Here is a 922,746-nt window from a genome sequence, read left to right on the forward strand (position 1 = left end):
CGTGGGGTCATCCCAACGTATGCAGCACTCATGCTCGGGGGCATAAAAATCGGTGGTTTTGTACAAAAACTCGGCGAACTCGGATAGCACAACAAAGCCATGGGCAAAGCCTTCTGGCACCCACATCTGCCGGCGGTTTTCTGCCGAGAGAATGGCACTGGTCCAGCGCCCAAAGCTGGGGGAGTTTTTGCGCATATCCACGGCCACATCCAGCACTTCGCCCGCCACCACCCGCACCAGCTTGCCCTGGGGCTGCCGAATCTGATAATGCAGTCCGCGCAATACGCCCTTGGCCGAGGCCGAGTGATTATCTTGCACAAAAGTGCGTTTGAGACCCGTCAGGGCTTCAAATGTATTCTGGTTATAGCTCTCGAAAAAGAATCCCCGCGCATCGCCAAACACTTTGGGTTCAAAAATCAGTACATCTGGCAAACCTGTTGCAACGAGTTGCATCAAAACACCCTTTCTTTCAGCATGCGCGTCAGATATTGGCCGTAGCCATTCTTGCTGTACAAAGCCGCAATCTCTTCCACCTTGGTGGCATCGATATAGCCCATGCGGTAGGCAATTTCTTCCGGGCAGGCCACTTTGAGGCCTTGCCGCTTTTCAATGGTTTCTATAAACAACGAGGCCTCCAGCAAGGACTCGTGCGTGCCGGTATCCAGCCAGGCATGACCACGCCCCATCACTTCCACCTTGAGCTGACCCGCAGCCAGGTAATGGCTGTTGATGTCGGTAATTTCCAGCTCACCGCGTGGCGATGGCTTGAGCGATGCGGCGATATCGCTCACCTGGTTATCGTAGAAATACAACCCGGTGACTGCGTAACGGGATTTTGGCGTAGCTGGTTTTTCCTCCAGACTCACCGCCTGGCCTTGCTCATTGAATTCCACCACGCCATAGCGCTCAGGATCATTCACCGGATAAGCAAATACCGTGGCACCACTGGTACGATGTGCTGCCGCATGCAGGTCGCTGCCCAGATCATGCCCGTAGAAAATATTGTCTCCCAGGACCAGCGTGCTCGGTGCATTGCCCAGGAACTCACGGCCAATCAGAAACGCTTGAGCCAGCCCGTCAGGCGATGCCTGAACGGCATATTGAATATGAATGCCCCACTGGCTGCCATCCCCCAGCAATTGCTCGAAACGCGGCGTGTCCTGCGGCGTGGAAATCAGCAAGATATCGCGGATGCCAGACAGCATCAGCGTCGACAGCGGGTAGTACACCATGGGCTTGTCGTAAACCGGCAGCAGCTGTTTGGAGACAGCCTGCGTCACCGGGTAAAGCCGCGTGCCGGAACCTCCGGCGAGGATAATGCCTTTTCTCATGCTGCGCTCTCCGCATAATGCTGATCCAGCCAGCGGCGATATTCGCCAGAGTTAACGTTCTCAACCCAATCCTGATGCTCCAGATACCAGGCCACGGTTTTGCGGATGCCGGTTTCAAAACTTTCTTGTGGTTTCCAGCCCAGCTCGCTGTATAGCTTGCTGGCATCAATGGCATAGCGGCGGTCATGCCCGGGCCTGTCCTTGACGAAGGTAATCTGCTCGCGATAACTACGTCCGTCCTCAAGTGGCTGGAGATTGTCGAGGATGTCACACAGCAATTGCACCACATCCAGATTCGCTTTTTCGTTCCAGCCACCGACGTTATAGGTTTCCCCCACCCGCCCGGCTTCCAGCACGCGGCGAATGGCGCTGCAATGGTCTTTCACATAGAGCCAGTCGCGAATCTGCTGACCGTCTCCATAGATAGGCAACGGCTTGCCCGCCAGGGCATTCAGCAGGCAAAGCGGGATGAGTTTTTCAGGAAAATGATACGGGCCGTAATTGTTGGAACAGTTGGTGGTCAAGGTAGGCAGACCATAAGTGTGCTGATACGCCCGCACTAGATGGTCGGAAGCCGCCTTGGATGCCGAGTAAGGGCTATTTGGCGCATAAGGCGTAGTCTCGGTGAAGGCCGGATCATGCGCCGCCAGCGTGCCATAGACTTCATCAGTGGATACATGAAGAAAACGGAACGCACCCTGCTCAGTAGTATCCAGGCTGCCCCAGTAGTGGCGAGCCTCCTCCAGCAGGTGAAAAGTACCGACGACATTGGTCTGGATAAAGTCTTCCGGCCCATGAATGGAGCGGTCGACATGGCTTTCCGCAGCAAAATTGAGAATGGCGCGAGGCTTGTGCTCGGCTAGCAACTTTGCCACCAATGCCCGGTCTCCGATATCACCATGAACAAAGACATGATCTGGATGCTGTTGTACTGCCTCCAGATTTTGCAGATTGCCTGCATAGGTAAGTTTGTCCAGATTGATCACGCGTCCCAGACCAGCCGCCAGCCAGTCCAGCACAAAATTGGCGCCTATGAAACCCGCGCCACCTGTTACCAGAATCGTATTGTTCAAGATAAGTGCTTTCGATTATTCGGTTTGCTGCAACTCTTGCCAGACACATGCCCCGCCCTTGGCAAGACCTTGCAGGTATTGCTGGTGGGCGGCAGTTTCGGTCTCATCCGCCAACACTACTTTATGCGAGATGGCCTGAATCTGCAGGGCATCATTATCATCGTTATGCACCGGTGTATCCAGCATATCGATGATCAGACTTTCCTGGCCACGCGTCATCGCCAGATACACATCAGCGAGCAGCTCGGCATCGAGCAAGGCGCCGTGCAAAGTACGCTTGGAGTTATCAATGCCAAAATGGCGGCACAAGGCATCCAGGTTGTTACGTTGTCCTGGACGCATTTCCTTGGCCATCTTCAGCGTGTCGATAATGCCACTGGCGACGGACTCGATGCCAGGCTTTTCAATGCGGCCCAATTCGGCGTTCAGAAAGCCGACATCAAACGGGGCGTTATGAATAATCAGCTCGGAATCCTGCACAAAATCCAGAAACTCGCCAACGACATCGGCAAAGCGCGGCTTGTCCTGTAAAAACTCCAGGGTTATGCCGTGGACTTCCTGCGCCCCGGCATCTATCTCGCGGTCGGGATTGAGGTAGACATGGTAGTGCTGGCTGGTAATGCGGCGATTGATGACCTCTACCGCCGCAATTTCAATAATGCGATGGCCTTGTGCGGGATAAAGGCCGGTGGTTTCCGTATCCAGAAATATCTGTCTCATGCGCGTTCTTTCGCCTCTAACGCTTGCAGCACGCCCTGATTCGCCAGGGCATCGGCACGCTCATTGCCCGCGTTACCCGCGTGCCCCTTCACCCACAGCCATTCAATATTGTGCGGCTGCACGGTTTGATCCAGTTCGCGCCAGAGGTCTTCATTCTTTACCGGTTTTTTGTCGCTGGTACGCCAGTTGCGCGCTTTCCAGCCGGTCATCCATTCGGTAATGCCTTTTTGAACATACACGGAATCGGTGTAGATTTTGACCAGGCAAGGCCGCTTCAATGCCTGCAATGCACGAATGACGGCGGTCAACTCCATGCGATTGTTGGTGGTGAGCAGTTCTCCGCCACACATTTCTTTCTCATGACCACCCATGGCCAGCCATGCGCCCCAGCCACCGGGGCCGGGGTTCCCTTTGCATGCGCCATCGGCGTAGATGACGACGCAACCTTCTTCAACTGCCATAATTATTTGTCTCGATTTCGTTTGATTTTCTGGCTGGGCGATGCAACCAGCCGTGGCTTGATTCTGGCAGCATTCCAGTTGGGACGGATCACCCGCATGCCCAGCACGCGTTTGCGGGCCACCACAAAATACACGCCGCCGCGCATCGGCCACCAACGCCCACCTGCCTGATCCAGAAAACGGCTGCGCTCCAGCCAGCGTGCGCTGACCCAGGGTGGCGCATAGCAGGTCATGCCGGTGCTGATTATCTCAAAACCCAGCAAGGCTAGCCAATCCTTAATGCGTAACAAAGGTAAAAAGTTGCCATGCCAGGGGTACCCTTGCCGCTTGCCTAGCATACGCTTCACGCCCCAGCTGCTGAGCGGGTTAAAGCCACTGATCATGAGGTGCCCTTCTGCCACAAGCACTCGCTCGGCTTCGCGCAGGGTCTGGTGCGGATCCTCACTGAAATCCAGAGTGTGGGGCATGAGCAATAAATCGATGGTATTGGCAGAAAAAGGCAGCTGGGTGGAATCACTAAGCACCTCGCCGTGCTCCTGATCCGTGTGAAACATGAATGGCATACGGCATTGTTGCAGTAAATTGGCTTGCGGCAGGCCAATTTGCAGGGCATTGAAGCCGAACACATCGGCCACGGCCTGGTCGAACAGACATTGCTCGCGCTCCAGTAGATACGCGCCAATAGGCTTTGCCAGCCATGACTGCTGATCGTCTATTGACATTTATTCCTCAACATCGAAGTATCCCATCATGTATGACATTATTCCCATTCCGGCTTTTTCAGATAACTACATCTGGATGCTACACGCCCATGGCCAGGCGGCCGTGGTTGATCCAGGCGATGCAGAACCCGTATTGCAGCAACTTGCCGCATCCGGGCTTCAACTCCAGACCATCCTCATCACTCACCATCACAACGACCATATCGGCGGCGTGGAAAGACTGCAACACGAAACCGGGGCTCGGGTATATGCCCCGGCACGCGAGAACTATGCCTTCAAACATCAACCGGTGCATGAGGGCGATCAGATAGAGCTCGACTTTTTGCCCTTGACGTTGACCGTGCTCGAGGTCCCTGGCCATACGCTCGGACATGTGGCCTATTATGGCGCAAAGCTTCTATTCTGTGGCGATACCCTGTTCAGTGCAGGCTGTGGCCGCCTGTTTGAGGGAACGCCTGCCCAGATGCTGGATTCACTCAACAAGCTGGCCGCGCTGCCAGCGGAAACTGCCGTCTATTGCACGCATGAATACACCGAACACAATTTGAAATTCGCCCGACAGCTGGACCCGGAAAACGCCGCCCTGCTGGCAAGACAAGCGCGAGTCGCGCAGTTGAGACGGCAAGGTCTGCCCAGCCTGCCCAGCACACTTGCGATTGAGCGCGAGAGCAATCCTTTCCTGCGCTGTGCAAGCCCAGCCATCCAGCAAGCTTCCGGCATACATGAAGCGAATCCGCTCGCTGTTTTTACCGCCATCCGCGAAATGAGAAATCATTTTTAATCATTAACATAATTGAACATGTTAAAGCTGAACTTTGCCTTGACTTTGAAGGCGGGCATTGGCTACTATTGCATGAATTTCAGCTATTTAAGACATCGCCTCATGACTATGCAACGCATACTGAAGCTGGTTATCCTGGCATTTCCGTTTTCATTCCCCGTCTATGCAGACCGCAACCTTGCTGGTGATGACATCATCGTTCTCAGCGAACCCATACGCGACAGTAGCATTGACCCCTCGATCCAGTTTTCCTCACGCTTGCAGAACGATCCGGTACTGAACTACGTGCCTGAGCTGGCAAGCAGCCAACCTGGCCATTCCGCCGCCGAGCTGGCGCAAGTTTCGACCGATAATCTCTGGCAACGCATACGCAATGGCTATGGCATGCCAGAGGTAGACTCCCCCTACACCGCGACCCATGAAGCCTGGTATGCCGCCCGTCCTGACTATGTAAGACGCATGGTAGAGCGCAGCCAGCGCTATCTGTATCACGTGGTGGTTGAGGTTGAAAAACGCGGCATGCCAACCGAAATTGCACTGTTGCCCATGGTAGAGAGTGCGTTCAATCCACAGGCATATTCCAAAAGCCACGCCTCGGGCATCTGGCAATTCATTCCGTCCACGGGCAAGAATTTTGGGCTCAAGCAGGACTGGTGGGTGGATAGTCGCCGCGATGTGACGGCAGCCACTGATGCCGCATTGACATATCTGCAGAAGCTGCATCTGATGTTTGGCACCTGGGATCTCGCACTCGCGGCCTACAATGCAGGCGAAGGCACTGTCAGCCGAGCGATTGCGCGCAACCGACAGCAAGGCCTGCCCACCGATTACAACAGCCTGCCCCTTCCTCCCGAAACCCGAAATTACGTTCCCAAGCTGCAAGCGGTCAAAAACATCATGACCAACCCCGAACTCTACGGCTTGAACATCCAGACCATCCCCAATCGGCCTTATTTCACCAAAGTCACCGCGCCGCAACAGATTGATGCACACCTTGCTGCCAAGCTGGCCGAAATTTCGTTTGAGGAGTTTTCGTCGCTCAATCCCGAGTACAACCGGCCGGTACTGACTGCGAGCGGCAGCGCGCATGAAATCCTGCTGCCGATAGGCACCGCAGAAACTTTCAAGGCTAATCTGGAGGCTTACGACAAGCCATTGGTCAGCTGGCAGACCTACCACGCCAAACGCGGCGAGCGCATGGCCAATATTGCCCGCAAGTTTGGCATTCCGCTGGCAGAGCTGCGTAACGTGAATGACCTGCCATCGCGCGATAACCTGATCATGGCAAGGCCTCTGCTTGTGCCCATGGACAGCGACAGCAAAACCGACGCCAACATCGTGATGGCCGAGCATGTGGATATCGCCGAGCCTCCTGCTGCTGCAGTGGAAAGCACCCGCATTATTCGCTATAAGGTAACCGGCAAAGACACGCTGCTCAGTATTGCAAAACGCTACAAATTATCCACACAGCAGTTGATGGCACAAAATCAGTTAAAGTCCTCTAAACTGAAACCCGGTCAGATACTGAACGTCGCTTCCGCCCCTGCCCCCATCAGCAAAGCCGTTGTCGCAAGTTCCGCAAACCGCAAGGTTGACGTGAGCAAGGCCAAGCTGATGGCCAGCAAAAAGAAGCAGCGCTACATCGTACAGCGTGGCGATACGCTGGAGAGCATCGCCAGAAAATTCGATATCGCCCGGGATGAGTTGCAGCGCTGGAACAAGATAAGCGGTTCACGCATCGTGCCTGGCGCGATACTCACCGTTGCCAAGCCAGATCAAGCTTGATCCCTTTGTAAGTCCCTTGTTAATGGAAAGGCCGCTTTTGCTTAAACACCTGTCCTTGCGCATGGGCATTCTGGTATCCATCGGCCTGCTGATAACCGCCTGCGGCAAAGCGCCCAGCGGCAATGCCGCTGACTTTGACCAATCCTACCCTCCCAGCTCTGGCGGCACGCTGATTGATGCCACCGCAGGCGAACCCAGTGGGCTTATTCCCATGATTGCAGGTGAAGCGGCGGCTTCAGCCGTCGCCAGCAATATCTTCAACAGCCTGCTTAAGTACGATAAAAATCTCGAACTTCAAGGCGAGCTGGCGCAAAGCTGGAGCGTATCGCCTGATCAGAAAACCATCACCTTCAAGCTCAAGCCTGGGCTCAAATGGGCCGATGGCAAGCCATTGACCAGCGCAGATGTCCTGTTTACATGGAAGCTGGTGACGGATGACAATACCCGCACGCCCTATGGCTCGGATTACAAGCTGGTGATACGCGCCGAAACGCCGGACGCGGCAACCTTCAGAGTGAGCTATGCCAACCCTTATGCGCCCGCGCTGGATTCCTGGGCGGGCTTGCAGATACTGCCGGAACATCTGCTCAAGGGGCAGGATATCAATACCACCTCGTTCCGCTTCAAGCCGGTGGGCAGTCATTACTACAAGCTGGAAGAATGGAAGCCGGGCGAACGTATTTCGCTGGTGCGCAATCCCAATTCAACGCAGGGGCCACCGCGCATTGATCGCCTAGTATCGCGCTTTATTCCGGACCCTGCCGCGCAGTTTCTGGAGTTGCTGGCGGACAATATTGACTCGATGACGCTGAACCCGATTCAGTACTCACGCATCGTGCCTTCGCGGGAAGATCTGAAGCAAAAGCTTGCGCTCTACAAAGAGCTCGGCAACAACTACACTTATCTGGGCTTTAACCTCAAGCACAAGCCTTTTGATGACATCCGTGTCAGGCAGGCCATCAATTACGCTATCGACAAACAGGAACTGATTGATGGTGTATTGTTAGGTATGGGTGAACCCGTGTCCTCCCCTTACAAACCTGGCACGCGCTGGACCAATCCCGACCTGTCACCCTACCCTTACGACCCCAACAAGGCCATTGCGCTCATGAAAGCGGCCGGCTACACCGGGCGCGACAAAGAAGGCTATCTGTTGCGAGATGGCAAACGCCTGAGCTTTGACATTCTGACCAATCAGAACAAGCAACGCGAAATGAGTGCGGTGCTAGTGCAGCGCCGCCTGAAGGAAATTGGCATAGACGCCAATATCCGCGTCATGGAATGGGCAAGCTTCATTGGCCGCTTCATCAAGACTGGAGATTTTGATGTGGTATTGCTGGGATGGGGCCTTTCGCTGGACCCCGATCAATACAGCATATGGCATTCCTCGCAGCAGGCGCCCGGACAATTCAACTTCATCGGCTATAACAACCCGCGTGTGGACAAACTGCTGGAGCAAGGCAGGCTGGAGCTTAATCCGGACAAGCGCATGAAAATCTACCATGAGTTTGCCAGCATCCTGCTCGCCGATAGCCCCATCGTTTACCTGTATGCAGGCTACGGCTTGCCCGCGATCCACAAGCGCGTCAAAGGCATCGATAATCCTGCCCCGCCCGCTGGCATTGGTTATAACTCCTATGACTGGTACATACCTCCGCCATTGCGGCGCAATGAAATCAGCCAATAAGGTGCATGCATGATCCGCTATCTCTTGAAACGCTTGTTCTGGATGGTGCCGCTACTGGTCGGTATCAGCCTGATTTCCTTTTTGATCATGCATCTGGCGCCAGGCGACATCACCAATTCGGAAGCCAGTTTCAATCCCAAGGCCAGTGAAGAGTCTCGGCAAAAGCTGCGCGAGCTATACAATCTGGATAAACCCGTCATCGTGCAATATGGGCTTTGGCTGAAACGCATGGTCAAGCTGGATTTTGGCACTTCCTTCGCCTCACACCAGAAGCCCGTATTCTGGGAAACCAAAGATGCCGAGGGAAATGTCATCAAGGGCATGATCCAGGAAGCACTGCCTATTACCTTATTGATTAACGTCTTGAGCCTCGGCCTGATTATTTTTGCCGCCGTGCCTTTGGGGGTGGTTTCGGCCATTACCCAGAATCGACCACCAGATCGTGCCATTACCCTGTTTGTGTTTATCGGGTTTGCCATTCCCGGCTTCTGGTTGGCACTGATGTTAATGTACTGGACGGGCGTGGTGCATGACTGGCTGCCGATCTCCGGCATACATAGCCTTAATCACGACAAGATGAGCGCCTGGGGGCAATTGTGGGATACGCTGACCCACCTGGCGCTTCCTGTATTTATTTCAGGCCTGAGCGGGCTGGCTGGCATTTCGCTGTTTATCCGAAATGGCATGCTGGATGTGCTGCATCAGGATTACATCACCACAGCACGCGCAAAAGGGCTCTCTGAAAACACCGTGGTGTATCGCCATGCCCTGCGCAATGCCATGCTGCCATTGATCACGATTCTGGGCCTGGCGATTCCCGGGCTGATAGGCGGATCGGTCATTGCCGAATCCATTTTTGCCATTCCCGGAATGGGCAAGCTGTTTTACGATGCCGTTCTCATGCGTGACTTTCCGGTCATTATGGGCATCCTGACCATAGGGTCCGCATTGACGCTATTGGGTAATCTGATCGCAGATCTCGCCTATGCCTGGGCGGATCCTCGCGTGCGACGGGGAGTCATGTAACCATGCCTAACAAATGGCGCCAGGCCTTGCGCAATCCATTGGCTTTAAGTGGCTTCATCATCATTTTCGGCATTCTGCTGTTGGCGATACTGGCACCTTTCATCGCGCCATATGACCCCAACGCCATCGACGTCAAAGCGATTCTCCTCGGGCCTTCCCTGCAACACCCCATGGGGACAGATGGTCTTGGCCGCGATGTGTTCTCGCGCATGTTGTTCGGCGCACGCATTTCCCTGCTGGTGGGCATCGTGGCTGTCGGCATTGCCACTAGTATCGGTATAGTGCTGGGCGCCATCTCAGGGTATTACCGTGGCTGGGTCGACGTTGTCATCATGCGCCTGGTCGATGTCATGCTGTCCATTCCCACGTTTTTCCTCATTCTGGCCGTCATAGCCTTTTTGACACCCTCTATCTGGAACATCATGATCGTCATCGGGCTCACCTCCTGGATGGGGGTCACCCGTCTGGTACGCGCAGAATTCCTCAGTTTGCGGGGGCGTGAATTTGTGATGGCATCGGAAACCCTGGGCGCACGCGACTTCCGCATGATCTTTATCCATATGCTGCCCAATAGTCTGACGCCCATCATGGTGAGCTTCGTACTGGGCGTTGCCAGTGCAGTTCTGGTGGAATCCGGGCTGAGCTTTCTCGGGCTCGGTGTGCAGGCACCACAAGCCTCGTGGGGCAATATCCTCACCGATGGCAAGGAGTACATTCAATTCGCCTGGTGGCTTTCGCTGTTTCCCGGCGTTGCCATCCTGCTCACCGTGTTAGGGTATAATCTGCTCGGCGAAGGCCTGCGCGACGTGCTGGACCCTCGCACAAACAATACTCGATAAAAAATCTGATCCGCATGGTGGCGGCTTATCCCCGGGATACCCGACACCGCTTGGCATGATGCCTGCAGCGATCAGTCTATTCAGTTTATTTCTAAGGATGACACATGGGATTTCTAGCCGGAAAACGTGCCTTGATCGTTGGCTTACTCAGCAATCGCTCCATTGCTTATGGCATTGCTGAAGCGATGAAACGGGAAGGCGCTGAACTTGCCTTCACTTATCAGACCGAAAAATTCGAAGAGCGCGTTGGCAAGCTGGCCGCCGACTTTGATTCAAAGATCGTGCTGCCCTGTGATGTAGCGGATGATGCCCAGATTGATGCCTTGTTCCCTGCGCTGGCCAAACACTGGGATGGCGTGGACATCATCGTCCACTCCGTTGCCTTTGTACCAAAAGTTGCACTGGATGGCGACTACCTGGAATCAGTCACCCGCGAATACTTCCGCATTGCGCACGACATCAGCTCGTACAGCTTTGCCGCACTGGCCAAGGCTGCCATGCCCATGATGGAAGGTCGCAATGCCAGCCTGCTGACCATCAGCTATCTGGGCGCTGAGCGCACCCTGCCCAACTACAACGTCATGGGCGTAGCCAAAGCCAGCCTGGAAGCCAATGTCCGCTACATGGCACAGAGCCTGGGACCTAAAGGCATACGCGTTAATGCGGTATCTGCCGGCCCCATCAAAACGCTGGCTGCATCCGGTATTGCCGGCTTTGACAAAATGATGGGCTTTAACGAGAAGCACGCCCCTCTGCGCCGCAATGTCACCATTGAAGAAGTCGGCAATGCATCCGCGTTCCTGTGCAGCGATCTGGCTTCCGGCATCACCGGCGAGATCACTTACGTCGATGGCGGCATGAATATTACAGCCGCCGGCACCATGGACTAAGTCCTTGTAGGCTTCGTAGTGCAAGAGCTGCAATAAAAAACGCCCGGATTACCGGGCGTTTTTTTCGTCCAAGCATGAGCGCTTCATGCTTGGCTCTGAAATCGATGGCCAACAAAAAAGGCGGGTTACCCCGCCTTTTTTATTATGCCTGATACGACAACAATACCCTACTGGTCGCCAGTTCCGCTACTCAGCAACAACCGGCTATTCACCGTAATCTTGCTCTTGTCTTTCAGAGACTTCACATAAGCAGCAACATATTCAGAAGCCAGGGCTGCTTGCAACTCACGGGCGGATGCCTTATCGGTATCCTCATTCGCTGGAGGAGTATTCACGCCATTCACCTTGATCAGCAGGTAGCCCTTGTTGCTATCGGCCACGCCAGCATAGGCAGGCAGCTTGCTCACATCAATCTTGAACGCATTGTTCATGGCGACATCTGTCAGACCTTGTGCGTTGCTACGGTCAATCGTTACAGGTGGAATCCAGTCCAGCTGTGGTGATTTACCCTGACGCAGATCTGCCAGCGCTGCTTCACCCTTTTTAATCGCCAGCTTCGCAGCCTGCTCTGCTTTCAGCACACCCTCAATACCCGCCTTCACTTCTTCATAAGAACGGGGAGCCGCGGGCTTGTAATCGACAACACGGGCCGAAATCAGGTTATTGGGAGACACTTCCACTGCTTCAGTATTGCGCTTGTCTTTTAATACCTCTTCTGCGAATACCATGTTCATCAGCTTGTCGCTCTTGAAGTACTTGGCACCATCTGCATGGCTGATCCAGTCGGTATGTTGCACTTGCAAACCAAACGCGTCGGCCACGGGTTTCAAGCTAGTCGATTGTTCATAGACCATGTTATTGAAGCTCTCGGCTTGTTCTGCAAACAGTGCAATCGCCTTCTGGTAAAGCAGCTCAGCCTTGATTTGCGGCTTGGCAGCATCGAAGCCTTGCGATTGACCAGTAATTTCGGTCAGCTTGATGATGTGATAACCAAATTCGGATTCCACCAGGTTGCTGATCTCACCAGGCTTCATCGAGAATACGGCATCTTCAAATGGCTTCACCATCATGCCACGACCAAAACTTCCCAAATCCCCACCCTTTTCGGCAGAGCCTGGATCCTTGGAATATTTCTTGGCAAGATCGGCAAACTGATCAGGATGTTGACGCACTTGTGCCAATACTTCCTCAGCCTGCTTTTTCGCCTGCTGCTTGGCTTCAGCGGTCGCACTCACGCCGAAACTGATCAGGATGTGGCTGGCACGACGCTGTTCGTTACCCTGAAATTTGGCAGCGTTTTCGTCGTAGTATTTTTTGACTTCCTCATCCGATACTTGCACTTTCGGAATAAGGTTATTGGATGAAAACAGGACAAACTCAAGCTTGACCTGCTCAGGCACCTTGAACTTGTCTTTGTGCTGATCATAGTAGGCTTTGATCTGGGCTTCATCGACCTTCACCTGGTCAAGAAAATCGGCCGTCTTTATTTCAGCAATCGTTACTTCGCGTTGCTGGTGTTCTGTAGCCAGGGTTTGCTTGCTGATGGGTTCTGGCAGGTAGGCCAGAGCAGCCAGGCCTTCTCTCGCTTGCTGGACAAGCAGATCGGTACGCATGGTGGATTCGAATTGAGAAGGTGTCAGCCGGTTGCTGGTCAGCAAACGGTCATAGGTTTCCTGTGAAAACTTGCCGTTTTCCTGAAACTCGGGAAGCGTAATAATGTGGTCACTCAGGGCAGCGTCGCCAATAGCAAAATGGCTCTTGGTTACGGCATTATTCAGCAGACGATTGATAATCAAACGGTCAAGTATGGATTGCTTGACGTCAGGCTGTTCCAGTACGGATGGATCGGTTTTGCCCTCTGCTTGCAATTGATTACGCAAGCGCTGCATCGAGTTATTGTATTCCTGCACGGAAATCGACTCGCCATCTACCTTGGCAATCGACACACTGGAACCCGCATCTCTCAGATAAGTATCAATACCAACAATGGCAAACGGGATGGTAACTGCAGCGAGGATAAGTTTAGCAAGCCAACTTTTAGAACGCTCACGAATTGCTTCCAACATAACGATACGCCTTATTCTTCAATGACCTTAAACAGCTGCAAGACCTGGGTCTCTCAGCCAATAACTTAATCGGAGAATATACCATACTCGGCATGGCAATGGCGGCTGATGCCACCATAGAAACGCTAGATTAGGAGGGAGTAAATGAAAAAAACGGTGAGCTAAAACAGAGAAGCCCGCGTTTATAAAAACGCGGGCTTTGGATTCTCTGGCGGAGTGGACGGGGCTCGAACCCGCGACCCCCGGCGTGACAGGCCGGTATTCTAACCAACTGAACTACCACTCCTAAAACTTGCGCAGGAGCATGCCTGTGAGCTTGCTATCGCGATGCTGATGATTATATGGTGGGTGCTGACGGGGTCGAACCGCCGACATTCGCCTTGTAAGGGCGACGCTCTACCAACTGAGCTAAGCACCCATTTTGCTCATCAGCAAAGAACGCTAGTTTACAGCATCCTTAAGGGCTTTGCCAGCTCTAAATTTGGGGGAATTGGCAGCCTTGATCTTGATGGTGGTACCGGTACGAGGGTTGCGGCCGTTGCGTGCCGCGCGTTTACCTACATAGAAACTACCGAAGCCGATCAGGGTCACGATGTCCCCTTTTTTCAATGCCTTGGTAACAGCAGCAGTAGTTGCATCCAACGAACGACCTGCCGCAGCTTTGGAGATGCCTGCAGCCTTAGCGATTTCATCAATCAGTTCAGACTTGTTCACGTATAACCCCTTTCGACGATTATTGAATACAGGACCGAATCCCCCTGTGAAATGCTTTATAGCAAGCCGTAAAAGCTTGTGTCAAGCTTTTACGGCAATTGCCTTAGTGGGTTGTGATTGCAGAAACATCCTTGGCAGGCAACTCACCCTTGGTATCAGGCAGGGCCTCAGGCTCTTCCTTGGGTTGAGGTACGCGTTCGAGCGCCAGTTCAAGCACTTGCTCAATCCATTTGACCGGATGAATTTCAAGGCAACTCTTGATGTTTTCAGGTATTTCCACCAGATCTTTCACATTCTGATCGGGGATCAACACTGTCTTGATGCCACCACGATGCGCTGCCAGCAGCTTTTCCTTCAGGCCACCAATCGGCAACACCTCGCCGCGCAGGGTAATTTCACCCGTCATGGCAACATCAGCACGCACCGGAATGCCCGCCAGTATGGAAACCAGCGCGGTGGTAATGGCAATACCTGCACTTGGGCCATCCTTGGGGGTTGCACCTTCAGGCAAGTGAATATGGATGTCGTTCTTTTCGTAGAAGTCTTCCGATATTCCCAATTGCTTGGCACGGCTACGCACCACACTCATGGCCGCCTGAATCGACTCTTGCATCACCTCGCCCAGCTTACCGGTAGTGGTAACTTTACCCTTGCCTGGCAACAGGACAGACTCAATGGTCAGCAATTCGCCGCCCACCTCGGTCCAGGCCAGACCTGTTACCTGCCCTACCTGGTTTTCCTTGGCCGCTACACCATAGTCATAGCGCTGAACCCCAAGGTACTTGTCGAGGTTTTTAGTGCTGACCACAATCTTGCGCGGTGTTTTGAGCTTGCGCGACTTGGCGGTCAATAACTCCTTCACTACCTTGCGGCAGATTTTAGAGATTTCCCTATCCAGACTGCGCACGCCCGCCTCACGGGTGTAATAACGCACGACATCGCGAATCACAGCCTCAGGAACACTGATTTCACTGTCCTGCAAGCCATGGGTCTTGATCTGCTTGGGCAGCAGATAACGCATCGCGATATTGACTTTCTCATCTTCGGTATAGCCAGCCAGACGAATGACTTCCATGCGGTCCAGCAAGGGCGCAGGAATATTGAGCGAGTTGGCCGTAGCGACAAACATCACATCCGACAGGTCATATTCGACCTCGACATAGTGATCCACAAAGGTATGGTTCTGCTCAGGATCCAATACCTCCAGCAAGGCTGAGGATGGATCTCCGCGGAAATCTTGGCCCATCTTGTCCACTTCATCCAGCAGGAACAAAGGATTTTTGACGCCGACCTTCGCCATGCTCTGCAAAACCTTGCCAGGCATAGAGCCGATATAGGTGCGACGATGGCCACGAATCTCGGATTCATCACGTACACCGCCCAGTGCCATACGCACAAATTTGCGGTTCACTGCCTTGGCAATGCTTTGGCCTAGCGAAGTTTTACCCACACCAGGAGGCCCTACCAGGCAAAGAATAGGCGCCTTGAGCTTATCCACGCGCTGTTGCACCGCAAGATACTCAACAATCCGCTCTTTAACCTTATCCAAGCCATAATGATCCGCATCCAGAATATCTTCTGCGGTACCAAGATTCTGGCTGATCTTGGTTTTCTTCTTCCATGGCAGATTCACCAGGGTTTCGATGTAGTTGCGGACCACCGTCGCCTCTGCCGACATAGGCGACATCATCTTGAGCTTCTTCAGCTCAGCGTTGGCTTTAGCGGTGGCTTCCTTGGTCATTTTGGCCGCTTTGATGCGCAGCTCGAGCTCGTCGAGCTCAACGCTCTCATCCTGCTCGCCCAGCTCTTTCTGGATAGCCTTCACCTGTTCATTCAGATAGTACTCACGCTGGCTCTTTTCCATCTGGCGCTTCACGCGGCCACGAATACGCTTCTCGACTTGCAGAATGTCAATTTCAGACTCAAGCAGGCTCAGCAAATGCTCCAGACGTGCAGATACGCTGAACATTTCGAGAATGCGCTGCTTTTCCTCAAGCTTGAGGGTGAGATGGGCGGTAATGGTATCTGCAAGACGACCTGCATCGTCAATGGTTGCCAGTGAAGTCAGAATCTCAGGAGGAATCTTTTTGTTCAGTTTTACGTACTGATCAAACTGGGTAAACACAGTCCGCATCAAAGCCTGGGTTTCGCTGTCATCTTCGGCGTCATTTTCAATGCGCACAGCCTTGGCCGCAAAGCAATCCTGCGTTTCCACAAACTCGGTAACGCGGGCGCGATCAACGCCTTCAACCAGCACCTTGACGGTGCCGTCAGGCAGCTTAAGCATTTGCAGAACCGTAGCAATGGTGCCCACCTCATACAGATCCGCCGCATCTGGCTCGTCTTTGTTGGGGGATTTCTGGGCAACCAGCAAAATTTCTTTGTTATTTTCGGAAGCGAGTTCAAGCGCTCTGACGGACTTGGCCCGACCGACAAACAGGGGGATAACCAGATGAGGATAGACCACCACATCGCGCAGCGGCAGAAGCGGCATCAAACCGGAATCAGCGGAGAAAACTGGCAATTCTTGATCAGTCATTGAGGAAACCTTCAGTGTTGGCCGCGCACAGCAACATACCGTGCGCGTATGTTAGTCAATTGGGGGCGAACACCGGCGCTTCAAGAGCCAGTACGAAAAAAGCATGATGCGAAAGAACGTGAGGCGCGGGAGCAGACAATCGCCTGGCTCCCGCCACCATACCGGCCAGTTAGCTGGCGGATTCTGCAGTCCGAGCTTCCTCGGAGTAAATCATGATGGGAGGATTATTGCCTCGAACGACACCCTCATCGACAACCACTTTGGTGAGGTTGGAAATGGAAGGCAGGTCAAACATGATCTCAAGCAAAGCGTGCTCCATGATGGAGCGCAGGCCACGAGCGCCTGTTTTGCGTTCCAATGCTTTCTTGGAGATCAGGCGCAGAGCAGATTCACGGAACTCGAGTTCCACGCCTTCCATCTTGAACAGCTTGGCATATTGCTTGGTCAGTGCATTCTTGGGCTCAACCAGAATCTTCATCAAGGCGTCTTCGTCCAGCGATTCCAGAGTGGCAATGGCGGGCAAACGGCCAACAAACTCAGGAATCAGCCCAAACTTGATCAGATCTTCCGGTTCAACTTCACGCAATACTTCGCCGACTTCGCGCAGATCATCCTTGCTCTTCACTTCAGCGCCGAAACCAATGCCGCCCTTTTCCGAGCGACGGCGAATGATCTTGTCCAGACCATCAAATGCGCCACCGCAAATGAACAGGATGTTGGTGGTATCCAGCTGCACAAATTCCTGATTGGGATGCTTGCGACCACCTTGTGGAGGAACTGAAGCAACCGTACCTTCGATCAGCTTAAGCAGGGCTTGTTGCACGCCCTCGCCCGATACATCACGGGTGATGGAAGGATTGTCGGATTTACGGGAAATCTTGTCGATTTCATCGATATATACAATACCGCGCTGGGCTTTTTCGATGTCGTAGTCGCATTTTTGCAAAAGTTTTTGCATGATGTTTTCAACATCTTCGCCCACATAGCCTGCTTCGGTCAGCGTGGTGGCATCAGCCATGACAAACGGCACATCCAGAAGACGTGCGAGAGTCTGAGCCAGCAAGGTTTTACCCGAGCCTGTTGGGCCAATGACCAGAATGTTACTCTTGGCAATCTCAACCTCATCCTTGTCTTTGGTCGCGGACTGGTCCAGACGCTTGTAGTGGTTGTATACCGCTACTGCCAGGTTTTTCTTGGCCTGGGTTTGACCGATAACGTACTGGTCAAGGATATTGCAGATTTCTTTGGGAGTAGGCAGGTCGCCATTAGGCTTCAGGCCGCTGTCGCCCTGCACTTCTTCACGAATGATGTCATTGCAAAGATCCACGCACTCATCGCAGATGAATACGGATGGACCGGCAATCAGCTTTCTGACTTCGTGCTGGCTTTTACCGCAGAACGAGCAATATAGTAACTTTTCGCCTTCGGCTTCTTTAGTCATGAAACTATCCTAATCTGAAACGCACGACACCATCTTAAGCGGCATCAGTACGACTTGCAATCACCTTGTCGACCAAGCCGTAGTTGACGGACTGTTGCGCGCTCATAAAATTATCACGATCCGTATCGCGCTCGATAACATCGACTGGCTGACCAGTGTGGCTGGCAAGAATCAGGTTGAGCTTTTCACGCAGGTAAAGAATCTCTTTGGCGTGAATTTCGATATCGGAGGCCTGGCCTTGGAAACCGCCAAGGGGCTGGTGAATCATCACGCGCGAGTTGGGCAGGCAAAAACGCTTGTCTTTAGCGCCTGCCGTCAGCAACAAGGCACCCATGCTGGCAGCCTGACCGATACAAAGCGTACTTACATCCGGCTTGATGAACTGCATGGTGTCGTAAATGGCCATGCCTGCCGTGACTGAGCCGCCAGGGGAATTGATGTAGAGCGAGATATCCTTGTCTGGATTTTCCGCTTCCAGAAACAGCAATTGCGCGACCACCAGGTTGGCAGTCATGTCATTCACCGGCCCTACCAGAAAAATCACACGCTCGCGCAACAAGCGGGAGTAGATGTCGTATGCACGCTCACCACGCCCACTTTGCTCGATCACCATGGGGATATACCCCAGGCCTTGCGGTTCCCACTGACTTTGCATGCTCATTAAGCATTCCCCATCAAATCGTCAAATTTAACCTTCTTGTCGCTCACTTTGGCAGACTGCAATACCCAGTTAACCACGTTTTCTTCGGTAGCCAAAGAAGCTGGCTCATCCAGACGCTTGGGATCATCGTAGTACCAACGAACGACATCTTCAGGACGCTCAAAGCTCTGCGCAAACTGATCAACCATGGCACGCACTTGCTCGGCATTGGCCTGCAATGAATTCTTGTTCACCAGCTCAGACAGGATAAGACGCAGACTGGCGTTACGCTTGGCTTGCTCTTCAAACATGGCAGGATCAAGGGTAACCGTGCTCACATCCACACCACGCTGTTGCAGATTGTTCTGGGTAGCCTGCATGACGCGATTGGTTTCTGCTTCAATAATCGCTTTCGGCAATTCAAGCGCTACATTCTCGATCAGCGCCTGGAATACTTGCTCTTTCACCTTGGCACGCACGCGCTTGGCAACTTCCTGCTCCAGGCTTTGCTTGATTTCAGCCTTCATCTTTTCAACATCGCCATCTTCCACACCCAGACCACGGGCGAAGTCAGCATCCAACTCAGGCAGCTTGGCTTGTTGAACAGTATTGAACGTCACTTCATAAGTGACCGTCTTGCCAGCCAATTGTTCCGGCTTGTGGTCTGCTGGATAGGAAATATCAAATGTTTTCTGGCTGCCCACCTTGTTACCGATCAGTTGATCGTCGAACTCAGCCACGCGGCCACCTTCACCCAGGATCAGGTCCAGGCCCTGCTCAGAAGTACGCTCGACTTCATTGCCATCAATCAGGGCACGCAGCGCGATATTCACTTTATCGCCCTTTTTGGAAGCACGCTTCACTGGCTCGTAAGTAGCACGCTGCTTGAGCAGAACATCCGTAGTTTTTTTGACATCGGCTTCACCGATTTCAAGAACAGGACGTTCGATTTTGACCTTGCTCAAGTCACCAATTTCAAATTCAGGGAACACTTCAAAGGTAGCCACATACTCAAAATGCTCACCACCTTCGGATTGCTTGGGCTCAATATTTGGGTAGCCGGCAACACGCAGCTTATTCTCTTGAACAGCCTCGGTAAATGTGCGCTCAACGGCACCCGAAAACACCTCATCGCGCACCTGGGCACCGTATTGCTGATAAACCAGCTTCATTGGCACCTTGCCTGGGCGGAAACCTGGCAGCTTGGCGGTTCTGGCCAAACGATTGATCCGCTGAGTCACTTCTTCCTCGATAGGCTTCAGTGGCACCGAAACGGTAATGCGGCGCTCGAGATTGCTGATGGTTTCAACGGTTGCTGCCATGCTGTATTCCTTAAAAACTAAAGAAGTTGTCTGGTGCGAAAGGAGAGACTCGAACTCTCACGCCTTGCGGCGCTGGAACCTAAATCCAGTGCGTCTACCAATTCCGCCACTTTCGCCTGTGTCAAAATGCATGCTTAAGTCATTAAAAAACATGCACTTATTTGGTAATCTTGGGCTTAACCCCCACCTGTATACTTATAACACCTGTGTCAAATTTGTGCATGTAAAAGACACAAAATAGACACACTTACTACTTACGATTACCACTGCGCCTCTTATCAAATACTGAGGCTGTCTTAGCGTTTTCCTCGGAGGACAACTTGGCATAGATCAAGGTGGTATTGATGTCCTTATGCCTCATGTACTCTTGGACCCGCTTTAGGTCCACTCCACTTTGAACCAAGCGACTAGCGCAGGTGTGTCTCATTGTGTGTAGGACTAGCTCGTGGTCATCGGCGTACCCTAGGTGTCGCTTGGCTGTCTGAAAGCGGCTTAAAGCTCCCCATCTAGACACCCCCTCGAACGGCGGGACTCCGATTTTATAACGCCGTAGGAATATCTGCAAAGCATATTCTGACAGCGGCTGGTACTCCTCTTCCCCGCTTTTGGTGATTCCTAGGTACAACCTCCGCTCATTGATATGAACGTCTGTGTCCTTGAGCCTGAGGATTTCAGATACACGGCATCCTGTCTCTAGCAATACTTCGATCAGGTCTACCATGTCGTGGTCCCCTTGCTTACGAAACCATTCAAGGAAGGGTAACTCTTCATCGTCCTTAAGCCAGCGCATTCTCCCACGCCCGACCTTCAGCAGAGGAACCTTGGGTATCTTCTCGATCACTTCCCAATCATCCCTAGCCGTCTTCAGGATAGTCGATATGACCGCCATAGAACGATTAATGGTGCCATCGGTATACTCGTCCTCACGCATCTCCCCTATCACCTCCCACAAGCGGGAGCGGGTAATCTCAGAGAGCTTGGTGCTGCCCTTGAGATACTTCTTGAATCGGTTGTAATTGTGAATGACGCTAAACCAAGAGCGTTGCTTCTCCCACCGCTGGGCCATGACCTTATCGAATGCTGCATCTAGGGTCATATTCCCGCTCTGGTTACGGTCAATCCATCGACCCTCCCATAGCTCGGTAGAGATTTTGTCATGTAGCTTCTGTGCCAGAACCTTATCAGCCGTCTTTGATGATTGCCTGAGCTTAGAGCCGTCGGGCTTCATCAAGTGAATCTGCCAGATTCCGTTACGTAAGACTAACATGGGTACCTCCTTCTACTTGCTGTTGAAAAACCTCCTTCTCTCTTGTTGATTGAGTGAAATACAACCTTGTAACTTGCTACCTTCGATTGTATTCAATTTCAAACCCACCAGCGCCACTAGACATCAAAAAAAGGCCCCTCAAGGATTGCTCCAAGAGAGGCCGTGGTTTACTGCTCGATGCCGTACAGGTCTAGGATTGGTTGCCCACCTAAAGCCCTACCGCCGTTCTCAATATTCTTGAGATAGCGTTCCTTCAGGCCGGGAAACTCCTCTAACATCATAAGCATCCCAACTTGCTTTGCCTTTGCATAAAGGGTCTTGATGATTAATGTCTTACTGCCTTCATACTCTTCTGCATCATCTGAGAGGTCCAGGTACTCCGGCGTCTGCACATAGTCAGTGAGGTAGTCCTTGAAGCCTTTCCCTTCAAATACCTTTGCCTCATTCCCTGCCAGAGCCAAATAGCGGTCGTACTGCTCATGGGTTAGGTCTAAGGATGGTCTACCATTACCTCCGCCGATTGCTCTAGGGGGAAGCTGTAAGTCCACGTTGAGCCGCGCAATCTCCTGTGCTGCGGGATTGTCGGACTCTACCGAGGTGTAGATTGGGGAAGCCATGTCAGGCCCTAAGCCCCCTCCGTACACTACAGGCTCGCCAAAGACATTCCGGCGTGGCGGCAGGTCCTTGCTAAAGCCAGGTACAGAGTTCTTCAAGGTGTCCATCAGGTCCCACACTTCACGCACTGTTGGGTCGTCTTCCCGGCGAGCGGTACGGACGGCTGAAGAGAACGGAATGAAGGAAGCTGCTTGGCGATCAAGGTACCGGGCCAGTGGGTCGCTGGTACCCAGGCGGCGAGCGGACTCAATCGCAGTGAACAACTCCGAGACTGAGCTGAGGTAGGACTTGGACAGCAGGTTGTTGGACAAGGCCGTAATCATGGCTGCTGCTGTATCGTTGCTCTTGTCCTGAGATATGTTCCCCGACAATGCCGTAAAGTCAGCAGCTAGGCCCATCATCATGCCCAGCGGGTCAAGCTTATTGAACGAGTAGTACGTGTCGCCGATCTTGACTGAGTAGGCTTGTTGTCCTGCTAGCTTCTCGGCTGTAGCGTTCTGCTCCAAGCCTCCCACAATGACACCTTCAGAGGCGAGCTGAGCGGCCATAGCGTAGATTGCTCCACCTATCGCGGTCTTAGCTACAGCGGTATCACGCCTTACGCCACCAGCCTTGTAGTCCTCCATCACTTGCTTGTTAAGGCGATTCAGCACGGGGGTACGCTCCCATACGTAGTTCATGATATTGGCCGGGGTGCGGATGAAGGGGAATATATAGCGTGCCCCAGGTATCTTAGAGACAGCCATTTGTACCGCCTTACCGCCGTCCCCTAGGCTGTTCGTGAAGGTACCCTTACGGGCAGCATCCAGCGCCATAGCGGATAACGGGTCGCCATTCAAGGGCGCCTCTCGGTTAGTTACAAGCTCCCCGATACGGTCAATGACAGCTTGCCCTTCAAGTCCCTCTGAGCGTGCTTGGCGGTACGCCTGAGCCTTCAATTCGCCTTGGTAGTGCATGGCCTTGAAGACTTCATCGGTAGTCGTCAGGACGCGACCAGGGGTACGCACGAGGGTACCTAGAACATCGGCCACGGAGGCATACCAAGCGTTAACGTCCAGGCCTAAGCCTTCAGCCGATATGGCCGGAGTCTGGAGCTGGAACTCCTTGGTACCGTACAGCGCGTTGTCCATGATTGGCGTGTCATAGGCGAATGCCTTATAGGCGTTGCCAAACTCCCCCTCTGCTGTCTTGAGGATGTCCTTAGCGGTCCCTAGGTTGCCGGTGAGTGCTTGGCCGGTGGCCTGAGTCAGCGCCTTGATGCCCTCCCCTGTAATGGAGAACACATCCTTGAGGCCTGAGACCATACCGAAGAGTTGAGCCTGAAGCTCTCCCAGCTCTACACGATCCTGTGCCCCGCCACGGAATACCTTACCTACAGCAGCGGTAGTGCCCCGCTCAGCTACAGACATAAGGCCTACCAAGGTGTTGCCTAAAGCGTTGGTTGCATGTGTTGCTGGGCCAGACAGTACCCCGTTTACCCACATTTCAAATACAGCATCTTGGGTACGGGCCATGGCACCCTTGCGGGTCATAGCTGCAATCTTGGCTGGGTCTGTAGTGGAGGCCAGCTTCTTGGCAAACTCAAGGTTCACTTCACGCCCACCTAAAGAACTCAGGAGGTCGTCCACTTCATTCAACACTAGGCCGGAGGCTTTGGATTGAATACGCATGGCTGACAGTGCACGGGCTACTTCTGTCTGTACGCCCTTCATTTGCGCTTGGATGGTGCTATGCAGCATGACTTGCTTACGGAAAGCCAGGAGCGCCATAGAGTCACCTGAAGCTGCACTTGAAGCCAGCTCAGCGGTTCTCTTAGCGGACGCTGCCAGGAGTGCCCGGTTAGCGGTAACGCGCCCGGACAGGTTGGCGGTATCCCCATAGAGTTCCTTGAGGGACTTGGTGCTGGTTCCTAGAGTGTCGGCCAGCTCCTGTATCTGCTCAAAGGATTGGGTACCACCCTTGGCAAGGTTTATCTCTTTCTCGAATACCTTGCTGGTGGCGTCGATAAGGTTCTGCACATCCTCGGCAGAATCCATCCGGTCGAAGTTGAAGTCCGAAGGGTCTACCTTATCGGCCAAGTCCTTCAGGGTACCGGACTGCGCGGCGTCCATCAGCTCAGTGACCTTGGCTTGGCTGATCTTAGGGGCAGCTTTGCGGATTACCGGGGCAATGGAAGCGTACTCAGGCTGGGCCAGCTTCTTAGCTATAGGGTCGTATTCCTTAGGCTTCGGAGCTGGTGTAGGTTCGGCTTGAGGCGCTTCTGCCTTGGGCTGGGCTTCAGGTGTTACTTCAGGCTCAGCTTTGGGCGTACCTTCAACATCAACTTCAGGTGTTTCCTTAGGCTGTACCCCAGCGTCGTACTCGGCTTGCATCTTAGCGGCCAGCGCATCATCTGCGGCCATGTCTGCTTCGTCGGTACTTGCGGCTACTGGAGGTTCTGCCTCAGCCTTCTTGAAGCCTTGCAGCTCGTCAATCTGATCTGATAGGGATTGCTCCCCCTGTGCGCCCATGGGTGTATCTAGGCCTTCCCGCGTCTGCAATCGACTCAGGAAGCTATCATCGCCCTTGGCCTTGAAGTAGGCTCGGGTTGCCTTAAAGCCTTTGATAAGGCCCTCTGCTGCAAGCCCTAGGCCCATGCCCTCAATGGCGTTCTTAAAGCGGCCTTCGGCATTGCTATCGGTCGGGTCAGCGGCGAGGTACTTGAATACCTCTTGACCTACGATAGGGTTGCCATCGGTGAACTCAAGGACGAGATTGGAGAGCCGGGCCTCGTGCGGGTCAAAGCCTGAGAAGTCAGCGGCTGCACCAGCGGCCATGCCTTTTACAGCGGTACCCAGCTTTGTTACAGCCAGGGCCTTGTTAGCCCCAATGAACTCAGGGATGAACTGGAAGACTGACCGGCCCATCTTGCCAGCGGTGGTCTGGTTCTGAGGTACCTCGGGGAGTGCGTCCCCTTGGAAGCCTAGAGCTTGGCCTGTGGCTGGTGGAGTGCTGCGGTCGCCTACACGGAGGTCAATCAGGTTAGTGTTGAGCCATGTGGCAGCTTCATCAATCGTATGGGCTACTTCGGTGATGCCGTCACGGACACCTCCAGCTACAGCTTTAACGGCTTCGCCAGCTACGCTGGGAGTAGGCTGGGAGTCAGCTTCTTCCATTGCTGCAAGTTCTTCGAGCCTTCTAATCATTTCTTCGCGGCTGGGCTTTAAACGCTCGGTTGAAGAGCTTTGTAGGTCCTGCGTAATTAAATCATCCATTAGAATTTTCCTTCTATTGAGACTTAGCCGAATCTTTGGCTATCTTATATGAGGTGTACCCCTGCACTCCTGCTGCGCCTATCTGAAGCCCTGTACCTATCAGGGATGGGCGCTTGATAGTGTTCATCTGAGACTGAGCGCCTGAGGCAATGCCCTTGGCTTCTAGCTGCGCTTGCTTAAGGGAAGCCTTACGGTTGCTCTCTATGGAGGCCATGTCCGCACCTTCATTGAAGTAGCTCTCATTCATTACTCGGTCTTGAGAGTTACCCATAAGGCCTGATTCCCCTTGGATGGCTTTAAGCCTACCCCGCTCAATCGTGGCCTCTCGGGCACGGGCTGACATTTCATCAATGGCTTGCTTAGAGATTTGCTGTTGCTGCTCTGCGTTAGTCTCTAGCTGAAGCTTGGCGCTGTCCTCGATAGCGTCAGACTGAGCCTTAGCTGCTTGTGTACCCTGTACATAAGTGAGTCCGGCTTGAGCTGCCGACATAGCCGCAATAGCTAGTGCTGCCGTGGTTGGTTCACACATTATTTACGCTCCTTGGTGAATGGGATTAACTTAACTTGGCGGGGACTGTATTCAATAGACGCCTCTCCCAGCTTGAAGCCCAGCTTCTGGACAAGCCCTATGCCCTCCTCATGCCTGGCATCAATGAAGTTGTATAACCGGGGGTACAAGGTAAGCATTGCCTTCACGATCTCACGGCAATCCTTAAGGACACTTTGAGTGTCAGCATAGAAGGAATCCGTACCCACTATCCAAGGGATAGCTTGCCTCTTCTGATTGGGTACAGGCACTAGCCCCAGGAGCGCTATAAGCTGCCCTGAGGCTGTCTTTAAGGACCAGCCATAGGCAGATACCTCAAAGGAATCTAGAAGCGATTCTAGCGGCTGCTTCCCGCTGGTTACCTTGATTGCCTGAGCGTCCATAGAGCTGATGCTTGAGGCCATGGCTAGGATGTCTTCATGGCTCATGATGGTGATTTGTGTATGTATCATAGTGATTGTGTCTTTCTGTGTTATTGGGATAGGTGGGGCTATGCACCCCTGACGGCGGTTGGGTGATTAGCGTTCTACCGGGAAGTACTTTGTGCCTCTTGCGGGCGGTGCTGGCTTCATACCTCTATCAAGCCTTACCGCTGCCTCTGCCTCATCCCAAGAGTCATAGCGGTGTAGAACCTTCTGGACCTCCCTCTCAAGCCAAAGGGCCTTGCGTTCTTTTTCTGCCCTCTGCCTTGCATCGAAGCTTTGAAAGAAGGTCATAGTGGGGTCCAGCTCAAGCCACTCTCTGCATATTCTGCATTTAAACTTGGTGCGGGTTGAGCGCTTGTCTTGAAGAGCGTTGCACATGGGGCAGGGTAATAATTCAGGGGTCATGGTGTTACCTTTCTTAGATGAGTGATTCATGGAAAAAGTACCCACCAGCAACAGCAATCCACCCCATACAAACCCACCTCAACACTGACGCCAATACAAAAACTTTAGGCGTGCGTATAGCTGCACTTAGGCCAATGCATTTGGCGGTGAATACAGTGTGTTTAAGGCCCCTTTGCAGAAGCCTCAGAGGGTATTGGGATGACGGGGAAAGGACTACGGTGCTGGGGAGTATATTGGTACAGGTGTACCTATTGTTTAGTACCCAAGAGAATGGGTACCAAAGGTAATAAGCGTATTAGAGCGCTCTTTAAGTGTTGCTTTAATTGGTTGGTACCTATCGAAGATAACCAACCCTATAAGGTGTAGCCTGAAGAGTACACTGAGCCAAAGCTTGAGATTACTTAAAGTGTTCCTCAGTGGGAGACTTCAGGTCTATTACTCTTGTGTGATCTACTATGGTGTACTGTAGTGTGGTCTACTCATAAAGTAATCTGATCTACTCTTATGTACTATTCTTTACTCTAATAGCTTACCCATTGGTTAAGGGTGGCTTAAAGTTGACTAGAACCCATCGGCCTCCTCTGCCAACTCTGCTTGCTGGTCGGCCTCCTTATTTGCTTGCTTTACCGCTGCTCCTTTCTTTCCATTTCTTACTGCCCTCTCCCTCTTCTCTTGGTTATCGGCTGCTTGAGCATCCAACTCAGAATGACGGTAAGCGGTACGGTCTTCGCTAAGAACAAAGAACTCTGCAAGCACGGCCTCAAGATCGGCTTGATGTTCCGGGGAAAATTGACCAATACGGGAGAGCTTAGCCAAGTCAGAAGGCAGGACTCTTTTTGCGGACCAGTAGATGGAGTAAAGCTTGATGTATATGCCGAGCTGCTGGGGTGTCAGCCCTAGGGTTGCGGTGATGAAGTCAGAAGTGTTGAAACGGATGTAGAAGTCATTGGTTTTAGGTGCTGCCATAGGTGTTCCTTTAGGTTCGTTGAGGGATAGATAAGGTGTATAGGACACATGCGCATGAATACAACGGCATCAGTGCGGCTTGGTCATACTAAAGAGAGGGTATATACGGGGAAAACCATCTAACCATTTGATAGTACTTAGCAATACCACCGTTCACGGAAGGTCTATCTGATTCCCAAACACTCCATTATGTAAGCCACCCTTCAATAATGATTGAGTCAACAGGACAGGCGCACTTTCTCTATACGGAAGCGAGGGTTTAACCCCCCGTACCCATTCATGCCTATGATTCAAAATAAGAAAGCGGGCTAAATAGTCCCATTGCAGGACAAAGAAAACCAGCAGCCCTATACAACCCCCACCAGCACTCTGGATATTGCGTTATAGCTCGATTGCAGAAGCCTTAGACAATCGTTCTATACGGTCAAGGCTGACAATCAGCCCAAAAGCGTACACTTCCCAAGACCATACCCCCGGTACTGACTGCTGATTAGGGACTGTGAAGTAACGACTCAAGGCTTTCATGAAGAACCCCCGATGCTGGCTTGCTGCTACCTCCAGCCCCTGAGCGTTTCGTTTGTGGGGTACATACTCAGAACGTCCTATCCATGCTTCGTACTTACCAAGCTGAAGGAAGGTACCTGTACCCAGTGTTTCTATGGTGAAGCGAGTAGAGAAGAGAGAGATGGAGATAAGCATAACGTGTCCTTATGGTGGATGTAGGTACCGCCCAATGCGTACCTTAAGGACACAGATATTATACCCCATCGGGGACATTTACAACCCCAATGGGGTATTACCGTAAACGGAGGGGTTTACTTTATTGCAAGCTTGTAGACCGGATGGTTATCCAACTTCAGCAGCGCCAGCTCCCACACAGCAAAGGGCATCTGACGGTAATCATCGGAAGTAACAGGCTGAAGCCACTTGTCCACCGTGCGCTTAGAGGCATGGAGTAAATCAGCAAACTCAGCACGAGTTAAGCCACGTTGCTTGATAAGAGTTTTAATATCGTCAGGGGAAGGAAGGCTCAGGGATGGCTGGGTTTGCATAATCGGTGTTAGGTTAGAGGGAAAATCCCCACTGGGGTACTATACCCGAAGGGCCATTACCTGTGGGCAAACCTATTCGATAGATAGCTTAGTGTCACCCCGATCAACCTCATAAACCCAGACCATTTTCTATCTTGAAGATAGTTTTTTCCCCCGTCCTCGGGAATTTCCTAGTTTCAAACTAGTTTTTTCCGTTTCATCCACCTCTGCATTCTGAAGTGATTGGGCGACCTCGACTCTTAAACCTAGTTTCAAACTACATTCATCCGTTAAATCCACACCAGCCCTTGTGAGAGCGTCCTCAGTGAATCTAATTTCAAATGATATTTGCTTCCTTCGCCCGCCTCTGAAACAAACACCGGACGTGAACCCGTAAGCCTAAGCCCACCTTAGTCTTGCGGCTCGGCAAACCTAAGTTAAACTGAGCTTTGCCTTAAGGCGACACACCTGCGTCTTTCAATACTGACAGCCACTCCCACATGTGCTCTACTATTGCGAGGGGAGGCTCTTTGCAAGCCATGGCAATATCAGATGCTCCTCTATTCTCCCGAAGGCTCTTGAGGCCATTGAAGCTTGTTAATGGACATTATCTGTTGCTGAAGCTGGCTTTTATAATGGACCGTAATATCCCATAAAGCAGAGTCTATTTGATTCTTTCGATAAAACTCATCATAAGCTCGTGGGGACAGATAGGGACCTAGTTCTTTTAAGAATTGGGACGTGAATGATTCTGCGCCAGGGGGCTTGAGGAGATTAGGATCAGCGCTAACTCTACTTCGCAATGTGTCGTATTGCTCTAACGCAGATTTGCGTAATTTTTCTGACTCTTGTCCGATTAAGTTAAGTTGTGTTACGAGGAATGCCCGATCTGACTTTGTAAGAGAGTCAATTTCATAGGTTTTATCGAGCTGAGTAAGTAAGCAAGGGGGGACTTCTTGAGTTAGAACTGCTCTCCGGTCTGCATTTATTTCTTCTTCGCTAGCCCCAGGCCCTAGTGGGCGAGTGAGGAGACCAGTACACTTAGCACCCGCTGAAAAGATAAAACCCTTTATCACAAATCTCCTTAATTTACCGTAGCTCTCACCTAGAGCTTTGCGCGTCGCCTTGAGCTCAACCTCTTTTTTTGCAATTTCCTCATCTAATATGGCCTTTTGATATAGAGGTATGACAGTGTAAAAATAACCAAACGCAGCCAACAAAAGCAGTCCGAGTTGGGATAGGTGGCTTAGCCTGGATAACAATAAATCAATTCGATAGACTTCAGACTTTAATGTTTTGGGCCGAGATCGAAGTGATCGCTTTCTAATAGTTAATTGCCTTACAGGTTTCCTCATTTTTTTGGTCTCGCTCTCTCAAGATTGGGGCCGTTTGCGCTATGTACCCTCTGCCCTACCACGCTCTAAGTCCGTACTGCGAGAAAGTGGAAGTACCTTATCTATATTATTTATCGGCAGCAGATACGTATAATGAAGCGGACTGCTACCCCCCTTCTTGCCACCTAATGAATAACCAAAAGCTTTTTGAGTTTTACGAGAAGCTCTATTTCCATGAGATGGAAGTCAGAGAGAGGATCGTCACCCGTTTGCAAATGCCGTTTGCAATTTTGCTATCCATACTGAGCTTATATGCCTATATGCTACAAGGTGTAAGCATTGCGCCCAATGTTTCAGTTGCTTTCTTTGGTATCTATGCCCTGGTGAGCATAGGCCTTTTTGCAAAAAGTGTGTTTCACTTCATTAGAGCTTTCCATGGATCGCAATATGAACTTATTCCAACTGCTAAAGAATCAGAGCAATACAGAGCGACTCTGACCCAACAGTACAAAAGTTATGATGGTACGGACGGATACGAGGATTGCGATACTCTCGTATCGAAATATTTTGATGCGTATCTATTCGAGCGGTATGTCAGAGCATCCACAAATAACGGGGAAGCAAACGACCGAAGGGCTGCCCATATCCATGATTGTATTTTTTACATTATAGTTAACAGCATCCCATTGCTTTCGATGTTTCTGACATTTAGCCTATGCGGGATTAATAAAGCAGATATTGATAAAGAGCTGCAAGTGAAAGTTACAGCTCCGATAGAATTAAAATCTAGCCCATCTCTGTCCGATCAGGGACTACAATCTAGTGCTCCAGCCATCTCCCACTCTGAACTTTTGGAGAAGTTAATGAGCAACCAGCCTCTTCCACCACCACCGCCTCCTGCCGAACCTCCAGAACCAAGATACCTTAGGGAAGGTGTGGACCCTAAACTGCAAACCCCACCATCTAACAAAGAGGACAAACTAAAATGACTGATCCTAAAAACCCGCCGCCACCAGCACCCGCTCAACCACCTGAACCTAGATACACTAAGGATAGCCCTAAGCCTCAAAAATAATAAAGCATCGGCGGGGCTTTCAATACTCCTGCCTCTCCGATTGCTTTGACCCATTCCATTCAATTAAGGTATTCCCTCAGTACCAATCAAATAACGCGCTATGGCTCGATTGCAGAAGCCTTAGGCCAATGCCTAAAGGTCAGATAGCTCCATCACGGATACTGATCACACTTGCTCTGCTGATTCCATAATCCCTAGCGACAGCCGACACTGAGTCATTCCTAGAGAGTCGCTCCAAGATTTCCTTGCGCTGAGCTGCGCTGGTCTTAGAAGGCCTACCCTTCGTTTTCCCTTCAGCCCAAGCCCTTGCCTGTCCCGCCTTAGTACGTTCAACAATGAGGGTACGCTCCATCTCTGCAACCGCCGATAACATGGTCAGCATTAGCTTTCCAGCGGGAGAGGTCAGATCGGTATTGCCTAGCTGGAGTACCACCACCCTCGCCCCCATATCTTGCAGGTGCCTCACGGTCTGGAGTACATCGACGGAATCACGCCCCAAGCGGTCAATCTTAGAGACTACCAAGGTCTCCCCTTTGCGTATCTTATGGAGCATCTTGGAGAACTGAGGACGCTCAAGAGCCGGAGTCTTGCCGCTAACCCCTTCGTCAGCAAACCAGTATTCATGCTCAATGGGGTACCCTGCATTGCGTATCTCAAGTAACTGATTGTCTGCTGTCTGTTCGTCGGTACTGACGCGCCCGTATGCGAATACTTTGGAGGTCATTGGGAAGCCCTGAGGTGTTAGAAAGTGATGTTAGTATATCAACACCTGTTGGAAATTGAAATACATACTTTCTAACACAGCGCGACTGACGATTGGGAGTGGTGTTGGAAAACGGTCACTTTATGACACTTATGGATGTGCTCCGGCAACACTCAAAAAATCAGCAATAGATGTTGTATCATTGGCACTCAGGCATAGCGAGTGCTAATCCTGAAAAGAAAAAACCGCCCAAGGCTGCAACCAAGGACGGCTTTTGCAGAACCTCATCATCTGGCGAGGTCTGCACCCTGTATCGAACGAGGGACGATCACAATAGCTGATTCTTCATGTGTTAGCAATTGGACGTACCTTAGGGTTCTGCGCCAGTACAACGCCATTTATCCTAGGAAAGGACACATCATGGCAAACGGCAAGAAACCGGGTACTAACACCGGAAACAAAGGCGGTATCTTCCAAGAGGTAGGGCCAAGAGGAGGGCTGCATCCGCGCTACGTAACAGTAGCGGACAACAAGCCATTACCTCCAACCTCCTCCCGAGGTAGCACTTGGATACCAACTCATACAACCCCGAACAGCAAGAGATAATCGGTAAGGTGTGAGCTAGAAGGGGCGGCTTAGGCTGCCCCTCTTAAGTAGTATCAGTTCGACCCCGGCTCCGGGCACTGAGAAAGAGTGAGCATGAGGTGTCCCCTTAGGACAGCCTCGAGAAAGCATAGGGGCCAAGGGGGGATGAATCGGCACGGCCACCAGCGTATAGGGTTTCACATTTTTGCATTGAAATAATCCGGCCTCAAGGAACACTCAAAACCGACCGCAACATATCCCAGCAGCACCGCGAGCGAGGGAGCGAAAATTCCCTCTTCCCACCTACTCTTCACCCACGCCGCAACAATGGGTTACAGCTCGATTGCAGAAGCCTTTCAATCGTTTTCAGAGCCTTAGCAAAATGACGTGCTAGAGTTAGATGTATGCTCTCCAAAGATTTGTATGGCGAAAGAGATGAAGAGAACTCACAGCATTTTGTTAATTATCTTGATGAGTTGCGCTGCTGTTGTGGCGTGCGTATTCAGCTACCTCCTATACTCTCCAGCGGACCTGATAGGGAAAGCGGTATTATTCTTCGTCCTCCCGCTTCAATGGATAGGAGCATATCTGCTCGGGTACCGGATATATGATGCTCCAGGAGCGCTAGAACCAAACGGCCCTCAGTTCTGGAGAAAGTATGCTTTAGTGCTGGGGATATTTCTCTACTTTGTAGGGTTTTATGAAGTTCTATACAAGGTATCTTAGAGTGTCATTAGAAGCTCAGAGGAGATTGCCTCACACGCCCTTCGGCACAGAGCCTAATCCCCAAGCCTTCCAAGTTTAGCCGCCCTCTCTGCAAAGCCTTGCATACTTTTAAGCTCCTTAAGCTTTAAAGTAGCACAAACCAGCATACCGTTGGGCTGAAGGTAATAATCATCAAGATGAGAGGGAGCCTCTTTTGACAATGGGAATGCCCAAAGAAGCCCCCCAAATAAAAAGCGAAAGCAATCGACCCCACCCAACATGGTCTTTAATGGTTGCTCAATAATATCGGTAATCACAGCATTGTTATCAACAACACTGGACATCACGCAACCGTATTCCTTAGAGAGTCCTGGGGTTTCATTTAGGAGCATAAGCCGTAACGGCTCGGCATGATCTCCTAAGTCGACTGCGCTAAAAAAAGGCCCTTTCGCTACATGAGCACGCCACAAAACCGAAAGCTGGAATAGCTTGAACTTGTGATAATCAATGCCCGCCAGCTTAACGCCTATCCCTTTGATCGTTTCGACAACTGTAATAGAAGCTTTCTTGCTACCGGTTAATGCGTGCCTAGCGTAATCTTCCCATTTAGAAATTTTTATCTCGCAATCAGAACACAGCATATGCTCCCAAAGGCCTTTTTGAATATCTCGGTTCTCAACTTCAGGTTTTGCAGAGACCATCTCAATCCTGTGATCATCGTCATACAAACTTTTGTATATGAACTCGGGGATGATATGGGACCTACATAGCTCTCGCTCATGCAAACATAAGGCACAGACCCCTAACCTTTTCTTACTAATCATCATTCTCTGAAGTAACTGGAAGCGATACCTACTAACATTTCAATGTGCTCTAATATATTAGACTGGATTGAGATTGGAGCCTAGGGGCAGTAAGTTGACATGGGAGTCCTTTTTTCCAAACTGACTTGATCATTATAAGAAAATCAATTGCTCATCATTCATCCAGCACTTTCGCAAAGAATTCAATAACATAGTTAGAAAAGTTGGTATCAATATAATCAACCACATCATTGCACTTGAAATACGCTCCCATCTGGTTTTAGTGACTCGTTCACCATCGAGAAGCGCTGTATCTGACTTACCTTCAAAATCGAAGGAGCCTTTATCATTTTTGCCACTAAGTACTCCATCTTTCATATACAGCCAATTTGATTTTCTTTTTTCCTGTTTTACGCTATCAATATAAAGCTCGTCAAACTCTCCCACTATTGACAACATATTAAGATCGCCATTACCCACATAATTATTAAATTCATCTTTCGGGATATCATTTACTTCAAACCATCCACTTAGACCATGAATATTCGTCTGAGGAAATTCATTAATATCCTTTAATATTTTAATTTTCGGATACGAAATTCTGACCAATGCTGTTAAAAAAGGGCTTTGAGGATGTATTAACTGAGTTGATGAGGTTAATGTTTTGCATTCTAGAGCCTTATCAATTTCCAATGTGTCACTTACATTAAAAGTATAAGTATCCACCTTATCGTCAGCACTGATAGAAATTTTTCTTGAAACAGCACTTTTTTGATCTGCCAGAACTACATCAAATCTATACACAACCTCATCCATCCAGTCATTATGAAATAAATTTGCACCTTCTGGAGATATAAGATGGATTTCTAGCTAAACAAAAAATAGGCTCAAATGACCTTACATGGACAGGTGAGTATTTAAATATGAGTTTGGAAACAAAACATCCTTCAAAAACGGCTGAAGTCAGCTTGCATAAACCATCATTTGTTTTTTTAGTATAAATAGAAAAAGATCCCGCCCCGTCGTCAACTTGAAAAGTTGTTTTCGATGCATTAGCTTTATAAAAACTCGGTGTTTTCAAATTTCTAATGATTTCTTTTGTATTTTTCTTAAAGCATCCATCTAGTAAAAAGGGAATTTATACAGACAATATAATCAATTTTAAAATTGCTCCATCCAAGAGTAACAATAAACTGAATTTAATAAATTTCTCATTCTCATTATTTTTTTTAGCAATTGAACTGTAGTTCCCATGGAATGGTGGGGAGATGAACCCTGATATACTACTTGGTGTATTCCAAAATAGATTTTTCATCAATACAAATAGAGTAAGAAGAATTATTGAACCTAGCAAGATTGAAAACACAATATTAGAAATTTTGGTAGGGATTGAGAATAATCGACCTGCTTTATTAATAAGGTCTAAAATTATGCCCATACAAATAGCTATGACAGGGGAACCTGCAGCATTACATAAGTAACTTTCCAAGAGAGGTGACTGAAGCTTAGGGTACATAATGTAATAGTATGTATCGCTTACTGATAATGTTAAAAACACACCTATTGATAAAAAAATTAGTAATTTTCGTGTATTTTTATGTTTAAATGCGATGTAGCAATTTATAACAGAAAATGAAATAACTAAAGGTGAGTAGAGCATTTTTACCCAGTCTACAAATGAGCTGGGCTGTATACATGGGAGACATCCACCTGGTGGTATTAGCGAGTCATAGAGGGAGGAGGATTCGCCAAAAATAAGATTGATAAATATGATCTGAACATAACTACCAAAGGCCAAAATAAAGCCTAATATTATTCCCATTAAGATTGCGAGAATAAGACGATTCTTCTCTATTTTAATTTTTTTTATATTTATCATTATTCGATTATGAAACAAAAGTATGACTACAACCCTAACATTTAGCTAACATGTTTGGCCAAGGAATGGCAATCCTCTGAAATTGATACGAGTTTATATCATAAGGGGCTCTTTGCTGCACATTTCACCACTACCCCAAACCTTTATTCACCCGACTCTCTTTAGCTCCTGCCAACTCCCTATATAGTTCGGACTCTTGAAGCCCCTACGCATTACCCAGGCTTTCTCTAAGCCCTCCGAGGCCACCTTAAGCGTCCCCTTGGCATACTTGCTATTGATTCGATCCAAGGTCTCCATCAAGGCGTGAGCTTTAGGCGTTACCGCAGAGTAGCCTAGAAGCTCTTGTTGCTGACCTTCTTTGGGCAACAACTCCATCAACATCACCCCTGCCTTCTGATAGTAGATGCCGGGGCGGTAGATACGCTTCAGCAGCCATAGGGCCGCCTTGTTAATCTGCAAGGTGTTATCCGTAGGGCAAGGCAGCGCCACGGTACAGCTAGGTCCATAGTATTCAGCCTTATCGAAGGGGCTATTCTGAATGAAGATATACACCGCATTAGCGTAGAGGCCCTTGCTCCTGAGCCGCTGACCGGCGTTGCTCGCATGGTAGCTTATGGCCTCCTCAAGGTCCTTGAGCTGGTGGACTCGTGCCCCGAATGACCGGGAGGACATGACTTGCTTCGCCTCCGGTACCATCTCCTCCATCTCAATCAGCACCTCGCCGTTAAGCTCTCTCACGGTGCGCTCAAGCACCACTCCAAACTTATCTCGGACTCGCTTAGGGTCTGCCCTTTTCAATCGGAGTACATTCTCTACCCCTACCGTGGCAAGGCTGGCCTGTAAGCGCCGCCCTACGCCCCATACAGCGTCTACCGGGAGTTGCCCTAGGATAGCCTCAAGCTCACGCTCTGAGAGCGCTGTAAGGTCACACACGCCATCCCATTGCGGCTGCTTCTTAGCGCAGTGGTTGGCGAGCTTGGCTAGGGTCTTGGAGTGACCAAACCCCACGCAGATAGGTAACCCTGTCCAGTCTTTCACCGTCCGCTTTATCTCTTGGCCGTAGTCGGTCAGGTTACGAGTAATGCCCGTCATCTCAAGGAATGACTCATCAATGGAGTACACCTCCTGCCGGGGGGAGAATTGCCTTAAAGTGGTCATGAAGCGATTGCTCATGTTGGCGTACAGTTCATAGTTGGATGAGAACGGCACCACTCCCAGCCGGAGGGCCTCCTCTTCAATCTCGAACCACGGACGGCACATCCAGAGTTTCAGCAAGGCCTTCGCCTCTTTGGACTGAGCAACCACGCACCCATCATTATTGGAGAGTACAACGACAGGCTTTCCCTCTAGGTCTGGCCTAAAGACTTTCTCGCATGAGGCATAGAAGCTGTTAGCGTCTGCAAGGGCGAATACGCGCTTAAGCTGCTGCGCTGATGACATAGGTCACCACTCCCCAAATAATCAGCTCCTGGCCCTCTGTGAGCGTAATAGGGGTATAGGCGGGATTATCTGATAGGAGCTTCACCACAGGCCCACGCTTATAGAGCCGCTTAACCATCAACTCCCCCTCCACCATGGCCACGACTATGCTAGAGGACTTGGCTTTAATGGAGCGGTCTACCACCAACGTAGAGCCTTCAAAGATGCCCGCGCCAATCATAGAGTCACCGCTGACCGTGAAGAAGAAGGTAGCCGGAGGATTGCGCACCAGCCGCTTGTTAAGGTCCAACTCCGCTTGCTCATAGTCTTGAGCTGGAGAAGGAAAGCGGGACTGCCCCGCCCTCAGTGGAAAGTATTCATGATGGCTAGCTATTTTGTACGTTCGTACACTATAGGTCATACAGCCGTGAGTAGTCCACAAGGAGATGCAATGAATAGGCTTTGAGTTGAATCGATGAAAACTAGGGTACTGCCGAGGATATAAATCGAGGGACTTTAGGTGTTGCTTAAGGGGTCGAATTGAAGTAAAAAGAGAGGTGGAAGTTAAACCAAGAACACAGAAAAGACACGTAAGTGATTGAATCCTTGCGACTCTGGAAGACCAGCTTCACCTAAATCCAGTGCGTCTACCAATTCCGCCACTTTCGCCATGATTTGGGCCGATTGCAGCATCCGGCGCTTTGCTTGCCGGAGGGGTAGCTTTGCAGCACCCGCAATCAAAATTTCAGTGTTTAACCCCGCATGGGGAATAAACCATTTTTATAAAAGAGTGCCATTGTAGCTCACTCCTGCCGCGCAGAAAACTACATCGTGCAGTATCAGCAGGCCTTGCATTGACAGCATGCAGCACAAATAGCATGATGCAGAGGCGTTCTGATTGTTCTGCCCTTCAGGTCAGGGCTGGATCGCATACTATTACCACGGTTACTTAGGATTCAAACAACACCATGCACAGCACTATTAATCAAGACGAAATCAACATGTTGCGCTCGGAGCTCGAGCTGCTGATGCGCGAGCGTCATGCATTGCTCAAGGTCGCCGGTGCCGCAGCAGGGCTGATCGCGGAACTTGACAGCCATGATCTGCCGCAAAATACGGTGGAAGCCGCTGAGTTGCTTGCAACCAGCATCAACAGCCTCAACGAAGAAACCCTCCAAGACGCGCTCACCTCCGTTCACGCTGCCATCGTCGAATAACGACGGAATACCCCACTCGCAAATTGCCCAGTTCTGCCTTGCCATGTAATATCCTGCGAGGTGGAGAGGGCAATGCATTGATTAAAATAAAAACAACCAAAGCCGCAACATGCGTTACTTTATTGGCCGGATTATGGCTGATTCCCGGATGCGGCTTTCAAACATATAACGCAAAACCACTGGACGCGCGCGCCAGTGCCCAGCGCTACCTTGCCCATCAACCTGATAGCCCCGAGTTCAGACAGTTTCTGCTCGACAGCGGATACCCCGAAACGCAGATTCCTGTTACCGCATGGGGCATGCGTGAACTCACCCTCAGCGCACTTTTTTATCACCCTGACCTGGATCTCGCCCGGGCGCAATGGCGTGCAGCCCAGAGTGCCGAGTTAACCGCAGCCCAACGGCCCATTCCTGGCCTCAATCTTGATAGCGAAAAACATAGTGACCACGCCGGCGGAATTTCGCCGTGGACATATGGTTTGAGCATCGACATTCCCATCGAGACAGGTGGCAAACGCCAGGCACGTATTGACCGGGCTGAAAGTCTTTCCGCAGCGGCACGGATAGAGATTGCGCAAACAGCGTGGCAAGTACGAAGTCGCGTACATCAAAGCTGGCTTGATTTCCGCTATCACTCGCAGTTGCTTGCCTTGCTGCAACAAGAGCTGAAACTGCGCGATGAAACCACCGCCATGCTGGAAAAACGGCTGCAATCAGGGATGGCCTCCTCTATTGAAGTCACCAATTTCCGCGTGTTACGCCAGAAAACCCAGCAAGCCATCGAATCTGAAAAAGGCCGCCTTGCCGAATTGCAAGCCGTGCTTGCGAGCAACAGCGCCCTTCCCCTCACGACGTTCAAGCAGCTCACCTTGCAGCCGGCAGCCTTTGATCAGGCATCTCCTCTTCCCCCTGAAACACTAACCAGCCTGCGGGATGCCGCCATGCTGAACCGGCTGGATTTGCGTGCCGCGCTGGCACGATATGATGCCGCCGAGGCCAAGCTGAAACTGGAAATTGCCCGCCAATACCCTGACCTGACAATGACACCGGGCTATAGCTATGACCAGGGCGACAAGATCTGGTCGCTGGGTATCTCGGCGCTGATGACCATGATTAACAAAAACCGCGGATTGATTGCCGAGGCAACAGCACTGCGCGATGTTGAGGGCGCACAATTTCAGGTATTGCAGGCCAGCATCATCGCTGAGCTGGAGCGCGCCGAAGCCGCTTATGCAGCGACATGGCAGGAACTGGCACGGGCCCGCGAGTTCGTCACGACAGCGCAAGCGCTGACACGCCAGATACAAAGGCAATTTGCCGATGGATATGCCGACCGGCTCAGCTTGCGCACCACCGAGCTGGAAGCCTTGCTTGCCAGCCAGCATTTGCTGGATGTGCAATACAAGCTATACCAGGCCCTGGCAGCCCTTGAGCAGGTGGCACAGCGACCACTGCTCGATGAAAACAACATGCCCGAAAATCTTAATCCGCTGCTCGCGCAGCCCAATTCCTGATGCAAGCTGGAGTTATGCATGAATCGTAAAATCATCACCATCATCAGCCTGCAGGCCATTCTGATCATCACCATGTTCTGGGTGATTGTGTTCTACGGCAAGGATGAATACGAGGCATACACGCGGGAGCAGGAAGAGGAAATCGAAAACCCCAGCCGCGTCACCACCGAGCATGGTGCCACCATCGTTACCCTCAACGCCGAAGCCCGCCAGCAGAGTGACATTCAACTGGGCAAGGCACGGCCTGCCCAGCAATCAGCCCGCCTGCCTGCGCTGGGTAACGTGCTGGCGATCGATGGACTGATTGAACTGCGCACCCGCTACATGGCATCGCGTGCGGACGCCCAGCAAACCCAGGCATCGCTGCAAAATACCCGACAGGAATACGAGCGGCTGCAGCAACTCAACCAGGATGACCAGAACGTCTCCATACGCGCGGTCATGGCGGCAGAAGCGCTATATAAAACCGACCTGGCCAAACTGCAGGCGGCCAATACTGCATCACGAAATGCAGAAGATGCGCTGCGCCAGCAATGGGGAGCCACGCTGGCGACAGAGGCTACCAAAGACCGTAGCGCGCTGCTGGATGCCTTGTTGAGCTACCGCGAGGTGCTGATACGCATCACCCTGCCTTTTGATGCGCCTGAGCCTTCAGCCGGAAGCCATCTCAGCCTGACGCCCACCGGCAGCAGCGGGCAAGCTGTGCAAGCCAGCTTTGTTTCCATTGCCCCGGTTAGCGATGCCGGCCTGGCAGGCAAAACCTATTTCTACCGGGCCAGTGCTTCGGCCTTGCGATCCGGCATGCGCGTGAGCGCCAGCCTGACGACCAGCCAGGCCCATAGCGGCATGCTGGTACCCGCCAGTGCCGTGGTTTGGTATGGCGGCAAGCCTTGGGTTTACATACAAACAGCGCCTGACAAATTCAAACGCTTGTCGATCGAAGGCGCCGCTGAGGCAGAAAATGGCTGGTTTGTCGCCGGCGTACTGCAGCCGGACAGCGTCATTGTGGTGAGTGGCGTGCAGCTTTTATTGTCAGAAGAGTTGCGCTATCAGATCAAAAACGAGAACGAGGACTAAGCATCTTGAACCTCGCCGCCGTTAAGCCTGATTTATCTGGCTCACCCTTCGTTGGCCCCACCCTCACGAAGGGAATGCTGCCATGATGTCCGCGCTCGTCCGTTTCTCCATCCGCTTTCATGGCGTGATCATAGGCCTTGCCAGCCTGATGGTGATCTATGGCTTGTATAGCCTGTCGCGCAGCAATCTGGATGTATTTCCCGAGTTTTCGCCCACTCAACTGGTAATTCAGACCGAGTCGCCAGGCATGTCGGCCAAACTGGTGGAATACCTGGTCACCCAGCCACTGGAAAACACCATCGCTGGGACAGTAGGCGTTGACAAAATACGCTCGCAATCCATCCCCGGCCTGTCGGTAGTGACGGTGCTGTTCAAACCCGGCACGGATGTCTACCGCAATCGCCAGGTAGTCGCCGAGCGTCTGAGCACGCTGGCCAGCCAGCTGCCGCATGGCGTCGTGCCTAACATCACCCCGCTCACCTCTTCGGCCAGCACGGTGCTCGGCATAGGCGTGACCTCAGACAAACGCACATTGACCGAACTGCGCACCCTGGTGGACTGGACCATACGTCCGCATCTGATGGCGGTGCCTGGCGTGGCCGATGTGAATGTGTTCGGTGGCAAAGTGCGGCAATTGCAGATCCAGGTGGATCCGCAACAGCTCATCCGCTACAACATCGGCCTGCAGCAAGTGATGGAAGCCGCGAGCAAAGCCACCGGCGTGCGCGGTGCTGGCTACATCGAAAACAAAAACCAGCGCATCATCATCAATAGCGAGGGGCAATCTTACACGCCAGAACAACTGGCTCAGGTCACCCTGCTGCATCGCGAGGGGCAAACCATACGTCTGGGCGATATTGGCAAGGTTGTGGAGGGAGAGGCACCTTCCATCAGCGCAGCGCAGATCAATGGGCAAACCGGCATTTACCTTTCTGTACAAGGCCAATTGGGCGCCAACACCTATGCGGTCAGCCGTGCGCTGGAAAAAGCCATCGCCCAGCTCGAACCCAGCATGAACCATGGGCAGGTCACGCTGCATCCCGCCCTGTTCCGACCAGCCAACTTTATTGAAACGGCCATCCACGGGGTGCAGAGCGATATCCTGATTGGCTCGCTGCTGGTCATTACAGTACTGTTCCTGTTTCTGTTCAATGCGCGCACCGCCTTTATTTCGGCTACCGCTATCCCGCTTTCACTGCTGACGGCCGTGGTCGTACTGCAGTTTTTTGATATCGGACTCAACATCATGGTCCTGGGTGGGCTGGCCATTGCGCTGGGCGAAGTCGTTGACGATGCCATTATCGACACGGAAAACATTTTCCGCCGCCTGCGCGAAAACCGTCTGCTGGCGCAACCTCGTGCCATCCATCGCGTGGTATTCCAGGCATCCATGGAAGTCCGCAGCTCGGTGGTGTATGCCACGTTTATCGTCGCCCTGGTGTTCATGCCGCTACTCACGCTCAGCGGCGTGGCAGGCAAGCTGTTTGCTCCGCTAGGCCTGGCTTACATCAGCGCCATCCTGGCCTCGCTGGCCGTTGCCCTGACACTGACCCCCGCCCTCTGCTACATGCTGCTGGGCAAGGCCAGGCTGGAAACAGAAGACTCGCCGATGATCCGCTTTATCAAGCGACATTATGTGCGCTTGCTGTATCGCATCGAGGCGCATTTCAAACTGGTCTTGCTCATCACGCTCAGTGCCATTGCGCTGGGCCTGGGTATATTGCCCTTGTTCAAGAGTCAGTTCATTCCCAATCTGCATGAAGGCCACTACATCATGCACATGACGGCTGTGCCCGGCACCTCCGAGCAGGAGTCCTTGCGCATAGGAAAAAAAGTCGCTGAGACCATCAGCAGCATCAAAGGCGTGCGCTCAGTGGCGCAGTGGGTGGGGCGTGCGCCAAATGCGGCAGACACCTTTGGCACACACTACAGTGAGTTCGAAATTGAGATCGGCACCGTCTCCGGAGAAGAGCAAAACCGCATTCTGGAAGATATACGCGAAAAGATTTCCGGATATGACGACGATGGCCCGACCCCTCCGGGTTTTGTGGGGGTGAACTTTGCCATCAATACCTTTCTGACCGAGCGCATTGAAGAAACTATCTCAGGCTACGCAGCCGCTCAGGTAATCAACGTGTATGGACGTGATCTTGATGCTCTGGACCGCGATGCCCAGGCCATTGCCACCGTGGTATCGCAGATATCCGGCGCAACCGATGTGCTGGTGCAGGCGCCGCCAAGCACTCCACAGCTCAGCATCCGCTTGCGGCCACAGAGCATGCTGCAATGGGGACTATCGCCTACAGATGTGCTGGACACCATCCGTCTTGCCTATGAGAGCCTGCCCATCTCGCAGGTGTATCAGGCAAACCGCGTGGTCGGGGTCAGTATTGTGCTCGAGCCTGAAAGCCGTCAGCGCATCCAGCAAATCGGCAACCTGCCGCTGATCAATAACGAGGGTCGCCTGCTGTATCTGCGCGATATCGCCGATATTACTCAGGAAAACGGGCGCTCCAAAATATTGCACGCCGATGCCAAGCGCATCCAGACCGTGACTGCCAATGTGACGGGACGCGACATTGAAAGCTTCAGCGAAGAAGTCAAAACCCGCATACGGGATGAAGTCGAACTATCGCCCGGTAACTACCTCGCGTTTTCTGGCGAGGCGGAAGCCCAGGCACAGTCCCGTGAAGATTTGATGGTGCACTCCTTGCTGGCAGTCGTCGGTATTTTCCTGATGCTCTACATTGCCTTTGGCCAGCTGCGCAATCTGCTGCTGACCTTTGCCAACCTGCCGTTTGCCCTGATTGGGGGCGTGATTGCCGTGATACTCACTGGCGGCTGGATCTCGCTAGGCTCACTGGTTGGGTTTGTTACCCTGTTCGGCATTACCTTGCGCAATGCCATTATGCTGGTCTCGCACTACCAGCATCTGGTCGACAAAGAGAACATGGTATGGGGCCTGGAAACCGCCATTCGCGGAGCATCCGAACGCTTGCCATCCATCCTGATGACCGCACTGGTGACCGCATTGGGGCTATTGCCGCTGGCAGCCGGTAGCGGCCAGCCCGGACGCGAAATCGAGGGCCCGATGGCGACTATTATTGTGGGTGGCCTGGTCACCTCCACCCTGCTCAACCTGCTGATCTTGCCCACCATCATGCTGCATTTTGGCCGCTTCAAAAAAACCAGCATGGCATAGGAGCAAATATTGCTTGATAAAACGACGTATGGAATTTCTCCCTAAAAAAAACCAGGCGCGGTTTCGCGCCGTCAGCATTGCCATTTCAGCCTTTTTCCTGCTGGACCTGGCCTTGCTCGGCACTACCTTCCTGCTGTCAGACCAGGTCAAGGAAAATGCCATTGTCATCAACCTTGCCGGGCGCCAGCGCATGCTATCCCAGCGCATGGTCAAATGCCTGTTGCAACTGGAACGTGCGCCTTCGGATGAAAGCCCCAGACAGGCCAGCCTGCAGGAGCTGGAACTCACCTACCAGTTGTTTGATAACACACTCCGAAGCTTTATCGAGGGCGGCACGACCATTGGGTCCGAAAATCTCCCGCAAAAAGTAAGCAAGGTAACCCAGCCCAAGGCACGTCTGTTGCTGACGCAGGCGGAGGCCCTGTGGTCACCCTACAGGTCGGCGATAGAAAATCTGCTGGCTGACCAAACCATGGATAGCGCCAAGCTCAATACTGCCGTTAGCCTGGCCCTGCAACAAAATCAGGAACTGCTCCGATTGATGAATCAATTGACAGGCAGCCTGGAAGCCAATGCCGTCAACAAAACCAAGGAAGTGTACTTCCTGCAGACCCTCATGCTCAGCATGGCGCTACTCAGCTTTTTATTGGTGATGCTATTGATGAAGAGTGAACTGAAGCGTGCCAACAAGCAGCGGGAAACCCTGGACAAGATTATCGACACCATCAATGCCGGCATCCTGATTCTGGATGAGCATGACAAGGTGCATGCTGCCAACCAGCCCGCAGCGCAGCTTTTTGGCTATGACGACAAGCAAGCCATGCTGGGCCTGCGCAAGGCGCACCTGCTGTTTGAGTGGGATAAGCAGCTACTGGGCAGGCGGCAGGATAGCGCCACCTTTTATGCGGCCATGCAGGAGTCCGACTTTCCTCTTGAAGAAAGCCCGCTGAAGGTCGTGACCATCTCGGACATCAGCCAGCAACGCTCGGTGGAGGCATCTCTCAACAAGCTGGCTTACTATGACGCGCTCACGGGCTTGCCCAACCGCCTGCTGTTTGAAGACCGCTTGCATCAGGGCATGTTTGCCTGCAAGCGCCAGGGCAGCAAACTGGCGGTGCTGTTTGTGGATCTCGACAAGTTCAAAGAGGTCAATGACAGCTTTGGCCATCACATCGGTGATCTGCTGCTGAAGGAGATTGCCAGACGTCTGCGCAGTCAGTTGCGGGAAGAGGATACCGTATCGCGGCTTGGCGGCGATGAGTTCGTGATTTTGCTGAACTCCATCAGCTGCGTTGAAGACAGCGAGAAGGTCGTGCGCAACCTGCTGGCGGCGTTACGAGCCCCATTTACCACCGAATCCGTGACCCTCTATCAGGAAGCCAGCATCGGTATCTGCATTTATCCCGACCATGCGCAGGATGAAGCCACCATTGTTAACAAGGCCGACCAGGCGATGTATATCGCCAAGCGCGACAGTCAGCGGCACTATGCTTTCTTTTCAGAAATCGACGCCGCTGAGGCCTGAGATTTAATCGTACTTGATGTACTTGAAGCGTGGGTCGTCGTTCGGCGTGCCTTCCAGCGCCCCGCCCTCCTTGCCCGGCTGCCACTGAATCACGGATTCGATTTTGGCGGCCAGCGTCCAGTCCTTGTCGGTGATGCCTTTGGCACTGTGGGTGCAAAGCTTGACGATGACAAAGGCATAGGACACCGTTAAATCAGGATGATGCCAGGCGGCCTCCGCCAAATGGCCGACGGTATTCACTACCATCAGGGTCGCTTTCCAGCCGCTGGTCTTGTATTTGCGGCGAATCCAGCCATCCTCGTAAAACCAGTGCGGAAACTCGGCCGCAATTTTTGCCTGGATTTCAGATTCGCTGTACACGCGATCCTGGGTATTAGGTGTATCCACGAGATCACTCATGATTGAATCTCCTTGTCGATGAAAAATGCGGCCACTGCACCGCGTGCGGATTTAATTCCAGGCGCAACGCACAGCCACGGCGCCCTGCTGCAATTGCTGCAAGGAATCACCCTGCTGCAACACATGGGAATCCTGCTTGTGGACGACCCAGGTCTTGAATGCTTGCCCGACGACATAATCGCCCAGATGTGTGTCGACCAGGCCATCCTTCACCAGGCGCTCCAGTGAGACTTCGCTGGCCTCTGGACGGTCCGACTTCACCAGCAACAGGTGCTCGGCACCAAGCCGACTGGCAAGCCAGGCAGCAAGGCTATCAGACGTCACATCCCAATTGGTGGGAATCGCCTCGTCTGCGCACACCATGCGCGACGGCAGCCACACCAGGGCACGATGCTGCCAGCCACGCTCGGCTATCTCCAGCTCGCTGCTGGCAGTCACCAGCGCAGGATTAAGCCCAGTGAGCAGGATGCCATACTGGTCCATGGCCATTACCGCCATCTGATGGGCGACGGGGTCGGGAATGCCGGTTTTGGTCTGGGCACTGCGCACGGCATCGGCAAACACTCCGCCCCCGGGCACGATAATGAACTTGCCATCGCTGTGCTGCGCAATCATCTCCAGCCATTGCGGCAGCTCAGGGGAGCCCAGCAGGCTACCGCCCAGTTTAATCACCCACATATCACCCTGCTTTCTGAAAATGTGCGACCAGTTGCAACATGGAAGACGCCTTGTCCCAGGTTTCGCGGTACTCTTTTTCCATCACGGAGTCGGCGACGATACCGCCCCCGGCCCAAAAGCGCAGACTGTTTTCAGAGAAAACGGCAGTACGGATGGCAATATTGGTATCCATATTGCCATCAAAGCCCATGTAGCCAATGGCCCCGCAATAAACGCCGCGGCGATGCGGTTCCAGCTCTTCGATAATTTCCATGGAGCGCAACTTGGGGGCTCCGGTAATGGAACCGCCGGGAAAACTCCCGCGTAACAGGTCCACCGCTGTGGTGCCCGGCGAAAGCTCGCCGCTGACCGTGCTCACCAGATGATGGACATTGGAGAAGCTTTCCAGCGCAAACAGTTTGTCTGCCCGCACCGAGCCCACGGCGCAGCTCTTGCCGATATCGTTGCGCAACAGATCGACGATCATCAGATTCTCGGCCCTATCCTTGAGACTGTGCTGCAAATCGTCAGCATTGCTCTTATCCTGTTGCGGGTCTTCCGCTCTGGGCCGGGTTCCCTTGATGGGGCGCGTTTCCACATGCCCATCTTTCACCTGCAGAAAACGCTCAGGCGAGCCAGACAGAATCTGCACCTGCGGAAAATTCAAATACGCCATGAACGGTGCGGGACTATGCGTGCGCAGGTAACGATAGGCTTGCCAGGCATCACCCTTTGCTTGCACCGAAAAGCGCTGCGCAAGGTTAACCTGGTAACAATCGCCTTCGTGGATATAGCGCTTGATACGATGAAAAGCCTGCGCATAAGCCGCTTCATCCAGATTGGATTGGAGCGCGCTGCTGACCTCAAACGTACCCGCGGTATCAGGTAATGGGGCTTCGAACAGTCGACAGAGTTCAGCCCAGGTCTGTTCGGTGGAGGGGTGACGCTGATGCGAAACCAGCCAGGCCGCCTGCTCGCGGTGATCCACCACCAACGCCCAGTCATAAATGCCCAATTGCAATTGCGGGATATGCTCTGCATCCTGCGCGAGCTCTGGCAGCGTCTCCAGAGTGCGCCCCAGATCATAGCCAAAATAGCCAATGGCCCCGCCTTCAAAGGGCAGTTGCCCCGGAGGCGTGGCGGAAGCCGCCAATATCTGATTGATCAGGGCAAAGGCATCCTCATGATGATCATGGCTACCTGCATCATCCGAAATCGTCGTCACGCCATCTGTCGTCGTTATACGGATATAGGGCCGCGCTGCCAGGATGTCGTAACGGCCATAAGCACTCCCCGGCTTGCCGCTGTCCAGAAACACCGCCCACGGCTCATGCGCAATCCGCGCAAACAGCACCGCGCTATCGGGCGGATAAGGAATGGCGTGCTTAAGCATGCTGTACCGCCAGGTAAGCTACCGCATATGCGGGCAGACAAATGGCTGCCCAGCGCTGTACATCTTCATCCACCGCTTGTATCAGGGTCTGCACTTCAATGTATTTCCTGTGTAATTGTGCCGCCAGCTCAGCGACCAGAAAACGTCCGGCACCCGCGCCCACCATCGCGCCAAATGCGGTTTGTGGATGCAGGGATGCGCTACGCAAGAGCGCTTCGCGCAAGGTATCCAGCTGGGCATGCTTGAAGGCATGCGCCAGCAACAGCCAGGCCTCGGCTTCAGCATCGCCCAGATCGTGGCCTATCATGCGTGCCAGCCTGCGGGCGCTGTCTGCCGGGGTTTTGCCTGCACCATCCGCAGTGGCCGCCATGTCATGGGCCTCGTCCAGATCCCCTGTAAGACGGTAAACATCCGCCGTGGTTGCAAAATGTTCGGCGGCAAGCGCGTAATACTCACCACCGAAGCTGATGCGAGGCGTCACGGCCATGAGCGGCGTGCGCACCACGCCCGTATAAACCAGCTCACCCGCCCGCATGCGGGCAGCATCGCTGTAGCCGCGCGGTGCCGGTTTTGAGGAAACCAGCGAGACAATATCGGCCGTCGTGCTGCCAATGTCCACAAACACCCCGTGCTCGACCTGACGTGCCACAAAATCGGCACTGGCCAGCCAGTTGGCAGAGGCGACGTCATTGGCGTAAAAAGACACATCGGCCAGGGCAATAAACCCCTGACGGCCTGCGTAAAAGCTGAGCTTGCCTATCAATTGCTGACTTAACACATCGGCAATTTGCATGACACCGCTCAGCCGGTCAGGAAAAATATCGGCCAGCTCGCCGGTCATGGTGACCACATGCTGCTGCGGATAAGCCGGTAGCTGATCCAGCACCTGGTGCACGGCGGCGGACAATCGGTCCAGACCCTGCCAAATGGGGCATGCCACCTGCACCACGCGCAGCGCGACCCCATCCGCATTCAGCAGGGCTGCCTTGAGATGGGCACCACCCACATCCCACCCCAGCGTAAGGGGGCGATCTGCCATCAGATTAGACATGAGTAGAGACTTCCACGAGATGACGGTTGATCGGAGGTAAACTAAAGTCAGGATTATAGAACAAGTCCATGATCAGGCGCGCCGGATTAAGGCCTGTGGCGGCTTGCAGCCCCACGTACGAGGTCGTCAATCGCGGATTCACTTCCAGTATGTGCAAAGCCCCTGTCGCGGTCACGATCACGTCTACTCCCACATAGCCGGCAAGGTCTGGCATGGCCTGGGCAACCCCTTGTGCCAGCTCAGCAAAGGCTTGCCAATAGGCAGCCATGCCATTCAGCACGCTGCCTGCATAGGCAAAGCCTGCGTAAGCGCCCTGCTGTTTCAAGCTGATGTCTTGGCGATTGCAGCTCAACAACCAGGCTCGCCCATGCAGACAAAGCATGGACAGACTTGCGGCCTCCCCTTGAACATAGGCTTGAATGGTATGGGAGGCATGGTCTTTTATCCAGTCGGCGTAAGATGGCCAATCCTCAAAATAATAGGTCTCTTCCGCACCGGCCCCATCGTCCGGCTTTGTCACTAACGGAATAAAGCGTTCAGCTGTCAGTGTTTCCTTGTTCAACGTGGGCACCACAGTCAATCCCGCATCACTCAAGAGACGCAGGGTGGCGGACTTGCTGCTAGCGATTTGAATGGCACTGCCGGGATTGCCCAACACTCGCTTGCCCAGCTTTTCCGCCATCAGGGTCAAGCGTAGCAATATGCCTTCCGTTTCCGGCGCGATCAACCAGACCGCGTCGACCCCTTGCATGGCGGCTTCCCATATATTCCAGGGGTCATCATTCACCCACAGCACTTCAACTTCCGCATATGGACAAGGAACACGGGTATCACAGGTGAGCACAATCTGCAGGTCAACCAACGCAAGCAAATCAGCCAGCAAGGCGTCCCGCATCATCGTGCCTTCCTTAGCCAGCGACGGCGGCAAAGGCGTACGGTATAATCCGCCGCCAGTGATATATTCACATACCAGTATCTTCAAACAGCGCGCCTCACCAACATGAACATCATCCCCGTTATTGATCTTCTTGAGCACCACGTCGTGCACGCAAAGCGTGGGGAGCGGCAGCATTACCGCCCCATTGAGTCCGGCCTGTGCGACAGTAGCCAGCCGCTTGCCATCACCCGGGCACTGCTTGAATTATATCCGTTTGATACGCTGTACATTGCCGATTTGAACGCGATTCAGGGCAAGCCCGCGCATGTGGATGAGATCGCACTTATCCGCCAGCATTATCCTCAATTGCGCATCTGGCTGGATGCTGGCTTCAAAAACACTCCCGATCTTCTGCCATGGTCTCAACTTGAAGTGACCCCTGTGATCGGCAGTGAAAGCTTACCGGATATTGGCGCCTATCAAGAATTGATAAACGAGGGCGTTGCCCATGTATTGTCGCTGGATTTTAGGGGGGATCGCTATCAGGGACCGGAAGGATTGCTTGATAATCCCCAGCTTTGGCCGCAGCAAGTGATTGGCATGACGCTTGCCAATGTTGGCAGTAATCAAGGGCCAGACCATGCTCGGTTGCAACAGCTCGTAGGCATGGCACAGCATGGCAAACTCTACGGTGCTGGCGGGGTCAGGGACATTAACGATTTACAGCGACTGCGCGAACAAGGCATCGCAGGTGCTCTGGTGGCAAGCGCCCTGCACTCGGGGCAAATCAGCAGCCAGGATATTGCACACATCAGCCTGTAACGAAACCATCAGGAAATCTGCACTTCTTAGATCTGGCTGAACCCTCCCGAACAGGATTATTCAGCTAAGTACTATTTGGCCTGAAATGGATGCCTGGATGCCTGGTAGTTTTTCAGCAGATAATCCACGCTGGGCTCACGCTTGATGGCCCCTTCCAGAGCCAATTTGGTAGCACGGTAATTCCACTCCTGGATTTTCCGGTCATCGTCTGCTTTGGCATCAATAAAGACACCTACGCAAATAAAGAGATTGTCCGCTTCATTTTCCGGGATAGTCCCTTCTGCGACGCAGTCCATCACCGCCATCGCCACTCCGCGTTGTGCCGGACCAAACATTTGAACAGCCTGTTTGCCATTCTTGATCGTCACCTTGTTATACATCACGGTAGCGGGTTGCGTGCGGACATTGGGCGCAACCACGGCCAGCAAGCCATTGATGCCACGTCGCTGGGTTGTCAGCGTACGTGTGAAAGCGCGCTCGGCGGCACTGCCTCGCGGTCCGATGATCAGCTCAATATGAGACACATTTTTGAGATCCATGTCTTCAATGACAAGAGCCTCGCCTACCAGCACGCGATCAATCACATGCGCAGATGACGCCTTGCCCTCGGGCTTCGTTGAAAACAATGTAAATAGACGATCCAGTATGGACATGATTAATCCTCTGTTTTTACTGGCAAAGAGAAGGCACAGAAGCTACAAGAGCAACTGTGCCTTAATGAAAAACGCCCCATTGTGTGGGGCGCTTTTGGACTTACTTAGCTTGGAAAGGATGGGCAGAAGCTTTGTAGTTCTTCAGCACATCAGCCACCTTAGGCTCGCGAGCGACAGCGCTCTTGATAGCTTGCTTGGTAGCTTGGTAGTTCCACTCTTGGATACGCTCATCGATATCAGCCTTGTGATCGATGAATACGCCAACGCAGATGAACACATCATCAGCTTCGTCTTGAGGAATGGTGCCGTCAGCAACGCAGTCCATTACGGCCATGGAAACGCCGCGTTGAGCTGGGCCAAACATTTGAACAGCTTGCTTGCCGTTCTTGATGGTCACTTTGTTGAACATCACGGTAGCTGGCTTGGTCATCATGTTAGGAGCCACAACAGCCAGCAAACCATTTACACCTTCTTTTTGGTCGGTCAGGGTACGGCAGAAAGCGTCTTCTGCAGCGCTACCACGTGGCCCGATGATCAAGTCGATGTGGGCAACATTCAAGAGGTCGAGTCCGCTACCGTCAGGACGGTTGTCAATCACAAGAGCTTCACCCACTAGAACACGATCAATAACAGCCATTTCATTCTCCAAATAAAAGTTTCCGCAGAAACAAAAATAGCATCGCTTGGTTAGCGGTGCCATACCTAGCCTACCGTCTGTTTAACGTCAAGCCATCAAAATTTTGCGCTAATTATACACAAAAGCGCGGCCGGATGCAGGCTAATTGAAGGCTTCCAATATATTCATCGCCACCATAAAAAAACCGCAGTTGCCTTTGTTAACGGCACACTGCGGTTTTTCTTTATCTCCGGCATGAAAAATACATGCCGAAGGCTTGCACGATTACTCCAGGTTAGCGTGGATAGCGCGCATACCTTCTTCTGTCAGGCCCTTGGCATGGATCAGCTCAGAGATAACGCCTTCCAGGAAAATCAGAGTGGACAGCTCGAACTGGGAGCCCATTGGCATACCCTTGGTCAGTGGGAAACTGTCATCCTGACCAATCTGGATAACCAGATCAGCGGCATCGGCCATAGGCGATGTTTTCTTCATGGAGATAACAACCAGCTTGGCACCCAGCGACTTGGCTTTCTTCACGAAAGGCAACAGAGTTTCAGTGCCACCAGAGCCCGAAACCAGAATCAGAAGATCGCCAGACTTGATGGCGGGGGTAACAACCTCACCCACCATGCTGACATTGTAGCCAGCGTGTACAAGGCGCATCGCGAAGAAACGCGAAACCAGCAAAGAGCGGCCAGCGCCACCGATAAACGTACGGCCAGCAGCTTCAACCAGCTTCAAGAGTTCAGCACCCTTGGTCTTGTCGGTCACATTGAGAATGCCGGACAGCTTGTCCAGAATAAATTGTTGATGATCCATTTGAATGTCCTTAATGACGGTAAGCGTTGATGTTCAAAAAAAATCCCGACACATTGCTGAGTCGGGATTTTTCATCACTACATTAAATTCCTAGATGGGTTTAATCCCTGGAATTTGATGCTTAGTGAGCCAGCGAAGTGATTTCAGCAGCAGAAGCAGCAGGATCAGCAGCACCGTAGATAGCAGCGCCAGCAACGATGATGGTAGCACCAGCGTCTTTAACTTGCTTAACGGTTGCAGCCTTAACGCCACCAGCAACAGAGATCTTAACGCCCAGGTTCAGACCAGCTACCAGAGCCAGGTCAGCAAATGGGGTTTGACCAGCAGCTTGTTGGTCCAGACCAGTGTGTACGCCGATGATGTGCGCGCCCAGCTTAGCAGCTTCTTGAGTGCGAGCAGCTTTGTCAGCAACGTTGATCAGGTCGATTTGAGCTTCTTTGCCGTACTTGTTAGCAGCGTCAATTACACCCTTGATAGTGCCCAGGTCAGCAGTACCCAGAACGGTGCAGATGTCAGCGCCAGCTTTGTAGAAAGGCTCAGCTTCGTAGAAGCCAGCGTCCATGGTCTTCAGGTCAACCAGGATCTTGTTGTTTGGGAACTTGGCGCGTAGAGTTTCCAGCAGCTTGATACCGTTGTGCTTGATGCATGGGGTACCGATTTCCAGGATGTCCACGTGTGGAGCAACAGTGGTAGCCAGAGCTACGGTTGCGTCAAAATCCAGTGAGTCTAATGCCATTTGAGTTAATGCCACGATGTACTTCCTCCAGTTGGTTTAAAAAATTAAGTGCTTAGTTTTTAGAAAAACTATCTTAAGTTGGAATCAAAGTTGATGTCAACGTTAAGCTAGGTAAATCCAATAGCACTTATGTACTACTTGAATAAAGTGAATAGCGCTAATAAATTGATTATTAGCGCTATTCAAGTCAGCAATATTACAGCTTTTCAGCCAGTGCCTTTTCCAGCTTGTTTTGGTCTACCACGAAACCACGGATACCTTCAGCCAGCTTTTCAGTGGCCATAGGGTCTTCGTTCAGAGCGAAACGGAACTCTTCTTCGGTCATCTTGGCTGGTGGGGTGGACTTGGCACCGGTGTCGCTCAGAACGCGAGTCAGGGTACCTTCAGTCGCTGCCAGATCTTGCAGCAGGTTAGGCGAAACGGTCAAACGGTCGCAACCAGCCAGAGCAATCAGCTCGCCAGTGTTACGGAACGAAGCGCCCATCACAACGGTTTTGTAACCGTGTTCTTTGTAGTAAGCGTAGATCGCACGTACGGACACAACGCCTGGGTCAGTTTCCTGAGTGTATTCAGTGCCTGGGTTCTTGGCTTTGTACCAGTCAAGGATACGGCCAACGAATGGAGAAATCAGGAATACGCCAGCTTCTGCGCAGGCACGGGCTTGACCGAAACCGAACAGCAGGGTCAGGTTACAGTTGATGCCTTCTTTTTCCAGGATTTCACCAGCCTTGATACCTTCCCAGGTAGATGCCAGCTTGATCAGAACGCGATCCTTGCCTACACCAGCTTCTTCATACAGCTTCATCAGCTTGCGGCCCTTGGCCACCATCTTGTCGATGTTGAAGGACAGGCGTGCATCCACTTCAGTGGAGATACGGCCAGGAACAACCTTGGAAATTTCAATACCGATCAGCACAGCCAGTTTGTCGGCTGCGTTTTCAATTTGTGCTTCCTTGCTGCCACCTTGTGCTTTTGCGTAAGCAATTGCATCGTCAATCAGGTGGGCGTATTGAGGCAAAGTACTTGCCTTGAGCAGCAGGGATGGGTTGGTCGTGGCATCAACAGGCTTAACACTCTTGATCGCTTCAACGTCGCCGGTGTCAGCAACGATAGTGGTCATCTCTTTCAACTGCTCTAACAAATTAGCCATACTGCTCCTCCTTTAAATGAATTCAATAATGCAAACCAAACAATACAACTTAACAATTCGCGCCCTGTACGCCAGCTGTGCTGGCATGTATCAGGAACATCAGAAAAATATAATGCCACCGGCGATAATTGCCGCGGCATTGAGTTCAGTGGCTATTCAGGTGCAGAAACGACGGGGTTTGTCGTGTCCGTCGGTATTCGTGAGTGAATACAGGGCTTGTAGCCCATGGCACGGACATGCCTGACACAGCACGAGCCAGCGAAACAAGCATCCAGCCGACCCATGCGTTAATTACCCAAGTATAACCGAATTCTGGCAATTACTACATATAAGTTCTGCTCCCCAGAGCCAGGCTCAAGACGTGAATAATGCAGCTGCCAGCACGGTAGCCACGGTAAGGTCGGCGGTGGTTCCCGGATTGAGTTTTGCCGTTTTCAATTCCTGATCAAAGGTCATGAGGGAACGCTGGCAGGTTTTGGGGTTATCGCTCGCCATCAGGTTTTGCTCATGCACCAGCGCTTGCTGCATGACGCGCTCGGCGGCGGCCAAGCCATACTTTCTTGCAATGTGACTGTCAGGATAACGGGAGAGAAATCCCAGGTAAACGGCGCTTACCGCCCAGGCCTCTCGTTGCCATTGCGCCATGGCCGCATGGTAACGGCCAAGCCCGAACTGCAAGATTTCCTGATATCCATTGGCATATTGGCGAGCCACCAGATCGTAAGATTGCGCCTGCTCCATGGCCTGTAGCAATGTCACGGCTGGTGCTTCATGTACATCATGCTGGTCGCTGCTCCCCAACCCTGCTGGCGACGCCTGCAAGATGGCCGCATAGGCAAGTCTTGCATCGTCCACGGTCAAGCTCTGCAAGGTATGACTCAAGGCATGCGCGCTCAAAGGCAGACCTGCTTCCAACGAGGCTTGAATCATGGGCGCAGCGAGAAGAACAATGCCAAGATTGGTATTGCAGTTAACGGCGGACCAGGTGGCTTGAATCGCCTGCTGTATGCGTTGCCCCACGGTCAGTCCAGGCTCGCACAAGGGCTGGGCGGAGGCTTCAGCACTGGCAATGAAGTCCTGCACGACCATGCCATGCCCATCCGCAAAAATATGTACATTGCCTGGCTTCAGCGCGCTTAACTCCGCCAGGCAGGCCTCTTTATACAGGCCTGCCAACTCACTCGCTGAGATAGTCATTCAGGAACTTGCCAGACTCAATTGAGGCTCGGTTGCCAGTTTTGCCAGCAAATCATCCACCAGCGCTTCGGCTACATCCAATTCAACCACCCCTTGCAAGCCCTTCCAGGCCGGGATGCTGTTCACTTCCAGTACGAAGAGCTTGCCATGACGATCACGGATAATATCGACCCCACAGTAATCAATATCGACTGCGCGGGCTGCAGCCTCGGCAAGTTCGGCGATTTCACCGGTGTGCGGCAGCACTTCACAGCGACCGCCCTGAGCCACATTATTTACCCAGCTGGCGCCATGCCGCACCATCGCCCCGATGGCCTTGCCATTGATGACAAATACGCGGTGATCGTGCCAGCGCCCTTCCCCGCTATCAATGTAGCGTTGCAAATAATAAAGACCGTCGACGTGTTCATCCATAGGCACCGGGAGCGCCGAGCCGGGGACCAGTTTGCGCACCCCCATGCCCTGGGAGCCAAACAGTGGCTTGATCACCAGATGATGACCTGCCGCAAGCTCACGGTTGATGATGTCATGCGCCTGCGCCCGAGACTCGCACACCCAGGTCGCCGGGGTGGCCACCTGATGCCGGTGTAGCAGAAAACTGGTCATGGCTTTGTCTACCGTGCGCTCGACAGCACGACCATCGTTGTAGACGCGCACACCTAGCATTTGCAAGGCATGCAACACATCCAGCCGCACGATAACCTGCTGTAGCGTACCACCCGGCACGCCACGCACAAATGCACACTCGGGCAAGCGATCAAAGCCTGGAATCACCACGCCGGCATGGCCCTGGGTGATATCCAGACGGCAATCTTTCAATGAAACAAACACGGCCTCCAGACCGCGCGCGGCAAACGCTTCACGCAAGCGTTTGCCATGCCAGCCCGGATCATCGGTAAATACCGGGATGCGCGGATTCAAAAGTAACACCCGTAAATACGATTAAGCAGGATAGCCGAATGACTGATCGAGCAAGGCTTGATCCAGTTTGCCACCGACAAAGCTCTTGCCGGAATCGACAGCAGTTACCGTGACGGCAGCCGGGCTGAACAGCATAGGATCAATCTTGTAGAAATCCATGTTCACGCTCTTGAACACTTCGGCAAACGGACGGCCGTAATCGCGTGAAGAACTGCTTGGCAGATCTTGTGCAAGCTTGGCTGCGGCTTCATCGCTGCCCTTGACGAAGATATGGGCATGGCCGCCAAACAGAATGGCATCGTTGGTGCGGCCCATGCCGATGAGGAAATCAGGGGCTGGTGGCGGCACTGGCGCACTCGCCATGCCATCCACGACATGATCCAGCGGGAAATGCAGGGTATGAATCTTGTGCATGGCGACTTCCAGCACACGGGCAACGATTTGCACGGTACCGGCCAGGCTACGGGTAGGCGTCAGGATAAAGGTCAGCTTGTCTGCAGCAACCCCGGTATCGCGGGCAACCTTTTCAATCACTTCTGTTGGTGGGGCCTTGTCGCTCTCCAACACCAGACATGCGGAGTCAAACTTGTCCTGATAGCCAAGCTCTTTGTAAAGCTCTTCACGGCCGGCCAATGCACGGCCTGGGCCGGAACCGAGTGAGAAGAACTTTTCGTGGGAGAGGCTCCAACCAGCGTACTGGCTACCCAGGCAGGACAGGATAGGGTTGTTGGAATGCACGGACAGCATCCAGGGCCAATGGGCAAACGTGGCTGAGTTATGCAGGCTGACGTGGCCCAGGCCGCCCATACAGATTTCGGCAATCAGGCGACCAGCTTCCAGACCACCTGGCGACTTGATGCCAGCATCGACAATGGTTGCGCCTGTCGCATGCTTCTCAACGCCGACACGCAGCGCATCGGCGTTATCCAGAATGTATTGCACCAGAGGCGCGGTGAGTTTGTTAACGCTAGGCCAACGACTGACATCCAAAGCTGCTTGACTCATGTGATTCTCCTGATGGTTCGATATTATTTAATGCTTCATTCAATGCTTGCGCGCGCTGACGCGCCAGATGTTCTGCTTCCCCGTCATTCCCTGCTGTTGCCACGATGGTGCAAAGCGGCATGTGCTGCTGAATGCGTGTGCCCGCAGGCGGCCGGTCAACCACCCACGAAGGCCATGCAAAGCCAGCCGGCACCTCAACGTCAATGGGGGAATAACATACCAGATTCGCCCTCACCTGTCCCACCCCAGATGGCGCCGCAGCAGGAATATTCACTTGAGGCTCCCCCAGGCATGTCGCCACATGCGCTCGCAACCACTGGGCCTGATGCTCATACAGCGCCAGACTCGCACTCAAGCGCGGGTTTATTTCCAGCACAAAAATCGCATCCTCCACCATGATCGCATCCAGGCTATTGAGCCCTCTCAAACCATAATGGCTGGTCAATCTACTCGCCGCCTGTACAAGCGCATCCTGCACACCGGGCGCCAGTGCCAAAGGCCCGACCAGCCCGGCATAGCGGTACGGCAAGTTGCCATGCGGACACACCAGCTGACGCTGAAAACCGACTATATGTACTTGGTCATCATGCGCCAGAAAGAGCAGCGAGACTGGCTGACCCGCGATCTTGCGCTGAAAATAGACATCCACTTCAGGTTCGGGCATGCCAGCAGCGACAGGCGTGACATGCATGCCACCGGCATGCCCTGCCCGCTTGCATAACCATGCATCCAGCGTCTCATCGATAAGTGACTCAAGCGCAAACCGGGTATCAGGGACAGGAATATCGAGGGCAAGACAGCTGGCGTAAAAATCCCCGGGAGACTTGCAGCGTGAAATAGTGGATGAGGTATTCCCCAGTATGGCGATATGCGGGGAAAACAGGTCGAGCAAGGATGGATTGGTTTCAAAGCCACTGCCGTACAACAGATACGGAATCTGATGCAAAGACAGCGCCGGGATCAAGGTATGGCGTATCGCATCCTCGGTAAACCCGCCATCGCGATAGGGCAACACCAGCAAGGCGGCACTGGCTGCTCGCGTGTCCTCATCACCAAAAACATCGGCAGCGAGTACGTGATACCCCGCTGCCGATGCTGCTGCGACATAAGGGCGGGCAATCGCCGCCACTATGGCAATCTGGTGTTTCAGAGCTACCTATACGAGATCTTTACGCGCCAGTTCAAAGGCGGTAATGAAATCGATGTACACATGGCTCTGACCTTCCAGCATTTTCTTGAACAGACGTTGCTGGGTTTGATATTTGATATTACCGATCGCCAGGGCACCGATACCGTAGATTTCTGTACCTTCGATCAGCACGCCGTCGGCCATGACGCCCACGCCTTCAGCACCGGTAGGTGGAACGGCGTTCACATCCGCTACGACTTTCAGCGTCTTGGAAGTCTTCATCTGCTCGATGGTCAGCACGCGCACGCCAGCAGCGGCACAGCACAGAGCAACATCGCTGGTAGCCAGAATCTTGGTCTTCAGCTCATCGGTGCTGCCATCCACGCACTGGATATTGGTACCGTAACGCTTGTTATAGGCTTCGGCTTTTTCCACCACATCGGACAGCGCGCGGTGGGCGACCATTTCAACAGTTGCACCGTACTTGGACGCAATCACGGCGGTACAACCACCCACTGGGCCGGTTGCGCCGAAAATGCTGACCTTGCGGCCTTGCAGCGTACCGCCGTAATACTTGGTCAGCAGCTGCTCAACGCGTGCCATCATGGCAGCGGAGGTCGTAAATGCGCCGGAAGGATCGGCAAATACGGAAATTTCGAATGGTGGCACCATGGACTTCTTGGCTGTTTCCAGCATATCCATGGCCAGATCAACATCACGGCCACCGATCAGCATGCCGGTGCGCCATACGCCACGAGGGCCACGCGAGAAAATGGCATCCTGCACGAGGCCGGTCACTTCACTCAGTTGTACATTGGTATATTGCGCGATGGCATCGTAACCAGCGTCATACGCCATATTGACGTCAAACGGGCTGGCATTTTTAGCTGGTGTAATAAAATGTAATACGTACGGCTTTTCCACTTTGGTCCCTTCCATGTCGCTTGCCCTCGCAAAGGTGGTTCTGTTTTTAAATTTCAGGCTGTTCCCAGCCCGCTCACTGCTTAACTACTTGAAACTGCACTACTCGCATAAAAATTCATTAATTGTTTTTAGGCCAGGAGTTCCTGAACTACGCTTATTTCAGCGCCAGCATTGCCGCCCTTGCACAGCAGGAATTCAATGCCTTGCTCATCAGTATATCGGGATTGTAACGCTTCCAGCATACGCTCCGCATCTTCAACATCGGCAAAAACTGCAAAACCTGTAGGCCCCCAGGAACTTTGTCCCAGACATGGCGCACCCTGCCCCGCCAGAAAATCCAGTATTTCCGCCACTCTGGGGCTGGCATAACGGCCACCCTGGGCTGGCGCAAAATGATCCCCGGTACGCTCCTGCAGCTCACGTATGGCGCGGCCAAAGGCAGACAAATCATGCTCGGCCAGGGCTGGCAAGGCCTGCATCAGCACGTAGCGGCAAAGTTCGGCCGCACTCTGCGCCGGAAATTGAGGCAGCTCGCGGAATGCGTCGACTTCCTGGCTGCCATGCACACCGGTACGGCCATGATCAAATATCAACAGAATGCGCCATTGATCAGGAAAGTCCGCATGGGCAATCACTGGCGGCACATCGGTCTCGCTGCTACGGCCACCATCCACGATCACGCCGCCTGTGGCAAATGTACCAAGACCAATACCCGAACGGGCCCCACGCGCCGTGAGGATAGCAATATCGCGCAAACTGAGATTGAGGCCATAGAGTCGGCTGATGGCAGTACCTACCGCGAGAGACATTTGAGTCCCGGACCCAAGCCCGGCATGTTCAGGAATAGCTTCCGAAAGGACAATGTGCACACCGGCCTGCAGATTGAGGGCATCGGCGATACGCTGTGCGGTTTTCAATGCCCGCTTGGCACCGGGCCCCTCTGCCGTGATAGTGGTAGCGGGATAAGCCGCCAGAGCTGTGCATGGCTTATCCAGCGAGACGCCCAGACTGCCAAAGCGACGACCCAGGTCCCCATTCAGATCAAAAAACCCCATGTGCAATCTGGCAGAGGTTTTTACATGCACACTGGCAAGACCAGAGGGCGTGTTGACTGAGGGATGGGTATAACCGCTAGACATCGTTGATCGCTTGTTGGGGGCTGCAAAAGCGGCTTATTGTAGCCCAGCATGGCCGTTTTTTATATCCCGAAAAAGACAATCTCTACCACCCTGCGAGACCACATGATGGTGTAGATGAGAATTAATCCCGATCAGGCAGCCAAAGCACGCGCAATCCCAAGCAAACTCAATCTTGACGCTGGCTTTTGTTAAGCTGCATAATCCTTGCAGTTAGCAGGGTCAAGGCCGCTTAAGGCCGTGATTCAGCCGAGATTCAATAGATGCGCAGCCGTTACTCCCGAGCGCACACTAAAAAATAACAGGGAAATCATCATTAGGGCACTCCGGTACCCGCTTACACGATAAGGTTTCGCATGGAGCATCTCTCTCAAGCAATCGATCTATCCAGCCCCGGTACCATTGAAGCCGTCACCTGTCCCGCCTGCGGCCTGCTCTGCGACGATCTCAGCGTGGAACGACATGCAGATGGTGCACTGAAAGTCATCAAAAACCCATGTGCCAAGGGCGTCAAGTTCTTCCAGTACACCCCAAAAACAACCCAGCCCCGCATTGCGGGCAAGCCGAGCGACCTGCAAGCCGCCATTGCCAAAGCCACCGAAATCCTGGGTGGGGCCAAGCATCCACTGCTGAGTGGTCTGGGCACGGACATTCAGGGCATGCGTGCCGTGATGAATCTGGCCGAGAAATCAGGCGCGACCATAGACCATATGAATGGCAAAAGCTCGATGCGCAATCTGCTGGTGATGCAGAACTCCGGCTGGCAGATCACCACGCTGACCGAAGTGAAAAACCGGGTAGACCTGCTGCTCGTGGTCGGCACCGATATCGTCAGCTATTTCTCGCGCTTTTTTGAACGCAACATCTGGAATCCGGAAACCATGTTTGGCCAGGACACCTCCAGCCGCGAAGTGGTTTATCTCGGTGGTCGCGACCTCGATACCAGCCATGGCGTATCGCCCAAAGGCGTACAGCCCACGGTACTGCCCTGTGATGTAGCGCAATTACCCGAAGTGCTGGGCGTGCTGCGCGCCATTCTGCTGGGCAAAAAAGTCATCGCCACCGAAGTGGCCGGCATACAGGTAGCCGACCTTGCCAAGCTGGCCGAGCGCCTGCAGGCCGCCAAATACAGCGTGGTCGCCTGGACCACCAGCGCCCTCGACTTCCCGCATGCCGAACTGGCTATCCAGAACATCGTCGGCATAGTCGACAAACTGAATGCCACGACCCGCTCATCCGGTCTGCCACTGAGTGGCAGCGAAGGCGATGTCGGCGCATACAACACCAGCTCCTGGATCAGCGGCTACCCATTCCGCATGTCTTATCGCAATGACTACCCGGATTACGAACCACATCACTATGCTACTGACCGCCTGCTGGCAGAAGGTCAGGTAGATGCCATGGTATGGATCAGCAGCTTTAATCCGGCACGCCTGCCACCTGCAAGCAAGATTCCCAATATCGTGATCGGCCATCCCAATCTGGAGCTTGAAACCGAGCCGGATGTCTTTATTCCGGTCGCGGTACCCGGCATTGAAACCAAAGGCATTCAATTCCGCAGCGACAGCTCGGTGGCACTGCCACTCAAACAATTGCGTGCGACCGACTTGCCCACCCTGGGCGACGTTCTCTCCGCTATCGAAGCCGGCCTCTAGGCCGCATCTGACTTAAGGAATACGCTATGTTGATTAAACTTACCGGAGGCACGGTCTACGACCCCGCACATCAGATTGATGGCAAGGTCATGGACATTTATGTGCGTGACGGCCGCATTGTGGAACGCCCAAGAGATGGCGAACCCGTGAGTCAGGAATACGATTTGCGCGGCAAGGTGGTCATGGCAGGCGCCATTGACATGCATACGCACATCGGCGGCGGCAAGGTGAATATCGCCCGCACCATGTTGCCCGAAGATCACCGTATTGACCCCACCGTGCATACCGAATTCTGCCGCTCAGGCTGTGGCCATGCGGCACCTTCCACCCTGACCACCGGCTATCGTTATGCCGAAATGGGCTACACCGCCGGTTTCGAGCCCGCCCTGCTACCAGTCAATGCACGTCAGTCCCACCTTGAAATGTGTGACACGCCCATCATCGACAAGGGCGGCTACGCCATGATAGGCAGTGATGACTTCTTCCTGCGAATGCTGGCGGCCAAACAGGATCAGAATGCCATCAACGATTACGTGGCGTGGATCATGCACGCCAGCCAGGCGATTGGCATCAAGGTCGTGAATCCCGGCGGCATCAGCGCCTTCAAGTTCAATCAGCGTGCGCTGGATCTGGATGAGCAGCATGCCCACTATCAGATCTCCCCGCGTGAAGTGCTGAAGGCACTGAGCCGCGCCGTGCATGAGCTGGGCGTGCCTCACCCACTGCATGTGCATGGCAACAACCTGGGCGTACCGGGCAACGTCGAAACCACGCTCAAGACCATGGGCGCAGTAGAAGGCTTCCCGGTGCACCTTACGCACATCCAGTTCCACAGCTACGGCACCGAAGGCGATCGCAAGTTTTCGTCCGGCGCGGCCGCGATTGCTGAAGCACTGAACAAGCACAAGAATGTCTCTGCTGACGTCGGCCAGATTCTGTTTGGTCAGACCGTCACCGCCTCTGGCGACAATATGCGCCAGTTTGCCAATGCCAGCCATGCCAGCCCCAAGAAGTCGGTGATCATGGACATCGAGTGCGATGCAGGCTGCGGGGTAGTGCCATTCAAATACAAGGATCAGAACTTCGTGAATGCCCTGCAATGGGCAATCGGCCTGGAAATTTTCCTGCTGACCGAAGATCCATGGCGCATTTTCCTGACGACCGACCACCCGAATGGCGCGCCGTTTACCAGCTATCCACATTTGATCAAGCTGCTGATGGACAAGAGCTTCCGCAATGACATGTTCACCAAGCTGAACCTGGATGCGCAGGCCATGAGCACCCTGAACAGCATTGAGCGCGAATACAGCCTGTATGAAATCGCCATCATGACCCGTGCCGGCGCTGCGCGCCTGGTCGGCCTGCATGATCGCGGCCATCTGGGCGTGGGTGCCGGTGCCGACATTACCGTCTACACCGACAACCCCGACCGCGAAGCCATGTTTGCCAAGCCAGACTATGTGTTCAAGGATGGCGAACTGGTGGTGCGCAATGGTGAAGTAGTCAAGGTCACCTGGGGCAGCACGCACACAGTGAAGCCGGAATTTGATCGTGCCGGTATCGAAAAAGACCTGAAAAAGTATTTCGACACTTACCACACCATGAATATGGAACACTTCAAAGTGTCGGCCGATGAAATCAGCGAAGGCGGCCATAGTCGTGTCATCGTTCAGGAATGCAAGGGCAGACGGGAGAAAACTGCATGATTATCAATGGAGTATCGATAGACGATACCTTTGCCGAAGCCTTCGGCATGCGCGGCACTCGCGTCATCATCACCGCCCAGAATCTGAAATGGGCATACAACGCCGCGCAAGCCATGACCGGTTTTGCCACCTCGGTGATTGCATGTGGCGTGGAAGCCGGCATTGAGCGCGAGCTGACACCGGAAGAAACGCCGGATGGCCGCCCAGGCGTCTCCGTCCTGATGTTTGCCATGGGGAGCGCCGTGCTGATGAAGCAGCTGGAAACCCGCATGGGGCAATGTGTACTGACCTGCCCCACGGCGGCGGCATTCTCCGGCCTGGAAGGCGGCGACCGCATCAATCTCGGCAAAAACCTGCGCTTCTTTGGCGATGGCTTCCAGACCTCCAAGGTCTTTGGCGGCAAACGCTACTGGCGCGTGCCAGTGATGGATGGTGAATTCATGACCGAAGAAACCACCGGCATGGTACGTGCCGTGGGCGGTGGCAACTTCCTGATTCTGGCCGAATCGCAACCACAGGCCCTGGCCGCCTGTGAAGCGGCGATTGAAGCCATGAAAAAAATCCCGAACGTCATCATGCCTTTCCCTGGTGGCGTGGTGCGCTCAGGCTCCAAGGTCGGTTCCAAGTACAAGACGCTGATTGCCTCCACCAACGACGCTTTCTGCCCGACGCTGAAAGGCATTACCAAGACCGAGCTTTCACCGGAAATCGAGTCGGTGATGGAAATCGTGATTGACGGCCTGACCGCCGACGACATCAACAAGGCTATGAAGGTAGGGATCGCCGCAGCCTGTGAGCTGGGTGCCGCCAATGGCATCAAGCGCATTTCTGCCGGTAATTACGGTGGCAAGCTGGGGCCATTCCTCTTCAAACTACGCGAAATCATGAGCGGAGACTACGCATGAGCGCTCTTACCTTTACCCTGAAAACGGCCCCGCAACAACGCGTCGACCTGAGCGCGCTGACGCCGGATGCGCTGGCTGGCAAATCGCTGGCAGACATCGCCGCGATCGAACTGCCCAGCGGCCATGAGCAACCCCGTGTTGACGCCCTGTTTGATATTTCCGGTGACGATGCCACCGATATCGTCATTAAAAATGCCACCGACCGCCTGGACTACATCGGGCATGGCATGCGTAGCGGTCGCATTACCGTGCACGGCAATGTCGGCTCCTATCTGGCGTTCAAGCTGCGCAAGGGCGAGATCGTCTTGCATGGCAATGCGGGCGACTTTGCTGCCAGCGGCATGGCGGGTGGCTTGTTGCATGTGCATGGCAATGTTGGCGACTTCCTGGCCTCGGCCATTATCGGCGAGCGCCGTGGCATGAAAGGCGGCACCGTCATCATTACCGGCAATGCGGGTGAGCGCGCAGGCGACCAGATGCGCCGCGGCCTGGTGCTGATCGAAGGCAATGTCGGCAGCTACTGCGCGTCGCGCATGATCGCGGGCACCATCGGCGTCATGGGCAGCACTGGCGAGTATCTGGCTTATGGCATGCGTCGCGGCACAGTGCTGCTCAACAATGCGCCCAAACTGCATGCCACCATTCAGGATTGCGGTTCGCATACCCTGCCCTTCCTGAGCCTGATGTTCAAATCCTTCCGTGACCTGCCCACCAAGTTCGCCGCCGTTAATCGCAACCGTGTGCAACGTTACGCGGGCGATATTGCCAATGACGGCAAAGGTGAGATCCTCGTCTTCAAATAACACTGACAGACCCTAAAACCCGACACAGCTTGCTGATGTCGGGTTTTTTATTGCCGGCACCCGCTTTTAATTTATCCACTCCGGCAGAACTTCGCTCAAGCTCATCTGCCCAATACATATCCTTAACCCGAGAAAGAACAACACCATGAAGTCTCCCCTGATTACCTCCTCTCTATTGCTGGCATTAACGATGTCCGGCTGTGCCAACATGACCGAAACCCAGAAAGGCACAGCAAAAGGCGCAGGCATAGGAGCCGGAGTCGGGGCGGTGGTGGGTGCACTGGCAGGCGGTAGCAAAGGAGCTGCCATTGGTGCGGCCGTAGGCGCAGGTGCAGGTGCGATTGGCGGCAATGTATGGTCACGCCGCATGGAAGAGCAGAAACAACAGATGGAGCAAGCCACAGCTGGGACGGGCGTACAAGTGAGCCAGACCGCCGATAATCGCCTGAAGCTGGATATCCCAAGCGATATTTCATTTGATAGCGGCAAGTCGGATATCAAGCCCAACTTCCGTCCAGTGCTGGATAGTTTTGCCCAGAGTCTGGTCGCCAACCCTGCTACCAAGGTGACGATTGTCGGCCATACCGACAATACAGGCACGGATGCGGTGAATAACCCTCTGTCACTCAACCGCGCTAACCATGCACGCGATTACCTGGTGACGCGGGGCGTGGCCTCGAGCCGTTTCACCACAGAAGGCCGTGGTTCACATGAGCCGCTGGTAGAAAACAACAGCGATGCCAATCGGGCCAAGAATCGCCGTGTAGAAATTTTTGTTGCCGAGCCGCAAGCCGCCGCAACGACCCCACAATAACTCAGCAATCGCGCATTGCCAGGCGGTCTACACCCCTGGCAATGTCTTGTCGCAGCATAATCAGGGCGTGCCGTAACGCCCGATCAGCCAATCCTCTTCCGACAATGGCAGCGAAATCTCAAGCTGCACATATTCACCAAACTGTTTGTCCCGCACCTCGCCATGCCGTTGCTGCAACTCCCGTACAAACTGATCCAGCTTGTTGTAGCTGAGCTGCAGGCGATACTGTCGCATTTCGACATAGGGCCCGGTACGCGCGGCTTCCAGCGCCATCTTGGCGGTGCCGCCATAAGCACGGGCCAGGCCACCAGTCCCCAGATTGATACCGCCGTAATACCGAATCACGCCCACGCAGACATTGATGAGATCGCGCCCTTCGAGGAACTGCAGAATAGGCTTGCCCGCCGTGCCTGAAGGCTCACCGGCATCGCTGAAGCGTTGCACAATGCCTTGCTCGGTTTTCAGGCGAAAGGCATACGCCAGATGGGAGGCGCCCTGATGCTGCGATGCCAGTTTGCGCAACGCAGCCGCAACGGCGCGCTCGTTTTCGCAATAATCGACTGCCGCAATGAAGCGCGATTTATTAATGGTCTGCTCGGCGTGGGCCGATGTTAAAATTCTTTGCAAATCAAAATGCCTGATCTAAAAATGAAGTGGCAGTGGCTGCCTGCGGGCGAATTATCGCACTCTGCGGCGGTCATAACAAAACCAAATGGGAAGAATCGTATTGATGAAAAATGCCGCATGCTTATTCAGCCTGGCTCTGCTGGCCATAGCGACGCCAGCCATGGCGCAGGTTTATAAATGCGAAACCAGTCAGGGCGTGGTGTATTCGGATACCCCCTGCGCTTCCAAAGCCGGGCAAACCAAGCTGGATATTCAAGCTGACCCGGCGCCTGCGCAAGAAGGTGCTGCCAGTACCGACAAGAATCGCTATGTGCAGCAACTGGACGATGCAGTAAAGGCAGCCCTGGCGGCTAACGATATCGCCAAGGCAGAACGGCTGGCGATTACGGCAGAGCAACGTGAACTGATCCGGCAAGCCAAATTGCGCAACACCGATAGCGGCAAGGCCCAAGTGGCTGACAAAAGCACATCCAGCGAATGTATCGCCGCGCGCAAAAGCCTGCAGGCGGCTTATGAAGCAAGCGATAGCGCGGCAGGAGACCCGGAAGTGCTGGATAAACAGATCAGCGCGGTAGAAGCCGCATGCGGCAGTTCAGATGTAGACCCCACTTATACGCAGCGCACACGCAATTTATACAGGCCGGGCTTCGGCTTCCCCTACACGCAGGGGAATACGCAACCTGGAGGCGCAACTGTCAGCCCTATGGGCGGCCGCGCCAACTAAGCCAACCAGCCCGGTTGCATCTGGCTTATTTGCGTTTATTGCCCAGCAATGAGCCCAGCACCCCGCGGATGATCTGACGGCCCAGCTCGGCACCTATGGTGCGGGCAGCAGTTTTGGTCACGGTTTCCAAGATGCCGTCAGGCTGCCGCCCGGATGGTTTCTTGCCAGACGCTGGCGCATCTCCACCAAACAAAGTGCCCCAGTCAAAACCACCACTATCCGCCTCCTTGGGTGTTTCTTCAGAGGCTGCGGCCCTGCCCTTCAAGACTTCATATGCAGATAGCCGGTCCACGCTTTTTTCGTAGTGTCCATACAAGACCGAGGCCTTGATAATGGCGTCGCGCTCGGCATCGGTAGCAGGCCCAATGCGACTGCCGGGCGGGCAAATAAAAGCGCGCTCCACAGGCGCCGGGCTGCCCTTTTCATCCAGCAGGGAAATCAGAGCCTCGCCCACACCCAGCTCGGTAATCACGCGGGAAACATCCACCCCGGGATTGGCGCGGAATGTTTCAGCGGCGGCCTTGACCGCTTTTTGATCGCGCGGTGTAAAGGCGCGCAGCGCATGCTGCACACGGTTACCTAGTTGCCCCAGCACCACATCCGGGATATCCAGCGGGTTCTGGCTGACAAAATATACGCCCACGCCTTTGGAACGTATCAGTCGCACGACCTGCTCGATCTTGTACATCAGCGCACTGGGGGCTTCATTGAATAACAAATGTGCTTCATCAAAGAAAAACACCAGCTTGGGCTTATCCAGGTCGCCCACTTCCGGCAGCTTTTCAAACAGCTCGGACAGCAGCCACAGCAGCAAGGTGGCATAGACACGCGGCGAGTTGTAGAGGGTGTCGGCAGCCAGGATATTGATGACTCCGCGCCCTTGGGCATCCGTCTGCATGAAATCATCGAGATTAAGCGCAGGCTCCCCGAACAGCTGGTCAGCCCCTTCATGCTCAAGCTGCAGTAGCGCACGCTGAATGGCACCCACACTGGCGGTGGAGATATTGCCATATTGCGCGGTGTATTCAGCGGCATGCTCCGAGGTGTGCTGGATCATGGCACGCAGGTCTTTCAGATCCAGCAAGAGCCAGCCTTGGTCGTCGGCAATCTTGAAGATGGCGGTCAATACGCCACTTTGCACCTCATTGAGGTTCATCATGCGCGACAGCAGCAAAGGCCCCATCTCGGCAACGGTGGTACGTATCGGGTGGCCCTTGGTGCCAAATACATCCCAGAAGGTTACCGGACATGCCGCCAGGGCAAAGTTCTCCAGGCCAAGCTGCTCAACACGCGCCTGCACTTTCGGGTTATTCCCACCGGCATAAGCCATGCCCGAGAGGTCACCCTTCACATCCGCCATGAATACGGGGACACCCAGCCGCGAAAAGCCTTCCGCCAGGCTCTGTAAGGTCACAGTTTTACCTGTCCCTGTGGCTCCGGCAATCAAGCCATGGCGGTTTGCCATGCGCGGCAGCAGGTAAATAAACTCTTCGCTTTTCGCTATCAGCATCGATGTGCTCATGAATTCCTCGTTCAAATATCACCCTTGCGGGCTTTATCAATGATTTTTATCAGGGTGGCTTCCAGTTCGCGTGCGGCATCTTGAGCACGCGGGGTCGGATTCTTGATGTTTTTCAAATCGAAGGTCGGCCGGTCCAGGCCCAGAAACAGCTTTCCGGCTTTTTCATACAGGGCAATACGGCAAGGGGCGAATACAACAAACTCGGGATGGTCCAGCATGATCTCGGCGCCCAGGCCAAGATTGCAGAATGCACGCACTTCCAGCACACCATGCGGATCCTGACCGCGTTTCTTCATGTGCTCACCAATGGGAAAATTGGCGGGATTCACAAAGTTCTCGCCTTCCGACACCACCTTGAGGCTGGTCACCACATCGTCATAGCTGACGCCGGGCTCAACGGGGACTTCATAAATCGCATTATCGGGGTCCACAGGCGGCATGGCGCTGGCAGCGTTTGCCAGCGCGTTGCTCCACAGCAATCCCAACAGCGCAGCCTGCAGAATCAGGCGCAGACCATTCACGACACTAGGTCGCAGGATTGGCAGACTGAATGGCTGCATTGACGGTTTTTTTGTCCAGATGTGGCGCCAGCAATTGGATAAAGCCATAAATATAGCCTCGCAGGAAAGTATCGCGTCTAAAGCCAAGGTAGGTAGTGCTGACGGGGAATAAATGGCTGGCATCCAGCATCGCCAGCCCACTATCGCGATCCTTGTCGTACGCCATGCTCGCCATCAGGCCTATGCCCATGCCCAGCCCCACATAGGTTTTGATCACATCAGCATCAATCGCGGTGAGCACGACATTCGGTGTCAGGTTTTCTTTCTCGAAGACATGGCTGACCACCGAGCCGCCGGTCACACCAAAATCGTAGGTGATCAGGGGATACTGGGCGATTTTCTTGAGGGTAAGCGGTGTATCCGTTAGCAGAGGATGTCCATGAGGGACGACAACGCAACGGTTCCAGTCGTAGCAAGGCAGGGCAACCAGCTTTTCTTCCTTGCTGATCGCCTCGGTGGCAATCCCGATATCCGCCTCGCCACTGGCTACCTGCTCGGCCACCTGGGAGGGATTGCCCTGATGAATGGTGAGTTTCACATCGGGATATTGCTCGGTAAAGGCTTTTACCGCTACCGGCAGACGATAGCGCGCCTGCGTGTGCGTCGTGGCTATGACCAAGGTACCGGCTTGTTTCTGGGTAAAGTCTTCGCCTACTCGCTTGATGTTGTTCATCTCGCGCATGACGCGGTCGGCCAAGTCCAGTATAATCTTGCCCGGTTCAGTCACGCCGACCAAGCGCTTGCCATTACGCAGAAATATCTGCAGTTGGAGCTCTTCTTCCAGCAGTTGAATTTGCTTGCTGACACCTGGCTGTGAAGTGTGCAAGGTTTCTGCCGCCTGGGATATATTCATCCCCTGCTTGGCAACCTCATGTACATAGCGCAATTGATGAAGCTTCATGACGTATCCTGCTCCAACCTTATAACCAAATCAGATATTCATAGAATAACATATTATGAATACCGCTAGATTTACTGATAAAATAAAAAGCTTTTTCAGAAAAAATGCTTTTTGAAAAACCCTATACAAAATAACGAATTGACTCTATGGATTTTGGTTACATCGCCTCAGGATTTGCCGTAGGTTTGCTGGTAGGTATTACTGGCGTAGGTGGCGGCTCCCTGATGACACCACTGCTGGTTTTTTTGTTTGGCTTTAAACCTGCAGTCGCCGTGGGTACGGATTTGTTATTTGCAGCGATCACCAAAACCGGTGGTGTATGGGTGCATCATGGCACACATAAATCAGTCGACTGGAAAGTGGTGAGCTGGCTATCCATGGGCAGCCTGCCTTTTGCGATAGGCACCATTTATGTGATCAAGCATCTAATGTCGATAGGCAAGGAAACCACCGGCCTGATTACCTACTCGCTGGGTATTGCGTTGATCCTTACCGCCTGTGCGCTGCTGATCAGAAGCGTATTGATGCGCCAGCATACGCGCGAGATTGAAGATGTCGTCGTCAGCACTGGCCGTTTCAAGGAAATGCAGATTCCGGCGACCATCCTGACGGGCGCCATTCTGGGGGTGCTGGTGACACTGTCATCGGTAGGCGCTGGCGCCTTGGGCACCATCGCCATCTTGTTCCTGTTCCCCAAGATGAGCACCCTCAAGGTCGTGGGAACCGACCTAGCACATGCCATTCCGCTGACTGCCGTTGCCGGCATCGGCCATTGGTCGTTGGGCCATGTAGATTTCACCCTGCTGGGCAGCCTGTTGATTGGCTCGCTGCCGGGTATCTGGATAGGCAGCCACATTAGCGCGCGTATCCCGGAAAAAGTATTACGCCCAGTATTGGCAACGCTGTTGCTGATTATCGGTTTAAAATTTGTTTTAGCATAAAGGCAAGCCGTATCCATGTATAAATACGACGAAATTGACCAAGCCATCGTAGACGAACGTGTTGCGCAGTATCGCGACCAGACGCGCCGCTACTTAGCCGGTGAACTCACTGATGAAGAGTTTCGTCCGCTACGCCTGCAGAATGGCCTCTACATTCAGCGCCACGCACCCATGCTGCGTATTGCCGTGCCTTACGGCATGCTTTCCTCACGCCAACTGCACAAGCTGGCCGATATCGCAGCGCGCTACGACCGTGGCTATGGCCACTTCAGCACCCGCCAGAACCTGCAACTGAACTGGCCCAAGCTGGAAGACGTGCCGGACATCCTGGCCGAACTGGCGACCGTACAGATGCATGCGATTCAAACCTCCGGCAATTGCATCCGCAATATCACCACCGATCAGTTCGCTGGCATTGCCCCCGATGAAATCATCGATCCACGTGCCGTGGCGGAAATCATGCGCCAATGGAGCACGTTCCACCCCGAATTCGCCCTCTTGCCACGCAAGTTCAAGATTGCAGTATCCGGCACCAAGCAGGATCGCGCGATCGTGCAGGCGCACGATATCGGCCTCGAGTTCTATCGCGACAGCGAAAACAAGATGGCGATCAAGGTTTGGGTGGGCGGCGGCCTGGGCCGTACCCCTATTCTGGGTTCGGTGATCCGTGAGCATCTGGAATGGCAACATGTGTTGACCTATTGCGAAGCCATCATCCGCGTCTACAACCTGCATGGTCGTCGCGATAACGCCTACAAGGCACGTATCAAGATTCTGGTGAAGGCACTGGGCATTGATGAGTTCCGCAAGCAGGTAGAGGCCGAATGGGCCTACCTGAAAGACAGCCCCAACACCATTACCGAAGCCGAATTGCAGCGTGTGGCACAGTATTTCACCAAGATGCCATACGACACCCTGCCTGCGCATGATGCTTCGTTTGATAGCGCGATTGCCAGCAACCCGGCCTTTGCTGCCTGGGTTAAGCGCAGCGTGCACGGACATCAGCAAGCAGGCTACCGTGCGGTAACCCTTTCGCTGAAACCGCATGGCCGCGCGCCAGGCGATGCCACATCCGAGCAGATGCATGTGGTGGCCGATCTGGCAGAGAAATACAGTTTTGGTGAATTGCGTGTATCGCATGAGCAAAACCTGATTCTGGCCGACGTCAAGCTGTCCGACTTGTTCAGCATCTGGGAGCAAGCCCGCGCTGCTGGCCTGGCCACGCCTAACATCGGCCTGCTGACCGATATCATTTGCTGCCCAGGCGGCGATTTTTGCTCGCTGGCCAATGCCAAGAGCATTCCGATTGCAGAAGCCATTCAGCAGCAGTTTGATAATCTGGATTATCTGCACGATATCGGCGATATCGAGCTCAATATCTCGGGATGCATGAACGCATGCGGTCACCACCATATCGGTCACATCGGCATTCTGGGCGTAGATAAGGATGGCTCCGAATGGTATCAGGTCACCATCGGCGGCAAACAGGGCAATGACGCCAGCATTGGCACCGTAATTGGGCCATCGTTTGCAGCCGAAGAGATGCCTGGCGTCGTACAGCGCCTGATTGACGTCTATCTGCAAGAGCGTACAGAAGAAGAACGCTTTATCGATACCGTGCGCCGTATCGGCGTGGCCCCGTTCAAAGCCCATGTTTATGCCAAGAAGGAGGCCGCTCATGTCTAATCTCATCCTCGGCACCTCCATCGTTGAAGACGAATGGAATCTGGTCAAACTGCCCGTGCTGGGCGAAGAAACCGTGCGCAAGCAGGCAGGCAAAGTGGTGCTGTTCAAGCTGACTGGCGAAAAAACCTACAGCGAAGAGCAGATTGCCGCCACCGTCATCCCTGCCACCGGCAAGATACTGGTTCCGCTCTCCTTGTGGATCGCCCGCCGTGGCGAGCTGGAATCACGCCTGGCCGCAGGTGAGCTGGCCATCTGGCTGGATACGCACGAAGTGCTGGCAGACCTGGTCAGCGCATTTGACGATATCAACCAGTTGCCGCTGATTGCCGTGCACGTAGAGCGCTTTGCCGATGGCCGCATTTTCTCCATTGGCAATCTGCTGCGCACCCGTCATGGCTACAAAAACACCCTGCGCGCATTTGGCGATGTGCTGCGCGACCAGCTGTTCTTCCTCAAGCGTTGTGGTTTTGACAGCTACCTGATTCGCGCTGACCGTTCGGCAGAAGATGCCCTGGCCAGCCTGAAAGACTTCAGCCAGCCTTACCAGGGCGCCGTGGACGACAAGCAGCCGGTATGGCGTCGCCTCAGTCGGCAACCGGCTTCGCAGCCATGAGCGGCGGTGAGTTTTCCGTGCTGCGCGTCGCGGCCAGCAACCCCGCTACTCGCCCTGCATTGACCGACGAGCTGACTGCCACGGTAGCTGCCAAGCGTGCCGCACTGCTTGGCCAACTGCAGCAGATCGTGGCCGAGTTTGGTGACCAGCACGAAGTCACCTTTGCCAACAGCATGGGCGCCGAAGACATGGTGTTGACCGACATCATTCTGCGCGAGCATTTGCCTATCGAGATTTTCTCGCTGGATACCGGCCGCCTGCCGGTTGAAACCTATGACCTGATTGCCGAAGTGGAAAGCACTTACGCCACCAGGCTCAGGATCCTGTTTCCGCGTTTTGAAACCGTAGAGCGTTACGTGCAAACCAATGGCATGAATGCCTTTTACGAATCTATCGAGCTGCGCAAAGCCTGCTGCCATATGCGCAAGGTAGAGCCGCTGGGCCGCGCGCTGCAAGGCAAAAAAGCATGGATCACCGGCATGCGTGCGCAGCAATCTGCCACCCGCACCGATCTGCCACTGCGTGAATTTGATGCTGGCAACAAGCTGGAAAAATTCAACCCGCTGACCGACTGGACCGAAAAAGAAGTGTGGGCCTATATCCGCCTGCATGAGGTGCCTTATAACAAGCTGCATGACCAGTTTTATCCCAGCATCGGTTGCGCACCCTGCACGCGCTCGGTTGCCCTGGGTGAAGATGTCCGCGCTGGCCGCTGGTGGTGGGAAGACCCGACCTCCAAGGAATGCGGCCTGCACGTCAAGAAATAATTCTTACTGAAACTACTATGTCAAACTTGAACAAGAAAACCCTGAGTCATCTGGACTGGCTGGAATCCGAAGCCATTCATATCCTGCGCGAAGTTGCCGGGCAATGCTCCAACCCGGTGCTGTTGTTCTCCGGCGGCAAGGATTCGCTGTGCATTTTGCGCCTGGCCGAAAAAGCCTTCCGCCCAGGTCGCTTCCCTTTCCCGCTCATGCATATTGATACTGGCCACAATTACCAGGAAGTCATCAATTTCCGTGACCAGCGCGCTGCCGAACTGGGCGAACGCCTGATCGTGCGCTCGGTGGAAGACTCCATGAAGCGCGGCACCGTGGTGCTGAAATCGGAAGATGAATCCCGCAACAAGCATCAATCGGTGACGCTACTGGAAGCCATTGAAGAGTTCGGGTTTGATTGCTGCATTGGCGGCGCCCGTCGCGACGAGGAAAAAGCGCGTGCCAAGGAACGCATCATGAGTTTCCGTGATGAGTTCGGCCAATGGGATCCCAAGAACCAGCGTCCCGAATTGTGGAATCTGTACAACGCCCGCAGTCACAAGGGTGAAAACATCCGTGCCTTCCCCATTTCAAACTGGACCGAAATGGATGTCTGGCAATACATCGAACGCGAGCAACTGCAGCTGCCCAGCATCTACTTTGCGCATCAGCGTGACGTGGTCATGCGCAATGGCTCCATTTTCCCGGTCAATGTGCCATTGACCACCGGCGAAGTCATCAACCAGCCCAAGGCTGGCGAAGAGGTGATCAACATGCAGGTGCGTTTCAGAACCGTGGGCGACATTACCTGCACGGCCCCCGTGATCAGTGATGCTGACGACGTTTCCAAGATTGTGCTGGAAACCGCCACCACCACGATCACCGAACGCGGCGCCACCCGCCTGGATGACCAGACATCGGATGCCTCGATGGAGCAGCGCAAAAAGGAAGGTTACTTCTAGGCTGGCGGCAATGGCCTGCGCTATTCCCAAGAGACTGCCCCGATATGGGCTGGTTAGCGGATCACTGAATTAATGACGGTAGACATCATGACAACACCACAACATAACGACTCCTTGCTGCGCTTCATGACATGCGGCAGTGTAGATGACGGCAAAAGCACCCTGATTGGTCGCCTGCTGTTCGACACCAAAACCATTCTGGCCGACACGCTGACCCAGATGGAAAAAACCTCGAAGAAACGCGGCATGGGCGCGGTTGACCTTTCGCTGCTGACCGACGGCCTGCAAGCTGAGCGCGAGCAAGGCATTACCATTGACGTGGCCTACCGCTACTTCAGCACCGGCACCCGCAAATACATCATTGCCGACGCCCCCGGTCACGAGCAATACACCCGCAATATGGTGACTGCCGCTTCTACGGCCAATCTTGCCATCATCCTGATCGATGCCCGCAAAGGCGTGCTGACGCAAACCCGTCGCCACTCCTACCTGGCGCATCTGGTGGGCATTCCACACATTGTGGTCGCGGTGAACAAAATGGATCTGGTGGATTATGACCAGGCCGTGTTTGACCGTATCCGCGCTGATTATCTGGCATTTGCCGAGCAGATCGGCTTGCAACGTGCTGGCCACGACATCACCTTCATCCCGCTTTCCGCACTCAACGGCGACATGATTGTGGACCGCGGCGAAGGCCTGGACTGGTATACCGGCCCTACCTTGATCGACTTGCTCGAATCCGTGCCTGCTGCGCATTCGGAACAATCAGAAGATTTCCGCTTCCCTGTGCAGTTTGTCTGCCGCCCGCATGCCTCGGATGATCCTGAATTGCATGACTTCCGCGGCTTCATGGGCAAGGTAGAATCCGGTGAAATTGCCGTGGGTGATGCCGTCACCGCCCTGCCTTCCGGTCAGACTTCTACAGTAAAAGCAATTCAGCTGGGTGTAGAGCAGCTGCCAACCGCCATTACTGAGCAATCCGTGACCCTGCTGCTGGAAGATGAAATTGATATTTCCCGCGGTGACATGATCGTAAAAACTGGCGCAGCACCTGAGCCGGTCAAGCAGATTGACGCCTTTGTCTGCTGGCTGTCGGAAACCCCGCTCTCGGCTGCCCGCACCTATATCATTCGCCACACCACGCGCGAATCCAAGGCCAAGGTCGGCGAGATCGCCTACAAGGTGGATGTGAATACTCTGGAAGAGTTGCCAACCCAGGGGCTGGCCATGAACGATATCGCGCGCATCAGCTTCCGCCTGGCACAGCCACTGATGGTGGATCCCTATAGCCGCAATCGCGCTACTGGGGCCTTTATCGTGATTGATGAGTCGACCAATAACACGGTCGGCGCCGGCATGATCACCGGCTAGCTTATCGATTCACTGGAATTGCCTTATCAGCATTATCAATAAAAATAACGTTTTATATCGACTATAATGGCGTCTGTCTAAAAGCGCCGGGATTTTGAGAGGATTGTTTGAATGGCTTATGTTGTCACTGAAAATTGTATTCAATGCAAATACACCGACTGCGTGGATGTTTGCCCGGTCGATTGCTTTGTAGAAGGCCCCAACTTTCTGGCGATCAACCCTGACGAATGCATTGATTGCACCCTGTGTGTTGCCGAGTGTCCTGCTGAAGCGATTTACGCAGAAGATGATGTGCCTGCTGACCAGCAGGAATTCATTGCCCTGAATGCACGCCTGTCTGCTATCTGGCCCACCATTACCGGTCGCAAGGATCCACTGCCTGACGCTGACAGCAATAACGGCAAAGCTGGCAAGCGCGATCTGCTGGTCGAATAGTTTTAGCCCGGATGTCCCAGGCCTTGCCCGTCATGGCCAAAAAAGCCAAGCCCCTGTTGGGGCTTTTGCTTTTGGCAGAAGGCCTTGGGCAAGAGTCAGCGTGTCAGCGCTGCATAAGCCCTCACCGCTTACCCGCTTGCGTATGACGCCCGCCACATCACAGATAGCGCCCACATGAGCCATCAAAACGCCCAAGAGGTACTGGAAAGCATCTTCGGCTACAACCAGTTCCGAGGCCCCCAGCAAGATGTCGTTGAACATCTGGCACAAGGTGGCGATGCGCTGGTCTTGATGCCGACGGGTGGCGGCAAATCGCTGTGTTATCAGATCCCCGCGCTGTTGCGACCCGGCCTGGCGATTGTCGTGTCACCGCTGATCGCGCTCATGCAGAATCAGGTCGAGGCATTGCAGCAACTTGGCGTGGAGGCAGCTTTCCTCAACTCCAGCCTGCAGGCAGATGCCGCCTATCAACTGCAGCAACGCATCCTTTCTGGTGACATCAAGATTCTGTACGTGGCGCCGGAACGCCTGATGCTGGGCAGCTTTCTGTCATTGCTGGACGAAGTGCAGGCGCACATCGGCCTTGCGCTGTTTGCCATTGATGAAGCGCATTGCGTATCGCAATGGGGGCATGATTTCCGTCCGGAATACCGTCAGCTCACGATATTGCATGAGCGATTCCCCGATGTGCCACGGGTAGCCCTCACCGCCACGGCCGACGCCCCTACCCGCGCCGAAATCATCGAGCGGCTTAACCTCGAGCATGCCCGCCAGTTCATCTCCAGCTTTGACCGGCCGAATATTCGCTACCGCATCGTGCTGAAAAACAATGCGCGCCAACAGCTGGAGCAATTCCTCGAAACCGAGCACCCCAACGACGCAGGCATTGTGTATTGCCTGTCGCGGCGCAAGGTGGATGAAACCGCCGCCTGGCTGCAAAGCCGCGGCTGGAATGCCCTGCCTTACCATGCTGGTCTTGATGCCGCGACGCGAGAAAAGCATCAACGCCAGTTCCTGCGCGAAGAAGGCATCATCATGGTGGCGACCATCGCCTTTGGCATGGGCATAGACAAACCCAATGTGCGCTTCGTTGCGCACCTGGACCTGCCGAAAAGCATGGAAAGCTATTATCAGGAAACCGGCCGCGCCGGGCGCGATGGCCTGCAAGCCAATGCCTGGATGGCCTATGGACTGGGCGATGTGGTTTCCATGCGGCAGATGCTGGACTCGGGCGATGCGCCGGAAGAGCGCAAGCGTGTGGAACGGCAGAAACTGGATGCCCTGCTCGGCTTTTGCGAAGCCACCGGCTGTCGCCACCAGGGCATATTGCGCTACTTTGGCGAAGCGCACCCTGGCGATTGCGCCCAGTGCGACAATTGCCTGACACCGCCGGATACCTGGAATGCCACCGAAGCTGCCCGCATAGCGCTTTCCTGCGTGTATCGCACCGGGCAGCGCTTTGGCACGGGGCATCTGATTGATATCCTGATCGGCAAAGTAACGCCGCAAGTGGAGAAGTTCAACCATCAGCAAGTCAGCACCTTTGGCATAGGCAAGCAATACAGCGTGGCGCAATGGAGCAGCGTATTCCGGCAACTGGCCGCCAGCGGTTTGCTTGAAGTCGATATCGCAGCCTATGGTGGCCTGCGCCTGACCGATGCAGCGCGGCCCGTATTACGCGGTGAATGCGAAGTATGGCAACGTCAGGACCCGACGCCTGCAGGCAACCGCATGAGCAAGGCCGAGCGCAGCTCACGCGCCAAAGAAGCCTTTGCAGGTGCGCAGGATGATCCCTTATGGCAAGCATTGCGCGCCAAGCGCATGGAACTCGCCAAGGAGCAAGGCGTGCCGCCTTATGTCATTTTCCATGACAGCACTTTGCTGGAAATTCTCAACCGCAAACCGCAAAGCCTGACCGAACTGGGCCAAATAGGCGGCGTGGGACAAGCCAAGCTGGCACGCTACGGCGATGATTTCCTGAAAGTGCTGGAAGACCACGCCTGAACATCTTTTCGCGCCTGTTCTCAAGTGCGATGCAAGCCGCTAAATCAAGCGGGATTAACAAACACTCAAGACGGAAGTTATTTGTCCTGACTGGCAGGCTTGATTGGCTGCCACACCAGGCTGGCGCGCGTAGCCAGAAACCCGAGCAACAGATACCCCGCCATGCCCAAGGCCAATCCCGCAGGATGATGCCACAGCAAGGGAATCAGCAAGCCAGCAGAGACGGTTGCCAGCACCATCTGCATGAATGCCTGGCCAGACGAAGCGGTGCCGCGCAGTTTTGGCATGCGGTCCAGTGCGGCAATCGACAGGTTAGGCAACACCAGCGCTGAGCCTATGTTGTAGAGCACGATGGGGGCAATGTTCCATAAAGGCTGCGGCGGCAGCAACCAGCACACCAGCAGATTCAATATGGCGGCCATCGCCATCCAGCCATAGCCCAGTCGAATGATGCGGTGCGCACTGTAACGACCAGCGCTGTGGCGGGCCAGATAAGAACCCAGCATCATGCCGCAAACAGTCGGGATGAACATCCAGCCAAACTGCTGCGGCCCCAGGCCAAGGTGCTCAACCAGAAAGACCGGCGCCGCCAGCACATACACAAAAAACCCCGCAAAATTGGCGCCCACGGCGACGACCAGTTTCAGATATTCCCTGTCGCCAAAAACCTGGGCATAGCCCTGCCAAACTGCCCGCGCAGAGAGTGACCGGCGCTTTTCGGGCGGCATGGTTTCCGGTAGCCAGCGTTGTACGCACAGCATGGCGAGCCCCGCATACAAAGCCAGAAACACAAAAATGGCCTGCCAATGTATCCCCAGCAGCCAGCCACCCATGATGGGCGCTATCGCAGGTGCCAGGCCAAACATCATCTGCAATTGCGCCATCACCCGCTGCGCCATCACGCCTTCAAACAGATCGCGCACCATGGCGCGCGCCACCACATTGCCTGCGCCTGCGGATAGTCCCTGTATCACCCGGAAGAACCACAGGGTCTCCACGTTAGTGGCAAACGCGCAGCCGATGGATGCCAGTGTAAAGATGCCCAGCCCGATGTAAATCGTCCGCAAGCGGCCAATCGCATCTGATATCGCGCCATGCCAGAGCGTCATCAAGGCATACGGCAACAGATAGGCCGTCAGACTCTGCTGGATGGCCAGATTGTCGGTATGAAAATCCTGCGCCAGCGTATGAAATGCCGGCAGGTAGGTATCAATGGTGAATGGCGCCAGCGCAGCCAGGCCAGCCAGCAGGAAAGACAGGGTAAGAGCGGAGGCTTTATGCATGTGGGTCATTATAGGAGGTGTATGGCATCAATGAGGCACAAAAAAATGGCGCACAAAAAAGCGCGTTGGGAGAGCAACGCGCTTTTCTGACTGACTATGCTGCCCCGGGCGATGATCAACCGATCATCGCCATGGTGTTATGGCAAGGCATGAAACTCCTTGACCAGTTCGGGGGCTTCGCCAGCGGCAATACGCCGCGAGTTTTTATCATTGCGGAAGACAATCGGCTGCGCCTGCAATTGCGGGTTCTTGGCATCCTCAATCGCCTTTTCAATCAGATGGTGATTGGGCGACAGCGTACATACCGGGTCAGCGCTCTCTGCATCGCCTGACAGCAGGAAAGCCTGACAACGACAGCCGCCCAGATCCTTCTCTTTTTCAGGGCAACTGCGGCATGGCTCTTTCATCCAGTCATCGCCACGGTATTTATTGAATGCCGGTGACTCTTTCCATGCCCATTCCAGGCCATGTTCGCGCACATTGGGGAATGCCATGCCCGGCAATACGCGGGCCGAATGGCAAGGCAGCACATCGCCATTGGCAGTCACGATCATGAATACTTCGCCCCAGCCGTTCATGCATTTCTTGGGGCGATCCGAGAAGTAATCCGGCACCACGAAGAAAATCTTCATCTTGTTGCCGACCTTCTGGCGGAACTCATTGGTGATCATCTCGGCATGATCAATCTGTTCTTTGGTCGGCATCAGCTGGCTGCGGTTGATCAGCGACCAGCCGTAGTACTGCGTATTGGCCAGCTCGACATAATCCGCGCCCAGCGCTTCCGCCATCTCCAGAATCTCTTTGATGTGCCCGATGTTGTAGCGATGGATCACCACATTCAGCACCATGGGGTAGCCATGGCCCTTGATCATGGCCGCCACCTTTTTCTTCAGCTCAAAGGTTTTGGTGTTGGTGATGAAATTGTTGATCTCTTCGGTAATGTCATGCATGGAGAGCTGGATATGATCCAGCCCGCCCTCTTTGAATTCCTGTATGCGTTTTTCCGTGAGGCCCACGCCTGAGGTGATCAGGTTGCTGTAATAGCCCAGCTGGCGCGCCTCGCGCACGATGTCTTCTATGTCATCGCGCAACAGTGGCTCTCCACCGGAGATACCCAGTTGCAGCGCCCCCATTTTGCGGGCATCGCGCAGCGCCTGTATCCACTGTTCGGTGGTCAGCTCATTCTGGGTGTGCTTGTCGTAATCGGTCGGGTTATAGCAAAACGCGCAATGCAGCGGGCAGCGATAAGTGACTTCAGCCAGCAGCCACAGGGGCTGGGTATTGGTTTTGGAGGCGGCGACGCCGTTATTGCCTGTAGTCATGATAACGCTCCTTGCAACCTTAGTTTTGCAACCTTAAGTTTTTAAACATTAGTTGCGTTTTTCCAGCCAGGCTTTTTCAAGCGCCAGCTGGAGCATGGCGAGAATGTCAGATTCAATATCCGGTGCATCCGGGAAGGCTTGCTGCAGTTCAGCAACAATATCACTCACCGTTTTATTGCCATCCACCCGCTTGATCACCTCACCGGCCCCGCCGTTAAGCTTGATCATGCCTTCGGGGAACAACAGCACATAGCATTGCTGCGCCTCTTCCCACTGAAAGCGGTAGTGGCGGGCCAGACTGTAAATATCAGCGGGGTTGACGGAGGTAGTCACGATCTTCAACCTTAATATCGGTAGAGGCCAGCATGATGGCGTCAGCAATGACCCACAACACGTCCAGCTTGAATTGGAGAATATCCAGCGCCTTTTCCTGCATTTCACGGCTCTGGCTGAAGTAATCCAGTGTCACAGCCAGGCCCTGCTCCACATCGCGGCGGGCTTCGGTCAGGCGCTTCTTGAAATAGATGAGGCCTTCTTCTTTAACCCATGGATACATGCTGGGCCAGGAACTGATGCGCTGCTGGTGAATGTGCGGCGCAAACAGTTCGGTCAGCGATGAACACACCGACTCCTGCCATGGGCGCTGACGGGCAAAGTTGATATAGGCATCCACGGCAAAGCGCACGCCAGGGCTCACCAGGCGCAGGGAAGTCACATCCTCGCGCGTCAGGCCAACGGCTTCGCCCAGCTTGATCCAGGCTTCAATACCGCCTTCGGCAGTGCCATCACCATCGTGATCGATAATGCGCTGTATCCAGCCTTTGCGGATTTCCTTGTCCGGGCAGTTGGACATGATGGCCGCGTCTTTTTGCGGAATACCAATCTGGTAGTAAAAGCGGTTGGCTACCCAGCATTGCAGCTGCTCGCGGGTGAGCTTGCCCTCATACATCATCACGTGGAAGGGATGGTAGATATGGTAACCCTTGCCCTTCTCACGCAGCTTTTCCTCAAACTCCTCACGACTCCATGGTGCACTCATGATGATCTCCGTCTATCTTGGTATTTTTATAGCCTGTTTTTTATAAAACGATATCCATACCGTCATAGGCAACTTCAATGCCGTGACGTTCCAGCTCGGCCCGCTCGGCGGAGTCTTCACGCAGAATCGGGTTGGTATTGTTGATGTGAATCAGCACCTTGCGCGCTTTCTTGTAGGGTGACAAGGCTTCCATCATGCCGCCCTCGCCTGACTGTGGCAGGTGGCCGATGCTGCGGGCTGTCTTGGTCATCAGGCCCATGTCGATCATCTCGGTGTCGGTCCAGAATGTGCCATCCACCATAATGCAGTCGGCCTGTTCCAGCAACGGTGGCAGGTGCGGCTCAATCTCGCCCAGACCGGGGGAGTACCAGCACTTCTTGCCGGTTTTGGTATCTTCGATCAGCACGCCTATGGTGTCACCAGGGTGTGGGTCGTTGCGATGTGGTGAATACGGTGGCGCCGCGCTTTTGAGAGCGACAGCCGTAAAGCGCAGGTTGGCAGCACCAGGGATTTCAAAGGTCGTTTGCCCATCGACCGCGATGGGGTGATGATTGACGCCGCAGTAATGTCCCAGAATATTCAGCAAGGGATTACCCGTGGTCAGATCCTGATACACCATGTCGGTACACCAGATTTCACGCTTCACCTGCCCCTCGCGCAACATCAGCAAGCCCGTGGTGTGGTCAATCTGGGCGTCGATCAGCACAATGCCGACAATGCCGCTATCGCGAATCGCGCGGGCGGGCTGTAAAGGCGGGAATTCCTGAATTTGCTGCAGAATATCGGGGGAGGTATTGAACAATACCCAGTTGATGCCATCGCCACTCACACAGATGGAAGATTGGGTACGACGTTTGGCTTTGATGGTGCCTTTGCGCAAGCCATCACAATTGGGACAATTGCAGTTCCACTGTGGAAAGCCGCCGCCAGCGCCAGCGCCTAGTACATGTATTTGCATGCTTGCTCTTCTCTCTCAAAACTGGACTCGGGGTCTTTATTTTAATGTCCAGATCCCCGTTGGATGATGCCTGAATACTCTCACAAGACAGCACTCAGGCATCATTCAGTACAAGACGGGCCGGAAACCCGGCCCGTCTTGCGTAACCTGCAAGCAATCAAATTAACGATTGCAAACGTACATGGTTACTTCAAAGCCGAAACGCATTTCAGTAGCTTCTGGTTTGGTCCACATGTTGATTCTCCTTAATTATGGGTTGAAACACTGGCATCAACAGCTTGTTGCTTTGCTTGCGTTGATGTGTAGCCATTGTGCATCCCATTCACTCAGGGCAACAGGGCAAAAACAACCAAAGCGGGCTCATGATAATCATGAAGTCTGGTACCGAAAATGCGCGCAACGCGAATATTCATGCGGTATTCAGGCGATGCTGCGTCCCAGGACTCCGGCAATGCCCCGCAATTCGCCCATCAGCGTTTGCAACTCTTGCGGGTTCAGCGCCTGATCAGCATCGCACCAGGCATCACAGGGGCTGGGGTGCATCTCGACCAGCAAGCCATCGGCCCCTGCCGCCACGGCTGCCCGCGACAAGGCTGGCACCATCCACGCTTTGCCGCCTGCATGAGAGGGGTCCACAATCACCGGCAAATGCGTTTCCTTCTTGAGCACGGGAATCGCCGTCACATCCAGCACATTGCGGTAGGCCGTTTCAAAGGTGCGTATGCCGCGCTCGCAGAAAATAATATTGTGATTGCCACCGGCGGCAATATATTCAGCAGCCATCAGCCATTCGCTGATAGTAGCCGACATGCCACGCTTGAGAATGACCGGGACATTAATGCGCCCAACCTCTTTCAAGAGATCAAAATTCTGCATATTGCGCGTACCGATCTGTATGACATCCACGCCATAGTCCATGAACATGGGCAATTGCCGCACATCCATAAGCTCGGTCACGATAGGCAGATTCTCGGCATCGGCGGCCTGGCGGAACATCTCAAGCCCTTCCACCCCGGTGCCCTGAAAGGTATAGGGGCTGGTACGGGGTTTGAATGCGCCGCCGCGCATCAGCCTGACGCCTGCGGCCTTCACGGCACTGGCAGATGCCGCCATCTGCTCAGGCGTTTCCACCGAGCAAGGCCCGGCGATGACCTGCACTTGCGGCCCGCCCAGCGGAATCCCGCGGATATTGATGACAGTATCCTCGGGATGCCATTCGCGCGCGACGATTTTATAGGGCTTGAGAATATGCAGCGCCTGCTCAACGCCAGCCATGGTCTCGAACATGACCTGATCGAGCTTGCGCTCATCGCCAATCGCACCGATCACGGTGCGCTCGGTACCACGGGAGACATTCACCCCCAGCCCCTGCTCTTCAATGCGCGCCACAATGGCGGCCACATCGCGATCAGTCGCCTCCCGGTGCATGACGATAATCATCGCGCTTTCCTCATGACATCACTCCCTGGCGATCAGCCACGGCAGATTGATTCCAGCACTTGCAAGAAGCGGGCATTCTCGTCAAACAGACCGATACTGACGCGCAGGTAATCCGGCATTTCGTAAGCCGCAATCGGCCGCAAGATCACCCCTTGCTGCAATAGCTGCTGATAGACCTTGCCCGCTTCAGCGATCTTGAAGCTGACAAAGTTGCCATGCGATGGAATGTATTCCAGCCCCAAGGCATGCAAGCCCTGGGTAATTTGCGCCATGCCGGCCTGATTGAGGGCAAAGCTGCGCAGAACAAATTCTTCATCATCCAGCGCCGCCACGGCAGCTGCCTGGGCAATGCTATTGACGTTAAATGGCTGGCGCACGCGGTTCATCATGTCCGCCACATCCGGCGATGCCATGCCAAAGCCGATGCGCAGGCCTGCGAGGCCATAGGCTTTGGAAAAAGTGCGCGAAATAATCAGGTTTTCAAATTCACCCAGCCAGTTGATAGCCTCTGACTTGTGCTCAAGTGCCAGATATTCGTCGTAGGCTTCATCCAGCACCACCAGTACCTCGCGCGGCAAACTGGCGATAAAGTCATGCAGCGCCTGCTTGCCCAGCAATGTGCCGGTCGGGTTATTCGGATTGGCAATAAACACGATACGGGTACGCGGCGTCACCGCTGCCCGCATGGCCGTCAGGTCGTGGCCGAAATTTACCGCAGGTACCGCTACGCCTTTTGCGCCGACCGCTTGCGTCACCAGGGCATACACAGCAAACGCATGCTGCGAATACACGGCTTCTGTTCCTGTATGCAGGAATGCGCGGGCCGCCAGTTCCAGAATATCGTTGGAGCCGTTGCCGAATACCAGCTGATCGGGTTTAACGCCAAACTTGCTGCAAACCGCATCGCGCAGCGCAAAGCTATTGCCATCTGGATAGCGCGCGATGTCATGCAAGGCCTCTTCCATCGCCATCTGGGCCTTGGGGCCGACGCCGAGCGGGTTTTCATTGGAAGCGAGCTTGATGATGTTTTCGGGCTGCAGGCCCATTTCCCGCGCCAGGTCACTGATGGGTTTGCCCGGTTGGTATGGGGCAATGGAGCGGATATAAGGTGGTGCGAGATCGCACATTCTAGTCACGATAAACCTCTTGCTTGTCAGATCAAAAAATAAAAAAGCGGCCAGGCCGCTGCTTGCGTGCTGTTTGCAGTTTCATGTTAATCGATGGCGGCCACGGCAATACCATCCTTGCTCATGCGTTTAACATGATACATGGCCTGATCTGCGCGGCGCACCACATCAATCGCCGTGGCGTGCGGGTATGGAAACATGCAGATACCAATACTGGCAGACACCGAATTGCTATTGAAGGCGTTAATGGAGGTGAGCGGTATGCGGAGCTGCTGCAAAAGCTTGTGGGCAAAGGCCTCGGCCTCCTCCTGCGTCTGGATATCCTTGGCGAGCACAAAAAACTCGTCACCACCCAATCGTGCCAGCGTATCGGCCTCCCGCATGACATTCTTGAAGCGGGCAGACACCTCTTTCAGCACCATGTCGCCTACGGCATGCCCATAGGTATCGTTGATCGGTTTGAATTTATCCAGATCAATAAACAAGCCGGCACACACCTGGCTGTTACGAGCAGCATAGTGGATGGCCTGCTCAATGCGATCATGCAACAGCTCACGATTGGGCAAGCCCGTCAGCCTGTCGTGCAGCGCACGCTCCTGTTGCAGGTAACGCTCGTTATCCAGCTCTTTTTCGCGCAGAAACAGCTGGCGGCTTTGCTTTTCATTCATGTAGCTGGCAAAGGCACCAATGATATTGGCCGAGATGATGAAAAAATCATAGCTGGTCATATCCAGGCTGGGCATGTCACGCAAGCCCCAGAACAGCATATTGAAAATCAGCAACAACAGCACCGAAACCCCGGTAGCGTAGACAAAACGCAAGCCGGAGAAGGTATGGCACCAGAAGGTGATGATGATCAGGCCAGCGTAATAGAAGTTAATAGCGTTGGGCGGCAGATAGCTCATCTTGGCAAAGAGGCCGATGCCCGCGAACAGGCCAGTGATACCGATTAACTGCTGGTGATAACGGGTGAATTTTTTGGTAAAGCTGATGGCAAACACGGCAAAGCCGATCATGAGCACCATGGTGCGCACATACCAGACCTTGATCACGGCCTCTGGCGTGACAAACAGCACATCCAGAAAGCCATACAGCCCATACATGACGGCGCCCAGCAGCAAACCCATGCGTGCCTGGCTTTTGACCGAGGGCATGAGGTAATGCAGATATAGCGTTTCAAGCCGTTTGTTGATGAAACTAAGGGACCACGGGTGCAGGCTTGCAGATCGCAAAATGTCTCGACTGATAAGCATAGGCCTCGAATCGTGTTGGGTGGATGATTACATCATATAACTGCAACGGGATAAGAACCTAACACCTTGAGCATGGATGCCCGTTTTTTAAGCTCTTCCAAGGCTTGTGACACTGATGCATCGAGATGGTGCCCTTCAACATCGACAAAAAACACATACTCCCACATGCCGATTTTCGAAGGGCGGGACTCAAACTTGGTCATGCTGACCTGGTACTCGGCGAGCGGCGCCAGCAGGGAAACCACTGCCCCTGGCACATTCTTGGCGGCGATCACGAGTGAGGTCTTGTCCCGACCGGACGGGGCGACATCGTGGTTGGCAAGAATAAGAAATCGCGTGGTGTTGCGCGGATCATCCTCAATGCTGGCAGCAAGCACCTGCAAATCAAACAGCTCGGCAGCGCGCTTGCTGGCAATCGCCGCTACGCCCTGGCCGTCGGGTGCCTGTTTGGCGAGCCTGGCCGCCTCGGCATTGCTGACCACGGCCTGACGCTCTGCATGCGGCAAATAGCGATTCAGCCACTCATGGCATTGCCCCAGCGATTGCGCGTGGGAATACACGACCTTGATAGCGTTGAGGTCAGCCGCCGTTGACAGCAGATTGTGGTGTACAGGCAGTTCGATCTCACCGCAAATATGCAGGCTGGTCGCCATCAGCAAATCCAGAGTGCGCCCTACTGCGCCTTCGGTCGAGTTTTCTACCGGCACCACACCATAATCAGCGGCCCCAGACTCCACCATGCGGAAGACTTCATCAATGGAGACACACTCCATGGGCGAGGTCAGGCCGCCAAACTGCTTGTTGGCAGCTTCTTCACTGAAGGTGCCTACTGGCCCGAGAAAAGCCACGGTCAGCTCTTTTTCCAGCGCACGGCAATTGGACATGACGCCACGGAAAATGGCCGTAACGGCCTCCGCCGACAATGGGCCCTGGTTGGCATCCAGCAGACGGCGCAGCACCTGCGCCTCACGTTCCGGACGATAGATGGGCCCACCGTTTTTCAGGGTGCCGATTTCACGTGCCAGACGCGCGCGGGCATTGACCAGCTCCAGCAACTGGAGATCAATGGCATCAATCTGGTCACGACATTGTTTGAGTTGGTCGCTCATGAATATTTCCTAGCCTTGCGCACGCTCAAATTCTTGCATAAAACTCACCAATGCCTGCACGCCTTCGATGGGCATGGCGTTGTATATCGACGCCCGCATGCCACCAACCAGCTTGTGGCCTTTCAGCTGTAACAGGCCGCGCTGCTGCGCCTGCTTGAGAAATTCCGCATCCAGGGCAGTGTTGCGCAGAGTGAATGGTACGTTCATGCGCGAGCGGTTGTCAGGCGCAATCGGTGAAACATAGAGGCTGGAACTGGCGATGTAATCGTACAGCATGGCAGCCTTGCGAATATTGAGTTGTTCCATGGCCGCCAGGCCACCATTGGCTTTCAGCCATTTGAACACCAGACCCGCTATGTAAATGCCATAGGTAGGTGGCGTGTTGTACATGGAGTCATTATCGGCGTGAATCTTGTAGTCCAACATCGTTGGCGTGCCTGGCAAGGTCTCGCCAATCAGGTCTTCGCGCACGATGACAATGGTTAATCCGGCAGGTCCGATGTTTTTTTGTGCGCCAGCATAGATCAGGCCATAGCGGCTGACATCAATCGGGCGGGAAAGAATATGCGACGACATATCGCAAACAAGAGGGACATCTCCGGTCTCGGGTGTCCAGAATATTTCAACGCCGCCAATGGTTTCATTGGAGGTGTAATGCACATAAGCCGCATCCGGATCCAGCTTCCACGCACTCTGCTCGGGGGCATAGGTGTAATTATGGTCAGCCGAAGAAGCCGCCACATTGACCTCGCAATACTTGCGAGCTTCTGCAATGGCCTTTTGCGACCAGATGCCAGTATCGATGTAATCTGCCGCTTTCTTGTTTCTCAACAGATTGAGCGGGATCATGGAGAACTGCGCATGCGCCCCGCCCTGCAAAAACAGCACCTTGTAATTGGCAGGGATAGCGAGCAATTCCCGTAAATCTGCTTCCGCTTCGGCCGCGATGGACATGAATTCCTTGCCGCGGTGCGACATTTCCATGACGGACATGCCGGAACCGTGCCAGTCCAGCATTTCAGCTGCGGCCTGCTGCAGCACTTCCTTGGGCAATACCGCAGGCCCTGCCGAAAAATTATAGATCTGCGTCATTCCCTGCCCCCAACTTTTTAGTTATTCATCGGCATCATCAGTCTCGACCACTTTTTCGAGGCCAGACAGTTTTTCATTTTCACCCAGGTTGATCAGGGTGACGCCTTGGGTGGCACGGCCCAGCTCACGGATTTCCTTGACGCGGGTACGGATCAGCACACCACCAGTGGTGATGAGCATGATCTCATCTTCATCACTTACCAGACGCGCTGCCACCACGCTGCCATTGCGCTCGCTGGTGGCAATGGCCTTCACGCCCTGCGTGCCGCGACCAGAGTGACGGAAGTCGGACAGCACAGTACGTTTGCCGTAACCGTTTTCAGTGGCAACCAGTACCGTTTGCTTGTCATCCTCGGCAATCAGCAGCGAGATCACGCGCTGCTTGGCCATCAGCTTCATGCCGCGCACGCCACGCGTGTTGCGGCCCATGGCACGTACATCTTCTTCATCGAACCATACCGCCTTGCCGCCATTGGATACCAGCACGATATCGTTAGCGCCATTGGTCACCTCAGCACCAATCAGGTAGTCACCGTCATCCAGATTGATGGCGATAATGCCAGCGCGACGCGGGTTGGAGAACTCGACCAGTGCGGTCTTTTTCACAGTACCCTGGGCCGTTGCCATGAAGATAAAGTGATTTTCGTCGAACTCTTTCACGGGCAAGATGGCATTGATCTTCTCGCCATCTTCCAGCGGGAACAGATTGACGATAGGTTTGCCACGGCTGATGCGGCTGCCTTGAGGCACTTCGTAAACCTTGAGCCAGTAGACGCGACCACGGCTGGAGAAGCACAGGATGTAATCGTGGGTATTGGCCACGAACATCTTGTCGATAAAATCGTCTTCCTTGGTAGCGGTGGCCTGCTTGCCACGACCACCACGGCGCTGGGCACGATACTCATCCAGCGGTTGCGACTTCACGTAACCGGTATGCGACAGTGTCACCACCACATCCTGCGGGGTGATCAGATCTTCCAGCGATAAATCCTGTGCGTTGTGCACAATCTCGCTGCGGCGCTCATCGCCAAACTGCTGGCGGATAGCGGCTAGTTCATCCACGATCATTTGCGTCACACGCTCTGGCTTGGCCAGGATATCGAGCAAGTCAGCGATGACATCCATCACCTCCTTGTATTCATTGACAATCTTGTCCTGCTCCAGACCGGTCAGGCGTTGCAGACGCATCTGCAGGATTTCCTGGGCTTGGACATCCGACAAGCGATAGCCATTCGGCGTCATGCCAAAGTCGACCGACAAGCCATCAGGGCGCGAAGCTTCCATGGCGGCACGCTTCAGCATCTCCTCCACCACAGGCGAAACCCAGGTGCGAGCCATCAGTGACTTCTTGGCTTCTGGCGGCGTAGGCGCAGCCTTGATCAAGGCAATCATTTCGTCCACGTTGGCCAGTGCGACGGCAAGGCCTTCCAGCACATGGCCGCGCTCGCGTGCCTTGCGCAGTTCGTAAACGGTACGGCGGGTAATGACCTCACGACGATGGCGCAAGAAGGCTTCCAGCATCTGCTTCAGATTCAGCAGGCGTGGCTGACCATCCAGCAATGCCACCATATTCATGCCGAAGGTGTCTTGCAGTTGCGTCTGCTTGTACAGATTGTTCAGGATGACTTCTGGAACCTCGCCGCGCTTGAGCTCGATTACCACGCGCATCCCGGACTTGTCGGATTCGTCACGCAGATCGGAAATGCCTTCAATCTTCTTATCGTTGACCAGCTCGGCAATTTTTTCGATCAGGGTCTTTTTATTGACCTGGTAAGGCAGTTCATCAATGATCAGCGCCTGACGATTGCCCTTTTCCATGTCTTCCACATGGGTGCGGCCGCGCATGACCACACGGCCACGGCCTGTACGGTAGCCTTCCTTGACACCCAGCGTGCCGTAGATAATGCCTGCGGTAGGAAAATCCGGCGCGGGGATGATGTCAATCAGCTCATCCACCGTGGTTTCTGGATTTTTCAGCAAGACCAGACAGGCATCGACCACTTCATTGAGGTTATGCGGCGGAATATTGGTTGCCATACCCACGGCAATACCGGAGCTACCATTAATCAGCAGATTCGGAATACGCGCTGGCATGATGAGCGGTTCGTGCTCAGAGCCATCGTAGTTGGGGCCAAAGTCGACGGTTTCCTTGTCGATATCGGCAAGCAGTTCATGCGCAATCTTCGCCATCCGGATTTCGGTATACCGCATGGCCGCGGCATTATCGCCATCCACCGAACCAAAGTTACCCTGACCATCGACCAGCATGTAGCGCAAGGAGAAATCCTGGGCCATACGCACGATGGTGTCGTACACGGCAGTATCCCCGTGAGGGTGGTATTTACCGATGACGTCGCCGACGATACGGGCAGACTTTTTATAAGGACGATTCCAGTCGTTACTCAGCTCGTGCATGGCAAAAAGCACACGACGGTGCACGGGCTTCAGGCCATCACGAACGTCTGGTAGTGCACGTCCCACGATCACGCTCATGGCGTAATCGAGGTAGGAACGGCGCATCTCGTCTTCGAGGCTGATAGGGAGGGTTTCTTTTGCGAACTGATCCATGTGGGCTATCGGCGTAAAGTGGCTGTAAAGACCCCGATTTTAACACGATAAGCCACGCAGGGCATGCCTCTTTAAGCCGCGTCCATCACAGCATCCGGCCATTGCTGCAGAAGGTGATGGCGCTATCCAATTCTTCATTTGCGGTGTAGTCTGGCACGCTGTTAGAATTTTTTATTTACTCATCAAAAAGGAGATCAATATGGCCGTACTTGTTGGCAAACCCGCCCCCGATTTTACTGCTGCTGCCGTGCTGGGTGACAATACGATCAAGGAAGACTTCAATCTGGCAAGCTACATCAAGGGCAAGGCCGCGGTCATCTTCTTCTGGCCTCTGGACTTCACCTTTGTTTGCCCTTCCGAGCTGATTGCGTTTGATCACCGTCTGGATGAATTCAAGAAACGTGGTATTGAAGTGATCGGTGTTTCCATCGACTCTCACTTCACCCATCTGGCATGGAAAAATACCCCAGTGGAAAAAGGCGGCATTGGCAAGGTTGGCTACCCCATGGTGGCGGATATCAAGCATGAAATCGCCAAGGCTTACGACGTAGAGGCTGACGGTGGCGTGGCTTACCGCGGCACCTTCCTCATCAACAAGCAAGGTATTGTGGTGAATCAGGTAGTGAACGACCTGCCTCTGGGCCGTGATATTGATGAAACACTGCGCATTGCCGATGCGCTGCAGTTCTTTGAGGAGCATGGCGAAGTCTGCCCTGCCGGCTGGAAAAAAGGCAAGGCAGGCATGGATGCTTCTCCTGAAGGCGTCGCCAAATATCTGGCCGATAACGCCGCTTCGCTCTAAAGCACGGCAACACTATCGGGCAGATACTCTGCCCGATATAAAAGCAAAAAGGGGCAACGCCCCTTTTTGCTTTTATATCATGAAGATACAGAACCCGGCCGCTTATTTGCCGCGACCACCTACCGCAATCACCACGACGCCAGCCACTATCGCCACAATACCCAGCACATTCGGGATGGGGATATTCTTTTCAGTTTCAGCCGTGGCCTTCACAGGACCAATCTGCATCACGGTTTCCTCAGACGAATAACTGATGTTTTTATACACCAGCGCCGCTGCACCCAAGGCAATCAATATCAGACCAACTACGACAGAGGATTTCATCTGGATTCCTTTCTTCTAGTTAAACGTGGAATGACTTGCCTCAAAACTTCTTGCGGGCCTCTTCAAAGGCTTTGCGTATGTTTTCCCATGCCGCATCGCCACCCTTCTTCAGCTCCTGCCAAGCTTCGCCTGCGGACTCCTTGACCTCGCCAACGCGGATCTTGGCTTCCTCACGCTTTACTTTCAAGGCTTCGATCTGCTGCTCATATTTGATCCGCAATTCCGCTTCAGCCTTGCGGGCCTTGGCTTCCAGCACATCAATATCGGCTGACCACTCATCCAGTTGCAGCTTCAGCTTTTCCAAATATTCGTCTTTCAAACTCATGCTAATGACTCCCATATTGTTATTGGATACCAACCTACGACTGTGTGACTAACGGCAATTAAAAAAGTGCTGGGCTAATATGGCTATCTGCCAATATTCACGCCGACTAGCGCGTGAGCAATAGCAGATCCGCCTTCAAGTCCTCAATGTGTTCCAGACCTACGGCAATGCGTACCAGCCCATCGCCAATCCCTGCGGCAGCGCGCGCTTCCGGACTCACGCGACTATGTGTCGTGGTCGCAGGATGCGTAATCGTACTCTTTGCATCCCCCAGATTGGCCGTAATGGAAATTAGGCGGGTAGCATCAATCAAGCCCCAGGCGGCATCCTTGCCACCTTTGAGATCAAATGACACGATAGCACCACCACCGCTTTGCTGGCGCATGGCCAGCGCATGCTGCGGATGCGATGGCAACCCGGGGTAATACACCCGGGCAACCGCCGGTTGCTGCTCCAGCCAGGTGGCGAGGGCCAGGGCATTTTGCACGTGGGCGGCCATGCGCACATGCAGCGTCTCCAGGCCTTTCAGAAATACCCAGGCATTAAATGCACTCATGGTCGGACCGGCGGTACGCAGGAAGCCATATACCGGCTCCAGCACATCACGGCGCCCCAACACAGCACCGCCTAGGCAACGCCCCTGCCCGTCTATGTATTTGGTAGCTGAGTGAATCACGATATCAGCCCCAAGCGCCAAAGGCTTCTGCAAGGCAGGCGTGCAGAAACAATTGTCCACGGCCAGCAAGGCTCCGGCTTCATGGGCGATCCCGGCCAGCAGAGGAATGTCGCACACTTCCGTCAGTGGGTTAGACGGCGTTTCCACAAAAAACAATTTGGTGTTTGGCTTGACGGCAGCACGCCACTCATCCGGGTCGGTCAGCGAAACAAAGCTAGTCTCCAGCCCCCAGCGCTTGAGGATATTGCTGAACAATTGCACCGAAGTACCAAAAATACTGCGCGATGCCACCACATGATCGCCCGCCGAGCATAAACCCATCACGGTTGCCAGAATAGCGGCCATGCCAGAGGAGGTGGCTACGCAGAACTCCGCGCCTTCCAAGGCTGCCAGCTTGTTCTGAAACATGGTGACGGTGGGGTTGGTAAACCGCGAATAGATATTGCCTGGCTCTTGCCCACCAAAGCGTGCAGCCGCCTGCGCTGCATTTTCAAAAACAAAGCTGGAAGTAAGAAACATGGCCTCGGAGTTCTCACCAAATTCCGTGTGCTCGCTGCCTGCACGCACCCCCAGGGTTTCTGCATGCCAATCTTGTGTCATTGTTATTTCCTTTCTACGCCAAGAACAAACCAGCGCCGAGCATAAAAAAACCCGTGATAGCTGGCGCTAAAACGGGTTTATGCACTCGCTTTAGCTGAATTTATAAGGCGCCCGCAAGCTGAGTTAAATGAATTAAGCTCAAATCGGCGCAAGTTCATGATATGCCTGCAAGCGGTAGTGGTCAAGACCAACACCGCTGCCAGGTTCATGTCTATACAGCTTCCTCGTATTCCTTGATGGTCACCAGATTGAGGTCCAGCTGGGTGCTGGAGTTAGCAGGCTTCTTGTGACCCAGCTTATCGCCACGCGCACTTTCAACGTTATTGAGGTACGTTTCGTCGATATCGCCAGTGACATAATTCCCATCAAAACAGGAGCAATCAAACATCTTGATGTCCGGATTGCTTAATTGGACGGCTTCAATCAGCGCATCCAGATCCTGATAGATCAAGGCATCCGCACCAATTTCTTCGCAGATCTGCTGATCGGTACGGCCAGTGGCGAGCAACTCATCGCGCGTCGGCATATCAATGCCATAGACGTTAGGGAAACGTACAGGTGGTGCAGCAGAGGCGAAATACACTTTATTGGCACCCGCATCGCGGGCCATCTGCACGATCTGCTTGGAGGTGGTGCCACGCACAATAGAATCATCCACAAGCAATACATTCTTGCCCTTGAACTCCATGCCGATCGGATTCAGCTTCTGGCGTACAGATTTTTTGCGCAATGCCTGACCTGGCATGATGAAGGTACGGCCAATATAGCGATTCTTGATAAAGCCTTCTCTATAGGTGAGATTCAAGGCATTCGCCAATTGCAGGGCACTGGGGCGACTGGTATCGGGGATAGGGATTACCACGTCAATATGCAGATCACCCCACTCCTTGGCGATTTTCTTGGCAAGGCTAACGCCCATATGCAAGCGGGTCTGGTAGACAGACACCTTGTCGATCACCGAGTCCGGACGTGCCAGATAAACATATTCAAAAATGCAGGGGGACAACTTGGGCTTTTCAGCGCATTGGCGGGAGAAGAAATTGCCATCCATATCAATGAAAATAGCCTCGCCCGGCTCAACATCGCGTACCAGTTTGAAACCCAGTACATCCAGTGCCACACTTTCAGAAGCGACGATGTATTCAACGCCCTTCTCTGTTTCGGACTTGCCGATGACCAGAGGCCGAATCCCATTGGGATCACGGAAAGCCAGCAGGCCAAAGTTGGCCACCATTGCCACGACGGCATAAGCACCCAGGCAACGCTTGTGCACGCCAGCGACCGCTTCAAAGATCATGTCACTATTCAGCACGGCACTATGTGCGGTGTGCTCAATTTCATGAGCAAGTACATTCAGCAGCACTTCGGAATCGGAACTCGTGTTGATGTGACGCAGATCCTGACGGAACATTTCTTCCTTCAGCTGCGTGGAGTTGGTCAGGTTACCGTTGTGACCCAGCACAATGCCAAAGGGAGAATTCACATAAAAAGGCTGGGCTTCGGCGGCAGAGGAAGAACCCGCCGTGGGGTAGCGCACATGGGCGATACCGGCATTGCCTTGCAGGCTACGCATGTGGCGCGTTTGGAAAACGTCCTGCACCAGGCCGTTATTCTTGTGCATGTAGAACGTATTGCCATCGCAAGTGACAATACCCGCCGCATCCTGCCCGCGGTGTTGCAGAACCAGCAATCCGTCGTAAAGCAACTGATTGACCGGGTTTTTACCGACAACGCCTATGATTCCACACATGGAGTGAGCACCTTAAAAAAACGAGAATTCCGATGAAGCGCGTACGACTGTGTATACCGCAAATGGTTCTTCAATCGTACTTGACATGCTTAGTAATATCTTGCGGAAGCCATGGCAACAAGCTCACCACCATCGCTTCCAATGGCGCACTGAACATCGCATTGCGCCACCTTTCATCCTTGGGCACACTGGTCAGGCCGGCCAGAAAAACCAGCACGAGCAATATCAGCACACCACGTAACAAACCAAATACCGCGCCAAGTGCGCGATCCAGCCACCCGAGGCCGACTGTCTTGAATAACTGACCCAGCACAATCGCCAGCAGGCTGCATAACAGCAAGGTAGCTAAAAACAATATGAGGAACGCTGCCAGAAAACGCAAGGCCTCTGACGGAATTGCCTCAGGTAATAAAGGTGCCAGCTCCATGGTGTAAAGCTTGGCAACGAAAAAAGCAGCTACCCAACCAGCCAGCGCCAGCACTTCCCGTACAAAACCGCGCATGACGCTCAATAATACCGAAAGCCCCAGTATGCCGAGCACGGCATAGTCAAATACTGTCATAAGGGATAACCCCTCACTTGCTGGTGACCACCATGCCGGTCAACCCTGCAGCCTTGATCTTGTCCAGCGCCTGCTCGGCTTGTGGACGAGTGGAATATAGCTGGCTGCGCAACCGGATTTTAGGGCCTTTAGGGGTATCCAGCTTTTCAGTAGTGGATTTAATGCCCAGGCCCGCCAGCTTCTGTTGCAGCTGCTTCACGTTATCGGGATCGGAGAACACACCGACTTGCACCAGAAAGCCTGCGACTTTTTCAGAGGAATCTTTTTTCGCAACCTCCGCGGCTACGGGTTTGCTTTCTGCAGGCTTGGTTTCAGCAGGTTTGACGGCTTCAGAAGGTTTTGCCACTGCAGCTGAAGGAGCTGTTTTAACAGGCGCTGGAGTAGCCGCAGGCTTGGCTACTGCAGGCTCAGCACGCGACTCAATAGGCGGTGACAGCGGTGCAATTTCGCCTGTTGATTCAGGTTCAGTAACGGGTTGGTCTTCTGGAATGGCAGAGCCGGATTGCTCGGTAGTCGCCGTGGCTTCGGGCTTGACCGGAACAATCTTGGAGTTGAATTCGCTATCCTGGCTAGGAATGGAAATGGCAATTTCTTGTTGTGGAGCCTTGCTGGCACGATCATCAAGCAGCATGGGCAAGACCGTTACCATCAGCAATACGAGCGCAACTGCACCAACCAGCCGTCTACGAGCACGCTTCTTGAATTGAATTTCCTGCTCGTTCAAATTATCAGAGGCCATGGGTAAAACATCCTAGTGGTTATCAGGTGACGCGGGTAAAAGCTGCATGACATCAGCCACGGTGAAAAATGATCCGAATACAATAATTCTATCATTTTCGCCTGCATCTATACAGGCTTGCCTGTAGGCTTCTGCCACCGTTCGGTATACATGCACAGGAACGTCGGGGTCAATTTCGGTCACGGCTTCTTGCAGCTGAATGGCTTTGGCACCCCGAATCTGAGGAATATCCGCCAGATACCAGGCATGCACCGTGGCGTGTACGGCCGCCACCACACGGGGGATATCCTTATCCGCCAGCATGGCAAAAACCGCCAGGGTTCGACCGGCATTCGCCTGTGCATTCAGGTTGGAGGCCAGCGCAGCGGCAGCATGAGGGTTATGCGCCACATCGAGAATGACACTGGGTGCTGACCGTCGCACGTCAAAGCGCCCAGCGAGATTCACATGCTGCAAACCGGCGTGAATTGCCTCAGCATTCACCGGCAGTTTGTCATGCAGCGCTTGAATCGCCGTCAATACAGCGGAAGCATTGGAAAGCTGAAAATCCCCTGCCAACGCTGGCAAAGGCAAGTCATGCAAGGTGAACTCCGCCCACTGGTAATGCCAGCGCCCAGATTGCACCTGGTAGTGAAAATCACGATGAATACAGAGCAGTTCAGCCTGGATGGTCTCGGCGTGTTTCAGCAAGGTTGCTGGCGGAGATGCATCTGCACAAATGGCGGCACGGCCAGCACGATAAACGCCAGCTTTCTCGAAACCGATGCTTTCCCGGTTATCGCCGAGATAATCCATATGATCCAGATCAATACTGGTAACGATGGCAACATCGGCATCGACGACATTCACGGCATCAAGCCTTCCGCCCAGACCGACTTCAAGAATCACGACATCCAATGCGTGCTGACAAAAACAGCACAAGGCGGCCAGGGTACCGAACTCGAAGTACGTCAATGCCGTGTCGCCACGAGCCTCTTCGACGCGGGCAAATGCGGCACATAGATCCGCATCCGCAGCCTCACGGCCCATGATACGAACCCGCTCGTTGTAACGCAGAATGTGGGGGGATGTATAACAGCCTACGCGATAGCCGGACTGCAGATAGATCTGCTCCAGCATGGCGCAGGTGGATCCTTTGCCATTGGTGCCGGCGACAGTAATGACCACGAAATCAAGGGGCAGATCAAGGCGCTGCCTCACTGCCTGCACACGCTCCAGGCCCATGGCAATGGACTTGGGATGTAACGCTTCAATGTATTGCAGCCAGCCCTGCAACGAGTCAGGCGGCGTTGAAAGATCAGTCACAATACGAGGGAATCAGGCAACAGCAGGTAATTTGGTCATGCTACTGATCAGGTTGGCCAGCTTGTCACGCATTTCACGGCGGTCAACAATGATATCCACCGCGCCATGTTCCAGCAGGAATTCCGCGCGCTGGAAACCTTCAGGCAGGGTTTCGCGAACGGTTTGTTCGATCACGCGTGGACCGGCAAAGCCAATCAGCGCCTGCGGTTCGGCCACAATCACATCGCCCAGCATGGCAAAACTGGCAGAAACGCCACCCATGGTCGGATCCGTCAATACTGAAATATAAGGCAAACCGGCGCGGCCAAGCGCAGTCAAGGCAGCGCTGGTTTTCGCCATTTGCATCAGTGAAAACAGGCCTTCTTGCATACGGGCGCCGCCACTGGCGGAAATGCATACGAACGCCGAGCGACGCTCAATGGCAGCATTGACGCCGCGCACAAAGCGCTCACCGACCACCGAACCCATGGAACCACCCATGAACTTGAACTCAAACGCAGCGGCTACCACAGGAACAGCCTTGATGCTGCCTTGCAACACGATCAGGGAATCGGTTTCACCCACATCTGCCTGGGATGACTTGATGCGGTCAGCATAGCGTTTGCTATCCTTGAACTTCAGCGGGTCTACAGGCTGCACTTCGGCGCCGATTTCGGAGCGCCCCTCCTCGTCCAGCAGCATGGCCAAACGGGCACGCGCTGAAATACGGTTGTGATAGCCACACTTGGGACAAACTTCAGCATTCTTTTCGAGATCCGTCCGATAAAGCACGGATTCACACGAAGGGCATTTGCTCCAGAGACCTTCTGGTACGGTTTTTTTATTAATGCCCGTCGGGCGATTGATCTTGGGAGGAAGTAGTTTTTGTAACCAGCTCATGGCATGTCCTTTTTAAGCAGCGTCAACCGCGATGCGCAATTCTTTCATCAGCGCAGCCACGTTATCAACGAGATTTTGATCATTGGATTGTTCCACAGCCTGCACCATACGGCTGCCCACCACCACAGCATCACCAATCGCAGCCACAGCCGTTGCTGTCGCCGCATCACGCACACCAAAACCCACGCCTACAGGCAAATCCGTCAGGGTTCGAATTTCAGCCACTTTTTGCGCCACCTCTTCAATATCGAGGTTTTTGGCACCCGTCACCCCCTTGAGGGAGACATAGTAAACGAAGCCGCTGGCCTGGTTCACAATCACCTCCACACGAGCAGGCTCGGTGGTCGGTGATAACAGAAAAATGGGGTCAATACCGCGTGCCTGCAACAGGGCGGTGAATTCCTTGCACTCTTCAGGCGGATAATCCACCGTCAGTACACCATCCACACCGGCGGCTTTGGCTCGATCAGAAAACTTCTCCTGCCCCATTGCTTCAACCGGATTAGCGTAACCCATCAGTATGATAGGCGTCACATTATCCTGCTGACGGAACTCACGCACGATGTCGAGTACGCGGCTGAGGCCAACGTGATGGACCAGCGCACGCTCGCTGGCGCGCTGAATAACAGGACCATCTGCCATCGGATCTGAAAAAGGCACGCCGAGCTCAATCATATCGGCACCGTTTGCCACCATGGCATGTAACAGCTTTACGGTTTGGTCAGGATGAGGGTCACCAGCGGTAATGTAAGGGATCAGTGCTTTCTTTCCCTGCTGCTTGAGCTGATCGAACGTGGTTTTTATGCGAGACATGAATGGGATCTTAAATACTGGATGATTAAAGGGTAATGCCAGACAAACCGGCCACCGTGTTGATATCTTTATCGCCACGACCGGAGAGGTTCACCAGAATGACCTGGTCAGGAGACATGGTCGCCGCCATCTTTTCTGCATACGCCAACGCATGGCTGGATTCCAGTGCAGGAATAATACCTTCGGTGCGGCAAAGACTATGGAAAGCCGCCATGGCTTCATCATCGGTAATGGCCACGTATTCAGCACGCTTGCTGTCTTTCAGCCATGCATGCTCAGGCCCTACTCCTGGATAATCCAGGCCAGCCGAGATCGAATGCGTTTCGATGATTTGACCGTCTTCGTCCTGCATCAGATAAGTACGGTTTCCATGCAATACGCCGACTGAGCTATTGGCTGTCAATGGCGCGGCATGTTTGCCCGTTGCTAGGCCCAGGCCCGCTGCCTCAACGCCGATCAGGCGCACGTTTTCTTCATTGATGTAGGGGTAGAAAATACCCATGGCATTGGAACCGCCGCCCACACATGCCACGACCGCATCTGGCTGACGCCCGATCATTTCCTGCATTTGCTGCTTGGCTTCCACACCGATCACCGCCTGAAAATCCCGTACCATCATGGGATAAGGGTGCGGGCCAGCCACGGTACCAATAATGTAAAAAGTGTTGGAGATGTTGGTTACCCAGTCGCGCATGGCTTCATTCAGCGCATCCTTGAGGGTTTTTGAACCACTTTCCACTGGCACAACCGTCGCCCCCAACAGCTTCATGCGATAGACATTGGGAGCTTGGCGCTTCACATCTTCAGACCCCATGTACACGACACACTCCAGCCCCATACGAGCTGCAATGGTAGCCGTCGCAACGCCATGCTGGCCTGCCCCCGTTTCAGCGATTACGCGTGGCTTGCCCATGCGTTTTGCCAGTAGTGCTTGCCCCACGGTGTTGTTCACCTTATGGGCGCCAGTGTGGTTCAGATCTTCCCGCTTGAGATAAATGCGAGCACCGCCAACGCGTTCAGACCAGCGCTTGGCATAGTAGATAGGGCTTGGACGGCCTACAAAATACTTCAGATCATGTGCAAATTCGGCCAGAAATTCAGGGTCATGGCGAAAGCGCTCATACATGACACGCAATTCTTCCAGGGCTTCCACCAGAGTTTCTGCGACAAAAATCCCGCCGTACGGACCAAAATGGCCTCTGTCGTCAGGCATATCATAAAGCTGCATCTGTAACTCCTCGCATGAATGCGGCAATTTTGCCGGCATCCTTAATTCCTTTTTGGGACTCGACACCACCACTCACATCAACGGCATATGGTCGAACCTGTTTTATCGCTTCTGCCACATTGTCCGCATTCAGCCCCCCTGCCAGCACAATGGGCATAGGCAATTCTGCGGGAATAAGCGACCAGTCAAAACGCTGGCCCGTTCCACCCGCTACGCCTTCAACATGGGCGTCCAACAGCAGCGCGCTGGCCCGTGGATAATCGAGGGCGTATTGTAGCAAATTTGTGTCCGGCCTGACGCGTATTGCCTTCATATAAGGCCGAGCATAACGCTGGCATTCTTCAGGAGACTCATCGCCATGAAATTGCAACATATCCAGTCGCACTTCTTTTAGCACTTGTTCAATGAATGAGGGCTCGGCATCGACAAACAAACCTACCACCGCAATAAATGGAGGCAAGCTAAGAATAGCGGCTTGTGCCTGAGCAATGCTGACATGTCTGGGGCTAGCCTCAACAAACACCAGTCCAATCGCATCAGCGCCATGCCGCACTGCTGTGAGGGCATCTTCCTCTCTGGTAATGCCGCATATTTTGACTCGGGTACGCAAGATGAGATTCTTTGATGAAAGCAGAATTGATTGAGACCGCTAGGTTAACTGAAACGTTGTCGCATGTCACATTGCGGCAATATGAAAAAAGCCTCAGGCCAATGACAAATGCACATAGCGGCGGGTATCGGGCAGCCCCCAACGCGATTCGTAGCCTACTCCACTCAAATACAAGCCATCCGGGGAGAATGTTGGAGGAGCAAGACGACGGTCATGACTCTGCAGGAGTTGCTGGATGAACGCAGGTGGCTGACTCCCCTTCCCTACATATACCAGCGCACCCACCATGTTACGCACCTGATGATGCAAAAATGCATTGCCGCTAAACTCAAACAGAATAGCCTGCCCTGCACGACGCACCTCCGCCTGCTGTAATGTCCGTACGGGAGATTTGGCCTGACATTCGGCAGCACGGAAAGCGCTGAAATCATGTTCACCAATCAAATGCGCAGCAGCCTCCGCCATGGCGTCTACATCCAGAGGCTGATGAAACCAGCCAACTTTGCCAGCAAGGATGGCTGGTGCTACCGCCTGGTCAAACAAAATATATTGGTAATACCGTTGGCGGGCTGAAAACCGGGCATGAAACTCATCGTCCACCTGCTGCGCCCATAACACTCGCACACTGGAGGGTAGGCCTGCGTTTACTCCACGAACCCAGGCATTCAGCGGTCGCTCGGTCGTTGTTTCAAAATGCACCACTTGAGCCAGGGCATGGACCCCAGTATCGGTTCGCCCGGCCGCAATCACCCGCACCGGATGGCAAGCCATGCGGGCCAGCTCCCGTTCCAGTGCATCCTGTACACCGCAGCCCCCCGGCTGACTTTGCCAGCCGCAAAAATGGGCACCGTCGTACTCTAGCCCAAGGGCAACTCTCATTTAAACCTCACCATTCACAATATCCCGTGTCAGCTTGCCATCGTATAAGAAAAAAGCCGGATCAAATCATCCGGCTTTTTATCACAACTACACAACTAAATGCAGATATCAGCTAAGCACCCAGACTATTGATAATGGCCTGTGCTCGGGCCCGCTGTTGTGGGCCACCCTCGCTAAGCACTTCCTCAAGCAGCTCCTTGGCACCTTCATTATCGCCCATATCCATATAGGCGGTGACCAGATCCAACTTGGTATCTACTTCGGCAGATTCAGCCGCAATAGCCGCAGGTGGCTCATCGGAAGCATTGGCGCCATTAAGGTCCAGACTGATATCTGAAAAATCCACCTCTGCCGGCGCAATGGATTCCGTGGAATTTGTATTCAGATCAGGCAACGCGACATCCTCTTCCGCATCAGCCAGGTTATCCAGATTAAAGTCGAGATCGACATCACTGGATGGCGACTCGAACACAATCTCTTCCACCGGATCCTCATTGAAGGCATCAGGCAGAGCGCCTGCAGATGCGGTGGCAGAGTAAGACACTTTTTTATCCTGCTCGCTTTCAGGCGTATCAAAGTCCAGACTGATATCAGGAACAAATGCCTTGGGCTGCGGCAATGAATCATCGCTGGCAGGTTGGGAAGGTACATCTGTTTCCACAGCGGCATCGCTGTTTTCGAATGCAACGCCCTGTTCATCCGCCTCTGCGCTCGGCAGTTTGTCTTCGTCGAACGCAGTCGAAGATGACAATCCAAGATCAGGGAAGTCACTGTTACCCGCTTCCGATCCTGGCAAATCGAAATCAAACGTAGTCGGAAGCGTATCGTTTGCATTCTCAGAGGACGATGCATCTTCCTCTGGCAAACCAGGTAATGTATTGCCGAACTCGCCTATGTCCATCTGTATGGTGTTTGCCGCTGGGGATTCTGGCAAGTTGAGCTGAAAATCAAGATCGTTGGAATCGGAGGGCTGACTATCAACCTCAAGCTGCGGATTCACATCCTCATCGACTGAGTATGGCTCAGGCAGATCATCCATAATGGTGGGCGCCATCATAGAGGCCGCTGCCGAAGATGACGCTATCTCGCTGTTTCTTGTGTCTTGATCATCATTCTCGTCGTCGCCAGAATTAACATTGAAGCCTACGAAATCCAGCGTGTTAGCATCCTCTACCGAGGCAGTCTCATTGGCAGGCTTATCTTCGCCGAGGCCAAAGTCCAGATCAGAAGAGGCGTCATCTGCAGACTCAGCGTCAGAGACAGCCCTGTCATCCAGATTATCATCCAGAGAAAAGTCCATGCCACTGGCAATATCAGGTTTAGCCGTCGAAGGCACGTCATCCAAGCCCAAATCATCATCCAGACCCAGCCCTTCTTCACCGCCTTGGTAGATGGGATTTTGGCTATCCAACTTGCGTCCCAGCTCTGCCACTTTGCGCCACTGCGGGTCACTTGCTCCTATCGTGGCATAAATTTCACCTGCCAGGGTTTCAAATGCAGCGGTGTCCTTGCGAGCGGCATACATCTCCAATAGCTTGTGATGCAATTCGTAACGCTTAGGGTCCTTGGCAATCGCATCACGCAGAATCTCTTCGGCTTGCGCATCGCGCCCATATGCCATGTAGACCTCGGCTTCAGCAATCGGGTCGACATCATGTGTGTCGATCATGCCACCACCCGTTTGCGAAAAGTCTGTCAGGAATGAGGTATCCCCGGAGTCCACCTTGCTGCTCAGAGTGCTGCCAAAAACGGTATTTGCCTTCAAGCCTCCGGAGGTGAGGATCGCTTTCTCGAACGTATCCAAATTGCGTTTACGCTTGTTACGCAGATATAACCAGCCACCGAGCAGTGCGAGTAATGCAGCACCTGCACCACCCCATAGCATCAGTTTTTCATTCTCCACACCCGCAATCAACTCAGTATCCGGCACTGGCGCAGGAGTCACACTTGGTTTGGGGTTTACCGCAGGAGAAGTTGCTTCCTCTTCCTTTTTAACCACACCACTATCAGGCTTCACTGCGGGAACAGCTTGAGCAGGCTTTTCAGGCGTAACAGGTTCTGCTTTTTGCTCGCCATTTTTAGCGCTCTGCAGCTGATTAGCTGCATTATCTTTCAGTTCAGCCATGGCTTGATTTTTGATTTCAAGCAGCTTTTGCATATCTTGCACTTGCTTCTCGAGGGCAGCAGCGCGATCGCTCGCCTCTTGCAAGGCTTTTTCTTTTGCTATCGCCTCTTCCTGCAAGGCATTAAGCTTTTCTTGACCAGAACGGGAAGCGGCACTATCAGGGGCCTCGCCTTTGGACAATCGAACAACATCGCGTGACCCAGACTGCGACTGAGCTGCCTTGTCCTGCGCTGCCGAAGTCAGCTTGCCACTGGCGGACTGGCTGCCCTCACCTTCGCGACCCGCACTTGCCGTAGCAACAGACTCGCCAAGACGTTTGCGGTAGGCATTCCAATCAGCCGCCTGCAGCTGGATTTCCTGACGCGCTTCGGCATTACTGATGCCTTGCACCTCTTGCGTAGGTGGAATGCGCAATATCTGCCCCACCTTGAGGCGATTCATGTTGTTATCGTCAAACGCATGCTTGTTTGCGCGATAGATACCCACCAGCATCTGATCCAGGCTGACGCCTTCTACATCAGCATTCCGCGCGATAGCGCTGAGGGTATCGCCACGACTGGTCGTATGTGTCTTGTCTGCGCTTTCACTTTCCACGGGCACTGGCTTTTCAGCAGGCGCTGCGGGTTTGCGATTATTGCGTTTGGCTGTCTTTGCCGGAGGGGCGCTAGCGCTGTCTGCACTTGGACGCACAGGACCTGCAGCCACCGCGGACGGGGCAGTAGCCGATGGAACTGGATTGCTTGCTGGTGCTGCAGCCTGTGGCAGGTTGCTATTGGGATTAGGCGTGGCATAGCCAGGTGGATCCAGCAACATGGTGTACTCACGCACCAGACGGCCAGTCGCCCACTCAACCTGAATCAACATATCGACAAACGGATCAGTAATCGGCTGATTACTGCTTAATCTTAGAACAGCAGTGCCGTTGGCTTTCCTGCTGACATTGATCTTGATGGCATTTTGAATAGGAGTGCGCTCTACACCTTGTACAGCGTAAGCAGCTTCTGGAGCGATGGCAGCGGAGAGAGACTCGAGTTCATCCTGGGTGGTTCCAAGCAACTCGATTTCGGCACTTAACGGTTCTCCAAGACCTGATGCGACCGTCAATCTTCCCAGCCCGGCAGCATCAGCAGTCCATGGAATTATCGCCAGGAAAACCGCGAGCGAAATCCGTTTTAGTTTAGACTTATGCACTATTCCACCCTTATTGCAGTATTAGATTGTAAGCTAACATCAATCATTTAGAGTTGCAAGCTGACAGCTCACATCACATTTACATGCTATTTATTACTGCCAAAAATGGTCCATTCTGCTGACGAAAGCAGAGCGCTTAAACCCTTAATGTTCAACCAGAATTCGCAGCATCCGACGCAAAGGCTCAGCAGCGCCCCACAATAGCTGATCGCCTACGGTAAATGCAGACAAATACTCATTGCCCATGCTCATCTTGCGCAAACGTCCGACGGGTGTTTTCAAGGTCCCGGTAATAGCAGCAGGAGTCAATTGCCGAATAGTGATATCACGCTCATTAGGTATGACGCTTGCCCAAGGATTTGCGCCATCAAGCAGTCCGATGATGTCATCCAGTGGCACATCCTTTTTGAGCTTGATGGTCAGCGCCTGGGAGTGACAGCGCATAGCGCCGATTCGCACGCACAGGCCATCGATAGGCACCGGGGTTGCTTCCCGTCCTAGTATCTTGTTGGTTTCAGCCTGCCCCTTCCACTCCTCCTTGCTCTGGCCGTTGCCCAGGTCCTTGTCGATCCAGGGAATCAGGCTGCCAGCAAGCGGCACGCCGAAATGATCGGTAGGGAAACGCTCGTCGCGCAGAATACCGGCAACTTCACGATCGATATCCAGAATAGCCGAAGCCGGATTATTCAAGAGGTCACTGGCCACACGATGTGCCTCGCCCATCTGCTTGAGCAATTCACGCATATTCTGCGCGCCTGCACCACTCGCTGCCTGATAGGTCATGGAGGTAGCCCATTCCACCAGGTTTTCACGGAACAAGCCGTTCAGCGCCATCAGCATCAGGGAAACCGTGCAGTTACCACCAATCCAGTTCTTGCCGCCACTCACCAAGGCATTCTTGATCACATCAAGATTGACTGGGTCGAGCACAATCACGGCATCCTGCTCCATGCGCAGGGTAGATGCCGCGTCGATCCAGTGCCCATTCCAGCCGTCGGCACGCAGTTTCGGAAAAATCTCGGTTGTGTAATCGCCACCCTGACAGGAAACGATCACATCCATGGCCTTTAATTCATCCACGGCGCGCGCATCCTTCAAGGGCGGCACACCCTTGCCAATATCCGGGCCCTGCCCTCCCGTTTGGGAAGTAGTAAAAAACACGGGCTCGATATGGTCAAAGTCGCGCTCTTCACGCATACGTTGCATCAGCACGGAACCCACCATGCCACGCCAACCGACAAATCCTACTCTTAACATGTGCATTTCCTTTAGCGAAAAAACCGGTTTATTGACCGTCAAATTCCGCTTTTGATCTAGTTACAAGGCGGCTACCACAGCATCGCCCATGGCAGCACAGCCAACCTTACGGCATCCATCCGTGTAGATATCCGCTGTACGATAACCTTCAGCCAGCGCTTTTTTAACGGCATTCTCGATACGCGTAGCATTGGCTTCATCATTAAAGCTATAACGCAGCATCATGGCAGCCGACAAAATCGTCGCCAGAGGGTTGGCAATATCCTTACCGGCAATATCAGGCGCAGAGCCATGGCTTGGCTCATACATACCCTTGTTGTTCTGATCCAGCGAGGCGGATGGCAACATGCCGATGGAGCCAGTCAACATGGATGCCTCATCAGAGAGAATGTCACCAAAAATATTCCCGGTGACCATCACATCAAACTGCTTGGGCGCACGGATCAACTGCATGGCAGCATTATCGACATACATATGGCTAAGCTCGACCTCAGGGTACTCCTTCGCCACTTCGATCATGACCTGACGCCACAACTCCGTCGTCTCAAGCACATTGGCCTTATCCACAGAGCACACCTTCTTGTTTCGCTTCATGGCGATACCAAAGGCAACGTGGGCAATACGGCGAATTTCGGATTCGCTGTAGCGCATGGTATTGATGCCTTCACGCTCGCCGTTTTCCAGTGTGGAAATGCCACGTGGCTGACCAAAGTAAATGTCACCCGTCAATTCACGCACGATCATGATATCCAGCCCGGCCACGACTTCAGGCTTCAATGTAGAAGCCGAGGCCAACTCGGGATACAACAGGGCCGGACGCAGATTGGCAAACAGGTTCAGTTCCTTGCGGATACGCAACAGGCCGCGCTCAGGACGCAGATGACGCTCCAGTTTGTCGTATTTCCAGTCACCTACAGCGCCAAGCAATACGGCATCTGAGGACTTTGCCAGCGCCAATGTAGCTTCTGGCAATGGATCACCAGCTGCCTCGTAGCCAGCGCCACCGATAGGCGCTTCCTGCATTTCAATGCCAATATTCAAGGCATTCAATACCTTGACCGCTTGCGCCACAATTTCGGGACCGATGCCGTCACCCGGCAAAACTGCTATTTTCATATACCGCGATTTCCTGAAGATTCTTTAATGAGAAGTTAGTTAAACAGCCAGGGTTGCGCTGCTTTATGCTTGGTTTCAAACGTCTTGATATCGTCGACATGCTGCAAGGTCAGGCCAATATCATCCAGGCCATTGAGCAGACAATGCTTGCGGAATGCATCCACCTCAAACGCATAGGATTTGCCGTCCGGCGTATTCACCGTCTGGGTCGCAAGATCCACGGTGAGTTTGTAGCCTTCATCAGCTTCCACCGCCTGAAACAGGCTATCCACCACATCCGCGCTCAGAATAATGGGCAAGATGCCATTCTTGAAGCAGTTGTTGAAGAAAATATCCGCATAGCTAGGCGCAATAATCGCGCGGAAACCATAATCCAGGAGGGCCCAAGGCGCATGTTCCCGACTGGAGCCGCAACCGAAATTCTCGCGGGTCAGCAGGATACTCGCGCCTTGATAGCGAGGCTGGTTCAGCACAAAGTCAGGATTAATCTGACGTTTGCTGTTGTCCATGCCGGGCTCGCCATGATCCAGGTAGCGCCACTCGTCAAACGCGTTGGGGCCAAAGCCTGAACGTTTGATGGATTTCAGAAATTGCTTGGGAATGATGGCATCGGTATCCACGTTCGCGCGATCCAACGGTGCCACAACTCCATTCAATTGGGTAAATGCCTGCATTACTTGCTCGTTTTCTGGATGGCTTCGCCAGCCTTTTCAATATCTTTTCCCATGCCTTCAACAGTATTACAGGCTGTGAGGCTCAACAGTGCCAACATGACCATGCATGTCATCCATTTCATCTCTGTTCCCCTATGCTCTCAATTACTCTCAGTGAAAACGCAGGCCAAGCCTGCTGACTCTTAGGTGCATGCATGGCATGCGACAGGCGTTGCTTTACAGCATCGTCCTGACATCAACAAAATGCCCTGCTACGGCAGCGGCAGCCGCCATTTCAGGACTTACCAGATGCGTACGCCCACCCTGACCCTGCCGACCTTCAAAATTGCGGTTGGAGGTAGAGGCACAACGCTCACCGGGTTCCAGACGATCCGCATTCATGGCGAGGCACATGGAGCACCCTGGTTCGCGCCACTCAAAACCGGCATCCAGGAAAATGCGGTCCAGCCCCTCCTGCTCAGCCTGCGCCTTCACCAGGCCAGAGCCTGGCACCACCATGGCAAGCTTCACATTGGAAGCCACACGCTTGCCCTTGGCGATCATGGCCGCAGCGCGCAAATCCTCAATACGGGAATTGGTGCAGGAGCCGATGAATACCTTGTCGATATTGATCGCTTCGATAGGCGTATTCGCCTCCAGCCCCATGTATTGCAGAGCGCGCTCAATCCCGCCACGCTTGGTAGGATCAGACTCCTGCTCGGGATCCGGCACGCGGCCATTGATGGCGGTGACCATTTCTGGTGAGGTCCCCCAGGTCACTTGTGGTTGAATATCCTCGGCCTTGAGCTCGACCACGGCATCAAATTTGGCACCTTCATCGCTATGCAAGGTTTTCCAGTAAGCCACGGCAGCATCCCACTGCGCTTCGGTAGGCGCATAAGGACGGCCCTTGAGGTAGTTGATGGTAATGTCATCCACCGCCACCATGCCCGCCCGGGCACCCGCCTCGATGGCCATATTGCACAAGGTCATGCGGCCTTCCATGCTGAGCGAGCGAATGGCAGAGCCAGCAAATTCAATGGCGTAACCCGTACCGCCAGCGGTACCAATACGACCGATCACGGCCAGCGCCACGTCTTTGGCGGTTACACCGCGACCAAGCTCGCCTTCGACCAGAATCTGCATAGCCTTGGACTTCTTCTGCACAAGGCATTGCGTTGCCATGACGTGCTCGACTTCAGATGTACCGATACCATGCGCCAGGGCGCCGAATGCGCCATGGGTACTGGTGTGCGAATCGCCGCAGACAACCGTCATGCCAGGCAAGGTAGCACCCTGCTCAGGCCCGATGACGTGCACGATCCCCTGACGCTTGTCATTCATCTTGAATTCCGTCACACCGAAATCGACACAGTTCTGGTCCAGTGTTTCTACCTGCAAACGTGAGATCGGGTCAGCGATACCATGCGAGCGATCGGTCGTCGGCACATTGTGATCAGGCACTGCCAGCACGGAATTGATACGCCAAAGCTTGCGGCCAGCGATTTTCAGGCCTTCAAAGGCTTGAGGGCTGGTTACTTCATGCACCAGATGACGGTCGATATAGAGCAATGCGGTGCCGTTTTCCTCGCGCACCACATGGGAATCGAACAATTTATCGTAAAGCGTTTTTGCCATTTCTTATGCTTTCCATTTGCTAAACCGGGCAACTGCCAACGGTTGGCTATCTTATATTCCTGTATCCGCTATTCTTGTATCCACAAATCGCGGCATTAATCCCTGAAGTTGCCGAATTGCAGGGGGAAATCGGTGACCGATTTTTTGACAAAGGCAATCGCATCCTGCAGCACGTCACGCTTGGCGCCGGTAACGCGTACCGTATCACCCTGGATGCTGGCCTGCACTTTCAGGCCGCTGTCCTTCAGCAGCTTGACGATTTTCTTCGCCAGCTCGGTATCAATACCCGCCTTGATTTTCAGCACCTGCTTGACCTTGTTGCCCGACACTTTCTGCACATCCTGATGATCCAGACGCTTGGCACTGTCTGCTTCCTTCTTTTCCATGGCTGGCAGCAAGATATCCTTGATCTGATCCAGCTGAAAATCGGAGTCACCATGCAGGGTGATCAGATTGTCTTTTTCATTCAGCTCAACCGCTGCGCTGGTACCCTTGAAGTCATAGCGATTGGTAATCTGGCGGCCTGCCACATCAATGGCATTTTTCAAGGCGACCATATCAACTTCAGAAGAAATATCAAATGTAGGCATGATGTGTGTTCCTGTTGTTTACTGTGTTTCCGTCATATCCATAAAAGCCAGATCCGTTACGCCTGGATCGATTCCAAACTGCATGAGCAAGGTTGTAGCCTGACCGCGATGGTGAGTCTGATGATTGAAAAAGTGCGATACCGTGATCCAGGCGGGCCGGCTGAAGGTCTGCTGATAAATACCGCTATCCCAACGCAACTCTTCCTGCAGCCAGTTATTGCTGACGCTTGTCGCCCAGGCCAGAATGGCATTATCCAGCACCAGCCGACGTTCACTTAAGGCAGCAAAGTTGTCAGCCTTATCGCTGTAGCGCTGTGCGGTCGCCTCGAACCTGGCTAGCCAGATATCATCAGCCCATACCAAATGAGCCAACGTGCCATGCAGGGACTTGAAAAAGGCCCCTTTATCCAGCTGCCGCTGTTCTTCGTTAAGACTCGCAGCACCCGCATACAGTTTCCCATTCATCCAGCGGTTATAGCGCGCCATCAAGCGCACATAATCGCGATCTATCATGGCTTACTCAAAATGGCAGACGTAATCCAGCGTTTCAATCGTTTCAATATCAAAGCTTGAATTGCCTGGCACGGTAAATTTCTCACCGGCCTGATAGGTATTCCAGGCTTCCTCGCCTTTCAGGCGCACTTTGCAAACACCTGCGTTAATTTCCATCAGCTCGGGCGAGCCGGTATTGAATGTCAGCGTGCTGGGGAAAATCACGCCAACGGTACAGCGTGTACCGTTTGGAAACATCACGGTATGGCTGACACACTTGCCATCAAAATACACGTTGGCTTTTTTCTTGACGCTTACATTATCGAACTGGGCCATGAGACTCTCCTGTTTACTTTTTCTTGTTGTGTAAATTGGCAGCAATACGCATGCGCAATGCATTCAGCTTGATGAAACCACCGGCGTCCTTCTGGTCGTAGGCGCCCGCATCATCTTCAAAGGTGGCGATGGTCGAGTCAAACAGTGAATCCGTCTTGCTGTCACGGCCGACCACAATCACGTTGCCCTTGTAAAGCTTGAGGCGCACCCAGCCATTCACATTCAGCTGTGTATGATCAATCAGGGTCTGCAAGGTGATGCGCTCAGGGCTCCACCAGTAACCGTTATAAATCAGGCTGGCGTAGCGCGGCATGAGGTCGTCCTTCAAATGCGCAACTTCACGATCCAGCGTAATGGATTCAATCGCACGGTGCGCCTTCAGCATGATGGTGCCGCCTGGCGTTTCATAACAGCCGCGGGATTTCATGCCGACATAGCGGTTTTCCACCAGGTCCAGACGGCCAATGCCGTGCTTGCCACCAAGTCGATTGAGCTCAGCCAGCACTTCATGCGCCTTGAGGCGTTTGCCATTCAGCGCCACGATATCGCCGCGCTCATACTCCACATCCAGATATTCGGCAGCATCCGGCGCTTTTTCCGGGCTGACTGTCCAGCGCCACATGTCTTCCTCTGCCTCAGCAGCCGGGTTTTCCAGATGGCGACCTTCGTAAGAGATATGCAAGAGATTGGCATCCATGGAATATGGACTACCGCCCTGCTTGTGCTTCATTTCCACCGGGATACCATGCTGCTCGGCATAGGCCAGCAGCTTTTCGCGGGACAGCAAATCCCACTCGCGCCACGGCGCGATGACCTTGACACCAGGCTTGAGCGCATAGGCACCCAACTCAAAACGTACCTGGTCATTGCCCTTGCCGGTAGCGCCATGCGAAATGGCATCTGCACCGGTTTCATTGGCGATGTCGATAAGACGCTTGGCAATCAATGGACGCGCGATGGAGGTGCCGAGCAGATATTCACCTTCGTATACGGTATTGGCGCGGAACATGGGGAATACGAAATCGCGCACGAACTCTTCGCGCAGGTCATCAATATAAATTTCCTTGACGCCGAATTTCTTGGCTTTTTCGCGTGCCGGTTCCAGCTCTTCGCCTTGGCCCAAGTCAGCAGTAAACGTCACCACTTCACATTGGTAGGTATCCTGCAGCCATTTAAGGATGACGGAGGTATCCAATCCGCCCGAGTAGGCCAACACTACTTTTTTCACATCGCTCATTACTTTTTCCTGTTATCTTTTAAACGCTTATATTCAAATCTTAAACTAATCAGTGAACAGCTCAAACGCCACCAGAAAGCTGACAAACACCATCAGCGCCATCCCCAGCAGAAACAGCCGATCGGCATAGCGCTCGATACGCTGCAGATGATCTTTGTGCCGTATGGACCAATAGGACAACATCGTGCTCGCCATGAAAGCCAGGCTATCCACCGCCAACAGCTTGTCCGCCCAACTTGATATCGCCTTGTCTGGTGCGAGCTGAATGACCGAGATAACGGTGACACAGACCCCCACCATGGTGGAGGCAACCGGCAGGATATGGCTGGAAAGCTCGACTGGCTTGTTATCCATACTGATTTAAAATCAGGCCACCTTGCCCAGCAGTAGGTATTCCATCAGCGCCTTTTGCACATGCAGGCGGTTCTCCGCTTCATCCCAAACCACCGAATGCGGGCCATCAATCACCTCTGCTGCCACTTCTTCGCCACGATGCGCCGGCAAGCAATGCATAAACAAGGCATCCGACTTGGCCACACGCATCATGTCCGCATCTACCTGCCAGTCAGCAAAATCGCGCATGCGCTCTTCGTTTTCGGCCTCAAAGCCCATGGATGTCCAGACATCGGTGGTGACCAGATCAGCTCCCCGTGCAGCTTCCATCGGGTCAGTAAATTCCTCGTAATGCTCATGCCCATACAGGCCAGCACGCTCAGGCTCGACTTCGTAACCCGGTGGCGTAGAGACATGCACATTGAAATCCAGCACCTCGGCAGCTTGCAGCCAGGTATTGCAGACATTGTTGGAATCACCTATCCACGCCACGGTCTTGCCCTGGATAGGCCCACGATGCTCAATAAAGGTAAAAATATCGGCCAGTATCTGGCATGGGTGATATTCATTGGTCAGGCCATTGATCACCGGCACGCGCGAATTAGCTGCAAAACGCTCGATGATTTCCTGCTCAAAGGTGCGAATCATCACAATATCGCTCATGCGCGAAATGACCTGCGCCGCATCTTCCACTGGCTCACCGCGCCCCAGCTGGGAATCACGGGTGTTCAGGTAGATCGCCGAACCGCCAAGTTGCTGCATGCCAGCCTCAAACGACAGACGTGTACGTGTACTGGCTTTCTCGAAGATCATGACCAGGGTACGGTCAGTCAGCGGCCAGTATTGCTGATAAGCCTTGAACTGCTGCTTGATCCAGCGCGTACGTTCAAAGATATGATCCAACTCTTCCCGGTTCAAGTCCTTGAATTGTAAAAAGTGTTTGATAGCCATAAGTTTACTTCTTTTGTTTTATTGACCTAAAAAGGCCTTGATCAGAGCAGAGAGCTGGCTGACCAGTTGTTGGGCTTCGTCCTGATTGATGACCAGTGGCGGCAACAAGCGCACGACCTTTTCCGCGGTGACATTGATCAGCAGACGTTGCTCCAGAGCCTGCTTGACCAGCTCGCCGCACGGACGATCAAGCTCGATACCAATCATCAGACCTGCATTGCGTATGGTGCTTACCCCCTTCACGCCAGCAAACTCGGCGCGGAAAGCATCGCAAATCCAGTTGCCTATTTCTTCAGCGTGGGCGCACAAACCATCTTGCTCAATGATGTTGAGCGTTGCCAGACCCGCGGCCGTTGCCAATGGATTGCCACCAAAGGTGGAACCGTGCTTGCCGTAGGTAAATACTTCGGCCGCTACCCCGCGGGCCACACACGCGCCGATCGGCACGCCAGACCCCAGACCCTTGGCCAGCGTCATGACATCGGGCTTGATATCAGTATGCTGAAATGCAAACCAGGTGCCCGTGCGACCTATGCCGCTCTGCACTTCATCCAGCATCAGAAGCCAGCCGTATTGATCACAGAGCGCGCGCAAGCCCTCAAGATAGGCCTTGCCATCGCGCGGCACGTTAATACCGCCTTCACCCTGCACAGGCTCTACCAGGATCGCCACCACATTGGGGTTATGCTCTGCCACTTGGCGTACGGCATCGAGATCGTCAAACGGCACACGCACAAAGCCACTCACCAGCGGCTCAAAGCCTGCCTGGGTTTTGCGGTTGCCGGTTGCAGACAGGGTCGCCAGCGTACGGCCATGAAATGCCCTATCCATGACGATGATTTCTGGGTTTTCAATGCCATTGTTGTGGCCATGCAGACGCGCCAGCTTGATGGCGGCTTCGTTGGCCTCGCAACCGGAATTGCAAAAGAAAACACGATCCATGCCGGCAATTTCGCAGACTTTATCTGCCAGAGCGGCCTGCTCGGCAATTTGATAAATATTGGAAACATGAATCAGCTTGCCCGCCTGCTCGCTAATGGCGGCCACCAGGCGGGGATGCGCGTGCCCCAGACCATTCACGGCCACGCCAGCCAGAGCGTCAAGATAGCGGTTACCCTGCGCATCGTATAACCAGACGCCCTCCCCCTTCACAAAGGTGACAGGTTGCCTGGCATAGGTATTCATCAAATGTTGAGACATTGTTTAACTCTATCTATAAAAAAACAAACGGCGGCCTATGCCGCCGTTTGCAGCAATATAAAAATCCTAAAGCCCGAAAATAGCCCGGTGCGTCAGTCCATTCGTCATGAAAAAAATCATGGGGACAGACAGCATAGTGTTGGTTCGTGACGCTAAAAAGGCAACGCGCCGTGCGCGGGCCTTGGCAGCATCATCTGCTGGGGCTAGTCCCAGAATTTTTTTCTGGTTAGGCCAGATCAGCACCCAGACATTAAACAGCATGATCGTGCCCAGCCAGGCCCCGACACCGATGGCCGCATAGTCAGCCTGCAGCGTAAATGCTGGGACAAACGCCTTGCCAAGCAGTGCCGCACCCGCAACCCACGTGACGACGGCCGCCCATCGGAACCAGAGCAGCGCTCGTGGCGCCACATGCTTGCTGATACCGGCTGCGGTGCCATCGGCAGTGGCATCTTTCAACGCAGGCACCTGCACAAAATTAAAGTAGTAAAGCAGGCCGACCCACGTAATGCCTGCCCATACATGTATCCAGCGTGCGAACCCTGGCATCAAATCCATGATCACACCCCGGCCAATATGAAGTTTTTAAGAAAAACATACAGCACCAGCGTCAGGATCACGCCTGAAATCAGGGTGCCGGAAATCGAATCCAGGGGATTTTTCATTGGCCGTTTCTCTGTAAAAAATCGTTGCACATCAAGAGTGTTGAGGTTAGCGCAAAACAGCCGATTAAGCAACATTTGACGCCTCATCCGAGCCTTTGCACCAGCATTTTTATCATAGAAAAATCCCCTCTCCCAATCTTCCCTGCAAGTAAAATTCTGCTTGAAAAAATATCCCATTCGGGCAAAATCCCAAGTCCGCCGTTTTATCTGCATTTCGCATTCAATCAGTCACTTCCAACCACTGCTCGCAACCTATGGCTTCCCTTGTCTCCGTCAATTTGCCCCGGCCAACTGTTTCCCAGCTGCCGATTGCCTGGTATACCGACCCCGAGATTTACAAGCTTGAACAGAAAGTGCTGTTTGCACATGCGCCACAATACGTAGGGCACGAGCTCATGGCGCCACACCCTGGCGACTATCACACCCTGGACTGGATGCAGGAAGGCCGCGCGCTGGTACACAATCAGAATGGCATTGAACTGATCAGCAACGTCTGCCGCCACCGGCAGGCCATCATGCTGAATGGCCGTGGCAACACGCAGCACATTGTCTGCCCATTGCACCGCTGGACATACAACCTCAAAGGCGAGCTGCTGGGCGCACCGCATTTTCCTGATAACCCGTGTTTGCACCTGAACAAGACTTCCCTTCAGCAATGGCAAGGTCTGCTGTTTGACAGCCCACGGGATATAGCCCGCGACCTGCGCCAACTGGGCTGCAAGCAGGATTTTGATTTTACGGGTTACATGCTGGACCGCGTGATGGTGGAAGAATATGCCTTCAACTGGAAAACCTTTATCGAGGTTTACCTGGAGGACTACCATGTCGGGCCATTCCACCCCGGGCTGGACAAGTTTGTGGACTGTGAACAGCTGAACTGGGAGTTTGGCGACTGGTACAGCGTACAAACCGTAGGCGTAAAGCATTCGCTGCAAAAATCCGGCTCTCCCACCTATCAGCGCTGGCAGCAACAGGTATTGCAGTATGGCGAACAATCCGCACCCAAGTATGGCGCCATCTGGATGGTGTATTACCCCTTCCTGATGATCGAGTGGTACCCGAATGTGCTCGTCGTGTCGCACCTCATTCCTCGCGGGGTGGATGCATGCACCAATGTGGTGGAGTTTTACTACCCGGAAGATATTGCCTTGTTTGAGCGCGAATACGTGGAAGCCCAGCAGGCGGCCTACAATGAAACGGCGATTGAGGACAAGGAAATCTGCCAACGCATGCACGACGGTCGCCGCGCCCTGTTTGCTCAAGGTCTGGATGAACATGGCCCCTATCAACACCCCATGGAAACCGGGCTTGAGCACTTCCACCTGTGGATGCGTAAACAGTTAGACCCCCACCTGTGAATCTTTTCCGCCTGATCAGGCAATGGCGGCTGGGTAGCCTGTGGATGCTGGTGGCAGCGTTCTTCTTTGCCATCATGGGGGTGCTGGTCAAGCTTGGCGCGCAAAAATTCAGCAGCGCCGAACTCGTGTTCTACCGCTCGTTCTTCGGCCTGGTGTTTATTTACGGCCTGACGCGCATACGCAAGCAATCCCTCGCCACCCCCTTGCTCAGCAAGCATATGTGGCGCGCGGTGCTGGGATTTATCTCCCTGCTGCTGTTTTTCTACGCCATCAGCGAACTCCCCCTGGCAACCGCCATCACCCTGAATTACACCTCGCCGCTTTTCATGGCAGCGCTTGCCCCGTTTTATCTGGGAGAAAAATTCCGCAAAACCCTGTTCGTCGCAATAGCGCTAGGGTTTGTTGGGGTCACCTTATTGCTCAAGCCCAGCCTGCATGTGGATGAGCTGATTGCGGGTGCATTGGGCCTGCTGTCAGGCGCATTGGCGGGGATTGTGTATATCCACGTAACCCAGTTGGGCCGCGCCGGCGAACCCGACTGGCGTACTGTGTTCTATTTCACGCTGGTGTGCACACTGGGTGGTGGCATATGGATGCTGGTCCACGACTTTCATCGCGTTGAGTGGGATGATCTGTTACTCCTGATCGGGCTAGGAGTGTCGGCCACCATTGCCCAGCTTGCCCTGACGCGGGCTTATCGTACAGGCAATCCCCTGGTCGTCGGCAGCCTGGCTTACAGCACGGTTGTCCTCGCCAGCGTATTTGGCATCGTGATCTGGGGAGAGATGCTTTCGCTGGATCGCTGGTTTGCCGTGGCCATCATCGTGCTGAGTGGCGTGATAAGCGTCACATCCCGCAAACCTCAAAATGAGGCATAAAAGCGCGTTTACTCAAGCTAGACAAGCACTTAAAGAACGATTAGTCTTCACACCACACCCCACGCTGGATTTCAGAATGTTGGCAGCAAATCGTGAACACATAGGTCGTTTTGCAGGCAAGCTTATTGCGCCCTGCCTTGCCCTGTGGCTCACAGGCTGCATGGGCGGCCCCATTGCCCAGCAAATAGCCCAGTCAGTGGCCATGCGCAGCCTGGACAAGACCACCTCAGATGCATACGACAACTACTTGCTGAAACAGGATGAAGCCAGCCGCAGCCTGCCTCTCAAAGACACCGAGCCAGACCCATACTGGGCAAGTTTTGTTACCTCCGGCTTTTCAACGGTGGAAACCGTAAAAGAACCTCTGCCGGATTACCGGCAAGCCTCAACCAATACACCATCCGCGCCAGACCAGGCGATGGCAAATGGCGCGACAGCGGCTGAACTTGACAGCAAAACGCAGGCAGCGCTGGTGCAAAGCAAACTGGTGCGCGTGGAGTTATGGAATCTGCTGATAGGCGATGAAAAGCGCTCCATTCTGGAAAAAGCCCGCCTTATGGGAGCTGCAGGGCTTCCGCCAACAACCGAATGGCCTCGTTGGCAACTGGCGACTGGCGCGCCTGTAGGGGATAACCATCAGCCCATCACTTTCCTCATTCCTCCCGATTTCGGACGCATGAAGAGCGGCGATTATGCCGTGGTAGAAGTCGCTGGTGCGGGTGAGCTGAATGTCGCCCGCTACCCAGGACATTAAACGCTCAGGGATCGATCAGGCCTGAGCGCATGGCAATCAGCGCAATCTCGGCCGAGTTATTGGCGTTCAGCTTTTGCTTGATATTGTAGAGGTGCGTGCCTACTGTGCGTGGCGACAGGCTCAGTGTTTCGGCAATATCATTCGTGGTCTTTCCTTTAGCCAGCGCGATAAACACCTCGAACTCACGGTCCGAAAGCACGTCCACCGGATTTGCCTCGCCGGATAGTTGCTGAATGGCCATCTGCTGGGCGACGGTCGCTTCCAGATAACGTTTGTTGCCCGCCACCGTGCGTATGGCCTTGATCAATTCCTCAGCGGCACTGCGCTTGGTGAGATAGCCCATGGCGCCTGCATTCAGCACGCGCTTGGGATGCACGGAATCCTCATGGGCAGACAACACCAGCACCTTGGCCGAACTATCCTTGGCCATGATGCGCTCAATCGCCTCCAGCCCACCAATACCGGGCATCGTAATATCCATGACGACCACATCCGGATGATGCTCCATGTAAAGCTTGATACCCTTCTCGCCATTTTCAGCTTCGGCAATCACTTTGATATCCGAAGCCGACTCCAGCAACATCTTGAAACCCATGCGCACCACGGCATGGTCGTCAACCAGCATAACCTTGATGGGCTCGCTCATGCGGCACCTCGCGCGGGAATAGTCACCATGATCTGGGTCCCCTGTTCCATCAGCGAGTCAACATTAAAGGTTCCATGCAGCGCCTGCACGCGCTCACGCATGCCCAGCAAGCCAAAATGCTTGGATTGATCCACATTACATATATTCATGCCCACACCATTATCCTGTATGGAAAGCTGCAATGCGCCTTCCGTTGTTTTTATCAAGCGTATATTAATCTGGGTTGCCTGCGCATGCCGCAACGCATTGGTGACTGACTCCTGCACAATACGGAAAAGATTAATATTCAGCGTTTCCCCTAAGTCATCCAACGGCCCGGATAAGTTCAACGTAAAGCGTACATCCGGATGCTGCCCCTGCCAATTGGTAATCGCATCGCGCAGGGTTTCCGACAAGCCAAGGTTGTCCAGTGAGCCGGGGCGCAACTGGCGAATAATATTGTGCATGCCATCGTAGATATGATTGGCGGCGGCCACTATCGTTTGCGCGTTAGCCGCAATATCGGGCATGGCTTCCGTGGTTTTGTTGGAAATGCCCACGGCAAAGGTTTTGATCGCGGTGACATATTGCCCCAGCTCATCATGCAGCTCACGCGCCAGACTGCGGCGCTCATCTTCAATATGATGCTGAATCAGCTGTGTCAGCTGACGATTCTCCTCCAGCCGCAGCGCAGCCTCTTCCGCCTGCTTGCGTTCGGTAATATCGCGCATGCTGCATATTTCACCTATCACCTCACCCGAATGCGGATCCACCAAGGGCGCTGCCGTTAAGGAAATATCCCGCAACTTGCCATCCCGTGCCACGCGCTGCGTATCGTGGTTCTCCACTTTCTGCATTTGTTTGATGGCGGCAAAATTGGACTCAAGTTCGGCCTCATACCCAGGCGGGATAAGAATCGCGGCCGACATGCCGATGATATCCTCAGGTGCATAGCCAAACATGCGCTGTGCCGCCGCATTCCAGAATGAAATGTTGCCATCCAGATCATGGATCATGATGGCATCGGCCGTCTGTTTGACGATCAGGGCCAGCCGGCGGCTTTCATCAGTGCGTGCCAGCAGCGACTCGCCCATCTGGTTGAAGTTATGAGCAATCTTGGAAAACTCCGGCAGTTTGAATTCGGGCAAGCGCACCGTCAAATCCCCCTGCTCCATCTGGTTGATTGCTTTGAGCATGGGCTCTACCGGCCTCAACCACCGCCCCAGCATCCAGTACACCATTGCATTCAAGACCACAAAAAAACCAAGATTGATCCAGAACAGATTGCTCAACCGGCTCCACGCTTCACGAATAGCGCCACCGGGGTTAGACACGACGACCAGCATGCCAAAGCGGATGCGACGCATCACGACTTCCTGCTCAGGCTCGATCAGCTTGACGAACCAACGTGGTGGATTTTCATCCGCCCGGTATTTGGAGGGTGGTGACTTGAAAAGCAAATTGCCATGCAGGTCATAAAGAATGATTTCATTGCTGCGCACGTGGCCGAGGGACAGCAAAAAGCGATGCATGACCTCATGCGTATAGCCCCACTCAGGATTTTGATACGAACTCAGAATCACCGTATCCAGCAATTGCACGGTCACGCGCGTGGCGGCCTCGACGCCCTCTTGAGTAGATGCCTTCATGCCGCGGATGATGACAAACCCGACTACGCTCATGAACACCAGCAATAGCAGGGTAATCAGCAGGTTCAATCGAAATCGTAGACTCATAAATTATCCATGCCGGGTTGCGCACACGAAAACGCACGTTGTTTTTTTAACCATAAAGACTTAAATCATGCCACAGACCTCGCCCGTTGGGGATGATGCATACTGGCTGCGCGTGAGTCCCCATTCCGAAAGCTTATTGGGCTAAGACTCTATTTAACCGCAGATCAACGCCATGTTGATCATGGAATGAAGATCGGACGGATGTATAAGAATGAAATGGAGAAGTAAAAGAGGAGCAGATATTGAGAAGCCTGGTTTGCGAAAGTAGCCAGACATCAATGTTTACCAACTACGTTTGAGACAAGTTAAAACGGAAAGCTGATACTGAGGGAAACAGAAGTTGAGGCGAGAAATCTGCAATTCGATGCTTATTCACCATGAAATCTCCCGCCTCGGATGCAAGCTCGATACCATCATGCCCAATGGTGATTCAAGCATGATGAAGGCATCGCTGAATGCAATAAATTAGGATTGAACCGAATTACGGGAACGACGACCACCTTCAATAACCAGGCCGGTACGTTTGGCTTTAGCGATCAAAATAAGAATATCTGCCACTTTCACCTTGTTGGCTTTAGCTGCAAAATCGACAGCATCGGCAACTGCACTTAAGCCTTCGCTGCTCATGCTCAGCTCTGGCTTTTCCTTCTTGGGTGCTGCATTTTTAAGTTTGTTAAGTTTTTCTTCAAGATCTTTAATCATCTCTTCTTTAGTTCGGCGTTTGTAGTTGGCCATCAAATTCTCCTTAGATTATGGGGTAGGTAAGAAACTGGAACTTCTGATGATGTGGATTCTTTTACAAAGAACAGGTTCCATCAAGAAAGCAATAATGATCTTTCTTTCTTTTTTAATCAAGCCAGAATAAGTTTTAACTGACGAAAAACCAATATCTGAATGTGGTTTCTTTACCAGATCAGCCGTATGAAGATGAGATAAATGCTGTGAAAAATGAATGAAGATTATTGAATCCTGTTAACAATCTCATTCATGAGGCCACTATTTTTATAGTGCGTCCAAAAACACGTGACCATGATAAGACTTGGCCATGCAGTTGAATCCCATGTCGCCACATTATCAAGTAAGAGGCACCGCACATGAGATTAAAGAATCTCACTCGCCGTACAAGTATTTCGATTCTTCGCCCATGATCTGGGCAATTTCATTATGCGTATCGTCTATTGTTTTCATCAATACATCATTGATTTTAAAGTATTCATTGATTTGATTGAGGTACTGCCTCAATTTTGATGAGCTATAGCCCTGGGACTCAACGCGATCAATGATCTGGATTGCCTCGGAATAATAGAAAGGAAAAAGCTCGCGTTCGCGTGGGTTAAACTTACACTCGTCAATACAGCAGACAAGCTCCGCCAAATGATCAAAAAGTCTGAAATTATCGTAGTCCAATTATTAACTCCTGCGAAATACCACGATTTATAACAAAGAGTAAATTCAAACCAGCACCCGCTTAATTCTTTCTGGCTGACTCTTTGCGATCAATGGATGCAGTTTTACTTGTTGATAGGAAACACTGCGCTTTCATGACTCCGGTGCTGGAGATTTTATCTGCCAGCGAGGTGCATATCGCCTCTGACTCAAGGCCATCAATCACCATAGGCTCGGTTAAATGTGCATTTACACTGCCAACCAGGTAGACCAACACCACATAAAGATTCATTACTTCCCCCTTTTGATTGAAATATTGCATTCCAAGCAACGGCAATCAGGTTGTTTACGCGATTCATTACTGGAGAATGAGCAAACAGTTCGATTTATTCATCCCAGAACCATCAACAATGGCTTATTTACGTAATGGCCTTATTGCGGTGTATCTCAATATAAAACGCGCTGCTTATTGAAGAGTTTTAGCGGTTTAAAACAAAGCGCCGCCATGAAACTGACACTTGTGAACAGATAGTAGTAGATTGATCAGGCAGGAGTAATTACCCCTAGGGGCAGCCATTTCTGGCTTAAAACGCGGCAATTCAGGCTTGTTTCAACACATCATGATGGCGCATCTGCGAGGATGTCTTTACCCGCTGGAAATCCATAGCACCACACAAACGCGGCAGTGCCCGATTGGCTATTCAATAAAACTTTACATCCAGCCTCAACTTTTACGCCAAGTCGTCGTAATAAAACTAATCGTTTTATTTAATCACCAGGCCTTTGGGGCAAGTCATCCATGGCAGTTCATGCGCTGGCTTTCCTTTGCCAATGCGCGATTTAGCACCGAATTCCACTATGTTTTTTTAAAAGGTTTTTTTGAAGAGGCTCTATGAAATCCGCACTGTCTGACATGAGCATACGTTTAAAAATCGCCTTGATTGTGACGGTGGTAGCGATGATCGGCTTTACCGTCACCATTGCCACCATCATCAACCAATCCATTGAAGTAGAAAAGAAAACAGCCCTGAAGCTGGTCGATGAATCCGCCCTGGTTGGCCGGGAACAGGCGCAGGAAATACTGGATAGAGCCGTGGTAACGGCCAGGGCAAACGCCAGAACCATGCTCGCCATGAAAGCCACCCATCAGGAAAGTCGCGCAGCGGTAGACAACCTGCTGGCGAACTCGCTCAGACAGAACCCTGACCTCGTTGGCGCATGGACGTTATGGGAACCCAATGCCTTTGATGGCAAGGACAAGGATTTCGTCAACGCGGCCGGGCACGACGCCACCGGTCGCTATATCCCCTACTGGAACAGCGGAAGCGGTTCCGTCATTCTTGAGGCCCTGGTGGATTACAACACGGCAGGGGCAGGCGATTACTATCTGCTCGCCAAAAACTCTGGCAAGGAAACATTGCTGGAGCCTTATATGTACAAGATTGCGGGCAAAGATACGCTGATTACCACCATCAGCATCCCCATTCAACACAACGGAGGGTTTGTGGGGGTGACGGGGTTTGACATCCCGCTTTCCGGCATGCAGGCGATTGTCGGTGCCATCAAGCCATATGCAGGCAGCTATGCTGAGCTGATTACCTACGGTGGCAATTATGTCGCCAGTGCCAGCCCGGAGAACATTGGCAAACCGATGGACAAGCAGGGCGATGCCAAAGCCATCCTGCAAAAAATTCAGGCAGGGACAGCATTTAGCCATATCGATCAGGATGCCTCGGGCACCTTGGTATACCGTACCTACGCCCCCATCAAGGTTGGCAATAGTGTCACCCCCTGGGCACTGGTGCTGACCGTTCCCATGGATGTAGTCATGGCGCAGATCTACACTATCCGCAACATTGCGATCGTGGTGGGCATCGTCTCGGTGATCGTGCTGGTGGGCATCCTGTATTTCTTTCTCAATCGCATGGTCATCAGCCCGCTGCAGGAAAGCGTTGGGACTATCAAACGTTTGTCCAAGGGCGATTTGTCAGCCAAGATCACGGTAAAGGGCAGTGATGAAATGGCGGCACTCAATGGTTCCATGGCGCAGCTGGGCGGCAATATTCAGACACTGATTTCGCAGATGACCGTCATGAGCGAGGCGCACGACCGCGGAGAGACCGATGCGCGGGTCACCGAAAGCAATTTTGAAGGGGCATTCCGCGATCTGGCACACGGCGTCAACAGCATGGTGCATGGCCATATCGAACTCAACAACAAAGCCATGCAGGTAGTGAAAGCCTTTGGCGAGGGCAATTTTGAGGCGCCCCTGGAGCGCTTTCCCGGCAAAAAGGCCGAGATCAATCACACCATTGAGCAAGTACGCAGCAATCTGAAGAGCCTGATTGCCGATGCAGACATGCTGGCGCAGGCCGCCATTGCGGGCAATCTTTCCACGCGCGCCGACGCCAGCCGCCACCAGGGCGATTTCCGCAAGATCGTCGAGGGCGTGAATCACACGCTAGATGCCGTCATCGGCCCCTTAAATGTCGCTGCGCATTACGTAGACGCCATTTCCAAAGGCAACATCCCGGCCAAGATCACCGATGATTACAGTGGCGACTTCAATACCCTTAAAAATAACCTCAACCAGTGTATAGATGCCATCAATGCCATGGTGGCAGATACCGCCATGCTGGCCGACGCTGGTGCCCAGGGCCTGCTGTCAACCCGCGCGGATGCCAGCCGTCACCAGGGGGATTTCCGCAAGATTGTCGAAGGCGTCAATAACACGCTGGATGCGGTGATTGGCCCGCTGAATGTAGCCGCCGATTGCGTCAAACGTATCTCGCAAGGGCATGTTCCACCGGTGATTACCGAAGAATATCAGGGCGACTTCAATACCATACGCCAGAACCTGAATACCTGTATCACTGCGATCAATGCGCTGGTGCAGGATGCCGGCATGCTGGCCGATGCCGCCCGCGATGGCCGGGTATATGTGCGTGCCGATGCCACAAACCATCAGGGCGATTTCCGCAAGATCGTCGAGGGTGTGAACGAAACGCTGGAAATGATCGCCACGCCTATCGTCACGGTTAAAGAAGCGGCAGAAACCATCAATACCGCCGCCAATGAAATCTCCAAAGGCAATATCGATCTGTCGCAGCGCACCGAGGAACAAGCCTCATCGCTGGAAGAAACGGCTTCCAGCATGGAGCAACTCGCCTCCACCGTGAAGCAGAATGCGGAAAATGCCAAGCAGGCCAACCAGCTTGCCATCACCGCCACCAGCATTGCCGAGCGTGGCGGCGAAGTTGTTTCGGATGTCGTGAATACCATGGCCGCCATCAACGAAAGCTCGCACAAGATCGAGGACATCATCTCTGTCATTGATGGCATTGCCTTCCAGACCAATATCCTGGCCTTGAATGCCGCCGTAGAAGCCGCCAGGGCTGGTGAACAGGGCCGCGGCTTTGCCGTGGTCGCCGGTGAAGTGCGCAATCTGGCGCAACGCTCGGCTGTGGCCGCCAAGGAGATCAAGGAGTTGATCGCAGACTCCGTGGGCAAAACCACCGAAGGTACGCGCCAGGTAGAAAACGCTGGCAAGACCATGGAAGAAATCGTCAACTCGGTCAAACGCGTTTCCAATATTGTGGGCGAAATCACCGCGGCATCCATCGAGCAAAGCTCGGGCATCGATCAGGTCAATAAAGCGGTCACGCAAATGGACGAAGTCACCCAGCAAAATGCCGCCCTGGTGGAAGAAGCCGCTGCCGCTGCCGAGTCGCTCATGGAGCAAGCCAATAATCTGGTGGAATCCATACGCCAGTTCAAAACCTCCGAGAACGACACCGGCCGCGCCAGCGCAGCGCCCGCCCGTCTGCCCAGCCCCAAGCCTTTCCGGGCAGAGAGTAGCGGACGATCTGCGGCTCCCTTGCGCGTTGCCGTCAAAGCTCCTGACGAAGGCGACTGGGAAGAGTTTTAACCCCTGTACAAGACCTCCCGCGTGGAGGTCTTGTTATTTGGGGAGGCGCGATATGCGCCGAATCGGGTATGCTGCACACATTCCCGATGGAGAAGGCTACATCATGTCACTCAAGCACAGCCTGGACGCGCTGCAATCGCTGCTGGCAAGCCAGTTACCCTGCCCTGTCATCAGTGGCCGCCCCGAGCAGAGCCTCGGGCTTTATCTGTTTCCATGGCACATACATCAACCGACACAATTACGTGCGATCGGCGCATCCGAGTCGACCCACAGGCTGTGCAGTTTGAGTGTGGTGTTATTGCCCAAGGCAGAATCGGTAGTGACATCGCTAGACTTGCTTGATCAGGCCATGGCGGCCATTCAAGCCCAACCGGTACAGACCACGGTGGATGGTAACGTGCACATCCTCCTGGATACGTGGTCAGCGGAAACCATGATGCAATTCTTTACCGCAGCGGGATTACCTCTGCAATGCGCCCTCGCCTGCGAGTTGCGCCTCAGCTGAGTTTTTACACCAAGCAATTTTTACAACCAGCAAAAGGGAGACGTCATGCAACACTGGTTCAGCAAACTCAAGGGCGACCATGCCGCCCTGCCACCTCGTGCACCCGGCAAGGCGATTGTGCTGGCCTGGCTGGGCGGTTGCCTTGCCATTGGCGTCATCGCCGCGCTGGCGGAGCACTGGTCACTGGCTCTGGTACTGGGCTCTTTTGGTGCGAGTTGCGTACTGGTGTTTGGCTATCCGGATGTGCCGTTTTCCCAGCCCCGCAACATCATTCTGGGGCACGGTCTCAGCACCGCCACCGGCCTGCTGTTTCTGACACTGTTTGGTCCCCACTGGTGGGCCATGGCACTGGCGGCAGGTACCGCCATCGCCTTGATGATGTTCACGCGAACTGTTCACCCTCCCGCAGGCTCCAATCCGGTAATTGTGTTTTTGCTGCAGCCGGGCTGGGGATTTCTGTTGCTGCCCACGCTGACGGGCGCCTTGATACTGACGCTGGTGGCCTTGCTGTACAACAATGCGACGCGCCCGGGAAATTACCCCAAATACTGGTAAGCCTGCCTATAGCAGGTATAGCAGCGCTTGCGCTCGAAACTGACGACTGATTGATTAACCAAACCACGTAAAAAGACGGAGAACCGCATGTTTGAATGGCTGGCAAGCCCGGAAGCCTGGATCGCCCTGGGCACACTGACCGCACTGGAAATTGTGCTCGGTATCGACAATATCATCTTCATTTCCATCCTGGTCGGGCGCCTACCTGCCCATCAGCGCGCGCTGGCACGCAAGCTCGGGCTCAGTCTGGCGATGATCACCCGACTGGCCCTGCTGTTTTCCATCTCCTGGGTCATGGGCCTGACTGAACCGTGGTTCACGGTGCTCTCGCAACCAGTATCCGGCCGCGACATTATTCTGATTGGCGGCGGTTTGTTTCTGCTGGCAAAAGCCACGCATGAGATTCACAACAGCCTGGAAGGCGAGGAAGAGGAAAGCAGCGGCATGGCGGTGGCCAAAGCCTCATTTGGCATGAGCCTGGTGCAGATTGCCCTGCTTGATGTGGTGTTTTCGCTGGACTCCGTCATCACCGCCGTTGGGCTGGCTGATCATGTGTCGATCATGGCGATTGCCATTATTCTGGCGGTTGGCGTCATGCTGTTTGCCGCCAAGCCTATCGGCGATTTTGTTGATAATCACCCCACCATCAAGATACTCGCCCTGTCTTTCCTGATACTGGTGGGGATGACGCTGGTCGCCGAAGGGCTGGAGTTCCATGTGCCCAAGGGTTATATCTACTTCGCCATGGCCTTCTCGGTGGTGGTCGAGATGATCAATATCCGCATGCGCAAAAAGTCTGACACCGTGCGCAAGCTAAATAAAATCCAGCCCTGATACCTAAGATCAATCAGCTCTGCCCAGCCTGCATGGTGGGCGGAGCTGATTGACAAGCATAACCCTAGTCCTTGAATACCTGTTGCCAGAGGCTGCGCACCGCCTCGGCATCGGCAGCAACCGCCGATAAAGGCACACGCGATTTGGTCTGCTCCTGCAAGCGGCTGGCATGTTGCAGGCTGCGATAACGCCGATATGCTTCAGCGGCAGCGTTCGCCAGCGCGGCATCTATCAGGCCCAGACTCCCCAGCTTGCCCAGCAGGCTGATATTGCCGAGGTTTTCGGTGAGCTCCAGGTGCTCGGCAGCATGCGCCAGCACCAGATACTGCACCATGAATTCCACATCAATAATGCCGCCTTCACTTTGCTTGAGATCAAACTCCGATGCGGGCACGCTATGGCTTTCGCGCATGCGGCGACGCATATTCAGCACCTCCTCGCGCAGCTTGGCCACATCGCGTGGCTGGCGTATCACCTCTTCGCGTATGCGGCTGAATGCCGCCCCTATCGCCTCATCGCCAGCACTGAAGCGGGCGCGAGTCAGCGCCTGGTGCTCCCATACCCAGGCTTTATTGCGCTGGTAGTCTTCAAATGCCTCCAGTGAGCTGACCAGCAAACCACTGGCGCCATCCGGCCGTAGCTGCAAGTCGGTTTCGTAGAGCAAGCCTGCCGAGGTCAGGCTGTTGAGCCAGGTATTGATGCGCTGGCCAAAACGGGCATAGGTATCACGTGCTTCAGGGGCATCATCGTCATACAGAAAAATGATATCCAGATCGGAAGCATAGCCCAGCTCACGCCCGCCCAGCTTGCCATAGCCGATGATGGCAAATTTTGGGGTTTCCCGATGCTTGCCGCGCAAAGTAGGCCAGATGGTATCCATGGTGGCCTGCAATACCAGATTCGCTAGCGCGCTGAGGTAATCCGACAAGGTTTGCAGTGGCAGCTCACCGGCAATATCCTGCGCGGCAAAGCGGAAAACCGCCGCATGCTTGAAATGACGCATGGTGTCCATCTGCCGCTCCACATCGCCTTCTACCTCGGCCAGACGGCGCTGCAGATCCTGGCGCATGGCATCAAAATCCGGCTCGGCATACAGGCTGCGCGTATCCAGCAATTCATCCAGCAAAATGGGGTGCTGCGTCAAATATTGCGCCAACCATGGGCTGGCGGCCACCAGCTTGACCAACAAGCTCAGCACCGCCGGGTACTCGGCCAGTAGCGCGAGATAACTGGCGCGACGGCAGATGCTTTCCAGCAGATCCAATGCCCGCGTCAGGGTCACCTGGGGGCGCTCTTCCTGGGCGGAGAGTTGAATCACCGTAGGCATCAGAATATCCAGGCGCTGCCGGCTCAGCTCGGGCAGATTGCGATAACGGCTACCCGTGTGCAAGGCATTCAGGCGACGCAAGGTATCTTCCGCATCGTCATAGCCGGCGTCGCGCAAGCGACGCACCGCTTCGCCCTCCTGCACCGCACCCTGCCAGATATCGTTGATCGGCTTCAGGGTTTGCAGATTGTTATCCTGGCGCCCCACGGCCACATCGCTAAACACCTCGCTGAAATGCACTTCGACCAGGCTGCGATGGGTTTCCAGCGCCTTGCGCAGCAGATCCCAATGCGCAAAGTGCATGCTGGTGGCAATACGTTGCTGGGCTTCCGGCGTGGTGGGCAGCTCCTGGGTCTGGGCATCCTCCACATATTGCAACCTGTGCTCCAGATCGCGCAAAAACACATAGGCTTCGCGCAGCTCGCGCACGGTACGCTCGGGCAGAATCTGCTTGTCCTGCAAGCGCTGCAGCACCGCCAGCGTCGGGCGTATCTGCAGGCTGGTATCGCGCCCGCCGCGTATCAGCTGAAATACCTGGGCAATAAATTCAATCTCGCGGATACCGCCACGCCCCAGCTTGATGTTGTCGTGCATGTCGCGCCGATTCACATCGCGCTGTATCTGCACCTTGAGATCGCGCATGGAGGCAAACGCGCCATAGTCCAGGTATTTGCGGTAGACAAAGGGCCGCAGCAAATCGGCCAGCACCTGCTCCGGTCCGGCAATCACCCGGCCCTTGATCCAGGCATAGCGCTCCCATTCACGCCCCTGGTTCTGGTAATACTCCTCCAGAAAATTCAGACTGCAGGCCAGCGGACCTTCCGAGCCGTAGGGCCGCAAGCGCATATCCACGCGGAAGACAAAGCCATCTTCGGTGACGTCATCAATCGCGGCGATCAGCTTCTTGCCCAGGCGCGCAAAGAACTCATTGTTGCTGAGGGACTTTTCCCCATTGGTTTCGCCATCCTGCTCAAAGGCAAAAATCAGGTCGATGTCCGATGACACATTCAGCTCATAGCCACCCAGCTTGCCCATGCCCACCACAATCAGCGACTGCTTGTCGCCGCGCTCGCCTATGGGTTCACCGTACTGGGCTTCCAGCCAGGGCGTGAGATGCTGCAGGGCAAAGCGCACCGCCACCTCCGCCAGTGCGCTCATGGTCTGCATCACTTCATCGAGATCGGCAAGATCATTCAGATCCCGCGCAATCACCCGCAACATCACCCGCTGGCGCAGGCCGCGCAGGGCATGCTTGAGACTGGTCTCATCCGTCACTGTGCATTTCGAAAGATAGAGCCGCATGTAATCCGCACGCCATGGCAGCATGATTTCCGCATCCAGCTCCTGCAATAGCTCAGGGTATCGGGTCAGCAGACGCTGGCAAAACGGGCTGCAGCGCACGGTATGGCGCACCCATTGCGTCGTCTGGCGGCCATCATGTTCATCAGAGAGAATTTGCGAGAGTGTTTGCATCAAAAATCAGCTTGGCTGGTGGTATTATGTGGAAGATTTTTTTCGTTACCTTTTGTAACAGTTGAAGAATAACCCAAAAACAGGCCGGGCTGGGGCTGGCGACCATCAGGTCTAGCCACCCTCATCACCAGGCCGCTGATAACACAACGATAAGTGCTTGCTGGAGATCTCTGAATGTCATCGATTGAAACCGTTCTGACCGAAACCCGCGTTTTCCCCCCACAGGAGGCCTTCAAGCAGGCAGCCACCATTTCAGGTCTGGAACAATACACCGCGCTTTGCCAGCAGGCCGAGCAGGATTACCCCGGCTTCTGGGCTGCGCTCGCGCAAAAGGAGCTGGATTGGCACAAGCCATTCACCGCCGTGCTGGATGAAGCCAATGCGCCTTTCTACCGCTGGTTTCACGATGGCGAACTGAATGCCTCCTACAACTGCCTGGACCGTCATCTTTCCACCCGCGGTGACAAAGCTGCACTGATTTTCGAAGCCGACGACGGCACGGTCACCACCGTCACCTATCGCCAGTTACACCAGCGCGTTTGCCGCTTTGCCAATGCCCTGAAAAAACAAGGGGTAGGCAAAGGTGATCGCGTGATCATCTATCTGCCTATGAGCGTGGAAGCCATTGTCGCCATGCAGGCCTGTGCCCGTATCGGCGCCATTCACTCCGTGGTGTTTGGCGGCTTCTCATCCAAGAGCCTGCACGAGCGCATTACCGATGTCGGTGCCAAGCTGGTGATCACCTCCGATGGCCAGATGCGTGGCGGCCGCGCCATGCCGCTGAAACCGGCCGTGGACGAAGCCTTGAGCTTTGGCGGTTGCGAAGCCGTGACCAGCGTGATTGTGTACAAGCGCACCGGCGGCGATGTCACCTGGAATACGCGTGACTTGTGGTGGCATGATCTGGAAAGCGCAGAATCCGATTACTGCGAGCCAACCTGGGTCAATGCCGAGCATCCGCTATTCATTCTCTATACCTCAGGCTCCACCGGCAAACCCAAGGGCGTGCAGCATTCCACTGGCGGCTATCTGCTGGGTGCGGTCATGAGCATGAAATGGGTATTCGACCATAAAGCCACGGATATTTTCTGGTGCACGGCCGATGTGGGCTGGATTACCGGCCATAGCTATGTCGCCTATGGCCCGCTGGCGCTGGGCAGCACGCAAGTCGTGTTTGAAGGCGTGCCGACTTACCCCGATGCTGGTCGCTTCTGGCAGATGATCGAAAAGCACAAGGTCAGCGTGTTTTACACCGCGCCCACGGCGATTCGTTCGCTGATCAAGCTGGGCGGCGATTTACCGAATAATTACGATCTTTCCAGCCTGCGCCTGTTGGGCACAGTGGGCGAGCCCATCAACCCTGAGGCCTGGATGTGGTATCACAAAACCGTGGGCCGCGAGCGCTGCCCGATTGTGGATACCTGGTGGCAAACCGAAACCGGCGCGCACATGATTGCCCCGCTGCCCGGTGCCATCAATGCCAAGCCCGGCTCCTGCACCCGTCCCCTGCCTGGCATCATGATGGATATCGTCAATGAAGATGGCAGCCATATTGATGGCACTGGCGGTGGTCTGCTGGTAGTGAAGAAGCCATGGCCATCCATGATACGCACCATCTGGAATGACCCGGAGCGCTTCAAGAAATCCTATTTCCCCGAAGAACTGAAAGGCGTTTACCTCGCCGGTGACTCAGCCCACCGTGACGATGATGGCTATTTCTGGATCATGGGCCGCATTGACGATGTGCTGAATGTTTCCGGTCACCGCCTCGGCACCATGGAAATTGAATCCGCGCTGGTAGCCCATCCGCTGGTGGCGGAGGCTGCCGTGGTCGGCAAGCCGCATGAGATCAAGGGCGAATCCATCGTCGCTTATGTAGTGCTGAAAGGCGCCCGTCCGGAAGGCGATGAGGCCAAGCAGGTCGTGGCGCAGCTGCGTGACTGGGTCGGCAAGGAAATCGGCCCCATCGCCAAGCCCGATGAAATCCGCTTTGGCGATAACCTGCCCAAGACCCGCTCCGGCAAGATCATGCGCCGCCTGCTGCGCTCGCTGGCCAAGGGCGAGGAAATCACCTCCGATATTTCCACGCTGGATAATCCGGCCATTCTGGAACAGCTGAAGCAGGCTGTTTCCTGATAAGCCGCCATCACAGGCTGACGTAAACGTCATGCATAGAAAAGCCGCAGCTATCTGCGGCTTTTTTATTGGCTTAATTGATTTGGGCTATGACCGATGCCGTCTTTCTCATGCAATTGGCTGCTCATGCTATCTGGCAACGCGTCTTGATTGCTTGCCATAGCGTTTCCTCCACCAGATCAACACTCCCGTCACAGAGACCAGCACCAGGGCCAGGCCGCAGAAACTTACAAACACGCGGTAAGGCAGCCCAAACACCTGCCCCATGTGCAGCGCCCCCAGCCAGTTGCTGACGGTATTTCCGGCCTTGTCGCCCGTGGGCAGCCACCAGCCTTTGATCTCTCCCGTTGCAGCATCCATCAGTATCGCCGTGTTACCACGATCACTGCGCAGATCCGCATTGCTATGCACAAAATACGCATATAGCCCGCGCTGCCTGTCGAGCCGCAAGCGGTCTTCAAAATCCACCTTGTGCCCACGCTCGGCACTGAATCGCTGCATGGCCTGACGCGCCATGGCATGCGCCTGAGGCCACGGCATGGGCTCGCGGCTGAGAGGCTGCGCCAGTGGCGGAATGGAGCGCCATGAAAGATCAAAATCAAACATGGTTTTCATCACCGGCATATACACCTGCTCACGCAGATTGAACATGACACTGGACCAGGCAAACATCAGCAATACCAGGCATAGCCACAAGCCAAACGCGCGATGCAGATCAAAGTTGATGCGGGTAGCACCGGCCTGCCATTTGATCAGCCAGGCCGGTTTCCATCGGCTCAGATAGGACGATTTGGCCGCTTGTTGCCGACGCGGCAAGGTGAGATAAAAAGCGACCATGCTATCCAGCGTCCATAGCACGGCGATGATCCCGAAAATCAGCCGCCCGCTGTTACCCGGCAAGGCCAGCGAGTAATGCAATTTATAGAGAAAGCCCACCAGCGTTTCGCGCTGAAACAGGCTGTCGCCGCGCAGTCGCATCCCCAGCCTGGCGCCGGTTTGCGGATGCAAGAACAACTCATCAGCCAGCAATGGTGCAGCTTTGCCATCGACAGATGGACCTGGGCTCAACCGGAACGCAGCGGATTCACCAGCTTCCACATGCAACAGCAATTCATCCACCAGCATGCCAGCAGGCGCCTGCCGCTGGGCAGCCTCGCGCAGTGCATAGGCATTCAGCGGCGCACGCCCCGCCTGCCATGCCGGGTGCAGCGAATGTGGATTGAGCCAGCCATCGACCTCCTCCTCAAACGCGATGATCGCCCCGGTAAACCCGGCCACCACCAGAAAAACCGCCATCGCCAGGCCTACCCAGCGATGCCAGATAACAAGATACGCGCGCATTACCAGCTATAGGTCAGCGTGCCTATGACATTACGGCGGTAGCCCCATTTGCAGGCATCGCCAGAATAGCCACAGGTAGCGACATACTCCTTATCGAATAGATTGCTGGCATTCAGGGCAACCCTCCACCCCTTCCACTGCTCGCCCAATCCGGCCAGATCATAATGCATAGCGGCATCAACCAAGGTATAAGACGGCACCTTAAAAGTATTGCCGTCATCTCCGTAACTGCTTCCGATATAACGCAAACCGACACTTATAGACGCACCAGCGAGAAAGGATGCAGGCAGTCGATAATCTGCCCATAGGGTAGCCACATGACGCGGCACATTTTTGGGTTCTTTGCCCTCTATCACAATTCCTTGCGCAGTTACATTATTGCTTTTGGTAACCTCGGGCAGAGTATAAGCGTAGCTACTCACCAGCGAAATCGTATCCAGGGTAGTTTTGTACTCTACCTCAATCCCACGGGATTGCACTTCGCCCTGCTGAACCTGGTAATTGGCGTGATTCGTATCCTGCGTTGTGACATTTTGACGGCGCAGATCAAACAAGGAAACGGTCATCATGCTGTTACTGCCCTGCGGTTGGTAACGTACCCCAACTTCATACTGTTTACCGGTTTCCGGAGCAAAAGCGGTGCCGGCAAAGGTAGTGCCAATCACAGGAAGGAAAGATTCCGTATAGCTAGCGTATGGTGCTAGACCATTACTAGCAAGATAAACCAGACCGGCACGCCATGTCTCTGCGGTATCGCGCTGCTCGGAAGATGCCGCAGGGTTCCGCAAATTATCGGTTTCCATACGTGCCCAGTCTTTACGGCCTCCCAGCGTGGCTACCCATGCCTTATCCATTTTGATCTGGTCTTGGATGTACAAACCGTTTTGACGCAATTTTTGATCAAAATGGGCATTTTCAACCAGATTGATTGCAGTGGCGCCATACACAGGTTCATAAATATCCAGAGTGCCTGCGCTGCCTGCCGTTCGACGGACGCTATTTTCCATTCGCTGATTATCCAGCCCGACCAGCAAGGTGTGCTCAAACATCCCATGCGACCATTTGGCCTGCATGTGATTGTCCAGAGCAAGATTGTCGACATGCTCATCGTAGCCACCTACCGCACGGTTTGCAGTCCGCTGATCTGCCCGCAAGCCTGTGAGATAGGTGGAAATAGAATCTGTTTGCATACGCTGATACCGCAGGTTCTGGCGGAAGGTAAACGTATCATTGAAGATATGTTCGAACTGATAACCCATGGAATAACGCTCTTGTTGGTATTTATCCAAACCAGGTTCGCCCAGAAAACGGCTGGTGGATACTTTGCCATATGCGCTGCTATAACGAGTTCCAATACGCGGCCATGCCTGATAGCCCTGACCGCGGTCGATCTTCTGATAATCCGTCAGAATGGTGAGTGACGTATTGTCATTAGGTCGCCATGTGAGAGCAGGAGCAATAAATGTCCGGTCGTCCGTCACATAATCCACCTGCGTTTGGCTATCCCGCACGAGACCCGTCAGACGGTAGCTCCACGTACCATCCTCCGTCAGCAAGCCTCCAAAATCTCCCGCCAGCTGCTTGTTGTCATAACTTCCAAGGGTAAGCTGCAACTCATGCAAGGGCCTATCGGTAGGCCGTTTGCTCACCAGATTGATCAGGCCTCCCGCCCCCCCCTGGCCATACAGAATGGAAGATGGGCCACGTAGCACTTCAATCCGCTCCAGGCCATAAGGCTCAACCACTGTGCCACCTTGATTGTTAAAAGCATAAGAACGCAAACCATCGCGATATTGATCACGACCTGTGGCATCAAAGCCGCGAATGGAGATGGTATCAGCTCGTGGATCAGGACCATTGGCTTCTGCCATCACACCCGCCGTATATCGCAAGGCATCGCTTACAGACTGCACATTCTGCATATCCATTTGCTCGCGCGTCACCACCGCAATCGATTGCGGTGATTCAATAACTGCGGTATCGGTTTTAGTGGCGGTCAGGCTGCGCTTGGCAACATAGCCTTTGGCTGGCCCCGTGGGGCTCTCCTGTTCCGCCGCGGCACTGACTTTCACCTCAGGCAGTTGCTCGGCCTTGGAAGAAGGTTGGGGGTGTGCTTCTGCCTTGCGCAGCGTATATCCGCCATCGCCCAGGGTTGCGGCCTCCAGCCCGGTATTCGCCAGCAAGGCAGCCAAACCGGCGTTTACCGTATAGCGACCTTGCAGACCGGCACTCTGGCGGCCTGCAGTCAAGGCACCATCCACGGACAGGGCAATACCCGCCTCGGCGGCAAACTGGCTCAGCACCCGGCTAAGCGAGCCTGCCGGAATCTGATACTGGCGGGCATTGGATGCCTGCTGCTCCGCAGCCTGGGCAATTTGACTCAGAGGCAGAGTGATGAGGCTTAACGGTAGCGCCAGCAATGTCAGCTGAACGGCATTGACGATGCGCTTCCTGGAAAAGCGCCCCTGTGTGTGACGATGTTGCATGAATTCCCCTTTAATGAAATTGATTCGGCAAAGCTTCATCTGTATTGCCAATCGAAATCAAAAAAGGGGAACCAGGCTGGCAAATTATTTTTGAGGCATGGCTCAACCCGACAATGATGCAGGCTCCAGCGTTACCCACCACGGCAGCAGGCGATGCACACGCACAGGCAAGGTTTGCTCGAGCAGGTGTAGCGCCCGATCCGTATCTTGCAATGGGAACGCACCCACGAGGCGCAAATGGGATAAGGCGGGATCGTAGCCCAGATGGCCACGGCGGTAGCGTTCAAGGCGGGAAACAAACTCCGGCAATGGCAGGTTGTCTGCCACCAGCATGCCATGCGTCCACGACTCCATGGCAGGGTCTGCTTCGTGGGCGGGCCGGATGGATATACCGTCAAAACTGCTCTGCTCGCCCGCTTGTACGATCAGGCCAGGCTGTCCGGCCTGCGGCAGGCGTATGGCAACAGCGCCTTCAAACACGGCCACATGCGAGCGCTGGCCGTCATCCAGCACATTAAACCGGGTGCCGAGCGCCTGCAGCTCTCCATGCCGGGTGGAAATCAGGAAGGGACGGCCGGGCTGCATGGGGTCGGTGGCGGTCTGCACCCAGACCTCACCGGCGATCAATTCGATGCGACGTTCTTTGCTGCTGTAATGCATGTTGATGGCACTTGCGGTATTCATCCACAAGATGCTGCCATCCGCCAATTGCATACGGCGGCGTTCGCCGATGCGGGTGGTATGTTGTGCCATGAGGATTCCTGACCATTGCTGAACGGCTGGCTGCCGCGCGATACCCCAGCCGCCTGCGCTCAGCAGGCAGAGGGCCATGATGGATTTGACTGCGCGACGACGGCCCTGGCTTATGGTGCGCAAGGTCTGGCGCGCAGCATCATCTTCCACGTGTTGAAATTTGCGCAGGACGCCTTCTACCTGCTGCCATGCCATGCGATGGGTGTTGTCTTGCTCCAGCCATGCCTGCCAGGTGGCACGTTGTTGTGCGTCAAACTCTCCCGCATGCAGCATGGCAAACCATTCTGCAGCCTGCTGCAGGGTGGCATACGAGGGGCTCATGCTGTCATGACGTTCCTGAAGCATGTCCATTAAAGTGGCTTGCTCAGCGTGAGGCATGCCAGCATGGCTTGTGCCATGTATTTTTTGATCATGCGTTCCGAAACCCCGAGTTCAATGGCGATATCGGCGTACTTCATGCCATCCATCTGCGACAGCAGAAAGGCCTGGCTGACTTTGGCGGGCAGACCGGCCAACATACGCTCGATCTCGAACAAGGTTTCCAGCACCAGCAATCGCTGCTCCACCGAAGGCACCATGGACTCTGGCAACTGCATCAAGGCATCCAGGTAAGCCTGCTCGATCTCGCGACGCCGCCAGTGATTCACCACCAGGCCATGGGCAACCCGTGTCAGATAGGCGCGCGGCTCAAGGATGGTCTGCTGCATGGGCGAAGACATGATGCGCACGAAAACGTCCTGCGCCAGGTCGGCAGCCTGATGGTTGCAGCCCAGTTTGCGACGCAACCAGCCTGAAAGCCAGCCGTGATGATCGTGATACAGGGTATGAACGGTGTCCGAAACAAAACCTGAAGACATGACAATAATGTATCAAATGAGAATTATTATCATATTAGAGTTAATAGTCGACAAAGTCAAAAACAGCGTCTGTGTTCAAGAGAAAAATACTGGCCAAGCTGTGTTACAGGCGACATTTACACCCTGGGGACGAGGCTTTTACTGCACAAGCTGGGGCCAAGCAATCACGTTAAAGCGCATGTTATTAAGTCAAGGAACCCGATGAGAAAGCGGTGCCGAAACCACCCGGACGCAACGCGATGACTTGCTGCTTATCGATCCTTTTCCTTGTGCCATAAAGACCGGATCAGGTCTTTGGCTTTGCTCCACGGGCTGGGCGTGTTGGCGCCTGCATATTGTTTATCTTGCGGGTATAGCATTTTTGCCCGCAGATACAGGGTACTGGCACGGTTGCCACTCCGGCAGAAACCCAATATGGGCCGCGGCGCATGGGCGATCAGATGTTTGTATTCCGCCACCTGCTGCGCCGTGATCTGATTGGAAATGACCGGAAATGCAATAAACTGCAAGCCAGCGGCCTCGGCAGCCGCCCGCAGCACGGGTGTTGTCGGCTGGCTGGCGCCATCCTCACCATCCGGTCGATTATTGATCAGGGTTTTATAACCGGCCGCCACAATCTCAGGGATATCGTCCACCATTACCTGAGTGCAATGACTGAATGCGTCGTCTACTTTTACAGGATGAATCGCCATGATGCTTCCTCCTAAGTGTTAACAAACGGCCGGAAAAACATTCCCCCTACCCTGCTGCTTGGCAAAATTGCTGATACAACACCTGCATGACCGCCAGCGCAGGGCCGGGCACAATCTGGTAGTAAATCTTCTTGCCATCGCGACGGGTAGTCACCAGCCCCTCTTCCCTTAATACGGTGAGCTGCTGCGAAAGCGTTGGCTGACGAATGTCCAGCATACTCTCAAGCTCGCTGACACACAGCTCCTGCTGAGTCAGCTGGCATAAAAGCATGAGGCGATCGGCATTAGCGAGTATGCGCATCAGGCGACTGGCTGCCTCCGCAGATTGATGCATGGCAGGAAGATCAATGGCAACGGACATGAAATACAGCTTCCAATCATAGGGTTAGTTGAATCTTCAATATTATATATTTTCATATAATATGTGTTAGTATTTTTTAAAGACCCCTCATCAGGAGCAAGTGATGTTCCGCCAGTTATTCGAGCCCAACTCCTCTACCTATACCTATCTGATTACCGATGGCGATCAAGCCCTGCTGATCGACCCCGTCATTACCGAAATCGATATTTACCTCGCCCTGCTGGCAGAGCACCAGCTGGAACTGGCATGGACGCTGGAAACCCATGTGCATGCCGATCACATCACGGCAGGCGGTGAGTTGCGCCAACGCATAGGCTCGCGCAGCGCTGTCGGCGCCTTATGCGGTGCCAGCGCTGCAGACCGGCAATTGAAAGATGGCGACACCGTCGAGCTTGGCAACGAGCGGCTTCAGGTCATTGCGACGCCCGGCCATACGCCCGGCAGCGTGTCTTTTCTGTGGAAAGATCGGGTATTTACTGGTGATTCACTGCTCATTAATGGGTGCGGACGCACCGACTTCCAGGGCGGCGATGCCGGCGTGCTTTACGACAGCATCAGCCAACGTCTTTTCACGCTGCCGGATGAAACCCTGGTCTACCCCGGGCATGATTATCAGGGGCGCCGCGTCAGCTGCATCGGGCAGGAAAAAACCATCAATCCGCGGCTGGCGGGCAAGTCTCGTGAGGCTTTTATCGAGATCATGGCATCGCTCGATTTGCCCAAACCGCGCCTGATCGATATCGCCGTGCCAGCGAACCGGCGTTGCGGGGTCGATGAAGAAGTGGCACCGCAGGGCTGAGCAGCAAGACAGGGTATAATGGCGATCTTTCTTCACGCCTTTTGCCCTTGTCATGAGCCAGTCCGAGATTCAACGCCGCCGTACCTTTGCCATTATTTCCCACCCGGATGCGGGTAAAACCACCCTCACCGAAAAACTGCTGTGGTTCGGTGGCGCCATTCAGGTCGCCGGTGAAGTGCGTGGGCGCAAAGCCGCACGCCATGCCACCTCCGACTGGATGGAACTGGAAAAGCAACGTGGCATCTCGGTCACATCATCGGTAATGCAGTTTCCCTACCGCGAACACATGATCAATCTGCTGGATACCCCCGGCCACGATGACTTTTCGGAAGATACCTATCGCACCCTCACCGCCGTCGACTCGGCCGTCATGGTGATCGACTCGGTAAACGGCGTGGAAGCGCAGACCATCAAGCTGCTGAATGTATGCCGCATGCGCGATACACCTATCCTCACCTTCATCAACAAACTGGACCGCGAGAGCCGTGCGCCGATTGAGTTGCTGGACGAAATTGAGTCCACCCTGGGCATGCAATGCGCGCCCATGACCTGGCCTATCGGTATGGGCAAAAGCTTCCGTGGCGTATATCACCTCTATAACGACAGCATTTCCTTCTTTGATCCACATGCGGAAAAAGGTACCTCGGAAACCATTAAGGGGCTGGATAATCCGCGCCTGGACGAACTGATAGGCTCGCAGGCAGAAGAGTTGCGCATTGATGTTGAGCTGGTGCGTGGCGCTTCCAGCACCTTTGATAAAGAAGCCTATCTCTCGGGCAAGCAAACCCCGGTATTTTTTGGCTCGGCCATTAACAACTTTGGCGTGCAATCGCTGCTGGATGCGGTAGTTGAGCTGTCCCCCTCGCCCCTGCCCCGCAATACCGCCAGCCGTGAAGTGGCGCCCGGCGATGCCAAGTTTTCGGGCTTTGTGTTCAAGATCCAGGCCAATATGGACCCCAAGCATCGCGACCGTATCGCCTTCTTGCGCGTATGTTCCGGCCGCTTTGAGCGCGGCATGAAAATCAAGCAGGTTGCCAGCGGCAAGATGCTGGCAGTGAATAACGCCATTACCTTCATGGCGCAGGACCGCAACACCACCGACGAAGCCTGGGCAGGCGATATTATCGGCATTCCCAATCACGGCACGGTCAAGCTCGGCGATACCTTTACCGAAGGCGAAGACCTCAAGTTCACCGGCATTCCCTCATTCGCGCCTGAGTTTTTCCGCCGTGCCCGACTGAAGAATCCGCTTAAGATGAAGCAACTGCAAAAAGGCCTGCAGCAGCTGGCGGAAGAAGGCGCTTCGCAATTATTCCGCCCGCTGATGAGCAACGATCTGATTCTGGGCGCTGTTGGTACCTTGCAGTTTGATGTGGTGGCCCACCGCCTTGAGCATGAATACGGCGTGGATGTGGTATTTGAAAGTTACGACTGTTCTACCGCACGCTGGTTGCGCGGATCGGATGCCGATCTCAAGGCGATTGCCGACAAGTATGGCTTCAACGTTGCGCTGGATGGTGCCAACGAGTATGTTTACCTGGCGCCTAACCGCGTCAATCTGCAGATGGCACAAGAGCGTTACCCGGACATTCAATTTCTGGAAACCCGCGAAATTTTCTGATGTCAGAACGCTAGCTGAGCATTACCGTTTAAGCAGGATCATCGTTCAACTCTCGACTGATAATACGAGAGATCATCAGGGGGTAATACCATGTGTGCAGAAAAATGCCGATTGCGCGAACTGGATATTTTCAAACCCAACACCGCGCAAGAGTTGGAGTTCATGAAGAGCATCCGCTTGCGTAACGTCAAGTTCCCAGCGGGTAAAACCATCGTCAACGAGCGGGCATCCAGTGCTCAGCTCTACACCTTGCTTGAGGGCTGGGCTATCCGGCACAAAACCCTCAAGAATGGCCGTCGCCAGATACTCAACATCATGTTCCCTGGCGATCTGATTGGCCTGCAGCAGAACCTGCTGGACGAGAGCACCAGCAGTGTGGAAGCGATTACTGAAGTCGAATTATGCGAGCTGGATAAAAACAAGCTGTGGCTGCTTTACCAGTCGTTTCCATCCCTCGCCTATGACATCACCTGGATCTGTGCGCATGAAGAACAGATTGTGGATGACAATCTGCTGAATGTCGGGGCGCGTTCGGCCGTGGAAAAAATTGCCATGCTGATTCTGCATGTGTTCAAGCGTTACCGGGCGCTCTACCCCGAAGCGGGCAAAGTCATTCCGTTTCCACTGAACCAGCAGGATGTTGCCGATGCGCTGGGGCTTTCACTGGCGCATACCAACAAGTCATTGAAAAAACTGGAGAAGCTCGGCTTGCATAGAATTCAGGATGGCAAACTGACCATCATGAATGAAAAAGCGCTGGCAACCGTGGCGGATTACTTCGAATCACCGATCGCGCCTAGGCCACTGATCTGCTGATGCAATACCTCCGGGGCCATGCCAGCGCCCCGGATCAAATGGCTTGAAACTAGGCTTTTTTCGTCAGCCAGGACATCTTGATGCTCTGCGGGCCGATATCAAACGCGACATCTGCATCGTCCGCCAATAGCTGCAGGGCAGCACGGTCAATAATGGCATTCGGAGCATCCACTGGGCGCTGCGCGTTAACATCATAAAGGGGATGCGTGATCACAATCTCCAAGCGCCTGGGGTCCTGAAAATGGATATGCAGATCGATAGGCTGCTGGGCATGATCCTCGATGTAACACAACAAGCCCAGCCATGCATACAAAAAGGGCGATTCGCGCACCAGGGCATAATCCACGCCGGTATCCTCTGGCAGCCGCTCAACCGAGATATTGCGCAGGGTCAGAAATCCTGACATGAGCTTGAGGCCCGACGCCACAATATCCTCAGGCAAGGCTTCGTTGTCGCTGGATTCATCCCATATACTCAGGGCGCGAATGCCCAATACCGCTTCTTCCAGTTGCAGGTCTATCTTGTTCAGACGCTCCAGCGTCTTGCCTTTATCAAGCACATCTTTTTCAAGACTGCGCCGCATGATGGAGTGATTCATGCGGCTGACGGAAATCGGCCCCAGCAGATTATGGCGCAACACCGAAAATACCTTGAGGAATACATGATGCCGTATGCCCGCCAATTGCCAGTGAGTACGTGACGATGCTGACTCTTGTATTGTTGTCGTCATTCTTCTTCCCTTCGTCGTAAAGTCCGCGATTAAGCGGTACTGCTCAGAATGCGGTTCAGCACAGCGAGGTCTATTGGTTTTTCCAGGTAATGATCAAATACCTTGGTCGCCTCGACGGCTGCCGCATCTTTTGCTGAGTGTCCGCTGACGGCGATAAATCGCGTGTTTGGCCCCAGTCGTTTATCCTGCAATTGCTTCAACAACACCAGCCCATGCATATCTGGCAAATTCAGGTCCATGAATACCAGATCAAATGCCCCATCATTCAGTTTTTGCATGGCGGATTGCCCATTCACCACCCACTCCACTTCATGCCCTAATAGTTCCAGCAACTCTTTAAAGGTAGCCCCTGCTTCAGGGTAATCTTCCACAATCAGAATACTTTTTTTCATGACCCCTGCAGTTCTATTCTAACGGTTTGATTTTATATATATTTTACATTTATAAGTTTTATATTTTTGAATCTAATGCGAAATTCTTTGCGCGGCTTCATCCCCCAGAATCGTGCACGGCAAATGCACAATAAAACACACATAGCCTTCCGCATGTTCGTAGCGGATATCCCCCTGATGGGCCGCGATGATCTGGTGGGCAATATAGAGCCCCAGCCCCAGGCCAGACTTGTTACGCTCACTTACTCCCTGCCGGCGCTTGAAGGGGTCAAACAACACGCCTACCGTCTCGGCCGGGATTTCCGGGCCGGCATTTTTCACATGAAGGTTAACTTTCTCCATATCCCGACTCAGCAAAACCCTCACCGGCTGGCCTGCCAGCCCATGGTGACGGGCATTACTGAGCAAGTTGGATAGCACCTGTGCAATACGGTCGGCATCCACCTGCGCTTCTATGTTGTCCGGGATATCGGCCTCTACCTGAATATCCGGATATGCGGTGACATGCTCAGCCAGCATGTCACGCACCAACAGCGATATATCGGTAGGCTGTATATCCAGCGGCAATCCCAGCCCGGCCTGCAAACGGCTCATGTCCAGCACCTGATGCACCAATCGTTTCATGCGCATGCTGGAATTCTTGATACGCTCGCCCAGCTTGTTCGAACTCGCCCCATCCTGCATTTCCAGCATTTGCGCCGCCATGGTGATGGAGTTGAGCGGATCGCGCAAATCGTGGCCCAGCATGGCCATGAGCTGGATACGGTGACGCTCGTTGCGGGCATTATGGGCATTGCAGGTTTTCAATAAATCCATACGCAATTCCTGGGCCATGGCCACATCGAGCGGACTCCAGGCCTCAGATTGCCCTTGAACGGTCTCTTTCCACTCTGCAAAGGAGCCGCGCGGCGTCAACCTTGGTCCCAGGGGGCCTATCTTGTATTGCTTCTCCGGCTTGCCGCCCCAGCGTATGGTATGGATGAGTTCGCGCCGGATAAACAGCAGCCAGCTCTTGTGCACCTTATCAATCGAGATTGCCATGACACCGCAGATATCGCCCATGACCGAACGCAGATTGGCGGGGACATCTTCGACCTTGTGGGTGGCATATACATCGGGCAGCGACTGATTCAGCCAGAATAGCCAGGCCCGTATGAATGCCTCGGGGACGTCACCAGTGACGGCGCTTTTGCCATCGTAACTGATCACGGCTGCATCCGAGGGGATCAAGCCTGCCATGTCCCCGATCGCACTGCGCAGCTGGCTTCCAAAATCTTCAGCGTCCATCAGCGCTGGCAACAGGGTCACACGCAATTCGGCGACCTGTTCACGGCGGGTATGCGCTTCAACGGCTTGCAGGCGCTGTATTTCAGACGAGAGTATGGTGCCCAGCATATGGCAGCTCATACGCACTTCGCGGCTGATACGATGGGGCTGCATGTGATGGCAGGCAATCATGCCCCACAGCTGCCCATCAATCACAATAGAAATACTCATGGAGGCGGCAACCCCCATGTTCTGCAAATATTCAATATGAATGGGTGAGACGCTACGCAGCTGGCAAAAACTCATGTCCAGCGGCGGCATGCCGGGCCTCTGCAACAAGGTGACCGGCGGCTCATCCACGTCGGCAATCAGCCGCAGGGTATTCAGCAAATACAGACGCCTGGCCTGTTGCGGAATATCCGCCGCAGGATAGCGTCGACCTCGCCAATCCTCCAGGCTTGAATGACGAGCCTCGGCGACAACTTCGCCACTGCCATCCTGGCGGAAGCGATAGGCCATGACCCGGTCAAATCCCGTCAACTCCCGGTAGTGGTCGGTGACGCGCTGCAAAAGAGTTTCAATATCGGTCTGGTCACGCAGATCATTCAATAACTGCTGAAAATGCGTGGAAAAAAACACATGCTGATCAGAGCCAGCGAGGACCGGCTCAATTTCTGCCACCACCATATCGCCAGCCGCCACATGCAGCATCAGTTCAAATACCCCATGCGGCGCGTGTATATGGCAAACCCGGGTGTTTTGCCGCGATACCAGATAGTCTGAAATCAATGAGGCCGCGCCGGTGAGCTTTGACAGATGGTGCGCCTGCAGTGACTGCCCCAGCAGCGGCACATCGCCCAGAAACTCTGCGGCATTCTCACTGCAATATTGCAAGGTGCCGTCCAGATCAAACGCCAGCAATGCGCCATAGGATTGAATGGCGCCTGCCAAATGAATGGGCTCCTGATCGCAATTCTGCAAATTGACACTAATTTGCATGGCTAGCCTGAACGAGAGTAGATGGGTGATAGATATTCAAACACAAGGCAAAAGCATCGCGTGCGCCTTGTTCGGCGGCTGCTTCTCCTGCCTCATCCAGGCATTGAGTATCCAGCGCATGGGCAAAGGCCTGCCATGGCGTGCGCCCATGGCTAAGTGCCAGCCTGAAGAAATGCGGTATGCGATCGGGGGCGATTTGCGCGATGCGTGGGTATAACGCGATAGCGCCGAGCATGGAGCCTTCAATTACGTACTGCGTCCCCCACCGATAGCCAGTGAGAGACGCGGCAGATATTGGCAAGGCTGGCGACGGATCAACATGCATGTGCGCGGGAGCAGGCAGCTCCAGATCAACACAAAGCGCACGCAATCTGCGCAGGTTGGATTCAGCGACATGCGCAGGCAAGGGATCAGGCATGGCATGTATCTGGGGAAGCATTTGCAGCAGCCAGGCATGAAAAAGGCCGAGATGATCCAGCACATCAGCATAGGCAGCCTGTGGAGCCGATATGCGGAGGCGAGCATCCAACTCGCGATGCAAGGGCTGCGTGGCGGTACGCAAACGCTGCATCAGCTGAGAGACTCCATTCTTACTGCGGGCAGAGACCGTCAAGCATGTAGCCTTTCCTGTTTTTTGAATTGTTATTTTTTGGATAATTATAGGGAAAGTAGGAATTGTCCGATATGTCATTTGACATAGTGCATTCGGACTAACGATCAAGTGGGAATTCAATAAACACGCGGGTAACGGATGATCAGAAAGCGGTTTCCCGATCAATAAACTCCCCTATCGCTTGCACCACACGCCCGTCCCCCTGAAACGGTCGCGCCAGCCGCAGCGCCATGCCTATGTGCCCTTCATTCTCAAAGTAGCGCAACTCCACCCTGCCGCCTGCTTTCTGGATATGCTGGGCCAGGCTCTCACTATTACGTGGAAGTACGGTCTCATCCTTGCGCCCCAGCAGCAACAACACAGGCGGATTCGGTGGCTGCAGCACATTCACTGGCTGTGCCAGATATTGCAAGTGCTCCCCAGGAAAAACAGCCTTCAACCTCGCCGTCTGCAAGGGCAGAAAATCATAAGGGCCCGCCAGACCGATCATGCCCCTCAGATCCATAGGCGACATGGCCTGTGCCTGAAGATAAGTGGGATCAAGCGCCAGCAAGGCTGCAATATGGGCCCCCGCAGAATGCCCGGCTATAAATATGCGGCTGGGGTCGCCACCATACTCCGCTATATGCCTATGCACCCACGCCACTGCCGCCGCCGCATCTTCGACGAATGCCGGAAAAACGACTTCAGGGTATTTCCGATAGTCCGGAATAACGACGCTATACCCTCGCGCCGTCAATGCTTCGGCAACAAAGCGATAGTCCTGCCGCCGCCCGGACTCCCAGCTGCCACCATAAAAAAACACCACTACCGCACGACTCTGTCCGTGAGCGGGAACATAGACATCGAGCGCATTGCCATGGCTCGGCTGATACACAATATCCGGCTGAAGGCGGTAGCCGCTGGATGGGATCATGGCATTCATCCAGCGAACCGGCGAGCAGGCACTGCAAAGCAATGCAATAAAAGCAAACAAAGTGCGCTTGGTCATCGAGTGAGAGCAGGCAATGAAAAATGAAGAACTTGCCCTATATACGCAGAGCAAGCCAAAGCAGATTCAAAACGGTGTTGCCATAAAAAATTCAGGCAAAAAAATGGGCCTGCAGGTGCAGGCCCGAAATATTGTTGGGGGGGTATCCAACAACAGGGAAGAGACTCCATATTAGCGTCGCCCCCATTTATTGTTGTGTTGATAGTCACAGCAAAGCCAGAATGCGCGTAGCCCAGATCACATCGACGAAAGATGACCGTATTCAGACCATGATTCATGCAGGAATGACCGCCGGGAGCAGCATTGAAGGCAAAGCGGTGAGTAAAGACCAAGCCGTCAAACGGTATCGCTGATGGCTTGCAACTGTTGAAAGCAGGTCATGATGGCGTCTATATTGCCCTTGCTGTCACGCAAGGTTTCAAGATACCCCGGGGCTTCTGCCTGATCATTGAGGATATAGCCGACTTGCCAGAGCGGATTCAATCCATCCACCGCATCCGCAAGCTTGCCGTAATACAGAATCTCTTTATGCACGCCTTTTTGCAAAGCATCCATCGTATGTTCGGCTTTCACGATGCTGAGCGGACTGCCGACCAGCAGGTGAATAAAATACTCACCGTCATAAATCATGGTGCCGCGTATCTGTTGCTCAATAAAAAAACGTCGATAAGTACGAATTTCGTTGCCGATATGGGTCAGGTCTACATTTTTGGCTTCCACGATATAACAGTAAGCCAACAAAATTTCTTTCATGGGGAATCAAATCACTTAGTATTAACAACACTATCCCTGCAGGATTCATACCCGAGCCACAAGGATACAAAAGCACTCTCAAGTCATTGATTTTAATCAATCCTGATTTAAATCAACTGTATGCCGGTCATGACATATCGTCGCTAGTGTCGGTATTCCGTCAAATGGCTGAAAAGCCGGCAGGCCAGTACTAAATAACAAACCCCCAGCGCATACGAGAGCCTATGCACTGGGGGTTCAGAAAAGACGATGACTAAAGTGGTGTACCCAACAAGCCGATCAATCCAATAATGATCAGATACAAGGCAACAATGTAATTCAGCAGCCGTGGCATGACGAGAATCAGTATGCCGGCTATCAAAGAAACAATGGGCCCAAGGGTAAGGTGTAGATTCATCGCACGCTCCTGTCTAGGTGGATAATTGAACAACGGCAAAATGGGATCACGGTTGAGCATCCTGGGATGCCGTGACAAATTTGGGTGTTACGCGCCAGATGGTATTGCCCACATCATCGGCCACCAGCAAAGCCCCATGCTGATCCATCACCAGGCCTACTGGCCGCCCCTGTGCTTCTTCCTTGGCGTTAAGAAAACCCGTCAACACATCCTGCGACGTGCCGGAAGGTTTGCCATCGGCAAAAGGCACAAAAATCACTTTATATCCGCTCTTGGGATTACGGTTCCAGGAGCCATGCTGGCCGATGAACATGCCTTCCGCATAGGCTGAAGGCAAGGTATTACCCTTGGCAGCGAGCAAGCCCAGCGATGCGGTATGAGGCCCCAGCGCATAATCCGGAACGATCGCTTTGCTGACTTTCTCGGCATCCTGAGGCTGCACGCGGGTATCCACATGTTGCCCGTAGTAGCTGTATGGCCAGCCATAAAAAGCGTTTTCCTTGACGGAGGTCAGATAGTCCGGCACCAAGTCGCTACCAATTTCATCGCGCTCGTTCACCACGGTCCATAAAACGCCCGTTTGGGGTTCCCACGCCATGCCATTCGGATTGCGCAAACCGGATGCAAATATCCGGTACTGCCCGTTTTCCGGATTGACCTCGAGAATGGCGGCGCGATCTTTTTCAATATCCATCCCATTCTCAGCCACGTTGCTGTTAGAACCTACGGTGACATACAACTTGCTGCCATCGGGACTGGCAATCACATTCTTGGTCCAGTGATGGTTGATGCCGGCAGGCAAATCCACCACCTTTTCACCTGCGGCTTCAATATGATCCGCTCCCGGCGTATAGGGGAACTTGACCAGTGCATCCGCATTTGCCACATAGAAAGTATTGCCGACCAGCGCCATGCCAAATGGGGAATGCAGGCCTTCGATAAACACCTTGCGATAATCCGCTACGCCATCGCCATCGGTATCCCGCAGCAAGGTAATCCGGTCAGGACTTTTAACCCCTGCGCCAGCCCGCTGCATGAACCAGCCAGCAATCCACCCACGCAGGCTGAATGTTTGGTCGTCTTTTTGCGGGGCATTGCTTTCCGCCACCAGAAGATCGCCATTGGGCAAGGTATACATCCAGCGGGGATGATCCAGACCGCTGGCAAAACGGCGCACTTCCAGCCCTTCTGCCGCTACTGGTTTGGCACTGCCATCCCAGCCGACAGCCTTGGCGACATTGACCGTGGGGAGCAAGGTGGATTTGGGAGCTGGCAAGGCAGGCTTTGCGCCCATGCCATCGGTGACGGGAAGGTTTGCTGTATCGCCGCATCCGGCAAGGGCTAAAGCAATCAGGCTAATGGGTAAAATCTTTGATGCTGACATTCAATCATTCCTTACGCTGCAAAATAAAACATGCTGTCAGTATATGCCCCGATGGCATTAGCGCGTGTCAGCGATGCCATGTGACGCATGTAGGACCCTTCCTACACAGGCAGGATATTCAGGCGTCGCTTAAACCTTATTCAAATAAACCATCTGTTAGCTATACCGACAGGTACGCTATTCCTCTGCTCTGAATATAGCGTTATATTGCCAGCATGATAATAAAAATGAGCACAGCTCAAGTTGCGCCTGAAGCCGCTGTTCCGCGCGATTGAAGCAAGTGCCCATATAAAATCGACCAGCATTAAGACAAGAACAAACTTGCCGTTATAGCAATATACAAAGCTGGATACTAGGATGAGGGAAGATCACTTACTGGCATGGGCATACAAGCGTCAGACAGGTCATTGCTCCACAAAATTGGCAAAATAAAACCATGGGGAGGAGATGGGAAGCTCTGGCCATGGCTGATTTTGGTGATTTGCCTCAGCGTGACATATCAGCTTTGGCATCAGACCAGAGAACAGGAGTCTCTGAAACTCGAAGCTGAGTTTGGCCTGAAGTCGCAGCTGGTCGTGAACGAACTCGAACAGTATCTTGCGGTTCAGGATCGGATGCTGCGCGGGGTGCAAAGCCTGTTCAAAGCCTCCAACTCGGTCGAGGAAGAAGAGTTTCTCGCCTATACCGACAGCCTGAAAAATCTGGACAATCATCAAGGCCTGCTCTGTGTGGCCTTTGCAGGCCTGGAACCTCCCCCACCCCCATCGAAGCGCGTGGGCCAGCCCTTGGCAGATACTTCACCGCTGGATCTTGAGAAACGCCATATCCCCGTTGTCTACAGCCAGCCCTTCTCGGGCAGTGATGCGTGTATCCGGCAAGACATCAAGACCCCCAGCAGCCGGTTTACTGCCTTCAAGCAAGCCATGCAAAATGCTGACACACATCTCACCCCGCCCATCATGCGACAAAATCGCGCTTCCAATATTGCGACACTGGACATGATCCTGCCCGTGTATTCGAACAGGATACAAGATCAGTCGATTGCACAACGTGAACATCATATTCAGGGCTGGGTATTTTCCAGCTTTGACATTGCGACGCTGATGGGAGAAATATTTCAGCAGGAGATTTCAGAGATTGCCATCCATATCACGGATATTTCAGAGTCCCAGGCACTATCGGTCTACCAGACGCCAGGCGCAGATAAGGTCAAGAATCCTCGCTATGAATCCTCAAGATATCTGGAAATACATGGCCGCGTGTGGAGTGTGCATATTGCCTCCAAGCCCGCTTTCGAAGCAGCGCTGGATCGCCATCGCTCCAGCCTGATCGCCGGCGCGGGGCTCGCGGTCAGCGTGCTGCTTTATCTGCTCAGCCGGCTGTTTGCCTACCGTACACAGACGCTGAAAACCATGCGTGACATGCACAAGGATCTCATCTTGAGCGAACAGCGCTGGAAATTCGCCCTGGAAGGTTCCGGGGATGGCGTCTGGGATTGGGATATCGAAAAAAATGAGGTAATCCGCTCTTCACGCTGGAAGACCATGCTGGGCATGGAGGACTGGGAAATGGGCCCCGAACTGGAAGCCTGGAAAGAGCGGATTCACCCGGAGGATGTCTCCAGAGTGCTGAGCGACCTGGAAAAGTACATGAACGGGGAAACCACGCAATACATCAATGAGCATCGCCTGCTTTGCAAGGATGGCAGCTGGAAATGGATACTGGCGCGTGGCATGGTGGTCGATTGGGCGGCGGATGGACGGCCGTTGCGCATGGTAGGCACGCATACCGATATCACTAAGCTCAAGGAATCGGAAAGCCTGGTGTGGAAACAGGCCAACTTCGATCAGCTGACCGAACTGCCCAATCGACGGATGTTTTATGACCGGCTGGCGCAGGAGATCAAGAAATCCAACCGCATTGGCCTGCCCCTCGCACTGCTGTTTCTGGATCTGGATCATTTCAAGGAAGTGAATGACACGCTTGGCCATGACAAAGGCGACCAGTTGCTGCAAGAGGCCGCCCGCCGTATTAATCATTGCGTGCGCGATACCGACACCGTGGCCAGGCTGGGCGGCGATGAATTCATCGTTATCCTGAGCGAGCTGGAAGACTTGAACAGCATAGACCGTATTGCCCAAGCCATCCTGTGCAAGCTCAGCGCATCTTTCAAACTGGGCGAAGATATTGCCTTTGTATCAGCCAGCATGGGCATTACGCTCTACCCGACGGATGCCAACAGCATCGACAATCTGCTCAAAAACGTGGATCAGGCCATGTATTCCGCCAAAGCCAGCGGCAGGAATCGCATCAGCTACTTTACGCCCTCCATGCAGCAAGCTGCCCACCAGAAAATGCTGATTACCAATGATCTGCGACTGGCGCTGCAGGAACAGCAACTGCAAGTGCATTACCAGCCGATTATTCACCTGGCGAGCGGCACCATACAGAAGGCCGAGGCGCTACTGCGCTGGCATCATCCGCAACGTGGGATGGTGAGCCCTGCCGAATTCATCCCGATTGCCGAAGACACCGGCCTGATCATGGAGATAGGCGACTGGGTGTTTGAGCAGGCGATGGTGCAGGTCAAAAAATGGCAGCAGCAGCGCGGGGCGCATTTCCAGATCAGCGTGAATAAATCGCCTGTGCAGTTCAAGAACGATAGCTCCACGCACGACCAATGGCTGGATTACATGAAACAGCTAGGCCTGGTGGGTCAGAGCCTGGTGGTGGAAATTACCGAGGGGCTTTTGCTGGATACCAGCCAGAATGTCTCCAAAAAGCTGCTGGCGTTTCGCGATGCCGGGATTCAGGTGGCACTGGATGACTTTGGTACCGGCTATTCCTCATTGGCTTATTTGCGCCGGTTTGACATTGATTACATCAAGATCGACCAATCCTTTGTGCGCAATATCTCCACGCAGCCAGACGATCTCGCACTGTGTGAATCCATCATCGCCATGGCGCACAAGCTGGGCTTGAGCGTAATCGCAGAAGGCATAGAAACGGAAGAGCAATGTGCCCTGCTGAAAGCGGCGGGTTGTGATTACGGCCAGGGTTACTGGTTCTCGCCCGCCGTCCCAGCCGATACATTTGAAACGCTGGCGTTTTAAGCTCAGCGGCAACAGTAAAGTTTAAGGCTGTTCAGCCAGCAGGCCACGCGCCAGTGTGCCTACCTCTTTCACCGCCTGCTCTATCGTCGGTGTCCAGGGATGACTGAAATTAAGCCGAATGAAATTGCGTAACTCCCCCCGACGGCTAAACAAGGCGCCAGGCGCAATCGAGATCCCTTTCGCAATGCATAAGCCGTAGAGATCCAGGGCATCCACTCCCACGGGCAACTCCAGCCAGACCACATAACCGCCGCCGGGGTGCGAAATACGGGTGCCCGCCGGGAAATGCGCCTCCACCGCCGCCTTGATCAACACGTAGTTGGATTTCAGCATATGGCGCAAATGCCGCAAATGCAGGGCATGGCTGCTGCGCTTCATGAATTTGGCTATGGCGATCTGCGGCGCGGAAGGAATGGAAAGGCTGTTGAGGAACATCAGCTTTTCCACTTTTTCACGGTACTGCCCCGGCAACGCCCAACCCACCTGGTAACCGGGAGCAAGCGACTTGGAAAACGAAGCGCAATGCAGCACCAGTCCGTCCTTGTCATAGGCCTTGATCGGCAATGGCGGCGCATCGACAAAATACAGCTCCTGGTAGACATCATCCTCAATCAGCGGAATGCGCTTCGCCGCCAGCAGATTAACCAGCGCCTGCTTCTTGGCATCCGGCATGACCGAGCCTTGTGGATTCTGGAAATTGGCGGTCAGCAACACCGCGGCAATCTGCACGTTTTCCATCAGGGCCTGCAGGGCATCCAGCTCCATGCCCTCTTCCGGATGTGTGCGCACTTCAGCCACCTTCATGCCCATGCGCTCCACGGCATTCGCCAGCGCATAATAACCCGGGGCTTCGACAGCGATGGTATCGCCAGCCTTGGCCACGGCTTGCAGGCACAGGCTGATCGCCTCCGTTGCGCCGTGGGTAATCACGATATCGCGCGGCGAGACATCCATGCCGACATCCAGATAACGTTTGGCAATCTGCTGCCGCAGGCTTTCATTGCCGGGCGGCAAATCATTCAGCACACCCCAATCGCCATTATCGGCATTCAGGGCGTTTTCATAATTACGGATTTTCTTGACCGGAAACAGCTGGGCGTCTGGGAAAGGCGAGCCCAGGGGAATCGTGCCGGACTCGCGTATGGAGCGCAGCGTGGACAATACCAGTTCAACTTGTGTGAGCTGACGCGCAGGGGCGGCAGCGGCATGGGGTTTGCGCGATGGTGGCTGACGCTGGGATACATAATAGCCAGACTGCGGATGGCTGTAGATCACGCCCTCTTGCTCCAGCAATTCGTAGGCTTTGATGACGGTACTGATGCTGACCTTGTACTTCAGGCTTGCTTCACGTACCGAAAAGACTTTGTCGCCAGGGCGAAGCACGCTCTCATCGATTAATGCTCGGATGCGCGTAGCGACGGTGACGTATAACTTCATGGGTATATCAGGGTAGCCGGGGACGGCTTAATATACCCTAGTCCCTGCCCGCCCGGCAGGGATTTTTACTTCATGCAGCCTCCGCTGCCCGGCTCAGGCTGCAAGCTGGTCGAACAAGCCCATGCCATGGGCGGTAAGTTCTGTGGTCCAGCGGCCTGCATCATCGCAATGCACTGTCACCACACCATGCTCGGCAAGACTGGTCAGATGGCGCTGCAAGGTGCTCATGCGCACGCTCAAGCGCTTGCACAAGGCGGCCATGGGAATGGTCTTGCGGCCGCGTTGCGTCTCCGCCAGCATGTCGCCGAGCAAGGCGCTCAGAAAGTATTCGACCTCCTGGGCCGTTTCTACCCTAAGCGGCTGCACGATGTGGCTCCATGATCACCGGTACTGATTTGGAAGTCGGCGTGTGCGAAATATCCGCTACGCTTTCCAGCGGTACCAGATTGTTGGTCTCTGGGTAATAGCCACCCAGGCAACCGCGGGGAATGTCGTACTCCACCAGCAGGAAGCGGTCTGCGCGGCGGGTAATGCCATCCTGCCATACGCTCACCAGGTCAACGTATTCGCCAGCTTTCAGGCCTTGTTCGGCCAGGTCTTCCTTATTGACGAACACCACACGGCGCTCGCCGAAAATACCGCGATACCGGTCATTCAAACCATAAATCGTGGTGTTGTACTGGTCATGCGAACGCGTGGTCATGAGGTTGAACACCTTGTCGCCAAATTGTTCACGCGCCTTGTGGATAGGCAGATCGCGGGGAATGGCATGCACGCGGAACTCGGCCTTGCCTGTGGCAGTACGCCATACGCGGTCGTAAGAAGGTACGGGCAGGCGGAAGCCACCTGGCACCTTGATGCGTTCGTTGTACTGGGCAAAATCTGGCAACACGCGCTCGATGTCATTGCGGATGCGGCTGTAATCTTCCACGTACCAGAGCCATGGGGTTTTGCTGTTTTTCAGCGTGGCATGGGCAATACCGGCCACAATGGCTGGCTCGGACTTCAGATGTGGCGAAGCGGGCTTGTTCATGCCGTAGGAGATATGCACCATGCTCATGGAGTCTTCTACCGTCACGCCTTGCGCGCCAGAAGCTTGCATGTCGACCTCAGTGCGGCCCAGGCATGGCAGTATCAGCGCATCTTTGCCGTGTACCAGGTTGGTGCGGTTAAGCTTGGTAGAAATCTGCACGGTCAGGTCGCAATTACGCAGCCCCTGCCAGGTACGGTCGGTATCCGGCGTTGCAATCGAGAAGTTACCGCCCAGGCTGATGAAGACCTTGACGTCGCCATCCAGCATGCCACGGATAGCGCTCACGACGTCATGCCCATGCTTGCGTGGTGGCTCAAAGTTGTACACCGTGCCCAGGCTATCCAGGAAGGCGTTGGAGGGTTTTTCGTAGATACCAATGGTGCGATTGCCCTGCACATTGCTATGGCCGCGCATCGGGCACAGACCCGCGCCGGGCTTGCCGATATTGCCGCGCAACAGCATCAGATTGGTAATCATCTGAATGGTGGCCACGGAATGCTTGTGCTGGGTAATGCCCATGCCCCAGGTGGCAATCACCCGCTCACCATTGGCATAGATAGTGGCCACGGATTCAATCTGCTCGCGGCTGACACCAGACTCAACCAGGATAGGCTCCCAGCTTTCGGCACGAATGTCGGCAGCAAAATTGTCAAAGCCGTGCGTATGTTGCTGCAGGAAATCCACATCCATGATGCGTTTGCCGCCAGTGGCAATCGCCTGATCATCCCATTCGATCAGGCATTTGATCATGCCTTTGACAAAGGCCAGGTCACCACCCAGCTTGGGTTGAACATAAATCTCACTGATCTTGGTGCCGCCAAAAGTCACCATTTCAACGATGCTTTGCGGGTCGGCAAACTTTTCGAGGCCACGCTCACGCAATGGGTTGATGGAGACGATCTTGGCGCCACGGCGAGCACACTCGCGCAGCTCGCCCAGCATGCGAGGATGGTTGGTGGCCGGGTTATGCCCGAACAGCAACAAGGTATCGGTATGTTCAAAATCTTCCAGCGTCACACTGCCCTTGCCGATACCGACCATTTCCGGCAGGCCAACACTGGTCGACTCGTGACACATGTTCGAGCAATCCGGGAAGTTATTGGTACCGAATTCACGGCCGAACAGCTGATAGAGGAAAGCCGCTTCGTTACTGGCACGGCCAGAAGTGTAAAACACGGCCTGATCGGCATGCGACAGCGTATTCAGCTGACGGCCAATCATGGCATAGGCTTCATCCCACTCCAGCGGGACGTATTTGTCGGTGGCGCTGTCGTAGCGCATGGGGTTGGTCAGGCGCCCCTGGTCTTCCAGCTTGAAATCGCTCCACTCCATGAGTTCCGCCACCGTGTGCTTGGCAAAGAATTCAGGGGTGACTCGCTTGGCAGTAGCCTCGGCAGCAACTGCCTTGACGCCGTTTTCACAAAATTCAAAGGTAGACGTGTGCTCTTTGTCAGGCCATGCACACCCGGGGCAGTCAAAACCATCAGGCTGATTCTGCGACAGCAAGGTAATGACACCTTTCGCCGGAATGCGCTGATTTACCAGCTGAAAAGCCACATTTTTCAATGCGCCCCAGCCAGCAGCAGGGTGTGGATAATGGCGAACAACTTTGTTATCTGACATATGCGGGCAAACTTCCTGTTAACTCGATGATTCGGCTGTTTAAGAAGCCAGCAGCCGGATTTGGATATGGTTATCCTATGGGCATCGCGTCAGGATTGGCAGACACAGATAAAGGGAATTTTTACAGTACAGTTGTCAGCACAGATGGGCCATATACAACGCAGGCCAGCGAGAGACCGCTAGAAATTACCGCCGCGCTGAATGGGGATGGGCGGCTCTTGCATTAGCGCAACCTGCTCACGCAGCTCCAGAATGCGATCCTGCCAGTATTGCTGGGTATTAAACCAGCTGAAAACGCGCGGAAAAGCGGGATCGGTCCAGCGCATGGCCAGCCAGCCCGCGTAATGGATCAGTCTCAGCGTGCGCAAGGCTTCGATCAGATGTGCTTCGGCTGGGTTGAAATCATAAAAATCCTCGTAGCCATCCAGCAAAGCCTGCAACTGTCGACGCATATCGTCCTGACTGCCGGACAGCATCATCCATAAATCCTGAATGGCAGGCCCCATGCGGCTATCATCAAAATCGACAAAATGCGGCCCGGCATCGGTCCACAACACATTGCCCATGTGGCAGTCGCCATGCAGACGAATATGCTCCACCCTGCCCGCCCGTTCAAAACATTCAGCCACGCCTTGCAGCGCCAACTGGATCACCGCACGGTAAGGCTGCTCAAGGTCCGCAGGGATAAAGCCATGCTCAAGAAGATACTCACTGGGCACCCGGCCAAAACTTTCAATATCCAGCGTGGGGCGGTGCACATAAGGCTGTTGCGCTCCCAGCGCATGAATACGCCCGATGAAGCGCCCCATCCATTCCAGCACTTCTGGCTGATCAAGCTCGGGTGAGCGCCCGCCGCGCCGGGCAAACACTGCAAAGCGATAACCGCGGTACTCAAACAGGGTTTTGCCATTGATAGTGATAGGCGGCACGGCAGGGATTTCCGCCTCTGCCAGAGACAGCACAAACGCATGTTCCTCGCCGATCTGCTGATTATCCCAACGCTGGGGGCGATAAAACTTGGCGACGACCGGCTGACCATCCTCAATGCCCACCTGATAGACGCGGTTTTCGTAACTGTTCAAGGCCAGCTGACGGCCATCCGTCTTCAGGCCCTGGCTTTCCAGCGCGTCCAACACCAGGTCTGGACTAAGGTCGGAAAATGGCTCGGCGGCGGATGTGGGTGTATGGCTCATGTCGTCATTTTACATCCCGGGTCCAGGTTGCGGGTTTTAAGTCTGCAGTAGCGCAACGGCTTAGCCAGAAATGCATGCGGACGCAGTGAAAACAAAAAGGGGCTTGAACCCAGCCCCTTTTTGCACTCGCCATGCAGAGAATGGTTATTTCAGATAAGGCTTCAGCTTGGTCATGATCTGGCTGGCCTCAGGCTCAACATCACTGCTGTAGGCATACACCTGCTCGCCATTGGGCAAGATCAGGTATTTGTAAAAATTCCACATAGGGGGCTCTTTGGTGATCGCCGCCAACTGTTTGTAGAAAAGATGCGCTTGCGGCCCCACCACAGAAGTCTTGCCTACCATGGGGAATTGCACGGCATAGGTCTGCTTGCAAAAGTCACCTATCTCCTTGTTGCTGCTCAACTCCTGCTTGAAGTCATTGGAAGGAAAGCCAATGATCAGCAAACCACGCGATTTGTAATGCTTGTACATGGACTCCAGCTTTTCAAACTGCGGCGTGAAACCGCATTTGCTGGCGGTGTTGACCACCAGAATAGGCTTATCCTGATAGTCGCAAAGGTTGATCTTCTCGCCCTGCAAGGTATTGAATTGATGGTTGTAAAGCTCGTTACACCCTCCTGCATATGCCATATTGCTCGCCACCCACAATAAAACTGCCACTAGATATTTCATTTTTCTCTCACTGGATTCATGAAGCCTGCGCAAACCGCTTTGCACCACCCTTCTTGTGACTGCATTTTATGCGGTTTGTTCTCTCGACCTGGCAGGATTATGGCATAAGCCCCATGAAGCCTGATACTTGGCATTGGGGAAGCGTCAGAAATTCATTACGCCCAGGCAGAAACGCTGGCTGGCGGGCTCACGCAGGCTGTCGTTGCAGGATGGCGAAACGGTAGCGCGCAAAACAAAAAAGCCAGAGAATCTCTGGCTTTTTGCGATGCACACCCATGGAACTGGCTGAGGTGCTGTTGGCGGAAGGGGCGGGATTCGAACCCGCGTTAGGCTATTAGCCTAAACACGCTTTCCAGGCGTGCGACTTAAACCACTCATCCACCCTTCCGTAACGTGGAGGCGGATTATATATCAAGTCTGGCGGCTGTCCAAACCTAAAATGCAGATCGTCTGGATTTCAGCAGATAGGCGGCCACCTGCTCATCATGCCCTTTCACCAGAATCGTCCCACGACGCTCAAGGACGAACTTTTCACGCAACAGCTGATAGCTCGCTTCTGAGACTTGTATTTCCCCGGCAAGCCCATATTGCTCCATGCGCCGGGCAAGATTGACGGCGTCGCCCCACAGGTCATAGCTGAATTTTGAGTGGCCAATCACGCCCGCCACCACTGGGCCGCTATTGATGCCAATACGCATGGATAACGGCGTACCCAGCTGGGTGGAGATGGTCTGCAACAAGGCCTGCACCTCCAGTGCCATATCCGCTACCGCCTCGGCATGGTCAGCTCGCTCAATCGGGGCGCCACAGACCAGCATGTAGGCATCGCCTATGGTCTTGATCTTCTCCAGGCCATACTTGGCCGCCAAACGGTCAAATCCTGAAAATACCTCATTCAGTAGATCCAGCAATGCTTCCGGTGACAGATGCAAGGATAGCTGGGTGAAATCCACCAAATCCGCAAAGAGGATGGTCACATGCTCATACCGGTCAGCTATTTTCACCTCTCCGGCTTTCAGGCGTTCCGCGATGGACACCGGCAACAGGCTCAGTAAAAGCTTCTCCGAGCGGGCCTGCTCGTAAGACAGGGCTTCCATGAGCCTGGCTTTCTGCGATTGAAAATAGCGCAAAACGGTATACAGAATGCTGGCAACACCTGCCAGATTGATCAGGAAAAATATGCTTTTGGTCGTGGCAGGAATGGGTAATGCATAGCCCGCAAACAGACTGTTCAGCTGCCAGGAAACCCCTGCCAGAATGAGAAACAGGGCAAACCATTGCGTGGATTGCGTTGCGCCCAGGATCATCATGGCGCCTACAGGAGATAGCAAGGCCCAGATCGCCATGCCACTGGAGGCTTCAAAGCCGCCAATAATCCATTGCATGAAAAAAGGCATGACCAGCAGCATGACGAGCTGGGTAAAAACGAAATAATGGAAGCGCTGCATACGGTAGAACAGCAGCAGACTGGCATAGGAGACGACCAGATAAACGTAAGGCACTGCGGCCATGAGCGCGTAGCCATCGCCCAGGCCAGACAGGGTGTAAATCCAGAATATGCAGATCAGACTTTCAGCCAGCACCAGAAAAAACAGAATAGCCTGGCCTAGCAGGCTGGCTGTCGGGCTTTGCAGCGTGGACCACATTCCCTTGATACGCCCTTGCCATGGTTGCTGAATGCTGAACATGCCAGATTTTTCGCGCACTTAACCCTTGAGATTCTTATTTATTTCATTGATTTATCCCCGCACTATAGCGCATGGATTAGGCATTATCTAGCTGGCTTGCCTCGATGACCGCCTCTATTTCGATTAGGGAATCCAGGCGTTTTGCGCTAGAATTATTTCCGGCGGGCCTCCCCGCATTGCAAAGTAGCGAACCTGGTCAGGTCCGGAAGGAAGCAGCCACAGTTATTGAAGCAAGTGCCGGGGGCTGGGCTCGCCACCGAATTCCCAGGGTTTGATCATGCAAGTGACATCCTCATGATCAAATCTCCGCTCTTACGCGAATGCGCTTTTTGGACTAAAGTTGTAGTCTCGCTAATCTAAGTAAACGCCTGCCTTATGAGTTATCAAGTTCTTGCCCGGAAATGGCGCCCAAAGCTGTTCGAAGCGCTGGTCGGACAGGAACATGTGGTGCGCGCACTGACCAATGCCCTTGAGCAACAACGGCTGCACCATGCGTATCTCTTTACCGGCACCCGCGGTGTGGGCAAAACCACGCTGGCCCGTATTCTCGCCAAATCCCTGAATTGCGAAACCGGCATCACCGCTCACCCTTGTGGCGTCTGCTCGGCCTGCGTGGACATTGACCGCGGCCGCTTTGTCGATATGCTGGAGGTGGATGCGGCATCCAACACCCAGGTCGACAGCATGCGCGAGCTGCTGGACAACGCCCAATACGCCCCGACGGTAGGCCGCTTCAAGGTCTATATCATCGATGAAGTGCACATGCTGTCGCGCTCTGCCTTCAATGCCATGCTGAAAACGCTGGAAGAGCCCCCTGCTCACGTCAAGTTCATTCTTGCGACGACGGACCCGCAAAAGATGCCGGTCACCGTGCTTTCCCGTTGCCTGCAATTCAATTTGCGCCAGATGTCGACACCGGCGATTACCAGCCATTTGCAGGAAGTCCTCGCCAAGGAAGATATCCCTTCTGACAGCATTGCACTGCAACTGATCAGCCGGGCTGCCAATGGCAGCATGCGCGATGCGCTTTCGCTGCTGGATCAGGCGATTGCCTACGGTGGCAATCGGGTAAATGAAAGCGAAGTACGTGCCATGCTGGGCGCCATCGACCAGAGCTATCTCTATGGCCTGCTGGATGCCCTGATTGCCCAGGACGGCCCCAGCCTGATGGCGCAAGCCAAAAGCATGGAAGAACGCAGCCTGTCGTTTGATACCGCCCTGGCGGATCTGGCCCAGTTACTTCATCAGCTGGCCGTGGCACAAACGGTACCGGAAAGCATTCCCCTCGACCTGCCCGAGCGCACGGCCCTGCTGGATCTGGCCACCAAGCTCCCGGCCGATAAAGTGCAGCTTTATTATCAGATTGCCCTGCTGGGCCGCCGCGATCTTGGTTTGGCCCCGGATGAGTTTGCGGGATTCACCATGTGCCTGTTGCGCATGCTGGCATTCAGCAATGAAAGCACCAGCAAGCCTGCGCCGACTGCGCCGGCCCCTTCTGGCAGTGATCGCCCTATCGCTCAACATGCAGGCAGTGCCGCCAGTGCGCTTGCTGCCGCCACCATGGCGAGATCAGCCACACCATCGCCCGCCGCGATTGCACCGCCCCCTATAGCCCCGGCAAAACCTGTGGCAGAAGCCACGATGGTCACAAGCAATGAGGTAGATGTAGCACCGGCAACTGCCCCAGCGGCTGCCACTCCCGCAGCAACCGTAGCTGAAACGCCAGCTGACGTCCCAACACATACTCAGGTATCGTCGCCTGAACCGGCTTACACTTCCACATCGGAAGCGACGCCGGCATCATCCCCCGTGGAAGACAGCCTGCAGGAGGAGTTCGATGGTAATTGGCGCCTATTGGTAGACAAGCTGAAACTCGGCCTGGCAAGGGCACTGGCCCAGCATTGCGAGTTGATTGGGCATACGGCAGACCGTCTTGAGCTACAAGTGCCGGAAGCACATAAACATTTGCTCGACCCGAATTATCAGGAAAAACTGAAAGCCGCGATTGAGGCCCACTTTGGCCGCAAGATGCACTTGCAATTCAGCATAGGCGGCGGCAACAACACGCCTGCGCATCAGATCAGCCAGGAAAAAGCCGAGTTGCAATCGCAGGCAGAGTCTTCCATCCAGCAAGATGGCTTTGTGCAGGCGTTAATGCGTGACTTTGGCGCGCAGATCATACCCTCCAGTATCAAACCCCTACAATAACCGCAGACGAAGGAGCATCCCATGATGAAAGGCGGCTTGGGCAACCTGATGAAACAGGCCCAGCAAATGCAGGAAAACATGAAGCGCGCGCAGGAAGAACTGGCGCAGGTGGAAGTGGAAGGCCAGGCTGGTTCCGGCATGGTCAAGGTCACCATCACCTGTCGTAATGAGGTAAAAAGACTGCATATAGACCCCAGCCTGATGAGCGATGACAAGGAAATGCTGGAAGACTTGATCGTAACGGCGCTCAACGATGCCGTGCGCAAGGCCGAAGCCACCTCGCAACAGCGCATGAGCGGTCTGATGCCTGCCGGCATGAAACTGCCTTTTTAATCCCACCGAAAAATCACTCACGTCATGCGCAATCCGCCCGCCCTGGAGCAGCTTGTTGAGTCCCTGCGCTGCCTTCCAGGCGTAGGCCCCAAGTCCGCATTGCGCATGGCCTATCACCTTTTGCAGCGTGATCGCAGCGGCGCCAATGGCCTCGCCCAGGCGCTGCACAATGCATTGCAAGTCGTCACCCATTGCAGCTTGTGCAACACCTTCAGCGAAGATATCGTCTGCCCTCTATGCGCAGCGGATAACCGCGACCCCACTTTGCTCTGCGTGGTTGAAATGCCCACGGACCTGATGATGCTGGAGCAGACGCGCGTGTTTCAGGGCCGCTACTTTGTATTGATGGGCAAGCTATCCCCGCTCGATGGCATAGGCCCCAAAGAAATTCATCTGGAAAAACTGCTGAAACGTGCGCAGGATGGCGTGGTAGAAGAAGTGGTGCTCGCCACCAATTACACCGTGGAAGGCGAAGCTACGGCGCACTACATCAGCGAGCTACTGCGCTCACGTGGCCTCAAGGTGAGCCGCATCGCACGTGGCTTGCCTATGGGCGGCGAAATTGAGCATGTGGATAGCGGCACACTGGCGCAGGCCCTGATGGAGCGCCGCAGCGTTCGCTAATCGAGTCCGTATTTCAAATTCGGATGTGCAAGCCGCTCTTCATTCTTCATTGATGCGGCAAACGACCCCGACAATCTGAAGCAACCCCGCCACCAGGCATAGTGGCATGCTTAATGCCTCAGTTGATTAATGCAATCAAATCCAGCGGTTTATCAATAGTTGCATCCGCGCCCCACTGCTCGGGTTGATCCTGCTCATCAAGATAACCATACATTGCGAGTACCGTTTTCATGCCAGCAGTGCGTCCGGCTTCAATATCCCGCTCGGCGTCACCTATATAAAGACACTGCTGCGGCTTGACTGTCATCTGCTCACAAGCCAGCAACAAGGTATCGGGATATGGCTTGGCTCGGGCGGCATCATCTCCGCTAACGACACAGGCGGCACGGCTGCTCAAGCCCATGACCTGCATCATGGGTTCGGTAAACCGTCTGGGCTTGTTGGTGACCACGCCCCATTGCAAGCCCTGATTTTCTATATGGGCCAGCACTTCTGCCATGCCAGAAAAAAGTACCGGCGACCGGGCAAAAACCTCATCATAAAGCGCCAGATATTCAGCACGCATGGCGTCGAATTCAGGATCCTCCATGGTGATGCCAAAGCCTTTGTGCAACAGGCCCCGACTACCGTGCGAGGCAAACGGACGGATGTCATCCAGCGGCAAAGCTGGCAGGCCGTGCCGCTCGCGTTGCAGGTTAAGCGCATAGGCAAGGTCTGGTGCGGTATCCACCAGGGTACCGTCGAGATCAAACAGAATAACGTCAGCCACGCTTACTTCACCGTATGCATGATGTAATTAACTGAGACATCCGTTCCCAGCGAGTAATGCTTGCGCAGCGGGTTGTAGCCCATGCCGCGCATGCCGCTAACCGTTAAGCCAGCCTCCCTCGCCCACTCTGCCAGCTCGGATGGCTTGATGAACTTGGCGTACTCATGAGTGCCCTTGGGTAACATGTTCAGCACGTATTCGGCACCGATAACGGCGAACAGATACGATTTAGGATTGCGATTCAGCGTGGAAAAAAAGACATGTCCGCCTGGCTTTACCAGGGTCGCGCATGCACGCACCACGGCAGCGGGGTCAGGCACGTGCTCCAGCATTTCCATGCAGGTGACAACGTCGAATGACCCAGGCTGCTCCTGGGCAAGCGCTTCGACTTCGATCAAGCGATAATTCACGCTTGCACCGCTTTCAAGGCGATGTAATTCCGCGACTTTTAACGCCTTCTCGCCAAGGTCAATACCGGTGACATCTGCGCCGCGCGCGCTCATGGATTCGGAGAGAATGCCACCTCCGCAACCAACATCCACCACGCGTTTACCCTGCAAACCAGCAAGCTCGTCTATCAATTGCAAGCGCAGGGGATTAATGTCATGCAAGGGCTTGAATTCGCTATTGGGATCCCACCAGCGGTGAGCCAGCGTGGCAAATTTCTGCAGCTCTGCAGGGTCTACATTCACACCCGGAATGGACTGAGTTTTGGATACCATTGTGTCGTAATTTCCTTTAATTCGGCAGGTTCAACATGGGCATAGATACCTTCCTGATAGCAGAGTTCGCCAGCTACCCAGGTATGCGTCACGTGCTCGCGCCCGGCCACGTAAACCAGATGGGAAACGGGATCAAAACATGGGTTGCAAATGACGCTATCCATATCAATCGCCACCAGGTCAGCCAGTTTACCTGGCTCGATAGAGCCGATTTTATCGTCAAGCCCTAATGCGCGCGCACCATTTATCGTGGCCATTTCCAGGGCAGTGGTCGCAGGTACAACAGCCGCATCCTCACTCGCCCCTTTTGCCAGCAATGCTGCCAGGCGCATTTCTGCAAACATGTCCAAGCGGTTATTGCTGGCGGCGCCGTCCGTCCCCAGGCCAACATTAATGCCAGTCTCAAGCATGGCAGGAACATTGGCAATCCCACTACCCAGTTTCAGATTGGATGCAGGGCAATGGGCTATATGGCAGCCGAACTCCTTCAGCAAGGTGCGCTCCGCCTCATCCAGATGGACGGCATGCGCAGCTACCAGGCCGGGGCCCAGTATACCGAGATCTGCCATGCGCTGTATGGGCCTGATGCCATATTGCGCAACGCTCTGCTCAAGCTCGGTACGTGTTTCATGCAGATGGGTATGGATTCCCAGCCCCAGCTGCTCGGCATAGGTCATCACTTTCTCAAAGCTGCGGTCACTCATGGTGTAAGGCGCATGGGGCGCAAGGCTGCTGGTAATGCGTGAAGTTCCACGCCAGCCATCCCGCGCTTCCAGGCCTTTCAGCAGATAATCATCGGCATCCGTAGCGTAAGCAGATGGAAAATCCATCACCACCAGTCCGAGATGCGCACGTATGCCAGCTTGAACAACCGCCTCTGCCGCCGCATCCGGATAAAAATACATATCATTGAAACAGGTAACACCACCTGCCAGCATTTCAGCACTCGCCAGCAAGGTCCCGTCTCTGACAAAGCGCGGGGTAACAGCGGCGCGCTCTGCAGGCCAAATGTGATGTTGCAACCAATCCATCAAGGGCAAATCATCCGCCATGCCACGCATCAGTGTCATGGCAGCGTGTGTATGCAGATTGATCAAACCAGGCATCAGGGCATGGTGTTCCAGCCGGACTACTCGGGTAGCTTGAAAGGTCGCTCTGGCTTCTGCGGTTGGCAAGATGGCATGGATACTACCGTCATCATTAATCAGGACCGTGGTGTGCTCGAGCACCACGCCTTGTGGAATGACGGGTATGACCCACCGTGCCTCTATTGCCAGCGCTACTTCAGTTGTATTCATTGTTCAGCCCATAAAAAAGCCCCGCAAAGCGGGGCTTTTCAGTACAAAGATAACGTTTAGTTACCTGCGCGTTGTACTTCGATTTCTACCACAACACGGCGGTTAGGTTGCAAGCAAGCAATTGCCTTCTTGCCACGTACGCCTTGGCAATCAACCACTGGCTCAGCTTCGCCCTTGCCTACTGCGTGCAGACGGCTAGCTTCAATGCCTTGGCTTACCAGGTATTTCTTAACTGCATTGGCACGACGCTCAGACAGCTTCTGGTTGTATGCTTCATCGCCGATACGGTCAGTGTGACCAGTGATCAGCACCAGCTCAACTTCAGGATGAGCCTTCATCTTTTCAACCACGTCAGCGTTCAGAACCTTCTTGCCTTCTTCTTTCAGGTTGTCCTTGTCGAAGCCGAACAGCACTTCAGATTGCAGAGTCACCTTGTCGAAAGCAGCTGGAGCTGGACCAACTGGCTCTGGCTCAGCAGCAACAGGTGCTGGAGCTGGAGCTGGCTCTGGAGCAGCCACTGGAGTTGGCTCAACAGCAGCTACCTTTTCAGGAGCGCCAAATTTCCAGATCAGACCCAGGTTCAGGTAGTTGTTGCCAACGGTTTCCTTGTCGCCTTGAACTTCAGCACGGCTCCAAACGTGACGCAGGTCAGCCTGGAAGCCCAGACGATCGGTAAACAGGTATTGGAAACCCAGACCGGCATTGGCCATCCAGGAAGTGTTGCTGTCATCGTAACCAGCGGAACTAGGCTTGTAGTCAACGTTGTTACGTGCAGCGCCCAGACCAGCAAGCAGGAATGGACGGAATTTTTCGCGGCTGAACAGGTACAGAGCATCAACACCCAGCAGGGTTTGCTTGTACTTGCCACCTGTAAACTGCTTGGAGTCTTCATCAGCACGGTTATGGCTCAGGCCAACTTGCACATCCCAGTGCTCGCTCAGCTCCTTACCGAATTTCAGGAACCCACCTACGCTGGAATTCTCAGCCTTCAGGTCATTGTCAGCGTTCATGACGTTGATACCTGGCAGAGCGTACCAAGAACCTTGATAAGCTTCTTCTGCGCTAGCATGCAATGCAGCAAGACCCAAAACGCCAGCAACTGCAATGCTGATCAGATTTTTCTTCATATGGTTTAACTCCCGGTGACTGTAGATTTAAGACTTACTATACTTTAAAGCCAACTGTGCTTGCAAATGCTTAACCGCATAAACTACACAGCCAGCGCGCCTTTCAAGGCCATGTTGCAATTAAACAACATCTCTTGAACGGCAGCTGCACTTGTCGCAGATATTGTCTTCGTGCGATTTCCGTTCTGACATAACGCACTTCTGAAACCAAGGTAGTCAGGCTTCAAGGCTGCCAGAGTTTCAATATCCGACACCCTTAAAGAACCTGCCAACCCGCAGATCAGATCATTTGCCCTGGCCTCTTGCACAAACGCGCGCAATTGAGGCAGGCCCTGATGATCCAGAAGGCTGGAACCATTCTTGATAGCAGTATCCTGCATCACGCCATAAAATCCTGCCTCAGCAAATACCTCCAGAGGCAGAAACGTTTGCTGGCTGTCAGCAAATAACACGGCGACCACTTTGGTTCCCGATCTGGCAATTGGCTTTATTGCTTCAATACATGCCAACTGCTCGCCTGCGAACATGCCAACCTTCACAATATCCACGCCAGTGGCGGCGACCGCCTGTATGGCAGCAAGCACTGGTTTTGGTTCCATAACCAGATCACCAATCGTGGCACTGATGGGTTTGCGACCATCAACATAGCGGACAATTTGTTTAATCACTTCAATAGGTAACGCTCCTAGCGCCCCCATCGCAGGGTTTTTCAGATCAATAATATCGGCAAGAGATAAAACCAATTCGGTCTCTTGCAAACTATTGACGCTAGCCAACAACCGGCTCATTGCGGCTCCTTTGAATCACCAACGGCCAGGTGCTGGGCCACACGTTCTACCAGCCATTGCCAGGCCTCATGCTCACGCGGACCCGCCGTTTTTTCAATGGCGATTTTCAGATACTGCATTTCGGCTTCGATTTTTTCCAGCGGCAGCATGTGCAGTCGACTGACCAGCACCGCGAGCTCAACCACTGCCGCCTGGGCCCGGTTAAACCCACGAAATGCAGCATGTACTTCTTCATGCACCACGCGAAAATAAAGCAATGGGCGCTCGGCGTCTTCCACCACCTCTTCCAGCACCAACTCCCGGTGAGACAGCGCAGCTTCCAGCACATAGCCTTCAACCTGAGTGGCCTTTCTTACCGGCCATTCGCGATGACCACTCAGCGCGCCAGCAAACACACGCACATCATCGGTCAAGTTTAAGACAGCCGTGCGACGGGCGAGCAGATTGTCGAGACTGGTTGATGGACGAAAAGGCGCGATCAGAACAAAACCGTCCCGCTCCCTCACGCCAAAAGGCGCGATATGCGGAAGGCCCTGGGCGTCGGTACTGATGACGATGGTTTCATGGATCATCTCTCCCGGCTTCACCTGTTGATACTCTTGGATATTCATGACGTTCAGGATTTGTCCTTGCTGCGCTTTTCCTTCAGAGAGGCATCGCGGTGCGCCACTCTGGCTTCCGGGGCTTTTTGCACCGTATTGACGCCCCACTCCAGCTCTTCGTCCTGGCTGTAACGTTTTTTGAGCTGCCAGGCAATTTGCGCCCGGGCAAGCTCTACGCCTAGATAAAACGCATGAGAAGCGTCGTCATCGACTTTCAGATCAGGATACAGCGCAAAAGGATCAGTAGCGGTGAACAAGCCATCGCGGTTGTAGATGTGCATCCCCTCTTCGCTCACCTGAATGCGAAAGCTCGGATCCTTGATTTGCGCGGCCAACTCCGCGATTTCCTCAGCCGTGTAACCAAACGGACGGCGATCATGCAGCCCCAGCAAGCCATTGCTGTAATCCCGGGGCAAGCGCCTGTCCTCGCGCGCAGCGTACATGACACGGCGTGCGATATCGGCCTCAGCCACGGCGTTTGTGGCGTGGGGACTGACCGAGGTAGCCAGTACGGCATTGATATTCAGCTCGGTAATAATGCCAAACAGGATGGCATTGATGCCTGTGGTATCGGCATCCGTCAGTTCTGTCAGATTTCCTACCCCCATCATGATGTCGATGTTGGGATATTTTTTGCGCAGGCGCTGATAGCGGACAATAGAATCTGTAAGGCCAAACGGAATGGGGTCGAGAATGGCATCAGCAATGAAGGGCCGACCTTTTTTCAGCATGCCCTCTACCGCCCGGTAAAGCGACGGCAAACTGCCGGACTTGGCGGGGATCAGCACCGGGGTAGAGCCCACTTCATCGGCAATCCACAAGCTGTGTTCGGTCAGGCTTAACAGATAATCCGCACCTGCCTTGCCTGCCAACAGCAAATCATCATGATTCAATGAGTCAACGCTGACAGAAAATCCCTGGGACTTCAGTGCCTGTATGGCATCTGCCAGATGCGGGAAAGGCGTATTGGGCAGGCAGCCAAGATCAATAACATCGGCGCCCTGATCGCGAAAATAAGCAGCGCGCGCCACAATGCCCTCAACCGTCAACTGAGGCGCTTCCACAATCTCGGCAAAAATGCGCACGGCATGCTGTGAGAGATCAGGCGCTTTTCCGCCGTGGCCAAAAAACTGGGGCAAATCTTTCAGGTCTTCCGGGCCGCGCTCCACAGGAATGCCGTATTTATCTTCCAGAATGCGCAGATCACCGCGACACAAGCCGGGGATCAGCATCCGGTCAGCATCCCCTGCATCCGGCAGGCGACGCACGATAAGCTCAGGGGTCATCAATGCGGCGACCGAAACGCCAATCTGCGCGACACGGTATTTGAAATCGGTAGGCTGCATGGCTTCCAGCACTTTGTGCAGGCTTTTTTCAGCCAGCTTGCCGGTCAGGAAGAGGAGTCTCTCAGCCATGCCAACCGCGTCTGGATTGCTGCTTGCAACTGGGGAATATCGCCCGCCACTGTGGTGTCGTCAAAGGTCTTCAGCTTTTCCATGTTTTCGAGGTCGATACGGCGTGGATACACCTTGACCATATGCTCACGCGGGGCTTCAGACTCCAGCTCCGGTGCAGTATCGCAGGCAAACACAATACTTGGCACCCGGCACTTGCCTGCCTGCGCAAAAATATTGGTGACCAGATTATCCGAAATGCCATACACCATTTTCGCCACGGTGTTGGAGGTGGCCGGTGCAACAACGACCGTGTGGTATGCGCCATGGTAGAACAGTTCGACCGGCACCGAGCTGGCCGTTTTATCCTGATACACACGCCCCACATTATGCTCGTAACCGTATTGCTTCAATATCTCGGCTGCCGCCTTGCTCAGGAACAAATCCACCTGATCCAGCGTATTGAGGATATCAATGCACTCGCGCAGATAATGCCCGGAACCGGTAATGGCCCACGCCAGGCGCTGCTCGTGTATTGGTTTCAAGCCTAGCCTCCGAATGGGTGGCGCAGCACAATGGTCTGATCGCGCTCGGGACCGGTGGATACGATAGCCACCGGCACTTCGCACAGGGTTTCCAGACGCTTCAAGTAGTTGCGCGCATTGAGCGGCAACCCTTCCCAGGTGTTAATACCAAATGTGTTTTCAGTCCAGCCGGGCATGCGCTCATAGATGGGCTCGCAACGCGCAAGGTCATCTGCACCCACGGGCAAGAGATCAATCACCTTGCCATCCAGCTTGTAACCGGTGCAGATCTCCAGTTCAGGAATACCATCCAGCACATCCAGCTTGGTAATGCACAAACCCGTCAGGCCATTGATGCGGGCAGAGCGGCGCAAGGCAGCTGCATCAAACCAGCCACAACGACGCTTGCGCTTGGTGACGGTACCTATTTCGCGGCCTTTGTCAGACATCTGGAAGCCTGGAGTATCCAGCGTTTCAATATCCAGCTCGCTGGGGAATGGCCCGCCACCAACGCGCGTACAGTATGCTTTGGTAATACCCAGAACATAATCAAGCACCTGAGGACCGACACCGGTACCAGCGGCGGCCTGACCAGCCACGCAGTTGGAAGAAGTTACGTATGGATATGTACCATGATCAATATCCAGCAAGGTGCCTTGTGCGCCTTCGAACAAGAGCTTGTCACCTGCCTGATTGGCAGCATACAAGGCAGCGGATACATCGCCCACCATCGGGCTCAGTTGATCAACGCGGCTTAATGCCTGATCCAGCTCAGACTGGTAATCCACGGCAGCTACGCCCAGGTATTTGGTCAGCACAAAGTTGTGATACTCCATCACTTCGCGCAGCTTTTCGGCAAAACGCTCTGGGTAGAACAAGTCGTAAACGCGCAGCGCACGACGTGCCACCTTGTCTTCATAAGTAGGACCAATACCCTTGCCAGTCGTACCAATCTTGATGTTTCGCGCAGCCTCGCGCGCTTTGTCCATCGCCACGTGATAGCCCATGATCAGCGGGCAACCTGGGCTGACCATCAGACGGCTACGGACTTCCACACCCACCGATTCCAGACCCTTGATTTCCTCAAGCAAGTGGGCAACATCCAACACCACGCCATTGCCGATGTAACATTTGATGCCTTCACGCACGATGCCAGAGGGCACCAGATTCAGCTTGTATTCACGTTGCGCGGCGCCCTGCCCGATCACCAGGGTATGCCCGGCATTGTGACCGCCCTGAAAGCGCACCACACCCTGGGCGTGATCGGTCAACCAATCCACAATCTTGCCCTTGCCTTCGTCGCCCCACTGGGTACCAATAACGACTACATTCTTGTTCATCATGCGTTCTGCCAAAGTAATTTAATTACGAATTCGTTAATAACTATGTAACAAACCATGTAATAACGGCCTCAAAAAGTACCAACAATCGGGTTATCAGACATTGGTTTATCAGTTAAGGGAGGCATGGCCTGCACTTCCCAGTGATCGCCCTGCTTTACCAGCTGACGGTCACATTGCAATTCATTTCGATGAGACTCGTGTCCAGGCAACTCCTGGATGACGATCTGCCCTTCTGCACGCAAGGCATCCACTTTTGCAGTAAGCGCAGGATCATGATCGTACGGTGCAAAAATGGCCTGTGCGATTTCAGCGGGTGGCAATGCCGTGACCAGACCACGCAGATCCAGGCTGAAGCCGGTGGCAGGCCGAGCGCGGCCAAACGCAGAGCCTACTTCATCATAACGACCACCCAGCGCCAATGGGCCAGCGTAGCCCTGGGCATAGGCCGCGAAGACCATGCCACTGTGATAGTGATAGCCGCGTAATTCGGCAAGATCAAAGCAGACATTGACGTCCAGATCCTGCAATTGCTGAGCAACCTGTCGCAAATCGGCCAGCGCCGCTGCAATCGCGGATGTCGCTGGCAAGACCTGCGCAGCACGTTCCAGAACGTCTGCGCCACCATTCAGCTCAGTCAGCACGCACAGGGCGGCAGAAGTTGTAGCGTCAAGGCCCGCTGTCAGATTTCGCACCTCTGCCTGATCCTTGCTCTGCAAGGCAGCATACAAGGCCTGCTCAAGTTCTGAATTAACGCCTGCCTGTCGCACCAGGTGCCGGAAAATACCCACATGGCTGAAGTCCAGGTGCAACTGCGTCACGCCAGCCAGCTTCAAGGCTTTCACCATCAGGCGTTGCACTTCAATATCGCTTTCCACCCCGGCGTGACCAAACAGCTCGGCGCCAAGCTGCAAAGGCTCCCGGGTTTGGGCCAGGCCGCTTGGGGTGGTACGTAGCACACTGCCGGCGTAGCACAGGCGCGACACACCCTGATTATTCAGCATGTGTGCATCAATACGCGCTGCTTGCGGCGTGGTATCGGCACGCACACCCATCAGGCGCCCGGTCAGCTGATCCACGACCTTGAAGGTCGCAAGATCCAGATCATGCCCCACGCCGGTAATCAGCGACTCCAGATATTCCAGCAAAGGAGGAATCACAAACTGGTAACCGTGCACGGCAAACAGATCCAGCAATTGCCGACGCAAATGCTCCATGCGCGCTGCTTCTGCAGGCAGCACATCTTCTATGTATTCTGGTAAAAGCCAGTTACGCATAATGATTCTTTAGTGTTGAGGCGTGTTAACGGACATTACATGCTGTGACTGGAGTGGTGGGACGACCATACCCGCAACAGGAAGGCCTATATTGTAAACCACTCGCGGCTGCTTGCGAAACTCGGGCGCACGACCAGAGCTTCGAATGAAGGGAAAACGATGCCTCCACCTTTGCAGGTCTGGGCGTTAATTCTTGAAAAACAACAACAGCAACAGGCCGACACTCATGGAGACAAGACCAACAAACCGTAGCTGGCCGTCTTTCAACTCCACCATGCGCTTAAAGGTATCGCGCCAGGCTTGCGGGGCCAGCAGGGGCAGAACCCCTTCCAGCACCAGCATGAGGCCCAGCGCAGTTAACAAGGTTGAGTTCAAGCCTTATTTCCGGGGAGAAGGACTACGCAGGTACTTGAAGAAGTCAGAGTCTGGTTCCAGGACCATGACATCGTTCTTGCTCTTGAAGCTATTGCGGTAGGCATCCAGGCTGCGGTAAAACGCATAGAACTCCGGATTTTTGCCATAGGCCTGCGAGTAGATTTCCGAAGCTTTGGCATCACCTTCACCCTTGATGCGTTGTGCCTCACGGAAAGCCTCAGCAATGATGACCTCACGCTGACGGTCAGCATCGGCGCGGATTTTCTCGGCAGCCCCGGCACCTTGTGAGCGCAATTCGTTAGCTACGCGCTTACGTTCTGCTTCCATACGCTGATAAACAGATTCGCTAACTTCCTGAGGCAAGTCTACACGGCGCAGACGCACATCCAGCACCTGAATGCCGTATTCCTTGGCATCGCGATCTGCACGCTGACGCAGGATTTCCATGATCTGCCCACGCTCACCGGAAACAACATCGTGTATCGTGCGTTTACCAAACTCGGCACGCAAACCATCATTCACTGTCTGCGAGAGACGACGCTCGGCCTGCAGCTCATCGCCTTTCACCGATACGTAGTATTTGGCAGGGTCAACAATGCGCCATTTGACGAACGAGTCTACGAGCACATTCTTCTTTTCGCTGGTCAGAAAGCGGTCCGGCTCCACCCAGTTAAGGGTCAGGATACGCTTGTCGAAGTAACGTACATTTTCAACAAAGGGCATCTTGAAATAGAGACCAGGCTCTTTTTTGACCGACACGATTTCACCCAGACGGAATACCAGCGCGTACTCACGCTGATCTACCGTAAACGCGGAGAGGCTGATCAACAGCAAGGCTGCGATAAGACCGATTAACACTGTGCTTAAGTTTTTCATGTTGTTCGACGCCCCTTATCGGCTTTCACGATCACGACTACGGAAGCTGTCGCGTGAACGCAGATTATTCAGGTCAATTTCAGGCAAGGTGCTGGCTGGTGTTGTCGTTGGCGCATTCAAGGATGGCGCCGCCGTCGGCGTGCCCCCTGTGTTGGCAAGAAGCTTGTCCAATGGCAGGTACAGCAGGCTATTACCGCCCTTTTGATCAACAACCACCTTGCTCACATTAGAAAGAATCTGCTCCTGGGCATCCAGATAAAGACGCTGACGTGTCACTTCAGGGGCGCGCTGATACTGGGTTAACACCTGCTCAAATCGGCTGGCATTACCTTGCGCTTCGTTCTCAACACGCAGCTTGTAACCAGCCGCCTCTTCCAGAAGACGTGATGCCGTACCACGCGCTTTTGGAATGATGTCGTTGGCATACGCCTGACCTTCATTTTTCTGACGTTCCAGATCCTGGCCAGCTTTCACCGCATCATCAAACGCAGCCTGCACCTGCTCGGGAGGTTGCGCGTTCTGCATGGTGACATTCACGACATTGATACCGGTGTTGTAGCGATCCAGGATTTCCTGCATCAGCTTCTTGGCTTCAACCGCCACTTCTTCACGGCCCTCGTACAAGGCAAAGTCCATTTTGCTCTTGCCGACGATTTCACGAATCGCAGTCTCGGCAATGCCGCGCACGGACTCTTCCGCAGAACGGTTGTTGAACAACGCCTCTTCTACATTCTTGAGGTTGTACTGAACGGCAAACTGCAGATCAATAATGTTCTCGTCATCGGTCAGCATCAGAGATTCGCGCAATTCCTTGCTACGGCCTGAACCACCTTCAGCGGAACGGTAACCCACCTCAATGGTGCGCACCTGCTCCATGTTGATGACGTCCACACTTTCAACAGGGTAAGGCATGTGCCAGCGCGGGCCGGGCAAGGTGGTTTCCACGTGCTTGCCGAAGCGCAATACCACGCCGCGCGAGCCTTGGTCGACGATATAAAAGCCGGTGGCAAACCAGATCACGGCAATCAAGCCCACGATAGGTAGCACAGGAATACCACTGCCTTCGGATTGTGGCGACTGACCGCCCTTGGGGGATCTGCCAAACAGGCCATTCAGCTTGCGGCTGAACTGGCGCAATACCTCGTCCAAATCGGGCGGGCCGTCATTATTGCGGTTGCCCCAACCGGGATCGTTAGCCATGAGTTACTCCGAAAATCAAAAAATCGTTTATGTGGGGACTACATCCGGCGAGCTGGTTTCCAGCTGATGCGCAAACAGCATTTGCTGATGTTCGCGCAAACACTGGCGTACCAGTTCCAGTCCTTCACCGGTCTTGGCAGAAATACGAATGCGGCAAATTCTACCATACTCATCCCGCTCCAATCCCGGCTCCAGCCCTGCCCGGTCAATCTGATTCAGCACCAGCACCTGGTGTACATGCTCGGCACCAATTTCTTCCAGCACCTTATTCACTTGCGCAATCTGGTCATCTCGCACCGGACTTGCAGCATCAACCACATGCAGAAGCAAATCCGCCTGCACTGCTTCCTCCAGAGTGGCACCAAACGCTTCTACCAGGGCATGTGGCAAGTGTTTGATAAACCCTACGGTATCCGAAAGCACCACCGGACCGCCATCAGGAATATATAGCTTGCGCGAGGTGGTATCCAGCGTGGCAAACAATTGATCTGCTGCATACACACCAGATTGCGTGAGCCGATTGAACAAGGTGGATTTGCCCGCATTGGTATACCCAACCAGGGAAACTGACATGACCAGCGAGCGCTTGCGCGAGCGGCGTTGCATACCGCGCTGCTGCTTCAGCTTGGCAAGCTTTTCGCGCAATTGCTTCACGCGTATGCGCAACATGCGCCTGTCCAGTTCAAGTTGCGTTTCCCCTGGACCGCCGCGCACACCGATACCGCCTTTTTGGCGCTCCAAGTGGGTCCAGCCACGCACAAGTCGGGTGGATAAATGCTCTAGCTGGGCAAGCTCGACTTGCAGCTTACCTTCATGGCTTTGGGCGCGCTGGGCAAAAATATCCAGAATCAAGCCAGTGCGATCCACTACCCGGCTTTCGAGCAAGCGTTCAAGATTGCGTTGCTGGGATGGACTCAAGTCGTGGTTGAAGACGGCTACCTGTGCCTCATGTGATTTCAGGGATTCAGCCAGCTCGTCTGCCTTGCCAGACCCAACGAAATACTTGGCATCCGGCTTGGGACGCTTGCCTTCAATGGTGGCCCGGATATCCATGCCAGCACTGATGGCAAGCTGCCTTAGTTCCTGCAAACTTTCTTCATATCCTGAATCGCCAAAATCAACACTGACGAGAACTGCGGCATCTCCGCCGCTGGGGCGATCAAACATTGCTAAAGGTCACTGCGCTTCCTGTTACTCGGCGGGAGTAGCGTGGGCTGATGGAATGCTGACTGCGCGGGCGGGAACAATAGTCGAGATGGCGTGTTTGTATACCATCTGGGTCACTGTGTTTTTGAGCAGGATGACATACTGATCAAATGAGTCTACCTGGCCTTGCAGCTTGATGCCGTTAACCAGATAAATCGAGACAGGCACATGTTCCTTGCGCAAGGTATTCAAGAATGGATCTTGTAGCATTTGCCCTTTAGCGTTCATTTTTTTGCTCCTTTTCCTTTTAATTTTGTAGTCGGCGGGAGTTTAATTATTCAAGCAAACTCTACGTGAAAAAAATTAGCTAATCTAGTGAAAGCTGGGATGAATTCCAGATTCCCGTATGTCTAGTTGGGGATGTTTTTCACACCTACAAGTAGGCTGTAGAAAATTCGCTAAACTTTATCTACTTTGCCGACCATGGCCTTACGACTGCGAGGCAGTCAAATTGTTCTCAAAAATTTAAAATTTGCCGCTTGTGGTGAGACTTTCCCGGATACGGGACAGTGTTTCATCCTTACCCAGCAGCGCCATGACAGCATCGATACTTGGCGACTGCGCCCCTCCGGTTACCATCACCCGCAAAGGCATGGCAATCTTGGGAAACTTGAGGCCATTGTCCGATACCGTCGCCTGAATCACGTCATGAATACTTTCCGTGGTCCACGCAATATTCTCAAGCTTTGCTGCCATGCCGGCGAGCATAGGCAACACATCAACTGTTAAATGCTTTTCAGCCGCTGCCGCATCCGTCTCAGGCTTGCGGTAAAAATAGGCAATGCTGCTTGCGAGATCATTCAGCGTATTGCTGCGCTCACGGTACAAGGCAATGACGCCCGCCAGGTCAGGTCCATTTGCCGTATCAACGCCCAGCGCTGTCAGGCGCTGTTGAATATCGGCTGCGAGCAAGCTGATATCCGCCTGCTTGATGTAATGCGCATTCAGCCAGTTAAGCTTTTCCGTATTGAACTGGGCGGCAGATGGCGTGATGTGGTCAAGGTCAAACCATGCACAAAACTGCTCCATGCTGAATACTTCATCATCGCCGTGCGACCAGCCCAAACGGGCCAGATAGTTCAATACCGCCTCAGGCAAATACCCATCTTCATGGTACTGCATGACACTGACTGCACCATGGCGTTTGGACAATTTTTGTCCATCGTCGCCCAGAATCATCGACAAGTGGGCGTATTGGGGAATCTGCGCGCCCAGGGCCTGCAGCATATTGATCTGCCGTGGCGTATTGTTGACATGGTCATCGCCACGAATCACCTGGGTAATGCCCATCTCCCAGTCGTCCACCACCACACAGAAGTTATAGGTCGGGGTACCGTCAGCGCGGGCAATGATCAAGTCATCCAGTTCTTCATTGGAAATACGGATCTCGCCCTTGACCAGATCATTCCAGACCACAGCGCCTGTTTGCGGATTTTTGAAACGCACGACAGGCGGCACGCCTGCAGGAGGCTCAGGCAAGACCTTGCCCGCTTCAGGGCGCCAGCGGCCATCGTAGCGCGGCTTGATACCCTGCTGCATCTGTTGCTCACGCAATGCATCCAGCTCTTCCTTGCTGCAATAGCAGTAATACGCGTCACCGCTGTCCAGCAACTGCTGAATCACTTCCTTGTAGCGGTCCATACGCTGCATCTGGTAGAACGGACCTTCATCCCAGCTCAGTCCCAGCCAGGTCATGCCATCCAGAATGGCTTGCACGGCTTCCGGGGTTGAACGAGCCACATCGGTGTCTTCAATCCGGAGGATAAAACTGCCGCCATGCTTGCGGGCATATGCCCACGAAAACAAGGCGGTACGGGCACCGCCGATATGCAGAAAACCGGTAGGACTGGGAGCAAAACGGGTACGTACTGTCATGGAAAACGATCAATCAAATGAAAAGAGCGATTTTATCATGCCTGCCCTTTTCAATTCCCCTTATATGTACTTGGCGGAGGCTAATATTCCGCCTTGATTAGCAAGATAAGGCAAGGACTTAGATCCTTGAATAGCGACATTTCCATTCCCTCGGCATAAGCGCCGCAAATAAATCTCGCCTTGGTATTATTTGAGTGCAATTGTGGCTACAATAAAACCCGAATGGCATAAAAAATCCATATTGGGCGGCTATAACTCAGGGTAGGCACAGTGAATGAAGTCCATTATTAGAAGACTGATCACAAAAAAAGAAGCCACTACAGACGCGGGGCATCGTCAGTTTCTGAGCGAACTGCACGCGCTGGATGATATTGCCGCCCTGGAGGCCAGCACGCGCTTTCTTTCCGGATATAACGAAACAGACCGGGCAGCACAGCTGGCATTGCTGCATATTGATGAAGCCAACCATCCGCGGCTGGAAAAACTGCTGGACCAGTATGCGCGATTCGACAAGCTGCGTCCCGAACTGGAAAGCCGGATTGCCGAAGGCGGCTATTATTATCAGCGCCAGATTTTCCTGAGTTATGTTCAGCAGATTGAACTCCAGCAGCTCAAATTACCGCCGAACAACATTCCTCCACCCGAATCCTCGCCCTACCAGATCAGCCTGATGTGTGGCCGCGCATTGCATGCCGGCCTCTGCATGATCAAACTGCGCTACTTTCAGCAACAGGCCGTCCCTGCCGCCGCATGGCATCAAATGTTTCAGGTATACCGGCTGGCAGAGCGTCTTGGGCTGACATCCACGCCCTTGTCCATTTATGCAGATTGCCCGGAAAAATCGCTGGCAACCATGTTTGCCCAGATATGCATGCTGGATTCCATCAACCAATCTGGCATGAACCGGATACAAATTGAACTGACGTGGCAACTACTGACCAAGCTGCTGCGTAATGTACAAGTGGTAGATCATTACGAAGAACAGCATCATTTTTATTTCATCGATTTGCGCAAAGACCGCGGTGCACGCCGCATGCGCACGCTAGAACCCTCTCCTGAGTATCGCTACTGGTCCACAGATGACCTGTCGATGAGGATTGAATTGCTCAGCCATAGCCAGAATCTGCCGCAAGCCATGGCCAAGCTCGGGCTTTCAGAGTTTGCCAACAATCCGCATTTGAGCTCTCTGTTGCAGCAGCTTCAGTTTGACTGGTCAAAAAACGGCTATCGCCGCCAGCGCCGCAAGGAAGAGCGTCAATCGACCCTGCTGGGCACCCGGGTCATATTGGGGCTGGATGCCATCTGCATGCATCTGCGCACCAGGGCCGACAAGCTGGCATTGCAGAACGCCTACCTGACCGAGAATGCCGCTCCACTGGAAGAACGGCTGGCCAAGCACAGCGTGAGACGAAGCACCACATTTTCGGCGCCTGAGCCCAGCCTGAAAAACCTGCGCTGGACGGTGACTGACATGAGCCCCAGAGGCTATGGGGCAACATTGGAGAAAGACAGCGAGACCTCGCTGTCCCCCGGGATGATCGTGATCCTGTTGATGGAGGATCAAAAAGACGCTGGCATCATTGGCATTATCAAAAATGTCAGCGTGCTGGCTTCTGGCAAGAAACATATTGGCGTCGAGATTATCTCGCGCAATGCTCGCTGGGTGGCACTCAGCAATATGCAGGAGACTAACCCAGTCCTCACTAACGGTGCCTTGTCCGAGAGCCTGCCAGAGTTTTCCAGCCTCTACCTGCCCCCTGAGGAAGGCCTGGCAGGGGAACCCACGCTACTGGTACCGCGCAGTCGCTTTCTGCCAGATGTCAGCTACCGTATCCGCAGCCTGAATGAAAAATCCTTCCAGCGGCTGGAAACCGTACTGGAAGGACGTCACGACTGGTTACGTGTAGGCTGCAGTAGCCTGACTCAGGCTTAAGTAAAAGCAGGTTTACTTGTCACCGGCTTTCCAGCCACCACCCAGCGCCTTGAACAAATCGACACTGGCAGTCAGTCTCGCCTGGCGGCTCTGCACATAGGCCAACGCTGCATCGTTATAAACCCGTTGCGAATCCAGCACATCGAGGTAGCCAGAGTAGCCTGCCTTGTAGCGGTTTTCTGCGATATCCAATGCCTTCTTGGAAGACTCCTTGCTCGCTTCCAGCGCGGCTTCGCGTTCAGACTGCTGACGCAGATTGACCAAAGCATCGTTCACTTCCTTGAACGCCGTTTGAATGGCACTCTCGTAAGATGCCAGGGTTTGCTTTTGCTGCGCCGTGGCCTGATCGACACGCGAATTCAACCGGCCTGCATCAAAGATAGGCAGATTCAGACTAAGACCACCAGTCCAGATACGGGCGGCGGATTTCAGGATATCGCCCAGCTCGGCACTTTCGCCACCATAATTCGCTGTTAACGAAATAGTAGGAAACAGGGCCGCCTTGGCTACGCCAATGTTGGCATTTGCCGCGATCATGTTCTGTTCGGCCTGACGAACATCCGGCCGTGATTCCAGCAGGCTGGACGGCAGCCCGACCGGTGGAACGGGCGGTGTAGGCAATTGATTGAAATCCGCGGCAGGAATAGTCAAGGCCAGATCGCCAGTCAGCACGGCGAGCTGATGCTCCACGATGGCACGCTGCCGCACCAGGTCAGCCAGCTGCGCGGTCAGATTGGAGGTCGATACTTGCGCCTGATGCACATCCAGCGCAGAGGACACGCCCCCCTCCAGACGACGTTGCGTCAATGCCAGGCTTTCCTGGCGACTGTGCAGACTGTCTTGTGACAAGGCAATCTGCGACTCCAGGCTGCGCAGCAATAAATAATTGCTGGCCACCAGGCCCTGCAAGGACAAATCTACCGTATCGCGAGCGTAGTGGGTTGCCATCGCTTGCGCACGTGCAGATTCCTTGGCACGACGCAGCTTGCCCCAGAAGTCCAACTCAAAGGATGTACCAAGGCGAATATTGTAGTTTTCGCGTATGGGATCCACGCCTGAAGGCAGTGGGGTTGCACCCAGCTGGGTAATACGCGACCGCGTAGCGCTGGAGTTCAGGTCAATCTGCGGGAAAAGCGCCGCGCCTACTTCACGCAGGTAGGCATCCGCCTCTTCCACCCGGGCTACCGCCAGCTTGATGTCGGTATTGTTGGCCAGAGCCTTGGCCACCAGGTCATTCAATACCGGATCGTTATACAGCTGCCACCAGGTGCGGGAGATTTCAGCTTGATTGGTCGCATCGGCCTGCTCGGCAAACTTGGCTGGCACGGGCATCTCGGGCCGTTGGTAGTCAGGGCCCATCATGGCGCAGCCTGGCAGCAGTATGGCGGCCAATACAGCGATATAGGTCAGTTTCAAGCGTGGCATCATGCAATTTCCTTCTGTTCTTGTGCAGAATTATTTCTCTTCTGCGTTCCTGTCAACCATGTGAAAAACAAGGGGATAAATACCGTAGCAACAAAGGTGGCCAGCAGCATGCCGCCAAATACGCCCGTCCCCATGGAGCGCCGGGCAGCCGCACCGGCACCGCTGGCAAATACCAGCGGCACAATCCCCAGCACAAAGGCCATGGACGTCATCACGATAGGACGGAACCGCAAGCGGGCGGCTTCAACAGCAGCCTGTGCCACAGGCAAGCCCTCTTCCAGTTTCTGGCTGGCGAATTCCACGATCAGAATCGCATTTTTCGCGGCCAGACCTACCAGCGTCACCAGACCGATCTGGAAGTAGATGTCATTAGGCATGCCGCGTACCAGCACCGCCAGCAAGGCACCCGCCAATGCGAATGGCACGGCCATGATCACAGCCAGAGGCAAGGCCCAGGTTTCAAACTGCGCGGCCAGGATCAGGAACACCATGATGATGGCGAAACTGAAGGCATAGATAGCAGCCGAGCCAGTCCGTTTTTCCTGATAGGCCTGACCGGTCCATGTCATCTGGTAACCATCTGGCAGGCTTTGTGCCGCAATTTTTTCCACCAGCTTGATGGCATCGCCCGAACTCACACCCGGTGCACCACCCGCCAGCACTTTCGCCGCCAGCAAACCGTTATAACGCTCCAGCTGTTCTGCGCCCACGATTTCTCGGGTAGTGCTCAAGGCTGACAAAGGCACCATCTTGCCATCATTGGAGCGTACATATACGCGACCAAGGTCTTCAGGCTTCATGCGGTAAGCTGCCTCTGCCTGCAATTGCACGCGATAAGTACGTCCACTGCGGTTAAAGTCGTTCACGTACAGCGAACCCATGGTGCTTTGCAATGTGGCGTAGACATCCGAAATCGGCACACCCTGGCTGATTGCCTTGGCTTCATCCACCTCAACAAACAACTGAGGAACCGTAGGGCGGAAGAAGGTATTGATGCCAGCAAGCCTTGGTTCTTTTTTCAGGTCATCAATCAGATTGTTCACCACGGCAGACAGATGCAATGGGTCTGAATCGCCACGGCTCTGAATGTAAAGCTCCATGCTGCCCGAGTTACCCAAACCACGAATAGCAGGCGGATTGAAAGCAATCGCCAGACCATCAGGCTGCATCATGCCGATGCCGATCAGTTTCCCGACGATCTCATCTGCAGTCGTGGTACGAGCATCCCAATCCTTGAGACGGACAAACATGGTGCCGGAGCTGGTCTTGTTACCGCCACCGATCAGGTCAAAACCATTGATGGCAAACTCACTGCGTACGGCAGGATCCTTGGCAATCGCAGCACGCACCGCTTCCGTGGTGTTGCTGGTACGCGTCAGGGTCGCGCCATCAGGCAGAATAGTCGCTGCAATCACATAGCCTTGGTCTTCCGGTGGCACAAAGCTGCCAGGCACTTTGTACAGGAGGAAAGCTGCACCAGCCACGATGCCCGCAAACACAATGGCACCAATGATGGTATGACGCAGGGTCAGATTGACCGTGCCTGTGTAGAAGTTGGTCAGCTTTTCAAAACCGCGATTAAACGGACGGAAGAAGCGTGACTCTTCATGCACAGACTTCAATATCAGTGAGCACAAGGCGGGCGTCAGCGTCAGCGCCACAATGCCCGAGATCACGACGGCAACTGCCACAGTTACCGCGAACTGGCGATAAAGCTCACCGGCAATGCCCCCCATGAACGCAACAGGCACGAATACCGCACACAGCACCAGCACGATCGCGACCACTGCGCCCGATACCTGCTGCATGGATTTGATGGCAGCATTGACTGGCGAGAGTTTTTCTTCGCTCATCAAGCGCTCAATATTCTCCAGCACCACAATGGCATCATCCACCACGATACCAATCGACAGCACCATGGCAAACAGGGTCAAGGTATTGATCGAGAAGCCGAATATCCACAAGCCGGCAAAGGTACCTACCAGCGAAATCGGCACGGCAATGATTGGAATCAGCGTCGCGCGCCAGTTTTGCAGGAACAGGAACACCACCAGCACCACCAATACCATGGCTTCACCGAGCGTCTTCACGACTTCTTCAATAGATGCTTTCACGAAATCGCTGGTGTCATAAGGAATGGCATAGTCCACGCCTTCAGGGAAGCGCTGCTTCAGCTCCTCCATTCTCGCCTTAATGGCATTGGCTGTATCCAGCGCATTGGCACCGGTCTGCAGGAACACCGGAATACCAACACCGGGCTGGCCATCCAGCGAGGTGCGTACGTTGTACATCTGGGCGCCCAACTCAATAGTCGCCACATCTTTCAGGCGCAAAGTGCCGCGCGGGCCATTGGATCGCACAATAATGTCAGCAAACTGTTCCGGCTCAACGAGACGACCTTTGGCGGTCACGGTATACACAAGCTGTTGCTGGCCAACGACCGGCTCCTGACCGATCTTGCCAGCGGCGTACTGGGCATTTTGGGCCTGTATCGCGGTTGAAATATCGGTCGTAGTCACGCCGAGCTGGGCCATGCGGTCAGGCTTGAGCCAGATGCGCATGGAGTAATCCTGGGAACCGAAAATGGTAACGTCACCAACACCCTTGATGCGCTTCAGCTCATCCACCACATTGAGGGTGGCATAGTTGCTGAGGAACAGTGGGTCGTATTTTTTGCTGGGCGAAATCAGCATCAACGCCATCAGAATATCATTGGAACGCTTCTGCACGACAACGCCGGTTCTACGGACGTCTTCTGGCAAACGCGGCAAAGCGATATTCACACGGTTACTGACGTTGAAAGTCGCCTGATCCACTTCCGTACCGGTTTCAAACGTGGCAGTAATGGTCAGCGTGCCGCTGGAGTCGGCGCTGGACTGAAAGTACAGCAGGCCCTCCACGCCACTCAATTGTTCCTCGATAGGCGCAGCAACTGTTTTGGACAGGGTTTCGGCACTGGCACCAGGATACGTCGCCGTCACGATAACGGTAGGCGGCGCAATTTGCGGATACTGGGCAATCGGCAGCTTCATCGCTGCCGCAAAACCAGCCAGCACAATAATGATGGAGAGCACCGACGCAAAGATCGGGCGCGTGATGAAAAATCTGGTCATGACGTCTCCCGCTTAGGATTGCTTGGGTTTTTGTTGAGCCTCAGGCGCAAGAGTATCGCCTGGCGCACCTGCCGGTGCTGCTTCTTGTGGATGAGGGCTTACTGGGGCGCCTGGACGCAGCTTGATAATGTTATCAATAGCGACCTTGTCCCCTGCATTAAGTCCTTTGAGCACAATCCAGCCCTGCCCTTGCCAGCCGCCCGTCACGATGGGACGTGGAGTAGCTTCGTTCTTTTCATTGATCACAAAGACGATCTTACCTTGCTGCACATTCACAACGGCAACCTGAGGCACGATAAATACGCCGTCGCGCTGACCGGTGGTTACACGTGCACGAACGAACTGACCAGGCAGCAGGCGTTGATCTTCATTATCAAAGGTGGCACGCAATTGCTGGGTACCCAGGGTAGGATCAATCTGGCTGGCAGCAAAGTTGAGCTTGCCCTTCTGTTGATATTCACTGCCGTCCGGCAATACGACGCTAACCTGCTTCACATTTTTCTCAGTCAAGCGACCACCGAGCTGAGCGAGTTCGTTATCAGAGAAACTGAAGCGCACCCAGATAGGGGACAATTGAACCAACGTAGTCAGCAGACTTGAGTTGGCCTCTACCAGCGCGCCCTCAGAAAACTGGAAACGGCCAGAAACACCACTTACCGGTGCGGTTACCGTGGTGTAGGAAAGATTCAATTCAGCCTGGCGAACAGCAGCTTCGGCCGCCATAAGATTTGCATTGGCCACTGCGTTGTCAGATACGGCATTGTCGTACTCGCGCTGACTTACCGACTGGGTAGACAACAAGTTCTGCAAACGCGCCTCTTCGCGGCGTGTCTGTTCAATCTTGGCTTTCTGTTGTGCCAGCTCGGCACGCGCTTGCTGCAGAGCTATCTGATAAGGCACAGGATCAATCAGGAACATAGGCTGACCTGCTTTTACAGACTCGCCTTCCTGATACAAACGCTTGAGCAGGATACCGCCCACACGAGGACGCACTTCAACCTCTTTAGCCCCCTCGGTCTGAGCTACAGCTTCTGCCGTAATGGGAACGGTGGTGGGCTGCATCTCCATTACTGTGACTGGCATGGCGCCACCTTGATGTTGAGCAGCACTCTGGTCACCCTTGCTACATGCGCTGACTGCTACTCCAGCCATAAGTGCCAGCAGCAAGGATGCCTGGAACTTACTGCCGATACCTTTATTTCCCCGATCAAAATTGATGGCTGTCATCTGTAACTCCATGTCTAATATACAAAGATTCTTGACTTACATACGTGAATGTATGTATATTATATACAAACATGATTGTATGTAAACCCCATTTTATATAAGGTTATAAGCTTAAGTCATATGGTACGCAAAACCAAAGAAGATGCTGCTATCACCCGCCAACGCATTATTGATGCGGCACGCGAGGTGTTTCTAGTTCGAGGTGTCAGCAGAACCAGCATGGAGCAAATTGCTGCTCAGGCAGGCCTGACGCGCGGGGCGATTTACTGGCACTTTGACAGTAAAACCGAAATCCTTCTGGCATTGCGTGAGCGTGTGTTCCTCCCCCTGATAGACCGCATGGATGACACCTTGCTTAAAGCCGCTGAGGGTGCAGAAGACCCTTTGCTTAATATAGAACGTTTCCTGACCGAAACCATACAAGTGCTAAATGACAGTAGCGAGACACGACAGACTTACGAGATCATGATGATCAAATGTGAGTATGTTGATGAATTCGCAGAAGTTTTACAACAGATAGCCAACAATTGTTCCAATATCTCACGTAACATCGAGCGTGCTTATCAGCGTGCCCAGGAACTCGACTTGCTGGATACGAGTTGCACGCCTGAAGAATACGCGATGGACACTTATCTTTTTTTCAACGGCCTCCTCCATATGTGGATTAAAGATCCTGAAGGCAGCGAGCGACGCCAACAAACAACCGATTTCATACGCACGCACGTCAAGTTGCGTCGAAAGAACAAAAACGCATAAACAAGCATATTTAGGGTGCAAACATGTATTTTTGCGCACCGAAATATGGCATATCAGGGACGACAGGCCAGCTCTAAAGAACAAGAACGCCTCATATCAGTGCCCTGCTTTCTGGCCTGATCCTTGCTAAAAGCTATGCTGTTATTAAGACTTATTGGCATCTCTGCAAACATCAAGCTCATGACTAACCAAGACCATGCGACTCAGCTTAGCTCATCATAGTAAAGTCGAAGACTATACTACCAGCGTGAGTGCATTTATACGCAACTGGCTCCAGCACCGGGAGCACATACTGGACTCCCTGTTGAAAAACATGGAGGGCATGGCGTATTGCTGTCTGGTCGATGCGCATTGGACGATGCTTTTCATCAGCGATGGCTGTTTTGATCTGACAGGCTATCGCCCCGACGAACTGCTGCATAACGGTCGCACCAGCTTTGAAGAGCTGACCCTACCTGAGGATCGCGCTCGCATCAGAAACACTGTCGATGATGCATTATCCCGGCGTGAGCGTTTTGAAATTGAATACCGGATCATGACGATAGACGGTCAAATCCGCTGGGTGAATGAGCGCGGAACCGGAATTTTCAATCCACAAGGGCAAGTCGAGGCACTGGAAGGCTTTATCCAGGACATCACGCAACGCAAGCTGAACGAACAAGCCCTGCAGGAAGCGGAACGCCGTTATCGCAACATCTTCGAGAATTCAATCGAAGGTATTTTCCAGACCAGTCAAGACGGGCAGTACATCAATGCCAACCCCGCTCTCGCGCGAATTTATGGCTACGAGAGTCCGGAAGAACTCATTCAAAGTCTGAACAATATTGCCCAGCAGCTCTATGTGCAACCCGAAAGTCGCCAGGCATTTCTCACGCTGATGCAACTTGAGGACCGGGTAGTCAATTTCGAGTCGCAAATCTATCGCCGCGACGGCAGCACCATCTGGATTTCGGAAAATGCCCGCGCCGTTCGTAACGACGAAGGCAAGCTGCTCTATTTTGAAGGCACGGTAGAAGACATTACCGAGCGCAAAAGCTATAACGCCCTGATCGAATATCAGGCCACGCATGATGACCTGACCGGCCTGCCCAACCGCACCCTAATGCAGGACAGGCTGTTACAGGCCATCAGCTATGCCGATCGCACGGCATCCAAGCTTGCCGTTGTCTTTGTGGATCTGGACAAATTCAAAGACATCAACGACAGCATGGGACACTTTATCGGAGATCAGCTCTTGATCGCCATGGCCCGCCGCCTGGAAAGCTGCATACGAGACAGTGATACGGTTGCCCGGCCAGGTGGGGATGAGTTTGTCCTGCTGCTGTCCAATATTCACGGCATGGATGCCCTCAGCCAGACACTGCAACGCGTGCTGGCCCTGACCTCCGAGCCCTGCAGCATCGAAGGCAAGGACTTTACCGTCACCAGCAGCATCGGCATCAGCCTGTACCCGGACGACGGCAAGACCAGCGAAACACTGCTCAAAAATGCAGATACGGCCATGTACAAGGCCAAGCAGGAAGGCAAGAATAATTTCCAGTTCTATACACGCGAGCTGAACTCCATTCTGGTTGAGCGACTGGAGATGGAGTATCAGATGCGCAACGCGCTGGGGCACAACGAATTTCACCTGCATTACCAGCCCAAACTCAATTTGCGTACGCAGCGCATTACCGGTGTTGAAGCCCTTATCCGCTGGCATAACCCCAGGCAAGGATTGATCTCGCCAAATCGCTTTATTCCGATTGCGGAAGAAAGCAGCCTAATCGAGCAGATCGGCTCATGGGTATTAGAAAAAGCCTGCATGGAAAGCATCGCCTTGTCACAGCTTTCCGGATATGACGTACCAGTCTCAGTGAACGTCTCTCCCCGACAGTTTCAGCAGAGTAACCTTGTCGGCAATATTTCGCGCGTGCTGCAAGAGACGGGGCTTAAGCCCTCACTGCTCGAACTGGAAATCACCGAGGGCACGCTGGCGGACACTTCACCCCAGTTCATCAAGGTGTTGAACGACTTGAAAGGTCTGGGGATAAAACTTGCCATCGATGACTTTGGGACGGGTTATTCCAGTCTGGGTTACCTCAAACACTTCCCGATTGATAATCTCAAGATAGATCGCAGCTTTGTCATGGGGCTGGAAAGTGACACGGCAAATCAGGCTATTCTGAAAGCGATTGTGGCACTGGGCCATAACCTGGGTATTAACCTGGTAGCAGAGGGCGTTGAAACCGAACGGCAACGCGATTTCCTGCTCAGTATCGGTTGTGATGAAATGCAGGGCTTTCTGTTCAGTCAGCCACTGCCATTTGACCAGGCGGGGAAGCTGTTACTGGCGCAAGACAAGCTTGTGTAGGCCCTGCAATGCCGTTATCATGCGTTCAACAGCACTTCAGGAACGATTATGGATTTTCAGACTGGCCAGATTTGCAAGGGTGAAATCTACGGCAAGCAGACATCCAGCAAATTCGTGATGTATAACGTGCTCAAGGTGAGCAAAAACAACATCACCTTGCAAAACATCGACAATCCTCTCAGCCTGTTCGAAACCACCACGCAAAAACTGCTCGCCGCAGGCTACATTCGGGTGAGTCAGACACCCTACGTCAATACCGAAAAAACCGGCAAAAAACGTAAGGCGATCAAACAACCAGCGCGCTGTCCCTACACACTGGACTTTCTGGAAGAGCGGGCAGACTCCGAGCGCCCGCATCCCATCATGCCGGATTTATTCGGTAATCCCTGACCATAGTCTTCACTGATCAAGAATTACCTGTTCCTCAAATCGAGCCCGGTGGACCGCCCCAGAGATCGTGTCCATCGGCATCGGTGATTTGCACCTCCACCAGATCGCCAGGATTCAAGCCTTCCGCATCGGCCAGATACACCACACCATCGATTTCGGGCGCATCGGACATGGTACGCGCAATCGCCTCATCACCATTGACTTCGTCCACCAGCACGGTTTCCAGGCGCCCAACCCGACGTTGTAATTTCTCTGCGCTGATCGCTTCCTGCACTTCCATGAAACGCGCCAGACGTTCCTGCTTCAGCTCTTCAGGCACCGCATCTGGCAAAGCATTTGCGGCAGCGCCATCAACAGCGGAATAGGCAAAACAGCCAACACGGTCCAGCTCTGCTTCCTGCAGGAAATCCAGCAGCATCTGGAAGTCTTCTTCAGTCTCGCCAGGAAAGCCGGTAATAAAGGTGCTGCGAATAGTGATATCCGGGCAGATGTCACGCCAAGCCTTGATACGCGCGAGGTTGTTTTCGCTGCTTGCCGGACGTTTCATTGCCTTGAGGATGCGTGGACTGGCATGCTGGAACGGCACATCCAGATAAGGCAGGATCAAGCCATCGGCCATCAGCGGGATAATTTCATCGACATGCGGATAAGGGTAGACATAATGCATGCGCACCCATACGCCAAGATCACCCAGACCACGTGCCAACTCGGTCATGCGTGTCTTGATCGGGCGACCATTCCAGAAGCCGGTACGGTATTTGACATCCACGCCATACGCGCTGGTGTCTTGCGAAATCACCAGCAGTTCGGAAACACCGGCATTGACCAGATTTTCCGCTTCCTGCATCACCTCCCCTATCGGGCGGCTCACCAGATCGCCACGCATGGAAGGGATAATGCAGAAGCTGCAGCGGTGGTTGCAGCCTTCCGAGATCTTCAGGTAAGCGTAATGCTTGGGCGTCAAGCGCACGCCTTGTGGCGGCACCAGATCGGTATAGGGATCATGCGGCTTGGGCAGATTGGCATGCACAGCGGTCATCACTTCTTCCAGCGCATGCGGCCCGGTGACGGCAAGCACGCTGGGATGCGCGTTTTGCACCACATCCGCCTTCGCCCCGAGGCAGCCAGTCACAATGACTTTGCCGTTTTCTGCCAGCGCCTCGCCAATCGCATCGAGTGATTCTTGCACTGCGCTATCAATAAAGCCGCAGGTATTGACGACCACCAGGTCTGAATCCTGATAGGAGCCAGAAATGCTGTAGCCCTCAGCGCGCAGTTGTGTGAGAATGCGCTCAGAATCCGAAGATGCCTTGGGGCAGCCCAGGGAAACAAAGCCTACTTTTGGAATGGATTGGTTCATACGTATATTCTCAATTAAAATCTGGGCACTCATATCACCTGAGTTTTTGAAAAAGCCCTTATGTATATTGTTGCCATCGCCTGGCTGTACGTTACTGTACTGATGGCAGCCACCGAACCCAGCCTGGTGGCTGGCATCCTGACCTTTATGTTTTATGGCTTGCTGCCATGCGCGCTACTGCTGTGGCTGTTTGGTACGCCGCAACGCAGGCGCCGCAAACTGGCACAGGAAAAAGCCGCCCTACTCCAGGAAAAACTTGGTCAGCCAGATAGAGGCAATGCCAAGCATGATCAATAGCACCTGCTGAACCGTCGCCTTGAGCTCGGTGCGCTTGTGCAGACCGGGGATCAAGTCGGCCACCGCAACATAAATCATGCTGGCAGCCGCCAAGCCCAGAATATAGGGAATCCAGCTTTGTACTGTTTGCAAGGCAAAATAGGCGAGCAAACCGCCACCCAATGTTGCCAGGCTGGAAAGCAGATTCAGCAGAATGGCCTGACGCTTGGTATATCCCGAATGCAACAGAATCAGGAAATCCCCTACTTCCTGCGGAATCTCATGGGCGATAATCGCCAGGGCCGTCACCATGCCGAGCTTCATGTCCACCATAAACGCCGCGGCAATCAATATGCCATCCACAAAATTGTGGAAGGTATCGCCGACCATGATCATCATGCCGCTACGGCCATGATCATGCCCGTGGTCGTGGCCATGCGAGGATGACACCGCCTCATGACCGCTGTGCGCCTCGCATTCATTGCCATGGCAATGCCGCCACAACACCAGCTTTTCCAGTATGAAAAACAACAGGATGCCAAACAGCACCGTCATTGCCATCGCCTCCACACTGGAAGCTTCATTCAAAGCGTGCGGCAATATTTCAAGAAAGGCGGCGCCCAGCAGTGCACCAATAGCATAGCTGACCAGCATGGGAATCCAGGCTGGACGGGCTTTTAAAACAAAAAGTGCTGCACACAGAATACTGAGTACGCCACCGGCCAGGTTGGTAAAAATGATGGCTGATAATGTCGACATAGCTGCGCATTATACGGGATAACCCCGATGCTCACGATGCGGAAATGGGACAAAGCTCATCGGAGGCTTGATCTTTCAAATGATAATCATTATCATTATGAAAAATTACGATAACCGGGAAGCACTGCACGATGTCCACTACTCCATCCTCCGCAAAAAAATGTCTGCTGTCACTCTTCGATGAGCTGATCGGGCACGATGGCTTTGGCAATCTTAAAGTGGAAATGCGCATCCTGCGCCGGGGCCAGAAAGAAGTCATCATCGACTGCGGCAAGCAATATCGCTTTGTGGTGGACTTTCAACCCACAGGCATGGCAGCAGCCCAACCATCTGAAAGTGCAACGCTGCTGGAATCCTGATTTACCCCGGCCAAGGCCGGTTGTTGTATCCATCCGACGGTGTGGGACCGTGGATTTGTAATGTTGAGCCAATCGCCTAACAGCGCCTTCGAGAGGAAGGGTCAACGGCATATTCACGAGGACTATCATGACGTTATCTACAAAACTATCCGCACTTACTCTGGTGCTCGGCGCTGCGTTCAGCGGCTCCGCCTTCGCTACTACCAATGTCTGGGATTCTGCCGCACCATGGGGCAGCGCAACCCTGACCGATTTTGCAGCATGGGACAACTTTGGCGGTACAACCGACAACTCCGCTGACTATGGTTCTGGCGGCACGGTCAAAGAAACCAGCGGCACTTCCTTCGTCACCAGTGGCGGCAATATCTACAGCTTTGGAAGCGCTACCAGCTTCGTTTCCACCCTGGTCAGCAGCGCAACATCCGGCTTTTTTGATGTGTATCTGCGTATAGGCACCCTGGGTACACTGGCCAATACCACAGCGACACTGAATGGCGTTGCCGCCACCTCCACCCTGGCATTTCATGAAGACCAAGGCACCGTCATGGGCGGCGCTACGGCAGAACAAGAGCAATACTGGTTGTGGAGCAACGTAGCAGCTTCTTCGCTGTATACCTTTGCCTTCAACTCAACCACTTCCAGCATGAGCCTGGATCAACTGGCACTAGCCACCGTTGCTCGTCCATCTGCGCCGATTGCCACCTCGCCCGTTCCTGAGCCTGAAACCTACGGCATGATGGCGGCAGGCTTGGGCTTGATCGGCTTCATGGGTCGACGTCGCAGTAAAAACCGCTACAACCTGGCATAAGCCTGCGCCCCGGCCAAACTCCTGGTCGGGGCTTTTCAGTCCTGATCCGAGCTCCTCTCATGCAAATTCCGCCTGCCGGAATCCGTCTGCTTGATGTACGACGGCTAATGATTATTGTCCTTGTCGCACTTAACGCGCTATCTGCCCCTGCTCACGCTGAACTTTTGAATACCGAAAACACGACAGCAGATACTACGGTTAATAGCAAGACAATGGCCGTCCCTGTTCCTGAGCAAACCTTGCCTGAAGTCAGCGTAAGTGCCCGTAAGCTTGAAGATGAGCGCATCGACACAACACGCGCCATTACGACCATCACCACCGAAGATCTCGAACGCCTGCAACCTGCCACCCTGTTCGATGTCATACGCGATGTACCCAGTGTGGCGATCAATGGCGGGCCACGCCCTAGCGGGATGTCATTCAACATCCGCGGCTATGCCGACAATGAAGATGTGGCCGTAAAGGTGGATGGCATTCCCAAGGGATTTGAGAAATACCGCATGGGCGGTACTTTTCTGGAACCTGAACTGCTAAAAAGCGTAGAAGTACAGCGCGGGCCGCAAATTACCAGTGGCTCAGGTTCACTGGGCGGCACCATCATTGCCACCACCAAAGATGCCGCCGACCTGCTGCAACCCGGCCAACGCTATGGTGCACGCGCCAAATTCGGCTATGCCAATAATAACGACGAATATTCACGCTCCTACATGGTGTATGGACGGCCAGATGACCGGATTGATATTCTCTTCAACTACTCCAATCGCCAGTCCAATGACATCATGCAGCCAGGGGGCGTCAGGCTGGAAAGCTCTGCGATCAGCTCGATCTCCAAACTGCTGAAAGTCAGTGTATTCCCTAGCGAAAGCGTGCAATTGACCACCTCCGTGGTCAGCTTTGAAGACAGCGGCCTGCAACCCTATGATGCCACTGGCGGTCAGCCAGGCACTTTCGGCAATGTCATCCGCAGCATTGAAGATCTGACCTGGTCAGAAACCCTGCAATACCGACCTGATAACCGCTGGGTGGATTTCAAGGCGATATTTGGCAAAGGCTATACGGACCTGCATGATTTGATCCGTTCCGGCATGTCGAGTATCAACCCGCTCTGCACTCCTATTCTTTGCCGCGGCAACCTGAATGACTACTACGGTTACGAGACAACCAATCTCGATATCAGCAACCGTTCACGCATGATTGAAAACAAGGATTGGAGTCTGGAACTGTTGCTGGGCCTGCAGTACAACAAAAACGAGCGTGAAGTGAGTCGCTATTACGACAATACGGCTTACAGCCAAAGCTTTTACCCCAATGGCTTCAATGCCTCGGCACCACCGGGTACCAAATCCTACGTTGCCTATTATTTGCAACCCAAGCTGACCCTGGGAAGCTTGAGCATCATGCCCGGGTTCCGCAAGGATTTTTACCAAGTCGAGGCCGCGGGCGGCACCTTGGCTTTGCTTGAGCAGTACGATCAGGCATCCACTATTAAATTTCGCCAGGAAAGCTACAGTCTGGGTCTGGCCTATGCCTTGTTACCTCAGGCATCGAATCAGCAACTCACCCTCTACAGCAATTATGGACAAGGGTTTCGTCCGCCATTGGTGGATGAATATTTCACGCAAGGCGTATTCAGCCGTTGCCTGAGGGCATTCACCTCCAATGGCCCGGCCTCGCAGATTTGTGGCGATCTTTATCGCCCTCAGACCTCGGAATCCACTGAAGCAGGCATCAGTTACCAGACACCAAGATTATTCGGTAGCAATATCCAGCTCACGTCCAAGCTCAATTTTTTCCATATACGCACCAGCCATCTGCTGACGTCTTTACGGCAAAACGAGGCCGGGGAGATTGTTCAGGATGGCTGGGAACGTCGCAATGGCGTTGAGTTTGAAAGCACGATGTCGGCGGGCAAACTGTATGGCCGCGTATCGTATTCCCGAATCAGTGGCGCCCTATTTGATGGTAAAGAATATGTCCCTCTGTATACCGTACCGGGGAATGCTTTAAATATAACGTTAGGGGCAAACCTGCACGCCAGGGTGGACGCCAATATCAGCTATCGTCGGGTTGCCCAGCGCACCGTGGTTACAGCAGGTGGGGGCTCCATTCCTCTGGAGTTTGGCACGCAAGATGGTTACGAAGTGTTTAATGCCGGTATACATTGGGCCCCGACATCCCACATGGGGTTTCGCCTGATCGGCGAGAATCTGGCTAACAAAGAGTACCGGCTGGATGGCGCCTTTGGTGGAACCATCGGCAATGTCGCACCGGGTCGAAATATCCGGATTGTCGCGGAGTTTACCTACTAGACTTTCCCGACTCTGGCGACTATCGGCCCAGCCAGATCATGCTAGCCATGCGGCCGCATGCGCCATCACGGCGATAGGAGAAAAAACGGCTGGCATCATGGAACGTGCAATATTCGCCGCCATAGACTCGCGTCACTCCTAGCGCAGCAAGGCGTTGCCGGGCCAGCAGATAAATATCCGCCAGCCATTTGCCATTCTCCGTGGCTGCAAACGCTGCCGCCGCCTGGGCATCGTGGTTTACAAATATCTGATAGACATCATCCCCTACTTCAAAAGCGTCACGGCCAATCGCGGGGCCCAGCCATGCCAGCAGATTAGCCGCGGGCACATGCATGGCTTCGACCGTACGCTCAATGACACCCTGACTGAGTCCACGCCAGCCCGCATGCGCGGCAGCCACCACCGTTCCGGCTTGATCGCACAAGAGCACGGGCAGGCAATCAGCGGTCATGACGGTGCATACGGTATCCACATGCCGCGCCACCGCAGCATCGGCCTGTGGCACGCAAGAAGCCAAGGCTGCATCCTGCACGCTGGTGCCATGCACCTGCTCCATCCAAACCGGCTCGGATGGCAGCATATCACTCAGTCGCTGCCGGTTTGCCGCCACATGCAGGGGATTATCCCCGACATGCGTTCCCAGGTTGAGACTGTCATATGGCGCCTGACTCACGCCGCCCAGACGCGTGGTTTGCGCCACATGCACATTGGGCGGTGCAGGCCAATCCGGCACAATCAGGCATGCATCAGTCAATTTCATCATCGTCGTCCAGCAATTCATCCTCGGGATACGCGTCGTCCAGATCATCGTCATCCATATCACCTTCAAACTCGAATGGAAGATCGACTTCGTCCACAGGCACCAGACGCATGGCTTCCAGCAGAGACTTCATATCGGCAGGCAATTCCACCTGCCACTCCATGAATTCGCCACTGGCGGGGTGAATCAGACCCAGTTTGACCGCATGCAAAGCCTGACGGCCAAAGTTGAGCACGGTATCGCGCAAATGCTGCGGCATCATGCGCAGAGGCACGATGCCGCCCAAACCATAGACGGGGTCTCCCACCAATGGCGCCTTCAAATGCTGCATGTGAACGCGAATCTGGTGGGTACGGCCGGTTTCCAGGTTACAGCGCAGATAGGTGTGAACCGCAAAACGCTCCAGCACTTCATAGCGGGTTACCGCAGGCTTGCCATTGCGGTTGATCGCCATTTTGGTTCTGGCATGGGGGTGGCGGCCTATCGGCTGGTCGATGCGTCCGTTTTGCCACACCTGCCCCCAGACAATGGCACGGTATTCGCGCTTGACGGTACGTGCCTGCAACTGCCGCACCAGGCTGGTCTGCGCGGTAAGTGTCTTGGCCACGACCAGCAAGCCGCTGGTATCTTTATCGAGCCGGTGCACAATCCCCGCCCGTGGCAGGTCTTTTACCACCGGCGCATGATGCAGCAAGGCGTTCAGCAACGTACCGCTCCAGTTACCCGCCGCCGGGTGCACCACCAGGCCCGCAGGTTTGTTGATGACCAGAATATGCTCATCTTCATACTGCACATCCAGCGGAATATCCTCGGCCTCAAACGCATGTTCGTCGGGCGAGGGCTGCACTTGCACCTGCAGGCGCTCACCGCCCCAGACTTTGGTCTTGGCCGTCACGGCCTGCGCAGGCTCCAGCGTGACCAGGCCGTCCTTGATCCATTGCTGCAAACGCGAGCGCGAATGCTCAGGCAACAGCTTTTGCAGTGCCTGATCCAGTCGCAAGCCGCCAAGGTCTTGTGGAATAATGAGAGTGATAGGAGTGGTTTGGGTCATCGGTTATAATCTACAAGACTTTTAATCTGGATATTTTTAAATGAAGCATAGTTTAGCGTTTATTGCGGTACTCTGGCTGTCTGGTTGCGCGATCTTCGGCGCACCAACTGAGTTAGACGAGACCAAAGGCTGGTCGGCGCAACGCATTTACACCGAAGCCGACGAAAAGATGCGCTCACGCGATTACGAAAAAGCCATCAAATATTTTGAAACGCTGGAATCTCGCTACCCGCATGGCCGCTTTGCTACTCAGGCTCAAATGGACAAGATCTACGCCTACTACAAGCGCAACGATCCGATTTCCACCATTGCTGCCGCTGATCGCTTCATCAAGCTGCATCCAGATCACCCCAACATCGACTACGCTTACTACATGAAGGGTCTGGCCACCTTTAACGAGCGCGGCGTGATTGAAAAGCTCACCAAGCAACAGATCAGTGACCGCGACCCCAAGTCATTGCGCGAATCCTTCCTGGCACTCAAGGAACTGGTCACCCGCTACCCCAACAGCCGCTACGTCAAGGATGCCACCCTGCGCATGACCTATCTGGTGGACATGCTGGCCAACAGTGAACTGCATGTGGCGCGCTACTATATGAAGCGTCAGGCCTATCTGGCTTCAGTCAATCGCTGCAAGTTCGTACTGGAAACCTACCCTGACTCTCCTTCTGTGGAAGAAGCCCTGGTCATCATGATCAGCGCCTACGACCTGATGGGCATGGATGATCTGAAGCAGGACACCCTGCGCGTGCTGCAAACCAACTATCCGGACAGCAAAATGCTGAAAAAGGGTGTTCCAGAAGAACGTGTATGGTGGAAATTCTGGGAAGGGCTCTACGCTTCTTGATACAACGTTAAGACAGCGCCGGCATTACTTCTTGCTGGCGCGCCCTTTACTCGCTGCAGGCGCCTTTTTGGCGCCTGTTGCATTTCTGGGTTTGGCCGGCGCCTTGGGCTTGATCGGGGCTTTAGGTTTCACACCGGCATTGAGCTTGGTACCTGCGGGCTGCGCCAAGGCTTCCTTTTCAGCCCGGCTCTTGGCATTGAGCTCAGCGCGCTGAGCCGTTTTGCGACGGCGCATGCTGACGATACCCTCGCCCGCCTTGCGCTTGTCTTCTGGCTCGGCAAACGGATTGGCACCTTGGTTGAATTGCACGCGCAATGGCGTACCGGTCAGTTGGAACGCCTTGCGGAACACACCTTCAAGATAACGCTTGTAGCTATCCTTCACGCCATCCACGTGGTTACCGTGAATCACCACAATCGGCGGATTGCTACCGCCCTGGTGGGCATAACGCAGCTTGGGGCGTATGCCTTTGCTGATAGGTGGCTGATGCTGAATGATGGCATCTTCCAGCACGCGGGTCAGTTGCGGTGTGGAAAGCTTGGCCATGGCCGCCTTGTAGGCGCCATCGACCGAAGTAAATAACTCCGGCAGCCCCTTCTTGCGCAAAGCGGAAATGTAATGGAATTTGGCAAAATCCAGGAACTGCAGCTTGCGGTCGATTTCGCGTTTGATCCAGTCGCGCTCATCCTCTTTCAGGCCATCCCATTTGTTGATGGCAACCACCAGCGCGCGACCGGCCTCAAGAATATACGCCGCCACATGGGCATCCTGCTCGGTAATTCCTTCCTGGGCATCCACCACTAGAATCGCCACATTGGCTTCTTCAATCGCCTGTATGGTTTTGATGACCGAGAATTTTTCGATTGCCTCAAATACCTTGCCGCGCTTGCGCACACCAGCGGTATCGATAATCGTGTAATGCTTGCCGTTGCGCTCGAGATCAATATGGATGGAATCGCGCGTAGTACCCGGCTGGTCAAACGCGATCACGCGCTCCTGCCCCAGCAAGGCATTGACCAGCGTGGATTTGCCCACATTCGGCCGACCGACAATCGCCACCTTGGGCGTGCGGCTGCCATCGTTTTCTTCTTCAGGTTCTGGCTCGGGAAAATCCGCCAGCGCCAGTTCCACCAGGTCACGCACCCCTTCGCCATGAGCAGAAGAGATAGACAGTGGATCACCCAGGCCCAGCTCGTGGAACTCTGCACTGACAATGGCGCGTTGCATGCCTTCGGTTTTGTTAACCGCAAGCAGCACCGGGCGCTGACTTTTGCGCAGACGGTCGGCGATCACCTTATCCTGCGGTGCCAGGCCATTACGGCCATCCACCATGAAGATCACGACATCGGCTTCATCAATCGCCAGCAAGGTTTGCTTGGCCATTTCTTTCAGAATACCGCTATCCACGAGCGGCTCAAAACCGCCGGTATCCACCACCAGAAATGGCTTGTCGCCACCGATGCCACGTCCATAGTGGCGATCGCGGGTCAGGCCGGGCAGGTCGGCCACCAGCGCATCCCGGCTCTTGGTCAGCCGGTTAAAAAGCGTGGATTTGCCGACATTGGGACGGCCGACCAGTACGATGGTGGGTAGCATGGATTATTTCAGTGAGATTGCGTAAAGCCCACCCTTGCGGGTTTGGACCAGAATACCGTTGGTGCCCAGCGCCAGCATTTGTGGCATGACGGGGCTATCTTCGGTGCGGATACGGCCTTCAAAAGCGCCATCTTCCCGCCCGAGGAAATGCACATAGCCTTGAACATCGCCCACCGCCACCACGCCGCCCATGGGCAACGGTGCGCTGAGCTGACGATTTTTGAGGTCGCCCTGACGCCAGAACGTCTTGCCGCTGGAATATTCCAGCGCGTAGACCGAGCCGGTCGCATGGGAAACATACACGCGCGCATCTTCAGAATTGAGACCGGTATAGCTGGAAATATCGCGACCCCAGCTCACACGGCCAGTCGCACGGTCAACTGCGGCGATCTTGCCCTGGTATGCCACTGCATAGACCAAAGGACCATCCACCACCGGCAGGCTAGTAATGTCTGCGATACGCTCGATTTCTGTTGTACCCTTGGGTTGGGCAACAGAGGCCTCCCAGATGACCTTGCCATCTTCCACGCGCAGGGCAATCAGCTTGCCACCGGCAAAGCCAGCATAAGCCGCGCCACCATCCACGGCAACGCCCGCGCTGCTGCGCAGGCTCAATGCCGGGGTAGCGCGCTCATATACCCACTTACGAGCACCATCTACCGCGTTAAGACCGAAAATACGGCTATCGCCGCAACGGACGACGACCACACCATTATTGACTTGGGGAGCGCTCAGCACTTCGCTGCTCACCTTGGATTTCCATAGCATTTTGCCTGCCTGATCATAGGCGACAACATAGCCAGAGGCCGTACCAACCAGTACCAGATCAGCGCCTACGCCAACACCACCGGATAAGCGCTGACCAGCGTTAACCTTCCATACCTGGGTACCCTTGATGGCATCAAATTTGAAGATATCGCCAGCCGCATTGGCGGCAAATACCTGACCGTTGATCGAGGCCGGGGTGAAGTCGTAATCATCGGCAGCGCCAAGACTGGCACGCCACATGATTTTTGGCGTCATGCTGGCTTTGAAATCCACCAGTTCAGCAGGTGGGTCACTCAACTCGCGACCAAACATGCGCTCCGAAATATCGGTCTTCATGTCAGTGATGGTGGAGCAACCGCTGATCGCCAGTGCAATCAGCACGGCTAATGAAATCTGACGCAAGGTTTAGCTCCCCAAGGATTCCAGTTTATGCTCAGTAAAGCGGCGATAGCGGCCTTGCTCGTCCAGTTTGAGCAATGCTTCTTCATAGGCCTGCTTGGCTTCGGCCTTTTTGCCTTGTGCCAGCAGAATGTCACCCTTGAGATCGGCAAACAAACCATCGAACGCGGCATCGTGTTTTTGTGCCAGCGTCTTCAACGCAGCTTCATGGTCTTTTTCTTCAAACTGGATACCTGCCAGTTGCAGCATGGCCACGGCCGCCACCTGGTCTTCCTTGGCATGCTCGGCTGCCCAAGCCAGTTGACGCTTGGCACTCGCCAGGTCTTTACTGGTATAGCTCACCTTGGCCGCCGCAATCGCGGCACGTGCGGCATAAGGCGTCGTGGAAAAGTTATCCATGAGTTCACCGGCCGCGGCCTGAATCGCCTGGGTATCCTTGATATCTAGTTGGGTCATGGCCTGATACTTGGCGGAAGCCTTGATCGCCTGCTGATTAAGGTAATAATTCCAGCCCTTGTAGCCTGCCAGACCGATCACGACTGCAATCAGCAGTGCCTGAACATATTTACCGTTGGTTTTCCACCAGCTTTTCAGCGCGTCCAACTGTTCTTGTTCTTCCAAATCGTATGCCATTACGCCATCCTAAAATTCAAGGTTAATTATCAACTTGCACCTGATTAGCCTGCCGCGGCCAAACCCGCCAACGGCCGACGCCCTGGAATCGCATTTAGCAGATTCCGGGTATATTCCTGCTGGGGCGAATGATACAGGGAGTCCACATCCCCCTGCTCCACCACTCTCCCCTTGTACATGACCGCTACCTGATCCGCAATATGACGTACCACACGCAAATCATGTGTGATGAAAAGGTAGCTCAGCTGCATTTCCTGCTGCAGTTCGCGCAAGAGCAGCAATATCTGCGCTTGAATGGAAACATCCAGCGCCGAAACCGGTTCATCGCAGACCACCACCTTGGGCTCAAGCACCAAAGCACGGGCGATACCTATACGCTGACGCTGGCCACCGGAAAACTCATGCGGGTATTTCTGCAAATCAGCCTCGCTCAGGCCCACCCGCTTCACCATCTGTACGACCTTGCGTTGCCGCTCGGATGCAGTGCCAAGATCATGAATCAGCAAGCCTTCAGCAATAATTTCACCGACGCGCATGCGCGGATTCAACGAGGCAAACGGATCCTGAAACACCATTTGCAGATCGCGGCGTATCGCGCGCAAGTCCTTGCCGGACAATTTGGCGAGGTCATGGCCTTGAAATTGCACTTCGCCACTATCCAGGGGCAGCAATTGTAACAGACAACGGGCCAGGGTGGACTTGCCACTACCCGACTCGCCAACGACAGCCAGCGTTTCACCGGCATTCAGCTGTATGCTGACATCATCCAGCGCCTTTACCTTTTGCTGACCCAGGCCAAACAATCCGCCACGCTGGGGATATGTCTTGACCAGATGACGGGCTACCAGAATCGGTTCACTCATGGGTGGGCTCCATTTGTTAGCCAGGCATAATCAATCGGCTTTAACGGCTTTTTACCATCGGCATCGGGCACACAATCCAGCAAGGCCTTGGTATAAGGATGCTGCGGATTGCCGAGCACCTCCGCCACCGGGCCGGACTCGACAATCTCGCCACGGAACATGACCACCACATCGTCAGCAATATCCGCCACCACGCCAAAATCATGGGTAATAAACAGCATGCCCATGTTCATGCGGGTCTTGAGTTCGTCCAGCAATTTGAGAATCTGTGCTTGCACGGTCACATCCAGCGCGGTCGTCGGTTCATCGGCAATCAGCATCGCTGGCTCGCAGGCAATACTCATGGCAATCATCACACGCTGGCGTTGTCCACCAGAAAGCTCATCGGGATAACTGTCTGCACGCTCTGCCGGTATGCCGACCTGCTCAAGCAGGCTGCCTACCTTTGCCCGCAAGGCTTTTCCACGCAGGCCAAGATGTTCGGTCAGGCTCTCGCCTATCTGGTAGCCCACCTTCAGCACAGGATTCAGCGAGGTCATCGGCTCCTGAAAAATCATGCCAATTTGCTTGCCGCGTATGCCGCGCATTTCTTCGGAACTCAGGGAGGCGAGATCACGCCCCTGAAAAATGACACGGCCATGGATTCGCTGCAGTTGCTCGGACAGAAGCCCCATCACCGACAGCGCTGTGAGGCTTTTGCCGCTGCCCGACTCGCCCACCACGCAAGTGGTTTTGCCTGACTCCAGCACAAAAGATACCTGATTAACCAGCTTGCGCTGGGGCGATTTAACCGGGACAACCGTCAGTTCTTCCATGCGCAGCAAGGCAGTCATGGGCTCACTCCTTCAAATGTTGTATCGCCTGTAGCAAATCGAGTCGTTGTTGCTCGCCCCCACCCAGCATGGGTTTGAGGGTGATCTGGCCTGCCTGGGCTTCTTCATCGCCAAGGATCAATGCGAAACGCGCACCACTGCGGTCGGCTTTTTTCATTTGCGACTTGAAGCTACCGCCGCCAGTGTGCAAGGCCACGGAAATACCAGCGTCACGCAATTGTTCAGCTACCTGAGGTGCCAGCCGCTCGGCTTGCTCACCCAGGTTAACCAGATACCCGTCCAAGCCCTGAGTGGCCTCGATACCATATTCCTGCATCAGCAAGAACACACGCTCCAGGCCAATGCCAAAGCCGCACGCCGGCGTAGCATCGCCACCCAGGCGCTCGACCAGGGTGTCGTAGCGGCCGCCACCGGCAATAGTGCCCTGGCTGCCGAGACGGGTTGTCACCCACTCAAACACGGTACGGTTGTAATAATCCAGACCACGCACCAGACGCGTATTCAGCACAAAAGGAATATTCGCTGCCTTTAACAGGGCACATACCGCATCAAAGTGAGCCCGGCTTTCACCACCCAGGGTATCCAGCAAGCGCGGAGCGCCTTCTATCATGGCTTGCATGCGGGGATTCTTGCTATCCAGAATACGCAAGGGATTGGTATGCAGGCGACGCTTGGCATCCTCATCCAGCAGGTCGGCGTGCTGCTCAAAATAAGCGATAAGTACCTGACGGTATTCCGCCCGCTCGGCGGCATCGCCTATGGTGTTCAGTTGCAGCTCAACGTCAGTCAAGCCCAGTGCGCGCCACAAGCGGGCCAGCAGCATGATCTGCTCGGCATCGACTTCGGGCTGGGCATAACCGAATGCTTCCACGCCTATCTGATGAAACTGGCGCTGGCGGCCTTTTTGTACATTTTCATGACGGAACATCGGGCCCATATACCACAAGCGCTGCGGACCATTGTAGGTCAGGCTGTGCTCTACCACAGCCCGCACGCAGCCTGCCGTGCCTTCTGGCCGCAGGGTCAGCTTGTCACCATTCAGCGCATCAACCCAGGAATACATCTCTTTTTCCACAATATCGGTATGCTCGCCCACGCTGCGAATGAACAGATCGGTAGGCTCGACAATCGGCATGCGTATATTGCGATAGCCATATTGCCCAAGCACTTGCCGGGCGGTGTCTTCCAGCTTTTGCCAGAGCGCAGTTTGCTCAGGCAAGATGTCGTAAAAACCTTTGATGCTTTGAAATTTATCAGCCATGTTATTAATTGCTTTTTATATTGCCTTGAGCGGAATGGTCTTTTGCTGCAATGGCAGCGACTGACGCAGCTTGCCGCCTTCGGCGTAATTCTTTTGGACGTAGTCTTCCACTATCGTCTGAAACTCTTCCGCTATCGCGTCGCCCTTGAGCGTCACGGTTTTCTGGCCATCCACAAAGACAGGTGCCACAGGCACTTCCCCCGTCCCCGGCAGGCTAATACCAATATTCGCCAGCTTGGATTCTCCAGGGCCGTTAACGACACACCCCATGACGGCAACGCTCATGGTTTCCACACCCGGGTACTGACTGCGCCATATCGGCATTTGTTCACGCAGATAGCGCTGGATTTTTTGGGCGAGTTCCTGGAAGAATGTCGAGGTGGTGCGACCGCAGCCAGGACAAGCTGTTACCAGCGGCGTAAAAGAACGAATTCCCATCACCTGCAAAATTTCTTGCGCCACAACCACTTCCTTGGTGCGGGCCTCTCCCGGCTCAGGCGTGAGGGATACACGGATAGTGTCGCCTATGCCCTCCTGCAGCAATAATGCCAGCGCCGCTGTAGAAGCCACGATGCCTTTGGATCCCATGCCGGCTTCGGTCAACCCAAGGTGCAAGGGATAAGTGCAACGGGAAGCAAGATCACGGTATACGGTCACCAGATCCTGTACATCACTCACCTTGCAGGAAATGGTAATGAAATTGGATGGCAGACCCAGCGCCTCGGCCTGGGCAGCACTTTCCAGGGCCGATTGAATAAGGGCTTCGCGCATCAGGGCATCGGCCGACAAGGGCTCCGCACGCTGTGCGTTTTCGTCCATCATGCGCGCCATTTTTTCCTGATCCAGACTGCCCCAGTTCACGCCGATGCGCACGGGCTTCTGGTAATGGATGGCCGCTTCTATCATGGCGGCAAACTGCTCATCGCGCTTGCTGCCTTTGCCCACATTGCCTGGATTGATACGGTATTTGGCCAATGCTTCAGCACAATCAGGATATTGCGCCAGCAGTTTGTGTCCGTTGTAGTGAAAGTCGCCTACGAGGGGGACATTGCAGCCCATGGCATCCAGTTCGCGGCGAATGGTGCTCACTTGTGCGGCGGCTTCAGGGGAATTGACGGTAATACGCACCAGCTCGGAACCTGCCTGCCAAAGCTCAAATACTTGCTGGACAGTCGCAGCCGCATCGGCGGTATCGGTGTTGGTCATGGATTGCACGACCACCGGGGCGCCGCCGCCCAAGGGAACATGTCCCACCATCACCAGATTGCAGGGGCGGCGTTTCAAGGCTTGTTGCTGACTCACGATTACTCCAGTGTAATGCGGACGACGTTAAGCCGGTTGTATGGCGCGGTATCCACCGGTTTATCGTCATAAATCAATTGGCTACCGGCAGCGTTACCGATGGTCACCTTCAGGGGAGGTTCACCCTCCACGGCGTCTTCGCTACCGGCACGCTTGGTTTTATTGAAAATTTCTTTGCCATGGCGATCCACAATGCTGACCCAGCTATCTTCGGTAAACACCATGCGGACCTTGTGCAAGGCCACGGAAGAAGTCGTGCTGTCAGCATTCGTGCTCGCGGGAGCGGCTGTTGCAGCGGGCGCGGCTGGCAATGGCTGCGCAGCAGGCGCTGTAGCAGATGGTGTAGCAGGAGCGGCAGCCGCAGGGGCCGCCTGTGGCTCTGCCGCGGGTACAGCGTTTGCCTGATCACTTGTTTGCTCAGGAGGAAGCGCAAAGGCCTCGCCTTGCGCAGGCGCCTGTGTAGCGGCGGACTCACGTTCGGCCGCTGGCAGGGCTGCTTGTGGCAGGCTTTCTCCCTGAGCAGGACTCACTTCGCTACTGCTGCTACCCAGATGCAGATCAGGAATACCCGGTATCAAATTCTCGTCATACAATAGCCAGACACCTGCCCCCAGCAGCACCAACACGCTGGCATAGATGTACTTTTTCCAATCCGTAGTACGCGACTGGGTAATGGGGATGTTGGCCGATGGGATACTGATATTCTTTTGCTCTTCCGAAGGCATTTGCGCGCGGTAAGCTGCCAGCAGAGGCTCGGCATCAATTTCAAGAAACTTGGCGTAATTGCGTATGAAGCCACGTGCAATGGTAGGCTCGGGCAGCAAGGAAAAATCATCGGTCTCCAGCGCATGTATCTGGCGCTCACTGATGCGCAGGCGCGCATGAATGTCGATGACAGACAAGCCCTTTTGCTCACGCGCTGCACGCAAGATGGCGCCGATGGAGGATGCATGAGAAGACGCAGTACTTGCGGCTTCCTGCGTATCAGGTGTTACTGGTGTGGTTTCCGTCATTGCGCTTGTTGCCCTGAAAGAAGTGCCTTGGTTTGTTCGGAATTCGGGTATTTTTTACGCAGCAACAAGGCATAGCTTGCTTCTGCATCGCGATCACCCAGGATGCGTTCGATGCGAATACCCAGCCATAAAGTATCTGGCCCAGGATTGTTGACCAGGGCGTTTTTCAGGGTATTGCGCGCAATACCCACCTGGCCACGATTAAACTGGATGGTGGCCAACTGATAAGCGGCGGTTTGTAACAGAGGCTGCGCCTGCAAGGCTTTCTCCAGATAGCCCTCTGCAGACTTTTCATCCTTTTTCTTCAGCGCGCAAATCCCGGCATTCATATAGGCCACCCCTGGCGTGGCATAGAGCGGGTTTTTAACCGCCTCGGTAAATTGCACGATGGACTCATCAATGCGGTTACGCGAGCACAGGAAGGAGCCATAATTATTGCGCGACTCCGAATTATTAGGCTCAATCTGCAAGGCACGCTTGAAGTTGCTGTCGGCCTTGGCATCTTCCCGCAATGCGCCATAGACCAGTCCCAGACCGTTATAGGCCATGGCATAGTTGCCATCAATACGAATGGCCTCGGTAAACTCTTCAAGCGCAATGGCCATCTGGTTCTGCGCAAAATACCCCGCACCCAGTTCCGTATGGACACGGGCACGCTCGCGTGCACTCGTTTCGCCAGCACTGTAAGGCTGGGCTTGCTGCTCAGCGCATCCAGCCAGGCCGATCAAGACTACCATCAGCCAACGTTTCAAACTGTTTTCTCCACCGATATAACCTGCATGACCTTGTTGCGTTCAGTACGCCGCGTTTTGTCCTGCACCTTGCCAGCCAGCTGACCACAGGCGGCATCGATATCATCGCCCCGCGTCTTGCGCGTTGTGACGACGTAATCTGCCTGCATCAGGACATCGCGGAAACGACGAATCGCCTCGGGCTTGGAAGTATCGTAACCACTATTGGGGAATGGGTTGAATGGAATGAGGTTGAATTTGCATGGCACATCGCGCACGATATCCAGCAACTGACGGGCGTGCTCCACGCTGTCGTTCACCCCATCCAGCATCACATATTCAAATGTCACAAAGTCGCGCGGGGCTTTTTCAAGATAGCGCTGGCAAGCGGCCATCAGCTCCTTGATCGGATATTTTTTGTTGATAGGCACAATCACATCACGCAGGGCATCGTTTGGTGCATGCAGTGACACGGCGAGTGCCACCGGACAAGCCTCACGCAGACGGTCCATGGCAGGCACCATGCCCGAGGTAGAGACCGTGACGCGTCGACGACTCAGGCCATAAGCAGAGTCATCCAGCATGATATTGAGTGCCGTGACCACATTATCAAAATTGGCCAGCGGCTCGCCCATGCCCATCATCACCACATTGCTGATAATGCGATCGCCCTTGGGGTCACGCCCCAGCGCCTTGTTGGCGACCCACAGCTGGCCGATGATTTCAGACACACTCAAATTCCGATTGAAACCCTGGCGCCCCGTAGAGCAAAACGTACATTCCAGCGCACAACCGACTTGTGAAGAGACACATAGCGTACCGCGCTCGGCTTCGGGGATGAATACCGTTTCCACCCCGTTCCCGGTCCCGGCATCAATCAGCCATTTACGGGTGCCATCTTCAGAAATCTGCTCAAGCTTGATTCCAGGCGGGGTGATTTCCGCCTGGTCTTTCAGCTTGTCGCGCAGCGATTTGGCAATATCCGTCATCTGATCAAAATCATGCACCCCGAAGTGATGCATCCAGCGCATCAACTGTTTGGCGCGAAAAGGCTTTTCGCCCAGGCCGTGAAAATACTCGGCGAGTTGAGGCTGGCTGTAATTGAGCAGATTAACGGTCATTGCAACTTAGCGGCTGTGAACTTGCGAAGCCGGGAAGAAGTAAGCGATTTCAATCGCTGCATTCTCAACGGAATCACTGCCGTGCACGGCATTGGCATCGATGCTTTCAGCGAAGTCAGCGCGGATGGTGCCAGGTGCGGCCTTCTTCGGATCAGTTGCGCCCATCAGGTCGCGGTGTGCCAGAACAGCGTTTTCGCCTTCCAGCACTTGAATAACCACAGGACCGGAGATCATGAACTTGACCAGGTCAGCAAAGAAAGGACGCTCTTTGTGCACAGCGTAGAAGCCTTCAGCTTCAGCTTGTGACAGTTGTGCCAGGCGCGAAGCAACAATCTTCAGGCCAGCATCTTCAAAGCGGGTGTAGATCTTGCCGATGACATTCTTGGCAACAGCATCGGGTTTGATAATGGAAAGGGTACGTTCAACAGCCATGATAGCTCCAAAAAATTAACACTACGAAAAACAGACTAAAATAGCATTTTAGCAGTTTAAAATAAACCCACGCGGCAAAATCCAGCCTTGCCGGGCAGGAGACTCTTGTTTACAGGATAAGCAAGCTTAAACTGCGTTACGCTGGCGTCTCGCCTCGTAAAGGCAAATCCCACTTGCCACCGATACATTCAAGCTTTCTACCGAGCCGAACATGGGAATGCTCACCAGCGTATCGCAGGTTTCAGCGGTGAGACGGCGCAAACCGGCACCTTCAGCCCCCAGCACCAGCGCCAATGGACCGTCCAGCTTGGTGGTGAACAGATTGCCCGGTGCATCGGCCGCAGCGCCAACAACAAATACGCCTGCCTCCTGCAACTCGCGCAGGGTACGCGCCAAATTGGTCACTGCGATGAAAGGAATCGTCTCGGCGGCACCGCACGCAACCTTACGCACGGTCGCATTCAAACCTGCCGCCCTATCCTTGGGGGCAATCACCGCATGCACACCCATGGCATCCGCCACGCGCAGGCAGGCACCCAGGTTATGAGGGTCTTCCACGCCATCCAGCACCAGGAAAAACGGGGGTTCGGTCAGATCCGACTCCAGAATATCGTGAATATCCTTGTACGGAATCGGCGTATCCACCACGCGCGCAATCACGCCCTGATGCCGACCGTTAGCGCCCGCCATCCCATCCAGACGGGAGCGCTCTACCTGCATCAGACGCACAGAAGCACCTTCCGCCAGGTTGATCAGGTCCTTCATGCGGGCGTCCACACGATCTTTGTCGATCAGGATTTCCTGCACGCTGGCCCCATGCTGACGCAGGCGGCTCAATACGGCGTGAAATCCAAACAATATACGGCTATCACTCATTACAACTTATGACCTTTTACTGGTTTTACGGGAGGACACCTTGGCGCCTGATTTTGCGCCAGGCTTGGATGCGCTGCTCTTTCTGGGCTTGGCAGCAGGTTTGGCTGCTGACTTGCTGCGCGACGGCTTGGCTGCCGTGCGAGGCCGGGCACCAGCGCTGGCTGCAGGCTTTCTATCGGCAGAGCGGCGCGGCTTGGCGAGCCGAATTGTATCACCATCTGCCCCACCCTCCTGCGCAAAGGCTTCATCCGCCACGGTATTTTTTGCCTTGTCCGATGAGGCCAGCACAAAGTCGATGCGACTGACTTCCAGGTCCACCCGGCTTATCTTGACGCGCAGGCGATCACCAAGGCGGTATTTCACGCCCGTACGCTCCCCTGCCATTTCGTGGCGGGTCTTGTCGTAGATGAAGTAATCGTTGCCGAGCTCGGTCACATGCAACAGGCCTTCGACAAAAATACCGTCCAGCGCGACGAACAACCCAAAACTGGTGACGCCAGCCACGGTACCGGCAAACTCCTCGCCGATTTTATCCTGCATGTAATAGCACTTGAGCCAGGCCTGCACATCACGGGTGGCATCATCCGCGCGCCGCTCGGTCATGGAACAATGCTGGCCCAGGGCCTGCCAGTCTCCCGCCTTGTAGCGCTCGCCATTCAGCACGGCCTTGATGGCGCGATGCACCAGCAAGTCAGGGTAACGGCGAATGGGCGAGGTAAAGTGGGTGTAAGCCTCATATGCCAAGCCAAAGTGGCCGACATTATCCGGGCTGTAAACCGCCTGTTGCATGGAACGCAGGAGAACGGTTTGCAAGAGCTGCTCATCCGGGCGCCCCTTGATGCGGGAGATGACCTTGCCGTAATCCTTGGCATGCGGGGTATCTCCACCGCCTACACCAAAGCCGAATTCGCCCAGGAACGTACGCAGGGCTTCCAGTTTTTCCGGGGTAGGCCCTTCGTGAATACGATAGAGGCCAGGCTGCTCGTGCTGTATCAAAAAGTCAGCGGAGCAGACATTGGCCGCCAGCATGCACTCTTCAATCAACCGATGCGCCTCATTGCGCGTCACAGCTTCAATGCGGTCTATCTTGCCGTTATCGTTGAAAATCATGAGGGTTTCGGTGCTTTCAAACTCAATCGCACCGCGCTTTTCTCTGGCTTTGAGCAATATCTTGTAAAGACTGTACAGATGGTCAATGTGCGGAACCAGCCATGCATACTCTTTTGCCAGCTCGCCATCCGGGTGGCTGATGATGTCAAACACCTTGGTGTAGGTCATGCGAGCCTTGGAGCGCATCACGGATGGGTAGAACTCATAGCGCTTGATCTTGCCCAGGGCATCAATCTGCATATCGCAGACCATGCACAAGCGCTCCACATCCGGGTTAAGCGAACACAGGCCATTGGAAAGTGCTTCCGGCAACATAGGGATCACGCGGCGCGGGAAGTAGACCGAATTGCCCCTGTCGTACGCATCCTTGTCCAGTGCATCGCCAGGCTTCACGTAAAAACTGACATCGGCAATCGCCACTACCAGACGCCAGCCTTTGCCTTGCGGCTCGCAGTAGACGGCATCATCAAAATCCCGCGCGGTTTCGCCATCAATGGTGATCAATGGCATGTCACGTAAATCGATACGGCCCTTGTAATCCGCTGGGCGTACCTGTTTGGGATACTTGGCCGCCTGTTTTTCCGCTTCCGCCGAAAACTCATATGGCAATTGATGCTTGCGCAAGGCGATTTCGATCTCCATGCCGGAGTCCGCATAGTTGCCCAATACTTCTACCACCTTGCCGATAGGCTTGGCATAAGCGGACGGCTGCTCAATCAGCTCCACCATCACCACTTGGCCTGCACCGGCATTCATGTCCTGTCCGGGCGGCACCAGAATATCCTGATTCACCCGCTTGTCTTCGGCGGCGACAAAAGTCACACCCTGCTCGCGAATCAAACGCCCCACCAGCTTTTTGGTCGAACGCTCCAGCACTTCCACAATCTTGCCCTCGGGGCGTCCGCGGCGGTCAAATCCGGCGGGACGCACCATGACACGGTCACCGTGCATGACTTGCGACATTTCACGCGGACTCAAAAACAGATCATCCCCGCCATGGTCAGGCACCAGAAAGCCAAACCCATCAGCATGCCCGACCACACGGCCAGCAATCAGATTCAGCTTCTCGGCAATACACAGCGCACCCTTGCGATTGCGCATGATTTGACCATCGCGCTCCATCGCATTCAGGCGGCGATTAAAAATCTCCCGCTCTTCTTCCGAAATGCCGACCAGTTCATATAACTGCTCAACACTCACGGGCACCCCCTGCTCGGTCATCACATCGAGGATGAATTCCCGACTGGGCAAGGGGTTGGCATAATTCTCGGCTTCGCGCTTGGCATAAGGATCGGCTTTACGCACTTGGCTTATACTGGCGTTACGCGATTTCTTTTTCATTCTTTAAATATTCCATTTGACAAACTTTTTTGTTGATATAAAATCTCGGCTCTTTCGATGCACAAGCATCTAAGAAAGCCCAGATGGCGGAATTGGTAGACGCGCATGGTTCAGGTCCATGTGCCTTCGGGTGTGGAGGTTCGAGTCCTCTTCTGGGCACCAGATACAAACAAAACGCACTGTACATTTTAGATGTCGGTGCGTTTTTGTTTTTGGCCTCGACGATGGGCATAAGTGCTTTATCAATGCTCTAGTTTCAATCTCGAATTGATTATACAGAAGACCGCCCGGCTTGATATTGCCGAATCATGACATCCAGGGGATTTGCTGAGTCTGCTGCATGTTGAAAACCACGGCGTAACATCAACCCGCCTGCAGAAGATAAACCCGCCAGAGAACTCCAGCGGTCGACAAACACATCAAGCTTCAGAACGTTTTAGTTAACGTTCAGTGCATAAATGGCAGGCAGGTTACGCCACCAGCCATATACATCCATCCCACAGCCGAAAACATAGCGATTGGGTACGGATAAGCCAACATAATCAGCCTGAATGGGTTTGACGCGCTCGAGATCTTTTTCGACCAGCACAGCAATCACCACTTCGGCAGCGCCGTGAGCCAGGCATTTCTCACGTATGGCCGCCAGGGTTTGGCCCTCATCAAGAATGTCATCCAGCAGCAATACGGTTTTGCCACGTACATTATCGCGTGGCTCAACAGTCCACACCAGTTGCTCACCTTCGGTTTTTTCGTGATATCGGCTGGCTTGCACATAATCGAACTCAAGCGGGAAACCAAGCTGGGGCAGGAGCTGACCGGAAAATACAACGGCCCCACCCATCACACACATGACCAGCGGCTCGGTACCGGCGATGCGTGCCGATATCTTCTTGGCAAGCACCGCAATCGCATTCCTGACATCTTCTTCAGTGTAGATAATCTCTGACTGTTGAAGAATTTGCTCTGGATTAACGGATCGATTTGCCACACATGCCCCTTTGTTGATTACTTTTCGACAAAATACCACATATCCGCATAAATGCTTAGCCATGCCCCCTTAATGAAGGGTAGACGACTGCGGTCCGAGGGTGCGTTTGGTTTCAGTGGCAACCTTAGTGGTGTCTTGATGCCGATATTCCTGCACCCACAGCTTCAGCTCCTGCTTGATCGTCGCCTCATCCGCATTCAAGGTAGTGGCTATCCATTTGAGCAAGGCGTGTACCCAGGTCAAGTCAGCCGAGCGGGCAATGGCAATGCGCAGTTTTTCGTGAGGCGTCGGCAAGGTATGTTCATCATCGGCGAGCAGTTCTTCATATAACTTCTCCCCAGGGCGTAGGCCGGTGAAGATGATTTCGATTTCATCGTCCTGCAGGCCGGACAGTTTGATCATATCGCGCGCCAGATCAGCAATCTTCACCGACTCACCCATATCCAGCACAAAAATTTCGCTGCCCTTACCCATCAAGCCCGCCTGCATGACGAGCTGGGTAGCCTCGGGAATAGACATGAAATAACGGGTGATATCGGGATGAGTCACGGTGACGGGGCCACCCTTGGCAATCTGTTCACGAAACTTAGGAATAACACTGCCGCTACTGCCCAATACATTGCCAAAGCGGACAATAACAAAACGGGTACCATGATTTTCCTGCAAACCCTGGCACACCATTTCCGCCAGCCGTTTGCTGGCGCCCATCACGTTAGTCGGATTCACGGCTTTATCGGTCGAAATCAGCACAAACTTGGCAACACCGGCCTCCTTCGCAAGGCTGGCAAGGGTATAAGTCCCGAGCACATTGTTATGCAGGGCTTCCGACACATTGCCGGTTTCCATCATGGGCACATGCTTGTAGGCGGCTGCATGAAAGATGACAGCCGGCTTGGTCTGCTGTAACAGATGACGAAGACGTTCCGCGTTCTTCACATCGCCAACCACATATTCAATATCGGCAGGCCGGTTGCTCATCGCTGAGAACTCCTGCTCAAGCTTATATAAAGCGAACTCCGAGATATCAAGACAGATCAGCTTGGCTGGCTTGAATGCCAATATCTGACGGCACAGCTCCGAACCGATCGAGCCGCCAGCACCGCTCACCATGACCACCTGAGCCTGCAGGAGAGCGTGCATGCCTTCGGTGTCGAGTTGCACAGGCTCCCGCCCCAGCAGATCTTCCACTTCAACCCGTCGTATTTGCGAAATGCTGACCTTGCCATTCATCAAGTCTTCTACCGAAGGCACCGTCAGGATGGTCAATGCATGCGCATTGGCTTTTTCCACGGCGGCCCTTCTCTGCTGATGCGAGGCGGAAGGCATGGCCACAATCACATGCTCCACCTGGTAGCGACGTGAAAAATAGCCTATGTCATCAATATTCCCCAGCACCTTCACGCCCAGCAGCTGGCGCCCATGCATGGCCTCATCGTCATCCAGCATGCCCACCACGCGCCACTCCTGGCTGCGCGTCAGATCCTTGAGCAGATTGATGGCCGACGTACCCGCCCCCAGCAGCAGAACGGGCTGCCCCTGAGAATGAAAAGCCCCATACAGGCGATGCTCTTTCCAGTAGCGATAGAGAAAACGGCTCCCTCCCATGCCCAATACCAGCAACATAGGGTCGAGGATCAGCACTGAACGAGGAATCACGCCATGTGGCTTGGTCATGAAAATGACCGCCACCACCGTCGCAGCGGCCGTCGCGACAGCGAATAGAATACGCTTGAGATCAGGCAGGCTGGCAAAGCGCCAGACGCCGCGATACAGCCCAAAATTGATAAAAAACAGGAACTGCAAAGGCACTATCCACAGCATGGCCTGCAGCATGGAGTCCTGGAATGCGGAGGGAATCTGAAAGTTAAAACGCAATGCAAAAGCGAAATACCATGCAGCAACAGCCACCGTCAGATCATGCAAAACCGCAGCCGCCGTACGTGGATTCGCCATGCGCCGATATTGCGACCAATGGTCGCGCAATTTATTTTTAAAACCTGGCATACCGTACCGCACTAAAAAGGTATTGCAATTCTACTTAACCTTAAGCGATTAATAGAGATAATTTTAGGCGTTTTACATTATCAGGCGGTTTGATAGACCGCATCTTGGCAAGGTGAGGATTGTTTGCGCTTGCGACAAAGCAAGCAGACTGGCCATATCCTGCATCACAGCGGACGTTGGGCAAGGCCAGGCTGACAGCTTATAGTCGGTGATCCGTCATGCCACAGATGCTTAATCGCTACCAAACAGATCGCGCGTAAACACCTTGTCTGCCACATCCGCCAGTTCCTTGGCCATGCGATTGGACACGATCACATCGGCCTTTTGCTTGAAGGCTTCCAGATCATTCACCACCTTGGAGCGGAAGAACTCGGGCTCCGTGAGCACAGGTTCATACACAATCACCTCAATGCCCTTGGCCTTGATTCGCTTCATGATGCCCTGGATACTGGAGGCGCGGAAGTTATCTGAACCGCTCTTCATGATGAGGCGATAGATACCAACAACATTCGGTTTGCGCTTGATGATGCTGTCCGCCACAAAGTCTTTGCGGGTGGTGTTGGACTGCACAATAGCGTTGATCAGTGTTTGCGGCACATTGTTGAAGTTCGCCAGCAATTGCTTGGTGTCCTTGGGCAGGCAGTAGCCACCATAGCCAAACGAAGGATTGTTGTAGTGGCTGCCAATACGCGGATCCAGGCCCACGCCTTCGATAATCTGCTTGGTGTCCAGGCCATGGGTCAGGGCATAGCTGTCCAGCTCGTTGAAATAAGCCACGCGCATGGCGAGATAGGTGTTGGCAAACAGCTTGATGGCCTCGGCTTCCGAGCTATCGGTAAACAGCAGCGGGATATTCTCTTTCAGCGCGCCTTCTTGCAGCAGGCGGGCAAAGGTTTCGGCACGGGCGGACTTCTCGCCCACCACAATACGGGAAGGATAGAGATTGTCGTAAAGCGCTTTGCCTTCACGCAGGAATTCCGGCGAGAAGATCAGGTTATTGGTCTGGTATTTGTCACGGGCACCAACAGTAAAGCCGACCGGAATGGTGGACTTGATGATCATCACGGCATTCGGTGCGTAGGTCTTGACGTCGCGAATCACGGCTTCTACCGAGCCGGTATTGAAGTAGTTGGTCTCGGGGTCGTAATCGGTCGGGGTGGCGATGATGACATAGTCAGCACCTTCATAAGCCGCCTGTTTGTCCATGGTGGCCTTGAAGTTCAGGGTCTTGGTGGCGAGATACTCTTCAATCTCGGCATCGGCAATCGGCGATTGCTTGCGGTTCAGCATCTCCACCTTCTCCGGCACGATGTCGAGCGCGACCACTTCGTTTTTCTGGGCCAGCAACACCGCCATGGAAAGTCCTACGTAGCCGGTACCGGCAATTGCTATCTTCATCTAGTGACTCCTGAGTCTGTGGAATTTATTAAGGTCATCAATGACATATTCTGCCAAGCAAAAATCGTGACAGCCAAGGCTGAAAGCCGCATGACATGCGAGTGACTGGTCAGAGATTTTCGCCATTGTTTGTTTATTCTGATTGACGTGTTTAGTGTTTCTCATGAGTTGCCTGGCGCATGCCTCATTGTAATCTGCTGTGCTGCCTCGTCACAATTTTAGTTGGCTCCCGGCCGGCACCTCGCCTTGGGTGAGCAGGTTACGCTCTCGCATGGAATACCCCCTCTGCAACTGTTCATGATCGCCGACAGTCTTACCCGTAAATCGAGATTATTTATGATGCCTCAAGTTATATAATTCCAAGTAACTCACCGCAATAGTCCATGGAGACCATACCCAATGCCAACTTTACTTGTTACAGGCGCCAATCGTGGCCTGGGCCTGGAATTTACCCGCCAATATGCCGAAGCCGGCTGGCAGGTGCACGCATGCTGCCGCAGCCCTGAAGACAGCCATGCACTCAAAGCCTTGCATACCGCGCACCTGGACCGCATCACCCTGCACAAGCTCGATGTCGCGGATTTCAATCAGATAGACAAGCTGGCCGAGACACTCGCCGACACGCCGATTGATGTACTCATCAACAACGCCGGGGTCTATCCCGACCATGCAGGCAGCCGCCTGAGCAATGCCGATTATGAAGCATGGCTGACAGCATTCCGCGTCAACAGCATGTCTCCTCTGAAAATGGCGCAGGCATTTGCTTCACATGTGGCGAAAAGTAGCGAGAAAAAAATCATCAACATCACCAGCAAAATGGGCAGCATTGCCGACAATGGCAGTGGCGGCCACTATATTTACCGCTCCAGCAAAACAGCGCTGAATAGCGTGAGCAAGAGCCTAGCGATTGATCTGGGCAATCAGGGTATCAGTGTGCTCGTGCTGCATCCAGGCTGGGTGCAAACCGACATGGGCGGCCCCAACGGCTTGATCAATGCCGAGCAAAGTGTCAGCGGCATGCGCCAGGTCATCGCCAAACTGACCCCCAAGCAGAGCGGGCAATTCATTGCGTATGACGGACAAGCCATCCCCTGGTGAAGAAGATCAGCTACCTGCCCGCCCCTTGATCTTCAAGGGCCGCGGCAGCACCAGCAACCAGAACGGGCGTTTCGAGCAATTGCAGCGTGAAGCCTTTGATGACGGCTGGGCACTGGAATACGCCGACACCGACACGCCGCGCCTGATTACCGAGATCATCCACGATAGCAGCCGCAGTATCCTGCATTACAACGACTCGCCCGATATCCCGTTTGACCGTTCCATCAACCCCTACCGTGGCTGTGAGCATGGCTGCATCTATTGCTATGCGCGCCCCAGCCATACCTACCTCGGGTTTTCGGCCGGGCTGGATTTTGAGAGCCGCATATTGGTGAAGCCTGATGCCGCTGCCCTGTTACGGCAGGCGCTGGCAAAGCCAGGCTATGTATGTCAGCCGATCGCCATGGGCACCAATACCGACCCCTATCAACCACTGGAACGGCAGCAGCGCATTACACGCCAGATCATTGAAGTATTGGCCGAACATCAGCATCCCCTCACCATCGTCACCAAATCCGCCATGGTAGAGCGAGACATTGATCTGCTGGCGCCGATGGCAGCACAGAATCTGGCGCGCGTCTTCATGTCGATTACCACCCTGGATCGCCATCTCAGCCGGGTCATGGAGCCGCGCGCTGCCGCGCCAGAACGTCGGCTGCAAACACTGGAAAGATTGTCCAAAGCCGGTATTCCCTGTGGCGTCATGACAGCGCCCATGATTCCCGCGCTGAATGATGCGGAGATGGAGCATATTTTGGAACATGCCCATGCAGCAGGTGCGCGCTATGCCGGCTATGTATTGCTGCGGCTGCCATTGGAAGTGGCGCCGCTTTTTGAAGAATGGTTGCAACACCACTTTCCGCTGAAGGCGGCGCATGTCATGAGCATCATCCGGCAATCGCGTGGGGGCAAAGCCTACGATGCCCAGTTTCATCAGCGCATGCGCGGACAAGGCATATTTGCAGATCTGCTAGCGCAGCGCTTCCGCCTGGCCGCCAGCAAACTGGGATTCATGCAGGAGCGCAGCCCTTTGAATACCGGCATGTTCCGGCCGCCCGCCGCGACGACTGCTCGCAAAGCCCAAAAGCCGACGCCGCAACGCGATCTGTTTGAGTAATGGAATAAAGAAGAGAGTCTGGTGAGCTAGCGCAAAAGACGCTCACCAGGTAGATCGCAGGCTTACCAGCTTCCGCCAGTAAATCGCTTGATATCGCGCAACTGGCGCTTGGTTGGACGCCCGGCGCCGCGCTCGCGCTTGCCGTGGTCAGCTTCGCGCGTGACCGCTGCATCTTCACGCTTACGCGCACTTTCCGGGGTTTCCTGATACAGCAAGGCGGCCTCGGGCGCGCCACGGCGTTGATTGGACAAGGCTATGACCTCCACTTCCATTTCCAGCTCTTTGCGGCGGATGTAAATGCGTTGCCCCACCCGCACCTCTTTGGCCGGCTTGGCGCGATCCCCATCCACATGCACCTTGCCGCCATCAATGGCATCAGTCGCCAGGCTGCGTGTCTTGAAAAAGCGCGCTGCCCACAGCCACTTGTCGAGACGGCACTTGTTGTCTTCCTGCATGCTCATCTGGCGGGCGTGTTATTGAAATAATATTGACGGAAGGCCTCCAGACTCTGCTGAACGCGCCCCATGATGCTGCCCGCTGGATATTCACCCTCGTGAAGCTCGGCGCCCGCCTCCATGCCCGTCAGCAAGGCCATGCCTTCCAGCACATGCTCAATGGCATATAAATGAAAACGTCCCTGCTCCACCGCGGTAATCACCTCTTCATCCAGGATCAGATGACGCATGTTGGCCTTGGGAATAATCACGCCCTGGCTACCATCAAGACCTACCCGCTGGCATACCCGGAAGTAGCCTTCAATCTTCTCGTTGACGCCACCAATCGCGGTGACTTCACCGTGCTGATTCAGCGCCCCCGTCACCGCAATGCCTTGCGAAATGGGCAAGCCGGACAGGGCCGACAGCAACACGAATAACTCGGCGCAAGATGCCGAATCCCCTTCCACCCCGTGGTATTCCTGCTCAAACACCATGGATGCTGCCAGCGAGAGAGGCGTCAGCATCGGAAAACTGGCAGACAGCCAGCTTTGTAGAATGAATACGCCCTTGTCATGGTTAGGGCCGCTCATCTTGACCTCGCGGTCGATGTTGATCAGGCCTTGCGCGCCAGCAAAGCAGCGTGCCGAGATACGAATCGGCGAGCCGAAACTGGCATCGCCCAGATCAATATGGCTAAGGCCGTTGATCTGCCCTACCGCACCACCGTGCAAGCGCAACATGAGTTCGCCTTCGGCAATCGAATCGCGTAGCTGCTGCTCTGGTATCTGGTGCCGTGCCAGGCGGGCTTGTTGCGCGGCGCGTACATGCTCAGGCTGGACAATGCCATGGGCGGTAGCGGCGGATGGCGCCTTGCGCATGAAAGACGCGCTTTCCTGCATCAAGGTACTAAGAGCGGCATATTGGGTACTGATGCGCGCCTGATCCTCCACACGGCGGTGCATGGCGCGTATCAGCGCCGCCACAGCATTTGCACTGAATGGCGGCAAACGCAGCTCGCGCGCCTGGTAGGCAATGAATCGGGCCATGGCAGCGTAAGCGTCCGGCGTTGCCGCAAAGCTATCGACAAAATCCACCTTGACCGGGAAATAACGTGCCAGGCCAGGCATTTCGTCATGCAATTCGTAATACTCTTCCGGCGTGGCAATCAGGACCAGTTTGACATCAGCCGCCAGTGGTTGCGGACAGAAATGCCCCGAGCCGCCTTGCCCACTGCTGCCATTGGATTCCTCGATCAGCACCTGACCATTCCGTAAAAAGCGGAACAGCTTTTCCACGATCTGGCTGCCGCTCTGCTGGTCAGAAGCCAGGTCACGCAGGTGCAGCATCAGCATGCCACCATGGGCACGCAACAGGTTGCCAGCGCGCAGACGCAGGAAGTCAGGCGTAGTCGTGCTATCCATGCCCGCATCAAAACCGCCAAACAGGGAGTGGAAAGTCGGGTCGCTGTCATAAATCACCGGTGCCATTTGCAGCTGGCGGTTATCCACCAGCAGGTTGACGCGGTAGCGATGCAAAAAGCTTTCCAGCAGGCCTTCGTTTTCCGTGCTTTGTGCAGGCACGAACACATCAAGATTTTCCAGGGTGTCGTGCTTGAGGCTTTGCAGGTATTGTTCAAACAGCGCTGTGTCGTGCTCCACATCTGCCAGCACCTCGCGCAGCGCCGCCAGCTGCTGGTCTATCCAGGCAGCGGCATCCTGACGGGCTTTATCCTGCTGCGATTTATCGCCTGTATTGGCCGCCGCATCCAGCTCGCCAAGGAGAAGCGGCAGCCCTTTGCCCAATTGGCGCAGATACTGCTCCATGGCCTGGCGCAGACGCGCTCCCACGCCTGCTGGCAGATAAAGGCTGATGGGCTTGTCGGCCTGACCAATATTCATCAGCAATACCAGATCAGGCGCTACCGGCCAGCGCGCCGCTGCAGACTGCATGGCGGATTGCATTAATACCGTGCGCCCGCTTCCCGGCTCGCCCAATACCAGCAAGTTGAATCCCGGCGCGCGCATGCCCAGGCCAAACTCGGCAGCCTGCTGCGCATCGGCTTGGCCCAGCCAGGTGGCATCGGGCTGACCATCCAGTTGGGAGGTATCTTCGAAGCCCAGGGATTGCGGAATCACCGCGGCGGTAAGAGAGGAGGAATTAAGCCTGTGTAGCATGAGCGAAAAGTGCTTTACGGGTGAGTGAATAAAATAGGGAAAAAGGACAACTCAAGCATCCTGCCAGCGTGCGCGGGCGGCATCATCGCTGCTGCGTGCATCTACCCAGCGCTCCCCTTCAGGTGTTTGTTCTTTCTTCCAGAAGGGAGCTTCGGTTTTCAGGTAATCCATAATGAATTCGCAGGCGTGGAATGCTTCGCCTCTATGGGCGCCAGCCACGGCCACCAGCACAATCTGGTCCAGGGGCTTCAGCTCGCCAATACGATGTATTACGACAGCATCCATGATATCCCAGCGTGCTTTGGCTTGTTGCACGATGGCTTCCAGAGACTTTTCCGTCATGCCGGGGTAATGCTCCAGCGTCATGCCGGCAATGGCGTCGCCCTGATTCAAGTCGCGCACCTGACCGACAAAGGCGGCCACGGCGCCAATGTCCGGACGTTGCTGACGCAGGCGGTTTATCTCGGCACCGACATCAAAGTCGTCGGCTTGCACGCGTATCGTCATGCGCGATTACCCGCCTGTCACCGGGGGAAAGAATGCGACTTCGTCCCCGTCGTGGATCTCGGTCTTCACCGGAGCCAGTGTCTGGTTTACCGCCGCGCGCAGTGATTTGCCACTGCCAAACTCTTCGGCCCATACCCCCCCGCGCGCCGCGAGCTGCTGCATGAGAGCCTCGATCGTGAGGCCAGCCTGTGGTGTCAGCTCCTCGCCCACCGAGCCCAGGGCTTCGCGCAAACGTGCGAAATACAGAAGGCGTATCATTGCAGCACATCTTCGTCGGTGAAGGCGCCGCGCTTGCCACTCAGGGCTTCGGCCATCAGCGTGATGACGCGGGCCTTGTGCTGCTCATCGGCCATCAGGCTGGAGCTGAAGGTAATGCCAAACCGGGCAGCGTATTGCTGCACCAGCATAATCATGGTGGATTCGTCGCTCATGGTGTTCCTTTCATCCTGCAAATCGTCTTACTGGTTGTCGTCTGCGAGTATATCGTCCGGCAAATCAGGCAAGGCCAGAGCCGCCTCGGCATCGCCTTGCAGCTCTACCCGCTCGATCTGGGCAAAGCGCCGTGAAATCTTCTGGCTGGTGGTATGCACATCCAGCGCATCTTCATGGGCCTGGCGAATATGGTCAGCCAGTTTTTTCATGCGCACGTCAAAGCGGCCGAATTCCTTGCCCAGTTTGCCTAGCTCATCCTTGATGATGTGTACCTGCTTGCGGGTTTCCACATCTTTCAGCACCGCACGCGCGGTATTCAGCACCGCCATCAGTGTGGTCGGCGAGACCACCCACACCCGTTTGGCCATGGCGTAATCCACCACATCGGGGTGATAAGCGTGAATCTCGGCAAACACCGCTTCAGCCGGGATAAACATCACCGCACCATCGGAGGTGACATTGGGAATGATGTACTTGCTGGCAATATCATCCACGTGTTTTTTGACATCGGCCTTGAACTGCCGTTGCGCCAGCGCGCGCTCTACCTCGGAGATGCCGCTTTCCAGCATGCGATGGTAGTTTTCCAGCGGGAATTTTGAATCGACCGCTACCGTGCCGGTAGGCTCGGGTAAAAAGAGTGCGCAGTCGACACGGGTGCCATTGGGCAGCACATGCTGCATGGCAAAGCCGCTATTAGGCAGCACATTGCGCACCAGGGCTTCCAGCTGCACCTCACCAAAGGCACCGCGCGAGCGCTTGTCACCCAGCAGCTCTTGCAGGCTGACCACATTGGTGGTCAGTCCATCGATCTTTTTCTGGGCTTCGTCGATGGTCGCCAGACGCTCCATCACGCGCACAAAGGTATCGTTGGTTTTCTTGAAGCCTTCATCCAGGCGCTCTGATACCTTGCCGCCAATTTCTTCCAGGCGGGCATCCACGGCTTTGGTCAGCGTTTCAATAGTGGCAGTCAGCTGCGAAGTGGCCTTCAGCATGGTGTCCTGGATCAGCGTTTGCTCGGCCTTGCCCTGCTCGGCGAGCGTGGTGTGCAATTTTTCCAGCACGGTTTCACGGGTCTGGGCAAGGCTGTTGGTTTGCGCGGCCTGCAAGGCCTGCATGGCGTCGCGTGTTTCTTTCAGCTCCTGGGCGACGGCTTGCCGCAGACGCTCGCTGCTATCTACTGAAGACAGACTCAAGCGATCACCGAGTTTATTGAGGCCGTCGTGCAGATCGCGCAGCATGGCGCGGTGCTTTTCCTCAAACTGCGGCATCAGCTGCGCCAGCAGCTCGCTGGCAGCATCCGGGGTTCTGGATTGACGTAAAAACAACACGATCAATGCCAGCAGGCAGGCAATCACAAGCACTAAAATCACAATTTGCATCATGTGTGAAATTATACCTGAAGCGCTGGCGATATCCCCGTTCGCAGCCGGGATCAGCCTTTAAAACCCGCGACATTTATGCCACACTCAGGCTCTTGAAAAATGCGGGAGCCCTCCGGTGATAAGACTGAAACTGCGCATAGGGCAATGGCTGGCCAACGTGACCCGTCGCTTGCACAACAACTTCTACATTTATCTTGCGGCGTTGCTGACGGTGTTTGTGCTGCTGGATGCAGGGCTGTTTCATGTTGGCGAAAACATGCGGCAGAAAGCGTTTGATTTCATGGTGCGCAGCCGTGTGCTGGCGCCCGCGCCGGACAAAGACATCGTGATCGTGGATGTCAATGAGGCCAGCCTGGCCGCCATGGCCAAGGAATACGGCCGCTGGCCCTGGCCACGCCAGGTATTTGGTGAGTTCCTTGAAAACATTGAAGCCCAGCACCCCAAGGCCGTGATCTTCGACATCCTGTTCAGCGATGCCGATGTTTACAACCCCGATAGCGACGCCTATTTCAACGACGTCATCAGCGGTACGGATAACACGTTTTTCCCCTTCCTGCGTTTGCCAGAATCAAGTGACAAGCTGAGCCAAGTCAAACCCGCCATGATTGCCGGCATCAGCGAAAGCCAGCCCAGCCAGGGCGACATGCAGGCCACGATCGCAGTGGTGCTGCCACATTTTGATGCGGCCTTGAATTCGGGGCGGCTGGGCACCCACAACATCTACCCGGACAAGGATGGCATTGTTCGCGAATACCAGCTGTATCAGGATGCTTACGGCTGGCGCCTGCCTTCACTGCCCATGACGGTGGCAGGCAAGCTTGGTTACACACTGCCACCAGACCAGAACATTCTGCTCAACTGGCGCGGCAAGCCATTCAGCTATCAGTATGTATCGTTCAGCGATGTCATGCAGGACATGGGCAGCAAAGACAAAAAGCGCCCACAGAACGAATTCACCGACAAAATCGTCATCATCGGCTCCACGGCGCCCAGCCTGTTTGATCTCAAAGCCACCGCCATGGCCAAGGCGCATCCCGGGGTGGAAATCCTGGCGACAGCTATCGATAACGTCAAACATCAGGACTATCTGAAAGTATGGCGCGGGGCGATACCCTATATCCTGATCAGCCTGTTGCTGATCTGGCTTACCACTCTGGCGTTTTACCTGAATGCCGACCGCGACCGTTTCAACAAAGTGTTCAGTTTCAGTCAGATCGGGCTCTTGGTGCTGTCATACATCGGCATCAACCTCAGCAACTTCTATCTCGACTTTACTGGCCCCATTACCTGGGCGCTGTTTTACTTCAGTATCGCCAAGATCTATGCCCTGGCAACAGACCGCGCCTTGCAGCGCTGGCTGGCCTATGGCGTCAAGGAAGGCGCCAGCGACACCCACGTCATGATCATGCCCATCCTGATCGAAAGCGATGAGCCTCTGGGCGACAGCATCATGAAGAAACTGAAGCGCCAGATTGAGCTGACCAGCCGCACACCCAGCAGCGTCGATATACTTAAAGGCGTGCAATCCGGCATCTGGGGCCTGTTTGGCGAATTGACCATGGTGAGCTGGACCTTTGCCGAAGGCCGGCAGGAATACGCCAGCGAAGCACACATGGATGCCGAACGGATCGCCAAGGCCTTGCCCAGCATGATTGCCAGCCTGGACTTGCCCGGCAAGCCGCAGGCTGTGCATACCGTTTACGAAAACAGGCTGGATGGCAGAGCGCCACTCGGCAGACAATGGCGCAGCGCATTTGCGGCAGCACTATTGCAACTCGAAGCTATCAAACCTGACGCAACGCCTGTTCAAGCAGATACCCCCACCCCATCTCCGGAGCTTTAGACATGCGATATTCCCTGACTGCCATACTGGCAGCCGCCTTGCTGGCCAGTACGCTGGCACATGCCGAAAGTGGCACAGCGCTCAAAAACGACAGCTTGCGCAAAGAACCCTATAACGATGCAAAAACCAGCGGCAAGCTGGTACGTGGCGACAAGGTCGACATCCTCAGCAAACAAGGCGCCTGGCTGCAAGTTAAAACCAGCAAGGCTTCTGGCTGGGTAAGGCTGCTGTCGGTCAAGCGTGCCGCCAGCACCGGCAATCAGGCAGCTGGCGTTCTGAGTGTCGCCAGTGGCCGTGCAGGTACTGGCCAGGTTGTCGCCACCACCGGCGTGCGCGGACTGACAGAAGATGAACTGAAACAGGCCCAATTCAGCGAGCCTGAAATCAAGCTGCTGGAAAGCTACAGCGTATCGGCAGCCGATGGCGCACAGTATGCCAAGGCAGGCGGCCTCAAGCCCATCAAACTGGGTTACTTGCCCAAACCCGTGGCAACGCAGGGAGAGAATCCATGAAAAAAACCGCATGGGCATGTCTCTTCGCTTCGCTGTTCAGCCTCCCGCCACAAGCCATGGCATTTGATCTGGGGGGAGCACTGAAAGATGCGGTTGAAAAAAATGCAGGCGACCTGATCAACAACAAAAACTCGAACGACGCCGATACCACGCCAGCCAACCCGGAAGCCAACAGCCTCGCCAGCATCAACTGGAAAAGCCCGTCCAGGGACGAAGAAATCAAACTTGGGCGTGAAATTGCAGGCAATCTGCTGGGCGCCGCGCCGCTGGTGAAAAATCCGTCATTGCAGCAATACGTCAACCGCGTGGGTCGCTGGGTAGCCAGCCAGAGTGAGCGTAGCGATCTGCCATGGCACTTTGGCGTGATTGATAGCGATGACATCAATGCCTTTGCCGCCCCCGGTGGCTATGTATTGATTACCAAAGGCCTGTATAAACGCCTGCAAAACGAGGCCCAGCTGGCCGGTGTGCTAGGGCATGAAATAGCCCACATCGTGCAAAAACACCAGCTCAAGGTACTGCAAAAACAGCAATTGCTGAGCGTGGGGGCTGGCCTGCTTAGCGGCAAGGTCGCCAAAGGCAACCAGACCATCGAGAAAGTCATCGGCAGTGGCGCCGAAATCAGCGCACGCAGCCTGGACAAGGATGCCGAATACGAAGCCGACCGCATGGGGCTGATACTGGCAGCTCGCGCTGGATATGATCCTTATGGCTTGCCAGAGGTATTGAGTGGTCTGGAAGATATCAGCAGTAACGATGGCAGCATTGCCCTGCTATTCAAGACACACCCTGCACCTGAAGAGCGCCTGGCGGCCCTGGGTGCTGCCACGGCAAAATCTGGCAACCTGCCCACGGGTAAAACACTGGAAAAACGCTTGCTACCGCTCCCATAAATTCAGCGGCATCCGGGCAATAAAAAAGGCACTGCAGATGCAGTGCCTTTTTTCATTCCTTGTCAGGAACCGTGCAACCCTCGGAACTTAGTCCTTGGATGCGCGCTTGCGCTCATGCTCTTGCAGGTAGCGCTTGCGGATACGGATGGATTTCGGTGTCAATTCCACCAGTTCATCATCATCGATAAACTCCACGGCAGATTCCAGCGTTAATTGCACGGCAGGAACCAGACGCACAGCTTCGTCAGTACCAGAAGCACGCACGTTGGTCAGTTGCTTGCCCTTGATCGGGTTAACAACCAGATCATTGTCGCGACTGTGAATACCGATCACCATGCCTTCGTACAGGCGGTCACCAGGTACGGAGAACATACGACCACGGTCTTGCAGCTTCCACAATGCGTAGGCAACAGCTTCGCCTTGCTCGGAGGAAATCAGCACACCATTGCGACGACCTGGCATGTCGGCTTTTACCGGTGCGTATTCATCAAAAATGTGTGCCATCAGACCGGTACCACGGGTCAGGGTCAGGAATTCGCTCTGGAAGCCGATCAGGCCACGTGCGGGGATCTTGTATTCCAGGCGGGTACGGCCATTGCCATCCGATTCCATGTTTTGCAGCTCACCACGGCGACGGCCCAGTTCTTCCATCACGGCGCCCTGAGTGTCATCTTCCAGGTCCACGGTCAGAATTTCATAAGGCTCACACTTCTGGCCGTCGATTTCACGGTACACCACACGTGGCTTACCCACGGCGATTTCAAAACCTTCACGGCGCATGTTTTCCAGCAGAATGGTCAGGTGCAACTCACCACGACCGGACACGCGGAATACGTCAGCATCGGCAGTATCTTCAACGCGCAAGGCCACGTTAACCAGCAGTTCCTTGGTCAGGCGGTCACGAATCTGGCGGCTGGTGATGAATTTGCCTTCAGTACCGGCCAGTGGGGAGGAGTTCACCATGAAGTCCATGGTCAGGGTAGGCTCGTCCACACCCAGGATTGGCAGGCCAACCGGCTTTTCACGGTCCGCAATGGTCACGCCGATACCGATTTCTTCAATACCGGAAATAATCACGATGTCGCCAGCTTCGGCTTCTTCGACTGGCACACGCTCAAGGCCGCGGAAACCCAGCACCTGATTGATACGGCCCTGGCCGGTTTGCGTATCGCCATTCATGACGACAACCACTTGGCCTGGCTTGATACGGCCATTCAGAATACGGCCCACACCCAGACGACCGGTGTAGCTGGAGTAATCCAGCGCGGAAATCTGCAATTGCAGAGGCGCATTGCTATCGCCTTGTGGCGGTTGCACGTGGCTCAGGATGGTTTCGAACAATGGACGCATATTGTCCGACTCGTTCTTGAGGTCCAGCGTCGCAAAGCCATTCAGTGCAGAAGCATAAACCACAGGGAAATCCAGCTGTTCATCCGTCGCGCCCAGATTGGCGAACAGATCAAAAGTCTGGTTGATCACCCAGTCAGTACGTGCGCCCGGGCGGTCCACCTTATTGATGACCACGATAGGACGCAGACCAAGTGCCAGTGCCTTCTTGGTTACGAAGCGGGTTTGCGGCATGGGGCCTTCCACCGCGTCAACCAGCAGCACCACACCATCCACCATGCCGAGAACGCGCTCAACTTCGCCGCCGAAGTCGGCGTGCCCTGGCGTATCCACGATATTGATGTGGGTGCCTTCATAGTTAACAGCGGTGTTCTTGGCAAGAATGGTAATGCCGCGCTCTTTTTCCAGATCGTTGGAATCCATCACGCGTTCAGATACCTGCTGATGCGATGCAAAGGTGCCTGCCTGCTGCAGGAGCTTGTCCACCATAGTGGTTTTGCCATGGTCAACGTGAGCGATGATGGCGATATTACGAAGATTGCGCGACATGTGTTTTGAGCCAGTCCATTAGAAAGGGCGCGATTTTAACACAAAAGCTTTGACAAACTGATGACAATCTATATACTTCGGCCTTCGATGAATTTGTAGCGTAGCCCTCAAAGGCCTGTTCTGCAAATATTTCGGTAATTCATCGCCCTAGCCCTCTCGAAGCCCATTGCTGTATTTGTGGCTCTCCAGTTTTTTACCGGTTAGTGGCTATGCCCGTGCGCCGGTAGAAATACACCTCCAAAATTTAGTGTATTGCGCCTAACGTTGCTGACAACTTATGTTGTGTAGCTGATTGCGTCCTGCTTGCGCCCTTTGTTTTAGTAATTCACCTTAAGGGAAAATTGTGTCCGTAACTTTTGAAACTCTGAATCTGCATCCTTCCATCCTGCGTGCGCTGGAGGAAGCTGGCTATTCCACCCCTACTCCTATTCAGGCTCAGGCAATTCCTGAAGTCCTGGCTGGTCACGATCTGATGGCTTCTGCCCAGACCGGCACCGGCAAAACCGCAGCGTTCACGCTGCCAGCCCTGAACCTCCTGGCTGACATCCATCCGTCCAAGAGTCGTGGCCCACGTATTCTGGTATTGACCCCAACCCGCGAACTGGCAGCCCAGGTAAATGATGCTGCCCGCAAATACGGCAAGTTCATGCGTGCCCGTACCGTCAGCATCGTCGGTGGCATGCCTTACCCACTGCAAAACAAGCTGCTGTCGCAGCCACTGGATATTCTGGTAGCGACTCCAGGCCGTCTGCTGGACCACATGGAACGCGGCCGTATTGATATGTCCCGTCTGCAAATGTTGATCCTGGATGAAGCGGATCGCATGCTGGACATGGGTTTCATGCCCGATATCGAACGCATCAACGAAGCCCTGCCACGCGAGCGTCAGACCCTGATGTTCTCGGCCACCTTTGAAGGCCCTATCGCCAACATCGCCAAAACGCTGCTGAAGGATCCTAAAGTCATCCAGATCGCCGCACAAAAAGAAAAGCACGCCAATATCGAACAGCGCCTGCACTTTGTGGACGACATGAACCACAAGAACAAGCTGCTGGAACATCTCCTGATCGCTCCTGATGTTAACCAGGCTATCGTCTTCACCTCCACCAAGCGTCACGCTGACCTGCTGGCTGAAGATCTGTATGCTGCTGGCCACAAGTCTGCCGCGCTGCATGGCGACATGACCCAGGGTGCCCGCAACCGCACGCTGACCAAGCTGCGTCACGGCGATGTGCGTGTACTGGTAGCTACCGATGTGGCAGCCCGTGGTATTGACGTACAAGGCATTACCCACGTAATCAATTACGATCTGCCGAAGTTTGCCGAAGACTACGTTCACCGTATCGGCCGTACTGGCCGCGCTGGTAACACCGGTGTCGCTGTTTCTTTCGCTTCCCATGCAGACCGTCATCAATTACGCAAAATTGAGCAATATACTGGTCAGCGCATTGAGATCACGGTGATCGAAGGTTTTGAGCCTAAGCGTCCAGCCCCACGCACCGATGACCGCGGTAGCAACGGTCGTCCACGTAGCGGCAATCCTGGCAGCAAGAGTGGCTTCAAGCCACGCGGCCAGGGCGGCTATGCTGGCAACAATCCACGCTCGGCTTCCGGCGCAGGCAATTCCGAAGGCAATCGTGGCTTCGGTGGCCGTAGCGAAGGTAATCGCAGCGAAGGCAACCGTGGCAATGACAAGTTTGGTGGCCAGAAGCGTGCTGATGCGCCTCGCCGTCCACGCAATTTTGCGTAAAATGTCCTGTTAACCAACAATAAAGCCCATAGACTACATTGAGTACAGAAAACATTCGTTTCGCAGACCTGGGGTTGGCGCCTGAAATTCTCAAGGCGCTGGAAGAGTTTGGCTATACCGTGCCCACGCCGATTCAGGCGCAGGCCATTCCCGTCGTGCTCCAAGGGCACGACCTGATGGCCGGTGCCCAGACCGGTACCGGTAAAACCGCCGCCTTTTCACTCCCCTTGCTGCAAAAGCTATTGCCGCAGGCGAGCAGCAGTGCATCGCCAGCTCGCCATCCAGTGCGGGCGTTGATTCTGACGCCGACACGGGAGCTCGCCATTCAGGTAGAGGAAAGCGTCAAGGTGTATGCCAAGCATACGGCCCTGCGTTCGCTGGTGGTATTCGGTGGCGTGGACATCAAGACGCAAACCCCCAGCCTGATGAAGGGTGTGGAAATTCTGGTAGCGACCCCCGGTCGCCTGCTGGATCACGTGGAACAGCGCACCGTGCAGCTCGGACAAGTGCAAATGCTGATTCTGGATGAAGCAGACCGCATGCTGGACATGGGCTTTATGCCTGATCTCAAGCGCATCCTGGCGCTGCTGCCTAAAAAGCGGCAAAACCTGATGTTCTCGGCCACCTTCTCCAATGACATCAAAAAACTGTCCGAAGAGTTTCTGACCAACCCCAAGCTGATCGAAGTCGCTCGCAGCAATGCAGCGTCTGACAAAGTGACGCAGAAGGTGTATCAGCTCGACAAAGACAGCAAAGACAGCTTTCTGGCCAAGCTGCTGCTGGAAAGCAACAGCGAGCAAACCATCGTATTTACCAAAACCAAGCTGACGGCAAGTCGTCTGGCGCGGCAACTGGTACGCGAAGGCATTGCAGCAGATGCGATCCATGGCGACAAAAGTCAGCAGGAACGCATGCAGGCGCTGGAAGCTTTCAAGCAGGGCAAGGTAACCACCCTGGTAGCAACCGATGTTGCTGCACGCGGACTGGACATTGACCAGCTGCCCATGGTGATCAACTTTGAGCTGCCAAGTGCCCCTGAAGACTACGTGCATCGCATTGGTCGTACGGGCCGGGCTGGCGCTTCAGGCACCGCGATTTCGCTGGTATGCCCAGAGGAAGAAAAATACCTGAAGGAAATCGAAAAGCTGATCAAGCGCGAGATCCCGCGGGAAACGGCCGTAGTAGCAGAACGGCCTCGCGAGCGCGCAAGAGAAGCCCGCGAGCCACGCGCCGATTCGGCAGATCGCAAACCCTCAGCTCCACGCTCCCCTGCCCCACGCAAAAATCAGGACCCCTGGTTTGACAAGCCCTATGAACCCTCCGGCAATGCCGAGGTGAAACAATCCATGGGCTTGGCACGCAACAAGCAGAAAAAAGAAGTAGCAGCGCTATTAGGTGGCTTGCTAAAGCGCGACTAGCCTTTATAATCAGAACATCTACTCATAGGCCGCATAATGCGGCCTTTTTGTTGTAGAAAAACAAGGGTTAATACCTTCTAAAAAACTAAAAATCAGAGTCAGGGAGTTTTACGAATGAAAAAAATCACTATCGCCATCATGACGGCGGTAGCGTCGCTTTCGGGCTGCGCGACCATCACTCAAGGCACACAACAGGCTATTTCCTTCAAGCTTGAGCCAAAAGAAGCCATTTGCGAAATCATGCGTGTAGGGGACGGAAAACTAGGGCGCGTTAGCGGTACGTCAAATACCATCTTTGTCGGCAAGGATAAGGATGACATCGTGGTGACCTGCAATGCCGAGGGCTATGAGCAATCCACCACCAAGGTCGTTTCGGGTGCCACAGGCGCAGGCGTTACCGGCGTTTTGATTGATTTCGGCATTACCGACATGATTACGGGTGCCATGTATCGCTACCCTGAGGAAGTCACCATCGTCATGCAGAAGGTGAAAGCGGAACCTGTCGCAGCGGTTACGCCTTAACTCTCGCATCCGTCACGGTAGCCGATGGCTGTCGTGACGGATATTCAAGCTTGCAGCTCAACCAGGCTTATTCCGCATAAAATCGGCCACACCCCACAGGGCCTCAGCCAGTTTGCGCATGACCTCTTCTTCCACGCCTATATCATGCATGGCTCGCACCATGCAGTACATCCACTGATCGCGCTGCTCTTCGCCAATCGCAAATGGCAGATGGCGACGACGCAAAAAGGGATGACCATAGCGCTCAATATAAAGCTGCGGGCCACCCGTCCAGCCAGTCAGGAACATGAACAGCTTTTCACGCGCTTCGGTAAGGTCAGCCGCATGAATGGCGCGGAGATTGGCGGCTTTTGGGTCGCTGTCCATGACATCGTAAAAGCGCTCGACCAGGGCGCGAATCTGATCCACACCACCCAGTAACTCGAAAAACGTAGCCTTGCTGCTGCCGGGTTCGCCTATCTTGTCCAGCATCATGCTTCTCTGGGTTTAACCAACGAGGCCGCCAAGTGCGCGCGGGCGCGGGCTTCATCAACGCCAGGCGCCGTTGCCAGCGCAACCCCCATGCGACGACGTACAAAGGATTCGGGCTTGCCGAACAGGCGAATATCGCTCTCCGGCACGCGCAATGCGGCGTCCAGCCCTTCAAAGACCAGGGCATCGGTATCCACGCCGCCGTAGATAACGGCACTGGCGCCTGGCGCCAGCATGCGGGTATCCACCGGCAAACCAAGAATGGCGCGAGCGTGCAGTTCGAATTCGTTAAAGCGCTGGCTGGCCATGGTCACCATGCCGGTATCATGTGGACGCGGACTGACTTCGGAGAACCAGACCTGATCACCTTTGATGAACAATTCCACACCAAATAAACCCAGCCCGCCCAGACTATCGGTGACCGCCTTGGCGATACGTTGTGCTTCAGCCAGCGCCTGGGAGGTCATGGCCTGTGGCTGCCAGCTTTCCACGTAATCGCCACTTTCCTGGCGGTGGCCAATCGGCTCGCAAAAATAGGTCTGGATAGCGCCTGTGGAATCCTTTGCGCGCAGGGTCAGCAGGGTAATTTCAAAATCAAACGCAATCTGGCCCTCCACAATCACGACCCCCTGATTGACTCGCCCTGCACTGGCGGCGTAATCCCAGGCTTTTGCCACCTGATCCTGAGAGGTAATGCGCGATTGCCCCTTGCCGGAAGACGACATGGTCGGCTTCACAAAACAGGGATAGCCGATGCCGTTATCAATCGCGGCCTGCAGTTCCTGCTCACTACGGGCAAATGCATAAGGGGAAGTGGGCAGGCTTAAGGTTTCGGCGGCCAAGCGGCGTATGCCCTCACGATTCATGGTGAGTTGCACCGCTTTTACCGTGGGCACTACCGTCGACAGGCCCTGCTCTTCAATACGGGCGAGCACCTCGGTGTTCAAGGCTTCAATTTCGGGAACAATCAGATGCGGCTTTTCCAGGGCGACCAGCGCCTGCAGGGCGTCGGCATCGGTCATGTCGATCACATGGCTGCGGTGCGCCACCTGATGGCCCGGTGCATTGGCATAACGGTCCACGGCAATCACTTCAACACCCAGGCGCTGTAGCGCGATGATGACTTCCTTGCCTAGCTCACCGCTACCAAGCAGCATGACGCGGGTGGCACTGGGCGTGAGGGGGGTACCAATATTCATGATCGCTCCGGAGGAATGAAGCGTGCATTTTATCATGCGGGCAGGTGCTTGACCTATGCCGCGTGCGGCGTGTCTGGATTAGCTGATGGGAGATAAATCAGGCACGAATGCCGTGTTTTTCCATGCGATAGCGCATTGCCATGCGGGTAATCCCCAACTGGCGCGCCGCTTCGGAAATATTGAAATGGGTTTGTTCCAGGGTTTTTTCGATCATAAGCTTTTCAGCAGCATCCAGCGTCATGCGGGTAGCCGCCGCCACATCTTCTGTCGCTGTCGTAGTCAGCTTGACGTTTGCCACCAGTTCCACGGGCAGCGCCACATCCTGTAGTCTGATTTGAGCGGTCTTGCTAAGCAACACCGCCCGGCTGATCTGATGCCGCAGCTCGCGCACATTGCCAGGCCAGCGATAGCGCATCAGCATCTCGGTCACTTCCGGCGAAAATACGCGCTTTTCCAGGCCATACCGGCGCTCGGTCTGCGTCGCAAAATGCTGGGCAAGCAGAAGAACATCACCACCGCGGTCGCGCAGCGGCGGCATATTGAGGGATAACACATTCAGGCGATAAAACAGGTCGGAACGAAAGCGACCGTCAATCACCATCTGCTGCAAGTCGCGATTGGTAGCGGCAATAAAGCGCGCCATCACCGGCCGCTCCTTGGTGGAGCCTATGCGGCGCACCACGCGCCGCTCCAGCACATTCAAGAGCTTGGCTTGCAGGGTCAATGGCAGCTCGCCGATTTCATCCAGAAACAGCGTGCCATCTTCGGCCGCTTCAATCAGGCCGCAACGCGCATTCTGCGCACTGGTAAATGCGCCCTTCTCATGACCAAACAGCTCGTTTTCGATCAGTTCGCTCGGCAGGGATGCACAATCCACATGCACAAACGGACGATCACTATTTTTGCAGGACTGGTGTAGCAGGCGTGCCACCACGTCCTTTCCGGTTCCGGTCTCGCCGGAAATCAGGATGGTAGGCGGAGCAGCCTCAACTGACACCAATTGGGCAATGCGCTCCACCTGTGTTCGGATAGCTTGTATGGGGGCACTTTCCCCCAGCATTTCAATATTTTCAGTTTCGTGGGAATTGCGCTGGCGCGAGTAGTCCAGCTGGCGTTTGAGGTTGGTCGCGTTTTCCGCTTTCTCTATCGCCAAGAGTAATTCTTCAAGGTCTACCGGTTTTTTAATGTAATCGGTCGCCCCTTGCTTCATGGCATTGACGGCATCCATCACATCGCCATGGGCGGTGAGCACAATCACGGCGACACCTTTTGCCACCAGATCAGAGAGCAGCTCCAATCCGTTTCCATCTGGCAATCGCATATCCAGCAATGCCAGATCGGGTGCAAACTGCCGTGCCAATGCACGGCCGTCTGCAATCGATTCTGCATGCTCGCACTCGTAGCCCGCCTTTTGCAGGCGTTTGGCTACGGCACGAGCAAATACTGCTTCATCTTCAACAAGCAAGATACGCATCCTGGGTTTCACATTTGCATGATGTGCAGCCGATTCTTCCATGATGGTTGCTTGCATGTGGTTTAGCGCTTAGTTAGCATCCGCAACGCTAGGCTTGGCACCGCCAAATTCCCAGCGCACACCGATCCAGCCGGCACGAGGAGCACCTGGTGAACGCAAGCTTGCACGCTCGTCATCCCCACCAAGGTATGCACCATTCGCACCGAAGAAGCTTTCGCCTATCATGCCGCCATTGCTGTATTCACGATCAAACACATTGATTGCCTTGGCGAATACACTCCAGCCCTTGCCGATGTTGTAACGTGTATCCAGGTTAACAATGGTGTAACCGCCGATCTTGGCGCCTTCACCTTCGTCCTGGTTGTTTTCGTTACCACGGGCATACTGGTCAGAGAAGGTCACGATATTGGTACCGACCACCCATTTAGGCGTGATCGAGTATTGACCGCGGAACTTCAACTGATGGCGGGGGATACCCACCATGTTGTCACCCTTGCGCACCTGAATAGAAGTACCATCCGAGGATGTATTCACTTCATTGGCAATGGTGAAGTCGCTTTCATAGGTGGCCTTGATGTAGCTATAGCCGACATTCCAGTCAAACGCACCATAATGACCGCTCAGACCAGTATCCAGACCAATACGACGGGTCCTGCCTACGTTATCGAAGTAACCGCGACCAGGCACGTTGGCATAAATGAACTGAATGTCGTCGGTATTCTGCGCACGATATACGCTGGCATTCCAGCGAACATCCTGCGTCAGATTACCGCGCAAACCAGCCTCATAGGTCTTGGCAACCACTTGCTTGAGCGGTGGATCCCCGGCCATGGCGTTAGGCAGTCTGCAAGGCTGGTCAGGATTGGCACAACCCAACTCAATCGCGGTAGGAGCACGGCTGCCTTCGTTATATGAAGCATAAGCCGTCAGATCACGCGTAGGTGTGAAGGTCAAGCCAATCGCCGGATTGATACGATTGAAACTATGGTCACCCGACAAAGACTCCTCGCCATCCGGAATCAGCTTGTCTGTGTTTTCCACCTTGGTATGGTTGTAACGGGCAGAACCAGTCAGATGCCAGAACTCATTCAGCGACAGGGTATCGGTCGCGAACACGCTCCAGGTTTTAGTCTTGCCGGTCAGGTTCACAGCGGCTTCATCCGAGAACAGACCCAGGCCCGTGATCGAACGTGAATCCGTCAAGTTACCGTATTCAGTGGATTGGGTGAAACGCGTTTTACTGTAGTCATAGCCCATACCAACGATGAACTGGTTCTTCTTTTGCAGCCAGTCCTGATTGAAAGTCAGCTGCGTAGTGAACCCATAGCTGTCTTTCTTGGATGTGCTGCGATTAAGTGCGCCACCGCACTCCTCATCAGGTGATGAAGATCCCGTACAGTCGGCCTGAAAATCGGCTGCCTCCACATCATCATTACCATCACCATTCAAGGTCTTGGTTTTCGCATGACGGTAATAGGCATTACCGCTCAGCATCACATCATCGTTGAACCAGTGTGCGCCGTTCAAATTCAGCATGGACATGGTGTTTTTGGTCTGGTCAGGACGCGTCAGGATAGTATCGCGACCCAGCGTGCGCAGCATGCTGTTAGGCGTAAGACCGTTACCGATCATGTCGTTATCAGCACCGGTATAGCTGAGGTTGATCTGAGTGGTTTCATTCTGCCAGCCCACCTTGCCAAATACCTGGCGAACATCGGTGGGGGAATATTTACGCCAGCCATCTTCCGTGAAGGAGTTGGCGGAGAAGAAGTAATCCACCGAACCATCCTTGGAAACACCGCCGTATTCGGCAGAGGCTGCCTTGCGGCCCCAGGAGCCGGTGTAGGCTTCCACGGCACCACCAGGGTTGGTACGACCGCTCTTGGTCTGGATGGAAATAGCACCGCCCAGGGTATTCAAACCGAACAAGGGATTGGAACCAGGAATCAGCGACATGCCCTGAATGGCATTCATCGGGATCAGATCCCAGCTGACAACATCACCGAAAGGCTCATTCACACGCACGCCATCCACAAACACGGACAGACCTTGCGGCGTGCCGAGCAATGGCGATGCGGAGTAACCACGGAAGTTAATATCAGGCTGGAAAGGATTGTTCTGGGTATCATTGACGTTTACACCGGCCAGGTTCTGGTTCATGTAATCGGCAATGGTCAGGCTGCCCTGATTGCGCATATCTTCGCCCTTGACGACCTGGATATTCGCAGGCACTTGCTCAAGAGGCAAACCGATAGACTGCAAAGGTGTCGTGCTGACAACTTCCAGCTTTTTAACTTTGAGGGTATCGGCCTTCTGCTCTTCGGCAGATTGCGTCGTTGTTTCTGCCACCGCAAAATGCGGAACAGCAAACAAACTGGCCACTATCACCGCTCCCGCGTTGAGGCGGAATCTGGTTGTTTGATTCATGGTCTCTCCACTAATTTCCACTGTTAAAAACGTTAGCTGCTACACAAGTTTCATGCCAGTGAACGAGAGAAAGAGATAAGCCTTTAATACTAAACATGGAAATAAAATTTCAGCGCATATGACATGGTTGCATTCTACAACCAAATTGGTTGTATACAACCACCATATTGGCTGTATACAACCAATTACAACCACCTTGGGGGGTCAGGTGCTATGCAGAATTTCGCGCGGTGAAAAACGCAAAAAGCGCCGGAGCACCCACCAGGAGGCCATCGGGATCAATACCATCGCCAGGACTATCGTCAGGATGCTGGTCTGCCAGTTAAAGCTGAAAGGAATATTCAGCACCTGCTGACTGATATAAAACGCCAGCCCATTGGCGATCAGGCTGGCCACCAGCGCCGCCATCAAGCCGACGGCGAGATACTCGACCCATACACTTTGCCGGATCTGTCTGGTCGAAGCGCCGAGGACCCGCAACAGGGTCGCCTCTTTCACACGCTCGCGCCGGGTCGCCACCAGCGCCGCATAGAGCACAATCAAGCCAGCCAATACGCTAAAGCCAAAAATGTATTGCAAAGCGCTCGTCATCTTGTTGATAATCGCCTGCACCTGCTCCAACACCGCCGCGACATCAATCACTGTCAGGTTGGTGAATTGCTGCACCAGGCGATTGAGCATGTTTTCCCGGTCACGCGGCACATGCAGACTGGTCAGGTAATTGGCGGGCATGGCATCCAGCACACCGGGTGGCGTCAGGGCAAAGAAATTCGCCCGCATGGTATCCCACTCCACCTTGCGCAGGCTGCTGACCGTCAGTTCCAGCGGTTGCCCGGCGACGTCATAGCTCAGATGATCACCCAGCTTCACATGCAACATATCGGCGATGCCCTGCTCCAGCGAAAGCAACGGTTGGCCCGCCTGCTCTGGCGTCCACCACTGCCCTGCCAGCAAGCGATTGTCGTCTTGCATGTCCGCAGCCCAGGATAAATTGAACTCGCGCTCGGCCAGCCGCTTGGCGCGCTCATCCTTATAGCTGGCAATGTCCAGCGGCTTGCCGTTAATCGCGGTCAGGCGCGCCCTCACCATGGGGTGCAGCTCTGGCGTCGGCAGGCCTTCCTGTTTAAAAAATGCCTTGATCGCGTCCAGCTGATCCGCCTGGATGTTAATGACAAACCGGTTAGGCGCATCCGGCGGCAGGGAAGATTGCCAGTTATGCAGCAAATCACCGCGTATCAGGGCCAGCAACATGAGCGCCGCCATACCCAGGCTGAAACCCAGCACCTGTGCCATGAAGAGTCGGGGCCGACGCCGTATGGCAGCAAGACCCAGTTGCACGGCTCCCGATTGCTGTTGCGGCAAGGCCAGCAGCAAGCGCCGCAACAAGCGGGTTAAAGCGAGCACGGCAATGATCAAGGCAGAGAAACCACCAATCGCGGCCAGGGCCAATTTGATATCCCCGGCATGCCAGGCAATCAGCCCAAATGCCAGCAACACGCTGGGTGTGTATTGCCAGACCGTAGACCATGATGGCAAGGCAATATCCTGCCGCAAAATATGCAAGGCGGGCACGTTGCGCAAACGCAGCAGGCTGGGCCACATCACGGCCAGCAAGGTCGCAAAGCCAACAATAAATCCGGCGAGTGCGGGTTGCCAGCTCGGGGCCGGCAAAGTCTCGACAAACAGTTTACCCGCCAGCCAGCCCAGGCCCAGTTGCCCAACAAACCCGAGCAGGCTGCCCAGCGCACTGCCGATCACCGCCAGCATCAGCGTCTGTAATAAAAGAATTCGCGAGATAAGCTTGCCGGAGGCGCCAAAGCAACGCATCAGCGCATAGCTATCCTGACTGCTCTGCACATAGGGCATGGCCGCCAGAAACATCGCCACCATCGCCAATACCACGCTCACCATGGCGGCCAACCCGAGAAATTGCTGGGTTTTCTCCAGGGCATTGCGGATTTCCGGCCGGGCTGTCGCCAGATCCTGCAAACGTTCGCCGCGGGCCAGCAGCGGCTGCGCCCAGTCGGTATAGGTTTTCATGGCACCGGCATCGGCTGCCAGCAGCAGCTGGTATTTCACCCGGCTGCCAAACTGGATCAAACCTGTCGCCTGCACATCCGCCGCGTTCATCATCACCCGGGGGGCAAAGCTGAACATATCGCCGCCACGCGATGCCTCGCTATAAAGAATAGCACCCACCTTGAAACGACTATTGCCGAGCTCCAGGCTATCCCCTTCTTGCAATTGCAAGCTATTCGCCAGCCGGGGTTCTATCCATACCGTACCGGGGGCGGGAATCCCTTTTGCCTCATGCGCAGTTCCGCCGTTCTGCTGGATCGTCAGCGCGCCACGTAAAGGAAAGCCCTCCCCCAGCGCCTTGATTTCACTAAGCTGGCTGCGCTCGCCGCTCAGGACCATGCTGGGGAATTCCAGCGTATGGCTGATCTGTATATTGGACTGCCTGGCCTCTTCGGCAAAGCGCGGTGGAATGGGATGATCCGCCACAATGACGGCATCGGCGCCCAGCAGCATGGCCCCTTGGCGCGCCAGCGTGGATTGAATGCGGTCGGTAAAAAATCCGACGGAAGTCGTCGCCGCCACCGCCATCACCAGGGCGAGCAACAGCACCCGGATTTCGCCTGCGGCCCACTGACTGCGCAGCTGACGCCAGGCCAGGTTGAATGCCAGACTCATGCCACACCTTCCAGCTCAACGATACGGCCCTGCTGCAGGCTCAGCACGCGGCTGCAGCGATTCGCCAGCTTGAGATCATGCGTCACCAGTACCAGCGTGGTGCCGGATTCGGCATTGAGCGCGAACAGGAGCTCGATGATGTTTTCGCCTGTAGCCGCATCAAGATTGCCTGTGGGCTCATCGGCAAACAGGATGGCAGGCCGCGGCGCAAATGCCCGTGCGATGGCGACCCGCTGCTGCTCACCTCCGGAAAGATGACGTGGGTAATGCGAGAGGCGATGCGCCAGCCCGACACGTTCCAGCGCGGCCATGGCCTGCGATTTGGCATCGTCACGACCCGCCAGCTGCAAGGGCAGCATGACATTTTCCAGCGCCGTCAGCGTAGGCAAGAGTTGAAACGACTGAAACACAAAGCCCATGCTGCGTGCTCGCAGGGCCGCGCGTCCATCTTCATCCAGCGGTGCGATATCCTGCCCCTGGATCAGCACTTTCCCCTGCGTGGGGTTGTCCAACCCGGCGAGCAAGCCCAGCAAGGTGGACTTGCCAGAACCGGAACTGCCGACAATGGCAATCCGCTCGCCTGCTGCAATCGCCAGATCCAGTCCACTCAGGATGACCAGCGGGTTACCATTACTGTTAACATGTTTATCGAGTTTTACTGCTTCAACTGCCAAAGGTTTCTGCATGATTTTCCGTTTACTGATCATTACGTTTTTTTCGTGTTGCACCGCGCTCACCGCCATGGCGGCCGCGCCATCCAGCAATACTGCACCCGTCATTCTGGTGTTCGGCGACAGCCTGTCGGCTGGCTATGGTATTCCGCGTGAATCGGGCTGGGTCAGCCTGCTGCAGCAACGCCTGCAACAACGCGGGCTGCCGCATCGTGTCGTCAACGCCAGCATCAGCGGCGAAACCACCAGCGGTGGCCTGAGCCGCATCGCCGAGGCCGTGCGTACGCACCAGCCCTCGCTGGTGCTGGTGGAGCTGGGGGCGAATGACGGCCTGCGTGGCCTTCCCGTTGAGCAGATGCAGCAAAACCTCAACAAGATCATCGCCACCAACGAGGCTGCCAAGGCCAGGACCATCCTGATCGGCATGATGATTCCCCCCAACTATGGCCCTCGTTATACGCAATCGTTCAATGGCAGCTTCCGCGAGTTGGCAGAAGCGCACAAATTGCCGCTGGTGCCCTTTCTGCTGGAAGGCGTGGCAGGCAATGCCAGCCTGAATCAGGACGATGGGCTGCACCCACGTGCCGAAGCTCAGGAGCGATTGCTGGATAACGTATGGAAGGTGCTGGCACCTGCACTGAAAATCGCGCCTTAATTGGCATCTTTCAAGGGGCTGCCAGTCCAGCATATCAGCAGCCCGTCTTCATGCGACTGCGCCCGCAAATGGCTGGCCATGCCGATACCCGGCACCCAGATCAGTTGATCCTCAGCAAACACCAGCGGTAACTGCTCGCGCTGCCAGGGTGGCATGTCAGCCTCCTGCAGCCAATGCTTGAGCGACCGGCGTGGTCGATTGGCATAGGGCTTGAAATGCTCACCGCCTTGCCGGTGGCGAATATGAAGGGGTTTCCCGGACAGTCGGTTCAATGACAATCCGGCGCCCCGCTGTTGTTCAAACTTGAGCTGGCTACCGTCAGGCAAGGCGACCACAGGCTGTTGATCCCAGACGATATCCAGATCGGCAGACTTGCGTTGGGCTACCACATAGGCATGTCCACGATACCGCCGCAGCCACAAGCCCTGTTCGCCATCCAGCAGCAAGGCGAGTTTGGCATCATCTGCGGCCGTTAGCAGTTGCCGCAGCATTTCCTGCAGATGCTCGCGATGCGGCAGGTAACGCAAGCGTGACGATAACCACCAGCGCAGCAGATTGCGCGCGCGCGTCTCGCCCAGCGCCTGCAAGCGGGCCACATTCAAAGCATTACCACGCAGGGTATCGGCGGCATCCAGCTCTGCCAGCGCCATCTGCAGGCTCTCGGCTTCGGCCGCATGCAGCGCACTGCGTGCAAGCGCCTTGCCTGCGCCAGGGAATCGCTGCTCCAGCAGCGGCAACACTTGCTGGCGACAAAAATTGCGGTCGTAATGGGTGTCTTGATTGCTTTCATCTTCCACCCATTCCAGCTGATGCTGCGCGGCATACTCGGCCAGCTGCGCACGTGAAATATCCAGCAAGGGACGCAGCAGCCGTTGCTGGGCATCGTGACTCGCCATGGCGGCAAGGCCGCGCATGCCTGCGCCGCGCAGCAATTGCAGCATGACGGTTTCCGCCTGGTCATCCTGATGATGGGCCAGTACCACATAATCGGCGTGGGCCGCCCGCATGGCTTCATAGCGCAGATGCCGTGCAGCGGCCTCCAGCCCCTGCCCGCTATCGCGCGGCACCTGCACATGCACCACCTGCAAGGGAATAGCATGGCTGGCGCACAGGCGCTGGCAATGCTCCGCCCACTGATCGGCATGCGGACTCAAGCCATGATGCACATGCATGGCGGAAAGCCGGATGCCGGGGTTATTGGGTAGCGTCGCAAGCAGGTGCAGCAAAACGCAGGAATCCAGCCCACCGCTCAGCGCGACGAGCAAACGGCCTTCAATATGGTGTTGGGTAATGAATTGCTGCAGATGTTGCTGCAAGCGGGAGGAATGAAGCGCCCCGGCAGAACCCGGGGCGGCAGAATGTGACATCGATGGAGGCGGCGATTTGTCTATTTGACGGTAACTTCCTTGAATTCGCCGTAGCTCATCAGGCGCTCATACCGGATCGTAAGCAACTGATCAACAGGAACCGCCTGCAAGCGCAGCAGCTCTTCGGCAATGGCACGCCGCAGATTCTGCATCATGACTTCCGGGTTGCGGTGGGCGCCACCCATAGGTTCGCTAACGATACGATCCACCAGACCGGCTGTCTTCAGACGGGTGGCAGTAATGCCCAGGGTTTCCGCGGCCACCGATGCCTTGTCGGCGCTCTTCCACAGAATCGAAGCACAACCTTCTGGCGAGATCACGGAGTAAGTGGAGTATTGCAGCATCATGAGATGATCGACCACACCCAGTGCCAACGCACCGCCAGAGCCACCCTCACCGATGATAACGCCAATGATCGGGGTCTTCAGTTCGGCCATGACGAACAGATTGCGGGCAATCGCTTCAGACTGGCCGCGCTCTTCCGCTCCAATACCAGGATAAGCACCCGGGGTATCAATCAGGGTAATAATCGGCAGGCCAAATTTCTCGGCCAGGCGATAAAGACGCAGCGCCTTGCGATAGCCTTCAGGGCGTGGCATGCCAAAGTTGCGGTATTGACGTTCTTTCACGTCACGACCTTTTTGATGGCCGATCACGACCACGGGCTGACCTTCAAAACGGGCCAGGCCACCGACAATCGCAGGGTCATCGGCAAAGGCACGGTCGCCGTGCAATTCTTCAAAATCGGTAAACATGCCCTGAATGTAATCCAGGGTATAAGGACGCTGCGGATGACGTGCTACTTGAGAAATCTGCCAAGCGTTGAGCTTGCTGTAGATTTCCTTGGTCAGGCTCTGGTTTTTTTGCTGCAAGCGGTCAATTTCTTCCGAAATATCCAGCGCAGAGTCGTCCTGAACGTAACGCAGCTCTTCGATCTTGCCTTCCAGCTCGGCGATCGGCTGCTCAAATTCCAGGAAACTCGTTTTCATATCTTTGGCCATGCAAACTCTACCGTTTTCTAAACTGGTTTAATTATAAAGGATTTTAACATTATCTTCGCTTAACCAGCCCTTAAGATTGCTTAACAGCTCGTCATGCAATTCCACCCGCCACTGCTCGCCCAGCATGAGCTCCACGCGGGCACTGCCGTTGTGATATTCGATCTTCACGGCGCAATGGCGGCGGTCTTCTTCGCCACCCTGCCGGCAATACGGCGCGAGAATCTCGCGCAGGCGTCCGGCATCGGCCTGACCATTGCACGAAATCTTGAGCAGGCTGGCATTGGCACTGCGGGCCGCCGCCAGATCGTAGACCTTGCGGGCATTGACGCGCAAGCCACCGGAGAAATCATCATTGCTGACGCGCCCCTCCACAATTACCAGCGCATCTTCTTTTAACAGGTGCTGGCTCTGGTTGAGCAGCTCATTGCCCACCACGATTTCTATGCGCGATGTCGCATCATCCAGCGTCACAATCGCCATTTTGCCGCGCTGCGTCATGCGGATGCGTATGCCCATGACCACACCCGCCAGCAGCTGCGGCTGATCCTGCGGCTTGAGATTGCCTAGTGTGGTGCGGACAAATGTCGCCAGCTCGCGCTTGTAACCTTCATACGGGTGACCGCTGAAATAGAAACCCAGGGCTGATTTTTCCTGCTGCAGTTTTTCCTGCTCGCTCCAGGCATTCACCTTGGGCAGGGTGTGCGCCACGCTATCGGACATTTCACCGAACAGGCTATTCTGCCCGCTGGCCGCCCCACTCTGCTCTGCCGCGCTAATGGCAAGGCTCACGCCAGCCAGCAAGGCCGCGCGGTTGGGTTCCAGCTTGTCGAAGGCACCTGCGCGTATCAGCGACTCGATCACGCGGCGATTGACCTTGCGCAGATCCAGACGGCGACAGAAATCGAACAGGTCCTTGAATGGCCCTTCGGCTTCGCGTGCAGCGAGGATCACCTCAATCGCTGCCCAGCCGGTGCCTTTAACGGCACCCAGGCCATACAGCACCTGCTTATCGCTGATCGGCTTGAAGCGGAATTCACTCTGGTTGATATCCGGCGCCAGCACTTCCACGCCATTTGCCGCGCAATCATCGTAAAAGATGTGCACGCTGTCGGTGTTGTTCATGTCCGCCGACATGGTGGCCGCGAGGAACGCGGCCGGGTAATGCGCCTTGAGGTAAGCCGTGTGGTACGCCACCAGGGCGTAAGCTGCCGCGTGCGACTTGTTGAAGCCGTAGCTGGCAAACTTTTCCATCAGGTCAAACAGCTCGGCCGCCTGCTTTTCCGGCGTGCCGTTCTTCACCGCACCTTCAACGAAAACGGCACGCTGCGCGTCCATTTCCTCTTTTTTCTTTTTACCCATGGCGCGGCGCAGCAAGTCGGCGCCGCCGAGGCTGTACCCCGCCACCACCTGGGCAATCTGCATCACCTGCTCCTGATACACCATGATGCCGTAGGTTTCTTTCAGGATGGGCTCGGTGGCCGGGTGCGGATATTCCACGCGCTGCTGGCCGTGCTTGCGACGGCAGAAATCGGGGATCAGGTCCATCGGGCCCGGACGATACAGCGCCACCAGGGCGATAATGTCCTCAAAGCAGTCTGGCTTGGCCTGCTTCAGCATGTCTTTCATGCCGCGCGATTCCAGCTGGAACACCGCCGTGGTATTGGCAGACTTCAACAGCTGGTAGGTCGGCTTGTCGTTGATCGGCAAGGTCTCAAAATCGAGCGGCGGCAGCTCCTTGAGCGCGCGCTGGACATTGGCATTTTCCAGCGCCATTGCCAGAATGGTCAGCGTGCGCAAGCCCAGAAAGTCGAACTTCACCAGGCCAACGGCTTCCACGTCATCCTTGTCGTACTGGCTAACCAGGCTTTCGCCATTTTGCTGGCAATAGATAGGCGAAAAATCCGAAATCTTGCCGGGCGAGATCAGCACCCCGCCAGCGTGCATGCCGATATTGCGGGTCAGGCCTTCCAGCCTGAGCGCCAGCTCCAGCAACTCGTTGACTTCTTCTTCCTGCTCGCGCCGCTCCTTGAGTTGCGGCTCTTTTTCCAGCGCATCGGACAAGGTAATGCCCAGCTCATTCGGAATCAGCTTGGCAATACCATCCACAAAGTTGAACGGCAGGTCGAGCACACGGCCCACGTCGCGGATCACGGCCTTGGCGGCCATGGTCCCGAAGGTGGCGATTTGCGATACCGATGCCAGGCCGTATTTATGCTTCACATAATCAATGACGCGATCGCGGCCTTCCTGACAGAAGTCGATATCGAAGTCGGGCATGGAAACCCGCTCAGGATTCAGGAAACGCTCAAACAGCAAGGCGTATTGCAACGGATCCAGATCGGTAATACCCAGGCTGTAAGCCACCACGGAGCCCGCACCGGAACCCCGGCCCGGCCCCACTGGCACGCCATTGTTCTTGGCCCAGTTGATAAAGTCGGCCACGATGAGGAAGTAGCCGGGGAAGCCCATCTGGATGATGATATTGGTCTCGAACTCCAGGCGGGTGAGGTAGACAGGCCGCTTGGCATCGCGCACGGCCTCGTCCGGATACAACACCTGCAGGCGCTTCTCCAGCCCCAGCTTGGCCTGCACTACCAAGTATTCGTCCAGGCTTTCGCCATTCGGCGTAGGGAACTGCGGCAGATAGTTTTTGCCCAGCGTCAGCGTCAGGTTGCAACGCTTGGCGATTTCCACGCTATTGGCCAGTGCCTGTGGCACATCGGCGAACAGAGTCGCCATCTCGGCCTGGGTCTTGAAAAACTGCTCGGGCGTGAAATGCTTGGGGCGACGGTTATCGGCCAGCACATAGCCTTCGGCAATGCAGACGCGGGCCTCGTGTGCCTTGAAGTCGTCCGCCTGCATGAACTGCACGGGATGTGTTGCCACCACCGGCAGATCCAGCTCACCAGCAAGCGCCAGGGCGCGGCTGATGTAAAACTCCTGCTGGGCATGGCCTGCGCGTTGCAGCTCGATGTAAAAACGGTTGGGGAATAACGCTGCCCATTGCTGGGCCAGGGCCAAGGCCGCCTGCTGGTTACCCTGCAATATCGCCTGCCCAACATCGCCCGCCATGGCGCCAGACAGCATGATCAGACCTTCGCCTCCGGCTTCTACCAGCCACTGGCGCTTGATTTCGGCGCGGCCGCGATGCTGGTTTTCCAGATAGGCGCGGCTCAGCAATTCACATAACTTGAGATACCCTGCGTGCGTCTGACACAGCAGCAGCAATCGATAAGGCTGATCGCGGTTGGTTTCATTTTCCAGCCACAGATCGCAGCCGAGCACGGGCTTGAGGCCTTTGCCGCGGGCGGATTTGTAAAACTTGACGGCACCAAAGAGATTGCTGAGATCGGTCAGCGCCAGCGCTGGCATGCGGTCAGCGGCGGCCGCCTTGACGTAGTCGCCAATGCGCACCGTGCCATCCACCACGGAGTATTCACTGTGGCAACGCAGGTGTATGAAAGTGGGTTGTGACATGGGGTCAATTTTACCCGATTCGGGGCGCTTTTTCCGCCCTGGGCATGCACAAAAAGCGAGAGATCCGACTTGACTTTGAACCGCTTTGCGGGGGCGCGGGAGGCCAGCTTGGCGCAAAGCAGCAAGCCATCGCGAGCCAAGGGCAGCGCGCGGCTGCCCTCGAGCACCGTTCCGTTACTGCGCGTCCAGCAGGACTTTCACTTGCGCCAGCAACTCGTCATCCTGCACGGGTTTGCCAAGATAGGCATTCACGCCTAGTTCGCGCGCAAGACTGCGGTGCTTCTCTGCCGTGCGCGAGCTGATGATCAACAGCGGAATATTGGCTGTGCGGCTATCGCCACGGATGTTGCGTACCAGTTCAAAGCCATCCATGCGCGGCATTTCAATATCGCTCAGGATCAGGTCGGGCAGGCTATCCTGCAATAGTTGCAGCGCATCCATGCCATCCTTGGCGACCACCACGCGATAGCCTTCGCGCTCCAGCAGACGGCTCAACACCTTGCGCATGGTCAGCGAGTCATCCACCACCATGATCTCGGGCGCACGTGGCGGCACGGCGTCCACATTGACCACCTGCACGCTGCCGACGGCCAGCGCTTCACGGTTGGCGAGTTGCACCGGATTGATGATGAGCACGATATTGCCATCGCCCATCACACTGGCTCCGGCCATGCCCGGCACCCGCGCCAGTTGCGGGCCTATCGGCTTCATCACCACTTCGACATTGCCCAGCACTTCGTCCACATGCAGCGCAATATGGTAACTGCCGCTGCGCAGCAAAATCACCGGCGTATAGCGCTGGTCCTGCGGCTGTGTCGCGCTGTCGCCAATCAGTTGCGCGAGGTAATACAGCCCGTACGACTGCTCGGCCCAGGCAAGCTGCCCTTCTGCCCTGGCTTGTGCCAGCGCATCGGGCTTCAGTTTCTGCACTTGCTCCACCATCACCGCAGGCAAGGCGAACACATGCTGACCGGCACGCACCATCACCACCTGCGCCACTGATAGCGTCACCGGCAGGTAAATGCTGAACGTAGCACCCTGCCCGGCCTGATTGGCGATATCAATACGCCCGCCCAGACCGGTAATATCGCTGCGCACGGAATCCAGCCCCACGCCACGGCCGGCAATCTGCGTGACATTATCGGCCGTGGAGAATCCAGGCTCGAAAATCACCGCCAGCAAGGTCGCATCGCTAAGCTTTTGATCCGCCACCAGCAAACCGCGCTCTATGGCTTTTTGCCGCACCTGCGCCAGCGGAATGCCTCCGCCGTCATCGGTCACGGTGAGGGTAATTTCATCGTTTTCACTCTTGACCTGCAAGCGTATGGTGCCCGTCTCGGGCTTGCCGGTCGCCCGGCGCTCCGCCACGGACTCCAGGCCATGCGCAACCGCGTTGCGCAACAGATGCTCCAGCGGCGCCCCTATCTTGTCCAGCACGGTGCGGTCAATCTGCACCGTTTCGCCCTCAATCAGCAATTCGGCGGGCTTGCCCAGCGTACGCGCTGTCTGCCGCACAATGCGTTGCAGCCGCTCGCTGATCATGGAAAACGGCACCATGCGCACATCCATGAGGCCATATTGCAGCTCACGGTTCATGCGCGCCTGCTGCTGCAGGGCAGATTCGGTCTCGCCCAGATTGCCCAGCAGGCCATGCTGAATGGTGGAAACGTCGTTCACGCTTTCCGCCATCATGCGGGTCAGCTCCTGCAGGCGGGTAAAGCGGTCAAACTCCAGCGGATCAAAGGTTTCGCTGGTTTCCTGCAAATGCGCCATGCGCGATTGCATCTGGCTCTCAGCCTCGATTTCCATTTCACGCAACTGGTTGCGCAAGCGTGCCACGCTCTCGGTCAGGTCCTGAGAGTATTGCTTGAATGCCAGCATCTCCCGCTCCATGCGCGAGCGGGCGATACTGATTTCCCCGGCTTCGTTGATCAGCCTGTCCAGCACATCGCCACGCAAGCGCAGGTATTGCGCCTGCCTCTCGGCAGGCATGCCGGGGGCCACGGGAGGCGCATCGGCCGCCACCGGACCTTGTTCGGCGGCTTCCAGCAGACTGCCGATCTGGTCCAGATCATTGAACAAATGCTCAAAGTCCAGGGCCTGCCCATCCTGCTTGCGGGCACGCACAATGGTGTCTTCCATATCGTGCACCACATCGGCCAGGGCCATCTGGCCTGCCATGCGGGCACTGCCCTTCAGGGTATGCAGCGCGCGCTGCAGCTCTTCGGGATGCTCATTGACCTCAGGCGCATGCCGCCAGGCGCGCAACTCGGAACCGATGCGCGGCACCAGCTCATGCGCTTCGATCATGAAGATGCCATGCAACTCGCTCTCGATGGATAGCTCTGGCTCTGGCTCTGGCTCTGGCTCTGGCTCTGGCTCTGGCTCTGGCTCTGGCTCTGGCTCTGGCTCTGGCTCTGGCTCTGGCTCTGGCTCTGGCTCTGGCTCTGGCTCTGGCTCTGGCTCTGGCTCTGGCTCTGGCTCTGGCTCTGGCTCTGGCTCTGGCTCTGGCTCTGGCTCTGGCTCTGGCTCTGGCTCTGGCTCTGGCTCTGGCTCTGGCTCTGGCTCTGGCTCTGGCTCTGGCTCTGGCTCTGGCTCTGGCTCTGGCTCTGGCTCTGGCTCTGGCTCTGGCTCTGGCTCTGGCTCTGGCTCTGGCTCTGGCTCTGGCTCTGGCTCTGGCTCTGGCTCTGGCTCTGGCTCTGGCTCTGGCTCTGGCTCTGGCTCTGGCTCTGGCTCTGGCTCTGGCTCTGGCTCTGGCTCTGGCTCTGGCTCTGGCTCTGGCTCTGGCCCGAAATCAATATCCTTGAAGAGTTCTATCACTTTAGCCGCTGCACTCATCGCGTCAGCGGACGGGCCAGAGTCCGACTGATCCTCAGTCGTACTTTCCTCCGGCGCCTCTTCAACTTCTGGTTCTTCTGCAAGCTCTTCTGTATCCAGCGCTTCGTCGTCTGCCGTCGCATCGGAAGGCAATGCCTCCGTCTCAATGTCATCAGCGACGGCCTGCATCTCGGTGTCGACATCCTCCACCGCCTCAGCTGGCATATCGACTGCCACGTCCGCATCGGCTTCAGCTGGCGCATTAGCCGCTTCAACGGCTTCGCGCAGGGCTGCGAGCAAGCTCATGTTCTGGCGTGGCTGGCGGAACTGACCTGCCTTGCGCAGCATATCGGCCAATACCGATACCACGTTGTCGGCCAGCTTGCGCTGCTGTGGCGTCCATTCGGCGCCTTGCACATCCAGCCAATGCTCCAGCGCACGGGCGAGATCGGCAATGGCTTTGAAGCCTGCGGTGCCGGCATTGCTGGCTAGCGTATGTGCGGCGCGGCGGCTCGCTTCGGGCGGGGCTTCGTCCTTGTCCTTCAGGCCATCAACCCAGGCCTTGAGCATGGCGAGATGCTGATTGGCCTCGCCCATGAAAATATCAAACAGCGCACGGCTAAGCTTGCGGGTCCCGCCAATAATGACTTCGGCTGCGCTGCTGAGGCCGGGCTGGCTGGCGCATTCGTCTTCGAGTTCAGCCGCCTGGGCAAGCCAGGGGGCGGGGTCTATGGTGACTTCAGCGCTCTGGCGCAGGGTATCGGCCCATCCGGCAAAGGCACTGGCAGCGGATTCGGTAAACGCCAGCTGATTGGGGCTGGGCACCACGCGGCTATCGATCACGCGATTCAGCAGTTTTTCCACTGCCCAGCCGACTTCGCCCAGATTCACCAGGCCTATGGTGCGGCCACTGCCTTTCAGCGTATGAAAGCCGCGCCGCAGATCGACCATGGCGCGACGGTCGGTGGCATTGACGCGCAGGGCTTGCTGCTGCTGCGCAATGCTGGCGAGCACTTCTTCCGATTCGGTCAGGAATACATCCAGCAACTCGGCATCGTGGGCGCGATCCGGCACCAGAGCAGGCTCGGGTTCCGGCGTTTCTTCTTCCTGTGCGGCGCTGGCAGCGGCTTCATTGGCGGCAGCGAAGCTTTCCTGCAGCGTAGGCACATGGTCTTCTACCAGCGCATGCATGTCCTCTTCCGCGTCGTCCGCCAGGGCATCGGGCGACATCTGGGCCTGCAGCATTTCCAGCGCTACGCGCATGGCGGTCTCGGCCTCGGGGCGCAAGCGCGGGAAGCCGCTGACATAAAAATCCATGGCGCTCAGCGCTTCGGCCAGTGCCTCGAAAATGCCGGTAGAAGGTGCAACTGCATCATGCTGCAGGCTTTCGAGGGTAGCCTCGGTAAAGCGCGACAAGGTGGCGGGCAGCGTGAGATCCAGCAAATCAAAGGCGCCGGTAATCTGGGTTAACAGCGGTTGGCATTGCAGCACGGCATCGCGCTGGTCCGGTTTGCGGAAATAGCCATCCAGTAAGGGCTCAATGGTTTCCAGCACTTGGTGGATATGCTTGCCCATGGTCGCCAGCAAGTCCGCTGACAGCGGCGTTCCGCTGAGATCGGCGCCAGGCGTGGGCTGACGCCCCTCGGCCAGCTCCTGCAGGCGCGCAGCCTGCTGATGCTGGCGCTGGATCAGCGCATCGCTCAAGTCCACATAATGATTGAAGGTCTCTTCCAGCAGCGCCAGGGTGGAGGCCACCTCCAGCATGGCCGAATTGCTGACCACGTCCGCGCCTGCCAGCACGCGCATATTCATGCGCTGCAAGGCTTGCAGCATCGTATTCAGGCTGTCGTAACGAAAGGTCTGCTTGACCAGGCTATCACGCAGCTGAATGCTGAACTGCTCCAGCAGCGCCTTGAATTTGTATTCTTCATAGGCGGCCCAGGCTTCCTGCAGGGCGCGCAGCAAGGCCAGCATGCGCTTGGCGAGCTCGCGGTCTTCGCTTTCGACTTTGACATCCTGCGGCGTGCGTGGCGGCTCGGGCAGATAGGCCTGCAGCTCAAAGGCCGTCTGCACCTGCTGCAGGGCGTCGGTCTCGGCCGGGCTGATGGCGATGAAATACAAGAGGTCTCGCAGCAGATTGCCACTGGCGCGGGTAGCACCGTCATACAGGCTGCGCAGTTGCTGGTCTATGCGGCGGCAGAGCTTCTTGATGCTGGCATTGGCCGCATGCTCGGGTTGCTGCAGGATATCGACAAACACGGTGGCGACCCACCACAGGGTTTTCTGGCCGCCCAGCTTTTGTACCTGCTGCACTTGCTGCAATGCGGCACGCAGGATGTCCTGGCCTTCGGCGCCTTGCGATTTCAGCCAGGTCAGCAGGCCTTTCTGGAATGCAGAGCGCTGCTCGGCCAGAAAGCCCGCCAGCGCCTCTTCAGGCAATGCTTGCGTGGGTAAATCACGCGGGGCACGCACATCGGTATCCGGGAAAAACAGTTCACTTTCTTCGGCTTCTTCGCCATGCAAGGCTTGCAACGCGGCAAAGGCGGGAAATAACAGCAGGGGCCGATCCGACGCCCCATCCACCAGCGCCTGCAGATAACGACTCAAGGCCTGGACGGAGTCTATCATGGCCTCCAGTGCCGCGGGGCTCATGGCAATCTCGCCCTTTTGCAGGGCCGCGGCCACATATTCGATCTCGGCACAGAAGCGTTTGCAGCCCTCCAGCCCGACCATGTCGAGCGCACCGCTCACCTGGTAAAGATGGGTTTGCGAAAACTTCAGGCTGGCGGCGTCTTCCGGGGTTTGCTGCAGGGTGGCCAGATTCTCCAGCACGCTTTTCAGCGCCTGGTCTATCTCACCCTTGACCCAGTTAAGAGGCCCTATGTCGAAATCGTCAACCACGGCTAGCTCCTGTAAGGCTTAACCATCAGGACAACTTGAAGCCGGCCACCGAGGCGCGGAGTTCTTCGGCCAGCGTGGCAAGCTGCTCGACCGACTGCGCGGTCAGCTTGGTGCCCTCCGTGGTTTGCGAGGTGATGTTCTGAATCTTCTGCATGTTGCGGCTGACGGTAGACGCCACTTCGGTCTGCGCCACCGTCGCTTCGGAAATCGCCTGGATCAGGCGCGCCAGATTGGTACTCACCGTTTCAATTTCATTCAGGGCCTGACCAGCCGCATCCGACAGGCGCGCGCCATCGACCACACCCTCGGTGCTTTTCTCCATCGCCACCACGGCACTGTTGGTATCGGTCTGAATGGTTTTCACAATGGCGCTGATCTGCTTGGTCGCTTCTGATGAACGCTCGGCCAGTCGCTGCACTTCTTCTGCCACCACGGTAAAGCCACGGCCAGCTTCACCCGCCGATGCGGCCTGAATTGCGGCGTTCAGCGCCAGAATATTGGTCTGCTCGGTAATGTCGGAAATCAGCTCCACGATTTCGCTAATTTCCTGCGAGCTTTCACCCAGGCGCTTGATGCGCTTGGAGGTTTCCTGAATCTGCGTACGGATTTCATTCATGCCGGAGATGGTGTTCTGCACCGCCTTGGCGCCCTGAGTCGCCGCTTGCAGAGAGCGTTGCGCCACTTGCGAGGCCTGGCCGGCGTTGCTGGATACATGCAGGATGGAGCGCGTCATGTTGTTGATGGCGTCGCTGGTTTCGCCAATCTGCTTGGACTGCTCCTCAGTCGCTTTCAACAGGTAATCGGAGGTGGTACGGGTTTGCGCCGTCGCCTGGTTCACCTGCTCGGTCGCGCGGTTGATCTCGGCTACCAGGTCACGCAGGCTGTCGATGGTGTAGTTGATGGAATCGGCAATGGCGCCAGTGATGTTTTCCGAGACTTGCGCCTTGACCGTGAGATCACCGTCGGCCAGATCGCCCATTTCATCCAGCAAGTGCAGAATGGCTTCCTGATTGCCGAGGTTGGTCTGTTCGATCTCCAGGAACTGGCGGCGCGCCGACAGCACCTGGCGATAGCCCACCACAATCAGCATCAGCAAGGCCAGCAGCCCGGATAACACGGAGAGAATCAGAAACAGGTTGGCGCGGCCCTGCTGCTTGTATTGATCCACCATGCGGCGGGCGGTGGCGACGATCTCATCACTGGTGTTGACGATGCTGATGAGCTGGGCCTTATTGGCTTCATCCGCCAACACGCCGGGGCTCAGCGTTTTAAGCGAATTGTGCAGCTGCTGCCAGGAAGCCTCCAGCTTGTTGAGGGCGGGAACCACTTCCTGCCCGCGGAACAGCGTGTCGGCTTCCAGCTTGCGCATCTGCTTGAGGTCGCTCTCCACACTGCCCATGACATTCACCAGACGCACGCTGGCCGCTTCACGGCTATGCGTGGCCAGCACGGCATCGCGCGCAGCCTGCTGCACAAACACCTGCACATCGCCGGAGAGGATGGAGAAACGGTTATCGCGCTCCACCTGGGTAATGTTGAACAGCAGATTGAGCAAAGCCACGGCAGCGGCGATCAGGAAAAATACCAGCAAGGTCTTGGGAATACCCGAGGCCGAGCTGTCTCCCTGCCCTGTCAATGCGGACTTCACCCCGGAGCGCAAGCGCGCCAGCAGTGACGGTGTGTTTCCCTTTTTTGCTGCATTCAATGCCATATCACCCCTTTGTATGTTGCGGCCTCAAGCCTGGTAAGGCTCAAGGTAAATTCTGTACCACCTGTCTACCACTTGCGCCGCCTAACCCGGGCTCCCGTTGCGTTGGGCAAGCGACCGGAATATCAGCGAAGACTAGGCAGCCACCTGCATGAATTCGCTGCCCGTCAGCAAGCCTTCCAGCGCGAGCACTTGCCAGACCTGGCCATGCTCATCCTTGTAATGCTCACCATGAGCATCAGGCTCGCCTGGCTCAGGCGTCTGCACAGTCATGCTTTCCAGCGTGCGCAGCCCCACCAGACGGTCAATCAGCAAAGCAGCGTTCACCTGATAACGCTCATGCACCAGCAATATGCGGCTTTGCGCGGTCATCGCGGTAAATGGCTCACCCATAAAGGCAGCCAGATCGGTAATGCCGTAAAGATTGCCGCGCACGTTGGCCATGCCCAGAAACCAGCTGCGTGTCAGCGGCACCGGGCTGATATCGGGCACTGGTAGCACTTCACTGATATCGCGCAGGTTGATCAGCCAATGTTTTCCGCCGACTTCCACGCCCAGGCGCGAGCTGCTGGTGCTGCCCGCGTTGGCCGTCACCTCTTGCAGGCGGGCCAGAATATCCTGCTGGTATTCGTGCAGGTTAAGTCTGGCCATTTTCCAGAGCCCGTATCTTGTTCAGCAATTCGTCCAGCTGCACTGGCTTGATGGCGCAATCCTTGGCGCCCTGACGCAAGGCCCACAGGCGATCGGTGGCTTGCTCCTTGCCGGTGCACATGATGACAGGGATATGCGCCGTGAGCGGGTTTTTTGAGAGTGCGCGCGTAGCCTGAAAACCGTTGAGGCCCGGCATCACCACATCCATCAGCACCAGATCGGGCGCTTCGGCCGCGACTTTTTCCAGGCATTCTTCGCCATTCTCGGCGGTCATCACGGTAAAGCCGGCATCCACCAGCAGTTCCGTCAGGTAAAAACGATCGGTAAAGGAATCATCCACGACCAGAATCTTTTGAATCGCCATGCCTAGTCCTCGTCCGTTTCCACGCGGGCGTGATTGGTCACCGCATGCAGCAGCGACTCCTGGGTAAAGGGCTTGGTAAGGTATTGGTCAGAGCCCGCCATGCGGCCGCGAGCGCGGTCAAACAAGCCATCCTTGCTGGACAGCATGACCACGGGCGTGGCTTTGTAGCGCGGGTTGCGCTTGATCAGGGTGCAGGTCTGGTAGCCATCGAGTCGCGGCATCATGATGTCGACGAAAATGAGGTCAGGATGATAGTTGGCAATCTTGGACAAGGCTTCAAAGCCATCTTCGGCCAGAATCACTTCGCAGCCGGACTGCTTGAGAAAAAGCTCGGCACTACGGCGTATGGTATTGCTGTCATCGATCACCATGACTTTCACGCCCGCTAAACTGGTTTCCCCCACCTGCATCCCCTTTTATTGTGTAGTGCACTTTTGCCGTGCACGGCGGGAGGCCATGCACTCACATCATTCTATCCAGAATTCACGATGGTGCAAGACTCGTGCTGACGCAGCCGGTCACATTCTGTTGTCATTCCAGTGTCAAACAGGTTAAATATCGCAAGCTTGCAGTCATCATGGCTGCGCCGCATCCATCAAGATGAAAGACCTCTCACAGAAGGAGGCTCACGGGAAGGGAACAATGCAGATACGACAGGAATCACTGACCGCCAAAATGACGCTGAAAGAGCTGGCGGCGAATCCGCCGCTACTCACGGCCGACCTGGTGCTGGTATTTGGCTCGGTGCGCCGCTTCAGTGAAAGCAAGCTGCAAAATATCCTGCGTGACCGCTACCCCGCCGCCCAGATCGTCGGCTGCACAACGTCCGGCGAGATACATGGTAGCGGCGTCTTTGACGATAGCCTGCAGATCACCGCCATCCAGTGGAATAAAACCGAGCAACGTGTCGTGCACACCCGCATGAACAACATGCAAAGCTCGTTTGAAGTCGCCACCAATCTCGCCAGGCAACTGCAAACCCCGGCCCTGCGCACCGTGCTGCTGTTCTCCGATGGCTTGCATGTCAATGGCTCCGAATTGCTGCAAGGCTTTCAGAGCGTGCTGGGCGATATCCCGATTGTAGGCGGCATGGCAGGTGATAACGCCGCCTTTGAAAGTACCCTGCAAATCTGCAACAGCGTCATTTCCGACAATCTGGTGATTGCGGTAGGCCTCTATGGCGATAGCCTGATTACCGCCAGCGGCGCACTCGGTGGCTGGAAGCCTTACGGCCCGCCACGCAAGATCACCAAATCCGAAAAAAACGTGGTCTACGAAATGGACGGCAAACCCGCATTGCCACTTTACCGCATGTACATCGGCGAACATTACGCCAAGGGCCTGCCCGGCACCGGCCTCAAGTTCCCCTTTGCCATTGTCGAGGAAGGCAAGCGCGAGGTGGAAAAAATCCGCACCCTGCTCGCCATTGATACAGGGCGCAACAGCCTGACCTTTGCCGGCAATGTGGAAGAAGGCGAAATCGTGCGCCTGTGCCAGACCAATCACGACCGCCTGGTGGAAGGTGCCAGCGAAGCCGCCCGACTGGTCACCGGCAACCTGCAATCGCTCAACAATACCCAGCCGGGGCTTGCGCTGTGCGTGAGCTGTGTAGGCCGCAAGGGCGTGATGAACGAGCAGACGGCGGATGAAATCGCGGCCATCAAAACCATCCTCGGGCCACAAACCACGCTCACCGGCTTTTATTCCTATGGTGAATTTGCCCCGCGCCCCAACACCTCGGACAGCGTGCTCCACAACCAGACCATGACCATAGGCTACCTCAGCGAGAATTTATCGTCCTGATGGTGGTCACTGCTGGTGTATCATCTTTCATCCGCCCTTCACGCAAGGGCGATACAGTGCAAGAAAGCGTGGGCTGATCGCACTTCCGGAAAATCCATGAGCAGCCATCCTGCAACGGCATGACGCCAGGGTGTAAGCATCAGTTCAAGTGGAACCATTAGCCCCCTACGCTTTCTGATTGGCAATCCCGCCCTCAATTTCTAACAAGGACATTATCCATGACCAGCACAGTAACGCTTAAAGGCAACCCGGTAACCGTAGCTGGCGACTTTCCCAAAGTCGGCCAGACCGCTCCTGACTTTCAACTGGCCAACGCCAAGCGCGAATTGCAATCCCTGGCTGACTATGCCGGCAAGCGCAAAGTACTGAACATTTTCCCAAGTGTGGATACCCCCACTTGCGCCACCTCGGTTCGCACGTTCAACAAGCGTGCCGCTGAAGTGCCCAACACCGCCGTGCTCTGCATCTCCGCTGACCTGCCTTTCGCGCAAAGCCGTTTCTGCGGCGCTGAAGGCTTGGAAAATGTAGTGACCCTGTCCACCTTCCGTGACACCGCCAAGTTCTCCAAAGACTACGGCGTGCAAATCGCCGATAGCAGCCTGGCTGGCCTCACTGCCCGTGCCGTGGTCGTGCTGGATGAAAACAACAAGGTATTGCACAGCGAACTCGTTTCCGAGATCGCCAACGAGCCTGACTACGATGCAGCTTTAGCTGTTTTGTAATCACATCGTCGGGCGGCAGCTCAGACTGCCGCCTGCTTCTCCCACCGCTAACCCAGCAGCATCATCACCAGCATCCCCATTTCAAACAGCAGGCATCCTACAAAAAGCGCCATGGCCACGCGCGCCACACACGCCCGCAAGCGTCGCCAGATTTGCCCCCGTAACATGGCATCACTCGCTCAGCGGAATGCTGTCTTCGCGCACGATCAGCCACCGGCCGCCGCGCTGCTCCAGATCCACCACTTTTTGCACCGTCTCGTCATGGCCGTTTTCCTGCCGCGTTTGCGTAAACAGGGCCAGCATGCGCTCGCCGTTGGGCTCAATACTTAAATCCGCCATGCGCACCTGTACCACGCCATCCTTGCCCAGTTCCATGCGGCGTTGACGCTCCCATTGCTGGCGCGTCAGGCCATCGCTCACCACGAAATCGGCGGCATAGGTGCTGAAATAGGTATCGAGATTGCGATTGGCCATGGCACTCACCCAAGTCTGCAAGGTAGCCTCAATGGCCTTGCGACGGGCTTGCTCCTGGGGCGAAAGATCCTGAATGGCAGCGTCCAGCGGCTGCATCGCTTTGTGCAGGCTGGCAACATCGCGATCCGTCGCCTGTACATGGTTTAGCACGGGGTCACGCAGCTTTTGGCGTTGCAATGCAAACTCGGCGCGGCGTTGATAACGCGGCCCCTGATCAAAGTCATACCGCACTGCCAGACTCATGGTCTGACCAAAATAGGCATCGCGGATATCCGCATCGTAGCTGGTTAGCAGGGTTAACTGGTCACGCTCATCATCCCCCGTCAGGCGCACCGTAGCCCCCAGCGCATACATATTGCGATCTGGCTTGAGGCCAGGACTGACAAAGCCTGTGGTGTTAAACAAAAACCGCGCGTTGACGTCTTGCGTCAGATCACCGAATTCGTGCTGGTAAAGGGCACGTAATTCAATCTCGGCCAACCAGTCCTTTTGTTGGAGGCTGTAGATGGCCTTGCCGCCGAGGCCGCCGCGCAAGGAGTCAAACCGGCGCGCATCGATCGCGAGATTGATGGGCGAGCTATCCAATGCATATTGCGGCATGCCATTCACATAGACGGGAATGGGCTGCAGGATGTCCGGACGCGAGGTATCGACAATCATGCGTGAATATTTGCCGTTCTCTTCGTAGGCACTCTCCCGAATGTGACTGTAGGCAAGCGAGGCCATGGGGATCAGCGTGACATCTTCGCGCCACAACATGGGCCAGCCCGCCTCCACCCTTGCCGAATACTGCCAGGCATCATGCCGCCCGGTGGCGGTATGGCCCATCAGTTGACGGCGCGTCTGCTCGGTATGCAACCCCACCCCGGCCATGGTGTTCAGGTAGGCCCCATCCCAGGTTTTGGCCGCATAGGCGGCTGCCATGAAGCTATTGATATCGTTGCGGTTATTGACGGTGTAACCGCTGTTGGTGATATTGCTACGGGCGTAACCCACGGCGCCACCAATACGGAGACTGTCATCGCCTTCCCACTCGCGATCCAGACCAAACGCCATCCCGGCCGAGGATACATTGTAGCCATCGATACCCTGCTGACTATCCTGTATGCCCCGGTCACCAAAGCCCTGCACCCACAGGCCCTTGCCCGGCAGAATCTCCTGCGCCTCGCGCGAGGCCATGCCCTGGTTCTTGCTTAGGTAGGTATCCACCAACCGGGTATTCAGCATGCCAAACACCTTGTCCGTGTTGCTCATGATGGTGCGCATGGCGCCATCATGAATCTCAGGACGCAGGCGCTCGGCGGCAGAAATGACATTGTCATTTCGCAGGGTTAATAGCTGCTTTTGCAGATCGGTAGGCAACTGAGCTGTGCCCTGATACTGGAACACGCTATCTACCGCGCGAATAGCCGCTTCCGTGACTTTGGCGCGCATGGCAGCGGGCACACCAACATCGGCCGTTAAAAGCAGATCGTTACCTCTGAGACTGACATCCCATTGCAGGAAACCATTGGTATTGGAAACCTGCGGTAGCCCGCTAGCATTCGTCGCAACGACAAAGGTATCACCATCGCGTATCGCCCGCGAAAAACGGGTAAGCTGGGGCATGATCACAGAGTTACTGTCAAACGTGGTCGTACCGGCCACATTCAGCAAGCCTGTCTGACTGGGGCCAATCGCCATGATGAAATACGAACCCGCCATCATGCTGGCATTGCCACTGATATTCAGCGTGGCATCGCCAAGATTGACGGTGCCGTAATTGACAAGATTGCCGACAATGTTGCCCATCAGGTTGTTGAGGCCCACGGTGACATTCCCTGCCTCAAGGAAGCCCGTCTGATCCACCACCACGTTGGCAGCCTTCATGGTGCCAAACTCGGATAGCAAGGTTCGGCCAGAAACATGAATATCGCCGCTGACATCAAGCGTAGTGACTAGCGACGTAAACCCACCCGTCAGATTGGCTTGCGTGAAACCGCTCACAGCGCCGGCAATCACACATGAAGGATTGGTCAGGACCGTATTGGGCAAGGTGAAGTTGATGGTGTCATAGCACTCAAAGTTATAGGTATTGTTGCCCAGGCCATTGGCCGATACCGTGGTAGTGAGATAGCTCAGGTAACCGGCGAAGTTCACCGTATTGGTTGCTCCGGCCACGTCGTTGATAACAACATTCCTGATACTGTTACCCGACACGGTCGTGACCGAGTTCAAGGTAAAGTTGCGGTCACCATGCACGTTGTACAAAGGATTAGCGACACCACCACTGACATCTACCACCTGTGCATCGCGTTGGTCGACATAGATATTGCCGTTGACGCCGCTATTTTCCAGATTGAGTTCATGACGGCCGGAACCCAGGTAAACATTGCCATAGATGGCGGTATCACGCAGTTTGATTTCACTATCACGCGGTCCGACATCGGCAGCCGAGTATGCCAGCACCAGATTGCTATTGTCGGTCTGCGCTTGCGTCAACAGTGGATTGCGATCGACCACCATGAGGTCACCTGCGATGGTGGAAAAGCCGGTGTCCAGATTGATAACGGTCTTGCCAGCCTGCAGAACAGTGGCGTACTGCGAACCATCCAGTACCGAAGGTGCCAGCATGCTGGCACCGCCATAGGTCAGCACATTGCCTAAAATCAGGCCGGTGCTGTTGACGGTGAGACTGGCATTGTTAGCCAGGATAGCGGCGGTATAACTGCCGGAAGCGGTGATCCTGGCCTGAATGCCATAATCGCCTGTGTCCGGATAATACACGCTATTGTTTACAAAGCTGTTGTTAATCGTAAGCGACGGCAACAGGCTATCTGCGCGAATCGCGGCGGCGTACCCGGCCAGCACCCCGTTGTTGTAAAGCAGGCCGTTGCTATCGCTGCTCCAGGAGGCGGCATCATAGCTGCGCGCGCTGCCATCCAGCGTGATGTTGGCGCCTGTGTTGGTAATGGTTACAGGGTTGTTGCCCGTTGCTGTAATGGTGGCAACACTGCCACCATCACTCGTGGTGTGGGTTATAGTGCTCCCGAGTATGTTGGGCGCCACCTCCAGCGTAGGATTAGTACCGATATTATTAAGCGTGGCAGCACCGCCACTGCTATCCACCGTCACCCGCCCCTCTATATAGCTATCGGTATTGGATGAGGTGCCAGTGCAGGTATGGGTGCCATCCCCATTGTCAACGCACGCGGCATTTGACAGCGGGCTACGCACGGTCATGAAAGCCAGCAATGCCAGCATGGTCCAGGGCTTGAGGGTAAAGCGTTGCATTAGTATTCTCCCTTCGCGGAGCGGTTGCTGGCAGCCGCCAGTGCTGGCTGCTTCAAGGTTACGGCGCCGGGTTGCTGCGCATCAGCCAGCGGTTGCCGGCCCATGGGGACGGCATTTTCGCGCACGATGCGCCACTCGCCATCACGCTGTTCCCATGAAATCACCTTGCGTTCACGGTATTGCATGCCTTCACGCACTTGCAGCCAGCTGAACACAGCCACCATGCGCATGCCCTGCGGCGCAATCACCAGATCACGCATCTCGACGTTTTTCATGCTGGAGGCGATAAAGGCCATTTTTTGCTGCTCTACCCACTGATTGCGGCTACGCCCGGGTGGCGCGTAGCTGGGCGCGTAACGTTCGAGGTAGCGCTCAAAATCCTGTCCGGCAATCGCCTGCTGCCATTGCTGCAAGGCCTGCGTCACCTGCTGCTTGGCCTTTTCTACCGAGCCACGGGCAGATTGGAGTACCGGCACGGCCTTGATGTCGTCCAGTTGCCGCATCAGGGTCATCTCCGCCTGATTGGGCAGTGTGCTAGGCGTTTCCAGCGTGCGGTCTGGATCCGTCATGGAGAGATTGGAAGGCGGCGGCTCATATTTGCGTGAGGCATCGAAATCGTAATTGAGGGAGAACCAGATTCCCCTTGGAGCACCTGCTGAAATAAATTGCGTAGGCACCCATTCCGAGGAGTTGTAGTTGAAACCGCCCGGCCCGATAGCGCCTATGGTTGAAGGGGCAAACGGTGAAATACCCAGACGGCCAGCGGTGTAATACTGCTTGTCCAGCAGATTGTTGATCAGTGCGCGCACCGACCAGCCACTGCCCAGGTTGTAACGGGCATTGAAGTTGACCACAGCATAGCCAGGAGCGGTACCGGAGTAATCATTATCCGGCAAGGTGGTGACCACATTGCCGTAGCTGACCTGACGTCCCTGACTGGGTGTATGGGCATTGTTTTCGTTACCACGCAGGAAGGAGCCGCTATGGGCGACCACATTGAAATTGATCTTGAAGTCCGGCGTGACCTTGTAGCCCCAGTTGAAGTTGATGTTATTAAAGGGAATACCGGGCATCACATTGCCTGGTTTTACCTGAATCATGTTGTAGTCGGTGGAATAGCTATCGATGGTGCGGGAGCTGTTATTGGGGCTGACCATTTTGAAGTAAGATTGGAAGGTCGCTTCCGTCAGGGAATAATTCACCCGGAAATCAGAACGGCCATATTCCGCAGATAAGCCAAACTCAATGCCCTGACGACGCGTATCGCCAATATCCTGGAAGAAACTCAGCTCGCTGGTCGCAGAGACCAGGTAAATATCATTGCGCAGATCTGTGCGATAGGCACTGACATTCCACTCGAGGAAATCCTTGAATCGTCCCCGCGCGCCCGCTTCAATCGTCTGGGCCTTGACCTGCGGCAGGTAGGGGTCACCCGACAATGCACTAGGAAGCTTACAGCCACGACCTTCGGCAATACTGCGCGGCACCATGTTATTGCCACTGCCCACCAGCGTGCCATCCCAGGCACAGCCGAGCTCCACGACTGAGGGCGCGCGGGATCCCTGGTTCCAGTTCGCATAGAGGTTCAGGTTGGGCTTGGTCTGCCAGGTGATCCCCAACGAGGGATTGAAGGAATAGTAAGAAAATTTTTCTGTGGCATAGCGGTCCAGGAGGCTACCGTTGAGGCCAAGCTGTTCGCGGACTCCAGGCAATACCAGCTTGTTCCAGTATTCCATGGAGTCAATCGGACCATTCACGCTGTAAGGACACTCGGATAAATCCGTACCGGGACAGATCAGGCCATAGACGTAGCGGTTGAGATAAGCCAGATCCTCAAGCCGCCGCTCTGCTCGGGTGGGCGCCAGCGTATTTTTGATACGGGTAGTGTTATACCGCCCCGACCCCGTGATATGCAGATTTTGCGTGGGCGACCAGGTCTCGCTGAAATACAGGCTGCGCGTACTTGAATCACCAAAAAAATCATTGATGGTGAGATCATGCGACGCTGCATAAAACTCTTCGCCCAGCTGGCTGGGGTCACTGTACACATTGCGCTGGTCATCCATGAGCGCCAGTCGCGACTTGCCCAGATAGCTCGACTTGGCCGTATCCAGCGCTGCACCCACCATGAATTTGTGTTTGTCAAAATTGAAATTCAGCTGCAGGTTCATACCTTGCGAAGTCTGCTGAATATTCGAATTGGTCAGAATGGCGGTGGGAGTACCTTTCACCACACCGGTGCCATTATTCTGCGAACCATCGCGGTCATTGTATGGTTGGGAACCGATCATGCCCTGGTTCCAATACGTGGAGCCACTGCGACAAGTCGTGGCATTGGCAGCCGGCGCCGCAAACGCGATCTTGTAATTCCCCTGGGCATCGGTGAAATAGACCCCTTGACCGAAGTTCATGAATCCTTGGATATAAACTTGGCTATCGTCATTTACCAGGGGATCCCAAACCCCCTTGCTCAAACTTTGCCGTATATTCTGCGTAAGTTGCGTCGGAAGCGCCCCATTGAGTTCCAGCAGAGAATAATCGGTCACTCCGTTCTGCAGCTTGGTGGTAAATTCGGAGTAATTGCCTTCCGTCACCACGTAATAATCCGGTACGCCATCCCGATCACTGTCGGTATAGGCACATTGCAGCCCGTTGCCCTCGCCCGGCAATCGGGTTCCCCACATATGGTAGGACTTGTCTGCGTTGCTGAAGGTCTCCTGGTCGATGATGTCGCCAGTAGTAGAGTTGCGCTTGCTGCTGCGGTGATAAACCTGACCGGTCAGGCTGATCTGGTCGGTAATATCAAAGACGCTGGAAAGCTGCATCTGAAACAGGGTATTTTTGGTTTCATCCGGGGAGGTGAATACGGAGGCGGGATCCTGCCGATAAAGCTCCTGCGGCACGGTGCCATTGCCCACCAGCTTGTTAACCACGGCCAGCGAGGACAAGGTAATGCCCAGGCGGTCGCCTTGCCACTCCAGCTTGCCGAAGGCCTGATTGACCTTGCTCGGCGAATTGTCACGCCAGCCATCTTCCAGGAACAGATTCACCGCGCCAAACGCGGCGATACTGCCGTTGTTCCAGCCAGCCGAGCCCTGGAACTGCTTGCGACCATAAGAGCCGGTCAGCACATTGGCAGAAACACCTGGAAACTCGAAACCGCTTTTGGTGCGCATGGACAAGGCGCCACCCAGGGTATTTAAGCCAAACAAAGGGTTGGAGCCCGGATATACATCGAAACTGGAGAGCGCGTTCATGGGAATCATGTCCCAGTTCACCACATCGCCAAATGCCTCGTTCACGCGGATACCGTCAAAAAACACGCTCAAGCCCTGCGGCGTGCCGATTTGCGGGCCAGCAGTAAATCCGCGGTAACTGATATCCATCTGAAAAGGATTACCCTGGTAATCATTGACGTTGATGGATTGCAGCTTGGAGTTGAGCAACTCGGCCAGACTGATCGAATTGGCTTCTTTGATTTCCTTGGCAGAAATACTTTGCAGATTGCCGGCAATCTGGTCCTTGGTCAGCGCTAGTCCCGGCATGGGGCCAACATCTTGCAGGCGCCTGGCACGCACTTCAATCTCTTTCAGCTTGAGCACGCCGCCCTGTCCTCCCATCTCGGGCAGTGTCTTGGCATCGTCGTTTTTTGGGGTAGCGCGTTGAAGTTTATATTTCCCGGCCCCCTCTTCAATCACCTCCAGGCCACTGCCTTGCAGCAGAATGGAAAAGCCCTGCTCAATGCTGTAATGCCCCTTGAGCCCCTGCGTTTGCTTGTTGCGGGTGAGCAAGGGGTCGAATCCCAGCAGCACTCCCGCTTCTGCAGCGTATGAAGGTAGCGCATCGCTCAGGCTGCCCGGGGCAATCGCATAGTCTTTTTGTACCAGGCCGGTTTTGATCGGCTCAGCGGCAGTGGCCAGCCCGGGCAGGCAAAGCAGTTGAATCGCCAACAGGCTGCGCCAGCCCGACATGCCCAGCCCGATCTGCCACGGCTTGGTTGGTATACGAAAATTGTTCAGCACGCTTTTTCTCCCAGCAAAAGGTCTTTGCTGGTATGCCGAACGAGATTAAAAAAGCGGAAGGTAAAACTGAAAAAAAATTTCAGATCGCAAATGACGATCAACTTAAACCGGCCGGATAGTGGTCCAGAGCCGGGTAAAACTTTCCACCCTCACCGGCAGAGTGCGCACCAGGGTTTGCAATACGGAGTCAATATCATCGAGCGGGAATGCGCCGGAAATCCGCAGCGCCTGCACCGCGGGGTCACATTGCAGGCGGCCACGCCGATAGCGTGCCAACTCCTTGATAAAGTCGCCCAGTGGCATTTCATAAGCCACCAGCATGCCTTTGCTCCATGCGCTATCAGTGCTTCGCGCAACTGCGGTCGGCCCCAGAGTCTCATCATTGAAATCGACACGCTGACCGGGATAGAGCGTGATGCGCACTTGCGAGCCGTCGGCAGGCCTGATCGCCACCGCACCCTCGAATACGCTCACTCGACTGAAGTCCTGGGTATCGCGCACCATGTAGCGCGTGCCAAGCGCGGTGATTCTGCCGTAGCGGGTATGCACGCTGAATGGCCGATTCTGCGGATCTGCATGGCCGGTCTCAATCAGCAATTCGCCTTGCAGAAGTTGCACAACACGATGCTCCGCGCTGTATTCGATATTGATCGTGGTATCCGTGTTCAGCACCAGGCGGGTGCCATCTTCCAGCACCAGTTCGCGCCGCTCTCCAATCCCGGTATCGTAATCCGCCAGTAACTCCTGCCATGGTTGCGCACGCCAGCCATAAGCGCCGAGTATGCCGATCGCCGCAATCCCCGCCAGCTGCTTGATGGCGCGACGACGGGACGGCGATGGCAGGCCCAACGTGGCGAGACCAATGTCAGGCGAGATTTCACTGAATTGCTGATTGATCGATTCGAGCTGCCGCCAGGCTTCACGATGCTCCGGGCTGGCATCAAGCCAGGCTTGCCACAGCTGTCGATCACGCGAAGTCGCATGTTCATCCGCCAGCTTGGCGTACCAGCGACTGGCGGCGACCAGAGCGCCTGAGGCCTTCATTCCCATCCGGCATCCTGTTTGACCAGCAGACAATGCAGCAATGCTTTGCTGATATAACTGCCCACCGTGCGCGTGGATACGCCCAGGCGCTGGCTTATTTCCAGATAGCTAAGCCCCTCCAGCTGCAACATCAGATAGGCATTGCGGATATGCGCGGGCAAACCGTTGAGCATATTGTCCAGCTTGATCAGTGTTTGCAGCACCATGGCTCGTGTTTCAGGCGATGGCACTTCTGTAGGGGCAATATGCATGAGCGCTTCGAGATAAGCCTTCTCAAGATCATTGCGGCGCAATTGGCTCACCATCAGGCCATGTGCGATGGTCGTCAGGTAAGCCCGCGGCTCGAGGATGGCTGAGAGATCACGCTTGAGAAGCAAGGTGAGGAAAGTATCCTGCGCCAGGTCGGCGGCACCCGTAGGGTTACCCAACTTGCGACGCAGCCAGGCTTGCAGCCAAAGCTGATGGTCCTGGTATAAGCGTTGAATTAAATCGTGCTGCTCAATTGCTTGCATGGCCAGCTCTGTATCATGAAATTATGAGCTGACAGTGCAAAATGGATACCAACACCATAAGATGTTGATTATTATTGACTTATTAATTTCACCAATTTAGAAGTTGGTTGAAACTGGCTGTAATCAGCCAGGACGAGCAGCCAACATGGCTGTTTATAACCACCTTGGGACCAGCGGACTAGAGGGCGCCAAATACCTTTTTAAGCAAGCTGCTGGCTTGCCCCATCGGGTCATTTCGGATGGCTTTTTCTTCCTCGGCCATCATCAGGTAGACGCCATCGAGGGTTTTCTGGGTCACATATTGTTCAAGGGTCGCCTGATCTTTTTTCACCAGGCCAAACTGGCTGCCCATCTCGGCAAACTTGTTGTATTGCTGCGCCAGTGCGACATTTTCGGTGGCTTTTTTGACGATAGGCAGGAATTTCTCAGCCATGGGGCCGGAGGTGGTTCGTTTGAAATATTGCGTGGCGGCGTCGTCACCACCGGTGAGGATATTCTTGGCATCGGTAACACTCATGCTTTTTACCGAGTTTACCAGCAGCGTCTTGGCTTCAGGCACAGCAGCTTCGGCCGCGCGGTTCATCTTGAGCACCAGTTCATCTGCCTGGTCGCCCATGCCAAACATGCGCATGGCTTTTTCGGCTTTCTTCAGATTATCTGGCAGGGGGATTTTTACCTGCGGATTATTCAGAAATCCATCCACGGCCCCCAGTTTGCCCACGGCCTTGCCTGCGCCTTGAATCAGCGCTTCCTTGAGCCCATTGCTGGCATCCTTGTTACTGAGCGAGCTAAGGTCAGCACTGTAAGCGCTCAGGGTAAAAGCAAGCAGGGTCAGGGTTGTGAGCAAACGGGACATGATGAATATCCATAAAGGGCATGAGGGAATCACAGTCTACCGCAAAAGAAAGGGCGTGCAAGCTTGCACGCCCCGAGGTTTTTATGACGGCATGAAATGATCAACCGCGGATGGGATGCACTTTCCAGATGTTGTTGGCGTATTCGCCTATGGTACGGTCACTGGAGAATTTGCCTACGCGGGCGACATTCAGAATGGCGCGGCGCGTCCACTCCTCCTGATCCTCATACAGCCGGCCCACGGCATCCTGCGCATCAATATAGCTCTGGTAATCCGCCAGCAGCAGGTAGTTGTCGCCTTTGTGCAGCAGAGTGTCAAAAATCGGCTGATAGCGGTCTGGCTCATCCACCGAGAAGAAACCGCCGGCAATCATATCCAGCACCTGGCGCAGCTCTTCATTGCCATGGTAATAATCCCAGGGGTTGTAACCACGCGCCTTGAGCTCGGCGACTTCCGGCGTGGTGAGGCCGAAGATGAAGATATTCTCATCACCCACCTCTTCCTTGATTTCAACATTGGCGCCATCCAGGGTACCGATGGTCAGAGCGCCATTCAGGGCCATTTTCATGTTACCTGTGCCCGAGGCCTCGGTACCTGCGGTGGAAATCTGCTCGGAAAGATCACTGCCTGGGAACAGCAATTCGGCAGCGGAAACTTCGTAGTTGGGATAGAACACCACCTTGAGTTTATCGCCCACTGCCGGGTCATCATTGACGATGGCGGCGACATCGTTGATCAAGCGAATAATCAGCTTGGCCATCCAGTAGCCCGGCGCAGCCTTGCCCCCAAAAATCACCGTGCGCGGCGTAATGCTCTCGGCCTTGCCACTGCGGATGCGGTTGTACAAGGTGATGACATGCAGCATGTTGAGCAGCTGACGCTTGTATTCGTGTATGCGCTTGATCTGCACATCGAACAGGCTATTGGGGTTGAGGCTGATGCCCGTGAGCTTGGTGATGCGGGCTGCGAGGCGGATCTTGTTCTGTAGCTTGATCTCGCGGAATGCCTGACGGAAATCGGCATCTTCGGCCAGCGGCACAATGCCCTGCAACTTGCTCAGGTCTTTGTGGAAGCCCTCGCCTATCACCTTGGCAAGCAAGGCGGTGAGCCCAGGGTTGCACTGGTTAAGCCAGCGGCGCGGGGTAATGCCATTGGTGATGTTGATGAATTTGCCGGGATAAATCCGGTTGAAATCGGCAAACAAGGTGGTTTTGAGCAGCTCACTATGCAGCGCGGCAACCCCATTGACCGTGTGACTGCCGATCACAGCCAGGTGCGCCATGCGCACGCGGCGTCCGTGGGTTTCATCAATGATGGATACGCGGCTCAGCAGATCGGTATCGCCGGGGAAGCGGTGATTCACCATCTGCAGGAATTCGTGATTGATCTTGTAAATGATGCCCAAGTGGCGCGGCAACAGACGGCCGAACAGATCAACCGACCAGGTCTCCAGCGCTTCCGGCATCAGCGTGTGGTTGGTGTAGGCAAAAATCTTGACCACCAGCTTCCACGCATGGCTCCACTCCAGCCGGTGTACATCGACCAGCTGATACATCATTTCGGCCACGGCAATCGCCGGATGGGTGTCGTTCAGCTGAATCGCCACCTTTTCCGGCAGCATGTTCCAGTCGTGATGATTGGCAAGGAAACGGCGCAGGATGTCCTGAATCGAGGCAGAGACAAAGAAATACTGCTGTTTGAGGCGTAGCTCCTTGCCTGAGACCGAGGTGTCGTTGGGATAAAGCACCTTGGAGATATTCTCGGTGGCATTGCGCTCTTCCACGGCTTTTTCGTAATTGCCATCGTTGAAATGCATGAGGTCAAACTCACGCGTAGCCTTGGCCGACCACAAACGCAGGTTGTTCACGGTTTCCGTGCCATAGCCGGGAATCGGCACATCATAGGCCATGGCGACAACAGCCTCGGAATCCACCCAGTGATATTCAATGCCCTGCTCGGTGGGGAACTCCACCACATGCCCGAAGAAGCGCACGATATAGGTACTCTCGGGGCGCTGGAATTCCCAGATATTGCCGTAGCGCAGCCAGTTGTCCGGATTTTCGATCTGCTGACCATGGCTGATGGACTGGCGGAACATGCCGTATTCATAGCGAATACCATAGCCTGTGCCGGGAATATCCATGCTGGCCATGGAATCAAGGAAACAGGCCGCCAGACGCCCCAGGCCGCCATTGCCCAGCGCAGCGTCGGTTTCCATCTCCACTACCTGCTCCATATCGCGCCCTAGCGCGTGCAGGCCTTCGCTCACTTCCGGTGCTATGCCCAGATTTAGGGCAGCATTGGACAACATGCGCCCAATCAGGAACTCCAGCGAGAGGTAATACACGCGCTTGGGGTCACGCTCCTGATAAGCCTCGGAGGTCTTGACCCAGCGTTCCACCACATGGTCGCGAACGGTATAGGCGGTCGTGGCATACCAGTCACGAGGCGTTGCCGTTGCACTGGTTTTAAATGCCGAAAATATCAGGTGGTTCTGTAAAGCCTGTGCTATCGGGGTTTTTTCAGTAGTAACGGTGGGAGTGAACTCGGAGGGCTGGGACGCATTTGAACTTATCATGGCGGTTAGATTCCTGTCATATATCTGGAGATTCAGTACAGGCTAACGGCCCACCGTGATCTGGAGATGACATTCCCAGGCAGGAAAATCCACTCAAAATACCAGCAGGCGCGCAGCGCACAGTGACGACTTGTCATCTAGTCTAGCAAAAAACAAGCCCGTTTAATGTGCGAATGTGGACCACCCAAAAGCAAAACCCCGTCAAGAGACGGGGTTTTGTTGATGCAACAGACAGCAGACAGAGCTTAGTTTGTAGCAGGTTCGCTAACAAACCCCAGCTTTTGCACGCCTGCATTCTTGGCATCGGCCATCACCTTGGCGATGACTTCGTAGCGGGTTTCTTTGTCGGCGCGCAGATTGATATCAGGCTGCGGCTCTTTCTTGGAAGCCTGCTCCAGCTTGAGCACCAGTTCGCCTTCCACCAGCGGGGTATCGTTCCAGTAAATCTGCCCGGCGTTATCAATCGAGATGGTGAATGACTCGGGTTTTTCTGGAAGAGGCTGGCTGCTGGCTTGCGGCAAGTCAATGCGCACAGCGTGGGTAAGCAAAGGCGCGGTGATGATGAAGATCACCAGCAGCACCAGCATCACATCCACCAGCGGCGTGGTGTTAATCTCGGCCATCGGCGCAGAATGGCTGCCCGAGCCAAAACCGTTGCCTGAACCTATCATGCTGTCACCTCTTTAAGGTGACTTTGGGGCTTTAGTGCGCTTTCTCCTGGCGTATTGCCATGAGTCAGCGGAGCACCCGTGGTCAGCAGCACATGCAGATCGTTGGCAAAGCTGTCCAGTTGCGCCATCAGCACGCGGTTGCTGCGCACCAGGGCGTTGTAAGCCAGCACTGCAGGAATCGCCACGGCCAGACCAAATGCCGTCATGATCAGCGCTTCACCTACCGGGCCTGCCACCTTATCCAGTGTCGCCTGACCGCTCATGCTGATGCTGGCCAGCGCGTGGTAAATACCCCATACGGTACCAAACAGACCAACGAAGGGTGACACGCTGCCGACCGATGCCAGGATGGTCAAGCCGTTTTCCAGCCGCGCACCTTCATCGCTGATAACGCGACGCATGCTGCGTGCGACAAATTCGTCCTGATTGCAGGCATCCGCCAGACGCTTGGAAGCGTGACGCTGATGATGTTCTGCGGCTTCGACTGCCTGATTGGCAAGGCGCGACATCGGGGTGGAGACACCGTTTTCACGGATAGCCACTTCCAGCGAGCTGGCATCCCAGAAACGCTGGCTGTAATTGCGCGACGCTGCACGCAGGCGCAGGGACTGGATGCCTTTCACGATAATCAGGTACCAGCTGGCGACGGACATGACCAGCAGACAGAGTGCAACGGTGATGGAAACCACGCCGCCATCGGTAATAAAGGCCAGACTATTAAACTCGTAACCGCTTTGCATGCAATATTCCTTCTTGTTTTAACTAAATAATAATGGTGCTTTTGACAATATTCTGACTAGTCGTGCAGCGAATAGCTCATCGGCACAATGGCGTACACACTTACCGCCTTGCCATTCTTGCGATACGGCGTGAAGCGGGCTGCCTTCAGCCACTCTACCGCCGCATTGTCCAGTCGTTCAAATCCGGAGCGTTCCAGCAGCTGAATGTCTTCCGGCATGCCAGTGGCTGAAATACGCACCTTCATCTTGACCTTACCCTCCTCTTTCAAACGCTTGGAGAGCGTGGGGTATTTGCGCTCAGGCTCATACAGGTAAGCGACGCCCGTCACCAGTTCTGGCTCATGCGTTTCAGGTGGCGGTGGAGGTGGTGCTTTTTCCACGATCTCGGCTGGCGGCGGTGGGGGCGTAGGCTTGGCTTCCTCTACTGCGCGCGGCGCTTCTACCGGGGCAGCAGGCTGAGGTTCAGCCACTTGTGGCTGCGGTTCGGGCGTGGGCTTGATTTGCTGTTTGACCGGCTTTTGCTTTTGAATCTTGACGACCGGCTTGGGGGGAGTGGGTTCGGGTTGTGGCTCTTCGGTGATGGACTTGGGGTCGCTCACGAGATTGACCACCATAGGCGTATCCGGCTGCTCGATGCGCACCTCTTCTGGCTTGAGCCAGACCACTGCTGCAAAGATCGCGGCATGGGCCAGCAATACCGCCAGCAGTGCTGAATACGAAGCACGCGATGGTGTTTGCCCGCCCTGGTTGCCACCGCGCGGCTTGAGGCCACGGATCATGGCAATCGGCGCTTGCGCTGGTTGGAATGAAGGCTTGACCAGCCTCATTTCAGTGTACATTCCCTACCCCATTCATCATTGCATCGTTTCTTTCTCGTACCGCATTAAATATAGCCATTCTGGCTGCGCCCTCCTGCAGCAATTCTGCCAGGGAGCCAAACGCCTGCATGTCCAGCCTCAGGCTAAGCGCACCTACTTCCAGCTCAGCCACATTGCACTCTTCGCAGAATAATATCCTGCAGCCTTCGTTACCCGCGAGCACAATGCGCTTACAAGGATTTTCCGGTTTCATGCGAACTCCTTACTTCGTCAGAATCAGCTTGCCCTGACGGGTGAGCCGCAGACGATAGGTTTGATCGCCGTGCGCAATCTCCAGTTCGCGTTGCCCATTAAACAGCTCCTTGCTGTCGAGCTGACGCAGTTTCGCGTTCGTCATGGACGGTTGCACACCGGCATCCGCTCCTCGAGGTGCATCTGTTAACAATGTCGTCGCTGTCATATGACCCTCACTTGAACCTGAAATAATTGAACCTGAGCCTAGTCACTCAGGATAAAACAAATGATAACGATTCTCAATTAGACGGTCAAGCCTAATTTTACAATTGATTATTCACCTTGAATAGCCATGAGAACAGGGAATTTTTCCCTAAAAAAAACGGCCGCCAGCAACGACGACCGAGAGAGGAGACCAGGAACAACCAGCAGAACTAGAGTCTGTTGGCGTAATACTCAACCACCTGCTGCACATCCACGGGGAATGGCACATCTTCAGCAGCAGGCAAATGCGCGATACGGGCAACGCGCTGTGTATCATCCCAACTCAGCCACTCAGGCCGAATCAAGGGCATATCTTTAAGTGTTTCATTCACAATAGGAATCTGCGCACTGGCAGGCTTCAGGCTGATTTCATCCCCCACGCGCAAACGGATGGAAGGAATGCTTACCACCTTGCCATTCAATTGCAGGTGACGATGCGATACCAGCTGACGGGCAGCCGCAATGGTGGGGGCGAAGCCCGCACGGAATACCACGTTATCCAGACGACGCTCCAGCAACTGCAGCAAAGTTTCACCGGTAGGTGCCTTGCCACGGCGCGCATCCACCATCAGGCGACGCAATTGGCGCTCGGACAAACCGTAGTTGAATCGCAGCTTCTGCTTTTCCATCAGCTTGATGCCGAAGTCTGATTTCTTGCGGCGCACAGCCTTGGCACCATGCTGGCCAGGCGGCGTTGGGCGCTGCTCTATGCTTTTACGGGAAAGGCCTGGCAGATCGACGCCCAATGCGCGCATGACTTTCAGACGAGGGCCGGTAAAACGGGACATACTCTATACTCCGATATCGATAATGTTAGTTTTATTGCAGATGACGACTGCCAGGCACTACCACCGCCTGCATGGCATGCTGCTCATGGGCAATCGCTTCCCAGTCGCGCATCAGCCGCTGGGCCACTTCCGATACCAGTTTGGATTCGGCATATTGCGGAGCAGTCAGCTTGCGTGAAAGATCCAGGGCCAGCTCGGCAAGCTCAGCCGATGGATGACTTGCATAACGTGCCGTCACGCAGCACAGCGAAGCCAGTACGGCATTCGCATTGGGCAATTCTGGATCAAATATCGCTTCTTTGGGTTTCACGGACTATCCTTGTTAACCAAGTTTTAATAATGATAATGATTCGCATTTGTTAAGTCAACACGCATCATGAAAATTCGGGTAAAGCCGCCCCAAATAAAAAAGCCACCGCAACTGCGGTGGCTTGTGTTTCTAGCGCGGCAATCTCAGGGAAATCAGACTTTACGACGATATGTCACAAAACCCATCAGCCCCACCCCCAAGAGCAGCATACCGTAGGTCTGGGCTTCTGGCACTGGCGATACACCAGAAATACTGTAAAGACTAGTCGTGCCGCTGACTTCGTTGGCAATCGACAGATAGTATTTGCCATCACGCACAAAGGTCATCAGGCCTTCAGGTGCCACATCGCCATCGGTCACGATCATATCCAGGAAGCTGGCCTTGCTGGGGTCGGTAATGTCATAAATCGCCACCGCACTTTTCAGGGTGCGCTCCAGACCGATGAAGGCCAAGGTGCGGCCACCCAGTTCGAGCAAGGCAACACCTTCCGGCTCTACGCCCTTGTCATCGCTGCGACCATCATCGTAGATGCCCAGCTCAATGGCCTTGGCATCCAGCTGATTACCACTATCAAACACAATGGCGCCAGAAGCATCGCGAATCGAGAAGGAACGGGCACCAAAGGTGACCAGATTGCCCGGGGTGGAATCCGGCACAGAAATATTCAGCTCTTTCAAATCTGCCGGTGCAGATGCTTTCAAAGCTGGAACATCTTTTACGCGCGCCTTGTCGCCGTCATCTTCACGGGTATCCCCTTCGTTCGCCATCACGATAAAGGTTTTGCCACCCACTTCATAAGCTGCCATTGAATCTGGCTGGTAAAGACCCTTCACGTCGCTGGCGCGCAGTTCAACCTTGCCATCCTTGTGGTTGGGATCGATCCAGTTGCCAACCTGGCTGAAATCTTTGGTGCCAAGACCAATCACACTGCTGAAGCTATTGGTCTTGAGATCCAGCACACCCATCGCGTTGGCTTCCTGCAGGGATACATAGGCTTTGGTGCCTGCCTTGTTCACCGCAATATATTCGGGCTCGTAATCCATGCCCGTATTGGTGCGGATGTTGCTGCCGGTGGTCGGTACGCCGGTGAAGCCAGCATTTGTGATCACACTGCGTGATGTCATATTGATGATGCTGACACTGCCAGCAGGGTCATATCCTGCATAGTTGGTCGGCGTGGCTTCATTGGCCACCAGCAGACGCGAGCCATCTGCTGTAAAGGTCAGCATATCAGGCAAGGCACCAACCGTGATTGAGTTCACGCCGGAGGTCAGCGCGCGGCTGGAAGTATCAAACAGCTTGACCACACCAGGGGCGGTACGATCCACAGTGGATTCGATGGCGAAAGCGGCCAGGCCATTGTGAATGGCTACACTGTTGATCGAGCCATAGGCGGTCGTATCAATATGCTGCACCAGACTGCCGCTGCTCGCGTTCAAGACATCAACGCCATTGATACCCGCCACCCATACGGTGTTGGTGACTTTGTCATAGGCCGAAATTTCAGAGGTTTGACCAGCCACGCCGGTGGATGCGTGGTTATATGTCCAGAGTTTGCTCAGACTCAGCGTGTCTGCAGCGTAAGACATCGCCGGCAGGCAAAGGGCGGAAACCGCCAGTGTGATCAGTTTCTTTGTCATCTTCCCATCCTTGTTATTAGGTGTGTGATTGGTGTGTGTGTTCAATACCTGCGTGCAACAGGCAATGTTAATTAATGTAAAGATGATGTGTGACAGGATGATGAAACCGAGCAGTTACAAAGGATTGCAGACATAAAAATGCCCTGGCAAGCGGGGCATTGGGGATCATCACTGTGCGCGATGTATTAGCTGATCAGGCTATTCATGCGACGCACAAAACTGGCCGGGTCTTCCAGTTGCCCACCTTCTGCCAGCAAAGCCTGATCAAACAGCAGGTTTGCCAGGTCGGCAAAACGGCCTTCATCCGACTCGGTCTTGAGCTTGGCAACCAGCTTGTGCTCAGGATTCACTTCCAGGATAGGTTTGCTATCCGGCGTTTTCTGTCCGGCAGCCTTAAGCAGGCGCTCCAGATTACCCGAGAGATCGTTTTCACCCGCCACCAAACAAGCCGGGGAATCGGTCAGGCGGTGCGTTACGCGCACTTCCTTCACGCGTTCGCCCAGCGTCGTTTTCACGCGCTCAATCAGATCACGCGCCTCTTCTTCCACCTTCTTCTGCTGCTTTTTTTCGGCTTCATCTTCCAGATTGCCCAGGTCGAGGTCGCCCTTCGCCACTGATTGCAAGGCCTTGCCATCAAACTCGGTCAGGCTGGACAGCATCCACTCGTCCACGCGGTCAGACATCAGCAGCACCTCAATGCCCTTCTTGCGGAAAATTTCCAGGTGCGGACTATGCTGGGCAGCGGCAAAACTATCGGCCGTGATGTAGTAGATCTTGTCCTGGCCTTCCTTCATGCGGCCGATGTAATCCTTCAGCGACACCACTTGCGCATCGGTATCGGCATGGGTGGAAGCAAAGCGCAGCAGGCCTGCGATCTTTTCACGGTTGGCAAAGTCTTCGCCCGGGCCCTCTTTCAGCACGCGGCCAAATTCCTTCCAGAAACCGGCATACTCTTCCGGTTTGTTTTCCGCCAGGTCTTCCAGCAGACCCAATACCTTTTTCACCGAACCGGCCTTGATATTGTCGATATCGCGACTGGACTGCAGGATTTCGCGCGACACATTCAGTGGCAAGTCAGCGCTATCAATCACCCCGCGTACAAAGCGCAGGTATTGCGGCATCAGCTTCTCCGCATCGTCCATGATAAACACGCGCTTCACGTAGAGCTTGATGCCATGCTTGCGCTCGCGGTCATACAGATCAAGCGGCGCGCGGCTTGGCACATACAGCAGCGAGATATATTCCTGCTTGCCTTCTACGCGGTTATGGCTCCAGGCCAATGGGTTTTCAAAGTCATGCGATACATGCTTGTAAAACTCCTGGTATTCCTCGTCGCTGATATCGCTCTTTGCACGCGCCCACAAGGCAGACGCCTTGTTGACGGTTTCATCTTCATCGGTTGGCACCTGCTCGCCATCTTTCCACTCCGACTTTTTCATGATGATGGGCAAGGTGATATGGTCGGAATACTTGCGGATGATGCTCTTCAGCTTCCAGTCATTCAGGAACTCATCTTCGCCTTCACGCAGGTGCAAGATGATATCGGTGCCCCGGCCAGCTTTCTCAACGGCTTCCAGGGTGTAGTCGCCCTCGCCTGCCGACTCCCACTTCACGGCTTCATCGCTGCCCGCACGGCGGGTAATCAGGGTGACCTTGTCAGCCAGAATGAACGCCGAGTAAAAGCCCACGCCAAACTGACCAATCAGGTTGGCATCCTTGGCCTGATCACCGGTCAGGGACTGGAAAAACTCCTTGGTACCAGATTTGGCAATGGTGCCGATATTGCTGATGACTTCAGCGCGGTTCATGCCGATACCGTTATCCGAAATCGTCAGCGTACGGGCATCCTTATCAAAGGACACACGAATCTTCAAATCACTGTCATTGCCATACAGGCTGTTGTCAGACAGCGCCTCAAAGCGCAATTTGTCTGCTGCATCCGAGGCATTGGAGATCAGCTCGCGCAGCACAATTTCCTTGTTGCTGTAGAGCGAATGAATCATCAACTGCAACAGTTGTTTTACTTCGGCCTGAAAACCTAGTGTTTCTTTTTGAATGGTGTCGGTCGACATATAAACTCCCATGGTAAAACTTTGGTGTTGGTAAGAAGCAGGCTGTATGAAATCAGGGTTCATACATGCATAAAAACGTGCTTATAAATTTGGGGCATTCGTCATATTTTCAAGTGCGATTTTGCTAAACTGACGCAGGACAGCCGGGGAGCAAACATGATCAAGGTAAAACCGCTCGACAATAACAAGTTTGAAGTTGAAGTGACCAGCCGCTCAACAACCACGCATGTGGTCACGGTACAGCCGGAATATGCCCGAAAACTGGCGCGGCAAGATGAAGACACCGTGTCGCTGGTCATGCGCTCCTTCGAATTTTTGCTGGCGCGTGAATCCAACACCAGTATCCTGCGCAGCTTTGATCTTTCCGTGATTGCGCGCTACTTTCCGGAATACGAATCCGAAATTCAGCGATAGCGGACATTAAGCCCCGCTGATTGCCTTAGCCAGACTTGGTAATGGGCCGAGCAGCGGGTCGTTTGGGTTTTCAGCCCTTGCTTTTCGCCACGCGGCGGCAGGCATCTGAACAGTATTTGACGCTATCCCAGTTTTTTTCCCACGCTTTACGCCAGGTCATGGTGCGACCACATTGCACGCAGGGTTTGCTGGGGAGGTAGGCCTTATTGCCTTTGAATTCCCTGGAAGGCATGGTGCATGCCTCAGGTCGAGGAGAGAAGCTTCAGTAACAGCGCGGAAGCGGCCATGCCAAATGGCGCAGTCACGCAAACGGAGGAGCCATAGCCGGCACAGTTGAGGCCGCTAAGCCCGCCATCAGCCTCGCAGCTTGCATCCGGTTTCTGGATGGGTTCATCGGAGTAAATGCAGGGAATGCCAAATTTGGCCGGGGCTTTATTGCCAGAAGGCGCGCGGGGAAAGCCATGGTCACGCCGCAGGCTGTTGCGCACCTTGGCAAGCAGTCGATCGCCGTGAACCTGGGCCAGATCAGCATGGCGGATACGGGTGGGATCCAGGCGACCACCAGCACCACCCGTCACCACCAACGGCAGCTTGTGGCTACGGCACCAGGCGGCAATCGCCACTTTGGCGCGTGCATCATCAATCGCATCAATCACGCCATCAAAGCCCTGTCCCAGCATAGTTTCTACATTCTCCACCGTGACAAAATCTTCTATCTGCGCCACCTGCGCCCGTGGATTAATCCGCTGGATGCGCTCGGCCATGGCCGTCACTTTGGCCTTGCCCAGCTCGCCATCCAGCGCATGCAGCTGGCGATTGATATTGGATTCGGCGATGTTGTCGAGGTCAATCAGCGTGATACGGCCAATCGCATTGCGCGCCAGCGCCTCCGCGGCCCAGGACCCGACGCCGCCTATGCCGATCACGCAGACATGCGCCGCCTGAAAACGCGCCAGCGCCTCTGCGCCATACAGACGCCGCACGCCACCAAAGCGTCGCTCCATATCCACATCCGGCGTATCAGGGATTGCGCCCTGCCCGGCATCAGACTGGTTGGTAGACGAACGCAATGCCATGGCCTACTGCCCGCAATACAGGCGCTTGATGGTGGCAAACGGTGTGTTGGCGAGAATGCTCTTGGGCGGCTCAGCGCCCAGGTTTTCGATCACATCGTTGACCTTGAGTGTGCCGCCAAGAAAGGTTGAGGTATTTTTATCGCAATCAATCGACACATGGTTGAGCATTTCGCTACCCTCGTCATAGGTCGACTTCAGCATGATGGAGAAGAAACTGCGATCGGTATTCCAGCGTACGCTCTGGTTACTGAGGTACAAGCGGCTTTTGCCCCCCACGTCCAGTTGCTGCCAATCATTGATAATGGGGATTTCCACGCAGAATTTCTGGGACAAGGCTTCCAGCGTCGCCGTCTTGCTGACCATGGTCGTGGGCTTGGGCTTATCGAACACCTGCGTCAGCTTGCCATCCTTGAGCGTGCTCATGCGGGTCATGATGAAAGAGCTGGCATCGCAATCAAACGACAATGTGCTCAGGGTTTCCTGGCTTTTATCGAAGGGCACGACCCGGGTATCGACCATGAAATGGCTGCCGTCGGCGTATTGCTTGATGGATTGCCGATTGTAAAAGACTTCGGATACCTTGCTTTTGCCTATGGACTCCCATTGACCTGCAATGGAGCGCACGCCACAGAAACTGCCTTTCAGCTGGTCAGGCATGGAATCACGCACAATGGCGCTGGCCGGCTTGGGCGTCTCAAATTCGCTCAGTACCTGGCCATCCTGGGTTTTGCTACCGCTCAGATAGGCGTAGCTGCTGTCCTTGCAGTCCACGCGTATGGTCGTCAGCCACTCGGCGCTGTCAGGCTGCACCACGCGGGTACTGATGGTGAATGCGGTCTTGCTGGCTTCCCATTCCAGGGTGCCGATATCGATGTAATGCTTGCCGAAACTGCTTTCGCCCAGGAGATTCCAGTTGGCCGCATGGGCAGGCATGACCAGGCCCAGGGACAGCAGGGAAAACACCAGCTTGAGTAATCGAGAATTCACCATCACGCCTTTTCCAAAACGACAAACGCAGCCGCCAGGGCTTTTTCATCGCTGATTGATAAATGTTTGTGCACGATGCCTTTGGCATCGAGCAAGCTTTGCAATTCTTGCGCCAGCACCAATATGGGTTTGCCCAGCTCATCGTGGCCGACCCCAATATTCTCAAACGCCGCAGGCCCGCGAATACCGGTTCCCAGTGCCTTGGCAAAGGCTTCCTTGGCGGCAAAGCGCTTGGCGAGAAACCGCGCACGGGTCTTGCTGGCAAGGTACTCATCATACTCGGCCGCAGTCAGTATGCGCTCGGCAAATGCATCGCCAAAGCGCGCCAGCGAATCCTCAATCCGCGATACCTCAACGATATCGGTACCTATGCCGAAGATCATTGCGCGCCCTGCTGCATCGGCAAATACTGGGAGCAGATCATTCGGCTTTGGCCGCCTGCAGCATCAGGACTTTCATTTCACGCACCGAGTATTCCCAACCGACAAAAATGGCATGCGCCACAATGGCGTGGCCGATGTTCAGCTCTTCAATACCCGGGATCGCCGCGATCAAATGCACATTGTGAATATTCAAGCCATGCCCGGCGTTAACCACCAGGCCCAGCTTGCGCCCATGCGCAACGGCGGCCTGCACGCGGGCGAGCTCATGCGCCTGCTCTTCCGGGGTTTCTGCATCGGCAAAGGTCCCGGTGTGGATTTCAATCACCGGAGCACCTGCCGCTTTGGCGGCATCAATCTGCGCAATATCAGGGGCGATAAACAATGACACGCGGATGCCCGCATCGCGCAATACCTGGCAGGCATGGCTCACCGCCGCCAGATTGCCCGCTACTTCCAGGCCACCCTCGGTGGTGCGTTCTTCACGCCGCTCTGGCACCAGGCAGACATCCTGCGGTTTCACCTGCAAGGCAATGCCCAGCATTTCTTCGGTCACCGCCATTTCCAGATTCATCTTGGTTTGCAGCAAGGGCCGCAGGGCAAAGACATCGGCATCCTGAATATGGCGGCGGTCTTCACGCAAGTGGATGGTGATGCTGTCGGCGCCCGCCTCTTCCGCGCGCAACGCGGCTTGCACCACGCTGGGGTACTGGGTGCCACGCGCCTGGCGCAGCGTGGCGACATGGTCAATATTGACCCCGAGTTTAATCATGATGGAGTAACTTTCATTGATGACAGTAAGAGACAGCCTGGGCTGCCCGGCACTACAGGCCTTGCAAGTCGATCAGCAACTGCCGCGTATGCAGCGGCTTGTCACCGAGATAATGCGCCAGCAGCATGCGCATCAATTGCTTGCTTTGCTGCTGGGTCTGGCTATCGGCGTAATCATCCCGCGCCATGTCCAGCAGGGTTTTGCCACGCAATTGTACGCGATTGGCCGCAGGCAGTGGAGTAGCACCGGTGCAGGCGCCACGCTCGGCTACGTATTCATAGACACGCTCCGCCTCTATCGGCTGGTCGCGCTCATCGTTCAGCAGAGGAACGGCATAGCCCATCTCCTGCAGCATGCGCAATTCAAAGCGGCGCAGGCTGGTGGCATGCTCGGCGCTCTGCGACAGGGTACGCAAGGTATCGCCGTAGTAAGCAAACAGGGCATCGTGGCTATCTTCACGCGGCAGCAAGCGCAGCAGCAGCTCGTTCATGTAAAAGCCGCACATCAGGGCATCGCCCTGCAACAGCAGCAGGCCACTGCCCCACTCCAGGCTATGCAGGGTCTTCAGCTCCGCCTTGCCTGACCAGGTGGCAAGCAGGGGTTGAAAGGATTGCAGCATGCCGCGCATGGCGGAGCGCGGACGGCGGGCGCCTTTTGCCACTGCCGCTACACGCCCAAAATCGCGGCTGAACAGCTCCACAACCAGACTGGTTTCCTTGAAAGGATAGGTATGCAGCACATACACCGGCTGATTGTCTTGTTTGTGGAGGACGGCCATAAGAAGAATTAACTGCGAATAAAATCAGATGGATTCAGGGGCAACCACCACACCGGGCATCCGCAGCCTGCAGGCTCGCGAAAAACCGAGGCAGTCACCGCTTGGCAGCAATGCCGAGAGGATTGATCATCAATGACAATCAATACCCCAGGGACTTGAGGGCGCGCTCATCATCCGCCCAGCCGCCTTTGACCTTGACCCAGGTTTCGAGCCAGACCTTGCCACCAAACAGGTTTTCCATATCCTGCCGCGCTTCAGTGGAAATCTGCTTGAGCTTGGCGCCGCCCTTGCCTATCAGCATGGGCTTCTGGCTTTCCTTGTCGACAATAAAAGCAGCATGAATACGGCGCAGATTGCCTTCCATTTCAAATTTTTCAATTTCAACAGCGATGCTGTAAGGCACTTCATCGCCCAGGAAGCGAAAGGCTTTCTCACGCAGAAGTTCGGCTGCCAGAAAACGCTCATTCTTGTCGGTCAGCTCATCTTCGCCATAAATGGCCTCCTGCTCTGGCAGATGCTGGCGCACGGCCTGCAGCAGTTCATCCAGATACAGGTTTTTCTTGGCGCTGACGGGCACGATGGCGGTAAACGGAAATTCAAGATCAAAATCCTGGATCAGCGGCAGCAGGTTGCCCTTGTCGCCCATCAGGTCAGCCTTGTTGACCACCAGCAATACCGGCTTGTTGCGCGGCAGCATGTTCAGCACCAGGCGATCGGCCTCGCCCAGATGCATGGGTTCAATCACGAACAGCACCACATCCACCTCGGCCAGCACCTGCGTCACGGTCTTGTTCAGACTGCGGTTCAGGGCATTCACATGCTTTTGCTGGAACCCGGGCGTATCCACAAACAGGTACTGGGTATCGTCGGTGGTATGAATGCCCAGCAGGCGGTGGCGCGTGGTCTGCGCCTTGCGCGAGGTAATGCTGAGCTTGAGCCCGAGAATGTGATTGAGCAGCGTGGATTTGCCGACGTTGGGACGGCCCACAATCGCCACGGTACCGCAGCGAAAGGGAGAAGCAGGAGTATTTTCAGTGGTCATATAAAGTCTTTTCGCTACGAGGTAGCTGTAAGTTGCTGGTAGGCACGCTCGGCGGCCTGTTGCTCGGCCGCGCGGCGGCTGGAGCCTTCACCATGGGTGACCAGCTTGAGTTTGGGGATGGTGCAATCCACCTTGAACAACTGGCAATGCGCCTCGCCCTCGGTGGCTGTCACGGTGTATTCGGGCAAGGCGATCTTGCGGCCTTGCAGGTATTCCTGCAGCAGGGATTTGGCATCCTTGCCTATGGATTTGGGGTCTATGGCTTCGAGCAAAGGCGTGTATAGCCTGACCACCAGCGCTTCGGCGGCAATAAAACCAGCATCGAGAAACACTGCGCCGATAATGGCTTCCAGCGCATCGGCCAATACGGAAGGACGACGCCAGCCGCCGCTTTTCAATTCGCCCTCGCCCAGTTTCAGCATGTCTCCCAGTTGCAGGCGCTGGGCAATCTCGCAGAGGGTTGGCTCCTTGACCAGATGCGCGCGCAAACGGCTGAGGTCGCCTTCTGGCAGTTTGGAAAAACGCTGGAAAAGCTGGTTGGCGATAATGCAGTTCAGCACACCATCGCCGAGGAATTCGAGGCGCTCGTTGTTACGCGCACTATGGCTGCGATGGGTCAGTGCCTGCGTCAGCAGTTGCCCATTGGTGAAATCATGGCCTAGCAGCCGTTCCAGTCCGGTTTGTGACATCCGGATCAGGGCGATGCCGAGGCATCGGTAGAGGCGGTGAAATCAATCAGCACGCTGACATTGGCGATAATCGGGATCACTTTCTGGTAATCAATGGACACCGTGTTCTGACCCGCCGCATTCTTGCCCACCACCAGATCCTTGGCATTCACATCGCCGATCTCGTCTATCATCGCCGCCTTGGTGTAGACATCCATGATTTCCTTGCGGCTCATGCTCTCAAAGCCAGGTTCCTGGCTGATCTTTTTCAAGGTTTTCTTGATGGTGAAATATTCAACATAGGCAGGTGTCAGCTTCATGCCTACCATGACCACGAACAGCCCCGCGGCAATAAGCAGCACCAGCCCGATAAAGGTAATACCACGTTGACGGTTCATGTTGATCAGCCCCTAGTTGATGGTGTTGCCAATTCTGCCGAAATTATCAAAATTCCACCAGATGAAAAACGCCTTGCCGACCAGATTCTCTTCCGGCACAAAGCCCCAGAAGCGACTGTCATTACTGTTATCGCGGTTATCGCCCATGGCAAAGTAATGCCCGGGCGGCACTTCCACTTCGCCATCCAGCGAGGGCTTTTCTTCTTCCAGCAGGATATCGTGCTTGTGCTCGCCCAATTGCTCCTGGTAACGCTTGGTCACCACCATGCTGAGGCCGGAGCCTACATACTGGTAGTCATCCGCGTAGTTCACATCCAGCTTTTTGCCATTGATGTAGAGCTGCTTGTCACGATAGGCAATCTTGTCGCCAGGCACGCCGACCACACGCTTGATGTAATCAATCGACGGGTCCTTTGGATAATGGAATACGAAGACTTCGCCACGTTGCGGATGGCGGATCTCGAGAAAGGTATTGTTGAGAATAGGCACGCGCAGGCCGTAGATGAATTTGTTCACCAGGATGAAGTCGCCTGCGATCAGGGTAGGCATCATGGACGCGGATGGAATCTTGAAGGGCTCGACCACGAAGGAGCGGATCATGAACACCACCAGAATCACCGGGAAAAAGCTTTTGGAATATTCCACCAGTACCGGGTCTGCCTTGCCTGCCGGGCGGCGCTTTTTCAGCACCAGAATATCCAGCAACCAGATCAGGCCGGTGACAGCCAGGATAACCACCATAAACAGTGCGAACATCATTTGTCTTCTACTTTCAGAATCGCCAGGAATGCTTCTTGTGGAATTTCCACATTGCCCACTTGCTTCATGCGTTTTTTACCTTCTTTTTGTTTCTCAAGCAGTTTTTTCTTGCGGGTAATATCGCCGCCATAGCATTTTGCCAGCACATTCTTACGCATGGCTTTCACGGTTTCACGGGCAATGATGTTGGCACCAATGGCCGCCTGCACCGCCACATCAAACATCTGGCGCGGAATCAGCTCGCGCATCTTGGCACACAACTGGCGACCACGGTAGATACTGTTGGCGCGGTGCACAATCAGGGATAACGCATCCACGCGGTCACCGTTGACCATGATATCCAGCTTGACCAGATCGGCCGCACGGAACTCGAGGAATTCGTAATCCATGGACGCATAGCCACGCGATACGGATTTCAGCTTGTCAAAGAAATCGAGCACCACTTCGTTCAACGGCATCTCGTAGCTCAGCATGACCTGACGCCCCATATACTGCATATTGCGCTGCACGCCACGTTTGCCATTGCACAGCGTCATCACCGGGCCCACATAATCCTGTGGCATCAGCAGATTGACGTTGATCACCGGCTCGCGGATTTCATCAATGCGCGAAGGCTCAGGCAGGCGCGATGGGTTCTCGATCTGCACGACCTCACCGTTTTTCAGCAACAGCTCATAGACAACGGTAGGCGCCGTGGTAATGAGGTCCATGTCGTACTCGCGCTCTAACCGTTCCTGCACGATTTCCATGTGCAAGAGACCGAGGAAGCCGCAACGGAAACCAAAGCCCAGGGCAGTGGAGTTTTCCGGCTCGAATTGCAGCGAGGCGTCATTCAGGCGCAGTTTTTCCAGGGCATCACGCAAGGCTTCAAACTGATTGGATTCCACCGGATACAAACCGGCGAACACTTGCGGCTTCACTTCCTTGAAACCAGGCAAAGCTTCGGCAGCAGGCTTGTCGGCCAGCGTCACCGTATCGCCTACCTTGGCACTGGTCAGTTCCTTGATACCAGCAATGATGAAACCCACTTCACCGGCGGATAAGGATTCCTTCTGGCGTGACTTGGGGGTGAATACACCCACCTGCTCGCACAGATGCACAGCACGCGTGGCCATCATGCGAATCTTGTCTTTGGGCTTGAGGGTGCCGTCAATCACGCGCACCAGCATCACCACGCCCACGTAGTTATCAAACCAGGAGTCGATGATCAGCGCTTTCAATGGCTTGGTTGGATCGCCCTCAGGTGGCGGAATGCGGGCAACGACGGCTTCAAGCACATCGCGCACGCCTTCGCCGGTCTTGGCCGAGCAACGCACGGCATCGGTGGCTTCCACGCCAATCACGTCCTCGATTTCCTGAATCACGCGCTCAGGGTCTGCCGAGGGCAAGTCGATCTTGTTCAGTACCGCTGTCACCTCCACACCGAGATCAATCGCGGTGTAACAGTTGGCCACACTCTGCGCTTCCACGCCCTGCGATGCATCCACCACCAGCAAGGCCCCCTCACAGGCAGACAGCGAACGGCTCACCTCATAGGAGAAGTCGACGTGCCCTGGGGTATCAATCAGGTTAAGCTGGTAGATCTGGCCATCCAGCGCCTTGTATTGCAGGGCTGCAGTCTGCGCCTTGATGGTAATGCCGCGCTCACGTTCCAGATCCATGGAATCCAGCACCTGCGCTTCCATTTCGCGATCCGAAAGACCGCCGCACAGCTGAATGATGCGGTCAGCCAGCGTGGATTTACCGTGATCAATGTGGGCAATGATGGAAAAGTTACGAATATTTTTCATGAGGTCCGTTTGCAATATATAGCGAGGAAAGTCCATGCGTCCAAGCCTGATCGACACTGAGGTCAGACCGCCCGGCCGCCACCAGTACCGGCGTGCGGAAAGCGCTGCCGGTCGGGACTTTCAACCTGTTTCAAATCAGCAAGCCTGCTCGCGGCATAACTGATTCAGCCTGCCGCGAATATAGCAAAAGGGCGCCGAAGCGCCCTCTTACATTCACTAGTACGTGATTTTACCGTAAAGCAGGCCTAATAGCACTGCTGATCACGGCTATTTATCCGCCGCGAGCTTCAATGGTACATACAAGGTGTTGTCATCGCGCTGTACCAGCAAGGCCACGGTTTTACCACTAGCCACACCCGCGAGCTGCTTGTTGAACTGCTCCAGGCTCTGCACTTCGGTGTTGTTAAGACCAAGCACCACATCGCCACGGCGTATGCCTGCCTGAGCAGCAGCGCCCTGCGCATCCACCACCAGCAGGCCATTCTTGCCGCTCAATTTGCGCTTCTGCACTGGCGTCAGCTCGCGCAGCACCAGGCCAAGACGGTTCACTTCTGGCTTGGCCGAGCCTTTGGGCGTTGGCGCAACGCCATCTTTCTCAGTAGGTGCTTCGCCCACGGTGATGTTGAGAGTCTTGGTGCTACCCTTGCGCAAGACTTCTACCGGCACGGTTTTGCCAGGCTTGGTAGCTCCAACAATACGCGGCAGGTCAGAGGAAGTCAGCACAGGTTTGCCATCAAACTTGACGATGACATCGCCCGCTTCCAGACCACCCTTCTCTGCAGGAGCGCCTTTTTCCACACCCGCAACCAGCGCACCGTTAGTGCTCTTCATGCCGAATGAATCTGCCAGATCCTTGGTGATTTCCTGAATGCCGATACCCAGCCAGCCACGGGTCACCTTGCCGTTGGCTTTCAGTTGGTTGGACACATCGATCGCCACATCAATCGGGATGGAGAATGAAAGGCCCATGGAGCCACCGCTACGGCTGTAGATCTGGGAATTGATGCCCACCACTTCGCCACGCAAATTGAACAGCGGGCCACCCGAGTTACCTGGGTTGATTGCCACGTCGGTCTGAATGAAAGGAACAAAGTTTTCCTGCGGCAAGGCACGGCCCTTGGCGCTGACGATACCGGCAGTCATGGTGTTTTCCAGACCGAACGGTGAACCGATGGCCGCTACCCATTCGCCGACTTTCAGCTGATTGGGGTCGCCTATGGTCACCTTGGGCAGGTTGGTCGCATCAATCTTGATCAGTGCGACATCGGTACGACGGTCAGAGCCTATGATCTTGGCCTTGAATTCGCGCTTGTCGGACAACTTCACCAACACTTCGTCGGCTTCATTGACCACATGCGCATTGGTCAGGATATAACCATCATTGCTGATGATGAAGCCCGAACCCAGCGACTGCGATTTGTAATCCTGTTGCGGAGCGCCGTTACCCTGGCCTGGCATGCCGGGGATGCCGAAGCGACGCAAAAATTCGCCCAGCGCCGGATCATCTGGCATGCCGGGGAATGGCACTGTGCCTTCCGCCTGGCCATGCATCACCTGCGTGATGCTGATATTGACAACCGCTGGCCCCTGCTTTTCCGCCAGCTCGGTAAAGTCGGGCAAATCCTTGGCCGACGCGGTTCCTGACACTGTGATAAGGATCGCGCAAGTGGCGATTATTTTCTTAAGCATGCATACACCTCATTCGTACATCGGTTAAATGACAGTCATACCCCAAGCATGAGCTGCGTATGGTTGAAGACATCGCGCCGTCATGCCTGTTCCCCTAATAACACTAGATAAAGATGCATCGATCACGCACGGATAAGCAGCATGGCAGCAACACGCGTTGCCGCGCTGGCACTGCATGCTGCAAGGAAAATCCATACGGGAGTTATTTCTTGAAATGAATAGTGTTGGCGATCTGGGTGACGGTAGCTTCGGGTACTTCCCCCACTACCACAACCTGGTGTCCCTCAAGGACATTGGCATAGAAATGGGTTGCGCCAAAAGCGCTATGCCCGACTTTGGGTGCCATGCCTTTGAGCAAAGGCTCGATAAACAGCGACACCGACGCAAGACCATCGGAATAGACGATCTGGGTAACGGGTGCTGGCTTGCCTGGGACCAGGCGTGTGATTTCGTCGACCTTGCGGTAACCAGAAGGAAGCTGGTCTACCGTCCATGTAATAGCCTCGACCGGTTCGGAGCGGCCCGCACCGGATTCTTCCATGACATACTGCTTTTCCGGGCTGACATTAGGTTGAAACCAGTCCATTTTCTGGCTATTCATCAAGGTCAGCTGGTTAAACGCAAATTGCTCCATGGGCTCATTGCGATCATTCGCTGACATCGATTTCAGGAGCAGGCCATATTCACGGTCTGCCCAGAACTTGTAGGTATAACGGAATTTATCCTTGGGGGAGAGAATCACCATTTGGCCATCCCGCCCGCCTATACGCTCAGTGCCGCCAAACTTGACGTCATAACTGGACTTGATCGCATCCAGATTGGACGGCAAAACCGCGGGGAACATATTCTGCCCGCGGCGCTTTTCGATGACGACTTTCTCATTGCGTGGGCTGAAAATCACTACATCGCGACCTTGGCTCAATACCTCACGCGGAGTGCCATCCAGCACCACAATGCGGGCATACTCGCCCTGCCCGTAATTCATGTGGGTGATCTGTACCGAGCGTGAACCTGTGCCAGACTGATAAACGAATACGCCTTGATAACTCAGCTCGCGGGCAGCCTGAGCTGCCTTTTGCAAGACCATCCAGGGGTCACCAGTGGCTTCTCCCGCCGCTGTTGCAAGCGCAACATGGCTGACAAGCAAAAAACCCAGTACCCCACGCTTCATTACTTCTCGCTTTCAGAATAGGACGCAGGCTGAATGTAATAAGCGGAGTTGCTTGGGGCCATGGACTGATGGGCCAGCAGATACTCGGAGGCGACATTCTGTGCGATTTCAGCGGGTGCCGATTCGCCGTGTGTTTGCACCTGTTGTTGCAATACCATCCAGCCGACAAACATGACGGCAGCGACCGAAGCAGCGACCGACCAGAGTGTAGGCGTCTTGTAGACCGCTTTTTTGGCCTTGGGAGCCAGTACCACCGGCTCCTGTTCCAGTTGCTGCATGATGCGGTCGGTCAAATCCGCCTTGAAAATGGGACTGCCACGCATGCAATCCCCAATCAGGTGGTATGTGGTCCAGGAATCGGACAGGGTTTCGCTGGACCGAATGGCCGTGTATAGATACTCGGAGTCTTCCAGAGACAGCTCTTCGTCAACGAGAGCAGAAACTTGATCTTTCATTACTTTCTCCTGTTACTTACCAGCGCTTGTCCTGAGGCGTATCCAGCAGCGGGCGCAGTTTCTGCGCAATGGTTTCACGAGCCCTGAAAATACGTGAACGCACCGTACCAATCGGGCAGTTCATCAGGGTCGCGATTTCCTCGTAGCTCAAACCTTCGATTTCGCGCAGGGTAATCGCCGTCCGTAATTCATCAGGAAGTGCCGCAACGGTATCGTTGACGGTACGGGCGATTTCCTTGGTCATTAACTCTGTTTCAGGCGTGTCCATGGTACGCAACTCGTTACCGTCCTCGAAGTTTTCTGCATCTTCGATTTCGATGTCGTTGGATACCTGCGGACGACGGCCCATGGCCACCAGATAATTCTTGGCGGTGTTGATGCCAATACGATACAACCAAGTGTAGAACGCACTTTCACCCCGGAAGTTAGGCAAGGCACGATAGGCCTTGATGAAGGACTCTTGTACCACGTCCTCAACCTCGGCCTGGTCACGAATCAGTCTGGACAATAAACGTCCCAGCTTGCGCTGGTATTTGTCCACCAGCATGCCAAAGGCGCGCTTGTCGCCGCGCTGAGCACGCTCAACCAATTCCTGATCTATCTCCCGGTTGCCCACCATGGGGCCAGCGCTCCCTGTCTGCATATTGTTAATTTTCGGAGTATACCCTTGCATCGTAGTGTCTACGAAACCGAGGCGCGAAAATTCTCCCATATTTTTTGCATTAATCATTGTGTTTCTCCCAGCTTGGTGTCGACTAGCTTAGTGTTGAAGACAGCGCTACACTGATTAAAGTTTCACCTGACGGATATATATGCAGCAATTTGATGTATTGATCATTGGTAGCGGGCTGGCGGGTCTCACCCTGGCCTTGAAAGTGGCAGCAGACAAAAAAGTATGTCTGGTCAGCAAGCGCAGCATCAATGATAGCTCCAGTAACTGGGCACAAGGCGGCATTGCTGCGGTGCTCACCGACGACGATTCCATTGAGGCCCACATTCAGGACACCCTGATTGCCGGCGCCGGACTTTGCGATGCCGAAGTCACCCGCCTGGTGGCCGAACATGGCCGCGAAACCGTGCAATGGCTGATTGACGAGGGTGTGCCGTTTACCCGTGAAGACGACGATAGCGGCTTTCACCTGACGCGCGAAGGCGGTCACAGTCATCGTCGCATCATTCATGCCGCCGATGCGACCGGGCATGCCGTGCAAAAAACGCTGGCCGAAAAAGTGCGCAATCACCCCAACATCACCCTGCTGGAAGACCATATTGCCGTGGACCTGATCACGGCACGCAAGGTAAAAATTGAAGGTGCGGAGTGCCTGGGCGCCTATGTGCTGGATAACCAGAGCGGCAAGGTACTCACCATTGCCGCCCAGAATACCGTGCTGGCCACGGGCGGCGCGGGCAAGGTTTACCTCTACACCACCAATCCGGATGTCGCCACGGGTGACGGCATTGCCATGGCCTGGCGCGCAGGCTGCCGCGTGGCCAACATGGAGTTCATCCAGTTCCACCCCACCTGTTTGTACCATCCGCAGGCCAAGTCATTTTTGATCACGGAAGCGGTGCGTGGCGAAGGTGGTCGCCTGCTGTTGCCCGATGGCACCCGTTTCATGCTGGAGCATGACCCGCGTGGCGAGTTGGCGCCACGCGATGTCGTCGCACGTGCGATTGACTTTGAAATGAAAAAGCGCGGTATTGATTGCGTGTATCTGGATATCTCGCACCAGCCGGCTGACTTTGTGCTCTCACACTTCCCTACCATTTATCGCCGCTGCATGGAGCTGGGCATCGACATTACGCGCGAGCCCATCCCGGTAGTGCCCGCCGCTCACTATAGCTGTGGCGGCGTCATGACCGACCACATTGGCCGCACCGATATTCCGCGGCTGTATGCCATCGGCGAGACCGCCTGCACCGGCCTGCATGGCGCCAACCGCCTGGCCAGCAATTCGCTGCTGGAATGCCTGGTGTTCGGTCAGGCCGCCGCGCAGGATATTCTGGCCAAACCCAATAACCGTCCGGTCAAGCTGCCCTACTGGGATGAAAGCCGCGTGACCGATGCCGATGAAGAAATCATCATCACCCACAACTGGAGCGAACTACGCCGCACCATGTGGAATTATGTGGGCATCGTGCGCACCAACAAGCGCCTGACGCGCGCCCTGCACCGCATACACTTGCTGCGCGATGAAGTGCACGAGTTTTATAGCAATTTCCGCATCAGCAATAATCTCATTGAGCTGCGCAACCTGCTGCAGGTGGCGGAGCTGATCGTGAATAGCGCCATGGAACGGCATGAGAGCCGGGGCCTGCACTACAGCAAGGATTACCCGGACATGCTGCCGGATGCGATTCCTACCGTGCTGACCCCATCCAATTACTACAGCCTGCTGGATCGCCACCATGGTCATCACGAGGTGACGAGTTTGAAAAAACCGGCGCGCCGCACCAAGGCAACACATTAGATTCAGACGAAAGTTTGCTTATGAAACACACCTGGCTATCTGCCGCGCTGATCGCGGCCTTCCTCGCCCCACTGCATTCGCAGGCAGACAACAGCTCGACTGCTGCCGTGCAATTGATCGAAGTGGAGGATGCAGACTGTGCGATAAATGATGGAAAACTGATCACGCTGACCAATACGCAGCCGCAAGCCGGCAAAGTGGTATGGGTAGACCGCTGGTATCTGGACAAGCAGACGCCCGACCATACCAAACATGTGCTTGATCGCGAACACCCCAGTGCAAGCCTGGGATGCTCCATCACTCGGGCGGGCAACCAGCACTGGACCATCTACAGCGTGACAGATCTGCCAGGCTGATCCACTTTCCTTTATATCAGGTCAGGATGCGCCGGGCCTGATACCAGCCTCATCGCTAACCGCAATGCCCCAGACGATATCCTGCTGGCGCAAGTCTTCCAGCAATGCCCCGCCAAAGCGCATCAGGGAATCAGGATCCGCATGCCCCATCTCCAGGCCCAGCTGTTGCAAGGCGGCGCTGCCCTTCAGCTCACCCGGTTGCAATAAGGCCAGCAAGCGCGCCGTCATGGCATTCATCTCGACAAATTTCACCTCATCCAGCTGGTTGCGAAACACCAGCAGATGCACAGGCTCCGGCAAGGCCTGACGCGGCTTGTAACGGACTGAAATCTGCTGCACTGGATAATCATAGGCCAGCACCGCCAACGCAGGCGCCACAATGGGTATGCCCTCCATAAGATCGCCTTCGGCAGTCAGCGATGGCGTCACCGTATCGGCCGAAGCAATCGCCAGTTCTATCCACTCATAATGGGCGAGACTGACGGCGTAAGGCGGCAATGTTGCTACCTGCGGTAAAAATTCCAGAAAGGCCTGGGGAATATCACGAAAAAAAGGGCTGCTCGCCTGATGCTCGGCAAAAAACCGGCGCAGCAGCGCCTGCCAGGCACGCTTGCCCAACACCCGCTGCAAGACCGGATAACAGGCGCCAACGGCAGACTGCAGGTTATTGAATACGATTTCGTTATAGACGCGCATGCGCTTGGCCTGCACTCCTGCCGGGCGCGCATGCTGACGCGGATGGCGGATATGCGCGGTGAATGCCAGCTGATATTGCTGGAACAAGGGCAAATCAGTATCGGCGCCGCTCATGCGGATACCCGCTTGCGGCTGATGGAATCCGCTGGCTGCTGTCTGGCAATACCTTGCGGCGTCATTTGCAACCCGGCAATTTTATTCACCTCGCGCATGGCATCCGCTAGCGGAGGAATATTGGTATCGCGCTCCAGCAAGGTGGGGAAAACACCAAACATCGCATAAGCCTCGCGCAGCAACTGCCAGACAGGATCAATCACATCCTGCCCATGGGTATCGATAATCAGGTCTTCAGCCTCGTGATCATGCCCGGCGATATGCGCATAGACGATACGTTCGCCCGGCATTTCACGCAGAAACGCATGTGGATCAAAACCAAAATTGACACTGTTGACGTAGATATTGTTGAGATCGAGGTGCAAATCGCAATCCGCCTCCTGCAATACGGCGCGGATAAAGCTGGCCTCATCCATTTCGGCGATGGGCGAAGCCACATAAAACGAGGCATTTTCTACCGCAATGCGCCGCTCCAGAATATCCTGCGTGCGGCGGATACGCGCAGCCACATGGCGCACGGCCTCTTCGGTAAAGGGGATGGGCAGCAGATCATACAAATAGCCACCATCGGTGCAGTAGCTTAAATGCTCGGTATAAAGCGGAATATGGTGCTGATCGAGAAACTGTTTTACCTGATGCAGAAAATCTTCATTCAGTGGATCCGGCCCGCCCAGCGACAGGCACAGTCCATGACAAACGATGGGATAGCGCTCGGTGAACCAGGCCAATTGCTTGGCATATTTGCCACCGGCGCCTATCCAGTTTTCAGGCGCAATCTCAACAAAATCAAGGTGAGCGGTCAGGCTGGTGCCGTAAGCTGCCTGAATCTGCGGCAACAGCTCACGCTTGAGGCCCAGACCCGCCCCCTTGATGGGATGATGCGATTGCGCCTGTTCCATATTACTTCTTGTCGGCGTGGCAGGAACCTTCCTTGGACTTCATGTCACCGCTGCAAGAACCTTCTTTGGCTTTCTTGTCGGCACTGCAGGAACCCTCGGCTTTTTTATCGGCGCTGCATGAGCCTTCCTTGGCCATCTTGGCTTTCATTTCAGCACTGCACTTGCCCGTGCCGCACTTGCCGTCTTTCATCTTGTCGGCCTCAGCCACCATGTAGCCGGAAGACAGGGTCTTCATGGCAAACGGATTTTCAGCAGCGTGGACATTGGCGGCTGCCATGGAAGCAACGAATGCAGTACCGACCATCAGGCTCAGGGTTTTCTTGGAAGTGTTCATTTTTATTTCTCCTAAAATTTAAGTGGATAGCTCAACTAGTGAATAGCATCAGCCCCATGTCCTGCGCATCAATCCAGCGTTAAATCACTGACGCTCAAGATCAAGGGCACTGGCAATACGCGCCTTCGCCTCCTGGGATAATTGCAGGGTCTCATTCTGCTCGGTCAGCCTGACCATGCGTTTGGCAGCTTCACGCAGCACTAACAATTGCCGCCCAAACCGCCTGCACACATCGCATATGGTCAAATGCAGACGCAGCGCAGTCCGTTCACGCCACGTCAGACGCCTGTCCAGCGACTGGGACAACAGCCTGCTGGCTTGTTTGCAACTCAGCATACCGTTCCTCCCTTTTCTCTATTCAGGTAACAAGCGCTCATTTTCTAGCGCCCCAACCAGTGCAATTCAAGACATTTGCGTAATCCCATTCGGGCGCGATACAACATCACCCAAGCATTGGTCGAGCTAATATCCAGTTCCTTACAAATTATTTCGTTTTCTTCTTCCTGCACTTCGCGCAGCATGAAAAGTGCCGCCAGTTTTTTGGGCAAACGATCCATGCAGTCCTGCAAAATCGTCAAGAACTGCTTTTGCTCCAGGCTGTTTTCCGGCATGCCAAAACTCTGGGGTTTGTCGTTCCAATGACGGTTGTCCTCGTCAAAAAACTCATCCATGCCTGGCTCATCGGGCAAATCCTCTCCCAACCCTTCCACCGGTTGCTCGCGCATTTGCTTGCGAATCAGGTCAATAATCTTGTGCTTGAGTATGCCCACCAGCCAGGTGCGGGGGGCCGATTGCCCGGCGTAACTGGCGCTTTGCATGGCGGCCAGCAAGGTTTCTTGCACCACATCTTCCGCCTGATGGGTATCGCGCAAGCGCGCCAGGGCGAAGCGGTAAAGATAATCACCGTGTTCGGCAAGCCAGGCATGGGGGTCTGTTTTTTTCATGCGCTATTCAATCACGAAATGCAGGGTTTGCACCATGCCAGCGGTGGCTGGCAAGTCCGGCCATTGCAAGCCTGCCTTGATACCTCGCATCAAGTAAGCCTTGGCCGGGACAGTTCCATCAGTCTGCCCTGGCCTTGGCCTGAAAACAGGCGATATAGGCCATGCCGTCCGGTGGCTGCTGATCGCGTTGCGCCCGCCAGATGGTTTCTGCCAGACAGTCCATCAGATCATGCTGCGCATCCATTTCATTGCCGTGACGTTGCCTGAGCGCCTCATAGGCGAGGCGTATGCCGGGCGGCTGGTCGATGGAGAGCTGCTCCAGCACCGATAGATGCAAACTCATGTGCAAAAAGGGATTGGTTTCGCCCATTTCGGGAAAATACGCCTGCTCCAGATAGCGCTCGGGCGCATCGAGCACCGCATGGTATTCCGGATGCAACTGCATCACCTGCAGCGCCAACGCTTCCAACGGCGTCAATGCTGCCAGCTGGCGATACTTGGCCCAGCTATCAAAAAAGAAACGCCGGACTTCATCGCGGGAGGGATTGAATAAGGCCATGACTAATCCTTGGCAAACAGGCCGAGTACGGCCGAATATTCGAGCAGTTCACTGCCCTGTCCATGCGGGGCAATTTCGCCATTGCCATAAAAACCAATCAAGGGCATGCCAGGGCAACGCAGCCGCAATGCATCCAGGTCTCTATCCATGCCGTTATACAGATAAGGCCCGCGCCCGAGGCAGCTGAAAAACAATCCAAACGCAGGTTGGCGCGCCCAGGCGGCAAGCTGATTGGCGATGAGGCCTTGCAGCTCGGCTTCGGCGGCATCGGCGGCACGCACGCCCCAGCAAACCACTTGGCCTGCGCGCAAGGGCTTGGTCAGCGTCAGCGATTGCTGCGCCGCATTTTCCGAGACGATACCCGCCAGCTGAAAATCGCCCGCCAACAACCGGGCTTCACTATCCGCCACCATGGCCATCAGCAAGTGAGATGAAGGCGCCGTATCCGGAAAGGACAGATGAAACATCGGCAATGCGGCTTGCGCATTTAACTGCAGGAGATCGTAATCGCTGGCGGCATCGATGGTCTGGATGGAGGTCAATATACGCAACCCATGCGACACCAGCACCGCAGCATTGACGCCGCGAAACGCAGCTTCGCAATGCCCGACCGGCGTACCCTTGGCGTGCTGCCATACGGAGAAAGGGCCTTGGCCCGTGGCATCGCCGGAGACCCCGCCAAAACGCAAAGCGGGTGATTGCAACCAGACCGTATTGAGCGCATTGGGAGCGGTGAGTGCCATTCGCAGTTCCGGGCCCTCCGGTTTGGGCAGCATGGTCACATCACCACTGAATACCATGGCCGCCGCCGCGGGCATATCCAGCACCCAATCCTGCTCGGTAAAAATGCCGGGGGCCGAACAGCCCATGACCTGCAGGCAACTGGATGCCGCCGCGGCAGCCCGGATGGCAGGCTGCGGATCGGCGGCGAATTCTTCCGTCAAAAACAGCAAGACGCTATTTGGAACGCGATCCCCGAGTTTTTGCATGGCCTGCTGCACGGCTTCGGCAGCCAGTTCGGGACGTGCCGTATTGCCGACTGCCAGACCCGTCGCGACTTCATTCAAGCGGTTTTTTCCTTGTATTCACATTGATCGTAGATCACGCAGGCTGCACATTTTGGCTTGCGTGCCACACACACATAGCGCCCGTGCAGGATCAGCAAGTGATGGGCATCCTGCATGTATTCCCTGGGGACGGTCTTCATTAACTTCTTTTCCACATCCAGCGGGGTCTTGCCGGGGGCCAGCCCTATGCGATTGCCTAGCCGGAAAATATGCGTATCAACGGCAATGGTGGCCTCACCAAATGCCGTATTGAGGATTACATTGGCCGTCTTGCGGCCAACTCCGGGCAGACTTTCCAGCGCCGCACGCGTGCGCGGCACTTCGCTGTTGTATTGCTCGACCAGCATGCGGCAGGTGGCAAGCACATTTTTGGCTTTGCTGCGGTAGAGGCCTATGGTCTTGATATAGCTTTCCAGGCCCTCCAGCCCAAGATCGACAATGGCCTGTGGTGTATTGGCCACCGGAAACAGCTTTGCCGTGGCAATGTTGACACCCTTGTCGGTGGCCTGGGCCGACAGAATCACCGCAATCAGCAATTCAAATGTGGATGTATGCGTCAGCTCGGTTTTAGGCTCTGGTATGGCCTCACTCAAGCGCCTGAATATCTCGTGTCTTTTTTCTGCATTCATGGGGTTGCGCTCATGGTGTTTGCTGACGCAGTTTTGAAAATTCAATCTGCACTGTCATCGGTCTTTTTCATCTGCGCACGTCTTGCCTCAATGGCCGCAATCTCGGCCGCGACGGTAGGGCTAAGTACCTCGGTGTTGCGGGGTGCCGATGCGGCTTTTTGTGCCTGCACCCGGGCCATGGCCGCGGCAATGGCGGCTTTTTTCGCCAATGCTGCCTGTTCAGCAGCCGGATCTTGCGTGGTGCTATTCGCGGCACTGGCAGCGCGGCGTTGCGCCAGCTTGCGTGCCCGCTCATCCTGTTCACGCGCTTGCCGCTGCACACGGAACGCATGGCGTTCGCGCGCGACATTGGCTGCCTGCACATCCAGCGGCCCGGCAGGCGCATGCAGGGTAAATTCAGGATAACGCCAGCGTGGGCTTTGCGTGACGGGTGGCGGCTCCATAGTGATGCAATCCACCGGGCAAGGCGCAATGCAAAGCTCGCAGCCGGTGCACTCGTCAGCGATCACGGTATGCATCTGTTTGGATGCGCCCAGAATCGCATCCACGGGGCACGCCTGTATGCACAGCGTGCAGCCGATACAGGTTTGCTCATCGATGAAGGCAACCTGTTTGGGTTTTTGTACGCCATGCTGGGGATTCAGTGGAATGTAAGGTCGCTGCAATAAACTGGCGAGTGCGCGTATCCCCGCATCGCCGCCTGGCGGGCATTGATTGATATTGGCCTCGCCCCGCGCAATCGCTTCAGCATAGGGCTTGCAACCCTGATAGCCACATTGCGTGCATTGCGTCTGGGGCAGAATGGCATCGATGCTTGCCACCAGCGGACTGGTTTCACCCTGCGCAGGCAGTGCATTGGCACTGGATGGGATGGGCTTGCCCACGACTAGTCGACGCAGGCGCTGCAAGATCGGGGGGGAAGTAGGCTTGGATACAGACATGATATGAAACGGATTATACAGGCTTGAGCCCTTTAATTAAGCGGTAACAGACCATGGCTAATATCGGGCCTGCTCACGCCAGCCTTATGCCAAACCAGAGCCGCCATATGCTCAAATATGATGTAAGCAGATGCAAAAAGCGTGTTCTACAGAGGCTACTTTAAGTTAAAATGTTTTGATTTAATTCATATTGTCAGGTTGATCATGCTGCAAGGCAGTCTTGTTGCCATCGCCACCCCCATGCATGAGGATGGTGGTCTTGATATTCAGGCATTACGTTCCCTAATCGACTTTCATGTGCAGGAAGGCACCGACGGTATCGTGATCGTCGGTACCACCGGCGAATCGCCTACCGTGGATTTTGATGAACATTGCCTGCTGATCAAAACTGCCATTGAGCAAGTGGCAGGCCGTATCCCCGTGATCGCTGGTACGGGTGCCAACTCGACCAGCGAGGCCATTTACCTGACAAGCAAGGCCAAGGAATTGGGCGCTGACGCCTGCCTGCTGGTGGCTCCCTATTACAACAAGCCCACCCAGGAAGGCTTGTATCAGCATTACAAGGCCGTGGCCGAGGCTGTCGATATTCCTCAAATCCTGTACAACGTACCTGGCCGCACCGGCTGCGATATCAGCAATGAAACCGCCTTAAGGCTGGCAGCACTGCCGAATATTGTAGGCATCAAGGATGCCACTGGCAGCCTGGAACGTGGTACCGACCTGATTTTGCGCGCCCCTGCCGGCTTTGCAATTTACAGCGGCGACGATGCCACTGGCGCTGCCTTGATGCTGATGGGCGCGCATGGCGTCATCTCGGTGACGGCTAATGTGGCACCGCGCCTGATGCAGCAAATGTGCAAGGCCGCGCTGGCGGGTGATGCGGCTACCACACGCAGCATTAATGCCAAGTTGTTTGCACTCCACCAGAAACTGTTTGTCGAAGCCAACCCCATCCCGGTCAAATGGGTATTGGGCGAAATGGGACTGATAGGCCCAGGCATCCGCCTGCCACTGGTCCCTCTTTCCGCGCAGCATCACGAGACGCTGCGTGCCGCCATGGGCAACGCCTCTATCTAACTCACTGACTCGAAAGTTGACGAGAAACCGCATGAATCGATTCACTTTGAAACCGCTTGTACTCGCGACCTTACTTGCGCTGTCTGTAAGCGCCTGCGACTCCATCCCTTTTATCGACACTTCATCCGATTACAAGGCAGCTGGCCGTTCACGCCCGCTTGAAGTGCCGCCGGATCTGACCTCGATTTCGTCAAACGACACCTATGCCGTTCCTGGCTCTACCACTTATTCCAACTACACCCAGGGGCAATCTGAGCAAGGTGAGGAACAGGTGAAAGTATTAGCCAACCCCGACAATGTGCGTCTGGAGCGCGCGGGTGCCCAGCGTTGGCTGGTTGTTCAGGCGCCTCCGGAGAAAATCTGGCCGGTTGTTCGGGAATTCTGGGCAGACCTCGGCTTTTCCGTCCGTGTGGAGAATCCACAAACCGGCGTGATGGAAACCGAATGGGTAGACCCCAGCACCTTGACCAAGGATGACAAGGGCAATTACCTGGATAAATTCCAGGGCTGGCTCGACAAGCTGAATACCCTGCAAAACCGCCAGAAATTCCGTACCCGTCTGGATAACGGTACCGAAACTGGCACCACTGAAATTTATATGAGCCACCGCTCAGTCAGCGATGCTCCGGACGATAACAAAGAACGCGTCGTCACCAGCGCCGGCGTGGTTGAGATGGGCTACAAGCGCAGCAAGAAAGAAGAAGCGCGCGCCGATGCAGAAGATATCGACGCTGAATTGCTGCGTCGCCTGATGGTGAAACTGGGCGTGGAAGAAAAGAAATCGCGCACCATCATTACCACCTCGAATACCGAAGTCCGCGCCAAGCTTAACCAGAATAGCGATGGCACCGTGTCACTGGCTGTCAACGACAGCTTTGACCGTGCCTGGCGCCGTGTCGGCCTGGCACTGGACCGCGTAGGCTTTGTGGTAGAAGACCGCGACCGCTCCAGTGGCATTTTCTACGTGCGCTATTCCGATGTGGACATTGATGACACGCCTCAAAAGAAAAAAGGCTTGATCGACAGCCTGAAATTCTGGGGTGATGACAAGGATGATGAATCCAAGAAAGATGCTGCCGCCAAGCCCGCCGATGACAAGGGTATTACCGACAAGCTGAAATTCTGGGGCAGCGACAAGGACAAAGCCAAGCAGGAAGCAGAACGTCAATACCGCGTTAAGGTGGAAGATGACGGCACGGGCTCCAAAGTCTCTGTGACCGACAAAGACGGTGTGCCGAGCAAGTCTGCCAGCGCCAAACGCATCATGAACCTGCTGTTCGAACAACTGAAATAAGTTTGCACTTGATCTTCCAGGCCATGGGGCGCTAAGCTCCATGGCATCATGATGCGTTTCAGCTCCATAGGAAGCGGCAGCTCTGGCAACGGACTGCTGATTCAATCTCGCGATACCACCCTGCTACTGGATTGTGGCTTCGGCCTGCGCGACGCCATTCATCGCCTGCAACGCGCAGGCATATCCCCCGAGAGTTTGAATGGCATTTTGGTCACCCATGAGCATGATGACCATGCTGGCGGCGTTTTCAAACTCGCCAACAAATTCGGCATCCCGATATGGCTAACGCATGGCACATTTACCATGGTCGAGAGACTCATGCCCAAACAGCGCGGGTTTGAACTGCATGTCATCGATAGTCACGTACCATTCACCATACAAGACCTGGGTGTTAACCCCTTTCCCGTCCCGCATGACGCACGTGAACCCGTGCAATATACCTTTGATGATGGCAATACCAAGCTGGGCGTATTAACCGATACCGGCACCTCCACGCCGCATATCGAAGCCATGCTGTCTGGCTGTCATGGCCTGGTGCTGGAGTGCAATCATGATCTGGATATGCTCATGAACGGGCCTTACGCCTGGCCCCTGAAAAAGCGTGTGAGTGGGCGGCTGGGCCATCTGGACAATACAACCTCGGCCGCTATTCTTGCCAATCTGGATCTGAGCCATCTGCAACATTTGCTTGCGGCTCATCTAAGTGCCAAGAACAATCACCCGGATTTGGTCATTGACTGTTTATCTTCGGCACTCAATTGTGAACGCGATTGGATCAGCATTGCTGATCAGGAACTGGGGTTTGACTGGCGGGATATTCGCTAGCTTTAAGCAGGAAAACTATCTACCCATGACGGGTTAGAGATGTGATCTTTACCACGCTAATTCTGTAATGAATGCAAGCAACAGCCTAAAATTAGCTCTTGTTTATCGTAAATTTATCAATGCATTAGCAAGAGTACAGACAAACAAAAAGGCCAACTTTGCAGTTGGCCTTTTTACTTTGCTAGTAAATACTAGAAAGACTTACTTAGCTTCTTCAGCTGGTGCAGCAGGAGCTTCAGCGGCTGGTGCTTCAGCAGCTGGTGCCTCAGCGGCAGGAGCTTCAGCAGCTGGTGCTTCAACAGCAGGAGCCTCAGCGGGAGCTTCTTCTTTTTGACCGCAAGCGGTAAGAGCCAAAGCGAGCAAAGCGGCAAGCAGAGCGGAACGAGTCATTTTTGTATCCCTTAACAATATAGTCTATAAGTTAAACCAGTACGGCAAACCTGTGAAAGAAGCCGAGTGGTAAAAATTCTACCACCTCCGAAAAAAAAAACCACTGTTTTTATCATCCTCAGCTTAATTTAACTTTAATTTAAAATACCTTTCGCGCGAGCGCAGTCAGTCGACCCGAATCATGAGACGACTATAGCCACTGCCGCTTGCAGACTGACTATTCAGAATGGCACGACTGACATCATCGCGAGATTGCATGGTGCCACCGATATCGAGCCACTCACCCGGCCTCACCATCACAATGGTAGAAAGCTCCTCAAAATCAATCACCCCACCTGCCCCCGCTTGCGCAATTCGGGGCGTGATTTCAACTTCGACTTGATCGCCCAGCGCACGCGGCCTCACCGCGAATCCGGTCGTAATATCCTGAAACTGGGTATTACGAATACGCTGCGCATATGACTGGGTTAGCACTAGCCATTGCTGGGTATAAGGCACACGCTGACCCACCCGTATGAATGCCCGCTCACCTTCTGCCACATTAACAAACTCACTGCCTTGCTGCGACCTGCTGTACTCGCGCTGATCCAGGTCAATATTCAGATTGTTTTCCGGTGGGAGGTCTCCCGGCATGCGTCGCTGCACGATCACCTGCCCTTGCCCTATCCGCACATTGCCACTTGCGCCAATATTCTGCTGATTACCCGATTGCATGTCTTCATGCGATACCGTAATGCGCATGTTGCGGCGTGCCGTGTCCAGCTTGACCACTAGCTCTTCTATCGCTTGCATGCGCTCGGGGGATGCGCGGATGACGAGGTGGTTATCAATGGCACTGGCATTGCCATCCTCGCCCACCATCGGCGCCACGATAGGTACCAGCTCCTGCGCAAAGCGATGCTGCAAGGTGATCATTTTGAACTCGGTTCGCGCCCACGCAGGAGAGGCACTGAAAAGCCCCATCAGCAGCAGCAACGTTATGACGCTCGTGCCTGCGCCTCGATAATTAGCCAATATTCGCGTCATATTTCATAACCCCAGGGGTGTGGTACTGATCTGATGATGAGTGAGCTGCAACAGTTCCTCAAACCGCAAGCCAAGCAATCTGGCCGTGGCAGTATCGTTCAAGCTGAATTTGAATCTCACCTGGTCCACATGGAATCGCCGCAGGTAGGCATGATCATCCGCCAATACAAAACTGTCACTCACGCGTTTACCCTCGTCGTTTGTCTCATAGACTGTCATCGCATGCTGATATTGCCGCATCAAACCGAGAAGCCGTGGACAGCGATCCAGCAGGTATCGGGTGTCCTGCAACACCAAGGTCACCTTGGCAGCGGGCTGTCTCACCAGCAAGTCTCTTAGACGCGCAACATTCTCGGCGGCTTCAAATCCGCCAAAGGTCAGATCAGGGTCAAAAATAAACAGCTTGTGCTGGGCATGCGCCAGCACTGCCGTCAGCGCTGCTTCATACTCGCGCCTGCTGGTTAATACCGTGTTTTCTGGTAAAGAACTCATGGCATCCTCCACTGTGAAGTGCGCTATACAAACTCGACGTAACCCGCCTGGTACCAATCATGTAACAGCGAGAGCAGCTCAGTGTCTTTGATCTCCTGTGGTTCAATCTGCCGCCGATCTGCCAGTGAAATCAGGAGCGGGCGCGCTGGCTCATGCATATCCACCTTTTCGCCATTGATAAACAAAGCATCGCGAAAGAACAGCATCTGCGTTTTGAGATCAAGCGCCAGTGCGTGTGTTTGCAGTTTTTTGGCGAATGTAGCAGGACGCATGGTGGGCGGCACATCAAACACCACATGCGGCTTGGGCTCCGACAGATAACACCCCAGAAAATGCGCAATGTCTTCCGGTTGCCAGCGCAGAGGCTCCAGCATATTGGTTACCCGATTCAGCATGCCAACGCTGATTTCTGCAGGATGGGCTTGCAGGCTGAGGTCGGGGTCTGCGTACATGCCCTCCAACGCACAACGCTCCTGCAAATACGCCAGGAACTCACCGCCCAGCTCCTGTGCAGAGGGAGCGCGGAAGCCGATGGAATAGGTCATGCAATCGCCAACGGCAATGCCCCAATGCGCCAGATGAGGTGGCAAATACAGCATGTCGCCGGCTTCCAGCACCCACTCTTGCGCCGTATCAAAGCGCTGCAATATGCGCAGTGGTGCGCCTTCGACAATAGCCAGATCCCGCTGCTCACTGATGCGCCAGAGGCGACTACCCTGCCCCTGCAGCAAAAAAACATCATATGAATCAAAATGCGGCCCAACGCCTCCGCCACTGGGCGCATAGCTCACCATCAAGTCATCCAGCCGGGCATGGGGAATAAAAGAAAATTGCTGCAGCAACGCCATGGCCGATGGCAAATGATGATTGACGCCCTGCACCAGCAACGTCCAGTTTTTTTGCGGCAGCTTGGCAAACACCTCTTCCGCAAAAGGGCCCTGACGCAAACGCCATTGCCCCTTCACCTGGCTCACCAGGCGCGCCTGGGCATCCTCCTCGCAAGCAAGACCCGCCAGTTCATCCGGGCTTAGCAAGCCCGCAAAATCGGGGATGGCGCCGCGAATCAGCAACGGTTTTTTTTGCCAATACTCCGCGAGGAATGTTTCTGCTGAAATGCCGCCCAGCAAGGCCAGTGGCTGCTCGCCTGTCTGGGACGCTTTATCTGTTTTTTTCATCCAATCATCCTACTGTGTAGCGACTTGCCAATAAAAAATAGGTTAGAATTTGATCACACTCATTTACTGCAAGGTCAAGATGTTGCAGCTTGGTGCACCGGCTCCTGATTTTTCCCTCTTTGACGCAGACATGGAGCTTTTCAAGCTCTCCAATGTTCGCGGCAAAAACATCGTCCTTTACTTCTATCCCAAGGATGATACGCCGGGCTGCACCGTGGAAGCCATCGAATTCAGCGACCACGAAGAGGATTTTGCCCGCTATAACACCTTGATTGTCGGCGTCAGCAAAGACGATTGTCTCAGCCACGCCACATTCCGCGACAAACACGGACTCGCCATCACGCTACTCGCTGATGAAGACCGTAAAGTCTGCGAAAAATACAAGGTATGGCAAGAAAAAGAGAAAGACGGCATCAAAAAAATGGGGATAGTACGTTCTACCTTCATTATTGATGCCAAAGGTGTACTGCGTCACATGCAATATGGTGTCACGGCCAAAGGCCATGCACTGGAAATACTGAACATTATCAAAACTTTGGACTGAAAGAACCGCTATGCAAATTACCATGAACACTGTTGTCTCCATGACCTACGAACTTCGCAACAGCGAAGGCGAAATCCTGGAGTCCAGCACCGACCCCGTGAGCTATTTGCATGGCGGTTATGACAACATCTTCCCGCGTGTTGAAGAAGAGCTGCACGGCAAATCCGTGGGCGATACCGTAGAAATTACCCTCGAGCCCTCCGATGCCTTCGGCGACTATGACGAAGAGCTGGTGCAAATGGAACCCGCCTCGGCATTCCCCAGCAAAGACCTCAAGGTTGGCATGCAGTTTGAAGGTGAAGACGAAACCGGCGAAGTGATCCTCTACACCATCACCAACATCGAAAACGGCAAAGTCATCGTAGATGGCAACCACCCATGGGCAGGTGAGCGCGTGCTATTCAAGTGTACGGTAACCGGCGTGCGCGAAGCAGGCAAGGAAGAAGTCGAGCACGGTCACGTGCATGGCGCCGGCGGCCATCACCACTAAGCCTCCCAACTCAGCCAGCCATCAATAGTGCAACACGGTATTGATGGCTCCCTTTGATACTCTGCACTATGACTTTAAATGTAACAGCGGAATTATTTTGGAAAAGACATTTGAAGCTTTATCAGTAGCCGTGCTGGTGCCGTGCTACAACGAAGGTTTAACCATCACCAAAGTCGTCACCGACTTTAAAAAAGCACTCCCCTCCGCCAGAATCTACGTTTACGACAACAATTCAAAAGATGACACCCTTGCCAAAGCGCAAGCCGCTGGTGCCATTACCAAAAAAGAACATCTTCAAGGCAAAGGCAATGTCGTCAGACGCATGTTTTCGGACATCGAGGCGGATGTCTATATCATGGTGGATGGCGACGATACCTATGATGCATTTATCGCGCCGCAACTGGTCCGCTTATTAATTGATGAGGACCTGGATACCCTGAACGGTGTGCGGATATCCGAGGTCAATGAATCCTACAGAAATGGTCATCGCTTCGGTAACTGGATGCTGACTACCATGGTAGCGAAACTGTTCGGGCAATCCACCAAAGACATGCTCACCGGATACCGGGTTTTCTCGCGCAGATTCGTCAAGTCATTCCCTGTGACGGCCTCTGGTTTTGAGATTGAAACCGAACTGACAGTCCATACTCTGGAACTGAAAATGCGCAGCATGGATGTCGAAACAAACTATGGCGCCCGGCCCGAGGGTTCAACCAGCAAACTCAGCACCTACAAAGATGGCTTCAAGATTTTGTGGATGATCATCAAGCTGATCAAACTTGAGCGCCCATCTCTATTTTTCTATTCACTAAGCGTTCTCTTTTTCGTTGCCTCAGTTGTTCTGTTCTACCCCGTATTCATCGACTATTTAAATACCGGACTTGTAGTTCGTTTCCCTACCGCCATTCTATCTGGTTTAGTAATGGCACTTTCGATATTGAGCTTAATGAGCGGCTTAATATTAGCCACAGTGACTCAAGGTAGAAAAGAGGTTAAACAATTAGCCTACATGAATACGGATAGATTTATCTAATGAATAAAACACGTGACCATCTCCGTATGTCTTCAATGTACATATTTTTCAATATCTAAAAATGAATTAATAATGTTGGCAAACCCATGACTAACAACACATTTCCTTTAAAATTTATAAAATTTGGTGTTGTTGGTGTGATCGTTTTAGGATTTGATGCTCTGACTTTCTGGTTGCTGTTATTCATTATATCTTCACCCCTCCTGGCAAGAGTCATAAGCGTATCAGCTTCCATATGTTTTTCATGGCTATTGAATCGTAGTTTCACGTTCCAATACTCCCACAAAAAAGCCAGCCTAGGAGAATTGGGGAAATTCGCTTTATCACAACTCCCCGGTGCAATCATCAATGCCATGGTATCTGTTCTTGCTTTTCACTTTCTCCCTTATCTAAAAGGGAATCCATGGATAGCTGTAGCCATAGGCAGTTGTGCAGGTATGATCCTTAATTTCTCGATTGCCAACCTTTATGTATTCAAAAAATAAAAAAGGACGTACAGCATTATTTTTTCCACCACACTAAACGTTTCTTCAATTGGTGTTTGAAAGTGACCGTTTCATCTGTACGTTCCTCTCGATAACGCAATCTGAAGCATGCATACTTCAGTACATAAGTAAGGATATTGTTAGTAAATATCGCCTTACGGAATGCACGCTCACGTTCAACTGAGCCCTTATCAATTACACCCGACAGCGCATCAAACAGCTGATCTGCTGTATCTCCCCATTTTGCATCACTTTCCAATTTGCATCCGTGATTGGAATAAGGCACAGGATCAAACAAAGGGATCTGATAGCGAATGGCCGCATTTTTGGCAAGATATTGTGATATCTGCAAGGCCACCTTACGCTGATCGACAGCTTTGCTAATAGAGACATTCTGTCCGTGCCACCTGTATAGAATTAACGGCTCGTCTAGATTTAAACAGCGCTTGCTGATGGCGAGCAAACCAAACAAGAAGTAGTCTTCCGCTAGGGAAGGCACATGGATTTGATCTTCGTTGGGTAAACATTTGAGAAAGTCCTCCCCATACCGGATGTGCTCTTGTTGAATATGCGATAAACGCATGCTAACCGTAGGATGAATAACGGGGTTATAGAAGAAGATAGCAGCGGATATTGCCTCAACACCTACCGCCACTTTATGTTTACCGAGTGACTTGCCCGTCCCATCAATCTTGAGTGCCTGGCCGCCTACCACCGTAATGTCAGGATGGGCAAGAAAAGCTCGCTCCGTGAGCTCCATACGAGATGGAAGTGCCACATCGTCCGAGTCCAGTCGCATGACATACTCAGCATTACAAATCTTAAGACCTTCATTCAGCAATCCTGAAAGTCCCACCGCATCAGGGAATGAATATAGCTCAATGCGTTTATCTACCTTAATCAACGCATTGACGATATTTAAAGTCTCATCACTGGAACCATGATCAAGAACCAGTAAACGCCAATTTTTTTCAGTTTGATTAATAACGCTATCAATGGCCTCACGAATAAAAGCTTCGCCATTTTTAACTGGCATCAACACATCAAATTTTGCCACACACATGTCCTTTTTATTTCCATAAAACTAACGATTTTTAACCAACTATTAAAAATAGCGAGAGGATTTATGGGGAGGCCTTAATCTCATTAGAATTAATTGAAAAGCTACTTTTAATCGAAATAATGCTTTAGGAAAATCACGACGACCTATGGACCACATTACTTTCAGTAGCCACAAACCTACATTTTTCAATGATCTTCTAGATGGATCGACATAATATGCCAATGCAATTTCCTCATTCAATTTCTTTGTATAGTTAAATCTGGCATTGAGATAAGCCACGTGTGAACTATGAACAGCGACAATAGGCTTTCTGTAGCGTTTAAAATAACGCACAGACCACTCCTGATCTTCCGCTGAAAAGACCTCTTCTCGAAAAGGAAGCTCTTTTGCATACTCTACCGGCATAAAACTGCATGAATTATTAAGAGCATTTTCGCCGTTGAAATTTGATGGCGTAACGACACGCACCACCCATTTATTGTCTGCCACAGGGTCCCAACTTATGCAACCAACCTCGCATTCATTCTGCTGAAGAGAAGTAAGCAAATTTTCAATGACATGAGGTGAGTTTAATAATACATGTGAACTGATAATTAACACATATTTAGTCTTGCATTGTGCTATTCCTAAGTTGATTGCCCTAGAAAAATTAAACTCATTGTCAGAAATATCGACCAGTTGATCGACCTTCGAGCTTAGCTCATGCAATGCTTCATTCGAGGTGCCACTATCTACTGCCATAATGTAAGCAGGAGGCACAGTCTGCTTCTTTAACTTTTCAATAACATCAAAAACAAGGGGCGCACTGTTATATGTGCGGATAAGGGCCGTGTATTCAATATCTTGCATATCTTTGTTCATAAAATGGTTAATTTATCGGGTATTAAAAAGATTTTTTATTACCTTAATTACCAAATATTTAAACTTTCCTAAAAAGAATTGTCCAGAAATCGCTGCTTCAAAAAGCAATATAAATGCACCTTTTACTGAACGGTTAAGTACCAAGGGGAAGATATTATCCATAATAAAATAATGATATGCCCTAGGTAAAATAAGAAGTTCAACAGACTTCAACCATTTCAAGGTAAAGCCATCATCCTTAATAATGCCCACATGCTGATTCTTATCCCCATGTCCTCGTGCATACAAAGGATCAAGCACGGGAAGATAAAAACTGACCCCCTGCGCCTGAGCTCTGAATACAAAATCCAAGTCTTGATGTCTTGGCAATTTATCAGTAAATTTGATGCGATTGAAAAGCTCTTTTCGCATTAACCAACCACTAGTTTGCACATCCTGATTGTCAAGAAAAATATACTCCTCCAGCTTCTCTCCACTTTTTAAGTTTCGAACTGGATTTTGTTTGTGACCATTAATAGGGTATTCTAATTTTGCTGTAGCATAAGAAATAATAGGTAGATTTCCTCCCTCTCGCTCTAAATGCTTTTGAAGCTGGACTTCCAATTTTTTTGGAAACCATTCATCATCACTATCGAGAAAAGCGACAAATTCTCCTTTAGCTAACTTCACGCCGTTATTACGGCCAGTTGCCGCCCCTGAATTCTCAGGATTTTGAATTAATATAACCTGCTGATTATAATCCTTGAAAAAATGCCCCAATCGCTCATAACTATCATCTTTGGAACGATCATCAACGACTATAATCTCGATATTTTTATATGTTTGATTTAAAACACTCTTAACGGCCCTGCAAGTAGAGTCATATCGATTGTATGTTGGAATAATTACCGATACTAAAAAATCTGCATTTAACATTTACAAGACCTTGTTTTAATTAACTGTAATATTCATTCTTGATATCTATTAATCAACTAACACATGAAAAATATTTTTGTAAATTATATGTATTTTTGTTTTCAGTATTAATAAAATTACTATTACCTGTATACATATAATATATTATCTATAGGGTAGAAGCTTACCATCATTTTTTGAACCAAAACCCAGCAGAATATTGAATATTTATCAAAATGAGCCAATTAATAAGCAGCGTTAGATGGGTGGGGATATCCCAAGCCTCAAAAATACTGTTTCAGCTAGCAAGTATGGCTATCCTGGCAAGATTGTTACCCCCATCCGATTATGGGGTGATGGCAATGGCCTCTGTAGTTACCACTCTAGCAGGGATGTTACGCGAGATGGGAACTGGCACAGCGATCATTCAAAAGCAGGAACTCACTCCGGAGGTCATGTCGACAGTATTTTGGCTAAATATGGCCATGGGAACTGTTTTAGGGCTTGTCCTTTGGCTGACAAGCCCACTGATTGCCATATTTTTTAAAGAGCCTCAACTTGTCGGGGTTTTAACATTAATGGCCATCATTTTCCCCATCAGCAGCTCAACCACTGTTCACCAAGCCCTTTTAGAAAGATCATCAAAATTTAAGGTGCTGACAATTATGGATTTGATGACACAGGCAGCCGGACTGGGTGTTGCCATCATTGCAGCGCTTAATGGTGCCGGAGTATATAGCTTTGTTATTCCAGCCATCGTAACTTCATTGATTTCCAGTGTTTGGTTATGGTCACATTCAGGCTGGAATCCGCGGCTGCTATGGAGTACCCATGAATTTAAAGTTCTGCTCCATTTCACAGGAAACCTAACCGCATTTAATTTTGTAAATTATTTTTCCCGCAATGCCGACAGCATGGTAATTGGTCGCATGTTAGGTTCAGTAGCATTGGGTACATACTCAATGGCATATAAATTGATGCTATTCCCAGTACAGAACTTAACTTGGGTGGTAAATCGTGTACTTCTTCCTACCTTAAGCAGATTACAAAATAATAAAGACGAAGCAAAAACGCTTTATCTAAAATCATTAAACATGATTGTTACGCTAACAGCACCAATGATGGTGGGCCTATGGGTACTGCGTGAGCCTTTTGTTGCCGTTGCATTTGGACCAAAGTGGACAGCTGTAGTCGCTATTCTGGCCTGGCTTGCACCTGTCGGCCTAATTCAGTCTGCAGTTAGTACTACTGGCACCGTTTTCACTGCTTATGGAAAAACCAATCTTATGTTTAAACTGGGCTTACTCGGCACAGTTATTAATGTTACGTCCTTTTTGATCGGCGCCCAATACGGCCTGGTAGAACTAGCGTTCTTCTACTTTGTGGGGAATTTTTTAAATGCGATTGTGTGTAGCCACTTTACTGTAAAAACGCTTTCAAGTTCACTCAAAGAACTTATTAACACAATTAAAGCTCCCATCCTTTCAGCAAGCATGATGGGCCTTATCACTTACCCTCTTACTTTAATAATGATCAGCAAAGGTTATCCATCCATATTAACTGTTGCATTAATCAGCATTACGGGTGCATTAATATATTTTTTACTTCTGATAAAAGTATTCAATCAATCACTCGACAATATGATTAAACTCTTGTGGAAATCAAAAACATCTTAAAAGATTTTATCAAATGTCGTTGATACCTAATGCCATAACAATAGACTTACAAACCCGTGCATCCCCAAAATTTTCAATTATATTAGAATCATCTTTGACGAAATCTCTAGAATAATTCATAGAACTGATAATGGTACAAAGAGAAGGTAAGTCTGGCTCGACATGAAGCATATCTTCACCGACAACTGGCTGAACCCACTCAAGAAATTTTGTACTCACCGCAAAGACCTTTTTATGAATACTAAGCGCATAAAAAAAACTGCCACTTACCACCATGTCATCATCTGAATGAGATAGAACCAGCCCCTTTGATCCCTCAATAAGATATTGAGCGATGTCGTCATCAATAAAACCTGGTTTAAATATAACATTAGACTTTAAATCTAATTCGCCCTCCAGTTCCCTCGCATACAACTCATCTCCAACAGAGCCGATTATCAAAAGGCATTGATTATCGGGGAAATGCTTAATGAGCTCTTCTATTTTCTTGTATCGAACAATTCGTCCGAATACCACAAAATAATTTTGAGGTAATGCGTAGTCCAAAACAGGAGTTTTTGTTATAGGTCTTATTTCATATAATGGATGCGGACAATATATTTTTGCTCCTTCCGCCTCCGCACCTGAATGCGTGATGATGCAATCAAAAAGTCTTTCATACACGTCAATGATTCTTTTCAAGAGCTCTGCGTGCTCTGAAGCTGTTGCATGTGGATAATGGTTATGACGAACAAAGACTGATCTGCGCGCCAACTTACTAATGAGGAATGTCTTGATAAATATTTTGGCAGTCTTAAATACAGCCAATTTTCCATTTGATTTAATAAAATCATTTTCGATGAAATTAAACCAAACCGTATCATAAACAGAAAAATTTCCTTGAACTGCTTTTATAAGCGCTAGCTTCAGACTGGGTATTGGTTCAATCTTTGCATATTTTGAGATTAAACCTTTCATTCTCGAGATATAGGCATTTGTTTTATCGTTTTCTGGATAAAATGCCACTCTTCTTTCGGCTATATTTTGAGACATTTGAACATTCATGGTATGAGAAACTATTAAGCTGCGCTTTGATGTTGATGATTCAAGCAATTATTATTCCAAAATTACACCAGTTAATGCCAAACCAGTATGGTTAAGACGGTCTATTGACAAAGTAGTAAAAATGCTAAAACCCTTCAAGTACATATTATCAGCATATGATGTCATCGTTTTTTAACTCCGTACGTTTTAACTTCCAATGAAATATCAATGGTCAGCTCTTATTATCGTGCTTGCATGCGGCATTTCTTCTGCAAATGCTGTTGATAAGAGACAATATGCCCGCCGGTGGCTATCACCTCGAGGTGATAGCTATAACCAGGGATATAGCCAGCTTTCTCAGTTGACGAACGCCAATGTTTCTCAGTTGAACCTGGCCTGGACCTTCTCCACCGGCATCACGCGCGGGCATGAAGGATCACCTTTGGTCATCGGCAATATTCTGTATGTGCACACGGCATTCCCCAATAACGTCTATGCACTGGACTTGAATCATCAGCAGAAAATCCTCTGGTCTTATTTTCCCAAGCAGTCGGACGATATACAGGGCATCCTCTGCTGCGACAATGTCAGTCGTGGTCTGGCTTATGGCGATAACAAGATTTTTTTGCAGCAGAACAATGGCATGCTGGTCGCACTTGATAGCCATACCGGACAAAAGGTATGGGAAAAGCAGGTCAATGATCCCAAAACTGGAGCCACCAACACCAACGCCCCTTATGTATTCAAAGATAAAGTGCTGACGGGCTGTAGCGGTGGCGAATTTGGTGTACGCTGCTTTCTGGCGGCCTACGCCATCAAGGATGGGCATGAGGTCTGGAAAGCTTACAGCATGGGGCCGGATGAGGATGTACGCATAGGCCCCGACTTCAATCAGGCTAATCCGCATTACAGCGCTCTCTCCGTTTACGAGGATGTGAATGGCGGCAACAAGGAAGGCGGCGCCTTCAAGGCCTTAAGCAAAGATCGGCTGGCATACCCGGAAAAAAATCTTGGCGTACGCACCTGGCTGAAGCCACAAGCCGCAGGCAATGGTTGGGAGCATGGCGGTGGGCCAGTCTGGGGATGGTTTTCGTATGATCCGGCTCTCAATCTGGTCTATTACGGCACCGGCAATCCGTCGGTATGGAATCCCGATGTGCGGCCCGGCGATAACAAATGGGCAATGACGCTGTTCGCCCGCGATCTGGATACTGGCATGGCGAAATGGGGCTACCAGCTCACCCCGCATGACGAGTGGGATTATGACAGCGTAAATGAGGTCATTTTATGGGATCACGGCAAGCAAAAACTGGCGACGCATTTTGATCGCAATGGCTTTGCCTACACACTGGATAGACGTGATGGCACCTTGCTCGTTGCTGCCAAAATGCATCCCTTTGTTAATTGGGCAACGCATGTGGACCTCGCTACGGGCGTGCCGCAAAAAGATCCGCGCTACTCCACGCATGAAGATCAGGAGACTGCCAACATTTGCCCCGCAGCCCTCGGGGCGAAAGACGAGCAGCCTGCGGCTTATTCTCCGAAAAGCGGCCTGTTTTATGTCCCGCTTAATCACCTTTGCATGCGGTATGAAGCCGTCGAAGCGAAGTACGTCGCCGGGCAACCCTGGGCTGGCGCCAGCCTGACCATGTTCCCCGGTCCGGACGGTGTCATGGGGGGCTTCATGGCGTGGGATGGACTGAAAGGTCAGGCCAAATGGTATAACCGCGAACCTTATCCCGTATGGGGTGGCGCGCTGGCGACGGCAGGTAATCTGGTGTTTTACGGCACGCTGGATCGTTGGTTCAAAGCTCTGGATGCACGCAATGGGAAGTTGCTATGGCAGTTTCAGGTGGGCTCGGGCGTGGTGGGCAATGCCATGACCTACGCCCATCATGGCAAGCAATACATCGGTGTGTATTCAGGCATCGGCGGCTGGGCAGGCATTGCATTGAATCAAGGGCTTACCCAGGATTCAGACGGCGCTGGCACGGCAGGCGCATTCCGCGACCTCGCGAAATACAATGCCGCGCCAGGCGGAGGCGCCTTGAATGTATTTGCGCTAAAAAATCCCTGATTTATCACAAAAATAGCGACCGCCATGCAAAAATGTAACGCGTAGGATAAATAAAGCCATTTAATTCTAATCAATAAAGAAGTTCAGGATGCACGCCATGAAAATTGCCTATCTTATTTTGGCTCATAATACGCCTCACCATCTAAAAAGGCTGATAGAGGCTCTTGCAAGCGATGATGCATATTTCTTTATACACCTTGATGCCAAATCTGATATGAACAAATATTCAGACATCGCACATCCGCACATCCAATTTACTTCACATCGCACTGATGTATTTTGGGGTGACTTTTCCCAAGTGGAAGCCACTTTGAGCCTGATCAGAGACGCGTTGCAATCTCCTACTAGGGTTGATCGATTGGTATTACTTAGCGGAGCAGACTACCCTGTGAGATCAAGAGAGTATATTGAATCTCATTTTGCTGCCAACCCTGACAAGGAGTTTATTGAATTTGTAGCCATGAACACGCCTGGTGCAGACAAATCAACAGCCAGGCTCGATGAGTACAGATTGCGCCCCAAACGTAATCTCGTGATCAGAGTAATTCATAGACTGTTATATACATTGAGAATATTTCCCTTGCACCGCGATCACACAAAACACATTCAAGGTTTAATCCCTTATGCTGGCTCCAATTGGTGGGCTCTGACGATGGATGCCTGCCAATATGTGCTTGATTACTGTAAAAGAAACCCGGAGTTTGTTAAGTTTTTTCAGCACACTGGCTGCTCAGACGAAACTTTCTTTCACACCATTTTGGGTAACTCAAGATTTAAAGAAAAAATTGAAAGGAATTTCACATACGCTGACTGGAGTGCAGGAAAAGCAAGCCCGGAGTTTATATCAGAAAAACATCTTCTATTTTTAACTACTGATCCAAAATTTTCCGATAATTCAATTTACGGTGGAGGAGAGATATTTTTCGCAAGAAAGTTCAGAGATGATTCGGCTGAACTTGTAAATAAAATCATTGAATCCAGAAAAAAAAGTCCTAATTAAATTAGTCTTAATTTCCACCATAAAAACTCAGAGTGAATAGGCAAGCACGCTCTTTTGTAAATTTGGAGAGTTTCTTTGATCAACGTCATTATTTACCACAATCCTAAATGCAGTAAGTCGCGAGAAACCCTGGCGTTGATTCAAAATGCAGGTATTTCGCCCAATGTAATTGAGTATCTGAATACACCACCAGACAGTACAACCATCGAGCAATGGTTAAAAGACAGCCGTATGGAAGCAAGGGACTTGTTGCGTAGTAATGAAGAAATCTATCAGGAATTGAATCTGAGTGACCTCTCATTATCAGATGAGGATTTAATCGCCGCTATGGTTAGCCACCCTGTGCTGATTAACCGGCCTATTGTCGTTACGCGTCATGGCACTCGCTTGTGCAGGCCCGCTGAGCGAGTGCTGGAGATATTGAAGCCTTAAAAATAACGGCTTAGGACATCCCCACGCTGGATAATCCATTTGGGGTAAAAATGATCCTTATCATGAAATACCTGCATCTTGAGTTCTTCATCGTAAATCTTGCATGTGTTATCCGCACACAAGTTCTCAAGTAATGATTCAGATGAAATAATACCGGGATACTTTTGTGCATACTGATCAAAAAGAGATGAGAACTCGGCTATTTCCTCCTGAAAATGTTGTTTGTCGATCAGCACATTGGCGTTAGTGTTCCAATACATTTTGCGGTAGATATATTGTGGCACCGAGTGCGGAAAACTTGGCGTACCACCTATCATGACAATATGAATATTTCGTTCAGCCGCCTTTTCAAGCTCTGCTCGCAGTACCGCGATAGGCGACTCGTCGGCAGGAAGACCGACGGTGGCCAAGCAACGATCGCCCTGGACCAAACACATTCCTGTCGTGTTCTTTGAAATCCCTGCCCAATTCGCTGATACAAATACGACATCATATTTGCCGGAGAGCGCTTTACTCCATGCCTCAGTAGAATATTGATCGCAGAAAAATCCCGGAACAGTTCTATTGAACCCTGGCACGGTAGGGCAACCGAGGGAGATAAAAAAATCTGTCGTGTACGGAGCTTTCTTTAGAAACCATGGATACAAATGCTGAGCGTGGGAGTCCCCAATCACGAGTGCTTTTTTGTTTGTACTTTTATCAATGGTACACGCTGTTAATTGATTAGCAGGCTTTCGATCATTTCCGCAGGGCTTTGGCAGTTTGAGTGATTCAGATTTACTCTGCAGTTGTGCGTAAAAATCGGCGTTATCTCTTACCCTGATATCGAGACCGTTAGTGAGGCTTAAGCCAAACGCCATGATGCCAGGAACAATGATAAGGGCCAGAGACTTCTTTACTATAGATATCTGACTTACGGGGTTCTTCTTACTAAAGTATTTCTCAACATAATTAAACGATAAAAAACCTAAAAGTATCGATATAAGAACACCGGAAATTTTTGCAAGACCAGTATATTTTTCTAATACCAAGGTGATTGTAAAGGCAATCACTAAGGGCCAATGCCATAAATAAATCGAATATGACCATAAGCCTATTTTTTGCAAGATTGGGTTATTAAACAGCACATTATCTCTATCGTTTGCGATCAACAGCACGAATGCCCCAAACACGGGAAAAAATGCATAGAAACTGGGCCAGAATTGCTCAAGTTTGAATTGCCTGACCGCAAAAAATGAAAGGATGATGATGGCGATTCCCAACAATCCAAGAAAACTACGTTGTCGCTTTGAAAATTCAACATGTCGAAAACCGATAAATGCAAGCCCGCCTGCGATCATTTCCCAGGCGCGCAATGGCAATGCAAAAAAAGCAGTAGATGGGCTTTTCTGGGAATAGACAATGCAAAATACAAATGAGACCAGAAATAGAACAACTAGTGATGTAAACATTCCGCGTTGAATGCTAATGGCTTTTGTTAAATTTCTTCTGGATAAACCCGTATAAATTAAGCCGATAATGAAGGGGTAAATCATATAAAACTGCCACTCGACCGACAGTGACCAGGTATGGAGTAACCATCGAGTATCATCGTCTCCTGCAAAATATCCTGAAGAGCCAAGGTAATAATGGTTTGAGATAAACAACACCGCATAGAGGGCCTGTTTAGCAAGAATCATTGCATCCCATGGAGGCAAAATTACAGCGCCGGCTATTAAAAGAGTCAGCAACATCACTCCCATTGCCGGCCATATACGTTTAACGCGCGACATTAAAAACTGGGAGTAATTAAAAGTGTTACTTTCTTTTCCCGTAACAATGATCTGTGTCATCAAGAATCCAGAGATCACAAAAAACACATCGACCCCAATAAATCCCCCCTGAGAAAGCGGCATTTTGAAGTGGTAAAAAATCACCATCAACACACTGAATGCACGTAAAAAATTAATATCAGTACGGAATTTATTGATCATATGTAGAGGTAGTGAAATAGGGGCATGAATAAGGGATTAAAGCATTATTACTTAACAGATTTCCTATGACGGCTATCGTTAATTAAACAGATACGATGCATCATGTGGCGTAATGTGACCATGAGGTAAGCACACCCCGGTTAGAGCATAGCTCGCAGGCGATACAGCGCCTCCAACGCCTGCTTGGGCGTCAGATCATCAGGATCAAGGCGCTCCAGTTCAGCCAGTGCGGGCGATACTTCCACTTGTGGCTCGGCGGCAGCCTGCTGGCTGAACATATCGCCTTGCGGGCCTGCCTGTATATTCTGCTGCTCAAGTTGCACCAGTTTGCGTTTGGCTGCATTGACAACGGAGCGTGGAATACCCGCCAGTTGGGCGACTTGCAGGCCGTAACTCTGGCTGGCTGGCCCCTCTTGCACGGCGTGCAGGAAGACGATGCCATTGCCATGTTCTACAGCATCCAGATGCACATTGGCGGCTTGCTTGAAATCTTCCACGAGCCGCGTCAGTTCAAAGTAATGTGTAGCAAACAAAGTGTAGCTGCGATTGCGCTCCAGCAGTTGGCGGGCGACGGCCCAGGCCAGCGAGAGGCCATCAAATGTAGAGGTGCCCCGCCCGATTTCATCCAGCAAGACCAGGCTGTACTCGGTGGCGTTATGCAGGATGTTGGCGGTTTCGGTCATTTCCACCATGAAGGTCGAGCGACCACCGGCCAAGTCATCCGAAGCGCCTATGCGGGTAAAGATGCGGTCTACCTGCCCGATACGCGCGGCCTTGGCGGGGACAAAGCAACCGCAATGTGCCAGCAGCACAATCAGGGCTGTCTGCCGCATATAGGTCGATTTACCGCCCATATTGGGGCCGGTGATCAGCAGCAACTGCCGATATGGCGTTAGCTGCACATCGTTGGCGATAAAGGGCTGCGCCAGTTGCTCCACCACTGGGTGACGGCCAGCGGTGATCTGAATACCCGCTTCAGCAGTAAATTCCGGCTGCACATAGTTCAGAGCCTGAGCGCGCTCGACAAAGGTCGCGATAACATCCAGCTCGGCCACGGCGTGGGCATTGGCTTGCAGGGCTTGAATATAGGGCGCCAGCGCATCAAGCAAAGCGTCATACAGCGCTTTTTCGCGCGCCAGCGCACGCTCATTGGCGGAGAGCACTTTGTCTTCAAAGGTCTTGAGCTCGGGCGTAATAAAACGCTCGGCGTTTTTAAGGGTCTGTCGGCGGCGGTATTCGGCAGGGGCATGCTCGGCTTGCGCGCGGCTGATTTCAATGTAAAAGCCATGGACGCTGTTGTATTCCACCTTGAGGTTGGCCAAGCCGGTACGGGCGCGCTCTTCTGCCTCAAATTTGAGCAGAAATTCACCACAATTGGTTTGTATGCCACGCAGCTCATCCAGCTCGGCATCATAGCCATCGGCAATCACCCCGCCCTCACGCAGCACGGATGAGGGCTCGGGGCGTATGGCTGCAGCAAGCAAGGATGTCACCTCGGCGGGCGGCTGCAGCAAGGCCATCGCCTGCTGCAATAACGCGGATGGCAAGCTGGTCAGGGACTGCTGAAGTTCCGGTAATTGCTGCAGGCTATCGCGCAGGCCGGAAAGATCGCGTGGACGCGCGCTTTTCAAGGCCACGCGCGCGGTAATGCGTTCGATATCGCCAATGTTGTTAAGCAGCTTCCGGGGGGCTTGCAGAGCATCGCCTTGCAATAGCGCAGCAACGGCCTCCAGGCGCGCCTGTATCGCGGCATGATCCCGCAGTGGGTGATGCAGCCAGTGCCGTAGCAAGCGTGCGCCCATGGCTGTGCGGCAGGTATTCAGCAGTGAATACAGGGTGGGCGCGGGTTCGCCGCGCAGGGTTTGGTCTATCTCAAGATTGCGACGGCTCGCAGCATCAAACTGAATATATTCGCCGCTCTGCTCCACCGACAAGGCATTGATGTGCGGCAGACTACTGCGCTGGGTGTGCCGCACGTAATCCAGCAACGCTCCTGCAGCCGAGATGGCTTGGGTGAGGTCGGCACAGCCAAAGCCAGCGAGGTCATGCGTATTGAATTGTTGCGTGAGCAACTGCGTGGCGGAGTCGAGATCAAATTGCCATGGCGCCAGGCGTTTTTTCGGGCATTTCAGCGCTTCAATGCTGGGATGCTGGTAACCATCGGCCAGCAGCAATTCAGCAGGAGAAATACGCTCCAGTTCCTGCGCCAGCAGGCCAGGGGCGACTTCGGTGAGTACAAGTTGCCCGGCTGCCAGATTAATGCGGGCAAGGCCGACAATCCCCTCCCCGGCCGATACGGCGACCAGCAGATTATCGCGAGTGTCATCCAGCAAGGCACTATCGGTGAGGGTGCCTGGCGTCAGGATGCGCGTGACTTGCCGATCTACCGGACCTTTGCTCTTGGCCGGGTCACCGATCTGCTCGCAAATCGCCACCGCCTCGCCCAGTTTGGCCAGCTTGGCCAGGTATTGCTCAGCGGCATGATAAGGCACACCGGCCATGCGGATGGGCTCGCCATTGGAAGCACCACGCTTGGTGAGGGTAATGCCCAGCAGCCTGGCAGCTTTCTCGGCATCATCATGGAACAGTTCATAAAAATCGCCCATGCGATAAAACAGCAGCATGTCAGGATATTGCGCCTTGATCCCCAGATATTGGCGCATCATGGGCGTATGATTTTCAGCAGATGGGCTTGGCGTATCGACAGCAGTGGTGGTCATGGGTTGAGCAGTGATTCCGTAGCGGAGTTAGTGCGCTGTTAAAGCCGCATTTTCTTGTTAACATGCAAAGCATGCTCTCTGAACTGGCAATATTTTAAATCGTATGCCATTTATTTGCAGATTAAACATGGCGGTTTCCGCCTTTTTTATCTCTGCCCTGCCTGTGGCATGGGCAGGCGATGGTGCGTCAACTGAGTCCATCCCCTGCGGCGTAACGACACCCTATCAATTGCAGCCCTCTGCCGATGCGCAGGCCCAACAGCGTCAAACGCTCTCTGCCAAGCCGCATGCCAAATCCATCCTCTCCGCCGCCCGCAGTTCCGGGCTGGACCCTTGCCTGGTGCATGCCCTGATCTCGGTGGAGTCAGGCTATCGGCAAGATGCCATCTCCAGCAAAGGTGCCATGGGCTTGATGCAGGTCCTGCCCGAAACCGGCAATCGGTTTGGTGTGACGAATAGTGCAAGCTCGGTCAGTGCCAATCTCAAGGCTGGCACGCGCTATTTCAGCCTGCTGCAGAAGAAATATCCCGGCCGGCTGGACCTGGCGATTGCGGCCTACAATGCAGGTGAAGGCGCGGTGGAAAAATACGGTAACGAGATTCCGCCTTATGCAGAAACCCAGGCGTATGTGCCCAAGGTGATGGCGCAATATGAAAAGCTCAGCGGCAAGTCCATCAAACAACAGCCACAAAACCAGCCCCGAAAATACATCGAGGGCACCACATTGGCGCCCTCGACCTTGAAAAGTTACCGCATGACGTCGCAGCGGTAAGCTATCTCATTACTTCTTCTTGCCAACCAGGCCTTCAGCGGCGATGGCTTCCAACAAGGCACGCAGATCCTTGCCGCACTCAGGGTGCTTCAGACCCAGACGCACGGTAGCTTCCAGGAAACCGGACTTGGAGCCGCAATCGTAACGCGTACCTTCAAAGCGGTATGCCAGAATCTGTTCTTCGCTCAGCAAGCTGGCGATCGCATCGGTCAATTGCAGCTCGCCACCGGAACCGGCTTGCAGGTTTTCCAGATGATGGAAAATACGGGGCGTCAGGATATAACGGCCGACCACACCCAGGTTGGAAGGCGCTTCTTCTGGCTTAGGCTTTTCCACGATACCAGCCACTTGCTCAATGCCATTGCTCATCGGGTGGGTTGCCACAATCCCGTAGCTCTTGGTCTGATCGCGCGGCACTTCCTGCACGCCGAGCAGTGAGCAACGGTAATACTGGTAGGCATCTACCATTTGTTTGACCACAGGCACTTTGGCATCAATCAAGTCATCCGCCAGAATCACGGCAAATGGATCATCATTCACCACAGGCTTTGCCAGCTTGACCGCATGGCCCAGGCCCAGCGCCTGGTTTTGGCGGATGTAGATGCAGTTCACATTCTTGGGAACAATATTCTGCACCACAGACAGCAATTGCTTCTTGCCATTGCGTTCCAGCTCGTTTTCCAGCTCGTAGGCCATATCGAAATGGTCAGAGATGGAGCGCTTGTTACGGCCAGTAATGAAAATAAGATCGGTGATGCCAGCAGCAACCGCTTCTTCAACCGCGTATTGAATCAATGGCTTGTCGACGACAGGCAACATTTCCTTGGGATTGGCTTTTGTAGCCGGCAGAAAACGCGTACCCAGGCCCGCGACCGGGAAGACTGCCTTAGTGACATTTTTTTGACGCATTTGAGTTTAATCTCCCAACAGGTTGGATGATCGCTGAAAAGGGGTTGCGATCATCGTGATAAAAATCATTAATGTAATGTACACCAATGACCGAAATATTAAATAGCCCTTAAGGACCAATCAAACAGGCTTGCCAACTGTTTTGGACTCCCACTGCCAGGCATGCTGGATAATCGTGTCCAGATCGGCATACACCGGTTTCCACCCCAGCTCACTGCGCGCAAGTGAGGCATCCGCCACCAGTCTGGCCGGATCACCCTCACGGCGCTCGCCTTCAGCCACCTTGATCGGCTTGCCTGTCACTTTTTGCGCCGCGGCAATCACTTCCTGCACAGAGAAGCCAGCACCATTGCCCAGGTTATAACGGCGGCTGATGTTGGTTTCCATCAATTTGCGCAAGGCCAGCGAGTGCGCGCTGCACAAGTCGACAATATGAATGTAATCGCGGATGCAGGTACCGTCTGGCGTATCGTAATCGCGACCAAACACCGTAATGTTGTCGCGTCGGCCGGAGATGGCCTGCAATACCAGCGGAATCAGATGCGTCTCGGGCTCGTGACGCTCACCGAGCTGGCCTTCAGGATCAGCCCCCGCCGCATTGAAGTAGCGCAGGCAAACCGACTTGATGCCATAAGCGCGCTCATAATCGCCCAGCGCCTGCTCCACCATCAGCTTGGAACGGCCGTAGGGATTCAGCGGGTTCTTGGCATGCGCTTCGTCGATCGGCACATACTCCGGCTCACCGAAGACAGCCGCAGTGGATGAAAAAATAAAGTAATTCACCCCATTCTTCACCATGGCATCCAGCAGATTCATGGTGTTGGTAAAGTTATTGAGGTAATACTTGTCCGGGTGCCGCACCGACTCGCCAACCTGAATATAGGAGGCAAAATGCATGACAGCATCGGGCGCGTGTTTCACAAACACCTCATCCAGCGCCGCCTTGTCAGCCAGGTCCGCCTGCACAAAGGTACCGCCGACCACTGCATCACGATAGCCAGACGACAGATTGTCAAACGTGATGACATCATGGCCTTCGCCCAACAGCATTTTCACCATGTGCGAACCGATGTATCCGGCACCACCTACCACCAAAACTTTCATCGCCAACCCTTTCTTCCCGTTCTTTTAAAATTCTTATTTGCGGCCATATGTATCTTCAAAACGCACAATGTCATCCTCACCAAGGTAACCACCCGATTGCACTTCGATCAGGTGCAAAGGCAGCTTGCCGGGATTTTCTAGTCTGTGCGTAGTGCCGATCGGAATATAAGTAGACTGGTTTTCACATAACATTTCGGCTTCACCATTCTTGGTCACAATAGCAGTACCACTCACCACCACCCAGTGCTCTGCCCGATGGTGGTGCATTTGCAATGAGAGCTTTTCGCCGGGCTTGACCATGATGCGCTTGACCTGAAAACGCTCAGCCGCATCAATACCTTCATACCAACCCCAAGGGCGGTATACGCGCGAATGGTACTCGTGCTCCTTGCGCCCCTGCTCTTTCAGATAATCGACAATCTTTTTCACATCCTGCGCAGCGTCTTTATGTGCAACGAGGACGGCATCACTTGTTTCCACAATGATGAGATTTTCCACACCCAGCGCAGCGACCATGCGGCCTTCACTGCGCACCATGGAGTTTTTGACGCCATTGAGGTAAACATCCCCTACCGTGACGTTGCCCGCATCATCTTTGTCCAGCACATCGGCGAGTGCCGTCCAGGAGCCAACATCACTCCAACCAATATCCACAGGGACTACGGCGGCGTTGCGCGTGTGCTCCATCACCGCATAGTCGACCGATTGCGATGGGCATTCCTTGAAACTGGCTTCATGCAAGCGCACAAAGTCGAGATCAGTGTAGCTCTGCTCCAGTGCCTCGCTGGCCTTGCTGGCGATCTCCGGAGCAAATTGGGTGAGCTCTTCCATGTATTGCTTGGGACTGAACAGGAACATGCCGCTGTTCCAGTAGTAATCCCCCGAAGCAAGATACTCCCTGGCTGTTTCAAGATTGGGTTTTTCAACAAAGCGGGAAAGCTCAAAACTGCCGGGGCAACTGGCAAGCGCTGCGCCGCCCTTAATATAGCCGTAACCGGTTTCAGGAATAGTAGGTTTAATGCCAAACGTTACCAGGCGGCCTTGCTGCGCGGCCTCAGCAGCAATGTCAATTGCTGCAGCAAATGCTGCATGATCTTGGATAACATGATCCGCAGGCAAGACCAACATCATGAGATCATCTGCCGCATCCTGTTGCAGACAACTTGCGGCAACCGCAATAGCTGGTGCGGTGTTGCGTCCGGCAGGCTCCAAAATAATGGCTCTTGGTTTGCTACCTATCTCGAGCAGCTGCTCCGCCACCAGAAAACGGTGATCATTTCCACATACAACAATAGGCGCTCCTATCGACTTTACGCCCCCGAGACGCAGCAAGGTTTCCTGCAACATCGAATAGCCAGAGGTCAGTGGCAATAACTGTTTCGGCAACGCCTGTCTGGAGAGGGGCCATAATCTGGTGCCGGATCCCCCTGACAGAATAATTGGAACTATGGTCATATGCGTCTCGCAATTAATTTTTATGATGATTCAATTCTCTTACAATACTATTGTATTTAACGCACTCATCAAGGAGTAGACATTCGATTACTACTTCCTTGTTTTGCGATTCACACGCAATATATAGAAGAATTTCACTATATCCACCGAATATCGTTTGATTAGCCTTTTAGGCTCAAGGCATAGCCTGTAAAACCATTCCATGCGTACTTTTTGCACCCATAGTGGCGCACGCGCTTTGGTCCCAGACCAGAAATCAAACAATGCACCCACACCTGAAATAACGGGGATATCAAGTTGGTGAGCATGTTGCAGTATCCATTCCTCTTGTTTGGGATTACCCATCGCAACCAGCAGCAAATCTGGTGCAGCTGCCTTTATCCGGGCAATCAGGCTTTGCTCATCGCGCATGCTTGCATATCCATCCGCATATCCGGTAACCAGTTGGTTCAGGTTCTGGATGACATGCATGGCCGCTTTTTCTACAACTTCTGGTTTGGCGCCAAGCAAAAATACCCGCATGGGCTTGCTAGCATGGCTAAGCAGATATGGCGTGAAATCTGTCCCATTCAGGTTGCATGAAAAACGTTTTCCGGTCAGAAGCCACTTAGCAATATCCATACCGATACCATCGTTCACAATAATGACATCCTGATTATCAAGGCTTTGCCTTAGATGATCACATTGCACAATAAAGTTGGTATTGGCATAAAACAGCAATGTTTGATGTCCAGCAGCTATTCGTGCATATATTTGTGCTGACAGCCGCTCCGGGTTTGTCTCCAAAACCGGATAGTTTGCAATTTCTACCGTTTTATCTGCATTACTCACGTATTACCCAATCCTCAATCTCAAGCTCATCTGTTTGCAATCATTTACTTAAGAAATATTGATCTTGTCTCCATTTTGAGACACCTGATCTGCCACTGGCTTGGATTTTTTCCCCCACCGTTCACTGAGTGATTTGCCTAAGCGCATGGCCGGGCCTTCATAGTATTTGGTCGAAATATGCGCCACCAGAAAAATCGCTGCAAACAGCAATGGGCGCTTCATGTACTTTTCTAACAACGTGTCACCGGTGCCCAGCCATGTATCAGCCAACAGGGGGTGAACTACATACAGGGCATAAGAAATACTAGCCACGTAAAAAAGCCACCGATGGTACAAAAAGCGGGTGTAAAGCTTGTCAGGATTGGTCAGAGAAATGCCCACAAGCAGTGCAGCAAAATAAGGCCTGAGGTAATTCAGAGGCCCTCCGGAAGGATGGCATGAAATCAGCAATAGAATGGCGATCAGCCAAAAATTGGTGCGTGTCATCAGGTCTCTGACTTTATTTCCCAGATGACCTCCGAGCACCAATGCAAGGGTGGCCCCAGTCAAAATTTCATCTACGCGAAAATGGGTAATTACAGAGGAATACATGCCTTGGCTAAGACGTAGCAAGGTGATCAAAACGCAGAGTATCGGAATTAACAATAACCCTTTTTTCTTGAGTAGCGCCACCAACAATGCCACGCCAAGATAAAAATGAATCTCCACGCAAAGGCTCCACATATGCTCTGTTATGTGAGGGATAAATGGCTTGGGTGGATAGTTGGCATAAAACAGAAAGTGAGCCAGCCAGGTTTGCATGTCGGCCGAATAAATCAACAGCGAAACTGCCATATACAACCACGCAAGCGGCAATATGCGGAATAACCTCCGTATAAGGAAACCAACAACATCCTGATTTTTAATTAGGATGTTGGTAACCAGGAACCCCGACAAGGTAAAAAAAAGTGACATACCTAATAAGCCGGCAGCAAAGTTCAATAGCCATGCGTGTGGCCCCAAAGGCAACAAATGGCATGCAAGGACGATGAGAATACTCATTCCCCGCCATCCATCCAAGGCTTGAAAGCGATTACCCTGCACGCATGTATTCCTTATTATCAATCACGTTTGGACCTGACCCAGTTCACCTGACGTTTGATCAGGAATTTCACATACAACGGTATTTTTGCAAGAGCATAAAGTGGTGCATATGCCAGATTGGATAATGACAAAATATGTCGCCCATACTTAAGCCAAGCAAGAAAAACGCCAATCCCAAGCAGCACGAATAAAACTGGCCCCAACACCCAAGGCATGAGTCCGGTGCTGAAAATAAGCACGGTGATGGACAAACTCGCTATCGCAGTTACCAGAAGGGTTAATAAAGCCAGTGGCGGAACCGCCATATCCAGGGACAGCGCCAGCAAGCCAGGATTAAGGGTCACTAGGCCTCGAAAAATCATGGCGGGTGCCTCTTTTACTATCATGCCAAGATGCCCATGCTCCCAGCGAGTGCGCTGTGTTTTGAGACCCTCATTATTCAGAGGAAAAACACTGGTCACTTCCGCTTCAGGACAAAATAATGGCGCCTTACCAGCGGAGGCAAGCTCCAATCCCAGCTTTAAATCTTCCACGATATGCCCACTGGCAAGATTAGCCTGCTGTATCAATGCCCAGGGAAAGGCCATGCCAGTCCCCATTAGTTGACAAGGCAAACCCAGCACCAGATAGCCTGAGGCGCGTGCATAGTTTTTAACTTCCCAGGCAAACTCAGCAATGCGCGTCTTCAAACCAGCACCTTGGGGCGAGTACATGCGGTATAAAGCCTGCACAGGCTTTTGTGTTTCAAATGCTTGTTGAGCCAGTACTTCGAGTGCACGAGGCTTAAGCAAACAATCCGCATCTACGACAATGACGACTTCTGGCCTTGTGTGTGATTCAAGATAGCGAACACCATGATCTAGGGCATAACCTTTACCACGTAATGTTTCATTTTGACGCACGAGCACATGCGCCCCTGCAGCTTGGGCCTGTTGCGCAGTGTCATCACTGCAATTGTCGGCAATGACGATCAGTTGGTCTTGTGGTTTGAGCTGTTGCTGGAGACTATGCAAGGTAGGAAGAAGATTTTCTCCTTCATTGTGTGCTGGCACAAGAACCGCAATGGAAAGCGCCTTTCCTGAATGCCCCTGCCGCGATTCATGTAAAAAAAAGGAAGCGACAACCTGAATAAGAAATACCAACACAGGGATAGATAACAGCAAAAGAACTAGCAGGAAAACTGCGGAAACAATCCACATAACATATTCCTCGAAGATTAATTTTCACCTGTCAATACAGGCCCGAATCTGGCAAATGCGAGATAGTGTGAGTGTGCCATCAACTATTAGATGGCTCAGCCGATCAGACAATTAACAATATCTGCGAACGATGATGACTGCGTAGCGATACCTAGGTGGACGTGCGACTCCATCAATGAAACTAACATGGTGACACAATGACCATTGACTCAAGAATCATCTTGGATATGCTTCTCCAGCCAGGCGAGAGACTCGCCTCACTCATCCCTGTTGAAACAGCTTATCCAATTTTTGAACCTCAGCATCGATGGCATGGCGCTGTATTACGCGAGTGAAACCTGCTTCGCCCATGGCATTCAGTTTATCTACAGGAGTGTTTAAAAAGTCGACAATGGCATCGCGCAGTGCATATACGTCGCCAGCAGGGAACAGCCAGCCATTTTCATGATGTACCACCAGCTCGGGAATGCCGGCTACATAAGTGGTAAGAACCGGCCGCTTAAGCGCCAGAGCCTCCATGATGACGACCGGAAGGCCTTCAGCAAAACTCGGAAGCACCAACGCACTGGCATTGAGGATCTCTTCTCGTACTTGATCACCGCTAATCCAGCCAGTAATTTTTACTTGTTCTTGCAAGCCTAATTTTGCAATCTGCTGTTCGACAATAGCACGCATCTCGCCATCCCCTGCCAGCACCAGCTCAAAATCCAGCCCCATCTCCTTGACCAGATACGTCGCCTGTATTAGCAGTAGCTGGCCCTTTTGCTCGCATATGCGGCCAACGCAAACCAACCTTGAGCGCTGGGGCAATGCAACCGCAGGTACTGAATAAAAGCTTTCTTCAAGTCCGCAATGAACAACATGAATTTTTCCCCAGTCTTCAAAATCTGCCCAGCGGTATAGCTGACTCCGGGTGTAAGAACTGATTGCGGCAACAAAGCGGGAATGCCGGATTTTGTCGCGTAAGTGAATGAAGGTAGTCTTGTCGAACTCTTCAGGACCATGCACGGTAAAACTGTACGCCGGCCCCCCCAGCAAATAAGACAGCATGACGACTTCAGCAGAATTGGTCCCAAAATGGGCATGCACGTGCGCGACGTTTTTTGCACGCGTAATGGCCACCACTTGGCATGCTTCCATCAAATAGATCAGGTGATATGGCCATGACCGATCAGCGCGTAGGCCAAGACGTAAAGCCAGCATGGTCGTCTTCAAAAATCTGACTGGGTTTTCCAGAAAAAGACCTGCCATGGTTTTCATCATCGGCAGCAAACCACGGTTGAGGATGAACTGCGTTTTATCGCGCTCGGAAACATCCTCTTCATCTACCAGCTCAGCATCCCAGCCTCGGAGCGCGATACGCGTTACCTGGTGTCCCTGTTTTTCAAGGGCAAGAATCTCTCTCCGTATGAAACTATGGCTCACTTTCGGATATTGATTAATGAAATAAGCTAGATGCATGAATGCTCTTGATGGATGGATTAATGAAAAATATAAATGGGCTAAAGCGGGCCACTTCCAGCATGTCAAAACTGTGGCGTAGGTTGAATACTTTCAGAATCACGCTCTTTTTTAATTAACGTATTCAACCCGACTACCAAACCGATAAAGAACCAGAAGTACCAGTTAAAGCTCAGGTAAAAAAGCATATTGTCCGAGTAGGAATACAGGCAATACTGCAGCAGCTGCAATATCGCAATACCGCTCAATAGCAGTTTAGCTTTTCTTAATGGAAAAATTTTAAAGGCAGAGGCTGCAAACAACGTGATATAGGCCAGCACACCAAATATACCCAAGTCAAAAAATAGCTCGACGTATACATTATGCGCACCGGTTTTAAATCCTCCCGACAAGGGAAAGAAAATTACCGAGTAATACATGAAGCCCTCTGAGCCGTATCCAGTAAGGTACTTGGCTGGTTCCATCCAGTTTATAGCCGACTCCCATATGTATTTACGCCAGGCAAACGAATTCAGCTTGGCATACGCCACGACCTCATTACCCGAATTCAGATCCAGAATTCGATCTCGGACTTCGGGAATCATAAAGGCAATAATCGGAAGGGTAATCACAACGAACAGATATTTACGCTCAAAGAACAAGCCATATAGCACTAGCCCCGTACCGAATCCTATCCAGGCACTGCGGGTCTGGGTCGCAAGCAACATTCCAATCAATACGATCAAATAAAAAGGGAATAGCTTTTTTACTCTTGGTCCAAAGACTTGAGCATCTGCTTTCCATAGATAAAAGCCTACCGAGATGATCAATGTAAGATAGAAAGCCAGAATATTAGGATGGTCAAATGTACTTTCCAGACGATTTCCATTAAAGCCCTTCAAATGCAAGGCAATACTGAGCAGGCCATAGCCCACTGGAATAAGGCTGGACATTACGATAACTTTCATCCATTTGTAAAAATCCTGATGCGTTTTAACAAGATAAATACCCAATGCAAAAACAGCAGCAGTCGATATCAAGGATAGGTAAAGTTTGACGGAAAGAAAGATCTCTGGAGCTTTAACCACGCCGATCCCATACATAATAAGAAACGGCAACCAGACGACCACCACCAGTTTTCTTTGTGATTTTTCCATACGGTACATGGCGAACAAACCAATAATCAGAACCAGGGCATTTAATACTGCACCCAGCCCGAATGGGCCTAGCTTGGTATTGTCCAGAATCGCATCTAGCCCAGACCGGAAAATAAGGATGAGGAGTAAAAGGAGGTATTTATCGACAACGAACAAGATGCCAAGCAGGATGGCAGCAGGCACAGCCAACAGCAATGCATATTTGTTGCCTGCGATATCCACAAATGCAGAGGAAAATGCGCCAGCAATCAGGATGAGCAGTCCCCACATTACAAGCACGACGGCACTAAATGCCATATTTTTTGGATTCAACTTCTGCAATTGCATCTCTTTACTGGTATGTTGAAATGAATAAAATGCGACGTTTTGGCGCTAGTTTTTATTCAAAAATTGTGACCCATCAAAAAGCAAGAATGGATGCATTGGTCTTGGGCGTGGCTTCAAGCAATTCTTGCAAAAAATCCTCCTGCTTTTTATAGGAAGCCTCAACATTCGATGGATCCTCCACAATAGTGGAAACGCGAACCAGAATGCCATCATCTACTTGACCACTCAGGCCATCCATAAATATTTTTTTTCGCATCTCTAGCGGAGATGTCGGATATGCATTGCCTATTCTTATCCAGTAACTGATAGCTTCCGTACGATCATCCGATGCGACCAACAACCTGACCATGTTGATGGGACTCTGGATATCCTCTGCCTTGAAGATGGAGTTGCTCTTGTTAAGAATGTGAAATCCTTGTGCCTCATAACAAACTTCAGGGCGATGAATCTTCACATCTTGCGTTTGTTGTTTGGCATAGGCGAGAGCCAGCATGACGATAGTGCCATCTTCATGACGGTAGCTACGCATCAATACTTGATCATATGGTTGCTCAAGCGACTTCTCATCCTCATATTGGCCTTTTGCAACTAGTCCCACTTGCAAATAGGGACTGGACTCCTCGGTCCATTTTCCTATTTTCTTTGGAAATACCTCATCAAAATTGACAACCGCCTGGGATGATGGAATGACCGGTTTCAGGACAATGGAAAGCAGAAAACTGATCACCAGCAAACTGGCAATAGCGATGGTAGCCTTCATGAATTTGGGCTTTTGAGTTGTCATTTTTTCAACTGCCTGGCATTCCACTTGGTAGCAATGAGTCTCAACAAACTGTCTGTCAGAATCACCAATATTAGTGCGGTAAGGAACAAGACCAAGCCTGAAAACTCATGCAAAAACCCCTGTCCCGCTTCATCGCCCCAATAAAACGTAATCAATGCCAATACCAGCACCCGAGTAACATTCGCAGCGAATGAAATAGGGATGATCATGACCGCCAACAGGAAATTGCGTAGGGGAGATTCGTGATGTGTGACGTTCATGTAAAGGAGTCCGAGCACTTCAAGCGTAAACAGCGAATTCAAGCCCGCACAGGCATCTGCCACCAACAGCTGATACTGGCCTATGGTTAACATGACTCCCGTTCTCGCAATCGGATAATCCAATGCGAAAAGTATATGTTCAGCCGCATACGAAACAGCCATTTTCATTGGCAACGTCGCGGCATCCACCATGAACGCAGGCAGCGGAATAACGAACAAAAGAAAGAAGAATGCAAACCATAAATACTTTGCAGTCTGCTTTCCCAGGTAGATCAGGGTTAGGCCAAGCAGCACGGGTAACAGTGAGCCTACCTCGAAAAGCAAGAGCGATTGCGATCGGCCTAGAACAAACATGAGCAGGCCGATGCCAAATAGACTACCGCCTAAGATTGGGTGGCTACTGTAAACAACTCCAGACTTGATTAGCTGATTGAATTTGAAGTAGAAAAACCAAATGGCAACCGCAAAAACAATCGGTCCATGGGCATGGCGTTCCGTACCCCAAATTCCATGAAACAAATCCCAGAATGTTGCAAAATAAGTAAAAATCAAGGCGGCGGCAATGATGTAAATCCTGGCATCCATTGCCTTCGCAATATTCCACTTATTTTGAATCCAATTGGCGCTCGATGTCATATTGCCTCTAGATTTGAGCGTTTCGCTCAACCTGCCTGGATAAGATTAGAATTGATTGGCAACAGCACCGACAATACGAACACCGACACCGCTCAGCATTTCTTTTAACACCTCAAGATCATGCGACTTGGTTTCATTGACGCGAGTGACTACCAGCGAACCCCTGCATCTTCCTGCCACGGCCTGAGCGTCAGACGATTCAGCTGTACATGGTGTATCAACAATGATCACATCATATTCATTCATTAGTTGATTCAACAAATCAGAAAAAGTAGCCCTACCCAATAACTCTTGCGGATTGGGCGGAATAGTGCCCGATCCTAGTATTGACAGGTTTTCGAACGCACTGAGGAAAGTAATGACTTCAAGCCCGGCTCTTCCGACCAAAATATCCGAAAGGCCTTTGGGCTCAGATAAGTTGAAGTTGCGGCTTTGAGATGGATTGCGCAAGTCTGCATCAATCAACAGGGTTTTTTCTCCTAGTTGAGAAAAAACAATCGCGAGATTTGCAGCTATATAACTTGCCCCATCGCCACGCTGCGAAGCCAGCACTGAAATAGCTTTGTTACCTTCGCTAAACCACCGCAGAATAAGTTGTGTTCTAAGTGCCCTTAATGATTCCACCTGTTTGGAGAAAGGCTGATATGCGGCGACCAAGTCATTTGAGAATCCCCCTTCATTCGGCTGTAAATAAGGGTAGTCAAACTGAATTGAAAGCGCTTGCCGGATATCATTCTCATCGACAAATCCAAGTCTTAAGGCAGCATCGCCAAATCGGATATTTTCCTGCTTTTGCAAGCGGATGACTCGCTCTGCCTCATCTGCAGTTAATTTACCCGAATCAAGAAGCAGCTTGCCAATGTTGGCCTCCTTCTTGTTCGGCTTGGCATTTTGGACAATCGGTGATACTTCGTTAGTTAAATCCATGCTTAACAAATCCTTTAGGCGCTTGGCAGATATCGAATCATATTAGCGGGCAGTGACTTCAGGCCTTTGGCAGGGGGCAAACCATCCACCAAAGCGAACACAGGGGCCCCTAGCAGTGCAGAAACATCCGCACGGCTTCTGATGCGTCGATCCATCATTTCAGAAATGAATGCCAGAGCAAGTCCGAGCAAGAGTCCTATCACAGCGCCGAATGCCAGCTTCAACAACAACCGTATGCCAGATGCATGAAGTGGAACAGTGGCAGTATTCAGAATGGAGATATCGCTTTGGTTTGAACCTGCCTCAATGGTGGTTTGACCGTAACGTTGCATCGCGCCATTAATTGCCTGCTGAGCCATTTCGACATCTTTCTGCAGCACGAGCATTTCATCCCGCGAGCGGTTCATCTCGATCAAGAGATTCTTTTGCTTGTCTACCTGCTGCTGCAGTTCTGCAACGCGCGACTTTTGCATACGAGCACCACCACCAATACTGTCAGTAGTCGCCTTTGTCTCAGCCGCAAGTTGGGCCCTGAGGTTTTGCACCTCAGCCAATGCTGCTTGGTACTGAGGATGATTTTTATCAAGGCGTCCTGAAATTTCAGTCAGCTTGGATTCCGCATTAAGCAGATTAATTTTGATGTTCTGAACGATCGGGCTTGCCATCACATCCGGTGATTCTGAGCTATTTTTATTACTGATGCCTGAACGTGATGATGCCTCGATAGATTGCCCCTGCGCTGAAACAAGTTGCTCTGACAACCAATTCAAGCGGGAAACCTCAACATCCATCCGCTCATCGGCATTCGTATACCCTTTTTCGCGTTGAAACTCGGAAAGCTTAGCTTGAGCCTGTGAAAGGTTATCCCGCATCTTTTGAATTTGGGTAGCAAAAAATTCCGTTGCTTTTTTGGCAGGTTCAACTTTCATTTCAACATTCGTTTCCTGATAGGCGTTTGCAAAAGCATTCGCTACCAAAGCCACGAAGTCAGGATCCGATCCCTCAAAAGTAATCGCAAGAACACTGCTATCGCGGCCAGGAGTAACGGTGAGTTTGCGTAACAACAAGTCGGCCAGCCAATATCTCAAGTCGCCTTGACCTTTCGTTTCCTCTTCAAATTTAGCTTTCACATTTTCGTTTTCGGCCATGCGTAGCTCATCGACCACCTTCAGGGCAACATGCTGACTTTTGATAATATCAATCTGCGTCGGCACATAACCAGGCACCATTTGTCCAGGCACTACCAAGCCTGTTACCGGATCCACACCCTTGTAATTAAGCACAACAGAAGTAGTGGCGACATACACTTTGCTTTGAAGAAAACCAAGCACCAATACCGTCACCATGGTCAATACTAGCGTTACCGCAACAATGCGGTAACGCGCGAGCATGATAAGAAAAATTTGATTCAGATTCATCAACTTATCCTAGAAAAGGCTTTCTTTGACATAAAGTACATCACCAGGCTGAATCAGATCATCCAGCCCTGGGCAAGATTTTTCCACAACGCCTGAGGCTGCTCTTCTTTGTAATGTTATACCGCGCTGCGTACCACGTGCTGTAGGACCACCGCCCTGTGCGAGCGCCTGTCTTACCGTCATGTTGCGTTCAACACGATAAGAACCCGGGCGCTGTGTTTCACCATAAATGTAGAAGGTGCCGGCGCGGTGAACATAGACAGAATCACCCGCCATCAAATCCAGATTCACTGGAGCGTCTTCATCCAGATAAATGGAAGCCAGGTCAACCTTCTTGGAGAATGGTTGCCCATCACGTGTGCCTTGAACAATCGCCACATCATCCCCAGAAGAACTGACGCCGCCTGCCATGGCAATCGCATCAGAAAACTTCATGGTGGCATTTTCCAATGGATAACGCCCCGGACGGTTCACTTGACCCAGAATAGAGATCTGGTTACCTGGGATAACATAAATCACATCACCGCGCATCAGCAGGATATCGGACTCTTTTTTGTCCTGCAGAAACACTTCTGCCAGATCGATTTCCTTGCGGAATGTATTGCCATCGCGAACCCCAGTCAGGATTGCCTTGCCACTGCCCGCGCCATTCAGCACCCCGCCAGCCGTCGCCAGCATTTCACTGAGGTGCGTATCAAAAGTCTCGATGACAAAACGTCCAGGCCGACCGACTGCCCCCAGCACAGCAACCTGATTACCTCTCACCTGAAGCAAGACAATATTGACTTGGGGCTTTTGCACAAAACCACCGCGTACAAGACCATCCGCAATCTTGCGTTCAGCCTGAGCAATCCCAGCTCCGCCTACATTGACAGAGCCAAGCAAAGGGAAACTAATGTCACCGGATTCAGACACCCGGGCTTCAGTCGTTAAGTCTGGATTCTGGAACACTTGAACACGTATAACATCCCCCGCGCCCAAGGCATACTCCTCTGCCGCAGCTGCGTTAAAAACGCTCAGCATCAAGAATGCGCCTATTAAACTCATGCACCATTTGATCATGATATTTCCCTGTTTGATTATGGTTTAGTTGATGTGAAGGCCGCGGGTCAATCCAACCCGACGACACCCTTCTCAATATGGCTATTATTTTTTTCGGCAGGTTTAGCCGGCACCTCTGCAGGTTTGGGTGCAGGGGTCTCGTTCTTGGAAAATGCCCCCACATACTCTACCTTTGCCTTTTCTTTCAGTCGGGTAATCTCAGATTTGATCAATTTCTGACCTTCAGAATTCACCAAATACATCTGAATCATCGGCTTTGCCTGCTCATAAGACATAGGCGCAGAAACGGCTGCAACCAATCGGACTATATGATGACTACCGTCCATCGTAAGCAAGGAAACACTGCCATCCCGCATGCTCTTAAGAGTTGATAGCGCATCCAGCGGCATCTGCTCCGCAGGCTTGCTATAGCTGGAAGCACCAAATTTCACATTCTGTGTTTTAAGCCACTCGGCAATATCCTGCAAACTTTTGCTGCTGTTTACTTTATCCGTGAGCGCCGGAGAAATTTCAGTCTCAGCCGGCAAAGAAATATCCTGTAAGTTATAGACCTTACGTTCTGAGAAAAGCTCTGGGTGAGTATCGAAATATTGTTTAACTTGTTGCGGTGTGGGCTTTATTCGCGAGGTAACCAAATTAGTGAGATACGCTCTGGCGATGATTTCTCTTTTAGCTGCTTCTATGGAAGCCACCACATCTGCTGAGCGATCAATTTTTTGCTCAAGGGCAACGTTAAGCACGATCTGCTGATCAATCAGCTTATCCAGCAATTGTTTGCGCACTTGATCTACGTTGCTGGAATTTACGTTGGGAACGTTTTTAATCGCCTGGTTAAGCTGTAGCAAAGAAATTTCCTTGCCATCCACTTTTGCAATCACCTGCCCCGACGCCTGCTTCTCATCGGACTTACCACATGCGGTGAGCCCAATGGCAAGAACTAAGAGCGCCGTAACCGATTTATTCATTTTTTTAAGCCTCAAAAAAGAAGTGACGCACTCAGCGTTGCACTATTGGTGGTGTAATCAAAATTGGCAAAGTTACTGTCTCGAAGCTCTCGCCTCAATGCCATTTGAAAAGTTACAAATCTTCTGGGCGCCCAAGAAAGGCTGATACTGCCAGACTGAATGGAGTCCTCACGTTGCTCAGCCGTGGGAAAGGGAGCAAATCCTCCGTACTTCCGGTCCTTGAATGCCAACTCACCACTTAATCTGGTTTTACTGGTGATGGACCATGACGGACGAATCGCAAACATGTTTTCACGTAAATAACTATTCCCTGTGGACTGCGTGGGATAAATAACAGACCCCAGATAGAAGGCCACCCCCGTTTTCCCCGTGATATCCCATTGGTAGTTTACATTACCCATCCAACCGTCCACATCACGCTGACTAAAAGTGTCATTCTTTCGAGATAGGTAGGTAGCCACAGCATCTACTCTGGATTTACCAGTAATAGACCAGCCCATTAAAAAGTCATCTCGGGTTTCTTCATATCCCCGATCAGTGACCAGAGTGGGATTGAAAAAACTGGCTTGATTTTCACCATTCGACTTTGTATGGGCATAATCAAAAATGGTGCCATTCGCGAAAATATAACGAACACCAGAGCGCAACGAGGTCTGATCAAAGGTGAAGTCAATCACATCTTGCCCTGGGGCGGAGTTGTCAGCGACCACGCTGAGTTCCCCGATAGAGGCATAGACATGCCAACTGTTGTAAGGGCTGAAATCGATCTCGGCTCGGTTGTTCTTGACCGTGGTCGTGTTAGTGGTAAGCGGGTTGATATTACGTATGTCAGAGAACGTATTTGGCCGTTGTTGACGATCAAAAATAAATGCCCCCGTCAAGAATGGCGTAACAGACCACCGCCACTGTAAATCGTAGTTAGTGCCTTCAAAATCCAGAAAGCCAAAGTTCTTGTAGTTATAATTTATCTGAGTGACATCTGCCTTGAACTGTTGCAATCCGTAATATTTGTTCAGACTGACACCATAGGTTGTGGATGTTATTAACTCACCGCGTTTTGAACTGCCATAGGTACTTGCCGATGGGCGCTGACCCGAGTCAAGCCTGAATAAATTGTCATCGTAAGTCGCTGAATAGCCGAAGTTGAAATTCAACACATCTTTCGCATCAGCCAGCACTGATGATGGATATATAAGCGCTAATATCAACCCGAGACCAAGGCTCGTGCTCTGTTTTTGTTTCAACATATCCCGCATCAGCTTTTAAACAAAACTGCTAAACATATCGTATGGCAGCTTATCCGAGGTATCACGGAGACGCTCGGTCATTAGCTGCAATAGCTTAATGAGAATCTTGTTGCCCAATTTGGGCATATTCACCAAGAGCTCTTGCATGCTGCTGCGCGAAAATACCGCGAAATCGGTGGGATGTGTGGTAATACAGGTGGCGGATCTGGGATAGCCGTCGATCAGGGACATTTCCCCGATGGTATCGCCAATGCCAAGTCGAGCCACCATATGGCGACCCTCTGCGGATGCATCATTTTTAAACACGTCTACCCCCCCACTTAATATCAATAGCAGGTAGTCGCCACCAGCACCCTCGACTAATAAAGGATAGTCTCTTGGCGCTGCATAGCACTGCATATAGGCACATAGATAGCGAACTTCATCTGCGCTGAAATCGTCAAGCAGCTTGATGCTGTTGATTATTTCCAGCACTTCATCTACGTACTTATCTGCCCCGCCTAAATTTATTAAATCAGAGTACATGGATAAACAAAAACTTTCAATGATTTGTGACGCTAACGTTAAGCAAGTTATGAACGTAGACAGCCTGTTGTTATGGTTGCTATCGGCACAGCCACCAAGGGATTCGCTGAGGTATCAGCGCATGACAATCCACAGTCACCATGGAAAGTGTGATCACGACCAGACATGAATGCCTTCCAGCCGGCGGAACTACGATCCAGCGCCATTATGTACCGCAGTGTATGGACTGTAGAGGGTGACAACAATAGTCCAAAAGAACTACCACTGATGTAGGCAAAAGTTTTATCATAGTGACAGCCGTCACACACAACAATACGCTAGGATTCCACGCTTGATCCAAATATAAAATGGCCACCTACAAACACATGAGCAAATATACTTTTCAGCATGTCCCACAATTTGAGTGGAGGATCTACTGCTGGACAGCACTGGCGCCCTTGCAGCTGGCCCAATAATTGCTCTCAAAGACAAGTGTTTGCAACGTAAATGAATTTTTATATTTGAACGGCTATGTTTATTACCAAAGAACTAACCGATATTGAGAAGGCACAGCTTATTGACTTGATGCACGAGTCTTTGCGAATCCGCTCGCACTTCGAGTTCTTCCTTTGGATGCAAGGCAAGCTTCAGCAGTTTTTACCGCATGAAATCATGATCACCGCCTGGGGCGATTTCTCCATGGGTGTCATCTATTTCAATATTGTGTCGCCGCTCCCCGGAGTACGTACCGAGAAGATATCAAGTGGCGATCTGAATCCATTGCTCAAACGGCTATTCAATTACTGGCTTAGTCATACCAAAGCGCCGTTTACCTTATCGGCGGAGAATGGCGTATTTCAGGACTGCGATGTACTGCCAGCGGAAGTGAACAGCCATCTGAAAAACATGAAGTCAGCGCTGGTGCACGGCATCAAGGATTTCCGTGGGCGCCATGACTGCCTTTACATATTGCTGAATTCAACCCCCACCATGCCGAATACCTCACGGTACATGCTGGAGTCATTGCTGCCTTATATTGATAGCGCGCTCAGGCAACTGGAGCATTTACCTGTGCAACACCCGGCAGATAAAGAAGCCAGTGAAGATCTGCACGAAGAAGAAAACGAAGCGCTGGAACAGCTCTCTTCCCGTGAGATCGAAATCATGGAATGGGTGCGCAACGGCAAAACCAATCAGGAAATCGGCATGATCCTGGACATTAGTTCATTTACCGTCAAAAACCATTTGCAACGCATATTTAAAAAGCTTGATGTTCTGAATAGAGCGCAAGCCGTTTCCAAATTCAAGCAGACTCCACGGGCCTCATGAAACCAATATTAGCCGCCACCAAGCCTACTTCACGCAAAACTTTCGCTGGCATTACCTTTGCACGTGACAATATTCTGCACGGTGTTGAAGCCCTGCTTGATCCGCTTGTCGTCGTCATCTCACTGTGGATCGTGGCGTTTGTTTATGAAAACGATCTGCCACCTCACTACCTGATCATGTCGCTGATTCTGTTTTCGCTGATGTTCCCCAGCACCACCAAAATCAGCCAGCCCATCAGTTCAGTTATTCAAAACACGTTGCTGGCATGGTTTGTTCTGGCCGGGCTATTGATGGCGTTTGGATATGCTTCTGAATACATCTATATCTTCCCCAAAGCCTCGATTACCTTATGGCTCTGGCTGACCCCTACCCTGCTTATCGCAGCAACCCTCGGTTTACGCATGGCGGCACCGCTGCTCATCAAGATGCAAGGGCCTATGCGACGGGCGGTGATTGCGGGCATGAACGAACAGGGCCTGGCCCTGGCGGAACGCTTGCAGCGTAGCCACTACCATCCAACAGAGTTGCAAGGCTTCTTCGAGGATCGCAGTGTAGACCGACTCAATTCAGAATTGCATTACCCCATTCTGGGCCGCATCGACAGCATGGCGGAGTATGTGAAAGAGCATCACATCAACACCATCTACCTTTCACTGCCCATGGCCAGCCAACCACGCATCATGAAGTTGCTGGATGATTTGAAAGACACCACGGCGTCCATTTACTTTGTCCCGGATATTTTCATGACAGACCTGATACAAGGGCGTGTCGATCAGGTAGAAAACATCCCGGTGGTCAGCGTATGTGAAACCCCATTTACCGGCTTTGACGGTCTGTTGAAACGCTCAGCTGATATCGCTTTCTCGGTACTGATCCTTATCCTTATCTCGCCCGTACTACTGGCGATCGCGATTGGCGTGAAGATGAGTTCGCCTGGCCCCGTCATTTTCAAACAGCGCCGTTATGGGCTTGATGGCGAAGAGATTCTTGTCTACAAATTCCGCTCCATGACGGTATGCGAAGATGGCGCAAAAGTGACGCAAGCGACGAAAAATGACCAGCGCACAACCAAGTTTGGCGCCTTCCTGCGCCGCAACTCGCTGGATGAACTGCCGCAATTCATCAATGTGCTGCAAGGGCGCATGAGTGTCGTGGGTCCTCGCCCTCACGCCGTCTCGCACAACGAGATGTATCGCAAGCTGATCAAAGGCTACATGATCCGGCATAAGGTAAAACCCGGCATTACAGGCTGGGCGCAAGTAAACGGCCTGCGCGGGGAAACTGAAACCCTGGACAAAATGAAGGCACGCATCGACTACGACATCGACTATTTGCGTAACTGGACGCCAAAGCTGGACATGTACATCATTTATAAAACAGTGAGCGTGGTGTTTACCGGTGAGAAAAACGCTTACTAGAGTAAAGGAGTCGTTCATCCTTGACGCATGCATGAATAGTCAATCCAAATAGATGGGAAGACCTGCGTAGTCATCCCATCATTATTCCAAACTCCCCTTCTTATCAACGTCTTCTCATGAGACGTAATATTTACAAAGCCCCATATAGCCCTCCAAGACCATGCCCCTTATGGACTTAGTGAGCTCAAGTCTCCTAGACCAACCACAGCAATACAACCTGCTAAGAAAGAAACTGCACTGAGACTCGCATGATGTTTGCCAGCACCAGAAAATGCAGGCCAAAAAAAACCCCGCATCTGCGGGGTTTTTTTACAACTTAAACAGCTAGCAATTATGCAGCTGAGTAAGCAGTCTTGCGACGACGAGCAACAAAGCCCATCAGGCCAACACCAGCCAGCATCATTACGTATGTTTCAGCTTCTGGAACAGCAGAGACGCTGATAGTGCCGCTGTAGCCGCCCTTGCCGGTACCAATAACTTCCAGGAAGTATTTGCCACCCAGATCATCCGCTTCAACACCACCAAAGCTGATCTTGGCAGTCAGATTGCCTACATTACCTGCGGCAACCAGAACGTACTTATCAACAACCCATTCTACCAAGTTGAATGAAGTGAAAGAAAAAGCAGATGAGGAAGTGCCGGAAACAGATGCCGAAATAGTCGTAGGAGCTACAACGTCAAAAGACCAGTAATCCTTAAAAGCACCAGTAGTGGCGGTGTAATCAATAGAGTAGCCTTCTGAAGTTGCAGTTGCTGCGAAAGTACCAGCACTTGCGCTCATTGAAGACAGACCAGCCACACCAGCCAGAACCAAAGAAGCAAACAGTTTTTTGTAACCTAAAGTCATGATATTCCCCCGAATTAAAAAGTTGACAATCAATAATGCCTTCTCACTGGTGCCCATTAAATGCTGAATGGATCAAGCACTCAATAGTCCGAAAGAACTAACACCATCTAATCCATTGATTTACATTGATTTATTAACTTTTTTCAGTGGGAATTTACATTTCTTGACTTAACTTTACCTGTTAAACCGGCTTGCTACGCAGACTATCGGTCAGATGCGGGGCAAGCGTTTGCAGCATTTGCGAAAACACTTTCGGGTTACCGGCGACAATATTGCCAGACTCAATCCAGCTCTCATTGCCTTCAAAGTCACCCACAATACCACCTGCCTCCTGAATCAGCAGCGCACCCGCGGCAATATCCCACTTGGAAAGGCCGATTTCCCAGAAACCATCAAAATATCCGGCAGCCACATAGGCGAGATCCAATGCGGCCGAACCCGGACGACGCAGGCCAGAGGTTTTGCGCACCATATCCTTGAACATGCCCATATAAGTATCCAGATGACTAAAGTCACGGAATGGGAAGCCAGTACCAATGATGGACTCCTGCAACTTGGCGCGGTTGCTGACGCGAATGCGCTTGTCGTTAAGGAAAGCACCGCGACCGCGCGTAGCGGTAAACAGATCATTGCGGTTGGGATCGTAGACCACAGCCTGGGTCAGCTGACCTTGCTGCATCAGCGCAATCGAAATGGAATACTGTGGAAAGCCATGTAAAAAGTTGGTGGTGCCATCCAGCGGATCAATGATCCAGACATTCTCGGCATCAATATTGTCATTGCCGGTTTCTTCCCCAATAAAGCCATGCGTAGGGTAAGCATCTTTCAGCACATCGAGAATGGCGGCCTCGGCAGCGTGGTCAACTTCGCTCACGAAGTCATTGTAGGTCTTGCTACGTACCTTGAGCGAGCCCACATCCTGAGATGCGCGGGTGATGATCCCGCCAGCGCGGCGAGCTGCTTTAACGGCATTGATAAGTATAGGATGCATAGTATTTAGATCGTTTCCAATGGGATGGCCTTGTGCAGAAACTACACAAATGCACTTTTTAAAGAACTGTTAAAATAGCATTTTAATGTGTAACTCCATGACTTCCAAACTTCATTTACTTTCCCGCTTTCGCGTCGTGCTTTGCCAACCCAGTCATCCGGGCAATATTGGCTCCACAGCACGCGCCATGAAAGTGATGGGCCTGCATGATCTGAAACTGGTCAATCCTGAAAAATTCCCCGACAACGAAGCCAATGCCCTGGCATGCGGTGCCGTCGATATCCTTGAAAACGCGCAGGTTTGCTCCACATTGGAAGAAGCACTGTCGGGATGCACCCTGGCGATTGGATTAAGCGCGCGCAAACGCCAGCTCTCCCACCGCTTGGTCAGCGTGCGGGAAGCCGCGACCGAAGCCCGTGAGTTATTGCTGCAGTCCGCACATGAGGATAGCAAGATCGCCCTGGTGTTTGGCACCGAAATGAGCGGACTTTCTAACGCAGAGCTGGATCGCTGCCAGTTGCTGGCGATGATACCGACAGATCCCGGCTACTGGTCGCTCAATCTGGCCGCTGCCGTGCAGGTGATGTGCTACGAAGTGCGCATGGCCTTGCTGGACGAGCAGCAACCGCTGCCGCATGCAGGCCTGAAAGCAACACCAGCCACCAATGACGAGGTGGAGATGTTTTATCGCCACCTGGAACAAACATTAACGGAGATTGGCTTTCTCAACCCGCACTCGCCCCGGCGCCTCATGCAGCGCCTGCGCCGGATGTATGCAAGAACAGCGCTGGAGAAAGAGGAAGTCAATATTTTGCGCGGCATACTGACCCTGACTCAGCACCCACGCCCCCCTGAGGAATAAAGCATCATGACGGACATACACCATGCTGGATAGATTTAAAGAAGACATCGCCGTTGTATTCGAGCGTGACCCGGCGGCACGTACGCGCTGGGAAATTCTCACCACCTACCCAGGCGTGCATGCGCTGATCATGCATCGCCTGTCGCACTGGATATGGAAACAGCGGTTTTACTGGCTGGCCCGTTTCAGCTCGCATCTTGCCCGCTGGTTTACCGGCATCGAAATCCACCCGGGCGCGCAAATTGGCCGCCGCGTGTTCATTGATCACGGCATGGGCGTCGTCATTGGCGAAACCGCGGTCATCGGCGATGACTGCACCCTGTATCACGGCGTGACCCTCGGCGGCACCTCATGGAATAAAGGCAAGCGTCACCCCACACTGGAACGTGGTGTCGTCATTGGCGCGGGCGCCAAAGTGCTGGGCCCCATCACCATAGGGGCAGAAGCCAAGATCGGCTCCAACGCCGTGGTAGTTAAAGATGTACCGCCGAACGCCACTGCCGTCGGCATTCCTGCCCGCATTCTGGATGACCAGGAAAAACATCGTCAGCGCGATGACATGGCCGCCAAAATCGGCTTCTCTGCCTATGCCGTCAGCGACAACATGAATGACCCCATGATCAAGGCCATCCACGCTTTGCTGGACCATGCCGCCAAGCAGGATCAGCAGCTGCAAGAGGTGATGCAACAGCTGGCAAAACTCGGCGCGGACGTAGAAACAGACGCCGAAGTGGGCAAGGCATTTGATGTGAACTATCTCAACAAAATAGTTGACTAAAGTGTTAGGGTATTATAAAGTTTAGGCCTGTTTAGAGAGTCCGCTCGCAGCCTCAGAAGGCACGCCACGACTGGCTTTCAGCGCCAATTACTCAACCAGAACACTCTAGGATTAATTCATGCGATTAACGACCAAAGGACGTTTTGCCGTCACCGCCATGCTCGACTTGGCGATGGCTGAAGAAAATCGCCCCGTCACCTTGGCGGGCATTAGTGAACGGCAAAATATTTCGCTCTCTTATCTCGAGCAACTTTTCAGCCGTCTACGTCGTAGCGGCTTGGTCACCAGCGTGCGTGGTCCAGGTGGTGGTTATCTGATTGCAAAAAAACCAGGTGAAATCTCCGTCGCCAACATCATTGCGGCAGCCGACGAGTTGATTGACGCTACCCAGTGCGGCGGCCATAAAAACTGCCGTGGCGAAAAGCCATGCATGACGCATGAACTGTGGTCGACCTTGAATGCCAAAATTCTGGATTACCTTTCTGCTGTGTCATTGGAAGACCTGGTGGCATCGCAATCGGATGAGCGCGCCATTACCATTTCGAGCCGAATTGATGCCAAGAAGAGCATCAAATCCTCGTCCGCAGTGGAAGTCATGACTGCCTGAGACGGATCGCAGCATGCAAACCGCGACTTACTTTGATCATAACGGGACTACCCGCCTCGACAGCCGGGTGCTGGAGCGCATGCTGCCCTTTATGACCGAGCAGTCCGGCAATGCCACCAGCCGCCACAGCGCAGGCCGTACCGCCCGTCAGGCGATTGAACAGGCAAGAGAACAAGTAGCCGCTGCTGTCGGGGCATATCCCTCGCAAGTAGTATTTACCGGCAGTGGGACTGAGGCGGACAATCTGGCGATGCATGGCATTGCCGCTGCCAATGGCGTGGAACAGGTGCTGATCAGCGCCATCGAGCATCCCGCCATCAGTCGGCCAGCCCATGCCTTGCAATGGCAAGGCATCAAAACAGGTTTGATCGCCGCTGATAACAATGGCTTGATCCAGCCCTCAGCGCTTGAGACTGCAATTGCCGAAGCTGGCAAGCCGGTGGGACTGGTCTCTGTGATGCTGGCCAATAACGAAACTGGCGTGATACAGCCGATTAGTGAGCTGGCAGAGATCGCGCGAAAGCATAAGGCCTGGATGCACACGGATGCCGTGCAGGCCCTGGGCAAAATCCCTGTCGACTTTGCCGAACTGAATGTACATGCCATGACGCTGTCATCGCACAAGATTCACGGCCCGCAAGGTGCAGGGGCGCTGATTCTGGACAAACGTGTGGATATACGCCCCCTGATTTATGGTGGCGGACAAGAAAAAGGGCTGCGCAGTGGTAGTGAAAACCTGGCTGCCCTCGTCGGATTTGGCATGGCGGCCGAGTTGAGCGCCAGCGGGCTGGCCCCGCGTCGCGAACATATGGAAAAACTGCGGGCACGGCTCGAACAAGGCTTGACCGAACTGGGTGCCGTTATTTTTGGAGCGCATGCACCGCGCTTGCCGAACACCAGTTTCTTTGCCTTTGCAGGCATTGAAGGCGAAACCCTGGTCATGGCACTGGACCGCCAGGGATTCGCCGTTGCCAGTGGCTCCGCCTGCTCGAGCGACAGTACCGAGCCCAGCCATGTATTACTGGCCATGGGTGTAAACCCGGATCTGGCGCGCGGCTCTGTGCGAGTGAGCCTGGGCTACACGAACACCATGCAGGAAGTAGACGCATTTTTGCTCACGCTCAAGGGTGAGCTACAACGTTTAAGAAAATTAACTGCGATTGCAGTGTGAGGAAGAAGATGACTGTACATACCCCGATTTACCTGGACTACTCGGCTACTACGCCGACTGACCCGCGCGTGGCGGAAAAGATGATTCCGTTCCTGACCGAGCATTTCGGCAATCCGGCATCGCGTAGCCATCCGTTTGGCTGGACCGCTGAAAAAGCCGTGGAAAATGCACGTGAAGAAGTCGCCAAGCTGGTGAATGCCGATCCACGCGAGATCGTCTGGACCTCTGGCGCTACCGAGTCCAACAACCTGGCGATCAAGGGTGCCGCCAACTTCTACAGCGGCAAGGGTAAGCACATTGTCACCATTCAGACCGAGCACAAAGCCGTGCTGGATGCCGTGCGCGAACTCGAACGTGTAGGCTTTGAAGCCACCTATCTGGCACCTGAGCCCAATGGCCTGGTGGATATTGAAAAATTCCGCGCAGCGCTGCGCCCGGATACCGTGCTGGCCTCCGTCATGCTGGTCAACAACGAAATCGGCGTGATTCAGGATATTGAAGCACTGGGCAATATCTGCCGCGAACAAGGCATTATTTTTCACGTGGATGCTGCACAAGCCACGGGCAAGGTACATATCGACCTTGAAAAGCTGCCGGTAGACCTGATGAGCTTCTCGGCCCACAAGACCTATGGCCCCAAAGGCATTGGTGCCCTGTATGTGCGCCGCAAACCCCGCGTACGCCTGGAAGCCCAGATGCACGGTGGTGGTCACGAACGCGGCCTGCGCTCCGGCACCTTGGCTACCCACCAGATTGTGGGCATGGGCGAAGCTTTCCGCATCGCACGCGAAGAAATGGACCTGGAAAACGCCCGCATTCGCCGTCTGCGCGATCGCCTGCTGACCGGTCTGCAAGAAATTGATGAAGTGTATGTCAATGGTGACATGAAGCAGCGCGTACCGCACAACCTCAACATCAGCTTCAATTTTGTTGAAGGCGAATCGCTGATCATGGCGGTCAAGGATATCGCGGTTTCCAGTGGTTCGGCTTGTACCTCTGCCAGTCTGGAGCCATCGTATGTACTGCGTGCCCTGGGCCGCTCGGATGAGCTGGCACATAGCTCGATTCGTTTCTCCATTGGCCGTTTTACGACCGAAGAAGAGGTCGACTACACGATCAACCTGATGAAAAGCAAGATTGGCAAGCTGCGCGAGCTTTCTCCATTATGGGAAATGCACCTTGAAGGCGTGGATTTAAGCAAGGTGGAATGGGCAGCCCATTAATACGTGAAGGATGAAGCCTGAACGCAGGCTGCATTTTTCGCTGTGTGACTAAAAGGAGCAACAAAATGGCATATTCAGACAAAGTATTGGATCACTACGAGAATCCACGTAACGTGGGTACCCTGGACAAGAACGACCCTAGCGTGGGCACTGGCATGGTGGGTGCCCCGGCCTGTGGCGACGTGATGAAGCTGCAGATCAAGGTCAATGAGGCAGGTGTTATTGAAGACGCCAAATTCAAGACCTATGGCTGCGGTTCTGCCATTGCTTCCAGCTCGCTGGTCACCGAATGGATCAAGGGCAAAACCCTGGATCAAGTCATGGAAATCAAGAACTCGGACATCGCCGAAGAACTGGCATTGCCCCCGGTCAAGATCCACTGCTCGGTACTGGCAGAAGACGCCATCCGTGCCGCAGTAGCCGACCTCAAGGCCAAGCAGGGCAATACCCAGGAAGCCGCATAAGGGACGTACCATGGCAATTACCCTGACTGAAACTGCGGCCAGCCGCGTACAGAAATTCTTGTCCAATCGCGGCAAGGGCATAGGCCTGCGCCTTGGTGTAAAGACCACCGGCTGTTCCGGCATGGCTTACACCCTGGAGTTCGTCGATGACCTCAACCCGGAAGACATGGCCTTTGAAAGCCACGGCGTGAAGGTGATTGTGGACCCGAAAAGCCTGGTCTACATCGACGGCACCGAGCTGGATTTCACCAAGGAAGGCCTGAACGAAGGCTTTAAATTCAACAACCCCAACGTCAAGGACGAATGTGGTTGCGGGGAGAGCTTTACCATTTGATGCCTAAGGCTCCCATCAGGGAGCCTTAGCATACATTATCGCCTGCTCCAGCCCTCTTTCCATCATGCAAGATTCCAGCACAAACCACTTTGCCCTGTTCGGCTTGCCTGCCGCCTTTGCCATTGATACCGCCCTGCTTGATCAGCGCTACCGCCAGCTGCAAAGCGAAGTGCATCCTGACAAGTTTGCCGCGGCGAGCAGCACCGAGAAGCTGCGCTCCATGCAATGGGCAACTTCGGCCAATGAAGCTTACCGCACGCTAAAAAATCCCACAGCGCGCGCCAGGTATTTGCTGGAATTGCAAGGTGTACACACCGATGAAGAGAACAATACCGCCATGCCGACTGATTTTCTGATGCAACAGATGGAGTGGCGCGAGGCAATTGAAGAAGCACGCGATGCAAAAGACCTGGATGCGCTGGATAACCTGTTAAAGGACATCCAGGCGGCCGCCAAATCATTACAGCAAGACCTAGAGCAGCAACTGGGCGCAGAATCGGCAGAATTAACGGCCGCCGCCGGCTCCGTTCGCAAGCTCAGCTTTGTCGATAAACTGCGTGAAGATATCCTGCAGAGCATGGAAAAACTGGAAGCGTAAAACACGCTACATACAAATCAGGAACTCATCACCTTATGGCCTTATTACAAATTGCAGAACCGGGCATGAGCGCGGCCCCTCACCAGCACCGGCTGGCAGTGGGCATAGACCTCGGCACCACCAACTCACTTGTCGCCACCGTACGCAGCGGCATGAGTACCGTCCTGCATGATGAAAAAGGCCATGCGCTGCTGCCATCCGTGGTGCGTTATCTGGCCGATGGCGCCATTGAAGTGGGCTATGCCGCCCAGGCACAGCAGAGCCGTGATCCGCAAAACACCATTGTTTCCGTCAAGCGCTTCATGGGGCGCGGCTTGAACGACCTCGCCGATCAGGCGCATATTCCTTACCGCTTTATTGACGCCCCCGGCATGGTGCAGATTGAAACCCGCGCTGGCATCAAAAGCCCGGTGGAAGTTTCCGCAGAAATCCTCAAAGCCTTGCGCTTGCGCGCGGAAAAAGCCCTGGGTGGCGAACTCACCGGCGCCGTCATTACCGTGCCAGCCTATTTTGATGATGCCCAACGCCAGGCCACCAAGGATGCCGCGCGACTCGCGGGCATCACTGTGTTGCGCCTGCTGAATGAACCCACCGCTGCCGCCGTCGCCTATGGGCTGGATAACGGCTCTGAAGGGGTTTACATCATTTATGACCTGGGCGGCGGCACGTTTGATGTCTCCATCCTGCGCCTGTCCAAAGGTGTATTTGAAGTACTTGCCACCAATGGCGATTCTGCACTGGGTGGTGATGATTTTGACCGCCGCATTTTCTGCTGGATACTCGAGCAGGCCAAGCTGCCACCGCTCAATGCCGAAGACACGCGCCTGCTGCTAACCAAGGCACGCGAAGTCAAAGAATGGCTGACTGAACATCATGAAGTGCAAATCACCAGTGTGCTGAGCAATGGCGATGTCATCAACCTGCATCTCACCGCCGAGGAATTTGTTGAGCTGACGTCCCACCTTGTCGCCAAAACACTGACCCCCACGCGCAAAGCCATGCGCGATGCTGGTTTGACGCTGGAAGACATCAAGGGTGTGGTCATGGTGGGCGGCGCCACGCGCATGCCGCACATACGCCAGGCTGTGGCCGAATATTTCGGTCAGGAGCCACTGACCAATCTGGACCCAGACAAGGTCGTCGCCCTTGGCGCCGCCATTCAGGCCAATGTGCTGGCAGGGAATCGCAGTGATGATGACCTCTTGCTGCTGGATGTGATTCCCCTGTCGCTAGGGCTCGAAACCATGGGCGGCCTGGTGGAAAAAGTCATTCCACGCAACTCCACTCTCCCCGTCGCCCGCGCACAGGATTTCACCACCTTCAAGGATGGTCAAACCGCGATGAGCATACACGTGGTACAAGGCGAGCGCGAGCTGGTGAGCGACTGTCGCTCGCTGGCTCGCTTTGAACTCCGAGGCATCCCGCCCATGGCGGCAGGTGCCGCCCGCATTCGCGTGACCTTTCAGGTGGATGCCGACGGCCTGCTCTCCGTCACTGCCCGCGAACAAACCAGCGGCGTTGAATCGCACATTGTGGTCAAACCTTCGTATGGTTTGAGCGAAGACACCATCACCGGCATGCTGCAGTCCTCGTTTGCCGCTGCCGAAAGCGATAAACAGGCCCGTGCCCTGCGCGAAGCCCAAGTGGATGCCCAACGCCTGCTCGAAGCCATTACCGCCGCACTGCAGCAGGATGGGGATACGCTATTGAGCCAGGAAGAGCGCGCTGCCATCGAGCAGGAAATGCAGGCCCTGCAAACATTGATTTCGCAAGACGACAGCCATGCCATCACCCGGGCCGTCGATGCCTTGAATCATGCCACCGAAACCTTTGCCGCCCGCCGCATGGATGCGTCGGTCAAACAGGCGTTTGCCGGTCAAAACCTTAACTCACTGGAAATCTGATATGCCGCAAATCATCGTATTACCCCATCAGGAGCTATGCCCGGATGGCGCCGCCTTTGACGCCAAGCCCGGCATGTCGGTATGCGATAACCTGCTGGAGCAGGACATTGATATTGATCACGCATGCGACAAGGTATGCGCCTGCACCACCTGCCACGTGATCGTGCGCGAGGGCTATAAATCGCTGAATGCCCCTGAAGAAAAAGAAGAAGACCTGCTGGATAAAGCCTGGGGCCTGGAACCCAATTCGCGTCTTTCCTGCCAGGCCATTGTCGGTAAAGAAGATCTGGTCGTCGAAATCCCCAAGTACTCCATTAATATGGCCAAAGAAGGCCACCGCTAGACGCAATACCGCCCCTGATGTGCTGGCACATCAGGGGACCCCCATTCGTGTTCTATCCTTAGCCTAAATAATCTGGCCCGGCGCTCCCATCACCGTCTTGTCATCGGCAAGCTAAGTTGCGTAATCGCCTACTCGTTGATCTGAATGATCGTTGGTTTGAGATACTGCTAGAAGGCATAGTACCCATCACAGACTGGCAAAAGTATTACAACGAGGTCAGGCCGCACAGCAGCCGCAAGCTTATGCCACCAACCAAGTTCGCCGCCCTACACCACCAGCAAAAAAACGTAGCAACCCAATAGCAACCAACTAACGAAATCAGGTAACCTTGCAATCGGACTTGCTTAAAACTAGTACGTCGGTTCCAGACAAAGTCAAGGCAACACGTCCATCAAGTTCGTTTGGCCTTACGGCCTACAAGCAGCACGCTAAAGCGCGCCCCTTGTATTAATCGTTAACAATATTTAACCAGAAAACATGAAAAAATATCTACTCACAGTCTCTTTCATATTATGTTCATGTGCAGGTTTAGGGCCAGCGCCCGAAGCCTCAATTGATAGCGTAAATAGTGACTTAAGTTATTCTAAAATATGTTGCAATAAAATTTCAGATATGACCTTTGAAACTTTTCAATTTAAAAAACCTGAGACTTTTAGAATAGATAAAACTAGTGGATCCTATAATTTCAGTACAGGAAAGAGTTTTTATAAAGCCATCAACTTAAAACAAATTGATGGAAATAAAACCTTAATACTCAGAAGCTACTTTATTCGAGGCGGCCAACATTATTTTAAAAATGGCTATGTGTTTAAACCAACAGTTCAAATTTTAGATAATAAAATGAATATTATAAGGACCATATCTCCTGATGTATTTACTTTTCATCATGCAGATTCATTTGGAGAAAATAATCGTTTGGAAGGCGAATTTAAAGTGAACTCTGATCTTGATAAGTTTTTGATAATTTCCACAACTGATGTCGAACTACTTTCCACGACTGAAGCTACTATAGCTCAAGGATCAGTGTACGGTGAGTTTCGAAATACCTATCAAATTTCTCACTCTCCCGTAGGTAGTTTCAAATTAGAGCTTAAATAACTTACTCCAACCCAGCAATCAATCGGGGCGCCTAACGACGCCCCTGATTTCAAACGTTATGCAATTCAAATAATCAGGGCCAGGTCTAGCACACATTGTGCGACTTTCTTTCACTGTCCCCATTAGCCTTCTATTTTTAGCCATGGGCAATCTTGCCCGTCTTTGCCTATCCCCATCCTGTCATTAACACACCAAGTCGCGTACCCCCTCCTACGTGTAAATCGCGCATGATAAAAACCCATTAAATACAGGTCTTTATGCCCGCCTGTTCTTTTCCACATCACAAAATGTTCGTTTTTGTTCGTTTTTGTTTGATAAATGATCTTTTATCTGTTTTAATAGGTTCACAGAGCAAGGACATCGAAATTATGTCTGGCTGAATTTTCATGTAACCCACGAGAATGACATGACAAAACACCTCGCCGAGCATCGCCTGGAACTGATCATCTCCGCCCTGCGGGCACGCGGCCAGTGCCGCACCGCACAGTTGGCCGAACAGTTCAATCTTGCTGAAATCACGGTACGCCGTGATCTGCATACCCTGGAAAAACGCGGATTACTTAAACGCGTTCACGGCGGAGCGGTGCTGCTCAATAGCGACGTTCAGTATTCCCAGCGCCTCCAGCACGATCAGTTGCAGAAACAGATTATCGGCTTGGCCGCGACCAGAATGCTGAAAAGCGGCCAGACCATCTACATCGACGCAGGCACCACCACGCTGGAACTGGCGCGTGCCATTCGCAATGGCGTGCCACACCTCACCGATCTCACCATCATCACTCACGGCATCACCATCGCCACAGAGCTGGCGGGGCAAACCCCTTACAGCCTGCAATTGATCGGCGGCGATGTCTATCAGAATGCCTTGAGCACGGTCGGCCCCACGGCACTGGCCCAGATCAAGGCGCTGAATATCGATCTTTTCTTCATGGCAGCAGTAGGCGTGGATCAAGCGATGGGCTGGAGCAATTCCAACCATGTGGAAGCGGTGATCAAGCATGCCGTCATTGATCGTAGCCAGCACGTATGTGCCCTGGCTGACAGTTCCAAATGGGGAAATCCATCCTATGCACACATCGTCCCCTTTAGCGAGGTCTCCCATTGGGTGGTGGATCACGGCCTCTCGGCACAGGGCGTGGCATCGGCGCAGGCGGCCAATATCGAGTTGCTGTTTGCGGAAGGCATTTAGCCCTTATTTGCATCGCACAAGAAATCCCGACTACCAAGGGAACATGCAGAACGAATACCTGAGGAGAGCGTCATGATTCAGTTAGAAACACAGAGCATTCAGCTCAATGCCGTTGCAAACAGCAAAGCCGAAGCCATTTCGGTGGTGGGGCAACTATTGGTGGGCAATGGCAATATGCAGCCAGCCTATATCCAGAGCATGCTGCAACGCGAACAGGTTTCCAACACCTATCTGGGTAACGGCATTGCCATTCCGCACGGGCTCGCGAGCGACAGGGAGCTGATCCACGAGACGGGCATTGCCATCGCCCAATTTCCACAGGGGCTGGATTGGAATACCGGCGAAACCGTGTATCTGGTGATAGGCATCGCCGCGCGCTCGGATGAGCATATTGAATTGCTCGCCAATCTCACGCATATCCTGGACGATGTCGCCGCCATCCAGCATCTGGCGAATACCACTGATCCCATGCACATCATCCGGCGCCTGACCCAGGGCAGCGCAGCGGCCAGCGACGAGCCGCTGCCAGATGATTTTCCCTGCCATGAGGATGTGGTCCTGAAAGGTAAAGCCGGGATGCATGCCAGGCCAGCCACAGCGTTTGTGGATATTGCACGCCAATTTGAGTGCGACATACGGGTACGCTGCGGCAGCAAAGTCGCCAATGGCAAGAGCATGCTTGCCCTGCTAAAACTGGGGGCCGAGACGCAATCCACATTACGCATCATGGCGCAGGGCAAGGACGAAACCCTTGCCGTGGCAGCCCTGGCCGAAGCCGTGCGCAATGGCCTTGAAGACGAAGAAGAACTCACGGAGCAAGACAGCCAGGCCGCCCATGCCACGCCGGTACTGGAACTAACCACCCCGGCAATCACTGGCATTGCTGCATCACCTGGCATTGCCATCGCACCCCTGCATCGTTTCCACCCCGAAACGCTGGAGTTTGCTGCCATGGCAGACGACCCACAGCATGAAACCGAGCGACTGAAGCAGGCAATCGCCACCGGCATGCGGCAGCTTCAGGCCTTGCATGAAGAAGTGAACGCGCGCAGTGGTGCCAAGCAGGCGGCCATTTTCTTGGCGCATCAGGAACTGTTGGGCGAACCGGACCTGCTGGCCGAAGCCATACGCACCATCCACCTTGGCCATAGTGCGGGCTGGGCCTGGAATCTCAGCGTGCAGCAAAAAGCAGCCGAAGTCGAAAGCCTGCAAGATGCCTTGCTGAGAGAGCGGGCCGCCGATCTGCGGGATGTTGGCAGCCGGGTACTGCGCCTGCTCGCCCATGCCAAGGACCAGGCCTCCTGCATGCCCGATACCCCCGTGATACTGGTGGCAGAAGACCTCTCTCCATCCGACACCGCCAAGCTAGACCCTACCCGCGTGCTGGGCATACTCACCGCGGCTGGCGGCCCCACCGCCCATACAGCGATTATCGCCCGCTCGCTGGACATTCCCGCCGTCGTCAGTGCGGGCGACACTGTACTCACCTTGCCCGAAGGCGCGCTATGCATACTGGATGGCGACAATGGCAAATGCTATATCTCGCCAGTTGCTGAAGATATTGAGCGCGCAGAAAAATCGCGTCAGCAACGGCATGCCATCCGCCACATGGAAGCCCTCGCCTGTTACCAGCCCGCCTTTACCACCGATGGTCAGCGCATTGAGGTCGTGGCCAATGCCGGTTCGGCCCAGGAAGTAGAACTGGCGATCCAGGCTGGCGCGGAAGGCATCGGGCTGTTGCGTACTGAATTTTTATTCCTGCATCGCGATGCACCGCCCACGGAAGATGAGCAATTTGCGACCTATCACGCCATGACGCGCTCACTGAATGGCCTGCCCCTCATCATCCGCACGCTGGATATCGGTGGCGACAAGGAAGCGCCTTATCTGCAGCTGCCGCCAGAGCAAAATCCGTTTCTTGGCATGCGCGGCATCCGGCTGTGCCTTGCCAAGCCCGAGCTGTTTCGTACCCAGCTGCGCGCCATTTACCGGGCGGCCAATACCGGGCCCATCCGCATCATGTTCCCCATGATTGCCTCCATTGAAGAACTGCTGGCCGCCAAGGAAATAGCAGAAGAAGTGCGCAAGGAATTGCACGCGCCCAACGTGGAGTTCGGCATCATGATAGAAGTGCCATCGGCCGTAATGATGGCGTCAGAGCTGGCGCGGCACGTGAATTTTTTCTCCATCGGCACCAACGACCTTACCCAGTATGTGCTGGCGATGGATCGCATGCATCCCCATCTGGCGCGTCAGGCAGATGCCTTGCACCCGGCCGTGTTACGCATGATAGACCTCACGGTCAAAGCGGCTCGCGAGGCAGGCATCTGGGTGGGCGTGTGTGGTGGCATTGCTGGCGACCCCAAGGGCGCCGCCATCCTGAGCGGCCTGGGCGTCTCCGAACTCAGCGTCAGCATTTCCAGCGTCTCATCCATCAAGGCCCGCTTGCGCAAGCTCAGCAGCCGGGACAACCAGCAGCTGGCGCAAACCGCATTGCGCTGCAAAACCGCCGCTGAAGTTCGCGCCCTCTGAATAGTTAAGGATACCTGTATGAAAAACCAGCCCAATGTGGTCACCCTGACGCTGAATCCGGCGATTGATCAGAGCCTGATCATCCCCGGCTTTCAGGCCGGGGAAGTCAACCGGGTGGAAAGCGAGCAGTCTGACCCTGGCGGAAAAGGCGTCAATGTCTCGTGCTTTCTGGCAGACCTGGGCGTTGCCAGCACGGCATGTGGCCTGCTTGGCATTGAAAACAGCAGCATGTTTGAAGGGATGTTCCTGCAAAAATCCATTAGCGATGCGTTTGTGCGGCTGCCCGGCAAAACCCGGGTCAACATCAAGATCATCGATGACAAGCAGCATCGCATCACCGATGTCAACTTCCCCGGCCCGGTGGTCCGCGCAAGTGATTTGCAGCTATTGAACAGCAAGCTGGAGTCGCTGATTGCGCATCACGCATGGTTTGTGCTCTCAGGCAGCCTGCCAGATGGCGTTCCGGTGGACTTTTACCATAACCTTATCCTGCAACTGAAACACGCCGGGAAGAAAGTTCTGCTGGATACCAGCGGCCCTGCCCTGGCAGCGAGTCTGGCGGCCAAGCCCCATGTACTCAAACCAAATATTGTTGAGCTTGAAGAGTTGCTGGGTAAACCCCTGACCTCAGAAAAAGCCGTGGTCAGCGCCGCGCGCGAGCTGATCGCAGGTGGCATTGAAAAAGTGGTGGTATCCATGGGTGAGCAAGGCGCCATTTTCGCCGATAGCAAGCAATGTTTGCTGGCGCACTTACCCGCCACTGTCGTGAAAAGCACCGTGGGCGCAGGCGACGCCATGGTGGCAGGTTTGATTGCATCAACCCAGCGCAACATGCTCATGGCGGATTGCGCCAGGCTGGCCACCGCCAGCGCAGTAGGAACACTCGCCGAGCTCGGGCCACGCTTGCCCGCAGCGGCCATCATCAAATCCCATGTACGACAAGTCACGCTTCGGGAAATCCCCTGAAGCGATAACAACTTAATGAGGAGAGGAGATCATTATGGCAAATCTCATTGCCGTCACGGCCTGCCCTACCGGTATCGCCCACACTTACATGGCCGCAGAAGCCCTGAAGAAAACCGCGTCCACCATGGGGCACACGATCAGCACGGAATCGCTGGGGGCCACAGGGGCCACCCCTACGCTGACTGAGGATGTCATTGCAGCGGCGGACGTCGTTATTATCGCGGCGGATATTCATCTGGATATGTCCCGCTTCAGCGGCAAAATCATCTATACCACCAGCACTAGCGAAGCGATCCGGCATACACAGGATGTGATCGCAGCAGCGCTGGCGCTGGCCGGAATCAAAAGTCTGTCCCCAGCGGATGCCGTCGCAGAAACTCCTGCCGCCAATGTACGCAAAAAAATCGTCGCCATTACCGCTTGCCCCACTGGCATTGCGCATACCTTCATGGCGGCAGAAGCCCTCAAAAAATGGGCGGCCGCTCATGATTGCGATATCCGCGTAGAAACCCAAGGCTCGGTCGGGGCAAAAAACCTGCTGACGGCCGAAGAAATCGCAGAGGCTGATGTGGTGGTAATCGGGGCCGATACACATGTGGATACCGCCCGCTTTAGTGGCAAAGCCGTCTACAAGACATCGGTCGGGCGCGCGCTGAAGGAAACCGACAAGGTCATGCAGGAGGCCTGGCAAGCCCAGCCAATCGTCGCTGGCACCCCCGCCCATAGCCCAGCAGCCGCTTCGGTGGCCAAGAGTGACGGCCCCTATAAGCATTTGCTCACGGGCGTTTCCTATATGTTGCCGCTGGTGGTGGCAGGCGGGCTGATCATTGCGCTGTCGTTTGTGTTCGGAATTGAGGCATTTAAAGAAAAAGGCACGCTGGCTGCAGCACTAATGGATATTGGCGGTGGCGCCGCATTCGCACTGATGATCCCGGTGCTGGCCGGATTTATTGCCTTCTCCATCGCTGACCGCCCCGGCCTCGCACCCGGCCTGATCGGCGGCATGCTGGCCAGCCAGTTACAGGCCGGTTTTCTCGGTGGCATTGTGGCCGGCTTCGCCGCCGGTTATGTCGCGCGCTGGTTACGCCAGTACATCACCCTGCCGGTCAGCTTTGAAGGGCTAAAACCCGTGCTGGTAATCCCTCTGCTTTCCACGCTGATTGTGGGCCTGCTGATGATCTATGTGATCGGCGCACCGGCCAAAGCCTTGATGGATGGCCTGACCCAGGCACTTCAGAACATGGGAACCGCGAATGCGCTGATGCTGGGATTGATACTGGGCGGCATGATGGCAATCGACATGGGCGGCCCCATTAACAAGGCTGCCTATACCTTTGGCGTCGGACTGCTGGCGAGCAACTCCTTTCTGCCCATGGCAGCGGTGATGGCGGCAGGGATGATTCCGCCGCTGGGGCTGGGCCTGGCCACCATGCTCAGCAAAAAACGCTTCACCGCCGACGAGCAAATTGCAGGCAAAGCCGCCGCCGTGCTCGGGATTGCCTTCATTACCGAAGGCGCCATTCCGTTTGCGGCCAAAGATCCGCTGCGCGTTATCCCACCGTGCGTGGCGGGGGCGGCCGTGACTGGCGCACTTTCCATGTACTTTGGCTGTGAGTTGCATGCACCGCATGGCGGCATCTTCGTCCTGGCGATACCCAATGCGGTCAATCACCTGCTGCTCTACGCGGCGGCGATAAGCGCTGGGACCATCGTGACCACCAGCTTGCTGATGCTGACCAAAAGACCACTCGCCGGGAGATAACACCATGAAAGCAGTCATGAAATGGCTCTTGCCAGCCATGCTGGGATGTCTTTGCCTGAATATCCAGGCAGCAGAGTTGTACGGCTATATCCGCGCCCTGGCGGGAAGCAACAGCGGGCAAGGCTCGGCCGCCTGTTTCAAGCTGGCTGGCGCGGGATCCAAGTACCGCATGGGCAATGAGTGTGAGGTCTACGGCGAGTTTCGCGTAGGGCAACAGTTCCAGCAGTTTGACGATGGCTCGGAAGTCAAAGGCTATGTCATGGTCAGCGGCTATCAATCGATGGCGGATGAACGCATGCAGCCTGACCGCGAAACCACCATGCGCTTTGCCCAGGCTTATCTCGCATGGAACAAGCTTCCCGCGCTGAATGGCGGCAGCTTTTGGGCGGGGCGACGTTATTACAAACGCGAGGATGTGCATGTCACCGACTTCTTCTACTGGAATCCGCAAGGGCTGGGAGCCGGGGTAGACCAGATCGGCATAGGCGATACGCTGAAGCTGAGTTACGCCATCTTTCGCGATGACAATCAGGATCAGACCACCAAAGCCACCCGGCATGATGTTCAGTTGCGTGGCATAGCCGTGAATCCGAATGGCGAGCTGGAACTTGGGCTCAGCTATCTGCCCAAGAGTGGTTATTCCGGCACGGGCGATACGGGCTGGGCTGTCACGGTACAACACCGTCAGCAGCGCATTCTCGGAGATGGCGTCAACAAGCTGGCGCTGCAATATGGAGTAGGCCCCGGCATCGGACTGGGCGGCACCGGGTCACTGGATAGCGGTAATGATGTTCGGCGGGCACGTATCGTCGAAAGTATCTACGCACAGCTCACCGACCGCGTAGGCGGCATGCTGACCGCGGTATATCAGCGCGATGAAAACCGCGACAGCCGTCAGACCTGGACCTCTGCTGGCGGCCGTGTCACCTACGGCGTATCACAGCATTTCAAGATGCAGGCAGAGCTGGGGCAAGACTGGGTTAAGCCTGCAGGCGAAGCCACCCGCTCGCTGACCAAGCTTACCATCGCGCCAACCTGGGCCGTGGCCAGCAACTTCTGGGCGCGCCCCGAGCTGCGGCTTTTTTGCACCTATGCGCGCTGGAATGATGCGGCACGCGATGCCGCTATCGGTTCCACGGATCCAGCGGTGGCAACGCTTTCCCCCAATGGCGTGTTTGGCAATGCCAACCATGGCATGACCGTTGGCCTGCAACTTGAAGGCTGGTGGTAAGCCAGTATGCTCACCCATGAACAAAGGCACATCATGAATGCAATGACCCTGCACGACTTCCTGCAAAACGAACAGCAACAAGGGCACCTGCCCGACGCGGAGTTTACAGACCTGCTTCAAAGTATCGCGGAGAGTTGCCGGCAGATTGCACGCGCGGTCAACCGTGGCGCGCTCACCGGCAACATGGGCAGCCTGGACTCAGAAAACATACAAGGCGAAACGCAAAAAGAGCTGGATGTCATCACCAATACCATCTTCCTTGAACATAACCAGCGCTCAGGACACTTTGCCGGCATGGCCTCGGAGGAAATGGAGCTGCCTTATGAAATTCCGGCGGAGTATGGCAATGCGGGCAAGTATCTGCTGCTGTTTGATCCACTGGATGGCTCCTCCAATGTCAACCTGAATGCCCCGGTCGGCACCATCTTCTCCATCCTCAGTCACCACGGCAAGGCTAGCCCGCAGATGGCGGATTTTCTGCAAGCAGGCGACGCCCAGGTATGCGCGGGCTATGCCTTGTATGGCACCTCCACCATGCTGGTGCTGACAACAGGCTTTGGCACCCATGGCTTCACGCTGGATGAGGAGAAACAACACTTTGTGCTGACACACCATGCCATGCAAATTCCGGCCGACACCCAGGAATTTGCCATCAACATGTCGCGCCAGAAACTATGGGATGCCCCGGTAAAACGCTATATCAGCGAATGCCTGCAAGGCGCGGAAGGACCTTTGGGAAAAACCTTCAACATGCGCTGGATGGCAGCCATGGTGGCCGAGGTGCATCGCCTGCTGATACGCGGCGGGATTTTCATCTACCCCGCGGATCAGGAACTGCGCGATAAAGGCGGCAAGCTTCGCCTGATGTACGAAGCCAATCCCATGAGTTTTCTGGTGGAGCAGGCAGGTGGTTTATCGACCACGGGCGATCAGCGCATGATGGAAGTGCAGCCGGGCTCACTGCATCAGCGTGTACCAGTCATCATGGGTGCCCGGCATGAAGTGACGCGCTTGCAGGGCTATCACCAGCCCACCGCAGACGCATCATAGGGTTAAGTGCTCAGGCTACCGCCGCCTCACCCAGTTGCAGCCTGAGCATGGGCTGCAATTTCAGCATGCGGACAAAGTCGTGGGTATGCAGCGGTTCGCTGAACAGGAATCCCTGAATCTGGTCGCAGCCCTGTTTTTTCAGGAAGGCCAGTTGCTCCTGGGTTTCCACGCCCTCCGCCACCACCTTGATCTGCAGGCTGTGGGCCATGGCGATAATGGCTTGGGTAATCGCCATGTCGTCCACGTCATCGGGGATATCGCGCACAAAGGATCGGTCGATTTTGAGTGAATCAATCGGGAAGTGCTTGAGATAGCCGAACGAAGAATAGCCGGTGCCAAAGTCATCGATCAGCACATGGGCGCCCAGGTCGTGGAAGTGTTGCAACACCTCCCGCGCCCGCTCGGCATTGTGCATGATCATGCTTTCCGTAATTTCCAGTTCCAGGCAATCTGGCGTCAATCCGCTCTCGGCCAGTGCATCGGCAATGGTTTGCCGCAGGGTTTCATCGCGGAACTGGCGGGCGGAGAGATTAACGGCAACCCTAACGTTCTGTCCGGTGAGCTGTTGCCACTCCACGGCTTGCCGACAGGACTCCTGCATGATCCAGGCGCCGATATCGATAATCAGGCCGGTCTCTTCCGCCAGGGGAATAAACTGCATGGGTGACAGCATGCCAAGCTCAGGATGCTGCCAGCGCACAACCGCCTCGGCGCCGATGATTTTCTGCGAGCGCAAGTCTACCTTGGGCTGGTAATGCAGCACGAATTCATTGCGCTCCACGGCACGGCGCAGGTTGTTTTCCAGCGTCAATAATTCCACGCTATTGGTATTGGCTTCTGCCGCATAAAAGCGGAAGGTGTTCTTGCCGGACTCTTTGGCGCGATACATGGCGGCATCGGCATGCTTGAGCAGGCTGGCTGTATCGAGGCCATCGTCCGGATATACGCTGATGCCGATACTGGCGCTGATAAAAAGCTCGCGCCCGACCAGTATAAAAGGCTGCGCCAGCGTGGCCATGATCTTGCGGGCGATGGTATTGAGATAGTCGGTGTCGCCACAGTCCTCCACCAGCACCACAAACTCATCGCCGCCCTGGCGCGCAACGGTATCGGTTTCGCGCAAACATTCTTTAAGCCGCTTGGCGGCTTCTTGCAGCAGCATATCGCCGGTTTGGTGTCCTAGGGTATCGTTGATGATCTTGAAACGGTCAAGATCAATGAACAAGACGGCAATCGCAGTCTTGTTGCGTTGCGCGCGGAACAGGGCTTGGTCGATACGCTCCTGCAGCAGGGCGCGGTTGGGCAGATGCGTCAGTGCATCGTGATTGGCCAGAAACTGCAGGCGCTCTTCGGATAATTTGCGTTGGGTAATGTCCGTAAACACGGCCACATAATTCTGCACGCTGCCCTTGGCATCGGCGACCTGACTGATGGATAACCACTCAGGATAACTCTCGCCGGATTTGCGCCGATTCCAGATTTCGCCTACCCATTGACCTTCGCGTCGCAAGGTTTGCCAGATGCCTTCATAGTAAGCAGCCTCGTGCAAGCCAGCCTGCATGACCGATGGCAGCTTGCCGATGATTTCCTCTTTGTCATAACCCGTGATCTGCTGATATGCCTGGTTGACCTCCAGCACGCGGAAAGCAGGATCGGTAATAACAATGCCTTCTGCCGTGTTGTCGAACACCTGCCGCGCCAGCCGCAGATCCGCTTCCGCAGCCTTGCTGGTGGTGATATCCAGCATGACCCCTACCAGCTCGGCCGGACGGGTGTTGGACATATTCGGAATCACCTTGACGATGTCTTTCATCCAGACCACGCGCCCATCCGCCGCGATCATGCGGTAGTCAAAATCAAAGCTCTGCAGTTTGAGCGATTCGGTGCGGCAATACTCCACTACCCAGTCGCGGTCGTCCGGGTGAATCTTGTCTACCCAGAAGTCCGGCTCCATGGTCCACTGCGCCAGTGGATACCCCAGCAAAGCTTCCGCTTCTTTACTGACGAAGGTAAATTTGCCACCAGGAATCGCCCGCCACACAATCGCCTGCACCGATTCCACCAGCTCCCGATAGTCCTGCTGGCTTTTCACAAGCTCGGCTTCGGCTTTTTTGCGGCTGCTGATGTCAATGATCAAGGTCACGATGCGCTGACTGTCATCCCGATACTGGGCAGCCGCAATCTCAATATGAATGGCTCTGCCGTTTTTTCCCAGGCCCAGCGCTTCATAGCGCGTAGGCACATCCATATCCTGCAGGCGTTGCTGGTAAATCTCGCTCACGCGCTTGCGATCAGATGGATGGATCAGGCTGAAGAAATCCGACCCCAATGGAATGTCACCGGGACTGTAACCTCCTATGCGCCACAAGGCATCGTTACCATAGACGATCTTGCCACGATGAATAATCGCCACACCTTCATTCACATCCGCCTGTGCGTGCAGCAAGGCATCGTAGGTATCCAGCTGCTCCTTGAGTCGCGCCTCCGAACGGATACGCCCGGCATTCAAGCCAGACAAGGCAACACCGGTTGACGAAAGCACCAGCACATACATCCAGTAATCCAGCAGATTGGACTGGGCAAAATCATGCGCAAAGGTACCCAAGCCATGCGCCCCACCCCACAACGCCGTCATGGCAACAAATAGCACACTCAGCGCCGCACCGCGCTGATGAAAGCGTAGCGCCGCCCACATGATGAGCGGAAATAGCATGAAAGCCTGAGGCTGCATCAACTGCGACATGGATTTATCCATGGCACCCAGCATGGTCAACAGACAACTGAATACCACCAGACCGGTCAGTAGCAAGGCTTCGCCCGCCCGCGCCCAACTCCAGCGTATGGGCTCATAGTGATAGAACGCCAGCACGGCCGGGGTAAACAACAGATAGCTGAAAGCGTCTTCCAGCCAGGAATTAGTAAAGCTGTTAGCAAGCGCGGTGGTATCCGCACCGACGACCACCAGCATCAGCACATTGATCAATGCACTGACCAGCGGGCTGATACCGACCGCGAAAAACACCAGCGTCAGGAAATCACGCAGGCGTATCAGCGCCGGATCAAAACGCGCTACCTGCTTCAATAGATAACAGGCCAGCAGGGTTTCCAGTGTATCCCCCACGGCCATGGTGGCAGCCACGTAATACACCGTGGCATGCAAATGGGTAAACAGGGAGCCCATAAAAATGGCAGGCCATGCGCGATAACCAAAGACTAATAGAATCGCCAGCGAGAAGCCGGCCGTGGGACTGATTAAGGTCGCCCAGGCATCCGGAATGGGAATCCAGAGATTAAGACTGCCAAGCAAGCAATAAACAAAAACAATAATGCTGAGTTTAACGATATTGCGGAGAGACAGCGGCCGCGGCCGAGTGTTGAGACTGGTGTACATTTCCCTGATTTATAATATGAATTTTTATGTAATCGTACACAACAAACGCCAAAAAGCCTATTACTAAAAGGGGTTTAACCGTCTGGCTGCAGCCCCCGTCAGGCTTCGCATAGCCTTTAAAACCATGGCCAACTCGATTTGCTTTCAGCGTAAAAAAACCCGCCATTTTCATGGCGGGTTTTTTTCAGGATACGCATGCCATTTTAGTGGCATGCTCGGCACTTATCAGCTTAGAACTTGTAAGTGACGTCCAGTTGGTACAGATTGTAGCTGTCAAGGTTCAGGTTAATATCACCTGCGCCAGTAGCGGCCAGACGGTCATTCTTGCGAGTAGCATGACCAGCAGCCAGATTCAGGAATACGTTGTCACGCACCAGGTATTCACCCTTGAACACGACACCCTTCAAGTTAACCTTGGAATCCATGAAGTCAGAGTCAACAGCGTTAGGATCAAGTGCGTAAACACCTACGTCCTGATACCAGAGCTTGGCAGACCAGTCACCCTTCTTGGGGTTCTTGTCCTGCTTTTGTTCCAGGCCTACACCAACCAGCCAGGCTTTGTCATCGTTACCAGCTGCGCGGATAGTGTTACGGGCAGTACCGGCCGTAGCAGCAGCGACAGCAGCGTCAAAGCGGTCATCACCATCCAGGTTGACTACGTAGTCACCGAACACATTCAGCTTCATGTTATTTGCCAGCTTGAAGCCCAGTTCAGCCGGGATTTCAATGGTGCGGATATCATTGGTGGAAGTAACGTTGGTGCCCCAGGTGCCAGCAACGCCTGTGCCGGTACCCAAACCAGGCACGAAAGCGCCAGTGCCAGTGCCGTTATCACTGGTGTAGGTGGTGTAAGTCACAGCAGCCTTGGCAGAAACCGTATCGGTAATATCAAACTTCGCACCGCCTTGGAAAGCCAACACCGTGTTGGTTTTACGCTCAGAAGAGGTATCGATGTTGTAGAAATCCTGACGGTCGCCACGGTATTGAGATTGGGCGAAGTTACCGAACCAGTTGATACTACCGGTCTTGAAGTCTACTTTTTCAACCAGACCTTCAAAGGTCAAATCCGCATCCCATACCATGGAGGTGGTGTACAGTGGGTTAGCAACGCGACCTGCTTCAATCTTCAGCCAGTCAGTAGCTTTCCAGCCCAACATCGCGCGTTTGACGTAAACAGCCTCTTTAGTATTTGAACCATTGCTACCGTCGGCAGCAGCGCCGAATGTGGCGTTATCAGAGCGGCCATTTTTCCCCATGGACAAAGCCAGATCAGAGTAGAAATCACCAGCCTCGGTCTTGACACCCAAGGTTAATTTGTAACGACCACGTGAACGATCTTCACCATTGCTTGCGGTATCTTCACCATTACGGAATTCGTAACGTGCGCGGATATCGCCATACAAAGTAGCGCTATCGACCACGTCAGAAATCTTGATCTTGCCAGCGGATTTCATGGCTTTTTCCTGACCCAGTTTTTCGCCTTCGCGGCCCTTGGTCAGCAGATTGCCTTCTTCTTCGGTCAATACGCCCTTGCTCACCAGCGCATTGACGATGTCAACAGTGGAATCAGCCATGGCATTGGCGCCAAAGCCGAACAGTAGTGCCCCAGAAACTGCAGCACAGACGCCGCGCAGCTTGATACTTTTCATTAGATTGCTCCCGGTTAAAAAACTATAAATTCGTTTTGTTGAGTTTCAACACGGAAGCGATTCTGGGGATGCAATGTGACAGATTGATGACGAATCATGAATTCGTCACGCAGGCGTTGCAAAAATACAACAACCCATACGTGACGATAAGGTGGCTCCAACAACGTCAACCATTGGAGCTCGGAGGGAGCTTAAGCGTGACCTGCGCTGGCTGCGCGCAATGGGCTGGCTTTGTTGTTGGCGCTTTCGGTGGAGATGGAAGCAATGTCACCAGACAACTCTCCACCTTCTTCAATAAAAATCTTGCCGTAGCGAATTTTGCCGCTAACCCGGCCACTGGCATGAATGATGAGCTGGCTACGTGCGGTGAGTTCGCCTTCAAACTTGCCATATATCTCGGCGACATCGATACCCACCTTGCCTGAGAATTCGCCAGCTTCGGCAATCTGGATGACACGACTATCCATGGTGGCCTCGACGCGCCCTTCTACTACCAGGGTATCGCAGTCCTGGATTTCCGCGCCTTTGAGTTTGACATCCGGCCCCACAATCAGGCGGCTACCTGAGATCTCTTTGTTGTCAGTGTCCGTTTTAATATCAGATGCTGCGGAGGCTGCCGTGGCAGAAGAGGTAGCGGCAGGATAAGGCGCGCTGGTCGTCGTAGTGCTGGCAGATAAAGGTGAAGTGGAAGGGCGGCTGGCTGGCGTGGATTGTGCAGGAGAAGGTTGGGCACCTCGATTGAAAAGACCTTGCTTGTTTAACATGGGTAATCCTCTTTCATGATGGTAAAAAATGTCGAAATGCAGACATCACATTTACCAGAGCAGTTAGAGCAATGACCATGCCGGAAATAACTACACCAAAATAATCATGTACTTACACAAAACTATTGGTGAATTTTCAAGAATCAGGGGTAAATACCAAAAAAAACGTCTCCCTCAGGAGACGCTCATCCGTTGTTTAAAAAACAAGCGATTGTTTTTAAAGAGCTAATCTTGTCGCCCTGCCGCAACAAACCGCAGCAGGGTTCGCGTTCAGATTCAGGCTTCGGGACGCATATGCGGGAACAGAATCACATCGCGTATGCTGGGGCTATCGGTCAACAGCATCACCAGACGGTCAATGCCGATACCGCAACCACCAGTAGGCGGCATGCCATACTCCAGCGCCCGTATGAAGTCAGCATCGTAATACATGGCTTCGTCATCGCCCGCCTCTTTGGCAGCGACCTGGGCATGGAAACGTGCCGCCTGGTCTTCAGCATCATTCAGCTCAGAGAAACCGTTGGCAATTTCGCGGCCAGTGACAAACAGCTCAAAACGCTCGGTAATCTCGGGATTGGTATCCGATGCGCGTGCCAGCGGCGAGACTTCCACCGGGTAATCAATGATATAGGTTGGCTCCCATAACTGGCTTTCGGCCGTTTCTTCAAACAGCGCCAGTTGCAGCGCACCCAACCCAGCATGGGCGAAAGCCTCGACCCCAAACTTCTTCAATTCGGTGCGCAGGAAAGCAGCATCATTCAGCTGCTCCAATGTATAAGCCGGCGCATATTTCTGAATCGCCCCGACAATGGTCAAGCGCTGGAATGGTTGGCTGAGGTCCAGCGTACGGCCCTGATATTCCAGCACAGCGGTGCCACGGGCGGCGATGGCAGCCGCACGGATACAGTTTTCAGTGAAGTCCATCAGCCACTTGTAATCGGTATAGGCCGCGTAGAACTCCATCATGGTGAATTCGGGGTTGTGACGGACGCTGACGCCTTCGTTACGGAAATTGCGGTTGATCTCGAATACGCGCTCAAAGCCGCCCACGATCAGACGCTTGAGGTAAAGCTCAGGCGCAATACGCATGTACATCTGCATATCCAGCGCATTGTGATGCGTAATAAAAGGCTTGGCCGACGCACCGCCAGGAATGGGGTGCAGCATGGGCGTTTCCACTTCCAGGAACTCATTGCCCAGCATGAAGCTGCGAATAGCCGCCACAATCTTGCTGCGGGCAATAAAGGTCTGGCGGGTATCGTCCGACACAATCAGATCAACATAGCGCTGGCGATACTTGGTCTCCTGATCAGACAGCCCATGGAATTTCTCAGGCAGCGGACGCAGGGACTTTGTGAGCAGACGCAGCTCGCTCACCTTGATCGACAGCTCACCGGTCTTGGTTTTGAACACCACGCCACGGGCGGCGAGAATATCGCCCATATCCCATTTCTTGAAAGCATCGTAAAGCTCTTCGCCTATGCTTTCCTTGGAGATGAAGAGCTGGATACGGCCGCTCTTGTCCTGCAGCGTGGCAAAGCTGGCCTTGCCCATGACGCGCTTCAGCATCATGCGGCCAGCCACGCTCACCTGCACATTGGCGGGCTCCAGCGTTTCATTGTCCTGTTCGCCATATTGGGCATGCAAATCGGCTGCTGCATGCTCAGGCTTGAAATCATTGGGGAAAGCCACACCCTGAGCCCGGATCGCTTTCAGCTTTTCGCGGCGCTCGGCAATCACATGGTTTTCGTCTTGTTGTGTTGCCTCAATCGGCTGTTGTGCTTCGCTCACTACTACACTCCCTGCTTTAAACTTTCTGATATGAATGGATCCAGATCGCCATCCAGCACGCCCTGGGTATTGCCAATTTCAACGTTGGTGCGCAGATCCTTGATGCGCGACTGATCCAGCACATAGCTGCGAATCTGGTGCCCCCAGCCAATATCCGTCTTGGCATCTTCCAGCGCCTGCTTTTCCTGATTGCGCTTGTTGAGCTCCAGCTGATACAGCTGCGCTTTCAGCATGTTCATGGCCTCAGCCTTGTTACGGTGCTGTGAACGGTCATTCTGACATTGCACAACGGTATTGGTCGGCAAGTGGGTAATACGCACGGCGGAGTCGGTCTTGTTAATATGCTGACCACCGGCACCGGATGCCCGGTAAGTATCGATGCGCAAATCGGCCGGGTTGATTTCAACTTCAATCGAGTCATCCACTTCCGGGAAGACCGACACGCTGGCGAATGACGTATGGCGACGATTGCCCGAGTCAAATGGCGACTTGCGCACCAGGCGGTGCACGCCACTTTCGGTACGCAGATAACCGTAAGCATAATCGCCCGAGATTTTCAGTGAAGCGCTCTTCAGCCCGGCCACATCGCCTTCAGACTCTTCCAGCACTTCCACCTTGAAACCACGGCGCTCGCAATAGCGCAGATACATGCGCAGCAGCATGGAAGCCCAATCCTGCGCTTCGGTACCGCCCGAGCCGGACTGGATATCGATAAAGCAGTTATTGCCATCCATGGGGTTGGCAAACATGCGGCGGAATTCCATTTCCTCCACCTGCTTTTCCAGAGCCTTGCTGTCAGCATCAATACCGAGCAAGGTGGCATCATCGTTTTCTTCGCGCGCCATTTCAAACAGCTCGGCACTGTCACGCAGGCTGTTATCCACCTCGGTCAGCGACTTGACCACGAACTCCAGTTCGCGGCGTTCCTTGCCTAGTTTTTGCGAGCGTTCGTTATCGTTCCAGATGCTGGGATCTTCCAGCAATTGCGAGACTTCTTCCAGGCGTTGCTGCTTGGTCTCGAAGTCAAAGATACCCCCGAAGGGCATGATTACGTTCAGAAAGATCTGCCAGGCGGTGGGCGATCAGATTGAGTTGTTCTGCTTCCATTACCATAAAACCTAATAAAAACGAGATTATACATCAAAGCCCCACAGCTCATTTTCAGCAACTAAATTTAGCTTTCGTCATCATTGTCACAAACTTGTAACATAGAGGCTTTAAAGTGCTCCCAAGTTATGTACCCCGCTCTCGGAAGCTGACGTCTGCAGCGCGGATTTTATTCACACCATGGAGGTTATATGCAATCGAAGTTTGTACAAAGCATGGGTCTGGCGGCTGTTGTCGCATCTCTGTTCGCTATCCCCACTGCTCACGCAGCTGAAAAGATCGTCAAGATCGACGGCTCCAGCACGGTTTATCCGATTACCGAAGCGGTCGCTGAAGAATTCCAGAAAGCTAAAAAAGGCGCCATCAAGGTTACCGTGGGTATTTCCGGTACTGGCGGCGGTTTCAAGAAGTTCTGCCGTGGTGAGACTGATATTTCCGAAGCTTCCCGCCCTATCCTGAAGAAGGAAATGGATGCCTGTAAGGAAGCTGGCATTCAATACATCGAACTGCCTGTGGCATATGACGCATTGACCGTGGTTGTGAATCCAAAGAATGACTGGATCAAAAGCATTACCGTGGAAGAGCTGAACAAAATGTGGGCACCTGCTGCACAAGGCAGCGTCAAGACCTGGAAGCAAGTGAATGCCACTTGGCCAGACAAGCCTCTGAAGCTGTTTGGCCCAGGTGCTGACTCGGGTACATTCGACTACTTTACCGAAGCTGTGGTTGGCAAGGCCAAGTCCAGCCGTGGTGACTTTACTGCCTCTGAAGATGACAATGTTCTGGTACAAGGCGTATCCAGCGACATCGGCGGCCTGGGTTACTTTGGTTATGCTTACTTTGACGAAAACCGCGACAAACTGCGCGCTGTGCCTATCGTGGCAAAGACTGGCGCTCCAGCTGTCAGCCCATCTCCTGAAACGGTGATGAACGGCACTTACCAGCCATTGTCCCGCCCGCTGTTCATCTATGTGAACGCAACGGCTGGCGCTTTCAAGCCTGAAGTCAAAGAGTTCATCAACTTCTACCTGGCCAATGCTGCTGCCCTGACCAAGGAAGTGAAGTACGTTCCCCTGCCAGCCAGCGAGTACGCTGCCGTGGTTGAACACTGGAAGTCTCTGAAGCCGGGTACTGGCTTTGGTGGTGTGCCAGAAGTGGGCGTGAAGATTCCTGAACTGCTGAGCCGCATCAAGTAATGGCTTGCGACATCGGGCGGCATTATTGCCTGCCCGATGTCGCATCCCTCCCTTCAATTCCGTTACAATGCACGGGTCTAAATCAAGTGAACACGGCTACTCAAGTGCTACCAAATCAGACTGAACTGAAAATCAGTGCACGTTTGGCAAAAAACGTCCGCAGACATTTTGTTGAACGCGTGATTGAATTCCTTCTTATGCTGGCTGCCATGTCGGCAGTAGCAACCACTCTGGCGATTGTCGCCATTCTGCTTTACGAATCCTTAAGCTTTTTTGAACATGTTTCCATTATTGACTTCCTGACGGATACGCAATGGACGCCACTGTTTGAAGATGCGCACTACGGCATTCTGCCTCTGGTTTCCGGCACCCTCACCACCTCGGCTATTGCCTTGCTGGTGGCGATTCCGATTGGCACTGTTGGCGCCATTTACCTGTCCGAGTTTGCTTCGCACAAGACACGCGAAACCGTCAAACCTATCCTGGAACTGCTGGTTGGCGTGCCAACCGTGGTATTTGGCTACTTCGCACTGCTGTTCGTGACACCGTTGCTGCAAAAATTCATCCCCGGCCTACCTGGCTTCAATATGTTGGGCCCAGGTATCGTGATGGGCATCATGATCGTGCCTTATATCAGCTCGGTCGCTGAAGATGCCATGCGCGCCGTACCAATGAGCATGCGTGAAGGTTCCTACGCCATGGGCGCCACGCGCTTTCAGACTGCCATTCGTGTGGTAACACCGGCTGCGATTTCCGGCATTATCGCCGCTTACATTCTGGGTATTTCCCGTGCGGTGGGTGAGACGATGGTGGTAGCACTTGCGGCTGGCCAGCAACCTAACCTGACCTTTAACCCGATGGAAAGCGCATCCACCATCACGGCTTACATCGTGCAGGTTGCCATGGGCGATTTGCCCCACGGCAGCATTGGTTACCAGAGTATTTTTGCTGCAGGTCTGGTGCTGATGTTAATGACCCTGATCTTCAATATTCTGGGCCACCTTACCCGCAAGAAATTCAGAGAGACTTATTAAGCCATGAGTAACCAAGCATCCGTACTGGACAATCTGGAAGAAGTGCGGGCGATGATTCGCCGGCACAAATTCAATGACTACGTATTCTCGATTATCGGCCTGATCGCGCTGATGATCGGCCTCCTCACCCTGTTGACGCTGTTTGTCGACCTGGTGATGGATGGTTACCCACGCTTCACGTTTGAGTTCCTCTCCGAATACCCTTCACGCCGCGCAGCCCATGCCGGCCTGTTGTCGGCCTGGATAGGTTCGCTGCTGGTGATGATCGTGACCTTTCTTTCCGCCGTGCCGATGGGTGTGGCAGCGGGTCTCTATCTGGAAGAATATGCCCCCAAGAACTGGTTCTCTGACCTGATCGAAATCAACGTGACCAACCTGGCGGGTGTACCTTCGATTGTGTATGGTTTGCTGGCACTGGGTCTGTTTGTTTACATCCTGGACCTGGGGCAAAGCATACTGACCGCTGGCCTGACATTAGGTCTGCTGATCCTGCCAGTTGTGATTGTGGCAACACGTGAGGCCGTGCGTGGCATTCCTGTTGCGATTCGCGAAGCAGCCTACGCAGTGGGCGCCACCAAATGGCAAGTCGTGCTGCATCATGTGCTGCACTACTCCTTCGGCGGCATCCTGACCGGCGTGATTATCGGCATGGCTCGCGCACTGGGTGAAACAGCGCCTCTGATTACGATTGGTGCACTGACGTTTATTGCCTTCCTGCCACCATCACCGATTACGGATACGCCACCCTTCCTCAATTTTGAGTGGCTGAGCTCGGGCTTTACCGTGATGCCGATCCAGATGTTCAACTGGCTGTCCCGCCCTGACCATGCATTCCACATGAATGCAGCGGCCACCGGCGCGCTCATCATCGTAGTTACCCTGCTGATGAATGGCACTGCAATCTGGCTGCGCTACCGCATCCGCAAGAATATCAAGTGGTAATCGGGACATTCCCCGCTTACTGGCTGAACAGACTAATTTAAGAATCAGGAAACTAATCAAATGGTGACAACCTCAACTCCGATTAAAGCTGAATCGCGCGATCTGAATTTCTACTACAACGGTGGTCACAAGGCGCTCAAGGGCATCACCATGCCGCTGTATGAGAAGAAGATCACCGCCTTGATCGGCCCATCCGGCTGTGGCAAATCGACATTCCTGCGCTGCTTCAACCGCATGCACGATCTTTACCCTGGCAATCGTTATGACGGCCAGATCATCATGCACCCGGACAATACCAATGTGCTGGCCAATGGCGTAGACCCGATTGAAGTGCGCATGCGCATCAGCATGGTGTTCCAGAAGCCTAACCCCTTCCCCAAGTCCATCTACGAAAACGTGGCTTACGGCCTGCGTGTACGCGGTGAAAACAACAAGCGCGTAGTGGATGACAAGGTAGAAGAAGCACTGAAAGGTGCCGCCCTGTGGGACGAAGTGAAGAACCGCCTACACGATCTGGCATTCAACCTGTCTGGTGGTCAGCAACAGCGTCTGTGCATTGCTCGCGCCTTGGCAACTGATCCTGAAATCATGCTGTTTGACGAGCCGACCTCTGCGCTGGACCCGATTGCGACGGCCAACATCGAAGAACTGATGTCCGAGCTGCGCAACAAGCTGACGATTCTGGTGGTAACACACAACATGCAGCAAGCAGCCCGTGTGTCTGACTACACCGCTTATATGTACCTGGGTGAGTTGATCGAGTACGGCGATACCGACATGATCTTCACCCGCCCTACCCGCAAGGAAACAGAAGACTACATTACCGGCAAGTTCGGTTAATGCCATCCTCTGGTGGCCTGCCAAACAGGCCACTCTTGCAGTGAAAAAGCCCGGGGTAATCCCGGGCTTTTTCATGGGCGCTCACAGGCTCAAGACTGGTGGTAGCGCATGAGCGACAGGTCGTCATGGCGTATTTCCGTCGCCTGCCCGGAAACGAGATGCGTCAGCAACCTAGCTGAACCGCAAGCCATGGTCCAGCCCAAAGTGCCATGGCCGGTATTGAGAAAGAGGTTGGGGATATGGGTTGCACCCACTAGTGGCGTGCCGTCCGGCGTCATGGGGCGCAAACCGGCCCAGAAGCTCCCCTGAGCCGTATCGCCCGCGCCGGGGAATAAATCCTGCACCACCATTTCCAGCGTGGCGCGGCGGCGTGCGCGCAAGCGCGTATCGTAACCGACCACTTCCGCCATGCCACCGACGCGTATGCGTTGGTCAAAGCGCGTCAGTGCAATCTTGTAGGTTTCGTCCAGAATGGTGGACTGCGGGGCAAGGCTGGCATCCAGAATGGGCAGTGTCAGCGAATACCCTTTAACCGGATATACCGGAATCCTGGCGATGTCCTTCAGCAGATCCGCACTGTAAACACCGGCAGCGAGCACGCAGGCATCCGCGCTGATCCGCCCCCGATGGGTATGCACGCTGGCAAAGCGCCCACCTTCTATCTCAAGGGCGCGGACAGTGGAGCCGTATTCAAACTTCACCCCCAGGGACTCTGCCATGGCGGCAAGACGGGTGGTAAACAGGTAACAATCGCCGGTTTCATCGTGCGGCAAGCGCAAACCGCCGCTTAAACGGCTGGCATGTTGCAGCGCAGGTTCAACACTGGCAAGTTCGGCATTGGATAAGAGCTGGAATGGCACGCCAGCCTCATGCAGCACGGCGATATCACGGCCAGCGGCATCCAGCTGCTGCTGGCTACGAAACACCTGCAAGGTGCCGAGCTGGCGGCCTTCATATTCAATCCCGGTATCGCGGCGCAAGGCATCGAGGCAATCGCGGCTATATTCCGCCAGCCGCACCATGCGCTCTTTGTTCTGCTGGTAATGGCGGGCATCGCAGTTGCGCCAGAGTTGCCACAGCCATTGGATCTGCGCCAGTGAGCCATCAGGTTTAAGTGCAAGGGGAGCATGCCGCATAAACATCCACTTCAAGGCTTTGAGTGGAACGCCGGGAGCCGCCCACGGCGAAGCGTAGCCAGGCGAAACCTGACCCGCATTGGCAAAACTGGTTTGCAAGGCGGGGCCCGCTTCACGCTCCAGCAGCGTGACCTGATGCCCAGCCTGCGCCAGATAATAGGCGGTCGTTACCCCGATGACACCCCCGCCAATAACAATCACATGCATACCTAACCCCTGTGGAATCCTCACCCTGATTAGAGCAAGCTTAAGGGCTGGCGATCAATCTATTTTTGCATGTGGGTGATCAGTGCCGCACCAGCCGTTATAGGCAAGCTGCCAGTCTCAGGCCGAAATCAGCTGTTCGTAAAACTGCAGCATGCGTTCGGCCTGGGTGCGCGATGTCCAGCGCTTGGCCGCATATTGCCGGGCGGACTCGCCCAGGCGCTTGCGCTTGACCTCGTCACTGAACAGGCAGCGTACTTTCTCGGCAAACACCTGTTCATCCTCTGGCGCAATCAAGGCGCCCTCGCCTTCGATCAGAATGGATTTGGTACCCAGCTCCGCCAATGCGACCACCGGCGTGCCTTGTGCCATGGCTTCCAGCAGTACCAAGCCCTGGGTTTCGGTTTTGGATGAAAACACAAAGACATCCGCCGCCCGATAACACGCATTGAGTTCTTTCTCGCGATCCAGATAGCCAATGAACTGGATATTGTCCTGCAGGCCCAGCTGTTTGCTCATGGCATGCAAGCTATCCTCTGCCGGGCCTTCTCCGGCAATCACCAGCAAGGCATCGGGCTGTTGCTGACGCAGATGCGTGAGCATGCGGACCAGAAAGGCGATATTTTTCTCAAAGGCCACACGCCCCACAAACAGCGCGACCGGACGGCCCTGGGCGATGCCATATTTAGTGCGAAAGGCTGCGCCATCGGCATCTGCAAAACTATGGGGCTGCAAACCGGTGGGTATCACCTCGGCCGTGCTATTGATGCCATATTGGCGCAGTACATCCAGCATGGGCCGCGAAGGCGCCACAATGGCCTGCACCGCATTGCACTGCTGTCGCGACACCATGCGCGCCAGCCCTTTTGCCATGGCCTTGGGTATCCATGGCAGATAGTGATGCAGATAATCTTCAAAAAAGGTGTGGTAGGTTTCCACGCAAGGCACATCCAGCAAACGCCCCAGCTTCAGCCCCAGGTAGTGGGCCACAAATGGCGTGTGGATATGGATGAGGTCGTAATTCTCGGCGCGCAGTTCCATCAGCTTGTCCAGCGCAGCGCCATATTTCATCAGACGGTCTTCCGGATCAAAATAAATGGTACGCGCGGGGATACGGCGTATCCAGTGCTCATCTTCCGTTTGCACGCCATAGTCCGGGGCGATCAGATGCACCTCATGGCCCAGTTCCTGCAACTGCCCGACAAAAGTCCGGATGGACGTTGACACCCCATTGATACGGGGAAAATACACATCGGAAATAAATAAAATCTTCACATCTGCCTCTCGCAACACGCATATAACGCTTTGTTGGCAAGATACAGAGGATTTATGACGCTTATGTGAATTGCAACGCAGACGTCATATTGCCTGTTTATAATGCAGCCGCTTATCAGGGAATCCCGTCATGAAACGACTCCGCACCTTGCCAGCGCTGCTGCTGGCGTTACCGCTCGCCGCCCATGCTGCGCGCCCCATGATCACCGACGATGCACGGGTGGTGGACCCGCGCAGCTGCCAGCTGGAAACCTGGACCAAACACAATACCAACAGTGACGAATACTGGGCGCTGCCAGGCTGCAATGTCGGCGAAAATCTGGAGCTGACCTACGGCGGCGCCCTGACCCGCGAAGATGGCGACTCGAATACCACCGACGTCATTCTGCAGGCCAAAACCCTGTTCCGCCCGCTCACAACCAACAATTACGGCATCGGCCTGGTAGTGGGGCATGCTCGGCATCCCAGTGTGGATGAGAAATCCAGCATGCTGGGCGATGCCTATGCCTATATGCCTGCCAGTTTCTCACTGGCAAATGATGCGCTGATACTGCATGTGAATCTGGGTTGGCTGCATGAAAAAGCCGAGCACCAGAACAAGCTGACCTGGGGAGTGGGGTCAGAAACGCGGTTGAACGAACGATTGCAGGCCATCGCGGAAGTATTTGGGGATGACCGTGAGCACCCTTTTTACCAAGTAGGCTTGCGCTATTGGCTGGTGCGAGAGCGTGTGCAGATAGACACGACGTATGGTAACCGCATGGACCAGGGCAATGAGGATCGCTGGCTCAGCGTGGGCCTGCGGTTATTAAGCCCCCAGCTCTGGCATTAATTCAGCCAGGCAGCCGGGAGAGTTGAAGCGTTTAGCCTAGCAGAATCAGCAGCCAGACAACCGCGAGATTGATCAGGCTGATCAGTACCGCCGCACTGCCGATATCCTTGGCGCGCTTGGCAAGCATGTGGTTTTCGAGGGAAATGCGATCCACCGTGGCTTCGATGGAAGAATTGAGCAGCTCGACAATCACAACCAGCAACACGCTGGCGATCATGGCAGCCTTGGCAATGCCACTCTCGCCCAGATACAGGGCCAGCGGCACCAGGACAATGGTCATCAGCACTTCCTGACGGAAGGCATCTTCATTGGTATAAGCGGCCTTCAGCCCGGCCATGGAGTAGCCGAATGCATTGATCAGGCGGCGTAATCCGGTTTTTCCCTTGTATGGACTTTCCATGTTGCTTTCCTTAGCGAGCGATCATCAATGATGCGTAACAGACATCAGCGCGGCAGTATAGCAAACCCGAACGCCCGCAAAGGCGTGTCACAATAAAATCATATAATTGTCACAAGGCCATCATGCCCTGAAGCGACATTAGGCAGCATGAAAAGGCACGCAAATCTTGGTAAGGTCTTCTGGCTTTTGCCCCTGGTTTTGCAATCACAGGATGCCAATGCCTGGGGACTGGTCACCCACCTCTACTTTGCCCACTCCCTGCTCTGGGCCATGCCCTTGCTTGACCCGCGTCTGCGTCAGGCCATACAACGTTTTCCCGAACTGGTCATGGCCGGTGCCTGCCTGCCTGATCTGTCGCTAGTGTCTCCTACCTTTAGAGAAACCCACCAGTGGCGCCATGCCTATGGGCTGCTGAGCCGCGCACGCACCGATGAAGAAACCGCCATGGCCATCGGCTATGCCAGCCACCTGTATGTGGATGTCATCGCGCACAATCACTTTGTACCGGCGCACGAAGCCATGTGGATGGAAAACAGCATGATGACGCATATTGCGTCGGAATGGGCGATGGACGCCCACCTGGCGCCTTTGATGGCCCATACGCCGGGCAAACTGCTTGATTGCCATGCTGACGCACTGGCAGCCTTTATTTCCCCCAGCTTTGGCTGTGAGCCACAGCATACCGAGAAAGCCTTACGGCGACTGGGCAAAGCAGACCGCTTGCTGCGATTTTCAAGGCTGCCAGGCATGATCTACCGCAGCATGCGCATGCTGGATAGACGCGTGTTCAAGCACTTTGTGTATTACATCGCCAAGACCCAAACGGCGATTCAGGATATCCATATCGTGCTGCAAGGCATACAGCCGCATTGGGAGGCCGAGCTGCGCCATCTGGATGCAGCGCAGCTGAATGCATGGCGCGCCGCCTGCCGGCAGCATCTGGAACATCTGCACCCTGCTCCCATCACGTATTTCAGCAAACTGGCCGGGGATTAGCCCAGCCATTATCGCTGCGCCCGGGGAGCAGACTATTCCTTGAAGGTAGACCGCAACACCAGCACCGCCGCTTTGCCGAAGCCATAACTGGTGGTCAATACACTGGCAAGCAGGTAAACGGTGAATATCATTGGTGGCGGCTGATTGGGATTATCCAGCACCGGAAAAATCGCCATCAGCAAAAACAGGCTGGAATTGGTAAATGCTCCCACCACCATGGCCCATCGCACAGTCCATGGCAAGTTGACGCGCGCGGCGTATATGCCCAGTATCAGCGCCGTCATCAGCAGAAAATCAATATGCGCCTGCAACAGCCGCGTAAACTTCCCGGCAAAGATCGCTTTCAGCGGGTCTACGCCAAAATTCAAGCCGACCATGCACCAGGCCAGCAAAAGGGCCATCAATAGCCAAAGGCAGGCGCCCCGGAGCAATACGATATTGCCGGCATGTCGTGCATCTTGTTGTTGCATGATGTATCTCGTCCCTGTGCTGTTTTAGATAGCGCAAAGTGTAATCAAGCTTGTTGCGGCATACTTTGCTGCAAAGGATGCAAAACTTGACTGCAACGGAGGTATGGCAATTTACAGACATGCGGAGCATGCTTACCATCTACAGAACATCAACAGGATGAGGTAGCCGAGTGAAACCGCATGACGCTGAGACAGAGAGCCTGCAACCGCCAATGGCCATCCATTTGTCCACCGAAGATATCTCGCCCTGGCACAGGCATGAGTGGCTGAAAGAGATCATCGGCCGGGAATATGCCCATGTTGACATCACCCCACCGCGCAATGTGCCGTTGCTGAATGAGATGGACATCTACACATGGAAGCAACTGCGGCTATCCTGCATCCGCTCCAATGCCATCAAGCTGAAACGCCTGCCGCAAGAGCCCCTGCTTTCCAGTCAGGATGCCTACTTCGGCGTGGTCCTGCTTTCCGGGGAATACATGCTGGAACAAGCGGGGCGCGAGGTATTCCTCAGTCCCGGAGACATGACGATTTACGACGCCACCAGGCCGCACCGTATCACCTGCCCGGGCAGCTTTTCCAAATTGATCATTTCGATTCCCAGAGAGTTAATGCGGCAAAAGCTGGCGGGCGTTGAACATTGTACCGCCATGAAAATCCCGGGAAGCAAGGGCATAGGTGCCGTAGCCGCCGACTTCATGCGTGCCAGCGCAAGTCAGGCAACCGGCATGTCGCAGCTGGCATTTGATGCGCTCTCGGATAATGCGCTCGATCTGTTTTCCCTGGCCTTGCAGGAGATAAGGCCACCCGCCAGCCAGCTATCGCGCAGTCGCTCGCTCTCGCTGTACAACATCAAATCCTGTGTGGAAAAACACTTGGCCCACCCGCAGCTGGATAGTCAGATGATCGCGCAGGCCACCGGGCTGTCTTCCCGCTATATCAACGAATTGCTGGCGGCAGAAGATACCTCTCTCATGCGCCATGTATGGGAACGGCGGCTGGAAAAAACGCATCAGGAGATTCTTGGCGCCCGCCAGACCGGATTGGCAGTATCCGACATTGCGATGAAATGGGGCTTTAACGATTTATCGCATTTCAGCCGCGCATTCAAACGGAAGTTTGGCCTATCACCCCGAGCACTCAAGGCCCAGGCGCAAGCTGCAAAAGCAAAAAGCGACGCATGAGGCGTCGCTTTTTGTGCTTAATTGTTACCGCTAACCGATGCGCTTAAACGATAGCGATGGAGATCATCGCGATGGTGGCGCCAATCGCGGCGCCAGCCAGCACATCGCTAGGGTAATGCAAGCCCAATACCACGCGTGACAAGGCGACCATCAGCGTAAACGGCAACAGCAAGGGCATCAGCGCCGGGTAGTAGAACAGACCCACCGTGCAAAACGCCACGGCATGCAGGGTATGCCCGGAAGGAAAGCTGAAGCGATCCAGCGGCTTGCCAGTCAACCAGATATCCTGATGCACTTCATAAGGACGTGGACGCAGGGTTTTGCCCTTGAGCCATTTGTAAACGCAGGTACCTGTCAGCCCTGCCAGCGCCATGTGCAAGGCGGGCAGAATGCCATCTGCACCGTGACTCAAGACGATGCCGAGCATGACGGTGTACCAGAAAACACCGTCGCCCAGCCGACTGACCAGGCGGAAAAAGAGTCGCACGCCCATAAAGCGCGAGGTGCGATTGGCTCGCACACACAGGCGACTATCCAGTTTGTTGAATCGGTCTATGACCAGATGCATTCTTTGCATGTTGACCTCCACTTCACCGAGGTTAATGATGGTTTAACTTGGTTTTACGTGGGCAAGCATGTCATGCAAGTATGACGGGATGATGACGGTAAATGCGTTAACCATCACCAGTGATGAATGGAAGACGATGCAGCGCTGGCTGAGGCAGCGCCGGAAACAAGCCGACACGCAGCATCACTGCATGTCGGCCAGGCCATGTCTATCAGGCTAACTGGGCTTGTACTACTGTGGCGATCTGCTCGGCCAGGCGCTGCACCAGCGCACCGTCTTCGCCTTCCACCATCACGCGAATTTTGGGTTCGGTACCCGATGGGCGCAACAGCACGCGGCCGCGCCCTTGCAATTGCTGCTCGGCATCTGCCACGGCTTGCTGGATGGCAGGCTGTGCCGCCAGATCCACCTTGCCAGCGACCTTGACATTGATCAGCACCTGCGGATACAGCGTCAGGCCTGCGCCTAGTGTATCCAGACTGCAGCCAGCGGTACGCATGGCATGCAGCACCTGCAAGGCGGCAATGATGCCGTCGCCGCTGCTGTGTTTATCCAGGCAGAGGATATGGCCGGAGTTTTCGCCGCCCAGTTGCCAATCCTGCTCATTCAGCAGTTCCAGCACATAGCGGTCGCCGACCTTGGCGCGCAGGAAAGGAATATCGGCCTTTGCCAGGGCATGTTCCAGCGCCAGGTTGGTCATCAGCGTGCCTACCACGCCCCCGTCCAGACGGCCGCGCTGCTTGCGCTGCATGGCAATGATATACAGCAACTGGTCACCATCCAGCAGGCGGCCCTGGCTATCCACCATCACCACCCGGTCGCCATCGCCATCAAACGCGATGCCCAGATCCGCCTTGTGCTCAATCACCGCACGGCACAAGGCTTGCGGGTGGGTAGAACCACAGTCGAGGTTGATGTTAAGACCATCTGGCTGATAGCCGATGGTGACAATTTCGGCCCCCAGCTCGTGAAACACCGGCGGGGCGACGTGATAGGTCGCGCCATTGGCACAATCCAGCACTATGCGCAGACCGCGCAAGTCCAGCGCGGCAGGAAAGGTGCTCTTGCAGAATTCAATATAGCGGCCCGCAGCATCGGTGATGCGCTTGGCTTTGCCCAGACCTGCCGATGGCATTACCTGCAATGGCTGATCCAGCGCCGCTTCAATTGCCAGCTCAACCTCATCGGGCAGCTTGGTGCCCTCGGCGGAGAAAAACTTGATGCCGTTGTCTTCAAAGGGATTATGCGAGGCCGAGATCACAATGCCCGCCTGCGCGCGCAAGGCACGGGTCAGATACGCCACAGCTGGCGTTGGCATGGGGCCGGTCAGCAATACATCCACGCCCGCAGCAGACAAACCGGCCTGCAAGGCGGACTCCAGCATGTAACCGGAAATCCGCGTGTCTTTACCGATCAATACGGTCGGATGGGCATCCTTTGCCAGGTGACTATCGAGGCCAGTCAGCACCCGTCCAGCGGCGTAGCCCAATCGCATGACAAAATCCGGCGTGATGGGGGCATCCCCTACACGACCACGTATGCCATCGGTACCAAAATATTTTCTTGTCATTCCCTAAACTTTCAAAAAACCTGACGCATGTAAAACGTCATCGTGAAGCATGCTTTGCCGCTAATACCTGTCAGCCACAGCTGAAACATGATCCAGGGCATCAGTCTAGCGGACGGCTGCCACCACTTTCAGCGCTTCCGCGGTGGCTTTGACATCATGCACCCGCACAATGGCAGCCCCTTTCATGGTGGCAATCACGGAGGCCGCCAGACTGGCATACAGACGGGAGTCGACATCCTCACCTGTAATTTTGCCCAGAACAGATTTGCGCGAAAGCCCAACCAGCAAAGGATAGCCCAACGCCTGCAATACCGGTAATTGCTGCAGCAGGGCAATATTATGCACAGTACGCTTGCCGAAACCAAAGCCCGGATCCAGCGTGATGCGCTCGGCTGCTATCCCGGCTGCCTGAGCCGCCTGCAAGCGGCTTTGCAGAAAACCGGCAACCTCAGCCACCACATCATCATATTGCGGTTCCAGTTGCATGGTCTGCGGCGTGCCTTGCATATGCATGAGGCAAACGCCAACATTGCTTGCCGCCACAATCTCGAGCGCATGTGGCTCCTGCAAGGCCCTGACATCATTCACGATATCAGCCCCGGCGGCGATAGCGGCCCGCATGACTTCCGGCTTGTAGGTATCAATCGAAAGCGGCACATCCACGCGCTCTGCCAATTGCTCGATCACCGGCAAGACGCGCTGCAGCTCATCCTCCAGCGAGACTGGCGTTGCCCCTGGGCGGGTGGATTCGCCGCCTATATCCAAGATGTCTGCCCCCTGCTCGACCAGTTCAATGGCATGCGCCACCGCGAGCTCGGTAGAGGAATATTTGCCACCATCCGAAAAAGAGTCAGGCGTGACATTGACGATGCCCATGACATGGGGGCGCGAAAGATCAAGCTGATAACGACCGCAGATAAATTTCATAAGCTAAAAAATAAGAAAGCCATATTCCACTTGCGAAGAATATGGCTTTGACAATGAAGGAAAACTATTCGGACTTGGCCGCAGGCTGTGGTGCAGGTGTTGCAGTTGGGCCAGAGCTGCCAGTATCACTGGTGGTATGGCGGTTCACCGTAGGCAATACCTTGGGTGGGCGTGGTGCATTACCCGCCATGATGTCATTGATCTGCTCGGCATCAATGGTTTCCCACTCCAGCAACGCGGCTGTCATGGCTTCTACCTTGTCGCGATTGTCTTCCAGCAGCTTGCGTGCAACCGCATATTGCTCGTCCAGAATACGACGGATTTCAGCATCCACCTTTTGTTGCGTGGCTTCAGAAACCGTTTTGGCGGACATGCGGCCAAACATGGAATCCTGATCGTTATCCACGTACACCATGGTGCCCAGGGTATCGGACATACCGAAGCGCGTCACCATGTCACGGGCCATCTTGGTGGCACGCTCAAAGTCATTCGACGCACCAGTGGACATCTGATGCATGAAGATTTCTTCTGCAATCCGGCCACCAAACAGGATGGAAATTTCTTCCAGCATCTTGTCCTTGTAGTTGCTGATGCGGTCATGCTCTGGCAGCTGCCAGGTCAAGCCCAGCGCCCAGCCACGCGGCATGATGGTGACTTTGTGCACCGGGTCAGCTTTGGGCAGCAACTTGGCTACCACCGCATGGCCGGACTCGTGATAAGCGGTGTTGCGACGCTCTTCTTCACGCATGACCATAGACTTGCGTTCGGGACCCATGAAAATCTTGTCCTTGGCATCTTCAAAGTCCTGCATATCTACCGTGCGCTTGTTACGGCGCGCGGCAAACAAGGCAGCTTCGTTCACCAGATTGGCAAGATCCGCACCGGAGAAACCAGGGGTACCACGGGCAATGATATCGGCCTTTACATCCGCATCAATCGGCACTTTGCGCATATGCACCAGCAGGATCTGCTCGCGACCACGAATATCCGGCAGCCCCACCATAACCTGACGGTCAAAGCGGCCTGGACGCAGCAATGCCTTGTCCAGCACATCCGCACGGTTGGTCGCGGCAATCACGATCACGCCCGAGTTAGGCTCAAAGCCATCCATCTCGACCAGCATCTGGTTAAGTGTCTGCTCGCGCTCATCGTTACCACCGCCGGTACCGGCGCCACGATGACGACCTACGGCATCAATTTCATCAATAAAGATGATGCAAGGAGCAGCTTTCTTGGCTTGCTCAAACATATCACGCACACGGGCCGCACCCACACCAACAAACATCTCGACGAAATCGGAACCAGAGATAGTAAAGAATGGCACTTTGGCTTCACCGGCAATGGCCTTGGCCAGCAAGGTTTTACCAGTACCAGGAGGGCCCACCATCAATACGCCACGGGGAATACGGCCACCCAGTTTCTGAAACTTGGTAGGATCACGCAGGAACTCAACCAGCTCGGAAACTTCCTCCTTGGCTTCATCGCAACCTGCAACATCGGCGAAGGTGGTCTGGTTGGAGGCTTCATCCAGCTGGCGCGCCTTGCTCTTGCCGAAAGAGAAAGCACCGCCTTTGCCACCGCCTTGCATCTGGCGCATGAAGAACACCCAGACGCCTATCAGCAGCAGCATGGGGAACCATGACACGAAAATATTCATGAGCAACGATGGCTCTTCATCCGGCTTGGCTTCAACCGTGACGTTATTCTTCAGCAGATCGGACACCAGCCATGGATCAGAAGGCGCATAAGTATTGAATTTGCGGCCTTCGTTGGTGACACCGCGCAATACGCGGCCTTCAATCGTCACTTTGGCAATCTGGCCCTGTTTAACCTGGTCGATGAATTGCGAGTAGACAACCTGACTGTCTGCAGTGGTCTTGGAGCCGAACTGGTTGAAGACAGTCATGAGCACCAGGGCGACAATCACCCAAATTGCAATATTCTTGACGATGTTGTTCAAAATCACATCCTTAACTAATAAAGGCAGCAAACTTCATTCTAAACCTATTTTGATCGCTTGCGCAGGCGCCAATCAATCGGCTTTGCGCTTCAATCCGAGCAAATAGACTTCACTGCTACGATCACGAGAGGCCTTTGGTTTTCGGGTCACCACCTTATCGAAACCGAGTCGCATGGTTTTCATGATCTCGTCAAACCCCGAACCGATGAAAACTTTGACCAGAAAATTACCACCCGGTTTCAGCCATTTCAGGCTAAATTCCAGGGCAAGTTCCGTCAAATAAGCCGCATTCGCCTGATCGACAGAACTTATACCGGATATATTTGGGGCCATGTCGGCAATTACAAGGTCTATGGGACGATTATTTAATTTTTCTTCCAGTTGCAACAGCACAGCGTCTTCACGGAAATCGCCCTGGATAAAGTCCACACCCGGGATAGCGGCCATTTCCAGCAAGTCCAGCGCAATGATGCGGCCCTGCCCTTTCAAACGCTGCACCGCCACTTGTGACCAGCTGCCAGGGGTTGCCCCGAGGTCAACGATGGTCATGCCAGGCTTGATCAACTGATCCTTGTCATCGATTTCCATGAGCTTGTAGGCCGCGCGTGCCCGATAACCGTCACGTTGTGCCCGTTTCACGAACTCGTCGTTGACATGTTCCTGCATCCAGCCCTTGCTGGTTCTGGTTCTTTTCATGGTGTAAGCATAGTACTTCTTGGTAGGAATGATGGCATGTGATAGACTGCGGGCCTTTTTGAATCAAAGGGATACCCTCTGGATGGAGCGTGTATTCCGCCAACATCACGAGATGATATGCCTGAACTGAACTCCAAACAAATTAGCCATCTGCGCGCATTGGGTCACAACCTGAACCCGGTTGTGATGATAGGCAACAATGGCCTGACTGACACCGTCCTCAAGGAAATCGAAGTCAGCCTCAAGGCGCATGAGTTGATCAAGATCAAGGTATTCGGGGATGATCGGGCAGCCCGCGTCAGCATGCTGCAAGAAATCTGCGAAAAAACCCATGCCACCGCCATCCATCATATCGGCAAGCAACTGGTGATCTATCGCCAGGGCGAAAATCCGAAAATCAGCTTCGCCTGATTAGCCGAAACACAAAGGCCGGGGATTACTCTCTGGCCTTCAACACCAGTACCAGGCCCAGCAGACTTTCAATCAGGTAAGCAATACTGGCAATGCCATGCCATGCTTTGAAACGGCTGGCAAAAATGCTGTGCATGACATCTGCCGGCATGGCTTGCGCCTTCAATTGGGCAATCAGCGGCTGGATACCAAAGTGGCCGAACAGGGTCAATATCAGCATCACAACCACCGCCCAGAAAAAACCTTGCTTGAGCGCAGTGGTACCAAAGTTCGCAAGACGGTGGATCAACAGATAAAACGCACTGCCCACCCCGATGTAAGCCACCAGCGTGAACATTTTGCCGGCAAGGCTACCCGCCAGCTGACGATCTGATAAGGCGCTGAATAGCGTGGGGGCTACCAGATAGCCGACTGCCCATAAGGCGCCTACCCACAGGGTAATCACCAGCAATGCAAGCTTGTCTGACCAGGCACCCATCTAGCGCTCCCGCCCCTTAAATGTATTGAACATCCAGCACTTCGTAAGAGCGCAAACCACCAGGTGCCATCACTTCAGCAACATCGCCTGCGGTCTTGCCGATCAAACCACGGGCAATGGGGGAGCCGATGGAAATCTTGCCCTTCTTGATATCCGCTTCGTCATCACCCACGATCTGGTAGGTGGATACATCGCCGTTATCCAGGTCTTCCACTTCAACGGTAGCGCCAAATACGCAACGACCTTCCGCATTCAGCGTCTTGGGATCAATAACCATGGCGTTCGACAGCTTGGCTTCGATCTCGGCAATACGACCTTCAATAAAGCTTTGACGCTCTTTGGCGGCATCGTATTCCGCATTTTCCGACAAATCGCCCTGGGCACGCGCTTCGGCAATTGCCTGAATCACATTGGGACGGTCAACGCTGCGAAGGCGTTGCAACTCCTGCTTGAGCAGTTCCGCGCCGTTTACTGTAATTGGGATTTGATTCATATTCTTTTCTCTACCATTGCAAACTATAAAACAAAAACCACACCTTCAGCCTGGAGGCGAAGGCGTGGTTTTGTGTAGGTCTATATTATGACTGAGTAAGCTGCTGATGCAAGCTTTGCAAGGACTGTACTTCCAGTTCCTGCATATGCGCCATGCCGATACACGCAGCCTTGGCACCGGCCAGGGTGGTGTAATACGTTACCTTTTGCTGCAAGGCACTGCGACGAATTTCATAGGAATCCGCCACGGCTTTCTTGTCTTCCGTCACATTGACAATAAAACTGATCTCGCCGTTCTTGATCATGTCGACAATATGCGGACGACCTTCGGCCACCTTGTTGACGGGAGTGACTTTGAGGCCAGCGTCAGCCAGCGCTGCCGCAGAACCCTTGGTCGCCACCAGTTGAAAGCCGAGGTTTGCCAGTGAGCGTGCAATCTCGATGACCTTCTCACGGTCTTCGCGACGCACGCTGATGAACGCCTTGCCCGCTTTGGGCAACTTGGTACCGGAACCCAGCTGGGATTTCACAAACGCCTCGGCAAAGGTCTTGCCTACGCCCATGACCTCACCCGTCGACTTCATTTCCGGGCCGAGGATGGTATCAACGCCAGGGAACTTGATGAAGGGGAATACTGCTTCCTTGACGGAGTAATACGGCGGCACGATTTCCTTGGTGACGCCTTGCTGCTTGAGGGTCACGCCCGTCATGCAGCGCGCAGCCACTTTGGCGAGTTGCAAGCCACAGGCCTTGGAGACGAAAGGCACAGTACGCGAAGCACGGGGATTCACCTCCAGCACATAAACCACATCGCCCTGAATCGCGAACTGCACATTCATCAGGCCGACCACGCCAAGCGCCTTGGCCATCTGCACGGTCTGCACGCGAAGTTCATCCTGCATCGCCTGCGTAAGGCTGTAAGGCGGCAGCGAACAGGCTGAGTCACCAGAGTGCACGCCTGCCTGCTCAATATGTTCCATGATGCCGCCGATGATGACATCCTCACCATCCGACAATGCATCCACGTCCACTTCCAATGCATCGTTCAGGAAGCGGTCCAGCAATACGGGGGATTCATTCGATACCTTGACGGCTTCGCGCATATAGCGCTCAAGTTGCGCCTGCTCATGCACGATTTCCATGGCACGACCACCCAGCACATAGGATGGACGCACAACCAATGGGTAACCAATTTCCTGCGCCAGGCGAATGGCTTCTTCCGGTGTACGTGCAGTGCGGTTAGGCGGCTGCTTCAGGCCCAGTTCCTGCAGCATTTGCTGGAAGCGCTCACGGTCTTCAGCACGGTCAATGGCGTCAGGGCTGGTGCCGATAATCGGCACACCGGCTTTTTCCAGATCACGTGCCAGCTTCAGTGGTGTCTGACCACCGTATTGCACGATCACGCCAACCGGTTTTTCCAGTGCCACGATTTCCAGCACATCTTCCAGCGTCAGCGGCTCGAAATACAAACGATCAGAGGTGTCATAGTCGGTAGAAACAGTTTCCGGGTTGCAGTTGACCATGATGGTCTCGTAACCATCTTCACGCATGGCAAACGCCGCGTGCACACAGCAGTAATCAAACTCGATACCCTGACCGATACGGTTAGGACCGCCACCCAGCACCATGATTTTCTTGTTGGTGGTCGGTTGCGCTTCGCACTCATCTTCATAAGTCGAATACATGTAAGCGGTATCAGTGGCGAATTCGGCAGCGCAGGTATCCACGCGCTTGTAGACCGGGCGCACATTGAGTGCCTGGCGATAAGCCCGCACCGCGTGCTGATCGGTACCCAGCAACTTGGCAAGGCGACGGTCAGAGAAGCCGCGGCGCTTGAGCTGGAACAGCAGATTCTTGTCCAGATCGGCCAGGCCCTTACCTTTCAGTGCCTCTTCGCGCGCGATCAGATCGGCAATCTGTACCAGGAACCACTTGTCAATCTTGGAAAGCTGATGCACCTGCTCTACGGTCATGCCAGCACGGAATGCATCGCCCACATACCAGATGCGCTCAGGACCAGGCTCGCCCAGCTCCTTGTTGATCTGGTCTGTATCGGTTGTTTTTTCGTCCAGGCCATCAACACCCACTTCCAGGCCGCGCAGGGCTTTCTGGAAGGATTCCTGGAAGGTACGGCCAATGGCCATGACTTCACCAACAGACTTCATTTGCGTTGTCAGACGTGAATCGGCCTGCGGGAATTTCTCAAACGCAAAGCGTGGAATCTTGGTGACCACGTAGTCGATGGATGGCTCGAACGAGGCCGGTGTTGCACCACCGGTAATTTCATTGCGCAGCTCATCCAGCGTAAAGCCAACCGCCAGCTTTGCTGCCACTTTGGCAATCGGAAACCCGGTGGCCTTGGAAGCCAGTGCAGAAGAGCGCGATACGCGGGGATTCATCTCAATGACGATCATGCGACCGTCGTCAGGATTGATGGCGAACTGTACGTTGGAGCCGCCAGTGTCTACACCAATCTCGCGCAATACCGCCAGCGAGGCGTTACGCATGATCTGATATTCTTTATCGGTCAGCGTTTGTGCTGGTGCCACGGTGATGGAGTCACCAGTATGCACGCCCATAGGGTCCAGGTTTTCGATGGAGCAGATGATGATGCAGTTGTCCTTGCTGTCGCGGACCACTTCCATCTCGTACTCTTTCCAGCCCAGCAGCGATTCTTCAATCAGCAGCTCGCTCGTAGGCGATGCCTCTAGACCGCGTTCACATATGGCAAGAAACTCTTCTTTGTTATATGCAATACCACCGCCGCTGCCGCCCATAGTGAACGATGGACGAATGATCGCTGGGTAGCCAATACTGGCTTGTACCTGCAATGCCTCTTCCAGACTATGGGCAACCGATGAACGCGCAGAGCCCAGACCGATCTTGGTCATGGCTGTCTTGAATTTCTCGCGGTCTTCCGCTTTGTCGATCGCTTCTTTTGAAGCGCCGATCAGCTCAACATTGTATTTTTCCAGCACGCCATGCTTGGCCAGATCCAAGGCACAGTTCAATGCGGTTTGGCCACCCATGGTCGGCAGCAAGGCATCCGGACGCTCAATGGCAATGATCTTTTCCACCATTTTCCAGGTGACGGGCTCGATATACGTCGCATCCGCCATTTCTGGGTCGGTCATGATGGTGGCAGGATTCGAGTTCACCAGAATGACGCGGTAACCCTCTTCACGCAAAGCCTTGCAAGCCTGAGCGCCAGAGTAGTCGAACTCGCAAGCCTGGCCGATCACGATCGGGCCAGCGCCTATGATGAGGATGGATTTGATGTCTGTACGTTTTGCCATATGTTCTTTAAACCGCTGGTGAGCGCCGAAACCCACCACTGCACGCCGGTTTCTGGCATGCGTGGCGCAGCCCGGCGGTTAATTTGTTTTTTGCTTTTCCATCATGTTGATGAATCGATCAAACAGGTAGGACATTTCCACAGGGCCCGGGCTTGCTTCCGGGTGCCCCTGGAAACTGAATGCTGGCTTGTCGGTACGGGCAATGCCCTGCAGACTGCCATCAAACAGTGATACATGCGTAGCCCGCAGGTTAGCCGGTAGCGAGCTGGCATCCACCGCAAAACCGTGATTCTGGCTGGTAATGAATACGCGCTGGTCGTCGGCATCCTGCACAGGATGGTTGGCGCCATGATGGCCAAACTTCATCTTCAAGGTACGCGCACCACTCGCCAAAGCCAGCAACTGGTGGCCAAGGCAGATGCCGAACGTGGGCACACCACGATCAACGACGGTACGGATAGCCTCAATCGCATAATCGCAAGGCTCAGGATCCCCAGGGCCATTGGAAAGGAAAATACCGTCAGGATTCAGCGCCAGGGCATCTTCTGCAGAAGCCTGTGCTGGCAACACCGTCACCTTGCAACCGCGGGCCGTCAGCATGCGCAGGATATTGCGCTTGACGCCATAGTCGAACGCGACCACGTGGTAACGGCTGGCCTCAGGCTTGGCATACCCCGAACCCAGCACCCACTCCCCCTCATCAAAGGTATAAGACTGGGTACAGCTGACTACCTTGGCGAGGTCCATGCCAGCAAGACCGGGGAAAGCACGTGCCAATTCAATCGCCTTGGCCTCATCAGCCTCGCCGGTAATAATGCAACCAGCCTGGGCACCTTTTTCACGCAGAATGCGTGTAAGTTTGCGGGTATCAATATCGGCAATCGCCACCACATTATTGGCAGCCAGATAGTCGGAAAGTGTTTGTTGACTGCGCCAGCAGCTATCCGTCAAAGGAAGGTCGCGGATGATCAATCCACTGGCATATACCTGACCGGACTCGACATCTTCGGTATTAACACCGACGTTGCCGATATGCGGATAAGTCAGGGTGACGATCTGCTTGGTGTAGGAAGGATCAGTGAGGATTTCCTGATAGCCCGTAATGGAAGTGTTGAACACCACCTCGCCAACCGTATGGCCTTGGGCACCAATCGAAATACCACGAAACACAGTTCCATCAGCAAGAACCAACATGGCTGGTGTGTGTTGCGGCACGTTCTAACCCCTTGTTTTTCAATGTTGACGCTAAGATAACAGCGGATGTGCAAAGCGGGACAAGTTCGAACTTATCCCGCCTGTAAAGTTTCAAGATTATAGCCTAAAAGGCTACTCTCTTCAACGCGACCTTTCACTTCAACATGAATTAGCAGCTTCTTGCAGTGGGCTCGCTCAAACCCGGTCAACACTGCACAAAAAGACGCAATACGCGCGCGGTGTCTGCTTACTTGAGCGACAAGACATCCCGCATATCAAACAAGCCGCTGCTGCGCCCCGTCAGAAATTTGGCTGCGCGCAACGCCCCCAGCGCAAAGGTGGCGCGACTGCTCGCCTTGTGGGTCAGCTCGACACGCTCACCAATACCTGCAAACAATACGGTGTGATCACCAACCACATCACCGCCACGCACGGTGGCGAACCCAATAGTGCTGGGATCCCGCTCGCCTGTCACGCCTTCCCGGCCATACACCGCACAACTCGCCAGATCGCGTCCCAACGCCTCGGCCGCAGCTTCGCCTAATCTCAAGGCAGTGCCAGACGGCGCATCCACCTTGTGCCTATGGTGTGCCTCAATAACTTCAATGTCGTAACCTTCGGACAGCACCTTGGCTGCCTCCTTGACCAGATTGATCAGCAGCGTCACGCCCACGCTCATATTGGGAGCAAACACCACCGCAATATCCGCCGACGCCGCTTCAATCAGCTGCTTTTGCTCAGGGGTAAATCCAGTGGTGCCAATGACCATGGCAACCCCCGCCTCACGACAGGCCTGCAAATACTGCAAGCTGGGTTCCGGGCGCGTAAAGTCCACCAGCACATCCGCACCAGCCAGCGCGGCTGCAACATCATGACTGATCAATACGTCGGTTTTTCGACCGAATTGCTCGCCTGCGTCACGCCCCAGCTGAGGACTGTCTGGACGGTCCAGAGCGGCATGCAGCTGCAAGGCCTCATCGGCAAACACCCCCTCCAGCAGGGCATATCCCATACGCCCACTGCAACCAGCGATCACTACATTCAGTTTTTTCATGACATCCTCACAAAACAAAACAGACCTCCCGTCGGAGGTCTGCCCAAATTACACATTAATGCCGCCACGCTAGTGGCGAAGCGTCTTAGAAACCAATCTTTTCCAGCATGCGCTCAAAGTAGCCAGGGTCTTCTTCTGGCGGCAAATCCTCTTCAGGCGCAGGCTTGGAAGCTGCTGCTGGAGCCGCCTTGGCAGGTACAGACTTGGCAGCAGGCGCTGAAGTCGCATTGCCCGAGGCCGACGGCGCGGCCTGCTTGGCAGGGGCAGCCTGAGTAGCGGCGGGAGCTGCTGCCGCTGGCTTGCTTGGCACTTGCTTGCTTGGCGCCGGTGCAGCAGCAGGTGCATCCTGCACTACCGCTGGTGCAATAGGCTCAGCCGGGTCACTTACATCGGATGGGCGGGCAGGCGACGAAGCAGGTGGATTGACCAGCATGGGGTCAAGCGCATCCTTGCTGGATGGCGTCTCGGCCACGGCGGGGGCAGTCGCAGCTGCAGCGCCAGCCGTGGCAGCTTCATCCGACTTCCAGAATTTCAGACGGTCCCACAAGCCTTTTTCTGGCTCCACTGAGCGACGCTGCAACTCAGGCACCGTGGGATCAACACCTGCCGGGATAGTATCGCCACGAACACGCTTCAGCTGCTCGTTCTCAAACTCAAGTATGACGCGACGCTGCTGAATGATCTTTCCATCCTTGCGATACTGATAGAAGTAATCCCAGCGATCGCCGTGGAAACTATCCTGCAAAAGCGGGGTCCCCATCACAAATCGCGCTTGCGATTTGCTCATGCCGGGCTTCAATTGCATCAACATTTTGGAGGTGACAATGTTGCCCTGCTGGATGTCCATGCGATAGGGCTTGAACGACGGAAATGCCGAACTGCAGGCGGCACATAAAAAGGTCAGTAAGAGAATTGTGTAGCGCATTACCATGACTTTGGCTGGAAATGGCGTTAATATACCATGACAGCCAGACGCCAGAACACCAACATCCCAAATACTAGTTGAGTACCGAAATCATGCGTGAACCCGATGAATTAAAAAATGCCGGACTGAAGGCGACCCTGCCGAGACTGAAGGTGTTGAGCCTGTTCGAAAACAGCAAAGACCGTCACTTGTCCGCAGAAGATGTTTACAAGATATTACTGTCCACCGGTGAAGATGTAGGCCTTGCCACCGTCTACCGCGTGCTTACCCAGTTTGAACAGGCTGGCCTGCTGATCCGCCATCATTTTGAAAGCGGCAAGGCCGTGTTTGAACTGAATCAGGGCGGTCACCACGACCACATCGTCTGTATCAAGTGTGGCCGTGTAGAAGAGTTTTTTGATGAAGAAATCGAAAAGCGTCAGAAAATGGCCGCCACCGAACGCGGTTTTACCATTCAGGACCATTCCTTGTACATCTATGGCGTCTGCACCAAGCAGCCCTGCCAACCCAAGTAAGCGCTAGGCTTTAGCCAGCATCTCGGCCGCGTGCTGCAAGGTGGTTTCGGTAATATCCACGCCACCCAGCATGCGCGCCACTTCACTGATACGTTCATTCGCACTCAAAGGATCAATCCGGCTCAGGGTTAATCCATCCTGCTGACGCTTGCTCACGCGCAGGTGTTGCTGCCCCTGGGCGGCGACCTGTGGAAGATGGGTAATCACCAGCACCTGACGTTCCTGCCCCAGCTGCTTCAGTAACTGGCCGACAATTTCCGCCACACCACCGCCAATACCGACATCCACTTCGTCAAAAATCATGGTGGGAATATCGCCTTGTTGCGCAGTCACCACGCGAATGGCAAGGCTGATACGTGACAATTCACCGCCAGATGCCACTTTGCTTAATGGCCTTGGTGCCGTACCGGCGTGCCCGGCGACCAGAAACTCGACCTGCTCCAACCCCTGCGCAGATGCCTGCTGCTCAGCAAGCGCCACCTCGAAGCGTCCGCCAGAAAGCGACAGCCGCTGCATTTCGGTACTGATCAATGCGGACAGACGTTGCGCCGCCACCTGACGTTCCTTGCTCAAGCGCTGAGCCAGGTCATGATAAGTCTGCCATGCGGCCTTTTCCTGCTGCGCCAGCTGACCATCATCGACCATCAATTCAAGCTCGGCCATGCGCTGCTGCCATTGCGCCATCAGCTCCGTCAACTCTTCCGGCCGGAAGCGATGTTTGCGCGCCATGCCGTGCAAGGCCTGAATGCGCGACTCCACCTCGGCCAAGCGCTCAGGATCCAGCTCAGTACGCTGCAAATAGCGATTCAATGATCGGTCAGTTTCTTCCAGCTGAATGATGGCGGAATCCAGCGTATCGGCCGCTTCCTTGAGGGTTTCATCCAGCTCGACCAGCGCCTGCAATTTATGCTGCAATGCGCTGAGTTGCGGCATGACGGAATATTCACCTTCACTCAATATCTGCCGACAAGCCTCCCCGCCAGCAATAAGGCCAGCACCATTGGATAGCCGTGCATACTCCTGCTGCAAGGGTTCCCACTCATCGGCCACCGGCGCAAGCTGACCAAGCTCACGGAGCTGATCACGCAGCTCCGCCAGTTCATCCGCATAAGCCGCGGCATTCTGCTCGGCCGCCAGGCGCCGCTCATGCAAGGCATGCCAGGCATGAAAGTGCTGTGCGACATCTGCCGCCAAGGCCGATTGCCCGGCATACAGATCCAGGGTCTGACGTTGATAACTGGTCTTGAGCAGCGAATGATGGGCATGCTGGCTGTAAATATCGACCAGGAATTCGCCCGCCTCACGCAATTGCTGCACGGTTGCCGGCATGCCACCAATAAAAGCCTTGGAGCGACCATCGGCATAAATCACGCGGCGCAGCAACAGCTGCTGGTCATCCGACGGCAGCTCATGCTCATCCAGCCATTGCTGCAAATCAGGCAAACCCGCAATGTCAAAACTGGCGCTGATATCGGCGCGATCACACCCACTACGGGTCACGCCACCCTCGCCTCTTGCACCAAGTGCCAGAGAGAGCGCATCAATCAGGATGGATTTGCCCGCACCGGTTTCGCCGGTCAATACGGTAAAGCCGCGATCAAACTCGAGGTTGAGTTGATCGACAATGACGAAGTCGCGGATAGTGAGTGTCTGTAACATGGTGTCCTGCTGCGATGATGGGTGGGAATCAACCCCAGTTGAGCTTTTCCCTGAGCATGTCGTAATGGCTATGGCCAAGCAAGTGCAGAAGCGTGACGGTTTTTTTCGCCCGCTCTACCAGTATCCTGTCGCCCTGCTGCAATTCAAACTGCATCTGGCCATCCAGATGCATACGCACATCCGGCGCTTGCACCACGGTAATTTCCACTTTGCTATGGCTGCTGATGGCGATGGGCCGATTACTTAAGGTATGGGGGCAAATCGGCACCAGCGCAATGGCATCCAGCATAGGATGCAGAATCGGACCACCGGCAGACAATGAGTATGCCGTCGTGCCTGTGGGGGTCGCCAGAATCAAGCCGTCGGCGCGCTGGCGATGCACGAACTGGCCATCGATATGCACCTCCAGCTCAATCAGCCGTGCCATGCCATTTTTATTGATGACCACATCATTCAGCGCCCGCCCCTGATGCACCGGTTCACCGTTACGCATGACCGTGGCCGACAGCAAAATGCGCTGCTCGGTCTGATATTCGCCTGCCAGAATCAGGCTCATGGCTTCGCACATGGATTCAGACGTGATATCTGTCAAAAACCCGAAGCGGCCACGATTCACGCCAACGAGCGGAATCTGATAATCCACCAGAGAACGCGCGACGCTCAGCATGGTGCCATCGCCACCAAGCACCACGGCAAGGTCAGCATAGGCGCCGATCGCGTTGATATGCACCGTCGTGTAGCCCTTGATCTGGGATTGCTCGGCGGTTTTTTCCTCAATGAAAATACCAATCTGCCGCTCCGCGAGAAACCGGGCCAGCGCGAGTATCTGCTCGCGCATTTCGGGGTTCATGTATTTCCCGATCAGCGCTACCGTTTGGAATGCATTTTTCATGGCATGCATTTAATCATAGATAAGATAAGCACAGAAGAGCGCCGGTACGATGTGCGTCAACCGACCGCTGAAATTTCCCCATCCTAAGCGTGCAAACATTGCATGCAGTACAGAGGCCGGCTACCCAACTTTGCGTACTTTATCCCCCGCCCATGCTGGCCTCGCCTTCCTGAACAACCAAAAACCGACATGAATTCATCAACATAATAAAATTGTGCTCAGCAAGCACAGGCCTTGCATGGTAACCGCCACCCAAATAATCATTGAACAGGTTACCCCGCATGAGTCTCAGCAAACGCCACCAGTCCAGGCTGTTATCGCATTTTCTGCTGTTAAGTTACCTGATGGTGCTGCTGGTATCTGTTGACTCGATCGCTTTTGATACCGCTTACGCCACCAGTCCGGGCGCGCTGGTCTTCATCACGGTGGCCTTTCTTTGCTATGGCGGGCTTTATCTTCTTCCCGCCATCGTGCTCACCCGGCTGATGTTCAGCCTTAGCAACTGGCGACGCCAGCCCGACCAAGAGGCAAGCACGCTAGCATCCAGCCTGGTCGCCATTCTCACGACCGGCACCACCTTGCTGCTGCTGTTTGCCAATGCCAAGGTATTTGAGCTTTATGGCATGTTTATCAATGGCTTCATCATTAATCTGGTGATGACACCGGGCGGCTTGCTATCCCTGGGTGGCAGCGGCGCTTCCAACACCGGCTTTGCCTTGATCGCTGTGGGTTTTTTTGCAGTGCAGGGTGGGCTTTTCTGGCTGATCCGGTGGGGCTATCTGCGCACACTGCAACATCAATGGCTGCCCGCACGCATGTATCTTTACACGCTGGCGATGCTGGCGCTGACCACTTTTGGCATCCACTTCACTTACGCAGCCAATGACGCATTCGGACGCAATGCCATCATGTCGCTGACCGATACCATTCCGTTTTTCCAGCATGTGACCAGCCGCCACTTCTTCGCCAAGCTGGGCTATGAAATCAAGCGCGGCCCCAAGCTGGATGTCAAAGGCCGACTCAATTACCCCATGGCACCGCTGCAGATCACCACGCCCGCCAAGCCCTACAACATTATCTGGCTGACTTCAGAATCCTGGCGCGCCGATATGCTGAATCCGGAAATCATGCCCGCCACCTGGCAGTTTGCTGGTCAGGCGGCCCGTTTTACCCACAACTACAGCGGCGGCAACGGCACGCGCATGGGCGTGTTTTCCATGTTTACCGGCATTCCCGGCAATTACTGGTTCACCTTCCTCAAAGAGCAACGTGGCGCCGCCATCATTGATGTGCTGCAGCAAGAGCATTACCAGATGAGCTTGTACACCAGCGCCATGTTCTCGTATCCCGAATTTGAGAAAACCATCTTCAGCCATGTCGCCACTGAAAAACTGCATGCGCTGCAAAAAAATGGCAAGCCAGGCTGGGAAAATGACCGCACCAATGTGACAGACATGCTCAACTTCATCGACAAGCGTGACCCCGGCAAACCGTTCTTTACTTTCATGTTTTTTGAGTCGCCACATGCACGCTATTACTTCCCGCCTGAAAGCGTGATTCGTCGGCCTTACGAAGATGACATCAATTACGCCACGCTAGACAAGACCACCCTGAAAAAGAACATGCCTGGCATCAAGAGTCGCTACCTTAATTCGGTGCATCACCTGGATAGCCAGTTTGCGCGGGTGTTTGATTACCTGAAACAACATCAGTTACTGGATAGTACTATCGTGATACTGGTCGGTGACCATGGCGAAGAGTTCATGGAACACGGCTACTGGGGTCACAACTCAACATTCGTAGATCAGCAGATCCGCACACCGCTGGTACTGTGGGTGCCCGGGCAAGCCGCACAGGTATCTGACAAGATGACCAGCCATATGGACATCGTCCCTACCCTGATGCCATTACTCGGTGTGAGTAATCCCGTGTCGGATTACGCCATAGGCTACAACCTGTTTGGTGAAGAACAGCGTACTTATGCGTATGTATCGGACTGGAGCAAGATCACCTATATCGATCAGGATGTCAAAATCACCCAGCCCGTCAGCATTGATGGTTATGCAGGCAACCGCATCACCACCGCCGACGATAGACCGATTCCGATTGAGCAGGTAGCCCGCATCACCCAGCAAAAACAGCCTGCCACGCTGCAGCTCATGCAGGATTTATCGCGCTACATGGTGAAAGAGCATCCCAAGCCGCAATAAGCCTCTCGGGGGTGCGTAATACTTATTGCGCTCCTCCTGCTTGTACCGGATAATTTTCAATGATGGGCAACCCGCCCGCCACAGACATTCGGTACAAGTGACTACTCTGGATAAACGCGCACAAATTCTGCTTAAAACGCTGGTTGAACATTACATCAGCGATGGTCAGCCCGTGGGATCGCGCACGCTTTCAAAATGCTCCGGGCTGGACCTCAGCCCCGCCACCGTGCGCAATGTCATGTCCGACCTTGAGGAGATGGGCTTCATTGCCAGCCCGCATACCTCGGCGGGCCGCGTTCCCACTCACCGTGGCTACCGTTTCTTTGTTGATACCCTGCTCACCATCAAACCGCTGCAAACACAAGAAATCCAGCGGCTGGAAAGCGAGCTTTCCTCTCCCGACCCACAAGAGCTGATTTCATCTGCGGCGGGCCTGCTCTCTAGCCTGACGCAGTTCGCCGGGGTGGTCATGATCCCCCGTCGCAAGTCGATTGCCTTCAAGCACCTGGAGTTCCTGCCGCTTTCGGATACCCGGCTGCTGGTCATTATCGTCACTTCTGACGGCAATGTGCAGAACCGCATCATAGTCACCGATAAAGCCTACAGCGCGGCCGAGCTCACCCAGGCCAGCAACTTCTTCAATGCCAATTACTCGGGCAGCACGTTTGAGGATGTGCAGAAAAAGCTGCACGAAGAATTGAAACAGATGCAGTCGGACATGAACCGCCTGATGGCCGCCGCACTGGATGCCAGCAGCAAGGCGCTGGATGAAGATCGCGACAATGTGGTGATTTCCGGTGAACGCAACCTGCTGCAGGTAGACGAGCTGTCGACCAATGTTACCTCGCTACGCAAACTGTTCGAGATATTCGAGCGCCGAACATCGCTGATGCAGTTGCTGGACAATAGCCAGCGCGCCGAAGGCATCCAGATTTTTATTGGTGGCGAATCCGGTTACCTGCCGCTGGATGAATGCAGCATGGTAACCGCACCCTATGAGGCCAATGGCCAGATCGTCGGTACGCTAGGCGTCATCGGGCCTACTCGCATGGCTTATGAGCGTGTCATTCCGATTGTTGATATTACGGCCAAGCTGCTTTCCAGCGGCCTGTCCATGAAATAACCATGTCGCGCCCCTCCAGCTTTCAGCTACTGAACAAATCCACCTTGCACATAGGGGCCACCATCCGCCATCCCCTGTTTGACGCCAAGGGACTGCTGGTATCGCCTGCGGGCCAGGTGATCCAGGATGCTGCCATGCTGGACGAGTTGCGGGCGAAAGATCTCTACGTCGACAGCGAGATCAGTGGCGACCAGAACCCCATCGAATCCATGCAGAAAAACGGCAAGGATATCAAGGTGGAAACTGTGGATGCCAGCAAGGAAAACATCACGCGCCAGCTGGCAATCGGTGACAACATCCAGCTTAAATTCCTGACCACGTCCGGCAGCCAGGATGCCTTCTTCGTCAAGTTTCTTGGCGGCTTGGCCCAGCGCAGCATCGTCTGCAGCCTGCCGGTCGTGAATGATCGTGTCATGTTCATCAAGGAAGGCAGCGCCTTTTCGGTATCGCTGTTCAGCGGCCGCAATGTGTATGCCTTTACCACCACAGCCGAGGTGGTGTTTAGCCGACCCTATCCCCATATGCACCTGGCTTACCCGCGCACGGTGACCATGTCGAAAATACGGCGCTCGCAACGCATTCAGGTCAACATCATCACCTCTTTCACCAACCTTTCCACCCTGCTCAAGAGCAAGGCATCGGGCATGCTGGTTGATATCAGCATGGGTGGTGCACTGGTCGAATCTACCGAAGGCGTGGGCCAGGTCGGGCACGAACTGGAATGCAATTTCAAGCTGCACATCAACGGCACTGAAACTTTTTTCAGCTTGCCCAGCCATATCTGCAGCCAGCGCACCGTGCAGACCGACAGTGGCAAGCTGGTCATACAGCAGGGTCTGGAGTTCGATGACATCCCCTACCAGCAGAAAATCCTGCTGCAGAACTTCATCCTGCAATCCATTTCCAACATTCAACTCGGATAACACCGCATGAAAAAAACCATGGGGGCCTTTGATCATGCCACCCTGCCGAAAACCGGCATCCTCCTCGCCAACCTGGGTACCCCGGATGCGCCTACCACCAAAGCCTTGCGCCCTTACCTCAAGCAGTTCCTGAGTGACCGGCGCGTGGTTGAAATCCCGCGCATTATCTGGTGGCTGATCCTGAACCTGATCATCCTGAATCTGCGCCCGCGCAAATCCGCTGAAAAATATGCGCAAATATGGACCAGCGAAGGCTCGCCGCTACTGGCAAATGCCCGCAAGCAAACGGCACTGCTGCAGGGTTTCCTGAGCCAGCGCATTGCATCGCCTTACGCTGTTGAACTGGGCATGCGCTATGGCAATCCTTCGATTGCATCGGCCATTGCCAAACTACAAGCACAAAACTGCACGCGCATTCTGGTGTTTCCGCTTTATCCGCAATACGCGGCAAGCAGCACCGCCTCGGCGCTGGATGCGGTTTGGGACACATTGAAGCAAACACGCAACGTGCCGGCGATTCGCACCATACGCAATTACCATGACCATCCGGCTTACATCAAAGCGCTGGCAGATAGCGTGCGCGAATACTGGTCTATCAATGGCAAACCGGAAAAACTGGTCATGAGTTTTCATGGGGTGCCACGTTACACACTGGATAAAGGCGACCCTTATCATTGCGAATGCCACAAAACCGGCCGCCTGCTGGCAGAGGCACTGGGGCTAAGCAAGGATCAGTACCTGATCGCATTCCAGTCGCGTTTCGGCAAAGCGGAATGGCTAAAACCCTATCTGGCTGCCACGCTTGAAAAACTGGGTAAAGATCAGGTCAAACGTGTTGATGTGGTTTGCCCTGGCTTCTCCAGTGACTGTCTGGAAACCCTGGAAGAAATTGCCATGGAAGGCAAGGAGATTTTCCAGCATAACGGTGGTGGCGAATACCACTACATTCCCGCCCTGAATAGCCGCGAGAGCTGGATACACGCCATGTGCGACATTGCCCTCGATAATCTCCATGGCTGGGTAAGTATCGAATGGGATGCCGAACATGCGCGCCAGGAAGGCCTGAAAACGGCCCTGCGCGCCCAGGCATTAAGCGAAAGCAAGGCGGATGTTTGAGCTTCACTGAAGCTTGCGGCAGTCCCTGCCAGTGAGCGGTTTGCTATACTTGCAACCTTGCAGGCAAGTCGCATGGGCAGCGCCGCTGTCGCCACGCCCAGACCCCGGCTGACTGGCAGGTTAGAAACTTCACCCGCCACCCCGGACATGCGGTGACATTCACCGTGTGCCCCAACCTCGCAGAATTGGATACATAGCGCATGATAGTAATTACCGGCGGCGCCGGCATGATAGGCAGCATGATTGCCTGGCACCTCAATACCCAGGCAGGTCGCGATGACCTGGTGATCGTTGATCGCCTGCATCATCCCGAGCAATGGCAGAACCTGGTACACCGAAAGTACGCCCAGTATCTGGACAAGGACGAACTTGCCGGCTGGCTGGAGCAAGGCCACAAGGTCGACGCGGTGATCCACATGGGGGCCATCAGCGCCACCACCGAGCGCGATTTCAACAAGCTGGTCCAGGACAACATCCACTTCAGCCAAGCCCTCTGGCAGTATTGCGCCGACAAGGGCATCCCCTTTCTCTATGCCAGCTCCGCAGCGACATACGGCGGTGGTGAAAAAGGCTATGTGGACGATGAGTCCTCCATCGATAGCTTGCGCCCGCTGAATGGTTACGGCTATTCCAAGCAGTTTTTTGATCAATGGGCACTGCGTCAGGTCCGCACACAACAAGCCGTGCCACCGCAGTGGCAAGGCTTCAAGTTTTTCAATGTATACGGCCCCAATGAGTACCATAAGGAACGCATGGCCAGTGTGGCGTTCCATACCTTTAACCAGTTCCGCGAACACGGCACGGTCAAGCTGTTCAAGAGCCATGTCGAAGGCTATGCCGATGGCATGCAGCTGCGTGACTTTGTCTATGTGAAGGATGCTGCAGCCGTGGTTGCCCACTTCCTGCTGCAGGGTGGTGCTTCCGGCATTTACAACATTGGCACCGGCAAGGCACGCGCCTTCCGCGACCTGGCGACCAATGTCATGACCAGCATGGGCAAAACGCCTTCCATCACCTACATCGACATGCCGCAGGATTTACACGGCAAGTATCAGTACTTTACCGAAGCCAGCATGCAGAAACTGCAGGCTGCGGGCTATACCAACGCTTTCCATACGCTGGAAGAAGGCGTACGCGATTACGTGCAGAATTATCTGCTTCAGGCAGACCCTTACGCATAAGGCTGAGCAATATGACTCCCATTGAAAATTTACAGCAAGCCCTGTCCCAGCATGCCAGCGTGATGGCACAGCTGGAACCCATGCTGCCCCAAATCGCCGAAGTAGCCCAGGTCTGGCGCAACTGCCTGGCGAATGGCGGCAAGATCTTGTTCATGGGCAATGGCGGCAGTGCCGCCGACAGCCAGCACGTGGCAGCGGAGATCGTCGGCCGCTACAAGAAAGAACGCAAAGGCCTGCCCGCCATTGCCCTGACGACCGATACCTCCATCCTGACCTCGGTGGGCAATGACTACGGCTTTGATTTCATTTTCTCGCGTCAGGTCGAAGCCTTGTGCCTGCCGCAGGATGTGGTGGTCGGCTTTTCCACCTCGGGCAATAGCGCCAATGTGGTCCGCGCCATTGAAACGGCCAAGGCCATCGGCGCCAAGACCGTCGGCATGACCGGCGGCAGTGGCGGCAAACTGGCTGCGCTCTGCGATTATTGTCTGACCATGCCGTCATCCGATACGCCACGCATTCAGGAAGCCCATATTTTTATTGGCCATAGCCTGTGCGATCTGCTGGAAGCCGATTAGCAATGTCGAACTTACTGATCAGCACCGTCAAAGAGCGCTTTGGGCAAGGCGACGGCTGGGCGCTTGTCATTGGCGATCTCATGCTGGATCGCTACCTGATAGGCGAAGTACAGCGCATCTCGCCGGAAGCCCCTGTACCGGTGGTATTGCTGAAAGAGCGCAACGAACGCGCTGGCGGTGCAGCCAATGTCGCCGCCAATCTTGCTTTGCTCGGCATTCCGACCCGCATCTGTGGTGTGGTGGGGCATGACGTGGAAGCGCAAACCCTGCTGGCACTGATGCAGACGGCCAATATTGGCACGACGGGCGTGATGCACAGCGGCGAGCGCCCGACCATCACCAAGACGCGGGTACTGGGTGGCATACAGCAAATGATGCGCCTGGATCAGGAAAGCAGCGCCGCTTTCAGTGCCGATGAAAAGCAACAACTGCAACACCATGTCGATGATCTGCTGGCGCAACAGCCCGCGATGATCATTCTGTCCGATTACGCCAAGGGCGTGCTGGGTGCCGAATTGGCGCAGCATGTCATCAAGCACGCCAAACAGCACGGCATCCCCCTGCTGGTAGACCCCAAGGGACGCGATTACAGCAAATATCGCGGCGCCACGGCATTGACCCCGAACAAGCGCGAAACCGCCGAGGCCTGCAATGTCAGCGGGCAGGACAATGCGGCATTGCTGCAAGCCGCCGCAGAATTACGCAACACGCTGGCGCTGGATTTCCTCGCGGTTACCCGCGGGGAAGAAGGCATCAGCATGATAGAGGCGGACGCGACCAGCCATATCCCCGCCACCGCCAAACAGGTATTCGATGTCTCTGGCGCGGGCGATACCGTTATCGCAACGCTGGCCGCAGGCATGATGCACGGATTGCCACCGCACCAGGCATTACAGCTGGCAAATATCGCGGCTGGCATCGTGGTCGGCAAGGTCGGCACCGTGCCCATTTCACGTGAAGAGCTGCTGAACACTTTATTGAGCGCTGAAACCGCCAGTCAGGCCGACAAGGTGTGCAATATGGAAACCCTGCTGGCAAGAGTAGCGGCCTGGCGCCAGGCTGGTGAAAAAATCGTCTTCACCAATGGCTGTTTTGACCTCCTGCACGCAGGGCATGTGACTTATCTGGAGGCCGCCAGCAAGCGCGGCACCCGCCTAATTCTGGGATTGAACACCGATCGCTCCGTGAGCGCGCTCAAAGGCCCTACCCGCCCCGTTATCCACGAGATGGACCGGGCACGTGTATTGGCCGCGCTGGAAGCCATCGACGCCGTGATCCTGTTTGACGACGACACGCCGCTTGAACTCATCAAGGCCATACGCCCCGATGTGATCGTCAAAGGCAGTGACTATCGTGAGGACCAGGTAGTGGGCGGCGCTGAAGTCAAATCCTGGGGTGGCGAGATCGCGCTCATCCCGGTCGTCCCCGGTCGCAGCACCAGTGGAATCCTGGAAAAAATCGCCAGTTAGGCTTGGTCATGGCAGTGAATAAAATCCTGGTAATGGGCCCCTCCTGGGTGGGCGACATGGTGCTGGCGCAAAGCCTGTTCAAAGCCCTGCGCCAGCAGGACCCTGATGTCATTATCGACGTCGCCGCCCCGAGCTGGACACTCCCCTTGCTGGAGCGCATGCCCGAAGTCAATCAGGGCATTGCCCTGCCATTCAAGCATGGGCAACTTGGCCTGCTTGAGCGCATACGCTTCGGCCGCGCGCTACGCCAGGCGCAATACAGCCAGAGCATCATGCTCACTAACTCGTTGAAATCCGCGATCCTGCCTTTTGCGGCCGGCATTCCGCAGCGTACCGGTTTTCTGGGCGAACAGCGCTATGGCCTGCTCAATGACATCCGCCCGCTGGACAAGCACCAATTACCCCGTACGGTGGACCGTTTTGTGGCCCTGAGCCAGCCGCGCGATACAGCAACACAGCGCCCACTCGCCATCAGCAACCCCAGCCTGCAAGCCAACCCGGAGCAAGCGCAGGCTGCGCTTGTCAAGTTGGGCCATACCCTGCCGCAAGTGCCCGTATTGGCGCTTTGCCCAGGCGCCGAATATGGCGAAGCCAAGCGCTGGCCAGTGGAATACTATGCGGAGGTCGCCCGTGCCGCGACGGCCCAAGGCTGGCAGGTCTGGTTGTTCGGCTCGGCTAAAGATATTCCCGTCACGCACGAGATCAACCGCTTGAGCAATATGGCTTGCCTGGACCTGGGAGGAAAAACCCAACTGGGCGAAGCCATAGACCTGATGGCCTTATGCACCGCCGTCGTCAGCAATGACTCCGGCCTGATGCATGTCGCCGCCGCTCTGGATAAAAAACTGATCGCCCTTTACGGCTCATCCGACCCCCACCACACCCCGCCCATGAGCAGCAAAGCCATCATTGAATATCTCGGCCTGTCATGCAGCCCCTGCTTCAAGCGCGGATGTCCGCTGGGACATTTGAACTGCCTGAAGATGATTTCACCTACCAAGGTAACATCCCATTTACTGCCAGCGATCACCCATGAAAAATAGAATCAAGGTCTTGCAGCTTCACCCGGATTACAACGTCAGAACCAGTGATGTATCAGACCTGGCGGAGCAAATTATCAAAGCCCTGCCGCAAGATCAGTTTGAAATAACATCCGCCTATATCAGCGGTGAGCCGCGGGCAGATCAGCCGCGCAGCCTTGCCGAGCATGTGCATTATTTCAATATTCCTGATACGGATATGCGCGGATTGCGGTTGGGCGTTTTATGGAAAGTCTACCGTTTCTGTAAAGCCCAGCAGTTTGATGTGGTCATATGCAATCGCTTCAAAATAGTCAGCCTGATGCTGCAACTGAATAAACTATTGCGCATCCCGCTGTGCGTCGGCATTTCGCATGTGCTGAATGAATACAATCGTCCCTATCGTCGCTGGCAGGTGAAATGGCTGGCAGATCGTCACTGGCAATTCGTCGGCGTATCAGACGCTGTGCGCAATTACCTGATCGGCTATAAGAGCGGCTTTACCGAGCAGAATACCCATGCCATTTCCAATGCCATTGATATAAGAAAAGCCGAGGTATCGCAGCTTGATCAAGCAACCGCAAGAGCCAGACTGGGCTTACCTCTGGACAAGCGAATTATTGGGGCGATCGGTGTTCTTTCTGCTCGCAAGGGCCATCACTACCTGATTTCGGCCCTCGCCAGCATCAAGGATGAGTTTCCTGATGCGCACATTGCCATCATAGGCAAAGGCCCTAACCAGTCCGCCCTCGAAGAGCAAATTAGCAGCCTGGGAATGGAAGGACGAGTGCATCTGCTAGGGTTCAGGGATAACGGTCTGCAATACGTTAAAGCCTTTGACATCTTTGCCATGCCCTCGCTCAAAGAAGGCTTGCCACTCGCGCTGATGGAGGGAATAAGCGGCCATCTGCCGGTAATCGCCTCCGACATACCCGAAATGCATGACATGATCGTAGGTGCAGGCGGAATCGCTGTTTTGCCTAAAGATGTCGCCGGTCTCACCCAAGCCCTGCGTCAGTATCTGGCTCTGGATCTGGCAAGCCTCCATGCAAAAGGAGAGCAGGCTTTCCATTATCTTGCCCAGCACCACGCGATTGAAGATTACCGCGAACACTATTATCAGCTCATCACGCAACACCTTGCGTCCATCTTAAGAAAGTAAGGCTAAATGAAATTCCTCAATTACCTGCGCAGCCCTCAATTTGCCATCTATGCCGTCGCCGCCTGGATGGTCAGCTTCCTCGTCATCACGGGTTCGCAGGCACATAACAATGTAAGTTACCTGATCCTGATGTTACCCACTCTGGTGAGTTTGCGTTTTCAGGAGGTGCAGGATTTTTTCAGAAATCGGCTCGGGCAATTACTGCTCCTGATGATCGCGACCTTGATCCTCGCAGCCATTCTGGGAGACGGCTCACCACTGCAGCAGGCCAAATTCGGGGCCATTGTTTTACTTCTTTATCTGGCAGTGGCTCGCTTGCCACTATTGAATGAAGACACCGTATATAAAGCAGCCTGGGCATTTCTTGGCCTGATAACGGTATATGTTCTGGTGAACATGGTCATGCAATATGCGCATGGGACCTGGGTGCCTGGAATGCGCTTGAGCGACCTTAATGCCAAACTGGAAAATGTGATTTATGTAACGAACACCATGGGTGGCATGCTGGCAGTGATCACTTTGCTGGGCATGCGTGCGAAAAAATATCGTGCCGTGATTACTGCTCACCTATTGGTACTGCTGGTAGCGCTCACCATTTTGCAAACGCGCAGTATCATTGGGGTCTGGGCACTGATCATGCTGCTCACCTATTTCAATTTCTATCACCAGAAAAGCAAGCGTGCGACCTTAGTCATCATCAGCATTGCCCTTGCCGTTGTCATCGCCATCACTTTGCTGCTGATCTATACGCCAATTGGTGCAAGTCTGCTGCAGCGGAATTTTTATCGGCCGGAAATCTGGCATGGTTACATCGCAGAAACCTTGCGCTGCGGGATATGGATGGGCTGCGGACCGGAACATGCGTTTCAATACATCTCTCGCGATGGAAATGTCATGGTCCATCCACACAGTGTGTTCGTTACGCAGTTTTATAAAGCAGGACTGATTGGGGTAATCCCGCTGCTGGCACTGACCATTCTGGCGATTACCCAGGGACTGCGTGCAGGGTCATGGGCAGGATGGTATCTTGCGGTCGGTGTACTCGGATTGTGCTTTGATGGCAGCAGTTTGGTGCATAGCCCCAGCCAGCGTTGGCTCGTCTTTCACTTGCCGCTGGCGCTACTGATCGCGCAACAGCTCAGACAGACATATGCCGATCGCACATTGAAAGCCTCTGCTTAAACTTGCATCGCCTCCAGCAGCGCTTGCGTCCGGACTTCCCAGGTAAAGCGCTGCTGAAATGCCTGATGGCCACGTTCTGCAATCCTCATACGCTCTTCAGGATGCTGGAGGTAAAACTCGACTTTTTCCTTCAGCTCTGTTGAGCTTTTAAAGGTCTCTAGTTCCTGACCTAATTCAAAGAGTTCGGAAACCTCATCACAATAGTCCGTCAGTAGAAAACGGCCAGAAGACAACGCTTCAAAAATACGCAGATTAATGCCTGTTTCGGCTCCATAAAATTGGGAACGCGTGATATTGAGTATGATCTTGGTGTCCGCAAACAACTGAAACAGCTCAGTGCCCCACACCGTTTTATTCGTGATCTTTTCTTGTAGCTGGGTCGACATCAGGCCCTGGTTGCGCTCCCAGCGACTACCGTAAATCGATAGATGATCCCGGATATGCTCAAGTAAAAATATGCGTCTCAGATCACCGCTGCCCACAAACAGAACATCATGCGACTCGCCAGAAGGCGCGGGAAGATGTATGGGCATTGCGCCATACGGCATGTAGCGAGTGTTGGGTTGTGACGTGCGGCAGAAAAAGTCTGTCATCACTTGGGAAAAAGAAAATATGCCGTCATAAACCGGCAATTCGCTTTTCAGAAAGAAAACAAATTCCCTTCTCTTCGAATAGATATTGCAGCTATCCGTATCGTAAAGATAGAGCTTTATTTGATAGCGATCGGCCAACTGACGTAAAACAAGAGGACTGATAAAGCGATAGATAAACCCCACGACCAGAATATGGCTAGGGCGCTCGCGCTTGATGATGCACTCCAGCTCTTTGTGCTGCGCGCGCGGTAAATGATAAAAAGCGTCACTGTCTTGCTGTCGATTTACAGCTTTTGTAAACATGGATCGCAGTCTGTACAGTGGGATTTTATCCAATGCTGCGAGATCAACATAACATGCATCACGCCCCAGCGCGCTGCATGTATCACTAATCTCGCGGGCCAAAGGCACCCCACTGATACCATCCAGTATCAGAATCTTGTTCGTCATGGCAAATCCAACCCGGAATTACAATTGATTGATAATGCGCTGGATGAACGGTAAGGAGAAAAAAGAAGTTCGTGCAGCCTCATCGGAGAAACGATGGGCCAAGAGCTCTTGCGTGACAAGAGAGTAACGGGATATTTTGTGATCTTTTACACTTAACATGCAAGAAGCAAGCGCCTCGACATCCCCCAGCGGGAATAAGGTGCCCACGCCCGCTACTACTTCCGCCCCGCCCCCACTGTTGCTGCAGATAATGGGAAGGTCAGCAGCCATAGCTTCAAGCAGGACCATGCCAAAAGGTTCATGGTCTGAGGTCAGGACAAACAGATCAAAAGCACGGAAATAGCGCCGTGCGTCGGGGATGACGCCGAGGAAGCGCACGCGATCGGCAATATTCAAGCTATCGGCCAGCGCCTTGAGCTCACGCTCCAGTGGGCCTTTACCCAGTATCACCAGTTCGGTGTTGGCAGGCAGCTCTGGCAATGCCCTGGCATAGCCTTTCAACAGCGTAGCCTGATCCTTGTCGTGATGCAGGCGCCCGACATTGGCGATCACATACCTATCCTCGGGCAATTGCAGGGCTTGGCGCGCCTGATCGCGAGGGACCAGCGCGGAGGTAACAGCCTCCACATCGATGCGGTTATACAGGGTTTCAATCTGCTCAGCTGGCCAATGGGAAAGATGGGAACGCATTTCATCGCGCACGGAATCTGACACACATAGCATCAACAGGCGTTTGCGGCAGAGATTAACGAGCAAGCGGCGCGAGAAACGGCCAAAGTCATTGTAATTGTGATGAATACTGACAACGGGCAAGGACGTAGCCAGCAGCGCCACATAGGTAGGCTTGGCGCGATGTGCAATGCACATGACGAAGTCGCGCTCGGCAACCAGCTTGCGTACCTTGGCAATCGCCGCCAGCTTAAGTCCGCGCACCTGCTTGCTGCTGAAGCCTAAAAAAATCACCTCATCAGAAGCACTGCCGCGCACGACCTCGGGATCCGGCTTGCCTGTGAGATACACGGTTACCACCTTGTAAGGAGATCCATGAAACAAGGCAGCGTATTGACGGGCGCAATCCAGAAAAGGCGGATAGTAACTATGGCAGATATGCAGGATATTCATGGGTTCAGGTCTGGGGCAGATATCTGAATTTTGATCTCAATGTGGCCTGATCGCGCGTGGAAAGATCACTCGCGGCAAAATAAGCCTCGATGAATGCTTGCACCGCCTCCGTAGCCACCATGTCCCAGTCGTGCTTGAGCCGCTGCAGGTGGCGAAAATTGCGGGCACGATGCCCAACATGCAGTCGATGGCGGTACAGCTTGAGATCGGCAATATCAATCAAGCCCAATGCGTTGTCTGGCGTAAGCACGACATTGCCAAAATGCAGGGAGCGGAAATAGACACCCCGTGCATGCAGATCTGCCACAAAGCGCCCAAAATCCGCCATCAACTTGTTGTCCAATTCGCCGGCCTGCGCTAGCTGACGCAAGGTCCTGCCTGGCAATGGCTGATACAGAACGGCCGTATCGGCACTCCCCGTAAAATGCAGAAGGCGGACGACCTTGACCGTAGGAATCCCCAGTCTTGCCAGGCCATCTGCATTACGGCAAAAATGCCTGGCATAAGAATAAATACGCGCCAGACTAAGCAAACGGCGCACCCGAAACAGCTTGAAGATGCGGCCGTCGGACAATTGCAGAACTTTAACGCCCCGGGCATCCTGCTCGAGGATCCTGGCTTGGGCGCGCAGCTGTTCGAAATCCTGCGCGGAAAGCGCTTCACTCTGCCGCCCAAACAGGCTGGATATGCGATGGATCATGCTGCAGGAAGTTGTTCTAACTGTGCGACAACACGAATGCCATGCTGCTGGGTGTAGCTTTCCCACTCAGGGAAATCGGTCCACGCGTGCATGAACACGAAATCCAGCCCGGCCCGGGTAGAGGATTCATGGTCATAACGGCTATCGCCCATGAACAAAGCAGGCTGCCGGATATTGCCCGTCGCCAGTTCGCGGGCGAGGATCTGATCCTTGTTATCCGGGCTGCCGAAAATGCCGCCGTCGAACAAGTCCAATATACCGCGCTCGGCAAAAATGGCCCGCAGCTCCTCCTGATCGCCACCCGAAATCACCAGCCAGTTGCTGCTGGATGTCTGTTCCCGCAGCGCTGGCAAGCCTGGCGCGATTTCGCAGGTAGAGAGCCGCTTACGCACTTCTCGGCCAAAGTCGGCCAACAGAAAGTCAACATCCTTGCGGCTGGAAGGCCGCTGAAGAATATCGGTAAGGAAGTATTCGAATTTTACAAAGCGGGAGATGCCGCCGAGCTTGATGTGGTAATCGACCAGCGCTTGCGCTTGCTGATCATTGGCGCCAAAGTTTTTGGCGGTCGCGAAATAGGCCTCAATTTTCAGGAAATTGGAATTGAGGATGACACCGTCACAATCAAAGACCAGGCTTTGATATCGCGCTATATTCATGTTGAGCCTGACCGGATTGGCATCGCGGCTGACCTCCGGGGGATCGTCAATCAGCCGCGACAATTTCCAAAATTTAGCAGGCGGCCCCGATCAGGGCCGCGACTGCATTATGCTGCTTTGATCGCGCTGGCTTCGCGGGCCAGTTTGGTAATGTGAGCCCAGTTCTTGGATGCGACCGCATCCGCAGGGGTCAGCCATGTACCGCCACACACCACTACGTTAGGCAGCGCCAGGAATTGGGGTGCGCTTTCTACAGTCACGCCACCGGTTGGGCAGAACTTCACATCGCCGAATGGGCCAGAAAAGCCCTTGAGCAGATTGATGCCACCCACAGCAACCGCTGGGAACAGCTTAAGGAAGTAGTAATCATCGGCATTGGCCTGCATGATTTCACTGCCGGTAGAAACACCTGGCAGCAGTGGCAAACCGATTTCACGGGCAGCCAGACCCAGCTGACTGGTGTAGCCAGGGCTCACCGCGAACTGGCAACCAACATCCTTGCAGGCTTGTGCATCCTTGATGCTGCGCACGGTACCGGCACCGACGATGGCATCGGGCACAGCCTTGGCAATGGCTTCCATTGCCTGCAGCGCTACCGGCGTACGCAGGGTGACTTCCAGCACCTTGATACCGCCTTCGAGCAAGGCTTCTGCCATGGGCACGGCATCTTCTACCTTGTTGATGACGATAACCGGAATGACCGGGCCGTGATTAGCTAAGTCTAAAGTGTTCATTTCACATCCACATTGATATCAAGAAAAGAGTTGCGGGCAGAGTGCAGGCTCGCCAAACCGGTGACTGATCCGCATACCCGAAGCATACGGATCAGTGATCAGATCAAATCCAGGTAACGGCACCTTCTTCGGCACTGTGCACATTCTTGCGCATGCCACCGAAGAGTTCGCGACCAATACCATGGCCGTTGTTGTGCTTGTGCGCTTCGGTCATCACCGCCTGGGTGCGTGATTGCCATTCATCTTCATCCACCAGCGCATTCAATGTGCCGACGATGGAGTTGAGGCGAATCATGTCGCCGGTACGCACTTTGCCAATCGGACCACCCGCCAGGGCTTCCGGGCTCAAGTGGATGGCCGCAGGCACCTTGCCTGAAGCACCACTCATGCGGCCGTCGGTCACAATCGCCACCTTGAAGCCCTTGGCTTGCAAGACGGACAATGGCGGCGTCAGCTTGTGCAGCTCAGGCATACCATTGGCACGTGGACCCTGGAATCGCACCACGGCCACAAAGTCTTTTTCCAGCTCGCCACGCTCAAACGCCGCCAGCAGTTCTTCCTGACCGTTGAATACAATCGCTGGCGCTTCGATCACCTGGCGATCTTCAGGCACAGAAGAAGTCTTGATCACGGAACGGCCCAGATTGCCTGTCAGCAGGCGCAAACCGCCAGATGCGCTGAATGGCTTGCTGGTCGTACGCACGATGGTTTCATCCACGCTTTCCACTGGCAGGTCGACCCATATCAGGCCGTTGTCAGACAGCTCAGGTTTCTTGCAGAAATCGCGCAGGCCACCCAGCACCACAGACGAAACGTCGTCATGCATGTAACCGCCTTCAACCAGTTCACGAATCACGAAGCTTGGACCGCCAGCATTCTGGAACTCATTCACGTCAGCCGTACCGTTTGGATAAACACGGGCCAGCAATGGGGTGGATTGCGACAACTTGGAGAAGTCGGACCAGTCAATGATGATGCCGGCAGCACGAGCAACCGCCACCCAGTGAATGACGTGGTTGGTACTGCCGCCAGTGGCCAGCAGGGCAACAATCGCATTCACAATCACGCGTTCATCGACCAGACGGCCAATCGGGGTAAAGCGCTGGTTCTGCGTAATCGAGAGCACGGTTTTCACCGCTTCGCGGGTCAGCGATTCGCGCATGCCTTCATGCGGATGCACAAACGCCGCACCTGGCACATGCAGGCCCATGGCTTCAAGCAGCATCTGGTTACTGTTGGCGGTGCCGTAGAAGGTACAGGTACCGGCACCGTGGTAAGCCGCAGACTCGGACGCCAGCAGCTCTTCACGGCCCACCAGACCCTGGGCGTATTTCTCGCGGACCTTGGATTTGGAGGTGTTATCAATGCCGGTGCTCATCGGGCCCGCAGGCACGAATACACAGGGCAGGTGGCCGAAATGCAGGGCGCCGATCAGCAGACCTGGAACAATCTTGTCACAGACGCCGAGCAGCAGGGCTGCATCGAACACATCGTGCGACAGGCCGATGGCGGTTGCCATGGCAATGGTGTCACGCGAAAACAGTGACAGCTCCATGCCAGGCTCGCCCTGGGTGATGCCGTCGCACATGGCTGGCACGCCACCTGCCACTTGCACGGTGGCGCCATGCTTGCGCGCTTCATCACGGATGATATCGGGATAGGTTTCGTAAGGCTGATGCGCTGACAACATGTCGTTGTAGGCGGTGATCACGCCGATGTGCGGTGCCTTCTCGGCCACCACACGGAATTTGTCGTTGTTGGGCAGGGCCGCAAACGCGTGTGCCACATTGGCACAGCCCAGACGATCTGCGCCACGTGGGCGCTGAATGATCTGATCGATACGTTGAAGATATGCCTGACGGGTGGGCGCACTGCGTTCGCGAATGCGTTCCGTAACCTCGTTGAGTATTTGTTTCATTAGATGTTGGGCGCTATTTATAAAGTGGGATCAGCCTTGGATTATCCTCAAAGCGCATGCCCCCGTCAAATGAAAGGGCATGCAAAACCCGCCATAAATCAAGGGATAATCGCACAGGACATGAAGAAAAATCAGGGAGTTGCTGTTTCCTTGACGACAAGTACATCTTCCATGATCAGGTACTGCAGATCACAGCCGTAAAACATGTTCAGGGCATCGGCGGGACTGCAAATCATGGGCTCGCCACGGCGATTAAGCGATGTATTCAACACCACAGGCACGCCGCGCAAGCGCTCCAGTTCCTCGATCAGGGCGTAGTAACGCGGATTGGTTTCCCGGGTCACCACCTGGGCACGCGCGGTGCCGTCCTCATGCACCACCTCGGGTATGCGCGGCTTCCAGTGATCCGCCACGTCAAAGGTGAAGGTCATGTAAGGCGCGGGATGCTCGGTCTGCAACAGATCGACTGCCACGCGATCCAGCATGCTGGGGCAGAATGGACGCCAGCGTTCGCGGTATTTGATCTGGGCATTGATGCGGTCTGCCACGCCCGGATGGCTGGGGTCACCCAGGATACTGCGGCAACCCAGCGCACGCGGACCAAATTCCATGCGGCCCTGGAACCATGCCAGCGGATTACCCGCGGCCAGCAGTTCGGCGCCCTTTTGTGCGGCATTTTCAATACGGTAAAACACAGGCTTGGCCGGATGCACTTCGCAAGCGGCAATACATTCTTCGGTGGTGAAGGATGGGCCAAGGTAAGCATGCTGCATGGCCTGCACCGGCTCACCGCGCTCGGCTGCCACAAAACTGGCCGCGCCCAGCGCCGTACCGGCATCGCCAGAAGCGGGCTGCACAAACAGCTCTTTAACGCCCGGCATGGCGATGATGCGCTGATTCAGCTTGACGTTGAGCGCCACGCCACCCGCCATACAAATACGGCCGGTTTCACGAATGATGTCACCCACATAGTGATCAATCATCTTCATGGCAATGTCTTCCAGCAAGGCCTGCACAGAAGCCGCGTAGTGGATATAAGGATCGTCGATCTCATCACCTTCGCGCTTGGGGCCCAGCCACTCCACCAGCTCGGGCGTAAAGTAATAGCCCTTGCCTTTTTCCTTGTAGCGGCGCAAACCCACCACATTCACCAGCTTGGTGTTGACCTTGAGATCGTCGCCATCAAACTCGACCAACCTTGAAAGATCGTACTTGGTAGGGTCGCCATACGGCGCCATGCCCATGACCTTGAATTCGCCATCCAGCATCTCAAAGCCCAGGTATTCGGTAATCGCGCCATACATGCCGCCCAGCGAATCCGGATCGTAAAATTCCTTGATCTTGTGGATCTTGCCGTTTTCACCGTAGCCAAAGAAGGTGGTCGCGTATTCGCCCTTGCCATCAATACCGACAATCGCGGTTTTTTCCTTGAAACCACTCAGGTGATAGGCGCTGCTGGCGTGTGCCAGATGGTGCTCCACCGGCACAAACTCGGCTTTATTGATGCCGAGATCGCGCATCAGCTGCATGGCCTTGTCGCGGTTGCGGCGGTAGCGGCGATTGCCGTTGAACAGCGCATCCAGCGCACGATCAGGCGCATACCAGTGGCGCTTGGCGTAATGCCAGCGCGCTGCCGAACTAAGCGGAATCTCGCCGTAGGGAAAGGCCACCACATCGACCTGATCAGGCCGGACACCCGCCTCTTTCAGACAGTAGCGTGCAGCTTCCAGCGGCAATTTGTTCTTGGCGTGCTTGTCGCGTATGAAACGTTCTTCTTCGGCAGCGGCAATGATCTTGCCATCCACCATAATGGCCGCTGAAGAGTCGTGCCCGAGAGCACCGGATAATCCTAAAATAATCATGTTGGTTCGCTTAGTTGATGGAGATGCCAGCTTTTTTCAGAAAAGCGGCGTCACGATAAATGTCGGCAAAGGCATGCGCCAGCATCCGGTAAACCCGGGATTGCGGCGGCCAGTTTCGCATAAAGCGGCGTAAATCGCGCGCGTGGTATCGCGCAAATCGGTAGCAGGACACATGCTCCTGCATACTGTCCAGATCAATCAGGTATGGCGTGGTATTCACCATTTTGATATTGCTTGCCTTGCAATCACCGTGCGAGATTTTAAGCAATTTCAGCTGATAAAACATCCGGGCAATATGACGGCATGCCTGCAGATAGTCTTCATCACTCAGATTCGGCTGCTCAAAATACCCACTGACATCCGGCGCATCCAGATACTCTGCCAGCAGATAAGCCCGGCGGCGAAATGGCCCCCAGCGCTCTTCCAGCAAGGCTAGCGGCTTCGGCGTACCTATGCCATACCGTTGCAGACGAAAGCCATTGCGCCAGGATACCGCTGCGCGACTCTGGCGCCAGGCACGGCCAATGCCATGCCAGAAATTCTTGATATTGTACCTTTTAATCACCACCGGCACGTTATCAAGATCATGCCTGACCACGGTGCTGGTGTTACCCCGCTTCAGGGCTTCTGCAGTTGCCACCTGGCTGATCCAGCCATCCAGTTCGACAGGCGATGGCACGGCCAGCAAGGTCATGGGCGGTTGTCTGTTGATCGCAGTAAACAGCGCGGACGTCTTGTGCACCAGGACGTCAGAACAGGTGCGCAAGACTTTCTTGTCAGCATATTGATAACTGGCATACCAGCGGCAAGCATCGATCAGGCGGCGCAGCAAAGGCGAGACCGATCCCGCGCCCAACTGCCTGACTTCACGGTAGCGCTGCACCAGTGCAGGCAAGTCGCGATCCAGCACTTCCGGGTCAAGCTTGGCGAGCAATATCGCCAGATTATGCCAGGCACGCCATGACGAACAAAAACGCCCCAATGGGCGAATGCCATCGCCGTCTATCGCATGCACTGTCGTGTTTTCAAGAGTACCGTGTTTAAGAGTACCGTTTTCAATCAGGAAGTTCTTGGGATACATATCGGTCTGCACAAGGCCAGCTTCATGCTGGGCGGCAACGGCTTCGACCAACTGGCGAGTGATGGCACTGCGTCCCGATGCATCGGCAGCCTGCAGGGCCTGCTCGGCATTTTCGGCCCCCGTCAGTGCCTCATACAGCAAGACCTGCATATCGCCCGCCTGGCTGCTTGTCTGCGCGAGCAAGGGTGGCGTGGCGAGATGAGCTTCCAGCAGGCGCTTTACGCCATTGGCGTCACGCTCGGCGTAATGCGCTGCGCGCTTGCCCATGAAAACCTTGGCCAGCACTTGCCTGCCCTGCCACTCACCAAAGCAGACCAGTCGGCGGCCGGGCAACACCCGCAGATGCTGGCCGATACGCAAGCTGCTGCCATCCGCCAGCATCAGCTCTGTATTAATTGCCAGCGTGACATTCATTGCCATGCTCATGTTGCGCTGGTCTCCATTAAACCATCATCCCCACTACTTGGCCTTCACCCGCGCCATGATGCGCTGGTAGTTTTTTACGCGTTTATGATCCTTGCCCAGGCCATTGACCAGCGACACCGTGCCCGCTTCCACGTGATCCAGATACTCGAACATATGCTGCGGCGGAATGGCGACGAAGCGGTAACCCGCCGCCTTTAATCTGTCCTGCATTTCGTAACCGGGGATGCGCTCCGTCATGGCAAAACTCAATGCCTGCTGGCGAATGATGTCGACGTTCCACAAGGTGCAGAAACTCTTGAGGTAGATTTCATAAAACAGCCGTGGTTCGCGGGTATCCAGGCCCAGCGCCACCTTGGCGCGGCGATAGTAATACTTGGTTGCGCGTATAAAGATGCGCCAGGCGGTTTCCAGGCGGGTGCGGCGCACTTGCTCCAGGCAGCCAACCGCGGCCACCCTGTCACCCGTGCGCATATGCGCCAGCATCTGGCGCAGAATATCCACGTCATAGATCAGCGTATCGGTATGCATCAGCAACAGATAAGGCGTTTGCACCCGCTCAAGGATCAGGTCCAGCGCCCGGCCATGTGCCATAAAACCTTTTTCCGGCGCTTCCGCCTTGCGCTCGATCAGATTGATCCAGTCCAGGGACTTCAGATATTCCGTGCTTTCATCGGCAGAATTGTTATCCACCACCCACACTGGCACGACACTATCGCCCAGGGCTTTTTTCAGCAGGTCCAGACAAAGCGAAGTCACCTCGTGCGTCTTGTAATTGACCAGCGCAATGCTGAAATCAACCAGACGCCCCTCCCCGGATACGGGTGTATGTTCAGTATTCATTTGAATGCGATACCTTTTTATCCAATCTTCATCAGCGCGTGATGTCTTCCCGAAACCTGCCGCGCTGTTTACCTCTGGTTTATTACAGCTGGTTTATTACTGCTGGTTTATTTTGCCCTGGGCTTGAGCCTGGCGCGCGAGCGCCTGGCGATCAGCTTGCATACTTCCCGCTGCCAGCCACTGAGCGCGCTGGTTGCGTAATACTGCTTGAAAAAATACAGCCGTTGCGTGCGACTCCAGCCGGTAGTGCGATAGTTCAGGGTCACCAGATCATGCACGGTACGCAGCACAGGCACGCGATTGAAACGGGATTTTTCCAGATCAATCACCACCACCCGGTAACCTGCGCCCTGCCTGGCAGCAAAAAGATGCTTGGCATACAGCGAGCGATGCTGCACACCGGCCAGATGCATCTGCCGCACCGTATGCGCGGTGGCGGCCAGCAACTGGCGTTTCTCGGCGGGCGGCATACGGTTGAATTCCTCACTGGCCACCAGGGCATCCAGCGGCTGATAACCATCCAGCGCGACGGTCATCAAGACGGCACGCACCTCCTTCGCCACATGACGTTCACCAAACAGCATGGGTTCCAGCGTGGGTACGCCATGCGCCTGCAGATGCTGCACCATATCAAACTCGCGCTTGAAGGTGGCCTCGCCGCGCACAGGGTGTCGCCACGATGGCCGCGTATGATTCTGCTGCCGCTTTAGAAAGGCGCCTGTCGTATCGCCTTGCGCCGATGACAGATTCACCCGCCCTACGCCACTCAAGCCACCTCGACCATCATTCGGCGCCTCGACCCACGCCACCTCACGCGTCCATGCGGCATCTACGCTGTCGAGCGCGTTTTCGGCCAGCACGGCTCGCCATTGTGGGGCGATAAAATCAGTCATGGTCAACACCCATCATGCTCAAAAATCAGTCATCCAGCTGGGATGGCATTTTGCCATGGAACTTGACGTACAAACGCTGCGCTCGGGCCGTGACCTGCTCAAGAAAAGCGCGCTCCTGCTGCAAGGTGTGGCGCAGCGGCTCGGCGCGATAAGCGCGCAAGAAGCGCAATATATCGCGGCGGGTCAGGCCGATGTTCATCGCAGAAAAATACAGGGCGGCAATATCCTTCATGCGGGCTACCGGCTGGATGCGTGCGCGTATGCCCACGCGATGCAGATCAATCAGGTAAAGATATATCTCGTTATGCTGCTGCCAGCGGGGCTGGTCCAGGCAAAAATGGCAGATATAAAAATCGCGATGGTTCATGCCATTGTCGTGCAACAGCCTGGCTAGCCGGGCGACTTCCAGAATCAGCCTGCGCTTGAAGGCAGGGTCTGGCAGCGTTTCACCCCAGGGGGCACACAAGGTTTCCAGAGAAATAATATCGCCCAGATCGCGCGTCACCACGAATGACTGGCGACTGGCAGGATTCAGGCCGCGCCAGCCATAGGCCACGCCTGGCGTGGTGGGGATACCCACCTCCCCCAGCTTCTGGATGGCCTGCCATTCGGTAGCGGCGCTGATAATGGGCCAGCGCAGGCTGAACAGGTTTTTGAAAATCTCGCCCCAGCCCACACCAAAATGCTGCTTGATGAAATAGGGTTTGCCATCCAGCTCGCAACGTATGGTTTTGCGGCCCGGTACATCGCGGAACACTTGCCCTTGCAAGCGCATGATGGCATCGAATACGGGATTACCGAGCTTTGAGCGCAGCCAGTCTGGCACGTCGAGCACCTGGGTTTTCAGCCAGCTCATGCGGTGTGCTTCCGTTTCTGGCTGGCGAGCGCCAGCAAGATATTGGCCTCAGCACGGCCATCGTTGGCTTGCATGAGCTTGCTGGCATAGGCAATACCATTCTGACGCCAGCGCTCGGTCTCCGGCGAGACCAGAATCTGGGCAAACAAGGTATTGAAGGCCTGCTGGTCAAACGGCGCGGCAGCGACCATGCCGGCATCGGCATCCAGCACATGGTGGGCGTAACCGCAGGTTTCGGTCACCAAGGCTGGCAAGCCGGCCGCCAGTGCTTCGAGAATCACCAGCCCGGTATTTTCACGATACGCGGGGTGTACATAAAGATCAGCGCCCTGCATCAGCCAGGGAATATCGGCGCGGCCTTTGGCGATGACCAGCTGGTCTGCGACGCCCAGTTTTTGCGCCATGCGCATGAAGGGGCCGGGCTTATCCTGCCCGATCGCCACCAGCCGCGTTTGCAGGCGTTGCGCCTCCGGTAGTGCCGCCAGGGCCTGGATCGCCCGGTCCAGCCCTTTCATGTGGAAGCCGGAACCGACCAGCAAGGCGATACGATGCTGCGGGTTTAGCTGGAAGGCCTGGCAGAGATGCACCCGCATCTCGGACCTATCCTTTAATGCCAGCCGCTCGGCCGACAAGAAAGGCGGAATATAGTGCATGCGCTCGGGCTGGGTGCCATACCATTTTGCAAACAGCGGCATTTCGGTCTTGGCCACCATCAGTATCTGGCAATCGGAAGCGCGGTCAAATACCGCGCGCTCGGCGGCGGCAAACCAGCGGTAACGCGGCGTAAACCGATAAAGCCAGCTGCGTTGCTGGCGGCTGCGTTCGACAAAACAGGGATCGGCGGCAAAATGTACATCCAGCCCCGGCATACGGTTATAGCCGACCACGCAATCAATATCGCCCTGCTCTTTCAGGCGCGCATGCACGATATCAATGAAGCGCTGATAGCGCTGAAAATTGAACCACGCCTGCACCGGAATCACATGCACGTTGATGCCCTGGGGGATATCGCCCTCCCACGACAGCGTATAGATATCGACCTGATGCCTCTGGCTCGCGAGATGGCTGGCTGTGCGCAACATATCGCGCTGCATGCCGCCAAATGGGAAATATTTAAATACGATAAAAGCGAATTTCACGAAGGGGTACCCGTTATCCTTGATTCATCTGCGACAGGGCTGCCGGGCTCCATGCCCCGGCCTTTCGGGCCATGTCATGATCATGACGGCGGCATGCGCCAATACGCGATTGTATGCGAAAATGGCATTTATGCCGCGTATCCTGATCGTCAAAACATCGTCCATGGGCGATGTCATTCATAATCTTCCCGTCATTTCCGACATTCACGCCCATGTGCCCAATGCGGTGATTGATTGGGTGGTGGAAGAGAGTTTTCAAGACATTCCTGCCATGCACCCCGGGGTGACCCGCATTATTCCGGTCGCGGTGCGCCGCTGGCGCAAACACTTGCAACGCAATGAGACATGGCAAGAGATCGGCGATGTGCGCCGCCTGCTGAAAAAAGATCGCTACGATTACATCATTGATACGCAAGGCCTGCTGAAAAGCGCCGTCATTTCGCACCTCGCCGAGGGAGAGCGTCACGGTTACAACCGATGCTCTGCGCGCGAACGGCTCGCCTCTTTTCTGTACAAGCATACCCATGGCGTTGATCGCCGCCTGCATGCCGTCATCCGCAACCGCGCGCTGGCAGCAGAAGCTTTGGGCTATCCGCCGCCGATTACGGCTCCGGATTACGGCATTGCCAACGGCATGCAGCCCAGCCCGGCGTTTGCTGGCGGCCAATCTTATGTCGTAGGTCTGCATGCCACCAGCCGCGATAGCAAATTATGGCCGGAGCCCAACTGGATCGAGCTGGGCCAGGCCCTTGCCAGCCAGCACATGATGCTGGTGCTGCCCTGGGGCAATGCTACCGAAGAGATGCGGGCAAAACGCATTGCCGCGCAAGTACCCGGCAGCCTGGTGCTGCCCAGGCTTTCACTTTCCGCGCTGGCGCCTATTCTGCTTGGCGCTCGCGCCGCCATTGGCGTGGATACCGGCCTGGCTCATCTTACGGTCGCCCTGAATATTCCCACCATTGCCATCTACACCGATACCGACCCGACCAAAACCGGGCTTTACCCGGGGGCCAAAGCCCGCGCGGAAAATCTCGGTGGCCGCGGTGCCGAGACCCCCGTCAGCGTGGTGCTTATGACATTACAATCCATGTTGCCCACCGAATAAAAAAACGGCGCGCAAAAAAATCATGACGCGCGCTTGAAATATCCAAAGCCACCCCAATTTGCCTGCGTATGGCAGTTATTTAACAAAGGGAATTCCATGCAAGAAGAAAATCAACATCCTGAACAGGACGAAATTTCAGAAGCCCAGGACGCGGGTGCAGCAGGCTCGCTGGATGCGCGGATTGCCGAGCTTGAGGCGCAACTGGCAGAGCAGCAGGCCAATGTGCTGTATGTGAAAGCTGAAGGCGAAAACATTCGCCGTCGTGCAGCTGAAGATATCGACAAGGCACGCAAGTTTGCCCTGGAAAAATTCTCCAGCGAGCTGCTGGCCGTCAAAGACAGCCTGGATGCTGCCTTGGTCGTGGAAAATGCCACCGTGGAAAGCTACAAGAGCGGGGTGGAACTCACCGCCAAGCAATTGCTGAGCGTGTTCGAGAAATTCCACATCACCGAAATCAATCCGCTGGGCGAGAAGTTTGACCCGAACAAGCACCAGGCGATCAGCATGCTGGAATCCGATCAGGAACCCAACAGCGTGATCAGCGTGCTGCAAAAGGGTTATGCCCTGAATGAGCGTGTTTTACGTCCGGCACTGGTGACCGTTGCCAAGGCAAAAAGCTGAAAAACAGCTAAAAAACGGAGAATTTTGGCATAAATCGCAAAAATTTCCGTGGGAATCTTGAATTCCCGATAAATACCCTTACTTATGAAACAGGCATTACCGCAGTAGCAGACATCAGGACAATACCGACACCTCGCGTATTGCCAGCACTGCCAGCAGCGGTTACTCAAAGGATTAAAAAAGGAAAACATCTATGGCTAAAATTATTGGTATTGACTTGGGCACCACCAACTCCTGCGTTGCAGTGATGGAAGGTGGCAAGCCACGTGTGATTGAAAATGCAGAAGGTACCCGTACCACTCCTTCCATCGTCGCCTATCAGGACGATGGCGAAATTCTGGCTGGTGCTCCTGCCAAACGTCAGGCCGTCACCAACCCCAAGAACACCCTGTATGCGGTAAAGCGTCTGATCGGCCGTCGTTTTGAAGAAAAAGAAGTCCAGAAAGACATCGGCCTGATGCCTTACACCATCACCAAGGCAGACAACGGCGATGCATGGGTGGAAGTGCGCGGTCAGAAAATGGCCCCTCCACAAATTTCCGCTGAAGTGCTGCGCAAGATGAAGAAGACCGCCGAGGATTACCTGGGCGAAGAAGTGACCGAAGCCGTGATTACCGTTCCGGCTTACTTTAACGACAGCCAGCGTCAGGCAACCAAGGATGCAGGCCGTATTGCCGGTCTGGAAGTCAAGCGCATCATCAACGAGCCAACCGCTGCTGCGCTGGCCTTTGGTCTGGACAAGCAGGAAGGTGATCGCAAGATCGCCGTATACGACCTGGGTGGCGGTACCTTCGATATCTCCATCATTGAAATTGCCGAAATCGATGGCGAACACCAGTTTGAAGTGCTGTCCACCAACGGTGACACCTTCCTCGGTGGCGAAGACTTTGACAATCGCCTGATCGACTTCCTGGCTGATGAATTCAAGAAGGAAAACGGCCTGGATCTGCGTAATGACCTGCTGGCCAAGCAACGTCTGAAAGAAGCCGCAGAAAAAGCCAAGATCGAGCTGTCTTCCGCACAGCAGACAGAAGTTAATCTGCCTTACATCACGGCAGATGCCACTGGTCCCAAGCACTTGGTGGTGAAGATCACTCGCACCAAGTTTGAAAGCCTGGTGGAAGACCTGATCGAACGCTCGATCAAGCCTTGCGAAGTCGCGCTGAAGGATGCTGGTGTCAAGCTGTCCGACATTCAGGACGTGATCCTGGTCGGTGGTCAGACCCGTATGCCCAAGGTACAGGAAAAGGTAAAGGAATTCTTCGGCAAGGAGCCACGCAAGGACGTGAACCCGGACGAAGCCGTAGCCGTGGGTGCTGCGATTCAGGGTGGCGTGCTGCAAGGCGACGTGAAAGACGTGCTGCTGCTGGACGTAACGCCATTGTCACTGGGTATTGAAACCCTGGGCGGCGTGATGACCAAGCTGATCAAGAAGAACACCACGATCCCCACCAAGGCATCGCAAGTGTTCTCTACCGCTGAAGACAACCAGAACGCCGTGACCATTCAGGTGTTGCAGGGCGAGCGCGAAATGGCCGCCGGCAACAAGAGCCTGGGCCAGTTCAACCTGTCCGACATTCCACCTGCACCACGTGGCATGCCACAGATTGAAGTGACCTTTGACATCGATGCCAACGGTATTCTGCACGTGTCTGCCAAAGACAAGGCCACCGGCAAGGAAAACAAGATCACCATCAAGGCAAACTCCGGTTTGTCCGAAGAGGAGATCAAGCGCATGGAAGAAGATGCGGCTGCCTATGCCGATGAAGACCGCAAGCTGCGTGAACTGGTCGATGCCCGTAACAGCGCCGACGGCATGGTGCACAGCGTGAAGAAGTCGCTGAGCGAACATGGCGACAAGCTGGATGCTGGCGAGAAGGAAAAAATCGAAGCCGCGATCAAGGATGTAGAAGATGCGATCAAGGGCGACGACAAGGAAACCATCGAAGCCAAGACCAATGCCCTGATGGAAGCCTCGCAAAAGCTGGGCGAGAAAGTCTACGCTGAGCAGCAAGGCCAGGCCGGTGGCGCCGAAGAAGCGCAGCCACAAGGCGAAAAAACGGTAGATGCCGATGTGGTGGATGCCGAGTTTGAAGAAGTGAAAGACGACAAGAAGTAATAGTTAAGTACCTTTGCCAGAGGGGAAGTCCAAACCGGGATTTGATCAAACATCAGCTCCCAGCAAGGGCTTCCCTTCAGCATGCTGGTCTACGGCGTCCTTCCGACGCAGTATTGATAATCAGACGATTGAATTGATATGGCAAAAAAAGATTACTACGAAGTTCTGGGTGTCAATCGCGACGCCAGCGATGAGGAAATCAAAAAGTCCTATCGCAAGCTGGCGATGAAATACCACCCGGATCGCAACCCGGATAATCCCAAGGCGGAAGAAAGCTTCAAGGAAGCCAAAGAGGCGTATGAAGTACTGTCCGACGAGCAGAAGCGTGCGGCTTACGACCAGTACGGCCATGCCGGTGTCGATCCCAGTGCAGGCCCGGGCCCCGGTGGTCAGGGCTTTGGCAACTTTGCCGATGCGTTTGGTGACATCTTTGGCGACATCTTCGGCGGTGGCGGCGGCAATCGTCGCTCCAACGTGTATCGCGGGGCTGACCTGCGCTACAACATGGAAATCTCGCTGGAAGACGCTGCGCGCGGCACCGAAACCAAGATCCGCATTCCGGTCATGTCCGAATGCGAGACCTGCCATGGTTCCGGCGCCCGTCCTGGCACCCAGCCCGTAACATGTACCACCTGCGGTGGTCATGGCCAGGTACGCATGCAGCAAGGCTTTTTCTCGGTACAGCAAACCTGCCCCAAGTGTCATGGCAGCGGCAAGATGGTGAAAGAGCCATGCCCGAGCTGTCACGGTGCTGGCCGCGTCAAGAAACACAAGACCCTGTCGGTCAAGATTCCGGCCGGGGTGGATGAAGGCGATCGCATCCGCCTGTCAGGCGAAGGCGAAGCTGGTGTCAATGGCGGCCCGCCTGGGGATCTGTATGTCGTGGTGCATTTGAAGCAACACGATATTTTCCAGCGCGATGGCGGCAATCTGCATTGCGAAATGCCGATCAGCTTCACCACGGCAGCGCTCGGTGGGGAAATCGAGATCCCCACGCTGGATGGGCATGCCAAGATGAAGATTCCACCCGAAACGCAAACCGGCGCCACCTTCCGCCTGCGCGGCAAGGGTATCAAGCCGCTGCGCAGCAATGATCCAGGTGATCTGATGTGCCATGTGGTGGTCGAGACGCCGATCAAGCTGACCGAACGCCAGAAGGAACTGCTGCGCGAGATGGAAGAGATCAACCTGCAAGACTCGGACAAGCACAGCCCACGCGCCAAGGGCTGGATGGACAAAGTCAAGGATTTCTTTCAGTAACGCTTTCAGCAATAACGCCTGGTAATACCCAAAACCGGAAACTGCAACTGTGGTTTCCGGTTTTTTTATGCCTGATAAACGTATTTGCCCTGACCTGAGCCGGGCTTAGCCCATAAGCAGATGGCCGCAATCATGGTCGTACCCATGCCCACTTCCGCCGGATATAAGCCGCCACCTCGGCAGGCGTTAGCGATTGCATGGTGCCATCCTGACTCTGCAGCCAGCCGGCGGATGGCCCCCAGGGACGGTATCGCGCAGGGAAGCCAGGTCCGAACAGGGTCATGCTCGGCGTGCCCATGGCGCTCGCCATATGTCCCAACCCGGAGTCATTCCCCACAAACAATCCGGCATGCTCCAGCAAGGCGGCAGTTTCAAGCAGATTGCATAGGCCGCAGGCATGAATCACCGGCAAGCGGGATCCCTCAGAAAACGCCTCGGCACGGCTTGCATCCTGTTGATTGCCCAGTAGCAGCACGCCATCAAAACTATCCGCGAGCATATTCACCAAGGCAATGAAATGTGCGACTGGCCATATCTTGCCCTCGAAATTCGCCCCCAGACCCAGCGCCAGAATGCGCCGTTCTGTCCAGCCAGCCAGCACCCCTTCAGCAAAGTGCCTATCCCGCGGACTAATCCATATCCGGGTTTCCGGCGTCACCTGGATGCCGAGCGGCTTCAGCGCCGCCGCATGCTTCTCGGCACTGTGCAGATCACGCCCTGCCCGACTGGAAAGCTTGCCCAACTTGCGGCGCGCTCGAATGAAATAAAGCATCCAGTCCGAACGCAAATCTATCGCCAGATCATAACGCTGGCGGCGCAGCAACAGCATCAACGCCAGGCGACCACGCCAGCCTGCCTTTTTATCCAGCACAAACAAGCGGCCAAGATAGGGGCAAGCGCTGAAAATCGCCTGCGATCGAGGGTCGCTGACAATATCGATGACCGCGTCCGGATACTGATGATGCAGGGCCTGCAAGCACGGCGTAGTCAACACCGCATCGCCAATGTTGGAAAGACTCACCAGCAGAATCCGCTGTACCGTGAACTGGTCAGCGAGATGCTCTCCCGGCGCTTGAGCCCAAAAGCGAGGCAACCACTGGCGGAACAGGGATTTCATGTGGCGAATCGGGTGCAGGATCAGCGTATTTTTCATGAATAACAGCATCATTTCAGTCTGTGTCAGTGATGTTTAATTTTGATGACATTTAAGCGGCCTATACTCGCCTTGCCGAATGCGCCTACGGGCGATTCCCCTTGTCATTAACTCTCACTGCATAGGCTAGCTTTGCGATGTCCATATCCCCCACTCTGCTTACCCCCGCTCCAGTCAATGTCCTGACATGGGCAGAGCGCATATTGCCGTGGCTGCTGCCTGTGCTATTGCTCAGCTCACGCACACTGGCAGATATCAGCGTGGTGATGGTATGCCTGCTGTTTTTATACCGCGCCTATCGACTGCAGGACTGGCAATGGGCGAGCCAGCCCTGGTTCAGGCTGGCGCTGGTGTTTGCAGGCTATGTGCTGCTGATCAACGCGCCCCTCAGCATAGCCCCGCAAGCCAGTGTGCTGTATGGGCTGACTTTTCTGCGCTGGCCGCTGTTTGCCGCCGCGCTCGGCTATTGGCTATTGGCAGACCACACCCGTCAGCGCAATTTTCTCTGGGTGTTACTTGCCGCTTGCACGCTGATTGTTGTTGATAGCGCGATGCAATACCTGCTGGGGCATGATGTATTTGGCCGCCCCATGTTCACGGAGAACAGGCTGACGGGGCCTTATAACAGCCCGATTCCTGGCATTACGCTGTTGCGGGTATGGTTTATTGCCATGTTTGCGCCCTTGCTGTTGCTCCCCACCCTGTCCTCGTCCCGACGACAGGCACTGATCATAATCATGCTAGCGACCGGGATGCTCTTCATGTTCATTACCGGCGAGCGCATGGCCTTCATGCTGTTCATCGCAGCCAGTATGGTCACACTGTGCGGCCTATGGCTGAACAAGCGCTCAGGCAGAGCCGAGCTGCGCAGCCATCATTCCCGGCTATGGCTGGCGCTTATTGGTTTTGTGCTATTGCTGGGGCTGGTCATGCTGTTGGCCCCTGCCACGGCGGAAAGAAGTGTTTTCAGTATCTTTGAAAAGCTGGGGCATTTTGCCGATTCTGACTATGGCAAAGTGTTCCGCGCCGCCTACGCTGCCTGGCAAGAGGCGCCTCTGTTCGGCCATGGTTTTCATGCCTATCGGCAGGTGTGCGAACAGATGGGGCTGCTGGCAACGCTGGGCATGACCTGTACCCACGCACACAACCTCTATCTGCAACTGGCTGCCGAAACGGGTGTTACCGGGGTATTGCTCTTCGCATGCATGCTGGGCGCCATCTACTGGGCAGCCCTAGCTCCGCTCATGCGTCACAAGCATTGGTTGCTGGCCGCCCTGTCTTTTTCTGTACTCAGCGTCTGCTTCTGGCCCTTGATCGGCGGCATCAGCCTTCTGAACAACTGGGTAGCCGCCCTGGCCTGGCTGGGCGTGGGCTGGGTGTTGGCCATGCGGAATACGCGCTGCTGATCTCAGTTAAGCCGACACACGGCGGTATCGCACTCAAGCCAGCACGGGCAACTTGGGGCGCAGCTTGTCCATGACCTGGCTGACAGGCAAACTTTCCAGGGCATCCACCTGCAGGGTTTCAAAGCGCCCACGTGCAAGCTCGGAGCGCAAAGGTGAAGTGGAGGCGCCAAACAGAGCCAGTCCGGGCCGCCCCAGGCAAGATGCCACATGGCTGGGCCCGCTATCGTTCCCCACCACAACGGCGGCCTGCTGCAGCACACCAGCCAGGGTGAACCAGTCCAGACCCTGCAATACGCTGCAGGCAAAGCCCGCCGCCAGGTCTTTTTCATCCGGACCCAATATGCTGACGCAGGCATGGCCTTCACGCTTCAGCGCGGCCGCCAGCTCGGCATAATGCGGCCAGCGCTTTTCCGGATGCCGTGCCGAAGACCCGGGAAGAAGCGCGACATAAGGCCGGGTAATGCCATGCTGTGTGAGCAAGCTCTCCACATTGGCTGCCATCCAGCTCAAATTCGGCTGCATGGCATGGCTGGCATCAATCCCCGCTTCCTGCAGCAGATACTGCTGGCCGCGCAAACCCGTCACCGGTGCCGGGCCGCGCAAACGCCCTATCCAATGGGCATGACGCAACATACTCCGACGATAAACAGACGTCCGTGTGGAATTTTGCAGATCGATCACGGTATCCCACCGCACCGCGCGCAAACGCCGATACAAGTCCCATTGCCGGGGCAGATGCCATAGCGGTGCCCGGGTATCCACCAGCACTTCATCAATATGCGGGCAGCGCTGCATCAGCCCGACAAAACCAGGGGTAGTAAGCAGCGCCAGGTGCGCATGCGGAAAATGCTGGCGGATATCGTGCAACACACCTTCGGCCTGCATGAGATCGCCGAATGCGCCATGCTTGATAATCAGTATGTGCCCGGATCGGATGGGTCTGGTCATGCCACCCCCGCCATGCCGTGATGGAGTCGCCAGGCAAGCTTACGCATGGTGGACGAGGCGGCGGTAGACCGCCAATGTATTGGCCGCCATGACGGGCAATGTCAATTGCTGGGCGGCAAACTCTCGGGCAGGTTGCTGCAAGGCCGCCCATTCTGTGCGCCTGCTCAGCCAGTGGCAGAGGCGCGAGCGCAAGCTAGCAACATCTCCCGTGGGGACAATAAAGTCAGGGGCAAGCACTTCGTTGGCAACAGGCACATCCGTGGCTAACACGCATGTGCCCAGCAACAAAGCCTCGTTGCAGACATAGGAAAAACCCTCCCGGCGTGAGCTGATCAGCACGGCGTCAGCCGATCGCATCAGGCTGGGCGCATCGTCCCGGTGGCCGGTCAAAACGCATCGTGTAATGGTGTTCAAGCTCTGCGCGCGCTTTGTCAGTCGTGCATGCTCCGGCCCGTCACCCACAATCAGCACCGCCAGTGGCAAGCCGTCCACCGCCTCCAGCAAAAGATCAAAGCCCTTGGCGTGTACCAGGCGCCCCACTGCAACCAGCACAGGGTAATCTGCCGGCAATGCAAATTGTTGCCTGATATCCAGCGCTGCGGCCTCAGGTGCAACGATGCCGTTATACACCACGGAGGTTTTTTCCGGCGGCAGTGACGAGGCTAATTGCCGGCTGACCGCGATGACATGATCGAATCGCGCATAGAGACGCACATCGCGCTTGATATTGTGCAGGGTGGCGAGTACGGGCAAGGCTAACCATGGCCGCAACTGATTAACCAGAGAGGCGGCTTTGTTGGCCTGGGCATGCACCAGATCATAGCCGCCGCGACGCAAGGCCAGCAGGAGCTTTAACAGCAACCATGGGTGATAGCGGCCCAGATGCGCGGGTATCGGCATCCGTCCGATATTGGCAGGCAAACTTGCCAGAAAGGCGGCGGGGGCGGCAATGGTGATGTCATGCCCCTGCCGCACCAGCTCGCTGGCGAGTTCACGCACATGCTTTTCCAGTCCGCCATTGCCACGGCTTGCCATAACCATGCAGATATTCATGCGGGCGCTACCTGCTGTGGCAAGCTGGTGAGTTCGTGATAAATCGCCAAGGTGTTTTCCAGCATGGTCTGCAAGCGGAACACCCGGTTTTCCGGCACCTGCGGTGGCTCTTGCAGCCATGCAAGACTGAGTCTCAGCGCCGCATCCAGATCGCCCACGGCTATCGCGCCCTGTGGCAGAAGCTCGGCCAGCTGCTCGGCCACGCCGCCATGCGCATAGGCAATCACCGGCACGCCCATGCTGAGCGCTTCCATGCTCACCCGGCCAAACGCTTCCGGCTGCCGGGAAAGGGAAAACACCATATGCGACATCGCCATGATGTCGCGGATATCCTGCCGATGGCCGGTAAAGGTGATGCGGTCTGCAACACCCAGCCCCTGGGCCTGCAGTTTCAGCTCGTCCAGATACGCCGCCTTGCCCGCCTGCACATCGCCCACCACCAGACCGTGCACATTGGCACCTTGCTGCCGGAGCTGCGCCAGCAAGGTAATGAAATCCTCCTGGCCTTTCCAGCGGGTGAGCCTGGCAGGCAAGGTCAGCAGCTGGCGCCCCTGGGTTTCAGGATAATCGTGGTACCACGCCTCCAGCCAATCGGCCCTGGGTCGGTAACCATGGCGATGCACGGCAGGGTCCACGCCGCGGTAATTCAGTCGCAATCGGCCCGCATCCACCGGGTAATGCTGCAAGACATAATCGCGGATCATGTTGGAAATGACGATCACGCGCTCGCCCTTGGTCATGACAGCACTATAGGCGGACACCGAATAGGTGCCATGTACCGTGGTCACCAGGCGCGGGCGTTTGGCAGGATCCATGCCCTTCCATGCCAGATAGCAGATCCAGGCAGGAAAGCGCGAACGCACATGCAGAATATCCACGGCATGCTCGCGCAGAAAATGCCGCAATGGCCGCACCAGACGCAGGCTTAAAAAGGATTTGTGGCCGACCGGCCATTGAAAATGTTCGCTGCCCTGCTGTTCCAGCTGCTCTACCAGACGGCCGCCGGCGGACATCACCAGCGAACGGTGGCCCTGCTGCACCAGGTAATGACCCAGCTCCAGCGTGCCGCGCTCCACGCCGCCTGATTCCAGCGCAGGCAGCACTTGCAGCACGGTAAGTCTTTTGTGGGTCATGCGAAACAGATCAGGCGATGGTTGCTGTCGCCACCTTTGGCACGGAGGCTGGCACTGGCTGCAACCAGCGACGCAGTATCCAGTTGGCGCAGCGGTCGGCTTCGGTAAAACCGGCCACCGGGTGCAGACGCTGCTGATAGTGGGCATCGCTATCAAAGCGCACGATCATGCCTTGCTGCAGCAAGTGCTCCACGCCGCGCGATACCCGGTTTTCCTGCTTCAGAGGCAAGTTCAGCAGCCCCACCGCCACTTGCGCCGTCAGCGCTTCGTAGACCATGGAAACCGAATCTTCCGAGACCCAGGCGGTGGCAGACTGCGCCAGCTGCTCGGCGACCCAGCCCGGCTGGGTCTGGCTGAAAGGCACCACGCGCAGATTGGGGGCTGACAGGCTATGCAGACCGACGATGAAATCCGCCGGCGTGCGACGCGAGGTGGTCAAGGTGTACTGCATCCATGGGCGATGCGCGAGCAACTGGCGAATCTGGGACAGCATGTTCACGGTATCCCAGCCGTAATGGCGCGAGGGCCCGCCTATCATGATCAGGGTTTTGTTTTCCTCATGCCGGCCTTCGGCATGCAAGGGATTCAGTACGCCGCGTGTTTCGATGTAATTGCCGCCGCCACGGTAACGGTCATGCTGGGGAATCAGGCACAGGTCAAACAGGGCCACCGGCAGACTGGGCTGCATCAGCACCACGGCCTTGCCGCCATAAGCACGTCGCGCGGCCAGCATAGGCAGGTGAGTGCGATGCCCGGCGCCGATGATTAGATCCGGCAAAGGCAAGCCACGCGCAAACGGCCAGGTCGCGCTGGCAACGTTGAACAGCGATTCCACTTGCCCGCTCACCCGTATATCAAACGACTCGCAGGCCTGATGGCGCTGCAGGGATTTGACCAAGCCCAGTGTCTGGGTTTCGTGCCCGGGCTTTCCATCCAGCAGACGCCAGACGATGATGGGATTAACGGAGGTGCTCATTTCATGGGTGCCTTGGATATGCATGGTCAGCATGTGAGCAAGGCCGACATTTACATCGACCTGCGCACGACTGCCGCACACTATAGGCAGGCTTTATTGCGGGCTGACGTCAGAAAGATGACAGCCGCGTGATGGCGGGCTGGAAGTGACCAAGACAGCACATAAAAAAATCCCGAACCGCGTTCACGATTCGGGATTCTGTTAGCTCAGGGACATCAGCGCTATTTCTACTGAACGTTGTCCAGCAACTGCTGGCGCCCCTGCGCATCCAGCTTGCCGTACATGCGATTGATACCGCTGACCACAGCGAGGATGGATGAGGTTACCAGATTCTGGTGCAGGCCTGCGCCATAGACGCTGCCTGCGATGCCGGTCATGCCGAGTTCAGCAAATGCCACGGCCTGGGCATCGGCGCCCCCGGTCATCGCACGCTCTTCGTAATCCAGAATATTCACCGGGTAACCCAAGGCATGCACCAGCGCATCTATCGGCCCATTGCCCTCGCCTTCGCGCACCACGGTTTCGCCATGCAGGCGCACGGTGAGCTTGATATGTTGCCGGCCAGCATGCTCGGTCAATTCGTGACCGACATAATGCAAGGGCTCCCTGGCAAACAGGTACTCGGCTTCAAACAGCTGCCAGATCCCTTCGGCTGACACTTCCTGCCCGGTGGCATCGGTCAGCTTCTGTACGGCGGCACTGAACTCCACCTGCATGCGGCGCGGCATGGACAAGCCGTAACCGCTCTCAAGCAGGTAGGCAATGCCGCCCTTGCCGGACTGGCTGTTGACGCGAATGATGGAATCATAAGTGCGACCGACATCATGCGGGTCTATCGGCAGATATGGGACCTCCCACAAGGTATCCGGTTGTTGCGCGGCAAAACCCTTCTTGATCGCATCCTGATGTGATCCGGAAAACGCGGTAAACACCAGGTCACCGGCATAAGGATGACGCGGATGCACCGGCAACTGGGTGCAGTCTTCCACCGTGCGCGCAATGGCATTGATATTGGAGAAATCGAGCCCGGGATGCACGCCCTGGGTGTAGAGATTCAAGGCCAGGCTGACCAAGTCCACATTCCCCGTGCGTTCGCCATGACCAAACAAACAGCCTTCGATACGGTCCGCCCCAGCCATCACGGCAAGCTCGGCAGCGGCGACGGCCGTGCCACGGTCGTTGTGCGGGTGGACGCTCAGAATCACGCTATCGCGGCGGGCGAGGTTGCGGTGCATCCACTCAATCTGGTCTGCGTAGAAATTCGGCGTGCCGACTTCCACCGTGGCGGGGAGATTCAGAATCACTTTGCGCTCGGGCGTGGCGCCCCAGGCTTCCGTCACGGCATCGCAGACTTCCTTGGCAAAGTCGAGCTCGGTGGCGGTAAAGGTTTCCGGGCTGTACTGGAATACCCATTCCGTCTCCGGCTGCTGCTCGGCCAATTCGCGAATCAGGCGAGCGCTGTCGACGGCCAGCTGCTTGACCTGCGGCTTATCCATGCGGAACACGATGCGGCGAAACTCGGGAGCAGTAGCGTTGTAGACATGCACAATGGCACGCCGCGCGCCACGCAAGGCCTCGAAAGTGCGGCGAATCAGGTCTTCACGCGCCTGCGTCAACACTTCAATGGTGACATCGTCCGGGATATGCTTTTCTTCGATCAGCCTGCGCACGAAGTCAAAATCGGTTTGCGAGGCCGAGGGAAAGGCGACTTCAATCTCCTTGAAGCCGATCTGCACCAGCATCTTGAACATACGCATCTTGCGCTCAGCATTCATGGGCTCAAACAAGGCCTGGTTGCCATCGCGCAGGTCGGTACTCATCCAGATGGGAGGATGGGTAATGGTCTTGCCTGGCCATTGCCGGTCAGCCAGTGCCACCGGCGTAAATGGTCGGTATTTCTTATTTGGTTGCTTCAACATCATGGTCATTCCTGTTCTTGATAATTCGTTACTAGACAAAGACGTAGTCTGTGGCACACAGGTTGTCAGGCAGCCACCGGCACATGGCCTGACAACCGGTCATTAGTCGTTCGCAAAGCAAAAACACAATATTCAACATGGGGTCGCTCTTTCTGAAATAGCGATGGATCAGCCCCGGTCTCACACGAGACGGGCAGCGGGTAAAGCCAACAATAGGGGGAGAATTTAGATGCGCGCGACGCGCAGCAGTCGCAGGCCGAGGAGGTCGGCCAGCTGCAGGGAGAGTGCGGAGATGTTCAAAAATTGACGCATGGCAGCATCTTAATCAATCTGCCGCCATGCGTCAAACAGCAAAAAACGCTATCAGGCCAGATGCTTGCGGATTTCCTGCGCTGCCTGATTAAGGGCAGCACGGGTTGGTGGCGTCAGGGCCAGGGCATTCAGCAAGCCAAAATCATGAATGGTGCCTATATAACGGGTGGCGGTGACTTTTACACCCGCCTCATTCAGCAGCCGGGCATAGGCTTCGCCTTCATCGCGCAGCACATCGCATTCTGCGGTCTGGATCAAGGCAGGCGGCAAGCCCTGCAACTGCTCGGGATCGGCCTTCAAGGGCGAAGCATAGACCTCGGCACGCGACTCATCATTGGCCGTGTAATTGTCCCAGAACCACTTCATCATGTTGCGCGTGAGGAAATAGCCATCTTCAAAATCGTCGTATGAGCCGGTATCGAAATTGGTATCGGTCACCGGCCAAAACAAGGTTTGATGACGAATGGTCGGGCCGAAACGGTCTTTTGCCATCAGGCAGACCGCGGTGGCCATATTGCCGCCGGCGCTATTGCCAGCTACGGCGAGTCGCTGACCATCCAGCCCTACCTCGTATCCATTTTCAGCTATCCATTTGGTGGCGAGATAGGCCTGAATCACCGCTGTCGGATACTCCGCTTCGGGTGACCGTGTGTAATTGACGAACACCACCGCACAGCCTGACAGCACGGCAATGTCACGTACCAGGCGTTTATGCGTAGGGAAATCGCCCAGCACCCAGCCTCCACCGTGAAAGAACATCACCACCGGCAAAGGCGCCGTGCCGGAGGCCGCGGGGCGCACGATATCGAGCTCGATGACGTGGCCTTCGCAATCGATCGTCAATTGCCGTGTGTCGATGCCACTGAGGTCGACCACGGTTTCCTGTTGCGCCTGTTCCAGCACCTGCCGTGCTTCGGCTGGGCTCAGCTTCTCCATGGGGGTGCTATCAGCCTCGGCCAAGGTTTGCAGGAAAGCACGCGTTTCGGGGTCCATCCCGCGGTATGGGTCTTGTGTAAAGGGTTTAATCAAGGGATCAAGTATGTTCACAATATCTCTCCATCACAGGGTGAAAAACCGCTTTTGTAGCGGTGCATCGGGATATTGTGGCGGCATTGAACGCGAGGCGATGCCCGCCGCTGGCTGATTTGCTTGTAGGCGTATCTTGCCGTTTAGGTGGTAAATGAAATGAAAAGGCTGGCCACATGCCGGGCCAGCCTATTTTCAGTATGGCGGACGATCCGCCATCAGGGCGTATTAAAAAGTGCCTTTCTGGATGAACTCGACCTTGTAACCATCGGGGTCTTCAATAAAGGCAATGACCGTGGTGCCGTGCATCATGGGACCAGCCTCACGAACAACCTTGCCGCCTGCCTGCTTCACGGCTTCACAGGCTTTGTAGGCATCGTCCACCTCGATGGCGATATGGCCATAGGCATTGCCCTTGTCGTAACTTTCGGTGCCCCAGTTATAGGTCAGCTCCAGCACGGTGTTGTTTTGCTCATCGCCATAACCGACAAACGCCAGGGTGAATTTTCCATCCGGGTATTCGTGTTTACGCAATACCTGCATGCCCAGCACCTGGGTGTAAAACGCAATGGATTTATCAAGATTGCCGACGCGCAGCATGGTGTGTAACAGTCGCATGGTCTCTCCTCATGGCAGTTTATTGTTGAATTAACTGCCCTATTATAGGCCTTCGCTATAGGCCTTTGCAGACTTATAAGCCTATGCGGTCTGTTGCTGAAGCCAGTCACGATAAAGCTCGGGCTCACCGCGCAAACTTCCGGCTTCCCCCTGATAGCCTGCCGTGCCATGTACGGGATAAAACTGCCAGCGCAGCTCCAGCGTCTCGCGCTCCCGCGTGCGGCTGAATTCACGGATGAAGGCATTCACATACTGCAGCAAGGTATAGCTGGCCGGATCATCGGCGACAGCCACCGTGTAATACCAGGGGCTGGGCGCGATATTGCCATTGAGCAACTCAATGCGACCATGCCAGGGACTGTCCTTGCCATTGCAGGCCCAGGCAAAGATGGGCTGGTCTACGGCAAAGGCGTCGATCTTGCCATCGGCAAGCGCATCGTGAATGATGGACTGATCAGTGTAGGCAATCAGGTTGGCGAGGCGTATGGTGCCGCGCTCCTCGCGCTTGTGCTTGCTCCAGCGCAGGCCTGCCGCCTCCAGCGTGGCAAAGGCGCCAGGGTCATTGATGCAGCCCAGCACCTTGCCCTGCAGGCTGCCCAGGCCGCTGATGCGCTCATCCCCTGCCCGCCGCGCCAGCATGTAATGCAGATAGGTATAGGCATCGGAATAGGCGACCTTGTAATAGCTGGCACTGGGCGGCAAGGCACTCCACACCAGATCCGCCTCCGGTTCGCCGCGACTGCGGCCGATATGCAGCAAATCCACGCATTGATCCCAGGGATGCTCGATAAACTCGATCTGCACGCCGAGGTAACGCGCAAAGGCCGTGGCATATTCCACATCCAGCCCGCGCAATGCTTCGCCGGGGCGCAGCCGGAACGACAAGCCCTTGAATGAAGGCTCAATCGCCACGCGCAAAACCCCGCGCTGCAAAATATCGTTCAGGCGATCATAAGCCTGAGGTTTGTAGCCGCCATCCTTGCGCAGTACACGCGCCAGATGCAGGGGCAGTTGCAGCTCGGTGACGCCAGCGCTTTTCTGCAAATCTTCAGCCAGCTCCCTGGCCCAGGCCACTTTGACGCGCTGCCCCTGGTAACTGCCGCGATCCAGATGGTGCATGGTCTCGATCACCTTGCCATGCTCCACCAGTGTCTGCATGGAAGTACGTATCTCGCCAAACGCCTGCTGCACCTTGGAAAACGCCGCCACCGTCTGCTTGTCCACCTGGTCGACGTTTTCGCGGCTGGAATGCCCGAAGCCGATCAGCTGTTGCTGAAAATCCTTGAAATCCAGCATCTGCGAGACTTCATTCGCATTCTGGACGGTATGCCGCGCCAGCTGGCGCACATGATCCGCCACCACGCTGAAACTGCGCCCCGCCTCACCGGCGTGCGCGGCCTGTATGGCGGCATTGACGGCTATCAGCTCCAGTTCGCGACCCACGCGCTCCAGGCCACGCACCACCTCATTCACCTTGGTCAGTTTTTCTGACAAGCTTTGCTCCAGTTGCCACAAGCCTTGCGACAACTCACTGCTGGCTTGCGAGAAATCCTGCTGGGATTGCTCGCGCAGCTGTTCGGCCTCGTGCATGCTGGTTTGCATACGCTCGGTGACCGCCTCCACTTCCATGGTCATTGCACCAACACGGTTCTCCACTTCGACAAAACGCGCCGACTGGGTGCTTTCGGTATTGAGCAATTGGCGCATCAGATGCGAGAGCCGCGCACCCAGGCCGGCAATGCTGATGTTGGCATCTGGCGGGCGTGTCGACATGGCAGACGTCGCTGGCGCAGCAGATACGCTGCGATCAGGCGCCTCATAAGAGGTAAGCGAAGAGGAAACCGGCGTCATGTTAATCCCAGGCAATGAAGTCCGTGCAATGGACGATATGGCTGTATGCAGGCAAAAATTATGCCTGAAGATTAACAATGTTTACTTCTATGAAAAATTCCCGCCTGGATAAAACGGAGGAACTCAGGCTTTGCCGACCAGCTTCAGGTATTTCTGATAGAGCTGATCGCGGTTTTCCACGACATCCGGATCCAGGGGAATACAGCTGACCGGGCAGACATCCTGGCACTGCGGTTTATCGAAATGCCCCACACACTCGGTGCAAAGGGCAGGATTGATGACGTAGATTTCAGCGCCCTGGGAAATGGCGCCATTGGGGCAAGCCGGTTCGCACACATCGCAATTGATGCATTCATCGGTAATCATTAATGCCATGGAAAAACCCTATCGACCCGCCGCGTGGTCCAGTTTGCACTGGATATGCGCCTGCACCAGCGGGGAGACAAAATTGCTGACATCGCCATTGAGCCGGGCGATCTCGCGTACCAGACTGGCAGAGATAAACATGTATTGCTCAGCTGGCGTCAGGAACAGCGTTTCCACTTGGGGAAACATATTGCGATTCATGCCCGCCAGCTGGAACTCGTATTCAAAGTCAGACACCGCACGCAAGCCGCGTATCACCACACGGGCACCCTGCGCCTGCACGAACTCCATCAGCAAGCCCGAAAAGCCCATCACGTGGACGTTGGGGCAATCCTGCAAGACCTCAGAGGCCATGGAGACGCGCTCGTCCAGCCCGAAGAAAGGTGACTTGCCCGGACTTTGCGCCACGGCCACAATCACCCGGTCAAACAGGCCCGCCGCGCGGCGCACGATATCCTCATGACCGCGGGTGATGGGATCAAACGTACCAGGGTAGACGACGGTCAGGCCGCCAGAAGATTCATTCGTTTGCATCCGCCAATTTTAACAGGTGATAGCAAACATTGCCCGCTTTGCCGCTTTTCAGCACCTGCCACGGCGCGCGGTCTGCCAGCACGTACTCGGCTTCGACATACACCCGGCCATCGGGTGCCAGCAAAGCGGCCACCGCTGGCAACAGCTTGTCCAGCCAGCCCTGGTTGTAGGGCGGATCCAGAAAAATCACATCAAAACTGCCAGCCTCCAGTTTGGCGGATGGCGCACTCAACAACTGCGCGGCATCGGCATTGAGCAGGCTGGCGCCGTCAGCGCCTAGCAGGGTTTTACTGGCTTGCAGGGCGCGGAATGCGGGCAGGGACTTCTCCACCATCACCACTTCACAGGCGCCACGCGACAACGCCTCAAACCCCAGCGCACCAGTGCCGGAAAACAGGTCCAGACAACGCATGCCATGCAGATCCTGCCCCAGCCAGTTGAACAGGGTCTGCCGCACGCGATCCGGCGTCGGGCGCAAACCGGGGCCATCGGGGAAACTCAACAGGCGGCTGCGCCAGGTGCCGCCGCCTATGCGTACCTTGTTGACTCCACCCGTCTTGCTGACAGCCTTAGTTGCCACCGACCACCACCGTGACCAGTTTGTGGGTATCAATACGGCGACTGAATGCATCCTTGATCTGAGCCGTGGTCACGCTATTGATATTCTTGTTGAAATCTTCCAGATAGGTCAGCGGCAGCTTGTAGAAGCCGATCACTGCCAGGTAATCCAGAATCTTGCTGTTGCTGTCGAGGCGCAATGGAAAACCACCGGTGATATTCTGCTTGGCCGCCACCAGCTCGGCTTCGGTCACGCCGCCCTGCATGAATTTTTCCAGGGTCTGCTCCACCACTTTCATCGCTTCCGCAGATTGCTCGCGCTTGGTTTGCAAACCAATCTGGAATGGCCCCAGCTCAGCCATAGGCATGAAGTAGCTATACACGCTGTAGACCAGCCCGCGCTTCTCGCGCACTTCTTCGGTCAGGCGCGAAACAAAGCCGCCGCCACCGAGAATGTAATTGCCGACATAGAGGGGAAAGTAATCCGCATCGCCGCGCTTGACGCCAGGGTAACCCAGCAGAATATGAGACTGGGTGGCCGGATGCTGGATGCGCTCATCGACGGCACGCTCCGGGTAAGCCACTGCGGGCAAAGCCGGTTGCGCATCCACCGCAGGCAGTTTTGCTGTCAGGCGCTCGGCAACCTGGTTCGCTTCTTCGCGCGTCATGTCACCTATCATGGCAATCACCGCACCTTTAGCGCCGTAGTGCTGCTGGTAAAACGCTTGCAGATCATCCCGCTTCAGTGCGGCAATGGTTTCCGGCTCGCCACCGTCATCCAGGGCGTAAGGGTGCTTGCCGTACAAGGCTTTCATGAAGGCCTTGCTGGCGATGCTTTCAGGCTGGGTCGCTGCTTCCTGCAGACCGGCAATGGCGCGGGCTTTCTCGCGCTCCAGTGTCGCCTGTGGAAAATCCGGCTGTTGCAGTACCTTGGCAAAGATATCCAGCGCCTGCTCGCGCTCGCGGGCCTGACTCAGGGTGCGCAGCTTGAAGGCGGCACGGTCTGCATCCAGCTCGCCGCCCATGATGGCACCGACATCAGCCATCTTGCGCGAGATTTCCTCATCGCTCATCCCGGCCGCGCCCAGGGTCATCAGATAGCGCGTCATGCCTGCCAGGCCGGATTTATCGGCCACATCGCGCGCGCTGCCCGCAGCAAAATTGACGCTGAGATCAATGATGGGCAAATCGTGATTTTCAACAAAGTAAACATCGGCGCCATTGGCGGTTTTCCATTGCTGGATATTCACCGCCGCCTGGGCAGAGACGCTCAACAGCACGGCGGCCATGCCTGTCAGGCATTTTGCGTAAAGTTTTTTGATCAACATGGGGTTACCTTTGAATTGCGTAAGTTCAGTGTCTGGGCAAGACGCTCGGCCCTGCCCGGTTGCCGGGATTAATGATCGCTGGGCCGGCCCTTGGGCTTGGCGTTAGGATCAATCGGCTGCGGATCCAGCGTCGCCACGGTGAGGTTGTCACGCGTGAGATATTTGCGCGCCACTTCCTGCACCTGCTGCGGTGTCACCTGCTTCAGCTTTTCGGGGTAATCCTTGAGAAAGCGCCATGAGAAGCCGATGGTTTCAAGCTGGCCAATCTGCATGGCCTGGTTGAACATGGAATCGCGTTGGTACACATCCGCCGCAATCACCTGCGCCTTGACGCGGTTCAGCTCATCCTCAGTAACACCGGATTGCTTGATATCCTCGATTTGCTGCAAGAGGGCAGCCTCAATGTCAGCGGCGGTCTTGCCTTCACTGGGCGAGCCATCCAGCTCAAACAGGCTGGTCGCACCGCGCTGGGTAAGGTCATAGCCTGCGCCCACATCCACGGCGATCTGCTGGTTGCGCACCAGATTCTGCGTCAGGCGGGCCGAGGCATTGCCATCCAGCACACCGGCCAGTATCTCCAGCGCGTAGGGTTCCCAGTCATTCACCGGATCACGCAGGGCTGGCACATGGAAGCCCATCAGCACATAAGGCAAGCGGGCGGGCGCCTTGACGATCAGACGACGCTCACCTTTTTGTGCAGGCTCGAGCTGCGGCTTGCGTACCGGCAATTTGCGCGGCTTCAGCGGGCCAAAATATTGCTGGGCCAGCTTGTAGACTTCCTGTGCCTTGACATCACCGACCACGACTACGGTGGCATTGTTGGGGGCATACCAGTTGTTGTACCACTCGCGTGCATCTTCCACGGTCATGTTTTCAAGGTCATTCATCCAGCCCACTACCGGGCGGGCATAGGGGTGCGCCTGAAACACCACAGACTGATATTGCTCGGCCACGGTGGATTGCGGCTTGTCTTCGGTACGCCAGCGGCGCTCTTCCATCACCACCTTGATTTCCTTGGAGAACTCTTCCTTGGTCAATTGCAGATTGGCCATGCGATCAGATTCGAGCTTGAATGACAGTGGCAGCTTGGATTTTTCCAGCTGCTGGTAATAGGCGGTGTAATCACGGCTGGTAAAGGCATTTTCACGACCACCGGCCGCGGCCACCAGGCGGGAGAACTGGCCTGGCTTCACGTTTTTGGTGCCTTTGAACATCATGTGTTCCAGCAAGTGGGCCACGCCGGTCTTGCCGTTCACTTCATCAATACTGCCAGCGCGGTACCACACCTGCGACACCACGACCGGGGAGCGATGATCTTCCTGCACGATCAGACGAAGGCCATTGCTAAGCTTGAATTCCTGGGTTTCTGCGGCGGCAACGCCGGGTAATGTGACACTGGGCACCAGGCCCAGCAGCATGACGATCCTGACTAATTTGCGACTCAACACCTTATTGTTCTCCTTTGATTAGAGCAGCGAACACGCCTCGCGATGCATGCATGGCATTATCCCCTCGCGTGGACCTGTTCCTTGCTCTTCAGCATCATTATAGCCAAGGCACCCGGCGGCCCGACCAACTTTCAAGCCGACGTGCCTTGTGCCATGCAACGTACAGGCATCTGACCCATGCCCCGGGACTTAGTTTCGCGGTGCGATAGCGTGAATAGATTCGTGCATGGGCGGCCGAATACGACTAAAATAAGGCGAAATTCTAGTTGAAGCGTATGTTCGATTTTTTCAAAAAAGACAAGACACCCCCTCCCACGCCAGATGTGCCAGCCAGCACTCCTGCGCCCGAGACTCCCGCCGCTCCAGCCCCCACGGAATCTGCCGCTGAAAACAAGCTGAGCTGGACCGAGCGCCTGAAAAACGGGCTGGCAAAAACACGCAGCCAGCTGGGCAATCAGCTGGCCAGCCTGTTTGGTGGCGGCAAGATCGATGAAGATGTATACGAAGAGCTGGAAACCATCCTGCTCACCTCCGATGTTGGCGTCGCCGCCACGCAAGCGCTGCTGGAACAGATACGCCAGCGCGTAAAGCGCCAGAGCCTGAGCGACACCACCCAGCTGAAACAAGCCCTGAAAGATGCCCTGCTAGAGCTGCTGGCCCCGCTGGAAAAACCGCTGGTAACCACCACCCACCAGCCGTTTGTCATCATGCTGGCCGGCGTCAATGGCGCCGGCAAAACCACCAGCATCGGCAAGCTGGCCAATCTGTTTCAGGTGCAAGGCAAATCCGTGCTGATCGCCGCCGGCGATACCTTCCGTGCCGCTGCCCGCGAGCAGTTGCAGGCCTGGGGCGACCGCAACAATGTGCATGTGGTTGCCCAGGAAAGTGGCGATCCGGCTGCCGTGATTTTTGATGCAGTGAACTCCGCCAAGGCACGCAATATTGATATCGTGCTGGCCGACACCGCCGGCCGCCTGCCAACCCAGCTCAATCTGATGGAAGAAATTCGCAAGGTGCAGCGCGTCATCGGCAAGGCATTGCCGGGCGCGCCGCATGAAATCCTGCTGGTGCTGGATGCCAATACCGGCCAGAACGCCATCAGCCAGGTCAAGGCGTTTGATGATGCCCTGGGTGTGACCGGCCTGGTGCTGAGCAAGCTGGATGGCACGGCCAAGGGCGGTGTGATCGCGGCGATTGCCCAGGCGCGGCCCATCCCCATCCGTTATATCGGCGTGGGCGAAAGCATCGCCGACCTGCGGCCGTTCAAGGCAGAGGAATTTGTAGATGCGCTGTTTTCGTGATGGACTTTTCATACACGCTGCGCAGGAGCCGAGATGATTAAATTTGACCAGGTCAGCAAACGCTACCCCGGCAGTGAGCAAATCCTGCGCAATGTCAGCTTCAGTATTGAGCCAGGCGAACTGGTATTTGTTGCGGGAGCGTCAGGTGCCGGTAAAAGTACATTACTCAAGCTGATCGCCGCCACCGAGCGGCCAACCTCAGGCACTGTCCTGATCGGCAACCAGAATGTCAGCAAGCTGCGTGCCGCAGCGCTGCCCTTTTTGCGCCGCAAATTCGGCCTAGTGTTTCAGGATCACAAGCTGCTTTACGACCGCAACTGCTTTGAAAATGTCGCCTTGCCGCTTTATATCAATGGCATTACCGGTCATGAAGCCGGCAAGCGCATACGCGCCGCGCTGGACAAAGTCGGCCTGCTCGGCAAGGAAAAAGCCATGCCCATCACCCTGTCAGGTGGCGAACAGCAGCGGCTGGCGATTGCCCGCGCCGTGGTCAGTCGGCCGTCGATCCTGATTGCCGATGAACCGACCGGCAACCTGGATGAAGGCTATGCCGAAGAAATCATGGGCATCTTTTACGCCTTTCAGCAGGTGGGCGTGACCGTGATCGTGGCGACCCATGACCAGCATGAAATCGCGAACTCAGGAGCACGGGTGCTGCGCCTGGAGCAAGGAACCCTGACAGCATGAAACATTGGATAAATCAGCACACGCAGGCTTTGCGCCTGGTATTTGGTCGCATGCGTCACCGCCTGCTCGCCACGCTGGTGATGTGGTGCGTGATGGGCGTGACCGTATGCCTGCCCGCCATCCTGTTTGTCATCGTGGATAACCTGAACCGCCTGACCGGCAATATCAGCACCGAACCGCAAATCAGCGTCTTCATGAAACTGGACGCCGAGCCGGGCAGCGTTACACGCCTGCAGCAATGGCTCACCCAGCAGAAGGATGTTGCCCGCGTTACGTTCATCAGCAAGGATGCCGCCTGGAAACAGCTGCAGCAGGAAACGGCAGGCGCCATCAATCTGGAGAAGAATCCCCTGCCTGATGCCTTCCAGGTCGCCCCGCGCAACCATGACCCAGCCGCAATCGAGGCCCTGCAATCCCGCATACAAAAGCAGCCCGGCGTTGAGCTGGCGCAGATGGATGCCACCTGGATCAAGCGCCTGTACGCGATATTGGAGCTGAGCAAGAAGGCCTTGCTGGTGCTGGTGGGCTTGCTCGGCTTTGCCCTGCTCGCCATTATTGGCAACACCATCCGCCTGCAAGTGGTCACGCAGCGCGAGGAGATCGAAGTCAGCAAGCTGATCGGCGCCACCAATCGATTCATCCGTCGTCCATTCCTGTATGCAGGCATGGTCTATGGCCTTGGCGGCGGCATTGCCGCCCTGCTGCTGCTGGCGGGCGTGATTCAGCTCTTTAATTATTCGATTGCCGACATCGCTGCCTTGTATGCCAGTGATTTTCATCTCGGCATGCCACAGCCGTTTGTCTGCCTGGCCATCGTCCTGATCCCGGTCGCCCTGGGCTGGCTAGGCTCCTACGTCGCGGTAGGTCGCTCGCTTGCCAAGCTTGAATCCAGCCGCTGAGCCCCCATCTTTTTTTCATTATGCAAACCGTCAAGAAAATCGCCACCTCTCGCATGCCCACCTCGCATGGGGATTTCACCTTACATATCTATCGGTCAGACAATGACCCGCAAGGCCTGCAAGACCAGGTGGCCCTTGTTGCTGGCGAGTTGAAGCCAGGCCAGGAAGAAGTGCTGGTACGTCTGCACTCCGAATGCCTGACCGGCGATGTCCTGGGGTCCAGACGTTGCGATTGCGGCGAACAGCTCGCCAAATCGCAAGAAACCATTTCAAAAGCCGGCTGCGGCGTGATTCTTTACCTGCGCGGACACGAAGGCCGTGGCATAGGCCTGGCCCATAAAATCAAGGCTTATGCCCTGCAAGACCAGGGCCGCGATACGGTACAAGCCAATCTGGAACAAGGCCTGCCGATTGATGCCCGCAGCTACGAACTGGCCGCCGCCATGCTGCGCGACCTGGGACTGCAACGCATCCAGCTGCTGACCAATAACCCTGAAAAAGTCACCCGCCTGCAGGCAGCAGGCATTTCCGTCAGCCGTCGCGTACCGCTGCTGATCACCCCCAACCAGAATAATGCCGAATACCTGCAAACCAAGCGGACCAAGCTGGGGCACTATCTTTAGTAGTTGCATTAGCTTGTGCATGCAGACATAAAAAAACAGGCCTTGAAGGCCTGTTTTTTTATTCTTGTCCGCTTACTAAGATTGCCAGCTCACGGAAGTCAGTGCTTGTTTCAGCTTACTTTTCAGCAAACGCACGCTCGATCACGTAATCGCCCAGATCGCCAATACGCTTGGAAACCTGCAAGCCAGCAGCATCCAGAATGCGGCAGGTGTCTTCCAGCATTTGCGGGCTGCCGCACAGCATGGCGCGGTCAGTTTCGGGGTTCAGCGGTGGCAGACCGATGTCGGCAAACAGCTTGCCGTTTTCCATCAGGTCGGTCAGGCGGCCTTCGTTGCGGAAAGGCTCGCGCGTCACGGTGGGGTAGTAGATCAGCTGGTTCTTGACCTGCTCACCGAAGTATTCGTTTTCGGGCAATTCCTTGGTGATGAACTCTTCGTAGGCCAAGTCATTCACGCGGCGTACACCGTGTACCAGAATCACTTTTTCAAACTTCTCGTAGATTTCAGGATCCTGGATCAGGCAGATGAAGGGGGCGAGACCAGTGCCGGTGGACAACAGGTAGAGGTTCTTGCCGGGCTTGAGGTCAGACAGCAGCAGCGTGCCGGTAGGCTTGCGGCCAACCAGGATGTCATCGCCGACTTTCAGGTGTTGCAGGCGCGAGGTCAGCGGACCATTCGGCACCTTGATGCTGAAGAATTCCAGGTCTTCGGCGTAGTTGGCGCTGGCGATACTGTAGGCACGCATCAGCGGCTTGCCATCCACTTGCAGGCCGATCATGACGAACTGGCCGTTTTCAAAACGCAGGCCAGCGTCACGCGTGGTGGTGAACGAAAACAGACTGTCATTCCAATGCTTTACCGACAACACTTTTTCGGTATTAAACGCGCTCATAGTTCTTTATCTTTCAAATGGTTAATTGATTAACGATCAGCCAAGGGCGGCATTGAGTTCAGGCAGGGCCTTGAACAGGTCGGCCACGAGGCCGTAATCCGCATGCTTGAAGATCGGGGCGTCGGGATCGTGGTTAATGGCGACGATCACCTTGCTATCCTTGATACCGGCCAGATGCTGCATGGCGCCGGAAATACCGACCGCAATATACAGCTCAGGCGCAACCACGGTACCGGTCTGCCCAACCTGGAGGTCGTTGGGGGCAAAGCCGGCATCCACGCAGGCGCGGGTGGCACCAATGGCGGCATTCAGCTTGTGGGCCACTGGCTCCAGCAGGGTGTTGAACTGCTCACCCAGGCTACGGCCACCGGAAATCACCACGGTTGCCGTGGCTAACTCGGGACGGTCCGACAGGTTGCGTTGCTCGCTCACCCAGCGCACCTTGCCAAATGCGGCCGGCGCAGCAGCGCTGGTAATTTCCGCATTGGCACCACTCGCAGCAGCCTCAAACGAGGTCGCGCGTACGGTGACTACCTGCACGGCATCGCTGCTTTGCACGGTTGCCAGAATATTGCCAGCATAGATCGGGCGCACATAGGTAGCAGGCGCCTGAATCTCGACCACGTCCGACACCATGCCGACATCCAGCAGGGCCGCCACGCGTGGCAGCACGCCTTTGCCCAATGTGCTGTGCGCAGCCACGATTACCTGATACTCAGCGGCGATCTGTTGCACAGCAGCCGCCACATCTTCCGCCAGCAGATGCACCAGGTGCGGTGCTTCCACCTTGATTACCTTGGCCACACCGGCAATAGTGGCCGCTTCTGCAGCCACGGCCGATACGTCGGCACCTGCCACCAGCAGGTGGATGGGATGTTGCCATGCCGCCGCTGCGGTCACGGCCTGACGGGTGGATTGCTTAATATGCTGGCCATCGTGTTCGGCCAAAATCAATACGCTCATGCCAATACCTTTTCAATACGCAGTTTTTCGACCAGCTCAGCCACACTGTTGACGATGACGCCAGGCTTGCGCGGGGCAGGCTCGGCAACATTCAGCAGGCTGAGGTGCGAGGCAAAGTCCACGCCCAGCTCAGTGCCTGCAATCACGTCAATCGGCTTTTTCTTGGCCATCATCATGTTGGGCAGCTTGATAAAGCGAGGCTCATTCAGGCGCAAATCTGCCGTCACAATGGCGGGCAGTTGCAAGGCGACGGTCTCGGTGCCGCCATCCACTTCGCGGTTCACTTCGATTTCGTTGCCATTGACCTTGATTTCAGAAGCAAACAGGCCCTGACCCACGCCGAGCAAGGCGGCCAGCATCTGGCCTGCCTGACCGGCATCGTCATCAATCGCCTGCTTGCCCAGCAGAATCAGGTCAGGCTGCTCGCGACCTGCCACCGCCTTCAGCAGCTTGGCCACACCCAGCGGCTGCAGCTTGCCTTCGGCTTGCACCAGCACAGCACGATCTACACCCATCGCCAGCGCGTGACGCAAGGTGTCCTTGCTGTTTTCAGCGCCGATGGACACGGCCACGATTTCCGTGGCGATGCCTTTTTCCTTGAGGCGCAGCGCTTCTTCCACTGCGATTTCATCGAAGGGATTGATGCCCATCTTGACGCCGCTGATCTCGACGTCGGAGCCATCCTGCTTGACGCGAGGCACGATGTTGTAATCCACCACGTGCTTCACTGCCACCATAATTTTCATGCACATACTCCTGGACTGTATTGCCGTGTATTTTAAACGACACTAAAATATCTATTAAATTGATTATATTAATAATCTATATCTGCAAAACCTATATGCGCTATACCCTGAGACAACTGGAAGTATTTGTCGCCATCGCGCGCCTGGAGAATGTCTCCCGGGCGGCAGAGGCGCTATCGCTGTCGCAATCGGCTGCCAGCACGGCCTTGGCCGAGTTGGAGCGCCAGTTTGATTGCCAGTTCTTTGATCGTCTTGGCAAATTGCTCAAGCTGAACGATCTGGGGCGTAGCCTTTTGCCGATGGCGGCCGCATTGCTCGATCAGGCTTCGGAAATCGAGCATGTTCTGCAAGGCAAGACCACACTGGGTCTGCTCAGGGTGGGCGCCACATTGACAATCGGCAATTATATCGCAACTCTGCTCATCGGTTCCTTTATGAAACAACATGATGAGTGCCAAATTGAGCTGCACGTACAAAATACCAATGCAATTTTGCAGCAAGTCGCCAATTACGACCTCGATCTGGGGCTGATCGAAGGCAATTGCCAGCACCCCGACCTTGCCGTGGAGCCGTGGCTGGATGACGAACTGGTCGTGTTCTGCGCCCCCGATCACCCATTGGCCAACAAGCCCGGCGTCAGCCTGGAAGACCTGCTGGAAGAGACCTGGATTTTGCGCGAAGTCGGCTCCGGCACCCGCGAAACTTTTGACCATGCGATGCGCCATCATCAATCTAGGCTTAAAATACGCCTGACGCTGGAACACACCGAAGCCATCAAACGCGCGGTGGAATCCGGTCTTGGCATAGGCTGCATCTCGCGCCTGGCGCTGCGCGATGCTTTCCGGCGTGGCAGCCTGGTGCCGATTGAGATGCCCGAGCTGGATCTGCGCCGCCAGTTCATGTTTGTCTGGCACCGCAAAAAGTACCTCACCGCCAGCATCCGCGCCTTTCTGGATTACTGCCGGGCGTTTACCGTAGATGCCGGGCGCAGCGACCAGATTGCCTTACCCATTATCAAATAGCATTTTGATTTAAATACTGATTTAACTGAAAGACCACCATGCAACGCGATGTCATGAATTACGATGTACTGATAGTTGGCGCAGGCCCGGCCGGGCTCTCTGCCGCCATCCGCCTCAAGCAACTGGCCGCCGCCGAAGAACGCGAAATCAGTATCTGCATCCTGGAAAAAGGCAGCGAAGTGGGCGCCCATATTCTTTCGGGCGCGGTCATCGACCCCATCGCATTGAATGAACTCTTCCCCGACTGGAAAACCCTGGGCGCACCTTTGCACACCCCAGTGACCGAAGATCACTTTCTGTTTCTGACAGAAAAAGGTGGCTTTACCATTCCGGAAAAACTGCTGCCGCCGCTAATGAGCAACCACGGTAATTACATCATCAGCCTGGGCAACCTCACGCGCTGGCTGGGCGAGCAGGCCGAAGCGGTGGGCGTGGAAATCTACCCTGGCTTTACTGGCTACGACCTCCTGTATGACGAATCCGGCGCGCTTAAGGGCGTCGTCACCGGCGACATGGGCGTGGCACGCGATGGCACCGAAAAGCCTGGCTTCGCGCCCGGCATGGAGCTGCATGCCCATTACACCCTGATTGCCGAAGGCACACGCGGCTCGCTCACCCGCAAGCTGGAGCAGCAATTTCAGCTGCGCGACAAGGCCGAACCGCAAAAGTACGGCATCGGCTTCAAGGAGCTGTGGCAGCTTGACCCCAGCCAGCACAAGGCGGGGCTGGTCATGCATGCACAAGGCTGGCCGCTGGACAACGACACTGGTGGCGGCGCCTTCATCTATCATCTGGAAGACAATATCGCCGCCATCGGCTATGTGGTGCATCTGAATTACAGCAACCCGTACCTGAGCCCATTTGAGGAATTCCAGCGCTTCAAGACGCACCCGAAAATTGCCCCCATGCTGGCAGGCGCCAAGCGCATCAGCTATGGCGCACGCACCATCAACGAAGGTGGCCTGCAATCGCTGCCCACGCTGGTATTCCCCGGTGGCGCGCTGATCGGCTGCGCCGCGGGCCTGGTGAATGTGCCCCGCATCAAGGGTAGCCACAATGCCATGAAATCCGGCATGCTGGCCGCCGAATCCGTATTTGAAGCCCTGGGCAGCGAACGCTCGTACGACATTCTCAGCAGCTATCAGGAAAAACTGCGCGCCTCCTGGATCTGGCAAGACCTCGACGCCGTGCGTAACATCAAACCTGCCCTCTCGCGCTTTGGCAGCCTGCTCGGCTCGGCTTATGGCGGCTTTGAAATGTGGCTCGCCCGCGCCGGCATACGCACGCCATGGACACTCAAGCACGGCAAGGCCGACAACGAATGCCTCAAAACCAAAGACCAGGCCACGCGCATCGCCTACCCGAAACCCGACGGCGTGCTGACCTTTGATCGCCTGTCGTCCATCTTCCTGTCCAACGTGCAGCATGATGAAGACCAGCCTGTTCACCTAACGCTGAAAGATGCTTCGGTGCCGATCACCGTCAACCTTGCCAAATACGACGCCCCGGAGCAACGCTATTGCCCGGCGGGGGTGTATGAGATCGTGGAAGAAAACACCGATCCGCGCCTGCAGATCAACGCCGCCAATTGCATTCATTGCAAAGCATGCGACATCAAGGACCCGACGCAGAATATCGTGTGGGTGACGCCGGAAGGCGGCGGCGGGCCCAACTATGTGAATATGTAGGCATGTTCGCAACAGGGATGGCTGTCGTGCCATGCCATGCCATCCCGGTCCACGCTCTAATGACTGCATAGATGCCACACACCATCAACACCATAAAATCAAAACGATAAGAGATCCAACATGAGTCAAATCCCACCCTGTCCCCAATGCAGTTCCATCTACGGCTATGAAGACCGCAATATGCTGGTCTGCCCGGAATGCGGCCATGAATGGACGCCCGGTGAGGCAGCCCCTACCGCAGCCGATGGCCTGGTCGTGCATGATGCCAATGGCAATCTGCTGGCAGATGGCGATACCGTCACCGTGATCAAGGACCTGAAAGTCAAAGGCTCCTCACTAGTGGTCAAGGTCGGCACCAAGGTCAAGAACATCCGCCTGGTCGATAACGACCACAATATCGACTGCAAGATTGATGGCGTAGGTGCCATGAAACTGAAATCGGAATTTGTTAAAAAGGCCTGATCAAGCGGCCATCACACCCGCCACCACCACAAAGGGATGATATGGAAGCCAGCTTTTGGCATCAGCGCTGGGAAAGAAACGAGATCGGCTTTCATGAAGCAAGCGCCAATGCCTTGCTGGTAAAGCATTTGCCCAGCCTGTCGCTGGCCCCGCAATCGCGCGTGTTTATCCCGCTCTGTGGCAAAACGCTGGATATTCACTGGCTGCTGAATCAGGGCCTCCGCGTGGCCGGGGCCGAGTTGAGTGAACTGGCTGTCACACAATTATTCGCCGAGCTAAAGCTCACCCCGGAAATCACGCAACGCGGCCAACTCAGACACTACCACGCGCAGCATATCGATATTTTTGTCGGGGATATTTTTGATCTCACGGCCGATATCCTGGGCCAGGTGGATGCCATTTATGACCGCGCTGCCCTGGTTGCCCTGCCCGCGCCACTACGGGAGAAATACGCCGCGCATCTCATGGCCATCAGCCACACCGCGCCGCAACTGCTCATCTGTTACGTTTACGAGCAGTCGCAATTATCCGGCCCGCCGTTTTCCGTGGAAGATGCCGAGGTAAAACAGCATTACCAGTCGCAATACACGCTTGATCTTTTAGAATGCCCAGAGGTTGCCGGTGGCTTCAAAGGCCGCGTTCCGGCGCAGGAACATGTCTGGCGACTGAGCCGCCAGACACCCATTTAAAATTGCCTACCAGTATCAGGAAACCTGTCATGCGCGTCATTGCCCTGCTGTGCCTGTGCCTTTTCAGCCCCCTGCTTCTCGCCGCTGGGCCCGCCTGGCAGGCGTTTGGCCAGAATCCGGATGGCTGCCAGGTCTTCAGCAACACCATGGTAGAAAAGGTCACGCTGGATAAGGATCAATACCTGCGCATCACCTTTCGCACCGAGTGCAAAGCGCCGCAGACCGAAATCATAGAAGGCAAAAACTACCGCTACTACACCAACGAAATGCGTGTGTTTTTAAGCTGTGGTGAAGAAGAATGGTGGCCGGAATGGCATCGCTATTTTGACCAGACCGGCAGGGAAATATGGTCAGGCCCGCATACCGTCAAGGGCATGCCAGTGACTGGCCCAGAGCAGGCAGAGAACGCCATCATGGGCACAGCCATCACGGCAAGCAGCCCCATGAATGACCTGCTCAATCGCTATTGCCCATAGTGTAAAAACCATCAAACATGCTGGGGTTTGCATTAAGCTGCCACATAGCGCAGCACGATCACCTTCAGATCAATGACACCTGATTTTTTTCGCAACATTCATTCACGCAAAAGGCCCTCAGCATGAGTTACGTCATCGTCAAATACCTGCACTTCATCGGCATTCTGGTGCTCGCTTCATCCCTCATGGTCGAGCATGTGCAGCTCAAGGCCGACATGTCCGCCGAAGCGTTGAAAAAGGTCGCCCTGATTGATCTGATTTACGGCATATCCGCTGGCGTGATTCTGATCACAGGCTTGCTGCTCGCCTTTGCCGTTGGCAACCCCGCGGCGTTTTACACCGCCAACCCCGTCTTCCATGCCAAAGTGACGCTGTTCGTGCTGATCGGCCTGCTGTCCATCCACCCCACGCTGTTCCTGTTGCGCCATCGAAACAGCACTGCGGCCAGTATCGTGGCGCCCAAAAGCATCATCATGGTCATCCGGCTGGAAATGTTACTGCTGCTGATTATTCCCTTGCTGGCGGTGCTGATGGCGCGAGGGATTGGGTTGGCTTAATAACAATTACACTCAAGACGAACATGCAATTCAAATCACTGGATCGCGCCAGAGTATGGCGCGTCATTAAAGCTCATCTGGCATGGCATTCGCCGATTTGGTGGATGCCTCTTTTTGCTTGGGGCATTTACAGTTTAGTAATCGCCAACAAAGATGAAATGGATGCAGAGTGCCGGAAATATTGCCTCGAGCAGGGATACGACGGAGGTACAGCCTACACGAAACGTTATCTGCATGAGCAAAAATGCAGATGCCAAGCAGGCAATCTGCATACACGGCCACTCCCCAGAAACCAATAAGTATTACGTCTGAAGATTCACCTCTCAGGCAACTTAGGGCGAATTCCAGCCGCCTTATAAAACCTGCTTTCCCATCAGCACCCATTCGTCATCCTGCTGGTCAACCAGCAAGTCATTTTTGCATAAAAATTAATAACTTATTGATTTAAAACAAGCTCGCACATGGCACGCTCCGTGCCTATATACCCTCGATTTGCCAGCTTGCCTGCTACGCAGCATTTGCAGGCCACGGCGATGACGTTTTCACCATCACTATCAGGGTATATAACAATGCAAAACTCATTATTTACATCACACTGGACGACACTGGCGGTTTCGGCAGTCTTGCTGGGGAGCAGCGCGGCAGCACTGGCGGCGCCCACTTTTCAACGCGATGAAGATCAGTTCATCAACATCGGCGTGGCTTATCGCGGCAGCTATAGCTCGATCAAGGATGCCGCGCCTAACGGCAAAGACCGCTCGAATGATTTTGAGACGGAAGAAGCGCGCCTCTACACCAACGGCAAGGTGCATGAGAATGTCTCGTTTGAATTCAACTTTGCGCGCAATTCCGCCGATAACCAGATCGAAATTCTGGATGCGCACGTGGGCCTGGAGCTGAACAAGTATTTCAACGTATGGGTGGGCCGCTTTTTGCCGCCAGCCAGCCGTGCTTCCGCGTCGGCCCCCATGTATCCGCCCACCTTCGATTTCCCGCTGGTCGAGCAGGCGCCCAACCGCTTTGGTGGTCGTGATGATGGCGCTACCGTCTGGGGTTCCAACGAAAGCCAGGCACTAAAATACCAGATCGGTGCCTTCAAGGGCCGCGATGGCGGTTCCAACCAGTCAGACAACCTGTCATTTGCCGGACGCCTGCAGTACAACTTCTGGGATACCGAGCCTGGTTTCTACAATCTGGCCAGCTATGATGGCTCGAAATCCATCCTGTCGGTCGGGGGCTCTTACCGCTTCCAGAAAGATGGCGCGGGTACCATTACCAACCCCGGTGATTACCGTTACTGGAACGTAGACGGCCGCCTGGAAAAACCCCTGGAGAATGGCGCCGTGGTGGGTGCCGAAGCCTCCTATTACAACTACAACAATGACAACACTGGCGATACCCTCGCGCCACAAGGCAAAGGCTACTTTGTCACCGGCAGCTATGCCTTTGCGCAGACGGTAGGCATCGGCAAGATCCAGCCCAAGTTCGTGTATCAGGACTTTGATAACGACACCACCAATACCAACACCCGCCGCCTGGACCTGGGTGCCAGCTACCTGATCAAGGGCAGCAATGTGCGTATTGATACTTTCTGGTTCAAACAGCAGCAGGACAATAACCAGCCGGATATCGACGGTGTGAAAGTCATCTTCCACGTCGCGCATTTCTTCTAATTTGCCCGCATGGCGCCATCAGGCGCCGGCGGCTCACCGAGCCTCTCACTGCCCGTTGTACGCAACGGGCTTTTTTATATGCCTTTTTGTATACCCGGCAACTGATCGGTATCACAAGGCATCCCCGCTCAGGCCGGTTATAAGCATCTGACCAAACGTTATAACCCCGCCCTTACGCCGGGTTTATAGTAACGCCACAACAACGACGCAACAGGAGAAACCATGAAACCGGAAACCCTTGCCATCCACGCTGGCTATACGCCCGACCCGACCACCAAGGCCGTGGCCGTACCGATCTACCAGACCAGCTCCTATGCCTTTGATAACACCCAGCATGGCGCTGACCTGTTTGACCTGAAAGTGCAGGGCAATATCTACACGCGCATCATGAACCCGACCACCGCCGTGCTGGAAGAACGCCTGGCCCAGCTCGAAGGCGGCATAGGCGCGCTGGCGCTGGCATCAGGCATGGCGGCGATTACTTATGCCATCCAGACCATCGCCGAGGCGGGCGACAACATCGTCTCGGTTTCCACGCTGTATGGCGGCACCTATAACTATTTTGCCCACACCCTGCCCAAGCAGGGCATAGAAGTGCGCTTTTTTGATTATCGCGACCCGGCTTCGCTGGAAAAGCTGATCGATAGCAAAACCAAGCTGGTGTTTGCCGAAACCATAGGCAACCCGTTGGGCAATGTGGTCGACCTTGAGGCCATCAGCCGCCATGCGCATCGCCATGGCGTGCCGGTGATCGTCGACAGCACGGTCGCTACGCCTATTCTGGCGCGGCCCTTTGAGCATGGCGTGGATATCGTGGTGCACTCGCTGACCAAATACATAGGCGGCCACGGCAACTCCATCGGCGGTGCCATTATCGATAGCGGCAAATTCCCCTGGGGCGAGCATGCCGAGCGCTTCCCCAGCCTGAATACGCCCGACGCCAGCTACCATGGAGTGAATTACGTGGAAGCCCTGGGCGCCGCCGCCTATATTGCCCGCGCCCGCGTGGTACCGCTGCGCAATACAGGCGCCGCCATCAGCCCGTTCAATAGCTTCCTGATATTGCAAGGGCTGGAAACCCTGCCGCTGCGCATCGAGCGCCATAGCGACAATGCCTTGCGCATTGCCCAATACCTGCAGCAACACCCCAAGGTGAAATGGGTCAATTACGCCGGCTTGCCGGATCATCCTGACCGCGCACTGGTCGACAAATACCTGAGCGGCCGCGCCTCCGGCATTCTGTCGTTTGGGGTGGAGCATGGCCGGGAAGGTGGCACGCGTTTTATTGATGCGCTCCAGCTGTTCACCCGCCTGGTCAATATCGGCGATGCCAAGAGCCTGGCGTGCCACCCGGCCACCACCACGCATAGACAGCTCAGCCCGGAAGAGCTGAAAAAAGCCGGCGTGAGCGAAGACCTGGTGCGTTTGTCCGTCGGCATTGAGCACGTGGATGATCTGATTGCCGATCTGGAACAAGCGCTGAGCCAGGTTTAAACCCAGCCATTCCATCCGCACCCGGCGGGCCAGCGCAAACCATCGCCCTGCCCGCCCGGGTTAACATCACAAGGAGATCGCATGAGCAAACCACATCATGTAGACGCCAATTACCGTTTTATTGCCGCCTATCAGGAAGTCAATGCTCGCATCAACCAGCGCCAGCAGGCGCTTACGCTGTATGTCACCCTCACAGTCAGCCTGCTGGCAGCGCTGGTTGCGCTCAAACCAGGCGCTGGCAAGGATACCCTGCCGTTAGAGTGGCTGGTACTGGGCTTTCCTGTGGCGTCCACCTGTCTGGCATTTCTGAATTACAAAACCGAGCGTGCCATCACCAATCTGCGCCGTTTCCTCTCGCAGCTGGAGCAACTGGGCAATGATGATCACGGCCTGCCCAGCTACAACACCGACCCCCAATGGGCGCAGGGTGCCAACCGTGCCCGCCGCTTTCAGGATTACGCCGCCGCCGTGCTGGTGGCGGGCGGCAATGCCATTGGCCTGGGCGCGGTACTGCATATCTACCCGCAACGCATGGCAAGCTATCCGCTCATGTTGTGGATCAGCATTGCTATCGCGCTGGTGTCGCTACTGGCACTACTATGGATACCCAAGTGGAGCTACACGCCGCAGCCAGCCCGTCATCCGCAGTAAGCCACCCCGGGGCCGCTGGCGGGGCCCCACACTCCATACGCGCAAACAAACCGCCAAAATCCGTTCTGTTCCGGCCTTTGCCCGACCGCCTCGCTGACTATGATGCAAGGCTGACGCATGGTGTATGCGATCAGCCAATAACAAGAAGTCGGGGAGTCCTGCATGAGTATCAGCCCATTCATCACTGCCACGCCGCTGGGAGCAGCGGCGGCTTATCGCACGCGCGTGGAGAGCAGCCAGGCAAAAGCGCTGGAGCTGAGCACGCAGACTGCCGAAGAGAGTACCCAGCAGAGCACCAGCAGCGTGGTGGCCTCCGAAAAACCGCTGGAGAACAGTCAGGTCAAGAGTGATCCCGCCCAGGAGTTGCAGGATTACATGAAGATGTCGTACGCGGAAAAGCTGCAGTGGTCATGGATGAACGCGCACGGCATCAGCAAGGAAGAGTTTGAGGCCATGAGCCCGGAAGACAAGCAGAAGCTGCTGGATCAGATGCGCGAAGAGCTGAAGCAGAAAGCCACCAGCGCAGAGGTGGACCGCAGCCAGAATCCACCTATTGATGTGTATGTCTGAGGCCTGAACCCCAGGCCAGCAAGCCCGCCATGCCAACCAGGCGACCGCCCACTGCCGTGTCCACTTAGTCCGCCCGTTTCAAGCCAGCCCCGTTTAACCAGCCATGCAAGCATGCACGGCACCTGCGCCTAGGCGGCTTCCAGCCCCAGATACAGCGCCTGCAGATCGCTGCGGTTTTTCAGGTCGGCGGTGGTACCTTCCGCCGCCACGCGGCCACTTTCTATGATGTAACCCACATCCGCATACTTGAGGGCAATGCTGGCGTTCTGCTCGGCCAGCAGAAAACTCACGCCCTGCTGGCGATTCAGCGTATGCACAATCTCAAAAATCTCTTCCACCACCAGCGGCGCCAGCCCCATGGAAGGCTCATCCAGCAGCACCAGTTTGGGTTCCGCCATCAGCGCGCGACCTATCGCCACCATCTGCTGTTCACCACCCGAGGTATAGCCAGCCTGGTTGCGCCGCAGCAGCTTGAGACGGGGGAAGTAATGGTAAATCTTTTCCAGCGATTCATTGAGTCTGGCGCGGGAGCGATGGCGCACATAGCCGCCGGTCAGCAGGTTTTCTTCCACGCTGAGGTGCGCAAAGCAGTGACGGCCTTCCAGCACCTGCACCAGGCCCAGCTCCACCAGGCTATCTGGCGTGGCACTGGTGATGTCGCGGTTAAGGTAATAAATTCGGCCATCGACCACCTCGCCGCGCTCGGCATTGGCCAGGCCGGAAATCGCCTTGAGCGTGGTGCTCTTGCCCGCGCCATTGGCGCCCAGCAAGGCGACGATACTGCCAGGCGCGACCTTGAGCGAGATGTTGCGCACGGCAAGGATCACCTTGTCGTAGATGACTTCAATATTATCAAGTTGCAGCAAAGGGGCCGTCATGGCGCACTCCATCAGGTAATGATTTCGGAGGCGCCCTCATTGCCATCGGCAACAAAGGCGCAACCGGAATCAGGCTCACGTCACGCAACCAAGGGGGATCACGTCGCGAGCCTGTTTCATGAACAGCACTGCGGGGCTCACGCAGTGCCTTTCAGCTCAGGCGATCAAGATTCCTTGGAGCAATCGCGTGGGGTAATGCCTTTTTCCTTGGCATACTGGTGCGACGACTCTTCGATGATAGGGCGCAGCAACTTGCGGTCTGCCTGCACCCAATCCGAGATCACATTCCATTTGCTGCCATCCCACTGCTGGAAGCGCACCGCACCGCCGCCTTCGTGGTCAGAGCAAGACAGCTTGAGTGGTTGCACCAGGCCGTAGGCACCGAGTTCTTTCAGGCGCTTTTCATCCAGGCGGATGTTTTCAAAGCCCCAGCGCACTTCTTCTCCAGTCAGCGGACGCTTGCCAAATTTGGCCTGTGCCACGCGCACGGCTTCCACGTTCAGAATGCCATTCACCACACCCAGGTTGTAATACACGGTGCCAAAGCGCTTGGGATCCTGCAGATTGCCCTTGCCCGCCTTCAGCACGACCTTGTCGATATCCTGCAACACCGGGAAGTTAGTGCCGGAAGGATGCGTGGTAATCGAGATAAAGCCCTTGGCAGCGGAGCCCGCAGGTGCGGCATCTTCTTCCGAGTTGCTCCAGATGTTGCCGATGATGTGGTCCGCAGGGAAGCCCGTCTTCTGGGCTGTTTTCAGCGCTACCGGATTCATCACGCCCCAGCCACGCAGGATCACCCAATCCGGCTTGATGCGGCGGATGTTGAGCCATTGCGATTGCTGCTCGTTGCCAGGGTGTGGCACTTCCAGCAGGGTCAGCTCAAAGCCGTATTTCTTGGCCAGCAATTCCAGAATGGGGTTGGTTTCCTTGCCATAGGGGGAGCCGTGGTACAGCGTCACAATCTTCTTGCCCTTGAGCTTGTCCAGGCCGCCAGACCTGGTGGCGATGTAGTTGATGATGGCGGACACTTCGCTATACGGGTTCAACTGCAGCGGGAATACATACGGGAACACGCTGCCATCGGTAGAATCCGTGCGGCCATGGTTGATGGTGATCAGCGGCAGTTTGTCGGCAGCCGAGCGCTCCAGCGTGGCATAGGCAATGCCGACGGACAGCGGATTGGTCGCGGCAGCCGGGGCGCCGTTCAGGCCTTTTTTCAGGCGCTCGTAGCACTCCACGCCTTTTTCCACCACGTATTCGGTTTCGCACTCGCTCCAGGTGAACTTGACGCCGTTAACGCCGCCTTCCTTGGTGTTCACGTATTGCAGGTAATCGATAAAGCCACCGAAAAAGCCGGTACCGCCAGCGGCGTAAGGGCCTACGCGATAGCTCTGCAAGGGAAAATACTGCTCATTTGCCGCCTGGGCGCTGCCTGCAAACAGACTCGCACTTAACAGACTGGACCCCAGGCCAATGGCCGCGGCCAGCTTAAGGCCTTGTTGGACAACTCGTAACATCAGATAGACTCCTTGGTTTTAATTAAATAAATCAACAGCGTTTTTAGTTATATAAAAGACCGCACAAATGCCGGAATTCAACACATGATGCTTTGCCCCCTATTGACTAAGTATGTGCGTGGCCGCGCCGGGAGATGTTGACATCACCGGCGCTACCAGCGCGGGAATCAGTACCGTAGCGGCCAGACGCGGCTGCGCTCACGGAAGTTCTGCCACAGACGGGCCAGACCAAACGGCTCCTTGATCAGGAAAAACACAATCAGCCCGCCAAAAATGATCTTTTGCAGGTTTTCCAGTTGGCCGGGGTCGATCAGCCCTGCCAGCACCGTACCGGACAGATTCGACAGCAGGATCGGCAGCAGCACGATAAACGCGGCCCCCAGAAAATTGCCCAGTATGCTGCCCATGCCGCCGATGATGATGATGAACAGAATCTGGAACGAGCGTGTGAGATCAAAGCCATGCGGCTCCACGGTGCCCAGATAGGTAAACGCCCACAAGGCCCCCGCCACCCCGAGGAAGAACGAGCTGATGGCAAAAGCCAGCAACTTGGTCTTGAGGATGGGAATGCCGATCACCGCTGCTGCCGTATCCATATCGCGCACTGCCATCCAGTGCCGGCCCAGTTCACTGCGCACAATATTGCGCGCCAGCAATGCCAGGGCCACCACCACGGCCAGCGTGAGCAGGTAACGCCCGGCTGGCGAGCTGAAGTCGCGACCAAACACCAGCAATGGCGGGGCGGTAATCACGCCGGAGGAGTTGTTATTGGAAAACCAGCCAAAACTGGTCAACACCCATTGCACGAAAAACTGCGCCGCCAGGGTCGACACCAGCAGATAAAAGCCTTTGATACGCAAGCTCGGCAGGCCAAACAGTATGCCTACCCCGGCGGCGGTGATACCGCCCAGCACAAAGCTAAGCAGGAAGGGCAGGCCCTCAATGCGCAAATGGAAGTTATAGGCAGCAAAGGCCCCAACTGCCATGAAGGCCGCCGAGCCCAGCGATAACTGCCCGGCATAACCGGTGAGCAGATTCAGCCCCAGCCCGGCCAGCGACAGCACCAGAAAAGGCACGAGGATGGCACTGAACCAGTAATCGTTGGCAATGAAAGGCACCACGGCAAAGGCAAACACCAGCAGCAGGTAAAAGCCCAGGCGCTCCTGCCACAAGCGGAAGATGCGGCGATCGGCGCGGTAATCGCTGATGAATTGTCCGGATTCTCTATACAGCATGCTGCTCTCCTACACGCGCTCGATGGCACGTTCGCCAAAAATACCCGCCGGCCGCACCAGCAAAAACACCAGGGCCAGGACATACGGGAACCAGTTTTCAATGCCACCGCCGATGATGGGGCCGATAAAGACCTCCGCCAGTTTTTCCGAGGCACCGATGATCAGGCCACCCACAATCGCCCCGCCAATCGACGTAAACCCGCCGATAATCAGCACCGGCAAGGCCTTGAGCACCACCAGCGACAGGGAAAACTGCACGCCGAGGCGCGCGCCCCATAACAAGCCCGCCACCAGGCCGACAAACCCGGCCACCGCCCACACGATCAGCCAGATACGCTGCAATTTGATGCCGACCGCCAACGCCGCCAGCTGGTCATCGGCCACGGCGCGCAAAGAAATCCCGGTGCGGGTCTTGTTGAACAGCCAGGATAAAAAGATCACCAGCACGCCAGCCACGCCTGCCGCAAAAATATCAAACTGCGACAGCAGCATGCCGCCCAGTTCCAGCGGCTCATCGCTGATGCCAAGTTCCAGCCCATGCACCTGTGCGCCCCACACCGCCTGCGCCAGCCCTTCGATCATGTAACTCAGCCCCAGCGTTGCCATAAACAGCGTAATCGGCGGCCGGTTAACCAGCTTGCGCAGCATGAAGCGTTCAATCGCCCAGGCCAGCACCACCATGGTCAGCAGGGTGATGGCAAAGGTCAGCCAGAACGGAATGCCGCGCTCCAGCAGGCTGACAAAGGTCAGCGCGGCAAACAGCACCATGGAGCCCTGGGCAAAGTTGAAAACGCCCGAGGCCTTGTAAATCAGCACAAAGCCAATGGCGAGCAGCGAATACATCACGCCCGCCAATAGCCCGCCCAGCAATACTTCAAAGAAAAATTCCATTTCGTTTTACTTTCCCCTGAGGGTGACCAATCGTGTATGAACCTGCTTAATGCGATGTCCCCAGATATGCCGCGATCACGTCCGGGTTCTCGCGCACTTCCTGCGGCGTGCCATCGCCAATTTTCTTGCCGTAATCCAGCACCACCACGTGGTCCGAGAGATTCATCACCACGCCAATATCGTGTTCAATCAACACGATGGTGGTACCGAACTCGCGCTGGGTATCGAGAATAAAACGGCTCATGTCGGCTTTTTCATCGTGGTTCATGCCAGCCATGGGCTCATCCAGCAGCAGAAGCCGGGGCTCGGCCGCCAGCGCACGCGCCAGCTCCACCCGTTTTTGCAGGCCATAGGGCAAGGTGCCGACGATGCTGTTGCGCCAGGGCTGTATGCGCAGAAAATCAATGATCTCTTCGGCGCGCTGGCGCTGGATCACTTCATCGCCCGGCGCCCGGCCGATATGCAGCGCCTGCTCCAGCCAGCTGCCACGCACCTTCAGGTTGCGACCGGTCAGCACGTTATCCAGCACGCTCATGCCCTTGAACAAGGCGATGTTCTGAAAGGTGCGGGCAATGCCGCGACGCGCCGCCGCATGCGGCTGCATGCGACGCAAACGGGTACCGGCATAAGTGATGTCGCCGATATCCGGCTGATACACGCCATTGATCACATTCAACAGCGAGCTTTTACCAGCGCCATTGGGGCCGATCAGGGCGCAAATTTCGCCCTCTCGCACGGCAAAGCTGATGTCGGTAATCGCCTTCACGCCTTTGAATGACAGCGAGATATGGTTCAGCTCAAGCAAAGGGCTGCTCATGATGGAATCCCCGCAGTATTGATGGCAGCAGCAGCAAGGCTGGGACTGGCTTGCACTTGCAGCGATGAGGGACCGCGTTTGACCACGCGCGCCCTGCCGCCCTCCAGCACATACCAGTAGGCATGCTCTTCCCAGTTGCGAATCTCGATGCCCAGGCTACGGAAAAAGCGCAGTGAAGATTCCGGCAAAGGCTCGCCCACCAGCAAGGGCACACGCGTGCGGCTGAAACCGATGACATCGCGCAGCGGGCTGATCACCAGCCACTGCGCCAGCGTCAGCGACAGACTGAAGCGCCGGTTAGACTTCGCTGCAGGCTTCAGCGAGATGGGCGGCGGATTGCGCGCGGCACTTGAGGTGCGCAGGGCCCAATCCACCAGGCGTCGCCGCCAGGTACCGGCTTGCGGCAAACGCTGCTGCACCAGTGATTCCAGCCGCTGATAGGTCTCGCGTGTGCCAGCCACCAGCGTGGGGCCCAGCTCGCGGCGGTCGTTATCGCGCGTTGCCAGGTTTTCCGGGAAATTCAACCTGAACCCGGCCAGCAGCCAGGGTGCCAGCAGGTAACGCGCGTGACCGCTGGCAGCAAATGCTCGCGCGGCCAGCGCCTCATCCGCTACGCTCAGATTCTCCTGCCGCAGCAGGCGACGGCCTTCATTCAGCAGCTCGTGGTGGCTGATCGTCTGCAAGTGCACCAGACCTCCCGCATCCAGCCGGTGAAAGGCAAAGGCATGATCCACCGGAGCAACCAGCGGTGCCTCGTGCAAGGGCGCTGCCGCGAGCTTGAGTGCATCGGCGTAATCCAGACGCGACGCCTGCGCATCGCCCGCCAGACCACGACGGTCAGCGTAAATCACCAGCCGCGGGGCAAGCTCAGCCTCCGCCAGCAACGCCACTTCATCTTCGCCCTCGGCAAACACAAAGGCCGGACGCAGCTTTTGCAGCAGCTGCACGGTCACCGCACGCTCCACCAGCAGGTCCACTGGCGCGGCAAAGCCGCCCAGCCATTGCGCCGCCAGCTGCAGCAGCAAGGCCTGTGGCCGTGGATGGCTTAGCAGAAACAGCGCATCACCCTTGTTGAAACCGCGCTCACGCAAGACGGCAGCGAGCTGCAGTACCTCGCGCTGGGCATCCTGCCAGCGCAAGGCATGCCAGATGCCCAGCTGCTTGTGGCGGATGGCGACATCGGCTCCGCGCTGCTCGGACTGCGCCCGCAGCAGGCTGGGCAGCGTATCGTTGCTCATGGAATAGGCCTGCCTTTTTCTGCTCACGCGGCCAGGGCAACCTTGCCAGCTTCGAGTTCGCGCACCAGCGGCAAGACCTTCTCACCGAAGTAAGCAACCTCTTCCTGGAAGTGCAGGAAACCCGACAACACCAGATCCACGCCCACCGCCTTGAGTGCCACAATGCGCTCGGCAATTTGCTGTGGGGTGCCAATCAGGTTGGTCTTGAAACCATCGTTGTATTGCACCAGGTCTTCAAATGTCGATTTGGCCCAGTTGCCTTCGCCTTCAGGGCTGGATTTGCCCGCCTGCTTTGCAGCATCACCAAAGGCATTGACCGCCTCGGGATTGGCCTTGGCAATAATCTCGGCCAGCACGGCCCTGGCTTCTTCTTCGGTATCGCGTGCAATCACAAAGGCATTCACGCCGATCTTGACGCTGTGGTTATTGGCCGCAGCCTTGGCGCGGATATCGTCAATCTGCGCCTTGATGCCTTCCACCGTATTGCCGTTGGTGAAGTACCAGTCGGATACCTTGGCGGCCATGTCACGTGCAGCACGCGAGCTGCCACCCTGAAACACTTCAGGTTGCTTCAATGGCTTGGGTTTCAGCGAGTAATTGTGGAAACGGTAGAAATCACCGTGATAGCTGAAGTCATCCCTGGACCAGATGCCTTTCAGCGCCTCGATAAATTCCTGCGAGCGGCGATAGCGCTCGTCATGCTCCAGCCATGGCTGACCAATCGCCACGAACTCGCCCTTGAACCAGCCCGAGACAATGTTCACGGCAATGCGGCCGCCACCGGTGAGGTGGTCAATAGTCGCAATCTGCTTGGCGACCACGGCGGGGTCCCACGGTCCCGGCAAGATGGCAGCAATCACATTCAGCTTTTCGGTAGCCGCCAGCAAGGCATGCGAAAACGACACGGACTCATGCTGATATTCGGCACCGTAACCGGCGGTAAAGCGGATCTGGCTAAGGGCATAGTCAAACCCCGCCTTTTCGGCAATCTGTGCCAGCTTCTTGTTGTATTCAAAATCCCAGCTGGTGCGCTGCTCGATATTGCTGACGACCAGGCCGCCGCTGACATTGGGTACCCAGTAAGCGAACTTGATGGGGGCTTGTTGCGAAGGTGTGCTCACAATAAATTCCTTTCGTAAATAAGGTCGTGATATGCGAATAAATCAGGAAGCGCTGGCAACCAGCTTGGCGGTGGCTTCTGCCGCTTCAGGCGTGGCCAGCTCGCGGTGCTTCAAAAAAGGCAGTGCGCGCTCAATGGCCAGGTCGATGCGCTTGTCCAGCGCTTCGTTGCTGATCTTGTAGTTGGTGAATTCGCTCTCGATGGCATACACGCCCACTGGCAATGTCAGCGACTGGAAGAAGCTGAACATGGGGCGCAACTGATGCTCGATCACCAGCGAGTGGCGCAGGCTGCCGCCGGTAGCGGCCAGAAGCACGGGCACATCAATCAGGGATTCGTAATGCACCAGGTCAAACAGGTGCTTAAGCAGGCCGGTGTATGAACCACGGTAGACCGGGGTGGCAAAGATCAGCACGTCGGCGCTCTCGATATCGTCAATCGCCTTGCGCACAGCGGGCTTGATGCTGTCATAGTTGAGCGAAGCACCAAGGTCGGGGCCCAGTTCGCCCAACTCAATCAGCTTGAGTTCAATCGGCAGGTGCTTGCCCAGCCGCTCGGCGATCTCCTCGACCAGTGTCAGGGTACGGGAGGGACGGCTGGTACTGCCTGCAACAGCCGTGACTTTCAGTTTCTTGCTCATGGTGACTCCTATTGTCAGGTTCGCGGCTCCAACAAAGAGCCACACTCCCCTGACTAATAGCAGCAACCGTGCCACCTTAATTTATTTATTAAATTCATATACTTAATAAAAATACGTCACTGCCTGACCTGTTGCATATGCCGCCTGCATGCTGACCGGCTGCTGCTCAATCAGCAGGTTTTTGCTGAAATCTGATCAAAGGTTGGGGATTTTCTGGCGTTTTCGGGAGAGATTTGGCGGTTTAACGCCCTGGATGCGGGGTAATCTGCTGATCTGGCAGCAGCCGGACAGCAGCCTGCTGCTACAGCCGCGCTTCACAACATCGCCTGCAAAAATATACGTTAAAAATCATAGACATATTTGCTGGCACGCTCTGTGCAATTCCTGATGCAGATGGCCTCGCAGCCACATTTTTATCTTATGTTTATTCATGATCAGGAGTTTGTATGACAACAGCATCGGTATTGCACAAGGAAACAGAGGCCGCGATAACGTCTCGCCCCCTTGCCCATATCATTAAATCCGACGAGGAAGCGATTGCCGTCGCCCACCAGGTCGCCGCGCACATTGCCAAGGAGGCCGCCGTGCGCGACGCCGAGCGCCGCCTGCCACGCGCAGAGCTGGATTACTTTTCGCAAAGCGGCTTGTGGGGCATTACCGTGCCCAAGGAATACGGCGGCGCGTTTGTCTCCAACAGCACGCTGGCAGAGGTGATTGCCATCGTGGCGGAAGCCGACCCCAGCATCGGCCAGATCCCGCAAAACCATCTTTATATGGTCGAAGGCCTGCGCCTGGATGGTACGGAATGGCAAAAGAAGTTTTTCTTTGATCTGGTATTGCAAGGCGTGCGCTTCGGCAATGCCTTCTCCGAGATCGGCACGCGCACGGTGAATGATGTCAAAACCCGGCTGACCCCGACCGAAGGCGGCTACCTGCTCTCGGGCAAGAAGTTTTACTCGTCCGGTGCGCTGCTGGCGGACTGGGTTCCCGTCGTTGCCAAGGATGAAAATGACAACACCGTGGTCGCCTTCGTGCAGAAAGGCAGCAAGGGCCTGACCATCATTGACGACTGGTCCAGCTTTGGCCAGCGCACCACCGCCAGCGGCACCACGGTGCTTGAGAATATCTTCGTGCCCAGCGAATACGTCTTGCCGCACCATCTGGCGTTTGATCGGCCCACCCCCATGGGCCCGATTGCGCAAATCATCCAGGCCGGGGTTGATACCGGCATTGCCCGCGCTGCCCTGCGCGACACCTTGCACTTTGTGCGCAACCACACCCGCCCATGGATCGATACCGACCTCGAGCATGGCTACGAAGACCCGCTCACGCTCAAGGACATCGGCGATATCCAGATACGCGTGCATGCCACCGATGCGCTGCTGAAGCGCGCAGGCGAATTCATTGACACCGCCCAGAAGAACCCCAACGAAGACACCGTGGCCGCCGCCTCCATCGCCGTGGCTGAAGCCAAGGTGCTGAGCACCGAAACCGCCCTGCTTGCAGGCAGCAAGCTGTTCGAGTTGGCAGGTACCCGCTCTACCCTGGGTGAATACAACCTGGATCGCCATTGGCGCAATGCGCGTACCCACACCCTGCATGATCCGGTGCGCTGGAAGTACTACGCCGTCGGCAATTACGTGCTGAACAAGGTCAATCCGCCGCGTCACCCCTGGATTTAACATCGTCATCAGTTCTGCAACCCTGGCTGATAAGACGCCTGGCGGGATATCCCGGCCAGGCGTTTTTTTTGCTGAGGCAGGGAAACCCGCCTTGCATAAGGCCGCACTTAAATCTTTGTAAAGGTTATTGATCAAACGTTTGTTTGATGTATGATCCCAGCTCGTCTATTGTCTGGTTGATGCCTCATGTCACCCCCCACCCCTCAAACAGCAAGCCGCACCGACGGTGCGGAAGCGCGGCAGAAAATCCTGCTCTGCGCCCTCAAGCTGTTCGCTGAAAAAGGCTATGCCAAAACCAGCGTGCGGCAGATTGCGCAGGCCGCGCAGGTCAATGTATCTGCCATCAGCTATTACTTCACGGATAAAGCGGGTTTGTATCGCACGGTGTTTTCCATGCCGGATCTCATTGCGCGTCCCTGCGAATTTGCTTTTTCTGCCACCGGCCTGTCCTTGGCTAGCGCTTTGCAGCAGTTCTTTGTGGAGTTCTTCCAGCCCCTGAAAATGGGCGATGTGGTGAACGATGTGGTGAAACTCCGCCACCGCGAGATGCTGGAGCCGACCGGTGTGTGGGAGCAGGAAATAGAATGCGAAGTGAAGCCACATCATCTCGCCATGGCGAAGCTGCTCTGCCAGCACCTGGGCGTAAATGAGCCGGATGATGAGATTCGCAGCCTGGTGATGGCCTGTTTTGGCATGGCCGTACATATGTATATCGGGCAGAAGGTCATCCGCCATATGTCGCCACAGCTGGTGGAAAACCATGCCGCGCTGGATCGCATGGCGGAACGCTATGGCCGCTATGCGCTGGCCATGGTGCTGGACGAAAAGGCCCGCCGCGCGGGCGCCGGGGAGCAAGCATCATGAGCGCGACATCACGCAAGATCATCCTCTCGGCGCTCATGGCGAGCTTGCTGGCAGGCTGCCAGGGCTGGCCCATGGTGGGGCCCGATTACCAGAAACCCAAGACGGTAACGCCCGATACCTGGCAGGTACAGACTCCCGTGCCAGCCGCCCAGACCGCGGACTGGTGGCGGCAATTCAATGACGATGTGCTGCTGGAGATCATCACTGCTGCCGAGCGCAATAGCGCCAGTGTGGCCGATGCCTACAAGAATATCGCGTCTGCTCGTGCCAATCTGGTGGCGGCGCGTGCCATGGGTTTTGATGGCCTGAGTGCCACGCCATCGATCAGCCGCAAGGCTTTCTCCTTCGGCGGCGATCCTACCCTGCTCACGCAGCAGCAGATCAGCTTTGATACCTCGTGGGAGATCGACCTGTTTGGCGGCTTGCGCCGCGAACGCGAATCCTCACTGGCCGATTACGATGCCAAACGCAATCTGCTGCAGGATGCGCGGCTGTCCGTTGCCGCCGAGAGTGCCAAGGCCTATAACGACTACCGCTTCTGCCAGCAGAAGGTGCGGCTGTACGAGCGCTATCTGGAATCCAAGACCCGCAGTGCAGAGTTGACGGCCTCGGCCACCGCCCATGGTTTCAAGTCCGACTCTGACAATGCGCTGGCGCAAGCCACGCAGGCCCAGGCCGCCAGCGACCTCAATGACCAGCAGATGCAATGCGAATTGCAGATCAAGGCCATGGTGGCGCTGACTGGCATGGCCGAGCCACAGCTGCGCGAACGCCTGGCGCCGCGCGACTTTACGGTGCTGCAACCGGGCAGCTTTGATGTGCCCTCGGTACCGGCTGTGCTGCTGGAGCAGCGGCCCGACCTGCTGGCCGCCGAACGCGATCTGGCCGCCGCCAGCGCCCAGGTGGGTGTCAAGGAAGCCGACAGATACCCCAAGATCACCCTCAGCGGCAATATCACGCCGGTGCGCTACCTCAACTCCGGCGTCACCAATAATGCCCTGACCTGGTCTTTCGGCCCCACCATTGATATTCCGCTGTTTGACATGGGGCAGCGCAAGGCCAATGTCTCCGCCGCCTGGGAAAGCCTGCGTGCTGCGGACAGTAATTACCGCAGCAAGGCGCGCACCGCCATCAAGGAAGTCGAGCAGAAACTGCTGACGCTGCAAAGCTATAACGCACGCCAGCCCAGCCTGCAGCAGGCCGCCGACAATTACGCGCAAGCCTTGCAGGCCATCAGCCAGCGTTATGAAGCGGGGTTTGATAATGCCATCGACCTCGAAACCACGCGGCGCAATGCGCTGGAAGCCGACTATGCGCTCACCCAGCTGAACCAGAACCGCATTACTACCCTGATTGAACTCTACATTGCCGTGGGTGGTGGCTGGCAAGGTGCTGATACGCCACTTGCCGCCAACACTCCCGATTCCACCGAGAAACAACCATGAAAAACCGCGCTCCTTACCTTTCCCTGGCCCTGTTGCTGACCACTGCCTTGCTGACGGCCTGCCACCCTGGCAAATCCGGCTCGGAGGCCGGTGAAACCAAACCCGCGCTCACCGTACGGCTGGTCAGCCCGCAGGAAACGGCAGCCGCCACCAGCATCACCGCCAATGGCAACATCCTGGCCTGGCAAGAAGCCATTATCGGCAATGAAGTCAGCGGCTTGCGGCTGAAAGCGGTGTACGTCAATGTTGGCAATAAAGTCAAAAAAGGCCAGCTATTGGCCGAGTTTGACGATGAAACGGTCAAGGCTGACCTCGCCCAGAAAGAAGCGGACGCACTCGAAGCCGAAGCCAATCTGCGTCAGGCCGAGCTGGATGCCAACCGGGTAAAAGGGCTGGCGAAAGGCGCCCTGAGCGAGCAGCAGGTCGTGCAATACCTCACCACAGAACAAACTGCCAAGGCCAAGTTTGAGTCTGCCGTGGCCGCGCTGGAAAGCCAGCGCCTGCGCTTGCGCCGCACCCGTATCGTGGCGCCCGAGTTTGGCACCATCAGCAGCCGCACGGCGACCGTGGGCAGCGTGGTCAACGCCGGGGAAGAGCTGTTCCGCCTGGTGATGCAAGACAGGCTGGAATGGCGCGGTGAAGTCGGCGCCACCGAGCTTGCCAGCGTCAAGCCTGGCCAGGCCGTGACCCTGACGCCAACTGGCAGCCAGGCCCTGGTAACAGGCAAGGTGCGCGTGATTGCCCCCACCATGAATCAGGACACCCGCAACACCCTGGTGTATGTGGATATTCCGCAAGGTGTGGATGGCCCGCTCAAGAGCGGCATGTTTGCGCGCGGCAGCTTTGCCGTCGGTGAGCAGCGCGGGCTCAGCCTGCCCAGCAGCGCCGTGCTCAACCGCGATGGCTATGAATATGTATTCACGCTAAGTGACCAGCAGCATGTGGAGCGCCGCAAGGTCGTCAGCGGCGGCCATGTCGGTGACCGCATCATCATTCGCGAAGGCATAGACCCCAAGGCCCGCTATGTGGAAAGCGGCGTGGGCTTCCTGATTGATGGCGACATCGTGCGCGTAGCGCAATAACGGGGCCGCCATGAATATTTCCGCCTATTCCATACGCAACCCGATTCCGGCCATCCTGCTGTTTGGCCTGCTCAGCATCGTCGGCCTGTTTGCGTTCAAAACCACCAAGGTGCAGGATTTTCCGGATATTGAATTACCGGCCGTCAGCGTCACCGCCACGCTGGAAGGCGCCTCGCCCAGCCAGCTGGAAAACGACGTCGCCCGCAAGATCGAAGACTCCATCGCCTCGGTGGATATGGTCAAGCACATCACCACCAAGATACTGGATGGCCAGGTGACGATCTCGGTGCAATTCCAGCTAGAAAAATCCGTCTCGGACGCTGAAAACGATGTGCGTTCGGCCGTGTCACGTGTGCGCTCCGAGCTGCCCGCGGATACCAAGGACCCCATCGTCTCGCGCATCACCACCTCGGGCTCGGCCATTGTCAATTACAGCGTCACTGCCAAGGATCTGGACGAGAGGGACCTGAGCTGGCTGATCGATAATGAAATTGCCAAGAAAATGCTGTCGGTGGTGGGCGTCGGCAAGTTTGAGCGCGTCGGCGGTGTGGATCGCGAGGTGCGCATTTCGCTCGATCCGGACAAAATGCTGGCCTTGGGTGTCAGCGCGTCCACCGTCTCCTCGGAACTGCGCCGCATGCAGCTGGAAAGCTCGGGCGGCCGCACCGACCTTGGCGGCATACGCCAGCAGGTGCGCACACTGGGCACGGTCAAGGAAGCCCGCCAGCTGCGCGATCTGCAACTGCCCACGCTGACCGGCACCTATGTGACCCTGGGGCAAGTGGCGGATGTCGAGGACACCATCGCCGAGCGCAGCCATATCGCACTGATGGATGGCAAGCCGGTGATCGGCTTTGAAATCACCCGCAGCAAGGGCGAGAGCGAAACCGGCCTCAAGGCGCGGGTCGACAAGGCCGTGGCCGAATTCAATGATAGCCACCCCGGTGTCAAGATCACCCCTGCCTGGGAAAACGTGACCCCAGTGCAGGACAATTTCGATGGCTCCATGCACCTGCTGTATGAAGGCGCGGTGCTGGCGGTGCTGGTGGTCATGCTGTTCCTGCGCGATTTCCGCGCGACCTTTATCGCCGCCGTGGCGCTGCCGCTAAGTGTGCTGCCAACCTTTATCGGCATGAGCGTGTTTGGCTACACCATCAATACCGTCACCCTGCTGTCACTGGCGCTGGTGGTGGGGATACTGGTAGATGACGCGATTGTGGAAATTGAAAACATCGCCCGCCACCTCAACATGGGCAAATCGCCGCGCGAAGCCGCCATGGAAGCAGCCGACGAGATCGGCATGGCGGTGATTGCCACCACCTTTGCCCTGATCGCGGTGTTTTTGCCGACGGCATTCATGTCGGGCATCGCTGGCAAGTTTTTCAAGCAGTTCGGCTGGACCGCGGTATTCGCCATTTTCGCCTCGCTGGCCGTCGCCCGCCTGATTACGCCGATGATGGCCGCTTACTTTCTCAAACCCAAGCCAGAAAAAGCCGAAACCGATGGCCGGATCACCCGCCGCTATCTGGCGCTGGTCGCGTGGTCGGTACGCCATCGCGGGATCACGGTCAGCCTGGCCCTGCTGTTTTTCGTGGGTTCGCTCATGCTGATTCCGCTGCTGCCCAAGGGCTTTGTGCCGCCAGCAGACCGCAGCATGACGCTGGTAAATATTGAACTGGCGCCAGGCGCACATCTGCAGGAGACCGCCCAGGCAGCCGAACAGGTGCGTGCGCTCGTCAGCAAAAACCCCAATGTGCGCCATGTGTATAGCAGCATAGGCAATGGCACCTCAGGCCAGGGCTTTTCGGCAGGCTCCACCGCCGAAACGCGCAAGGCCGTGCTGACCGTGGTGATGGTGCATCGCAAGGAGCGCAGCATCACCCAGCAGAAGATTGAAACCGAGTTGCGCGAGGCCTTGGGCGCATTGCCCGGCATGCGCATCAAGGTGGGTTCGCTGGATACCGGCGTCAAGATGGTGTTGAACCTGCAGAGTGACGATCCGCTGGCGCTGAGCGAGGCCACCACCGAGGTCATGCGCGGCCTGCGCACCCTGCGTAATATCGGCAATGTGTATTCCAACGCCAGCCTGGTGCAGCCTGAAGTGATCATACGACCGGATACGGCACGGGCAGCGGCCCTGGGCGTGACGACTCGCGATATTGCCGATGTGGTGCGCATTGCCACCGCGGGCGATTACGACATCAATCTGCCCAAGCTGAATCTGGCTGATCGGCAAGTGCCTATCCGCATCCAGTTTCCCGAGAATTTCCGCACGGATATAGATGCGATTGCACGCCTGACCGTCAGCGGTACCAATGGCCCGGTGCGCATAGGCAACATCGCCGACATTCACCTGGGCAGTGGCCCGGCGCAGATTGACCGCTTCAAGCGCGTGCGCAATGTATCGATCGAGGTGGAGCTGGGGCAGCGCGAACTGGGCGCGGTGTATGCCGAGGCCATGCAATTGCCCGCCATCAAGAATCTGCCGCCCAGCGTGCACATCGTGCCCTCCAGCGATGCCGAGAACATGAACGACCTGTTCCAGAGCTTTGGCCTGGCGATGGCGATTGGCGTGCTGTGCATTTATGCCGTGCTGGTGCTGCTGTTCCGCGACTTCATGCAACCCTTGACCATCCTCATGGCCTTGCCGCTCAGCATAGGCGGCGCCTTTGTGCTGTTGCTGCTGACCGGGAAAAGCTTCTCCATGCCATCGCTGATTGGGCTGTTGATGCTGATGGGCATTGTGAGCAAGAACTCCATTCTGCTGGTGGAGTACGCCATCATGGCGCGCGGTCACAAACAGGATGGCCAGAATCCGCCATCCCGCTTGGAAGCGCTGATCGATGCCTGCCGCAAACGCGCCCGCCCCATCATCATGACCACGCTGGCCATGGGTGCTGGCATGGTGCCAATTGCCATGGGACTGGGGGCCGACCCCAGCTTCCGCTCGCCGATGGCGATTGCGGTGATCGGCGGCCTGATCACCTCCACCATCCTCAGCCTGATCGTGATTCCCGCCGTGTATACCTTTGTGGATGATGCCGAGCAGTGGCTGAGAACCCGCTGGCAGAAGCGTAGCAAGACAGCAAGTTAACCCCGCCATGCCGGGCCGAAATGCGGCCCGGTATTGTCATATCAGGCCGTCGCCGCGCTCGCAGCTTTTGCAGTCTTCTGGCGCGGCGCCGATGCCGCCAACAAATCCACTCCCAGCAGGCGGGCAGCGTTCTGATAGAACACCTTGTCCAGCACCTCGTCCTTGAAACCCAGCGCTGCAAAGTCCTGCACGGTCTGCTGCATGGCGCGGAACGGGTAAGACGAGCCAAACAGCAGCTGGTCTGCCAGGAAACTGTTAGCCGCCTCCACATACAACTGTGACCCCGGCTGAAAGATATACATATCCGGCACCAGGTAGATATTGTCGTAGCGGAAAGCCGCGCCCACGATCTCGTTCACATAAGGGTAATAGCCGTGGAAGCAAATGATCTTGAGCAGCGGATAACGCCGCGCCAGCCGGGCCACCGCCGCCGGTTGCGCATAGGCAAAATCGGGCGTGGTGGGGCCGGACATCAGGCATACCGGCACGTCAAAATGCAGGCACTCCTCATACACCGGGAAAAACACCGGATCATCCGCCTGCAAGGCAGGCTCGCCAAAGCCGGGCTCGATATTGATGGCGCGAAAGCCAAAGGTATTGATGGCGCGGTTGATTTCCTCAATCGCGCTTTTCTCGCCGCGCTGCTGAATATCCACTGAGCCCAGGCCGATCAGCTTGTCGCTATGGCCGACCAGCGTGGCGATTTCATCGTTGCTGATGGTGAGGCTGGGCGTTTCGCGCCCCACCACCACCGCCTTGCTGATCCCGGCCGCCTCAATCTCGGCCAGATAGCCCTCTATGGTGTAAGAACGGCGAAAGTGCTCCGGGTCGTGAGAACCGACGCGGCGATTCAGCCATTTGGCAGTGTCATAGGCGGGCGTGCCGGGCGTGGCGCCAAAAAAGTCGTGCAGGTACGCCGGACGGCTACGCATATCGATAATGGGTTGTGTCATGGTGCTTTCTTTGATTTCGGGTCTGGTTTGTTTTATGGGGCAGGCATCAGGAGTAAAAACTCGCCGTCGGGTACTGGCCGTTCAAGGCCCAGTCGCCGAGATCCTTCAGCTTGTAATCCACCGGATCATGCAGGGTGTATACGCGCAGGTTGCGCCAGTAGCGGTCCAGCCGCAGGCGTGCGGTGGTGGCGCGTGCGCCCGCCACCTCAAAGATGCGCGAGGTGACATCCAGCCCGCTGCGGGTGATGTTGACCTTGGCGGCAAACACCGCCAGCGCCACCTGGCCGCGCTCTTCATCGCCCAGCGTCAGGTCTTTGGCCCAGGCGGCATCAAGCAAGCTGGCGGCATGGTCTGCCAGCACCCGCGAGGCTTCGAGGCTGGCCCAGAATTCGCCGTAATGCAGCAAGGTGTAGGGGTCCTGCTGCACGGACGAGGCGAGTGAGCCCGACCACACCCGCGAACTCTGGCGCGTGTACTGACTGGCTTCGGCCAGTGCGCCTTCGGCGATGCCCTGGTAGATATTGGTAAATATCAGCTGGGCCACCAGCGAACGCAGGCTGGAAAAAGGCGAGCTCAAGGGGCCGGGATTCATCAATAGCTCATGGGCTTCCACCCGCAGCTCGGTAAATTCCGCGCTGCCACTATCGGTCTGGCGCTGGCCCATGTTGTCCCAGTCGTTATTGAGCTTGATGCCAGCGCGGCCAGTTGGCACCGCCGCCACCAGAAAACGGCCGGTATCGGCTTCAATGGCGGACACGATCAGGCGATCTGAGTCGGTCGCGCCCGAGCAAAAGCTCTTCTGGCCGCTGAACAGGTAATGCTCGCCCTGCGGAGTGGCGATGGTACGGTTATCCAGCGGGTTGAGCGCATTGCCCCACCACAGGTTTTTCTCGGCGGTTTCGTGCCACAGGTGTTGCCACTGGGCCTCGGTGGCATACAGCCGCACCGATGCCAGCATCAGAAACTGAAAGGCAAACACCTGGGCGATGGAGCTATCGGCCCGGGCAATGGTGCGGATAATGCGGTAGAGCTGCGACCAGTCGCCGCCCAGGCCGCCCCACTCCACCGGGACCAGCAGCTTGAGCAATCCGCTCTGGCGCACCGCCTCGCGCTGGGCGTAGGGCGTGCCGCCTTGCACATCGCGTTCAGCCGCAGTTTTTGCCAGGTAGGCGGCAAGCTGGTCGGCGCGATGTTGTGGCGACCCTTCAAATACAGGGGGCACGCTGACTTCATTGGCTATCGTATTCATGCAGATCTTTCAGGAAGCGGAGACTTGAGGGCCGCGATTGGGCAGTGCTTCGCCAAACGGGCCGGTCAGATTGGTTTTGATGGCGGCCTCGCTGCCGGCCTTGACGGACAGTGGCAGCAGGGGGAACAACAGCTCCGCCACGCGATAAGACTCTTCCAGATGCGGATAGCCCGAGAAAATGAAATGGTCGATGCCGAGATCGGCATATTCCTTGATGCGATCTGCCACCTCCTGTGCACTGCCCACCAGCGCGGTGCCCGCGCCACCCCTCACCAGGCCGACACCGGCCCACAGGTTGGGGGACACCACCAGACGGTCGCGGCGGCCACCATGCAGGGCGCTCATTTTCTGCTGACCGACTGAATCAAAGCGCGCCACCGCCGCCTGGGCGGCAGCAATGGTTTCGTCCGTCACATGCGAAATCAGCTGGTCAGCGGCTTGCCAGGCTTCTTCCGAGGTTTCGCGCACGATCACATGCAGGCGTATGCCAAACTTCACGCTGCGGCCCTGGGCGGCAGCGGCGGCGCGCACCGTCGCAATCTTCTCGGCCACGGCGGCAGGTGGTTCGCCCCAGGTCAGATAGACATCAATATGTTCTGCCGTCAGATCAATCGCCGCTTGCGATGAGCCGCCGATAAACAGCGGCGGATAGGGTTTCTGGAAAGCGCCGGTTGGCAGGCTGGCATCCTTCACGCGGATATAGTCACCTTCCAGGCTGATGGTCTCGCCTTGCAGCACCGACTTCCATACCTGCAGGAACTCGGCAGTTTCGGCATAGCGTTCGTCGTGCGACAAGAAGCTGCCATCGGCCTGCTGCTCGGCGGGGTCGCCACCGGCCACCACATTCACCAGCAGACGGCCACCGGAAATGCGATCTAGCGTGGAAGCCATGCGGGCAGACACGGTGGGCGAGGTAAACCCCGGGCGCACCGCCACCAGGAATTTCAGATCACGGGTTTCGTTCACCAGCGACGCGCTCACCACCCACGGGTCCTCGCACGAGCGCCCCGATGGCACCAGCACGCCCTCATAACCCAGGCGATCGGCGGCTTGGGCAATCTGTTTCAGGTAGCTGTAGGTGGCGGGCCGGGCACCGTAAGAGGTACCCAGGTAACGCTGGTCGCCATGCGTGGGCAAAAACCAGAATATCTGCATCGCGTGTCTTTCTTTACAAGTATGGCTATACAAAATGACGGGGAATTCCGGGCACATCCGAAAACGGGATGGCTGCACAGTGTTCAGCAAAGAGCATGCCATTGGGGATAAGCGCGGTTTTATGGGGGATTTCAGGCAGAACTGTTGCAAATGTGCTGCTCAATCAGCAGAGGATTGACTTGTGTGCTGAATGAGCAGCAACTCGGCAGGATTTGCCTGCAGCGCTGAGGGATGTGGCCGTCGCGTAAAAAAAACGGCCGCTCTGGTGACACAGCAGGCCAACCCGCGCCACATATGGGTTTGCCAGGCACAGGATGAAAAGTCTGCATGCAGACCCCATTGCTGCCACAGCAGCATATCGATATGACCAACAAGTATTTTGGGCTGGCATGTTATGTGCTGTATGGTTTATATAACAGCAAGCAGGAATATAACTTTTGGCTATACATCAACCTTCTGTACATGCGTTCTACCCTGAGCTTGAACCCAGAACGCCGCTGGAAATCGCCCGTGCCCTGGCGAAGGAATTCGCCCTGACGGCCATTGAGCGTGACCATATTGGCGGTACCCCGAAAGAACAACGCGACGCTATCCGCGCCAGCGGTTTGCTAGCCATGGCGATCCCTGCTCAATATGGAGGTCTGGGTGCCGACTGGCAGCAAACCCTGCAGGCCATACGCGAATTTGCCAAGGCCGATAGCTCGCTCGCCCATGTCTTTGGCTTTCAGCATCTGATGCTGGCCACGGTCAGGCTGTTTTCACAGCCGGACCAATGGGAACGCTGGTTTGAGCAAACCGCCCGCCTGCAATGGTTCTGGGGCAATGCGCTCAATCCGCTGGATACCCGCACGGTGAGTCGTCCTTTCAGCCACTGGCGCGAGTTTTCCGGCAAGAAGAGCTTTTGCTCAGGCGCGCTGGATTCGGAAATGCTGATTGCCTCGGCCATTGAGCAATCAGACGGCGCGCTGGTGATTGCCGCCCTGCCTACCGGCCGCAGCGGCATCACCGTGATTCAGGACTGGGACAACATCGGCCAGCGCCAGACCGATAGCGGCAGCGTCAACTTTGAAAAGGTGCGGGTAGAAACCCACGAGGTGCTGGCTGACCCCGGTCCCTTGAGCACGCCGTTCTCGTGTCTGCGGCCATTGGTCGCGCAGCTGATACTGACCAATATCTACCTGGGCATTGCGGAAGGCGCGTTTGAAGACGCCAGACAATACACCCTGCACGAAGCACGCCCCTGGCAAGGGGCTGATGTTGCCAGCACGGATGCCGACCCTTATATCCTCGGGCATTACGGCGATTTCTGGGTCGGGCTGGAAAGCACGCGCGCCTTGTGCGATCTGGCCGCCACACGATTGGATGAAGCATGGAGCAAAGGAAACCTGTTAAGCGATGTTGAACGCGGCCATGTGGCTGTCAGCATCAGCACGGCCAAAGTGATGGCGACCCGCGTGGGGCTGGATATCACCAGTCGTATGTTTGAAGTCGCAGGCTCACGCGCCACCCATGCCGGATTGCGACTGGACCGCCACTGGCGCAACCTGCGCACGCATACCCTGCATGACCCTCTGGATTACAAGATAAAGGAGCTGGGGCAATGGGCACTGAAACAGCAGTACCCCACCCCCACGTTTTACTCATGAATATGCTGAATACACGACATTTTGAATATTTCCCGGACGATCCGATAGAAACGGCTGTAAAGGACGACTCGATGAATTTACTGACACTCCCGAACTCGCAGGCGCTGACCACCTCGATTCGAGCGACGGCCCAGGTGTTTGAAGACCCCAAATCAGTGGCGCTGCTGGCCCGCATCAAGATGATTGCGCCCAGTGACGCCAATGTGCTGATCATAGGCGAAACCGGCACCGGCAAGGAACTGATTGCGCGTTATGTGCATGAGCTGAGCCAGCGCAAGGGCAAGCCCTTTGTTGCCGTCAATTGCGGGGCGTTTTCAGAAAGTCTGGTCGAAAGCGAACTGTTTGGCCATGAAAAAGGCGCCTTTACCGGTGCCTTTAGCGCCAAGGCTGGCTGGTTTGAAGCGGCAAACGGCGGCACCCTGTTTCTGGACGAAATCGGCGACCTGCCACCCAGCATTCAGGTAAAGCTGCTGCGTGTGCTGCAAGAGCGTGAAGTGGTACGACTCGGCGCCCGCAAGGCGACGCCGATTGACGTACGGCTGGTAGCCGCCACCAATGTGCGGCTGGAAGAAGCCGTGCTGGCGGGGCATTTCCGCGAAGATCTGTTTTACCGCCTGCGCGTGGCCCATCTGGAGCTGCCCACCCTGCGCAACCGCCCCGGCGATATCCTGCCGCTGGCCGAGTATTTTGTAACGGAATACCGCCGTCGACTCGGCTACGGCGAGATCACGCTGGATGAGCACGCCAAGGCCAAGCTGTTGAGCCATGCCTGGCCGGGCAATATTCGCGAGCTGGAAAACATCATTCACCACGCCCTGCTCATTTGCAAAAACAACATTGTGCGCAGTGAAGACCTGCAGTTGTCGTCGATTTCGCTGCATCGCCCGCGCGAAGCCGAAAGCACGGGGCGGGATGCCCATCAGTCGCAATTGCAGGAAGTGCTGCATGCCTACTTTGAGACCGGCGCGCCTGACCTGTTTGAGCAGCTGGAAGACACCATCGTCCGCACCGCCTACCAGCATTGCCACAACAACCAGGTACAAACCGCCAAACTGCTCGGCATCAGCCGCAATATCGTGCGGGCCAAGCTGATCAAGATGGGGGCGATCAATGCGCTCAAGTGAGGCGCTGCGCTTTCCCCCTGTCGCTGGCCAGCGCGTGGAACGCGTCGCCAGCGCGCCTTTGCCCACGCGGCATGGCCAGTTTGATTTGCATGTGTACCGCGAAGCGGATAGCGGGATCGAGCATGTGGCCCTGGTGGCGGGCGAGGTGGCACATCAGCAGCAAGTGTTAGTGCGCCTGCACTCGGAATGCCTGACTGGCGATGTGTTTGGCTCCAGCCGTTGCGATTGCGGTGAGCAATTGCAGCGCTCGCAACAGCTTATCGCCGATGCCGGACTAGGCGTGGTGGTCTATCTGCGCGGGCAGGAAGGCCGTGGCATAGGCCTGGCGAACAAGATACGCGCTTACCATCTGCAGGATCAGGGGCTGGATACGGTAGAAGCCAATCTGGCCCTGGGCTTGCCGGTGGATGGCCGCCGCTATGATGCGGCGATTGCCATACTGCATGACCTGCAAGTGCGCTCGGTGCAATTGCTGAGCAACAACCCGGACAAGCTGCAATGCCTGGCAGAAAGCGGGTTTGCCCCCAGCCAGCAACCGTTGCGCATGGTCGCCGGACCTCACAACCAGCAATACCTCGACACCAAGCGGCTAAAACTCGGCCATTGGCTATAACCCGGCCTGCGATTAATGCGCAGGGGCTTTGCGCCAGTCCCGCACAAAGGTCATGAACTGATCAAAAGGCAAGGCCGGCGAGAACAGATAGCCCTGGGCAAAGTCACAGCCTGCGCGCTTCAGCAGTTCCAGCTGGGCTTCGGTTTCCACGCCTTCGGCAATCACGCGCATGCCCAGTCTGTGCGCCATATCCACAATTACTTCGCATAGCACCATGTCGTCATTGCCGGCGCCCAGATTCTGCACGAAGGAGCGGTCGATTTTGACAAAGTCGATATGAAACTTCTTGAGATAGGCCAGCGAGGAGTAGCCGGTGCCGAAGTCATCAATCGAGGTGGCAATACCGGCATCACGGAATTGGGTCAGGGTGGCTTTCACCTGATCTGACGCTTCCAGCAGCAGGCCTTCGGTGATTTCAATGGCCAGACATTCCGCAGGCAGGCCTATCTGGTCGAGATAGGCTTGCCAGGTCTGCAACTCCTGGCTGCTCTGGAATTGCAGCGGCGACACATTGATGCTGACCTGGAAGATGGTCGCATCCACCACATTGCCATCAGGCGGCACACTGCGCGATGCCAGCGATTCCTGCACCAGCGTCACCGTATCGCGTGCTGACTGGCGGAACACCCAGTCGCCCATGCGATTGATCATGCCAGTCTCTTCTGCCACCGGAATAAACTCGAACGGCGGCACCAGTCCGCGTGTGGGATGCTGCCAGCGCACCAGCGCTTCGGCCTTGTGTATCTCGTTGGTCGCCAGATCGACAATCGGCTGGTAGTACATCACCAGCTCGTGCCGGTTGAGTGCATGCCGCAAATCATTGCTGACCTGCAGCTTGTGTGCGGCCAGCTCCTGCATGGATGGCGAGAAGAACTGGTAACGGTTTCGGCCCAGACGCTTGGCTTCGTACATGGCCTGGTCGGCATATTTCATCAGCGTTTCCACATCCCGGCTGTGCTCGGGGAAAGACGCAATACCTATACTGGTGGTCACATACACCACGTGGTTCTCAATGGTGAATGGCAGCGATACCTGGCGCAGAATGCGCTCACACAGCCACTCCACCTGCTGCTGGTTTTGCACATTGGAAAGCACAATGGTGAATTCATCGCCACCCAGACGTGCCAGCAGTGTGCAATCGCGGGCGACGGCGGCGATACGCGCGCCGGTTTCCACCAGCAGCTTGTCACCGATGGAATGCCCTAGCTGATCGTTGATCTGCTTGAAGTTATCCAGATCGAGAAACATCAGCACCAGCGGCTGCTGGTGTTGCAGCGATTTATGGATTTCTTCCGCCAGCTGTTTGTGGAACATGGGACGATTGGGCAAGCCGGTCAGAAAATCGTAATTGGCCTGCTTCCAGATCAGTTTTTGCGAGGCGGCCGCTTGCCTTGCCACTTCGCGCTTGAGCCGGTAGCCGCGCAGCACAATGATGGTCGCCAGCAACAGCAGGCCTGCCAGCAGGAAAGGCAATAAACCGGTTTTGCTGCCAGGCTGCAGGCGCCAGTCATTCAGAATGTCGCTACGCTCTGGCTCCAGATGCTTCAGTGTTTTCTGCAGGATACTGGCCAGCTCTGGCCAGTCCTTGCGCACCGCCATGTTCACGCTGGCTTTGTAAGGCGTGGACCCAGCTTTGGCCAGATAGCGTATGCCCTGCACATTCGATACATAATCCACCACCAGCGGATTGCCGATGTAGGCATCTGCCTTGCCGGTTTCCAGCGCCACAAAGGCCTCTTCGGCGATATCCACCTTGAATAACTCGATACCCTGCTGATCCTTGGTCAACAAGCCAGCCAGGGGACCATTCTTGAATACTGCGACGCGCTTATGCTGGAGGTCAGCAAAGGTGCGGATGGTGTCGTTTTTCTTATGGATATAGATGGTGTAAGGCACCGAAATCACAGGCTCAGGCAGCGCCACAAAGCGGCTGCCATTGAGCGACTTCACGCTGGCGATACCGGATAGCATGTCGGCGGTTTCGGTCGCTGGATTTTCGGAGTATTCGCTGCGTTGAAAACGCACGCCCAGAAGCCGCTCGAAGCGCTTGAGGTAATCCACGGTGATTCCGCGAAACTCGTTGCCCTCCGACAGGAACTCGATCGGCATCCAGCCGTGATGCACCCCTACAGTAATGACCGGATGGGCCTTCAGCCAGGCAAATTCCTGCGTCGTCAGTTCCAGTGTATCTGAGGTCAAAGGCTTGCTGGCAAAGGGCAAGCCGCCACTTTCCAACTGCTCTGCACTGACCGCATAGACTGCGGCCGAAATGCATACCAGTGCCAGCAGGCTCTGTATCAGCATGCGCATTGCAAAGCCTGCCGTGATGGCATGTCCTGAATATTTGAATTTAGCTAGTCGCATCCCGCACTCAATAGTTCTTGTTTTGCCGTTAAGACCGCGAGTCAACTTTGGCTACATAACACGCTGGCGTGTGATGAATTTACGGTCCGCAGGATTAAATCTTGACCCTGAATAGTTGTGTCTTGAATCACATTTGAAGGATGGGAGGATTGTATTGCCGATTCAGATAATAGCAATGACTTATCGCATATGGGGTGACCAGACTTGCAGCCTGAGGGCCACATATCGAAGGTCTGGATAATTTGACTCCCCTTCGCGGCCAAACAGGCTTAATATTCATCTGGCACCCAGCAGTAAGCAACTGAATAATATAAAAATAAACCGGGCTGGCGCATGCACTGCATCCCCATTTCCGCACACGCACAGAAGTTGCACCGCACCGGGGCAAAACGATACGCAAGACTTGAAGCTGCTTTACAGATCAACACTTTCAGGAGGATTGAGATGAAAACAATTTTAAGCATTGATGGGGGTGGTATCCGCGGCTTGATCCCGGCACTGATACTGACTGATATCGAGGCCCATCTGGGCAAGCCGGTCTGGCAATTGTTTGACCTGATTGCGGGCACGTCGACCGGCGGCATTCTGGCGATAGGCTGCGCCAGGAAAGATGCCTCGGGCAAGGCCAGATATGCGGCGAAAGACCTGGTGAATATCTATGAAACCCGCGGCAAGGAGATCTTCTCGCGCTCGCTGTGGAAAGGCGTGTCCTCCATAGGCGGGATTGCCGATGAGCTTTACTCCGCCGATGGCATTGAGCAGGTGCTGCAGGAGTATTTTGAAGACGACGCGCTACAGGATTGCCTGACCAACACCCTGATCACCAGCTATGACCTGCAAAACCGCGAGCCTATCTTTTTCAAGAGCTGGAAAGACGAACACAAACCGCTGCTGCTCAAGCACGTAGCGCGTGCCACCTCGGCCGCGCCTACCTATTTTGAACCGACTCAGATCGAGGTGGCGGGCTCGCTGAAAACCCTGGTGGATGGTGGCGTGTTCATCAACTCGCCCTCGGTATCGGCCTATGCCGAAGCCAAACGCATTTTCCCGGATGAAACCGAGTTTCTGCTGGTCTCGCTAGGCACCGGCGAGCTGATCAGGCCGATTACCTTTGATGAGGCGAAAGACTGGGGCAAGGCTGGCTGGGTACTGCCGCTGTTGAGCTGCATGTTTGATGGCGTGGCCGATGCCGCCAATTATCAGATGCAGATGATACTGGGCGACCATTACTACCGGCTGCAAACGGAATTGAGCATCGCCTCGGATGACATGGATAACGCCACCAAGGGCAATATTGAAAACCTGAAAGCGGAAGCTAAAAAACTGATCAAAGCCAACAAGGCCACGCTGGAGACAATCTATCAGGCGCTGGCGCGCTAAGTGCTGCCACCGTCACCATGCAATGCCCCGGCTAACTGCACAAGCGGGACAGGGAATCAAAATCAAATGCCTGTCCGCTGATGCTCTTCTGAAACACATCCTGCTGCTGAATCCGCTGCGGGGTGTTGAAAGTCGCGCTATTCAGCTTGTCGATAAACCCATCGTCCACCAGCATGGCACAAGCCAGACTGCGGGAGTATTCCGACTTCAACACGGACAGCATCTGGGCATGCTCAAAATCAAACTCCACGATCTTTTGCAGCGATTTCGCATAGGTCGTTCTGACCGAAATCACCTCCGGCAAGCTGGAGGATTGCGCAATCAGCGGCTCAATATCATCGCGTATGCCATCCCGGTTTTTGTCTGGCCCCGAGAGTGGGCTGGTCTTGACCTCAGTATGCAACAAGGCAGCCGCCCAGCCGGGCAGTTTGTCGCAGGCAGATAGCGTCAACAGGAGTCCGGCAGCGCCCAATAGAGGCAACACCCGGGCAAGCTTCGCGGATATAAACAGAAGGTTCATGCGCCCAATAATTAAGAGAGTTTCACGAGCTGAAAGGCCTCATGCAGCCAGATCAAGACTTATGCAGAAAGTATACAGAGCATGCAAAATCCGTCGATCCAGAGGTGACAGAATTGTCACCTTCTCCTGCCAAAGGCCCACTGCGCGCACCTCTTAACATTTCTTAATACTTATTCAAGCTTCCCCTTTATAATCTATGCACACTGCCAGGTGCCTGCCCTCTCGCTCGAGGGGAAAGGTGAAACGGGAAACAGGTGAAATGCCTGTGCTGCCCCCGCAACGGTAAGCGAGTATGGATGTGCCATCGACGCCACTGGGCCTTATGCCTGGGAAGGCGGTGCATCAAGCCTCGCGAGCCCGGAGACCGGCCTGCCAGTCACGAAGGAACTACCGCGGGGCGCGGTGTTTGGGCAAGGCTGGTCAGCCATCTCATACTCTGGCTCTGTGGTTTTTCCATGATGAATCGGCATGCGGGGTCGCATGCGAACATTTAGGAAACGCCCATGAAACGTACTGCCATGGCGAGCCTGACCGGCTTGCTTTTTTCCGTGTCCGCTTACGCTGAAAATATTCAGCCGCTGGAAGAAGTCGAAGTATCCGCACAAAGCCTCAAACCCGAATCCCGCCTCAAACAGCCACTTTCCACCGGCAGCCGCCTCGGCCTGACGCCATTTGAAACGCCCGCCAGCATTGAGGCTGTGGATGCCGACACCATACGCCGCCGCGGCGATATCAGTATCCGCGAAGCCATCTCACGCTCTACCGGCATCAGCGACATCAGCAATCTCGGCGTGGGCAATGCCTTTTCAGCGCGCGGCTTTAGTGGCAATGATTCCATCGGTCAGGCAGAAGATGGCGTACGGCTCTTGACCGCCGCCAGCACGATCACCTTTCCCTCCGACACCTGGGGCTATGAGCGCATCGAGGTATTGCGCGGGCCAGCTTCGGTGTTGTTTGGCACCGGCACCGTGGGTGGCATCATCAACAGCATACGCAAGGCGCCGAGCCGCGAAGCTTCATTTGAAGCCCTGACCGGCTGGGGCACCCGCGGCGAATACCGCGCTGGCGTGGGAGGCACCGGGGCCGTGGGCGAGATAGGCGCATTCCGCATTGATGCCTCCGCCACCGGCGGCAATGGCTATGTGGACCGAGGCGAGCATCAGAGCCGCAAGCTCATGAGCGGCCTGCAACTGGTGCCCAGCGATCGTCTGCGCGTCGATTTCACCTTTGATCATAGCGAAGACTCCCCGACCACCTACACCGGCATCCCTTTGCGCGATGGCCGCATCGACAGCAGCCTGCGCAAGCAGAATTACAACGTGCAAGACAGTGCCATGGATTTTGCCGATGACCGCCTGCGCGCCAAGGTGGAATGGGATATTTCAGATAGCCTGAAACTCACCAACATCGGCTACTGGTTTAACAGCCGCCGCCACTGGCGCAACCTGGAATACTATGCTCTCGATAGTGCCAGCAATACCGTAACGCGATCTCTCTATACCGAGATCAAACACCAGCTGAAACAGCTGGGCAACCGCCTGGAACTGGCCAGCATAGCCGATGCCTTCGGCCACAAGAACCGCTGGGCCATGGGCTGGGAAACCACGCGCGTGGATCTGCGTTATATCGACAACTTTTATGATGGCACGGATGGAAGTAACACCGTGCCGGCCAAGGGTTTTGCGCCGGGTTACTACTCCGATGCCGCGCTGGACCCGACCATCCCCGAATTCAAGGCACGCACCTTGCAAAACGCGCTGTTTGTGGAAGATGCGCTGGACCTGACCGAGCGGCTGAAGCTCACCGCAGGCTTGCGCCAGGACTGGATCAATGTCGATCATCAGAACCTCATCAAGGGCGCTTCCTTCGACAAGGATTACTCGCCCTTTTCCTATCGCCTGGGCACGGTGTTTACCGCCACTCCCGGCCTGGCCGTGTATGGGCAATACAGCCAGGGCTCGGACCCGGTATCGTCCATCGTCTCCTTACGTCCCGGCAGCAAAGCCTACAAGCTGACCACCGCCAAGCAGGCCGAAGTCGGCATCAAGCACATGCTGGATCACGGCAAAGGCGAAGTGACGCTGGCGCTGTACCACATCGCCAAGGACGACATCCTGACACGCGACCCTACCGATCAGCGGCTGACAGTGCAAGGCGGCAAGCAGTCTTCACGCGGTGTGGAGCTTTCCACCCTGCTGCTGCCAAGCGCACATTGGCGTGTAGACGCCAATGTGGCACTGCTGAAGGCGCGCTATGGCGAATTGCTGGAAAGCGGTGCCTCACGCGCCGGCAATACGCCGACCAATGTACCGGAGAAAGTCGCCAACGCCTGGGTTTACTACCAGCTGGGTGACTGGTCCATGGGCGCGGGGGCCCGACTGACAGGGCAACGCTACGCCGACACGGCCAACACCTCGGTCATGCCCGGCTATACCGTGTATGACGCCAACATTGCCTGGCGTGCCAACCGCCACACCACCCTGCGCCTCAACGCCCGCAATCTGGGTGACAAACTCTACGCCAGCACCTATTACGACACCAGCCAGTTCATCCTCGGCCCCTCTCGTAGCCTGGAACTGACGGCCGAAGTCAGCTACTGATTGTCATCGGGGCGGCATGCCATCATGTCGCCCTCACCAAGACAGACCCAGCATGTCGATCGAAAACAGCTTGAAACACGCCTCTTTACATCACACGCTATATTCAGTTGGACATAACGAAAGACCTCCTATTAGAATGACGTCACTTTTAAAGGGGGATCCTATGAAGCTCAACAGAAACAAGCATGCGCGCCTGACCGCCGCCATACTGGGAGGTATGGCGCTGACAGCGCAAGCCGCAGACATCAATACTTTCAACCTGGGGGAGGTCCTGGTCACCGCCCCGAACGACAGCGCTGTCACCGGCTCCAGCGACACCGTCACTCAACGTCAGATGCGTCTGCTGAACCGCGAAACCGTGGGAACCGCCGTCAATACCCTGCCCGGCGTGGCTCTTTCCGAGGGCGGTCCACGCAACGAGCAAACCTTGCAGTTGCGTGGCTTTGACTTAAGACAAGTGCCTGTTTTCATTGATGGCGTTCCGGTCTATGTCTCGTATGACGGCTATGTGGACCTGGCGCGCTTCAATACCTTTGACCTTGCCAGCGTGCAGGTCGCCAAAGGTTTCAGCTCGGTGCTATATGGCCCCAATACCTTGGGCGGAGCCATCAATCTGGTCAGTCGCAAACCCTCCAGAGAGTTTGAAGGTGATGTTACGGTTGGGCTCAAGACCGACAAAGATTTCAAATACAACGGTTACCGCACCGACATCAATGCCGGGGGCAACTATGGCACCTGGTACTGGCAAGCCAGTGGCTCCATGCTGGACACCAACCGCTACCGAATGTCATCCGACTTCAAGCCCACCACCTATGAGGACGGCGGCGTGCGCGATAACTCCTACACGCAGGATGGCAAGATCAACCTCAAAATCGGCTTTACCCCGCGTGAGGGCGATGAATACAGCCTGAATTACATCAGCCAGCGCGGCTCAAAAGGCAATCCGGTATATGCCGGCTCAGACAGCACACAGTCCATCCGCTACTGGCGCTGGCCCGAGTGGGATAAAGACAGTCTTTACTTCATCTCACGCACCGGTATCGGCCAATCGTCTTATCTGAAAGTGCGTGCGTTTTACGACAAATTCAGCAATGTGCTGAACAGCTACGACGATGCCCGTTACTCGTCCATGACGCGCAGTTATGCCTTCACCAGCATCTACAACGACCACAGCTATGGCGCCAGCACCGAATTCGGCACCACCATCAACCAGCAGAACACCCTGAAGTTTGCGCTACACATCAAACAGGACAAACACGAGGAACACAACAAGGGCAACCCGGTTCAGAATTTTGAAGACAGAACGACCTCGCTGGCGGTGGAAGACACGCACCAGATTACGGAAAAACTGGCCCTGGTGCTGGGGGTGAGCCGCGACCGTCGCGAAACACTCGAGGCCGAAGGCCTGAACAATGCCAACCAGCTTTACGATTTCAAGAAAGGCGACGCCGATTCCTGGAATCCGCAAGCAGGCCTGTTCTACAAGCCCAATGCAACGGATGAAGTCCACGCCACCATCGCACGCAAGAGCCGCTTCCCCACCATGAAGGATCGCTACTCTGGCCGCTTTGGCCGAGCCGTGCCCAATCCTGATCTCGACACGGAATTCTCCACCAACTACGAGCTGGGGGCTTCCGGCTTTGTGACATCGAAACTCAAACTAATGGCGAGCGTGTTCTATTACGACACCACCGGCCTTATTCAGGCAGTCAACCTCCCGAATAGCGCCTGCTCTAGCGGCAGCCAGTGCTCTCAGTTCCGCAATGTGGGCAAAGTCCTTACCTCGGGAACGGAACTCGGTTTTGCCGTCTTCCCCACCGATGCTCTGGAAATCGGCGCCAATTACACCTATCTGGACCGGGATAACAAAAGCAGCGATGACAAGCTGACGGACATCCCGCGTGAGAAGTTGTTTGGCTATGGCAAATGGCAGGCCAATGACATGTGGTCGCTGGTAGCCAGCACTGAAGTTAACTCCTCGCGCTATAGCTCCACCACTGGCACCCGGGTTTCGGGCGGCTTTGGCATTGCCAATACCAAAGTGGTGTACCAGCCATCCGCTCTCTGGAGTGGGGAGTTCGGCATCAACAATCTGTTCGATCGCAACTACACCTACATTGAAGGCTACCCCATGCCTGGCCGCAATATGTTTTTTAACGTCACCCGTCGTTTCTGAGGCCGGATATGCGCTTGATCAAACAATTCCAACCAATTGGCCTTTGGCTGCTGGCGCTAGGCATCGCATCCATCAGCGTGCAAGCTCGCGCCGAAGAGCGTCTTGTGGTGCTGACCAGTTACCCGCAGGAGATGGTCAGCCAGTTTGAGGCGGCGTTTGAGCAAGCGCATCCGGAATACCGGCTGGAGGTCATCTGGCGGCAATCGGCAGATGCGCAAAAACTGTTGTCCGAACCCGGCAATGGTGGCGTCGATGTTTACTGGAGCCCGGCATTGCGCAACTTCCTGCAGTTACGCCAGCAGGCGCAATTGCGTCAATTGCCAGCTGTTGATGGCATCGCCGAGCGCATCAATGGCACGCAGATCGCCGATCCGGATCATGGCGTCTTCGCGTCCGAGATTGCCGGCTATGGCATGGTGGTTAATCCAAAAACGTTACAGGCGAGCGGACTGCCACTGCCGACGGATTGGCAGGATATCGCCGCCCCCGCCTGGGCAGGCAAGGTCACTCTGCCCATTCCATCCCTAGTGGGCTTTGCGCCCGGGCTGTATGAGTCCATATTGGGCGCACTGGGCTGGAATGAAGGCTGGGGCGTCATCACGCAGATGGCCGCGCAGGCCAAGCTAGCCACAGCAGGCTCCACCTTCGTGACCGATGATGTCAGCAGTGGCCATTTCGCTGTCGGCCTGACTATCGACTTTTTCGCCAATGCCGCTATCGCCAATGGGCAGCCGCTCACCTTCGTTTACCCGCACCATGTGGGATATTCCCCTGCGCATGTCGGCATACTGCAGTCCTCACGCCATCTGGCGGCAGCCGAGGCGTTTGTGGCGTTCGTACTGTCAGATGCAGGTCAGGCGCTGCTGTTTCATCCGGATATTCGCAAACTGCCGGTCAGGGCGTCGGCCTATCGGCAGGCGCCAGCGGGATATTTCAATCCGTTTGCGCAAGCGGTGAGCCCCGCCAACCAGACCACACTGGAAGCATTATTAAGCCGTCAGGCCCTGACATCGGCCATATTTGATGCCTGCATCACGCGCCCCAAAGCCACGCTGGATAGCCTGTGGCAACAGCTACGCCAGGCCGAAGCCAAGCAAACAGCTGCCAACCCAGCCCTGATAGAAGCCAGGTCCCTCGCCGCCATGCCATTAATCAGTGAACATGAAGCAGAAGATACCCATCTGCAAACCGTGTTCCGCGCCCGCCGGGAGAACGCGGACTATGAGGCGGAGGCCGCCCAATATGAAGCACGCTGGGATCAGCAAATACAGCAACGCCATGCACGCGCACTGGCGCTGATACAGCAGGCAACCGTACAAGCAAGTCCATGAAGCGCTGGGTCTTGTTGTGGGGCACATGCCTGGGGATATATTGGACAGGCATAGCGCTTGCCGACACTACAGATAACCGGACCCGTGCGCCTGCACCGGCTTATCTGCGGGAAGCTTATACCCAGCCTCTTCCTCAACTCAGCTCCAGCGAGCTCGAACGTTTTTACCGTGGCAGGCAGCTGGTACGGCAAAGCTGGGTGATCCCGCCTTCAGAAGACACCGCCATCGCAGGTCTGGGCCCGCTCTATAACCGCAATGCCTGCATTGCCTGCCACACCAAAAACGGACGAGGCTATGCACCCGATGGTCCAGAGGAGTCACTCAAAACCATGCTGGTACGATTGAGCGTGCCCGGCGTGGGCACGCACGGCGGCCCGGTGGCACATCCACTCTATGGCGATCAGCTGAACGAGTTTGGCATACCGGGCTTACCCGGCGAAGGCGAGGCCAGCCTTCACTATTCCTTCAGACAAGTGGCAACACCGCTTGGCAATCTGGAACTGCGGCAGCCGCATATCCGATTTGTGCACCCGGCATACGGTGCGCTTGAACCCCTGATGACGGAACCGACAAACGCAGGCCCAAACTCCGGCGTTCTTACCTCGGCCCGCATTGCCCCGCCGCTGCATGGCGCAGGCCTGCTGGAAGCTATCCCGATAAGCACCTTGCAGGCATTGGCCAGGCAGAAAAAACCCGCTGGCATCAAAGGCCGGCTGAATACAGTATGGGACCCGGAAAGCCAGCGCATGGTCGCCGGGCGCTTCGGCTGGAAAGCCAACACCGCCAGCTTGCGGCTGCAAACTGCCAGCGCCTTGGTGGGTGATATGGGCATTACCAGCCAAGTGTTCCCCACCGGCAATTGCGGACGCTTGCAGACCACGTGCCTGCAGGCCCAGTCTCCCAGTGTTGAGCTGCAAGCGGCGCAGCTTGATGACATGGTGTTTTACCAGCAGATGCTGGCGGTGCCGCCACAACGCAATACCGCAGATGCCGCCGTCATGCGCGGGGCCCGCATTTTTCGCCGGGCGCATTGTGCGGTTTGCCATGTGCCTGAGCTTAAAACCGGCAAGGACGTGTTGACGCCCCTCGCCAATCAAACCATACGCCCCTACACTGACTTGCTTCTGCATGACATGGGCCCCGGCCTGGCAGACCACCGGCGCGACTTCATGGCATCCGGTTCGGAATGGCGCACGCCGCCGCTGTGGGGCATAGGGCTCGCCAACATCGTCGAGCCACGCGCCGGTTTTTTGCATGATGGGCGCGCAAGAAGTCTTCTTGAGGCCATTTACTGGCATGATGGTGAGGCCCGCGCTTCGCGAGCCTATGTTGAACGCCTGCAAAAGCAGGAACTGGCCGACTTGCTCGCCTTTATGGAATCTTTATGAGCCGCTAACCATGATCATCCGCAACCGCCCCAGCCTGATTCATCTGTTTTTCATTGTGCGCGGCTCCATCGTGATGCGCATATTGCCGCGTATCGTGGTGATTACCGTGATGTCTGCGCTGATTGTGCTGACGCACAGGCTGCGGCCCGACTGGCTGCCCACTTTCGAGAGCGCGCCTTTTGCCCTGCTGGGCATCGCGCTGTCGGTGTTTCTGGCCTTCAGAAACAATGCCTGCTACGACCGCTGGTGGGAAGCGCGCAAGCAATGGGGCGAGCTGGTGAGCACCACCCGTACCCTGGCGCGGCAGAGCATGATCATGACCGCCGCCTCGGCGGAAGCCCGCGATCGATTGCTCCGCATGGCCATCGGCTTCACCCATGCGCTGCGCCAGCAGCTGCGGGCCAGCGAAGATCTGGAAACACAACTCACCACCCGCAGTCTGACAGGCTCGCCCGAAGCTTTCCTGGAAGACATGCAGCGGGAAATCATCGCTTTGCGCGGCCAGGGCATCCTGACCGATATCCCCTATTCGCTGCTTGACCAGACCATTGCCCATTTATCCCGCATCCAGAGCGGATGCGAGCGATTGCTGACAACACCGGTACCATTTGGCTACACGCTGCTACTGCACCGCACGGCCTACACCTTCTGCTTTTTGCTGCCATTTGGATTCGCTGACAGCCTGGGCTGGGTAACGCCTTTTGCCTCCGCGCTGGCGGCGTATACCTTTTTTGGGCTGGATGCGCTGGGCGATGAGCTGGAAGCCCCCTTTAGCATGCAACCCAATGCATTGCCCATCGACGCGCTGTCGCGCCAGATAGAAATCAACCTGCTGCAGGCCATGGGCGTGCAAGAGTTGCCGCCGTTGAAGAAGCCCGAGAATTTTATCCTGCTGTAGCACTGGCAGGCTTGAGCCAGCAGGCCATGCCTATCATTAACCCGGAAATGCCAATCAGCATATAGAGCGAACTGGCATAGCTGCCTGTTACATCGCGCAGATAGCCGAATGCCAGCGGGCCAGTCGCGGCGACAAGATAGCCAATGGTGAGCACAAATGCCGTCCATGCGTTGGTTTCACTCGCGTTGGCGGTGTTATCCAGCGGCAAAGTCATGCCCAGGGTAAAGGCACCGCCCAGACCAAAGGCGGTGATGGCGATCACCGGCACCGGCGCCCATAGCGGCGCCACGGTCATCACCACCAGCCCCAGCAAGGTAATCACGGCGCTGGATACCAGCCAGACGCGGCGATCCAGTGATTTGCTGTAAGCCCCGAACACCGGGCTTGCCAGCATGAAGGCCGCGGTAAAGCACCCCAGCAGCACACCGGCCATGCTGCTGGAGAGGCCATGCTCCAGAAACACCGCCGCCGTCCAGGTCACCATGGCATAAAAAATCAGGTTAACGCAGGCAAAAAAAGCGGCAACCCGCCAGGCCAGGGCATTGCGCCATGGCAAGGGCGCCCGCACAGCCACGGTCTTCTGGCTGGCATCGTGCGTGCGCACATGCTGCCAATAGACGTAGCCCCAGGCCAGCGTTGCCAGCAGCCCCAGCACCGACCAGATGCCCGCGGGCAGGCGCCAGCCACTCACACTCTCTGCCATGGGCGCGGTAATCACGGCAGACAGCGTGCTGCCAAAGGACAAACCCGTCACATAAATCCCCATCACCCCCGCCGCGCGGGTCGGGTAATTCACCTTGATGTAGCCCGAGAGCAGCGTGCCGGTCACGGCGATGCCTGCGCCAACACCAACAGTACTCAGCAGCAAGGCCAGCGTATCCGGCGCGAAAGCACGGGCCAAGGTAGACAGACACAGTATCGCCAGGGCTGTCACGATGGTTTTGTCGCGGCCAAACCGGTGCGCCAGCCAGGGCGCAGGCAAGGCCAGCAGGCCCATCAACAAATCAGGTATGGCTGTCAGCAGAGAAGCCTGCGCATGCGACAAGGCAAACGCATCGATAATGCGCGGCAAAATCGGGCCGACAGAGACAATCGAAGGTCGCAGGGCAAGGGCCACCAGCACGATGGCGACGATGCCAAGGCCCAAAGCCGGCAAGGGGGATTCTTTTGTAGCTGGATGCATGCATGGCCTCAACGGGGAGTTTCAAATGACGATGAATCAGGCCGCCCACAGGACGGTTCATCATGGAAAAGAAACTAACAGACTCCGGCAAATGCGCTCCATACGTCGAATGACTGAGCGCAAGGCCATGACATAAAAACTGCCAGGTGATGCCTGACCTCCCATGGAGACATTGACCGCTGACAAATAGGCTGCAATTTTTGAATGCTGGCTGCAAATTTGAGCAAAGAATTTGATCTGGCAAGGCTTCATTTTTGGCGACTTGCTGTCGTTAATATCAACAGCAATACCACATTATTCATGGTTAATCAGGAGATCATCATGTCATCCGCAGTAGGAAGCTCAACCAGCACCAGCTACACACCACCGCCAGCACCCCAGGCACAACCCAAGCCTCCAGTAAAAGACAGCGATGGCGATAACGACAATAGCAAAGTGACCGCGGCCCCTCCTCCACCCAAGCCAGCACCATCGGCGACGGTAGGTACGCAGATCGACACCACGGCTTAAGTCTGCTGCAATAAAAAACCGCCAGTAAGGCGGTTTTTTTATTGCAGCATCAAGCCTTATTAGCCATGCAAGGTGGACAGATATTCCAGCAGGGCTTTCCGGGCTTTGGGATCATCCAGTCCTTCGTACTTCATGATGCCGCCGGGAACAATTTTCTTGGGATGTTCCATATAGGCCGCTATCCTATCCTCAGTCCAGACGATGCCACTGGCTTTCATGGCATCGGAATAGTTGAAATCAGGAACGGTGGCGGACTTGCGCCCGAGAATATTCCACAGAGAAGGCCCTTTCTTGTTTTTACCTTCTTTCACGCTATGGCATTCAGCGCACTCCTCGTTGAATACCTGCATGCCCATCGGCGCTGCATGGGCATTCGCGGAGGAACATGCCAGATAGAGAGAGAAGCATAAGGCTGTGGCAGGCAGACCCACGGAGCGGAGCAGCGATTTTTTCACATGTTTCATGCAGAGCCGCTCCTAAAACGCCACCCAGGCGAATGCGAACAAGGTGTTGTTATCCTTGGCATTTCTTCCCAGACCATCGTAATTGTTGGTGCCGCCATTGAACTTGGTATAGCCCGTGTATTGCAAACCGAGGCGTAGATTGGCCCAAGGTGCACCCCAGGAGTCTTCCTTGCCCCAAGGGGTCCAGTCTGCCTGCACAATATAGCCCCGACTGTTGGGTGATCCCTTGATACTGCCGCTATCGGCTTCGCCGGTGTTGTAAAGCAGGTCATCCTTGTTGCCACGTATATCAAAGGCGCCCAGGGTGATGCCATAGGTGTTCAGGTAGTGATAACTACCTGCGATATCAAATCGTTGCAAATCCCCATGCCGGTCACTCGCCCCACCCGCGGCAAACGAATTATTCAGCGTGCGGCGCTCATCAATGTAGCTGGTGTTGAGGGTGAAGATATGTTCACGCGTACCCAGATATTGGTAGGAAGCGTCCACCCCCACATCGCGATAGCGGTCTGTTGGACCACTCAGGAAGTCAGGCTCCACATTCGCTTGCATGCCAAACGCGCCAAAATGAAATGCCTGCTTTTTGAGGTTTTTGAAATAGGCAACCCGCCAGTAAGGTGCTGTACCTGAAATATTGCCATCCTCACCGACATTGATTTTGTTGCGTAATGAACGTGAGAGCGTTTGGTAACCGCCAAGCTCGGCATAAAAGCTGTTGTCATAAAACGCATACGCAGTAGCGCCCAATACCTGCTGCTCCAGCGCGCCATTGATAATTGGCGAGGCCGCAGGCCCGGGAGCCAATTCAGAAGACATATAGGGAAACTTCCAGCCATTCAGAGTATTGAAAGGATCCTGGACCGTCGGGTTGTTATTCAGCGAAATACCATAGGTGAAATCCTTGTCGCCAAGCTGACGGGTATCTGCCACGCGAATATCCATGTTATCCATGCCAAACCGGCGGTCAAAATCATTCCCCGTGATCTGTACAAAAGCGCCGACGTGATCACTGAAACGGCCGGCGATGAACATCGACACTTCCTGCAGCGAGAGATTGTTGTTTTTGCCAAAATGCGGCTGGGCATCTTCGGTCTGGTCTTTTGACGTATTGGTAAAACCCTGCACCAGCATCGCGGACAACGGCACTTTGGTGCCCTTGCCGTCGGTATCGGTATAACCGCTCAGTTTGAACTGCATGCCATGCGGCGTCAGTTGAGGGCCGAAGCCACCAATATGACAGGCAATACACTCTTCGCCGGTTTGCCGGGCAAAACTGGGAACCGCTTGGGCCGCCTGCCATGGAAGAAGCCCTGCGCAGACAAGCAAAGACCCCCTCAGTGTGGATTTGAACAGGGTGGTGAACATACAAACATCCTTTCTTTATTATGGAAGTGGTTAAGGAAGCATGGCGCGAAGGACATCGTCCTTCTTGTGGTAGTGATGCCAGAGGGCAGCAAGGGCATGCAGGCCGATGAGTCCAAGGAATAGCCAGGCGGCGGTTTCATGCCATTCCGCCAGTTGATCGGCCATATCCATATCGGCGGCTGTGAGCTCGGGCAGCGGCAATACCCATAGCAAACTGGCCACGTGGCCCTTGGCGTTGACCAAGGCCCAGCCCAGCACAGGGATCGCCAGCATGCCGAGATAAAGCAAACCATGGACACGTTTCACCAGAAAATCCTGCAGCAGGCCCCAGTCATATCGCGGGATGCGTTGCCGTCGGGTGAGGCGCAGTGCCAGGCGTATGAGCGCGATGATGGGAATCAACAAGGCAAGGGATTGATGTATGCCCAACAAAAGCTGCCGGGTAGCTTTAGTCTCCACCAGCTCTCTTCCCAATACGGTGAACACCACCAGCACAATCAGAAACAAGGTAAGCCAGTGCAGAAAAATCATCAGGGTGGGATAACGCGAGCTGGACATGGAAAAGCGCCTGTTAGAAAAGTTACTTGAACTTGAGCAAGCGCTGTTCCAGACGGGAAGAAATATACAAGTTAATGATTTTAAATAATTTTACATAGCGAGACTTTGTGTAAAGCTGCCATTAACCCACATTGCTTGCAGGGTTTTTCAGAGGGGTGTGCAAGTTCTGTTATTACATCCCGCAGGGATGGATGAATGTCATCTGACAAGGGAAACAGCAGAGGCAACGCGCCCGGTACTTAAGCGAAGAAAAAAGCGACGGTAAAAAGGGAAGCAGGCCCGGTAACCAGCATCCGGGCCAAGTACTACTGGGTTAGCAGTGAGCGATACTCAACGACTAATAGCGTAAATCAACCGTGATTTCAGTCGGACTATTCAACTCAAATGCGCTGGGCTCAAACGGCGGCGGGCCGGATACCTTGGGATTGTTCGATAGCCCATAGCCTTCGGTGGGGAACATGCCAAAGCGGCGGTTCAGTTCGCCGTTGGCATCTTCGTCGTGATACACCACCACGGCGTAGCGGCCGGGCTTGAGATCATTCCAGCGCAAGATGACTTCGCCGGGGCTGGCAGCTTGCTGCACGACGGCGACCGCTTCGGCTTCCTTGCGGAAGGTTTGGGCCTTGTCATATAAAGCCGCCCGGATATTGCCCTTGTCATTCTTCACACCTTCTACCTTTACCACCAGTGGAAGCCCTTCTGCCGAGGCATGCAGCGCAAGGCTTGCGAGAATAAGACCGATATATAAACGGGGGTAACGCACGTAACACTCCTTGCTGTTGGTATCTTTCGCCAGGGGCCAAGGCGGCATGATGGCCGCCATGTCCTCATCCTGCATCAGCGTATAACGGTTTTGCTTTCCTCATGGTCGGCCAGTTGGCTCGATGGCAGCGCTGGCTGCTGAATCTCGCGCATGCCGGCGCGGAAAGTCGGATCGCCCACCCAAGTCGGCCGCTGCACAAAGGCGGTATTGACCAGGCTCTTGCTGGGGTCAAAGCCGGTGTAATGCAGGCCAGCCAAGTCAGACCAGGTTTGCTCGAAATACGCCGTGCTGTATTCACGATTCAAGGCAAAGCCCAGATCCTGCGGGTTGTCCTGTTTCCACTGATCCGAGGTCCAGACAAACATGGGGATGGCAAACATGGGCAGAGTAGGATTGCCTTCATTGCGGCCGACAAACTCATGTGGAGGCGTATCGTAAACATCTTCGCCGTGGTCGGACATGAAGGTCAGCATGCTGCGCTCGCCTTTGGCCTGCAGGGTTTTCAGCAGGGTGGCCAGCACGTAGTCGTTGTAGCGCACGGCATTGTCATAGGTGTTGACGACCTGCGCCTTGGGGTCATCCAGCCAATCGGGCAGACCGGTGCGGTCCTTGAAGTAATCGAACTGGGGCGGATAGCGGTATTCGTACTTCATGTGCGTGCCCAGGAGGTGGACGACGATGAATTTGCGCTGTGCCGGGTCAGCCAGCGCGGACTCAAACGGCTTGAACACATTGCTGTCGTATTCGCGCGAGTTCTGGTAGCGCGTGTTGTTGGTGTAGCGCTGCACATCGGCCAGCTGAGAGAAATAAGCCAGCATGGTGTTGCGTTTGGTGATGGTCTGCTGGTTGGTAATCCAGAAGGTCTTGTAGCCCGCCTGCTTCATGAGATTCATGATCGAAGGCTTGGTCATGACGGCATCCGGATTATCGCGGTCAGCAAAGGTCAGCGCCTGCTCCAGCACTTCGATAGTCGAGGCACGTGGCGACACCACACGGGTAAAGATGCTGAGCTGGTCTTTCATCTTGTCGAGATTAGGCGTGGTATCGCGCGGATAGCCATACAAACCCCAGTGCAAGCGGGTGGAGGACTCGCCGATCACCAGCACCAGCGTGCCAGGCTTGCCTGCGTATTGATCCTGCAGGTTGGCGAGTGGCGGCAAGGCGCTGTTTTTTTCCAGCAACGCCTGCATATTGCCGAGCTGGCGCCGATACTGGAAATAGCCCATGACCAGTTGCCACGGTTCCGCAGGCTCCATACGGCGCTGCATGTGGTCGATGACCTGGTCCCAGCTTTGATGGCTGATTAAGCGATCCTGTATAACCGGCAGCACGTGTATGGGCACAATGATCAACAGGCAAGCCACCAGCTTGCCCCGCCATGAAAACTCCAGCGGCTGCACGCGCCGCCACAACAGCCACGCTACCAGCGTGTGCGCCAGATAGACCAGCGGCATCCACCACTTGAAATACTGCGAGACATATTCGGACGATTCGGCAGGGTTGGATTCAAACAGGATATACAGCACGCTCTGCGAGAACTCCTGGTGATACACGCAGAAGTACGCGAGGCTCAGTAAAGACGTCGCCCACAGCACAACACCGATGACGGCGGCGATGACCCTGGTATGCCGGGGGAACAGCAGCCCCGGCACCAGCCAGAGAAAACTCATGTACACCGCCTGGCGGAAGCCAATAAAAATTGTCGCATCCGTCATTTGCAGGAGCACATGCGTCACCCCTGAAAAATAGAAAAAGAACAGGTACAGATTGATAAAGCGCAGAAAGGACGAACTCCCGGCCTTCTGCGCGTGCGTGGTGTCAGGGCTTGCTATTGTGTTCATGCATCACTCTTGGGTCAGTTGTTTTTATTGTTTTCAGGCGCTATCCCATTGATAGCCTGCAATATGTATCAAGGACCGTGCCCGCGAACGCCGAAAGAGCATGTCAATTAAATATCTTTAAAAATCATTACCTTAGTTAACAAAAAACCTGTTTGTGAAAAAATGAGACTGCAGATTGCCTGAAAATCCCGCAAAAAGAGGGAAAGCCACCCAGGCAAGCCTGCATTTATTGCAGGATTTCCGCTGCTAATCATCGGGCGCATGGTCATGTGAACATCCCTTGTCCTGACCATGCCTATGCAAACCCGGGGCTTGCACTCAAGGCCATGAATTCACGCTATTATCTGAAGCATCTGCCCTGGCAGATGGCAGCAAGATCTTCCGGCATCAATAACGTCAAATAACATCCGGTGGGGGCTTGGGGAATGGAGGTACAGCCACATATCAGGCATTCTTTGCGCATGCGGCGTGCGCTGCTGCTCGGCTCTGCTGTGCTAGGCGGCATTTCCGTGTTCTGGGGCATCTACTTTGCATTTCATCAAAACTGGCCCATCTGCTGCCTTAACCTGTTCTCCATTCTGGTTTCCGCCATCACGGCACGGCTGACCTATCTTGGACGCATCAAGGTTGCGGCCATCCTGCTGTTTTCCTCGGTATATACGGTGCTCTGCCTGTTTTGCCTGTTTCTGGATGTGCCCAGTGCTGAAGCACCGCGTTCCAATCAGAACTACTTTCTCGTCATTGCGCTGTTCGCATCATTAGCCTTCAAGGGAGAAAGCCCCTGGCTCAGGCACGGCATGGTCACGGCAGGTCTCATCGCCTTTGCCTGCTTTGCCAGCAGCAACTGGGGCATCACCTCCCCCTATATGCTGGGCAATGATGTGCGCATCCCCGGCACCTGGTTTCACAACTTCATCATCACCGCCGTGCTGTATGCCATGGTCTGGGTCATGCAGGCCAACCTCGCCGAGCGCAATGCGCTGGAATCGGACCTGCGCAAAGCTCTGCTCGCCAACCAGCTCATTCTTTACTACCAGCCACAAGCCGGTGACGATGGTCGCATTGTCGGCGCCGAAGCCCTGCTGCGCTGGCGGCATCCGGTCAAAGGCATGGTCTCGCCCGCTGACTTTATACCGCTGGCAGAGGAAACCGGGCTGATCCTGCCGATCGGGCACTGGGTGCTGGGCATGGCCTGCGCGCAACTCATGCTATGGTCAAAACATCCGTCTACCGCGCATCTGTCCATCGCGGTCAACGTCAGCGCCTTGCAATTCAAGCAGCCGGATTATGTCAGCCAGGTGGTGTCGGTGATTGAGCGCTCCGGCATCAACCCGGCCCTGCTCAAGCTGGAGCTGACTGAAAGCATGCTGGTTAATGATGTGAATGACATCATCTCGAAAATGCACGCCTTGAAAGCCAAAGGCGTGGGATTGTCACTGGATGACTTTGGCACCGGCTATTCCTCCCTCAGCTACCTGAAAAAACTGCCGCTGGACCAGCTGAAGATAGACCAATCGTTTGTGCGTGACATGCTGACCGATGCCAACGATGTGGCGATTGTGCAAACGCTGGTGGCTCTGGGCCAGGCCATGCATCTGCATGTGATTGCGGAGGGCGTGGAAACCGAACAGCATCGCCAGTTTCTGGCGGATATGGGCTGCCTGTCGTATCAGGGCTATCTGCTCAGCAAACCGGTGCCGATTGCCGAGTTCGACGCGCTGTTGGCTGCGCATCAGGCCAGCCTCACAAGCTAAAAAAGAATGGCTGGGGGCGGCGAATCCCCCAGCCATCTTCTCCTTACTTTAGCGCAATCCATTCTATAGAAACCCCAGCGGTTGGGAATGCGGCATAGTGTCGCAGCCACCCACCCGCATTTTTAAGCGACCAGTGCTTGCGGCGCGGGACGGGCGAGCAATAAAGCCGCCTGCTCAAGCGCCACATCAATGCGCTGCTCAATGGCTTCGCTGGTCAGTTTGTAGTTGGTGAATTCCGAGTCCTTGGCATAGATGGCCGTGGGCACGGTGTAGAGACCGAAGAAGCTGGCCAGGGTGCGCAACTGGTAATCGAGAATGGAGGCATGCTGATCGCTGCCGCCCGTGGCCGCCAGAATCGCCACCTTGCCATTCAGCGCCTTGGGGTCGAGCAGATCAAAGAAATGCTTCATCAAGCCGGTATAAGAAGCCTTGTATACGGGGCTGGCAATCACGATCAGCTCTGCATTGCGCAATTTGTCGTGCGCCGTCTGAATCGCCTCAGGAAAGTCATTAAAACTGACGGTGGTGCCGAGCACATCAATCAGCTGCGCAATATCCACTACATCGCCGGATGCGTGCAGCCGCTGGGTGGCCTTGGTGACAATGGTTTCGACCAATGCCCTGGTTCTGGATGGGCTGGTAATGCTGCCTGACACCCCAATAATGTTTGCCATATCTGTTTCCACTAAATAAATTGATCAACCCCAACTGCATGGCAAAGATCGTGCCTGAGGAAAAACCCACGTGAGTTCGGCATATTACCGAAAAAAACGGCCATGACTGTTCCTATTGCAGCAGTTTTTCTGCACCGCAACTGTTGCCATGGCAACAGTTGACCAGGCGGGCAGCATCATAGTTGCTTCAGCATGAGCCAGTGCGAAATGCCGATCTCCATGAACGGCTCGCCTTGCAGGCGGTAGTCCAGGCGTTGATAAAAAGGCACGGCGTTTTCACGGGCATGCAGCCGCATCGTGGTATAGCCCTGCTGGCGGGCATAAGCCTCGGCATGGTTCACCAGCTGACGGCCTATGCCTTGACCTTGCAGTGCCTGCTCAACCGCTACCTGGCGCATCTGCAGCTCACCGGACACCAGCGGTTTGAGTAGCAGGCAGCCAACCAGGCGACCATCAAGAAAAGCACCCAGATGCCAGGCATCGGCCTCTGCCGCCAGCTGCTCCGCGGTAAAAGCCAACCCAAGCGGCGCGCGCAGGATGGCATGACGTAGCGCGACGGCTGCCGTATAGGCGGACGAGTTGTGCGCGATGGGGCTGAGTTCGAGCACGTCGGGCAGGCTGACTGCGGCCTTGCCTGTGGCGATATTTTCTTTATGCATGGGCTGGCTTTCGGCCCCGGCTTAACGGCAGCTTGCCGTCTGGCTGCTGGCCCATGCCTGCGCCTGCTCGGCTACACGGGCAGCCAAGGCCGCAATGCTGCGCTGCTGGGCTTGCACCAGCTCGGCATAGCCACCGGCAGCAGGCTCCTGAAACTGGCCATGACAAAGGAAACGCGGATTGCCGGGCTGATGAGCCATGCCCAGGCTCCAGTCTGCCTCCAGTTGTACTGATTGGCCCGGCCAGGCATCCAGCCGGCGCACCTGCACCTTGATGCGCAATACGGGCTGATCCTTGGGGGCGGCCAGCCCCGCTACATCCTGCGTCTGCAGGCGTTGGGTCAGTTGCGCGGAAAGCGCATTGCGGAATTCATCCGCCAGCGGTCCCGCCCAGCGTTCACCATCCACCACGGCGACCTGGCTGCTGCCTTGCCTGACCACCAGCTGCGATTGATCGAGCTGCGGTGGAATGCCCACAGGCAGCACTTCAATCAGGAAAGGGGCAGCAGCGGACGCCACTTGTGTGGGCGCCACCGGTGCCAGTAACGTGTGGTAATGCACTGGCGTCGAAGATGCACAGGCACCCAGGGCAAGGGCGGCCAGGCAACTCAGGGCAAGACGGTGGATCATGGCTTGGACTCCTCTTGTGGGGTAGGTGCGACGGGCTTGCTCATCTGGGCAGGATCAGCCGGTCGCCCGCGCAGCAGCGATTCGGGATGACGCCCCAGCAGATCGGTCAGCTCGCGCAATGAGCGGGAGGTGCGCTGCACCTCTTGCAGGGTTTGTCCCAGATTCTGCGACAGGGGAGCATCGTCCGCCAGTACATTATCCACCCCGCTCAGGGTTTGTCTGGCTTGCTGCATGGTCTGGCCGGCATCCTGCATGGTTTGACGTGTTTGCTGCAGGGTCTGCGTGGTTTCGGGCAAGACATGCGTATTAACCTGGGTCAGGGTCTTGTCCAGATTCACCAGTGAGGCATCCAGGTGCTTGGCGATCGAATCCAGCGGCATTTTTTCGATTTTGGTGACGATATTGGCAATCTGCTCCTGCATGCGGTCAAAGCTGCCATTGATGGTCGGCAAGTTGATCGGGCGGGCGTTAACATCCATCTCAGCTTTGGGCGCATTGGGGACAAAATCCATGGCGATATAGAGTTGCCCGGTCAGAATGTTGCCCAGCCGTGCCTGGGCACGCAACCCCTGCTTGACCATGGCGTGCATGAAGACGGCAGCCTGCCTGTCATTATCACCTTCCAGTTTCGGCAACTTGTCCAGCACGCGCCCCATGCGCTCCGGGTACACCAGCACCCCGACTACCGTCGGAAAGCGATGTTTGACCGGGTCGTAATCCAGGTTGATGGAAACCACCCGCCCCAGATCCACACCTGAAAACTGCACGGGAGCTCCTAAGGAAAGTCCGCGCAGCGATTGGTCGAATTTGAGCTGGATGTATTGCGCCTGACCATCAGGCGGCGCCATCGCCGTATCCTGATCGGCAGTCAGGGTAAATTCGGTATCCTTGTCTGCCGGACTAGCCTGACTGCCCATGGGCGAGGCAAAGGCCACGCCGCCCGCCACAATGGTCGCGACGGATTGGGTCTTGAGCTTGAGGCCATCGGCGCCCAGCGATACATCGACGCCACTCGCATTCCAGAAGCGGGTATCCGTGGTGACATAGCGGTCATAAGGCGCATCAATGAAGATTTGCAGCTTGATGTCCTGACCGGTCTCGCCCAACTGATAGGATGCCACGCGCCCAACCTGAATCCGCCGGTAATAGACCGGGGAACCAATATCCAGCGAGCCCAGATCCTCACTCTTCAAGATGAAAGATTTGCCCGGCATATCGCCCACCACCGGCGGCGGCATTTCCAGTCCGGTAAATTCACTGGAGGTTTCTTCGGCCTGCCCCTTGTCCACACCGATATAAGCGCCCGACAGCAGGGTATCCACCCCGGAAATTCCGCTGGCACCGATGCGCGGACGCACGACCCAGAAGCGGCTATCCTTGCTGGTCAGGCTTTTAGCGCTTTGCATCAGGGCGACCTTGACCTTCACGTGCGAGCCATCTTCGCTGAGGGTAATGGCGGTGACGGCACCGACGGTGACGTCCTTGTATTTGACCGGAGTTTTACCCGCTTCCAGTCCCGTGGCCGTGCGAAAGAGGATGGTGATCTCGGGCCCTTCTGACAGCCAGGCATGCACCAGCATGGAGATGCCGATGGCAGCCGCTACGATGGGCACGATCCATATCAGCGAAATCCCCCAGCGTCGGCGGTGGATGGCGGGTTGCCCGGGTTGCAGCTGTGTATCCGTTGTGTTGGTCATTCGTTGTCACCATCCCATATCAAACGCGGGTCAAAACTCATGGCAGAAAGCATGGTCATGATGACGACCATGCCGAAGAAAAGAATGCCGATGCGCGGCTCAATGTCACTCAAGCCCTGAAACTTGACCAGAGCCGCCACAATGGCCACCACCAGCACATCCAGCATGGACCAGTAGCCAACCAGCTCCACCAGCCTGTAAAGCTTGGCACGCTCCTTCATGGCCCAGCGGCTGCGGCGTTGCGATGTGGCAAACAGCACGCCCAGCACCACAAACTTGGTACACGGCACCAGCACGCTGGCAATAAAAATGACCAGGGCAATGCCATAGGAACCGGATTTCCAGAACTCGATCACCCCTTGCATGATGGTGTTCTCGCTGCCACTGCCCATCAGGCTGGTGTACATCACCGGCAGCACATTGGCCGGTATGTAAAAAATCAGGCCCGCCAGCAGCAAAGCCCATGCCCGCGGGATACTGTTGGGGCGCCGCCGGTGCAAGGGGGCGCCGCAGCGCGGGCAGTCCACATGGGGGTCTATCTCGGGCGCAAGACGGGATGACGCAGTTGCCCTGGTGAGCGTATCTTCGCACACCAGCCCGCAGGCATGGCAGCTGATAACACCCAGGTGATGGGCGGATACCGGGCCTGTCATGCCCTTGCTTCCTCGGCGGCACGTGCCGGTTCGGTGATATCCCATAGCCAGTGGATATCGCGATTGGCGATGATGGTCAGCAAGATCATCAGCAAGGCGGTCGCCCAGATACCCGCGCCCGGCGCCACCTGCAAAAAGCCGGAAAGCTTGATGACCGCCACCAGTATGCCCAGCAGGCAGACTTCGACCATGCTCCATGGCCGCAATGCCACCAGCATGCGCATAGCGCGCTCAAAGCCCGGGGCACGTTTTCCAAAGCGCGCATACGACAGCACCCAGCCCAGCAGACTGATCTGCAAAAACGGCACAATAATGATGGACATGGCCGTGGGCACCGAAATCGGCGCCGCCGGGCCATGCGCCAGTGCTGCTGCGGATGCCCATAACGTGGCTTCGTTATGCAAGCCCTTGAAGCTGATGTAGATCACCGGACAAACATTCGCCATCACAAACACGATGGCCGCGGCGATGGTCAGTGCCAGCCAGCGATCCACATCCAGCCGGCTGGCGCGATAAAGAATCGCATCACAGCGCTCACAGCGTGCGACTTGCCCGGCTGCCAATGGGGCACGCGTGTAAATGCTGTCGCAATGCTCGCAAGCCACCAGATGACGGTAAGTTTTCATTAGCGCCTGCGGGCCCAGTGCATCAGGGGTAAAAGCATCATGGTGATCGTGTTTTCCTTATGAAGAGGCAAGCGCATGGTGTTTTCTTCGGACGGCATCAAAGCGATTCTGCCAGCACACGGCATTGTGCAGTATGTCCGTTTTTCACCGGCTCAGTTCTGCAACGCGCCATTTTTACTCACTCCAACTCAGCTTGAGCGATCATTCTAGAATGATCGCTCAAGCTCGGCAACCGCTTATTTTGCTGTCCCGATGGTATCGAGCGCTGACGCGCATTGCGGCATCATGGTGAGCAGGCTGGGCCACACGGCCTCCCACCCGTTCTGGTGATCCGCATCCGCCACATTGACTATGGTGTTATCGGGGCTGCATGCGGTGTGTGTGATAAAAGCGGCACTGATGGACGGCGGAATAACGCGATCACGCCCTCCAATGAAGTGCCGCTGCGGTAGATGGGCCAGCGCGCTGGCATAGGCAATGGGGTTTTGCGACAAGGGCATGGCGCTGACATGGTGATATTGATTCACCGCTTCTGAATCCAGATTACCCGCCACCGTACGCAGGCTGATGACATCATGACGCCGGGCTGCCAGCATCACGGCAATCGCTGCGCCTCCGGAGTAGCCCACCAGTTCCAGACGCGGGGATGGCATGCCCTTGAGCAGCTGGTCCAGCGCCTGATTCATGGCCGCCACCACGTCAGCAGAATAGCGTTTATCCGTCCAGTAAGCCTCGTTGCAGGCAGGACTTTTCTCCCGCGTATATTGGCAAGGCCGGGCAAGGTAGACCACATTCGGCAGAGGATCAAGCAGCGCGAGCCGCAAGCCCACGGCATAGCGCGGTGTAGGATCTGCGGCAGGTTCCCAGCGGGTCGACCAGGCATGTCCATCGCCTTCAATATAGACGCGTATCGGAGTATCGGGACGCTCCATGCGCTTATAGCTCTGCAAGACAAAACCATCGCTCTCCAGCTCCACGGGCGTCATGCGCGCAGCGAGCAACATGCCGGGGCTCACCGGCTGATGAGGGTTCATGGCACAGGATGCCAGTATCAATAAGCAGCACGCGAGGCTGAGGGGTTTCAACATGGCGTCATCCAAATGGCGCAATCCAAAAAAAAAGCGGGGTGTTGCCACCCCGCTTTGCTGACTTTACTTGAGTCCGAGCTAATTAAAAATCAAACCTCGCCTGCAACAATGCAGTTTGGCCGAGATATTGATTGCGGATTTCAGCATCGTAGCTCAACAGCAAGCTTTGCTTGAGGGTATTGTTACCCACAATGCGGTAGCTGATGCCGAGATTGGCGCTATCACGCTCCTGGCTCACCGCCGAAGTACGGAAGGTGCTGCCACCAGCGGCAAAGCGTGCGGTCGTATCCTGATCCGTATTCGCAAACTCATGCTGCCACAGGGCGCGGAGTTCGATGCCAGACTTCAGGCTGCCGATTTCAAGAGGCACAACGGCTTTGACGCCCAGACCAGAACGCAAGGAGTCTGTGTCACGACCACTGATACGCAATGCGCCTTCACCATGTTCGGTGTAGCCATTTTCATCCAGACGGCTATAGGCAAGCGAAGCTACCGGAATCAGCGAAGACTTGCCGATGCTGATCGGCTTGCCAGCATCCACCTTGGCGGTATATTGCCATGCCTCATGGCTGCCACTGACGGTGTTGTTGATGATGACACGACGGCTGTCATACTCATGGCGGCCAAGACCTACTGCGCCATTCAGGTACCAGCCATCCATCAGGCGTGTGCCATACAGGGTAGCCTGATAGCTATCGATATCCAGACGGTTGGACGATGTCACGCCCTTGCCGCTGACATCGGAATTACCGTAGCTGATCGCAGCACCGACGCGCGTATTGCCATCGCCCACCAAGGTATCAGCACCAGCCGCGAAACCAAAGGCATCAGCATCATAACCATCGACCCCTTTGCGCTTATCCTGATCGCCGCGGAAACCAAAGGTCTGGAACCAGATGCCAGAAGACGTCGCCTGTTCACCTGTTGCCACGCCGCTCTTGCCACCGAGCTGGGCGATATTCAGGTTTTCCAGATGCTGACCAATCAGCCCGAACACCTTGTCGGTTGCCGATACTACGGCCTGGTAGCCTGCGTTGTTGGCCTCAGGCTTCAGTTGCTCCGCTGCCTTTTGTACCGCCGCATCGCCTTCCAGGTTTTGTACCTGGCTACCCAGCGTGCTGTCAAAGGTCAGCAGGTTGTTCAATGCGCTACGCGCACCCTGGGAAATACCGGTGATACCGCTTGTGCTGGTAGAGGACTCCAGTACCAGACTGCCATTTGCATTCACCTCGGCCGTCCAGTTGATCAAGCTGTTTGAGCTGCTGACTTCAGGTAGGGTAGTAGCGCCTGCGCTCACTGTGGAGCCATTGATTTGATAGGTATTGGCAACGGTGAAAAACTCGCCATTCTTCACCACGACACCGCTTGCGACTTTGGGGGCCAGCGTGATGTCAGATTCATCGCCGCCTGCGGTGGTGACGATATTGAGCGTGTCACCCATGCCAGCGATATTACCGGAAGGGTTCAGCAGGCTGCTGCCAGCACCACTGCCGAGAATGGTGGGTATCAGGGTAATGCTGCTTTCTACCAGACTACCGGATGCACTGCTGGATGCAGTATGGATCACCAGGTCTCCGTCAAAATCGCCTGCATTTTCAAAGGTGAATTGCTTGGTGCCGACCACGGTCCAGTTGCTGCTAACACCCGCTGTCCCGCCAACGGTATTTTCACCAGCGCTAGACGTGTTGCAGCTGCTGCATGTGGTATCCCGCTGATCAAGATCAATGTTTCCTGACAAGGTGCCCGTATTGACCAGGGTGTGCGTGCCATTGCTGTAGTAGAGATTACCGTTGATAGTGCCACTATTGGTAATCGCACTGTCAGCCTGACCCCATTGGCTATTGATGTTAAGTCGCGAATCAATGGTCGCACTACCGGTCGCTTCGCCATTGGACAAAGACCACCAACGCAGGGCCGCGCCGTTGACGGAAAGGATATCGCCATTGATGGTGCCGCCGTTATTGAGTGTCATGCTGCGGACTTCGCCGCTGTCGGATACATGAGCAACACCGATTGCCGTTCCGGAAATAACACCATCATTGTTAATCACGGATTCAGCCGCGCGGGTATAGATACCACTGGCATAGGTACCAGTGCCGCTGATGGTGCCGGTGTTGTTGATGGTGACGCTGGCAGCCTCTTCTTCGGAATAGATACCTGCGGCCACCCCTATATTGGCAGCCGAAGTCGTGGAGGAATCGCTAAGGGTAACCGTGCCCTGGAATGAGGTTGCCGTGCTGGTTGTTTTGGTGATGGCGTGCGATTGCACACCTGCAATCGTGCCACTATTGGTAATGACCATGCTCTCAACATCACCACCCACCTCGACACCATTGACCCGGCCAACGCCGTTATGGGTCGCGGTAATAGTGCCCGAGTTTTTAAGCGTGTATTCGCCTTCGACATCGGTGCCGACACCGACGACTGCCGCTGTATTCAGCCGGGTCTTGTTGGTCAGCATATTGGCATCGCTGATGGTGGCACTAATGGTGCCGCTATTGGTAATGCGGTTAACTTCATCCCCAGTGGCCGAGCCAGAGCCGATGTATACCCCATATTTCTGCGAGGCATTGGCCGTGGTATTGGTATAGACAGAATCATTGACCAGGGTACCGGCATTCACAAATGTATTGCCGTTCCCGGCCATCTGCACCACGCTGGTCGTGGTTCCCGTGGTCGAAATGGTGGCGGTATTGCTGAGCGACGAACCTGCCGCATTGTTATACCGGCTGCCGTCGGTACAGGTGACATTATTCGCATCTGTCGACGGTGCAGAGCCCGTTGTACAGCCGGCAAACGCTTGATTACCCAACACCATCATGGGCAATGCCATGGCTACTGCCAGCGCTATCCCCTTACGTTTTACTCCACGATCATGATTGTTTTGCACTGATTGTTCTCCACTGATTTTTTATAGGTTTACTTATTACGAAAAGCGGAGGGATTGTCAGAGAAGGTTCACAAAATACGTACAGATAAAATCCCGAATTAATTCGGGATAATTTCCCGGGAACTCACATGATGTGATGCCTGAAGGATTTCTGGCCTGGCATCCACAAATATCGGCAGTTCAACAGCCTGATTTGCCGGTCTCATGATGGTCATTCACGTGAAGAAACGGGCGATGTAAGCCGGAAGCGCTTGCATACGCTATATTCATGGAAGGTGGCGCGCTGACATGCATGATCACCACCACGTGACATTGACGCGCTTATTTAACGTTTAAAGAGAACCCCATCATGATCTCATCCTCAAACTGGCTACTCTGGGCTTTGCTCTCCGCGGTGTTTGCCGCCATGACAGCCATTTTTGCAAAAATAGGCATACAGGGTGTCGACAGTGACCTGGCAACGCTGGTGAGAACCGGGTTCATCGTTGTGATTCTGTCGCTTTTTGTTGTCATGGCAGGCAAGTGGACGAATCCCTTGACCCTGTCTGGCAAAACCTGGGTATTTTTGGGATTGTCCGGCCTGGCAACTGGGGCATCTTGGGTATGCTACTTTCGGGCATTGCAGATAGGCGATGCCTCCAAAGTGGCGCCGGTGGATAAACTGAGCCTGGTGCTGGTGGCTATTTTTGCCTTTGCTTTCCTCGGGGAGCGCCCCATTGCCCGCGAATGGGTAGGCATTGCATTGGTAGCGGCAGGCGTTGTGTTATTGGCATTGAAGCGATGAGCGGCATCACCGATATCGGCAACATCGCCCAACAGCGGATCGGCCACCAAGCTTTCATGGCCACACTGTCACAGCAGCTTATAGGGAGCCGCAGCACATGATCAACAAACTGCAACGTAGCCTGGGAAAGCTTGGACCCGGACTGGTGACAGGTGCCGCGGATGATGATCCAAGCGGCATCGCGACCTATTCCCAGGCCGGCGCGCAGTTTGGCTACTCCATGCTGTGGACCATGATCTTTACCTTGCCGCTGATGGTCGCCATACAGATGGTGAGCGCCCGCATCGGCTATGTCACGCGTCAAGGCCTGGCGGCCAATATCAAGACCAGTTTCCCGCGATGGGTGTTGCTGACGGTGGTCAGCATGCTGCTGATCGCCAATACGCTGAATGTGGCCGCCGATATTGCCGCCATGGCAGAGGCCTTGCGCCTGCTGGTGGGCGGTTCAGCGCATCTTTATGCCGTGGCGTTTGGGCTCATTTGCCTGCTGCTGCAGGTGTTTCTGCCTTATCGCACTTATGTGCGCTGGCTCAAATGGCTGACATTGGCATTGTTATCGTACGTGGCGGTCGTTTTCACGCTGCATCTGGATTGGGGCATGGTCGTGGGGAAAGTGATCCATCCGGGCATCTCCATCCACCATGACATGCTGCTGATGATTGTGGCGGTGTTTGGCACCACCATCAGTCCGTATCTTTTTTTCTGGCAGGCCGCCCAGGAAATGGAAGATACGGCAGACCTTCCCGCCCCCACCACGCAGGAGGTAAAGCGCAAGCTGCGACACATCAGGCTCGATACCATTATCGGCATGAGCTTTTCCAATCTGATTGCATTTTTCATCATCCTCAGCACGGCTGCCACGCTGAATGCCGCCGGAATAACGGACATCCAGACCTCCGCACAAGCGGCAGAGGCCTTGAGACCTCTTGCTGGAGAATTTACCTTTATCCTGTTCAGCATGGGCATCATCGGCACTGGCATGCTGGCAGTTCCCATACTGGCGGGTTCAGCAGGCTATGCGGTAGCAGAGGCAGCAGGATGGCAAGGAGGTCTGAACTCCAGACTGGACCGCAACGAGGGACGTGGTTTTTACGGCGTGATTGCCGCCGCGACCCTGGGTGGCGTGATTTTCTGCTTTACGCCCATGGACCCCGTCAAGGAATTGTTCTGGGCTGCAGTCATCAATGGCGTGATTTCTGTCCCCATTATGGTGGTCATGATGCTGTTGGCATCCCGGGGCAGCATCATGGGGCCTCATGTCATCAGCCTGCGCCTGCGGTGGCTGGGCTGGGCAGCGACGGCGGCCATGGCGCTAACCGTTGCAGGTATGCTCGTAACCTTATGAAGCCGTTAACACATCGTTTCTGGTGTATCAGCCCCTTTGCATGTCACCCATAAGTCCCGCTAATAACCCCATACACATCGTTAACCATAACTTATTGATAAATATTGATTTTTCGGTGCAACACGCCCCAAACGTGTACTTTCCAGCCGTCCATGTCGATTTTATTTCCGCTAAAAATTACTGCAAGTAACTGATTTATATCCACTAATCCTTAGCATTCCCCCATGGCACACGCTTTGCTTACACAGGGCGGTAGCACGCTTCAATGACATTGAAATAAAAAACAACTTCATTCGGAAATGCCATATAACAAGGGGGTTCACCATGAAATTCACGATCGCAGCACTCGCTTTGCTATGCAGCCTCAACGCTCAAGCCACCACTATCGACTTTGAGTCGCTGGCAGTCGCAGACAGCGCCGTGCATTCACAAGGAGCAAGCTATACGGAGGATGGATACACATTGGTAGACAATGCATCCAGCCCTGACCTGCAAACATTGGGCACTCAACACATTTATTACACACAAAGCACCGCGTTGGTAAAAACCACTTCGTACCAGCAAAGCACAACCCTCACAAATAATGCTGGCAGCCCCTTTGATCTGCTTTCCCTTGATCTGGCTGAGTGGGGCGGTTTACCACCCACCCAGGTCAAAATCGTGGGTTACTTCGCGGCAGGCGGCAGTATCAGTCAGTTACTGACACTTGATCAGCTGTATGGCTTTCAGACATTTACCGTAGCCGGGTTTACCAATTTGCTATCCCTCACCATTACCCAATCAACCGGCAAGCTCTTTCAGCTGGATAATATCAAGGTTGTCTCTGCGGTGCCTGAGGTCGGCACCACGTTGATGCTGTTATCGGGATTAGGCCTCATTGGGACAATGTCGCGTCGTCGCCGCACAAGCATGGCCAGCTAACTGGTTTAATTTCCTGCAACTCTTCAGCCTTGGCTGGATGAAGAGTTGCCTTCCCAATCCAACGAGTTCGCCACTCATCGCGACTTTGACATCGATCGCAATGTAACTGCCTGCCAAATCATCTTGCTGCCTCTCAAAGGCCTGGCAATTAAACACAAAAGCTCACAGCAAAATAAAACTGAACTCGCCTTCGCTTATCAGTCAAATGAATTTGACCGGATAAGCTCATGATTACTGCCATATGTGATGTATTGAAGGAATGTTATAGCCGCGGATGGATATCGACACGGGATGGTAATGGATCTGTTCGCCGCAAAAACGAGAACTGGATATACGTCACGCCGTCGGGTTCCAAAAAGCACAGGCTGGAAGCCGAAAGCCTGATCAAGCTTGAGTTTCAGCCTGACCACTCGCTGATACGACTTAACCCTGAGGATGGCGGCAAACCCAGCGGCGAAATCGAGCTGCACAGAAGGTTGCTGAAAGAGATTCCGGACACCCGCGCCATTATCCACGTGCATCCCACCTATACCATCGCCGCCATGTATGCCGGACTGGACTTGCAGGCATTGTCACTGGATTTTCCCGAAATCCATCGTTACACGCGCGTGGCGCCCAATGTGCCGAACGTACCGGCGATCAGCCTGGAATTGGCGATGGCCACCTGCCAGGCACTCGACTTGCAGCCGGATGGGCATGTCTCGGCGGATATTGTGGGCTTGGACCGTCATGGGGTGATTGCCTTGGCGCGCGATCCCTGGGGAGCTTTTGAACATATTGAGCGACTGGAGCATATCTGCCAGATTGTGCTGGCCAGTGGCAATCTGCCCAAACATCACATCGCCACAGACTTGCAAGCCCATGAGCCAGCCACGCACGCGCATGCCGATGTTGAAAAAACCGAGCAAGAAGAAACCCTGAATCCGGGCTTGAACAGCAGCAATGATATTTGACGGCATGGGCAGCGTTATCCGGGATGGATAACGCTGCCCATGGATGACATCAAGCCTTAGCTTGAATATCTCGATTGCAGCTGCTGCAGTCGTAAACTCGCGCCATAAGGCTTGGAGTTTCAAGCCAGCATAGCCACTTGCTCAAGCTTGCCCTTTTGCAGGCTGCAACAACCGCTCGGGAGATCCAGAGGCGACTACTTTTCCACGTTCCAGCATCACTATGCGGTCCATCTTTTTCAAAAGAGCCAGGCTGTGAGTGGCGAGAATGACTGTTTTCCCCCGGGTTAATTGATCGACCGCGTCGACCAGCTTCGCTTCTGTCTCGCCGTCCACTCCGGCGGTAGGCTCGTCCAGCAAAAAAACCTGGGGGTCTTCGCTCAGGCTTCTTGCCAACGCCACAATCTGGCACTGCCCGGCCGAGAGCCGTGGGCCCGTGCCAGCAGACACGACCTGATCCCGCCGCAACTCGCCGCTCTTGAGCGCTGCCGCCAAGCCTGTCAGCAGCATGGACTGCTCGGCACGCAGGCTCTCCATGCGCGCGAGATTATCCTGCAAGCAGGGGCCAAGCAGATAAGGCTCCTGAGGTGAAATTGCATTGAAAATGCGCTCAAAAATGGCATGCTGGTGCATGACCGCCTGCTGCGCGATATCCGCCTCCGCATTTCGCACTTCGACAGCGGAAATTCGCTGTTCCAGCATTTCACTGAAGAGCTGATGGCTTTGCCGGGCATGCTCGCCATACGCTGTTTCCACCTGCGCAACCAGCAGAGACAGGTGTTTGATAAGTGTTTGCGCCAAACTCTGCTGCTGTAAATCCGACTGCCGCTGTGCATGCACAACCGTCCCGGCGAGTTGCTCAACAGAATGTCCCATCCTGTCCGTCAGCTGGATCAAGGCTGGCAGAGATGCCAGGTGTGCGTTCATGCTTTCCGCGTTTTGGGCCGACTTCTCGTTAATGGATACAAATCTTTCCATGCCCGCTAAAAGCTGGGAGATGCGCATTTCGTTGTCCGCGCCTTGTCTTGTCAGGGCACGCACTTCGCCTTGCAATGCTTGATGCAATCGTTGCAGCTCTGCCATGCGGGATAGCAGCAAGGCATGATCCGCTTCCATTTCCGTGCTGGCTGCGGGAGTGGCTTCTGCGATCATGCCTTCCGTCATGGCACGCGAAAATTGCATGAAATCGGCCTGGAACGCACGTACCGACAGCAGCATGATGCCCAGCATGAGCGAGCAGAGAAGACCAAACATCGAGGCGCTGAATGCCGTGCCCATGGCAGTCAGGGGGTACTGCAAGGTACCTATCAGCTGGACCAGGGCCTGATCTATATTCTGCGAGGTGTCGGCCTTAGCAAAGCCGCCTATCAGATCCCCCACAGCAATCAGTGTTTCCAGCAGACCAATGAAGGTGCCGAGAAGACCCAGCGCAATCATCAAACCGACGACATATTGCGCGGCTTCCTGTCGACTATCGAGCACCTCCTGCATGTGGTCCAGCGTCTCCTGGACTTGCCCTTGCTCAATGACGGATGCGTGCCGTGAAAGGCGAATTTGCTGAAGGCGCAAGATCAGGCCCGAGACAAGCGACTTGCCAGCAGATTGCTCGGCCGAGCGGCTGGAGACAAAGCTTTCAAATATCTGCCACTCAGATCGAATATCCCTGACTCTCAATAGCATAAGCATCACACCAAACGCTGCGGTGGCAATAATGATGCTGTTGATCGCGATATTCGTCAGAATCGAATGAATCACAAACGCATGAAAAGTAACGGCGCCAGCCATCGTCATTGCCAAAGGCAAAAGCACCAAAATAAGATGTTTTCTATACGTAGGCTTGAGAGTTTTCATCATGAAATTGGCTTCATTCAAATAGTAATGGGGCCTTTAGCGAGGCTCACTAAGGGCGGCTCGTGCAAAGCGGGTTAACGGGGAAATCAGGTAGGCAAGCACCGTACGGCTACCCACCACAATATCTGCGGTGGCGACCATGCCCGGCACAATAGGACGACCAGCAAAGGCGCGCTGGTTGCCATCCAAGCCAACACGCACGCGATAAAATCGCTCCCCTTTTTCATCGGGCATGGTGTCTGCGCTCACCTCGGTCAAACGCCCCTGGGTTGTGCCAAAAGAAGCATAGTCATAGGCTGACAGGCGGACATAGACCGGTAATCCTGGATGAAGCTCAGCACGATCTGCTGGCCTGACGCGAGCTTCAACCACAATGTGTTCATCGGAAGGTGTGATTTCAACAACAGCGTCACCCGGGCGAATCACACCACCTATGGTCGTCACATTGACGCGATTCACAATGCCTGAGACTGGTGCCCGCAACTCTGTGCGCTCTACCCTGTCACTGCTGGCTTTCAGCTCTTCTTGCACGCGCTGCAAGTCAGTTTGCGCGGCCGTCAGATCGGTGCGAGCTTCAGCGCGAAACCGCGACTCCAATTCACGGCTCCGCCCTTCTGCTTCGGCGATGGCTGCTTTCAACCTGGGCAGCGATGTATCCGCATCGGATAACATGGTGCGCAAGCGTTGCACTTTTGCCTGGGCATCCAGCACCTCCAGCTTGGAAGCGGCCTCGCGCTGCATCATCTCGTTCGAAATTTGCTGCTGGCGTTGTGCCAGCTCGAGCTCTGCCGCCAGATTGCTGCGGCGCGCCATCAGCTCTACGAGTTCAGAACGCTTCTGCGCCACCTGTTCAGTGGTGACGCGCTGGTCCTGCTCCAGGCGCTGACGACGTGCCAGAAAAGCCTCACGTTCTGCCCGTATGGCATCGGATGCGTCCAGCGCATGAAAATCTGCAATGGCACTACCGCTTGCTTCCGCCTTTAGCCGCAATACTCTGGCAAGCAAGGCTTGCTCTCGAACCCGGCGCTCGCCCATTTGCGACGCCCCCTGCACATCGCTGATGCGCGCCAGCACATCCCCCTTCTGCACAAACTCGCCTTCCGCAACATCAATCGAAAGCACGACGCCGCCTTCCAGATGCTGCACTACCTGGCTATGGGTAGACGGGATGACACGCCCCTCTGCACGGACCACCATACGAACAGGCGCCCAGGCCGCCCAAACAATCAGCAGAACCACCATGACCGTAATAAGCACTACCCAGTGCCTGGGGGTACGAAGCTCCTGCAATAAATCCGCTTGCTGGCGATGACGATTTGCCAGGCGTTGGGGGATATTGGGAAGATCCGGCATCATTCAGTTGATCTTCTGATTTGAACGTCGACGTGACTGCGACTATCAGGACTTGGGGTATCAAGAATGACCGTTTCGATGTGTTGCGGTAACACACCCTGGGCAACCAGGTGATCCCGTATGACAGCAATGCGGTAAAAAGCCAGGCGCCGAGCTTCGCTGGGAGCGGGCTCGGCCATGGTTGCCTGCAATAAAACGTGCCACTGACTGGCTTTATCAAAATCGCCGATCAGCCCATCCAGCGACTGCATCAGTTTTTTCTCCAGCGCTGTTACCCCAAGCGCGTAGCTCAGGCTGATATTCGGCATCTTTCCTGAAATCACGACCGCAGGAGCCATCTCGGAATGCGCCTGGCGCGGGCGTGCCTTCCCCACTGCTTGCTGTTGACCTATCAACTCGGAATGAAGACGCTGGTTTTCCTGCTGCAAAAGCTCGGCGCGTTCATGTTCCCGCTTGGCCTCAGCCTGGGCCTCTTGCAAAGACTGCTGAATGGATTGGTTTTTTTCATGCATCCGTTCCGCAAGGTTCCGTTGCAGATGGGCATTCGAAAGCTTGATCAATGCACCAAACATCGAAATGGCAAAAACAACAATCACAAACACCATGACCAGCACAACGTTGGTCAAGGCATCAACAAAACCAGGCCAGTAATTTTGCTCGCGTGAGGAAGAGTCGCCCGCCATCGCTATCCCTCTCCATTCATGGGCAAGGTATTTCCCAAACGGCCCGTGACACGCAGTATCTGCTGCTCAAGCAAAATTGCCTGGACGCTGGTGCGCACCAGTTCGAGCTGGGACTGGTAATATTGTTGATATGCATCAAACACATCCAGCAGATTGCGGCTGGTAATGGCAAGCTGGGCATCAAAGGCCTCAACTACCTTTGCCTGGGCCTGCGCCTGTTTGGTAAGGGATTTGATTTTCTGGCGTGCCGAGCTCAAGCCACTATAAGCAATTTGCAGGCTGCGCCTTGCGGTGCGCTCTGAATCAAGACGTTCGAAGGCGTATTGCTCTTCCTTGTTATGCGAGGCACGCTGCTTGAAGTAATCCCCACCACCAGCAAACAGTGACATATTCAACACCAGCATGGCCCGCTCATCCTTGCGCCAGCCCATGACACCGCCAGCATTGTCAATATTGGTGGTGGATAGCTCAAACTTTAAGGTAGGGGTGAAACGTGCCCAGTATCCCAGGCGCTCCTGCTTCGATGCCTCCTCGTTTGCACGGGCAGTAAGCACCGCAGGGTTGGCATGGGAAACCATAGCCAAGGCATCTTCCAGGGAGCCTACCGGTTCATAGCTGCCCAGACTGGGAAGCACAAGTTGACGCGGAAGTGTGCCTGTAAGCTGACTGAGAGTGATATAAGCCTGGTTGGCTTGCGAGATGGCATCTTCAACGTTGGACTTTGCAGAAAGCACTCGCGCATTGATACGCTCGCGATCCGCCCCACTCGCCCCTCCAGCCTCAGCTCTGGCGGACATCCAGATACCCAAGCGCTCAAGCCGCTGCTGCTGGGCCAAGGCGAGCTTTAGTGACAGCTCTGCCTCCACTGCGCTGAAGAATGCCGCACTGCTGTCGTAGGTAACATCACCACGTACGCCACTTTCATCAAATTCGGAGGCTTTCCTGACTGCCGCGGTACGACGAATCTCGGTGACGGCCGATAAATCAAGCAAGGGCTGGCTGATGACGGCATAGACCTCTTTGCGAATTTGAGTGCTCTCTGCCAAGGCCTCCCCTGTCGTATCGTCCAGGCGTGAGGATGGGGTTGAGTTCTCGCGACCGCGCGCGGTGCGCAAATTCACAGACGGCAAGACCCCCGAATATGCCGCCCGCGCGAGATTGGCTGCAGCACTGGTTTTAGAGCGTGAGGCTCCCAGGGAGTAACTGGATTCATGGGCTTTGCGACGAGCGTCTTCCAAGGTCAGACTATCCACCTGCTCCTCCCCCATCAGCTCGGCAAGCGCCGCTGGCTGAGAGATCGGCACATAACCATCTGGCGAATTTGCAAACAAGCGCAATTGCTGCAAACCGAACAGTGACTCATTGACATCAACTTCCGCCACTGCCGTGTTTGAGAAAAGAAATAAGGGCATTAAGAGCGATTTGGCGACCTTGCGCCACAACACGCGCTTGAGTAAGCGGTAACGGCAGGCATACACTTGTGTTGATCCCTGAATAGCCAGCTTACGGTGCATGACTACAGAAGTTGCGCTCACAAGATTCAATATGGCCTGATCTATGTGGTGAGTGCAGGGGCTAATGTTGCCATGAGCGCTCACCGTGATATTTCGGCATTCCACCATACCTAGCTTGCCAATTTCATTATTAACTACCCATTCCCTGTGTCATTTCGCACGCTGTCAAAGCCGCGCCACTCGTCAGCATGAGCACTTCATGCCCCGGCAAATTTAATTAGTGAGCGATGATGCACAGGAATGGGAAGTTTAAACATTACCCCAAAGGGCGATAGCAAGCAGGTAACGAGGCGGCACTCAGGCTTGGCTAGCATACTTCAGTCTGAAAAATGCTGGGGTTACGCTCTAGTTTGGGAAATGCCGTATGGGCTTATGCATTCAAATTTATTCAGTGACTCATCCAGATGTTGCCAAATACAAACATACTAGTTAGTATGGTAAATAGCATACTAACTAGTATGCACCACTAAAAAACAACTACAGGAGAACAAGATGAAGCATGCAGTATTAGCAGCTCTGGTATTGGGCGGTCTTTCTTCCGGAATCGCATTTGCAGCAGGTAGTCTGAAAGCGGAACAATCCATTGAGATCAATGCAAAGGCAGACGATGTCTGGGCAACATCGAGTAATTTTGGGGACTTGGGTGCATGGCACCCTGCCGCAACCAAAACCGAAATCGTAGAAGGTACGAACAATCAGGTCGGTGCGGTGCGTGTGATTACCTTGCCAGATGGCGGAAAGCTGAAGGAAAAGCTCGAAGCCTATGATGCGAAAAAGCACACATACTCTTACACCATCCTGGAGGGTGTGCTTCCCGTCAGTAACTATCACTCCACTTACACCGTGCATGCCATCGGTGCCAATAAAACCAAGGTCACCTGGAAAGGCACATTCAATGCGGCGGGAGCAAGCAACGCCGATGCCGTCAAGACGATTAACGGTGTTTACAAAGGCGGCTTGGATAACTTGAAGAAAATCAGCGAAGCCAAGTAATCGCTGGGAAATGGCGCCTCCGGCTATCGAGGCGTCATTTATCTAGGGGGCAGATGCTATCAGTATCCTGGCCATATCTTTGGCATGCCTGATGGCCTCCGTCTTGATCTGTACTTCACTACTGACCGAAGCACCTTCGATCACCATCTGTAGTTGCAGGGCCAGAACATCGGCATTCTTTTTACCGGCGGCATTCGCCAACTTGGCAAGCTGGTTTCGCAAATTGCGTGAAAATTCGACCGATGTCTGATGCACCGCGCTATCACTTTGCGGAAACTCAACACCAGCGTTAATAAACGCAAACCCCTTGAAATCAGGGTCTCCGATCAAATCCAGAAGATTGCTGACCAGATTAGTCAATTGCGTCTCGGCATCGGCGTGTTCATCGCCTTTGGCGAGGATACTCCATAGCTTATCGTCATAATCCTTCAGGTACTCAAGTATGAGCTGTTCCTTGGATTTGAAATATTTGTACAAGGTTACCTTCGCGATATCGGCTTTGGCGACGATCGCATCCACACTCGTGGCATTGATCCCTTGCGTCAGAAAGAGATCCGAAGCGACCTCCAGAATATATTCGCGCATCTTAGTAGCCATATTGTTTTCCTGTGGGAACCCAAGAGACAGCCGTATGGCCGTTTGACGGAGGGAAGTAACACTCCCATTCACGATTCTGTTTATACCAAACCAGAAATTTGGTGAGCCTTTCACTATCCTGCAAAGGATGCATGGATGCTCGATAGGTAATGGTATTCATGTAGGCAGCCGCCTGATCCTGCGGCATGGCAAAGAGTTGGGGAGCAGGACAATGCCCGGAATCGATCTCCGCTTGCAGAGCCATCACTTTGGCAAGCAAATCGGGACTGATGGGCGAAGTCTCCAACATGGCTCTGTTATATGCAGCTTGATAATCCGCAGAAGCTTCCACCGCTATCTGCGACCCGACCAGGTAGCCCCCCACGGCGATCAGCACGCCCGCCACAGCGCCACCGCTCCAGTACGTCCATGTTGATTTCAACTTCGGTCGTTTGACGGCATCCTCAAGTATTGCCTTTGCCGCAATTCTGGCCGCATTGAGCGCTCCCAGGCCCGGGTTACGAACCTCCTCCGTCAATGCCCCTTGCAGAAGAATCAGCACTTGCGCCACGAACACATCCGGCTTTGCTATTTTGGCCTGGCTGGCAAGCTCTGTGAGCCTTGCCGCGAGCGCTGGGCATTGCTGATTAAGCATATGCTCGGCTTTAAACTCGGAAACAAACTGCTCCCTGATGCCAGGCGCACCAAGCCATGTTTCCAAACAGGAAAACAGCGAGAGAAGCTTATCGGCAGGTTTTTTCGCGCTGCTATCCAGCATGCGTAGCAACCATGAACTGTTCAGTATTTCCATGCACAAATACTATACTGTTTAGTATGCTTTTTCAAATAGTATGAATGCCGCATTCATTCAAAAAAAGAGATGGAAATTCACTCATTTGGATTCTTATCAATCTTGCCTCACCTCTGCATGAGACTCATGCGTTGGCGGCGAAATCATCGACAAACAATCCATCGAAAATAAGGAAACTTTTCACCACTAGCACTCTCAAAGAGGGAGTGCTAAAATCAATTTCATGAGCGAGATTAACCCTATGACAAATGCCCTGACAATTCCTTCAGTGTCTTCACTGGACAGTCTTGATCAGTACCTTCGTACGATCAAGGCGTTTCCTGTATTAAGCGCCGAGGAAGAGTACGATCTGGCAACCCGCCTGCGCAAGGACAATGACATTGATGCTGCCAAAGGCCTCATCGTGTCGCATTTGCGCCTGGTCGCCAGCATTGCCCGTGGCTACTCTGGTTATGGTCTGCCACAAGCTGATCTGATTCAGGAAGGCAACGTCGGTCTAATGAAGGCTGTGCGTCGCTTTGATCCTGATCGTGGCGTGCGTCTGGTCTCATTTGCCATGCATTGGATCAAAGCCGAGATTCACGAGTACATCGTGCGCAACTGGCGCCTGGTCAAAGTCGCTACCACCAAGGCTCAACGCAAGCTGTTCTTCAACCTGCGCAGCATGAAGAAAAACAGCCATACCCTGAGCCCAGACGAAGTAGCGGATATCGCCCGTGAACTCAAGGTCAAGCCAGAAGAGGTCGTGGAGATGGAGTCGCGCATGGGCGGCCATGAGATTTCGCTGGAAGGTAATAGCGATGATGACAGCGAAGACAGCTTCAGCCCGATTGCGTATCTTGAAGATCAACAGCCTGAGCCTTCCGAACTGCTGGCCGAACGCGAAGCGGAGCATAACCAGACCGTAGGCTTGGCTCACGCGCTGGAAAGCCTGGATGATCGTAGCCGCCGAATTGTGCAAGCCCGCTGGTTACAGGAAAACAATAGTGCAACGCTGCATGATCTGGCAGCCGAGTTTGGTGTATCGGCAGAACGTATTCGCCAGATTGAGCAGAAAGCCATGCAAAAAATGAAGGGTATGCTGAGTGCAGCCTGAGCCTGGCATTTAAAATGCTGACTTAAAAAACCCGGCCTGGTGCCGGGTTTTTTCTTGGCCGACGGGGCCATGCATGGTGATCCAGCTTCGTAACAACACGCAATAAAAAAGCTGCCCGAGAGCAGCTTTTTTATATTCTGAATCCAGTACCGTCTTAGCCGAAAATCATGACCGACAAAGCGCTCATCCAGGACCATGTAATGAGCAAAACAACAATGGTCAGCGGCAGATTGGCAAAGGTGAACCAGGACTTGTAATCCTTCATTTCAAAAACCTCACAAGTTGTATTGTTATTCGTCGATTTTAGTATTTTTAGGCGCTTGCTTCAAGCGATTAAATGGAATCATGGGGTCATCATCGTCCATGAGGATACGCTGGGCGGGCCCTTCCATATCATCATACTGTCCACTTTTGATTGCCCACAGAATACCAAACGCGGCGATCACAATGAACACCACGGTCATGCCCAACAGGAAAAGAAGCGTGGTAACGTTCATGCCGCTTGCGTCAGGGGAGCATCATCCTGCACGGATGCGAGCGCGGCATACATCTGCTGCCGCAGGTTTTCCAAGTCTGCCAATTGCTGGCGGATACCGCTTTCAATACTCTCCAGCTCCCCGATACGGTCTTCCAAAGTATCCGTGGCTTTATAAATACGCTTGATGCTCTCCAGCCGGCGCTTGAGTTGCAGCTGGTGCTCGCGCACTTGCGATTCCATGGGCGCGATCACGGCCTTGAGCCAGTTTTCCACATCGCGATTGGCAATTTCATAGACGTGAATAACGCGCGTTGCCAGCGTCTCGAAAAACTTGGAGGTGAGCGTCATTTTTTCATTGGTGATCATGTTGAGCGTGGTATTGAACTGCTCCTTGTACGCACGCTCCAGCTTTGCCAGCTCTTTCTGGTAGCGCAGCATGGAGAATGACGGCGCATCGGACTTGCGCAGGCCGTGATCCTGATTGAATTTCTCATACATCGCGTCCATCATTTTCTTGATCTCTTCGATCTGCGTTTCCGAGCTTTGCATGCGGGTTTTCAGATCCGCAAAAAACTCATCCATGGCACTGCGGATGTTTTTGGTAAAGGTCGCGGCAATCATCTTGTTGCGGGTGGTCGTCACCTGCTCGCGCAAGGCCTCCATGCCCAGCAGGCTAAACAGCCGATTGGTCTGCTGCGAAAACACGCTGCGTAGCGCCTGAAAGCGCTGCAAGCCTTTCTCGAAGTTTTCCTTGTCGACCTTCACCTTGTTCATCATGTGCTCAACCACATCCTCATTCTTGCCGCGCAGGCCCTTGAGCTCATCCAGCTGCTCGCTGAGCCCTTGCAGACGCGAATCCAGAATCAGGCTCGAATTGCCCAAGAGATCATCAATTTCGCTCTGGGTAGATTCCTGCACAATCTGTTTCTTGGAAGGGATAAGCTCATCCGACAACGCTTTTTCCAGCTCAGGCAAGCGACTGCGCTGCAACAGCGCCGCGTCGCCATTCACTTTGGCAAGCAGACCCTTCTGCGCCGAGATCGGGAAAATCTGGCCTGCGTCCAGCCCAAGCAATTCTGCGCTGGTCTGCACCTGCTTCTTGATTTCATCTTCGATACTCTGGCTATCCTTGAGTTCATCCCACAAGCCATCAATCTTGTTCAGCACCGCCAGACGGCCCTTCTGCTTCCAGCGGGTACCGCTAATGTATTGGCGCCAGACGTCGATTTCCGATTTGGTGACACCGGTATCTGCCGCCAGAATAAAGAGCACGGCATGCGCGTTAGGCAGCATATTCAGCGTCAGTTCCGGCTCGGTACCAATCGCATTCAGGCCAGGGGTATCCAGGATGACCAGGCCCTGCTCCAGCAAGGGATGCGGGAAGTTGATCACGGCATAGCGCCAGCAAGGCACATCTACGGTGCCGTTGGCATTCAGGTTAAGCGCGTCCTCCGGGTTATTCCGGTCAAACAGGCCATAGCGCTCGGCTTCTTCCGGGCTGACCGACTTGGTGGTGCTGACCTCCTTGAAGGCCTCGATCATGCTGTCGCTATCGTCAATCTTGAATTCGATCACACGCCACTCTTCAGGGTAGCGCTTGTATTCGGTGGTGGTCGCGTCAGAAGCGCGTGTTTCAATCGGCAACAACTGCAGGCAAGCGGGCTTGGCGGGGTCGTAAAGCAGTTCGGTCGGGCACATGGTGGTGCGGCCAGCACTGGATGGCAGCAGGCGCTGCCCATAATCGGCAAAGAAAACGGCATTGATGAGTTCAGACTTGCCACGGGAGTATTCGGCGACAAAAGCGACATTCAGCTTGTCTTCACGCAGACGCTCGAGCAGCTGTTGCAAACGCTGATCAATCTGGGCGTCGTTCAGCTCCTGTTCGTTCAGCCATTGGCGGTAATCCTGCACCGTATTCATCAGGGCTTTGCGCCATTCGCTATAGGCCGCGAACTGATGCGCCAACTTACTCTCTGCCATGGTACCCCCACCACACTTTATTATTCACACCACTCTAGCATGCCCGATTTTTAAGTCAAACAAATCAGGCGTATATTGTCAGTTCCTGCCAATCTCCCGCAACACGAAAGCCCTTATCTGGCGTGCTTATGCACGGGCTGGAAAGGGGAGATATCTGAATCCAGATTCGATGATTCTGCTATCATCAACTTTTTAGCCCAGTCACACGTCTCATGAGTGGATTAACCCCGGATTCCCCGCGCCCAACCGACATTCGCCTGCATCAGAAATCGCGCCTGCTCGAGATTACATTCGATGACAACACGACCTGCATGCTGTCCTGCGAATTTCTGCGTGTTTACTCCCCTTCCGCTGAAGTACGCGGACATGGGCCCGGGCAGGAAACCCTGCAAATCGGCAAGGAAGACGTCAACATCACTGCCATCAGCCCGGTCGGCAATTACGCCGTCAAACTCACATTCTCGGATGGCCACGACACCGGGCTTTACTCCTGGGATTATCTCTACGAACTCGCCAGCCACTACGAAGCCCTGTGGCGCGACTACATAGGCCGCCTTGAGATGGCCGGCGTAAAACGCAAGACAGACAGCAACGCATAAGGAACACACGATGACCGATAAAACCCATTTTGGCTTCCAGACGGTGGAAGAACACGAAAAAGCCCGCAAGGTAGGCGAGGTGTTTCACTCCGTGGCGCGCAAATATGACCTGATGAACGACGTGATGTCAGCGGGCTTGCACCGCACCTGGAAGCGTTTTGCCGTCGAAATCAGCGGTGTGAAGGCAGGCGACCGTGTGCTGGATGTCGCCGGCGGCAGTGGCGATCTGTCACGGCTATTTTCGCGCAAGGTCGGCAGTGAAGGTACCGTGGTGCTCACCGACATCAACGCCTCCATGCTGGGCGTAGGTCGTGACCGCCTGATGGATGAAGGCGTTGCCGTTCCTGCATTGCAATGCGATGCCGAGAAACTGCCCTTCCCTGACCAGCATTTTGACTGTGTGATTGTCGCCTTTGGCCTGCGCAACATGACGCACAAAGACCGTGCCCTGGCCGAAATGCACCGTGTACTAAAGACCGGCGGCCGCCTGCTGGTGCTGGAGTTCTCGCAAGTATGGAAGCCTCTGGCGCCGCTGTATGACGCCTACTCTTTCAAGCTGCTGCCGCTGATGGGCAAGCTGTTGGCGCAAGATGCCGCCAGTTATCAATATCTGGCCGAGTCCATCCGCATGCACCCCGATCAGGAAACCCTCAAGCAAATGATGCTGGATGCCGGTTTTGGCAAGGTGGATTACTACAACCTGTCCGCCGGTGTGGTCGCCCTGCACAAAGGATGGAAAACCGCATGATCAAACCGCTGCTGACACGTCTGCTGGGCCATCTCATCAAGCAGAACAGCTGGGCACGGCCGCACCTGCAACCTTACGCTGGCAAGCATATCCGCTTGCAGCTGTTTCCGGTCAGCGCCACGCTCGTCGTGCTGGAGGATGGCGGTCTTGCCATGGCAGGCGACACCGCGGTTTATGATGCCAGCATGCGCATCAGCCCTTCCCTCGCTTTGCGCCTGCTGGCAAAAGATGCCTCTGCCCATAGCGAAATCGTGCTGGAAGGCGACACCGAATTTGCCATCGCGCTGGGCAAGGTCCTGCAAGCCATGTCGTGGGATTACGAAGAAGACCTGAGCCACGTCGTGGGCGATGTAGCCGCCAGCCAGATCAGCCAACGCCTGCAGGAAGGTGTCGCCGCCACGCGCAAGCAGGCGGTGAACCTGACCGAAATGGCGGCTGAATTCTGGCAGGAAGAACAACCGCTGATCGCCAAGAAGCGCCATGTGGCAGCGTTCAACCGTGATGTGGACACCCTGCGCGACGACGTCGGCCGCCTGGAAAAGCACATCGAAAAACTCAGCGCCCGGCTGGATGCCTTGCTGCAAAAGCAGTCCTGAGCGGGTCAATCTTTCACGCTCATTACCCCAACCCAACCTCAAGAATAACGGCATGCGCTTTTTCAGACTGCTCAAGATTATCGTCATCACCCTGCGCTACGGCCTGGATGAATTCATCCTCGGCCACAGCCGCTTGCGCCCGGCACAAACGCTGATTCGCGCCCTGCTATTCTGGCGCCCGATAAGCGCCCCGCGCGGAGAACGCCTGCGACTGGCACTGGAAGCGCTGGGGCCCATTTTCGTCAAGTTCGGCCAGATGCTTTCCACGCGCCGCGACCTGATTCCGCTGGACATTGCCGATGAGCTCGCCAAACTGCAGGATCGCGTGCCCCCCTTCCCCTACGAGCAAGCCGCCGCCATCATGGAAGCAGCCTATGGCATGCCGGTGGCGCAGGTGTTTGAGCGCTTTGACATTGCCCCCATCGCCAGCGCTTCGGTGGCGCAGGTGCATTTTGCCAGCCTGCCTGGTGGTCGTGAGGTCGCCGTCAAGATTCTGCGCCCTGGCATAGGCACGATCATTGAAAAAGACCTGGCCCTGCTGGATAGCGCGGCATGGCTGTTCCACAAAGTATCTTCCGATGGCCGCCGCCTGAAACCGCGCGAAGTGGTTGCCGAGTTTGCCAGGCATATACACAGCGAACTCGACCTGATGCTGGAAGCCGCCAATTGCAGCCTGCTCGGCCGCAACTTCAAGGACAAACGCCTGCTGCTGGTACCGGATGTTTACTGGGACTGGTGTCGCGAACAAGTGATGGTGATGGATCGCATGAACGGCATCCCCATCAGCCAGGTAGCCCATTTGCGCAGCATAGGCGTGGATATTCCCAAGCTGGCGCGGGATGGCGTGGAGATTTTCTTTACCCAGGTATTCCGCGATGGGTTTTTCCATGCCGACATGCATCCCGGCAATATTCAGGTGGCACCGGATGGGCGTTATGTGGCGCTCGATTTCGGCATCATGGGCAGCCTGACGGAAATAGACAAGCAATATCTGGCACGCAACTTCCTGGCCTTTTTCCGCCGGGATTACCGTGAAGTAGCGCGCGCCCACATCGAATCCGGCTGGGCACCAAAAGATACGCCGCTGGAAGAGTTTGAAACCGCCATCCGCGCCGTGTGCGAGCCGATTTTTGATAAACCGATCAGCGAAATTTCATTTGGCCGCGTGTTACTACGGCTGTTTCAGACCTCGCGTCGCTTTGGTGTAGAAATTCAGCCGCAACTCACCATGCTGCAAAAAACCCTGCTGAATGTGGAAGGCCTGGGGCGCGATCTTGACCCGCAACTCGATCTCTGGAAAACAGCGCAGCCTTATCTTGAGCGCTGGATGTCGGAGCAGATAGGCTGGCGCAGTGTGTTAAAACGCGTACAACAGGAGGCCCCAACCTGGGGAGCCATCCTGCCCATGCTGCCGCGTCGCATTGATGATTTTCTGCAACGCGAGCAGAACCCGCATCTGGTCAAGGAGCTGCATCAATTGCGCCGTCAGCAGCAGCGTCAGACCTGGGTGCTGAGCGCGCTGGCCGTGGCGCTTATTGGCCTGCTGGCGCTGGAAGCCGTTCGGTTTTTCTAACAGGATTTTGTGGGCCAGAATGCACAGCGGGCCTGACATAACAGTCAGGCCCGCTGTGGTAAATACAACTTAACTGACCCAGCCCATCAAGCCTATTCGCCGATGGCCGGGGCTCCCACCCAGTGCCGCACCTTGGCCACATCTACCCGCAACAACTCCGCAATATCGCGATAATCATCCGGCAAGGCAGCATCATCCCAGCCATGCGCAGCATGGCGGGCAAGATTGACCGCCAGCGTCACATTGCGCACGCGCTGCTCACCGCTGGCGCCATCTTTCATCAGCCTGAGCAATAGCGGGGGCAATTCGCACACTTCGGCCAGCTGCAGTTGCAAATCCAGCAGACGGAAACCCAGTACCTCCTGTTGCACAGCCTGGCTGCGCAGGGTTTTATCGGCGTGCTGCCGTTCAAAAATCTCCATCATCTTGTCCGGGGCAAAGCACCACATCAGAATTTCGGATAGATCATGCAGCAAGGCTGCGGTACGGATTTCTTCGGCGTGCAGGTCATACAGGCGCACGGCCCAATCCAGTGCATAATGCGCAGCTTTATGGGCCCGGTGCACCAAACGCAGCAAATGCGTCAGGGCTGGCAAGTTGTCGTGCAGCACTTCTTCAACGATGGGTTTGGCCGGAATATCCTGAAAAAACTTTTCGGTCCCGAGCATCATGACGATATGCTCAATCTGCACCAGGTCTTGCAGCTGGCTTTTGTGCTTATGGGTTTGCATATAACGCAGCAGGCGGAACACCATCATCGGGTCTTGAATCACCACAGAAAAAATGGCACGGCCACTCAGAGAATCTTCATCCAGCTGAAGTCTGGCAAGCTCTCGCGAGGTGTACTTCAGCACCGGGATATCCGCGTGGCTGAGAAAATCTACCCATTCGCTCAGAGATTTATTCGTGTTTGGCATGATGTCGTGGGCTCCTCATATACCTGTAACGACGTTTTTTCAGCACAGTTTAGACTTCGATCCATGCAATTCATTAGCATACCGCAGACCGCGCCCTGACATTTCATAAAATAGATGGGGAAACCGCATCAATTAAGGCGCGCAAAATACTCGCCCAAGCATAGTTTTTGCTAGAATCCATGTTGAAAAAAAGCCCTCGAAAAACCAGCCTGAACTCGACATGAGACGGCGCACTTTGAGTGGCGAATGCCTTTACTTCCGTCAGTTTGAATGACGGCTTTATCAGGAATAAGGACATGAAAGCGTGCTGATCTGGTTTGTGGTTCTTTATCTGCTGGTTTCCATCAGCATCGGTCTCATTGCAGCCACCCGCGTCAAGAATACCAAGGACTACGCCGTCGCCGGCCGGCACCTGCCATTACCCGTGGTCATGGCAACTGTATTCGCCACCTGGTTCGGCGCCGAAGCCGTCTTCGGCGTTTCCGCCACCTTTGTACAGGAAGGTCTGCGCGGCGTGGTGGCAGATCCCTTCGGCTCCAGTCTGTGTCTGGTGATCGCCGGTTTCTTCTTCGCCACCCAGCTGTACAAACTCAACATCATCACCCTGGGCGATTTCTATCGCATGCGCTATAACCGCACGGTAGAAGTACTGACCACGCTAGCCATTGTGGTGTCCTACCTCGGCTGGGTTGCCGCGCAGATCAAAGCGCTGGGGCTCATTTTCAACATGATCACGCAAGGTGCTGTCAGCCAGGAGGCTGGCATGATACTCGGCACCGCCATTGTGCTGACCTACACCACATTCGGCGGCATGCTCTCCGTCGCCATTCTCGACTTTGTACAGATGACCGTCATCATCGGCGGCCTGCTCTACATCGGCTACATCGTATCTGGCATGACCGGCGGGGTGGCGCCGGTGATTGATCACGCCCGCGCCGCTGGCAAGCTCGAATTTTTCCCGCCACTGGATATCTGGCAATGGGTGGGCTTCCTCGGTGCATGGATGACCATGATGCTGGGCTCCATTCCCCAGCAGGACGTATTCCAGCGCATCACCTCAGCCAAAAGCGCCAAGGTCGCCATCTGGGGCTCAGTACTCGGTGCCTCGGTCTACTTCTGTTTTACCTTTGTGCCCATGTTTATTGCCTATGCGGCCACCATTATCGATCCCGCCTTCTTTAATGGCCTGATCGCCGAGGACTCGCAGCGTGTACTGCCAACGCTGGTCCTGCAGCACACGCCATTGCTGGCACAGGTGATTTTCTTTGGCGCCGTGCTGTCGGCCATCATGAGCTGTTCGTCAGCCACGCTGCTGGCGCCCTCCATCTCGTTTGCCGAGAACATCGTGCGTGGATTTCTGCCCCACCTCACCGATCGAGGCTTCCTGAAAGTCATGCGTATCTGTTTGATTGGTTTTGCAGGCTGCGTGCTGTTTTATGCGCTGAATTCAGAGCTATCCATTTTTGGCATGGTGGAATCCGCGTACAAGATCACCCTGGCAGGCGCGTTTGTGCCGCTATTCTTCGGCGCCTTCTGGAAGCGGGCCAACAGTCAGGGCGCACTGGCAGCGATTATCGGCGGCGTCAGCAGCTGGATATTGCTGGAAGTGCTGCTGGGAGAAGACAGCCTGATACCGCCGCAGATGATAGGGCTGGCCGTCAGCGCCATCGGCATGGTGGTGGGCTCCCTGTTACCGCAGAAGATAGGCAAACCTGGCCACACAGAAGCGGAATACCTGCATCGGCATGCGGCTCACCCGCACACGCCGACAGGCCACGCTGGCCAATCCGGGCATCTGCCAGGTCACTAAAAACTAGGGTTTGGGCTGGCAGCGCGGGCAGAAGAAAGTCGAGCGCTGCCCCAGCCGCACGTTCTGGATAGGCGTGCTGCATATCTTGCAGGCCTCGCCTGTGCGTGCGTAAGTGAAGTACTCCTGCTGAAAATACCCCGGATTACCATCTGCGCCAAAGAAATCACGCAGGCTGCTGCCTCCGGCTGCCAGCGCATCGGTCAGGGTAGCCTTGATCTCCGCGGCCAGTCGGTCACATGCCTGCCGACTCAGTTGGTTGGCAGGCGTTTGCGGATGAATGCGCGCGCGAAACAGCGATTCACTGGCGTAGATATTGCCCACGCCGACTACCAGATGACTATCCATGATGGCATTTTTAACCGGGGCGCTGCGCGTGCGAAACTGGCGATACAGCCAGTCGCCATCAAAGGCGGATTCCAGCGGCTCCGGCCCCAGCACATTTAAGAGCGCGTGCTGCGCAGGGTCTGCTCCTGCCCATAACACTGCTCCAAAACGCCGCGGATCCCGCAAACGCAACACCTGCCCATCGGCAAAATGCAGGTCAAAGTGATCATGCTTGGCGGCAGGCTCATCCTGCGCGAGCAGGCAGATGCGGCCCGACATGCCAAGATGCAGCAAGAGATAACCGGTATCAAATTGCGCCAGAATGTATTTGGCGCGACGCGTGAGCGATTTCAGGGTCTGCTGCGGAAGGGTATGCACCAGATCGGCCGGGATGGGCCAACGCAGGGTGGGATGACGGATGATAACCTTGGCTACCGGCTGGCCGACCAGCGGGGCCAGGCCCTGCATGGTAGTTTCGACCTCCGGTAGTTCAGGCATGAAGCGTGTTACTTGCTGTTGGTGGTAACAGGAGGGTTGAGCAGCGTAAAGCCAAAGTCGGCAGGCAAGTGATACATCATGCCTTCATCCGGGCGGCCAAGGATGACCTCAGGCGCCTCCTGGATGCGGTCGAAATGTACTTTGGAACCATCCTGCAGCTTCACCTCGAACGACGCATAGCTCGCCTTGCGATCAGGGGTATACGGCTCCACCGATTTGACATCCACATTTTTCCAGTAGGTATCAAACCACTCGTTCATGTCGTTTTGCGTGAGCTTGGCATCCGGCACCGAGGTCGTCCACTTGCCGTCCTTGATATCCACATTCAGACGCACAGACTCCCACTGCTCCAGGCGCGAAAAATCAAAACCGGCGACTTTTTCGGTGGGTTTCAGCAGATTCTTGTCGATGGCCTCTTCCACCTGCACAGACGCAAAGTCGGAGTAAGAACTGGAGACCAGATACACCGCATCCTTGTAAGCCACATACTGATCACTGCTGACCGGGTTGTAAGTGCCGAACAGGAACTCTTCGTTATCCAGCTTCACCTTGATCTTGGGCTGATCCAGGCCATAACGCCCGAGATCGCTCGCCGGAAATTTATCGTTACTCTCAGCTGCCACGATGGCCAGAATGCGTTGCACCGCCATCTGGTCTGCGCGAGCCTTGAATGGTTTGACGATGTGCCAGTAGCCATCAATCTTCTCGAACTCCACGCCAGCCCGGGCCGGAAACTCGATGCTGACATGGCTGAAGCCACCAATCTTGAGATTGGAAATGGCGATGGCCTGCTGGGCTTTCTTTTCCTCCACCGGCTTGGGGCGCAGGTAAAGAAAGCTCACGATACCGGCAACCAGTGCCAGCAGAATCAGATTGACTATCCAGCGCGATTTCATGCCTTGCGTCTCCGCCACCAGATGCTCACACCAGCCACCAGCAAGGCGAGCGGCAGTATGAACTGGAACAGGCCCAGCGATACACCAAACACAGGGATAAAGACCACTTGTGCGGCAAAGTGACCCCAGCCTTCCTTGGGAATGGAGATATTCACGTCCTTGAGGGGTTTGGGCTGAATGGTGATCAGGTTATCGTCACCGGCCAGCCAGTTCACGATATTGATGCCCAGGTCCAGGTTGCCGCCATTGCCAACAAAGGTGTTGGACAGGAAGTTGCCGTTACCGACCACAACTACGCGCTGGCCTTTCTTGCCATACTTGCGCTCCATGGCGACCGCCACATTGATCGGGCCGTGGATGTCCTTCTTGTCATCAAAGCTCACCTTGCCATCGATCTTGCCGGTTTCCAGCCAGCCGTTCGGGGCCACTTCCACCAGATGGCTGACTTGCCAGCCATTCTCATCGGTACCACGCGCATCCAGCATGCGCGCCTCGGGGAACAAGGTGCGCAGCATGAAGTTCTTGGTAATCGGATGTTCACCGTACTGGCTGGCAAAGGCGATCTTGGAATCCGCACCGTACTGGGCAGACGTCAGGTCTATCACCATCCCTGGCGTGATTTCCAGGCCCAGGTATTCGGCAATATTCTGCAAGCCATGGGTGTTTTCATCGTCCAGCAACCACAGCAGATTGCCACCTGCATCCAGGTATTCCTTGATCTTCTTGGCTTCAACTTCGGATACATCCACCTGCGGACTGGCAATCACCAGCATGGCGCCATTGGTTGGCACGCCCTGCGCAATGGTCAGATCAGGATTGGCCAGCTTGAAGCCCTTCTTCTGCAACTGACGGCCAAACTCGCCCAGATCATGATTCTTGATGCCGATCAGGTTGCGCTCGCCATGGCCATCCAGATACATCACGGCACGCTGGTTGGTACGCGACAGGCGTACCAGCAGATTGGTCATGTCCTGCTCAACATACGGTGGCGTCAGGTGTTCGGTACGCTTGTTGAAGTCCACCACCAGTTCGCCCTCGGCCTTGATACCGGCATCCTGCGCCAGCTTGGGCTCTTCGGCCGGGTTTACCCAGGTGATCTTAATATCAGGCTTGGAGCGCTGATAACGCGAAATGAAGTCATTGATGGTCTTGCGATAGGCCTCGTCCTTGGAGACGAACACGGTGATTTCCACCGGTCCCTTCATCTGCTTCAGGACATTAACGCTGCCTTCGGTCAGGGTGTTGCGTGAACTCTGGGTGATGTCCTGCGCCACATGGTACTCATGCGACAGATAGCCCAACAGGAAAATAAGAGCCAGAAACAGCAAAACAAACACACTGTTTTGCATGAACAACTGGAAGCGGAGTTTACGATTCGTTTTCATAGGGGTACCCAGTTAGCCGCGCAGACGATCAGCGTCCAGGCGACGCACTGTCAAGGTCAGGAAAGTGACAATAAACAACAGGAAATAAGCCACATCACGTGTATCCAGCAAGCCGCGAGAGAACGGCTCAAAGTGGCGCATCAGCGACAGGTAAGACATGGTGCCGGTAGGATCGCCTGCCATGAAGTTATCCAGCAGCAGCAAGGCAAACAAGGCAATAAAACTGATGATGCCGGCGACTATCGGTTGCTGCGTCAGGCTGGAAACATACAGCCCCAGCGAGGAAAAACTCGCAACCAGCAGCCACAGGCCTATCACGTTGGCAGCAATATACCCAAAGTCGATCTCAGCCCAGAAATTCAAGGTGGACATCATGGCCGCCAGGAAGAAAATCACGATGGACAGAAACGTAACCAGGCCCAGGAATTTACCAACCACGATTTCTGTCAGCGACAGGGGGGCACTGAACAGGAAGGTCAGCGTCTGCTGGCGACGCTCATCACTGATCAGGCGCATCGACAGCAAAGGCACGGCAAACAGCATCACAAACGAAGCAATGCCGAAAATATTGCCGCCGACGAACTCGGTTACGCCAATCCGCTGCTCAGGACGAATAGCCCCGGACATGGTCTGGAAGTATTGTTCGATACCATTCAGGAAGAAGGTACCGAAGACGAATTGCAACAAAGCCAGCACCACCCAGCCCATGGGCGAGGAGAACAGGCTCTTCAATTCTTTTCTGGTGATATTGAAAATCATGACAAACGCTTTCTATCAGCAGAGCGGGCTTAAGCAGCCTGCTCCTGGAAGGTGAGTTGAACGAAGACTTCTTCCAGACTGGTCTGGTCAGGATTGATCTGGTAAAGACCCCAGTTCTGATTAACCGCAGCCTGCACCAGCAATTCGGCCGGGGCGCCGCCTTCGGCATGACGAACACGCAAGAGGCCGCTAGGCAGGGTTTCCACCGATGTGATCCCGGGGATTTTCAGCAATTCTTCATTGGCAGGAGCGCGGCTCAAGCCCACCAGGAGGCGGTTGCCATGACGCTGCTGTTTCAGGATATCAATGGAGCCATTGAACACCATCTGACCTTTGTGAATGATCTGCACGCGGTCACAGACCATTTCAACTTCAGGCAGGATATGAGTAGAGAGGATCACGCTGTGCTCGCCACCCAATTCCTTGATCAGGTTACGAATATCACGAATCTGGATAGGATCGAGACCGACGGTAGGCTCGTCCAGAATGACGACCATGGGATTGTGGATGATGGCCTGGGCAATACCAACGCGCTGCTGGTAACCCTTGGAGAGATTTTCAATCAGGCGGCCACCCATCTCTGTCAGACCACATCGCTCTTTGGCAATGCGCACGGCCTTTTTGACATGACTGCCACTCACCCGGTGCAACCGCGCCGCAATCGCCAAAAACTCATCGACGGTCAGCTCGCGATAAAGCGGTGGCTGCTCTGGCAAATACCCAATCAGCGCCTTGGCTTCCTTGGGGTTCTCGATCATGTCGATACCACAGATCTTGACGCTACCCTTGCTTGGCGCCAGGTTGCCGGTCAGCATTTTCATGGAAGTGGACTTGCCCGCACCATTCGGCCCGAGAAAACCCAAGACTTCCCCTTTGTTCAGGGTAAAACTCACATCGCGAACTGCTTCGCGCCCCCCATAGATGCGCGTAAGCTCGCGGGCCTCAACGGTTACAGTAGTCATAATTGAAGTTGGTACACTCCGGGTGAAGGGCTGCTAAATTAAAAAAACGCCTGACAACTGTCAAGCGTTAGGGGTCATATAGTCAAAGTACATGCAAATAGAATTAAATTCTATTGGAAAGTTCTATCCAAAAAGCTATAGTCAGAAATCATTATGGATGAACTTGCAAACACTGTCACGGACTAAGCATTTAAGCCATCAGCCAGAATTTATCGCAACCACACCGAGTATCGAGAACACTTTTCACTCATGCCTAATCCCCGCAAACTCACGCTAGCTGTTTTGTTAAGTCTGGCCTCCATTGCCAGCCTCTCTGCTCAGGCAGCCGAGCCATCCAAATCAGAATCTGCCAAGTCCAAGCCTGCCCCCGCTCCACAAACCGAGCTGACGGGCGCCTTTGTTTATAAGTATCTGATTGGCGAAGTCGCCGGGCAACGGGGCGATCTCGAACTTGCCAGCTCGATTTTTCTCGATCTGGCCAAATCCAGCCGCGACCCGCGCCTGGCTGAGCGCGCTGCCAAAGCCGCCGTGTACGGCAACAAGCCGCGCCTGGTCTCACAAGCAGTGAGCCTGTGGAGCGAGCTAGACCCGAGCTCAACCGAAGCGCAGCAAGCCAGCACCGAATTATTCGTGAATGCGGGCAAGCTCAATGAAGCCAAGCCTTTCTTGCAGAAACTGCTGGCGAAAGAAGACACCCGTGCCAATGGCTTTCTTTACCTGAACAGCCTGCTGGCAAAGCAGACCGACAAAAACGCGGTGCTGACGCTGGTGCAAGAGCTGGCAGCGCCCTACCCTGATCTGCCGGAAGCCCATTTCACCATTGCCAATTCGGCACTTGCCGCGGGCAAGGTAGAGCTTGCCATGAGCGAGCTTGATACCGCAGAGAAGCTGAGCCCAGGCTGGGAAATGAGCGCGCTGCTCAAAGGCCAGATCCTGTATTTGCAATCGCCAGACGCTGCCATCAATTTCTACAAGCAATTCCTCAGCGCCAATGAAAATGCCAACGAAGTCCGGCTGACCATGGCGCGCCTGCTGATCAACCAAAAACGCTTTGACGAAGCCAAACCTGAGTTCATCAAGCTGATTTCCGCGTCCAAGAACAATCCTGAAATCATGGTTGTTGTCGGCCTGCTGTCGATTCAGGCCAATGAACTTGGCGATGCGGAAAAATACTTTCAGGATGCGCTGGCCGCTGGTTTCAAAAACCCGGATCAGGTGTTTATCTACCTGGGCCAAATCGCCGAGAAACAGAATGACGACAAGCTGGCGCTGGCCTGGTACAACCGCGTGAAGCCGGGTGATCGTTATCTGGATGCGCAATTCAACATTGCCGGCATTGTGGCTCGCACTCAGGGTATTGATGCCGCCTTGCAGGTACTGCGCAATATTCCCGAGTTGACCAACGAGCAGGAAGCGCTTTCCATGCAGATGCAGGCCAGCCTGCTCGGCAAGATGAAACGTTATCAGGAAGCTTACGATCTTCTGGGGCAAACCGTTGCAACGCTGCCTAACACCCCCGAGATCATTTACGACTACGCCATGGCCGCCGAGCGCATCGGTCAGTTTGATATTGCTGAAAAAGAACTGCGCAAGCTGATCAAGCTCAAGCCGGATTTTGCCCAAGCCTACAACGCTCTCGGCTACAGCCTGGCGGATCGCAACCTCAAGCTGGATGAAGCCCACAAGCTGATTCAGCAAGCACTGGCCCTGAGCCCGGACGATCACTACATCCTCGACAGCATGGGTTGGGTGCAATACCGCATGGGCAAGCTGGACGCTGCAAGCAACTACCTGCGCCAGGCCTATTCGCAGCAGCCTGACCCCGAAATCGCCGCGCACTTGGGCGAAGTGTTGTGGCACCAGGGCAAGAAGGACGAAGCCGTGCAAACCTGGGAATCTGCCCTTAAGGTATTTCCCGATAATGAAGTCCTGATCAAGACGGCGCAGAAATTTAAAAACTAAATGAACGTGCCTGTCCTTTTGCGGGGGCCGCTTTTCATGGCGGCCCTCTTGATTTCTGCCTGTACCACCACGCCATCGCGCCCGGTGGCCAATGAAGAGGTGCATCGCCAGCACCTTGCCAGCCTGCAAACCCTGCAAGCGTTCGACCTGAAAGGCCGCATAGGCGTGCAGACGCAAAAGCAGGGCTTCTCCGGCGGCTTTACCTGGAATCACCAGCCCGCCACTGACCATGTGGCGCTATTTTCGCCCCTGGGCTCGCAAGTCGCGACCGTAGATAAAGACCCAGGTGGCGTCACGCTGGTGACCAGTGACCAGAAAACCCTGCGCGCGCAGGATGCCGAAACCCTGACCGAACAAAACCTGGGCTGGCGCCTGCCCATGCAAGGTTTGCATGACTGGGCGCTGGGCCGCCCCACCGCCGCACCCCATGAAGCGATATGGGATGAACAGGGCCGCCTCACCCGCCTGAAGCAGGATGGCTGGGACATTGAATACAGCCAGTATCAGCGCGTTGGCCAGTACGACCTGCCCCACAAAATTTACATGAAAAGCCTGCAACTGAATCTCAAGCTGATCGTCGAGCGCTGGAATATCGATGACAGCAATGACACCAGCGCATTGCAATCCAAGCCATAACGCCATGACCGACTTTCACACCTATCCGGCCCCGGCCAAAATCAATCTCTTCCTGCACATTACCGGTCAGCGCGCTGATGGCTACCATTTGCTGCAGACCGTATTCCGCCTGCTGGATTTTTCCGACACGCTGCAACTGCGCGTACGTGAGGATGGCGAGGTAAACCGCATTACCGACGTCCCCGGCGTGCCGGCAGAGCGGGATCTGTGCGTGCGCGCCGCCCGCCTGTTGCAACAGCACACGGGCTGTAAACGCGGTGTCGATATCAAGATTGAAAAGCGCATCCCCATGGGTGGCGGCCTGGGCGGCGGCAGTTCTGACGCGGCGACCATGCTGCTGGCGCTGAACCATCTATGGGATCTGCAGCTTGATCGCCAGACCCTGATCACCCTCGGCCTGCAACTCGGCGCCGATGTGCCGGTATTTGTGTTTGGACAGAATGCCTGGGCAGAAGGTGTAGGAGAAAAATTATCACCTATCTCCTTGAATCCAGCGTGGTATGTGCTGTTGACGCCACAAGTCAACGTCTCGACTGCTGAAGTTTTTGCGTCGAAGGAATTGACAAGGGATACAAAACTCACGACAATAGCGGACTTTTCAAGGGGCATGGTTCACAACGACCTTGAAACTGTAGTTTGCCAGCAGCATCCCGCAGTCGGCGCCAGTCTGAGTTGGTTAAATCAATTCTCACCGGCACGCATGAGCGGATCAGGCGCTTCAGTGTTCATCAGCGTTGATAGCCAGGCAGAAGCAGAAGCGATTCTTGCTCAGGTGCCATCGAAAATAGCGGGTCTTCCGGTGTTTTCATGTGTGGCAAAAGGGTTGGAAAAGCATCCACTTTATGACCTTGTAAAAAACGTGTAGATTTAAGATCAAATGGGGAGTCGCCAAGCTGGTTAAGGCACCGGATTTTGATTCCGGCATGCGAAGGTTCGAATCCTTCTTCCCCAGCCAGAATGCATTAAAAGCGTGTAGCTATACACGCTTTTTTATTTTTTTGACCTACAAGGAATCCCGACTGTGGCCAATGGCGACATGATGGTATTTACCGGCACAGCCAATCCCAAGCTAGCCGAAGCAGTAGTCAGCCACCTGGGTATCGGCCTTGGCCGTGCCACGGTAGATCGCTTTAGCGATGGCGAAGTCATGATTGAACTGCTCGACAATGTGCGCGGCAAGGATGTCTTCGTTCTGCAATCCACCTGCATGCCCACCAACGACAACCTGATGGAAGTCATGGTGATGGTCGACGCGCTGCGTCGCTCCTCTGCTGGCCGCATCACCGCAGCGATTCCTTATCTCGGTTACTCACGTCAGGATCGCCGTCCGCGTTCCGCACGTGTTGCCATTACCGCCAAGGTCGTTGCCAACATGCTTACCAGCGTAGGTGTTAACCGCCTGCTGACCATGGATTTGCACTCTGACCAGATTCAAGGCTTCTTCGATATTCCCGTCGACAATATCTACGCGACCCCTATCCTGCTGGATGATCTGCTGAAGCAAAAGCACGAAAATCTGGTCGTGGTATCGCCCGATGTTGGCGGTGTAGTGCGTGCCCGTGCGGCCGCCAAGCAGCTGGGTTCCGACCTGGCGATTATCGACAAGCGCCGCCCCAAGCCCAATGTGGCCAAGGTCATGAACATTATCGGCGATGTTGCCGGCCGTACCTGTGTGCTGATGGACGACATGGTCGACACCGCCAACACCCTGTGCGAAGCCGCCATTGCCCTGAAAGAGCAAGGCGCATCCAAAGTGGTAGCCTACAGCACCCACCCGGTATTGTCCGGCCCGGCTGTAGAGCGCATCACCAGCTCGCAACTCGATGAACTGGTGGTCACCGACACCATTCCATTGCGCGCCGATGCCGCTGCATGCCCCAAGATTCGCCAGCTTTCAACCGCTGAGCTGTTTGCCGAAACCATCCGCCGCATCAGCCGCGAAGACTCGGTCAGCTCACTGTTTATGGATTAAGTTTCGAGCGCAGAGCCCACAAGGCCCTGCACTCACAACCCTGTTATCTGGTCGCGGATAGCAGTTAATTAAGGAGTAGTACCATGCAAATCGAAATTACCGCCGTTAAGCGCGAAAACCAAGGTACGGGTGCGAGCCGCCGCCTTCGTCGCGCAGGCAAGGTGCCTGGCATCGTCTACGGTGCAAGCAAAGACGCAGTTAGCGTTGAGTTTGACCACAAGGCGCTGTTCCTGGAATTCCGTCACGAAGCTTTCCACGCTTCCATCCTGACTCTGAACCTGGATGGCAAGAAGGAACAAGTTGTTCTGCGTGACTACCAGATGCACCCCGTACGCAACACCATTCAGCACATCGACTTCCAACGCGTAAGCGCTACTGAAAAGCTGCACGTGAAGGTGCCATTGCACTTCATCAACCAGGACATCGCTCCTGGCGTGAAGCTGTCTGGCGGTGTGGTAACCCACATCCTGACCGAAGCTGACGTAAGCTGCCTGCCAAAAGACCTGCCAGAGTTCATCGAAGTTGACCTGGCAACCCTGGAAGCCGGCCACAGCATCCACCTGTCACAAATCAAGCTGCCTAAGGGCGTTGAATTTGTACAACTGGCACACGAAAACGATGCAGCTGTTGCATCCATCTCCGTGCCACGTGGCGGTGCAGCTGCTGAAGAAGAAACCGCTGACGCACCAGCAGCAGAATAAGTTTTTTCTGCAAGCGGCTTAAAGCGCGCGTTCCGAGCCCATCACTGGCACACTCGGACCGCGCGTCTTTATTTATACTGCTGCACAGACAACCCAAGCTGATTTAACCCATGAACGGCATCAAACTCTTTGTTGGCCTCGGCAACCCCGGTAGCGAGTATGAAGACACGCGCCACAATGCCGGCTTCTGGTGGATAGACCGCGTGGCGGCATTATCCGGCAGCAAGCTCGCCAATGAAGCCAAGTTTCACGGGTTGGCAGGCAAACTCAAGCACAGCGGCACAGAAGCCTGGCTACTCAAGCCCACCACATTCATGAACGCCAGCGGCCGCTCGGTAGGCGCGCTGGCCAAGTTTTACAAAATAGAGCCGCATGAGATCCTGGTGATCCATGACGAGCTGGATATCCCGCCCGGCCAGGTCAAAATGAAAAAAGGCGGCGGCCACGGCGGGCACAATGGCCTCAAGGATATTGCCGCGCACCTCGGCACCAATGAATTCTGGCGTTTGCGCCTGGGCATTGGCCACCCGGGCGAGCGCGCAGCCGTAGTCAACTTTGTGCTGCATGCGCCAGCCAAGGCCGAAATGAGCCTGATAGAAACCACCATAGAAGATAGCGTGGCCCTGCTCGACCAGCTGCTGGCCGGCAGCTTTGAACAAGCCATGCTCAAGTTACACACCAAACCCAAAGCAGTTTAAGCAAAAAAGGCGAGCCATATGAAATGCGGAATTGTCGGTCTACCCAACGTTGGTAAATCCACCCTGTTCAATGCCATTACCCGTGCCGGTATTGCTGCGGAAAACTACCCCTTCTGTACCATTGAGCCCAATGTCGGCATTGTGGAAGTGCCCGATCCGCGCCTCAAACCGCTGATCGACATCGTCAACCCGCAAAAAGTACAACCCGCGATTGTTGAGTTCGTCGACATCGCCGGTCTGGTCGCAGGCGCCTCCAAAGGCGAAGGCCTGGGCAACAAGTTCCTCGCCAACATCCGCGAAACCGACGCTATTGCCCACGTGGTGCGCTGCTTTGACGATGGCAACGTCGTACACGTCGCAGGCAAGGTAGACCCGCTGGACGACATCGAAACCATCAACACCGAGCTCGCCCTTTCCGACATGGAAACCGTAGAGAAAACCCTGCAGCGCGAAGGCAAAAAAGCCAAGTCCGGCGATAAAGAAGCCATCGCCCTGTGTGCGGTACTTGAGAAAATCCAGAAATGGCTGGACGAAAGCAAGCCCGTGCGCACCCTGGGCCTGGATGCCGACCAGCTGCAACTGATCAAGCCCCTGTGCCTGATCACCGTCAAGCCTGTCATGTATCTGGCAAACGTGGACGAAAGCGGCTTTGAGAACAACCCGCTGCTGGATAAGGTTGTGAACCTCGGCAAAGCAGAAAACGCCCCCGTGGTCGCCATCTGCGCCAAGATCGAATCCGAAATCGCCGATCTGGAAGACGAAGACAAAGCCATGTTCCTCACCGAACTCGGCCTGGAAGAACCCGGCCTGGATCGCGTTATCCGCGCCGCCTACAGCCTGCTCGGCCTGCAAACCTACTTCACCGCCGGTGTGAAAGAAGTGCGCGCCTGGACCGTAAAACGCGGCTCCACCGCCCCGCAAGCCGCTGGCGTCATCCACACCGACTTCGAACGCGGCTTCATCCGCGCCGAAGTTATCGCCTACGAAGAGTTTGTGAAAAACAAAGGCGAACAAGGCGCCAAGGAAGCCGGAAAAATGCGCCTGGAAGGCAAGGAATACATCATGCAGGATGGCGACGTCGTCCACTTCCGCTTTAACGTGTAATTCGCCGCCAGGCCAATAAAAAAGCGCAGTTTGGCTTTGACAAAGACCCGCTCAGAAAATACAATAGCGGGCTTGTTTCAACAGTACCCGGTGATGTAGCTCAGCTGGTTAGAGCACAGGATTCATAATCCTGGGGTCGAGGGTTCAAGTCCCCCCATCACCACCAATTTAAAAAGGCCTCCCAATCGGGAGGCCTTTTTCTTTGTTATTGCGTTCTTTTGCAATCAAGTCTCAACACTGGCTTCAAAGTTTTACTGCAAGGTGAATAGAAATCTGCGCAGACCTCATCTGGAATTAGCGTCGCATTTAGTGGAGTACTCCGGCAAAAAAATATCCTGCTTGCTAGAAAATGCAAAACGCACTCTCAAGAAGTCAAAAGTTATAGCCTGACTATCCGGAGCACTATGCCAGTGCTTTTATAGATGCTGACAACCGCTTTTTATCTCTAGCAGCCTTATTCTTGTGATATATGCCCTTATCAGCGATCCGATCAATAATCTTAGTATTTAATTGGAACGATAACAGGGCCGCACTCTTATCCTTTGTACTGATAGCAAGTCTGATTTTTTTTAATGATGTACGATAAGCAGACCTCAAGCTTGCATTATGATTCCTTGCTACAATTGCTTGCCTTGCTCTCTTTTTTGCCTGTGATGAGTTAGCCATTGAAAAATCCTTTAAAAAACATGCATTGCATCGATTTAAATATATAGTTGAAGTGTCTGAGCATATCAGACAGCTTAAATTTTCGATTATTTGTAAAGATATTGTACCAGAAGAGAAGTTTTTTACTTCACATTTAGAATATTATTCTCTTACAAGAACCAATCCACAAATTGAAATAAATTAAACCACTCTTAATGCAGTATTTAATTATCAGGTATACATGCACACATTTACTAAAGGAGGTACTTATTTGAAAGCCGTTGAACTTTTTTCTGGCATTGGCGGATTTCGATTAGCATGTGATAACAAGAACATTAGGACAGTATTTGCTAATGACATAAAAACTTTGGCTTGCGATGTATATGCAAGCCAATTTGGAACATCCGTGCTTCACAGAGGCGATATCAAAGATTTTTTTGATAAAATTCCAGATCACGACCTCCTTACTGCAGGCTTTCCTTGCCAGCCATTCAGTAGTGCGGGAAAAAAAGAGGGTATTCGTGACCCCAGAGGTACACTATTTCAATCAATAGTAAAAACCTTAGATAAAAATAAGCCTAAATATTTCATTCTCGAAAACGTTAAACGTCTACTTTCTATGGAAAATGGAGAGCATTTCGCAACCATACTCCAAGAACTTTCAACTTTAGGATATTGTGTAGAGTGGCGTTTAATTAATGCGATACATTTTGGCCTACCTCAAAACCGGCAAAGACTGTTTATTACAGGGATAAGAGATCATGAACCAAAAATTCGCTTGCTGCCAAAAAGTGATATTGATCAACTAAGCTCTGGGCATTTAATCTTGGCTAGGGACCCAAGTCGTTGGCAAGAAATTAATGTGCATGGAAAAGCTTTTCCTAACTGGGGACTGGCTAAAGAAGGAAAATTTTTGGGATGCAATGTCAATAAATTTTCCGATGCTGCGCCGCCTGTATTATTAAGGGATATATTAAGCTCAGAAGTACCATCTGATTTTGACTTCACAGAAACGACTTTATCTTGGTTAGCAAATAACACTCCCGTCAATAGATATTATCAAGGTGTAGAAATTATAAGCAATCAGGGCGGTGGAGCAAGAATGGGATATACGATTTACGGAATTAATGGAGTTTCTCCAACACTTACCGCTTCAACAAGTAGACATTATGAGCGCTATAAAGTCGGTGAAAAATTCCGCCGATTAACAAATTATGAGTACGCAAGAATCCAAGGATTCCCCGATCATCATTGTCAAGTAGTATCGACATATAATCAATACGAGTTATATGGAAATGCCGTTCCGCCGCCAATGGTTGAGTGGATACTTGGACGAATTTTTCCTGATAAAAATGAAGATCTATGGCCAGCAATAAACCAATTAGAGATATTTGATCATGCCAACTAAAGAAGAGCTACGTCAATTTGTTAAAGAGAATCTTGATGGACTCATGATGAACCTCAATAAGGGATTAAAGGGAATTGAAGTAGAGAAACTTGAAACCACTTTAAATCGCTTAGGGCGTGGAGGAAATCTACCCCACTGGTATTCCATCCTTAAAGATGAAGGTAGACTTCCAAATTATGATGGCAAAACTGTTGGAAGTGTATTAGAAATGATCTTTGTTGCTGTCCTAGAAAATATGATAAATCAAAAACTAGGTGCAAATATGGAGTTTAAGATAAATCCTGCTCGCGGTGTTGACTTACCTGATCTAGATCTTGGCATCAAGTCGCCTTCAAAAAATTTCTGCACAAGCGAACCCTACTTTACGGCTTATGAGCGACTTTATGGCAATCAACACGATGCCATTATTCTGCTTACAGATTACCAAGAAGCTAAAAAGAAAACATCATTAACTCTTCAAGTTAGTGAATGGAAATATCTCCGAGGCTCAGAAATAGCTGATGCAAATCTTTGTAGACTAGCGAAGAAGAATAGAGAGTTTATTCTAGCAGATGGGGATGAAGGAAAAGCAAAGCGACTATTTGGATTTTTAGCGTATGTAAATCAAAGTGACTGGAGGGGTTTGCAATTATTAAAAGCAATTAATGTACTTCAATGTGAGGAATCTATTGCCAAGATAATAGAAGCTTCATTATTAGATTTCGACGAAAAAAACAAGGTGCGAGAAGAAAATGGCAAGATCCCAATTCCTGACTCCGAAAAAGATGCAATTGCCAGAATTTTGCACGGAAGACCACTTTGGCATCAAGTAATAATTGCAGCAGATTGTTGGGTTACAGACTTTTTAGTTGATGCTGGTAGAGCTCCTAATGCAATAGAATGGGATCGACTAAAAACAGGTCCACTTGACGGAAAAATTGGAATGAGCTTTGCACTCCAATGGCGATATAATTTTGGTCAATTATTTAGATCTGTGCAGGAACTTCAAAATGAAAATGTCGAAGTTCCTGGACAACTTGATCTAAGCTAAATAATTTTTATGGAATGTTAGATTTACATGGCATACCTGAAAAATAAAAAATTCTAGTCAAACAATTCAGCCTTTTTGATTAGATGTATACATATCCATCTAATTTAGTGAAATAAATCCTAAATTATAAGTAGATATTTTGGTATTATTAAATATAGCTAGCCTAATGTGAAGCATTAAGCGTCACCTCCCATCGTAAATAAATCCTCCGGCCTCCCCGCCAACAACTTCTCCAATGCCTCAATCCGATGCCGATGGGTAGTGGTAATCGCATAAAACCGCTCTTGCAATGCCGCTGAGTGACCTACCGTCACCAGCACCCCAGCACGCAACTCATCCTGCACCACCACTTCTGGTAGCAATGTTAGCCATCCGCTATCGCGGGCGATCAGGCGCAACATGGCCATGTCGTCGACCTCGGCTCTTAGTCGGGGGGCGACGCCTGCGGTGGCGCACAGGGCGTCGAACTGGGCGCGCAGGGCGTGGCGTGGGCCAGGCAGGGCGATATCTACACCATCCAGATCTTCGGGGATGCGCAAACTCTGCGATGCCCAGCGGCTGGCGGGGCCGACCAGCGAGATGGATTGGCTGCCCAGAAACAGGCAGTGCATGGGGCGGTCCGGGTCGGCGGGCACCGTTTCATTACTCAGCACCACATCGAGCTGGTGTTGCACCAGGCGCGCTACCAGGTCATTCAGCAGGCCGGATTCCAGGGTGAGTACCACGTCAGGGTCGGCGAGTAGCGGGCGTATCCAGTTTTCCTGATAGTTGCGCGACAGGGTACCCACGCTGCCTACGCGCAGGCGCGTTAGCCCGGCGGTGCGGCCTTGCAGGCGCCCGAGCATTTCTTCCCCCAGCCCAAAAATATTGTCGGCATAGGCCAGCACCAGCTGCCCGGTATCGGTGAGGATGAGCTTGCGGCCTTTGCGCGTGAAGAGGTCATCGCCAAACCGCTCTTCCAATTGACGAATCTGTGCCGAGACGGCGGATTGCGAGGTATGCAGCTCCTCAGCGGCGCGGGTGAGGTGCCCGAGTTTTGCCACCCGCCAGAAATACAACAGATGATGAAAATTGAGTTGGTCGAGCTTCATTGTTTTATTTTTAATATCAAATCGTTCTTATCAATGTATTTAACAGAACACGCAGTGTCAAGCATGATACGCCCCATCAACTTTGAAGGTTTATGGGATGGGATTTTTCCAGGTGTTATACAAGGTCAGCGCATTGGCGCCACTGGTGCTGATGGCTGGAGTGGCGCTGCTGGCATGGCTGGGGCGCTTTTCAGATGCCACATTGTGGCGAATATTGCGCGTGGGCTCGTTTGCCGCGCTGGCGATGACGGGGCTTGCCATCGTCACGAGCTCTCAGGGCATGCTGTGGCCGGGCGTGATCAAGGCCACGGGCCTGAGCATGGTGATGGCCGCGCTGGTGCAAATGCTGGGCACGGTGATTGGCGGGTTTTCCAGCCGCTATCTGCAGGGGGAGTCCGGTCAGGCGCGTTACATCGCTGCCCTGGCGGCGGTGCTGGCGGCCGTGCACCTGCTGGTGCTGGCAGATCACTGGGTGCTGCTGATAGGCGCCTGGGCCTTCGTCGGGGTGGCGTTGCAGTCACTGCTGTGCTTTTACCCTGACCGGCCGTTTGCGCTGCTCGCCGCCCATAAGAAACGCATCGCGGATCGCCTGGCCGATGTCATGCTGATCGTCGCGGCAGCGCTGGCATGGGTGGAAGTGGGCAGCGGCTCGCTCTCCGCGCTGATGGCGCACCTGAGCCAGCACACCATCTCACCGGCATTGCAGATCAGCGCTGTGGCGCTGGTGCTTGCCGTTATTCTGCGCACGGCTTTGTTGCCTGTGCATGGCTGGCTGATACAGGTGATGGAAGCCCCCACGCCCGTCTCCGCCCTGCTGCATGCCGGGGTGGTGAATCTTGGCGGCGTGGTGTTGATTCAGTTTGCGCCTTTGCTTGAGCAGGCCACACCGGCGCGCCTGCTGCTGTTGGTAGTGGGCCTTGCCACCGCGGTGCTGGCGGGCATGGTGATGCTCACCCGCATCAGCATCAAGGTGCGGCTGGCGTGGTCCACGGTCGCGCAGATGGGCTTTTTGCTGATGGAATGCGCGCTCGGCCTTTACACGCTGGCGGCCCTGCATCTGCTGGGGCATTCGCTTTATAAGGCGCATGCGTTTCTTTCGGCATCGGGCATTGTGCGCCAAACCCGTTTGCAGGCATTGCATGGCGACAGCAAGCCGAATGCGCTTAGCCTGCTCTGGGCGCCCTTGCTGACGATTTCTGCCGTGCAGCTGACCACGGGCCTCTCGGCACATCCGGCCTGGCCATGGTGGTGGAGTGCGGTGCTCGGCCTGGCCTGGGCACCCATGATCTGGCAGCCGGCGGCGCCAGCCGGGTTTGCTTTTCGCGCGGGTCAGCTGCTGACTGGCTTATTGATGGTATTTGGCCTTGCCTTGGCCGCCATGCTGGCACATGCCCTGCCCCTGGGTTTGCATAATGCGCCGCACCCGTTGCTGGGGCTGATCGCGCTCACCGGCATGGCCACCTTGTATCTCTGCCAGGCCATGTTGCAGCGCTGGCCGCACCTGCTCTCCCGCTGGCGGCGGTGGAGTTATGCCGGCTTTTATGTCGACGAGGCCTACACGCGCCTGGCCTTGCAGCTGTGGCCCACCCGGTGGATACCGCATGCGGGCACCCATATCAAGCAGGAGGCAATCACTGATGTCTCACGCTAACTCTGAGGAAACCATGATGAATACAGCAGTCGCGCAGCCGAGCACCTCAAAAGCCAAAGCCGACAAAGACATATTGCATACGCAGATTGCCCAGGCCTGCGAACAGGCTTGCCAGGCTATCGCGCCCACCTGGCCGCTGGACCGCGCCATTGCCGTTAACCCGCATTGGTCGCGCATCGGCATGCCAGTGAGAAAAGTGGCCGCCCGCATGGCGGTGCTGGGGGGGATTCAGGTGTTCCCGCCGCGCAACTTGCAACGGCAAGCCTGGGACGAGGGGCGCATTAGCGAGGCTGACCTGGCGCAGGCGCTGCAGCAGCTGCCCGAGGCGCAAGCGGCGGGCCTCAGCCCTGGCGATTGCATCGCTGCGCTGCACAGCGAGCCAGCGCTGGAACATTTGCCCCTGCTGATTGATGTGCTGGATAACGACCCGCATCGCCATACCCGCCTGTCCTGGCGGCAAGCGATTACGCATCAGGTGAGCCAGACCTGCGCCGCGTATTTTGACGAGCATCAGGCCGACTGGCACCCGGAGCGCACGCAGGGTTTGTATGCCTTCTGGCGCGAGACCCTGCAGCATGATCATGGCATCGGCTTGCTGATGGGCCTGCCGCACATCGGCCAAGCCATCGACGCGCTGCCCGTCACCGCCCAGGATGCAGAACGCTGGGTGCTGGAACGGCTGGGCCTGCCGCAGGCGGTATGGGCAGATTATCTGGAATCGGTGCTGCTGACGGTGAATGGCTGGGCCTCGTGGTGCGCCTATCTCGGCTGGCAGGCCAAGCTGGAAAATGGCGAAGATGCCCACCTGGGCGAACTGCTGGCGATCCGGCTGGCGTGGGGGGCCCTGTTGCTGGAATGCAAGGATGACAAGGCCAATGATCAGGCGTTCGTGACATTGCAACGCGCCTGGGAACATGCGCCACTGCTCTTGCTGGCCGCCGAGCGGGCCTTGCTGGTGGATGAAGTGTGGCAAGTGGCGCTGGAGATAGGTTATCAGCGCGAGCTGGCTGCGAAGCTGATCTCGGCTGGCAAAACTGCGCCTGGCTCGCAAGCCATTGAAGTGCAGGCCGCCTTTTGCATTGATGTGCGGAGCGAACCCTTGCGCCGCGCGCTGGAAACCGCATGGCCGGGCATTCAGACGCTGGGGTTCGCAGGTTTCTTTGGTCTGCCGGTGGCCTACACCCCGCTGGCGACAAAAGCGCGGCGCCCGCAGTTGCCTGGCTTGCTGGCCCCTGCGATGGAAGTAGTCGATAGCATCATCAGCGCTGAGCCGGAAAAACGCGATGCCGATGCCGCCCTGCAAAGCGCCTCCGTCCGCAGCCGGCAATACCGCTTTGCCGTGACGGATCAGTGGAAAGCAGGCAGCCGCTGGCCGGGTGCCGCCTTCTCCTTCGTGGAAGCGGCAGGCCTGGGTTATCTGGGCAAGATCGGCCAGTGGCTATGGCCAGGCTTGCAGCCCCGCTCGCGGGATGATCTGGCAGGCTTGCCTGCGCGTCATCAATCCATTTGCCGCCCACACCTCATCGGCGTGGGGCTGGAAGGCAAGATTGATCTGGCCGCCCGGGTGCTGCAAGGCATGGGATTGACCCGCGAGCTTGCGCCCATGGTGCTACTGGTGGGGCATGGCAGCCAGTCTGCCAATAATGCCCATGCCGCCGGGCTGGATTGCGGTGCATGTTGCGGGCAGACCGGCGAAGTCAACGCGCGCAGCCTGGCCTTGCTGCTGAATGAACCCGAAGTGCGCCAAGGCCTGCAGGCGAAAGGCATCGCCGTTCCCTCACATACGGTATTTGTCGCGGCGCTGCATAACACCACCACCGATGAGATAGAGGGGTTTGATCTGGACCTGCTGCCAGAAGAGGCCCGCGCCCGCTGGCAAACGCTGCAACAGGTGTTTGCACAGGCAGGCGACCAGGTGCGCCGCGAACGTGCGCCCGGCTTGCAGCTGGATGCGCAAGCTTCAGATGATGCATTGCTGGAGCAACTGCGTCGCCGCGCCAACGATGGCGCCCAAACCCGCCCCGAATGGGGGCTTGCCGGCAACGCGGCCTTTATCATCGCGCCACGGCAACGCAGCCTGGGCATCGGTCTGGAGGGTCGCAGTTTTCTGCATGATTACGATGCCAACCAGGACCCAGACGGCAGCGTGCTGGAGCTCTTGATGACGGCGCCCATGCTGGTCACGCACTGGATCAACTGGCAATACCACGCCTCCACCTGCGATCCGCAGCGGCTGGGCAGCGGCAACAAGCTGCTGCACAACGTAGTGGGTGGCAACCTTGGGGTATTTGAAGGCAACGGCGGCGATTTGCGGATAGGCCTTTCGCGGCAATCGCTGCACGATGGCAAGCGCTGGATTCATGAGCCTTTGCGCCTCACCGTGGTGATCGAGGCCACTCAAGTCGCCATTGAAGCGGTGATTGCCAAACACGCGGTGGTAAAGCAGCTGGTGGACAATGGCTGGCTCCACCTGTGGCATGTTGAATCATCGCATCTGCAACGTTACGGCCATGGCACGTGGTCCGCAGTGGAGTTGGAACAGGCTTGATGGCAGGGCGATCGCGCTATGACGGATGTCGTGTAGCCCTGCTCACCCAGCACGGCAAGGAGAAGGTGATCGCCCCCATGCTGGAGCCCGCGCTGGGATGCCGCATCGAACTGGTCACGGGGTTTGATACCGACCAGCTGGGCACCTTTACCCGCGAAACGCCGCGCCCTGGCACCCAACTGCAGGCGGCAAGACAAAAAGCGCGCAAAGGCATGGAGCTGGCGGGCACCCGCCTCGGCATCGCCAGTGAAGGAAGTTTCGCTGCTGATCCGTTTTCCGGCATGCTGCCGTGGAATGTGGAGCTGGTGACCTGGATAGACGATGCGCTGGGCATTGAAGTGACAGGCATCGCGCAGGGCGCGGACCGCAAGGGGCACATACTGAGCAGCCATTGGCAGGACATCGCCACCTTTGCCGAGCGCGAAGGCTTTCCCGAACAGCATTTGGTATTGCGGCCCGATGGTCAGGATGATCCCCGCATCCACAAATCGATTACAGACTGGGCGAGCCTGCAACAACATTTTGAGCACTGCCTGGCGCAATCTGCCAGCGGCCAGGTATTTGTCGAGCGCGACCTGCGCGCCTTTGCCAACCCGACCCGCATGCAACGCATACAGGAAGCGACAGCCGATCTGCTGCGTCGCCTGCAATCCCTATGCCCGGCGTGCGATACGCCCGGCTTCTGGATCAGCGAGCGCCTGCCGGGTTTGCCGTGTGCAGCCTGCCGATGGCCGACTTCACTCGCGCATAGCGAGGTTTGGGCCTGCCTGCGCTGTGATCATCGAAACACCATCCCCTTGGCAGAGCGCTCGCTGGCAGATCCGGCGCATTGTGCGTACTGCAATCCCTAGGGTACTTTTGGCTGGCTAGTGAACGTGTGAATGCAGCCGATAATTGTCAGCCCGCCTGTCGAGTTATCCATTAGCAGCTAAAATTCATGCTTACCATTCGATAAAGCAATCCTATGATGTTCTTGAAGAATGCATTGAGATTTCTGGCGCTCGCTAGCCTGCTGGCGCTGGTTGCCGGTTGTGGCGGAGATACTTACGACAGCTATGTGTACCCCGACAAGCTGGAGCTGGATGACCCCATCGCCCTGGGGCAATTCCCCTCGCTGCAAGCCTGCCGCGAAGCCTCGCTGGCCAAGCTGAAGGAGCTGAATGCCGAATCCACCGGTGACTATGTGTGCGGGCAGAATTGCCATGACCATGCTTGCCAGTCGGCCCAGAAATAAACCCAACATACATGATTCACTACCGTGAAAACCATCCGCTGAACCCTGCCGATGTGGCGCGGGTGTTCAAGGCGTCGGGCATTAAGCGGCCAGCGGATGACTTGGCGCGCATAGCGGCGATGTTTACGCATGCGAATCTGGTGTTTTCTGCGTGGGATGGCGACACCCTCATAGGCGTGAGCCGGGCGCTGACGGATTTCAGCTATTGCTGCTATTTGTCTGATCTGGCGGTGGATGCGGCGTATCAGCGCCAGGGCATAGGCGAGGAACTGGTGCGGCTGACGCAAGAAAAAATAGGCGATCAGGTATCGCTGATTTTGCTATCCGCGCCGGATGCGATGGACTATTACCCCAGGCTGGGGTTTACACTGGCGGATAACGCTTACGTGATCCGCCGCCTGACCTGATGTTTGCCCTTCCCCCTATTCGTTTTGTATTGCCATGGCTGTGTTGCCTGGCGCTAACCGCGCATGCCGATGTCAGTGGCAAGGTGGTGTATATCTCCGATGGCGATACGCTCACCGTCAAAACCCCGGACAATCTGAAATATAAAGTGCGCTTGCAGGGCATTGATGCGCCGGAGCAAGCGCAGGCCTTTGGCAACAAGGCCAAGCAGGCGCTGGCCGAGTGCGCGCGCGGCAAAGAAGCGATGATAGAGAGCCAGGAGACCGACCAATATGGCCGACTGCTGGGCAAGGTGTGGGTGGATGGCACGGACTGCAATCTGCGCCAGCTCACGCTGGGCATGGCGTGGCATTACAAGCATTTTGCCCGGGAGCAGACCGAGGCAGACCGTCTGCGCTATACCGCGGCCGAGCAAACCGCCCGCGATGAAAAGCGCGGCCTGTGGGCCGATGCCAACCCCACCGCGCCCTGGGATTTTCGCCAGCAGGAAAACCTGCAAAAGACGCAGGATGCCTTCAAGCAGCAATGGATGATGCATAACCACCGCTTCCGATAGCGCCAGGGTTTTCCGCCGCCATCTTTACCAAAATATGCAGGCTGTAAATCATGGTTGTGAACATATTTGCGGGGTGAATTTAGCCCGCCGGTACACCCCCTCCCACCCCACCACACAAGCCTTTGATTTTTAATTAACAAAACCTCTTATAAGGTTCATACTCTTTACGCGGGCTTTGGTACGAATCGTGCCATGTAGTAAAGAAGCCCATCACAGCTGGGCATTACTTTACAACACGAATAAAGAGTCCCATGTTTTCTACTTGTAACCGTAAAACCTTGCTGGTTGCCCTGTTTCTGATGGCAACCGCCAATATCAGCCTGTTTCAGCGCTTGCTGGAGGTGTATCCCCTCAGCCTGGGCAATGTGCCGTTCCTGATCTCCCTGACCTTGTTTTTCACGTTTGCCACCGCGCTGTTTCTGCTGCTGGTAGCGCATACCCGCGGCGCACGCTGGCTGCTGGCCTTGCTGGTGCTGGTGGCATCGCAAGCGGCGTATTACATGGATACCTACGGCGTGGTGGTCGATACCGTGATGATCGACAATATTGTTCATACCGATACGCAGGAGTTTGCCGGCCTGCTGAGCTGGGGGCTGGTGCTGCGCACCTTGTTGCTGGGCGTGTTGCCCGCATGGCTGATTATTCGCTACTGGCCAGACGGCCGTGGCTTCAAGGTGGAGTTCAAGTCCAAGCTTTCGCTCACGCTGCTGCTCATCATTGGCATGGTGTTGGTAGTGGCGCCGTTTACCGCGCATTACGCCTCGTTTATTCGTGAGCATAAAATCACCCGCGCCTATTCCAACCCGATTTACCCCATCTACTCGCTGTTTGGGTATGCGCGAGAAAAGTTAAAGTCATCCGCGATTACCAAGCTGACGGCCACCGCGCCCGATGCGGTGATGATAGGCACGCCATCGCGGCATGAGCTGATTATTCTGGTGGTGGGCGAAACCGCCCGTGCCGATCGATTTTCATTGAATGGCTACCCGCGTGACACCAACCCCGAGCTCGCCAAGCGCGACGTGCTGAGCCTGCATAACGTCACCTCCTGCGGCACCTCCACGGGCGAATCCGTGCCCTGCATGTTTTCAGCATTGGGCCGCAAGGATTTTGACCGCGAAAAAGCCCTGCATTATGAAAACGCGCTGGATGTGCTGTTTGAGCATGGCGTGCAGATTCTGTGGCGCGACAACAACTCCGACTCCAAAGGTGTAGCCACACGCATGACCTACGAAAACTTCAAAAGCCCCACGCTGAACAAAGTCTGCGACACCGAGTGCCGCGACATCGGCATGTTGGGCGGGCTGGACAAATACATCGACAGCCACAAAAACAAGGATATCCTCATCGTGCTGCACCAGATGGGCAACCACGGCCCCGAATACTACCGCCGCTACCCGCCCGAATTTGAGCGATTCAAACCCGCCTGCAAAAGCAACGAACTCAGCCAATGCACGCAGCAAGAACTCGATAACGCCTACGACAACGCCATTCTGTATACCGATTACTTCCTGGCGCACGTGGTGGATTTTCTCAAGCAATACAACGAAACCCACGCCACCGCCATGCTATACGTGAGCGACCACGGCGAATCGCTAGGCGAACACGGCATCTACCTGCACGCCGCGCCCTACATGATCGCCCCGCAAGAGCAAACCCACATCCCCGCCATCGTGTGGATGGGCAAGCACTTTGACTACAAACTAAGCGACCTCAAACCCTATCAGGATCACCCCTTCAGCCACGACGACCTCTTCTGCACCCTGCTGGTCTCGTATGAACTCAACAGCAAAACCTGCGACAGCAAACACGACGTCCTCATGCACAACGCCGACGTCATCAGCATGCTGCAGCAACAAGGCCAGCTGCATACGGCCATGCAGTAAGAGTCAGCATTGTGCTGACGAGAAAAAGCCCGCCAATGATGGGCGGGCTTTTTGTCTGGCAGAGACTAAAGGATCAGTCAGCTTTTACACTGTGCGGGCCGCTGCCATGCACCAGCACAAACAGCAGAGCTTAATCAGCATTCTGGTTTAAAGATTATTTAGGATGGTTTGCTCGCTCGACTTCATCCGCGCCAGGTGGAAAATCTGTGAACATCAAAGCGCGCATATCATCCGGATTTTGAGTATCTTCAGGGATGTCGGCACTAGTATCTGAGCGCGATTTATAAATACGCCAGCCATCTGGTATCTTTTTCATATAAAAACGTACTCGACCGGAGTCATTTTTGAAGAGAACGAGCACCTCAGCAAGACTACCCTTTATAACAGGAATCTGAATTTGAGGCGTCGGATAGTCTGGAAGATACTCCCCCTCGTCAATTGTTGGATATCTAAGAGGTAAGAAGCAAGCCCCTTGCGCATCTTTAAATAAAGATTCTTTTACGATGAATCCTTCCATAAATTGGCAATGTTTTTTCGGTTGGAATTTATTATTAAACTCCGCACCGACGTATATGGCCCTGGTAATTCCGTAGAACTGCTGTACTAATTTAATTAATTCCTGCTGATCCTGGCTAAAGCGGGATGAAACCTCAGCGTTACTCGTCAGTGATAAAAAAATTAATCCATAAAAAATATATTTCATATTAATGATGTCTATCAAATAAAAGCTTTGTAGGAGAAATTAAAGTGCATTCTTAATTTCAAATTTCACTTACCTGTTCATCACCAATCTCCTATTTTTCAGGTACCGAGATAATATCGGTCCAGGATGCATCACCTGGATCGACCTTTTTATCTGCGGCATTACAGGCACGTATTACCTTGCGAGCTTCGGCGATGGTGCTGATGGTGTTCGGGTTACCCAAACAGCTACTCTCTTGGTAGAGCTTGAGCTTCCCCCATTCCTCCCTTAGCAGCATTAGCACAGTGCTGGTAAATACTGGCGGCTCATTTCTGGGATCAACGGGTGCGGCAGAGTCGATATAATTTAAAACAAAAAGCAAGCCGTCAGACGCATCTTTTGCAATAGCCACTGCACTTAAACTGCTGCATAAAGGCCAACCTTCCAGATACCGCGGATCAATTGGCTTGGTGGATTTTGGATTGTATCTCTTGTAGTAAAAGTCGAAAAAAGTCCGCTCTTTCTGGCCCGGCATCTGTCGTGGATCGCGCGCAATGTTCAGTGGAGCAACTGCCTCAATCTTCAGATTATCTGGATTCAGAAAGAAGACATGACAGGTTGATTGTGTTCTCGCAATTCCTTCACAAAAAGATTCATTGTCAGAATGATTCGCCGGACAACTTGGCTCTGCCATCAGAAGAGGATTAAAAGAAGTAACAATGGCTAGAAGTTCTTTCCCGTTAAACTTAACCAGATACGGCAGATTAGGATTGTCATTTTTTGGATACGCTACAGTGTCTTTCCACTCCCAATCAAACTGACCGCAACTCTGATATTTACGATTGTCACCATACGGATAATCCTTTGATATCTTAGAGTTATCAACGCAATATTTATCAGTTATTCTCTTAATTTTAGTCGATAATTCTGGCGATTTATTTTTGTCATATGGTGCTGGCTTTATCGTAATATCTGCATCACACCTGAATGTCACCATCAAGAATAAAAATGCACAAACAATATATTTCATATTAATAATGTCTATCAAATAAAGGATTTATAGGCAAGCTTTACGTAGCTTCTTCTATTGATAACGGGGTTAGTTTTTCCTTCATAGCTCCCAGCCAAATTTTTATCAATTTCACCAGGGTTAATTTTTTTGGTAACGCCATCTATGGATTTATCATCAATCCCGTTATCTGCAATTTTGTAGCACTCATTTCGCACCCAGTAAGAGATAGCAGACCTTAATGTATAAGGCCACTCTGACAACAACTCCGGCTTCTCGACAAAGTTGATCAATCCGTCATCCCAGAGCAGTCTGTAATACACTGTAAAGTTCGAATAATTTGCTTTACCCGTGGTTTGATGCATACCTCTTCCCCTGTATCGCCACCCATCCCCTGGATTGGTATTCTGAAAACCCTTCTTTCCTATCCCATAAACCTTATTCGCAATAACTTCCTGGTTGGCTTTTTGAATGACCTTCTTTTTCCCATTCTTAAGCTTTTCAACAATACGACCATCCTCTTCTGCTTCTTTATGCAGTTTTCCGTAATAACTGCTGAAGGTACCAATCAACCCTGACGGGGTGTAATTGAAGCTTTCCTCTTTGCCAGAGAGTGATGGCGATTCCTGCTTGATTTGCCCAAAGAAGTGGGCGCGCCGATACACCGTGTCGAGCTTGTATTTCACCAGATCGGTATTCAGCTCGTCGGCTACTTTTTTCAAGTGTTCGTCGGTGGGGTGTCCGTGGGCGTTTTTAGGAAAAATCTTGCGCAGTTGTTCAGGCGTGATCTTGTCTGGCACCGGTCGGTCGACCGGATAAAGGGCATTGCCCTTTTCGTCGCGCTTGGGTGGGTGAACATCGACCCCCTGATTGGTCATCGGGGATGGGCCGGGTGGCGGTGCCGGTCTGGGCGCGGTAGGACGGGGTTTAGGTTCTGCGACAGGAATAACCGGGTGTGTTTTGGCCTGAACTTTGAAGGTATTCAGGCATTTTCTGACCAAGAGAGGTTTGCCTATCTGCGGTATCACATCGTCCAGTTTTTTGTAGTCATTGCGCGAACGCGACCATACCCATGTTTCTATGGGTTGCAGGGTTTTGGGGCTGAGGGTAAAGCAATAGCCGTTGACGGTGGTCGTGCCTGATACTTCTTTGCCCTCATAACGAATTTTGTAGCGAACACCGTCCAAGGGTTCCAGATGGCGGTTGATAAAACATATCATGACCTTGCCTGGTTGCTCCTCCGCCAGCCTCATGCTGGATTTGAGCAAGCGCCACTCCCGCTCCAGAAAGTCTTTCCATTCACTCATTGTTCAGTCTCCAATTCACTTTCTGGGTCTGTTACCGTTTCGATAAAATCTTCCCACTCGCCATCGCCCAAAAACACCTCAACCGACTCTTGCTCTTTTGTGCTTGCCACAAAGGTGCGGGTCAAGCTATCGAGCTCTCCTCGCCCAATAATCTGAGGCGCGTTGCTATCGGTCCAGATTTCAAAGGACGACTGTTCCAACTCCGGGTCGTTATGCACAAAACTACCCACATCCAGTAGCACAGTATTGGGTTCATCTGGTTTGAATATCGGTAAATCAGGCATGACCACCGGCTGGCTCTTGGCCTGTGGCATGCTTTGCGATGCGGAATACACAGACCATTTGCCCAGGGTGGCGCTCTCAATGCTGGCGGCGGTCCAGTGCGTGCTGCTGCCACCGCCGTTGATGACGATCTCTTTGTCGGCGGTGAGGTGGATGCGGTTGGCGTGGTAGGTGATGTTGAGTTTGGAAAAAAGCCGGATATTGCGTTGCAGGGCTTTGAATTCGATATTCATGCCTGCGGCAATCAGGCGTAGCCCGCCGTTGTAGGCAAATAATTTGATCGCCTCTTTAAAGCTGCCTATCAAACTGCGATTGGCACTCAAGCTGACATTGCTGCCCGTGGTAATGGCATGGTCTTCGCCACTGTGCTGATGGGTGCTGCCCGGGGTGGTGCTGGCAATGCCCGCCGGACTGGCCATGACCAGGTGCGGTTGCTCCAGTTCGGGGAAGGCGGTGTCGGGGTTGCTTGTCTTGTCGTTGGTGGTGGTATTGCTGCTCTTGTTGCCGGTAATACCGTCGTTCTGCCCCTGCAGTCGTTCGCTCACCCTGGGCTGGTCGTCGTTGTCCTGCGCCTGGTGCTGGCTGGCGAGCTGGCCGAGGTCAGCATGCTGGGCTTGCGCCTGTTCTAGTCTTGCCGTGGTCTCGCTGAGGTCGGTGAGGTGGTTCTGCGCTTCTCGTCTCGCTTCGGTGGTAAGGATAAGGCCTTGTCTGGCGCGGATGGCCCCATGCCCATCGGTGCGGAGTTCCAGCCCTTCACCCCGGTAGTCCAGCCGTCCGGCATTGCCGTCTATACGGGTGATATGCCCCAGGCTTAAGGAGGAGCTGTCATGGTCGCTCTTGAGCTGCAGCTGGATCTTGCCACCGGTGTCATCGAGGATGAGGTGATTGCTGCGGCCCGCCGCGCCATTGCCCCCACCGGGGATGAGCTCGCGCGAGCGGATGCCGCTCAAGGCTTGCTGGGCCGGGAGCTGCCACGGGGGCAGGTTGAGCTGGTTGTAGAGACGGCCGGTACAGATGGGTAAATCCGGATCCCCGCCGAGGAAATCAATCAGCACTTCTTCGCCTATGCGTGGCAGGTGCATGGCGCCCAGCTGATTGCCTGCCCAGGCTTGCGATACCCGTACCCAGCAACTGCTGTGCTGGTTCTTCAGCCCATAGCGGTCCCAGGGGAACTGCACCTTGATGCGACCGTACTGGTCGGTGTAGAGATTGCTCTCGGCGGTGTCGCCCGTAGGCCCGGTGACGAGGGCGGTCTCCGGGCCATGGGTACGTGGCTTGTGGCCGGGGGCATGCGGCAGCAGCACCTCGGGACGCAGCACTTCGCGGGTGGGCTGGCCGCTGAAGTGGGTCTCCATGCGCCAGGTGCCGGTGAGTTCGCCTGTCAGCGCGCCACTGATGCTATCCACGATGGCGGCACGCACCGTTGAAGCTGAAGAGGACACGGTCTCTTCACTCACATTCTCAATCAGCAAGGTGGTGCTGAGGATCAGGTACTCCTGATTGGCCTTTGCTCTGGGATGCTCTTTGAGGGTAAAGGTATGGCCAGGCACGACGCCACGGATATGGCCTTCACCTGCCACCCGGTGACCGGGCTGGCGCAGGGCTTCCATGCGCAACCGGGCCAGGAGCTCACCTTGCGGTTCGGTCTGGTTGGCTTCGCGGTCCATGCCGGCATTGGGCTGGCTGTAGTCACTGCCATGATCGGTGCGCCATTGGTAGACCTCGTTATCGGCATGGGCGGTATTACGGGGCTGGGCGTTGCGCGCAGCAAGCTCGGCCCGGGGACGGGTGTAGTCGTAATCGCGGCTGGCATAGACGCCTGAGGTCAGTTGCTCGGCATCGCTGAAGTGGTGCAGGTACTCTGCATCGGTCTTATGGTCTGGTGGGTAATAGGCAATGGTGTGATAGCCACTGGCCGGGTCATCGGGCTGGAATGGCGTATAGGCGCCATTGTGATCGGCCAGTACCAGGGTATGGCGCCCGTCGTCATGGCGGAAATGAAAGCTGATGCCCCACTCCCGCCACAACCGGGTGAGGAAGGCAAAGTCGGATTCGTTGTATTGCACGCTGTAGTCCCGGGCGGGATAGGTCTCGATCAGCCGCTTCTCCAGCGCATAGGGATAGTCCGCCAGTACGGCTTCGGTGATCTCGACCACGGTCTGGTCCTGGAACACCTTGCAGTCGGTGGTGAGGGTGGCGAGGTGGAGCCAGGGGCGTAGCGTAATGACATAGAGCGCATGGCGGCTGTCTTCGCCAGCGTGGCGTATGTCGGTGATGAGTCCACTGACATACCGTGTGCCTGCCCCCTGATTCGCCATGCCGAGATCGCCCAGCGCACCGGGCAGGAACTGGCCGTGGCCTTCGAGGCTGATGCCGCAGGTCAATACTTGACCCATCAGCGGACCGAAGTCGAGATCACTGCCGACTTCCCCCAGACGGCTACGCACCGTGAGCTGGTAGTCAAACAGGGTGTTGATGCCCTCCCGCCCTTCCAGGCGGACAGGCTCCAGCCCATCGGGCAGGATCTGATGGAGTGCGGGACATTGCAGGGTAAGCAGGCGACGGGAGGATAACAGCGAGGGCAGCATGACAGGGAATCCGGGGCTAAAGGCGGGTTCGATCATGCACAGGATTGCGAAATCAGGGAATTGCCCTTAAGGGTAGAAATGACGCCGGGCGTAGTCCTTTCAACACCGATAATAAAAAAACCCGCCAATAATGGGCGGGCTTTTTGTTTGGCTGAAAGACTAAAGGATTAGTCAGCTTTTACACTGTGTGGGCCGCTGCCATGCACCAGCACAAACAGCAGGCCACCGGCCATGGAGATGTTTTTCATGAAATGGATCATCTGGTTTTGCGCCATGTCTGGGCTTGCTGCCCAGAAATCATGGAACAGGAATGCGGCGGCCAGGGTGAACAGGAACAAGGCGGCGGCGGCCAGACGTGCACGGTAGCCGACGACGATCAGCAAGCCGCCACCCAGTTCAATGATGATGGTGAGGATGGTGACCAGATCTGGCAGCGGCAGGCCTTTGCTGGCGATGTAGCCGGAGGTGGCAGCAAAGCCGCCGATCTTGGAGAAGCCGGAGAGAATGAAGATCAGCGCGATGAGGATGCGGCCGATCAATGGACCGTGACGATGTAGTGCTTGCATGAGAAAACTCCCTTTAAAAGTAAAAAATAAAAACCGAATGCTTCTGAAAATGGCCTGACTCACCCAGGTGAGGCTGAGTCAGGCAGTGCTAACACGATGGATAAACCCAGCGTATTTCTTATGCCAGGCGGCCTTCGCGGTAATCGTGAATCGCCTCAAAAATCTGCTCCTGAGTGTTCATCACGAAAGGGCCATATTGCGCGATGGGCTCCTTGAGCGGACGATCGGCAATCAACAACAGACGCGTCGCTTCTGGCGCTGCAATAACAACGCCATCGCTGTCGTTCGTGGTCTTGAGTATCGCCATGCGCTGCTGTGGCACCTGCCGTTCGCCAATGACCGCCTCACCGCGATACACATACACCAGGGCATTGAACTCGGCAGGTATCTGCTGGGTAAAGCGTGTGCGTGCTGGCAAATGCACATCCAGGTAGAGCGGCTCGGTGGTACCACGCTGGATGGCACCGGCAACGCCGTGACTTTCGCCAGCGATCACCCGCACCGTGACGCCATCGGCCGTGATGATCTCCGGAATCTCGTCCGTTTGAATATCCCGGTAGGCGGGGTCCACCATTTTGTCCTTGGCGGGCAGATTGAGCCAAAGCTGGAAGCCTTCCATGGCGCCTTCTTCCTGCTCGGGCAACTCGGAGTGAATGACGCCCTTGCCCGCGGTCATCCATTGCACACCGCCGGGGGCGAGCAGGCCTTCGTTGCCTGCACTGTCGCGATGACGCATGCGGCCTTGCAGCATGTAGGTCACGGTTTTGAACCCGCGGTGGGGGTGATCAGGAAAGCCGCCAATGTAATCTTCCAGCTGATCGGTGCCAAAGGCATCCAGCATCAGGAAAGGGTCAAGCCGGCGTTGCAGGTGTTGCGTCAGCACGCGTGTCAGCTTGACCCCGGCGCCGTCCGACGTGGCTTGGCCGATGACGATCTGCTCAATCGCTCTTGGCTGTGTCACGACTTCGTTTTGCAATGCAACGTCAGGTCTTGTGCTCATGGTTGCTCTCCTTTTTATACGATTAAATATGCCTTAGGCAGGCACCAGTTCTTCCAGTTGGCGATAGGCTGTATCCAGCGCGGCTTTTTCCGCGTCGGGGCCCATGGCCAGGCCTTCGGCATGGATGAATTCGACATCATGCATGCCCAGAAAACCCAACACAATTTTCAGGTATGGCGTTTGGGTATCGGCAGGCGTATTGCGATAAATGCCGCCGCGGGCCAGCACCACATATACCTTCTTGCCGGTCAGCAAGCCTTCGGGCCCGTTGGCGGTATATTGAAACGTTACCTGTGCACGCGAGATGGCATCAATCCAGTTCTTGAGTTGCACTGACACCCCCAGGTTATACATGGGTACGCCCAAGACTATGACATCGGCAGCCTGAATTTCGCTGATCAGCACATCATCCAGCGCGACACGCGCAGCCTGCTCGGCATTGCGCTGGTCAGCTGGCGTAAATAAGGCCTGCAGGGCTTTTTCGTCCAGGTTTGGATGTGGGTTGCGGCCTAGGTCGCGCACCGTCAATGTGGCATCGGCATGCTGGGCAAGCAGGCGCTCCACAAGGGCATTAGCCAGATGCGTGGAGTGGGAACCGACCGTACGGGCGCTGGAATTCACTTGCAGAATATTCATGATGATCTCCTTGCTTAAGTTGAAATGACGATGGAGACACTTTACATATTCCCAAATAATTGATTAAGTCGTTAAAATGGATATTATTGTTCCATCAATGGAAATATAAAATGAAGCTGGAAGCCAATGACTTGCTCTTGTTTGCCCGCGTGGTGGATGAAGGAAGCTTCAGCCGCGCGGCGGACCGGCTGCATATTCCGAAATCTACCCTCTCGCGCCGCATGGCGGCTCTGGAGACGCAACTGGGCGAGCGCCTGCTGCTGAGAACCACGCGCAAGCTGACGGTGACCGACTTTGGCAATGCCGTGTTGGCGCATGCGCATCAGGTAACGGCGGAGGTAGAAGCCACGCTGGCATTGACGCAACACCGGCAGGTAGAACCTAGCGGTCGCCTGCGACTGTCGATGCCGGGCGATTTTGGGATCAATATCCTGCAAGCCTTGCTTGCCGAGTTTGCCATGCGCTATCCGGCGATTTCTCTGGAGATGGATATCTCGCCACGGCGGGTGGATCTGATCGGTGAAAACTTTGACCTGGCGATTCGCATGGGCGATCTGCCAGACGACACATCGCTTGCGGCACGGCGCATCGCCACCTTTGAAACCGGGCTCTATGCCGCACCGGCTTATCTCAAAAAACGCGGCACACCGCACGAACCAGAAGCGCTGATGGAACATGATGCGCTGCATCTACTCACCCGACGCGGCGAACCCATGCTATGGCAACTCAAACGTGACCAAGCCCAATGGCAAGGCACGCCCATTGGCAAAGTATCCGCCAATTCGCCAGCCATTCTGGTACGCATGGCGATTTCGGGCCTGGGCATTGCCATGCTGGGTGAGCCGTTTGCCGAGCCTTACGTCAAGGCAGGTGAGCTGGTACGTATCCTTGAGGACTGGCATTTGCCCAGTGTCACGGCATGGGCCGTTTTTCCTGGCCGACGACTGATGCCAGCTCGCACCCGTGTTTTTCTGGATGCGCTCATGGCACGCTTTGCCGAGGCGGACTGCGAAAAGCACAAACGGTAACGTGGATTGGAGAAGCCGCCCCCCAGGCGCCTGATGGGGTGAATCGTGCAAACGCATGCGTTTCGAGCACTCTGGAGATACCCATGCCCGCCCAGACACTTAAGCACACTATCCAGTATTCATCCGCGTAGTTATCCACAGAAATTGTGGAGTAGCCAGCAGGCTGGCAACGACCGCAATGCCGCCTCCCATCAGGTGTTATGCATGGCCCCAGGCAACAAAAAGCCTGGTCAGGTCTGACCAGGCTTTTTTGAATCGGCGCTTTGATAGCGCCGGAATACAACTCGGAGCGCCGCTTTAATCGTATTTACGGAACTGGCCTACGACAACGCCAAAGATCTCCAGATTGCCTTGCGGACGAATCACCGGATACGCTTTATTGGCGGGCAGCAATACAAACTGGCCTTTTTCGCGCCCCAGGGTTTTCAGGGTAAATTCGTTGTCCACAATCGCCACCACAATATCGCCCACATTGGCCACCTGCCGCTTTTCCACAATCACCACATCATCCGGCACGATGCCAGCATCAATCATGGAGTCGCCCTTGACCGTAATCAGCACGGTTTGTGAGGGGCGCTCGATCAGATAGTCATCGATGCTGAGGGTGTCGTGGCGATCGCCACTGGCGGCGGAAGGAAAACCGGCCTGCACGGTACTCTCAGCCAAGATACGCTCGAAAAAGCGCTTGCCGGGCTTGAGTCGCCGGTCGGCCGTGGCATCAAGAAAGCCTTGCAGCTTGAAGCGGGCGACCAGCGCAGTCACCGCATTTTTTGATTTGAACCCCAGCATGTCCGCAATCACCGAATAGGATGGCAGCGTTTTATGCTCGGCGTAGTAGTCCTGGATGCGCCCCAGGTAGTCAATGTCGTTTCCCATACGCGTTACCATAATGTACGAACGTACACAAAGTCAAGCGTCGCGTGCTTGCTCAATCGCCCTAATTGGCGCGATAAGGCGCGCGCTCTTCCAGTTCATCCTGATATTGCTGCATATTGCTGGCTTCCATGGCAACAAAGCGGCGAATCGCGGATTCAAACTCGGGATTGGCAATGCGGTGGAACGAACAGGTAGGCCGTGGCATGAAACCGCGCGCCAGCTTGTGCTCCCCCTGCGCGCCGCCCTCAAAAAACCGGATGTTGTGCTCCAGGCAGAACTCTTGCGCCTGATAGTAGCAAAGCTCGAAGTGCAAGCCGGGTATATAGCTCAGCGCCCCCCAATAGCGTCCGTACAGCGTGTCGTCGTCATACAGGTTAAGCGCCGAGGCAATGGGCTTGCCATCCAGCTCCGCAATGATCAGCAGCAGGTGTTCAGGCAGGGTATGGCCAATCTGCTCAAAAAATGCACGCGTCAGGTAAGGCGATGAGCGATGCTCGTGGTAGGTGTTGACGTAGCATTCATAGAAAAAATCCCAATCCGCAGGCTGGATATCCCGGCCTTGCAAGCGTCGGCACACCACGCCGGCACTGAGGATTTTTTTACGCTCCTGTTTGATTTTTTTGCGTTTGTCATGCGAAAGCTGAGCAATAAACTCGGAAAAATCGCGAAATCCGTCATTTTCCCAGCGGAACTGCACGCCATCGCGCTGCATCCAGCCTTCCGCTTGCAAAGCCTCGGCCGAGGCAGCATCGGGAAACAGAATATGACTGGAGGACAAGGCATTCTGCTCCATCTGCTGCTGCACTATGCGCGCAAGCAGTCGCTGCACCTCCTGTCGCTGGCTCAGGAGCCGCGGACCGCTGATGGGCGTAAACGGAATCGCCACCAGCAATTTGGGATAGTAATTAAGGCCATTCTGCTCATAGGCATTGGCCCAGGCCCAGTCAAACACATACTCGCCGTATGAATGCTGTTTGAGATAAAGCGGCGCAGCGCCTATCAGTTTGCCCTGCTCATGCACCGTCACGGGATAAGATTGCCAGCCTGTGCCCTCGCCTACACAGAGCGTATCTTCCAGGGCGCTGAAAAAACGGTGACTGAGCAAGGGGGAACCATCGGTCAGGCTATCCCATTCTTGCGCTTTGATCTGCGAAAAGCCGGTCGCTATATTCACTTCTATCGTCATAGCATTCCCATCACATGGCGAGGTTACAGATGAAAGAGAGTTGTTGAAGGCAAGAGTTCATTGCCTTGCCATGCAAGATGACATAAAAAAGCGGCTGATGCATCACATCAGCCGCCCTGCTTGTCGCCAATTCACGACAGTGTTTTATATCTCATCAAAATACGCATACACGTCAATGAGATAGGGTATGTGAAAAAACGACAGCCTATTTCTTCTTGCTTGTTGCGCTATCCACACCATGTCCAATGACACCGCCGATGGCGGCGCCGCCCACTGTCCCAAGGGCACTTCCACCCGTAAGCACAGCACCTGCTACGCCACCAATACCAGCCCCGACAGCAGCGTTCTTTTGCTTGGTACTCATGCCTGAGCAGGCGGTGAGCACACCGATAAGCAATGTACTAATTACTAATTGTCTAGTAGCGACCATATTAATTCTCCTTATTACACTATCAATCAATCCTGAACAAAACCACTTTATCCAGGTACTGCTGACTGACTGTATGCAAGGATGATGCCAATAAAAAATGCCATTTAAATTCATACATTTAAATGGCATTTAAAATTCGGGGGATGAAATGAGGATTACAAGGCGCGCTTTCGACTATTCACCATGGCCCCTTTTTCCTTTACCTTCGGGGAGGGCAATACCTGTGCTTCTTCTCTGACCACCGGGATAGGACGTTGCTGGCGTTCAATGGCTTTTGCCTGCGCGGACTCCAGCTCTTCCATGGTAATCACGCCATCATTATTGGCGTCTACCTGGCTGAAATGACGTGCGATCTGTGGCAGCAACTCAAATGCTTCGATACGGGAAATGGCGCCATCGTTATCCTTGTCCGCTTGGTCAAACCTTGCTTGCAGACGCTGGTGCATTACGCGACGACGTTCTTCAATCTGAATATGGGCGGGATCTACGGCGCGTGAATATTCATAGAGATCGCGGCGCAAACGCATATTTTCTTCAATGCTGATGTTGCCGTTTAAGGATTTGGCAGGGGCACTGCTATCGGGGGCCACGACCAGGGATGGTTTGGGGCCATCATCGTCAGCGTTATCGTTTGCATCCTTGGGAGCGGCGTACAGCACATCTACAGCGCCAATCACCAGACAGGCCGCAATCGCAACGTGCATGCATCCAAACCGGGAAACCGATGAAAGAGACATCATAGGATGGAAAATCAGGCCAGACAGGAGCGACAGTCAGACGCCCGACAAAGATTGAAATCAACTACGTTCATTGTTCCATTTCTCCACTTCTTGGGGGAGCCTTGATAGCTCCTCGCCTGATTCCGCAAACCATATTGCTTTGAGTGTTGGTGCGCTTGAGAATTCCGCATATTATTATTTGGCACTGCAGCCGTGATTATAATGAAGCAGGAATGTAAATCGAGTGTTTCACTGTGCCGTCTGAATGTAACAATTTGTGACAATCGCCACATTTATATTCCCCAACAGCAACTACCTAACCGTATAATATTCAACATAATAAATCTCGCCACATTAGACCACATATTGCTATGAACGCCATGCAGACCAATCCAAAAAAAATCCTGATGGTTGACGATGATTTGCGCATGCGTGAGCTACTGCAACGCTACCTCAGCGAACAAGGCTTTAGCGTAAAAACCGTCTCTGATTCAACCGAGATGAATACCGTATTAAGTAGCGAACATATTGATTTGCTGGTGCTTGATCTGATGCTGCCCAGCGAAGATGGCCTGGCGATTTGCCGCCGTTTGCGAGCCGCAGGCAGCACCATGCCCATCATCATGCTGACCGCCCGCGGTGATGAGGTAGATCGCATTATCGGGCTGGAAATGGGGGCAGATGATTACCTGCCCAAGCCTTTCAACCCGCGCGAGCTGCTGGCGCGTATCAATGCCGTCATGCGGCGCAATGAGCGCCCTGTGCCCGGCGCACCAGCCAATAGCACCGAAACCATCAGCTTTGGCGAATTCGTGTTTGACCCTTCCACCCGCAGCCTGCTCAAAAATGGCGAGCAGATCACGATTACCAGCGGCGAATACGCATTGCTGAAAGTGTTTGTTGATCACCCGCGCCAACCTTTGTCGCGCGACCGCCTCATGCAGCTGGCGCGTGGCCGCGAGCTGGATGTATTTGATCGCAGTATTGACGTACAAGTCTCGCGCCTGCGCCGCCTGATTGAAGCAGATCCTACACACCCCCGCTATCTGCAAACCATGTGGGGCTTTGGCTATGTATTCATCCCCGACGGCGAAACCATCAAGCACTAATCAGGGCCGTGCCTTGATCGCTGCTTGTCACGACTGTTTGTATTTCAATTGAGATTATTCCCGCGCACCCTGCTTGCCAGGGCCATGCTACTGATTGCCATTCTGCTGGTGATCGGCCAGTACGCTTCACTCAAAATCTTCGATTACTTCGAGCGCAAACCACGCGCCACAGCGGTTGCGCTGCAAGCGGTAACCGTCGTGAATTTCACGCGTGCATCGCTGCTTGCTGCTCATGAAAATCGCCGCCTGGCGCTTTTATCCGAGCTATCCGGCAAAGAAGGCGTGCGCATTTACGCCGCCGACCTGCTGGAAGAGATCGAAAAACTGCCAGATGATCCGGTAATTGCGCTGATAGCCGCCAAGATCAAGGAAAAGCTGGGCAATGAAACCATTGTGGCGGTGAATCACTTCGGCATCCCAGGTCTGTGGGTGAGCTTCACCATTGGGCAGGACGATTACTGGGTGGTTATTCCGCGCATACAGGTAGATAGACCCTTCCCATGGCAATGGCTGGGCTGGGGCGCGCTGGTCATCCTGCTGTCACTGGCGGGCGCCTATTTGCTGGCAGCTCGCATCAACCGGCCGCTCAGCCTGCTTATTCGTTCGGCAGACCGTCTGCGTAAAGGCGAGCAACCGCCGAAGTTGCCAGAAGATGGCCTGGATGAGCTGAGCGACGTGAACCATGCCTTTAACGACATGATGGAAGCCCTGGCCCGGCTGGATTCCGAACGTACCCTGCTGCTGGCCGGGGTTTCGCATGATTTGCGCACGCCGCTGGCGCGTTTGCGCCTGTCAGTGGAAATGCTGCCGAATGAACTGGGCGACAGCCTGAAAAATGGCATGATCCAGGACATCACGGACATGGATAACATCATCCACCAGTTCCTGGATTTTGTACGTGGGGTGGAGGGCGAACCGACGCAGATGATCGATATCAATGCCCTGCTGAAGTCGATTTACGATCGCCACACTCGCGCTGGCCGCCGCATGATCTTGCGACTGGCACCCACGCATCTGATACCACTGCGTCCCCTTGCCATGCACCGGCTATTGGGCAACCTGATTGATAACGCCTTCAAGTATGGCAGCAGTGAAGTCTCCGTGGAGACCAGAATCACCGCTGGCACCATTATACTGAGCGTACTGGACAATGGCCCTGGCATTCCTCCATCGCAGATCAGCCGCCTGCTGCGACCTTTTGAACGTCTGGATACCGCACGTGGCAATGAGAGCGGCAGCGGCCTGGGTCTGGCAATTGCAGACCGCATCGCCCGCCTGCACAAAGGTCACCTGGAATTGATCAACCGCCAGGAAGGCGGTCTGGAAGCGCGCCTGATATTGCCTATCGTCAAGAACGTGGCAAATTAACTTCGTAAAACGCATGCAAGGCGATTAACGCATCTCTGCCACTCGCCTGCAGCTATCAGACTTCAGTCAGCCTTTCCTTCAAACCACGCCAGCTTGCTGCGCAAACCAACCACACCACCAATGACGATCAAGGATGGCGACTTCAAATGCGCCTCCGCCACCTTCGCTGCCAGATTCTGCAAACTTTCTGTCACCACCCGCTGACTTGGCAAGGTACCGTGCTGTACAACCGCGGCGGGAGTATCTGCGGAAAGGCCATGGGCGATGAGCTGCTGGCATATCTCGGGCAGGGCAGCCAGGCCCATGTAAATGACGACTGTTTGCTGCGGCCGCACCAGTGCCGGCCAGTCTAGGTCGACGGTGCCATCCTTCAGGTGTCCGGTGGTAAAGATGCAGGTCTGGGCAAAATCACGATGAGTCAGCGGGATACCGGCATAACTCGCCACGCCAGAAGCCGCCGTTACCCCAGGCACTACCTGAAAAGGGATGCCATGCGCCATCAGGGTTTCAATCTCCTCCCCACCGCGCCCAAAGATAAAGGGATCGCCGCCCTTGAGGCGCAAGACGCGTTTACCCTCTTGCGCCAGTCGTACCAATAATTCGTTGATCTCTTCCTGCGGTAGGGTGTGCTGATCTCGGGCTTTGCCGACATACACCAGCTCGGCATCGCGCCGCACCAGTTCCATGACTTCCGGACTCACCAGTTTGTCATACACGCATACATCCGCCTGCTGCATCAGGCGCAACGCCCGAAACGTCAGCAAATCGGGATCGCCAGGGCCCCCACCGACCAGATAAACCTCGCCTCGCGGAGCACGGGCAGGTTGTTCTAGCTTTTGCACCAACGCAGCCTCGGCTGCGAGTTCCTGTCCGGCCAGAACTTGTTCACCGATGGGGCCGTGCAGGACCTCCTCCCAGAACATCCTTCGTTGCTGGGTGGTAGGAAAATGCTGCTTCACCCGCTCGCGAAAGCGCGCGGCGAGCGTCGCCAGCCGGCCATATGTCGCGGGCACCATGGTTTCGATCTTGCTGCGTATGCTGCGCGCCAATACCGGCGCTGCACCGCCGCTGGAGATCGCAATCACAATAGGAGAGCGGTCGACAATCGATGGCATGGTGAAGGTACACAAGGCTGGCGCATCCACTACATTGACCGGAATATTGCGCGCTTGCGCCTCCTGCGAGACCGCCTGATTGACGTCTTCATCATCGGTGGCAGCCACCACCAGGCGGGCACCATCCAGCTGCGGCGGTTGAAATTTATCTGCTATGTGCAGAATATCGCCCTGTTCAGCCAGGGTCTGCAATTCAGGATACAGCTCAGGGGAGTAGACCTCAACGGCTGCGCCCGCCTTGCGCAGCATCAGCACCTTGCGTGCGGCAACTTCTCCGCCGCCTATCACTACGCAGCGCTGTTGCCGGATATTCATGAAAATTGGGAGTGCGTCCATCCCGCCATTTTACACTGCGGCCATTCTCCCTCGTTCCAATTTTTCTGGCGCATTTGCCGCTACCGAGGCAGAAGATGGCTTGCACAAGCACCCTGAAAGCTATTGCATAGACATGCATGGGTGGCTTGATAGCGCAACACCCCCCCATGCTGCATTATTGTAATAAGAACCATTCTCATTATATAATTCGGCATCACCAACCCATGGCGCAGCCACTATCGCTCGCCATACCCGCACCAGCCAGCGCTTGCCAGCCCGTGACTCATCGGAGGACACCATGCACGCCAGGCAGGACGCCATCATTGAAGCTTTTAGCCGCATGCGGCGCGAAAGCAGCTTACGCCACAGAGAAATTGCCGCCACTCTCGAAATCAGCGAAGGGGAGTTGATTGCCGCGCATTGCGGAGTGGATGCCATCGGCTCGGATAGCGACATGCACGCCACCCGGCTGCGACCGGAATTCCCCGCGATCATTGCCGCGATTGAACCCTTGGGTGAAGTCATGGCGCTGACCCGCAATGAGAGCTGCGTACATGAAAAATCCGGTGTTTATCGCAAGGTAAGTCATCAGGGGCCAGTAGGACTGGTTCTGGCAGGCAGCATAGACCTGCGCTTGTTTTATCAGCAGTGGCGCCACGGCTTTGCGGTAGAAGAACACACCAGCAAAGGCTTGCAACAAAGCCTGCAGTTTTTTGATAGTACCGGTACTGCGCTGCATAAAATCTTTTTGAAACCCATCAGTCAGCAGGCGGCCTACCAATCGCTGCTTGCACAATTCCGGGCTGAGGATCAATCCGGCGACATGGTGGTGGAAACACCCCGCCTGCCGCCTGCAGCCCTGGATGACAGCGAAATCGACATTGCCGGATTCCGCCGTGACTGGGCCGCCATGCGGGACACGCATGAATTTTTCGGGCTGCTCAAGCAATACAAGGTGACTCGCACGCAAGGCTTGCGACTTGCGGATCCCCGCTTTTCAATTCCCGTGGCACCCGATGTCATCACCCGCCTTTTGCAGGCAGCCGCCGCCGAAAATGTGTCCATCATGGTGTTTGTCGGCAACCCCGGCATCATTCAGATTCATAGTGGCCCGGTCAGCAATATCAAGCTGATGGGCCCCTGGATCAATGTGCTCGACGAAGGCTTTAATCTGCATTTGCGGCAGGATCTGATTGCCAACGCCTGGGTGGTAAAAAAACCCACCGAAGACGGCATCGTCACCTCGCTCGAATTGTTTGATGCGCAAGGCGAAAATATCGCCATGCTGTTTGGGGAGCGCAAACCCGGCAAGCCCGAGCTGGAATCCTGGCGCGCCTTGATTGCCGATATTACCGAGGCCTGCACGGCATGAGCATCGCGCACCAACCAGCCATGCCCTCCCGGCGGGAACACTTGAAACAGTGGCTGGCGCTGGGGGTGCTCCCCGCGATCGGCTGGCTACCGCAGCCGGCGCATGCCGCCAACCGGCGCCTGGTATGCGTAGGCGGCGCTCTCACGGAAATCGTCTATGCCCTGGGCGCTTCGGCCGATCTGGCGGGCGTAGACACCACCTCACTTTATCCGCCAGCAGCACAGGCGTTGCCCAGCGTGGGCTATGCGCGCACCCTGTCTGCGGAGGGTATTCTGGCGCTGGCGCCGTCCATGGTACTGGCAACCGAAGATGCCGGGCCATCCAGCGTATTGCGGCAGCTGGAAAATGCGGGTATTCCGGTGCATATCCTCGCCGCCAACCATCAATTCGAAGGCTTGCTGCAGCGCATACAAAAAGTAGGCGAACTCACGGGTCGCGTAGCGGAAGCGAGTGAGCTGCAAGCGCGCCTGCGCAATGAGTGGCAGGGGGTGCGCACCAGTGTGGAGGCGCATTCGGCGGCGTCGCCTCGCGTGCTGTTTATTCTTTCGCACTCCATGTCGCAAATCATGGTGGCCGGGCAGGAAACCAGCGCAGATGCCATGTTGCGTTATGCCGGTGCCAGGAATGCCATGCAAGGTTTCACCGGATTCAAGCCTCTGACGCCGGAAGCCGTGATTGCGGCACAGCCCGACATTATCCTGTTAACTGACCTGGGCCTGAAAGCCGCAGGCAGCAAAGCTGCGATTCTCAAGCTGCCTGGCCTGGCGCAAACACCTGCAGGGCGCAAGCAGCGCATCGTCAGCATGGAAACCATGCTGCTGCTCGGCTTTGGTCCGCGCTTGCCGCTGGCGCTGAAAGAGCTGGACCGCTCCCTGCAATCTGCCATGCAGGCAGGATAAGCTTAAAACCGGCGCTTTCAATCATGCATATTTCATCTCCGCTATTCAAAAGTTACACCGCCAGGATTTGTCAGAAATACCCCATCGAAATAGCGACTTATGCCACCCAGGCACCGAGCATGCCTGCTCTCCATGGCCCACACCCCCGCCGCAGATGCTGAACTTTTCTATGCATATGCATGACGAACATAGAGCGAAAATCGATGCAAGCTGCACAACTGTTAGTCCGGCGCGGGCATGGCACAGGGCTGAACGATTGATCCGGGCCTGAGAAATGCGCATTCCCTTTCGCTTTGCCCCACGCTCAAAATGGGGTAACCCATGGCCTGTTGTATTACTGCTCGCCATCACCCTCTTGGCGCTTGCCATGGCAAGTTCCATAGGCGCTGTGCCCATAAGCTGGCGCGATTGGCTGACTCCCTTGCATGGCGAAAACACGGGCAATAGCTATGTCCTGTGGGAACTTCGCCTGCCAAGAACTCTGCTCGCCCTGTTGGCGGGCGGCATGCTGGGGGTAGCGGGTGCGCTGGCACAGGGTCTGTTTCGCAACCCTCTGGCAGACCCCGGTTTGCTGGGCGTGAATAGTGGCGCTGCATGTGCTGCCGCCTTGACCATTGTTTTTGCGGACAGTTTGCCTTGGGCATGGCCAACGGGCCTGCGTCCGTGGTTGTTGCCACTGGCGGCGTTTGCTGGCGCATTGCTGGTCTGTTTTACGCTGGATCGCGTGGCGCGCTGGATTACGCCAGGCTCCATCGCCGGACTACTGCTGACAGGGATTGCCCTCAATGCGATCGCGGTAGCGGTGCTGGGGCTGTGCACCTATTTATCCACGGACGAACAGCTGCGCAGCCTGAGCTTCTGGACCCTGGGTTCACTGGCTGGCGCGGGCTGGGCCATCGTCGGTGTGGCGCTAGTCATGTTGCTGCTGGCCACATGGCAGATCCGCAAGCTGGCCCGCGCCATGAACGCACTGGCGCTGGGAGAAGCGGCGGCAGCGCATGTGGGAGTAGAAGTGGAAACATTGCGCGCCCGTACCATTTTGATGGTCGCGTTGCTGGTCGGCGCCACGGTGGCATGGTGCGGCATGATCAGCTTTATCAGCCTGATCGCGCCGCATCTGGTACGCACTTTGCATGGTTCAGACCAGCGACGGGTTTTACCCTTGTCCATCGTGTTTGGCGGATTGCTATTGCTGATCGCAGATACGCTGGCAAGGACATTGGCAACACCTGCTGAAATTCCGGTGGGCATCTTTACCGCCCTGCTTGGCGGGCCATTTTTTCTGATGCTGCTTAATCAAACACGTGAACGGATAGGATGAACCCAGCTACCATCAACCTGATCAACCAGCCACTCCTGGTCATGGAGGCAGCCAGCCTGCGCCTGGGGCGCCATCACTTTGGCCCTTATACCCTCACCTTGCATGCAGGCGAGCGTGTAGCAGTGCTGGGCCCCAGCGGCGCCGGCAAATCCACCCTGCTCAAGCTGGCATCGCGCGAGCTTCATCATTCAGGTGGCCACATCAGCCTGCTGGGGCGCGATATCCGCCATTACAGCCTGCGCGAGATGAGCCGTCGGCGCGCTGTGCTGGCGCAAACCACCCATGTCGCCTTTGGCATGCAGACCGAGCTAGTGGTGTCTCTGGGTCGTGCGGCACTGGAGATTGACCCGCACCTGACGACCATTGTGCACAACGCCATGCAACTGGCGCATGCTGCCCATCTGGCGGGACGCAAGATGGATCAACTATCCGGCGGCGAGCAGGCCCGCATTCACCTCGCCCGGATATTTGCGCAACTATGGGATATAGAACAAGGGCTGGTGATGATGGATGAACCATTGGCGGCGCTAGACCCCGGCTTGCAAGGTGAATTGCTGGACAGCATGCAAAGCTATGCCGAAGCCCGCGGGCATGCTCTGCTCGCTATCCTGCATGACATCAACCAGGCCCTGCATGCGTTTGATCGCCTGTTGCTGGTCAACAATGGTCAACTGGAAAGCCAGGTAAAAGCCGATCTGCACGCACTGCCCGCCTTGCAGTCCCTGTACGGCATCCATCTGGGCAGCCTGATGACGCCCGATGGCCAGGCCGTGGTTTACCGCAAGAAAAACGCTGCCCCAACAGCACGCCCACAGGCACACAGCCATCTGAACAGCTAAGTGTATGCCTGCCGCCGTGACCTTGATTGGCATTTAGCCTTGGGCTGGGCTACAATTAGGCCTTAGCGTACTGTTTTTTTAAGATATTTTGCACCGAAACCTCCAGCTCTCCCCCCTTGTGCCGGCCATGTGCACATCCTCTGACTTGCGGTTGTACACGCAATCATGAACACGCCAAAAAAAGTTTTCATCAAGACATTCGGCTGCCAGATGAACGAGTATGACTCGTCGCGCATGGCCGACATGCTGAATGCGGCCGATGGCATGCAACCCACCGATAATCCGGAAGACGCAGACGTCATCCTGCTGAACACCTGCTCCGTGCGCGAAAAAGCCCAGGAAAAAGTATTCAGCCACCTGGGGCGTTTCATTCCGCTCAAGGAAAAAAACCCGAATCTGGTCATCGGTGTCGGCGGCTGCGTCGCCAGCCAGGAAGGCCAGCACATTGTCGACCGCGCGCCTTATGTCGATGTGGTCTTCGGCCCGCAAACCCTGCATCGCCTGCCGGAACTGATTGCCAACCGCCGTAGCAGCGGGCTGTCGCAAGTGGATATCAGCTTCCCCGAAATCGAAAAGTTTGACCATCTGCCACCGCCACGCGTGGAAGGGGCTGCCGCGTTTCTTTCCATCATGGAAGGCTGCAACAAGTATTGCAGCTTCTGCGTGGTGCCTTATACGCGCGGTGAGGAATTCTCGCGCCCATTTGAAGATATTCTGGTCGAGGCCATCCAGCTGGCGGAACAAGGCGTCAAGGAAATCACCCTGCTGGGCCAGAACGTCAATGCCTATCGCAGCACCAGTGCCGATGGCACGGCGGCGGACCTCGCCATGCTGATCGACTACATTGCCGAAATCCCGCAAATCGAGCGCATACGTTTTACCACCTCGCACCCCAATGAAATGAGCGAGGCCCTGATCGATTGCTTCGCGCGCATTCCCAAGCTGGTTTCGCATCTGCACCTGCCGGTGCAGGCCGGATCTGACCGCGTGCTGATGGGCATGAAGCGTAATTACACCGCGTTGCAATACAAATCCATCATCCGCAAGTTGCGCCGTGCGCGTCCGGATATCTGCATCACCTCTGACTTCATCGTAGGGTTTCCGGGCGAATCCGAGCAGGACTTCGCCGCCACGCTCAAGCTCATGCAGGATGTAGGGTTTGACTTCAGCTACAGCTTTACCTACAGCGCACGCCCTGGTACGCCCGCCTCCTATCTGCCGGATGACACCAGCGAAGAAACCAAGCTGGAGCGCCTAAGCCGCCTGCAGGAACTGAATGAAGCGCAAGGCAAAGCCGTGAGCGAATCCATGGTCGGCAGCGTGCAGCGTGTGCTGGTCGAAAGCCTGTCCAAAAAAGACACTGGCGAACTGGCTGGCCGCACCGATAACAACCGTATCGTCAATTTCCCCGGTGACGCCAAGCTGATCAACCAGTTTGTCCATGTAAAAATCACCCAGGCCATGCCGCACACCTTGCGTGGAGAATGCCTTGCTTAAGCGCCTCTCTGCCCTTTTAACTGATGCACTTATTGCCCCACGGGCGGTCACCCCATAATGGAAATTACCCTTAGTCCTGAAGACAATCTGCGTCTTGCCAACCTGTGTGGCGCGCTGGATGAAAACCTCAAGCAGATCGAAGATGCCCTGGATGTTGGCATCGCACGCCGCGGCGCGCACTTCCGCTTTTCTGGCGAGCAAAGCAATGTGCGCATTGCCGCGCAGCTGATCGAAAACTTTTATGATCGCGCCAGCAAACCCTTGAGCCTGGAAGAGATACAGCTGGGGCTGGTCGAGATCGACCGCATGAAGCCAGAAGATGTACAAAAGGAAATGCCGGTACTGATGACACGCCGGCAGGATCTGCATGGCCGCACGCCGCGCCAGGTCAGTTATCTGCAACAGATTCAGGACTTTGACATTACCTTTGGCATTGGCCCGGCGGGCACCGGCAAAACCTATCTGGCGGTAGCCAGCGCAATTGATGCCATGACCCGCGACAGGGTGAAGCGCATCGTACTGGTGCGTCCGGCGGTGGAAGCGGGCGAGCGACTGGGCTTTTTGCCAGGCGATCTGGCGCAGAAAGTCGACCCCTATCTGCGCCCACTGTATGACGCCTTGTACGACCTGGCAGGTTACGACACCGTGAACAAGATGTTTGAACGCGGCGCCATTGAAGTCGCGCCACTGGCCTATATGCGCGGCCGCACGCTGAACCAGAGCTTTATCATTCTGGATGAAGCGCAGAACACCACGCCGGAACAAATGAAGATGTTCCTCACCCGTATCGGCTTTGGCACCAAGGCGGTAATCACCGGCGACGTGACCCAGATCGACCTCGGGCGCGGCCAGAAGAGCGGCCTGGTCGAGGCCAAGCAGGTGCTGAAAGACGTGCGCGGCATCGCCTTTACCCACTTCCTGTCTGAGGATGTGGTGCGCCATCCGCTGGTGCAGAAGATCATCAATGCCTACGAAACCTTTGATAGCGAACGCCATGCCCAGCCGCATGACACGGACAGGCGAGGCCGCTCCGATGCCTAGACTGGCAATGGATGTGCAGGTGGCGAGCGAGGCTGCCAATATTCCCGCAGACAAGCTGTTTCGCAAATGGGCGCGTGCCACCCTGCGCGTTGACACGGAACTTGCTTTAAGAATCGTGGATGAAGACGAAGGCCGCGCGCTCAATCGCGATTATCGTGGCAAGGATTACGCCACCAACGTGCTGACCTTTCCGCTGACGGAAGAGCCGCACCTGATGGGCGATATTATTTTGTGCGCACCAGTGGTTGCCCGCGAAGCGGCAGAGCAAGGCAAACCGATTGAAGCGCACTACGCCCATTTGACCGTACATGGCGTGCTACACCTGCATGGCTACGACCATGAAACCGAGCCGCAGGCCGAGCTGATGGAAGGCCTGGAAACAGAAATCGTCACAAAACTCGGCTACAGTGACCCTTACGCCGCCGAAAAAACAGAATTGACCAAGAAAGCAATCGCCTAAGATGGCCGAAACCGACAAACCACGATGGCTGGAACTGATCAGCAACTTTTTGCTGCGCGAACCGGAAGACCGTGAACAACTGATCGAGCAGCTACACTCTGCCTACGAAAAAAACCTGCTGGATGCCGATGCCCTCTCCATGATTGAAGGCGTGCTGCAAGTGTCCGAAATGCAGGTACGTGACATCATGATTCCCCGCTCGCAGATGGATGTCATTGACATCACCGATGCGCCCGAGAAGTTTATTCCCTTTGTGATTGAAGCCGCGCACTCGCGCTTTCCGGTCATTGATGACGACAAGAACCATGTGATCGGCATTCTGCTCGCCAAAGATTTGCTGCGTTATTACGCTGGCGAAGATTTTGACGTACGCGACATGCTGCGCCCCGCGGTCTTCATTCCTGAATCCAAGCGCCTCAATGTCTTGCTGAAAGAGTTTCGCAGCAATCGCAACCATATCGCCATCGTCGTGGATGAGTACGGCGGTGTGGCAGGCATGGTCACCATTGAAGACGTACTGGAGCAGATCGTCGGCGACATTGAGGACGAATATGACTTTGATGAAACCGAAGACAATATCATCCGCGATGCGCAGGGCCGCTATCGCATCAAGGCGCTGACCGAAATCGCCGACTTCAATGAGGCACTGGGCACCCAGTTCAGCGACGAAGAATTCTCCACCATCGGCGGTCTGGTCGTCAGCAAGTTTGCCCATCTGCCCAAGCGTGGCGAACAGATCAGCTTTGATGGTTTGCATATCACCGTCTTGCGCGCAGACAGCCGCCGCCTGCATTCCATGCTGGTAGAGATTCAGGCAAAACCCGAGAGTGCAATCGAGTAGGCCAAGCTATTGAATAAGCTTGGAATTGATGCATGGAACCAAGCGTAAAAAAACATCTCATACCCTTTGAAGCTGTACCACATTTTTAAGGGGATACATCATGAAAACCTTGTTACTGGCACTGATGCTGGGTATTGCCGGGCAATCGATTGCAGGCGCTGCACAGGCGCCCAACATACAAGTACCAAACGCTAAAGCCCCGAATTCAGCCACCGGCGATATTGCGGTTTCGGAAAAAGAATTCGTCGCCGGCATCTCCGGTATTGATAAATCGAAAATCGTGGAACAGTTTGGCGAGCCCAGCAAACGCGACGACATCACCAACCCTGATGGCAAGGTCATTGCCTCCGTATGGCACTACCACTATCTGAATACCGATGAAAAGGGCGCTTATTACAAGACCACTGAACTGGATATCGTGGATGACAAGGTCGTCATGGTGGTCTTCATGAACCATGATGGCGAGAGCAGCCCAGATGCTTCACCTGCACCGGCTCCAGGCCGATCGACGGATTCGGATATCTGAACGCCAGGAAAACTTTGGCGGATTCATCGCTGATTCCAAGTCGTACTGTATGACAAACAACAAGCCCCGCATTGCGGGGCTTGTTGTTTATGGGGATATGGCAAGGGTGTCGTAACAATCACCCGCCGCCAGGACGCCTATTTTTTCAGCGAATCACGAATTTCACGCAACAGCAGCACGTCTTCTGGTGTGGGTGGTGCTTCTGGCGTCAATTGATCGCGGAAGCGGTTCATTTGCTTGACCAGCAGGAAAATCACAAACGCCAGAATCACAAAGTTAAGGGCCACGGTGAGGAAATTACCATACGCCAGCAAAGGCACACCCGCCGCCTTAAGGGCGGCATAGGTTTGCGGCACGCCCGCCGGGGCATCGGATAACTGGATGTACATATTGGAAAAATCGAGCTTGCCAACCAACATGCCCACCACTGGCATGATCAGGTCGCCCACCAGCGAGTCCACGATCTTGCCAAAGGCGGCGCCGATGATCACACCCACCGCGAGATCCATTACATTGCCGCGCAGGGCAAATTTCTTGAATTCTGTCAAAAGGGCCATGCGTGATTTCTCCTGTTGTGAATATGAAAAGGGATGTTGTTAACTGCGCTTTGACTCGAATATAGGGGCTGCTGCGGTGGCCTGTCAACCAGACGGCGCCAGATAATTCAGCCTCCGGCTGCCAGTGGAGCCGTCTGCCATCAGGTATACTGGCAGCCAATTTCATCTCTCTGCACTCACGACTTTGCCTACCTTATTCAAGTCCTTATGGGCCAGACATCTGCTGGCCGCCCTGCTGGGCGCAATCGCGGTCAGCGGCTTTGCTCCCTTTTATGTTTATCCGGCTGGTGTATTGTCACTCGCCGGATTTTTCTATCTGGTGACCACCACGGCACGTCGTCGAGAAGCTGCATGGCTGGGATTCACCTACGGCCTGGGATTATTTGGCGCTGGCATTTACTGGATTTACATCAGCCTGCACGATTTTGGCGGCATGCCATTCTGGATGGCCGGGCTGGCTACTTTCCTGCTTTGTGCGTTCCTGGCACTTTTCCCGGCAATCGTCGCCGCTCTCGCCCGCAGTCGACCTGCGCACCAAATGCTGATTGCGCTGCCCTTGCTATGGGCACTTTCAGAATGGGTCAGAAGCTGGATATTCACCGGCTTTCCCTGGCTGAGCATAGGTTACACGCAAGTACCCGACAGTCCGCTGGCAGGTTATGCGCCGATTATCGGCGCGTATGGCGTATCGCTGGTGGTAGCGCTGCTTGCCAGCCTGCTGGTTAGCGTGTACTTGCATCCGGCCCGCAGGCGCATGGGCGTCGTTCTGATGGCCGGACTGATAGGCTGCGGCTGGGCCTTGAAACAGATCGAATGGAGTCAGCCTGAGGGCGAGCCGGTCAGTGTCGCCTTGCTGCAAGGCAATGTATCGCAGGATAAAAAGTGGAATGAAGAGGAAGTGCTGCGCAGCATGCGCCAGTATTACGATATGGCACTGGCGAGCCAAGCCAGACTCATCATCCTGCCGGAAACCGCCTTATCCGTTTTGCTGCAGCAAGTCCCGCAAAACTACCTTGATGGCCTGAAACAACATGCCCAGACCAATGGCGGCGATATTCTCATCGGGGTGGTGGAATACGAGCACGAGCAGTACTACAACAGCATGATGAGCGTAGGCAGTGCCGATACCCAGTTTTACCGCAAATCGCACCTGGTGCCATTTGGCGAGTTCATTCCCCTGAAGCGGGTATTTGGCTGGATCTACCGCGACTGGCTCAATATGCCACTGGCGGATGTCGCCCGCGGCGGGCTGGATCAGCAACCCATGCAGGTCGCCGGTCAGCGCGTGGCCGTCAATATCTGCTACGAAGATGTGTTTGGTGAAGAAATCATCCGCCAGCTGCCACAGGCCAGCGTGCTGGTGAATACCAGCAATGACGCCTGGTATGGCGAATCGATTGCGGCCTACCAGCATTTGCAGTTCTCGCAGATGCGGGCAATAGAAACGGCACGCATGATGCTGCGCAGTACCAATACCGGCGCCACCGCCATTATCAACCCCAAGGGCGAAGTGCTGGCACATGCGCCGCACTTTATCGCGACGACACTTGAGGGCGAGGCGCAAGGCTATGTGGGTACAACCCCTTATGTGCGCTTTGGCAACTGGCCCTTGCTCATCCTGCTGGCGGGCAGTCTCGCTCTTTTGTGGGGCCGTAAAACCAAGTAGAATTAGCGGTTATTTGCCTTGCATGCAGGCCGTTAAAACACCATGAAAATCGGCCCGGCCAACACTGACTGGCAGCCCGCTGGCTGCCGGATCATTCACCAAGATTCAGAAATGGAAATATGCTGACATTTCAACAGATTATTCTCAAGCTGCAGCAATACTGGGATGCCCAGGGCTGTGCCTTGCTGCAACCTTACGACATGGAAGTCGGTGCAGGCACCTCGCACACCGCCACCTTCCTGCGGGCGTTGGGCCCCGAGCCCTGGAAAGCCGCCTACGTTCAGCCCAGCCGCCGCCCCAAGGATGGCCGCTACGGTGAGAACCCGAACCGTCTGCAGCATTACTACCAGTTCCAGGTCGTGCTCAAACCTGCGCCTGACAATATTCTGGAGCTTTACCTGGGCTCGCTCGAAGCCCTGGGTTTCGATCTGAAGAAAAACGACATCCGTTTTGTGGAAGATGACTGGGAAAACCCGACACTGGGCGCCTGGGGCCTGGGCTGGGAAGTCTGGCTGAATGGGATGGAGGTGACACAGTTCACCTACTTCCAGCAGGTCGGCGGCATCAACTGCAAACCGATCACCGGTGAAATCACCTATGGTCTGGAGCGCCTCGCCATGTATCTGCAAGGCGTGGAAAACGTGTATGACCTGGTATACGCCAAGGGCCTGCATGGTGCCCGCGATTTGTCTTACGGCGACGTATTCAAGCAAAACGAAGTCGAGCAATCGACTTATAACTTTGAGCACAGCGATGCTGATTTCCTGTTCACAGCGTTCAATGCCCACGAAAAGCAGGCGCAACACCTGATGGAACATCAATTGGCGCTGCCTGCCTACGAGCAAGTGCTGAAAGCCGCTCATACCTTTAACCTGCTGGATGCACGCGGAGCCATTTCGGTCACGGAGCGCGCCGCCTATATCGGCCGCATTCGCAATCTCGCCCGTTCAGTTGCCGCGAGCTACCTGGATAGCCGCGCCCGCCTCGGCTTCCCTATGGCCCCCAAAGCATGGGCAGATGAAGTATTGGCACAGTTGGATAAGAAGGCCGCCGCATGAAGCAGAATCTGTTAGTTGAATTGTTTGTAGAAGAACTCCCACCCAAGGCCCTTAACAAGCTGGGCGAGGCATTCTCCAGCACCCTGTTAGAGGTACTGAAATCGCAGGGCCTGACCAGCGAGACATCGCAGGTCACCGCCTATGCATCGCCGCGTCGTCTGGCGGCACATATCAGCGACGTCGTCGCCAAGGCTGCGGATAAATCCCTATCGCACAAGCTGATGCCTGCCACGGTAGGTCTGGATGCAAATGGCAAGGCGACGCCCGCGCTGCTGAAAAAACTGACCGCGCTGGGCGCGGATGAATCCGCTGTCAGCCAGCTCAAGCGTGAGCATGATGGCAAGGCTGACATTCTGTTTCTGGAAGGCACCGCCGCTGGCGCCACGCTGAGCGAAGGCCTGCAAAAAGCGCTGGACGAAGCACTTGCCAAGCTGCCTATCCCCAAGGTAATGACCTACCAGTTGCAAGATGGCTGGACCAGTGTGAATTTTGTGCGCCCCGCCCATGGTCTGGTAGCGCTGCATGGCAATGAGGTCATCCCGGTCAGCGCGCTGGGCTTGCAGTCTGGCAACACCACGCAAGGCCACCGCTTTGAAGCCAAGGTCAGCCCGGTGACGCTGCGTCATGCAGACCACTACGCCGAGCAACTGCACACTGAGGGCGCCGTGATTGCCAGCTTTGCTGAGCGTCGCGCCGAGATCGTTCGCCAGCTGACGGCCGCTGCCGCCAAGGCCGGTCCCCAGTTAACCCCCATCCAGGATGAAGCCTTGCTGGATGAGGTGACCGCACTGGTAGAGCGCCCCAATGTCTTGCTCGGCCAGTTTGAAGACGAATTCCTGCAAGTACCGCAGGAATGCCTGATTCTGACCATGAAAGCCAACCAGAAGTACTTCCCGCTGCTGAGTGCAGATGGTCAGCTGAGCAACAAATTCCTGATCGTGTCGAATATTTCGCCGGATGATGCCAGCGCCGTTATCGGCGGCAATGAGCGCGTGGTGCGGCCACGTCTGGCCGACGCCAAGTTCTTCTTTGACCAGGATCGCAAGAAAACCCTGGAAAGCCGTCTGACTTCGCTGGATAAAGTGGTTTATCACAACAAGCTGGGCTCACAAGGCCAGCGCACTACCCGCGTTGCCAGTATTGCCAGCGCCATCGGTCAGCAACTGGGCGGTGACGCACTGGCAAGCAAGGCCGCGCAGGCTGCCCGCCTCGCCAAGGCCGATCTGGTAACAGACATGGTGGGGGAATTCCCCGAGTTGCAAGGCATTATGGGGCGCTACTATGCGCAGCATGAAGGGCTGGATAATGATGTTGCTTACGCCATTGAAGACCACTACAAGCCGCGTTTCGCTGGCGATGAATTGCCGCGCAATCAGGTAGGCGTGGTGGTGGCACTGGCGGACAAATTGGAAACGCTGTGCGGCATGTTCGGCATCGGCCAGATTCCGAGCGGGGATAAAGACCCCTTTGCCTTGCGTCGCCATGCGCTGGGCGTGGTGCGCCTGTTGATTGAAAACAGCCTGCCACTGACACTGGACACCCTGCTGAACACCACCTTTGGCTGCTTTGCCGCTGATGTTGAAAATGCATCTACCGCATTGCGCAGCTTTATTTACGACCGTCTCTCTGGCAGCCTGCGCGAGCAAGGCTACAGCGCCCAGGAAGTGGATGCCGTGCTGGCGCTTGAGCCCCAGCAACTGGCGGACATTGCCAAGCGCCTGGAAGCGGTCAAGGCGTTCGCAGCCTTGCCGGAAGCCGAGAGCCTGGCAGCCGCCAACAAGCGCGTCGGCAATATCCTGAAAAAAGCCGAAGGTGATGTACAAGCCAGCATCAATCAGGCGCTGCTGGTCGAGCCTGCCGAGCTAGCCCTGGCACAAGCCTTGGCCAGCGTGACGCCGCAGGCGGATGCCGCCTTTGCCGCCGGGGATTATCGGTCATCGCTACAGGCATTGGCCGCATTGAGAACACCTGTAGACGCGTTTTTTGATGGTGTGATGGTGAATGCAGAGGACCCTGCACTGAAGGCCAATCGCCTTGGCTTGCTGGCCAGCCTGCACCAGGCCATGAACCGCGTCGCCGACCTGTCCAGACTGGCAGGCTGATCATGAAGCTGGTGATCCTGGACCGCGATGGTGTCATCAATCATGACTCCCCGCACTTCATCAAAAGCCCCAATGAGTGGACTCCCATTGCGGGCAGCCTGGAAGCCATTGCGCTGCTGAACCAGAGCGGATTCCGCGTCGCACTGGCCACCAACCAGTCTGGCATTGGGCGTGGCTTGTTTGATATGGCCACCCTCAATGCCATTCACGACAAAATGCACCGCAGCCTTAGCCAGCTGGGCGGCCGCATTGATGCCTTGTTTTATTGCCCGCATGCGGCGGAAGCCAAGTGCGATTGCCGCAAACCCAAAGCTGGCATGCTGGAGGAAATCGGCCGTCGCTTTGGCATGGATCTGAAAGGAGTGGCCTGCGTGGGCGACTCCCTGCGCGATCTGCAGGCCGGTGTGGCATGCGGCTGCCAGCCCATTCTGGTTCGCACCGGCAAGGGCGAAGCCACATTGCAAGCTGGCGGCCTGCCCGAAAACACCTGGATTTGCGCGGACTTGGCCGAGGCGGTTCAACGTATCATCGCTGAAGACAAATAAATGCTCGTTCTGCGCTCCTTACTTTATACCCTGGGCATGTGGCTGCTGACGCCCATCTATGCCTTCATTGCCATCCTGACCTTCCCATTGCCGCCCATCTGGCGCTATCAGATCATCTCGGGCTGGGCTCGCAGCATGCTCTGGTGGCTGCGCGTCACTTGCGGCATCCGTTATCGCATCATCGGTCAGGAAAACATCCCCACTACCCCCAGTATCATTCTTGCCAAGCACCAGTCAGCGTGGGAAACGTTGGCCTTTCAGCAGATATTCCCCCCGCAGGTCTGGGTGCTGAAACGCGAGCTGTTATGGATTCCGTTCTTCGGCTGGGGCCTTGCCATGACGTCGCCGATTGCCATCAACCGCTCGGCCGGTCGCGAAGCGCTCAAGCAAATGGTAGCCCAGGGCAAGGACAGGCTGAAAAAAGGCTTCTGGGTAGTGATTTTCCCCGAGGGCACGCGCATGGCCCCGGGCACCAAGGGAAAATACCATATAGGTGGGGCCTGGCTGGCGACGCATACGCAAAGCAACGTGGTACCTGTTGCGCACAATGCGGGGACGCTGTGGCCCAAGAACTCCTTTCTCAAAAAACCTGGCACCATTACTGTTCACATTGGCCCGGCCATTGCCAGTGCAGGCTTGAAACCTGACGAGCTGAACCAGCGCGTAGAAGCCTGGATAGAATCCGCCATGACGGAGCTGCCTGCCAGCAATGCCTGAACTTGCACTGGCGGATGGCACTCGCTTGCCATATGAACTGAAGCGTAGCAGCAAGCGGCGCTCCATCGGACTCCGTATCAGCGAGCAGGGCCTGGTTGTCTCTATTCCGCAGCGACTAAGCCTGCGCGAACTTGAAGCCCTGCTTTACAGCAAACGTGACTGGATACAGCAAAAAGTTCAGCAGCAGGCCGCCGCCAAAGTCCCCGCCCTGAGCTGGCAAAACGGAGAAACGCTATGGCTGCTGGGCAACAGCCTGCCGCTTTACCTTGCCGCAGATAGCCGCAATCGTGCGATCAGTTGCGATGGCAGCCGCATGGACGTCCGCCTCACGGACATCAGCGATACCGGCATGATCAAGCGCCGGGTCACTCAGTGGTACAAACAGCAGGCACTGGTCGATTTCACCCGCCGTACCGAATTGCTGGTGCAGAAACTGGGCCTGCCCATGCCGCCGATTGCCTTGTCCAGCGCACGCAGTCGCTGGGGAAGTTGCAATTCCAAAGGTGAAATCCGGCTGAACTGGCGCTTAATCCAGGCACCGCCACATATCATCCAGTATGTGATTGCGCATGAATTGGCGCATCTCAAGGAAATGAACCACTCTGCCCGTTTCTGGGCGATTGTCGCGCGGCTGTTCCCCAGCTACCGCGATGCCGAAGCTGAGTTACGGCAGCTTTCACGGCAACTGCATCGCATCGATTAATACCTTCGCATTCAATTGTTGCAATTTAAAAGCAACAATATTATGATGCCGCTCATGCAACTAACAAAATTCACCGATCTTGGCTTGCGAGCACTCATGTATGTGTCACAGAGCACGCATACGCGCATGGTCTCCATTACCGAGCTGGCCCAGCAGTTGAATGTGCCGCGCAACCACCTTATCAAAGTCGTGACTTTCCTCAACAAGACCGGCTGGATACAGGCAACCCGGGGCCCAGGAGGCGGTTTGCGCCTGGGTATGGATCCCGCCAGCCTGTCGTTGGGATTGGTAATACGCACCCTGGAAGGAAAACAATCCCTGGTGGATTGTGCACAACCGGCCTGCCCTTTGGCCGGCAGTTGCGGCCTGAAGGGTGTGCTGGATGAAAGCCTGGATGTCTTTTACCGGCATCTGGACACCTACACACTGGCGGACGTCACCCCCAAACATACCAGTGAAATTATCGTACGCCTGCAACAGAAACACCTTCAAACCATGACGGCATAAGTACATGGACCAGCACCCCGGGATATCCCGGTTTTTTTATAGTCATATTGTTTCATTTTAAATACAACATAAGGAGTGATGATGCTTTCAGCGACCGCCAGACCCTATATTGACGCCAGCGTACCGGTACTTCGCGAGCATGGCCTTGCCATAACCACCACGTTTTACCGCAGCATGTTTGCCGCGCATCCCGAGTTAACCAATCTGTTCAATATGGGAAATCAGGCCAATGGCTCGCAGCAGCAATCGCTCGCTGCCGCCGTTTTTGCCTACGCCGCCAATGTCGATAATGCCGATGCCCTTGCACCCGTTGTGAGCCGTATTGTGCACAAGCATGCCGCGGTAGGATTAACTGCAGACCATTACCCTATCGTTGGTGAACATCTGCTGGGCGCTATCAAAACCGTGCTGGGGGATGCCGCCACTCCCGCCCTGATCGATGCCTGGGGAGAGGCGTATTGGCTGCTGGCCAATCTGCTGATTGATGAGGAAAAGAAACTCTATGCCCAGAGTGGCGCGGAGGCAGGTGCACTCACCAGACTCAAGGTGGTGAGACGCGTGCAGGAAAGTGCGGACATCGTGTCTTATTACTTGCAAACCGAAGATGGTAGGAGCCCCGGAGCATTCCTACCTGGCCAATACATCACGGTAGAAGCTCAATTGAATGAGCATAAGCGTCAGTTGCGCCAATACAGTCTGTCGGATTCGCCGCAACAACCTTGGTGGCGTATCAGCGTAAAACGCGAGACCGAACATACTGGAAAACCGGAGGGTACAGTATCCAACTGGCTGCACACGCATATCAAGGAAGGTGATGCCATTAACGCCAGCAAAGCCTTTGGCGACCTTCAGGTGGATTTGTCTTCCGCAAAGCCTATCGCATTGCTGTCAGCAGGTATAGGCATCACCCCCATGCTCTCTATCCTGAATACCTTGCGCGACCTCGGCAGCACGCGCCAGATATTGTTCTGTCATGGCAATCGCGGTACAGAACAGCATATTTTGCAAGACGAACTGGAAGCTGCAAAACGCAAACTGCCCGGTTTAATTGTCGAGCGCTTTTACCAGGCGGGGAATGCCATATCGTCAGGCGATGAAGTGCGCCCCACTGCAGCGTGGCAGCCGTTCCTGGCGGAAGGCGAGTTTTACTTGTGCGGGCCGGCCGGATTCATGCAGCAGCAACGCCAGTATCTGCTGCATGCAGGTGTGAGCGCTGATCGCCTGCACAGGGAAGTGTTTGGACCTGAGTTACTGGAGCACCTGCTTTAATTTTTGACAGGCTCGGAAGCCAAATGCAAAACGCCAGCTTGAAGCTGGCGTTTTGCATGGAAAAAGGTAATGTAATCAGTCGAAGAACAAGATCTCGATATGCTAGGTTAAGCGTAGCCCAAGCCCGGCGCATGCAAAGGAATGATCTTGGCGACAGTCGCGGTCTCTTGATGTGCCTCGCGCAGGCAATCCTTGGCGCAGCTCGCACAACGGCCGCACTCGGCAGCAACGCCCAGTTCGCGCTTCAAGTCTTTGAGATTTTTTGCCCCGGCACGGGCTGCTTGAAAAATTTGACGCTCAGTTACCGCACGACAAACACATACATACATATAATTTTAGGCCGACTATATATCAGTTAAAATAAATTGAGAACCATTATCATTCATAGAGCAAAGCGTGTCAATATAGTTCCAAGTAACTGACATATTTGGGCAATAAAAAAACCGCAGACGGGCTGCGGTTTTTTATTCTGCGACATCGACCGGATTAATCGGATTCGATATGCGCCTGCAGGTAATTCGGCAAGCTGACGTCCGCAATCAGGGTTTGCTGGGTTTCCAGCCAGTCAATCGCTTCCTCGCAGTGCTCCAGCAGATCCTGCAGCAAATCGCGGCTGACATAATCCTGCACCTCTTCGCACAGGGCGATCGCTTCAATCAGCAGTGGGCGCTGAATGTCCTTTTCGTACTTGAGGTCACCGTTCAGACATTCCACCACGTCTTCGCCAATGAGCAATTTGCCGAGATTCTGCAAGTTGGGCAGGCCTTCCAGGAACAGCACGCGCTCAATCACCTTGTCGGCTTCCTTCATTACGCGGATGGACTGCTTGTACTGGTAGTCGTTGAGCTTTTCCAGACCCCAGTTGCGAAACATGCGAGCATGCAGGAAATACTGATTGATGGAGGTAAGCTCGTTCTTGAGCACCTTGTTCAGTATTTCAACGACTTTCTTGTCACCCTTCATCTTTTACTCCTTCACGCTCAAACCGCACCAGATGACTTCATCTGGCTTTGCAGGTAGTTTTCCAGACCGACCAGATTGATCAGGCGCAATTGCTGTTCAAGCCAGTACGCATGGTCCATTTCGGTATCGTCGAGTTGGGTCAGCAGCATGTCGCGCGTGACATAATCCTGTGCTTTTTCGCACTCTGCCATCGCCTTTTTCAGCGAGCCCACCACATGGTATTCAAGAGCCAGATCGGATTTGAGCATGTCGGGAATAGACTTGCCGATGTTCAGCGGGTCACGCTTTTCGAGATTGGGCTTGCCTTCGAGAAAGAGGATGCGCTGAATGATGGCGCGCGCGTGGGAGCGCTCATGCTCGGATTCGTGCAAGCTTTTATCCGCCAGTTGCTGCAAACCAAAATCCGCATACATCTCGCCATGAATCAGATACTGATCGACCGCCGTCAACTCGCCCGCGAGCAAGTCATTCAGTATCCCAACTATTTTTTTATCACCTTTCATACCAGCCTCCATTCCAAATTTGCATCATGCAAAGCATGACATTGGGGTGGATGATAACGTAAAAAGCTTAAAAATGCACTCGGAAAAATTCACTATCTTATTGTTTATAAATGGATTTTGTAACAATAACACCAATAGCAATCATTCCTGCTAAGATCAGGCAAGGGATGGGGTCCTGATGAATTCCGGACAAGCGCCTGATAAAACAAGAATATCCTGAACAAAGCTACCGCAGGCGTAAGGCATTGATCACCACGATGAGCGAGCTGATGGACATGCCAATCGCTGCCATCCATGGCGACAGCAATCCACTGGCAGCAAAGGGCAACGCGACCAGGTTGTAGGCCAGGGCCCAGGCAAAATTCTGGCGAATGATCTGTATGCCGAAGCGGCTGGTTTGCAAGGCATGTTCAATTTCCGGCATGTGTTCTGTCAGCAGCACAATATCTCCGCTGGCTCTGGCCATTTGAGTACCACTGCCCATGGCGATCGAAACCTGTGCACCGGCCAGCACAGGCGCATCGTTGATACCATCGCCCACCATGACCACCACCTCGCCTTGCTCCTGCAATGCCTGCAGAGCCTGCAATTTCATTTGCGGCGACATTTCAGCGCGTCGGTCTGTCACGCCCATTTCATCGGCAAAATAATCCACCGAGGCCTTGGCATCCCCGCTGAATATCGACACCCGCAGGCGTTGATTGAGCAGGCGCTGTATCAACAGATCCGCCTCAGGACGTGGCTGATCCGCCAGCACAAAGGCGGCCAGCAATTGACGACTATCACTCAGCCAGACAACCGAAGCCCCTGCGGGATATTCATCCAGAGGCAGTTGTATGCCTGCCGCGGCAGGATTAAGGCGCACATTACCCAAGCTGTAACGCTCTCCCTCAATCTCCCCCACCACACCCTGCCCGGGAATATTGGCATTGTCAGTCACCGTGAATAAGGGCTGCGCCTGAATCGCTTCAATAAAACTGCGCGCCAGCGGGTGCTCAGAACTTTTTTCCAGACTGGCGGCGATACGCAGGCAAGTTTGCGCGTCCATATCGGCATAACACTGTGTATGCACCAGCACGGGCTTGCCCATGGTCAGCGTGCCTGTTTTGTCGAAGACAAAATGCGTTGCCCGGGCCAGGGTTTCCAGCGCATGTCCACGCGTGAACAAAACCCCGCGACTCACCAGATGCGAGCCAGCGGCGGCAAATGCCGCGGGGGCCGCCAGCGAAAGCGCACAAGGGCAGCTCACCACCAACACCGCCAGCACGATATCCAGCGTGCGCTCAGGGTCGATATGCCACCAGATCCAGGCAATGAGAATAACGGCCAGCAGCAGCGCCGTTGTAAAGTAGGCGGCAACACGATCGGCTACATGCGCTAGCCTAGGTTTTTCAGCTTGGGCACGATCCAGCAAGCGGGAAATACCTGCCAGCATGGTGTTTTCGCCCACACCGGTCACTTCAATGACCAGCGGGCTCTCATAATTGATGCTGCCCGCGTAAACGGGATGACCCATCGTTTTGTGAACCGGCTTGCTTTCGCCACTCAGCAAAGATTCGTCTGCACTGCTTTCACCTTCGATCACCACGCCATCGGCTGCCACCGATTCTCCCGGACGCGCCAGTATATGGTCTCCGGTTTTCAGTTCCACCACCGGCACGATTTCCTGCTCCTGCCCGCGCAAACGCGTCGCCATGGCGGGGGCCAATCTGAGGAGATTTTCTGCCGCCTCTATGGATTTCAGCCGGGCATTGCGTTCCAGATAGCGCGTGGATAACAGAAAGAAAATCAGCATGGTCAGGGTGTCGTAATACACAACGCCATGCCCCTGCAAAGTGGCCCATATGCTGCCAGCAAACCCTGTCAACAGCCCCAGTACAATCGGCACATCCATGCCTGGGCTGCGATTGGCAATACTGCGCCAGGCAGCACGATAGAATGGCCACGCGGCATAAGTCATGGCCGGCACGCTCATCAGCAGACTGAACCACCGCAGAATCTGGGCAGTAGCAGGCTCCAGCCCCTGTGCAGGTCCTGCATACAGGGCCACGGCGATCATCATGACCTGCCCGGCAGACAGCCCGGCCACCGCCAAGCGACGAAAATCCCGTTTTTTCTGCTGCTGGCGGACTTCATCCTGCTGCTGGGCACTGAAGGGATGGGCGTGATAGCCCAGCTTGCGGATTTCGGCGAGGATTTCGCTCAGATGAATCTTGCTGTCATCCCAGCTAATGCGGGCCCGCTGCGATGCGTAGTTGAAAGAGACACTTTGCACACCGGGCAATTGCTGCAGATGGCGCTCATTCAGCCAGATACAGGCCGCGCAGGTAATGCCCTCGATGATGAGAGCCGCTTCTTTTAAAGAGCCTGCCTCATGGACAAAGCTTTTCTGCACATCGGGATGATCATACAGGGCGAGCTTGCGCAGTTCATCGGGAACCAGCTCTTCGGCAGTTTTGGGAAGTTCGGTGCGATAACGGTAATAATCTTCCAGTCCATTATCAACAATCGAACTCGCTACCGCCTGGCAACCGTGACAACAGAGGCGACGGCGTGCGCCCAATATATCAAGCGCATAACGCTCGCCCGTCATCACGGGCAAGCCGCAATGATAGCAATCCACCACGTCCGTCATACGCGCAGCTTAATCGCCATCGATGTAAAGGGTTTGCTGCTTGATGTAGGTATCTTCACCATGCTGGATATAGAGATCCAGTATCCATCGGCCAGAGTCATTCAATGTCATCGTGGTCTGATAAACGCCGGGGCTCACTTCGGACAGGGAAAACTTCTGATCATCACGGCTATTGGCCATACGCCACAAGCCCATCGTCACTTCCGCACCGGCAATGCCTGCGCCTTGGGCATCATCAAGCTTGAGAGTAATGGTCGAGGGAGTCTTGCTTCTCATGGTATCCCAGCCCTCAATGCCAATCTTCCAGCCGAGATGACGCTGCTGCTCAAGTCTGGCGAGATGCGGTTCGTAAAGTTTGTTGCGATCATGCGGAATGAGGCCAGGAAAGGCGGTATGCACCGTTTCATTGGCCGGGTGCGGCAAGAACAGGTTGCTGATGCTATCCGGCAAGCCACGGCTGGAAATGGATAACAACACGGCATTCAGAACTACCAGGCCAATAAAAAACCCGATGATGAGTCGCGGCGCCCAGTGCAGCTTCTGCTTTTTCTGCTGCATGCCACCGAACACCATCAGTAGCCCCGCATTCGCCAGATAAACCGCAAAGTGGATTGCCAGCACATCTCCGCCAGTCCAGTGCTGCTGGCTATAGGCCAGATACAGCAAAAATGGTAAAGCACCACTCAGAATGCCCGCCCAGAAATTGGGCAAGCCCAGGCGTCGACTGACAAAAAACAACAGGGCCGCCAGTAGCAACCCGCCAAACAGGGTTTCCGTCATGGACACCTGCGGCAAGACAAACAAATTCACGGATTAACTCACTTACTGTTGAAGTTGGTAGGAAGAGTGATGGTTTCAGCACCGGCCGTCTGCGGCTGAACGACAAAGTTAAATGTCTTGGTCCGCTCGGCCAGCTCATGTTCAAGATTCACCTTGGCGTTCACCGTCAAATCCTTGCCCGCACGCACATGCACTTGGGGAATATTCCCCATATCCAGCGCATCTGCCGGTATTCCGCTGACACTGATCTTGTATGTCTCGTCGTGCTCGGTCTTGTTGACGATATGAATCTGATAGCGGTTACGGAAGCTGCCATCTGACAACATGATGAACATGGGTTGCCGCACCTGTTGTACAGACACTTCGACATTGGTACGGGTGCCGATATTGTAAAAAAGCGTTCCCGTCATCACCACGATGGCGACGGCATAGCCCAGCACTTTCAGGCGCTTCCACTCCAGACGGGGAGCATGTGGTGTTGCATCTGCCAGGTTTTTCTCGGAGTCATAACGAATCAGACCGCGCGGATAGCCCACGGAATCCATGATGTTGTTGCAGGCATCAATGCAAAGGCCGCAGGAAATACACTGGTATTGCAAGCCATTACGGATATCAATGCCTGTGGGGCAAACCTGCACGCAGAAGCCACAATCAATGCAATCGCCATGGCCTTTGGCCTGGCGCTCTTCGCGGGTTTTCAAGCCCGCGATCGGCAGCGTGCGACCTGCCAGCCCTTCGCCACGTTTGGCGTCGTAACTCACCGCCAAGGTATCTGGCTCATACATCACGCCCTGGAAGCGCGCATACGGACAAGCCAGCGTACAGATATTTTCACGTAACAGGCCAGCAGCCACATAGGTCGTCACTGTTAAGGCAGCGACAGTGATATATGCGGCATCTGCGGCATGCCCTGTAAACAGGTTGACCAGAAAATCCGGAGCGTAATTGAAGTAAGCGGCAAAGGTAAATGCCGTCCAGAAGGAAATCAGCAGCATCAGGAAATGCGATGAGCCTATCTTGAGAATTTTTTCTGCATTCCAGGGCTGCTTGTATAAACGCAAGCGCGCAGGGCGCTCCCCCTGAATGGCCTTTTCCACCATGATGAAAAGATCAGTCCACAAGGTCTGAAAACAGAAGTAACCACACCAGGCACGGCCTATCAGGCCAGTGGCAAAAAACAGCAAGGCAGCCGCGATGAACAATAACATCGCCAGCCAGAAGATATCCTGCGGGTAAACAATCAGGTCAAAAATAAAAAACCGGCGGGTGCTCAGGTCAAACAGCAAGGCCTGACTAGGGGAGCTGGCGCGCTCCCAGGGCATCCACGGCAGCAGGAAGTAAACGCTATACGCCACGATCATGACCGCGGTCTTGAAGTTGCGGTATTTGCCTTTTACCGAGCGCGTGAAAATGGGAATGTGCTTGGCGTAAAGGGCAGATTGACTAGCTTTGCTTGCTTCCATGGCTGTTTCTGACTCGCTTTGAAAATTACCGCTAAAAAACGACAAAGGCCCACATTAGGGCGTGAGCCTTTGATTAAGTTGCATCGTTCAGATGGTACTTGGAGTAAAACGTATTACTTACCGCCACCCAGACTATCGTGCACGTACACGGTCAACAGTTTGATCTGCTCAGGCTTCAGGCGGTGATCCCAGTTAGGCATCACACCACGGTCCAGACCACCGGAAATCACATGCTTGACGGCATCCAGCTTGGCCGCTGCATCCTTGGCTGCAGGCACATCGGCCCACAACCAGATCTTGTCGGTCAGGTTGGCAGAACCCAGCTCGATACGGCCTTTGGCATCAGCACCATGGCAGTAGTAGCAAGCAGCAGAGTCGCCCTTGAAAATATTGGCACCAGCAGCGGCAGCCGTTTCATCATGCGGTTCGCCAGACAGGCTCAATACATAGTTAGCCAACTGGGTGATCTGCTGATCATTCAAGACTTCCTTGAAAGGAGGCATATAACCGCGACGACCACCCACAATCGTGGTGTGAATCTGGTCATAGGTACCACCATATTGCCAGTGGTCATCGGTCAGGTTGGGCGAGAAGCCGACTTTACCCTGACCACCAGATTGGTGACATGGTGCGCAGTTGTCCGAAAACAGGGTCTTACCGGCCGAGTTAACGAACTGCATCAGGTCAGCATCCTTGGATACATCTTCATAAGAAGCACCCGCTACCTTGTCGAACCATTTCTTTTGCTCGGCTTGCTGTTCATTCATTTCATGCATGAACTTGGAGCGCATGTTCCAGTGCGTGGTTTTCTCTACTTCCTTGCCATCCACTGTTGTAGCCGTGTAGGTAATGCTGTTCCAGCCAGGGATACCTTTGGTGTAGGTATGACCAATCGGCCAGGCTGGGTAAAACAGCCAGTACACAATGGTGAATACAAACGTAATGTAGAAACCCCATACCCACCAGTTAGGCAATGGATTGGTAAGCTCCTGAAGATCGTCGTCCCACACGTGTCCTGTGGTGGTCGGTGTCTTGATTTTGTCCTGACTCATGATTCGTCCTAATTAAATCTAATCGTCTTGCAGAGGAATGTTCTTGAAGTTTTCCAGCTTCTCGCCGCGGGAACGGCTACCGTAAAGGTAGACCATGACCCCGCAGAACAGGACAAAGAAAATAACCAATGAAACCGGCTTGGTATTCTCAAACTTGGTAAACCACATCAACCATTCCATCATGAAGCCTCTTGCAGTCTATTAACGGAATTTAACGAAGTAATCGTCGTCGTATTTCTTGAAGTCGACCATGGTACCCAGCACTTGAAGGTAAGACACCAGGGCATCCATTTCACTCAACTTGCCAGGATCCGTGTCGTAGTTACCCAGCTGGGCCTGCGCTACCAGATTCTTTTCAGCATCAGGAATATGCAGGCTCTTGGCAACGTCTTCACCAAACTCCTTCACATTACGGTCGTATTCGGCCTGAGTGAGAGAGTAAGGCACGCCAGTCGTACGCAAGGCTTTCATGCGCAACTCGATATCGGAATAATCGAGATCGGTCTTCAGCAGCCATGGATAGTTAGGCATCACCGACTGTGGCACCAACGAGCGAGGCGCGTTCAAGTGCTGGGTTTGCCAGTCATTCGAATACTTGCCGCCAACGCGGGCCAGATCTGGACCAGTACGCTTGGAACCCCATTGGAACGGGTGATCGTACTTGGACTCTGCAGCCAGCGAGTAGTGACCATAACGCAACGCTTCATCACGGAATGGGCGAATCATTTGCGAGTGGCACAAATAGCAGCCTTCACGCACATAGATATCGCGGCCACGCAGTTCAAGAGGACTATAAGGACGAACACCCTCTACCTTCTCAACCGTTTCCTTGATAAAAAACAGGGGAACAATCTCAACCAGGCCGCCAGCACTGATAGCCAGCATAGTCAGTACCAGCAGGATGCCTAGGTTGCGCTCAATATTATCGTGTTTCATTTTGACTCCAATACCCTCTATTCCGTATTAAGCAGCCACTGGGCTGATCTCAACCTGCTGCTCGGTACTGCCTTTGCGGATGGTTTTGTACATGTTGTAGCACATCAACAACATACCGCTCAGGAAGAACGCACCACCCAATGCACGCATGACATAGAAAGGATGGGCTGCCGCAACAGATTCCACGAAGGAATACTGGAGGTTGCCGAAATCATCAAACGCACGCCACATCAGACCTTGCATGATGCCGGAAATCCACATGGCAACGATGTACAGCAGGATACCGATGGTCGCCAGCCAGAAGTGAACGTTGATCAGCTTTTGGCTATACATAGGCGTGTTCCACAGGCGTGGTGCCAGGTGGTACAGCGAACCGAAGGAAATCATGGCTACCCAGCCCAGAGCACCGGAGTGCACGTGACCGATGGTCCAGTCAGTGTAGTGCGACAGTGCGTTAACATCCTTCAAGGACATCATCGGACCTTCGAAGGTGGACATGCCGTAGAACGACAGCGCCACAATCAGGAATCGCATCACAGGGTCAGTACGCAGCTTGTCCCAGGCACCGGACAGCGTCAGGATACCGTTGATCATACCGCCCCAGGATGGCAGCAACAGCATGATGGAGAATGTGGCAGCCAGCGTGGATGTCCAGTCAGGAATCGCCGTCCAGTGCAAGTGGTGCGCACCGGCCCACATGTACAGGAAGATGATTGCCCAGAAGTGCAGCACTGACAGACGGTATGAGTAAACAGGGCGACCGGCCTGCTTGGGCACGAAGTAGTACATCATGCCAAGGAAAGCAGCCGTCAGGAAGAAGCCCACGGCATTGTGACCATACCACCACTGTGTCATGGCATCCTGCGCGCCAGAGAACAGGCTGTAGGACTTCATGGAGAACAGGCTGATAGGCACGGCCAGATTGTTAAAGGTATGCAGCAAGGCAGTTGCCAGGATGAATGCGAGGTAGAACCAGTTGGCAACATAGATATGAGGTTGCTTGCGCTTCATCAGGGTGCCAACGAAGATGATCAGGTAGGTTACCCAGACAACTTCGATCATCAAGTCGATCGGCCATTCCATTTCCGCATATTCACGGCCCTGGCTATAGCCCAGAACGTTACCCAGTGCAGCACAGACGATAATCGCTTGCCAGCCCCAGAACGTAAAGCTCGCCATGCCATCGCTGAACAGGCGCGCCTGACAGGTACGCTGAACCACATAGTAAGACGTAGCAAACAGCGCGCTACCGCCAAAGCCGAAAATCACCGCCCCTGTGTGCACAGGACGCAAGCGACCAAAGGTAATGTAAGGAATATCAAAATTGAGGAAGGGATAAGCCAGTTCCGAGGCGATATACACCCCGACAAACATACCTATCGCACCCCATACCAACGTCATGATGGTGAATTTGCGAATAACATCGTAGTTATATTGTTCGCTCACTGCACTCACATTGACGCCAGAAGTTGCGACGCTCGCCGTTGCCATTACTACGTCTCCCGATCAAAAACCGCTAAAGTAAAGAGTTGCGATTATATTCTGTAACAGCTTTACAGAACAACATAAAAACCCTTTTTACTACATGAGTTTTCGCACATTCATATTCCAGACTTGTGCAGATTCGCTGAAAGTTCACTCGCCAATGCACTTTCCACTAGCGTGACAGGCGTCACAAAAAAGCAACACCTGCCACACACGGACTCATCTATTTTTTTTATAACTTAGAACTTCTTGCCGAAACCTACGCCGACCACCCATGGATTAATATCCAGGCTGTCAATTTTGGTCCATTTATTACTTGTAAGAGGGCCACGCATTTCCACATCCGTATCCATCCAGATGTACTTGACGTCTGCATTGATCAACCAGCCGTCTTGCAAGTTGATATCAAAACCTGCCTGCAAAGCCAGCCCTACGCTGTCGCGGTCAATTTTGATCTTGGTCCCTTCTGCGGCACCTGAGGTAAATTGCAGATTGCGGTCCAGCGCAGCCGTGTAATTAAAACCAGCCCCGACATAAGGATCAAATTTCTGATCAGGCAGGAAGTGCCATTGCACAGTAAGGGTTGGCGGTAGCAGATTCACCGAGCCCAACTTCTGGTTGCCAATCACACCAGCAGAATCGCCATGGATGCTGACATCATGACGTGTGCCCAATGCCAGAATCAATTCGGCAGCGATATGCTTTGTGAAGTAGTAAGAAATATCCAGTTCGGGAATGGTATTGCTATCCACCTCAAGTTTGGCCCCTGGACTCATGACATTACCAAGCCCCACACCATTGACGGTACGTCCCAATTTACTATCCTCATTGGGACTGACATTCACCGCCCGGGCACGGACAACCCAGTCACCCGCCTCGGCCATCGCGGCTACAGGCGTCATTAATGCCAGTAAAGAAACCAGAATTTTTTTATGCATGATAATCCCCTCTTGAAATGACCATAAAAAGAACATGGATTAACTTTACACGCATTAACCATATTTTAAAAGTGGTTTATACTTGACCATAATGCTCGACTTTAGCCATGCCAGTGGCCCACGCCCCATCCTCCATGACCTTTCTTTAGCCGAAACCCCTACATAGCGCCGATTTCGGCTATTCAAATACAAGGGCTTGCGATTACAATGATGCTTTTAATAGCTTTAGTATTGATGGAGAACTGAAGATGTCGATGGCTGACCGTGATGGTCTAATTTGGTATGACGGCAAAATGGTGCCATGGCGTGAGGCAACCACGCATGTTTTAACCCACACATTGCATTATGGGATGGGGGTTTTTGAAGGCGTGCGCGCATACAAAACCGATAAAGGCACGGCCATTTTCCGCTTGAAAGAACATACGGATCGCCTGTTTCGTTCCGCGCATATTCTGGGCATGAAAATGCCTTTCGACAAAGCGACTGTTGTGGAAGCGCAAAAAGCCGCTGTGCGCGAAAATAATCTTGAATCAGCCTACATGCGCCCGATGGCATTTTACGGTGCTGAAGCCATGGGCATTTCGGCCAAGACACTGTCTACGCACCTGATCGTTGCCGCATGGAAATGGGGCGCCTACATGGGTGAAGAAGCCCTTGAGCGTGGCATTCGCGTCAAGACCTCGTCCTTTTCGCGTCACCATGTGAACATCACCATGTGTAAAGCCAAGGCAAATGGCAACTACATGAACTCCATCCTGGCACATCAGGAAGCCGCCGCTGACGGCTATGACGAAGCCCTGCTACTGGACGTGGATGGTTTTGTTGCCGAAGGTTCCGGCGAGAACATTTTCATCGTACGTAATGGCAAGATTTACACGCCAGACCTGACCAGTGCGCTGGAAGGTATTACCCGCGACACCATCGTGCAACTGGCTGCCGAGCTTGGTTATACCGTGATTGAAAAGCGCATTACCCGCGACGAAGTCTACTCCGCTGACGAAGCGTTCTTCACTGGCACCGCCGCTGAAGTCACGCCGATTCGCGAGCTGGATAATCGCGCTATCGGCTTGGGCAAACGCGGCCCGGTTACCGAGCAACTGCAGAAGATGTATTTTGATGTGGTTACCGGAAAGTCCGCCAAGCACATGGACTGGCTCACCATCGTTTAAATCAACAAAGGGAACATCATGGCATACGAAGCAAAAGAGATTGAAGTCACAGCCAGCGACCTGCCGCTGCACTGCCCGACCAAGGAAGTCTCGTTATGGTGTTCCCATCCCCGCGTATTTCTTGACATCACCGCTAGCGGTCAAGCCATGTGCCCCTATTGCGGCACCAAGTACAGGCTGAAAGCAGGCGAAGCTGTCGCCCATCATCACTAAAACAATGTTGGCCAGTGCTTAAACTGGCAAGCGCATCACTTCAACGGGTGTGCCCCACAACAGGCTGGTCACTGACTGCGCTGATAACCCATCGGCGTTACTCCAGAACTCCGTTACGCCAGGCATCTTGTAAGAGTCATCTTTGAGCAGGTCTGCTTCTTGCAGACGGTGCTTCAACTGCCGCGCGACTGCCGCTCCGGTATCGATAATGGCTACCTCCGGCCCGGCAAGCTCTTCAATCAGCGGTCGCACAAAAGGATAATGCGTACACCCAAGCACCAGGGTATCTGCACCAGCCTCGAGCAAAGGCTGGATATACTTTTCCAGTAATTGCCGTGTATCAGCCGTTTGCAATTCCCCACGCTCAATACACTCCACCAGGCCAACACAAGCCTGCGTTTCCACCCGCACCTGACGGCCGTAGCTCTCAAGTAAGGCGGCAAACTGCGCGCTTTGCAGTGTACCACTGGTCGCAAGCACGCCGATCACGCCGGAGCGTGTGGCAGCAGCAGCTGGCTTAACCGCGGGCTCCATGCCAATAATCGGGATAGCATAACGACTTCTTAGTTCACTGATAGCCGCAGCCGTGGCCGTATTGCATGCCACCACCAAGGCCTTGGCGCCACGCGAAATGAGAAAGTCTGATAACTGGATGGCACGATCAATAATAAATGCCTGCGATTTGCTGCCATAAGGCGCATGCATGGAATCAGCAGCATAGATCAGCGACTCCTGCGGTAGCGCCTGGCGAATATGGGCAAGCACCGACAAACCGCCAACGCCGGAATCAAAGACACCAACCGGGGAATCATGGCCGGCGGAAGATAAGGTAGCGACCACAGTAAAATAAGTCGTGAAAAAATAATGAATCGCGCCAGTGTAGCTGAACTTGCAAAGGCGTGACACAGTCATTCAGCCGCGTACTACAATTCAGCCTTCTTCAGGAGATCATCATGGGCAATCGACTTAGTAAAATCTACACACGTACCGGCGATGAAGGCGATACAGGCTTGGGCGATGGCTCACGCATTGCCAAAGACAGCCTTCGGGTAAATGCCATGGGCACGGTAGATGAGCTGAATGCCATCATAGGCATCTTGCTGACGGAGTCACTACCTGCGGACATCGCCTCGCACCTGACGCGCATCCAGCATGACCTGTTCGATCTGGGCGGCGAACTCTGCATTCCTGGCCACAGCATGGTCAAGGCTGAGCGTGTAGATGACCTGGAAAACACACTGGACGCGCTTAATGAACATCTGACTCCACTCAAGGAATTCATTCTTCCCGGGGGATCGCGCGCTGCCGCGTATTGCCACCTGGCGCGCACGGTCTGCCGCCGGGCAGAACGCGAGGTGGTCGAACTTTCCCGCTCCGAACAAGTGACACCCGTCGCGCGCAGCTATTTGAATCGGCTGTCAGACTTGCTTTTCGTACTCTGCCGCTATATCAACAAGGTGCAAGGTGTCGCTGATGTTTTATGGCAGAACGACAGCCGCCAATAAATACCCTATCAAGCACTAAAAATGAGAGCCAAGCCCAACAGATCTGTTGGGCTTTTATTCTGAGTTTAATATTCTTTTAAATTATAAAATTATAAAAACAAATTATTTTTTATTATTAAATTAGCTTGGTAAAGTGCGCAGCATTCGATTCATATTGCTGGAGCAACGTGCCATGTCCCAACCGTTCAATACCTCACTCTCTTCCGAGGTCGTACAGGAAATCCTGCGTGCCGTGGAGCAATTGCGCTTTGGCGCTGTAGAGATCACGGTACACGATGGTCGCGTCACTCAAATCGAGCGTCGCGAAAAAGTCCGCTTCGGCAATGAACAGCAAAAGTCCAAGCCTACTGCAACCGCAGCGGCCGCAATCTAGTTTAAAAATATCGATGACCTGACCGGACCGCCGGAAGCAATAAATTTACAGGGGCTCATCATGCAATTCAAAATCAATAAGATCACTTCCGCACTGCTCGCTAGCGGGCTTTTACTGGCCACGCACAGTGCATTCGCTGCCGATCCAGAAATCGAAGCATTGCGTCAAACTATTCTGGACCTTGATCAAAAGATCAAAGTCCTGGAGCGTAAAAATGAAATCGCTGCTGAAGAAGCAACCGCTAAAAAGAAAGAAACGCCGGTAGTGAATGCTGGCCCTAATGGCTTCGGTATCAAGTCTGCCGATGGTCAGTTTGAATACAGCCTGAAGGGCTTGATTCAGCTGGATTACCGTCATTTTGACAAGCCTGACCATACCGCAAATGCCGATGACGGCTTTACCGCTCGCCGTATCCGCCCAACATTCCAGGGCACCTTGTTTGGCAAATATGATTTCCGCTTCACCCCTGAGTTTGGTGAAACATTGAATAACAATGCCACAACTCCATCCAGCAATAACTCGCGCGTGATTGATGCCTATGTCGATGCCCGTTTCGACCCAGCATTCAAAATCCGCGCTGGTAAATTCAAGCCGTTCGTAGGCTTGGAGCGCTTGCAAGGCGGCGGTGACATCAAGTTCATCGAGCGCAGTTATGTCAGCAACAACTTCCTGCCTAACCGCGGCCTGGGCGCCTCGATTTATGGCGATGTACTGGATAGCAAAGTGAGCTACGCAGTCGGCGTTTTCAACGGCACAGTAGATGGCGGCGAAGAAAACACACGCATCGACACTGACAATGACAAAGATTACACCGCCCGCATTTTCACTACCCCATTCAAGGGTAGCGATAGCGTGCTGGAAGGTCTGGGCTTCGGTATTGCCGGCACCTACACAAACTCTGCCACAGGCGCATTGCCCAGCTACAAGGCTCCATCCCAGCAGCTCAACTTCTTTACCTACAACACCGGTACCGTGGGTGATGGTAGTCGCGTACGTGTTTCGCCACAGGCTTACTACTACTACGGCCCATTCGGTGTGATTGCCGAATACGCCCGGACCTCCCAGGAAGTTCGCAATGCCGCAGATACTGTGCATGACACCCTGAAGAATGATGCCTGGCAGATCGCAGCCTCGTGGGTACTGACCGGCGAAGATGCTTCCTTCAAGAGCGTCAAGCCGAAGAACCCATTTGAAACCGGCAAGGATGGCTGGGGCGCATGGGAACTGGTGGCCCGCTACCAGGAAAACAGCATCGACAGCAGCGCATTCGGTACAGCCGCTTCTGGCGTAGCTGCACGTTTTGCCAACCCGACCGCCAGCGCCAAGGAAGCAAAAACCTGGGGTATTGGTGTGAACTGGTACCTCAACCAGTGGGTACGCCTGGCAACCAACTACGAGCAGACCAAGTTTGACGGCGGTGCTGGTACCTTTGCCAACATTCAAGACCGTGAAGACGAGCGCATTCTGTTCAGCCGTTTGCAGTTCCAGTTTTAACCAGACAACTTGAGAGACAGGAAAATATCAATGAAAACGATTATTCAACATTTGCGTAGCGCTGCAGTAGCGCTTGCCCTGGCGGCGCCTCTGGCGGCGTCGGCGGCCGACGTCAGCCTGCTGAATGTGTCTTACGACCCAACCCGCGAACTGTATCAGGACTTCAACGCGGCATTTGCCAAGTACTGGAAAGCCAAGACCGGCGACAATGTCACCATCAAGGCTTCCCATGGCGGCTCTGGCAAACAAGGTCGTGCCATCATCGATGGTCTGGAAGCTGACGTTGCTACCCTGGCACTGGCGTATGACATTGATGCGCTGTACGAGAAAGGCAAGCTGATCCCCAAGGATTGGCAAAAACGCCTGCCACACAACAGCTCGCCTTACACCTCCACCATCGTATTCCTGGTGCGCAAGGGTAATCCGAAAAACATCAAGGATTGGGATGACATTGCACGCCCTGGCATCTCGGTCGTGACCCCCAACCCCAAGACTTCTGGCGGCGCACGCTGGAACTACCTGGCAGCATGGGCCTATGGTCAGCGCAAGTTTAACAACGACGAAACCAAGACCCGCGAATTCATCGGCAAAATCCTGAAGAACGTGCCGGTACTGGATTCCGGTGCACGTGGTGCCACCACCACCTTTGTTGAACGAGGCATCGGCGATGTCCTGCTGGCCTGGGAAAACGAAGCCTTCCTGGCACAAAAGGAACTCGGTCCGGACAAGTTCGAAATCGTGGTGCCTTCGCTGTCCATCCTGGCTGAACCACCTGTCACCGTGGTCGACAAGGTAGTCAACAAGCGTGGTACCCGTGCAGTAGCTGAAGCTTACCTGCAATACCTGTATACCGAAGAAGGTCAGGAAATTGCGGCCAAGAACTACTACCGTCCTACCCTGGAATCCGTAGCCAAGAAGTACGAAAAGAACTTCCCCAAACTGAATCTGGTAACGGTGGATAGTGAATTCGGTGGTTGGCAAAAAGCGCAGAAAACGCACTTTTCTGACGGCGGTACGTTTGACCAGATTTACCTGAAGTAAACACACTTCCAACATCAGGGGCCTTCCGGACAAAATTCGGTGGCCCCTTTCAACAGGAGACTCTCACCATGAGTACAGCATTGATAGTAGGCGGCGACCAGATAGACGGCATTAAACAAGTACTAGCCCAGCACGGCATTACCCGCATCGACCATTGGTCTGGGCGCAAAGTCGGCGATGGCAAGAAAACCATCCCACACAACACAGAACTCATTGTGCTGGTCACCAACTGGATCAGCCACACCTTTACCCACAAAATCAAGCAGACGGCAGCCAAACGCGGCGTGCGGATTGTCTACACGCCGAATGGTCCGGCTGCTCTGCAGGCCAGATTGGAAAAGCTGAATCTGGACAACCTGTCGGAGGGCGAATGTCCATCCGGCAAACATCACTGGGCCATCGCAGCCTGATCACCCCCAGCGCAATACCCCCGAACTGTCTTTTACTGCCGCAAAGGAGGCTCCCATGACCATCAAAGCCATTAATGTGCGCAACCAGCTACGGGGACGCATTGTTGAAATTCTCACTGGACCGGTATTATCCGAAGTGGATATAGAAACAGCTGGCGGCATTGTCACGTCGGTGATTACCACCCGTTCAGTCACCGAGTTGAATCTGCAAGTCGGAACGGAAGTGCTGGCGCTGATCAAGGCCACCGAAGTTTCCATCGCCAAGATATAAATCTCAGCGTTTAAATTAAGCAACTAAAAAAGCCGATGGCACTCTGCCACCGGCTTTTTGTTTTGCTGCTTGATTTGTTTTGCTACTTGAGTAGCACAGCTGGAGAGGCTTGCTTAGCGGGTACGGGCCAGCTTTTGCAATACATCCACCATCACATCGACTTCCTGTGCGGTGTTGTAAAACGCCAGCGATGGTCGCACCGTCGTTTCCACACCGAAGCGACGCAGAATAGGCTGAGCGCAATGATGCCCGGAGCGCACGGCAATGCCCTCTTCGTTCAAGGCGGCACCGACTTCCTCACTCTTATACCCAGGCAAACTGAAGGACAACACGCTGGCCTTTTCACGGGCGGTACCAATCAGGCGCAAGCCCGGCACCTTGCACATGGCAGCCGTGGCATACACCAGCAAGTCATGCTCATACCTTGCAATGTTGTCGATACCCAGACGCTCTACATATTGCAGCGCCGCCCCCATGCCCACCGCATCGGCGATATTGCCCGTGCCAGCTTCAAACTTGGCGGGCGCTTCGTGATAAACGGTTTTTTCAAAGGTGACATCCTGAATCATATTGCCGCCACCTTGCCATGCGGGCATCTCGGCCAGCACATCCGCCTTGCCATAGAGCGCACCAATGCCCGTCGGGCCAAACACCTTGTGACCAGAGAACACAAAAAAGTCACAATCGAGCGCCGTCATATCGCTACGCATGTGCGATACAGACTGCGCACCATCCAGCAGGACTTTTGCGCCAGCGGCATGCGCCATCTGGATCATTTCACGGGCAGGCGTCACTGTACCCAGTGCATTGGAAACCTGAGTGAATGACACCAGCTTGGTACGCGAAGTCAGCAGCTTCTGGTATTCATCAAGCAATACCTGACCACTATCATCCACGGGGGCCACACGCAGCCTGGCACCGGTTTCCTGACATAACTGCTGCCAGGGCACGATATTGGCATGGTGCTCCAGATGCGAAATCAGGATCTCATCTCCCTCGCGCAGATGCTTCTTGCCCCAGGTTTTGGCCACCAGATTAATCGCTTCGGTCGTCCCGCGCACAAACACCACATTATTTACCGAAGGTGCGTTGATGAAGCGACGCACTGTTTCGCGCGCCTCCTCATACGCATCGGTAGCGCGCGCAGCCAACGCATGCGCGGCCCGATGAATATTGGAATTTTCATGCTGGTAGAAATACGCCAGGCGGTCGATAACGACTTGTGGTTTTTGCGTGGTCGCCGCGTTGTCCAGCCAGATGAGTGGACGGCCATTCACCTGCTCACGCAGAATCGGAAAATCCTTGCGGACCAGATTCGCATCAAAGGGAGGATGCGCCGAAGGTGCCAAAGCGCCGCCCTGCTGCACGCCGGGATTCAGCGAATTGACCGATGCACCCTGCAAAAAGTAATACGGACTGACCGCAGGCTGCGCGCTCGCCGCTGATGCAGGCGTGCTCGACGGTGACAGCAAGCCCTGCAGATCGCTCGCATAGGGAATCTCAACGCTGCCCAGCAAACGACTGATCTCCAGATCACCGCCAAATGGCACGCCCAGTGCAGGTTGATATTGCCCAGCACTCGCTGTCGCCGCTGCACTGGCGATATCCAGCTGCGGCGGCAGCAAGGATGGATCCGTTAACTGAATGCTTTCGAGTCCGACCGAAGAGGCATGTGGATGCGAAGTCACTGGAGCAGCAGGGCCTGGTGAGCCGGTACGAATCCCAGCTGCCTGGCCTGAGCTATCGGGCAAAGCAGTGGTGGTGTACACATCTGGCGTACTGCCAAAGGGCGCTCCTGCGGGAAAACCCTCGGCGTAAAGCTCATTGGCAATACGTGCCAGTTCGCTCACATCCAGATGCCCAGACTCTGATGCGGCCCGGCCAACTGCCAGGCCCGCCGCCATGCGGGGATGATCCCCCGGCAATGCAGCCAGAATGGCTTCCGGCTCAAAGGCCGAAAGATCGTTGAAGTTACTTGTAGTCATAGTAGTTGTCCACGCTGACATTCTCCAGCACGGCAATCGCATCATCGGTCAGAACAGCAACCGAGCAATACAGGGACACGAGATAGGAAGCAATCGCCTTGTGGTTGATCCCCATAAAGCGCACCGACAGGCCCATGCTTTGCTGACCTGGCAAATTAGGCTGATACAGACCCACCACGCCCTGACGGCTTTCACCGGTGCGCAACAGCAGAATATTGGTTTTACCCTTGGTGACCTTCAGCTTGTCGCAAGGAATCAGCGGAATACCACGCCATGTCAGGAACTGCGAGCCAAACATCGCCACGGTAGGTGGAGGCACGCCACGACGTGTACATTCGCGACCGAAAGCCGCAATTGCTTGGGGATGCGCCAGGAAGAATGCGGGCTCTTTCCATACCTTGCTGATCAGTTCGTCGAGGTCGTCTGGTGTTGGAGCGCCAGTACGGGACTTCACCTTCTGCGAGTCAGCCACATTGTTCAGCAAGCCATACTCGGCATTGTTGATCAGTTCGCTTTCCTGACGCTCTTTGACCGTTTCAATGGTCAGGCGCAACTGTTCGCGGATCTGGTTGTGCGGGCTGCTGTACAGATCGGATACGCGGGTGTGTACATCCACCACGGTATTCACGGCGTTCAGCACATACTCACGGCCCCATTCTTCGTAGTCAACAAAGGTGGCGGGCAACTCGCGCTCATCCTTGTTGGAACAATCCACTTCAATCGCATTCGGATTCTTGGCCTTGTTAACGCGATAGATACCAGCTTCTACAGGCACCCATTGCAGCAAATGCACCAGCCAGCGCGGGGTAATCGTGCTGAGCATGGGCACCGTTTTGGTGGCATTGGCTAGCGTACGGGCCGCTACATCTCCAAGTGCGGTTTGTCCTTCATGAATATCTGCCATTTAAATCTCCTGTTTAATGTGGTTTAGTGTTGCAAGGGGTATAACAGGCCTAGCCGTATTGGGCAGGCCCAGAGGGATTAGCGCCTGGAGTGGCATTGGCGGCCATCTGGCCTTCTGGCAGAGGCAGCACACCGCTGCGCATTTGCGCCTGGGTGATATTGCTGCCTGGTGGCACGCTGTGGGTCAGCCAGACATTGCCACCGATGGAGGAACCGCGTCCGATGGTGATGCGGCCCAGTATCGTCGCGCCGGCATAGACGACGACGTCATCTTCCACAATAGGATGGCGTGCATTGCCTTTGATAAGCACACCACTTTCATCCGCAGGAAAGCGCTTTGCGCCCAAGGTAACAGCCTGATAAAGCCGTACGTGATTGCCAATGATGGTGGTCTCACCGATCACCACACCGGTGCCATGATCGACAAAGAAACTGTCGCCAATCGTGGCGCCGGGATGAATATCAATGCCAGTGCGTGAATGGGCAATTTCGGCAATCATGCGCGCGACGAGCGGCACGCCCAGTTTGTAGAGTTGATGGGCAAGACGGTGGTGAATGATGGCGGTGATACCGGGATAGCACACGAGCACCTCATCGACGCTACGCGCAGCGGGATCGCCCTCATACGCTGCAAGAATATCGGTATCCAGGGTTTGGCGTATGCCGGGAAGCGCGGCAGCAAACTGACTGACGATGGCATGCGCTGAAGGCGCTTCCTCATCCGTCTTGTCAGATTCAAGAGTAGACGCAAATGCCAGCTCCAGCCGAATTTGCGTGTGCAGGTCCTTTAATGCGACATCCAGGGTGTGGCCGACAAAATAATCGAGACCGTCTTCTTTCAAATCGGGCAAGCCGAGACGGTTGGGGAACAAGGCGGCGGCCAGGCCATCCACAATAGCCTCCAGCGCTTTGCGCGAAGGCAGTTTTGGCGGGTTTTGCCTGCGCTTGCGATGCTCCAGCGCATTCAGCCGCACCGTGCGAAGTGCATCCACAATACTGGCAATATCCCAATCAGCACCCGCTGGGGCGACTGTCAAATCCACTGCATCGGTCATCTCGTTATTCCCAAATTGGCGGCCCTAAAAAGCAAAAAAGCCAGCGGCCTCGGCATGAGGCGCACTGGCTTCCGGTTGTCCGGTCAGCAACTGTCTATAACAATCAGTTATAAGCTAATTCTATTTAGTTATTTAAAAAACCGCAAGGTTTATAGAAGTAAAGCTACGCTAAAAAATGCATTGTTTCATGACAAATTGAACGACTTATAATAAATTTTATGAATATAAATATATTTTTATATTCTTTTACATTATTAAAATGGCTGATTATGATGGCGTCCATTCCAAATACAACATTCACGGAGTCCGCATGTTCAAGCGCATCGCCCTCATTGCCCTGCTGTTTTCCCAATCTGCCTGGGCTGACACTACCCTGCTCAATGTCTCTTATGATGTGACGCGCGAATTCTATAAGGATTTCAACCCGGCATTCGCCAGCTACTGGAAGCAAAAAACCGGTGAGACGGTGACCATCAACCAATCTCATGGTGGCTCCAGCAAGCAGGCGCGCGCCGTGGCCGATGGCCTGGATGCGGACGTCATCACCATGAACCAGAGCAATGACATTGACATTCTGTACGAGCGCGGCAAGCTGATCCCCAAGGACTGGCAAAAACGCCTGCCTTATAACAGCTCCCCAACGGCCTCCACCACGGTATTTCTGGTGCGCAAGGGTAACCCCAAGAAAATTCAGGACTGGAATGACCTGGTAAAACCCGGCATTGCCGTGGTGGTGCCTAACCCAAAAACATCAGGCAATGGTCGTTACAGCTACCTTGCCGCCTGGGGATACGCCGTGCGTAATGGCGCAGACGAAACCAAAGCCAAGGACTTTGTCGGCAAGCTTTTCCGTAACGTGCCAGTGCTGGACACTGGCGGCCGTGGCGCCACTACGACCTTTGTGCAACGCGGCATTGGTGATGTCTTGCTGACCTTTGAAAATGAAGTGTTCCTGATCAAGAAGGAGTTGGGTAATGATCAATTTGATGTGGTGTATCCGTCATCCAGCATCCTCGCTGAAAATCCGGTAAGCGTCGTCGACAAAGTCGTCAACAAGCGCAATACCCGTGCAGTTTCTGAGGCATACCTGAATTACCTGTACTCAGAAGAAGGTCAGGAAATCGCAGCGCGCCACTACCTGCGCCCCAAGCTGGAGAGCGTGGCTGCCAAGCATAAGGCCGACTTCAAGGCGATAGACCTCTTTACGGTAGAAGACGTATTTGGCGGCTGGGCCAAAGCACAGAAAACGCATTTTGCAGATGGCGGCATCTTTGACCAAATTTACGCAAAATGAAGGAGCATCAATATGAGCATTCCCCCACAAGATCTGAGTTATCTTGAGACCCTGAAATCCCAGCTGCGCGAATCGCTGCATCTGGACCTGGACGATTATGGCCTGGATGAGCTGTCACGCGGCGAGTTCAGCAATACCTTCCTGGGTATTCAGTTGCATACGGCTTTCCAGCCGATTTACGACAGTGAAGCAGGCGACCTGTTTGGCCACGAAGCTTTCCTGCGCCCTTCTCTGGGTGGCGTACAGGAAGTCAGCCCGCACTTTGCGTTTTACTACGCCGAGCAATCAGGCAAGCTGGTGAAGTTTGACCGCGTCAGCCGTACCTTGCACGTGCTGAATTTCCGCCAGCTGCATGCCGAAAACGGCCTGTTGTTCCTCAATGTGCATACCAAGCTGCTGGCGAGTGTAAATGCCCATGGCAAGGTGTTTGAGCGCATTCTGCACAGCAATTCGGTGCCGACCAACCGCGTGGTGATTGAGATCCAGGAAAGTGCAGTTGACCAGGAAAAGCCTCTGGTAGAAGCCGTGGAAAACTACCGCGATCGCGGCTACAAGATCGCGATTGATGGATTTGGCAGCAAGCATTCCAATCTGGATCGCTTGTGGACGCTCTCCCCTGATTTCGTGAAACTGGATATCCAGTTGATTCAGGAAGCGGAACGCAACCCACGCGTACGCAAGATCATCCCCAAACTGCTCGGCATCATCAGCGACCTGGGCGCGCAACCAGTGATTCAGGGTATCGAAACGCAGACGCAATTTGATATTGCCATTGAATCGGGCGCCAGCCTGTTGCAAGGTTACTTCCTGGGCAAGCCAGTCACGGCAAAGGAACTGCAACCTGTGTCGGTTTTCAAGCCCACCATTCGCGTCGCCGCTTGATGCCCGTTTTTACCATTAAAATCTCCTCCTCTGGACCGGTGTGCATGCCAGGCATGCCCCGGTCGTTTTTTACCGCATTCTAGTTATATCAATATAAAAACATAGTATTTTTATTATATAAGCCGATTTGTTACATTGGCGGCCGATTCAAAGCAAAACTTATTGCAAAGACAACGACGATAAAAATGGCGAAAAGACACCACGTTCTACCTGGATTCAACCTCTCCCTCGGGTACACCATCCTCTATTTGAGCCTGATCGTGCTGATCCCGCTGGGAGCAGCCTTCCTTAAAACCACCGAACTCAGCTTTGCCGAATTCTGGACCACCGTCACGGCGCCACGCGTGCTGGCTTCCTATAAGCTGACGTTTGGCGCTTCCTTGATCGGCGCCTTCATCAACGCGATATTCGGCCTGCTGACTGCCTGGGTGCTGGTGCGCTACACCTTCCCCGGCAAACGCCTGGTGGATGCTTTGGTAGATTTGCCCTTCGCACTGCCGACAGCCGTCGCTGGCATTGCGCTGACAGCAATCTATGCAGGCAACGGCTGGATAGGTTCATTGCTGGAACCGCATGGCATCAAGGTCGCCTTCACCCCATTGGGTGTAGTCGTCGCCCTGACCTTTATTGGCCTGCCGTTTGTGGTGCGCACGGTGCAACCCGTGCTGGAAGATCTGGAAGCGGAAACCGAAGAGGCCGCCGCCAGTCTGGGCGCCAACCGTTGGCAAACCTTCCGCAAGGTGATTCTGCCTGCAATCTGGCCTGCGCTGCTTACCGGGTTTGCATTGGCCTTCGCCCGCGCCGTTGGCGAATACGGCTCGGTGATTTTCATCGCCGGCAATATGCCCATGGTGTCTGAAATCACACCGTTGATCATCATCACCAAGCTTGAGCAATACGACTACACCGGTGCCACTGCCATTGCCGTGGTCATGCTGGTGATCTCCTTCATCCTGTTGCTGGCGATCAATGGCCTGCAATGGTGGAGCAGCCAGCGTAACGCCAAATCCGCCGAATAACATACCAAGTCAAAGGCAAGCACGCATGTCATCTACTGTTTCTCATCTCGGTCATTACCAGGCCAAGGTTGCCCGCAGCCGCGCCACCTCTGAACCGGCGTGGATACGCTGGTCATTGATCGCCATTGCACTGGCGTTCCTCAGCCTGTTCCTGTTCATTCCGCTGGCAGCGGTATTTACCGAAGCCCTGCGCAAGGGCTTTGAAACCTATATCGCGGCCCTGGTCGAGCCGGATGCGCTGTCCGCCATCAAGCTCACCGTGATCGCTGCGGTCATTTCGGTCCCCCTGAACCTGGTATTCGGTGTGGCAGCCGCTTGGGCCATTGCCAAATTCGATTTCAAGGGCAAAAGCGTGCTGATCACGCTGATTGATCTGCCATTTGCCGTATCGCCGGTGATTGCCGGTCTGATCTATGTACTGATCTTTGGCTTGCAAGGCTGGTTTGGCGAATGGCTGATCGATCATGATTACAAAGTGATTTTTGCCATCCCCGGCATTGTGCTGGCCACCGTTTTCGTCACCTTCCCGTTTGTGGCGCGTGAGCTGATTCCACTGATGCAGGCGCAAGGCAAGGAAGAAGAAGAAGCCGCCCTGGTCCTGGGTGCCTCCGGCTGGCAGATACTCTGGCGTGTGACCCTGCCCAATATCAAATGGGGCCTGCTGTACGGTGTCATCCTGACCAATGCCCGTGCCATGGGCGAGTTTGGCGCGGTGTCGGTGGTTTCCGGCCATATCCGCGGCCTGACCAACACCATGCCGCTGCATGTTGAGATTCTCTATAACGAATACAACTACGCTGCCGCGTTTGCCGTGGCATCGCTGCTGGCTTTCCTGGCGCTGGTCACCCTCGCCCTGAAAACCTTCATCGAATGGCAGTCCGCCCGCAGTGCACGCACTACCGAACAATCTTCTGAAGAATAAAAGAGGCCGCAATGAGCATCGCAATTCGCAATATCCATAAACGCTTCGGCAAATTCAATGCCCTGAACAACATCAACCTGGATGTTCCTACGGGTGAACTTGTGGCCTTGCTCGGCCCGTCCGGTTGCGGCAAAACCACATTGCTGCGCATTATTGCCGGGCTGGAAGCCGCAGATGAAGGCAGCATTCTGTTTCATGGCAATGACGCTACCAGCCGCGATGTGCGCGAACGCGAAGTCGGCTTTGTGTTCCAGCATTACGCCCTGTTCCGCCACATGACGGTATTTGAAAACGTGGCGTTTGGCCTGCGTGTACGTCCACGCAAAACACGCCCATCCGAGGCTGAAATCCACCGTCGCGTGCATGCCCTGCTTGAGCTGGTACAGCTGGACTGGCTGGCTGGCCGCTATCCACCGCAGCTCTCTGGCGGTCAGCGTCAGCGTATCGCCTTGGCCCGTGCCCTGGCAGTGGAGCCCAAGGTATTGCTGCTAGATGAGCCATTTGGCGCGCTGGATGCCAAGGTGCGTAAAGACTTGCGTCGCTGGTTGCGTCGCCTGCATGACGAACTGCACATCACCAGCGTATTTGTGACCCACGACCAGGAAGAGGCGCTGGAAGTTGCCGACCGTATCGTGGTCATGAACCAGGGCAATATCGAGCAGATCGGCAGCCCGCAGGAAGTGTATGACAAACCGGCTTCGCCTTTCGTCTACAAGTTCCTGGGCAACGTCAATCAGTTCCATGGCCGTGTGCACGCCGGCAAGGCGCATATCGACACGCTGGCGCTGGATATCGATGACCATCACGAGACCGACAACACGCCTGCCCATGCCTTTGTTCGCCCACACGACATTGAAGTGCTGCGCGAGCGCGGCACCCAGCCCGCATTCAGCGCCGTGGTCAACTATATCAATGCCATCGGCCCACTGGTGCGCATCGAGCTGCAGCGCCAGGACAACCAGAGCATCGTCGAAGCCGAGCTGACGCGCGAACGTTTCCGCGAGCTGGCCCTGCAACAAGGTGAAGCGGTGTATATCCAGCCGCGCAATGTCCGCGTGTTTCTGGATGTGCCCAATTAAACACACCAGCTAAACACCTGACCTGAATCCCAGGCCAACCAGACCACTGGAGGCTAGTACGCAAGTACTAGCCTCTTTTTTTTTCGAGTCGCGCTATTAAAGCCGACCGCACATAACACCAAACAACAGGGAATCATCATGAGCAAATCACATCCGGTATTCCAGGCATTGTCTGCCTCTTCGTCTTCTTTACTATGGCTGGCTCTGGGCACAGCCATTCCCCTGCAGGCCCACGCCACCGATGGCTATTTTTCCCATGGCTATGGCGTCAAGGCACAAGGCGCGGGTGGCGTCGGCATTGCATTGCCGCAAGACACCTTGAGCATCGCCGCCAACCCGGCAGGCCTGGCCGCCATTGGCAATCGCCTGGACATCGGCGCCACCTGGTTCAGACCGGTACGCGATGCTGAAATCGAGGGCAGCCCATCTCCCATCAATGGCAAGTACGACGGTAATGACACCAAAAACTTTCTGATCCCGGAGTTTGGTTACAGCAAGCAGTTGAATGACACCACGACCATCGGTGTCGCCCTGTATGGCAATGGCGGCATGAACACCGACTACAAAAATGGCTTCCCCCTGTTTAACAACACCGGCAGCCGGGTAGGGGTCAATTTCATTCAGGCCTTCGTCACGCCCACCATTGCCTGGAAACTGAGTCCGACCCAATCCGTGGGCATCGGCCTCAATCTGGCCTATCAGCGTTTTGAAGCCAAAGGCCTGCAAAACTTTGCCAATAGCTCCTTTTCATCATCGCCGGACCATGTCACCAATAAAGGCGCAGAAAGCTCCTACGGCGCAGGCCTGCATCTTGGCTGGCAAGGCAAGATCAACGACCAGGTGACCCTGGGTGCGCATTACCAGACCCGCACCTACATGACCAGGTTTGACCGCTACAAAGGCCTGTTTGCCGAACAGGGCGATTTTGATATTCCCGCCAACTTTGGCGTGGGCATTGCCGTCAAGGCCACCCCTGCGCTCACGCTGGCGGGCGACATCCAGCGCATACGCTATAGCGAGGTCGATGCGGTCGGCGCCAGCATCGCCAACTTCTTTACCGCGCAACTAGGCACGGATAACGGCGCAGGCTTTGGCTGGAAAGATGCCACCGTCTTCAAACTGGGCGCGCTGTATGCCTACAGCGAACAACTAACCCTGCGCGCAGGTTACAACCACGTCAACCAGCCTATCCCCAGCAGCCAGACCTTGTTCAATACGCTGGCCCCGGCAGTGGTGGAAGACCATGTCTCCCTCGGTGCTACCTGGAAGTTTGCCAATAGCAGCGAGCTGTCATTCAGCTATACCCATGCCTTTGAAAACGAAATCAAGGGTAGTGGCTCCATTCCTGCCCCGTTTGGGGGTGGCGACGTCAACCTGAAGATGTACCAGGATTCGCTGGGCGTTGCTTACAGCTGGGCACTGTAAAAAGCATGGACAAGGTGTGCGGACAGATGGCGTGCTTTGGCCTAGAATAGCCGCCATCCGCCGTCCCTTCATTAAGGAACCCTCATGATAGCCTGGGCAAACTTCACCCCTGTCCCCGCCTTTGTTGGCGGCTTGCTGATTGGCGTGGCCGCCGCCATGCTGATCCTCCTCAATGGCCGCATTGCCGGGGTAAGCGGCATATTGGGCCGCCTGCTGCAAGGCTGGGGCAAGGAAAGCGCATGGTCCCTGCTGTTTGTATTGGGCCTGGTGTTGGCGCCATGGTTTTACAGCCTGGCAGCCCCGCTGCCGGAAGCCCAGATAGAAGCAGGTCATGCCCGCCTCATCATCGCCGGTTTGCTGGTCGGTATAGGCACACGCCTGGCTTCGGGCTGCACCAGCGGGCACGGCGTATGCGGCCTTTCGCGGCTGTCATTGCGCTCCCTGGCGGCGACCATTACCTTCATGCTGGCAGGCATCGTCACTGTGTCTGTCATTCGCCACCTGCTGGCATAAGCTTCCCTGACTGGACAACCACCATGCGCTTATTGACCGCGTTTGTTTCCGGCCTGATCTTCGGAGTGGGCCTCATCATTTCCGGCATGACCAACCCAGCCAAGGTCATCGGCTTTCTGGATATTTTCGGCCATTGGGACCCTTCGCTCGGCCTGGTGATGGGCGGTGCCATCCTGGTCGGCGTGTTTGCCTTTGCTTATGCCAAAACCCGCAAAACCAGCCTGCTGGGCAATACCATGCAGCTGCCTACGAATCAGGATATTGATAAAAAGCTCTTGGGCGGCAGTCTGCTGTTCGGTATTGGCTGGGGGCTGGCCGGCTACTGCCCAGGCCCAGCCATTGCCAGCCTGCTGAGCGATTACACTCAGCCCCTGATATTCACCGCCGCCATGCTGGGCGGCATGTGGATCAGCAGCAAACTTTCCTGAGAGCCATCCCCCTCGCGAACCGGCGCGCAGGAATTAGCCTGCGCTGCCAACATATCCGCGACACCTTAGGCTATAATCGCATCATTTAGCGCTTCTGGACCTCAGGCTAAACTTCATAATGATCAGAAAACTGCTGCAACGCGTTTTTAAAGGCTCACCTTCTTCCCCAAAAGCTGGCACGCGTACTGCTAAAACCAGCGGTTCCGTCAATCGCATTCCGGTCAAGACGCATAAAATCAACCGCAAACTGCTGAGTACAGGGGCTATCAAAACCACCGAAGGCCTGCAAAAAGCCGGGTTTGAGGCATTCATCGTTGGCGGCGCCGTGCGCGATCTGCTGCTGAAGAAGCGCCCCAAGGATTTTGATGTCGCGACCAATGCCACGCCCGAGCAGGTAAACCGCGTGTTCCGCCGCTCGCGCATCATTGGTCGGCGCTTTCGCCTGGTGCATGTCCTGTTTGGTGATGAAACGGTGGAAGTATCTACCTTCCGCGGCAGCCACCTGAATGACGATGGCGATGCCAAAATCGCCGACAGCGGCCGCATTCTGCGCGATAACGTATTCGGCAGCCAGGAAGACGACGCCCTGCGGCGCGACTTTACCGCCAACGCTTTGTATTACGACCCTTCCAGCGAAGATGTGCTGGACTTTCACAATGGTTACGAAGATATCCAGGCAGGCATCCTGCGCATGATAGGTGACCCGGTCACGCGCTACCGCGAAGACCCGGTGCGCATGCTGCGCGCCATCCGCCTGTCGGCCAAGCTCGGCCTCAAGCTGGATAAAGCCACCGAAGCGCCTATCCCCAAACTGGCTGACGAACTGCAGGAAGTCCCTGCTTCGCGCCTGTTTGATGAAATGCTCAAGCTGTTCCTTTCCGGCTATGCCATGGAAAGCGTCAAGGCCTTGCGTCAGCATGGGCTGCATCATGGCTTACTGCCTCTGCTCGATGTCGTTCTGGAACAACCCATGGGCGAGCGTTTTGTCACGCTGGCACTGAAAAATACCGATGAGCGCGTGCTGCAGGACAAGCCAGTGTCGCCCAGCTTCCTGTTTGCCACACTGCTCTGGCATGAGGTTCTCACCGCCTGGCAGCAATATCAGGACAATGGCGAGCGCCCTATCCCTGCGCTGCATCTCGCCATGCATGAGGTATGCGATATCCAGGCGGAGAAACTCGCCATACACAAGCGCTACAGCACCACCATGAAGGAAATCTGGGGCATGCAACCGCGCTTTGAGCAACGTTCGGGCAAGCGTCCCTACGCCCTGCTGGAGCATCCACGTTACCGTGCCGCTTATGACTTTCTGCTGTTGCGCTGCGAGTCAGGCGAGTTGCCCATGGAACTGGGCCAATGGTGGACTGACTTTGCCAATACCGATGGCGAACAGCGCAGCGCCATGCTGCAGCCCGCCACCGCCGAACCCAAGAAACGTCGCCGCCGTTCACGCAAAAAACCGGCGGCCAAACCTGAAGCGGCATGAGTCGCGCCTTTGTAGCACTGGGCAGCAACCTCAAGGATCCGCAAGCGCAGGTGAGTTCGGCGCTAACCGCGCTGAACACCTTGCCGGAGACGCAGGTCGTTCGCCCTTCATCGCTTTATCGCACCGCGCCTGTGGGTTACGACAACCAGCCTGATTTCATCAACGCGGTTGCCGAGGTAAACACCACGCTGACGCCGATTGCCCTGCTGCGCGCCCTGCTGGCACTGGAAAACCAGTACGGCCGCGAGCGGCCTTTCCCCAATGCGCCGCGCGTGCTGGACCTCGATCTGCTGCTATATGAAGATGTGCAGATGCAGACCACCGAGCTGACGCTGCCGCATCCGCGCATGCATGAACGTGGCTTTGTCATGCTGCCGCTGGCCGAAATTGCACCAGAACTCAAGATTGCCGATTACGGCACGGCGATTGAGCTGGCTAAAGCTTGCGGCGATCAGGGCGTTATCAAAGTAAAGGCTGAAGGTTAGCACCATGAGTTTGATCGACAAATTTCCCTATATCGTCATTGAAGGCCCGATAGGCAGTGGCAAAACCACGCTTGCGCGCAAGCTGGCAGATAAATTCTCCGTCAATTTGCTGCTGGAAAATGCCGAGAGCAATCCCTTCCTGCCGCGGTTTTATCTGGATGCGCCACGTTACGCCTTGCCTACGCAGCTATTCTTTCTATTTCAGCGTTGCGAACAAATCCGCGACCTGAGCCAGCGCGACCTGTTTGGCAAAGCCACCATCGCCGATTTCTTTCTGGAAAAAGACCCGCTGTTTGCCCGCATGAATCTGGATGACGAAGAGTTTGCCCTCTATCGCCAGATCTACCAGCACCTGCAAGTGCAGGTATCGACGCCTGATCTGGTGATCTACCTGCAAACCCCCGTCGATGCGCTGGCCGAACGCGTCAATCAGCGCAACATCAGCTATGAGCAGGAGATTCCGCGCGAATACCTGAAGCGACTGGCCGATGCCTACAGCGAATTTTTCCACCAGTACGATGCCGCGCCCGTGCTCATCGTCAATAATGAAAATCTCGACATCACCAAGCGCGAAGGTGCGCTGGACCTGCTGATCGAGCGCACCTTGCAGATGCGCGGCCGTCGCGAGTTTTTCAACCCCAATCTGGAATAGGCGTGACCGTACACGATTTACAGACCATGGCGGCCCGCGGCGAAAAAATCGCCATGCTGACCTGCTATGACGCCAGCTTTGCCAAGCTGATGGAAGCCGCTGGGGTGGATGTGCTGCTGGTCGGCGATTCACTGGGCATGGTATTGCAAGGCGCCACTGATACCCTGAGCGTGAGCATGCAGGATATGGTCTACCACACCCGCAGCGTAGCTGCCGGTAGCCGCCACACCCTGATCATGACCGACATGCCGTATGGCAGCTATGAAGCTAGCCCCGAAGAAGCGCTGGATAACGCCAGACAATTGATCGCTGCTGGCGCCCACATCGTCAAGATCGAAGGCGGCGGCCACATGGTGGCGACAGCCCGCCATCTGGTCGCGCATGGCATACCGGTGTGCGCGCATCTGGGCTTCACCCCGCAATCTGTTAAGCAACTGGGCGGCTACAAGATTCAAGGCAAAACCGAGGATAGCGCCAGCCAGATCATGGCCGACGCCGAAGCCATGAGCGCAGCAGGTGTATGCCTGGTATTGATGGAAATGGTGCCCGCGGCGCTGGCTGCCGAAATTACTCGGCGCATTGCCGCGCCCACCATAGGCATAGGCGCAGGTGTCGACTGTAGCGGCCAGGTGCTGGTGATTCAGGATCTGCTGGGCATTTACACCGGACCGGCTGACAAAGATCCGGGCAGCTTCAAATCGCCGCGTTTCGTGCGCAATTTTATGCAGGAAAGCACCAGCATTCAGGAAGCCGTTAGCCGCTACGTGCAGGCAGTCAAATCCGGCGAATTCCCCTCCGTGGCCCACGCTTACTAAGCCTGGCCATTCTCCATCGAGCATTTATGGACATCCTACACAGCGTTACCGAACTCCGCGCCCGCCTCGCTGGCGAAACCCGCATCAGCTTTGTGCCCACCATGGGCAATCTGCATGATGGGCACATCCATCTGGTCAACCTGGCGCGCCAACATGGCGACTGTGTGGTCGTCAGCATTTTCGTCAACCCACTGCAGTTTGGCCCCAACGAAGACCTGGACAACTACCCGCGCACGCTGGAACAGGATTGCGCCCGGCTGCAAGCGGCTGGGGCCGATGTGGTGTTCGCGCCCTCGGTCAGCGAGATGTACCCCACCGCGCAAACCATGACCATCAGCGCCCCGCCTATCGCCGACAGCCTCTGTGGTGCCAGCCGCCCCGGCCATTTTTCCGGTGTCGCCACCGTGGTGATGAAGCTCTTTAACCTGGTACAGCCGCAAGTCGCCATATTCGGTAAAAAGGATTACCAGCAGCTCAGCGTCATTCGCGAGCTGGTGCAGCAATTCAATCTGCCAATCAGCATCATCGGCGGCGAAACCGTGCGCGAGGCCGATGGCCTGGCCATGAGCTCACGCAATGGCTACCTCAGCCCGGCGCAACGGCAAGAGGCCAAGCGCCTGCATGCTGCATTGCAACTGGTGAAGCAGGCGATCCAGAAAGGCAACCATGATTACCCTGCCATCTGCGAACAAACGCGCCAGTATTTGACGCAGCTCGGCTGGATCGTTGATTATATTGAGGTGCGTGCTGCATCTACCCTGCAGCCTGCTACCGCCAAGGATACCCAGCTGGTCGCACTGGCCGCGGCCCGCCTGGGCAAAACGCGGCTGATCGACAATCTGGAATTTGACGCAAGCCACCAGGCTTGATGTATCGCAGCCAGCCGCCGCCCAAGCGGGCTGGTCGCGCTAACCCTCTCACCCGGGAGCTCACCATGCGTTTGCTGGCATTGGTTTTAAGCAGTCTGCTCTTGCTCAGCCATATGGCGGAGGCAGGCCCCCTGCGCGACCTGATCAACAAGCGCGCCGATGCCCGCAGCAGCGAGATGGAAGAGGAAGATGCCGCGGACAGCAGCACAGCGCTTCCTGCAGGCGTAAAGCTACTGGCCGCCATTGCCTACGGCCCGGACAAGCTGCAAAAAATGGATGTGTATCTGCCGCCGCCATCCGCGCAGGCGCCCACTGCTCAAGCCCCGATCATTGTCATGGTGCACGGCGGCGCCTGGCGCATAGGCGACAAAACCCACAGCAAGGTAGTCACGAATAAAATAGCCCGCTGGGTTCCCAAAGGCATCATCCTCGTCTCGCTTAACTACCGCATGCTGCCCGACACTGCGCCCCTGGCACAGGCTGAGGATGTCGCCCTCGCCCTCTCGGTGATCCAGCAAAAAGCGCCCGGCTGGAAAGGCGATTCCGGCCAGCTCATTCTGATGGGGCACTCCGCCGGTGCGCACCTGGTGAGCCTGCTTTCATCACAGCCATCCATCGCCACTGCCTTCGGCGCCAAGCCCTGGCTGGCAACCATCTCGCTGGATAGTGCTGCACTGGATGTCCCCACCATCATGCAGCGCCGTCACCCACGTTTTTATGACCAGGCCTTTGGCAAGGACGCCAACTACTGGCGCGCTACCTCGCCACTGCAGCAGCTCACCCAGCAGTCACTTCCCCTGCTCGCCGTATGCTCCACCCAGCGTCGGGATAACCCCTGCGAACAGGCCTATGGCTATCAGCGCCGGGCGCAGGAACTCGGGGTGCGCGTTGAGGTGCTGGAGCAGAACCTCAACCATGGCGAGATCAATGGTCAACTAGGCCTGGAAAACCCCTATACCAGGCGCGTGGAAAAATTTATATCCGCGCAATCCGCAGGCCTGTCTGAAAAACTGGGCAGCAAGCCCTAGCCCTCCTGCAAGGCGGCATCCGCGCCATTCATGATGCGGCGATCATCAGGGGAAAGGCCGTGTTTGTCGGCGCCGCGCTAAAAACTTCGTTTATTCAGCGTGTTGTTTACCTTATAATGATCGGCCGAATTGAACAAACCCAGACCAACCATGCAAAGAACCATGCTCAAATCCAAATTGCACCGTGTGCGCGTGACGCACTCGGAGCTGGACTATGAGGGCTCCTGTGCGATTGACGAGGCATTGCTCGACGCCGCCGATATTCGCGAGTACCAGCAGATCGACATTTACAACGTCAACAATGGCGAGCGCTTCACCACCTATGCCATTCGTGCCGAGCGCAACTCGGGCGTGATCTCGGTCAATGGCGCAGCTGCACGCAAGGCAAGCCCTGGCGATTTGCTGATCATTGCGACCTATGCCACGTACAGCGAAGTTGAGCTGGAAAAATTCAAGCCCCAGCTGGTATATGTTGATGCGCAAAACCGCATCAAGGACCAGCGTCAGGCAATCCCCGTACAAGTATCTTCACAGGCCGCCTGAATGTTAGAACTAGAAGCAATGAAACTGGCCGTCATCGACGCGCTGGAAGATATCAAAGCCTTTGATATCACCGTGATGGACGTGCGCAAGCTGACCTCCATGACCAATTACATGATCGTCGCCAGCGCCAATTCCACGCGTCAGGCCAAAGCAGTTGCCGACAACGTGCGTGAAAAGCTGCGCGAAAAAGGTGTGCCACTGCGCGGTACCGAAGGCGAAAAAGAAGGCGAATGGGTGCTGGTTGATCTGGACGATATCGTCGTTCACATCATGATCCCGACCGCCCGCGCCTACTACAATCTGGAACAGCTCTGGGGCGAAACCGAGAGCCGTCGTTCCGCCTCCCAGGCCAGCAACGCCTGAGTCTTTCCCCTTGAAACTGCGTATTCTCTCAGTCGGCCACAAAATGCCCGACTGGGTGGAAACAGCCTGCACTGAGTACCTGAAGCGCATGCCGCGCGAAGCAAGTATCGAGATTGTTGAAATCAAGCCGGACAAGCGCGCCTCTGGCAAAAATGCCGAGGTAGTGCAGGAAGCGGAAGCCAAGCGCATTCTGGAAGCCGTGGGCAAGGATTATCTGATCGCCCTTGATGAGCGCGGCCAGGAAGTGACCACGGTGCAGCTCGCTGCCCGCATGGAAACCTGGCTGACCAGCGGGCGGGATATTGCCCTGGTCATTGGCGGCGCTGACGGTTTGCATGCCAGCGTCAAATCGCGTGCCGAGTGGCTGTGGGGCTTGTCCAAGCTCACCCTGCCTCATGGCATGGTGCGCGTATTGCTGGCCGAGCAACTTTATCGCGCCTGGACAGTCATTCAGCATCATCCTTACCACCGCGAATAGCGGGCTCTCTCCTTATGACAACCTCGTCCTACGCCCTGGTCTGGTTTCGCCGCGACTTGCGCGACTTTGACCACGCCGCGCTCTACCATGCACTTAAAGCGCACACGCATGTCTATTGCGCCTTTGTGTTTGATACCGACATTCTGGATGCCCTGCCAGACCGCGCCGACCGCCGGGTTGAGTTTATATGGGAAAGCGTACGTGAGTTGCAACAGGCCCTGCGATCACAAGGTGGGGATCTTATTATGCTGCATGCCTGTGCCAAAGAAGGCATCCCGGCATTGGCCGTTAAACTCAAGGCCAGCGCGGTTTACAGCAATCGCGACTATGAGCCTGATGCCGTCGCGCGCGATGCCGAGGTAGCAGCCAAGCTCGCCAGCCACGATATTGCGTTTCATCAGTACAAGGATCAGGTGATTTTTGAACAGGATGAGGTGCTGACGCAGGCAGGCAAACCTTATGGCGTATTCACCCCCTACAAAAATGCTCACCTGAAAAAGCTCAATGACTTTTATCTGCAAGCCTATCCGGTAGACCGTTACCGCCAGCACCTGGCCGCTGCTGACAAAACGGAGATGCCGACCCTGGAATCCATGGGCTTTGCCCGCACCAATCTGGGGGAGATGAAATTACCCACCGGCATGTCCGGCGGCCAGCAGCTGTTTGCGGAATTTCAGGAGCGCATGGCCCGCTACAAGGACGCGCGGGATTTTCCTGCGGTCAAAGGCCCGTCTTATCTATCGGTGCATTTGCGCTTTGGCACGGTGTCCATCCGCCATCTGGCACGCACCGCCTGGCAACAACACAATGCAGGCGCGGAAACCTGGCTGAACGAACTGATCTGGCGTGATTTTTACTTCCAGGTATTGCATCACCATCCACAGGTAGCCGCTGGCCGGGCTTTCAAGCTGGAATTTGATGCGATTGCCTTCCCCAACCAGCAGGCGCTGTTCGATGCCTGGTGCGAAGGCCGCACCGGTTATCCGCTAGTGGATGCCGCCATGCGCCAGCTCAACCAGACCGGCTATATGCACAATCGCCTGCGCATGGTCACCGCCAGCTTTCTGGTCAAGGATCTGCTGATCGACTGGCGCTGGGGCGAGCGTTATTTTGCCGAACGGTTGATTGATTTTGATCTTGCTGCGAATAATGGCGGCTGGCAGTGGGCGGCCTCGACCGGCTGCGATGCCCAGCCCTGGTTCCGCATTTTCAACCCCGTCACGCAATCCGAAAAATTTGATGCGCAGGGCAAATTTATCCGCAAATACGTGCCGGAATTGGCAGCCTGCCATGAGAAGGAAATTCACGCGCCGTGGTTGATGCCACCCTTGCGCCAGCAGAGTCTGGGCTTGGTCATCGGCAAAGATTATCCCGCGCCTGTGGTAGAGCACAGCGTGCAGCGCGAAAAAGCGCTGGCGCTATACAAAAACGCGTCTTCCACTGCACTGCCTGAAGATTAATCTCCCAACGCGCGCAAGGCCTTGCCACTGAAGAGATTGCGCTCGATGCGCTCCAGCGATACGCCACGCGTTTCCGGCACCAGCAGCAGGGTCAGCAAAATAAACAGCAGATTGCACCCGGCGTAGAACCAGAAGGTATGGGCACTGCCCAGCACATTGAGCATGGTGAGGAAGGTCGCACCGACCACCATATTGGCAATCCAGTTGGTAAAGGTGGACACCGCAATACCAAAATCACGGCCGCGCAAGGGCTGTATCTCGGAACACAATACCCAGACCAGCGGACCGGCAGACATGGCAAAGCCGGTGATAAAGATCAGCAGCATCGCCACCGCCGCCATCTGCTGCGCCTGACTATCAATGCCGATATGCATCAGCAGGCCCAGCACGCCTATGCCCAGGCCCATGGTCAAAAAGCCGACATAAAGCACCGGTTTGCGGCCCCAGCGGTCCACCAGCGCAATGGCAATAAAAGTGGCCAGCACATTGGTCAGCCCCACAATCACCGTGCCCCACATCTGGGCCACCGGATCGTTAAAACCAGCCAGGTCAAAAATGCGCGGCGCGTAATACATGACCACATTCATGCCGGTCAGTTGCTGCATGATCTGCAACAGCATGCCAAGATATACGGCCCGGCGCACGTGCCGGTTGGCAAAGAACAAGCCCCAGCCCTGCTGTTTTTGCGCGAGCTGCTGGCGGATTTCATCCAGCTCGTGTTCAACCTCGGTTTCATTGACACGCAACTGCTGCAAGACGCGGCGGGCATGCGCCTCACGTCCGCGCAGCATGAGCCAGCGCGGACTACGCGGCAGCAATAAAACCCCGAAAAAGAGAATCACGGCCGGGATGGCAATAATGCCCAGCATCCAGCGCCATGCGCCGCTATAACTGAAGAAGGTATTGGAAAGAAAGGCCAGCAGAATGCCGAGCGTGATCATGAGCTGATAAAGCGAGATCATGGAGCCGCGCACTTTGCCAGGCGCGATCTCGGACAAATACAAAGGCGCGGTAAACGAGGCGATACCCACCGCCAGCCCCAGCAGCACGCGCGCCAGTATCAGGGGCACCGGCCCCCAGGCGAGCGCGCATAACAACGAGCCCACCACAAACAGCAATGCGCCCAGCAACAGGGAATATTTGCGCCCAAGTCGATAGGATAACCAGCCCGCAGCCAATGCGCCGAAGGCGGCACCAAACATCATGGAACTGACGATCCATTCCTGCACCTGGTCGGGCACATCAAACTCGCGGGCAATGAATGGCAGCGCACCGGAAATCACCCCGATATCGAGTCCAAACAGCAAGCCCGCCAGGGCACCAAGCAGGCCGGTCATGAACACCTTGCGCCTTACCTGCGTGGCATGACGGCTGGTAGCAGAGAGTATTTCGCTCACACAACAACTCCTGTGCCGGGTTGATGCCGCATGTTAGCATGGGCTGCGTCAAAAGCTTCTGAACAAAGCGCGCTTTCCATAGTCATTCAGACAACATTCGTAAACCTACAGGAGTCTTTATGTCACACAATCAAGCCGCCATTGAAGCCATTGCCGACCGTTTTACCGAACTGGTGCAGCAAGCCTTTGATAACGCCTATGAAGTCAACGACACCGACACCACCTTCAGCGAGTTTGTGGAAGAGCTGTTCGAAAACATTGAACAGGTATTCTCTGAACATGTCGCCACCGAGGTGCTGCAATTTACCGACAAAGAAGTCGAAAGCTATAACGGCGGCAGCGGTCTTTATCTGGACGACATTCAACCCCTGCTGGACGATGATGAAGACGACGAAGAAGTCGAGGATGATTACGACGACGAGACCGAGCACTAAATCGTGCGCCGGTGCTTTTGTTACTCGGCACTGAAATAGTCCTGCACACGCTCAACCTCATGGCGCGAGCCCAGAATCACCGACACGCGCTGGTGCAAGGCATGCGGCACAAGCTCCAGCAAACGCTGGCTGCCTGTGCTGGCCAAGCCACCAGCCTGCTCCACCAGCATGGCCATGGGGTTAGCTTCATATAGCAAACGCAACCTGCCGCCTTGGGCGGCATTTTTATTGTCCATGGGGTACATGAAAATCCCGCCGCGCAACAGAATCCGGTGCACCTCGGCCACCATGGAGGCTACCCAGCGCATATTGAAATCCACACCGCGTGGTCCGCTGGCACCCTGCACGCACTCATCCACATAGCGCTTGATGGCGGGCGGCCAATGGCGCTGGTTGGACATATTGATGGCAAATTCGCGGCTATCATCAACTATCCGCATTTGCGGATGCGTCAGCATGAATTCACCAGTGCCATGATCCAGCGTAAACCCATCCACCCCACTCCCGGTCGTGATCACCAGCATGGTAGAAGAACCATACAAGGCATAGCCCGCGCATACCTGCTGCACACCGGGCTGCAAAAAGTCTGCCAGTTGCGGCTGGACGACGCCTTCCGGGCAACGCAATACCGAAAAAATGGAGCCCACTGAAATATTGACGTTCACATTCGATGAGCCATCCAGGGGATCAAACAGCAACAAATACCGGCCATGCACTCCCTCCGGCATCAGGTATGGATCGTCCATCTCTTCGGAGGCCATGCCAGCCAGCAATCCACTTGCCTGATTACTTTCCAGGAAAATCGTGTTGGCAATCACATCCAGCGCCTTTTGTACTTCACCCTGCACATTCTGGCTGCCGAGGTCGCCCATGGTGCCCAGCAAGGCCCCCTGATTGACCGCCTGTGCCACGCGTTTGCAGCTGGTGACAATATCGTTAAGTATCAGCGTCAGCTCACCAGTCGCCCCGGCATGCTGCTGCTGGGCGCGCGTCAGGTAGTGTTGTATGGTCATCAATGACATGCGACAAGGTTCCTTGAATAGACAATCATGAGCGGCACTCACCAGCAAAAAGCATCACCCGGCGTGCAGTGACCATTCTCGTCACCAGTGTCAGATTTTCGCAACTGAATCACTGGTGAAGCACAGCAAAAAAGTGGACAATGCACAGGCCGTCGGTTAAAGTCCGATGTGGTTTCCGGCCCGGGCCGGTCGTCCAACGCAATAATATCAATCATACAGTTTGGAACAACGCATGCGCACCAAATCATATGCCGTCATTGCCAGCCTCGTCTTGGCCTCCCTGTTATCAGGCTGTGCCTCGCAAGCCAACAAAGACCCGCTCGAAGGCCTCAATCGTGGCGTTTACAAATTCAATGACACTGCTGACAAAGCCGTCATCAAGCCAATCGCAGGGGCATACAAGGCCGTGATGCCATCTCCCGTGCGTTCTGGCGTAAGCAACTTCTTCAACAACCTGGGTACCTTTGTATCCGTGATCAACAATCTGTTGCAGTTCAAGATTGACAATGCCATGAGCGAAGCTGGCCGCTTCGTCATCAACAGCACCTTCGGTATTGCTGGTCTGATTGATGTAGCATCCAAAGACGGTATTGAGCGTCACCCTGAAGACTTCGGTCAAACCCTGGGTTACTGGGGTGTAGGCAATGGCGCCTATCTGGTGCTGCCTTTCCTCGGCCCAAGCACACTGCGCGACACTGGCGGTCTGGTCGTCGACACCGTGGCCTTTGATCCGATCAGCTACGTAGACAATCCACGCACACGTAACCAGGCTCGTCTGCTGAACCTGATCGACAAGCGTTCACAATATCTGCCAGCAAGTGACTTGCTGGACGATGCAGCACTGGACCCATACGCCTTCATGCGTGATGCCTACCTGCAACGTCGTGCCAACCAGATCAATGATCACGTCACCGCAACCGATGACGACGATGATGATCTGCCACAGCCTAACGTGAATGGCGACAAGAAATAAGTCAGACCTGATCTGACCCAGCAAAAAGCCCGGCATGCCGGGCTTTTTGTTTATCTACAAATTTGCTTCCCTGCTTGCGGGCAGGCGCCCTGCGCTTAATCCCCTGCCACCGTCATCTGCTCAATCAGAATAGAGCCCACCTGCTTGGAGCCCTGCACCAGCACATCATTACCGATGGCCACGATCTGCATGAACATATCGCGCAGATTGCCGGCAATGGTAATTTCTTCTACCGGGTGAACAATCACACCATTCTCCACCCAAAAACCGGCAGCGCCACGCGAGTAATCGCCGGTCACCATATTGATGCCGTGCCCCAGCAGTTCAGTCACCAGCAAACCGGTACCCATTTGGCGCAGCAAACCATTCAGATCTTCGGCAGGCTTGCCTTGCTGGCTCACCAGCAGATTATGGTTGCCACCGGCATTACCTGTGGTTTGCATGCCTAATTTGCGCGCGGAATAACTGGAAAGCACATAGCCCTGCAGCACACCGTTTTCCACCAGCATGCGGGACTTTGTGGCAACACCTTCGTTATCAAACGGGGCACTGGCGAGTGCGCCGCGAATATGCGGCTGCTCGCTGATATTCACAATGGATGACATCACCGACTTGCCGAGAGAATCCAGCAGAAAGGATGACTTGCGATACAGACTGCCGCCAGAAACAGCGCTGATCAGATGAGAAATCAGGCCGGATGCCAGCGAGGCATCAAACAGCACCGGCACTTGCGCGGTCTTGATGCGGCGGCAGCCCAGGCGACGCACGGTGCGTTCCCCTGCCAGTTGGCCGATGTTTTTCGGGCTATCGAGCCAATCTGCGTTGCGGGCCGTGCTGTACCAGTAATCACGCTGCATGGCATCGGCTTCTTCGGCGATCACCGAACAACTGATACTGTGCCGTGAACTCAGGTAGCCACCGGAAAATCCATGGCTATTGGCATAGGAAAACAGGCCTTCATAGGTCGAGACAGAAGCCCCTTCCGAATTGGTAATGCGCTTATCCACTGCACGCGCCGCATCTTCACATTCGGTAGCCAAACGCACGGCATCATCCACCGAAATCGTCCAGGGATGATGCAGATCCAGATCCGGCACGTCGCGCGCCATCAGCGCCGCGTCAGCCAGACCACAAAACTCGTCTTTAGCGGTGTAGCGGGCGATATTGCAGGCTGCCGCCACGGTATCCTGCAAAGCTTGCGGATTCAGGTCCGAGGTACTGGCATGGCCTTTTTGCTGGCCAAAATACACGGTGACTGACATGCCTTTATCACGGTTGTACTCAATGGTCTCCGTCTCGCCCATGCGCACGGACACATTCTGCCCGACACCAAAACTGACCTCCGCCTCAGCGGCACTGGCGCCCGCGGCCTTGGCCAGTGCCAATACGCGCGCGCTCATTTCGCGCAGATCATCCAGCGTATGACTGAATCCGGTGGTTGGGGCAACGTGGGTTACGCTCACATTAAGTCTCTTGGGGAAAAACTGCTATCATACCCCAGCATGAAACCTAATGAGACAAACAACGCCGCCGAGGCGGATATCGAAGACAGCCCGCTCAGCAAGACCAAGCGCAAAGCGGCCATGGATGCACTGCAGGATCTGGGCGTGACGCTGGTCGGCCTGCCCAAGGAAAGACTGGCCAAGCTGGATCTGCCAGAAGCGCTGAATGATGCGATACGGGAAGCCAAGCGCATTACCGCCAATGGCGCGATCCGTCGCCAGATGCAATACATCGGCCGCCTGATGCGCAATGTGGATACCGCCCCCATCATCGACCAGTTGCAACGCTGGGAGGGCAAGCACAACGCCGAAACTGCCTATTTTCACCAGTTGGAGCGCTGGCGCACCCGCCTGATCGAAGAAGAAGCCGCGCTGCAGGACTTCATGTCGCATTTCCCGGCGGTGGATATCCAGCAGTTGCGCACGCTGATACGCAATGCCCGCCGTGAAGCCGCCGCTAACAAACCGCCGAAAAGCAGTCGCGAACTGTTCAAACTGCTGCGTGAAGTCACCGCGCCCGGCGCAGCGCCTGAGGAAGAACCCGAAGACGAAGCGGAAGAGTAACGAGCCAGCATACCCAGGCTCCACATCGCCGCATAAAAAAAGCCCGCTTGAACCAGCGGGCTTTTTTTACATGGCATTAATGCCCATGACCAGATTCCGTCTCCGGCTCACTCCGTGGCGGTGGCAGGAAAAACTTGCCGGGCTCATTGTTCAAGCGCTTGAGCAAGGTCACCAGAAAGCGACGCCATTGCACAAAGCTCACCTTGCGCGACTTCATCGCCACATACAGCGCCAGACTGAAACTCACCAGCAGATTGACCGTGCCGATCAGCAACACGCTCACGGCGGCAATGACAGCCAGTTGCCAGGTAATATTGAAATCGAGGGCGGTAAACGAGAAGCCGACAAACGCGGATGAAAAGGCAATATGCCGGATATCAATCGGCAGGCCCAGCAAGACGCCCAGACCTGACATGCCGCCCAACAGGCAACCGAAGTAAAAGTTACCCGCCAGCGCCCCCAGGTTGTTTTCCACATACTTCGCCACGCGTTCCAGTCGTGCAGGCCCCAGCAACACCCGCAACCAGCCGAGGGCTTTTAGGCGTTGCGGGATCTTGTTATAGATCGCAAGATTGTCGTGATAGCCCGCAATCAGCCCAGACAGGAACAGGCAAACCCCGGCGATACCGGCGTAAATCAGCGCCCCGCTATGCCACGGGTGAATATCGGCCAGCAATTTGTGCGCTTTTTCCGGGGGAATAAAATGACTGCCGGTGAGGGTATAGATCGCCCAGCCAATCAGCATCGCCACCGGCACGGCGAGTGACACATTGCCGATAATGGCAATGGTCTGGCTGCGTATGGTCTGCGCGATGATATTCACCAGATTATCCATCTCCCGGCTCTTGCCATCACTGGCATCAATACTGGCGGCAATGGCGGCGGCGGTCATTGCGGGCTGCTTGGTCGCCACCGTAAAGTGCAGGATATGAATGATGACAAAGCCCAGCCCGTAATTGAGGCTGAACAGGATGGCCTCGGTCAGCGGGGCATAATGTTTGCCCGCGGTGATGATCTTTAGCATCGCCATGAAGGCGATGATAATGCCCGCCCCCATGGCCGAGCGCATCAGGCCATAGTATTCGCGGCGATTGCTGGTGATGTAATGCTCGCCGGTGCGGCTGGCATTTTCGGTCACGCGCAGGGCCAGCAGCTCCATGTTCTCGCGCCAGTGCTTGCGCACATCATTCTTGTGGCATTCGGCGGAAACCAGCTCTTTCAACAGATGCACAAACTCAAGATTCGCGCTCTCCCCGGCGCGCTGGCTGGCAATAATGCGTAACAGGCGCTCCAGGCGGCGTATCTGCTGCGTCATGCGTTGCAGCAAAAAGGTCAGATGAATGCTGGTCCCGGTTTGCGAGCTGTTGCGGCGTATCTTGCCTATCACTTCACCGCACTGATCCAGCATGACCAGAATATGCCGTATGTCGTTTTTGTCATCCTCGGGCGCTTCAAGAAAATTGCCCAGCTCCACATTCTGGATAATGAAGGGCGAAGCATGGTTTTCCAGCTCAGGATGACTGCGTATCAGCTCAGGCTCCAGGCCAGAGGCCGACAGACGGTAGGACAGCACCTGAACGGCATCCAGCAGGCCGCGTTTGCAGGCTTCCAGCAGGCGCGTATCCGCCTCGTCAAATCGCATGGCTTCCAGCAGTTGCAGCCAGACCTCGTCGGGCACGGCAATGACCCATAGCTCATCTTGCCGGCGCCGGAAAATCTGCCCGAAGACATCTTTCACATATTGCGGGTCTACGGCTTCGGGCAATAATTTGTGGCCCACGCGCCGGAACATTTCAGTAAAGAATCCGCTGCTGGGCTGAATGCCCGCATCCACATACAGCGAGACCGGGCGACGGCCGCCCAGCAAGCCCAGCACGGCTTCATGCAAAGCCTGGGCAAGCACAGGTTCGCGATTCAGCACATGACATAGCGCCTGGATGGCATGCGCAGCATGGTCGCGGTGGTCGCCACGTGCCGGCCGTATCTGATCCACCAGATCGGCCAGCAGGCGCACAGGCTCGCTTTTGTGTTGCAGGTAGTCGTGGAGGATTTTATCCATCATGGCTTATTGCTTTTGTTATGGGGTTAGCTGGATTGTAAGCATGCACGAACGTGCCTGCCAATGGGAATAAAAGCGAAACACGTCCGGCACACAGCGAATGTGCCGGACAGCAAAACACTACTGAGGACGCTGATTCAGGGTGATCATGGCTTTGCCCGGGCTGCCGCTGCGGCGGAAATCCACCTCGACGGTTTTACCGGCATATTGTCTGGCGGCGCGCGTCAGGGACTCCGGCTTGTCGAGGTTAACTTCCCCCAGACGGGTCAGCACATCACCATCCACCAGACCGGCCTTGTCGGCAGGCGACTGCTTCACCACGGCCACCACCGGCAAACCAGGCTGGTCTGGCGCCACCGGGCCATTCACATGCACACCGATTAATGGCGGCGCCAGTTTCACCCAGTACGAGGCAAAGTAATGATAGCGCTGCTTGGCCTCATCCACGGGTGCAGGAGCATCGCCTGCCGCTTTCGGTTCTGCCGCTGCTGCTTTTTGGGCTGCGGCCTGCTGGCGCAATTGCTGCAACTTCATGCTGGCAGGCGTGCTGCCAGTCAGCTGGGTATAAACCAGTACCAGATCCGCCTTCACCTGCCTGGCCTGCTCGGTAGCCAGCTCTGGCGCCACGTCACCGGATTCAAAACTGGAATAGCCCAGCATGTCATAGCCCTGCTCCAGCATACGCTTGTAATCGCCCTCTTTTTTATCGCCCAGGTAGAGCTTGGGGCCATTCGGATCTGGAGCCAGCAGCGTCGCGGGCTGCGGATGGCTGACATAGGTCTCGGTATAGGGATTGCCATTGCTGGCACGGGTATTATCCACCGGCACCGGTTGCGGCTTCTGGCTGGCACAGCCCACCAGCGCAACGGCTAGCAACAGGCTCGTGATGTAATGCATGGTGACTCTCCTCGGAGGTTCAGCCGAAAGCACATGTCGGCTGATGTTATGATAATGGCATTCTTGATTTTGTTATTACGATTGCGTAGACAACCACTATGTCAGAACAATTCCTTACCGTCGGCTTAGTTTCCGTGAGTGATCGCGCCTCCGCTGGCGTGTATGAAGACAAAGGCATCCCTAGTCTCAAGGCATGGCTGGACAATGTACTCCTTACCCCCTGGCAGGCGGTGGCACGCATCATCCCCGATGAGCAAGCCGAGATTGAAGCAACCCTGCGCGACCTGGTCGACCATGAAGGCTGCGACCTGGTACTCACCACCGGCGGTACTGGCCCGGCGCTGCGCGATGTGACGCCTGAAGCCACCCTGGCTGTCGCCGACAAGGAAATGCCGGGCTTCGGCGAGCAGATGCGGCAAATCAGCCTGCATTTTGTGCCCACCGCCATTCTTTCGCGCCAGGTAGCCGTTATCCGCAAGCAGAGTCTGATCATCAACCTGCCCGGCCAGCCTAAAGCCATACAGGAAACTCTGGAAGGCCTGAAAGATGCCGATGGCAAGACCGTGGTGCCCGGCATTTTTGCCGCCGTGCCTTATTGCCTGGACCTGATCGGCGCACCGTATATCGAAACCAAAGAAAGCATCGTCAAGGCGTTTCGCCCCAAATCCGCCATCAAACCGCAAGCCTGAACACCCGCTGCATGACACCTGAATTCGACCTGATCGCCCGCTACTTTAGGCGCCCACAGTTGCACACCGAGCTGGGCATAGGCGACGATGCCGCCCTGATCGCCGTGCCTCCAGGCCATCAACTCGCCATATCTGCCGACATGCTGGTCGCGGGCACGCATTTCTTTGCAGATGCCGCCCCTTACGGGATAGGCTGGAAATCGCTGGCCGTCAATATCTCGGACATGGCCGCCATGGGGGCGGAAGCCCGCTGGGCAACGCTGGCTATCGCCCTGCCAGAAATCAAGGAGGCCTGGCTGGCTGAATTCAGTCGCGGCTTTTTTGATTGCGCAGACCGTTTTGGCGTATCGCTAATAGGCGGTGATACCACGCGCGGCCCGCTCACCATCAGCGTACAAATCATGGGTATCGTACCGCAGCAGCAGGCCCTTACCCGCAGCGGTGCCAAGGCAGGCGATGATATCTGGGTCTCAGGCCCACTCGGCACTGCCGCATTGGCACTCGCCGCCATGCAAGGCCACTACCCGCTCACAGCCGATGCGCTGGCCGAATGCAGCGTGGCGCTACATCAACCACAGCCTCGCGCGGCACTCGGGCTGGCATTGCGCCAGCTAGCTCACAGCGCCATTGATATTTCCGATGGTTTGCTGGCCGATCTCGGCCATATTCTGCAAGCATCGCAGCTGGGGGCAGATATCCGGTTTGCCGATATTCCCCTCTCACCCATCACCCGCCAGCATATTGCAGACAACGCGGTGCAATCCTTTGTGCTCGGCGGCGGTGATGATTATGAGCTCTGCTTTACCGCGCCATTCGCCAAGCGTGAACAGATTGCCACGCTAGGCAGGCAGCTAGGCTTGAGCCTGGGCGTGATTGGCCAGACGAGAGCGCAGGCAGGTGTGGATGTTTACGATGCCGGGGACACGCGGCTCGATATCAAAAAAGCAGGCTTTGATCATTTCGCATAACTACATTTCAATAACAAATCAATACATTACGTTTGATATATTCTTTTAGGGCAAGATTAGTGCATTAGGGCTATACCCGTAAACTTCAGGCAGGCATACGATCAGTTTCTTGCGTTATCCGGGGAGACTTATCATGAAAGTGATTTCTGGAATTGCACTAGGCCTTATTGGACTGTTGGCGTCTGTCAGCAATCTGCAGGCTGCACCAAGTTACAACCTCACCTCGATTTACAACGCCAGCTTAATCAATCCCTACGGCACCCCATATATCAACGACCTGGGGGAAATCGCCGTCAGCAATGGTGTTCGCAGTGCGTCAGGCAATTGGAGCTACCTTAACCCAATTGGCTCATTTGACTCCGGTCCTGGCTATGCCTACGTCACTGGCATTAATAATCTCGGGCAAACCGTAGGCTCATCGACTACCACGGGCATGTATATGGGTGCGGTGGTCTGGAATGGCACCACCCCCACTGGCATTGACGATGGCACAGCCCGGGGAAGCACCCTGACAGACATCAACAATCATGGACACTGGGTCGGGTATGGAGAAAACCACGAGTTTGCCTACCCCTTGGCAGAAGGCATCACATTAGGGTCTGCCACCTATTATGGAAGAGCAACACTGCACGGTCTTAACGATATGGGGGTTGCGGTTGGCCAAGCCATTACGCATGAACAGATCCCCGCGACCCAGGCAATATCGTGGTCTGCTTCTGGCATGCAACTCTTGGACAATCGGGTTATTACGGATGTCGATAACAATATTGTGGCGTATTGGCAGAGTATAGCCAATGACATCAATAACGCCGGACAGGTCATCGGCCAGGCGGAATACGAAGCCGGTCTGCATGCCACCTTATGGGAAAACGGCAGCATGCTGGATCTTGGCACACTGGGAGCATCCGACTATAGCAATGCCTATAAAATCAATGAGGCGGGAATCGCGGTAGGCGACTCCAATGACCGGGCGGTCTCTTTTCAGGCCGGTCAGGTGCTGGACCTTAACCTGCTGGTAGACCCGGCCATTCTGGCGAGTGGCTGGATACTCAGCAAAGCGACAGATATCAATGAGCTGGGGTGGATAGTCGGGATCATGAACAACACGCTTACAGGGCAATCCGAATTGTTTCTGCTCAAACCCATCAGCGCGGTACCTGAGCTCAGTACATGGCTGATGATGCTGATTGGAGCAATAGTGGCTTTGCGAAGACGCCCTATGGCATAAGGCCGCCCATGCCATATTGCTGAGCAGGGTTGGCAGCACCTGAGATGAATGCGCTATGATGACCAATCATGCACCTCATTCAGGAACAAAGATTGATCCACTGGCCAGACCGTCATTTTCTGCTGCGACACCCAGCGCACTTCCTGGCGCTGGGTTTTGGCAGCGGCCTGCCTCGCAAGGCGCCGGGCACCTGGGGCACGCTGCTGGGCATCCCATGTTTTATCGGCCTGATGCAACTGGCCGAGCCCCTGCACTACCTCATTCTCGCCGGCATGTTCCTGCTCGGCATCTATATCTGCGGCATCGCGGGCAAGGCACTTGGCGCCTCTGACCATGGCAGCATTGTGTGGGATGAGATTGTGGCTTTCATGCTGGTGCTGGAATTCACACCGCTCAGCTGGCAGGCATGGCTCGCCGCGTTCCTGCTGTTTCGTCTGTTCGATATCTGGAAACCCTTCCCCATCAACCTGAGCGATCGGCATATCAAGGGCGGCCTGGGAGTCATGCTGGATGACTTGCTGGCAGCAGGGTATGCCATTGCCTTTTTGCAAGGCGGCTTATGGATAAAACTGAATTACTGGAGCTGACACGCAGCCTAGGCAACACCCTGCAGCAGCAAGGCTTGCTGCTGTCGCTGGCGGAGTCCTGTACGGGCGGCATGGCCGCCAGCCTGATTACCGAAATCCCAGGCAGCTCAACCTGGTTTGAGAGCGCGCATATCACTTACAGCAACGCGGCAAAAATCAGCATGCTGGGGGTTAATCCGGCGACTCTGGAGACTTATGGCGCAGTAAGCGAACAGACGGCGATTGAAATGGCCCACGGGGCGTTACATCGAGGTCGCGCCCATATTGCAGCGGCGATTACCGGCATTGCCGGTCCCGGCGGCGGCACGCAGGCCAAGCCGGTGGGCATGGTGTGCTTTGCCTGGGCCACACCGGGTAATATTGTCAGCACTACCCGCCATTTCAGTGGCAATCGCCAGCAAATCCGGGCACAAGCCGTGCAAGCTATTTTCGAAGGTCTGCTACAACTGCTCAAGCAACCCATGCAGGCGTAAAAACAGCTGACGATCAGACATAAAAAAGCGACTGCTTTTCAGGCAATCGCTTTTTTACCTTATGGGCGAAGACCGCCCTTTTTAGCGCCAGCCACCATGCCGACCACGGTCATGATGGTGGTAGCGGCCACCGTCATATTCCCGGTAGTAAATCCGAGGTTCATACGGCCGGTAGTACACAGGAGGGGGTGCGCCAAAATACACCACTGGCGGTGCACGATAAATCACTGGGGGGGGTGCGTAATAAGCCCCGGGCGGCGGGCCGTAATAACCTGGCCCACCAATGTTGAGGCCAATACTGAAAGAATCGTGGGCGTGGGCGGCACCCATGCTAGCCAGTGTCAGCGTCAGACCCAGCAGCAAGCGTTTGAATAATCTCATGTTCATCTCCTCATCACTTCCATGGTGTGGAAGTCATGCTTAAAACGTGTTTGCCCCGAATTCTGTTTACAGCTTTAAAACGCGATACTTTAATTTTTTTATACCTACCGTTGTGTACCTATGACCGCAATCTGCGCATGAGGTTCGCTGGCAGTGACGCATGTCATTTATCTTGAGCCAGAAGAGCGGAAAGGCGACAGCAATGCGCGTCTTTGCTTACCTTAAGTACTGAATTATGAAATAATTACAGGCTTTATCAGGCACACCAACAAAGGCAGATTCATGGACGAAAACAAAAGCAAAGCGCTCGCCGCGGCCCTCTCGCAAATCGAGAAGCAATTCGGCAAAGGTTCTATCATGCGCATGGGCGATACGGATGTCGCAGCCGACATTCAGGCCGTATCGACCGGCTCGCTCGGCCTCGACATCGCGCTGGGCATTGGCGGCTTGCCTCGCGGCCGCATCATTGAAATCTACGGTCCGGAATCTTCCGGCAAAACCACACTGACGCTGTCTGTCATCGCCCAGATGCAAAAAATGGGCGGCACCGCAGCCTTTATCGATGCCGAACACGCACTCGACCCACAATATGCCCAAAAGCTCGGCGTTAACGTTTCCGACCTCCTGATCTCGCAACCAGACACGGGCGAGCAAGCCCTGGAAATCGCCGACATGCTTGTACGCTCAGGCTCAGTGGATATCGTGGTAGTGGACTCGGTGGCTGCACTGACACCCAAAGCCGAAATCGAAGGCGAAATGGGCGACTCCCACATGGGTCTGCAAGCCCGCCTGATGTCGCAAGCGCTGCGCAAGCTGACTGCCAACATCAAGCGCACCAATACCCTGGTGATTTTCATCAACCAGATCCGCATGAAGATCGGTGTGATGTTCGGCAACCCCGAAACCACCACCGGTGGTAACGCCCTGAAGTTTTACGCATCGGTTCGCCTGGATATCCGCCGCACCGGCGCGATCAAGAAGGGTGACGAAGTGATTGGCTCCGAAACCCGCGTCAAAGTGGTCAAGAACAAAGTTGCGCCGCCATTCAAGCAGGCTGAGTTCGACATTCTGTACGGCGAGGGCATTTCGCGCGAAGGCGAAATCATCGAGATGGGCGTTAACCTGAAACTGGTTGAAAAATCCGGCGCCTGGTACAGCTACAAGGGTGAAAAGATTGGTCAGGGCAAGGATAATGCCCGCGAATACCTGCGCGAGCATGCTGACATTGCCAATGAAATTGACGCCAAAATCCGCGCCAATTCCAATCTGGCCGGTGCCGCCATGACCGTCGCCCCGGATGACGACGGCGAAGAGTAAAGCCATAAGCGCGTTGCGTGAGCGTGCCCTGGCCTTGCTGGCCAGGCGCGAACATACAGCGCTGGAACTGAAGCGCAAGCTGATGCGCAAACCGCAGCAGCCTGGCAGTAGACGTTTCCCCCGGCAAGATGCTGAAGATTTTTCGGCGGACGCCGATGTAGTAGCGCAGGCCGATGTCCCTGAGCAGCCCGCAATACCAGACGATGAGCTGGAAGAGCACGTGGATCAGCTGCTGCAGGACTTCAAACAGCGTGGCTGGTTATCCGAGCAACGCTTTACCGAGCAGGTGGTACACGCGCGCCAGCAGAAGTTTGGCAGCATGCGCATTGCGCATGAGCTCAAGCAAAAAGGCGTGGATGACACGCTGATTGCCGAAGCCATGCAGCAGGTAAAGCAGGATGAATTCAGCCATGCGCTGCAGATTTATCGCAAGAAATTTGCGCAGCCGCCAGCCAGCCGCGAAGAATGGGCGAAGCAGGCCAGGTTCATGCAGAGCCGCGGTTTCAGCATGGACATGATCAAGCGGGTGATCAACGCAGGTAATCAGGTCGAAACAACAGACAGTGAAGACAGGTAGCGCAGTGCGCTGCCAAGCATAAGGCACAACATGAAGAGCAAAGAAATACGTCAGCAGTTTTTGGACTTTTTCGCGTCCAAGGGGCATCAGGTCGTGGCATCCAGTTCGCTGGTGCCGCATGGCGACCCTACCCTGCTGTTTACCAATGCGGGCATGAACCAGTTCAAGGATGTGTTCCTGGGTTTTGACAAGCGCCCCTATACCCGCGCAGCCAGCAGCCAGAAATGCGTACGCGCAGGCGGCAAGCACAATGACCTGGAAAACGTCGGCTACACCGCCCGCCACCATACCTTCTTTGAAATGCTGGGCAATTTCAGCTTTGGCGATTACTTCAAGCGCGATGCCATTGCCTATGCCTGGGAACTGTTGACCGAAGTCTACAAGCTGCCCAAGGAAAAACTGCTGGTCACGGTCTACGCCGAAGACGATGAAGCCTACGACATCTGGACCAGGGAAATGGGCGTGCCTGCCGACAAGGTTATCCGCATTGGCGATAACAAAGGCGCGCGCTATGCCTCCGACAACTTCTGGATGATGGGCGACACCGGCCCCTGCGGCCCCTGTACCGAGATTTTCTATGATCACGGCGCACACATCTGGGGCGGCCCTCCCGGCAGCCCGGAAGAAGACGGCGACCGCTTCATCGAAATCTGGAACAACGTGTTCATGCAGTTCAACCGCGATGAACAAGGCGTGATGCATCCCTTGCCCAAGCCATCGGTGGACACCGGCATGGGTCTGGAGCGTATCTCCGCCGTGCTGCAAGGCGTGCATGCCAATTACGAAATTGATCTCTTCCAGGCACTGATCAAGGCCGCCGCCCGCGAAACCAAAACAACCGACCTGGAAAGCCCATCACTCAAGGTATTGGCTGACCATATCCGTGCCTGCAGCTTCCTGATTGCCGATGGTGTCATCCCCGGCAATGAAGGCCGCGGCTATGTGCTGCGCCGCATCATCCGCCGCGCCATTCGCCACGGCTACAAGCTGGGCGTGCGTGCTGCCTTCTTCTACAAGCTGGTGCCGGACCTCGTGATCGAAATGGGCGAGGCCTACCCCGAGCTGGTGAGCAACCAGACCCGTGTGATGGACACCCTGAAGCAGGAAGAAGACCGCTTCTTTGAAACCATCGAAAACGGCATGGCGATTCTGGAGACCGAACTGGCCGACATCGCCGCCAAGGGTGGCAAGACCTTCAATGGCGAAACCGCCTTCAAGCTGCACGACACCTATGGCTTCCCGCTGGACCTGACCGCCGACGTCTGTCGCGAGCGCGATGTTACCGTCGATGCCGCCGCCTTTGACGCCGCCATGGCACGCCAGAAAGATCAGGCACGTGCCGCTGGCAAGTTCAAGATGTCCGCCAATCTGGAGTACGAAGGTGCCGCCACCCAGTTCCATGGCTACGAAAAGCTGGAAAGCGATGCGCTGGTGCTGGCGCTGTACAAAGACGGCGCGGCCGTTGACAGCCTGAGCGAAGGCGAAGTTGGCGTGGTCGTGCTGGACAACACACCGTTCTACGCCGAATCGGGCGGCCAGGTGGGCGATAGCGGCGAGCTGCGCGCCAGCGACGGCATCTTTACCGTAGAAGATACCCAGAAAGTACAAGCCAGCGTATTTGGCCACCATGGCGTGGTCACCACCGGCAAAATCAGCAAGGGCGATAGCCTGAAAGCTCGCGTTAACACCCGCGCCCGCGCTGCCACCATGCGTAACCACTCCGCCACCCACCTCATGCACAAAGCGCTGCGCGAAGTGTTGGGCGGCCACGTGCAGCAAAAAGGCTCGCTGGTGGATAGCGAAAAAACCCGCTTTGACTTCGTGCACACCGCGCCTTTGACTGACGACGAAATCCGTCAGGTAGAAGCACTGGTCAATGCTGAAATTCTGGCCAATGAAGCCACCCAGGCCCGCGTGATGGGCATTGAGGATGCGCAGAAAACCGGCGCCATGATGCTGTTCGGCGAAAAATACGGCGATGAAGTGCGCGTGCTGGATATCGGCAGCTCGCGCGAGCTGTGCGGCGGCACCCATGTCAGCCGCACCGGCGATATTGGTCTGTTCAAGATCACTGGCGAAAGTGGCGTGGCCGCGGGCGTGCGTCGCGTGGAAGCCACCACGGGCGAAAATGCGCTGAAGCTCATGCAGCAACAGCAAGCCCTGCTGGGTCAGATCGCCGCAGAGCTGAAAGCCCCCGCCAGCGAAGTCCCGGCCAAACTGGGCCAGTTGATGGACAACGTCAAAACCCTGGAAAAAGAACTCGCCCGCCTCAAATCCAAGCTCGCCTCCTCTCAAGGGGATGATCTGGTGAATCAGGCCGTGGATCTCGGCGGCATCAAGGTGCTGGCAGCCACGCTGGAAGGCGCAGACGCCAACACCTTGCGCGAGACGATGGACAAGCTGAAAGACAAGCTGAAATCGGCTGCCATCGTGCTGGCAAGCGCCAACGACGGCAAGGTTAGCCTGGCAGCGGGCGTAACGCCTGACTTGATCGCCAAACTAAAAGCGGGCGAACTGGTCAACTTCGTCGCCGGGCAAGTGGGCGGCAAAGGCGGCGGCAAACCCGACATGGCAATGGCAGGCGGCACCGACGCCAGCCAATTGCCACAAGCGCTCAGCAGCGTTGAAGGCTGGGTAAAAGCAAAGTTGAATTAAGCTCCCGCATCGACAAGGCTTCACGCCCTGTCGGTAAAGGCGCGCATCTGCAGTTTAATTAATTAGGCTACAAGACACATGGCACTTATCGTACAAAAATACGGCGGCACTTCAGTCGCCAACCCAGAGCGGATCAAGAACCTGGCGAGCCGCGTGGCCCGCTACAAAGCGCTTGGTCATCAGGTCGTGGTCGTGGTTTCGGCCATGTCTGGCGAAACCAATCGCCTGATTGCCCTGGCCAAGGAAATCATGCCCACACCAGACCCACGCGAGCTGGATGTGATGGTATCCACCGGCGAGCAAGTCACCATCGGCCTCACCGCCATGGCGCTGATGGACCTCGGCCTCAAGGCCAAGAGCTACACCGGCAGCCAGGTGCGCATTGTGACCGACAGCGCCTTTACCAAAGCGCGCATCCTGAATATTGATGAATCCCGCATCCGCGCTGACCTGAATGCAGGTTATGTCGTGGTCGTTGCTGGCTTCCAGGGCGTGGACGAGCAAGGCAACATCACCACCCTGGGCCGTGGCGGCTCAGACACCACCGGCGTAGCGATTGCCGCTGCGCTCAAGGCCGATGAATGCCAGATCTACACCGATGTAGACGGCGTCTACACCACCGACCCGCGCGTGGTGCCCGAAGCCCGCCGGCTCAAATCCATCACCTTTGAAGAAATGCTGGAACTCGCCAGCCAAGGCTCCAAGGTATTGCAGATTCGCTCGGTCGAGTTTGCAGGCAAATACAAGGTCAAGTTACGCGTGCTGTCCAGCTTTGAAGAAGAAGGCGACGGCACCCTGATTACGTTTGAGGAAAATGACAACATGGAACAACCTATCATCTCCGGCATCGCCTTCAACCGCGACGAAGCCAAAGTGACCGTGCTCGGCGTGCCCGACCGCCCAGGCATCGCCTACCAGATCCTCGGTCCCATCGCCGATGCCAATATCGACATCGACATGATCATCCAGAACGTCAGCGCCGATGGCACCACCGACTTCACCTTCACCGTTCATAAAAACGAGCTGAGCAAGGCTCTGGACATCCTGCGTGGCGTACAAGCGCACATCAATGCCCGCGAAATCGTAGGCGACGACAAAATTGCCAAGGTATCGGTAGTTGGTGTCGGCATGCGCTCGCACGTCGGCATCGCCAGCCAGATGTTCCGCACCCTGGCCGAAGAAGGCATCAATATCCAGATGATTTCCACCAGCGAAATCAAAATCGCCGTCGTCATCGACGAAAAATACATGGAGCTCGCCGTCCGCGTTCTGCATAAAGCATTTGATCTGGAAGAAGCTTAAAAAGATAAGCGCCACGAGCGTTGATTTTTGGGGCGTAATCAAGTATTGTTACGCCCTCGTGCGGAGAGCTGGCCGAGTGGTCGAAGGCACTTCCCTGCTAAGGAAGCATACGGGCTTAAACCTGTATCGAGGGTTCGAATCCCTCGCTCTCCGCCAAAGTTTCAAAGGCACATCATCAAGTTTTACTGGAATAAAATCCTGCTTCTTGTATAATGCACGCCTCACGCGCCCGTAGCTCAGCTGGATAGAGTACTTGGCTACGAACCAAGGGGTCAGGAGTTCGAATCTCTTTCAAAAAAATAAGCAAAGAAAAATTAGAATTTGTAAACGAAATAAAACCAGCAGGGCTCTATTATGAACTGCCAATTCTTAAGTTCAGTTCTTTGATGTAAATGTATTCATAGAAGAACTACTAAAGCTTGAGTATAGAGATCGATGGACTTTAGTAAAATACTTAACAAAAGAAAGATATCAATTAACGAGTTATGCAGTAAAAATAGTATCTGAATACGCATGGCATAAAAAGGTTTCTATCGCGTTAAGGAAAGCATCTAAAAAGGAAGGCGTTGTTAGAAGGAATCATTTCTTAGAACTTGCTGATGCTTTTTTAGAATGTAGTGAAAATATAAAAAATATTAAGGATGAATCCATACTTGATGTTAACTAACTATAAAAAAACTACACTTCGCTCATTTATCCATGGATTCACATATCCGACTATAAATTTCAGATATGAAATTTGTTACCAATACTGACCATATCCAATATGGTTGCATTTGGGTGGCGTCGATAATAAAGTGATGGAAAGTGCTGCAAGTCCATGTTTATAAAATAATTTATTTTTTAATAACGCCACTACAAGCCAAGGGGTCAGGAGTTCGAATCTCTTCGGGCGCACCAAACAAACAAAAGGCTAGCTTATGCTAGCCTTTTGTCATTTCTGGCCGTGTGCCACATTTGTGTCATGCTCCGACACACTCACTCCCCTTAATTCGCAAAGCTTGTCCGCATAAGGCGCCAGATGATCCGCTGAAAGCTGGGCGTAGCGCCTCACCATCTCAGGACTCTCCCAACCGCCTAGCTCCTGCAAGGCAAATAATGGTGAGCCATTTTGCACATGCCAACTTGCCCAAGTATGCAGTAGATCATGCCAGCGGAAGTCTTCAATACCCGCCGCTGCTAATCCTTTATACCAAGCCTTAGTGCTGACTTGGATAATCGGCTTTCCTCGATAGCTGAATACAAACCGGGGGTGCCGCCCCATCTGTTTACGGATCAGCAACACAGCTTCAGCATTCAGCGGTACTGCTATCGCTTTACGTGCTTTAGCTTGGTCTGGATGTATCCATGATATGCGCCTTTTAGGCGGTCGTGGTATTCCTGCGCGAGGGTTTCCTGCTCAGTCCCAGTAGATCGGTGAATATCAATGCAAGGGCTCCTTGAGTTCCTCCAAACAATAAACGAACAAAAGGGGGACAGAACCCTGAGGGAAATTTATTTCCCCCTCACTCGAATCTTCTTCGATTTTCTTTCTATTCTCTGGTCGGATTGATATCGCCCGAGACGAATTTCCAGAAATTAGAGAATTTTTCAGAAATCCCTAGCCCCACTGATCTATAAGAGTTTGGGCCAGTTTCATCAAAAAGGTCTCGAATTTTTATCCCTAGAATATCCTCATACTTATGTATAGTCTTTTTGCTATGGACAAGGTAAAGGACTTTGCAACCCACATGATGCCCAATACGCAGCATTCCCAGAGCAGCTTCGAGCTCATCCAGTACTCCAACGAAATTAGTGATTGCCTCTTTCTCAATCTGATCAAGAAAGTTGAGTTGTTCTAGTGTTAGGTGCGCCACACGACTATGATTTTCCTTGACATCTTTTGAGGGGGTTACCATCTCTGCAATACTGTTAATAAGCTTCTCAGAAGTTTTAGAAGGTCGGGTCATAAAGGTTTCATCCGATTTTTGGGAGAAAATATTATTAGAAATATTTAGAAAGGACACATAAAGTCCCCTCCCATAGCAACGAAAGACACATCAAAAAAAAATTGAAACATAACGAAGGAGTAATAATGAGCGATATAAATAAACTAATAAAAGAATATATAGAATCCTACTGCGAGAAAAAAGAAGCTCCAGGATATGCAATATTAATTAAAGGGAAATGGGGTACAGGAAAAACATGGTTTATAAAAAAAATCAAGAATGATCTCGAAGGTAAGAGACTAAAGCTAATACATATAAGTGTATATGGCATGGGGAGTATATCGGAAATTGATAATGAACTTTACCGTGCAGTTCATCCAATACTTGGTTCTAAAAAAATGGTACTCGCGGGGAAGTTATTTAAGGGATTTATTAAAACATCAATACATGTTGATTTAGACTTATGCTAGCCTTTTGTCATTTCTGGCACTGCTGTTGCCTTGCGATGCGTTAACTTATCAGGCAACGTTTAAACACCCGACTTTTCATCTGACTTTACCGGTAGGTTTCGGACAGATCAATGCGCCTGGCTATTCCTTCGCTAAGTAATAATCCGCCACTTTTTCTTCACAAACTTCCAGATTTGCAGAGGCCAAATCCAGGGATTGGGTCGGTGTCACGGTGTAATCATGGTAATGAAAGCTATCGGTTGCGTGGACATAGACCAGTTTCCCAACGATATTTTCATAAGAATAAGCGTCATAAATCTCATCTGATATTTCTGAGTTTCTGACAAATTCCAAATGCTCTCTTGGGTTGGATTCCATGGATTCTCCTGAATTGGTTTAAATCGATTTCTAGAATTGTAGAGCTGGGTAGGTTAATTATCTTTGCTGATTAAATCCAAACGCATCCAGCACAATATGATCATTCGTCCAATCTAACACCATTTGCGAGCGTCTGCTATTGGCCGATAGCGTTTGGCCCAGGCATTCAAGCATCCCCTTTCTCCCCCGCCTGCGCACCTTTCGCCCCCCATCACCAAATCCTCCTACACCCCTTTAAGGACTTTACCGATGAAAGGGCATGGTAGTTCCGCCTATGCTCGGGGTCTCTTGCGGCAACGCATTCCCAACTTCATAAGGAACTGTCATGGCGTCTCAACGTAAGGCTAAGAATTCGATTGGTACGGGGGCAGCGCAGGGCACGGTGTCGGGCCCTTCCACGCATACTCCGCCCGATACCCCCAAGGCGGCCGGGCCGGCCAAGCTGGTGGAAAAAGTCGCGGGCACGGACCAGCTGTCGGCTTCGATTCCGCATAACCCATCCAAGGCCGAGGAGTATGGCGAGGCGGCGCGTTGCCCTTACACAGGGGCATTCAGTTTGCCGGATTCGCCTGCGGCTACCAGTAGCACGGTGAATGAAACGGTAGCATCGCCCAAGACTGGCGAAGGCAAAGCGCCTGCCGGTGAAAACCGCATGAAGGGCGATCTGGACCGAGTGCGTGTGGACTCCGCAGGACAGATGCTGACCACCAATCAGGGTGTGAATGTCGCCAGCAATCAGGATTCGCTGAAGATCGGTCTGCGCGGACCGACGGCGATGGAAGACTTTATCCTGCGTGAGAAGCTCACGCATTTTGACCATGAGCGCATCCCCGAGCGCGTGGTGCATGCGCGTGGCTCCGCTGCCCATGGCTATTTTGAGAATTACAAACCGCTCACCGACCTCACCAAGGCCGCGCCGTTTAACGAGGCGGGCAAGCAGACGCCGGTATTCGTGCGCTTCTCCACCGTGGCGGGCGAGCGTGGATCCATGGATACCGCGCGTGATGTACGCGGCTTTGCCGTCAAGTTTTATACCGACGCAGGCAATTGGGATCTGGTCGGCAACAACATCCCGGTGTTTTTCATCCAGGATGCGATGAAATTCCCCGACCTGGTTCACGCAGTAAAACCCGAGCCGCATTTTGGCATGCCGCAGGCCTCCAGCGCACACGATACCTATTGGGATTTTGTTTCGCTCATGCCCGAATCCACCCACATGCTGCTATGGCAGATGTCGGACCGCGCCATTCCGCGTAGCTACCGAATGATGCAAGGCTTTGGCGTGCACACCTTCCGCCTGGTGAATGACAAAAACGAATCCGTGTTCTGCAAGTTTCACTGGACGCCCGTCGCTGGGGTGCATTCGCTGGTGTGGGATGAAGCCGTGAAACTGGGCGGTGCCGACCCCGACTTTCACCGCCGTGATTTGTGGGAAGCCATCGAAGCAGGCGCCTACCCCGAGTGGGAGCTGGGCGTGCAGGTATTCACCGAAGCCCAGGCCGAGGAATTCAGCTTTGACGTGCTGGACCCGACCAAGCTCATCCCCGAAGAAATGGTACCCGTCACCCCCATCGGCAAGATGGTGCTAAACCGCAACCCCGACAACTTCTTTGCCGAAACCGAGCAAGTGGCGTTTTGCACCGCTCACATCATCCCCGGCATCGACTTCAGCAACGACCCGCTGCTGCAAGGCCGCATCCACTCTTATCTGGATACGCAGATCAGCCGCCTCGGTGGCGTCAACTTTCACGAGCTGCCCATTAACGCCCCGCTCAAGCCCGTGCACAACAACCAGCGCGATGGCATGCACCGCCAGTCCATCCCGCGTGGCCGTGTCGCGTATGAGCCCAACTCCCTGGCAGGCGGCTGTCCATTCCAGGCTGGCATGCAAGGCTTCACCAGCTTCCCCGAAACCATTACCGAAGACAAAGTGCGCGGCCGCCCAGAAAAATTTGCCGACCACTACTCGCAAGCCCGGCTATTCTGGATCAGCCAATCCCCGCCCGAGCAGCAGCACATCATCAACGCCTTCCGCTTTGAGCTCACCCGCGTGCAAACCCAGGCCATACGCGAGCGCGTCGTCTCATTGCTGGTAAATGTGGATGAAGAGCTGGCCGCAGGCGTCGCCGCCGGGCTAGGCATTGCCCTGCCCGAGGCCGCCCCGCTCGCCAGCAGCACAGACTTCCCCGTGCCACCACCGTCCACCGCCCTCTCCGAGCAACACTTCCCCGGCAATGGCATGCTGCTCGGCCGCCGCGTCGCCATACTCCTGGCCGATGGTGTAGATGGTGACAGCGTACAAACGCTTTACGACGCCATCCTCGCTGAAGGCGGCGTGCCCCGCTTGCTCGGCCTGCAGCTAGGCCCAGTAAAAGCAGACGACGGCGCAGCACTCAATGCCGAAGGCAGCATAGAAACCATGCCCAGCGTATTGTTCGACGCCGTCGCCCTGCCAGATGGCAAGCTCGTCGCCGAAAACCTCGCCGCCAGCGGCCAAACCCTGGAATTCCTGCGCGACCAATACCGTCACTGCAAACCCATGCTCGCCATCGGCGCCAGCCAACAGCTGCTGCAAACCGCAGGCATCCCGGAAACCCTGGTCGATGGCTCGCCAGACCCCACCCTGCTGGCGGTGAATACTTTGGAAGATGCACTGCAGAACTTTGTGCAGCTAGTGGGTAGCCCAAGAAGCTTTGCGCGGGAGACGGATCCGCCTATGGTTTAGAGGTATTAATACAAAGTAACTAAGCACCACCAACCCAAAGGGCTAGCTTCTGCTAGCCCTTTGGCTTTGATTGGTTTGGATATTTTCAATATTAACCACCCGCACACCTCTTGAATAAATACGCCAATGGCGTATAGTTTCCGGATGATTTTCATTGAAACGCCCACCTTCACCAGACTGATTACAGACCTGCTCCCCGATGAGGAATATGGCAAATTGCAAGAAGAGCTTGCCCGCCAGCCAGATGCAGGCGATCTCATCAAGAATGGCGGAGGAATCCGCAAACTACGCTGGAAAAGAACAGGCACTGGCAAAAGCGGCGGTATAAGGGTGATCTACTACTGGATTACCGATGACGACCAGATTTTGATGCTGGTGGCTTACCCCAAGAACGTAAAAGACAATCTCACAGATAAAGAAACCGCAATATTGCGCAAGTTGGTAAAGGAGCTATGAACATGGACAAAACATTGTTTGAAGATTTGCAACAAAGCCTGAAAGAAGCCGTTGCCATTCGCCGCAGCGAGATAGCGCCCGGCAAAGTCACTGAAATCCACACGCCCGACGCCAAGGCCATCCGCGACAAAGTCGGCCTGAGCCAGACAGAGTTTGCCCAGCTCATCGGCGTAAAAGTAGCCACATTAAGAAATTGGGAGCAGAACCGGCGCAAGCCTACGGGAGCTGCAGCGGCGTTATTGACGATTGTGGAGAAAGAACCTGCGGCGGCGTTGAGGGCGTTGCATTAAAGTTAAGAAAACTTATAAGAGGTCTCTGACCGTTAAATTGGAAAGCAAAAATGAGAAAAAACTATCTTCCTCTTAGTGACGTGCAGAAAAAAAGACTTGCCATTCTAGAACCTAGATTAAGAAACTGCGTACCGATTGCAGACATTAATAATGCAAAAATAATAACGGCAGAAATTCAAAGTTTACTTAGAAATACTGGTCACGAGACTAGATTACAACAAGCAAAAAATTGGCTTTATGAGACCTCCATCGAAGCCAACAACTTAACATTCGCTAAGATGGGACTTGAGGGGACTCGTCAGAAAGTATCGCCAAAAACTAGAGTTTACCTTGAAGCGACTGCTCTACTAGCAATATGTCACCTTAGAGAAAACGAATTAAATAAAGCAAAATTTTTAATTCATGAAGCCGTTGAATCTATAAACAATATTACGTCAGAAAAAAGAAAAAGCCAGTTTCACAGAAGGTTAATAATACGGCTTGAAGAAGAAAGTATTTTGGCAGGGTTAATTGAAAAAAATCCTGAAGAGATTTCTATCGACAGAGTTGATAAAGAAGCAGCTCATTTAGTAATGACAAAAAATGAGGATGAAATATTGCTCCAGCTGGGAAACCACATCCCAAAAAAATCAATTGATTTATTAACATATACTCGTGAAACCTATAAAAACAGATTACCTGCGCCAGATTACAAACTGCTTCCACCACCTCCTGCATTAGATAAGTCAGAGTTAGGGAAGAGGGCACAGTCTGCATTAAAAAGAGTGGCATGGAAGGCTTTATGCAATTCAGAAAGTGAATTGCATAAAGCTTGGTCCGAAGGACTATCAGTTGTTCATGATAAAAAATATATATCGGCTGCGATTATAACTGCGTTTGGCTCGTGGAGTATTTCTGGGGCAATGATTGCCATCACTATGGCAGCTTTAGCAATAAAATTCGGAGCTGAGGTATTTTGCGAAATTTATAAACCAGAGTTTCTAATGATTGATCAGAAAGATAAATCATAAATCAACTAAATAATTTAAAATTATTAGGTCTTAATTTTGCAACGCAACTACACGACTTAAACACTGACTATCCTCACATCAGTGACATAAATGGGCACCTTGCCTAAGTCCCAACCCCATTGTCACAAACCTGTAACACCCCCTCCACAAACTAGCCTCCTAATCTGAATCACTCCCCGCCCCTCGCGGGGACTTAGGAGCGCCATCATGAATATCCCCAAACTCACCGTGAACAAACGCATGCTGATCTTGCTTTTTGCGGCTTATCTCGGCCTGGCGGGCTTTGCGGGCTGGGCGTATGCCTACCTGAGCAAGTTGCAGGCGGGGGCTAGTGTGGTGAACCTGAATGCGGTGCCTAGCCTGGAAAGCCTGGGGCGCGAGAAGGCTTTGTTTGGCGATCTGCGTTTGCAGATTTCGGCGTTTATTCTGAATAACGACACGGCCAAAAAAGCCACGCTGGATAAGGAAATTCAGCAATCCATCACCGAGCTCAAGGCGGGGCTGGCGAATTACCACCGCCTGATTGCGGACCCGCAGGATGCGACACTGCTGAAAAACGCCGAGCAGGCGATGCAGCGTTATCTGCCGCGCATTGATGAGTCGTTGCAGTTTTCGCGTGATAACTCGTTTTTTGAGGCGCGCGAATCGTACATGGATAACATGGAATACGCCGACCGCGTGGATGCGGCGCTGAAGGCCCTCTTCAGCTACAAGAGCCAGCTGGCGCAGCAGGCGGTGGCGGCCACGCAGGCGGCGTTTGCGCGCACCATGCTGATAGGCGGCATAGTCACGCTGGGTTTGCTGATTGTGCTGAGCCTGATTGGCTACTGGGTGATACGCTCGGTGGAGCGCGAGCTGGGCGGCGAGCCGCATGCCGCGGCGGAGATGGCGCGGCGCATTGCCGATGGCGATTTGTCGGCGCCGATTACCATTGCCGCGCATGACAAGCAGAGCCTGATGGCTTCGATGCGCGATATGTCGTACACGCTGCAGCGGCTGATACACGATATGCGCGATCTCTCTGACCGCCACGAGGCTGGCGATATGGATGCGCGCATTGATACCACGCCTTACACCGGCGAATACCAGGCGCTGGCAGAGGGGTTGAACCGCATGCTGCTGAATTATGTGCAGCTCATGCAGCAATCCATGGCCTGCGTGCATGCCTTTGCCGAGGGGGATTTTGATGCGCGGTTGCCGGCCTTCCCCGGCAAGCAGGCGATGATCAACACCGGCATTGAAAAGCTGCGGCACAATATTCGCCAGCTGATGGCAGACATGCAGCGCATGGCGCAAGACCACGATGCCGGGCTGATGGATAGCCGGATTCCGGCGGCGAATTACCAGGGCGATTTTCAGCGCGTGGCCGAGGGCGTGAATGCCATGGTGGCGCAGCATCTCACCATCAACCACAAGGTGCTGGCCTGCATACAGGCCTTTAGCCGTGGCAATTTTGATACGCCGCTGGAGCGCTTTCCCGGGCAGCTGGCCTCGATTAACGACAATATTGAGGGCGTGCGTGCCCATCTGAAGGCGGTGATCGACTCGCTCTCGCAGCTGGCCGCGGCGCACGCGCGTGGCGAGATCGACCAGATGCTGAACCCGGAGGCGTTTGAGGGCGACTATGCCCTGATCATGCAGAGCATGAACCGCACGCTGGAAAACCACATCACCATCAACCGCAAAACCTTGGCCTGCATGGCGCAGTTCAGCGAGGGCGATTTTGATGCGCCGCTGGAAAACTTCCCCGGCCAGCAGGCGTACATCAACCACACCATGGACACCATACGCCACAAGCTGCAGGCGCTGAATGAAGATGCGCAGATGCTGGCAGCGGCGGCCAAGGCGGGCAATATCATGACGCGGGCCGATGCCAGCCGCCATCAGGGCGATTTCCGCCGCATTATCGAGGGCGTGAACAACACGCTGGAGATACTGGTGCAGCCCATGTTGCAGGTGAAAACCTCCGCCGAGACTATTCATGTAGCCGCGCAGGAGATCGCACAGGGCAATGCCGATTTATCCGCCCGCACCGAGTCGCAAGCTTCTGCCTTGGAAGAGACGGCATCCAACATGGACGAGCTGGCCGACACCGTGCGGCAGAACGCCGCGCGGGCGCAGGAGGCCAATGGCCTGGTGAAAACCGCCGCCAGCGTGGCCAAGCAAGGCGATATTGTAGTGAACGATGTGGTGGCGACCATGACGGCGATCAACCAGAGCGCGCAGAAGATTGAGGACATCATCGGCGTGATCAATGGCATCGCTTTCCAGACCAATATTCTGGCGCTGAATGCCGCCGTGGAAGCCGCACGCGCAGGCGAGCAAGGCCGTGGCTTTGCCGTGGTGGCGGGCGAAGTGCGCTCGCTGGCGCAGCGCTCGGCCTCTGCTGCGACGGAGATACGCCAGCTGATAGAAGACTCGGTGAGCAAGGCCAACCAGGGCAGCGCGCTAGTCGCGCAGGCAGGCAGCACCATGCAGGATGTGATGACCGCCGTGCAGCGCGCCAGTGAATATATGGATGATATTGCCGCCTCATCGCACGAGCAGAGCCTGGGCATACAGCAGGCGCGCATGGCGGTGAACCAGATGGATGGCGTGACGCAGCAGAATGCGGCGTTGGTGGAGCAAGCGGCGGCCGCGGCGGAATCGCTGTTGCAGCAATCGGATCAGCTGTTTGCCACGGTAAGCGCTTTCCGCCTCAGCGCACGCAGGCCAGAGTTGCCCATGTTGCGGGCACCGCTCAAGCTGGTGAATAGTTAGGCTTCAGCGGGGGCGAGACGCCCTGCGCCCCATCACATCCAGCTTCCGTTCAAATATCAGCGGGCTTACGCAACCGCCGCTGCCATATCGGCGCGGGCGGCCTCGGCCACGGCACCTGCTACTTTCTCCAGCAGTCGCGGGTCAAACGGCTTGGGGATAATGTAATCGCGGCCAAAGTGCAGCTCGCTAATGGCATAGGCATCAAGCACCGCCTGCGGCACTTCTTCACGCGCCAGTGCTGCCAGCGCATGGGCGGCGGCTACCTGCATGCCGGTGGTGATCTGGCGTGCCTTGGCATCCAGCGCGCCGCGAAACAGATAGGGGAAACACAGCGCGTTATTCACCTGGTTGGGGAAATCAGAACGGCCGGTCGCCATGATCAGATCGTCACGTACGGCCATCGCAGTGGCGGGCAGTATTTCCGGGTCCGGGTTTGCCAGGGCAAATACCACGGGCCTGGGCGCCATGAGCTTGAGCAGGTCTGGCGGCAGTGCATTGGCGGCGGATACACCGATAAACACATCGGCGCCCGGCATTACATCGGCCAGCGTGCGGGCTGAAGTCTCGCGCAACAGATCGCGGCCATAGTCGCTGATGTCGTCACGACCGGAGTGCAGCACCCCGGCAATATCCACCAGCACAATATCCTGCGCGCCCATAGCCTTGAGCAGCCGGGCGGTTGCCATGCCTGCAGCGCCCGCGCCGAGAAACACGATGCGGGCGGTGGGTAGCGTTTTGCCTTGCAGCTCCAGTGCATTCAGCAGCGCCCCGGCAATAATCGCCGCCGTGCCGTGCTGGTCATCATGAAACACAGGGATATCGAGCCGGGCCCGCAGCTCGCGCTCTATGCGAAAGCAATGCGGGGCGGCGATATCTTCCAGATTGATGCCGCCAAAGGTGGGGGCAATGTTCACCACAGTCTCGATAAAGCTTTCGATGCTGGGTGCGGTGACTTCAATATCAAACACATCAATATTGGCAAAGCGCTTGAACAGCACCGCCTTGCCCTCCATCACCGGCTTGCCCGCGAGTGCACCGACATTGCCCAGGCCGAGCACGGCGGTGCCATCGGTAATCACCGCCACCAGATTGCCTTTATTGGTATAGCGGTACGCGGCGGCGGGATCCTGATAGATGGCCTTGACCGGCTCGGCGACGCCGGGCGTATAGGCCAGCGCCAGATCAGCGGCGGTGGCGCAGGGCTTGCTCGACTCCACCGAGAGTTTGCCCGGCGTGGGTAATGCGTGGTAATCCAGGGCGCGCTGTTTCATATCCGGCATATGCTTTTCTCCACGGCATTGATAAGACACCTTAGCCTGTAAGCATCAACCCTGCCAGCTTAATCGCGCTGCGTAGCAGGCGTGTATTGCCCGGCCAGCAACAGCGGCAACACGCGGTATTCCACGGGGAAAGACACCGCGCCCTGCCCCAGCCCGGCGGCCAGCGCTTGCAGATCGGCAGCCTCGGCCTGCACGCTAAAGAGGCAGCGCCGCGTGGTGCCCAGCACTTGCTCGCGCAGGGAAAGCCCACCTTCGGGCTGACCATGCAGGCTGATCATCTGGCTGCTGAAGCGCACGCCGGGCAGGGTCTGGATCAGGTAATCCACCATCTGCTCTTCGTGCTCGGGCTGTACGCTTACTTGCAGCACAGCCATGGTTGTCATCGACTCTTGCATTGTTGTTTTTCCTTATTTGGCATGCGCAAAGCGCTGGTAAAGCATGGGCAGAAGAATGAGCGTGAGCACCGTGGAGGTAAACAAGCCGCCGATCACCACAATCGCCAGCGGGCGTTGAATCTCCGAGCCGGGGCCGGTGGCAAACAGCAAGGGCAGCAGGCCAAAGGCGGCAATGCAGGCCGTCATCAGCACTGGTCGCAAGCGACGCTTGGCGCCTTCGGTCACCACTTCCAGCATGGGCAGCCCCTGCGCGTGCAACTGGTTGAAATACGACATCATCACTACCCCATTAAGCACGGCAATGCCCAGCAATGCAATGAAACCCACCGAAGCAGGTACCGACAGGTACTCGCCCGACAGCCACAAGGCAAACACGCCGCCTATCATGGCAAACGGGATATTGCACAGAATGAGCGTGGCCTGCCGCACCGAGTGGAAGGTGGCAAACAGGATGAGGAAGATCATGGCAATGGCCGCAGGCACCACAATCGCCAGACGCGCCGCCGCCCGCTGCTGGTTTTCAAACTGGCCGCCCCAGCTCATGGAGTAGCCTTCGGGCAGCTGCACCTCTTTTTGCACGCGGGCTTTCGCTTCTTCCACAAAGCCCACCAGATCGCGGCCACGCACATTGCTGGTGACGATCACCATGCGGGCGCCGCGCTGGCGGTCTATCTTCACCGGGCCTTCTATCCGTTCCAGCTTGGCCACGGCAGATAGCGGAATGTTGCGGCCATTGGGCAGTGTCAGCATCAGGTTGCCAAAGTCCGCGGCGGACTGGCGCAGGCTCTCGCCACCGCGCACCAGCAAGGGCGTGCGGCGCTGGCCTTCCTGCACCACGGAGAGCACCTTGCCTTCGAGCTGCGCCCGCAGGATGGATTCGATCTCGGTCATGTTGAAGCCGAGCCGCCCTGCCGCAAGACGATCAATGGCAATGCGCATGTATTGCACGCCGCTGTTTTGCGGGGTGTATACATCCTGACTGCCGGGGATGCCCTGCAGGATATGCACCAGCTGCTGTGCTTTCTGGTCCAGCACATCCAGATCATTGCCAAAAATCTTGATGGCGAGATCGCCGCGCACGCCCAGGATCATTTCATTCACGCGCATATCAATCGGCTGGGTGAAGCTGTAAGCCAGGCCGGGCAGCTCTTCCATGACCTTGCGCAGGTCGTTGATCAGGGCGGCCTTATCCGGCTGGCGCCATTCAGATTGCGGCTTGAGGATGAGGAAGTTATCGGTCTGGTTCAAGCCCATGGGGTCCAGCCCCAACTCATCGGCGCCGGTACGCGAATAGATTTCCTTCACCTCCGGCACGTTCTGCAAAATGGCGCGCTGCACGTTCATGTCGGTGGTGAGGCTCTGCTGCAAATTGATCGAGGGCAGCTTTTCCACGCCGACAATAATGTCGCCTTCATCCAGCGTCGGCATGAAAATCTTGCCTATCTGCAGATACACCACCACTGTCAGCCCCAAGGCAACAAACGCAGCAATGACAAGGGCTCGGCCGTGAGCAAGCGCCCACCTCAGCGCCGGTTCATACAGCGCCAGCGCCTTGCGCACTACCCAGGGCTCTTCGTGGGGCATCTTGCGCAGCAGAAAAGACGCCAGCACCGGAATCACCGTCAGCGACAGCAGCAGCGAGGCGGAAAGCGCAAACACAATAGTCATCGCCACCGGGCGAAACAACTTGCCTTCGAGCCCTTCCAGCGTCAGCAAGGGCAGGAATACCGTGATGATGATGAGCACGCCCGCCGCCACCGGCACGCTCACTTCGCGCACCGCACGGTAGATCAGATGCAAACGCGGCAAGCCAGCGCCACGCTTGTTATCGGCCAGATGCGAGGCGATGTTTTCCACCACCACCACGGCGGCATCCACCAGCATGCCGATGGCGATAGATAGCCCGCCCAGACTCATGAGGTTGGCCGAGAGGCCAAACTCCTGCATGAGCAAAAACGTGGACAATGCCGCCAGCGGCAGGATCAGCGCCACAGTAAGCGCTGCCCGCAGATTGCCGAGGAACAGCAGAAGCAATACCAGCACCAGCACAATGGCTTCCACCAGCGCCTTGGACACGGTGTACACGGCTCTATCCACCAGGCTGCTGCGGTCATAAAACACATGAATGCTGACGCCCTTGGGCAAGGTCGGCTGCATCTCGGCCAGCTTGGCCTTGATGCCGCTCACCACCTGCCGCGCATTGGCGCCGCGCAAGCCCAGCACCAGGCCTTCGACCACTTCCTCCTTAGCATTGCTGGTCACCGCGCCATAGCGGGTCAATGCGCCCAGCTGGATGGCGGCGACATCGGCCACCCGCACCGGAATGCCATCTTCAGTGCGGATCACGGTGTTCTGCACATCTTCCAGCGTCTTGAGGCGGCCTTCGGCACGCACCAGCAGCGATTCCTCGCCATCATTCAGGCGGCCAGCACCGTCGTTGTTGTTGTTTTCGATCAGGGCATTTTGCAGCGCATCGAGCGTCACGCCGCGCGCATACATGCGCGAGTTATCGGGAATGATCTCGAAACTGCGCACCAGGCCGCCCAGCGAATTCACATCCGCCACGCCCTGCACCGTGCGCAACTGGGGCCGTATCACCCAGTCGAGCAGACTGCGGCGCTCGGCCAGGCTGAGATGGGGCGCTTCCACCGTGAACATGAACATCTCGCCCAAGGGCGTAGTCATGGGCGCCACGCCACCCGACACATCCGGCGGCAAATTGGGCAGCACGGCGCTCAGCCGCTCATTGACCTGCTGGCGCGCCCAGTAAATATCAGTGCCCTCGGCAAAGTCGATGGTGATATCGGTGAGCGCGTACTTCGCCACCGAGCGCAGCATGGTCTGCCTGGGCAGGCCCAGCATTTCCACTTCGATTGGCGCGGTGATGCGGGCTTCCACCTCTTCGGGCGTCATGCCCGGCGCCTTCATGATGATCTTCACCTGGGTGGATGAGACATCCGGAAAGGCATCAATCGGCAGTTGTTGAAACGCCTGCACCCCAGCAAAGGAGAGCATGGCGGTAAGCACCAGCATCAATACGCGCTGGGTCAGGGATAAGCGGATCAGGGCTGCCAGCATCACTCAGCTCCCAGTCCCAGCCAGCGCCCCTTGATGGCGGCCTGACCGCTGACGGCGACTTGCTCCTTGCCGGTGAAGTCGCCATTGATGACGACTTCTTCAAACTGCTCGGACACCACTTCCACCGGCATGGCGCGGAAGCCCTGCGCAGTTTTTACGAACACATAGGTTTTGCCATCATGGCGGGCAATGGCCGGACGCGGCACGCTGAAATGTGTGCTGGTACCCAGCCCGCCGATTTCTGCCTCCACAAACTGGCCGGGCGCCAGCTTCTCAGTACCGGTGGTAATGGTGGCGCGCAAATGCACCGTCTGGTCGTTCTTGTTCACGCTGCGCACGATGTGGATCAGCTTGCCGCTGGCGCCGTACTTGGGCACGCTCACCGGCATGCCGACGCTGACATAGGGCAGCACTTCCAAAGGCGCGCTGATTTCCAGCCAGAGCGGATGCAGGCGGCCGATACGGTATATAGGCGCCGACAGATCCACGCGCTGGCCAACGGCCGCAAGTTGCTCCAGCACCTGCCCGGCGGCCGGGGCGGTGAGCGTAATGCCACTCGTCATGCGGCCGGACTTTTCCAGCTGGGCAATACCGCCCGCGCCCATGCCTGCCAGCTGCAAGGCCTGCTTGCGCTGGTTAAGCAGCGCGCTCAGTTCTTCCTGCCCGCTTTGCGTGGTCTGGAAACGCCGCTTGGCGATGATGCCATCCTGATATAGCTCCTGATCGCGCTTGAGGTTGTTTTGCGCGAGGCGATATTGCGTGAGCGCCTGCAGGTAATCGCGCTGCAGGGCGATCAGCTCGGGGCTGCTGATATGCGCCAGCGGTTGCCCGGCTTTGACATCCTCGCCTGCGGCCACATACAGGGTATCCACCAGGCCGGACTGCGGGGCGGAGACCATGCGCTCCTGCCCGATGGGGATCATGATTTCGGCAGGCAGGCGATGGCTGCTGACGGGGGTATTGCGCCCCAGAGCGGCCACGCGGATGCCCAGGGTATTCTGTTGTGTTTCGGTAAAGGCGATATCCGCCGCTTGCACCAGCTGACCGGGCAACAAGCCCAGCATCAGGGTGCATATCCACATGGTCTGTTTCATGGTGTTCTTGATAGTGTTCTTCATGGTAATACTCCAACCGCCTGGTTATATCGGGCAATGTCCCATTGCAACTGTATGCGCCGGGTAGTGAGGGCGCGCTCGGCCTCGTAGGCCAGCGCCTGTATGCGCATCAGGCCGACCAGATCGGTCTCGCCGAGCTGGAATGCCTTGTTGGCAAGACGCAGGTTTTCCTGTGCCAGCGCCTGCTGCCGCGTGACCATCTCCAGCTCGGCGCGGCTCACCGTGAGGTTGTGCTCGGCCTCGTGCATGGCGGTTTCGAGTTGATAGATCAGGCTGTCGCGGGCACTCTGGGCGCGGCCAACTTCCATCTCGGCGGCCGCTTCAATGGGGGCCGCGCGCACCGGGCTATCGAGAGGGATGCGCAGCTTGAGGCCTATGCTGTCGTTAAAGGCATTTTCAAACGGGCCGCGCTGGCTGCGCGCGTTGAGGATGACTTGCGGATTTTCGCGCCGCTCCAGCCGGGCCAGCTCGCGCGCCTGCTGGGTGAGGCCCAGCCGTGACATGGCTTCGCGGTAGTAGGGATGCTGTTCGCTGTAATCTTCCTGCGCAGACTGCGCTTCATCCAGCTGCTGCGGCATGGTGTGCAAGCCGGTGAGTATGATGTAACGATGCCGCGCATGCATGAGCTCGGCCTCGGCGCGCAGGCGCCCGGTTTCGGCAATGATGCGCTCGTTCTGCGCCAGCATGAGGTCGGTCTTGGCGAGCTCACCCGCCTCAAAGCGCCGCTGCACATCGTGCTCCAGCGCCATGGCGGTGTTCAAGCGTAGGTCGGCCAGTTCCAGGGCATTGGCATTCATGCGGATATCCCAGATGGCCTCGCGCACATAGCCTGCCACCTGCAACTTCAGGCTGTCGCGGCTGGCCGCCAGGTCTTCATCGGCGGCATCGGCCACATTTTTGCGGGCATTGCGCTGGCCCTGCAGCCACACGGGCAACTCAAGCTCTGCCTGCCAGTCGCGCTCACCGCGGCCACTGCCAACGGCGTCGTTCTGCGCACTCATGCCAACGGCAGGTGCCTGTGGCAGAAACGATGTTGCCACGGTGCGGCGCGCGCGCACTTCGGCCATGCGGGCGGCCAATATCGGCTGGGTGGGGTTACGGGCATACGCTTTTTCAACCACGTCATGCAGGCTCAAGGCCGCATCGGGGTCGACAATATCGGTATGCTGGATTTCGGTATGCCCGGCATCCGCGGCCAAAGGCGCGGCCTGCACAATAGGGGCAACCAAGCTGCTTCCCATGCAGAAAATGCATAGGAAAGCACGCCCAAACAGGCGTTTCTGGTACATGTCATTCTCCTGAAGCTATCATCTGGCGCAGCAGTCGCTGCGTTCAAAGCAATAACTCAGGCGACAGGGGGCGCTCGGGAAAGATAAGGCGAATAAACCTGTGATCGACCGGCATGCTTGCCAGACACAGGGGGGAAAAGACGCTGAATGGCAGGCAATGCCAGCAGCAAGAGGAACACCAGCGCCATCATCGGCGCCTGAATCAGGAGATCCTGATCATTCTTGAGGCCATGCTCCACGGTCACGGTATGCAAGGCAGCATGGCCCATGCTGACATGGTCAGCCGCGCTATGCATTTCCGGCACATCAATATCCACCGCATGCATGTGCAGGCCATGGCCCTGATCTTCTGCATTCAATTCCAGATGCCCATGAATGAACGGCGCAAAGACTTGCAACAGGGCAAGCCAGAGCACGATGACAACAGACATGGATTTGAATGGACGGCGCAACATGCGGCAAATCTACCAAATTCAGGGGGCACTGGCAAATGAAGTCTGCGTCACAAGGCCGTTTATTTTTTTATTAAAAAATAATGACATACCCAAAAGTATGCGGGATGGCAGCCGATACTGCCTGTAATACCGCAGGTTTTGCAAGAGGCCCCGGTCTGCCTGTACCTCTGGCATGATGCTTGAAGTAGCCAGGCTATTTGCTGCCATTATTTTTATGGGTAGCACGCAGGCCGCAAGTTGGCTACTATGGCGCTTGTAACAAATCTTTACAATTGGCTTTACCGCATTAAAAACAGCGTTACCTCATTGCAGGGAGATTGTTTTGACATGAATCCGGTAATCAAGCAGTTGCTCACCCTGATCGGCATGGTCGCCGCCATGATCCTGCTGGCGGGTATCGCCTATCTGTCCTATACCCGCACCGAACATTTTGTGATCAGCTCACGCTGGGTAGATCATACCTACACCGTGCTCATACAGCTGGATAAGGTCACGGCGGACATCAAGGAAGCCGAATCCAGCGAACGCGGCTACCTGCTGACCAATGACATGCATTTTTTCCGGCTGTATGAACAAGCCGCCCAGAAACTGCCCGCAGACATGCAAAAACTGCAGATGCTGACCGACGACAACCCAGTGCAGCAACGCCAGGTAGCAGCATTCAATGCTCGTGTGCAGGACAAGATCAACTCCATCCACACCATTATTCATACCCAGCGCGAAGGTGCACGCCTGGCAACCGACCCGATCTTTCTTGGCATGCTGGATAAAGGCAAAGAGATCATGCAGGACATCCGGATTCAGGCCATGAGCATCCTCAACACCGAGCAGACCCTGCTCCGGCAGCGGCTCAAAGCCCTGGAAGACGAGGCCAACTCCACCCGCGAATGGATACTGGTAGGCAACATGCTGGCGGCCAGCATGCTGCTCTTGAGCTTCTGGCTATTGATCAAGGAAATCAAGAGCCGGGCACAGGCACAACGCAAAGCCGAGACCACCGCTTCGCAGCTGGAAATCACCAACCGCGAGCTGGAGAGTTTCAGTTACTCCGTCTCGCATGACTTGCGGGCGCCCTTGCGCGCGATTGACGGTTACTCACGCATGTTTGAAGAGGACTATAGCGACAAGTTGGATGCGGAAGGCCTGCGCCTGCTGTCGGTGGTGCGCACCAATAGCCGGAAAATGGGTCAACTGATTGACGACCTGCTGCAATTTGCCCGCTCGGGCCGCAAGCAGATTGAAGCAGAACCAATCAATATGTCGCCACTGATCAACGAGGTTTGGCAGGAGGTGACGGCGGATCAGATGGCGCACAACACCCAGCTGGAATTGCAGCAGCTACTGACGGTGCATGCAGACCGGGCCTTGATCCGGCAGGTGCTCATCAACCTGCTTTCCAATGCGGTGAAATACAGCAAAACCAAGCCGGAACCCAGGGTGATTGTGCGCTCCAGCCACAACCGCGACATGGTGACTTACGAAATCGAAGATAACGGCGTTGGCTTTGACATGCGGTATTACAACAAATTGTTTGGCGTCTTTCAGCGTTTGCATAACGCCGATGAATTTCCCGGAACCGGTGTGGGGCTTGCCATAGTGCAGCGCATTATCGTGCGGCACGGCGGTCAGGTCTGGGGCAAAAGTACCTTAGGCGAAGGTAGTGTGTTTGGATTCAGCTTACCCTGGAAGGAACCTCATCATGGATGATTTGCAACAAGTACAGATCCTGCTGGTCGAAGATAGCGAGACCGACGCCGAAATGACCCGACGCGCCCTCAAGAAAATCGGCCTGACCAATGAAATACTGTGGCTGAAAGACGGGCAGGAAGCACTGGATTATGTATTCCGGCAAGGTGCATTTGAACATCGCGTCAAGCACTCACCCAAGCTGATACTGCTGGACCTGAAAATGCCCAGGGTAGACGGCATCGAAGTATTGCAGCAGATCAAGAAATCCGAACAAACACGCATGATCCCGGTGGTAATGCTGACGTCCAGCGCTGAGGAACGCGATATCGTCAAAAGCTATGAGCTGGGCGTGAACAGTTATCTGGTCAAACCGGTGGAGTTTGACCAGTTTGTAGAGGAAGTGTCCAAAGTGGGCTGCTACTGGGCAATATTGAACAAGATTCCGCAATACCAGTAGGTGCCTGAAAAACATGCCTGGGCCACAGAGTCCGGGCAAGAGGGGGAACCAAATGTTGCGTATCCTGATGGTGGAGGATAGTCCGACTGATGCCGAGCTCTCGCTGCGCGAGCTGAAGCGCGCCGGGATGACGTGCGAATTCATGCGGGTAGAAACCGAGCAGGATTTTCGCGACCAGATTCAGGATTACCACCCCCAACTCATTCTTTCCGACTATTCCCTGCCGCAGTTTGACGGCATGTCAGCGCTGCACATTGCGCGAGAACTGGCGCCGGAAATCCCCTTCATTTTTGTTTCCGGCACCATAGGTGAAGAAACCGCCATCCATTCCCTGAAAAATGGCGCCGCCGATTACATCATCAAGAACAATCTGAGCCGATTACCCAGTGCGGTGACCTCGGCGCTGGAGCGCGCAGAAGAAAAAATCCTGCATAAGCGCATGGAGCGCGAGCTTGAAAACAGCAACCGCCTGTTCCGCGTGTTCATGCAAAACCTGCCGGCGATTGCGTTCATCAAGGACCAGCAGGGTCAGTATATTTTTGCCAATGCCAGCACGGTCGATGCCCTGCAATTGCCGCATGAGGAGATCATAGGCAAGCACGACACCATGCTGTTTCCGCCCCAGCTTGCGCAGGAAATGCGCGCGGCCGAACAACAGACGCTAGCCCAGGGTGAAGCCATACAGCATGTCCGCCAGTTTCCGCTGGCAGATGATGTCAAGCTGTGGCTGCTCACCACTTTCCCCGTGCAAGACATGGATGGCAATTTCAATCACATCGGTGGCATCGGCATCGACATTACCGAGCAGCGCAAGGCGGAAGAAGCGCTACTGCTGCGTAACCATGCGATTGAAGCCAGTGCCACGCCCATCCTGATCGTGGATGTGACGCAACCGGCCATGCCGCTGATCTATGTGAACCGCGCGTTTGAGCTGGTGACAGGCTATTCCTCGCAGGAAGCCGTCGGCCGCAATTGCCGCTTTTTGCAGGGGCATGACCGCGAACAACCCGAGCTGGAAAAGATACGTACGGCGATACGCGAGCGTTGTCCCGGTTATGCCATCCTGCGCAATTACCGCAAGGATGGCAGCCTGTTCTGGAACGAGCTGTATGTGGCGCCCGTGCCTGACCCCCATGGCGGCGAGCCACGCTATTTTGTCGGTGTGCAAAAAGATATCACCGAGATCCGGCAATATCAGGAAGCGCTGGAACGACAGGCGAATTACGATACGCTGACCGGGCTGGCCAACCGCAACCTGCTGAAGGAACGCATGCAGCAGGCCATCAGCGAAGCACGGCGCCATAACTGGACGTTTAGCGTGGCGTTTATCGACATCGATAACTTCAAGCGCGTGAACGACAGCATGGGCCACAGCGCGGGCGATGAGTTGATACGCCTCCTGGGCCAGCGCCTGCAATCCTGCCTGCGCGATGGCGATACCGTGGCGCGGCTGGGTGGCGATGAATTTGTCCTGCTGCTCACCAGCCAGTCGCTGGATGAAAGCATTCATACCGTGGTGCAACGCATACGCAACACCATCATCAACCCGTTCATCATTACCGGCAGGCAGCTCACCGTCACCTGCAGTATCGGGCTGGCCAACTTCCCGCATGACGGCCGCAATGCCGATACGCTGCTATCGAATGCCGATAGCGCCATGTATCAGGCCAAAGCCAGCGGCAGCAATAATTTCCGCTTTTATGCCAAGGAAATGAATGCCGAGCTGGGCCACCGGCTATCACTGGAAAACGATTTGTGGCACGCTCTGGAAAACCAGCAACTGGTTCTGCATTACCAGCCGCAGGTCTGCATGCGCAATAGCCAGATCATCGGCATGGAAGCCCTGATACGCTGGCAGCACCCCAAGCTGGGCATGATCCCGCCGCTGCAATTCATTCCGCTATCAGAGGATGATGGTCTGATTGTGCCGATCGGCATCTGGGTCATGGAAACCGCCGCGCATCAGAATCGCCAATTGCAGCTGGCAGGCTACCCGCCTATCCGGGTGGCGGTGAATCTCTCCGTGCGACAGCTGGAACAAAAGGATCTGGTGCACTGCATAGAAAAAACGCTGCAGCATTCCGGCCTGGACCCGCAATGCCTGGAGCTGGAGATTACCGAGAGCATGCTGATGCACAACATCGAGGAATCCATCATCACCTTGAACCGGATCAGCGACCTCGGGGTGCAATTGTCATTGGATGATTTTGGCACGGGCTATTCCAGCCTGTCTTACCTTAAGCGCCTGCCCATCAATCGGCTGAAGATAGACAAATCCTTCATCAATGACATCACCACCACGTATAACGATGCCATTATTGCGCGCTCCATCATCGCCCTGGCCCATAGCCTGGAGATACAGGTGATTGCCGAAGGCGTGGAATCCGCAGATCAATATGCCTTTTTGCTGGAGAATGGATGCGACGAGGTGCAAGGATATCTGCTGAGTCGCCCGCGGCCATTTGAGGACATGGAAGCCCTGTTGCGCGACGGCGGCCGCTTGTTGCCAGCGTCGTGATCCTGACCGCCGCTGCGCCCGTGTGGACGCGACGGCTTATTCCGACATCAGTAACTGGTTGTGGTCCGTCTTGAGGTAAAAGCGGCCATCGGCATCAATCTTCACCACGCGTATGCGATACCCACTCAACACCGGTTCGGCATACACCAGGCGGTGCCCTTCCTTTTTCATGTGATAGAGCGTGGTGGTCGCCATGCCTGCGACAAAAAAGCTGTTTTCCCAGTAGGCATTGCGGCCAGACTTGGGATAGCGCGCGATGGAGCCCACACCAATAGAGGGCACAAAGGTAAAGATGGGCTTTTCGTAGCCTTCGTGGCCGTTATAGCTGTTGCCGTAATAATCGCCATTGCCATCGCGCTCATACATGGTGCCGTAGCTCACCAGCGGCCAGCCATAATTGGAGCCTTCGCGTATCAGGTTGATTTCATCGCCACCGCGCGGGCCGTGTTCGGTTTCCCATAAATCACCGGCTTCATGGTCAAAATACAAGCCGCCGGAAGGCGAGCGCAGGCCGGAGGCATACAGGCTAACCGTGCCGGACTTGGTATTGATCTTCATCAGCTTGCCGAGCGAGGTAGAAGTATCCTGCACGCCTTGCGGTTTGCCGAAATCGCCAATCGCCAGATAGACGATCTCGTCGCTCTCCCCCAGTGCCAGCTTGCCGCCTGCCTGCATGCCCAGAAAAGGCTCTTTGATGGCGGGATTACTGGTAAAGATGTCGCGCTTGTAAACCAGGCGGCTATTGACGATATCGAGGGTAAATTCCGACACCGCGAGGCGCGCGCCATTCTGCATGTCGTCCCAGACGATGTAGCTGACATAGAGAGAATTATTCACCCGCAGGCTGTCCTTCACGCCGGATGAGCCCTGGCAATACACCAGCGGCTTGGCGTCATCGTCGTCGTCATCGGATTTGCTCAGGCGCTGCGGCGATTGCGTGCGCTCGATATCATTGTCATCCAGCGCGGTAAAGTAGGCCTCGCCACATTTGCTGATAAACAGAAAGCGCTTGTTGCCCAGGATCTCGAATGGCCCGGAGGGAAACTCGTCGTCAATTGGCAGGTTGTACACGCGGAGGTTTTCGGTGCCGAACACCGAGCCTATTTTGGCATTCTGGTCCGGCAGGATTTCATCAATGCTGAGGCTTTCAAAGCCATCTTCAAATGGCCACCACTTCATGCGGTATTGATTGGCGCCCAGCATGAAGAGGCCGACCACCATCAGGGTAAAGAGCAGAACTTTAATAATTTTTTTTCGGTTGATATGCATGCTTTCAATCGCCATGCGCAGCCAGCGCTGCCTGTGGCTTTATTTATTGTTGTTATTACCGACCACCTGCTGCCGGCTTAGTTTCCTCAATGGCCGGATTTTACCGGTGTCATGCACCATTCTAGTGCCGCTACGGTTAAAATACGGCTTCCGCTTTTGGCCTTGCCTGATTTCATGAATGCCTTGATGCAGTTCATGCGGCGCTTTCGCCCGCAAACCAATATTGTCAGCCACAGCGAGCGCTTGCGGGCCTGCGGCGGCGCCCTGCTAGGGATATTGATCACCGCCAGCGTCAGCGCCTTGCTGGTAGATAATGCCAGCCTGCCCTTCCTCATGGCGCCTATAGGCGCATCGGCCGTCTTGCTTTATGCCGCCCCCGCCAGCCCGCTGGCGCAACCGTGGTCCATCATGGGTGGCAATATGCTTTCGGCCATCGCCGGTGTTCTCTGTGCCAGCTGGATATCCTCGCCATTGCTGGCAGCCGCGGCGGCGATTTTTCTGGCGATAGGGCTGATGTTTGCCATGCGCTGTTTGCATCCTCCCGGCGGCGCCGTTGCCTTGACGGCGGTCATCGGCGGCCCGGCCATCCACCAGCTGGGCTGGGGCTATGTGCTGATGCCGGTGGGCTTGAATTCATTGCTGTTGCTGGTTGTCGCGCTGATCTACAACAATGCCACCCGGCGCCCTTACCCGCATGCCCAGCAGCTGGAGCCGGAACGTTCGCTGCATGAAACCCAGGATATTCCTCCACTGGCACGCATGGGCTTTACGCACGCCGACATGGATGCCGTGCTCAAGGATTACAACCAGGTGCTGGATATCAGCCGCGATGATCTGGAATCGTTATTCCTGCAGACCGAAATGCACGCATACCGGCGCCGCTTTGGCGAAATACGCTGCCAGGACATCATGTCGCGCTCGCTGATCACCGTTGAGTTTGGCACCACGCTGGAAGAAGCCTGGCAGCTGCTGCTGCGCCATCACCTGAAAGCCTTGCCGGTGCTCGACAAGGCACGACGCGTGAGCGGGATTATTACCCAGGGCGACTTCATGCGGCAGGCGGACCTGGCTGGCTATCAGGGCATTGCCAGCAAGCTGAAACAGGTGGTGCAACGCATTCCCTTTACGCATACCGACAAACCGGAAGTGGTGGGCCAGATCATGACCAATCGCGTGATCACCGCCAGCACCGATATGCACATTGTGGAGCTGATCCCGCTGGTATCCGAACATAATCTGCACCATATCCCCGTGGTGGATCAGGAACGCCGCCTGGCGGGCATGATCAGCCAGTCCGACCTGATCGCCGGGCTCTATCGCGGCCGCCTCAACAGCATGGCGAGCGGATGATGCAAGCTGCAGACCTGCATGGTTTCCCAGCGGCTGAGGGATGGTTTACACTGCCCTCTCCCATCAAGCCTGATCGCCATGCCTACTGAACTCCGACAAGCCGCCCTCGCCTGGCTGGCCGAACCCGACCCCAGCCGCAAAGTCGCAGGCGTCACCGACTTGCATAGGGCATATCAATGCGGGGAGGTTTTGCTGGATGGCACGGTAGACCTGAGGACAGCTACGCCCGCATCCGGGCTGTCGATTCCCGGCCGCCCACAGCAACCCGAGCTGGTGTCGCCGCTGGCCGTCAAGCGCCGCAATATGCGCACCGTGGAAGGCCGCGCCGCGCTGATTCACGCGCTGGCCCATATTGAATTCAATGCCATCAACCTGGCACTGGATGCGATCTGGCGTTTTCCCGGCATGCCGGATGCCTTTTATGCCGACTGGCTGCAGGTGGCGCAGGAGGAAGCCCTGCACTTCAGCCTGTTACAACAGCACCTGGTGACACTGGGCTACGGTTATGGCGATTTCCCCGCCCACAACAGCCTGTGGGAAATGGCCACCCGCACCGAACACGACATCCTGGCACGCATCGCGCTGGTCCCGCGCACCATGGAAGCCCGCGGCCTGGATGCCTCACCGCCCCTGCGCGCCAAACTCGCCCAGGCTGGCGATATGGCCGCCGCCGCCATTCTGGATATTATCCTGCGCGATGAAATTGGCCATGTCGCCATTGGCAACCGCTGGTTCGGCTGGTTATGCGAACACGGCAATCTCGAGCCTCTGGCAACCTATGCCGAATTAGCCGCCCGTTACAGCGCCCCCACGCTGCGCGGTCCTTTCAATATGGAAGCCCGACGCGCCGCAGGCTTTAGCGATGCCGAGCTGGAATCTCTGGTGGGGCAAGCTGCTGAATAAGCGGGATGGCTTCAGGCTAACCCGCCTTCATACAGCATTCAGCAATGAGTAACCTCTATTGCTAGCCACCTGAAATATCCGGGCTATTTCCCCTGCCTGACTAAAAACCTTTCCGCCAAGGTCACCAGTTCGGTGACAAAATCTGCCTTATCCAGCAATGCCGGTTGTTCATTCGTAACCTGATGCACAATCGCCTGAATACTGATGCCCACCATATACGTAGCCAGCTCGGGATCAGGCACGTTTTTCATAAACGGCTGCAAGGCATTAATCATGTTTTTCAGCATTTCATTATTGCCATTGTCCGGGTCGCATTGGGATAAGGGCAACTCTTCTGCTATCGCCTTATGCACATCAGGAGCCTTGCGGTGCTCCTTTACCACCATGTCTACCACGATTTCTAATGCTGCCCTGAGCGTAGACTGCTGGCTCATGAGCGACATGGTATTGCGCACATCCTCATGCATGGAGGCGGCATGACGACGCTGCAACTCGGCGATCACTGCCTGCTTGTTAGGAAAAAACTGATAGAGCGAAGCAATATTCACCCCCGCTCGCGCGGCAATGGCATTGGTATTCAATCCACCCCAACCAGATTCATTCAAAATGTAAGTTGAAGCTTGCATGATGGCATCCACTGTCGCACGGGAGCGCGCTTGCAGCGGCTGCTTTCTGGGCTTTGTAATGCGTTGGGATTTGACCATGGCAGTCCTCAAAGAATGTGAGTATGAATAATTAAAGCAATAACTTACTATTTTCATTCATTCAAACACAGAGACACGATTGTGACAACAACCGCTACCCCAACCAATTGGTCAGCCTTCCAGTTCATCAACCGGCAGCGAAGAGCCATTCGAAAATTCAGCGCATTATCGATTCCCGAACAAGATGTTCAGGAATTGCTAGCTGAGGCGGCGCTCGCTCCTTCGAGTGGAAATTTGCAGCCTTATCAATTGCATTGGGTTCGTAGTCCCGCGCTGAAAGCCGAAATCGCATTGGCTTGCAATCAGCAGCAAGCGGCAGCTACCGCAGCAGACATTATCGTCATTTCCGCCAGTGCCGCCATCGCCAGGGACACCGCCAGCAAACAACTCAGTCATGTGGAGCTATCGAGTAAATTCAGCGCAAAATCAAAAGCGTATTACCGAAAACAAATGAAGATGTTCAATACGATTTTGGGCATAGGCGCTTCTGCATGGTGGACACCAATGGTGTATGCAGCCACGTTACTTCGTCCTTGTCTGGCTTTGTTACCGATAGGGAACATGGGCAGTCGGCACTGGGCAGCCAGAAATGCGATTTTTGCGGCACAAACCATCCTGCTGGCGGCAGCTGCAAAAGGGATCGACTCTTGCCCCATGGAAGGGTTTTCTGCCGTCAAGATCGCCCAGAAATTAAATCTGCCCAAAGGCAGCGTTATTCCGATTGTGATTGCCTTGGGCTATCGGGCAGAAGATGCGCGCATTGAAATGCAATGGCGACGTCAATTCAATGAAACCTTGATCACGCATTAAATGTGGAAGGTTCTAGCACGAGCCTTAATGCAAAAACCCAAGCACAGAAGCCTGGGTTTTTATATTTTCTGCAACCGTGGCATGCATGGCATGCCAGGCTTTTAACCGTACTGACGAATCGGCACGCGGATCTTCTGCAGAATCACCGTGGCCAGCTCTTCAATCGAGCGATGTGTGGAGTCGATCCAGGTAACGCCGGCACGCTTCATCAGGTCTTCGGCCTTGGCAACTTCATCCCGGCAGTTGTCCAGCGAGGCGTAGAAGCTGTTGGGGCGGCGCTCGCTACGCACGGAGTGCAAACGCTCAGGGCTGATGCTGAGGCCGTAGAGTTTTTCCGGATAGTTTTCCAGCACGGCTGGCAGGCGCATGCGGTCAAAGTCTTCCGGAATCAGCGGGTAGTTGGCGGCCTTGATGCCAAACTGCATGGCGAGATACAGGCTGGTAGGCGTTTTGCCACAGCGTGAAACGCCGACCAGTATCACTTCGGCTTCTTCCAGACCGGAGTTGGTCATGCCGTCGTCATGGCCCAGCGAGAAATTGATGGCATCAATACGGTTGTTATAGCCCTGGCTCGCAGCACCGTGGGTAATACCGACGCCTTGCGAAGGCTCCAGCCCCAGCTCGCTCGCTAGCGGATCAATAAAGGTACCAAACAAGTCGAGGAACATGGCGTCCACTTGTTTCAGCTTGGCGCGAAACTCCGGCTTCACCAGCGTCATGACGACAATCGGGCGCACGCCGTCTTCCACACTGGCTTCCTTGATGCGGTCAATGGCGACCTGAAGCTTGTCCAGCGTATCAATGAAGGGGAAGCGGAGCTGACGCAGTTTGACGGTAGGAAAGTGCGCCAGCAAATGGCCTATGGATTCAGCCGTAATACCGGTGTTGTCCGAAACAAAAAAAACGGAACGGTCATGGGTCATGATCAGGGCGCTCTGTAGATGGTCAAGTAAAAGGCCAGTATAGCGCTAGCCAACAGTAAAGGGCTGCCGCGGCAGCACGGAATATCAACAAAAAGGCTGCCCGAGACAGCGCGATGTATCAGTAAAAAGGGCTGCCTCTCGGCAGCGCGGTGTATCAACGAAAAGGGCTGCCTTACGGCAGCCCTTGGACTATAACACTAATTACTATTTGTTGGCGGCGGCCAGTCGCTGCCAGGTGGTCACGACGGTATCGGGGTTGAGCGATACCGACTGGATGCCTTCCTTGACCAGCCATTCAGCGAAGTCTGGATGGTCCGATGGGCCTTGGCCGCAGATACCGACATACTTGTTGAGGCGGTTGGCGGTGGAAATTGCCATCTTCAACAGTACCTTGACGGCATCGTTACGCTCGTCGAAACCGGCAGAGAAGAAGCCGGAATCGCGGTCCATGCCCAGGGTGAGCTGGGTCAGGTCGTTGGAGCCGATGGAGAAGCCATCAAACAACTCCAGGAACTGCTCGGCCAGCAAGGCGTTGGATGGGATTTCGCACATCATGATGAGGCGCAAGCCATTCACACCACGCTTGAGGCCATGGCTTTCCAGGATTTCGATCACGGCACGGGCTTCATCCAGCGTACGCACGAATGGCACCATCAGCTCGACGTTGGTCAGGCCGATTTCCTCGCGCACCTTGCGCATGGCGATACATTCCAGATCGAACGACTTGCGGAAATCGCCATCGATGTAACGCGACGCGCCACGGAAACCGATCATCGGGTTTTCTTCATCGGGCTCGTAGATATCACCACCGACCAGCTTCTTGTATTCGTTGGACTTGAAGTCCGACAAACGCACGATCACAGGCTTGGGGTAGAACGCAGAGGCGATGGTAGCCACACCTTCCACGACCTTCTCAATGTAGAAGTCGCGTGGGCTGGCATAGCCATTGGCACGGCGCTGTACTTCTGCCTTCATGTCGGCTGGCAGGGTGTCGATATTCAGAATGGCCTTGGGGTGAATGCCGATCATGTTGTTGATCACGAACTCAAGACGGGCAAGGCCAACACCGTCATTAGGTGTCTGCGCAAAGCTGAACGCCATGTCAGGGTTGCCCACGTTCATCATGATCTTGACCGGAGCCTTGCCCAGTGCAGCGGCTTCCTGGCTGGAAACCTCATAGTCCAGCGCGCCGGCATATACATAACCGGTTTCGCCTTCTGCACAGGAGACGGTCACGATGTCGCCATCTTTCAGCACATCGGTTGCATCCACGGAACCTACAATCGCGGGGATACCCAGTTCGCGCGCGATGATCGCGGCGTGGCAGGTACGGCCACCACGGTTGGTCACCAGGGCAGAAGCACGCTTCATCACCGGCTCCCAGTTCGGGTCTGTCATGTCAGCCACCAGCACGTCGCCGGGCTGCACGCTGTTCATTTCAGCCGGGTCGCGCACGATACGCACAGGGCCTACACCCACTTTTTGCGTCACGGCACGGCCAGTCACGATTGGTGTGCTGCCATGCTTGATCTGGAAGGTCTCGATCACATTGCCGGTTTGCGACTTCACGGTTTCAGGGCGGGCCTGCAGGATGTACATCTTGCCATCCACGCCGTCCTTGCCCCATTCGATATCCATCGGGCGACCGTAGTGTTGCTCAATGATCACGGCATAGCGTGCCAGTTCCAGCACGTCTTCGTCGGTCAGGCAGTACTTGATGCTGAGGGCAGGGTCTACATCCTTGGTTACCGTGCTTTTGCCAGCCTGCTGCACATCGCCAAACACCATCTTGATGGCCTTGGAACCCAGCGTGCGACGCACGATGGCGGGACGCCCCTGGGCCAGCAATGGCTTGTGTACATAGAATTCGTCAGGATTCACCGCACCTTGCACCACGGTTTCACCCAGGCCGTAAGAAGCGGTAATGAAGGCGACATCCTTGAAGCCGGATTCGGTATCAATGGTGAACATCACGCCAGCGGCGCCAATGTCACTGCGCACCATGCGCTGGATACCTGCGGACAAGGCCACATCAGCGTGCAGGAAGCCCTTGTGTACGCGATAGGAGATCGCACGGTCGTTATACAGGGAAGCGAATACTTCCTTGATGGCGTGGAGGATATTGTCCAGGCCCTGAATATTGAGGAAAGTTTCTTGCTGACCGGCAAAGGAGGCGTCAGGCAAGTCTTCCGCGGTAGCCGAAGAACGCACAGCGAAAGTGACATTCTCACCGGAGGAAGCGGTCAATGTGGCGTAATGCTCGGCAATGGCGTCGTTCAAGGCTTTCGGGAAAGAGGCCTGCATGATCCATTCGCGGATCTTGCTGCCACAGGCTGCCAGTGCGGTCACATCTTCCACATCCAGCTTGTCGAGCTCGGCATTGATGCGATCTGCCAGACCATCTTGCGCCAGAAACTCGCGATAGGCATGAGCCGTAGTCGCGAAACCAGTAGGCACGCGAACCCCTTTTGAAGTCAGCTGGCTGATCATTTCCCCCAGCGAAGCATTCTTGCCCCCAACTTCAGGCACATCCGTATTTCGCAACTTTTCAAAAGCAATGACGTATTCCGACATATTTTCCTCATGCGTTCATAGCGTTTTTAAGGCGCGTATGAATTTCATAATTTCAAGGTTGAGTTAGCAAATGCATAAACACTGCTGACAGGCTTGTTAAAACTGGGCTTAAATTAATTGATATCACTATTGAGTGCACTGAACGCACAACCGCGAGAATATTGCCTTGAGCAGGCGACGTGTGACGAGCCGCTCCCCAGCTCATTCCCACATTCGACTAAATCATTTGTCCTGCCATAGTCCTTATCTATTCTTGACGGCAGACGCCAGCTACACAAGTGCAGCAAAACCATGCTGATTCAGATTGAAATAATACAGTAAAAACGGCTGAGTTCACCAGCCTAAAACGTATTTAGGCCGAAAGGACTAATCCATTCGCAAGCATTGTCTGGGGTTGGCGACAGCTGCTTGCAAATAGCAGCAGAAAGCCGGAGCACACGGTGTGACAGACGGCTCTGCGGCCGGAAAATTGTGCTGCTATAATTTGCCGCCCTTCCCTGGAGGAACCTCCAGCGGCCGGGTGCATCCAAACTTGCCCCTTGATGTTGATTAGCGCGAAGGACGCTCATGATACTGATATTTCTGGTCCTACTGCTCGCCCTGTTGCCGCTGGTACTCACCACCTCGTTTCCCCATCTGGTGGTCGTGAGCATATACAGTGGGCTGGCGCACCTGCTCGCCTTTGGCTGGGCCATCATGATCATCATCATTCTCCTGCGCCGCCGCCGTATCCGCGAATGGCGCGAGGCGCGCAAGCTACGCAAGCAGGCGCGCGCCCAGCAAAAGAAAACACCTTCAAACTAAGCTTTACCAGGCGTAGCCCGCGCTGAACAACAGGGTGGAATCAATCTCCTTGCGGCCTGGCGTCGGGCTTCCATCCCAGGTGACATTCCACTGGGTAGAGGCATTCAAGCGCTCGGTAAGCGGGAACCGGAAGCCGGTTTTGGCATAAATCAGCATATCGCGTGTATCTTCCAGGCTCATGAGCGCTTCGTGCTCATGGAAAAACTGGGTAAATCCATTCAGCAGTTTCTGGTCGTATTTCACCGCCCAGCGCAATGCCGCATAGTTTTTGTCAGGGTCGGTGTAATGACGCTCGCTCACATAGGCCAAACCGCCTTCCAGCGACAGATTGAGGTTGGGCGATTCATACATCTGGTAACCCGAGCCGCCACCGATGGTCGTCAGCAATTGCAGGTCACGAAACCTGTCCTGCTCCAGTGACGTCACGCCGTAGGCATACCAGCGCCGACTCCAGAAATGGTCGTACTTGGCGTAGCCACGGCTATTGAATTGCGTGCTGTTGCCTCTATCCTCTGCCCGGTTGAAGATGGCCCCGGCGGTATACCGATTCTGCAGCGTACGAATGATGGTTTCCGTATCCAGCCGCAGGGCCTGGGTTTCGGAGTTGCCTTGCGTCCAGGTGCCGCCAACATTGATACGCCCGGTCCATTTGTAGCCGCCGCGCACCAGTTCGGGCGAAGGGTTGATGTAGCGCAGCTCTGCCAGCTCAATATCGCGGTATTGCTCATTCTCAAGCTTGATCCAGGCACGGCCGTCTTCCACGTCATCCAGACTGACAAACGCGCCTTCCACGCGCTCTTTGTCATTCAGCACGATATCCAGCGCCTTGGCAGAGTCCAGGCTGGCAATTTCCGCCCACACGACTTTGATCACGCCTGCATAGGCGGTTCTGAACTCGACGGCATCGCCTTCTTTTTTCAGCACTTCGCCAGTCAATATATCGCCATTTTTGAGGCGCAACTGATCCGCCGCCGCATGGCATGACAGCCCGATAAGAGACGCCGCCACCATGGCTTTTGCATAAGCAGTTACCTGCATGTAGTTCCTCCTGATGTTATTGCTTGATGTCGACATGCCTGCAGGCAGTGACTTTATTAAAGTTCGCTCGCGCGCCCACACGGGGAGCCTTGAAACCGACATTGATTAGTGAGTTAGCAGAACGGCACGCTTGCCGGGCTTCTTATTCAAGATGACTGCATAAGGCCGAAAAAATTCGCTGACCCCGGCATGCGGGGTCGGCAAATGGCGACAATCGCGCCATTACAGCCCCAGCAGATCGGGAAACTCGCGTATGGATGGAATCACCCGATCCGGGTGAATAGTGGAGGCATCACAGTATGCCTGGCGATACTTGCCGGTCTGCACCAGCACGCCATGCAGACCTGCCTGCTGGGCACCGCCAATGTCGGCATCAATGTCATCGCCGATCAGCACCGCATCGCATGCCGCCACACTCATACTGATCAGCGCCATGGCAAAAAAATCCGCCGAGGGCTTGCCCATCAGCGTGGTCTGCGCGCCACTTGCATATTCCAGACCGGTGATAAAGGCGCCAATATCCATTTGCAAGCCATGCTCGGTTTGCCAGTAGCGGTTCTTGTGGATGGCAATCAGCTTGGCGCCACGCATCAGGCAGTTGAACACCTCATTCAGCAACCGGTATGACCAGGCATCGCCAATATCGCCAATTACAATGAATTCGGCATCAGTATCTGACTGGCGAAAATCGGCAAAATCCTGCATCACGTCTTCCGCCAGCAGGAACCGGCATACTGGGTCACCTTGCCGCATCAGATATAATCGCGCAGCCTGGGTGGCACTGATGATTTCCTCTGTTTCCACCGCAAAGCCCAGACTGCCCAATTTTGCCTGCAATGAAGCCAGCGACAGCGTGCTGGTATTGGTAACAAACCGGCACGGCAAACCGGCGTTGCGGATACGGTCTACCGCATCCATCGCGCCCTCCACCGGCTTGCCGCCGATATAGAGCACACCGTCGAGATCAAACAGCACGCCCTTGATGCCATTTAGCGGCTCCATGATGACTCCTTTCTGCATACGGATAACACTTGCATGCAAGCATCAACGATGCCAACCCTATCCACGTTTACGTTCCCTCAACACGGCCCAGCGGGTAGTCCAGTACACCAGCATGCCGATATAAGTACCGGCGATCACATCGCTCACATAATGATAGTTGGTAGCCACCAGCGCCACTGCCAGGAGTGTCATGCCCGCCAGATACCACCGGCGCCAGCGTGGATAAAACTGCCACAGCGCCATGAACACGGTCATGAACACCACCATGTGACCTGACGGAAAAGCGTCGTACCCACGCTTGCCTATCTGAAACCAGTGCGCCTGATGAGCCTCGGGATTGGACAACCAAAAGCGAACCTCGATACGCGCAAACATCAGCTTGAGCACATGCTTGGCGAGGAACGCCATGGGCAGCACCACACCGATCAAAAGAAAAAAGTCACGCCTTGGGCTACGCTCGCCCAGCCTGCGCAAGTAAAAATAGAAGGAAAAACTAAAGGTAGAGCCGATCAGCACCACCCAGAACAGATGACTGGGTAGGTTATTGGTATAGTCATGAAACGGGGCATAACTCAGCAAATGCGCCTTGATCCACAAGGCCGCTGGCGCATCCACAAAAAAAATCGCCAGCAGGCTCAATACGGTTACCAGCAGCATGAGGCCCAGGCTACGCATAGATCGCCACGCCATATATCCTGACCTCATTCGCCACCAAGCACTCAAAAAATATCCTGACCATGCCTGAAGTTTAGACTAGCGACACCCACGCGTCGATGATCCAGCGCTGACGGGACCAGATTTGCTTTTATCTCGCGCACAGACGGCCATGAAAAAAGGCCGACATTGCTGTCAGCCTTTTTCCGGTGACCGGTAAAACCGGCAACCCGTTATCGCGAGAAATTACTCAGCGACAACAATTTCATTCTTGACGGCGGTCACGCCCTTGACGCCCTTGGCGAGCAACACTGCTTTTTCAGCTTCTTTCTTGGTTTTTGCAGTGCCGGACAATTCGACCAGGCCATTGCTGTCAGTTTCAACCTTGATATCACTGGCACTTACCAGCTTATCCTTGGCAAACGCAGCCTTCACCTTCGTTGTGATCACAGTATCGCTCAACTTGGTGGAAACGGCATCACCGTCTGCAGCAAAACCACTCAAAGGCATTGCCAGAGCACTTACCAACAGCAGAGCTTTAAAATTCGTTTTCATATCGTTTCCTTATAATGGGTTGTTGTTGAAGACGAATCCATTGTGAAAGAAACCGGCATGATGGCGAATACGTTGGTCGCTGATTCTCGTGTCAGAGAACGCTTACCGGAGTGTAGGCGTAGCGCCCTACTTCAAGGTGGCGCGGGTGACTTCCACGCTCGCCTCCCCATCGCTTAACCACACCTGACCATCCTGGATGGTGCATTGCAGATTCATGCTGCGTTGCGCCAATGCGGCCAGCGCCTGGGTTGTTTCCTGCGGCAGACTGTAAACCCGCAAATTGCTGAGCCGGGCAAAACCGGAAGCGTTCTGCGCAAACCACATCTCTGCCGTGCGCCCGCCATAGGCATACACCACCACCTCATCGGCGCGGCCACATGCCTTGCGTATCAGCTTCTCATCCGGCAGGCCGACATCGATCCACTGCTCAATGCGGCCAGTCAAATCGCGCCGCCAGAGATCCGCCTCTTCATCATCCGTCATACCCTGACCAAACGCCAGCTGCTCATCCGCATGCAGGGCAAACGCCAGCAGGCGCACCATCATGCGCTCATCCGTCTCCGACGGATGCCGCGCCAGGGTCAAGGCATGATCCTGATAATAATGCCGCTCCATGTCGGCAATCTGCAGATTGGCTTTGAATACGGTAGATTTAAGGGCCATAGAAATCCTGATAAGACGTGAAAATGAAGTGCTAGGGTTATACAACAGAACAGCGTCGGCAGGGCCAGACTGCTCAATAAAAACCTGCAGCATCCGATTTTTCATCCAGGCCTGGCGATTGCCAAGCCCAGATTGCCAAGCCTGGCCATGGGATGGAGGAAAGGTAACGGTATAAATGAAAAAAAGGGGTTACGATTTCTCGTAACCCCTTTTTGGTGTTGGTGGGCTGTGCGGGGATCGAACCCACGACAAACGGATTAAAAGTCCGCTGCTCTACCAGCTGAGCTAACAGCCCGGAGACTTTCGTCCCGATGTTTTCCGTTGCTTTGGAAAGCGCGCAATTATCCAGAAAAGGGCGTAGCGCGTCAACCAGAAATCAGGGAAAGTTTATGCAGCATTCATTTAGCGTAGACACGGCGCCTTAGCGCATGCCAGGGAACCGACCTTGCATGGCGCGCATCATCTTGCTCATGCCGCCTTTGGAGAACATTTTCATCATCTTCTGAATTTCTTCAAACTGGTTGAGCAGGCGATTGACTTCCTGCACCTGCACACCGGCGCCAGCGGCAATACGGCGTTTGCGGGTCGCCTTGATGATCTCGGGCTTGCGGCGCTCTTCGGCCGTCATGGAATTGATAATGCCTTCCATGCGACGCATGGCTTTATCGCCAGTCTCACTATTGATCTGGCCGGCCATGCCCGCCAACTGCGCGGGCATTTTGTCCATCAGCGCACCCATGCCACCCATTTTGCGCATTTGCAGCATTTGCGACTTGAAGTCTTCGAGGTCAAAGCTTTTGCCGGACTTGAGCTTGTCGGCGACTTTTTGCGCCTCAGCCATGTCGACATTCTTTTGCGCCTGCTCAATCAGGGACAGCACATCGCCCATGCCCAGCACGCGGGAAGCCATGCGCTCCGGATGGAATACTTCCAGCCCATCCACCTTTTCGCTAACACCGACGAATTTGATGGGCTTGCCCGTGATGTGGCGTACCGACAAGGCGGCACCGCCACGCGCATCGCCATCCAGCTTGGTGAGGATAACGCCCGTCAGGGGCAAGGTCTCGCCAAAGGCGCGTGCCGTATTCACAGCATCCTGACCTTGCATGGCATCGACCACAAACAGGGTTTCCACCGGATTCAGCAAGGCATGCAATTGCTGGATTTCGGCCATCATGGCTTCATCAATGCCCAAGCGGCCGGCGGTATCGAAAATCACCACATCGTAAAAATGACGCTTGGCAAAATCGAGTACATTAGCGGCAATATCCTGTGGTTTCTGGCTGGCGTTCGAGTCAAAACAGTCGACCTCCAGGCTCTTGGCCATGGTTTTCAATTGCTCAATGGCGGCGGGGCGATATACGTCAGCACTGGCCAGCAATACTTTCTTCTTTTGCTCCTTGAGCAGACGCGCCAGCTTGGCTGAGGTCGTCGTTTTACCTGAACCCTGCAAACCTGCCATCAGGATAATCGCCGGAGGAACTGCTGCCAGGTTGAGCCCTACATTCTGCTCGCCCATGAGGCGCGTGAGCTCTTCATGCACCACCTGAATGACAGCTTGCCCGGGCGTCAGGCTCTGCAGCACATCGCGACCTACCGCCCGCTCCTTCACCTGGGCGATGAATTCCTTGACCACGGGCAGGGCGACGTCAGCCTCCAGCAGCGCCATGCGCACTTCACGCATGGCATCACTGATATTTTCTTCGCTGAGACGGGCCTGGCCGCGCAGCGTCTTGACCACCTGTTGTAATCTACCGCTTAAATTTTCAAACATAATCCGTGCCGAATGTAATGCGGGCCAGCGTTTAGGGGCTGAAACCGCGTGTTATAGTATTTACTTAATTCTAACCCAAGACCTGAAGACACAAGACAGCTAAATGGTTGCCCTTATTCCTTTTCTGCTCACAGCCCTGATTTACAGCCTGGTCGCCATCGACTTCTGGCGTAGCGTAAAAAACTCAGACCCTGCCTCACGCCGCAAGCTGCATAGCCGGGTGCTGGCCATCGGCCTCTTGCTGCATGCGGGCCTGCTATATAACGCCATGTTTACCGAAGGCCTGAACCTGAGTTTTGACAATGCCCTGTCGGCAATTGCCTGGCTCACGGTGCTGATCTATTGGGTCAACAACCTGCGCTATCCGCTGCAAAGCCTGCAGGCCTTTGTGCTGCCACCTGCGGCGTTTTTCGTGCTCTTGCAATACGGCATGCACGAAAACCACGTGCTGCCTTATCTGGGCAATCCATTGTTCATGACGCATCTGGTCATCGCGATTCTGGCTTACAGCCTGTTCACCTTTGCCGCCTTGCATGCGGGCCTGATGGCGTTTGCCGAGCGCAAGCTGCATCAAAAATCCAGCTTGAGCCGCTTGCCGGAATTCCCGCCGATTATCGTCATGGAAAAGCTGCTGTTCCGCGTCATTGCGCTGGGTTTTTTCCTGCTCACGCTCACGCTCCTGAGTGGCGCCCTGTTTTCCGAACAGATTTTTGGCCAGGCCTTGAAGTTCAATCACAAGAACCTGTTCGCCATTATCTCGTGGCTGGTTTATGGCGGCCTGCTGCTTGGCCGCCAAGCCTATGGCTGGCGGGGCAAGACCGCTATCCGCTGGACACTCAGCGGCTTTGTGATTTTGCTGCTCGCTTACGCAGGGACCAAATTCGTGCTGGAAGTCCTGCTCAATCGTTAACCTAGGCAGGCGGCCTGCATGGCAGGCCTGCCCCGCTCAACACACAATATTAAATACTACCGCAGACTGATGACTGGCCAGCCCGCACCTTCGGCGTAAGCTTTCAACGTAGGGTCCGGATCGACTGCCACGGGCTTGTCCACCAGTTTCATCAGCGGCAAATCGTTGTGCGAATCGCTGTAGAACCAGCTCTGCTCAAAATCCTTGAGGGTTTGCCCGCGTGCCTCCAGCCAACTGTTCAGCCGCTTAATCTTGCCTTCCTGAAAACTCGGCACGCCGGTGCTACGCCCGGTGAATTGGCCGTCAATCTCCTCCGGTAGCGTCCCAATCAGGTTTTCAATACCAAATGCCTTGGCAATCGGGCCAGTAACAAAGCTGTTGGTCGCGGTAATGATCATGAGCAAATCGCCGTTGGCTCTATGCTTTTCCACCAGCGCCCGCGCTTTGTCAGTGATCATGGGCGCGATTTTTTCCTGCATGTAGCGCGTGTGCAATTCATCCAGAAAGCTGCGCGGATGCTGGCTTAATGGCTTGAGCTGAAACTCGAGAAACGCATAGATATCCAGCTTCCCGGCTTTATAGTCTTCGTAAAACTGCAGGTTTTTTTCCAGGTGCTCCTCGCGGTTGAGCAATCCCTGTTCGATCAGGAACTGGCCCCATTGAAAATCACTATCCCCGGCCAACAGGGTGTTATCCAAATCAAAAAGTGCAAGCTGCAAAATCATCTCCGTTCTGTTACGGCGTTTCAAAAATAGGTAAAGTACAAGACTTGTGCATCGCATTGCGGAGAGCTTGATGCGGCAAGAACTCGCTGCCCCCATCAAGGTCATTACGATATGAACTTCCCCGACCATTTACTACCCACCGAGCTGTGCTGGGCCGCCAATGCATTAAGCCTGGCGATTATCCTGGCCTGCGTGAAAAGCGCACCTTGGCGTCATCTGAAAGACACCAGCCTGTTGAATGTGTTCATGGCTGGCATCGTCGGGCTCATGCTGGTATGGGCAGTTAACGCCGGGATCAAGCCTGGTCTGAATTTTCATTTGCTGGGCGCTACGCTGCTCAGCCTGATGTTTGGCCCCCAACTTGCGATTATCGCGCTGGCCCTGGTGCTGCTCGGCATTACCGCCTTTGGCATGGCTGGCTGGCTCAGTTACGGGCTCAATCTCATGCTCATGGTGGTGATTCCCGCCATGTTCAGTTGGGGCGTATTCCGCTGGGTAGACCGCAAACTGCCCAACCATTTGTTTGTGTATATTTTTGTGGTCGGCTTTTTCTGTGCAGGTGTCGCCATTACCCTGTGCGGACTCGCCAGCAGCTTTGTGCTGACCGAAAGTGCTATCTACAAGCGTGAATATCTGGGCGAGCATTACTTGCCCTACTACATTTTCATGGCCTGGTCCGAAGCTATGCTCACAGGGATGGCGGTAACGCTCATGGCGGCTTTCAGGCCAAGCTGGCTATCTACCTTCAACGACAAACGTTATCTCAAAACCAAATAGGCCTGCCTGCATACTGGCCCAATCCCATCAACAAGGCGCTACCTACAATCAATATCCGGAAGCGCCAGGCTGATTTTACAATGGCTGCGGATGTGCCCGTTCGGCGTTGGATTGCAGCTTGTTCAAGCCATTCAAGTAAGCTTTGGCCGAGGCAATCACGATATCGGTATCCGCACCCTGGCCGTTCACAATGCGGCCACCCTTGGACAGGCGTACGGTCACTTCGCCTTGCGCATCGGTACCACTGGTAATGTTGTTGACCGAGTAGAGCTGCAACTCGGAACCACTGTTGACGATGCTTTCAATGGCTTTGAACGCCGCATCCACTGGGCCGCCGCCATTCGACTCCGCCCGTTTTTCCACGCCATGCTCGGTAACAGTGACAATCGCATGCGGGATTTCGCCCGTCTGCGAGCATACCTGCAGGTAGACCAGCTTGTAGCACTCACTGGCTTCGCCCATCACGTCATCGCTGACCAGGGCATGCAGGTCTTCATCAAAAATCTCGGACTTCTTGTCTGCCAGCTCCTTGAAGCGGGCAAAGGCGGCATTCAAGGCCTCTTCGCTATCGAGCTGGATACCCAGCTCATTCAGGCGGGTGCGGAAGGCATTGCGGCCAGACAACTTGCCCAGCGTAAGCTTGTTGGCGCCCCAGCCCACATCTTCAGCACGCATGATCTCGTAAGTCTCGCGGTGTTTCAGCACGCCATCCTGGTGAATGCCAGATTCGTGGGCAAAGGCATTGGCGCCAACCACCGCCTTGTTCGGCTGCACCGGATAACCGGTAATGGTGGAGACCAGCTTGGAGGTAGGCACGATCTGCGTAGTATCAATGCTGGTGTCGAGGTTGAATACATCGCGGCGCGTGCGCACTGCCATGACGATTTCTTCCAGACTGGCATTGCCTGCGCGCTCGCCCAGGCCGTTGATGGTGCATTCCACCTGCCGCGCGCCGCCCATGACAGCCGCCAGTGAATTCGCCACCGCCATGCCAAGGTCATTGTGGCAATGGGTAGACCACACCACGCGGGATGAATTGGGCACGCGGGCAATCAACTGCTGCATGCGCTCGCCCCACAGCGCGGGTATCGAATAGCCCACGGTATCCGGCACATTGATGGTCTTGGCCCCCGCATCAATCACGGCGGTAAACACCTGCACCAGGAAATCCATATCCGAACGCACCGCGTCTTCCGCGGAGAATTCCACGTCGTCGGTATATTCCAGCGCCCATTTCACGGCCTGCACCGCACGCTCCAGCACCTGCTCCGGCGTCATGCGCAGTTTGTTCTGCATGTGGATGGGGCTGGTGGCAATAAAGGTATGGATACGGCCTTTGGCCGCTGGCTTGATAGCTTCGCCTGCGCGGCGGATATCGTTTTCATTGGCACGCGCCAGCGAGCAGACGGTGGACTCCTTGATAATCTCGGCGATGGCATGAATCGCATCAAAATCCCCTGGACTCGCTGCAGCAAACCCGGCTTCAATCACATTCACCCCCAGCTTCTCCAACTGACGGGCGATGCGGATCTTTTCTTCCTTGGTCATGGCAGCACCCGGGCTCTGCTCGCCATCGCGCAAGGTGGTATCAAAAATGATTAACTGCTTGTCTTTTATCTTATCTGACATGGTGTCTGGTCCATAAACTTGGTGATCGCTGCATCATGTACGCAGCGAAATGCATTTGCGGAGATAACTAAATTCAGTTGGCGGAAGGCGACGCGGGCGGACGCTTCAGCTTGCGGTATGCCCACAAGACATACCCTGACAAGCCGTATAGCAGGGAAACTGCAAACAGGACTTCAGCAGGACTGTATGAAATGAGCACAAAAGCCAGCACGATGAGCAGAATCACCACAAACGGTACGCTGCTGCGCAGATTGATGTCCTTGCCGCTGTAAAAGCGCAGGTCGCTCACCATGGAAATGCCAGCAAAGACGGTGATGCTCCAGGCCAGCCATTTCATTTTGACCCAGCCAAAGAAAATCTCGTCCCCGGCAATGCCATTATCAAAGGAAATCCACACCAAACCGGCCAGCAATGCGGCCGCAGCCGGACTGGGCAAGCCCTGAAAATAGCGCTTGTCGCTTTCATCCAGCTTGGTATTGAAGCGGGCCAGGCGCAAGGCAGCACTGGCGCAATAGATAAAGGCCGCAATCCAGCCCAGCTTGCCCATGGGTTGCAAAGCCCACACATACAGCACCAGCGCCGGGGCCACGCCAAACGACACCATATCGGAAAGGCTGTCGTATTCTGCGCCGAAGGCACTTTGGGTATTGGTCATGCGGGCGACACGCCCGTCCAGACCGTCCAGTATCATCGCAATGAAAATGGCGACCGCTGCATGCTCAAAGCGACCACTCATCGCCTGCACGATGGCATAAAACCCGGCAAACAGTGCCGCCGTCGTAAACAGGTTGGGCAGCAGATAGATGCTGCGCTCGCGCAGACTCTGTTCAACCAGTGGTTTGGTGCGGCGCAGACGGGGTTTGGCATCAGCCATTGCGAAACTTCCTGAAATTAAACTTCGGCTAGTATATCAAAGCCGCATGGATTGACTATGTTAGACTCGCGTATTGATTTCAACACGCTTAGCACCATGCAATTCACTCTGCACAAACAGGATGGCGCCGCCCGCCGCGGCACCGTCAGTCTGGCCCACGGCGAGGTTCAAACACCCGCCTTCATGCCAGTCGGGACTTATGGTTCCGTCAAGACGCTCTCCCCGCAAGAGGTTCACGACATTGGCGCGCACATTCTGCTCGGCAATACCTTTCACTTATGGCTGCGGCCCGGCCTCGATGTCATTGAGGCCCATGGCGGCCTGCATGGCTTCATGGGCTGGGATGGCCCTATCCTCACTGATTCCGGCGGCTTTCAGGTCTGGAGCCTCGGCGACCTGCGCAAGATCAGCGAAGAAGGCGTCAAATTCCGCTCTCCGATCAATGGCGACAGCTGTTTCCTGACCCCCGAGGAATCCATGCGCATCCAGCGCGTGCTTAATTCCGACATCGTCATGATTTTTGACGAATGTACGCCTTACCCTGCAACCCACGAGCAAGCCATGACATCCATGCAGCTCAGCCTGCGCTGGGCACGGCGCAGCAAGGATGCCCATGCCGGCAATCCGAACGCGCTGTTTGGCATCATTCAGGGCGGCATGTATGAAGACTTGCGCGACATCTCGCTGGCGGGGCTAACTGACATTGAGTTTGATGGCTACGCCATAGGCGGCTTGTCGGTAGGTGAACCCAAGGAAGACATGCTGCGTATTCTGGCTCACACCACGCCGCAGATGCCACAGGACAAACCTCGCTACCTGATGGGTGTTGGTACGCCAGAAGACCTGGTGGATGCGGTAAGCCACGGCGTGGACATGTTTGACTGTGTGATGCCTACCCGCAATGCCCGCAATGGCTGGCTGTTCACCCAATATGGTGACATCAAGCTCAAGAACGCCCGCTACAAACTGGATACCGGCCCTCTGGATGCCGACTGCAGCTGCTACACCTGCCGCCATTTCAGCCGCGCCTATCTGCACCATTTGCATCGTACCGGCGAGATTCTGGGCGCCCGCCTCAACACCCTGCACAACCTGCACTATTACCAGCAACTGATGGCAGGGATGCGCAAGGCCATCGAAAACGGCACATTCAGCAGTTTTGTTGCGGAGTTCAAGGCCAAGCGCCAGCAGCTTAAAGCCGAAAGCCTGGCAACGGCTTCAAATTAGAGGTGACCGCAATCACATAGCGAGGCCGCCACAAGATGGCTGATAAATTTAGTGAGAACACCACAAGGCGCTCTATGCTAGAATTTTTGGCTTTAGTATCAACAGTATCAATTTTATTTAAAGTAATAGAAAGGTAGCTTCCGTGTTAATCAGCTCAGCTTATGCCGCATCGGCCTCCCCGGCTCCGGAATGGACCAGTTTTCTTCCTCTGGTCGTGATCTTCGTCCTGTTCTGGTTCATGCTGATTCGTCCGCAAATGAAGCAGGCCAAAGAACAGCGCCGCATGCTGGAAGCCCTGCAAAAAGGCGATGAAGTCATCACCGCTGGCGGCATCGTCGGCAAGGTCACCAAAGTTGGTGATGCTTATGTCACGATTGAGATCGCACCTGAAGTCAACATCAACGTGCAAAAGCAAACCGTCCAGACCCTGCTGCCCAAGGGCACCATCAAGTCCATCTGAATTTAAACCATCCCGCCATTCCGTCCCATGCTCCGCACCCATCCATACATTGCAACACTTTCATGTATGAACGAGCCTGAGGACGGAATGCGTTTTTTTCGAGCCGCATTATGAATCGTTACCCCTTATGGAAATACATACTCGTGCTGATCACCCTGGTGCTCGGCGTGGTGTATTCGCTGCCCAATCTGTTTGGTGAGTCACCAGCCGTCCAGGTATCCACCGCCAAGAGCTCCGCGAAACTCGACCCGGCATTGCTGGGCCAGGTGGAAGATATCCTGAAGCAGGAAAAAATCACTTATGAAGCGGTGTTTCTTGACACGAATGGCGTCAAGGTACGATTTGAAAATGCGGACACGCAAATCAATGCCAAGGATGTGCTGCAAGGCAAGCTGGGCAAGGATTACGTCGTTGCACTCAATCTGATCTCGCGTTCACCTTCTTGGCTGCGCAGCATCGGCGCGCTGCCCATGTATCTGGGTCTGGACTTGCGCGGCGGCGTTCACTTCCTGCTGCAAGTTGACATGAAAGCCGCGCTGGATAAGGCCGCTGAGCGTTATGTCGGCGATTTCCGCAGTGCGTTGCGCAAGGAGCGCGTGGCTTACATGGGCGTCAGCCGTGAAGGCCAGGCCGTGCAGGTGCGCTTCAGCAGCGCTGCCGAACTGGCAAAAGCCCAGAAAATCCTGAACAAGGAATACCCTGACCTCACCTTCCGCACCCTGGATAGCGGTAACGACAAACTGCTGATCGCCACACTGAATCTGCAGGCACAAAAACGCATTCAGGAATTTGCCCTCAAGCAGAACATTCAAACCCTGCACAATCGCGTGAACGAACTCGGCGTTGCGGAACCGATTATTCAGCAGCAAGGCCTGGATCGCATCGTGATCCAGTTGCCAGGCGTGCAGGACACGGCCAAGGCCAAGGAAATTCTCGGCCGTACCGCGACGCTTGAAATCCGCATGGTGGACGAAGAGAAGAGCGACATGACCACGCTGGACAAAGCCAGCAAGGGTCAGGTGCCATTTGGTGACGAGTATTATGTGGAACGTAACGGCCAGCCTATTCTGGTGAAAAAGAATGTCGTGCTGACCGGTGACTACATCACCGACGCCGGCCCTGGCCTGGATCAGCAAAACGGCGAGTCCGTTGTGCATGTCACCCTGGATGGTCGCGGCGCCCGTATCTTCAAACAGGCCACCAAGGAAAACGTCGGCAAGCGCATGGCGATTCTGCTGATTGAAAAAGGCCAGGCAGAAGTGATTACTGCTCCTGTCATCCGCGAAGAAATTGGCGGCGGCCGCGTGCAGATTTCCGGCATGGCGAACGTGCAGGAAGCTACCGATGTTTCATTGCTGCTGCGCGCTGGCGCGCTGGCTGCGCCAATGGACATCATCGAAGAACGTACCGTTGGCCCAAGCATGGGTGAAGAAAACATCAAACGCGGCTGGCACTCGACCCTGTGGGGCTTCGCTGCGATTGCCGTGTTCATGATCATCTACTACATGCTGTTCGGTAGCGTGTCGGTGCTGGCGCTGGGCGTCAACCTGCTGCTGCTGACCGCCGTGCTGTCGCTGCTGCAGGCCACGCTCACACTGCCCGGTCTGGCGGCGATTGCGCTGACGCTGGGGATGGCGATTGACGCCAACGTGCTGATCAATGAGCGTATTCGTGAAGAGCTGCGCAATGGCAATACGCCTCAGGCTGCCATTCACGCCGGCTATGACCGCGCCTTCGATACCATTCTGGATTCCAACGTCACCACCATGATCGCCGGCCTCGCCCTGTTCATGTTCGGCTCCGGCCCGGTCAAGGGCTTTGCCGTAGTGCACGTGCTGGGCATTTTGACTTCCATGTTCAGCGCCGTGGTGGTTTCGCGCGCGCTGGTCAACCTGATTTACGGTTACCGCCGCAAGATCAGCAAGCTGTCCATCGGCTGATGCGACCTCACGTAAACGACTAGATACGAGTAAAGATCATGGAAATTTTCAAGATTAAAAAAGACATACCGTTTATGAGCTATGGTCGCCTGACGACCGCGATTTCGCTCATTACCTTCCTGCTGTCGGTGTTCTTCCTCGCACACCGCGGCCTTAACCTCGGCGTCGACTTCACTGGCGGCACCATGATGGAAGTCAGCTATCCACAAGCCGCTGATATCGGGAAAATCCGTGAAGCCGTCGACAGCGTTGGCCTGAAGGATGCCACCGTGCAAAACTTCGGCACCAGCCGCGATGTGCTGATCCGCTTGCCGCTCAAGCCTGAGCTTTCGATCTCGGCTCTGTCCGAACAAGTGCTGACCGCCCTGCAGAAAGCCGACCCCAACGTCAAAATGAATCGCGTTGAATCCGTTGGCGCACAGGTCGGGCAAGAGCTGTATGAAAATGGCGCACTGGCCCTGCTGCTGGTGTCCATCGGCATCATGGCCTATCTCGCCCTGCGCTTTGAATGGCGCTTTGCGGTAGCCGCCGTTATCGCCAACATGCATGACGTGGTGATCATTCTGGGCTTTTTTGCCTTCTTCCAGTGGGAGTTCAACCTCACTGTGCTGGCCGCGGTACTGGCGGTGCTCGGCTATTCGGTGAACGAATCGGTGGTGGTGTTTGACCGTGTGCGTGAAAACTTCCGCAAGATGCGCAAGGCCAGCGTATCCGAGGTGATCAACAACGCCATCACCCGCACCATGTCCCGTACCGTCATCACCCACTTCTCGACCCAGCTGATGGTGCTGTCCATGCTGTTTTTTGGTGGCGAAGTGCTGCACAACTTCTCATTGGCACTGACCATTGGCATTCTGTTCGGCATTTACTCATCCGTACTGGTCGCCAGCCCGATTGCCATGTACCTGGGTGTATCGCGCGAAAATCTGATGACCAGCGCTGAAAAGAAGCCAGCCACAGCCGACGCTCAACCTTGAGCAAACTGACATTGTCAGGCGCAGCCTTTCCAGGCTGCCTTGACAATAGCGCTCCATCAAAGGGAAACTAGCGGTATCGCTTAACGCCAGTTCCCCCTTGGACACCATCCCCTTACCCATGCAGCTCGGCGCTCTTGCCGTGCTGCTTTTGATTTCCGCCTTTTTTTCCATCGCTGAAACCAGCCTGATGTCGCTTAACCGCTACCGGTTGCGCCATCTGGCAAAAAGCGGCCACCGTGGCGCCCGCCTCGCCAGCCACCTGCTGAGCAAGACGGACAAGTTGCTGGGCGTGATACTGCTGGGTAACAATTTTGCCAACGCCGCCTCGGCCACGCTTGTCACCGTCATTAGCGTGCAGCTGTTGGGCGAAGGCGAGTGGGTGCTGATGATAGGCACCCTGAGCGTCACCTTCTTCATTCTCGTGTTCGGCGAAATCTCCCCCAAAGTCATTGCAGCGGCCTACCCGGAAAAACTGGCGTTTGCTGTCAGCTATGTCCTTTACCCCTTGTTGAAGGTGTTATACCCGGCTGTCTGGTTCGTGAATCTGTTTGTCAGCGGCCTCTTAAGATTGCTGGGAATACGCGTCAACTTTGCCGACCATAGCCATGCTATCTCCATGGAAGAGTTGCGTACCATCGTCAGCGATTCGGCAAGCTATATTCCAAAAAAGCACCGCACCATCCTGCTGAATCTGTTTGAGCTGGAAAAAATCACGGTAGATGACGTGATGACCGCACACACCCTGATCGATACCATCGACATGGATGCTCCAATGGATGACATATTGCAGCATATCTCCAGCAGCCATCACACCCAGCTGCCGGTCAAGCAAGGCCCCGGGGAAGAAATTATTGGCTTTATCCATGTCCGGCGCGTCATCAACCAGCTGCGCGGTGGCGAGCTGGACAAGGAAGCCTTGCAGGAGATTATCGCCGAACCCTACTTTGTTCCTTCCGGCACCCCGCTGTATACGCAGATGCAGCAATTTCAGGAGCAGCAGCAACGCATGGGGCTGGTGGTGGACGAATACGGTGAACTGAAAGGCCTGGTCACGCTCGAAGACATACTGGAAGAGATCATTGGCGACTTCACCACCCAGTCGCCATTGCGCACCAGCAAGTATATACACGAAGAAGATGGCAGCTGGCTGGTGGATGGTTCCAGCAGCCTGCGCGATTTAAATCGCAAGTTGGGCTTGAATTTACCGCTGGATGGCCCCAAAACATTAAATGGATTGGTACTTGAGCATTTTGAGGATATTCCGGAGCCTAGCACCAGCTTCAAGATTGGCACGCACGCGCTTGAAATCGTGCAAACCCATGACCGTATCGTCAAGAGCGTCCGCATTTACCCCTAGCACCCCGGCCTGCTTCGCCTTGGGAGGCTAAGGCGGGCGCGAAATTTGCATTCATATCATCAAACAGTCGAACTGGCCGGATTACCCACACTTAATTCAGGCTTGAATTATTTCTGATTCGGCTCAAAATAGGCATCACTATGGCAAGTACGAAGCATCAAGAGGGAATCGTCACAGAAAAGCAAACGGCTCGGCCCAAACCGCCGTCCCTGTATAAAGTGATTCTGTTGAACGACGACTACACCCCCATGGAATTTGTTGTAGAAGTGATTCAGCGTTTTTTTAACAAAAGCCGTGAACAGGCGACGCAAATCATGCTCAAAGTTCATACGGAAGGCGCTGGCATCTGTGGCGTTTATCCGCACGACATCGCCGAAACCAAAGTAAATCAGGTATTGGGCTATGCCCGTGAATATCAACATCCGCTGCAATGCGCAATGGAAGAAGTCTGAGGAAGTGCAAAATGATCGCCCAGGAACTTGAAGTCTCACTACATATGGCCTTTATGGACGCCAGGCAAAAACGCCATGAGCTAATCACGGTGGAACACCTGCTGCTGGCCATGATAGACAACCCGACAGCGGCGGACGTGTTGCGCTCCTGCGGTGCCAATCTCGATACTTTGCGTTCCGAACTGGTGCACTACATCGAAGAACACACTCCGATTGTAGAAGGCTCGGACGAAGTCGATACCCAGCCTACCCTCGGCTTCCAGCGCGTGATTCAGCGCGCCATCCTGCACGTGCAGTCTTCCGGCAAGAAAGAAGTCACTGGCGCCAACGTGCTGGTCGCCATCTATGGCGAAAAGGATTCGCACGCCGTTTTCTTCCTGCATCAGCAAGGCATTACCCGCCTGGATGTAGTGAATTTCATCGCCCATGGCGTTGCCAAGGTCACCGACAACACCAGCAAACGCGCAGAAACCGAGCAGGAGGCTGAAGCCGAAGCTGCGCCTGGTAGTGCGCTGGAAAGCTTTACGCTCAACCTTAACCAGCAAGTGCTGGCAGGCAAGATCGATCCACTGATCGGGCGTGGCAATGAAATCGAACGCGTCATTCAAACCCTGTGCCGCCGTCGCAAGAACAACCCGCTCTTGGTGGGCGAAGCTGGTGTGGGTAAAACCGCCATTGCCGAAGGTCTGGCACGCCGCATTGTCGAAGGCAATGTGCCTGAAGTGCTGGCCAATGCCGTCATCTACTCACTGGACATGGGTGCTCTGCTGGCCGGTACCAAATACCGCGGCGATTTTGAGCAACGCCTCAAAGCCGTGATGAAAAAACTGGCAGAGCAGCCCGATGCCGTCTTGTTCATTGACGAGATCCATACGCTGATTGGCGCAGGTGCTGCCAGTGGCGGCACCCTGGATGCCTCCAACCTGCTGAAGCCTGCGCTGTCCAATGGCTCGCTCAAATGCATAGGTGCGACCACCTATCAGGAGTACCGCGGCATTTTTGAAAAAGATCACGCGCTTTCCCGCCGCTTCCAGAAGGTGGATGTGGTTGAGCCTACCGTGGCTGAAACCGTGGAAATCCTCAAAGGCCTGAAGTCGCGCTTTGAACAGCACCACAGCGTGAAATACACCATGGCTGCCTTGAGCACCGCCGCGGAGCTTGCTGCCAAGTACATCAATGACCGTCATCTGCCAGACAAGGCGATTGACGTGATTGATGAAGCCGGTGCTGCGCAGCGCATCCTGCCGAAGTCCAAGCAGAAGAAAGTCATTGGCAACAAGGAAATCGAAGACATTATTGCCAAAGTGGCACGCATTCCGCCCAAGAACATCTCCAGTGATGACCGCAATGCGCTGAAAACGCTGGAACGTGATCTCAAGGCCACCGTGTTTGGTCAGGACAAGGCGATCGAAGCATTGTCTGCTGCCATCAAGATGGCGCGTAGCGGCTTGGGTAGCACCAACAAGCCTATCGGCTCCTTCCTGTTCTCCGGCCCCACCGGCGTCGGCAAGACCGAAGTGGCACGTCAGCTGGCCTACACCCTGGGCATAGAGCTGATTCGCTTTGACATGTCCGAATACATGGAGCGTCATGCGGTATCGCGCCTGATTGGTGCGCCTCCTGGCTACGTGGGCTTTGAGCAGGGCGGCCTGATGACCGAGGCTATCAACAAGCATCCGTATTGCGTACTGCTGCTGGATGAAATTGAAAAAGCCCATCCGGATATTTTCAACATCCTGCTGCAGGTGATGGACCATGGCACCCTGACCGACAACAACGGTCGCAAGGCGGATTTCCGCAATGTCACCATCATCATGACTACCAATGCGGGAGCAGAAGCCATCTCCAAGACGGGCATCGGCTTTACACTGGGTAAAACAGCGGGTGACGATCTGGCTGAAATCAAGCGCCTGTTCAGTCCCGAGTTCCGCAATCGTCTGGATGCCACGGTATCGTTTGCACCACTGTCGCAGGAAATCATCATGCGCGTGGTCGACAAGTTCCTCATGCAACTGGAAGATCAGCTGCATGAGAAGAAGGTCGAAGTCACCTTTACCGATGCACTCAAGGCCTATCTCGGCAAGAAGGGCTTCGACCCACTGATGGGCGCACGTCCGATGGCCCGCCTGATTCAGGACACCATACGCCGTGGTCTGGCCGACGAGTTGCTGTTTGGTCGCCTGGCCAATGGTGGTCGCGTCGAAGTGGATATCGACGAGAACGATGCCATCCAGCTGCACTTTGAGGATGGGGATGCCAACAACAGCCCTGCCCTGGAAACGCATACGGCAGACTGAGTTCGATCCACACAAAAAAGCCCCCGCTCCAGCGATGGACGGGGGCTTTTTAATATGGCCGCGATGATTTACAGAGGCATCAGCCCCGGAACTGGAGGAAGCTCAGGTGACACCTGAGGACTCGGCCGTCGGCTCTTGCCAGGTAGGATATTTTTCCATGATGGACTCAAACAGCGGGCTTTGTATCCGCTGCGCCAGCCATGTCTTCAAACGAGGATAAGGAGCGACCGAAAACCAGTCCGGTTCCACCATGGAAAACTGCCGTACAAACGGGAATATGGCGATGTCGGCATAGGCAGGGGTGATACGAAACAGGCAACCATGAGAATGCAAGCTGGCTTCCAGCAGCTGCAGGAAGCGTTCGCCATCCGCGCGGTAAGTGCTTTGTGGATGTTCTGGATAACGATCAGGATATTTATAGCGATCCAGAGCTCGCTTGAATTCTTCGTCGTTCTGTTTCACCAGCGCATTCATGGCAGCGTCACTCTGCCCCAGCCATTGTTCGGGATCATGCTGCGCCAGCGCCCATTGCATGATATCCAGGCTTTGATCAATCACGGGGCCGTCGGGCAATATCAGGACGGGAACAGTAGCCTTGGGAGAGACCTGGCGTAAGTGCTGCGGTTTATCGCGCAGCGAAATTTCACGAATCTCAACGTCAATGCCCGCATAGCGCAGCGCCATGCGAGCACGCATGGCATAAGGGCAACGACGATAGGAATACAGAACAGGCAGCAGCATCACTCGTCGACAGGTGGCGTGCAGGTGCTGACGCCGAACAAGGCATAGGCCGGACACCAGCGCAATATGCCGGTAATGAGGTAAGCAATGCCCAACAAGCCCAGCCAGCGCCAGGGCGACTCGACCCAGTACATCGCCCCCAGCAATGCCGCACCGGACAATATTCGCATCACGCTATCATTGGAACCCACATTTTTGCGCATGACGTTCTCCCGACATTAACCGATCGCGGTGCATGCCTCCTTGACCAGCGCTGGACCGCGATAGACCAGCCCGCTGTAGAGTTGAACCAGGCTGGCACCCGCCTCGATCTTTTCGCGGGCATCCTCCCCCGACAAAATACCGCCAACGCCGATAACAGGCAATGCGCCCGCCAGCTGCGTCGCCAATGCATGAATAACCCGCGTGGAAAGATTACGCACGGGAGCGCCGGACAAGCCGCCGGTCTCGCTGGCATGTGGCATGCCCGACACGGCGGTACGCGACAAGGTAGTGTTAGTCGCAATCACCGCATCCATCTGATGCTGCATCAGCAAGCGGGCAATTTCGCTGATCTGCTCATCCTGCAAATCCGGCGCAATTTTCAGGGCCACTGGCACATAGCGGCCATGCTGATCAGCCAGCACTTGCTGCTCGCGCTTCAAGGCAGCCAGCAGTTGTGAGAGGGCTTCTTTTTCCTGCAACTGACGCAGATTCTTGGTATTGGGCGAAGAAATGTTCACCGTGATGTAACTGGCGTGCGCATAGACTTTACGCATGCAGATCAGATAGTCATCTACCGCACGCTCATTCGGGGTATCGAAATTCTTGCCGATATTGATGCCGAGAATGCCGCGATATTGCGCTTTCTGCACATTTTCCAGCAACTGATCCACGCCGTGATTATTGAAACCAAAGCGGTTAATGATGGCATTCGCCGCTGGCAAGCGAAACATGCGGGGCTTGGGGTTGCCGGGCTGCGCGCGCGGCGTGACCGTTCCTACCTCAATAAAGCCGAAGCCCAGCCGGGCTAGGCCATCAATGCATGCGCCGTTTTTATCCAGGCCCGCTGCCAGGCCCACCGGATTGGGAAAATCCAGACCCATGACACGCCGCGGCGTGGCCGGCAATGCGCCCTGCCCCAATATGCGATTTAGGCCATAGCGCTCGCCAGTGCGCAGCGCTTGCAAAGTCAGGTCATGGGCACGCTCGGCATCCAGCGTGAACAGCAGGGGTTTAGCCAGGGAGTAAAGATTCATGGCGCAATTCTACTGCAAAATAGCGGAGATTCCGGAGTAAATATAGGCGCAAACTCGCGCCAGCCAAAGCTGGATAGCCAGCATGATCATGCACGCGAAACACAGCACAAAGGCCCCGCTGGGGGCCTTGGGTACTCATGCATAAAGAGTCCAAACTGCCGGACTCAGCACTCCAGCACGGTGATCTGTTCTGACAGGCGGATCATGCGCTCTACTGGCGTGACCCAGACGATGCCATCCCCCACCTGACCGGTATGCCCTACTTCCACCAATACCTGCAACACACCCTCCACCAGCTCATCGGGGGTGACGAGCTCAATGCGCACCTTGGGGCTGTAGTCGGTCAACTCTTCTCGTATACCGCCTGAAGGCTTGGCAAGAAAATGGCCGCAACCATCCACCTTGCTCACCGTCATGCCAGGAAATCCCTTGATATTACGCAAGGCTGATCGTATTTTCGGCAACCGGTTGGGTTGCACCACGGCTTTAATTTCTTTCATCCCTAAACCTCTATTCTGGTCATGCCTGAATGTGCTCAGGCTTCTATTTTTTTCTCTTCAAATTTACGATACAGCGTAGGTACCACCACCAGCGTCAGCAAGGTAGAGGTGATCAGGCCACCGATCACCACAATCGCCAGCGGCCGCTGAATCTCGGAACCCGGGCCAGTTGCAAACAGGAACGGCACCAGGCCAAGCATGGCCACGGTAGCCGTCATCATCACCGGGCGGAAACGCTGCTTGCAGCCCTGCATAATCGCTTCCATCTGGGGCAAACCTTCGTCGCGCAGGCTGCGTATGTAAGATACGAGTACCACGCCATTCAGTACGGCAATGCCCCACAGCGCAATAAAGCCGACCGATGCCGGTACGGACAGATATTCGCCTGTGACAAACAAAGCAATAATCCCGCCTATGGAGGCAAATGGTAGCACCATGATAATCATGGTGGCGTAGCGCAATGAGTTGAATAACAAAAATAACAGGAAGAAGATGGCGCCGATGGTGACCGGAATAATCACCATCAAATGGCTCATGGCACGCTGCATGTTCTGGAACTGCCCACCGTATTCGATATAGTAGCCATCAGGCAGCTTGAGCTGCTTGTCCAGCGTCTTCTGCAACTCAGCCACAAAGCCACCCAGGTCGCGGTCTTTCACGTTCACACCCACCACAATACGGCGCTTGGCCAGCTCGCGGCTGATCTGGGCCGGACCATCGCGCACTTCGATGTGCGCAAGGTCGCGCAACGCCACGCGTGAACCATTGGGTGAGGTGATCAGGATATTGCCGATGGCATCCACATTGTCACGGAAGCTTTCAGGGAAACGCACCGCGGCGCTGAAACGGCGCTGACCTTCATAAATTTCGGTCGCCACCTTGCCGCCAATCGCGGTTTCAATCACATCGTGAATATCCGATGCATTGATGCCATGCCGGGCAATCGCCTGCCGATCAATCCGGATATTCAGGTATTGCTGGCCGGAGACTTTTTCCACCTTGATTTCAGTGGCGCCGCGCACGCTAGAAGCAATGCGCGATATTTCATCGGCCTTGGCTTTCAGCACCACCATGTCTTCACCGAAGATTTTGACGGCGACATCAGCCCGCACGCCGGTCAGCAATTCATCCACGCGATCGGAAATTGGCTGCGCCATGATGATCTGCACACCTGGCAAATGTTCAGCCAGCACACTGCGCATTTTTTCGGCAATATCATCTTGCGTCCAGCCTTCCGGCCATTCGTTGCGGGGCTTGAGGCTGATGATAGGCGTGGACTCATTCTGCGCCTGCGGATCCGCCGGACTTTCGCCACGCCCCACGCCCGACACCGCCGATTTCACGCCGGGCACCTTTTCCATGATCAGGCGCATGGCTTCGCTTTCCATCTTGATGGATTCTTCCAGCGAGATATTCGGCACGCGGTTGATGCCGGGCACAATCGAGCCTTCCTTCATCTCCGGGATAAACGAGTTGCCGAGCAGCGGCACAATCGCCAGGGTGCCAATAAACACCAGCACCGCCAGCATGATGGTTTTCTTCTCATTGGACAGTGCCCAACTCAGCATGCTGACATACGGGCGCTTGATCAGTTGGATCATGCGCGTATCTTCGCCGCTACCGCCCTTGAGGATGAACGAGCACATGGCCGGCGTCAGCGTCAGTGACAGCACCAGCGACACAAATAGCGCGATCGCAATGGTGTAAGCCAGCGGTGCAAACATTTTGCCTTCCATGCCCTGCAAGGTCATCAGCGGCAGGAACACCAGAATGATAATGCCCACGCCAAACAGCACCGGGGTCGCGACTTCAGCGGCGGCTTCGAATACCACGCGAATCTTGCTTTCATCCTTGCGATGCCCCAGATGGTGGAAGGTGTTCTCCACCACCACCACCGAGCCATCGACCATCAAACCAATCGCGATCGCCAGGCCGCCCAGCGACATCAGGTTGGCCGAGATGCCGTAGTAATTCATCGCCATAAAGGTAATCAGCGGCGTCAGGATCAGTGTGCCCACCACAATCAGGCTGGAGCGCACATCACCCAGAAACAGGAAGAGAATAACGATCACCAGCACAATGCCTTCGATCAATACCTTGGTCACCGTATGCAGCGCGGCATCTACAAGCTCACTGCGGTCGTAATAGGGCACGATCTGCAAACCACCCGGCAGCATGCCTTTTTCGTTGATTTCCTTTACGCGGGCCTTGATGCGGCTGACGACTTCCTTGGCGTTACCGCCGCGCATCATCATCACCACACCACCCACCGATTCGGTATCGCCATTCTTGAGAATCGCGCCTACTCGCACCTCATAGCCCAGCTTGACCTCGGCCACATCGCGCATATACACCGGCGTGCCGTTCTGCTCTTTGAGAATGATGTTGCGGATATCGTCCAGATTCTGGATCAGGCTGATGCCGCGAATGAGGTATTGCTCGGCGTAATGGGGCAATACACCGCCGCCGCTATTGGCGTTGTTGCGCGCCAGCGCCTGATACACATCGTGCAGCTTCACGCCGTAGTGATTCATGCGGTCCGGATTCACCAGCGCCTGATACTGCTTGACGTAACCGCCTTGCGAATTGATTTCTGCCACGCCGGGGATGCCACGCAGCAGAGGCCGCACCACCCAGTCCTGCACCGCGCGGCGCTCGGTCAGCTCGTTCACCGAGAGCTCTTTTTTACCATCAGTGGGTTTATCCAAGGTGTACTGATATACCTCGCCCAGACCGGTAGAGACCGGCCCCAGCACTGGCGTCACGCCCTCCGGCATGCGGTCCATCACCTCCATCAATCGCTCCATCACCAGCTGGCGCGAGAAATAGACATCGGTATCGTCGGTAAACACCAGGGTGATCAGCGACAGGGCATTCTTGTTGAGGGAGCGCATTTCGGTCAGGCCAGGCAGACCGGTCATGGCGATTTCGAGCGGCACCGTGATAAAGCGCTCTACCTCCTCCGGCGAGCGGCCTGTAGCCTGGGTGGCAATCAGCACCTGCACATTGGTCACATCCGGGAAAGCATCCACTGACAGTTTTTTTACGGCAAACAAGCCGGCAATCAGGAGAGCTACAGCGATAACAACGACGACAATACGCTGCCGCAAGGCACCACGGATGAGAGATTCGATCAAAACTTACCTCATGATTCATGCAAGGAATTCAAGCACGGCAACATGCATGCTTCATCCCCCTGCGAGTTGATGTGCCCCAAAGAGTACAGGATAAGCCGCCGGCTTAGCAATCATCATGCGGCAGACATGCAAAAGGCCCACAACGGGGCCTTTTGCATGGTGTTACAACGAGAAACGCTTACTCAGCAATCATGGACGATGATCTTTTCCGAGAGGCGTATCATGCGCTCAACCGGAGTCACCCAGACGATACCATCGCCATGCTGACCGGTATGCCCCACTTCCACCAGCACCTGCAGGATACCCTCGACCAGCTCATCCGGTGCCACCAGCTCAATGCGCACCTTGGGGCTGTAATCGGTCAGCTCTTCGCGCACATTGTGCGTGTTGGACAGATGGTGACCGCAACCATCTGCCTTGCTGACCGTCATGCCGGGGAAACCCTTGATATTGCGCAGGGCGGAGCGAATCTTGGGCAAGCGGTGTGGCTGCACTACAGCTTTAATCTCTTTCATGGTTCACTCCTCATGCTTCAACACGGGGTTCTTCAAACCAGCGATACAGCGTTGGCAATACCACCAGCGTCAGTACGGTGGAGGTGATCAAACCGCCGATCACCACAATTGCCAGCGGCCGCTGGACTTCCGAGCCAGGCCCGGTGGCAAACAGGAAAGGCACCAGACCCAGCATGGCGACCGTGGCGGTCATCATGACCGGACGGAACCGCTGGGCGCAGCCCTGTTTGATGGCTTCCAGCTGTGATTTTCCCTCATCACGCAAACTGCGTATGTAGGACACCAGTACCACCCCGTTCAGCACCGCGATACCCCACAGGGCGATAAAGCCCACCGAGGCAGGGACCGACAGGTATTCGCCCGTCACAAACAGGGCAATCACCCCGCCGATGGAGGCAAATGGCAGCACCAGAATAATCAGCGTGGCAAACCGTACTGACTTGAACAGCAGGAACAGCAGGAAGAAAATCGCGCCGATGGTAATCGGAATAATCACCATCAGATGGCTCATCGCCCGCTCCATGTTCTGGAACTGACCGCCCCAGACAATGTAATAGCCTTCGGGCAATTTGACCTTGGCTTCCACCTTTTGCTGCAACTCGGCGACAAAGCCACCCAGGTCACGGTCTTTCACGTTAACGCCCACCACAATACGGCGCTTGGCAGACTCGCGGGCAATCTGGGTCGGGCCATCACGCACGGTAATATCCGCCAGATCTTTCAGCGCCACGCGCGAACCGTTGGCCGAGGTCACCATGATGTGGTTGATGGCATCCACATTGTTCCGGAAGGACTCGGGGAAACGCACCGCAGCTTCAAAGCGGCGCTCGCCCTCAAACACCTCGGTCGCCACCTTGCCGCCAATCGCGGTTTCAATCACATCATGGATATCCGCCACATTGATGCCGTGACGGGCGATGGCTTCGCGGTCAATATCAATGGTCAGATATTGCTGGCCGGTCATCTTCTCCACCCGCATATCCTGCGCGCCGGGGATAGTGCCGGCAACGCGGGCAATTTCATCCGCCTTGGCTTTGAGCACGCCGATATCCGAACCAAACACCTTGACGGCGACATCGGAACGCACGCCCGTCACCAGCTCGGCTACCCGCGCGGCAATCGGCTGCGACATCACCACCTGGATGCCAGGAATGTGCTTGATCTTCTCGCGGATGGCATCGGCAATGCTGTCCTGATTCCAGCCTTCGGGCCACTCATCACGTGGTTTCAGGCTGACAATCGGCGTGGATTCATTCTGCCCCTGCGGGTCTGCCGGACTCTCGCCACGTCCCACACCAGACACCACCCCACGCACACCATCCACCTTGGCAATGCTAGCCAACGCCTCCTGCTCGAGTTTCAGGGATTCTTCCAGCGAAATATTCGGCGTACGGATGATGCTAGGCACGATCGAACCTTCCTTCATCTCGGGAATAAACGCCGTGCCGAGCAAGGGGAACAACATCAGGGTACCAACGAACACAGCCCCGGCGATGCCGACGGTCTTCTTGGGGTTGCTGACGGAAGCATCCAGCAGCCGCAGATAAGGCCGCTTCATGGCCTGGATCATGCGCGTATCTTCGCCGCTACCGCCCTTGAGGATGAACGAGCACATGGCCGGCGTCAGCGTCAGTGACAGCACCAGCGACACAAACAGCGCGATCGCAATGGTATAGGCCAGCGGCGCAAACATCTTGCCTTCCATGCCCTGCAAGGTCATCAGCGGCAGGAACACCAGAATGATAATGCCCACGCCAAACAGCACCGGGGTCGCGACTTCAGCGGCGGCTTCGAATACCACGCGAATCTTGCTTTCATCCTTGCGGTGACCCAGATGGTGGAACGTGTTTTCCACCACCACCACCGAACCATCGACCATCAAGCCAATGGCGATCGCCAGGCCCCCCAGCGACATCAGGTTGGCGGAGATGCCGTAGTAATTCATTGCCATGAAGGTAATCAAAGGTGTCAGGATCAGCGTCCCCACCACAATCAGGCTGGAGCGCACATCCCCCAGGAACAGGAACAGCACGATGATCACCAGGAAAATACCTTCGATCAGCACCTTGGTCACCGTGCTTAATGCGGCATCGACCAGCTCGCTACGGTCGTAAAAAGGCACGATCTGCAAACCACCGGGCAGCATGCCTTTGTCGTTGATTTCCTTGACGCGTTCCTTGATGCGGCTGACAACTTCTTTCGCATTGCCGCCACGCATCATCATGACAATACCGCCTACCGACTCGGTCTCGCCATTCTTCAGCAGCGCACCGACTCGTACCTCATGGCCCAGTTGCACTTCGGCCACATCCCGCATGTAGACCGGCGTGCCATTCTGCTCCTTGATCACGATACGGCGGATGTCTTCCAGACTTTTCACCAACCCCACACCGCGGATCAGGTACTGCTCGGCGTAATGCGGGAGAATGCCGCCGCCGCTATTGGCGTTGTTGCGCGCCAGTGCCTGATACACATCGTGCAGCTTCACACCGTAATGGTTCATGCGGTCGGGATTCACCAGCGCCTGGTATTGCTTGACGTAACCGCCTTGCGAATTGATTTCTGCCACACCGGGGATACCGCGCAGCAGAGGCCGCACCACCCAGTCCTGCACGGCGCGACGCTCCATCAGCTCGGAAACGGAAAGCTCCTGCTTGCCATCCGCGGGTTTATCCAGCGTGTACTGGTACACCTCGCCCAGACCGGTAGACACCGGCCCCAGCACAGGCGTCACGCCTTCCGGCATGCGTTCCATCACCTCCATCAGACGCTCCATCACCAGCTGGCGCGAGAAGAACACATCAGTGTCGTCCGTGAACACCAGGGTGATCAGCGACAAACCGTTCTTGTTGAGGGAGCGCATTTCGGTGAGACCGGGCAAGCCGGTCATCGACATTTCCAGCGGCACGGTAATGAAGCGCTCGACTTCTTCTGGCGAGCGACCAGTGGCCTGGGTAGCGATTTGCACCTGCACATTAGTTACGTCCGGGAAGGCATCCACCGACAGTTTATTCACTGCAAAAAGACCAGCCACCATCATGGCGAGGGCGAGCACCACCACCACGATGCGCTGTTGCAGCGCAGAGCGTATTAACGACTCAATCATGGTTTACTCCAGTTCTTTGCGCTTGCGCTCGTTGTTCACGTGGAAAGCACCGTCTGCCACCACGACATCACCGGCAACAACGCCACTTTCGACAGTGGCCATACCCTGAAACTCAGGGCCCAGCACGACTTCACGCAAGCGGAATTTGTTAGGCGCGATCTGTACGAATACGTGGTCACGGTCGTTTTCACGTACGATGCCTTGCATGGGTACGGCCAGCTTGGGCGTAGGCAACGACTGCACGACCATGGAAACCAGCATGTCGGGCTTGATGGTGTCGTCCGCATTTTCCAGATCGGTACGCACGGTCACGGTCCGGGTTTGCGGATTGACGATATCGCCGACATAAATCAGCTTGCCCTTGAACTGGCGGTTGTTCAGCGCGGGGATTTCAATCATGACTTCTTCCCCTTCCTGAATCAGGCCCACTTGCTGTTCAGGCACTTCAGCCACCGCCCAGACATGCGACAGGTCGGCCACGATAAACAACTCTTCGGCTGGCTGCACCACCTGACCAAGATTGACCTTGCGGCTGATGATGGTGCCGGCAAGACGTGCCGATACACTGCTGAACGAGTGAATCTGACCAGACTTCGACAACTGTGCAATGGCGGAAGAGCTCATGCCCAGAATCATCAACTGATCGCGCGCAGCATTGAGCTCTGCCTGCGCAGCGCTCAATTCGGCTTCGCGGCGCTGTACTTCAGCTGCGCTGATCACATCCGCATTCAGCAACAGGCGGGCACGCTCCACGGCCTTGGTTTGCAGGGAAATCTGCTGCATGGCCTTGATATAAAGCAGTTGATTCTGCGCGAGCTCGGTACTGTTCACCGTGGCCAGCACCTGACCCTGTTTCACATCCTGGCCCAGCACGACGTCAATATCCGTGATACGGCCGGTCACCGAGGCGCCGATACGCGCCATGCGCTGCTCGTCCACCTGCACACTGCCCGGTATGCGCAATGTTTCGCGGATATCGGACATGCCTACGGTTTCGAGCTTAACCTGTTGTTGCAGCGATGGCGTGAGCTCGACAATATTGGGGTCGACCGCTTCGGCAGCCGGTTTTTCCTCTTCGGCAGGTTTACAGCCGACGAGGCTCATGCCCATTAAAAGGCTTAATACCAGAATGCTGGCACGGGTTGTTTTTTGTACTGCGGAATAAGAAACCATTAAGACTTAACCTCCAGAAGTTCAGTGCCAAGCAGACGCTCAATCTCAAGCATCGAGTTAACGTAATCGTAGCGTGCGGCCAGATAATCCTTGCGCACGGCGCGGTAGGTGCGCTGTGCATCCAGATAATCCAGAATGCCGCGCTCGCCAAAGCGGTAGGCGGATTCGGCCACCTTGAGTGCCGATTCGGCCTGGTTCAAGAGGCCGCTCTCAAAGGAATTCACCTGCCCCTGTGCAATCAGGTAGCGCTGGTAAGCGGAATCCACATCGCGCTGCAAAGAAAGCTCGCGCTCACTCAGTGCTGCCGTTACCTGGCGCACACCCGCAGCAGCTTCTGCGATCGGGCCTTGCCGCTGATTCCACACAGGCAAGGGAATCGCCACACCAAGACGAACGGTGGAGTAATCGGGGTCCTGTTCAAAGCCACCTTTCAGGGTCAGGCCAGGATTACGCAGCTTTTCTTCCAGACGAAGACGTGCCTCGGCAGCTTCACGTATGGCACGAATCTGCGCCAGCTGGGGGCTTTCATCGATTTTCTGACGGAGTTGCTGGAGCGTAGGCAGGGTATCGGCCAGAGGCAGCTCGCCCTTCACATCAAACTCCATGGGCATACCGGGGCCCACCAGACCTCGCAAATAGGCTTTGGCTTCGGAGATACGCACCAGGGCAGCCTGATAATCGCGCTCTGCGGCGAGTGCTTCAGTATCGGCCTTGATCAGCTCATACTTGGCCGCTTCGCCGGTATCGACACGCAACTTCACCCGCTCGCGGATTTGTTGCAGCAGATTGCGATCACCTTCTACCAGTCGCAGCACAGCTTGTCGCTGCAGCACGTCGTAAAAGGCAGATTTCACACGCGTCCGCAGCTCAATGCCTGTCAAGGTGCGGCTAACGCCAGCGGCCCGGACATTGGACTCGGCCATTTCACGACGCGCACCTCTCACACCAGGAAATTCCAGCGGCTGCGAAATGCCGACATCCCACTTGGTGCTCACTTCATTAGAGCCACTGCGGCTACGCGTAGGGCCCGCAGCCACTTCAAACTCGGGATTGATGTAAGCCGTGGCGGTGGTCACTGCGGCGTTAGCAGCATCTTGCTGTGCCTGAGACATGGCCATGACCGGGTTTTGCGCCATGGCATTGTCCAGAACATCACGCAATCCCAGTTCGGTTTGTGCTTGGGCAATGCTGCCATATAAGGCCATCGCCAACGTCAGGCTAATGATCAGACTCTTGTTTTTTATATTCGCCATCGACGAACCCCCTGCACCATGATGGTGCTTGATACTCATGTTTTGTGTATTCATAGCTTCCGTGTCTTCATTACTGAGGCTGATGACAACTGCAACAGTAATACAAAGTAATACAAAAATGCGGCCGCAATAAGCAGTGGTGTTGATATCAACACACTCGAGACAGGCGTAACGGTTTGCAAACCCTTAATTGGTTAGCAAAGGTTACGCCAACCTTTAAAAGGTTGGGGATTTAAAGCAGAGGGGGTCGGAGGAACCGGGTGATAGGGGGAGAAATGTAAAGGTTGCTCAGTGCAGCGCTGGTTGCCGTCACTGCTACATAAAGAGCGGTGGGCTGCAAGGGAATCACGACAGGATCATTGAAATCCAGCTTGTCGTCACTGCCGACTTGAGGAGCATCGTTGAACACCACAGCCACATCGTCATAGTCCATTTCATAGGCGTAATCAGCCTGTTGTGAAAACAGGCTGAAGCAGAGCACGAGGCTCAGGATTACCAGAATGGACTTGCGTAAGGTCATGCTGCGATTATATCTCTATTTTTCCGTAATCTTGCCAATGGATCAGGCACGACGCCAGCTGGTGCCCTGTGGACTATCTTCCAGCAGGATGCCCTCATCGGCCAGTTGCTTGCGTATGCGATCCGCCTCGGCAAAGTTTTTCGATTGCCGGGCTTGCAGGCGCAATTGTATGAATTGCTCAATCTCATCCGCAGAGCGTCCTTGTGCAGACTCGCCTCCCTGCAGAAAAGTTTCAGGATCGCGTTGCAATAACCCCAATAAACCGGCAAGCGCCTTGAGCAGCGCAGCGTCAGCCAGTGACGCTGTCCGGTTAACCTCGCTCGCCAGCTCAAACAGGACGGCAAAGGCTTCTGAAGTATTGAAGTCATCGTCCATGGCCGCCTTGAAGCGAGCCGCCTGCGGCTGTTGCCAATCGATGGTGAATGTCGGCAATGCCAGCCCGCGCAGGGCGGTATAAAGGCGGGTCAGGGCCTGGCGCGCATCGTCCAGATGATGGTCGGAATAATTCAGCGGGCTACGGTATTGCGCGCGCAGAATGAAAAAGCGCACGACCTCGGCATCATATTTTTCCAGGACCTGGCGTATCGTGAAGAAATTGCCCAGTGATTTGGACATTTTTTCATCGTCCACGCGGATGAAGCCGTTATGCATCCAGTAATTGACAAAGGTGCAGCCATTGGCCGCCTCTGACTGGGCAATTTCATTTTCATGGTGCGGGAATTGCAGATCCTGCCCGCCGCCGTGGATGTCAAAATGCGGCCCGAGATGGCAAGCCCCCATGGCGGAGCACTCGATATGCCAGCCTGGCCTACCCTTGCCCCAGGGCGAGTCCCAGCTGGGCTCGCCGGGTTTGGCCGCTTTCCACAACACAAAGTCCATGGGGTCACGTTTGTATTGGTCAATTTCGACGCGCTCGCCCGCCCGCAGGTCTTCGAGTGACTTCCCCGAGAGCTTGCCATAGCCCGCAAAGCTGGAGACGGAATAAAACACATCGCCATTGTCCGCAGGATAGGCAAAGCCTTTTTCAATCAGGGCGGCAATCATATCGAGCATGCCGGTAATATGCTCTGTGGCCTTAGGCTCCAGATCCGGGCGCATCACGCCCAGGCGCGCGGCATCCTCATCCATGGCGGTAATAAAACGGCTGGTGAGGGCCTGGATGGATTCGCCATTCTCCTGGGCACGCTTGATGATCTTGTCATCGATATCCGTAATATTGCGCACATAGGTAACGTCATACCCCGATGTGCGCAGCCAGCGGTTCACCATATCAAACACCACCATCACGCGGGCATGCCCCAGGTGGCAATAATCGTAGACCGTCATGCCACACACATACATGCTCACTTTGCCAGCGACAATAGGCACAAATGTCTGTTTTTCACGAGCCAGGGAATTGTAGAATTTTAACATGGTATGATGGCGCTCGAATCCAAGGTCATCATCAGGCAGCATACTGAGGTAAATCAACGGTCTGCATGGCGAGCTATTGGAGGTTGAACCTGCTATTGATAGAATTGTTGCACTGAAAAGAAATCGCGAAAAGTATAACACAATGCCTGCCCTGCGCACTTTACCCCCCCTGTTTGTTGTACTGGCATTGATCCTTCCTGTCGCCGCTCAGGCTGACGAACTCAAAGACATCAGCCAGCTGGCGCAACTTGGCCAGGCCCCTCAGGCCCTGACCAAGCTCAATGCCTACATCGCCAAGAATCCCAAGAGTGTGGACGCGCTCTTTTTGCGGGGTGTCATTCTCACGGATAGCGGAAAACGCGACGAGGCCATGAAGGCCTTTACCGAGATGACGGAAAAATATCCTGCATTGCCAGAGCCTTATAACAATCTGGCAGTGCTGTACGCCGAGCGCGGAGAATATGACAAGGCGCGCCAGGCACTTGAAAGCGCGATCAAAACGCATCCCAGCTATGCCACTGCCCATGAAAATCTGGGAGACATCTACGCGCGCATGGCCTCACAGGCATATGACAAGGCTCTGCAACTGGATAATGGCAATGCCCGCCCACAGAGCAAACTGGCCTTGATCAAGTCACTGTCCACATCTGCGCCACCCACCCAGTTGGCAAGTCAATCCAATTCGGCAACCAGCTTTACATTAGCGCCGGCTCCGCTGGTCAATCTGGGCAACGGCCAAGTACGGGCGCTGGAACAGACCAAGCCAGTGGTGAAATACGAAATACCGGCAAAACCGGACACCCCCTCCAGACCTGCCTCCGTGGTGACGGAGATCAAGACACCCGATGCCAAACCAGCGGCTCCCAAGCCTGAGATGCCGGCCGAGACTCCGCCCAAACCAACGCCCGTGCCGCCCAAGACTGCCGAAACCAGCAAGCCAGCCGCCGAGCCAACCAAGCCTCAGGATCAGGCTAAATCCGGTAGCAATAAATCAGCTGGCAATCTGGATGAGCAAGCCATAGAGCAAGCCGTGCGTCAGTGGGCAAAAGCCTGGTCCGATAAAAATGTGCCGGCTTATCTGGCGAGTTATGGCGCGAGCTTCAAGACTCCGGATGGACAATCGCGCCAGGAGTGGGAAAAAACCCGCAAGCAACGCATCAGCGCACCCGCCAGTATTTCAGTGGAAGTCAGCAACCTGCGCTTCAAGCAGGATGGTGACCTGGTACGCGCCAGCTTCAAGCAAAGCTACCGCGCAGGTGGCACGGCCATGCGCACCAGCAAAACGCTGGTTCTGAAAAAGGGCGGCAATCGCTGGCTGATCGAACAGGAGCTGACCGACCGCTAGCCGCCGGTGACTGATACTGCATGAATACGATCAAAACCTTTTTACAGATACTGCTCATGGCCTCCATCATGGTGCCCTGGAATGTGCCTGCGCTGGATAGACTGGACTACACAGGCACACTCAGCAATAGCAGTTTCGGCCCGAATTACCCGGAAAGCCTGGTTGTGAAGGGCTTGTTGCAGATCACGCGTGGTCAGTTGCAGCAGGCCTTGAACACGGTGGATGAGCTCATCTCGATTGCGCCCAACTTCAAACTGGCCTACCTGATACGCGGCGACCTGCTGATGGCCAAATCCCAGCAACTGGAAGGCTTTGGCAACACGCCACAAAATAATTCGCCCTCTGTTGAAGACTTTAAAGCCGAAGCACGCATGCGTATTGAGCGGTATCTGGAAAGTCATGCCCCCCAGGGTGTTCCCGAACCGCTGTGGCAAATCGACCCCACGCAAAAATACGTCATCGTGGTGGATGCCGATAAATCACGGCTTTATCTCTATCAGAATATTGGCGGCAAACCGACATACGTCGCGGACTATTACGTAACCATCGGCCGTAATGGCAGCGAGAAATCCAGCGAGGGTGACAAACGTACCCCCCTGGGCGTTTATACCGCCAGCAGCAAACTGACCAGCAAACTGCCTGATTTTTACGGCAGAGCCGCTTATCCCCTCAGCTATCCAAATGAGTGGGACAGGCAGCAAGGCAAAAAGGGACACGGCATCTGGCTGCATGGCACGCCCAGCAACACCTACAGCCGTCCGCCACGCGCCAGCGATGGCTGCGTCGTGATTTCCAATCCTGACCTGGAAACCCTGGGGCCGATATTGCAGCAAGGGGGCACGCCATTCATCATCGTCTCCCAGCTGAAATGGGTTACCCAGGCAGCGCCTGAACAACCGCAGCTGCAAAAGGCGCTGGACCAATGGCGCCAGGACTGGCAAGCACAAGATACCGACCGCTATCTCAGCCATTATTCGGATCGGTTTTTCAGCCAGACCAGCGACATCAATGGCTGGTCACGCGAGAAGCGCCGCATCCAGTCTGACAAGAAGCCCGTCAGCATCGTGCTATCCAATATCAGCATGATCCGCTATCCTAATAGCCAAATTCCAATGGCAGTAGTCAGTTTTGATCAGGAATTCAAAAGTGAATTCCTGGACAGCCGCATGCGGAAACGCCAGTACTGGATCTACGAAGGACAGCGCTGGAAAATATTATACGAAGGGGCAGCTTGACCCTTTCAGAGGAGCCTGATCAATGCAAACACGATGGGAAGCGTGGCTATTCCTTTTTCTATTAATGTTGACGCCTGCAGCCATGGCCGACGGCGTTCACAGCCAAAAACCGCAACTGGAGTTTCAAACCAATCTGGGCAGCTTTATTGTTGAGCTGTATCCTGACCGTGCGCCCAAGACTGTCGCCAACTTCATGCAATACGTGCAGAGCGGCTTTTATACGGGCACCATGTTCCATCGCATCATTGACCGCTTTATGGTGCAAGGCGGAGGTTTCGCCGTGGATTTTCAGGAGAAAAGCACCTATAACCCGATTGAGAACGAAGCCAATAATGGCCTGAAAAACGAGCCAGGCACCTTGGCCATGGCCCGTGCATTTGACCCGAATTCAGCGCGTTCCCAGTTTTTCATCAATCTCTCGGACAATAAATTCCTCAACTTCTACAAACCTGACCCGGCTTATTTTGGTTACTGCGTGTTTGGCAAAGTCATTCGCGGCATGTCCATCGTGGAAAAGATGGCCAAAATCCCCACCAGAAGCGTAGGCAAGTTTGACAATGTTCCGGTTGAAAACGTGGTGATTGAAAAAGTCACTACCCTGGATACCCCTGTGGAGCCTGAACAGCCCGTGCGCGCAGTGCCCACTACCCCCTCTTCAAAACCTGCTCTTAAAGGAAAAAAACGTGGTTAAACTTCATACCAACTTTGGTGAAATCACTCTGGAACTGGATGCGGAAAAAGCACCAGCAACCGTTGCCAACTTTCTGGAATACGTGGAAAGCGGCTTTTACAACAACACTATTTTCCATCGCGTGATTGATGGTTTCATGATTCAGGGTGGCGGCTTTGAGCCCAGCATGAGCCAGAAGCCAACCAATGCCCCGATCAAGAACGAAGCCAACAATGGCCTGGTGAACAAGGCCTATACCATTGCCATGGCCCGCACCCCGAACCCGGATTCGGCAAGCAGCCAATTCTTCATCAACGTGGCAGACAATGACTTCCTGAACTTCACCTCGCCAACCGCCCAAGGCTGGGGTTACTGTGTATTTGGCAAGGTAACGGCCGGTACTGAAGTGATCGACAAGATCAAAAAGGTAAAGACCGGTAGCCGCAATGGTCACCAGGATGTGCCCGTGGAAAGCGTCATTATCGAGCGCGCCGAAGTCGTTTAATTCAGGCGCCCCACCCTGATGTCAGATGGAAATGCATTGAGCGCTACCCTGCCGTATAGCCTGTTCATTTCCGATCTGCATCTTTGCGATGCCCGGCCGGAAATCAGCCGGGCATTTTTGCATCTGCTGCAAGGCGAAGCCCGCCATGCCGAGCGGCTTTATATTCTGGGCGATCTGTTCGAATACTGGGCGGGCGATGATGAGGTCAACGATCCGCATCACCAGACCATCATCCACGGACTGCGCGCACTCACGCAATCCGGCACCGCATGCTACTTCATGCATGGCAATCGTGACTTTCTGATCGGCGAGCGCTTTGCTGAAGCGTCTGGCGTGACGCTGTTGGCAGATCCCGTGTTGCATGACCTTTATGGCAAACGCGTCTTGCTGAGCCATGGTGATCTGCTGTGTACCGACGATGTGGCCTATCAGGAGTTTCGTCAGCTGGTGCGCAAACTGGACTGGCAGCAGGTTTTTCTGCAACAGCCCCTGGCAACACGCAAAATGCAGATTGAAGCCATCCGCATGCGTAGCGAATCCGAAAAATCCATCAAGCAGGCCGACATCATGGATGTCAATGATGAGGCCGTTGCTGCTTTATTCTCTGATTGGGCATATCCCGAATTACTGATTCATGGCCATACCCATCGCCCTGCTTGCCATCAGCTCACGCTGCATGGACATAGTTGTCAGCGCTGGGTATTGGGTGACTGGTATGAACAGGGCAGCTATCTGCGCCTGGACGCCACAGGCTGCAACAGCAGCCTGCTCTAACTAACAACCGCCGGGCTTGCAGGCTTAAAGCGCGGTTTCATCCGCAGCAAGATAAAACTCCATTTTTACGCCATCGTAGGCGATCAGATCGTGATCCTGCAGTTGCAGGCTTGGCTTGCCCGCCATATTGCCCGCCAGCGGGCGACCATTCACCGTCAGCGACTCGCCACCTTCCACAGGCTGAATCCGGTAATCAGCTCCATCCTGCAAGATCATCGCCACGGGCATATCCGAGCTACCCAAGTGTGTGACAGCCTGGTTCAGCAAAATATCCTTGCCGAAATCCGGGCCACTAATGACATAGAGTCGACCCGCGCAGGTGCCTACCGACGCGGCCCTCTCCCCGGAGGGCCATACACGAGGAAATGGATGTGATTCATCTGCTTCAGGCGCAACCGCTGAGGCATCAACGGGAACAGGATTGCCGGAGGCCGTGGCCTCGTCCCAATAGCGCAATTGGTAGTGCCCCAGCATGATGATGTCGCCATGCTGCAATACATGCTGTTTCACACGTACCCCATTAATCATGGTGCCATTTGTGCTATCCAGATCCTGTAACAAGGCATTCCGGCCGATCGACATGACCTGAGCATGCTCGCCACTGATCATGAGATTATCGATGGCAATGTCGTTGTCGCGACGGCGGCCAATCCGCAGCAACGGTTTGTCCAGGGGATATTCGCCGAGCAGATTGCCATCCAGAGAGAAGAGCAGCTTTGCCATGTGAAATTTTCCAAATCTGCGGGCCAGAAATTAAGGATGGGAAATGCAGCAGCACCCTTTTACTGGTCAGCAGAGGTCTGACCAGGCGCTTGATCTTACATGGGAGACAAGGGAAATTGAAGCTTGGCAGGACGAGATGTGACACGTCCTGCCATGCGGATGATGACTAGCGGGTGTGACGGTTAACTTCGCCCGGACGGGCTTCAGCAGCCAGCTTGTCGAGCACGCCATTAACGTATTTATGGCCATCGGTGCCGCCATAAATCTTGGCAAGTTCGACGCCTTCATTGATCGCGACGCGATAGGGAATGCTCAGGTCAAAAATCAGCTCATAGGCCGACAGGCAGAGAATGCCATGTTCGATCGGGCTGAGTTCCTGCATGGGTCTATCCACAAACACGGCAATCCGGCGATCCAGCTCTTCGCGCTCCGCCAGCACACCGTCCAGCAATTTGCGCAGGTATTCCTGGTCGGCCTTGTCAAATTCCGGCTCGTCCGCCAGCTCACGCAGAATGGCGCGAAAATCGGCCTGATTCAGCAGGTTGCGATAGATGCCTTTCAGGGCCAGTTCGCGCGACTTGCGACGATTTCTCGAGGCTTTTACCGGCTTGGCATCGCCAGGCTTTTGATCGGTATCGCTCATAAAGCCTTCAACAGGTTAACCATCTCAATTGCAACCGCTGCAGCTTCAGCACCCTTGACAGCCACACGCTCCAGCGCCTGCTCGTCATTCTCGGTGGTGAGGATGGCGTTGGCGACAGGAACGCCAGTATTCAGCTGAACCTCGGAAATACCGCGCGCGGATTCATTTGAAACCACTTCAAAGTGGTAGGTCTCGCCACGAATAATCGCACCCAGGGCGATCAGGGCATCATATTTCTGGCTATCTGCCATATGGTGCAATACCAATGGGGTTTCCAGCGCGCCTGGCACGGTTGCCAGGGTAATGGCATCTTCCGCCACGCCACGCTTCAGCAGTTCGGCCTTGCAGGCTGCCAGCAGGCCCTGACCGACATCGCTGTTGAAGCGGGACAGGACAATGCCGATTTGCAAACCGGAACCGTTTAAATCAATCGCGAGTTCTCTCACATTTACTCCACATACTTTAAATTTAGAAAGGCCAAAGCCGAGAATTACGTGATGTCCAATGCTGGATGACGCTATGCCATTGCACTTTAAAGACAAGCACATGCGTCAAACGGGAAAATTAAGGCTGAATTATAGCCTAGCCGCATACGCTTGGGAAACGGAAGCCCGGGCATATGCCCGGGACTGCCGGAGACATGAGGTGAAAACCGTGACTTAGTGGAACAGTGCCCAGGCTTTTTGCAAGGTACTCCAGATGCCATAACTGACCGGAATGCCCACTGCAAGCCAGGCAAATACTGCCAATACGCGTGAACCCCCGCTGGCGGCTTTTGCTTGCGACTCGTTACCTGGCAGCACTTTTTCATGTGCCAGCTTCTTCTCCTCTGCCAGTTCGGCATCGGTCATGAAGTGCTTGCTGGCAACAGGTCGCACCAGCAAATTCGCCACAAAGCCAATCACCAGCATGCCGGCGAGCACATAGAAGATAGGCCCATACACCTGATCAAACGGCACTTGCGCTTCAAGACGCATATCGTGCATGTAGTTGACGATGACTGGCCCGACGATACCGGCTGTAGACCAAGCGGTCAGCAGACGGCCATGTATCGCGCCCACGAACTGCGTGCCAAACATATCGGCAAGATAGGCCGGAATGGTGGCAAAGCCGCCGCCGTACATCGAGGCAATAATGCAGAACGCGCCCACGAATACCGCCAGGGACTTGGCACCTGCAGCCCATGCCGCCGCCATGTACATCAGGGCACCGAGGATGAAGAAAATCGAATAGGTGGTTTTACGTCCCAGCTTGTCCGAAGATGTCGCCCAGGCAAAGCGCCCGAAAATATTGAACAAGGACACCAGGCCGACAAAGCCGGCACCGACTGCAGCCAGACTGGCAATCAGGACTTCGTCCTTCTTGATATCGGCAAAGCTCAAGGAGCCCTGGTCAATCAAGGCGCCACCAAAGGTCTCCTGCAGCATAGGCGCCGCAGCCCCGATAATGCCGATACTGGCAGACACATTCATGCACAGGATCAGCCACAACAACCAGAACTGTGGCGTCTTGTGTGCTTGATTGATATGAACATGGCGCGTGGCGATCATGCCTGAGCTTGCGTTCTTGACGGGCGGGACCCAGTTGGCAGGCTTCCAGTCCGAGGCGGGGACGCGATATCCCAGTGAACCACACAGCATGAAGACGGTATAGATCAGCGCGAGCACCACAAAGGTTTGCCAAACGCCGGGCGCTGTTGGCGTGGCAAAATAGCTCATCAGCTTGGTAGCCAACGGCGAACCGATCATGGCGCCGCCGCCAAAGCCCATGATGGCCATGCCGGTTGCCATGCCACGACGATCAGGGAACCACTTGATCAGGGTAGATACTGGCGAAATATAGCCCAGCCCCAGCCCGATGCCACCGATCACCCCCGAGCCCAGCCACATCATCCATAACTGGTGGGTATAGACACCGAGAGCGGAGATTAACAAGCCGCCACACCAGCAGACAGTGGCCACCAGGCCCGCCTTGCGTGGACCGGCCCGTTCCAGCCAGCCGCCCCACAAGGCAGCGGAACAGCCCAGCAGTACAAAGAACAACGTATACATCCAGCCCAGGTCAAACTGGGTCCAATTACAATCCGTGGCGAACAGGGCGCGCCATGTACCGCTCAGTTTGTCCGCTACCGTCACAGCGCCGGCAGCGCAGGCAGCCAGCGGTTTGCCATCTTCACCTACCAACGCATTGCCCAACGGCTTCCAGAAAACGGAAAAACCATAGGCCATGCCGATACATAGATGGACCGCCAGCGCCGCGGGTGGAATAAGCCAGCGGTTAAAATTACCGCCGGTAATAATACGTTCCTTAGAAAGAAATCCAGCCATCTCCGACTCCCTGATTTTTTATTATTTCAAAGATTAATGAGTAACAAATACCTGACAGCCAAGATCATCATATAAAAAAACAGGGTTGGCAATCTGCATTAAAATTCGGGTTTATCAAGTGTCATCAATCTGTCATATTAACGTCATATAGTAAGCAGCACTGCAAAAGCCAAGGATAAATGAAATGCCCGCTAACATATTGATTGTTGAAGATGAACCTGCCATTCAGGAGCTTCTTGCCCTTAATCTGACCCAGGCCGGTCACAACCCGATTCGCGCACTCAGCGTTGAACAAGCCCAAATGCTGATTCGCGAAGCACTGCCTGATCTGATCATACTGGACTGGATGCTACCAGGCATGAGCGGCATTGAGTTTGCACGCAAGTTAAAATCGGATGAATTCACCAAGGCTATCCCCATCATCATGCTGACAGCGCGCGGCGAAGAAGCCGACAAGGTAAAAGGCCTGGAAGTGGGCGCTGATGACTATGTTACCAAGCCTTTCAGCCCGCGTGAGCTGAATGCCCGTATCAAGGCCGTGTTGCGTCGCCGTGCACCGCAGATGACGGATGACCCGATCGAAGTTGGCGGCTTGCGTCTGGACCCGGTAACGCACCGCGTCACCGGCAACGGCACCACGCTGGACCTTGGCCCGACTGAATTCCGCCTGCTGCATTACCTCATGTCCAACCCGGAGCGCGTGCACTCGCGCAGCCAGGTTCTGGACCGCGTGTGGGGCGATCGCGTATTTGTCGAAGACCGCACGGTAGACGTGCATATTCGCCGTCTGCGCCTGGCACTGGCTGACTCTGGGCACGAAGACCTGATCCAGACCGTGCGCGGTGTTGGCTATCGTTTCTCGGCGCACTAGCTCATAATAACGCTTTGCCAACGTCGCACTTGTCGGGGCTGCCGAATGCTCCAGCAAGTGATTTATTAATTTGTGGAATGGTAGCCGCGTGCACGATATTCGTTGGAGAGCTTTCTGGCTCGGCTTTTTGTTAGTGACCGTCAGCCTGGTGGTGTGGGCTGTCGTCGATGAAATTGCAGCATTACTGGTATTTGGCGTGGGCGTCGTGCTTTACCTCGCCACCCACCTTTACTGGATACACAAACTCCTGCAGTGGTTCAACAAACCCGATCTCGCCACCATGCCGCTGGGCACTGGCATCTGGGAAGATGTATTCGCCGCTATCTACCATCAGCAGCGTCGTTACAGCCGCAGCCAGACCCAGCTGAGTTCGGCGCTCGATCGCTTTCGTCATGCCGCCAGCGCACTGCCAGATGGCGTGGTGCTGTTGAATGGCCACGACCTGATCGAGTGGTGTAACCCGCCTGCGGAACGGCACCTTGGCCTGTCCATGAAGCAGGACGTCGGCCAGCCTATCAGTTATCTGGTGCGTAGCAGTGACTTCATCAGCTACCTCGATTCACACAACTACACCGACCCGATCAAACTCAAGTCCTGGCGACTCGCCGATACCACCCTTGAATTGCAGATCATCCCGTTCGGCATCAACCAGAAACTGTTGATCAGTCGCGATATCAGCCAGCTGGAAAAGGTCGAGCACATGCGGCGCGACTTCATTGCCAATGTCTCCCATGAATTACGCACTCCTTTGACGGTAGTAGGCGGCTTTCTGGAAACACTGAGCGACATGGATGGCGCGGTGCCGGATAGCACGCGCAGCTACTTTGACATGATGCAGGAGCAGACAGGCCGCATGCGCAGGCTGGTGGAAGACCTGCTGACCTTGTCGCAACTGGAAAATAGCCCCACCATCCCGCAGGATACCGAAATTGATATCAATGCCCTGCTGAGCATGGTGATGAACGAAGCGCGTGGCCTCAGCAATGATCGCCATACCATCACCCTGGAGGCGGACACCACGCTGAACCTGACAGGTGCGTTGGAGGAACTGCACAGCGCTCTGGGCAATCTGGTGAGCAATGCCATTCGCTATACACCAACGGGTGGCAGCATTCATATCAGCTGGAAGACGCGTGGCACCGATGGCGTATTCAGCGTCAAGGACACCGGGCTGGGGATTGAACAACAGCACATCGACCGCCTGACTGAACGCTTTTACCGGGTAGACCGTAGCCGCTCACGCGAGACCGGGGGCACGGGCCTGGGGCTTTCCATCGTCAAGCATATCCTGACGCGCCACCAGGCCAGATTGGATATTGAAAGCGAATTCGGCAAAGGCAGTACCTTCAGCGCCGTATTCCCCAAGGCGCGCCTGGTGCACAAAACCAGCTCCCCATCAAATCAAGCAGCCCGCACCGCCTGACCCGCTGCAAAACGGGCATCGCCCGAGCGCAGCTTAATCCACGACAGGCGGCAAAGGTTTTCTGTTGCCGGTGACATTCCCTGCATCCGGACTGGCCTTGGACTTTGGCAAGGCTGGCTGCAAACTCGGCACCACTTCAATACTTTTCTTGCGCATCACAACCGGCGGGCCACCCTCACTTGGCAATGGCACCACCAGCGTACGCGGCTCCAGACTTTCTGGCGGCAGCACAATGACGGGTGACAGGCGCGAGCGGGTATTCAGTTGGGCAGGCGGGCTGACAGCCACACCGGAGGATGCATTATTACTATTGGATAATGCCGGAATGGCACCTAGCGTGCTCTCTTCCGCCATCGATTGACCAACAGGGATGAATGCCATGCTGGCCAGTAAAAATGGGGCAAACCTGGTCATTGCAACTCCTTCACCTGTATCAGTTCAAGCTACTATACGCTGGCAAAGCGTCCTGTAAACCCTAAACTTTCCCGTGCAACTCACAATAAAAAAGCGCAAGGCATAGCCTTGCGCTTTTCATATCAACGACCGCAGACCGTGTTACAGCAGGACTTTTTCAATCCCGCCATTATTGGCCTTGTGCACGAAATCCTGCATCCAGTTTTCGCCCAGCAAGTGCTTGGCCATTTCCACCACGATGTAATCCGCCTGCACCCCGGTATCTTCGCCATAGCGCGCAAGACCTTGCAAGCAGGATGGGCATGAAGTCAGTATCTTCACATCCTGCTCGGGCGCACCAGGGGTCAAGCCCAGCTTGGCCATACCTTTTTCCAGTTCTTCCTGCTTGCGCATTTTGACCTGGGTCGCAATATCGGGACGCGATACGGCAAAGGTGCCAGACTCGCCACAGCAACGATCATTCAGTGCGACATCCTGCCCCATCAGAGCATTGGTCACCTTGAGCGGCTGATAGGTCTTCATCGGGCTATGGCAAGGGTCATGGTACATATAGCGCGTACCCGTCACGCCTTCCAGCTTCAGGCCTTTTTCCATCAGATATTCGTGAATATCCAGCAAGCGGCAGCCCGGGAATATCTTCTCGAACTCGTATTTCTGCAGCTGATCCATACACGTACCGCACGAGACAATCACGGTCTTGATATCCAGATAGTTCAGCGTATTGGCAATGCGATGAAACTGCACGCGGTTTTCTGCCGTGATCTGCTGCCCCTTGTCGTGGTTGCCGCTGGATGTCTGCGGGTAACCGCAACACAGATAGCCAGGCGGCAGCACGGTGGTAGCACCGGTTTCATACAGCATGGCCTGGGTAGCAAGCCCCACCTGCGAGAACAAGCGCTCCGAACCACAACCCGGGAAGTAGAACACGGCATCCGATTCTTCCGTCGTCTTCTGCGGATTGCGGATGATCGGCACTATCGTGTCATCTTCCAGACCCAGCAAGGCACGCGATGTCTTGGTCGGCATGGCTTTGGGCATGGGGCGATTGATGAAGTGAATCACCTGCGCCTTGATTTCGGGCTTGCCCAGGGTAGCGGGTGGTTTCTTCTTGATGTTGCCAATCAGGCCCAGCTTCTTGAACACCTGATGTCCCAGCCGCTGCAGCTTGTAACCCCAGCCTATCATGGCCGTGCGCATCAGCTTGATGGTGGCCGGATCCTTGACGTTGAGGAAAGCCATGGACACGGTAGTGCCGGCATTGAAATGCTTCTTGCCCTGCTCGCGCAGGAAGTTGCGCATCGCAATCGACACATCGCCGAAATCGATATCGACCGGGCAAGGGTTCAGGCATTTATGGCATACCGTGCAATGGTCGGCCACATCGTTGAACTCGTCAAAGTGCTTGATCGAAATGCCACGGCGCGTCTGCTCCTCATAGAGGAAAGCCTCAATCAGCAACGAGGTACCGAGGATCTTGTTGCGTGGCGAATACAGCAAATTGGCGCGGGGCACGTGTGTGGTACATACCGGTTTGCACTTGCCGCAACGCAAGCAATCGCTGATCGAGTCGGCAATATCGCCGATCGCCGATTGCTCCATGATGATGGATTCCTGCTCCAGCAACCCAAACGATGGCGTGTAAGCCCCATCCAGGCCGGAGCCTGCCATCAGCTTGCCTTTGTTGAAGCGCCCTTCCGGATCCACCTTCTGCTTGTAATCAGCAAAGGTCGAAATGGCTTTCTGGTCAAGGAACGCCATCTTGGTAATGCCAATACCGTGCTCGCCGGAAATCACGCCATCCAGGCTTTCGGCCAGCTTCATGATGCGCGCCACGGCTTCATGCGCGGCATGCATCATTTCATAGTCATCAGAATTGACTGGAATATTGGTATGGACGTTGCCGTCGCCCGCATGCATGTGCAGCGCCACGAACACGCGGCCCTTGAGCACCTGCTTGTGGATTTCGTCCGCCCGCTCCAGGATCTTCTGGTATTCACGGCCGGTGAATATCTGGTGCAGCGGCTTCTTCAGCTCGCGCTTCCAGGACACGCGAACCTGATGCTCCTGCACGGCGCGGAAGACGTTTTCAGTGGCAATATCCGCGTATTCGCTACCCAGAATGCTGACCGGCGCATCCAGGTTTTCCAGGATAGTGCGCCAATGGGTGCGCACCTTGTCCACCAGCGCCAGAGACTGGGCACGCTTGGCAACCAGCATTTCAGGATCGGCCTGCGTATCGTCGTCCTGATACAAGGGCAGATCGCCTTGCAGGAAGGTTTCCAGTGCATCGGCCAGTTTGAGCTTGTTCTTGATCGACAACTCGATATTGATGCGCTCGATGCCGTCCGAATAATCGCCCAGACGTGGCAACGGAATCACCACATCTTCATTGATCTTGAAGGCATTGGTATGTTTGGCAATCGCCGCCGTACGGCCACGATCCAGCCAGAATTTCTTGCGCGCTTCACCCGAGACTGCGATAAAGCCTTCACCGCCGCGCGCATTGGCCAGCCGCACGATATGCGATGCGGCTTCGCCTACGCCGTTTTCATCGTCACTGGCAATATCGGCCAGCAACACCATCTTGGGGCGCTCGTTGCGGGTTGCCTTGGTGGCATAGCCCACAGCTTTCAGATAGCGCTCATCCAGATGCTCCAGACCTGCCAGAAGAGTATTGGGGTGCGCATCCAGGTAATCCTTGATCTCGACAATCGCAGGCACGCCGAGCGCCACGTGCCCAAAAAACTCAAGGCAGATGGTACGCACATGCTTGGGCATACGATGCAGAATGAAGGTAGCCGAGGTAATCAGGCCGTCGCAGCCTTCCTTCTGTATACCAGGCAAGCCCGAGAGGAATTTGTCCGTCACGTCCTTGCCCAGTCCGGTCTTGCGGAAGCTGGGGCCAGGAATTTCCAGAATTTCCGGTTCGGCGAGCATGGTTTTGCCATCCTCGGCAAAGCGCGTAATGCGGAAACGGGCGACCGGAATGTCATGAATCTTGCCCAGGTTATGGTCAAGACGCTCCACCTCGAGCCAGTTGGCATCGGGCGTCACCATGCGCCATGAGGCGAGATTATCCAGCGCCGTGCCCCAGAGCACGGCTTTCTTGCCACCGGCATTCATGGCGACGTTACCGCCGATACAAGACGCATCGGCAGAGGTAGGATCGCAGGCAAATTCCAGCCCGGCGGCCGTGGCGGCCTCCATCACACGGCGCGTCACAACACCAGCGCCGCAATGGATGGTCGGCACCTGGCGACCTACGCCAGGCAGGGTGCGCATTTCAACGGCACCCAGGGTATCCAGTTTCTCGGTATTGATCACGGCAGACAATGGTGTCAGCGGCACAGCACCGCCGGTATAACCAGTACCACCGCCACGTGGGATGATCGTCAGACCGAGTTCGATACAGGCACGCACCAGCGCTGCCATTTCGTGCTCGGTGTCTGGTGTCAGCACCACAAACGGGTATTCAACACGCCAGTCGGTAGCATCGGTCACGTGCGAAACGCGCGCCAACCCATCAAACTGGATATTGTCCTTGCGCGTGATCTTGCCCAGTCGGGACAAGGCTTTTTTACGCAGACTTTCGGTTTGCTTGAAATCCTGCTCAAACACATCTACCGCTTTGCGCGCCGCGGCAATCAAGCGCAACACCAGCGGATTGCCCTGGCTACGCTCGTCAATGGCCTTGATGCGATGATGCAATGCGCTGATCAGGGCTTGGCGACGTTTTTTGTTCGCAAGCAGATCATCCTGCAGATAAGGATTGCGGGAAACGACCCAGAGGTCGCCCAGCACCTCAAACAGCATGCGTGCGGAGCGGCCGGTTTTCCGTTCGCCGCGCAATTCGTTGAGAACGTTCCAGATATCTTCACCGAGGAATCTGATAACGATTTCGCGGTCTGAAAACGAGGTGTAGTTATACGGGATTTCGCGTAAGCGGGTGGTCATGAATTTGGAAGGTAACCAAAAGCCCAATTATACCATGGGCAACATTGCAGTTTATTAGCAGACTGAATTTGTCAGGTATTAAGCTTATGCGTGATGCAAAATTCATACAGTCGTCCATTTACAGGCGCAGATTCCTGATGACAAGCTCCAGCAAACCCACGACAATAACGCGTGCATCGCAGATCGCTCATATTTAAAGATGAAATCCTTATTTAACTCCCCTCGCAAACTGCTATTCCCCTTGTTGCTGGTCCTGCTGCTAGGCTTTCTTGCCTACACGCTGGCCAGCAAGCCCACTGCGCCGAATATCAGCTTTACCACCCTGGATGGTAAAACCTCCAGCATGCAGGATCTGCGTGGCAAAGTGGTGCTGGTCAATTTCTGGGCGACGGATTGCCCCGGCTGTATTGCGGAAATGCCAGCACTGATACAGACCTGGCATCAATATCATGAGCGTGGCTTTGAGGTCGTGGCGATCGCCATGCCCTATGATCCTATTGATCAGGTCAAAAATTACACCGCCAAAAATTCTCTGCCATTTAAAGTCACCCATGACGACAGCGGTGACATGAGCATGCAATTCAACGAAGTGCGCGTCACGCCTACCACCTTCGTGCTGGACAAAGATGGCAAAATCATCCGCAAAGCCATAGGCGAGCTTGATTTCAAATCCCTGCATCAACTGCTGGATCAACAACTGGGTACAAAAGGCTAGCCATGCTCTGGATCAAGGCGTGGCACATCATTTTCATGGTGACCTGGTTCGCAGGGCTGTTTTATTTGCCACGGCTCTTCGTTTATCACGCCATGTCCAGCGACGAGACCAGCAAGGCCCGTTTCAAAATCATGGAGCGCAAGCTGTTCTACGGCATCATGACCCCCGGCGCGGTGCTGACCATCGCCTTTGGGCTGTGGCTGTGGCTGGGCTATGGATTCACTGGCGGCTGGCTGCATGCCAAGGTATCGCTGGTGGTATTGCTGGTGCTCTACCACCTGTATTGCGGCAAGCTCGTGCGTGACTTCGCCCACGACCGCAATCAGCACGGCCATGTGTTTTACCGCTGGCTTAACGAAGCTCCGGTGCTGGCGCTAATTGCCATTGTCATCCTGGTTGAAGTGAAACCCTTCTAGCCATGCCAGCCCATCCATTATTCAACTCGGAGCTGCTGATCGCCAGGATACAAAAATCCTCGAGCAACCCTGGCCAGCGCCTGCTGAATGCGTTTGATCTTCTCGCAGAAGCCGCCAGCAATCCGATAGCGCTGTCCGGCGAAGCAGACATTCCCGCAGATAGCGCCATGCTGCGTTTCATGCAAATCCAGACGCAAGCCATGGCGATAGAAATGCCGGACCTGCTGGCGCAGCAACTTTACTTCATGATGCAGCAAGCGCTTGAAACGGAACTGGCCTCCCCCACCTCACGCGCGCTGCACCATGCCCGTATTGCAGCCGACGCCATGTTACAAGCTCAGGCACCTGAGCATAAGCCTGCAGGCAAGGTGCTGGCTTATGCCATGGCAGCAGGTTTGTTTACCTTGCTGGGCAGCACCAGCATCGCTTTGCAAAGCGAATTCCAGCCCTCAGGGCCATTTATCGTCGCAGCCTTGAATTCTTCGGCAAAACCCGTGGAGACGCGCATGGCCCCTGATTTCTCGGTCGCCAATCCGGCCCGCACGGCAGCCATGTACGCCAAAATTGAACAGATGCGCACAGGAAGCTGCGACTACCCGCAAGCACTGGTGCTGCCCGAATCGGAACGTGGAATTTATATTGAGTATGTTGTGAACGGCAAGGTATCGACCAAGGTCAGCGATCAGGATGTTGTAAACAAACTGTTGCAGCAAGTCAGCTGCAACTACACGCCGATGCTGATGAAAAACTCAACGAGTTAGTGATAAATAATAAAGCCGGCCAATGCCGGCTTTATTACGTATAGCGTGCAGTATTATTTTTCGGACAGTGCTTTAAGATTTTGCAGGCCGCTTTGATAAATGGAAGTCACCGTATCACGTGCAGTCTTGTCATCTTCCCCGGCTTTGGGCTCATGCGCTGGATCCTTGCGCTTGAACATGCTCTTCCAAGTCACTTTGGTTTTGCCTTCGCCCACTGCTTGCACTTGCAGCGTGGAGTCATATTCACGCAGCGGCAGCACGCTTTCCGTGATGGTGTATTTCAACACATGATTCGCATCATCAAACTCCGTGAGCGTTTCGTGAATGGTGCCGCCATCTTTGAGCACGAGTACACGCTGGGCGCCTGCAGCATTGGCAGTGCCACCGGACAGCGTGGTTTTAGCCACAGCGGGATGCCAGGACATATCGGCGAAGTTTCCGGCATGTGCCCAAACCTTGTCAGCAGGGGCATTGATTTCGATGGTTTCACGGATTCGCAGGGTTTCATCAATCGCCGCGATTGATACCACCGGTAAAGCAAAAGCAGCCAGAACTAAAGCTCTTTTAAGTGTACGCATACATACCTCGGTTAACAAATGAAAATGGCCGCATGACTTACGGCGCAAGGACTGTACATGACTTTTTCGCCTGGCGCCTGTGAAAAAATCCCGTTTTTATGGATGAATAAGGGCGCTGCATAAAAATATACAGATTTGTATATTTATTGAATGCTTTACGATAGAATTTAATCATCATCAGGAAACACCAGACCATGTCTCCATTACGGGCAAAAATACTTAGTGTGGCTACCGATCTCTTCCAGACACGGGGCATCAACTCTACCGGCGTCGACACCATAGTCGCCGTCGCCGGCACCACCAAAATGACCTTGTACAAATACTTTCACAGCAAGGAAGACTTGATTCTGGAAGTATTGCAGCAAGGCCATCAGGACTTTCAATCCTGGCTGCAGCAGAAGTTCGAGACCAACACCAAAAAGCCCGCTGAAAAACTGCAAAAGTTATTCGACTTCATTGAAGAATGGGTAACGTCGCCTGACTTCCGCGGCATGGCCTTTCTCAAAGCCTCTGCCGAGTTCCCCAATGAAGAGAATCCGGTGCACCGCCTGTCGGCCGAGCAATCCCGGCAATTCCGGCAGTATCTGGCTACCCTTGCCAGCGAAGCCGGCATTCAGGATACCGAAGGTCTGGCCCTGCAATTGTCGCTGCTGATTGAAGGCGCCATGCAGGCCGAACAGATGAAGCGCGGCTCAGGTGCAGTGAAGTATGCCAAAAAAGCTGCCAAAGTCCTGATCGATAACGCACTTAAAAGCTGACATAGCGCGTCAGCGCACTTGCCCGGCGAGCCGCTACTCGCTGATAATGTGGCTTTATCTTCTTAGCCCACATAATGAAAACTCTGATCTGCGGCTCGATGGCTTACGACACCATCATGGTGTTTGGGGACAGCTTCAAGAATCACATCCTGCCCGAAAAAATTCACATGCTGAATGTCTGCTTTTTTGTGCCGGAAATGCGGCGCGAATTTGGCGGCACTGCCGGCAACATTGCCTACAATCTGCAACTCTTGGGCGGCGCACCCTTGATCATGGCGACCGTCGGCGAAGACTTTCAGCCCTACAGCAAATGGCTGGACAAACAGTCGCTGGATAGCGCGCATATCAAGGTGATTCCCGAGACCTTCACCGCACAGGCTTTCATTACTACCGATCAGGATGACAACCAGATCACGGCTTTCCACCCTGGCGCCATGAGCGCAGCGCACAGCAATAGCGTGCACGATGCCAAAGATGTCAGCCTCACCATTATTGCGCCTGATGGCCGCGATGCCATGTTCCTTCACGCCCAGGAATGCAAGGATGCGAGCATCCCCTTCCTGTTTGACCCGGGCCAGGGCCTGCCCATGTTCAATGGTGAAGAACTGCTGCATTTCATTGAGCTGGCCGACTATGTGGCCGTCAATGATTACGAGGCGCAACTTCTGCAGGAAAAATCCGGTCTTACCCTTGATACCATTGCTGGCAAGGTAAAGGCATTGATCGTGACACTGGGTAGCGAGGGGTCACACATATACACGGAAGGTAAACGCCTGCATATTCCATGCGTTGAAGCTTCAGCCGTGACCGACCCTACCGGGTGTGGCGATGCCTACCGCGCGGGCTTGCTTTACGGCATCAGCCAAGGCTGGGACTGGCAACAGAGCGGGCAGCTGGCTTCGGTGATGGGGGCAATTAAAATTGCGCATCGCGGTGCACAAAACCATCAGCCAAGCCGCGAAGAAATCGCACAGAGGTATCAACAGGCATTTGGCAGCTCAATCAATCTGGGTTAAAGGAGTCATTAAGTGAATACAGTGAAATTAGTGGGGATTGCAGTCATGCTGGCCATGCTGGGCGCATGCGCCAGTTCAAACTCTGGCAGCGTGTATAGCCGGGATGAAGCTCGCAAGGTACAAACGGTCAAAATGGGTGTCGTGGAAAGCGTACGTACCGTCAAGCTGGAAGGCACCAAATCGCCGGTCGGCACCGCTGGCGGCGCCGTGGTCGGTGGCGTGGCAGGCAGTACAATCGGTGGTGGCAAAGGCCAGGCGATTGCTACCGTATTGGGCGCGATTGTCGGCGGCCTGGCAGGCTCGGCGGCAGAAGAAGGCCTGACCCGCAAGGATGGTCTGGAGATCACCGTCAAGCTGGATAGCGGCACCATGATCGCCGTAGTGCAGGAAGCAGACGACCAGTTCCAGCCTGGCGAACGTGTGCGTATTCTGGAAAGCGGCGGCACCACTCGCGTCAGCCACTAAGCAGACATTATCTGCACCCCATAAAACCCGGCGAGAGATTGCCGGGTTTTATTTTGCCCGTTGCCGCCATCACTCCCGACAGGCGATTCATGCAAGCTTCAAATGGCCGTCACCGTTCCGTCATAAAAGATTCGTAAATTCTCTCCTATCTTAAATCAGCAGGAGAGATTCAATTGCTAGAAAAGCATGTCTCAACCGGCTTGCACAGCGAGCCCAGCCATCTGCACGTGACTCTGGCGCGCAATCCTTCCGAAATTGCAGAAGCACAACGTTTGCGCTACAAGATATTTGCTGAAGAAATGGGCGCCCGCATCAATGGGCAGGACGGTCTGGACCGTGATGGCTTCGATGCCTTTTGCGATCATTTGCTGGTACGTGAAACAAAAAGCGGCGAAGTCGTTGGCACCTATCGTATTCTGAACCCCACCATGGCCGCTGAAGCCGGTGGTTACTATTCCGCGGGTGAGTTTGACCTGAGCCGTTTGCAACATCTGTTTGATCGCACCGTGGAAGTAGGCCGCGCCTGCGTACACCCGGACTATCGCATGGGCGGCACCATTACCCTGCTGTGGGCAGGCCTTGCCAAATACATGCAAACGCACCGCTATGAGTACATGATAGGTTGCGGCAGCGTGGGCATGGCCGATGGCGGCCACATGGCAGCCAGCCTGTATACACAACTGGCGCAGGATCACCTCAGCCCGCCGGAATATCGTGTTTTCCCACGTTGCCCATTGCCACTGAACGCGCTGCAGACCTCGCTTGACGTGAATTGCCCACCGCTGATCAAGGGCTATTTACGCCTGGGCGCCTACATCTGCGGCGAGCCAGCCTGGGATCCAGATTTCAATACCGCAGACATGCTGGTCATGTTACCTTTGTCGCGTATCAACAAGCGCTATGCGGCTCACTTCTTCAAATAATTGGAAAAACCAAGCTCCCCTATCACCCGCATTTTCCGGGTAATCCGTATCGTCCTGCACATGTTCAATGGCATGCTGATTGCCACCCTGCTGTTGCCGCGCCTCAGTGCGCGGCAGCGCGACCGGGTGATCAGCCGCTGGGCACGTGGTTTGATGCAGGTCATGAACATCCGCGTGGTGGTGAAAGGATCGCCACCGCATCCGGACATCGCCTCCGCCATGCTGGTCGGCAACCATGTTTCCTGGGTCGACATCCATGCGCTCAACAGTGTGCGCACAGTGCGTTTTATCGCGAAATCTGAAGTGCGGGACTGGCCGGTATTTGGCTGGTTTGCGCGCAAGGTGAATACATTCTTCATAGACCGCCAGCGCAAGCAGGATACGTCGCGCATGGTGGCTGAAGCGGTGAGCAGCCTGCAGGCCGGCGATTGCCTTTGTTATTTCCCCGAAGGCACGACGACGGATGGCACCGAGCTGAAACCCTTCAAGGGCAGCCTGATGCAAGCCGCGATTGATGCCGACAGCATGGTATGGCCGGTAGCGATTCGCTACCCGCGGGAAGATGGCAGTGCAAATACCGAGATGGCATATTGGGGAGACATCACCCTGATGCAGTCGATTGCCAAGGTACTGGCATGCCGCAAACCCGTTGTGGAACTCGACTTTGCGCCGCCCATCAGCCCCGCCGGGCATGACAGGCGCAGCCTGACGCTACAGGCCAGGCAAGCGATTGCCAGCCGGCTTGATCTTGCGGGGTGAGTCTTCCGGGCTGCAGGGCACCTGAAAAATGGTCCGGTCTTCCAGGCGCATGGCGGTGAGGCTGCCACCCCACAAGCATCCAGTGTCGAGCGCGAAAAGATTATCCCGCTGCTGCAACCCCAGGGCTGACCAGTGCCCAAACACGATGGCGGTATCGACAGAGCGCCGGTGTGGCACCTCAAACCACGGCACATAACCTGCAGGAATCTCATCCAGCTCGCTCTTGAACTTGAAGTCCATTTCCCCCGCCAGCGTGCAGATACGCAAGCGTGTCATGGCGTTGGTGATCATTCGCAGCCGGTCCATGCCACGCAGGCTATCATCCCAGGCAACCGGATGGTTGCCATACATATGGCGAAGAAAGTCGTGATAGTCAGGCCCACGCAGGGCTTCAGCCACCTCGGCACCCAGCGCCAGTGCGTCCGTAGCGCTCCATTGCGGCAACAAACCCGCATGCACCATCAGATACTCCGCCTCAGCATGCACCAGCGGCAAGCTGCGCAGCCAATTCAGAAGGTCATCGCGGTCGGGCGCGTCCAGTATTTCCTGCAAGGTATCACTTCGGTGCGGCTGCACAAACCCTTCGGCTACTGCCAGCGCATGCAGATCGTGATTGCCCAGCACGGCGACGATGGATTGCCGGTGCTGATGCAACCAGCGCAATACTTGCAGGGAATGTCCGCCGCGATTGATGAGATCGCCCACCAGCCAGAGGCGATCGCGGGCAGGGTCAAATTGAATATGGCTCAGCAGATGCTGAAATGAAAAATGGCAACCTTGCAGATCACCGATTGCGTAGGTTGCCATAGCATGAACTCACTTAAGCGATGCTGCATGGCAGCACCGCATGATCAAATTAGTCGGCCTTGAAGTTGGCGCCGCCCTGGTTTGCCATATAAGCCACCGCACGGGCAACTTCCGCATCACTCAAACCGGGATTGCCACCCTTGGCTGGCATCATGCGAATACCATGAATCGCATGTTGCACCAGAGTATCGTAGCCTTGCGCAATACGTGGTGCCCAACCATCCTTGTCACCGATTTTAGGCGCGCCCATCAGACCGCCCGCATGGCACATGGCGCAAACGCCCTTGACCACTTCCTCGCCAGACTTGCCACTGGCAGCAGGTTTAGGAGCTTCTGCAACCACGACTGGCTTGGCTTCTTCCGCCGGAGCAGCAGGAGCCGCTGGGGCTGCAGCCTTGGCTTGTGCAGCAGGAGCTGGTGCAGGAGCGGCAGCAACGGGAGCCGCGGCTGGCGCAGCAGCAGGGGCAGCTTCAGCGGCGGCGGCAGGCGCTGCGCCACCATGTGAGGCACCACCCAGCTCAGGCGACTTGAAACTTGCACCAGCCTGATTTGCCATATAAGCCACGGCATTGGCAACTTCATTGTCGGTCAGGTCCGGATTACCGCCACGCGCAGGCATGGAACGAATACCTTCAATGGCGTGCTTGATCAGGGTCTCATACCCTTGGGCAATACGTGGGCCCCAGGCAGCCTTGTCGCCAATCTTGGGCGAACCCAATGCACCGGCAGCGTGACAGGCAGAACAGACAGCCGTCACAACTTGTTCACCCGTTTTGTCCACATGCGGACCGCTGTTGTCAGCTACTTCCACCTGCGCAACCGGCTTGATGCGCTCTTCAACCACGGCTTGCTGAATAGCAGGGTCTGCATCCACCAGATGCGAAGCCTGTATACCAAACAACATCTTAACAATCAGAAAAATCACCAGCGCGGGTGCAAACAATCCCCCCAAGGTAGCCAGCACCACCTGCGTCACTGTTGTTTTTGGAAATTCGTGATGATGCTCACCCATGACGATAAACCCTTATACCCATACGAAAAGTAGTGATTATACGTTGAAGCGCCTACAGGTAAAAGGACAAGCTAGCGTGCATTTGCTATAATCTTGTTCGCAGTATTTCTATACGCGCCCGTAGCTCAGTTGGATAGAGTGTTGGTTTCCGAAGCCAAAGGTCACAGGTTCGACTCCTGTCGGGCGCGCCAGATTTTAAGCTCCAGAATTTCTTTTCAAACGTCATCTATCCGCCGCTTGCCGGGGCTTCAGCGTACTCAGCAGTACGGGCGCATGGTATTCAATCCGATCCGGCCATTCCCGGATGGGTAGTACGAACCGGTCACCAAGCAACTGGTCGCCGTGATTAAAATGCAGGGTGACGTCCGCATTGGGGTTATTAATCTGCACGCCCAGGCGTTGAGCCAGCCACAGGCCAAGTTCATAATGACTGACCCATGAATCCTGAACGAGGTCCGCGGGTTGCGCGGTATTGCCACTGAGGACCATCATCGGGATCTCAACCACCTCAGGTTGCAGCCGGTTATGGCCCCAGCGGCCCTCCTCTCCCAGCAGCTGCCCATGGTCGGCGGTAATAATCAGATACTTCTCGCCATCAAGCTTTGAAAAAGCACGCAGGATGCGATCCATGACGCCATCCCAATGCAGCATGGTGTTATCGTAGGCGTTAAGCATGCGGGTTTCATGGCTGAGTTCACTGGTCGTGGGCCAGGGCGGTGTAAAGGCGCGATCCTGCTGGTAGTTTTCTTCGTAGGGAAAATGCACGGCGCGCATATTGAAAACGGCGAAGCTTTTATCCGTGGGCATTTGCTTTTCGATAATATCGGCCAGCAGAGCATCGCGGCGCTGCATGAAGCCGACCATGCGACTTTCTCGGGTTACCACGTGATCGATGAAAGGCCGACCGAGATAGGTGAGTAGCTTGGACTCCTGCGATGACAACCAATAGGTTTCATAGCCCTGCTCTTGCGCCAGACGAAACAGATTATGCCGCTTGTCTTTCATCCAGGCTTCCTGTCCGGGCTCGCGGATCACATTCATTAATGCAGGCAGGCTGACAGCCGTGCTCACCCCGGCGGCAATGCCCTTCAGCCGTATCCCGTTCATCTGGCGCATCCAGCGTTGCAGGTGCGGCGTGGTCTGTCGGCTGGCGCCGTAGAGGCTCATGCGGTCCGGTCGCAAGGAGTCGGCCACCACCAGCCAGATATGCCGAGGCATGGAGGGCGAAGCTTGCCGCGTCATGCGATAAGGCACCATGGCGTGCATCTCAGAGGCGGGCGCTATGGTGTCACCTTGCAAGCCCTTGACGGCAAAAAATGAAAAGACATTCATGCTGTTGTGCAAAGCGCTGCGCGTGGGGCCGGGCAAAAAGTCTTCCAGATCGCGATAACTGGCGCGTATTGGCTTTGCCGCCAGAATGAGCAATATCAGTAACCACGCCAGACTGAAATACGGAAGCCCCAGACGGGGCTGCAGCCAGCCATGCAACAGAAAAAGTGCCGCATACGGCAACCCCACTACGACCAGCACCCAGGCATAAGGCGCCCAGCTGGCCTGCAGCGCCTGGCGGATATCCTCCGGATTTTGCAGGGCGTTTTGCAGATCACTGACGCTGAGCGGCTCGCCGGTAAACGCCAGGTTGGCAAACTGGATGATTTGCATGAAGACGAACAGCATAAGCACCAGTGCCACCAGCCATCGCTGGCGACACAACCAGAACCCCAGCGCCAGCAGCCAGATGACCAGCCCATAGACAGGCTCAAACACGGCATAATGCGCGCCACCCATCGCATGAAACAGCAGATCGTCCGCCATTAGCAGGGCGGCGCTTAACAAACTGAGCAGCAGGATAAAAACAAAAGGACGCCAGCCTGCATTGCGGCCGCGCCCGACGAAAGAAGAGAGAAGTAAACTGGGCATGCTGCATGTGCTTGCAACGAGCAGGCCTACAGAGAATTTTTAAGCAAGCATATGATTTAACGAATGTTATTCTAAAATCCCGGTGCACCGCCCTGGCATTTTTTGCAGACCCGGCAACCTCATCCTGCAAAAAACGTCTCAAGCGCATACCCACGGAATTCCATAGGCAGGCGCTGCCTGCATTCCACTTACTCCATCCTCGTTAAAGGATAAGCAGCAGATATCTCATGAGTCGTGATCTTTTTGCCTCTGACGCACCACAAGCACTGGCAGCGGCCACATTTATGCTTGCTGGATTTGCACTCGCCCGGCAGGACATTCTGTGGCGTGATATCCAGGCTATCCTGCGTCGCTCGCCCTTGCGCCACATGCAGACGCCTGGGGGATTTACCATGTCGGTGGCGATGAGCAACTGTGGTCCGCTGGGCTGGGTCAGCGACCGCAAAGGCTATCGCTACAGCCCTATCGATCCACTGACAGATCAGCCGTGGCCAGCCATGCCACTCGCCATGCAGCAGTTGGCCGCCGAAGCAGCTGCGCTCTGCGGATTTGAAGGGTTTTTGCCGGATGCCTGCCTGATCAATCGCTACGCGCCCGGCACACGCATGAGTTTGCATCAGGACAAAAACGAGGTGGATTACAGCGCGCCCATCGTCTCGGTATCGCTGGGCGTAAGTGCGGTGTTTCAACTGGGAGGCATGCAGCGCAGCGAAAAAGCATCGCGTATCAGCCTGCAACATGGCGATGTCCTGGTGTGGGGTGGTGAAGACCGCTTACGGTTTCATGGCGTGTTACCCATCAAGCCGCAGCAGCACCCGCTGACAGGGGAAGACCGCATCAACCTGACGTTTCGCAAGGCGGGCTAAACCCGTGAGTGCATGTCACCTGAGGGCGAGATGAAGCTAAGCATTTGGCTCGCCAAAAACGTGAAAATTCAGCGTCTTGCTACCGACTTGGAACTACTGGGGAACATTATCAAACGAGAGATTTACAACAGGATCGTTATTTTTAAGCCATTGTTTATTATGGTAAAATAACTTTTTGTGGTGCCGGGGGGGGGACTCGAACCCCCACACCTTGCGGCGGCGGATTTTGAGTCCGCTGCGTCTACCAATTCCGCCACCCCGGCTGAGTGGAACGCGATTATAACAAAGCTTGAGCAATATGCGAACCGAAGATTTTGATTTTTTCCTGCCTGAAGAACTGATCGCCCAATTCCCTGCCGCCGAGCGTGATGGCAGCCGCCTTTTAAGGCTGGATGGCAATAGCGGCGCCATTGCCGACCATCAGTTTCGCGAACTTCCGCAGTTTTTAAACGCGGGCGACGTGCTGATATTCAATGATACGCGCGTGATCAAAGCCCGCTTGCAAGGCCACAAGGAAAGTGGCGGTAGCATTGAGCTGCTGATTGAGCGGCCGCTGGATACGCATAGAGCGCTAGCGCATATTCGCGCATCGCGCTCGCCCAAGCCTGGCAGCCGCATCTTTATTGGCGATGGCATTCCCGCACGCGTGATCGAGCGTCAGGACGACCTGTTCCTGATTGAAGTGGAGCACACCACACCTTTGCTAGATCTGCTTGATCAATATGGCGCCCTGCCCTTGCCACCCTATATTACCCATGCGGCCGATGCCGAAGACGATGAGCGTTACCAGACCGTTTATGCCAGAACGCCGGGCGCCGTTGCTGCGCCCACGGCCGGCCTGCATTTCAACCAGGCCATGCTGGATCGTCTGCAGACGGCTGGCATACAGATCGCCTACGTTACCCTGCATGTAGGCGCGGGTACGTTTCAGCCCGTGCGCGTGGATGATATCAGCGAGCATCGCATGCACAGCGAGATTTATACCGTACCGCCTGCCACCGTCGATCTGATCAATACCGCGCGCGCTGCCGGGCACAAGATTACTGCCGTTGGCACCACCGCCCTGCGTGCCCTGGAAAGCGCAGCGCGCTCAGGGGCTCTGGTCGCAGGCAGTGGCGAAACCGACATTTTCATCACGCCCGGTTACCGCTTTCAGGTGGTCGAGCGCTTGCTGACCAACTTTCACTTGCCCAAAAGCACGCTCATGATGCTGGTATCGGCCTTTGCCGGGGTGGAGAATATTCGCGCGGCCTATGCCCATGCTATTGCCAGCCGTTACCGTTTTTTCAGCTACGGCGATGCCATGCTGCTGGAACGTCGGGAATCCATCGAACAAGCGCCCACCCCCGGTTAGCAGCCGCAAAAGCAACAAGCTGTGCATGCCCAGGGTGGGCAACGGAACTCCTGCTGCCTGTGCGCTTCATAATCGGGTATTCTTCCCAATCCTGAGCGGGACCGAATCCCGACAGATGACCCAGGCCATGACCACAATGCGCCGTGAATTTGAGAGTGAGATGAGAGTTGCCATGACGTTAAATCGCTTTACTGCCATATCCGCCTTGTTTGCCAGCCTTTGGCTGGCTCTGCCTGCTAGCGCCCAGGTGCTGCCTGAAGCCCAGATCGGGGTACGCATCCCGCTGGCAAAGAAACCAACTACCCGGCCGATGGGCGTTGCCTATTCGCCACTACATCAGCGTTATTTTGTCGCCGATGGCGGCCTGGGCCCGGTACCGGGCTCCATGGACATCACCACCTCGCGCTCGGAGGTACATGTGTTTGACGCCAGCGGCAAATACCTGCAATCCGCCCTGCCCGGCCTGGATAACCGCGCCATCTATTTCAATCCCAACACCCAGCTCATCGAAACCATTACCTACAATGTCTCCAGCAGCGCCGGCTTTACACCGGGTACCGGCATTTACTCGCTGGAAATCAATGACAAGGGTGAGCTGACGGAAAATACGCGCGACATTATCAGCTTCAACCCGGCGTTTGGCGATGCGGCCACCATGCCAAGCTACGATGCAAAAAACCAGCGCTACTATGCCAAGCAGGAGCGCAGTAACCGGGTGTGGGTCGTAGACCCCAAGCAACGCGAAAAAGTGAGCGAGATCGTGCTGGATCTGAATGCTGCGGGCGCCAGATTTGATGACATCAGCGATCACTTCATTGCCTACACAGGCATTACAGGCGAAGAACTGGCCGTGCTGGATGTCGACCACAAAGCCGTGCTGGTATTTGATCTGAATGGCAAACTGGTGGGCAAGAGCGCGCTGCCACCCACGCTCAAGCTGTTATCGCAAAACCATTACAACGGCGTTGGCTACAGCAATGGCATGGTGTTCGTGTACGCAGAACGCGAAGGAGAATTCGGGACGTATCTGGGATTCAAAGTGTCGGACCAGGTCGCCCCCTGACCCCAATGCCTGGTGCTAGTAACCGGGGCGATAGCTCCAGTTATTGCGCCAGGCGCTTAATACCATATTGGGATATTCCGGCTGGCCCAGGCTGCCGTTGTAGCGGCCAAGCGCCCGGTACAAATCCCCATTTTCGATATCCAGATAATGCCGCAGGATGGTACAGCCATAGCGCAGATTCAGGCGCAGGTGAAACAGGTTGTGCTCCGGCGAGCCTATGCTGCGCACCCAGAACGGCATGACCTGCATGAAGCCGCGCGCGCCGACTTCCGACACCGCATATTTCTTGAAGCCGCTTTCCACCTGAATCAAGCCCAGCACCATTTGCGGATCCAGCCCCGCACGCGAGGCCTCGTAATGCACAGACCGTAAAAAATCCTCGCGCATGGTCTGGTCCGGCATGCGCTTTTTCAAACGTTCCGACATGTCCTGCATCCAGCGCTGGCCTTCCACCTCACTGGCAAACACCAGTCTGGGCGCGGCCAGATCGCTGACGGACTTCTGCATCAGCGCCCGTACACTATTCGAGAGCGGCTCTTCTTTCTGCGCACCGGCGTGGGCAGGCAACGCACTTAAGAGTGCCCACGCCAGCCAGCCGGATATACAGAGTTTATTCAATGCGCGCATCCTCATCATCAGTCTGTTACGGCGCAACACACTGCAGGTTTAGCCCGCAGCCCACATAAAAGCCAAACCTCAGGCCAGTGCCTGCTTGAGCTTGCTGACAATTTCGCTCAGCGCAACAGACTGCGCCTGCTCATCGGTACGTGCCTGATACTCGACCTGGCCTTCCTTCAGGCCACGGTCGCCAATCACCACGCGGTGCGGGATACCGATCAGTTCCAGATCAGCAAACATGACGCCAGGCCGTTCGCCACGGTCATCCAGCAACACATCAATGCCGGCCTGCTGCAGTTCTGCATACAGCGCCAGCGTAGCGTCTTTGACGGCATCGCTTCTATCCATGCCGATAGGCGCAATCGCCACACTGAAAGGCGCCATGGCGGCAGGGAAAATAATGCCGCGGGCATCATTGCCCTGCTCAATCGCCGCGCCCACGATGCGGGATACACCAATACCGTAGCAGCCCATTTCCATGATCTTGAGCTCGCCATTTTCGGCCTGGTAGGTCGCGTTCATAGCTTCAGCGTATTTGGTACGCAACTGGAAAATATGGCCGACTTCAATGCCACGGCACAGCTCGAGCACACCCTTGCCATCGGGACTGGGGTCGCCATTGATTACATTGCGGATATCCGCCACCAGCGAAGGCTCAGGCAAATCGCGACCAAAGTTGACGCCCGCCAGATGGAACTTGGGTTTGTTGGCACCACAGACAAAATCGCTCATGGCGGCCACGGTGTGGTCGGCAATAACGCTCACTTCGGCACTCACGCCTACCGGGCCGATAAAGCCGGGAGGGCAATTCAGATGCGCGCGGATTTCTTCTTCAGTGGCAAAGCGGAAATCGGCAAAGCCAGGCTGCTTGGCCAGCTTGATCTCATTCAGGCTATGGTCGCCACGCAACAGCGCCAGCACAAAACGGGATTGGCCTTCACCATGCGCCACCATCAGGGCAATTGCCTTCACCGTACGGGTGACGCTGATTCCCAGCAAGGCGGCGACATCTTCGCAGGCGGTCTGCTTGGGGGTATCCACTTCACGCAGGGTTTCCTGCGCGGCAGCGCGTGGTGCCGCTGGTGGCAGGGCTTCTGCCAGCTCCACGTTGGCGGCGTAGTCAGAGGCGGGGCAGTAAGCCAGCGCATCTTCACCTGAATCCGCCAGCACATGAAACTCATGTGAGCCATCGCCGCCGATGGCGCCGGTATCGGCACGCACTGCGCGGAATTTCAGGCCCAGACGGTTGAAGACATTGCTATAGGCCTGATACATGGTGGCATAGGTTGCCTCCAGCGATTCCAGGCTGGTATGGAAGGAATAGGCATCCTTCATGACAAATTCGCGGGCACGCATCACGCCAAAGCGGGGGCGAATTTCATCGCGGAACTTGGTCTGGATCTGGTAAAAGTTGAGCGGCAATTGCTTGTAGCTCTTGATTTCGCGCCGCGCCAGATCGGTGATCACTTCTTCGTGCGTAGGGCCGAAACAGAAGGAACGTTCGTGGCGGTCAGTAATCTTCAGCATCTGGGGACCAAACACATCCCAGCGCCCGGTTTCCTGCCACAGTTCGGCAGGCTGCACCGCAGGCATCAGCAGTTCCAGCGCACCGGCCTTGTTCATTTCGTCGCGCACCACGGTTTCCACCTTGCGCAATACGCGCAACCCCAGCGGCATCCAGGTATAGAGGCCAGAGCCCAGGCGCTTGATCAGGCCGGCTCGCAGCATCAGTCTATGACTGGGCAGCTCGGCTTCCTGTGGGGCTTCTTTTTGGGTGGCAATAAAAAACTGAGAGGCGCGCATGAGTAACTCTTAAAAAAATGGGGGATGGAAGAAAACTTAAGGTGTGGATTTTATAGAGAAATGCCCGCGAAGTCAGCCGAGAGGCGTTTCACGAGGCAAAAACGACCCGGATTGCGTGCGGGATTAAATCAAATACAACGAAAAACACGCCAGCAGCCCGCACGCGATGCTCAGCGGGCGGGGCTGTTTTCCGGCTTCCAGCCCGACTTCCATTGCTCCAGCGGAACAATCACCGCCGGCTGGCCGTTATCGTAAAACCAGGAATCCACGGCGAAGCGCTCGCCCGAGGCGCGATCAAGTATGGCGGCGGTGGTATGCGGCCAGCCATTAAGAAAGAAGCCGCGGCGCTTGGTATCCAGAATATCGTGAAAACGGATCAGGCCCTCTTTCAGCATCAGCTTCATGTAGGCGGTGCTATTGGCGGCCTCGTCATTGCAATCCAGCTGGCCGGGCTTGCCCCAGACACCAAAGGTCCCCGCCTTGTCGACGGATGTACCGGTTTTGGCTCCCACCATCTGTTCCATTTCCCCCAGCGCGTGGCTGATGGCCACACGTTCGGCGGCTGCATTTTCCGGCGTGGGAGTAAAGACCTGCACCACGCGCTGCCATTCTTCGGCGCTCAGCGTAATGCGCGCCATGGCGGCACAGCCGCCGCCGTAGCACATGTCAAAGCCTTCCAGCGTGGGTTTTTGTTGCAATACCTGCGTCAGTGCCGCGCTATCGGCCCAGGCAGGGGAGGATAACAGCAGGCAGAACGCGGCAAGCGCACTGGCAAATCTGGCAACTGAGGCGCCAGAATCAGAGAACCAGCGGCGCATCAGGCAACTCGTTCTGATCATCAGAAGTGGGGGGAAAGTGCTGCTCCAAGGCGGCGCCTATACGGCTAATCCCATGCAGAACGCCGGTTTCGAAATGCCCCTGGCGAAACATGGCTTCCATTTCGCGGCAGATTGCTTCCCAGCCCGCTTCGCCCACATGCTGGTGGATGCCGCGATCGGCGATGATTTCCACATCGCGATCCGCAAGCAACAGGTAAATCAGCACGCCATTATTGGCCGCGGTATCCCATACCCGCAATTGCGAAAACAGCTCAATGGCGCGATGACGCGGCGTGACCCCTTGCAGGATATGCATGGGCGAAAGACTGCCCTCCACCACCACACGAATTTCGCCATTATGTGAGCGTTCGCTCGCGGCGGTAGCCTTCTCAATATTGACAAGTGCCTGCTGGCTGAAGTGGCGCTTGAAGTGCCATGGCGTTGCCAGCAAGTGGGCCATGAAACGTGAAAATCCGGATTTTTTCAGCATGATTTACCAGTCTCCCGAAGCCCCGCCGCCGCCGAAGCCGCCGCCTCCACCAGAAAAACCGCCACCACCGCTACCGCCGCCAAATCCGCCGCCGCCATAGCCACCAAATCCACCCAGACTGCCAATACCGGCCAGCGTGACGACGAAGGCAATGAAGGCCAGCACCAACGCCATGATGAGGCCGCCCCCCAGTATCCAGACCGCGGCGCCTATCAGGCCACCGGTGGCCACACCACCAAAAAAGCTGCCCAGCACGGCGCGCAACATGGCACCGGCAATCAGGCCGCCAAATAGCAGAATCGGCAGCATATCGCCCCAGTCATGCTCGCCACCACGCGCTTGTTGCGGCGGCGCAGGCAGGGCTTCACCATCGATTAGCGCAGCGATACGCTCCACGGCAGCATTCAAGCCACCATAAAAATCGCCCTGCCGGAAGTATGGCGCCATGACATCGCTGATGATGCGTTTGGCGGTGACATCGGGAATCGCGCCTTCTAGGCCATAGCCGACTTCAATGCGCATCTTGCGATCATTCTTCGCCAGCAGGATCAGCACGCCATCGTCCTGTTTCTCGCGCCCCAGTTTCCAGGCTTCCACCACGCGGATGGAATACTGGGCGATATCTTCAGGCTGGGTCGTCGGTACGATCAGGATGGCAATCTGGCTGCCTTTTTGCTGCTCAAATGCCTGCAGGCGCGCTTCCAGCCCGGCCTGCTGCTCGGCCGTCAAGGTCGACGTCAGGTCGGTCACGCGCTGGGTCAGCGGTGGAATGGCTTCCAGCGCCTGCGCCGCCCCCGCCTGCCATAGAGAGGCAAGCAACAGCAGGGGCAGGCACCAGCGCAGCAAGGCGCTCAACTTCTTCACGTATGCTTACTTGTCGAAGTTAACAGCAGGGGCCTTGGAGATTTCCTTCTCGTTTTCCACGCTGAAGTTAGGCTTGGGTTTGTAGCCAAACATGCTGGCGGTCAGGTTATTCGGGAAGGTACGAATCGCCACGTTGTATTCCTTCACGGCCTGAATGTAACGATTGCGCGCTACGGTCACACGGTTTTCGGTGCCTTCGAGTTGGGCTTGCAGATCACGGAAGCTGGCATCCGCCTTCAGTTGCGGATAGTTTTCTGCCACCACCAGAAGGCGGGACAATGCCGATGTCATCTGGCTTTGTGCCTGCTGGAACTTGGCAAATGCGGCTTCGTCGTTGATCAGCTCAGGGGTTGCCTGAATGCTGCTCACCTTGGCACGCGCTTCGGTCACTTCGGTCAGCACTTTTTCTTCGTGGCTGGCATAGCCTTTGACGGTACTCACCAGATTGGGCACCAGATCGGCACGGCGCTGATACTGGTTCAGCACTTCGGACCAGTTGGCGTTCACTTCTTCATCCAGTTGCTGGAAAGTGTTGTAGCCGCAGCCGGTCAGGTTCAGCACCAGCAGCAGTGTCGCCAGTTTAAGCATCAGGGATCGCATGTTGTGTCCTCGTTAGTGTTAAATGAATTCAGTCTTTAGATGAGGGTGCCGCTGCCGATTGCAAGGCATCTTCCTGCAGTTTGCGCATGGTCGCGCGCGCCAGACACAAGTCTTCCCATGCCTTGGCCTTATCCATCAGGTTGCGCAGCAGATAGGCAGGATGGTAAGTGACAATGACCGGCACGCCGTTGTATTCATGCTGTCGCCCACGCATGCTGCCTATGGTGGCATCCGAATTCAACAGGGATTGCGCGGCAAACTTGCCCAACGCTAGGATCAGTTTGGGCTTGATCAGTTCCACCTGACGCTTGAGAAAAGGGTCGCACTGCTGGACTTCCTCGCCCTGCGGATCGCGATTTTGCGGCGGGCGGCACTTGAGCACATTGGCAATGTACACATTCTGCCCGCGCTTGAGCTGTATCGCCCCCAGCATGTTATCCAGCAACTGTCCGGCCTGGCCGACAAAGGGCTCGCCGCGCTTGTCCTCTTCGGCGCCTGGAGCTTCGCCCACAATCAGCCATTCGGCGGCAGGATCGCCCACGCCAAATACGGTCTGCGTGCGGGTGCGTGAAAGACTGCAAGCCTGGCAATTGGCCACGCAAGACTGCAGACCTTGCCAGTCCAGCTGGGCAATGCTGTCGCGACGGCCCTGGCCCAGTGATGTTGCCATATCAGGCAAGTGATCATCGTCATCAAAGATGGGCAGCAGCATCTCATCCGGAGGAGGAATGTCATCATCCCAGGGCGGTGACGTGGTCAATGCGTCGTCCGCTGTATTTGTGTCTGCGGTAGTGGTATCCGCCGCCACGCCAGCGGCAAGAGCGGTGTCTGCATCGGGCAGCGCATAGGCGGCATGGCTTGTTGCATCCGCGTTCACAGGAGAAGCGGCGCCGTTATCCATTGCGCTTACAGGCGTGATAGCAGCAGCGCTTACAGGCTCAGCCGTGAGTACTTCCTCACTGGCTGGCGTGGGCAGCGTCGAGGTAGCTGGCTCCGCGGCATGCTGCGCTTCAGGTGATGGCAAGGTGGTTGATGCCGGGATTTCAACGGGGGCCGCAGGCGCCGCTTCAAGTGATGCCGTCGGCGTCGGAAGCGGCTGCCGCAGATGCCAGGCCGGCAGCAGCTCCAGTTCGCGCAGCATGTCTTCGCGCGTCAGGCTCATAGCGCCGCTCCCATCAGCACGGCATCTTCGCGGCCATGCTTGGCCGGGTAGTAATTACGGCGGATGGCCATTTCATTGAAGCCCATGCTTTCATACAAACGCAATGCCGAGGTATTGGATGGCCGCACTTCCAGAAACATATTGAGGCCGCCATACTGACGGCCGATCTGCATGACATGCTCCAGTAGCAGGCGGCCCAGCCCCCTGCCCTGCATGGCCTGCGCCACGCTAATATTCAGGAGATGCGCTTCATCCAGCACCATCATGACGATGGCATAGCCGACGATAGTCTCATCCTGTTGCATGACCCAGCAGCTGTGGCCGGCATTCAGCGAATCGAGGAAATTACCGCGCGTCCATGGGTAAGGGAAAATCACCTGTTCGATGGCGACGATGGTATCCAGATCGTCTTTCTGCATGGGGCGGAATGCCACGCGGGGCTTGAGCACGGCGTTCATTTCAGCCCTGCCATCTTGGCGCGCTCGCTGGTTTTGAGCGCGACCTTGTTACGAATATACAAAGGCGCTGCCTCAGCTGCCGGGCGCCCTTCACCCGCGGCAAACACGGGCATGGCCAAAGCCACAATTTCCTGCGCACGGGGATAGCGGTCTGGCTGCGTGCTCGCCACTTGTTCCGAATAAGCAGCATGGAGCGCATCGGCATAACTGGCCCAACCGCTGCCAATCCCGACCCAGCCAGCACCCTCGACGGCGGGCACGTCGTCCGGCTTGTATAAGCCTGGGGCAATGGCTTCATGCCAGGCATCGCCTTGCCGACGATACACGGCGTGGTACACCTCGCCCATGCGCGCATCCAGGCAGGCAATCACCTGGTCAGCGTCGCTGGCCTGGGCCAAAGCGAGCAGAGTGCAGACACCCACCACCGGCAGACCCGCGCCAAACGCCAGGCCCTGCGCCACGCCACAGCCTATGCGCAAACCGGTAAACGAACCGGGCCCGGCGCCAAAGGCAATGCCATCCAGATCGGTCATGGCGAGTCCGGCTTCGTCCAGCAACTCGCGCAGCAAAGGCAGGATGCGCTGGGAATGCGTCTGTCCGGCATGCAGCTCGCGCGTCAACACGCGGCCATCCAGATGGAGCGCCAGGGAAAGGTATTCGGTAGAGGTATCGAGTGCGAGCAGCCGCATAAAAACTTCAGTCTGTTATTCAGCCGCTATTTTGCCACGCATTGCCTTGATATGCCCGCGCCGCGTCTTGCCTTCCAGCCTTCTTTTGCGCGAAGCCAGTGTGGGCCGCGTGGCATGGCGCACGGCGGGCGGCCGCGCCACCTGGTTTACCCAGGCATGCAGACGCTCGATGGCATCCTGCCGATTGAGCAGCTGGCTGCGATGGCGCTGCGCCTTGATGATGAGCACACCTTCACTGCTCACCCGCGCATCACGCAGCGCCAGCAGTCTGGCCTTGTGCGCCTCATCCAGCGAAGAGGCGCGAATATCAAAGCGCAAATGCACTGCGCTGGAGACTTTGTTGACGTTCTGCCCGCCCGCGCCCTGCGCCCGCATGGCGGTCAGTTCAAATTCGCTGTCAGGAATCACGATGGGCTGCATGAAAAGGGGCTCGGCATTCTGGGGTACCAGGCATTGTAACGCAGGGCTGCCGCGCCGTTGGCGTGTCACCCTGACAGCAGCAAACGGGTTGCCAGCAGGCAAGGGCATGGTTACCATGCGGGCATGTCCCCTAGCCCCGCTCCTGCCCACCCACATTGGCCCGCGATTGTGCATTTTGATGGCCAGCCCGAGCTGGCCTACATTGGCAGCCTGGCGCAGTGGCAAGCCGCGGCCGACCTGCAGCACCATATTTATCATGCCCGCGATCGGCTGATTGATGCCGATGGCGCCATTTATACACTGCTGCCACGGGCGCAGCAGCGGGTCAGCCCCCAGGCCATCGGGCAGCACCTGTCGCTGGATCAGGTGCTGGAACTGGTACGCGCACATCTGGCACGCGAAGGCCAGGCCTGCATCGCCAAGCTCTATGCGCCTTCCATCGCAGCCGCCATCGCCATGGCGAATGATGACGAGCACACTGCGCCATGAAGCCCGAAGACCTGCACCGCCTGGTGACCATGCAAATGCCCTATGGCAAATACAAGGGCAGACTGCTGGCAGACCTGCCGGGTAATTACCTCAACTGGTTTGCCCGCGAAGGCTTTCCGCCCGGCGAGATCGGCCGCCTGCTGGCCCTGATGCAGGAGCTGGACCACAATGGCCTGAAACCCCTGCTGGACCCGTTGCGGGTCCCCGGCCAGCGCTAGGCGCACTGCAATATATACAGACAATACCCAGGAAACTATATGACCAGCCCTCAGCTGCAACAGGCATTGGATGCCTTTGATGCCCGCAATGCCCAGGACCCCAAGCACACGGTGGTCGATGGCAATGCCATCCCCAATGAGCTGCTGTATGCCCAGCGCATGAGCGCCATGCTGCAGCGCTACCGGCCCGATGCCAGCGAGGTGCTGCAGCTGGCCGCCCGCTGCCAGCACATCTGCCGCTGGAGCATTGCGCGCGACAGCTACCCCATGACCAAGCCTGGCTATCATCAATGGCGCAACGCGCTGAAAACCATGCATGCCAAGCTTGCCTCCGACATCCTGCGTGACGTTGGCTATGACGACATCACTATCCAGCGCGTGGCCCAGCTGGTGGGCAAGGCCGCCCCGCTTAGCGATCCGGATATGCAAACGCTGGAAGACGTGATCGTGCTGGTGTTTGTGGAGGATTATCTGCAAGCCTTTGTCGAGCAGCACCCGGATTACGACACGCCCAAACTGCTGGATATTCTGCGCAAGACCTTGCGCAAGACATCGCCACAAGGCCGCGAGGCCGCCCTCACCATCATCCGCCTGCCGGATGCGCTGGTACCGGCCATTACCCAGGTGATGCAGGAAGAAGGCTGGCTGCCCGCCTGATATGCGCATCGAGCCACAAAGCCGGCAGGCCGCCATCCTGCATCTGGAGGATGGGCGCCAGCTTGCCTTGCGCGTGGAGTCACATGCCCTTGTTTTTGCCTGGGCTGGACAGGTTATAATCCGCCTGCATTTCCGCACTCTGCGCTCAGCCAACTCGCCAGAAGAAACCCCGCTCTTCAGCCTGGAATCTGCCGAAGCCAGTCCCGAGTGGAAAGCCCAGCTGGCACCCTGGCTCGCTCCAGCCCTGGCGTTATTCAGCCAATACCATGGCGGGCGGGTGATCATTGCCAAATCGCTCGCCATCGACCTTGACCTTCCGGCCTGAGCTGCCGCCACCTCATCAGGAACCTTGCCCTTGAGTCTCGCTTTTACTTATTTCTGTGTCTTGTTCGCCGCCATCCAATGGGGCGCCAACTTCAATCTGGCCATTCCCGTCGTGGCCGAAATGCCGCCGGTGGTGGCGGGTGCCACACGTTACCTGCTGGCCGCCCTCATCATGCTGACGCTGACTTATATCCGGGGCGAACATGTTCCGCTACGCCATGCCCGTGCCTACATTGTGCTGGGACTGGTGGGCGTATTCGGCTTCAACCTCCTGTTTTTCCTCGGCATGCAAAGCACTTCGGCGGTCAATGGCGCCCTCATCATGGCGCTGAATCCATTGCTGACCGCGCTCATTGCCTGGGCCACCATAGGCGAGCGCCTGCACATGCGCCAGTGGCTGGCGTTTCCCATCGGCTTGCTGGGCGTGGCGATTGTAGTGCTCGGCGCAGGCGCGCATCTGGAAATATCGCACGGCGACATTCTGATTTTCCTCGCCAGCCTGAGCTGGGCCGCTTATAACGTCTGCGTCAAAAAAATGATGCCGACCGACACCAGCGGCATCGCCAGCACCGCCGCCATCATGACCGTGGGTGCCCTGGCGCTGACAGTAGCCGCCCTGCTCTCGGGCGAGCACTTCGTTATGCCCGGCCAGCATGCCGCCATAGCGCTGCTGATCATGACCATAGGCGGTGGCGTGCTGGCTTACTTGTGTTGGAACGCAGGGATTCGTCGACTGGGCGCGGGCCGGGCCGCTATCTTCCTGAATCTGGTACCGGTCACCTCCATGGTGATCGCGGCGATGGAAGGCGTGCCGCCCACGACGATACAACTGACCGGGGCCGCCCTGGTGATTGGTGCCGTCAGTTTTGCCAGCTGGCCGCGTCAGCAGCCGGCAGCCAGCCCAAGCGCCGCCACCTGAGTTGATCAGCCCATAAAAAAAGCCCTTCCAGCGGATACTGGAAGGGCTTTTTTCATCCTGCTGGCGTAATAACCGGAGCAGGATGTTGCCTCCGGGCAGGCTTAGTAGCCCATGTCCGGCATGGCCGGAGCAGCGGCCTTGTCCTCCTTGGGCAGCTCGGCGATCGAAGCATCCGTGGTGAGGATCAGGCTGGCCACCGAGGCTGCATTTTGCAGCGCGGTGCGGGTAACCTTGGTGGGGTCTACCACGCCGGTTTCCACCAGATCGGCATACTCGCCGGTGGCGGCGTTGTAGCCAAAGTTGCCAGAGCCAGCCAGCACCTTGTTGATGACCACCGAAGGCTCATCCCCGGCATTGGCAGCAATCGCGCGCAGCGGCGCTTCAATCGCACGCAGCACGATACGGATACCGGCATCCTGATCGGCGTTGTCGCCCTTGAGGTCCGCAATCCGGCTGCGGGCACGCAACAGCGCTACACCGCCGCCAGGCACGATGCCTTCCTCCACCGCAGCGCGGGTGGCATGCAGGGCATCTTCCACGCGGTCTTTCTTCTCCTTCATCTCCACTTCGGTGGCGGCGCCGACCTTGATCACTGCAACACCGCCAGACAGCTTGGCAACGCGTTCCTGCAGTTTTTCGCGGTCATAGTCAGAGCTGCTTTCCTCGATCTGGGCCTGGATCGCCTTGACGCGGGCTTCGATGGCTTTTTGCTCGCCAGCGCCATCAATGATGATGGTGTTTTCCTTTTGCACTTCCACGCGCTTGGCGCGGCCCAGGTCTTCCAGTGTGGCTTTTTCCAGCTGCTTGCCGGTCTCTTCCGAGATCACAGTGGCACCGGTGAGGATGGCAATGTCTTCCAGCATGGCCTTGCGGCGATCGCCAAATCCAGGCGCCTTGACCGCCGCCACCTTGAGAATGCCACGCATGCTGTTCACCACCAGCGTTGCCAGGGCTTCACCTTCAAGGTCTTCGGCGATGATCAGCAAAGGCTTGCCGGCTTTTGCCACGTTTTCCAGGGTGGGCAGCAGATCACGGATGCTGCTGATCTTCTTGTCGTAAAGCAGGATCAGCGGATCATCAAACTCGACGGTCTGCTTTTCCGGATTATTGATGAAGTAAGGGCTGAGATAGCCACGGTCGAACTGCATGCCTTCTACCACATCCAGTTCGTTTTCCAGCGACTTGCCATCTTCAACGGTGATCACCCCTTCCTTGCCGACTTTTTCCATGGCATCGGCGATGATCTTGCCAATGGCATGGTCGGAGTTGGCGGAAATGGAACCGACCTGGGCGATTTCCTTGTTGGTGGTAATCGGCTTGGACAGCTTGTGCAGCTCATCCACCACGGTATTCACGGCTTTATCAATGCCGCGCTTGAGGTCCATGGGGTTCACACCGGCGACCACGTGCTTCATGCCTTCCTGCACAATGGCCTGGGCCAGCACGGTGGCGGTGGTGGTGCCATCGCCAGCGATGTCCGCCGTCTTGGAGGCCACCTGCTTCACCATCTGGGCACCCATGTTTTCAAACTTGTCCTGCAGTTCGATTTCCTTGGCGACCGATACGCCATCCTTGGTAATGACCGGAGCGCCAAAACTGCGCTCGATCAGCACATTGCGGCCCTTGGGGCCCAAAGTCACTTTCACGGCATCGGCCAGTACATTGACGCCCTGGACGATGCGCGTACGTGCGTGGTCATGAAATTTGACTTCTTTTGCAGCCATGTTGATGTTCTCCTGATATATCCAGAATTAAACGGTTAACAATGAGGATCAAGCGACTTTTTTGAGCTTGGCATCAATGGACTCGACCACGCCGAGAATATCTTCCTCGCGCAGCACCAGCAGCTCCTCGCCATTCAGCTTGACGGTCTGCCCGGCATATTTGCCAAACAGCACCTGGTCACCGACCTTCACTTCCAGCGGCACTTGGGTGCCATCTTGCAGACGGCGGCCGTTGCCGGTGGCAATCACCTCGCCCTGCTCGGGTTTTTCGGATGCCGTATCCGGAATGACGATGCCGGAAGCGGTCGTACGTTGCGCTTCAACTCGCTTGACGACGACCCTGTCATAAAGGGGACGAATGCTCATTTCTAATCTCCTTAGCGATATCAACGTTAGTCAACATTAGGTTCAGCCCAGGGCGGTGCCTGACATGAAAACAACCGCCGCCGACGCTGACAGTTTTTTTGATATGGGTGGGGAAAAAGGATTTCAAGAGGTTGCTGAAAAAAATTTTCGGCAACCTCGCCAAGCCAGTCACGTCAAGGGTTTCAGGGCAGGATGATGCGCTCAACGCGGCCAAGGCGATAGGCCACATGCAGGTTTTTGGAGGTGTAGGTAATCGGGTTGACCGGGCAGGGCGTATTGCGGCCGCCAACCTCATCCAGCGTGTCATCCTCGGCGGTCTGGCGCCAGATACTGTCTTTCACCGGGCGGAACATCCAGCGCACATAGCCAACGGCAGCGGCCAGATGCATCATCTCCAGGCGGTCGGGGGCTTCTACCAGCAGGTGGTCTTCCTGATCGCCCAGTGGTGAATAATCGCCAAACGCCTGTCGGCACTCCAGCGCCTCCTGCTCGCTGGCGCCTATCCAGTTGCAGCCACGCCGTGCATCGCGCACCACATCCCAGGCGCCGAGTTTCCAGCCAGCCTCCAGCATGGCTTCGTCCAGCATTTCCATGCGGTTCCAGCGTTCATTCAGTTGCAGTGCCGAGCCCGGCACTGCATAGAGCGGCGCAAAGCGTGAAGGCAGGCCTTCCACTTCTTCACGGCGAAAGCCATGCCAGTGCAACATGAGCAAGAGGGGAGTGTCCGCTCGGGGAACGGCAGTCAGGGTGACGGCATATAAGGGCATGCCAAGGGCGTTCATTTGTGCATTTACCACTTGCAGGATATCCATCGTCGCAACCTCCATAGTACAAGCGCTTCACGATAAACAATCTAGCAAATTGGATACCAGCCGCAAGCGGCCAGCGTCATAAAATGTCAGTCTTACATGGCAGAAAAATGCGCATACCTACTGCCGCAAGCACGCGCAGGCATCACTTACCCCAGCGCGAGATAGATCGCCAGCAGCACGCCACACAGCACCACTGACAGTGAAAGGGCCACCGTCATCCAGGGCAGTGCCATGGTGGGCACATCATGTTCCGGCAAGGTGCGTACATACAGATGATGGTTGTACTGTGCCCCAAGAATCACCAGCGCTCCCGCTGCCACCAGCATCACGCCCAGGGTATCTGTCCAGGCATGATGATGTACCAGGTGCGTGGCGCCCGAAGCTGCACTCATCAGGGTGAGAAACAAACCAAACTTGGCCACCACAAAGCCCAGCGCCATGATGGTCACGCCGGAGCGCACCCAGGCCAGCAAGGTACGCTCAGCGGCAAAAAACACACGTGGATCAGACATACTCACCTCTTGAATTTAGAACTGGCGCTGCACCGGCAGGCCTGCATCATGCCGGGCATTCAGCGCAATCGCGCTCCAATCCTGGCCTTCACGCCCCTCGGCCATGGCACTCAGGTAGCGTTGCTGCACAATACCAAGAAACGGCATCGGCGTCGCGCTCTCCAGCGCCACCTTCTGAATCAGGTTCATGTCCTTGAAACCCAGCGAAAGCTTGAAGCCGGGCTCATACTGCTGCTTCAGTATCAGTTCACCATAACGCTGGTACATGGGGCAGGCGAAGATGGTGCTGGTGAGCATGCCCAGAACCGCTTCGGGCTTGATGCCATTTTTCTCGGCCAGGGTGGCGACTTCGGCCATGGTTTCCACACAGGAAGCAATCATGAAATTGCCGCTGAGCTTCACCACATTGGCGGCACCGGGGTCATCACCAAATTCAAAAATGCCCTGGCTCATGGCTTCCAGCACCGGGCGGGCAATGGTGATCGACGGCGCATGGCCCGACACGCAGATCCACAACTTTTTGGCGGCCGCCATGTCTGGTCGGCCAAACACCGGGGCGGCCAGCAAGTGCGCGCCTTTGTCCGCATGCAGTTTGGCCAGTTTGCGTGAGGTGTCGGGCGAAACCGTGCTCATGGACAAATGCACCGCACCTGGCTTCAGCGCCGCCAGCACGCCGTTTTCAGCCAGGGTGACCGATTCCAGCACGGCATCATTCGATAGCATGGTAATCACGACATCGGCATCCTGCGCAGCGGCAAAAGGCGTATCGCTCAGCACGGCCCCTTTGGCGACCGAGGCGGCGGCTTTTTCAGCGCTGCGGTTATACACGCGCACCGCATGCCCTGCGGCCAGCAGATTGGCCACCATGCCCTCGCCCATGGCTCCCAGGCCTATGAAACCGATCACCAGATTATTGCTTGTTGCATTCATCTCATCATTCCTTCATGTTAATCCCATGGCGTGTCTGACCATGGTTCTGTGCAAACGTCACACCCGAAATTCTCAGGCAGGCGGAGCCACCGTCAGCGCCACCAGCTTCACCACGACCGGACGTACCATCAGCACACAGCAGAAGGCCGCCGGCATCGCCATCGAGTAAGCGTGAAATACGCTGGCGATATAGTGATGCCCGATGCCGCCATTGATGGCCACAATGACGAACGACATCAGCAAGGCCATGATGCCTGCCATGTAAAAGGCAAAAGCCACGGGGGTATAACGCGCTGGAATTTTAGGCAGGCGCTGCGCCTTGATTTGAATATCTTGCATGATCTTTCCTTTCCATTAATGCTGCACTGTTGATGCCACTTTATCGCAAAGCCTGCCCACGCAATAGATAGCTGGAGCTTGTTACATTCGCAAGATAAACTATCGAATCAAATAAATATTAGCAGCCAATAGATTATGGATACCCTGCGTAGCATCGAGACCTTTGTCCGCGCCGTGGAGCACGGCAGCATTGCCGCCGGCGCCCGCCAGATCGGCATTACCGCGGCGGCCGCCAGCCAGAATATTCAGCGGCTGGAAACCACGCTGGGCATACGCCTGCTCAGCCGCTCCACCCGCAGCATGGCGCTGACGGACGCCGGACAGCTTTACTACAACGCCGTGAAAGATATTCTGCGCGATCTGGAGCTCGCCAAATCCAGCATCACCGAATTTCAGGGCGAACCGCAAGGTCGCCTGCGCATCGCCTGCTCGGCCGCATTTGGCCGCAATGTGATTGCCGACATGATTCCGCCCTTCATGCGCCGCTATCCGCGCATCTCGGTCGAGCTCATCACAACCGATAATCCCATCGACCACATCACCGAAAACATCGACATCAGCATCCGCTTCAAGCAGCAACTGGAGCCCGGCATGATCGCGCGCCATATTGCCCGCGTGCCCATCCTGTTTTGCGCATCGCCCGACTACCTCGCGCGTGCCGGACGCCCCACCCAGCCTGAAGAACTATCGCACCACGCCTGCCTGACCTTTCGTGTACCCGCCAGTGGCCGCATGCTGGGCTGGGGCTTTCTGCGCGATGGCTTGCGCTTCGAGCCGGACATCACCCCCACCGTCAACAGCAATGACATCGACGCCCTCGCCCGCCTCGCGGTGGGTGGTGCAGGCATTGCCCGCCTGGGCGCTTTCGTCGCCCAACCGCTGATCGACAGCGGCCAGCTGGAAGCCTTGTTTACCGGGAATGCAACCACCGAAGGCGCGGTAACTGCCGATATTGAACCGCTGGATTTTTATGTGAGCTATCAGGACAAGCACGCCATGACCCACAAGCTGCGGGTGTTCGTGGATTATCTGGTGGAGTTGATGCCGGAGGAGTGGAGAATGCGCTAGGAACTGCTGCGGGCATCCCATATTTGCCAGAGATCATGCAGGCATTCTCAATGACAGTGACATGGTTGCCATAGATGAGGTTATGCTTTTTCGAGATACTCCTTCGCGCGCTCACCAACGAAACGACGACCCTGGTTATTCCCTGCCATCCATTCAGCAGGCGGAAACAGTTCAAACAAACCAACCTTGATGAGCGTGGGGATAGCGAGTTCAAGCTCCCGCTCGACCTCGCCCCGCGCACCAGCGTTATAAAGCGAAACATTATGCAGCATGGTCGCCACCGTTCCAGTCTGTACTTTGCTGCCATCTTTTAGTTGAACTACCGGCAAATGCTCGCCACAGGCTAGAATTTTTTTGTTAACCGCTTCGAGGTGTTCAGTATTTTTCGGGGTATTGGTGGACATAATGACTCCTAAAAAAGGGATTGAATGCTAGGACCATGTGCGTCTATATAAGCATTTAATCATATTGCATATAGGCTTTAACGGTCTCGGACCTGAAAAAGGCGATGCCTTTTTTATTTTATGCCGCTTAAACCGCGCTCTCAAAAAACGCTTCCACCTCGGCAATATCCCGCGTGCGCTTGAAAGGGGGCAGGCTTTGCCAGATGCGGCGGCCGTAATGTTTGGCGATCAGTCTGGGGTCGCAGATCATCAGCACGCCGCGGTCGGCTTCGTCGCGGATCAGGCGGCCGGCGCCTTGCTTGAGGGTAATCACGGAATACGGCAGCTGGTATTCCATAAAGGCATTGCGGCCTTCGGCGTTCATTTTGTCGATGCGCGCAGCGAGCACAGGGTCATCGGGCGGAGCGAAAGGCAGTTTGTCGATAATGACGGCGCTCAAGGCTTCGCCGCGCACATCCACGCCTTCCCAGAAACTCTGCGAGCCCACCAGCACGGCGTTGCCCAAGGCGCGAAAGCGGTCTAGCAGTTCGGTACGGGCGCTTTCGCCCTGCATGAGCAGCGGGTATTCCATGCCTTCGGTTGAGAAAGCATCCTTGAGCAGGGCGTGGATTTCGCGCATGGCGCGCAGGCTGGTGCTCAGTACAAAAGCGCGGCCACGGCTGGCGCGGATCACCGGCAGGGCGGCGGCCGCAACGGCGGCGCTGTAGCCGGGGCTGTTGGGCTCCGGCATGCCATTTGGTACATAGAGCAGGGCTTGCTGGCCGTAATCAAACGGGCTGTTCCAGTAACCGGTGGTGGCTTCTTGCAGGCCCATCTGCCCAAGGTAGTGGCTGAAATCGCTTTTGACGGCGAGCGTGGCAGAAGTGAATATCCAGGCACGCGGCTGGGCGTTCAGCTGCTTGCCAAAGCCTTCGGCCACGGAAAGCGGTGTGGCATGCAACTGCACCGATTGACTGAAGACCTCCACCCAGCGCACGAGATTGGCGTTGTCGGCTTTTTGCCAGGCTTGCAGTTTTTGCTGCAGGGCCAGACCACGCTGCCAGCAGTTTTCAATGGCAGGGTCGCGCTCGGCCTGGCTTTCCAGCACTTGGGCCAGCACATTGAGTTTTTCCTGCATGGTGGCGTAGGCCGAATCAAAGTTTTTAAGCGCCTGGGCTTTTTGCACCGGCATGCGGCTGCCTTCAAAACTGAACACCAGCCGAAAATCGCGCACGGCTTTTTCCAGCGCAGCGGTGGCTTCGGGCAAGGCGGTGCAATCCTTGGCAGTGGTGATGTATTCGGCATGGGCATCGCGTGCCAGCTCCATCAGCTGACTAGTGGAAACATCTTCACCAAAAAACAGCCCGGCGACTTCCGGCAACTGGTGTGCCTCGTCAAAAATCACGGTATTGGCGCTGGGCAACAGCTCAGCCACGCCTTCATCGCGCAGCATCACATCGGCAAAAAACAGGTGATGGTTGACCACTACCACATCGGCGGCCAGCGCGCGCTTGCGCGCTTCCATGACAAAACATTCCTTGTAAAACGCGCACTCCTGACCCATGCAGTTATCGCGGGTGGAGGTTACCGCAGGCCAGATGGTGGCGTTTTCCGGCACATCGGTCAGTTCGCTTTTGTCGCCGGTGGAGCTGTTATCGGCAAAGGCGCGAATCTTGTGCACGTAATTGGCATCTTCACGCGAGATAAATCGCCCCTCGTTCATGGCACGGTCGAGGTGAAAGTGGCAGACATAATTGGCGCGGCCCTTGAGCATGGCGACGGTTACGGGCACCTTGAGCGCATCGCGCACAGCGGGCAGATCGCGATTGAACAGCTGATCCTGCAGGGTTTTGGTGCCAGTCGACACAATGACCTTGCCGCCGGAGAGCAGAGCGGGCACCAGATAGGCAAAGGTTTTCCCGGTCCCCGTGCCCGCTTCGGCCACCAGCTGGCGACCCAGTTTGATGGCTTCTTCAATGGCCTTGGCCATTTCCAGCTGCTGCACGCGGGTGCGGTAGCCAGGAATGCTGGCAGCCAGCGGACCTTCAAGGGAAAAAACAGAATCCAGATCGCTCAAGCCGAACTTTCAGAAAAAAGAGGTGCTCATAAAATCAGGTGCAATCGCCCAGGCGGGCGGCTGACCCAAGGTAGTATTATATTGATCCGTCCTCATCAACCCCAAGGGTTTTCTCATGAGCACAGCCACGCTTTCCTGCATTATCAGCATCGTGATCCAGCGGCCATGGCAAGAGGTCTACCGCTTTGCGTCTCAGCCGGAGAATCTTTCTGCATGGGCCACCGGGCTGGGCCGTGGCATCCGCCGGGTCCAGGATCACTGGGTGGCGGACGGACCGGAAGGTCCTATCCGTATATGTTTTTGCGAAGCGAATGACCATGGCGTGCTCGACCACTGGGTTTATCCGGATGACGATAACGAGATCTACATTCCCATGCGGGTGATCGCCAACGGCAATGCCGCCGAGCTGATGTTTACGCTGTTTCGCCAGCCCGGCATCAGTGATGAACAATTTGCCGAAGACGAGGCCTGGGTGCTGCGCGACCTTGCCAACCTGAAAAGCCTGCTCGAAGCACACGCTGCGTGAGGCCTTAGGATATCCACACATCCGCCTTCGCATGCCATCAGACAGCGCCATTATCTTGAGTTCAACTGCCGCAGACATCATCAGTACAACGAGTGCTGAGGAGATGGCCTCGCACACCACCGCCTGCCGGGCCGACAACTTTGTACGCTGGCATCTGGGCCGACCGTTTTATGCGGTATGGATAATAGAAGCGGATACGGTAGAGATGCGCGCCAATATCAGCGCGATGCGCCGTCATCTGGGCGACTGGCTGCTGCCGGACTATCGGCGCCAGCCGCATATCACGCTGGCGGTGTGCGGTTTTCCGCAAACCTATGCCACGGATGCGCACAGCTACACCGAGGCTGACTTTCACCGCGACATCGCCTGTTTGCAGACTTCATCGCCCGCCTCGCTGCAACTGAGCACGGGGGCGGCTGACAGCTTTACCACCGCGGCTTACCTGGGATTGAAAGGCGACATCGAACCCTTGCACGCAATGCGCGCCAGACTGCGCGCGGCCGAAACACAGTCTTATGTACCGCATATCACAGCGGGGTTTTACCGTCGGCGCCTCCCCATGACCGACGTGCAGCAGAAACTTGCCGCATTGGCATTGCCGGAAATATCGCTGGAAATAAACACGATCACGCTGGCCGTATATGCCAGCGCCGAGATTGCAGGAGGCCTGTTTCCCGTCTGTCGATACCATCTGCACGAGAACAAGCTGCAGATGGTGAAGTCAGGCTACCTGCCTTGGCACATGCCGGCTACCGCGTAAGCGAGCACTAGCACCAGTCTGGACTGGGTAGGCCACTGAAGACGGACTTCAGGCCTTCCGACCAGCCCTGACGGATGGTGGCGTAGTAGGGGTCTTTTTCTTCTATGCGCTGGCGACAGTTGGCGTTAAGGCTATCCACGCGATACAGCATGAGGTCGATAGGCGCCGCCACCGAGATATTGCTGCGGATGGTGGAGTCAAACGAGATCAGCACGCACTTCACCGCATCCATCATGTCGCTGTTGTACTTCACCACGCGGTCGATGATGGGTTTGCCGTACTTGGTTTCGCCAATCTGGAAATACGGGGTTTCGCGACAGCTTTCAATAAAGTTGCCGGCGGCGTAGATATTGAAGAGCCTGGGCTTTTCACCCTGGATCTGGCCGCCCAGCAGGATGCTGGCATTGAAGTCGGTATTGTGGTTCTTGAGATGCTCGGCATCGCGCTCAAACACTTCGCGCATGACATCGCCCACCAGCTGGGCGGCCTCAAACATGCTGCTGACATTATTGAGGTGTGCACCGTCTTCGGCCTTGATGGCTTCGCGCAGGCGATTGACCACGGCTTGCGTGATCGCCAGATTGCCCGCCGTCAGCAAGGTGATCACCCGCTCGCCCGGCACTTCAAAAATATTCATCTTGGGGAAGATGGCGACCTGATCCACACCAGCATTGGTGCGGGTATCCGAGGCAAATACCAGACCTTCATCCAGCAGCAGGGCAACACAATAAGTCATGAGATTGATCAGCAGATTTGAACAGAACTAGCATCATACTCACCCACCCTGCGGCCAACAACCCGTGACCGGCCCGGTTTCAGCTTTCTACGCAAATTGACGTACACTTTGGTTTTTACGCAACGCGCCCATATCCCATGCAATTACGCCCACTCGCCCACACCGACCTGCACGTTTCGCCTATCTGCCTGGGCACCATGACCTATGGCGACCAGAACACCGAGGCCGAAGCACATCAACAGCTGGATTACGCCATCGCCCAGGGCATCAATTTCATTGATACCGCCGAGATGTATCCGGTGCCGCCCAAGGCCGAAACCTACACCCGCACCGAAACCATGGTGGGCAACTGGCTCAAGCACCAGCCGCGCGACAAGATTATTCTGAGTGGCAAGGTGGCAGGCCCCCGGCGCGGCCTGGGCTGGATACGCGGCGGCCCTCCATCGCTGGATCGCGCCAACATCCGCGCCGCTATTGAGGGTTCTTTGCAGCGCATGCAAACCGACTATATTGATCTTTACCAGCTGCACTGGCCTGAGCGCAATGTGCCGATGTTTGGTCAGTATCAATTCGACCCCGCCCAGGAGTTTGAAAACGGCCAGCAAAAGGAATGGGTAAGTATACGCAACCAGCTGGAAACGCTGGCCGAGCTGGTGAAAGAAGGCAAAATCCGCTACATCGGGCTGTCTAACGAGCAGCCCTGGGGGTTGATGGAGTTTTTGCGTATTGCCAGGGAATACGATCTGCCGCGCGTGGCGACGGTGCAAAACTGCTACAACCTGATCAACCGCGGCATGGAATTCGGCATGACCGAGGTGCTGTATCGCGAAAACGTCGGCCTGCTGGCCTACTCGCCCCTGGCGTTTGGTCATCTCACCGGCAAATATATTGATGACCCCCAAGCCGTGGGCCGGGTCACCATGTTTCTGGGCTACGCCCAGCGCTACAAAAAACCGAATGTCGGCCCGGCCAGCGCCGCTTATGCAGCACTGGCGCGCCGCCATGGCCTGACTCCCACGCAGCTGGCGCTGGCGTTTGTCTATCAGCGCTGGTTTGTCAGCAGCACCATCATTGGCGCCTCCAGCATGACCCAGCTGCAGGAAAATATTGCCGCCTGGCAAACCCGCTTAAGCCCGGAGATCCTGCAGGAAATCGAGGCGCTGCACCTCACCTACATGAATCCGGCGCCTTGAGCTTTTTCATGGTCGGGGTTTAGAACCCGAGCTGACCCGACAGGTACCAGCCGGTCTGGTTATCCTTGTCGGCGATGCGGCCCAGATCCAGATAGGCTGCGGTAATCGAGAAGTTGCGGTGGGCAAACCAGGTGAGGAAGATATCCTTGGCGTCGTCTTCGCGATACACGCTGAGATTATTGGGCTTGCTGCGATACTCGGCCCCAAGCAGCGTGCGGTCGGTGAGCATGACAGCGGCTGACACGCCGAGCTGCGCACGGTAATCATCATGGCGGTCGCCACCAAAACCCAGCAGGCCAAACTGATTGGCCTTGGTCGCCTGCAAGGTCGCCCCCAGCAGCAGGTTATGCCCCCCCACAGCGTCCAGATACAGCTTGGTGGCGGCGACATAAAAATCTGCTCCGCTGGCATGCTTGGCGCCCAGCGCGGCGGGAATGCGATCAAAATCCTCGTTGTGCTTGAGATGCATGCCCACCGCCACCTGCGGCCACCAGCGATCCTGGTCATACACCGCATCGCCAAACAGGCGCAGTTTGATACCCGCCGTATTCATGCGTATGGTCTCGCCGTGCACCGTACTGCCCAGGCCAAAATGCTGCTGAGACAGCGACAGCTCAAGCCGGTTGGCAATGCCCACGCTGACCCCGACCACATTGAGATCAAAACCGCCGCGCGTGCGGGCCTCGGTATAAAAGCCGGTCGCACTGACCTGCTGGTCGGTGCTGTAGCCTGAAATCAGCGCCCAGGGCACCAGCCCGCCGCCACCAGAACCTTCCACCTGACTGACACCACCGGTTGCCAGCAGACGATCACCCGCCTGTGCTTGCCCAGCCATTGCCAGATTGAGCAACAGGCACATCCCCCATTTTTTCCATCGTCTTGCCATCATTTTTTCACGCACCATACTTATTCAATATCCGACACAATTAATTATTCGTTATGATGCCAAGGCATCACGCACGGAAAATCCAGCACATCAGGCTTGGCGCTGCGCCAGAATTGGCAGCATTCCCGTCGAAATCCATCATTTCAGTTACGGCATAAAATGCAAAACATGAAGCCATTCTCTATTGCCAGCCTCATCTTTTTAGTCGCCCTTGTGTGTGCCTGCAGCCCGGTCAAGCCCGAGCGCAGTCTGTATGATCGTATCGGCGGAAATGCGGTGTTGACGGCGGTGGTCGATGAAACCATAGACAAGGTCAGCCAGGACCCCAAAACCAGCCGCTCGTTTGATGGCGTGAAGCTGCCAGTGCTGAAAGAGAGCATTGTCAGCCAGCTTTGCTCACTCACCGGCGGCGGCTGTCAGTACGAAGGTGAAACCATGGAAAATGCGCATGCCGATGCTAAGATTACCAATGCCGAATTTGAGCTGATGGTGGATGCCATGCGCACGGCGCTGGATCACCAGCACGTGGGCACACGCGAAAAGAACGAGCTGCTGAAAATACTGGCGCCCATGAAACGCGATATCGTCGCGCATTAACTCTGTCAGGAATCCCCCATGCAGCCTTCCCTTCTCCGTCGTTCCCTCAGGCTGCTGACAGTGGCATTCCTGCTTGTTGCATACAGCACATGGGCAGCGGAGCTGACCATCACCGTCACCGATGCCAGTGGCACCCCGCTGCCAGATGCCGTGGTGTGGGCAGAACCCAATACCAAACTCGCCTTGCCCGTTCCTGGCACAGCAGCCGTCGAACAGAAAAACCGCCAGTTTCTGCCGCTGGTCAGCGTGGTGCAAACCGGCACCAGCGTAAGCTTCCCCAATCGGGACAAGGTGAAACATCATGTTTATTCCTTCTCGCCCGCCAAAACCTTTGAGCTGAAGCTGTATTCCGGCGTCCCCAGCACACCGGTAGTGTTCGACAAGGCGGGGACGGTGGTGCTGGGTTGCAATATCCACGACCAGATGCTGGCCTTCATCCGCGTGGTGGATACGCCTTATTTCGCCTTGAGCGACAGCACCGGCAAAGCCACCCTCACCAATGTGCCCAACGGCCCCTACACCCTGGCTGTCTGGCATTACGCGCAAAGCAACGAAAATGCCCTCTTTGAAAAAGCGATGGTAGTTAAAGCCGACGAACAAACTGCCGTTAAACTGGATATCAATACGAGCGCCCTCCAGAAACGGTAAAGAAACGCGATCACCATGCAGTTCAAAAGCCTACAAAGCCGCATGGCGGTGATCTTCCTCACGCTCATCCTCGCCATTCAGGTTGCGGGGTTTCTGGCGATCAAATACAGCATCAACAAAAACTCGCGCGCCGCGGTCAATGAGCAGCTGGAAATTGGCGAACGGGTATTCCTGAACCTGCTCAAGCAAAATGGCGACAGCCTGAGCCAGGGCGCCAAGATACTGGCGAGTGATTATGGCTTCCGGCAGGCCATTGCCAGCGTGGATTACGAGACCATCCTCTCCGCACTCAGCAATCACCAGTCGCGCATAGGCGCCGACATTGCCATGTTCGAATCCTCATCCACCGGCAACCTCACGATTTCCGGCAAGGTGTCGCATGTGGAAGCGGGCCCGATTGTCGACAAGCTGATCCAGGATGGGCGCCAGCAAGGCTATGCGCAAAGCTATGCCATCTTCAATCATCAGCCCTATCAACTGGTGGCCGTACCAGTCAAGGCACCGCTGACCATAGGCTGGATTATCATGGGCTTTCAGATCGACGATACCCTGGCCCAGAACCTGCACAAACTGAGCAATCTGGATGTTACCTTCATCAGCCGCTCCAATGGCAGCGACTGGAACTCCATGGCCTCCACACTCGGGGCGTCTCTCACCGAAAAACTGCTGGAAAAAGCCTCGGCCGGCCGCCTCACCGAATTGAGCATGGGCAATGCTGACTATGGCACGCGCTATGTCCCCATCATGGAGCATGGCGATGAGTCACTGGTCGCCATCCTGCAGCGCTCGATTGATGAAGCCACGGCGCCTTATCTCGTCCTGCAGCGCAATCTGCTGCTGCTCACCATGCTGGGCGCGCTGGTGTTCGCTTTGGTCATTTTTTATGTTTCCCGGCGCATCACCCAGCCGATTACCGAACTGGCCGCTACCGCCAGAAAGCTGGAAGAAGGCAATTTTGCCATCCGCCTCAACAGCAGCCGGGAAGATGAGCTGGGCAAGCTCAGCCGCGCCTTTGGCAGCATGGTGGATGCCATTGCCAGCCGCGAGCAAAGCATTACCCGACTGGCTTACTGGGATGAGCTGACCGGCTTGCCCAACCGCGCCTCGTTCCTGCGCGAATTGGGGCTGGCGTTGCAACAGGCGCAGGATCAGCAAGAGCATCTGGCGGTGCTGGTGATGAACCTGAACCACTTCAAGCAGATTAACAAAGTGCTGGGCCACGCCGCGGCAGATGATTTGCTGAGAGGCGTTGCGCAACGCCTGCAAAGCTCCATCCGGCAGGAGTCGGACCTGGTGGCGCGCCTGGGCGGTGATGAATTTGCCCTGCTGCTGCCGCGCACCGGCATAGCGAATGCCACCCATGTGGCGAACATGCTGCTGCAAAAACTGGAAGCCCCTATCAACATCGCGAACCAGTCGGTAGATATCAGTATGGGCATAGGCATTGCCTGTTACCCCGAACATGCCAGTGCCCAGGAAAAACTGCTGGGCAATGCCGAGATGGCCATGCATGTCGCCAAGGCCAAGCAATCTGGCGCGGTGCTGTTTGATCCGGCATTTGATATCAGCAGCCAGGGCAATTTATCGCTTGCCTCGGAGTTGCGGCAGGCCATTGCCACGAATGAGCTGGCCTTGTATGTGCAACCCAAGATTGACCTGCAGAATGGCAAGATCAGCGCGGTAGAAGCCCTGATCCGCTGGCGCCACCCGCAAAAAGGCCTGATGTTCCCGGATCAGTTCATTCCGTTTGCCGAACAGTCTGGTCTGATTTCACTTGTAAGCCTGTGGGTGCTGGCCGAAGCAGCCCGGGTAGAAGTAGCGTGGCGCAAGCTGGGTATTGATGCGCCGATTGCAGTCAATCTCTCAACCCGCGACCTGATTGACCAGGACTTGCCACACAAGATTCTGACCTTGCATCAGGATGCGGGGCTGGTACTCGGGGGCATTACGCTGGAAATCACCGAGAGCAGCATGATGGATGACCCGCAACGTGCGCAGCAAACACTGGAGCGCCTGTCGGACATGGGTCTGCAACTGTCGATTGACGATTTCGGCACCGGCTATTCATCGCTGGCCTATCTCAAGCGCCTGCCGGTGAGTGAGCTCAAGATCGACAAATCGTTTGTGCTGAAAATGGAAGAGGACGAAAGCGATCGCAAGATAGTCCGCTCGACCATAGACCTTGGCCATAACCTCAATCTCAAGGTGGTAGCGGAAGGGATTGAAAGTCGCGCCGCGTGGGACCTGCTAGCCAGCATGGGCTGCGACTTTGGTCAGGGTTATCACATCAGCAAGCCCATGCCAGCGGCGGATTTTCCGGCATGGCTGCAACGCTGGCAGGCACAGGAGCTACAAACCGCCTGATCCGGCCTGACTTTGGCAGCCCTTGGTAGCTGCCAATCTGGCTAAAGCAAACGCCAGCCTATGCTTTGACCTGCGCGTAATGGCACCAGTCGCTCCTCGCCCAGGGGCAAGTCGTCGGGCACCTGCCAGCTTTCTTTCACCAGCGTCACCGTGTCGGTATTGCGTGGCAGGCCATAAAAATCTGCCCCGTAAAAACTGGCAAACCCTTCAAGACGATTCAGCGCACCCGCCTCTTCAAAGGCCTCGGCATACAGCTCAATGCCTGCATGCGAGGTGTACATGCCCGCGCAACCACAGGCAGATTCCTTGGCAGATTGTGGATGCGGCGCGCTATCCGTTCCCAGGAAAAACTTGGGCGAACCCGAGGTTGCCGCCGCGACCAGCGCCAGCCGGTGATCCTCGCGCTTGAGGACGGGCAGGCAATAATGATGCGGCCGCATGCCACCGCTAAACATGGCATTGCGGTTCATCAGCAAATGGTGGGCGGTGATGGTGGCGGCGATATTGTCTGGCGACTCCGCCACAAACTGCGCGGCTTCCCGCGTGGTGATATGTTCGAACACCACCCGCAGCGCAGGAAAACGCTGCAACAGCGGGCGCATATTGCGCTCGATGAAGACCTTTTCGCGGTCAAACACATCCACATCGGCATCGGTCACCTCCGCATGCACCAGCAGCGGCAGACCCAGCTCCTGCATGGCTTCCAGTGCAGGCACACAGTGGCCGAGGTTGGTCACGCCGGAGTCGGAATTGGTAGTCGCGCCAGCAGGATACAGTTTTACGCCATGCACGATGCCACTGGCCTTGGCGAGGCGGATTTCTTCAGCGGAAGTTTTATCGGTGAGATACAAGGTCATCAGGGGTTCAAAGTGATCCCCAGGTTGCAAGGCCGCCAGAATGCGCTGGCGATAGGCTTGTGCCAGTTCGGTGGTCGTCACCGGCGGACGCAGGTTGGGCATGACGATGGCACGGCCGAAGCGACGCGCCGTGTCGGGCAAAACCGCCTGCAGGGCAGCGCCATCGCGCAAATGTAAATGCCAGTCGTCCGGGCGGGTAATGGTGAGGGAGGAGGTCATGTCAGGCTTCCACTATCTTTAAATTCAACAAAATAATTCAACTTCAATTCACTCAGTCTTGCGCGTCATTCAGCTGCAAGGCCAGTTGGTACAAGGCGTTCTTTTTGCCACCGGTAATATCCACCGCCAATTTTACCGCCTGTTTCAACGGCAGGTCGGCCAGCAGCAGGCGGAGTATGCGCTCTGCCTCGCGTGTATCGGCATCGTCTTCGGCTGGCGGGGCGGCTTCCACCAGCAGCACAAACTCGCCACGCTGGCGATTGGCATCGACCAGCAGCCAGTCATGCGCTTCGCCGAGCGGGCAACGGTGAAAGCTTTCAAAGGTTTTGGTCAGCTCGCGCGCAATGGTGATGCGTCTGAGCGGGCCCAGCACGGCGGCCATGTCCTGCACGCTTTCCAACACACGGTGCGGGGCTTCATAAAACACCAGCGTGGTCGGCTCATGCTCCAGGGCCTGCAGCTGTTTTTTGCGCTGGCTGCCGCTGGCTGGCAAAAAGCCGACAAACCGGAATCCGTTTTCAGTAATGCCCGAGGCAGATAAAGCGGCAATCACCGCACTGGCGCCCGGCACGGGCACCACGGTCACCCCGGCTTCACGCAGAATATCTACCACCACAGCTCCGGGGTCGCTGATACCAGGCGTGCCGGCATCGGTAATCAGGGCGACGGACTGTCCGGCCTGCAAGCGTTCCAGCAGGATTTCCGCCGAGCGGTGCTCATTGTGCTCATGCACGGCCAGCAGCTTTTTCTGGATGGCATAGTGGGCGAGCAGGCCGCCACTATGCCGGGTATCTTCCGCTGCAATCAGGTCTACCGTTTTCAGGGTTTCCAAAGCGCGTAAAGTAATGTCCTGCAAGTTTCCAATTGGCGTGGCTACAACATATAATGTGCCGATATGATTCAACGCTTACTCACTCTGCTGTTCATGTGCTTGTGGCTGAATGCGGGCCCGGCAGCCGCCGATACCGTCGCTACTGGCTCTCCCCTCAAGAAAACGCCCGAGACGCAATTCAGTCTCGGCATGGGCTGCCTGAAGAAACAGGATATTCCATGTGCGCAGCTGGCGCTGGCGAGCATTCCGGCCATGTCGCCGTATGCCAAGGTGTTGTCAGGCAACATCGCCGCCAGCCAGCAGGATTACGATCAAGCCTTGCTGATTCTGCTTCCCTTGCAAGCGGACAAATCGATATCCGCTGAGGCAAGCGCAAGTTTACACACAAGCTTGGCTCTCGCCTACGAAAACCAGGACGATCCATTGCGTGCGCTGGAGCAGTATGTCCAGGCGCAGTCAGGCCTGGCGGGCGATGCACTGCTCACTGCACAAAAGCAACTGTGGCAGTTTTTGAGCAGGACCAACAAGGTCGATCTGATTGCCATGCGTGGCAATATCACCGACACCACCCTGCAGGGCTGGATAGACCTGGCGCTAGCTGGACAGGATGGCTTGAGCCAGGATGACGTCAACCAATGGCGCAACGCCTATCCAGACCATGTTGCCATGGATGAATTGCTGGCGGCGCTCATCGTCAGCAGCGCGACCAGCTCCGCTGCCAATACAGCCGCCCCCGCCGCCAACACCAAGGCCTTGAGCGGTCAGATTGCGCTGATTCTGCCGTTTTCTTCTGAAGCCTATTACCCGGCATCCGATGCTATCGAGCGCGGCTTTGTTGCCGCTCAAACCATTGCCAACAGCAATGCCGAGGTCAAGATTTACGCAACCACTGGTGGCCGTGATGATTTCGCTGCCGTCTACCAGCAAGCCGTCAGCGAAGGTGCCAACTATATTGTCGGCCCGCTGACGCGGGATGAGGTGACAGCGCTGAGCGAACTGCCCGTTAGCCTGCCCACGGTGGCGCTCAATCAGAGTGACCTTGCCACCAGCAACCGCAATATCCATTTTTACGGGTTGGCTGTCGACAGCGAAGCCCAGCAGGTGGTGCGCATCGCGCGCGACCTTGGCATGCAGACCGCCACTATCGTCGGTACCGAAAGCAGTCTTTCGAACCGCATGATCAAGACTTTTGGTGATGCCTGGATAGCCGATGGCGGCCAGGTTAGCCAGCAATTTGGCGTCAATGAAGATACCGACATGAACGCCCTGAAAAGCGATATTCAGGCTCATCCCACCGACATGATCTTCCTTGCCACCACGGCCGATAATGCCCGCCAGATCCGCCCGGCACTGGATGCCGCGACGCCGACCTTTGGCCTGTCGCACATCTACGCCGGTGTGCTGGATAATGCGGATGATGCGCCGCTGCTGGCTGTGCGCTTTGTCGACATGCCATGGCTGCTGAGCCCGGATACCTTTGCCGCTTACAAACCGGCCGCACAGGATTTACCCAGCGGCGAAATGCAGCGCTGGTTTGCCCTGGGCGCGGATGCTTTCAGCCTGTTGCAAGCCGTGGTACAGCACCCTGGCTCGCCCGCCACCATCAAGGGTCTGAGCGGCACCTTGCGCCTGAATACCGATGGCAGTGTCAGCCGCGAGCTGGCAGTAGCCCGATTCGGCCGTAATGGCATCACCGTCGAGCGCCTGCCTTAATCCACGTGAACACCCAGGGCACTGAAGCCGAAGAGCGCGCTGCCATCTATTTGCAACAGCATGGGCTCAAACTGCTGGCACGCAATTACCGCTCGCGTTTTGGGGAAATAGACCTGATCATGCGCGATGGTGTGAGCCTGGTGTTTATTGAAGTCAGGATGCGCAAAAGCGAGCGCTTTGGTGGTGCTGCAGCCAGCATCACGCCGGCCAAGCAGAAAAAGCTGGTTCTCACGGCTGAACACTATTTGCAGCAACATGGCGCCAGCGTTTGCCGCTTTGACGCCGTTCTGCTGGATCAGGCATACAACATCGTATGGATACGCAACGCTTTTGAAGCTTGAATGAAAAGCCACAAGTCATGGACATCACAGAACGCATAGCCGGCCACTTTACCGAGAGCGCCAATCTCAAACTGCAACTGGGCGATCTGCTGGCGCGCCCGATTGTGGCGGCGGCCGAGATGATTGTGCAGGCCCAGCTCAACGAGAAAAAAGTGCTCGCCTGCGGCAACGGCGGTTCGGCGGCCAGCGCGCAGTATTTCGCTTCGCGCATGTTGAACCAGTTTGAAATGGAGCGCCCGGGCCTGGCCGCCGTGGCCATCAGCGCAGACAATTCAACGCTGACGGCCATTGCCAACCATGGGAATTTTGACCATATCTTTTCCAAGCAGGTGACGGCCCTCGGCCACACCGGCGATGTATTGCTCGCCATCAGCACCAGCGGCAACTCCCGCAATATCCTGCGCGCCATTGAGGCGGCCAAGGACCGCAACATGACCGTGATCGCACTCAGCGGTGGCGATGGGGGAGAGCTGGTTGAACTTCTGACGGATGAGGATATCCACATAGGCGTCCCGCACGACAATGCATCGCGCGTACAGGAAGCCTATATTCTGATATTGCATTGCCTTTGCGATGCAATTGATTGCACTTTACTAGGAGTCAACTAACCATGCGTTTCATCACCAAAGCGTTTATCGCTACCGCCCTCGCCACTCAACTGGCGGGCTGCTTCCCTGCGATTGTCGGTGGCGCCGCTGCCACCGGTGTCATGGCGGCAGATCGCCGTACATCCGGCATCTACATTGAAGACGAAGGCATTGAGCTCAAGGCCTCGCAACGCATTGCCAGTGAGCTAGGCGAAAACATTCACGCCAACGTCACCAGCTTCAACCGCAATGTGCTGATCACCGGCGAAGCATTCAATGCAGAAACCAAAGCCAAAGCCGAGTCGATTGTGAAGGAAGTGGAAAATGTCCGCAGCGTGACCAATGAACTGGTGGTGGCACCCAAGAGCTCATTAAGCTCACGCAGCAATGACACTTACATCACGTCCAAGGTAAAAGGCCGCCTGGTGACCGAAAACCGCTTCCCCGCCAATTACGTGAAAGTGGTGACTGAGAAATCCACCGTATTCCTGATGGGTCTGGTGACCAAACAGGAAGCTGCCGATGCTGTGGATATCGCCAGCGGCACCTCAGGCGTGGAAAAAGTGGTCAAAGTTTTTGAATACATGGACTAAGAGCGCACTGCTATAATCCGGATATTATTGAAATTTTTGGCAAAACGACCATGAGCTTACCTGACGAAATCATCATTGAAGGCCTGACCCGCGCAGGCAAACCGTTCCGGCCCAGCGACTGGGTGGATCGTATGTGCAGCACCTACGCCACCTTCGGGCCAGATCGCAAGCTGCGCTATTCACCTTACCTCAAGCCACGCGTCGTCAATGGCGTGCGTTGCCTGGCGGTGGATCTCAAGCTCAAGGTAGTGAATCCGGAAGGCTATACCCAGCTCATGCATTTTGCTGAAGAGAATCAACTCAATGTTCTGGATTCTGCCGGTAACAGCATTCCAACGCCAAACTAAGCGGTAAACACCATAAAAAACGCCACGTCGCACCTGCTGCGCGTGGCGTTTTTTTATGGGTGTATGCTTTATGGGTGCTATGTATAGCCGCCGTCCGGCAGCAAAAACTTATTTCCCCGAAACCACGCTTTCAATAAAGGCACGCGTGACCAGACCGCGCTTCACCTTCACCAGTTGTCCCTGCGGGTTGTAAAAGTAGGTAGTGGGCAGTACGGTATTGGGGCCAATCTGGGCAGCAACCTCCGCGTCCCCCAGCACTATCGGATAAGACATCAGCATGTCATCCACAAAATGGGCCACTTCGCCGGGGTTCTTGTATTCCCAGGCCACGCCGATCACGGCCAGATCCCGCTTGTGCCGCTGATCATGCAGGTTGACCAGATCCGGGACCTCTTCCAGACATGGCGGGCACCAGGTCGCCCAGTAATTCACCAGCACCCATTTCCCCTTGTAATCCGATAATCGCTGCACCTTGCCAGAGGTATCGCGCAGCTTGAACCCGTCTTCCGCCATGCTGATGCCACTCAGCATGAGCAACATGAAGGCGAGCAGAAGGCGGGCGTACATGGTCAGGATTTCTCTGTGGTATGCGGCTGATGCTCGGCGCTATGCTGAACAGGGTGCGGTTCACCATGGTGGGGCTCAGCGTGCTGGGCAGGGGCGGGATGATGCTCGCCGCGATGCATCAGGAATAAAGCCAGCCCGATGAGGGCGATGCTACCGCCGAAAGTGAGAAGATCCTGCGGGTCGGTCATTTTCATTTTGAGCGCATGCTCAAACAGCGAAACAATCATGATCATGACGATGACCTTGGCCAGACGGTTCTTGAGATCATCCAGATCGTGGATCACCAGCACACGGCTGGATGCCTTGCTACCCTGGGCCGCATCAATGTCGCTGATGAAGAGCTCATAAAGACCCAGCGAAAAAATCAGCATGATGGTAGCGAGCAGATAACCATCCACCACTTCCACCACATGCGAGACGGTGTCATCGTGAAGGGTTTTGCGTATTTCATTGGTCAGGTCCGGGTCAGCGTAATGCGCGACATGCTTGATCAGGAAAAACACATCGACGGTGGCGATGTAGAAAATGGCAAAGCCCGCGAGCAAACTGGCCACCACCGCCAGCATCACGACAAAACGGCTCTTCCATAAGATGCCCTCAAATACCTGTTCCAACCATTTCATTGCTGATGTTCCTATGTGATCCCTTGTTGCGGGCTATTCTAACTCATGACTGACAGAGCTTGCCGGGTTCACCGTGACAAAAGGCATCATAGGTCTTAACATTGGTTTACATACTCGTGGAAGGCAATATGGCATTAACACTCACTATTCCAGCACTTACCGACAAGCCCCTGATCCCTGCCGAGACACAGCCGCAAAAGCTGCAAACGCTGATGGGCCAGTGGCTGAAGTTGCCCATGCTGGAGGCCTCATCTGCCATGGCCGACGAGTTGGAAAACCTCAATCGGCAGGTCGTGCCTGCGGATGCCCGTTTTCGGGCGCTGGAAACCTATCGCCCGCTGGTTATCAGCATGAATCGACGCCTGGCAGGCATTTATGGCAAAGCCAGCCTGCCCTTGCCTGTAGAAGCACGTGCTTATGTCAAAATCGCGGAATCCTTGTGGCTGGAAATGGCGTATGGCTACAAAATTGCGCTGATCGACGAACAGCAGAAACTGTTCAAGATCAACAGTAACCCCAAGCATATGGCACTGCTATTGCTGCGCGCCTTTGAAGCCCTCAATGGCCTGATCCATATCTATTTTCAAACTTACTTTCCAGCGCCGGGCAGTGTATGGAGCGATATTCATCAGTTGTATCGCTATGCTGTCCAGGCCGAACTGCAAGACCTGCCCATTGAACAGGGTGAACGCAAAACCACCAGCATCAGCACGCAGTTCAAGCAGATATTGCTGATGGCACTGGCTGAGCCGCAGAACCTGACACCGTCTGAGATTCGTCGCGTGGCTGACTATATCGAGCGCCATGCCGCCCTGGCAGAACTGCATGCCACCGGGCGCATTGAAAATCCGGCGGCGGTATTTTTGGTCAAGCTCAACACCGATATGCCGCCCATAGCCTACAGCAAGCATGAGAGCCTACCCCCCACCGGCAGCGACCTTCTGCTGCTGACCATCCGCCTGGCGCGCATGGTGCATCAGCATATCCAGTTATTGCAAAAGAAAAACGCCATCATCAGCACGCATGAATTGCCGGATGATGCCACCGATGGACGTTATATCGATCTCTTGCGCTACTTGCTGCAGCATTGGGGCAAAGTGCCCAAGCGCGTGTTCAAGCGCTCGCGCAAGAGCAGCAGTGTATCCATGGTTATCGGCATGCCTGCCGCGCATGCCCTGGCGAATCGCGCGTGGCAGGGCAGCAAACCTGCCAGTGTCGGCCGTACCGGTCTGCTGTCAGAGCAACTGCAGGCGGCCCGCTGGGCGGTAGTCAACGTCAGCGCGGCAGGCATGGCCTTGCGCAAACCAGCCAAGCTCACCAGCCAGTTGCATGTGGGAGAAGTGATTGCAGTAAAAGAAGACCATATGCAGGGCTGGGCAACGGGCGTCATCCGCTGGGCCATGCATGATGAAAAGGACAATCTGGATATTGGCATCCAGCTCATTGCGCCGACCGCCAGGGCCATCGGCTTGCGCCGTCCGTCCCAGCCGTCTTTCGAGTTTGCGCTATTGCTGCCTGCCATCCACGCCTTGAAGCAGCAGGCCAGCATTGTCGGTGCCGTGGGCAGTTATTCACCAGACCGTATCATGGAGCTGGATTATGATGGCCGCACCCGGCGTATTGTACTCACCAGACTAGTGGAGCGTACGCATGGCTTCGAGCGCTTTCAGTTCACCGCGCTGGATTAAGCGCTGACATCCCAATCCAGGTCACAACACAGTACTTGCACAACGCCCATGGGCTTGATGGCGATGGATATCGTCAGGCAAAGCTCACCAGTGGCAATCGACAAATATGGCCGCGTCATCTGCACCTCACCGGGATTGCCCAGGGCGCGACGCAGGTAAGGCCGCCGGATCCAGTTGGCTCCTGAGCCATCGGCCAGGGGCTGATAGCGCACGCTCATGATGGAGCGGCGACTTGGTGCTACTTCACTGGTGCCTATCTGCACACCTTGCTGGTTAAGCAAATAGCAACGATCTACGCCAGGAATAGCCAGCAAGGCTTGCACGGCGCCGGATAGTGGCGCGCCAGCCTCTAATTGCTCAGATGCTTTGAGAAATGCAGCCACGGCATCCTGCATTTTCTGATGGCGAATCTCAGGCACGGTGGATTGCCGATAGCCCTGGAATAATTTGGCAATGGATTCGGAGCGGGTTTCCTGCAGCAGATAGGGCGCAGGCCGACCGAAATAATAGCCTTGCACCAGGTCTACATCGGTATCCATGGCGATAATGGCTTCCTGCTCGGTTTCCACGCCTTCGATCAACACCAGGCTACCTGCCTCGTGTATCAAAGACACCACGCCAGGCAATACGCGACGTGCCACCGCCGTGCTCGCCGCCTGCGTAATCATGGAACGATCCAGCTTGACGATATCAGGAGAAAGCCGCCATATACGCTCAAAATTGGAATGGCCAGCGCCGAAATCATCAATCGCCACCAGACAACCTAAATTCTTGTAAAACTGCACGGACTCGGAGAGTTGCGATTCATCTTCTATCGCTCCCTCAATGATCTCCACCACCACCATGGACGGCGGCACACCATAATGTTCCAGCAGGTCCTGAAAGAACTGCCCATAGTGCCTGCCGTTCACAATCACCTGCGGATTGATATTCAGGAACAGCCATTGGCCGGCTTGGCCCTGCTGCATGAAATTATGCATGTGCAAGGCACGCGACAAACGATCCAGCTCGACAATCTCAGCCTCGGTTATCGCCTGCTCAAAAATCCGCCAGACCGGCAGCGCCTGCTGTTGCTCATCAAACGCCCGGATCAGGCCTTCATAGCCCACCACCCGGCAATGCGAAAGACTGAAAATAGGCTGGAATGCACTACTTAAGCGCATTCCCTTGTAATTTGCTTGTGAATGCCCCATGTTGGGGATAGTGGCATCCTCGATCAGTTCGAGAATATCCATCAGAATTCTATTCATTTCGACAACACATGATTTTAGTATTGAACCTTCCCTGTAACCCGGCAATCATCAGCAATTATCATGCCGACATGAATACTTCACTTACGCGTCTTTTTTCGCTAGGATAGCGCAATACTTCGTTTTCACTATCTTAATTACAAGTCCCATTTTCTATAGAGGTTCACACATGAGCGACCATATTACCCATATTAGCGACAGCGCTTTCGAGCAGGAAGTGCTGCAATCCCAAGTGCCCGTGCTGGTTGACTACTGGGCTGAGTGGTGCGGCCCATGCAAGATGATTGCCCCTATCCTGGATGAAGTCGCAAAAGAATATGAAGGTCGCCTGAAAGTCGCCAAACTGAACATTGACGAAAACCAGCAAACACCTCCCAAGTATGGCATTCGTGGCATCCCTACCCTGATGCTGTTCAAGAACGGCAATGTAGAAGCCACCAAAGTGGGCGCCCTGTCCAAATCCCAACTAACTGCTTTTATTGACAGCAATATTTAATACCGCTACGCTTGCGCCTGATTTTGTGTTACCGTGATTCTTAACTCCACGCGTCATTCATCCAATTAGAAATCAGGCGCTAATTCCCTAGCAGTTCACTGCACTCCCTGCAGTTTCGATTTTCAGCGAGCCCTCCTCTTATGCATTTATCCGATCTAAAACATCTTCCCGTGACCGAACTGGTCGAAATGGCGATCGCCAACGAGATTGAAGGCGCGAGCCGCATGCGCAAGCAGGACCTCATCTTTGCTCTGCTGAAAAACAAAGCCAAAAAGGGAGACAGCATTTTTGGGGATGGCACGCTGGAAGTATTGCAGGATGGATTTGGGTTTTTACGTTCACCCGACACCTCCTACCTGGCAGGTCCGGACGACATCTATGTTTCCCCTTCGCAAATTCGACGCTTCAACCTGCATACCGGCGACTCCATCATGGGGGAGATTCGCACCCCCAAAGACGGCGAACGCTACTTTGCCCTGGTAAAAGTCGACAGCGTCAACGGCGAAGCCCCAGAAAACACCAAGCACAAAATCCTGTTTGAAAACCTCACCCCCCTCTTCCCCACCAAGCCTCTCGTACTCGAACGCGATATTCGCGGTGAAGAGAATGTGACCGGCCGCGTCATTGACATGATCGCGCCTATCGGCAAAGGCCAGCGCGCCTTGCTCGTGGCCCCGCCGAAATCCGGCAAAACGGTCATGATGCAACACATTGCCCACGCCATTACCGCCAATCACCCGGATGTTAGCCTGATCGTGCTGCTGATTGACGAACGTCCGGAAGAAGTGACAGAAATGACCCGCTCGGTGAAGGGCGAAGTGGTTGCCTCCACCTTCGACGAACCCGCCACCCGACACGTTCAGGTCGCAGAAATGGTGCTGGAAAAAGCCAAGCGCCTGGTCGAGCACAAAAAAGACGTGGTGATCCTGCTGGATTCGATCACACGTCTGGCGCGCGCCTACAACACGGTAGTACCGGCCTCCGGCAAGGTACTGACTGGCGGCGTAGATGCCAATGCATTGCAACGTCCCAAGCGTTTCTTTGGCGCTGCCCGCAATATTGAAGAAGGCGGCTCGCTGACCATCATTGCCACCGCGCTGGTCGATACCGGCTCGCGCATGGATGATGTGATTTACGAAGAATTCAAGGGCACTGGCAATATGGAAATCCACCTGGATCGCCGTATGGCCGAAAAACGCCAATACCCCGCCATCAACGTCAACAAATCCGGCACCCGCCGCGAAGAGTTGCTGATTGAAAAAGACATCCTGCAAAAAATCTGGGTACTGCGCAAACTGCTCTACCCCATGGATGATCTCGAAGCGATGGAGTTCCTGCTGGACAAACTCAAGGCCACCAAGAACAACGCCGATTTCTTCGACTCCATGCGTCGAGGCTAAAAATCAGGGCAGCTTGCTGCTCGATCAGCGGAAAATCCCCTTTTTCTGCCACAACAGGCAACTTGCAGGCGAGTATTGCAAAAGAACCATTGAATCAATATAATGCTCACCTTTCGCAGTTGTCGCATGTGAACCACTACCCGCCGCACATACCGGCCAATTTGAGGTAAATGATTATGAAATCAGGCATTCATCCTGAATATCGCGAAGTTGTTTTCCAGGACATCGGCGCCGATTTTAGCTTTATTACACGTTCTACCATCTCCACACGTGAAACCATCAAGTGGACTGACGGTAAAGAATATCCACTGGTGAAGATTGAAGTTTCTTCGCAATCGCACCCGTTCTACACCGGCAAGCAAAAGATTCTGGATACTGCTGGTCGCGTTGAGAAATTCCGCCAAAAGTACGGCATGTAATTTCTTGTGCACATGCACGCAAAAAGGCAGCCTGGGCTGCCTTTTTCATTTGTGTCGCACCAAGCCCGGCCTATCGGCAGACTGGGCGCATGACATCGTATACACTGCAGCAGTAACCTCTTGAGATAGCACATGGCTTTTGAGCTGGAACATGACTGGCAAGGCAATCTGGCCACACCACGCGCCCGCATAGGCGAGAGCGCAAAAACGCGTTTGCTTATCCTCCTGTGCGCAGTGTGGGTATGCCTGGGCCTGATCAGCCACGCCCCCTGGAAGCCTGACGAATCCCAAGCCATCAATATCGTCAAATCCATGTTGCACGGCCATGCCCTGATTGCCCCCGTAGTCGCGGGTGACAGCACGATAGAAAATCCACCGCTGTACTACCTCAGCGCCGCTGGCATGGCAAAAGTGTTGCAGCCATGGCTACCGATGCACGATGGCGCCCGCCTGGTAAGCGGCGTATGGATGGCACTCACCCTGTTGCTGGTTGGCATGCTGGGCCGGGAACTATGGGGGCGCGGTGCCGGGCGCCAAACCACGTTTATCTTCCTGGGATCGCTGGGGCTGGTTGTTTCCGCCCACTTGCTGATGCCAGAGGTGGCAGCCCTCACGGGCTCCGCCATGGGCCTGTATGCGCTGGCACTGGCCAAGCGTCGTCCGTATCGCGCCAGTGCCTTGCTGGGATCGGGCATAGGCATCTGCTTCCTGACGACCGGCTTGCTGTATGCCATCCCGATTCTGTTCACCGCCCTGCTGCTGCCCATTCTCTTCAGCACCTGGCGTACCCGAAGCTATGCCATTGTTCTCGGCCTGAGCATACTGGTGGCGGCCCCCTGGCTGGCCATATGGCCGCTACTGCTCTGGCACACATCGCCTGACCTGTTTGCCGCATGGCAACATTCCAATAGCGAGCTTTTCACGCAATCCAGCCATGTGTACTTCCTGAATACGCTGGCATGGTTTTCGTGGCCAGCACTGCCCATTGCGCTTTGGGGCTTATGGCGCTATCGCACGGTACTGCTGCTAAAACCCCGTTTTCAGTTACTGATTACATTCTTTGCCATCAGTTTTATCGTGATTGGTTTTGGTGCCAATACGCGCGAGATTTACGCCCTGCCTTTATTGTTGCCATTAGCCGTATTGGCCGGTGGCAGCGTTGAAACGCTGAAGCGCGGTGCCGCCAGCGCATTGAACTGGTTTGGTCTCATTCTGTTTGGCATGATCGGCTTCCTCATCTGGCTGGGGTGGTTTGCCATGATGACGGGCTGGCCCGAAAAGCTGGCCGAACGCATGCAGTTTCTTTCCTCAATTCACCATCCGGTGTTCAACTGGATTGGCTTTGCCGCTGCTTTTCTCATCACGCTGATCTGGCTGGCCGTTGTCATTAACGCCAAACGCTCAATACGTGCTGCAGTGACGGACTGGGCCGTCGGCATCACCATGGCCTGGAGCCTGCTGATGGCACTATGGTTACCATGGATTGATACTGCCAAGAGCTATGGCCCGGTGATGAGCAGCATGCAAAAAGCCCTGCCGGCCAATTACCACTGCATGGTGGAGCGGAATCTGGGCAGCTCCCAATACGCCTTGCTGGATTATTACCTGGGCATTCGCCCTCACGCCGCGGAATCGCATGCAGGTCGTCGCTGCGATCTGTATCTGATTCAGGATGAACGTGGTCGGGCCAAGTTCCAGCCGGGCCCGGAATGGAACATGATCTGGCACGGCAAACGCGCGACAGACCGCCGCGAAAGCTTCAGGCTGTATCAGCGCAATTAATATCAACGGGCTTCAAATGCCCGGTTTTAACATCCGCGACAACGCTCCTGCCCCTCACAAGGCCTGACCGTAAAGGTGCAAGGCCTGGGTTTTAATCAGCGCATGCACTTTCATTCCCGGGCTTAGGGCCAGATCCTGAATGGCCTTTGCACTTACCTCTGCCACCAGCGTATGCGTATCCAGCACCACATCGACCAGCATGCGGTGATCCACCTGCCGCATTTGGCCCAGCGTGCCAGGCAGCTGATTCTGTATGCTGATGCCTGAAACCGGCTCGCTCGCCAGAGCGACATTGGACGCCGCCGTGGAAATGGTGATGCGATCGCCCACCGCCCCTGCGGAAAGCGGGATAAACAGCGATTGTGCGCCGAGCCTGGCAACTGAGTAGCCTTCTGCCGGATGATGCGAAAGCAATTCCACCTGCAGCACATTTTCCATGCCTAGTGAGCGCGCCAGAGCAAGCACCTGGGTATCCCGCATCACATCCACAAAGTCACCATAGCCAATCACGTGCCCCTGCTCCAGCACCAGCATGCGCGAGGTCAGTTGCAGCACCTCATCAATAGCATGGCTGACATACAGCATGGGGATATCAATCTCGTCGCGCACGCGCTGCATGAACGGCAGAATCTGCATCTTGAGCCTGACATCCAGCGATGCCATCGGCTCATCCAGCAACAGGAGACGCGGTGAGCTCAGCAACGCTCGCCCAAGTGCGACCCGCTGCCGCTGACCACCTGAAAGCTGATGCGGCTTTTGCCGCAACAAAGCGCCTAGCTCAAGCAGCTCAACAATCTGCGCCAGGCTGAAGCGACGCTGCTCACGAGGCAATCGATGGTAGCCATATTCCAGATTGCGGCTGACAGTGAGATGCGGGAACAGCCGGCTATCCTGAAACACCATGCCTATCCTGCGTTTGTGCAAAGGCAGGTCAATGCCGCGTTCGGTATCCAGCAGGCATTCGCCATCCAGCACCAGTCGCCCGGCATCCGGTTTGACCAAGCCTGCCAATGTCCCCAGCAAGGTCGTTTTGCCTGCGCCGGACGGGCCAAACACGCCGGTGACACTATCATCGAGCGTGACGTTGACGCGCGTGGCAAACTCCCCGCGGCGCAGCGCATAATCAAGCTCTATCATCGCCACTCCCGATGCGACGCAAGGCGCGCTGTTCCATGACATTACTGAAATAAAGCGCCGCAAATGCCAATAACAAACTCAACAAGACGAGGCGCAGCGCAGGCATATCGCCTCCCGGTATTTGCGTATAGGTGTAGATCGCCAGCGGCAATGTCCGTGTTTCCCCTTCAATATTGCCCACAAAGGTAATCGTGGCGCCAAACTCGCCCAGGCTGCGGCTGAACGCCAGCACCATGCCCGTGAGAATACCGGGCAAAGCCAATGGCAAGGTGATACTGAAAAATACGCGCAATGGGTGTGCGCCCAAAGACTGCGCAGCCAACTCCAGACCGCGATCAACCTGGCTGACGGCCAGTCGCGCCGATCGCACCATCAAGGGCAAGGCCATGATGGCCGAGGCGACCACCGCCCCCATCCAGGTAAACGCGATACTGATGCCAAATGTCTCCTGCAGCCATTTGCCCAGGAAGCCCTGACTGCCAAACAGCAGCAGAAGCAGAAAGCCCGGCACCACGGGCGGCAGCACCAATGGCAAATGCACCACACTATCCAGCAAGGCCTTGCCGAAAAAGCGCTTGCGGGCCAGCCCCCATCCCAGCAATACGCCGGGGATGAGAATCAGCAAGGTACAAAAGAAGGCAACTTTGGCGGATAGCCATAAGGCCGCCATTTCCTCAGGAGTTAACTGCAATATCGACACCAGAACACGCCTTTAAAATAAGAGAGTAAATCCATATTTGCGGAAGATATCGGCAGCAAACGGGCTTTTCAAATACGTGAGAAAAGCGCTGTCGGCATTTTTTGCCCCCGCCACCCGCGCAACAGGATACACCACTGGCGCATGGGTATCTTGCGGAAACACGCCGACAATCTCCACCTTGTCACTCACCTTGGCATCGGTTTCATACACTATCCCGGCCGCACACTCGCCACGCGCGACAAACGCCAGTGCCGCGCGTACATCCTGCGCGCCGACAATGCGCGTTTTCACGCTATTCCACCAATTGAGATTGCCCAGCGCCTGCTTGGCATAAATACCGATAGGCACCGCCTCCACATCCCCCGTGCACAGTCGCCCATCAAACGCCTTGGCAAAGTCAAAGCCTGCATTAAAGTCGACCTTGAATCCACGCCCCTTGGGCGCAATCAATACCACTTTATTGCCAAGCAGATTGCTGCGTGAGGCGGCCTCAATGCGTTTCTTATCCTGCAGATAATCCATCCACTTGGTATCCGCCGAAATAAAAATATCGGCCGGGGCGCCATTTTCAATCTGCTTGGCCAAGGCGGAGGAGGCGGCATAAGACTGGGTCACTTTGGCCTCCTTCTCCTTTTCATAAGCCGCACTGATATCCGCCAGGGCATTGGTGAGGCTGGCTGCGGCAAATACCGTCACCTTGTCCTCGGCAAGTGCCGAGGAGGTGATGAGCATGGCTAACAGGCTCCATGCAAACGTCATCTTTTTCATGAGATATTCCTGAGATTGAAATTAGAAATCGTATTGCGCGCGCATGACCATGGCGTTTTCCTGATCACTACGCTTGCCATTCACCAGCACTGGCGTATCAAAATCGGTATGGATGTAATTCAGCATCATGCGGGCATTGGGGGTCATGATCCACTTCAGGCCTGCCGTCCATGAATCGGCCTCCGCGGTATAAATGTTGGTAGAAGTGTTGGCCAGCATGTTTTTGAAATCCGAAGCGTCAAATTTGCTGTAGCGAACGCCAACTTCCCAGGCCCCCCAACCATCTTTGCCCATGGCCATGTTGTTTTTGGGTTTGATACGCCCAAAAACACCGCCTTTGTAGCTGTCGGCATACGACTCTCCCGTCAGCATCCAGGTGGCATTGATATACCAGGCCTTGATGTCATTATCGAAATTGCCGAGAGGCGCTGTGAGTTTGGTGCCCTCAAAATTGGTACGGATATATTCAGACTGCAATTTGATGGGGCCATAGGTAAGCGCGGTTTCCAGCCCGGCACGCCTGCGATCTGCATGCCCCAACTGAATGCCGGACACACTGAAAAACTGAACCCCGTTAGCTTCGGTGGACTGATTAATGGCTTGGGTAAATGCCGTGGAAGCTGGGGTGGTGGCCGGTGACAAACTACCGTCACTGAAAGAGGCGCCAATGTGAATGACGGCGTTGTCTATATTCCAGAGCTTGGCCAGGTTGGCATTGACGCGCCCCCCAACATCCTTTGTATTATCGACCTTGGTCGCTGGCGTATTTCCCGTACTGTTAATTTCGTCGTCGTTCTGCCCGGTACCATTCACGACATAGGCGTTGTAATTAAGCCATGGCAAAGGATCACCAAACACCATGACGCCGCGGTCATAGGTCGAGTTAAAAGAGGATCCATTATTGGTGGCGAGCGAAAGCTCGGTAAAGTCAGTGAAATTGGTGCCATAGGCACGCTCGAGCCCAAAAAACGGCTTGAATTGACCAATACGAATACGGGCCTGTTTCCACCAGTTGATATCCAGATACCCGTAGGTAAGCGCTGTAGTTCCACGTGAGCCATCTGTGGCATTGGCATACTCGCCTTCGATGCGCACGGCATAGTCTTTCAGGAAGGTAAATGTGCCGCCAAAACGCGCACGCCGAATACTGAACGTATCTTTTCTCCAGTCATTTTCCTCATAGTCGCGGTAATCCATTTGAACCCGCCCATTGATCTGCAACTTCCAGTTGCCACTGGCATCATCAAACACCAGGCCATCCTTGAATGCTGCATAGACGGGGCTTCCCTCGCTCTTGCCTTTTTCTTCGGTTTTGGCGATTTTGGATTGGCTGATCTGGTTTTCAATGCCGACCAGCTCTTTGGTGAGCATCTCAATTTGCTTGTCTTGCTCAGCACGTTGCTGCTGCATTTGCTGCATCATCTGTTCAAGCTGGCGAATGCGGGTTTCCGGATCCACCTCAGCCGCCATTAGCGCAGGGGCAAGTGTGGAGAAAAGACTGGCTACCATGAAAGAAATCGTGCGTCGTTTGTACGTTTGCATGTTGACTCTCCCTGAATGTATTTATAAGAAATTAGGTACAGCATCATACTACCGCTATTTCCATACGGGAATAGCGATTCGTATTGGAACAGCACTTCAACTACCGCAGACTATCTTGTTAACACTCTACTTAAACGGCAAAATCCATGAGTTGCTGTAACTCGGCAGCCGCTGCCAGCTCACTTTTGCGCACCAGCTCTTCATAGCATCGAAGAATATGAAAACCGAATTCCGTGACTTTGGCGCCGCCGCCATTTGCCCCACCCATCGCGGTTTCCACCAGCGGCAATCGATAGCAGGCATTCATCGCATCCACCAGCTGCCAGGCCCGGCGATAGGACATTTTCATGGCTTTTGCTGCGCCTGAAATGGATCCGGTGGATTCAATCGCACGCAGCAGATCGGCCTTGCCTGGGCCCATGGCAGTGACATTGCCGTGGGAAATCCGGATTTTTAACTTGGGCATAGGCGTGATCTCCATTTTTTGCGTTTAATCATTATGAGCATAATGCCAAATTCGTGGTCCAACATCATAACTCCCGGTGCCGCATTGCGTCGTTTTGCATTGTGCTGACGGGGGTAAAGTCTTAAAATTCAAGGTCTCGCTGCAAGGCACTGGCATTTTATGGGTAAACAGCTGCACATTCCGGACGCATTGATAGACCAGTTTGGTCGCAAGGTGGACTATATACGCCTGTCGATCACGGATCGCTGTGATTTTCGTTGCGTCTACTGCATGGCAGAAGACATGACCTTCCTGCCTCGCGATGAAGTGCTGAGTCTGGAAGAATGTGCCCGCCTGGTCAAAATTTTCGTGCAGATGGGGGTTAGCAAAGTGCGTATTACCGGCGGTGAGCCGCTAGTGCGTAAAAATGCCCAATGGCTGTTTGAAGAAATCGGCCATCTGCCCGGCTTGAAAGAACTGGTGGTCACGACCAATGGTTCACAACTCGAACATCAGGCTGCCGCATTGCGCAAAGCGGGGGTGAAACGCATCAACATCAGCGTGGATAGCCTCAACGCCGAGCGTTTCCGCAACATCACTCGCGTGGGCGATTTGAGTAAAGTGCTGCGTGGCATTCAGGCAGCGAAAGAAGCCGGCTTCGACAATATCAAACTTAACAGCGTGATCATGCGCGGTGTCAATGATGACGAAGCGCTCGATCTGCTGCAGTTTGCCATTGATCAGCAGATTGATATTTCCTATATCGAAGAGATGCCTTTGGGCGCGGTGGATCATGCGCGCGGCGACACCTATGTGAGCAATGCCGAAACCTTGAAACGGCTGCAGCAGCATTACTCGATGATCAGCAGCACCGAAAGCACCGGCGGCCCGGCCCGCTACTGGCGGATTCCAGGCACGGCAACGCGTGTGGGGTTCATTTCGCCCCACAGCCATAATTTCTGTGAGTCCTGTAACCGGGTGCGCATTACCTGCAAGGGCGAACTTTACCTGTGCCTCGGGCAAGACCATATGGTGGAACTGATGCCCTTGTTACGCGAGCATCCCCACGATGACCAACCGGTGGTGGATGCGATTGTGAACAGCATGCAGATCAAACCTAAGGGTCATGACTTTGATCTGGCACGCGCACAACCCGCCGTTGTGCGCTTCATGTCGGTTACCGGCGGCTAAGCGCCAACCGGCTTTTATCTGAAGAATAACTAAACAGGGAAACTTAATTATGTCCATTACCGCAGTTGTACTGGCCGGGGGCAAAGGTCGTCGCATGGGTGGTGTCGACAAAGGCATGGTCGAATTTCTCGGCAAGCCGATGGTGGCGCATGTCATCGAGCGCCTGCGTTCGCAAACGCCGGAAATTCTGATCAATGCCAACCGCGAAATTGAACGCTATGCTGCGTTCGGTTTCCCCGTGATTCAAGATGACATTCCAGACTATGCCGGCCCGCTGGCAGGCTTGCACAAGGCCATGACCACCACCGAATCCGCCTACATCCTCACCGTGCCCTGCGATGCGCCATTGCTGCCGCGCAACCTGCTGGCCAAGCTGATGGACAGCATGATGGCGCATGATGCCGATATTGCCATCGCCAAAACCGGCATGCAGGCACATCCAGTCATCAGCCTCTGTCGTCGCGCCCTGTTGCCCAGCCTGACAAAATACCTGCAAGAAGGCGGTCGCAAGGTCGATACCTGGCAGCAAGGGCACGAAGTCGTGGAAGTCCAATTCAGCCAGCATCCGCTGGCATTCAGCAACATCAACACCAGCGATGAATTGCTAACCTTGGAACAGGCAGCCTGAGCCATGCCCAATGTTGCCGCCCATCACCAGCGCCCCAGACTTCTGGGCTTTTGCGCGCAGGCGAGCGGTAGCGGCAAAACCACCCTGCTCACCGCCCTGATACCGGTGCTGATCGCCCGTGGCTTGCGTATTTCCGTCATCAAGCATGCCCACCATCAGTTTGATATTGATCACCCGGGCAAAGACAGCTATCGCTTGCGCGAAGCTGGCGCCGTGCAAACGCTGGTTGGGTCCAGCCGTCGCTGGGCACTGATCACCGAGCTGGAGCGGGCTGGCAAGCCTGAGCCTGAACTGTTTGAGCTGGTCGATCATATCGACCCCACCATGTGCGATCTGGTACTTGTCGAAGGCTTCAAGCTGGCGAATATCCCCAAGATCGAAATTCACCGCCCTTCTCTCGGGCATCCACTGCTGGCAGATCAGGATCACAGCATTATTGCCATTGCCAGCGATGTGCCTTTTGAACATACCCTGCGCGTGCTTGACCTCAATCAGCCCGCTGAGATCGCCGACTACATCCGTCTGTGGCTATCGACCACCCCTCATTAATTTCACTTTAGCGCCCATCCAAGATGTCCGAAAAACCCCTCGCAGACCTTGCCCGTAGCCCCAGCTGTGCCGATGACTACGACCCCAACTCCATGTCCGTTGAAAAGGCGCGCGACTATATCAGGCGCTACCTCAGCCCGGTAAGTGAAACAGAAACCCTGCCCGTACGGGAAAGCCTGGGCCGCATTCTGGCTGCCAGCATTAGCTCGCCAGTGAATGTCCCCAACCATGACAACTCCGCCATGGATGGCTATGCCGTGCGCACCGCGGACAGTCAAAGCGAGGGCGAAACCCGCCTCAAGATTGTCGGCACGGCCTATGCCGGCCAGCCCTGGACAGGCAGCCTGCAAGCGGGGCAGTGCGTACGCATCATGACTGGCGCAGTGATACCGGCAGGTGCCGATGCCGTCATCATGCAAGAGCGCGTAGTGCAGGAGGGTGACACCATGCGGCATGCTGAGCAGCCCAAACCCGGCAGCAATATCCGTCTTGCCGGGGAAGATCTGCGCGCAGGTGAAGTAGTACTACCGCAGGGGCATCTCATGCACAGTGCCGATCTGGGTTTGATAGCCTCGCTGGGAATTGGCGAAGTCAGTGTTTATCGCCGTCTCAAAGTCGCTTTTTTCTCCACCGGCGATGAGCTGGTAAGTGTCGGCCAAGCCTTGCAGGCAGGACAAATATACGACAGCAATCGCTACACCCTGCACGGCATGCTCACCCGCATGGGGGTTGAGATCATCGATCTGGGGGCCATCAAGGATGACCCGCAGGTGCTGGAGCAGGTGCTGACCAAGGCGGCGGCGGAAGCCGATGTGGTCATTACCAGCGGTGGGGTTTCCGTGGGCGAGGCCGACTACATGAAACAATTGCTGCAAAAGCTGGGCTCGGTGCTGTTCTGGAAAATCGCCATGAAACCCGGCCGCCCGCTGGCGTACGGCAAAATTGGTAGCGCGCATTATTTCGGCTTGCCTGGCAATCCGGTCGCTGTCATGGTGACCTTTTACCAGTTTGTGCGCGAAGCCATGCTGGTGCTGATGGGGCAAGCATCGCCGCCGCCATTGCCCATGCTGCAGGCCATTTGTGTGGAAGAAATACGCAAAGCCAAAGGCCGCACCGAGTTTCAGCGCGGCATTTTATTTGCCGATGCAGATGGTACCTGGAAAGTCAAAACCACAGGCGCGCAAGGCTCAGGCATGCTGAGCTCCATGTCGCGCGCCAATTGCTTTATTGTGCTGGATGAAGACACGGGCAGCCTGCCCGCAAATCAACTGGTCAGAGTGCAGTTGCTGGAAGGCATTATTTAAAATTCACTACCAGGCTGGCCTATCCAAGGGCCAGGCCGGCCTTAACTCTCGTCGAAGTTAAACTCAACGCCGTTACCAAACGGATCCTTGAAAAAAATCTGCCTGACATTGGTCGCCTTGACGACGCGGCTGCCAAACTGAACGCCATGGGCCTGAAGATGTTGCTCCATGGCGGCATAATCCGTGCAGGTAAAAGCCACATGATCAAACGTGGTTTGCACATTCAGCGCGGGTTCCACACCCTCTTTCACTTCCGACAAATGCAGCACGTCTTTGGCACCGGCATATAACCAGTAGCCAAAGCTGCTGAGTCCAGGACGCTCGCCAAGGGTCAAGCCCACCACCCTGGTGTAAAAGTCGAGCAACACTGCCATCTGCTCGCGCGTCGCCCGCAAGTTGTAATGATTAAATCCGGTAACGGCCACAAGATGTCCTTTTTGGTAGGTCAGGCTGAATATTCTACACCTCCATGGGCACCGCCTGCTTGGCCCATACACCATGCACTGCAACTACGAATCATAATGAAGATTCATGATTATCCTGATGCACACCAGCCACCGAATGTACTATGCTCCGCCCATTACAAAAATTAACTTTTCAAGGGAGCATCATGTTCATCCGAAAAACACTGCCATACGCCGTTTTGAGCGCATGCGCCTTTGCCCAACCCGGCATGGCCGCTGAAACTACCGATACTGGTCATGAAGAGCGCATTTCCATCCTGGCCCCCATCGTGGTCACCGCCACCCGTCAAGCGCAGGATAGTTTTGACCTGCCGGTGGCGATTGATGTCGTTGAAAAAGAAAACATACAGGACGGTCAGGCCCGCATGACGCTGTCAGAAAGCCTGATCCGCGTCCCCGGCATCACCGCGCAAAACCGCACGCAGATGGCGCAAGACCCGCAAATCTCCACCCGTGGCTTTGGCGCCCGCTCATCGTTTGGTGTGCGTGGCGTGCGTGTGTACGTTGATGGCATTCCGCTGACCATGCCCGATGGCCAGGGCCAGCCAGGCAATGTGGATCTTGATATTGTCCAGGGCGTAGAAGTGTTACGCGGCCCATTCTCCGCCCTGTATGGCAACTCCTCCGGTGGCGTGATCCAGATGCTGACAGAAGACGCGGCCAAAACACCTGAAGTCTCTGCAGGTGTGGTGTTTGGCAGTTATGGCACCAGCAAGGAAAGCGTGCGGGCATCTGGTACTTCGGAAGGCATTGAGTATCTGGTGAACTATTCCAATTACGAATCTGATGGCTATCGCGACCATAGCGCCAGCAGCAAAAAACAAGGCACCGCCAAATTCAAGATCAACCTCAATGAAGACACCAAGCTGACTACACTGGTTAACTGGTTTGATCAGGATGCACAGGATCCATTAGGTCTTACACGTACAGAAGTAGCAGCTAACCGCAAACAAGCTTCTCCTGCAGCATATGCGGCCGATACACGAGTTAGTCGTACAAACACGCAGGTTGGATTTAACCTTGAACATAAGCTGGATGAGAATAACTCATTGAACCTCATCACATGGGTAGGTACTCGAGACAATCTTCAGTATCTATCCACAGGTGGCAACGCCGGGCGAGCCAGCTCCATCTCCAGAGAGTTCTGGGGCTCAGAATTACGATGGAATAATCAAGGCTTGCTATTCAACAAGCCATATACATTTAACGCTGGCTTAGCTTATGGCAAGATGAATGATGATCGGCTGGACACCCCCACCTCGCGTGGAGAGAAAAGTGCTGCCCCCACCCGCAATGAAAAAAATATCGCGACTAACTCGGATCAGTATGTACAGGGAAAATGGTCAGTGCTTGACAGCCTTGACCTTCATGCCGGGCTGCGCAGAACTAAAGTATCTTTGGAAATAGATGACAAATTCATCGCCAGTGGCAATCCGGATAACAGTGGCAATCTGACCTACGAAAAAACCACACCAGTAGTTGGTGCTGTATGGAAAGTAAACCCACTGCTCAACTTCTATGCTAACTATGGCAAAGGCTTTGAAACACCTACCTTCATTGAAGTGGCATACCTAAACAACAGCGTTAACAGCACACCCAACTTTGGCCTTAAACCGAGTACCAGCAAGAACTTTGAGGTTGGAACAAAAGCTTTCCTTTCAGACAATACGCAATTGAATGCTACATTGTTCAAAACACTGACTGACGATGAAATTGTAGCGTTAAGTTCTGGAGGTACGTCGAGCTATATCAATGCCCCCAAAACAAAGCGAAATGGTGCTGAGGTTTCCATTGAGTCCAGACTAGCACATAACATTTCTTTGTATGGCGCCTATACCTTGCTCAATGCTAAGTTTGATTCCGACTATGTCGGCAGCGCGGGGCAAGTGAATTCAGGCAATACCATTCCAGGCACTTACCACACGCAGATATACGCCGAAGCCGCCTGGAAGCATATCGAGTCCGGTTTCCGCACCGCATTCGAAGCGCGTCACAACAGCAAGGCGTACGTCAACGATACCAATACCGATAGCGCACCGTCGTACACCATCTTCAATGTACGCGCAGGTTTTGAGCAACAGCTCAAGAGCTGGCGCTTCAGCGAGTTTGTCCGTGTTGAAAACATTTTCGACAAGGATTACATTGGTTCTGTCCGGGTAAATGATGGCAACAGCCGCTTCTTTGAACCGGCAGCTGGCCGTAACTGGCTGTTGGGTCTGAACGCCAATTATCGTTTTTAATAGACGGTAAAACGACTGGGCTGGCTTAAGTAACTTCAGTCACAGACGCCATCTGCCAAAGTCGGCTAAGCTACAAGGCATCTCTATCATCGTATAGTGATGCCTTGTGTTTTTTTAAGGCTGCTACACGCAAAAACGATGCAAGCGCGACTGCCGAATGTCATCGCCATTCTTATGTCTAAGCGCTATCTATTATAAAAACAGTGTTCTAAGGAGAAGAGGCCGTGGTCAAGCATAGTGCAGGTAATTCCAACATGATGTTGGGCAAATGGGTAATGGCAGGCATGCTGCTGGCATGTAGCACAGGGGCTTGGGCCGAGGCCTCGGACAAGCTGTGGCCTGTGGTGAAGGAGGCGTTTTTTGCCAACCGCACCATCGAAGAAGTGCCCTTCATACAACTCACCGGCCCGCGTCGTGCGGAAAGTGGCGCCCAAGTACCCGTCACCCTGACGGTGAACCAGTCACAAAGCCCAGCCGCCATCAAGAATGTGTACATCATCGTGGACGCCAACCCGATTCAGCTGGCGGCGACCTATCACCTGACGGAATTGCTTGGCAATCTGCAGCTCTCCACCCGCATCCGCATGGAAACCGACTCTTTTGTGCGCGCCATTGGCGAAACAGCGGACGGCAAGCTGTATATGTCCACCATCCAGATTCGCGCGGCGGGCGGTTGTGGTGGCTCGGTCGATGGCGATGAGGCTGCCATACGTGCAGCGTCTGGCAAGATCAAGCTGAATGTGGAATCGCCCGTGAAGTTTGGTCAGGCCACGCCCGCGACCTTTATCATCAAACATCCCATGTATACCGGCTTGCAACGCGACCTGGTTTCGCAAGGCTTCCGCCCTGCCTTCTATATCCAGAAAGCAGCATTCACATATAACAATCAACCGGTGATGAGTGTGGATTTTGGCGTGGGCACCAGCGAAGACCCCTATTTGCGCTTTGATTTCACACCTGCGGCACCCGGCACACTGGAAGTCCAGGCTGAAGATAACGAGGGTGCCAAATTTTCGCAGCAGCTTGATGTCAAAAACGCCTCCTGATCATCGCAATTAACCATCAGGCCATAGCAAAGGGCAAATAAAAAAGGCGTCCTCAAGACGCCTTTTTTAATGGGATCCCCTTTTACAGCATGCGCTTCAGGGTTTCATCCTTATCCAGGAAATGATGCTTAAGAGCACCCAATACATGCACGATAATGACCACCAGCAAGATCAGACCGATGACCTCATGCACTTCGGTAAACACATCCCGCAGCGCCTTGTCATCCAGACCAGGGATCAGGGGCAGACCGAACCACTTGACGCCGAACTTGCTGAACGCACTCATGATCAAGCCGCTCACTGGTACCAGCACCATCAGCAAGTACAGCGAATGGTGCCCGGCTTGTGCCAGCTTGTGCTCCCATGCCTTCAGGGTACTCACCAAAGCGGGAGGTTTGTGGCCGATACGCCAGAAGAGGCGGAACAGCACCAGGGCAAACAGCGTAACGCCTATCGATTTATGCAGATTGAAGTAAAAGGCACGGTCTGGGGTTTCACGCGGCAGATCCGTCATGAACCAGCCGAGCGCGAACATTCCAAAAATTGTCAGCGCAATCAGCCAGTGGAGTATTTTGGCAGTCGTGGTATAGCGGGCAGCACTCATTTCCATTCTTTCTTTTGTAGGTTGGGGTTCTCGCACAAAAAACCATTGCATCCTGACCATGCAATTAAAGGCGGGGGCGCATACGCCAGCATAACAGTCGCACTGGCATTATGTGTTAAACCCGGGATTATCGGGAAAAGTTCCCTATCTTCCCGGCGCCAATTGACCATCGTGAGGCTTAATGCCAAGATGCCTGCCTGCCATGCCTTGGTGACATCTCATGTCGCCGCACGACACCGGTCATCACAACGAGGAGACTTTCAGGATGTGGCGATTTCTTCAGGGCTTGATTTTACTCGCGGTAATGCCGTATGCACAGGCAACCGCACTGACATTGACCGAAATCAGTCCAGGCGTGTATGTGCATCAGGGTGTACATGAGGATCTATCGGAAGGCTATCACGGTGACATCTGCAATATCAGTGTCGTGATAGGCAAGAGCGGTGTCGCCGTCATTGATACCGGTGGCAACCTCAAGGTGGGGCAAGCCCTGCATGAGGCCATACGTCAGCTGACTCCGTTGCCTATTCTGTATGTGATCAATACCCATGTGCATCCTGACCATGTTTTCGGCAACGCTGCATTTATTGCCGATCATCCGCAATTCATAGGCCATGCCAAACTGGCCGACGCGCTTGAGCGGCGCCGCGACAGCTATCTCCGCAGCAACCAGCAGTGGCAAGGCCAGGATTTTGCCGGCAGCGAAATCATCAAGCCAACGCTAGCGGTATCCGACGCGCTTGAAATCGATCTTGGTGGACGCCAGCTGGCACTTAAGGCCTACCCTCCCGCCCATACCAGTACCGACCTCACCGTTTACGACACCCTCAGCCAAACCCTGTGGACGGGCGACTTGCTGTTCATTGAACGCACGCCCTCCCTCGATGGGGATATCAAGGGCTGGATCAATGCCATCAACCAGCTTAAGGAAGTTCCGGCAGCGCGTGCCGTCCCCGGCCACGGCCCGGTAAGTACCCATTGGCAAGAGGCGCTGAATGATGAACAACGTTACCTGCAAACCCTGCTGAACGATGTGCGTGCCAGTATCAAAAAAGGCGAGGTCATGGAAAAAGCCATGGATACCGCCGCCAGCAGTGAAAAAGGCAAATGGGCGCTGTTTGATATCGTCAATCGACGAAATGTGAATATTCTTTACCCGGCACTGGAGTGGGAATGATCGTAGAACTCAGGAAGACAAGAGAAGCCATGGCAGGCAGGCTGCAGAACTCCAGTTTCTATGGCAGAATCAAGGCCTTGCCCCAGGCAAAACAATACAATAAATCATAATAACGATGGCCTCCCGGCCCTTATCTGACTATTTTTGAGCGTGTGAACTTGGCAACTTACTCACCCAGCATCTCGGTGCCCTCTTACCGGCTTCAATGGGCGCTGATTATTTCCATTGCCGTTCATGCCATCCTGATCTGGCAGTTGCCCAATCTCAAATTTGACAGCCCGCCTGAACCGCAGGTGTTACAGATTGAACTCGCCCCACCAGTCAAAAAGCAACAGGAAACGCCAGCAGAAGCGCCAGCCCCTGCGCCGGAACCCCCAAAGCCAGAGCCCGTGGTCAAGCCGGAAGTAAAACCCCAGCCCAAACCGGTGATCAAGCCCTCACCCGAGGTCGCCCCTCCCCCTGTGGAGCGCAAGCCTGACCCCAGCCCACCGGTGATGACCGCGACGCCGCAGCCCGAGGCCCCGAAAGCCGAAACGGCACCTGCTCCAGCCCCAGTTGCAGCAACCCAGCCCGCTCCAGCCGCCCCGGCTGAGCCGCCGAAAGTATCTGCGACCAGTCAGCAAGATCTGGATGCAGCCAAAAATGAATTCGGAAACAGCGTGTTTAACGTGCTGGCCAAATACAAGAAGTATCCCAACATCGCACGGCGCAACAATATGCAAGGCACCCCTGTACTGGAGCTGGAGCTGGACGCCCAGGGGCACATCATCAATGGCCGCATAAAGCAGTCCGGGGGCTATGAGGTGCTGGATCGCCAGGTTCTGGATATGTATCGCCAGGCCCTTTCCTCGCTGCCGATTGCTCCCTCTACCTTGCAGGGCAAGATCACCACACTGAGCATTCCCATTTCGTTCCGCCTGGAAGAACGTTAGTCATGGCAAAACCAAAATCGCTGAAAGACCTGCTGCTGATACACGAGCTTGCTTTCATCATGCTGGTTTGCCTGGCTGGGGCGGCCGGCGGTGTGGGCATTCATCTGTGGGATAAATCCTCCCATGAATCGCAACGTATCAACCTGCTGATTCAGGAAATCCAGCAGACGCGGGGGGACCTGTATCGCCAGATGAAAGAGCTGTTCGACGCTTACTTTCTCAAAGACCCACAAGCCAAAGATGAGTACGACGCGTATACCGTCTCGGTTGGTGCTCACTTCGTCAAGCTGAACAGCCTCGCCGTAGGCGACGAGGAACGCGCTGCTATCGACGAGCTGAGAAAAAGCTATGCGACCTTTATCACGGAAACCAGCACCATATTCAATCACCAGAATGAGGTTTCTGACGAGCTGATTGAGAAAACGCTGAACTCCAACCTGGAATCCGGCATTTTCCAGCGCTACGAGATTGTGTCAGCACGGGCTGAACGCCTGCTCTCCCTGAAGCAGCAGGAGTTGCAGCAACGGCTGGATGAATCCAAGCGCACCTCCCTCACACTGCTGACCATCCCTATCCTGCTGGCAACATTGCTGCTGCTGTTTTCACGGGTATTTTTGAAGCGCGCCATTGTTCTGCCCATCAAGGCCTTGCTGCACGCGACCACCGAAATCAGTGCAGGCAGGCTGGAGCACAAAGCGCCTCGCAGGGGTGCGGAGGAACTGGCTACCCTGTCCGGCGCGATCAATGACATGGCCGACAAGCTGACACAGAGCCAGGATGCCCTGATTCGCACCGAGAAGCAGGCCACACTGGGCTTGCTGGTGCCCATGCTGGCGCATAATATCCGCAACCCACTCGCCAGCATTCGTGCCTCGGCGCAGGTCGCAGACAGTGCCGAGCTGGATCAGGATACCCGTGAATCGCTGCGCGATATCATCAGCACCGTTGACCGGCTGGAACGCTGGACTGGCTCGCTGCTGTCCTACCTGCACCCCATGCAGCCGCAACCCACATTGAGCAAGCTCAGCCAGATCATTCAGGGTTCGCTCTCGCCCTTGCAACAAAAGCTGGCAGAAAAATCCATCGAACTGGAATTACCGGCATGGGAAAAACAGGATGACAGCATTTACACCGATGAGCACCTGCTTGAACAGGCGCTTTACAACTTGTTGTTGAATGCGATCGAAGCCGTGCCTAACCACTCCAAGCTGGAAATACATGCCGACCTCAGCCGCGAAACCGTGCGCCTGATGATTGCCGACCGCGGCCCGGGCATGCCGTTCACACCAGATCCCCATGCCATCAGCCCTGGCCCTTCGACCAAGCGCTTTGGGACCGGGCTAGGCATTCCCTTCGCGTTCAAGGTATGTGATTCCTTGCTGGGGCGCATCACCTTCAGCCCGCGCAAAGGGGGAGGCACCTTGATCGAGATCGAGCTGCCCCGCTTCCACCAACCCGCTGTTTCTTAACGCCTGTAAAAAATCTTTTCGATTCACCCATATCGGGCTTGCCTTATAGCGCGTTTTTAACAACAATGGAGACGTGTATATGCCACCCCATACTTATGTTGAACCAACCCGTTCCTGATTTTGAATTACCTTCGACCAGTGGGCAGTTCAAGCTTTCTGAGTTCCTCGGCAAAACCCTCATAGTTTATTTTTACCCCAAGGATGCAACGCCAGGTTGTACTACGCAAGGTATACAATTCCGCGATCGCTACCCGGAGTTTCAAGCTCTGAACGCAGTGATTGTGGGTATCTCGCGCGACACCCTTAAATCCCACGAAAAATTCAAAGCCAAGTTCGAGTTCCCCTTCGATCTTCTGGCCGACACGGATGAATTGGCGTGTTCTCTGTTCAATGTAATCAAGATGAAAAAGATGTACGGCAAGGAAGTACGCGGCATTGAGCGCAGTACCTTTGTCATCGACAGCTCGGGCAAGCTGGTGCACGAGTGGCGCGGCGTCAAAGTGGAAGGCCATGCGGCTGAAGTACTTGATTTCATTAAATCGCTTTAACGCACACTCAATCTCAACCTGGGGAATATAAGCTCATGGCTAAAAAAAGTGTCACAAGTACCAAACTGTTTGTTCTTGATACGAACGTACTGATGCATGACCCTTCCAGCCTGTTTCGCTTTGAAGAGCATGACATTTACCTGCCCATGGTCACGCTGGAAGAGCTGGACAACAACAAAAAGGGCATGACCGAGGTTGCCCGCAATGCCCGCCAGGCGAGCCGTAACCTGGAAGAGATCGTGGGCACCAGCCTCAACAATCTGGATGATGGCTGTCCGCTGGCGATCAATGGCAACAAACACCTGAGCGGCCGCTTGTTCATGCAGACTTCAGCAGTGAGCATCGACCTGCCCATGCTGGCCGGTAGCAAGGCTGATAACCAGATTCTGGGCGTTGCGCTCGACCTGCAGAAAAAGCAACCTGAACGCCAGGTTATCCTGGTCAGCAAGGACATCAACATCCGCATCAAGGCCCGCGCCATCGGCGTAGCTGCAGAAGACTATTTCAACGACAAAGTACTGGAAGACACCGACCTGCTGTACACCGGCATGCGCGAACTGCCGGCCAATTTCTGGGAAAAGCACAGCAAGGAAATGGAATCGTGGCAGGATGCCGGCCGCATGTTTTACCGCATCACCGGACCGATCTGCAAAAGCCTGCTGGTGAATGAGTTTGTCTATTACGAATACGAAAAACCTTTTCATGCCATCGTCCGCAGCCAGCAAGGCAATACCGCGGTGCTGGAAGTGGTCAAGGATTACACCCAGCACAAAAACAGCATCTGGGGCATTACCGCCCGCAACCGTGAACAGAATTTCGCGCTTAACCTGCTGATGGATCCGGATGTGGACTTCATCACGCTGCTGGGCCAGGCGGGTACCGGCAAAACACTGCTCACCCTGGCTTCTGCCTTGACGCAAACGCTGGACAAGAAAATCTACAGCGAAATCATCATGACCCGCGTAACCGTACCAGTGGGGGAAGACATTGGCTTCCTGCCAGGTACGGAAGAGGAAAAGATGGCACCATGGATGGGCGCACTGGAGGATAATCTGGATGTGCTTAACAAATCCGACGAAGATGCCGGGGAGTGGGGCCGCGCGGCGACGCAGGATCTGATACGTACCCGTATCAAGATCAAGTCGCTCAACTTTATGCGCGGACGTACCTTCCTGCACAAATTCCTCATCATTGATGAAGCGCAGAACCTGACCCCGAAACAAATGAAAACACTGATTACCCGTGCCGGCCCCGGGACCAAGGTGGTTTGTCTGGGCAATATTGCCCAGATTGATACGCCTTACCTGACAGAGGGCAGCTCTGGCCTCACCTATGTTGTCGACCGCTTCAAGGGTTGGCAGCATAATGGCCACGTTACCCTGGTACGCGGTGAACGTTCACGCTTGGCAGATTTTGCTGCCGAGGCTCTTTAGCCAGCTCTAAGCTGAAATGGAATTAAAATCGCCCGCGCTTCGGCCGGGCGACACCCTGCGATGAATCTAGGTTTTTATATCATACTGCTGGCGCAGTTTTTGTCTGCATTGGCAGACAATGCTTTGCTGTTTGCCGCCATTGCCCTGTTGCAGCAAATGCAATCCCCTGACTGGCATACGCCACTGCTGCAGGAGTTCTTCGTTATCTCCTATATTGTGCTCGCCCCCTTCGTCGGTTCCATTGCCGATGCTTTCCCCAAAGGGCGAGTGATGTTTATTTCCAACGGCATCAAATTCATAGGCACCATTGCCATGATTTTCGGTTTGCCACCGCTTTATGCCTACGGCATTGTCGGCATAGGCGCAGCTGCTTATTCGCCGGCCAAATATGGCATTCTCACTGAATTTCTCCCCCCCAACATGCTGGTGAAGGCCAACGGCTGGATGGAAGGCTCTACCGTGCTTGCCATCATTCTGGGGGCGATCATCGGCGGTAAACTGGCGAGTATTGATGTACAGATGACGATGTGGATTATTACGGGCCTGTATCTGGCCGCCGCCACATTCAATATGTATATCCCCAAGCTGCCTATTGACCACAAGCTGCCTAAACGTAATCCACTGTATATCTTCAAGGATTTCTGGCACTCATTCAAAGTGTTGTGGAAAGACCCCATGGGGCAAGTATCATTGGCCGTCACGACGCTTTTCTGGGGCGCTGGTGCCACGCTACGGCTGGTTGTACTGGCCTGGGCCGCTGTAGCACTGGACTTCGGCCTGGAGCACGCCACCCAGCTTACGGCTATGGTGGCGGTGGGGATTGCTGTGGGGTCGGTATTTGCTGCCAAGTACATCAAGCTTGAAGACTCTATCAAAGTATTGCCAGCCGGCATTCTGATGGGCTTGCTGGTGATGGCGATGGTGCTGATTCATGACTGGCGTGTCGCCAGCGGCCTGCTGTTCTTGATTGGGGCATTGAGTGGATTCTTCGTGGTGCCGCTCAACGCCTTGCTTCAGCATCGGGGACACTTGCTCATCGGCGCAGGTCACTCCATCGCAGTGCAGAATTTCAATGAAAACCTGGGAATACTTGTACTGATCGGCGTGTATGCCCTCATGGTCAAGGCTGAGCTTTCCATTAACCTGATCGTGATTGCCTTCGGCTTATTTGTCAGCCTCAGCATGAGTGGGATCTATCGTCTCTATAAGCTGAAAACATTTTGATGCTTGTCCAATAACCAGCTGACTCACCATCAAAAGCCCAATAAAAAAGCCTCAGTTTCCTGAGGCTTTTTTATTGCTAACCGCAATCGTGCATTAATGCAGTTTGACGTGCGGCTCGGTACGACGGGTAATCATACGTGCCAATGTCTGCAAGAACACGGTGAAGAAGCCATGCAGTGCCATCAAATGCATCTTGTAGAGCGACTGATACATAAAGCGCGCAAACATGCCTTCAATGAACAGGCTGGAACCGCCTACGGAGCCCATCAGGTTACCTACGGTCGTGTATTTGCCCAGGTTAACCAGTGAGCCATAGTCGCGGTAGGTGTACTCAGGCAGGGCCGTAGTCTTGCCTGCCACACGCTTCTTGACTGTCTTGACCAGCATGGAAGCCTGCTGGTGAGCAGACTGCGCACGCGGTGGCACGTTCTCATCATGCCCAGGCCAAGGACAGGCGGCGCAATCGCCAAAGGCAAACACGTCATCATCCAGCGTGGTTTGCAAGGTGCGACGCACCACGAGCTGGTTGATACGGTTGGCCTCGAGCCCATCCAGCTGGCTCAGGAAATCCGGCGCCTTGATGCCTGCCGCCCAGACCACCAGAGAAGACGGGATAAAACGCCCGCTATGGGTGTAAATGCCCTTATCGGTCACTTCGGTGACGCGCTCACCCGTGTACACATGCACGCGCAGCTTGCGCAACTCGAGCTCTACCGACTGGGAGAGACGAGGAGGCAAGGCAGGCAGCACGCGATCACTGGCTTCAATCAGCGAGATTTTCACATCGCGATCTGCGTTGATCTTGTCCAGGCCATAGGCCGCCAGCTCGCGTGTGGTGTTATGCAACTCCGCAGCAAGTTCAACGCCGGTAGCACCAGCACCGACGATGGCCACTTCAAGCTGCCCCGCTTGCAATGGGACATTTTGCGTATGGGCACGCACCAAGGCATTATGCAATCGCCGGTGGAAACGCTCCGCCTGATCCTGGGTATCCAGCGCAATGGAATGCTCTCTTGCGCCAGCGATACCAAAGTCATTCGTCGTACTCCCGATGGCAATGATCAGCGTATCGTACTTGAAGGTGCGGCGCGGGATGATTTCCACGCCATCTTCATCGTAAAAAGGCGCGATATACACTTCCTTTTTGGCACGATCCAGACCGTCCATGCTCCCCAGGCGAAAACGGAAATGATGCCAGTGCGCCTGAGCGAGATATTCCAGCTCATGCTTGTCCGGGTTCATGCTGCCTGCTGCGATCTCATGCAGCAGAGGCTTCCAGACGTGCGTACGGGTACGGTCAATCAGCGTGATTTCCGCCTTACCCTTGCGCCCCAGCTTATCTCCCAGGCGAGTAGCAAGCTCCAATCCACCTGCACCACCGCCGACAATGACGACGTGGTGCAAACCCGAACCTGACTCTACTTGCGATTGCATAAATGATGCCTTTCTTATTTGCTATGACTCGTTACCTGTCGCCGTGCCGTGGCTACGTATCCAGGCTATTATTTTTAGCAGTTCGTCCGGGGACAAACCATTCGATGGATCGGTAGGATCCATCAAGCCCTTACCTTTTGCTCCCATACCACCGTTGGTACCATGCCACACGGTTTCAAACATACCCTTATTAGTGGCATCCTTGGCGTAATTATAGTTGGGACCTGTCAGATTGGGGCCAACCTGACCTTGCGCGTCAGCACCGTGACATTGTGTGCATGAATACAGTTGGAAGAGTTTTTTACCCTTGGCGATCGCGTCTTGATTACCGATGTAGGGGTTTTTGCCTGTCGTCATAAATTCTTTGGCTTCAGCCGTATCAAACAACTCGGCTTTGATGGTGAGTGGAGAACCATCTTGAGTAGTAACAAACTTGATCATTTCACCAGATGAGGCTGCGGCTGCCTTATCACCACCGCCTGCGCTATCGCCTGATTTACCACAGCCAGCCAAACTAGCCAGCAAGATAATACCCAGAGTGCTTAGTGTCATTTTTCGCATTGATACTCTCCTCTAACGTTATTGATTTTACTCCAACAGGTATTGCTACACATAAAAAAAAGCGGTCACCGCTTTTAACAATGACCGCTTTTATTTTAATTAGTGCCGAATTTTAGCGATAAGCGCTTATTCGTTACCAGTGAGTGTCTTGCTGTGAGTTCTTACCCAGGCAACAATCTTCAACACTTCATCTGGTGTCAGGCCGTTTTCTGGATCGGAAGGATCCATCAAGCCTTTACCTTTGGCACCCATACCGCCGTTAGTACCGTGCCAGATCGTTTCAAACATACCCTTGTTAGTGGCGTTCTTGGCATATTTGAAGTTAGGACCATGCAAGCTTGGGCCTACAGCGCCTTCAGCCTGACCGCCGTGACATGCAGTGCATGAATACAATTGGAACAACTTCTGACCGCGCTTAGTTGCAGCTTCATTGCCAATGTAAGGGTTCTTACAGGTATCCAGGAATTGCTTTGCTTCTGGAGTATCAAAGGCATCAGCCTTGATGTCCAGCGGCGAGCCGTCCTGAGTCGCAACCAATTTACATTCGGCGCTAGCTTGCAGTGGAAGAGTCAATCCAACCAGAGCAAGCATAGAAACAAATAACGTCGCCTTAACTACCTTATTGCCTAACATGTCATCTCCTCGTTTGAAAATAGAGCTACAGTTTGATCATGCCAAACCATGACCAACTTGTAATACGTATAACGAACAGGCGTTATGTACGGTTGACCCAAGCAACCTGATAACGCCAATTCATTATTCGAATTTCGGAATTACATCACCGCGCGTTTCGCGTTTCTTTTCAACGCTATCACCGGGAACGACATCCAGATGTGGAATACCAAAATCATCCAGAATCTTCATGATGTCCGCATGCCGACGATCCAGCACTTCCTGAATCATGGCCAGACGTTCCTTGTCTTTCTTGCGCACAGCCACTGAAATATTCCAGTACTCCTTGCCATGCACATTCGTATCTTCATACTCAGGCACTGGCACAACGACCAATGGAACTTTGGACTGTTTGGCATAATACCCACCAATTGGTCCCCAGACAATGGCGATATCAATATCGCCTTTGACCAGATCGTCAATCATGAAACTGGGCGGCAGATTCAAGTCACGTTGAATACGATAAGGACGGGCGTTTTCCATTAGGCCTTTATCGTAAATTGGGCGAGATGGCGGGGTTTGACCAACCACACCAATGATGCCTTTACGGAGATCAGGGGAGTCCCAATCCGTGATGTTCAGATTACTTTCCTTACGTGTAACAAAGACATAGCCCGAACGGTAGTATGGCTTCGAAGTCAGCACCATATCATTGCCGGCCACGGTCCCCATAATCACATCACATCGGCGCGCATTCAATGTGTTTCTGATATAGCCCATACGGTCATACCAGAATTGATACGATAATTTTTTGCCCAGATCCTGCGCAATCAACTGAGCAATTTTATTCTCAAAACCTTCTTGCTTTGAGTTTGAATAAGGCAGGTTATCCTGGTCTGCACAAACTTTGAATTCGGTTGGATCATCAATGCGGGAAGGTTCACCACCACGACCAACGTTCGGATCGACTTCCAGCGTATTTTCATCTGCAGCAAATGCACTATTTGCCAGAGCAGTGAAAAGTAAAACCAGTGATACTTTTTTGAAATTAATCAGCATTACCTTTGTCCTCGTGTCTGTTAGCGGCCTATTTTATCTTCTTATAATAATAAAAAGCACCCCGCCGGAGCGGGGTGCTTATATGACACACTAACTAACGGTTAGTTCTGTAAATATTTGAATTTCTTCAACTATTACAGGCTGAACACGTTCAGTGCACCGCCGCCAGGAGCAGCGTTGTACTTGGTCAGTTCCTTGTAGCCACCAGCAGCACCCAGTGCGTCGGTGTCATTGGTCATACCAAGGTTCATCGCTACGCCAGCCCAACCGCCGATACCGGACAGTACGCCAACGTATTGCTTACCCTTGTGGCTGTATGTGAAGGCATTGCCGATCACACCAGAACCAACTTGGAACTTCCACAACAGCTTACCAGTTTGTGCATCAACTGCCTTGAAGTCACGTTCCAGTGTACCGTAGAACACCAGGTCAGAAGCAGTAGTCAGAACACCACCCCATGACGAGAACTTCTCTTTGTTGTACCAAACTGCTTTACCCTTCAATGGATCCCAGGCTTCGAAACCACCCATTACGCCATCTGGACCAGCAAACATGGTCAGAGTAGCGCCAACCCATGGTTGACCAGCAACGTACTTGGACTCAACTGGCTCGTAAGTCATACATACGTGGTTCAATGGGATGTACATCAGACCAGTACGTGGCGAGTAAGCCATTGGCTGTTGGTCCTTAACACCCAGAGCTGCTGGGCAGATGCCCTTGGCATTGTAGTCTTGGTGAGTAGAAGCCTTAGCATCCTTATGAGGAACGCCGGACTTCAAGTCAACGTGGGTAGCCCAGTTGATGAAGGGGTGAGCTTTTTCAGCAACCAGCAGGGTGCCGTCAACAGCGTCAAATGTGTAGTTGAAACCGTTACGGTCAGTGTGGAATGCGTACTTCTTGCCACCCTTTTCGAACAGAACAACTTCGTTGATGCCGTCATAATCCCACTCATCGTGAGGAGTCATTTGATAACCCCACTTAGCGATACCGGTGTCCAGATCGCGAGCGAAAATAGTCATGGACCACTTGTTGTCACCAGGACGTACGTCTGGGTTCCAAACAGATGGGTTACCAGTACCGTAGTACACCAGGTTCAACTTAGGATCATATGGCCACCAGCCCCATACGGAACCGCCGCCGTGTTCCCAGCCGTTTTTAACAGCTTGTGGCTTCAACCAGGTCTTAACGCCCAGGTCTTTTTCAGGGAACTTCAGTTGGTCTTTGGACAGAGCCTTGAAAGAACCGCCTTCTTTGTTACCACCGTTCACGTCTTGGTATACAGACAGAGCGCTGTAGTGTGGGTTAGCGCTGTTGAAATCAGCACCAATCAGCACTTCGCTGTCAGGACCAGTGGAGTAGGCCTTCCATGCCAGGGAGCCGTCTTTCAGGTTGTAAGCAGCGATAAAGCAGCGAACACCGAATTCAGCACCGGAGCAACCGGTCAGAACCTTGTCCTTGATAACGTGAGGAGCGTTGGTGTTAGTAGCACCGACCTTAGGATCAGTGTTCTTAACATCCCAAACCTTGGCGCCAGTCTTAGCGTCAAGAGCAACCAGCATGCCGTCATTTTGTTGCAAGAAGATCTTGCCGTCGCCGAAGCCCAGACCGCGGCTTACGTTATCGCAGCACAGAACAGCTTGTACGGATGGGTCTTGCTTAGGGAAGTACGACCAGATGATCTTTTGGTTGTCGTTCAGGTCCAGAGCGTAAACGTTGTTTGGGAATGCAGTGTGAACGTACATCACACCGTTAATCACCAGTGGGGAGCCTTCGTGACCACGGTTAACACCGGTAGCGAATGTCCAGGCAGCCTTCAGGTTCTTAACGTTACCCTTGTTGATTTGATTCAGGGTGCTGTATGCATTGTTGTTGTGCTGACCGCGTGGGTGTGCCCAGTTGTTTGGGTTGGCCATCGCAGCCTCTTGGTCTGCAGCAGCAGAAGCAACCATAGGAAGAGCCATGCTCATACCGATTGCCACGCCCAGAGCCAATTTAATCTTGCTCATCTCCATTTTAAATCTCCATAGTTGTTACTACTAAGGGTTTAATCAAAGCGCTAACTAGATAACAGCCACCTATTTATTGTTATAGGTTTTTACGGCATATTTAGTTGTTGCTCTCACTCACCTTATAAGTGAGTTGATCCGAATATTAGATCACTCCAAAATGTTTTGCAATACTCTATTTACATTTTATTTACAATTAAGTTTTTCCCTTGTGCAGAATGAGTTTTTCCCTAAATTCCTAAATAATCATCACCAAATAAAACAAAGAGTTACCTTATACCCAAATGAATAATTCGCATACTTACAATTTGTTTCCAGAAATCCTCCCGTATCGCAGTGACTGGCTAAATGTATCAGCCAGGCACCAGATCTATTTTGAGGAGTGCGGCAACCCTGCCGGCCCTGCGGTGGTATTTCTGCATGGGGGTCCAGGCAGCGGCTGCAATCCGGCGCAGCGCCGATATTTCGACCCGGCGCATTACCGCATTATTCTGCTGGACCAGCGGGGATGCGGGCGCAGCCACCCTCATGGCGGCACGGAAGAGAACACGACGGATCTGCTCGTCAGCGATATAGAGGAGCTGCGCGAACACTTGGGCATTGATCGCTGGCTGGTGTTTGGCGGCTCTTGGGGTAGCACGCTGGCACTGTGTTATGCGATTGCACATCCTGACAAAGTACGCGGTCTGATATTGCGCGGCATCTTTCTCAGCCGACCATCAGAGCTGGATTGGTTTCTGGGCGATGTGAAACACTTTTACCCGGAAGCCTGGCAAAAGCTGCTGGCCTATCTGCCAGAAGAAGACCGTGGCGATGTGCTGCAGGCTTACGGCAAACTTGTCTTTAATGATGATCCCGCCATCAGCGCCCCAGCCGCCACGCGCTGGAATGCGTTTGAAGGCAGCATCATGACGCTGTTGCCCGGCAAGAATGAAGGCTCGGCCAGCAATGAAGTGCAAATTGCACGTGCCAGAGTGCAGATTCACTATATAAAGCATCTATGCTTTGTCGGCCAGCGGGATTTGCTGAAAGAAGCCAAAGCCCTTGCACACATTCCCACTGTGATTGTGCAAGGCCGCTACGACATGGTCTGCCCGCCGATTAGCGCCTATGAACTGCATGCAGCCATGCCTCATGCAGCGCTGCATATGGTGCCGGATGCCGGGCACTCTGGTATGGAAGCAGGCACGCTCTCGGCATTGGTGGCGGCCACCGAAGAATTTAAAAAGCTGTAAGCATGACGAGCCAGCTTATACACTTGCGGCTGGCTCGTTATCTAAGGTTTAATGCAGCCAGCATTTCCATCCACGCAACTGGCGCAAGGTAACTTTGGCTATCAAGCTCAATCAGGTAAAAGACATAGGCAATCACCCGGCACTTGCCATGCCGCTCAACGCCTACGCCAGGCGGCGTTATCGCACGCCCTTTTTCATTTTTCGCGAGACATTGAGCGCCTTCCAGCTGCATAACGGCTTCAGCATTTCGGCATCATTATCCTTTTATGCCATGTTTGCGCTGATCCCCATGGCGTTGCTGATTTTTTTCATGCTGAGCCATCTGGTGGTGTCATCCAACTACGCCATCGTCAAGCTGGCCATCCTCACCAGCAACCTGGTGCCCAAGTTCAGCCACCGCATCATGATCGAGGTCTATAACGTCTCCAAACACCAGGCAGTGTGGGGGGCGTTTGGCATGTTCGCGCTATTCTGGATTGTGACGCCACTGGCGGGCGCATTGCGCTCAGCCTTTCACACCATAGCCTCCATGGTAGAAGAGCCCTCCTTCATCAAGCGCAAGTTCAAGGATGTGATTGGCGTACTTGGTATCCTGCTGCTCTTCTTTATCTTTACTCTCATGGGGCTGGGGCTGGAAAAGGTGATTGATTTTTTCAATCCATCCGCCACGCACACCAAGCTGATTGATAACGTCAGCTCCATTGTCATCTGCACCGTGCTGATCGCCATTTTTTATCGCATCTTTTTTCCGGCACGCATTTCACTTAAAAATATCCTGATCGGCTCGACCATTACCGGCATCATGTGGATCGCCATGCGCCCCGCCTTCGGGCTTTTTCTTTCGCTGAATCAGTCTTATGACACGGTGTTTGGCGGCATGAAAAACATGTTCATTTCCATCGGCTGGCTGTACTACACCTTTGCTGTATTTCTGCTTGGCACTGAGCTGATCTCCACCCTGCACAAAAAAGACGTGTTATTGCTGCGTGGTTTATTCGGTGAATTGCCCAAGGACAAAGAACACTACCTGCAAGAGTTGATGAACCGCTACGGCAAAATCTACCAGCGCGATGAATATGTCTTCCGTCAGGGCGAGCATGGGCTGGATCTTTATTACATCGTCATGGGCAAGGTGCAGCTGATCTTCCCTGGCGGCACCATTCGCGAGATTGGGCCTGGAGACTACTTTGGTGAAATGGCCCTGCTTACCGATAGCCCACGCGTGGCCGATGCCAAGGTAATCACCGACCATGCCGATGTTGTGATTATCAGCGCCGACAACATCGAAACCCTGCTCATGGGTGAGCCCAAGGTGGCCATGCGCTTTCTCAAGCACATGGCGCGCCGCCTGCAGCATAGCAACCACACGCTGTAAGCCTGCGATTTTTCAGTATAAATTCCGGTAAAATGCCGACCTTAACCCGCCAAACCATTTAACCTTGTTTCAAACATGGATTATCATAGCGGGATTACGCAGGAGACCTTTGCAGTGCCCGATATTATTGTTGCCGCCCTATATAAATTTGCCCCGCTGGATGACTACCAAACCATGCAGCCCGGCTTGCTCGATCTATGTAACGCCCAAGGCCTGAAAGGCACCTTGCTGCTCGCCGCTGAAGGCATTAACGGCACTGTGGCCGGTAGCCGTGAAGGCATAGATGCCATGCTCGCCTATCTGAAATCAGACCCGCGCCTGGCTGACCTGGAGCACAAAGAATCCTTCGCCGAAGAAATGCCGTTTTACCGCATGAAAGTGCGCCTGAAAAAAGAGATCGTTACCCTCGGCGTGCCTGGCATAGACCCCAATAAAAAAGTCGGCACCTATGTGAAGCCCGAAGACTGGAACGCGCTGATCAGCGACCCGGATGTCATCGTCATCGACACCCGCAACGATTACGAATACGACATCGGCACCTTTAAAAACGCGCTTGATCCGCACACCACCACTTTCCGGCAATTCCCCGAGTATGTGAGCAAGAACCTCGACCCCAACAAACACAAAAAGGTCGCCATGTTCTGCACCGGCGGCATACGCTGTGAAAAAGCCAGCGCCTTCATGCTGGAGCAAGGCTTTGAGAACGTATATCACCTGCAAGGCGGCATTCTCAAATACCTGGAAAACGTGCCCAAGGAAGAAAGCCTGTGGGAAGGCGAATGTTTTGTGTTTGATCAGCGCGTGGCCGTCGGCCATGGCCTGGCACTAAGCGAGTACGACCTGTGCTACGCATGCCGCCACCCTATCTCGCCCGAAGAAAAAGCATCCCCGCACTACATGGCCGGCGTGTCTTGCCCGCACTGCTACGACAAAATCTCAGATGAGAAAAAAGCCCGCATCCTGGAGCGGCAAAAGCAGATAGAGCTGGCAAAAAAACGCGGCGAAGCCCATATCGGCGACGCGGCCAAAACCAAGCTGGAGCAGATCAAAGCCACCAAGCATCACGAAGAATAGCCTAACAAGCTTCACCATAAAAAAGCGCTGCATAGTCAGCGCTTTTTTATGGGATGTACTGCACTTTCAGAAAATTGATCTAAGGCGTGGTGACTGGAGGCGCACTGGGATCACTCGTCACAGGTGGCGCACTGCCATCCGGCGAAGTGACCGGCGGAGCACTACGGATAGTAGACGTCGCGGGCGCCGTTTTACCGGACACAGGTGGCGCGCTGGTCCCGGTCACGGGAGGCGCACTTGCTGGGGCCTGGTTGGAAGGAGTGGCCGTTGGATTTGCAGGCGAAAAAGTGTCCGGCGAGGTAGAGTCTGTCCCCGGCGAACGCTGCGAGCCAGCAGGCGCAAAAGTATCGGGCGAAGAAGGCTCAGTACCCTGACGCGTGTCAGACCCCGCAGGGGCCACAGTATTAGGCGAAGGAGATGTCGTTGGCGCGGGAGAAGTCGTCGCCCCTGTGCCACCACCGCCGGCTGGCGCCCCTGCCGTACCGCCGCCCGCGGCCACGCCCCCTGCCTGCAGGTTGGCACCCCATATCAACATCAATGCAATAGACCATAAGCTAAACGCTGAAGTTGCTGTCAGAAAGTGTTAGCTCTTCAATAAAATTCGAGCAACACCGTTGGTGAATAAAAATTCACCTCTGCATCTTCAACCTCTTCTTATTGATTCAAGATGTCTTGTTAGTTGAGATTATGCAATGACGAAATTTTCGTGAAGATTCGCAACAATTTCATAAGACCGAAGACGGGCAGCATGATCAAAAATTTGCGATGTAATCATTAATTCATCCGCCTGAGTTCTGGCAATAAATGCATCGACTTCATCTTTGACCTTATCTGGGCCACCTATCGCTGAGCATGAGAGTATTTGGCTGAGGAGTGCACGTTCAGCCCCGCCAATTTTCTCCAGGTAGTTATTAATCGGCGGAGGAAGCTTTGAAGGATTTCCTGTGCGCAAGTTAATGAATGCCTGCTGCATTGACGAAGCTAACAAATTTGCGTTTTGGTCAGTATCCGCTGCGATGACATTAAAGCCGAGCATGACATAAGGTTGGCTTAAGAATTTTGAAGGCTTAAATGTAGCTCTGTAAACCTCAATGGCCTGCATCATTTGTGCTGGAGCAAAATGAGATGCAAATGCGTACGGCAAACCAATCGCTGCGGCGAGTTGGGCACCATAGAGACTTGATCCAAGAATCCATATGGGAATGTTAAGCCCCGTTCCTGGCACAGCCCGAACGGGCCCTCGCGGTTCATCTGAGAAGTAATCTATCAGTTCCATGACATCTTCAGGAAAATCGTCTGCGTCAGAGGATAGATTGCGCCTCAGCGCACGTGCCGCCATTTGATCCGATCCTGGCGCCCGTCCGAGCCCAAGATCAATCCGTCCCGGGAATAAAGACTCCAATGTGCCAAACTGTTCCGCGATGACTAATGGTGAGTGGTTAGGTAGCATAATGCCACCCGCACCCACGCGAATCGAGGAAGTCCCCGCTGCTACGTGGGCAATCAAGATAGAGGTAGCTGCGCTGGCGATACCTGGCATTCCATGATGTTCAGCCAGCCAAAAACGACGAAATCCCCAGCGCTCCGCATGCTGCGCAAGCTCCAATGTGGCTTGAAAAGATTCGGACGCAGTACGGCCTTGTGCAATCGGGGAAAGATCCAGAACAGAAAAATGAGACATACGGCTTCATGTCGGTTATGAATGAGTGTTTTGGACAACGATTGTTTTAGTAAGGTCTATTTTTGTAAAAGTATCGCAATGGGGCGCGAACATGGGATATTGGCCAGTATCAGCAAATCGGCGGGCCGCCTGTAGGCATCTATCGGGAAATGCGACGACTTAAAAAGCAGAATTGAGCCCTGAAATGCAGACTATCTGGGAAACCGCCGATAAAGACGACTGGAAAACCTTCATGGAACTCATGGGTGGCCCGTTAGGCAAGCGGAAGGAAATGCCCGTGCAGCTTGCGAAGGTGTGGAGCGACAAGCCGAACCGCTACAGGGAAGCGAGCGGCAATCAGATCATAGGCATTGAGTGCGGAACAGTGATTGTGCCAACACGGTTAGAGCAATGGAGCATTACCTTTAAGGGGAGGCGTGAGGTTATCAAACCAACGCCATTAGCACAAAGCACAACCACAGGCCAAAGTGCAGCGGAGAGCCCGGAAGATAGTGAGGGTGGGGTTAGGGGCTTTTTAGCCCCCTTGGAGTTCTGTTAATAACTGTACGCTCAAATGAAAATTAGAAAATCAACTCAGTTAGCTTTCTTAAAAGTACAGCGCTACGGATCGAGCAAATTAATTGGTGATTATCACCTTTACTTGAATCCCCAAAATCGCAGACACCCTTAATGACAATTGACTGTGGATTAATTGGATGATAATGAGCAGTAAAATATATAGAATAAGCTTCCATTTCTAGGCCTAGTACCTTTCGATGCTGATTACGTACCTCCCTCATGGTATCTTTAGAGGCAACCACACTTACCCCAGATACTAAAGGCCCAGCCACAATCTTCCAATCATTATCAGAATCTGCAGGATAGTATTGATCAGTAATAGGTTTCAAATCAGAAATTTTTATAGTTTTAAGTTTAGTTAAAATATCTTGATTCGGTCTATAAACATCAGGTTCTGGTAAAAATTTCGTTACTTCATCATCTTGAAAAATCTTCCCTCCCTGCCATTGCCAACTTTGATTAGCAACAATAACATCACCAATATTTACGGAATCTGAATATCCGGCACAAATACCAGTCATTGCAATTAATTTTGGCTTAAACATAGTAATAAGACGCTCCGAAAAAGTTGAAGCAGCGCTTAATCCGACTTGCCAACATGAGGCAGCAACAACTTTTACCGTGCCTTTAACTGTTTGAACATCCCCCTCCCAAATTAGAGTTTTAGAGTCAATCTGCCTAGGACCTTTTAATTCTGGAAAAACAATCTTAACAGCTTGCAATTCAGGTTTATCCAATGCTGTAACAATAACTAAATCAGCATATAATTCATCAATATTTTCTTGAACAATCAGAATGTGATGAAGATAGTATTTTAAGGATTCTCTCCATACATATGACGAGGAGGAATAATTCAGAAGTACCCAACCGTGCTTTTGAAAGATATGACTTGCTTCAGTAAATGGATCGCCCTCAATTCCAGATATTCCCACAACATATCTTGGATGATTATGTTGATTATCTTCGAAAATTTCCTTAAGAAAATTAGTACCAGCATCTATTACGGCATCCTCCTTCAATCGATAAGGAACTTTGATGTCTAATATCAGCAAATCATATTTACCCTCATTTAAAAACCTCCTTGCCTCTGATACATTACTTGCGGTATTAACAATATCAATATTTTGAGAGAATTCAGCCAATGAAGTATTAATAGACATAAGCTTTAAATTCACTAACATGACCCCTTAAAAAATTTATTAAACAATTTTTCCAATAATCGTCATTTAATTTGTATTGTAATAATCCAAGAAACTGAGCCCCAAACTCTTCGCTAAGTTCATCTTTGATATTTGAAATATCCCGCAGGACACTCCCGACTTTAAGCGTCTCATATTGAGTTATTACAATAACCGGAACATTAGGATGAACTTGTTGTAAATATCGAAATACGATGACTCCACCCAAATCCTGAGAAGCTTCGTTACTTTCATCATAATCAGGTATTGCTAGATCCAAAATGACCAGATCAAATTGATTTTCATCAATCACTTGAACCGATGAAACTACGGACTTAGCGACCATGATATTAACAAATGGAAAATGCTCTTCGATCACTTTATAAATATTATTATTTTTGAATAGATCATCCTCTATTAGAAATACAACAAGCGTATAGTAACAAAGTAATTATTATTACTGTCAAACCCAAAATCCAATGGAATTATGCTAGGATATCTTGCTTTAGAAATAGAGTTCTCAGCAATCCTTGCTAATTTTATCAATCCACTTTTCCCTTCTGTAATTAAAGCTTCAGACAAATCACCATTAAATAAAATAGATTTTATTTTCTCTATTTCTTCTTTATTTTTATCTACCAATGAACTTAAAACGGGACTTATTATAGTAATTTCGAAGAATTCATTCTTATATATTTCTTAGTTATTAATTCTATTTTTACAGAACCAATATAGCCAGAATGTTTATAAATATTATCTAAAATTATGAAAAAAGCATCAACCAATATCGAAACAGACTGAGTGTTGAATCTATAATTATTAGGAACATCATTTGATGAGACCTCAATATTTAAACTAGGTCTTGCATTTCTAAATACCTTAAATACCAGTTCTAAAACTTGAGTATACTCAAGTTCATAATTATCTTTAATCTCATCAACGAATGTGAACCATTGCTTAACCAATCTAATTGCTTCTTGAAAAGCAGTCGCACCTCGTGTTATTGCAGAGTTAATTATTGCCCTATCTGCATTTTTCATACCGACATCATTAATAAATAATGAAAATTCATCAGCATATGAATTTACTTCCTTAAGAATATCTTCATCCAAAAACTTTCGAATATTTTTAAGGCTGTTCTCGAGTAATGATTTAAACCCATCCCAACAACTTAGGAAAAAATCATCAAAGGTCTTTGCGTCTTCCCATTCTGAATGGTATGCATCGAGAACAACTCTTGCCATTTTTGCAGTAAACAATCCATCTGGCCGCTCAACATTCCGAATTTGAAGGTATTTTGCCCTTAAATCTTCTATTAAATTGTCAAATTTCTCTTGGAATAGTTTTAGACCAGTGATGAATTTTTCAAAATCCTTTGCACTATAAAATTCAATTTTATCTTTCCAATTTTTAGATATTGGAGAATCCATATTCAGCAATCCTTGCTCTAATAGATGCTCTTTCTCCATGGGCGCACGCAAATATCCCATTAAAGAACCATGTCTAATTCTTAAACTCAGAAAATGATCAAGCCCATCATTTTCTTTATAGTAACAATTAGATATTATCTCCAAGCCCATATTAAAAATTGGATCCTTCATATTTTTATCTAATGAAGTATTTTCCAGAGGTAGATGATTACGTATATTTTTTATAGCGACATGCAGCTCATCTAGAGTGGGGGATATTCTAGTTGTCCTTGTCTTTTTAACACGATCATACTGCTCTCTGTAATTCTCTTCTGCCCATTTTTTTATATTATCTTTATTTACATTGATTCTTGAGCTTTCCACACCACGTTCAGCCTGGCGGATTTCTTTTTTCCATACGATATTTCGTATTCCTCCGCATCACCATAGTTTATATTTAAGAGAACTTGGCACGCCTCAATTCTCCCATTCTCAACCTCATCAATATCTCTTAAAAAACTAACCAACTTTAAATTATTAGGGATCAAAACCTTCCATAAAACCTTCCATAATATAAAGTTCAATCTTTCATCGTTTGAGTTCTTTGTTACCAATTCCGCAATACTTCTACAACTGTATTTTTTGAGTAAAAGGTTACATGAATAATCCAAGTTAAATTTCACTTTTTTGTTTGAATCAGTAAGATCGCAAAAATATAATGCAATAACTAAATCGATCGGATCAAATTCACTTAAATCCTTAACTCCCTTACTTCCTCCAACATAGTTGGAGAAAGGTAAGAATTCAGCTTGAGAATTGTTTTTAAGTGCTAATGAAACTATGAAAGATAATGCTTCAGTTGAATTATCTAGCCTGTCTAAAACTGTTAACTTAAGTAGCTCAAACCCTTTTCGATACTCTTGCGGAATTTCATATCCATCGAACTCATCGAGCGAACCTTTCTCACTTATAACATGATAAAGAATCCTCTTATACCTAGCCTGTAATTCAATATTGCTACATAAAATGGCAGACCAAGCATAATTTTGAACGAAACTTTTTTCTACCTTTTCTTGAAATGTCATATTAATCCATTCCGCACTTTGGCTATTGCTTATGATTGGAATAGATAAAGCACAACACCTACGGTACGAAATGTCGCTTATAAGAGGTGAAAAAATACCATGTAGAAATGCAAATGAAGCATTGAAGAATGGAAGAAAGCTAAATTTTGATATTGTTGTAGTTGTATTTTTATATAGCTCGCGTATATCGCATTTCTCTTCGTTATAATGCTCTAAGAAATTAATAATAATGTTTTCAATACTTGCTATATCAGACTCTTTATATAGTTGCCTCTCAGACAAATCATTATTTATAATTTTAGGGAAATGCTTAATATTTAAAACATCGCATCCTTTCTTTTCTACACCTTCCCCTGCAGTAAACTGTAACAAATTTGTTAATCTTACATCCTTGATGTCTGCAATAATGTTCAATAAGTTTAATTTGGCTTGTAAATCAACTCCCTCTTGATCTAACATTCCAATATTGGCGTATAAATGCATTAATCCTTCATAAGCATCTACATACCCGTAACTTCCCTGCCATTGTAAATAATTTGATAGCTGGCTATCGCCTGTAACTCTTGAAAGAAATTTCACTTGGTAGAAATCTTTAATTTCACCCTCTTTATTTCCATCTAAATACTTTCTTAACCTTGTATAAAATCCCCCGTAAGTTGTCGATTGATTGTAGAAATCTTCGAATACATCTATTAATGAAGCCGCAATTGTTCCATTTAATTTTGTTGCATGCTCTATATTAAACGCATCGATCAGATTGCCATCTTTATCATTTTTACTTAACAGTGCGATTGTTGCTTCTAGACTCCATATTGTCACACCATGCGTCTGTATATGATCCTGAACAAGCTTCTCTGCTTTTTCCTGGTCATTTTCAAAACAAGCGGTGGTTAGATCTGCAATAGTCTGGACATGTGAATTCAGCTTTTCAACGTACTGCTTACAAATCAGTAAGTGCCAAGTAAGCTCCTTATCCAAAGATACAGGATGCATTACCTTTGGGCCTCGTAAGCCACCCCAATCAATCCCTCTGTTTTCTGGCAGTATTGCGCCTATCCTATGTGGAAAATATGTTTTTGCTCTTCTCAATATTTCAATATAGTTCTTTGGTGAAACCTTAACTCGAAGATTACTTACTGCTGCTCTAAATGAAGGGTTCGATCTTATCCCGCTTCTCAATGCAACTTGTATTTGATCGCTCATCTCATGTTTTCTTGAAATTTCTTTAAAGAATATATTAGGAGTAAATTTTTCCCAATTGTTTTTTTGCTACTATCTGGCTACTAAAAAAATAAAAAGGGGTTACGAATTAACGTAACCCCTTGATTTTTTGGTGGGCCTCCTCGGAGTCGAACCGAGCACCAACGGATTATGAGTCCGCTGCTCTAACCAGGCATGAGCTAGAGGCCCTGTAACTTAGGCGTTTAGTCGTTGCCGGTTTCGAGGAAGCTGCGCAGGCGCTCGGAGCGCGTTGGGTGACGCAGCTTGCGCAGGGCTTTGGCTTCGATCTGACGGATACGCTCGCGGGTGACGTCGAATTGCTTGCCGACTTCCTCCAGCGTGTGGTCGGTGTTCATTTCAATACCGAAGCGCATACGCAGCACCTTGGCTTCTCTCGCGGTGAGGGATTCCAGCACTTCCTTGGTGGCTTCACGCAGGCTGGCGTAGACGGCGGCGTCTACCGGGGCGAGCGTGGTCATGTCTTCGATAAAGTCGCCAAGATGGGAGTCGTCGTCGTCGCCGATCGGGGTTTCCATGGAGATAGGCTCCTTGGAAATCTTGAGGATCTTGCGAATCTTGTCTTCCGGCATTTCCATCTTTTCTGCCAGGGTTGCGGGGTCTGGTTCCAGACCAGTTTCCTGCAGAATCTGGCGGCTGATGCGGTTCATCTTGTTGATGGTTTCGATCATGTGCACCGGGATACGGATGGTGCGGGCCTGGTCGGCGATCGAGCGTGTAATGGCCTGACGAATCCACCAGGTGGCGTACGTAGAGAACTTGTAGCCACGGCGATATTCAAATTTGTCCACGGCCTTCATGAGGCCGATGTTGCCTTCCTGAATCAGATCGAGGAATTGCAAACCACGGTTGGTGTATTTCTTGGCGATAGAGATCACGAGACGCAGGTTAGCCTCAATCATCTCGCGCTTTGCACGACGTGCACGGGCTTCGCCGGTGGACATCTGCTTGTTGATTTCCTTGAGTTCCTTGATGGGGATACCTACGCGGTCTTGCAGGTCCAGCAGGCGTTGCTGCTGATCCACTATGGAGTGCTTGAAGCGCTCCAGCCGCTCAACGTATGGCTTGTTAACGGTCAGCTCGCCTGCCAGCCAGTCCAGATTGCCTTCATTGCCAGGGAATACCTTGATGAAATGCGCACGTGGCATGCCTGATTTGTCGACGCAGAATTCCATGATCTTGCGTTCGTGGCCGCGGATTTCTTCCACCATGTTGCGCACCTGGTCACACAGGGCTTCAACTTGCTTGGCAGAGAAACGGAATGCGGTCAGCTCTTCCAGAATGGCGTTTTGCAGGGCTTGATATTCTTTATCCTGAGAGCCGCGCTCTTGCAGGATGACCGTCATTTTCTGGTGTGACTGACGGATAACGGCGAAGCGGGTGAGCACTTCTTCCTTCAGTTTGGCCAGCGCCTCAGCGGAGATGGCAGCGGCCTTGGCGCCGTCTTCGTCGCCGTCGTCTTCTTCATCGTCCTCAGGCTCTTCTTCTTCGGCTTCAGCGGCTTCTACCGGGATGTCTTCTTCCAGGCCGACGTCGGAGTCAATCAGACCATCTACCAGATCATCAACACTGAGTTCGTCTTTTTCAACTTTTTCCACCATGGCCAGCAATTCGGCAATGGTAGTAGGACAGGCGGCAATGGCCTGCACCATGTGCTTGAGGCCGTCTTCAATGCGCTTGGCGATCTCGATTTCGCCTTCGCGGGTGAGCAGGTCTACCGTACCCATTTCGCGCATGTACATACGCACAGGGTCCGTGGTGCGGCCAAACTCGGAATCTACAGTAGAAAGGGCCTGTTCAGCTTCTTCCACGGCATCTTCATCGGCCACTGGCGGTGGAGCATCCGACATCAGCAGTGCTTCGGCATCGGGTGTCTCTTCGTACACCTGAATACCCATATCGTTAATCATGCCGATAATGCCGTCGATCTGTTCAGAATCCTGAACGTCGTCCGGCAAGTGGTCATTGATTTCAGCGTAAGTCAGGTAGCCGCGTTCTTTACCCAGAACGATCAGCGACTTAAGCCGTGTACGACGTATATCAGCATCGCTGATCTGCGTTTCTACTTTATCGTTGACCTTATCGTTTTGCTCATTAGCCATGCTTGACCTCAAATCCATTAAACCTGTTAAATGCGGTTACGGAAAAACCCGGCATTATACCTTAAATCACGACCTATTTTTAGTCGCGCCTACCATCGCTTTCAGCAATGCCTTTTCCTGCTCGGTCATATCGCTGATTTTCTTTTCCTGCATGCGTGCCAGTAGAGTTTTTCCTTGCCGCTCGGCATACATATCCCTTAATTGCTTGCGCGCGCCCTCAAATTCAAGAGAGTAATCGACTTGCTCATCCAGTAAATGAATCTCGCGCTCCAGCTCGCGCATCAGCCTGGCATCTACCCGATTTTGCAATTGCAGCAACAAGCCCGCAGGCTTGGCGCTTGGGTAGGCTACCGCAGCTTCCAGCGCGTGCTTTACCAGGGCATCTTCTTCACTCTCATGCAGAACCCATGCCAAGTCATCGGGACTGACCAGCGCGGGTTGCATCAGCACCATCAATACAAAACGACGCTGCAATGAGAGCGTGCTGCGTGTCTGCCGCGGCTGGCTGCGGCGAGGGCGCTGCACCTCGGGCAAGCGGATCATGCTGCGCATTTCTTCATCCGAAAGCCCGGCCAACTCGGCCACGCGTTTGCGCAATAACAGTGCAAGCCGCGGTGCCTGTATCTGCGCCAGAATGGGTTCTGCCTCATTCAAAAAGCGCACCTTGTCCTCCTGCGATTGCAGGCCATTATCTTCACTCAAATGTTGTATGAGATATTGCGACAAGGGCAATGCGGTTTGCATGGCCGCCTCAAACGCTTCCTTGCCGTATTCACGCACATAGCTGTCCGGGTCATGCTCGGCTGGCAAAAACAGGAAGCTTAAGCGCAAGCCATCGGTCAGCGCTGGCAAGGCATTCATGGCCGCACGCCAGGCAGCTTTGCGGCCGGCGGCATCGCCATCAAAACAAAACACGATTTCATCAGTCTGCCGCATGAGCTTGGTGATGTGCACCGGCGTAGTGGCGGTGCCCAGTGCGGCAACGGCATATTCAATGCCGTATTGGGCCAGCGCAACCACGTCCATATAGCCTTCCACCACCAGCACACGCCCAGCATCGCGAATCGCACGGCGGGCCAGAAACAGGCCATATAACTCCTGACCCTTCTGAAACAAAGGAGTTTCGGGAGAATTCAGGTATTTGGGGCCATCATCATTCCCTTCCGTGCCCAGCACGCGACCGCCAAAGCCAATCACCTGGCCTTTTTGATCGTGAATGGGAAACATGACGCGATCCCGAAAACGGTCATAGCGCCGCCCCTGTTCGTTTTCAATGACCAGGCCAATCGACTTCAACACATCGTCCTGATAATCGCTGAATACCTCCTGCAGGTTTTGCCAGCCAGAGGGGGCATACCCCATCTGAAAACGAGCGGCAATCTGGCCGCTCAAGCCGCGCCCTTTCAAATACTCAATGGCGCGCTGGGATTTCTTGAGCTCGCCCCGGTAATACAACACGGCCTGCTGCATGGCTTCCACCATTCCGGGCACAGCTTTTTTCTGGGGGGCATCCGTATCGCGCTCGCGCGTCTCCTGCGGCACGATCATCCCCACTTGCTTGGCCAGCTCGTTAACCGCTTCAACAAAGCTGAGACCTTGATATTCCATCACAAAACCGATGGCGGAGCCGTGCGCTCCACAACCAAAACAGTGATAAAACTGTTTGGTGGGACTTACCGTAAATGAGGGTGATTTTTCGTTATGAAAGGGGCAGCAGGCAGAATAGTTGGCCCCGGCTTTTTTCAGCGGGACACTACGGTCAATGACATCGACGATATCAACGCGATTGAGCAACTCTTGGATAAACGACTCAGGAATCATTTAAAGACAATCAGCACCCAAAAACCGTAATGCAGAAATCATAGCCTAAACCCATTCCATTAAAAGCAAAAAAGGAGCCAAAGCTCCTTTTTTAAATTACCAAGCTGTCAGGGTCAGGCGCTTAATCTGGATTTGATCAACCCGGATATCTTGCCCATGTCGGCGCGGCCTACAACCAGCGGTTTAACCGCGGCCATGACCTTGCCCATATCCTTGATGCCAGATGCGGATGTTTCCGCCACCACCTGCTCAAGTATCGCCTTGATCTCGTCTTCGGTCAGCGCTTGTGGCAGATACTCCTGCAACACGCTTACTTCAAACTTCTCGACATCTGCCAGGTCATGCCGATTGGCTGCCTCGTACTGGGAAATGGAGTCGCGACGCTGCTTCAGCATCTTTTCAATCGCCTCGATGACTTGCATGTCATCAAGCTCGATGCGTTCATCCACTTCGCGCTGCTTGATAGCAGCCTGCAACAGACGAATGGCACCCAGTCGCGCGCTGTCTTTGGCACGCATAGCCGACTTCATATCCTCGCTAATGCGAACCTTCAACGACACAACAGGCACTCCCTATAAAACCAGTACAAGCAACGCTTCACAGCACACTACAAAACTCACAGCCGAATATACGGCTAACGAATCTTAGTAGAGCTTAGGTGCCAGAGTCTGGTTGCGAATACGACGATAGTGACGCTTAACAGCAGCAGCAGCCTTACGCTTGCGCTCCCAGGTAGGCTTCTCGTAGAACTCGCGAGCACGCAAGTCGGTCAACAGACCAGTTTTTTCAATCATGCGCTTGAAGCGGCGGAGAGCCACGTCAAACGGCTCGTTTTCTTTAACACGTACGCTGGACATTAGATCACTTTCCTTGAGAAAGGGCGAAAAAGTCTGCTATTCTAGCGGCACATTACGGTTTTATCAATCGTTATATTGTATTTTTGCCCCACTCAGCCCCTTATCCCAGCGCACTGCAAGCCTAGCTCACTATGATTATTCTCGGCATTGAATCCTCCTGCGACGAAACCGGCATTGCCCTGTATGACCAGGAACAAGGCCTGTTGGCTCATGCGCTGCACTCGCAGATAGATATGCATGCCGAATACGGCGGCGTGGTGCCAGAACTGGCATCGCGCGACCATGTGCGTCGCACCCTGCCACTCATACAGCGCGTGCTGGATGAGGCCAAACTGACGCTGGCAGATATTGGCGGCATTGCTTACACGCAAGGCCCCGGCTTGGCTGGCGCGCTTCTGGTCGGCACCAGCATTGCCGAATCACTGGCGTTCACCCTCAATGTACCCACCGTAGGCGTGCATCACCTTGAAGGCCATTTGCTGGCTCCGTTGCTGGAAGCCAATCCACCTGCATTTCCGTTTGTAGCTCTGCTGGTTTCTGGCGGCCACACGCAATTGATGCGCGTAGGCGGCATAGGCGATTACACCTTGCTGGGCGATACGCTGGATGATGCCGCCGGCGAAGCTTTCGACAAAACCGCCAAACTACTGGGCTTGAGTTACCCCGGCGGCCCGGCAGTATCGCGCCTGGCCGACCTTGGCACGCCCGGACGTTTCAAACTGCCACGCCCCATGCTGAACAGTGGCGATCTGAACTTCAGCTTCAGCGGACTTAAAACCGCGGTATTGACGCTGGTGAATGACCACAGCGATGCAGACGGTATATTGGATGAACAGACCAAGGCAGATATTGCACTGGAATTTCAGGAAGCCGTCACGGAAGTATTGACCGCAAAATGCATGGCCGCTTTGCGCGAGACCGGGCTGGATCAACTGGTGGTTTCTGGTGGCGTAGGCGCCAACAGGCAACTGCGCGAAAAACTCAACCGCGCTACCAAACGACGTTTATGCCATGTGCACTACCCACGCCTGGAGTTCTGCACTGACAACGGCGCCATGATTGCCTTCGCAGGTGCCATGCGCATGCAGCACGAGACTGTGGGCGACCATGGTTTCAGCGTACGCCCACGCTGGGACCTGGCCAGCCTGCAACGCCCACCAGCCTCCGCTTAAATACTATTTTTTGCCGAAGCCCGCTTCGGTACCTGCCAGCAGCTTGCTGATATTGCTACGATGGCGCCAGATCAGCAGCAGTGCCAGCACCAGCGCCGTCCACACATAACTCTCGCTGGGCAACAAATACCACGCATACAGCGGTGCCATCGAGGCTGCCACCAAAGCTGCCAGGGAAGAATATCGCCAGATGGCAAACACCAGCGCCCAGGTCAGCAGCACCGCCAACCCCAGCCAACCCGAAAATGCCAGCAGCACGCCCAGTGCCGTTGCTACGCCCTTGCCGCCCTTGAAGCCGTAATATACGGGATAAAGATGGCCGATGAATACGGCCAGCGCAACAAGACAAACCATATCGGCGTCGAACCCCCAACGCTGCGCAATGAACACCGCCAGCCAGCCTTTGGCGGCATCGCCCAGCAGGGTAAGCAGGGCTGCCAGCTTTTTGCCACTGCGCAATACATTGGTCGCCCCCGGATTACCGGAGCCAACGGTGCGCGGATCAGGCAAACCAAACAGCTTGCTGATGACAATGCCAAAGGAAATGGAACCCAGCAAATAGGCTGCCAGAATAAAAGCGCTATCAATCATCATAAATACTTTAAAATTCCTGAAATTTTTACGGTGCCAGTGCGCATGAACCACGCACAAAAGCAGGAATATACTGGATTACCGCACCGCCGTGAACGCAAACCTTGATGCAATAGCCTGTGGCAAGGCATGCATCACCAGAAACAAGCCTGGATCAATGAAGGATATCCCCGCATGGACATGATTTTCTTGAGCGAAGTCAAAGTGCAAACCCGCCTCGGCGTACCGGAGTGGGAGCGCATGGTGCCACAGACCATCGTGCTGGATCTGGAAATCGCCATGCCGCACAGCCGCTCGTGCCAGACGGATGAAATCGACGACACCATAGACTACGGCATGGTAGTCGCTCGCATACGCGAAACCCTGAGCGAGAAGTCATTCAGACTGGTTGAGGCACTGGCTGAGCATATCTGTCAGATTGTGCTGAATGAATTCGGCGCCCCCTGGGTCAAGATAAAAGTAGCCAAGCCAGGCATTTTGCCCGGGCTGAAAGCACTGGGTGTTGTCATCGAGCGAACGAAATAGTATTAAGCCAGCCCAACGCTCAAGCTCAACCTTACATTTCATCATGTTGATATCCACCCGCTTTGCCAAGATAGCCACCCTGTTCAGCCTCAGCTGCCTGCTATCCTTCAACACACTCGCAGCTACTACGCCCACACGACTGGGGCCTGCCAACCTTGCCGTCATCGTCAATGAAGCGGACCCAAACAGCGTAGAGGTGGGCGAGTATTATCTGCAGGCGCGCCAGATTCCCCCGCAAAACCTGATCAAGGTGAAACTGCCTACCGGCAAGGTCAAGTTAAGCGCCTGGGAATTCGCCGGTTTGCGCAGCAGCATCCTGCCGCGGCTTGGCCCGGAGATACAAGCCATGGTGCTGATCTGGACCACCCCTTATGCAGTCGAATGCAACAGCATTACCTCTGCCATGACCTTGGGCTACGACGCCGAGCAGTGCAAAAAAACCTGCGACCCCGGCAAGCCGAGTCCGTATTTCAATAGCTCCATCAGCCAGCCTTACACTGCTCTTGGCATACGCCCCACCATGTTGCTGCCAGTCGAGTCTGTAGAGCAGGCAAAAGCCCTGATTGACAGGGGCGTGTTCAGCAGTTTCCGCTTGCTACCAAGTAGCGCTTATCTATTGACGACCTCGGACCAGGCACGCAATGCACGTGTGCCCATGTTCCCCAAACCCATGCAGATTGCCGCCAGCCAGCTCAGCATTCAGCGCATAGAGGCAGACAGCATTCAGGACCGCAAGGATGTGATGTTTTACTTCACCGGCAAAATTTCCGTGCCGCATCTGGATACGCTGGCATTCAGGCCGGGCGCCATTGCCGACCACCTGACATCCAGTGGTGGCGATCTTCTGGGCAAAGCCCAGATGTCCAGCCTGCGTTGGCTGGATGCGGGTGCCACCGGTAGCTATGGCACGGTATCTGAACCATGTAATTACTGGCAAAAATTCCCGGCGCCCAGCATCGTGATGAAGCACTACCTCGAGGGCGAAACCCTGATAGAAAGCTACTGGAAAAGCGTGGCATGGCCAGCGCAAGGCCTGTTTATCGGTGAACCACTGGCTGCTCCGTATTCGAGAGTGCAAGGCACTCCCAGCCCATGAAACTAGCGCCATGCCCTTGCCACAGTGGCGCGAATTACACCGCTTGCTGCCAGCGCTGGCATACCGGCAGGCGTGAGCAACAATCTCCTGTCGAGCTGATGCGCTCCCGTTATGCGGCTTATGCTCTCCTGCTTGAAGATTACCTGCTGGCAACCTGGCATCCTGACACCCGTCCGGCGCGACTTGGCTTAAGCGAAGATGCGCCCACCAAATGGACAGGCCTGCGCATTTTGCGTGATGAAGTACAGGGGGATAGCGCGATCGTGGAGTTTGAAGCGCGCTACAAGATCAACGGCAAAGCGGAAAAGCTGCATGAAATAAGCCGGTTCATCAAGCTGAATAACAATTGGTACTATCTGGATGCAAGCGGCGAGTAGAGCCTGAAGAAGTACATCGCCACACCCTAGCCGCGCGGATGGTGCATGGCATGCAGCTGCTTCAGGCGCTCACGCGCCACATGCGTATAAATTTGCGTAGTTGAAATATCCGAATGCCCCAGCAGCATCTGCACCACGCGCAAATCTGCCCCGTGATTCAATAAATGCGTGGCAAAGGCATGCCGCAACACGTGGGGCGACAAAGGTTTGTGTATGCCCGCCTGCAAGGCGTAGCGCTTGATCAGGTACCAGAATGCCTGGCGCGTCATGGCTTCGCCGCGCTGCGTGACAAACAGACTATCCGACACGCGCTGCTGCAGAATCTGCGGCCGGCCTTCGCGCGCATAGCGCAACAACCAGTCGACGGATTCCTCCCCCAATGGGACGAGACGGGTCTTGCTGCCTTTACCGGTCACGCGCACCACGCCCTCATTCAGGCTGACCTCGGTATAGCGCAAACCCACCAGCTCGGAGACACGCAGGCCACAGGCGTACAGGGTTTCAAGCATGGCCCGGTCACGCAGCCCGATGGCCTGTGCAATATCCGGTGCGTTCAACAAAGCGACCACCTCGTCCTCATTCAGGCTTTTGGGAAGTGATCGCGGCAGCTTGGGCGTATCAATCAGCAGCGTGGGATCTACGCTAATCTGCCCCTCCCGCAAGCCATAACGATAAAAGCGCCGCAAGCTCGCAATCAGGCGACTGACACTGCGCGGCTTGCTGGTTGGAAAGCGGAAGGCAAGATACTGCTGAAGATCGCCCTGATCCGCCTGATTAAGCAACTTCGCATGTTCAGACCATAGCCATTCAGCAAACAGGGCAAGATCACGCCGGTAACTTTCCAGGGTATTTCTCGCCAGACCATCCTCCAGCCAGAGATGATCCACAAAGCTATCCAGCAATGCGGCATTCGCTGCACTCATGCCAAGCCCTCATGTGCCAACAGCCATTGCTTGATGGCAAGGCCATGCGGATTGCCCTGCATGAAGCCACCCAGGCCGCTCTTGGCGACCACGCGATGGCAGGGAACCAGCAAGGGGACCCTGTTCGCCCCGCATACGTTAGCGACGGCCCTGGGGCCAGAGCTGACGCGTTGGGCAAGCTGGCTGTAACTTAAGGCTGCTCCCGCGGGGATATCGGCAATAGCCTTCCAGACGCGCTGCTGAAACAAGGTGCCACCGGTGACATAGGGGAGATCGATCGCGCGCCTTGCATCTCGCAGATAGCGCTGCAGCTGATGCACGGCGTGCTGCACAAACGGTGTGGGCGCAGCATATGTCGAGCTGGTCTCGCTCAACAATTCGATGGCAACCACAAAGTCATCCTGAACGCGCAGGCCAATGGCGCCAAACGGCGCGGTAATCAGGGCATCGTAATCGCGTGAGCTTGATTGGGAATTCATCAGGCTATGGTAACGCAATCCTTGAGGGCGTATCCAGTTCGCTCGCCATGGGCTACGCAAAAAAGCAAAAAGCCCCTTGCGGGGCTTTTTGCAGACAGCTCAGGCTGAAATTTATTCAGCGCTAACTGGCTTGTCACGCAGCTTGAGCTTTTCCTTGATACGTGCAGACTTGCCTGAACGCTCACGCAAGTAGTACAGCTTGCTGCGACGTACGTCACCACGGCGCTTCACTTCAATAGAAGCGATCAGTGGGGAGTAAGTCTGGAATGTACGCTCAACGCCTTCACCAGAAGAAATCTTGCGAACGATGAAAGAAGAGTTCAGGCCACGATTGCGCTTGGCAATCACAACGCCTTCGTAAGCCTGTACGCGCTTACGTGTACCTTCAACCACGTTCACACCAACGATGACGGTGTCACCAGGTGCAAATTCAGGAATGTTCTTGCCGAGACGGGCAATTTCTTCCTGTTCCAACAACTTGATAATGTCTGCCATTTTTCAGTTCCTTTTAATTATGAGGATTCTTGTTCCTGCTTCAGCGTTTGCTCAACATCAAGCTCCGCCAGCAGCCGAGATTCCTCTTTCGTCAACGACCTTTCGGCCAGTAAATCCGGGCGTTTAGCCCTTGTTTGCGCCAGCGACTGCTTGAGCCGCCAACGCTTGATCTTTGCATGATGCCCGGACATCAGAATCTCGGGCACCGCCACGCCTTCGTATACTTCCGGACGGGTGTAGTGGGGGCAATCCAGCAAGCCATCCACAAATGAATCTTCCAGTGCGGAATCCATATCCCCCAGACTGCCGGGCAATTGGCGCACAATCGCATCTATCAACACCATGGCGGGTAACTCACCGCCCGATAGCACATAATCGCCTATCGAATATTCTTCGTCGACCACACGGTCAAGCAAGCGCTGGTCTACACCTTCATAGCGACTGGCCAGCAATATCAAGCCAGGCTCCTGCACCAGCTGCATCACTGCGGCATGGGTAAGCGGCTTGCCTTGCGGTGACATGTGTATCACCTTGGGCATTGCCACTCCGGCTTTCTCTTGCCTGGCCTTGGCAGCACTTATGGTTTTTTCCAGCGGCTCGGCCAGCATCACCATGCCAGGGCCACCACCGTATGGCCGGTCATCCACTGTCCGGTAATTGTCGCTGGTGAAGTCGCGCGGATTCCATACATGCAGGGCATAAATGGCTTTCTCCAGCGCTCTTGCCGTAATGCCAAACTGACTGACAGCTTGAAACATCTCCGGGAAAAGGCTGACCACGTCAAACTGCCTGGTGGCGGATTGTGTGGCTGCAGGCTCCTGCACCGACATTAAAACTCCGGATCCCAATCCACCAGCATGGTGCCTGCCTCAACATTCACCTCAGGCACGGCTTCTGCGGTAAACGGCACCAGACGCTCACGTCCGGCATCATCTTTCACCACCACCACATCATTGGCACCGGTTTCGAATACATCCACCACGGTGCCAAAATCTACCTGCTGCAAATTGCTGACGCGCAAACCAATCAAATCGGACCAGTAATACTCGCCCTCTTCCGCTTCCGGCAACTGCTCGCGCGGCACTGACACCTGCTTGCCTTTGGCCGCAAATGCCGCATCACGATCGTCAATGCCGACCAGCTTGACCAGCAAGGTCTTGCCATGCACTTTCGCTGCTTCGACCGGATATTCCTGCCACTTGGGGTCACGCCCCAACCACCAGTTATCGTAATCGAACAGGCTATCTATGGTCTCGGTATCAGGCTGAATTTTCAGCCAGCCATAAATGCCATAAGGGGCGACAACGCGCCCCATGACGACCATATCCTTCACAGTTATTATCGCCCGCTAAAAGGCGACACCCCGCTTAGGCAGCTGCTTTGGCAGATTGCTTTACCAGACGTGCAACGCAATCAGACAACTGTGCGCCATTGCTTTGCCAGTGAGCAATACGCTCACCGTTCAGCCGCAGGCCTTCTTGGCCTTCTTTAGCCAAAGGATTGTAAAAACCTACACGCTCAATGAAGCGACCATCGCGACGATTGCGCGAGTCAGCTACCACTACGCTGTAAAAGGGGGATTTCTTCGCGCCACCGCGTGCGAGACGAATGATCACCATAATAGTTGTTCTCTTTTAATTGACACAGAAAGGCGCGGATTTTACGTTATTTATGAGGGGCTTGGCAAGGGAAATATCAGATTATCTGCATTCTTGCGCTGTCACCCCCCCTGCTATGTGGGCTGATAGCGTGTAGGGTCCGCGAGGCCCGCCGCGAGAAAACCTTCGCGGCGGAAGCGGCATGAATCACACTTGCCGCAAGCCCTGCCCTCTTCATCGGCCTGATAGCAGGAAACCGTCATCCCGTAATCAAAGCCTAACGCACTGCCGCGCTTCACAATATCCGCCTTGGACAAATCAATCAGCGGGGCATGCACGGTAATGGTGTCGCCCTCGACGGCAGCCTTGGTCGCCAGATTGGCCATAGATTGAAAAGCCCGCACATATTCGGCTCGGCAATCAGGATAACCGGAGTAGTCCAGCGCATTGACACCGATAAAAATATCGCGTGATTTCAACACCTCGGCCCAGGCAAGCGCCAATGACAACATGATGGTATTGCGTGCCGGCACATAGGTCACCGGTATGCCTTCCGTGGGAGACTGCGGGACATCAATGCGATTATCGGTGAGAGCCGACCCGCCAAACAGGGAGAGATCCAGCTGCACGGTCTTGTGCTCCGCCGCCCCCAGACATTCGGCTACACGCTGGGCCGCCAGCAGTTCGGCAGAATGCCGCTGATGGTAATCCAGGCTCAGGCAATAACACTCATAGCCCTGGCTACGTGCAATCGCCAGTACAGTGGCGGAATCCAGTCCACCGGATAACAGCACAACCGCTTTTTTACTCATATCAAACTCCGGGCCTTTCGCCCCACAATATCTTGTGCAACTGCACTTGCATGCGCACGGGCAACTTGTCAGCCAGTATCCACTCAGCCAGCTCTGTCGGGTTCACCTGGCTGTATACCGGCGAAAACAGTACACTGCAGGTACGATGCAGCGGCTGCTTATCCAGCAGCTCTTTGGCCCAGAGATAATCCGCATGATCGCAAAGCACGAACTTCACCTCATCCTGCGCCTTGAGATGCGCAAGATTGCCCCACAAATTCTTCTCCAGCTCGCCGGAACCAGGAGTTTTGATATCCAGGATGACGGAAACACGGGGATCAACATTTGCGATATCCATCGCGCCACCTGTCTCAAGTGACACGCTGTAACCCGCATCGCACAGCCGCGTCAGCAGCACATGGCAATCGCGTTGCGCCAGAGGCTCGCCCCCCGTCACCGTCACATAATGCGCACCGTACTCGGCCACCTTCTGCATGATATCGTCGATCTCCATGCTGCCGCCGCCATGAAAGGCATAGGCCGTATCGCAATAAACGCAGCGCATGGGGCAACCGGTCAGCCGCACGAATACCGTGGGCAGGCCAACGCGCGATGATTCGCCTTGCAGCGAATGGAAGATTTCGTGGATTCTAAGTTTCATGGCCGTATAAATGGACAATAGCCGACAACGAAATGTTGTCGGCCATCAATAGACGTTATTTTACTTGAAGTTAGGCAAGTTCTGGCGAATTGCCTGCGCGTTTAGCGCTTGATGGACTCCAGCACCTTCAGACGGCTTTGTGCGTGAGGAATAACATCGCTCTTGGGATACTGGCTGATCAGGTCGCGCAAGGTCTTCTTGGCGCCATCAATATCCGCCAGTTGAATCTGGCTATTCGCAATGTTAAAGCTGGCTTCTGGCGCTTTGGCACTGTCCGGATACTGCTTCAACAGCTTCTGCTGCGTAGCAATCGCAGCCTTGTAATTCTTGAGAGAGAACTGCGAGAATCCCAGGCCATACATCGCGTCTGCGGCGTGAGTGCTGGCGGGATATGCCTGCAGAAACTTCTGATAGGCATCAAATGACTCTTTGAACTTGCTGGCCTGCAGCAAGGCATTGGCTGCATCCAGATCCTTGGCTTCCGAAGAGCTGGCAGGCGCCTCTGTAACGGCACCTAAGGCAGACTGTGCTACATCGGCGGTCGCCGCTGGCGCCCCACTCTCCAGTTTGCGCAGACGACCATCGGTGTCTGCGTATAAATCCTTTTGACGCTGTTGCGTCATGTCAATATTGTGATTGGCCACTTCCAATTGGCCTTGCAGACGACTGATCTGCTGATTGAGCGCATCAATCTTGCCCAGCATGTCAGTCAGGCTCTGGGTGTAACGTTGCTCCAGAGCCTGCTGATTTTTCTTCAACTCATCTATCGCAGCTTGCGTGGCCTGATTCTGGGTTTGCACCTGTTGCTGAAGGTCAGCAATTTTCCTGCGTGCCTCATCATCCCCAAACAGCGCAGCGTGCGCTACTTGAGAAACACCCATCAACAGTCCCAAACCTACTATCAAACCACGCATTGTCAATTACTCGCCTTGGTAAACGATGTCAGCACGACGGTTCTTGCTGTAAGCAGCTTCGTCGGAACCAGCAGCTTGTGGCTTTTCTTCGCCGTAGCTGATAGTTTCGATTTGCTTGTCAGAAACACCTTGCAGGTTCAGCACTTGCTTGACAGCAACAGCACGACGTTGACCCAGGGCCAGGTTGTACTCGCGGGTACCACGTTCGTCGGTATTGCCTTGCAGGATAACCTTGGCATCTGGGTGCTCAACCAGGTACTTGGCATGGGCATTTACCAGATCACGGTATTCAGGCTTCACTTCATCCTTGTCGAAATCGAAGTAAACACTGCGCTTGGACAGGATGTTGTTTGGGTCAGTCAGTGGGTTAACCGACATGCTGCTGTTCTGTACGCCACTGGTAGAAGCAGAGTCAGAGCTTTGGCTGGTGGTGGTTTGTGCTGGGCTCTTGTCTTCAACAACAGGGGCATTCTTTACAGGCTTGCTTGAGCAAGCAGCCAGCATCATCGCCAGCAATACGCTTGTTACTAAACTTTTATTCATGTTTTTCTCTCCTTTAAAATCAATAAAATACAACCAAAATTCACTACTAAAAAATCTACTCCGTCACAAAACGGCTAATTCGCTGCGGGTCCCCAAGCGGGCTCACGCACATCGCCGCCAGTTTCGCTCAGACGCTGCTTGACGCGACCATCTGCAGACACGGCAGCCAATGCACCACGTCCGCTGATGCTGGTCGCATACAAAATCATGCGGCCATTGGGCGCAAAGCTGGGCGATTCATCCTGCGCAGTATCGCTCAGCACCTGCACTTGTCCGCTGGCAACATCCTGCACCGCAACGCGGAACTTGCCGTTATCCTGCTTGATGTATGCCAGCGTCTTGCCGTCAGGCGAGATGCGCGGGCTTACGTTGTAATTGCCATCGAATGTCACACGCTTGGCGTCGCCACCGGTACTGGCCATGCGGTAGATCTGCGGGCCACCACCACGGTTGGAGGTAAAGTAAATCGCCGAGCCATCAGGCGTCCACACCGGTTCCGTATCAATGGATGTGGTGTAGGTCAGCTGCTTCAATCCGGTGCCATCGGCATTGATGACATACACCTGCGAGTTGGCGCTGTGCGTCAGCACAATCGCCAGGCGATTGCCATCAGGCGACCATGCCGGGGCGCTATTGTTGCCCTTGAAGTTTGCAACCACATTACGTTGACCTGTTACCAATGACTGCACAAACACGATGGGTTTCTTTTTCTCGTAGGAAACGTAAGCCAGTTTCGTGCCATCGGGAGACCAGCGTGGCGAAATCACAGGCTCATTCGAAGACATGACGGTTTGTGGATTGAAACCATCAGCATCGGCCACCTGCAAGGCGTAGCGCCCTGCGGTCTTGGTAATGTAGGCAATGCGCGTGGAGAACACACCCGGTTCGCCGGTCAGCTTTTCATAGATGATGTCGGCAATCTTGTGCGCGGTTGCACGCTGCTGCGAAGCCGCAATGTTGAATTCAAGACCGGCGAGCTGATTCTGTTTCAACACATCCAGCAGGCGGAAAGACACTTTCAGGCGACCGCCAGGCAGGGTTTCCACAGAGCCTATGGTTAGCGCCTGCGCTTGAATCGCCGCCCATTCAGGATATTTTACCTCGGGCAGATCGTGCGGCTGATTCACCACACCACGCGTTTCCAGCACACGGAACAGGCCGCTGCGGCGCAGGTCAGCGCCCACCACCGTGGCAATATCGTCCTGCGCTCCCGGCGTCTTGGCAAAAGGCACGACAGCAATCGGGATTTGCTGTGCAGCGCCGCCAACGATTTCGATTGTCAATGCGGCTTTACCGGCAAGCGGCAAGGCCAAGAGGAAAAAGCTAAGTAGTAGGCGTAGTTTGTTCATGGGTAATTAGGGTAAATATGTTTTGCAAAGTTCCCTTATGCAAACTCTGTCATTCTAGCAAACTTATGCTATTCGTTCGGCCTGAACTTGAGTTCCAGGTTACGAAACTGTGCAAGCAGGTCAGGCTGCGTCGGCAATGGCAAGGGCTGAGACTGCAAAATCGCCCGCTCTACCGCATCGTCGCAGGCAGGAATACCGCTGCCTTTTACCAGCCGTGGCGCACCAATCAGCTCACCCGTCGGCATCAGATTCAGGTTAAACGTCAACTCAGGCTTGCCACTACCGCACAATTGCGAATTCACATTGCGGCGGATCTTGTTCGTGATCAGGCCGATATATTTGGCCACCTCGCTAGGATCCACCTTGGGCGAAGCAGACGCTGCCGGACCCGTCTTGGGAGCAGCGGCCTGTGTCGCCTTCGCGTCCTCTTCCAGCATGGCTTGCTGCAGTTTTTTCAGCATGTCCTCTTTAGGCTTTTCGTCCTTCTTTTTAGGCTCAGGCTTGGGCTCTTCTTTCGGCTTTACCGGCTTTTCTTCCTTCGGTTTGACCGGTTCCTTTTTCACCTGAATCTCGGCCTTGGGCTGTGGCTCAGGTGCGGGATCCGGTTTAGGCTCTGGCTTGGGTTCAGGCTTTGGCTCGGGCTTGGGTGGCTCTGGCGTCGGTTCCGGCTTGGGTGGCTGCACCGCCTTTTCAGCGGGGATCGCTTCCCATAGCTCCACCTGAGCCACGCTCATGGGTTGCACGGTTTTCCAGTGAAAGGAAAACAGCAGCAACATCAACAACAGGCCATGCACCAGCACCGACAGGGCACCAGCGCGTATGGCAAATGAATTTTCACGCTTGCGTATCATGCCAACCTATTTTGCGGGTTTGAGCAGTAGCCCAACCTTGTATTGCTTGAGGCCATCCATCAGGCTGACCACCTGGTCGTATTTCACATTTTTATCGGCGGCGATCACGATGGCACGCTCTGGCGTTTTTTCCAGCATGGTGCGCACTTCAAACAGCAGCTGATCGCGCTCCAGCGCCTTGCCTTCAATTTCGACCTGATCATTGGCCTTAACGGTAATCACGAGTGGCGCCGCGGTTTGCTTCAGCGTCTGACCAACCTGCGGCAGTTCCACCACCCCAGGATTGGTCATCGGTGCGGTGACCATGAAGATCACCAGCAGCACCAGCGTCACGTCGATATAGGGAACGACGTTGATCTGGTTCATCATCCGCCGTTTACGGGTTCTCGCCATGATGCCCCCTTACTTGTTGCGCTGCAGGATGTTGGTGAACTCTTCCATGAAGCTTTCATAGCGCACGGCCAGCCGATCCACCGCAGAAGCAAACCGGTTATAGGCGATGACGGCAGGAATGGCGGCAAACAGGCCAATCGCCGTTGCCACCAGCGCTTCGGCAATCCCCGGCGCTACATGGGACAAGGTCGCCTGCGCCATATTGGATAGGCCACGAAATGCATTCATGATGCCCCACACCGTACCAAACAGACCGATATAAGGGCTGACTGAACCAACGGATGCCAGAAAGGGCAAATGCGAGTCCAGATCATCCATTTCGCGGTTGTAAGACGCACGCATGGCACGCTGTGCACTTTGCGTCACATCGCTGATTTCAAGGCCGCCCTGGCGTTTCAACTTGGCATATTCCTTGAACCCGGCCTCAAAGATGCTGGCCATGCCTTGTGCACGCCGACGGCCAGCGTTCACACTGTCGTACAGCTTGTTGAGATCACCACCGCGCCAGAATTCTTCTTCAAATGCCAGCGCATCACGCTCGGCACTGCGAATGCTGAACACCTTGATGAAGATGTACCACCATGACACCAGGGAAGTGAGAAGCAAGATGGCCATGACAATCTGCACCGGCACACTGGCGCCGGCAATCAGGGTATATAGGGACATATCCTCGCTGAGGTTCATTACTGCTCCATTTTTTTCATTGACTGTTGGATGGGGGCTGGAATCGTCACCGGCGTGTAGTTGACTGCATCGATGCAGACCACTTCGACATCGGCTTCGGTAAGAACTTGCCCGTCACGGAAAATTTTTTGTTCAAACACCATGCGGCTGCGGCCCATGCTGGCAATCTGGCTATGCACCACGATGGCGTCATTAAAACGAGCGGGCTTTTTAAATTTGATCTGAATGTTACGCACAACAAAGATGATGCCAAACTGCGCGGTTAGTTCCGTCTGCTCAAAGCCGAGACTGCGCAACCACTCGGTGCGGGCGCGCTCCATGAAGTTGAGATACTGGCTGTGATAGACAATGCCACCAGCATCGCTATCTTCATAATAAACCCGGATCGGCCATGCAAACTGATCCGTGGGCATGTTCTCACTCATTCCTGCCATAAGCTTCCATTTTGCATGCTGGCCGGGGCAGGCAATCCAAAATGCTGGTACGCCTGCTGGGTAGCAATACGGCCACGCGGCGTGCGCATCAGGTAACCCTGCTGTATCAAATACGGCTCCAGCACATCTTCTATCGTGTCGCGCTCCTCGCCGATGGCCGCGGCCAGATTATCAAGACCAACCGGACCACCACCGAATTTCTCCAGCACGGCAAGCAACAGCTTGCGGTCCATGACATCAAAGCCCAGTTTGTCGACATCCAGCATTTGCAATGCCGCATCGGCAATCGCCGATGTCACGATGCCATCGGCCTTGACCTGCGCGTAATCGCGCACGCGGCGCAGCAAGCGGTTGGCAATACGCGGCGTACCGCGGGAGCGTTTTGCAATCTCCAGCGCACCCGCCTCCTGCATGCTGACATCCAGCAAGGTGGCAGAGCGATGCACGATGCGCGCCAACTCTTCCGAGGTATAAAACTCCAGCCGCGACACAATACCAAAGCGATCACGCAGCGGATTGGTGAGCATGCCGGCTCGCGTGGTAGCGCCCACCAGCGTAAACGGCGGCAGATCAAGCCGCACTGAACGCGCGGCCGGGCCTTCGCCTATCATGATGTCCAGGCGATAGTCTTCCATGGCGGGATAAAGAATCTCTTCCACCACCGGCGACAAGCGATGAATCTCATCGATGAACAGCACATCGTTGGGCTCAAGATTGGTCAGCAAGGCGGCCAGATCGCCTGCGCGCTCCAGCACCGGACCGGAAGTCTGGCGCATGTTCACGCCCATTTCGCGAGCAATGATGTGCGCCAGCGTGGTCTTGCCCAAGCCGGGTGGACCAAACAGCAGAACGTGATCCAGGGCTTCGCTGCGGCCACGGGCAGCATTGATGAAGATTTCGAGTTGACCGCGGGCTTTTTCCTGACCGACATACTCGTCCAGCACCTTGGGGCGCAGGGCACGCTCCAGCGCTTCTTCCTCCCGGCCCAGCGGCTCGGCGGCGATCAGTCTGTCGGTTTCTATCATGGGCCTGTCAGGCGGTCTTTATCAGGATTTGGAAAGGGATTTGAGTGCCAGACGGATACCGTCGGCCACCACGACATCGGCTGGCAATTGCTTGACGGCTGCCATGGCTTCCCGCTCATTGTACCCCAAGGCGAGCAACGCGTTGAGCACATCACCACTGGCCGATTTTGCCTGGCCTGCGGGCGCGGCAAGACCATCGACGCTGAACTTGTCTTTCAGCTCCAACAGCAAGCGCTCGGCTGTTTTCTTGCCTATGCCCGGCACGCGGGTCAGCAGCGCAGTTTCCTGCAAGGCCACTGCTTGCGCCAGATCGTCGACCGACAAGCCGCTCAATATCGACAACGCCGACTTGGCACCTATGCCATTCACCTTAAGCAACTGGCGGAATGTCTGCCGTTCGCGGTCGGTGCCAAAGCCATACAGCAGCTGCGCATCCTCGCGCACGATGAATTGCGTCAGCAGCACTACTTTTTCGCCCAGGGCAGGCAGATTGTAAAAGGTGCTCATGGGCACCTCGCATTCATAGCCGACACCATGGCAATCAATCACCACTTGCGGCGGTGCCTTTTCAATCAGGACTCCGCTGATTCGGCTAATCATGAACAAACTCCCACAGGTGTTGCCGCTGCAACACGATTAAATTTTAAATGCCGTGCCAGAAATAAAACATGACTCACACCAACCGTCCGCCCCGTACGCGAAACCCGGCAGTTGCCAGCAACCCCAATCCCTGACCGCCATGCGCGTGGCAGATGGCACAAGCCAGAGCGTCGGCGGAATCCGGCTTGGGCACACCAGGCAGCTTCAGCAGACGTTTCACCATTTCCTGCACCTGCTCCTTGGCGGCGTGGCCATTGCCCACCACCGACTGCTTGACCTGCAGCGCGGTATATTCCGCCACCGGCAGGTTCTGGATCACCGCCGCGCAAATGGCCGCACCTCGTGCCTGCCCCAGCAACAACGTGGATTGCGGATTCACGTTGACGAATACTTTTTCAATTGCCACCTGCTCGGGGGCATAGGTAGCGATCACCTCGGCCAGGCCATCCAGTATGATTTTCAGGCGCGAGGGCAGGTCTTCAATCTCGGCGCCCTTGCCCTGCGTGGTCTTGATCGTACCGCTGGCGACATAACTCAGCTTTTCACCGGTTTTTTCAATGACGCCAAAACCGGTCAAGCGCAAGCCTGGATCAATACCAAGAATGCGCATCAGCTGCGTCCTGTAGCCAATAACGGCGTCACTCTTCGATTACCGCCGTGGTGTACACGTCCTGCACATCGTCCAGATCTTCCAGCGCATCAAGCAGCTTCTGCATTTTGGCGGCATCGTCGCCGGTAAATACGGTTTCATTGAGCGGCTTCATGGTGACTTCGGCCAGCACCGCCTTGAGGCCTGCTGCTTCCAGCGCCTCCTTCACCGCGGTGAAATCGGCTGGCGGCGTAATCACTTCAATACTGCCATCGTCATCGGTAATCACGTCTTCTGCGCCTGCTTCCAGCGCCGCTTCCATTACCTGCTCTTCACTGGTGCCTGGCTCAAAGACCAGGGTGCCGCAATGCTTGAACATGAAGGCTACACAGCCGTCAGTGCCCAGGTTGCCACCATTTTTGGACAGGGCATGCCGCACATCGGCCACCGCACGCTGCTTGTTATCCGTCATGCAGTCGATGATGATGGCGGCGCCGCCAATGCCGTAGCCTTCATAGCGGATTTCTTCGTAATTCACGCCTTCCAGCTCACCCGTACCACGCTTGATGGCGCGGGTGATGTTTTCTGCCGGCATGTTTTCTTCTTTGGCTTCCGCCACCGCGGCACGCAGGCGCGGGTTGAAGTTGACATCACCGCCGCCCAAACGGGCCGACACGGTAATTTCCTTGATCAGCTTGGTAAAAATCTTGCCGCGCTTGGCATCCTGACGGCCCTTGCGATGCTGAATATTGGCCCATTTGGAATGACCTGCCATGACTAAATCCTCTAACCCTTTAAATTCGCCGGATTTTACCATAGCCGGGCCTGTTGCTGGCAGTCGCTCGAGCAAGCAATCCACGATAAAACGGGAAGAAAGGTGAGGCTAATCCTGCCCCATGGCGGGGTCTATGGCTTCGCGACTGCGCATGCTGCGCAGCGAAATAATGACGAGCGCAGCGCCAATCAGCAGCATGCCGATCGATTCCCCCGGCGTGGGGCGTTCACCCAATTGCCACCAGGCAGCCAATACGCCGATCACCGGCGCCAGCATCGACGTCATGCTGGCAATACCGGCAGGCAGACGCTGCAAGGCATACAGCCACAGCATCCATGCCAGGGCATTACAGAGTATGGCATTGAAGGCCACGGCACCAATGAACTGGGGCGTCCATTGAATAGGGCCCGCAGGAACGATCAAGGCCACCGCCACCAATGGCAGCGAGCCGAAAAACATCTGCCAGGCCGTGAGTGAAAGCAAATCAAGCTCGGGCGAACGCTGATGCAGCTTCTTGGCGACAATTACCGACAAGGCCCAGAACACACCACCGAGCACCGCCAGCGCCATGCTGAACAGGTCAGCGCCCAGATGCAATGGGTCCAGAATGAAGAGCAGCCCCATGATGGAACAAGCCACCGCCAACCACTGAGTACCGCGGATTTTCTCGCCGAGCAAAGGCCAGGCCAGGATCATCACCCAGAATGGCATGGTGTACGTCAGCACGGCCGTCTTGCCCGCGCCGCCTTCCACCAGTGCCCAGATGATAAGGCCGGTAAATCCGCAGGTTTGCAACACACCCAGCAACAGCAAGGTGGGGATTTGCCGTGGACGGATTGGTCGCCGCAAGATCGGCAACAGGATCAGCAGACATAGCGCACCCAAGAATGTGCGGAGCGCGCCAAACTGGAAGGCACCCGCATATTGCAAGGCATGTTTCATGACCACCCAGTTATACCCCCACAGTACAGCAAGCAGAAGCAGAGCCAGGAAGGCGCGCACCGTGGCGCTGGCGGAGGTATTCATCTTGGCAGTATCAATTCCAGGTGTGGGTATACAGCTTCCAGCTGCCATCGGCCTGGCGGCGATACAGCAGATGCACATTGCCGCTGAACTCCTGACGTTCACCCGCGGCATTCACGGCGGCAGCGCTCCAGCGGCCACGTTGAAAAGCCAGCGTTTCATCCGCGCCCACTTCCAGCAGTTCCAGCTTGTGGTCAACCACGCCTTGTCCGATCAGGTCACGCCAGAACTCCAGAATGGCCTTGCCGCCCGTCACCTGGGCAGCGCCGGATGGCAAAAGACTGGCTTCATCGTCGTAAAAAGAGGCTACCAGAGCGGGCTGCTGGCTGTTGAAAGCCGAATCCCACGCCTGGTTCGATGTGGTGAATTGCGCCTTTAATGCGTCATTGGTTTGCATGGTATTGCTCCTTGGGTTAGTAACGAATCGAATTGGATAAAGTGAGGGATCAGGCCTGGACCATGGCGGGAACGCCCGCCACGATCAGGTGCAGCATCTCATGCAGATGCTTGCGCCCGGCCTCATCGAGACCGGCCATGCATTGCTTGAGGCGACTGTAGTAATCCGGCATCACTTGGTCCAGCTTGGCTTGGCCTGCAGGGGTGAGCCGCACACTGATGTTACGACGGTCTTCACCGGCGTAAATGCGCTCCACCAGGCCATCGCGCTCCAGGCCATCAATCAGGCCGGTCATGGTCGCGCGTGAAACGCCCGCTTTTTGCGCCAGCACTGATGGCGTTGATGTCAGGGTTTCTTCGCGCATCAGCAGAATCAGTACCCACCAGCGCCCTTGCAGCAAACCATGCCGACTGAGGCAGGTATCGAGCGCAATGGACAGGTCGGTGGCGACCCGCAACAAATGCAGGAAAGACGAAATCGCCGAGACATCAGCCTCGGGATAGCGCTGGGCAAATTTCTCCAGCACTTCAGGGGTAGGGAGATCGCGTAGTTGCAACATGATTAGGGTCATTATAGTTAGCTGGCTAACCATGTCAAGCCCATGATGGGATTTTAGGTTCAACTACGCAGCTGATAGGTGTATATTCAAATTTCGAAACAAGCCCTTGCGTGCATCAAGCGCGGGCCGAAAAAAAGAACAGGCAGTTTAATAAGCCTTAAAAACGTTCGAGGAGGATGTATGAAAACAGTACGGCAGTTGCTGGAAGAAAAAGGTAATACCATCTTATCCGTCGGCCCCGATAGCCTGGTTTACGACGCCCTCAAGATCATGGCCGAGTATCGCGTAGGTGCTCTGCTCGTCATGCGCGGACAGGCACTGGTCGGTATTTTTTCCGAGCGGGATTATGCGCGGGAAGTGGTGCTCAAGGGCAAGACCTCCAAAACCACGCCGGTCTCCGACATCATGTCGCACCAGGTGATTACGGTATCGCCAGACCAGACCGTGGATGAATGCATGAACCTGATGTCAGGCAAACGCATACGCCACTTGCCGGTGATTGAGCATGGCCAGGTGGTGGGCGTGTTGTCGATTGGCGATCTGGTCAAGGCGACCATCGAATATCAGCAATTCCTGATTCAGCAGCTGGAAAGCTACATCCAGAGCTAAGCCAGCGCCCGGGCACAACACCACCCGGGCTAAGCCGCTGGCATCAAACTCAGCTGCGGTCTGCCTCGGTACGCCCGAGTTGTTCCCACCCCTGGTTGATGCGCTCGCGCTTGTCGTCTCCCCCCTGCTCTTCCGTCAGGATACGGGTAAGGTCGTTGCGCATGCGCAGGCTGTTGACCACCATTTGCTGCATGTCATTACGTATCGGATGGCTCGCCCACATCAGCTTTTCATCGTGCTGACGGAAACGCCAGGCGGTGCGATAGGCATGAAAGCGGCTGTAGCCCAGCTCAGTCAGCACCTTTTCGCCCAGCTGCAGAGCTCCGGCAAACGTCTCCCGCACAAAGTCCACTTCCAGGTCCATATACTCAAAGGCGTAGCTGCGGTTGCGGGCACGCGCCAGTATCGTCACCTGCGGATAGTGTTTGCGTACGTAGCGTGCGGTCTCCAGCGCATCCTCGGCATTATCAATCGCCAATATCAGGAGTTTGGCCTTGGCAATACCCGCCGCCCGCAATACATCGGGCCGGGTGATATCACCGTAATACGCCTTGTGCCCAAACTGCCGCATCAGATCAATCTGGTTCGGGTCAAAATCAATCACGGTGGGCGGCTGGCCCACACTGCTCAGCAAACGCGTGACCACCTGCCCCACGCGCCCGAAGCCGGCCACGATGACGGCGCGTTGTTCTTCAAATGCATCGTGGCTGGAGGATTTGCGGTTAAGCCGCTTGCGCAGGTAAACGCCATGCGCCAGCATGAATAGTGGCGTAGTCAGCATGGAAATCGCCACCACGGAATTCAGCAGGCTGGCCGTATTGTCGGTAAAAATCCGCGCATCGGCAGCGGCATTGAAAATCACAAAGGCAAACTCGCCCACCTGCGACAAGGTCAGCGCAAACAGCAGCGCATCTTGCGACTTATGCCCGAATGCGCGCGCCAGGCCAAACAGCAACACCAGCTTGAGCATAACAAACCCCAGGCCCAGGCCGAGCACCAGCCAGGGCTGCTGCATGATCAAGGGCAGGTTGACCGACATGCCGACCGCGATAAAAAACAGCCCCAGCAGCAAGCCCTTGAATGGCTCGATATCCAGCTCAAGCTCCTGCCGATATTCGGAATCCGCCAGCAGCACGCCCGCGATAAATGCCCCCAAGCCCATGGACAAGCCCACCGAGGTCATGAGGATGGAGACGCCTATGATCAGGAACAGGGCAAAGGCGATAAAAATCTCGCGCAAGCCGGTATTGGCGATATAGCGCAAAATAGGCCGCAGCAGATACTTGCCGCCGACAATGAGCACCACCACCAGCGCAATCGCCTTGGTAATGGCAATCCAGTCCATATGAAAGCCGGTGGCGGTTTCGGTGCCAGGCGCAATCACCAGCAGCAGGATCATCAGCGGAATCACCGCCAGATCCTGGAATAACAACACCGCAAACGCCGACCGGCCGGAGGGCTGGGCCAGTACGCCTTGTTCCGCCAGCACCTGCATGGCGATCGCGGTGGATGACATCGCCACGCCCATGCCCGCCACCAGCGCCAGACGCCAATCCAGATGCAGAAAGAGTCCAAGCGCCACCACCAGGCCTATGGTCAGCAACACCTGCAAGCCGCCCATGCCAAAAATCGGCATGCGTAACTCCAGCAGCTTATCCAGCTCGATTTCCAGCCCGATGAGAAACAGCATCATCACCACGCCGAATTCGGAAAAATGCAGCACGGTTTCAGTCTCGGCAATCAGCCCCAGCCCCCATGGGCCAATGAGAATACCGGCGATGAGATAGCCAAGCACGGAGCCCAGCCCCAGGCGTTTGGACAAGGGCACGGCCAGCACGGCGGCCCCCAGATAGACGGCGCCCTGAAGGAGCAAGGCCGGGGTATGTGCTTCCGCCATGCTTATGCTCCTTCCAGGAAATCAACTTGTGGCGCATGCGCGGTATGCACTACCGGCGGCAAGTCACCATCGACCAGCGCCTGCACCCAGGCTGCATATTGCGCGGCACGCTTTTGCAGCGCAATTTCATCGAGCTGATTCACGTCCTGCGTTAAAAAAGGCTGCAAATATGGCATGCCACACAAAGTGGCGGTCTGCTCAAAAGGACGCAGCAATTCGGCAATGGAAAACTGGTTGTACGCCATGCGCTGATACACATTGGCAGCGCCACCACTGGTGATGGCATGCACCCAGGGCTTGCCGCGCAGGGCATCGCCATCATTGCCATAGGCCCAGCCAAAGGTCAGCACCGTATCCAGCCAGCTCTTCATCAGCGCCGGGCATGAATACCAGAACAGCGGATGCTGAAACACCAGCACATCATGCTCCGCCACCAGCGCCTGCTCATGCTCAACATCAATCATCTGCTCCGGATAGTGCTCATACAGATCATGCACGGTGACATCCGGCAAATCGAGCACGGCATTCAGCAAGGCCCGGTTCACCCGCGAGGCCTCGGCGTAGGGATGCGAAAACAGGATGAGGACACGTTGCGCCATCAGGGAGCTTCCTTCTTGGGCATTTCCATGCGGTAGCTGTCATAGCTGCGATTGGCCGCATCCATGCAGTTCTGCCATTGAATCGGATCGGTGAACAGGCGGCACTCTGCCTGGCGGGTGGCTTGCGCGCTATCGTAGAGCTGGCGTCCGGTACAACCAGCCAGTAGCGCAATGAGCAGCAGGCAGAAGATACGCAACATATCCATTACTCGCCGATGATCTTGACCAGCACACGTTTTTTGCGGCGGCCATCAAACTCGCCGTAGAAAATCTGTTCCCACGGGCCAAAATCCAGTTGGCCTTCGGTAATCGCCACCACCACTTCGCGCCCCATCACCTGACGCTTCATGTGGGCATCGGCATTGTCTTCGCCGGTATCGTTATGGCGGTAATTGCGGATAGGCTCATGCGGTGCCAGACGCTCCAGCCACTCTTTGTAATCGTGGTGCAGGCCGGATTCATCGTCATTGATAAACACACTGGCGGTGATGTGCATGGCATTCACCAGGGCAAAGCCCTCGCGCACGCCGCTCTCGCGCAGGCACTCGCGGATCTGCGGGGTGATATTGATAAAGGCAACGCGGGTGGGAGGATTGAACCAGAGTTCTTTGCGGTAGCTTTTCATGGAAGCGCCTTTCTGCAATGGAGGATTATTCAAGCTGCATTATAGCCAGCGCTTCTGGCGAGTAAACACGCACAAGAGGCCGAAGCGGCCTCCTGCATGTGTCCAATGAGGGGAAGCCGAACGCTAGATTTTGCCGTCCAGGCCCATCTGGTAGTACTTGTGCACGATCTTTTCCTGGTTTTCCAGCAGCCAGTCGATGCTGGGTTCATTGCTCATCGCTTTATGGATGGCCTGGGCGGTGGCCTTGCGGTGCAGTTCAAACAGCACCTTGTGATCAAGGTCATCCTTGTCCGCCACGCTAGGGTGCAGCCACACCGAGACAATAATGCCGATGTCGTTCACCTTGTCCTTGGGGATATCGCCATTGCGCACGGCATCGAGCACGCCATTGGCAATCGCCGCCTGCACGGTCCCCATCAGGATATTGGTATAGCGGGAGTTATCCACTGTTACCTTGCTCACCATCAATGTCGCCGGGCGTACCATCACATCGGTATTCAGAATCGCCAGCACCCGGGTGTGACCCTTGACCTGGTCTCCCAGCAGATTGGCAAACGCCACGCCCATAGGCCCGCTCATTTCACCAATGGCAACTTCCGGCTCGGCTGCCGTGCCTGGAGGGCCACCTGCTACCAACGCTTCACCTACCCGCATAACAATCGGATCACTCATACCCTGCTCCTTGAGATGGATTAAAAAAAGAAAGCGGGCCCGCCTTCAAGCAGGCCCGCCGATATGTGACGCATGATGTTGGATACGACGCAGGTTGCGGCGCGAAGTTGCAGCGCTATTGCGCGAGTTAGTGCTTGAGCCCGGTGATCCAGCGACTGTATACCGCACTCGCCACCTGATTGAGCGCCGCCACCTGATCGGGCGCGGCCTCCATGATGGCTTGCGGCGGTTGCACGCTGGGCTGGTGCAAGGCGGCTTCGATCTCGTGCGCGCTGGTGGTGCACCAGGTATTGACCAGGTCCACCGTCATTTCAATATGGCACTGAAAACCAATGTGCTTGCCCATGACAAATGCCTGGTTGCAGCATTGGGCATTGCCGAGCAAGGGCTTGGCATTGGGCGGCATGCTGAAGGTCTGGTAATGCCATTCAAAGGTCGTGAATTCGCTCACGCCGCCCAGCCATTCCTCCGCCAGCTGCGCATCTGACGCCTGCACCGTGTGCCAGCCGATCTCCGCGCAATGATTATCGGTAATCTGCCCGCCCATGGCGCGCGACAGCAACTGTCCGCCCAGACAATGCCCCAGCACAGGGATATCCTGCGCCACGGCATCCTGAATAATCTCCAGCAAGGTCGGTATCCACGGCAAGGGATCATTCACGCTCATGGGGCCGCCCATCATTACCAGCCCACTGTATTCGGTGATGGGCTGGGGCAAGGCATCGCCCGCATGCACGGAAATGCGGCGCCATGGGATCCCCATGCGATTCAGGTAATGCGCAAAAAAGGCGGGCGTATCATTGGCGGTAAACTGGACAACGGCAACGGGCTTCATGACGAATTTCGATTTCAAAAACAGTAGGTGAATGATACACCGAAAGCATGCACGAATCGTGCCGCAGCAGGCTTGAATAAGGCCACATCGGAATATTTATCGATAAAAAATGCATCCGGGGAAGATGCATTTTTTATCCTGAGAGTAGCGAAAGCTTAGTTGATGGCGAACCGTACCTTGTGAAGATGGTAGCCCTGCTGGTCTATATCCCGGATGGCATCGGCCGCCAGTGAATCCTCACCGATCTCCACACCCGTCTTCTGCCGGATCAGCTTGGCGTAATCCGGGTCATCCACGGCAATTTTTGATACATCTGCGCCTGACAATACGGAAAGATACTTCTGACTGCTGCTGGCGCTCTGGTAGATATCGATTTTCATGTTTATCCCTCCTTGTAAGTACCGTACAAACTGCATAGCATTAGAAACGTGAAAAGCTGCCAGGTTCACATGATTTTTAAGCTTTTAATGGGCCGGTCATATTCTGAATATTGCAGCGTGGTATACATAGGCGCTTCCGGTTGTCGCAACACATAAAATAAATTCATCCATCACCAGTCACGTCATCAAATTTTAAGGGGGTAGTGCCAGGTTTGCGCCCGGTGCTGAAAAAACATGCACACATTCTTCCGTTTACTTTGCGGCCTGCTTTTACTGACCTTGGCCGGTTGCGTTTCTGTTGGCGAACTCAAGCAGGAGCTCAACAATCGCCAATCGGTGGCGACCTCGCTCAATCAACTCGACTACCGGCCCCTGGCATCGGAAGTGCCGTTGAGTATCAAGATGAACGAGCAGCAAGCCTATCTCTTCCCCAGTGGTAAAAGCTTTGCCGCCGGGCTGGCCGTGCCAGATGTAAAAAACCCGCACAAGCTGGAAATCAGCACCTATCTCACCAGCAGTTACATTCCATCTGCGAGTGTGTTTGTCCCGCGTTTTCTGTTTCTGGATGCGCAGAAACAGATTGTCGGCGAGCTTGGAAAATACCGGCTGACCCGGGAGAGCGACTTCTGGAAAGGCGGCTATTTCCATGCCAGCGTCGCGATTCCCGCGTCTACATCCTTCGTCGTGATGTATACCGATGAAAACCCCGAACCTGTGCTTGGCACGATGACGGACAATGGCATTGAGCATGCGCTGCCGCATGCCCCGTCAGGCAGTGTCACCCTTACCCTGAGCAAGCCTTTTCCAGCCGATTATGATTTTTCCACGGCGGTGATCAAAGACTCCGTACAAACCTACAGCAGCAGTAAAGCGGACTTCTTTGTCGTCTCCAGAATTCAACAGGCCGCAACCAATAACAGCCTGCAGAAAACCCTGCAGCTGAATCAGGGGCGGGGGCTGACAATGACGCCTTACCTGGTGGATCAGGAAGTGCCCACGCAAAAAGTCAGCCTACAGCTAGTGGGCAGAACACATTACGCGGCACCGATTCTGGCACTCACCAATACGGTGTACGAGATCAAGGGCGATGTAGAATTCACACCGCAAGCCAACAAGGTTTACGTGGTAAAAGGGGTGCTGGGAGAGGACTACTCGGCCATCTGGCTGGAGGAGCAAGGCACCGGTAATATAGTGGGCAACAAGATTGAAAAGCACGGCTCCACCGCGCTTGGCTTCCTGGAAAAATAAAAATAGAAAACAACATCATGGGCATGGCCATACGGCTGTGCCCTCTTACTGACTGAAACTGGGGAAATCACCATAATGAGCATCACCCGACTCGCCTGCGCGCTTCTGATCAGCGCCCTGAGTTTTCACGGCACCGAGCTACTGGCCGCCACCAAAAACGACAAAGCAAACAAAGCGGCGACAAACGCCAATGCCATAGTCTCGGAAGGCTTTCGCTACGACATCACGCCCGTTCCCAGCTTTGTTCAAACGATGAACCGGCCAGTCCAGAAATCAGCGTCTAGCGATAGCGACCAGGAATTTTTGCTGCAGGAGCGGCAAATATCCTTGCTCAACAAAACGCCGCAGCGCTATGTGCACACACAAACCACGGCTTACTCCAGCAATGCGCTTGAGTCGGTTTCCCAGGTTTATATTCAGTTCAACCCGGCCTTTGAACAATTAGCCTTGCATGCCATTCGTGTGTGGCGCGATGGCAAGGCCATTGATCTGACGAAAAAGGTGAAGCTGGATCTGCTGCGCCGGGAAAGCAATCTGGAAAAAAGCATGTATGAGGGCGATGTCACCGCGATCGGCATTCTGCCGGATATTCGCGTGCAGGATATTGTGGAGCTTGAGTACACCGTCTCTGGCAGCAACCCGGTATTTGGCAACCACTACGCCGACCTGTTCTACATGATGCAGATGAAGCCTGTCAGGGAATACCGTTTCCGCATGCTATATCCCGACACTCGCCAGATAGCATGGAGGCTTCCGCCCGGCATGACCGCCAAGGAAAGCAGCCAGGCCAGCATCAAGCAGATCGACATCAGCCAGTCGAACATCAAACCTTACGTTCAGGAAGACAAAACGCCAGGCTGGTATCTCCCGCAACAGCTGATCGAGATCAGTGAATACAAAAGCTGGGATGAGGTGAATCAATGGGCAAGCGGCTTATTTGCCTATAACGCCCCGTTAAGCGGCGAGCTGCAGCAGAAAGTGCAGGAATGGCAGAACCGCAAGCTGTCGCAGGCCGAGCTTGCGGTTGAAGTGCTGCGCTGGGTGCAGCAGGACATACGCTACTTCGGCATTGAAATGGGCGAAAACTCGCATCTGCCCGCCACGCCGGATGTCACTTTCAGCAGAAAGTATGGCGACTGCAAGGACAAGAGCCTGCTGCTTGCCACCATGCTGCGCGCCCTGGGCATTGAGGCACGCCCCACCCTGGCCTCTTTGTCCATGAACCGCAATGTGGAAAAAATGCTGCCCTCGCATGCGGTATTCGACCACGCGATTGTGCAGGCCGTGATCGAGGGGAAAACCTACTGGCTGGATGCTACCCGCCCCCCGCAATATGGCAAGCTATCGAACCTGAGCTTTGCCGATTATGGTTATGTGCTGGTGCTTAACAGTCCGCAATTGCTGCAAGACACGCGTCTGCCGGACACATACGAATCGCTCTACCAGCGCAATGACACCATCAAATTGCCAAGCTTCAAAGGGGAAGCCACGCTGGTGTCGGTCTACAAGGCAACACGCAACGCCGCGGATAGCCTGCGACAAATGCATGAGCAGCTGCCTGCCGAGCAATTCAATCACGCATTTCAGGATACCCTGTTGCGCCTCTACCCCCATGCCCGCACAGATGGCAATGTGGAATACGCCGATGACCAGACCAATAACCAGGTCACCATCACGACCAGGCTCAATATTGCCGACCTGCTGAGCTATGAACCAGGCCGCCTGGTCGGTGCCTTTTATGCCACCGAAGTCGCCAGCTGGGCCGAGCTGCCACAAAACACGCAGCGCAGCGCACCCTTCGGCCTTGCCAAGAATATGCGTGTTGTGCAGACATTTGAGCTGGAGTTTCCGCTCTCGCCTCAAATCCAGCCAGCCAAAACCAACAATAACAAGCCTGGCGAGTTTCTGAGCATGACCGCAAGCTCGAACACCACACCACAAAAATATTCCCTCTCGCTCTCACTGAAAGCGAACAAGGAAGCCGTACCCGCGCAAAGGATCAACGACTACACCGCCGAAACCCGCAAGTTGCGGGATCAAATGGGCATGACCTACAGCATCCCCATCAACACCTATGACATGGACGATTTAAAGGCACTGCAACGCGTGATTGCGCGGTTTGACCAGAAATACGGCAACAGCAACTCGGGCCGTGCTGCCGTGCGCAAAAAGGACCAGATCAACCTGATTGTCGTCAGCCGCGACATTGCCTCGGGCAAACTCACCAACAGCAATCTCGCCAAGGCCTACAAGCTGCGCGCCAATGCCTACGATGACAAAGGCGATAGTGCGCAGGCACTCAAGGATATTCGCATGGCGCAGCAACTGGATCCTGAGAATCCTGAATATCGCCTGTTTGAAGCTGCTACCCTGCTCGGCAATGGCGAATATCAGGCTGCCATCACCCGCTTTGCGGCACTGGCACCCAGCGAGTCCACCATGTCCATCAGCGACCAGTGGATGCTGAACCAGCAATATGCCCAAAGCCTGCTCATGAGCGGCAAACCCCAGGAAGCCAGCGAAAAATTCTCTATCGCCATCGGCTTGGCAGACAACAGCGCAGCAAAACTGCAAAGCGCCATCTGGCAATTCATTGCTAGTGGATCACCGGCAGCAGGCAAAGCCGCGCTGACATCCGTGCTGGATACCATCCCCGACGATGACTGGCCGCGCGCCGTGGCCGAGATGCTGACGGGCAAGATCAGCCCCGACGAGCTGATTGCAAAAGCCGCCTCTACCGATATCGGTGTCAGGGAAGATCAGTATTCCGAAGCCTACTTCTACCTCGGCAAGTATTACCAGATGACCAACCAGTCAGAAAAAGCCAGGGAAGCCTTTGGCAAATGCCTGGCCCAAGGGGTCACCGAGTTTCAGGAGCATAACTTCGCCACCCTGGCGCTGGGCAAGCCCAAAACCATACGCAAAGACGAGGGTAGCGGCTTTTTTGACTAGGTCAGAACTCACAATGCCGCAATGACAAAAGCCCGCTTGCGCGGGCTTTTGATTTCACGCCACCCAGACAGCAAGTTTGGGAACGCCTCTACAATTCACATCATCATTCTGGAAAAAGTCGACGATTTTCATCCTCTACCTCATCCGCGCTAGGGGGGAAATATGTGAACATCAGAGCGCGCATATCATCCGGATTTTGAGTATTTTCAGGAATGTCCGCACTAGTATCTGAGCGCGATTTATGAATACGCCAGCCATCTGGTGTATTTTTCAGATAAAAACGTACCCTGCCAGGGTCATTTTTGAAAAGAACCAGCACCTCAGCAAGACTACCCTTTACAACAGGAGTCTGAATTTTTGGAATAGGATAGTCAGACGATAAAATTGCATCTTCACCATCCATGGTGGGGTACCGAATGGGTTGGAAACACACCCCATCTTTTCGCTTAACAAGAGCCTCTTTCGCCAAGAATTTTGACAAAAAAGGACAATGCAGCTCCGGATGATATTTATTATTAAAATTTGCGAAAAGATATGTGGTCGTGGGAATGGCATAAAACTGCTGTATTAATTTAATTAACTCCTGCTGGTCTTGGCTAAAGGAGGATGAAACCGCAGCATTACTCGTCAGTGATAAACAAAGTAATCCAAAAACAAAAAATCTGAAAATAATCTTCATGCCAAGCTTTCCTTTTTCATTTCCTCATTTAAATAACCATTAAATAGGGACGTAAAGTAATTCATATCCATAGGTTTTCCATCTACTGTTTTGCGATTAGCATTCTCTTTAGCACCCGGCAAGCTAGTCCATTCTTTTTGCAAAAGCTGAAGTGCCTTTGCAATGTCGCCCGTCCGAATACTAGCGAGTGCGTTTCTGCCTTCCAAGATGGCGACCGCTATACGATCCTGCATTTTTTGATCGAATAGAGGCTCCCCCGATTTAGGGAAAATACGAGAAGTTTTGGGATCAAAAAGGATTGCATTCCAAGTTTTAGGGATAATTTGATACGCACCAGCAGCACCCGAACCATGGTTCGGCAACTGATTCGTTATGCCATACCAAGGATGCTTGGAGAAATTGGCAAATCGCTTCTCTCCATTAGGCAAGGGCGTATGGAGCATCTGGTAGCGCTTGGCATCGTCTTGCTCGGCCTGACATTCGTATTCCCGGAGACAGCGCAAAAACGCCTTCATGCGCAAGGTCGGCATGAGGTCATATACTTTGCGATAAATTTTTATATCGGTATAACGCTGCCATTCTGGATGATTACGTGTTGGAATATAGTCACTGATATAGCTGTCATAAGAGCGGATGTCGATGTGCCCATAATTGGGAAGTATGGAAATACCTTTTTTCTTTTTTTCATTCGCCCACGCCTGCTTGCTCCACTGATAGACAACGACATCCCCCGCCGCAGCCCACCGAGCATCTGGCACCTCATCAGTTACTTCACGAAACCCCAGCGCTAACAGCTGAGGCCCCGCAATCGAGGCGCACGGCAGGTTCATTATCCCTTGGCTGATACCTGCCTCTGCCAGCGCGATGTTGACGTAGCGGGCACATAAACCAGCGGGCTCATTGGGTCCTTTGGTTTGATAACGGGTTGGATCAAACTCAAAACCCTCTTCTTTTGAAATCGCCGTTTGGGCTGGTTTCTGGTCTCGACCGGCATTGCCAGGCTTAACATCTCCCTTTTTTGACGGTACCGTATTGAAGCTTTTGGTTTGTTCTGGGGGTAGATCATCCTTGCCATTCACCTTTTTTGTCAGAGCACTTGCTGCGTTTTCGGTAATGACGCGATAGGTGTTTTCCGTGGCCACCCGGATCAACTCTTTAACAGCCTCTGGCGCGGAAGGTGGGTTTTTGAGTGCAAGCCTGGCGCGTGTGGGCTTGCCTTTGCGCTCTGGGGTAAAGTCGGCCCAGCTCCATAGCCAGTGAATGCCAGCGCGTACCCCCGCCCCGGCTTTTTCGTACCAGTCGCCTTTGTTGAAGAGGACAACGGTCATGGGCTTGCCGGTTTTATCGCGGCCTTGTTTGAGAATGGGTTTGCTGGAAACTCCGACGTTGTGGCTCAGGTTGCGAACGCGGGGTTTGGCATTGAGTGCGGCTGGGCTTGCGACAGCGGGTGGTGGCACAGAAAGCTGACCGGGGTCGAGGACTATCACATCCGGGTCACAGGCAATATCAGGGATTTCGTCTTCGATAGTGCCGGGCTCGCCTTCGTGCAGTTGCATGGGCAGCAGTTCTATTTTGACTTTGGGGCTGATGGCGGTGGTGGTAATAGCGGGGGAGTCCATATACACGTCACCGACAGGGCGATACTGGCCTGCGTCATTTTTGACTTCAATCATGGCGGTACTGCCGATGGGTAGATTTCCCATCAGCGGCACATAGCCTTCCGCATCGGTGGTGGCAGAGAGCGTCTGCTGGCTGCCATCGTCCAGAGTAAGGGTGATACGGCAGGTGAGTCCTTCTATTGGCTCACCAATAAAATCCAGAAAGTTAAGCTTGAAACGGCAACTGGCAGTATGCTCCTGCTCTTCGACTTGGTTATCAGATTCCATCTCCATCTCGCTCATTCATCACCTTTCATCTAAATTGGGCATTGCCATTGTTGATGGCTGAAAACAATGGCCCAAGCAATATTAAACTCACCCTGGTTCGTCAACGGGTAGCGCCCTCCACTCCATGCTTTTGAGGGTTAGCTGGATGATGCATAGGATTTTTGAATCGGAATATTGCCCTTAAGGGCGTTTAGCAAGAGCATAAAAAACAAAAGCCCGCTTGCGCGGGCTTTTGTTTTCACGCCACCCCGGCAGCAAGCGGTAGCTGCCGGGATGAGATGAACTAGTACTGCACCTGGCCTGGAATCCAGCTGGTGCCAGCAAGCGGCACCTTGGCCATGGCGGCGGATTCGACGGTCAATGCGACCAGATCTTCCGGCTCCAGATTGTGCAGATGTGACTTACCGCAGGCACGGGCGATCACCTGAGCTTCCATGGTCATCACGGCCAGGTAGTTGGCAAGGCGACGGCCTGCTTTTACCGGGTCGAGACGCTTCATCAGCTCGGGGTCTTGCGTGGTGATGCCTGCAGGGTCTTTGCCTTCATGCCAGTCGTCGTAGGCGCCAGCGGTGGTGCCCAGGGCCTGGTATTCGCTTTCAAGGCGTGGGTCGTTGTCACCCAGCGCCACCAGCGCGGCAGTACCAATCGCCACGGCATCGGCACCCAGTGCCAGTGCCTTGGCCACGTCGGCACCGTTACGGATACCACCAGACACAATCAGCTGCACCTTGCGGTGCATGCCCATATCCTGCAGGGCTTGCACAGCGGGACGAATGGCGGCGAGCGTGGGAATGCCGACGTGTTCGATAAACACTTCCTGTGTGGCGGCAGTACCGCCCTGCATGCCATCCAGCACTACGACATCGGCACCGGCTTTCACAGCCAGGGTGACGTCGAAGTAGGGGCGAGTCGCGCCGACCTTCACGTAGATGGGTTTTTCCCAATCGGTAATTTCACGCAGCTCGGCGATCTTGATTTCCAGATCATCCGGGCCGGTCCAGTCAGGGTGACGGCAGGCAGAACGCTGGTCCACGCCCTTGGGCAGGCAGCGCATCTTGGCAACACGGTCACTGATTTTCTGGCCCAGCAGCATGCCTCCGCCGCCCGGCTTGGCGCCCTGCCCGATCACGACTTCAATCGCATCGGCCTTGCGCAGGTCGTCCGGGTTCATGCCGTAGCGCGATGGCAGGTATTGATACACCAGAATGGAAGACTGGCCACGCTCTTCCGGTGTCATGCCACCGTCACCGGTGGTGGTGCTGGTGCCAACGGCGCTGGCGCCGCGACCCAGTGCCTCTTTGGCAGGGCCGGACAAAGCACCGAAGCTCATGCCCGCAATCGTCACTGGCGTTTTCAGGTGTATCGGCTTCTTGGCGAAACGGGTGCCGAGTACAACATCGGTACCGCATTTTTCACGGTAGCCTTCCAGCGGGTAACGGCTGACCGAAGCGCCCAGGAACAGCAGATCATCAAAATGCGGCAGCTTGCGCTTGGCACCGGCACCGCGGATGTCGTAAATACCGGTCGCAGCAGCGCGGCGGATTTCAGACAGGGTGTAAGGGTCGAAGGTCGCGGAGAACCGTGGCTGCGTCTGAGGGGTTTTTGGGGTATCGCTCATATTAGTAAGCTCCTGCGTTATCGACATGGAAGTTATACAGCGTGCGGGCGGAGCCGAAGAGCTTGAAGCTGTCCGGGCTGACATCGGCATGGCCAGACTTGGCCAGCAAGTCCACCAGAATCTGGCGGGCTTCGTCATCCATCGGTTTTTCTTCGCAATCGGCACCCAGGCTCTTCACCTCGCCGCGCACAAACAGGCGGGCTTCGTACAGGGAATCGCCCAGCGCTTCGCCAGCATCGCCCAGCACCACCAGATTACCGGCTTGTGCCATGAAGGCGGAGAAGCTGCCGACCGAACCGCCGACCACGATATCGGCGCCCTTGAGCGAGATACCGCAGCGCAGGCCTGCATCGCCATCAATAATCAGCAGGCCACCTTGTGCCGTGGCACCGGCTGCATTGGAGGCAAAGCCTTTGACGTGCACCACGCCGGACATCATGTTCTCAGCCACACCGGTACCGGCGCTGCCGGTTACCACCACGCTGGCCAGCTGGTTCATGCCTGCGGCGTAATAGCCAGCGTGACCATCAATCGTCACCTTCACATCGGACTTGAGGCCGACGGCGATATTGTGGGCGCCATTCGGGTTATCAATCACCACATGCTTGCCGTTCAATTCGGAAGCCGGGCTGTGCAGGTACTGGTTAACCTCGCGCAAAGGCGTTGCCGCCAGATCAAATTTTAGACTTTCCATACATACATCTCCTTGGGCGAAGGTTCAAACACGTGCGCATTCTTCACATCGGGCAGGTGGGCCAGCGAGCGGAACTCGGAGGCAATCGCCACGTAATCATCATGCTCGGCCACCACGGCTGGTTTGCAGGCAAACGGATCGCGGATCAGGGCCAGCTGGTCCTTGGTGCCCATCAACAGGGTGTAGAAACCATCCAGCTCGTCAAAACCATGCTCCAGCGCGGTCTTGAGATCGTCGCCTTCACGCATGCGCCATTCCAGGAAACGGCAGGCCGCTTCGGTATCGTTATCGGTTTCAAAGTCGATGCCTTCGTGCTGCAGCTTGCGGCGCAGGCTGTTGGCGTTGGACAGTGAGCCGTTGTGCACCAGACACCAGTCACGACCAGCGGTGAATGGGTGGGCGTGGGCCGGGGTAATGGCAGACTCAGTGGCCATGCGGGTATGGCCTACCAGATGGGTACCGCTCACATGCGGCAGGTCATAACGGGCGGCCACATCGGCTGGCAGGCCGGTATCCTTGTACACATCAATCGACTGGCCAACGGACAGCATGTGAATCTGTGGATAGTGTTCCTTGATCCAGGTCTTGATGGTCGGGGTTTCCAGATGCGAGATCAGGATGGCGTGGTTGCCCTTGGTGCTGAGGCTGACCTTGCTGCCCAGGTGCGCATCAAAATCATGCGCCAGGCCTTGCCAGTTGAAGTCCATGGTCGGAGCATACAGGCTGTACTTCAGCTCGTTGCCTGCCACAGGCGCCGTAAACACTGCCATACCGGCAGAGTCAGGGCCACGTTCTGTCATACCGATCAGCATCGGCATCATCAGCTCGCCAATGTTGGCGCGCATGCTGGGGTTTTTAACCAGCAAACCTACAATTCCACACATGATGTTGCTCCTTTCAAATTCATTCATCAGGTGGCGGATATGCCCTACTCCGCCATGCGCTGCCGGGCAGCGCGCTCAAAGTCCAACCTAGTAAAACTGTACGTAGCGATTGATTTCCCAATCCGACACATGGCGCATGTAATCCACCCACTCCATGCGCTTCAGCTCGACGAATTCCTTGCTGAGGCCAGGGCCCATGGCATCCATGATCACCTGGTCGGCTTCCAGCGCATCCAGCGCTTCGCCCAGGTTTTGCGGCAGGATGTTAATGCCGAATTCGGCCAGCTGCTCCAGGCTGTAGTCGTAGAGGTTGTCATCACGACCGGTGCCGGGGTCAAGCTCGCGGGCCACGCCATCCAGACCGGCGGCGATCACGGCTGCGGTGGCCAGGTAAGGGTTGCAGCTGCCATCGGGCAGACGCAGTTCCAGGCGGCCGTAAGGAATACGCACCAGCGTTGAACGGTTGTTGTTGCCATAGGCGATGTACGCCGGCGCCCAGGTGGCGCCAGACAGCGAGCGGCCCACCACCAGACGCTTGTATGAGTTGACGGTCGGGGCACACACGGCCGCCAGCGCCGGAGCGTGGGCCAGAATGCCGCCGAGGAAGTGGTAAGCCAGCTTGGACAGACCAAGGCCGCTAGGGTCACTGTCGTCCTGGAACAGGCTCTTTTTGCCGTCACCGATGGACATGTGCATGTGCATGCCATTGCCCGGACGATTGCTGAATGGCTTGGGCATGAAGGAACAGATAATGCCCAGTTCATTGGCAATCTCGCTCGCCGCCATCTTGAACATGATGTAGTCGTCGGCGCTCTTCAGGCAGTCGGCATAGGTGTAGTTGATTTCAAACTGGCCGTTGGCATCTTCGTGGTCGATCTGGTAAATATCCAGGCCCACTTCCACCAGTGATTCGGTCAGCTTTTCCAGAAAGGGCGAGTGGCGGGTAATGCCCTTGTAGTCGTAACAGGGCTTTTGCAACGTGTCGCTGTCATCAAACGGATGCACCGCACCATGCTCGTCTTTTTTCAGCAGGGAGAATTCAGGTTCCAGACCGGTGTAGAGCGTCCAGCCTTTTTCCGCCAGGCGGGCAATCTGCTGTTTCAGCACGACGCGGGTATCAAATTCGTAAGGCTTGCCATTCACATGGCCATCGCACACCAGGCGGGCATAACCCGGCTGCCAGGGGATCAGGCTCAAGGTGCTCAACTCACCAATCGCCATGTAGTCAGGGCCGTTGGGCGCAATACCCGTACCCCAGATGGCGCCACCGGCAAAGCCGGCGCCGGTGGTCAGGATATCGTTCAGGTGCGAAGCAGGCACAGACTTCACCTTGGCCACGCCATGTATATCGACAAACTGCGCCAGCACGTATTTGACGTGGTGGTCTTCCAGAAACTTCTGTGCTTCTTCCAGTGACTTCATCGTGTGATCCCCTTGTAGATGCTGCAATGTTTGGTAACTTGAATATGCTTACTTGAAATAAAAGGAGAGGCCCACCGGACCGCCTCCGAATTCTTGGGCCATGGCGGTCAGTTCATGCCACAGATAGGGGCCGTAGGTGCCATCGCACCACAGGCGGTAAACCGTTTCGCCATTCAGTGTCTGGCTGAGCAGGGTGACCGAAATATTGGCGACTTGCGTCATCAGCAGGCGCTGGTTATTGGCCAGCTCGGCAGCCACATCCAGCGCGCACACTTCGGCCAGTATCGACAGCGCATGCTGACCGCTCAGCACCAGGGCGGCATCGCTGCGTGCCACCGGATAAAGCTTGGCGCCCACCGGAGCCGGGCCTTGCGCCAGTCTGGCAGCGTGACCTGCCACAAACTGGTCCTCCAGCAAGTACTCGCTATTGCCCAAACGCAGCACCAGCGTGGAATCCTGCATGAGCCAGCTGTTGGCTGTGGCGGGCAGAGTGATGCCCTGCGCGCTCAGCCATTCGGCAGCGCCAGCGCCCTTGACGGCGAAGCGGGCAAAGGCGCTGAACTCAGCGACACCGGCCAGCGCTGCCTGGGCTTGCTGGATTTGCGGGGTACCAAATTCCAAGGCGATTTCCATGCCATTCAGGCTGCCCATGACCGGATGTGCATGGTGCTGGGCGTGGCTGACAGGAGAGGTCTGGATAAAAGTCATGATCAGGCTTCCGATTGCAGTTGAACGAATGGCGTGGCCGCAACACGGGCCATGACCAGGCTGCCGCTATCTGTGCGGATATTGAAGGCAGCGCCCTCGGCGACATTGGCCGGGTCCACATAGGCAAAGCCGATAAAGCGGCCGACCGTGGGGCTGAAGGCGATGCTGGTGACGCGGCCCTTGATGTTGCCGTCAGCACCTATCACCAGATTGCATTCGTTGATGGTCTCGCCCTGATAGCCTTCGGACAGGGTGAATGGCACCAGACGCTTGTTGAGCGGCTTGCGGGCGATGATCTGCAGGCTGCGCTGGCCGATGAAGAAGGGCTTGGCAAACTGGATCGCGCCGTCGCTGCCCGCTTCAAACGGCTGGGTCAGGCCATCGGTGTCCTGGCCGATCAGGTGATTGCCCATCTCCAGGCGCAACAGGCGCTGGGTATCGGTACCAAACGGACGCAAGCCCTCAGCCACGCCGTTTTCCAGCAGGGCATTCCATACATGCTGGGCGCTGCCAGCCGGTACGTGCATTTCAAACGCGAGGTCAGATACAAAGCCCACACGGATCAGGCGGGCCGGAACCCCGGCAATCTCGGTATCGCATACCGCGCCAAATGGCAGGCTGGCATCGTCCAGCGGGCGCAAGGTGAGTTTGGACAAAATACCGCGCGCAGCCGGACCAGCCAGGTTGATGCCACCATAGGCACCAGTGACATTCACCAGACCGACATCCAGTTGCCAGATCTGCAGCCAGCGCTGCATTTCACGGTAGACGGCAGCGGCATTGGTGGTGCTGGCCGTGATGTAGAAATAATCCTCGGCGATGCGGCAGGCAATGCCGTCGTCGACCATCACACCGGCTTCGTCCAGCAACAGGGCATAGCGGGTGCGACCAATCTTCTGCGTCTTGAAAGACCCGGTGTAAAAGCGCTCCAGGAATTCCGCTGCATCGGGGCCACGCACTTCCAGCTTGCCCAGCGTGCCGACATCGATCATGCCGGCGGCCTTGCGCACGGCCAGGGCTTCTTCGTAGATGGCCTGCTGTTTTTCCAGACCGGCGCGGCGATACCAGGCCGGCCGTTTCCACACGCCCACATCGGTAAACTCGGCACCATGCGCTTCGTGCCAGCCATGCAGCGTGGTCAGGCGATGCGGGTGCAAGCCACGTCCGGCCAGGTGACCAATCGGCGTGGGGTGGAAGAACGGACGCGCGGTCGTGGTGCCAATGCGCTCCACCGGCAATTGACGGATACGCGCCAGAATGCGGATGGCATTCATATTGGAATGCTTGCCCTGGCTAGGGCCCATGCCGACCGTGGTAAAGCGCTTCATCAGCTCGATATTGTCAAAGCCTTCCTGCGCGGCATGCACAAAATCCTTGATGCTGATGTCTTCGTCGAAGTCGACAAAATTCTTGCCCTTGGGATGCTCCACCATGGGGTAAGGATGGCTGGGGCTGGCGATGTACTCGCGGTCCACGGTGACGCTGGGCACTTGCTTGCCCAGGTAGGTGAGCGCTTCAGATGCCGCACGGGCACCATCCTGCAAACGTTGCGCCAGATCAAAAATGCCATTCACCTTGCCCGCGGCAAACATGCCGGCAGGCAGCTTGGCAGGCACGAACTGCTCGGCGGATTTTTCATAGCGCATGCCGGTGCCAGCCTGATACAGCAAGGCAGCGGCTGGTGCCCAGCCTGCGCTCATGATGATGCCGTCGCAATCTATGGTGAAACGGTCATGCAGCAGCGGCTTGGCGCTGGCTTCGTCGTAACTGCAGATCACGGCACCCTTGACGCCAAACTTGTTGGCCGCAGGCAGCACTTCATAGACACAGGCGCCGTTGTAGATGGCTACGCCACGGCTCTTGATGGCATCGACCAGGCTGCAGGGTTCGCCGTCGGCCCGCAGGTCGACAATCGCCTTGACGGTGACACCGGCATCCAGCAAATCCATGGCGGCACGGTAGCCTTGCTTGTTGGCGGCAAACACCACGGCGCTTTCGCATGGCTTGGTGGCGTAGCGAGCCAGCAGGCGTTGAGCAGCGGTCGCCAGCATCACGCCGGGCAGATCGTTATTGCGGAACACGGGAGGCTGCTCAAAGGCGCCACTGGCCACGATCACGGCTTTGGCACGCACCTTGGTAATGCCGGTGGTTTCCACAATCGGAATCAGGTGGTCGGTGTAATAGCCAGCGGCATAAGCGCCGGTGCGCAGCGTGACATTCGGATATTTGGCCAGCTCGGCCAGCAGGTCGGCCAGACGCTTGGCAGACTCGTCAGAGCCGCCCAGGTCATAGCTCAGGCTGCCGCCCGCTTGTGCATTTTCATCCACGACGATGATATTGAGGCCATGCGGAGCCGCCATCAGCGCAGCCGTCAGGCCGGTGGGGCCAGCGCCGATGATGAGCAGATCGCAATGCGTATGCAGCTTGCGTTTGAGCTCACGTGGGTAATTGAAGTTGACCACACCCAGGCCTGCCGACTTGCGGATGATATTTTCCCAGAACGGGAACAGGCTGCGTGGCGTATGGAACGCCTTGTAATAAAAGCCCACGGGCAGTATCGATGAAATCGCATCAATAAAGCGCTTCTTGTCGTTCTTCACGCCGCCATCGGTATTCACCACGGTCAGCTGCATGCCATCCTGCACCGGCAGTACATCGCCGCGCATATTGGTATCGGTGCCATCGGCCAGCATGACGTTGACGTCATGATTGGCCAGGCTCAACACGCCACGTGGACGGTGGTATTTGAAACTGCGACCCAGCACGGTTTCACCGGCGGCCCACAGGGCACTGCTGATGGTGTCGCCTTCATAGGCCTGGTATTTCTGGCCCTCAAAATAAAAGCTGATGGGCTTGTCGCGCTTCAGCCATTCACTGGCACGCTGAGGTAAACGCTTGCTCATGCCTTGTCCTCCTGGCCGTAAAGATAGGTGCGCGCCACCTGATCGGTCAGGGTGTTGCGCTCGGCGACAAACCAGGTGCCGCTTGGGCTGTGATACCACCATTCCTTTTTCAGGCCGGGGGCACCACTGCGGTTGTACACATAGGCAGCCCAGGCGCTATCGCTCGCCTGCGCAGGGTCAGGCATGTTGCGAATCTCGCCACCGAAGACAAACTCACTCAGGGGACGGGTTCCATTCACGGGACAAGTCAGTAATTTCAAAACAGCATCCTTAACTTAACAATTCGCCAAACAATCTGCCCCGTGCCTAGTGGCCGACGGAAGCAGCGCCCTTTTCGCCTGTCAGGTCGTAATCTTCAAACCGGCTCAAGCGGAATGGCTTGATCAGTTCGGGAGCCTGGTCGTTGGCCATGGTGGCGGCCATGGTCTTGCCACTGATCGGCGTGGCCTTGAAGCCCCAGGTACCCCAGCCAGCATCCAGGTAGAAACCTTCCACCGGGGTCGTGCCCATGATGGGTGAGAAGTCAGGCGTCATATCCGCCATGCCTGCCCACTGGCGCACGATCTTCACGTTGGAAAGGAAAGGGAACATATCGAGCATGTGCGAAGTAAGGCCTTCGACAAAATCCAGCGAAGAGCGCGTGGAATGCACTTCATAGGGATCCAGCGAAGAGCCCATGACCAGCTCGCCGCGCGAAGACTGGCTGACATACACATGCAGGCTGCCGGAGACCAGAATCGTGTCCAACCAGGGTTTCATCGGCTCGCTGACACAGGCCTGCAGCGGATGAATGACGATGGGGGTATCGACGCCCGCCATATTGGTGATGCGCGGGGTAAACCCGGCCACGGCGGACAGCACCTTGTTGGTGGCGATATAGCCACGGCTGGTATGCACGCCCTTGATCTTGCCGGACTGGATGTCGAGGCCGGTCACTTCGGTATTCTGGAAAATTTCCACGCCCATGCTGTCTGCACCGCGGGCATAGCCCCAGGCCACGGCATCGTGACGGGCAATCGAGCCTGGTCCGTGGTACAGCGCGCCGAGGATAGGCGCCTTGCCGCTACAGCTGATATCCAGCTGCGGGCAGGCACGGGAGATATCATCCGGCCCCACCACATAGCTCTCAACGCCCACATGCTTGTTCACCTCGGCACGCCAGCGCATGGTGCGCAGGGCAGATTCGGTGTGCGCCAGGGTGAAGTGGCCGCGGGTGGAGTAGAACAGGTTGATGTCCAGCTCTTCGGACAAGCCTTCATATATCTTGACGCTGGCGTCGTAAAAATTGACGCCTTCCGGTGTCAGGTAATTGGAACGCACGATGGTGGTATTGCGGCCGGTATTGCCGCCGCCGATATAGCCTTTTTCCAGCACTGCCACATTGGTAATGCCATGGTCCTTGGCCAGGTAATAGGCCGCTGCCAGGCCGTGGCCACCACCACCAATAATCACGGCGTCATAGCTTTTCTTGGGCTCGGTACAGTCCCGGAAAAAGCGGGGGGCCGGGTGCTTTCGGCTCAGGGCGTATTTCAGCAGTCTTAAGGGCATCGATTGTCTCCATTGCTCATGCTGTACATAAGCAATAAATATTCCTGTTTAATAACTTTGTTTACTGTGGTGAAACATTTGTTGCTATTTAAGCATTCCTGGAATTTCGCCGTCAACAGTTTTTTGCAACTTTTTTTCTTCACAGGAAACTTATCGTGGCTAGCCCCCTGTTTTTCTTGTACACTGAACCCTGATTTGCAACCCCGGAGAGCCCATGGCAACCCCATCCAACACTGCTTCCGCCGACATTGCGCCGGTGATGAGCGACAGCGACGCCCGGTCGCTGGGTCGCCATCTGGGCAACGTCATACGCCAGATTCGCCTGCAGCATGGCCTGACCATTGCGGATATTTCCGAGCGCGCCAGCATCAGTCGCGGCATGTTGAGCAAGATAGAAAATGGTCTGGTCTCCACCAGCCTGGAAACACTGGAACAGATTGCCAATGCGCTGGGCGTGACGCTGTCGCGGCTATTTCGCGACTACAACATCCAGACCAGCAGCGCACAGCTGGTGAAGCACGGCCAGGGCATGGAAGTGGTGCGCCGTGGCACCAAACGTGGGCACACCTACCACCTGCTGGCCTATGATCAGGGCCCAAAAAAAACCTTCGAGCCCTTCCTGATTACCCTGGAAGATCCGGGCGAGGAATTTCCGCCCTTCGAGCACAGCGGCACCGAATTCATCCACATGCTGGAAGGCGAGGTTGAATATAAAGTGGGCAATGAGACCTTTCTGCTGCAGCCAGGTGATTCACTGACCTTTCGCGGTGAACAGCCACACCGCCCCGAGCGGCTGGTGAGCGCACCAGTGAAGTTCCTCTCCATCATCCATCACGATTTCCCTGACACGCCGGAGGAATAGGCATGCAGCTGCAAGCAACCAGCATTTCTATTGATAACGCCGTCGCCGCTGACATCCCCACGCTGTGCCTGCTGCTGGAAGACCTGTTCGGCATAGAAGCTGATTTTGAAGCGGACACCGAAGCCCAGCGGCGCGGACTCGCCATGCTGATTGCAGCGCCGGATCGCGGCATTATCAAAGTGGCCCGCACCGCCGAAGGCAAGGTAATCGGCATGGTCAGTGCGCAGCTCATCATCTCCACCGCCCAGGGCACCCCTGCCGCCTGGCTGGAAGACATGATCGTGGACAAGGACTATCGCCATGCCGGCATCGGCCGCACCCTGCTTGATGCCGTATTGCAGTGGTGCAAGGATCAGGGTGTAACGCGCGCGCAAATCCTGGTCGATATTGAAAACACGCCCGCGGTAGGCTACTACCAGCATCTGGGCTGGCAACCCACCCAGCTGCAGGCGCGCCGCATGTTTTTATAGGCGCCTTGTTTTCATTTCTTTAAGATTAAAGCTGAAACTTCCAAGTAATCGCGGCTTTCGCCGACTGCGCCTTTAACAATAGTCGCAATACAGCGGTAAACTAGTCCTCACAATGACCATGCCTAGCGATGACACTGAATACTACGAGCACGACGAAGTGCCATACGAGAATTGGGCCAAGCTCGACTTCAGCATCATAACTATGGGCATGAAGAAACTACCTTTCTTCAAGGACGACCTTTACCTTGGAATGCAGGCGATGAATGTCGGAATAGTCGACTCAGTGATTACACAACAGGAGTACGGTCTGCTCAGAGAGTCGATTAAGAACGAGGCCACGCCAACTGAACTAGCAATGGCTGTATCAGCTCTTTCCCAAATGTGGATATATGGGCTGTACGAAGTACTTCGCATGTGGCGAGAAAGACGCTATCAGTTTCAAAAACTAATCCAGAGTGGCGGCATGATTCCCAAGATCGAGAGTATGTCGAATGAAGAACCTCTGAATCTAACGCTTGAGGTCCGAAAGCGCCAAATGCTTCGGTACCGAGATGACTCCTTCTACCGAGCAGAAATTGAAAACACATGGACTCGGATTGAGCCGATTTACCGTATGACTGAATTATTTCGCATGAACCTAGCTAAGCACTGCGCACCTGGGAAAGATGGAGTGGTTCCTCCGGCGCCCGGCTATGGTCGCATCAACCGCTGGTGCGGAGCAATGGACTATGAATTGGTTGGAAAGGATGGCAATTTTTCAACTCTCAATAGACGAGACCTCGCCGATGCATTACGAGCAGTATTAAAAGTAGACCCCACAAAATAAAGGTTCGTAGCATCTTAGCTTCAACACTCATAAGTAGTGGAGCTTAAATATGCACGAAGCGTCTGTAGGACAATCCCGACTTGTCGCCCTCTGCCAAGTCGGGCATTGTTGAGCTCATCATATTGAATCAGTGTCACTGTTGAACCAGTGTCGCTTGCGGCCTGTCCCTTGAGTGAGGCAATCACTTCACCCGCCGGATGCCAGACAACAACAAGACACATCTCCACCTGTATACGTTTTGCAAGGCGGCACCCCGCTTTCGGGGCATTCGCAAGGGGTAAACATGGCAGCTGCCAGTTTCGAAATTGATCAGGATGCAAAAGGCCGTCGTCGCGTGCGCCTGCTGGGGCAATGGTCCTTGCGCGCGCTGGACAACGACTTTGCCGAACTCAAACAGGCTTTGCAGCCTTTCTTCTCTGATCCCTTTACGCAATGGGATCTGCTGGCCACCGAGCAACTGGACACGGCGGGCGCGACCATCCTGTTGAACGGCTGGGAGGGCAAACTGGATGCCCGCATGCAGGTAACGGAAGAGCAGCGCGCCCTGTTCACCACACTGCAGGGATTGCGCGTGCCAGCACGCACCGGCTCCCAATTCGACTGGGCGTTCCCACTGGTAGCGACGGGCGAGCTGGTCATGAAATTTGCCCAACATTTGACCGATTTCGTACAGCTGATCGGCCTGTTGCTGCTGGAAATGCTCTATCTGGTGCGTCGTCCATCGGCGTTTCCGTGGCGCGAGTTCATGGCCAATATCTACAAGAGCGGCGTCACGGCATTGCCGGTGACCGGCCTGTTGGGCTTCATGATCGGTGTTGCCATGAGTTACCTGATGTCTTCGCAATTGCGAACCTTTGGCGCGGACATTTTCATCGTCAACATTCTGGGCCTGAGCATGATCCGCGAGCTAGGGCCCATCCTGATGGCAATTCTGGTGGCAGGTCGCTCAGGCTCCGCCATGACCGCGCAGATAGGCGTGATGCGGGTAACCGAGGAAATCGACGCGCTGACCACCATGGGCGTATCGCGCATCTTGCGTATCGTATTGCCCAAGGTACTCGGGCTGACCTTTGTCGCGCCATTCCTGGTGTTGTGGACCTCCTTCTGGGGGCTGGCGGGCGGAGCGCTTTCGGCCAACACCGAGCTGGGCCTGAGCTTTCGTTTCTTTTTTGACTATCTGCCCATGGTGGTGGAGCCGGTCAACCTGACGCTGAGCCTGTTCAAGGGCCTGCTGTTTGGCTTTGTGGTGACTCTGGTGGCCTGCCACTTCGGCCTGCGCATCATGCCAAATACCGAAAGCCTGAGCGCCAGTACCACCAGCTCGGTGGTGACTGCCATTACATCCGTCATCCTGCTGGATGCGGCATTTGCCATTTTGACGAGTGGAATTGGAGTATGAGCGAGACCCCGAACAACATCCCCAACCCGCCACCCGCGCCGCCAGTATGCGAAGCGCGTAATGTCTGGACCGAATTTGGCGATGTGGTGATACATCGCGACCTCAATCTGGTGATGGAGCGCGGCGAAATCATGGCCCTGGTCGGTGGCTCGGGCAGTGGCAAGACCACTTTGCTGCGGCATATTGTCGGGCTGACCGAACCGTCACGCGGCGATATTCTGCTGTTTGGCGAAAACCTGCACGCGCTGGAGCGCGAGCGTCGGCAACGCCTGATGACGCGCCTGGGCATGCTGTTTCAGCAGGGCGCGCTGTTTTCGGCATTGTCGGTATTCGACAATATCGCCTTTCCCCTGCGCGAGCTGAAGCAGTTTGACGAAGACACCATCCACACCCTAGTCATGCACAAGCTGACCCTGGTGGAGCTGGAGCCGCAGCATGCCAGCCTGCTGCCCGCCCAGCTTTCCGGCGGCATGATCAAGCGCGTGGGCCTGGCACGCGCCCTGGCGCTGGAGCCTGAGCTACTGGTGCTGGACGAACCCACCGCCGGGCTGGACCCGGACCGCAGCAGCAAATTCGTCGCCCTGATCAAACAGATCAAGCAAACACTGGGGCTCACCGTGCTTTTCGTCACCCACGATATCGACACCCTGATCGCCATGAGTGACCGCGTGGCCGTACTGGCGGACAAGCACATCATCACCGCCTGCTCGCTGCAGGCATTGGGTGAAGTCGACCACCCCTTCGTCACCAACTTCTTTCAGGGCATACATGCCCGCATGGAAAGGTCTTAATCAACCATGGAAAATCGCTCGCACGCCATTGCCGTCGGCCTGTTTACCCTGATTCTGGGGCTCGCGGCCATCTTCGCCTTCTGGTGGCTTTCCGGGTCGCGCGAAGAAAAAACGCATTACACCATCAACTCCAACCGCCCGGTCAGCGGGCTCAATCCGGAAGCCTCGGTCAAATTTCGCGGCGTGGAAGTCGGCAAGGTGCTGCATATCTCGCTGGATGACAACACGCAGAATGACATTCACGTCGACATCGAAGTCACCAAAACCCTGCAACTAAGCAAGGCCGCCTATGCCGAGCTGCGCCTGCAAGGCGTGACCGGTCTCGCGTATATCGACCTCAACGATGACGGCAGCAGCCAGCAGCGACTGGGGCCGGATGACACCATTCCGCTACGCCCCTCGTTCGTGGACCGCTTTACCGAACATGCGCCAGAGATCATCGAGCAGGTGGAAACCCTGGTGAAAAGCAGCAGCCAGCTCGCCGCCACCGCACATGAGATGGTCCAGAAGATAGACACCGACCAACTCAACCGCACCATTGCCAATCTGGAAAAAGCCTCGGCGCAACTGGAGCCGCTGCTGCGCACCAGTACCGCCACCATGAACCGTCTGGGCAGCTTTGCTTCCGAACGCAATCGCCAGCAATTGGAAAGCACGCTGAAAAGCCTGCAGCAAACCTCGGACGCCGTACGCCCGCTGATGGATACCCTGGGCCAAAGTGCACGTGATTTCAGCAGCATGACAGGCACACTCACGCAAAGCAGCCAGCAACTCAGCGACAGTCTGCAGCAAGACACCCTGCCGCGCCTGAATGCGCTAACCGACAGCCTGCAGCGCGATTCCCAGCAGTTTGAGCAATTGATGGAAACGCTGGAAGACCACCCGCAAAGCCTGCTGCTGGGCAAACCCAAAGCCCAGCCCGGCCCCGGCGAAGCTGGCTTCAAGCCTTAACCCCGATAAGAACAAATGAGGAACTGACATGCAACGATGGATCACATTACTGATACTGGCGGGCAGCCTCAGCGCCTGCCTCAGCCTCAATGGCAACAAGCCACAAAGCGGCCCGCAGACCTTTGACTTTGGCCTGGGCGAACCCGGCGAACGCATCGCCACCCAGACCAGCATTGAAAACATACGCAGCGGGGACGCCCTCAACAACAAGCGCATACGCTACCGGCTGGCCTACCAGAATGCCCAGCAGGTGGCCTACTATGCCGACAGCCGCTGGACCGCACCGCCCGCAGAACTGCTGACGCAAAAACTGCGCACCCGGCAAGCGCCCGCCGCGACCAGCAACGGCTGTCTGCTGACACTCTCACTGGATAGTTTTGATCAGGTATTTGACAGCCCAACCGCAAGCCACGGGCTGGTGCAGATCAGCGCCAGCCTGCAGCAAAAGAAATCGCGCCAGATCGTGGCAAGCCGCACATTTCAAGCTAGCAGCCCCGCCCCCACGGCCGACGCCGCTGGCGGAGTTGCCGCCCTGAGCAAGGCCAGCGACCAGTTGCTGACGGAAGCCCTGACCTGGGCCGAGAGCCAAGCCGTCTGCAACTAAACTGTTGGCTTGCTTACGCCTTTTCCGGCAAATCAAACCCGCGCTCACACGCCCACATCAGCCGCCAGCGGATGGCTTGATCTGGTGTTTCCAAAGGCAAGCCCAACTTGGCAGTGAGCGATGGCAAAGGCTCGCCTTGCACCACAAAGGCTTGATGGCGCCAGCCCTCGCTGCTAAATCCCGAGTTAAAGCGTTTGTATAGCGCATGGTCTTTCACCGTGACCACCGGTTGCCAGATACCACTCTGGGGGCAAACCTCACCCTCCCCACAAAACGTCCCGGTGGCACTGGCTATCGGCAGCACCGTGCCGCGCTTCGCCAGCCAGTCGGTGGGCACGTATTGCTTTTTTGCCTCGCCCACAAACAGCCAGACGATGCCAGCATGGCCGCTATCGTCTTCAAACCAGAAATCTTCTGTCACTTGCCGTGTCAGCCGCATGGGTTCGCCTGCTTCATAAAACAAAGGCGCCAAGCCGGTGATGGCCTGCTGGCGGGCATAGGCTTCCACTCCATACTCCTGGGGGCCAAGCACATGGTCAAACACACTGCTGGCCTGGTAATAGCCAGAGCGTGGCGCATGGGCAATCCCTGTACGCACCCCGGGTGCCGACAGTATGCTTTTGAACCCGGCAAAGGGCGTGGGGGTGAAGTTGGGCGGCATGAAAATGGCATGGCCGTCCGGCACATGGGCACGGCCGTGGGCTTTATGCGCGGGCAGGCTGACGGGCTTGGGGGTGACGCGCACGCCCTGGGCTGCATCGATCAGAGTTTTGGGGTTGCTATCCCACTGCGGCAGCTTGGCAGGCGGCAGGGGCAGGACTTTGTCCAGATTGGGGAAGCGGCGGTCGGAGTCGTTGTAGAGGGCATCGGCCAGCGTTTTGTACCGGCGGGCGCGCGCGGGGTCTTTGGCGTACTGCACCAGGGCGTCTCCATTATCAAAGGAGGAAAACAGATAGTTGGCCGCCTCTTCGCTGCCAACCTTGACGCCATCATGCAGCACTTGCAGGGCACGGCGGAATTGAGCGTCGGCGTCGCCGTTGACGGCTTGGCCCCATTGCGCTTCCAAGTCCAGCCAACGGCCCAGCTCTATGCTGGCGGGGCCGTAGCCTTGGGCATGGGCGCATTCCAGCAGCTTGAACATAAGCGGTTCATTTGCCCACTGCCCTCTGAAGTCGGGTTGCGTTTCCATGTCGCGGCTGCCCAACCCCAGTACGCTGGCTATCTTGGTCTGCGCCTTGGCACTGCCCATGTCGGCGGCCAGCTGCCAGAAGGCCCAGGCGCGGTCGGCATCGCCTCTCTTCAGTCCGTAGCCATTGAGGTGGTAATCGCCCATCCAGAAGAAGGCGTCGGCTACCCCTTGCCGCATCAGGTCTTCGGTGCCTTTCAGCACAGTTTCCGGCGGGGCGGGCGGTACATAAAACGCGCCTTTGCTGCTGTTGATGCCCACACCCGTCCGGGCATTCTGCAGCCACATCAGCGCGGCTTTCCAATGGCCCATGCTGGCTGCCTGTTGCCAGAGCTTCATGGCGGCGGGCCAGTTCTGCTCTTCGGGCCACAAGAGGCCGCTGGTGAGCGTCATGGCCTGCTCGTGCAGGGCTTGCGCTTTGGTATTGAGGGCTGGCGCATGGTCGGCGGCATGGCGGCAGGTGAACTGGTTGCTGTCGCGGTGGGGGTCGAAGGCCAGCAGGTTGATATTGCGTGGCAGCACCTCCGGCTCGCTGAGCAGGGCCAGGTCGGATTGGGCGGTAAACGGCTGTGCGTAGGCTTGGGGTGTGGGCATGATGGGATAAAAGTGAAGTATCAAGAAAATGCTACCGACGAACAGCGCCAGCAACAGGGTAATGGTCGTGGCCTTGGCAAGGCGGGAGTGAGGGAAGCGGGTATGCATCATCAACCCACCCTGTCCTTGGCCACGCGCTCGTCCTTGAAGGCGACGAGGAAACCTTCAAACCTTTGCTTTTTGATGATCGCTACCGCATTCGCTTTCGCCAATTTTGTCCAGTTTTCGAAGGTATCGTCCATGCTGTCGGAATAGGCGTTGCCGCCGTCGTACAGGCCGCCGGTCTGCAGGCTCCAGATGCGTTTGCGCAGTTCGCGGTTGTGCGGAATGCTGTCGGTGGCCACATTGATCTCGCTATCGGCGGCCATGGAGCGCAGGTTGAGGTTGGCACTGCCCAGGGTCATGAAGTTGTCATCGACCAGCATCAGTTTGCTGTGGATGTAGATATCGCGACTGCTGCCCAGCTTGCCACCCGGCGGATTGGCGGTGGCCATTTTGGCGATCAGGACTTTCATGCGCAGGCTTTTGCCGTCCTGGATCAGGATGCCTTCCTTGTCCAGCGTGGGGGTCTTGACCTGCGCCGCATGGGCGGCAATATCGCGTTCACTGGTTTTCAGAAACGATGACTTGACGGGCGTGGTAACCGCCGCCTGCTGCCCAGGCATGGCGTCACCATGGCCCAGGGCCTTGATGGTGTCGTAGGTGCGCGGCACCATGCCGGCGTTTTCTGGTTGGGGGATGACCACCATCAAATGCAGGAGCCCTACGTTCTCGCACGGGTTTTTCACATCCTGATGGGCTTGCAGATAGCTTTGGCGCTGGGTCTTCAGCTGTTCGGCCCACGGTTCGTAAAAGAAATACTGGTTTTCGATATAGATGTAGCGCCGCGCATTGCTCGCAGCATGCATGTACGCCAGCTTGATGCTCTGGTCGTATGCGGTGTTCTTTTCTCCCTGATAGGCTTCTTCTGGCTGCGTGCGCAGGATTTGCAAGCGGGCAACATGGCTGGCGGCGCTGGTCTCAACGGGCTGGCTGAGGCGGGAGGGGTTGAGCGCTGCATTCAAGGGGGCGGGCTGTTTCGGCGCAGGGGGGCGGTTGCGCTGGAAGGGAACCGTCAGCGGTAGCAAGGCCGTCGCCCGGTTCCAGGCGCGGGCAAAGTTGATCCAGACATCCTGCAAGGCGGGCCCATGAATGCGGCAGGCATAATCCTGAAAGGGTTTGCGGCTGATGGGCTGACCCGCCTTGAGCGCCGCCTGCACGATGGCATCGGTGCGGATGCCCTTTTCCTCCGCCGCCTTCAGTTCGGCCTGGGTGCTGAAGTCCTGTTCCCGCAAGTGGCTGTCAAACAGGTGCTGGGCGTCGTCCCAGTAGTCAGTGACGCTGTTAAGCCCCATGACATAACCCACCGCATGCTCTCCATCGGCATGGTCATAGTCGATGAGGATGGGTTTCTGGTGGTGGGTCGCGTACTCTTCGATCAGGGTTTGCTCGTCAAATAGGCCCAAAACCGCCCCCCCTTGTTGGCTGGGCTTGATGGGCTCATCCTTCACGCTGGCTTGCACCTTGTCGACGACACCATCCCGGCAGCGCACGGTCAGGTTGGGGATGCGGCCATGGGTGGCATCGCGCCACCAGTGGATGCAGTAATCCTGACGGACGTCAGCGAGAGGCTTGGGCGTTTTTGCGTTAGGGTTGCGCTCATCCCAGGTCGATGTCAGCGTACCGCCGGGCGGGGTATTGTCAGTGGCAACATAGCCTACCAGGTTGTTCTGCACCGAAGAGCCGCTGCCGTTGTACCAGACCAGCAAGCGAACCTGCACGCCCTCTGCGGCTTTGCGCCTTAGCAGCTCGCCATAAGGAAGACCGTTTGCCCAAGGATAATTTGCCTGACCCTCGCCGCGCACCAGGGCCATGCCCGGGTCAAATCCCCAGCAGACGATGCACAGGCTCCCCCGTGCATGTTCGATATCCTGTGCAATCCGCCCAAACCCCTCTTGCCCACAGATCAGGGTTTCGATCCGGTTGCCCTCGGTAATCGGATGCGAGCGGCTTTTTTCCAGTAGCCATTGAAAGCTGGCCGTCACTTCACATGTTTCCTTGTCCAGCGGTGCAGTAACCCGGTTGTGCGTCTTATAGGGGTCGTGGGGTTTCATGGTCGGTGAGCTCCTTGAGGATTATCGGCGGGCAAACCATGCTGCTGACGGATAGGAGACATATCCCGCAACACCCAGCATGCCTTGCCATGTGGGTGTCGATGATGCACAGGATTTTTATAAAAGGGCATTGCCCCAAAGGGCTTGGTGGCAATGGGGTGTGGAATGCTTTATTGCGCGCGCCAGAGGGACGCGCGCAATGGGGCGATCAGGACAAAGTGGCGTTTAAATAGGCGTTGGCCAGTTCTGCAGCAACAAGGCAAATTCGTCAGCCGGTACCGGACGGCTGGCGATAAAGCCTTGCATCTGGTCGCAGCCTTCTTTCTTGAGGAATTCGAGCTGGTTGATATTCTCCACGCCTTCGGCGATCACGTTCAGGCGCAGGCCGTGCGACATGCGGATAATGGCGGTAATGATGGTGGCATCGTCGGGATCGGTCTCGATATCGCGGATGAAGCTTTTGTCGATCTTGACGTTGTTGATCGGCAGGCGCTTGAGGTAGGAAAGACTGGAGTAGCCGGTGCCAAAATCGTCCAGCGCCAGTTTCACGCCCATACTTCTTAGCTTGTGCAGCCAGTTGATGACTTCGGTTTCGGCATGGATGGCCACGCTTTCAGTGACTTCCAGTTCCAGGTAATCCGGCTCCAGCCCACTCATCAGCAGAATCTCGCTCACCTCTTGCAGGAAGTTGTGCTGGCGCAGTTGCACGGTGGAAAGATTGACCGCCACGGGAATGCGCGCCAAGCCCGCGGCTTGCCACTCCTGATTCTGTCGACAGGCTTCGCGCATGACCCACAGGCCTATCGGCCGGATCAGGCCGCTGTCTTCGGCAATCGGGATAAAGCGATCCGGTGCCACCAGGCCCCAGCTGGGGTGTTGCCAGCGGATCAGGGCTTCGGCCCCCACCACCTGCCCGGTGCGTATATCGATCTTGGGCTGGTAATACAGCACAAACTCATTACGCTCCACGGCACGACGCAGCTTGCTTTCGAGCTCGGCAATCTCCATCACGCGCTCGTTCATGGCGCGGGTGAAGAACTGGTAATTATTGCGCCCCAGCGATTTGGCGTGGTACATGGCGGCATCGGCATTTTTGGTCAAAAGCTCGCCGTTTTCGCCATCGTCTGGGAATACGGCAATGCCGATACTGGCGGAGACGGTGATTTCGTGCGCCCCGATTTCATAAGGCACGGTGGCCGCCGCCAGCAGTTTTTCGGCGACCTCGGCGGGTGAGAAATAATTGGTCAGCTCAGGCAGCAGAATCATGAACTCATCGCCGCCCTGGCGGCTGATGGTATCGCTGGCGCGCAGGCAGCTTTCCAGGCGGCGTGCCACCATTTTCAGCAGCTGGTCGCCTACTTCGTGGCCCAGGCTATCGTTGATATTCTTGAAGTGGTCGAGATCCAGGAACATGAGGGCGATGAATTCCTGGTCACGCCGGGCGATGGTCAGCGCCTGATTAAGGCGGTCATTCAGCAACAGGCGATTGGGCAGGCCGGTGAGGTAATCATGCTCGGCCAGATAGGTCATCTTGTTGGCCATATTGCGGGCTTCGCTCACATCGTGGAACACCAGCACCACGCCCAGCACATTGCCATCCTGATCGCGGATGGGCGCGGCGGAATCTTCAATGGCATATTCGTTGCCGTGGCGGCCAATCAGCGCGGTGTGGTTGGCCAGCCCGTAAATTTCACCATGCTGCAGCACCACGTCCACCGGGTTGGGTACCAGCTTGCGCGAGCTTTCATTCACAATGCGGAACACTTCCAGCAAGGGCTTGCCCTGCGCCTCGGCGTTGCTCCAGCCGGTCATGCGCTCCGCCACCGGGTTGAGATAATTCACCCGCGACTGCTTGTCGGTGGTGATCACACCATCGCCGATGGATTGCAAGGTAACCACGGCGCGCTGCTTCTCGGCGTAGAGGGTTTGCTCGGCTTCGCGCCGCAGATCAATTTCCAGCTTGAGCAGGCGGTTGATTTCCTCCAGCTCGGCGGTACGTTGCTGCACCAGGGTTTCCAGAGTGTCATTGAAAGCTGCCAGCGAGCGTTCGGCCAGCTCACGTTCTTCCACTTCATGCTCCAGCCGCTCTACCGTCTCTTCCAGCTGGCGGGTGCTGGGAATACGCAAGGCTTGCGGCATGAGCCGCCACAGCATGATGGCTGTCACCAGTGAAGCAACCCCGGTCACGGCTTTCATTGAGGCATCGGCCCAGTAATCCGGATTCCAGATGGTCCAGAGCGAGAGCAGATGGGTAGTTCCGCAGGCAAAAATGAAGATGGAAAACATCACAAAAATCCAGTTGAACTGGAGATCGGGACGCTTGCGAACGAAATACACCAGCGCCATGGGGATGGAATAATAGGCGACAGCAATCATGAGATCGGAGATGATGTAGGTCCACAGCAAAGGCGGCTGCCACAGATAACAATGGCCATGCGGCATAAAGCCATCGGTACTGAAAAAACTGGTTATGACGTCCATCGCGGTTCCCTGTTTTTTTGATTGCCGTAAAGGCGTTATACACGTTTTCTTATGCACGCGGCTCTGATGAACATAAACATCAGGAACTATGGGCAAGCTTTTCCATCACATCTAATATAATTAGCAACCTTACCTTCGTACGCCAGTTTTCAACTAGAACAATCACCTCACTGGATACCATGTCGACAAGCACACCACAGCACGCCCCGTTCTTTGTGATTCTCAATGCCGGCTCCGGCCGACACGACTGCAACGAAGTCCGGAACACCATCCAGCGCATCATGGATGAAGCAGGCCGCCAGTGCACCATCATCGAGGTGGCCCAGCCGCAAGACCTGAGCCGCATTGCTCGCGAAACGGTCGCTACCGCCATGCAGCAGGGCGGCATTGTCGTGGCCGCCGGGGGCGATGGCGCCATCAATGCCATCGTGCAGGAGGCCTGGCAACGCGATTGCCCCATGGGCATCCTGCCGCAGGGTACCTTCAATTACTTTGGCCGCACCCACCATATTCCCGAAGACACGGCCGAAGCCACGCAGGTATTGCTCGCTGGCCGCCTGCAGCCGGTGCAGATCGGCCTGGTGAATGACAAGTTATTTCTGGTGAATGCCAGCGTGGGGCTTTACCCCCAGCTGTTGCAAGCCCGCGAACAATTCAAGCGCCAATATGGCCGTAGCCGCGTGGTAGCCCTGATCGCGGGTTTTTTCACTTTGCTGCGCCAGCACCGCGTACTCAAGATCGAGATGAACACCAAAGGCGTCTCGCGCAAATTGCGTACGCCTACTCTCTTTGTCGGCAACAATCAGCTACAACTTGAGCAAATTGGCATTCCATTGACCGATGCGCTGGCGTCGGGCGAGTTGGCCGCCATCATGCTGAAGCCCACCAGCAAGCTGGCGATGCTGGGCCTCATGCTGAAAGGCGCGCTGGGGCGCCTGGGCGAAGCCGAGAATATTGTCAGCTTCAGTTTTTCCAGCATGGGCATACGCCAGTTTTCGTTTCCGCGCCGCCGCATCAAGGTGGCGACCGATGGCGAAATCGTGCGACTCAAATCGCCCTTGCAGTTTCAGGTGGCGCCGCGTCCGCTGCAATTGATCAAACTCGACGAGCCTGCCTGAGCCCCGGGAACCATGACCTTGATCGCCCATCTTTCCGACCCGCACTTCGGCACCGAACAGCCCGCCGTGATGCAGGCGCTGCAGAGCTTGTTGTGGCAGCAGGCGCCGCATCTGCTGATCCTTTCCGGGGATATCACGCAGCGCGCGAGGCGCAGCCAGTTCAAGCATGCCCGCGCCTTTGTCGACAGCCTGAACATTCCGCACCGGCTGGTGATTCCCGGCAACCATGACATCCCGCTGTTCAACCTGCTGGCACGCGTGCTGGCGCCCTATCGCCGCCATCGCCATGCCTTTGGTCAGGAGCTTGAGCCGGTATATCGCGATGACAAAACGCTGGCCATTACCGTCAACACTACCCGGGCTTATCGGCATGAAGACGGCGAGGTCTCCCCTGCGCAGATCAAGCGGGTATGCGAGCAATTGCAGCAAGCCAGCCCGCAGCAACTGCGGCTGGTGATTACGCATCAGCCGGTATACGTGACCGAAGTGCGCGATGAAAGCAACCTGCTGCATGGCTATCAGGCCGCCGTCCGCGCTTGGGCAGAAGCCGGCGCCGACCTCATCCTGGGCGGGCACATCCACCTGCCATTCGTGATGGCGCTACACGAAAAACGGCCGGACATCCGCCACCGCATCTGGGCGGTGCAGGCTGGCACCGCGGTATCCACCCGCATCCGCCGCAATGCGGGCAATTCCATCAATCTGATTCGCTACCAGGCGCGACAAACGCCCTGCATGGTGGAGCGCTGGGATTACACGGCAGCGCAGCAGCAGTTTGTGCAAGTCTCTGCCGAGGCACTGACACTGGAGGCGGCATGAGCACACCGTGGTGGATACACATTGCCACCCACGCCGCTGAATATTATGCAGTGGCGCTGGTGGCGATCTGGATAATCGTGACCTTGGCCTATCGCAGACATTTGGCGAGCGCCGATGGCGAAAATCGCTGGCTCACCACCAGCCTGATCGTCATGGCGCTGGCAGGCTCCATGTTTAGCTGGATTGCCTATCTGCTGCAAACCGGCAATCTGGAGCAATTGGACGCCGAATTCAGCGAGACGGTGCGGCAATACGCCAGCCCTTACGTCATGCTGTATTTCCACGTGGTCACCCATTTGGGCAATACCTCCACGCTCACCATCATCTGCGTGCTAACGGTGCTCCTCATGCTCTTGTTGCGGCAATACACGCTGGCGTTTGGCAGCCTGCTGGCCATAGGCGGCAACAGCATACTGAATGTGAGCCTGAAAGATATTTTCGAACGGTTGCGGCCGATCAACCCCTATAGTGAACCTCTCGATAGCTGGAGCTTCCCCAGTGGGCACAGCTCGGGGTCGCTGGTGGCCTATGGATTGCTGGCTTACCTGGTGCTGCGCCTGCTGCCGCCCCGCTATCACCTGCCCGCGCTGCTGCTGGGCAGTTCGATTGCCTTCACAATCGCCACCAGCCGGGTGTTCCTGCATTACCACTATGCCAGCGATGTGCTGGCAGGCTTGATGTCGGGTTTGCTCTGGCTCACCTTCTGTATTGCGGTGATGGAATACGCCCGATCTCACCCGTCACCGCATCAACCCTCCCCGGATAAGGGTTGAATGCACGCATCAATCCCCCTATGCTGCGGTTATTGATGCGTAAGAAAGCCATATGAAATCAGCCACCTTGCCGCCAGATGAAGCAGAACGCATCGCCATGCTGCATGCGCTCGGGCTGCTGGATACAGACCCCGAGCCCGTATTCGACAGAATCACGCAACTGGTTGCCCTGACCCTGAATGTTCCCATCGCCCTGATTTCGCTGGTGGATACGGACAGGCAATGGTTCAAATCCCGCATTGGAGTCGAGGCGGAAGAGTCGCCCCGTGACGTCGCTTTTTGCGCCCATGCCATCTTGCAGACCAAGCCCATGGTGGTGAATGATGCCCTGCTGGATGAGCGGTTTGCCGACAATCCCATGGTGCTGCAATTTCCGAATATACGCTTCTATGCAGGCATCCCCATACGCACCACGGCGGGCTATGCTCTTGGCACCCTGTGCGCCATCGATGCCCAGCCCAGAGAGCTGAGCAAACACGAGCTGGAAATATTGACCTGCCTTGCCGACCTGGTCAGCAAGGAAATCCGCTTGCGCGAAGCGCTGGCACTGACTGAATCGCACCTCAAACTGTCGCAAACCGTGCTGCATGCCAGCGAGGCGCGCTTCCGCACCATCTTTGAAAAAGCGGCGATTGGCATTGCGCTGGTCGCCCCCGATGGCGGCTGGCTGAGTGTGAATGAGGAGCTATGCCGGTTTTTGGGCTATCGCCAGGATGAACTGCATTTGCTGAGCTTCAGGGACATCACCTACCCTGATGATCTGCCAGCCGACCTGGATCTGCTTAAGCAATTGGCCGAAGACAAGATAGACCGTTACAAGATCGAAAAGCGGTATATCCGCAAGGATGGCGAGCTACGCTGGGCCAGCCTCAGCGTCACCAAGCAGATCAATACACGTGGCGAGCTCGAGTATTTTGTTTCGATTGTCAAAGACATACACGACAGAAAAGTCGCCGAGCAGGCGCTCAACGAGCTGCAGCATGAGCTGGAAAACCGGGTGGCCCAGCGCACCTTTGAGCTCAATAAGAGCAATGAAATGCTGTCATTTGCCATGGCCAAGCAAACGCTGGCCGCGCAGGAGCTGAAGGAACGCGAGCTGGAAATCAGCATGGTGATCGAAAATGCCAACGACGCCTATGTCAGCATCAATCAATCCGGCATCATCACCGCCTGGAACCGCCAGGCCGAAATCACCTTTGGCTGGTCGGCGCGTGAAGCCATCGGCCAGCGCCTGGATCAGGTCATCATCCCGCCCCATATGCAGCAAGCCCACCTCAATGGCATGCAGCGCCATATGGACACCGGCGAGGCCCTGGTGCTTGGCAAGCGGCTGGAGCTGGAAGCCAAACACAAGGATGGGCATATCGTTCCCGTCGAGGTGCGCATCAGCAAAATCGAGGTGCATGGCAAGCACATCTTCAGCGCCTTTCTCACCGATATCAGCGAACGCAAACACCTGCAAAGCCTGCTGGAAAAAGAAGCCAAGCACGATGTGCTGACCGGCTTGCCCAACCGCCGCGCCTTTACCGAAGCCCTGCCGCTGGCGCTGGCCCGCGCCGACCGCACGCAGCAGTGGATGGCCTTGATGTTTATTGATCTGGATGGTTTCAAGCAGATCAACGACGAGCTGGGCCACGACGCTGGCGATATGCTGCTGCGCGAAATCGCCAATCGCTTGAACAGCGCCACGCGGCAAACCGATACCGTCGCCCGCTTTGCGGGAGATGAGTTTGTGGTGCTGCTGGAAAACATGCCGGAAAAGCAGCACGCAGAAGGCGTGGCCCAGAAAATCCTGACCCTGCTGCGCGACCCTGTGATGTTGGGCGGCGAGCCACGTCAGATCAGCTGTAGCCTGGGCCTTGCCTACTACGCGCCGAATAGCCATGTGCAACCAGATATGCTGCTGAAAGAGGCCGACAATGCCATGTACGAGGCCAAACGCAGCGGCAAGAACCAGATACGCATCTCTGCATGACCGCGCCAGCTTCAGCGCCTACCGCTAACCTGACTCCACGTATGTGAGCCCATAAAAAAAGCCCCGCGAGCGGGGCTTTTTCATATTACCAGCAATCTCAGGCGCGACGGCGACGGGCAACAAAGCCCATCAGGCCCAGACCCAGCGCCATCATGGCGTAGGTGTCAGCCTCAGGCACAGCAGAAACAGTAGGTGTGCTGGCGGTGTACCAGGCGCTACCACCTTGTGCATTGGTCAAGCCTTGCACATGCAGCGCAAACGAGGAGGCGCTCAGCTCAACGGCGCTAGCAAAGGTAGCCGTCCAGGTAACGCTTTCACCATCAGTCAAACGTGCCTTCTTGGGACCTGTCAGATCAAAGCGGAAATCAAAACCACCACCAGGACCACCGCCAGCAGCAATAGATACTGGCGCATCGCCTGATACATTCGATACGGTTGGCGTTACCGCAGAATCTACAGCCACGGCACCGATAAACGCATCGTTAGTGAACAGGGTATTGAGATCATTGGCAGTCAAAGTGAAGGTATAGACGTTACCAACATTGCTGTAAGTCAAGGTGGCGAACGAACTTGAAGGCGTGAATGAACCCGACAACAGCGTACCGTAAGTGTCAGTTGCGGCGTTGGCGGCCACACTTGCCAGCAGGGCCAGGCTGGCAATCAGGCCCTTGAAAAAATTATTGAACATTTGGCTTCCCCATAGTTGGCTAATCTGTTTTTGTAGTATTGCTTGATGCTGGCGCCATTGTAGAGCTTGGGATTTATCGCACAATAGTACTTTGGTACTAGTCGCCTGCTTGGTGCTCCTCATATTTGCCAGGGCGGCATGCAGGCATACGTCATCATGCTTATAAAATATCTGGACGCTTTGTGGTTGAATTTGCCTGTGTCTATCTAAATAATTCACGCATGTCATTTCCCCCTGAATATGTGGCCCCCTCATGGGGTCGCATATGGACCATCGGCCTGACGCTGGCAAGCGCGATGTCGGCGTATGGCAGTGAAGCGCTGACACTAAGCCCGGTCAGCGTCACCAGTCATTACGACAACGCCATCGGCACCTCGGATGCCGCCAGTGAAGGCAGCGTGACGTCGACATTGATCGCCAACCGCCCTACCCTGCGCACCGGCGAGATACTGGAGTTTGTGCCCGGCATGATCGTCAGCCAGCACAGCGGCGATGGCAAGGCCAACCAGTATTATCTGCGCGGATTCAATCTGGACCATGGCACCGACTTTGCCACCTATGTAGACGAGATGCCGGTCAACATGCGCTCGCACGCGCATGGTCAGGGCTATACCGATCTCAATTTTCTGATTCCCGAACTGGTCGAGCGCATTCACTATCGCAAGGGCCCGTATTACGCTGAAGAAGGGGATTTTTCATCTGCCGGAGCGGCGCATTTGCAGCTGGCCAATACCTTGCCGCAGGGCGTGGCCTCGATGTCGATTGGGGAAAATGCCTACCGGCGTTACCTGCTGGCGAACTCCATGGCGGCAGGCCGGGGGCAGCTGCTGTATGGTCTGGAAATCAACCGCAACGATGGCCCGTGGGATAGCCCGGAAAGCCTGCGCAAGGTGAATGGCGTGCTGCGCTACAGCGAAGGCGATGCCGCCAATGGATTCAACGTCACGGCGATGGCTTACCACAATCACTGGAATGCCACCGACCAGATACCCGCGCGCGCCGTCTCGTCCGGCCTGATCAGCCGCTATGGTGCAATAGACACCACCGATGGCGGCGAGTCTTCCCGCTACAGCCTGTCTTACGGCTTGCACCGGCGCAACCAGCAAGGCGCGTTTGAGGTGAATGCCTACATGGTGCAATCCAGCCTCGACCTCTACAGCGACTTCTCTTACTTTTTGAATGACCCGGTGAATGGCGACCAGTTTAACCAGCGCGAGCAGCGGCGCATGGCGGGGCTTAATGTCAGCCAGACCTGGTTCAGCACTTGGGCGGGGCTGGATGTGCAAAACAAGCTGGGCATGCAGACGCGTTACGACCGCCTCTCCCCGGTTGGGCTCTACAACACCGTGGCGCGGCAACGGCTTGCCACCATCCGCGAAGATCAGGTGAAAGAAGCCAGCATCGGCCTTTTCGCCGAAAACACTACGCAATGGCTGCCCAAATTTCGCAGCGTGGCCGGCGTGCGCTATGACAGCTATGCCTTTGATGTGGAGAGCAGCATTCAGGGCAACTCCGGCACCGCGCATGACGACGTGGTCTCGCCCAAACTCTCGCTGATCTTCGGGCCATGGGCCAATACCGAATACTTCGTGAATGTTGGCAAAGGCTTTCACAGCAACGATGCCCGCGGCACCACCCAAACCCAGCTACCCAATGGCGGCGGCGCCACCAGCGCCGTCACACCGCTGGTCAATACGCGCGGCATGGAGCTGGGGCTGCGCACCGAAGTCATCCGCGGCCTGCAAAGCTCACTCGCCGTATGGCGGCTGGATAACGCCTCCGAGCTGGTGTTTGTCGGCGATGCCGGGGAAACCGAAGCCAGCCGCGCCAGCAAACGGGTGGGCGTGGAATGGAACAACCACTACCTCGCCAATGATTGGTTACTTCTGGATATGGACCTCGCCGCCACCCACGCCCGCTTCACCGAGCATGATGCAGCAGGTGACTACATCCCCGGCGCCATCAATCAGGTCGCCTCGCTCGGCGCCACGGTCACGCGGCTGGGTAACTGGTCAGGCGCCTTTCAGCTGCGCTACTTTGGCCCCAGACCCTTGATCGAAGACAACAGCGTGCGCTCCAACGCCACCACCATCGCCTACCTGCGCGTGGGCTATAAAGTGGATGCAAAAACCCGGCTGACCCTGGATATATTCAACCTCTTCAACCGCAAAAACAGCGATATCGACTACTACTACGCGTCACGACTGCAAGGCGAAGCGCTAGCCGGAGTGGATGATGTGCACTTTCATCCGGTGGAGCCGCGCACCGCCAGGCTTACCTTGACCTACAACTTTTGATCATGACCAGCGGATGAAGCTGTAAGAAGTTGGAATTTAATTAGAGATAGATCAACAAAAAACTGATGTACCGCAGCATGCTTGAGCGCATTGATTCGGGGCAGCGGGAAAATAAATCTATCTTATTCGGTTGAATGGGTTTATCTTGAACAGGTCTTCATCTTGTTGAAGATACGCTACTCATGTTTTGATAAATTTTAAATAGTTTACTGTCCTCTGCAGTGCTCCATTAAATACCGGCTTTTAAATCCCGTACTTTACGATCTAGAGGAAATTTGTAGTATTCAATTGCATGCGTACTGTTCCTTTTAACTTTATAAAAAGGAAGTACCGCCTTGAATCAGAAAAATCCAGACTGGTTAGGCTCAACACTCATTACCTTGGTGATCGTGGTGTTGGGAATTATGTTTACACTGAAGTTGTGGTGGTTCTAACAATAAAGCTCCGAAAGGGGCTTTTTGCTTTTTTCATTTAATACCCTAGGCATGTTCATATGCCCAGTTCGGGTCCATCACCAATACGAATCCCAGCACGATAAAAACCAGAACAAGCAGCAATACAATCGCAACCACCATATGCCACCGCCACCCATGGCGTGCAGGCAAGCTCTCGTTTCTCTTGTCCATATTCAAGCACTCCTCGTGTCCATCATGTGTTTTATTAAATTTATAATGATGTGAATAAAGTCTGTTCTTACGTAGCGGACAGGTCAAAAAATTTACATTGGATGCATCGTCAGCATAGTTTCGATCCATCTGTCAGTTCGACAAGTAATATAAGGCGGCGTTGTATTGTTTTTGCAATATAAATCCGCACCGCACGTTATCTTGTATAGGATAAAAAAACGACTTTGAAAACCCGGAGAAAACAGGTGGAATAACATTGAATAACTGGGGGAGATAGCTATGAAACAAACGGCTACAAGCCACTGTTTACGAGGGTAAAGCCGAAATGAAACTGAGCAGTACCGCCAAACATACCGTCAATATGTTTAGGTGTCTTTTTAAGAAGTTGGTAAGCCCAATCAGGCTGGAAGGTAAAAGCCAACGATATGATAATAAAAGAGAAAACTAAAAATACAAACAACATCCTATATAGTTGGGACTCGAATTGCATATTATGCGTTAACCGACATTGCTGGTTCGATGCGACGATATTGGATACGCATAAGCAAGCCTAACAGAACACAGACTGGCAGCACAATAAATACGAATGCATTCAAACCAGCAATCAAAATCACACCTATAGCCGATATACATCCAAAGAGAATTGCCAATCGTAGCCCCCAAGAGAACAACACTTTCTCTTCTCGGATGGTCGCAATGGCGAACGCCCAAAATTGCCAAATTGCAAAAAGGCCAGTGGGATAACTTATTGTGAGATAAAGGAATTCGTAATCTATGCCGCCATATAGCAAGATAAATTTGTTATCGAAAATGGCTGCAATAGCTCCTACAAAGAAGATTAAGCCTGTAGCAAGGAACACTGTAGCAGGAAGCAACGCCGCGAACGTATAAATCGCAAGCAGCCTAGAAGACCAAACTTTCATAGTGCTTTCGCCTCAGTTATGGTTTGTATGTGCCAGCATACCATCCAGGGCCCAATGATTGACCAATAAGGCCAATCAGCCAATTCCAAATTTTAGCCGCGTGATTTGTATTCTATGAAGCGTGTATTGGTTGTATTGTGTCCGTAATATAAATTCAGGCGATGCTTCGCGCCGGGCTACGCTCCCGGCACCAAGCACCGCCTTAATGCTATAAAAAAAGCGCCTCATGGGCGCTTTTTCTTCACCTGGCTATATCAACTCCCCGCGTAAGGTGGCTAGTTTGGGAAGCGGTTTTGCGCCGCGGGAGCTACCGGCTCACCCTGGCTTTTGGATCACTACTTTATTCGAGAAATGGTGCCGGAGATAGGAATCGAACCTACGACCTTCTCATTACGAATGAGCTGCTCTACCAACTGAGCTACACCGGCACTTGAAAGAACTGCATGAGGAATGCAGGGCTTGAATTATAAGGGCTTGCGTCGGCGAGGGCAAACCGCGGCGTGACATTGCCCACGCTTAAACCTAATGCTGATTGCCGTAGCCGATGAGGCCGAGGATGAAGCGGACAGCGCCGAAGACCAGCCAGGAAAAACCACGGCGGATGAAGTGACCGCGCTGCCATTCTTGTGGGCGTATCTGCACGGCGCCATCCTGAATCGCCCGCTCCAGATCATGCTTGAGGGTTAAGGCAAAGGTATTGTCCATGACCACGACATTGGCCTCGCGCGCGAGCAGAAGGCTGAATGGGTCGATGTTGGAGGAGCCGACGGTGGCCCATTTGCTATCGACCACAGCGACTTTGCTGTGCATGAAGCTTTTGCGGTATTCGTAAATCTCGATGCCGCTATCCAGCAGCTGGTGATAGATGGCGTGGGTGGCGGTCATAAAGACGTATTCGAGCCGCCCTTGTAGCAACAGGCGCACGCGCACGCCGCGCTGGGCGGCGGCGATGAGGGCACGGCGAAAGCGGCGGCCGGGCAGGAAGTAGGCATTGGCGATGATGATGTCATCGCGCGCGCGGCCGATGGCTTGCAGGTACATGCGCTCGATATCGCGCCGGTGCAGCACGTTATCGCGAATGACAAAGGCGGCGCGTACGTTGCCGGTGATGCTCGGTTTGGTGTCGCCATCCACCGTGGAGGCGTAGCGCACTTGCAGGTGCATCCAGGCGATGCGCCGCCAGAGGCGCTCCACGCGCAGCTGTATTTCGGGCAGCAGCGGGCCTTGCACCCGCACAGCATAATCAATGCGGGGGCCCATGTTGCCCGGCACGTCCATGTCGTCAATGATGTTGATGCCGCCGACAAAAGCGACTTGCGCATCCACCGTGACCAGCTTGCGGTGCAGGCGTCGAAGGCGGTTGCGCTTGAAGGTCCACGGTGAAATCCTGGGGCGGTAAAACAGCACCTGCACGCCCGCCTGCTCCAGTTGCTCGCGGGTGTTTTCCGGGAAAGACCGCGAGCCATACCCATCCAGCAGCAGATGCACCTGCACGCCGCGGGCGGCCGCATGCATCAGCGATGCGGTCACCTGCTGGCCAATGTCGTCCATCTCGTAGATATAGGTTTCGAGAAAAATCTCGTAACGCGCGCTATCCAGCGCTTGCAGCAGGGCGGGGAAATATTCCGTGCCATTGCGCAGCAGGCGTATGTCGTTACCCCGGCTGTAGCGTGGTCTCATCGTTTTTCCAGCACGGCGGAAAGAGCGGCGTGGTCGGAGGTGAGTGCAGTGCGGGGGCCACCGTGCACATGCGCGCTATGAATATTGAAACCGCGCACATAGATGCGGTCCAGCCGGAATAGCGGAAACATGGAAGGAAAGCTGCGCGCTGGTTTGCCATGGGCATGCTCAAATACTTCGCGCATGTTCAGCCCATCCATCACCTGATGCCCGGCCGAGAGCCGCCAGTCGTTAAAATCCCCGGCGATTACCAGCGGCGCATCTTCCGGAATTACCGCGTGAATGTAATCGCGCAGGGCGCCAAACTGCTTGAAGCGCCAGCGCGCCAGCAGCCCAAGATGCACGCAGATGCAATGCAGGGTTTGCGGCCAGCCTTCTATCGCGATTTCACAATGCAGCAGGCCGCGCTGCTCGATTTCATGCGCAGAAATATCATGGGTGGTGGATTGCAGGATGGGAAAGCGCGACAGCACCGCATTGCCATGATGGCCGCCGGGGTAAACCGCGTTTTTGCCATAGGCGTAGTTGGGGCCGCAGGCTTCTGCCAGAAAATGCGTTTGCCCGGCAGCGGGCCAATGCTTGAAACGCAGGCCGTTGCCATGGTGCTCGTCCTGCACTTCCTGCAAAAACACCACGTCGGCCTGCAGGTTGCGGATCATCTCGCGCTGATCGTGCAGGGCCAGACGCGCGTTGAAGCTCGTCAGCCCTTTGTGAATATTGAATGTGGCTACGCGCAGCGTGGGCAGCATGGAATCCCGATTGAGTGAACACGCAAGGTGCGACGCTGAATCGGCATCAAGGTTCCTCGCTTATGAGGCATCCAGCATGCGTTGCAGCGTGAGCTTGGCCAGCTCCGCCTCGTGTGGCGGCACGCTGATGCGGTTGACCACATTGCCATCCGCCAGGTTTTCCAGCGTCCAGGCCAGATGTTGCGGGTCTATGCGCGCCATGGTCGAGCACTCGCAGATCACGTGCGACATGAATTGCACCAGCTTGCCTTCAGGCTTCATCTGCTCGGCCAGGCGGTTCACCAGATTCAGCTCGGTACCCACCAGCCACTTGGTGCCCGCAGGCGCTTCGGAGACGGTCTTGAGGATATATTCGGTAGAGCCGACATAGTCAGAATTCAGGCACACTTCAAACGGTGACTCGGGGTGCGAGATGACAAAGCCATCTGGATGCTCAGCGCGGAAACGGGTGATGTTCTGTTCGCGGAACATCTGGTGCACGGCGCAGTGGCCTTTCCACAGCAGAATCTTGGCATTCTTGATCTGCTCTTCGGTGAGGCCGCCCATGGGCTGGTCAGGGTCCCATACCGGCATTTGCTCCAGGGGGATACCCATCTTGTACCCGCTCCAGCGGCCCAGGTTCTGATCGGGGAAGAACAGGACCTTTTCGCGCTGGGCAAATGCCCATTCCAGAATCTTGGGCGCATTGGTCGAGGTGCAGACAATGCCGCCGTGCTCGCCGCAAAAAGCTTTGAGGTCCGCCGCCGAATTGATGTAAGTGACTGGCGTAATGGTGGCATCAAAATCCAGCACCTTGGCCAGTTCGCGGCGCGAACGCTCTACTTTCGCGAGGTTGGCCATATCAGCCATGGAGCAGCCAGCCGCCAGGTCAGGCAGAATCGCGATCTGCTCGGGGCGCGACAGAATATCCGCCACCTCAGCCATGAAATGCACGCCCAGAAACACGATGTACTCCGCATCCGTCTGCGCGGCAAAGCGCGACAGCTTGAGCGAGTCACCGGTGTAATCGGCATGGCGGTAAACGCTTTCCTGCTGATAATGGTGACCCAGGATCACCAGGCGTTTGCCCAGCTTGGCCTTGGCCGCCAGAATGCGTTCCTGGCAATCATCCTCGGCGGCGTGTTGGTAGCGTTCAAATTTGATGGTGGCTGTTTGCATGATTTCCGTTTACCTGTTGGGGCGCAAGCATCTGGCTGCCGCCCTATTGTGAGCCTGGGGCTCGAATTTCAAAAAAACACCTGACTCTATAATGTTTCACCATGGCGGGCGCCCAGCATGCGCAGGGCTTCGACATTGGTCCATGAAAATACTTTTTTGGCGGCCTCGCGCCAGTCCACCCATTCATAGCGCACATGCTCATCCGGCGCGAGCTGCACCGGCAAGGGGGCAGGCAACTCAAGGCCAAACACATGCTCGGTATTCTCCGTTACCCCCGGCGCGTAGCGATAACGCCAGTGCGGGTAGATTTCGTAGACATTGGATGCCTGCCAGTCGCTGAAAGCATACTGCCGCGCATCCAGTCCGGTTTCTTCCGCCACTTCGCGTATGGCCGCATCAAACGGCGCTTCCAGCGTGCCATCGGACAGGCGCTCCACACTGCCCGTCACCGATTGCCAGTAACCCGCCTTGTCGGCGCGCTCCATCAGCAGTACCTGCAAATCCGGCGTATGAATCACGATCAGGGCCGATACCGGAATTTTAAAAGAAGACATGGGCTAGTGACAGGCTAAAAGTTAGGTGGAGTCGCACTATACCAGCGGGTGAATGGCGGCAACTTGGTTCTCACCAAAATCAGTCACCCTCAAATTCGCATAGCGCATAAGCTTTGAGGCCTAGCGCGGCCAATCGTTTCATCCCACCCAGATCCGGCAGGTCGACAATAAACGCACATTCAGTCACTTCGCCCCCCAGCTGCCGTATCAGCATCACCGCCGCCTCGGCGGTGCCACCCGTGGCAATCAGATCATCCACCAACAGAACCCGTTCACCCGGCGCAATCGCATCGGTATGAATTTCCACGCGGTCGGTGCCATATTCCAGCGCATAGTCATGCCCCAGCACCTCGCCCGGCAGCTTGCCGGGCTTGCGCACCGGCACAAAGCCCACGCCCAGCTGATATGCCAGCGCTGCGCCGACAATAAAACCACGCGACTCAATGCCTACCACCTTGGCTATGGCTTGCTCACGATACCGCGCCGCCAACTGGTCTATGGTCAGCCGCAAGCCCTCGGCATCTTTCAGCAGCGTGGTGATATCACGAAACTGGATGCCCGGCTTGGGGTAATCGGGGATAGTACGGATAAGAGATTTGATGGTCATGAATATTTTTGCGAAAAATCAGCTCAATGAGGCAATAGCAACCAGCCCGTGACGATGTATTTGGAACCCTGCGACACCACTTCGCCAGCATGCGCATGCGTCCACTCGGCTGGCCAGATCAGGGTTTTGCCTTTTTCAGGTTTGATTCTGAGTTGCTGATGCACGAAGTGGGTATGGCCATCCTCAAAATCATCATTGAGATACGTCATGAAGGCAAACAGCCTGTGCAAAGAGGCAATATCCGTGCGCTCGCTGTGTACATGGGCAAAATGGCCGCCCGGATTGTATTTCTGGATATTGAATCGGCCAATATCCAGCACGGGAAAGGTCTTCTCCAGAAAAGGCCACTGCCTGGCGTAAGCGGTATAGCAGGCATAGAGCTGCGCAATATACGCCTTGATGCAGCGATGGCTGGGCGTATTGATATCTGCCGGAGCAATCGACATATCCAGCGAGTTTTTGATATTCGGATCAAAGCCTTCCAGCGTGACACCCTGGCGCTGCCTGTCCTGATGCTCCTCAAAAAAACGGATGAGCTCATCGCACAAGGATACGTCATCCAGCTTCCAGGCACCGATAAAATGCGGGCTGGTCTCACAGCTAATATTGAGTTGTTCCATGTCATTCACGCCTATACCGTGGCGTACCCCTTCCCCAGCCTGAATCGTATAAACCCGGAACCCTTGCGTATGGTTTCCAGCCCCTTGGCATGCATGCCTTGCGATAAATAGAGGTTGCCCAGGTTATCAAAAGCTTCCTTGAAATTCTTGTGCGCCTTGATCAGACGCTCATAGGTTTCAATGGCACCCGCAATATCACCGCTACCCTTGAGGGCTGTGCCCAGGTTGAGCAGGATTTCCGGTTTATCAGCGATGTGTTGCAAGGCCGTACGGTAGCTTGTGATAGCGTCGGCATATTGACGCTTTGCCAGATAGGCGTTGCCCAGGTTGATATACGCTGTATGAAAATCCGGATGCCCGGCAATAATCGCCTGCAAACGCTGGATGGCTTCATCCGTCTTGCCGGCATTCAGCAAGGCATTCGAGAGATTGAACCTGGCCTCCAGGTGATCACCCTGCATCGCCAGCACCCGCTCATACGATTCAATCGCCGCCGCATACTGCCCGGCTTGCGCCAGGGTATTGGCGAGATTGAAATGCGCCTCCCATACCTGCGGATTGCTCGCAATCACATAGCGAAAACTGGCGATGGCCTCGGTTAACTGACCCAGAGCTTTTTGCTGCACTCCCAGCAGAAAATAGGCCTCTGCATATTCCGGATTGACCTTGATCGCTGCCTGCAGACTGGCAACCGCCTCTTTAATCTTCTTCTGCTCTACATAGAAGACCGCAAGGTTGTAATGCGCATCGGCAATATCCGGATGAATGGCCAGCGCCTGCTTGCACATCGCAATCGCCTGCTGCAAGCGCCCGCAGACATAATGCAGATTGGCATAGTTGAGATACACCGCCGGGTTGCGCGAACGCATGCCGACCAGCTGGCGAAAAACGGCTTCCGCCTCCTTGAACTGCCCTCGCTGTTGCAAGAGCAAGGCCTGATCTAGCAGCTGGTTCTCGTTCACCATGGATTGAGCCTAGCAGTGTTTGTATTTTTTACCGCTGCCGCAAACGCAAGGATCGTTGCGGCCCGGTTTTGCTGCTGACATCAATCTCTCTCAGGCCTTTGCTAATCGCAACATCAGGCTGCAGCGTTCTGTTGCCGCACGCGGATATGCAGCTCGCGCAACTGCTTCTCGTCGACTTCGTTGGGCGCATTGGTCATCAGACATTGCGCGCGCTGGGTCTTGGGGAAGGCAATCACATCGCGGATGGATTCAGCACCGGCCATCAGCGTGACCAGGCGGTCGAGACCGAAGGCGAGGCCGCCGTGCGGTGGGGCACCATATTGCAGGGCGTCGAGCAGGAAGCCGAATTTCTCCTGGGCTTCTTCCTTGCTGATCTTGAGCGCGTCGAATACCTTGGACTGCACTTCCTGCTTGTGGATACGCACGGAACCGCCGCCGACTTCCCAGCCGTTGAGCACCATGTCGTAGGCTTTGGACAGGGCGGCACCGGGGTTGGTGGTGAGCAGGTCTTCGTGACCATCTTTGGGGCTGGTGAAGGGGTGGTGCAGCGCGACCCAGCGGTCGGCTTCTTCGTCGTGTTCGAACATGGGGAAATCCACCACCCACAGCGGTGCCCAGGCGCGGCCGTCAACATGGCCTTTTTCGTGGCCGACCTTGGTGCGCAGGGCGCCCAGGGCTTCGTTTACCACCTTGGCCTTATCAGCACCGAAGAACACGATGTCGCCATTTTGCGCACCGGTGCGGTCGATAATGGCTTGCAGCGCGTTGACGTGGATGTTCTTGACGATGGGGCTTTGCAGGCCTTCTTCGTTGAGCTTGGTGATGTCGTTGATCTTGATGTAAGCCAGACCCTTGGCACCGTAGATCTTGACGAACTCGGTGTAGGCATCGATCTCGGAACGGCTGATGGCGGCGCCGTTTGGCACGCGCATGGCAGCCACGCGACCACCCACCATATTGGCAGCACCGGCGAACACCTTGAAATCCACATCTTTCATGATGTCAGTCAGCTCGGTGATTTCCAGGGTGACGCGCATGTCGGGCTTGTCGGAGCCGTATTTGTTCATGGCTTCGGAGAATGGCATGCGGGGGAACTGCGCTGGCAGATCAATATCCTGCACGCTCTTGAACATCTTGCGGATCATGTCTTCCACGATGTTCATGATCTCTTCTTCGCCGAGGAAGGAGGTCTCGATATCGACCTGGGTGAATTCAGGCTGTCGGTCCGCACGCAAGTCTTCATCGCGGAAACACTTGGTGATCTGGAAGTAGCGGTCAAAGCCCGACACCATCAGCAGCTGCTTGAACAGCTGGGGCGATTGCGGCAGCGCAAAGAACTGGCCGTGATGCACGCGGGATGGCACCAGGTAATCGCGGGCACCTTCCGGGGTGGAGCGCGTCAGCATGGGCGTTTCGACTTCAATAAAGCCGTTGCTGTCCAGATGGTCACGCAGGGTCTTGGCCACGCGGTAGCGCAGCATCATGTTTTTCTGCATGGCGGGGCGACGCAGGTCGATATAGCGATGCTCCAGACGCACCATTTCGCTCAGGTTGTCGTCGTCCAGCATGAACGGTGGCGTCAGCGATGGGTTGAGAATTTCGATCTCGGTCGCCAGCATTTCAACTTCGCCAGTAGGAATATTGGCATTCACCGTGCCTTCAGGACGGGCGCGCACCTTGCACACCACCTTCAGCACAAATTCGCTGCGTACGGTTTCGGCCAGCTTGAAAGCTTCCGGCGTATCAGGGTCGATCACGATCTGGGCCATGCCTTCGCGGTCGCGCAGGTCGATGAAGATCACGCCACCATGGTCACGGCGGCGATGCGCCCAGCCGCACAGGGTAACAGTCTGGCCAATGTGTTCGCGGTTCAAGTGACCGCAGTAATGAGTACGCATAGTGAATATCTTATTTTGTCGGGTTGGTGATGATAGGGGATTTGTCGGCAGGTGCCACCACCCCCATGGAAATAATGTACTTGAGCGCTTCGTCCACACTCATGTCGAGCTCGACCACATCTTCGCGCGGCATCATCAGAAAGAAGCCGGACGTCGGGTTGGGCGTGGTCGGCACATAGACGCTGACGTAATCGCCCTTGAGATGATTTGAGACATCGCCGCCAGGCTGACCGGTGAGGAAAGCCACGGTCCAGCTGCCTTCACGCGGGTACTGCACCAGCAGCGCCTTGCGGAAGGCATTGCCGGAATCAGAAAACAGCGTGTCAGACACCTGCTTGACGCTGTTGTAGATGCTTTTTACCACCGGCACCCGGCCCAGCAGGTTTTCCCACAGGGCGATCAGCTGCTTGCCGAAAAAGTTGGTCGCCACCAGCCCGGTGACGAAAATAATCAGCAAGGTGAGGATGGCGCCAATGCCGGGGATGCTGCGGCCGAACTGGGCTTCAGGACGCCAGGCCAGCGGCAGCAGCAGCAGGCTCTGGTCCATCAGGCCAATCAGGGTCGCCAGTACCCAGGCAGTAATGAACAGCGGCACCAGCACCAGAAGGCCGGTAATAAAATAACGCTTCATGTGGGATTCTTGATTTAGGGGTTAGTGGCAAGCACAGCCGGGGTTGCAGGCGGCAGCGGCCGCCTCAGTCTTTTTTTCGGATTTGCTGCTCCCACCCTTGAAATCGGTGGCATACCAGCCCGTGCCATTCAACTGAAAGCTGGGGGCCGACACCTGCTTGGCAAAGGTTTCCTTGCCACACTCGGGGCAAGCCGTGGTCATGGTCGCTTCACTGACCTTGCGCATGACTTCTTTTTTGAATCCGCAACTGGTGCATTGATAATCGTAAATAGGCATGACGAATCCTATATATAAACGTAAATGATAAAAAACGTAATTATACCCGAACACAAGCCCATACATAGGGCGATTAGGGCGAATTATCAAGTGCTTGGCTCAGGCGCGCCACAATAAAAAAAACCGCCAGCCCCAGGGCTGACGGTTTGGTATGGCAGCCGCTTTCAAGCAGGATGAAAGCGGAAACACGCGGACTCAGGCAAGCTGGGCTTGCAGCTCCTCCTGTATCTCGAAGATATCCGCCACGATGCCGTACTTGGCAATGGTGAAAATCGAGGCACCGGGATCGGTATTCACCGCGACGATGGTGCTGACATGCTTCATACCCGCCATGTGCTGGATGGAACCGGAAATCCCCATCGCCACATACAGCTTGCAGGCACTCACCACCTTGCCGGACTGGCCTACCTGACGCGACTTGGGCAGCCAGCCAGCATCGGCAATCGGCCGCGAGCAGCACAGGGTGGCGTCGATGTTATCCGCCAGCTCGCGGAAGTCTTCCACATTGGCTTCTTCGCCGATGCCACGGCCGATGGACATGATGAACTCGACCGTGGTGATGTCGATATCGCCACCACCGCCCTGCTCAATAAACTCCAGCGGACGGCTGCGGGCGCTCAGTTCACTGCGGTCATCCACCGTCAGCAGCGGAGCCGCTGCGGTTTCTACCGGCTTGAAGGCGCCGCCGCGTATGGTCATCACCGCACAGGCATGACCGGGGAAATCCACCTCGACATTCACCTTCTGGTTATAGCCGCCACGCGTGGCAACCAGCGCGCCGCCATCGTAGGCGAGCTTGAAGACATCGGTGGCATAACCATACCCGCCCTTCACCGCCACCGCTGTGGCGTAGCCCAATGAATCCACACTGTGCGGCAACAGCACGGCAATGGGTTTGCGCGAGACTATCAGCGCAGACACTGCCTGTTCGGCCAGCTCAGGTTCAAACTCGGCACTATTGGTCTTGCAGGCAATGATTTCGTCAACACCTGCCCATTGCAGCTGGCTGGCGAGCGACTCCGCCTCTTGACCAATAATCGCCAACAGCACGCGGTCATCCGCCGCCGTTTTCAGTTGCTGGGCGGCGGTGATCAGCTCCAGCGTCACCGGGCGCACTTCGCCGCGCCGGTGTTCGGCTACTACAAGAATAGTGTTCATGCAGCTTCTCCCTTGTATTCCTTGATGATTTCAATCAGCTTGGCAGCTTGCTCGGCGATCGTGCCTTCTATCATCTGGGCGCGACCCTTGACCGGAATTTCCATGCGGCGCACGCGGGATAGCGCAGCGGTGGCGCCTACTTGCGTAGCATCCAGCCCCAAGTCACCCAGGCTCCAGTGTTCAATCGGTTTGGCGGCCGCCTGCTTGATGCCCCGCAGCGAGGCATAGCGTGGCTTGTTGATGCCAAGTTGCAAGGTCAGCACGGCCGGGCAATCAATCTCCACTGCCTGCAGCATGCCGCCTTCCAGCTCGCGCTTGATGCGGGCCGTGGCAGCACCGGGCTGATACTCCAGCTCGGCCACCACGGCGGCATGCGGCCAATCGAGGCTAGCGGCAATTGCCATGCCAGTGGCAGCATTGGCCTGGTCCGAGGACTGCACACCGGCAAACACCATGGCAGGTGCTTCCTTTTTCACCACGCTCGCCAGAATGCGGCCTATGGTCACGGCATCCGAGCCTTCCATGGCGTCATCCCACACACGGATGGCGCGATCAGCGCCTTTGGCCAGGCACTTGCGCAGGCTTTCATCAACACGCTCCGGGCCCACCGAGACGGCAATCACTTCCACCGCGCCCTCGGCAACGGCTTCCTTGATCTTCATCGCCTCTTCCAGCGAGTAGTCATCCCACTCATTGAGGTCATACATCAGAAAATCCTCATCCACATCCAGGCCATCGGCGCGTATCTCGAAATCATCATCGAGCGCGGCTACCTGTTTTACTGCCACTACTATTTTCATGCCTTCCTCCTGTAGAAATACCGGTCAGCCACCGGGCGCAAGGCGCGCGCGGCCAGCCATTGAAATAAGGCAAAACGCACCCGTGCATCGGGGTCGTCCCGCAGTTGCCATTTGTCCTGATCGCTGAGTTTGGGGCTGCTCGCCAGCATCACGCGATGCAGGTAATAGGGGTCTTGCAACAGCGGCAGCAAAGTCTCAGGGCCCGCTGCTGGATTCAGGATCACGCCGCGCCGTACGTCCAGCTCATCGGAGAACACCAAGCGCTTGAGCAGCGCGGGCGCAGTGTGTGGATTGGCCGCCACACCGGACAGCACATCCACCGCGCTATCGCGCGCCAGGCTCGCCATCAGGCAGGAGGTGACATTGGGCTGATACGCCACGGCTGCGCGTACCCAGCTTCTATGGTCAGAAGCCAGTTTTTCCAGCAGCGTGATGGGGCAATTCGGGTTACGCGCCACGGCGCGGCGCACATCTTCATGAATATCCAGCGCGAGCTTTTGCAACACGTGCTTGCCCGCCATGGGATTACGGCCCAGCCATTGCCGCACCCAGGGGTCGTGGTCTTGCGCCAGCATCTGCATGAGCGTAGGTGCAAGGTCGGCGCGGCAGGCCACCGCGCGGCGCACGCTATCGCTTTCGTCCAGCGCCAGGCGCGCAGTCAGGTGCACAGGCAAATCCGCCCGCGTCGCCAGGGCCGCACGTATGGCGTTGTCTTTGTGCTGGCTCAGGGTATCCACCAGGGCAGCGGGCAACTGCGGATGCTTGACCAGGGCTCGCAAAATCAGTGTTTCGGTGGATTTGGCCGCTTGCAGCAGCAGGGCTTCCGGCACATGCTTGTGCCCCAGCACGGCGGCCCGCACAAACTTGTCACCACGGTGGTAGAGCGTGCCCAGCAGATCTACCGGCACTGCCGCGTGGCTGGCGATTTCCTTGTCAAAACGCTTGGGGAAACGCTGCGCCAGCAGGCGCAATACTTCAGGCTGCGCACTGGAGTTGCGCGCCAGCCCTTTCAACACGACCTGATCGTGATCGCCCATGGCAATCTGCAGCAGCAAGGGCGCAGGCGTATTGGCATGCAGGGCGAGAAGCCCTGTCAGTGCAGGATCATCCGACTGGCTGAACTGATGCTTGAGCGTGCTGCCCCCGGTATTGCGGTGCTTGACCACGCGCCGTGCCAGCGGCATATGCTCCAGCCGCGACAGGGCATCCAGCACATTGGGGGGCGTATGCTCCCAGCGCGCCAGCATCAGCACATCGCGGCGACTGCCAAACAAGCGTTCCTCCAGCCGCTGCCTTTGCCTGGCATCGGCGATACCATGCACGGCCACCGCCGCATAAAAATCACCACTCTCCAGCACATGCGCCACCAGCGCCTGTGCGGTCATGGGGACCTGTGACTCAGACTTCGACAGAAAGCGCTGGGGACTCATCGTATTCCACACATTCTTCTATCAGTTCAATCAGCTCGCGCACCACAAACTTGCCCTCGTAGCCCGAGGTCTTCAGGGCATCTTCAAACATGGTGAGATCCTTGGGGCAGGACACCACGAACACTTGCAGGCCTTCGATGGCGCCCGCTTCGTGCATGCGGTTCTGCGATGGTTTTTCCGTGCCCGGCGCATCGGGGATCCAGATACGGCCGCCACCCGCGCCGCAGCAAAAGGAGTTGTCGCGATTGCGCCCCATCTCCACCAGCTCGCAACCCAGCATCTGCAGGATGTCGCGCGGCGCATCAAAGCCCTTGTTGTAGCGGCCCAGGTGGCAAGGGTCATGGAAGGTCACGCGGTAGCCCAAGGGTTTACGAAGGCGCAAACGGCCTTGCAGCAGCAGCTCGCGCACTACGGTGGTGTAATGCTGAATCTCGAATTCGCCACCAAAGTCCGGGTATTCGTTGCGAATGGTGTTGTAGGAGTGCGGGTCGGTGGTGACCACGGACTTGAACTCGCAATCCCGTATCGAGGTGATGTTGGCAGTGGCGAGGTACTCATACAGCCCCTCCTCCCCCACCCGGCGCACATCGTTGCCCGCGTTCATTTCGCCCTCAAACAGCAGGCCAAAATCCACCCCGGCCTGATGCATCAGCCGGGCAAAGGCACGGGTAACTTTCTGGTTGCGCGGATCAAACGAGGCGTAATCGCCGACAAACCACAGCATGTCGACCGCTTCCTTGCGCGCATCCTTGATGGTGAACGGCAGCTCCTTGGTCCAGGCGGCGCGCTTGCGTTTGGATTCGCCAAACGAATTGCCAGTCTTGTGGATGGTCTGCAGGGTTTTCTCCAGCAGCGGCTCCATATTGCCGTCTTCCACCAGCTTGCGGCGCATCTGCACAATAATCGGCACATGCTCCACCGCCACCGGGCAGATTTCCACACAGGCCAGGCAGGTACGGCACGACCACAGGGTCTCCATAAACACCTGCCCCGGGCCTTTGCCATGCACATCCAGCTCGGCTTTTTCCGGCAGGGTGGCGGCATTGAGACTCTGGTTGGCAAACTCGCGCAGCGACAGAATCACATCGCGCGGTGACAGCGGAGCCCCCACGGCATTGGCCGGGCAAGCCTCGTGGCAGCGGCCGCATTTGGTGCAGGCATCCAGATGCAGCAGCTCTTTCCACTTGAAATCGGTAATGTACTGATAGCCCGCGCTGGCCTGCTCTTCCGGTACCTTGGGCAGGCGGCGGCCCGCCAGGGGGTCGCGCAGCATCAGCGAGGTAGGCGCGGTGACAATATGCTTGATCTTGCTGTAGGGAATGAGCGCAATAAAAGTCAGCGCCAGCAGGCCGTGAAACCACCACAGGCCGCTGCGGAACAGCCCGGCACCTTCCGGTGACAAGCCAAGCCATTGCATGGCATGCGCCATGACAGCACCGACCGGTGACCAGAAGCGCAGGTCCCACACCGTGGGCTGACCGCTCAGCCAGACCAGACGCGTGGCTTCCAGCACAAAGCCGGTGACGCCGATCAGGATCAGCGCCCACAGAAAGGCCCAGTCCTCGCGACGATAGCCACTGCGATCGTAATCCGGATCTTGCGGGCTGCGGTCCGGCCGCGCGTAATCCAGCTTGGGCAGCTTCAGCAACTGGCGGCGATACATCATGTACAGCACGCCGGCGATCAGGCCTGCGCCGGCAATATCCAGCACCAGCGAAAACCACAGGTAGAACTCGCCATGCCAGAAGCGCCAGCCAAACAGCGGCTGCAAAATGTCATACTCAAGTGTGATGGTCGCCGTGCCAATGAACAACAGGGCAAAGCCGAAGAAGATGAGCGCATGGGCGCGCCCTGCCTTGCGATCCCGCCGCACCAGCGTGCGGTGTGTCAGCAGGTCCTGCACCATGTTGATGGCACGCTGACGCCAGGCGCCGATGTCCAGCGGACGACCACGCCGGTATTTGCGCACCTGGGTGTACACACCGTGGGCAAAGATGCCGATGGCGGTGTAGCCCAGCAGGTAAAACAGGGTGATGCTCCAGGAAGAAAAATCCTGAAAAAGAATGCGGGTGACCAGGGTGGTATCGCTCATGAACTGTCTCTTTTGCTTTTCGGTTCTTCACGGCCCAGGCGGCTGACCTGCAAGCCAGCGGGAAGCCCTGCCTCCCGATTCTGCACTGGGCTGTGAAGTGAACCGTTGACTAAACCTTGTACTCGATCTTGAACTGACCGCCCGGCATGTGCGGCGCGCCCCACACCGCCACCTCGCGCTTGTAAGGCAGCGGGTATTGCGGATTGGCTTCTTCGATCTCGCGTGCCACGCGGTGGCCGGTAAAGGTCGCGTCGGCAATCAGGCGGGGAGCCTCGGCATCGCCAATCAGGTACACACCCTTGATGCCATTGGCCTCCCACTCGCTTTCGCGGGCTTTCAGGTCGTTGAACAGGGCATTCTCGGAATGACGGCCGGTGACCAGAATCAGCGAATCAAACTCCAGCCAGCGGTGGGTCTTGTTGGCATCACGCGGAGCAACGCCCGGGCCACGATAGGTACGCTTGGAACCATCGCCCCAGATGTTGTAGATCTCGAGACGACCCGGCTCAATGCGTGAGCAGAAGTGGTCGCCCAGCTCTTCCACACCCAGCTCATGCAGGCGGCGCATCATGTTTGGATACTCCAGCGTGAAGTGCATGTAATTCGCCAGATGCACACCAGACACAATCGTGACCTCGTGCCCCGCCACGGCCAGCTTCTCGGCCAAGCTAGGTGCCATGAAATAGGTATCGGCATTCAGAATCACCACGCGCTTGCCGATGGCCTTTTTGCCCTCCATCACCTGCTCAGGCGTGAGTTGATCGGCGCGCGAAGCATCGGCGCCGGGGATGGCATCGTGCGTCAGGCAATTGGTGCCATCGGTATTCCAGCTGGAGCCAGTGGCAATCACCACCTTGTCGGCGCCGTATTGCAGGATATCGTCGGCGCTCAGGCGTTTCTGGCCGAGGGCAATCACGGAATCCTTGTTTTTCTTCACCAGCTTGTTGAGCTGGGTTTCGCGGTAATCGCGGTGGTAGCTCCACTCGCCCAGACCGGGCAGGGTCGCCACGCTATTGAGGTGGCCACCTATCTTCTCGGCGCTGTCGTACAGGTGCACGGTGTAACCACTTTCCATCAGCACCCGTGCGCACTCCGAGCCGGATGGGCCAGCCCCGACCACCAGCACAGCATCGCTGGAGGTGGTCTTGCGGAATTTTTCCGGGTGCCAGCCACGGCGGTATTCTTCGCCAGCCGTTGCGTTCTGGGTGCAGATCATCGGTGGGCCACCGATTTCCCAGCGCGAGATACACACATTGCAACCGATGCAGACGCGAATATCGTCATAGCGGCCTTCTTCAATCTTCTTCGGCAGGAAAGGATCGGCAATCGATGGCCGGGCGGCGCCGATGATGTCGGCATAGCCCTTGGTCACGATCTCGGTCATTTTTTCCGGGTCGGTGTAACGGCCCACGCCCAGCACCGGCTTCTTGGAAACCTGCTTGACGAACTTGGTCCAGGGCACCTGGTGCCCCTGCTGGTAAAAGCGCGACGGGCCCGCATCTTCGCCCCACTCGGCAATGTCACCGACATCCACGTCCCACAAATCCACCAGCGGATCGGCCAGCTCAATGAACTTCATGCCATCCACTTCCACTTCGATCTGGCCTGGGCCATACACGGTGTCCACAGCAAAGCGCGTGGCAATCGCGCAGTCATCGCCCACGGCACGGCGTACCTTTTCCAGCGTTTCCAGCCAGAAGCGGGCGCGGTTTTCCAGCGAGCCACCGTAGCCATCGGTACGCTTGTTGTAGTAAGGATTCAGGAACTGCAAAGGCAGGTAGGAGTGCGCGCCGTAGACATACACAATGTCAAACCCGGCATCCCGGGCGCGGTAGGCAGCGTCCACATAGTATTGCTGCACCATGGCGATATCGTTCAGATCCATTTCCTTGCAATAGGTCAGGGTCTCGAACTCGGAAGCGTACTGGCTGGGGCCGCGCGGCGTGGCGCGGGACTCCATGCACGGCGCATGCGCACCGCCGTACCACATCTCGATACCGGCCAGGGCGCCGTATTTATGCACTTCATCGGTCATGGCGCGCAGGTTGCGCACGTCGCCCTCATCCCAGATACGTGCCGACAGGCGGTGGGTATCGTCAGACTCGGGGTGGATGGAGCAGTATTCGGTGTTCATCGCGCCCCAGCCGCCTTCGGCCTTCATGGAGCGGTGCGCCGCCTGAAAGCCAGGCTTGTCCGAACCGGCGCCGATACAGTGCGGCACCTGGTAAAAGCGGTTGCGCAGGATTTTCGGCCCAATCTGAATGGGCTCAAACAGAATGTCGTGCTTGGGATCGCGTGCCATGAAGTGTCCTCTCGAAATAGGCGAAGTGAATCGTTGTTGTGAAGCTATTTTCGAGGGGCAGGCGCGGTCTCACAATTCTCCTTAGGGCTTACCACCTAGGGAGTATCGACCGCATAAACTTTCATTAATAATCAACTGTTTAAATAAAAAACGGGCCGCCTTGCGGCGACCCGTCTCATGCCCGGCTAGCGCGGAATACTAACCGAGATGATGGAACACGTAGACCACCACCACGCCCGCCACCAGCGCGACATAGGGCAGGATACCGGCACGGCTGGAGACACCGGCTTCATCGGCAATATGCATGTCTTCAAGCATGGCCTTGGGGAACTGGCCTTTGTCTTGCACATAGTGACGGTAGATGAAGACCGGGATGATCAGCGCACCGAAGATCAGGCCTGTCATCAGGGTGCCTTCGCCCCAGATATCGGCACCAAAGCCCATCAGCGCCAGGTTGACGAAGCTCAGCACGCCACCGGCTGCCAGCAGAATGGTCGGCGCCTTGTAAGGGCGCATCCAGTTGGGGCGGTCCAGGCGATGTATCCAGCCGGAGTTGAGGTTGAGGAAATTGAAGATGATGTAGCCGACATTCGATGCGGCCAGCACGAACACATAGTCGGACAGCAGGAGCAGCAGCAGGTTGAAGCAGAGGTCGGTCCACATGGCAGGGGTAGGCGCGCCGTGTTCATTTACCTTGGACAGGTACTTGGGCAACCAGCCATCCACCGAGGCCTGATACAGCGTGCGGGAAGAACCGGCCATGGAGGTCATGATGGAAAGCAGCAGTGCCAGCACCAGCATGATGACCATGACATTACCGATGATCTTGCCGCCGCCAGCCATGTCGGACAAGGCACTGGCAACGCCCATGCCGCTGTAGATTTCTGGGGCCAGCATGCCGCTGTAAACCGCAGGGGTGACGGTAGTGCCCGCAGCGTCAACCACGGCAGGCGTCACCAGTTGACCCAGGCCCAGGTGCGCCTGGAAGGCAATCGGTACCAGGGTAAACACGGCAATACACAGCAAGCCGGAGTAGAAAATGGCCTTGAAGGTATCGGTCTTGGGGTTCTTGAACTCTCGGGTATAGCAGACAGAGGTTTCGAAACCATAGGTGGACCAGGCGGCAATAAAGAGACCACCGGCCATCAGTTTCCAGCCCTCGATGCCCCACACGCCATCGACCACATTGCCTGCAGCGTCATAGCTCAGTGGTGCCATGGGGAAGAAATTCACCTGCGGTACATCGCCAGTGAGGATAGGGATAAGACCAATCAGCATCAGGGGGATCAGCGCGGTGATGCCCAGGATCATGGTGACGCGGGCGGAACGCAGAATGCCGCCATGCTGCACGGCAAATACCGACATCAGCACGGCAGCGCCGAGGATGAAGGTGGCGTTGATGCGCAAGGCGAGGTCTGTCTTGATGAAGCTGAGATCAAGCAGCGTAATCTGCCAGGTGTTGATCACCGCATCCGGCGCAAACAGCGCACTCAGGATATACCCTGCGGCAAGGCCGGAGCCAATCGCCAGTACCGGTGACCAGGCAAACCAGTTACACCACACCGAGACGGGGGCGATGAATTTGCTGTAACGCACCCAGGCCACGGCGCCGTATACCGACGCACCACCGGATTTGTGTGGAAACAGGCCGGCGATTTCGGCATAGGTAAAGGCCTGGATAAAACCGAAGGCAATGGAGATCATCCATACCATCCAGGAAGGTTTGCCAACGGTGGCGGCAATGGCGCCTATGGAAAAAAGCACCAGTGCGGGTACACCGCTGGCAACCCAGAACGCACCCTGCCAGCCGATCTTGCGGTGCAGGGTGGAGTTCTGGGCGACGACATCGCCGGATAAATCGGCGCCTATCGCGTCTACGGGCGGATTACTGTTCAATTTAATTCCCCTTATCGAAAAGTCATGCAGTCAGCAGGCCCACGGGCAGCACGCACGATGCTGGCATGTCCTGCATTGGGCACCATTGAATACCCGCCGCCCCCGCCTCACAATTCTCACTACGGATTACTACCTAAGAAGTAGCAAGAAAATGGTGCGGTACGCGGGATCTGAAGCAGGTTCCGGTCCAACTTGGGGCATCTGCCCTGCATGTGTCTCAGCTGGCGGCGGCCTACTCCCTCAGGAGTATGGAAAGACGCCCTGCCCGGCCATTACCATCTCCTGCAAATACTGCTTATTAAGGAATCCGCCTCATGCACGCCCCGCCCTATGCCGCCAGACTGCAAGCCACGCTGCAACGCCATTACAGCCGCAACCAGCGCTGGGGGTTCATGTGGGCCTTGTGGACGGCGATACTGTGGGGCGCGTGGTATGTGCCAGGCACGGCGCTATGGTATGAAGCGCCCTATGTCGATATCCCGCAGGATCAGCAATCATTGCGGCTGGCCGCCACCGCGGTGATGACCTGGGTGCACGCGCTGGCGGTATTTGTATTTTTGCTGCTGTGGAATGGTGTGCTGGGCAAGGTGGGGGATTACGCCCGCACCATGGTGCGCTTTCGGCGCATCTCGAAATGGTATGCGCTGGCGTCGCTCTGTGGCGGGCCGATGGCGATCTTCGGCTCCTATATGGCCATGGGTTATGTGGGGCCGGTATTTGCCGCGGTTACCTCGCTGTTTTACCCGGTGATAGGCGCCGTGGTGGCGCGCCTCTGGTACCGCGAAAAAATCTCCACCCGCGCCGCGCTGGGCATGGTGATCATCATGATGGGGGGCCTTGTGATTTATGGCCCTGGCCTGTTTGGCGAGGTGGGTGGCGATAACAGCCACGCCTGGCTGGGCTATCTCGGCGGCATCATGTCTGCACTGGGATGGGGCATGGAAGGTGCCGTGGCAGCGCGGGCGATGGATGTGACCGACCCGGACGTGGGCATTCATTGCCGCTTCAGTTTCGAGATCCTGTTCTGGGGCATATTGATCCTGCCTGCCCTTGCGCTTTTCACCAGCCTGCCGATAGGTGAGCTACTGCTCACTACCGTGCAAAACCCCAAGGCCATGGTGTGGATAGTGCTGGCCTCGGCCTGCCATGCCTATTGCTACACCGCTTTTTACAAGAGCTTCAGTCTGATCGGCGTCGGCCGCGGCGAAGCCATAGGCAACCTCTATGCGGTATTTGCCCTGCTGTTTATTGCAGCTTTCACCCTGCAGATGCCACCGTGGTATTTCCTGGTCGGGCTGATACTCACCGTGGCGGGCAGCTTTGTCATGTTTGGCGAATCAGCTGAAGACGTGGCCCAGTTACGCGACAACCCAGCGGGAGAACACGCATGAAACTGCACATCAAGGGATTTTTGCTGACGCGGCTGCACCAGCTGGGTGGCATGCGCGATCAGGCGCTGATCGAACTGACCCTGAACGCCTACAGTCTGCGGGGACGTTATGCGATCAACAGCCTGCATGTGGCGCTGGATGAGTTATCCGCCGCTGGCCTGGTGGTGCGCAATGAACCGCAACTCATCACCGAAACCGTGGGGGATATATTGCCGCGCGAGGCTTTGTCGTTTTATTACCAGCTGACGCCGTTTGGGCTCACCCGCATGGAGGACACTGGTTTGTTAAGCAAGGATGGCACTGCCATGGAGGAGTACTGCGCATGAACAGTTTCTGGGGATACGCCGGGGCCGATGTGCTGGCCCTCATCATCATCGGCCTGGCCAGTCTGATCTGCCTGATCTCTGCCCGGCTGTTTGTCAGCCGCCGCTAGGCCGGGCAAGGCCAGCCACCAGAGCAGGTGCTTACTTTTTACGATGGGCCCATACGGCAGCTTCGAGCCGGCTGGTGAGTTTGAGCTTGCTCAGCAGATGCTTGATATGCACTTTGACCGTGGTATCGGAAATACCCAGCTTGCGTGCGATGGTCTTGTTGTTGAGGCCATCGGCCAGACACTGCAGTATCTCCTGCTCGCGGTCGGTCAGCGCCACATCATCATCCGCCTTGCGCGTGCGCGGCTCCAGCAATGCCTGCTTCAGCACTTCGGTCAGGCTGTCCTGTATCACCGTCATGCCGGAAATCACTTTTTTCAGGCTGGCACAGAGGTCTTCTGGCTCCATGTCCTTCAGCAGATAGCCATCCGCCCCGGCGCGCAGGGCTTCCAGCAGATCATCCTCCGCATCCGACACGGTGAGCACGACGAAGCGCGCCTGCAAACTGCTTTCGATTTTGAAGCGGCGCAGAGTTTCAATGCCATTCAGGCCCTTCATGTTAAGGTCGATCAGCACCACATCGGGCTGCAGAGGTGGAGCCAGCAACAAGCCTTCGCTCCCCGAAGCGGCCTCGCCCACCACCCGGAATGCCGGGTCGGCTTCTATCATCTGACCGACGCCCTTGCGAAACAGCGCATGGTCATCAATCAGGAACACCTTGGTCGGGCTGGCGCCGCCGGATGTCAGCTCAGAGATCGGGTTACTGGAGGTCGGGTTACTGGGGATGCTCAAGGTCGTGCTCTCCTGTCATTGTGCCAATTGCGGCGTAAATACCAATCTTACCCGCGTGCCGCCGGTGCGGCGACGCAAAACCGCCAGCTCGCCTCCCAGGCTGTAAGCACGCTCCTGCATGATGCTGTGCCCGTAATGCCCGGGCTCGCCCGGCTTGCTGGCATAGCCGATGCCGTCATCATCAATGGTGACGATGACCGAGCCATTGCTCTGATACACCAGCGCCACCGTCACCGTGCTGGCGCCGGAATGGCGCACGATATTCGACAGCGCCTCGCGGATCACATGCAGGATATGGAATTCCTCATTCACCGTCAGGCGGCAATTCACCAGCCGGTTATCCAGCGCAATCGAGAGATTGGAGCGCTGCATGAACTCATCAATCGCCGACTGAATGGCAAAGCGCAGCCCGCGCACATCCATGTGCACGCGGAAAGTCGACAGCAACTCGCGCAACTCGCGGTAGGCATTATCCAGCCCCTGGCGCAACTCGTTCACAATGCCGCGCAGGTCGGCATGCTGGGTCTGCGGATGACTTTGCAGACGGAAAATCTGGATTTTCATGAAGGACAGCGACTGCGCCAGCGAATCATGCAGCTCGCGGGCAATGGCGGCGCGTTCATCCAGCAAGGCGGCACGACGGCCTTCCTGCTCGCGGTTCTGCGTGCCCATCACCATGGACAGCAATTGCGCGGTCATCTCCACCAGCTCGATGTCGGTTTCATCAAACACATGGGTAGCCTCGGCTTCTACCGTCAGCATGCCCAGCGTTTCCCATGGGCTGGTAAAGGCCGCCACCACGCCACTCGCGCCTTCCTGCCCGTCGCTGGCTGGCAGCTGATAACTGGCAGCCTGGCTGGTACTCAGCTCGGCAAGCAGGCCGGGAGGTATGGCGCGCGGCAAATGCTGCGAAAACAGTGTGCGCTCTACTGTCTCCCCACCCGATTTTTCAGCAAACAGCAGGGCAACATTCTGCACATCCAGCGCGCTTTCCAGCATGTACAGCACCTTGCGCAACAGTGCCTCGCTGAGGTCGGGCGTGTTGATCATGCCCACCAGCTGGTGCAAAAACCCCTGCGCACGCAACACGCGCCGCAAGCGCTCACTGCGGGTCTGGTTGAACCACTCGCTCTCGGCGCGGAAGCCTTCCAGACGGGCTGCGATGCGGTAAATGGTCTGCTCCAGCCGGGCAAATTCATCGGCATAAGGCTGGTCATCTTCCAGCTGAAATTCCTCGGGCAGCAATCGCGTCAGGTGGCCGATACGGTCAATCAACAGATGCTTGGCTTTAAGCGCCAGCGCAAACAGGCAGCTCACCAGCAGCAAACCACTCACCAGCTGCAACAGCCCAATGACGGATTGCTTGACCTCCACATCGCGCTGCAGCTCCTCGGCCACGCTATCGTAATCGCGCAACACCTGGTCGACCGCCTGCAACCAGCCCGCGCTATGTTCCGGTTGCGGGTAGTGGGCGACGAGATTGGCGGTGTCGGCTTCCAGCCGCGAGATGACGGCGGGCAGGCGCGAGCCCAGCTGCTGCCTGAACCACGAAAACTCAATGACACCGGCATCCGGATTCAGCCCATGCGCGGGCAGCCGGCTGCCAGTCGGACGCGCCGTCACCTCCGCCCGCAGTGCCTGCCAATGGAATTTTTGCGCGTAGAGCTGGCGCATGGCAGACTGATTGCCGGGAATGTAATCCAGCAGAAAAAGGGAGCCCACCTGCATCATGATAATGAGCAGCAGCACGCAAAACAGCAGCACCACCAGTCGCAGGTAAAGCGTATGACGCAGCAAGGCCTTGATACCGGCCAACTGGTAAAGATTTTTCAACCAGCGCATATCAGGACAAGGGCTCCCCTAACCCCCAAAGATCACAGGACACAAGCATGAGCATATACGTATTCAGCACCCTGATCCTCAGTATCATCTTTCTCTTCGTGTTCAACACCTGGTGGGCGGGCACCGCACCCTTCAAAATGCACCTGGCAGGCATGGTGATCATTGCCACCACCGCCTTTTCGGCGCTCCTGATGCTGGCGGTATACCCGCTGCTACGCCACCGTCCGCTGCTGCGTAATACCACCCCGGGCTTTGACCGCCGTGCCTGGGGCATCAATGTCTCTTCACTGCTAGCAACACCCGCCGCCGTGATTGAAGGTTACACCGTCATCTTTGCCAACAATGCCTTTCTTGCCGAGCTGGGCATGCAGGGCATCTCGGACCAGATTCTGGGCATGCCGCTGACCAATGTCATCCACCCCGGCGATCACCAGACCCTGGCGGCCCTGCTGGCATCGCCCGAGCATGATAAAAAATCCACGCAACGGCTACGCCTGTTATGCCTTGATGGCTCGATACTGCCAGTGCACATCTCGGCCTCGCCCATCAGCGAAGCGCCGGATAACGAGCAGCTGTTGCTGCAGTTTTCAGCCGTGTCCGCGCATGACACCCCGGGCGCCAGCTTTCGCGAGCAGTTTCCCTATCATCTGCTGGTCAACCAGATCGAGCAAGTCGTGTTCCAGGTCGACACCGCGCAGAACATTCTTTTCCTCAACCCTTCCTGGCAAGGCCTGCTCGATTTCAACGTGGAGGATTGCTTGCAAAAACCGCTGCTGAGCTTTATCCACCCCGAAGACAAACCGCTGGTCGAAGCCCGCCTGCATTCGCTGATTCAGGGCAAGCGCAGCCGCTGCCTGCTGGAAGCGCGCGTCATCAGCAAAAACGGCGATTCGCACTGGGTGGAGCTGCGCGCGCGCAACACCTCTTCCGTCAAGGGCGAGCGTTCCAGCGTGGTCGGCACGTTGACTGATATCAGCCATAGCAAGCAGGCCGAAGCCAGCCTGCGCACCAACCGCCGCTCGCTCAGCATGCTGATCAACAATGCGCCCTGCATGATCTATCGCTGCAAGAACGACAGAAACTGGAGCTTTGAATTCGTCAGCGATGGCTGCGCCGAAGTCACGGGTTACGAAGCGCACGAGATGATCAACAACCTCAGTTTCTCCTATGTGGAAATCATTCACCCGGAAGACCGCGAATCAGCCTGGCAGCATGTGCAGGAAAAAATCGCCATGCAGGATAAATTCCAGCTGGTGTATCGCATCATCACCCGCGCAGGCCACATCAAATGGGTGTGGGAACAGGGCAAGGGCGTCTACTCCAGTGCGGGCGAGTTGCTGGCGCTGGAAGGCTTTATTGCCCACATCAGCGACGACGATGCCCCCACCGGCCTGATTGCCGATATTCAGCAGCTGATCCAGTCCCAGCCTATTCCCGGCGGCCAATAAAAGAGGGCGTTTTGCAACGCCCTCTTTCTAGCCATCCAATCTCAATCCAAACAGATTAGAACGTGCGCTTGATAAACAGCACCAGGTGATCATCACCCGTCTTGCGGCCTTTGGCATCTACCCACAGATCACCATCGGCATTGGTACCGGTGTAGTTGAAGCCGGCATTCCAGCCTTCACTCTTGCCAACTGAGAAGTCCTTGTTGAGGCCAATCAGGTAATCGCTGTAGCTCAGGTCGCCGTAGTTTTCCACGCGCTGATGACCTGCGTGCGCCACCAGATTGATATCCTGCACGGGCAGCTTGTAGTTGAAATTGAGCTCAATGTAATCCGTACCCTTGGTGTCACCATGGCCCAGCGTGCCGCCGATGGACTTGGTGTTGTAACCGAAGAAATCAGTCACGGCACGCGAGTACTTGAGGGTGAACCACTTGTAGCCCAGTGCGCCATTCAGCTCGGTAGTATTGGCAGACTGCCCTGCAATCTTTTCATTGTCAGGATAGTAGAACTGCAGGAAGCCGACATTCAGGCTGAGGTCAGGCGTGAACTGGTGCAGGTAGCCGCCGTAGATATCGACTTCGAGCGTATTGCCGTAGAGCGCATTCTTGTCGACATTGGTGCCCCATACGCCCAGGTAAAGACCGCTGGAATGGGCATAGTCAAAACCGCCTTGCACGGCAGGGCGCTCGTTGGTGTAGGTGATGCCACGAAACACATACTGACCGAAGAAACCGATATTTGTGGTCAGGGTGTGGGGTGAGGCTTCGGCGGCGGCTTCATCCGCAGCAAACGCCGGCAGGTTGAAAAGACTGCAGGCCACAAGACCGGCCACACTCAGACGCTTTACATGGTTCATTACGTTCCCCTTATGAAAAGATAGATGCAAATGGAATTGCCCGGTAACCACGGTGCCATGGCTTAAGCCTTATTCAGGCTGGGTGCCAGTGCCGATATCGGCGCCGTCGTCGAATCTGGAGAGCCAGGCCACCACGGCCTGCTGATATTTGGTGATGCCCTTGTACTCCACCAGGTCAGGATGAAGATCGCGCAGCACACGGTGAAAACGCTTGGCCCAGCGTGGGTAGGTCGCCATTTCCTGCATGCTGATCAGGTAGCAGCGGATGCTGAAGACAATGGCATTGCTACGTGGCATGCGGAACAGGGTTTGCAGCTCGACGCGTAAATGTGCGAGTTCGCCTGCATTCTGTTCGGTGACCTTGTTGCGGTCGCCGCCCCACAACGGATAGTTTTCCGGCGAGGTATCCAGGCGCGGATTGATGGTCATGGTCCAGTTGAGGCGGCGCACCGGATTGGCCTGCTGCAGGCTCATCAGGAACTTCAGCGCCCGGTCCATTACCCCCAGCTTGGTGACTTGCGGCACCGGGCCATGCCACTCATGCCAGGACATGCCGACATTGAATGCCAGCGACCAGTCCGCCTGGCTGGTGACAATGCCCGCATCGGCAAACAGGGTGTCTTCCCGCTGATCCAGCAGCACAAAGTCGCCCTGCACCTGGCGACCCATGTATTCAAACGGGCCCATGGGCAGGGTGGCGGCATCGCCAAATACGAAGGATTGTTCCAGCCCCAGCGGACGATTGACCCAGGTCCAGGCCTTGCCGTTTTTGCTCAGGCTGAATTGCTCGGGATAATCGCGCGCCAGGCTTTCCATGGTGAATTCCAGAAAATCCCACTCGGCATCCATCATGTGGGGCAGGGAGGCACAGCGGCCGGGATCCTGCTCCAGGGTAATGGCCTTGTCGCGGCATTCGGCCACGTAGTGCTCGTCCACATCCAGCGTGAATTCGGTCACCGCGCCCTTGGGGCCGGGCGTGTGCGGCTCGATGTTGACCGAATACATGTACTGGTCTTCGGGAAACGGGAAGGGGAAACGGCGTATGGCTTCCGGCGAATTGCGGAAGGTATAGTCGTCGCGAAAGGTTTCCTGCTTGAAAGCGAGGCTCATGGGAGCATTCCTCAAAGGTTGAGTTCCAGATAACCGCATTTGGCCCGTGACACACAGGGCATGATCTTGCGGCCGCTAGCCTTGTCGGCGTCGCTCAGGTAGTGATCGTGATGTTGCAGTTCGCCGTCGGTGCCCAGCACTTCCAGCTCGCAGCGGCCACAGGCGCCACCGCGGCATAGCGAAGGGGCATCCACGCCAGCGGCCTCCAGGGCCTCCAGCATGCTCATGTCACCCTGCACGGTAATTTCCAGCTCGGACTTGCTGAGCTTGAGCGTGAAGGGCTCGCCCACCGGCGGCGCCAGGAACTGTTCGCTATGAATGTGGTGCTCGGGCCAGCCGAGGGCGCGCGCCGTAGCCACCAGCGCCTCAACCATGCCTTGCGGGCCGCAGGCATAGACGTGGGTGCCCAGTGGCTGGGCGCGCAACAGGGCGTCAAAGTCCATGCGCTGGCCCAGGCTTTCGTCATAGCACACCGCGCGCTGGCTGACGCGCCCCTTGAGAGCATCGGCAAAGGCGGCATGCTCACGTGAGCGGAAACCATAGTGCAGGCTGTAATCGCCGCCCAGACGCTCCAGATCATGAATCTGCGCCATGAAGGGCGTGATGCCGATGCCACCGGCTATCAGCAGGTGATGCTTGGCTACGCGCGACAGGGCAAACAGATTCACCGGATAGCTGATGTCGAGCACGCTGCCGACCTTCACTTCTTCGTGCATGTAGATGGAGCCACCGCGCGACTGTGGCTGGCGATGCACGGCAATTTCGTAATGCGCGCGGTCTTCCGGCGAGCTCAGCAGCGAATAGGCATTGCGATAGGTACGGCCGGGCGCAGGCATGGTGACCACAATATGGCTGCCGCCAGAAAAGGCTGGCAGTTCGCCGCCATGGGCATCCACCAGCGTGAAGTGACGCACACCAGCGCTGACATCCTGAATGGAGGCCACTTTGACCTGTAACTGACTCATGGATAAATCTCCTCGATCTGGGGCACTTCGCCGGGGTTTTCGGCATCCACCATCAGCCCCATATAGGCGCCCATGCGCCGCGAAAAGTGGTCGCGCACAAACAGCTTGCGGCCGCAGCCGGAGCAGGTGGCGATGTTGCTGGTGACCTCATGCGTGAGCGACTTGCAATGCACGCAATACACCGAGCGCGCCAGTGAGCCGGTCAACTCTTTCATGACGTCCTGATTGAGAATGCCGAAGTCGGCGGCGGCATCCGTCACATCCCACATGAATTTCTCGGTGCCTGCGGTGTAAATGCGCAGGCCCATGCGGGCGGTGGCAAGATAATCTGCCCAGGCAGCCAGCAGCTCGGCCGTGGTTGCAAACACCCGCAGATCCGCATCTACTGCGGCCTGCAAGGCAGGCAGGTAATCCTTGTCGGCACCCGCCGGGCTGTAAAACACCGTGATCGGCTGCTCAGGCAAAGCCTGTTGAAAGAGCTTGAGCACAGCCAGCCCGCCGTCGCCCGCTGCCAGCACGGCGTGCGCCGTGGCTTTATCGTTCCAGAGCAGCGCCGTGTAGACCGGCTTGCTGCGTATCCAGTAACCGCGTTCCATCTTGAATGTCCTCTTAAACTGCTGAACCTGATCCTGCTGATTTAGCTGATGACTCAGGCGCCTTCGGGATGCGTGCGCAAACGCAAGGGGTCGTAAAACGGCGTAGGCGCGATATAGGCCTTGCTGACACCGCTGCTGTTGTGCACTTCCAGCGTAGTGCCGATGGCCGAGAGTTCGGGCTTCACATGTGCCATCGCCAGCGAGAGCATGAGGTAGCGGCTGTAACTGGCGCTGGTGATGACGCCGATTTCCTTGCCATCCTTGAACAGTTTCGCCCCGGCTTCCATCGCCGATGCGCTGCGGCAGATGAGGCCGACATGGCGCACGCGCTCGCGGCCTTTCAGCTTGAGGACGGCCGCCTTGCCGATGTAATCGCCCTTCTTGTCGAGGTCCACGCCCCAGCCCATATTGACCTCCCATGGCGTGGTATCGCCTTCGGGCATTTCAAACGGGAAGAACAGCAGGGCAGCTTCAATACGGGTCAGCTCCAAGGAGTTCCAGGAGGCGGGAATGGCACCGAAAGGCGCGCCGACTTCCAGAATCTTGTCCCACAGGAAAACGGCATCGGCGGCGGTACAATAAACCTCGTAGCCACGCTCGCCAGAATAGCCGCCGCGGGCAATCACGATATTTTTGCCAAACAGCACGGTAGGCACATGGCGGAAGTAAGGCAGCCCGGCCAGATCAAAGCTCAGATGCGGTGCCAGGATATCCAGCGACAACGGGCCCTGCAGGGAGAGAATATGCACATCCAGATCAGGCTCAACCTTGACGTTTTTGCCTGCGGATAACAGCTTCAATTGTTCCGGTGTTTTGCCACTGCCATGCGAGAGACGGAAATCCGTAGCGGAATCGCGGATGACCATGATGTCATCGCACAGGGCGCCAGTTTCATCGACCTCGGCGGCCAGCAAGGAACAGCCGGGCTCCAGTTTGGTGATATCGCGGGCCACCAGCTGGTCGATCACGGCTTCGGCATCCGGACCGCTGACCTTGACGATATTTAGTGCCGATACATCATACAAACCTGCCTTGCTGCGCACCGCCACTACTTCGTCATGCACGCTGGTGTTGTAGCTCCACGGAATCGGCATGTCGTTCCAGGTGTCGCCATCGAGCTTGGAGCCGAGTGCGCGATGCCGTTCATTCAGGATGGAATTTCTTGCCATGTGGATGTCCCCTTTTAAATTTGATGCGGTGTTGAACTTGGCATCACGATAGCCAAATCACCTGGGGACCAAAATTCTCTTGAAGGCGTACTACCAAAGAAGTATGCACAAGAAATCTAAGCTTTTAGATGTAAAACCTTAAACAAGCCAATGAAAACACTTTAATTCTTCGCATTAATTCTATATATTCGCGATTAGTATGCGCGAATATCGGTCTGGCTTAGCTGCCCTGTTCGCGTCCAGAGTAATCATGACAAATCGATGGGTTTTGCCGCGCCAATGAAATTCCGAACGTCAGCGTTGGATATAACTACAAGGCTCTTCTGGTGCACAAAACTGGTAGTGCTAATCTGCCTTTTTACGCCGCCTGCCTTTGCAGAGGCCTCCAAAGTCAACCTGCAGCTCAAATGGCATCATCAGTTCCAGTTCGCAGGCTATTACGCCGCCCAGGCCAAGGGGTTTTACAAAGACGCCGGGCTGGATGTGAATATCATCGAGGGCGGCCCTGGCAAACCAGCCCTTGATGCCGTACTGAACGGCTCCGTGCAATACGGCATCAGCGATGCCGATGTGCTAATGGCCCACATGCATGGCAAGCCCGTAGTCGCCATGGCCGCCATCTTCCAGCATTCGCCGTTTATCATCATCAGCCGTGAAGACAGCAATATTCATCGCCTGGCCGACCTCATGGGCAAATCGGTCATGATGAAACATGACCTCAGTGCCGTGCAGTTTGATGCCATGATGCTGAAAGCCGGGCTGGACCCCACCAGCGTGCGTTTCGTCACCCACACCGGGCAGCTGGATGACCTGATCAATCGCAAGGTGGATGCCATGGCGGCGTATGCCACCAATGAACCCTACCGTTTGCGCGCCCGTGGCGTCGAGCCGGCCATCATCAGCACCATTGATTACGACGTGGATTTTTACGGCGATACCCTCTTCACCTCACGCAGCGAAATCGAGACGCACCCGGAACGCGCAGATGCGTTCCTGAAAGCCACGCTCAGGGGTTGGCGTTATGCCTTCGACAACCCGGAAGAAATCTCCAACCTCATCCTGCAACTGCCGGGCGTCAAGCAAAGTGGCGCCACCCAGGAATCGCTGCTGGCCGAGGCCAAGAGCATGCGCCCGCTGGTGATGCCGGATATCGTGGACATGGGCCACATGAATACCGATCGCTGGAGCCATATCGCCCAGTTGCTGGTGCGATTGAAACTGGCACCGGATAGTTATGAGCCTCGCAAGTTCATCTATCACTACGCCACCACCCCCAACACGCTCAATACCCGCTGGATTGCCTTTGGCGTAGCCGCCACCTTACTCTGCGTGATGCTGGTGATTTTGTGGAACGTGCAGATG

At 55.0% G+C, this 922,746-nt stretch carries 869 protein-coding genes, 13 tRNA genes, 1 other RNA gene, 1 pseudogene and 1 riboswitch (2 of these 885 running past the window's edge); of the genes and pseudogenes, 348 read left to right on the top strand and 536 right to left on the bottom strand.

The window, feature by feature from the left end; genetic code table 11:
- The 6 genes in view from rfbC to MPQ_RS07465 are tightly spaced (at most 15 nt apart) and all read right to left on the bottom strand, a layout consistent with a single transcriptional unit that may run on beyond the window.
- A protein-coding gene (rfbC, locus tag MPQ_RS07440) for a dTDP-4-dehydrorhamnose 3,5-epimerase (RefSeq protein ID WP_013442301.1) crosses the window boundary here: on the bottom strand, positions 1 to 453 show its 5' portion. Its footprint begins 93 nt before the window's first position; 453 of the gene's 546 nt are visible here — the first part of the coding sequence; it begins with the start codon at positions 451 to 453; the stop codon falls past the left edge of the window.
- A complete protein-coding gene (rfbA, locus tag MPQ_RS07445) occupies positions 453 to 1,331 on the bottom strand; it encodes a glucose-1-phosphate thymidylyltransferase RfbA (protein ID WP_013442302.1) in 879 nt (292 codons plus the stop codon). The genes rfbC and rfbA overlap by 1 nt, the downstream gene beginning before the upstream one ends.
- On the bottom strand, positions 1,328 to 2,404 hold the full coding sequence (gene rfbB / locus MPQ_RS07450; RefSeq protein ID WP_013442303.1) for a dTDP-glucose 4,6-dehydratase: 1,077 nt from the start codon (positions 2,402 to 2,404) through the stop codon (positions 1,328 to 1,330). The genes rfbA and rfbB overlap by 4 nt, the downstream gene beginning before the upstream one ends.
- Before the next feature lie 15 nt (positions 2,405 to 2,419).
- A complete protein-coding gene (gene dnaQ / locus MPQ_RS07455; protein WP_013442304.1) occupies positions 2,420 to 3,124 on the bottom strand; it encodes a DNA polymerase III subunit epsilon in 705 nt (234 codons plus the stop codon).
- Complete coding sequence (rnhA, locus tag MPQ_RS07460; RefSeq protein WP_013442305.1) at positions 3,121 to 3,585, bottom strand: ribonuclease HI; 465 nt, start codon at positions 3,583 to 3,585, stop codon at positions 3,121 to 3,123. Before rnhA ends, dnaQ begins: the two co-directional genes overlap by 4 nt.
- Before the next feature lie 2 nt (positions 3,586 to 3,587).
- Entirely contained in the window at positions 3,588 to 4,307 is a 720-nt protein-coding gene (locus MPQ_RS07465; protein WP_013442306.1) for a class I SAM-dependent methyltransferase, read from the bottom strand.
- 28 nt (positions 4,308 to 4,335) lie between these two features.
- On the opposite strand from MPQ_RS07465, the gene gloB reads away from it, so the two are divergent.
- From gloB to MPQ_RS07495, 6 genes are all read left to right on the top strand, one after another.
- On the top strand, positions 4,336 to 5,088 hold the full coding sequence (gene gloB, locus MPQ_RS07470; protein ID WP_013442307.1) for a hydroxyacylglutathione hydrolase: 753 nt from the start codon (positions 4,336 to 4,338) through the stop codon (positions 5,086 to 5,088).
- An 18-nt stretch (positions 5,089 to 5,106) separates the two neighbouring features.
- The gene (locus MPQ_RS07475; RefSeq protein ID WP_013442308.1) at positions 5,107 to 6,873 is read left to right on the top strand and encodes a LysM peptidoglycan-binding domain-containing protein; all 1,767 of its coding nucleotides are present in this window, start codon (positions 5,107 to 5,109) and stop codon (positions 6,871 to 6,873) included.
- A 61-nt stretch (positions 6,874 to 6,934) separates the two neighbouring features.
- The gene (locus tag MPQ_RS07480; protein WP_041362161.1) at positions 6,935 to 8,560 is read left to right on the top strand and encodes a peptide-binding protein; all 1,626 of its coding nucleotides are present in this window, start codon (positions 6,935 to 6,937) and stop codon (positions 8,558 to 8,560) included.
- A gap of 9 nt (positions 8,561 to 8,569) precedes the next feature.
- Positions 8,570 to 9,586, top strand: a complete 1,017-nt coding sequence (locus MPQ_RS07485; RefSeq protein ID WP_013442310.1) for an ABC transporter permease — start codon at positions 8,570 to 8,572, stop codon at positions 9,584 to 9,586.
- A gap of 2 nt (positions 9,587 to 9,588) precedes the next feature.
- The gene (locus tag MPQ_RS07490; protein ID WP_013442311.1) at positions 9,589 to 10,425 is read left to right on the top strand and encodes an ABC transporter permease; all 837 of its coding nucleotides are present in this window, start codon (positions 9,589 to 9,591) and stop codon (positions 10,423 to 10,425) included.
- 104 nt (positions 10,426 to 10,529) lie between these two features.
- Complete coding sequence (locus tag MPQ_RS07495; RefSeq protein ID WP_013442312.1) at positions 10,530 to 11,315, top strand: enoyl-ACP reductase; 786 nt, start codon at positions 10,530 to 10,532, stop codon at positions 11,313 to 11,315.
- A gap of 167 nt (positions 11,316 to 11,482) precedes the next feature.
- Here MPQ_RS07495 and MPQ_RS07500 read toward each other — a convergent pair whose 3' ends face one another.
- The 18 genes from MPQ_RS07500 to MPQ_RS13565 form a co-directional block, all read right to left on the bottom strand.
- The gene (locus MPQ_RS07500; protein WP_013442313.1) at positions 11,483 to 13,381 is read right to left on the bottom strand and encodes a SurA N-terminal domain-containing protein; all 1,899 of its coding nucleotides are present in this window, start codon (positions 13,379 to 13,381) and stop codon (positions 11,483 to 11,485) included.
- Between the two features lie 209 nt (positions 13,382 to 13,590).
- A tRNA-Asp gene (locus MPQ_RS07505) sits at positions 13,591 to 13,667 on the bottom strand.
- A 56-nt stretch (positions 13,668 to 13,723) separates the two neighbouring features.
- Positions 13,724 to 13,799 (bottom strand) — tRNA-Val (locus MPQ_RS07510).
- Between the two features lie 23 nt (positions 13,800 to 13,822).
- A complete protein-coding gene (locus MPQ_RS07515; protein ID WP_013442314.1) occupies positions 13,823 to 14,095 on the bottom strand; it encodes an HU family DNA-binding protein in 273 nt (90 codons plus the stop codon).
- A gap of 103 nt (positions 14,096 to 14,198) precedes the next feature.
- Positions 14,199 to 16,634 (bottom strand): endopeptidase La, encoded by a 2,436-nt coding sequence (gene lon / locus MPQ_RS07520; RefSeq protein ID WP_013442315.1) that lies wholly within the window; start codon positions 16,632 to 16,634, stop codon positions 14,199 to 14,201.
- A gap of 169 nt (positions 16,635 to 16,803) precedes the next feature.
- The gene (gene clpX / locus MPQ_RS07525; RefSeq protein WP_013442316.1) at positions 16,804 to 18,075 is read right to left on the bottom strand and encodes an ATP-dependent Clp protease ATP-binding subunit ClpX; all 1,272 of its coding nucleotides are present in this window, start codon (positions 18,073 to 18,075) and stop codon (positions 16,804 to 16,806) included.
- Positions 18,076 to 18,109: 34 nt separating this feature from the next.
- Positions 18,110 to 18,736, bottom strand: coding sequence for an ATP-dependent Clp endopeptidase proteolytic subunit ClpP (gene clpP / locus MPQ_RS07530; RefSeq protein ID WP_013442317.1), 627 nt, complete (start codon positions 18,734 to 18,736; stop codon positions 18,110 to 18,112).
- Complete coding sequence (gene tig / locus MPQ_RS07535; protein WP_013442318.1) at positions 18,736 to 20,037, bottom strand: trigger factor; 1,302 nt, start codon at positions 20,035 to 20,037, stop codon at positions 18,736 to 18,738. Before tig ends, clpP begins: the two co-directional genes overlap by 1 nt.
- A gap of 31 nt (positions 20,038 to 20,068) precedes the next feature.
- A tRNA-Leu gene (locus MPQ_RS07540) sits at positions 20,069 to 20,153 on the bottom strand.
- Positions 20,154 to 20,287: 134 nt separating this feature from the next.
- Positions 20,288 to 21,304: a site-specific integrase gene (locus tag MPQ_RS07545; RefSeq protein ID WP_013442319.1), complete on the bottom strand. Its 1,017-nt coding sequence runs from the start codon at positions 21,302 to 21,304 to the stop codon at positions 20,288 to 20,290.
- Positions 21,305 to 21,471: 167 nt separating this feature from the next.
- Positions 21,472 to 25,173, bottom strand: coding sequence for a hypothetical protein (locus tag MPQ_RS07550; RefSeq protein WP_013442320.1), 3,702 nt, complete (start codon positions 25,171 to 25,173; stop codon positions 21,472 to 21,474).
- A gap of 13 nt (positions 25,174 to 25,186) precedes the next feature.
- Complete coding sequence (locus MPQ_RS07555; protein ID WP_041362164.1) at positions 25,187 to 25,702, bottom strand: hypothetical protein; 516 nt, start codon at positions 25,700 to 25,702, stop codon at positions 25,187 to 25,189.
- The gene (locus MPQ_RS07560; RefSeq protein ID WP_015830154.1) at positions 25,702 to 26,172 is read right to left on the bottom strand and encodes a hypothetical protein; all 471 of its coding nucleotides are present in this window, start codon (positions 26,170 to 26,172) and stop codon (positions 25,702 to 25,704) included. The genes MPQ_RS07555 and MPQ_RS07560 overlap by 1 nt, the downstream gene beginning before the upstream one ends.
- 66 nt (positions 26,173 to 26,238) lie before the next feature.
- Positions 26,239 to 26,550, bottom strand: coding sequence for a hypothetical protein (locus tag MPQ_RS07565; protein WP_041362166.1), 312 nt, complete (start codon positions 26,548 to 26,550; stop codon positions 26,239 to 26,241).
- A gap of 561 nt (positions 26,551 to 27,111) precedes the next feature.
- Positions 27,112 to 27,516 (bottom strand): YdaU family protein, encoded by a 405-nt coding sequence (locus MPQ_RS07570; RefSeq protein ID WP_015830155.1) that lies wholly within the window; start codon positions 27,514 to 27,516, stop codon positions 27,112 to 27,114.
- A 381-nt stretch (positions 27,517 to 27,897) separates the two neighbouring features.
- Positions 27,898 to 28,215, bottom strand: a complete 318-nt coding sequence (locus MPQ_RS07575; RefSeq protein WP_041362168.1) for a hypothetical protein — start codon at positions 28,213 to 28,215, stop codon at positions 27,898 to 27,900.
- Positions 28,216 to 28,331: 116 nt separating this feature from the next.
- Entirely contained in the window at positions 28,332 to 28,568 is a 237-nt protein-coding gene (locus MPQ_RS07580) for a DNA-binding transcriptional regulator (RefSeq protein WP_041362170.1), read from the bottom strand.
- A 539-nt stretch (positions 28,569 to 29,107) separates the two neighbouring features.
- The gene (locus tag MPQ_RS13565) at positions 29,108 to 29,767 is read right to left on the bottom strand and encodes a hypothetical protein (protein ID WP_148225273.1); all 660 of its coding nucleotides are present in this window, start codon (positions 29,765 to 29,767) and stop codon (positions 29,108 to 29,110) included.
- A gap of 302 nt (positions 29,768 to 30,069) precedes the next feature.
- On the opposite strand from MPQ_RS13565, the gene MPQ_RS07590 reads away from it, so the two are divergent.
- Complete coding sequence (locus MPQ_RS07590) at positions 30,070 to 30,870, top strand: hypothetical protein (protein WP_041362171.1); 801 nt, start codon at positions 30,070 to 30,072, stop codon at positions 30,868 to 30,870.
- A gap of 225 nt (positions 30,871 to 31,095) precedes the next feature.
- On the opposite strand, the gene MPQ_RS07595 is transcribed toward MPQ_RS07590, so the two are convergent.
- The 3 genes from MPQ_RS07595 to MPQ_RS07610 form a co-directional block, all read right to left on the bottom strand.
- The gene (locus tag MPQ_RS07595; RefSeq protein WP_041362173.1) at positions 31,096 to 31,680 is read right to left on the bottom strand and encodes a recombinase family protein; all 585 of its coding nucleotides are present in this window, start codon (positions 31,678 to 31,680) and stop codon (positions 31,096 to 31,098) included.
- A gap of 1,343 nt (positions 31,681 to 33,023) precedes the next feature.
- The gene (locus MPQ_RS07605; protein WP_148225274.1) at positions 33,024 to 33,650 is read right to left on the bottom strand and encodes a hypothetical protein; all 627 of its coding nucleotides are present in this window, start codon (positions 33,648 to 33,650) and stop codon (positions 33,024 to 33,026) included.
- Between the two features lie 255 nt (positions 33,651 to 33,905).
- On the bottom strand, positions 33,906 to 34,556 hold the full coding sequence (locus MPQ_RS07610; RefSeq protein ID WP_148225275.1) for a hypothetical protein: 651 nt from the start codon (positions 34,554 to 34,556) through the stop codon (positions 33,906 to 33,908).
- Between the two features lie 464 nt (positions 34,557 to 35,020).
- Between MPQ_RS07610 and MPQ_RS13895 the strand changes: the two genes are divergently transcribed.
- Complete coding sequence (locus MPQ_RS13895; protein ID WP_148225276.1) at positions 35,021 to 35,233, top strand: hypothetical protein; 213 nt, start codon at positions 35,021 to 35,023, stop codon at positions 35,231 to 35,233.
- A 545-nt stretch (positions 35,234 to 35,778) separates the two neighbouring features.
- Here MPQ_RS13895 and umuC read toward each other — a convergent pair.
- A complete protein-coding gene (umuC, locus tag MPQ_RS07615; protein WP_013442324.1) occupies positions 35,779 to 37,071 on the bottom strand; it encodes a translesion error-prone DNA polymerase V subunit UmuC in 1,293 nt (430 codons plus the stop codon).
- A complete protein-coding gene (locus MPQ_RS07620) occupies positions 37,049 to 37,471 on the bottom strand; it encodes a LexA family transcriptional regulator (RefSeq protein ID WP_049821888.1) in 423 nt (140 codons plus the stop codon). The genes umuC and MPQ_RS07620 overlap by 23 nt, the downstream gene beginning before the upstream one ends.
- 547 nt (positions 37,472 to 38,018) lie before the next feature.
- Here MPQ_RS07620 and MPQ_RS07625 point away from each other — a divergent pair.
- From MPQ_RS07625 to MPQ_RS07645, 5 genes are all read left to right on the top strand, one after another.
- Positions 38,019 to 38,267: a hypothetical protein gene (locus MPQ_RS07625; protein WP_013442325.1), complete on the top strand. Its 249-nt coding sequence runs from the start codon at positions 38,019 to 38,021 to the stop codon at positions 38,265 to 38,267.
- Between the two features lie 122 nt (positions 38,268 to 38,389).
- Positions 38,390 to 39,781: a TolC family protein gene (locus tag MPQ_RS07630; RefSeq protein ID WP_238525287.1), complete on the top strand. Its 1,392-nt coding sequence runs from the start codon at positions 38,390 to 38,392 to the stop codon at positions 39,779 to 39,781.
- A gap of 18 nt (positions 39,782 to 39,799) precedes the next feature.
- The gene (locus MPQ_RS07635; protein WP_013442327.1) at positions 39,800 to 40,858 is read left to right on the top strand and encodes a hypothetical protein; all 1,059 of its coding nucleotides are present in this window, start codon (positions 39,800 to 39,802) and stop codon (positions 40,856 to 40,858) included.
- Between the two features lie 82 nt (positions 40,859 to 40,940).
- Positions 40,941 to 44,060: an efflux RND transporter permease subunit gene (locus MPQ_RS07640; protein WP_013442328.1), complete on the top strand. Its 3,120-nt coding sequence runs from the start codon at positions 40,941 to 40,943 to the stop codon at positions 44,058 to 44,060.
- 28 nt (positions 44,061 to 44,088) lie between these two features.
- Positions 44,089 to 45,585: a diguanylate cyclase domain-containing protein gene (locus MPQ_RS07645; protein WP_013442329.1), complete on the top strand. Its 1,497-nt coding sequence runs from the start codon at positions 44,089 to 44,091 to the stop codon at positions 45,583 to 45,585.
- Between the two features lie 3 nt (positions 45,586 to 45,588).
- Here MPQ_RS07645 and MPQ_RS07650 read toward each other — a convergent pair whose 3' ends face one another.
- From MPQ_RS07650 to MPQ_RS07670, 5 genes are read right to left on the bottom strand one after another with little or no spacing between them, the layout of a single operon-like run.
- Positions 45,589 to 45,984, bottom strand: coding sequence for a 4a-hydroxytetrahydrobiopterin dehydratase (locus tag MPQ_RS07650; RefSeq protein WP_013442330.1), 396 nt, complete (start codon positions 45,982 to 45,984; stop codon positions 45,589 to 45,591).
- Positions 45,985 to 46,035: 51 nt separating this feature from the next.
- Positions 46,036 to 46,662: a uridylate kinase gene (locus MPQ_RS07655; RefSeq protein WP_013442331.1), complete on the bottom strand. Its 627-nt coding sequence runs from the start codon at positions 46,660 to 46,662 to the stop codon at positions 46,036 to 46,038.
- A gap of 1 nt (position 46,663) precedes the next feature.
- Positions 46,664 to 48,034 (bottom strand): aminodeoxychorismate synthase component I, encoded by a 1,371-nt coding sequence (pabB, locus tag MPQ_RS07660; RefSeq protein WP_013442332.1) that lies wholly within the window; start codon positions 48,032 to 48,034, stop codon positions 46,664 to 46,666.
- A complete protein-coding gene (locus MPQ_RS07665; RefSeq protein ID WP_013442333.1) occupies positions 48,027 to 49,085 on the bottom strand; it encodes a hydantoinase/oxoprolinase family protein in 1,059 nt (352 codons plus the stop codon). The genes pabB and MPQ_RS07665 overlap by 8 nt, the downstream gene beginning before the upstream one ends.
- Complete coding sequence (locus tag MPQ_RS07670) at positions 49,078 to 50,067, bottom strand: ATP-grasp domain-containing protein (RefSeq protein WP_041362714.1); 990 nt, start codon at positions 50,065 to 50,067, stop codon at positions 49,078 to 49,080. The genes MPQ_RS07665 and MPQ_RS07670 overlap by 8 nt, the downstream gene beginning before the upstream one ends.
- Positions 50,068 to 50,085: 18 nt before the next feature.
- Between MPQ_RS07670 and MPQ_RS07675 the strand changes: the two genes are divergently transcribed.
- A complete protein-coding gene (locus tag MPQ_RS07675; RefSeq protein WP_041362178.1) occupies positions 50,086 to 50,784 on the top strand; it encodes a HisA/HisF-related TIM barrel protein in 699 nt (232 codons plus the stop codon).
- 71 nt (positions 50,785 to 50,855) lie between these two features.
- Here MPQ_RS07675 and fae (MPQ_RS07680) read toward each other — a convergent pair whose 3' ends face one another.
- The 11 genes from fae (MPQ_RS07680) to MPQ_RS07730 form a co-directional block, all read right to left on the bottom strand.
- Positions 50,856 to 51,437 carry a formaldehyde-activating enzyme gene (fae, locus tag MPQ_RS07680; RefSeq protein WP_013442336.1) on the bottom strand — a complete coding sequence of 194 codons (582 nt, stop codon included), beginning with the start codon at positions 51,435 to 51,437 and terminating at the stop codon, positions 50,856 to 50,858.
- A gap of 100 nt (positions 51,438 to 51,537) precedes the next feature.
- Positions 51,538 to 52,074 carry a formaldehyde-activating enzyme gene (gene fae / locus MPQ_RS07685; RefSeq protein WP_015830180.1) on the bottom strand — a complete coding sequence of 179 codons (537 nt, stop codon included), beginning with the start codon at positions 52,072 to 52,074 and terminating at the stop codon, positions 51,538 to 51,540.
- Between the two features lie 264 nt (positions 52,075 to 52,338).
- On the bottom strand, positions 52,339 to 52,875 hold the full coding sequence (hxlB, locus tag MPQ_RS07690; protein WP_013442338.1) for a 6-phospho-3-hexuloisomerase: 537 nt from the start codon (positions 52,873 to 52,875) through the stop codon (positions 52,339 to 52,341).
- A gap of 121 nt (positions 52,876 to 52,996) precedes the next feature.
- Positions 52,997 to 53,626: a 3-hexulose-6-phosphate synthase gene (gene hxlA / locus MPQ_RS07695; RefSeq protein ID WP_013442339.1), complete on the bottom strand. Its 630-nt coding sequence runs from the start codon at positions 53,624 to 53,626 to the stop codon at positions 52,997 to 52,999.
- Positions 53,627 to 53,807: 181 nt separating this feature from the next.
- Positions 53,808 to 54,761, bottom strand: a complete 954-nt coding sequence (tal, locus tag MPQ_RS07700) for a transaldolase (RefSeq protein WP_013442340.1) — start codon at positions 54,759 to 54,761, stop codon at positions 53,808 to 53,810.
- A gap of 354 nt (positions 54,762 to 55,115) precedes the next feature.
- Positions 55,116 to 55,958 carry a triphosphoribosyl-dephospho-CoA synthase gene (locus MPQ_RS07705; RefSeq protein ID WP_013442341.1) on the bottom strand — a complete coding sequence of 281 codons (843 nt, stop codon included), beginning with the start codon at positions 55,956 to 55,958 and terminating at the stop codon, positions 55,116 to 55,118.
- Positions 55,959 to 56,879 carry a RimK family alpha-L-glutamate ligase gene (locus MPQ_RS07710; RefSeq protein ID WP_013442342.1) on the bottom strand — a complete coding sequence of 307 codons (921 nt, stop codon included), beginning with the start codon at positions 56,877 to 56,879 and terminating at the stop codon, positions 55,959 to 55,961.
- Between the two features lie 21 nt (positions 56,880 to 56,900).
- Complete coding sequence (gene mch, locus MPQ_RS07715; protein ID WP_013442343.1) at positions 56,901 to 57,884, bottom strand: methenyltetrahydromethanopterin cyclohydrolase; 984 nt, start codon at positions 57,882 to 57,884, stop codon at positions 56,901 to 56,903.
- Positions 57,847 to 59,013, bottom strand: a complete 1,167-nt coding sequence (locus tag MPQ_RS07720) for an ATP-grasp domain-containing protein (protein ID WP_013442344.1) — start codon at positions 59,011 to 59,013, stop codon at positions 57,847 to 57,849. The genes mch and MPQ_RS07720 overlap by 38 nt, the downstream gene beginning before the upstream one ends.
- Positions 59,014 to 59,040: 27 nt before the next feature.
- A complete protein-coding gene (locus tag MPQ_RS07725) occupies positions 59,041 to 59,952 on the bottom strand; it encodes an NAD(P)-dependent methylenetetrahydromethanopterin dehydrogenase (RefSeq protein ID WP_193373532.1) in 912 nt (303 codons plus the stop codon).
- Between the two features lie 113 nt (positions 59,953 to 60,065).
- Positions 60,066 to 61,076, bottom strand: a complete 1,011-nt coding sequence (locus MPQ_RS07730; RefSeq protein ID WP_013442346.1) for a beta-ribofuranosylaminobenzene 5'-phosphate synthase family protein — start codon at positions 61,074 to 61,076, stop codon at positions 60,066 to 60,068.
- A 353-nt stretch (positions 61,077 to 61,429) separates the two neighbouring features.
- Between MPQ_RS07730 and MPQ_RS07735 the strand changes: the two genes are divergently transcribed.
- The 5 genes from MPQ_RS07735 to MPQ_RS07755 all read left to right on the top strand — a co-directional run bounded on the left by MPQ_RS07735 (position 61,430) and on the right by MPQ_RS07755 (position 66,956).
- Positions 61,430 to 62,728, top strand: coding sequence for a formylmethanofuran dehydrogenase subunit B (locus MPQ_RS07735; protein ID WP_013442347.1), 1,299 nt, complete (start codon positions 61,430 to 61,432; stop codon positions 62,726 to 62,728).
- Positions 62,729 to 62,754: 26 nt separating this feature from the next.
- Positions 62,755 to 64,434 (top strand): formylmethanofuran dehydrogenase subunit A, encoded by a 1,680-nt coding sequence (locus tag MPQ_RS07740; protein WP_013442348.1) that lies wholly within the window; start codon positions 62,755 to 62,757, stop codon positions 64,432 to 64,434.
- Complete coding sequence (fhcD, locus tag MPQ_RS07745) at positions 64,431 to 65,339, top strand: formylmethanofuran--tetrahydromethanopterin N-formyltransferase (RefSeq protein WP_013442349.1); 909 nt, start codon at positions 64,431 to 64,433, stop codon at positions 65,337 to 65,339. The genes MPQ_RS07740 and fhcD overlap by 4 nt, the downstream gene beginning before the upstream one ends.
- Positions 65,336 to 66,142, top strand: a complete 807-nt coding sequence (locus MPQ_RS07750; protein ID WP_013442350.1) for a formylmethanofuran dehydrogenase subunit C — start codon at positions 65,336 to 65,338, stop codon at positions 66,140 to 66,142. Before fhcD ends, MPQ_RS07750 begins: the two co-directional genes overlap by 4 nt.
- A 145-nt stretch (positions 66,143 to 66,287) precedes the next feature.
- On the top strand, positions 66,288 to 66,956 hold the full coding sequence (locus tag MPQ_RS07755) for an OmpA family protein (protein WP_013442352.1): 669 nt from the start codon (positions 66,288 to 66,290) through the stop codon (positions 66,954 to 66,956).
- Positions 66,957 to 67,016: 60 nt separating this feature from the next.
- Here the strand turns inward: MPQ_RS07755 and MPQ_RS07760 are convergent, their stop codons facing one another.
- Positions 67,017 to 67,583, bottom strand: a complete 567-nt coding sequence (locus MPQ_RS07760) for a YigZ family protein (RefSeq protein WP_013442353.1) — start codon at positions 67,581 to 67,583, stop codon at positions 67,017 to 67,019.
- Between the two features lie 103 nt (positions 67,584 to 67,686).
- On the opposite strand from MPQ_RS07760, the gene MPQ_RS07765 reads away from it, so the two are divergent.
- Entirely contained in the window at positions 67,687 to 68,307 is a 621-nt protein-coding gene (locus MPQ_RS07765; RefSeq protein WP_013442354.1) for a DUF4124 domain-containing protein, read from the top strand.
- Between the two features lie 25 nt (positions 68,308 to 68,332).
- Here MPQ_RS07765 and MPQ_RS07770 read toward each other — a convergent pair whose 3' ends face one another.
- Genes MPQ_RS07770 through MPQ_RS07780 form a run of 3 tightly spaced genes read right to left on the bottom strand, consistent with a single transcriptional unit; the run spans position 68,333 to position 71,290 of the window.
- Complete coding sequence (locus tag MPQ_RS07770) at positions 68,333 to 69,829, bottom strand: helicase HerA-like domain-containing protein (RefSeq protein WP_015830193.1); 1,497 nt, start codon at positions 69,827 to 69,829, stop codon at positions 68,333 to 68,335.
- 11 nt (positions 69,830 to 69,840) lie between these two features.
- Entirely contained in the window at positions 69,841 to 70,389 is a 549-nt protein-coding gene (locus tag MPQ_RS07775; protein WP_049821889.1) for a DUF302 domain-containing protein, read from the bottom strand.
- The gene (locus MPQ_RS07780; RefSeq protein WP_013442357.1) at positions 70,355 to 71,290 is read right to left on the bottom strand and encodes a CysB family HTH-type transcriptional regulator; all 936 of its coding nucleotides are present in this window, start codon (positions 71,288 to 71,290) and stop codon (positions 70,355 to 70,357) included. The genes MPQ_RS07775 and MPQ_RS07780 overlap by 35 nt, the downstream gene beginning before the upstream one ends.
- A 146-nt stretch (positions 71,291 to 71,436) precedes the next feature.
- Here MPQ_RS07780 and MPQ_RS07785 point away from each other — a divergent pair, with 146 nt between their 5' ends.
- From MPQ_RS07785 to recQ, 8 genes are all read left to right on the top strand, one after another.
- Positions 71,437 to 72,231, top strand: a complete 795-nt coding sequence (locus MPQ_RS07785) for a sulfite exporter TauE/SafE family protein (protein WP_013442358.1) — start codon at positions 71,437 to 71,439, stop codon at positions 72,229 to 72,231.
- Between the two features lie 15 nt (positions 72,232 to 72,246).
- Positions 72,247 to 73,917 (top strand): nitrite/sulfite reductase, encoded by a 1,671-nt coding sequence (locus tag MPQ_RS07790; RefSeq protein ID WP_013442359.1) that lies wholly within the window; start codon positions 72,247 to 72,249, stop codon positions 73,915 to 73,917.
- The gene (locus MPQ_RS07795; protein WP_013442360.1) at positions 73,910 to 74,530 is read left to right on the top strand and encodes a DUF934 domain-containing protein; all 621 of its coding nucleotides are present in this window, start codon (positions 73,910 to 73,912) and stop codon (positions 74,528 to 74,530) included. The genes MPQ_RS07790 and MPQ_RS07795 overlap by 8 nt, the downstream gene beginning before the upstream one ends.
- Positions 74,527 to 75,297 (top strand): phosphoadenylyl-sulfate reductase, encoded by a 771-nt coding sequence (locus MPQ_RS07800; RefSeq protein ID WP_041362181.1) that lies wholly within the window; start codon positions 74,527 to 74,529, stop codon positions 75,295 to 75,297. Before MPQ_RS07795 ends, MPQ_RS07800 begins: the two co-directional genes overlap by 4 nt.
- A 17-nt stretch (positions 75,298 to 75,314) precedes the next feature.
- Complete coding sequence (cysD, locus tag MPQ_RS07805; protein ID WP_013442362.1) at positions 75,315 to 76,250, top strand: sulfate adenylyltransferase subunit CysD; 936 nt, start codon at positions 75,315 to 75,317, stop codon at positions 76,248 to 76,250.
- 72 nt (positions 76,251 to 76,322) lie between these two features.
- A complete protein-coding gene (gene cysN, locus MPQ_RS07810; protein ID WP_013442363.1) occupies positions 76,323 to 77,621 on the top strand; it encodes a sulfate adenylyltransferase subunit CysN in 1,299 nt (432 codons plus the stop codon).
- Positions 77,622 to 77,732: 111 nt separating this feature from the next.
- Positions 77,733 to 78,056: a ferredoxin FdxA gene (gene fdxA / locus MPQ_RS07815; protein ID WP_013442364.1), complete on the top strand. Its 324-nt coding sequence runs from the start codon at positions 77,733 to 77,735 to the stop codon at positions 78,054 to 78,056.
- 174 nt (positions 78,057 to 78,230) lie between these two features.
- Positions 78,231 to 80,060 (top strand): DNA helicase RecQ, encoded by a 1,830-nt coding sequence (gene recQ, locus MPQ_RS07820; protein ID WP_013442365.1) that lies wholly within the window; start codon positions 78,231 to 78,233, stop codon positions 80,058 to 80,060.
- Positions 80,061 to 80,137: 77 nt separating this feature from the next.
- Here the strand turns inward: recQ and MPQ_RS07825 are convergent, their stop codons facing one another.
- The 12 genes from MPQ_RS07825 to gyrA form a co-directional block, all read right to left on the bottom strand.
- Entirely contained in the window at positions 80,138 to 81,343 is a 1,206-nt protein-coding gene (locus MPQ_RS07825) for a multidrug effflux MFS transporter (RefSeq protein ID WP_013442366.1), read from the bottom strand.
- A 137-nt stretch (positions 81,344 to 81,480) separates the two neighbouring features.
- Positions 81,481 to 82,665 carry a pyrroloquinoline quinone biosynthesis protein PqqE gene (pqqE, locus tag MPQ_RS07830; RefSeq protein WP_013442367.1) on the bottom strand — a complete coding sequence of 395 codons (1,185 nt, stop codon included), beginning with the start codon at positions 82,663 to 82,665 and terminating at the stop codon, positions 81,481 to 81,483.
- A gap of 48 nt (positions 82,666 to 82,713) precedes the next feature.
- Positions 82,714 to 82,998, bottom strand: a complete 285-nt coding sequence (gene pqqD, locus MPQ_RS07835) for a pyrroloquinoline quinone biosynthesis peptide chaperone PqqD (RefSeq protein ID WP_013442368.1) — start codon at positions 82,996 to 82,998, stop codon at positions 82,714 to 82,716.
- A complete protein-coding gene (gene pqqC, locus MPQ_RS07840; RefSeq protein ID WP_013442369.1) occupies positions 82,973 to 83,704 on the bottom strand; it encodes a pyrroloquinoline-quinone synthase PqqC in 732 nt (243 codons plus the stop codon). The genes pqqD and pqqC overlap by 26 nt, the downstream gene beginning before the upstream one ends.
- A 40-nt stretch (positions 83,705 to 83,744) precedes the next feature.
- On the bottom strand, positions 83,745 to 84,662 hold the full coding sequence (gene pqqB / locus MPQ_RS07845; RefSeq protein WP_013442370.1) for a pyrroloquinoline quinone biosynthesis protein PqqB: 918 nt from the start codon (positions 84,660 to 84,662) through the stop codon (positions 83,745 to 83,747).
- 162 nt (positions 84,663 to 84,824) lie between these two features.
- Positions 84,825 to 84,896, bottom strand: coding sequence for a pyrroloquinoline quinone precursor peptide PqqA (pqqA, locus tag MPQ_RS14215; protein WP_013440845.1), 72 nt, complete (start codon positions 84,894 to 84,896; stop codon positions 84,825 to 84,827).
- A gap of 186 nt (positions 84,897 to 85,082) precedes the next feature.
- Positions 85,083 to 86,102 (bottom strand): 3-deoxy-7-phosphoheptulonate synthase, encoded by a 1,020-nt coding sequence (aroF, locus tag MPQ_RS07850; protein ID WP_013442372.1) that lies wholly within the window; start codon positions 86,100 to 86,102, stop codon positions 85,083 to 85,085.
- 32 nt (positions 86,103 to 86,134) lie between these two features.
- Complete coding sequence (hisC, locus tag MPQ_RS07855; RefSeq protein ID WP_013442373.1) at positions 86,135 to 87,229, bottom strand: histidinol-phosphate transaminase; 1,095 nt, start codon at positions 87,227 to 87,229, stop codon at positions 86,135 to 86,137.
- An 86-nt stretch (positions 87,230 to 87,315) separates the two neighbouring features.
- Positions 87,316 to 88,383 (bottom strand): GGDEF domain-containing protein, encoded by a 1,068-nt coding sequence (locus MPQ_RS07860; RefSeq protein ID WP_013442374.1) that lies wholly within the window; start codon positions 88,381 to 88,383, stop codon positions 87,316 to 87,318.
- Between the two features lie 131 nt (positions 88,384 to 88,514).
- Entirely contained in the window at positions 88,515 to 89,591 is a 1,077-nt protein-coding gene (gene pheA, locus MPQ_RS07865; protein WP_013442375.1) for a prephenate dehydratase, read from the bottom strand.
- Between the two features lie 9 nt (positions 89,592 to 89,600).
- Positions 89,601 to 90,683 carry a 3-phosphoserine/phosphohydroxythreonine transaminase gene (gene serC, locus MPQ_RS07870; protein ID WP_013442376.1) on the bottom strand — a complete coding sequence of 361 codons (1,083 nt, stop codon included), beginning with the start codon at positions 90,681 to 90,683 and terminating at the stop codon, positions 89,601 to 89,603.
- Between the two features lie 21 nt (positions 90,684 to 90,704).
- Positions 90,705 to 93,251: a DNA gyrase subunit A gene (gene gyrA / locus MPQ_RS07875; RefSeq protein WP_013442377.1), complete on the bottom strand. Its 2,547-nt coding sequence runs from the start codon at positions 93,249 to 93,251 to the stop codon at positions 90,705 to 90,707.
- A 199-nt stretch (positions 93,252 to 93,450) separates the two neighbouring features.
- On the opposite strand from gyrA, the gene MPQ_RS07880 reads away from it, so the two are divergent.
- On the top strand, positions 93,451 to 94,053 hold the full coding sequence (locus MPQ_RS07880) for a peroxiredoxin (protein ID WP_013442378.1): 603 nt from the start codon (positions 93,451 to 93,453) through the stop codon (positions 94,051 to 94,053).
- A gap of 102 nt (positions 94,054 to 94,155) precedes the next feature.
- Here MPQ_RS07880 and MPQ_RS07885 read toward each other — a convergent pair whose 3' ends face one another.
- The 27 genes from MPQ_RS07885 to MPQ_RS14080 form a co-directional block, all read right to left on the bottom strand.
- A complete protein-coding gene (locus MPQ_RS07885) occupies positions 94,156 to 94,377 on the bottom strand; it encodes a hypothetical protein (protein ID WP_013442379.1) in 222 nt (73 codons plus the stop codon).
- Positions 94,378 to 94,417: 40 nt separating this feature from the next.
- Positions 94,418 to 94,702: a hypothetical protein gene (locus tag MPQ_RS07890; RefSeq protein WP_013442380.1), complete on the bottom strand. Its 285-nt coding sequence runs from the start codon at positions 94,700 to 94,702 to the stop codon at positions 94,418 to 94,420.
- A 106-nt stretch (positions 94,703 to 94,808) separates the two neighbouring features.
- Positions 94,809 to 95,978 (bottom strand): O-succinylhomoserine sulfhydrylase, encoded by a 1,170-nt coding sequence (locus tag MPQ_RS07895; protein WP_013442381.1) that lies wholly within the window; start codon positions 95,976 to 95,978, stop codon positions 94,809 to 94,811.
- A 211-nt stretch (positions 95,979 to 96,189) separates the two neighbouring features.
- Positions 96,190 to 97,728 (bottom strand): amidophosphoribosyltransferase, encoded by a 1,539-nt coding sequence (purF, locus tag MPQ_RS07900; protein ID WP_013442382.1) that lies wholly within the window; start codon positions 97,726 to 97,728, stop codon positions 96,190 to 96,192.
- Positions 97,729 to 97,798: 70 nt separating this feature from the next.
- On the bottom strand, positions 97,799 to 98,290 hold the full coding sequence (locus MPQ_RS07905; protein ID WP_013442383.1) for a CvpA family protein: 492 nt from the start codon (positions 98,288 to 98,290) through the stop codon (positions 97,799 to 97,801).
- A gap of 13 nt (positions 98,291 to 98,303) precedes the next feature.
- A complete protein-coding gene (locus MPQ_RS07910; RefSeq protein ID WP_013442384.1) occupies positions 98,304 to 99,029 on the bottom strand; it encodes an SPOR domain-containing protein in 726 nt (241 codons plus the stop codon).
- A 12-nt stretch (positions 99,030 to 99,041) separates the two neighbouring features.
- Positions 99,042 to 100,334: a bifunctional tetrahydrofolate synthase/dihydrofolate synthase gene (gene folC, locus MPQ_RS07915; protein WP_013442385.1), complete on the bottom strand. Its 1,293-nt coding sequence runs from the start codon at positions 100,332 to 100,334 to the stop codon at positions 99,042 to 99,044.
- A 12-nt stretch (positions 100,335 to 100,346) separates the two neighbouring features.
- Positions 100,347 to 101,213, bottom strand: a complete 867-nt coding sequence (accD, locus tag MPQ_RS07920) for an acetyl-CoA carboxylase, carboxyltransferase subunit beta (protein ID WP_013442386.1) — start codon at positions 101,211 to 101,213, stop codon at positions 100,347 to 100,349.
- A 12-nt stretch (positions 101,214 to 101,225) separates the two neighbouring features.
- Positions 101,226 to 102,026 carry a tryptophan synthase subunit alpha gene (trpA, locus tag MPQ_RS07925; RefSeq protein ID WP_013442387.1) on the bottom strand — a complete coding sequence of 267 codons (801 nt, stop codon included), beginning with the start codon at positions 102,024 to 102,026 and terminating at the stop codon, positions 101,226 to 101,228.
- A 25-nt stretch (positions 102,027 to 102,051) separates the two neighbouring features.
- Complete coding sequence (gene trpB, locus MPQ_RS07930) at positions 102,052 to 103,254, bottom strand: tryptophan synthase subunit beta (RefSeq protein WP_013442388.1); 1,203 nt, start codon at positions 103,252 to 103,254, stop codon at positions 102,052 to 102,054.
- Positions 103,241 to 103,864 (bottom strand): phosphoribosylanthranilate isomerase, encoded by a 624-nt coding sequence (locus MPQ_RS07935; RefSeq protein ID WP_013442389.1) that lies wholly within the window; start codon positions 103,862 to 103,864, stop codon positions 103,241 to 103,243. Before MPQ_RS07935 ends, trpB begins: the two co-directional genes overlap by 14 nt.
- Positions 103,865 to 103,957: 93 nt before the next feature.
- Entirely contained in the window at positions 103,958 to 104,743 is a 786-nt protein-coding gene (gene truA, locus MPQ_RS07940) for a tRNA pseudouridine(38-40) synthase TruA (RefSeq protein ID WP_041362183.1), read from the bottom strand.
- 112 nt (positions 104,744 to 104,855) lie between these two features.
- Positions 104,856 to 107,972 (bottom strand): FimV/HubP family polar landmark protein, encoded by a 3,117-nt coding sequence (locus MPQ_RS07945; RefSeq protein WP_238525288.1) that lies wholly within the window; start codon positions 107,970 to 107,972, stop codon positions 104,856 to 104,858.
- A gap of 231 nt (positions 107,973 to 108,203) precedes the next feature.
- A complete protein-coding gene (asd, locus tag MPQ_RS07950) occupies positions 108,204 to 109,316 on the bottom strand; it encodes an aspartate-semialdehyde dehydrogenase (protein ID WP_013442392.1) in 1,113 nt (370 codons plus the stop codon).
- 60 nt (positions 109,317 to 109,376) lie between these two features.
- Positions 109,377 to 110,432 carry a 3-isopropylmalate dehydrogenase gene (gene leuB / locus MPQ_RS07955; RefSeq protein WP_013442393.1) on the bottom strand — a complete coding sequence of 352 codons (1,056 nt, stop codon included), beginning with the start codon at positions 110,430 to 110,432 and terminating at the stop codon, positions 109,377 to 109,379.
- A 35-nt stretch (positions 110,433 to 110,467) separates the two neighbouring features.
- On the bottom strand, positions 110,468 to 111,106 hold the full coding sequence (gene leuD, locus MPQ_RS07960; RefSeq protein WP_013442394.1) for a 3-isopropylmalate dehydratase small subunit: 639 nt from the start codon (positions 111,104 to 111,106) through the stop codon (positions 110,468 to 110,470).
- The gene (locus MPQ_RS07965) at positions 111,106 to 111,228 is read right to left on the bottom strand and encodes an entericidin A/B family lipoprotein (RefSeq protein WP_013442395.1); all 123 of its coding nucleotides are present in this window, start codon (positions 111,226 to 111,228) and stop codon (positions 111,106 to 111,108) included. Before MPQ_RS07965 ends, leuD begins: the two co-directional genes overlap by 1 nt.
- A gap of 94 nt (positions 111,229 to 111,322) precedes the next feature.
- Positions 111,323 to 112,723, bottom strand: coding sequence for a 3-isopropylmalate dehydratase large subunit (gene leuC, locus MPQ_RS07970; RefSeq protein ID WP_013442396.1), 1,401 nt, complete (start codon positions 112,721 to 112,723; stop codon positions 111,323 to 111,325).
- A 95-nt stretch (positions 112,724 to 112,818) separates the two neighbouring features.
- Complete coding sequence (locus MPQ_RS07975) at positions 112,819 to 113,313, bottom strand: YajQ family cyclic di-GMP-binding protein (protein WP_013442397.1); 495 nt, start codon at positions 113,311 to 113,313, stop codon at positions 112,819 to 112,821.
- Between the two features lie 18 nt (positions 113,314 to 113,331).
- Entirely contained in the window at positions 113,332 to 113,826 is a 495-nt protein-coding gene (locus MPQ_RS07980; protein ID WP_013442398.1) for a DinB family protein, read from the bottom strand.
- Between the two features lie 3 nt (positions 113,827 to 113,829).
- On the bottom strand, positions 113,830 to 114,141 hold the full coding sequence (locus MPQ_RS07985) for a pyrimidine/purine nucleoside phosphorylase (protein ID WP_013442399.1): 312 nt from the start codon (positions 114,139 to 114,141) through the stop codon (positions 113,830 to 113,832).
- 13 nt (positions 114,142 to 114,154) lie between these two features.
- Positions 114,155 to 115,378, bottom strand: a complete 1,224-nt coding sequence (locus MPQ_RS07990) for an argininosuccinate synthase (protein WP_013442400.1) — start codon at positions 115,376 to 115,378, stop codon at positions 114,155 to 114,157.
- A gap of 45 nt (positions 115,379 to 115,423) precedes the next feature.
- A complete protein-coding gene (locus MPQ_RS07995; protein WP_013442401.1) occupies positions 115,424 to 115,732 on the bottom strand; it encodes a hypothetical protein in 309 nt (102 codons plus the stop codon).
- 12 nt (positions 115,733 to 115,744) lie between these two features.
- Positions 115,745 to 116,662: an ornithine carbamoyltransferase gene (gene argF, locus MPQ_RS08000; RefSeq protein ID WP_013442402.1), complete on the bottom strand. Its 918-nt coding sequence runs from the start codon at positions 116,660 to 116,662 to the stop codon at positions 115,745 to 115,747.
- An 18-nt stretch (positions 116,663 to 116,680) separates the two neighbouring features.
- The gene (locus MPQ_RS08005; RefSeq protein ID WP_013442403.1) at positions 116,681 to 117,862 is read right to left on the bottom strand and encodes an aspartate aminotransferase family protein; all 1,182 of its coding nucleotides are present in this window, start codon (positions 117,860 to 117,862) and stop codon (positions 116,681 to 116,683) included.
- Positions 117,863 to 117,928: 66 nt separating this feature from the next.
- Positions 117,929 to 118,420 carry a urate hydroxylase PuuD gene (locus tag MPQ_RS08010; RefSeq protein ID WP_041362185.1) on the bottom strand — a complete coding sequence of 164 codons (492 nt, stop codon included), beginning with the start codon at positions 118,418 to 118,420 and terminating at the stop codon, positions 117,929 to 117,931.
- A 2-nt stretch (positions 118,421 to 118,422) separates the two neighbouring features.
- Positions 118,423 to 118,740 carry a hypothetical protein gene (locus MPQ_RS14080; protein ID WP_238525289.1) on the bottom strand — a complete coding sequence of 106 codons (318 nt, stop codon included), beginning with the start codon at positions 118,738 to 118,740 and terminating at the stop codon, positions 118,423 to 118,425.
- A gap of 41 nt (positions 118,741 to 118,781) precedes the next feature.
- Between MPQ_RS14080 and MPQ_RS08020 the strand changes: the two genes are divergently transcribed.
- The 3 genes from MPQ_RS08020 (at position 118,782) to MPQ_RS08030 (ending at position 121,517) form a co-directional block, all read left to right on the top strand.
- Positions 118,782 to 119,885: an aromatic ring-hydroxylating dioxygenase subunit alpha gene (locus tag MPQ_RS08020; RefSeq protein WP_013442406.1), complete on the top strand. Its 1,104-nt coding sequence runs from the start codon at positions 118,782 to 118,784 to the stop codon at positions 119,883 to 119,885.
- Positions 119,882 to 120,763 (top strand): DMT family transporter, encoded by an 882-nt coding sequence (locus MPQ_RS08025; protein WP_013442407.1) that lies wholly within the window; start codon positions 119,882 to 119,884, stop codon positions 120,761 to 120,763. Before MPQ_RS08020 ends, MPQ_RS08025 begins: the two co-directional genes overlap by 4 nt.
- Before the next feature lie 76 nt (positions 120,764 to 120,839).
- Entirely contained in the window at positions 120,840 to 121,517 is a 678-nt protein-coding gene (locus MPQ_RS08030; RefSeq protein WP_013442408.1) for a hypothetical protein, read from the top strand.
- Positions 121,518 to 121,521: 4 nt separating this feature from the next.
- Here MPQ_RS08030 and MPQ_RS08035 read toward each other — a convergent pair whose 3' ends face one another.
- The 5 genes from MPQ_RS08035 to MPQ_RS08055 all read right to left on the bottom strand — a co-directional run bounded on the left by MPQ_RS08035 (position 121,522) and on the right by MPQ_RS08055 (position 125,586).
- Positions 121,522 to 122,163: a response regulator transcription factor gene (locus MPQ_RS08035; RefSeq protein WP_013442409.1), complete on the bottom strand. Its 642-nt coding sequence runs from the start codon at positions 122,161 to 122,163 to the stop codon at positions 121,522 to 121,524.
- Positions 122,160 to 123,878, bottom strand: coding sequence for a PAS domain S-box protein (locus MPQ_RS08040; RefSeq protein ID WP_013442410.1), 1,719 nt, complete (start codon positions 123,876 to 123,878; stop codon positions 122,160 to 122,162). The genes MPQ_RS08035 and MPQ_RS08040 overlap by 4 nt, the downstream gene beginning before the upstream one ends.
- Before the next feature lie 465 nt (positions 123,879 to 124,343).
- Positions 124,344 to 124,613: a hypothetical protein gene (locus tag MPQ_RS08045; RefSeq protein WP_013442412.1), complete on the bottom strand. Its 270-nt coding sequence runs from the start codon at positions 124,611 to 124,613 to the stop codon at positions 124,344 to 124,346.
- Between the two features lie 375 nt (positions 124,614 to 124,988).
- Positions 124,989 to 125,285, bottom strand: a complete 297-nt coding sequence (locus MPQ_RS08050; RefSeq protein ID WP_013442413.1) for a hypothetical protein — start codon at positions 125,283 to 125,285, stop codon at positions 124,989 to 124,991.
- 61 nt (positions 125,286 to 125,346) lie between these two features.
- Entirely contained in the window at positions 125,347 to 125,586 is a 240-nt protein-coding gene (locus MPQ_RS08055) for a hypothetical protein (RefSeq protein WP_015830235.1), read from the bottom strand.
- A gap of 298 nt (positions 125,587 to 125,884) precedes the next feature.
- On the opposite strand from MPQ_RS08055, the gene MPQ_RS08060 reads away from it, so the two are divergent.
- From MPQ_RS08060 to MPQ_RS08080, 5 genes are all read left to right on the top strand, one after another.
- Positions 125,885 to 126,160 (top strand): hypothetical protein, encoded by a 276-nt coding sequence (locus tag MPQ_RS08060; RefSeq protein ID WP_013442415.1) that lies wholly within the window; start codon positions 125,885 to 125,887, stop codon positions 126,158 to 126,160.
- Positions 126,157 to 129,192: a methyl-accepting chemotaxis protein gene (locus tag MPQ_RS14220; protein ID WP_013442416.1), complete on the top strand. Its 3,036-nt coding sequence runs from the start codon at positions 126,157 to 126,159 to the stop codon at positions 129,190 to 129,192. Before MPQ_RS08060 ends, MPQ_RS14220 begins: the two co-directional genes overlap by 4 nt.
- Before the next feature lie 52 nt (positions 129,193 to 129,244).
- Positions 129,245 to 129,697 (top strand): hypothetical protein, encoded by a 453-nt coding sequence (locus MPQ_RS08070; protein ID WP_041362187.1) that lies wholly within the window; start codon positions 129,245 to 129,247, stop codon positions 129,695 to 129,697.
- Between the two features lie 45 nt (positions 129,698 to 129,742).
- A complete protein-coding gene (locus tag MPQ_RS08075; protein ID WP_013442418.1) occupies positions 129,743 to 130,252 on the top strand; it encodes an HPP family protein in 510 nt (169 codons plus the stop codon).
- Between the two features lie 87 nt (positions 130,253 to 130,339).
- Positions 130,340 to 131,086: a TerC family protein gene (locus MPQ_RS08080; protein ID WP_013442419.1), complete on the top strand. Its 747-nt coding sequence runs from the start codon at positions 130,340 to 130,342 to the stop codon at positions 131,084 to 131,086.
- A gap of 64 nt (positions 131,087 to 131,150) precedes the next feature.
- Here the strand turns inward: MPQ_RS08080 and glnE are convergent, their stop codons facing one another.
- Positions 131,151 to 133,886: a bifunctional [glutamate--ammonia ligase]-adenylyl-L-tyrosine phosphorylase/[glutamate--ammonia-ligase] adenylyltransferase gene (glnE, locus tag MPQ_RS08085; RefSeq protein WP_013442420.1), complete on the bottom strand. Its 2,736-nt coding sequence runs from the start codon at positions 133,884 to 133,886 to the stop codon at positions 131,151 to 131,153.
- 174 nt (positions 133,887 to 134,060) lie between these two features.
- Here glnE and acs point away from each other — a divergent pair, with 174 nt between their 5' ends.
- Positions 134,061 to 136,022, top strand: a complete 1,962-nt coding sequence (gene acs, locus MPQ_RS08090) for an acetate--CoA ligase (RefSeq protein WP_013442421.1) — start codon at positions 134,061 to 134,063, stop codon at positions 136,020 to 136,022.
- A gap of 129 nt (positions 136,023 to 136,151) precedes the next feature.
- Here acs and MPQ_RS08095 read toward each other — a convergent pair whose 3' ends face one another.
- The 6 genes from MPQ_RS08095 to MPQ_RS08120 form a co-directional block, all read right to left on the bottom strand.
- Positions 136,152 to 137,363, bottom strand: a complete 1,212-nt coding sequence (locus MPQ_RS08095; protein ID WP_013442422.1) for a PepSY domain-containing protein — start codon at positions 137,361 to 137,363, stop codon at positions 136,152 to 136,154.
- Positions 137,363 to 139,849, bottom strand: coding sequence for a TonB-dependent siderophore receptor (locus tag MPQ_RS08100; protein ID WP_148225278.1), 2,487 nt, complete (start codon positions 139,847 to 139,849; stop codon positions 137,363 to 137,365). Before MPQ_RS08100 ends, MPQ_RS08095 begins: the two co-directional genes overlap by 1 nt.
- Before the next feature lie 102 nt (positions 139,850 to 139,951).
- Complete coding sequence (locus tag MPQ_RS08105) at positions 139,952 to 140,923, bottom strand: FecR domain-containing protein (protein WP_041362729.1); 972 nt, start codon at positions 140,921 to 140,923, stop codon at positions 139,952 to 139,954.
- A 29-nt stretch (positions 140,924 to 140,952) separates the two neighbouring features.
- Positions 140,953 to 141,459, bottom strand: a complete 507-nt coding sequence (locus MPQ_RS08110; protein WP_013442425.1) for a sigma-70 family RNA polymerase sigma factor — start codon at positions 141,457 to 141,459, stop codon at positions 140,953 to 140,955.
- 251 nt (positions 141,460 to 141,710) lie between these two features.
- Positions 141,711 to 142,151: a TIGR01244 family sulfur transferase gene (locus MPQ_RS08115; protein WP_013442426.1), complete on the bottom strand. Its 441-nt coding sequence runs from the start codon at positions 142,149 to 142,151 to the stop codon at positions 141,711 to 141,713.
- Between the two features lie 46 nt (positions 142,152 to 142,197).
- Complete coding sequence (locus MPQ_RS08120) at positions 142,198 to 142,512, bottom strand: helix-turn-helix transcriptional regulator (RefSeq protein WP_013442427.1); 315 nt, start codon at positions 142,510 to 142,512, stop codon at positions 142,198 to 142,200.
- A gap of 103 nt (positions 142,513 to 142,615) precedes the next feature.
- Between MPQ_RS08120 and MPQ_RS08125 the strand changes: the two genes are divergently transcribed.
- The 3 genes from MPQ_RS08125 (at position 142,616) to MPQ_RS08135 (ending at position 145,748) form a co-directional block, all read left to right on the top strand.
- The gene (locus MPQ_RS08125) at positions 142,616 to 143,311 is read left to right on the top strand and encodes an MBL fold metallo-hydrolase (RefSeq protein ID WP_013442428.1); all 696 of its coding nucleotides are present in this window, start codon (positions 142,616 to 142,618) and stop codon (positions 143,309 to 143,311) included.
- A gap of 52 nt (positions 143,312 to 143,363) precedes the next feature.
- Positions 143,364 to 144,932, top strand: coding sequence for a peptide chain release factor 3 (locus MPQ_RS08130; RefSeq protein ID WP_013442429.1), 1,569 nt, complete (start codon positions 143,364 to 143,366; stop codon positions 144,930 to 144,932).
- Between the two features lie 90 nt (positions 144,933 to 145,022).
- Positions 145,023 to 145,748: a Crp/Fnr family transcriptional regulator gene (locus MPQ_RS08135; RefSeq protein ID WP_013442430.1), complete on the top strand. Its 726-nt coding sequence runs from the start codon at positions 145,023 to 145,025 to the stop codon at positions 145,746 to 145,748.
- A 49-nt stretch (positions 145,749 to 145,797) separates the two neighbouring features.
- Here the strand turns inward: MPQ_RS08135 and MPQ_RS08140 are convergent, their stop codons facing one another.
- The 5 genes from MPQ_RS08140 to MPQ_RS08160 form a co-directional block, all read right to left on the bottom strand.
- The gene (locus tag MPQ_RS08140; RefSeq protein WP_013442431.1) at positions 145,798 to 146,478 is read right to left on the bottom strand and encodes a hypothetical protein; all 681 of its coding nucleotides are present in this window, start codon (positions 146,476 to 146,478) and stop codon (positions 145,798 to 145,800) included.
- A gap of 29 nt (positions 146,479 to 146,507) precedes the next feature.
- Positions 146,508 to 146,870 carry a response regulator gene (locus tag MPQ_RS08145; RefSeq protein WP_013442432.1) on the bottom strand — a complete coding sequence of 121 codons (363 nt, stop codon included), beginning with the start codon at positions 146,868 to 146,870 and terminating at the stop codon, positions 146,508 to 146,510.
- 72 nt (positions 146,871 to 146,942) lie between these two features.
- Positions 146,943 to 149,135 (bottom strand): ATP-binding protein, encoded by a 2,193-nt coding sequence (locus tag MPQ_RS08150; RefSeq protein ID WP_041362189.1) that lies wholly within the window; start codon positions 149,133 to 149,135, stop codon positions 146,943 to 146,945.
- Entirely contained in the window at positions 149,125 to 149,706 is a 582-nt protein-coding gene (locus MPQ_RS08155; RefSeq protein ID WP_013442434.1) for a biliverdin-producing heme oxygenase, read from the bottom strand. Before MPQ_RS08155 ends, MPQ_RS08150 begins: the two co-directional genes overlap by 11 nt.
- 184 nt (positions 149,707 to 149,890) lie before the next feature.
- Positions 149,891 to 150,664 carry an alpha/beta hydrolase gene (locus tag MPQ_RS08160; RefSeq protein WP_238525290.1) on the bottom strand — a complete coding sequence of 258 codons (774 nt, stop codon included), beginning with the start codon at positions 150,662 to 150,664 and terminating at the stop codon, positions 149,891 to 149,893.
- 91 nt (positions 150,665 to 150,755) lie between these two features.
- Between MPQ_RS08160 and MPQ_RS13945 the strand changes: the two genes are divergently transcribed.
- Complete coding sequence (locus MPQ_RS13945) at positions 150,756 to 150,914, top strand: hypothetical protein (protein WP_013442436.1); 159 nt, start codon at positions 150,756 to 150,758, stop codon at positions 150,912 to 150,914.
- Positions 150,915 to 151,075: 161 nt separating this feature from the next.
- On the opposite strand, the gene MPQ_RS08165 is transcribed toward MPQ_RS13945, so the two are convergent.
- The 3 genes from MPQ_RS08165 to MPQ_RS08175 form a co-directional block, all read right to left on the bottom strand.
- The gene (locus MPQ_RS08165; RefSeq protein WP_013442438.1) at positions 151,076 to 151,492 is read right to left on the bottom strand and encodes a hypothetical protein; all 417 of its coding nucleotides are present in this window, start codon (positions 151,490 to 151,492) and stop codon (positions 151,076 to 151,078) included.
- 253 nt (positions 151,493 to 151,745) lie between these two features.
- Complete coding sequence (locus MPQ_RS14170; RefSeq protein WP_041362192.1) at positions 151,746 to 151,949, bottom strand: DUF3096 domain-containing protein; 204 nt, start codon at positions 151,947 to 151,949, stop codon at positions 151,746 to 151,748.
- Positions 151,936 to 153,273, bottom strand: coding sequence for a sorbosone dehydrogenase family protein (locus MPQ_RS08175; protein WP_013442440.1), 1,338 nt, complete (start codon positions 153,271 to 153,273; stop codon positions 151,936 to 151,938). The genes MPQ_RS14170 and MPQ_RS08175 overlap by 14 nt, the downstream gene beginning before the upstream one ends.
- 491 nt (positions 153,274 to 153,764) lie before the next feature.
- Between MPQ_RS08175 and MPQ_RS08180 the strand changes: the two genes are divergently transcribed.
- Positions 153,765 to 156,386: an EAL domain-containing protein gene (locus MPQ_RS08180; RefSeq protein WP_238525291.1), complete on the top strand. Its 2,622-nt coding sequence runs from the start codon at positions 153,765 to 153,767 to the stop codon at positions 156,384 to 156,386.
- 21 nt (positions 156,387 to 156,407) lie between these two features.
- On the opposite strand, the gene MPQ_RS08185 is transcribed toward MPQ_RS08180, so the two are convergent.
- The 7 genes from MPQ_RS08185 to MPQ_RS08215 all read right to left on the bottom strand — a co-directional run bounded on the left by MPQ_RS08185 (position 156,408) and on the right by MPQ_RS08215 (position 164,053).
- Positions 156,408 to 157,823, bottom strand: a complete 1,416-nt coding sequence (locus MPQ_RS08185; RefSeq protein WP_041362195.1) for a PLP-dependent aminotransferase family protein — start codon at positions 157,821 to 157,823, stop codon at positions 156,408 to 156,410.
- A gap of 93 nt (positions 157,824 to 157,916) precedes the next feature.
- Positions 157,917 to 158,189 carry a hypothetical protein gene (locus MPQ_RS08190; RefSeq protein WP_013442443.1) on the bottom strand — a complete coding sequence of 91 codons (273 nt, stop codon included), beginning with the start codon at positions 158,187 to 158,189 and terminating at the stop codon, positions 157,917 to 157,919.
- Positions 158,176 to 160,479 (bottom strand): FdhF/YdeP family oxidoreductase, encoded by a 2,304-nt coding sequence (locus MPQ_RS08195; protein WP_013442444.1) that lies wholly within the window; start codon positions 160,477 to 160,479, stop codon positions 158,176 to 158,178. The genes MPQ_RS08190 and MPQ_RS08195 overlap by 14 nt, the downstream gene beginning before the upstream one ends.
- A gap of 179 nt (positions 160,480 to 160,658) precedes the next feature.
- Positions 160,659 to 161,672 carry a serine/threonine protein kinase gene (locus MPQ_RS08200; protein WP_013442445.1) on the bottom strand — a complete coding sequence of 338 codons (1,014 nt, stop codon included), beginning with the start codon at positions 161,670 to 161,672 and terminating at the stop codon, positions 160,659 to 160,661.
- Positions 161,673 to 161,816: 144 nt separating this feature from the next.
- Positions 161,817 to 162,347: a glutathione peroxidase gene (locus MPQ_RS08205; RefSeq protein WP_041362196.1), complete on the bottom strand. Its 531-nt coding sequence runs from the start codon at positions 162,345 to 162,347 to the stop codon at positions 161,817 to 161,819.
- A 297-nt stretch (positions 162,348 to 162,644) separates the two neighbouring features.
- Positions 162,645 to 162,735 (bottom strand) — tRNA-Ser (locus MPQ_RS08210).
- Between the two features lie 46 nt (positions 162,736 to 162,781).
- Entirely contained in the window at positions 162,782 to 164,053 is a 1,272-nt protein-coding gene (locus MPQ_RS08215; protein WP_013442448.1) for an adenylate/guanylate cyclase domain-containing protein, read from the bottom strand.
- Positions 164,054 to 164,195: 142 nt separating this feature from the next.
- Here MPQ_RS08215 and ffs point away from each other — a divergent pair.
- From ffs to recR, 4 genes are all read left to right on the top strand, one after another.
- Positions 164,196 to 164,293, top strand: an RNA gene (gene ffs, locus MPQ_RS13715) — signal recognition particle sRNA small type.
- 117 nt (positions 164,294 to 164,410) lie between these two features.
- Positions 164,411 to 166,243, top strand: a complete 1,833-nt coding sequence (dnaX, locus tag MPQ_RS08220) for a DNA polymerase III subunit gamma/tau (protein ID WP_041362198.1) — start codon at positions 164,411 to 164,413, stop codon at positions 166,241 to 166,243.
- 24 nt (positions 166,244 to 166,267) lie between these two features.
- Entirely contained in the window at positions 166,268 to 166,576 is a 309-nt protein-coding gene (locus MPQ_RS08225; RefSeq protein ID WP_202943926.1) for a YbaB/EbfC family nucleoid-associated protein, read from the top strand.
- A gap of 24 nt (positions 166,577 to 166,600) precedes the next feature.
- The gene (recR, locus tag MPQ_RS08230) at positions 166,601 to 167,200 is read left to right on the top strand and encodes a recombination mediator RecR (RefSeq protein WP_013442452.1); all 600 of its coding nucleotides are present in this window, start codon (positions 166,601 to 166,603) and stop codon (positions 167,198 to 167,200) included.
- A gap of 118 nt (positions 167,201 to 167,318) precedes the next feature.
- Here recR and MPQ_RS08235 read toward each other — a convergent pair whose 3' ends face one another.
- From MPQ_RS08235 to gltX, 16 genes are all read right to left on the bottom strand, one after another.
- Positions 167,319 to 167,969 (bottom strand): HAD family hydrolase, encoded by a 651-nt coding sequence (locus MPQ_RS08235; RefSeq protein ID WP_013442453.1) that lies wholly within the window; start codon positions 167,967 to 167,969, stop codon positions 167,319 to 167,321.
- A gap of 2 nt (positions 167,970 to 167,971) precedes the next feature.
- The gene (gene ubiG, locus MPQ_RS08240; protein WP_013442454.1) at positions 167,972 to 168,691 is read right to left on the bottom strand and encodes a bifunctional 2-polyprenyl-6-hydroxyphenol methylase/3-demethylubiquinol 3-O-methyltransferase UbiG; all 720 of its coding nucleotides are present in this window, start codon (positions 168,689 to 168,691) and stop codon (positions 167,972 to 167,974) included.
- On the bottom strand, positions 168,658 to 169,989 hold the full coding sequence (locus MPQ_RS08245) for a TRZ/ATZ family hydrolase (RefSeq protein WP_041362199.1): 1,332 nt from the start codon (positions 169,987 to 169,989) through the stop codon (positions 168,658 to 168,660). Before MPQ_RS08245 ends, ubiG begins: the two co-directional genes overlap by 34 nt.
- Positions 169,990 to 170,045: 56 nt before the next feature.
- A complete protein-coding gene (locus MPQ_RS08250) occupies positions 170,046 to 171,116 on the bottom strand; it encodes an OmpA family protein (protein ID WP_013442457.1) in 1,071 nt (356 codons plus the stop codon).
- An 83-nt stretch (positions 171,117 to 171,199) separates the two neighbouring features.
- The gene (locus MPQ_RS08255) at positions 171,200 to 171,904 is read right to left on the bottom strand and encodes a (5-formylfuran-3-yl)methyl phosphate synthase (protein WP_013442458.1); all 705 of its coding nucleotides are present in this window, start codon (positions 171,902 to 171,904) and stop codon (positions 171,200 to 171,202) included.
- The gene (locus tag MPQ_RS08260; protein WP_041362735.1) at positions 171,901 to 172,476 is read right to left on the bottom strand and encodes a DUF447 domain-containing protein; all 576 of its coding nucleotides are present in this window, start codon (positions 172,474 to 172,476) and stop codon (positions 171,901 to 171,903) included. The genes MPQ_RS08255 and MPQ_RS08260 overlap by 4 nt, the downstream gene beginning before the upstream one ends.
- Before the next feature lie 44 nt (positions 172,477 to 172,520).
- Complete coding sequence (locus tag MPQ_RS08265) at positions 172,521 to 173,921, bottom strand: DUF6513 domain-containing protein (protein ID WP_013442460.1); 1,401 nt, start codon at positions 173,919 to 173,921, stop codon at positions 172,521 to 172,523.
- Complete coding sequence (locus MPQ_RS08270; protein WP_013442461.1) at positions 173,897 to 174,445, bottom strand: flavoprotein; 549 nt, start codon at positions 174,443 to 174,445, stop codon at positions 173,897 to 173,899. The genes MPQ_RS08265 and MPQ_RS08270 overlap by 25 nt, the downstream gene beginning before the upstream one ends.
- Positions 174,446 to 174,447: 2 nt before the next feature.
- Positions 174,448 to 175,764: an adenylosuccinate synthase gene (locus MPQ_RS08275; RefSeq protein WP_193373554.1), complete on the bottom strand. Its 1,317-nt coding sequence runs from the start codon at positions 175,762 to 175,764 to the stop codon at positions 174,448 to 174,450.
- Positions 175,765 to 175,835: 71 nt separating this feature from the next.
- Positions 175,836 to 177,041: an ATP phosphoribosyltransferase regulatory subunit gene (locus MPQ_RS08280; protein ID WP_013442463.1), complete on the bottom strand. Its 1,206-nt coding sequence runs from the start codon at positions 177,039 to 177,041 to the stop codon at positions 175,836 to 175,838.
- A 186-nt stretch (positions 177,042 to 177,227) separates the two neighbouring features.
- Positions 177,228 to 177,416 carry a DUF2065 domain-containing protein gene (locus MPQ_RS08285; protein WP_013442464.1) on the bottom strand — a complete coding sequence of 63 codons (189 nt, stop codon included), beginning with the start codon at positions 177,414 to 177,416 and terminating at the stop codon, positions 177,228 to 177,230.
- Between the two features lie 3 nt (positions 177,417 to 177,419).
- Entirely contained in the window at positions 177,420 to 178,292 is an 873-nt protein-coding gene (hflC, locus tag MPQ_RS08290; protein ID WP_013442465.1) for a protease modulator HflC, read from the bottom strand.
- A gap of 15 nt (positions 178,293 to 178,307) precedes the next feature.
- On the bottom strand, positions 178,308 to 179,492 hold the full coding sequence (hflK, locus tag MPQ_RS08295) for an FtsH protease activity modulator HflK (protein WP_013442466.1): 1,185 nt from the start codon (positions 179,490 to 179,492) through the stop codon (positions 178,308 to 178,310).
- A 27-nt stretch (positions 179,493 to 179,519) separates the two neighbouring features.
- Positions 179,520 to 180,659, bottom strand: a complete 1,140-nt coding sequence (gene hflX, locus MPQ_RS08300) for a GTPase HflX (protein ID WP_013442467.1) — start codon at positions 180,657 to 180,659, stop codon at positions 179,520 to 179,522.
- A 24-nt stretch (positions 180,660 to 180,683) separates the two neighbouring features.
- On the bottom strand, positions 180,684 to 180,926 hold the full coding sequence (gene hfq / locus MPQ_RS08305; RefSeq protein WP_013442468.1) for an RNA chaperone Hfq: 243 nt from the start codon (positions 180,924 to 180,926) through the stop codon (positions 180,684 to 180,686).
- Positions 180,927 to 181,163: 237 nt separating this feature from the next.
- Entirely contained in the window at positions 181,164 to 182,573 is a 1,410-nt protein-coding gene (gltX, locus tag MPQ_RS08310) for a glutamate--tRNA ligase (RefSeq protein WP_013442469.1), read from the bottom strand.
- A gap of 274 nt (positions 182,574 to 182,847) precedes the next feature.
- Here gltX and MPQ_RS08315 point away from each other — a divergent pair, with 274 nt between their 5' ends.
- Complete coding sequence (locus MPQ_RS08315; protein WP_013442470.1) at positions 182,848 to 184,506, top strand: hypothetical protein; 1,659 nt, start codon at positions 182,848 to 182,850, stop codon at positions 184,504 to 184,506.
- Positions 184,507 to 184,518: 12 nt separating this feature from the next.
- Here the strand turns inward: MPQ_RS08315 and MPQ_RS08320 are convergent, their stop codons facing one another.
- The 3 genes from MPQ_RS08320 to MPQ_RS08330 are packed head-to-tail and all read right to left on the bottom strand — an operon-like array spanning position 184,519 to position 190,271.
- On the bottom strand, positions 184,519 to 185,934 hold the full coding sequence (locus MPQ_RS08320; protein WP_013442471.1) for an efflux transporter outer membrane subunit: 1,416 nt from the start codon (positions 185,932 to 185,934) through the stop codon (positions 184,519 to 184,521).
- Positions 185,931 to 189,044, bottom strand: a complete 3,114-nt coding sequence (locus tag MPQ_RS08325) for an efflux RND transporter permease subunit (RefSeq protein ID WP_013442472.1) — start codon at positions 189,042 to 189,044, stop codon at positions 185,931 to 185,933. Before MPQ_RS08325 ends, MPQ_RS08320 begins: the two co-directional genes overlap by 4 nt.
- A 12-nt stretch (positions 189,045 to 189,056) precedes the next feature.
- The gene (locus MPQ_RS08330) at positions 189,057 to 190,271 is read right to left on the bottom strand and encodes an efflux RND transporter periplasmic adaptor subunit (RefSeq protein WP_013442473.1); all 1,215 of its coding nucleotides are present in this window, start codon (positions 190,269 to 190,271) and stop codon (positions 189,057 to 189,059) included.
- 120 nt (positions 190,272 to 190,391) lie between these two features.
- On the opposite strand from MPQ_RS08330, the gene MPQ_RS08335 reads away from it, so the two are divergent.
- From MPQ_RS08335 to MPQ_RS08345, 3 genes are all read left to right on the top strand, one after another.
- A complete protein-coding gene (locus tag MPQ_RS08335; protein ID WP_013442474.1) occupies positions 190,392 to 191,027 on the top strand; it encodes a TetR family transcriptional regulator in 636 nt (211 codons plus the stop codon).
- A 313-nt stretch (positions 191,028 to 191,340) separates the two neighbouring features.
- Complete coding sequence (locus tag MPQ_RS08340; RefSeq protein WP_013442475.1) at positions 191,341 to 193,380, top strand: bifunctional diguanylate cyclase/phosphodiesterase; 2,040 nt, start codon at positions 191,341 to 191,343, stop codon at positions 193,378 to 193,380.
- Positions 193,381 to 193,428: 48 nt separating this feature from the next.
- Positions 193,429 to 193,770 (top strand): hypothetical protein, encoded by a 342-nt coding sequence (locus MPQ_RS08345; RefSeq protein ID WP_013442476.1) that lies wholly within the window; start codon positions 193,429 to 193,431, stop codon positions 193,768 to 193,770.
- 34 nt (positions 193,771 to 193,804) lie between these two features.
- On the opposite strand, the gene rimO is transcribed toward MPQ_RS08345, so the two are convergent.
- On the bottom strand, positions 193,805 to 195,130 hold the full coding sequence (gene rimO, locus MPQ_RS08350) for a 30S ribosomal protein S12 methylthiotransferase RimO (RefSeq protein WP_013442477.1): 1,326 nt from the start codon (positions 195,128 to 195,130) through the stop codon (positions 193,805 to 193,807).
- 60 nt (positions 195,131 to 195,190) lie between these two features.
- Here rimO and MPQ_RS08355 point away from each other — a divergent pair, with 60 nt between their 5' ends.
- The gene (locus MPQ_RS08355) at positions 195,191 to 195,427 is read left to right on the top strand and encodes a hypothetical protein (protein WP_041362202.1); all 237 of its coding nucleotides are present in this window, start codon (positions 195,191 to 195,193) and stop codon (positions 195,425 to 195,427) included.
- On the opposite strand, the gene MPQ_RS08360 is transcribed toward MPQ_RS08355, so the two are convergent.
- Positions 195,371 to 196,165 carry a ZIP family metal transporter gene (locus MPQ_RS08360; protein ID WP_013442478.1) on the bottom strand — a complete coding sequence of 265 codons (795 nt, stop codon included), beginning with the start codon at positions 196,163 to 196,165 and terminating at the stop codon, positions 195,371 to 195,373. The genes MPQ_RS08355 and MPQ_RS08360 overlap by 57 nt on opposite strands.
- Before the next feature lie 131 nt (positions 196,166 to 196,296).
- Here MPQ_RS08360 and MPQ_RS08365 point away from each other — a divergent pair, with 131 nt between their 5' ends.
- The 3 genes from MPQ_RS08365 to MPQ_RS08375 all read left to right on the top strand — a co-directional run bounded on the left by MPQ_RS08365 (position 196,297) and on the right by MPQ_RS08375 (position 199,641).
- Positions 196,297 to 196,524, top strand: coding sequence for a hypothetical protein (locus tag MPQ_RS08365; protein WP_013442479.1), 228 nt, complete (start codon positions 196,297 to 196,299; stop codon positions 196,522 to 196,524).
- Positions 196,525 to 196,651: 127 nt separating this feature from the next.
- Entirely contained in the window at positions 196,652 to 197,332 is a 681-nt protein-coding gene (locus MPQ_RS08370; protein WP_013442480.1) for a PEP-CTERM sorting domain-containing protein, read from the top strand.
- A 212-nt stretch (positions 197,333 to 197,544) separates the two neighbouring features.
- A complete protein-coding gene (locus MPQ_RS08375; protein ID WP_013442481.1) occupies positions 197,545 to 199,641 on the top strand; it encodes a TonB-dependent receptor domain-containing protein in 2,097 nt (698 codons plus the stop codon).
- A 19-nt stretch (positions 199,642 to 199,660) separates the two neighbouring features.
- On the opposite strand, the gene pgeF is transcribed toward MPQ_RS08375, so the two are convergent.
- On the bottom strand, positions 199,661 to 200,401 hold the full coding sequence (gene pgeF / locus MPQ_RS08380) for a peptidoglycan editing factor PgeF (RefSeq protein WP_013442482.1): 741 nt from the start codon (positions 200,399 to 200,401) through the stop codon (positions 199,661 to 199,663).
- Entirely contained in the window at positions 200,388 to 201,452 is a 1,065-nt protein-coding gene (gene rluD, locus MPQ_RS08385; RefSeq protein ID WP_013442483.1) for a 23S rRNA pseudouridine(1911/1915/1917) synthase RluD, read from the bottom strand. The genes pgeF and rluD overlap by 14 nt, the downstream gene beginning before the upstream one ends.
- 40 nt (positions 201,453 to 201,492) lie before the next feature.
- Here rluD and MPQ_RS08390 point away from each other — a divergent pair, with 40 nt between their 5' ends.
- Positions 201,493 to 202,299 carry an outer membrane protein assembly factor BamD gene (locus MPQ_RS08390; RefSeq protein WP_013442484.1) on the top strand — a complete coding sequence of 269 codons (807 nt, stop codon included), beginning with the start codon at positions 201,493 to 201,495 and terminating at the stop codon, positions 202,297 to 202,299.
- Positions 202,300 to 202,323: 24 nt separating this feature from the next.
- On the opposite strand, the gene der is transcribed toward MPQ_RS08390, so the two are convergent.
- The 13 genes from der to rnr all read right to left on the bottom strand — a co-directional run bounded on the left by der (position 202,324) and on the right by rnr (position 216,578).
- Positions 202,324 to 203,895, bottom strand: a complete 1,572-nt coding sequence (gene der / locus MPQ_RS08395) for a ribosome biogenesis GTPase Der (RefSeq protein ID WP_013442485.1) — start codon at positions 203,893 to 203,895, stop codon at positions 202,324 to 202,326.
- Between the two features lie 3 nt (positions 203,896 to 203,898).
- Entirely contained in the window at positions 203,899 to 205,065 is a 1,167-nt protein-coding gene (bamB, locus tag MPQ_RS08400) for an outer membrane protein assembly factor BamB (RefSeq protein WP_013442486.1), read from the bottom strand.
- 3 nt (positions 205,066 to 205,068) lie between these two features.
- Positions 205,069 to 205,695 carry a tetratricopeptide repeat protein gene (locus tag MPQ_RS08405; RefSeq protein WP_013442487.1) on the bottom strand — a complete coding sequence of 209 codons (627 nt, stop codon included), beginning with the start codon at positions 205,693 to 205,695 and terminating at the stop codon, positions 205,069 to 205,071.
- Positions 205,696 to 205,739: 44 nt separating this feature from the next.
- Positions 205,740 to 206,558 (bottom strand): ATP-binding cassette domain-containing protein, encoded by an 819-nt coding sequence (locus MPQ_RS13720; RefSeq protein WP_013442488.1) that lies wholly within the window; start codon positions 206,556 to 206,558, stop codon positions 205,740 to 205,742.
- Positions 206,555 to 207,391: an ABC transporter ATP-binding protein gene (locus MPQ_RS13725; RefSeq protein WP_013442489.1), complete on the bottom strand. Its 837-nt coding sequence runs from the start codon at positions 207,389 to 207,391 to the stop codon at positions 206,555 to 206,557. Before MPQ_RS13725 ends, MPQ_RS13720 begins: the two co-directional genes overlap by 4 nt.
- Before the next feature lie 4 nt (positions 207,392 to 207,395).
- Entirely contained in the window at positions 207,396 to 208,652 is a 1,257-nt protein-coding gene (hisS, locus tag MPQ_RS08420; protein WP_013442490.1) for a histidine--tRNA ligase, read from the bottom strand.
- Between the two features lie 15 nt (positions 208,653 to 208,667).
- Entirely contained in the window at positions 208,668 to 209,954 is a 1,287-nt protein-coding gene (ispG, locus tag MPQ_RS08425; RefSeq protein WP_013442491.1) for a flavodoxin-dependent (E)-4-hydroxy-3-methylbut-2-enyl-diphosphate synthase, read from the bottom strand.
- Between the two features lie 2 nt (positions 209,955 to 209,956).
- On the bottom strand, positions 209,957 to 210,967 hold the full coding sequence (locus MPQ_RS08430) for a RodZ domain-containing protein (RefSeq protein WP_013442492.1): 1,011 nt from the start codon (positions 210,965 to 210,967) through the stop codon (positions 209,957 to 209,959).
- A complete protein-coding gene (gene pilW, locus MPQ_RS08435) occupies positions 210,964 to 211,719 on the bottom strand; it encodes a type IV pilus biogenesis/stability protein PilW (RefSeq protein WP_148225279.1) in 756 nt (251 codons plus the stop codon). Before pilW ends, MPQ_RS08430 begins: the two co-directional genes overlap by 4 nt.
- Entirely contained in the window at positions 211,716 to 212,819 is a 1,104-nt protein-coding gene (gene rlmN / locus MPQ_RS08440; protein WP_013442494.1) for a 23S rRNA (adenine(2503)-C(2))-methyltransferase RlmN, read from the bottom strand. Before rlmN ends, pilW begins: the two co-directional genes overlap by 4 nt.
- Positions 212,820 to 212,825: 6 nt before the next feature.
- On the bottom strand, positions 212,826 to 213,251 hold the full coding sequence (gene ndk, locus MPQ_RS08445; protein ID WP_013442495.1) for a nucleoside-diphosphate kinase: 426 nt from the start codon (positions 213,249 to 213,251) through the stop codon (positions 212,826 to 212,828).
- Positions 213,252 to 213,377: 126 nt separating this feature from the next.
- A complete protein-coding gene (rlmB, locus tag MPQ_RS08450) occupies positions 213,378 to 214,127 on the bottom strand; it encodes a 23S rRNA (guanosine(2251)-2'-O)-methyltransferase RlmB (RefSeq protein WP_013442496.1) in 750 nt (249 codons plus the stop codon).
- 6 nt (positions 214,128 to 214,133) lie between these two features.
- Positions 214,134 to 216,578, bottom strand: a complete 2,445-nt coding sequence (gene rnr / locus MPQ_RS08455; protein WP_013442497.1) for a ribonuclease R — start codon at positions 216,576 to 216,578, stop codon at positions 214,134 to 214,136.
- Positions 216,579 to 216,655: 77 nt separating this feature from the next.
- Here rnr and MPQ_RS08460 point away from each other — a divergent pair.
- A tRNA-Leu gene (locus tag MPQ_RS08460) sits at positions 216,656 to 216,740 on the top strand.
- A gap of 274 nt (positions 216,741 to 217,014) precedes the next feature.
- Here the strand turns inward: MPQ_RS08460 and MPQ_RS08465 are convergent.
- The 3 genes from MPQ_RS08465 to MPQ_RS08475 form a co-directional block, all read right to left on the bottom strand.
- Positions 217,015 to 217,566: a hypoxanthine-guanine phosphoribosyltransferase gene (locus MPQ_RS08465; protein ID WP_013442498.1), complete on the bottom strand. Its 552-nt coding sequence runs from the start codon at positions 217,564 to 217,566 to the stop codon at positions 217,015 to 217,017.
- A gap of 69 nt (positions 217,567 to 217,635) precedes the next feature.
- The gene (locus MPQ_RS08470; protein ID WP_013442499.1) at positions 217,636 to 219,570 is read right to left on the bottom strand and encodes a nucleoside-diphosphate sugar epimerase/dehydratase; all 1,935 of its coding nucleotides are present in this window, start codon (positions 219,568 to 219,570) and stop codon (positions 217,636 to 217,638) included.
- Positions 219,571 to 219,801: 231 nt separating this feature from the next.
- Complete coding sequence (locus MPQ_RS08475) at positions 219,802 to 220,968, bottom strand: nucleotide sugar dehydrogenase (RefSeq protein WP_013442500.1); 1,167 nt, start codon at positions 220,966 to 220,968, stop codon at positions 219,802 to 219,804.
- A 399-nt stretch (positions 220,969 to 221,367) separates the two neighbouring features.
- Here MPQ_RS08475 and MPQ_RS08480 point away from each other — a divergent pair, with 399 nt between their 5' ends.
- Positions 221,368 to 222,066: an SDR family oxidoreductase gene (locus tag MPQ_RS08480; RefSeq protein WP_013442501.1), complete on the top strand. Its 699-nt coding sequence runs from the start codon at positions 221,368 to 221,370 to the stop codon at positions 222,064 to 222,066.
- On the top strand, positions 222,041 to 223,183 hold the full coding sequence (locus MPQ_RS08485; protein ID WP_013442502.1) for a PA0069 family radical SAM protein: 1,143 nt from the start codon (positions 222,041 to 222,043) through the stop codon (positions 223,181 to 223,183). The genes MPQ_RS08480 and MPQ_RS08485 overlap by 26 nt, the downstream gene beginning before the upstream one ends.
- A 62-nt stretch (positions 223,184 to 223,245) precedes the next feature.
- On the opposite strand, the gene MPQ_RS08490 is transcribed toward MPQ_RS08485, so the two are convergent.
- Genes MPQ_RS08490 through rmuC form a run of 6 tightly spaced genes read right to left on the bottom strand, consistent with a single transcriptional unit; the run spans position 223,246 to position 228,115 of the window.
- The gene (locus tag MPQ_RS08490) at positions 223,246 to 223,644 is read right to left on the bottom strand and encodes an RNA-binding S4 domain-containing protein (protein WP_013442503.1); all 399 of its coding nucleotides are present in this window, start codon (positions 223,642 to 223,644) and stop codon (positions 223,246 to 223,248) included.
- Complete coding sequence (locus MPQ_RS08495) at positions 223,641 to 225,794, bottom strand: Lon protease family protein (protein WP_041362208.1); 2,154 nt, start codon at positions 225,792 to 225,794, stop codon at positions 223,641 to 223,643. Before MPQ_RS08495 ends, MPQ_RS08490 begins: the two co-directional genes overlap by 4 nt.
- A gap of 51 nt (positions 225,795 to 225,845) precedes the next feature.
- Positions 225,846 to 226,301, bottom strand: a complete 456-nt coding sequence (gene moaE, locus MPQ_RS08500) for a molybdopterin synthase catalytic subunit MoaE (RefSeq protein WP_013442505.1) — start codon at positions 226,299 to 226,301, stop codon at positions 225,846 to 225,848.
- A gap of 6 nt (positions 226,302 to 226,307) precedes the next feature.
- The gene (moaD, locus tag MPQ_RS08505; protein ID WP_013442506.1) at positions 226,308 to 226,559 is read right to left on the bottom strand and encodes a molybdopterin converting factor subunit 1; all 252 of its coding nucleotides are present in this window, start codon (positions 226,557 to 226,559) and stop codon (positions 226,308 to 226,310) included.
- Entirely contained in the window at positions 226,556 to 226,732 is a 177-nt protein-coding gene (locus tag MPQ_RS13950) for a hypothetical protein (protein WP_013442507.1), read from the bottom strand. The genes moaD and MPQ_RS13950 overlap by 4 nt, the downstream gene beginning before the upstream one ends.
- A 27-nt stretch (positions 226,733 to 226,759) precedes the next feature.
- Positions 226,760 to 228,115 carry a DNA recombination protein RmuC gene (gene rmuC, locus MPQ_RS08510; protein WP_013442508.1) on the bottom strand — a complete coding sequence of 452 codons (1,356 nt, stop codon included), beginning with the start codon at positions 228,113 to 228,115 and terminating at the stop codon, positions 226,760 to 226,762.
- 115 nt (positions 228,116 to 228,230) lie between these two features.
- Between rmuC and MPQ_RS08515 the strand changes: the two genes are divergently transcribed.
- From MPQ_RS08515 to MPQ_RS08525, 3 genes are read left to right on the top strand one after another with little or no spacing between them, the layout of a single operon-like run.
- Positions 228,231 to 229,958, top strand: coding sequence for a CHASE2 domain-containing protein (locus tag MPQ_RS08515; RefSeq protein ID WP_013442509.1), 1,728 nt, complete (start codon positions 228,231 to 228,233; stop codon positions 229,956 to 229,958).
- A gap of 2 nt (positions 229,959 to 229,960) precedes the next feature.
- Positions 229,961 to 230,470, top strand: coding sequence for an SH3 domain-containing protein (locus MPQ_RS08520; protein WP_013442510.1), 510 nt, complete (start codon positions 229,961 to 229,963; stop codon positions 230,468 to 230,470).
- Positions 230,467 to 231,363, top strand: a complete 897-nt coding sequence (locus MPQ_RS08525; RefSeq protein ID WP_013442511.1) for a M48 family metallopeptidase — start codon at positions 230,467 to 230,469, stop codon at positions 231,361 to 231,363. Before MPQ_RS08520 ends, MPQ_RS08525 begins: the two co-directional genes overlap by 4 nt.
- A gap of 87 nt (positions 231,364 to 231,450) precedes the next feature.
- Here MPQ_RS08525 and typA read toward each other — a convergent pair whose 3' ends face one another.
- Positions 231,451 to 233,259 carry a translational GTPase TypA gene (typA, locus tag MPQ_RS08530; RefSeq protein ID WP_013442512.1) on the bottom strand — a complete coding sequence of 603 codons (1,809 nt, stop codon included), beginning with the start codon at positions 233,257 to 233,259 and terminating at the stop codon, positions 231,451 to 231,453.
- A gap of 343 nt (positions 233,260 to 233,602) precedes the next feature.
- Here typA and MPQ_RS08535 point away from each other — a divergent pair, with 343 nt between their 5' ends.
- From MPQ_RS08535 to MPQ_RS08545, 3 genes are all read left to right on the top strand, one after another.
- Positions 233,603 to 235,009: a DEAD/DEAH box helicase gene (locus tag MPQ_RS08535; RefSeq protein ID WP_013442513.1), complete on the top strand. Its 1,407-nt coding sequence runs from the start codon at positions 233,603 to 233,605 to the stop codon at positions 235,007 to 235,009.
- Between the two features lie 38 nt (positions 235,010 to 235,047).
- On the top strand, positions 235,048 to 236,427 hold the full coding sequence (locus MPQ_RS08540; RefSeq protein ID WP_013442514.1) for a DEAD/DEAH box helicase: 1,380 nt from the start codon (positions 235,048 to 235,050) through the stop codon (positions 236,425 to 236,427).
- Between the two features lie 114 nt (positions 236,428 to 236,541).
- Positions 236,542 to 236,949: a hypothetical protein gene (locus MPQ_RS08545; RefSeq protein ID WP_013442515.1), complete on the top strand. Its 408-nt coding sequence runs from the start codon at positions 236,542 to 236,544 to the stop codon at positions 236,947 to 236,949.
- Positions 236,950 to 237,006: 57 nt separating this feature from the next.
- Here MPQ_RS08545 and MPQ_RS08550 read toward each other — a convergent pair whose 3' ends face one another.
- From MPQ_RS08550 to MPQ_RS08575, 6 genes are all read right to left on the bottom strand, one after another.
- Complete coding sequence (locus tag MPQ_RS08550; RefSeq protein ID WP_041362747.1) at positions 237,007 to 237,420, bottom strand: group II truncated hemoglobin; 414 nt, start codon at positions 237,418 to 237,420, stop codon at positions 237,007 to 237,009.
- Positions 237,420 to 238,619 (bottom strand): formate-dependent phosphoribosylglycinamide formyltransferase, encoded by a 1,200-nt coding sequence (gene purT, locus MPQ_RS08555; RefSeq protein WP_013442517.1) that lies wholly within the window; start codon positions 238,617 to 238,619, stop codon positions 237,420 to 237,422. Before purT ends, MPQ_RS08550 begins: the two co-directional genes overlap by 1 nt.
- Positions 238,620 to 238,716: 97 nt before the next feature.
- Positions 238,717 to 240,135: a sigma-54 dependent transcriptional regulator gene (locus MPQ_RS08560; RefSeq protein ID WP_013442518.1), complete on the bottom strand. Its 1,419-nt coding sequence runs from the start codon at positions 240,133 to 240,135 to the stop codon at positions 238,717 to 238,719.
- A 27-nt stretch (positions 240,136 to 240,162) separates the two neighbouring features.
- On the bottom strand, positions 240,163 to 242,520 hold the full coding sequence (locus MPQ_RS08565; protein WP_148225280.1) for a TonB-dependent receptor: 2,358 nt from the start codon (positions 242,518 to 242,520) through the stop codon (positions 240,163 to 240,165).
- Between the two features lie 204 nt (positions 242,521 to 242,724).
- Complete coding sequence (locus MPQ_RS08570; RefSeq protein WP_013442520.1) at positions 242,725 to 245,214, bottom strand: ABC transporter permease; 2,490 nt, start codon at positions 245,212 to 245,214, stop codon at positions 242,725 to 242,727.
- On the bottom strand, positions 245,211 to 245,900 hold the full coding sequence (locus MPQ_RS08575) for an ABC transporter ATP-binding protein (RefSeq protein WP_013442521.1): 690 nt from the start codon (positions 245,898 to 245,900) through the stop codon (positions 245,211 to 245,213). Before MPQ_RS08575 ends, MPQ_RS08570 begins: the two co-directional genes overlap by 4 nt.
- On the opposite strand from MPQ_RS08575, the gene MPQ_RS08580 reads away from it, so the two are divergent.
- A complete protein-coding gene (locus MPQ_RS08580; protein ID WP_013442522.1) occupies positions 245,899 to 246,540 on the top strand; it encodes an arylesterase in 642 nt (213 codons plus the stop codon). The genes MPQ_RS08575 and MPQ_RS08580 overlap by 2 nt on opposite strands.
- Here the strand turns inward: MPQ_RS08580 and tilS are convergent.
- From tilS to MPQ_RS08620, 8 genes are all read right to left on the bottom strand, one after another.
- On the bottom strand, positions 246,537 to 247,907 hold the full coding sequence (tilS, locus tag MPQ_RS08585) for a tRNA lysidine(34) synthetase TilS (protein WP_041362210.1): 1,371 nt from the start codon (positions 247,905 to 247,907) through the stop codon (positions 246,537 to 246,539). The two genes, MPQ_RS08580 and tilS, sit on opposite strands and share 4 nt — an antisense overlap.
- A 20-nt stretch (positions 247,908 to 247,927) precedes the next feature.
- Positions 247,928 to 248,896, bottom strand: coding sequence for an acetyl-CoA carboxylase carboxyltransferase subunit alpha (locus MPQ_RS08590; protein WP_041362211.1), 969 nt, complete (start codon positions 248,894 to 248,896; stop codon positions 247,928 to 247,930).
- A 39-nt stretch (positions 248,897 to 248,935) separates the two neighbouring features.
- Entirely contained in the window at positions 248,936 to 252,385 is a 3,450-nt protein-coding gene (dnaE, locus tag MPQ_RS08595) for a DNA polymerase III subunit alpha (protein WP_041362214.1), read from the bottom strand.
- Positions 252,386 to 252,559: 174 nt separating this feature from the next.
- Entirely contained in the window at positions 252,560 to 258,103 is a 5,544-nt protein-coding gene (locus MPQ_RS14100; RefSeq protein WP_013442526.1) for an Hpt domain-containing protein, read from the bottom strand.
- 25 nt (positions 258,104 to 258,128) lie between these two features.
- On the bottom strand, positions 258,129 to 259,814 hold the full coding sequence (locus MPQ_RS08605) for a methyl-accepting chemotaxis protein (protein ID WP_013442527.1): 1,686 nt from the start codon (positions 259,812 to 259,814) through the stop codon (positions 258,129 to 258,131).
- Between the two features lie 132 nt (positions 259,815 to 259,946).
- Positions 259,947 to 260,462, bottom strand: a complete 516-nt coding sequence (locus tag MPQ_RS08610; protein ID WP_013442528.1) for a chemotaxis protein CheW — start codon at positions 260,460 to 260,462, stop codon at positions 259,947 to 259,949.
- Positions 260,449 to 260,826 carry a response regulator gene (locus tag MPQ_RS08615; RefSeq protein WP_013442529.1) on the bottom strand — a complete coding sequence of 126 codons (378 nt, stop codon included), beginning with the start codon at positions 260,824 to 260,826 and terminating at the stop codon, positions 260,449 to 260,451. The genes MPQ_RS08610 and MPQ_RS08615 overlap by 14 nt, the downstream gene beginning before the upstream one ends.
- Before the next feature lie 2 nt (positions 260,827 to 260,828).
- Positions 260,829 to 261,236 (bottom strand): PleD family two-component system response regulator, encoded by a 408-nt coding sequence (locus MPQ_RS08620; RefSeq protein ID WP_013442530.1) that lies wholly within the window; start codon positions 261,234 to 261,236, stop codon positions 260,829 to 260,831.
- A 232-nt stretch (positions 261,237 to 261,468) separates the two neighbouring features.
- Here MPQ_RS08620 and MPQ_RS08625 point away from each other — a divergent pair, with 232 nt between their 5' ends.
- Positions 261,469 to 262,629 (top strand): FIST signal transduction protein, encoded by a 1,161-nt coding sequence (locus MPQ_RS08625; RefSeq protein WP_013442531.1) that lies wholly within the window; start codon positions 261,469 to 261,471, stop codon positions 262,627 to 262,629.
- A gap of 218 nt (positions 262,630 to 262,847) precedes the next feature.
- Positions 262,848 to 263,351 (top strand): thiol peroxidase, encoded by a 504-nt coding sequence (gene tpx, locus MPQ_RS08630; RefSeq protein ID WP_013442532.1) that lies wholly within the window; start codon positions 262,848 to 262,850, stop codon positions 263,349 to 263,351.
- Positions 263,352 to 263,522: 171 nt separating this feature from the next.
- Here tpx and MPQ_RS08635 read toward each other — a convergent pair whose 3' ends face one another.
- The 15 genes from MPQ_RS08635 to htpG all read right to left on the bottom strand — a co-directional run bounded on the left by MPQ_RS08635 (position 263,523) and on the right by htpG (position 283,647).
- On the bottom strand, positions 263,523 to 267,098 hold the full coding sequence (locus tag MPQ_RS08635; protein ID WP_013442534.1) for an autotransporter domain-containing protein: 3,576 nt from the start codon (positions 267,096 to 267,098) through the stop codon (positions 263,523 to 263,525).
- Positions 267,098 to 271,120, bottom strand: a complete 4,023-nt coding sequence (locus MPQ_RS08640) for a TonB-dependent receptor domain-containing protein (protein WP_013442535.1) — start codon at positions 271,118 to 271,120, stop codon at positions 267,098 to 267,100. Before MPQ_RS08640 ends, MPQ_RS08635 begins: the two co-directional genes overlap by 1 nt.
- A 102-nt stretch (positions 271,121 to 271,222) precedes the next feature.
- Positions 271,223 to 272,170, bottom strand: a complete 948-nt coding sequence (locus MPQ_RS08645) for a FecR domain-containing protein (RefSeq protein ID WP_041362217.1) — start codon at positions 272,168 to 272,170, stop codon at positions 271,223 to 271,225.
- Positions 272,161 to 272,676 (bottom strand): sigma-70 family RNA polymerase sigma factor, encoded by a 516-nt coding sequence (locus tag MPQ_RS08650; RefSeq protein WP_013442538.1) that lies wholly within the window; start codon positions 272,674 to 272,676, stop codon positions 272,161 to 272,163. Before MPQ_RS08650 ends, MPQ_RS08645 begins: the two co-directional genes overlap by 10 nt.
- Before the next feature lie 178 nt (positions 272,677 to 272,854).
- Complete coding sequence (locus MPQ_RS08655; protein ID WP_013442539.1) at positions 272,855 to 273,532, bottom strand: DUF4197 domain-containing protein; 678 nt, start codon at positions 273,530 to 273,532, stop codon at positions 272,855 to 272,857.
- A 100-nt stretch (positions 273,533 to 273,632) separates the two neighbouring features.
- Positions 273,633 to 276,110, bottom strand: coding sequence for a glycogen/starch/alpha-glucan phosphorylase (locus MPQ_RS08660; protein WP_013442540.1), 2,478 nt, complete (start codon positions 276,108 to 276,110; stop codon positions 273,633 to 273,635).
- Positions 276,111 to 276,355: 245 nt separating this feature from the next.
- Entirely contained in the window at positions 276,356 to 276,781 is a 426-nt protein-coding gene (locus tag MPQ_RS08665; protein ID WP_013442541.1) for a biopolymer transporter ExbD, read from the bottom strand.
- On the bottom strand, positions 276,778 to 277,521 hold the full coding sequence (locus MPQ_RS08670) for a MotA/TolQ/ExbB proton channel family protein (protein ID WP_013442542.1): 744 nt from the start codon (positions 277,519 to 277,521) through the stop codon (positions 276,778 to 276,780). Before MPQ_RS08670 ends, MPQ_RS08665 begins: the two co-directional genes overlap by 4 nt.
- A 56-nt stretch (positions 277,522 to 277,577) precedes the next feature.
- The gene (locus tag MPQ_RS08675; RefSeq protein ID WP_238525292.1) at positions 277,578 to 278,360 is read right to left on the bottom strand and encodes an energy transducer TonB; all 783 of its coding nucleotides are present in this window, start codon (positions 278,358 to 278,360) and stop codon (positions 277,578 to 277,580) included.
- Positions 278,350 to 278,592, bottom strand: a complete 243-nt coding sequence (locus MPQ_RS08680) for a hypothetical protein (RefSeq protein ID WP_013442544.1) — start codon at positions 278,590 to 278,592, stop codon at positions 278,350 to 278,352. The genes MPQ_RS08675 and MPQ_RS08680 overlap by 11 nt, the downstream gene beginning before the upstream one ends.
- A gap of 9 nt (positions 278,593 to 278,601) precedes the next feature.
- Positions 278,602 to 278,736, bottom strand: coding sequence for a hemin uptake protein HemP (gene hemP, locus MPQ_RS13730; RefSeq protein WP_202943907.1), 135 nt, complete (start codon positions 278,734 to 278,736; stop codon positions 278,602 to 278,604).
- A 271-nt stretch (positions 278,737 to 279,007) separates the two neighbouring features.
- Entirely contained in the window at positions 279,008 to 279,625 is a 618-nt protein-coding gene (gene rpsD, locus MPQ_RS08685; protein WP_013442546.1) for a 30S ribosomal protein S4, read from the bottom strand.
- A gap of 31 nt (positions 279,626 to 279,656) precedes the next feature.
- Complete coding sequence (locus tag MPQ_RS08690; RefSeq protein WP_013442547.1) at positions 279,657 to 279,935, bottom strand: hypothetical protein; 279 nt, start codon at positions 279,933 to 279,935, stop codon at positions 279,657 to 279,659.
- Positions 279,936 to 280,087: 152 nt separating this feature from the next.
- Complete coding sequence (locus MPQ_RS08695) at positions 280,088 to 281,575, bottom strand: choice-of-anchor I family protein (RefSeq protein WP_013442548.1); 1,488 nt, start codon at positions 281,573 to 281,575, stop codon at positions 280,088 to 280,090.
- Positions 281,576 to 281,760: 185 nt separating this feature from the next.
- On the bottom strand, positions 281,761 to 283,647 hold the full coding sequence (htpG, locus tag MPQ_RS08700) for a molecular chaperone HtpG (protein ID WP_013442549.1): 1,887 nt from the start codon (positions 283,645 to 283,647) through the stop codon (positions 281,761 to 281,763).
- Between the two features lie 156 nt (positions 283,648 to 283,803).
- On the opposite strand from htpG, the gene MPQ_RS08705 reads away from it, so the two are divergent.
- Positions 283,804 to 284,061, top strand: coding sequence for a hypothetical protein (locus tag MPQ_RS08705; protein ID WP_013442550.1), 258 nt, complete (start codon positions 283,804 to 283,806; stop codon positions 284,059 to 284,061).
- A 70-nt stretch (positions 284,062 to 284,131) separates the two neighbouring features.
- On the opposite strand, the gene MPQ_RS14285 is transcribed toward MPQ_RS08705, so the two are convergent.
- The 15 genes from MPQ_RS14285 to rpoE all read right to left on the bottom strand — a co-directional run bounded on the left by MPQ_RS14285 (position 284,132) and on the right by rpoE (position 296,669).
- Positions 284,132 to 284,293 carry a DUF2256 domain-containing protein gene (locus MPQ_RS14285; protein ID WP_013442551.1) on the bottom strand — a complete coding sequence of 54 codons (162 nt, stop codon included), beginning with the start codon at positions 284,291 to 284,293 and terminating at the stop codon, positions 284,132 to 284,134.
- Between the two features lie 10 nt (positions 284,294 to 284,303).
- The gene (locus MPQ_RS08710; RefSeq protein ID WP_013442552.1) at positions 284,304 to 285,137 is read right to left on the bottom strand and encodes a ThiF family adenylyltransferase; all 834 of its coding nucleotides are present in this window, start codon (positions 285,135 to 285,137) and stop codon (positions 284,304 to 284,306) included.
- Positions 285,138 to 285,140: 3 nt separating this feature from the next.
- Positions 285,141 to 286,127 (bottom strand): hypothetical protein, encoded by a 987-nt coding sequence (locus tag MPQ_RS08715; protein ID WP_041362219.1) that lies wholly within the window; start codon positions 286,125 to 286,127, stop codon positions 285,141 to 285,143.
- Positions 286,127 to 286,507, bottom strand: a complete 381-nt coding sequence (acpS, locus tag MPQ_RS08720; RefSeq protein ID WP_013442554.1) for a holo-ACP synthase — start codon at positions 286,505 to 286,507, stop codon at positions 286,127 to 286,129. Before acpS ends, MPQ_RS08715 begins: the two co-directional genes overlap by 1 nt.
- A gap of 37 nt (positions 286,508 to 286,544) precedes the next feature.
- Positions 286,545 to 287,276 carry a pyridoxine 5'-phosphate synthase gene (pdxJ, locus tag MPQ_RS08725; protein WP_013442555.1) on the bottom strand — a complete coding sequence of 244 codons (732 nt, stop codon included), beginning with the start codon at positions 287,274 to 287,276 and terminating at the stop codon, positions 286,545 to 286,547.
- 52 nt (positions 287,277 to 287,328) lie between these two features.
- Positions 287,329 to 288,054 carry a DNA repair protein RecO gene (gene recO, locus MPQ_RS08730; protein ID WP_083801058.1) on the bottom strand — a complete coding sequence of 242 codons (726 nt, stop codon included), beginning with the start codon at positions 288,052 to 288,054 and terminating at the stop codon, positions 287,329 to 287,331.
- Positions 288,055 to 288,193: 139 nt separating this feature from the next.
- A complete protein-coding gene (era, locus tag MPQ_RS08735) occupies positions 288,194 to 289,096 on the bottom strand; it encodes a GTPase Era (protein ID WP_013442557.1) in 903 nt (300 codons plus the stop codon).
- A 14-nt stretch (positions 289,097 to 289,110) separates the two neighbouring features.
- Positions 289,111 to 289,785 (bottom strand): ribonuclease III, encoded by a 675-nt coding sequence (gene rnc, locus MPQ_RS08740; protein ID WP_013442558.1) that lies wholly within the window; start codon positions 289,783 to 289,785, stop codon positions 289,111 to 289,113.
- 5 nt (positions 289,786 to 289,790) lie between these two features.
- Positions 289,791 to 290,162: a DUF4845 domain-containing protein gene (locus MPQ_RS08745; RefSeq protein ID WP_013442559.1), complete on the bottom strand. Its 372-nt coding sequence runs from the start codon at positions 290,160 to 290,162 to the stop codon at positions 289,791 to 289,793.
- Positions 290,163 to 290,174: 12 nt separating this feature from the next.
- Positions 290,175 to 290,921, bottom strand: coding sequence for a signal peptidase I (gene lepB, locus MPQ_RS08750; RefSeq protein WP_013442560.1), 747 nt, complete (start codon positions 290,919 to 290,921; stop codon positions 290,175 to 290,177).
- Positions 290,918 to 292,711: a translation elongation factor 4 gene (gene lepA / locus MPQ_RS08755; RefSeq protein WP_015830417.1), complete on the bottom strand. Its 1,794-nt coding sequence runs from the start codon at positions 292,709 to 292,711 to the stop codon at positions 290,918 to 290,920. The genes lepB and lepA overlap by 4 nt, the downstream gene beginning before the upstream one ends.
- Positions 292,712 to 292,978: 267 nt before the next feature.
- Positions 292,979 to 294,400: a DegQ family serine endoprotease gene (locus MPQ_RS08760; RefSeq protein WP_013442562.1), complete on the bottom strand. Its 1,422-nt coding sequence runs from the start codon at positions 294,398 to 294,400 to the stop codon at positions 292,979 to 292,981.
- Positions 294,401 to 294,602: 202 nt separating this feature from the next.
- On the bottom strand, positions 294,603 to 295,571 hold the full coding sequence (locus MPQ_RS08765) for a MucB/RseB C-terminal domain-containing protein (RefSeq protein ID WP_013442563.1): 969 nt from the start codon (positions 295,569 to 295,571) through the stop codon (positions 294,603 to 294,605).
- The gene (locus tag MPQ_RS08770) at positions 295,571 to 296,026 is read right to left on the bottom strand and encodes a sigma-E factor negative regulatory protein (RefSeq protein ID WP_013442564.1); all 456 of its coding nucleotides are present in this window, start codon (positions 296,024 to 296,026) and stop codon (positions 295,571 to 295,573) included. Before MPQ_RS08770 ends, MPQ_RS08765 begins: the two co-directional genes overlap by 1 nt.
- Positions 296,027 to 296,042: 16 nt before the next feature.
- Positions 296,043 to 296,669 (bottom strand): RNA polymerase sigma factor RpoE, encoded by a 627-nt coding sequence (gene rpoE / locus MPQ_RS08775; protein ID WP_369750483.1) that lies wholly within the window; start codon positions 296,667 to 296,669, stop codon positions 296,043 to 296,045.
- Between the two features lie 169 nt (positions 296,670 to 296,838).
- On the opposite strand from rpoE, the gene nadB reads away from it, so the two are divergent.
- Both nadB and MPQ_RS08785 read left to right on the top strand, forming a co-directional pair.
- Positions 296,839 to 298,497, top strand: a complete 1,659-nt coding sequence (gene nadB, locus MPQ_RS08780) for an L-aspartate oxidase (RefSeq protein WP_013442566.1) — start codon at positions 296,839 to 296,841, stop codon at positions 298,495 to 298,497.
- A gap of 20 nt (positions 298,498 to 298,517) precedes the next feature.
- Positions 298,518 to 298,853, top strand: a complete 336-nt coding sequence (locus MPQ_RS08785; protein ID WP_013442567.1) for a hypothetical protein — start codon at positions 298,518 to 298,520, stop codon at positions 298,851 to 298,853.
- A 21-nt stretch (positions 298,854 to 298,874) separates the two neighbouring features.
- Here MPQ_RS08785 and MPQ_RS08790 read toward each other — a convergent pair whose 3' ends face one another.
- The 10 genes and pseudogenes from MPQ_RS08790 to rsxB all read right to left on the bottom strand — a co-directional run bounded on the left by MPQ_RS08790 (position 298,875) and on the right by rsxB (position 305,036).
- Positions 298,875 to 299,663, bottom strand: a complete 789-nt coding sequence (locus MPQ_RS08790) for a DUF2063 domain-containing protein (protein WP_013442568.1) — start codon at positions 299,661 to 299,663, stop codon at positions 298,875 to 298,877.
- The gene (locus MPQ_RS08795) at positions 299,660 to 300,562 is read right to left on the bottom strand and encodes a DUF692 domain-containing protein (protein WP_013442569.1); all 903 of its coding nucleotides are present in this window, start codon (positions 300,560 to 300,562) and stop codon (positions 299,660 to 299,662) included. Before MPQ_RS08795 ends, MPQ_RS08790 begins: the two co-directional genes overlap by 4 nt.
- A 1-nt stretch (position 300,563) precedes the next feature.
- Positions 300,564 to 300,896 (bottom strand): hypothetical protein, encoded by a 333-nt coding sequence (locus MPQ_RS08800; protein ID WP_013442570.1) that lies wholly within the window; start codon positions 300,894 to 300,896, stop codon positions 300,564 to 300,566.
- Positions 300,897 to 300,980: 84 nt separating this feature from the next.
- Positions 300,981 to 301,103 carry a hypothetical protein gene (locus MPQ_RS14175; protein WP_255348604.1) on the bottom strand — a complete coding sequence of 41 codons (123 nt, stop codon included), beginning with the start codon at positions 301,101 to 301,103 and terminating at the stop codon, positions 300,981 to 300,983.
- A 27-nt stretch (positions 301,104 to 301,130) separates the two neighbouring features.
- Positions 301,131 to 301,232: pseudogene (locus MPQ_RS14180) on the bottom strand (zf-HC2 domain-containing protein); the annotation flags it as partial.
- 44 nt (positions 301,233 to 301,276) lie between these two features.
- Positions 301,277 to 301,840 (bottom strand): sigma-70 family RNA polymerase sigma factor, encoded by a 564-nt coding sequence (locus MPQ_RS08810; RefSeq protein WP_013442572.1) that lies wholly within the window; start codon positions 301,838 to 301,840, stop codon positions 301,277 to 301,279.
- A 118-nt stretch (positions 301,841 to 301,958) separates the two neighbouring features.
- Positions 301,959 to 302,399, bottom strand: a complete 441-nt coding sequence (locus tag MPQ_RS08815; RefSeq protein ID WP_013442573.1) for a DUF1841 family protein — start codon at positions 302,397 to 302,399, stop codon at positions 301,959 to 301,961.
- Between the two features lie 2 nt (positions 302,400 to 302,401).
- Positions 302,402 to 303,466: an FIST C-terminal domain-containing protein gene (locus tag MPQ_RS08820; RefSeq protein WP_013442574.1), complete on the bottom strand. Its 1,065-nt coding sequence runs from the start codon at positions 303,464 to 303,466 to the stop codon at positions 302,402 to 302,404.
- Entirely contained in the window at positions 303,463 to 304,095 is a 633-nt protein-coding gene (gene nth, locus MPQ_RS08825) for an endonuclease III (RefSeq protein WP_013442575.1), read from the bottom strand. The genes MPQ_RS08820 and nth overlap by 4 nt, the downstream gene beginning before the upstream one ends.
- A gap of 41 nt (positions 304,096 to 304,136) precedes the next feature.
- Positions 304,137 to 305,036 carry an electron transport complex subunit RsxB gene (gene rsxB, locus MPQ_RS08830; RefSeq protein ID WP_193373535.1) on the bottom strand — a complete coding sequence of 300 codons (900 nt, stop codon included), beginning with the start codon at positions 305,034 to 305,036 and terminating at the stop codon, positions 304,137 to 304,139.
- Between the two features lie 204 nt (positions 305,037 to 305,240).
- Here rsxB and dapA point away from each other — a divergent pair, with 204 nt between their 5' ends.
- From dapA to MPQ_RS08845, 3 genes are read left to right on the top strand one after another with little or no spacing between them, the layout of a single operon-like run.
- A complete protein-coding gene (gene dapA / locus MPQ_RS08835; RefSeq protein WP_013442577.1) occupies positions 305,241 to 306,113 on the top strand; it encodes a 4-hydroxy-tetrahydrodipicolinate synthase in 873 nt (290 codons plus the stop codon).
- A gap of 31 nt (positions 306,114 to 306,144) precedes the next feature.
- Positions 306,145 to 307,407, top strand: a complete 1,263-nt coding sequence (gene bamC, locus MPQ_RS08840) for an outer membrane protein assembly factor BamC (RefSeq protein WP_041362224.1) — start codon at positions 306,145 to 306,147, stop codon at positions 307,405 to 307,407.
- Between the two features lie 51 nt (positions 307,408 to 307,458).
- On the top strand, positions 307,459 to 308,232 hold the full coding sequence (locus tag MPQ_RS08845; RefSeq protein ID WP_013442579.1) for an MBL fold metallo-hydrolase: 774 nt from the start codon (positions 307,459 to 307,461) through the stop codon (positions 308,230 to 308,232).
- Positions 308,233 to 308,433: 201 nt separating this feature from the next.
- On the opposite strand, the gene MPQ_RS14290 is transcribed toward MPQ_RS08845, so the two are convergent.
- The 4 genes from MPQ_RS14290 to MPQ_RS08865 all read right to left on the bottom strand — a co-directional run bounded on the left by MPQ_RS14290 (position 308,434) and on the right by MPQ_RS08865 (position 311,315).
- Positions 308,434 to 308,622 carry a hypothetical protein gene (locus MPQ_RS14290; RefSeq protein WP_013442580.1) on the bottom strand — a complete coding sequence of 63 codons (189 nt, stop codon included), beginning with the start codon at positions 308,620 to 308,622 and terminating at the stop codon, positions 308,434 to 308,436.
- A 165-nt stretch (positions 308,623 to 308,787) separates the two neighbouring features.
- Positions 308,788 to 309,537, bottom strand: coding sequence for a secretin N-terminal domain-containing protein (locus MPQ_RS08855; RefSeq protein ID WP_238525293.1), 750 nt, complete (start codon positions 309,535 to 309,537; stop codon positions 308,788 to 308,790).
- Between the two features lie 114 nt (positions 309,538 to 309,651).
- Positions 309,652 to 310,140, bottom strand: coding sequence for a hypothetical protein (locus MPQ_RS08860; protein ID WP_013442582.1), 489 nt, complete (start codon positions 310,138 to 310,140; stop codon positions 309,652 to 309,654).
- Between the two features lie 23 nt (positions 310,141 to 310,163).
- Positions 310,164 to 311,315: a cupin domain-containing protein gene (locus MPQ_RS08865; protein WP_013442583.1), complete on the bottom strand. Its 1,152-nt coding sequence runs from the start codon at positions 311,313 to 311,315 to the stop codon at positions 310,164 to 310,166.
- A 79-nt stretch (positions 311,316 to 311,394) separates the two neighbouring features.
- Between MPQ_RS08865 and MPQ_RS08870 the strand changes: the two genes are divergently transcribed.
- The 4 genes from MPQ_RS08870 (at position 311,395) to MPQ_RS08885 (ending at position 313,867) form a co-directional block, all read left to right on the top strand.
- On the top strand, positions 311,395 to 311,859 hold the full coding sequence (locus tag MPQ_RS08870) for a peroxiredoxin (protein WP_013442584.1): 465 nt from the start codon (positions 311,395 to 311,397) through the stop codon (positions 311,857 to 311,859).
- 10 nt (positions 311,860 to 311,869) lie between these two features.
- On the top strand, positions 311,870 to 312,349 hold the full coding sequence (locus tag MPQ_RS08875; protein WP_013442585.1) for a peptidylprolyl isomerase: 480 nt from the start codon (positions 311,870 to 311,872) through the stop codon (positions 312,347 to 312,349).
- 97 nt (positions 312,350 to 312,446) lie between these two features.
- A complete protein-coding gene (locus tag MPQ_RS08880) occupies positions 312,447 to 313,382 on the top strand; it encodes a glycosyltransferase family 2 protein (RefSeq protein ID WP_013442586.1) in 936 nt (311 codons plus the stop codon).
- 86 nt (positions 313,383 to 313,468) lie between these two features.
- Positions 313,469 to 313,867, top strand: a complete 399-nt coding sequence (locus MPQ_RS08885) for a GtrA family protein (protein ID WP_041362226.1) — start codon at positions 313,469 to 313,471, stop codon at positions 313,865 to 313,867.
- A 16-nt stretch (positions 313,868 to 313,883) separates the two neighbouring features.
- Here MPQ_RS08885 and MPQ_RS08890 read toward each other — a convergent pair whose 3' ends face one another.
- The 3 genes from MPQ_RS08890 to MPQ_RS08900 are packed head-to-tail and all read right to left on the bottom strand — an operon-like array spanning position 313,884 to position 316,706.
- The gene (locus MPQ_RS08890) at positions 313,884 to 314,924 is read right to left on the bottom strand and encodes a glycosyltransferase (RefSeq protein WP_041362764.1); all 1,041 of its coding nucleotides are present in this window, start codon (positions 314,922 to 314,924) and stop codon (positions 313,884 to 313,886) included.
- Positions 314,925 to 314,972: 48 nt separating this feature from the next.
- Complete coding sequence (locus MPQ_RS08895; RefSeq protein WP_049821894.1) at positions 314,973 to 315,779, bottom strand: glycosyltransferase family 2 protein; 807 nt, start codon at positions 315,777 to 315,779, stop codon at positions 314,973 to 314,975.
- Between the two features lie 24 nt (positions 315,780 to 315,803).
- On the bottom strand, positions 315,804 to 316,706 hold the full coding sequence (locus MPQ_RS08900) for a glycosyltransferase family 2 protein (RefSeq protein ID WP_013442590.1): 903 nt from the start codon (positions 316,704 to 316,706) through the stop codon (positions 315,804 to 315,806).
- Between the two features lie 215 nt (positions 316,707 to 316,921).
- On the opposite strand from MPQ_RS08900, the gene MPQ_RS08905 reads away from it, so the two are divergent.
- The gene (locus MPQ_RS08905) at positions 316,922 to 318,361 is read left to right on the top strand and encodes an MOP flippase family protein (protein ID WP_013442591.1); all 1,440 of its coding nucleotides are present in this window, start codon (positions 316,922 to 316,924) and stop codon (positions 318,359 to 318,361) included.
- 9 nt (positions 318,362 to 318,370) lie between these two features.
- Here MPQ_RS08905 and MPQ_RS08910 read toward each other — a convergent pair whose 3' ends face one another.
- Positions 318,371 to 319,393, bottom strand: coding sequence for a hypothetical protein (locus tag MPQ_RS08910; RefSeq protein ID WP_013442592.1), 1,023 nt, complete (start codon positions 319,391 to 319,393; stop codon positions 318,371 to 318,373).
- A 208-nt stretch (positions 319,394 to 319,601) separates the two neighbouring features.
- Here MPQ_RS08910 and MPQ_RS08915 point away from each other — a divergent pair, with 208 nt between their 5' ends.
- The 3 genes from MPQ_RS08915 to arsC all read left to right on the top strand — a co-directional run bounded on the left by MPQ_RS08915 (position 319,602) and on the right by arsC (position 322,893).
- Entirely contained in the window at positions 319,602 to 321,461 is a 1,860-nt protein-coding gene (locus MPQ_RS08915; RefSeq protein WP_041362229.1) for a methanol/ethanol family PQQ-dependent dehydrogenase, read from the top strand.
- A gap of 97 nt (positions 321,462 to 321,558) precedes the next feature.
- Positions 321,559 to 322,461 (top strand): glycosyl transferase family 14, encoded by a 903-nt coding sequence (locus MPQ_RS08920; RefSeq protein ID WP_013442594.1) that lies wholly within the window; start codon positions 321,559 to 321,561, stop codon positions 322,459 to 322,461.
- Between the two features lie 75 nt (positions 322,462 to 322,536).
- The gene (gene arsC, locus MPQ_RS08925; RefSeq protein ID WP_013442595.1) at positions 322,537 to 322,893 is read left to right on the top strand and encodes an arsenate reductase (glutaredoxin); all 357 of its coding nucleotides are present in this window, start codon (positions 322,537 to 322,539) and stop codon (positions 322,891 to 322,893) included.
- Here the strand turns inward: arsC and MPQ_RS08930 are convergent.
- Both MPQ_RS08930 and mutS read right to left on the bottom strand, forming a co-directional pair.
- The gene (locus tag MPQ_RS08930; protein ID WP_013442596.1) at positions 322,890 to 324,866 is read right to left on the bottom strand and encodes an acyltransferase family protein; all 1,977 of its coding nucleotides are present in this window, start codon (positions 324,864 to 324,866) and stop codon (positions 322,890 to 322,892) included. The genes arsC and MPQ_RS08930 overlap by 4 nt on opposite strands.
- A 140-nt stretch (positions 324,867 to 325,006) precedes the next feature.
- Positions 325,007 to 327,586 carry a DNA mismatch repair protein MutS gene (gene mutS, locus MPQ_RS08935; RefSeq protein WP_013442597.1) on the bottom strand — a complete coding sequence of 860 codons (2,580 nt, stop codon included), beginning with the start codon at positions 327,584 to 327,586 and terminating at the stop codon, positions 325,007 to 325,009.
- Between the two features lie 127 nt (positions 327,587 to 327,713).
- On the opposite strand from mutS, the gene MPQ_RS08940 reads away from it, so the two are divergent.
- The gene (locus MPQ_RS08940; RefSeq protein ID WP_013442598.1) at positions 327,714 to 328,358 is read left to right on the top strand and encodes a lytic transglycosylase domain-containing protein; all 645 of its coding nucleotides are present in this window, start codon (positions 327,714 to 327,716) and stop codon (positions 328,356 to 328,358) included.
- Between the two features lie 9 nt (positions 328,359 to 328,367).
- On the opposite strand, the gene galU is transcribed toward MPQ_RS08940, so the two are convergent.
- From galU to MPQ_RS09020, 16 genes are all read right to left on the bottom strand, one after another.
- Positions 328,368 to 329,267: a UTP--glucose-1-phosphate uridylyltransferase GalU gene (galU, locus tag MPQ_RS08945; RefSeq protein ID WP_013442599.1), complete on the bottom strand. Its 900-nt coding sequence runs from the start codon at positions 329,265 to 329,267 to the stop codon at positions 328,368 to 328,370.
- 120 nt (positions 329,268 to 329,387) lie between these two features.
- A complete protein-coding gene (gene galE / locus MPQ_RS08950; RefSeq protein WP_083801061.1) occupies positions 329,388 to 330,371 on the bottom strand; it encodes a UDP-glucose 4-epimerase GalE in 984 nt (327 codons plus the stop codon).
- Between the two features lie 33 nt (positions 330,372 to 330,404).
- Positions 330,405 to 331,826: a mannose-1-phosphate guanylyltransferase/mannose-6-phosphate isomerase gene (locus MPQ_RS08955; RefSeq protein WP_041362231.1), complete on the bottom strand. Its 1,422-nt coding sequence runs from the start codon at positions 331,824 to 331,826 to the stop codon at positions 330,405 to 330,407.
- 90 nt (positions 331,827 to 331,916) lie between these two features.
- The gene (locus MPQ_RS08960; protein ID WP_049821895.1) at positions 331,917 to 332,657 is read right to left on the bottom strand and encodes a WecB/TagA/CpsF family glycosyltransferase; all 741 of its coding nucleotides are present in this window, start codon (positions 332,655 to 332,657) and stop codon (positions 331,917 to 331,919) included.
- Between the two features lie 48 nt (positions 332,658 to 332,705).
- Positions 332,706 to 333,740, bottom strand: a complete 1,035-nt coding sequence (locus tag MPQ_RS08965) for an acyltransferase (protein WP_255348594.1) — start codon at positions 333,738 to 333,740, stop codon at positions 332,706 to 332,708.
- A 17-nt stretch (positions 333,741 to 333,757) separates the two neighbouring features.
- A complete protein-coding gene (locus MPQ_RS08970) occupies positions 333,758 to 334,939 on the bottom strand; it encodes a glycosyltransferase family 2 protein (protein WP_013442606.1) in 1,182 nt (393 codons plus the stop codon).
- Positions 334,940 to 335,200: 261 nt separating this feature from the next.
- Positions 335,201 to 336,400, bottom strand: a complete 1,200-nt coding sequence (locus MPQ_RS08975) for a glycosyltransferase family 4 protein (protein WP_013442607.1) — start codon at positions 336,398 to 336,400, stop codon at positions 335,201 to 335,203.
- 65 nt (positions 336,401 to 336,465) lie between these two features.
- A complete protein-coding gene (locus tag MPQ_RS08980; protein ID WP_168088811.1) occupies positions 336,466 to 337,857 on the bottom strand; it encodes an O-antigen ligase in 1,392 nt (463 codons plus the stop codon).
- A 79-nt stretch (positions 337,858 to 337,936) separates the two neighbouring features.
- Positions 337,937 to 338,647 (bottom strand): exosortase C-terminal domain/associated protein EpsI, encoded by a 711-nt coding sequence (locus MPQ_RS08985; protein ID WP_013442610.1) that lies wholly within the window; start codon positions 338,645 to 338,647, stop codon positions 337,937 to 337,939.
- On the bottom strand, positions 338,644 to 339,543 hold the full coding sequence (gene xrtB / locus MPQ_RS08990) for an exosortase B (RefSeq protein ID WP_013442611.1): 900 nt from the start codon (positions 339,541 to 339,543) through the stop codon (positions 338,644 to 338,646). The genes MPQ_RS08985 and xrtB overlap by 4 nt, the downstream gene beginning before the upstream one ends.
- Positions 339,544 to 339,588: 45 nt before the next feature.
- On the bottom strand, positions 339,589 to 340,470 hold the full coding sequence (gene epsG, locus MPQ_RS08995; RefSeq protein ID WP_013442612.1) for a chain length determinant protein tyrosine kinase EpsG: 882 nt from the start codon (positions 340,468 to 340,470) through the stop codon (positions 339,589 to 339,591).
- A 14-nt stretch (positions 340,471 to 340,484) separates the two neighbouring features.
- Positions 340,485 to 341,888 (bottom strand): chain length determinant protein EpsF, encoded by a 1,404-nt coding sequence (epsF, locus tag MPQ_RS09000; RefSeq protein WP_013442613.1) that lies wholly within the window; start codon positions 341,886 to 341,888, stop codon positions 340,485 to 340,487.
- A gap of 9 nt (positions 341,889 to 341,897) precedes the next feature.
- Complete coding sequence (locus MPQ_RS09005) at positions 341,898 to 342,950, bottom strand: SLBB domain-containing protein (protein WP_013442614.1); 1,053 nt, start codon at positions 342,948 to 342,950, stop codon at positions 341,898 to 341,900.
- 47 nt (positions 342,951 to 342,997) lie between these two features.
- Positions 342,998 to 343,915 carry an EpsD family peptidyl-prolyl cis-trans isomerase gene (locus tag MPQ_RS09010; RefSeq protein WP_083801062.1) on the bottom strand — a complete coding sequence of 306 codons (918 nt, stop codon included), beginning with the start codon at positions 343,913 to 343,915 and terminating at the stop codon, positions 342,998 to 343,000.
- Positions 343,916 to 343,926: 11 nt separating this feature from the next.
- Positions 343,927 to 345,162 (bottom strand): XrtB/PEP-CTERM-associated polysaccharide biosynthesis outer membrane protein EpsL, encoded by a 1,236-nt coding sequence (gene epsL / locus MPQ_RS09015; protein ID WP_168088812.1) that lies wholly within the window; start codon positions 345,160 to 345,162, stop codon positions 343,927 to 343,929.
- 15 nt (positions 345,163 to 345,177) lie between these two features.
- A complete protein-coding gene (locus tag MPQ_RS09020) occupies positions 345,178 to 345,687 on the bottom strand; it encodes a Crp/Fnr family transcriptional regulator (RefSeq protein ID WP_013442617.1) in 510 nt (169 codons plus the stop codon).
- A 510-nt stretch (positions 345,688 to 346,197) separates the two neighbouring features.
- Here MPQ_RS09020 and epsA point away from each other — a divergent pair.
- Complete coding sequence (epsA, locus tag MPQ_RS09025; protein ID WP_013442618.1) at positions 346,198 to 346,995, top strand: XrtB/PEP-CTERM-associated transcriptional regulator EpsA; 798 nt, start codon at positions 346,198 to 346,200, stop codon at positions 346,993 to 346,995.
- On the top strand, positions 346,992 to 348,413 hold the full coding sequence (locus tag MPQ_RS09030) for an undecaprenyl-phosphate glucose phosphotransferase (protein ID WP_013442619.1): 1,422 nt from the start codon (positions 346,992 to 346,994) through the stop codon (positions 348,411 to 348,413). The genes epsA and MPQ_RS09030 overlap by 4 nt, the downstream gene beginning before the upstream one ends.
- A 331-nt stretch (positions 348,414 to 348,744) precedes the next feature.
- Here the strand turns inward: MPQ_RS09030 and MPQ_RS09035 are convergent, their stop codons facing one another.
- Positions 348,745 to 349,260 carry an FxDxF family PEP-CTERM protein gene (locus MPQ_RS09035; protein ID WP_238525294.1) on the bottom strand — a complete coding sequence of 172 codons (516 nt, stop codon included), beginning with the start codon at positions 349,258 to 349,260 and terminating at the stop codon, positions 348,745 to 348,747.
- Between the two features lie 181 nt (positions 349,261 to 349,441).
- The gene (locus MPQ_RS09040) at positions 349,442 to 350,251 is read right to left on the bottom strand and encodes an inositol monophosphatase family protein (protein ID WP_013442621.1); all 810 of its coding nucleotides are present in this window, start codon (positions 350,249 to 350,251) and stop codon (positions 349,442 to 349,444) included.
- A 97-nt stretch (positions 350,252 to 350,348) separates the two neighbouring features.
- Here MPQ_RS09040 and MPQ_RS09045 point away from each other — a divergent pair, with 97 nt between their 5' ends.
- From MPQ_RS09045 to MPQ_RS09125, 18 genes are all read left to right on the top strand, one after another.
- Positions 350,349 to 351,113: an RNA methyltransferase gene (locus tag MPQ_RS09045; RefSeq protein ID WP_013442622.1), complete on the top strand. Its 765-nt coding sequence runs from the start codon at positions 350,349 to 350,351 to the stop codon at positions 351,111 to 351,113.
- A gap of 22 nt (positions 351,114 to 351,135) precedes the next feature.
- The gene (cysE, locus tag MPQ_RS09050; RefSeq protein ID WP_013442623.1) at positions 351,136 to 351,891 is read left to right on the top strand and encodes a serine O-acetyltransferase; all 756 of its coding nucleotides are present in this window, start codon (positions 351,136 to 351,138) and stop codon (positions 351,889 to 351,891) included.
- Between the two features lie 118 nt (positions 351,892 to 352,009).
- Positions 352,010 to 352,498 (top strand): Rrf2 family transcriptional regulator, encoded by a 489-nt coding sequence (locus tag MPQ_RS09055; protein WP_013442624.1) that lies wholly within the window; start codon positions 352,010 to 352,012, stop codon positions 352,496 to 352,498.
- Between the two features lie 13 nt (positions 352,499 to 352,511).
- Positions 352,512 to 353,669, top strand: a complete 1,158-nt coding sequence (locus MPQ_RS09060) for a cysteine desulfurase family protein (protein WP_013442625.1) — start codon at positions 352,512 to 352,514, stop codon at positions 353,667 to 353,669.
- Between the two features lie 8 nt (positions 353,670 to 353,677).
- Positions 353,678 to 354,892, top strand: a complete 1,215-nt coding sequence (locus tag MPQ_RS09065; RefSeq protein ID WP_013442626.1) for an IscS subfamily cysteine desulfurase — start codon at positions 353,678 to 353,680, stop codon at positions 354,890 to 354,892.
- Between the two features lie 65 nt (positions 354,893 to 354,957).
- A complete protein-coding gene (gene iscU / locus MPQ_RS09070) occupies positions 354,958 to 355,356 on the top strand; it encodes a Fe-S cluster assembly scaffold IscU (RefSeq protein ID WP_013442627.1) in 399 nt (132 codons plus the stop codon).
- A gap of 10 nt (positions 355,357 to 355,366) precedes the next feature.
- Positions 355,367 to 355,690: an iron-sulfur cluster assembly protein IscA gene (iscA, locus tag MPQ_RS09075; protein WP_013442628.1), complete on the top strand. Its 324-nt coding sequence runs from the start codon at positions 355,367 to 355,369 to the stop codon at positions 355,688 to 355,690.
- Between the two features lie 64 nt (positions 355,691 to 355,754).
- On the top strand, positions 355,755 to 356,288 hold the full coding sequence (gene hscB, locus MPQ_RS09080; protein WP_013442629.1) for a Fe-S protein assembly co-chaperone HscB: 534 nt from the start codon (positions 355,755 to 355,757) through the stop codon (positions 356,286 to 356,288).
- A 35-nt stretch (positions 356,289 to 356,323) separates the two neighbouring features.
- Complete coding sequence (hscA, locus tag MPQ_RS09085) at positions 356,324 to 358,192, top strand: Fe-S protein assembly chaperone HscA (RefSeq protein ID WP_013442630.1); 1,869 nt, start codon at positions 356,324 to 356,326, stop codon at positions 358,190 to 358,192.
- A 1-nt stretch (position 358,193) separates the two neighbouring features.
- Positions 358,194 to 358,535, top strand: a complete 342-nt coding sequence (fdx, locus tag MPQ_RS09090) for an ISC system 2Fe-2S type ferredoxin (protein WP_013442631.1) — start codon at positions 358,194 to 358,196, stop codon at positions 358,533 to 358,535.
- 116 nt (positions 358,536 to 358,651) lie between these two features.
- Positions 358,652 to 358,837, top strand: coding sequence for an integrase core domain-containing protein (locus tag MPQ_RS14295; RefSeq protein ID WP_369750485.1), 186 nt, complete (start codon positions 358,652 to 358,654; stop codon positions 358,835 to 358,837).
- A 175-nt stretch (positions 358,838 to 359,012) separates the two neighbouring features.
- Positions 359,013 to 359,633: a MalM family protein gene (locus tag MPQ_RS09095; protein WP_083801063.1), complete on the top strand. Its 621-nt coding sequence runs from the start codon at positions 359,013 to 359,015 to the stop codon at positions 359,631 to 359,633.
- Between the two features lie 406 nt (positions 359,634 to 360,039).
- Positions 360,040 to 360,822: a DeoR/GlpR family DNA-binding transcription regulator gene (locus MPQ_RS09100; RefSeq protein ID WP_013442632.1), complete on the top strand. Its 783-nt coding sequence runs from the start codon at positions 360,040 to 360,042 to the stop codon at positions 360,820 to 360,822.
- Between the two features lie 72 nt (positions 360,823 to 360,894).
- On the top strand, positions 360,895 to 363,354 hold the full coding sequence (gene ptsP, locus MPQ_RS09105; RefSeq protein WP_013442633.1) for a phosphoenolpyruvate--protein phosphotransferase: 2,460 nt from the start codon (positions 360,895 to 360,897) through the stop codon (positions 363,352 to 363,354).
- A gap of 18 nt (positions 363,355 to 363,372) precedes the next feature.
- Complete coding sequence (gene pfkB, locus MPQ_RS09110; protein ID WP_013442634.1) at positions 363,373 to 364,320, top strand: 1-phosphofructokinase; 948 nt, start codon at positions 363,373 to 363,375, stop codon at positions 364,318 to 364,320.
- Between the two features lie 34 nt (positions 364,321 to 364,354).
- Positions 364,355 to 366,082 carry a PTS fructose-like transporter subunit IIB gene (locus tag MPQ_RS09115; protein ID WP_013442635.1) on the top strand — a complete coding sequence of 576 codons (1,728 nt, stop codon included), beginning with the start codon at positions 364,355 to 364,357 and terminating at the stop codon, positions 366,080 to 366,082.
- Positions 366,083 to 366,086: 4 nt separating this feature from the next.
- Positions 366,087 to 367,313 (top strand): carbohydrate porin, encoded by a 1,227-nt coding sequence (locus MPQ_RS09120; RefSeq protein WP_013442636.1) that lies wholly within the window; start codon positions 366,087 to 366,089, stop codon positions 367,311 to 367,313.
- A 30-nt stretch (positions 367,314 to 367,343) separates the two neighbouring features.
- Entirely contained in the window at positions 367,344 to 368,363 is a 1,020-nt protein-coding gene (locus tag MPQ_RS09125; RefSeq protein WP_369750514.1) for a class 1 fructose-bisphosphatase, read from the top strand.
- A gap of 10 nt (positions 368,364 to 368,373) precedes the next feature.
- On the opposite strand, the gene MPQ_RS09130 is transcribed toward MPQ_RS09125, so the two are convergent.
- The 5 genes from MPQ_RS09130 to prfB all read right to left on the bottom strand — a co-directional run bounded on the left by MPQ_RS09130 (position 368,374) and on the right by prfB (position 377,065).
- Positions 368,374 to 371,754: an EAL domain-containing protein gene (locus MPQ_RS09130; RefSeq protein ID WP_013442638.1), complete on the bottom strand. Its 3,381-nt coding sequence runs from the start codon at positions 371,752 to 371,754 to the stop codon at positions 368,374 to 368,376.
- Positions 371,755 to 371,984: 230 nt separating this feature from the next.
- Positions 371,985 to 373,403 carry a putative porin gene (locus MPQ_RS09135; RefSeq protein WP_013442639.1) on the bottom strand — a complete coding sequence of 473 codons (1,419 nt, stop codon included), beginning with the start codon at positions 373,401 to 373,403 and terminating at the stop codon, positions 371,985 to 371,987.
- A 191-nt stretch (positions 373,404 to 373,594) separates the two neighbouring features.
- The gene (locus MPQ_RS09140; protein ID WP_013442641.1) at positions 373,595 to 374,167 is read right to left on the bottom strand and encodes a polymer-forming cytoskeletal protein; all 573 of its coding nucleotides are present in this window, start codon (positions 374,165 to 374,167) and stop codon (positions 373,595 to 373,597) included.
- A 276-nt stretch (positions 374,168 to 374,443) separates the two neighbouring features.
- Positions 374,444 to 375,958 (bottom strand): lysine--tRNA ligase, encoded by a 1,515-nt coding sequence (lysS, locus tag MPQ_RS09145; protein WP_013442642.1) that lies wholly within the window; start codon positions 375,956 to 375,958, stop codon positions 374,444 to 374,446.
- A gap of 2 nt (positions 375,959 to 375,960) precedes the next feature.
- Positions 375,961 to 377,065 (bottom strand): peptide chain release factor 2 gene (gene prfB / locus MPQ_RS09150; RefSeq protein WP_148211171.1). Its coding sequence is split into 2 segments (ribosomal slippage): positions 375,961 to 376,983 and positions 376,985 to 377,065, totalling 1,104 coding nucleotides; the frame shifts between segments, so codons are not numbered across the junction.
- A gap of 191 nt (positions 377,066 to 377,256) precedes the next feature.
- Between prfB and MPQ_RS09155 the strand changes: the two genes are divergently transcribed.
- The 4 genes from MPQ_RS09155 to pstB all read left to right on the top strand — a co-directional run bounded on the left by MPQ_RS09155 (position 377,257) and on the right by pstB (position 381,077).
- On the top strand, positions 377,257 to 378,261 hold the full coding sequence (locus MPQ_RS09155; protein ID WP_013442644.1) for a PstS family phosphate ABC transporter substrate-binding protein: 1,005 nt from the start codon (positions 377,257 to 377,259) through the stop codon (positions 378,259 to 378,261).
- A gap of 86 nt (positions 378,262 to 378,347) precedes the next feature.
- Positions 378,348 to 379,295: a phosphate ABC transporter permease subunit PstC gene (gene pstC / locus MPQ_RS09160; protein ID WP_049821897.1), complete on the top strand. Its 948-nt coding sequence runs from the start codon at positions 378,348 to 378,350 to the stop codon at positions 379,293 to 379,295.
- A gap of 3 nt (positions 379,296 to 379,298) precedes the next feature.
- On the top strand, positions 379,299 to 380,237 hold the full coding sequence (gene pstA, locus MPQ_RS09165) for a phosphate ABC transporter permease PstA (protein ID WP_013442646.1): 939 nt from the start codon (positions 379,299 to 379,301) through the stop codon (positions 380,235 to 380,237).
- Positions 380,238 to 380,297: 60 nt separating this feature from the next.
- Entirely contained in the window at positions 380,298 to 381,077 is a 780-nt protein-coding gene (gene pstB, locus MPQ_RS09170) for a phosphate ABC transporter ATP-binding protein PstB (protein ID WP_013442647.1), read from the top strand.
- A gap of 89 nt (positions 381,078 to 381,166) precedes the next feature.
- On the opposite strand, the gene MPQ_RS09175 is transcribed toward pstB, so the two are convergent.
- Both MPQ_RS09175 and MPQ_RS09180 read right to left on the bottom strand, forming a co-directional pair.
- Positions 381,167 to 382,420: a D-amino acid dehydrogenase gene (locus tag MPQ_RS09175; protein WP_013442648.1), complete on the bottom strand. Its 1,254-nt coding sequence runs from the start codon at positions 382,418 to 382,420 to the stop codon at positions 381,167 to 381,169.
- Positions 382,421 to 382,537: 117 nt separating this feature from the next.
- Complete coding sequence (locus MPQ_RS09180; RefSeq protein WP_041362244.1) at positions 382,538 to 383,692, bottom strand: glycosyltransferase; 1,155 nt, start codon at positions 383,690 to 383,692, stop codon at positions 382,538 to 382,540.
- Between the two features lie 130 nt (positions 383,693 to 383,822).
- On the opposite strand from MPQ_RS09180, the gene MPQ_RS09185 reads away from it, so the two are divergent.
- Positions 383,823 to 384,524, top strand: a complete 702-nt coding sequence (locus MPQ_RS09185) for a hypothetical protein (RefSeq protein WP_013442650.1) — start codon at positions 383,823 to 383,825, stop codon at positions 384,522 to 384,524.
- A 31-nt stretch (positions 384,525 to 384,555) separates the two neighbouring features.
- Here the strand turns inward: MPQ_RS09185 and MPQ_RS09190 are convergent, their stop codons facing one another.
- Complete coding sequence (locus MPQ_RS09190; protein WP_013442651.1) at positions 384,556 to 384,924, bottom strand: diacylglycerol kinase; 369 nt, start codon at positions 384,922 to 384,924, stop codon at positions 384,556 to 384,558.
- Positions 384,925 to 385,071: 147 nt separating this feature from the next.
- On the opposite strand from MPQ_RS09190, the gene MPQ_RS09195 reads away from it, so the two are divergent.
- Positions 385,072 to 385,920, top strand: coding sequence for a zinc dependent phospholipase C family protein (locus MPQ_RS09195; RefSeq protein ID WP_013442652.1), 849 nt, complete (start codon positions 385,072 to 385,074; stop codon positions 385,918 to 385,920).
- A gap of 32 nt (positions 385,921 to 385,952) precedes the next feature.
- On the opposite strand, the gene MPQ_RS09200 is transcribed toward MPQ_RS09195, so the two are convergent.
- Complete coding sequence (locus MPQ_RS09200; protein ID WP_041362246.1) at positions 385,953 to 386,390, bottom strand: hypothetical protein; 438 nt, start codon at positions 386,388 to 386,390, stop codon at positions 385,953 to 385,955.
- Positions 386,391 to 386,602: 212 nt separating this feature from the next.
- Between MPQ_RS09200 and MPQ_RS09205 the strand changes: the two genes are divergently transcribed.
- Positions 386,603 to 387,574 (top strand): helix-turn-helix domain-containing protein, encoded by a 972-nt coding sequence (locus MPQ_RS09205; RefSeq protein ID WP_013442654.1) that lies wholly within the window; start codon positions 386,603 to 386,605, stop codon positions 387,572 to 387,574.
- Positions 387,575 to 387,617: 43 nt separating this feature from the next.
- On the opposite strand, the gene MPQ_RS09210 is transcribed toward MPQ_RS09205, so the two are convergent.
- From MPQ_RS09210 to MPQ_RS09230, 5 genes are all read right to left on the bottom strand, one after another.
- Positions 387,618 to 388,151 (bottom strand): phosphatase PAP2 family protein, encoded by a 534-nt coding sequence (locus MPQ_RS09210; RefSeq protein ID WP_015830484.1) that lies wholly within the window; start codon positions 388,149 to 388,151, stop codon positions 387,618 to 387,620.
- 202 nt (positions 388,152 to 388,353) lie between these two features.
- Entirely contained in the window at positions 388,354 to 389,712 is a 1,359-nt protein-coding gene (glmM, locus tag MPQ_RS09215; RefSeq protein WP_013442656.1) for a phosphoglucosamine mutase, read from the bottom strand.
- Between the two features lie 105 nt (positions 389,713 to 389,817).
- Entirely contained in the window at positions 389,818 to 390,639 is an 822-nt protein-coding gene (gene folP / locus MPQ_RS09220) for a dihydropteroate synthase (RefSeq protein WP_013442657.1), read from the bottom strand.
- A gap of 64 nt (positions 390,640 to 390,703) precedes the next feature.
- A complete protein-coding gene (gene ftsH / locus MPQ_RS09225) occupies positions 390,704 to 392,599 on the bottom strand; it encodes an ATP-dependent zinc metalloprotease FtsH (RefSeq protein ID WP_013442658.1) in 1,896 nt (631 codons plus the stop codon).
- 72 nt (positions 392,600 to 392,671) lie between these two features.
- A complete protein-coding gene (locus MPQ_RS09230) occupies positions 392,672 to 393,295 on the bottom strand; it encodes an RlmE family RNA methyltransferase (RefSeq protein ID WP_041362249.1) in 624 nt (207 codons plus the stop codon).
- A 117-nt stretch (positions 393,296 to 393,412) separates the two neighbouring features.
- Here MPQ_RS09230 and yhbY point away from each other — a divergent pair, with 117 nt between their 5' ends.
- Entirely contained in the window at positions 393,413 to 393,706 is a 294-nt protein-coding gene (gene yhbY, locus MPQ_RS09235; RefSeq protein ID WP_013442660.1) for a ribosome assembly RNA-binding protein YhbY, read from the top strand.
- 25 nt (positions 393,707 to 393,731) lie between these two features.
- Here yhbY and MPQ_RS09240 read toward each other — a convergent pair whose 3' ends face one another.
- The 6 genes from MPQ_RS09240 to MPQ_RS09265 all read right to left on the bottom strand — a co-directional run bounded on the left by MPQ_RS09240 (position 393,732) and on the right by MPQ_RS09265 (position 401,145).
- The gene (locus tag MPQ_RS09240; protein WP_013442661.1) at positions 393,732 to 394,184 is read right to left on the bottom strand and encodes a DUF4149 domain-containing protein; all 453 of its coding nucleotides are present in this window, start codon (positions 394,182 to 394,184) and stop codon (positions 393,732 to 393,734) included.
- Positions 394,185 to 394,200: 16 nt separating this feature from the next.
- Positions 394,201 to 394,677: a transcription elongation factor GreA gene (gene greA / locus MPQ_RS09245; protein ID WP_013442662.1), complete on the bottom strand. Its 477-nt coding sequence runs from the start codon at positions 394,675 to 394,677 to the stop codon at positions 394,201 to 394,203.
- A gap of 85 nt (positions 394,678 to 394,762) precedes the next feature.
- Complete coding sequence (gene carB / locus MPQ_RS09250) at positions 394,763 to 397,972, bottom strand: carbamoyl-phosphate synthase large subunit (protein ID WP_013442663.1); 3,210 nt, start codon at positions 397,970 to 397,972, stop codon at positions 394,763 to 394,765.
- Positions 397,973 to 398,050: 78 nt separating this feature from the next.
- Positions 398,051 to 399,166, bottom strand: coding sequence for a glutamine-hydrolyzing carbamoyl-phosphate synthase small subunit (carA, locus tag MPQ_RS09255; protein ID WP_369750486.1), 1,116 nt, complete (start codon positions 399,164 to 399,166; stop codon positions 398,051 to 398,053).
- Positions 399,167 to 399,413: 247 nt separating this feature from the next.
- Positions 399,414 to 400,220, bottom strand: a complete 807-nt coding sequence (gene dapB / locus MPQ_RS09260; protein WP_041362251.1) for a 4-hydroxy-tetrahydrodipicolinate reductase — start codon at positions 400,218 to 400,220, stop codon at positions 399,414 to 399,416.
- Between the two features lie 85 nt (positions 400,221 to 400,305).
- The gene (locus MPQ_RS09265) at positions 400,306 to 401,145 is read right to left on the bottom strand and encodes an outer membrane protein assembly factor BamE (protein WP_238525295.1); all 840 of its coding nucleotides are present in this window, start codon (positions 401,143 to 401,145) and stop codon (positions 400,306 to 400,308) included.
- Between the two features lie 92 nt (positions 401,146 to 401,237).
- Here MPQ_RS09265 and fur point away from each other — a divergent pair, with 92 nt between their 5' ends.
- Positions 401,238 to 401,660, top strand: a complete 423-nt coding sequence (fur, locus tag MPQ_RS09270; RefSeq protein WP_013442667.1) for a ferric iron uptake transcriptional regulator — start codon at positions 401,238 to 401,240, stop codon at positions 401,658 to 401,660.
- Between the two features lie 3 nt (positions 401,661 to 401,663).
- Here the strand turns inward: fur and recN are convergent, their stop codons facing one another.
- Together recN and MPQ_RS09280 are read right to left on the bottom strand one after the other, a co-directional pair.
- Positions 401,664 to 403,319, bottom strand: coding sequence for a DNA repair protein RecN (gene recN / locus MPQ_RS09275; RefSeq protein ID WP_013442668.1), 1,656 nt, complete (start codon positions 403,317 to 403,319; stop codon positions 401,664 to 401,666).
- A 28-nt stretch (positions 403,320 to 403,347) separates the two neighbouring features.
- On the bottom strand, positions 403,348 to 404,211 hold the full coding sequence (locus MPQ_RS09280) for an NAD kinase (protein ID WP_041362253.1): 864 nt from the start codon (positions 404,209 to 404,211) through the stop codon (positions 403,348 to 403,350).
- A gap of 281 nt (positions 404,212 to 404,492) precedes the next feature.
- Here MPQ_RS09280 and MPQ_RS09285 point away from each other — a divergent pair, with 281 nt between their 5' ends.
- The 10 genes from MPQ_RS09285 to MPQ_RS09330 all read left to right on the top strand — a co-directional run bounded on the left by MPQ_RS09285 (position 404,493) and on the right by MPQ_RS09330 (position 416,171).
- On the top strand, positions 404,493 to 406,421 hold the full coding sequence (locus tag MPQ_RS09285) for a sulfatase-like hydrolase/transferase (RefSeq protein ID WP_013442671.1): 1,929 nt from the start codon (positions 404,493 to 404,495) through the stop codon (positions 406,419 to 406,421).
- Between the two features lie 106 nt (positions 406,422 to 406,527).
- Positions 406,528 to 407,544 (top strand): heat-inducible transcriptional repressor HrcA, encoded by a 1,017-nt coding sequence (gene hrcA / locus MPQ_RS09290; RefSeq protein ID WP_041362792.1) that lies wholly within the window; start codon positions 406,528 to 406,530, stop codon positions 407,542 to 407,544.
- A gap of 2 nt (positions 407,545 to 407,546) precedes the next feature.
- Positions 407,547 to 408,467, top strand: coding sequence for a flagellar brake protein (locus tag MPQ_RS09295; protein ID WP_013442673.1), 921 nt, complete (start codon positions 407,547 to 407,549; stop codon positions 408,465 to 408,467).
- A 6-nt stretch (positions 408,468 to 408,473) separates the two neighbouring features.
- On the top strand, positions 408,474 to 409,583 hold the full coding sequence (gene hemH, locus MPQ_RS09300) for a ferrochelatase (protein WP_013442674.1): 1,110 nt from the start codon (positions 408,474 to 408,476) through the stop codon (positions 409,581 to 409,583).
- A 200-nt stretch (positions 409,584 to 409,783) separates the two neighbouring features.
- Positions 409,784 to 410,764, top strand: coding sequence for an ADP-glyceromanno-heptose 6-epimerase (gene rfaD, locus MPQ_RS09305; protein ID WP_013442675.1), 981 nt, complete (start codon positions 409,784 to 409,786; stop codon positions 410,762 to 410,764).
- A gap of 11 nt (positions 410,765 to 410,775) precedes the next feature.
- Positions 410,776 to 411,339: a D-sedoheptulose 7-phosphate isomerase gene (locus MPQ_RS09310; RefSeq protein WP_013442676.1), complete on the top strand. Its 564-nt coding sequence runs from the start codon at positions 410,776 to 410,778 to the stop codon at positions 411,337 to 411,339.
- Between the two features lie 2 nt (positions 411,340 to 411,341).
- Positions 411,342 to 412,808: a D-glycero-beta-D-manno-heptose-7-phosphate kinase gene (rfaE1, locus tag MPQ_RS09315; protein WP_013442677.1), complete on the top strand. Its 1,467-nt coding sequence runs from the start codon at positions 411,342 to 411,344 to the stop codon at positions 412,806 to 412,808.
- A gap of 8 nt (positions 412,809 to 412,816) precedes the next feature.
- Positions 412,817 to 413,851 carry a lipopolysaccharide heptosyltransferase II gene (waaF, locus tag MPQ_RS09320; protein WP_013442678.1) on the top strand — a complete coding sequence of 345 codons (1,035 nt, stop codon included), beginning with the start codon at positions 412,817 to 412,819 and terminating at the stop codon, positions 413,849 to 413,851.
- The gene (locus MPQ_RS09325; RefSeq protein WP_013442679.1) at positions 413,841 to 414,989 is read left to right on the top strand and encodes a glycosyltransferase family 4 protein; all 1,149 of its coding nucleotides are present in this window, start codon (positions 413,841 to 413,843) and stop codon (positions 414,987 to 414,989) included. The genes waaF and MPQ_RS09325 overlap by 11 nt, the downstream gene beginning before the upstream one ends.
- Positions 414,990 to 415,154: 165 nt before the next feature.
- A complete protein-coding gene (locus tag MPQ_RS09330) occupies positions 415,155 to 416,171 on the top strand; it encodes a hypothetical protein (RefSeq protein WP_148225283.1) in 1,017 nt (338 codons plus the stop codon).
- On the opposite strand, the gene MPQ_RS09335 is transcribed toward MPQ_RS09330, so the two are convergent.
- From MPQ_RS09335 to MPQ_RS09390, 12 genes are all read right to left on the bottom strand, one after another.
- The gene (locus MPQ_RS09335; protein ID WP_013442681.1) at positions 416,168 to 417,214 is read right to left on the bottom strand and encodes a glycosyltransferase; all 1,047 of its coding nucleotides are present in this window, start codon (positions 417,212 to 417,214) and stop codon (positions 416,168 to 416,170) included. The genes MPQ_RS09330 and MPQ_RS09335 overlap by 4 nt on opposite strands.
- An 18-nt stretch (positions 417,215 to 417,232) precedes the next feature.
- Positions 417,233 to 418,336 (bottom strand): glycosyltransferase, encoded by a 1,104-nt coding sequence (locus tag MPQ_RS09340; protein ID WP_013442682.1) that lies wholly within the window; start codon positions 418,334 to 418,336, stop codon positions 417,233 to 417,235.
- Positions 418,337 to 418,340: 4 nt separating this feature from the next.
- On the bottom strand, positions 418,341 to 419,036 hold the full coding sequence (locus MPQ_RS09345; protein WP_013442683.1) for a toluene tolerance protein: 696 nt from the start codon (positions 419,034 to 419,036) through the stop codon (positions 418,341 to 418,343).
- Positions 419,033 to 419,755, bottom strand: coding sequence for an HAD family hydrolase (locus MPQ_RS09350; protein ID WP_013442684.1), 723 nt, complete (start codon positions 419,753 to 419,755; stop codon positions 419,033 to 419,035). Before MPQ_RS09350 ends, MPQ_RS09345 begins: the two co-directional genes overlap by 4 nt.
- Positions 419,756 to 419,799: 44 nt before the next feature.
- The gene (gene eda, locus MPQ_RS09355; RefSeq protein WP_013442685.1) at positions 419,800 to 420,426 is read right to left on the bottom strand and encodes a bifunctional 4-hydroxy-2-oxoglutarate aldolase/2-dehydro-3-deoxy-phosphogluconate aldolase; all 627 of its coding nucleotides are present in this window, start codon (positions 420,424 to 420,426) and stop codon (positions 419,800 to 419,802) included.
- A gap of 103 nt (positions 420,427 to 420,529) precedes the next feature.
- On the bottom strand, positions 420,530 to 422,344 hold the full coding sequence (gene edd / locus MPQ_RS09360) for a phosphogluconate dehydratase (RefSeq protein ID WP_013442686.1): 1,815 nt from the start codon (positions 422,342 to 422,344) through the stop codon (positions 420,530 to 420,532).
- Positions 422,345 to 422,475: 131 nt separating this feature from the next.
- Positions 422,476 to 424,206, bottom strand: a complete 1,731-nt coding sequence (locus tag MPQ_RS09365; RefSeq protein WP_041362260.1) for a carbamoyltransferase — start codon at positions 424,204 to 424,206, stop codon at positions 422,476 to 422,478.
- Between the two features lie 10 nt (positions 424,207 to 424,216).
- Complete coding sequence (locus MPQ_RS09370; RefSeq protein WP_013442688.1) at positions 424,217 to 425,713, bottom strand: lipopolysaccharide kinase InaA family protein; 1,497 nt, start codon at positions 425,711 to 425,713, stop codon at positions 424,217 to 424,219.
- A gap of 33 nt (positions 425,714 to 425,746) precedes the next feature.
- Complete coding sequence (locus MPQ_RS09375) at positions 425,747 to 426,553, bottom strand: glycosyltransferase (RefSeq protein WP_013442689.1); 807 nt, start codon at positions 426,551 to 426,553, stop codon at positions 425,747 to 425,749.
- 107 nt (positions 426,554 to 426,660) lie between these two features.
- Entirely contained in the window at positions 426,661 to 427,446 is a 786-nt protein-coding gene (locus MPQ_RS09380) for a lipopolysaccharide kinase InaA family protein (protein WP_013442690.1), read from the bottom strand.
- Between the two features lie 25 nt (positions 427,447 to 427,471).
- On the bottom strand, positions 427,472 to 428,302 hold the full coding sequence (gene rfaP / locus MPQ_RS09385; RefSeq protein WP_013442691.1) for a lipopolysaccharide core heptose(I) kinase RfaP: 831 nt from the start codon (positions 428,300 to 428,302) through the stop codon (positions 427,472 to 427,474).
- Positions 428,299 to 429,441 (bottom strand): glycosyltransferase family 4 protein, encoded by a 1,143-nt coding sequence (locus tag MPQ_RS09390; RefSeq protein WP_013442692.1) that lies wholly within the window; start codon positions 429,439 to 429,441, stop codon positions 428,299 to 428,301. Before MPQ_RS09390 ends, rfaP begins: the two co-directional genes overlap by 4 nt.
- Before the next feature lie 130 nt (positions 429,442 to 429,571).
- On the opposite strand from MPQ_RS09390, the gene waaC reads away from it, so the two are divergent.
- From waaC to dnaJ, 4 genes are all read left to right on the top strand, one after another.
- Complete coding sequence (waaC, locus tag MPQ_RS09395) at positions 429,572 to 430,546, top strand: lipopolysaccharide heptosyltransferase I (RefSeq protein ID WP_013442693.1); 975 nt, start codon at positions 429,572 to 429,574, stop codon at positions 430,544 to 430,546.
- 96 nt (positions 430,547 to 430,642) lie between these two features.
- Positions 430,643 to 431,167 (top strand): nucleotide exchange factor GrpE, encoded by a 525-nt coding sequence (grpE, locus tag MPQ_RS09400; protein ID WP_013442694.1) that lies wholly within the window; start codon positions 430,643 to 430,645, stop codon positions 431,165 to 431,167.
- A gap of 193 nt (positions 431,168 to 431,360) precedes the next feature.
- The gene (dnaK, locus tag MPQ_RS09405) at positions 431,361 to 433,286 is read left to right on the top strand and encodes a molecular chaperone DnaK (protein WP_013442695.1); all 1,926 of its coding nucleotides are present in this window, start codon (positions 431,361 to 431,363) and stop codon (positions 433,284 to 433,286) included.
- Between the two features lie 138 nt (positions 433,287 to 433,424).
- Entirely contained in the window at positions 433,425 to 434,546 is a 1,122-nt protein-coding gene (gene dnaJ, locus MPQ_RS09410) for a molecular chaperone DnaJ (protein WP_013442696.1), read from the top strand.
- Between the two features lie 130 nt (positions 434,547 to 434,676).
- On the opposite strand, the gene MPQ_RS09415 is transcribed toward dnaJ, so the two are convergent.
- On the bottom strand, positions 434,677 to 435,699 hold the full coding sequence (locus MPQ_RS09415; protein WP_238525296.1) for a glycosyltransferase family 9 protein: 1,023 nt from the start codon (positions 435,697 to 435,699) through the stop codon (positions 434,677 to 434,679).
- A gap of 137 nt (positions 435,700 to 435,836) precedes the next feature.
- Here MPQ_RS09415 and MPQ_RS09420 point away from each other — a divergent pair, with 137 nt between their 5' ends.
- On the top strand, positions 435,837 to 437,105 hold the full coding sequence (locus tag MPQ_RS09420) for an O-antigen ligase (RefSeq protein ID WP_013442698.1): 1,269 nt from the start codon (positions 435,837 to 435,839) through the stop codon (positions 437,103 to 437,105).
- 33 nt (positions 437,106 to 437,138) lie between these two features.
- Here the strand turns inward: MPQ_RS09420 and MPQ_RS09425 are convergent, their stop codons facing one another.
- The 13 genes from MPQ_RS09425 to MPQ_RS09485 form a co-directional block, all read right to left on the bottom strand.
- Positions 437,139 to 438,053 carry a glycosyltransferase family 9 protein gene (locus MPQ_RS09425; RefSeq protein ID WP_013442699.1) on the bottom strand — a complete coding sequence of 305 codons (915 nt, stop codon included), beginning with the start codon at positions 438,051 to 438,053 and terminating at the stop codon, positions 437,139 to 437,141.
- A gap of 39 nt (positions 438,054 to 438,092) precedes the next feature.
- Positions 438,093 to 439,094 (bottom strand): glycosyltransferase, encoded by a 1,002-nt coding sequence (locus MPQ_RS09430; protein WP_238525297.1) that lies wholly within the window; start codon positions 439,092 to 439,094, stop codon positions 438,093 to 438,095.
- Between the two features lie 8 nt (positions 439,095 to 439,102).
- Positions 439,103 to 440,239: a glycosyltransferase family 4 protein gene (locus MPQ_RS09435; protein ID WP_013442701.1), complete on the bottom strand. Its 1,137-nt coding sequence runs from the start codon at positions 440,237 to 440,239 to the stop codon at positions 439,103 to 439,105.
- A gap of 10 nt (positions 440,240 to 440,249) precedes the next feature.
- Complete coding sequence (locus MPQ_RS09440; RefSeq protein WP_013442702.1) at positions 440,250 to 441,215, bottom strand: mitochondrial fission ELM1 family protein; 966 nt, start codon at positions 441,213 to 441,215, stop codon at positions 440,250 to 440,252.
- A 227-nt stretch (positions 441,216 to 441,442) separates the two neighbouring features.
- Positions 441,443 to 443,134 carry a 2-isopropylmalate synthase gene (gene leuA, locus MPQ_RS09445; protein ID WP_369750515.1) on the bottom strand — a complete coding sequence of 564 codons (1,692 nt, stop codon included), beginning with the start codon at positions 443,132 to 443,134 and terminating at the stop codon, positions 441,443 to 441,445.
- A gap of 363 nt (positions 443,135 to 443,497) precedes the next feature.
- Complete coding sequence (locus MPQ_RS09450; protein WP_013442705.1) at positions 443,498 to 444,493, bottom strand: alpha/beta hydrolase; 996 nt, start codon at positions 444,491 to 444,493, stop codon at positions 443,498 to 443,500.
- 207 nt (positions 444,494 to 444,700) lie between these two features.
- Positions 444,701 to 445,090: a lactoylglutathione lyase gene (gene gloA, locus MPQ_RS09455; RefSeq protein ID WP_013442706.1), complete on the bottom strand. Its 390-nt coding sequence runs from the start codon at positions 445,088 to 445,090 to the stop codon at positions 444,701 to 444,703.
- 81 nt (positions 445,091 to 445,171) lie between these two features.
- Positions 445,172 to 446,941, bottom strand: a complete 1,770-nt coding sequence (locus MPQ_RS09460; RefSeq protein ID WP_013442707.1) for a methyl-accepting chemotaxis protein — start codon at positions 446,939 to 446,941, stop codon at positions 445,172 to 445,174.
- 123 nt (positions 446,942 to 447,064) lie between these two features.
- Entirely contained in the window at positions 447,065 to 447,316 is a 252-nt protein-coding gene (locus tag MPQ_RS09465; protein ID WP_015830523.1) for a YfhL family 4Fe-4S dicluster ferredoxin, read from the bottom strand.
- A gap of 9 nt (positions 447,317 to 447,325) precedes the next feature.
- Entirely contained in the window at positions 447,326 to 447,841 is a 516-nt protein-coding gene (gene coaD, locus MPQ_RS09470) for a pantetheine-phosphate adenylyltransferase (protein ID WP_013442709.1), read from the bottom strand.
- Entirely contained in the window at positions 447,828 to 448,421 is a 594-nt protein-coding gene (gene rsmD / locus MPQ_RS09475; RefSeq protein WP_013442710.1) for a 16S rRNA (guanine(966)-N(2))-methyltransferase RsmD, read from the bottom strand. The genes coaD and rsmD overlap by 14 nt, the downstream gene beginning before the upstream one ends.
- Complete coding sequence (locus MPQ_RS09480) at positions 448,411 to 449,727, bottom strand: pitrilysin family protein (protein ID WP_013442711.1); 1,317 nt, start codon at positions 449,725 to 449,727, stop codon at positions 448,411 to 448,413. Before MPQ_RS09480 ends, rsmD begins: the two co-directional genes overlap by 11 nt.
- 68 nt (positions 449,728 to 449,795) lie before the next feature.
- On the bottom strand, positions 449,796 to 451,145 hold the full coding sequence (locus MPQ_RS09485; protein WP_013442712.1) for a pitrilysin family protein: 1,350 nt from the start codon (positions 451,143 to 451,145) through the stop codon (positions 449,796 to 449,798).
- A 305-nt stretch (positions 451,146 to 451,450) separates the two neighbouring features.
- Between MPQ_RS09485 and ftsY the strand changes: the two genes are divergently transcribed.
- From ftsY to ribA (MPQ_RS09505), 4 genes are read left to right on the top strand one after another with little or no spacing between them, the layout of a single operon-like run.
- Positions 451,451 to 452,476: a signal recognition particle-docking protein FtsY gene (gene ftsY / locus MPQ_RS09490; protein ID WP_041362266.1), complete on the top strand. Its 1,026-nt coding sequence runs from the start codon at positions 451,451 to 451,453 to the stop codon at positions 452,474 to 452,476.
- A 33-nt stretch (positions 452,477 to 452,509) separates the two neighbouring features.
- Complete coding sequence (gene ftsE, locus MPQ_RS09495; RefSeq protein ID WP_013442714.1) at positions 452,510 to 453,163, top strand: cell division ATP-binding protein FtsE; 654 nt, start codon at positions 452,510 to 452,512, stop codon at positions 453,161 to 453,163.
- A complete protein-coding gene (ftsX, locus tag MPQ_RS09500; RefSeq protein WP_013442715.1) occupies positions 453,160 to 454,062 on the top strand; it encodes a permease-like cell division protein FtsX in 903 nt (300 codons plus the stop codon). Before ftsE ends, ftsX begins: the two co-directional genes overlap by 4 nt.
- A gap of 20 nt (positions 454,063 to 454,082) precedes the next feature.
- Complete coding sequence (gene ribA / locus MPQ_RS09505) at positions 454,083 to 454,685, top strand: GTP cyclohydrolase II (RefSeq protein WP_013442716.1); 603 nt, start codon at positions 454,083 to 454,085, stop codon at positions 454,683 to 454,685.
- Between the two features lie 115 nt (positions 454,686 to 454,800).
- Here the strand turns inward: ribA (MPQ_RS09505) and MPQ_RS09510 are convergent, their stop codons facing one another.
- The 3 genes from MPQ_RS09510 to MPQ_RS09520 are packed head-to-tail and all read right to left on the bottom strand — an operon-like array spanning position 454,801 to position 457,286.
- Positions 454,801 to 455,577 (bottom strand): ferredoxin--NADP reductase, encoded by a 777-nt coding sequence (locus MPQ_RS09510; RefSeq protein ID WP_013442717.1) that lies wholly within the window; start codon positions 455,575 to 455,577, stop codon positions 454,801 to 454,803.
- 36 nt (positions 455,578 to 455,613) lie between these two features.
- Positions 455,614 to 456,540 carry an electron transfer flavoprotein subunit alpha/FixB family protein gene (locus MPQ_RS09515; RefSeq protein WP_013442718.1) on the bottom strand — a complete coding sequence of 309 codons (927 nt, stop codon included), beginning with the start codon at positions 456,538 to 456,540 and terminating at the stop codon, positions 455,614 to 455,616.
- Complete coding sequence (locus MPQ_RS09520) at positions 456,537 to 457,286, bottom strand: electron transfer flavoprotein subunit beta/FixA family protein (protein WP_013442719.1); 750 nt, start codon at positions 457,284 to 457,286, stop codon at positions 456,537 to 456,539. Before MPQ_RS09520 ends, MPQ_RS09515 begins: the two co-directional genes overlap by 4 nt.
- 95 nt (positions 457,287 to 457,381) lie before the next feature.
- On the opposite strand from MPQ_RS09520, the gene MPQ_RS09525 reads away from it, so the two are divergent.
- The 10 genes from MPQ_RS09525 (at position 457,382) to MPQ_RS09570 (ending at position 466,568) form a co-directional block, all read left to right on the top strand.
- Entirely contained in the window at positions 457,382 to 458,308 is a 927-nt protein-coding gene (locus tag MPQ_RS09525) for a LysR family transcriptional regulator (RefSeq protein ID WP_013442720.1), read from the top strand.
- 38 nt (positions 458,309 to 458,346) lie between these two features.
- Entirely contained in the window at positions 458,347 to 459,996 is a 1,650-nt protein-coding gene (locus MPQ_RS09530) for an electron transfer flavoprotein-ubiquinone oxidoreductase (RefSeq protein WP_013442721.1), read from the top strand.
- A gap of 120 nt (positions 459,997 to 460,116) precedes the next feature.
- A complete protein-coding gene (locus MPQ_RS09535; RefSeq protein ID WP_041362269.1) occupies positions 460,117 to 460,458 on the top strand; it encodes a zinc ribbon domain-containing protein YjdM in 342 nt (113 codons plus the stop codon).
- Between the two features lie 41 nt (positions 460,459 to 460,499).
- Complete coding sequence (tmpT, locus tag MPQ_RS09540; RefSeq protein WP_013442723.1) at positions 460,500 to 461,147, top strand: thiopurine S-methyltransferase; 648 nt, start codon at positions 460,500 to 460,502, stop codon at positions 461,145 to 461,147.
- Positions 461,148 to 461,176: 29 nt separating this feature from the next.
- Entirely contained in the window at positions 461,177 to 461,623 is a 447-nt protein-coding gene (locus MPQ_RS09545; protein WP_013442724.1) for a hypothetical protein, read from the top strand.
- A gap of 122 nt (positions 461,624 to 461,745) precedes the next feature.
- A complete protein-coding gene (locus MPQ_RS09550) occupies positions 461,746 to 462,180 on the top strand; it encodes a DUF2214 family protein (protein WP_013442725.1) in 435 nt (144 codons plus the stop codon).
- Between the two features lie 569 nt (positions 462,181 to 462,749).
- Positions 462,750 to 463,853: a porin gene (locus tag MPQ_RS09555; RefSeq protein WP_041362272.1), complete on the top strand. Its 1,104-nt coding sequence runs from the start codon at positions 462,750 to 462,752 to the stop codon at positions 463,851 to 463,853.
- Positions 463,854 to 464,075: 222 nt separating this feature from the next.
- Positions 464,076 to 465,347: an O-acetylhomoserine aminocarboxypropyltransferase/cysteine synthase family protein gene (locus tag MPQ_RS09560; RefSeq protein WP_013442729.1), complete on the top strand. Its 1,272-nt coding sequence runs from the start codon at positions 464,076 to 464,078 to the stop codon at positions 465,345 to 465,347.
- A gap of 81 nt (positions 465,348 to 465,428) precedes the next feature.
- Positions 465,429 to 465,998 carry a hypothetical protein gene (locus tag MPQ_RS09565; protein WP_013442730.1) on the top strand — a complete coding sequence of 190 codons (570 nt, stop codon included), beginning with the start codon at positions 465,429 to 465,431 and terminating at the stop codon, positions 465,996 to 465,998.
- Positions 465,999 to 466,160: 162 nt separating this feature from the next.
- Positions 466,161 to 466,568, top strand: coding sequence for a hypothetical protein (locus MPQ_RS09570; RefSeq protein WP_013442731.1), 408 nt, complete (start codon positions 466,161 to 466,163; stop codon positions 466,566 to 466,568).
- Positions 466,569 to 466,696: 128 nt separating this feature from the next.
- On the opposite strand, the gene MPQ_RS09575 is transcribed toward MPQ_RS09570, so the two are convergent.
- The 8 genes from MPQ_RS09575 to msuE form a co-directional block, all read right to left on the bottom strand.
- Positions 466,697 to 467,446, bottom strand: coding sequence for an ABC transporter ATP-binding protein (locus MPQ_RS09575; protein ID WP_013442732.1), 750 nt, complete (start codon positions 467,444 to 467,446; stop codon positions 466,697 to 466,699).
- A 164-nt stretch (positions 467,447 to 467,610) separates the two neighbouring features.
- Positions 467,611 to 468,963, bottom strand: a complete 1,353-nt coding sequence (locus tag MPQ_RS09580) for an ABC transporter substrate-binding protein (protein ID WP_013442733.1) — start codon at positions 468,961 to 468,963, stop codon at positions 467,611 to 467,613.
- A 167-nt stretch (positions 468,964 to 469,130) separates the two neighbouring features.
- Entirely contained in the window at positions 469,131 to 470,198 is a 1,068-nt protein-coding gene (locus MPQ_RS09585) for a branched-chain amino acid ABC transporter permease (RefSeq protein ID WP_013442734.1), read from the bottom strand.
- A 9-nt stretch (positions 470,199 to 470,207) separates the two neighbouring features.
- The gene (locus tag MPQ_RS09590; protein ID WP_013442735.1) at positions 470,208 to 471,089 is read right to left on the bottom strand and encodes a branched-chain amino acid ABC transporter permease; all 882 of its coding nucleotides are present in this window, start codon (positions 471,087 to 471,089) and stop codon (positions 470,208 to 470,210) included.
- Positions 471,090 to 471,135: 46 nt separating this feature from the next.
- Positions 471,136 to 471,906, bottom strand: a complete 771-nt coding sequence (locus MPQ_RS09595) for an ABC transporter ATP-binding protein (RefSeq protein WP_013442736.1) — start codon at positions 471,904 to 471,906, stop codon at positions 471,136 to 471,138.
- On the bottom strand, positions 471,903 to 473,144 hold the full coding sequence (locus MPQ_RS09600) for an AMP-binding protein (RefSeq protein WP_013442737.1): 1,242 nt from the start codon (positions 473,142 to 473,144) through the stop codon (positions 471,903 to 471,905). The genes MPQ_RS09595 and MPQ_RS09600 overlap by 4 nt, the downstream gene beginning before the upstream one ends.
- Positions 473,145 to 473,167: 23 nt before the next feature.
- Positions 473,168 to 474,265 carry a dimethylsulfone monooxygenase SfnG gene (sfnG, locus tag MPQ_RS09605; RefSeq protein ID WP_013442738.1) on the bottom strand — a complete coding sequence of 366 codons (1,098 nt, stop codon included), beginning with the start codon at positions 474,263 to 474,265 and terminating at the stop codon, positions 473,168 to 473,170.
- Between the two features lie 42 nt (positions 474,266 to 474,307).
- Positions 474,308 to 474,904, bottom strand: a complete 597-nt coding sequence (gene msuE, locus MPQ_RS09610; protein WP_013442739.1) for an FMN reductase — start codon at positions 474,902 to 474,904, stop codon at positions 474,308 to 474,310.
- Between the two features lie 446 nt (positions 474,905 to 475,350).
- On the opposite strand from msuE, the gene MPQ_RS09615 reads away from it, so the two are divergent.
- The 5 genes from MPQ_RS09615 to MPQ_RS09635 all read left to right on the top strand — a co-directional run bounded on the left by MPQ_RS09615 (position 475,351) and on the right by MPQ_RS09635 (position 483,071).
- Positions 475,351 to 476,586: an SfnB family sulfur acquisition oxidoreductase gene (locus MPQ_RS09615; protein ID WP_013442740.1), complete on the top strand. Its 1,236-nt coding sequence runs from the start codon at positions 475,351 to 475,353 to the stop codon at positions 476,584 to 476,586.
- A gap of 186 nt (positions 476,587 to 476,772) precedes the next feature.
- A complete protein-coding gene (locus MPQ_RS09620; protein ID WP_013442741.1) occupies positions 476,773 to 477,450 on the top strand; it encodes a CerR family C-terminal domain-containing protein in 678 nt (225 codons plus the stop codon).
- The gene (locus MPQ_RS09625; RefSeq protein WP_013442742.1) at positions 477,447 to 478,895 is read left to right on the top strand and encodes an efflux transporter outer membrane subunit; all 1,449 of its coding nucleotides are present in this window, start codon (positions 477,447 to 477,449) and stop codon (positions 478,893 to 478,895) included. Before MPQ_RS09620 ends, MPQ_RS09625 begins: the two co-directional genes overlap by 4 nt.
- Positions 478,892 to 479,977: an efflux RND transporter periplasmic adaptor subunit gene (locus tag MPQ_RS09630; RefSeq protein WP_013442743.1), complete on the top strand. Its 1,086-nt coding sequence runs from the start codon at positions 478,892 to 478,894 to the stop codon at positions 479,975 to 479,977. The genes MPQ_RS09625 and MPQ_RS09630 overlap by 4 nt, the downstream gene beginning before the upstream one ends.
- A 10-nt stretch (positions 479,978 to 479,987) precedes the next feature.
- Entirely contained in the window at positions 479,988 to 483,071 is a 3,084-nt protein-coding gene (locus MPQ_RS09635) for an efflux RND transporter permease subunit (RefSeq protein WP_013442744.1), read from the top strand.
- Positions 483,072 to 483,112: 41 nt separating this feature from the next.
- Here the strand turns inward: MPQ_RS09635 and MPQ_RS09640 are convergent, their stop codons facing one another.
- Genes MPQ_RS09640 through ssuD form a run of 3 tightly spaced genes read right to left on the bottom strand, consistent with a single transcriptional unit; the run spans position 483,113 to position 486,428 of the window.
- Complete coding sequence (locus MPQ_RS09640; RefSeq protein WP_013442745.1) at positions 483,113 to 484,024, bottom strand: amidohydrolase family protein; 912 nt, start codon at positions 484,022 to 484,024, stop codon at positions 483,113 to 483,115.
- 46 nt (positions 484,025 to 484,070) lie between these two features.
- Positions 484,071 to 485,273, bottom strand: coding sequence for an acyl-CoA dehydrogenase family protein (locus tag MPQ_RS09645; RefSeq protein WP_013442746.1), 1,203 nt, complete (start codon positions 485,271 to 485,273; stop codon positions 484,071 to 484,073).
- A 9-nt stretch (positions 485,274 to 485,282) separates the two neighbouring features.
- Positions 485,283 to 486,428: an FMNH2-dependent alkanesulfonate monooxygenase gene (gene ssuD / locus MPQ_RS09650; protein WP_013442747.1), complete on the bottom strand. Its 1,146-nt coding sequence runs from the start codon at positions 486,426 to 486,428 to the stop codon at positions 485,283 to 485,285.
- 437 nt (positions 486,429 to 486,865) lie between these two features.
- Here ssuD and MPQ_RS09660 point away from each other — a divergent pair, with 437 nt between their 5' ends.
- From MPQ_RS09660 to ribA (MPQ_RS09670), 3 genes are all read left to right on the top strand, one after another.
- A complete protein-coding gene (locus tag MPQ_RS09660; protein ID WP_013442749.1) occupies positions 486,866 to 488,074 on the top strand; it encodes an acyl-CoA dehydrogenase family protein in 1,209 nt (402 codons plus the stop codon).
- Between the two features lie 71 nt (positions 488,075 to 488,145).
- The gene (locus MPQ_RS09665; RefSeq protein WP_013442750.1) at positions 488,146 to 489,198 is read left to right on the top strand and encodes a sigma-54-dependent Fis family transcriptional regulator; all 1,053 of its coding nucleotides are present in this window, start codon (positions 488,146 to 488,148) and stop codon (positions 489,196 to 489,198) included.
- Positions 489,185 to 489,811, top strand: a complete 627-nt coding sequence (ribA, locus tag MPQ_RS09670) for a GTP cyclohydrolase II (RefSeq protein ID WP_013442751.1) — start codon at positions 489,185 to 489,187, stop codon at positions 489,809 to 489,811. Before MPQ_RS09665 ends, ribA (MPQ_RS09670) begins: the two co-directional genes overlap by 14 nt.
- 12 nt (positions 489,812 to 489,823) lie before the next feature.
- Here ribA (MPQ_RS09670) and MPQ_RS09675 read toward each other — a convergent pair whose 3' ends face one another.
- Positions 489,824 to 492,175 carry an EAL domain-containing protein gene (locus MPQ_RS09675; protein ID WP_013442752.1) on the bottom strand — a complete coding sequence of 784 codons (2,352 nt, stop codon included), beginning with the start codon at positions 492,173 to 492,175 and terminating at the stop codon, positions 489,824 to 489,826.
- A 444-nt stretch (positions 492,176 to 492,619) separates the two neighbouring features.
- Here MPQ_RS09675 and MPQ_RS09680 point away from each other — a divergent pair, with 444 nt between their 5' ends.
- Positions 492,620 to 493,555, top strand: coding sequence for a patatin-like phospholipase family protein (locus MPQ_RS09680; protein ID WP_013442753.1), 936 nt, complete (start codon positions 492,620 to 492,622; stop codon positions 493,553 to 493,555).
- A gap of 31 nt (positions 493,556 to 493,586) precedes the next feature.
- Here MPQ_RS09680 and MPQ_RS09685 read toward each other — a convergent pair whose 3' ends face one another.
- A complete protein-coding gene (locus tag MPQ_RS09685) occupies positions 493,587 to 494,075 on the bottom strand; it encodes a hypothetical protein (RefSeq protein WP_049821900.1) in 489 nt (162 codons plus the stop codon).
- A gap of 191 nt (positions 494,076 to 494,266) precedes the next feature.
- Positions 494,267 to 494,463: riboswitch (cobalamin riboswitch) on the top strand.
- Between the two features lie 115 nt (positions 494,464 to 494,578).
- Here MPQ_RS09685 and MPQ_RS09690 point away from each other — a divergent pair.
- The 5 genes from MPQ_RS09690 to MPQ_RS09710 all read left to right on the top strand — a co-directional run bounded on the left by MPQ_RS09690 (position 494,579) and on the right by MPQ_RS09710 (position 502,468).
- Positions 494,579 to 496,675 carry a TonB-dependent siderophore receptor gene (locus MPQ_RS09690; RefSeq protein ID WP_013442755.1) on the top strand — a complete coding sequence of 699 codons (2,097 nt, stop codon included), beginning with the start codon at positions 494,579 to 494,581 and terminating at the stop codon, positions 496,673 to 496,675.
- A 163-nt stretch (positions 496,676 to 496,838) separates the two neighbouring features.
- Positions 496,839 to 498,851, top strand: coding sequence for a TonB-dependent siderophore receptor (locus tag MPQ_RS09695; RefSeq protein ID WP_013442756.1), 2,013 nt, complete (start codon positions 496,839 to 496,841; stop codon positions 498,849 to 498,851).
- Positions 498,852 to 498,865: 14 nt separating this feature from the next.
- The gene (locus MPQ_RS09700) at positions 498,866 to 500,182 is read left to right on the top strand and encodes an ABC transporter substrate-binding protein (protein WP_168088814.1); all 1,317 of its coding nucleotides are present in this window, start codon (positions 498,866 to 498,868) and stop codon (positions 500,180 to 500,182) included.
- The gene (locus MPQ_RS09705) at positions 500,179 to 501,570 is read left to right on the top strand and encodes a di-heme oxidoredictase family protein (protein ID WP_013442758.1); all 1,392 of its coding nucleotides are present in this window, start codon (positions 500,179 to 500,181) and stop codon (positions 501,568 to 501,570) included. The genes MPQ_RS09700 and MPQ_RS09705 overlap by 4 nt, the downstream gene beginning before the upstream one ends.
- Before the next feature lie 10 nt (positions 501,571 to 501,580).
- Complete coding sequence (locus MPQ_RS09710; RefSeq protein ID WP_013442759.1) at positions 501,581 to 502,468, top strand: bestrophin family protein; 888 nt, start codon at positions 501,581 to 501,583, stop codon at positions 502,466 to 502,468.
- Here the strand turns inward: MPQ_RS09710 and MPQ_RS09715 are convergent.
- Positions 502,455 to 503,651, bottom strand: coding sequence for a CynX/NimT family MFS transporter (locus MPQ_RS09715; RefSeq protein ID WP_083801065.1), 1,197 nt, complete (start codon positions 503,649 to 503,651; stop codon positions 502,455 to 502,457). The two genes, MPQ_RS09710 and MPQ_RS09715, sit on opposite strands and share 14 nt — an antisense overlap.
- A gap of 321 nt (positions 503,652 to 503,972) precedes the next feature.
- Here MPQ_RS09715 and MPQ_RS09720 point away from each other — a divergent pair, with 321 nt between their 5' ends.
- Entirely contained in the window at positions 503,973 to 504,161 is a 189-nt protein-coding gene (locus MPQ_RS09720) for a hypothetical protein (protein WP_148225286.1), read from the top strand.
- Positions 504,162 to 504,220: 59 nt separating this feature from the next.
- On the opposite strand, the gene MPQ_RS09725 is transcribed toward MPQ_RS09720, so the two are convergent.
- From MPQ_RS09725 to MPQ_RS13955, 6 genes are all read right to left on the bottom strand, one after another.
- Complete coding sequence (locus MPQ_RS09725) at positions 504,221 to 504,625, bottom strand: cytochrome c family protein (RefSeq protein WP_041362277.1); 405 nt, start codon at positions 504,623 to 504,625, stop codon at positions 504,221 to 504,223.
- Positions 504,626 to 504,637: 12 nt separating this feature from the next.
- Positions 504,638 to 505,990, bottom strand: coding sequence for a hypothetical protein (locus MPQ_RS09730; RefSeq protein ID WP_013442764.1), 1,353 nt, complete (start codon positions 505,988 to 505,990; stop codon positions 504,638 to 504,640).
- Positions 505,991 to 506,020: 30 nt separating this feature from the next.
- Positions 506,021 to 506,548: a cytochrome b gene (locus MPQ_RS09735; RefSeq protein WP_013442765.1), complete on the bottom strand. Its 528-nt coding sequence runs from the start codon at positions 506,546 to 506,548 to the stop codon at positions 506,021 to 506,023.
- Positions 506,549 to 506,885: 337 nt separating this feature from the next.
- Positions 506,886 to 507,359, bottom strand: a complete 474-nt coding sequence (locus tag MPQ_RS09740; RefSeq protein ID WP_238525298.1) for a DUF2141 domain-containing protein — start codon at positions 507,357 to 507,359, stop codon at positions 506,886 to 506,888.
- A 26-nt stretch (positions 507,360 to 507,385) separates the two neighbouring features.
- Positions 507,386 to 509,152 carry a phosphoethanolamine transferase CptA gene (cptA, locus tag MPQ_RS09745; protein WP_013442767.1) on the bottom strand — a complete coding sequence of 589 codons (1,767 nt, stop codon included), beginning with the start codon at positions 509,150 to 509,152 and terminating at the stop codon, positions 507,386 to 507,388.
- A 107-nt stretch (positions 509,153 to 509,259) separates the two neighbouring features.
- Positions 509,260 to 509,421 (bottom strand): hypothetical protein, encoded by a 162-nt coding sequence (locus MPQ_RS13955; protein WP_168088816.1) that lies wholly within the window; start codon positions 509,419 to 509,421, stop codon positions 509,260 to 509,262.
- 192 nt (positions 509,422 to 509,613) lie between these two features.
- Between MPQ_RS13955 and MPQ_RS09750 the strand changes: the two genes are divergently transcribed.
- Entirely contained in the window at positions 509,614 to 510,906 is a 1,293-nt protein-coding gene (locus tag MPQ_RS09750) for a bifunctional diguanylate cyclase/phosphodiesterase (protein WP_013442769.1), read from the top strand.
- A 122-nt stretch (positions 510,907 to 511,028) separates the two neighbouring features.
- Here MPQ_RS09750 and MPQ_RS09755 read toward each other — a convergent pair whose 3' ends face one another.
- The 8 genes from MPQ_RS09755 to MPQ_RS09790 all read right to left on the bottom strand — a co-directional run bounded on the left by MPQ_RS09755 (position 511,029) and on the right by MPQ_RS09790 (position 519,820).
- The gene (locus tag MPQ_RS09755) at positions 511,029 to 511,580 is read right to left on the bottom strand and encodes an NADPH-dependent FMN reductase (RefSeq protein ID WP_013442770.1); all 552 of its coding nucleotides are present in this window, start codon (positions 511,578 to 511,580) and stop codon (positions 511,029 to 511,031) included.
- A gap of 176 nt (positions 511,581 to 511,756) precedes the next feature.
- Complete coding sequence (locus MPQ_RS09760; protein ID WP_013442771.1) at positions 511,757 to 512,239, bottom strand: GNAT family N-acetyltransferase; 483 nt, start codon at positions 512,237 to 512,239, stop codon at positions 511,757 to 511,759.
- Positions 512,240 to 512,260: 21 nt separating this feature from the next.
- Entirely contained in the window at positions 512,261 to 512,866 is a 606-nt protein-coding gene (locus tag MPQ_RS09765) for a membrane integrity-associated transporter subunit PqiC (protein WP_013442772.1), read from the bottom strand.
- On the bottom strand, positions 512,863 to 514,563 hold the full coding sequence (locus MPQ_RS09770; RefSeq protein WP_013442773.1) for an intermembrane transport protein PqiB: 1,701 nt from the start codon (positions 514,561 to 514,563) through the stop codon (positions 512,863 to 512,865). The genes MPQ_RS09765 and MPQ_RS09770 overlap by 4 nt, the downstream gene beginning before the upstream one ends.
- Positions 514,560 to 515,216, bottom strand: coding sequence for a paraquat-inducible protein A (locus MPQ_RS09775; protein WP_013442774.1), 657 nt, complete (start codon positions 515,214 to 515,216; stop codon positions 514,560 to 514,562). Before MPQ_RS09775 ends, MPQ_RS09770 begins: the two co-directional genes overlap by 4 nt.
- Complete coding sequence (locus MPQ_RS09780) at positions 515,213 to 515,842, bottom strand: paraquat-inducible protein A (RefSeq protein WP_013442775.1); 630 nt, start codon at positions 515,840 to 515,842, stop codon at positions 515,213 to 515,215. The genes MPQ_RS09775 and MPQ_RS09780 overlap by 4 nt, the downstream gene beginning before the upstream one ends.
- Before the next feature lie 236 nt (positions 515,843 to 516,078).
- Positions 516,079 to 516,876 carry an alpha/beta hydrolase gene (locus MPQ_RS09785; RefSeq protein WP_238525299.1) on the bottom strand — a complete coding sequence of 266 codons (798 nt, stop codon included), beginning with the start codon at positions 516,874 to 516,876 and terminating at the stop codon, positions 516,079 to 516,081.
- A gap of 136 nt (positions 516,877 to 517,012) precedes the next feature.
- Positions 517,013 to 519,820: an autotransporter outer membrane beta-barrel domain-containing protein gene (locus MPQ_RS09790; protein WP_013442777.1), complete on the bottom strand. Its 2,808-nt coding sequence runs from the start codon at positions 519,818 to 519,820 to the stop codon at positions 517,013 to 517,015.
- Between the two features lie 352 nt (positions 519,821 to 520,172).
- Here MPQ_RS09790 and MPQ_RS09795 point away from each other — a divergent pair, with 352 nt between their 5' ends.
- The 4 genes from MPQ_RS09795 to MPQ_RS09815 all read left to right on the top strand — a co-directional run bounded on the left by MPQ_RS09795 (position 520,173) and on the right by MPQ_RS09815 (position 523,823).
- Complete coding sequence (locus MPQ_RS09795; RefSeq protein ID WP_238525381.1) at positions 520,173 to 520,604, top strand: EamA family transporter; 432 nt, start codon at positions 520,173 to 520,175, stop codon at positions 520,602 to 520,604.
- A gap of 97 nt (positions 520,605 to 520,701) precedes the next feature.
- On the top strand, positions 520,702 to 521,949 hold the full coding sequence (locus MPQ_RS09800; protein WP_013442780.1) for an NRAMP family divalent metal transporter: 1,248 nt from the start codon (positions 520,702 to 520,704) through the stop codon (positions 521,947 to 521,949).
- 324 nt (positions 521,950 to 522,273) lie between these two features.
- Complete coding sequence (locus MPQ_RS09805) at positions 522,274 to 522,870, top strand: PEP-CTERM sorting domain-containing protein (RefSeq protein WP_013442781.1); 597 nt, start codon at positions 522,274 to 522,276, stop codon at positions 522,868 to 522,870.
- A 227-nt stretch (positions 522,871 to 523,097) separates the two neighbouring features.
- Complete coding sequence (locus MPQ_RS09815) at positions 523,098 to 523,823, top strand: class II aldolase/adducin family protein (RefSeq protein WP_013442782.1); 726 nt, start codon at positions 523,098 to 523,100, stop codon at positions 523,821 to 523,823.
- Positions 523,824 to 523,964: 141 nt separating this feature from the next.
- Here the strand turns inward: MPQ_RS09815 and MPQ_RS09820 are convergent, their stop codons facing one another.
- The 4 genes from MPQ_RS09820 to MPQ_RS09835 form a co-directional block, all read right to left on the bottom strand.
- The gene (locus MPQ_RS09820; protein WP_041362281.1) at positions 523,965 to 525,605 is read right to left on the bottom strand and encodes an ATP-binding cassette domain-containing protein; all 1,641 of its coding nucleotides are present in this window, start codon (positions 525,603 to 525,605) and stop codon (positions 523,965 to 523,967) included.
- Positions 525,606 to 525,707: 102 nt separating this feature from the next.
- The gene (locus tag MPQ_RS09825) at positions 525,708 to 527,027 is read right to left on the bottom strand and encodes an HlyD family type I secretion periplasmic adaptor subunit (RefSeq protein ID WP_013442784.1); all 1,320 of its coding nucleotides are present in this window, start codon (positions 527,025 to 527,027) and stop codon (positions 525,708 to 525,710) included.
- A complete protein-coding gene (locus tag MPQ_RS09830; RefSeq protein WP_238525300.1) occupies positions 527,024 to 527,629 on the bottom strand; it encodes a hypothetical protein in 606 nt (201 codons plus the stop codon). The genes MPQ_RS09825 and MPQ_RS09830 overlap by 4 nt, the downstream gene beginning before the upstream one ends.
- Positions 527,630 to 527,709: 80 nt before the next feature.
- Positions 527,710 to 529,242 (bottom strand): TolC family protein, encoded by a 1,533-nt coding sequence (locus MPQ_RS09835; RefSeq protein WP_238525301.1) that lies wholly within the window; start codon positions 529,240 to 529,242, stop codon positions 527,710 to 527,712.
- Positions 529,243 to 529,713: 471 nt separating this feature from the next.
- On the opposite strand from MPQ_RS09835, the gene MPQ_RS09840 reads away from it, so the two are divergent.
- Positions 529,714 to 530,214: an SRPBCC family protein gene (locus MPQ_RS09840; RefSeq protein ID WP_013442788.1), complete on the top strand. Its 501-nt coding sequence runs from the start codon at positions 529,714 to 529,716 to the stop codon at positions 530,212 to 530,214.
- A gap of 42 nt (positions 530,215 to 530,256) precedes the next feature.
- Here MPQ_RS09840 and MPQ_RS09845 read toward each other — a convergent pair whose 3' ends face one another.
- Positions 530,257 to 530,811 (bottom strand): TetR/AcrR family transcriptional regulator, encoded by a 555-nt coding sequence (locus tag MPQ_RS09845; RefSeq protein WP_041362284.1) that lies wholly within the window; start codon positions 530,809 to 530,811, stop codon positions 530,257 to 530,259.
- Entirely contained in the window at positions 530,801 to 531,601 is an 801-nt protein-coding gene (locus tag MPQ_RS09850; RefSeq protein ID WP_041362285.1) for a hypothetical protein, read from the bottom strand. The genes MPQ_RS09845 and MPQ_RS09850 overlap by 11 nt, the downstream gene beginning before the upstream one ends.
- 241 nt (positions 531,602 to 531,842) lie before the next feature.
- On the opposite strand from MPQ_RS09850, the gene rpoH reads away from it, so the two are divergent.
- Positions 531,843 to 532,697, top strand: a complete 855-nt coding sequence (gene rpoH, locus MPQ_RS09855; protein ID WP_015830588.1) for an RNA polymerase sigma factor RpoH — start codon at positions 531,843 to 531,845, stop codon at positions 532,695 to 532,697.
- A 290-nt stretch (positions 532,698 to 532,987) separates the two neighbouring features.
- Here rpoH and ccoS read toward each other — a convergent pair whose 3' ends face one another.
- Both ccoS and MPQ_RS09865 read right to left on the bottom strand, forming a co-directional pair.
- On the bottom strand, positions 532,988 to 533,194 hold the full coding sequence (gene ccoS, locus MPQ_RS09860) for a cbb3-type cytochrome oxidase assembly protein CcoS (protein WP_013442793.1): 207 nt from the start codon (positions 533,192 to 533,194) through the stop codon (positions 532,988 to 532,990).
- A complete protein-coding gene (locus MPQ_RS09865) occupies positions 533,191 to 535,155 on the bottom strand; it encodes a dynamin family protein (protein ID WP_015830590.1) in 1,965 nt (654 codons plus the stop codon). The genes ccoS and MPQ_RS09865 overlap by 4 nt, the downstream gene beginning before the upstream one ends.
- Before the next feature lie 212 nt (positions 535,156 to 535,367).
- Here MPQ_RS09865 and MPQ_RS09870 point away from each other — a divergent pair, with 212 nt between their 5' ends.
- The 4 genes from MPQ_RS09870 to ubiB are packed head-to-tail and all read left to right on the top strand — an operon-like array spanning position 535,368 to position 538,671.
- Complete coding sequence (locus MPQ_RS09870) at positions 535,368 to 535,754, top strand: gamma-butyrobetaine hydroxylase-like domain-containing protein (RefSeq protein WP_013442795.1); 387 nt, start codon at positions 535,368 to 535,370, stop codon at positions 535,752 to 535,754.
- Positions 535,755 to 535,764: 10 nt separating this feature from the next.
- Complete coding sequence (gene ubiE, locus MPQ_RS09875) at positions 535,765 to 536,502, top strand: bifunctional demethylmenaquinone methyltransferase/2-methoxy-6-polyprenyl-1,4-benzoquinol methylase UbiE (protein ID WP_013442796.1); 738 nt, start codon at positions 535,765 to 535,767, stop codon at positions 536,500 to 536,502.
- Positions 536,499 to 537,098 (top strand): SCP2 domain-containing protein, encoded by a 600-nt coding sequence (locus MPQ_RS09880; protein ID WP_013442797.1) that lies wholly within the window; start codon positions 536,499 to 536,501, stop codon positions 537,096 to 537,098. The genes ubiE and MPQ_RS09880 overlap by 4 nt, the downstream gene beginning before the upstream one ends.
- A 52-nt stretch (positions 537,099 to 537,150) precedes the next feature.
- Entirely contained in the window at positions 537,151 to 538,671 is a 1,521-nt protein-coding gene (ubiB, locus tag MPQ_RS09885; RefSeq protein WP_013442798.1) for a ubiquinone biosynthesis regulatory protein kinase UbiB, read from the top strand.
- A gap of 92 nt (positions 538,672 to 538,763) precedes the next feature.
- Here ubiB and MPQ_RS09890 read toward each other — a convergent pair whose 3' ends face one another.
- On the bottom strand, positions 538,764 to 539,588 hold the full coding sequence (locus MPQ_RS09890) for an HDOD domain-containing protein (RefSeq protein WP_013442799.1): 825 nt from the start codon (positions 539,586 to 539,588) through the stop codon (positions 538,764 to 538,766).
- 304 nt (positions 539,589 to 539,892) lie between these two features.
- Between MPQ_RS09890 and MPQ_RS09895 the strand changes: the two genes are divergently transcribed.
- Positions 539,893 to 541,398 (top strand): sodium:solute symporter family protein, encoded by a 1,506-nt coding sequence (locus MPQ_RS09895; RefSeq protein WP_013442800.1) that lies wholly within the window; start codon positions 539,893 to 539,895, stop codon positions 541,396 to 541,398.
- A 3-nt stretch (positions 541,399 to 541,401) separates the two neighbouring features.
- On the opposite strand, the gene mutM is transcribed toward MPQ_RS09895, so the two are convergent.
- Genes mutM through MPQ_RS09920 form a run of 5 tightly spaced genes read right to left on the bottom strand, consistent with a single transcriptional unit; the run spans position 541,402 to position 546,222 of the window.
- Positions 541,402 to 542,220, bottom strand: a complete 819-nt coding sequence (mutM, locus tag MPQ_RS09900) for a bifunctional DNA-formamidopyrimidine glycosylase/DNA-(apurinic or apyrimidinic site) lyase (RefSeq protein WP_041362290.1) — start codon at positions 542,218 to 542,220, stop codon at positions 541,402 to 541,404.
- Between the two features lie 8 nt (positions 542,221 to 542,228).
- On the bottom strand, positions 542,229 to 543,116 hold the full coding sequence (locus MPQ_RS09905; RefSeq protein WP_013442802.1) for a DUF4340 domain-containing protein: 888 nt from the start codon (positions 543,114 to 543,116) through the stop codon (positions 542,229 to 542,231).
- Complete coding sequence (locus tag MPQ_RS09910) at positions 543,113 to 544,501, bottom strand: GldG family protein (RefSeq protein WP_013442803.1); 1,389 nt, start codon at positions 544,499 to 544,501, stop codon at positions 543,113 to 543,115. The genes MPQ_RS09905 and MPQ_RS09910 overlap by 4 nt, the downstream gene beginning before the upstream one ends.
- 12 nt (positions 544,502 to 544,513) lie before the next feature.
- Positions 544,514 to 545,260 carry an ABC transporter permease subunit gene (locus MPQ_RS09915; RefSeq protein WP_013442804.1) on the bottom strand — a complete coding sequence of 249 codons (747 nt, stop codon included), beginning with the start codon at positions 545,258 to 545,260 and terminating at the stop codon, positions 544,514 to 544,516.
- Positions 545,261 to 545,289: 29 nt separating this feature from the next.
- A complete protein-coding gene (locus MPQ_RS09920) occupies positions 545,290 to 546,222 on the bottom strand; it encodes an ABC transporter ATP-binding protein (RefSeq protein WP_015830599.1) in 933 nt (310 codons plus the stop codon).
- A gap of 249 nt (positions 546,223 to 546,471) precedes the next feature.
- Here MPQ_RS09920 and MPQ_RS09925 point away from each other — a divergent pair, with 249 nt between their 5' ends.
- The 9 genes from MPQ_RS09925 to MPQ_RS09965 all read left to right on the top strand — a co-directional run bounded on the left by MPQ_RS09925 (position 546,472) and on the right by MPQ_RS09965 (position 553,461).
- The gene (locus MPQ_RS09925) at positions 546,472 to 548,184 is read left to right on the top strand and encodes a tetratricopeptide repeat protein (RefSeq protein ID WP_041362293.1); all 1,713 of its coding nucleotides are present in this window, start codon (positions 546,472 to 546,474) and stop codon (positions 548,182 to 548,184) included.
- Between the two features lie 36 nt (positions 548,185 to 548,220).
- The gene (gene lolB, locus MPQ_RS09930) at positions 548,221 to 548,820 is read left to right on the top strand and encodes a lipoprotein insertase outer membrane protein LolB (protein WP_041362295.1); all 600 of its coding nucleotides are present in this window, start codon (positions 548,221 to 548,223) and stop codon (positions 548,818 to 548,820) included.
- A 4-nt stretch (positions 548,821 to 548,824) separates the two neighbouring features.
- Positions 548,825 to 549,685, top strand: coding sequence for a 4-(cytidine 5'-diphospho)-2-C-methyl-D-erythritol kinase (gene ispE, locus MPQ_RS09935; protein WP_013442808.1), 861 nt, complete (start codon positions 548,825 to 548,827; stop codon positions 549,683 to 549,685).
- A 13-nt stretch (positions 549,686 to 549,698) separates the two neighbouring features.
- Positions 549,699 to 549,775: transfer RNA gene (locus tag MPQ_RS09940), tRNA-Gln, on the top strand.
- Between the two features lie 81 nt (positions 549,776 to 549,856).
- Positions 549,857 to 550,792, top strand: a complete 936-nt coding sequence (locus MPQ_RS09945; RefSeq protein WP_041362816.1) for a ribose-phosphate pyrophosphokinase — start codon at positions 549,857 to 549,859, stop codon at positions 550,790 to 550,792.
- A gap of 83 nt (positions 550,793 to 550,875) precedes the next feature.
- On the top strand, positions 550,876 to 551,493 hold the full coding sequence (locus tag MPQ_RS09950; RefSeq protein ID WP_013442810.1) for a 50S ribosomal protein L25/general stress protein Ctc: 618 nt from the start codon (positions 550,876 to 550,878) through the stop codon (positions 551,491 to 551,493).
- A gap of 110 nt (positions 551,494 to 551,603) precedes the next feature.
- Complete coding sequence (pth, locus tag MPQ_RS09955; protein ID WP_013442811.1) at positions 551,604 to 552,191, top strand: aminoacyl-tRNA hydrolase; 588 nt, start codon at positions 551,604 to 551,606, stop codon at positions 552,189 to 552,191.
- 18 nt (positions 552,192 to 552,209) lie between these two features.
- Complete coding sequence (ychF, locus tag MPQ_RS09960) at positions 552,210 to 553,295, top strand: redox-regulated ATPase YchF (protein WP_013442812.1); 1,086 nt, start codon at positions 552,210 to 552,212, stop codon at positions 553,293 to 553,295.
- 89 nt (positions 553,296 to 553,384) lie between these two features.
- Positions 553,385 to 553,461: transfer RNA gene (locus MPQ_RS09965), tRNA-Met, on the top strand.
- Positions 553,462 to 553,697: 236 nt separating this feature from the next.
- On the opposite strand, the gene rpsT is transcribed toward MPQ_RS09965, so the two are convergent.
- On the bottom strand, positions 553,698 to 553,961 hold the full coding sequence (rpsT, locus tag MPQ_RS09970; protein WP_041362297.1) for a 30S ribosomal protein S20: 264 nt from the start codon (positions 553,959 to 553,961) through the stop codon (positions 553,698 to 553,700).
- 250 nt (positions 553,962 to 554,211) lie between these two features.
- Here rpsT and MPQ_RS13740 point away from each other — a divergent pair, with 250 nt between their 5' ends.
- A complete protein-coding gene (locus MPQ_RS13740; protein WP_013442813.1) occupies positions 554,212 to 555,348 on the top strand; it encodes a DNA cytosine methyltransferase in 1,137 nt (378 codons plus the stop codon).
- Positions 555,338 to 556,378 (top strand): hypothetical protein, encoded by a 1,041-nt coding sequence (locus tag MPQ_RS09975; RefSeq protein ID WP_193373538.1) that lies wholly within the window; start codon positions 555,338 to 555,340, stop codon positions 556,376 to 556,378. Before MPQ_RS13740 ends, MPQ_RS09975 begins: the two co-directional genes overlap by 11 nt.
- A 176-nt stretch (positions 556,379 to 556,554) precedes the next feature.
- On the opposite strand, the gene MPQ_RS09980 is transcribed toward MPQ_RS09975, so the two are convergent.
- Entirely contained in the window at positions 556,555 to 557,469 is a 915-nt protein-coding gene (locus tag MPQ_RS09980; protein WP_013442815.1) for a LysR family transcriptional regulator, read from the bottom strand.
- Between the two features lie 97 nt (positions 557,470 to 557,566).
- On the opposite strand from MPQ_RS09980, the gene MPQ_RS09985 reads away from it, so the two are divergent.
- The 7 genes from MPQ_RS09985 to MPQ_RS10015 all read left to right on the top strand — a co-directional run bounded on the left by MPQ_RS09985 (position 557,567) and on the right by MPQ_RS10015 (position 565,749).
- A complete protein-coding gene (locus tag MPQ_RS09985; protein WP_013442816.1) occupies positions 557,567 to 559,120 on the top strand; it encodes an NADH-quinone oxidoreductase subunit L in 1,554 nt (517 codons plus the stop codon).
- A 16-nt stretch (positions 559,121 to 559,136) separates the two neighbouring features.
- Positions 559,137 to 561,668, top strand: coding sequence for a YbcC family protein (locus MPQ_RS09990; protein ID WP_013442817.1), 2,532 nt, complete (start codon positions 559,137 to 559,139; stop codon positions 561,666 to 561,668).
- Positions 561,668 to 562,519, top strand: a complete 852-nt coding sequence (locus MPQ_RS09995; RefSeq protein WP_013442818.1) for a DUF6671 family protein — start codon at positions 561,668 to 561,670, stop codon at positions 562,517 to 562,519. Before MPQ_RS09990 ends, MPQ_RS09995 begins: the two co-directional genes overlap by 1 nt.
- A gap of 113 nt (positions 562,520 to 562,632) precedes the next feature.
- Complete coding sequence (locus tag MPQ_RS10000) at positions 562,633 to 562,902, top strand: hypothetical protein (protein ID WP_013442819.1); 270 nt, start codon at positions 562,633 to 562,635, stop codon at positions 562,900 to 562,902.
- A gap of 11 nt (positions 562,903 to 562,913) precedes the next feature.
- Entirely contained in the window at positions 562,914 to 563,309 is a 396-nt protein-coding gene (locus tag MPQ_RS10005; protein WP_013442820.1) for a GNAT family N-acetyltransferase, read from the top strand.
- Positions 563,309 to 563,863: a thermonuclease family protein gene (locus MPQ_RS10010; RefSeq protein ID WP_013442821.1), complete on the top strand. Its 555-nt coding sequence runs from the start codon at positions 563,309 to 563,311 to the stop codon at positions 563,861 to 563,863. Before MPQ_RS10005 ends, MPQ_RS10010 begins: the two co-directional genes overlap by 1 nt.
- A gap of 251 nt (positions 563,864 to 564,114) precedes the next feature.
- Entirely contained in the window at positions 564,115 to 565,749 is a 1,635-nt protein-coding gene (locus MPQ_RS10015; protein ID WP_013442822.1) for a phosphoethanolamine transferase, read from the top strand.
- A gap of 154 nt (positions 565,750 to 565,903) precedes the next feature.
- Here MPQ_RS10015 and MPQ_RS10020 read toward each other — a convergent pair whose 3' ends face one another.
- From MPQ_RS10020 to MPQ_RS10050, 7 genes are all read right to left on the bottom strand, one after another.
- Positions 565,904 to 566,452: a hypothetical protein gene (locus tag MPQ_RS10020; protein WP_148225288.1), complete on the bottom strand. Its 549-nt coding sequence runs from the start codon at positions 566,450 to 566,452 to the stop codon at positions 565,904 to 565,906.
- Positions 566,453 to 566,543: 91 nt separating this feature from the next.
- On the bottom strand, positions 566,544 to 567,461 hold the full coding sequence (locus MPQ_RS10025) for a hypothetical protein (RefSeq protein WP_013442824.1): 918 nt from the start codon (positions 567,459 to 567,461) through the stop codon (positions 566,544 to 566,546).
- A 14-nt stretch (positions 567,462 to 567,475) separates the two neighbouring features.
- Entirely contained in the window at positions 567,476 to 568,747 is a 1,272-nt protein-coding gene (locus MPQ_RS13575; RefSeq protein ID WP_013442825.1) for an ef hand domain-containing protein, read from the bottom strand.
- The gene (locus tag MPQ_RS10035) at positions 568,744 to 571,653 is read right to left on the bottom strand and encodes a type VI secretion system Vgr family protein (protein ID WP_083801068.1); all 2,910 of its coding nucleotides are present in this window, start codon (positions 571,651 to 571,653) and stop codon (positions 568,744 to 568,746) included. The genes MPQ_RS13575 and MPQ_RS10035 overlap by 4 nt, the downstream gene beginning before the upstream one ends.
- Before the next feature lie 131 nt (positions 571,654 to 571,784).
- On the bottom strand, positions 571,785 to 572,183 hold the full coding sequence (locus MPQ_RS10040; RefSeq protein ID WP_013442827.1) for a DoxX family protein: 399 nt from the start codon (positions 572,181 to 572,183) through the stop codon (positions 571,785 to 571,787).
- A 118-nt stretch (positions 572,184 to 572,301) separates the two neighbouring features.
- On the bottom strand, positions 572,302 to 573,183 hold the full coding sequence (locus tag MPQ_RS10045; protein WP_013442828.1) for a pirin family protein: 882 nt from the start codon (positions 573,181 to 573,183) through the stop codon (positions 572,302 to 572,304).
- Between the two features lie 33 nt (positions 573,184 to 573,216).
- Positions 573,217 to 573,819, bottom strand: coding sequence for an FMN-dependent NADH-azoreductase (locus tag MPQ_RS10050; RefSeq protein ID WP_013442829.1), 603 nt, complete (start codon positions 573,817 to 573,819; stop codon positions 573,217 to 573,219).
- Positions 573,820 to 573,929: 110 nt separating this feature from the next.
- Between MPQ_RS10050 and MPQ_RS10055 the strand changes: the two genes are divergently transcribed.
- Complete coding sequence (locus MPQ_RS10055; RefSeq protein ID WP_013442830.1) at positions 573,930 to 574,847, top strand: LysR family transcriptional regulator; 918 nt, start codon at positions 573,930 to 573,932, stop codon at positions 574,845 to 574,847.
- A gap of 297 nt (positions 574,848 to 575,144) precedes the next feature.
- Here MPQ_RS10055 and MPQ_RS10060 read toward each other — a convergent pair whose 3' ends face one another.
- The 4 genes from MPQ_RS10060 to MPQ_RS10075 form a co-directional block, all read right to left on the bottom strand.
- A complete protein-coding gene (locus MPQ_RS10060) occupies positions 575,145 to 575,723 on the bottom strand; it encodes a LexA family transcriptional regulator (RefSeq protein WP_013442831.1) in 579 nt (192 codons plus the stop codon).
- A gap of 61 nt (positions 575,724 to 575,784) precedes the next feature.
- A complete protein-coding gene (locus tag MPQ_RS10065; RefSeq protein WP_013442832.1) occupies positions 575,785 to 576,909 on the bottom strand; it encodes a GNAT family N-acetyltransferase in 1,125 nt (374 codons plus the stop codon).
- A 205-nt stretch (positions 576,910 to 577,114) separates the two neighbouring features.
- On the bottom strand, positions 577,115 to 577,339 hold the full coding sequence (locus MPQ_RS10070) for a glycine zipper 2TM domain-containing protein (protein ID WP_013442833.1): 225 nt from the start codon (positions 577,337 to 577,339) through the stop codon (positions 577,115 to 577,117).
- A gap of 155 nt (positions 577,340 to 577,494) precedes the next feature.
- Positions 577,495 to 578,043 carry an EF-hand domain-containing protein gene (locus tag MPQ_RS10075; RefSeq protein ID WP_013442834.1) on the bottom strand — a complete coding sequence of 183 codons (549 nt, stop codon included), beginning with the start codon at positions 578,041 to 578,043 and terminating at the stop codon, positions 577,495 to 577,497.
- 395 nt (positions 578,044 to 578,438) lie between these two features.
- On the opposite strand from MPQ_RS10075, the gene ompR reads away from it, so the two are divergent.
- Together ompR and MPQ_RS10085 are read left to right on the top strand one after the other, a co-directional pair.
- Complete coding sequence (gene ompR / locus MPQ_RS10080) at positions 578,439 to 579,167, top strand: two-component system response regulator OmpR (protein WP_041362827.1); 729 nt, start codon at positions 578,439 to 578,441, stop codon at positions 579,165 to 579,167.
- An 84-nt stretch (positions 579,168 to 579,251) separates the two neighbouring features.
- On the top strand, positions 579,252 to 580,535 hold the full coding sequence (locus MPQ_RS10085) for an ATP-binding protein (RefSeq protein WP_041362305.1): 1,284 nt from the start codon (positions 579,252 to 579,254) through the stop codon (positions 580,533 to 580,535).
- Positions 580,536 to 580,597: 62 nt separating this feature from the next.
- Here the strand turns inward: MPQ_RS10085 and cysG are convergent, their stop codons facing one another.
- A complete protein-coding gene (cysG, locus tag MPQ_RS10090) occupies positions 580,598 to 581,986 on the bottom strand; it encodes a siroheme synthase CysG (protein ID WP_013442837.1) in 1,389 nt (462 codons plus the stop codon).
- 277 nt (positions 581,987 to 582,263) lie between these two features.
- On the opposite strand from cysG, the gene MPQ_RS10095 reads away from it, so the two are divergent.
- The 9 genes from MPQ_RS10095 to MPQ_RS10135 all read left to right on the top strand — a co-directional run bounded on the left by MPQ_RS10095 (position 582,264) and on the right by MPQ_RS10135 (position 590,761).
- Positions 582,264 to 583,337 carry a hemin-degrading factor gene (locus tag MPQ_RS10095; RefSeq protein WP_013442839.1) on the top strand — a complete coding sequence of 358 codons (1,074 nt, stop codon included), beginning with the start codon at positions 582,264 to 582,266 and terminating at the stop codon, positions 583,335 to 583,337.
- Positions 583,334 to 584,236, top strand: coding sequence for a hemin ABC transporter substrate-binding protein (locus MPQ_RS10100; protein ID WP_049821902.1), 903 nt, complete (start codon positions 583,334 to 583,336; stop codon positions 584,234 to 584,236). The genes MPQ_RS10095 and MPQ_RS10100 overlap by 4 nt, the downstream gene beginning before the upstream one ends.
- Positions 584,237 to 584,510: 274 nt before the next feature.
- Complete coding sequence (locus MPQ_RS10105; protein WP_013442841.1) at positions 584,511 to 585,557, top strand: iron ABC transporter permease; 1,047 nt, start codon at positions 584,511 to 584,513, stop codon at positions 585,555 to 585,557.
- Positions 585,554 to 586,396 carry an ATP-binding cassette domain-containing protein gene (locus tag MPQ_RS10110; protein ID WP_013442842.1) on the top strand — a complete coding sequence of 281 codons (843 nt, stop codon included), beginning with the start codon at positions 585,554 to 585,556 and terminating at the stop codon, positions 586,394 to 586,396. Before MPQ_RS10105 ends, MPQ_RS10110 begins: the two co-directional genes overlap by 4 nt.
- A 165-nt stretch (positions 586,397 to 586,561) precedes the next feature.
- Positions 586,562 to 587,893 (top strand): tRNA (N6-isopentenyl adenosine(37)-C2)-methylthiotransferase MiaB, encoded by a 1,332-nt coding sequence (gene miaB / locus MPQ_RS10115; RefSeq protein ID WP_013442843.1) that lies wholly within the window; start codon positions 586,562 to 586,564, stop codon positions 587,891 to 587,893.
- Positions 587,894 to 587,950: 57 nt separating this feature from the next.
- A complete protein-coding gene (locus tag MPQ_RS10120) occupies positions 587,951 to 588,934 on the top strand; it encodes a PhoH family protein (protein WP_013442844.1) in 984 nt (327 codons plus the stop codon).
- Positions 588,927 to 589,394, top strand: coding sequence for an rRNA maturation RNase YbeY (gene ybeY, locus MPQ_RS10125; protein WP_015830705.1), 468 nt, complete (start codon positions 588,927 to 588,929; stop codon positions 589,392 to 589,394). Before MPQ_RS10120 ends, ybeY begins: the two co-directional genes overlap by 8 nt.
- Before the next feature lies 1 nt (position 589,395).
- Entirely contained in the window at positions 589,396 to 590,235 is an 840-nt protein-coding gene (locus tag MPQ_RS10130; protein ID WP_013442846.1) for an HlyC/CorC family transporter, read from the top strand.
- Between the two features lie 100 nt (positions 590,236 to 590,335).
- A complete protein-coding gene (locus MPQ_RS10135; protein WP_013442847.1) occupies positions 590,336 to 590,761 on the top strand; it encodes a hypothetical protein in 426 nt (141 codons plus the stop codon).
- 137 nt (positions 590,762 to 590,898) lie between these two features.
- Here MPQ_RS10135 and mscL read toward each other — a convergent pair whose 3' ends face one another.
- Entirely contained in the window at positions 590,899 to 591,318 is a 420-nt protein-coding gene (gene mscL, locus MPQ_RS10140; protein WP_013442848.1) for a large conductance mechanosensitive channel protein MscL, read from the bottom strand.
- A gap of 184 nt (positions 591,319 to 591,502) precedes the next feature.
- On the opposite strand from mscL, the gene lnt reads away from it, so the two are divergent.
- The 8 genes from lnt (at position 591,503) to MPQ_RS10180 (ending at position 599,885) form a co-directional block, all read left to right on the top strand.
- Positions 591,503 to 592,984, top strand: coding sequence for an apolipoprotein N-acyltransferase (lnt, locus tag MPQ_RS10145; protein WP_041362308.1), 1,482 nt, complete (start codon positions 591,503 to 591,505; stop codon positions 592,982 to 592,984).
- Positions 592,985 to 593,103: 119 nt separating this feature from the next.
- Positions 593,104 to 594,042 (top strand): glycine--tRNA ligase subunit alpha, encoded by a 939-nt coding sequence (glyQ, locus tag MPQ_RS10150; RefSeq protein ID WP_013442850.1) that lies wholly within the window; start codon positions 593,104 to 593,106, stop codon positions 594,040 to 594,042.
- Positions 594,039 to 596,144: a glycine--tRNA ligase subunit beta gene (gene glyS / locus MPQ_RS10155; RefSeq protein ID WP_013442851.1), complete on the top strand. Its 2,106-nt coding sequence runs from the start codon at positions 594,039 to 594,041 to the stop codon at positions 596,142 to 596,144. Before glyQ ends, glyS begins: the two co-directional genes overlap by 4 nt.
- 2 nt (positions 596,145 to 596,146) lie before the next feature.
- A complete protein-coding gene (gene gmhB / locus MPQ_RS10160; protein WP_013442852.1) occupies positions 596,147 to 596,689 on the top strand; it encodes a D-glycero-beta-D-manno-heptose 1,7-bisphosphate 7-phosphatase in 543 nt (180 codons plus the stop codon).
- Positions 596,690 to 597,406 carry a 1-acyl-sn-glycerol-3-phosphate acyltransferase gene (locus MPQ_RS10165; RefSeq protein WP_013442853.1) on the top strand — a complete coding sequence of 239 codons (717 nt, stop codon included), beginning with the start codon at positions 596,690 to 596,692 and terminating at the stop codon, positions 597,404 to 597,406. It begins immediately after the preceding gene.
- Positions 597,399 to 598,109 (top strand): M48 family metallopeptidase, encoded by a 711-nt coding sequence (locus MPQ_RS10170; protein ID WP_013442854.1) that lies wholly within the window; start codon positions 597,399 to 597,401, stop codon positions 598,107 to 598,109. Before MPQ_RS10165 ends, MPQ_RS10170 begins: the two co-directional genes overlap by 8 nt.
- Positions 598,110 to 598,163: 54 nt before the next feature.
- Positions 598,164 to 598,616, top strand: coding sequence for an Rrf2 family transcriptional regulator (locus tag MPQ_RS10175; RefSeq protein WP_202944348.1), 453 nt, complete (start codon positions 598,164 to 598,166; stop codon positions 598,614 to 598,616).
- 81 nt (positions 598,617 to 598,697) lie between these two features.
- A complete protein-coding gene (locus tag MPQ_RS10180; protein ID WP_013442856.1) occupies positions 598,698 to 599,885 on the top strand; it encodes a globin domain-containing protein in 1,188 nt (395 codons plus the stop codon).
- Positions 599,886 to 599,992: 107 nt separating this feature from the next.
- Here MPQ_RS10180 and MPQ_RS13745 read toward each other — a convergent pair whose 3' ends face one another.
- The 11 genes from MPQ_RS13745 to MPQ_RS10230 form a co-directional block, all read right to left on the bottom strand.
- A complete protein-coding gene (locus tag MPQ_RS13745; protein WP_013442857.1) occupies positions 599,993 to 600,214 on the bottom strand; it encodes a (2Fe-2S)-binding protein in 222 nt (73 codons plus the stop codon).
- 157 nt (positions 600,215 to 600,371) lie between these two features.
- Positions 600,372 to 600,848 carry a bacterioferritin gene (gene bfr, locus MPQ_RS10190; RefSeq protein ID WP_013442858.1) on the bottom strand — a complete coding sequence of 159 codons (477 nt, stop codon included), beginning with the start codon at positions 600,846 to 600,848 and terminating at the stop codon, positions 600,372 to 600,374.
- A 17-nt stretch (positions 600,849 to 600,865) separates the two neighbouring features.
- Positions 600,866 to 601,351 carry a bacterioferritin gene (bfr, locus tag MPQ_RS10195; RefSeq protein WP_013442859.1) on the bottom strand — a complete coding sequence of 162 codons (486 nt, stop codon included), beginning with the start codon at positions 601,349 to 601,351 and terminating at the stop codon, positions 600,866 to 600,868.
- Between the two features lie 226 nt (positions 601,352 to 601,577).
- On the bottom strand, positions 601,578 to 603,986 hold the full coding sequence (locus MPQ_RS10200; protein WP_013442860.1) for a heavy metal translocating P-type ATPase: 2,409 nt from the start codon (positions 603,984 to 603,986) through the stop codon (positions 601,578 to 601,580).
- 9 nt (positions 603,987 to 603,995) lie between these two features.
- Positions 603,996 to 604,796, bottom strand: a complete 801-nt coding sequence (locus tag MPQ_RS10205) for a FixH family protein (RefSeq protein ID WP_013442861.1) — start codon at positions 604,794 to 604,796, stop codon at positions 603,996 to 603,998.
- An 8-nt stretch (positions 604,797 to 604,804) separates the two neighbouring features.
- Complete coding sequence (gene ccoG / locus MPQ_RS10210; RefSeq protein WP_041362313.1) at positions 604,805 to 606,229, bottom strand: cytochrome c oxidase accessory protein CcoG; 1,425 nt, start codon at positions 606,227 to 606,229, stop codon at positions 604,805 to 604,807.
- A 113-nt stretch (positions 606,230 to 606,342) separates the two neighbouring features.
- Complete coding sequence (ccoP, locus tag MPQ_RS10215; RefSeq protein ID WP_013442863.1) at positions 606,343 to 607,281, bottom strand: cytochrome-c oxidase, cbb3-type subunit III; 939 nt, start codon at positions 607,279 to 607,281, stop codon at positions 606,343 to 606,345.
- Between the two features lie 18 nt (positions 607,282 to 607,299).
- Entirely contained in the window at positions 607,300 to 607,461 is a 162-nt protein-coding gene (locus MPQ_RS13750; RefSeq protein ID WP_015830719.1) for a cbb3-type cytochrome c oxidase subunit 3, read from the bottom strand.
- A 21-nt stretch (positions 607,462 to 607,482) separates the two neighbouring features.
- Entirely contained in the window at positions 607,483 to 608,217 is a 735-nt protein-coding gene (ccoO, locus tag MPQ_RS10220; protein ID WP_013442865.1) for a cytochrome-c oxidase, cbb3-type subunit II, read from the bottom strand.
- 27 nt (positions 608,218 to 608,244) lie between these two features.
- Positions 608,245 to 609,708 carry a cytochrome-c oxidase, cbb3-type subunit I gene (ccoN, locus tag MPQ_RS10225; RefSeq protein WP_013442866.1) on the bottom strand — a complete coding sequence of 488 codons (1,464 nt, stop codon included), beginning with the start codon at positions 609,706 to 609,708 and terminating at the stop codon, positions 608,245 to 608,247.
- Positions 609,709 to 609,941: 233 nt separating this feature from the next.
- Complete coding sequence (locus MPQ_RS10230; protein ID WP_041362834.1) at positions 609,942 to 610,640, bottom strand: OmpW family protein; 699 nt, start codon at positions 610,638 to 610,640, stop codon at positions 609,942 to 609,944.
- Positions 610,641 to 610,888: 248 nt separating this feature from the next.
- On the opposite strand from MPQ_RS10230, the gene MPQ_RS10235 reads away from it, so the two are divergent.
- Together MPQ_RS10235 and MPQ_RS10240 are read left to right on the top strand one after the other, a co-directional pair.
- Positions 610,889 to 611,809: a branched-chain amino acid transaminase gene (locus tag MPQ_RS10235; RefSeq protein WP_013442868.1), complete on the top strand. Its 921-nt coding sequence runs from the start codon at positions 610,889 to 610,891 to the stop codon at positions 611,807 to 611,809.
- An 18-nt stretch (positions 611,810 to 611,827) separates the two neighbouring features.
- Positions 611,828 to 612,022 (top strand): zinc-finger domain-containing protein, encoded by a 195-nt coding sequence (locus tag MPQ_RS10240; protein WP_013442869.1) that lies wholly within the window; start codon positions 611,828 to 611,830, stop codon positions 612,020 to 612,022.
- An 18-nt stretch (positions 612,023 to 612,040) separates the two neighbouring features.
- On the opposite strand, the gene murI is transcribed toward MPQ_RS10240, so the two are convergent.
- Positions 612,041 to 612,862 carry a glutamate racemase gene (murI, locus tag MPQ_RS10245; RefSeq protein WP_041362840.1) on the bottom strand — a complete coding sequence of 274 codons (822 nt, stop codon included), beginning with the start codon at positions 612,860 to 612,862 and terminating at the stop codon, positions 612,041 to 612,043.
- A gap of 113 nt (positions 612,863 to 612,975) precedes the next feature.
- Here murI and MPQ_RS10250 point away from each other — a divergent pair, with 113 nt between their 5' ends.
- From MPQ_RS10250 to MPQ_RS10275, 6 genes are all read left to right on the top strand, one after another.
- A complete protein-coding gene (locus tag MPQ_RS10250; protein WP_013442871.1) occupies positions 612,976 to 613,527 on the top strand; it encodes a cob(I)yrinic acid a,c-diamide adenosyltransferase in 552 nt (183 codons plus the stop codon).
- A gap of 172 nt (positions 613,528 to 613,699) precedes the next feature.
- Positions 613,700 to 613,900: a YezD family protein gene (locus MPQ_RS10255; RefSeq protein WP_013442872.1), complete on the top strand. Its 201-nt coding sequence runs from the start codon at positions 613,700 to 613,702 to the stop codon at positions 613,898 to 613,900.
- Positions 613,901 to 613,960: 60 nt separating this feature from the next.
- Positions 613,961 to 615,394 carry an OprO/OprP family phosphate-selective porin gene (locus MPQ_RS10260; protein ID WP_013442873.1) on the top strand — a complete coding sequence of 478 codons (1,434 nt, stop codon included), beginning with the start codon at positions 613,961 to 613,963 and terminating at the stop codon, positions 615,392 to 615,394.
- Between the two features lie 30 nt (positions 615,395 to 615,424).
- On the top strand, positions 615,425 to 616,435 hold the full coding sequence (locus MPQ_RS10265; RefSeq protein WP_013442874.1) for a sulfate ABC transporter substrate-binding protein: 1,011 nt from the start codon (positions 615,425 to 615,427) through the stop codon (positions 616,433 to 616,435).
- A 68-nt stretch (positions 616,436 to 616,503) separates the two neighbouring features.
- Positions 616,504 to 616,845, top strand: a complete 342-nt coding sequence (locus tag MPQ_RS10270; protein ID WP_013442875.1) for a DUF2325 domain-containing protein — start codon at positions 616,504 to 616,506, stop codon at positions 616,843 to 616,845.
- Between the two features lie 55 nt (positions 616,846 to 616,900).
- Positions 616,901 to 617,116: a molybdopterin-binding protein gene (locus MPQ_RS10275; protein WP_013442876.1), complete on the top strand. Its 216-nt coding sequence runs from the start codon at positions 616,901 to 616,903 to the stop codon at positions 617,114 to 617,116.
- 113 nt (positions 617,117 to 617,229) lie between these two features.
- Here MPQ_RS10275 and MPQ_RS10280 read toward each other — a convergent pair whose 3' ends face one another.
- From MPQ_RS10280 to epsC, 3 genes are read right to left on the bottom strand one after another with little or no spacing between them, the layout of a single operon-like run.
- Complete coding sequence (locus tag MPQ_RS10280; protein WP_013442877.1) at positions 617,230 to 619,101, bottom strand: family 2A encapsulin nanocompartment cargo protein cysteine desulfurase; 1,872 nt, start codon at positions 619,099 to 619,101, stop codon at positions 617,230 to 617,232.
- Positions 619,088 to 620,005, bottom strand: coding sequence for a family 2A encapsulin nanocompartment shell protein (locus MPQ_RS10285; protein ID WP_013442878.1), 918 nt, complete (start codon positions 620,003 to 620,005; stop codon positions 619,088 to 619,090). Before MPQ_RS10285 ends, MPQ_RS10280 begins: the two co-directional genes overlap by 14 nt.
- Before the next feature lie 49 nt (positions 620,006 to 620,054).
- On the bottom strand, positions 620,055 to 621,059 hold the full coding sequence (epsC, locus tag MPQ_RS10290) for a serine O-acetyltransferase EpsC (protein WP_013442879.1): 1,005 nt from the start codon (positions 621,057 to 621,059) through the stop codon (positions 620,055 to 620,057).
- 310 nt (positions 621,060 to 621,369) lie between these two features.
- Here epsC and MPQ_RS10295 point away from each other — a divergent pair, with 310 nt between their 5' ends.
- The 18 genes from MPQ_RS10295 to MPQ_RS10380 all read left to right on the top strand — a co-directional run bounded on the left by MPQ_RS10295 (position 621,370) and on the right by MPQ_RS10380 (position 636,800).
- Positions 621,370 to 622,353 carry a sulfate ABC transporter substrate-binding protein gene (locus MPQ_RS10295; protein ID WP_013442880.1) on the top strand — a complete coding sequence of 328 codons (984 nt, stop codon included), beginning with the start codon at positions 621,370 to 621,372 and terminating at the stop codon, positions 622,351 to 622,353.
- 12 nt (positions 622,354 to 622,365) lie between these two features.
- On the top strand, positions 622,366 to 623,235 hold the full coding sequence (locus MPQ_RS10300; protein WP_013442881.1) for an EAL domain-containing protein: 870 nt from the start codon (positions 622,366 to 622,368) through the stop codon (positions 623,233 to 623,235).
- 185 nt (positions 623,236 to 623,420) lie between these two features.
- A complete protein-coding gene (gene cysT, locus MPQ_RS10305) occupies positions 623,421 to 624,254 on the top strand; it encodes a sulfate ABC transporter permease subunit CysT (RefSeq protein ID WP_015830730.1) in 834 nt (277 codons plus the stop codon).
- 25 nt (positions 624,255 to 624,279) lie between these two features.
- Complete coding sequence (gene cysW / locus MPQ_RS10310; RefSeq protein ID WP_013442883.1) at positions 624,280 to 625,176, top strand: sulfate ABC transporter permease subunit CysW; 897 nt, start codon at positions 624,280 to 624,282, stop codon at positions 625,174 to 625,176.
- Between the two features lie 11 nt (positions 625,177 to 625,187).
- Positions 625,188 to 626,255: a sulfate/molybdate ABC transporter ATP-binding protein gene (locus MPQ_RS10315; protein WP_013442884.1), complete on the top strand. Its 1,068-nt coding sequence runs from the start codon at positions 625,188 to 625,190 to the stop codon at positions 626,253 to 626,255.
- 138 nt (positions 626,256 to 626,393) lie between these two features.
- Positions 626,394 to 627,680 carry an OmpP1/FadL family transporter gene (locus tag MPQ_RS10320; protein WP_013442885.1) on the top strand — a complete coding sequence of 429 codons (1,287 nt, stop codon included), beginning with the start codon at positions 626,394 to 626,396 and terminating at the stop codon, positions 627,678 to 627,680.
- A gap of 84 nt (positions 627,681 to 627,764) precedes the next feature.
- Positions 627,765 to 628,193: a YeeE/YedE family protein gene (locus tag MPQ_RS10325; RefSeq protein ID WP_013442886.1), complete on the top strand. Its 429-nt coding sequence runs from the start codon at positions 627,765 to 627,767 to the stop codon at positions 628,191 to 628,193.
- Positions 628,194 to 628,216: 23 nt separating this feature from the next.
- Positions 628,217 to 628,621 carry a DUF6691 family protein gene (locus MPQ_RS10330; protein WP_013442887.1) on the top strand — a complete coding sequence of 135 codons (405 nt, stop codon included), beginning with the start codon at positions 628,217 to 628,219 and terminating at the stop codon, positions 628,619 to 628,621.
- A gap of 118 nt (positions 628,622 to 628,739) precedes the next feature.
- Positions 628,740 to 630,107: a polynucleotide adenylyltransferase PcnB gene (gene pcnB, locus MPQ_RS10335; protein WP_013442888.1), complete on the top strand. Its 1,368-nt coding sequence runs from the start codon at positions 628,740 to 628,742 to the stop codon at positions 630,105 to 630,107.
- A complete protein-coding gene (folK, locus tag MPQ_RS10340) occupies positions 630,104 to 630,592 on the top strand; it encodes a 2-amino-4-hydroxy-6-hydroxymethyldihydropteridine diphosphokinase (RefSeq protein WP_013442889.1) in 489 nt (162 codons plus the stop codon). The genes pcnB and folK overlap by 4 nt, the downstream gene beginning before the upstream one ends.
- A gap of 4 nt (positions 630,593 to 630,596) precedes the next feature.
- Complete coding sequence (locus MPQ_RS10345; RefSeq protein WP_013442890.1) at positions 630,597 to 631,244, top strand: deoxynucleoside kinase; 648 nt, start codon at positions 630,597 to 630,599, stop codon at positions 631,242 to 631,244.
- 2 nt (positions 631,245 to 631,246) lie between these two features.
- Positions 631,247 to 632,059, top strand: coding sequence for a 3-methyl-2-oxobutanoate hydroxymethyltransferase (panB, locus tag MPQ_RS10350; RefSeq protein ID WP_013442891.1), 813 nt, complete (start codon positions 631,247 to 631,249; stop codon positions 632,057 to 632,059).
- A 26-nt stretch (positions 632,060 to 632,085) separates the two neighbouring features.
- Positions 632,086 to 632,928 (top strand): pantoate--beta-alanine ligase, encoded by an 843-nt coding sequence (panC, locus tag MPQ_RS10355; protein WP_013442892.1) that lies wholly within the window; start codon positions 632,086 to 632,088, stop codon positions 632,926 to 632,928.
- The gene (locus MPQ_RS10360) at positions 632,928 to 633,956 is read left to right on the top strand and encodes an alpha/beta hydrolase (RefSeq protein WP_013442893.1); all 1,029 of its coding nucleotides are present in this window, start codon (positions 632,928 to 632,930) and stop codon (positions 633,954 to 633,956) included. The genes panC and MPQ_RS10360 overlap by 1 nt, the downstream gene beginning before the upstream one ends.
- A 150-nt stretch (positions 633,957 to 634,106) precedes the next feature.
- Entirely contained in the window at positions 634,107 to 634,499 is a 393-nt protein-coding gene (panD, locus tag MPQ_RS10365; protein ID WP_015830742.1) for an aspartate 1-decarboxylase, read from the top strand.
- On the top strand, positions 634,500 to 634,862 hold the full coding sequence (gene rsfS / locus MPQ_RS10370; protein ID WP_015830743.1) for a ribosome silencing factor: 363 nt from the start codon (positions 634,500 to 634,502) through the stop codon (positions 634,860 to 634,862).
- A gap of 10 nt (positions 634,863 to 634,872) precedes the next feature.
- The gene (gene rlmH, locus MPQ_RS10375; RefSeq protein ID WP_041362319.1) at positions 634,873 to 635,340 is read left to right on the top strand and encodes a 23S rRNA (pseudouridine(1915)-N(3))-methyltransferase RlmH; all 468 of its coding nucleotides are present in this window, start codon (positions 634,873 to 634,875) and stop codon (positions 635,338 to 635,340) included.
- A 14-nt stretch (positions 635,341 to 635,354) separates the two neighbouring features.
- The gene (locus MPQ_RS10380) at positions 635,355 to 636,800 is read left to right on the top strand and encodes a deoxyribodipyrimidine photo-lyase (RefSeq protein ID WP_013442897.1); all 1,446 of its coding nucleotides are present in this window, start codon (positions 635,355 to 635,357) and stop codon (positions 636,798 to 636,800) included.
- Here MPQ_RS10380 and MPQ_RS10385 read toward each other — a convergent pair.
- Positions 636,797 to 638,197: a sugar porter family MFS transporter gene (locus MPQ_RS10385; RefSeq protein ID WP_013442898.1), complete on the bottom strand. Its 1,401-nt coding sequence runs from the start codon at positions 638,195 to 638,197 to the stop codon at positions 636,797 to 636,799. The genes MPQ_RS10380 and MPQ_RS10385 overlap by 4 nt on opposite strands.
- A gap of 119 nt (positions 638,198 to 638,316) precedes the next feature.
- On the opposite strand from MPQ_RS10385, the gene MPQ_RS10390 reads away from it, so the two are divergent.
- A complete protein-coding gene (locus MPQ_RS10390) occupies positions 638,317 to 638,631 on the top strand; it encodes a hypothetical protein (protein WP_013442899.1) in 315 nt (104 codons plus the stop codon).
- A gap of 20 nt (positions 638,632 to 638,651) precedes the next feature.
- Here the strand turns inward: MPQ_RS10390 and MPQ_RS10395 are convergent, their stop codons facing one another.
- Entirely contained in the window at positions 638,652 to 639,653 is a 1,002-nt protein-coding gene (locus MPQ_RS10395) for a class 1 fructose-bisphosphatase (protein ID WP_013442900.1), read from the bottom strand.
- 232 nt (positions 639,654 to 639,885) lie between these two features.
- Between MPQ_RS10395 and MPQ_RS10400 the strand changes: the two genes are divergently transcribed.
- Positions 639,886 to 640,626, top strand: coding sequence for a VacJ family lipoprotein (locus MPQ_RS10400; RefSeq protein ID WP_013442901.1), 741 nt, complete (start codon positions 639,886 to 639,888; stop codon positions 640,624 to 640,626).
- 95 nt (positions 640,627 to 640,721) lie between these two features.
- Here MPQ_RS10400 and pmbA read toward each other — a convergent pair whose 3' ends face one another.
- Positions 640,722 to 642,089, bottom strand: coding sequence for a metalloprotease PmbA (pmbA, locus tag MPQ_RS10405; RefSeq protein WP_013442902.1), 1,368 nt, complete (start codon positions 642,087 to 642,089; stop codon positions 640,722 to 640,724).
- Between the two features lie 39 nt (positions 642,090 to 642,128).
- Between pmbA and yjgA the strand changes: the two genes are divergently transcribed.
- On the top strand, positions 642,129 to 642,692 hold the full coding sequence (gene yjgA, locus MPQ_RS10410) for a ribosome biogenesis factor YjgA (protein ID WP_013442903.1): 564 nt from the start codon (positions 642,129 to 642,131) through the stop codon (positions 642,690 to 642,692).
- Positions 642,693 to 642,768: 76 nt separating this feature from the next.
- Here the strand turns inward: yjgA and MPQ_RS10415 are convergent, their stop codons facing one another.
- Positions 642,769 to 644,754 carry a site-specific recombinase gene (locus MPQ_RS10415; RefSeq protein ID WP_013442904.1) on the bottom strand — a complete coding sequence of 662 codons (1,986 nt, stop codon included), beginning with the start codon at positions 644,752 to 644,754 and terminating at the stop codon, positions 642,769 to 642,771.
- Between the two features lie 117 nt (positions 644,755 to 644,871).
- Positions 644,872 to 645,648, bottom strand: a complete 777-nt coding sequence (locus MPQ_RS10420) for a PDZ domain-containing protein (protein ID WP_013442905.1) — start codon at positions 645,646 to 645,648, stop codon at positions 644,872 to 644,874.
- A gap of 98 nt (positions 645,649 to 645,746) precedes the next feature.
- On the opposite strand from MPQ_RS10420, the gene mog reads away from it, so the two are divergent.
- The 5 genes from mog to MPQ_RS10445 all read left to right on the top strand — a co-directional run bounded on the left by mog (position 645,747) and on the right by MPQ_RS10445 (position 649,593).
- Positions 645,747 to 646,337, top strand: a complete 591-nt coding sequence (gene mog / locus MPQ_RS10425) for a molybdopterin adenylyltransferase (protein ID WP_041362323.1) — start codon at positions 645,747 to 645,749, stop codon at positions 646,335 to 646,337.
- 11 nt (positions 646,338 to 646,348) lie between these two features.
- A complete protein-coding gene (gene thiL / locus MPQ_RS10430; protein WP_013442907.1) occupies positions 646,349 to 647,305 on the top strand; it encodes a thiamine-phosphate kinase in 957 nt (318 codons plus the stop codon).
- 133 nt (positions 647,306 to 647,438) lie between these two features.
- Complete coding sequence (locus MPQ_RS13580; protein WP_013442908.1) at positions 647,439 to 648,533, top strand: HAF repeat-containing protein; 1,095 nt, start codon at positions 647,439 to 647,441, stop codon at positions 648,531 to 648,533.
- A 68-nt stretch (positions 648,534 to 648,601) separates the two neighbouring features.
- Entirely contained in the window at positions 648,602 to 649,120 is a 519-nt protein-coding gene (locus MPQ_RS10440) for a phosphatidylglycerophosphatase A (RefSeq protein ID WP_013442909.1), read from the top strand.
- On the top strand, positions 649,093 to 649,593 hold the full coding sequence (locus MPQ_RS10445) for a CinA family protein (protein WP_013442910.1): 501 nt from the start codon (positions 649,093 to 649,095) through the stop codon (positions 649,591 to 649,593). The genes MPQ_RS10440 and MPQ_RS10445 overlap by 28 nt, the downstream gene beginning before the upstream one ends.
- A gap of 81 nt (positions 649,594 to 649,674) precedes the next feature.
- Here MPQ_RS10445 and MPQ_RS10450 read toward each other — a convergent pair whose 3' ends face one another.
- Positions 649,675 to 649,974: a hypothetical protein gene (locus MPQ_RS10450; protein WP_041362848.1), complete on the bottom strand. Its 300-nt coding sequence runs from the start codon at positions 649,972 to 649,974 to the stop codon at positions 649,675 to 649,677.
- 282 nt (positions 649,975 to 650,256) lie between these two features.
- Between MPQ_RS10450 and recA the strand changes: the two genes are divergently transcribed.
- The 5 genes from recA (at position 650,257) to MPQ_RS10475 (ending at position 655,981) form a co-directional block, all read left to right on the top strand.
- Positions 650,257 to 651,291, top strand: a complete 1,035-nt coding sequence (gene recA, locus MPQ_RS10455) for a recombinase RecA (protein WP_013442912.1) — start codon at positions 650,257 to 650,259, stop codon at positions 651,289 to 651,291.
- A gap of 13 nt (positions 651,292 to 651,304) precedes the next feature.
- On the top strand, positions 651,305 to 651,868 hold the full coding sequence (locus tag MPQ_RS10460) for a regulatory protein RecX (protein ID WP_013442913.1): 564 nt from the start codon (positions 651,305 to 651,307) through the stop codon (positions 651,866 to 651,868).
- Between the two features lie 30 nt (positions 651,869 to 651,898).
- Complete coding sequence (gene alaS, locus MPQ_RS10465) at positions 651,899 to 654,523, top strand: alanine--tRNA ligase (RefSeq protein ID WP_013442914.1); 2,625 nt, start codon at positions 651,899 to 651,901, stop codon at positions 654,521 to 654,523.
- 78 nt (positions 654,524 to 654,601) lie between these two features.
- Positions 654,602 to 655,825: an aspartate kinase gene (locus MPQ_RS10470; RefSeq protein ID WP_013442915.1), complete on the top strand. Its 1,224-nt coding sequence runs from the start codon at positions 654,602 to 654,604 to the stop codon at positions 655,823 to 655,825.
- Between the two features lie 62 nt (positions 655,826 to 655,887).
- A tRNA-Ser gene (locus tag MPQ_RS10475) sits at positions 655,888 to 655,981 on the top strand.
- Positions 655,982 to 656,759: 778 nt separating this feature from the next.
- Here MPQ_RS10475 and MPQ_RS10485 read toward each other — a convergent pair.
- Positions 656,760 to 657,203: a site-specific integrase gene (locus MPQ_RS10485; RefSeq protein ID WP_369750516.1), complete on the bottom strand. Its 444-nt coding sequence runs from the start codon at positions 657,201 to 657,203 to the stop codon at positions 656,760 to 656,762.
- Between the two features lie 154 nt (positions 657,204 to 657,357).
- Complete coding sequence (locus tag MPQ_RS10490; RefSeq protein ID WP_148225290.1) at positions 657,358 to 657,831, bottom strand: hypothetical protein; 474 nt, start codon at positions 657,829 to 657,831, stop codon at positions 657,358 to 657,360.
- 68 nt (positions 657,832 to 657,899) lie between these two features.
- Between MPQ_RS10490 and MPQ_RS10495 the strand changes: the two genes are divergently transcribed.
- The gene (locus MPQ_RS10495) at positions 657,900 to 658,223 is read left to right on the top strand and encodes a P-loop NTPase fold protein (RefSeq protein WP_049821903.1); all 324 of its coding nucleotides are present in this window, start codon (positions 657,900 to 657,902) and stop codon (positions 658,221 to 658,223) included.
- Positions 658,224 to 658,343: 120 nt separating this feature from the next.
- Here the strand turns inward: MPQ_RS10495 and MPQ_RS10500 are convergent, their stop codons facing one another.
- On the bottom strand, positions 658,344 to 658,580 hold the full coding sequence (locus tag MPQ_RS10500) for a hypothetical protein (RefSeq protein WP_013442918.1): 237 nt from the start codon (positions 658,578 to 658,580) through the stop codon (positions 658,344 to 658,346).
- A 325-nt stretch (positions 658,581 to 658,905) separates the two neighbouring features.
- Between MPQ_RS10500 and MPQ_RS10505 the strand changes: the two genes are divergently transcribed.
- From MPQ_RS10505 to MPQ_RS10525, 5 genes are all read left to right on the top strand, one after another.
- On the top strand, positions 658,906 to 661,305 hold the full coding sequence (locus MPQ_RS10505; RefSeq protein WP_013442920.1) for a catalase: 2,400 nt from the start codon (positions 658,906 to 658,908) through the stop codon (positions 661,303 to 661,305).
- A 144-nt stretch (positions 661,306 to 661,449) separates the two neighbouring features.
- Positions 661,450 to 661,761, top strand: coding sequence for a type II toxin-antitoxin system RelE/ParE family toxin (locus tag MPQ_RS10510; protein WP_013442921.1), 312 nt, complete (start codon positions 661,450 to 661,452; stop codon positions 661,759 to 661,761).
- Between the two features lie 2 nt (positions 661,762 to 661,763).
- Positions 661,764 to 662,051, top strand: coding sequence for a NadS family protein (nadS, locus tag MPQ_RS10515; protein ID WP_013442922.1), 288 nt, complete (start codon positions 661,764 to 661,766; stop codon positions 662,049 to 662,051).
- Between the two features lie 50 nt (positions 662,052 to 662,101).
- Positions 662,102 to 663,061 (top strand): hypothetical protein, encoded by a 960-nt coding sequence (locus MPQ_RS10520; protein ID WP_013442923.1) that lies wholly within the window; start codon positions 662,102 to 662,104, stop codon positions 663,059 to 663,061.
- A 207-nt stretch (positions 663,062 to 663,268) separates the two neighbouring features.
- Positions 663,269 to 665,821 (top strand): methyl-accepting chemotaxis protein, encoded by a 2,553-nt coding sequence (locus tag MPQ_RS10525; protein WP_013442924.1) that lies wholly within the window; start codon positions 663,269 to 663,271, stop codon positions 665,819 to 665,821.
- Between the two features lie 65 nt (positions 665,822 to 665,886).
- Here the strand turns inward: MPQ_RS10525 and MPQ_RS10530 are convergent, their stop codons facing one another.
- The 6 genes from MPQ_RS10530 to MPQ_RS10555 all read right to left on the bottom strand — a co-directional run bounded on the left by MPQ_RS10530 (position 665,887) and on the right by MPQ_RS10555 (position 673,433).
- On the bottom strand, positions 665,887 to 667,101 hold the full coding sequence (locus MPQ_RS10530) for a malic enzyme-like NAD(P)-binding protein (protein ID WP_013442925.1): 1,215 nt from the start codon (positions 667,099 to 667,101) through the stop codon (positions 665,887 to 665,889).
- A gap of 59 nt (positions 667,102 to 667,160) precedes the next feature.
- Positions 667,161 to 667,484: a DUF3240 family protein gene (locus MPQ_RS10535; protein WP_238525303.1), complete on the bottom strand. Its 324-nt coding sequence runs from the start codon at positions 667,482 to 667,484 to the stop codon at positions 667,161 to 667,163.
- 24 nt (positions 667,485 to 667,508) lie between these two features.
- Positions 667,509 to 670,574 carry an efflux RND transporter permease subunit gene (locus MPQ_RS10540; protein WP_013442927.1) on the bottom strand — a complete coding sequence of 1,022 codons (3,066 nt, stop codon included), beginning with the start codon at positions 670,572 to 670,574 and terminating at the stop codon, positions 667,509 to 667,511.
- Positions 670,574 to 671,692, bottom strand: a complete 1,119-nt coding sequence (locus MPQ_RS10545; RefSeq protein ID WP_013442928.1) for an efflux RND transporter periplasmic adaptor subunit — start codon at positions 671,690 to 671,692, stop codon at positions 670,574 to 670,576. The genes MPQ_RS10540 and MPQ_RS10545 overlap by 1 nt, the downstream gene beginning before the upstream one ends.
- Positions 671,689 to 672,918 (bottom strand): TolC family protein, encoded by a 1,230-nt coding sequence (locus MPQ_RS10550; RefSeq protein WP_238525304.1) that lies wholly within the window; start codon positions 672,916 to 672,918, stop codon positions 671,689 to 671,691. Before MPQ_RS10550 ends, MPQ_RS10545 begins: the two co-directional genes overlap by 4 nt.
- A 116-nt stretch (positions 672,919 to 673,034) precedes the next feature.
- The gene (locus MPQ_RS10555) at positions 673,035 to 673,433 is read right to left on the bottom strand and encodes a hypothetical protein (RefSeq protein WP_013442930.1); all 399 of its coding nucleotides are present in this window, start codon (positions 673,431 to 673,433) and stop codon (positions 673,035 to 673,037) included.
- 327 nt (positions 673,434 to 673,760) lie between these two features.
- Between MPQ_RS10555 and MPQ_RS10560 the strand changes: the two genes are divergently transcribed.
- Genes MPQ_RS10560 through MPQ_RS10570 form a run of 3 tightly spaced genes read left to right on the top strand, consistent with a single transcriptional unit; the run spans position 673,761 to position 678,097 of the window.
- Positions 673,761 to 675,140: a CHASE3 domain-containing protein gene (locus tag MPQ_RS10560; RefSeq protein ID WP_041362334.1), complete on the top strand. Its 1,380-nt coding sequence runs from the start codon at positions 673,761 to 673,763 to the stop codon at positions 675,138 to 675,140.
- A complete protein-coding gene (locus MPQ_RS10565) occupies positions 675,133 to 675,579 on the top strand; it encodes a response regulator (protein ID WP_013442933.1) in 447 nt (148 codons plus the stop codon). The genes MPQ_RS10560 and MPQ_RS10565 overlap by 8 nt, the downstream gene beginning before the upstream one ends.
- Positions 675,580 to 675,631: 52 nt before the next feature.
- Positions 675,632 to 678,097, top strand: coding sequence for an EAL domain-containing protein (locus MPQ_RS10570; protein WP_013442934.1), 2,466 nt, complete (start codon positions 675,632 to 675,634; stop codon positions 678,095 to 678,097).
- Between the two features lie 36 nt (positions 678,098 to 678,133).
- On the opposite strand, the gene MPQ_RS10575 is transcribed toward MPQ_RS10570, so the two are convergent.
- Positions 678,134 to 679,366 (bottom strand): PQQ-dependent sugar dehydrogenase, encoded by a 1,233-nt coding sequence (locus MPQ_RS10575; protein ID WP_238525305.1) that lies wholly within the window; start codon positions 679,364 to 679,366, stop codon positions 678,134 to 678,136.
- A 174-nt stretch (positions 679,367 to 679,540) separates the two neighbouring features.
- Between MPQ_RS10575 and MPQ_RS10580 the strand changes: the two genes are divergently transcribed.
- A complete protein-coding gene (locus tag MPQ_RS10580; RefSeq protein ID WP_049821946.1) occupies positions 679,541 to 680,716 on the top strand; it encodes an HPP family protein in 1,176 nt (391 codons plus the stop codon).
- A gap of 78 nt (positions 680,717 to 680,794) precedes the next feature.
- The gene (locus MPQ_RS10585; RefSeq protein ID WP_013442937.1) at positions 680,795 to 681,619 is read left to right on the top strand and encodes a ferritin-like domain-containing protein; all 825 of its coding nucleotides are present in this window, start codon (positions 680,795 to 680,797) and stop codon (positions 681,617 to 681,619) included.
- Positions 681,620 to 681,702: 83 nt separating this feature from the next.
- Here MPQ_RS10585 and MPQ_RS10590 read toward each other — a convergent pair whose 3' ends face one another.
- Complete coding sequence (locus MPQ_RS10590; RefSeq protein WP_013442938.1) at positions 681,703 to 682,323, bottom strand: TetR/AcrR family transcriptional regulator; 621 nt, start codon at positions 682,321 to 682,323, stop codon at positions 681,703 to 681,705.
- Between the two features lie 81 nt (positions 682,324 to 682,404).
- Here MPQ_RS10590 and MPQ_RS10595 point away from each other — a divergent pair, with 81 nt between their 5' ends.
- The gene (locus MPQ_RS10595) at positions 682,405 to 683,133 is read left to right on the top strand and encodes a nitroreductase family protein (protein WP_041362337.1); all 729 of its coding nucleotides are present in this window, start codon (positions 682,405 to 682,407) and stop codon (positions 683,131 to 683,133) included.
- Positions 683,134 to 683,234: 101 nt separating this feature from the next.
- Here MPQ_RS10595 and MPQ_RS10600 read toward each other — a convergent pair whose 3' ends face one another.
- Positions 683,235 to 684,056, bottom strand: coding sequence for a pyruvate, water dikinase regulatory protein (locus tag MPQ_RS10600; protein ID WP_013442940.1), 822 nt, complete (start codon positions 684,054 to 684,056; stop codon positions 683,235 to 683,237).
- 204 nt (positions 684,057 to 684,260) lie between these two features.
- Positions 684,261 to 686,630, bottom strand: coding sequence for a phosphoenolpyruvate synthase (gene ppsA, locus MPQ_RS10605; RefSeq protein WP_013442941.1), 2,370 nt, complete (start codon positions 686,628 to 686,630; stop codon positions 684,261 to 684,263).
- A 567-nt stretch (positions 686,631 to 687,197) separates the two neighbouring features.
- On the opposite strand from ppsA, the gene MPQ_RS10610 reads away from it, so the two are divergent.
- A complete protein-coding gene (locus MPQ_RS10610) occupies positions 687,198 to 687,434 on the top strand; it encodes a hypothetical protein (RefSeq protein ID WP_013442942.1) in 237 nt (78 codons plus the stop codon).
- Positions 687,435 to 687,437: 3 nt separating this feature from the next.
- Here MPQ_RS10610 and MPQ_RS10615 read toward each other — a convergent pair whose 3' ends face one another.
- The 7 genes from MPQ_RS10615 to ffh form a co-directional block, all read right to left on the bottom strand.
- Entirely contained in the window at positions 687,438 to 688,472 is a 1,035-nt protein-coding gene (locus tag MPQ_RS10615; protein ID WP_013442943.1) for a YdiY family protein, read from the bottom strand.
- A gap of 222 nt (positions 688,473 to 688,694) precedes the next feature.
- Complete coding sequence (locus MPQ_RS10620; protein WP_013442944.1) at positions 688,695 to 689,474, bottom strand: TIGR01458 family HAD-type hydrolase; 780 nt, start codon at positions 689,472 to 689,474, stop codon at positions 688,695 to 688,697.
- A gap of 57 nt (positions 689,475 to 689,531) precedes the next feature.
- Positions 689,532 to 690,164, bottom strand: coding sequence for a phosphatase PAP2 family protein (locus MPQ_RS10625; protein ID WP_041362339.1), 633 nt, complete (start codon positions 690,162 to 690,164; stop codon positions 689,532 to 689,534).
- Between the two features lie 210 nt (positions 690,165 to 690,374).
- Positions 690,375 to 690,683 carry a BON domain-containing protein gene (locus tag MPQ_RS10630; protein ID WP_013442946.1) on the bottom strand — a complete coding sequence of 103 codons (309 nt, stop codon included), beginning with the start codon at positions 690,681 to 690,683 and terminating at the stop codon, positions 690,375 to 690,377.
- Positions 690,684 to 690,809: 126 nt separating this feature from the next.
- On the bottom strand, positions 690,810 to 691,346 hold the full coding sequence (locus tag MPQ_RS10635) for a YaeQ family protein (RefSeq protein ID WP_013442947.1): 537 nt from the start codon (positions 691,344 to 691,346) through the stop codon (positions 690,810 to 690,812).
- 219 nt (positions 691,347 to 691,565) lie between these two features.
- Positions 691,566 to 691,641: transfer RNA gene (locus MPQ_RS10640), tRNA-Lys, on the bottom strand.
- A 126-nt stretch (positions 691,642 to 691,767) separates the two neighbouring features.
- Complete coding sequence (gene ffh, locus MPQ_RS10645; protein WP_013442949.1) at positions 691,768 to 693,120, bottom strand: signal recognition particle protein; 1,353 nt, start codon at positions 693,118 to 693,120, stop codon at positions 691,768 to 691,770.
- A 103-nt stretch (positions 693,121 to 693,223) separates the two neighbouring features.
- Here ffh and MPQ_RS10650 point away from each other — a divergent pair, with 103 nt between their 5' ends.
- Entirely contained in the window at positions 693,224 to 694,030 is an 807-nt protein-coding gene (locus tag MPQ_RS10650) for an inner membrane protein YpjD (RefSeq protein ID WP_013442950.1), read from the top strand.
- 56 nt (positions 694,031 to 694,086) lie between these two features.
- Here the strand turns inward: MPQ_RS10650 and MPQ_RS10655 are convergent, their stop codons facing one another.
- Positions 694,087 to 694,755 (bottom strand): HAD family phosphatase, encoded by a 669-nt coding sequence (locus tag MPQ_RS10655; RefSeq protein WP_041362342.1) that lies wholly within the window; start codon positions 694,753 to 694,755, stop codon positions 694,087 to 694,089.
- 111 nt (positions 694,756 to 694,866) lie between these two features.
- Between MPQ_RS10655 and MPQ_RS10660 the strand changes: the two genes are divergently transcribed.
- Entirely contained in the window at positions 694,867 to 695,532 is a 666-nt protein-coding gene (locus tag MPQ_RS10660; RefSeq protein ID WP_013442952.1) for an energy-coupling factor ABC transporter permease, read from the top strand.
- Positions 695,533 to 695,607: 75 nt separating this feature from the next.
- Here MPQ_RS10660 and MPQ_RS10665 read toward each other — a convergent pair whose 3' ends face one another.
- Both MPQ_RS10665 and pssA read right to left on the bottom strand, forming a co-directional pair.
- Positions 695,608 to 697,161, bottom strand: coding sequence for a 2-isopropylmalate synthase (locus MPQ_RS10665; protein ID WP_013442953.1), 1,554 nt, complete (start codon positions 697,159 to 697,161; stop codon positions 695,608 to 695,610).
- Between the two features lie 73 nt (positions 697,162 to 697,234).
- Positions 697,235 to 698,035 carry a CDP-diacylglycerol--serine O-phosphatidyltransferase gene (gene pssA / locus MPQ_RS10670; RefSeq protein WP_013442954.1) on the bottom strand — a complete coding sequence of 267 codons (801 nt, stop codon included), beginning with the start codon at positions 698,033 to 698,035 and terminating at the stop codon, positions 697,235 to 697,237.
- A gap of 96 nt (positions 698,036 to 698,131) precedes the next feature.
- On the opposite strand from pssA, the gene tgt reads away from it, so the two are divergent.
- From tgt to clpA, 7 genes are all read left to right on the top strand, one after another.
- Entirely contained in the window at positions 698,132 to 699,262 is a 1,131-nt protein-coding gene (gene tgt / locus MPQ_RS10675; protein ID WP_041362866.1) for a tRNA guanosine(34) transglycosylase Tgt, read from the top strand.
- A 142-nt stretch (positions 699,263 to 699,404) separates the two neighbouring features.
- A complete protein-coding gene (gene yajC, locus MPQ_RS10680; protein ID WP_013442956.1) occupies positions 699,405 to 699,722 on the top strand; it encodes a preprotein translocase subunit YajC in 318 nt (105 codons plus the stop codon).
- Positions 699,723 to 699,832: 110 nt separating this feature from the next.
- A complete protein-coding gene (secD, locus tag MPQ_RS10685) occupies positions 699,833 to 701,662 on the top strand; it encodes a protein translocase subunit SecD (protein ID WP_015830791.1) in 1,830 nt (609 codons plus the stop codon).
- A gap of 38 nt (positions 701,663 to 701,700) precedes the next feature.
- On the top strand, positions 701,701 to 702,639 hold the full coding sequence (gene secF, locus MPQ_RS10690; RefSeq protein ID WP_013442958.1) for a protein translocase subunit SecF: 939 nt from the start codon (positions 701,701 to 701,703) through the stop codon (positions 702,637 to 702,639).
- 118 nt (positions 702,640 to 702,757) lie between these two features.
- Complete coding sequence (locus MPQ_RS10695) at positions 702,758 to 703,996, top strand: HlyC/CorC family transporter (protein ID WP_013442959.1); 1,239 nt, start codon at positions 702,758 to 702,760, stop codon at positions 703,994 to 703,996.
- 140 nt (positions 703,997 to 704,136) lie between these two features.
- Positions 704,137 to 704,448, top strand: coding sequence for an ATP-dependent Clp protease adapter ClpS (clpS, locus tag MPQ_RS10700; protein ID WP_041362345.1), 312 nt, complete (start codon positions 704,137 to 704,139; stop codon positions 704,446 to 704,448).
- Between the two features lie 11 nt (positions 704,449 to 704,459).
- The gene (gene clpA, locus MPQ_RS10705; RefSeq protein WP_013442961.1) at positions 704,460 to 706,745 is read left to right on the top strand and encodes an ATP-dependent Clp protease ATP-binding subunit ClpA; all 2,286 of its coding nucleotides are present in this window, start codon (positions 704,460 to 704,462) and stop codon (positions 706,743 to 706,745) included.
- Between the two features lie 102 nt (positions 706,746 to 706,847).
- Here the strand turns inward: clpA and MPQ_RS10710 are convergent, their stop codons facing one another.
- From MPQ_RS10710 to cysS, 11 genes are all read right to left on the bottom strand, one after another.
- The gene (locus tag MPQ_RS10710; protein ID WP_013442962.1) at positions 706,848 to 707,486 is read right to left on the bottom strand and encodes a glutathione S-transferase; all 639 of its coding nucleotides are present in this window, start codon (positions 707,484 to 707,486) and stop codon (positions 706,848 to 706,850) included.
- The gene (locus MPQ_RS10715; RefSeq protein WP_013442963.1) at positions 707,486 to 707,689 is read right to left on the bottom strand and encodes a DUF2892 domain-containing protein; all 204 of its coding nucleotides are present in this window, start codon (positions 707,687 to 707,689) and stop codon (positions 707,486 to 707,488) included. Before MPQ_RS10715 ends, MPQ_RS10710 begins: the two co-directional genes overlap by 1 nt.
- A gap of 15 nt (positions 707,690 to 707,704) precedes the next feature.
- Positions 707,705 to 708,724: a quinone-dependent dihydroorotate dehydrogenase gene (locus MPQ_RS10720; RefSeq protein ID WP_013442964.1), complete on the bottom strand. Its 1,020-nt coding sequence runs from the start codon at positions 708,722 to 708,724 to the stop codon at positions 707,705 to 707,707.
- Positions 708,725 to 708,888: 164 nt separating this feature from the next.
- Positions 708,889 to 709,224, bottom strand: a complete 336-nt coding sequence (locus MPQ_RS10725; protein ID WP_013442965.1) for a P-II family nitrogen regulator — start codon at positions 709,222 to 709,224, stop codon at positions 708,889 to 708,891.
- Between the two features lie 35 nt (positions 709,225 to 709,259).
- The gene (locus MPQ_RS10730) at positions 709,260 to 712,361 is read right to left on the bottom strand and encodes an efflux RND transporter permease subunit (RefSeq protein ID WP_013442966.1); all 3,102 of its coding nucleotides are present in this window, start codon (positions 712,359 to 712,361) and stop codon (positions 709,260 to 709,262) included.
- Between the two features lie 182 nt (positions 712,362 to 712,543).
- A complete protein-coding gene (locus tag MPQ_RS10735; RefSeq protein ID WP_013442967.1) occupies positions 712,544 to 712,876 on the bottom strand; it encodes a P-II family nitrogen regulator in 333 nt (110 codons plus the stop codon).
- A gap of 10 nt (positions 712,877 to 712,886) precedes the next feature.
- The gene (locus tag MPQ_RS10740; protein ID WP_013442968.1) at positions 712,887 to 715,982 is read right to left on the bottom strand and encodes an efflux RND transporter permease subunit; all 3,096 of its coding nucleotides are present in this window, start codon (positions 715,980 to 715,982) and stop codon (positions 712,887 to 712,889) included.
- Between the two features lie 3 nt (positions 715,983 to 715,985).
- Positions 715,986 to 717,155, bottom strand: a complete 1,170-nt coding sequence (locus MPQ_RS10745; RefSeq protein WP_013442969.1) for an efflux RND transporter periplasmic adaptor subunit — start codon at positions 717,153 to 717,155, stop codon at positions 715,986 to 715,988.
- Complete coding sequence (locus MPQ_RS10750) at positions 717,155 to 718,408, bottom strand: TolC family protein (RefSeq protein WP_083801084.1); 1,254 nt, start codon at positions 718,406 to 718,408, stop codon at positions 717,155 to 717,157. The genes MPQ_RS10745 and MPQ_RS10750 overlap by 1 nt, the downstream gene beginning before the upstream one ends.
- A gap of 232 nt (positions 718,409 to 718,640) precedes the next feature.
- Entirely contained in the window at positions 718,641 to 718,928 is a 288-nt protein-coding gene (locus MPQ_RS10755) for a hypothetical protein (protein WP_013442971.1), read from the bottom strand.
- Between the two features lie 42 nt (positions 718,929 to 718,970).
- Positions 718,971 to 720,341 (bottom strand): cysteine--tRNA ligase, encoded by a 1,371-nt coding sequence (cysS, locus tag MPQ_RS10760; RefSeq protein WP_041362874.1) that lies wholly within the window; start codon positions 720,339 to 720,341, stop codon positions 718,971 to 718,973.
- Positions 720,342 to 720,483: 142 nt separating this feature from the next.
- On the opposite strand from cysS, the gene MPQ_RS10765 reads away from it, so the two are divergent.
- The 5 genes from MPQ_RS10765 to MPQ_RS10785 are packed head-to-tail and all read left to right on the top strand — an operon-like array spanning position 720,484 to position 724,870.
- A complete protein-coding gene (locus MPQ_RS10765) occupies positions 720,484 to 721,686 on the top strand; it encodes a tetratricopeptide repeat protein (protein ID WP_013442973.1) in 1,203 nt (400 codons plus the stop codon).
- A 20-nt stretch (positions 721,687 to 721,706) separates the two neighbouring features.
- On the top strand, positions 721,707 to 722,921 hold the full coding sequence (locus MPQ_RS10770) for a L,D-transpeptidase family protein (protein WP_013442974.1): 1,215 nt from the start codon (positions 721,707 to 721,709) through the stop codon (positions 722,919 to 722,921).
- 22 nt (positions 722,922 to 722,943) lie between these two features.
- The gene (locus MPQ_RS10775; RefSeq protein WP_015830806.1) at positions 722,944 to 723,612 is read left to right on the top strand and encodes a peptidylprolyl isomerase; all 669 of its coding nucleotides are present in this window, start codon (positions 722,944 to 722,946) and stop codon (positions 723,610 to 723,612) included.
- A complete protein-coding gene (locus MPQ_RS10780; RefSeq protein WP_013442976.1) occupies positions 723,605 to 724,096 on the top strand; it encodes a peptidylprolyl isomerase in 492 nt (163 codons plus the stop codon). The genes MPQ_RS10775 and MPQ_RS10780 overlap by 8 nt, the downstream gene beginning before the upstream one ends.
- A gap of 18 nt (positions 724,097 to 724,114) precedes the next feature.
- Complete coding sequence (locus MPQ_RS10785) at positions 724,115 to 724,870, top strand: UDP-2,3-diacylglucosamine diphosphatase (RefSeq protein ID WP_013442977.1); 756 nt, start codon at positions 724,115 to 724,117, stop codon at positions 724,868 to 724,870.
- A gap of 24 nt (positions 724,871 to 724,894) precedes the next feature.
- Here the strand turns inward: MPQ_RS10785 and MPQ_RS10790 are convergent, their stop codons facing one another.
- From MPQ_RS10790 to MPQ_RS10805, 4 genes are all read right to left on the bottom strand, one after another.
- The gene (locus MPQ_RS10790) at positions 724,895 to 725,593 is read right to left on the bottom strand and encodes an FHA domain-containing protein (RefSeq protein ID WP_013442978.1); all 699 of its coding nucleotides are present in this window, start codon (positions 725,591 to 725,593) and stop codon (positions 724,895 to 724,897) included.
- A gap of 166 nt (positions 725,594 to 725,759) precedes the next feature.
- Positions 725,760 to 726,236, bottom strand: coding sequence for a transcription antitermination factor NusB (gene nusB / locus MPQ_RS10795; RefSeq protein WP_013442979.1), 477 nt, complete (start codon positions 726,234 to 726,236; stop codon positions 725,760 to 725,762).
- Positions 726,233 to 726,682 (bottom strand): 6,7-dimethyl-8-ribityllumazine synthase, encoded by a 450-nt coding sequence (gene ribH, locus MPQ_RS10800; protein WP_013442980.1) that lies wholly within the window; start codon positions 726,680 to 726,682, stop codon positions 726,233 to 726,235. The genes nusB and ribH overlap by 4 nt, the downstream gene beginning before the upstream one ends.
- 213 nt (positions 726,683 to 726,895) lie before the next feature.
- A complete protein-coding gene (locus tag MPQ_RS10805; protein WP_013442981.1) occupies positions 726,896 to 728,563 on the bottom strand; it encodes an OFA family MFS transporter in 1,668 nt (555 codons plus the stop codon).
- 184 nt (positions 728,564 to 728,747) lie between these two features.
- Here MPQ_RS10805 and phoB point away from each other — a divergent pair, with 184 nt between their 5' ends.
- Together phoB and phoR are read left to right on the top strand one after the other, a co-directional pair.
- Entirely contained in the window at positions 728,748 to 729,434 is a 687-nt protein-coding gene (gene phoB, locus MPQ_RS10810; RefSeq protein WP_013442982.1) for a phosphate regulon transcriptional regulator PhoB, read from the top strand.
- Between the two features lie 88 nt (positions 729,435 to 729,522).
- The gene (phoR, locus tag MPQ_RS10815; protein WP_013442983.1) at positions 729,523 to 730,857 is read left to right on the top strand and encodes a phosphate regulon sensor histidine kinase PhoR; all 1,335 of its coding nucleotides are present in this window, start codon (positions 729,523 to 729,525) and stop codon (positions 730,855 to 730,857) included.
- Between the two features lie 33 nt (positions 730,858 to 730,890).
- On the opposite strand, the gene MPQ_RS10820 is transcribed toward phoR, so the two are convergent.
- Positions 730,891 to 731,271: a hypothetical protein gene (locus MPQ_RS10820; RefSeq protein WP_013442984.1), complete on the bottom strand. Its 381-nt coding sequence runs from the start codon at positions 731,269 to 731,271 to the stop codon at positions 730,891 to 730,893.
- Positions 731,272 to 731,412: 141 nt separating this feature from the next.
- Positions 731,413 to 735,225, bottom strand: coding sequence for a DUF3683 domain-containing protein (locus MPQ_RS10825; RefSeq protein ID WP_049821905.1), 3,813 nt, complete (start codon positions 735,223 to 735,225; stop codon positions 731,413 to 731,415).
- A gap of 199 nt (positions 735,226 to 735,424) precedes the next feature.
- Here MPQ_RS10825 and MPQ_RS10830 point away from each other — a divergent pair, with 199 nt between their 5' ends.
- From MPQ_RS10830 to MPQ_RS10840, 3 genes are read left to right on the top strand one after another with little or no spacing between them, the layout of a single operon-like run.
- The gene (locus MPQ_RS10830; protein ID WP_013442986.1) at positions 735,425 to 735,940 is read left to right on the top strand and encodes a peroxiredoxin; all 516 of its coding nucleotides are present in this window, start codon (positions 735,425 to 735,427) and stop codon (positions 735,938 to 735,940) included.
- Positions 735,941 to 735,942: 2 nt separating this feature from the next.
- On the top strand, positions 735,943 to 736,356 hold the full coding sequence (gene hemJ, locus MPQ_RS10835) for a protoporphyrinogen oxidase HemJ (protein WP_013442987.1): 414 nt from the start codon (positions 735,943 to 735,945) through the stop codon (positions 736,354 to 736,356).
- A 2-nt stretch (positions 736,357 to 736,358) separates the two neighbouring features.
- Entirely contained in the window at positions 736,359 to 737,117 is a 759-nt protein-coding gene (locus tag MPQ_RS10840) for a hypothetical protein (RefSeq protein WP_013442988.1), read from the top strand.
- 53 nt (positions 737,118 to 737,170) lie between these two features.
- Here the strand turns inward: MPQ_RS10840 and MPQ_RS10845 are convergent, their stop codons facing one another.
- Positions 737,171 to 737,695, bottom strand: a complete 525-nt coding sequence (locus tag MPQ_RS10845) for an SRPBCC family protein (protein WP_013442989.1) — start codon at positions 737,693 to 737,695, stop codon at positions 737,171 to 737,173.
- A gap of 194 nt (positions 737,696 to 737,889) precedes the next feature.
- Here MPQ_RS10845 and MPQ_RS10850 point away from each other — a divergent pair, with 194 nt between their 5' ends.
- From MPQ_RS10850 to MPQ_RS10870, 5 genes are all read left to right on the top strand, one after another.
- Positions 737,890 to 738,453, top strand: coding sequence for a TetR/AcrR family transcriptional regulator (locus MPQ_RS10850; protein WP_013442990.1), 564 nt, complete (start codon positions 737,890 to 737,892; stop codon positions 738,451 to 738,453).
- Positions 738,454 to 738,527: 74 nt separating this feature from the next.
- Complete coding sequence (locus tag MPQ_RS10855; protein ID WP_041362347.1) at positions 738,528 to 739,469, top strand: carbohydrate kinase family protein; 942 nt, start codon at positions 738,528 to 738,530, stop codon at positions 739,467 to 739,469.
- A gap of 45 nt (positions 739,470 to 739,514) precedes the next feature.
- Positions 739,515 to 739,934 carry a glycine zipper 2TM domain-containing protein gene (locus MPQ_RS10860; RefSeq protein ID WP_369750517.1) on the top strand — a complete coding sequence of 140 codons (420 nt, stop codon included), beginning with the start codon at positions 739,515 to 739,517 and terminating at the stop codon, positions 739,932 to 739,934.
- A gap of 173 nt (positions 739,935 to 740,107) precedes the next feature.
- On the top strand, positions 740,108 to 740,857 hold the full coding sequence (locus MPQ_RS10865) for a GNAT family N-acetyltransferase (RefSeq protein WP_013442993.1): 750 nt from the start codon (positions 740,108 to 740,110) through the stop codon (positions 740,855 to 740,857).
- The gene (locus MPQ_RS10870) at positions 740,858 to 741,616 is read left to right on the top strand and encodes a 1-acyl-sn-glycerol-3-phosphate acyltransferase (protein WP_015830819.1); all 759 of its coding nucleotides are present in this window, start codon (positions 740,858 to 740,860) and stop codon (positions 741,614 to 741,616) included.
- Here the strand turns inward: MPQ_RS10870 and MPQ_RS10875 are convergent.
- Together MPQ_RS10875 and MPQ_RS10880 are read right to left on the bottom strand one after the other, a co-directional pair.
- The gene (locus MPQ_RS10875) at positions 741,569 to 742,423 is read right to left on the bottom strand and encodes a symmetrical bis(5'-nucleosyl)-tetraphosphatase (RefSeq protein WP_013442995.1); all 855 of its coding nucleotides are present in this window, start codon (positions 742,421 to 742,423) and stop codon (positions 741,569 to 741,571) included. The genes MPQ_RS10870 and MPQ_RS10875 overlap by 48 nt on opposite strands.
- Before the next feature lie 49 nt (positions 742,424 to 742,472).
- Entirely contained in the window at positions 742,473 to 743,435 is a 963-nt protein-coding gene (locus MPQ_RS10880; RefSeq protein ID WP_013442996.1) for a cytochrome c5 family protein, read from the bottom strand.
- Between the two features lie 114 nt (positions 743,436 to 743,549).
- On the opposite strand from MPQ_RS10880, the gene MPQ_RS10885 reads away from it, so the two are divergent.
- Positions 743,550 to 743,626 (top strand) — tRNA-Arg (locus MPQ_RS10885).
- Positions 743,627 to 743,657: 31 nt separating this feature from the next.
- Here the strand turns inward: MPQ_RS10885 and MPQ_RS10890 are convergent.
- A complete protein-coding gene (locus MPQ_RS10890) occupies positions 743,658 to 745,355 on the bottom strand; it encodes a sulfatase-like hydrolase/transferase (RefSeq protein ID WP_013442997.1) in 1,698 nt (565 codons plus the stop codon).
- Between the two features lie 227 nt (positions 745,356 to 745,582).
- Here MPQ_RS10890 and alkB point away from each other — a divergent pair, with 227 nt between their 5' ends.
- A complete protein-coding gene (gene alkB, locus MPQ_RS10895; protein WP_013442998.1) occupies positions 745,583 to 746,221 on the top strand; it encodes a DNA oxidative demethylase AlkB in 639 nt (212 codons plus the stop codon).
- Between the two features lie 178 nt (positions 746,222 to 746,399).
- Here the strand turns inward: alkB and MPQ_RS10900 are convergent.
- Positions 746,400 to 746,484, bottom strand: a tRNA-Leu gene (locus tag MPQ_RS10900).
- Between the two features lie 35 nt (positions 746,485 to 746,519).
- Here MPQ_RS10900 and queA point away from each other — a divergent pair.
- Positions 746,520 to 747,575, top strand: coding sequence for a tRNA preQ1(34) S-adenosylmethionine ribosyltransferase-isomerase QueA (queA, locus tag MPQ_RS10905; protein WP_013442999.1), 1,056 nt, complete (start codon positions 746,520 to 746,522; stop codon positions 747,573 to 747,575).
- A gap of 172 nt (positions 747,576 to 747,747) precedes the next feature.
- Complete coding sequence (locus tag MPQ_RS10910) at positions 747,748 to 748,638, top strand: hypothetical protein (RefSeq protein ID WP_041362349.1); 891 nt, start codon at positions 747,748 to 747,750, stop codon at positions 748,636 to 748,638.
- A 15-nt stretch (positions 748,639 to 748,653) separates the two neighbouring features.
- Here MPQ_RS10910 and MPQ_RS10915 read toward each other — a convergent pair whose 3' ends face one another.
- From MPQ_RS10915 to arfB, 10 genes are all read right to left on the bottom strand, one after another.
- Complete coding sequence (locus MPQ_RS10915) at positions 748,654 to 749,265, bottom strand: lytic transglycosylase domain-containing protein (protein WP_013443001.1); 612 nt, start codon at positions 749,263 to 749,265, stop codon at positions 748,654 to 748,656.
- Between the two features lie 69 nt (positions 749,266 to 749,334).
- Positions 749,335 to 751,059: a proline--tRNA ligase gene (locus MPQ_RS10920; RefSeq protein WP_013443002.1), complete on the bottom strand. Its 1,725-nt coding sequence runs from the start codon at positions 751,057 to 751,059 to the stop codon at positions 749,335 to 749,337.
- A gap of 170 nt (positions 751,060 to 751,229) precedes the next feature.
- Complete coding sequence (locus tag MPQ_RS10925) at positions 751,230 to 751,877, bottom strand: hypothetical protein (protein ID WP_013443003.1); 648 nt, start codon at positions 751,875 to 751,877, stop codon at positions 751,230 to 751,232.
- The gene (locus tag MPQ_RS10930) at positions 751,858 to 752,367 is read right to left on the bottom strand and encodes a TPM domain-containing protein (protein ID WP_013443004.1); all 510 of its coding nucleotides are present in this window, start codon (positions 752,365 to 752,367) and stop codon (positions 751,858 to 751,860) included. The genes MPQ_RS10925 and MPQ_RS10930 overlap by 20 nt, the downstream gene beginning before the upstream one ends.
- Before the next feature lie 3 nt (positions 752,368 to 752,370).
- Positions 752,371 to 753,231 carry a YgcG family protein gene (locus MPQ_RS10935; protein ID WP_013443005.1) on the bottom strand — a complete coding sequence of 287 codons (861 nt, stop codon included), beginning with the start codon at positions 753,229 to 753,231 and terminating at the stop codon, positions 752,371 to 752,373.
- Between the two features lie 6 nt (positions 753,232 to 753,237).
- Positions 753,238 to 753,831, bottom strand: coding sequence for a LemA family protein (locus MPQ_RS10940; RefSeq protein WP_015830831.1), 594 nt, complete (start codon positions 753,829 to 753,831; stop codon positions 753,238 to 753,240).
- 28 nt (positions 753,832 to 753,859) lie between these two features.
- Positions 753,860 to 754,993: a uracil-DNA glycosylase family protein gene (locus tag MPQ_RS14300; protein WP_013443007.1), complete on the bottom strand. Its 1,134-nt coding sequence runs from the start codon at positions 754,991 to 754,993 to the stop codon at positions 753,860 to 753,862.
- Positions 754,990 to 755,451 carry a ribosomal protein S18-alanine N-acetyltransferase gene (rimI, locus tag MPQ_RS10950; RefSeq protein ID WP_013443008.1) on the bottom strand — a complete coding sequence of 154 codons (462 nt, stop codon included), beginning with the start codon at positions 755,449 to 755,451 and terminating at the stop codon, positions 754,990 to 754,992. Before rimI ends, MPQ_RS14300 begins: the two co-directional genes overlap by 4 nt.
- Positions 755,448 to 756,140 carry a tRNA (adenosine(37)-N6)-threonylcarbamoyltransferase complex dimerization subunit type 1 TsaB gene (gene tsaB / locus MPQ_RS10955; protein WP_013443009.1) on the bottom strand — a complete coding sequence of 231 codons (693 nt, stop codon included), beginning with the start codon at positions 756,138 to 756,140 and terminating at the stop codon, positions 755,448 to 755,450. Before tsaB ends, rimI begins: the two co-directional genes overlap by 4 nt.
- A gap of 15 nt (positions 756,141 to 756,155) precedes the next feature.
- Positions 756,156 to 756,560, bottom strand: coding sequence for an alternative ribosome rescue aminoacyl-tRNA hydrolase ArfB (gene arfB / locus MPQ_RS10960; protein WP_015830835.1), 405 nt, complete (start codon positions 756,558 to 756,560; stop codon positions 756,156 to 756,158).
- A 123-nt stretch (positions 756,561 to 756,683) separates the two neighbouring features.
- On the opposite strand from arfB, the gene MPQ_RS10965 reads away from it, so the two are divergent.
- From MPQ_RS10965 to MPQ_RS10985, 5 genes are read left to right on the top strand one after another with little or no spacing between them, the layout of a single operon-like run.
- Positions 756,684 to 757,049 carry a DUF4144 family protein gene (locus MPQ_RS10965; protein ID WP_041362354.1) on the top strand — a complete coding sequence of 122 codons (366 nt, stop codon included), beginning with the start codon at positions 756,684 to 756,686 and terminating at the stop codon, positions 757,047 to 757,049.
- Complete coding sequence (locus tag MPQ_RS10970; protein ID WP_013443012.1) at positions 757,046 to 757,267, top strand: DUF3820 family protein; 222 nt, start codon at positions 757,046 to 757,048, stop codon at positions 757,265 to 757,267. The genes MPQ_RS10965 and MPQ_RS10970 overlap by 4 nt, the downstream gene beginning before the upstream one ends.
- Positions 757,268 to 757,306: 39 nt before the next feature.
- On the top strand, positions 757,307 to 757,924 hold the full coding sequence (locus MPQ_RS10975) for a DUF4202 domain-containing protein (protein WP_013443013.1): 618 nt from the start codon (positions 757,307 to 757,309) through the stop codon (positions 757,922 to 757,924).
- 1 nt (position 757,925) lies between these two features.
- Positions 757,926 to 758,249, top strand: a complete 324-nt coding sequence (locus MPQ_RS10980; RefSeq protein WP_013443014.1) for a hypothetical protein — start codon at positions 757,926 to 757,928, stop codon at positions 758,247 to 758,249.
- 30 nt (positions 758,250 to 758,279) lie between these two features.
- Complete coding sequence (locus MPQ_RS10985; RefSeq protein ID WP_013443015.1) at positions 758,280 to 759,167, top strand: DMT family transporter; 888 nt, start codon at positions 758,280 to 758,282, stop codon at positions 759,165 to 759,167.
- A gap of 101 nt (positions 759,168 to 759,268) precedes the next feature.
- On the opposite strand, the gene groL is transcribed toward MPQ_RS10985, so the two are convergent.
- Together groL and groES are read right to left on the bottom strand one after the other, a co-directional pair.
- Positions 759,269 to 760,891, bottom strand: coding sequence for a chaperonin GroEL (groL, locus tag MPQ_RS10990; RefSeq protein WP_013443016.1), 1,623 nt, complete (start codon positions 760,889 to 760,891; stop codon positions 759,269 to 759,271).
- 48 nt (positions 760,892 to 760,939) lie between these two features.
- Positions 760,940 to 761,257: a co-chaperone GroES gene (gene groES, locus MPQ_RS10995; RefSeq protein ID WP_013443017.1), complete on the bottom strand. Its 318-nt coding sequence runs from the start codon at positions 761,255 to 761,257 to the stop codon at positions 760,940 to 760,942.
- Positions 761,258 to 761,321: 64 nt separating this feature from the next.
- Here groES and MPQ_RS14185 point away from each other — a divergent pair, with 64 nt between their 5' ends.
- Entirely contained in the window at positions 761,322 to 761,453 is a 132-nt protein-coding gene (locus tag MPQ_RS14185; RefSeq protein ID WP_013443018.1) for a hypothetical protein, read from the top strand.
- Here the strand turns inward: MPQ_RS14185 and MPQ_RS11000 are convergent.
- The 4 genes from MPQ_RS11000 to MPQ_RS11015 all read right to left on the bottom strand — a co-directional run bounded on the left by MPQ_RS11000 (position 761,440) and on the right by MPQ_RS11015 (position 763,850).
- The gene (locus MPQ_RS11000; RefSeq protein WP_013443019.1) at positions 761,440 to 762,069 is read right to left on the bottom strand and encodes a hypothetical protein; all 630 of its coding nucleotides are present in this window, start codon (positions 762,067 to 762,069) and stop codon (positions 761,440 to 761,442) included. The two genes, MPQ_RS14185 and MPQ_RS11000, sit on opposite strands and share 14 nt — an antisense overlap.
- 146 nt (positions 762,070 to 762,215) lie before the next feature.
- The gene (locus MPQ_RS11005; protein WP_013443020.1) at positions 762,216 to 762,581 is read right to left on the bottom strand and encodes a YidH family protein; all 366 of its coding nucleotides are present in this window, start codon (positions 762,579 to 762,581) and stop codon (positions 762,216 to 762,218) included.
- A 15-nt stretch (positions 762,582 to 762,596) separates the two neighbouring features.
- The gene (locus MPQ_RS11010; protein ID WP_013443021.1) at positions 762,597 to 763,511 is read right to left on the bottom strand and encodes an NAD(P)-dependent oxidoreductase; all 915 of its coding nucleotides are present in this window, start codon (positions 763,509 to 763,511) and stop codon (positions 762,597 to 762,599) included.
- A 72-nt stretch (positions 763,512 to 763,583) separates the two neighbouring features.
- Positions 763,584 to 763,850 carry a DUF2798 domain-containing protein gene (locus MPQ_RS11015; RefSeq protein WP_013443022.1) on the bottom strand — a complete coding sequence of 89 codons (267 nt, stop codon included), beginning with the start codon at positions 763,848 to 763,850 and terminating at the stop codon, positions 763,584 to 763,586.
- A 135-nt stretch (positions 763,851 to 763,985) separates the two neighbouring features.
- Between MPQ_RS11015 and MPQ_RS11020 the strand changes: the two genes are divergently transcribed.
- A complete protein-coding gene (locus MPQ_RS11020; protein WP_013443023.1) occupies positions 763,986 to 764,918 on the top strand; it encodes a LysR family transcriptional regulator in 933 nt (310 codons plus the stop codon).
- A gap of 80 nt (positions 764,919 to 764,998) precedes the next feature.
- Here MPQ_RS11020 and MPQ_RS11025 read toward each other — a convergent pair whose 3' ends face one another.
- Both MPQ_RS11025 and MPQ_RS11030 read right to left on the bottom strand, forming a co-directional pair.
- Positions 764,999 to 765,322 (bottom strand): hypothetical protein, encoded by a 324-nt coding sequence (locus MPQ_RS11025; RefSeq protein WP_013443024.1) that lies wholly within the window; start codon positions 765,320 to 765,322, stop codon positions 764,999 to 765,001.
- 127 nt (positions 765,323 to 765,449) lie between these two features.
- Positions 765,450 to 767,378 carry an ATP-dependent DNA helicase gene (locus MPQ_RS11030; protein ID WP_013443025.1) on the bottom strand — a complete coding sequence of 643 codons (1,929 nt, stop codon included), beginning with the start codon at positions 767,376 to 767,378 and terminating at the stop codon, positions 765,450 to 765,452.
- A gap of 115 nt (positions 767,379 to 767,493) precedes the next feature.
- Here MPQ_RS11030 and MPQ_RS11035 point away from each other — a divergent pair, with 115 nt between their 5' ends.
- Both MPQ_RS11035 and MPQ_RS11040 read left to right on the top strand, forming a co-directional pair.
- Positions 767,494 to 767,904: a polyketide cyclase gene (locus MPQ_RS11035; RefSeq protein WP_041362358.1), complete on the top strand. Its 411-nt coding sequence runs from the start codon at positions 767,494 to 767,496 to the stop codon at positions 767,902 to 767,904.
- Between the two features lie 55 nt (positions 767,905 to 767,959).
- On the top strand, positions 767,960 to 768,664 hold the full coding sequence (locus MPQ_RS11040; RefSeq protein WP_238525306.1) for a 2'-5' RNA ligase family protein: 705 nt from the start codon (positions 767,960 to 767,962) through the stop codon (positions 768,662 to 768,664).
- 7 nt (positions 768,665 to 768,671) lie between these two features.
- Here the strand turns inward: MPQ_RS11040 and MPQ_RS11045 are convergent, their stop codons facing one another.
- Positions 768,672 to 769,400, bottom strand: coding sequence for a proteasome-type protease (locus MPQ_RS11045; RefSeq protein WP_013443029.1), 729 nt, complete (start codon positions 769,398 to 769,400; stop codon positions 768,672 to 768,674).
- Positions 769,401 to 769,537: 137 nt separating this feature from the next.
- Between MPQ_RS11045 and MPQ_RS11050 the strand changes: the two genes are divergently transcribed.
- Positions 769,538 to 770,593, top strand: coding sequence for an aldo/keto reductase (locus MPQ_RS11050; protein WP_013443030.1), 1,056 nt, complete (start codon positions 769,538 to 769,540; stop codon positions 770,591 to 770,593).
- A gap of 19 nt (positions 770,594 to 770,612) precedes the next feature.
- On the opposite strand, the gene MPQ_RS11055 is transcribed toward MPQ_RS11050, so the two are convergent.
- Positions 770,613 to 771,497, bottom strand: coding sequence for a DUF3034 family protein (locus MPQ_RS11055; RefSeq protein WP_013443031.1), 885 nt, complete (start codon positions 771,495 to 771,497; stop codon positions 770,613 to 770,615).
- A gap of 141 nt (positions 771,498 to 771,638) precedes the next feature.
- On the opposite strand from MPQ_RS11055, the gene MPQ_RS11060 reads away from it, so the two are divergent.
- The 3 genes from MPQ_RS11060 to MPQ_RS11070 are packed head-to-tail and all read left to right on the top strand — an operon-like array spanning position 771,639 to position 775,088.
- The gene (locus MPQ_RS11060) at positions 771,639 to 772,076 is read left to right on the top strand and encodes a group 1 truncated hemoglobin (protein ID WP_013443032.1); all 438 of its coding nucleotides are present in this window, start codon (positions 771,639 to 771,641) and stop codon (positions 772,074 to 772,076) included.
- Positions 772,077 to 772,094: 18 nt separating this feature from the next.
- On the top strand, positions 772,095 to 772,724 hold the full coding sequence (locus tag MPQ_RS11065; protein WP_041362362.1) for a methylamine utilization protein: 630 nt from the start codon (positions 772,095 to 772,097) through the stop codon (positions 772,722 to 772,724).
- A 15-nt stretch (positions 772,725 to 772,739) separates the two neighbouring features.
- Positions 772,740 to 775,088 carry an EAL domain-containing protein gene (locus MPQ_RS11070; RefSeq protein ID WP_013443034.1) on the top strand — a complete coding sequence of 783 codons (2,349 nt, stop codon included), beginning with the start codon at positions 772,740 to 772,742 and terminating at the stop codon, positions 775,086 to 775,088.
- Between the two features lie 41 nt (positions 775,089 to 775,129).
- On the opposite strand, the gene pyrC is transcribed toward MPQ_RS11070, so the two are convergent.
- Both pyrC and rsmI read right to left on the bottom strand, forming a co-directional pair.
- Positions 775,130 to 776,164, bottom strand: coding sequence for a dihydroorotase (gene pyrC, locus MPQ_RS11075; protein ID WP_013443035.1), 1,035 nt, complete (start codon positions 776,162 to 776,164; stop codon positions 775,130 to 775,132).
- Between the two features lie 52 nt (positions 776,165 to 776,216).
- Complete coding sequence (gene rsmI / locus MPQ_RS11080; RefSeq protein ID WP_041362363.1) at positions 776,217 to 777,068, bottom strand: 16S rRNA (cytidine(1402)-2'-O)-methyltransferase; 852 nt, start codon at positions 777,066 to 777,068, stop codon at positions 776,217 to 776,219.
- Here rsmI and MPQ_RS11085 point away from each other — a divergent pair.
- From MPQ_RS11085 to MPQ_RS11105, 5 genes are read left to right on the top strand one after another with little or no spacing between them, the layout of a single operon-like run.
- Positions 777,060 to 778,709, top strand: a complete 1,650-nt coding sequence (locus MPQ_RS11085; RefSeq protein ID WP_013443037.1) for a penicillin-binding protein activator — start codon at positions 777,060 to 777,062, stop codon at positions 778,707 to 778,709. The genes rsmI and MPQ_RS11085 overlap by 9 nt on opposite strands.
- A 5-nt stretch (positions 778,710 to 778,714) precedes the next feature.
- Positions 778,715 to 779,050, top strand: coding sequence for a YraN family protein (locus MPQ_RS11090; protein WP_013443038.1), 336 nt, complete (start codon positions 778,715 to 778,717; stop codon positions 779,048 to 779,050).
- 17 nt (positions 779,051 to 779,067) lie between these two features.
- The gene (locus tag MPQ_RS11095) at positions 779,068 to 779,658 is read left to right on the top strand and encodes a phosphoheptose isomerase (protein WP_013443039.1); all 591 of its coding nucleotides are present in this window, start codon (positions 779,068 to 779,070) and stop codon (positions 779,656 to 779,658) included.
- A 2-nt stretch (positions 779,659 to 779,660) separates the two neighbouring features.
- Positions 779,661 to 780,230, top strand: coding sequence for a BON domain-containing protein (locus MPQ_RS11100; protein ID WP_013443040.1), 570 nt, complete (start codon positions 779,661 to 779,663; stop codon positions 780,228 to 780,230).
- 50 nt (positions 780,231 to 780,280) lie between these two features.
- A complete protein-coding gene (locus tag MPQ_RS11105; RefSeq protein WP_013443041.1) occupies positions 780,281 to 780,577 on the top strand; it encodes a DUF3579 domain-containing protein in 297 nt (98 codons plus the stop codon).
- A 108-nt stretch (positions 780,578 to 780,685) separates the two neighbouring features.
- On the opposite strand, the gene MPQ_RS11110 is transcribed toward MPQ_RS11105, so the two are convergent.
- Together MPQ_RS11110 and MPQ_RS11115 are read right to left on the bottom strand one after the other, a co-directional pair.
- On the bottom strand, positions 780,686 to 781,144 hold the full coding sequence (locus tag MPQ_RS11110) for a TlpA disulfide reductase family protein (RefSeq protein ID WP_013443042.1): 459 nt from the start codon (positions 781,142 to 781,144) through the stop codon (positions 780,686 to 780,688).
- 2 nt (positions 781,145 to 781,146) lie between these two features.
- Positions 781,147 to 781,767: a YqhA family protein gene (locus tag MPQ_RS11115; RefSeq protein ID WP_013443043.1), complete on the bottom strand. Its 621-nt coding sequence runs from the start codon at positions 781,765 to 781,767 to the stop codon at positions 781,147 to 781,149.
- Positions 781,768 to 781,895: 128 nt separating this feature from the next.
- Between MPQ_RS11115 and MPQ_RS11120 the strand changes: the two genes are divergently transcribed.
- Entirely contained in the window at positions 781,896 to 783,455 is a 1,560-nt protein-coding gene (locus MPQ_RS11120; RefSeq protein ID WP_041362877.1) for a hypothetical protein, read from the top strand.
- On the opposite strand, the gene MPQ_RS11125 is transcribed toward MPQ_RS11120, so the two are convergent.
- A complete protein-coding gene (locus tag MPQ_RS11125) occupies positions 783,452 to 784,705 on the bottom strand; it encodes an EAL domain-containing protein (protein ID WP_015830862.1) in 1,254 nt (417 codons plus the stop codon). The genes MPQ_RS11120 and MPQ_RS11125 overlap by 4 nt on opposite strands.
- 169 nt (positions 784,706 to 784,874) lie before the next feature.
- On the opposite strand from MPQ_RS11125, the gene trxA reads away from it, so the two are divergent.
- From trxA to MPQ_RS11145, 4 genes are all read left to right on the top strand, one after another.
- Entirely contained in the window at positions 784,875 to 785,201 is a 327-nt protein-coding gene (trxA, locus tag MPQ_RS11130; RefSeq protein ID WP_013443046.1) for a thioredoxin TrxA, read from the top strand.
- A 140-nt stretch (positions 785,202 to 785,341) separates the two neighbouring features.
- Entirely contained in the window at positions 785,342 to 786,601 is a 1,260-nt protein-coding gene (gene rho, locus MPQ_RS11135) for a transcription termination factor Rho (RefSeq protein ID WP_013443047.1), read from the top strand.
- A gap of 176 nt (positions 786,602 to 786,777) precedes the next feature.
- Positions 786,778 to 787,020: a type B 50S ribosomal protein L31 gene (locus tag MPQ_RS11140; protein WP_015830863.1), complete on the top strand. Its 243-nt coding sequence runs from the start codon at positions 786,778 to 786,780 to the stop codon at positions 787,018 to 787,020.
- Between the two features lie 132 nt (positions 787,021 to 787,152).
- Positions 787,153 to 788,802, top strand: coding sequence for a glycosyltransferase family 39 protein (locus MPQ_RS11145; protein ID WP_013443049.1), 1,650 nt, complete (start codon positions 787,153 to 787,155; stop codon positions 788,800 to 788,802).
- A 54-nt stretch (positions 788,803 to 788,856) separates the two neighbouring features.
- On the opposite strand, the gene modC is transcribed toward MPQ_RS11145, so the two are convergent.
- The 5 genes from modC to MPQ_RS11170 all read right to left on the bottom strand — a co-directional run bounded on the left by modC (position 788,857) and on the right by MPQ_RS11170 (position 793,415).
- Positions 788,857 to 789,939, bottom strand: coding sequence for a molybdenum ABC transporter ATP-binding protein (modC, locus tag MPQ_RS11150; RefSeq protein ID WP_013443050.1), 1,083 nt, complete (start codon positions 789,937 to 789,939; stop codon positions 788,857 to 788,859).
- Positions 789,926 to 790,639 carry a molybdate ABC transporter permease subunit gene (gene modB, locus MPQ_RS11155; protein WP_013443051.1) on the bottom strand — a complete coding sequence of 238 codons (714 nt, stop codon included), beginning with the start codon at positions 790,637 to 790,639 and terminating at the stop codon, positions 789,926 to 789,928. The genes modC and modB overlap by 14 nt, the downstream gene beginning before the upstream one ends.
- A 12-nt stretch (positions 790,640 to 790,651) precedes the next feature.
- On the bottom strand, positions 790,652 to 791,407 hold the full coding sequence (gene modA, locus MPQ_RS11160) for a molybdate ABC transporter substrate-binding protein (protein ID WP_013443052.1): 756 nt from the start codon (positions 791,405 to 791,407) through the stop codon (positions 790,652 to 790,654).
- A gap of 21 nt (positions 791,408 to 791,428) precedes the next feature.
- Positions 791,429 to 792,949, bottom strand: coding sequence for an OprO/OprP family phosphate-selective porin (locus tag MPQ_RS11165; protein ID WP_041362366.1), 1,521 nt, complete (start codon positions 792,947 to 792,949; stop codon positions 791,429 to 791,431).
- A 130-nt stretch (positions 792,950 to 793,079) separates the two neighbouring features.
- A complete protein-coding gene (locus MPQ_RS11170) occupies positions 793,080 to 793,415 on the bottom strand; it encodes a winged helix-turn-helix domain-containing protein (RefSeq protein WP_013443054.1) in 336 nt (111 codons plus the stop codon).
- Positions 793,416 to 793,574: 159 nt separating this feature from the next.
- Between MPQ_RS11170 and moaA the strand changes: the two genes are divergently transcribed.
- Genes moaA through glp form a run of 4 tightly spaced genes read left to right on the top strand, consistent with a single transcriptional unit; the run spans position 793,575 to position 797,066 of the window.
- Positions 793,575 to 794,585: a GTP 3',8-cyclase MoaA gene (moaA, locus tag MPQ_RS11175; RefSeq protein WP_013443055.1), complete on the top strand. Its 1,011-nt coding sequence runs from the start codon at positions 793,575 to 793,577 to the stop codon at positions 794,583 to 794,585.
- 49 nt (positions 794,586 to 794,634) lie between these two features.
- Complete coding sequence (gene mobA, locus MPQ_RS11180; RefSeq protein ID WP_013443056.1) at positions 794,635 to 795,213, top strand: molybdenum cofactor guanylyltransferase MobA; 579 nt, start codon at positions 794,635 to 794,637, stop codon at positions 795,211 to 795,213.
- A 3-nt stretch (positions 795,214 to 795,216) separates the two neighbouring features.
- Entirely contained in the window at positions 795,217 to 795,762 is a 546-nt protein-coding gene (gene mobB / locus MPQ_RS11185) for a molybdopterin-guanine dinucleotide biosynthesis protein B (protein WP_013443057.1), read from the top strand.
- Positions 795,763 to 795,785: 23 nt separating this feature from the next.
- Complete coding sequence (gene glp, locus MPQ_RS11190) at positions 795,786 to 797,066, top strand: gephyrin-like molybdotransferase Glp (RefSeq protein WP_013443058.1); 1,281 nt, start codon at positions 795,786 to 795,788, stop codon at positions 797,064 to 797,066.
- A gap of 41 nt (positions 797,067 to 797,107) precedes the next feature.
- Here glp and MPQ_RS11195 read toward each other — a convergent pair whose 3' ends face one another.
- The gene (locus MPQ_RS11195) at positions 797,108 to 797,491 is read right to left on the bottom strand and encodes a VOC family protein (RefSeq protein WP_013443059.1); all 384 of its coding nucleotides are present in this window, start codon (positions 797,489 to 797,491) and stop codon (positions 797,108 to 797,110) included.
- 185 nt (positions 797,492 to 797,676) lie between these two features.
- Here MPQ_RS11195 and MPQ_RS11200 point away from each other — a divergent pair, with 185 nt between their 5' ends.
- Both MPQ_RS11200 and MPQ_RS11205 read left to right on the top strand, forming a co-directional pair.
- Positions 797,677 to 799,770 (top strand): TonB-dependent receptor, encoded by a 2,094-nt coding sequence (locus tag MPQ_RS11200; protein ID WP_013443060.1) that lies wholly within the window; start codon positions 797,677 to 797,679, stop codon positions 799,768 to 799,770.
- 224 nt (positions 799,771 to 799,994) lie between these two features.
- Complete coding sequence (locus MPQ_RS11205; protein ID WP_013443061.1) at positions 799,995 to 800,816, top strand: quinoprotein dehydrogenase-associated SoxYZ-like carrier; 822 nt, start codon at positions 799,995 to 799,997, stop codon at positions 800,814 to 800,816.
- 82 nt (positions 800,817 to 800,898) lie between these two features.
- Here MPQ_RS11205 and MPQ_RS11210 read toward each other — a convergent pair whose 3' ends face one another.
- Entirely contained in the window at positions 800,899 to 801,426 is a 528-nt protein-coding gene (locus MPQ_RS11210; RefSeq protein ID WP_013443062.1) for a cytochrome b, read from the bottom strand.
- Between the two features lie 259 nt (positions 801,427 to 801,685).
- On the opposite strand from MPQ_RS11210, the gene MPQ_RS11215 reads away from it, so the two are divergent.
- The 6 genes from MPQ_RS11215 (at position 801,686) to lplT (ending at position 808,203) form a co-directional block, all read left to right on the top strand.
- Entirely contained in the window at positions 801,686 to 802,597 is a 912-nt protein-coding gene (locus MPQ_RS11215; RefSeq protein ID WP_013443063.1) for a quinoprotein relay system zinc metallohydrolase 2, read from the top strand.
- A gap of 152 nt (positions 802,598 to 802,749) precedes the next feature.
- Positions 802,750 to 803,529, top strand: coding sequence for an energy transducer TonB (locus tag MPQ_RS11220; RefSeq protein ID WP_238525307.1), 780 nt, complete (start codon positions 802,750 to 802,752; stop codon positions 803,527 to 803,529).
- A gap of 2 nt (positions 803,530 to 803,531) precedes the next feature.
- Positions 803,532 to 804,998 (top strand): HAMP domain-containing sensor histidine kinase, encoded by a 1,467-nt coding sequence (locus tag MPQ_RS11225; RefSeq protein WP_013443066.1) that lies wholly within the window; start codon positions 803,532 to 803,534, stop codon positions 804,996 to 804,998.
- 95 nt (positions 804,999 to 805,093) lie between these two features.
- On the top strand, positions 805,094 to 805,546 hold the full coding sequence (locus MPQ_RS11230) for a peroxiredoxin (protein WP_013443067.1): 453 nt from the start codon (positions 805,094 to 805,096) through the stop codon (positions 805,544 to 805,546).
- 35 nt (positions 805,547 to 805,581) lie between these two features.
- Positions 805,582 to 806,979 (top strand): PhoH family protein, encoded by a 1,398-nt coding sequence (locus MPQ_RS11235; protein WP_015830877.1) that lies wholly within the window; start codon positions 805,582 to 805,584, stop codon positions 806,977 to 806,979.
- A 60-nt stretch (positions 806,980 to 807,039) separates the two neighbouring features.
- A complete protein-coding gene (lplT, locus tag MPQ_RS11240) occupies positions 807,040 to 808,203 on the top strand; it encodes a lysophospholipid transporter LplT (RefSeq protein WP_013443069.1) in 1,164 nt (387 codons plus the stop codon).
- Positions 808,204 to 808,296: 93 nt separating this feature from the next.
- Here the strand turns inward: lplT and MPQ_RS11245 are convergent, their stop codons facing one another.
- The 5 genes from MPQ_RS11245 to MPQ_RS11265 form a co-directional block, all read right to left on the bottom strand.
- Positions 808,297 to 809,637: an NAD(P)/FAD-dependent oxidoreductase gene (locus MPQ_RS11245; RefSeq protein ID WP_013443070.1), complete on the bottom strand. Its 1,341-nt coding sequence runs from the start codon at positions 809,635 to 809,637 to the stop codon at positions 808,297 to 808,299.
- 21 nt (positions 809,638 to 809,658) lie between these two features.
- Positions 809,659 to 810,198 (bottom strand): c-type cytochrome, encoded by a 540-nt coding sequence (locus MPQ_RS11250; protein ID WP_013443071.1) that lies wholly within the window; start codon positions 810,196 to 810,198, stop codon positions 809,659 to 809,661.
- A gap of 126 nt (positions 810,199 to 810,324) precedes the next feature.
- Entirely contained in the window at positions 810,325 to 810,831 is a 507-nt protein-coding gene (locus tag MPQ_RS11255) for a cytochrome c (RefSeq protein WP_041362370.1), read from the bottom strand.
- Positions 810,832 to 810,954: 123 nt separating this feature from the next.
- Positions 810,955 to 811,869, bottom strand: coding sequence for a substrate-binding domain-containing protein (locus MPQ_RS11260; RefSeq protein WP_013443073.1), 915 nt, complete (start codon positions 811,867 to 811,869; stop codon positions 810,955 to 810,957).
- A gap of 134 nt (positions 811,870 to 812,003) precedes the next feature.
- A complete protein-coding gene (locus MPQ_RS11265) occupies positions 812,004 to 813,881 on the bottom strand; it encodes a methanol/ethanol family PQQ-dependent dehydrogenase (RefSeq protein ID WP_015830880.1) in 1,878 nt (625 codons plus the stop codon).
- Positions 813,882 to 814,159: 278 nt separating this feature from the next.
- Between MPQ_RS11265 and pip the strand changes: the two genes are divergently transcribed.
- From pip to MPQ_RS11280, 3 genes are all read left to right on the top strand, one after another.
- On the top strand, positions 814,160 to 815,110 hold the full coding sequence (gene pip / locus MPQ_RS11270; RefSeq protein ID WP_013443076.1) for a prolyl aminopeptidase: 951 nt from the start codon (positions 814,160 to 814,162) through the stop codon (positions 815,108 to 815,110).
- 94 nt (positions 815,111 to 815,204) lie between these two features.
- Positions 815,205 to 816,485 (top strand): YhjD/YihY/BrkB family envelope integrity protein, encoded by a 1,281-nt coding sequence (locus MPQ_RS11275; protein WP_013443077.1) that lies wholly within the window; start codon positions 815,205 to 815,207, stop codon positions 816,483 to 816,485.
- A gap of 75 nt (positions 816,486 to 816,560) precedes the next feature.
- Positions 816,561 to 817,559 carry a rhodanese-related sulfurtransferase gene (locus MPQ_RS11280; RefSeq protein WP_049821906.1) on the top strand — a complete coding sequence of 333 codons (999 nt, stop codon included), beginning with the start codon at positions 816,561 to 816,563 and terminating at the stop codon, positions 817,557 to 817,559.
- A 79-nt stretch (positions 817,560 to 817,638) separates the two neighbouring features.
- Here MPQ_RS11280 and MPQ_RS13915 read toward each other — a convergent pair whose 3' ends face one another.
- Together MPQ_RS13915 and MPQ_RS11285 are read right to left on the bottom strand one after the other, a co-directional pair.
- Positions 817,639 to 818,094: a hypothetical protein gene (locus MPQ_RS13915; RefSeq protein ID WP_148225291.1), complete on the bottom strand. Its 456-nt coding sequence runs from the start codon at positions 818,092 to 818,094 to the stop codon at positions 817,639 to 817,641.
- Between the two features lie 150 nt (positions 818,095 to 818,244).
- Positions 818,245 to 819,240, bottom strand: coding sequence for an LLM class flavin-dependent oxidoreductase (locus MPQ_RS11285; RefSeq protein WP_013443080.1), 996 nt, complete (start codon positions 819,238 to 819,240; stop codon positions 818,245 to 818,247).
- 184 nt (positions 819,241 to 819,424) lie between these two features.
- On the opposite strand from MPQ_RS11285, the gene MPQ_RS11290 reads away from it, so the two are divergent.
- Complete coding sequence (locus tag MPQ_RS11290; protein WP_041362372.1) at positions 819,425 to 819,778, top strand: hypothetical protein; 354 nt, start codon at positions 819,425 to 819,427, stop codon at positions 819,776 to 819,778.
- Between the two features lie 22 nt (positions 819,779 to 819,800).
- Here MPQ_RS11290 and MPQ_RS11295 read toward each other — a convergent pair whose 3' ends face one another.
- The 10 genes from MPQ_RS11295 to rpsU all read right to left on the bottom strand — a co-directional run bounded on the left by MPQ_RS11295 (position 819,801) and on the right by rpsU (position 829,489).
- Entirely contained in the window at positions 819,801 to 820,979 is a 1,179-nt protein-coding gene (locus MPQ_RS11295; protein ID WP_013443081.1) for a response regulator receiver protein, read from the bottom strand.
- A complete protein-coding gene (locus MPQ_RS11300) occupies positions 820,948 to 821,355 on the bottom strand; it encodes a response regulator (protein WP_041362375.1) in 408 nt (135 codons plus the stop codon). The genes MPQ_RS11295 and MPQ_RS11300 overlap by 32 nt, the downstream gene beginning before the upstream one ends.
- A gap of 38 nt (positions 821,356 to 821,393) precedes the next feature.
- Positions 821,394 to 821,618 (bottom strand): hypothetical protein, encoded by a 225-nt coding sequence (locus MPQ_RS13925; RefSeq protein WP_148225292.1) that lies wholly within the window; start codon positions 821,616 to 821,618, stop codon positions 821,394 to 821,396.
- Positions 821,619 to 821,638: 20 nt separating this feature from the next.
- On the bottom strand, positions 821,639 to 822,769 hold the full coding sequence (locus tag MPQ_RS11305; RefSeq protein WP_013443082.1) for a hypothetical protein: 1,131 nt from the start codon (positions 822,767 to 822,769) through the stop codon (positions 821,639 to 821,641).
- Complete coding sequence (locus tag MPQ_RS11310; RefSeq protein ID WP_013443083.1) at positions 822,745 to 824,673, bottom strand: hypothetical protein; 1,929 nt, start codon at positions 824,671 to 824,673, stop codon at positions 822,745 to 822,747. Before MPQ_RS11310 ends, MPQ_RS11305 begins: the two co-directional genes overlap by 25 nt.
- Before the next feature lie 128 nt (positions 824,674 to 824,801).
- A tRNA-Ile gene (locus MPQ_RS11315) sits at positions 824,802 to 824,880 on the bottom strand.
- Between the two features lie 14 nt (positions 824,881 to 824,894).
- A complete protein-coding gene (gene rpoD / locus MPQ_RS11320; RefSeq protein ID WP_013443084.1) occupies positions 824,895 to 826,811 on the bottom strand; it encodes an RNA polymerase sigma factor RpoD in 1,917 nt (638 codons plus the stop codon).
- 66 nt (positions 826,812 to 826,877) lie between these two features.
- Positions 826,878 to 828,632, bottom strand: coding sequence for a DNA primase (gene dnaG, locus MPQ_RS11325; protein WP_013443085.1), 1,755 nt, complete (start codon positions 828,630 to 828,632; stop codon positions 826,878 to 826,880).
- A 113-nt stretch (positions 828,633 to 828,745) separates the two neighbouring features.
- On the bottom strand, positions 828,746 to 829,192 hold the full coding sequence (locus tag MPQ_RS11330) for a GatB/YqeY domain-containing protein (RefSeq protein ID WP_041362379.1): 447 nt from the start codon (positions 829,190 to 829,192) through the stop codon (positions 828,746 to 828,748).
- A gap of 84 nt (positions 829,193 to 829,276) precedes the next feature.
- Positions 829,277 to 829,489 (bottom strand): 30S ribosomal protein S21, encoded by a 213-nt coding sequence (gene rpsU / locus MPQ_RS11335; protein ID WP_013443087.1) that lies wholly within the window; start codon positions 829,487 to 829,489, stop codon positions 829,277 to 829,279.
- 131 nt (positions 829,490 to 829,620) lie between these two features.
- Between rpsU and tsaD the strand changes: the two genes are divergently transcribed.
- Positions 829,621 to 830,661 carry a tRNA (adenosine(37)-N6)-threonylcarbamoyltransferase complex transferase subunit TsaD gene (gene tsaD, locus MPQ_RS11340; RefSeq protein WP_013443088.1) on the top strand — a complete coding sequence of 347 codons (1,041 nt, stop codon included), beginning with the start codon at positions 829,621 to 829,623 and terminating at the stop codon, positions 830,659 to 830,661.
- A gap of 3 nt (positions 830,662 to 830,664) precedes the next feature.
- Here tsaD and plsY read toward each other — a convergent pair whose 3' ends face one another.
- A complete protein-coding gene (gene plsY / locus MPQ_RS11345) occupies positions 830,665 to 831,255 on the bottom strand; it encodes a glycerol-3-phosphate 1-O-acyltransferase PlsY (RefSeq protein ID WP_013443089.1) in 591 nt (196 codons plus the stop codon).
- A gap of 171 nt (positions 831,256 to 831,426) precedes the next feature.
- Between plsY and folB the strand changes: the two genes are divergently transcribed.
- Genes folB through MPQ_RS11360 form a run of 3 tightly spaced genes read left to right on the top strand, consistent with a single transcriptional unit; the run spans position 831,427 to position 833,250 of the window.
- Positions 831,427 to 831,777: a dihydroneopterin aldolase gene (folB, locus tag MPQ_RS11350; RefSeq protein WP_041362882.1), complete on the top strand. Its 351-nt coding sequence runs from the start codon at positions 831,427 to 831,429 to the stop codon at positions 831,775 to 831,777.
- A 43-nt stretch (positions 831,778 to 831,820) separates the two neighbouring features.
- Positions 831,821 to 832,873, top strand: a complete 1,053-nt coding sequence (locus MPQ_RS11355; protein ID WP_013443091.1) for a TIGR03790 family protein — start codon at positions 831,821 to 831,823, stop codon at positions 832,871 to 832,873.
- Positions 832,870 to 833,250 (top strand): YchJ family protein, encoded by a 381-nt coding sequence (locus MPQ_RS11360; RefSeq protein WP_013443092.1) that lies wholly within the window; start codon positions 832,870 to 832,872, stop codon positions 833,248 to 833,250. The genes MPQ_RS11355 and MPQ_RS11360 overlap by 4 nt, the downstream gene beginning before the upstream one ends.
- A 26-nt stretch (positions 833,251 to 833,276) precedes the next feature.
- Here the strand turns inward: MPQ_RS11360 and xerD are convergent, their stop codons facing one another.
- The 22 genes from xerD to MPQ_RS11470 all read right to left on the bottom strand — a co-directional run bounded on the left by xerD (position 833,277) and on the right by MPQ_RS11470 (position 848,333).
- Positions 833,277 to 834,173, bottom strand: a complete 897-nt coding sequence (gene xerD / locus MPQ_RS11365) for a site-specific tyrosine recombinase XerD (RefSeq protein WP_013443093.1) — start codon at positions 834,171 to 834,173, stop codon at positions 833,277 to 833,279.
- Positions 834,170 to 834,652, bottom strand: a complete 483-nt coding sequence (locus tag MPQ_RS11370) for a methylated-DNA--[protein]-cysteine S-methyltransferase (RefSeq protein ID WP_049821907.1) — start codon at positions 834,650 to 834,652, stop codon at positions 834,170 to 834,172. The genes xerD and MPQ_RS11370 overlap by 4 nt, the downstream gene beginning before the upstream one ends.
- A 111-nt stretch (positions 834,653 to 834,763) precedes the next feature.
- Positions 834,764 to 835,147, bottom strand: a complete 384-nt coding sequence (gene rplS / locus MPQ_RS11375) for a 50S ribosomal protein L19 (protein WP_013443095.1) — start codon at positions 835,145 to 835,147, stop codon at positions 834,764 to 834,766.
- A gap of 17 nt (positions 835,148 to 835,164) precedes the next feature.
- Positions 835,165 to 835,977 (bottom strand): tRNA (guanosine(37)-N1)-methyltransferase TrmD, encoded by an 813-nt coding sequence (gene trmD / locus MPQ_RS11380; protein ID WP_013443096.1) that lies wholly within the window; start codon positions 835,975 to 835,977, stop codon positions 835,165 to 835,167.
- A complete protein-coding gene (rimM, locus tag MPQ_RS11385) occupies positions 835,977 to 836,462 on the bottom strand; it encodes a ribosome maturation factor RimM (RefSeq protein WP_013443097.1) in 486 nt (161 codons plus the stop codon). The genes trmD and rimM overlap by 1 nt, the downstream gene beginning before the upstream one ends.
- Positions 836,463 to 836,514: 52 nt before the next feature.
- Entirely contained in the window at positions 836,515 to 836,766 is a 252-nt protein-coding gene (gene rpsP, locus MPQ_RS11390) for a 30S ribosomal protein S16 (protein ID WP_013443098.1), read from the bottom strand.
- Between the two features lie 113 nt (positions 836,767 to 836,879).
- Positions 836,880 to 837,557, bottom strand: coding sequence for a 7-cyano-7-deazaguanine synthase QueC (queC, locus tag MPQ_RS11395; RefSeq protein WP_013443099.1), 678 nt, complete (start codon positions 837,555 to 837,557; stop codon positions 836,880 to 836,882).
- Between the two features lies 1 nt (position 837,558).
- On the bottom strand, positions 837,559 to 838,197 hold the full coding sequence (gene queE / locus MPQ_RS11400; RefSeq protein ID WP_013443100.1) for a 7-carboxy-7-deazaguanine synthase QueE: 639 nt from the start codon (positions 838,195 to 838,197) through the stop codon (positions 837,559 to 837,561).
- 101 nt (positions 838,198 to 838,298) lie between these two features.
- Positions 838,299 to 839,111: a tol-pal system protein YbgF gene (gene ybgF / locus MPQ_RS11405; protein ID WP_013443101.1), complete on the bottom strand. Its 813-nt coding sequence runs from the start codon at positions 839,109 to 839,111 to the stop codon at positions 838,299 to 838,301.
- A 6-nt stretch (positions 839,112 to 839,117) separates the two neighbouring features.
- Positions 839,118 to 839,654 (bottom strand): peptidoglycan-associated lipoprotein Pal, encoded by a 537-nt coding sequence (gene pal / locus MPQ_RS11410; protein WP_013443102.1) that lies wholly within the window; start codon positions 839,652 to 839,654, stop codon positions 839,118 to 839,120.
- 74 nt (positions 839,655 to 839,728) lie between these two features.
- The gene (tolB, locus tag MPQ_RS11415) at positions 839,729 to 841,003 is read right to left on the bottom strand and encodes a Tol-Pal system beta propeller repeat protein TolB (protein ID WP_041362382.1); all 1,275 of its coding nucleotides are present in this window, start codon (positions 841,001 to 841,003) and stop codon (positions 839,729 to 839,731) included.
- Positions 841,004 to 841,071: 68 nt separating this feature from the next.
- Positions 841,072 to 841,854: an energy transducer TonB gene (locus MPQ_RS11420; protein ID WP_013443104.1), complete on the bottom strand. Its 783-nt coding sequence runs from the start codon at positions 841,852 to 841,854 to the stop codon at positions 841,072 to 841,074.
- 6 nt (positions 841,855 to 841,860) lie between these two features.
- Positions 841,861 to 842,247, bottom strand: a complete 387-nt coding sequence (locus MPQ_RS11425) for a biopolymer transporter ExbD (RefSeq protein WP_015830922.1) — start codon at positions 842,245 to 842,247, stop codon at positions 841,861 to 841,863.
- Positions 842,248 to 842,256: 9 nt separating this feature from the next.
- On the bottom strand, positions 842,257 to 842,931 hold the full coding sequence (gene tolQ, locus MPQ_RS11430) for a protein TolQ (RefSeq protein WP_013443106.1): 675 nt from the start codon (positions 842,929 to 842,931) through the stop codon (positions 842,257 to 842,259).
- Positions 842,931 to 843,344 carry a tol-pal system-associated acyl-CoA thioesterase gene (ybgC, locus tag MPQ_RS11435; RefSeq protein ID WP_013443107.1) on the bottom strand — a complete coding sequence of 138 codons (414 nt, stop codon included), beginning with the start codon at positions 843,342 to 843,344 and terminating at the stop codon, positions 842,931 to 842,933. The genes tolQ and ybgC overlap by 1 nt, the downstream gene beginning before the upstream one ends.
- A gap of 8 nt (positions 843,345 to 843,352) precedes the next feature.
- Positions 843,353 to 844,390 carry a Holliday junction branch migration DNA helicase RuvB gene (gene ruvB, locus MPQ_RS11440; protein WP_013443108.1) on the bottom strand — a complete coding sequence of 346 codons (1,038 nt, stop codon included), beginning with the start codon at positions 844,388 to 844,390 and terminating at the stop codon, positions 843,353 to 843,355.
- Between the two features lie 21 nt (positions 844,391 to 844,411).
- Positions 844,412 to 844,990 carry a Holliday junction branch migration protein RuvA gene (gene ruvA, locus MPQ_RS11445; protein ID WP_013443109.1) on the bottom strand — a complete coding sequence of 193 codons (579 nt, stop codon included), beginning with the start codon at positions 844,988 to 844,990 and terminating at the stop codon, positions 844,412 to 844,414.
- Between the two features lie 73 nt (positions 844,991 to 845,063).
- Complete coding sequence (ruvC, locus tag MPQ_RS11450; RefSeq protein WP_013443111.1) at positions 845,064 to 845,600, bottom strand: crossover junction endodeoxyribonuclease RuvC; 537 nt, start codon at positions 845,598 to 845,600, stop codon at positions 845,064 to 845,066.
- A gap of 28 nt (positions 845,601 to 845,628) precedes the next feature.
- Positions 845,629 to 846,354: a YebC/PmpR family DNA-binding transcriptional regulator gene (locus tag MPQ_RS11455; RefSeq protein ID WP_013443112.1), complete on the bottom strand. Its 726-nt coding sequence runs from the start codon at positions 846,352 to 846,354 to the stop codon at positions 845,629 to 845,631.
- A 108-nt stretch (positions 846,355 to 846,462) separates the two neighbouring features.
- Entirely contained in the window at positions 846,463 to 847,380 is a 918-nt protein-coding gene (locus MPQ_RS11460) for a DMT family transporter (RefSeq protein WP_013443113.1), read from the bottom strand.
- Positions 847,381 to 847,390: 10 nt separating this feature from the next.
- Complete coding sequence (locus MPQ_RS11465; protein ID WP_013443114.1) at positions 847,391 to 847,774, bottom strand: DUF4440 domain-containing protein; 384 nt, start codon at positions 847,772 to 847,774, stop codon at positions 847,391 to 847,393.
- Between the two features lie 49 nt (positions 847,775 to 847,823).
- Positions 847,824 to 848,333, bottom strand: coding sequence for a MarR family winged helix-turn-helix transcriptional regulator (locus MPQ_RS11470; RefSeq protein ID WP_013443115.1), 510 nt, complete (start codon positions 848,331 to 848,333; stop codon positions 847,824 to 847,826).
- A gap of 180 nt (positions 848,334 to 848,513) precedes the next feature.
- Here MPQ_RS11470 and MPQ_RS11475 point away from each other — a divergent pair, with 180 nt between their 5' ends.
- Positions 848,514 to 848,942 carry a CBS domain-containing protein gene (locus tag MPQ_RS11475; RefSeq protein WP_013443116.1) on the top strand — a complete coding sequence of 143 codons (429 nt, stop codon included), beginning with the start codon at positions 848,514 to 848,516 and terminating at the stop codon, positions 848,940 to 848,942.
- Positions 848,943 to 848,991: 49 nt separating this feature from the next.
- On the opposite strand, the gene MPQ_RS11480 is transcribed toward MPQ_RS11475, so the two are convergent.
- The 7 genes from MPQ_RS11480 to MPQ_RS11510 form a co-directional block, all read right to left on the bottom strand.
- Positions 848,992 to 850,839 (bottom strand): monovalent cation:proton antiporter-2 (CPA2) family protein, encoded by a 1,848-nt coding sequence (locus MPQ_RS11480; RefSeq protein ID WP_013443117.1) that lies wholly within the window; start codon positions 850,837 to 850,839, stop codon positions 848,992 to 848,994.
- Positions 850,840 to 850,841: 2 nt separating this feature from the next.
- Positions 850,842 to 851,438 (bottom strand): NAD(P)H-dependent oxidoreductase, encoded by a 597-nt coding sequence (locus MPQ_RS11485; protein WP_013443118.1) that lies wholly within the window; start codon positions 851,436 to 851,438, stop codon positions 850,842 to 850,844.
- Entirely contained in the window at positions 851,438 to 851,638 is a 201-nt protein-coding gene (locus MPQ_RS11490) for a hypothetical protein (protein WP_041362885.1), read from the bottom strand. The genes MPQ_RS11485 and MPQ_RS11490 overlap by 1 nt, the downstream gene beginning before the upstream one ends.
- Positions 851,639 to 851,643: 5 nt before the next feature.
- Positions 851,644 to 852,063, bottom strand: a complete 420-nt coding sequence (locus tag MPQ_RS11495) for a secondary thiamine-phosphate synthase enzyme YjbQ (RefSeq protein ID WP_013443120.1) — start codon at positions 852,061 to 852,063, stop codon at positions 851,644 to 851,646.
- 123 nt (positions 852,064 to 852,186) lie between these two features.
- A complete protein-coding gene (fae, locus tag MPQ_RS11500) occupies positions 852,187 to 852,735 on the bottom strand; it encodes a formaldehyde-activating enzyme (protein ID WP_013443121.1) in 549 nt (182 codons plus the stop codon).
- Positions 852,736 to 852,862: 127 nt separating this feature from the next.
- A complete protein-coding gene (locus MPQ_RS11505) occupies positions 852,863 to 853,570 on the bottom strand; it encodes a type 1 glutamine amidotransferase (protein ID WP_013443122.1) in 708 nt (235 codons plus the stop codon).
- Positions 853,571 to 853,725: 155 nt separating this feature from the next.
- Positions 853,726 to 853,950 (bottom strand): hypothetical protein, encoded by a 225-nt coding sequence (locus tag MPQ_RS11510; protein WP_013443123.1) that lies wholly within the window; start codon positions 853,948 to 853,950, stop codon positions 853,726 to 853,728.
- Positions 853,951 to 854,184: 234 nt separating this feature from the next.
- Between MPQ_RS11510 and MPQ_RS11515 the strand changes: the two genes are divergently transcribed.
- Positions 854,185 to 855,198: a MalM family protein gene (locus MPQ_RS11515; protein WP_013443124.1), complete on the top strand. Its 1,014-nt coding sequence runs from the start codon at positions 854,185 to 854,187 to the stop codon at positions 855,196 to 855,198.
- A 75-nt stretch (positions 855,199 to 855,273) separates the two neighbouring features.
- Positions 855,274 to 858,150, top strand: coding sequence for a DUF3857 domain-containing protein (locus tag MPQ_RS11520; RefSeq protein WP_013443125.1), 2,877 nt, complete (start codon positions 855,274 to 855,276; stop codon positions 858,148 to 858,150).
- Positions 858,151 to 858,253: 103 nt separating this feature from the next.
- On the opposite strand, the gene MPQ_RS11525 is transcribed toward MPQ_RS11520, so the two are convergent.
- The 10 genes from MPQ_RS11525 to MPQ_RS11570 form a co-directional block, all read right to left on the bottom strand.
- On the bottom strand, positions 858,254 to 858,829 hold the full coding sequence (locus tag MPQ_RS11525; RefSeq protein ID WP_013443127.1) for a hypothetical protein: 576 nt from the start codon (positions 858,827 to 858,829) through the stop codon (positions 858,254 to 858,256).
- A complete protein-coding gene (locus tag MPQ_RS11530; protein WP_013443128.1) occupies positions 858,826 to 860,730 on the bottom strand; it encodes a hypothetical protein in 1,905 nt (634 codons plus the stop codon). Before MPQ_RS11530 ends, MPQ_RS11525 begins: the two co-directional genes overlap by 4 nt.
- 268 nt (positions 860,731 to 860,998) lie before the next feature.
- The gene (locus MPQ_RS11535; RefSeq protein ID WP_013443129.1) at positions 860,999 to 862,333 is read right to left on the bottom strand and encodes an FMN-binding glutamate synthase family protein; all 1,335 of its coding nucleotides are present in this window, start codon (positions 862,331 to 862,333) and stop codon (positions 860,999 to 861,001) included.
- 1 nt (position 862,334) lies between these two features.
- Positions 862,335 to 863,027 (bottom strand): protein glxC, encoded by a 693-nt coding sequence (locus MPQ_RS11540; protein ID WP_013443130.1) that lies wholly within the window; start codon positions 863,025 to 863,027, stop codon positions 862,335 to 862,337.
- Complete coding sequence (locus tag MPQ_RS11545; RefSeq protein WP_013443131.1) at positions 863,015 to 863,911, bottom strand: glutamine amidotransferase family protein; 897 nt, start codon at positions 863,909 to 863,911, stop codon at positions 863,015 to 863,017. Before MPQ_RS11545 ends, MPQ_RS11540 begins: the two co-directional genes overlap by 13 nt.
- Before the next feature lie 87 nt (positions 863,912 to 863,998).
- Positions 863,999 to 865,333, bottom strand: a complete 1,335-nt coding sequence (gene glnT, locus MPQ_RS11550) for a type III glutamate--ammonia ligase (protein WP_013443132.1) — start codon at positions 865,331 to 865,333, stop codon at positions 863,999 to 864,001.
- A gap of 48 nt (positions 865,334 to 865,381) precedes the next feature.
- The gene (locus MPQ_RS11555; RefSeq protein ID WP_013443133.1) at positions 865,382 to 866,041 is read right to left on the bottom strand and encodes a sarcosine oxidase subunit gamma; all 660 of its coding nucleotides are present in this window, start codon (positions 866,039 to 866,041) and stop codon (positions 865,382 to 865,384) included.
- Positions 866,042 to 866,043: 2 nt separating this feature from the next.
- Positions 866,044 to 868,944 carry a 2Fe-2S iron-sulfur cluster-binding protein gene (locus MPQ_RS11560; protein ID WP_013443134.1) on the bottom strand — a complete coding sequence of 967 codons (2,901 nt, stop codon included), beginning with the start codon at positions 868,942 to 868,944 and terminating at the stop codon, positions 866,044 to 866,046.
- Positions 868,941 to 869,204, bottom strand: a complete 264-nt coding sequence (locus MPQ_RS11565; protein ID WP_013443135.1) for a sarcosine oxidase subunit delta — start codon at positions 869,202 to 869,204, stop codon at positions 868,941 to 868,943. Before MPQ_RS11565 ends, MPQ_RS11560 begins: the two co-directional genes overlap by 4 nt.
- Positions 869,205 to 869,250: 46 nt before the next feature.
- A complete protein-coding gene (locus MPQ_RS11570; protein WP_013443136.1) occupies positions 869,251 to 870,492 on the bottom strand; it encodes an FAD-dependent oxidoreductase in 1,242 nt (413 codons plus the stop codon).
- A gap of 214 nt (positions 870,493 to 870,706) precedes the next feature.
- On the opposite strand from MPQ_RS11570, the gene MPQ_RS11575 reads away from it, so the two are divergent.
- The 7 genes from MPQ_RS11575 to MPQ_RS11605 all read left to right on the top strand — a co-directional run bounded on the left by MPQ_RS11575 (position 870,707) and on the right by MPQ_RS11605 (position 876,395).
- The gene (locus MPQ_RS11575; protein ID WP_013443137.1) at positions 870,707 to 871,354 is read left to right on the top strand and encodes an XRE family transcriptional regulator; all 648 of its coding nucleotides are present in this window, start codon (positions 870,707 to 870,709) and stop codon (positions 871,352 to 871,354) included.
- 2 nt (positions 871,355 to 871,356) lie between these two features.
- Complete coding sequence (locus tag MPQ_RS11580) at positions 871,357 to 871,824, top strand: GNAT family N-acetyltransferase (RefSeq protein WP_013443138.1); 468 nt, start codon at positions 871,357 to 871,359, stop codon at positions 871,822 to 871,824.
- Positions 871,825 to 871,942: 118 nt separating this feature from the next.
- Positions 871,943 to 872,650 (top strand): hypothetical protein, encoded by a 708-nt coding sequence (locus tag MPQ_RS11585; RefSeq protein WP_148225293.1) that lies wholly within the window; start codon positions 871,943 to 871,945, stop codon positions 872,648 to 872,650.
- Positions 872,651 to 872,933: 283 nt separating this feature from the next.
- Positions 872,934 to 874,049 (top strand): ABC transporter permease, encoded by a 1,116-nt coding sequence (locus MPQ_RS11590; protein ID WP_013443139.1) that lies wholly within the window; start codon positions 872,934 to 872,936, stop codon positions 874,047 to 874,049.
- Entirely contained in the window at positions 874,046 to 874,840 is a 795-nt protein-coding gene (locus MPQ_RS11595) for an ABC transporter ATP-binding protein (RefSeq protein WP_013443140.1), read from the top strand. Before MPQ_RS11590 ends, MPQ_RS11595 begins: the two co-directional genes overlap by 4 nt.
- 6 nt (positions 874,841 to 874,846) lie before the next feature.
- On the top strand, positions 874,847 to 875,791 hold the full coding sequence (locus MPQ_RS11600; protein WP_013443141.1) for an MlaD family protein: 945 nt from the start codon (positions 874,847 to 874,849) through the stop codon (positions 875,789 to 875,791).
- A gap of 28 nt (positions 875,792 to 875,819) precedes the next feature.
- Positions 875,820 to 876,395 (top strand): ABC-type transport auxiliary lipoprotein family protein, encoded by a 576-nt coding sequence (locus MPQ_RS11605; protein ID WP_013443142.1) that lies wholly within the window; start codon positions 875,820 to 875,822, stop codon positions 876,393 to 876,395.
- Between the two features lie 13 nt (positions 876,396 to 876,408).
- Here the strand turns inward: MPQ_RS11605 and MPQ_RS11610 are convergent, their stop codons facing one another.
- The 3 genes from MPQ_RS11610 to MPQ_RS11625 all read right to left on the bottom strand — a co-directional run bounded on the left by MPQ_RS11610 (position 876,409) and on the right by MPQ_RS11625 (position 882,809).
- Entirely contained in the window at positions 876,409 to 878,286 is a 1,878-nt protein-coding gene (locus MPQ_RS11610; protein WP_013443143.1) for a DUF6396 domain-containing protein, read from the bottom strand.
- A complete protein-coding gene (locus MPQ_RS11615) occupies positions 878,286 to 880,328 on the bottom strand; it encodes a phospholipase D-like domain-containing protein (protein WP_013443144.1) in 2,043 nt (680 codons plus the stop codon). The genes MPQ_RS11610 and MPQ_RS11615 overlap by 1 nt, the downstream gene beginning before the upstream one ends.
- Positions 880,329 to 880,553: 225 nt before the next feature.
- A complete protein-coding gene (locus MPQ_RS11625) occupies positions 880,554 to 882,809 on the bottom strand; it encodes an EAL domain-containing protein (RefSeq protein ID WP_013443146.1) in 2,256 nt (751 codons plus the stop codon).
- Between the two features lie 179 nt (positions 882,810 to 882,988).
- Between MPQ_RS11625 and MPQ_RS11630 the strand changes: the two genes are divergently transcribed.
- From MPQ_RS11630 to MPQ_RS11645, 4 genes are read left to right on the top strand one after another with little or no spacing between them, the layout of a single operon-like run.
- Entirely contained in the window at positions 882,989 to 883,927 is a 939-nt protein-coding gene (locus MPQ_RS11630; protein ID WP_013443147.1) for a diacylglycerol kinase family protein, read from the top strand.
- Positions 883,928 to 883,939: 12 nt separating this feature from the next.
- Positions 883,940 to 884,746, top strand: a complete 807-nt coding sequence (locus tag MPQ_RS11635) for a metallophosphoesterase (RefSeq protein WP_013443148.1) — start codon at positions 883,940 to 883,942, stop codon at positions 884,744 to 884,746.
- Complete coding sequence (locus MPQ_RS11640; RefSeq protein ID WP_013443149.1) at positions 884,743 to 885,519, top strand: phosphatase PAP2 family protein; 777 nt, start codon at positions 884,743 to 884,745, stop codon at positions 885,517 to 885,519. Before MPQ_RS11635 ends, MPQ_RS11640 begins: the two co-directional genes overlap by 4 nt.
- Before the next feature lie 52 nt (positions 885,520 to 885,571).
- Complete coding sequence (locus tag MPQ_RS11645; RefSeq protein ID WP_013443150.1) at positions 885,572 to 887,494, top strand: diguanylate cyclase domain-containing protein; 1,923 nt, start codon at positions 885,572 to 885,574, stop codon at positions 887,492 to 887,494.
- A 97-nt stretch (positions 887,495 to 887,591) separates the two neighbouring features.
- Here MPQ_RS11645 and MPQ_RS11650 read toward each other — a convergent pair whose 3' ends face one another.
- The gene (locus MPQ_RS11650) at positions 887,592 to 888,182 is read right to left on the bottom strand and encodes an FxDxF family PEP-CTERM protein (RefSeq protein WP_013443151.1); all 591 of its coding nucleotides are present in this window, start codon (positions 888,180 to 888,182) and stop codon (positions 887,592 to 887,594) included.
- Between the two features lie 221 nt (positions 888,183 to 888,403).
- Here MPQ_RS11650 and MPQ_RS11655 point away from each other — a divergent pair, with 221 nt between their 5' ends.
- Positions 888,404 to 890,479, top strand: coding sequence for a TonB-dependent receptor (locus MPQ_RS11655; RefSeq protein WP_148225294.1), 2,076 nt, complete (start codon positions 888,404 to 888,406; stop codon positions 890,477 to 890,479).
- Between the two features lie 1,117 nt (positions 890,480 to 891,596).
- Here the strand turns inward: MPQ_RS11655 and MPQ_RS11665 are convergent.
- The 19 genes from MPQ_RS11665 to MPQ_RS11750 all read right to left on the bottom strand — a co-directional run bounded on the left by MPQ_RS11665 (position 891,597) and on the right by MPQ_RS11750 (position 910,844).
- Positions 891,597 to 892,028 carry a hypothetical protein gene (locus MPQ_RS11665; protein WP_041362391.1) on the bottom strand — a complete coding sequence of 144 codons (432 nt, stop codon included), beginning with the start codon at positions 892,026 to 892,028 and terminating at the stop codon, positions 891,597 to 891,599.
- A gap of 352 nt (positions 892,029 to 892,380) precedes the next feature.
- Positions 892,381 to 892,456 (bottom strand) — tRNA-Thr (locus MPQ_RS11670).
- Positions 892,457 to 892,550: 94 nt separating this feature from the next.
- The gene (clsB, locus tag MPQ_RS11675) at positions 892,551 to 893,708 is read right to left on the bottom strand and encodes a cardiolipin synthase ClsB (protein ID WP_013443155.1); all 1,158 of its coding nucleotides are present in this window, start codon (positions 893,706 to 893,708) and stop codon (positions 892,551 to 892,553) included.
- Complete coding sequence (locus MPQ_RS11680; protein WP_013443156.1) at positions 893,705 to 894,457, bottom strand: endonuclease/exonuclease/phosphatase family protein; 753 nt, start codon at positions 894,455 to 894,457, stop codon at positions 893,705 to 893,707. Before MPQ_RS11680 ends, clsB begins: the two co-directional genes overlap by 4 nt.
- A gap of 60 nt (positions 894,458 to 894,517) precedes the next feature.
- Positions 894,518 to 895,615 carry a quinolinate synthase NadA gene (gene nadA / locus MPQ_RS11685; protein ID WP_013443157.1) on the bottom strand — a complete coding sequence of 366 codons (1,098 nt, stop codon included), beginning with the start codon at positions 895,613 to 895,615 and terminating at the stop codon, positions 894,518 to 894,520.
- A gap of 86 nt (positions 895,616 to 895,701) precedes the next feature.
- On the bottom strand, positions 895,702 to 896,169 hold the full coding sequence (nudB, locus tag MPQ_RS11690) for a dihydroneopterin triphosphate diphosphatase (RefSeq protein WP_013443158.1): 468 nt from the start codon (positions 896,167 to 896,169) through the stop codon (positions 895,702 to 895,704).
- Positions 896,170 to 896,248: 79 nt separating this feature from the next.
- The gene (locus tag MPQ_RS11695; protein WP_013443159.1) at positions 896,249 to 896,776 is read right to left on the bottom strand and encodes an adenine phosphoribosyltransferase; all 528 of its coding nucleotides are present in this window, start codon (positions 896,774 to 896,776) and stop codon (positions 896,249 to 896,251) included.
- A 23-nt stretch (positions 896,777 to 896,799) separates the two neighbouring features.
- A complete protein-coding gene (locus MPQ_RS11700) occupies positions 896,800 to 897,396 on the bottom strand; it encodes a 2OG-Fe(II) oxygenase (protein ID WP_013443160.1) in 597 nt (198 codons plus the stop codon).
- An 11-nt stretch (positions 897,397 to 897,407) separates the two neighbouring features.
- Positions 897,408 to 898,361, bottom strand: a complete 954-nt coding sequence (locus MPQ_RS11705) for a lipopolysaccharide assembly protein LapB (RefSeq protein ID WP_013443161.1) — start codon at positions 898,359 to 898,361, stop codon at positions 897,408 to 897,410.
- Positions 898,362 to 898,370: 9 nt separating this feature from the next.
- Positions 898,371 to 898,442: an SEC-C metal-binding domain-containing protein gene (locus MPQ_RS14305; protein WP_083801086.1), complete on the bottom strand. Its 72-nt coding sequence runs from the start codon at positions 898,440 to 898,442 to the stop codon at positions 898,371 to 898,373.
- Between the two features lie 32 nt (positions 898,443 to 898,474).
- Positions 898,475 to 900,259, bottom strand: a complete 1,785-nt coding sequence (gene aspS / locus MPQ_RS11710) for an aspartate--tRNA ligase (RefSeq protein WP_015830955.1) — start codon at positions 900,257 to 900,259, stop codon at positions 898,475 to 898,477.
- Between the two features lie 10 nt (positions 900,260 to 900,269).
- Positions 900,270 to 900,890: a DUF502 domain-containing protein gene (locus MPQ_RS11715; RefSeq protein WP_013443163.1), complete on the bottom strand. Its 621-nt coding sequence runs from the start codon at positions 900,888 to 900,890 to the stop codon at positions 900,270 to 900,272.
- 21 nt (positions 900,891 to 900,911) lie between these two features.
- Entirely contained in the window at positions 900,912 to 901,166 is a 255-nt protein-coding gene (locus tag MPQ_RS11720; protein WP_013443164.1) for an FmdB family zinc ribbon protein, read from the bottom strand.
- Between the two features lie 195 nt (positions 901,167 to 901,361).
- On the bottom strand, positions 901,362 to 902,324 hold the full coding sequence (locus MPQ_RS11725; RefSeq protein WP_013443165.1) for an electron transfer flavoprotein subunit alpha/FixB family protein: 963 nt from the start codon (positions 902,322 to 902,324) through the stop codon (positions 901,362 to 901,364).
- Positions 902,321 to 903,124, bottom strand: a complete 804-nt coding sequence (locus tag MPQ_RS11730; RefSeq protein WP_013443166.1) for an electron transfer flavoprotein subunit beta/FixA family protein — start codon at positions 903,122 to 903,124, stop codon at positions 902,321 to 902,323. Before MPQ_RS11730 ends, MPQ_RS11725 begins: the two co-directional genes overlap by 4 nt.
- A complete protein-coding gene (locus tag MPQ_RS11735) occupies positions 903,121 to 904,554 on the bottom strand; it encodes a hypothetical protein (RefSeq protein ID WP_049821908.1) in 1,434 nt (477 codons plus the stop codon). Before MPQ_RS11735 ends, MPQ_RS11730 begins: the two co-directional genes overlap by 4 nt.
- Entirely contained in the window at positions 904,523 to 906,646 is a 2,124-nt protein-coding gene (locus tag MPQ_RS11740; RefSeq protein ID WP_013443168.1) for a (Fe-S)-binding protein, read from the bottom strand. Before MPQ_RS11740 ends, MPQ_RS11735 begins: the two co-directional genes overlap by 32 nt.
- 109 nt (positions 906,647 to 906,755) lie before the next feature.
- On the bottom strand, positions 906,756 to 908,948 hold the full coding sequence (locus MPQ_RS11745; protein ID WP_013443169.1) for an FAD-dependent oxidoreductase: 2,193 nt from the start codon (positions 908,946 to 908,948) through the stop codon (positions 906,756 to 906,758).
- A gap of 198 nt (positions 908,949 to 909,146) precedes the next feature.
- Positions 909,147 to 910,844 (bottom strand): APC family permease, encoded by a 1,698-nt coding sequence (locus MPQ_RS11750; RefSeq protein ID WP_013443170.1) that lies wholly within the window; start codon positions 910,842 to 910,844, stop codon positions 909,147 to 909,149.
- A 314-nt stretch (positions 910,845 to 911,158) separates the two neighbouring features.
- Here MPQ_RS11750 and MPQ_RS11755 point away from each other — a divergent pair, with 314 nt between their 5' ends.
- Both MPQ_RS11755 and MPQ_RS11760 read left to right on the top strand, forming a co-directional pair.
- Complete coding sequence (locus MPQ_RS11755; RefSeq protein WP_013443171.1) at positions 911,159 to 912,235, top strand: DMT family transporter; 1,077 nt, start codon at positions 911,159 to 911,161, stop codon at positions 912,233 to 912,235.
- Positions 912,232 to 912,561, top strand: a complete 330-nt coding sequence (locus MPQ_RS11760) for a hypothetical protein (RefSeq protein WP_013443172.1) — start codon at positions 912,232 to 912,234, stop codon at positions 912,559 to 912,561. The genes MPQ_RS11755 and MPQ_RS11760 overlap by 4 nt, the downstream gene beginning before the upstream one ends.
- A 138-nt stretch (positions 912,562 to 912,699) precedes the next feature.
- Here MPQ_RS11760 and narL read toward each other — a convergent pair whose 3' ends face one another.
- Both narL and MPQ_RS11770 read right to left on the bottom strand, forming a co-directional pair.
- Positions 912,700 to 913,353, bottom strand: a complete 654-nt coding sequence (gene narL, locus MPQ_RS11765) for a two-component system response regulator NarL (RefSeq protein ID WP_041362891.1) — start codon at positions 913,351 to 913,353, stop codon at positions 912,700 to 912,702.
- 60 nt (positions 913,354 to 913,413) lie between these two features.
- Entirely contained in the window at positions 913,414 to 915,240 is a 1,827-nt protein-coding gene (locus MPQ_RS11770; protein WP_013443174.1) for a histidine kinase, read from the bottom strand.
- A gap of 47 nt (positions 915,241 to 915,287) precedes the next feature.
- On the opposite strand from MPQ_RS11770, the gene MPQ_RS11775 reads away from it, so the two are divergent.
- Positions 915,288 to 916,688: a PAS domain-containing protein gene (locus MPQ_RS11775; RefSeq protein ID WP_013443175.1), complete on the top strand. Its 1,401-nt coding sequence runs from the start codon at positions 915,288 to 915,290 to the stop codon at positions 916,686 to 916,688.
- Between the two features lie 55 nt (positions 916,689 to 916,743).
- On the opposite strand, the gene MPQ_RS11780 is transcribed toward MPQ_RS11775, so the two are convergent.
- The 5 genes from MPQ_RS11780 to MPQ_RS11800 form a co-directional block, all read right to left on the bottom strand.
- Entirely contained in the window at positions 916,744 to 917,544 is an 801-nt protein-coding gene (locus MPQ_RS11780) for a TorF family putative porin (RefSeq protein WP_013443176.1), read from the bottom strand.
- 69 nt (positions 917,545 to 917,613) lie between these two features.
- Positions 917,614 to 918,654: a DUF3445 domain-containing protein gene (locus MPQ_RS11785; protein WP_013443177.1), complete on the bottom strand. Its 1,041-nt coding sequence runs from the start codon at positions 918,652 to 918,654 to the stop codon at positions 917,614 to 917,616.
- An 11-nt stretch (positions 918,655 to 918,665) separates the two neighbouring features.
- Positions 918,666 to 919,619, bottom strand: a complete 954-nt coding sequence (locus MPQ_RS11790) for a PDR/VanB family oxidoreductase (protein WP_013443178.1) — start codon at positions 919,617 to 919,619, stop codon at positions 918,666 to 918,668.
- Entirely contained in the window at positions 919,616 to 920,215 is a 600-nt protein-coding gene (locus MPQ_RS11795; protein WP_013443179.1) for a dimethylamine monooxygenase subunit DmmA family protein, read from the bottom strand. Before MPQ_RS11795 ends, MPQ_RS11790 begins: the two co-directional genes overlap by 4 nt.
- A 53-nt stretch (positions 920,216 to 920,268) precedes the next feature.
- Positions 920,269 to 921,384: an aminomethyltransferase family protein gene (locus MPQ_RS11800; protein WP_013443180.1), complete on the bottom strand. Its 1,116-nt coding sequence runs from the start codon at positions 921,382 to 921,384 to the stop codon at positions 920,269 to 920,271.
- Between the two features lie 342 nt (positions 921,385 to 921,726).
- Here MPQ_RS11800 and MPQ_RS11805 point away from each other — a divergent pair, with 342 nt between their 5' ends.
- Positions 921,727 to 922,746: the start of an EAL domain-containing protein gene (locus MPQ_RS11805; protein ID WP_013443181.1), read on the top strand. It continues 1,752 nt past the right edge of the window; only the first 1,020 of its 2,772 coding nucleotides appear in the window; it begins with the start codon at positions 921,727 to 921,729; its stop codon lies beyond the right edge, outside the window.

The sequence above is a fragment of the Methylovorus sp. MP688 genome (assembly GCF_000183115.1).
Classification (GTDB): domain Bacteria; phylum Pseudomonadota; class Gammaproteobacteria; order Burkholderiales; family Methylophilaceae; genus Methylovorus; species Methylovorus glucosotrophus.

Bases quoted from the DNA above. Each gene is read 5' to 3' on its own strand.
- rfbA (WP_013442302.1), bottom strand. From the start codon at position 1,331: ATGAGAAAAGGCATTATCCTCGCCGGAGGTTCCGGCACGCGGCTTTAC.
- dnaQ (WP_013442304.1), bottom strand. From the start codon at position 3,124: ATGAGACAGATATTTCTGGATACGGAAACCACCGGCCTTTATCCCGCA.
- rnhA (WP_013442305.1), bottom strand. From the start codon at position 3,585: ATGGCAGTTGAAGAAGGTTGCGTCGTCATCTACGCCGATGGCGCATGC.
- MPQ_RS07465 (WP_013442306.1), bottom strand. From the start codon at position 4,307: ATGTCAATAGACGATCAGCAGTCATGGCTGGCAAAGCCTATTGGCGCG.
- gloB (WP_013442307.1), top strand. From the start codon at position 4,336: ATGTATGACATTATTCCCATTCCGGCTTTTTCAGATAACTACATCTGG.
- MPQ_RS07475 (WP_013442308.1), top strand. From the start codon at position 5,107: ATGTTAAAGCTGAACTTTGCCTTGACTTTGAAGGCGGGCATTGGCTAC.
- MPQ_RS07480 (WP_041362161.1), top strand. From the start codon at position 6,935: ATGGGCATTCTGGTATCCATCGGCCTGCTGATAACCGCCTGCGGCAAA.
- MPQ_RS07485 (WP_013442310.1), top strand. From the start codon at position 8,570: ATGATCCGCTATCTCTTGAAACGCTTGTTCTGGATGGTGCCGCTACTG.
- MPQ_RS07490 (WP_013442311.1), top strand. From the start codon at position 9,589: ATGCCTAACAAATGGCGCCAGGCCTTGCGCAATCCATTGGCTTTAAGT.
- MPQ_RS07495 (WP_013442312.1), top strand. From the start codon at position 10,530: ATGGGATTTCTAGCCGGAAAACGTGCCTTGATCGTTGGCTTACTCAGC.
- MPQ_RS07500 (WP_013442313.1), bottom strand. From the start codon at position 13,381: ATGTTGGAAGCAATTCGTGAGCGTTCTAAAAGTTGGCTTGCTAAACTT.
- lon (WP_013442315.1), bottom strand. From the start codon at position 16,634: ATGACTGATCAAGAATTGCCAGTTTTCTCCGCTGATTCCGGTTTGATG.
- clpX (WP_013442316.1), bottom strand. From the start codon at position 18,075: ATGACTAAAGAAGCCGAAGGCGAAAAGTTACTATATTGCTCGTTCTGC.
- clpP (WP_013442317.1), bottom strand. From the start codon at position 18,736: ATGAGCATGCAAAGTCAGTGGGAACCGCAAGGCCTGGGGTATATCCCC.
- tig (WP_013442318.1), bottom strand. From the start codon at position 20,037: ATGGCAGCAACCGTTGAAACCATCAGCAATCTCGAGCGCCGCATTACC.
- MPQ_RS07545 (WP_013442319.1), bottom strand. From the start codon at position 21,304: ATGTTAGTCTTACGTAACGGAATCTGGCAGATTCACTTGATGAAGCCC.
- MPQ_RS07550 (WP_013442320.1), bottom strand. From the start codon at position 25,173: ATGGATGATTTAATTACGCAGGACCTACAAAGCTCTTCAACCGAGCGT.
- MPQ_RS07555 (WP_041362164.1), bottom strand. From the start codon at position 25,702: ATGTGTGAACCAACCACGGCAGCACTAGCTATTGCGGCTATGTCGGCA.
- MPQ_RS07560 (WP_015830154.1), bottom strand. From the start codon at position 26,172: ATGATACATACACAAATCACCATCATGAGCCATGAAGACATCCTAGCC.
- MPQ_RS07565 (WP_041362166.1), bottom strand. From the start codon at position 26,550: ATGACCCCTGAATTATTACCCTGCCCCATGTGCAACGCTCTTCAAGAC.
- MPQ_RS07570 (WP_015830155.1), bottom strand. From the start codon at position 27,516: ATGGCAGCACCTAAAACCAATGACTTCTACATCCGTTTCAACACTTCT.
- MPQ_RS07575 (WP_041362168.1), bottom strand. From the start codon at position 28,215: ATGCTTATCTCCATCTCTCTCTTCTCTACTCGCTTCACCATAGAAACA.
- MPQ_RS07580 (WP_041362170.1), bottom strand. From the start codon at position 28,568: ATGCAAACCCAGCCATCCCTGAGCCTTCCTTCCCCTGACGATATTAAA.
- MPQ_RS07590 (WP_041362171.1), top strand. From the start codon at position 30,070: ATGAATAACCAAAAGCTTTTTGAGTTTTACGAGAAGCTCTATTTCCAT.
- MPQ_RS07595 (WP_041362173.1), bottom strand. From the start codon at position 31,680: ATGACCTCCAAAGTATTCGCATACGGGCGCGTCAGTACCGACGAACAG.
- MPQ_RS07605 (WP_148225274.1), bottom strand. From the start codon at position 33,650: ATGGTCTCTGCAAAACCTGAAGTTGAGAACCGAGATATTCAAAAAGGC.
- MPQ_RS13895 (WP_148225276.1), top strand. From the start codon at position 35,021: ATGAACCCTGATATACTACTTGGTGTATTCCAAAATAGATTTTTCATC.
- umuC (WP_013442324.1), bottom strand. From the start codon at position 37,071: ATGTCATCAGCGCAGCAGCTTAAGCGCGTATTCGCCCTTGCAGACGCT.
- MPQ_RS07620 (WP_049821888.1), bottom strand. From the start codon at position 37,471: ATGACCTATAGTGTACGAACGTACAAAATAGCTAGCCATCATGAATAC.
- MPQ_RS07625 (WP_013442325.1), top strand. From the start codon at position 38,019: ATGCACAGCACTATTAATCAAGACGAAATCAACATGTTGCGCTCGGAG.
- MPQ_RS07635 (WP_013442327.1), top strand. From the start codon at position 39,800: ATGAATCGTAAAATCATCACCATCATCAGCCTGCAGGCCATTCTGATC.
- MPQ_RS07640 (WP_013442328.1), top strand. From the start codon at position 40,941: ATGATGTCCGCGCTCGTCCGTTTCTCCATCCGCTTTCATGGCGTGATC.
- MPQ_RS07645 (WP_013442329.1), top strand. From the start codon at position 44,089: ATGGAATTTCTCCCTAAAAAAAACCAGGCGCGGTTTCGCGCCGTCAGC.
- MPQ_RS07650 (WP_013442330.1), bottom strand. From the start codon at position 45,984: ATGAGTGATCTCGTGGATACACCTAATACCCAGGATCGCGTGTACAGC.
- MPQ_RS07655 (WP_013442331.1), bottom strand. From the start codon at position 46,662: ATGTGGGTGATTAAACTGGGCGGTAGCCTGCTGGGCTCCCCTGAGCTG.
- pabB (WP_013442332.1), bottom strand. From the start codon at position 48,034: ATGCTTAAGCACGCCATTCCTTATCCGCCCGATAGCGCGGTGCTGTTT.
- MPQ_RS07665 (WP_013442333.1), bottom strand. From the start codon at position 49,085: ATGTCTAATCTGATGGCAGATCGCCCCCTTACGCTGGGGTGGGATGTG.
- MPQ_RS07675 (WP_041362178.1), top strand. From the start codon at position 50,086: ATGAACATCATCCCCGTTATTGATCTTCTTGAGCACCACGTCGTGCAC.
- fae (WP_013442336.1), bottom strand. From the start codon at position 51,437: ATGTCCATACTGGATCGTCTATTTACATTGTTTTCAACGAAGCCCGAG.
- fae (WP_015830180.1), bottom strand. From the start codon at position 52,074: ATGGCTGTTATTGATCGTGTTCTAGTGGGTGAAGCTCTTGTGATTGAC.
- hxlB (WP_013442338.1), bottom strand. From the start codon at position 52,875: ATGGATCATCAACAATTTATTCTGGACAAGCTGTCCGGCATTCTCAAT.
- tal (WP_013442340.1), bottom strand. From the start codon at position 54,761: ATGGCTAATTTGTTAGAGCAGTTGAAAGAGATGACCACTATCGTTGCT.
- MPQ_RS07705 (WP_013442341.1), bottom strand. From the start codon at position 55,958: ATGACTATCTCAGCGAGTGAGTTGGCAGGCCTGTATAAAGAGGCCTGC.
- mch (WP_013442343.1), bottom strand. From the start codon at position 57,884: ATGAGTCAAGCAGCTTTGGATGTCAGTCGTTGGCCTAGCGTTAACAAA.
- MPQ_RS07725 (WP_193373532.1), bottom strand. From the start codon at position 59,952: ATGGAAGGGACCAAAGTGGAAAAGCCGTACGTATTACATTTTATTACA.
- MPQ_RS07730 (WP_013442346.1), bottom strand. From the start codon at position 61,076: ATGTCTAGCGGTTATACCCATCCCTCAGTCAACACGCCCTCTGGTCTT.
- MPQ_RS07735 (WP_013442347.1), top strand. From the start codon at position 61,430: ATGGAGCATCTCTCTCAAGCAATCGATCTATCCAGCCCCGGTACCATT.
- MPQ_RS07740 (WP_013442348.1), top strand. From the start codon at position 62,755: ATGTTGATTAAACTTACCGGAGGCACGGTCTACGACCCCGCACATCAG.
- fhcD (WP_013442349.1), top strand. From the start codon at position 64,431: ATGATTATCAATGGAGTATCGATAGACGATACCTTTGCCGAAGCCTTC.
- MPQ_RS07750 (WP_013442350.1), top strand. From the start codon at position 65,336: ATGAGCGCTCTTACCTTTACCCTGAAAACGGCCCCGCAACAACGCGTC.
- MPQ_RS07755 (WP_013442352.1), top strand. From the start codon at position 66,288: ATGAAGTCTCCCCTGATTACCTCCTCTCTATTGCTGGCATTAACGATG.
- MPQ_RS07765 (WP_013442354.1), top strand. From the start codon at position 67,687: ATGAAAAATGCCGCATGCTTATTCAGCCTGGCTCTGCTGGCCATAGCG.
- MPQ_RS07770 (WP_015830193.1), bottom strand. From the start codon at position 69,829: ATGAGCACATCGATGCTGATAGCGAAAAGCGAAGAGTTTATTTACCTG.
- MPQ_RS07775 (WP_049821889.1), bottom strand. From the start codon at position 70,389: ATGCAGCCATTCAGTCTGCCAATCCTGCGACCTAGTGTCGTGAATGGT.
- MPQ_RS07780 (WP_013442357.1), bottom strand. From the start codon at position 71,290: ATGAAGCTTCATCAATTGCGCTATGTACATGAGGTTGCCAAGCAGGGG.
- MPQ_RS07785 (WP_013442358.1), top strand. From the start codon at position 71,437: ATGGATTTTGGTTACATCGCCTCAGGATTTGCCGTAGGTTTGCTGGTA.
- MPQ_RS07790 (WP_013442359.1), top strand. From the start codon at position 72,247: ATGTATAAATACGACGAAATTGACCAAGCCATCGTAGACGAACGTGTT.
- MPQ_RS07795 (WP_013442360.1), top strand. From the start codon at position 73,910: ATGTCTAATCTCATCCTCGGCACCTCCATCGTTGAAGACGAATGGAAT.
- MPQ_RS07800 (WP_041362181.1), top strand. From the start codon at position 74,527: ATGAGCGGCGGTGAGTTTTCCGTGCTGCGCGTCGCGGCCAGCAACCCC.
- cysD (WP_013442362.1), top strand. From the start codon at position 75,315: ATGTCAAACTTGAACAAGAAAACCCTGAGTCATCTGGACTGGCTGGAA.
- cysN (WP_013442363.1), top strand. From the start codon at position 76,323: ATGACGGTAGACATCATGACAACACCACAACATAACGACTCCTTGCTG.
- fdxA (WP_013442364.1), top strand. From the start codon at position 77,733: ATGGCTTATGTTGTCACTGAAAATTGTATTCAATGCAAATACACCGAC.
- recQ (WP_013442365.1), top strand. From the start codon at position 78,231: ATGAGCCATCAAAACGCCCAAGAGGTACTGGAAAGCATCTTCGGCTAC.
- MPQ_RS07825 (WP_013442366.1), bottom strand. From the start codon at position 81,343: ATGCATAAAGCCTCCGCTCTTACCCTGTCTTTCCTGCTGGCTGGCCTG.
- pqqE (WP_013442367.1), bottom strand. From the start codon at position 82,665: ATGACTACAGGCAATAACGGCGTCGCCGCCTCCAAAACCAATACCCAG.
- pqqC (WP_013442369.1), bottom strand. From the start codon at position 83,704: ATGAGTGCACCATGGAGTCGTGAGGAGTTTGAGGAAAAGCTGCGTGAG.
- pqqB (WP_013442370.1), bottom strand. From the start codon at position 84,662: ATGCAAATACATGTACTAGGCGCTGGCGCTGGCGGCGGCTTTCCACAG.
- aroF (WP_013442372.1), bottom strand. From the start codon at position 86,102: ATGATTATCGTCATGCACCGGGAGGCGACTGATCGCGATGTGGCCGCC.
- hisC (WP_013442373.1), bottom strand. From the start codon at position 87,229: ATGTGCGATCTCGCACCACCTTATATCCGCTCCATTGCCCCATACCAA.
- MPQ_RS07860 (WP_013442374.1), bottom strand. From the start codon at position 88,383: ATGCCCTCGGTCAAAAGCCAGGCACGCATGGGTTTGCTGCTGGGCGCC.
- pheA (WP_013442375.1), bottom strand. From the start codon at position 89,591: ATGAGCGACCAACTCAAACAATGTCGTGACCAGATTGATGCCATTGAT.
- serC (WP_013442376.1), bottom strand. From the start codon at position 90,683: ATGACGCAGATCTATAATTTTTCGGCAGGGCCTGCGGTATTGCCCAAG.
- gyrA (WP_013442377.1), bottom strand. From the start codon at position 93,251: ATGGATCAGTTCGCAAAAGAAACCCTCCCTATCAGCCTCGAAGACGAG.
- MPQ_RS07880 (WP_013442378.1), top strand. From the start codon at position 93,451: ATGGCCGTACTTGTTGGCAAACCCGCCCCCGATTTTACTGCTGCTGCC.
- MPQ_RS07885 (WP_013442379.1), bottom strand. From the start codon at position 94,377: ATGAAATCCTCTGTCGTAGTTGGTCTGATATTGATTGCCTTGGGTGCA.
- MPQ_RS07890 (WP_013442380.1), bottom strand. From the start codon at position 94,702: ATGAGTTTGAAAGACGAATATTTGGAAAAGCTGAAGCTGCAACTGGAT.
- MPQ_RS07895 (WP_013442381.1), bottom strand. From the start codon at position 95,978: ATGACACAAGATTGGCATGCAGAAACCCTGGGGGTGCGTGCAGGCAGC.
- purF (WP_013442382.1), bottom strand. From the start codon at position 97,728: ATGTGTGGAATCATAGGCGTTGTCGGTAAAAACCCGGTCAATCAGTTG.
- MPQ_RS07905 (WP_013442383.1), bottom strand. From the start codon at position 98,290: ATGACAGTATTTGACTATGCCGTGCTCGGCATACTGGGGCTTTCGGTA.
- MPQ_RS07910 (WP_013442384.1), bottom strand. From the start codon at position 99,029: ATGGCCTCTGATAATTTGAACGAGCAGGAAATTCAATTCAAGAAGCGT.
- accD (WP_013442386.1), bottom strand. From the start codon at position 101,213: ATGAGCTGGTTACAAAAACTACTTCCTCCCAAGATCAATCGCCCGACG.
- trpA (WP_013442387.1), bottom strand. From the start codon at position 102,026: ATGTCTCGCATAAAAACCACGTTCGATCAGCTCAAGCAGCAGGGAAAG.
- trpB (WP_013442388.1), bottom strand. From the start codon at position 103,254: ATGCAGCTTTATGATATGCCTGACGACAGAGGCCATTTTGGTCCGTAC.
- truA (WP_041362183.1), bottom strand. From the start codon at position 104,743: ATGAGAGTTGCCCTTGGGCTAGAGTACGACGGTGCCCATTTTTGCGGC.
- asd (WP_013442392.1), bottom strand. From the start codon at position 109,316: ATGTTAAGAGTAGGATTTGTCGGTTGGCGTGGCATGGTGGGTTCCGTG.
- leuB (WP_013442393.1), bottom strand. From the start codon at position 110,432: ATGAAAATAGCAGTTTTGCCGGGTGACGGCATCGGTCCCGAAATTGTG.
- leuD (WP_013442394.1), bottom strand. From the start codon at position 111,106: ATGCAGGCATTTACCCAATTGAATGGAGTTGTGGCACCGTTGGATCGC.
- MPQ_RS07965 (WP_013442395.1), bottom strand. From the start codon at position 111,228: ATGAAATGGATGACATGCATGGTCATGTTGGCACTGTTGAGCCTCACA.
- leuC (WP_013442396.1), bottom strand. From the start codon at position 112,723: ATGGCAAAAACGCTTTACGATAAATTGTTCGATTCCCATGTGGTGCGC.
- MPQ_RS07975 (WP_013442397.1), bottom strand. From the start codon at position 113,313: ATGCCTACATTTGATATTTCTTCTGAAGTTGATATGGTCGCCTTGAAA.
- MPQ_RS07980 (WP_013442398.1), bottom strand. From the start codon at position 113,826: ATGATAGATCGCGATTATGTGCGCTTGATGGCGCGCTATAACCGCTGG.
- MPQ_RS07985 (WP_013442399.1), bottom strand. From the start codon at position 114,141: ATGGCCCAGTTCGATAATGTAAGCGTCAAGAAAAAAGCCAACGTGTAT.
- MPQ_RS07990 (WP_013442400.1), bottom strand. From the start codon at position 115,378: ATGAGCGATGTGAAAAAAGTAGTGTTGGCCTACTCGGGCGGATTGGAT.
- MPQ_RS07995 (WP_013442401.1), bottom strand. From the start codon at position 115,732: ATGGATAACAAGCCAGTCGAGCTTTCCAGCCATATCCTGCCGGTTGCC.
- argF (WP_013442402.1), bottom strand. From the start codon at position 116,662: ATGGCTATCAAACACTTTTTACAATTCAAGGACTTGAACCGGGAAGAG.
- MPQ_RS08005 (WP_013442403.1), bottom strand. From the start codon at position 117,862: ATGTCTCAACATTTGATGAATACCTATGCCAGGCAACCTGTCACCTTT.
- MPQ_RS08010 (WP_041362185.1), bottom strand. From the start codon at position 118,420: ATGGATTTGATGCCAGGGTTCGCACGCTGGATACATGTATGGGCAGGC.
- MPQ_RS14080 (WP_238525289.1), bottom strand. From the start codon at position 118,740: ATGCAGATAAAACGGCGGACTTGGGATTTTGCCCGAATGGGATATTTT.
- MPQ_RS08020 (WP_013442406.1), top strand. From the start codon at position 118,782: ATGGCTTCCCTTGTCTCCGTCAATTTGCCCCGGCCAACTGTTTCCCAG.
- MPQ_RS08030 (WP_013442408.1), top strand. From the start codon at position 120,840: ATGTTGGCAGCAAATCGTGAACACATAGGTCGTTTTGCAGGCAAGCTT.
- MPQ_RS08035 (WP_013442409.1), bottom strand. From the start codon at position 122,163: ATGAGCGAGCCCATCAAGGTTATGCTGGTTGACGACCATGCCGTGGTG.
- MPQ_RS08040 (WP_013442410.1), bottom strand. From the start codon at position 123,878: ATGAGTCTACGATTTCGATTGAACCTGCTGATTACCCTGCTATTGCTG.
- MPQ_RS08045 (WP_013442412.1), bottom strand. From the start codon at position 124,613: ATGGCCAACTACAAACGCCGAACTAAAGAAGAGATGATTAAAGATCTT.
- MPQ_RS08055 (WP_015830235.1), bottom strand. From the start codon at position 125,586: ATGCAATATTTCAATCAAAAGGGGGAAGTAATGAATCTTTATGTGGTG.
- MPQ_RS08060 (WP_013442415.1), top strand. From the start codon at position 125,885: ATGATGGCGCATCTGCGAGGATGTCTTTACCCGCTGGAAATCCATAGC.
- MPQ_RS14220 (WP_013442416.1), top strand. From the start codon at position 126,157: ATGAAATCCGCACTGTCTGACATGAGCATACGTTTAAAAATCGCCTTG.
- MPQ_RS08070 (WP_041362187.1), top strand. From the start codon at position 129,245: ATGCGCCGAATCGGGTATGCTGCACACATTCCCGATGGAGAAGGCTAC.
- MPQ_RS08075 (WP_013442418.1), top strand. From the start codon at position 129,743: ATGCAACACTGGTTCAGCAAACTCAAGGGCGACCATGCCGCCCTGCCA.
- MPQ_RS08080 (WP_013442419.1), top strand. From the start codon at position 130,340: ATGTTTGAATGGCTGGCAAGCCCGGAAGCCTGGATCGCCCTGGGCACA.
- glnE (WP_013442420.1), bottom strand. From the start codon at position 133,886: ATGCAAACACTCTCGCAAATTCTCTCTGATGAACATGATGGCCGCCAG.
- acs (WP_013442421.1), top strand. From the start codon at position 134,061: ATGTCATCGATTGAAACCGTTCTGACCGAAACCCGCGTTTTCCCCCCA.
- MPQ_RS08095 (WP_013442422.1), bottom strand. From the start codon at position 137,363: ATGCGCGCGTATCTTGTTATCTGGCATCGCTGGGTAGGCCTGGCGATG.
- MPQ_RS08100 (WP_148225278.1), bottom strand. From the start codon at position 139,849: ATGCAACATCGTCACACACAGGGGCGCTTTTCCAGGAAGCGCATCGTC.
- MPQ_RS08105 (WP_041362729.1), bottom strand. From the start codon at position 140,923: ATGAGCCCCTCGTATGCCACCCTGCAGCAGGCTGCAGAATGGTTTGCC.
- MPQ_RS08110 (WP_013442425.1), bottom strand. From the start codon at position 141,459: ATGTCTTCAGGTTTTGTTTCGGACACCGTTCATACCCTGTATCACGAT.
- MPQ_RS08115 (WP_013442426.1), bottom strand. From the start codon at position 142,151: ATGGCGATTCATCCTGTAAAAGTAGACGACGCATTCAGTCATTGCACT.
- MPQ_RS08120 (WP_013442427.1), bottom strand. From the start codon at position 142,512: ATGTCCGTTGCCATTGATCTTCCTGCCATGCATCAATCTGCGGAGGCA.
- MPQ_RS08125 (WP_013442428.1), top strand. From the start codon at position 142,616: ATGTTCCGCCAGTTATTCGAGCCCAACTCCTCTACCTATACCTATCTG.
- MPQ_RS08130 (WP_013442429.1), top strand. From the start codon at position 143,364: ATGAGCCAGTCCGAGATTCAACGCCGCCGTACCTTTGCCATTATTTCC.
- MPQ_RS08135 (WP_013442430.1), top strand. From the start codon at position 145,023: ATGTGTGCAGAAAAATGCCGATTGCGCGAACTGGATATTTTCAAACCC.
- MPQ_RS08140 (WP_013442431.1), bottom strand. From the start codon at position 146,478: ATGACGACAACAATACAAGAGTCAGCATCGTCACGTACTCACTGGCAA.
- MPQ_RS08145 (WP_013442432.1), bottom strand. From the start codon at position 146,870: ATGAAAAAAAGTATTCTGATTGTGGAAGATTACCCTGAAGCAGGGGCT.
- MPQ_RS08150 (WP_041362189.1), bottom strand. From the start codon at position 149,135: ATGCAAATTAGTGTCAATTTGCAGAATTGCGATCAGGAGCCCATTCAT.
- MPQ_RS08155 (WP_013442434.1), bottom strand. From the start codon at position 149,706: ATGCAGCGTTTGCGTACCGCCACGCAGCCCTTGCATCGCGAGTTGGAT.
- MPQ_RS08160 (WP_238525290.1), bottom strand. From the start codon at position 150,664: ATGATCCCATCCAGCGGCTACCGCCTTCAGCCGGATATTGTGTATCAG.
- MPQ_RS13945 (WP_013442436.1), top strand. From the start codon at position 150,756: ATGAAAAATGAAGAACTTGCCCTATATACGCAGAGCAAGCCAAAGCAG.
- MPQ_RS08165 (WP_013442438.1), bottom strand. From the start codon at position 151,492: ATGAAAGAAATTTTGTTGGCTTACTGTTATATCGTGGAAGCCAAAAAT.
- MPQ_RS14170 (WP_041362192.1), bottom strand. From the start codon at position 151,949: ATGCTCAACCGTGATCCCATTTTGCCGTTGTTCAATTATCCACCTAGA.
- MPQ_RS08175 (WP_013442440.1), bottom strand. From the start codon at position 153,273: ATGTCAGCATCAAAGATTTTACCCATTAGCCTGATTGCTTTAGCCCTT.
- MPQ_RS08185 (WP_041362195.1), bottom strand. From the start codon at position 157,823: ATGAAGTTATACGTCACCGTCGCTACGCGCATCCGAGCATTAATCGAT.
- MPQ_RS08195 (WP_013442444.1), bottom strand. From the start codon at position 160,479: ATGTCAGATAACAAAGTTGTTCGCCATTATCCACACCCTGCTGCTGGC.
- MPQ_RS08200 (WP_013442445.1), bottom strand. From the start codon at position 161,672: ATGAGCCATACACCCACATCCGCCGCCGAGCCATTTTCCGACCTTAGT.
- MPQ_RS08205 (WP_041362196.1), bottom strand. From the start codon at position 162,347: ATGAAATATCTAGTGGCAGTTTTATTGTGGGTGGCGAGCAATATGGCA.
- dnaX (WP_041362198.1), top strand. From the start codon at position 164,411: ATGAGTTATCAAGTTCTTGCCCGGAAATGGCGCCCAAAGCTGTTCGAA.
- MPQ_RS08225 (WP_202943926.1), top strand. From the start codon at position 166,268: ATGAAAGGCGGCTTGGGCAACCTGATGAAACAGGCCCAGCAAATGCAG.
- recR (WP_013442452.1), top strand. From the start codon at position 166,601: ATGCGCAATCCGCCCGCCCTGGAGCAGCTTGTTGAGTCCCTGCGCTGC.
- ubiG (WP_013442454.1), bottom strand. From the start codon at position 168,691: ATGGTATCCAAAACTCAGTCCATTCCGGGTGTGAATGTAGACCCTGCA.
- MPQ_RS08245 (WP_041362199.1), bottom strand. From the start codon at position 169,989: ATGAATACAACTGAAGTAGCGCTGGCAATAGAGGCACGGTGGGTCATA.
- MPQ_RS08250 (WP_013442457.1), bottom strand. From the start codon at position 171,116: ATGAAGAAAAATCTGATCAGCATTGCAGTTGCTGGCGTTTTGGGTCTT.
- MPQ_RS08255 (WP_013442458.1), bottom strand. From the start codon at position 171,904: ATGAGCCGGTTGTTGGCTAGCGTCAATAGTTTGCAAGAGACCGAATTG.
- MPQ_RS08260 (WP_041362735.1), bottom strand. From the start codon at position 172,476: ATGATCCATGAAACCATCGTCATCAGTACCGACGCCCAGGGCCTTCCG.
- MPQ_RS08265 (WP_013442460.1), bottom strand. From the start codon at position 173,921: ATGGCTGAGAGACTCCTCTTCCTGACCGGCAAGCTGGCTGAAAAAAGC.
- MPQ_RS08275 (WP_193373554.1), bottom strand. From the start codon at position 175,764: ATGAACAAGAATGTAGTCGTTATTGGTACCCAGTGGGGCGACGAAGGC.
- MPQ_RS08280 (WP_013442463.1), bottom strand. From the start codon at position 177,041: ATGCGTAACTGGCTTTTACCAGAATACATAGAAGATGTGCTGCCTGCA.
- hflC (WP_013442465.1), bottom strand. From the start codon at position 178,292: ATGAAAAACTTAAGCACAGTGTTAATCGGTCTTATCGCAGCCTTGCTG.
- hflK (WP_013442466.1), bottom strand. From the start codon at position 179,492: ATGGCTAACGATCCCGGTTGGGGCAACCGCAATAATGACGGCCCGCCC.
- hflX (WP_013442467.1), bottom strand. From the start codon at position 180,659: ATGTTTGATCGCCCCAGCGGCGGAGATGCCGCAGTTCTCGTCAGTGTT.
- hfq (WP_013442468.1), bottom strand. From the start codon at position 180,926: ATGAACGCTAAAGGGCAAATGCTACAAGATCCATTCTTGAATACCTTG.
- gltX (WP_013442469.1), bottom strand. From the start codon at position 182,573: ATGACAGTACGTACCCGTTTTGCTCCCAGTCCTACCGGTTTTCTGCAT.
- MPQ_RS08315 (WP_013442470.1), top strand. From the start codon at position 182,848: ATGAAGTCCATTATTAGAAGACTGATCACAAAAAAAGAAGCCACTACA.
- MPQ_RS08320 (WP_013442471.1), bottom strand. From the start codon at position 185,934: ATGATGCCACGCTTGAAACTGACCTATATCGCTGTATTGGCCGCCATA.
- MPQ_RS08325 (WP_013442472.1), bottom strand. From the start codon at position 189,044: ATGACCAGATTTTTCATCACGCGCCCGATCTTTGCGTCGGTGCTCTCC.
- MPQ_RS08330 (WP_013442473.1), bottom strand. From the start codon at position 190,271: ATGACAGCCATCAATTTTGATCGGGGAAATAAAGGTATCGGCAGTAAG.
- MPQ_RS08335 (WP_013442474.1), top strand. From the start codon at position 190,392: ATGGTACGCAAAACCAAAGAAGATGCTGCTATCACCCGCCAACGCATT.
- MPQ_RS08340 (WP_013442475.1), top strand. From the start codon at position 191,341: ATGGAGGGCATGGCGTATTGCTGTCTGGTCGATGCGCATTGGACGATG.
- MPQ_RS08345 (WP_013442476.1), top strand. From the start codon at position 193,429: ATGGATTTTCAGACTGGCCAGATTTGCAAGGGTGAAATCTACGGCAAG.
- rimO (WP_013442477.1), bottom strand. From the start codon at position 195,130: ATGAACCAATCCATTCCAAAAGTAGGCTTTGTTTCCCTGGGCTGCCCC.
- MPQ_RS08355 (WP_041362202.1), top strand. From the start codon at position 195,191: ATGTATATTGTTGCCATCGCCTGGCTGTACGTTACTGTACTGATGGCA.
- MPQ_RS08360 (WP_013442478.1), bottom strand. From the start codon at position 196,165: ATGTCGACATTATCAGCCATCATTTTTACCAACCTGGCCGGTGGCGTA.
- MPQ_RS08365 (WP_013442479.1), top strand. From the start codon at position 196,297: ATGTCCACTACTCCATCCTCCGCAAAAAAATGTCTGCTGTCACTCTTC.
- MPQ_RS08370 (WP_013442480.1), top strand. From the start codon at position 196,652: ATGACGTTATCTACAAAACTATCCGCACTTACTCTGGTGCTCGGCGCT.
- MPQ_RS08375 (WP_013442481.1), top strand. From the start codon at position 197,545: ATGGCCGTCCCTGTTCCTGAGCAAACCTTGCCTGAAGTCAGCGTAAGT.
- pgeF (WP_013442482.1), bottom strand. From the start codon at position 200,401: ATGAAATTGACTGATGCATGCCTGATTGTGCCGGATTGGCCTGCACCG.
- rluD (WP_013442483.1), bottom strand. From the start codon at position 201,452: ATGACCCAAACCACTCCTATCACTCTCATTATTCCACAAGACCTTGGC.
- MPQ_RS08390 (WP_013442484.1), top strand. From the start codon at position 201,493: ATGAAGCATAGTTTAGCGTTTATTGCGGTACTCTGGCTGTCTGGTTGC.
- der (WP_013442485.1), bottom strand. From the start codon at position 203,895: ATGCTACCCACCATCGTACTGGTCGGCCGTCCCAATGTCGGCAAATCC.
- MPQ_RS08405 (WP_013442487.1), bottom strand. From the start codon at position 205,695: ATGGCATACGATTTGGAAGAACAAGAACAGTTGGACGCGCTGAAAAGC.
- MPQ_RS13720 (WP_013442488.1), bottom strand. From the start codon at position 206,558: ATGAGTGAACCGATTCTGGTAGCCCGTCATCTGGTCAAGACATATCCC.
- MPQ_RS13725 (WP_013442489.1), bottom strand. From the start codon at position 207,391: ATGACTGCCTTGCTGCGCATGGAAGAACTGACGGTTGTCCCGGTTAAA.
- hisS (WP_013442490.1), bottom strand. From the start codon at position 208,652: ATGGCTGATAAATTTCAAAGCATCAAAGGTTTTTACGACATCTTGCCT.
- MPQ_RS08430 (WP_013442492.1), bottom strand. From the start codon at position 210,967: ATGACGGAAACCACACCAGTAACACCTGATACGCAGGAAGCCGCAAGT.
- rlmN (WP_013442494.1), bottom strand. From the start codon at position 212,819: ATGACCGTTAATCTGCTCAATTACAGCCAGCCTCAACTCGCCGAGTAT.
- ndk (WP_013442495.1), bottom strand. From the start codon at position 213,251: ATGGCTGTTGAACGTACCCTTTCCATTATCAAACCCGATGCTGTTGCC.
- rlmB (WP_013442496.1), bottom strand. From the start codon at position 214,127: ATGAGTGATAGCCGTATATTGTTTGGATTTCACGCCGTATTGAGCCGC.
- rnr (WP_013442497.1), bottom strand. From the start codon at position 216,578: ATGAAAAAGAAATCGCGTAACGCCAGTATAAGCCAAGTGCGTAAAGCC.
- MPQ_RS08470 (WP_013442499.1), bottom strand. From the start codon at position 219,570: ATGCCAGGTTTTAAAAATAAATTGCGCGACCATTGGTCGCAATATCGG.
- MPQ_RS08475 (WP_013442500.1), bottom strand. From the start codon at position 220,968: ATGAAGATAGCAATTGCCGGTACCGGCTACGTAGGACTTTCCATGGCG.
- MPQ_RS08480 (WP_013442501.1), top strand. From the start codon at position 221,368: ATGCCAACTTTACTTGTTACAGGCGCCAATCGTGGCCTGGGCCTGGAA.
- MPQ_RS08485 (WP_013442502.1), top strand. From the start codon at position 222,041: ATGACGGACAAGCCATCCCCTGGTGAAGAAGATCAGCTACCTGCCCGC.
- MPQ_RS08490 (WP_013442503.1), bottom strand. From the start codon at position 223,644: ATGAGCATGCAGGAAGACAACAAGTGCCGTCTCGACAAGTGGCTGTGG.
- MPQ_RS08495 (WP_041362208.1), bottom strand. From the start codon at position 225,794: ATGCTACACAGGCTTAATTCCTCCTCTCTTACCGCCGCGGTGATTCCG.
- moaE (WP_013442505.1), bottom strand. From the start codon at position 226,301: ATGACGATACGCGTGCAAGCCGACGACTTTGATGTCGGTGCCGAGATA.
- moaD (WP_013442506.1), bottom strand. From the start codon at position 226,559: ATGATACGCCTTCTGTATTTCGCACGTTTGCGCGAAGCCCTGGGCTCG.
- MPQ_RS13950 (WP_013442507.1), bottom strand. From the start codon at position 226,732: ATGAGCGACGAATCCACCATGATTATGCTGGTGCAGCAATACGCTGCC.
- rmuC (WP_013442508.1), bottom strand. From the start codon at position 228,115: ATGATGCAAATTGTGATTTTAGTGCTTGTGATTGCCTGCCTGCTGGCA.
- MPQ_RS08520 (WP_013442510.1), top strand. From the start codon at position 229,961: ATGCGATATTCCCTGACTGCCATACTGGCAGCCGCCTTGCTGGCCAGT.
- MPQ_RS08525 (WP_013442511.1), top strand. From the start codon at position 230,467: ATGAAAAAAACCGCATGGGCATGTCTCTTCGCTTCGCTGTTCAGCCTC.
- typA (WP_013442512.1), bottom strand. From the start codon at position 233,259: ATGTCGCGCAATCTTCGTAATATCGCCATCATCGCTCACGTTGACCAT.
- MPQ_RS08545 (WP_013442515.1), top strand. From the start codon at position 236,542: ATGAAAAAAATCACTATCGCCATCATGACGGCGGTAGCGTCGCTTTCG.
- MPQ_RS08550 (WP_041362747.1), bottom strand. From the start codon at position 237,420: ATGCTGGACAAGATAGGCGAACCCGGCAGCAGCAAGGCTACGTTTTTC.
- purT (WP_013442517.1), bottom strand. From the start codon at position 238,619: ATGAATATTGGTACCCCCCTCACGCCCAGTGCCACCCGCGTCATGCTG.
- MPQ_RS08560 (WP_013442518.1), bottom strand. From the start codon at position 240,135: ATGGAAGAATCGGCTGCACATCATGCAAATGTGAAACCCAGGATGCGT.
- MPQ_RS08565 (WP_148225280.1), bottom strand. From the start codon at position 242,520: ATGAATCAAACAACCAGATTCCGCCTCAACGCGGGAGCGGTGATAGTG.
- MPQ_RS08570 (WP_013442520.1), bottom strand. From the start codon at position 245,214: ATGAGTCTGGCATTCAACCTGGCCTGGCGTCAGCTGCGCAGTCAGTGG.
- MPQ_RS08580 (WP_013442522.1), top strand. From the start codon at position 245,899: ATGATTTTCCGTTTACTGATCATTACGTTTTTTTCGTGTTGCACCGCG.
- MPQ_RS08575 (WP_013442521.1), bottom strand. From the start codon at position 245,900: ATGCAGAAACCTTTGGCAGTTGAAGCAGTAAAACTCGATAAACATGTT.
- tilS (WP_041362210.1), bottom strand. From the start codon at position 247,907: ATGTCACATTCTGCCGCCCCGGGTTCTGCCGGGGCGCTTCATTCCTCC.
- MPQ_RS08590 (WP_041362211.1), bottom strand. From the start codon at position 248,896: ATGAAAACGAGTTTCCTGGAATTTGAGCAGCCGATCGCCGAGCTGGAA.
- dnaE (WP_041362214.1), bottom strand. From the start codon at position 252,385: ATGTCACAACCCACTTTCATACACCTGCGTTGCCACAGTGAATACTCC.
- MPQ_RS08605 (WP_013442527.1), bottom strand. From the start codon at position 259,814: ATGGCATTGAATGCAGCAAAAAAGGGAAACACACCGTCACTGCTGGCG.
- MPQ_RS08610 (WP_013442528.1), bottom strand. From the start codon at position 260,462: ATGGCCAGACTTAACCTGCACGAATACCAGCAGGATATTCTGGCCCGC.
- MPQ_RS08615 (WP_013442529.1), bottom strand. From the start codon at position 260,826: ATGGCGATTCAAAAGATTCTGGTCGTGGATGATTCCTTTACCGATCGT.
- MPQ_RS08620 (WP_013442530.1), bottom strand. From the start codon at position 261,236: ATGCAGGTGGGGGAAACCAGTTTAGCGGGCGTGAAAGTCATGGTGATC.
- MPQ_RS08625 (WP_013442531.1), top strand. From the start codon at position 261,469: ATGCAGATACGACAGGAATCACTGACCGCCAAAATGACGCTGAAAGAG.
- tpx (WP_013442532.1), top strand. From the start codon at position 262,848: ATGACCAGCACAGTAACGCTTAAAGGCAACCCGGTAACCGTAGCTGGC.
- MPQ_RS08635 (WP_013442534.1), bottom strand. From the start codon at position 267,098: ATGCAACGCTTTACCCTCAAGCCCTGGACCATGCTGGCATTGCTGGCT.
- MPQ_RS08645 (WP_041362217.1), bottom strand. From the start codon at position 272,170: ATGGGAATGAAGGCCTCAGGCGCTCTGGTCGCCGCCAGTCGCTGGTAC.
- MPQ_RS08650 (WP_013442538.1), bottom strand. From the start codon at position 272,676: ATGCAAGCAATTGAGCAGCACGATTTAATTCAACGCTTATACCAGGAC.
- MPQ_RS08655 (WP_013442539.1), bottom strand. From the start codon at position 273,532: ATGTCCCGTTTGCTCACAACCCTGACCCTGCTTGCTTTTACCCTGAGC.
- MPQ_RS08660 (WP_013442540.1), bottom strand. From the start codon at position 276,110: ATGATAAGTTCAAATGCGTCCCAGCCCTCCGAGTTCACTCCCACCGTT.
- MPQ_RS08665 (WP_013442541.1), bottom strand. From the start codon at position 276,781: ATGATAGGTTCAGGCAACGGTTTTGGCTCGGGCAGCCATTCTGCGCCG.
- MPQ_RS08670 (WP_013442542.1), bottom strand. From the start codon at position 277,521: ATGCAAAGCGGTTACGAGTTTAATAGTCTGGCCTTTATTACCGATGGC.
- MPQ_RS08675 (WP_238525292.1), bottom strand. From the start codon at position 278,360: ATGTACACTGAAATGAGGCTGGTCAAGCCTTCATTCCAACCAGCGCAA.
- MPQ_RS08680 (WP_013442544.1), bottom strand. From the start codon at position 278,592: ATGAAACCGGAAAATCCTTGTAAGCGCATTGTGCTCGCGGGTAACGAA.
- hemP (WP_202943907.1), bottom strand. From the start codon at position 278,736: ATGACGAACGCGAAACTGCGTCAGCTCGACAGCAAGGAGCTGTTTAAT.
- rpsD (WP_013442546.1), bottom strand. From the start codon at position 279,625: ATGTCCCGTTTTACCGGCCCTCGTCTGAAAGTCATGCGCGCATTGGGC.
- MPQ_RS08695 (WP_013442548.1), bottom strand. From the start codon at position 281,575: ATGACAAAGAAACTGATCACACTGGCGGTTTCCGCCCTTTGCCTGCCG.
- htpG (WP_013442549.1), bottom strand. From the start codon at position 283,647: ATGTCGACCGACACCATTCAAAAAGAAACACTAGGTTTTCAGGCCGAA.
- MPQ_RS08705 (WP_013442550.1), top strand. From the start codon at position 283,804: ATGATCAAGGTAAAACCGCTCGACAATAACAAGTTTGAAGTTGAAGTG.
- MPQ_RS14285 (WP_013442551.1), bottom strand. From the start codon at position 284,293: ATGCCTTCCAGGGAATTCAAAGGCAATAAGGCCTACCTCCCCAGCAAA.
- MPQ_RS08710 (WP_013442552.1), bottom strand. From the start codon at position 285,137: ATGGCATTGCGTTCGTCTACCAACCAGTCTGATGCCGGGCAGGGCGCA.
- MPQ_RS08715 (WP_041362219.1), bottom strand. From the start codon at position 286,127: ATGGTGAATTCTCGATTACTCAAGCTGGTGTTTTCCCTGCTGTCCCTG.
- acpS (WP_013442554.1), bottom strand. From the start codon at position 286,507: ATGATCTTCGGCATAGGTACCGATATCGTTGAGGTATCGCGGATTGAG.
- pdxJ (WP_013442555.1), bottom strand. From the start codon at position 287,276: ATGATTAAACTCGGGGTCAATATTGACCATGTCGCCACGCTGCGCCAG.
- recO (WP_083801058.1), bottom strand. From the start codon at position 288,054: ATGGCCGTCCTCCACAAACAAGACAATCAGCCGGTGTATGTGCTGCAT.
- era (WP_013442557.1), bottom strand. From the start codon at position 289,096: ATGACCACTGAAAATACTCCTGCTTCTCCCTTTCGCTGCGGTACCGTG.
- rnc (WP_013442558.1), bottom strand. From the start codon at position 289,785: ATGTCACAAACCGGACTGGAACGGCTGCTAGGCCATGATTTCACCAAT.
- MPQ_RS08745 (WP_013442559.1), bottom strand. From the start codon at position 290,162: ATGAACCGTCAACGTGGTATTACCTTTATCGGGCTGGTGCTGCTTATT.
- lepB (WP_013442560.1), bottom strand. From the start codon at position 290,921: ATGATGTTCGCACTGTTTATGGTGGTTATCCTGGCTGTCACCGGCCTG.
- lepA (WP_015830417.1), bottom strand. From the start codon at position 292,711: ATGAAAAATATTCGTAACTTTTCCATCATTGCCCACATTGATCACGGT.
- MPQ_RS08760 (WP_013442562.1), bottom strand. From the start codon at position 294,400: ATGCTTAAGAAAATAATCGCCACTTGCGCGATCCTTATCACAGTGTCA.
- MPQ_RS08765 (WP_013442563.1), bottom strand. From the start codon at position 295,571: ATGAAGCGTGGGGTACTGGGTTTTTTGCTTGTCAGCCATGTTGCGCTT.
- MPQ_RS08770 (WP_013442564.1), bottom strand. From the start codon at position 296,026: ATGAAAGATCAAGTTTCTGCTCTCGTTGACGAAGAGCTGTCTCTGGAA.
- rpoE (WP_369750483.1), bottom strand. From the start codon at position 296,669: ATGCAGACAGGGAGCGCTGGCCCCATGGTGGGCAACCGGGAGATAGAT.
- nadB (WP_013442566.1), top strand. From the start codon at position 296,839: ATGCAGCAATTTGATGTATTGATCATTGGTAGCGGGCTGGCGGGTCTC.
- MPQ_RS08785 (WP_013442567.1), top strand. From the start codon at position 298,518: ATGAAACACACCTGGCTATCTGCCGCGCTGATCGCGGCCTTCCTCGCC.
- MPQ_RS08790 (WP_013442568.1), bottom strand. From the start codon at position 299,663: ATGAGCGGCGCCGATACTGATTTGCCCTTGTTCCAGCAATATCAGCTG.
- MPQ_RS08795 (WP_013442569.1), bottom strand. From the start codon at position 300,562: ATGGAACAGGCGCAATCGCATCATCCCATCAAGGGGGCGGGTCTGGGC.
- MPQ_RS08800 (WP_013442570.1), bottom strand. From the start codon at position 300,896: ATGAACACTTCCAAGAAAACCCTGAGCCTGATGGTCGGTACTGCATTC.
- MPQ_RS08810 (WP_013442572.1), bottom strand. From the start codon at position 301,840: ATGAAAAAAACAGACCCCCATGCCTGGCTTGCCGAACACGGTGATTAT.
- MPQ_RS08815 (WP_013442573.1), bottom strand. From the start codon at position 302,399: ATGGCCTTATTCAATCCCTCCCGCGATGAAGTCCGGCGTTTCTTTTTT.
- nth (WP_013442575.1), bottom strand. From the start codon at position 304,095: ATGAATGCAGAAAAAAGACACGAGATATTCAGGCGCTTGAGTGAGGCC.
- rsxB (WP_193373535.1), bottom strand. From the start codon at position 305,036: ATGTCTGTATCCAAGCCTACTTCCCCCCCGATCTTGCAGCGCCTGCGT.
- dapA (WP_013442577.1), top strand. From the start codon at position 305,241: ATGCTGCAAGGCAGTCTTGTTGCCATCGCCACCCCCATGCATGAGGAT.
- bamC (WP_041362224.1), top strand. From the start codon at position 306,145: ATGAATCGATTCACTTTGAAACCGCTTGTACTCGCGACCTTACTTGCG.
- MPQ_RS08845 (WP_013442579.1), top strand. From the start codon at position 307,459: ATGCGTTTCAGCTCCATAGGAAGCGGCAGCTCTGGCAACGGACTGCTG.
- MPQ_RS14290 (WP_013442580.1), bottom strand. From the start codon at position 308,622: ATGACTCGTTCCGCTCTGCTTGCCGCTTTGCTCGCTTTGGCTCTTACC.
- MPQ_RS08855 (WP_238525293.1), bottom strand. From the start codon at position 309,537: ATGATCACCTTGCAGCATCGCTTTGCGCAGGAGCTGGTACCTATCGTG.
- MPQ_RS08860 (WP_013442582.1), bottom strand. From the start codon at position 310,140: ATGAGTTCTTTACCAGAAAACACGGTATTAACCAGCAGGCGCGAGTAT.
- MPQ_RS08865 (WP_013442583.1), bottom strand. From the start codon at position 311,315: ATGAAAAAAACAGATAAAGCGTCCCAGACAGGCGAGCAGCCACTGGCC.
- MPQ_RS08870 (WP_013442584.1), top strand. From the start codon at position 311,395: ATGTTGCAGCTTGGTGCACCGGCTCCTGATTTTTCCCTCTTTGACGCA.
- MPQ_RS08875 (WP_013442585.1), top strand. From the start codon at position 311,870: ATGCAAATTACCATGAACACTGTTGTCTCCATGACCTACGAACTTCGC.
- MPQ_RS08885 (WP_041362226.1), top strand. From the start codon at position 313,469: ATGACTAACAACACATTTCCTTTAAAATTTATAAAATTTGGTGTTGTT.
- MPQ_RS08895 (WP_049821894.1), bottom strand. From the start codon at position 315,779: ATGCAAGATATTGAATACACGGCCCTTATCCGCACATATAACAGTGCG.
- MPQ_RS08900 (WP_013442590.1), bottom strand. From the start codon at position 316,706: ATGTTAAATGCAGATTTTTTAGTATCGGTAATTATTCCAACATACAAT.
- MPQ_RS08905 (WP_013442591.1), top strand. From the start codon at position 316,922: ATGAGCCAATTAATAAGCAGCGTTAGATGGGTGGGGATATCCCAAGCC.
- MPQ_RS08910 (WP_013442592.1), bottom strand. From the start codon at position 319,393: ATGTCTCAAAATATAGCCGAAAGAAGAGTGGCATTTTATCCAGAAAAC.
- MPQ_RS08915 (WP_041362229.1), top strand. From the start codon at position 319,602: ATGAAATATCAATGGTCAGCTCTTATTATCGTGCTTGCATGCGGCATT.
- MPQ_RS08920 (WP_013442594.1), top strand. From the start codon at position 321,559: ATGAAAATTGCCTATCTTATTTTGGCTCATAATACGCCTCACCATCTA.
- MPQ_RS08930 (WP_013442596.1), bottom strand. From the start codon at position 324,866: ATGATCAATAAATTCCGTACTGATATTAATTTTTTACGTGCATTCAGT.
- mutS (WP_013442597.1), bottom strand. From the start codon at position 327,586: ATGACCACCACTGCTGTCGATACGCCAAGCCCATCTGCTGAAAATCAT.
- MPQ_RS08940 (WP_013442598.1), top strand. From the start codon at position 327,714: ATGGCGGTTTCCGCCTTTTTTATCTCTGCCCTGCCTGTGGCATGGGCA.
- galU (WP_013442599.1), bottom strand. From the start codon at position 329,267: ATGCGTCAAAAAAATGTCACTAAGGCAGTCTTCCCGGTCGCGGGCCTG.
- galE (WP_083801061.1), bottom strand. From the start codon at position 330,371: ATGAAAGTTTTGGTGGTAGGTGGTGCCGGATACATCGGTTCGCACATG.
- MPQ_RS08955 (WP_041362231.1), bottom strand. From the start codon at position 331,826: ATGACCATAGTTCCAATTATTCTGTCAGGGGGATCCGGCACCAGATTA.
- MPQ_RS08970 (WP_013442606.1), bottom strand. From the start codon at position 334,939: ATGTGGATTGTTTCCGCAGTTTTCCTGCTAGTTCTTTTGCTGTTATCT.
- MPQ_RS08975 (WP_013442607.1), bottom strand. From the start codon at position 336,400: ATGCATCTAGCTTATTTCATTAATCAATATCCGAAAGTGAGCCATAGT.
- MPQ_RS08985 (WP_013442610.1), bottom strand. From the start codon at position 338,647: ATGACAACTCAAAAGCCCAAATTCATGAAGGCTACCATCGCTATTGCC.
- xrtB (WP_013442611.1), bottom strand. From the start codon at position 339,543: ATGACATCGAGCGCCAATTGGATTCAAAATAAGTGGAATATTGCGAAG.
- epsG (WP_013442612.1), bottom strand. From the start codon at position 340,470: ATGGATTTAACTAACGAAGTATCACCGATTGTCCAAAATGCCAAGCCG.
- epsF (WP_013442613.1), bottom strand. From the start codon at position 341,888: ATGAATCTGAATCAAATTTTTCTTATCATGCTCGCGCGTTACCGCATT.
- MPQ_RS09005 (WP_013442614.1), bottom strand. From the start codon at position 342,950: ATGATCAAATGGTGCATGAGTTTAATAGGCGCATTCTTGATGCTGAGC.
- MPQ_RS09010 (WP_083801062.1), bottom strand. From the start codon at position 343,915: ATGAATAAATCGGTTACGGCGCTCTTAGTTCTTGCCATTGGGCTCACC.
- epsL (WP_168088812.1), bottom strand. From the start codon at position 345,162: ATGTTGAAACAAAAACAGAGCACGAGCCTTGGTCTCGGGTTGATATTA.
- MPQ_RS09020 (WP_013442617.1), bottom strand. From the start codon at position 345,687: ATGTACTCTGATTTAATAAATTTAGGCGGGGCAGATAAGTACGTAGAT.
- epsA (WP_013442618.1), top strand. From the start codon at position 346,198: ATGTTTATTACCAAAGAACTAACCGATATTGAGAAGGCACAGCTTATT.
- MPQ_RS09030 (WP_013442619.1), top strand. From the start codon at position 346,992: ATGAAACCAATATTAGCCGCCACCAAGCCTACTTCACGCAAAACTTTC.
- MPQ_RS09035 (WP_238525294.1), bottom strand. From the start codon at position 349,260: ATGACTTTAGGTTACAAAAAACTGTTTGCTTCTTTGGTTCTGGCTGGT.
- MPQ_RS09040 (WP_013442621.1), bottom strand. From the start codon at position 350,251: ATGCATCCTATACTTATCAATGCCGTTAAAGCAGCTCGCCGCGCTGGC.
- MPQ_RS09045 (WP_013442622.1), top strand. From the start codon at position 350,349: ATGACTTCCAAACTTCATTTACTTTCCCGCTTTCGCGTCGTGCTTTGC.
- cysE (WP_013442623.1), top strand. From the start codon at position 351,136: ATGCTGGATAGATTTAAAGAAGACATCGCCGTTGTATTCGAGCGTGAC.
- MPQ_RS09055 (WP_013442624.1), top strand. From the start codon at position 352,010: ATGCGATTAACGACCAAAGGACGTTTTGCCGTCACCGCCATGCTCGAC.
- MPQ_RS09060 (WP_013442625.1), top strand. From the start codon at position 352,512: ATGCAAACCGCGACTTACTTTGATCATAACGGGACTACCCGCCTCGAC.
- MPQ_RS09065 (WP_013442626.1), top strand. From the start codon at position 353,678: ATGACTGTACATACCCCGATTTACCTGGACTACTCGGCTACTACGCCG.
- iscU (WP_013442627.1), top strand. From the start codon at position 354,958: ATGGCATATTCAGACAAAGTATTGGATCACTACGAGAATCCACGTAAC.
- iscA (WP_013442628.1), top strand. From the start codon at position 355,367: ATGGCAATTACCCTGACTGAAACTGCGGCCAGCCGCGTACAGAAATTC.
- hscB (WP_013442629.1), top strand. From the start codon at position 355,755: ATGCAAGATTCCAGCACAAACCACTTTGCCCTGTTCGGCTTGCCTGCC.
- hscA (WP_013442630.1), top strand. From the start codon at position 356,324: ATGGCCTTATTACAAATTGCAGAACCGGGCATGAGCGCGGCCCCTCAC.
- fdx (WP_013442631.1), top strand. From the start codon at position 358,194: ATGCCGCAAATCATCGTATTACCCCATCAGGAGCTATGCCCGGATGGC.
- MPQ_RS09095 (WP_083801063.1), top strand. From the start codon at position 359,013: ATGAAAAAATATCTACTCACAGTCTCTTTCATATTATGTTCATGTGCA.
- MPQ_RS09100 (WP_013442632.1), top strand. From the start codon at position 360,040: ATGACAAAACACCTCGCCGAGCATCGCCTGGAACTGATCATCTCCGCC.
- ptsP (WP_013442633.1), top strand. From the start codon at position 360,895: ATGATTCAGTTAGAAACACAGAGCATTCAGCTCAATGCCGTTGCAAAC.
- pfkB (WP_013442634.1), top strand. From the start codon at position 363,373: ATGAAAAACCAGCCCAATGTGGTCACCCTGACGCTGAATCCGGCGATT.
- MPQ_RS09115 (WP_013442635.1), top strand. From the start codon at position 364,355: ATGGCAAATCTCATTGCCGTCACGGCCTGCCCTACCGGTATCGCCCAC.
- MPQ_RS09120 (WP_013442636.1), top strand. From the start codon at position 366,087: ATGAAAGCAGTCATGAAATGGCTCTTGCCAGCCATGCTGGGATGTCTT.
- MPQ_RS09130 (WP_013442638.1), bottom strand. From the start codon at position 371,754: ATGTACACCAGTCTCAACACTCGGCCGCGGCCGCTGTCTCTCCGCAAT.
- MPQ_RS09135 (WP_013442639.1), bottom strand. From the start codon at position 373,403: ATGAAAAGTATCAAGCTGCGCGGCGTCTGTGCTGCAGTTTCTGGGGCA.
- MPQ_RS09140 (WP_013442641.1), bottom strand. From the start codon at position 374,167: ATGTTAAACAAGCAAGGTCTTTTCAATCGAGGTGCCCAACCTTCTCCT.
- MPQ_RS09155 (WP_013442644.1), top strand. From the start codon at position 377,257: ATGCAATCGAAGTTTGTACAAAGCATGGGTCTGGCGGCTGTTGTCGCA.
- pstA (WP_013442646.1), top strand. From the start codon at position 379,299: ATGAGTAACCAAGCATCCGTACTGGACAATCTGGAAGAAGTGCGGGCG.
- pstB (WP_013442647.1), top strand. From the start codon at position 380,298: ATGGTGACAACCTCAACTCCGATTAAAGCTGAATCGCGCGATCTGAAT.
- MPQ_RS09175 (WP_013442648.1), bottom strand. From the start codon at position 382,420: ATGCATGTGATTGTTATTGGCGGGGGTGTCATCGGGGTAACGACCGCC.
- MPQ_RS09185 (WP_013442650.1), top strand. From the start codon at position 383,823: ATGAAACGACTCCGCACCTTGCCAGCGCTGCTGCTGGCGTTACCGCTC.
- MPQ_RS09190 (WP_013442651.1), bottom strand. From the start codon at position 384,924: ATGGAAAGTCCATACAAGGGAAAAACCGGATTACGCCGCCTGATCAAT.
- MPQ_RS09195 (WP_013442652.1), top strand. From the start codon at position 385,072: ATGAAAAGGCACGCAAATCTTGGTAAGGTCTTCTGGCTTTTGCCCCTG.
- MPQ_RS09200 (WP_041362246.1), bottom strand. From the start codon at position 386,390: ATGCAACAACAAGATGCACGACATGCCGGCAATATCGTATTGCTCCGG.
- MPQ_RS09205 (WP_013442654.1), top strand. From the start codon at position 386,603: ATGGCCATCCATTTGTCCACCGAAGATATCTCGCCCTGGCACAGGCAT.
- MPQ_RS09210 (WP_015830484.1), bottom strand. From the start codon at position 388,151: ATGCAAAGAATGCATCTGGTCATAGACCGATTCAACAAACTGGATAGT.
- glmM (WP_013442656.1), bottom strand. From the start codon at position 389,712: ATGACAAGAAAATATTTTGGTACCGATGGCATACGTGGTCGTGTAGGG.
- folP (WP_013442657.1), bottom strand. From the start codon at position 390,639: ATGAAATTTATCTGCGGTCGTTATCAGCTTGATCTTTCGCGCCCCCAT.
- MPQ_RS09230 (WP_041362249.1), bottom strand. From the start codon at position 393,295: ATGAAAAGAACCAGAACCAGCAAGGGCTGGATGCAGGAACATGTCAAC.
- yhbY (WP_013442660.1), top strand. From the start codon at position 393,413: ATGCCTGAACTGAACTCCAAACAAATTAGCCATCTGCGCGCATTGGGT.
- MPQ_RS09240 (WP_013442661.1), bottom strand. From the start codon at position 394,184: ATGGGTGCCTGGTCAGACAAGCTTGCATTGCTGGTGATTACCCTGTGG.
- greA (WP_013442662.1), bottom strand. From the start codon at position 394,677: ATGAATCAAATCCCAATTACAGTAAACGGCGCGGAACTGCTCAAGCAG.
- carB (WP_013442663.1), bottom strand. From the start codon at position 397,972: ATGGCAAAACGTACAGACATCAAATCCATCCTCATCATAGGCGCTGGC.
- carA (WP_369750486.1), bottom strand. From the start codon at position 399,166: ATGTTGGTTCTTGCTGATGGAACTGTGTTTCGTGGTATTTCGATTGGT.
- dapB (WP_041362251.1), bottom strand. From the start codon at position 400,220: ATGAAAAAACTGAATGTAGTGATCGCTGGTTGCAGTGGGCGTATGGGA.
- MPQ_RS09265 (WP_238525295.1), bottom strand. From the start codon at position 401,145: ATGCGCTACACAATTCTCTTACTGACCTTTTTATGTGCCGCCTGCAGT.
- fur (WP_013442667.1), top strand. From the start codon at position 401,238: ATGCGTGAACCCGATGAATTAAAAAATGCCGGACTGAAGGCGACCCTG.
- recN (WP_013442668.1), bottom strand. From the start codon at position 403,319: ATGTTACAGACACTCACTATCCGCGACTTCGTCATTGTCGATCAACTC.
- MPQ_RS09280 (WP_041362253.1), bottom strand. From the start codon at position 404,211: ATGAAAAATGCATTCCAAACGGTAGCGCTGATCGGGAAATACATGAAC.
- MPQ_RS09285 (WP_013442671.1), top strand. From the start codon at position 404,493: ATGAGTCTCAGCAAACGCCACCAGTCCAGGCTGTTATCGCATTTTCTG.
- MPQ_RS09295 (WP_013442673.1), top strand. From the start codon at position 407,547: ATGTCGCGCCCCTCCAGCTTTCAGCTACTGAACAAATCCACCTTGCAC.
- hemH (WP_013442674.1), top strand. From the start codon at position 408,474: ATGAAAAAAACCATGGGGGCCTTTGATCATGCCACCCTGCCGAAAACC.
- rfaD (WP_013442675.1), top strand. From the start codon at position 409,784: ATGATAGTAATTACCGGCGGCGCCGGCATGATAGGCAGCATGATTGCC.
- MPQ_RS09310 (WP_013442676.1), top strand. From the start codon at position 410,776: ATGACTCCCATTGAAAATTTACAGCAAGCCCTGTCCCAGCATGCCAGC.
- rfaE1 (WP_013442677.1), top strand. From the start codon at position 411,342: ATGTCGAACTTACTGATCAGCACCGTCAAAGAGCGCTTTGGGCAAGGC.
- waaF (WP_013442678.1), top strand. From the start codon at position 412,817: ATGGCAGTGAATAAAATCCTGGTAATGGGCCCCTCCTGGGTGGGCGAC.
- MPQ_RS09325 (WP_013442679.1), top strand. From the start codon at position 413,841: ATGAAAAATAGAATCAAGGTCTTGCAGCTTCACCCGGATTACAACGTC.
- MPQ_RS09335 (WP_013442681.1), bottom strand. From the start codon at position 417,214: ATGACGAACAAGATTCTGATACTGGATGGTATCAGTGGGGTGCCTTTG.
- MPQ_RS09340 (WP_013442682.1), bottom strand. From the start codon at position 418,336: ATGAATATCCTGCATATCTGCCATAGTTACTATCCGCCTTTTCTGGAT.
- MPQ_RS09345 (WP_013442683.1), bottom strand. From the start codon at position 419,036: ATGATCCATCGCATATCCAGCCTGTTTGGGCGGCAGAGTGAAGCGCTT.
- eda (WP_013442685.1), bottom strand. From the start codon at position 420,426: ATGAACACTTTAGACTTAGCTAATCACGGCCCGGTCATTCCGGTTATC.
- edd (WP_013442686.1), bottom strand. From the start codon at position 422,344: ATGAAACAAATACTCAACGAGGTTACGGAACGCATTCGCGAACGCAGT.
- MPQ_RS09365 (WP_041362260.1), bottom strand. From the start codon at position 424,206: ATGATTATTTTAGGATTATCCGGTGCTCTCGGGCACGACTCTTCAGCG.
- MPQ_RS09370 (WP_013442688.1), bottom strand. From the start codon at position 425,713: ATGAGCATGGCAATGAATGTCACGCTGGCAATTAATACAGAGCTGATG.
- MPQ_RS09375 (WP_013442689.1), bottom strand. From the start codon at position 426,553: ATGAATACTGAACATACACCCGTATCCGGGGAGGGGCGTCTGGTTGAT.
- MPQ_RS09380 (WP_013442690.1), bottom strand. From the start codon at position 427,446: ATGACTGATTTTATCGCCCCACAATGGCGAGCCGTGCTGGCCGAAAAC.
- rfaP (WP_013442691.1), bottom strand. From the start codon at position 428,302: ATGAGCTGGCTGAAAACCCAGGTGCTCGACGTGCCAGACTGGCTGCGC.
- waaC (WP_013442693.1), top strand. From the start codon at position 429,572: ATGCCGCGTATCCTGATCGTCAAAACATCGTCCATGGGCGATGTCATT.
- grpE (WP_013442694.1), top strand. From the start codon at position 430,643: ATGCAAGAAGAAAATCAACATCCTGAACAGGACGAAATTTCAGAAGCC.
- dnaK (WP_013442695.1), top strand. From the start codon at position 431,361: ATGGCTAAAATTATTGGTATTGACTTGGGCACCACCAACTCCTGCGTT.
- dnaJ (WP_013442696.1), top strand. From the start codon at position 433,425: ATGGCAAAAAAAGATTACTACGAAGTTCTGGGTGTCAATCGCGACGCC.
- MPQ_RS09415 (WP_238525296.1), bottom strand. From the start codon at position 435,699: ATGAAAAATACGCTGATCCTGCACCCGATTCGCCACATGAAATCCCTG.
- MPQ_RS09420 (WP_013442698.1), top strand. From the start codon at position 435,837: ATGTCCATATCCCCCACTCTGCTTACCCCCGCTCCAGTCAATGTCCTG.
- MPQ_RS09425 (WP_013442699.1), bottom strand. From the start codon at position 438,053: ATGACCAGACCCATCCGATCCGGGCACATACTGATTATCAAGCATGGC.
- MPQ_RS09430 (WP_238525297.1), bottom strand. From the start codon at position 439,094: ATGGTTATGGCAAGCCGTGGCAATGGCGGACTGGAAAAGCATGTGCGT.
- MPQ_RS09435 (WP_013442701.1), bottom strand. From the start codon at position 440,239: ATGACCCACAAAAGACTTACCGTGCTGCAAGTGCTGCCTGCGCTGGAA.
- MPQ_RS09440 (WP_013442702.1), bottom strand. From the start codon at position 441,215: ATGAGCACCTCCGTTAATCCCATCATCGTCTGGCGTCTGCTGGATGGA.
- leuA (WP_369750515.1), bottom strand. From the start codon at position 443,134: ATGTTGAAGCAACCAAATAAGAAATACCGACCATTTACGCCGGTGGCA.
- gloA (WP_013442706.1), bottom strand. From the start codon at position 445,090: ATGCGACTGTTACACACCATGCTGCGCGTCGGCAATCTTGATAAATCC.
- MPQ_RS09460 (WP_013442707.1), bottom strand. From the start codon at position 446,941: ATGACGCCGGTTTCCTCTTCGCTTACCTCTTATGAGGCGCCTGATCGC.
- MPQ_RS09465 (WP_015830523.1), bottom strand. From the start codon at position 447,316: ATGGCATTAATGATTACCGATGAATGCATCAATTGCGATGTGTGCGAA.
- coaD (WP_013442709.1), bottom strand. From the start codon at position 447,841: ATGCAAACGAATGAATCTTCTGGCGGCCTGACCGTCGTCTACCCTGGT.
- MPQ_RS09480 (WP_013442711.1), bottom strand. From the start codon at position 449,727: ATGTTGATCAAAAAACTTTACGCAAAATGCCTGACAGGCATGGCCGCC.
- MPQ_RS09485 (WP_013442712.1), bottom strand. From the start codon at position 451,145: ATGCTGCTGGGCCTGGTGCCCAGTGTCACATTACCCGGCGTTGCCGCC.
- ftsY (WP_041362266.1), top strand. From the start codon at position 451,451: ATGTTCGATTTTTTCAAAAAAGACAAGACACCCCCTCCCACGCCAGAT.
- ftsE (WP_013442714.1), top strand. From the start codon at position 452,510: ATGATTAAATTTGACCAGGTCAGCAAACGCTACCCCGGCAGTGAGCAA.
- ftsX (WP_013442715.1), top strand. From the start codon at position 453,160: ATGAAACATTGGATAAATCAGCACACGCAGGCTTTGCGCCTGGTATTT.
- ribA (WP_013442716.1), top strand. From the start codon at position 454,083: ATGCAAACCGTCAAGAAAATCGCCACCTCTCGCATGCCCACCTCGCAT.
- MPQ_RS09510 (WP_013442717.1), bottom strand. From the start codon at position 455,577: ATGAGCGCGTTTAATACCGAAAAAGTGTTGTCGGTAAAGCATTGGAAT.
- MPQ_RS09515 (WP_013442718.1), bottom strand. From the start codon at position 456,540: ATGAGCGTATTGATTTTGGCCGAACACGATGGCCAGCATATTAAGCAA.
- MPQ_RS09520 (WP_013442719.1), bottom strand. From the start codon at position 457,286: ATGAAAATTATGGTGGCAGTGAAGCACGTGGTGGATTACAACATCGTG.
- MPQ_RS09525 (WP_013442720.1), top strand. From the start codon at position 457,382: ATGCGCTATACCCTGAGACAACTGGAAGTATTTGTCGCCATCGCGCGC.
- MPQ_RS09530 (WP_013442721.1), top strand. From the start codon at position 458,347: ATGCAACGCGATGTCATGAATTACGATGTACTGATAGTTGGCGCAGGC.
- MPQ_RS09535 (WP_041362269.1), top strand. From the start codon at position 460,117: ATGAGTCAAATCCCACCCTGTCCCCAATGCAGTTCCATCTACGGCTAT.
- tmpT (WP_013442723.1), top strand. From the start codon at position 460,500: ATGGAAGCCAGCTTTTGGCATCAGCGCTGGGAAAGAAACGAGATCGGC.
- MPQ_RS09545 (WP_013442724.1), top strand. From the start codon at position 461,177: ATGCGCGTCATTGCCCTGCTGTGCCTGTGCCTTTTCAGCCCCCTGCTT.
- MPQ_RS09550 (WP_013442725.1), top strand. From the start codon at position 461,746: ATGAGTTACGTCATCGTCAAATACCTGCACTTCATCGGCATTCTGGTG.
- MPQ_RS09555 (WP_041362272.1), top strand. From the start codon at position 462,750: ATGCAAAACTCATTATTTACATCACACTGGACGACACTGGCGGTTTCG.
- MPQ_RS09560 (WP_013442729.1), top strand. From the start codon at position 464,076: ATGAAACCGGAAACCCTTGCCATCCACGCTGGCTATACGCCCGACCCG.
- MPQ_RS09565 (WP_013442730.1), top strand. From the start codon at position 465,429: ATGAGCAAACCACATCATGTAGACGCCAATTACCGTTTTATTGCCGCC.
- MPQ_RS09570 (WP_013442731.1), top strand. From the start codon at position 466,161: ATGAGTATCAGCCCATTCATCACTGCCACGCCGCTGGGAGCAGCGGCG.
- MPQ_RS09575 (WP_013442732.1), bottom strand. From the start codon at position 467,446: ATGACGGCCCCTTTGCTGCAACTTGATAATATTGAAGTCATCTACGAC.
- MPQ_RS09580 (WP_013442733.1), bottom strand. From the start codon at position 468,963: ATGTTACGAGTTGTCCAACAAGGCCTTAAGCTGGCCGCGGCCATTGGC.
- MPQ_RS09585 (WP_013442734.1), bottom strand. From the start codon at position 470,198: ATGCTGTATAGAGAATCCGGACAATTCATCAGCGATTACCGCGCCGAT.
- MPQ_RS09590 (WP_013442735.1), bottom strand. From the start codon at position 471,089: ATGGAATTTTTCTTTGAAGTATTGCTGGGCGGGCTATTGGCGGGCGTG.
- MPQ_RS09595 (WP_013442736.1), bottom strand. From the start codon at position 471,906: ATGAGCAGCCCTTTGCTTGAGCTGAACCATATCTCGCTGTCATTCAAA.
- MPQ_RS09600 (WP_013442737.1), bottom strand. From the start codon at position 473,144: ATGAGCAACGATACGCTGCCCAGCCTGCTGCGGGCGCAGTCCGAGCAG.
- msuE (WP_013442739.1), bottom strand. From the start codon at position 474,904: ATGAGCAAGAAACTGAAAGTCACGGCTGTTGCAGGCAGTACCAGCCGT.
- MPQ_RS09615 (WP_013442740.1), top strand. From the start codon at position 475,351: ATGACAACAGCATCGGTATTGCACAAGGAAACAGAGGCCGCGATAACG.
- MPQ_RS09620 (WP_013442741.1), top strand. From the start codon at position 476,773: ATGTCACCCCCCACCCCTCAAACAGCAAGCCGCACCGACGGTGCGGAA.
- MPQ_RS09625 (WP_013442742.1), top strand. From the start codon at position 477,447: ATGAGCGCGACATCACGCAAGATCATCCTCTCGGCGCTCATGGCGAGC.
- MPQ_RS09630 (WP_013442743.1), top strand. From the start codon at position 478,892: ATGAAAAACCGCGCTCCTTACCTTTCCCTGGCCCTGTTGCTGACCACT.
- MPQ_RS09635 (WP_013442744.1), top strand. From the start codon at position 479,988: ATGAATATTTCCGCCTATTCCATACGCAACCCGATTCCGGCCATCCTG.
- MPQ_RS09640 (WP_013442745.1), bottom strand. From the start codon at position 484,024: ATGACACAACCCATTATCGATATGCGTAGCCGTCCGGCGTACCTGCAC.
- MPQ_RS09645 (WP_013442746.1), bottom strand. From the start codon at position 485,273: ATGAATACGATAGCCAATGAAGTCAGCGTGCCCCCTGTATTTGAAGGG.
- ssuD (WP_013442747.1), bottom strand. From the start codon at position 486,428: ATGCAGATATTCTGGTTTTTGCCCACGCATGGCGACCAGCGTTACCTG.
- MPQ_RS09665 (WP_013442750.1), top strand. From the start codon at position 488,146: ATGAATTTACTGACACTCCCGAACTCGCAGGCGCTGACCACCTCGATT.
- ribA (WP_013442751.1), top strand. From the start codon at position 489,185: ATGCGCTCAAGTGAGGCGCTGCGCTTTCCCCCTGTCGCTGGCCAGCGC.
- MPQ_RS09675 (WP_013442752.1), bottom strand. From the start codon at position 492,175: ATGCGACTAGCTAAATTCAAATATTCAGGACATGCCATCACGGCAGGC.
- MPQ_RS09680 (WP_013442753.1), top strand. From the start codon at position 492,620: ATGAAAACAATTTTAAGCATTGATGGGGGTGGTATCCGCGGCTTGATC.
- MPQ_RS09685 (WP_049821900.1), bottom strand. From the start codon at position 494,075: ATGAACCTTCTGTTTATATCCGCGAAGCTTGCCCGGGTGTTGCCTCTA.
- MPQ_RS09690 (WP_013442755.1), top strand. From the start codon at position 494,579: ATGAAACGTACTGCCATGGCGAGCCTGACCGGCTTGCTTTTTTCCGTG.
- MPQ_RS09695 (WP_013442756.1), top strand. From the start codon at position 496,839: ATGAAGCTCAACAGAAACAAGCATGCGCGCCTGACCGCCGCCATACTG.
- MPQ_RS09705 (WP_013442758.1), top strand. From the start codon at position 500,179: ATGAAGCGCTGGGTCTTGTTGTGGGGCACATGCCTGGGGATATATTGG.
- MPQ_RS09710 (WP_013442759.1), top strand. From the start codon at position 501,581: ATGATCATCCGCAACCGCCCCAGCCTGATTCATCTGTTTTTCATTGTG.
- MPQ_RS09715 (WP_083801065.1), bottom strand. From the start codon at position 503,651: ATGCATCCAGCTACAAAAGAATCCCCCTTGCCGGCTTTGGGCCTTGGC.
- MPQ_RS09720 (WP_148225286.1), top strand. From the start codon at position 503,973: ATGTCATCCGCAGTAGGAAGCTCAACCAGCACCAGCTACACACCACCG.
- MPQ_RS09725 (WP_041362277.1), bottom strand. From the start codon at position 504,625: ATGAAACATGTGAAAAAATCGCTGCTCCGCTCCGTGGGTCTGCCTGCC.
- MPQ_RS09730 (WP_013442764.1), bottom strand. From the start codon at position 505,990: ATGTTCACCACCCTGTTCAAATCCACACTGAGGGGGTCTTTGCTTGTC.
- MPQ_RS09735 (WP_013442765.1), bottom strand. From the start codon at position 506,548: ATGTCCAGCTCGCGTTATCCCACCCTGATGATTTTTCTGCACTGGCTT.
- MPQ_RS09740 (WP_238525298.1), bottom strand. From the start codon at position 507,359: ATGCCGCCTTGGCCCCTGGCGAAAGATACCAACAGCAAGGAGTGTTAC.
- cptA (WP_013442767.1), bottom strand. From the start codon at position 509,152: ATGAACACAATAGCAAGCCCTGACACCACGCACGCGCAGAAGGCCGGG.
- MPQ_RS13955 (WP_168088816.1), bottom strand. From the start codon at position 509,421: ATGACCATGCGCCCGATGATTAGCAGCGGAAATCCTGCAATAAATGCA.
- MPQ_RS09750 (WP_013442769.1), top strand. From the start codon at position 509,614: ATGCGGCGTGCGCTGCTGCTCGGCTCTGCTGTGCTAGGCGGCATTTCC.
- MPQ_RS09755 (WP_013442770.1), bottom strand. From the start codon at position 511,580: ATGGCAAACATTATTGGGGTGTCAGGCAGCATTACCAGCCCATCCAGA.
- MPQ_RS09760 (WP_013442771.1), bottom strand. From the start codon at position 512,239: ATGCATAAAGAAAATATCGCCACAGGCAAGGCCGCAGTCAGCCTGCCC.
- MPQ_RS09765 (WP_013442772.1), bottom strand. From the start codon at position 512,866: ATGATCCACCGTCTTGCCCTGAGTTGCCTGGCCGCCCTTGCCCTGGGT.
- MPQ_RS09770 (WP_013442773.1), bottom strand. From the start codon at position 514,563: ATGACCAACACAACGGATACACAGCTGCAACCCGGGCAACCCGCCATC.
- MPQ_RS09775 (WP_013442774.1), bottom strand. From the start codon at position 515,216: ATGACAGGCCCGGTATCCGCCCATCACCTGGGTGTTATCAGCTGCCAT.
- MPQ_RS09780 (WP_013442775.1), bottom strand. From the start codon at position 515,842: ATGAAAACTTACCGTCATCTGGTGGCTTGCGAGCATTGCGACAGCATT.
- MPQ_RS09785 (WP_238525299.1), bottom strand. From the start codon at position 516,876: ATGAACCCTCATCAGCCGGTGAGCCCCGGCATGTTGCTCGCTGCGCGC.
- MPQ_RS09800 (WP_013442780.1), top strand. From the start codon at position 520,702: ATGATCAACAAACTGCAACGTAGCCTGGGAAAGCTTGGACCCGGACTG.
- MPQ_RS09805 (WP_013442781.1), top strand. From the start codon at position 522,274: ATGAAATTCACGATCGCAGCACTCGCTTTGCTATGCAGCCTCAACGCT.
- MPQ_RS09815 (WP_013442782.1), top strand. From the start codon at position 523,098: ATGATTACTGCCATATGTGATGTATTGAAGGAATGTTATAGCCGCGGA.
- MPQ_RS09820 (WP_041362281.1), bottom strand. From the start codon at position 525,605: ATGGCTGGCGCCGTTACTTTTCATGCGTTTGTGATTCATTCGATTCTG.
- MPQ_RS09825 (WP_013442784.1), bottom strand. From the start codon at position 527,027: ATGATGCCGGATCTTCCCAATATCCCCCAACGCCTGGCAAATCGTCAT.
- MPQ_RS09830 (WP_238525300.1), bottom strand. From the start codon at position 527,629: ATGGTGTTTGTGATTGTTGTTTTTGCCATTTCGATGTTTGGTGCATTG.
- MPQ_RS09840 (WP_013442788.1), top strand. From the start codon at position 529,714: ATGAAGCATGCAGTATTAGCAGCTCTGGTATTGGGCGGTCTTTCTTCC.
- MPQ_RS09845 (WP_041362284.1), bottom strand. From the start codon at position 530,811: ATGGCTACTAAGATGCGCGAATATATTCTGGAGGTCGCTTCGGATCTC.
- MPQ_RS09850 (WP_041362285.1), bottom strand. From the start codon at position 531,601: ATGGAAATACTGAACAGTTCATGGTTGCTACGCATGCTGGATAGCAGC.
- rpoH (WP_015830588.1), top strand. From the start codon at position 531,843: ATGACAAATGCCCTGACAATTCCTTCAGTGTCTTCACTGGACAGTCTT.
- ccoS (WP_013442793.1), bottom strand. From the start codon at position 533,194: ATGAACGTTACCACGCTTCTTTTCCTGTTGGGCATGACCGTGGTGTTC.
- MPQ_RS09865 (WP_015830590.1), bottom strand. From the start codon at position 535,155: ATGGCAGAGAGTAAGTTGGCGCATCAGTTCGCGGCCTATAGCGAATGG.
- MPQ_RS09870 (WP_013442795.1), top strand. From the start codon at position 535,368: ATGAGTGGATTAACCCCGGATTCCCCGCGCCCAACCGACATTCGCCTG.
- ubiE (WP_013442796.1), top strand. From the start codon at position 535,765: ATGACCGATAAAACCCATTTTGGCTTCCAGACGGTGGAAGAACACGAA.
- MPQ_RS09880 (WP_013442797.1), top strand. From the start codon at position 536,499: ATGATCAAACCGCTGCTGACACGTCTGCTGGGCCATCTCATCAAGCAG.
- ubiB (WP_013442798.1), top strand. From the start codon at position 537,151: ATGCGCTTTTTCAGACTGCTCAAGATTATCGTCATCACCCTGCGCTAC.
- MPQ_RS09890 (WP_013442799.1), bottom strand. From the start codon at position 539,588: ATGCCAAACACGAATAAATCTCTGAGCGAATGGGTAGATTTTCTCAGC.
- mutM (WP_041362290.1), bottom strand. From the start codon at position 542,220: ATGCCTGAACTACCGGAGGTCGAAACTACCATGCAGGGCCTGGCCCCG.
- MPQ_RS09905 (WP_013442802.1), bottom strand. From the start codon at position 543,116: ATGAAATCGCGCTGGATAGTCAATCTGATTCTGCTGGCACTGGTTGCC.
- MPQ_RS09910 (WP_013442803.1), bottom strand. From the start codon at position 544,501: ATGAAAACGAATCGTAAACTCCGCTTCCAGTTGTTCATGCAAAACAGT.
- MPQ_RS09915 (WP_013442804.1), bottom strand. From the start codon at position 545,260: ATGATTTTCAATATCACCAGAAAAGAATTGAAGAGCCTGTTCTCCTCG.
- MPQ_RS09920 (WP_015830599.1), bottom strand. From the start codon at position 546,222: ATGACTACTGTAACCGTTGAGGCCCGCGAGCTTACGCGCATCTATGGG.
- MPQ_RS09925 (WP_041362293.1), top strand. From the start codon at position 546,472: ATGCCTAATCCCCGCAAACTCACGCTAGCTGTTTTGTTAAGTCTGGCC.
- lolB (WP_041362295.1), top strand. From the start codon at position 548,221: ATGGCGGCCCTCTTGATTTCTGCCTGTACCACCACGCCATCGCGCCCG.
- ispE (WP_013442808.1), top strand. From the start codon at position 548,825: ATGACCGACTTTCACACCTATCCGGCCCCGGCCAAAATCAATCTCTTC.
- MPQ_RS09945 (WP_041362816.1), top strand. From the start codon at position 549,857: ATGATGGTATTTACCGGCACAGCCAATCCCAAGCTAGCCGAAGCAGTA.
- MPQ_RS09950 (WP_013442810.1), top strand. From the start codon at position 550,876: ATGCAAATCGAAATTACCGCCGTTAAGCGCGAAAACCAAGGTACGGGT.
- pth (WP_013442811.1), top strand. From the start codon at position 551,604: ATGAACGGCATCAAACTCTTTGTTGGCCTCGGCAACCCCGGTAGCGAG.
- ychF (WP_013442812.1), top strand. From the start codon at position 552,210: ATGAAATGCGGAATTGTCGGTCTACCCAACGTTGGTAAATCCACCCTG.
- rpsT (WP_041362297.1), bottom strand. From the start codon at position 553,961: ATGGCTAACTCATCACAGGCAAAAAAGAGAGCAAGGCAAGCAATTGTA.
- MPQ_RS09975 (WP_193373538.1), top strand. From the start codon at position 555,338: ATGCCAACTAAAGAAGAGCTACGTCAATTTGTTAAAGAGAATCTTGAT.
- MPQ_RS09980 (WP_013442815.1), bottom strand. From the start codon at position 557,469: ATGAAGCTCGACCAACTCAATTTTCATCATCTGTTGTATTTCTGGCGG.
- MPQ_RS09985 (WP_013442816.1), top strand. From the start codon at position 557,567: ATGGGATTTTTCCAGGTGTTATACAAGGTCAGCGCATTGGCGCCACTG.
- MPQ_RS09990 (WP_013442817.1), top strand. From the start codon at position 559,137: ATGAATACAGCAGTCGCGCAGCCGAGCACCTCAAAAGCCAAAGCCGAC.
- MPQ_RS09995 (WP_013442818.1), top strand. From the start codon at position 561,668: ATGGCAGGGCGATCGCGCTATGACGGATGTCGTGTAGCCCTGCTCACC.
- MPQ_RS10000 (WP_013442819.1), top strand. From the start codon at position 562,633: ATGATGTTCTTGAAGAATGCATTGAGATTTCTGGCGCTCGCTAGCCTG.
- MPQ_RS10005 (WP_013442820.1), top strand. From the start codon at position 562,914: ATGATTCACTACCGTGAAAACCATCCGCTGAACCCTGCCGATGTGGCG.
- MPQ_RS10010 (WP_013442821.1), top strand. From the start codon at position 563,309: ATGTTTGCCCTTCCCCCTATTCGTTTTGTATTGCCATGGCTGTGTTGC.
- MPQ_RS10015 (WP_013442822.1), top strand. From the start codon at position 564,115: ATGTTTTCTACTTGTAACCGTAAAACCTTGCTGGTTGCCCTGTTTCTG.
- MPQ_RS10020 (WP_148225288.1), bottom strand. From the start codon at position 566,452: ATGAAATATATTTTTTATGGATTAATTTTTTTATCACTGACGAGTAAC.
- MPQ_RS10025 (WP_013442824.1), bottom strand. From the start codon at position 567,461: ATGAAATATATTGTTTGTGCATTTTTATTCTTGATGGTGACATTCAGG.
- MPQ_RS13575 (WP_013442825.1), bottom strand. From the start codon at position 568,747: ATGAGTGAATGGAAAGACTTTCTGGAGCGGGAGTGGCGCTTGCTCAAA.
- MPQ_RS10035 (WP_083801068.1), bottom strand. From the start codon at position 571,653: ATGATCGAACCCGCCTTTAGCCCCGGATTCCCTGTCATGCTGCCCTCG.
- MPQ_RS10040 (WP_013442827.1), bottom strand. From the start codon at position 572,183: ATGCAAGCACTACATCGTCACGGTCCATTGATCGGCCGCATCCTCATC.
- MPQ_RS10045 (WP_013442828.1), bottom strand. From the start codon at position 573,183: ATGAGCACAAGACCTGACGTTGCATTGCAAAACGAAGTCGTGACACAG.
- MPQ_RS10050 (WP_013442829.1), bottom strand. From the start codon at position 573,819: ATGAATATTCTGCAAGTGAATTCCAGCGCCCGTACGGTCGGTTCCCAC.
- MPQ_RS10055 (WP_013442830.1), top strand. From the start codon at position 573,930: ATGAAGCTGGAAGCCAATGACTTGCTCTTGTTTGCCCGCGTGGTGGAT.
- MPQ_RS10060 (WP_013442831.1), bottom strand. From the start codon at position 575,723: ATGGGAAACGACATTGACTACCTGGGGCGCATCCAGGACTACTACGCC.
- MPQ_RS10065 (WP_013442832.1), bottom strand. From the start codon at position 576,909: ATGACGATAGAAGTGAATATAGCGACCGGCTTTTCGCAGATCAAAGCG.
- MPQ_RS10070 (WP_013442833.1), bottom strand. From the start codon at position 577,339: ATGGTCGCTACTAGACAATTAGTAATTAGTACATTGCTTATCGGTGTG.
- MPQ_RS10075 (WP_013442834.1), bottom strand. From the start codon at position 578,043: ATGCACGTTGCGATTGCGGCCTGTCTGGTGATTGGCGCTGTAGATGTG.
- ompR (WP_041362827.1), top strand. From the start codon at position 578,439: ATGCAGACCAATCCAAAAAAAATCCTGATGGTTGACGATGATTTGCGC.
- MPQ_RS10085 (WP_041362305.1), top strand. From the start codon at position 579,252: ATGCTACTGATTGCCATTCTGCTGGTGATCGGCCAGTACGCTTCACTC.
- cysG (WP_013442837.1), bottom strand. From the start codon at position 581,986: ATGGACGCACTCCCAATTTTCATGAATATCCGGCAACAGCGCTGCGTA.
- MPQ_RS10095 (WP_013442839.1), top strand. From the start codon at position 582,264: ATGCACGCCAGGCAGGACGCCATCATTGAAGCTTTTAGCCGCATGCGG.
- MPQ_RS10100 (WP_049821902.1), top strand. From the start codon at position 583,334: ATGAGCATCGCGCACCAACCAGCCATGCCCTCCCGGCGGGAACACTTG.
- MPQ_RS10105 (WP_013442841.1), top strand. From the start codon at position 584,511: ATGCGCATTCCCTTTCGCTTTGCCCCACGCTCAAAATGGGGTAACCCA.
- MPQ_RS10110 (WP_013442842.1), top strand. From the start codon at position 585,554: ATGAACCCAGCTACCATCAACCTGATCAACCAGCCACTCCTGGTCATG.
- miaB (WP_013442843.1), top strand. From the start codon at position 586,562: ATGAACACGCCAAAAAAAGTTTTCATCAAGACATTCGGCTGCCAGATG.
- MPQ_RS10120 (WP_013442844.1), top strand. From the start codon at position 587,951: ATGGAAATTACCCTTAGTCCTGAAGACAATCTGCGTCTTGCCAACCTG.
- ybeY (WP_015830705.1), top strand. From the start codon at position 588,927: ATGCCTAGACTGGCAATGGATGTGCAGGTGGCGAGCGAGGCTGCCAAT.
- MPQ_RS10130 (WP_013442846.1), top strand. From the start codon at position 589,396: ATGGCCGAAACCGACAAACCACGATGGCTGGAACTGATCAGCAACTTT.
- MPQ_RS10135 (WP_013442847.1), top strand. From the start codon at position 590,336: ATGAAAACCTTGTTACTGGCACTGATGCTGGGTATTGCCGGGCAATCG.
- mscL (WP_013442848.1), bottom strand. From the start codon at position 591,318: ATGGCCCTTTTGACAGAATTCAAGAAATTTGCCCTGCGCGGCAATGTA.
- glyQ (WP_013442850.1), top strand. From the start codon at position 593,104: ATGCTGACATTTCAACAGATTATTCTCAAGCTGCAGCAATACTGGGAT.
- glyS (WP_013442851.1), top strand. From the start codon at position 594,039: ATGAAGCAGAATCTGTTAGTTGAATTGTTTGTAGAAGAACTCCCACCC.
- gmhB (WP_013442852.1), top strand. From the start codon at position 596,147: ATGAAGCTGGTGATCCTGGACCGCGATGGTGTCATCAATCATGACTCC.
- MPQ_RS10165 (WP_013442853.1), top strand. From the start codon at position 596,690: ATGCTCGTTCTGCGCTCCTTACTTTATACCCTGGGCATGTGGCTGCTG.
- MPQ_RS10170 (WP_013442854.1), top strand. From the start codon at position 597,399: ATGCCTGAACTTGCACTGGCGGATGGCACTCGCTTGCCATATGAACTG.
- MPQ_RS10175 (WP_202944348.1), top strand. From the start codon at position 598,164: ATGCAACTAACAAAATTCACCGATCTTGGCTTGCGAGCACTCATGTAT.
- MPQ_RS10180 (WP_013442856.1), top strand. From the start codon at position 598,698: ATGCTTTCAGCGACCGCCAGACCCTATATTGACGCCAGCGTACCGGTA.
- MPQ_RS13745 (WP_013442857.1), bottom strand. From the start codon at position 600,214: ATGTATGTATGTGTTTGTCGTGCGGTAACTGAGCGTCAAATTTTTCAA.
- bfr (WP_013442858.1), bottom strand. From the start codon at position 600,848: ATGAAGGGTGACAAGAAAGTCGTTGAAATACTGAACAAGGTGCTCAAG.
- bfr (WP_013442859.1), bottom strand. From the start codon at position 601,351: ATGAAAGGTGATAAAAAAATAGTTGGGATACTGAATGACTTGCTCGCG.
- MPQ_RS10200 (WP_013442860.1), bottom strand. From the start codon at position 603,986: ATGACGGACGTGGTGGATTGCTATCATTGCGGCTTGCCCGTGATGACG.
- ccoG (WP_041362313.1), bottom strand. From the start codon at position 606,229: ATGGAAGCAAGCAAAGCTAGTCAATCTGCCCTTTACGCCAAGCACATT.
- ccoP (WP_013442863.1), bottom strand. From the start codon at position 607,281: ATGAGTCAGGACAAAATCAAGACACCGACCACCACAGGACACGTGTGG.
- MPQ_RS13750 (WP_015830719.1), bottom strand. From the start codon at position 607,461: ATGGAATGGTTGATGTGGTTTACCAAGTTTGAGAATACCAAGCCGGTT.
- ccoO (WP_013442865.1), bottom strand. From the start codon at position 608,217: ATGAAACACGATAATATTGAGCGCAACCTAGGCATCCTGCTGGTACTG.
- ccoN (WP_013442866.1), bottom strand. From the start codon at position 609,708: ATGGCAACGGCGAGCGTCGCAACTTCTGGCGTCAATGTGAGTGCAGTG.
- MPQ_RS10230 (WP_041362834.1), bottom strand. From the start codon at position 610,640: ATGCATAAAAAAATTCTGGTTTCTTTACTGGCATTAATGACGCCTGTA.
- MPQ_RS10235 (WP_013442868.1), top strand. From the start codon at position 610,889: ATGTCGATGGCTGACCGTGATGGTCTAATTTGGTATGACGGCAAAATG.
- MPQ_RS10240 (WP_013442869.1), top strand. From the start codon at position 611,828: ATGGCATACGAAGCAAAAGAGATTGAAGTCACAGCCAGCGACCTGCCG.
- MPQ_RS10250 (WP_013442871.1), top strand. From the start codon at position 612,976: ATGGGCAATCGACTTAGTAAAATCTACACACGTACCGGCGATGAAGGC.
- MPQ_RS10255 (WP_013442872.1), top strand. From the start codon at position 613,700: ATGTCCCAACCGTTCAATACCTCACTCTCTTCCGAGGTCGTACAGGAA.
- MPQ_RS10260 (WP_013442873.1), top strand. From the start codon at position 613,961: ATGCAATTCAAAATCAATAAGATCACTTCCGCACTGCTCGCTAGCGGG.
- MPQ_RS10265 (WP_013442874.1), top strand. From the start codon at position 615,425: ATGAAAACGATTATTCAACATTTGCGTAGCGCTGCAGTAGCGCTTGCC.
- MPQ_RS10270 (WP_013442875.1), top strand. From the start codon at position 616,504: ATGAGTACAGCATTGATAGTAGGCGGCGACCAGATAGACGGCATTAAA.
- MPQ_RS10275 (WP_013442876.1), top strand. From the start codon at position 616,901: ATGACCATCAAAGCCATTAATGTGCGCAACCAGCTACGGGGACGCATT.
- MPQ_RS10280 (WP_013442877.1), bottom strand. From the start codon at position 619,101: ATGACTACAAGTAACTTCAACGATCTTTCGGCCTTTGAGCCGGAAGCC.
- MPQ_RS10285 (WP_013442878.1), bottom strand. From the start codon at position 620,005: ATGGCAGATATTCATGAAGGACAAACCGCACTTGGAGATGTAGCGGCC.
- epsC (WP_013442879.1), bottom strand. From the start codon at position 621,059: ATGACCGATGCAGTGGATTTGACAGTCGCCCCAGCGGGTGCTGATTGG.
- MPQ_RS10295 (WP_013442880.1), top strand. From the start codon at position 621,370: ATGTTCAAGCGCATCGCCCTCATTGCCCTGCTGTTTTCCCAATCTGCC.
- MPQ_RS10300 (WP_013442881.1), top strand. From the start codon at position 622,366: ATGAGCATTCCCCCACAAGATCTGAGTTATCTTGAGACCCTGAAATCC.
- cysT (WP_015830730.1), top strand. From the start codon at position 623,421: ATGGCGAAAAGACACCACGTTCTACCTGGATTCAACCTCTCCCTCGGG.
- cysW (WP_013442883.1), top strand. From the start codon at position 624,280: ATGTCATCTACTGTTTCTCATCTCGGTCATTACCAGGCCAAGGTTGCC.
- MPQ_RS10315 (WP_013442884.1), top strand. From the start codon at position 625,188: ATGAGCATCGCAATTCGCAATATCCATAAACGCTTCGGCAAATTCAAT.
- MPQ_RS10320 (WP_013442885.1), top strand. From the start codon at position 626,394: ATGAGCAAATCACATCCGGTATTCCAGGCATTGTCTGCCTCTTCGTCT.
- MPQ_RS10325 (WP_013442886.1), top strand. From the start codon at position 627,765: ATGATAGCCTGGGCAAACTTCACCCCTGTCCCCGCCTTTGTTGGCGGC.
- MPQ_RS10330 (WP_013442887.1), top strand. From the start codon at position 628,217: ATGCGCTTATTGACCGCGTTTGTTTCCGGCCTGATCTTCGGAGTGGGC.
- pcnB (WP_013442888.1), top strand. From the start codon at position 628,740: ATGATCAGAAAACTGCTGCAACGCGTTTTTAAAGGCTCACCTTCTTCC.
- folK (WP_013442889.1), top strand. From the start codon at position 630,104: ATGAGTCGCGCCTTTGTAGCACTGGGCAGCAACCTCAAGGATCCGCAA.
- MPQ_RS10345 (WP_013442890.1), top strand. From the start codon at position 630,597: ATGAGTTTGATCGACAAATTTCCCTATATCGTCATTGAAGGCCCGATA.
- panC (WP_013442892.1), top strand. From the start codon at position 632,086: ATGGACATCCTACACAGCGTTACCGAACTCCGCGCCCGCCTCGCTGGC.
- MPQ_RS10360 (WP_013442893.1), top strand. From the start codon at position 632,928: ATGTATCGCAGCCAGCCGCCGCCCAAGCGGGCTGGTCGCGCTAACCCT.
- panD (WP_015830742.1), top strand. From the start codon at position 634,107: ATGCAAAGAACCATGCTCAAATCCAAATTGCACCGTGTGCGCGTGACG.
- rsfS (WP_015830743.1), top strand. From the start codon at position 634,500: ATGTTAGAACTAGAAGCAATGAAACTGGCCGTCATCGACGCGCTGGAA.
- MPQ_RS10380 (WP_013442897.1), top strand. From the start codon at position 635,355: ATGACAACCTCGTCCTACGCCCTGGTCTGGTTTCGCCGCGACTTGCGC.
- MPQ_RS10390 (WP_013442899.1), top strand. From the start codon at position 638,317: ATGTCACACAATCAAGCCGCCATTGAAGCCATTGCCGACCGTTTTACC.
- MPQ_RS10395 (WP_013442900.1), bottom strand. From the start codon at position 639,653: ATGTCATTGATGACCATACAACACTACCTGACGCGCGCCCAGCAGCAG.
- MPQ_RS10400 (WP_013442901.1), top strand. From the start codon at position 639,886: ATGCGCACCAAATCATATGCCGTCATTGCCAGCCTCGTCTTGGCCTCC.
- yjgA (WP_013442903.1), top strand. From the start codon at position 642,129: ATGAAACCTAATGAGACAAACAACGCCGCCGAGGCGGATATCGAAGAC.
- MPQ_RS10415 (WP_013442904.1), bottom strand. From the start codon at position 644,754: ATGATGGATAAAATCCTCCACGACTACCTGCAACACAAAAGCGAGCCT.
- MPQ_RS10420 (WP_013442905.1), bottom strand. From the start codon at position 645,648: ATGCATTACATCACGAGCCTGTTGCTAGCCGTTGCGCTGGTGGGCTGT.
- mog (WP_041362323.1), top strand. From the start codon at position 645,747: ATGTCAGAACAATTCCTTACCGTCGGCTTAGTTTCCGTGAGTGATCGC.
- thiL (WP_013442907.1), top strand. From the start codon at position 646,349: ATGACACCTGAATTCGACCTGATCGCCCGCTACTTTAGGCGCCCACAG.
- MPQ_RS13580 (WP_013442908.1), top strand. From the start codon at position 647,439: ATGAAAGTGATTTCTGGAATTGCACTAGGCCTTATTGGACTGTTGGCG.
- MPQ_RS10440 (WP_013442909.1), top strand. From the start codon at position 648,602: ATGCACCTCATTCAGGAACAAAGATTGATCCACTGGCCAGACCGTCAT.
- MPQ_RS10445 (WP_013442910.1), top strand. From the start codon at position 649,093: ATGGATAAAACTGAATTACTGGAGCTGACACGCAGCCTAGGCAACACC.
- MPQ_RS10450 (WP_041362848.1), bottom strand. From the start codon at position 649,974: ATGAGATTATTCAAACGCTTGCTGCTGGGTCTGACGCTGACACTGGCT.
- recA (WP_013442912.1), top strand. From the start codon at position 650,257: ATGGACGAAAACAAAAGCAAAGCGCTCGCCGCGGCCCTCTCGCAAATC.
- alaS (WP_013442914.1), top strand. From the start codon at position 651,899: ATGAAGAGCAAAGAAATACGTCAGCAGTTTTTGGACTTTTTCGCGTCC.
- MPQ_RS10470 (WP_013442915.1), top strand. From the start codon at position 654,602: ATGGCACTTATCGTACAAAAATACGGCGGCACTTCAGTCGCCAACCCA.
- MPQ_RS10495 (WP_049821903.1), top strand. From the start codon at position 657,900: ATGAGCGATATAAATAAACTAATAAAAGAATATATAGAATCCTACTGC.
- MPQ_RS10500 (WP_013442918.1), bottom strand. From the start codon at position 658,580: ATGGAATCCAACCCAAGAGAGCATTTGGAATTTGTCAGAAACTCAGAA.
- MPQ_RS10505 (WP_013442920.1), top strand. From the start codon at position 658,906: ATGGCGTCTCAACGTAAGGCTAAGAATTCGATTGGTACGGGGGCAGCG.
- MPQ_RS10510 (WP_013442921.1), top strand. From the start codon at position 661,450: ATGATTTTCATTGAAACGCCCACCTTCACCAGACTGATTACAGACCTG.
- nadS (WP_013442922.1), top strand. From the start codon at position 661,764: ATGGACAAAACATTGTTTGAAGATTTGCAACAAAGCCTGAAAGAAGCC.
- MPQ_RS10520 (WP_013442923.1), top strand. From the start codon at position 662,102: ATGAGAAAAAACTATCTTCCTCTTAGTGACGTGCAGAAAAAAAGACTT.
- MPQ_RS10525 (WP_013442924.1), top strand. From the start codon at position 663,269: ATGAATATCCCCAAACTCACCGTGAACAAACGCATGCTGATCTTGCTT.
- MPQ_RS10530 (WP_013442925.1), bottom strand. From the start codon at position 667,101: ATGCCGGATATGAAACAGCGCGCCCTGGATTACCACGCATTACCCACG.
- MPQ_RS10535 (WP_238525303.1), bottom strand. From the start codon at position 667,484: ATGACAACCATGGCTGTGCTGCAAGTAAGCGTACAGCCCGAGCACGAA.
- MPQ_RS10540 (WP_013442927.1), bottom strand. From the start codon at position 670,574: ATGCTGGCAGCCCTGATCCGCTTATCCCTGACCCAGCGCGTATTGATG.
- MPQ_RS10545 (WP_013442928.1), bottom strand. From the start codon at position 671,692: ATGAAGAACACTATCAAGAACACCATGAAACAGACCATGTGGATATGC.
- MPQ_RS10555 (WP_013442930.1), bottom strand. From the start codon at position 673,433: ATGTTGCGCCGTCCATTCAAATCCATGTCTGTTGTCATCGTGCTCTGG.
- MPQ_RS10560 (WP_041362334.1), top strand. From the start codon at position 673,761: ATGAATCCGGTAATCAAGCAGTTGCTCACCCTGATCGGCATGGTCGCC.
- MPQ_RS10565 (WP_013442933.1), top strand. From the start codon at position 675,133: ATGGATGATTTGCAACAAGTACAGATCCTGCTGGTCGAAGATAGCGAG.
- MPQ_RS10570 (WP_013442934.1), top strand. From the start codon at position 675,632: ATGTTGCGTATCCTGATGGTGGAGGATAGTCCGACTGATGCCGAGCTC.
- MPQ_RS10575 (WP_238525305.1), bottom strand. From the start codon at position 679,366: ATGCATATCAACCGAAAAAAAATTATTAAAGTTCTGCTCTTTACCCTG.
- MPQ_RS10580 (WP_049821946.1), top strand. From the start codon at position 679,541: ATGAATGCCTTGATGCAGTTCATGCGGCGCTTTCGCCCGCAAACCAAT.
- MPQ_RS10585 (WP_013442937.1), top strand. From the start codon at position 680,795: ATGCCTACTGAACTCCGACAAGCCGCCCTCGCCTGGCTGGCCGAACCC.
- MPQ_RS10590 (WP_013442938.1), bottom strand. From the start codon at position 682,323: ATGGTCAAATCCCAACGCATTACAAAGCCCAGAAAGCAGCCGCTGCAA.
- MPQ_RS10600 (WP_013442940.1), bottom strand. From the start codon at position 684,056: ATGACCCATGACCGTTCCGTTTTTTTTGTTTCGGACAACACCGGTATT.
- ppsA (WP_013442941.1), bottom strand. From the start codon at position 686,630: ATGTCGGAATACGTCATTGCTTTTGAAAAGTTGCGAAATACGGATGTG.
- MPQ_RS10610 (WP_013442942.1), top strand. From the start codon at position 687,198: ATGATACTGATATTTCTGGTCCTACTGCTCGCCCTGTTGCCGCTGGTA.
- MPQ_RS10615 (WP_013442943.1), bottom strand. From the start codon at position 688,472: ATGCAGGTAACTGCTTATGCAAAAGCCATGGTGGCGGCGTCTCTTATC.
- MPQ_RS10620 (WP_013442944.1), bottom strand. From the start codon at position 689,474: ATGGAGCCGCTAAATGGCATCAAGGGCGTGCTGTTTGATCTCGACGGT.
- MPQ_RS10625 (WP_041362339.1), bottom strand. From the start codon at position 690,164: ATGGCGTGGCGATCTATGCGTAGCCTGGGCCTCATGCTGCTGGTAACC.
- MPQ_RS10630 (WP_013442946.1), bottom strand. From the start codon at position 690,683: ATGAAAACGAATTTTAAAGCTCTGCTGTTGGTAAGTGCTCTGGCAATG.
- MPQ_RS10635 (WP_013442947.1), bottom strand. From the start codon at position 691,346: ATGGCCCTTAAATCTACCGTATTCAAAGCCAATCTGCAGATTGCCGAC.
- ffh (WP_013442949.1), bottom strand. From the start codon at position 693,120: ATGTTTGAAAATTTAAGCGGTAGATTACAACAGGTGGTCAAGACGCTG.
- MPQ_RS10650 (WP_013442950.1), top strand. From the start codon at position 693,224: ATGGTTGCCCTTATTCCTTTTCTGCTCACAGCCCTGATTTACAGCCTG.
- MPQ_RS10655 (WP_041362342.1), bottom strand. From the start codon at position 694,755: ATGATTTTGCAGCTTGCACTTTTTGATTTGGATAACACCCTGTTGGCC.
- MPQ_RS10660 (WP_013442952.1), top strand. From the start codon at position 694,867: ATGAACTTCCCCGACCATTTACTACCCACCGAGCTGTGCTGGGCCGCC.
- MPQ_RS10665 (WP_013442953.1), bottom strand. From the start codon at position 697,161: ATGTCAGATAAGATAAAAGACAAGCAGTTAATCATTTTTGATACCACC.
- pssA (WP_013442954.1), bottom strand. From the start codon at position 698,035: ATGGCTGATGCCAAACCCCGTCTGCGCCGCACCAAACCACTGGTTGAA.
- tgt (WP_041362866.1), top strand. From the start codon at position 698,132: ATGCAATTCACTCTGCACAAACAGGATGGCGCCGCCCGCCGCGGCACC.
- secD (WP_015830791.1), top strand. From the start codon at position 699,833: ATGAATCGTTACCCCTTATGGAAATACATACTCGTGCTGATCACCCTG.
- secF (WP_013442958.1), top strand. From the start codon at position 701,701: ATGGAAATTTTCAAGATTAAAAAAGACATACCGTTTATGAGCTATGGT.
- MPQ_RS10695 (WP_013442959.1), top strand. From the start codon at position 702,758: ATGCAGCTCGGCGCTCTTGCCGTGCTGCTTTTGATTTCCGCCTTTTTT.
- clpS (WP_041362345.1), top strand. From the start codon at position 704,137: ATGGCAAGTACGAAGCATCAAGAGGGAATCGTCACAGAAAAGCAAACG.
- clpA (WP_013442961.1), top strand. From the start codon at position 704,460: ATGATCGCCCAGGAACTTGAAGTCTCACTACATATGGCCTTTATGGAC.
- MPQ_RS10710 (WP_013442962.1), bottom strand. From the start codon at position 707,486: ATGCTGCTGCCTGTTCTGTATTCCTATCGTCGTTGCCCTTATGCCATG.
- MPQ_RS10715 (WP_013442963.1), bottom strand. From the start codon at position 707,689: ATGCGCAAAAATGTGGGTTCCAATGATAGCGTGATGCGAATATTGTCC.
- MPQ_RS10720 (WP_013442964.1), bottom strand. From the start codon at position 708,724: ATGAATCTTTACTCCCTGGCTAAACCCCTGCTGTTCACGCTGGATGCC.
- MPQ_RS10725 (WP_013442965.1), bottom strand. From the start codon at position 709,224: ATGAAAGAAATTAAAGCCGTGGTGCAACCCAACCGGTTGCCGAAAATA.
- MPQ_RS10735 (WP_013442967.1), bottom strand. From the start codon at position 712,876: ATGAAAGAGATTAAAGCTGTAGTGCAGCCACACCGCTTGCCCAAGATT.
- MPQ_RS10740 (WP_013442968.1), bottom strand. From the start codon at position 715,982: ATGATTGAGTCGTTAATACGCTCTGCGCTGCAACAGCGCATCGTGGTG.
- MPQ_RS10745 (WP_013442969.1), bottom strand. From the start codon at position 717,155: ATGGTTTCTTATTCCGCAGTACAAAAAACAACCCGTGCCAGCATTCTG.
- MPQ_RS10750 (WP_083801084.1), bottom strand. From the start codon at position 718,408: ATGGCGAATATAAAAAACAAGAGTCTGATCATTAGCCTGACGTTGGCG.
- MPQ_RS10755 (WP_013442971.1), bottom strand. From the start codon at position 718,928: ATGACCTTACGCAAGTCCATTCTGGTAATCCTGAGCCTCGTGCTCTGC.
- cysS (WP_041362874.1), bottom strand. From the start codon at position 720,341: ATGTTAAAATTCTACAATTCCCTGGCTCGTGAAAAACAGACATTTGTG.
- MPQ_RS10765 (WP_013442973.1), top strand. From the start codon at position 720,484: ATGCCTGCCCTGCGCACTTTACCCCCCCTGTTTGTTGTACTGGCATTG.
- MPQ_RS10770 (WP_013442974.1), top strand. From the start codon at position 721,707: ATGAATACGATCAAAACCTTTTTACAGATACTGCTCATGGCCTCCATC.
- MPQ_RS10775 (WP_015830806.1), top strand. From the start codon at position 722,944: ATGCAAACACGATGGGAAGCGTGGCTATTCCTTTTTCTATTAATGTTG.
- MPQ_RS10785 (WP_013442977.1), top strand. From the start codon at position 724,115: ATGTCAGATGGAAATGCATTGAGCGCTACCCTGCCGTATAGCCTGTTC.
- MPQ_RS10790 (WP_013442978.1), bottom strand. From the start codon at position 725,593: ATGGCAAAGCTGCTCTTCTCTCTGGATGGCAATCTGCTCGGCGAATAT.
- nusB (WP_013442979.1), bottom strand. From the start codon at position 726,236: ATGAGCGATACCGATCAAAAGCCTGGCGATGCCAAGCCGGTAAAAGCC.
- MPQ_RS10805 (WP_013442981.1), bottom strand. From the start codon at position 728,563: ATGGCTGGATTTCTTTCTAAGGAACGTATTATTACCGGCGGTAATTTT.
- phoB (WP_013442982.1), top strand. From the start codon at position 728,748: ATGCCCGCTAACATATTGATTGTTGAAGATGAACCTGCCATTCAGGAG.
- MPQ_RS10820 (WP_013442984.1), bottom strand. From the start codon at position 731,271: ATGACCAGGTTTGCCCCATTTTTACTGGCCAGCATGGCATTCATCCCT.
- MPQ_RS10825 (WP_049821905.1), bottom strand. From the start codon at position 735,225: ATGACCACCCGCTTACGCGAAATCCCGTATAACTACACCTCGTTTTCA.
- MPQ_RS10830 (WP_013442986.1), top strand. From the start codon at position 735,425: ATGAAATCCTTATTTAACTCCCCTCGCAAACTGCTATTCCCCTTGTTG.
- hemJ (WP_013442987.1), top strand. From the start codon at position 735,943: ATGCTCTGGATCAAGGCGTGGCACATCATTTTCATGGTGACCTGGTTC.
- MPQ_RS10840 (WP_013442988.1), top strand. From the start codon at position 736,359: ATGCCAGCCCATCCATTATTCAACTCGGAGCTGCTGATCGCCAGGATA.
- MPQ_RS10845 (WP_013442989.1), bottom strand. From the start codon at position 737,695: ATGCGTACACTTAAAAGAGCTTTAGTTCTGGCTGCTTTTGCTTTACCG.
- MPQ_RS10850 (WP_013442990.1), top strand. From the start codon at position 737,890: ATGTCTCCATTACGGGCAAAAATACTTAGTGTGGCTACCGATCTCTTC.
- MPQ_RS10855 (WP_041362347.1), top strand. From the start codon at position 738,528: ATGAAAACTCTGATCTGCGGCTCGATGGCTTACGACACCATCATGGTG.
- MPQ_RS10860 (WP_369750517.1), top strand. From the start codon at position 739,515: ATGCTGGCCATGCTGGGCGCATGCGCCAGTTCAAACTCTGGCAGCGTG.
- MPQ_RS10875 (WP_013442995.1), bottom strand. From the start codon at position 742,423: ATGGCAACCTACGCAATCGGTGATCTGCAAGGTTGCCATTTTTCATTT.
- MPQ_RS10880 (WP_013442996.1), bottom strand. From the start codon at position 743,435: ATGGGTGAGCATCATCACGAATTTCCAAAAACAACAGTGACGCAGGTG.
- MPQ_RS10890 (WP_013442997.1), bottom strand. From the start codon at position 745,355: ATGCCCAGTTTACTTCTCTCTTCTTTCGTCGGGCGCGGCCGCAATGCA.
- alkB (WP_013442998.1), top strand. From the start codon at position 745,583: ATGAGTCGTGATCTTTTTGCCTCTGACGCACCACAAGCACTGGCAGCG.
- queA (WP_013442999.1), top strand. From the start codon at position 746,520: ATGCGAACCGAAGATTTTGATTTTTTCCTGCCTGAAGAACTGATCGCC.
- MPQ_RS10910 (WP_041362349.1), top strand. From the start codon at position 747,748: ATGACGTTAAATCGCTTTACTGCCATATCCGCCTTGTTTGCCAGCCTT.
- MPQ_RS10915 (WP_013443001.1), bottom strand. From the start codon at position 749,265: ATGCGCGCATTGAATAAACTCTGTATATCCGGCTGGCTGGCGTGGGCA.
- MPQ_RS10920 (WP_013443002.1), bottom strand. From the start codon at position 751,059: ATGCGCGCCTCTCAGTTTTTTATTGCCACCCAAAAAGAAGCCCCACAG.
- MPQ_RS10925 (WP_013443003.1), bottom strand. From the start codon at position 751,877: ATGCGCCGCTGGTTCTCTGATTCTGGCGCCTCAGTTGCCAGATTTGCC.
- MPQ_RS10930 (WP_013443004.1), bottom strand. From the start codon at position 752,367: ATGCTGAAAAAATCCGGATTTTCACGTTTCATGGCCCACTTGCTGGCA.
- MPQ_RS10940 (WP_015830831.1), bottom strand. From the start codon at position 753,831: ATGCGATCCCTGATGCTTAAACTGGCGACACTGCTGCTGGTGCTGAAC.
- MPQ_RS14300 (WP_013443007.1), bottom strand. From the start codon at position 754,993: ATGAGCCTGACGCGCGAAGACATGCTGCGCGAACTGGAGCTGCTGCCG.
- rimI (WP_013443008.1), bottom strand. From the start codon at position 755,451: ATGAACGCCGTGCTCAAGCCCCGCGTGGCATTCCGCCCCATGCAGAAA.
- tsaB (WP_013443009.1), bottom strand. From the start codon at position 756,140: ATGCGGCTGCTCGCACTCGATACCTCTACCGAATACCTTTCCCTGGCG.
- arfB (WP_015830835.1), bottom strand. From the start codon at position 756,560: ATGCAGCCCATCGTGATTCCTGACAGCGAATTTGAACTGACCGCCATG.
- MPQ_RS10965 (WP_041362354.1), top strand. From the start codon at position 756,684: ATGTCCCCTAGCCCCGCTCCTGCCCACCCACATTGGCCCGCGATTGTG.
- MPQ_RS10970 (WP_013443012.1), top strand. From the start codon at position 757,046: ATGAAGCCCGAAGACCTGCACCGCCTGGTGACCATGCAAATGCCCTAT.
- MPQ_RS10975 (WP_013443013.1), top strand. From the start codon at position 757,307: ATGACCAGCCCTCAGCTGCAACAGGCATTGGATGCCTTTGATGCCCGC.
- MPQ_RS10980 (WP_013443014.1), top strand. From the start codon at position 757,926: ATGCGCATCGAGCCACAAAGCCGGCAGGCCGCCATCCTGCATCTGGAG.
- groL (WP_013443016.1), bottom strand. From the start codon at position 760,891: ATGGCTGCAAAAGAAGTCAAATTTCATGACCACGCACGTACGCGCATC.
- groES (WP_013443017.1), bottom strand. From the start codon at position 761,257: ATGAGCATTCGTCCCCTTTATGACAGGGTCGTCGTCAAGCGAGTTGAA.
- MPQ_RS14185 (WP_013443018.1), top strand. From the start codon at position 761,322: ATGAAAACAACCGCCGCCGACGCTGACAGTTTTTTTGATATGGGTGGG.
- MPQ_RS11000 (WP_013443019.1), bottom strand. From the start codon at position 762,069: ATGGATATCCTGCAAGTGGTAAATGCACAAATGAACGCCCTTGGCATG.
- MPQ_RS11005 (WP_013443020.1), bottom strand. From the start codon at position 762,581: ATGTCTGATCCACGTGTGTTTTTTGCCGCTGAGCGTACCTTGCTGGCC.
- MPQ_RS11010 (WP_013443021.1), bottom strand. From the start codon at position 763,511: ATGAATGCAACAAGCAATAATCTGGTGATCGGTTTCATAGGCCTGGGA.
- MPQ_RS11015 (WP_013443022.1), bottom strand. From the start codon at position 763,850: ATGCAAGATATTCAAATCAAGGCGCAGCGCCTGCCTAAAATTCCAGCG.
- MPQ_RS11020 (WP_013443023.1), top strand. From the start codon at position 763,986: ATGGATACCCTGCGTAGCATCGAGACCTTTGTCCGCGCCGTGGAGCAC.
- MPQ_RS11025 (WP_013443024.1), bottom strand. From the start codon at position 765,322: ATGTCCACCAATACCCCGAAAAATACTGAACACCTCGAAGCGGTTAAC.
- MPQ_RS11035 (WP_041362358.1), top strand. From the start codon at position 767,494: ATGAGCACAGCCACGCTTTCCTGCATTATCAGCATCGTGATCCAGCGG.
- MPQ_RS11045 (WP_013443029.1), bottom strand. From the start codon at position 769,400: ATGACTTATTGTGTTGCCCTGCTGCTGGATGAAGGTCTGGTATTTGCC.
- MPQ_RS11050 (WP_013443030.1), top strand. From the start codon at position 769,538: ATGCAATTACGCCCACTCGCCCACACCGACCTGCACGTTTCGCCTATC.
- MPQ_RS11055 (WP_013443031.1), bottom strand. From the start codon at position 771,497: ATGGTGCGTGAAAAAATGATGGCAAGACGATGGAAAAAATGGGGGATG.
- MPQ_RS11060 (WP_013443032.1), top strand. From the start codon at position 771,639: ATGCAAAACATGAAGCCATTCTCTATTGCCAGCCTCATCTTTTTAGTC.
- MPQ_RS11065 (WP_041362362.1), top strand. From the start codon at position 772,095: ATGCAGCCTTCCCTTCTCCGTCGTTCCCTCAGGCTGCTGACAGTGGCA.
- MPQ_RS11070 (WP_013443034.1), top strand. From the start codon at position 772,740: ATGCAGTTCAAAAGCCTACAAAGCCGCATGGCGGTGATCTTCCTCACG.
- pyrC (WP_013443035.1), bottom strand. From the start codon at position 776,164: ATGACCTCCTCCCTCACCATTACCCGCCCGGACGACTGGCATTTACAT.
- MPQ_RS11085 (WP_013443037.1), top strand. From the start codon at position 777,060: ATGATTCAACGCTTACTCACTCTGCTGTTCATGTGCTTGTGGCTGAAT.
- MPQ_RS11095 (WP_013443039.1), top strand. From the start codon at position 779,068: ATGGACATCACAGAACGCATAGCCGGCCACTTTACCGAGAGCGCCAAT.
- MPQ_RS11100 (WP_013443040.1), top strand. From the start codon at position 779,661: ATGCGTTTCATCACCAAAGCGTTTATCGCTACCGCCCTCGCCACTCAA.
- MPQ_RS11105 (WP_013443041.1), top strand. From the start codon at position 780,281: ATGAGCTTACCTGACGAAATCATCATTGAAGGCCTGACCCGCGCAGGC.
- MPQ_RS11110 (WP_013443042.1), bottom strand. From the start codon at position 781,144: ATGTACGCCCGCCTTCTGCTCGCCTTCATGTTGCTCATGCTGAGTGGC.
- MPQ_RS11115 (WP_013443043.1), bottom strand. From the start codon at position 781,767: ATGAAATGGTTGGAACAGGTATTTGAGGGCATCTTATGGAAGAGCCGT.
- MPQ_RS11120 (WP_041362877.1), top strand. From the start codon at position 781,896: ATGGCATTAACACTCACTATTCCAGCACTTACCGACAAGCCCCTGATC.
- MPQ_RS11125 (WP_015830862.1), bottom strand. From the start codon at position 784,705: ATGAATAGAATTCTGATGGATATTCTCGAACTGATCGAGGATGCCACT.
- trxA (WP_013443046.1), top strand. From the start codon at position 784,875: ATGAGCGACCATATTACCCATATTAGCGACAGCGCTTTCGAGCAGGAA.
- rho (WP_013443047.1), top strand. From the start codon at position 785,342: ATGCATTTATCCGATCTAAAACATCTTCCCGTGACCGAACTGGTCGAA.
- MPQ_RS11140 (WP_015830863.1), top strand. From the start codon at position 786,778: ATGAAATCAGGCATTCATCCTGAATATCGCGAAGTTGTTTTCCAGGAC.
- MPQ_RS11145 (WP_013443049.1), top strand. From the start codon at position 787,153: ATGGCTTTTGAGCTGGAACATGACTGGCAAGGCAATCTGGCCACACCA.
- modC (WP_013443050.1), bottom strand. From the start codon at position 789,939: ATGATAGAGCTTGATTATGCGCTGCGCCGCGGGGAGTTTGCCACGCGC.
- modA (WP_013443052.1), bottom strand. From the start codon at position 791,407: ATGAAAAAGATGACGTTTGCATGGAGCCTGTTAGCCATGCTCATCACC.
- MPQ_RS11165 (WP_041362366.1), bottom strand. From the start codon at position 792,949: ATGCAAACGTACAAACGACGCACGATTTCTTTCATGGTAGCCAGTCTT.
- MPQ_RS11170 (WP_013443054.1), bottom strand. From the start codon at position 793,415: ATGCCCAAGTTAAAAATCCGGATTTCCCACGGCAATGTCACTGCCATG.
- moaA (WP_013443055.1), top strand. From the start codon at position 793,575: ATGGGTAAACAGCTGCACATTCCGGACGCATTGATAGACCAGTTTGGT.
- mobA (WP_013443056.1), top strand. From the start codon at position 794,635: ATGTCCATTACCGCAGTTGTACTGGCCGGGGGCAAAGGTCGTCGCATG.
- mobB (WP_013443057.1), top strand. From the start codon at position 795,217: ATGCCCAATGTTGCCGCCCATCACCAGCGCCCCAGACTTCTGGGCTTT.
- glp (WP_013443058.1), top strand. From the start codon at position 795,786: ATGTCCGAAAAACCCCTCGCAGACCTTGCCCGTAGCCCCAGCTGTGCC.
- MPQ_RS11200 (WP_013443060.1), top strand. From the start codon at position 797,677: ATGTTCATCCGAAAAACACTGCCATACGCCGTTTTGAGCGCATGCGCC.
- MPQ_RS11210 (WP_013443062.1), bottom strand. From the start codon at position 801,426: ATGGAAATGAGTGCTGCCCGCTATACCACGACTGCCAAAATACTCCAC.
- MPQ_RS11215 (WP_013443063.1), top strand. From the start codon at position 801,686: ATGTGGCGATTTCTTCAGGGCTTGATTTTACTCGCGGTAATGCCGTAT.
- MPQ_RS11225 (WP_013443066.1), top strand. From the start codon at position 803,532: ATGGCAAAACCAAAATCGCTGAAAGACCTGCTGCTGATACACGAGCTT.
- MPQ_RS11230 (WP_013443067.1), top strand. From the start codon at position 805,094: ATGTTGAACCAACCCGTTCCTGATTTTGAATTACCTTCGACCAGTGGG.
- MPQ_RS11235 (WP_015830877.1), top strand. From the start codon at position 805,582: ATGGCTAAAAAAAGTGTCACAAGTACCAAACTGTTTGTTCTTGATACG.
- lplT (WP_013443069.1), top strand. From the start codon at position 807,040: ATGAATCTAGGTTTTTATATCATACTGCTGGCGCAGTTTTTGTCTGCA.
- MPQ_RS11245 (WP_013443070.1), bottom strand. From the start codon at position 809,637: ATGCAATCGCAAGTAGAGTCAGGTTCGGGTTTGCACCACGTCGTCATT.
- MPQ_RS11250 (WP_013443071.1), bottom strand. From the start codon at position 810,198: ATGCGAAAAATGACACTAAGCACTCTGGGTATTATCTTGCTGGCTAGT.
- MPQ_RS11255 (WP_041362370.1), bottom strand. From the start codon at position 810,831: ATGTTAGGCAATAAGGTAGTTAAGGCGACGTTATTTGTTTCTATGCTT.
- MPQ_RS11260 (WP_013443073.1), bottom strand. From the start codon at position 811,869: ATGCTGATTAATTTCAAAAAAGTATCACTGGTTTTACTTTTCACTGCT.
- MPQ_RS11265 (WP_015830880.1), bottom strand. From the start codon at position 813,881: ATGGAGATGAGCAAGATTAAATTGGCTCTGGGCGTGGCAATCGGTATG.
- pip (WP_013443076.1), top strand. From the start codon at position 814,160: ATGAATAATTCGCATACTTACAATTTGTTTCCAGAAATCCTCCCGTAT.
- MPQ_RS11280 (WP_049821906.1), top strand. From the start codon at position 816,561: ATGGATTATCATAGCGGGATTACGCAGGAGACCTTTGCAGTGCCCGAT.
- MPQ_RS13915 (WP_148225291.1), bottom strand. From the start codon at position 818,094: ATGTTGATATGGGGTGCCAACCTGCAGGCAGGGGGCGTGGCCGCGGGC.
- MPQ_RS11285 (WP_013443080.1), bottom strand. From the start codon at position 819,240: ATGTCTCATTTTTCTGTTCTGGATCTTTCCCCGATTGCACAAGGCCGT.
- MPQ_RS11290 (WP_041362372.1), top strand. From the start codon at position 819,425: ATGCAGACTATCTGGGAAACCGCCGATAAAGACGACTGGAAAACCTTC.
- MPQ_RS11295 (WP_013443081.1), bottom strand. From the start codon at position 820,979: ATGTTAGTGAATTTAAAGCTTATGTCTATTAATACTTCATTGGCTGAA.
- MPQ_RS11310 (WP_013443083.1), bottom strand. From the start codon at position 824,673: ATGAGCGATCAAATACAAGTTGCATTGAGAAGCGGGATAAGATCGAAC.
- rpoD (WP_013443084.1), bottom strand. From the start codon at position 826,811: ATGGCTAATGAGCAAAACGATAAGGTCAACGATAAAGTAGAAACGCAG.
- dnaG (WP_013443085.1), bottom strand. From the start codon at position 828,632: ATGATTCCTGAGTCGTTTATCCAAGAGTTGCTCAATCGCGTTGATATC.
- rpsU (WP_013443087.1), bottom strand. From the start codon at position 829,489: ATGTCCAGCGTACGTGTTAAAGAAAACGAGCCGTTTGACGTGGCTCTC.
- tsaD (WP_013443088.1), top strand. From the start codon at position 829,621: ATGATTATTCTCGGCATTGAATCCTCCTGCGACGAAACCGGCATTGCC.
- plsY (WP_013443089.1), bottom strand. From the start codon at position 831,255: ATGATGATTGATAGCGCTTTTATTCTGGCAGCCTATTTGCTGGGTTCC.
- folB (WP_041362882.1), top strand. From the start codon at position 831,427: ATGGACATGATTTTCTTGAGCGAAGTCAAAGTGCAAACCCGCCTCGGC.
- MPQ_RS11355 (WP_013443091.1), top strand. From the start codon at position 831,821: ATGTTGATATCCACCCGCTTTGCCAAGATAGCCACCCTGTTCAGCCTC.
- MPQ_RS11360 (WP_013443092.1), top strand. From the start codon at position 832,870: ATGAAACTAGCGCCATGCCCTTGCCACAGTGGCGCGAATTACACCGCT.
- xerD (WP_013443093.1), bottom strand. From the start codon at position 834,173: ATGAGTGCAGCGAATGCCGCATTGCTGGATAGCTTTGTGGATCATCTC.
- MPQ_RS11370 (WP_049821907.1), bottom strand. From the start codon at position 834,652: ATGAATTCCCAATCAAGCTCACGCGATTACGATGCCCTGATTACCGCG.
- rplS (WP_013443095.1), bottom strand. From the start codon at position 835,147: ATGGCAGACATTATCAAGTTGTTGGAACAGGAAGAAATTGCCCGTCTC.
- trmD (WP_013443096.1), bottom strand. From the start codon at position 835,977: ATGTCGGTGCAGGAGCCTGCAGCCACACAATCCGCCACCAGGCAGTTT.
- rimM (WP_013443097.1), bottom strand. From the start codon at position 836,462: ATGGGGCGCGTTGTCGCCCCTTATGGCATTTATGGCTGGCTGAAAATT.
- rpsP (WP_013443098.1), bottom strand. From the start codon at position 836,766: ATGGTGATCATTCGTCTCGCACGCGGTGGCGCGAAGAAATCCCCCTTT.
- queC (WP_013443099.1), bottom strand. From the start codon at position 837,557: ATGAGTAAAAAAGCGGTTGTGCTGTTATCCGGTGGACTGGATTCCGCC.
- queE (WP_013443100.1), bottom strand. From the start codon at position 838,197: ATGAAACTTAGAATCCACGAAATCTTCCATTCGCTGCAAGGCGAATCA.
- ybgF (WP_013443101.1), bottom strand. From the start codon at position 839,111: ATGCGTGGTTTGATAGTAGGTTTGGGACTGTTGATGGGTGTTTCTCAA.
- pal (WP_013443102.1), bottom strand. From the start codon at position 839,654: ATGAATAAAAGTTTAGTAACAAGCGTATTGCTGGCGATGATGCTGGCT.
- tolB (WP_041362382.1), bottom strand. From the start codon at position 841,003: ATGAACAAACTACGCCTACTACTTAGCTTTTTCCTCTTGGCCTTGCCG.
- MPQ_RS11420 (WP_013443104.1), bottom strand. From the start codon at position 841,854: ATGATACGCAAGCGTGAAAATTCATTTGCCATACGCGCTGGTGCCCTG.
- MPQ_RS11425 (WP_015830922.1), bottom strand. From the start codon at position 842,247: ATGGCGAGAACCCGTAAACGGCGGATGATGAACCAGATCAACGTCGTT.
- tolQ (WP_013443106.1), bottom strand. From the start codon at position 842,931: ATGAACCTCAGCGAGGATATGTCCCTATATACCCTGATTGCCGGCGCC.
- ybgC (WP_013443107.1), bottom strand. From the start codon at position 843,344: ATGCCCACGGATCAGTTTGCATGGCCGATCCGGGTTTATTATGAAGAT.
- ruvB (WP_013443108.1), bottom strand. From the start codon at position 844,390: ATGATAGAAACCGACAGACTGATCGCCGCCGAGCCGCTGGGCCGGGAG.
- ruvA (WP_013443109.1), bottom strand. From the start codon at position 844,990: ATGATTAGCCGAATCAGCGGAGTCCTGATTGAAAAGGCACCGCCGCAA.
- ruvC (WP_013443111.1), bottom strand. From the start codon at position 845,600: ATGCGCATTCTTGGTATTGATCCAGGCTTGCGCTTGACCGGTTTTGGC.
- MPQ_RS11455 (WP_013443112.1), bottom strand. From the start codon at position 846,354: ATGGCAGGTCATTCCAAATGGGCCAATATTCAGCATCGCAAGGGCCGT.
- MPQ_RS11460 (WP_013443113.1), bottom strand. From the start codon at position 847,380: ATGAATACCTCCGCCAGCGCCACGGTGCGCGCCTTCCTGGCTCTGCTT.
- MPQ_RS11465 (WP_013443114.1), bottom strand. From the start codon at position 847,774: ATGCAAACCAATGACGCATTAAAGGCGCAATTCACCACATCGAACCAG.
- MPQ_RS11470 (WP_013443115.1), bottom strand. From the start codon at position 848,333: ATGTTGCAACTACGCGATCTCCCTACCCCTGAAGTGCTGGAGAAATTT.
- MPQ_RS11475 (WP_013443116.1), top strand. From the start codon at position 848,514: ATGAAAACAGTACGGCAGTTGCTGGAAGAAAAAGGTAATACCATCTTA.
- MPQ_RS11480 (WP_013443117.1), bottom strand. From the start codon at position 850,839: ATGGCGGAAGCACATACCCCGGCCTTGCTCCTTCAGGGCGCCGTCTAT.
- MPQ_RS11485 (WP_013443118.1), bottom strand. From the start codon at position 851,438: ATGGCGCAACGTGTCCTCATCCTGTTTTCGCATCCCTACGCCGAGGCC.
- MPQ_RS11490 (WP_041362885.1), bottom strand. From the start codon at position 851,638: ATGTTGCGTATCTTCTGCCTGCTGCTCATTGCGCTACTGGCTGGTTGT.
- MPQ_RS11495 (WP_013443120.1), bottom strand. From the start codon at position 852,063: ATGAAAAGCTACCGCAAAGAACTCTGGTTCAATCCTCCCACCCGCGTT.
- fae (WP_013443121.1), bottom strand. From the start codon at position 852,735: ATGAGTGATCCGATTGTTATGCGGGTAGGTGAAGCGTTGGTAGCAGGT.
- MPQ_RS11505 (WP_013443122.1), bottom strand. From the start codon at position 853,570: ATGAAGCCCGTTGCCGTTGTCCAGTTTACCGCCAATGATACGCCCGCC.
- MPQ_RS11510 (WP_013443123.1), bottom strand. From the start codon at position 853,950: ATGAAAATCGATATCTACCAGAGCGCCAGCAGCAGTCAGAAGTATCTT.
- MPQ_RS11515 (WP_013443124.1), top strand. From the start codon at position 854,185: ATGCACACATTCTTCCGTTTACTTTGCGGCCTGCTTTTACTGACCTTG.
- MPQ_RS11520 (WP_013443125.1), top strand. From the start codon at position 855,274: ATGAGCATCACCCGACTCGCCTGCGCGCTTCTGATCAGCGCCCTGAGT.
- MPQ_RS11525 (WP_013443127.1), bottom strand. From the start codon at position 858,829: ATGAAGATTATTTTCAGATTTTTTGTTTTTGGATTACTTTGTTTATCA.
- MPQ_RS11530 (WP_013443128.1), bottom strand. From the start codon at position 860,730: ATGAGCGAGATGGAGATGGAATCTGATAACCAAGTCGAAGAGCAGGAG.
- MPQ_RS11535 (WP_013443129.1), bottom strand. From the start codon at position 862,333: ATGAGCGATACCCCAAAAACCCCTCAGACGCAGCCACGGTTCTCCGCG.
- MPQ_RS11540 (WP_013443130.1), bottom strand. From the start codon at position 863,027: ATGGAAAGTCTAAAATTTGATCTGGCGGCAACGCCTTTGCGCGAGGTT.
- MPQ_RS11545 (WP_013443131.1), bottom strand. From the start codon at position 863,911: ATGTGTGGAATTGTAGGTTTGCTGGTTAAAAACCCCAGCATGCGCGCC.
- glnT (WP_013443132.1), bottom strand. From the start codon at position 865,333: ATGAAGTCACTGGAAGAAGCACAGAAGTTTCTGGAAGACCACCACGTC.
- MPQ_RS11555 (WP_013443133.1), bottom strand. From the start codon at position 866,041: ATGACTTTTATCCAGACCTCTCCTGTCAGCCACGCCCAGCACCATGCA.
- MPQ_RS11560 (WP_013443134.1), bottom strand. From the start codon at position 868,944: ATGAGCAAGCGTTTACCTCAGCGTGCCAGTGAATGGCTGAAGCGCGAC.
- MPQ_RS11570 (WP_013443136.1), bottom strand. From the start codon at position 870,492: ATGCCCTTAAGACTGCTGAAATACGCCCTGAGCCGAAAGCACCCGGCC.
- MPQ_RS11575 (WP_013443137.1), top strand. From the start codon at position 870,707: ATGGCAACCCCATCCAACACTGCTTCCGCCGACATTGCGCCGGTGATG.
- MPQ_RS11580 (WP_013443138.1), top strand. From the start codon at position 871,357: ATGCAGCTGCAAGCAACCAGCATTTCTATTGATAACGCCGTCGCCGCT.
- MPQ_RS11585 (WP_148225293.1), top strand. From the start codon at position 871,943: ATGCCTAGCGATGACACTGAATACTACGAGCACGACGAAGTGCCATAC.
- MPQ_RS11590 (WP_013443139.1), top strand. From the start codon at position 872,934: ATGGCAGCTGCCAGTTTCGAAATTGATCAGGATGCAAAAGGCCGTCGT.
- MPQ_RS11595 (WP_013443140.1), top strand. From the start codon at position 874,046: ATGAGCGAGACCCCGAACAACATCCCCAACCCGCCACCCGCGCCGCCA.
- MPQ_RS11600 (WP_013443141.1), top strand. From the start codon at position 874,847: ATGGAAAATCGCTCGCACGCCATTGCCGTCGGCCTGTTTACCCTGATT.
- MPQ_RS11605 (WP_013443142.1), top strand. From the start codon at position 875,820: ATGCAACGATGGATCACATTACTGATACTGGCGGGCAGCCTCAGCGCC.
- MPQ_RS11610 (WP_013443143.1), bottom strand. From the start codon at position 878,286: ATGATGCATACCCGCTTCCCTCACTCCCGCCTTGCCAAGGCCACGACC.
- MPQ_RS11615 (WP_013443144.1), bottom strand. From the start codon at position 880,328: ATGAAACCCCACGACCCCTATAAGACGCACAACCGGGTTACTGCACCG.
- MPQ_RS11625 (WP_013443146.1), bottom strand. From the start codon at position 882,809: ATGGACGTCATAACCAGTTTTTTCAGTACCGATGGCTTTATGCCGCAT.
- MPQ_RS11630 (WP_013443147.1), top strand. From the start codon at position 882,989: ATGTCGACAAGCACACCACAGCACGCCCCGTTCTTTGTGATTCTCAAT.
- MPQ_RS11635 (WP_013443148.1), top strand. From the start codon at position 883,940: ATGACCTTGATCGCCCATCTTTCCGACCCGCACTTCGGCACCGAACAG.
- MPQ_RS11640 (WP_013443149.1), top strand. From the start codon at position 884,743: ATGAGCACACCGTGGTGGATACACATTGCCACCCACGCCGCTGAATAT.
- MPQ_RS11645 (WP_013443150.1), top strand. From the start codon at position 885,572: ATGAAATCAGCCACCTTGCCGCCAGATGAAGCAGAACGCATCGCCATG.
- MPQ_RS11650 (WP_013443151.1), bottom strand. From the start codon at position 888,182: ATGTTCAATAATTTTTTCAAGGGCCTGATTGCCAGCCTGGCCCTGCTG.
- MPQ_RS11655 (WP_148225294.1), top strand. From the start codon at position 888,404: ATGTCATTTCCCCCTGAATATGTGGCCCCCTCATGGGGTCGCATATGG.
- MPQ_RS11665 (WP_041362391.1), bottom strand. From the start codon at position 892,028: ATGAAAGTTTGGTCTTCTAGGCTGCTTGCGATTTATACGTTCGCGGCG.
- clsB (WP_013443155.1), bottom strand. From the start codon at position 893,708: ATGAGACCACGCTACAGCCGGGGTAACGACATACGCCTGCTGCGCAAT.
- MPQ_RS11680 (WP_013443156.1), bottom strand. From the start codon at position 894,457: ATGCTGCCCACGCTGCGCGTAGCCACATTCAATATTCACAAAGGGCTG.
- nadA (WP_013443157.1), bottom strand. From the start codon at position 895,615: ATGCAAACAGCCACCATCAAATTTGAACGCTACCAACACGCCGCCGAG.
- nudB (WP_013443158.1), bottom strand. From the start codon at position 896,169: ATGTCTTCTTTTAAAATTCCGGTATCGGCCCTGATCGTGATTCATACG.
- MPQ_RS11695 (WP_013443159.1), bottom strand. From the start codon at position 896,776: ATGACCATCAAATCTCTTATCCGTACTATCCCCGATTACCCCAAGCCG.
- MPQ_RS11700 (WP_013443160.1), bottom strand. From the start codon at position 897,396: ATGGAACAACTCAATATTAGCTGTGAGACCAGCCCGCATTTTATCGGT.
- MPQ_RS11705 (WP_013443161.1), bottom strand. From the start codon at position 898,361: ATGGTGAACGAGAACCAGCTGCTAGATCAGGCCTTGCTCTTGCAACAG.
- aspS (WP_015830955.1), bottom strand. From the start codon at position 900,259: ATGCGTACTCATTACTGCGGTCACTTGAACCGCGAACACATTGGCCAG.
- MPQ_RS11715 (WP_013443163.1), bottom strand. From the start codon at position 900,890: ATGAAGCGTTATTTTATTACCGGCCTTCTGGTGCTGGTGCCGCTGTTC.
- MPQ_RS11720 (WP_013443164.1), bottom strand. From the start codon at position 901,166: ATGCCTATTTACGATTATCAATGCACCAGTTGCGGATTCAAAAAAGAA.
- MPQ_RS11725 (WP_013443165.1), bottom strand. From the start codon at position 902,324: ATGAACACTATTCTTGTAGTAGCCGAACACCGGCGCGGCGAAGTGCGC.
- MPQ_RS11730 (WP_013443166.1), bottom strand. From the start codon at position 903,124: ATGAAAATAGTAGTGGCAGTAAAACAGGTAGCCGCGCTCGATGATGAT.
- MPQ_RS11735 (WP_049821908.1), bottom strand. From the start codon at position 904,554: ATGAGTCCCCAGCGCTTTCTGTCGAAGTCTGAGTCACAGGTCCCCATG.
- MPQ_RS11740 (WP_013443168.1), bottom strand. From the start codon at position 906,646: ATGAGCGATACCACCCTGGTCACCCGCATTCTTTTTCAGGATTTTTCT.
- MPQ_RS11745 (WP_013443169.1), bottom strand. From the start codon at position 908,948: ATGGCACGCGATCCCAAGCACGACATTCTGTTTGAGCCCATTCAGATT.
- MPQ_RS11755 (WP_013443171.1), top strand. From the start codon at position 911,159: ATGCACGCCCCGCCCTATGCCGCCAGACTGCAAGCCACGCTGCAACGC.
- MPQ_RS11760 (WP_013443172.1), top strand. From the start codon at position 912,232: ATGAAACTGCACATCAAGGGATTTTTGCTGACGCGGCTGCACCAGCTG.
- MPQ_RS11770 (WP_013443174.1), bottom strand. From the start codon at position 915,240: ATGCGCTGGTTGAAAAATCTTTACCAGTTGGCCGGTATCAAGGCCTTG.
- MPQ_RS11775 (WP_013443175.1), top strand. From the start codon at position 915,288: ATGAGCATATACGTATTCAGCACCCTGATCCTCAGTATCATCTTTCTC.
- MPQ_RS11780 (WP_013443176.1), bottom strand. From the start codon at position 917,544: ATGAACCATGTAAAGCGTCTGAGTGTGGCCGGTCTTGTGGCCTGCAGT.
- MPQ_RS11785 (WP_013443177.1), bottom strand. From the start codon at position 918,654: ATGAGCCTCGCTTTCAAGCAGGAAACCTTTCGCGACGACTATACCTTC.
- MPQ_RS11790 (WP_013443178.1), bottom strand. From the start codon at position 919,619: ATGAGTCAGTTACAGGTCAAAGTGGCCTCCATTCAGGATGTCAGCGCT.
- MPQ_RS11795 (WP_013443179.1), bottom strand. From the start codon at position 920,215: ATGGAACGCGGTTACTGGATACGCAGCAAGCCGGTCTACACGGCGCTG.
- MPQ_RS11800 (WP_013443180.1), bottom strand. From the start codon at position 921,384: ATGGCAAGAAATTCCATCCTGAATGAACGGCATCGCGCACTCGGCTCC.